Source organism: Bacillus sp. FSL K6-2865, from assembly GCF_040311405.1.
Taxonomy (GTDB): Bacteria; Bacillota; Bacilli; order Bacillales; family Bacillaceae; genus Bacillus; species Bacillus velezensis.
In genome coordinates, this window is sequence record NZ_CP152036.1 from 3,110,001 (window position 1) to 4,032,746 (window position 922,746).

Here is a 922,746-nt window from a genome sequence, read left to right on the forward strand (position 1 = left end):
TCTCCAGGTTCGATTGGCATTTCACCCCTACCCACACCTCATCCCCGCACTTTTCAACGTGCGTGGGTTCGGGCCTCCATTCAGTGTTACCTGAACTTCACCCTGGACATGGGTAGATCACCTGGTTTCGGGTCTACGACCACGTACTCAATTCGCCCTATTCAGACTCGCTTTCGCTGCGGCTCCGCATCTTCTGCTTAACCTTGCACGGGATCGTAACTCGCCGGTTCATTCTACAAAAGGCACGCCATCACCCGTTAACGGGCTCTGACTACTTGTAGGCACACGGTTTCAGGATCTCTTTCACTCCCCTTCCGGGGTGCTTTTCACCTTTCCCTCACGGTACTGGTTCACTATCGGTCACTAGGGAGTATTTAGCCTTGGGAGATGGTCCTCCCGGATTCCGACGGAATTTCACGTGTTCCGCCGTACTCAGGATCCACTCAGGAGAGAACGAAGTTTTGACTACAGGGCTGTTACCTCCTATGGCGGGCCTTTCCAGACCTCTTCATCTACCTCGTTCCTTTGTAACTCCGTACAGAGTGTCCTACAACCCCAAGAGGCAAGCCTCTTGGTTTGGGCTGGTCCCGTTTCGCTCGCCGCTACTCAGGGAATCGCATTTGCTTTCTCTTCCTCCGGGTACTTAGATGTTTCAGTTCCCCGGGTCTGCCTTCTCATATCCTATGTATTCAGATATGGATACCACTCCATTACGAGTGGTGGGTTTCCCCATTCGGAAATCTCCGGATCAAAGCTTGCTTACAGCTCCCCGAAGCATATCGGTGTTCGTCCCGTCCTTCATCGGCTCCTAGTGCCAAGGCATCCACCGTGCGCCCTTTCTAACTTAACCGTTAAAAAGAATCACTACGTGATATCTTGCATTACTAATTGAATGTGAATTACTTCTGTTATCTAGTTTTCAAAGAACAACGCATAGGACATGCTAACACATGCGTTGCCACAGGAAGTGGCGCATTTAGCAGGTGTTCCTATGTTTTGAAGGAATGATCCTTCAAAACTAAACAAGACAGGGAACGTTCTGTTTATAAGACCCAAGGTCTTATATTCCGTTAAAATCCTTAGAAAGGAGGTGATCCAGCCGCACCTTCCGATACGGCTACCTTGTTACGACTTCACCCCAATCATCTGTCCCACCTTCGGCGGCTGGCTCCATAAAGGTTACCTCACCGACTTCGGGTGTTACAAACTCTCGTGGTGTGACGGGCGGTGTGTACAAGGCCCGGGAACGTATTCACCGCGGCATGCTGATCCGCGATTACTAGCGATTCCAGCTTCACGCAGTCGAGTTGCAGACTGCGATCCGAACTGAGAACAGATTTGTGGGATTGGCTTAACCTCGCGGTTTCGCTGCCCTTTGTTCTGTCCATTGTAGCACGTGTGTAGCCCAGGTCATAAGGGGCATGATGATTTGACGTCATCCCCACCTTCCTCCGGTTTGTCACCGGCAGTCACCTTAGAGTGCCCAACTGAATGCTGGCAACTAAGATCAAGGGTTGCGCTCGTTGCGGGACTTAACCCAACATCTCACGACACGAGCTGACGACAACCATGCACCACCTGTCACTCTGCCCCCGAAGGGGACGTCCTATCTCTAGGATTGTCAGAGGATGTCAAGACCTGGTAAGGTTCTTCGCGTTGCTTCGAATTAAACCACATGCTCCACCGCTTGTGCGGGCCCCCGTCAATTCCTTTGAGTTTCAGTCTTGCGACCGTACTCCCCAGGCGGAGTGCTTAATGCGTTAGCTGCAGCACTAAGGGGCGGAAACCCCCTAACACTTAGCACTCATCGTTTACGGCGTGGACTACCAGGGTATCTAATCCTGTTCGCTCCCCACGCTTTCGCTCCTCAGCGTCAGTTACAGACCAGAGAGTCGCCTTCGCCACTGGTGTTCCTCCACATCTCTACGCATTTCACCGCTACACGTGGAATTCCACTCTCCTCTTCTGCACTCAAGTTCCCCAGTTTCCAATGACCCTCCCCGGTTGAGCCGGGGGCTTTCACATCAGACTTAAGAAACCGCCTGCGAGCCCTTTACGCCCAATAATTCCGGACAACGCTTGCCACCTACGTATTACCGCGGCTGCTGGCACGTAGTTAGCCGTGGCTTTCTGGTTAGGTACCGTCAAGGTGCCGCCCTATTTGAACGGCACTTGTTCTTCCCTAACAACAGAGCTTTACGATCCGAAAACCTTCATCACTCACGCGGCGTTGCTCCGTCAGACTTTCGTCCATTGCGGAAGATTCCCTACTGCTGCCTCCCGTAGGAGTCTGGGCCGTGTCTCAGTCCCAGTGTGGCCGATCACCCTCTCAGGTCGGCTACGCATCGTCGCCTTGGTGAGCCGTTACCTCACCAACTAGCTAATGCGCCGCGGGTCCATCTGTAAGTGGTAGCCGAAGCCACCTTTTATGTCTGAACCATGCGGTTCAGACAACCATCCGGTATTAGCCCCGGTTTCCCGGAGTTATCCCAGTCTTACAGGCAGGTTACCCACGTGTTACTCACCCGTCCGCCGCTAACATCAGGGAGCAAGCTCCCATCTGTCCGCTCGACTTGCATGTATTAGGCACGCCGCCAGCGTTCGTCCTGAGCCAGGATCAAACTCTCCGATAAAGTAGTTTGACTGACTACGCACATCACTGTGCGATTTATTTAAAACTTTGAATTAACAGGTACGTTTTGTCTTGTTTAGTTTTCAAAGATCATTACCGCTTGTTGAAGCAGCTTTATTATCTTACCACTCAGCTTCTTTTATGTCAACAACTTTTTTCAAGTTGTTTCCGAAGCTTTTCGTTGTTGTCTGCTGTTCATCAGCGACGTTTAATAATATAACACCCTTTTGAAAATATGACAATAGTTTTTTTAAAAAAATCATTAATTATTTTCTTTCATACTTATTTCAGTTTCTCTTCTATAGAAAGATAAGCTGTCTTGTGGTTTGGCATATTTTCTTGTATAGTAAGATTGAACTAAATACTTGATGACCACAAGGGGAGCATTAAAGCTGAGAGTGAACGTTTTGTTCTGACCCTTTGAACCTGTTAGTTAACGCTGGCGTAGGGATGTGGCAAAGCCAAATGATTTGCAGTTTATGTAAGCAGCGCGCGGACCTTTTCCCATCCTTCCCCGCGCTGCTTTTTTGTTTATCCTTGTTACGGTTGTCTGACCAGGGGGAAAACTATGAATCATTCAACACAGCTTGTGCGCTTAATTGAAATAGCGATTATGACCGGGGCGGCTGTCATTCTGGACATTGTCTCAGGTATGTTTCTCCGGATGCCCCAAGGCGGTTCGGTCTCTATTATGATGATTCCGATTTTTTTGATTTCATTCCGCTGGGGAGTGAAAGCCGGGCTTACGACAGGCTTTTTGACAGGGATTGTCCAGATCGCCATCGGCAATTTGTTTTTGCAGCACCCGGTGCAGCTATTTCTTGATTACATCGCGGCATTTGCAGTCCTCGGTTTCAGCGGCTTGTTTGCTTCCGGTGTACGGGAATCGGCATTGAATAAAAAAAGAGGCGCTTTAACGATGTATGTTATAGGCGGTGTTTTCATCGGCAGTGTGTTGCGCTATGCGGCACATGTGGTCTCCGGAGCGGTCTTTTTCGGAAGCTATGCTCCGAAAGGCACGCCGGTATGGATTTATTCGTCCGTCTATAACGCGACTTATATGATTCCTTCTTTTATCCTTTCGGCCATTGTCCTTATCTTATTATTCATGACTGCGCCGCGGCTTCTTGAAGCTAAGCGGACGAACTGAAACAGCAGGCGGTTTACGCCTGCTGTTTTTTTATTCCGGGCTGTGCCGTTCGTTCGAATCACTCAGTTCTTTTGTAAGTTCATTTATACTTTGTTTTATGTTGCCTTTGCCTGAAAAATTCTCAATAAGCTCTTTTACATTGATTCCGGAAGATGCTTTTAAGCTTTCCTGAAGACCGGCCATTAAATTGGTTGCGTAGCCTGTGACTTTATTGGCCCCGCCGTTTTCACCGCTTCCTCCCGTATCAACGACGGTTATTTTATCAATGTTGGAAAGAGGCGCTGAGACTTGCTTCGCATATTCAGGCAGCATTTTCACAATCATATCAAGGATTGCAGCCTGCCCGTATTTTTCGAATGCTTCGGCGATTTTTTCTTTAGCTTCCGCTTCTGCGAGACCTTTCAGGCGGATGACTTCCGCTTCGGTTTCTCCTCTCGCCTTTTCAGCCTCCGCTTTAGCAAGACCGTCAATTCTCACGCGTTCCGCTTCCGCCTTGGCCATCGCTTCGATACTGTACTGCTCGGCATCCGCTTCCGCGAGCTGCTTCGCTTTTGCGGCTTCGGCCGCTTGTTCCACCGAGTAACGGTCGGCATCGGCTTTTTTCTTCACTTCAGAGTCATATTGGCGCTCACGGCGCAGAATTTCTTTTTCCTCCAATTCAATCTGCTTTTGCCGCTCAATAATTTTAATTTGCATTTCCTGCTCTGTCACCTGCTGGCGGGCTTTTGCTGTTTCAAGATCATATGCCTGGTCGGCATTGGCTTTTGCTGTATCCTGCTCTCTTCTGTATTCCGCCATTTTCAGCTGATTGATTTTTTCCGCTTCAGCTATTTCCGTCGCCCGCTCCAGCTCTGATTTTTTTGCGTCTTTATCAGCGGCCGCGCGTTTAATCCTCGTCTCTTTATCCGCTTCTGCCGTGGCAATGTCCGCATCCCGCTTGACTTGGGCAATTCTCGGCTTACCTAATGATTCAAGATAGCCGTTTTTATCGCGGACGTCTTTAATCGTAAAAGAAACGATCACGAGCCCCATTTTAGCAAGATCCTGAGACGCGACCCGCTGGACTTCCTGAGAAAACTTTTCCCTGTTTTTATAAATCTCTTCAACGGTCATAGAGCCGAGGATGGAGCGCAGATGGCCTTCCAGCACCTCCCGCGCCTCCTGCTCACGGTCTTCCTTAGATTTCCCCAAAAATTGTTCAGCTGCTGTTGCGATTTCACCGATGGAGCCTCCGATTTTAATAATGGCGGTTCCGTCGGCCATTACCGGCACGCCTTGTTCTGTATAGACTTCAGGTGTAGAGACATCAAGTTTGCTTGACAGTAAACTGAGAGGTTCTGCCTGCTGGAATACCGGGAGCACGAACGTTCCCCCGCCCCGGACGATTTTTAAACGATTTCCGCCTTCATCAATGTGGACGTTCTTATTTCCCAAATAACTTCCGGTCACGATAAGGGCTTCGTCCGGCCCCGCCGTCCGGTACTTCGTAATAAATACAGCAATAAGTGCGATGAGTAAAAAGAATACGATTCCGATGACGATGATAATCGGCATAGTCATAACAGTTCCCCCTTAGATATCAGATTGGTTCATGCGGCGTCACAAAAAGCACTCCGTCTTTTACGTCAATCACTAATACGGCCGTTCCGTACTTGATCTGTTCTTGATCAAAGCTGACGGCTGATTTAGAAATGGCGCCCCCTATTCCCTCTATGATCACTTCTCCATAGCCGTCTTTCGGGACGGAAGTAATGACCCTGCCGACTCTGCCCTTTAAATCCGTCTCTCGATAAGCGAGCGATTCTTCCGCTGATGAAAGCGGGACAAGGACGAAGAAGTGAAGCAGGCTGACCAAAAGAACCGAAAGAACAAATGAAAGCAACGCAATGACAGAACTTGATAGCGGAGCGGCGATTTCGCCGATATAACCTGAGGCTGAAAAGATTGTTAAAAAAGACAGAATCAATGCAGGGTTTAAAAATGAAACAGGAATGGCTTCCGAGAGGCCGTGAAACACATCTTGAAAAAACAGAATCAAAAGCGTGAGACTTCCCGAAATAATCAATGTGTAAAGATAGACCGTTTCAAGCGGCAGATGAAATATGTCCATCTTCTATCCTCCTTTCGGCCGAGGTGTCGGAGTGTTACTTTATATACGGATGTAAAGGTGAATGGTTTCAATTTTCTGATAAGGAAGGCTGATTACATGATTATCCAATCCGGATATGATATGTTTACTCTAAAGGAGGAGATAGGATGAGCATTTTTAATGAAGCCAGACAGCAGATCTGGGAAGAACTGAAAGGACTCTCTGATGAGGAATTCAACCGAAAGCCCGCGGCTGATGAATGGAGCGTGCGGGAAGTCCTTGACCATTTAAAGAAAATTGACGAAACAGCGCAGACCCTTTTATCAAAGCAGGCAAAAGACGCACCGTTAAAAGAAATAGAAGAAAAACCGATGGAGTTTATAGAGGACAGAACAACTAAACGGCCGGCGCCGTCACACCTCGAACCTGAGCAAAACCGATTATCAGTCATTGAAGCAAAACAGGAATTAGATACGGCAAGACAGCAGCTGACCGCAGTTATTTCATCATTAAACGAGGAAGACTTTGAACGTGTGCTTCCCCATCCTGTTTTTCAAGAACTGACGATCCGCCAGTGGATTGATTTTATCGGCCATCATGAAAAGCGTCACATTAATCAAATAAAAGAAATCAAACAAAAAATCGAAAAGGTCTGAGTCAGACCTTCTCGATTTTTTTCTTGGCGCGTTTCGGTTCATAAGAATGGATGGTGACCGCATCGCCCGTGCATATGTCACCCGGGCGTTCAACAATACAGACAATTCCTCTTCTGCCCATCGCGTGCCTCACAAACGCCGCGGCGAGTTTTGGCTGATCCGGATAAAAGGATTGAATGACTTCTCCCGGCTGAATGCACGGATCATTTTCTCCCTCGCACAACAGAGACGCACCGCTCGGAAATATCATTCTGCTTCCTTCCTTAAGCGGCGTCAGTGCAGAAAAACCGCTGATTGCGATATTAGCGCCGAGCCATTCGGGAAAGATATGAGAAATCCCCATCTTCTCCGCAATGTCATCACATTCCTCCATGGACACGATTGAAATCTGTCTCCGGTTAAAAATTTCTGTTCCTCTTTCATACATCGGCTCACGCGCGCCGGCCTTTTTTGTCAGTCCGAAATGCAGGTCACCGGGAAACCCGCCGTATTCCGCACGAAGCTTGTCCATCTTTTTGGTAACAAATTGTTCGGTATCCGCTATATATACGCCTTCCGTCTTTGCTGTTATGCGTTTCCACATCAGCCGCCACCGCCTTTTTCTTGACATTATCCTTAAAAAACCCCGCTCTGTAAAGGAGCGGGGTTCATTTATTATACCGTTTTCGGCGTTAAGTCAAAGCAGCGTTTGTAAATCCAGTTGTATGCTTTCTCATTCAAATCTCTTGGATTTCCGAAAGTTTGCGGATCTTTCATGGCTTCTTTTGATAAACGTTCAATCATGTCCGGAGACACACCTTGTTCTTCTAAACTCGGCACCTCTAAATCTTTTACAAGATCATACATCCAGTTGACGGACGCTTTTGCCGCTTCTTCGGTTGTCATGTTGCTTGTATCGATTCCGAATGCTTTGGCGATGCGGGCGAATTTTTCCGGATAGCCTTTCCAGTTGTATTCCATTACCGGCCCCATCATAGCTGCGACGCATTGTCCGTGAGCGACAGGGATGATGCCGCCGAGCGTCTGGCTCATCGCATGCGCCGCGCCTGCTGATTCACTGCCGTATGAAAGGCCGGCAAGCATCGCCGCCTGCGCCATGCCGTATCTTGCTTCCAAATCCTCTCCGTCCGCAAACGCGCGCTTAATATAATGCGCCGCATATTCAATGGCCATTAAAGCGACGGCATCAGTGATCGGCTGCGCGAATTTCATCGTATAGCACTCGATGGCGTGCGCAAGTGCGTCAATACCTGTCATGGCCGTCACATGCGGAGGCATGGACGTGTGCAGCTCAGGGTCAATGACCGTTAAATGCGCGGCGATAAGCGGTCCGCCCGTATTGAATTTAAATTCTCTTTCCTCATCTGTAATGACCGCCCATTGTGTGACCTCTGAACCTGTTCCCGCAGTCGTCGGGATCGTTGTCAGCGGAGGAATACGGTTTTCCAGCGGCTTTTTGCCTTCCGCGGCTTCATAATCAAGCACGCTTCCTTCGTGTGTCGCTTCTACCCCGATCGCTTTCGCTGTATCCATGGAGCTTCCGCCGCCGACAGCCACAAGGCCGTTGCAGTTTTCTTTTTTATACAGTTCTGATCCTTCGTTTACAAGACGTACAGGCGGGTTCGGCTCCACTTTGTTAAACAGGACGACTTCGATGCCCGCTTCCTGTAAAGATTCAATGACCGGGTTTGCCACTCCCGCGTTATAAATTCCCGGGTCTGTTACGAGCAGCGCTTTTGTGACGCCAAGCGCTCTGACTTCACTTCCCGCGTGCTGAATCGCACCGATTCCGTGTTTAATGACTGTCGGGATTTCGAATGTATGGAATTTATGCATGCTTTCTACTTTCATATTTAATGTCATATTGTATTTCCTCCTCGTTATGCTTGAAACCAGTTCACAGCCGCTGGTTTCGTGTTGCGGTAAATATGTTTGATTTCCGTGTATTCTTCCAGACCGATTTTGCCGAGTTCGCGGCCGAAGCCCGATTGTTTGTACCCGCCCCATGGCGCTTGCGCGAAATACGGGTGGAAATCATTGATCCATACCGTTCCCATCCGCAGTTTGGCGGCTACGCGTTCGCATTTTTCAATATCCTTTGACCATACCGCTCCGGCCAGCCCGTAAATGGTATCGTTGGCAAGTCTGATCACTTCTTCTTCAGATGAAAATGACTCAACTGTTAAAACGGGGCCGAAAATCTCCTCTTGGACTATCCGCATACCAGACTTGCAGTGTGAGAAAATAGTAGGTTCATAGAAGAAACCGTTTTGAAGGGCGGGATCATCAGGACGTTTGCCGCCTGTTTCCAGTTTTGCCCCTTCTTCGATACCGATTTCTACGTATTTTTCGACTTTGGCCCGATGCTCGGCGGAAATCAGCGGACCGCTTTCCGTATCTTCATGAAAACCATTTCCTAATTTGATGCGTTTCGTGCGCTTGATCAGCTCGGCTAAAAATTCATCATGAATGGCTTCGTCCACCAAAAGACGTGACCCTGCCGAACAAACTTGGCCGGCATGGAAAAACACGGCGTTCAGCGCTTGATCTGCAGCTGTTTCGAGATCTGCATCTTGAAATACGATATTCGGATTTTTGCCGCCAAGCTCCAGGGCAATCTTTTTCACATTGCCGCTTGCCGCCTGCATGATTTTTTTGCCTGTTTCAATTCCGCCCGTAAAAGAGACCAAATCGACGTCGAGGTTTCTCGCCAGCTCATCGCCGACAGAGGCGCCCGGGCCCAGCACAAGATTGGCGACCCCTTTCGGAATACCGGCTTCTTCTATTAATTGAAAGACTTTAATGGTTGTCAGCGGAGTAATCTCGCTCGGCTTTAAAACGATCGTGTTTCCGGCCGCAAGAGCGGGAGCGATTTTCCAGCTCGCCTGAAGGAGCGGATAGTTCCACGGCGTAATTTGTCCGCATACGCCAATTGGCTCTCTGACGATTTTACTTACGGAATCGGGAATCGGAGATGAAATGACCTCGCCTCCGTCTTTATCCGCCAAACCGGCATAATATTGAAATACATTTGCGATATCATCCATATCGGCTTTACTTTCTTCAATCGTTTTTCCTGTATCGAGCGATTCCAGCTCAGCTAATTCGTTCAGATCGCGTCTGATTAATTCCGCAATTTTCAGAACAAATTGTCCGCGCTCGAGCCCGGAAAGCACCGGCCACTCCCCTTCATCAAATGCTTTTCTGGCTGCGGCGATGGCTTTCACCGCATCGTTCCGGTCTCCTTCGCATACCGTTGCAATTTCTTCTTGATTAAATGGATTAATGATACGGCGGGTCTGTTTTTTTTCTGCACTGATCCATTCGCCGCCGATATAAAGCGTTTTGCTCATAAGAGTCCTCCTTACCGAAAAGTAAGTTTGTTAAATAAAAATTTAATGTTTTTAACAATATTAATTTAACATATGTTTTTTTGCCTGTCAAAACCCGGTCAGTCCGTTTAGATTTTGACATTTTGTCATGATTCGTTAAGATTAAGAACATAAAGAAATGACTTAACAAATTTAAACTTCAAGAGGAAAAGAGGGACAGTATGGATGAGAATCCAGAATTCGCAGCTATAGAACAAGCTAGGGATCTTGTCATTGATTCCATTGCAGAGACGATGGATCTTTACGGAATCACTCGAAGTGTCGGGATTTTATACGGAACAATGTATATGAGGGATGAAATGACGCTTGACGAAATGCGTGAGGAACTGCAGATGAGCAAACCGAGTATGAGCACAGGCGTAAAAAAGCTGCAGGATTTAAATGTGGTCAAAAAAACCTTTCACCGCGGCACACGGAAGCATACGTTTGTAGCGGAAAAAGATTTCTTTACGTTTTTCACGAATTTCTTCCCGCCGAAATGGGATCGTGAAGTTCAGGTGAATTTGTCCGCCATCGAACAGGCCCAGGCGGATTTGCAGTCCGTTTTGCTGGCCGAGGAAGGCAACACGGAATTACAGGAAGAAGCGCGGCAGTTATATGATCAGCTTGAAAGTTCGAAAGCTTATTATCATTGGCTGAAGCGTCTCGCTGACTCGGTTCAGAGCGGGGAAATTTTTAAATTTATTCCGATAGAAACGGACGAAAAAAACGCCTGAATCAAAATCAGGCGTTTTTTGTCGTGATTTGATTATTTTTGAGAAAATATAGGAACATAACCCCATTTACTTCCATTAAAATTGATGGTAAATTTTTATAGGTATGGTCGTTCTTTTTTAAGAACAATCAACAAATTTTTTTAGGGGGATTTATGAAAATGAAACAGAAATTTTTCTCAACTGTCATGGCAAGTTTATTCGGCCTGGTTTTGCTTCTTTCTCTGCCGACAGCGTCATTCGCCGCTGAGTCAGGCTCAACCGTTCACGAACCGGAAATGTCCACGAAAGCGACTGCTACCTTATTTGCAAAATATACAGGTGCCAGCCAGCAGGAATGGTCATTTTCTGATATCGAATTGACGTACCGTCCGAACACGATCCTGAGCTTAGGCGTTATGGAATTTACCCTTCCTAGCGGATTTGCGGCTACAACAAAAGATACAGTCAACGGACACGCTTTGCGTGAAAGACAGATTCTGAATAACGGCAAAACAGTCAGACTTCCGTTAAACATTGATTTGCTCGGCGCAGCGGAATTCAAGCTTTCTCTTAATAATAAAACATTGCCTGCTGCAGGTACATATAAGTTCCGTGCAGAAAATAAATCATTAAGCATCGGCTCTAAATTCTATGCTGAGGACACAATTGTTGTTCAAAAACGCAGCACACCGCCGACACAGCCTTGCAACTGCAAATAATTGCGAAAAACGGACCGGCACAAGCCCATCGCTTGTCAGCCGGTCTTTTTTCGTGCTGTTTTCTTTCTTCCAGCCCTCGCATTGACAAACCCTTGAAACAGGAGTACATTCTTGTTTGTTGTATTTGGAGTGACGAAAACAGTTTCTTAAGGAGTTATGAGGATTGGGAAAAATCAAAAATAAACAATTTGCCGTCATCGGACTCGGACGTTTCGGCGGAAGCATCTGTAAAGAGCTTTTTAAAATGGGGCATGAGGTGCTTGCGGTCGATATCAGCGAAGAGCGGGTCAACGCATACTCCTCTTATGCCACGCATGCTGTGCGGGCAAATTCAACGGAAGAAAGCGAGCTTCAGTCGCTCGGCATCAGAAATTTTGAATATGTCATCGTAGCAATCGGCGCCAACATTCAGGCAAGCACGCTGACGACGCTGTTATTGAAGGAGCTGAACATCCCTAATATTTGGGTGAAAGCGCAAAACTATTATCATCACAAAGTGCTTGAAAAGATCGGTGCTGATCGTATTATCCATCCCGAAAAGGATATGGGCGTGCGGATTGCGCAAAGCCTCTCGGATGAAAACGTCTTAAATTATATTGATTTGTCAGATGAATACAGCATCGTGGAGCTTTCAGCCACGAAAAAGCTGCATTTAAAATCCATTCTTGATCTTGGCGTCCGGGCCAGATTCGGCTGCACCATTCTCGCCCTGAAACATAACGGAGACATTCAGCTGTCCCCTTCTCCGGAGACTGTCATTCATGAATGTGACTGCCTTGTGCTGATGGGGCATAAACGTGATATTAAAAGGTTTGAAACTGAAGGAATGTAAAAAAGCCGGCGGGCTGCCGGCTTTTTTTGATGCTTATGTTTCTTCACTTAACTGGACGGCGGTTTGGTCAACCCAGCCGATCAGCTCATCTTTCACTTGAATTTGGTACCAGACGGATTCTCCGTTTTGTTTTTCAGATACGACTTTAATATGCTGGCCGGTAAACTTTTGCGCCGATGCCAGTTTAATAGAATGCCGCTCTTTTGACGGCTTGGACCACACGTCTTCAATGGCGTGGTCTTTGATGGCGCCTTTCATATCAACTGCTTTAAGAGAGGCATTGATTTTGTCATATTCATTCAGGTTATAGGTTTCTATGACATCTTTAATTTTTTCAGCATAGCCGGGGTCTGTGGCGTAGCCGGATTTTTGAAGGGCAGCCGCCGCTGTTTTATAATTGTCCGCTTCAATGACAGGCTTATACTTCTTTTTATTCCAAGACGTTCCGTTGACAAATAATTTGGCATGGTCATCCATTGATTCAAAAAACGTGCTGTATTTACGGAATTTTGCCCGAATCGTTTTTCGTTTTCCTTTTTCAAATTCATCCGTTTTCATCGTGACGTGTTTTCCTTTATAATCACCTTTTACACCGAACAGGTTGCGCGCTTTCCCCGCAAGCTCACTGTTCCCCCAGTCCGATTCGAGAATGGCCTGTGCGAGGGTGATGCTCGGAAGGACATGATATTTCTCATATAAAATTTGAGCATGCCCCGAAAGGCTGTCAATAAAGACCTGCTGCTCGTCCACCTCTTCAGGCGGTTTTTCTTCCGTCACTATGAATTTCGAAAACACCATTGATACCAGAAATAATCCGAATATAAGAGATACAGCAAAAAGGCACCCAAGCACCCTTTTAGTCTTTGCTTTCTTTTTCATATCAACCTTCCTTTAATTCCGGAATCACTAGATTTATAATTTTACTGGTCATTGATGAAAATTTCAATAAAATAGGGAAAAAGACGGAGAAAGAACACATTGTGCAAATAAAAAAGACTCCTCTTTGAGGAGTCTTTTTGGTTATGCCATGCTCAGCTGAGGGCCGAACAATTCATATTGAACGGAATCAGTGTCAAACCCGAGTGCAAGAATCATATCTTTCATTTGCGTCATAAACTGCGCTGATCCGCACAAGTAAAATTCAGCATCTTGATTCAGATGAAGCTGCTCCAAGAAGGTTTGATCAATCCTGCCGCTGTAAAAAGGCTTGTCTCCTGAGCGGTCTTGTTCTGCCGGTTCACTGTATACATAAATGACGTTAATATTCGGATGATTCTCCGCAGCTTGTTCAGCCTCTTTGCGGAACGCGGCGTACTCTCCGTTTTTCGCGGCATGAATAAAAGTAACGGCACGCTCCGGCTGTTTTTCGGCGGCTGTTTTCAGCATGCTCATCATCGGCGTGATTCCGGAGCCGGCACTGATAAGAACAACCGGTTTTTCGGAAGAAGACAGCTTGAAATCCCCAGCGGGTGCGCTGACTTCAAGTTTATCTCCCTCTTGAACTTCATTGTGGAGATGAGAAGAAACCGCTCCGTCCTTTTTCACAGAAATCCGATATGCCCCTTTTTGAGAAGCATCAGACAGGCTGTACTGGCGAATGTGCGTATAAGGAGAATCCGCAATCCGCACTTTAATGCTGATATATTGTCCCGCTTCAAATCCAGGAAGCGAAGAGCCGTCACTCGGTTTGATATAAAATGATGTGATATCTTTGCTTTCTTTCGTTTTCTGTATAACCGTAAATTCTTTATACCCCTGCCATCCGGCTTCATTGTACATGTCTTTTTCAATGCCGATGAAAGCCTCCGCAATAACACCGTAGGCTTTTTCCCATGCCTGCATAATCTCAGGAGTTGCGGCATCCTGCAGCACATCCTTAATTGCCAGAAGCAGATACTTTCCGACAATCGGATAATGTTCCGGTTTTACACCGATGCTTGTGTGTTTATGGCCGATCTGTCTGACCGCCGGAATGATTTGTTCTAATTGATCAATATTCGCCGCAGCCGCAATGACTGCATTTGCCAATGCTGCGCGCTGAGTCTGTTTCTTTTGGTTCGTTTGGTTAAACATATTTAACAGTTCGGGATGATCTTGAAACATCAGGTTATAAAAGCGTCCGGTGATGTTTTCTCCATGTGTTTTCAATACGGGTACTGTGCTTTTGATGATGTCTATTGTTCTCTCATCCAGCATGTTAATCCTCAACCCTTCTAAAGATTCATTTTCAATATATCTTTATAGTAAGAGATATTTCGAATAAAAGATATATTGAAAATGAATCTTTAAAAAAGTCGTCACAATATTGTGTTGGATTTGGAATTTATGGATTTCACCTCCTTTTTTTTATCACCCGGTGAAACAGGGACACATATATTTGGGAATATACGTTTAAAGATGAAAGCGGGGGAGTGCATGGTTTCCGATATCGATTACACGTCTCCGAATACACAATTCACTTATGATGTGAATGAGAGCCGTTTTTTTACGAAAGATGCTCGGAACTTTATCAATGTATTGGGGATTAAACAGTTAAACACGCTTGAAAATATTTCATTATTAGATATCTTTCTGAGCAAAACAAATGTGATTGAACCGCATACCCATCAAAACGCCGCTGAATTGGTGTACTGTATTTCGGGTTCCGCGGTGGTGTCGATGCTGAATCCGTTCACCCAGAAAATACGGAATTATCCGATCTCTTCAGGACAAGTGGCGAATGTTCCGCAGGGGTGGTGGCATTATGAAGTCGCCACTTCAGACAAAACCCACCTTTTGGCCATATTTGACGCCCCTTCGCCTGAAGTGATATACGGCTCGGATATTCTCCGTCTGACGCCGCCTGAGATCATGGCGCATACGTACTGTCTGAATGAGCATGAGTGGGAAAAAGCCGTTTCACCGATCCGGCAATCAACTGTGATAGGCCCCGATAAATACTGCGGACAGACTGAAAACACGGGGATTCATGATATGAATACGCCTTATCAGCCAAATACGCATTATCCGAATGATCCGTATCGGCATTATGATACGCCGTTATATTGGGGATATTAAACGGAGAGCCAGAGCGGCATTGACAGAAAGAGCCCCTCATTGAAGAGGGGCTCTTGATCATTACGGTCCGGTTCCGCAGCTTACTTTGTACTCGCCTTCGGACGATTTTTTTGAATAACATACGTGCGGCGTCTGTCCGGTATCATCTTTCCAATTGAACCAATTTACATAATAAAGGTTCCCGGCCTCTCCGCCGCCTTCTTCTTTTCGAAGAATCGCAAAGTAGCTTTGATACGGATATCCTTTTTTATAAATGTCATGCCTGATGGCTCCTTTTTCTGAAGCAGACGTGAAGACGACGGGAGAAAGAGCCGGGAGCGCTGTCAAAAAAAGCGTCAGTGCAGCTGACAGAGATAATATAAGATAGATTTTCTTTTTCATTTTTCTCTCTTTCCTTTATTTTGAGTTGTTAGAAATGAAGCAGAACATAGAGGCTGCGCAGAAGATGAATAAACAAAAAACCCTTATTTATAGAATAAGGGTTTAAAGGTATGGAGCCAAGGGGGTCGAACCCCTGACCTCTACGCTGCCAGTCTGGAGATGAGTTCCTGATACGAACAGACGTTTTATTTCAAACCCTAATCTTTTATTTGGCTAAAAATGAATAAGTTGGTCCCCAAATTGGATAATAAATTAAAGGTTAATTTTCCACTAGACCTGCCATCAAAACGCCCATCACAATCAATAATAATAGTAAAAGTAAACAAAGTGCTAGGATAACAAAAGAAATGTTCTTTGCAATTCCTTTAGGCGATTTGATTGCTAGAATACTCCCCACGACAATTCCTAGGATTCCAAGCGCCCAATGAATATGAGGCAGAAAGCACAATGCGAATAAAAGGATGATAAGCGACACTATTCCAAAATACTTTCTCATTTCTCTCCTTTCTATTTTCCCTCCATTAAATTTGAAAATTGAGCTTATCAATTCTTATATATTCTTAAGATCTAAAAATATAGAGTGCCATATTTTTTTAATATTAGCATAGATTTATCGTTCGAGCTTTAAGACGACGAATACATACGCGAGGTTATCTGCGCAGTTCATAAGGGGGATACATGGCTTATTATATTTGATTCTCTTTTATCCGTTGATACTTATGAAGTTGGGAGATGATCAAATGACTGATTTCGAATGAAAAGTGTACCGGATTATCTTTAACATGATCCAATTCGGAAAAAACCCCTCCTTGGATGAATTGAAGAGAAAAACCGGCAAGGATGAACGCGCTATCCGGGAAGCAGTGAAGAACCTCATGAGGCAGCGTATGCTGAAATGGGATAAGAATAAAAACAAGTGGATGTTTTGAAACAATATAATGAAGAAAGGAAAAAAGCCTTTTCCGAAGAAAAGGCGTAAGCTGATCAAGTCTGGAAACGATCTGAGGCAGTTTGAAAGGTATCATGTGTTTGTTTTTCCACTGTGTTCACACCCACTTCGCATATAAAAGATAACGACAGACCCAAAATAATGAAAATGCTTTTTTAAAAATTCATACAGGCACTCTCCTTCTTAGGTTTGATTACGATCAGACGAAACTTGATAAGATCCATCAAATGAAACAGCCGATGTTGCTAGACCGATCCCTGACATTAAAACGACAGCCGACACAATGATAAATACGCCTTTTCTAAAATTCATACAGGCATTCTCCCCTCTGAATTTGTTTTTGCGTTTGAATCATTTTTTGATGATAAAAATAAGATTTGTCATATTGCTTTGACTCTGCATAAACAGCAGCCGTATCAAGAGCAATATCTTCTACATACGAATAGTTTTTATTTTTCTCAAGGTAATCAATTGTTTTTTTGATTCCCATTTGGTCTATTGCATTAATATATAAAGCCTCCAAATATTTTTGCAGAGATTCAAACAGCTTATCTCCTTGAAATATCGCTGATGAAAGTCCCTTTTTGCTGATTTGAATCGCCTCGCTTGTTTTCCCTTGTTTAAATAGAAGCTTTGCGTATGTAAACAAGGAATGCGGAAGGTTACCCAATTTATACTTTTCAGATATCTCCGCTGCTTTTTTTAAGTAGATTTCAGCTTTATTGTATTCTTCTAAGTCTCCGTAATTCTTTCCTATGTTGTAATAAGCAGAACTGAGCAGCCTTTCATTATTGTTTACTTGTTTCGACAACTCTAAAGCTTTTTCTAAATGCGGCAAGCTTTTTTCATAACGTTTAAAGTCTACATAGTTCCCTGATACGACAAATAGACATTGAATTTTCCGGACCTTATACAACTCATACTGATCGTAAATATCGAGCGCTTGCTTTACGTGATGCATGGAGACTGGCTTTGTTTCATACCGTAATATGCTTCAGCCAGTTTAAAATGAAACTCCGCTCTCTCAATTTCATCATGCACATGAACGAGTTGTTTTTCAGCCTCTCTATAAAAGCCGATCGCCTTTACATACTGCTTTTGATCAAATTCATACATGCCGCGGAAAAATAAAGAATAATAGCACAGCAGGCCGGAAATTCCTTTATTTGATGCTTCGATTTTTTCCAACAGCTCGTCAATTGTCGGTCTCACACGGGTAGTCACTGGTTCTAAATAATCCAACAGAGCTGATGGCGGAATTTCATGAGGGTGTAGTAAATCAGTAGATATTCGTCTTCTTCCATCTCATTTATTTCTTGTTCCACTTCCGCTTTCAAAATCTCCGCATCCGGAACACTGAACTGACGTATCATTTTGTACCATTCATTGATCTTAACGCCAACCTCTGATGATGGTAAAACAGAACTCACAAGGCCACTCCTCCTTTTATATAATATTCTAACATTTCCAAATTATGTTTGAACGAAAAAAAACCGCAATTTGTTTGCGGTCTACCAGATTACTTATTTTCACGTAACTGTTGGAAACGACCATCCCATTTGCGATAATAAAACTAATGTATGGGGAATATAATTGGGAGGGATTAAGGATGTGTCATTTTAAAATGCGCCTTACTTTATCACTCAAATGTTTAAAACTCTATGAAAATGTTTACTTTGGGATAGTGTTTATAAGTAGACTCTCTACAAGTCTACTTTATTTTTTTCTCATAAATAAACGAGGTGAAAATCAATGGATGGTATAAAATTTTTAGAAGATATGACACGACTCGGAGTAATCATTTTGGTGTTCTCCGGATATGCTGTTTATTGGAAATTAGGTAAAACAAAAAGAGAGCGAGGGCTTACAAAATTTGAAGCTTGTCTTAGGTTCTCTGTGATGTTTGGTATATTAGCTTGGGGGATTTCGACTCTTGCTTTGAGTTTATGGTCATAATCCTTTTTGTCAATATTCGATCTATAGTCTAAACAGATTAAAATCAGATAAATGCACCCGCAATTTTCCAAAATAGGGGGTTATAATATGGCGTTTATACAGTGCAATGATTGGGCGGTTTTCGGCATGGTGAAGGACTTGCCTTTCAATCGCATTTGGATGTGGATTGGGAAAGAGGCGGCTTCTATGTAAATCGATCAATTTCTAAAACGGTCAACGGGCAGCCTCTTGTAAAACCACCTAGGCTCTCCTTATAGAAGCCGCTGAAAATATAAGCGCCATTCAGAAACGCGCCGATCATGCAAGCCGAAGACATGTAACTAGAAAACCTTGGAAATGAGACAGCTCAATATTTTGATCAATTCAATCCTAATTTGAAGGCGAAAAGCAACTAAACTTCCTCAAAATAAATTTTTCGTCCCCAAATTGTCCCCAATTGCTTTTTGGGACTATTGGCCCTGTTCCTGACAAACAAAAAAACCCTTATAGAATAAGGGTTTAAAGGTATGGAGCCAAGGGGGCTCGAACCCCTGACCTCTACGCTGCCAGCGTAGCGCTCTCCCAGCTGAGCTATGGCCCCGTGCTGTAACGTCATGTTTTATTATAGACGAGTCTTCTATGAATTTCAAGCAGAAAATTCAGTTTGCTCATATTTTCCTGAGACGTTTTTCGAACATAAAAAGAAGACCCTCCGGGGGGCCTCTTCGTTTATCGCACGAGCATGATTAAAATGATGCCGAGGATGACACGGTAAATGGCGAACGGGACAAGCTTAATCCGGTTAATAAGCCGAAGAAAAAATTTGACGACTAAGAGGGCGACGATAAAGGCGCAAATAAAGCCGACAAGAAAAAACGGAATCATGTCATAAGAAAGACTGCTCCAGTATTTCACCAGCTTCAGAAGGCTTGCGCCCGCCATAATCGGAATAGCCATAATAAATGTGAAGTCTGCGGCTGCCCGGTGATTCAAGCCGACAATGACACCTCCGGCAATCGTTGAGCCTGAGCGGGAAAATCCGGGCCATAAGGCGAGACACTGGAATAATCCGACACAGAAAGCCTGTTTGTAGGTGATTCTGTCCACCGTATCGATCGTTTCTTTCCTTTTATTGATCCAGTCCGCTATAAGCATAAGCACGGCTCCGGCAATTAATCCGTAAGCGACCGTTCTGACGGAGAATAAATAGCGGTCAATGAAATCCTCAAATAAAAAGCCGAGCACCGCCGCCGGAACAAGACCGACGGCGATTTGCGCGATGGTCAGCCTGTATCCCTTCTGCTGATCGCGCGTGACGTTTTTTTTGAGGCCGAGTAAATGTAATATCCGATCCTTAAACACAATGGCCACCGCCAGAATCGAACCGAGCTGAATCACCACTTTGAAGGAATTGGCGGCTTCCGGATTCATCAGGCTTCCGGATTTCAGCCAGATGTCATCCGCTATGATCATATGTCCCGTGGAAGAAACCGGCGCATACTCCGTCAGCCCTTCCACGATTCCCAAAACGGCTGCTGTGAACATCTCCCATAGTGTCATCCCATTCTTCCCTTCATTCATCATTTACAAAAGAGAAGCTCTCCTCTGAAGGAAAGCCTGTCTTATAATAAATATCATATCCGTTCCGATTTTATGACTTCGATCCAGCATCATTTTTTTCTTCTTCATATAAATGCGAACGCATTTTGAACCAATCAAACAGATGGGTCGTGACCACTTTGATGACCGCATACCCCGGGATGGCTAAAATAATGCCGACAACCCCGAACAGCTTTCCGGCGGTTAAAAGAACAAAGATGATGGTAATCGGGTGAATGTGAAGATTTTTCCCCATGATCTGCGGCGAAATTAATTTCCCTTCCACGAGCTGGACAACGGTCCATACAATCGCAAGCTTCAGCAGCATAAGGGGCGAAGTGACCAACGCGATAATAATCGCCGGCGTGATGGCAATGGTCGGCCCTAAATACGGAACAACGCTCGTACAAGCGGCAATGACCGCAAGCAGTGACGCATAATCAAGTCCGATAATCAGATAGCCGATAAATAATAAAAACCCGATGCAGAAGCTGACGATGACCTGTCCTCTGATATAGGAACTTAATCTGTGGTTCATTTCACTAAGCATCGTATACGTTTGTTCTTTCAGACGGGTGGGCACAAACTTTAAGATATAAATCGGCAGTTTTTTGCCGTCTTTCAGCAAATAGAACAGAATAAACGGCACGGTCACAATTGAAATAATCACTTCCGTCAGCGCGCCGATAAAATTCCCGACTCCGGTAAATGTGCTGTTTGCAATTGTCGCCGCCTGCGCCGATACTTTATTAGCAAGATCGGAAATATTGATATTCATCGTCTTTTGCGCCTGATTTACAAAATCGCTTCCGATCAGGCTTTTCGTCTGATCTTCAACGATGTCCACATATTTCGGCAGATTGTCGATCAGGCTCATGATCTGTTCCTTTAAAAACGGAATAATTGAAACGACCGTAATCGTAATCAGCCCTATAATAATGAGGTAAAGGAGCAGGATGGAATAGACTCTTTTCACTCTTATTTTTTCCAATATATCTACGATCGGATTAAGCAGATAATAAACAATTCCTGTCAAAATGACGGGGAGCGCAATCGTTTTGAGCAGGACGATAATAGGTGTGAAAATAAATGATGTCTTCATAAAGACAAGGATATTGAGACCGATGAGCAGCAATACAAGCAAAAACAAGACAAATTTATTGTCTAAGAAAAACTGTTTAAATCTGCCGCCCCATGTTTGCAATGTTTCCACTATTGTTCCTCCATCATATGTATTTTACTTAAATTGTACACTATCGTTCCTGTAATGAAAAATAATAACCGGTCTCTATGGGAATTTTTCCTATCCCTTTAGCCGGCAGCCTTTTTTCCATTTATGTTTCTCAGAAAAAAAGCTATAATGTAAGCCAATACATAGAAGGAGCGATAGCAATGATTCGATTTGCAACAGTCGGAACGAATTGGATTACAGAACGATTTCTGGAGGCGGCTTCTGCTATTGATGATTTTCAATTAACGGCGGTTTATTCCAGAACTGAGGAACGCGCGGCGGAATTCGCCGGCAAACACGGCGCTGCTCATTATTTTACCAGCCTGAAAGAAATGGCGGAAAGCAAAGCCTATGACGCGGTGTATCTCGCCAGCCCGAATGCATTTCACAAAGAGCAGGCGGTCCTTTTTATGGAACACGGCAAGCATGTACTGTGCGAAAAACCGTTTGCGTCTAACGCAAGGGAAACGGATGAAATGATTCACGCAGCCAAAACGAACGGCGTTCTCTTGATGGAAGCCATGAAAACAACGTTCCTGCCGAACTTCAGCATGCTTCAAAACCACTTACATAAAATCGGACCCGTCAGGAGATTCACGGCAAGCTACTGCCAATATTCATCACGATATGATGCATATAAAAACGGTACGGTGCTAAACGCGTTTAAGCCTGAATTATCGAACGGTTCGTTAATGGACATCGGCGTGTACTGCATTTATCCGGCCGTCGTCCTGTTCGGCAAACCGAAAAACGTCATTGCGACCGGTCATAAACTAGCATCCGGCGTTGACGGCGAAGGTACGGTCATTCTGTCATACGACGGATTTGAAGCGGTGCTGATGCATTCGAAAATCTCAAATTCGTTTGCCCCGGCGGAAATTCAGGGTGAAGACGGCACGATCGTTCTGGACAGCATTCACGGACCGGAACGGGCGGAAATCCGCTATCGTGACGGCCGGACGGAAGACATTTCAGTCCCTGATCTGAAACCATCGATGTACTACGAAACGGCTGAATTCATCAATCTTCTTCGAAACGGACAGCGGGAGTCTTCCGAAAATACATTTGAACGTTCTTTCATTACGGCAAGCATTATGGAAGAAGCGAGAAAACAAATAGGAATTGTCTTTCCCGCCGATCAAAACTAAAAACATCCGCCCTGATTCGGGCGGATGTTTTTTATTTGGACGCTAACAGGTCAGCAAACGCTTTTGCATACTGCGGAAGGTCGGGCGGGCGGCGGCTTGATACAATGTGGCCGTCAGTTACGACAGCTTCATCCAGCCACTGTGCCCCTGCATTTGTCATGTCGTCTTTGATGCCGGGCGTGCTCGTTACTTTTTTTCCTGCGAGAATTCCGGCAGATATGAGCACCCAGCCCGCATGGCAGATCTGGCCGATCGGCTTTTTCTGCTCGTTCATCGTACGGATGATGTCCAAAACTTCGGGATATCTTCGCAGTTTGTCAGGAGCCCAGCCGCCGGGCACGAGCACGGCGTCATACTCCTGAATAATCAGGCTCTTAAAATCGTAATCCGCCGTCGCGGGCACGCCGTATTTTCCTTTGTATGAACGGCCCGCTTCTTCTCCTATTAAATGAACGATCGCGCCTTCCTCTCTCAGCCGGTAGACGGGATACCAAAGCTCTAAGTCTTCAAAATCGTCACTGACAAGCGCTATGACTTTTTTACCTTCTAATCTCATCACTGCCACTCCCTTCTTTTATATTAGTGTATCGCTTTTTTCAGATGAGGAAAAGAAACAGCTCGCTACAGCTGTTCTTCGTCTTCAGACTGAATCGTAAATTTCCGTGTGACCTGCTGCAGTTCTTCAGCCATATGCGCAAGCGTTTCGGCGGATGAACTGATTTCTTCCATGGAGGCCAGCTGCTCTTCAGCTGAGGCGGCGATGTCTTGAATGCCGGCGGACCCTTCTTTGGCGACTGAGGTAATGTCCTCCACCGCGTTTGTCACATTTTGCGACCCGGCTGCAAGCTTCTCAAGCGTTCCGTTCATATGCTGCAAGGCGCCTGAAATCTGAGTCGTCATTTCTGAGATTTTTTTGAAGCTTTCGGCCGTTTGATCCGTAATATCGAGGCCTTCCTTCACATCTTGATTCACCGCTTGGAATACGGAAAGCGATGTGGCGATTTCTTTGACGATTTCCTGAATCAGCGTTTCGATTTCCTTCGCGGAGCCGGCTGATTGTACGGCAAGCTTTCTCACTTCTTCCGCAACGACGGAGAAGCCCCGCCCGTATTCGCCTGCTCTGGCTGCTTCAATGGCAGCGTTTAAGGCAAGCAGATTTGTTTGATCGGCAATGCCGTTAATGACGTTGAGAATGCTCTTAATGTCGTGCGACTTCGTTTCCAGCCCTTTTACGACCGCTTCCGCCTGCTGTACGGAACGATCAATTGTTTTCATCTGGCCTACCGTTTTCGCCACTAATTCTTCTCCGCTTCCGGCCGTTTCAGAGGTTTGGATGGCGGATTCAGTGATTTCCGCCGATACATTCGCCGTCTCGGCAATGCCGGCATTCATTTGGGAAAGATGATCAGCACTTTCTCCCAATTTCTCGCTTTGTGATTCGTTTCCGTTTGAGAATTGTTCAATCGCCAGTGTAATATGCTCTGTCGCCTTGCTTGTCTGTCCGGCGGATGCCGTCAGCTCTTCGGATGAAGAAGCGACATGTTCGACGGATGATTGGATGACGCCGATGACAGACCGGAGTGATGCCGACATCTCATTGAAGCTTTGGCTGAGCTGCCCGAATTCATTTTTTGACTTGATGTCAATGACTTCCGTTAAATCGCCGTCACTGATTTTAGCTGATGTTGAAACAAGTTTTTTGAGCGGTTTTGCAATCGAGCGAATGATAAAAAAGATTAAAATACCGCCGACGATAAGAGAAACCGCCAGGATGATCAGCGCCATTTTCATGACAGGCGAGGCTGCGTCATGGATCTCACTGACAAAAAATGTGCCGGCGATTTTCCAGCCCGTCAGTTTGTTTGTCGTGAAGGCCATTTTCTTCTGCTGTCCTTCAAACATGTATTCAAACGATCCGCTTGATTTGGAAAATACTTCTTTCATCCACTCTCCGGAGCCCTCCGTTCCCGCTTTTATAGTCGGATGGGCGATGTATTTTTTATCTCCCGTTGTAATGAAGGCAAATCCTTTATGACCGATCTGCACACGTTCGGAAGCGTTCAGCAGGTCGCCCAGATTAATATCAAGCGCCACAACGCCTGATCCGTCTTTTGTCTGCTGGGCAATCGTAACGACCGTCTGTCCGGTTGCAGCGTCTTTATAAGGCTCGGTAAACACCGGCTGTCCGCTTTTTTCAACCGCTTTTGTGTACCACTCGCGCGTGAGCGGATTATAATCGGACGGCATATCAACGGACGGATATTTCACGAACGCTTTGTCGCGAGACGCGGCGTAAATTGACGCGACATCGTCATTTACGGTGACATACTGCTTCATATTGTCGAGCAGTACCGATTTATTTTTTGTGTTCAGTTTTTCCTTAGTGATTGATTCGCTGTAGTAGTCAATCGCTTTCAGCTTGCCTTCGAGCATGTTTTCCAGCACGCTGTTCAGTTCGCTGACATTTCCCTGGGCGCTGTGGGTCAGTTCGCTTTCTAATGTACTCCCCGCCGTTTGGTAGCTGAAGTAGGCGAGTATGCCGACCGGAAGCACCAATACGGCTAAAAATGCCGCGATCAGCGGCTTGCTGATGGATGGCTGTTTGATCCAATGTATCAGTTGTTTCATTTTTTCAGTCTCCTTCTTTGAAAAGCTAAATCTAATATCGTCAGATAGGACAAAAGATTTATTAAAAAAACTAAAAAAAACACCCAAACAGCACATTTGGGTGTTCTATGACCTATTAATCTATTTTAAATCGTTTCGTCATATCACGTAATTCTTCCGCCATTTGGGATAACGTTTCCGAAGACGAACTGATTTCTTCCATTGAAGCCAGCTGTTCTTCGGCGGAGGCCGCAATATCCTGAATGCTGGCGGAGCTTTCTTTTGCGATGGACGCGATTTGCTCAGAAGCTCCTGAAATCTGCTGAGAGCCTGCTGTCAGCTGTTCTACCGTCGCATTCATATTTTGAATTTCTCCGGCGATCTGGTTCGTCATTTCAGAAATCCGTTTGAAGCTCGTTTCGGTCTGATTCGTAATATCCAGTCCGCTCTCCACCTCTTTGTTGACGGATTGGAACATGCCGAGAGATGTATTGATTTCGTTGACGATTTCTATGATTAAGCTTTCGATTTCTTTCGCTGAATCGGCAGACTGGACCGCAAGTTTTCTGACCTCTTCGGCGACGACTGAGAAGCCCCGCCCGTATTCACCCGCACGTGCGGCTTCAATTGCCGCGTTCAGCGCAAGAAGGTTTGTCTGGTCAGCGATTCCGTTAATGACACGGAGAATGTTTGTAATGTCTTTTGATTTTGTTTCAAGTCCGCGCACCACTTGTTCAGCTTCTTTCACTGACCGGTCAATGACGTTCATTTGGCCGACCGTCTGGTGGACGAGCTTTCCGCCTGAATTGGCGACTTCCGCTGATGTGGCGGAGGATTCGGTAATGACGGCAGATGCTTTCGCCATATCTTTAAGCCCGCTGTTCATTTGGTAAATATGTTCCGCCGCGCTTTCAATGTTTTCACTTTGGCTTTCATTTCCGTTAGAAAATTGTTCGATCGCCAGTGTGATATGTTCGGTTGCCTTGCTTGTCTGCTCCGCTGAAGCCGTCAGCTCCTCTGAGGAAGATGCGACGTTATTCACGGAATCCTGGATGGCATGGATGAGAGACCTGAGCGAAGCGGCCATATTGTTAAAGCTTTTGCCAAGCTCGCCTAATTCATCTTTTGACTGAATCTCGATCGTTTCTGTTAAGTCGCCTTCACTGATCTGTTTCGATGATGTCACAAGCTGCTTGAGCGGTTTTGTGATTGAACGGATAATTAGCACCATGACGATGGTTCCGATCACAATCGCTAATACGAGAACGAGCAGGGACAGATGAAGGATCGGCAGGGCCGCTTCATGAATTTCGTCCAGATACATCGTTCCGGTAATCTTCCAGCCTGTCAGCCCGTTTGTATCATAAGCCATTTTCTTTTCCTGGCCGTCGTATTTGTATTGAAAATCACCTTTTTTGCTGGTGAACAGCTGTTCAGCCCACTCCCCGTTTAATACTGTGCCTGACGTGCGGTTCGGGTGGGCGACCACTTTTTTGTCTTTCGTCAGGATAAAAGCGTAGCCTGATTTTCCGATGTTCACTTTCTTTGTCGTTTTCAGAAGCTCATCGATTTTCATATTGATGGCGACGACTCCTGAGCCGTCTTTCGTCTGCTGAACGACCGTCACGACCATCGTATTGGTGGAAGCCGTGCGGTAAGGATCTGTTACAACAACTTTCCCCTTATTTTCCACGGCCTTTTTATACCAGTCTCTTTCAAGCGGATTATATCCTTTAGGCATCTGCAGATCCGGATACCGTGTGAAATGTCCTTCCGTGTCACTCGTATAAATGGATTCCACGTCTTTATTGATCTTCATGTACTCTGTGAATTTATCGGTAATTTGCGATTGGTTTTTCGGCTTGTACCGATCCTTTGTGAGCCAGTCGCTGAAATATGCCGTTCCGTCTTCCTTTTGGCTGATGCTTGTGTTGATCATATCGTTAATCTGCTGCACATTATCTAGTGCGCTTCCCATCATCTGCCTGTCAAGCGTGCTTACCGCCGATTGATAGGCGATAAAAGCCAGCGTTGAAATAGGAAGAATGAGTATGGCCAAAAAAGAAATGAGCAGTTTTCTTGTAAGCGATCTCTGCTTGATGATTTGCACAATTTTTTTCATCTGCTATATCTCCTCTTGCGTGTTTACCCTTCATATCGGCAATTATGGGTAATTATACACATCCAAAAAGAAGAAATATAACGAAACATACTTTTTACCTATCTTAAAATTAGTCTTTTAGACTTAATTAAGAGTTTATCTTAAAACGCTTTGTCAGTTCGCGTAATTCTTCCGCCATTTTTTCCAGCGTGACGGCGGAGGAACTGATTTCCTCCATGGACGCAAGCTGCTCTTCAGCTGAAGCCGCGATGTCCTGAATGCCGGCCGCGCTTTGTCTGGAGACGGCCGCGATATCCTCTGAAGCGTTTGATACTTCCTGAGACCCGGCAGAAAGCTGTTCCACGGTTGCATTCATATTTTGCAGTTCACCGGCAATCTGATTTGTTTTAACGGAAATGTCCCGGAAGCTTTTTTCCGTTTCGTCCGTTAACTGAAGTCCGCTTTTCACCTCGTGATTGACGGATTCCAGCATTCCGAGCGAAGTATGAATTTCTTTGACGATTTCATGAATTAAGGATTCGATTTCTTTCGCTGAATCGGCGGATTGGACGGCAAGCTTTCTCACTTCTTCGGCAACGACTGAAAAACCGCGTCCGTATTCTCCCGCTCTTGCCGCTTCAATGGCTGCATTTAAAGCAAGGAGATTCGTTTGATCGGCAATGCCGTTAATGACGCGCAAAATGCTGGTGATGTCCTGCGATTTGAGTTCAAGCCCTTGTACGACTTGCTCCGCTTTACTTACGGATTGGTCAATGGCGCCCATCTGGCCGGCTGTTTTCTTGACAAGCCGCTCACCGGCGCCGGATATCTCCGCCGATTCAATTGACGTTTCCGTCACCACGGCTGCCGCTTCCGCCAGATCACTGAGCCCGTCTTTCATCTCATTCACTTGGGCTGTCGCTTTATCAATACTCTCACTTTGGTCTTCCGTTCCATTAGAAAACTGTTCAATCGCAAGGGTGATATGTTCCGTTGCTTTGCTCGTCTGCTCAGCCGAAGCCGTCAGCTCCTCTGAGGAAGAAGCGACATGTTCAACAGAGTCCTGAATTCCCTGAATAAGCGAACGGAGTGAATCTGTCATATGATTAAAACTTTTACCGAGCACGCCCAGCTCATCTTTAGAGCTGACATCAATGGTTTCCGTCAGATCTCCGCCGCTGATTTTTTCCGCTGAAGCTACGAGACGTTTTAACGGTTTGGTAATTGAGCGGATGACAAAATAAATGAAAATCATCCCTGCGGCAATGGCTATCGCCAATATGATAACGGCCAGAGTCAGAACCGGTCTTGCCGCATCCTTGATTTCTTCCACGGACATGGTTCCGCTGATCTTCCAGCCCGTCGCTTCATTGGTCACGTACGCCATTTTTTTCGCTTTCCCGTTCAGCGTATATTCAAAGTCGCCTTTTTGCCCGCTGAATAATGTATCAACCCATTTTCCCGATACCGCCGCGCCGGCTTTTTCATCACTGTAGGCAACGGCTTTTTTATTTTTGCTGAGGATAAAGGCGTATCCTTCTTTTCCGATGTTCACTTCTTTTGTCATCGTGATGAGATCGTCGATTTTTATATCAATGGCGACGACGCCTGATCCGTCTTGCGCCGCGCGGGCCATGGTGACAACCATCTTTTTGTTTGAGATGGACTCATAAGGGTCTGTGATGATGGTTTGGCCTTTATTCTCCATAGCTTCCTGATACCAGCTTCTTTCAAGCGGATTGAAATCGGCCGGCATATCGGCATGCGGATAACGGGTAAACGTTCCTTCCTTGCTGCTTGAAAATACGGCGGATGCTTTATCATTGCTTTCAATAAACTGTTTGAACCTTTCTTGCATTTCCGTTTGGTTTTTTTCTTTAAATTTAGCGCTTGTCGCCCATTCGCTGAAATATGCTGAGCTTTTTGTAAACATTCCGATCCGGTCATCAATCATATTGTTTAAGATTTGCACATTTCCTTCGGCGCTTTCCATCATTTGCTTTTCAACGGATGAAGCCGCCGAACGGTAGGCGCCGGCAGCCAATACTGCTACCGGAATGATTAAGATCAGTAAAAATGAAATGATCAGTTTTTTGGCTATTGATTTTCTGGCGATTTTTTTTGCTGTTTTTTTCAATTTTGTAAACCTCTTTCAATCATTTACTGTTTATATCGGCCAACTCCCTTTTTATTACATTGAAAATTAAGTCATAAATGAAAAATAGTCCTATGTACTCCCTTTGTATGCAAGACTTTTTATTCAATTATCCGGCTGTCACTATAAAAAAGGACGCCTTCCCTCCGGAAAGCGTCCTTTTTTACTAGTTGATTTTAAATTGTTTCGTTAATTCCCGCAGTTCTTCGGCCATTTGCGCCAAAGTATCGGCGGATGTGCTGATTTCTTCCATTGATGCAAGCTGTTCTTCTGCGGATGCGGCAATATCCTGAATGCTTGCTGCGCTTTCCCTAGATACGTCCGCAATATCCGTCACTGCGGCTGAAACGTGCTGGGAGCTGTCTGACAGCTGTTCAACCGTGCCGTTCATCGATTGAAGCTTCTCGGCGATATCGTTTGTCATGCCGAAGATATTCTGGAAGCTTTCTTTCGTGCGGTCCGTCACGGCAAGTCCTGATTGAACTTCTTCATTAACGGATGTGAACATGTGAAGTGATGTATTAATCTCAGCCGTGATTTCCTGAATGAGTTTTTCAATCTCTTTGGCAGAACCGGCGGATTGGACGGCAAGCTTGCGCACTTCTTCGGCTACCACTGAGAAGCCCCGCCCGTATTCACCGGCTCTTGCCGCTTCAATGGCTGCATTTAAAGCAAGCAGGTTTGTCTGATCGGCAATGCCGTTGATGACTCTTAAAATATGAGTGATGTCTTTTGATTTGGCCTCAAGGCCTTTTACAACCGCTTCCGCCTGCTGGACCGATTGATTGATGAGATTCATCTGCCCGACGGTTTGCTGCACATATTCTTCCCCTGTGCCGGCAGCTTCCTTCGATTGTTTAGATGCTTCCGTAATGGATGATGATGTGCGGGAAACGGCGGCGAGTCCGTCATTTATATGATTCAGCTTGGCTGAGCTTGAATCGACTTTTTCGCTTTGCTCTTCGTTTCCGTTTGAAAACTGCTCAATCGCCATCGTAATATGTTCCGTCGCTTTGCTTGTCTGCGAAGCTGAAGCAGTCAGCTCTTCTGATGACGCGGCCACATTGTCGACAGAGTTTTGGATCGCGCTGATCAGTCCGCGCAGAGATTCTCCCATTTCATTAAAGCTCGCGCCGAGTTCGCCCAATTCATCTTTCGAGCGGATATCAATGGTTTCAGTCAAGTCTCCGCCGCTGATTTGTTTAGAAGAGCGGACAAGCCGTTTCAGCGGTGACGTAATGGATCTGACAATCAACAGAATTAAAATTCCCCCGATGATAATGGATGCTGCAAGGACGATCATTCCCATCGTCAGCACCGGTTGTGAGGCGTCTTTAATTTCGGTGAGCTCCATGCTCCCCTCTATTTTCCATCCGGTCAGTTTATTTGTCGTAAACGCCATTTTTTTATTTTGATCATCGAGCTTGTATGAAATAATGCCGCTGTCTTTGCTGTATACCTCATTCAGCCACGGGGTTGAAACTTTATCGCCAGGTTTGTGGTCTTTATGCGCGACATAGGTTTTATTTTTGGACGTGATAAACACGAATCCTTTTTGTCCGATTTTGATTCCCTGCATTTGCTTCAGCAGCTGGTCAATCGTAATATCCATGGCCACTACGCCTGTTCCGTCCTGCATCTGCTTTGCCACGGTAACGACCATGCTGCCGTCGCTTGCCGCGGTGTAAGGGTCGGTGACAACGAGCGTGCCGCCAGCCTTCACAGCGTCTTTATACCAAGTGCGTGTTCTCGGATCGTAATCGGCCGGAGTATTCTCCTTCGGCGCCTGTGCGTAGCTGCCGTCTTCCGTTCCTCCGTAAATGCGGGCTACGTCCTTATGAATAGACGTGTATTGCCCGAACTTTTCTTCAAGAGCAGACATGTTTTTCTTTGAGAAGGATGACCCTTTTAACGTTTCACTGAAAAATTCAATTGCCTTTGCTTTTGCGCCGATATCATTTGTAATCGTTGTGTTAAAAGATTCGATGTTATTTTTCGCGTTGCCTGAAATCTGATCATCCAGCGAATTGCTCGCCGTATGGTATGAACTGAATTCTAACACGAGAATCGGTATGATTAAGATCACGATAAATGAAATGATTAATTTACGTGAAATCGATGCCTTTGTGCACCAATTAATGAATTTTTTCATATTAAGCTGCTCCCTCAAGTGTGATACCTTATATATCGGCTCAGTCTTCACATTTTGTTAACATTTCCTCCTTTTTTATGACTTGATTTTCATTGCCCAAGCTTCCTGCATATCTTATAAAAAAAGATAGGGGGCGCGCAGATGATTATCATATCCGGCCAAGTGCTACGGCCTCAGGACATCGCGAACTGGCAGACGGAAGAAAGCCTTGTTCCGTATATAAATGAACTGCTCAATTCTCCCGTACAATTCGATTACGGGTCGATTGCTGAACTGATGTTCGAGGTGCGGCTGCGCCGCCATATTGTGGAAGCCGCAAGAGAACTGCACGGATCAGGTGTGAAATTTGCAACTTTCGCCAAAACATACGGAAATACGGCTTATTGGAGAGTGACGCCGGAAGGAGCCTTGGAGCTGAAGTACAGAATCCCCGCTTCAAAAGCGATTCGGGACATTATTGAAAATGGGGCGTTTTACGCATTTGAATGCGCTACCGCCATTGTTGTGATTTATTATCTGGCCGTCTTAAAGACAATCGGTGAAGAACGGTTTAACCGGCGTTTCCGGGATATCACTTTGTATGACTGGCACTATGAGCATCTGCCGATCTACACGGAAACCGGCAGCCACTTTTTACGGGGAGATTGTTTATATTTTAAAAATCCTGATTTTAATCCTGCAAAGGCTCAGTGGCGGGGAGAGAATGTCATTGTGATGGGGAATGATCAATATTTCGCCCACGGTCTCGGGATTCTGACCGCTGAACAAATCATCCAGAGATTGAATTCTTTAAGAAAAAAAAATGCCGTGCAGCCGGCTTATCTGCTTAACCAGGCAACAAGGCTTGATGCACCCGCGCTTTATCAGATCATGCATTAAAACAATCCCATCGTCTGTCATTGTGACGATGGGATGCGGAATGCTTTTCTTTTCCGGTAAAAAGCCGTCGTGCCGAGCGCTTGGTTTGCAGCCCATTCAAACTTCTCTAAATCATGTCGGGTGACGGCTCTGTCCCGTCGGCTCCATTTAATGGCGCGGACAAAGTAATACCCTTTAATCGGCGCCATGGTGACTTTGGAATGCGGAAAATCTTCAAAGACAAACTCAATAGTCCCTCTTTTTTTATAGGACATTTGAAGAATCTTCATCATCCATCACCTCACGATTTCTGGATTATGATTCGCACAATCCGTCCAAAACGGTTTTCACGTCTGTCGGCCCTTCAAGTTTCGCGGCGGACTGGCCGGCCCATAAAGACATATACTCCGCGTCTCCTGATTGAGCCGCGTGCCCGCGCATCGGCTTTGTCAGCGTATTATGCAGCGGATAAGGCAGCGTATTTCCCTCGTCAGCCTCATATGTTTTCATGAACTGATTCACGATTCCCCGCGCCTGTTTTCCCGAAAACAGAGTGGTCAGCCGCGTGTCGGCTCCTTTTGATTCGGCAATGGCTTTTTGATATGCCGGTGAGGTGCTGCTTTCTTCACAAAGGAGAAACGGTGTTCCTACTTGAACGCCGTCCGCACCCAAACATCGGGCCGCCTGCACGCCGCGGCGGTCAAAAATGCCGCCTGCCGCAATCACCGGGATATTCAGCGCGTCTCTAGCCTGCGGAATCAGCGCCATAAGGCCGAGAGCCGGTTCTCCTTTAACCGGCAGAAACGACCCGCGATGTCCGCCGGCTTCTATTCCCTGAAGGATAACGGCGTCCATCCCCCGTTCTTCAAAGGCCTTCGCTTCCTCCGGCGTTGTCGCCGTGCCGAAAAGGAAACAACCGCTTTTCTTCAGCTTTTCCGCCGTTTCTTCCGGCGGCAGGCCGAAGGTGAATGAACACGCTTTGACTCCGTAACGGATCAGAAGCTCCGCTTTTTCCTCGAAATCATTCCATTCTTCTTTCAGATCAGAGAACGGCTTGGCGTCTTTGGCCCTCGGGATGCGGGCTTTCCATTTTTCAACAAGTTCCGGCTCAGGCATCTTCCTTTCTTCCGGGACGAAAAGATTTACTTGAAAGGAGCGGTCCGTCAGCTCTTTCATCTCGATAAGCTGTTTTTCAAGCGCTTGCGGACTGACGTATCCTGAAGCGAGGCTTCCGAGCGCCCCTTCATTTGATACCGCCGAAGCCAGACGCGGCGTGACCAGCCCGCCGGCCATCGGCGCCTGAATGACGGGCTTTGTTAATGATAATGCACTCATCCACTCACTCATTTGTGTTTTCCTCCGGTTCAGCCTGTATTTTGATATAACATGTTCTGTTTCGCGGACCGTCAAATTCGCAAAAATAAACGCCCTGCCATGTTCCGAGTATCAGGCGCCCGTCTTCTATGATGACATGCTGGGAGGCGCCGGTTGTACTCGCTTTCATATGTGCTGCCGTATTTCCCTCCATATGCCGGTCCAGTTCGTGCTCCCACGGATACATTTCATCAAACCTTCTGAGCATATCCCTCTTCACATCCGGATCGGCATTTTCATTTATGGTAATGCCGGCGGTTGTATGGGGACAGTATATGAGCGCCAAACCGTTTTTTACGCCTGTTTTGCGGAGAAACGCTTCAGCTTCATGTGTGATGTCGATCATTTCATCCCGTCTGTTTGTTTGAATCTGCAATTTTTTCAGCATATAGATGCCTCCTTTCTTTTTCTCTTCCTTTCCCATATTCGTTTCTGTATTTGTCTTTTCCTGTCGGATCGCGATGATAAACGCAGATCACAAAAAACTTCAGCCTCGGGACTGAAGTTTTTCACCATATATATACGCGGGCCTCATAAGGCTTTAAAAGAAAGGATGTTACATGGCGGTGCGCTTCTGTCTCTGCGTTTGCAAGCACGAGAGAATCGGAGTCAAGCGGATAACCGGGATGCCTGTATAAAGCGGGGGTTCGGGACAGATTTGTGATGATCAGGGCGGTTTTTGTTCCGTTTTTTCTTAGATAGGCATAAATCTGCCGGTCATTCGGAAGCAGCAATTCGTATGTGCCGCTGATCAATACGCCGTGTTCTTTTCTGAGGGTGAGCAGCCGTCTGTAGAAATGGTATACGGATGTTTCATCCTGCAATTGTGATGCAGCATTCAGCCATGTGTGGTTCGGATTCACTCCGAGCCACGGAGAAGCATCAGAAAACCCGCCGTTCGCCTCACCGCTCCATTGCATCGGTGTCCGTGAATTATCCCGGCCCTTCTTCCAGATGATCTTCATCACTTTTTCATGCGGAACGCCGCGGGACGTCTCTTTTTCATACAGATATTTCATTGCGGCGTCATCATAATCTTCAATGGATGGGAACGAAACATTGGTCATTCCGAGCTCCTGCCCCTGGTAAATAAACGGCGTGCCTTTCATCAGCATATACATCGCGGCGAGTGCCTTGGCGCTTTCTGTCAAAAACCGTTCGTCACCCCATACCGAGACGGAACGGGGCTGATCGTGGTTCTCCATAAATAACGCGTTCCAGCCCTTTCCTTCAAGACTGTTCTGCCAGCCGGACAAGACGCGCTTAAGCGCCGGAATGGAGATGCTTTGATCATCTTCCGTATCCCAGAGGCCGAGATGTTCAAATTGAAAAATCATTTGAAAGACGCCGTTTTCTTCACCGGCCCAATCAGCCGCCTCCCAAGCCGCCACTCCGTTCGCCTCGCCGACCGTCATGATCGGATAGCGCGAAAATGTTTCCCGTTTCAGCTCTCTTAAGAGATCCATTATGCCTTCCCCATTCATATGATACGGGAAAGACGGGACGTACGGGAGACCGTCCGGATTCGGCATGTCAGGGAGCCCTTCTTTTTTCTTAATGTGAGAAATGGCATCCACCCGGAAGCCGTCTATGCCTTTATCAAGCCACCAGCGGACCATCTCATAAACGGACTGCCTCATCGCTTCGTTTTCCCAATTTAAATCAGGCTGTTTTTTGTCAAACAGGTGCAGGTAATACTGGCCGGTCTCTTGATCATATTCCCACGCTGATCCGCCGAAAATGCTTTCCCAATTGTTCGGCTCTTTGCCGTTTTTTCCATCTCTCCAGATGTACCAGTCCCGTTTTTCGGAATCTTTCGCCGAGCGTGATTCGATAAACCAAGGGTGCTCATCGCTTGTATGGTTGATGACGAGGTCTATAATCAGCTTCATGCCGAGCGCATGGACATCCGCAAGGAGCCGGTCAAAATCCTCCATCGTCCCGAATTCGCCGGCAATTTGTTTATAATTCCGAATATCGTAGCCGTTGTCCGCGCCCGGCGAGTCAAAAACGGGACAAAGCCAAATCACATCCGCCCCCAACTCTTTTATGTAACGAAGTTTTGCTCTGATGCCGTTCATGTCGCCGATTCCGTCCCCGTTCGAATCCATAAAGCTTCGGGGATAAATTTGATAGACGGCCGCCGTTTTCCACCAATCCGTTTTCATACCGACACTCCTTTCTTTACAGCATATGAAGGAGCGGGACGAAGAAGCATTTTTTCCATAAAAAAAGCCTCATTGCAAAAGCAGGAGGCTCAGAAATCAGTTTTTTTAATTTCAACGAAGCGGATATGATGGTCTTCCGCTTCCAGCACCTTAAATTCACACCCTTCGGCATGAAACACATCACCATTTTTCAGCTCCATTTTTTGTGTTAAGAGCCAGCCGGCAATCGTGTCAATGTCTTCATTTTCGATGGCGATATCAAGGAGATCATTCACCTCTTCTATGAGCGCCTTGCCGTCCATCACATAGTGGTGTTCGCCTTTTTTGACGATGTGGGGCATTTCATCCTGGTCATATTCATCACGGATTTCCCCGACGATTTCCTCCAATATGTCTTCGACGGTCACAAGTCCCGCCGTGCCGCCGTATTCGTCAACGAGAATCGCCATATGAATCCGCTCCTTCTGCATGCGGATCAAAAGCTCCTGAACGGGGATGCTTTCAATGACTCTGATGACCGGACGCATAATTTCTTTTAATTCAATGGAGCGGCCGAGAAAATACGCCTTAAATAAATCCTTATTGTTAATAATGCCGAGAATGTGATCTTTGTCTTCCTTAATAACCGGATATCGCGTATACCGTTCGTTGATGATCAAATGTATGGCTTCATCAACTGACTGTTCAAGCGAGATGACGGCGATTTCGGTGCGCGGCACCATGATTTCTCTGGCGACCCGGTTATCGAATTCAAATATTTTATTGACGTAACGGAATTCAGATTGATTGATTTGACCTTTTTTATAGCTTTCAGACAAAATCAGCCGCAATTCTTCTTCACTGACCACGACCTCATGTTCTTTCACCGAATGAAAACCGAACAGCTTGACCAAAAATCCGGCTGAGCCGTTTAACAGCTTAATAAACGGATACATCACTTTATAAAAGAGGATGAGCGGTTTCGCCGTCCACAGACTGACGGCTTCAGCTTTTTGAATGGATATCGTTTTCGGCGCAAGCTCGCCGATGACGACGTGCAGATACGTGACGGCGATAAACGCTGCAATAAACGTGACGACGTGCGTAATGGATGACGGCATTCCGATCAGGCTGAAAACAGGATGAAGAAGCCGCTGAATCGTCGGTTCACCGAGCCAGCCGAGTCCGAGCGCCGTAATCGTAATGCCGAGCTGGCACGCTGATAAATATTCATCGAGATTTGAAATCACCCTGTGCGCCGCGAGCGCCCGGCTGTCTCCGGTTTCAACCAGCTCCGCGATTTTTGAACCGCGGATTTTGACAATCGCAAATTCCGCAGCGACAAAGATGGCCGTTAATCCGATTAACAGCATAATGAGAATCAGTTTTAATATAAGCAAAAAAACCCCTACCGCAAACGGTAAGGGGCCACCTCCTTCGTGTTAATTCTCATCACGACCATTTAAGAAAATCATCACAAAACGAAGCAGCTCGAATAATGAAACGAGCGCCGCAGCCACATACGTCAGCGCGGCGGCGTTCAGCACTTTATTCACGCCGTGTTCTTCACTGTTGCGAATGAATCCTTCCGACACGATAATCCGCTTCGCCCTCGCGCTGGCATTAAACTCGACAGGCAGTGTGACAAGCTGGAAAAAAACAGCGGCCGAAAACAAAATAATGCCGAGTCCGATTAAGTTCAAGCTGCCCAGGAGCATCCCGCCCAAGAAAAGCAGAGGGGCAACCCCGGAGGCAAAATTGACGACCGGAAACATTTTGTGCCTCAGCACAAGCGCGCCGTATGATTCCTGATGCTGCAAAGCATGTCCGACTTCATGGGAAGCGACGGAAATGGCGGAAATGGAGCGGCCGTAATATACCGGCTCAGATAAACGCACCACCCGCTCCGTCGGGTCGTAATGGTCTGTTAAAGTGCCTCTTACCGGTTCTACCGGCACATCATATAAACCGTTAATATCAAGAATCCGTCTTGCCGTTTCCGCCCCCGTCCGCTGACTGGAAGCTTCTACGTCTGAGTATTTCTGAAAATTGCTTTTCACTTTAAATTGTGCCCAAAACGACAATCCCAATGCAGCAATTGTTAAAAAGATAAACAGCATATTATCCTCTTCCTTTTTCTCTTATATCGTACGATTTGCTTATATATTATTTTAATGATTGTCCGCTTTCCTGTACAGAAATCCGCTTCTTTTTTCTGACAGGAATCAAACCTCCGAGCATGATGAGGATACACCCGGCCAATCCGATGTAAAACGGAAACGTGCCTGCGGTCTCTTTTGCAAAAACAAGCCATGAAAATCCGCCGGACATATGATTGTATCCATTCAAATCGAAAATAAGCAATACGGCCGCCGAAGCGAGCAGCTGCGCTCCGGCCAGCGCCGCCAGCAGTTTTTGAATGACTGTCATTTGACTCACCCTTTTTCGGTCCGCTTTCTTTATCATATGAAAAAATGAGGGTGAATATGTTTTCGGCGATTTTTGAAAGACATCAAACGAACTGGGACATACTGTATAAAAAAAGATACAGGTGTGATCGACATGAAAGTGACAAATGGCGAGAAAGAACAGCTGAGCAATGCGATAGACAGAATGAACGAGGGGCTTGACGCCTTTATCCAGCTCTATAATGAATCGGAAAACGACGAACCTCTCATTCAGTTTGAAGATGAGACGGCCGATTTAATCAGACATGCGCGTGACTCATACGGCCAGGAACAGCTGGACGAAAAACTAAACACTATTATTAAGCAGATTTTATCCATCTCTCTGTCGAAAGAAGAGCCGGACGAATGAAATCAAACCGTTTATTTATTTCCTGGCTGAGATGGCCGTTATATGTTCGGATCGGACTGATCATTATCGCCTTGATTTTATTGTTCGGCCAACTCATTTACATGCTTGAACCGAAGCAATTCACGTCTGTGTTTGAAGGGGTTTGGTGGGCGGTTATTACGGTGGCCACGGTCGGCTACGGCGATTACGTTCCCCAGACGCCGCTCGGGCAGATTGCCGGCATGGTGCTTGTATTAAGCGGAGCGAGTTTTGTGACCGCCTATTTCGCCACGCTTTCTTCAGCCGTGTTCAGCAAACAGCACCGCTATGTCGAAGGCAAGGTCGCCTTTAAAGGCAAGGGGCACGTCATTCTTATCGGATGGAATGAGAAGTCGCATATGCTGCTGAAAGAACTGCAGCACATCGCACCGTCAAAAACTGTCGTCCTGATTGATGATTCATTAAGGGAAGGGCCGCTTATTGAAAACGTCCATTTCATCCGCGGACATGCCGCTGATGACAGCACGCTCAATAAGGCGAATATTACGGAAGCCGATACCGTCATTTTGACAGCAGACCAGCAGAAAAATGAATCCGAAGCTGATATGCTGTCGGTATTAACGCTTCTCGCCATCAAAGGGCTGCATCCGTCCGTTTATTGTATCGTGGAAATTTTAACGGAACGGTATGTCAAAAACGCCGAGCGCGCAGGAGCCAATAAGATTCTGTGCACATCACGCCTGTCGAGCCGGGTGATGTTTGAGCATTACCGGGTCAAGCTGCAGCTTGCCAAACCGCAAACGCTGTCAGATCTGACGCTGGAGAAAAAGGTGCGCATCATTCCCGTCCCCGAGGAATTAAAGGGTTCATCTTATCATGACTGTGCGCTCTATTATCTCAAACGGAATACCACGATCATCGGCATACAAAAAGAAGAGGGGCCGATGCTGACCCCTCCCCTGTCATACCAGGTGCTCGATACTGATCTGTTTTTGGCTCTTTAATGCAGCAGGACGTCTTCCAGCTCTTTCACAAGCGAGATGCCGATATCTGTATATGAGCGGTCAATTGCTGCATCCCGCCGTTTCGGCTCGGAGAATTGGTTGAATAATGACTCAAAAACACCGCCGCCTGCGTGATCATCCGTTTCCTCCTGATAGACGTGCCTCAGCAAAAAGGGGGTGCCGATTGTAACGGCGGCCCCCCGTTCATCCAGGTGTCCCTTATTTGCTTCAACAGGGATACGGAGAAATAAATAGCCGTCCTGATCGGAAATTTTGTAATCAAAGAACCCGCGGTCATACTCCCAGCCGCCTCCGATGGTATAACCGATCGGTTTCAGCACCTGTTCCAGTTCGCGGAGTAAAAACGATTGCCCTTCAAGTGAAGATGGAATGCTGATCATGTGCATATGCTCCTTTTTGTCTTTAGCGTCCCCGCTCTGCGGCATCTTCATACGGCGCCCGGGAAGAATCGGGAGCGGCAGACAGACGCCGGAAAGAGATAACGGCGCATTCAATCAGAACATACGTCACAATTGCGGAGAGAACGGCTTCCGTTGAAATATAGAAAACGGCGGCATAGAGACAGCACTTCGTGATCAGCGACTGCATCCGGCCAATCTTCAGTTTCAGCCGGACCATGTCCGTAAACAAGCCGAGAGGGAAAGCGAAAAACAGGATGGTTTGTAAGAGGGATTCAGGAGACAGTTTTAGTGCCGAATAGACAATAGCGGCGGAACAGACGGAAATGACGGCATGCTTACATAAGAGTCGTATCATTCATCATCACACCTTTCACGGTTTAAAAAAGGCTGACCCGTCGGGCCAGCCTTTCTTTTTATTTTTCAAGGCGTTTTTCAAGCTCTGCTTTTTTCTCTTCAAAGCCCGGTTTGCCGAGAAGCGCGAACATATTCACCTTATAGGCTTCAACACCCGGCTGATCAAACGGGTTGACTCCGAGCAGATAACCGCTCATCGCCACCGCTTTTTCAAAGAAATAGACGAGATATCCAAATGTATATGCATTAAGCTCCGGAATATTGACAATTAAGTTCGGCACTTTTCCGTCTGTATGGGCAAGCATCGTGCCTTCGAACGCTTTTTTGTTGACGAAATCGACCGTTTTGCCGGCTAAGTAATTTAAGCCGTCGAGATCATTTTCCGCTTCTTCAATTGTCAGCTCATGCTTCGGTTTTTCAACGTTTAATACAGTTTCAAACAGATCGCGTCTGCCTTCCTGCACGTATTGACCGAGAGAGTGAAGGTCTGTTGAGAAGTTAGCGGAAGAAGGATAGATGCCTTTTTCATCTTTTCCTTCACTTTCGCCGAAGAGCTGCTTCCACCATTCCGCAAAGTATTGCAGCGCAGGCTCATAGTTGATAAGCATTTCAATGGTTCTTCCTTTATTATACAGAACGTTGCGGACGACGGCGTATTGGTAAGCCGCGTTCTCTTCTAATTCCGAGCTGGAAAAGTCTTTGCTTGCATCAAGAGCGCCTTTCATCATTTCATCGATATCAGCCCCGCTTACCGCAATCGGCAGAAGACCTACCGCAGTCAGAACGGAGAAACGTCCGCCGACATCATCAGGAATAACGAATGATTCGAAGCCTTCTTCATTAGAAAGAGTTTTTAAAGCGCCGCGCTCTTTATCTGTCGTCGCGTAAATCCGCGCTTTCGCTTCTTCTTTTCCGTATTTTTCTTCAAGAAGTTTGCGGAAAATCCGGAAAGCGATTGCAGGTTCCGTCGTCGTGCCTGATTTAGAAATGACATTGATAGAGAAATCAGCGTCTTCCAAAAGATCCATAACATCTTTCATATAAGTTGAGCTGATATTGTTGCCGATAAAGATAACTTGAGGGTTTTTGCGCTTGTCTTTCGGCAGAACGTTATAGAAAGAATGATTGAGCGCTTCAATCGCCGCGCGGGCGCCTAAGTATGAACCGCCGATACCCACGACGAGAAGCACGTCTGAATCTGATTTGATTTTTTCAGCGCTTTTTTTAATGCGCGCGAATTCTTCTTTATCGTAGTTTTCAGGGAGGTCCACCCATCCTAAAAAGTCGCTTCCGGCGCCTGTTTTTTCATGGATATTATGGTGTGCCGTTTTTACGAAATCACGTGCGTATGTAAGTTCATGTTCATTGAAAAAAGGTAACGCTCTTGAGTAATCAAAGCGTACATGCGTCATTTGCTTGTCCCTCCATCACGGTGAATTGTTTTCTCTTTCACTTTATATGAACTCACCCGCTAAATCAAGTCATGAAGAAAGCATGATGAATACGGGATTTGCGCTAAAAATGCATTCATTTTTTATACAATATCCCGTATTCGATATGGTTATATTTGTAATAATCGTGAGAGGCATAACGAATCGAATGTTGGTGATCCAGGAACGTATCACCTTTACTTTGGAGCAGGATGACATCCATCGCCAATCCCGATGGGACGTTTCTTTTTATACAGTACTCCTCTTGAGAGGCTGCCACGAAGGAATATTAAGGCATAAATGTCCAATTTTAAAAATAGTGTGTATATTTGGAGTATCGTGTTAAGATGAAAGTGATTTTAAACCGGGAGGTGATTTTATGACTAAAACCATTGGTCTTATTTGTGGAAGTTTACGAAAAAACTCGTATAATCGAGCAATTGCTCAATCATTGATTGACTTCGATAATGCGGCTCAATTTCGTTGGGTTGAAATAGACAGTCTTCCTTTTTTTAACGAAGATTTAGAAATTGCCGGAGCACCAGACTCCGTAACATCCTTTAGAGCTGATATACAAGACGTTGACGGCGTCATCATTGTAAGTCCAGAGTACAATTCCGGAATTCCAGGGGTATTAAAAGATGCATTGGACTGGGCATCGAGACCGCGGACCTCTTCTGTTTTAAACAGAAAACCGGTTGGCTTAATAGGAGCAACCCCCGGAGGGTTCGGTACTGCCTTTGGTCAAACGCAAATGCGAGAAGTACTCGAAGCTATGCAAGTCAATGTTTTGCCCTTTCAAAAAATGCTGATTTCGCAAGTCCATGAGAAAATTGATTCCGCTCAAAACATACTTACGGATGAACAAACAAAACGTTATCTTCAACGCTATTTACAACAGTTCATCCATTGGATTGATCATGCTCCGGTTCCCGTTCCAAATTAATTGAAGGATCATCCCCCTCACGAAAAGTCACCTCAGAAATAACTTTCTTTCTATACAGCATATGAATAGATTTACCGTTTTCAATTCACAAACTTACTTGCCTTAATTCAAGGAGGATGATAAAATGTCTGATCTTTATTCCCGTCTTTCAAAAGATGATGCTGCCGTGCTTTTAGTTGACCATCAAACCGGCCTTATTTCCGGTCTCGTGCGTGACTATGGCGTTGATGAATTTAAAAACAATGTATTGGCTCTCGGTGATACGGCTAAATTCTTTGATTTACCGGTTATTTTAACAACGAGTTTTGAAAATGGACCCAACGGACCGCTCATGCAAGAACTCGTTGATCTCTTTCCTGATGCGCCAAAAATAGCCCGTCCCGGACAAATTAATGCATGGGACAATGAAGACTTTGTTAAAGCCATTGAAGCGACTGGCAAAAAACAGCTGATTATCGCGGGGGTTGTAACAGACGTCTGCGTTGCTTTTCCTGCGCTTTCTGCCATTAAAGCAGGCTACGAAGTGTTTGTTGTGACAGATGCTTCGGGGACGTTTAATAAGCAAGTAGCAGATGCATCATTAACGCGTATGGCTCATGGCGGCGCGCAGCTTATGAACTGGTTCAGCGTAGCATGCGAGTTACAGCGTGATTGGCGCAACGATGTTGAAGGTTTTGGCGCATTAATCTCCAGTCATCTTCCCGGTTATCAAAACTTAATGGGAAGCTATATGGGGGCGCAGCGGGATCTTAGTACACAAAATGCATAAAAGGAGCGCTGATTGAATCAGCGCCCCTTTTTTAAATTCGCGGCTCTTCATGATTTAGATTTTGTGTAAATAGATGATCGGCAATCGCAAAGTCAATTGATCCTTTTCTGCTAAATGTACAGAAACAGGGAGTCAAATCCGCATCATGTGAGATTTCCATAGTTGTCTCATGGCAAGGGGTGTTTCACTTGCTCTTGATGCACTAATGAAGGGACTCCCAAAACGGTTACATCTGCATCTTGAAAATCTATTTCATCTTCACCCCGGCCGGGAATGTATCTTACAGTGACGCCTTTAAGATGGCAAGTACGTCATCTTTGTTCAGTTTTTGGAAATTGCCGAATCCGCCGTATTCCATTTCTTTTGCGGCGATGTCTGCGATCAGCTCAAGCTTGTCTTCACCGATGTCATAATCCGCAAGGCGGGACGGTGCGCCGAGGCTTGTCCAGAACGCGGACAATTTATCAATCCCTTCAAGCGCAATTTCTTTATCCGTTTTGCCTTCAGTATCAATGTCAAACATGTTGAGCATCAGGTTTTTAAAACGGTCTACATTTGTATCCAGCGTGTATCTCATCCAGTTCGGGAACAGAATCGCAAGTCCTCCCGCGTGAGGGATGTCATAAACCGCTGATACGGCGTGCTCCATCGTATGGGAAGCCCAATCGCCGAAATAGCCCATTTGCAGCGTGCCGTTTAATGCGATCGTACCCGCGTATAAAATCGTTTCACGGTGCTTATAGTTCTCAAGGTCTTCCAAAAGTTTCGGCGCTGTTTCAATTACCGTCTGAAGGACCGCAAAACACATTCTGTCCTGAAGCGGCGTGTTTTCAACATTGTGGAAGTATTGTTCAAATACGTGGCTCATCATATCCACCATGCCGTATACGGTTTGGTTTTCCGGAACGCTGAAAGTATTCTCAGGATCTAAAATGGAGAAACGCGGATGAGTGACATTGCTGCCCCATACGAATTTTTCGTTTGTTTCCCAATTTGTGATAACGGAATCAGGGTTCATTTCAGAGCCTGTCGCCGCAAGCGTCAGCACCGTGCCGAACGGGAGCGCGTCCTGCGCCGTTACTTTTTTGCTGTAAATGTCCCATGCGTCGCCGTCATATTTCGCACCGGCCGCAATCGCTTTTGTACAGTCGATGACACTTCCGCCGCCGACTGCGAGAAGGAAATCTATCTCATGCTGTCTGCACAGCTCAATTCCTTTATTTACCGTTTCCAGACGCGGGTTCGGTTCAACGCCCGCAAGCTCATGAACGGCTGCGCCTTCTTCTTTTAAGATGCCTGTTACTTGGTCATACAGGCCGTTTCGCTTAATGCTGCCGCCTCCGTATACAAGCAGCACGTTTTTCCCGTATTGCTTCAGCTCTTTTTTCAATTGGTCGATTTGACCTTTTCCGAAAATCAGTTTCGTCGGATTGTAGTACGTAAAGTTCTCCATTTATCATGACCTCCAAAAAAATCGTAAGGGAATTACTATAACACAGAAAAAAAGGAGCTGCCAATCCGGCCGCCCCCTTTATGTTATTACAATGATGCTTTCAGTATCGCAAGCACGTCTTCTTTCTGCAGTGACTTGAACTGTCCGAATGCTCCGTTTGCCATCGCTTTATCTGCAATCGTATCCAGCTTCTCATCAGAAATATCATAATCAGCGAGTCTGTTCGGAGCGCCCAGGCTCGTCCAGAAATCAGATAGCCTGCTGATTCCTTCAAGTGCGATCTCTTCATCTGATTTGCCTGTCTCGTCAATATCGAAGACACGGACGGCAAGCTGTTTAAAGCGGGCCGGATTTTCTTTGAGCACATGTCTCATCCAGTTCGGGAACAGAATCGCTAAACCTCCGGCGTGCGGTATATCGTAAACCGCTGATACCGCATGCTCGATGTTGTGTGTGGCCCAATCCCCTCTTGCGCCCATTGACAGCATTCCGTTTAATGCGATCGTGCCTGTATATAAAATCGTCTCACGAAGCTCGTAGTTCTCCAGATCATTGATCAGCTTCGGCGCTGTTTCAATCACCGTGCGCAGAAGCGATTCACACATCCGGTCCTGATACGGCGTGTTTGACGTGTGGTGGAAATATTGTTCAAACACATGGCTCATCATATCGACCATGCCGTAAATGGTGTGGTCTTTCGGAACGGTAAATGTGTTTACCGGATCGAGAATAGAGAATTTAGGGTAAACGAGCGGGCTCCCCCATCCGTATTTCTCTTGTGTCTCCCAGTTTGTGATGACTGATCCGGAGTTCATCTCTGAACCGGTTGCCGCAAGTGTCAGCACTGTTCCGAAAGGCAGCGCTTCTTTCGGCTGGTGTTTTTTCGTGACGATATCCCACGCGTCGCCGTCATATTTAGCGCCCGCCGCGATGGCTTTCGTGCAGTCAATGACACTTCCGCCGCCGACGGCCAATAAGAAATCGATGCTGTTTTCTTTACAGAGCGCAACACCTTTGTTCACCGTTGAGACACGCGGATTCGGCTCTACGCCTGCCAATTCATGTACGGTAACTCCCGCTTTTTTCAGAAGTTCGGTTACTTGATCATAAAGACCGCTGCGCTTAATGCTGCCTCCTCCGTATACGAGCAGCACGTTTTTTCCGTACGGTTTGATTTCTTCAGGAAGTTTTTCAACCTCTCCCTTTCCGAAAATCAATTTGGTCGGATTCCAATATGTAAAGTTTTGCATGACATCTCCTCCTTTGGATTTATATTATGCAGAAAGATGACGTTCAATGTAAAGCAATCCGCTTTTTTGACGGCGCATCACATGGTTTACAGACAGCGGCTTCCCGGGAAAGGCACTTGTACAGCCTGAGACAGTGTGTGATTTTACACGGCGGAGAATGTAGTATGCATAGATTCTTTGCTTTGTCACAATCTATAACTGTTTCACGAATTCATAGAGGAGGTTGTTTACATGAGTGTTATTCAGCGTATCTGTCTCGTATTAACGATTATCGGCGCTATTAACTGGGGACTGATCGGGTTTTTCCAATTTGATTTAGTAGCAGCCATCTTCGGCGGCCAAGGATCAGCTCTGTCGCGGATTATTTACGGCCTTGTCGGCATCGCCGGTCTGATCAATCTCGGCCTGCTGTTTAAGCCGAACGAAGAAACATCCCGCGAGGAAGCGGCAAATCCGGAAGTCAGATAAACATAAAAAAAGCACCGAACATACATATCCGGTGCTTTTTTTAATGATTATTTTTTGATAAGGTCTTTGCGGTTGGACTGTTCAATCCACTCTTCAAGCTTATCTTTCAATGTGTTGAAACCTTGCGGAGCAGATGTTTCTTCAGAAGCTTGAGCCGCTTTCGGTTTTCTTGGTTTGCTTTCTTTTCTTTCAGGCGCCGCTTGAGTCGCACGGATAGAAAGGCTGATTTTGCCTTTTTCTTCGTCAACCGCAAGTACTTTTACTTGTACTTCGTCACCGATAGAAAGGTGCTCGTTAATGTCTTTTACGAAACCGTGAGTGACTTCAGAAATGTGAACAAGTCCTTGAGTTTCTTCATCTAATGCAACAAACGCACCATACGCTTGTAATCCTGTTACTTTACCAGTGTAAACACTGCCCACTTCAAATTTTGCTGCCATTCATAACAACTCCTAAGTTAAATTAAATACAGATTATACGCAATTTAAAATTATATCATACAAGTTTGTTTTTCGCAAAGAGAACTTTTTTACATCATCATGTTTAAGCACAGATAAAGGAGGGTATACTATGATTACGAAGGCTTTCTAGTATTCCCCCCTTTTATTTGGATGCGAACCGGGTTCGTATCTTTTTTTATGCCCTTTTTTCAACAAACCGTTTGATTCTGACGAGCGCTTCCTGAATCTGCTCAATGGATGTCGCATAGGAACATCTGATGTAGCCTTCGCCGCTCGGGCCGAATACATTCCCCGGAACGACGGCTACTTTTTCTTCAATGAGCAGCTGTTCCGCGAATTCTTCTGAACTCATGCCGGTCGACTGAATGGAAGGAAAGGCGTAAAATGCTCCGCCGGGGTGGTGGCAGCCGAGTCCGATTTCGTTCAATGTCTCCACAATCAGGTTTCGGCGTCTCCGATAGCTTTTCTTCATTCTTTCGACGTCTTCCTGGCCGTTTTTCAGCCCTTCAAGCGCCGCGTACTGAGCCATGGAAGGCGCGCACATCATCGCGTGCTGATGAATTTTGAGCATGGCATCCCTGATCACGGGAGGCGCCGCCGTAAATCCGAGTCTCCACCCCGTCATGGCAAATGCTTTGGAGAAGCCGGAAATAAGGACCGTGCGTTCCTTCATGCCGCGGATGGCCCCCATGCTCGTAAATGGCTCATCATACGTCAGCTCGGCATAAATTTCATCGGCAAGCACGATCAAGTCGTGTTTTTCAGCGAAAGCAGCGATGGATTCAAGCTCTTCTTTCGAATAGACGGAACCTGTCGGATTTGACGGCGAGCATAGAAGCAGCGCTTTTGTTTTGTCCGTCAGGGCCGCTTCAAAATCGTCTGCAGATGCTTTGAAACCTTTTGCAGCGACAGTCTGAATCGGCACCGGCTTCGCCCCCGTCAAGGTCACGAGTGATTCATATGCGACAAAACACGGTTCGGGAATTAACATTTCCTCTCCAGGATTCATAATGGCGCGGACAGCGAGATCAAGCGCCTGGCTTGCCCCTACCGTAACGATCAGTTCACTGTCAGGCGAATAACTCAGGCCGAACCGCTGATCTAAGTAGCGGCTGATTTCTTCTCTCAGTTCATAAAGACCCGCATTTGCCGTATAAGCCGTATAACCCTGTTCTAAAGAAAGAATACTCGCTTCCCTCACGTTCCAGGCCGTCACAAAGTCAGGCTCTCCCACTCCCAGTGAAATGACGCCTTCCATCGTGGCGGCCAGATCAAAGAACTTGCGGATGCCTGACGGTTTAATCTGCTGCACGTAGTCAGATAAATAAGAAGTCTTCGTTTCCATTTACGGAGACACCACGATTCTTTTGTCATCGTCTCCGCTTTCAAAGACTTTGCCGTCATGCTTATATTTTTTCAGGATGAAGTGCGTTGTCGTGGAAACGACAGACTCAAGGGTGGACAATTTTTCAGACACGAAGCTTGCCACGTCTGACATCGTGTTGCCGCGAATAACGACAGATAAGTCATACACCCCTGACATCAGGTACACTGATTCAACTTCCTGGAATCTGTATATCCGCTCAGCGACTTCATCAAAGCCGACATTTCGTTTCGGAGTGACTTTTACGTCAATCATCGCCGTGACGCCTTCCAAACCGTCGACTTTGCGCCAGTCGATCATCGCCGCATAATCAATGATGACTTTTTCCTTTTCAAGCTTTTCAATGATGCTTTTGACTTCTTCGGCGGGAATGTTTGCCATTTTCGCAATCGTTTCCGCATCAACGCGGCTGTTTTCGTCTAAAATTTCTAATATTTCTGTTTCTTTTTCGGTCAGCTTCATACGTTTCACACCTTTGCATTATCAAAAATCTTCATGACATTATATCACGATTTTCGACAAATGCTAAGAAAAACCCGAAAGAAACCAGAGCTAAAATCTGACAATCAAAAAAGCCTTTACATTACAACAAAGAAAGGACGGCGAAGGCTCTCATGGAAGCTGTTTCACCGATTAAACGGGCCGCGATAGACGGAGTTGAGCTGTATTACGAGCATTATGAAAATCCCGGCAGACAGACACTCGTCTGCGTACACGGTTTTTTATCTTCGGCATTCAGCTTCAGAAAACTGATCCCGCTGCTCAGAAACCATTATGATATTATCGCCGTTGACCTGCCTCCTTTCGGGCAATCGGAAAAGTCACGGACTTTCGTATATACTTACGCAAACCTCGCCAAGCTTCTGATCGGACTTCTGGAAAAGCTCGGTATCAGCCGGGCCGCACTCATCGGCCATTCAATGGGCGGCCAGATTTCCTTATCCGCGTCTCTTCTCAGACCCGAGCTTTTTTCTAAAATCGTCCTGCTGTGCAGCTCAGGGTATTTAAAGCGCTCGCACCCGTCGATTATATTCGGGACGCATCTCCCTTGTTTTGACCTGTATCTTAAGTATTGGCTTTCAAAAGACGGCGTGCTGAACAACCTGTTAAATGTCGTTCACGACCGGACGCTTATCGATCAGGAAATGATTGACGGTTACGAAAAACCATTTACAGACCGCCAGATTTTCAAAGCGATGACAAGGTTTATCAGACACAGGGAGGGCGATTTAGAGCCCGAGGATTTGAAGAAAGTGCAAAACCCCGCTCTTTTAATCTGGGGAGAAGAAGACCGTGTCGTTCCGGTCTCAGTCGGAAAACGGCTTCATGACGACCTGCCGGATTCCATTCTGTATTCACTCAAGGATACGGGGCACCTCGTACCCGAAGAGCGCCCGGAGTTTGTTTCGGAGCGGATTTTTGAATTTATTCAATAAAAAAACCGGCGGAACCGCCGGTTTTTAAGGGGTGCAGGAGCTGCTTTCTTTTATGAACAGAAGCTGCTCGGCGGCCTTTTGGCAGCCTTCGATCGGAAGCTTTCGCTCAAATGAAGCTTCAAAGATATCCTGAATGGCTGCTGCCAGCTTGTCGGCACGGTCTTCACTGTAGACGGCCTGAACGATATCGACGGCTTCTGTCTCATAAAAATCTTCTCCATATTTAAACGGATCCCACTTGGCAATGATTTTCATCATTTCCATGACCGCTTGGCTTTCTTCCATTTTCATCACCGCTTATAATAAAGTTTGCAATTCTATTTTATCATAGATACGCTGTGCAAAATAATGATACTACAGGAGTGACATACATGAACTTTGATCTTCGAGAAAACCGTCTTGGCACACAATCGGTGAAATGGGACAAGGCGGAAGCGTTATTCGGCGTATCGGATGCGCTTCCGATGTGGGTTGCCGATATGGATTTCCGCGCTCCCGAAGCGGTCACTGACGCCTTAAAAGCCCGCCTTGACCACGGCATATTCGGTTATACGTCTCCTGACGAAAACACAAGAGAAGCCGTCGCTTCATGGCTTGAGACGCGGCACGGCTACCGGCCCGATCCCGCAAGCATAGCGTTCAGTCCCGGTGTTGTCACGGCAATCAGCATGGCCGTACAAGCCTTTACCGAACCGGGCGATCCGGTGTTGATTCAATCACCGGTGTATACGCCTTTTTATCAGATGATCAAGGAAAACAAACGGCAGGTTTTACATAACCCGTTACGGGAAGAAAACGGCGTCTACTGTATGGATTTTGAGGATCTTGAGAAAAAGCTGAACGATTCTGAGGTCAAGCTGATGATTCTTTGTAATCCCCACAATCCGTCCGGCAGAGCGTGGAGCCGGGATGAGCTTATGAAGCTCGGATCGCTGTGCGCCGCCCATAACGTCACCGTCGTTTCTGACGAGATACATTCCGACTTGATGCTGTACGGAAAGCCGCATACGCCTTTCGCTTCTCTGTCTGAGGAGTTTGCGCGGATTTCCGTTACTTGTGTCGCGCCGAGCAAGACGTTTAATATTGCCGGCATTCAGGCATCCGCCATTATCATTCCCGATCGGTATAAGCGGGCAAAATTCTCCGCCGCATTGCATCAGAACGGAATTTCCAGCCTCAACACATTTGCGGTTGCAGCAATCGAAGCGGCTTATACAAAGGGAGGCCCTTGGCTTGACGCGCTGATTCCTTACATTGAAGGGAATATGAAATTGGCTGAGGACTTTTTAAGAAAAGAATTGCCGAAAGTCCGCATGATGAAGCCTGACGCTTCCTATTTGATCTGGATGGATTTCAGCGAATACGGATTTTCAGATGCCGAGCTCAAAGAAAGAATGCTCAAAAAAGGGAAAATCATATTAGAGCCGGGAACAAAATACGGACCGGGCGGCGAAGGATTTATGAGACTTAATGTCGGCTGTTCAGCCGCCGCCGTAAAAGAAGGGCTTGAGAGAATGAAAGCAGCGCTCGCTTAGCAGCGGAAAGAACGCCTTTATCAGATGAGATAAGGGCGTTCGCTTTAGAGAAATATATACTTTTTTTTCCGGTAAAGATGTTATAATAGATTCATATTTACATAGGAAAGGATTTCGCATAAATGGAGATTGTAAAGGATTACCTGCTTCACTTCTCTTTTATTTTATTCCCTATTTTTCTTTATCAAGTCTTCTGGCTCAGCAAGCCCGATTTGCTTGTGCCGAGAGCGAACCGCCTGCTGGTCGCCGTATTTGCAGTGTCATCTTCCTTATTATGTACGGCTTTTCCCATCCAGGAGCTTCATTCCGTCCGTTACGGTTTGCAGCTGATTCCCATTATCGTCTGCCTGCTTTATTCCGGTACCGCCGCAGGACTTGCCGCAGGGGCGGCATCCGTTTTTTTTCAGCTCATATGGTTTGAACCTTCCGCTCTTTTTTTCTTATCCTTAATTCCTTTTTTAATCATCATCCCTATCCAGCTCCAAACGAAATGGCCTTTTTTTTCAAAGCGGAAGAAACTGCTTTTCGCTCTTCTCATCGGCTGCACTGAAACCGCCTTATTAACCGCATCTGTCTTCATCTATTCCGCGACCAATATTTTCAATTTTCAAAATCTATCTTCCGTTTATTATGAGGCGGCAGTATCTGTTTTTTTTCAAGTCAGCGCCCTTTTGCTGTGCATTTATTTGATTGAGATCATTGATGAGAATGCGTCCATGCGGGCAAGGCTGATTCACTCAGAAAAAATGGCCGTCGTCAGCGAGCTTGCGGCAAGCGTCGCCCATGAAGTCCGCAATCCGCTTACGGTCGTCAGAGGTTTTGTGCAGCTGCTGTTCAGCGGCGAGCAGCTTCAGGACAAATCCCACTCCGGATATCAGAAACTTGTGCTGTCCGAACTCGACCGGGCTCAGACGATCATTACGAATTATCTCGATATGGCGAAGCAGGATGACTATGAAAAAGAAAAGTTTGATATTTCTCTGCTCGTAAAGGAAACAGGTTCCTTAATGGAGTCTTATGCCAATTTTAAATCGGTGACCGTTACGGTTCGAAGCGAGCCTGATTTATATGTGTTCGGCGATGTAAAAAAACTGAAACAGGCCTTCATTAATCTGATTAAAAACAGTATTGAAGCCGTGCCCTCTGAAAACGGCCGAATCGAGGTCTCCGTCCAAAAACAGGAAGAGATGATTCTCATTCAGATTACGGATAACGGAATCGGCATGTCCGATGAAGAACTGCAGAAACTCGGCAAGCCGTATTATACGCTGAAAACGAACGGCACCGGGCTCGGGCTTACCGTGACATTCTCGATTATTCAGCATCATGAAGGCTCCGTCTGTTTCACCAGCGGCGAGCACTCGGGCACAACGGCCTCAGTCAGGCTTCCGGCAGCTGTTCACTAGCCAACCGCGTTGATCTTTTATAGAATAACTAGAGAGAGGTGAACGCTATGAATACGTTTGAAATCGGCACAATCGTAAAAGGGTTTTATAAAACAGGAGCATACATAGGGGAAGTGACAGACGTCAGGCCCAATCACTATTTAGTGAAAATTAAAGCCGTTCTGACGCATCCCGCTCAAGGAGATCTTCATCATCCGAAGCAGGCGGATGTTCCGTTTTTTCATGAAAGAAGAGCGCTTGCATTCGGGGAACAGACAAACATACCGCATCAGATGGTCAAACCGTTTGATGGCGAGGTGCCTGATTATACGGCTTCCTTACAAGCGGCGTCTGCCCGGCTGAAAGATCAGCTTACAGCGGACGGCTCAGAATGGGCGGAACGTTCGCTCGACAACTTGGCCGCGTTAGAGCGTGACTATTTTAAAAGAACTTGACCCAGTCGGCATGATTGGGTTTTTTTATGTGGCCCGGCGAAACAGTTCAGTCAGATCGACGCGATCACCGATCGTCGGAGGTTTCGGTTTTTCAAGATATTGTTTATCCCGCTCGACAAGCTTGAATAATTTGTATGTCGTCCGCGCATCATCCAGCGCTTTATGATGCGTGCCCGTCCCTTTATCGCCATACTCTTCTGCCGCTTTCCAAAGGCCGGTCAATGTTCTGTCGCCGAAGAAATTTTTGTATTCAAGGGACAGATCCCGAAGTTCTCCTTTGAACGGAAAAGGGATGTGGTTAAACATGCAATTTTGCTTTAACACTTTCATATCCATATTGCCCCAGGTGACGATCGTGCAGTTTTTATCAGGATCAAGCTCATTTAATTTGCGGATGAATTCATTAAACGTGATTCCGCCGTCCACGTCTTTTTGGGTGATGTTCAGAAAGGTTTTGCATCGTTTCGTCAGCTTCGGAAATTTTTTCGGTTTGATATAACTCGAAAACGTTTCAGTCACTTCATCATTCACTGTCTTGACAATCCCCGCTTCAATAATCTCGGGAAAGAAATTTTGCGGGCTGTATTTTCCGTCAGGCATTGTAAATTCAAAATCAATAATGAGCAGACTGCGCTGATCCACTTTTTTTACACCTGCCTTTCCTCCGATCAAAAATGATATTTTATGATAGTATATCAGTTTCCCCTCTGAAACTTTCTTCATTTTCTAAAAATAATGAATTTTCCTATATCCGCATCGAAAATACAAATACCGGATTCATTCCTATATACTAATGATTAGATACACGAAAAGTAAAGAAGGTGATGTTATTTCTGTCCGTAAGAAGAACTTCGTCGTCATTTGGATTACAAATTTCTTTATTTCCGCCAGCATGACCATGATTGTTCCGTTTCTTTCGTTATATATCGAAACGATCAGCCCCCATTCGGGCGGGTATGTGCAGAGATGGAGCGGGTATGTGTTCGGCGTCACGTTTTTAATGGCGTTTGTGATTTCCCCGTTTTGGGGCAGATTCGGCGATAAGCGCGGCTACAAAAAAATTCTCTTGATTACAGGAACCGGCATTGCCGTCAGCATTTTATTGATGGGGTTTGTGACATCCGTTTATCAGCTGTTTGTCCTGCGGCTGCTTATGGGTCTAGTAACAGGCTTTGTTCCGACATCGCTTGCCATGATTTCGGCGCAGACGCCGAAAGAGACTGCCGGGAAGACGCTCGGCACGCTGCAGATGGGTCAGGTGTCAGGCACTTTATTCGGACCGATGCTGGGCGGGCTGCTCGCTGACAGCTTCGGGTTTACGTACACGTTTTTTATTACGTCTTTTGTTATTTTCGCATCCGTGCTTCTCGTTTTATTTCAGGTGAATGAGCAGCCGCTCGGCGAGAAACAAAACAAGCGGAAAACCTATTCCAGAAAACAGGTGCTCTCTTATATTTTTCACCAGCCCGCGCTTTGGGCGATGATGGTGCTTACCATGATCGTGCAGACCGGCAATTTCAGTATTCAGCCGCTGCTCGCTTTATATGTCAATGAGCTGCACGGACCTGTTAATTTAGCTTTTTTCTCCGGAATGGCGTTTTCAGCGACCGGACTCGGAAGCTTACTGCTTGCCCGGAAATGGGGGGACTTCGGCGACCGCTTCGGCCACAGCCGGATCTTAATCGTGCTTTTGATTGCCTCAGCGGTGTTTTTCATTCCGCAGGCGCTCGCCTCCTCCCTCTCCATTCTGTTAGTCTTCAGATTTCTGTTCGGCATGGTCATGGGCGGCACGCTCCCCTGCATTACGGCCGCAATCCGCGTCAGGGCGCCGGGCAGCATCCAGGGAGAGGTGCTCGGCTATAACGTCAGCTTTCGTTTTCTCGGAAATGTGCTCGGCCCTCTGCTCGGAGGTGCGGTCTCAAGCGGTTTTTCCATTTCGGCTGCTTTCTACGTCACCGCCTTTCTCTTTTTAATAGGCGCGGGGCTCTTATGGATGGCGGGACATCTGCACAAGGATACAGCGTCAAATGCGGGCTGACCGGCAGCGATCACGATTTCTTCTAAATTTAACCTTCTCGTATTCTTAAAAGAATGATACGATATGGCTAGAAATCAGGAGAAAAGAGAGTGACCATGGTACGTAAAATAATCGGATGGATTTTGCTGCTCGGCATTATCCCGTTGTGTGCATTTACAGTTATTGCTTCCGGCAAAGAGGTAAAACAAATCAAGCCTTTTGATCAGGTGCTCGATAAACATATTGATTTAAAAGCGATCAACCTGGTTCAAAACAGTTACATGTATGACAGGGACGGAAGCCTTGTTTCTGAGATTGTCAGCGATCATGAGAACCGCGTGATCGTGCCCTTTAATAAAATACCGAATGAGGTAAAACAACTGTTTTTAACCTCTGAAGACCGTCATTTTTATGAGCATAAAGGGTTTGACTTTATGGGGATGGTCAGGGCGGCCGCCTCCAATTTCAAAGATCATAAAATTGATCAGGGCGCCAGCACCATCACCCAGCAGCTGGCAAGGAATGTGTATTTAAGCCATGAACGCACCTTCAGCCGAAAACTGACGGAGCTGGCCTATTCCTATCAGCTTGAGAAAAAATACAGCAAAGATGAGATTTTAGAAGGCTACTTAAATACGATTTATTTTAATAACGGCGTATACGGTGTCGGTTCGGCGGCACAATTTTATTTCAGCAAGCCGCTGAAATCTCTCACTTTGGGAGAAATGGCCTTTATCTGCGCCATCCCTAATAACCCTACATTATATGATCCTCTCAAGCATTTTGATTATACGAAAAAGCGACAAGTCAGATTGCTTAACGGATTAAAAAAAGCAGGCGTTATATCCGGGAAACAGCTGAAAAAAGCCGAAAAGGAAAAGATCAAGCTTGATATAAACGAAAAAACAAATAAATATCCTGACTATGTTTCCTATGTAAATGATGAATTCACACAGCTTGTTTCATCATCCGAAGGCTATGACAAACGTCTTGAAAAAGCTTCCGGAAAGGCGAAACAAAAAATACAGAGTGAGCTTTCAGACAGAGTCAGCACATTGTTAAAAGACGGCGTGAAGATTTATACGGCGCTGAATCCGTATATGCAAAACCAGGTCGTCGCCCAAGTGAATCAAAATCTGCCGTATGCAGGTGTCCAAGGCGGAGCGGCCGTGATTAATCATCAGACACATCAGATTATCGCGCTTTCAGGCGGGAAAGATTATCATAAATATGATTTCAACCGTGCCTATCAGGCATACAGACAGCCCGGTTCATCCATTAAGCCGCTGCTTGATTACGGACCTTACATTGAAAAGACCAGCGCAACGCCACACAGCAAGATTGACGCAAGCAAATTCTGCAGTGCGGATTACTGTCCGCAAAACTACAATAACCGCACGTACGGTACGGTCACGCTGGAAACGGCGTTTAAATACTCGTACAACACACCAGCCATCAGAATCATGGACCGCGTCGGCGTCAATAAGGCGTTCAGCTACCTTGAACCGTTTCATTTCGCGAAGCTGGTCAGCGCGGATTACCGTCTGCCTGCGGCGCTTGGCGGTTTTACAAACGGCATGACGCCGCTTGAAATGACCAATGCGTACACCACGTTCGGCAACAACGGCGTTTATACGCCGAGTCACGCGATTACAAAAGTGACTGATTTAAAAGGAAAAACGATATTAAAATGGAAAGATGAGCCGACGCAGGTATTCAGCGTGCGGACCAACATGCAGATCAAAGAAATGATGAAAGCCGTCGTCAAGAGCGGTACAGGAAAGAAAGCGAACTTTAAAGCTCCGTACGTCGGCGGAAAATCAGGAACGTCAAATGACTATCACGATATGTGGTTTGTCGGCCTGACGGACGCTTATACGATGGGGGTATGGGTCGGCAAGGATACACCGTCAAGCGTCGAATACCTTCATGACGCAAGCCCTCAGCTTTCGATCTGGAAAAACACGCTGCAGGCAGCTTATTAAAGATAACGGAGGGGATCCGCTTTGAAACCAGCTCAGCTTCCGGACCGCGTACTTTTGTTTGACGGCGTCTGCAACTTATGCAGCGGCGCCGTTCAATTCATCATTAAACGCGATCCGGCCGGCAAAATCTCATTTGCATCATTGCAATCAGATACCGCCCGGGAGCTTTTGGCATCAGAAGGACTTCCGACAGAACAATTTGACAGCATGATTTTTATCGAAAACGGGCGGATATACAAAAAATCCGCAGCCGTGTTAAAGGTTTCCCGTCATCTCCGCGGAGCCTGGCGGCTGTCAGCGGTTTTTTTCGCAGTGCCCCGCCCCCTCAGGGACAGAGCCTATTCTTTCATCGCCCGGCGCCGTTACAAATGGTTCGGAAAAAGGGAAGCATGCATGCTCCCCTCCCCTGAGATCAAAAACAGATTTCTGTCTTAACAAAAATGGCTAGCTTACACAGGTAAGCTAGCCATTATGCTATTATAAAGCTTGATAAAGATGTACAAAATACCGATAACAAAAGTAAACCAAAACAGAATCTCAAGCAATATAAAACCGATCAGCGAAACGATCGAGAGTGTCGAATAGATTCTGTACACCATGAAAATCAAATAAACGAGCGTAACAACGGCAAATAACGCCGCAATCCAAAAACCATTCTGCACGAGCGCAAAGGAAAGAATTCCTCCGCCTACATAAATTAAAGAGCCTAATCTGATTTTTTTCAGATTGTCCCCTTCAGGGTCATTTGTGAAAAACAAAAGAGACAGCTCTGTCACTGTGTTTGCAATCAGCTTCAAAGCCGAAAAGAGCATAAAATACACAAGGGCGAACGCTGCAAAAAGCGCCAGTCTGATCCCTTTCTCAGAGAAATAATCCAGCATCCCCTGATACATGCCGAGCGTCTGAAGTATCTTCATGACATAAAGCGAGGTAGAAATGGATAATGACGAACTAAAAAGCAGAATCGCAACGAGCGGAAAATAACCCGTCCAATAAGTATTTTTCATATAAAAAGTCCCTTTCTGTAATCTACCTCACTTATTATGGAGGACTTAAAACACATTGACAAGATAAAAAATACCATTTTTCCTCACTTTTACGAAATAAGGGCCTGATCTTCACAAACCGGCTTTTTCGGAGTAAAGTAGAACGCGGGAATGATAAACGTAAGGAAGGCTGTTATGAAAAAAACATTAAAATTGCAAACCCGATTAACGATATTCGTCTGTATTGTCGTCCTTATCGCACTTTGTATCACCTTTTTCACGATCAGCGTCCAAACAGCAGACCGCGTGAAAGAAGAAGAACGGACGACCGCGCTGCGCACCGCAAAGCTGGTCGCGGAAACACCGAGTGTCGCGCGGGCATTGCAAACAAGAAAAGGGCTGAAAGAGCTCCGGGATTATACATTAGACGTCCAGCATACGACAGGAACCGAATTTGTCGTGGTGATGGATATGAACAGCATCCGCCTCACCCACCCCGACGCAAATAAAATCGGGAAGAAATTCACCGGCGGAGATGAACAGCCGGCGATGCACGGGCATATCAAAACGAGCACATCAGCGGGAACTCTCGGAAAATCCATGAGAGCCTTCGTACCGATCTATGGAAAAGATAAAAAACAAGTGGGCGTCGTTTCGGTCGGAATTTCGCTTAACAAAATACAGGATGTCGTCAGCCACAGTTTGAGACCGCTTTATTTCATCATCTGCGTAAGTATTTTTGTCGGCGTCATCGGAGCCGTCATTGTCGCCCGCACCGTCAAAAACATTATGTACGGTCTTGAGCCTTATGAAATCGCCACCCTCCTGGAAGAGCGGAGCGCCATGCTCGAATCAACGAAGGAAGGCATCCTGGCGGTTGACGCGCGTGGAAAAATCAAGCTTGCCAATGCGGAAGCGAAACGGCTTTTTATTAAAATGGGTATTCCGACTAATCCGGTCGATCAAGATGTGAACGATATTCTCCCGAAAAGCCGGCTGAAACAAGTGATTGAAACGAAAAAACCGCTTCAGGACAGGGATATCCGCATTAACGGGCTTGAGCTGGTCTTTAATGAGGTTCCGATTCATCTGAAAGGACAAACCGTCGGAGCGATCGCCACTTTCAGGGACAAAACGGAGGTCAAACATTTAGCAGAACAGCTGTCCGGTGTTAAAATGTATGCAAACGCATTAAGAGCCCAGTCTCATGAATTCATGAATAAGCTTCATGTTATTTTAGGGCTTGTCCAGTTAAAAGAATACGATGATCTCGGCACTTACATTAAAGACATTGCCATTCAGCAGAAGACGGAAACAAGCGAGATTATAAGTGATGTCAAAAGTCCGGTTCTCGCAGGGTTTCTTCTAGGAAAACAAAGCTACATACGCGAACAGGGCGCTGATCTGGACATTCAGCTCGGCAGCCTGATCCCGAATGCGGCGGATCCGGCCGCCATCCATGAGCTCATTACGATTATCGGAAACCTGTTAAACAACGCGCTCGACGCGGTGGCGCAGATGCCGAAAAAAAACATTACGTGCTCGATGCGGTTTCAGGATCGCCAGCTTGATATAGAGATTACGGACACGGGAGCCGGAATGTCTGCGGCAGACCAAGCCCGTATTTTTGAACAAGGTTATTCCACGAAAGGGACAAACCGGGGGTTCGGCCTCTATTTCACCCAGCAGGCAACAGAAAATTTAAAAGGCCATATGATTGTGACAAGTGAAAAGAATGAAGGAACGACTTTCAGTCTTCGCATTCCGTATGAACCGAAGGAGGAAAATGATGATTAATGTACTCATAGTTGAAGACGACCCCATGGTGGGTGAATTAAATAAACGCTATCTCAGCCAGATTGAAGGATTTCAGCTGAAAGGGATCGCATCATCCTTTCAAAGCGCGCTGCACGTGCTGAGCGAGCATCATATCGATCTCATCCTTCTTGACATTTACATGCCGGGAAAAAACGGGCTTGAGCTTTTAACGGAAATCCGCAAACAAAATGAATCGGTTGATGTCATCGTCATTTCGGCCGCAAGCGAGCTGGACGTCATCAAAAAAACGCTTCGGTACGGCGCCGTCGATTATCTAATCAAACCATTTGAATTTGACCGCTTTCAAACCGCTCTTTCCGACTACAGACGCAAGCAGAAAGTTTATCAATCACACAGAAGCATGACACAGAAAGAATTGGATGCCGAGCTTTTTCAAAAGAAAGAAGCGGCGGAAAAGGTTCACCTTCCGAAGGGATTGACAAAAAGCACGCTTAAACTCATCTGGGCGAGCATTGAGTCTTTCGGTGACGGCTCTTTTACCACAGAAGATCTCGCCAAGCATACTGAAATCTCGCAAGTCTCCATCCGGAAATACCTTAAATTTCTGGAAGACATACAAGTGCTGAATGTAGAGATGGCGTACGGCACGATCGGCAGACCCGTCTTCCAATATCATATCAACACCGGCAATGTCAGCAGCATCAAACAATATTTATAATGTCAAAAAGCGCCGTTCCGCTGTGAACGGTGCTTTTTTACTGTCATATCCCGTGACAAAAGGCTTGAGATTCCTTTTTTGTATGCTATATAAGGATAATGACCTGGCTGATCCTCCTCTGTTTTATCCAGATGAGGAAGCCGATTCATAAAATTGATATTTTTTAAAAAATAAGCAAATTTCTATTTATTTATGGCGGGTAAAATGATAAATTATGATTGGTTAGCAGCTCTTTTCAGATAAGTCATAAGTCCCGAACACGGAAGAGACAGCCGCTCAAGGCGGGAAAAAGAGAGACGTCTCATCATTATTATCAGAAAGTTTTTTCGATTCTGCATCCGGTACGGGGACTCAGTCTGAATTGAACGGCACAGCCATATTTTACAGGGGGGTTATATCTTTGAAAAAACGCAAAATCGGAATGGCGATGGCGCTCATCGCGGCGGCCGGAACCATATTAAGCGCATGCGGTTCAAGTGACAAAGCAAACGGCTCCGGCAGCAAAAACTTTACCGTCGGCATGGTAACGGACATCGGCGGTGTCGATGACAAATCATTTAACCAGTCCGCCTGGGAAGGTATTCAGGCATTCGGAAAAGACAACGGGCTTACAAAAGGCAAAAGCGGTTTTGACTATCTTCAATCAAAATCAGATGCAGATTATACAACGAACTTAAATAAATTAGCGCGGGAACACTTTGACCTGATTTACGGCGTCGGGTATCTGATGCAGGATTCCATCAGCGAAATCGCCGATCAGCGCAAAGACACCAATTTTGCGATCATTGACGCCGTTGTCAAAAAAGACAACGTGGCGAGCCTTACATTTAAAGAGCAGGAAGGTTCATTCCTCGTAGGAGCGGCCGCTGCGCTATCGAGCAAAACGGGAAAAGTCGGATTCGTGGGCGGAATGGAGTCTGAATTGATCAAAAAATTCGAAATCGGCTTCCGCGCGGGTGTACAAGCCGCAAATCCAAAAGCGACCGTCGAAGTGAAATATGCGGGCGGATTTGACAAAGCCGATGTCGGCAAGGCGACGGCTGAAAGCATGTACAAATCAGGCGTTGACGTCATTTATCACGCGGCCGGCGCAACGGGAACGGGCGTCTTCACAGAAGCGAAAAATCTAAAAAAAGAAGATCCGAAGCGGAACGTATGGGTTATCGGTGTTGATAAAGACCAGTACGCGGAAGGTCAAGTCAAAGGCACAAAAGACAATGTCACTCTCACATCAATGGTCAAAAAAGTGGATACGGCCGTGGAGGACTTAACGAAAAAAGCGAGTGACGGCAAATTCCCGGGCGGCAAAACATTAACATACGGTTTGGCGCAAGATGCAGTCGGCATCTCGGATCACAAGGAGAACCTTTCTGACGATGTCATTAAAGCAACAGACGATTGGAAGAAGAAAATCGCGGACGGACTCGAGATCCCTTCAACTGAAAAAGAATTGAAATCCTTCAAGGCTGAGTAAGAACCAGGGGATAAGGAGACTTCCGTGCTTATCCCCTCTCTTTTATGAAAAGAGCGGTGAAGGAAAAGCTGCATCTCTTGCAGCTTTTCTTTTGCCAAGCTCTTTCTCATCAAAGTATCTCTGAAAAGGAGCGTCAAATCGGTGGATTATATCATTGAAATGCTTAATATACGCAAGGAGTTTTCCGGAATCGTCGCCAATGATGACGTCACGCTTCAAGTAAAAAAAGGCGAAATACACGCCCTTCTCGGTGAAAACGGCGCCGGAAAATCGACACTCATGAACGTTTTATTCGGCCTGTATCAGCCGGAAAAAGGCGAGATCCGGGTGCGGGGCGAACGCGTTCACATCAACAGCCCGAACAAAGCCAACGATCTCGGCATCGGGATGGTGCACCAGCATTTTATGCTTGTGGATACCTTTACCGTCTCAGAAAATATCATTCTCGGAAAAGAGCCGAAAACTTTCGGCCGAATTGACAGACAGCGCGCCGCCCGGGACGTGCGCGATATTTCCGACCGTTACGGCCTGCACATTGATCCTGAAGCCAAAGTTGCCGATATTTCCGTCGGTATGCAGCAGCGGGCGGAAATATTAAAGACCCTCTACCGGGGCGCCGACATTCTCATTTTTGACGAGCCGACCGCGGTGCTGACCCCGCACGAAATTCAAGAACTGATTCAGATTATGAAAAATCTTGTCAATGAAGGAAAATCAATTATCCTCATCACCCACAAATTAAAAGAGATTATGGAAGTCTGCGACCGTGTCACCATCATCCGGAAAGGAAAAGGCATTACAACACTCGAGGTCGCACATACGGATCAAGATGAACTGGCAAGCCTTATGGTCGGACGCGAAGTGTCATTCAAGACGGATAAACAAGCGGCCGATCCGAAACAAGAAGTGCTTTCACTTTCTGATGTAACGGTTAAAGACGCGCGCGGCGTTGAGGCGGTCAAACAGCTCTCCCTCTCAGTCAGAGCCGGTGAAATCGTCGGCATTGCGGGCGTTGACGGAAACGGCCAGTCTGAATTAATTGAAGCCATTACAGGTCTCAGAAAAACGAATGCCGGCACGATCACGTTAAACGGCAAACAGCTGCAAAACATGCCGCCCAGGAAAGTCACTGAAGCCGGCATCGGGCATATTCCGCAGGACAGGCATAAACACGGGCTCGTCCTTGATTTTCCGATCGGAGAAAATATCGTGCTGCAAAGTTATTACCAAAAGCCCTACTCTTCTTTCGGCATATTAAATAAACACACGATTTATGACAAAGCGCGAAGCCTGATTGAAGAATACGACGTCAGAACACCTGATGAATATACGCCTGCGCGCGCTCTCTCCGGGGGGAATCAGCAAAAGGCCATTATCGGCCGGGAAGTGGACAGAAATCCGGATCTTTTAATTGCGGCCCAGCCGACGCGGGGACTCGATGTCGGTGCGATTGAATTCGTCCATAAAAAGATCATTGAGCAGCGTGACGCCGGTAAAGCGGTGCTTCTGTTATCTTTTGAACTTGATGAAATAATGAATCTCAGCGATCGCATCGCCGTCATCTTTGAAGGCAGCATCATCGCAAACATCAATCCGCTTGAAACAAACGAGCAGGAGCTCGGACTTTTAATGGCGGGAAGTAAGCAAATGGAGGCGGGGAAAACACATGATTAATCGACTTTCTCATCTGGCTGTGCCGCTGATTGCGATCATCCTTGGGTTAGCTGCGGGTGCGGTCATCATGCTCGCCAGCGGCTACAATGTCGTAAGCGGGTATTCGGCTCTTTGGAGCGGCATTTTCGGAGAAGTGTATTACATCGGGGAATCGATCCGCCAGATTACGCCATATATTTTGTCCGGATTGGCCGTGGCATTCGCATTTCGGACCGGCCTGTTTAATATCGGGGTTGAAGGACAGCTCCTTGTCGGCTGGACCGCCGCGGTGTGGGTCGGCGCTTCCTTTGACGCCCCCGCTTACATCCACCTTCCGCTTTCGTTATTGGCGGCTGCGGTTGCGGGCGGCATTTGGGGCCTGATTCCCGGATTTTTAAAAGCCCGTTTTTTTGTCCACGAAGTGATTGTCACGATCATGATGAATTATATCGCTCTTCATTTAACCAATTATCTCATTTCCGATGTCATGACGGACCACCGGGACAAAACAGACAAAATTCATGAAAGCGCGTCGCTCCGCTCACCGTTTTTAGAGCAGCTGACAGATTACTCCCGCCTTCACTGGGGCATTCTGATCGCTCTGTTTGCGGCAGTCCTCATGTGGTTTATCATTCATAAAACAAAAAGCGGATTTGAATTCCGGGCTGTCGGCTTTAACCAGCACGCCGCACAATACGCCGGAATGAGCGTCAGAAAAAATATGATGTACGCCATGATGATTTCCGGCGCCTTCGCGGGGCTTGCCGGCGCGATGGAAGGACTCGGAACCTTTCAATACGCGGCGGTTAAGGGCGCCTTTACCGGCGTCGGCTTCGACGGCATTGCGGTTGCGCTTCTCGGCGGCAGCACGGCAATCGGCGTTGTTCTGGCGGCATGTCTTCTCGGCGGCCTTAAAGTCGGGGCATTAAATATGCCGATTGAATCCGGGGTGCCTTCTGAAGTCGTTGACATCGTCATCGCCATTATTATTTTGTTTGTGGCATCAAGCTACGCCATCCGTCTCATCCTTGATAAATTGAAGAAAAAGGGGGCGAAGTAAGTGGACTTCCTGCAGATTTTATCCATTATTGTCCCGGCAACACTCGTATATGCGGCTCCGCTTATTTTAACCGCTCTCGGCGGCGTGTTTTCTGAAAGATCGGGGGTTGTCAACATCGGTCTTGAAGGACTGATGATTATCGGCGCCTTTACAAGCGTCATGTTCAACTTATTTTTCGGACGCGAGCTTGGCGCCGCCGCTCCGTGGCTCGCCTTGGCTGCGGCTATGATTGCCGGCGGACTGTTCTCACTGATCCACGCGGCCGCCGCGGTTTCTTTCCGCGCCGATCAGACGGTAACCGGTGTGGCGATCAATATGCTCGCGTTAGGAGCGACACTGTTTATCGTCAAGCTGATCTACGGAAAGGCGCAGACTGATAAAATCCCGGAGCCCTTTTACAAAACGAACATTCCCGGGTTAAGCGATATTCCGGTTTTAGGAAAGATTTTCTTTTCCGACGTATATTATACGTCGATTTTAGCCATCGTACTGGCCTTTGTTTCCTGGTTTATTTTATTCAAAACGCCGTTCGGCCTCCGCATCCGTTCTGTCGGGGAACATCCGATGGCGGCCGATACGATGGGAATCAACGTGTTCGGCATGCGCTATATCGGCGTCATGATCAGCGGGCTGTTCGGCGGGCTCGGCGGCGGTGTATATGCTTCCACGATCGCGCTTGATTTCACGCACTCCACCATTTCCGGGCAAGGCTTTATCGCTCTCGCCGCGCTGGTTTTCGGCAAATGGCATCCGATCGGCGCGCTCGGGGCTGCGCTGTTCTTCGGGTTTGCACAGAGTTTGAGCATTATCGGCTCGCTTTTGCCCCTGTTCAAAGACATTCCGAATGTATACATGCTGATGGCTCCTTACATTCTGACCATTCTCGCGCTTGCCGGCTTCATCGGCCGCGCGGATGCGCCTAAAGCCAACGGCATCCCTTACATTAAAGGAAAACGCTGATTGCCACAAAAAAAAGAGTTCCGCACCCTGGTGCCGGAACTCTTTTCATCTATATACGATTCTGATATACTCACGCGGCTGAAACGGTGTTTGCATTGATTCAGCCGCACTCAGCTTGTCTTCTGCGTATTCCGCACCGAGAAAAAAACGCTCCCAATTATCTGCCTCCGTCTGCTGCCGCGTTTTGCAGAAATCGTCCGCTATGAATGTTCCTGCAATAATAGAACAAAATATTCCAATACAGGCCGCCGCCTTTCTCTTCATCTGACCAGCTCCTTTTTTAAAAGCTTGATCTGAAAGATAAATGTATATACAAAGATCAGGATATTTGATAAATTTATTTTGGGTTCAAAAGACCACAAAAACACAGAGAGGAATACATTATGCCGTAGCAGGGTAAAAAAAAGTGCGATATAATTTGTACTGGGTCCTATGACCGTGAATTGATTAATTCACTCTTACATAAAGCAGTTGCTTGATGAAAAAACAAGCAAAGGAGGTCTTCTGTTGCAGCTGTTACATTTCGCGATTTTGGCGCCTTTTTTATTTGCATTTATCGTTCCCTTTCTTTATAAACGGGTAAAACAAGTCCATACAGGCTGGTTTGTGCTGATAGTGCCCGTTGTGCTGTTTGTTTACTTTATCAGCAAGCTCCCTGTCACAATGGCTGGGGAAACCGTCCGATATGCGGCCGAATGGATTCCGTCCCTCGGTATTAACTATACCGTTTATCTTGACGGACTCGGGCTGTTATTCGCTTTATTGATTACGGGCATCGGCTCTTTGGTGACGCTTTACAGTATTTTTTACTTATCGAAGGACAAAGAAAAGCTCGGCCCCTTTTATGTGTACCTGCTGATGTTTATGGGCGCGATGCTCGGCGTTGTGCTCGTCGATAACGTTATCGTGCTTTATATGTTCTGGGAGCTGACAAGCCTGTCATCCTTCTTATTAATCGGGTATTGGCATAAGCGGAAGAAATCACGCTACGGTGCGGAAAAGTCACTGCTGATTACCGTCGGCGGCGGGCTGTGCATGCTCGGCGGCTTTATCCTGCTGTATCTGATGACGGATTCTTTCAGTATCAGGGAAATGGTCAACCAGGTGCATATTATCGCAGGCCATCCGTTCTTTATTCCGGCGATGGTTCTCCTGTTATTGGGAGCCTTTACGAAATCAGCGCAGTTTCCGTTTTATATCTGGCTGCCTGATGCCATGGAGGCGCCGACTCCTGTCAGCGCCTATCTGCACTCGGCTACAATGGTGAAAGCGGGAATTTATGTGATTGCCAGATTCAGTCCGGTTTTTGCATTTTCACCCGTCTGGTTTTGGACGGTTGCCTCAGTCGGTCTGATCACGATGGTATGGGCTTCCTTTAATGCGATGAAACAAACCGATTTAAAAGCGATTCTGGCATTTTCCACAGTCAGCCAGCTCGGTATGATTGTATCGATGCTCGGCGCAGGAGCCGCCGCGCTTCATTACCAGCATTCAGAGTATTTTACGGCGGCTGTCACCGCGGCTGTGTTTCACTTAATTAACCATGCTACTTTTAAAGGAAGTTTATTTATGGCGGTCGGCATTATCGACCATGAAACGGGAACACGGGACATCCGCAGGCTCGGCGGACTGATGGCGCTTATGCCGGTAACGTTCACCGTTTCACTGATCGGAACGTTTTCCATGGCGGGCCTCCCTCCGTTTAACGGCTTTTTAAGTAAAGAAATGTTCTTTACAAGTATGCTGCGGATTGCTCATGCAGATATTTTCAGCCTGGATACGTGGGGCGTGCTGTTCCCCGTTCTCGCATGGATCGGGAGCGCCTTCACTTTCATCTACAGCATGAAGCTGTTTTTCAGAACGTTCAGCGGCGCGCGCAAACCTGATCAGCTTGAAAAGACGCCGCATGAAGCACCGCTCGGCATGCTGATTTCGCCGGTGATTCTTGCCGCTTGCGCCGTCAGTCTGTTTTTTGCACCGAACGTTTTGTCTTACAGCCTGATTGAACCGGCGATGAACTCCATTTATCCGGCTCTGTTAACCGGCGGAGATACATTCCATGTCCATATTTCCCAGTGGCACGGGGTGACGGCTGAGGTAATGATGACCCTCGGCATCATCATTGTCGGCACGATCGGTTACGTAACGCTGTCTAAATGGGAGCGGTTGTACGGTCTGTTTCCGAAAAAACTGACGCTGAACAAGCTTTACGATGCGGTGACGGGCAGTATGGAAAAAAGATCTTACCAGCTGACGTCATCTTATATGACCGGATTTTTGCGGGATTATCTGCTGTATATCTTTGCGGCGTTTATCATTCTCATCGGGGCGGCGTTCGTCACAAAAGGCGGCTTTTCCATGACAGCGAAAGGCATGGCTGAAATCGGCCTTTATGAAATCGTGCTGTCCCTCGTTATGGTGAGCGCAACGATTGCGACTGTGTTCGCCAAATCGCGGCTGACGGCCATTATCTCACTCGGTGTTGTCGGGTACACACTCGCGCTGTTTTTCGTGATTTTCAGAGCGCCCGATCTGGCGCTCACGCAGCTCGTCATTGAGACGATATCCGTCGCCTTGTTTCTTCTTTGTTTTTACCATCTGCCGAAAATGCGGCGGAAAAAGAAGACAAGAACATTCCGGATGACGAATTTTATCATTTCTCTCGGTGTCGGCGTCATCGTGACAATGCTCGGAATCGCGTCTTCCAGCGAAAAAACAAACGACAGCATCTCCTCCTTTTTCACCGCTTACAGCCATAAGCTCGGGGGAGGAAACAATATCGTCAACGTCATCCTCGTTGATTTCAGGGGATTTGATACGATGTTTGAAATCACGGTGCTGTCGATTGCCGCACTCGGGATTTACGGCATGATCAGAACAAAAGTAAAAGAGGAGGGAGAAGAGCGTTGAGACAGCAAAACACAAACGACATCATCCTTCAGACGGCAACGAAGCTTGTATCTTTTATCATTCTGCTTTTCTCTTTCTATTTATTTTTATCGGGACATAACGCTCCCGGCGGAGGATTTGTCGGCGGACTGATTACGTCTTCGGCCATCGTGCTGTTGCTTTTGGCCTTTGATTTAAAAACCGTCAAATCGATTTTGCCCGTCAATTTTATTTATGTGGCGGGCGCGGGTCTGCTTATCGCGATTGCAACGGGTGCAGGTTCGTTCTTATTCGGAGCACCCTTTCTCACCCATACATTCGGCCATTTTCATCTCCCGGTGCTTGGGAATACGGAGCTTGCGACGGCCACTTTGTTTGATTTAGGTGTGTATCTCGTTGTTGTCGGCGTGACGATGACCATTATTCAAACGATTGGAGAGGAAGAATAATGGAAATCTTAATGTCTGTCATTGCCGGTATTTTGTTTATGGCGGCAACCTACCTGCTGCTTTCTAAAAGTCTGCTGCGCGTGATTATCGGCACCGCGCTATTAAGCCACGGCGTCCATTTGCTGCTCCTGACCATGGGCGGACTGAAAAAAGGCGCTCCTCCCATACTGGGCGGAAAAAGCACGTCGTTTGTCGATCCGCTGCCGCAGGCACTCATACTGACGGCGATCGTTATTTCGTTCGGCGTCACGTCCTTTTTGCTTGTGATGGCGTTTCGCGCCTATCAGGAACTGAAAACGGACGATATGGATCGAATGAGGGGAAATGATCAACATGAATAACTTTGTGATATTGCCTATTCTGGTGCCGCTGCTTGCCGCAGTGCTGCTGATTTTTATGAACAGGCACGTGATGCTGATGCGGATATTCAGCACTGCCGCTTCCTGTGTCTCCATCGTCATCAGCGCCGCTCTCGTTCAGACCGTTTTCACACACGGGATTCAGACGCTGACACTCGGCGGATGGAAAGCGCCGTACGGCATTGTGCTCGCCGCGGATCAGCTTGCCGCACTGCTTGTTTTGACAACCGCCATAATCGGGCTGCTCGTCATCCTGTACTCCTTCCGCTCCATCGGAGAAAAAAGGGAGCGCGCTTTCTATTATTCAGGGGTGCAGTTTCTTCTGGCCGGCGTAAGCGGAGCGTTTTTGACGGGTGACCTGTTCAACATGTACGTCTTTTTTGAGCTTCTGCTTATCGCGTCCTACATGCTGATCGTGCTTGGCGGAACGAAAATTCAATTAAGAGAATCATTGAAGTATATCGTGTTTAACATTGTATCATCCGCGTTTTTTGTCATCGGCGTCGGTTACTTATATGCGGTGACGGGCACGCTGAATATGGCTGATCTAAGCGTAAAAATAAGTGAATCGGGCCAGACCGGGCTGATAACCGTCATCGGCGTCCTTCTTCTCGTCGTTTTCGGTTTAAAGGGCGGGATATTCCCGCTGTATTTCTGGATGCCGGGCTCTTATTACGCCCCGCCGGCTGCGATTTCGGCCTTATTCGGGTCTCTTTTGACGAAAGTCGGCCTGTACGCCATTTTAAGAGTATTCACCCTGATCTTTATTCACGATACGGGCTTTACCCACCAATTGATGATGTGGCTTGCGATGCTGACGGTGCTATTCGGCGTAATCGGATCTATCGCCTTTTCGGATGTCATGAAAATCGTCATCTACAATATTATTACAGCCGTCGGCGTGATTTTGTTCGGCATTGCCATGAACACGCCGGCCTCCATTCAAGGAGCGGTTTATTACTTGATTCACGATATGCTGATTAAAGGAGCGCTGTTTATGCTCGCCGGCACGCTTATCGCATTGACGGGCACTGCCAGCCTGCATAAAATGGGCGGACTGATCACCCGTTATCCCCTTTTAGGATGGATGTTCTTTATTTCAGCCATATCTCTGGCCGGCATCCCGCCGTTCAGCGGATTTGTGGGCAAGCTGAAGATCGCGGAAGGCGGGTTCGATAAGGGGGAAACATTGTTTTCCGTATTGATTCTCTTATCCAGCCTGCTTGTGCTCTATTCCGTGCTGAAGGTTTTTACGACGGCTTTTTGGGGGGAAGAAAAAGAAATCCCCGGCGCAGGCGGACGGTCCGCAAAAGGACTTCTTTATCCGGCAGCCGCTTTTCTCCTTTTGTCGCTTCTGTTCGGGCTCGGAACCGAATGGGTTTCACCGTATGTCAATCAGACGGCTGAGAATCTGCTGAATCCGGAAAAATACATTGAAGCTGTTTTGAAGGAGTAGATGGCATGGCTTTTCAACTATTATTAAATGTTCTTCTCGCTGTTTGCTGGATGTTTCTCACAAACAGCCTCAGCGCGGCGGGTTTTATGACCGGATTTATCGCGGGCTTGGCGGCGCTGTTTTTTTTCCGGCGCTTCTTCTCGCGGCCGTTTTATATTTGGAAAATATGGTCAGTCATCAAACTGGCGCTGATCTTTATAAAGGAATTATATTTGGCCAATGTCAGCGTGCTGAAAACCGTTATATCGCCGAAACTGAACATCCGCCCGGGCATTTTCGCGTTTAAGACGGAATTGACGGAGGATTGGGAGATCACGCTGCTCTCGCTGTTAATCACTTTAACACCGGGTACGCTCGTGATGGATATCTCCGATGACCGGTCGATTCTCTATATACACGCCATGGACATTGAAGATGCGGAGAAAGCGATCCATGACATCCGCGTCTCTTTTGAGAAAGCCATTCAGGAGGTGAGCCGCTGATGTTTACGTTTATTCTGCAATTATCACTCGGCATTATGGCGGTTTCGACTCTTCTGTACGTCATTCGCGTCATAAAAGGGCCTACGATACCGGACCGGGTCGTCGCGCTTGATGGGATCGGCATTAATCTGATTGCCATGACCGCGCTTGTATCCATTCTCTTAAACACATCGGCCTTTTTGGACATCATTCTGCTGCTCGGCATTTTATCGTTTATCGGCACGATTGCCTTTGCTAAGTTTTTGGAGAAAGGAGAGATTATCGAAAATGATCGAAATCGTTAAATGGGCCGTCGCCGTTTGTATTCTGATGGGATCGCTGATCTGCCTGGTCGCGTCTTTCGGCACACTCAGGCTTCCTGATGTGTATACGCGCGCCCACGCCTCTTCAAAAGGCTCGACACTCGGCGTTAATTTGGTATTGCTCGGGGTGTTAGGCTACTTGTGGATGCTGACCGGAGAAATTTCTGTAAAAATACTGCTCGGCATCATTTTTATCCTGCTGACGGCGCCGGTCGGAGCGCACCTCATATGCAGGGCCGCGTACAATTCGGGAGCGGCGCTTGATAAAAGAAGCGTTCAGGATGATTACAAAGGGATCAGAAACTTTGTGATCAAACGTAAAGAAGATTCATATTTATAAAAACAAACAGCCGGACGATTCAGGGTTCCGGCTGTTTGTTTATTTTGTTATAACAGCCAGCGTGCAGCGGGAAACACAGATCAGCCTTTCCCGTTCATCGAAAATGTTAATCCCGTACACAATGGTTGCCCTGCCTGTGTGAACGGGTTTCGCAATCGCCGTGACCGTCCCGCCCTCTTTCACGGATTTTAAATGATTGGCATTAATCTCAAGCCCGACACACGCCTGGTTCGACCGGTCGATAAAATGCTGGGCCCCGACACTTGCAACAGTCTCCGCCAGCGCTGCTGACGCGCCACCATGCAGATATCCGAAAGGCTGCACCGTCCTCTTATCCACCGGCATCACCGCCACGCATCTCTCCGGTGTGTTTTCAGTGATTTCAATACCGAGTGCGCCGAGCAATGTATTGTTCAGATTCATAGGTCATTCTCCCTTCAAGATTTATAGTACGTTATCTGACTTGGCGATCAGCACCGCTTCAGTTCGGGAGCCGACATTCAGCTTGTTAAAAATGGATGTCAGGCTGTATTCAATTGACCGCTTGCTTAAGTGAAGCGCATCTGCGATTTCCTGATTGGTCAAACCTTTTTCGACCTCTTGGAGAATATGGCGCTCTCTCGGGGTTAACCGATCCTGCTCACTTTGAGGGGAAGAAGACGTTTTTGTTTTTTGCTGGGTCATCAGCTGTTTGAAATAGGAGAAATCAACTAAAATCTGTCCGTTGAGCACGTGATATATGTATTGCATGATTTTCTCTTTAGATTCGGTTTTGCTGATGGCGCCGTGCAGGCCCGCGCGGATGGATTCTTCAAAATAATCTTCAACCTCATAGCCTGTGTAGACAATGATTTTACAGAGAGGATTCTCTTTTAAGATTTTCTTGGAAAGCTCTATGCCGCTGATGTCATCACCCAGATTTAAATCCATTAATATGAGATCGTAAGCTGAAAAATCATGCCGGAGAACGAATTGTTCACTGGCATCAGGACTGAGGCAATCGACAGAAAGATTCGTGTCCGTTTCCAGAATCGTCTTGGTGCCCTCCATGACAGCCGGATGATCATCAATCACTAGTATCTTTTTCATGGTTTCCTCCCTTTTACTCACTCATTTCCATTTTATTAAAAAGACTTGGCTTCTGCCAAGTCGATTTGGTGATAAATTGGTTACAATTCCATTTCAATATCTACTTTAAAACCGTTTCCTTCACTTGTGTCGATTTTCATCCGTCCGTCAAGCGCACGGACGCGCTCCTTAATACCCGAAAGACCCATGCTCATCGACTGGCCGCCGCCTTTTTCCTGATTGCAGCCGACACCGTCGTCTTCATAATGCAGAATCACTTTATTTTGAATGCTGATCAGCATAATCAGCACCTCATTCGCCTGTGAATGCTTCATGGCGTTCGAAAGAAATTCCTGAATGATGCGGTACAAATTCAGCTGCGTATCCAAATCCAGCGCCGCCGTAAACCGGCCCGTATTCAGACGGATATGAAACGGCGCACGCTCCTGCTGCTGTGCGGCAAGCTTGGATACCGCCTTGACCAGACCCAAATCATACAGCAGCTGAGGACGCAGCTCATGGCACGTCTCCCGGGTCATCAAAATGACATCCGACATCTGCTCATTCATCTGATGAAGCTTGTCCTGCACCTCTATGTGGCAAGGCTCTTCTTTCTTAAAATCTGCCAGAAACAGCTCACACTGGCGCTTCAAAGAAATCAAGTCCTGCAGCACTGAATCATGCAGATCACGGGCCAAATCCGAACGCTGCTTTTCCTCGATCGTAAACATCAGCTTTTTGAGCCAGACCGGGTTTGAGCCTTGTTGTTTTAGATCTTGTAAATGGTTCATGAGTTCTTCGATCTGTATCACGTTTTCCATAGAGACACTCGTATAGAAAGACAATGTTTTCAGCCATGAAATCTCATCCCGTGTCAGTCTCGGTGTATTAATGGAGGACAAACAAAGCAAAACATAAGAACTTCCCCCGCGTTCTCCTATCTTGATTAAGAAACCGCGGTTTAGCTCAATGATTTTTCCAATCTCTGAAGTAACCTTCTTAAATTCTTTTGAATACATTTCCCAATCAGGTTCATTATCCCTTTTATCATGATATAAAATGTCACCCTCAGAGGTAACTTCAAAGACATAAGCTTTACTGACAAGTAGAACATCCAGAATCGTCTTTTTTAGTTCTTTAAACATTTGTTTTAAAGATGTTATGCTTCTGATAAGCTGAGTATATTTGAATATACTATCTTGATAATTAAATTTTTCAGAAAAACGTTTTAACCGAAATTTAAAATCTATTATTTCTTTAAAGTAAAATACAGCAAACATTACGATAAAGATGAAAACAGTCTGTCTAATAGGATTCATTTGAAGCGCATTTGTTCCCGCCCAGACCGATAAAACTCCGACAATAACTAGCGTTGGGATTACAGCCAGTAAAGTATAATACCTCATTCTTCCTAATATAAATTCTATATCAAATATTTTATTTGCAACAAACTGATATACTAATCCAAATGGGATAAGGACAAGCAATGAGGCTGATGCCAGTGCTGGAAATATATAATCACCAGTTAAAATATTAGGTGCGACGTAAAAAAGTAAAAATGGAGCAAAAGAAAGTGTATTTGTCAGAATTAAAACTTTCAAAATATAAGCATGCTCTGAATATTTATACTTATATAAGTGATAGAACACGAGAACAAAACCTGAAAGAGTAACGAGAAAAAACGAGATAAGATTAAGGTTTGTTATAATGTTTTCAAAAGGTAATTTCTTACGGAAAAATTCCAAAATAATATTAAAAATCGGAAATATATATAAGAAATTGATTAGACGATTTGCAAACTTCTTTCCTAATTCCTCAAAATATTGTTGTATGAACTGAAGATAAAATATAGGAGAAGCTATAAATGTGAACAAATTGACATACCTGTTAAATGAATGTCCTCTAAATGGTCCTCCTGCGCTTATATAAGCAATTGAAATATCTAACAAAAACAAAATTAAAATGTATCCCGCAAACGATTTTCTTGTTTGATTCACCTTTAGAATGTAAAATATACATACTATACTTAAAAAATAAAACACAAGTGGAAGAACGAATACAAAAAAGCTATAGGATTTGTCTAAATTAACAATATCAAAATCATCTAAATGAATTTGCTTTCCATTTCTGCTTACATCTAAACTTTTGATATGACTAAGATTATCTCCTTTTAAAAATTTAGCAGATGGTTTTTCTTTGTTGATTTTTAGAATGATGTCACCTTTTTCTAAACCTACGAATTTCCCGTAAGTAGTTTCTGACATCTCTATTACTTGGAATTGTTTGTTTTTATTTTCAATAACTTTTGTCCCGATTATAATCCCATTTATGTTTATATATGAAACATAGCAAACATAAACGAGGCTTAAGATAATGACTGAAATAGTGAATTGTTTAATAAAGTTTTTCACATATTACACCACCGAACATTCATCCTTTTTCCCATTGCTCTATTTTTCCATCGTTTTTCACAATTGAAGATTCTTCAAATGAATTGATTAATATTTGGGTAATACCTGAATCATAGCCTAATAAACTTGCTTCATTGACTTTTAATTTTTTTAACACTTCCGGATATTTCAATATATAATTGATTAAATCCTGCATTATACTTCAATCCCCCTATTAACTACATATTTTTTCAATTTATCTATTTTACTGGTTTCAAGATTTAGTATCTCTATAGCATTTTCACATTTTTGCTTATACAATTGGTGTAAAACTGAAACATACTGAGTAACACCTGCATCAGTTAATGTCTGAATAAAATTGTTTTTATCAGATATAAACTTAAGGTGTGTTTCTCTATGAGAAAACATACGAACCAATTTTTCAGAAGGCTCGTTAAACAGCCTCTTAAGGTACAAGTTGATTAACGTGTGTTTATCTTTTAAAATATCACTGCGTTTAGAGCTGAAAAGAGCCAGATAATCACTATATATCTGTTCAAACATTCCTTTGTAATAGGAATACGTTTCAACAGTTTCATTATACTTTCCAGTTGCTAACATAGTACCTGCCACATTGGATAGAGCGAATAGACTCCCGCATTTTAATCTAATGACCTCTAAACTTTCATCTTCTTTCTCTGGCTTATTGATTATATCATCGTGTTGTCCTTGCATAGCGTCTTGTGTATATTTCAGTATGTAAGAAAGAATAAAAGGATTCATGTTAATTGAATTAATCCCCTGCAGCCCTGCTGTGTATAATGAAAAAGCTGCGCTTAAAGCTTCTGAACGGTCTATCTTCATCCAAAGAGCTTGTTTGTTATCTTCATCTTCAAGATCATCAATAATATCGGCGGAAAGCGTAAGAATTTCAATTCCCGCCGCAAGTTTCTCAGCAGTCTTAAAATCCCTTCCGCCAAAAACTTCATAATGCAATAAAGCAGATTCAGCAAAGGTTAAATATTTTCTGGATTCAACAAACCCAAGAAGAAGCTGTAGTAAATGTTGATTAAATATGTTTTGCTCTATTATACTCTTCATTTTATTCTTGATTTGGTTGGCATCTAAACACATTTGCTCAATAATTGTCTTCACCCTCCCATTCTATTTTACTAAATGCAGGTGATGAAAGACAGCAGGTTTTTCGTTTTTTAACAATCGTATAATACTTTATCCACGAAATGGATAAAAAATGCACAAAAAAAAGACTTGTTTCCAAGTCTTTTTAAGAAATTTTCATAGCATATGAGAATTTATCGAGCTGATCAATGCTTTTATTAATGTTTCGTAATGAGTCGGTTGTTTCTCTGATATCATTTTCAAGTCGGAATAATAATTGCTTTACTTCTTCTAATTTGTTTTCCACCGTTTCCACACTCCTTTTTTTGAAAGATCAATGAATTGTGTATGGTGAACGAGTCCTAGGTATTTGATCTGTTACTAATAGTGTAAACGTTTTTGCGGGATTTTTCACCGAAAAGTATGTGTAAAAGTATCTGCGTGACACCGCAAACCAGGGTAATCCCATAGTCCCGAATGGAGCATTTAGCGAACAGGACTATATAACTACCAAAAAGGCAGACGTTTAGGATGAAGCAGACCAATCTGGCGGTTCTGCTGTTTTTTTAACGGTTTTCCGACAAACCGGCAAGGACTATAGTCCCTGCCGTCGCAATTTCAAAACAGAATGGGCGAACAGCGTCGCATAACCACCGACAAACACCGAAAAGACCGCAACCCCCGCATTGTGGTCTTTTTGCATGTCATAACTCGTTATCACGCCGCCTATACTCATGTATAACCAATGTTTTCTCAGGAAGGAGGCCGCCGTATGCATTATGTGTATCCATGCTTCCCTGTTTTCGCCGCGCCATACCGGCATCCTGCGCCCAGTGCCCCGGTTCACGCAGATATTTTGACAGCGTCCGCAAAAGAGGCTGCGGGCATGCTGGAGGATGCGCGCCTGCTCCTTGCGCGGCTGTCGGCGTCAAAAGAGCTTGCGCGCCGTATCCTCACCGCAGCGCAATCATCTGACACCGCAGCGGTCAAGCGGCTCATTAAGCAGACCGGCATCAAAAATGACTTTGACGTGACGTATAATCCCGACGGCATCCGTGTCAGTCTGATCAGAGAGCAAAGCCGGTTTACCATCGCCCTCAGGTGGTCGGCTTAAAGCGGCTCAATCCACGATCAGCTGCCGGCACCATTCGATCGCCTGTAAGTAACATTCATACGCTTCTTCTTTGTTCAGTTCTTTTCCCCACTCGTCACAGTCCCAGTTGTTGCATTCAATGGCTTTGACGAACGCGAGCATCTTATAATAATCGTTTTCATAACCGAGCAGCGCCTGTCCGACTTCATCGATTAAAGGCAGTTCTTTGATGATATCCTCCAGCTCCCTGTGGAGAAGCGTATCGATGAGCGAAAACATGCCGATCAGCATGTAAGAAGAGGGCTGGGGCCTTCCGGTTCTTTTCGCCAGCAGTTCGCACAGTTTGGCCCTGATTAAGGAAATCTTAATGATTTCTTTTTGGCTTGAGTGGCTTTTCGCCGTTAAATCTCTGAATGAAAGAATGTAAATCAAGCGCTTAATCTCATTCAGCCCAAGCATCATGATGGCCTGCTGGATGCTGTCTATCTTTTTTTTCAGCCTTGTTTGCGATCCGTTTAAAAAACGCAGAATCTGATACGATAAGCTGACGTCCCGCTCTATGTATTCCGTCACGCGCTGTATATTGGGCTGGTCATTGTTTAATTCGCTTAAAAGCTGGTAGTAAGAATGAAAATGAAACGTCAGATCATTTCCGCTGATGACACGCGGTTCACTGAAAAAATATCCTTGAAACAGGTGAAAGCCGTCTATGGCCGCCTGTTTATAATCTTTTCTCGTCTCCACTTTCTCCGCTAAATAAATCAGACTTTTACAGCTGTACGTCTGAATGATTTTTTTGCGCTCCAGACGCGAGGATTGCAAAAAGTCGATTTTTAAAATATCAATATATTTCATCAGCTGTTCCACTAACTCTTCATTTTCCGGATTGATGGCGTAAAAATCATCAAGTGCTAATGTATATCCTAATTTCTTCAGCTGTCTGCATCTTGAGATGAGTGCCGGAGTGATCGGTATGTCCTCAAGAATTTCGATAATAAGCTGGTCAGGATCAAAGGAGGTAGGGAGATCTGAAAACATCAGGCTTTCTGTAAAATTCACAAAGCAGCGTTTCCCCTCAGTCAGCTTTTCGATTCCGATGTTGATAAAGCTGTTAATAATGAGATCCGTCGTAGCTTTATCTCCATCAGCGGCCGAATAACGGTTCTCTTCGCTCTCCCGGTAAAGAAGTTCATAAGCAACAACCTGTTCGTTTCTGTTGAAGATAGGCTGTCTCGCAACAAACACCTTCATTCATTTACCCCCTTAGATGCGGCCTTCGAACATAAGTATATCAAATAACTTGACGAAATTTGTCTAAATGTGAAAAATATTATCACAACAAAAAGGCCTTTCCAGAGAAAGGAAAGGCCGCTTTGTCTTCTATTCAAGTTCCCGTTTCAGCTTGCTTTTGATTTCATGAATCCGCTGCATCTTGTTGCTCCAGCAGTCTTCGCTTAAATCGACCGGATATTCTTCCGGCTTGCTGATCCGTTTGTATTCCTCCCACAGAAGTTTGAGGTTATCCTGCACGTATTGCTGGATGTCGGTAATTTCGGGATTATCATAGCATAAAACGCCGTTTTCAAAAATCGGCTCATGCAAGTCTTTCGCATAGAAATCAGTGACGAATTTGCTGACGAACGTGTGGACGGGATGGAACATTTTTAAGCGTTTCTGATCATTTACCCGCTCGTCATAAAGCGCGATATAATCACCTTCCGAGTGGTGATTCAGCTTGTTGATAATCCGGTATACTCTCTTTCTTCCCGGCGTTGTCACTTTTTCAGGGTTTGACGAAATTTTAATGGTGTCAGTCAGTTTGCCGTCCTCTTCAATGGCGACAAGCTTGTAAACCGCGCCGAGGGCCGGCTGATCGTATGCGGTAATCAGCTTCGTGCCGATGCCCCACGTATCGATTTTCGCTCCTTGGGATTTCAGATTTAATATCGTGTGCTCGTCAAGATCGCTTGAAGCAATGACCTTTGCGTCTGTGAAACCCGCTTCATCAAGCATTTCACGCGCTTTTTTTGACAGGTACGCCAAGTCCCCGCTGTCCAGGCGGATGCCGATGAAGTTGATCCGGTCGCCGAATTCCTTTGCGACTTTAATCGCATTCGGCATGCCCGAACGGATCGTATCGTACGTATCTACGAGAAACACGCAGTCTTTGTGGGTCTCCGCATATTTCTTAAATGCCGTATATTCATCGCGGTACGCTTGTACGAGCGCATGAGCGTGCGTGCCGGATACCGGTATATTAAAACGCTTTCCGGCTCTTACATTACTCGTCGCGCTGAAGCCGCCGATCAGAGCCGCTCTCGCTCCCCACATAGCCGCATCCATTTCATGGGCGCGCCGCGTTCCGAATTCGAGGGCGTCTTCGTCACCGACAACGCCTTTAATGCGGGCCGCTTTCGTGGCGATTAATGTTTGGTAATTCACAATGTTAAGCAGAGCCGTCTCAATCAGCTGGGCTTCGATCAGGGGCGCTTCGACCCGCATAATCGGTTCGTTGTTAAAAACGAGCTCGCCTTCTTTCATGCTGTAAAGAGATCCGGTAAAAGAAAGATCCCGTAAATACTCAATGAAATCATCAGCATAGTGCAATTCCGTTTTTAAATAATTCAGATCGCTGTCGGTAAATTTGAAGTTCTCCAAGTATTCGATTGCTTTTTCTAAGCCCGCAAATACCGCATAGCCGTTTTCAAAGGGAAGCTTTCTGAAAAAAAGCTCAAAAATCGCTTTTTTCTCATGAATGCCGTCTCTCCAGTACGTTTCGGCCATATTAATTTGATAAAGATCTGTATGTAAAGACAAACTGTCGTCTTTAAAACCATGCTCCACCAAAATTGTTTTCCCCTTCCTTACTCTGCCACTTGCGCTCCGATGCTGTTCTTAAAATGGGACAGGGCCCATTCATGCCCTTCCGGATTAAAGCTGGCCACAGCGTTTTGATGAATGACGATCTGAAAGCCCTTGTTGTAGGCGTCAACCGCCGTGTGAAGAACGCAGATGTCCGTGCACAGGCCCGCAAGATGCAGCTCAGTGATCTGCCGTTCCCGCAGTTTCAGCTCTAAATCCGTTCCCGCAAAAGCAGAATATCTCGTTTTTTCCATATAATTTACGTTTTTTGCGTGTTTATGTTTCTCATAAAGAGGCGATAGCCTTCCGTACAGCTCTTTGCCCTCCGTGCCGTTGATATTATGCGGAGGAAACAGGCGTGTCTCGGGATGAAAGTCATCGTCTGCATCATGCGAATCAACCGCAAAGACAACGTAATCACCGTTTTCTATAAATGCTTGCGTCAAACTGACAATCGTATCTTCAATCTGTCTCGCGGGTTCTCCGCAGGTTAATGCCCCGTTCTCTGCTGCAAAATCATTCGTATAATCAATGCATATAAATGCTTTTTTCATAGCCGGCCTCCCCGCCATTCATATGAAAACCATTATATCCTATCTCCACTTGTAAGTGAATTGGCATTGTAAAATGACAAACGGTGTTTTGCCCTTTTAAGATTTCAGGAGTGAGCGCTGAAAAATGTCATCCTGTACGTAAATGCCGTCAAGGTTCACGGCATAATCGGCGGCAAAAACCAGGCCGAGCGGCGTTTCGAATTGAAGATCCGATATGACGGAGCTTCGGACACCGGCAAGTGCGGCAAGCTTCATATATGGTGAATAAGCATGATACGGGAGCCTTCCGTTTATATAGAGCACCGCGTCTTTTCGGCTTTTCAGCGCCTGTTTCACTTCTTCATACGGCTGCTTTTGCAGCACCTGCCCCTTCGTCAGGGCAATGATGACTCTTTCACGCAGCGAGCCTAAAAATAAATGGCGTTCATCCGGTTTCGTCTGCAGAGGGCCGTACATCCCCTGCTGTAAATAAAGGTCAACCGTTTTGTCGCTCATCGGCCTGTCCCTCCTCAGCTTGTTTTACAATTATCTCCCCGGACGGGACGCGGTAAACCGCTTCGTTACATTTCAGCCACCCAATGGGAGATCTTGCCGGCGAGCTCTCCGGCGGGTTCTTCTTCAATCAGCTTGCTGAATGATTGTAAAAGCCGCTGCGCCAGCGCCTTTTTCTCTTCCTCATAGGAAATGATCGTGCTCCACTCAAGTTCCGGAACGGCTACAAGGGTATGCTGTTCTTTTTTATTTTCATGCAGATATACATCACCGATCATTCCGGACTGCACGGTAATATTCGCTTTTCTGATTTTCATAAAAAATTCCCCTTTTATAAAGACTGATTCTATTATACTACAAAAAAGCGACAGCCTCCTAAAAGGAGGCTGTCACGCGTTAAACCAATCAGGTTCGTCAAACACATCGATGTCTTCAAAGCGCGTTTTGCTGAATTTATTAGTGACTTTGACAAAATCTCCGGAATGAAACGCCCCTGCCCCCGCGCCTGAGTGGTCAACGGCTTTGGGAGAAATGGCAAACACGTCACCGAAGCTCGCCGCAGCGTCTCCGGCTAAACTCATAATATAAATCGGTCCCACAATTGCAGGCATACCCACACCTCCGCTTTTCTTTACAGCATTTTATGCGCTGCATCGGGAGTTGTGCCCGTTTTTATTTCGGCTTGCGGCTGTCTTCTAGCTTTGACCGCTGACGAAGTTTGATAAGCCGGACGATATTTAAGACAAAAGCTTTTAAAACCGCGTAAACCGGCACGGCCAGAATCATTGCGAGAATGCCGCCGAAACTGCCCGCTCCGATAAGCAGAAGAATAATGGTGAGCGGGTGGGTATTGAGCCGTTTCCCGATGACAAGCGGAGAAAGCAGGTTCCCGTCAAGCTGCTGGACGACAACGACAACAATAACGGCAAACAGCGCCTTAGCCGGCGAATCCATAAACGCGATAATCACCGCGGGCGCCGCCCCGAGAAACGGCCCCAGGTACGGAATGATATTGGTGACGGCGATCACCATCCCGAGAATTAACGCATACTGCAGGCCGATGATCCAATATCCGATAAAGCATGCCGTTCCGACAAAGAGACAAATCAGCAGCTGGCCTTGGAAATAGGCGGCCAATGTGACATATAAGTCATTAAATATTTTCCGACCTTCCGCCCGGTAGGAAGTAGGCAGGATTTTAACCGCCAAGAGCGGAAACCGCCGGCCGTCCTTCAGCATATAAAACAAAATGAACGGAACGGTGATCACGACAAGCGTGATATTCGTAACGACGCCGAACACGGCCGACAGGCTTGCCGTAATATTTTGCGGAAGGCTTTGTAAAAATCCCGTCAGAGACTGCTGGATTTTTTCTATCGACACATAATCCTGCGTCATCATCCACGTAAACCATTTGGAATGGGATAATTGCGCCGTCAAGACTTGAATCTGATGAATGTAATCAGGGAAATTGTTAATCAGCCCCGTGACCTGGGAAGCCACAATCGGTCCGATGGCGGTGAACATAAAGGCAATCAGGCCGATGAAAACGAGATAAATGAGCAGGATCGCCAATGTCCGGGGGATTTTTTTCTCAAGCAGGCGTACGATCGGATTAAAAATGAAAAACAAAATGCCCGAGATCAAAATCGGAAAAAACAGCGTGGTGATAAAACCGAAAAACGGCTGAAAAATAAACGAAACTTTCGTTGATACGTAAATAATGAGCAAAACGAGCAAAATTTGCAGCGTCCAAAAATGGACCTTTGATTTCAACAAGCGGTTTCCTCCTATTGTCATGTGAACTTGTACTGTGATTGTACCAAAAAAAGCCGCCGTGCATCTATGTATCTCAAAAAAGAAGACGCACCGGGGTTCTATAGGGCCGCCTCCGGTTTGCGCCTTATTCGGGCTGTTACACGCGTTCGGTATAATCAGGCATGACGGAAACCACATGGCGGTTTCTGATATAAAATACACGGTCATGCGTTTCTTCAATGGCGATGTGATCCGGAGTGGCATCAATCAGCCGTCCTCTGACAATGCGTCTGACGGTTTGAATGATAAACCTTGAGCCGATAAGTTTATGGATGGTCTGATAAACGTAAGGGTCCACTAACGAGACGATTTGCGGGCTTCCTTGATGGGCCATTTTCGCTGATCCCCTTTACTATGTTTTCCTTCAGCATATGCAGCGGACAAAGGCTTTGACACAGTACGTCTATCGGAGCGGAAAAGGTGTTAGTGAGCATGCGGAGTTATGTAAGCGGAAAAGGCCGCATGAGTGGCCTAGACTGAGCTTCTTATGGGATATTGGGCTTGGTCAATTAACTGATCAAGCTTTTGGATTTGTTTGAGCGCGGCCGTGTGATCCATTTGGCGGTAATGGTGATGTCCGCCGGGTTCTTCATCGAGTTCATCCGCTTGTTTCACGATTTGCTGGAGCGTATTCTTGTCCAGTTCGCCTTCAGGCAGATAGGAATCGGTGTGAAGCAGAATCGCCAGCGCAATGTCCTTCGCCGCTTTCGGTTCTTCACCGAGCCGGATGAGCAGCTTATGCGCCCGTTCCGCGCCTTTAATGGCATGGATATCGTTTCTTCTGTACTTTTCATAATCCCATTTGCCGTCTGTGTACCATTCATAATGGCCGACGTCATGCAGTAAAGCCGCTTTCGCCGCAAGATCCGGGCTGACACCTGCTTTTACGGCAAGACGGTATGCATGAAACGCGCAGGCGATCGCATGGGCGACACCGGAACGCTGTAAATACTTTTGTGCGATTGGATGGGTGAAGACATCCATTAACGTTACATTTCTCATGGAAACCCCTCCTTATTTATATTTTTAGAATCCTAACATAAATCGAGAAGAAACTCAATTCATCTGATACATTTCTTATACCCCTTATACGTTGTTTCATTCATCATATGCCGCCGGACCCCGAAGTGATTGTACAAACAAAAAAGAGCAGCGTAAAAGCTGCTCTACAAAAATTCTTTAATATCGTATATCCGTCCGTTTTCCGGCTCGCCCGCGATCAGTGAGTGAATGACGCCGGCGATGTATTCCGGGCTTCTGAGGTTTTTCGTTTCTTTCAGATTGCGGAACCGCTCGATGTCATGGAAATCTTCTTTTGACGAAGAACGGATGACGGCCTGCATGTCTGTATCCATCACTCCCGGTGAGAATGAGATCATGCGGACCGGCAGTTCTTCATCTTCCTGTTCAAACCCGAATGTTCTCGTAAACATATCAAGCCCCGCTTTTGAGCTGCAATACGCGCTCCATCCTTTATAAGGATTTTTCGCCGCGCCAGATGTGATGTTGACAATTGTTTTGCTGCCGCTGAACGCTTCGAAACGCTTTGTGAACATTTGGCTGAGCAAAACGGGCGCCGTCAGATTAAGGGTGTAGTGGCGGTTCAATTCTTCGGCGGAAGCCTCTTTCGCCCGCTTGATCGGTTCCACCATGCCGGCATTATTGATCAGTGTGACAGCGGAATACCGCTTCTTCTCAGCTTGATCAAGAATCGCCTTCATCTGCCGCTCTGTATCTGCCAGATCGGTTAAATCAACACTGTATTCTGTCAGCCCCTCACGCTTTTCCCCGCTTATCGTTCTTGAAAGCGCGGCGACTTCGGCTCCTTCTTGCAGCGCCTGTTCCGTCAGCGCCCGGCCCAAGCCCTTTGACGCGCCTGTTATAAGAAAAAACTGCATGAAACTCCTCCTTTTTTTCTTATTTTACGGGCTGTCTTCCCGCAAACACAAGCGATCCGTTTACCGTTTTGCCTTTTCCTGCGCCGTGACTTTCGGGATCAGATAGATCATCGCCGCAATCCCGAGGAGGATCAAAACGGCATAAATGACAGGAAGCAGATAAGAAGTCTTTTTCTCTTCCGTTTCCAAATCTGCCGAGGTATGCCGCACCGCAGGCTCGGCAAATGTGATACCCAGTTTTTTCGATTGCGCTTTGATCGTATTCGGCTCCGTGTCTGACGATGTAAACAACTTTGATATCAGTTTGTCATCCGGGTTTTCGGCCGGCTGATCAAACGTGATATCCTTCTGTTCTTTCGGAAGCGCCGTTTTTTCCTCGGAGTAGGCATCGTCGTGCAGGTAATCCGTACGAATTTCAATGTCTTTCTTTTCATATTCATTCGGCTTGACATCAGTATTTTCCTCATTCGCGGCTGCGGCTTGGGGAAGGGGAAGGAAAAGGAAAAAGGAGAGAGCAAACAGCAGCAATCCTTTTTCCATGAACGTGTTACGCCTCATAAGACTGATCACTTTCCTCCGTTTTTTCCGCAAACAGCCGAATGACGAGCGGAAGCGCCGCCGCAATCAGCGTAATGATCGCAAGAACCGTTACCCCCATCGCAAACAGATGGCCCGTTCCGTATTGAATATCGATATAGACTTTCGAAACCGGACTGTCAAAGGTGAAGTTCGGCATAATCAGGTCGATCAAAGGCGCCACATAAAAGAGAATGAGCGCAGATGATGCAATCCATCCGGTGATTGAGCTGAAGACAAAGGCTGCCCGGATAAAAGCTGAACTCGCCGCAAGCAAGAGAATCGTAAAGACTGACCATTTAATGGTCTGATCGTCCGGAAGCGAGTAGATATTCAGACCGAACAGACTGATCATCAATCCGACCATAATGTTTAAAATCCCAAAGAGCGCGCCTTTGACAAGAAGCGGCGCCTGCTGATAATACGAGCTGAAATAGCCGATCAGAAGACTGCTGATCAGAACGATTACCAAAATGACGACCGGCGGAACATTCTGAACCCGGTCTTCCGGCACCTCTCCGCTGATTTTAAGCGGGTTGGCGAGATAATCGTAAACATAGCCGTTTTCCTGTCCGTCAACGAGCGCGTTCCCTAAAATGCCGTACACGTCATTTCTGATCAATTTCGTGGAATTGACGTTTTTGCCCCAGTTGCTGTTCAGGGTGTCCGCTTTATGCTGGACGTCATTTACGCTTTGCTGCATATTGTCGGTATAGCTGATGATGCCGGACTGGCGTTCTGACAGATGGCCCATCGTGTCAGACATTTGCAGGACTTCGCGGCCGACGGTATCCTGAGCGCCGAGCGCCATCGTTCCGGTTAATCCGTCTCCGCTGAACGCGGCCGCTTCCTGCACGGCGCCTTCAGCCAGCTGATCGGATGCTTTCGCCGCGCTGTCTGAAATGCTGGCGAGCTCATCGAGCACTCCGGCTTGTTCATCTCTGATATAGGTACTGTAGTTATCCGAGAATTCGGTCATGCCTTTAATGAAATTGCTGATGTCTTCATCTGTCTGCATCTTGTTGTTTTTCAGGTTTTCCCAGCTTGCCGTTTCCACCGGTTTGATGGCAAGAACGGTTTGGACTTCGCCTTGCTGGGCTTTCAGCACCCTGTTTTTCACATCAGGCAGCGAGCCCGCGTCAAGAGAGTGATAAAGTGTCGCCTCATACAGGGATAAATCATTATAGTAACTCATTAAATCGGATATTTCTTTTGTATTGATGTCAGCGGCAAATATCTGTTCAAGAGCAGATTTGCGGCCGCTATCCAATGACGGGTAGTTCAAAATGTTCTGTTCTGTTCTTACAATCAATCTGTAAACGGTATTGAAGTCTTGTTTTCTCGTTTCTTTCAATTCCTCTAGCTTTTTCTTTGCACGTTTTTTGACGTCATCAATCTGGTCTTGAAGGCCTTGGATTTCTTCATCAAGAGCATCGAGACGTTTTTTCAGTTCTTCATTATGAGTCTGCTGTTTCTCTTCCAGCTCTTTTTCAATTTGCTGAATGCGCTCTGCGGCTTGGTTCAGCCTTTCTTTCGCCTCAGATATGTCCGTGCCGCCGTCCCCTTCAGAATCGTTTGGATCGTCCGCCGGCTCATCAGCAGGCGGAGTGACGTTTTTAGCGGCAGTGGCGGTCTGGACGGTTTTTGGCTCCTGATCGCCTGTGTTATCGGAAGCAGGCTGCTCTTCTTTTGTGCCGTCTTCCGTTTTTCCGTCTTCTCCGGGATTTGTTCCGTTATTCGGATCGGTATCGCCGGAGTTTTCACCGTCATCGCCTTGGCCCGGTTTTTCAGGGGCCGGATTTTCTTTTTCCGGTTCTTTTAATCCGTCAGAAATGTCATTGATTTCAGCGGAGATGCGCTTTAATTCGTCACGCTGATCGTCAAGATCCATTTTCAGATCGCCGGGTTTTTCTTCTTCCGGTTTTTCTTCTTCTTTCGGTTCATCCGATCCGTCATCCCCCGGGTCCTTTTCCGGAACGGTTAAAGCCTGCCGATCCCTTTTCATAAGGGTTTGGATACTGTTCAGTGTTTCAAATCTTGCTTGAGCTTTATATTGAGTCAAAAAATTGTTCAGTAAATTGGATTGAATATCTGCCATCCCGTGTTCCTGCTCAGGAACCTGCGCTTCTCTCACCTGTTGGGCGGCAAGAAGAGCCGATCCCGTCTGGTCAAGCTGTGTCTGCGCCCGGTTTATGCCTGAAGACAGCCCGCTCATCATCGTGCTGAACTGGTTGGCGGCCTGCTGTGCTTTAATGGCATTCAGTCCGGCTGTGATTTGCTTTTGGTTTTGTTCCTGCGCGGCCATCAGCAGTTTTTTCTGATTTTCTTGATATTGTTTATAGCGCTCGACCGTGTCGGCAAAGTCTTTAAGCGTGGTTTTGGCTTCATCTGCCGAAGTCAATTTTTCTTTTGCCGCGCCCTGCGCTTCATTCATTGATTTTTTCAGTTCGTCAATCAGGTCTTTTTGCCGTTTGATTTCACCTGCCAAGTCATTGGAGCTCGGCTTGTAAAAGTTGTACATGACGTTTTGAAACTCTGATTCTTTATTGACGATCTTGTCAAAATCGCCTCGGACATTGTTCACTTTTTGTGAGACGAAATTCCAATATAATGCCGACATTTTTTTATTCATTGATTTTTGGGCGTCTTCTAGCTCACGCTGCACCTTTTCTTTGTTGACGGCGTTCAGGTTGCTTTGAATATTGAATGTCAGCGTGGCTTTTTGCGGACGCTCCTTGTCATAGCTTAAGATGTCTTTTGAAAAATCGGATGGAATGTAAACGACGGCGTCATACTTCTTAGCCGCCAGACCGTTTTCAGCCGCGCTCCTGTTGACAACCGTCCATGAATAATCCGGACGGCCGCCGAGAGCGGCCGCTACTTCTTTACCGAAATGGACGGATTCCTCTTCCTCATTTTCATCTGTTTGTAAGCCCATGTCTTCATTCACGACTGCGATTTGGCGGGTGGCGTTGATTTTTTGTTTTCCCGGGTCATCGCCGATAAACCGGAAAAACAGCACCGGCAGCAGCAGAATGATGACGACCGCGGCTATTAATTTGATCAGGCTTTTTCGTTGTTCAGTCATCTGACGGCCTCCCTTTCCGCTGAACATAAAGGTATTTGGATTTTTTGCTCCTTCCCGTTTTCAACCAAATAGCCGAAGCCCGGCTGAATGTCCGGTTCCTGCCTTTGGTAAGGCAGCGGAATGACATTTTGTTCGGATTTTTTCACAAGCAGCATCGCGTGGCGGATCTGTTTCATTTCCGTCGTTAAGGAATCATAGCCTTTTGAGAATTCGCTGTGATTGCCCGCCGGGATAAAACTGAAGCCCACATGCGCGTAAGATTTCATAAACAACGCCAGTTTGTCCTGAATGGCGGTGTCGATCGTCTGCTGGAATCTTGTAATGCCGTCGGCCATTAACACGACCGGAGAGAAACTGAGTTTGTGCACATCGCCATTTTTGACGGCCTGCGCATACTGAGCTTCGCGCTCCGTGAAAATAGCTTCTGCCGTTTCGATCCACTGCCGGACGTCTTCTTTTGTGTCCAGATAGCTGACCTTTGTTTCCTGCGCATACTGCGACAGTCCGCGGTCAATCGAGTCAAACAGCCCGACCCGTTCCGTACCTTCACGCAGCAGGTGATTCAGCATCACTTTCAGGATGTTTGTTTTTCCACGCTGTGTCTGGCCTAAGATAAGGCAATGCTTATTTTTGCCCAGATCAAAGTACACAGGGCTGACCTTTTCCTCATGAAGCCCGACAGGAATGCGGAACGGTTCTTGATCCGGGCCGAGACGGAGTGAAAATTCGCCGGCCGTCAGCCTATCCGGAAGCATCGGAATCGGGTCTGGGCCGGCTGTTCCGGCGTGGCGCTCAGCTAATGCTTTGACATCTGCTTTCAGCGCCTGGAACATCTCGAGGTCATTTTCCGCTTCAGCCGGAAGAAACATTTGCGCGAAATACAGTTCTTCTTTTTGGATCATGACGCGGCCCGGGATCGGTTCGAGACTGAACGGCGGACGCCCGTAAATGGAGTATCCTTCTGACTGATCCATTAAATAATGGACGACTTTCGTTTTTATGTTGTTTAACAGCGATTGGCGGACGGCGTTTACCCTCGTTGCGGTCAGCAGGAAGTAAATGCCTAAGCTTTGCCCGTCGCGTGAAATCTGGATAAATTCCGTTTCTAATTCATGCATTTCATCTTTGACGATGTCGAAATTGTCAATTGTGATAAATATAAACGGCAGCTCTTCTTCACTGAGCGAATTGTACATTTTGATATGACTGACTTCTTTTTCTCTGAACAGCCGTTTCCGCCGCTCGATTTCTTCCTTGATGCGGATCATGAATTTTTCGATCTTTCTCATTTGATCCATTAAGAAATAGTCTGCGGTGTGCGGAAGCTTTGCCAATGGCAGAAGCGTGCCGTTTCCGAAATCAAAGATGTACATATGAAGCTCTTCCGGCGTGTATCCTTCCGCGAAGTTCATCAGGAAGGTGATGGCAGCCACTGACTTGCCGTAGCCGGATGAGCCGAAAATGCCGATGTTGCCGTCATCCATCATCGTATAAGCGAGAGGCGCCTGTCTTTGCTGATCAGGCTCATCAACGCAGGCGATGAAGAAGCGGTCTTTTTCCTGCGCAGGGTAAAGCGTGCGCGGGATACGTTCGGCAAGCGGCGGAAGCCACGGGCTCGGCAGCTTTTCAATGCCCATTTCATTTTGAATCCGCTCGATTTCTTCGACTACGGCTTCTATTTCTGCCGGGGCGTCTTTTTTCGCCGCATCATCCGCGTCCACCTCAGACAGCGGAATTAAGCCGGTGTCGGTAACGATGGCAATGTCATCCTCGGTGCCGTATACATCTTCCATGTAAGGGGCGCCGCTCCAGGCAGACTGGAACTGCTCATACACTTCGTTATTTCCGACTTGCAAGTAGCCGCGTCCGGTGACCGTAATATTCGCCGCATCACTGTTTTTCAGGATTTCTTTACTGTCACTTGCATCCTGCACTTTCAGCGCGACCTTAAAGCGTGAGTTGCTCCATATTTGGTCGTCAATGATGCCGCCCGGCTTTTGCGTGGCGAGAATTAAATGCACACCAAGGCTCCGTCCGATGCGGGCCGCGCTGACAAGCTCCCTGATAAAGTCAGGCTCTTCGCTTTTCAGCTCGGCGAATTCATCTGAAATCAAAAACAGGTGCGGCATCGGAATCTCCGTTTCTCCCTGTTTATACAGCTTTGTATAGTCATTGATGTGATTGACGCGATATTGATCAAACAGCCGCTGCCGTTTTTTCAGCTCGCTCTTAATGGATGCAAGCGCCCTGATACTGAAGTTTCTGCTTCCTTCAATATTCGTGATGGTCCCGAGAAGGTGCGGCATCTTGCGGAACGGCTGGGCCATTCCTCCGCCCTTATAGTCAATCAGCAAAAACGCCGCTTCATGCGGGTGGAAATGAACGGCCAATGACAGGATGTACGTTTGCAGAAATTCACTTTTCCCGGAGCCGGTCGTTCCCGCCAGCAATCCGTGCGGCCCGTGCGCTTTTTCATGCAGGTTTAAATAGACGATGTCGTCTTTTCCTTTATAGCCGATCGGAACAGCCAGCGATTTTGCAGACTCACTTGTTTCCCACTTCTGCCTGATGCCGATTTCTTTTACTTCCTTCGCATGGAACAGCTCCAGAAATGAGACCGTTTCAGGAATGGAATTCGTCATTCCGACCTGATGGTGCAATGTCCGAAGCGTCCGGGAAAACCGCTCGTTGTTTGTCCGTTCATGCCTGTCCAGCTTAAACGGGATCTGCACCGCTTTTTTCTGCTGAATGAGAATGTCTCCCTCATCTTCATTAATGTAGCGGACGAGGGTGTGGATGTTTTCCGCCAGGCTTTCCTTCGTTTCCGCGGCGATGATTGCCGAGATGCCGAGATGCTCATGCCGGCCTTCGATGTATTCTAAAATGACGTGTTCTGCGATCAGCTGCTGATTTGTGATGACAAAGACAAAATGCGGCTGGAAGATCTTCTTTTCTTTATCTTCTTCCAAATCCCGCTCACGCAGCAGCTCGTAAATGGACGATAACAATTGATCGCGGGTCTGTTCATTGTAAATAAATCCTTTCGCATACATATGAGGCAGCTGAAATTGCGGCAGCCACTTCATCCATTCCCATTCCTTATATTCGTCCTCATGAAAGATAAAGACAAATCGCAGGTCATGGTAGCTGTTGAAGAACGCGAGCTGGCCGATCAGCTGGTGAATTTCATTTTTGACGATCTGGGGTTTCCCGACAAGCCCCATCGGCCCTTCTTGTAAATCAACGGTCACGGGCGCATGGCGGATATCTTTATACACACGCTGCATGTGCTGCGACTGCTCCATCAAGTCATCCACATCACGGTTCGCCAGGTCTCCGCCGCTCATTGAAATCTCGTAGCTTGCCGGGACCGTGCCCGTTCCGAGCCGAAGCATCAGAAAATCCCTGCTATCCAGCGATTTCTCCCAAATGCGGCCGCTGATTTCAGAAGTTAAATATTTCATTTTTTCAAACGGGGGAAAATGATGCGTCAGCACTTGCAGCTGTTTTTCCGACAGCGTCTGAAGCTCTTTCCGCTTGCTTTCTAAATACTGCTTGTACACACGCTCCCGTTTTTCCTCCCGTTTTTTCCGCTGGTTTTTTTCACGGAAATACTGCACGGTGGACGTAATGAGAGTCATCATAAACATCGCCAAAGAGACAAGGATGAATATGCCCCTCGGCTGTATAATGGCGACAACCCCCATTACAATCAGCATGACCAAAGGAGGCAGAATGACGAGCCACAGCCCCCGGTTATTCTGTTCGCTTTCCTGCGAGGGAAAGCTGAATGAAACGCGGTCTTCTGGAAGATCGTAGACCATACGCGGCGTTCTTCGATATTGCGGGTATTTCTTTTTCATTTCGGTGCTTGGTTTTACCGTTTTGGTTAAACCGGTTTGAAGCTTTTCGTGATGAACGATTTCTAAAAGGTCGTCCTCCGTCAGCCTCACACGCAGAAAATTCCACAGCAGCTCATCTCCCGTCCGGAGCCTTTCGGGAGCTTCTGCAAGTTTTCCGTTCACATAAACGTCCTGGCCATCAGGGACGACAGACCAGCATCCTCCCGACTTTCGCAGATAAAAAGCCCCTGTTTGAGCGGAGGACGGCTCTTTGTATATATCCGCTTCCTCTGTTTCTGATGAGAAAACGATCTCATCCTTCCCGCCGATAAAATAAACGGAGGATTCTTCTTTGTCAGGGGTGAGCAGAAGCCGCATCGTCTCTTCTTCAATCCGGCAGGGCATTTCATTTCCTATTGTCAATTCGCCGGCACAGTTATTTCCCAGGAAAACATCATAACGATCTGTTTCTTTTCGATAAAGGGTTGCGGCGTTTTGCCGTAACGGAAGTGTGCCGACCGTGATTGTATCTTTCATATCCGGACCGATCGTAATCGGCTGAGACGGCGGGAGTTCAGACAGCTGAATCTTTTGTACGTGCTCTCGGTAAAAGACCCATAACAGACTCATATGGCGAACCTCCTGACAGCCTGATCGTTACCTGCGGCCATTTGATGTGTGCTGTTATTTTTTTTCATCTTTTTTCTCATCTTTCTTGTCGTTCTCTTTGTTATCTTTCGCTTTGTCTTGTTTGCTTTCATCCTGTCCGGCGGAAGCTTCGGCGGTGTCACCGTTTTCCTCCGCTTCTTTATGCTGCTCCTCCGCCTCTTTTTTCGCCTTCGCAAGCTCGCTTTCCACGGCGTCCAGTTCTTTCTGCTTTTCGTCGTCTTTCATACTGTCATCCGCTAATAATTGCTGTTTATATTTTGTAAGTCCGAGCCAGATGTACGGGTTGTACTCAAGATTGCGGCCGATTTTGATGGCTTCTTCATTTTCCCCTCTGCCGATATCAATCCAATAAAGGAAATGCTTCGGGTCTGATTGCAGCGTGACCAGATTCCCGATGTTTTTCCGCTGCTCTTCCCTCAGATTTTCAACTGCCACATAAGAGGAAGCAAGCTCGTACTGGACAGATTCCGGGAGGCTTTCCGCATCGTATTTGGCGAGTGTGTCAATGACTTTGCTGTACTGCTGATTTAAAAAATAGCGGTTGCTTTCCGTAATTGCCTCTTGCTTCGGCTGGGCGAAAAACAGAACGTATAAGGAGTAAAGAAGTGTCGGCACAAGGAGGACGGCAAGCGCCAGACCGGCGTATCTTTGGATTTTCCATTTCTTTTTCGGCAGTTTTATGTATGTCTTGTCCCTTTCTTCGAGGGAATCAATTGCGGTTTGAATGGTTTCTTCCAGTTCTTCAATCGTCTCCGCCTCTAGCACGCTTTTCACCTCAGGAGAGAAGTGAAGCGTCTCCTTGTACTTCAAATATTCATCGAAGTTGTACGCCCCGTCAGCTGCAAGCGCCGCACAGGCTTTGAGCTCTTTTAACACCCTTTCTCTATCTTCCTCATAAGGCGGAAGGCTTTCCTTTACGCCGTAATGAAGAAAGTAAGGCGTCAGCGCTTTATCAAACACGATATTTTCAGGGGCGGCAATCAGATTGAGACGTTTCAGCTTATGCTGTTTCACGGCTTGGACGAGACGGTAGGCAAATTGCCACCTGCTTTTTTTATCTTTTCCTTTTATATAGCGGAAAGCCTGATAAGAAGAAGGAGGTTTGATTGTGATGGTTACTTCGTCTTCTGAAACTGAGACCTCTTTTTGAAAAAAAGGATCAGCATCTTTAATCACGTTTGCTTCCAGCCCGTCAAGAAGCTTGATTTTTTCCCGCTGGAAGGTGAACGTGAAGCCTGATTCGGTTTCTTCCCGGACGGCGTCTAATTCTGTTTCTAAATAAGATCTGTTATGACCTGTCATTCCACCATGTCCTTTCATAAAATTTCAAGGCGGTCTCCGTTCGTAATGCCGCAGTCAGATAGCTTTTGTTCTCCGGAAAAAACCGCTTCTTTATTGACCACTCTGATCCAATAGCCTTCACGCGGCGGAACGGATACATGCTGAGCCTGCCGGGCAATATCAATGACTTTTTTCACAGAATGGTAATCTGACAATCTGAGATCGAAGACGCTGCCGTTATAATGTGTTAAATCTATTGTAATATCGATATACATATTCATATCACCCTTACATAGAAAGAGCGCCGTCTTCTTGATTGAATCAGGCGCTCCGTTTCTTCATTCATCTTATTATCCGCGAATTTGGTTAGCGATATCTTGGTCAGTAGACTCAAGCGTATTTGCCGTTTGATCGAGCTGATGATTCACATCTTGAAGCAATTCAGACATTTTAATAAATGAAGGTTTCAGCTGCTCATATTGATCTGCGAATGCTTCACTTGAAGCACCTTCCCACATGCCTTTCAAATCAGAAATCATGCGGTTCAGGCGGTCAACCTGATTCATGACTTCCTGACTTTCAACGCCATATTGCTTAGCCATCGCTCTTAGCTCTTCGGGTGTGACACGAATTAATCCAGACATATTCCTTATACCCTCCTGTGTCATCAGCCTAAATATGGGCTAATTCACTTATTTTTTGAACGTCATTATTATAAAAACAACCATTCGGCACAGTCAAACAAATCTGTTTTAATTTTACAAAATGAGTCTTATGATATATTGGATTTTTCGTCACATTTACACATTTTGTAAATATAGTAGTATGATTTTCTTATTATTTTCGTTTTCATCGAATGATCTTATTGTCCTAGTCTATTTCCCTGCAAAGATGCCTTTCAGTCTGAAAAGCAAGATGGTAAGATCAAGATATGAAGCTATGAAAAAGTAGGGATACAGATGACCAATCCAAAGGATCCATTTAAGTACAGTTTCGACAGGCTTGAAGATGTTGCCGACCATATCAGTGAAGTTCTTCAATGCCCCATTACAATAGAAGACGTTAATCATAAACTGCTTGCATACAGCACGCACAGCGATTGTACAGATCCGGCCCGGACGTCGACGATTATCGGGCGGAGGGTGCCGGAAAAAGTCATCAACAAACTCTGGAAAGACGGAACCATTCCGGCCCTTTTAAAAACGGACCAGCCGATCAAAGTGAAAGAAATCGACGAGGTGGGCCTGAGCAACCGCGTGGCGATTTCCATCTGGAAAAACAGTCAGGTTCTCGGATTTATTTGGGCGCTTGAGATCAAAAAAAAGCTCAATGACGAAGATCTGAAGACACTTCAGCTGGCAGCCAAAGCGGTGCGGAACAAGCTTTTGCACCTGCAGATCCGCAAAACGAAAATCGAAGAGCGGGGCCAGGAGTTTTTTTGGAAAATGCTGACCGGCCATATTTATCAGGAAGCCGAAATGGCCGAAGGGTTTCATAAGCTCGGGATGGCGCTGCCGTCCGTGTTCAGCGTCATGATCATCCGTTTACATGATGAGCTGACTGAAAAGACGGAACAGCAGCTGCAATATTTGCAGGAAACGACACAGCAGATTCATGTCATGCTGGCGACTGTTGATTCAAATGAATTAATCTTATTAGCCGCGCCGAAAACCGATCAGCCTTTTAAAGATGTAAAGCACTTCGCCCTTCATATTCAAAAACAGCTGAAGGAACGATATAAAATTGAGGATGCGTCGATTGCGGTCGGCGGTATTTACGAATCGATTTCTTATGTTTACCGCTCCTATCAGGAAGCGCTTTCCGTATTAAAAGCGAAAGAGCGGTTTGTGAGAGAAACCAAACACCTTTTCAGCTTTTCGGAACTCGGCATTTATCAGTACCTGGATGTGTTGGATGAAAAACGCAAGCACAGCGGCTATATGAACTATTCCCTCTCAAAGCTTGAGCAGTATGACAGGGAGCACCAAGCCGATATGGTAAAAACGCTCGAACATTTTATTGATGCCGACAGCAACGTCAACACCGCCGCTAAAGCGCTTAACATCCATGTCAATACATTGAATTACAGGCTGAAAAGAATCAGCCAGATCGCAGAAATCGACTTAAAAAATGTGAATGAAAAGTTTACGATTTACCTTGATATCAAACTTCGCAGCATGGGTTCGTGAAATTTCACAAATCCGTGTTTTTTTATTTTCTGTTTCAAACAAAGAATTTTCGCAAAAATCGCGCTACACTTGAAACATCACACAAACATTGGGGGAAACAGACATGATTATCGGGGTTCCAAAGGAAATCAAAAACAATGAAAATCGAGTGGCTTTAACACCTGGAGGCGTTTCACAGCTTATCGGAAACGGCCATCGGGTTCTTGTGGAATCCGGAGCGGGACTCGGAAGCGGCTTTACAAATGAAGATTACGTATCAGCAGGGGCGGAAATTCTGGAGGACAGAAAGCAAGTATGGGATGCGGAAATGGTCATGAAGGTAAAAGAACCGCTGGCTGAAGAGTATGCGTATTTCCGTCAAGGTCTGGTCTTATTCACTTACCTTCATTTAGCTGCAGAGCCGGAATTAGCTAAAGCGCTTACAGAAAAAGGCGTGACAGCTATCGCGTACGAAACGGTAACGGACGGACGTTCCCTTCCGCTGCTTACGCCGATGTCCGAAGTGGCCGGCAGAATGGCCGCGCAGATCGGGGCTCAGTTTCTTGAAAAACCAAAGGGCGGAAAAGGAATTTTATTAGCCGGCGTACCGGGTGTATCCCGCGGAAAAGTCACGATCATCGGAGGAGGCGGCGTCGGAACAAATGCCGCGAAAATGGCTGTCGGACTCGGTGCCGATGTAACAATGATCGATTTGAACGCAGACCGACTGCGTCAGCTTGATGATATTTTCGGGCATCAGATTAAAACATTGATGTCAAACCCTGTAAATATTGCAGATTCCGTCGCGGAAGCGGATCTTCTGATCTGCGCCGTGCTCATCCCGGGAGCCAAAGCGCCGACTCTCGTTACGGAAGAAATGGTTAAACAAATGAAACCGGGTTCCGTCATTGTTGATGTTGCCATCGATCAGGGCGGCATTGTGGAAACCGTTGATCATATTACAACCCACGATAATCCGACTTACGAAAAACACGGCGTCGTTCACTACGCTGTCGCCAATATGCCGGGCGCCGTACCGCGTACGTCTACGCTCGCATTAACGAATGTAACCGTTCCTTACGCGCTTCAAATCGCCAATAAAGGCGCGGCACAAGCCATTGCAGACAGCCCTGCGCTTAAAGCGGGCTTAAATACGGCTAACGGACATGTCACGTATGAAGCGGTAGCCAAAGACTTAGGCTATGACTACGTGCCTGCTGAAAAAGCAATGCAAGGTTCGGCTGCAAAAGCTTAATAGATATGAAGAGGACAGCCTGATCAGCGGGCTGTCCTTTTTTCTTTCTCATAAAAGGAAAAACGGCCCCCTGTCTCGAATATCAATTCATATCCCGGAAGAAAAAGGAGGATTCATATGGCTGTTCAGCACTATGGTGTATTAAAAGGCACTGTGTCAGATATGAAAAGGGAAACAGATGATGATTCTCCGCATTTTCAAGTCGAGGTGCTAGGCGAGCCTTATACGCGCTATCGCTGTGCGATCAATGTCATGTCAAGTTCAAAAGAATCAGAGGTTCTGTATGCGGCACGCGATCATTTTGACGCAAGCGCGATCACCCTGCTGCCCAACATTCCGTATGGATATACCCCAATTGATGAAACCAGCCGTGAGCTGGCGCTGGATTATGTCCGCGGCGGATTGTTTGATCCCCGGAACATGGTGCCCCTCCCGCATGAAGTCACCGGTCCGGATAATGACTTAAATGACTTTATTGAGACGTACATGCAAAAAGCGAAATCAGAAAAAGCCACCGTCTATATTTACGGCTCTAAATTCGGGCCGGAGCCGGGCGCTGATAAGATTTTCGGGTTCAAGCCGACAAACGGCATGCATAATATTCATATGAATCAGGGAAACCCAATTGATACACGCTGGAAGAAGGATAACGGAACGTGGCACGACGGCGGTATTTTAATCCAGTTTGCAGACCAGTGGGCCGCGGTCTTTTTGGCTTTTCTGTCTCAGTCATGGTGCACGGATGAAGAAGGCCACCCTTATACATTTTGTGATCATACACAGCTTAACGGCTGATGTCCGCATAAAAAGCCTGCCGAAATAACGGCAGGCTTTTCTTATTACATTTTAGCGGCTTCGGCCTGTTTCAGGCTTTCCGGCCTCATATCACGCCAGTTTGTTTCAATATATTCGAGACAAACTGGGCGGGTTTCATTCGTGAGGCGGGTTTCCCAGCCGTCCGGCACATCCAGATAGGCCGGCCACAGTGAGTACTGGCCTTCAGCATTGACGAGCACATGGTATGAGCCGTCTTCCCGTTCAAATGGATTTGTCATATCATCTCTTTCCTTTCTTTACCGGACTGTACGCCGTCCGTTTAATTTCTCTGCCAGAATCGCGCCGATGTCGGCAAGCGGGCCCGGCTGGCACATATCTTTATGGCGGCAGTCTAAGTCATACCGCTCGATTTTCCCCGTAATATACGGTTTCCAAGTATCCGGCTCAATCGGGTCAAACCACTCCGGAATAATCGTTGATCTGAAGAACAGCACATCTCCGTGGAACGGCTTCGGCTTGTATGTTCCTAACAGCCCGACAGAATTAATGTACGTGTCTTTCAGATTCATCATCACTGACTCGTCCAGGCTGGCTAATGCGCTTCCCTCACGGCGGAGAATGGTCAGCGCGGTGTCAAAATCAAGCGGCTGATCCCCGAGGCTGTCCGGGTCGTACCCTCCCAGGGCAAGCAGCGCGATGACGGCTTCCTCGTCATCAGGCGCATTTTTTATCGGCAGAAAATGATTCGGATACGCGTCAAGCATCACCAAAAGCGAAACCTCTTCACCCCGGCTCTGTAATTGTGTCGCCATGGCCTGAATGACATTCCCTCCGAGAGACCAGCCGAGCAGACGGTACGGCCCTTTCGGCTGCACGGTACGGATTTTTTCAATATAATCCGCCGCCATGTCATCTAGGCTTTGCGGAAGCGATTCTTTTTTTCCGATGCCTCTCGCCTGTAAGCCGTATATCGGATAATCAGCCTCTAAAGAAGACATCAGCCCGGCATAACACCAGCTGAGACCGCCGGCCGGATGGACACAGAACAACGGTGTTTCTTCTCCTGCCGTTCTGAGCGGAAGAAGAACATCAAGCGCGCTTGCGCCCGTTCCTGACTCAAGTCTTTCAGCAAGGCTTGCCACCGTAGGAGCTTCAAATAATGTTCCGATACTCAGCTCGGCTCCCATCGCTTCCCGAATACGGCTCATTAAATGAACCGCAAGCAAAGAATGGCCGCCTAAATCAAAGAATCTGTCATCAATACCGACACGCGGCAGGTGAAGCACCTCTGCGAACAGCTCACACAGCATTTCTTCCTGCGGCGTTCTCGGCCCCCGGCCGGTGACCTCCGTTTGGAAGTCAGGCGCAGGGAGCGCTTTTCGGTCAAGCTTTCCATTCGGTGTCAGCGGCAGTTCATTCATTTGGACAAAAGCTGACGGAACCATGTAATCCGGCAGGCTTTCTTCGGCAAACCGGCGCATGTTTCCCGTGTCCAAGGTGCTGCCGGCAGATCGGACAAGGTAGGCGGCCAGCCGTTTATCTCCCGGCCGGTCTTCACGGACGACTACGGCGGCATCCTCGATATCCGGATGTTTGACGAGAACCGCTTCGATTTCTCCCAATTCAATCCGGAATCCGCGGATTTTAATCTGGTGGTCCGCCCTGCCCATATAATCAAGAGAACCGTCCGTCCGCACACGGGCTAAATCCCCCGTCCGGTACATTCTCGTTCCCGGCGGGCCGTACGGATCAGCCACAAAGCGTTCGGCGGTCAGGCTTTGCCGCCCTAAGTAACCGCGTGCCACGCCTCCTCCGGCCACATACATTTCGCCCGTGATGCCCGGGGGCACAGGCTCCAGCCGGTCATCAAGCACATATACGTTCAGATCAGGAATGCCGCAGCCGATGAGGCTGTTTGCTCTCAGCTCGGCAATGTTTTTGTCTAATTCAAGGTAACTGACGTGCACCGTCGTTTCCGTAATGCCGTACATATTCACGAGCACCGGCTGATTGTCTGCGTGGCGGCTGTACCAATCCTCAAGCCGGCTCAGCTCAAGCGCCTCGCCGCCGAAGATGATATATCTGAGTGCGAGCTGACGCCCCAGCTCTTTGTGTTCTTTTTCCGCATGCATCAGCTGGTAAAACGCTGACGGCGTTTGGTTAAGCACGGTTACCCGCTCTTTCACGAGGAGATGTAAAAACGCTTCCGGCGATCTGCTGATGTCATGCGGCACGACGACGAGACGTCCGCCGTGAAGCAGCGGCCCCCACATTTCCCAGACAGAGAAATCGAAAGCGTAGGAGTGAAACATCGTCCATACATCATCAGAATGAAAGTGATACCAATGCCGCGTCGACTCAAACAGCCGGATAACATTGCTGTGCGGAATGATGACACCTTTCGGCACACCTGTTGATCCCGACGTGTAAATGACGTAGGCCGGGTGAAGCGGTGACAGCGGCCGAATCCGGTCAGCGTCCGCAGGGTTCGTGACGGCATATTGCCGAAGTGTTTCTTTATTCTGCGGGTCATCCAAGATGAAGGCCGGCATGCCGCTTTCGATAGAGAGCTTACTTGCGCCTTCACGGTTGGTAAGCATAAATACGGGCTTGGCATCATGTAACATAAAAGCAATGCGGTCCGCGGGATAATCAGGATCAAGCGGCAAATACGCTGCCCCCGTCTTCAGGACGGCTAACAGCCCGACAATCATATCTAAAGAACGCGGCAGCGCCAGTGCGACAAACTGCTCCGGGCCGACGCCGCGGGCAATCATCATGTGCGCGAGCTGATTGGCTCTTTCATTCAGCTCTTTATAAGTGAGTCCGCTCTCTCCAAATACTGCCGCCGTTTCATCCGATTTTGCGGCGGCCTGTATTTCAAACAGTTCAGGCAGTGTCTGCCGAGGCTGAATATGCTGTTTTGCCCGTTTAACCGGCAAAAGCTTCCGGCGCTCTTCATCAGAAAGAATGGTTAAGCTTCCGATCGGTTTTTCCGGATGTGATGCGGCATCTTCGAGCAGAAGAAGCAGGCGTCCGGCAAGTGCTTCAGCCGTTTCTTTTCTAAATAAGTCCGTACTGAACTCCAGCAGGCCTTCAATACCGGCAGGCGTGCCGTCGTCATGGCGCTGTTCAGCCAATTCCAGCGTCAAATCAAATTTGGACGATCCGACACTGCTGATTTGCAGGCTTGTTTCCATATCAGGAAGACTGAGTACAGGGTCAGGCGTATTTTGGAATGCGAGCATCACTTGGAACAGCGGATGTCTTGACCGGGAACGAACCGGATTCAATTCTTCCACGAGACGTTCAAACGGCACGTCCTGATGTTCATATGCTGCGAGATTCATTTCCCTGACCCTTTCAAGAAGCTCACAAAAGCTCGGATCGCCAGAGGTATCGGTTCTCAGTACGAGTGTATTAATGAACATACCCACAAGGTCTCCTAATGCGTCATCACTGCGGCCGGCTATCGGACTGCCGATCGGAATATCGGTCCCTGCACCGAGCCGGGTCAGTAACGCGGAAAGCCCTGATTGAAGCACCATAAACAGGCTTACGCGCTGATTTCTGGCAAGTGAGAGAAGACGGGCATGTAGCTCTTGGCCGATGTTGACCGGAATGACGCCGCCCCTGTAGCTTGATTCAGCGGGACGCGGAAAATCAGACGGCAGCTCCAGCTGATCCGGTACATTTTCAAGCGTTTTCTTCCAGAAATCCAGCTGGCGCGCAATTAAGCTCTCAGAATCAGACGCGCTGCCTAAAAGCTGCTGCTGCCAAAGCGCATAATCCGCATATTGAATCGCCAGCGGCGCCCATTCTGCTTTTTCACCTGTTTGCCGGGCGATATAGGCTACGGATAAGTCACGCATGAGCGGATTCAAGGACCAGCCGTCACCTGCGATGTGATGCAGGAGAATCATCAGCGTATACTCGCCGCCACCAAGATCAAACAGCTCAGCCCGGACGGCCGGCTCTTTAGCGAGATCAAACCGATATCGTGCCGCAGCGGCAAGCATGTCTTGGAGCTCGTTTTTGTCTGCTTGTGTCACTGTAAACACAGGGCGGGCTTCTTCAGCAGATAAAATGAGCTGATGAGATGATCCCTTATTTTCCGGAAAAACGGTGCGCAGGCTTTCATGACGGCTGACAACATCGTAAAAGGCGTGTTTCAGCGCTGATTGGTCAAGCTTGCCTGACATGCGGACAATCACCGGAATGTTGTAAGTAGGGCTTGGCCCTTCAAGACAGTAGAGAAACCATAGACGCAGCTGCGCAAATGACAGCGGGATGTGCTCCGGCCGGTCAAACGGCTTGAGCTTAGGCCGCGCACTCTTGGCGGTGTCAAGCTGTGCGGCGAGCCCGGCAACGGTCGGCGTATCAAACAGACGTCCGATGCCAAGCTCTGCGCCCATCGTCTCCCGGACCCGGCTCATCAGGCGTCCGGCTAAGAGTGAATGTCCGCCCAATTCAAAGAATCCGTCATCAATTCCGACCCGCGCGAGACCGAGAACCTCGGCAAACAGATCGCATAATATTTCTTCCTGCGGCGTCCGCGGCCCTCTGTCAGACAGGACAGCGGAAAAATCAGGTGCAGGCAGAGCGCTGCGATCGAGCTTCTTATTCGGTGTCAGCGGCAATTCTTCCAGCTGTACAAACGCGCCCGGCACCATATAATCCGGCAGGCTTTCGCCCATATATTCACGAAGTCCGCCGATATCAAGGGGCTGATCCGCGACAGCGTAAGCCGCCAGCCGCTTATCTCCGGGCTGGTCTTCACGGACAATGACGGCGACGTGCGAAATACCCGGATATTTCGACAGCACTGACTCAATTTCTCCTAATTCTATCCGGAACCCGCGGATTTTAATTTGGTGATCGGCTCTGCTGATATAATCAAGCGAGCCGTCCTCACGCCAGCGCACGAGATCTCCCGTCCGGTACATCCTCGCTCCCGCGGGCCCGTACGGATCGGCAATGAATCTTTCCGCTGTTAAATCAGGACGGTTATAATAACCTCTGGCAAGCCCCTCCCCCGCGATATAAAGCTCGCCCGCGATTCCCGGCGGGACGGGCTGCAATGCGGCGTCCAGCACATATACCCGCGTGTTCCAAATCGGCTTTCCGATCGGAGGCGCCCCTGTATGGCCTTTTGCAAGTGGCTGTGCGGCCGACCAGATTGTTGTTTCTGTCGGCCCGTACAGATTCGTCACCGTACAGCCTGATTCAAGCAGAGCATGCATAAGCGCGTTCGGAAGCGCCTCACCTCCGACAAGCACCTGCAGCGCCCGGAGAGAATCCGGTTCATTGGTGACTAATGAATGCCACAATGTCGGCGTTGCCTGCATGATTGAAATACCGTATGAGTGAATCATGTGCGCAAGCGCCCGCGGTTCCTGAATCGTCTCTTTACGTGCGATGACGCACCCCGCCCCGCTGATGAGCGGAAGGAAGAGTTCAAGTCCGGAAATATCAAACGCCGCAGTCGTAACGGCAAGCAGGCGGTCTTGTTCGCCTAGCGGGAACATTTCCCGCATGGATAAGAGGAAATTGCTTACGCTTTTTAATGTGACGACTACGCCTTTCGGTTTGCCCGTTGAGCCCGATGTATAAATGATATAAGCGGGGTGCAAAGGCGAACATTCCGCCTGAGCGGGACAGTCAGCATTTTGAGCGGCAACGGTTTTTACCGTATTCGGGTCATCGAGAATGATCCTTTTTGCATCACTGTCTTCCGGCATGCGGCCGGATAATTCCATCGTTGTAATCAGGCATGCAGGCTGTGCATCTTTGAGCATGTATGTGATCCGCTCAGAAGGAAAATCAGGATCAAGCGGCAGGTATGCGGCTCCCGTTTTCAAAACGGCCAGCATGCTCACGGCCAACTCCTGTGACCGCGGAAGCAGCAAAGCGGCAAATTGTTCCGGTCCGAGCCCCTTTTCCTTTAGCATGCCGGCAAGCTGGTTCACGCGCTTGTTCAATTCGGCATAGCTGAGCTCTTCGTTTTCGGTGATGATTGCCGGCCGGTCCGGTGTTTTTACGGCCTGTTCGTAAAACAGCTCCGGCAGACTTTTCTGCTTCTCGGCCTTGCGCGTGTCATTCCAGCTTTCCAGTACGCGGAGACGTTCACTTTCAAGCAGAAGGTTGAGTGTGCCGATTTTTTGTGTCTGGTCTTTCACAGCGGATTCCAACAGAAGCAGGAATCGTTTTTGATGGTTTTCAATATCTTCGGCGCTGTACACTTCCGGATTCGCATCAAAGTCCACACGCATTCCGCTTCCGTCCGCTCTGTCGTAAACGTTAATTGACAAATCATCAACGGGTCCTGCTGATAAATTATGGACGGTCCCTGGCGCTCCGGCGAAATCAAGCGCGTAGTCAAACGGCATCACATTGACTTGCGGGCCGAACAGCCTGCGATTTTCTCCGAGCAATTTAAGGTCGCGGCGCATGTCTTCATGGCGGTATTTCTGATGGCGCCGGATGTTTCGGATTTCTTTTGCCACTTGGCTGACGGCCTCATGAAAATTCATATCCGGGCGGAGCGAAAGCCGCAAAGGCAGCAGATTCATGACCATACTCGGAATATTCAGTGAAATTGAGCCGATCCGCCCCATCATCGGTAAACCGAGCACGATATCCCCTGCGTTTGTCATCCGATGGACATATACCGCCGCTGCGGCCGTGACGGCTTCATGCCAGTTCGGAATCGCTTTTACATGCTGTAAAGCCGTTTCAGAAAGATAAGCCGTGCTTCTCCGAAAACGTGTTGACGTTCGCGGCGCTCTTTCTGCCAAACTGACGACATCAGGTTCATCCGCAAATTTCTCCATCCAAAATTCCCGATCTTTCAGGAATTGATCAGACGCGCGGTACTCTTGATCTTCTTTTACCAGATCCTCCAAAGAACCGAAGGAGCGCCCGTTATCCGGACGTCCTTCCCGTATTGCGGTGTACATTTGCGCCGTACGCCGTGCCAGCAGTGAAAAACCGTAGCCGTCTATCGCAATGTGGTGAATGCGCTGATACCAGAAAAAGCGTTCCGGTCCCGCCTGAAATAAAATGTCGCGGAACAAAGGCCCGGCCGCCATATCAACGGGCTCAGCCAAATCTGTCTGCATGAGTCTGAGTGCGGCCTGCTTCGGATCAGCTTCTGAACTCACATCTATGACATCGATCGCAGCCTCAAATGGAGGATTGATGATCTGCTTCGGCCCGTCTGCTCCCTCCTCGAAGCGGGCGTGTAATGACGCGGCTTCCGTCAGCACGCGTTCGAGAGCGGTTTTAAATATGTTCACATCGATCGCGCCGTTTATCTCAACGTACTCGCCTGTATTGTAAATCGGATTATCAGGATCAAGCTGCTGCGCAAACCAGATACCGGCCTGTGCGCCTGTCAGAGGCAGCTGTTGTGTATCATGCATTCTATTCTCTCCCTTTATAAATAATCTGCGTTCGGCAAGACTTTTTGAGATCGGGAAGAAAGAAGTCTCCACCACTCTTCCAGCGTCGGGTTCTCCGCCAGTTCCACAAACGTCACTTCAGCTCCGTCACGGCGCCATTGTTCGACAAGGCTCATGATTCTGACGGAGTCAAGACCTCTGTCCAGCAGGTCTTCATGATCCGGAATATCAGACGGTGATTCTTGAAGAATCGCCGCAATTTGTTCCCGCACCCGGTCTTTTGTCAATACGGCGGAAGTCTTCTCTTCTCCTTCAGAAACCGGCGCGCCGCCCAGCAGCTCCAGCACTTCGTTTGTCAAAGCCGTGTAAGCGCAGCGCTGAGACGCATATTCGATGGCCATCTTATGTTTTTCTGAAGAAAAATCAGCAACGGCGTCTCCGATAAAGAAGCTTTGGATATCATCCATAAATGCTTCACAGGCTGTGACGAGACAGCCGATGTGTGCATAAATTCCCGTAATCATGAGCTGGTCTCTGCCGCTTTCACGCATGATCTCAAGGAGATTCGTCCGTTTAAACGCGCTGTATCTCCACTTTGTGAGGACAATGTCCTGATCATCCGGGGCAAGCTCCGGAATGACCTTTTCTTCATAAGGCCCGCTTTTTAGCCCCGGCCCCCAAAAATCCGTCAGCAGCGCACGGTCCGCCGGGTCTTGGCTGCCCGGCTGCGCGGTATACACCACCGGAATGCCGAGTGCTTTGCATTGCTCTTTTATTTTTTTGATATTCTCAGCCGCCTCCGTGATCGGAGCTTCACCTTTCGCAAAAGCATCGACGAAATAATTCTGCATGTCATGGATCAGAAGCACCGCGCGTTTCGGATTCAGCGTCCACGATACTTTATTTTCAGGCATATCTGACGCTGTCGGCAGCGCATATGCGGGAATAGACGGTATAGCCAATGTAAACACTTCCTTTTTTAAGATTGTTTGATTTCAGCCGGCTTTACTTTTTGGGCGATCGTTTCGCGAAGATCCTTTTTACTGACCTTGCCGACGCCGGTTTTCGGGAAAGAAGCGATAAATTCAATCCGGTCGGGGATTTTATATGCCGCTAATCCGCGCTCACGTAAAAATGCTTTCAGCTCTCCCGGTTTCGGCGCTTCTCCTTTCGGGATGACGAACACACAGGATCGCTCCCCGAGAAAATCGTCCGGCATTGAAACCATGGCCGCGTCATGAACGGCAGGATGCGCAAGAAGGTGATTTTCCACCTCCTCAGCGGCTATTTTTTCACCGCCCCGATTGATTTGATCTTTCGCACGCCCTTCGACGATGATATAGCCGTCCGCCGTCAGTTTGACGATATCGCCGGTCTGATAAAATCCGTCGGCTGTGAATGATCTTTCATTATGTTCAGGCGCTTTATAATATCCGCGAATCGTGTAAGGGCCGCGTGTAAACAAATGTCCCGCTTCACCGGGGGCGACATCCCGCCCGTCATCGTCTAAAACCCTTACCTCATCAAAAGGTGACATCGGTCTGCCTTGCGTATTGACAATGATCTCTTCAGGATCATCCAGTCTCGTATAATTCACCAATCCTTCCGCCATTCCGAAAACCTGCTGAAGGGTGCATCCGAAAGCGCTCTTTACGCGGCGGGCCGCCTCAGCGCTGAATTTGGCGCCTCCCACCTGCAGCACTTGAAGGCTTGATAAATCATCACTTCGCGAACCGGATGCGTCCATCCACACCATCGCAAGCGGCGGGACGAGCGCTGTAATCGTGACACGTTCTTTCTCAATTAACGGGAAGCAGTCATCCGGGCTCGGCGTCGGTGACAGAACAACCCGGCCTCCGGCATATAAAGTTCCCAGCACACCTGGCGAGCTGAGCGGATAATTATGCGCTGTCGGCAGAGCAGCCAAATAAACGCTGTGTTGATCCAAGCCGCATATTTCCGCGCTGATGCGCAAACTGTATATGTAATCGTCGTGTGTTCGCGGAATCAGCTTGGACAGCCCCGTACTGCCTCCTGAAAGCTGTAAAAAGGCGACTTCCGCCGGGCTTACCTCTTCCAGCTGAACAGGCTCTCTATGCAGGCTGCTCAGTTCTTGAAACTCTTCAGCTTCGCCGGCCACAATGACATGCGCCAAATCCGGAAGTTTGTCTTTCACCTGTCTGGCAAGCGCCCTGTAATCAAAACCTGAATGCATATCAGGAATGATGTATGCTTTCGCCTCTGCAAACTCGCAGAAATACGTAATCTCACTGCTTCTATGAGAAGGCAGCGCGAAAACGGGCAGCGCTCCCAGCCGGAACAGCGCGAAAATCACTTCAAAAAACTCAGCGATATTCGGCAGCTGAACGACAACGCGGTCTTCCTTTTGAATTCCGAGCTTATGCAGCCCCGCCGCTAAACGATCTGCCCTTTCATCTAATTCTTTGTAGGTCCAATGTACATCTTTACACGTCACGGCAGTTTGATTTCCGTATAAAGCCGCGCGCTCTTTCAGCATTCCTCCGAACGTCTCACCCTTCCAGCAGCCGTCTTTTCGGTATTTGTCAGCCCATTCTTCCGGCCATGGCGTAAATCCAGTCAGCACGATCCGTTCCCTCCTTTTTTACAACTCATCTTGGTAAAGCCCCATCGCCCGGAGCATGGTGCGGAATTTGGCCGAGGTCTCGTCCAATTCATCCTGCGGCTTTGATCCGGCGACAATCCCGGCACCCGCAAAGAGCCGGAGAGACCTTGTTTCCGCTTCGGCGCAGCGGAGTGCGATAATCCATTCTCCGTCACCCTCAGCATCACACCAGCCCGCCATTCCCGTGTAGAAATTGCGGTCAAACGGCTCAATATCCTGAATCGCTTCTCTCGCCGCATCCGTCGGCGTTCCGCATACCGCGGGTGTCGGATGCAGGGCGATGGCCAGCTCAAGTGATGTCGTTGACGGATCACGCAGCTCTCCCTTTACCTCGGTGGACAGGTGCCACATCGCCTCAGTTTTAATGAGTGACGGTTTTTCCGGCACATCAAGCACACGGCAGAACGGTTTAAGGGCGGCGGCCACGGCGGCCACGACTACGGCATGTTCATGCAGATCTTTTGCTGATTGCAGCAGTTCTTCCGCTCTTCTCTGATCCTCGGCGGGATCTGTGCTGCGAGGTCTGGAACCTGCCAGCGGATTGGACAGAATCGATGTTCCGTTTTTGGACAGCAGCAGTTCAGGACTTGCGCCGAAAAGCGTTTTTCTTGTTTCTGACGTTCCCGTCACATCCGCAGCGAATGTATAGCCGCGCGGGTTGTGCTGCGCCAAATGCTTGACGGCCTGTGGAATGTCGATATTCTTTTCAGCGGTCAGATGAAGCGTCCTTGACAGCACGATTTTGCTGAGCGGACCGTCCGTAATGTTGTATACGCCTTGTTCCACACCGCTCATAAAGCCCTCAGGCTCCGGAACGGGACGGATGTCATATGTATTGGATTGCGGCTTTTCTGCGGAAGATTCCGCAAACGAAAGCGGGCCTGCCGTATGAACATTCTTCGGTACAAAAAGCCGGGAAGCTTTTCTGCCGTCAAAAGGAATGGCGCCGGCCGCAATCGGATGTTTGATGCCGGCTTGCTTTGCCTCAAGAAGCGTCTGTCTCACGCGTTCAGGCAGTGAATCCAGCTGATTTTCCGCGTCTGTATCAGGCACTTCCGCAAACATTCCTTCCGCAAGCATCGTACTTTTCGGGGAAGCTAAAAAGAACGCCCCGGGCTTGTAAGCATCCAGCACCTCTTTTGCAGACACTTCCGCCAATAAATGTTGATTTGTCATGTTTGTCCCTCCTTCTCGTTACATCAAACGCCTAAACTAGCGCCGCCATCAACGCATAAATCATGCATCGTAATATGGTTTGCCTGTTCAGAAGCCAGAAACAAAACGGCATTTGCAATATCAGAAGGCTTCGCCAGCTTTTGAAGCGGAATTCCCGTTTTATATGTATCAAGCGAACCTCTGATGACGTCCCAGGCTCCGTTCTCGTCCTGCCACAGCGCCCGCTGCATGTCGGTTTCCGTTGAACCCGGAGATACGATGTTGCAGCGGATATGATGGGCCGCAAGCTCCAGTCCGAGGCATTTCGTAAACATGACGGCAGCCGCTTTTGACGCCGCATAAGCCGCCATGGAAGCACGCGGAACGCCGGCTGCATTCGAACCGACCGTAACGATGGCGCCTTTTTGACGCTCAATCATGTATCGGCTTACAGCCCGTGACACATGAAATACGCCGGTCGTATTAACAGAAAATGTTTGATCCCAATCTTCATCACTGAGGGATTGCACCGGACCCGGCCGCAGCACGCCCGCAACGTTCGCCAATATTTCAATAGGTCCCATGTCGCGTTCAACGGCGGCGATGATATCATTGACAGCCGCACTGTCAGATACATCTGCGGCAAACCCCTGCGCCTGCACGCCTTTTTTCCGAAGTCTGTCAGTAAGCCCGAGAAGCAGGTCTTCATTTGTATCTATAGCTGCCACATTTACGCCTTGTTCAGCAAAGGCAAGCGCTGTTGCTTCTCCGATGCCTTGAGCGGCGCCGGTGACAACGGCCGTTTTCCCTTTCATTCCCAATGCGTCCATATTATCATTCCCTTTCTATATTGATAATGATTATCATTATCAACTATGATTCAAGACAATCATATCCAAATCAAAACACGCAGTCAATTAGAAAATTAGAATCAGCCGCATTTAGTTCGAAGGGCCTGTTTTTTCTCATGCGGGAGAATACGGGGTATGCGGTCCTCCCGGATTCAGGCAGAAACGCAGGGCCCTGCTGATTAAAACGGGCAGGACAGAAATATGGCCCTCTCCTTCAAACTCGCTGTATTCAGCACGGACTCCATCATCTTCAAATCCGGATAATAAAGAGTACAGCGCCTCTGCGTGCTGCGGGATTCTGCTTTTATGTGTTTTTTCAATTTCTCCCGCAGCCAGCAATACGCTGACTTGAAGATTTTCCGCAGAGAGCCGGTCTGACAAACGTTCCGCTTTTTCCTGAATAAAACGCTTGTTCCAGTGAATTGACGGACTCCCGGCAACATAGGTCTGGAACATGTCCGGCCTCATCAAAAGCACTTGCAGCACAAAAAGACCGCCCAGCGAATGGCCGAAAATCGTCTGCCTGCCTCTGTCGATCGGATAATCCCGCTCCATCGCGGGCTTTACTTCTTCTTCTATAAAACTCAGAAACGCTTCCGCCCCTCCCTGTTCGGGCCATGCCGCGCCGCGCGGATGCACCGGCAGTTCTGATTCAGAAAGCGGCATCGTAAAATCACTGTGACGTTCGGCGGAAAACGGCTGATCTGTCGGGTAGCCGATTCCGACAATCACCGCCGGAACAACGCCTGTTTTTTCAGGCCGTCGGCTTTGCACCCGCAAAGCTTCGGCCATTGTGCCGAATACGGAATTCGCATCGAGCAGGTATATGACGGGGAAGCCGGATGCAGGCGGTTCTTCCTGAGGAAAAGAGACAAAGATACGATACATACGGCCTCCTTTTGAGCGCATTTCTCTTACTTCTGTGCCCGGAACCGCGTATCGGCCGGCCGGCGCGAAACCCCGCTTTATTTGTTTTCCGTCCATTATGTGTTCATCCCCTTTGCGGCAATTGCTTTATCTATGCTTATTGATAATGATTTTCAATATCAAAAGACACCTCAAATAATAGGTTTTTTGCCAAACAAAGTCAATGGATTTTTGATATAAAAAAAGCACCTTATTTCAATAAGGTACCTAAGAACTATATAGTGATAGGGGCTTAATCCCATGTAAAGCGCTCATTCTTCCATGGATCTCCCCTCATATGGTAGCCGTTTTTCTCCCAAAAGCCGGGGTGGTTTTCCTTTGTGAACTGAATGCCGCGCAGCCATTTTGCGCTTTTCCAAAAATAAAGATGGGGGAAAACGCCTCTGAGCGGATAGCCGTGCTCTGGCGTTAACGGCTCGCCGTTATGCGCATATGCCAGCAGGGATGTTTCCCGCGCAAAATCAGAAAGCGGCAGGTTGGCCGTCCAGCCCTCTTCAGCGTGCAGAATGACGAATCCCGCTTCTTTGTGCACGCCCGCTTTCTCAGCGATGTCTTTGGCGCGTATTCCCTGCCAGATATTATCAAGACGGGACCAGCCCGTGACGCAATGAATATCATTTTTCACTTCGGCTTCAGGAAAGGATTTGATATCTTCAAAGCTTAACAGCATAGGACGGTCAACAAGTCCGTACACTTGCAGATTCCATTTTGACATATCTTCATAATAAGGAACATTTCCGGCGTGAAGCACGGGAAACTTCGTTGTGACATTTTGGTTTGGCGGAATCCGTTCCGACTGTTTTGTTTGTTTCGTTTTCCCGAAAAACATATGGCTCCCTCCATTTAGTAAACCTATATTAAATCTTTGTTGACAATCAATCACCCTTCGATTACGCTAATCTGGTACAAGTGTAAGGGGGAAAAACAAATGAAACAACGCAACCTTCGCGCGGGCGATATGGCGCTTATCGGCATGTTTGCCGCACTGATGGCCGTCGGCGCCAACATTACATCAATGGCTCCTTTTTTGCAAGTTGCGGGAATTCCGTTATCGCTGCAGCCTTTCTTTTGTCTGTTAGCCGCGATGCTTCTCGGCGCCAGACGGGCAGCCATTGCAATGACGGTATACGCATTGGCCGGACTCGCGGGGGCGCCTGTTTTCGCTCAATTCTCAGCAGGCTTTGCGCCGTTTATCGGAAAGAGCGGCGGATTTATTCTCGCTTATATCCCGGCGGCATTTGCAGCCGGATGGCTGCTGGAAAAAACAAAAAAACCCGGCCGCCTGCATTATGCATGGGCCTCTTTGATCGGTACCGCCGTCATTTATATCATTGGCACGACCTATACGTATATTGCGCTGAAATTATGGCTTCATGCTCCGATCAGCTACGGAATGGCCTGGTTTTACATGATATGGTTTTTCATAAAAGATATCGTTTTAGCACTGTTATTGGCATCAATCGCGCCTGCCGTTTACAGGTCTATTCATAAAGCGACGGGGTTCAGCAGAAACCCGGCGTAAGATGTTCTCAGCATACAAAAAGGCTCCCCTTTCCGGGAGCCTTTTTTTACAGGACAAGCGCGGCAATCCAGCCGAATATCACAAGCGGAATGTTATAGAAAAGAAATGTCGGTACGCACGTATCCCAAATGTGGTGGTGCTGTCCGTCGGCGCTGAGGCCTGACGTCGGCCCGAGCGTACTGTCACTTGCAGGAGAACCCGCATCGCCGACCGCGGCGGCCGCTCCGATTACGGCAATCGTCGCCATCGGACTGAATCCGAGCTGAGCGCACAGCGGGACAAATATGGTCGTAATGACGGGTACGGTTGCAAATGATGATCCGATTCCCATCGTGATTAATAAACCGACCACCAGCATCAGGAGCGCGCCTAATGATTGGCTGTGGCCGATAAAGCCTGTTGATGCTTTGACCAAGGAAGCCACATCGCCCGTTTTATTCAATACATTTGAAAAACCGGCCGCAACAAGCATGACAAACCCGATAAAGGCCATCAGAATCATGCCGTCCGTGATCAGCTTATCCGCTTCATTGCGCTTCATGACTCCGCTGATAAACAGCGTAAACAAGCCGGCAAGCGCGCCCATGATCATACCTTCCACTCCGAGCACTTGTGACAGATAGAGCTGAACGGCAAGCGACACGGCAATGGAGATCAAGGCGATGGCAATGCTTTTTTTCGTATAAGGAGAAGACGATAGTCCGGCAATCTCCTTCGTCTCATATTTCTTCGGTTTCCGGAAGACGATGACGGCTAAAATTAAACCGACCGCCATCCCGGCCGTCGGGATGATTAAAGCATACGGGATATCACTGAGCGGCACCTTTAAACCGGCTGACGCCATATTATCTCTCAGCATCCCCTGGAAAATCTGTCCGAATCCGACAGGCAGAACGATATAAGGCGCAGTCAGTCCGAATGTCATCACACACGCGATCAGTCTGCGGTCTATTTCAAGTTCGTTAAATATTTTTAAAAGCGGCGGAATCAATACAGGAATAAACGCAATGTGAACGGGCACCACGTTTTGCGAGAAACAGGATATGATTAAAATAATCAGTACGATTAACACTTTTGACAGTGCTTTTTTCCGCGAATCTTCCTTTTTTCCGATTAGTTTGACAGACGCTTCCACCATTGCATCGGGAAGCCCCGTCTTTGTCAGCGCCGCGGCAAATGCTCCGAGCAGCGCGTAGCTGACCGCGACGGTGGCATTTCCGCCGAGACCGTCCGTAAAAGCCTTCACCGTCTCTCCTAGGCCTAAGCCGCCGGTCAGCCCGCCGGCAAGCGCGCCGATCATTAAAGCTATAATAATATTGACACGCAGCAGGCTTAAGACGAGCATAAGCAATACTGCGACAACAACAGCATTCATTGATGAGTCCCTCCAAAAATCCTTTAGTTTGCTAACGTAGTAGATAATTAAAGTTACCATATATTCTGCGCTTTAGTCAACTAAAGATTTTGGAAATCGAAAAACCCGCTGCATCAAGGCAGCGGGATGCTGTTATCTTTCGGGCGTAAAGCGCTCAGTCAAAACAGCCAACGTCCTTGCCATGACGCCTGTTGCGCCGGCAGGGCCGAAGCATGTCGCTTTATTCGCCGTTGCGGTTCCCGCAATATCGAGATGAACCCACGGCGTGTTTTCCGCGAATTCACCAATGAATGCCCCCGCCATAATCGCGTGGCCTTCTCTTCCCGGAGAATTGTTCAAATCAGCCATCTGACTGTTTCTCACCCGTTTTTTATCCTTTTCTGTAATCGGAAGCTGCCAGATCGGCTCGCCGGATTCTTTCGCCGATTCCGCCACCTGTTCATAAAACGCGGCGTGATTGGTCATGGCGCCCGTCATTTCGTTTCCTAAGGCGACAATGACACCGCCCGTTAACGTTGCGACGTCTACGAGGACAGAGGCTCCGTGCTGCTTGGCATATGTGATGCCGTCGGCAAGCACGAGACGCCCTTCCGCATCGGTGTTCAGGATCTCAACGGTTTTTCCGCTGAGCGAAACGATGACGTCATCCGGCTTCATAGCATCGGACGAAATCATGTTGTCCGTAGACGGTATGACAGCGAGCACGTTTTGTTCAGGCCGCAGTTCGCCGATAATTTCCATTGCCCCTAATACCGAGGCGGCCCCTCCCATATCGCTTTTCATGCCGACGATGCCGGTTTTCGGCTTAATTGAATATCCGCCCGTATCAAAGGTAATTCCTTTACCGACCAGGCCGATAACGTCTTCCCACTGATCTTTGCCCTGATACTTCAGAACGATCATTTTCGGCGGTTCGGATGAGCCCTTGTTAACAGCAAGCAGCCCGCCCATGCCGAGCTCTTCCATTTCATCTTTTTCTAAAATTTCACACTCGAAATCGTATTTTGCCGCCAGCTCAGCGGCATATGACGCCAAATCAGTGGCCGTCAGCATATTACCCGGCATATTCACAAGCGTGCGGGCTGAATTCGTCCCTTGGCCGTATGCCGCGCCGACGTTCAGGCCGGCCTGCACTTCCCTCAGGTCTTCTTCGGTCACGGCGCAGACTGATTTCAGTTCCTGATCCGGCTCATTTGATTTATGTTTATAATCCTGCACTTCGTAAACCGCAAGCAGACAGCTTTCTGAAAGCGCATGAGCGGCATCGGCGGCAGGCACTTCCCCGGAGACGAATGTATCGAGCAAAACGGATACTTCCTGTTTTTTATCTTGATGAACCTGCTGAAATACTCGTGCAAAGCATTCTTTCGTATCTTCAAACGAATAATCCGCTTCTCTTCCCAGGCCGATAAAATAAATACGTTTCATACCGGTCGCAGCCGGAGGGTATACTTTTGATACACGATTGCGTTTGGCGGACACATCACCATCCTTTAACAGCTGGGTCAGATGACCGTCCAATTTATCATCCAATTCCTTCGTAAATCCGTTCAGCGTGCTTTTTTGAAAAAGACCGATGACCAGTGTTTCGGGATGCCGCAGTTGATCAGATGCATAAAACATGAGTACACACTCCTTATGTGGGTATTTGTTATGTAAAGTGGTATAATGAAAAAACATTTTTCATTGATTTTATTTTACCAAACTAAGGGCGTTTTCTGCAGTTTTTCGATACGATCGGAATCAGCAGATACAGAAAGGATGTTGCATATGGATGTACTTATGAATTTTCCTTTACTGGCGAGTTTTGCCGCCATTATTTTTGCCCAAGTTGTAAAAGTGCCTATTCAATTTATCGTATCCAAAAAACTTGAATGGTCTCTTGTGACGAGCACCGGCGGCATGCCGAGCTCCCATTCCGCCGCCGTCACTGCGCTGTCAACCGGAGTCGCTTTGGAACAGGGACTGGACTCGCCCCTGTTTGCAGTCGCCGCGATTTTCGCCGTCATTACGATGTTCGACGCTACAGGTGTCAGGCGGCATGCGGGTGAACAGGCGACGGTCATTAATAAACTGGTCATCGACTTTAATCGGTTTGTCAGCGAAGCGAAGGACTTTCAGAAAGCGGAAGAGAAGGAAAAACAGAAGAAACTGAAAGAACTGCTCGGCCATCAGCCGATTGAAGTGTTCTTCGGCGGCGTCACCGGTATTGTGCTGACATTGATTTTAGATTATTTCTTTATGTAAAAAACGCTTCAGCGGATGCTGAAGCGTTTTTATTCTTTTACCGTTTTGTATTGATTTCTGAACACTTGCATCGACTTGGTTTCGTTCAGCTTTACAAGTTCGTCCTCGGTCACTGTGCCGTTCCCTTTTTTAATCATGTAGACCTCAAGTGTTTTTTTGCCCCAATTGTTATAGACGTCCTTGACGGTGTCAAAGTAGAGGTCAAGGCGGCTGCCTTTAATTTTTGAGCCGGTATCGGCGACAACCCCGTATCCGTAATTCGGTATAAACAGAATCGTCCCGATCGGGAAAACAGACGGATCGGCCGCAACAGTTGAATATAAATCGCGTTTGACCTTCACGCCTGAATATGTAATTCCGTACTGCGGATGACCCGGAGATTTTCCGGTAGATTCCGCTCCGGCGGTATAACCGGTGGCCGTCACCTTTTGTGACGGATAGCGTTCCCAGTCAAAAGCTTCTTCCAGCGGTTTTATCCTGCCTGATGCCTTCTTTTCCGGCTGATTCTGTAAGGATTGAAACGGAGTGCCGATGTTTTTCAAAACGGCGCCGCGATGTTCCGTCATCCAATTTGTCAGATCCTTTGCTTCAACACCGGTTATGGAAAAGTATGTCGCATGGCATGCGCCCAAAAAGAGCACGATCATGAATACGCGTCTGATTATCGTCAATCTGAAATCACTCTCCTCCGAGTCATTGTTCCCAACTCGGTGAGGTGCTATACAAAAAGCGCCGCGGCACAAAAAAAGCTTTCTCGAATAAGAAAGCGGCTTAAAACATTTGATATCCTCTTTTTCTGAGCGCCTTTATGGCAATGCCTGACATGATGGCTCCCGCCAGTCCGCCCGCCAAAATCACGACATCCGCAACCGCTAATGACATGATGCGCTGAAACAGGCTTTGAAAGGATTCCCCCGGCGCCTGCACGTAACTGATCATCTTTTTATTGCTGATAATGAAAAGGCATACAATCGGATAGACAACAGCCATAATCCACGACATTCTAAGCAGCATGTTCAACAGAAAGCCTATGCCGAAAAACAGTACGAAAAATAGTACGATTGAGATCAGGACAACCGGCAAACTAATCACAAACATCCACCCCCTACAGCACTTTCAGTGTACCTCGGGGGCGGTAAAAAAGTCAACGTCTGGAAAAATCATCGTCTCTCTTTGCCGCTTCCCTGGCAGGAGGGACATGTTTCGGAGCCGCCAAGAAGCAATTGAAAATACCCTTTACCTGAGCAGAACGGACACGCCGCCGTGCTTTTTGCTGTCGTTTTCATGCGGATCACCCTTTTTCTTAATTTTCTGATAATATATCATATTTACTTGTCAAGCACCAAGTCAGAATATGTAACAAAATAACTCATGTAAGCGAAAACATTCATTTTTTTCTTTTACATTCTTTTGATAGCGCTCTTTTTTAAAAGAAGAGAAAACCCGCGGCCGCGGGTTTTCAGAAGAATTTAAACTTCCCTTTTTTCAGCGTCAGGCCCAGCCCGCCGATCATAAAGAGCGATCGGTTGTCAATGACCTTTTTCATAAAGGACGCCGGCATGCCTTTGAGCTTCCTGCCGTATACGACTCCGACGGCGTTATGCTCACCGAGGGAGGCGACGGTTCCTTTAATGTCAGGCTTGAACTCTTCAAGCTGGCCTCCTTTAATCAAACCGCCCAGATTTTTGGCGACCGTTTCTCCTTGCTGCATCGCGATCTGAGCAGTCGGCGGGTACGGCCGTTCCGTCTCTTCATTGATAAAGAGCGAGCTGTCGCCGAGTATAAAAACGTCATCATGACCCGGCGCCCGAAGATCAGGGTTGACCTTGACACGGCCGCGCATATTTTCAAAACCCGCTTCCTCCACGATCGGATGTCCGCGCACGCCCGCCGCCCAGACAACGGTCTGCGATTTGATTTCTTCCGGCTCTTCATCTTTCTTGCCGACTGTGACACCGTCTGCGCGGCATTCTTGAACCGAGGTGCCGATTTTAAATTCAACGCCTTTGCTCTCAAGGTATTGAACGGCGTAATCGACAAGCTCCGGATCAAATCCCGGCAAAACCGTCGGGGCGGCCTCGACACAGACGATCCGGACGAGACTTTCATCTATATCATAATATCTGCATAACTCCGGCTTGCGGTTCGCAAGTTCACCGAGAAATTCAATTCCCGTAAAGCCCGCTCCGCCGACAACGATGGTTAAGCGGTCAGGGCGTTTTTCGGCCTCCGTATTGTATGTCGCAAATTGGAGCTCAATATGGTCTTTCAGCTGGCGCGACGTATTAATATTCGCGATCGGAAAAGCGAATTCTTTTAAGCCTTTAATCCCGAATGTTTCAGGGACGGCGCCAAGCCCGATGACAAGATAATCATAAGGGATGTCCCCTTGTGAAAGCGTCACCTTTTTATTTTGCACATCTATCGCTTTTACGGTATCCTGCACAAATTTGACCCGTGATTCATTGATTACATCTTTTATTTGATATCTGCAGCGGTCATGATGCAGCGTTCCTGCGCTCGCTTCATGCATCCATGTCGTTTCATAATGATAATTGTGTTTATTGACCAAAGTAATGTCAGCGTCATTTGCCCCGATATGCTTCGGAAGCCTTGTTACTGTCATTAATCCACCATAACCTGCACCTAAAACCACGATTTTGGGTTTATTCAATGCCATCACATCCACCTTCTTTTTTTTGCTGTTAGACGCATAATCAAATCAACATTTGTATTAGCTTCAGCTTATTGGCGGGATTTTATGAAATGAAATATAAAATTTTTTAGAAAACCGCACATGTCTGCATATCACCATACTATCCGGAAGAATCAGAAAACATTCAGGAAAAAACAGATTGGAATTTGTCCCCATATTAGCGGCGGCCGCAATTTTTTTCAAGAATGAAGCGGCCGGGCGGTTTTCGGCACTCGTCATCCTTTTAAATTGTATGTTATAATTAATAACAATTTTCAATTAGGAGGCAATTTGGTATGCAAGAGGATTCAAAGGTTTATGATATTACGGTCATCGGCGGCGGCCCGGTCGGCCTGTTTACCGCTTTTTACGGGGGAATGAGACAGGCGAGCGTCAAAATCATCGAGAGCCTGCCTCAGCTTGGCGGCCAGCTCAGCGCGCTGTACCCTGAAAAATATATTTATGATGTAGCCGGATTCCCGAAAATCCGCGCCCAAGAACTTGTGAACAACTTAAAAGAGCAAATGGCAAAGTTCGATCAGACCATCTGCTTAGAGCAGGCCGTTGAATCTGTTGAAAAACAGGCGGACGGTGTGTTTAAGCTTGTCACGAATTCAGAAACGCATTATTCAAAAACGGTTATTATCACCGCGGGAAACGGCGCATTTAAGCCGAGAAAGCTTGAGCTGGAATCAGCGGAACAATATGAGGGCAAAAACCTGCATTACTTCATTGACGACCTCAATCAATTCGCAGGCAGACGCGTTGCCGTTCTGGGCGGCGGCGATTCCGCGGTTGACTGGGCGCTCATGCTTGAGCCGATCGCGAAAGAAGTCAGCATCATCCACCGCCGTGATAAATTCCGCGCGCATGAGCACAGTGTCGAAAACCTGCATAATTCTAAAGTCAACGTGCTGACACCGTTTGTTCCCGCTGAACTTGTCGGTGAAGACCGGATCGAACAGCTCGTTCTCGAAGAAGTGAAAGGCGACCGTAAAGAAATCATTGAAATTGATGACCTGATCGTAAACTACGGCTTTGTTTCTTCTCTCGGCCCGATTAAAAACTGGGGCCTTGACATCGAGAAAAATTCCATCGTCGTCAAAAGCACGATGGAAACGAATATTGAAGGCTTCTTTGCCGCCGGAGATATCTGCACATATGAAGGCAAAGTCAAGCTGATCGCCAGCGGTTTCGGCGAAGCTCCGACAGCCGTGAACAACGCGAAGGCCTACATGGACCCGAAAGCGCGTGTCCAGCCAATGCATTCTACAAGCATGTTTGAAAAATAATATAAAAAAGAGTCTGTGTCATACCGGCACAGACTCTTTTTTATTTAAACATCCAAATATAATTCATGACGGTTCCGACAACGAGCGCAATGACAAGCGCCGACACGACCCAAATCGTGCCTAAAATAATCCGGTCCTGAATTTTCTGGGCTTTCGGGCTGTGCCCGGGCTGTTTTTGTTCCACACCGGCCCCTCCCTTCTTTGCAAATCTATCTATCGTAACAAATGTCTTACAACACCCAATACTACTATGATAACCAAACTGCAAATGGATGACAAGCTGACCGCATATGAGGCGGCATGAAATCATTTGACATTCCTGACAAAACAAAGTACATTATAAAAAGACGAACATTTTAATTTTATTCAATTCTATTATTCGCTTTTAGGGGTGTTATATATGGAAAATGTATTTGATTACGAAGATATTCAGCTGATTCCTGCAAAATGCATTGTGGACAGCCGATCTGAATGTGATACATCAGTTACATTGGGCGGACACACGTTTAAACTTCCGGTCGTGCCGGCCAACATGCAGACGATAATAGATGAAAACATCGCGGCCTGGCTCGCGGAAAACGGGTATTTTTATATCATGCACCGCTTCGAGCCGGAAAAACGCCTGGCTTTTGTCCGGGATATGAAAGTGCGCGGACTGATTTCTTCCATCAGTGTCGGCGTGAAGGAAAATGATTATGAATTCATCCGGGAGCTGAAAGCACAAGAGCTTGTGCCGGATTATATTACCATTGATATCGCGCACGGCCATTCCAATGCCGTGATCAGCATGATTCAATTTATTAAAGAACATGTCCCGGAAAGCTTTGTCATCGCAGGGAATGTCGGGACGCCTGAAGCCGTAAGGGAGCTGGAACGCGCGGGCGCCGACGCGACAAAAGTGGGAATCGGCCCCGGGAAAGTCTGCATCACCAAAATTAAAACCGGCTTCGGAACCGGCGGGTGGCAATTAGCCGCGCTTCGCTGGTGCGCAAAAGCGGCGAGCAAACCGATCATTGCTGACGGCGGCATCCGCACGCACGGCGATATTGCGAAATCCATCCGATTCGGCGCATCCTTGGTCATGATCGGATCATTATTCGCCGGCCACGAAGAATCACCGGGACAAACGATCGAAATCGACGGCAAGCTGTACAAAGAATATTTCGGCTCCGCTTCTGAATTTCAAAAAGGCGAAAAGAAAAACGTCGAAGGCAAAAAAATGCATGTCGAACATAAAGGGTCTTTACAGGACACGCTGGTTGAAATGGAGCAGGATCTGCAATCTTCCATCTCTTACGCCGGCGGCAATACACTCGAAGCCATCCGCAATGTCGACTACGTGATCGTAAAAAACTCTATTTTCAACGGCGACAGATTTTAACACGCAGCAGAGCCGCAAAAAAAAAATAAAAAAATGACATTCAATATGAATGTCATTTTTTTATTAAATACCGAAATAAAGAGCCGCACTGGCCAACAGATTAATCACAAAAATAAACAAAAAGATGTAACGAATGAATTTATTTTGCACCGGAGCAAATATAAAGAGATATAGTCCTGCCACCCCAAAAGTAAGAACAGGAAACAGCCACTCAAAGGATAAAGAAATGATATAACCGATAATCATAACAATCGGCACACCGATTAATGATAATTTACTTCTCATATGATTTCTGCCCCTTTTACTTAAAAATTGGTGTGATGTAAGCTTCAATAATGGCAGCGGCGATCAGCAGACAAATAATAAGCAGCACCAATATTCCAATATGCCTGAACATTGAAGCTATTATCTTTTTTTCCTTAGAAAAACACAGCCTGATGACCAATTCAACGCCCTTAAAACCAATGGCGCCACTTAATAATAACGCAGGAACTTCAAATATACCATGAGGAATTAGCAGTAAAAAAATCTGATAAAAAGGAACCCCGCTATGCAGATTTTCTATAATAGAGCCGCTTAAAATAAACCCGTTGGTGAATAAATAAAAGATTGAGGTCAACCCAAAGGTAAAAAAACCCGCGGCTAAAAACAGACAAGCGATTGCATTGTTTTTCAGCAGTTCAACCGCGCCTGACGAGCCGTTGTAAGACGCTGTTGAAACAAAGTGATCGGAAAAAAACGCAGCGATCACACCGCCTGAAAAAAACAGCAATGATGCGGTTAACGGAATGACGGACGTCCTGATTGCCGGCAACATGCGGTTCATCATGTATAAATACTCTCAGCCAATTTTTCAATCTCTTCTAATGAATGCTCGGATGACTGATACTCCGCCGCAAAAACGCCTTCATGTATAATACCGATTGTATCGCACAGCGAATGCGCCAGCTCCAGCAAGTGAGTCGATAACAGGACCGTATGTCCCTGTTTGACGTACTCCTTTAATAACGTCCGTATCGTTTTACCGCTGATTAAATCAATGCCCGTCAGCGGTTCGTCAAGAATTAATATCTTTGGCTGATGAATGAGCGCGGCCGCAATTGATAATTTTTGTTTCATTCCATGTGAATATGTTTTAATCAGCTGATTTCCGTCTTGAGCAAGCTTCAGCGTCTCTAACATATTCTTTATATACTCATTTGTCCGCTGAGACGGTACTTCAAACATCTCCGCTGTAAAACGCAAGTATTCGACTCCCGTTAAGTAATCATATAAAAAGGCATGGTCGGGCACAAAACCGATATCAGCCGATATTTGCCCCCCCTCTTCTGAATCCAGTTCCTTACCGTCAATCATGACGCTGCCTGAAGTCGGTTTAAGCAGGCCCGAAATGATTTTCAAAGTCGTTGTTTTCCCGACTCCATTAGTCCCCAGCAAAGCATAAATTGAGCCTTTTTTCACCTCAAACGAAATATCTTTCAACACCTGTTTTTCACTATAGTTTTTTTGTATATTCACTAATTTAATCATTGTTCGCAAACCTTTCCGCCATATTGATTCTGCGAAGAAACAGAAACATGACTCCATAGTTTAATAGTGTGAACAGGACAAAAATACCTGATGCAGAATGAATAAGCATCGTTTCAAGTTCCGGCTTTTTATAGATAAAATACGACGTGATCGCAGCGATTTGAAGCGACACAATGAAAATGAAAGATCCGTATAAGTTGTTATACGTCTTTGCTTTCCCCGCTTCTCCAATTTCGTACATATGCTCCCAGTTTTTCTTAGGATACAGGGCGGTGCTTGAAATCTGGACAAGACTGTATAAAAAACCCGAACATAAAAACACAATAAACAAGTAAATCGTCAGCGCAGCGGAAGACGGAAAAAACACCGTAATCAAAATGGTGATGATGAACGAATAGATAAGAGCGGCGAGATTATAAATACATACTTTCGGAAACACCAGCTGCCACGCATGTTTGATATTTCGGTGAAACAGATGCTGATTTTTTATTTCTCCGTCAACTGATAATACTGTTTTGAGCGCATCTCCGACGAGCTGATACGAAAAGTTCGCAATGATAACCGCCGCAGACACGATGGCGGCTGCCGAATACCCGATAAAATGATGCGACAGAAGCGGAATACAAAAACCTAAAAACAGCATGAACAAATACAGCATACTGCCGAAGTTCCTGATAAAAAACCCGTCAATTCTCGATAAAAACAGCAGATCCTTTTGAAAAACGGCATGAAATATTTTGTTATTTCTATATAATTTCAGCTTTGGCGCAAAATCTGCGTTTGTCAAAAACATATAAGGAATAAGGTCCATTTTCTTCAGCGTGGCCGACCACAGTTTAAACATCCCCGCCGTTAAAAGGACGGCGGCCGCAAACACCGCGGCGAAAACGAGCACGGAATGTGAGCGGAATGCTAACCATACATACGGCGTATTCATGAGGATGTTCCGGAAAGCCGGTGACTCCGTAAAGCTTGAAATATCCTTTGCGGTATACTCCCCAAACACGAGAAGATAAACGGCATACCCGACTGCAAGCGGAACCAGCAGGCTGACGCTGAATAAAATGCCTTTCATGATTTTCAAGTAAAACAATTTGCTCCACATATTTGTAAGAAGATAAACAACATAAGAAAACAGCATAGATAAAAATAAATTGAGAAGAAAATAAACGAAGCCCAAGAAAAATACGATGACCGCCGCAGACCCGGTCATGCCTGCGCTTGATAAAAACAAAAAGACCGGAAAAACAAAAAGATACCATACGAAAATGGTTTTTTTGATCGCCTGGCCGGCAAAAACAGAAAACAGCTGTAAAAAACGAACCTTTTTTAATTGATGAATGACCTTGCGCGTATCCAGCAGAAAGGCATTGTGGTGTTCTTTAAAGAAGCCGGCAGCCCAAAAAAGCTGCTCAAGTGAAACGGCGATTAAAACAAATTGCCCCCATGCGCTTAGGGGCAGCTGAATCAGTTTTGTCCCGAATCCAACACCGCATCCCAGGAAAACGAGATATAAACATAACAGAGAAATAATAATGGCAGACAGCAGTTTGCTGTTGAGTTGAGGAATGCCCCAATCTTCCTTTCTTTTTCGAAACGATGACAGGGTATTATATTTGATAAGAGCCGCAATTTGTTTGACTATCATACTTTCAATCCTTACATATGTATTTGGGAGAGAGGCTCTTTTTGCAGCTTGTACAAAAAGAGCAATTATTTATTGATCGATTTTACCAAGCAGCTGCGTATTTTTTGCCGTATTTCTTAATCATTGTTTTTGCTGTTGCAACGATTGCATAAGAAATCGCGCCTGCGCCTGTAACGATACCGATAAGAGAAATGATAGAAGCAATTGTTGATGCCGCATCAATAATATCAATTGCTTTTTTAGCTGCGGCTGTAGAGATGCCGAGAGTAGAAGCTAATTCAGCATTGGCTGAGAATGCATGAGCCGCCGCCACGTTTAATTCAGTTCCCGTTAATAATAGTGCATAAACCAATGTTGCTGCAGCAAGAGCCGCGCCAAACAAAATGAAAGACTTTTTATTAGATTTTACTAAGTTCATCATAACATCTCCCTACTCTGTTTTTTAATTTATAATAAAATTCAGCTTAATTGACTCTCTCCCGAGCTAAATTTTATCCGCCATAAAATAGTTTAAGAAAATAGTAAAGAGTTTTAGTAAAACAAAACATCCAGTCAAAATGATTCTCTTGCCTTTACTGAGATCGGTCAGTTTTCCCGCAGCAGCATAAAGAGCCGCGATTGATATGAGCAGAAATGGATCCAGCAGCTGCAGACTCAAGCTGGTGCCGCCGGCAGAATATATAAGCGAGGAATCAGCCGTTAAGTAGTTAACAACTGAAAGAATCAACATTTTAAATGCCGAGATTAAAGAAGTCAGCGTATATAGAAGCAAATATATTTTTTTCGGTTTTTTTGTACCGAGAATAAAAGCGGCAACGAATAACAGAAATCCGCCTATCAGAATTTCCACAAAAGTTGTGAAGATCATAAACCCTTGCAGAAACATGACAATCGTACGAACACTTTTCTCCCCGATATCGTAGGTATTTTCTCCGACGGAAGAATAATACGACTGCAGAACTTTATCTGAAATACTGAATTGGAAGAGTAATGAACAGATCAAAATGATGAAAAAAGAACTTAAAAATATTTTTTTATTGCTCAATTGACCTATCATATTATCATCCTTTTCTTACAAAATAAATTAACTATTCTATACTTTTACAATTTAGTTTAATCCTATCAAAAAATCAATATCCTTTCGAAAAATATGACTTTAGAACGTGTTGACAAAGAGCACATCTTTCAGAGTTTTCGGTGCTATGTACCCTTTATTTTTTTTCGAATTTGCAAATAGTATGATTTAGACAATTGATTTGAAGTTTTAGGAAGAATCTGTCGAAAGAGACGCAGGATATAAAAAAGGAGGATATCGTCATGTATCCTCCGGATGTATGATCGCCAGCACCTGATGATCTTCCCATTTTCCATTTATTTTTACATTTTTTCTCGCAATGCCTTCTTTATGAAAGCCAGCTTTTTCGAGCACCCGGATTGACGCCTTATTGTTCGGCATAACTCCGGCTTCTATCCGATGCAGTTCCAGCTCATTGAATGCATATTCGACTGCCAGCTTAACAGCCTTCGTCGCATAGCCTTTTCCGTTATATTTGCCATCTAAAAAATAACCGATAAAAGCGCTTTGGAGGGAACCCCGAACCACCTGAAAAAGGCTGATCGTGCCAATCAGGGTCTGATCCTGAAGAAAAATGCCGAAGCTGTATTCAGTATCATTTTCTGCATTCTTCAGTGATTGTTCAATTCGTTTTTTCCGGCCTTCCAGCGTATAAAAATCCTCTTGTCTCGTCATGGCAAACCGTTCAAAAAACATGCGGTTTTCCGTCTGCAAAACCAGTTCCTGCTCTGCATCATTCAAGCTGAGCGGCCTGATATCAACGCTGTTTCCTTCCTGCATATGCATCGCCGTCCTTTTGTTTTGATCAGAAACGTTTTTTTAATTGCCTCTCACCCATGTGATACGGTACGCTTTATCGCATTAAGAAAATTCCAAGACTTTACGTTCACCTTTCCTTTCGTGACCTATGTCTGATGTGAGTAACCGAAACGGAAGCACAAGGTTCTTTTGTTGACTTAAACCGTGCTTTAAGCCGTATCATCATATTGTGACAAGGAAAGAATAGTTTTGGCGGGTTTCCCGATGATCTAAAATCAATTTTACAGAATCACTGCTGTCTTATTTCATGCCTATTTGCGGGATGAATATATTGATTGGATCAAAGCTGAAATGTGACAAAGAAATGTAAAAACAATCGGAAAAGAGGAGTTAATATGAAACTGACGGGAAATACAATACTGATTACAGGCGGAAATGCCGGAATAGGATTGGCTTTCGCAGAACGGTTTTTAAAAGCGGGAAATAAAGTCATCGTGACCGGACGGCGTGAGCACGCTCTTCAAAAAGCAAAGGAAACATTCCCGGATCTTATTACATATGTCAGTGATTTGAGCATTCCATCTGAACGTATATCACTGTTTGATTGGGTGAAAGAAAATTATCCGGAAGTGAATGTGTTAGTAAACAACGCGGGGATTCAACAACGTTTTCATGTGCTGAAAGCGGATGCGAAGGACAATTGGGACTATTTCAATAAAGAAATCACAACGAACATTGAAGCTCCCTTCCACCTGTCTATGCTGTTCGCTCCGTTTTTTGCCGGAAAAGAAGATGCGGCTTTCATTAACGTCTCTTCGGGATTGGCTTTTACACCGCTTGCCATTGCACCGATCTATTCAGCAACGAAAGCGGCGCTTCATTCATTTACAATGAGTCTGAGACATCAGCTTTCTGATTCATCTGTAGAAGTGATTGAAGTTGCGCCTCCGGCGGTGAATACAGATTTAGGCGGAGCAGGGCTGCATACTCAAGGAGAACCGCTGGATGAATTCGCTGATGGGATTTTTAAAGGACTGAAAGAGGGCAAACAAGAAATCGGATATGGTTCTTCAGAAGAACGGCTGCGCATGTCACGGGATAAAGCCGATGAACATACGGAAAATATGTACAATGCGATGAAACATACAATCGAATAACCTCTTTGAAAAAGGAAAACCCGCTTCTGTTGAGCGGGTTTTCCTTTTATTAAACAGATAAACGCCTTTTTTAACAATGGTGCAAGCGCCACCGGAAAGAAAGACGTCATATTTTTTCATCCTAATAATGGCGGGTTGACCCTTAGCACTCTTCCGGCGTACCGGCGTTTTTGGCCGTGCGGAAAGATGAACCGCAGCCGCAGGAAGCGATGGCGTTTACTTCAGTTACGATAAATGATCTACCTGCACTCGGGCTGCTTTTTATTTCGCGGTTTGTTCCTGAATACCGTTTTTTATTAATCGTAGATCACTCGCTGACTCATACGCTCTACTATTCGCTTCATCTAAGATTCGGACAATAATTGCTAGCCCGAAAAGGATGGCGCCGGATACTACACCGGCCAAGACACTAAAGAATACGGAAAACTGCATACTGTTCGCTAGTGCTTTGTCCGTTTTATATTGCGCTTGTGCGACAGAATTATCGTATAGCTCCTCGCTTACCTTCTTACTCGTTTTTGCATCTTCTGCTACGTCCCTATCATATATTACGAAACCCGCAATAATCCCCACTATTACACAAATAACGCTCAAATACATGAGCACTTTAACAGTAATCTTCTCCAAATTTCACGCCTCCTCTATTTATAGTAAAATTATACCAAAAACCCACCATTTTCCGCAATGCTTGTTCGTTATGTAACACGGACACCTACGTATTCATGCGCAAGTGCCCGTAAAGCTCTTCGTTATCATTGTTTACATTACTTATACCATTTTCGACATCCTTATATTTCCTCTATGTATCAACCACACTGCGTTAATTAGATATAATTTACAATCTTAGAAAACGTGCGATTCTTTTATTAATCACTTCACGCAGTTCTCCCGACCTTTTTTCGCTCAAAATATTTCTATTGCTTCGCTGAGTAGTAGCAACTTTCTCTTGAAAACGCCCGCAACTCGCCCCCGTTTTTGGTTTATACCTATAATAAAAACGCCTTCCTTAACAATGGTGCAAGCGCCACCGGAAAGAAAGACGTCATATTTTTTCATCCTAATAATGGCGGGTTGACCCTTAGCACTCTTCCGGCGTACCGGCGTTTTTGGCCGTGCGGAAAGATGAACCGCAGCCGCAGGAAGCGATGGCATTCGGGTTGTCAATGGTGAAACCGCCGCCCATCATGGACTGTTTGAAGTCAATGATCGTGCCGGTCATAATATCAAGGCTTTCGCTGTCGACCAAAACGGTGATTCCGTGCTGTTCAAACATGCTGTCTTTTTCGCCTTTTTCGTGCTCAAATCCCATTCCGTAAGACAGGCCGCTGCAGCCGCCGCCTTTTACGCCCACACGGAGAAACGCGTTTTCTTCTTCATGCTCTTTCATCATATCTTTTATATGCAAAGCCGCTGCTTCAGTGATGGTTACTGGAACACTCATAGGTAGACCTCCTTTTTTAAAAAACGGATGCTGATATCTATTATAAACCTTGAGGAGAGTATTTCTCAAACGAGCTGTTTACAAATAATAGACGCCGCTGCATACGGTTTCGGCGGGTCCCGTCATCAGCACGTGCCCGTTGTCCTGCCAATTAATCACAAGGTCGCCTCCCGCTAAATGAACGGTGATATCCCGGTTTCGTTCGGAAACACCGTTCAATACGGATGCGACAGCCGCCGCACAGGCGCCTGTTCCGCAAGCCTGTGTAATGCCGGAGCCGCGTTCCCATACGCGGAAATGAAGTTCATCGGCGCTGACGGTTTCCACAAATTCGACATTGACGCCTTCCGGAAATCTCGGGTCTTTTTCAATGACGGGACCGAGCGTTGTAAGAGGCGCTTGATTGATATCCGCAACCGGAAAAACAATATGGGGGTTTCCCATTGATACGGCTGTTCCGGAAAGCTCCGTTTCTCCAAAAACAAAGGTTTCATCGATCGTCCGTTCATCTTCATTGCCGAGCATCGGCAGCTCTTTTTTGGTGAGGCGCGGTTCGCCCATATCAACGGCGACTTCACGCACAATCCCGTTGTCCTCTGTAATGTCTGCTTTCACTAGACCTGAAAGCGTCTCAATGAAAAAGGACGTTTCTTCTGTCAGCTTATGTTCGTATGCGTACTTTGCCACACAGCGAAGGCCGTTGCCGCAATTTTTCCCTTCTGAGCCGTCATTATTAAAAATCCGCATTTTGACGGGCGCTTTTTCTGACGGACAGATGAGGATCATTCCGTCAGAGCCGATGCCCGTGTGAATGCTGGACACTTTAACGGCAATCTCAGCCAGCCGTTCTTCCGGCAGCTGTTCTTCAAATTGATTTACATATATATAACTGTTTCCAAGACCGTGCATCTTGGTAAAACGGAATGAATTCATATCGGCCTCCAACTTTTTTTCTTTTACTTAGTATAAAAGCTCTTCTGCTCGGACACAATACAAATATCCCCCGTTTTTCATACATAAAAGCTCCCTGCATATGCAGGGAGCTTTTATCGTTTACTAAATAAACATGCCGGCAATCGCCGCGCTGAGAAGGTTTGCGAGTGTTCCCGCAATAACCGCTCTTAATCCGAGGCGCGCAATGTCCGAACGGCGGCTTGGGGCCAAACCGCCCAGTGTGCCGAGCATAATCGCAATCGAAGAGAAGTTGGCAAATCCGCACAGCGCAAAGCTGATAATCGTAGACGTTTTTTTAGAAAAGTCCGCAATATGCGGACCGAAGTTTGAATAAGCGACAAACTCATTCAGCACAAGTTTCTGTCCGATATAGCTTCCCGCTCCGAGTGCTTCATGCCAAGGAACGCCGATTACAAATGCGATCGGTGAAAACACGTAACCGAGAATGGATTCTAATGTAATATGTTTGAAACCGAACCAGCCGCCGATTCCGCCGAGAATTCCGTTCACTACGGCGATGAGCGCGACAAATGCAAGCAGCATGGCGCCGACATTTAGAGCAATCTGAAGGCCCGTGGACGCGCCTTTTGCCGCTGCATCAATCACGTTAGCGGCGCCTTCGCCTTCTTCGTCCATATTAAAATCGCCTTTTATCGTCTGCGTTTTTTCCGTTTCAGGTATTAAAATTTTTCCGAACACGAGACCGGCGGGAGCCGCCATAAAGCTGGCCGCCAGCAGGTATTCGATCGGAATGCCTAACAGGGCGTAACCGAAAAGCGTCGAACCCGCTACAGCCGAAAGGCCGCTCGTCATAATCGTAAACAGCTCGGAACGGGTCAATCCCGCAATCAGCGGTTTAATGGCAAGCGGTGATTCAGACTGTCCGACAAAAATATTCGCAGCCGCCGCAAGCGATTCCGTTCTGCTTGTCCCAAGAAGTTTTGACAGTCCGCCTCCGATGACGCGAAAGATGAGCTGCATGATTTTCAAGTGATACAAAACGGCAATCAGCGCTGAGAAAAAGATAATGACCGGCAGAACGCTCAGCGCAAAAGCCGGGCTGCTGCCCACTTTTATCAGCGGGCCAAAAATAAAGCTGATGCCTTCGTTCGCATAATCAATGAGAAGCTGCACACGGCTTGAGAACCATAAAAATACGGCCCGTCCGGCGTCCCACTTTAATACGATGAATCCGAAGGCCATTTGTAAACATAAACCGACAATGACGGTTCGCAGGTTAATTTTGCTTTTCTTCTCTGATAACAAAAAAGCAATGGCTAATATAGCAACTGCCCCGAGCAGCCCCCAAACGATATTCAATGAATCCACCTCTAAAATTTTATTTAAAAAAAGTCTTTATTAAGATAACAATATTTATTTTTGCTGTCTACAAATTTTTTATTTTGCCAAAACCCGGGGCGCAATAAAAAAGAGACCCCATTCGGAGCCTCTGATTAAAACATCGGATTTTCTTCTATGAATGTATATATGTTGTCAACCAATTCAGCAGGCGTTTCCCCCGTGACCACTTCGCCGTTAACCAGGGCGAACAGGGACTCCATGCATTTTCCGCAGTAGCTTAAACAGCCGTACTCAAGCACGTCCAAGTTCGGATCCTTCTCTAAGATCTCAAGTGCTTCCTGGGAACCGCGCGCTAAATTGCTGACACAGAATTCAATCATCGGATTCATGCGGTTTCACCTCACATATGTACCTTATCCTAACGGAATTTCCTCTATTCGTCAAAGATCCGGTTTCACGCTCAATGTTATCGTAACATATTAATTCAGGTTAAAGGTTTTACTATTACGTGTTTTCTGGTCAATTTGTAGGTTATTTTAAAACTATTATTGTGGTTTTAGATCAAATTCGATATAATTCTAGATGTTATTTTACATAGTTCGTTATTTTGTAACAACATTGACTACCATATTTTTCGGGTAAAAGGGGAATCATTATGAAAAAATTGGTCTTGATCGGCGGGGGATACGGAAACATGCGGGTGCTGCACCGCTTACTGCCGAACCAGCTTCCGTCAGATATATCCATCACGCTGATTGACAGAAACCCGTATCACTGCTTAAAAACAGAATATTATGCGCTCGCTGCCGGCACGATTTCTGATCATCATATCAGGGTGTCTTTTCCTGAGCATCCGAATCTGGATGTTCAATACGGTGAGGTGGCTTCCGTCGACACGAAAAACAAACAGGTTCTGTTTCATGACCGCGAACCGATTTCTTACGATGACGCGGTGATCGGACTGGGCTGCGAGGATAAGTATCATAACGTGCCCGGCGCGCCGGAACATACTTACAGCATTCAGACCATTGATCAGTCACGCGAAGCCTATCAAAAGCTGAACAACCTCGGCGCCAATGCATCTGTCGCTATCGTCGGAGCGGGATTAAGCGGCGTGGAGCTTGCCAGTGAATTAAGAGAGAGCCGTGACGATCTGAAGATTATGTTATTTGACCGGGGCGACCTGATTTTATCAAGCTTTCCGAAAAGACTCAGCAAGTACGTTCAGAAATGGTTTGAAGAACACGGCGTCACCATTATCAATAATGCGAATATTACAAAAGTGGAAGACGGGATCGTTTATAATCATGATGAAGGAATAGCGGCCGATGCCATCGTGTGGACGGCGGGAATTCAGCCGAATAAAGCCGTCAGAGAACTGGACGCTGAAAAAGATCCGCAAGGCCGCATCGTTTTAACACCGCATCACAACCTTCCGGGAGATGAGCATGTTTACGTCGTCGGTGATTGCGCGAGCCTGCCGCATGCGCCGAGCGCCCAGCTGGCTGAAGCGCAAGCGGAACAAATTGTGCAGATCCTCCTGAAACGCTGGAACAATGAAGAGCTGCCGGAAACAATGCCGCAATTTAAGCTGAAAGGCGTTCTCGGTTCACTCGGAAAAAAAGCGGGCTTCGGTCTTGTCAACGACCGTCCGCTCATCGGGCGTGTGCCCCGTTTATTAAAATCAGGCCTTTTATGGATGTACAAGCATCATAACGGCTGATAAGAAAAAAGCCGCTGATTGCGATCAGCGGCCATTTTTAAGAGCCTGCAACATAGCCGCGCTTTTCCATTTCTTCATATATATCTTTTAAATGCGGATTCCCTTCCCCCACAATGACATCCTCCACCAGCACGAGCGGATAGAAAAATTCATCGTTTCTGATGCGCTCCGCAAGCTCTTCTGTCTCCTTTTGCTGAGGCGGTGCGTCAATATCAATATACCGCATGTGAAAAGGCTGCTCCGGATATTTCCGTTGCAGCGCCGCCTCCAGCCATTCAAACGTATCTTTGGCGCTCGGCATATTCACGCAGCTTGCGCAAAGCGTTTCAGCGCCGTAAACACTGAGCGTAACCGGCTTTGTCATGTATATCATCCCCTTTACACCAGTATACAAAGGACGAGGCAGCTTTTGTATAAAAAACGGTTTTTATGTTCAAGTTTAAATATGCTATAATGGGGAAAGCAGCTTTGCAAACCAAACATTAGATTTTTACCGTTACTGTGAATATAATGGTTTTATGTATATGAAAGGAGCGAATCTCATGACTGAGGTTGAAATGAAAGAGCAAGTACAGGAAGTATTGGATAAATTACGCCCGTTTCTGCTTCGTGACGGCGGTGACTGTGAGCTTGTTGATGTAGACGAAGGCATTGTAAAGCTTCGCCTCCTTGGCGCATGCGGCAGCTGCCCAAGTTCAACGATTACGCTGAAAGCCGGAATCGAACGCGCCCTTCTTGAAGAAGTACCGGGTGTCGTTGAAGTAGAACAAGTATTTTAATCATAAAACCAGGCTGCATGACAGCCTGGTTTTTTATTTTTTACAAATAGCCATCAAACCATGAACAAATATAACGGATGCGTTTCATCCGCTGTTCCGGATGGCCGCTTCTCGACAGCTCATGCGTAGCTTTCGGAAATCGGATGAACGACGTCGTTTTGTTCAGTTTCTTCAATGCGGTAAAGAGCTGCTCCGCCTGCTCTATCGGACAGCGGTCATCTCGCTCACCATGCAGGATCAAAAGCGGCGTCGAAACGCGGGACGCATATTTTACAGGAGAACGATCCCAAAGCTTATCCGCTTCCTCAAACAAATCATGTCCGAGCTGCCAGTCGGTAAAAAAGAAACCGATATCGCTGACACCGTGGAAGCTGAACCAATTTGAAATGGAGCGCTGCGTGACGGCTGCTTTAAAACGGCCGGTCTGCCCGACAATCCAATTCGTCATAAACCCTCCGTAGCTTCCGCCCGTCACACCGAGACGGCCGCTGTCAATAAACGGATACGCCTGAACGGCTTCATCCACCGCCTGCATGACATCACGGTAATCTCCGCCTCCGTAATCACCCCTGACACGATTGACAAAATCCTGCCCGTAGCCATGGCTTCCTCTCGGGTTGACATACACGACAGCATATCCTTGTGCGGCCAGCACTTGGAATTCGTGAAAATACGTATGGCCGTACATCATGTGAGGCCCGCCGTGTATGTATAGAATGAGCGGATAGGTTTGATCCTCTTCAAAAACGGCGGGCTTTAAAAACCAGCCGTTTACCGTCAGCCCGTCCTTTGTTCCATATTGCAGCTTTTCCGGCACGGATATGATGCGCTCCTCAATAAACCGATTATTGTCAAATGTCAATTGCTTCTCTTCCCCATCTTCAAGTGAAATGCTGTAAAGCTCGGAAGGCTGTACGGGTTTGGCAATGACAGCGATACAGCTTTTCTGATCAGGATGAAAAGCAAAACCATTCACGTACTCTTCTTCTAATCGGATCGGATATACGAGGCCGTCAATCGAGATATAATAAATACCGGTGCTTCCCTGCTCGCTCCCGAGAACGTAAAATCCCTGCCCGTCGTTTGTCCATACCGGCCGGGGCGTCACTCCTCCTATGATTGAATCCGCAATCAGCGCATCGCTCAAATGAACATCCAGCATGTCGGTCAGGCAGGACAGCCGCTCAGTTTTCACGTCGTACAGCCACGCTTTCTCTAAAGTCGCATTGCGAAATTCATTTTCATGGCCAAGCATCGCGATATAAGAACCGTCCGGTGAAAACACGCAGGAACCGAAAGAACCGCGGTGCGGCGTAATCTGCTTCAGGCTTCCATCCGCCAGATTCATCAGATAGACATCGCTCGGCTTTCCGGCGTCACCCGGCTCGCATAAATTGGCGGTAAACGCAAGCTGCCTGCCATCCGGTGAAAAGGCCGCGCCATAATGATCCGCTTCATGATCCGTCAGCTGCTGAATCTCCCCCGTTTCAAGATGAATCAGCACAAGCTGGGACCAGCTTCCGTTCAGCAGGCCTTTCCCGTCACGTTTATATGTTAATGACTGAATATCAACCGGCTCATACTCGTCATGCTTCTTTTTTTCTTTCTCATCGGCGCGCTCCGCTGATGTCAGACTGACGGACACAAGCACGGATCTGCCGTCGGGCGCCCATATCGGATCTGATACGCCCCAAGGAATATCGGCCGCCTGTTCCGCCTCTCCGCCGGCAGCGTCGATGATGTACAGCTGAGGGATGCCGTTCTCCCTGTCAGAAACAAAGGCGAGGCGCCGTCCGTCAGGTGACCACCGCGGACTTGTATTTCTGTTGTCCCCGAAAGTCCACGGGTTTGAGATGCCGGATTCTGTGTCATATACCATAATGGCTGAGGAATAGGAATCACGCTTATGATTGACTGTTGTCCGGACGTAAGCGGCTCTTCTGCCGTCAGGGGCATATTGCGGGTCTGTCACGGATACGAGTGACGCAATGTCCTCCTCGGTTATGAGTTTTTTCAATCGTATCTCCTCCTTTTCTTTTTTATTTCGCTTCCCTAAATAAAAATCCTTCTCCAGAAAAAGAAAGCGTCCTTCTCTGATGGGAAGAACGCTTTTTTATCATTATACACTTTTCACCTGCTCTAAAGGATTCCGTTCAATTACGCTTCCTTCTGACGGGACGGTAAGCGCCGCAATCTCACAGTGGGGGAAATGCTCAGAAAGCTGTTTTCTCAGCTCTTCTCCCTTTCCTTTTTCAATCAGGACAAGAATCGTCGGTCCCGCTCCGCTCAGCGCCGTCCCGTAGGCGCCTTTCATTTCGGCCGCATGTTCCACCTTTGAAAGCTCAGGAACAAGCATGGCGCGGTACGGCTGATGGAGGATGTCTTTTCTCATCATTTTCCCGGCGAGCGCCCAGTCATTTGACATGATCGCAGCAACGAGAAGGTTGCTGACGGCGCTTGCTTTAACGGCGCGTCGGTACGGCAGCTCTTTCGGGAGCACGTCTCTTGCGTCCCTGGTCAGAACTTCGTAAAACGGAATCACTGCCACAACGTCGATATCCGCTTCGGCAACACGCACGATATGTGTTTCATCTTTTTCGTGAAGGCCGATCACAAGCCCTCCTGCAAGGGAAGCAGCGGCATTATCAGGGTGCCCCTCTTCAAGACTGGCTAAGTGCAGCTTGTCGCTTTCCGACAGCTGCAGGCCGCATAACTCATCCGCAAGCTCAATGGCGGCGACGATAGCGGCCGCGCTGCTTCCGAGACCCCGCGCAAGGGGGATGTCACTCCACACTTTGACATGGGCGGGCGGCAGCTCTTTCTGATAGCGGTCAGCCGTCCGTTTGGCGACTTGGTAGATGAGGTTGTCCGTTCCTTGAGGGATGCCCGCGACAGTTTCGGTTTCCGCCGAGAACTGCCATTCATCGTTTCGGAAAACCGAAAGCTTCAAATATCTGCTGAGCGCCATCCCGACGGAATCAAACCCAGGCCCTAAGTTGGCGGTGCTTCCCGGAACCGTAATGGAAAACAGCATCTCCGCCTCATTCATACACGCGCCGCTCCATTTAAGTATTCCAGAATACTGTCCTCATCTGTCGGCAGTGTAATCGGTTTTATGTCAGATACGTCTACAGCCGTGTTCGGATCTTTCAGGCCGTTTCCGGTCAAAACTGCGACAACCTTGCTGCCTTTTGGAATTTCACCGGATTTTACCTGTTTCAAAACGCCGGCGATGGATGCACAGGAGCCCGGTTCGGCAAACACGCCTTCTTCACGGGCAATCAGCTGATAAGCGTGAAGAATTTCTTCATCTGTGACTTCATCAATTTTCCCGGCTGATTCTTCCGCAGCGAGCACCGCTTTGTCCCAGCTGGCAGGATTCCCGATTCGGATTGCCGTCGCAACGGTCTCTGGATTTTTAATGACTTCGCCGCGGACGATAGCCGCAGAACCTTCCGCCTCAAAACCGCGCATTTTCGGAAGTCCGGTGCCGTTTTTCTCATGATATTCTTTGAACCCTTTCCAGTAGGCCGTGATATTCCCGGCGTTTCCTACCGGGATCGCCAGAATGTCCGGCGCTTCGCCGAGCTGTTCGCATACTTCAAAGGCCGCTGTTTTTTGCCCTTCAATCCGGTAAGGGTTTACTGAATTCACTAATGCAATCGGTGATTTTTCGCAAATCGACCGGACGATGGCCAGCGCGTCGTCAAAGTTTCCGTCAATCGCGATGATTTCCGCACCGTACATGACGGCCTGCGCAAGTTTTCCGAAGGCGATTTTTCCGTCCGGGATGATGACGATGCATTTCATGCCGGCTCTCGCCGCGTATGCCGCAGCTGCCGCGGATGTGTTCCCTGTAGAGGCGCACATGATGGTATCATTGCCTTCTTCTTTCGCTTTGGCGACCGCCATGACCATGCCGCGGTCTTTAAAGGATCCCGTCGGATTAACGCCCTCTGTTTTCACATGCAGTTCAATTCCGAGCTTTTCGGAAAGTTTCGGCAGGTGAATCAGCGGCGTGTTGCCTTCATGCAATGTCAGGGCCGGCGTCTGATCCGTCACCGGCAGAAATTCTTTATATTGATGGATGAGTCCTTTCCACATTAGCTCCAACCGTTCCCTTCTACGCGATATGTGCTTTTTACTTCTTGTACGACTTCGAGGTCATTTAAGTTTTGCAGAATGTCACTGAAATCTTCTTCCGATGTATGATGCGTGACGATGACGATTTCCGCGAGGTCGTCATGGCCTTTGATCGGCAGCTGCAGAATTTTTTCAAAGCTGACGCCGCGCTCTGAGAAGGCCGATGTGATTTTTGAAAAAGAGCCGACCTGGTCTTTGACGTGAATTCTTAAAAACTGCTGGGCATAGATATCAGACGGCTGCTTCAGATTTCTTTCAAACTGCGGGGCGACAAAGCTGTTTCCGTTTACGCCGAGACGCATGTTTTTCATGACCGCGACCAGATCGGAAACGACCGATGTCGCAGTCGGCATGCTTCCGGCTCCGGGGCCGTAAAACATCGTTTCGCCGACGGCTTCTCCGTACACGTAAACGGCATTAAACTCGTTATGCACCGCAGAGAGCGGATGATGATCCGGCAGCAGTGTCGGCTGAACGCTGACTTCGATTTTATTGTCATCACGCTGGGCGATGCCGATCAGCTTCATCGTATAGCCGAGCCGTTTGCTGAAGCTGATGTCTTCATCCGTTATCCGGGAAATTCCTTTTACTTTGACATCGTCCAGATCGACATTCATAGAGAAGCCGAGACGGGCTAAAATCGCCATCTTGCGTGCGGCATCGAGGCCTTCTACATCGGCGGTCGGGTCCGCTTCCGCGAATCCGAGATCCTGCGCTTCCTTCAGCACTTCTTCATACGGGCTTTTTTCTTTAATCATTTTCGTTAAGATAAAGTTCGTCGTTCCGTTGACGATTCCCATCATTTTTGTGATCCGGTCAGAGGAAAGGCCTTCTTCGAGCGTGCGTAAAATCGGGATTCCGCCGGCGACACTCGCTTCATAATACAAGTCACAGCCATTTTCCTTTGCGGCGGCTAAAAGCTCTGACCCGTATACGGCGATCAGATCTTTATTTGCGGTCACAACATGTTTTTTCGCTTTCAAGGCATCAAGAAGATATTGCTTCGTCTGTTCGACACCGCCGATGACTTCAATAATCACGTCGACTTCAGGGTCATCGATCACATCATAGACTTCTGTCGTCAGCACTTCTTTCGGCAGGTCTGCGTCTCGTTTTTTATCAATATCTTTAACTAGCACTTTTTTGATCGTCACCGGACAGCCGACCTGGTGCATAAGCTTATCCTGATGATCTTGTATAATTTTGACGACTCCGCTTCCCACGGTTCCCAGTCCTAACAGTCCAATACGAATCGCTTCCAAAGAGAAACTCCACCTTTCTTCCTTTTGTCCACTAGAAAAGGACAATTGTTAACCCTTCACAGACATTTAAGTTACAAATATTATATAAGCCCGCATTTGTTTTGACAAGCGGCTGAATATTGTTTCTACGGATATGAAAACGCTTAACACACTGATATGACAAGATTCCCTATTTTCTAAATATTTTTACGTCATATTTTCTTACGAACTGATTCCTTTTCCGAGCCACGCCACAGGCGGGACAAAAACCTGCGCCGACCTGACATTCATCATGTTGTGACATGTCTGTAAAAACTGTTCATAGCGGGTGCAGTCGGCAAGAATGTAGTCAAGCTGCTCTTCGTAATACTGTTTTTCAGAATCATGAGAAATGTAATAGCTCTCCACCGTCTCGAAGAAATGGAGCGGAAACAGCAGGCGGCTGTAAAACAGGCGTTTGGAAAAGGAGGATAACGGCGTAACTTGCTCATATTCCTGCAGAAACAAAAACCCATCTTTGAGCAGGTCGTCACGATGATACAAATATGTGTTGCGCATATATTCCGCAATATCACGGGCAGCATGGTCGAATACCCAATCGCCCGGAATGCGGATCAATGATTCCTCCGACCAGGTATCCCGTTCCATCCGCTGATGGCAGATTGTCCCCGAGTCTTCTGCGCCGGGATTGTCATCCAGCTCCGTATCCACTAAATATTGAATGGCGTTTTCCGCTAAGCCTGAATAATAAGGAAATGCTTCGATCATTTTCTTTTCGAACGGTTCAAGCGGAGACATATGAATTTTCTGCATCCAGAATGATTCCAGCTGATCCACCCGTTTTCCCCATAAGTCCTTCCATTGGCCGATCCTGCCCGCTTCTTTCACTTCGTACGGAAAACCCCGCCCTTTTCTGTGAAATTCGGCAAGCTCCCCTCCGACAGAAAACGACCGGTTTGAGACGGGAATCGGCGCTTTTAAGAGCGCATACGTTTTGCCTTCGTCCTCAAAGGTCAGTTCTCCTTCCTTCGTAAAGATAAACACTGAAACGTATGGGTCACTTTGTTCTTGTAAATACTGACTCATGTAGTAAAGCTCCGTCAGCTCTGATTGCGAAAACCCGGAAACGGGAATTATAAGAAAGAAGGAATTAGGCGTCTGGAAGCATTGGTATTTCTGATAAACGGAGAGCTGTCTGACGTGGATGCCGTATTTTTCTTTAATGATGCTTTTCATCATAATCACCTGCCTGAAAAATTAGAGCTATTCACATCGTAGTCATACGCCGGCGGAATTATGAATACATATTGTAATCCTTTGAATCAAGTGGAGAAACATCGTACACATCGGAAGAGTGTTGTATAAACTAGTAAAAAAAGATTGGGTGAAGCAAATGTCAGAAAAGGAACAACTGAATCAGGTGGAAGCTGTCGCCAGGGCGCGTTTAAAAGAACGGGGGGTTGAGACGGACGATATTGCCGAGCTGGTGTATTTCCTTCAAAAAAAATATCATCCTGATTTGACGATGGAGGTATGCAGGCTCAATGTGGACCGTGTCATCGCAAAACGCGAGGTGCAAAACGCCATTTTAACGGGAATAGAATTAGATGTGCTCGCCGAACAAAAAAAGCTGTCTGAACCGCTTCAGACTATTCTGGCCATTGATGAAAGCCTGTATGGGGTTGACGAGGTGCTCGCCTTCTCTATCGTGAATATATACGGCTCAATCGGCTTTACGAATTACGGCTACATTGACAAAGAAAAACCCGGCATTCTCGGGCGGTTAAATGATAAATCTACGGGCGAATGCCATACGTTTCTTGATGATATCGTCGGCGCAATCGCAGCAGCAGCTTCAAGCCGGCTTGCTCACAGCGCCAGAAATACAGAATAAGGACGGCCGTCATGGCCGTCCCTTTTTTTATAGATGTTCAATCCATTCGGTTAAAGAGTCAATCGCATATGTCGGCTTTTGGTCGTAATCTGCCATATGCTCACGCTTTGTCACTCCGGTATGAACCAGCAGCGTATCCATGCCCGCATTGATGCCGGCCATAATATCCGTTGCATAGTTATCGCCGACCATGAGTGTTTCGGAAATATCCGTTCCGAGCACACGCATCGCCTGTTCCATAATAATGGATTCAGGCTTGCCGATAAAGACAGGCTCAACGCCCGTTGACACCGTCAAAACGGATGTGAGCGAACCGTTCCCTGGTAAAAGCCCTCTTTCAGTCGGAATGGCAACGTCGCCGTTTGTTGAAATGAACCGGGCGCCGTTTCTGATCGCAAGGCATCCCGTTGCCAACTTTTCATATGTAATGCCGCGGTCGATTCCCACAACGACAAAGTCCGCGTTTTCTTCTCCGAAGCTCAGCCCGTTTTCTTCAATGGCCTGACGGATGCCTTCTTCGCCGATCACATACACCGACGCGTCTTCTTTCTCCTGGGCGATATGCTGCGCAGTCGCCATGCTCGTCGTGAAGACCTGCTCTTCAGATGCCGGAATGTCAAAGCTCATCAGCTTGTCCGCCACCTGCTTCGGCGTCCGGGAAGAATTGTTCGTCACGAATAAATACGGAATGCCGCGCGCTTTAAGCGTTCTCACGAATTCACACGCTTCTTCGATTTTTTCCGTCCCGTTGTACATTGTGCCGTCCAAATCTATCAAATATCCTTTATAATCCTTCATACTCAACACTCCTGTGGATTTTCTCACTCGTTGTTATTTAAATGCGGAAACAGGCCCTAATTCTGTTTCCAGGTAGGTTCTTACACGGGCCGGAAAGGCTTTCAGCACATCTCTGTTTGACGTGATCAGCGTAAACAGCTCCTGATGATCGGCGTGCTGATATTCCTGGACAAGCTGCTTTCTGGAAGAGATCAGCTGCTTCAGCTTATTTCCTTCATCCTCAGCTACCACCTTTTCATCCGTCAGAATATCCATGATGTCGTCATAACTCCCCGGATCGCGCATGATAAAGCCGTCAATCATATCATTTCCGACATCGAGAATGCATTCGATCATAAGATGGCTGATCCGCTCAAGCGCCCTTTTTTCGATCTCGCTCTCCCATGCAGGCGTGCTGTCAAACAGCGCCAGCTGGGTCTCAAAAAAACGGAGTGTTTGTTCGATATTATTTCTGTCAACAAAATACACGTGACAGCATCCCCTTCTGCATCAATTATTTTCTGATTCGTTTTAAAACAAAATACGCGCAGCCGAAATTGCAGTATTCGTAAATGTATTCGTCCAATGTGCTGATTTTCGTTTCAAAGGTTGCTTTTTGATTCTGGTCATCAAAGAAGCCTTTGAGCCGCAGCTGACTGTATCCCCAGTCTCCCACAATGTAATCATATTTATTTAATATGTCTGAATAGCGGGCTTTGAACGCTTCTTCATTAAAGCCGTTTTTAAAATCGTGTACGAGTTCAAACTCGGCATTTTGAATAAGAATCATGTCTTCACCTCTTTTATCACTCTTTACTATCATAATTCATTGACTTCTGTCCATCAATTGCAAAATGAGACGGTTCGGACGGACGGAGAATTTTTCCTCTTTATATCCAGTGTAGCGGTTCAGACGATCCTTATTCAAGAATGACTTTTTCCCTGCAAAAACGGCTCCATCACAAAAAACCCAAAACCTGCGGCGTTTTGGGTTTTTTCGGCTTATCTTATGCTTGGGCCTGGCGTTTTTTAGACGCTTCGTTCACTTGTTCATCCGCATGGTAGGAAGAACGGACAAGCGGGCCTGCTTCACAGTGGCTGAAGCCTTTTTGCATCGCGATTTCTTTCAGTTCGGCAAATTCGTCCGGATGATAATATTTTTGGACTTTTAAATGTTTTTTCGACGGCTGCAGGTATTGGCCGATCGCCATGATGTCGACATTGTTCGCAAGCAGGTCGTCCATCACTTCAATAATTTCTTCCTTCGTTTCGCCGAGACCGATCATAATGCTTGATTTCGTCGGGATGTCAGGCTGCATTTCTTTCGCACGGCGCAAGAATTCCAAAGAACGGTCATATGTTGCGCGGGCCCGGACTCTCGGTGTCAGGCGGCGGACGGTTTCAATGTTGTGGTTCAGAATATCAGGACGGGTATCCATTAATGTTTTCAGGTTGTCGTAATTTCCGCCCATATCGGATGGCAGCACTTCAATTGTCGTGAACGGGCTTTTTCTGCGGATCGCCCGGACCGTTTCCGCAAAGACGCCTGCTCCGCCGTCTTTCTGATCATCACGCGCTACGGCCGTGATGACGGCGTGTTTTAAATTCATCAGCGCGACGGAATCAGCTACGCGTTCCGGTTCCTGCAGATCCAGCTCGGTCGGCAGACCCGTTTTTACAGCGCAGAAGCGGCATGCTCTCGTACAGACGGAACCGAGAATCATGAACGTCGCCGTACGTCTGACAGCCCAGCATTCATGGATGTTCGGGCATTTTGCTTCTTCACATACGGTATGCAGATTATTTTCACGCATTAATTTTTTCAGACCCGTATAGTTTTCATTCGTGTTCAGCTTTATTTTGAGCCATTCCGGCTTTCTCAGATGCTCGTCTTTCTTTGCCATTTCCCCATCATCTCCATTATCCCTTTATTCATGTTCGTGTGCGAAAAATTTCTATTTCACGATGGATATAAAACTTGCGGATTTCTATTCAATAGTCACTTTAACATAGGAAAAATTTCTCGACAAGGGAAGAGAATTACTTACATTTTCTCGGATTGTTGCCGCAAACTATTTGTATTCAATCCTGAAAGGAGATCATGTTGTGAAAGTTCTGTTATCTGCTCTTCTCCTTTTATCAGTTTTCTGTCCGGCTGCAAGCGGAAAAGAACAATCGGCTCCTGTTTACGGCGAACGGATGCAGTTGTACCGCAAAGCCGAAGCAGTCACGCAGATTCCTTGGTATGTGCTTGCGGCAGTTGATCAATATGAAGAAAATGTCCGCTCAAACCGAAAGGATCTGCCGGAAAAAGCGGGAATCATCAGCATTTATATTCCGGATCATTTGTGGAGCGGCCCTGAAAATCCAAATCCTAAGGACGATGCGCCTCTCAGCATTAAAGTATTTGACGGGATCGGCCTGGACGGCGACGGCGACGGAAAAGCCGAGGTAAGCAATGATGAGGATATCCTTTATACATTTGCTCAGTATTTAGCGGGATTCGGAACCGATCTTGACCATATCCGCATCGGTCTCTGGAATTATTACCGCCGTGATCAGACGGTCGGCATTATCACCGAATTCATGACACTGTTTAAAACGTTCGGCCGCCTTGATCTCGGAGAGCACGCTTTTCCGCTTCCCGTGAAGACGGATTACAGCTACCGCAGCACATGGGGCGCCGCACGGGGTTTCGGCGGGCGCCGGATTCACGAAGGAACGGATCTGTTCGCTCATTACGGGCTCCCCGTCAGATCGACCTGCTACGGTATTGTTGAAATGAAGGGCTGGAACCGTTTCGGCGGCTGGAGAATCGGCATCAGGGATATCAATAACACGTATCACTACTTCGCTCACCTGAACGGCTTTGCAAAAGGTGTGCATAAAGGCCAGATCGTCAAACCCGGAGAGGTGATCGGCTCTGTCGGCAGTTCCGGGTACGGACCGCCGGGCACCGCGGGAAAATTTCCGCCGCATCTTCACTACGGGATGTATAAAGATAACGGCAGATCGGAATGGTCTTTTGATCCGTATCCCCATTTAAGGGCATGGGAACGAAAAGAAATCCGCAGGAAAAAGTAAACACACAGCCGCCAGGAAAGATTGCGGCTGTGTGTTTTTATTTATCTTTCTTCTGTTTTTCACTCGGCAGCTGGACGGAAGGCGTCACACCTGACCCGCCGCTTCCGTTATAAAACTGCGGCACCTCTCCTTGAATCGCTTTAATGGAGACCGGAATATTATTTGTCACGACTGATGTCTTACTGGCAAACGGAATAATGACCTTCACTTTTATTTCCACAAAAATACTGATATCGATCAGGGCATTGTTAATGCCATACGGCTTTATTTTTGTTTTCACATCAGTTAACGCATCACCGATCAGGTTAAAGCGCACGGGGATTTTCGGCCCCAGATTTCCGAGAATGCTGTTTCCCGTGACCTGCCCTAAGGGAATATCGATCATAATTTCATCGGCCGTTTTCGCGCCTTTTTCCGTTTCATGCTGCTTATTGTTCGACTCCGCTTCCTTCAGATGAGCCTGAAGCTGCTTTGTCACTTTCGCCTTCATGCTGTTGACCATTTGTGTATTAAAATCCATCGTTGTGACTTTTCCGTTTTCATCCGTTTTCATATCGACCATATCTTTCACATTGTCGCTGTGAGACATGTATTCTTCAATGGATTCCGTAATGACCTCTGTCGCCACCCGTTTGGTTTCCATTTCTCCTATGTTCATCAGCACCGGTTTGATTGAGGAGTTGATCATCCAAAGGCTGATGACCGTCGATATGATAAAAAAAGCAAACGACAGAAGAAGCACATATCGAAAAGGCAAAGGCCCTCTCTTGCGAAGAGCGCTCCGGTATCTAGGCAAGAAAAATCCCCCCTTACATATCACAATGTATGCTTGTAAGAGGGGACATAGTATTTTATTTTCACTCTTAAAAAGTCCCGCTTTCACTCATTCGGGTGAAATGGAACGGCGGGCAGCTACATGACATTACGGCTGCCGCGCGAGCTTCCAGGCGAGCAGATCCCTTAAAAACTCCGGCATAAAGTATTGCTTTTCTTTTGAATCGCGGATGTAAGGGAACAGCTTTCCGAGTGTAAACATATCGAGAACGGCAACCGAGTATATCCGCTCCGGATCAATCTCTTCTCCGTTCACTTTCACATTGAGGAGATGCGTCACACCGTCTTCAAGGATGCCGGCCTCTGCCTCCGCTCCGGCATATACCATCCTGCCCATCACTTCCCCGCGGAAGCCGAGGCCTTTTATCCGCAGCTGCTCCATTTGTTCCGAGGCAGCCTGGCTGATTGTTTCCTGAAGTTCTCTGCCTGAAAGACGAACGGCCACCGGATTGATCGGATGAGGGCAGATACGGTGCAGATCAAGCTTTGTGACAGGCCCCTTCTGTAAAGGCCCCAAAATAACGCCTGAATTCACCATGCTGACTTCACAGCCGCACCAGCTTTTCAGCGCTTCGGCTAATAGAAGCGGGAGCGGCGATTCCTCAAACCACTTCACACCGGCTTCTTCATTCAGGTTGGCGACTTGTTCGGAGAGCAGGTTTTCCGCTTCCCGTTCCTTCTCTTTCAGAAAAGCCGCCGTATCTTCAGATTCCCCTTGCCAATCAGCCATTTTCTGTACAGACGCCTGTTTGCTGACAATGGTTCGTGATTCACTTTCTATCGTCAGCTCGACACAGCCGACATAGTTCCCGTATTTCTCCGCACATGCAAGCAATACGCCGTTTATGTCCTGTCCGTCCTCAAGAAGGTGGTGCGTATGTGATTCAAGAATGACATCGATGTCCGGAAATTTTTCCGCTGCGGCCCGGTCATCGATCAGGCCTAAATGAGAAAGCAGAATGATGATGTCCGCTTTGCCCTTGATATCGTCAAGTGATTCTTGAATGCTTTTTTCCGCATCCGTCACCGTCCAGCCGAGTTTTTGATAGACGGGATAATACGGCACCGTGACGCCGAGTATGCCGGCGGTCATCCCGTTTTTCAGTGTTTTGATCACGTAGGGCTCGGCCCATTCCGGCCGCTGTCCATCCGCGTCAAACAGGTTGGACACAATGACGGGAAACGCGGCATGGGTATATAAATCCGCCAGCTCATCGTGAGGCAGCGTAATTCCTTCATTATTCCCGACGGCAGCCGCATCGATCTCAAGCCGGTTTAACAAGTCGACATTCGCTTTGCCGAAGGTCGCTTCCGTTATCATTTGGAATCGGTCCATATGATCGCCGATGTCGAATACGAGTGTTTCCTCCCCGTCTTTTTCATGTTCATTTCTCTTCTGCTCAATATAATGTACGATTTTCGGCCAATTTTCGAAATGGCTGTGCAAATCATTCGTATGATATAAACGGAGCTTCTCTAACATACCATCTCTCCTACCTTTTAGCTGAATATCCCTTGATAAATCAATTCACAGCCGATCAAAATCAAGACGACCCGCATGAAAAGCACGATCGTTTTCGTCTGCACCCGCTTATTAACCCACGCGCCCATTTTGCCGCCGAACCACGCGCCCGGAACGAGGCACAGCGCATACAGCCAATTGACATGGCCCTCTGCGATATGTGACACGGAACCCGTCACGGAGGATAAGAAAATAATGAGCATTGACGTCGCCACAGCCACTTTCGGCGGGAACAAAAATAACAGCATCATGGCCGGAACCATAAGAGAGCCGCCGCCAATGCCGAAAAGACCGCCCAATAAACCGACGAAAAAGGCAATCACGATACCGGTAAAAATACGGTACGAATATGTATAAAGCTCACCCGATTCATCCTCATATGTCCGGATCATGCCTTTATGCGCTTTATTGACCGGTTTTGCTTTCGCCTTCAGCATTAATGTAATGGAAATCAAAATCATAAAAAGTCCGAACCAGACGGAAAACGTATGCGCATTAAAAAGTTTAGACAAATACGCGCCGATGATGCTTCCCGGGCCGGAACCGATAAAAAAGATCAGTCCGCTTTTGTAGTCAACGGTTTTATATTTCATATAGGCCAGAGTTGATGACAGGCCCGTAAAAATAATCACCAAAAGGGACGTGCCGATGGCAGTCTGCGGTGTTACGTCATGGAAAAACGGAGTCATCGTGCTTAAATAGAGCATTGCCGGCACGATGATAATTCCTCCCCCAAGCCCGATCAGGCTGCCGACCGTTCCCGCGATAAATCCTAATATGATCAAAATAAGATAAGACATGTGTCTTGAAACCTCTTTTCTAGCTGAATAGGTCGAGCTGCTTCGGAGCAAGCCCGGTATATGAGATATTTAACATTTCAAGCATCTCAAGCCCGTTATCGGCAGCGTCTCCGCCTGAGTTATTATTGAAGAGCACATACAGATTGCGCGACTGTTTTTTCAGCACCTGAAGATTGTTTTTCCAATCTTTGAGCTCCTGTTTGTTATAGCGGTATAAATATCTGACCTCACGCCAGTTTTGTCCGCCGTCTGGTTTGATCCAGCCCTGTTTGTTCCGCCCGTGAAAACGGACAAGCGTTTTTTCTTCATCCGTTGCTTTCAGGACGGTCGGAATGCTGCCCTCGCCGATTTGCGGCTCGTCACATATGCTGTGAATCCAGCCTTCCTCCTTCATAAAGGAAAGCGTCTGTTCATAAAATGGCGGGGAAAACCAAGACCGGTTGCGGAATTCAAGCGCGCACGGGATATCGCCCATCTGCTGCCTGCACCATCTTAAATATGCGACGTTTTCTTTCTTGCAGTCAAACCACGGCGGGAATTGGAACAGCACCATGGCAAGCTTTCCATGCTCTATATACGGCGATAATGACAGCTTAAACGCCTCAAACATTTCTTCCTTCGATTCATAGGGAATATCGCCGCGCTGATGGCCCGTCATTCCTTGATATGCCTTAATGACAAATTGAAAAGATTCCGGCGTCTCTTTGACCCATCTTTCATTATTGCGGGCGGGCTGTATCGCGTAAAAGCTCGCGTCCAGCTCAACGATGGGAAAATGGGAGGAATACGCCTGCAGTTTTTGCGGGCCCGCTGTTTTAGGCGGATAGATGCTGTCATGATCCCCCCACCCCGTCAGTCCGATATAAATCACAATCCTTCACCTCTCACTCTAGTTTATCACAGGTGTTTTTCTCTTTCTGTTTCCATGTTTTTTCTGAATGCACTTTTCAGGAACCGATACTGATGTTCATTGGTGTCCGAAAATGCCTCATCTCTGGAAGAAAGAATGTGCTGATAGACGATCGGCTCTGAAAACTGACCGCTCGTGAAATCATATATCTCCCCGTCTATTCGGTTATAAAAATGCCAGCTTGTGCCGGTTTTTGTTTTGAGAATGTCACCGCCGTAAACATCTTGGATGACTAAAGCCGTCACGCCGCACTGGCCTTTGGCCGGGCAATCTTCCGTCCATTTTGTACTAGTCTTGCGCGACCAGGATGCCGTTAATATGTTCAAGATTTGATCATACAATGTGTTTTACTCCTTTTTATAAAAAGATACCACGAGACCCGCTTTCCAAACGACAAAAAAAGCCGATTCTCATCAGAGAATCGGCTCTTTTATTTGAGAAGGCTTCAGGAATGTTCCGAAAGCCCCGCTCTGCTTACGGCCTCCATCCTGATACACACAGCGTCCCTTGCTGTAGGTCGCAGCAATTCGGTATGGAAAGGTGCGGCCTTCATACAGGCTTTGCTTATGTTTGGAAAACATCGTTTCTTTTGTGACGGTAAAAGGTTCCGGCCGGACGATGGCAAAATCAGCGTCAAATCCCTCTTCAAGCCGTCCTTTATTCGTTAAACCGAAGCGCTTGGCAGGTGCTTCGGCCGTCCATCGGGCCACATGTTCAAACGGAATCCCATGATCGATCGCTAATTGAATCATGCCGAGAAGCGTAAATTGGCCTCCGCTGATCCCGCCCCACGACAGAAACATATTATCCTCGCGTTTCAAAGACGGATGACAGGGAGAATGATCCGAAGACACCATATCAATCAGGCCCTCAGCCAAAACTCCGATCAATTCCTCTTTATCCGCCTCTGAGCGGAGCGGCGGAGCGCATTTGGCGGCCGCCCCTTTTTTGAGGAAGTCTTCAAAGCTGAATAATAAGTAGTGCGGACACGTTTCAACGGTGACATCCAATCCGTCTTTTTTCGCCTGCTGAATGGAGAGCACGGCCCGTTTCGTGCTGATATGTACAAAATGAAGCGCGCATCCCGTCGCTCTTGCATATTCAATCGCCCGCTGCACAGCCTCGCATTCGGCTTCTTCCGGACGTGAGGAAGCGTAAGCGCGGGAATCAATTTTCCCTTGGAGCGCGTACTCGGCTTCAAGGAATCGGGTGAGGGCGTCGCTTTCTGCGTGCAGGGCCAAAATCTTGCCGCACGCTGCGATTTCCTTCATTCCCTTTAAAAGAGTCCGTTCATCGGCTGATTGAAATTCATCCGTTCCCGATTTAGACAGAAACGCTTTAAACCCGATTGCCCCCGCTTCTGCCATCGGCCGGATATGTTCGGTATATCCGGGCATCAAACCGCCCCAAAGCGCAAAATCAACCGCTGACTTCCGTTCGGCGATTTCCGCCTTTGCCAGCAGGTTTTCAGCAGTTACCGTCGAAGGGATGCAGTTAAGCGGCATATCAAAATAAGCCGTACAGCCGCCGGCAGCCAGCATGTTTGAGCCGGTTTCAATGCCTTCCCATTCTTCTCGGCCGGGTTCATTGAAATGGACGTGACAATCGACCGCGCCCGGAAACACATACATGCCGTCCGCCTGCACCACTTGTTCCGCGTTTTCGTCAATGCCGGGTCCGATCAAGGCGATTTTCCCGTCCTTGACGGCGATATCAGCCCGCTCTGTTCCGCCTTTTCGTACAGCTTTCGCACCCTTTACAATTACGTCATAGGCCATTTTATCTTCCTCCCTGTAAGGATGACGATTTTCTGTCAGTTTTTATCACAACATGCGTCTATGATTGCCAGTTTACTGCTACTATGATCGTAATACATCAGCAAAACCGCTATAATTTTTGATGATTTTTATTCATATTAACCAATGGTTGTCTTTAGAACCTGAAAGGAGACTGACTGATGAATATTTATGACGTGATGAAGATTCCCGCTTATGAGCGGGCAACATTAATCGCAGGCAAATCCGGCGGATGGAGGGGGGTGCAGCACGTCAACATGATGGATGCGCCGGACATCGCTGATTTTTTACATAAAAACGAATTGCTCGTCACCACGGCTTATCACTTGAAGGACCGCCCGCAGCTGTTGAAAGATTTGATCTGCCTCATGGCAAAACGGGGCTGCGCGGGACTGGGGATCAAAACGAAGCGTTATCTTAATGTCATTCCGAAAGATGCCGCGGAGCTTGCCGACCGGTATGAATTTCCGATTATTGAGCTGCCGGAAGACATCAGGCTCGGAGATATCGTCAACGCCACACTGAGCCATATTCTTGATATGCGTTCAAATGAGCTACAGCAGGCCATTTACGCCCATAAAAAATTCACAAACCACATCATGAGCGGCAAGGGGCTGCAATCCCTGCTTAAGAAGCTCTCAGACATTCTCCGGCTTCCCGTGCTGCTTTTGGATCAGCATACAAAACTCTTATCATCGTCCCACCGCATACCCATTGACACGTCTTTATTGAAACACATCTGTTATTCCCTTTCCGGGCCTTATTTCACCTGCTTTTCCATGCTGTCCGACAGAAAGGCGTATTCTGTCCTGCCGATTCTGAATGTTGAAAAAAACTGCGGTTATCTGGTGATTCCGGAGCTCGTGCAGACCGCTGATAAAGGCATGATTTTGACAATTGAACAGGCGGCCAACGTCATTTCCTTTGAACTGCTGAAAGAAAATGCCGTCAAACAATTCGGCAGACGGGCGCGCAATGAATTTTTCAGCAATTTCATCGACCGCTCGTTTACCGGCCATGAAGAAATCAAAAGCCGCGCCAAAGAATTCCGGCTCCGCTGGGATCAGAAATACATGTGCATTTGCGGAAAACTCGACCGAAATGAGAAAACGATCAGCTTTACCGAAAATCAGCTCGTTTCCGATCATGTATTTGATCTGCTTGAAGGGGAGCTGTCATCCTTCCCATTTCCCCCTCATCTCTTTATTAAAGGAAATGTCGGTATTCTTTTAATTGAAGCGACAGACAGCTGGAATGAAATGCACGCGTCTGTCATCAGCTTTTTGGAGCAGTTTCAAAAGCAGGTCCGGACGCAGTTTAAACGGACTGTCTCCTTCGGCATCTCAAACATATGCCAAAAGCTGATCGACGTCCCTGACGCTTTTACTGAAGCTTCAGACGCCATTTCATCCGGGCATTTGTCCAGAAGCGCGGAGTTTATTCAAATCTATCATGCCAAAGACGTGCCGGAGCTGCTCCGCCTGCTTCCGGCGGAAGATGTGAAGAAATTTTACCAAGCCACCCTCCAAAGCCTGGCCGACCGGCAAAAGGAGGACCAGAGCCTGCTTCATACGCTGTCTGTTTATCTGGAGACCCACTGCCAGATTTCAGAAACGGCTAAGCGCCTGTACGTCCATCGAAATACGGTGATCTATCGTTTAGAAAAATGCGAGGAACTGCTCGGCAAAAGCTTAAAAGATCCGGAGACGACGATGCGCCTGCGGCTCGCGCTGAGAATGCAGCGGCTGATCGGTTAAGGAATCGTTAGAGACAGGGATGCGGGTGTTCTCCCGCATCCTATTTAAGAGGGATTCATTCAGCTAAATTCTCAAAATGCTGCCATCAAAATCTGCTTCCAGTGATGTCATCAGGCTTTTTCTAATATCCGGGATGCAACCGATAATCTCACCCTTTTTAATTTCATCCCAAATTGCCTCGGAACCTTTGTCACAAGCACCCATGATCCTTTTTTGATGGTTTCGCCATTCATTTAAAAATCAGCGGGGAGCGACATAAGACTCAACCACTTCACCAACGCCGCCCTGAAAGTCATGTTGCTTTTCCTTTTCTGATTTCATAAAAAAACTGCTTTTGATTAGCAGCCTTGTCTACGTAAGAAACATGTGTGATTTTTGCATTTATCAGTTCTCTTGGCATGTGTTCACTCATTTCAAAGAATATTTAACAATTTCTCCATTGTTACATTTCCGTTAAGTGTTATTTTTATCCTATAAAAGACAAAAGGAGGTTTCACTTTGAAACTAGCTAAAAATGCTTTGTTATCACTTGCAATTGTTTCATTCGTTTTCGCGCCTTTTTTTAACTCTTCAGCATCAGCTGCCGGGCCCACTACTAAAGTGAATAAGAACATATGGGACCCAACAGAAACCCGTATCACCTTAAAAGTTGGAGATGTAAGAACTTTTGCTAATGCAGGTAACCACATTTCCTTTAATCCGCTCACAAAACCCAATGCTATTAAATATACAACGTTAGGTAGCATCAGCACTGTCCAAGTCTTTGCAGTAGCTAAAGGACAAGCATACATCGAATTCTATGATGACTCCTTCACTTGGAGAACCCGATACTATTTTTTTGTTGAGTAATAACCTGAAGAGATAGATTCTATCTCTTCTTTTTAATTAAATGATTGCGGCGTTTCGAATTTTTTATTTTTCCTCAGCTGACAGCCCCTAAATTTCGTTATTTACCACATGCGATAGCACCCAGCTACAACTAAACCGCTCAGCGGCGGAAAGCTTTGTGTCTCGCTGATACATACAAGTTTCGCTGCTTCCTGGTATCTTGAATTCTTTGTCAACACCAACAGTCGAACACATCAAGACCAAATACCGCTTCTGACGGGCCGTGCAAGGGGATTTTATAAAATTTCCAAAAAAGGAGGGGCGCTTCCCCTCCGTGAATCGTAATGAAGCTTCTTATGTTGGCTAATGGCTGTCTGGATAATGGTCTCACTGTCATCTTGGAAAGATCACTTACTTCTATAAGTCTTTCTTTTTAACAAAAACCGCAGATATAGCAGCAGAAATAACTATCCGCTCCGCTTCTTATGCACTCTCTGTAACATGGAGAATTATAAAAAGGAGGGCGCGCGGAAACATAGGTGGAGCTCCCTGAATGGGTCAATTGATGGGCCCATGGATAAGAATTAAATTCTTGCCGCTGATACAAATGGAATGACGGGTAATAATACAATATTTTCAACTCCTTTTCAGTACACCTTATTGTACTTACCGACACCCTTTTTAGATGATTGTCTCTTGCATAATTGTGTGTTGGCCTAATTGCGGGTTTTAATCTGCAAAATTCGTGCAGGGGAACCATCACAAAGTCATCCGAGAAAGGTTTTATAAGACCACCACTCCTTAATGTCACCAATAGACCCCTTCTGAACAGTTCGTATTATTTCAATGACCCGTTTTATCAGAATGCTCTCCCCCCTGCATACGAAACAGCAAGTTCCAAAACACTGCTTTTTCCTTCTCACCCATTTACCGCTCAATGATGTCCCCGCCTGACTGCCTTCTTTTTTGATCAACTTCCGGCATCAAATTCGTCAGACTCGTCAAGCGATAAAGCTGGTTTTCCTTTATCTACACCTGTTCCGGTTTCCATTCGCGCCATGCTTGAGCATGCGGAACAACGGTTTTTCCTATAATTCACAATGGCGTTCGATATGATTTTCCCTCTATGCGCATCTCTGCAAATTCAGAGATGCAGACAGCCAAAGAATAAACGGCAATCAGCAAAAAGCCTCCGGATACCCGGAGGCTTTTGATTCTTATCCTTGCTGCGTGAACGGCCGGGTCTGTGTCTTTTTGCCCCAGCCAAGCGCGGCCAGAAAACTGATGGTGAGAATGGCCGCTCCCAGCATATACGGAAATTCCATATTTACATCAAAGAGAAAACCGGCGGCTGACGGTCCGGCGATATTCGCTAAGCTGATGAATGAGGTGTTCATCCCGCCCGCAAACCCCTGCTGGTCACCGGCGAGCTTCGACAGCATCGTGTTAACCGCCGGCCGGAGCAGCGATGTCAGCGTCAGGAAAAAGATTGCCGCGGCAAAAACGGCCCAATATGAACCCGCAAACCGGCACCACACAAGTCCTGCAGCAGCCCCGATCAACGTCACGTTAATCACGCGTTTTTCCCCGAACTTGCGGACGAGATAACTGACGCCGACCGCCTGCACAAACACGCCGATGAGACCCGCGGCCGTAATAATAAAGGCAATATCAGACGCTTTAAATCCGTGTTTATGGTCAACGTAAAGACCGAAAACGGATTCAAAGTTCATAATTCCGAAGTTCAGCACAAAAACCAGAATCAGCATAAACGCGAACGGCGATTTGAGCGCGCGTGACATTTGCTTAAACAGATGCTCACGTTTTTCCGTTTTTGCCCGGGCTTCCAGCTGCTTTTCACGTCCCAGCGTTTCGGGCAGAAAGAAAAATGAAAGCACACTTGAAAAGCAGGCAAGACTTGCAGACACGATGAACGGCACAGACATGCCGTAATGAACCAAATAGCCTCCGACACCGGGCCCGATGACGACACCAAGCGTCATCGCCGCGCTGAACAGCCCCATTCCTTTCCCGCGTTCTTCTTCGGTCGTAATATCCGCAATGTAAGCGAACATTGACGGCATTAAAAACGCCGCGCCCATTCCGCCCAAAAGGCGGGATGCGAACAATTGCCAGAGGCTTCCGGCAAAGGCGAAGATCAATTGTGACACGGCAAAGGCGGCGATGCCGAAAATAATCAGTTTCCGCCGTCCGTATTTGTCGGTTATTTCCCCGGCAATAGGCGCAAATAAAAGCTGTGTAAGCCCCGCCGCCGCAACAAGCAGACCCATCGTGCTGCCCGTCGCTCCGAATTCGGTAATATAAGTGGGCATAATCGGAATAATCAATCCGATTCCAAGCATCGCAATAAACATATTCAGCATTAAAATTGACAATCGGCCTATGTACGCCATGATTTCTTACCTTCTCCCCAGACAAACAGATGATCATTCCATATTTGTCATTTTTTATACCACTCAGTATAACGGGCAAAAGGGAAAAAAGTCCAGATGATTTCAATCTCGTTTTCAAGTCTCATGACAGCACACCAGTTTCAGCCGGCAGATCATATATGTTAAGGGCCGCCTGCAGCGCTTCCCCGGCTTTAACGGCAACTCCGTGTCTGATAAGAACCGCTTCAAGTCCGGCCAGCACAAACAGCACATTTTCCTTTCTGCAGCTGTAGCCCATCGTTCCGATTCGCCAAATTTTCCCCTGCAGCGGACCGAACGAGCTGGCGATTTCAATTCCGAATTGAGACAAAAGCATCCTTCTGATCGATTCGCCGTCTGCTTCCGGCGGAATCTTCACACATGTGACGACAGGTAGCTTCGCCTCCGGATCGCCGAATAAATCAAGGCCCATCGCTGCAAGTCCCGCCGTAAGCGCTTTTTCATGACGCTGATGCCTGCGGAACCGTTCTTCAAGTCCTTCTTCCAGGACAAGGCGCACACCCTCCCGCAGCGCATAAAGCATTGCTGTCGCTTCTGTATGGTGATTCAGCCTTCTTTCACTCCAATAATCTTCGAGCTGGCTCAGATCAAAATAGTTGCTCGTAACCGGTCGATGACCGGACAGCCTTTTGCCGTCGGCTGCCGTCGCAATGCCCCGTTCTACCTTTTTACGCGCGGCAATGACAGCTGCCGTCCGGTCATTATAAGTAATCGGCGCCATTCCGGAAGGGACCGACAGGCATTTTTGCGTTCCCCCGATGACTGCGTCAATCTTCCATTCATCCGTTTTTACGGCGCAGCCTCCGATCGTGGCCACGGCATCCACGATAAAGAGTGCGTCTTGGGCGCGGCACGCTTCCCCGATTTCTTTCAGCGGGTGAATCCGCCCCGTTGATGTTTCTCCGTGCACCATAGCGACGATTTTCGGGGAAATCTTTTTCATCTCGCTGATAATCTCTTCAGGCCGGAAGACCGTTCCCCATTCACACTCGATCGTATGAACGTCCGCTCCGTACCGCTCGGCGATTTCAGTCAGCAGGTATCCGAAGCGCCCGTATATCGGAACGAGCACGCTGTCGCCCGGTTCTATCACACTTGCGAGAACAGCCTCAATCCCCGCTCTTGATGTACCGTCAATCGGATAGGCCCAGCGGTTTTCCGTTTGAAACAATTCACGGAGCATTTGCATCGTTTCGTTCATGATGCCGGTAAATGCCGGGTCAAACTGGCCGATGATTGGAGCGCCCATCGCCCTCAGCACTCTCGGTTCAGCTTCTGTCGGTCCCGGTGTCATAATCGTTCTTTGCGGAATGCACAATTCTTTTCTGGTCGGCACGCCGATTCCCCCTTTACGTTAATAGGCAAGTTTATGTAATACATTCGCCAGCGTAAGGACGCCGGTTTCAAGCTGATGTGCGGGTGTGAATTCAAGCGGCGAGTGGCTGATCCCGCCACGGCTCGGCACAAACAGCATGCAGGCCGGAAAGGTTCTGCCGAGCATCTGGGCGTCATGTCCCGCTCCGCTTACGATTTTCTCCGGGTCCGCCCCCTGTTCTTTTGCAGCCTCCGCTGCGGTACGCGTCAGTGTCTGATTCATTTGAACCGGCTCTATCCTCATATATTCATCAATAACGGGTCTGACTCCTTTGCTGCGGCTGATGTTTTCAACAATCGACACCAGTTTCTGATGGAAGGCTGCCAGCACGTCTTCCTCCGGGTGGCGAATATCAACGGAAAACTGGATACGGCCCGGAATGACATTCGCCATATTCGGTTCAACCGTCATTTTCCCGCACGTCAGGCGGAGCTCTTCCGGCTGTCTTTCCGCTGAGAGCATGAGTTCGTGGATGATGCTGCTTCCCGCCGCGAGCGGGTCTTTCCGCCATTTCATTGAAGTGGTGCCGGCATGGTTGCATTCACCGTCAAGCGTAACGGTATAGCGTCTCTGTCCGGCAATCCCGGTGACAATCCCGATATCCCTTCCCGATCGTTCAAGCGTTTGCCCCTGTTCAATATGAATTTCCAGAAAGGCACTAATATCAGTGCGCAGCGGTGCTGGATAACGGCCTGCACCGAAGCCGTTCTGCCGCATGGCTTCTTTCAGAGAAATGCCGGACGCGTCTTTCGGCGTTTCCGCATCTGATAGCGAGAAAGCACCGGTGATATTGCCTGAGCCCCAATAGGTGATGGGAAAACGGCTCCCTTCCTCTTCACAGAGCGACACAGCCTCCAGCGTTTTTTTCGGACGCCCGCACGTCTCATGCAAATACCGGATCGCCAGCATGCCCGCCAGCACGCCGAACGCACCGTCATATTTGCCGCCGTCAATAACGGTGTCAATATGCGACCCGGTCAGAATCACCTCATCAGGCGATTCTGTGCCGTTCAGCCGGCCGAACACGTTTCCGACATCGTCAAATGCCGTTTCCAGCCCGAACGCCTCCATTTTCTTTTTGACGGCAAGCTGGGCGTCCATCCATTCTTTCGTATATAAAAGCCTCGTCACTCCGCCGGAAGCGGAAGCGCCGAATTGAGACAGCCATTGTATGTCATCGGAAATCCCGATATTCGCCGCCGAAAGCTGCTGATGTTCCATACACGCCCTCCTTTTAAACTGAAAAACTGACAAGATGATCTTCATTATAGAAGGAGCGCATAACGAGTTCATTATCATATCCTCTAAAAAATCAATGATTTTCCGGATACTTTGACCAATAAGCCGAAGGAACCATTTTTCAAAAAAGATAGAATATTAGATTTATTTTTTGGATAATAGAGGTAAAGGAGGGCAAGTCATGACAAAAAAACTTTGGTTTCTGCCGATTGTCTGCCTGTTTTTCATTTTTGGATGGGCCGCGCCGTCAGCCTCTGCGGGCGCGCCGGCTGACACGAATCTGTACAGCCGGATGGCGGTTTCAACTGCCGGCGGCACAACTCTTTTTCCGCAAACTGCCTCAGCTGTCATCACTCCGTCTGCGGATACGGACACATATTACAAAGAAGCTTCCGGAAAAAGCGGAACGGCCTTAAAGAGCGCCCTGCACCGCATCATCAGCGGACATACAAAGCTGTCTTACAGCCAAGTATGGAATGCATTGAAGGAAACTGACGAAGATCCGGCAAACCCGAACAATGTCATCTTGCTCTACACCCAGGAATCACGGGCCAAAAGTAAAAACGGCGGCAGCGTCGGGGACTGGAACCGCGAACATGTGTGGGCAAAGTCACACGGTAACTTCGGAACAGCTGCAGGCCCCGGGACGGACATTCATCATCTGCGCCCTGCAGACGTCCAGGTGAATAGTGCCAGAGGAAACATGGATTTTGATAACGGCGGCTCAGAATACCCGAAAGCGCCGGGTAATTATTACGACGGTGATTCCTGGGAGCCGCGCGATGAGGTTAAAGGAGACGTCGCCCGCATGCTGTTTTACATGGCGGTGCGTTATGAAGGAGAAGACGGGTATCCCGACCTTGAGCTGAATGATAAAACCGGAAACGGCTCAGCTCCTTACATGGGAAAACTGTCCGTTTTGCTCAAATGGAATCAACAAGACCCCGTCGACAGTAAGGAAAAACGGCGGAACGAAATCATTTACGAAGACTATCAGCATAACCGCAATCCGTTTATCGACCATCCGGAATGGGCGGATGAAATCTGGTAATCGTATCATAAGAAGTGATAAGGGAGCCCCGATCATCAAGCTCCCTTTTTCAATATACGGCGTTTTCAGTGTCGGCATCAAAAAAGACGGCCCGGTTCATATTGACCGCAAGCAGAATGGCATCGCCGGGTTTCACCTGTGAAGCGCCGTCAAGACGGATCGTCATGCGGTCATCTCCGCTCACCGCATGAACGTACATCTCCGCGCCTAAGTTTTCACATACTTCCGCCACAGCGCGGCACACCGCTTCAGGCGGGTGCTCTGATTGTCCGGCAAGCGTCAAATGCTCCGGACGCAGCCCCGCAATCATCTCCTTACCGCTGTATCCTTTCTGCACAAGAACAGCCGCTTTTTCTTTCGGAATGGGCAGACGAACGGACGAACCGGCAAAATACCATTGCCCGTGACTTTCTTCAATGACGCCTTTTATAAAATTCATACTCGGAGAACCGATAAAACCCGCCACAAACATATTCGCCGGATAATGATAAATCTCATGGGGGCTTGCGGCCTGCTGAATATCTCCTTCATTCATCACGACAATCCGGTCGCCCATTGTCATCGCTTCCGTCTGATCATGCGTCACATAAACGATGGTCGCTTTCAAACGCTGATGGAGCTTGCTGATTTCGGCGCGCATCGTCACTCGCAATTTCGCATCTAAGTTGGAAAGCGGCTCGTCCATCAGAAACACTTTCGGCTCCCGCACGATCGACCGGCCGAGCGCAACCCGCTGCCGTTGCCCGCCTGAGAGAGCCTTCGGTTTCCGCTTGAGCAGATGCCCGATTTCCAAAATATCGGCGGTTGTCCGGACTCGCTCTGCGATTTCTTTTTTCGGCAGCTTTCTGAGTTTCAAACCGAACGCCATATTGTCAAACACCGTCATGTGGGGATACAGCGCGTAATTCTGAAAAACCATCGCGATATCGCGATCCTTCGGGGGCAGATCGTTCACCGCGTCTCCGTCGATATAAAGCTTCCCCTCAGAAATGCTCTCCAGTCCGGCAATCATTCTGAGTGTCGTAGATTTGCCGCAGCCGGAGGGACCGACTAGCACCAGCAGCTCCTCATCTTTTACATCTAAGTGAAAATCCTTCACTGCCGCCGATTGGGCGCCGTATGTTTTTTTGATATGGTCAAATGTTAATGATGCCATTCGAAACCTCCTCCAATACTGGAAACCGCCACATCTTTCTGTTATGTTAAAAATGTTCGGGGTTTCTGACAGATTCATAAATGAAAAGCAAATTTGTATTATAACGTCATAATACATATAATAGTACTACTACTTGACAAAGGAGGTCCGTCCCATTGTTAAATAACGGGAGCTCGAAACCTTTATATATTCAGCTGAAACAAATTATCGCGGACGATATCAAGAAGGGCGTTTATTCGCCGTCCGTAAAACTGCCGACCGAAAATGAGCTGTGCGAAACGTACAACGTCAGCCGCATAACGGTCAGGAAGGCCATCCTTGATCTTGTGGAAGAAGGCTGGCTCGTCCGGCAGCAGGGAAAGGGAACGTTCGTTAAAAGCCCTAAACTGAAGCGGGAGCTCATCGCGGTCAACGGCTACTCTGAATTTATGGAATCAACGGGGAAAAAACCGAAACATCAGATCCTTTCCCATGAAATCATTGAAGCGCCTAAATCCATCGCCCAAAAACTTCGCGTCGCTTCCGAAAGTCCCGTTCTTGAATTAAAACGCATTTTATTTCACGACGACCAGCCGCTCTCATTCGAAATCGCCCACTATCCGCTCAGTTTATTTCCCGACATCGGCAAGCATATTAAAGGAGGTGTGTCGATGCATGACATTTTGAAACAGCACTATCAAGTGGTGCCCACCCATAATACGAAGCTGTTAAATGTCGTATACGCCAAGCAGGAAGAAAGCCGCTATCTGGCTTGTGATATCGGGGATGCACTTTTTGAAATTGACAAAACCGCATTTATGTCAAAAGACAAGCCGATATACAGCTCGCTGTTTTTAATGCATACCGACCGCGTTACGTTTACCATTAACAGTCCCTATGCGTAACAAGTATAAAAAACGAGACAATGCTTATCGTATTCTCGTTTTTTCACTGCTTTTCCCGCCGCCCGGCCTGTAGGGATGCCCGTAACCGAACGCTCCGAACCCTCCGCATGTTTTGGCAGCCGTCCCGGCGGCCGCAGTAAGCGCTCGCCGAATATCCTGATGCTCGAAGAAATCGGTAAGAAACCCGGCGATAAAAGAATCACCCGCGCCCAATGTATCTATTATATCAGCTCTTACCACCGGCTGATGATAGACGCGTTCCCCATCCGATAACACCGCGCCATGTTCTCCCCTTGTCAGACAGACGATTTTCGCTCCGAAACCGCGGGCTTTTTCGGCAAGCCGCATACATTCACTTTCACTCAAATCACTCCCGGAAAAAAACGCATACGTCACGTACGGACAGACCGCTTCTAAATAGGCTTCGTCACGTTTTACAGAGAAGTCAAAGGAAATCGGCACATGGCCGCTCAGCATCGGAAGGTCACGTTCTATCCTGCTGTATACGCTCGTATGCAGCAGATCATGTCCGGCGATAAATGAGATGTCATTCTCCTGAAAAGCGAGCGTCAGACGCGATTGCACGCCGCCTTTATTTGACCCGGCAAATATCCTGTCCCCTCTTTCATCAAGCGTGACGACCGCCATCCCGTTTTCTCCGTATGCCCGGCGGATCAGATCGGCATTCACCTTTTCCAGTTTCAGCACATTCAATACGTGATCCGCCGCTTCATCACTGCCGAGAATCCCGATATAAGAAGTTTCGTGGCCTAAGCGCCGGGCAAGCACGGCTACGTTTAACGCATTTCCGCCCGGATAAAACGTCTCCTGATCCTGATAATAATCTACTACATTATCTCCGGCCGCTATCAGTTTCATCTTTTCATCCTCCTTATCCTTTTACGCTTCCCGCAGCAATGCCGCGGATAAAATATCTCTGCATCAATAGAAACAGCGCGATGATCGGAGCAGCAGAAATCGTCAGCCCGGCCAGCAGCACGCCCCAATCCGTCTGCAGCGCATCTCTGAACTGCATCAGCCCGGCCGGAATCGTCCGTAAATTTTCATCATCGATAAAAATAATCGCAAACATAAACTCATTCCATGTATGGTAAGCCGTCAAAATGCCTGATGTCACCAGAATCGGCACGCTCATAGGTAAGAATATTCTGAAAAATATTCCGAAACTTGTACATCCATCCAGATAGGCAGCTTCCTCAAGCTCTTTGGAAATCGACAAAAAATAGGAACGGATCAAAATCACGGTAAACGGAATACGGTAGGCGGCGTACGGAAGAATCAATGCCCAATACGTATTGTACAGTCCCAATGACTGGATAATGGAGTACAGCGGCACAAGACTGACCTGCGGCGTCAGCATCAAGCCGCCAAGACAAATGATCAGCACAAACCCTTTTCCTTTAAATTGAAAACGGGCAAGCCCGTATGCCGCCCAGGCGCTCACAAATACGGTGATGAGACAAGTCAGCACGGTCACAATGACGCTGTTCATAAAATAAGCGGAAATCCCTTGATTCCATGCGGATACGAAGTTTTCGGGATGCCAGACAGAGGGCAGCGACCAGCTGTGCTCAAAAATCTCATCCGAGCTTTTAAAGGCGCTGACCGCCATCCATAACAGCGGATAAGCAACGGCAATGAGGTAGATAATGAGAAACAGCCACACAGACGTTTCCCCGACATACCATTTTCTCGGTTTTCCGCCTGTTCTGACGGCCTGACGGGCATGACGCAAGTCCGTCTTTTCAGGAAGCATCGGCTACTCCTCCTTTCCGGTCTTAAAGAATTTCATCTGAATAAGCGACAGAGCAAGCGTCAGCAAAAGCACCACCGTCGCGATCGCAGAAGCGTAGCCCATCATATCCTTTGTAAAAGCGCTCTTATACAAAAATGTGCTCAGCACTTCTGAAGCATTGCCCGGCCCTCCGCCGGTCAGAATATACGGTTCATTAAATACGGTAAATGCGCCGGTCAGCGTCATCACCACAGCAACAAACGACATTTCTTTCGTCTGCGGCACCGTAATGTGAAAAAACTGCTGGATTTTTCCGGCTCCGTCCAGCTGCGCCGATTCATATAATTCAGCAGGAATGCTCTGAATCGAGACAATGTACAGCATGGCGATGTAACCGACAGACTGCCATTGAGACACAAAAATGACAGACAGCATAGCGGTGTTTTCATCGCCCAGCCACGCCCGGGTCAGTTCATCAAGTCCGACGGCTTCCAGCAGCTGATTCAAAAGCCCGATTTCCGGGTTATAAATAAAATCAAACAACAGCGCAATGACGGTCATGGAAATGACGACCGGAAGAAAAAAGACCGTGCGGAAAAACGGCGACCATTTTCTTACCAATCTGTCTTCCAGCACGGCCGCCAGAATTAAGCCGCCGCCAACCTGGCAAATCAGCGATATGACCGCATACAGCACATTGTTGCGGAGCGCTGTAAAAAATACGGGATCGTGAAACAGGTCAATATAATTTTTCAAACCGATAAACGTCTTTTCGGGTTGAAATGAGCTCCATTCAAACAGACTGAAAAACACATTCTCAATAATCGGAATGTAAACGAACAGCAGAAAAATCAGCGCGGGCGCGAGAAACAGATACGGAATGAAACGTTTTCGGCTGACCAAGGAAATCCTCATCTCCTTTCTCCAAAGAAATCTGTTCTATTCAGATGACGCTTTGACCTGACGCGCCGCTTTCTGCACGGAATTCATCACCTCGCGCGGTGTCATTGTGCCGCCGAGCATCTGCTGAACGCCTGCCGCATACACATCGGCGATTTCAACGTCAACATCCATATCAAACCACGGCACCATTGATTCGGCGCGGACGATATCCTGCACGGCTTCACGCTGGATCGGGGCGGAATTGTTTTCTGTCGCCGTTCCTTGAACCGCGCTGTATTTACCGACGTCTTTTATCAGCTTCTCTCCCATTTTTTTCGAGGTTAAAAACTGTAGAAATTCCATGGCTTCTTTCGGGTGCTTCGTTTTTGAGGAAATCATAAATCCTTCCGGAGATCCGGTCAGTGCACGGGGAGATCCCTTTTCGCCGCTGAGTTTCGGGAAAGGAAACAAGCCCAGATTGACCGGTTCGACGAGCTTAATTTCTGCCGTTTCCGCATAAATCATCGCCGCTTTGCCGCTCGTAAACTGCTGGCGCACGTATTCGTGATCAACGGAGTTCACGTGCTTTGTAAAGTACGGCAGAAGTTCCTGAAGCTTTTCAAGCGCTTTGACATAGCCTTCGTCCATAAACTCCCCGGTTTCCGGGCTGTAATCCTTCGCCCGCGTTTTTTCATCCACCATACGCTGGTTCAGCGTCCCGATATAATGAGAAATCGTCCAAGGCGCTTTTGTGCCGAAACTGATCGGAATATATCCGTTCTCTTTCAATTTCTCAGAGACTGTGATCAGTTCATCCCATGTCGCCGGGGGCTTCAAATGTAATGTATGAAAAATGTCCTTATTATAAAAGAATGATTTAGCGTCCATTTGCCACGGAACACCGTACTGTTTTCCGTCATGCGTAAAGGGTTTGATTTGTGACTGCACAAGCTGTGAGGACCAATCTTTATCCTGCTGATAGTAAGACGACAGATCGAGGGCTTTATCTCCTTTGATGAATTTATAAGCAAACCGGTCGCTCCATGAAAAGAAAATATCAGGGGGGCTCGTTGTTCCGAGCATGACTTTCACCTTGTCTTTATAAGAATCGTTTAAGACCGCTTCCGTTTGGATATGAATATCCGGATGAGCAGCTTCAAATTCTTTGACCGCTTCTTCGAAATAGCTTTTTTCCGGCTCCTTCGGCCACCTGTGAAAAAACTTCAAGGTCACTTTTCCGTCAGAGGAACTGCTTTGGCTTGAACAGGCGGCGGCTGACAGACATACGGCTAACAGAACGAACAGGCAGATGAGCTTTTTCAGATGCTTTTCCTCCTTTGTCACCGGACTATAACGTTATATATCATTATAGTCCGGTGAAATATAATGCGCGTTCTTAATATTCGACTTTCCACATGTAACGCCGCTGGCTTAACGGATGGTTCCTTGCTTCCGCCAGCGCATCCGCATAGCTTCTGAGCACCCGGTTTAATACGAGAGGAGCCAGATAGCCTTTTACAGAATCGTCAATTCCGGAAAAATCATATGCTGCCGCATCAAGCACAGTCAGTTTTTTGCCGTATCTTTTTGAGAAGGAAAGCGCCCGCTCTTCAAGGGGTCTTGTTTCGTCTAAGCCGAGCAGGATAATAAATGGAACGGATTCATCAATGATTTCGAACGGTCCGTGAAAATATTCTCCGGCATGAATGGCGTGGGAATGAATCCATTGCATTTCCATGAGAATGCAGATGCTGTAGGAGTAAGCGACGCCGTAGTTCGCACCGCTTGCCATCGTGTAAATGATATCTTCTTTTTCGTGGGCTTTCGCGAATGCCTTTGCGTGATCCGCTTCTTGTTTAAGCGCTTTGTCATATACGGTCTGGAGCTTATTGAGTCCGTCGATCGCCGGCTCAAACGCGGGATGGTTTTCCAGCACGTGTAAAGCGCCGAACACGATTTGATACAGAACCCCGTAATTCGTATTTATCGCCTGTGCATTCTCACCCCAGTCATACACCGCGACATATTCGGCTTCTTTCGCTAGCGGCGAATCAGGCTCAAAGGTCATCGCAATCGTAAGCGCGCCTTTTTTTCTGGCGAAACCGGCGGCTTTCACCGTTTCCGGCGTATTGCCTGACTGAGAACATAAAATCACGAGAGAGTTCTCCCCGAGCTGAACGGGATTGCGCTGAATAAATTCATTTGAACTGTAGAGATCAGAGCTGATGGCTTTCGCCTCTCTGTCAAACACGTACTTGCTCGGATACATAATGGCTGAAGAACCCCCGCAAGCGACGAAAAAGACGTGGTCAATCGTTTTTCCTTTCAGATCATCCAAGAAAGCCTGAACTTTGTGATTCACTTGTGCGGCAGTTTGACTCAAATCCTTCACTCCTCAGTGTTTTATTATATAACGTTATATAACATTATATAACGTTATATTAATCGCAACAAAGGTGCGTTGTCAATCATATTTTCTGAAATTTCTAAAATATAAAATAAACCCGTCTTATTTCCCGCCCTCTCTTGACCTGACCCTTAGAGACACGTTTAGAATGAAAAACAGGGAGTGATTCAGAATGAATATAAAAGAAGCCGCCAGACAGACGGGTCTCACGAAAAAAGCCATCAAATATTATGAGCAGGAAGGTTTAATCACCGTCAGCAAAAACCCTGATAACGGATACCGTGAGTATTCCGCTCAGAACGTGAATACGCTGAAAATGATTGCCGCCCTCCGAATGCTGGCACTGTCTGTAAGCGATATTAAAGCGTTCCTCTTAGAGGGCAGCAGTCTGCATGATATACTGCGCCGGCAGCATCAAAAGCTCAGCCGGCAGATTGAAGAGCTTGAGCAGGAACGGAAACTGACTGAAATGCTGATCAAGCGCGTGGAAGATGCGGAAAATGTCGATTCAATTCTGCATGATATCGGCGAGGTCAAAATAGATGAACCGAAGTATATGGGACTTCAGCTGAAAAAACTGTTCCCGGGAGATTTCGGAGAATTTATCGCCGCGCTGTTTGAACCGTTCCTCGACTTTTCTATTGATACAGATGAGAAAAAAACGATATGGGCGGAGCTTATTAAAGTATTGGATGATATGGAAGAAGTTCCGGCTGCACACCCGATGATGCAGCTGGTCGGCAAGGAGGATCCGGCTCAGCTCCAGCAGCACAAAGTACAGCATGACCAATTTATCGAGCGGATTTTGGAGAGAGACCCCGCCACTTGGGACACTCATAAAAACATCATCATTCAGCTTGTGAAAAGAGTGCAGACAGATGAAGAATACAGGGAAAGCCTGATCAAGGTCGGAGAATCCGCTTCTGATCTGCCCGCGCTGAAGGCGGGATCGCCTTTCAGCAATCTTCTTCAAAAGCTCAGCCCGAAATATGACACGTACGTGCGACTTCAGCTTGAACTGAAAAAAGAAGCCGACGAGGAACTCGGCTTTGATTCAGAAGCATATTTAAAACAGATGCTTCAATCAAAAAAACGCTAAGGTTCGTTTCCTTAGCGTTTTCTTTCTTCAGCCTCAGTGCTGCGCGTTAATGCGGTCAACGACATTAGCGATGAGCTGCTCTTTTCCTAAGTCGGAATCTTCGTCAACGCTTGCTACTGTCAAAATGATGGCCGCTACCGCAAGAGCGATCGTCTCAATGGCGGCCGCCGCGTTTAAAAATACCCATACAGCCGTTGCGCATTGGCCGATGGCCGTTGATTTTCCTTTGTCCATGCTCTTTTTGTCAAACTCTTCTTTCAGCACTTTCGCCATAATCTGCGAACCTTGATCAATGACGCTGTTCACTTTCTCATAATCGCCGCTGTAGACCGCCGCTTTCAACTCTTTAAAATAATCCGGCGATGACTTTTTAATATCAGCGATCACCTGATCGGAAACTTGCTTTAATTCATCCTGATCAATCTTTTTGACAGCCTTGGTATCCCATACTTCAGGAAGGAGCTTTGCGACCTCACCTTGTCCGAAAAAGATGCCGGAAAAAATGTCTTCACCCGAATAAGAGACCGACGGCTCAGTTTTCGCCGCGGCATGCGGGCCGACTAATGCGACCATTAAAACAAACACCAGCATCATGGCAGCTGCGGACTTCTTGCTTTTAACCATATAATTTCCTCCTTTTCCTTTTATTGAAAAAATTGTATCTGATAAAAAGGGGATTGTAATGGTTCAAAGCTACTGTTTTCTCTGCCGGCACCAAAAACAGGACCAAAATACCAGCCACCGTAATGGAAAACGAGGTAAGCCCCAGCATAACGGCAAAGATTTCGTGCATAAAAATGGAGATAAACAATATCAGACGCCAATATGTTTTCGGAGCGAACAAAGCGCAGAACATAATGGTTTGCACAATGAGCGTGCCCCACGTCGGGATGATGACAAGCTTGGACTGCAGGATAAAGTCAAACAGACCGTGAAGCGCATCCGGCAGACCCAGCATCGGATCGTTCAAATAGTAATAAACGGCGGTTCCGTTCTGCCATTCTTCTTCCATCAGTTTGGCAATGACAGAGTTAAAGTACAGCATCGCGACCTGTATTCTGATGATTGTCAGTGTCGCCCAGCATAAGGAGCGGTAATAAGGCTCAAGCGGTCTTTTCTCAAAAGACGCCTCGTACGGAGACCAGTGCCATTTCCGCGGATCGGTTAATGTCAGCGGGAGCAGCAGCAGTGTAAAAACGGCAGCCACCTGATCTCCTCCGTCAAGGGTAACGGCGGAGTTTTGGAAGCTGTACGAAATCCACCAGTGAAAAAAACCGGTGATTCGCGGCCGCCAGCCAATGACGACAAGGATTAACATACAGATACAAACGGCTTTGACGATCTCAATGTAACGGAAATCGGGAAACAGCAGAAACAGGCTGAACGTGTCGGAAAAACTGAGCATTTGATTTTGCGTTTTGAAGAAGACAGACGCCGGATTAAACAGCAATGTCAGCAGCGTGCCGAGCGCGATTAAGCTTCTGGCAAGCCCGTACACATTTGTCCAAGGCGGATTCTTCATCATCCATAAGGTGAGCTGCTTTTTTGCATCCTGAATCAATTGACATCCACTCCGATGTATTTTTTGATGGTTCTTTTCGTTTCGGTATGCTGGCTCCATGCCCATGGGGTAATGCGTTCATATGTAATGATCATTTTCCCTTTCAGCCTTGGGGAGGGAGACTCATTTTTCATTTTCAAAAATGTGGTATCCTTAATGTCTTGGCCAGTCGTGAAGTCGTTCCACTTCTCTTTGGAAGGCAGCTTTTCCAGCATAAGGCCGAGCTCTATCCCTTGCGTCCGGCCGTAGCGGTTTAAGCCGATGACATTTTTCAGAGAATTATTCGGCCATCTGAGCTCCTCATCGGCATCAAGAAGATAGATGTTCAAGCTGTCTTCTCTCGGATCTTTACTGAAAAATCCCCAGCTTTGCGGATAAATCATGGAAACGGTTTTGGATTGATGCTTGGTTAATTGGATGGCGGAGCTTGGCAGTGCCGCGATGACGGTAAAAAACAAAACGATGATCCAGGCGGCCATGATAAAAAGAAAGAATGAAAACATGCTGGTTTGCTTCTTGTCAGTCAATTGAAACCCTCCTAGCGTATGGAAATTTCATTGACATGATTATACACCAATCAACAGGTAAAATATTGATAAATTAGATTTTTCGGACTAATATACTATTATATGTAAAAAAGGGAGTGTTCATATGTTTTTGATGAATGATAAAGTGCTGTGGGGAGCGGTGGTTCTCGCCTTTATTCTGTCGATTGTGTTTTATCCGTTTCTTCCTGCTGATATGGCCATTCACTATGACGTGTCGAACCGTCCGAATACATCAATCAATAAAACGGCCGGCGTCCTGATTTTTCCCGTGCTCATGATGATCTGCATGTTATTCAGAAAAAAGGTCGTCCAGCTATTCCTCGTCGTTTACTGTCTGCTGATCGTGCATATTGCCGTGATGTGGCTGGCACTGTAAACATAAAGAAAACCGGAGCCCTTAAGCTCCGGTTTTTCTTATTTATAAAATACTTTCTCAATGTTGTATTTCGACTGAAGGGTATTGATCGCGTACGTTTCGTAAATCTCCCTTTCCATCGGATCATTTACGACACATACTTCAATTTTATACACTTCGTCCCTGTGATGTTTAACAGGCGACACATTGTCTTCAAAATGCTTTTTGATTCTTTGTCTTAATTTACGGGCTTTCCCGACAAACAGCAGCTCATCATGAATGTTATAAAACATAAAGATGCCGCCTTTGTCTCTCGGAATTTGGTGAAAATCAATGAAACCGTAAATCGCTTTAATCGCCGGTTCATTCTCCGACGGTGACTGCTGCCGTTCCGTAATGGTTACATCAGGAGCAGGAAGGTTTATTTTTATCAAATGGGTCACGTCCTCTTATTCATTAAAGCTCCATCCTATCATAAGAATGCGCCAAAAGCTATTTTTTATTCAAGCGCCCCGGCCGGATCATAAAGGCTTACATCAATTTCCGTCTGCTGCCCGAGCGCGAGTTTCGCCAGTTCAGCCCCCAGATACGGCCCGCTCGTCAGTCCTGAGGCGCCCAGCCCGTTGGCAACGAGGAGTCCGCTGATATTCGGCACTTTGCCGATGACGGGAAGAAAACCGGGAGTAAACGGCCTGAAACCGACTCTTGTCTCTATTACAGTACTGTCTGAAAGCCCCGGCGCCACGGTTAATGCTTTGTCAAAAATCTCGCGGAGACCGCCGGCCGTCACCCGCAAATCCATGCCGGTATCGTTTTCATGAGTCGCGCCCGCTATGATTCTGCCGCTGTCAAAGGCGAGAATGTATTGATCGTTTGGAGGCATGACGACGGGCCAGCCGCCCGTATCCTCTCCCTGAAGCTCTAAATGAACGATCTGCGCCTTTTGGTATGATACTGAAAAACGGATGCCGAGCGGCTCAAGCAGCTCTCCCGCCCAAGCGCCGGCCGTTACGAGAACCTGGTCGGCAGTAAGCGTGCGTTCTGCGGTTTTCACACCGATGACGGCACCGTCCTCTGTCAATATTGACGCTTCTTCATTGTAAACAATCGCGCCGTGCTTAACGGCCGCGTTTAACAGCGCCTTACGAAGCGCCCTCCCGTTCACCCGGGCCGCGCCGCTGACATGAACCGCCCCGTATTCCTCCGACAGCGCGGGGAACAGCGCCTTCGTTTCTTCCGGAGTCAGTCTTGTAATGTCACCGATTTCAGGGGCGTCCTCTCTTCTTTTATAAGCTCTTTCCTCCATTTGGCTGAGCTTTTTTTCATCCGTATGGAGGCTGACGGCACCGACCTTTTGATAACCGGTTTCTGTTTCTCCGTCCGCTTCAAGCTGCTGTATCAATTGGTTATAATAGCGGGCTCCGCCTTTTGCGATCGCATACCATGCCTGATTGCGGCGCTGTGACAGCCACGGGCAGACGATCCCCGCCGCGGCGTCAGTCGCCTGCCCCGGGTGCTTCCAGTCAATGACCGTTACATCCGCCCCGGCCTTTGCGAGATGATAAGCCGCGGACGCACCGAGAATGCCGGCTCCGATAATTATATAAGACTTCATGTGTAACACCTTTTCTATCTGTTTTGTCTTATTTATTTTAACAAATGGAGCGCCCGGTTCCTACCGGAGTCCTGACAGCAATGATGAGTTTTGAAAACGGAAACGTATAATAAAAGGAATACGTTCTTGTGTGAAAGCCGTTTTCCTCAAGAATTGCTCTGTATTGTGATGTATTTTTTATATCTGACACGGCCAATGTGCCGCCAGGCTTCAGCACCCTCACCATTTCCGCAATCGCCCGTTCCCTCTCTTTTCTGCCTGAAATGTTGTGTACGGTAAAATGCGAAATGACAAGGTCAAACGTTTTATCAGGAAACGGCATGGCTTGCGCGAGCCCGTCATACAAATCAATTTTCGGCGCTCCTTCTGCCCGTCTGTTCTTTTCGAATGCGTCTCTCCCGTTTCCGCCCAGATCCCAGCTTGACCATTTGTCAATCGCTGAGACGTCAGCGCCTTTTTGAGCCGCGGCGATCGCTAACAGCCCCCGTCCCGTTCCAATATCAAGCACCTTCATGTCCGGCTTTAAACCGGAAAGCGCAAGAATGCGATGGCGGTGTAAAAGTTTAATGGCCGTTGAATACAAGAGCATCCAAAGACCGAGCAATAAAAACAAGGTGCCCGTCAGCCAGCCCCAGTAAGGAGGAATCATACCGCATAACGTGGCTGCAGCATAAAGGAGCGCAAGAAAGATAAATCCAAACGCTCCATAAGGCGCATCAATTCCGTATCGTGTTGTCATACTGTCAAGTCCTTTCAATATTTATCCAACTATTATACCATAATATTCAAAAGCCGAAAGGAGATACGACCATGTGAAACGCGGCATTACATTTAACATCCCAAATCAATTCGGACGGTTTGCGGCAGATATATTACAACCGTTCCCCATCTCTTCCTATACGTGGTTTATCGGTGATGGAGAGGCGTATACTGAATTCAAAGAAGACACCGATACAGACCTGTTTCCGCAAAATCAGCGCATCATTCAGGGTCAAGAACTCCGTCAGCGTCTGGAAGGAAACCCTTATTATATGATTTTTGCTGAATTGAAAGCTTTCCCGGGCGGGAAGGTAACGGAAATCAATACGTACGAGGAGTATTTGGAGAGTTCCTGTGAGCTTGTGCTTCTCATTGCAGATTGCTCGTATGTAACGTTATATTGCAAAGATCCGGATATGCTCGAAGCCCTTTATCAGCAGGCTGTACAATGCGGGTTTCACCGCGTTGACTATGTTACAGATGAGAATGACGCGAGAACGGGATTGTCTGTCTGATGAAGGTGCGTTCTTTTTATGAAGCACCTGATAGGGCTTAGGATTCAAAATATTGACAAATTCGTGTGTTTTCAACAAAAAAACAACCCCCTCATGTATACTGAGTGCGTAACTTACATATGAAAGGGGTATGGCAATGAAAATCAGCTTAAAGAAAAAAGCAGATTTTTGGAAGAAGACGGCGGTTTCGTCACTTATTTTCACCATGTTTTTTACCCTGATGATGAGCGGTACGGTTTTTGCGGCCGGGCTGAATAAGGATCAGAAGCGCCGGGCAGAACAGCTGACCAGCATCTTTGAAAACGGAAAGACGGAAATCCAATACGGATATGTTGAAGCGTTGGATGACGGAAGAGGTTACACTTGCGGGCGGGCCGGCTTTACGACGGCTACCGGAGATGCGCTGGAAGTAGTCGAAGTATACACGAAAGCGGTGCCGAATAACAAATTGAAAAAGTATTTGCCTGAATTGCGGCGTCTTGCGAAGGACGAAAGCGATGATATCAGCAATTTGAAAGGATTCGCTTCTGCCTGGCGCTCACTTGGCAATGATAAAGCCTTCCGCGCTGCCCAAGATAAGGTAAATGACAGCTTGTATTATCAGCCGGCGATGAAACGTTCAGAAAATGCCGGACTGAAAACGGCCTTGGCAAAAGCAGTGATGTACGATACGGTGATTCAGCATGGCGACGGCGATGATCCGGACTCCTTTTATGCCCTGATTAAACGCACGAACAAAAAAATGGGCGGGTCACCGAAAGACGGAATTGACGAGAAGAAATGGCTCAATAAATTCTTGGATGTGCGCTATGACGATCTGATGAATCCGTCAGATGAGGACACCCAGGATGAATGGAGAGAATCGGTTGCCCGTGTCGACGTTTTTCGCGATATTGTCAAAGAGAAGAACTACAATTTAAACGGGCCGATTCATGTCCGGTCAAGCGAATACGGTAATTTCACTATTCAATAAACAAAAAAACCCCGCCATATGGCGGGGTTTTACTATTAACCGATGGAGCCTTCCATTTCGAACTTAATCAAACGGTTCATTTCAACTGCGTATTCCATCGGAAGTTCTTTTGTGAATGGTTCGATGAAGCCCATAACGATCATTTCTGTTGCTTCTTCTTCAGAAATACCGCGGCTCATCAAGTAGAAAAGCTGTTCTTCAGAAACTTTTGATACTTTCGCTTCGTGCTCCAATGAAATGTTGTCGTTCAGGATTTCATTGTAAGGGATTGTATCAGAAGTCGATTTGTTATCCATAATGAGCGTATCACACTCGATGTTTGAACGGGCGCCGTCCGCTTTTCGTCCGAAGTGGACGATACCGCGGTATGTTACTTTTCCGCCCTGTTTGGAAATCGATTTTGATACGATTGTGGATGACGTATTCGGTGCAAGGTGAATCATTTTCGCGCCTGCGTCCTGATGCTGTCCTTTACCCGCAAGAGCGATAGAAAGCGTCATGCCGCGCGCGCCTTCACCTTTCAGAATGACAGCCGGATATTTCATCGTCAATTTAGAACCGATGTTTCCGTCAACCCATTCCATCGTCGCGTTTTCTTCACAAACCGTACGTTTCGTTACTAGGTTGTAAACGTTGTTCGCCCAGTTTTGAATTGTTGTATAACGGCAGTAGCCGCCTTTTTTGACGATGATTTCAACAACCGCGCTGTGAAGCGAGTTTGTTGTGTACACAGGAGCCGTACAGCCCTCTACGTAATGAACGCTTGCTTCTTCGTCAACGATGATCAGCGTACGTTCGAACTGACCCATGTTTTCAGAGTTGATGCGGAAGTAAGCTTGAAGCGGTGTTTCAACCTTCACGCCTTTAGGCACGTAGATGAAAGATCCGCCGGACCAAACAGCTGAGTTCAGCGCCGCAAACTTGTTATCAGTCGGCGGAATGACTTTCGCCCAGTGCTCGCGGAAAATGTCTTCATTTTCTTTCAGCGCGCTGTCTGTGTCTTTGAAGACGATGCCTTGCTCTTCAAGATCTTCTTTCATATTGTGGTAAACAACTTCGGATTCGTACTGTGCAGAAACACCGGCAAGGTATTTTTGCTCAGCTTCAGGAATACCGAGTTTGTCGAATGTCTGTTTAATTTCCTCAGGCACTTCATCCCAAGAACGCTCTGAACGCTCAGACGGCTTTACGTAATACGTAATTTCGTCAAAGTTTAAAGAGTTTAAATCCCCGCCCCACTGCGGCATCGGCATGTTGTAGAAATGCTCAAGAGATTTCAGGCGGAAATCAAGCATCCATTGAGGCTCTTCTTTCATGCGTGAAATTTCTTCTACGATTTCTTTTGTCAATCCGCGCTCTGAACGGAAAATGGAAACGTCCTTATCGTGAAAACCGTACTTGTATTCACCAATTTCAGGCATTTTTTTAGCCATCCATTTTCACTCCAATCTTTTAATTGCCGCCTTTTTCGCCAGCGACTCCTTTTTCAAGTGCTTTCCATGAAAGGGTGGCACATTTAATCCGGGCCGGGAATTTCGAAACGCCTTGAAGAGCTTCAATATCCCCGAGATCTATCGAGTCGTCATACTCTTTCCCTTGCATCATGTCTGAGAAAATCTTAGACATGGAAAGGGCGGTATCAATATCTTTTCCTTTAATCGCCTGCGTCATCATGGAAGCTGAAGCCATGGAGATAGAACAGCCTTCCCCTTCAAACTTCGCTTCCTGAACGGTATCGCCGTCAAGCTTCATTGTCAGTCTGATCCGGTCGCCGCAAGTCGGGTTGTTCATATCGACGACGATGCTGTCATCCAAAACCCCTTTGTTGCGCGGATTTTTGTAATGATCCATGATCACTTGTCTGTATAATGTATCTAAATTTGCATTAAAAGACATTTGTAAAGTACTCCTTTGTCTTTTGGAGGGCTTCCGCGAGCTTATCGATCTCTTCCTCTGTATTATACAGATAAAAACTCGCTCTCGCAGTAGCAGATACATCCAGCCATTTCATGAGCGGCTGGGCGCAATGATGTCCGGCTCTGACCGCAATGCCCTCAGCATCGAGGACAGTCGCGACATCATGAGGGTGAACCTCATCAAGATTAAATGTCACAAGTCCCGCCCGCTCTTTCGGACCGTATACCGTCACGCCGTCTAGCTGCTCGAAACGGTCAAGCGCATAGGCTGCAAGCTTATGCTCATGCCGGGAAATCTCGTCGAGTCCGATCTCTTCAAGAAAATCAATCGCGGCTCCCAATCCGATCGCGCCTGCGATAATCGGCGTGCCTGCTTCAAATTTCCACGGAAGCTCTTTCCAAGTTGATTCATAAAGCCCTACAAAGTCGATCATCTCGCCGCCAAATTCGGCCGGCTCCATATTCTCAAGCAGTTCTTTCTTGCCGTACAGCACACCGATTCCCGTCGGGCCGCACATTTTATGGGAAGAAAGGGCGAAGAAGTCGCAATCCAAGTCCTGAACGTCGATTTTCATGTGCGGTGTGCTTTGCGCCCCGTCTACCACGATGACTGCGCCATTGTCATGAGCGATTTTGGCGATCTCTTTAATCGGGTTGATCGTGCCGAGCACGTTTGACACATGAGCGACTGCCACGATCTTCGTATGGCTTGTGACAGTCTGCCGGACGTCGTCTAACGAAAGCGTGCCGTCTTCCTGCATCGGGATATACTTTAAAGTCGCGCCGGTTGCTTTTACAGCCTGCTGCCACGGAATGATATTCGCATGATGCTCCATTTGGGTGATGACCACTTCATCACCGGGTTTTAAGCTGGCGCGGGCATAGCTCAGCGCCACCATATTCAGTGAAGTTGTCGTGCCTTTTGTGAAAATGACCTCAGCCATTGATTTCGCATTGATAAACTTACGGACTTTTTCACGCGCACCTTCATAGCCGTCTGTCGCTCTCGTGCCAAGAGTATGAACGCCTCTGTGGACATTGGAATTGTATTTGCTGTAATACTGATCCACTGCTTCAATGACAGCACGCGGCTTCTGGGAAGTCGCCGCGCTGTCAAGGTACACGAGGTCATGTCCGTTCACTTGCTGATGAAGGATCGGGAACTGTTCACGAATATCGGTGATATTCATTATTTTACTTTCCTTTCGATGACGGAGACGAGCTGTTTCTTAACTCCTTCAATCGGAAGCTCTTTTACCACCGGAGCAAGGAATCCGTAAATGACTAAGCGCTCCGCTTCTTCTTTCGGAATTCCGCGGCTCATTAAGTAGTAAAGCTGGATCGGGTCCACACGGCCGACAGATGCCGCATGTCCTGCAGTTACATCGTCTTCATCAATTAAAAGAATCGGGTTTGCATCTCCGCGTGCTTTTTCACTCAGCATCAGAACGCGGGATTCCTGTTCAGCGTTTGCTTTAGACGCGCCGTGCTCGATTTTGCCGATTCCGTTAAAAATGGAAGATGCGGCATCTTTCATGACTCCGTGCTTCAGGATATAGCCTTCAGAAGCCTTACCGAAGTGGATGATCTGCGTCGTAAAGTTTTCCGTCTGTTCTCCTCTTCCGACAACTACGGTTTTCGTATCGCCGTATGTGCCGTCTCCGTAGAGGTTTGTCGTGTTTTCAGAAATCGTGTCGCCGTCGTTCATCAGTCCGAGCGCCCACTCGATTCTGCTGTCGCGTCCGCGCGCGGCTCCGCGGCGGTTGACGTATGTTGTGACGCCTGCTGACAGGTTGTCAACAGCGCCGTACGTCACGCTGGCATTATCACCTGTGACCACTTCACTGATAATGTTGAATACAGCTTCTTTCGGATTCACCGTGCTGATATAGTTCTCAACGTAAGTGACGGAGCTGTGGTCTTCAGCGACGATCAGCACGTGGTTGAACAATGCCGTGTCATTGCTTTCATGAACGTAAACGGCCTGAACAGGCGTCTCCACCTGAACGTTTTTAGGAACATAAAGGAATGCCCCGCCGTTCATTAATGCTGCATGAAGCGCAGTCAGTTTATGTTCGTCGACCTTAACGCCGTCTTTCATGAAATACTTCTCAACGAGGTCGCTGTGCTCACGGGCAGCCGTTAAGATGTCCGTAAAGATGACGCCTTTGTCTTTCAGTTCTTTGGAAAGAGAAAGGAAAGCGGGCGTTTGGTCACGCTGCACGTATAACGTTTTGTCTTCGTTTTCGATATCGATCAGCGCTTTTGCTTCATCAGCTAAATCTTCTAAAGAAGCAAGCGGCGCATTTTCTACTGTATGCTTGTTGAACTTTGTAAAGTTCCAATTTGTGATTTTTGTTTTATCAGGCTTAGGCAGCGGCAGATCGTCAGCTTTTTCAAGAGCCTGTAAGCGCAGGTTTTTCAGCCAGGCAGGTTCTTGATGCTTTTCGGAAAAGCCTTTGACATATTCCTGATCTACGGATAGTTTCGTTTCCAATGTCATGATTATCCCCCTAACGCTTACGCTTCTTGGCCTACAGTTTCGTCTTCAATGCCTAGTTCTTGTTTAATCCAGTCATAACCTTCCGCTTCAAGGCGCTGTGCAAGCTCCGCGCCGCCGGATTTCACTACGCGTCCCTGCATCATAACGTGAACGACATCAGGCGTAATGTAGTTCAGAAGGCGCTGGTAGTGAGTGATCATTAAGCAGCCGAAGTTTTCGCTGCGCATTCTGTTGATTCCTTTAGAAACGACTTTAAGCGCATCGATATCAAGACCTGAATCGATCTCGTCAAGAATGGCGATTTTCGGCTCGATCATCATAAGCTGAAGGATTTCGTTGCGTTTTTTCTCCCCGCCTGAGAAACCTTCGTTCAGGTAACGCTGCGCCATTTCAGGGTCCATTTCAAGGAACTCCATGTTTTCGTCCATTTTGCGGATGAATTTCATAAGAGAAATTTCATCGCCTTCTTCACGGCGTGCGTTAATCGCAGAGCGAAGGAAATCGGCATTTGTCACACCGCTGATTTCGCTTGGGTACTGCATCGCCAGGAAAAGACCCGCCTGAGCGCGCTCGTCCACTTCCATTTCCAGTACATCCTTGCCGTCAAGCGTGATGCTGCCTTTTGTAACTTCGTATTTCGGGTGTCCCATAATCGCTGCTGAGAGCGTGGATTTACCGGTACCGTTCGGCCCCATGACAGCGTGGAATTCGCCGCCTTTTATTTCAAGGTTTACACCTTTTAAGATCTCTTTTCCTTCGATTTCAACGTGAAGATCCTTGATCGTTAATGTTGAAGCAGCCATATCTATACCTCCAAAATATATAATCATTATTCTCAATTTATTCTCATTCTAATTTTATAACAAATGAAAAGTAAATACAACTTTTTATATTACCCGGAACATTCCTAAAGTTTATCAAAGATCAAGGCGTAATTAAAGCTGTTTGAAACAGAAAAAGGGCGGAAATCCACCCTTTTTTACTGACCGATTTTCTCATTAAGCTGCGCTGCGAGGAACTTGCTTTTTTGATATTCAAGCTCCCTCTGCCGTTCGACTTCCATCCTTTTTGAAAGACGCCGTCCGTATTCCTCGTAGCCGATGCCGTGTGACTTCTGCATCGCTTTTTCCATTTCAGGCGTATAGTCAAGGTCCAGTCTCTCGTGGCTGGTGCAGATAATGAATCAATCCCTTCATCTATTTGTTTCTATTGTAACAATGATCCGCTGCTCCGGCCAAAGAGAGTGTGCCCCTGAATCCTTTCGAATGTGCCGGAATCCGGCGCTCGCTTTATCTGAAAAACGGTATTCACACGATTGCTCTTTCTAATGCGTCGTATGTCCGAATTCCTGAATGCACTGCTGCACGAGGGTCACTCCCTGACTGAGAGCCGCGCCGCCCCCGAATGCCGCCGCGACGCTGATGACCTCAAGGATGTTTTCTTCTGTCGCCCCTTGGTCAAGGCAGCCCTTCGTATGATAAATCATGCAAAATTCATCTTGAGCGCTGATGCTGATGCCCAGAGCGATTAATTGTTTCTCTTTTTCAGTTAATGAATCCGCTGAGAAACACTGTTCAGTAAATTCATTAAACTTCCGCCCCATCATCGGCATTTTTTGCTCGAATATGCCTAAACCTTCTTTATATTGTTTCAATGCGTCATGCACGCTTTTGCCGTTATCCTGGTATTGAGCCACTGCCATTCCCTCCAATAAGTTAACCTTCCTTTTTATTATGGACAGTTCTCCGATTAATACCCGAAAAAAACCCCGGATGATTCACCCGGGGTTTTCGTTTTATTCAGATACGGGAAGCACGGCTCCGTCGTATTTTTTCTCAATAAAGTCTTTGATTTTCTTAGAGTGAAGCACTTCCATAAGCGCTTTGATTTTCTCTGATTTTTCGTCACCTTTGCGTACGGCGATGATGTTTGCGTACGGGTTGTTTTTCGTTGATTCCACTTGAATCGCATCTTTTAACGGATTCAGTTTGTTTTGAATCGCATAGTTGACGTTAATGAAGACTGCATCGCCTTCTTCTTCATTATATGCTTTCGCCGTTAATTCAGGGGCGATTTTTTTGAATGTCAGGTTTTTCGGGTTTTTCGTAATGTTTTTCGTAGTGGCTTCAATCGTTTTTACCTTCGGATCAAGTGTGATCAGTCCGGCTTTTTCAAGCATCGCCAGCATACGGCCTTGTTCAGCGACATTGTTAGTCATGATGATGGTCGCGCCTTTAGGCAGGTCTTTCAGTGATTTGTATTTTTTCGTGTAAATTCCGAATGGCTCAAGGTGAACGGCTCCGGCATTCACGAGTTTGTAATCTTTATTTTCTTTCATTTCCTGTTCAAGGTAAGGAACGTGCTGGAAGTAGTTCGCATCCACTTCATTATCAGCTAACGCTTTGTTGTACATTTTGTAATCGTTCAGCACTTTTACTTTTAATGTGTAGCCTTTTTCCTTCAAGAGCGGTTCCGCTTCTTTTAAGATTTCAGCATGCGGTGTTTTTGTCGCGGCGACGACGATTTCCTTTTTATTCGAGCCGTTTGATCCGCAGGCGGCCAAAACTCCCGCGAACACAAGCAGCAGCGCACTTAATACAATCTTTTTCAATGTAAATCCTCCCTTATCTTTTGTCTATTATATTTGTAATTACATCACCGATAATCTGAATGATAAAGACGATGATGAGTATAAATACTGTCGCTACAAACGTTACATCCGTATTATTGGACTGGTAGCCTTCTACATATGCAAGGTTTCCGAGTCCGCCTGAACCGATGGCGCCGGCAATGGCGGTAGATCCGATCAGGGCGATGGCCGTAACGGTGATGCCTGAAATTAACGCAGGCATTGATTCAGGAATCAGCACTTTGAAGATAATCGTCGATGTCTTTGCTCCCATTGATCTGGCAGCTTCGATGACTCCTTTATCGACTTCCCGCAGCGCAATTTCCGCAAGACGGGCGTAAAACGGCGCGGAGCCGATAATCAGCGCCGGCAATGCGGCGTTCGGTCCTAAAATCGATCCGACCAAAATCTTAGTAAAGCCGAGAAGCAGAATAATTAAAATAAGAAACGGAATAGACCTGAAAATATTAACGACCGCCGCAATCACGGTGTTAATGATTTTATTTTCCCATAAGCTTCCCTTGCCCGTTAAAAAGAGCAGAAGACCGAGAATCGCTCCGATGATAAATGAAAAAACTAAAGCGATGACCGTCATATAAAGGGTCTCGTATGTGGCCGTCCACAGCTCGGTTATATCAACGTTCGGGAACCATTTTTCAAACATTTGTGATCACCTCTGCTTCTACCTGTTTGTCTTTGATGAACCGGATCACGTTTTCTACTTCTTTTTCCTGACCGTCAATATGAATGAATAAAGAACCGTAGGCTCCGTCCTTCGTCTGTGAAATTTTCCCCTGCAGAATATTGACGTCCACATCAAAGTTTCGGATCATTTCCGTAATGAGGGGCTGCTCGGCTGCCTGCCCGACAAATGAAAGCTGAATCGTTTTTCCTGTCGCTGTTTCCTGCAGAAAATGCTGGATGGTTTCTTTCGTCTCCTCTGGTTCTGTCACCTGCTGAACGAAACGCTTGGTCATCGGTTCGCGCGGGTTTCTGAAAACTTGGAGTACTTCGCCTTCTTCAACGACTTTCCCGTTTTCCATGACGGCGACTCTGTTGCAGATTTTTCGGATGACGTGCATTTCATGGGTAATGAGCACGATCGTCAGGCCGAGTCTGTCATTTATATCGGATAAAAGATCCAAAATTGAATCGGTCGTCTGCGGATCGAGCGCTGATGTCGCTTCATCGCACAGAAGGACTTTCGGATTATTGGCGAGCGCCCGGGCGATGCCGACACGCTGCTTTTGACCGCCGCTCAGCTGCGACGGATAAGATTTTTCTTTCCCCTCTAATCCGACCAGTTTAATCAATTCATCAGCGCGGCGGACCCGTTCGCTTTTTTTCACGCCGGCGATTTCCAGCGGGAACATAATGTTCTCCCGGACGGTGCGCGACCACAGAAGGTTAAAATGCTGGAAGATCATGCTGATTTCCTGGCGCGCTTTTCTCAGTCCGCGGCTGCTTACTTTATTTAATTCCGTCCCCGCGACTTCCACGGTTCCCGACGTCGGCTTTTCAAGGCCGTTCAGGAGACGGATTAAGGAACTTTTACCAGCTCCGCTATATCCTATAATTCCAAATATTTCGCCCTTTTTGATATCAAGAGTGACATCTTGGACAGCATTGACATCCCCATGCTTCGCTTTGTAAATTTTTGAAACATTTTGAAGATGGATCAAAGCAATCACCCGCCTTACACTATTCTAAGAAATCTTCCGGGTTTCTCCGCAAAAGAAAAGCCTTTCTGCAAAAACGAGCAGAAAGGCTTATTGAAAAAGGCCTTTCTCTCATCTTTCAAAGCAGACCGCTTCGAGTGAATTGGCACCATTTCAACATTGTTGATGGTTGCCGGGCTTCATAGGGCACTTCCCTCCACCTCTCTTGATAAGAGAAAACATATCGTATTTTCGTCCGGAAATTCTTACTGTAGAATAGCACGGCGAATGATAAAAAGTCAATAAAATAAATATTGGAAGCTATTGTCACATAGTAGATTGGCAGTTACGGCCGTTTACTGATCGCCTGAAAAAATCCGTTTGTCAGCCAGAGGATGGCCTCCAGCTTCAGCAGAGCTCTGAATGATCCTTTCACTTTGAGTTTTCCGCTTTGGATAAGCTTTTGCAAAGAGACATCACCATGCAGGAGATGGATGATTTCCGTCTGGTTTCCGTAAAAGGTCAAATTAGATTTTTCCTTGGAAACCGACGTTTTTCTCATTTCTCCCTGTCCGTTAATTGAGACCGTTAAGGCTTCTGTTTCTCCTTGGAATGTAATCAGCAGCGTTGAGGCGTTTAATAGCGGTTTCAAAAACAGATGCTGTCCGTCATTCTCTGAAACTTCTATTTTCTCCACTCGTATAACCTCCCGTTTTAATGGCCATACATACACTTTCTCTTTTTAACGGACAGAACCCTTTATAAACCGCACGACATTTTCCTGTAAATATTGTCACATCGGGAACGTTTGCGATGTTTTTTGTTTAATCAGCTCATATAAATAGGAAACGGAGCGGAAGGCGTATCCTTTCTCAACAAGCTCTCCGCCTTTAAACAGCAAAAAGCACGGAACGCTTTCAATCTGATAGGCTTTGGCGAATGCGGGGGAATAATTCACGTTGTTTTTATAGAAGGCGGCGCCGGGCAGCATTTCTTCGACGACAGTAAGCATTTTGGACGCCAGCTGGCATGTGCCGCAAAACGGGGTGTACAAATACAGGAGATAAACGTCATCCTGAATCGATTCGAGTTCATTTTCTTGGAGTTCTTTCATGATTACCACCTCAGGTCGTTCTTTTTCAAAAATACAGTGTCAACATCAAAGCCGGCTCTGATCAGCACAGATGCGAGATGATGGCCCGGGCACGACTCGACTTGCCTGTATGTTCTGTCTATATAAATGTGGCGCGCTTCGGGAAGCTCCCGTTTCAGCTGTTTTCTTAATTTTTCTCCGGAGTCATCTTCGTCCGTTAAAATATAGACGTCTCTGTCAAACAGGCGGTCCGCCAAATCTTCCAGTTCGGTTTGGCCGATTGTCCCGTTTGTACAGACGATTTCCGCGGGTTCGATGAGCACTTCCCTGACTTTGATTTTATCAGATTTTCCTTCTACGATAATGACCTTTTCATCTCCGTTGTACATAAGCGCGTCACCTGCCGATTGTTTTAGCGTCAGATTGAAAAAGAAGGCAGTGAAATTCACCGCCAACTGTTAACACCAGCCATTCTCATAATCGCAATCGACATATTTCGGATCGCTGCCGTTTATGACATCGGCTGTTTTATAAAATTTTTGATTTTCAAATGAAAAGCCCTGTTTGAGCTCGTACTGGTCCATGCCTGTCATCTCGCCGATGGCTTCATTTTCATAAAACAAGGAAAACCGGCCGTTTTGAAAGCGGCCCGTAACGTTCTCCGTCACATCGACCTTTTGTTTATCAAAAGCCATTTTAGACACCTCCCGTTACAGATAGAATGTCCAAATGGCCCCTTTGCTATCCGATCAGTCTTCCTGTGTCATTTCGTCATATTGCTCGGAAGTCATGAGGTTTTCGATTTCTTCAGCATCAGCCGGTTCCACGACGATCATCCACGCTTTTTCATACGGAGACTCGTTTACGAATTCAGGACTGTCATCAAGGTCTTCGTTCACTTCCGTCACCGTTCCGTTAATCGGTGCGTACAGTTCGGAAACGGTTTTGACGGATTCCACGCTGCCGAATGGCTCGTCCGCTTTAATTTCGGCGCCGACTTCCGGAAGCTCGACAAATACGATATCGCCAAGTTCGGCTTGCGCGAAATGTGTAATCCCGATCCGGGCTTTTCCGTCCTCAACTTTGACCCATTCGTGCTCTTTGGAATAACGCATATCTTTCGGTGTGCTCATCTAAATCCCTCCATTTTTTTCTTATAATAAGAAGATACCATAATTCTTTGAACCTGGCATTACATCCAATATTTTTCGAATTGGTCTTCTTTAAAGCCGACAGTGACTTTTTCGCCGTCTGTCGTAATCGGGCGTTTCAGGAGCATACCGTCTGATGCCAAAAGTTCGAGCTGTTCATCCTCTGACATATGGTACAGTTTTTCCTTTAAGTTCAGTTCGCGGTATTTCATTCCGCTCGTGTTGAAAAACTTTTTGAGCTCAAGACCGCTCTTTTCATAGAGGTCTTTAATTTCTTCTTTCGACGGAGTTTCCTCCGCGATATGTATTTCGTTTATTTCCTTACCGCGGTCTTCCAGCCATTTTTTCGCATTACGGCACGTTCCGCATTTAGGGTACCAGTAAAAATTTAACGACATCTTCTTCACCCCTTGTAAATGATCGTCGTTATTTTAACACAATCACTTGTAAAAACCTATAACGTTGCTTCATGAAAAAGCGCCCCTGATGAAGGAGCGCTTTCAGCATGTGATCAGACCGTATATTTTTCTTCACGGAAGACGGCGGCTGCCGCTTCACGTTTTTTCTGAATGAGGTTTTTCGGCGTCAGGCGCGTCAGTTTGCGCAGCACGGAAAGCATCATGCGGAGGGAATCTCCTTCCTCCATGGCGATCAGTGATTCTTTGGCGTGCGCTTCAATGTTCTGAAGGGCTTCCTGGGCAAAGATTTCCGTATATAACAGCTTCTGCGCGGCTTTTTCGGCACCGTCCGCCGCAATTGCTTTTTCCGTTCTGAGGACGGCAGATTCCAAAGCGTACAGCGCGCTGACGATATCGGCAATGTTCACCATGATTTCCTGCTCGCCTTCGATCTCTTTGCCGTATTTCTGCGCCGCGAGACCCGCTGTCAAGAGGGCGATCTTTTTCGCCTGTCTGACAATGTATTTTTCCTGTTCAAGAGGTTCTGAGCCCGGCTCTTCAGGCATCAGCATCATGAGTTCTTCTTGGAGCGCTTTTGCTTTTTCAAAGAGCGGCAGCTGACCTTTTACGGCTTTTTTCAGGAACGTGCTCGTTACGATCAGGCGGTTGATTTCATTTGTGCCTTCAAAAATTCTGTTGATTCTTGAGTCGCGATAGGCGCGCTCCACTTCATATTCCTGCATAAATCCGTAACCGCCGTGAATTTGAACGCCTTCGTCGGCAATATAATCAAGCGTTTCAGAGCCGCACATTTTGTTGAGCGAGCATTCAATCGCGTACTCGGCGATTGACTTCGCGACTTCGCGTCCGTCTTTTTGCTCCTCTTCCGTCAGTCTGCTCATATTATCTTCGAATAAGCCCACTGTTCTGTATACAGAGCTCTCCATGGCGTAAAGCCGAGCTGACATCGTCGCAAGCTTTTCCTGAGTGAGCGTGAATCTTGAGATCGGTGTTTTAAATTGCCGGCGCTGGTTCGCATAAGCGGCAGACAGCTCAATCACCCGTTTTGAAGCGCCGATTGTGCCGACGGCAAGCTTGTAGCGCCCGATATTCAGAATATTAAAGGCGATGACATGGCCTTTTCCGATTTCGCCGAGAAGGTTTTCTTTCGGGATTTCCGCCTGATCTAAAATCAGCGTTCTTGTCGATGAGCCTTTAATCCCCATTTTTTTCTCTTCCGGTCCCGTTGACACGCCCGGATAGTTCTTTTCTACGATAAATGCGGAAAACTTATCTCCGTCCACTTTAGCGTAGACGACAAAGACATCTGCAAAGGCGGAGTTTGTAATCCATTGCTTTTCTCCGTTAAGAATATAGTGTGTGCCCGCTTCATTCAAAACAGCCGTGGTTTTCGCGCCGAGGGCATCTGAACCTGAACCGGGCTCAGTTAAGGCGTATGCCGCGATTCTTTGTCCTGAAGCCAAGTCCGGCAAATAGGTTTTTTTCTGTTCTTCCGTTCCGAAGAACACGATCGGCAATGAGCCGATACCGACGTGAGCGCCGTAAGACAGCGAAAAGCTGCCGGCACGTGAAAACTTTTCCGTAATGAAGGCTGAACTGATTTTATCCAGGCCGATACCGCCGTACTCTTCAGGCACGTCTGCTCCGAGGAGGCCCAAGTCTCCGGCTTTTTTCAGCAGTCTGACCGAATGCTCAAACTGATGGTTTTCAATTTCATCGATATAAGGAAGCACATCGTTTACGACATAGTCTTCTGTCGTTTTGCCGATCATTTTATGTTCGTCTGTAAAGTCCTCCGGAGTGAATATTTGATCATATCCCGTCTCTTCAATCAGAAAGCTGCCGCCTTTTTTGACGTTGACCGTTTCCTGTTTCATATTCATTTCCCCCTTTTTTTAAATGAGTTCAAATACGCCGGCAGCGCCCATGCCGCCTCCGATGCACATCGTCACCACGCCGAATTGCTCGTTTCTCCGTTTCATTTCATGAATGAGTGACAGGGTCAGCTTCGTTCCCGTGCATCCGAGCGGATGTCCGAGCGCAATGGCGCCTCCGTTGACGTTCACCTTTTCTTCATCTATTCCAAGCGATCTGATGACTTGAATGGCCTGTGAAGCAAAGGCCTCATTCAATTCAAAAAGCCCGATATCCTGTAATTCGAGTCCGGCAAGCTTGAGCGCCCGCGGAATGGCTTCAATCGGACCGATTCCCATTACCTCAGGCGGAACGCCGCCTACGGCAAAGGAACGGAATTTGACAAGCGGCGCCAATCCGAGCGACGATGCTTTTTCGCGATCCATCAGCATGACAGCCGCCGCGCCGTCACTTGTTTGTGAAGAGTTCCCGGCCGTCACGGTTCCCGTTTTAGAAAAAGCCGGACGGAGCTTCGCCAAGACGTCAGCCGATGTGCCGGGACGAACACCTTCATCTTGAGAAAAGGTAAATTGTTTTTTCCGCGGCTTATGGTCATCACCGACTTCTGTCAGCGATACTTCAACCGGCACGATTTCGTCATTGAATTTGCCTTCTTTAAGGGCTTTTGCGGCATTCTGATGGCTGCGGACGGCAAATGCATCCTGGTCTTCTCTGGATACGCCGTACGTTTCGGCGACCTGCTCCGCTGTGTGCCCCATGCTCATGTAATACTCAGGCGCATGCTCCGCCAAAGCGATATTCGGGCGGGTCACATGCCCCATCATCGGAACTTGCGACATGGATTCCGCACCGCCCGCAATGACGGTGTCGCCCGCGCCGATCATGATTTTTTCAGCACCGTAAGCGATGGATTGGAGTCCGGAAGAGCAGTAGCGGTTCACCGTAATGGCCGGCACCGTATGAGGAAGCCCCGCCAGCGCACCGATATTCCGCGCCATATTTAATCCTTGTTCGGCTTCAGGTGTTGCACAGCCTATAATTAAGTCATCGATATTTCCTTCATACCCGCCTGCCCGTTTCAGCGTTTCTTTTACACAAAGCGCGCCTAAATCATCAGGACGAACGGCTGCAAGCGATCCTTTTTTCGCTTTACCGACCGGGGTTCTCGCACCGGCCACAATGACTGCTTCTCTCATAAACACCCTCCTAGTTCCGTAAAGGTTTGCCTTTGACGAGCATATGCTGCATTCTCGCTTGAGATTTCGCCTCGCCAGCGAGGCTTAAAAAGGCTTCTCTTTCAATCTCGAGTAAATATTCTTCTGAAACCTCCGTGCCGAACGGGACTCTTCCGCCGGCAATGACATGGGCCAGCTTCTTTGCAATCTTCATATCGTGATCGGATAAATAACCCGACCGTCTCATTTGGTCCGCTCCGAGCAGTAACGCCGCACATCCGGTTTCCCCGGTGACTTTTACTTTTTTGCGGGCAGGCGGGCGGTATCCGCTGTCATATAAGGAAGCAGCCAGCTGTTTCGCATCGTGCAGCAGGTAATCCTGATTCATGCTGACGCGGTCAGCCGCGGACAAAATCTGCATATCACGGGCTTCGTGTGCCGAACCGGACACTTTGGCAAGCGCGATTGTTTCAAAGGTTTTGATGGCCGCGTCCATCAGTTCACTTCCGCCATCCAAATAATTCATGTACAGCTCTTTGTTTCCTCCGCCGCCCGGAATAAGGCCGACGCCGGTTTCAACGAGACCCATATACGATTCGCTCGCCGCCTGAACGCGTGCCGCCGGGAGACAGACTTCCGTGCCGCCGCCGAGTGTCATCCCAAATGGCGCCGCTACAACGGGTTTAGCGCTGTATTTGATGTTCAGCATCGTCTGCTGAAAACGGCGGATGACAAAATCGACTTCCATGAAGTTATCATCCTGAGCTTCCATCAAAATCATCGCAAGGTTTGCCCCCGCGCAGAAATGTCTGCCTTGGTTACCGATGACAAGACCTTTATAATTCCGCTCCGTTTCCTCAAGCGCATTGTCAATCATCTGAATAATGTCTAAGCCGATCGCGTTGCTTTTCGTATGAAATTCCAGCAGCGCGACATCATCGCCGAGATCAATAAGACTTGCTCCGCTGTTTTTAGTGATCACGCCTTTTGTTTCTTTTAACGTTTGCAGGCTGATCAGTTTCGGATTTTCTTTCACAGCCCTGTATTGGCCGTCTGAATAGTAAAATGGTGTTCCGTTTTCCTTCATATAAAATGTTTCATGGCCCTGATCAAGCATTTCTTTCACCCAGCCGGGGAGTGCTGCGCCTTCTTCTTCGAGCCGCTCCGCTGATTTTCTGACGCCGATGGCATCCCACATCTCAAACGGGCCGAGCTCCCATCCGAAGCCCCATTTCATGGCGTCGTCAATTGCTTTGATATCATCAGCGATCTCCCCTAAAAGCCGGGCTGAGTATAAGAGTGTTTGCGATGTGATATTCCAAAGCAGGCGTCCGGCGCGGTCATCGGAGTATATAAGCGCTTTCATTTTGCCTTTGGCACCCTTTGCCTGTTTGGCGGCTTCTAAAGCGGGCGTCTTCATTTTCGAGCGCTCACCGTATGTCATGGTCAGCGGATCGAGTTCATATATTGTTTTACCTTCTTTTTTGTAAAAACCTTGGCCTGATTTGCTGCCCAGCCAATTGTTTTTCAGCATGTCATTCATAAATTCAGGAAGCTTAAACATGTCTTTTTCAGCGCCGTCGGCTTTATCATACACATTTTTTGCCACATGGGCGAAAGTATCAAGCCCCACAACGTCAAGGGTTCTGAAGGTCGCGCTTTTCGGTCTGCCGATCAAAGGCCCGGTCACCGTGTCCACCTCGCCGATACGGCAGCCGGAAGAAAGCATTTCTCTTACCGTGACCAGCAGGCCGTACGTACCGATGCGGTTGGCGATAAAGTTAGGCGTATCTTTTGCGATGACGACCCCTTTCCCGAGCGTGTTTTCTGCAAATGAAGTCATAAACTCCAGCACGTCAGGATCTGTTTCCTGAATCGGAATGATTTCCAGAAGCTTTAAGTAGCGGGCCGGATTAAAGAAATGGGTTCCTAAGAAATGAGCTTTAAAATCGGCAGATCGGCCTTCCGCCATTTTTGTGACGGAGATACCGGACGTGTTGCTCGACACGATGCTTCCCGGTTTCCGGTATTCATCAACGAGTGAGAAAATCTGTTTTTTCACGTCAAGATTTTCAACGACGACTTCAATAATCCAATCAGCATCCTTCAATTGAGCTGCGTCATCTTCCAAATTCCCCGCCGTTATATAGTCGAGATTGGCAGCCGAAGTCAGCGGTGCCGGTTTTTGCTTCAGCAGCTTTTGCATGGCCGATCGGCTCAGCCTGCTGCGGACCTCCGGGCTTTCTAATGTCAGCCCTTTTTTCATCTCATCCTTTGTCAGCTCGTTTGGTACAATATCAAGCAGCAGGACGGGAATTCCGATGTTAGCCAAGTGCGCGGCAATTCCGGACCCCATGACGCCTGATCCGAGAACGGCTGCTTTCTTTATAAACTTGTGCATGAGTCATCCCCCTTGAACTTTGAATGAATGGTCATTCATTTTTTCGGCAAAAAAAATGAAACCCTTTTCTTCTTTCATCTTAAAAGATTTTCAGGATGACTTCAATAGCAAATATGGAATTTTTTAAATTTTTCGGCTTCCGCATGTTCCATGGCGCGGGCGGGAAACTTAAACCCGGAGGTGAAGGGAATGGTGCGAGGGAGAAAAGATCCGTCTTCTGCCGCAGTGAGCGCGGCCAGCATGAAAGGAAATGCGGGACCGAAGCAAAAATACGGCGGCGGCAAACGGACGAGCCAAAATCAGCAATATAAAAAAGACAACATGGAATAACTTGCTGCGGCTGCTTTTTGGAGCAGCCGTTATTTTTTGAAGATCCCTTTCAGCACAAATGCCGCGTTTGCCGGGCGCTCGGCAATTCTTCTCATCAGGTACCCGTACCAATCGGTTCCGTACGGGACATATACCCTCATCCTGTATCCTTCTTCGGCAAGCTCCTTCTGGCGCTCCGTTCTGATGCCGTACAGCATTTGGAATTCAAACTGCTCCCGGGGAATTTGATGTTCGCTGATGAGTGTTTTCGTATAAGAAATGATGTCATCATCATGTGTCGCCACCGCCGTTTCATGGCCGCTCAAAAGCTGCAGCTTAATCAGCTGCTGAAAATGAAGATCGGTTGCTTTTTTATCAGGGAACGCAACGGCCGCCGATTCTTTATAAGCGCCTTTTACAAGCCTGAGCCTCGGCTTGTATGGCATCAGACCGCTGATGTCTTCAGCTGCCCGGTACAAATAAGCCTGAATGACGGTGCCGAGCATCGGAAAATCCGGCTTGCACCGCTTATACAGCTCAAGCGTACGGCCGCATCTTGAATAGTCCTCCATATCAATCGTTACAGGCACGCAGCGTTCTTTTGCCTCCGTCAATATGTCTCTGACATGCTGTTCCGCGAGTTTCTCGGAAATATCCAGACCGATGGATGTTAATTTCAGAGACAGCTCACAATCCAGTTGATTCTCGGCAATCGCCCTGATTGCTTTTTTACATTCTTCCGCCGTCCTTTTCGCATCCTTCTCTGAACCCGCATATTCACCTAGATAATCAATCGAAGCCGACAGCCCTTTTTGGTTCAGCCGCTTTACCGTTTTCACAGCTTCCGTGAGTGTTTCCCCTGCAACAAACCTTCCCGCGCCGAAGCGGATTCCGTAAGCCTGGGCGAATTTTGTAAGCATTTTATTTTTCGACAAAAATAAACATATGCTCCGCAGCAAGGATGAACTCCCTCCTTTTTCTTTTATTCGTGTATGAAATCCCGATCGCAGAGAAAGCTAAAACACAAAAGCTATGCAAATTGCCAAGATATCAGTTCATATATCCATACAGACTCTGATGTCAAAGCAATGTATTATATTATCAAGATATTCAAACGGTTTTAATGAGTCACAAAAAGAGTCAATAAAAATCACTACTTCTTAAATTGAGTTTTCGAGCTATAATTCCGCTTCTTCGTTAAATTTTGCCCCGAAAAACTTTTAATTTATATTTCTTTATCCCCTTATAATTTGAAAATATTCCTTAAAAGATAATTGATTTATAATTTACAATGGCTTATATTTAAAATTGATAATTCAGTTTATTGAACGTATCTATTAAGAAGGAAAAGCAGAATTTCAAAATGATAATTCTGCTGAATTTATCTTTGCCTCACAAACATACCTCCAAAGCATTATTATTTCTTTCTAATAGCTTTACGATCCTTCATTTTTAAAGATGGCTTCTCTTCCCTAACGGAATTTAAAGAAGGGACCTGCCTGAGTTATCCATTCACCTAATTTTGAAGAATCACTATGCTCGAAACATATGAAAAGAGGGAACCTTCAAGTGGATTCAACAGGAAAATCTAAACGTACACTTTTATTAATTGGACTTATTATAGCCATGTTTTTTTCTGCTCTAGACGGAACAATCGTAGGAACGGTTATGCCTAAGATTGTAGGAGATCTCGGCGGCCTGAGCATGATGACTTGGCTGACTACGGCCTACCTATTAACATCTACCTCCATCGTTCCGATCGCTGGAAAACTTGCAGATCTATTAGGCCGCCGGGCAGTATATGTGGCCGGGCTGATTATATTCATGATTGGCTCTTCACTGTGCGGCTTGGCTGATAATATGAAAGAATTAATTGTGTTTCGAGGTTTACAAGGTCTTGGCGGAGGCATTATGATGCCGATGGCTATGATTGTCATTGGAGATTTATTCACAGGCAAACAGCGTGCCAGATTTCAAGGCGTATTTGGCGGTATTTACGCTCTTGCTTCTGTAATCGGACCGCAAATTGGGGGATGGATTGTAGATTCTTTCAGCTGGCATTGGGTATTTTTTATCAATTTACCCGTGGGAATGGTAGCTGTGTTCTTTATTGCGATGGGATTGCAGGCCAGAAAATACACGGGTCCGATTCATTTTGATTTCATCGGGATGTTTACAATGATTACGGGTGTAGTCTGTTTGCTGCTTACACTCAGTTTCGGCGGAAAAGAATTTGACTGGTTATCATGGCAGACATTTTGTCTGTTAGCTTTGGCCACTATAAGTATTATTAGTTTTGTATTTGCAGAAAAAAAAGCTGAAGAACCAATTCTGCCTATGCATCTTCTAAAAAGCAGAACTTTTATCTTCCTAAATTTGATAGGGTTCTTTATGAGTATTGGGATGTTTGCAGCAATCACCTTCGTCCCTTTCTTCATGCAAGGAATAATCGGCATGAGTGCATCTGAGTCCGGGACAATCATGATGCCGATGATGGTTGCAATGATTATCTCCAGTATTATAGGCGGGCAGCTGGTCTTTAAAATTGGCATTAAAGCGCAGATTATCACGGGGATGGCAATCATATCATTTGCCTATTTTTTATTATCCACATTAGAAGCTGACACCAGCAAATTAACTGCAACTACTTATGTAGCTATCATCGGCTTCGGTATGGGCCTTGTTATGCCCATTATTACTCTGGCACTTCAAGAGAGTTTCTCTAAAGAAACGCTCGGCGTGGTTACTTCGTCAAGCCAATTTTTCCGCTCTATCGGAGGTACGTTTGGAATTACGATTCTGGGAGCAGTGATGAATGCCAAGTCAGGAAATATATTAACCGATAAATTAGTTCCTTTTTTAGACAATTTCCCAAAACAAGAAAACGCATTGGCAGCTCATCTCAAAGACTTGATCAGCAGCAATCCTCAAGTCCTGCTACAGAGGCTATTCAGTTCTGATTCATTCGAACAATTTCCGCATTCTATAGCAAAGCACATCATACCGATAATGAAGACAGCATTAATGGACTCCCTTCGCAGTGTATTTTTCGCAGGGCTTATACTATTAATTGCCGGAGTACTTTCTGCTTTTCTTTTACCAAAAATAAAAATAACTGAAAGAAAAGCCGGCACTGATCTAGACAATAAACCGGCAGCTGAAGTCCAATCCTAGTGCCGCTGCTGACTTTCGCATATATTGAACTGTTAACATGAACAGGCATTATCCGAAGATTTATTCTTCTGATAGTGTCTTTTTTTATTGTAAATATTGATGTCTCTCCTGCAAATCGTGGTTATTTTAATTTATCTGTATGAAATCCCGATCGCAGAGAAAGCTAAAAAGAACAGAATTGAAGGAGGCGTTTATATGAACAACCAAGAGCAGCACGGAAACTTGCCGCCTGCCGTCATCTCAACGAAAGACCATTTGTATCTTGAGGACATGCTGAACTGGAATCTGCTTGCCATGAAAAAAGCGCATTTTATGGCGGAACATTGCCAGAATCAGACGTTAAAACAAGAGCTTGATCAGATCGGCCGGATGCATCAGAAGCATTATCAGCACATATTAGGCCGCTTGAACCCCGATCAAGGCGGACAGACAACAACAGGCTATATGCAATAGGAGGACAATACATGGAACAGCAAAACCAAAAAATCACGAATCCGCAAACGCCCGTGCCCAATACGGCGCAAATGAATGACAGAGACTTGGTGAATGAGCTGCTGACGACGGAAAAATACATCACGGCTTCATATTGCACAGCCCTGCACGAGTTCAGCCACGAGTCTCTTTATCAAGATATTCAGGCGATTTTCGATGAGTCACAAAAAGCGCAAAGAAGATTATACGATGTGATGTTTCAAAATGGCTGGTATTCCATTGAAGCAGCCGATACCCAAAAGCTTCAGCAATCGTATCAGAAGTTCCAGCAGACCATTCAGCAGCAGTCTCCCTACCAGCAGTAAAACGAAGAAGGATTTGATGTTTTCGACAAGCATCAATCCTTTTTTTATTTTTGCACAAAAAGATTGACTTGTCATTAATCCTTATTTATATTTAACTAATGTTAATTATTTTCTCAAGGAACAAGATGAGGAGGAGTTATGAAAAACGCGGATCAATATGTGTCTGACATCCAGAAATCTCTTCAGACGCTGCTGCAAAACATACAGCCTGAAATGGTGGAAAGCATGGCAAAACACGAGGTGACGCCTGCCCAATTATTTGTTTTAGCCAGCCTGAAAAAACACGGGAGCTGCAAAGTTTCCGAAATTGCGGAACGCATGGAGGTAAAGCCGAGCGCAGTGACGCTGATGGCCGACCGCCTCGAACAAAAAGGACTTATCGTCCGCAAACATAACCAGCAGGACAGACGCGTCATCGACATCAGCCTCACCAAAAAAGGCGAAACAAAATTCGAAGATGTTGTTGAAGGACGGAAAGCGATACTGGCGCGAAACCTATCCGTTCTGACTGACGATGAACTGATTCAGTCCGTGAACATCATCCGCAAAGTAGCGGAAGCCGCCGAGAAATACGCGGCTGATCAAAAAGAAAACGAATAGAAAAGAGGAGCTGCCGAAACATGAGCATTGAAAAGAAAGATCCAAAACGCACATTATTAATAACCGGCTTAATCATCGCCATGTTTTTCTCAGCCCTTGACGGCACCATCGTAGGAACGGCGATTCCTAAAATCGTGGGTGACCTCGGGGGATTAAGCATGATGACGTGGCTGACCACGGCATATCTTTTAACTTCGACGACGATCGTTCCGATTGCGGGGAAACTTGCAGATTTATTGGGGCGCCGCGTCGTCTATGTATCAGGTTTATTGATTTTTATGGGAGCTTCCGCACTGTGCGGAATGGCCAGCAACATGACGGAACTGATTATTTTCCGCGGACTTCAGGGAATCGGCGGCGGTGTCATGATGCCGATGGCTATGATCGTCATCGGGGATTTGTTCACAGGGAAACAGCGTGCCAAGTTCCAAGGGCTTTTCGGGGCGATTTACGGGCTTGCTTCCGTGATCGGTCCGCAAATCGGGGGCTGGATTGTTGACTCATTAAATTGGAAATGGGTTTTCTATATCAACCTGCCTGTCGGAATTTTAGCCGTGATCTTTATCGCAAGAGGACTACAAGGCAGAAAACAGACCGGGCCGATTAACTTTGACATCGCCGGCATTTTCACAATGATCGTCGGAATCGTCAGCCTCCTCCTCGCGCTCAGCTTCGGAGGAAAGGATTACGCATGGGGCTCTTGGCAGATTCTCGGTCTCTTTGCGCTTGCACTTGCCGGGATTGTCGGATTCATTTTCGCTGAAATCAAAGCAAAAGAACCGATTCTGCCAATGTACCTGTTTAAAAACAGAACGTTTACCGTACTGAATCTGATCGGCTTTTTCATGAGTATCGGCATGTTCGGCGCCGTTACGTTCGTTCCTTTCTTTATGCAGGGAATTATCGGAGTCAGCGCCACCGCGTCCGGCACGATTATGACACCGATGATGGTATCTATGATTATCACAAGTATTATCGGAGGCCAGTTGGTTTATAAGATCGGTATTAAACCGCAAATCATGATCGGCATGCTGATCATGGCCGTCGGCTTCTTCTTATTAACGACCTTACAGCTGGATACAAGCAAGCTCGCGGCTACATGCTATATGGCCGTGATCGGTCTGGGAATGGGGCTCGTCATGCCGCTTCTCACACTCGCTCTGCAAGAAACGTTTTCAAAAGAAGAGCTGGGTGTTGTGACCTCTTCAAGCCAATTTTTCCGGATGATCGGGGGAACGTTCGGTATTACGGTGCTCGGCGCTGTCATGAATGCCAGATCAGGAAGCCTTTTAACCGACAGACTGGTGCCTTACTTAGACTCACTCCCGAAACAGGCAAGTGCCTTTGCCGCCCAGTTTAAAGGTATGATTGACAAGAATCCTGAAGGGCTGCTTCAATCCCTGTTCAGCCAGGAATCGATTAAGCAGATTCCGGCCGCATTTTCTTCCCATATCGTGCCGGTTTTGAAAACGTCACTGATGGATTCGCTTCACAGCGTGTTTTTCACAGGCCTGGCCTTTATCGCTGCCGGATTGATCCTCACGCTGTTTGTTAAATCAATTAAACTGACAAACAAAAAGACAGACAAACAAGAAGAAAAGGCGAAAGCCGTTTAACAAAGAAAAATCCCGCGGATGCCGCGGGATTTTTTTATATCATCTGGGAATGACCAGTCTTCCGCCTCATTGGAAATGGGGGAAAAAACTCAAAAAAGTAATGATGAAATCCTTCAATAAACCTTAAACATTTCATAGTTATCTTTATAGTACGACATAATAAAGTCACGAAAATTTCTTACCGAAGAAGACAACAGCTTATGTCTCATCCAAGATAAGCCGACTGGATATGAAGCAGAGTGATCAGTCACTTTTATAAAATTCAGCCCCAATGTTCTGCAAACTGAAATAGGAAGCAACGCCACACCTTGATCCAGCTTTATAATCTCGACCAGTAAATGAGAATCTGCCTCAAATGCAATATTTGGGGTGAAACCGGCTTTCTCACAAAGCGAGGCTGTAAAACCGCTATACTCTTCATTATTAGCAAGGGTAATAAATGGTTCATCGGCGACAAGGCGTAAAGAAATTTCTGTTTTACCCGTAAATCGGTGGTTTGAGGGCAAAGCCAGAACAATATCTTCATTTACCAGCACCCAACTCTCTATCTCTTCATCTTGAATCGGATGACCTGTTATTCCTAAATCAATGTCCCCTTTTTTTAAACTTGTTATGATCTCGCTTTTAACTCCGATTGCTTGGAGAATTTTTGATTGAGGGGAGCGGTTGATATATTCACTCATCAGTCCTGCAAGGAATCTTGGATTGGAAATAGATATTCTGATGGTGTCAGAAATTTGATGTTCCTCCAATTGAATTTCCGTTTGTGCATTTTCAATCTCAGTAAAAATCCTGTTTACATGTTTTAAAAGAATTTTCCCTGCTGAACTCAGCTTAATATTTCTGCCTTTTCTCTCAAACAAGGTTGTTCCCAGTTCATTCTCAAGTCTTTTTATAGTGAGACTTAAAGAAGGCTGGGCAATCTTTAATTGTTCTGCTGCTTTAGATATATGTTCAGTATAGGCAACTGTCTGAAAGTATTTTAGCTGCAGCAATTCCATCTGTCTGCACCCCCTCATTTATTTCAATAAATATATATATACCTTATTATGTATTGGATTAAATGTAAATGCGAATGTAAGATAATAGCATAGTTAAAGAAAAGGAAAGGGTGTCATTCAATGAAAATTGATGTGAAAGATATAGCAAAAAATTTAAATACGCCACTAACAGCCCCTGCTTATCCTATCCCAAATTATAAATTTGTTAACCGTGAATATTTAAATATTATTTACCGAACGGATGAAAAAGCTTTACGTGCAGCAGTGCCGGAACCTCTTGAAATTACTGAACCTTTAGTGAAATTCGAAGTGATGTGGATGCCCGATGTTTCCGGACTTGGCGCCTATACAGAGGCTGGACAAGTCATCCCTGTCAGCTTTAATGGTGAAGAAGGAGATTATGTACATTCTATGTATGTTGACAATTTCCCGGCTATTGCAAGCGGACGGGAACTTACTGCATATCCAAAGAAATTGGGTGCCCCTAAGCTGTATATAGACTCTGATACTCTTGTTGGCACATTAGATTATGGCAGTCTTCGTGTGGCAACTGCGACTATGGGATATAAACATTTCGAAATGGATAAGGAAAAAGCGAAAAGGGAAATTTGCCGACCTACTTTTATGGTTAAGATTGCTACTGATTACAATGGTGATTTAAGGGTTTGTGATTTGGTGCGGACGCAAATAACGAATATAGAAGTTAAAGGTGCCTGGACTGGACCGGCGCGGCTTCAATTATTTGAACATGCTCTGGCACCGCTTGCAGATTTGCCTGTATTAGAAGTCGTTTCAGCATCTCATATCCTTACAGATTTAACCTTAAATGCAGCACAGCCAGTTTATAACTACTTAGAGGAAAAATAAGGAGACGTTTACAATGAGAATTGCAGTTTTAGGAGCAGGTTCTTTAGGAACCATAGTTGGAGCATATCTGTCTGCTGGCGGAATGGATGTCGAATTGATTGATTCGTACAAAGAACATGTAGATACTCTAAATCAAATAGGTGCTAAAGTAGTTGGTACAACGGAATTTCAAGCAAAGGTGAAAGCCATCACCCCTGAAAACAAATCAGGCAAGTATGATTTCATATTACTCCTGACGAAACAATTATATAATGACTCCATCCTTAAAGAGTTACTGCCTTTTTTAAAGGATGACAGTGTAGTATGTTCCTTGCAAAACGGTATACCTGAACAGAAAGTTGCTTCGATCGTTGGTGATGAACGTGTTATTGCAGGTTCTGTTGAATTTGGTGCTACGTTTATTGAACCAGGCGTATCCAGACTTACAACTGAGTATACTCAATTTAAAGAGTACGCTTTTCAAATTGGAGAATTACATGGTGAAACAACAGAAAGAATCCAGCGTATTAAATCGGTTTTAGACCTTATCGGCGGAACACATATTTCCGATAATTTAGTTGGAACGAAGTGGTCAAAATTACTTATCAATAATGCATTCAGTGGTTTATCGGCTGCATTAAACGGAGAATACGGAGACATTCTTGACCATGAAATCGGCATTGTCAGTGCAGTCCATATCGCAGATGAGACGATTAAGGTGGGACACGCCAATGGTGTCAAATTTGCGAAAATGGGCGGCCTTGATTTAGAATCTTTGGAATTAAGAAGCGAAAATGATATTCCTGAACGTATCCAAACATTTAGGTCAGCCATGGAACCATCTAGGCTGCTAAGAGCAAGTATGCTTCAGGATCTTGAGAAAAAACGCAAAACAGAAATTGATTATATTAATGGAGTTATTCCCAAAATGGCAGAAGGTACTGGCATTTCAACACCTTTTCATGATTTGGTTGTAGCACAAGTCAAATGTGCCGAAGAATCTCAAACAGTGCCCAATTTTGATACAAATATAAAAGCATTTGAAGAGTTATTACGTATCCGAAAGGAAATGTGATATATAGGAAAGAGAGAAAGGGATTGCTACGGCGGTCCTTTTTTCTTGGTTCAGCAAGCGGAAGAAATATACGTTAACAAACGGGTGCGTCAGTTACATTAAAGTTCTTCGCTATGAATTGAACGGCGCCTTTATTGATTCCTTTTCAGCAAAAAAAGCTTCCGGCACCTCTCTTTGATGCCGAAAGCTTTTTTATTGTTTTTTTCTGTGTGCTTCATTGAGCTGTTTAATATGCTGTATCGCAGCTTTGATGCCCTCTTTGGCGTCCGGGTAGGATTGATTCCAATGTTTGACGAGCGGAGGCATGCTTTTTGCGATATGTGTATACAAAATCCACTGCCTGACTTCTTCCTTTACATCCGGGTTTGTTTCGCCAAGCAATAGTTCCGTGTATTTCTCAAGCAGGCCGTCCAGCTGCTGCTGCAGTTTCTCTTCCATACCGTTCCCTTCCCTTTTTCATGATTATGACAATCGGGCAGTGAGGGCCGCTTCCTGCACGATACATCTGCCGCGTCCGTGCGGAATGCAAAGCGGCGTGCCGAACAGCGGATCTTGGGTTACCTGGCAGTTCATCGCAAAGACCTGCTGTACAAGCTCGCAAGTGATGACTTCTTCGGGACGGCCCTCTGCGTAAATCTGTTTATCCTTAATGGCGACCAGATAATGGGCATAACGGCATGCCAGATTGAGGTCGTGCAGCACCATGACGATTGTGCGTTTTTCTTTTTCATTTAATTCAAACAGCAAATCAAGAATTTCAATTTGATGCGTCATGTCGAGATAGGTTGTCGGCTCGTCAAGCAGAATGATATCCGTATCCTGAGCGAGTGTCATCGCAATCCATGCGCGCTGGCGCTGTCCGCCTGACAAGGAATCCACCGGACGGTCGGCCATTTCCTCAAGCTTCGTCGCTTTAAGCGCTTTTGCCACTGCGTCTTCGTCCTCTTTGGACCATTGCTTCAGCCAGCTTTGATAAGGGTATCTTCCCTGCTTCACAAGCTGATGCACCGTCAGGCCTTCGGGAGCTGACGGACTCTGCGGCAATATAGCGAGCTCTCTTGCCACTTCCTTCGTCGGAAGCTTAGCGATGGCTTTTCCTTCTAAAAGCACAGAACCGCCCCTCGGTTTCATCAGCCGGGCCAATGAACGTAAAAGCGTCGATTTTCCGCAGCCGTTGCTTCCGATCAATACAGTGATTTCGCCTTTTGGAATCGCGACATCCAATTCGTCAATGATAACAGTTTCTCCGTACCCTAAGCTCAGCGTCTCTGTAGAAATTGCACTCATACCGCTAACCGCTCCTTTTTTGAGTTTCCCAACACTATGTATATAAACAAATTGCCTAAACATTCAACGTGAGATCATGATTATATTGTAACAGAAATTAATGACTCTGAATATCATTATCAATTAGTTTTGGGCAAAAAAGCAGCGGGCGGCAGTTATTTTTTTATTTCCGTCATTTCTCCGTCGTTCTTTTTCAGTTTCAAATAAAAATGGTCATAGCGGCTGTCCAAATTAAAAGCCGAGAGCACCTGCCGGACGACCTCGCTTTCCTGCATCCGGCTGTTTACGGCAAGTTCTCCAAGGATCATCTTCATTTCATCAAGCGCTTCCTCGCCCTCTCTGTGAACCCCTGAGAGCTTGTCCCGGATGTCAGCCTTTTCATGACCGCCTTTACTTTCATACAAACCTTCATAGCGGTTATGCTCTCCGGCTCCGTAGCTGACGCGAAGGGAAAAGCTGCTGTAAGGAACCGGCTTCGCGGATGACACGGGTGTGCTGTCTTGTTCCGCTTCCCGTTTTTCTTCATTCAATCGGCAGCCGGCAATCAGCATCAGCGTAAGACATAAAACGCCCGCCGTTCTGATCCATTTCATGCGATTCACTCCCATTCCATTCCGATCGTTTTTAGGTATTTCCAAGGGAGGCGGCTGTCATTCATTAAACAAAAAAGAACCGGAGCGGTAACACTCCGGCCGGTTCATCTCAAGATTATCATTCAGTCAGCTCTAAAAATTCCTGCACATCCTGTACGGCTAGGCGGACCGCGTCTTCCCAAAACGACCGTTCCGTCAGATCCGCTCCAAGGTGCTTCATCGCCAAATCCTCAACAGTCATCGAAGCCGTGTCACACAAAAGCGCGATATATTTTTCTTCAAAATCCGCTTTTTCCCGAAGAGCTCTTGCATATATTCCAAGCGAAAATAAATAACCGAACGTATACGGAAAGTTGTAAAACGGCACTCCCGTAATATGAAAATGCAGTTTTGACGCCCAGAAATGAGGGTGGTATTCCCCTAATGAATCGCAAAATGCTTCTTTCTGCGCCGCTTCCATCAGTTCATTCAGTTTCTCAGCCGGAACGACGCCCTGCTTGCGCTCTTCATAAAAACGCGTTTCAAATAAAAATCTCGCATGAATATTCATAAACATGGCTACGCTTCTTTGAATTTTATCTTCAAGCAAGAACACCTTTTCATCCTTTGTCTCCGCTTGTTTCAAAGCGGCGTCGGCGACGATCATTTCCGCAAAGGTCGAGGCTGTTTCAGCCACATTCTTAGCGTAGGCTCTGTTCAGCTGCCGCACTTGAAGCATGGCCTCCTGATGGAACGCGTGACCGAGCTCATGCGCCAGCGTCGATACATTCGAAGCGCTTCCGGAAAACGTCATAAAAATCCGGGATTCTCCGCTGTCGGGAAAGCTGGTGCAGAAACCGCCGACCCGTTTGCCGCTGCGGTCTTCCGCTTCTATCCACCGATCACGGAATGCTTTTTCCGTAAATGCGGACAGCTTTTTGCCAAACGTCGAAAATTGGCTGACGATCAGATTGGCCGCTTCATCAAATGTGTATTCTTTCGGAGCCTCGCCGATCGGCGCGTCCACATCATACCAGTTCAGCCGCTCAAGCCCTAAAAGAGACGCCTTTCGATTCAGGTATTCGGCAAAAGGCTTTTTATGATCGGTAATGACCTGCCACATGACATCCAGCGTTTCTTTTTTCATCCGGTTGATCGCAAGCGGCTCTTCCAAAGCGCTTTTCCAGCCCCGCGCTTTATAGATTTCCGTGCGGAAGCCGGCCAGATGGTTCAGCGTGCTGCCGAAAAGCTCCTCTTCTCCTTTCCACGCTTCATTAAGCTCTTTAAACACTTGACGCCTGATGCGGCGGTCCGGGTGCGCCATCATATTTTCCGCTTGGCCGACCGACAGCTCTTTATCCTCAAACGGAATCTTCATTCTGCCGACAGCCGCATTATACAGGTCGCCCCATGCGTGATAGCCGTCAACGGCCAGGCCTTCAATCAGCCTTTCTTCTGAAGCGCTGAGCTTCTCTTTGACCCGGTCTCTTCTTTCATTTAAAACATATGTGAGATCCTGAAGTTCCGGTTTTTGCAGCAGCTCCTCCCAGACCGGCTCGTCAATCCGGGCAAGTGTATCGTCAAGGGTGACCAGAGCGGATTTAAAATCACTGCTCAGCTGATTGATCCGCGCCCTCCATTCATTCGCTTTCTGATCATGAGTGTTCTGAGCCTGAAGACAGCCGACGAACGCTCCCGCTTGCCTGATCATGATCGCTGACCGTTCAAACCTATCAATCAGATTGATCAGCTCCCGGCTTTCATCCGCATGCGTCGGAGCTGTAAACGCTTCAACCGCATGTTGAAAAGCGCTTAGATGCTTTTTGAGCTCTTGTATGTATTGCTGAAACTCTTCCGACCGGCTCCCGCCCTCAAAAATGGAGTTTAAATCCCATGTTTCCTTCAATCCCTCTAATGCCATCTTTTCTTTACCCCTTTCTATCCGAAGCTGACTCCATTATAAAACAATTCTGACATATTTCCGAACGATTTCTCCTTCTTTCCGCGAGATGTTATACACTATGAGATAAGAACAAACGGGGAGGATTATAAGATGAACAGAAAAATTGCCATTGTAACCGGCGCGACGAGCGGATTCGGGCTGCTGACAGCGCTGAAGCTCGCCCGGTCTTATCACGTCATCGCAACAGCCAGACAGCCGGAGAAAGCTGAAATACTGAAAGAGGCCGCCGCTCAAGCGGGTGCATCCGAACATGTTACGGTCGTTTCTTTAGATGTGACAAATGAGCAGTCGGTGTCTGACTTCGGGAACACCATCAGCGGTTTCGGACCGATTGACCTGCTCGTCAATAACGCCGGCACTGCGTACGGGGGGTTTATTGACGATGTGCTGATGGAACATTACAGACAGCAGTATGAATCAAATGTATTCGGTCTGATTCACGTCACAAAAACCGTGCTGCCTTATATGCGAAAACATGGCGGGAAAATCTTCAATATCAGCAGTATCAGCGGACTGACCGGTTTCCCGGCTCTATCTCCGTATGTCTCTTCCAAATTCGCGGTTGAAGGGTTTACAGAGAGCCTGCGCCTCGAACTGCTGCCGTTAGGAATTGATGCCGCTTTAATAGAACCGGGCTCCTACAAAACATCTATATGGGAAACGTCTCTCTCCAATCATCTTACGGCACCCGGCAAAGATTCGCCTTATTACCGCTATTATCAGCAAATCGAAGCTTACTTCAAAGCCAACGCATCCAAAAGCGGCGATCCTGATGACGTAGCGGAGCTGATTTATCAATTGGCACAAAGGAAACGGCTGAAGAAACTGCGGTATCCGATCGGCAGGGGCGTTAAGCTGACATTGGCTTTCCGCTCACTCTTTCCGTGGTCCGCCTGGGAATCGATTATAAAGAAAAAGCTGTTCACTTGAACCTAAATTATAATTATTATAATTTAGTATTTATTTTTATTTAATACGTGATATAATTAAATTAACAGATCACAGGGAGGACGATGAATATGAATACACAAAACACGAAAAAAACTGAAACTCTTGTTGAGAAATCAATGAACACACAATTATCAAACTGGTTTATCCTTTACTCTAAACTGCACCGCTTCCATTGGTATGTAAAAGGCCCTCATTTCTTTACGCTTCATGAAAAATTTGAGGAACTGTATAACGAAGCGGCGGAAACGGCGGATGCCATCGCAGAGCGTCTTCTGGCCATTGGCGGACAGCCTGCGGCAACTTTACACACTTACCTTGAACAAGCTTCCATTACGGATGAAGGCCAGGAAAAAACGGCTTCTGAAATGGTGGAATCACTGGTTCAAGACTATAAACAAATCAGCCGCGAATCAAAATTTGTCATCGGCATCGCCGAGGAACAAAATGACCCGTCAACTGCCGACCTGTTTGTCGGATTAGTTGAAGAAGCGGACAAGCATGTGTGGATGCTGTCAGCCTACTTGGGAGAATAACGAAAAAAGCTGAACCTCAGTTGCAGGTTCAGCTTTTTTTATGCGTTCAGCTTGCGCTTTCGGTTTGTTTCGTTAATGTGACGTTCAGCGTCTTTTTGCTTCCGCTTCTGAGCACTTGAACAGTCGTTTTATCGCCGATTTTCAGCTGGTTATATAAGATCTGTCTGATATCAGCGCTGCTGCCGACATCTTTGCCGTTCAATTGTACAATGACGTCATTTGATTTGATGCCCGCTTTCGCAGCCGGTGAGCCGGACTGCACTTCTTTTACGTAAACACCCTTTGACAGCTGGTCGCCGAACAGTCCGAGCGTGTTTTCCTGATAAGTTTCCGGCACTTGCGCCATGTCAATCATCTGCACACCTAAAAATGGGCGCTCGACTTTTCCTTTTGCAAGCAGCTGGTCGACTATCGGTTCTACATCATTGCTCGGAATAGCAAAGCCGAGTGACTCCACGCCGTTTTCACTGACTTTCATGCTGTTGATCCCGATAACCTGGCCGCTCGAGTTGATTAACGGGCCGCCGCTGTTTCCGGGGTTAATCGCCGCATCCGTCTGAATCACGTTCATTTCCACTGTGCCTTGGGATGTATCGGCGTCTACCGTTCTGTTCAGCCCGCTGATGACACCTTGTGTGACGGTGCCGGAAAACTGCTGGCCGAGCGGGTTGCCGATGGCAATCACTTTATCGGCAATGCGGAGCTTGGAGGAATCCCCGAAGCTGGCCGCTTTTTTGACATTGGACGAGCTGATTTCCAATACAGCCAAGTCACTGATGGCATCCTTTCCGACAAGCTTTGCCGTTTCGGTTTTCCCATTGTAAAGAGTGACCGACAGTTTGTTCGCACCTTCTACGACATGGTTGTTTGTAATGATGTACGCTTTTTCGCCGTCTTTTTTGAAGATGACGCCTGACCCCGTGCCGCTTTCCGTTTCAGAGCTTGAACCGCCGTCAAGTCCGAACTGGCTGCTTTGCGAAGCTTGGTAGTTGGACACTCCCACAATCGCAGGCTCCAAATCTTCTACCATATCCGCTACGCTTGAGGTATTTTTCAAAGGCGTTGACGTAAAATTCGAAGACTGAACTTGTTTCGTATCAGAAACGGCTTCTGTCTTATGCTGCTCACCCGGCAGGTTTGGCACAATGCCAAGCACGAGGCCTCCGCCGATAATGCCGCCTAAAATCGGGCTCAGCCAAGCGGCTCTCCGTTTTTTTTCTTTTTTCACGGCAGCCGTTTTTTCAAATTCCGTACCGGCCGCCGTCTCGTTTTCCGCTTCTTTCGAGACGGGCCCTTCGAGCAGCTCGGGCTCCTGATGGCTGATCTGCTGCTGTTCATTTCTGTTTTGTTCCGTATGTGAAAGATCTGACTGATCGCGGCTTCTGCCGTCATCTCGATGATCATTCATATTCACGCACACTCCTTCAGCATGTTTTCATTCTATCGATTACATATTCATCGCATGTACAAGTTCTATTGTCCCAATAATAAGGAGAAAAGCAAAGCTCCAAAACAAAATGTGTTTGAACATGTTATCTTCCCCGCTTTTTTTCTTCCTTTCTTCCCTTATACACATCATAAACAAACATTGTGGGATAAAAATGAAAAGAATATGTGAAATTATGAAAATGCGGCTTGAGTGTGTTAAAACTAGTATAATGACGTTGAAAGGATGTGAAATGCCTTGTCATACACCATTTATCTAGTTGAAGATGAGGATAACCTGAATGAACTGCTCACAAAATATTTAGAGAATGAAGGCTGGAACATTACATCTTTCACAAAAGGCGAAGATGCCAGAAAGCAGATGCAGCCGTCTCCCCACTTGTGGATTCTTGACATCATGCTTCCGGATACGGACGGCTATACATTGATAAAAGAAATAAAAGAAAAAGATCCCGATGTGCCGGTTATTTTCATTTCCGCGCGGGATGCCGATATTGACAGAGTCCTCGGGTTGGAGCTCGGAAGCAATGATTATATCGCCAAGCCCTTTTTACCGAGAGAACTTATTATACGGGTCCAGAAGCTGCTCGAGCTCGTGTATAAAGAACAGCCCGCCGCAAAGAAAACCGGCATCACCGTTTCTTCCTACAATGTGATCGAAGATGCCCGAGAGGTTTATGATGAAACCGGCAGCCTGGTCAATTTGACGTCTAAGGAATTTGATCTGCTGCTTTTATTTCTTCATCATAAAGGACACCCCTTTTCCAGGGAAGATATCCTGCTGAAAATATGGGGCCATGATTATTTCGGCACTGACCGGGTGGTCGATGATCTTGTGCGGAGGCTGCGGAAAAAAATGCCCGGGTTAAAGGTTGAAACCATTTACGGATTCGGCTACAGGATGATGACGTCATGAAAAATAAGCCGCTTGCTTTTCAAATATGGGTGGTCATCTCAGGCATCCTCTTAGCCATTTCGATTCTGCTTCTCGTGCTGTTCTCAAATACGCTGCGTAATTTTTTCACGGATGAAACGTATACGACCATTGAAAATGAACAGCATGTACTGACGGAGTACCGGCTGCCCGGATCGATCGAGCGGGGATATTACAGCGAGGATGCGACCGCGCCGACGACTTTCCGATCCGTTCAGCACGTTCTTCTGCCGCAACGGGAGGAATCGGCCAGTGACAAAGACTTGAACTACTTTTCTTCTTCCTTTATCCATAAGGTGTACAAGCTCGCGGGCCGCCAGCACAGCGTCACGAAACGATACAGCGCGGACATCAGCGGTGAAAAAGTATTTTTCGTCATTAAAAAAGGCCTCACCATTAACGGCCAGGATGCGATGATGCTGTCTTATGCCCTTGATTCTTATCGTGATGATTTGGCATTCACCCTGTTCAAGCAGCTGCTCTTTATCATTGCCGGCGTGATTTTGTTAAGCTGGATTCCGGCGATTTGGCTTGCCAAATATCTCTCGCGCCCGCTCGTTTCCTTAGAAAAGCATGTCAAACGGATTTCAAAACAGGATTGGGATGATCCGGTCATCGTCGACAGAAAAGACGAAATCGGAAAATTAGGCCAGACCATTGAAGACATGCGGAGCAAGCTGGTGCAAAAAGACGAAACGGAAAGAACGCTACTGCAAAATATCTCTCATGATTTAAAAACGCCTGTCATGGTGATAAGGGGCTATACTCAATCAATAAAGGACGGGATTTTTCCTAAGGGGGATCTGGAAACCACAATTGATGTCATTGAAGGCGAAGCAGAAAAACTTGAGAAGAAAATTAAGGATTTATTATATTTAACGAAGCTTGATTATTTAATGAAGCAGCGGGTGCACCATGAGACATTTGACATTGTGAAGGTCACGGAAGAAGTCATTGAACGGCTCAAATGGGCCCGGAAGGAATTATCGTGGACCGTTGAAACAGAAGATGCATTAATGATGCCCGGTGATCCGGAACAATGGAGCAAACTTCTTGAAAACATTCTCGAAAATCAAATCCGCTATGCAGAAACGGCGATTCACATTCGGATCAGCCAAAATCAGCAGCAGATTGTCATGACGGTTAAAAATGACGGGCCTCCGATTGAGGATGAGATGCTATCCAGCTTGTACGAGCCTTTTAATAAAGGGAAGAAAGGCGAGTTCGGCATAGGACTCAGCATCGTAAAACGGATTTTAACCTTGCATAAAGCATCAATTTCAATTGAAAATGACCAATCGGGTGTAATCTACCGAATTATCATACCAAAGTAGACTGTAGTGTTTCATTGCAGTCTTTTTTATGTGAAGGAATAGCCGTTAAAATCTCTGTAGTTTGCTTTCAGCGGTTTTTGGCATTGATGAACCCATTTCTTTTCACAAATTGTCTTTTTCGGATATTTCACCTTTTCGACTTTAATTCCTCTGTTTCGCAAGCGGCTGATCATTTCATCTAATTCTTTCATTTTCAGATTCACCCTTTCGCCAGAACTTTGACCATTCGGTCAGCTCACTTTATAATATAAATAAAACAAAACAAAAAAACAAGTTACAATCAGGTTAAATTTACGGAATATCAATATGACCATATAGTCATACATGAGAAGCACAAGCCAGCCTCCTGGCTCCGAAAGGGTGGAACCATTGAAGGAAAAAGAAAAGCTGATCATTGAAGCAGCAATCAAACTGTTTGCCCGAAAAGGGTACAAATCTACATCGGTTCAGGAAATCGCCGATGAATGCAAAATCTCAAAAGGCGCTTTTTATCTTTACTTTCCTTCCAAAGAAGCACTGCTTCTATCCATGCTGAATTACTACTATGATAAAACGTTTACCCGAATCACGACGATCCAAACGGAGGGTGACAGTCCGAGAGCCGCTTACCAAAAACAGCTTGCGGTGTTTTACGAATCGATCCTCGCCCATCAGGATTTTATTACCGTGCAGATGAAAGACGGTTCACTTCCTTATACCGAAGAAGCGGCGCAGTGCGGAAAGAGAATCCGCCGGTCGATCCTGCAGTTTCATATCGACAGTCTTCTTGCGATTTACGGAGAAAAAGCTGAACCATACACAGCCGAGCTTTGTTTTTTAATAGAAGGAATCAGTCAGATGTATCTTGAATATCTCATTCTGACCGGCCGGTCCGTACAGCCTTCGCTTTTGGCAAATACCGTGATTCACAGAATTGATGACATCGTAAACGGAATGGCGGACAGACATGATGAAGCGTTTATTTCTCTTGATGAGGCAAGCTCACTGTTTGGGCCCCTTCATAACGGGCAGCCCGATCCTTTAAGCCAATCGATCTTGCAGACCCTCCGCACGCGCATCGGCACGATGGACAAGACGCAAGCAACTGAATTCACCGAGAGCTTGGATATTCTGGAAGCGGAAATGAAGAAAAAGTCGCCGAAACCGGCAATCATCAAAGGAATGATTTTGAATTTGAAGGAATCCGACCTGCTGGCTGAAGATGCAGAACAGCTCAGATTTTTGCTGAAACAGCAGTTTATTTAGAAGAACGGCCGCAATGACTGCAGCCGTTCTTTCTTTTTATGCTTTCGGGTGCACCATATCTTCCGGACGCACCATTTCATTAAATTGTTCTTCTGTCAGAAGGTTCAGCTGTAATGCCGCTTCTTTCAGCGTCAGGCCTTCTTTGTGGGCAAGCTTGGCGATTTTCGCGGCGTTTTCATAACCGATGTGCGGGTTAAGCGCCGTAACAAGCATTAATGAGTTAGAGAGATTTTCCTGAATCGTCTCTTGGTTCGGCTCAATACCGACAGCGCATTTGTCATGGAAGGAATTCATTCCGTCACTGAGCAGCTGCACGGTCTGCAGGAAGTTATAGATAATAACCGGTTTGAAGACATTCAGCTCGAAGTTTCCTTGGCTGGCCGCAAATCCGATTGTCGCGTCATTTCCCATCACTTGCGCGGCGATCATTGTCAGCGCCTCACTTTGCGTCGGGTTGACTTTGCCCGGCATGATAGAGCTTCCCGGCTCATTTTCAGGAATGACGATTTCGCCAATTCCGCAGCGCGGGCCGCTTGCCAGCCATCTGACATCGTTGGCAATCTTCATCAGGTCGGCAGCCAATGCTTTTAACGCGCCGTGAACGTGAGTGATTTCATCATGGCTTGTGAGCGCGTGGAATTTGTTAGGCGAACTCTTGAATGTCTGCCCCGTTACTTTTGTGATTTCTTCCGCGACGAATTCACCGAACTGCGGGTGGGCGTTGATTCCCGTGCCGACTGCCGTGCCTCCGATGGCAAGCGCGCGGATTTTTTCCGTTGACTCAAGAATCATTTCTTTCGAACGGTCAAGCATGTATACCCAGCCGCTGATTTCCTGTCCGAGCGTCAGCGGAGTGGCGTCCTGCAAATGCGTGCGTCCGATTTTCACAATATCCTGATAAGCTTTCGCTTTTTCATCAAGCGTCGCGCGCAGCTGATCAAGCGCCGGAACGAGCTGCTCATATACGGCAAGAACCGCCGCAACGTGCATCGCCGTCGGGAATGTATCGTTTGAGCTTTGGCTGCGGTTGACGTCATCATTCGGATGAATCTTCAGCTCGGAATTTTTTTCTTTCAATAAAGCAGTCGCGCGGTTGGCCACCACTTCATTCATGTTCATGTTGCTTTGCGTGCCGCTTCCCGTCTGCCAGACAACGAGCGGAAAGTTATCGTCGTATTTGCCGTTTAAAACATCGTCACATACAGCGGCAATCGCCTGTGCTTTTTCAGACTCTAAGTTGCCGAGGCGTTCGTTGGCGATCGCTGTGCTTCTTTTCAATATTGCAAACGCCTTCACAACACGCTGAGGCATTTTTTCTGAACCGATTTTGAAGTTCTCTTTGCTGCGCTGTGTCTGAGCGCCCCAAAATTTATCTGCCGGAACTTTAACTTCTCCCATGGTGTCTTTTTCAATTCTGTAGTCCATTTATGTATCCCTCCATAACAGTTGCTTCACCCTGAGTATTATTCGCCAGTAACAGATGAAACCCTTTTTATTTTTCGGCCTTGGCCGTTTTTAATTTCAGCTCAAGATAGACGCGCGAATCCTTAGAGTATTTATACTTCGGATTTGTTTTACGGTATTCTTTCGACGTGTAAGCCACTTCGTAATGCGCTTCAAATGATTTGATGAGCTGTTCAATTTCTTCGGCATTTCCTGCCAGTCTGACTTGTGCCACATCTCTCCTCCGCTTTCATAAAAAAACTTGTACCATTAAATACTTTATCATAGTATATCATTTTTTTAACAGGAAAAGATAACCTCAATTAAGGATTGGAAGGCGGGTGACTGTCGATGGCGCAATCGGAATTCAAGGAATACATACACGTTAATCTGGCACTGGTGCTTCCCCACGTAGAGCAGAATGATGATCTGGTTCAAAATAAAAAGATGCTTCCGAACGGGCTTGTTTTTTATTATATGTATCTGAGTGAAATGAACGACGAAGACAAAATAAAAGAGGCGATTGAAATGCTGCTTCGGGAGGAAGACACTCTGACGCTGGATACGGTGACGAAACGTCTTGATAAGATCGACGCCCGTCCCGTCTTTACGTCGAAGGAAGCCGTCATCTCCATTCTGCGGGGAAAATGCGCCGTGTTTATTAACGGACTTGACAGCGTATACATTTTGTCCACGGGAAAAAGAGAAAAAAGAAGCGTGAATGAACCCACATCCGAAAAGGTCGTAAGAGGTCCGAAAATCGCCTTCATAGAAGATTCTGATACAAACGTCGCCATGATCAGGCAGCGCACGAACCATCCGAAGCTGAAAACGAAAAAGGTTCCGATCGGAGAAAATAAGTTAAAATACGCCACGGTCATGTACATAGATGATAAGGCGGACCCATCTGTCGTCAGCGATGTTGTAAAGCGCCTCAGCGAAGTGAAGATGGACGACATCCAGGATTCCGGGACGCTTGAGGAGCTTATTGAGGATAATAAGTATTCGCCGTTTCCGCAAATTCAAAATACGGAACGGCCTGATAAAGTCTCTTCCGCCTTGTTTAACGGCCGCGTCGCCATCCTTGTCGACAACTCGCCATTTGCGCTGGTGGTTCCGGCTTCTTTAGGAATTTTAATGCAGTCTCCCGACGATTATTATGAACGGTGGATTTCCGCCTCGCTCATCCGGGTGCTGCGGTTTACGTCTATTTTTATTACGCTGTTTTTTTCGTCCATTTATATCGCCCTCGTTTCGTTTCACCAAGGGCTGCTGCCGACGTCGCTTGCAGTCACCATCGCGGCGAACAGAGAAAACGTTCCCTTCCCGCCTATCATTGAAGCGATGGTAATGGAAATTACGATAGAGCTGCTGAGAGAAGCGGGCTTGAGGCTTCCCAGCCCGCTCGGCCAGACGATCGGATTGGTGGGCGGAGTCGTCATCGGCCAGGCGGCCGTTGAAGCGAATATTGTCAGCTCCATCATGGTCATCGTGGTCAGCATTGTCGCGCTTGCTTCATTTACGGTGCCGCAGTACGGGATGGGTCTGTCATTCCGTGTGCTCCGTTTCATTTCGATGTTTACCGCCGCAGCTTTCGGGCTGTACGGCATGATTTTATTTATGCTGGCGATCTACACTCATTTATCGAGACAGCGAAGCTTCGGTTCTCCGTATTTCTCGCCGAATGGATTTTTCAGCTTAAAAAACGCAAACGACTCTATTCTCCGTCTCCCTATTAAAAATCAACCAAAAGAGGCGAAAAACGTAAATGAGCCAGAAAACAACTCTCAATAAGCTTACAAGCTATCAAGGGACGGCATTGATTTCCAACACGATGCTCGGGGCGGGACTCCTTACCATGCCGCGGTCGCTGTCATCAAGGGCGAATTCGCCGGACGGCTGGATTGCATTATGTCTGGAAGGCGTCATCTTTATCTTTTTGATTTATCTCAATACGCTCATTATGAAAAAGCATCAGTACGGATCATTGTTTGATTATATGAACGAAGGCCTCGGCAAATGGGCGGGAAATATCGTCAATCTTATGATCTGTCTCTATTTTATAGGAGTCGCCAGCTTCGAAGCCCGGGCGATGGCGGAAATGGTCAAGTTCTTTTTATTGGAGAGAACGCCCGTGCCGGTTACGCTGTTTATCTTTATCGCCTGTTCCGTTTATTTAATTATCGGCGGCATGAGCGATCTCGGCAGGCTCTTTCCTTTCTATTTAACGATTACGATCATTATTTTGCTGGTGGTGTTTTCTTTCAGCTTTAAAATATTTGATCTGGACAACCTGCGGCCGGTGCTCGGACAGGGGTTTTCTCCCGTTATGGCTTCCTTGACCGTCGTTTCTGTTTCATTCTTAGGAATTGAGATTATGCTGTTTCTCCCTGAGCACATCAAAAATAAAAAGCACACGTTCCGTATGTCGGCCATGGGCTTTGGCATCCCGATTATTTTATACATCATTACCTACGTGCTCGTCGTCGGCGCCTTAACCACCCAGGATGTCAAAACAATGATCTGGCCTACGATTGCGCTTTTTCAATCATTTGAAATCAAAGGGCTTTTTATCGAAAGATTCGAGTCTTTTTTGCTTGCCGTCTGGATTATCCAATTTTTCGCCACCTATGTATCGTACGGATATTTCGCGACATCGGGTCTTAATAAAATTTTCGGGCTGAAGCACAAAAAGGGCATCATTTTCGTAGGCATTGCGACATTCTTCGGATCATTGATGCCCAAAGACGCTAACAAGCTGATGCTGTTCAGTGATATTCTAGGCTATATCTTCTTGGTTTTCTTTTTGCTGCCTTTACTGATGTTTGCAGTCGTCGCTGTGAAAAGGAAGGTGAAAAAAGCGCAATGAAGAAATATATCGTAATCATTCTTTGCACATTGCTTTTAGCCGGATGCTGGGACAGCCGCAATATAGAAGATTTGAGTCTCGTTATCGGCGTCGGGCTCGATAAACCCGAGGAAGAAAACGTGGAAGTGACGCAGCAGATTCTGGTTCCGCAAAAAGCAAGTTCCCAGCAGTCGTCGTCAGGGAGCGACACGACAAAGGTGACTTCCACTTCCGGAGAAACCGTCCATCAAGCCTTACGAACGGCATCATTAAAAAATCACCCCGCTTTCTCCCAGCACTTGCGTATCATGCTGTTTTCCGAGGCGCTGTTAAAGGACGACATCCCGCTTGACGCATTGATGAACCAATTTATCAGGGACAACGGTACGAGAAGAAGCTGCAATGTGATGACGGTGCCGGATAAAACGAAAGATATTTTCAAAATCAGTGACCAGGGAGAGCCTGCGTCAAATACGATCTATGACTTAACGGAGAATAATGCGGTCACCATCCGGATGATGGAGCCCGTGACATTGGGGGAAATATCCGAGAGAATCGCCAAGGGCGAGACCTTTGCCCTTCCTCAAGTTCGCCAAGTGGGCAGCAGACTGGAAATCTGGGGCGCTACCATTATTAAAAATAAATTCTGGTATGCGAATCTAACTCCTTTACAAGTCCAGAATATGAACCTGTTCACAGGCACGGTAAAGGGAGGCGTTACGTTTGCAAAGCATGACAATTATTATTTGTCTTTCGAGGTATTTTCCAGCAAATATGATGTAAAAACACAATATAAAAACGGAAAATTCAAGTTTACCGTTACCCGGTTTGTTGAAGGCCGTCTATCTGAGGATTGGAACCCGAAAGAAGATTCCTTCAAGGAGTCCTATATAAATGAAATCAAAAACGCGGTAAAACGCAGCATTCATTCAGATGTCATGGCATTCATTGATTACATGCAGCATGAGTTGAAAGTGGATATTACCGGGTTAGGCGATCAAGTCCGGATTCATTATCCCGATAAATGGAAAAAGATATCCTCTGACTGGGATCATCACTTCAGTGAATCGGATATTGAATACAAAGTCAAAGTCGCCATCAGGGATTTCGGAACAAAGGGAATGTCCCAATGACCCCGTTCCTCGGGAGAGTGTGCTGGCACCGCTCTCCTTTTCTTATGTCACGAGATGATTGCGGTGGGCATATACGGCTGCCTGCGTGCGGTCACTGACATCAAGCTTTGACAATATATTCGTAATGTGGGTTTTCACCGTTTTAATCGTAATGAACAGCTCTTCACCAATCTCTTTATTCGTCTTGCCTTCCGCTACGAGACAGAGGATTTCCAGTTCTCTTTTTGTCAGCGTTTCATGCGGAAGCTGATTCTCTGAATGGCGCAGCCTTGACAGCACTTTTCCCGCCACCTTCGATTCAAGCTTCGGTTCGCCCTTGGCAGCCGCTCTGATGGCTTCGGCTATTTCTGCCGCCTTGGACGTTTTCAGCAAATAGCTGAGCGCTCCCGCTTCGATCACCGGATACACTTTGTCGTCATCAATAAAGCTCGTCAGCACGATGATTTTCGGGTCATTGAGTTTCGCGCAGATCTGTTTTGTCGCTTCGATACCGTCCATGCCGTCCATGACGAGGTCCATTAAAATCACATCCGGCAAAAGCTTTGCGGCCAGATCGACGCCCTGCTGCCCGTCTGATGCTTCACCGGCGACTTCAATGTCCGGCTGTGCTTCTAAAAATGCGGCCAGACCCATCCTGACCATTTCATGATCATCAATCAGTAACACTCGAATCACTGTCGTTCTCTCCTTTTGTTTTCTGATAAATCGGGACTTTCACGTCGATCTGCGTGCCTTTTCCCTTTACGGAGATAATTTCCGCTATGCCGCCGATTTCACTCGCTCTTTCCTTGATGGAATGCAGGCCGTATGAGGATGCTTTGACTTGATCCATCGTAAAACCCGCCCCGTTATCAATGACTTTAAGCTGAAGTTTTTGATGTTTCGCGCCGAGCCTGACGGTGACCTTGGTCGCCTTTGAATGTCTGAAAACGTTGGAAAGCGCCTCCTGCACGATGCGGAACAGATGGTCTTCAACGCCTTTTGACACACCCGTATCGCTGATGTCCCACTCAATATCCAGCGGCTGCTTCGCTTTGAACTCTTTTAACAGCTCAATCAGCCCTTCTTTTAAGCCTTTTCCTTCTAAAGTGACGGGCCGCAAATGCAATAGCAGCGCTCTCATCTCGTTTTGCGCTTCCCCCGCCATATGTTCAACCATGCGAATCCGTTTGACGATTTTGTCATCCGCATCTTTCACCTGCTCTAAGACGGCGGATGTCATCATAGAAATGGCAAAGAGCTGCTGGCTGACGGCATCGTGCAGATCGCGCGCCAGCCGCTGGCGTTCTTCAGTGATGACCGATTTTTTCATTTGATCCTGCCATTCCGCACGTTCGTTGGAGAGCTTTTGCAGCGATGTGACCTGGAGCTCGACCCGCTTGGCCATTTCGTTGAGCTGATCTGCCGCCAGACCGATTTCATCATCGCCGAGCGGCGGCACCCGATAAGCAAAATTGCCGTTTTCAAATTTCAAAACCGCTTCAATCAGTGTATCCATCCTTGTTTTCAGGCGGCCGCCGTATACATAACCGGAAATCAATCCCGCCGAAAGAGACGCCAGAAGCAGGATCACCACAAACGGAATACCGAACCAGCCGGAAGAAAACAACAGCATTGGGTCAAGCCCGTAATACAGCAGCATCAGCGTAATAAACACCGCGCAAAGGAGCAGACTGAGTCCCGCGGTCATCCGCATGGCGCGCCACTGAATATTGGCGAGTAATTTTTTCCTCATAAATACTTCACATCCACATCGCCGATGAATAACGAAATTGAAATTTTAATCCGCCGCGGCGAGTCGCCGTACTCAGACGATACTTTATACAGATTCGGGCTCATGCCGCTTTTCTTAGAGCCGAGCAGGTTCATTTCGCCGATAAAAGCCGATGAACTGACGGACACTTCGATATCCGGCGGGACGTACACATCGACATTGCCGATGACACCGCTGATGGTCATCGTGCTTTCTCCTTCGGGAATCATCGCTTTTGACAAATCAATTTTCACATCGCCGATGAATCCGGAAACATTTAAATCATTCAGCTCAAACGGGTCCTTCATCATCCGGAGCTCGCCGATAAAAAAGCTGCGGAGGTCCGGCTGTCTGCTTTCCGTCTGGGCGGAAGGCTTTGGCTGCTCTTCTTTTTCAAGATTGATTTTCTTCTCTTTATGTTCATGCACGCGCTTTCCTTTCAGGAGCCTGTAGCCCGCGTATATGAGAAAGGCGGCGAAGGCATAGCCGAACAGGTTAAAGGTGGCGCTGAACAGGTTTCTCAAAAATAAAAAAGCGGCGAAGATATACAGGACGGAGCCGAGCCAGCCGCGGGAATATTTATTAAAAATATAACCTGTGATCAGAAAAAAGAGCGGCCAAAACAAGAAGTCGCCGATGCCGATAATACGCAAAAACATGCTGACGCCTAATAAGGCGATGATAAGTCCGAGAATCTGTTTTTTTGCCATCAGCTGCCTGCCCCTCCTTTCCTTGACTATTGCAGTGCAATATTGCCGCTCGTCACTTTTATATCAATCGGCCTGGCGCCGCTGCCTTTCATGCCGGTAAATGCCCCGCCTTCCTTACTCGTTTTCTCAAAGGAATAAGACGGCCGGATCCTTCCGCTTGCCGTCTCGGCGTTCACCGTAAAACTTCCGTCTTTCGGCAGGGTGATCGCTGCGCTGCCGCTCGCAAGCCTGACGGATACGGGAGCATCCGCCGTCTCAAGCGAGGCGTCGACACTGCCGGAAGCGACCCGCACGTCAAGGGCGCCCGCCACATGTTGAAGCCCGACATGTCCCGAGGATAAGCGGACAGCCCCCGTTTTTGCCGCAAGGCCTGCTGCTGTGAGATTGCCCGACAGCCCCTTCGCTTCAAACACATCCGTCTTCACGTGCTTCAGCGACATGTTCCCGCTTACAGAACGGACGCCGAGGTGCGCAAGAGACAGCCCCTTGTTTCCGTCGACGGCAATGCTGCCGCTTGACGTATGGACGGTGATGTCCCGATGATAATCATACGGTATGCGGACAATCAGCAGAGGGCGCTGAAAGAGATTCAGAAATTGGAACCCTTTCTCCTTCGCTTTGAGATTGAGGGTCTTTCCCCTGCTTTGGACAAACATTTTCCCCGCCGGTCCCGCCATGTTTGCTGCGATATCATTCCGCGCTTCCGCGATGATTTTCACATCCGTCTGTTCCGATGAAACCGACAGGCTGTTGACGGCACGCGGCGGTATGCTTGCCGATTCCGCTTCTGTTTCGCACAGCGGAAAAAAACGCCCGGCAAACACTTCTTTCACCAAAAACAGACAGCAGATCAGAACGGACGCCGCCATCAGTCCTTTGGCAATCTTACGCTTCATTACGTTCCATCCTTTTTCAATCATTTTATTATAAAGGAAAAGCCGGAGAATTGATACGTGCGTATAGGGAAGAGGCGTAAATGCGCCGATCTTCCCTTGTGCACATTATTCATGAGCCGCTTTTTGACGCTCTGTTTTTTCCAGAGAAAGCGAGCGCATTTTTTCAATCTCAGCTTCCACCTCGTCTGAATATTGGGAGCGGCTGTATTCTGTGTTCGCCTCAGCTGAAGTGCCGTATTTGACGCGGACTTCCATTTCTTCAATGCGGCTTTCCATTCGAAGGAACTCTCTGTAGGCGCTTTCGCTGTCAATTTTGTCGAAAGAAGCGTTCATATGTTCCTTCGCATTTGCCGCGTTCGCGCGGGCGATGAGCGCCTGTTTTTTATCCTTTACGTCGCGGAGGCGCGTTTCTAAAGTTTCCAGCTGCTCTTTCAGCTCTGCCAGCTGTGTTTTCGCCTGCTCATACGCTTTTTCATGTTCGGCCGCTTTTCCCTCAAGGTATTTCATTTCAGTGAGGGCCTTTTTCGCCAGCTCCTCTTCCCCGGCGTCAAAAGCAAGCTGAGCCTGGTTTTTCCGTTTTGCCGCCGTTTCGGAGGCGTCTTCCTGTTTTTTCTTAAACTGATGGACGATCGTATGCTGTTTGACAATCGTTTGTTTCGCCTTAGCGATGTCACTTTCCATATCACGCACATATTGATTCAGCATGACTTTCGGATTTTCTAATTTATCAAGCCCTTCGTTAACAGATGCGACGAACATATTTCTTATTCTTTTTAAGACCATTTTGTCTTCCTCCTTATTTTTTCTTCAGAAATTCTTCCCATTCAGAGTCAAATCCGGATTGATAGCCCGGTGATGCCGCTTCCGGTTCATACTGGCGGGAAGCGGTATCTGAGCCGCCCTGCTTCATCATCTTCCACCCGAAATACACCATGGCGCCGGCCAGTCCGATCGCAACGATAAATGGAAGAGAACCGACGAGAATCATAGCTCCGATGACGCCCGCGATGATACCCGATACCGCCCGGCCTTTTGAAAAACGTTTGATTCCCCAGTAAAGCATCAGGCCTCCGATCGCCAGCGGGATGATAAATGCGAAATGGCCTCCTCCGAAAAAGACAGAAAGTCCGAACACCATCAGCAGAAAGCCGCCTGCCGTTTTGCCATTTATATTCATGCAGATCCTCCTTTCGTTTTCCTTGTCTTTACTATAAACAAATCCCGCGGCCGGCAAAACGAGTCAGAGATTGATTTTCATATCAGACCGGAGTCGTATAAGCCCCCGGACCTTCGCATAAAAAAACGCCGCTGCACCGGACGGCACAGGGCGTTTCACGAAAAATCTATATTCTGATGCTCGCTTCTTTTTCCCTGATGAGATCTGAGCGTTCGGCTTTGGCCAGCTTCGTAAAGAACAATATTCCGAGACCGGACAGGACTTCAACGAGACCGCCGGCGGCAATGACTTTTCCGGGACCGAAGGCGTTAGCCGCGTATCCGCAAAGAACCGCGCCGAGCGGAATGGATATGTTTGAGATCATATGGATGACGGCATAGACTTGCGGCTGGTCATCATGGTCCACAGACGTCTGAATAATCGTATATTCCGGCACATTAATCGCGCTGACGGCAGATCCGAACGCAAACGCGGCGAGGAAGACGAGCGGCAGAAAAGTGTTGAGGCCGGTGATGAAAAATGCCGCTCCTTCTATGATTCCCGCTGACACAAACAGGAGACCGTATTTGTTCACCTTCACCTTAGCCAAAATAAAACCCATTAAAAAGGCTCCGCCCGTGCCTGTCGCTTTCAAAAGCGAGTAGATGATCGGCGGCATGTTTAAATCTTCGGCGACATAAACGGCAGAGAGCGCCTCCCACGGAGCGGCCGCAAAATTCATGAAGATACAATAGATGGCGAGCGGGTATAAAATCTGGTGTTTCCTGACAAGAACGAAACCCCGTTTGAGCCTTCCGAAATACGTCCCGCGCTGTCTGACGGCGACTGTATCCTGTTTGGCATGCTGGACTTGGTATGACATAAAGAGTACGAGAAAACCTGATAGAAGATAGAATATAAGAGCGATAAACAAAGAATAAGCGGGACTGATAAATGTTAAGAACACCCCGCTCAGCGTAATGGCGGCAAGCCTGACGATCTGGCCTGATGACTGGATGACCGCATTCGCTTTCTGCAGGCTGTTTTCTCTGACAATATTGGGGATCAATGAGATAGATGCAGGATTATAAGCGGCTCCCGTGGCTGAATGCACAATCATGAGAAGCATGACAAACCATAAAGGAGAAAAACCGTTAAAGTAACAGACCGGAATGATCAACACGACCGCCGCGCGCGTCAGGTCGGAGAAATACATCCAGAATTTCAGCGTATGCTGCTTCATAAAAGGCCCGGTAATCGGCGCCAGCATCGCCTCCGGAAGGAACGTGACCGCAATGAGCAGGGACGTGCCGATCGCGCCTTCCCCGTCAAAAATCAAAAACCACAGAATGGAATTAAAGGCAAAACCGTCGCCTGACAATTTAACCAGCCTTGAGATAAACAGAAGGGTGAAATTTTTATTCCAGATGCTCTCGCTCTTATTATATGTATCCATCTATCAAATCCCCCATTATTTTACAATGTTTCTTATAATATCTCATTTTTTAATTTTTCAGTCAATAATGCATAAGATACATTTTCCTCCTGTCAATAAAGGTTCAATTGATGGATATCTCTATAAAAAAAACAGCCGGCTTGCTGCTGCCGGCTGAACAAAACATTATTCATCATCACGGAATACCGCGGCGCTTCTTTCATACTCTATATCCTGAACGCCCTGTCTTGCGTTAACTGCTCTTGCCGCCGCGAAAAAATAATCAGACAGGCGGTTCAAGTAACGCATCACCGTATCATTTATCTCTTCTGTTTTGCCGAGCTTCACGATGAGACGCTCAGCCCGTCTCGTGACGGTCCGCGCGATGTGAAGCTGAGCAGCCGCCTTATGCCCGCCCGGAAGAATAAATTTCTCAAGCGGGGGCGCTTCAGCCGTGTAACGGTCTATGCAGTCCTCCAATGCGGAAATAGATGTCTCTCTTAATGTATAGCTTCTATGTTCAGTGACCGTCGCCAAGTCGCCGCCGCAGTCAAACAGCTCATGCTGAATGTTTCGGAGTTCGGCTTTCACATCACCGCAATTCTCACAATCATCAAGCTCCGCAAGCGCAAGCCCGATAAAGCTGTTCAGCTCATCAATCGTCCCGTAGCTTTCAACCCGCAGACTGTCTTTATCCGTTCTGCCGCCGATCAGGCTTGTCTGTCCTTTATCACCGGTTTTCGTATACAGCTTCATCGTTGTATTCCTCCTTCTTCCGCCGCTTTTACACATGCCGCGGTTCCTCTTCTGACGGCTCTTTCCGCGTGAGGGACATCCATCGCCTCTCCTGTCTGCAAGGCGCAAATGACAATGTCGCCTTTTGCCTGTCTGCCGGAAAGAGCCTGCATTCTCGCTTCAGCCGCTGCCGTTAACAGCCGTACAAATCCCTGTTCCGATAAACGTCCGCTGATCAGCACCCAAACGGTATGCTGCGCAGTCACGGCAATTGTGACCGAATCAAACGTACGGCAGATCAAACCAGCGGCCGCTGAGCCGGAAAGCCGGCGGCTCCACGAAAAGCCCGGGCCGTCAGATGCGGTTGACAACATTCTGAACGGCCGTTCTGTATGAAGCGTTACGGTATTTCCGCTTTTGTTTATCAGAGAAGCGAACGGAACGCTGACAGGCTCTCTTTCCTCCTGCGCTTCCGGCATGAAAGCGATCAGCGGTTTCGGCGACGATTGCTGGGCAACAGCGCTGACGGTGATGCCGTAAATGTCTTCAATCGTCTCTTTTTTCAAAGCCTGATCCGGCGTCTGCTTCGGAAAAGCGCGCCCGTCTTTCATCATCAGGAGCTGATCACAATATTGGCCTGCGGCGTTTAGGTCGTGAAAAATACTGATGACCGTCAGGCCTCTTTCTCTCGTCAGCCGCTTCACCGTATCAAGCAGGTCTTTTTGATATTTGAGATCAAGAAAGGTCGTCGGCTCATCCAGACACAGCACCTCAGGCTGCTGAGCCAGCGCCTGCGCCAGATAGACGCGCTGCCGCTCCCCTCCGCTCAGATTGCGGACGGATTGCTGCGCATACCGGTCGATGCCCGTCATTTCCATCGCTTCCCGGACAATGTCTTCGTCATGTTGATCCATCTGTCTGAAGAGTCCTTTTTGATACGGGTATCTGCCGAAGGACACCGTTTCCTTAACGGTAAATGTAAAAGCTTGCTCCGTATGCTGCGGCAAAACGGCCATGATTTTCGCAAGTTCCCGCGGCTTGTATCCGCCGATGGGCCTGCCTGCTACGAGCACCTCGCCTTTTGACGGAGAGAGCATTCCCGTCAGCAATTTCAACAGCGTTGTTTTTCCCGAGCCGTTCGGACCGAGTATGCCGACAAATTCACCTTTTCCGGCGGTAAAGCTGACATCTTCCACAATCATCCGGCCTCCGTACCCGCCGGACAGGCTGCTCACCCTGATCATAAGCGTTTCCCTCCATGATGCTGGCGAAGCAGAATCAAGGCAAACACAGGCGCTCCCGCCAAAGCCGTCATAATGCCGATCGGCAATTCGACAGGCTCAATGACGGTGCGGGAAAACAAATCCGCCAAAATGAGAAAACCGGCGCCCGTCAATGCTGACAGCGGCAGTAAATGGCGATGATCCGTTCCCCATAAAAGCCGTGTCACGTGGGGAATGACAAGGCCGACAAATCCGATCGTCCCCGAGACGGCAACCGCTCCTCCCGTCAGCAGAGATCCGGCGGCGATCATCAGCCATTTTCTTTTTCCCGTACTGACGCCTAACAGCCTTGCCTTTTCTTCTCCATAAGTCATAATGTTTAATTCTCTGCCATTGATAAGCAGAAGCGCCGTCCCGGCCAGAAAAAAAGGCAGAAACAGCGCGACATAGCCCCAGCCCCTCATTGACACGCTTCCTAACAGCCAGCGGACAATCGGGAGCAGATCATTGCCCGTTAAAGCGATCACAAGCGATATGAGAGCCCCGAGAAAAGAATTCATGATGATGCCTGTCAAAATGAGCGTCGAAACCGACATCGACGCATGAACGAGGCGGCTGAAAAACAGAACCGCCGCCATGACCGCAATCGCTGCGGCGATGCTGACAACCGGTAGTGTGAACCGGCCGATGACGGGAATCTGAACGCCGAAAAACAAGGTGATAACGGCTCCCGCCGAGGCTCCCGAAGATACCCCGAGTGTATAAGGGTCGGCGAGCGGATTTTTCAGAAGTCCCTGAAACGCCGCTCCCGCAATGGATAACGCGGCTCCGACAAGGGCAGCCAGAACGACTCTCGGCAGGCGGATATTCATCATAATATTTACATTCATAGGGTCAGCCGAGGATGTCCGGCCGATCCCGATCCAAAAAACGTCGGATAAAGGAATATGCAGACTGCCGATTGAAATGCCGAGTGCCGTACAAACGGCTAAAAACAGCAGGCTGACCGTGTAGGCCAGCGGGCGGTTACTTTTTAAACGTTTCAGGATAAACGCTTTCTGCAAGCTTCTCGACCCCTTTGACAAGGCGCGGGCCTGAGCGTGTGACAAGGTCGGGATCAACAGAATAGACATTGTGGTGTTTGACCGCATTGACGGCACCCCAGCCGGCGCGTTTTTCCACTTCAGCGGCCTTTACGCCGTCTGTCGTAATGATGACGTCCGGATTCATTTTGACAATCGCTTCATCCGTCAGCTGAACCCAGCCGGTCTGGCTGCCGGCGGCGTTTTTCGCGTGTATATCTTCAAGCATTTCGTTCATAAACGTGCCTTTCCCCGTCGTGTAGCCGTCAGGAGACACTTCGACGAATACTTTCTTTTCGTCTTTTTCAGAAATGGCCGCCGCTTTCTTTTCTATGCCGGAAAGGTCGGATTTCATCGATTTGATCAGCTTATCCGCCTGCTTTTCTTTGCCGGCCGCTTTTCCGATCATGCTGATTGATTTGTACACATCTTGGAACGATTGCGCATCATTGACCGTTAAGACGGTGATGCCCGCATCTTTCAGTTGCTTCATCGCATCGGCGGAAGCGGACATAGAGGACGCGTGGGCAAGCACGAGATCCGGCTTCAGCGCGATGACTTTTTCAGCGTTCACATTCATATCTCCGACTTTCGGTTTTTTTACCGCTTCTTTCGGATATGTATCATTTGTTGTGACGCCTGCGACCTTATCTCCCAGTCCGAGCGCGTATGTAATTTCCGTATTGCTCGGCATGAGGGAAACGATTTTTTCCGGTGCCTGCTTTAAGGTTACTTTTTCGTTCGCGGCATCCTTAATGGTTACCGGGAATGCTTCGGTTGAGACGGCTTTTTGTTTGGCCGCGCTTCCTTCTTCCTGTGCGCCGGAACAGCCGGCGACCACAAAGGCGGTGACCAAGAGCGCCGCCCAGACGGCAGTGATCTTCTTCATTCTTTTAACTCCCCCTGATTATGGTAAACGATTGTCTCTTTGACATTCGTATCCTTTTTTCGCAGTAATTATACTATAAGTCTTTAAGGCTTGTATATCCGGCCTTTTTGCATGAAAGCAAATTGTTCGTACACACTAAAATTCATCATGTATACTGTTACACAATGGTGTAAAAAGGAGGATTATCATGGAATTACAGCTTGAACGAAAGCTCGTTTTGATTACAGGATCAACCTCAGGCATCGGAAAAGCCGCGGCAAAAAGCTTTTTAGCCGAAGGCGCCGAGGTGATTATAAACGGAAGAAAAAAAGAAACTGTGGAACGGACGGTTGAGGAGCTTTCCGCTTACGGAACGGTCCACGGCATCGCTGCGGATTTATCGCGTCAGGATGAGGCGGATGACTTGATAAAGCGCGCGGGTGTAATCGGGGAAGTCGATATTCTCGTCAATAATCTCGGTTTTTTTGAAGTAAAAGACTTCGCTGAGGTGTCTGATGACGAATGGACTCGGTATTTTGAAGTGAATGTTATGAGCGCCGTGCGCCTGTGCCGGCGTTTTCTGCCGCAAATGCTCGAGAGAAACAGCGGACGGATTCTGAACATCTCCAGTGAAGCCGGTGTCAAACCGCTTGCGCAAATGATTCCGTATTCAATGACGAAAACGGCGTTAATCAGCTTGTCCCGGGGAATGGCGGAAATGACGAAAGGCACAAATGTCACGGTCAACTCCGTGCTGCCGGGACCGACATGGACCGAAGGCGTCGCTTCTTACATGGAAGGAGCCGCAAAGGCTGCCGGAGAAGACACAGACAGCTTCGTCCGGGATTATTTTAAAGTGAATGAACCGACATCATTGATTCAGCGCTATGCAACCCCGGAAGAAGTCGCCAATACGATTGTATTTCTCGCTTCATCAGCGGCTTCTGCCATTAATGGCACCGCACAGCGGGTTGAAGGCGGCATCATCCGCTCCATTTAACACAAAAAAGCCCGGCACAATGGGAACTTCCCCATATGCCAGGGCTTTTTTTTACACCATGCCTGCAAACGGAACCGGCTCCCAGCCGCCCGTCTCAAGCTCTGCTGAAAACAGGCCGCCCGCATGCGGCTGCTCAAGTCTTTCGGCTTCCGTCAATTTTTCCGTCGCGGTCGTAATGTATAACGTGTTCAAGTCTCTGCCTCCGAACGCGCAGCAGGTGACGTATTTCGCCGGAACTTCGATAGATGCAATTTCCTTATGCAAAAACGGGTCAATCCGGACGGCACGGCCGCCTCCGAACAGAGCCACCCACAGCATTCCGTCACGGTCAATGGTCATTCCGTCGGGAGATCCTTGCGACTCCGGAAAGCGGTAGACCGTTTTCGGATCTGATACGGCTCCGGTTTCAGGATCATATGAATAACAGACGATTTCCTGCGTCGGAGTATCGATATAGTACATCAGGTTTCGGTCCCGATCCCAATCCAAACCGTTCGAGGTGGAGACCTGGTCTTTTATTTTGGCAAGGCTGCCGTCCGTATTCAGACGGTACAGCGAAGCCTCCTCTTCTTTGCCTTCCATGCTCGTCGTTCCCGCCCATAATCTGCCGGACGGGTCGCATTTTGCGTCATTGAAACGGATATCTTCCCGCATGTCTTTCGGCTGCTTCATCTTCGTCAATGTGTCTTCCCGAAGATTGTACAGGTAAAACCCGTCTTTCATCGTCATCACCAGCTCTTCCTTTGAATATAAGGCCAGAGCCGTGACAAATGATTTGAATTTAACGGAGCGGTTGATTCCGTCAGCCGGAGTGAAGATATGCAGCTGGCTGCCCAGTATATCCACCCAGTACAGGCATTGCTTATCCTTGTCCCATAAAGGGCCTTCTCCGATAACTGCTCTCGTATCTGCTCGTAATGCTGCTTCCATATGTGAACACCTCTTTTGCTTGTCAGTCTTCTATTGTTATTCCCGACAAAGCGGCGTCCAAACTTAATCTTTTTTAAAAAGAATCGTAATCACCGTTCCGGCGCTGATTCTGCTGTTGACATGGATGGTTCCGTTATGAAGGTGTACCAGCTCCTTGGCAATGGCGAGTCCGAGTCCCGTTCCTTCTGACGGTCCCTTCGTATTCGTTCCCCGGTAATAACGGTTAAACAGCTGGTGAATCGTTTCATCGTCCATTCCTCTTCCGTTATCTTTCACTTTCAGAATGAGCTGTTCGGCTGATTCCTCAAGCACGACCCGAATGGCGGTCCCTTTCTTATTATGCTTAACCGCGTTTGCCAGCAGATTCTCCAGAATACGGCGGAACCACGCTTCATCAATGGCGAAAAGAATGTCTTCCTTTTTGGTTTCAAAGGCGATGTCATAGCCTTCCGAGAACGTGTTTTTCGTGAAATCGTTCGTGACGTTTCTGATAAACGGCACGACGTTGATAAGCCGCCGTTCGATCGGGAGGGCCGCGTTTTTGAGGCGGTATGTTAAGTTTAAGTCCTCAATCAGCTTGGACATATATTCTGATTTTTCCCGGACGATCTGTCCCATTTCTTTGACTTCTTCCGGGGTCCAGTCGTATTGCTGCGATTCGAGCATCATGCTGTAGCCGTAAATCGTGCTCAGCGGGGTTTTTAAGTCATGGCTCAGCCCGGCGATCCATTCTTCCCTTGTCGCCTGGATTTTTTCTCTGTTTTTCTTATCCCGCTTCAGCGTGTCTGTCAGCTGATCCATCGATTCGAAAATCTCGGCGAAAAAGCGGAACGGCTGTTTTGTTTTGCCTTTTTTGTTTTTGCTGACCGGCTGTCCTTTGCGGTTCTTCGGCTCTTCAAGCCGGCCCTTTGATAAATTGACGAGCCATTTGATGGTATGAAACAGCGGCCAGCCGAAACGGAAAGAGTACCAGATGGTCAAGATGCAGATCATAAATACTAAGATTCCGATCAAGAGGAAGAGGGTTTTCATCACATTTCTCAAAAATGATTTGTTAAACTCGTGATCGGGGATGTACACGGGGTTCGGCACCGACGCGACCATCCATTTCGTTTTATCGAGTCTTTTAAAAGAAATTTCCCGTTTGTAATTCCACGGCTTGGAACTGTATTTCAGCAATTCAAGCTCATTGACGGTGTTCCGTTCTTTTTTCGTGCTGTTGATATCCCCGAGCAGTCTGCCTCTGTCTTCGAGAAGGTAGACCGCCCCTTTTTCCCGTTTAATATAATCAACCGTGCTTTTTTTATATTGAGAAAGGGAAGCAAGGGATGGCTCCTGTGATTCGATGTAAGTGAGAAGCTGCTCACTGGCGGATTTCCAGCCGAACAGAATCAAATAGGTCTCATCATTTATCGTGACCGTCCAGTAATTCAGCTTGTAGTTGTCAAAATTCCGGTACTGGTAAATGGATAAGAGATCTTTTCTGCTGTAATGGCTCGGGACGTCTTTCGGCACTCTGTACGCGTAGTCCGTTTTTTCATTGTCATTAATGATCTGCAGCCAGCCCTTCTGCTTTCGGACCGACATCTTTAAAAACTCATCGACATCCCATGTGCCGTCTTCATTTTTATCAAGCCACGCTTCAAACGAGTCCGCGGTCGCTTTGGTCAGTCCCGCATTGGCTTCCGCTTCGCTGAAACGCCAATCCAAATAGAAGAAAGAAGCGACGGCCAAAACGGACATCAGCAGGATGACAAGCAGCAGCTGTCCGAAAAAGTGGAGCAGAAATTTTCCGCGCATTCTCATGAGCGGGTTCCTTTTTCTCCTTGATCGGGAATAAACCGATAACCGAGGCCGCGCACCGTTACAATATAAGACGGATTGCTGGGGTCTTTTTCAATTTTTTCTCTGAGCTTGCGGATATGCACCATGACGGTGTTGTTGTCGCCGTAAGACGGATATCCCCATACTTTTTCATAGATCTGATCTTTTGAGAGCACCACATCAGGGTGTTCACAGAAATATTGAAGCAATTGCAGAAGCTGTGCGGAGCAGCTGACGGGCTCTCCCCCGACGATCAGCTCGGCGTTTTGCGGTGAATAGGAAAAATGACTGTATGAATACGTCTTTACCGCCGTTTTCTCTTCGCGCTTATAGGTTCTCTTTAACGTCGCTCTGATCCGCGCCGCCAATTCGAGCGGATTAAACGGCTTTGTTATATAATCGTCAGCTCCCAATGCAAATCCTGACAGCTTATCCGCATCAGAAGAACGGGCGGTCAGAAAAAAGATCGGAGCGTCGGTATAGTTCCGGATTTCGGTGCATGCTTCAAAACCGGACATGCCTTCCATCATCACATCCAGCACGAGCAGATCCGCGGTTTCATGTTTAACAAACTCGATCGCTTCCTCAGCGCTTCCGGCTGTCTTAATGTTGTGATAGCCTTCTTTGACGAGAACGCGTTTGACCATATCAACGATCGCCTTCTCATCGTCTACAATTAAAATTGACGCATTTTCCACCTTGGACGTTCCTTTCTCTTTGTTTTTTTCATCATATCATTATATGGATAAGATTTGGTACCTTTTTAGTGCGGAGGTCTTGCGGGGAAACAGAAAAGAAAAACGAGACCGGACATCTCTTCTCGTTTTTCTCACGTTGTCAGAGCGGAATATCCATCATTCCGCCGCTTTTGTCAGGAGCTTTCATTTATAAGATGAAGTATAAATTCCCAAAAACCCGGCACTTCCTGGCATAACAGCATGTCCGCTTTTTCAACGATTTTAATCTTCAATTCTTGTTCGAGATCTTCTCTTTCCTGGTATGATGTATTGCTCAGTTTTTTTTTTATCATTGGCGAAAAACGCGAAATCAAAAGTTCCATTTCGTCGGTATCTGTGTTCTCTTTGTTGAAGTCAAATGGCCCGTTCACTGCTTATTTTCCCCCTTTTTTTGCTTGTCCAGCTGCTTTCTGAGATTGTCGAGCCCTTTTTTATGAATATTGGAAATGTTCTGCCGTGATTCACCCAGCGACTCGGCAATCTCCTTCATCGTCGCTCCGTGAAGATAAATATTCGTCAGCACGCTTTTTTGTTTATCGGTTAACGTCTGAAGCGCTTCGTATAAATCACGGTTTTGGACATGCTGGCTCAAATCCCCCTGCTTCCGCAGAAACTCTTCATACGCATCTTTTCCCATTTCATAGGGAAGCGCTTCACCTCCCTCCGGCTGATCCACCGTCAGCGGATAGCGCTTCTGATTTTTACGGATGCGCTTGTCAAAATCGATGGAGAAAATCCGGATCATAGAGTTCATATATTTGATGATCCGGATTTCCTTATAAAACTGTTTAAAATGGTCGTCCAGTGATTTTGCATCCTTCTCGTCTGAATGTTCCAGCACATTTTTAAATTTCTCGTAATGCTTTGGGTCACTTAAAAAATGTTTAACGATCGGATGTTTCATAATTTCCTTGCATTTTGACCGTAAAAGAACTTGATAGTCCATAAAACCGCCCCCTATTTAAATTAAATGAAAGAAAGCAAAAAAAAGTAAACTACTCCTTTCCGACTAAGATTCCGCACTCCTTATGTCCCGGATTTGCCGGAACAAAAAAAAGACCCTCAACCGGGATATCAGGTTTACAGGAGCCGCTCTTTCTTTCACTTATATACATGACTGCAGGTCAAGTCAGGAGGTGGCTGATAATGGATCAGGTTTTTATAGAAGAAGCGGTCAGACAGCTCGGCAATCTCGGCTTTCCGGCTCTGATTGCCATGTATCTTCTCACACGGTTTGAGAAGAAGTTTGACGCCCTGATCGAACTGATGACGGAACTGAAAGATCAGAAAATGAAAAATTAATTTTCACACGAAGTTGACTTTTCATCGGAACGCATCACTTAACAAAGCAGAAGGGAAAACGAAAGGCCTTTCACATTCTCTTTCTGAAAAAACAAAGCTTGAGAGGAGACGATTTACATGTCAAAAGAAAACAACTGCAATATCCCGCAGCCGATCAGAGGAGACAAAGGGGCGACCGTCACGATTCCGCGCAACCTTGAAAGAGACCGCCAAAATCCGGATATGCTGACGCCGCCGGAAACGGATCACGGCACAGTGGATAATATGAAATTCTCTTTCTCAGATGTGCACAACCGGCTGGAAAAGGGCGGATACGCGCGTGAGGTGACCGTTCGCGAGCTGCCGATTTCTGAGAATCTGGCATCTGTCAACATGCGTTTAAAACCGGGCGCCATCCGTGAGCTGCACTGGCATAAAGAAGCGGAATGGGCATATATGCTGACAGGCAAAGCGCGGGTCACGATTGTTGATGAACAGGGACGCAGTTTTATCGATGACGTGAAGGAAGGAGATCTGTGGTACTTCCCGTCAGGCCTGCCGCACTCCATTCAGGCGCTGAAAGAAGGCTGTGAATTCCTCTTGGTTTTTGATGACGGTTCCTTCTCAGAAAACAGCACATTCCAAGTGACTGACTGGCTTGCCCACACACCGCTTGATGTCATTGCCAACAACTTCGGGGTTTCAGAAAAAGACCTCGCCGGCCTGCCCGGGAAAGAAAAATATATCTTTGAAGAGCCGGTTCCCGGGAAGCTGAAAGATGACATTGTGGAAGGCCCGAACGGTGAAGTGCCTTATCCGTTCACTTACCGCCTGCTGGATGAAGGTCCGACTGCTGAGACGGATGGCGGCAAAGTATATATCGCGGATTCCACAAACTTCAAAGTGTCCAAAACGATCGCTTCAGCGCTTGTCGTGGTCGAACCGGGCGCAATGAGAGAGCTGCACTGGCATCCGAACACGCATGAATGGCAGTATTATATTTCCGGTAAAGGGCGGATGACGGTTTTTGCATCGGACGGCCATGCGAGAACATTTAACTATCAGGCCGGGGATGTCGGTTACGTCCCGTTCGCAATGGGCCACTATGTGGAGAATTTGGGAGATGAGCCGCTCGTCTTCCTGGAAATCTTCAAGGATGACCACTATGCCGATGTGTCCCTGAACCAATGGCTTGCCATGCTTCCTGAGAAATTCGTCCAGCAGCATCTGGATCTGGGCAAAGACTTTACGGATATTCTTTCGAAAGAGAAACACCCTGTCGTCAAAAAGAAATGCTGAAGATACACACCGGCTTGCAGAGTTCCGTCTCTGCAAGTCTCCTCTGTGTGAAAAGGAGCTGAACAGATGATCAATCAAAACGGGACGAAAATGTTTTTTCTTCATGTGCTTCGGTATGCCCTGGCAGCCGCTGCCGTATTATTCGGGTATTTCATCGTGATGATGGCCGTATTTTCATTAGCCGGGACGAGCTACGGATCGATGGCGTACGTCCTGCTTTTTTCCGTGCTTTTTATTTTTCTCGGTTTATGTTTTGAACCGCTTGAGCGGCTGATGATACATAGCTTTACCTTTTTTGGGACGGGCAGGCTGCCTTTTCTCCTTTTAGCCAGCACCGTTCAGCTGCTGTTCCTCTGGATGACTGCGTATACGACGGATAAACTGATTGAAAAGATTTGGCTGTCAACGACGGAGGAGCTGATTGTGGCGGGGGTTTTTTTCGTTTTGGATAAATGCGTCTCCGGACAAAAGCAGCCCCGGGCGCAATAAAAAAACGCAGGCCGGAATGGCTCTGCGTTTTTTTTTCATCATACCGTTGCGTTTTCATGCCGGATTAAATCGTAGGTTAAGCAGACCGGTTTGTTCGTGCGCGGATCTTTTACAATCTGTGCGTCAATTTGGAAAACGTCTTCCAATATGCCGGGAGTCATGACTTCCTCCGCCGTTCCTTCCTTGATGACGCGCCCTTTTTTCAGGGCGATCATGTAATGGGAAAAACGGGCGGCATGGTTCAGATCATGAATGACCATTAAAATGGTGCGGCCCTGCTCCTTGTTTAATTTGTCCAGCAGCTGCAAAATTTCAAGCTGATGGGCGAGATCTAAATAAGTGGTCGGCTCATCAAGAAGCAGCAGCTCCGTTTCTTGAGCGAGCGCCATGGCGATCCACACACGCTGCCGCTGCCCCCCGGAAAGCGCTTCGATCGGCCGGTCGTAAAATTCGGCCATCCCCGTCTCTTCCAGCGCCCATTTGATCATGTCACGGTCTTTATCACTCAAACGGCCCATTCCGGACTGATGCGGAAACCTGCCGTAAGAAACAAGTTCGTACACCGTCAGCCCGCTCGGCGCTTCAGGCGTCTGCGGAAGAATTGCCATTTCCTTGGCGATGTCCTTCGTGGATTTTTGCATGATCGCCTGTCCGTTTAAATAGACGGCGCCGGATTTCGGTTTCATGATTCTTGACATCGTTTTGAGAACCGTCGATTTTCCGCAGCCGTTCGGACCGATCAGCGTTGTAATTTTTCCTTTCGGGATGGCGATATCCAATTCTTTCGCTATCAAACGGTCGCCATAACCGACAGTAAGCTGTTCCGCCGATAATGAGTTCATCGCGGCAGTCTCCTTCCTCTATTTCGTTTTCATCAGCAAATATACAAAATACGGCGCTCCGAGCACGGAAATCACCAGGCCGACGGGAACTTCGGACGGTGCAAGCACATTTCTCGCCAGCGTATCGGCAAGCAGAAATAAAAATGCGCCGATTAAAGCCGAAACCGGGATAAGCGTCTGGTGGCGCGGTCCGGTAAGCCTTCTGGCCAAATGCGGCGCAATGAGTCCGAGAAAAGCGATTCCGCCGGCTGCCGCAACACATGACGCGGTCAGGGCAACGGCGCACATCAGCAGAACGCGCCGCTCCTTTTCAACCCGGGTGCCAAGCCCCGCCGCCAGCTGATCACCGAGCTGGAGCACATTTAAATACCTGGCTTTATAGAGGCTGAACGGTAAAAGAACCAGCAGCCACGGCAAAATGGACAGTACCATTTTCCAATTGGCGTTCCAAATCGAACCGGAAATCCATACAAGCGCCTGCATGAAATCCCGCGGGTCCATTTTCAGCTGAAAAATCAAGAGAAGCGCATTAAACCCCGCATTGACGCCGATCCCGACCAAAACGAGCCGGACAGGTGAAACGCCTTTTTTCCAAGCCAGCACATAGATGAGCAGCGCAGCCAGAAAAGCCCCCGCTAAAGCGCTCACCGGAAGCAGCCATGTACCGGCCATGCTTAAATCAGCAGCTGATCCTTGGAAAAAGAAGATAAACAAAACGACCGCCAAAGACGCCCCGGCGTTAATCCCGAGAATGCCCGGCTCCGCCAAGTCATTTTGAGACACGCTTTGAAAAATCGCGCCTGAAACCGCGATTCCGGCGCCGACCAGCAATGACAGCACCATGCGCGGCAGTCTGAATTCAAATAAAACGAGCTGATCCCGGGCATCCCCTTGTCCGAAAAAGACACGTAGCGTATCAAGAGGCGCAATCCGGATCACGCCCATGTTTAAGCTGATAAAAAAGACGATGCATATGAGCAAAAACGTAACGGCCATGACCGCCAGCGGTTTTTTCGATTTTACATTCATTACAGCCCTCTCCTTTCCCTGCGCGCCAAATAAAAGAAAAAGGGAACGCCGATAAGGGCGGTTAAAGCGCCGACCGGTGTTTCAAACGGCGCATTGACGAGTCTTGCGGCAATATCACTGAAGACTAACAGAACGGCGCCGAATACCGCCGAACAGGGAATGATCCACCTGTAATCTACCCCGACTAAAAATCGGGTGATATGCGGAATCACCAAGCCGATAAAAGAAATGGCTCCGGCGACTGAGACTGAAGCCCCCGTCAAGAGGACAACGACAAACATTCCGATTACTTTCACAAGCGATGTGTACTGCCCGAGCCCTTTGGCCAGCTCCTCACCCAAGCTCAGCACCGTCACTGAGCGCGCAATCAGAAATGCCAGCAAAAGTCCGATAACCCCGACCGCCAACAGCAGCTGCACGCCTTCCCATTTCACGGAAGCAACTCCTCCGGCATACCAGAACTTCACATCCTGGGCGACATCAAAACGGATCGCAATCGCGCTTGAAAGCCCCGTTAAGAAATAGCCGACTGCCGTACCGGCCAGCGCGAGCTTCACCGGTGTCAGACCGCCTTTTGAAAACAGGCCGATGCCAAACACAATAAGCGCTCCGATTCCCGCTCCCGCGAAGGACCACAAAACAAGTCCCGCCGCAGACAGGCCCGGAAAAAAAGCAAACGCCAATGCGATCGCAAATCCTGACCCCGACGTCACGCCCATAATGGAAGGCTCAGCAAGCGGGTTCCGCGTCAGCCCCTGCATAATCGCCCCGGACACAGCTAAAAAAGCCCCGACGAGCGCGGCGGCGGCAGTTCTCGGCAGCCTCAGATCGCGTATGATTTGATGAGATGTATTTTGCGGCTGAAAGTGAAAGAGAGCATCCCACACCGTCCGCAGATGAATATCGGCAGCTCCGATGGAAACAGACAGAGCCGCGCCGATCAATAAAACCGCAATCCCGGCACACAGCAGCACAGCCGCCCGGAATGAACGCGCCGTCCACTGGATTTCACTCCCTGATGCCCCTTGAGCCGTCATTGTCTGTTTCTTTTTCAATAGACCCAACACTCGTTCTTCCTTTCTCAAAACAAGAATGTTAATGATAATGATTATCAATGACTTGTTTCAGTATAGCACTTTTATCTTCTCTTTTAATAGACCTAATTTCATATAAAAAAAGAAAGTTTTTCTTAAAAAAGAGCGTGCTTCTCTATGAAAGCAGTGATATAATCACACTGATAATGATTCTCTTTATCACTAATTTTTATGAAAGAAGGAATGTCAAATGTTCCATACATACAAAAAAATCGGCGCAGCGCTGATTGCCATGCTGCTCATCGCCGCTTTGGCCGCATGCGGCAATTCTTCAGACACGAAAGGTTCTTCTGAAAAAGAAGAAACCATCACGTATAAAGCCGAAAACGGCAATATTAAAATTCCGAAGCACCCGAAACGGGTCGTCGTCATGGCTGACGGCTACTACGGCGACTTTAAACAGCTCGGCATCAATGTTGTCGGCGCGCCGCAAAACGTATTTAAAAACCCTTATTACAAAGGGAAAACAAAAGGAGTGACAAACATCGGCGACGGCACGTCCGTTGAAAAAATCATTGACTTAAAGCCGGATTTAATCGTGGTCTGGACGACACAAGGCGCCGATATTGAAAAACTGGAAAAAATCGCGCCGACCATCGCTATTAAATATGACAAGCTCAGCAACATTGATCAATTCAAAGAGTTTGCGAAAATGACAGGCACTGAAGATAAAGCAGACAAATGGCTGGCTGAATGGGATAAGAAAACCGCTGCCGCTAAAACAAAGGTTCAAAAAGCGGTCGGCTCAAAAACCATCTCCATCATGCAGACAAACGGAAAAGACATCTATGTATTCGGTAAAGACTTCGGCCGCGGCGGAAGCATCATTTATGACAAACTCGGGCTGAAGGCCACAAAACTGACGCAGGAAAAAGCCATTAATCAAGGGCCGGGCTACGCCAGCATTTCACTCGAGAAACTGCCTGACTTCGCGGGAGACTACATCTTTATGGGGCCATGGCAGGCCGGCGGTGACGACAAAGGCGTGCTTGACAGCTCAATCTGGAAGAACCTCGATGCCGTCAAACAAAACCATGTCTACCGCATTGATCCGATCGGCTTCTATTTCTCAGACCCGATCTCACTTGAAGGCCAGCTTGACTACATCACAAAAAGCTTAACGAAGTAACCCCGAAGCCGCTGTCACAGCGGCTTTTTATTACGCTTAAAACTTGACAAAAAAAATTATTTATGCTATAATTTACATTTTTGGATTAACATGTATAATAAGATTCTCCCGGCCGGAGATTGATGTAAATAACGGAGGATCTTTATATGAAAGAAAACAAGGCGAGTATGACTTCCCTGCTGTCCGCTTTCGGAAGGGCGTACCACAGTAAATACGACACCCCGGTGATATTTGATGATTTTATGGCACAAGATCTGATTTCCGAAAAAGAGCATTCGGACATCCGCGATTATCTGATTCAAGGTATATCATTTTTCAGTAAAGACATGGCACAGAGGCTTCAAGGCCAACCGGATGACATCTTAAAATGGGTGACTCAAGTACAGCTGTCTCCTACACCGTTAGCCCGTTCCGCATATTGTGAAGAAGTGCTTTTGAATGAAGTGAAGCTCGGGGCCAAACAGTATGTTATCCTTGGCGCGGGGCTGGATACTTTCTGTTTCAGGCATCCTGAGATGACAAACGCCTTAGACATATTTGAAATCGATCATCCCGCTTCACAGGAAGACAAAATAAACAGATTGAAACATCTGAATCTCGACATTTCCCATCATCTTCATTTTGTACCGATGGACTTCGCCGCTTCGCTTTCTTTCAGCCGTCTGTATCAGGAAGGTTTTTCACGCCAAAAAACCTTTTTCAGCCTGCTCGGTGTGTCATACTATCTTACGAAAGAGCATCTCGCCCGCCTGCTCACACAATTATTTGCCGAAGTCCCGCCAGGAAGCTCTATCGTGTTTGATTATGCAGATGAGTCGCTCTTTGAAGAAAGAGGACTGTCAAACAGAGTGGAAAACATGGTGAAAATGGCTGCAAAAAGCGGAGAACCGATGTTATCGTGTTTCAGTTATAAAGAAATCGAAAAAATATTAGAATCATCAGGTCTGCTTATTTATGAACATTTATCTCCGGCGGACGTCAATGACCGTTTTTTCAGCGGACGCACTGACCATTTAACCGCATTCGAGACCATTCATTATATACATGCCGTCAAAAAGTAATCAGCTGCCGCAAACAAAAAAAGACATCTCACAGACGTGAGATGTCTTTTTGTCATACCGATTGTCTGTTGTTTGCAAATTTCTTTGAAACGAAAGGATATAACAGCAAACCGACGAAAAACAGCCCGATACCGAGAATAAAGGTCGTTAAATCGGCCGTTCCGGTAATAATGACGTAAAAAGAATAAATGCAGGCAAGGATGGCGATGATACCGTCTCTTACTCTTGAGCCCTTTATCTCGTCATACGTTTCACCCGTAAAAATGAGCTTCAGGCTGTAAAACGCTGACACGAGATACGGAATCAGATAAGCGAGCGTCGCCGCCGTCGTTAAAAACGTAAACGCGTCACTGATCGTCCGGGAAATAACCGAAAAGATAAAGATCTGTGACATCACGTTCGTTACGATTAACGACACAACCGGGCTTCCCTGTTTATTCGTTTTTGCAAAAGCAGCGGGAAAGTCTCCTGATTTTGCCGCTTGATACGGAACTTCAGAACCGAGAAGAATCCAGCCGAGCATCGTTCCGAACAGACACAAAATCGCCAGAATCGCCATAATGACGCTTCCCGCATTGCCGACGATCGCGTACAATACGTCAACAAACGGTTTTTCCGAGCCGACAAGCTTACCATGCGGAAGCACGCCCATCGTAATCAATGTCACGATGATATAGATACCAAGCGCGATCAATAATCCGGTAATGGTGGCGCGTTTCACGTCACGCTGCGAACGGGCGCGCCCGGATAAAATGACTGCCGATTCAATTCCGACGAACGCCCATAATGTTGAAATCGCCGCATTGTGGATCTGTCCGCCGATTCCCTCAACTGTGTGAGGACCTGTTTGAACCGGAAAATAAAAATGATCGAAAAACGACGTTTGAAACACAAATAAACCTGCAATGATAAAGAAGATAAATCCTAATACTTTTGAAAACGTCGTGACAAAATTTAATTTACTCGCACCGTTAATGCTGGTGACGAGAATCGTGTGAGTGCCCCATAATAAAACCGTACATACGGCAAACGTCAGCAGCTGGCCGAGCGTAACCGCCTGACCGCCGATCGAAAACATTTCACGCTTATCCGTTAAAATCGGGAAAAATGATGTTAAATATCCGGCAAGGCTCGTGATGATCGCCACGTTGCTGATCCAGCTCGCCACCCAGTAGCCCCAGACCATCGTGAAGCCCGCTGCATTCCCTTTTTTCCGATCGCTGAACAGCGCACGCGCATAGCTTTGCGGCCCCGCCGTCAGCTCAGGCTTGCGGATGGATAAGTGGCCGAAGACCAGCGCGATCATTAACACACCGGCTCCCGTTAAAAGCCATGCCGATGTGGCGCCGAACGGGCTCGCGATTTTTGCGAGCGTACTCGGAAGCGAAAAGATGCCCGAGCCTACCATATTTCCTACGACAAACGCCGTTAATAACCAAAAACCCCATTTTTTCGTCTGTTCCATTCCTGTACCTCCTGGTTGTTCATTCGTACGGACCAGACCCCGAGATCATATTTACACGCAAAAAAAGCCTGAACAAAAGTCCATGCTTAAAGAAACACACACACCCTTGATCTCCGGATAGCCCTCCGCGAAAAAGCACGCGGCAGTCCTGCACTTATTCAGATACAGTCCCAGCATAAAGAAGGATCGGCTTTCTTTACACTTCGGCGCTGATGCCTTTAACACATGTTTTGCGGCCCCTATCAGCCTGGCATGTGCGACTCATCATCAAGCGCAACCTCTACCTCACCGAGAAAGAGTGAGGATTTTTATCATTCAATTCTACTCAGAGGTTATCAGAGATAAAAAGATCTGTCAAAGGGAAAAATTAGATGAAAACGGATAGAGCGTTCGCCCTACCCGTCTTATATGGTCAGCGGTTGTTTTTTTTCTTTTGAACAGCTTCTTGAAGCGGATCGTCTTTCAGAGCTGCACCGGCGTCTTCAAGCGCGCCTTGAATGACGTTTTTGTTTTTATCGCTGTTTTTTCCTTTTTCTTTGTTAAAGAAAGCCATCTGTATCACCTCTTTATCAAATATAGGTACACCTATAATGTGTCTTTTTCCGCGGCAGAATATGCGGAATCCCCGTCTCCTTCCTTTTGGCGGAACAGGTAAAGTTTGTTGATCAAACATGCATTCTCTTGATATATTTGTAATTCAGGGGATTTTGGCAAAAATAAAAAGGAGAAGCGAAAAATGACAGGAAAAACACACATCATGGGAGGCATCGCTTCTTGTTCCGCAATTGCGTATTATTACGGGTATGATCCGGTCCTTATGACCTCAGCGGGTGCCCTCGGGGCGCTGATTCCCGACATATGCCATACGAAAAGCAAAATCGGCAGAACGCTGCCCGTTCTGTCCAAAATCGTAAGCACGGTGTTCGGCCACAGAACGTTTACACACAGCCTGCTGTTTATGCTTATTATGTTTTTCATTACGGCAACCTATATTCCGAATCCGAGCATTTCCGCCGGACTGATGATCGGAATGGCGAGTCATCTTGTGCTTGACGCATGGACCGTCAACGGCATTAAACTGCTGTTTCCGTCCGCCATCCGCTTCCGTCTTCCCCTTTATATGAGAACGGGGAGTTTTTCGGAGCAGCTTGTGCTGGCCGGCTTAACGATTGTATCCTGCTATTATTTATACGAACTGGTTCACGGCCGCATCTCTTAAACAAAAAGCATCTTTCGCTTTTAGGGTGAGGAGTCATACATATGAAGAAAACCTTTTTCAGCAATCATCGGTTTTTATGCCTGTCCATCCTGTTCATGTGGATGAAAACCTATGCCGTTTATAAGCTCGGTTTTGATCTGCAGAACAACTCGGTTCTTGAGGAATGTTTGCTTCTCATTAATCCGCTGAGCTTCATTGTGCCGCTGTTCGGCATCGCCCTGCTGCTGACAGAAAAAAAACAGCGGATCTTTCTGCTTTCGGCAAATGTGATGCTGACGGGAATTTTAATCGCGAATACGGTGTTTTACGGGTTTTATATTGATTTTATCACCATACCGGTTTTGTTTCAGGCGAGCAATATGGGTGATATGGGAAGCAGCGTCCAAGAGCTGTTTCACCCGCTTTATATCGCTTTATTTTTGGATATTGCGGTTTTGTTTTACCTTGGTAAAAGACATAAAGCCGATAAAGGGAAAGCCAGCACCCGTACCGTTAAAGCGTATGCGTGGGCATCAGCCGGCCTCATGCTGTGCAACCTTGCGCTGTCTGAGGCTGAGCAGCCGAAGCTGTTCAAGCACCCTTTTGATCGTGAAGCGCTCGTAAAAGGAATCGGCCTGTTCCACTTTCATTTGTATGACACCATTTCGCAGACGCTGAATGCAGGGGCTAAAGCGTTTGCCGACGAAGACAGCCTTGCGGCGGTCGCGAATTACACTCAAGCCGACTACAGCAGGCCGTCCGAATCAAAGTTCGGGCTCGCAAAGGGGCGCAATGTGATTTTTGTAACGCTCGAATCAACCCAGCGTTTTGTAATGGATGAGCGGGTCAACGGACGGGAGATTACCCCGTTTTTAAATAAACTGCGGAAAAAAAGTTATGACTTCACTCATTTTTATCAGCAGACTGAACAGGGAAAAACCTCAGATTCAGAATTCATTACTGCGAATTCGCTGTATCCGTCTTCAAGCGGCGCCGTTTTTTTCACAAAAAGCGGCCACCGGTTCAATACGATGTACCATATGTTAAAAGACCGTCAATACTATTCAGCCGTTCTGCATGCCAATCATAAGGCCTTTTGGAACCGGGATCAGATGTACGGGGCATTCGGAATCGACCGTTTTTTCGACGCGGATGAATTTAAGGTGACACAGGAAAATTCAACAGGCTGGGGCCTGAAGGACAAGGAATTTCTCGAACAGTCAGCGGAAAAATTAAAGAAGCTTCCGCAGCCGTTTTACGCGAGCCTGCTGACTTTGACCAACCATTTTCCTTTTGAAATTGATAAACAGGATCAGCTCATTGAGGAACCGGACACAAGCAGCGAGTTATTAAACCGCTATGTGACGACGGTCCGCTATGAAGATGAGGCCCTGAAACACTTTTTCAAGAAGCTGAAAAAAGAAGGACTGTATGACAACGCGATGATCGTCCTGATGGGAGATCATTACGGTATATCCGAAGCCCATAATCAAGGACTTGCCGAATTCTTAGGGAAAGAGGAAATCACTCCGTTTGATACGGTTCAGCTTCAGCGCGTGCCGTTTATCATTCATATTCCCGGGGTGACCGACCGTGCGCCGGAAACGATTGCTTCGGCCGCGGGACAGGTTGATGTAAGACCGACGCTGCTTCACCTGCTCGGCATTGAAACGAAAGGCAGCATTCAGTTCGGCAATGATCTGTTTTCCGGAGAGCGGACCCCGTTTGCGGTGCTGAGAAACGGCAGCTTTATCACGGATGATCATATTTATACGAAAAATACGTGTTACAGCCGTAAAACGGGTGAACCGCTTTCTGACATGAGCGCGTGCAGCGATGAGAAAGAAAAAGCGGAACAAGAGCTGATGCTTTCCGATAAAATATTAAACGGCGACCTGCTGCGGTTTTATAAGCAATAAAAAAATCCCTCCGTTATATGGAGGGATTTTTCATGTTTCATATATGAGCCGTCCGGTCATTTTCGTATCATATCCGGATAATTGAGAAAGCTGAGACTTGAATTCCTCAGAATTGAGAATGTCCTGCACGCTTTGAACAAGCTCCCGGTTTTGTTTTAAGACGACCACATCGTACTGCTCACTGATCACCGGGATAAAGTCCGTGCCCGCCATATGCGCCGCATGCTGCGACCCGACTCCGATATCCGCCTTTCCGCTTGATACTTGTGAAGCCGCTGACAGATGATCCGTGACAATGTCATGATAGCCGGCGACATCAGACGGCGTAATGCCGAAAGATCTGAGCTGTTCATCCAGCAGCACCCTCGCGCCTGATCCTTTTTCGCGATTGACGATACGGACATCCTTTCGGCTCAAATCCTGAAAGCCCTGAATGTTCAGCGGATTTCCCTTTTTCACATATAATCCGGCTTGCCGCAGCACGACATGAAAAAGCGCAAACGGCTCCCCTGAAAGAATGCGCTTCACATACGGGATGTTATACTGCCCCGTCTCCCCATCGTACAAATGCAGACTGACGATGTCACAAGCTCCGCGGTACATCTCGATCAGGCTGTTCAAACTGCCGCTGTACTTGCGGAGCGGAGCCGCCTGTATTGTTTGTTCCAGCTGTTTGCTGAGGAGGTCCATCGACACATCCTGCCCGCTGATGATAACGGACTGCCTTTTTTCCGGCTCCCGCCCGCGGGACGGGTCAGGCGCTTCTGCTGCGGATGGCTTTTTTGACATTCTCATGTTTGCTTTATATTGTTTTAAGTCCTCTTCATCGACCCTCATCTGTCTTCCGACCCTGTACGCCGGAATGAGTCCTTTTTTTATCAAATCATATACTGTCAGTTTGGAGACCTTCAAAAGGCCCGCAACTTCTTCTATTGTATAGGAAGTGGCTTCTGTCATATTATCACGCTCCGTTTTTATTATAACTGTTCAGATATTGAAAAAAAACCGCACCATCACGTACAATTGCGTTATAATTAGTTTGATCTAATGATATTTAGCTATAAGGGGTGCACAATGTTGAAAAAGAAAGCGACACTACTCACAACTGCGGCTATGGCCGTTTTCCTGGCAACTGCGGGCTGCTCATCCGGACAATCGTCCAAAGGCGGACAAAACGAAAAAGTCACGCTGACCGTTTCTGCGGCAGCCAGCGCTCAGGATGCACTTGAAGAAATCCAGACCAACTACGAAAAATCACATTCAAACGTAACCATTCAAGACAACTTCGGATCATCAGGCACATTGCAAAAACAAATTTCACAAGGCGCGGGAGCTGATTTATTCTTCTCGGCAGCCGAAGATAAATTCGAAAAGCTCGTTCATGACGGAGATATCGACAAAAAGGACAGCACGGATCTTTTGAAAAATGATCTCGTCATGATCGTGCCTGAGAAAAACAGCGCACACCTGACACATCTGAATGACCTGAAAAAAGACAGCGCGGAAAAAATCGCGCTCGGCACGCCTGAATCCGTTCCGGCCGGACAATACGCCAAACAGTCATTGACGGCATTATCCCTGTGGGACAAGGTAAAAGATAAAGTCGTCTATGCAAAAGACGTTCGCCAGGTGCTTTCTTATGTTGAAACCGGAAATGTCGATGCCGGGCTTGTCTATAAAACAGACGCGCTGATTTCGAAAAAGGTGAAAATCACCGATGAAGCGCCGGCGAAAACGCACGATCCGATCGTTTATCCGCTCGGCATCGTCAAGGATACAAAGCACCGTAAAGAAGCAGAAGCGTTTTATCAGTATCTGCAGTCAGATGAAGCAATGAAAGTGTTTAAGAAATATGGATTTACTGCCAAGTAACATTACGGCTTCGGAATTTTTCACCCCAGTCGTATTGTCTTTTGAGGTGGCTTTGGCATCAGGCATCGCCGTCATCATTCTCGGGACGCTTGCCGGCGCCTGGATGGCGAAAGCGCGATTTCCCGGAAAAACGGCTGTGGAGACCCTGTTTATGCTCCCGCTCGTTCTTCCGCCTACCGTTGTCGGCTTCATTCTCATTATCATTTTCGGGAAACACAGCTTTATCGGCCGGGCGATTGAGCGGATTTTTCACCAGCCCGTCATTTTCACGTGGTCGGCCGCGGTGATCGCTTCGGCCATTGTTGCCTTCCCGCTTATGTATCAGTCCGCTAAAACGGGCTTCGCCGCGGTTGATGCTGACATCGAGGGAGCGGCGAAAGTAGACGGAGCCGGCAGATGGCAGGTGTTCACCCGTATTTCCGTCCCGCTTGCCTTTCCCTCCCTCTTGACCGGAAGCATTCTCAGTATTGCAAGGGCGCTAGGTGAATTCGGGGCGACTTTAATGTTTGCGGGAAATATTCCCGGCGTCACCCAAACGCTGCCGACAGCGATTTACGTCGCGATGGACTCCGGCAATGAAACACTCGCCTGGGTGTGGGTGATCTGTATAGTGATCATTTCTTTCCTGATGCTGTTTTTCATTCAATTGAAAAAACCCGCTTGACCGATCCGCCTTCCGCGCACCTTTCGCCGGAAGGCTTTTTGATTTAAAATCGGATGGTATATAATGAAACAAAAAACACACAAAGGGTGCGGCCATGAAGATTAATGTCATTATCGCGGATGATAATTCTTTCATCAGAGAAGGAATGAAAATCATTTTGCATACATATGAGGAATTTACTGTATCGGCAACGTTGGAAAACGGCCTGGAGGCGGCCGAGTATTGTAAACACAATCCCGTCGATATCGCCTTGCTGGACGTCCGCATGCCGGTGATGAACGGCGTCGAAGCCGCAAAACGGATTGCGGAGGAAACGGATACGAAGCCGATGATCCTGACGACATTTGACGACGATGAGTATATTTTAGAAGCGATTAAAAACGGCGCGAAAGGATATTTATTAAAAAACACCGAACCGGAACGGATACGCGATGCGATCAAAAGCGTTTTCAACGGACACAGCATTCTTCAGGACACCGTGCTGGATAAAATAAAAGACAGCCTTTTCCGGCCGGCGGAAGCCGCGCATCAGATTGATGAAAGCCAGTTTACTGAAAGAGAGCTCAGCATCATGTCGCTTATTGCGAAAGGACTGTCGAACAGGGAAATTTCAAAACAGCTTTTCATTTCTGAAGGGACGACGGCCAATTATATTTCATCTATTTTAGGGAAAACAGGGCTTGAGCACAGAACGCAGATCGCGATTTATTATATCACCGGGAAGGTGGATAACGGGCGTTGAACGGTATGGATTTTTGGATGCTGATGAGCAGACTGATTGCCATTTTTTATACGTCTTTTTTGTTCGTATCGGCAGACCGCCCTTACACGCCGTATGCCGTCTTGTTTCTGCTGCTTTATCTGTCTTTGGGCATTGCGGTCTGCATGATCAGGCCGCCCGCTTGGAGGCGCGGGGTCACCCTCATGGCGCTGGCATTGACCGCCTGGCTTTCCGCCTTAGGCCATCCGGCGTTTCTATTTCTTTTGCCGCCCGCCATTTTTGCCGTTCTTGCCGAATATCCGGTTCACCGCTATGTGTTCTGCCTGCTCGTGTTTTTGCCGTTTTTATTTGTCCCGTACGGCGACCTTCCGACTTATATCGTCATGACCTTGTTCTGCTTGGCGATATTCGTTTTGGCCGCCCGGTCCAGCGACCGGCTGAAAAAATATGAAGAGCAGTCAGACAATATGCGCTCAAGCATTGAAAAACTGACGAAACAGCTGCACAGCAGCACAGAATATATCAAACAATCGGAGTATACCGGCAAACTCGAAGAAAGAAACAGGTTGTCCCAAGCCATCCATGACAAAATCGGCCATTCCATGACAGGCGCGCTCATTCAGATGGAAGCGGCGAAGCGGATGCTCGGCTCCCATCCGGACAAAGCGGCTGAACTGCTCCAAAACGCCATTACCATTTCCAAAGAAGGCATAGAGGATATCCGCATTACGCTTAAAAATATGAAACCTCCCGCTGAACAAATGGGCATTCACAGATTAAGAACGTTTATTGATGAATTTTCGGCCAAAAACGGGATGCCGGTTCCGTTTACGCATCAAGGCGATTTGGACAGACTGACGCAAATGCATTGGAGAGTCATTCAGGAAAACGTAACCGAAGCCTTGACCAATGCAATGAAATACGCCGATGCCACACAGATTTTCATTGATGTCCATGTGCTGAACAAAGCCGTAAAAGCGGAAGTGAAAGATAACGGAAACGGCGCTGGCCGCTTTAAAAAAGGCCTCGGCATGCTCGGTATGGAAGAACGGGCGGCCGTTTTGCACGGAACCGTTATTTTTGACGGCACGGCCGGTTTTTCCGTCACGACATTGCTTCCGGTTGAATAAGTGAATGTTTTCATGTGAAAAATATGAAGATTCTCATGTCAAAGGAATGAACAGCTGCACTAACGGCCGTTCATTCTTTTTTTTATAATAAGAGCATCATAAGACATAGAGGTGGAAACATGAACATTTTGGAGCTCAAACAGCTGAGTAAGAAATTCGGTGATTATGCCGCCGTTGACCAGATGTCGCTTGCCGTAAAAGAAGGTGAGATTTTCGGGTTTCTCGGCGCAAACGGAGCCGGAAAAAGCACGACGATCAATATGATCTCAGGCCTTTTAAAACCTTCAGGCGGAGACATTCTGTTCCTCGGAAAAGATATTTTCAAATATAGCAAAGCAACGAAAATGAATATCGGCATCGTCCCTCAGGACCTCGCGATTTACGAAGAATTAAACGCCTATGAAAATGTGAAGTTCTTCGCCGGGCTGTACGGCCTGAGAGGGGCGGCTCTGAAAGAACGGGTCGAGGAAGCCCTGACATTCGTCGGCTTGAGCGATAAACACAAATATTTGCCGAAGCATTTTTCCGGCGGAATGAAGCGCAGGCTCAATATTGCGTGCGCTCTTGCCCACCGGCCGAAACTGATCATCATGGATGAACCGACGGTCGGCATTGACCCGCAATCAAGAAATTATATTCTGCAATCAGTGAAAAAGCTGAATGAAATGGGCTGCACGATCATCTACACGAGCCACTACATGGAGGAAGTGGAAGAAATATGCACACGCATCGCCATCATCGACCACGGAAAAGTCATCGCAGAAGGCACAAAAGAACAGCTGACCTCCATCATTACCGACACGAAGGACGTCGTGATTGAGCTGTCATCCGGAAACGGCATCAGCCTTGGCGATATTCAGGAGCTGCCAGGCGTCAGAGCCGCCACACTGGAAGAAAACAGCGTGAAAATCAGCTCTGACACAGGGGTCAACAATTTAAACCGCCTGATCCGGTACTTCATGGACAAAGGAATTGAAATCCGCTCCTTGCAGGAACAGGCCCCTGACTTAGAAACGGTATTTCTCACGCTGACAGGCAGAAGCCTGCGCGACTGACCTCACTGAAAGGAGGATTGCAAATGAATATTCTGCACATCGCCGGGAAAGAAATCAAAATCAGTTTCCGCGACAGACGGACTTTTATTTTCATGCTTGCTTTTCCGATCGTCTTCATGCTGATTTTCACTGCGGCATTATCAAACGCCTTTGATTCAGAGGTGACGGTCGGGAACATCGAGGTCGTATATACGGACCAGTCAAACGGCCCTCTTTCTCATGATTTTACTGAGTTTATGAAAGCCGCCAAAAAAGAGCATGTCTATTTTCAAAAAGCGGACACGGAGGCAAAAGGCAAAAACGAGGTTCGAGAAAATCAGGCGGATGCTTTCGTCACTGTAAAAAACACCGGTTTTCAAGTCTTTACAAATGACCGGAGCGGCATAAACGGCACGATCGTCCAAGGCATGCTGACCGCTTTTACCAATCAATACAAAGCAGGCGCCGCCGCTTACAAGGCGCATAAGGCGCCTTCCGCCGGACAAATCAAAAGCGATTATATGAAGCAGACGTCTTTACACAAAGCGAAAGAACCGAAAGCGAAAGATTTTTACGCGATATCCATGACGACGATGATCGGGCTGTACGCCTCGATTTTTGCAAGCACCTTATTCCGCGGGGAAAGAATACGGCACACCGCAGATCGCCTGATCGCCGCCCCGCTCCGGAAAAGCGATATCTTTCTCGGAAAGATGCTCGGCATTTTGGCTGTGAATGTTCTGACGATTCTTGCCGTTGTCGCCTTCAGCAAATTTATCTTAAAAGCGAATTGGGGCAGCCACATGGGACTTGTGCTTTTGATTCTCGTTTCTGAAATTCTTTTGGCCGTCAGCTTCGGGCTCAGCCTGAGCTATTTGACCAGAAAACCCGAAAGCGCCAGATTAATCACCGTCATCATCGTTCAGGTGATGTCCATTATCGGCGGCGCCTATTACAAATATGAAGGCGGAGGAATTTCCGCCCTGTCGCCCTTATCCTGGATCAATAAGGCGATTAACAACATCATTTACGCAAATGATGTATCAGCGGCATGGCCTGCACTCGGTTTAAATACAGCATTGGCGGCACTCTTTTTGCTGATCGCCGCATTTACGTTTCAAAGACGGGAGGGACTGTAATATGAAAAACTTCTGGTGGCTGTTTGCGCACACTCTCAAAGGGATTACAAAAAGCAAAAAACAGCTCATTCTTTATATCGGGGCTCCGCTGATCGGCGTCTTCCTCTCCTTCATGACCAATGCCAACGGCGGAGCCGAAACGCTCAATATCGGCATTCTCGATCAAGACGGCGGAGAAGTGGCGCAGGATACGGCCGCGTTTTTAAAAGGACTGGATCATGTGAAGATTTCGGAGGAAACGGCTGCGTCCGCCACATCAAAAATCGCTTCAGGAAAAATGGAGGCGCTCATTACGTTTGAAAAAGGCTTCTCCCAAAGCGTAAAAGACGGGAAACCGTCTCACATCGGCATGACCTCGCTGAAAGGCGCCCAGGTCACCGGATATGTCAGCTCTTATTTGTACAATTATATGAACAGCATCGCCTCAATCGGCAAATCCTCCGGCGGAGACGCAAAGGCCTTTCAGGCGATGTACGCCGATTTCAAGCATTCTCCCATTCAAACGGAGTCCGCTGTTTTACAAGATACATCGAACCATAAAGAAATGACCTACTCAGTCATCGGGTATCTCATTATCATTATGCTCTATTCCGCCGGCAACCTGACGGAACTGATGATTAAAGAGAGAGAAAACAGGACATACTACAGGCTTCTGTCAACGCCGATCACATCAAAGCAGTATGTATTGGCGAACGCGGCGGTGAATATCATTATCATGGCCGTCCAAATTCTATTCGCCGTTCTCTTTATGGGCGCCGCTTTTCATATTCATCCGTCATTCCCGCTGTGGCAGCTGTTCGTCCTGATGATGCTGTTTGCATTAAGCGCGATCGGGGTCGCCTTTATTGCCGTCGGTTTTTCCACCAGCAGCGCTTCGGCATCGGCGCTTTTGAATTTGATCGTCGTGCCGACATGCTTGCTGGCCGGCTGCTTCTTTCCGGGCAATATTATGCCGAAAACGGTGCAGACAATCGCCGAATTTCTGCCTCAGCGCTGGGTGCTCGATACGGTGGATCAATTGCAGCAAGGCCGCACGTTCCAAAGCCTGATGCTGAACATCATCATTTTGGGAGCCTTCGCCGCCGCCCTGTTATTAATAGCCGCATACAGGTTCAGCGTAAAACGTCAGACACAGACATTTATGTAAAGAAAAACAGCCCCGTAAAGGGCTGTTTTTTCTTAGAACAGAAGCTCGTCCGGATTCGGGCCGACACGCTCGTCTTTGTTCAATGCGCTGATCTTTTCCATTTCTTCCTGTGACAGTTCGAAATCAAAAATATCGGCATTTTCTATGATGCGGTGCTCTTTAATCGATTTCGGAATGGTAACGACTTCGTTTTGAAGATCCCAGCGCAAAATCACTTGAGCAACCGATTTGTTATGTTTTTCCGCAATTTGTGACAGCACTTCGTTATCGAGAAGCTGTCCCTGCATCAATGGAGACCATGCTTCCACTTGAATGCCCTGCGCTTTGCAGAAATCTCTTACTTCTTTTTGAGTCAGGCGCGGGTGGAATTCAATCTGGTTGACCATCGGCTTGATTTCAGCATCTTTCAGCAGTTCTTCTAAATGATGCACTTGGAAGTTGCTGACGCCGATGGCGCGGATTTTGCCGTCTTTGTACAGCTTTTCAAGAGCGCGCCATGTGTCTTTATATTTATCCTTGCCCGGCCAGTGAATCAGGTAAAGGTCGAGGTAATCGAGGCCGAGGCGCTCAAGGCTTTTCTCAAACGCGTCAAGTGTCGTTTCGTATCCTTGATCTTCATTCCACACTTTTGACGTGATGAACAGCTCTTCTCTGGCAACGCCCGCAGCTCTGATGCCTTCGCCGACACCCTCTTCATTTTTGTAAATAGCCGCCGTATCAATGCTGCGGTAGCCGTTTCTGATTGCCGCTTCGACGGAGTCCGCCGCTACGCTTCCGTTTTCCACCTTGAAGACGCCAAGGCCGAACCACGGCATTTCAACGCCATTATGAAGCTTTACAGTATCTTTTAAGCTTTTTGCCACGTTGAACCATCCTTTCTAGTCATTATGTAAACGGTTATTATTATCTCACATTTCCGCCGTAAGAAACCAATTATACGCTCATCGTTATCACAAAAACCATCTTTAGTGCCCAAGCACCACTTCCGTTATTATTTTCCTATTTTTCAAAAATTCCGGTTAACCGGTTAACTGTCCGGGTAAATCGCTACTGTAGCCACCACACAATTGAAGGAGGAAATCATATGAAACGTATGCGTATCCCGATATCCGTTGCCCTTGGCGCCGCTTTGTCTCTGACTCCTCTGTCCTTTGTATCCGCAAAAGAAACCCCGGTCCCTCAAAACATGGCACAGCAATCATCAGATGTCTCAGCAAAAGATGTCGGATTAAACATTGACGTTGACCTGCTCGGCATCGGCAATTCGATTGCTGACGCGATTAAGTCGGCGCAAAACCGTGACGGCTTCGTCAAAAACTTAATGGAATCTTCATTCTACGCTTCCGGACAAAAATATAACGTCATGGTGTTTAATTTAAGCCAGGAATATGAAGATCATTTTAACGGTGTTCAGTTTTACGGTTCCGCCGTTTATGACGGCATCACGTACGGCATTTGGGTGTTTGAAGACGGAAGCTTCACCAATAAAGGTGATGGCGGCTGGATCAACTGGGCCTTCAGAGGCTGGTTTGACCGCGACGGCGATCACGTCGAATTCCATCGTCCGTAATCAAAAAAAGTCCGGCGACAGATGCCGGACTTTTTTGATTTATTCATCTCCGTCAAGCATGGCCGCTTCCACATCATTGATGTATTGGCGAAGCTCATGTGACATATCGCGGGAAATTTCCCGCTCTTCGAACAATGTTTGGATTTCGTTGCGGATGGCCTGCACGGCCCGCAGTTTGATTTCGAGTTTTTGATTTTCAAAACGGCGGCTCGGACTCTGTTCGTGATACGAGTGCCCCAGCCTGAAAATCAAGTGATTGTAAAAGGAAATGACGGCAAGCGTCACATCTTTATTTTCTTCAGTCATGTGTTTTTTCAGGCTTTCAATGGCCGCTTTTGCCGTTTTAACCCTTGTGGCGCGGATGAGGCCTTCTTCATTTAAAATCGTCATTTCCGGCTTTTTTTGTTCACCGAAAAAGATCCAGTACATCAGGCGTTTCAGCTTTTTCTTAGATAAGCCGACTTTAAACGGATTCGTATACAGCACTTCCAGTTCATCAAACCGTTCCTGAAGGCTGTCAGCCGTTTCTTCCGGTATGTCGCCCCGCTCAATCAGCCGCAGCAATTCTTCTTGTTCAGCCTGTATCCCTTGGGCGCGGACTTTCCGCTCATCTTTTTTCGTGCGGTTTTTGACGGTGAACTGCTGAAACCTGAGATTTTTCATTTTCTCATTGTATTCGGCAATAACCGCAAAAGAAGCCGTTTTGTTTGTCTCATTCATATTTTCTTTAATGGCCGTTAAGGCTGCCTTTATCAGCTTCCGTCTCGCTGTCAGCAATTTGACTTTCTTCTCTTTCACATTGTCTTCCGGCTTATCTGTCAAAATCGGCAGTACGATTGTCGCCAGCACCAATGTGCACATAATAACACCTGCGGCTAAAAAGAGAATCAAATTCCGTTCAGGAAACGGTGAGCCGTCAGAGAGCACGTAAGGAATGGAAAAGGAACCCGCAAGCGTGACCGCTCCCCTGACGCCTGAAACCGAAATCAGCAGGGTCGAGCGCAGGCCGGGTTTATAAATGCTCTGATCCTTGTTAAAAAACCACTTGCCGTTCCAAAAAAACAGCACCCACAAAAACCTGAGAATCATTAACGTCAGCGTAATGACGATAATGTACCCGATGACCATCATATTGTTAAACGCGGTATCATTAAAGATGACGGAAACCACATCCGGTATTTGCGCCCCTAAAATAACGAAAACAAGACCGTTCAGAATGAACAAAATAATATTCCACGTACTTGAAGAGACGATTTGCAATTTGACCATCGTTGATTCAAGACGGTCCTGCTCCACCGCATGCGTGATGCCGCCGGCCACAACAGCTAAAATGCCGGAAACGCCGATTTCTTCAGCCGCGAGATAGATGACGAACGGCGTCAGAATTTGAATCAGCATATGCATCGTGACATCCTGCATGCCGAGGCGGCGCAAAAACAGCCGGAAACGGATAATCAAAAAAGAAATGACGACACCGCTGAGTAAACCGCCGGCTGAAATCAGAACGAAACTGAAGGCGGCCTGCGCCAGCGAAAATGCGCCCGTCACGGCAGCCGCAATCGCAAATTTAAAAGCGACCAGGCCGGATGCGTCATTCATCAGTCCTTCTCCTTCAAGGAGACGCAGAATGCCTTTTGGCATCTTCACTCGCCCTGACAGCGCGCTGACCGCGACAACGTCAGTCGGTGACAGTATCGCCGCCAGCCCGAACGCGGCAGCCAGCGGGATGCTCGGAATCATCCAATGAATCGTGTAACCGCCGACAATCACCGTGGCAAACACGAGCCCGAGCGCAAGCAGCAGAATCGGCGCTCTTAAATTCCAAAGTTCCGCACGCGGCGTCCGTTTTCCATCGTTAAAAAGCAGCGGAGCGATAAACAAAACAAAAAACAATTCGGTATTCAGTTCAAAATGAAGCCCCTGCGGAAATGACGCCGCAATGATACCGAGCGCCACCTGAATCAAAGGCACCGGGATAAAGGGGACAAACCGATTTACGATATTTGAGATCGCGATGATGGTTAAAAGTACGAGTACGACTAAAAATATGTCCAAAGCATGACCTCCTTCATCTGCTGCATCATATCATTATTGCCTGTTCTCTGCCTTTGCCAAAGGCCGGAGCCGATGATCGGGCAGATTCCATATATTTTCCGCACGCAACCATTCTTCTTTTATTTTACCCGTTTTTATTTAAAATTTCTCATAACGTGCTCACGGCGAACTTTTTTGGCTTCAGCTACATTTTTTCCGGAAAAAGAAAAAGCCTGTTTTCTCTGAAAACAGGCTTTTTCGCAAGCTGCGTCATCTGTTTCATGACGCGGTGCAGCGTTTATGCTGCTTAGTAAAGGATAGAGAACGCACCGTCAGTGTGTCTCTATCCTTGGTTTTAAGTGCTCATCTTATTCGTGAAAATTCGTGCCGTCTGTCGTCGCTTTAATGATGCCGGCGCGGATAACGAAATCGCCGAAGTGTTCGCCTTCCTCACGCTCTTTCGCGTAGCGCGGGAGAATGGTGCGAAGCTCATTCAGAATTTCCTCTTCACCGATATTTTCCCGGTACATTTTGCTCAAACGGCTGCCGTCAAACGCCGCTCCTAAATACATATTATATTTTCCGGGCGCCTTTCCGATAAATCCGATTTCGCCGAGCGCATGGCGGGCGCAGCCATTCGGGCACCCGGTCATACGGATGGTGATTTCTTCATCCCGCAGCCCGTTTTCGTCAACAATGTCTTCAATCTTATCAATCAATTTCGGCAGATAGCGCTCGGCTTCGGCCATGGCGAGCCCGCATGTCGGAAGCGCGACGCAAGCCATTGAACTGCGGCGGAGGGCGGAATGCTGCCGGCCGTCTGTCAGACCGTATTGTTCGATTAATGCGCTGATTTGTTTCTTTTTCTGGCTCGAGACATTGCCGATAATCAGGTTTTGATTAGAGGTGAGACGGAAATCTCCCGTATGGACTTTGGCGATTTCTCGTAATCCCGTCATCAGCTTATAATTCTCATAGTCCGTGACGCGGCCGCCTTCGATAAACATCGTAAAGTGCCATTTACCTTTTACACCCTTCACCCATCCGTAACGGTCGCCGTTATGGTCAAAATGATAAGGTTTCTCTTCATCCAGCTGCCAGCCGAGGCGGTTTTCCAGCTCGGCTTTTACGTTTTCCAGCCCGAGACGGTCAACAGTGTACTTGAATCTGGCATTCTTTCTGACGGAACGGTTTCCGTAATCGCGCTGAATCGTAATGGTTTTTTCCGCTACATCATACAGCTGCTCCGGTTTGCAGAAGCCGATGACTTTTGAAAGCTGCGGATAAGTGGCCTTATCGCCGTGCGTCATTCCCATACCGCCGCCGATTGCAACGTTGAATCCGATAAGACGGCCTTCCTCCACGATGGCAATGAAGCCGAGATCTTGAGAAAAGACATCGATATCATTGGACGGAGGCACGGCGATTCCGATTTTGAATTTCCGCGGCAGGTACAGCGGCCCGTACATCGGTTCCGTTTCCGTGTCAGGAGTGCCCGCCACACGTTCCTCATCAAGCCAGATTTCATGATAGGCTCTCGTGCGCGGAAGAAGGTCATCGCTCAATTTCTTCGACCATTCGTATACTTCCGCATGAATTTCAGACTGGTGCGGATTTGAAGCGCACATGACGTTTCGGTTGACATCTCCGCAGGCCGCAATGGTATCAAGCAGCGCCGCATTGATTTTCTGAATCGTTTTTTTCATGTTCCATTTTAAAATTCCGTGCATTTGGAACGTTTCACGCGTTGTCAGCTTCAATGTATTGTTTCCGTATTTTTGCGCCAGTTCATCCATAACAAGCCATTGTTCCGGAGTTGACACGCCGCCTGGCATCCGAACGCGCAGCATGAACTGATAAGCCGGTTCAAGCTTTTGTTTTTGACGTTCATTACGGAGATCGCGGTCATCCTGCAAGTAGCTTCCGTGATGCTTCATCAGCCGGTTGTCATCGTCCGGGATGCCGGCTGAAATCCGGTCGAGCATGACTTCTTTCAATGTGCCGCGCAAATAATCACTTTTTTCTTTAATTTCCTCAACATCACTTGGAGGGCCTTCCGGCGCTTTTAAAATGTTGTTCACCATGCTGAATAAGCTCCTTTCAAACCAAAATCAATATACGTCACGCTGATAGCGTTTTTTCTGCTGCATGTCTGCCAGGAAGCTTTCCGCTTTTTCACGGCTCATGCCGCCTTCTTCCTGAATGATATCGAGAAGCGCCTGGTGCACGTCATGCGCCATATGCTGTTCATCACCGCAGATGTATACGGCGGCTCCCTGCTGCAGCCATTCATAAAGCTCTTTGCTTTGTTCTTTCATGCGGTGCTGCACATATACTTTTTCCTCCGAATCCCGGGAAAAAGCGACGTCCATTTTTGTGAGAACACCGTTTTGCAGCCATTTTTGCCATTCCGTCTGGTACAGAAAATCAGTGACAAAGTGCTGATCCCCGAAAAACAGCCATGTTTTCCCTTCAGCTCCGGTTTCTTCACGCTCCTGCATAAAGGAACGGAACGGCGCGATGCCTGTCCCCGGCCCGACCATAATGATCGGTGTATCCGGGTTTTCCGGCAGCTTGAAGTTTTGGTTGTGCTGAATGTAAATCGGAAGCGTATCTCCCGGCTGGAGTCTTTCCGCACACAGAATGCTGCAGACGCCTTTTCGTTCTCTGCCGTGCGCGTCATATCTGACCGCTCCGATTGTCAGATGCACCTCTTCCGGATTCGCTTCTAAACTGCTTGCGATCGAATAGAGCCGGGCCGGCATTTTACGCAGGATGGAAAGAAAGTCTTCCGCTGTCGCTTCCCACGGCCCGAAATCCCGGACGAGATCAAGCAGATCACGGCCGTTGATGTACGCTTTCAGCTGCTCTTCGTTTCCTTCGGCCAGAAGTTCACTCAGCTTTTGGTCAGCCGTAAACTGTGCGGCCTTTTGCAGGAACGGTTTTGTTAAGACGGTTATTTCAAAATGAGAAGTAAGCGCATCTTTCAGCGGGAGGCGCTCTCCTTGTTTATTCACCGCCACTTCCTGTTTTGGGTCCCATTTCAGCTCATTGATCAGCTCATCAACGAGCGCCGGATCATTTTCCGGATAGATGCCGAGGCTGTCTCCGGGCTGATACGCGAGGCCCGACCCTTCAAGCGAAAGCTCGAGATGGCGTGTTTCTTTATTCGAACCGCGTCCGTTCAGATTGATGTTCTCAAGAACCTCCGCCCGAAACGGGTTCGTTCTGGAATAAACGGATTCACCGAGAGCCGGCGTCTCGGCAGGCGCTTCGGCTGTTTGATTTCCCGCTCCTTCGTTCAAACCGCCGATGACCGCGTCAAGCCATTCCGAAAACGGCTCATCATAATCAAGATCGCAATCAACCCGCGGCGCAAGCTGGGTGCCGCCGAGCTCTTGAAGACGCTCGTCAAACTCTTTGCCGGTCTGGCAGAAAAATTCATACGAGCTGTCCCCGAGCGCCAAAACGGAGTAACGGAGCGCTTCAAGCTTCGGCGCGCGTCTGCCGTGAAGAAATTCATGAAAGGCCAGCGCGTTATCCGGCGGATCGCCTTCTCCGTGCGTGCTCACCACGATCAGTAAATTGTTTATTTTTTTCAGATTATTCGGCTTAAAATCGTTCATCGACGCGACGGTGACCTGAAATCCCCGTTCCTCAAGCGTCTTTACCGTCTGTTTCGCAAGACCTTCCGCATTTCCCGTTTGCGATCCGTATAATACGGTCACTTCTCTTGAAACTGCCGGGCTTTCTGCAGGAGCCGGAGCAGCGGGCGCGGCCGTTTCACCGGATTCGGACCGGGCCGCAGCCAAATAACCGCTCAGCCAGATTTTCTGTGATTCTGTCAAGGTCGGCAGAAGGCGGTTAAGGAGCTCTGCCTGCTCCTGATTAAACGGACTGTTCATGACCTGAAGTTGCAACGATATCCACCTCACAAGGAATTAAACGTAACGTACGTTATTTCTATAGGAATTGTCAAAATAATATTCTAATTGAAACTTTACCGAAAGTTTGTATGTAAGTAAAATATATAATCATGATGACAACGATTAAGATTACTAATGGTAAAAAGCCCTTTGCACTTGGCAAAGGGCTTACACGAATAAGCCGGCGGGCACTTCTTTAATAAAAGGAGAGGGTTCTCCCGGAGACAATACGGTCAGATGATGCATCGCGCGCGTACAGGCCGTATATAACAGCTTACGGTCATGTTCGCTTTTGTACTGGGCAGCAGAGGCGTCAGCAGCAATGACGGCGTCAAACTCAATGCCTTTTGCCAAATAAACGGGAATGACGCATACCCCTTTTTGAAAAGGCTGGTTTTCTTTATTGATCAAGCGGACACCGCTCTCGGCGCTGACCGCCTGAAACACTTTTTTGGCTTCCGCGGCCGTTTTGCAGATGACGGCGACCGTCTCCCAGCCTTTTTGTCTGAGCTCCTGGATTGTATCCGCCAATTGTTCCTGCCGCGCATTTTCTGTATCCGTCCGCAAAACACGCGGTTTTTCCCCGTTCCGGTTAAATGGCTCAATGTCATTACCGTCAGCCAGCAGCGCTTTCGTAAATTCAACAATCTGCCGCGTCGATCTGTAAGTCCGCTTCAGGCTGACATACTTTTCTGCACCATTGCGAAAGCAGCCGGCGAGGGAAGAAGGGCCCGTAATGGTGTGGGCATAAATCGACTGGCTGACATCACCGAGCACCGTCATCTTTGCAGCTGGGAAGATGCTTTGAATATACGTCAGCTGAAATGGAGAATAATCCTGCGCTTCATCAATGAAGACGTGCTTCATTTGTGTGTTTTTTCTTTTTCCTTCTAACAGATCCTGCAAATACAGATACGGAGCGGCATCTTCATACGGAAGTGACCGTTCTGCAAATGCGTTTCTGGTCAAAGCGCCGATGCTCTCCCAATGATCGGGCTTTTCATCAGCTCCCCAGTCTGAAAACAGCCGGAGATACATCCGTTTTATATCGAGAAAGCCGAGCCGTCTGACGGCCTGCTTAATCGGTTTAAAGGCTTTGCCGACAATAATGGCGCCAAGCAGCCGCTGTTCGCGCTGATGGTCGTCAAATGCAGGTTCATCATCATCTGCCGCCTGCTTCTTGAGTGTTTGATAAACCTCAGCATAGTCTTCCTTATCAAGCAGCTCGCTCTCCTGCAAGACCCATTCCTTCTTACGCTCCTTTTTTTCGAGAGCGCTGATTTCCGCGAGAAGCCATTCCGCTGTCAGCTCCGCTCTGTTCGGAATCGGCAGCTGCTGATCAAGCGAATAAAAATAGGCTTCAATCCGTTCTTTTGAAATCAGGATGTCTCCCCGGAAGCTGATCTGTTTACACATCAGACCCGAGCCGGAAAGCGAGCCGGCGTAGCGGTCAATCATGGACTCGAAAGCTGATGACGCTTTGTAAGCAATGGCTGCAAGCCTTACAGAAAGTGCGTCCTGATTTTGTTCAGTCAGGCAATATTCAAGCTGCTCGTACGGGCTTTCACAATCAAACTTTCGTCCGAGCCGGCGGATGATATATTCCTGAAAGGTGGCCTGCTCCATATTCTCTTCTCCCAATTCCGGCAATACGGCGGAAACATAACTGTTGAACAAAATGTTCGGGGAAAACAATACAATCTGACGGGCATCAAGCACCCCGCGACCGCGGTACAGCAAGTAAGCGGCCCGCTGAAGCGCCGCGGATGTTTTCCCGCTTCCGGCGGCTCCCTGAACAATGAGATATTTGCTTTTTTCATCCCGGATGATTTCGTTCTGTTCTTTTTGGATGGTTGACACGATGTTTTTCATATGCTGTCCGGAATGCCCACTCAGCACCTCTTGCAGCATTTCGTCACCAATCGTCATATCCGTGTTAAACATCGCTTTAAGCGTCCCGTTTTTAATGATAAACTGCCGCTTCAGTGTGATGTCTCCCTCTATCGTTTCTTCGGGAACTTCATAGCGGGCTTTTCCCGGGGAATATTGATAGTAAAGAGATGAGATGGGCGCGCGCCAATCATAAATGAGAAATTGCTCGTTGTTTTCATCCATCAAAGAAGTCAGCCCGATATAAATCCGCTCGGAAGAAGACTCCCCTTTTTCCGTAAAATCGACACGGCCGAAGTAAGGAGAGGTTTTCAGCTTTTGGATTTTTTGAAGCTGCCGGTATTGAAGCCGATGCGTCCGTTCACGTTCTGAAAGCATTTCTGCCTGCTGTTTAATGCTTGAAAATGTCTCAGCCGCTTCATGGGCGTCATCCATATTCACGGTGACATCATCCCAAAACGTTTTTCTCAGCCCGACAATATCCTGCTTCAATCCGCCCGATGAGGCTTCAAGATGAGTTTGTTTCTGTTCCAGTTCCTTCATGACAAAATTGATTCTTTCCTGCTCTTCTTTCCACTCTTTATCACGTTTTGCCATCAGCGGCACCTCCGACATCAAGCTGACAAATCCGGCTTTCATCATACAAACATATATGCAACATATTATTCAGCATTATGGTCAAATACCCTTTTTCTTATCATATCGGGCGTCTTTTTTTATCAGAAGCCGTTATGCAAAAAAAACCGATTTCGTTTGTGAAATCGGTTTTTTACTGATCTATATGATAGGAACGATTCGGCAGGCGCCACCTGAACACATAACTGCAGATGCGGCATGCCACAAGCACAAGAAACAGCACATACAAACCGGCGGCATCCCCGGCCCAGCCGAGGCCCACGATTAACCCTCCGAGCGCGGCCCAGACCGCGTAAATTTCCGCCTTGAGCACAAGCGGCTTCCTGCCCGCGAGCAAATCCCGTATGATGCCGCCCCCGCTTCCGGTCAGGACCGCTGCCGCAATTACCGCACTGAGCGGATGGCCCATTTTCACGGCATATAAAGCGCCTTGGATGGCAAACGCCGAAAGCCCGATGGCATCGGATAGGTTGCCCCATTTACTCCAATGCCTTAACAGCAGCTTCGGAAACAAAAAGACAATCGTAACTGATGCGAGAGCGATTTGAAAAAACGCGCCTTGCTCCCACAAGGCGAAGACCGGAACACCGATCAGCAGATTTCGGATCGCTCCTCCGCCGAACGCCGTTACAATCCCCAAGATATACACGCCTAAAATATCATACTCCTCTTCCATCGCAACAATCGCTCCGCTGACCGCAAACGCAATGATGCCGATTACACTAAGCAGCTCCCAGGCCATTCCATATGCTCCTTTTTATTTGTTAAATTTTCTGACGACCATTAGATTTTATAATCGCTTTCTCTTAAAATCAACCTTATTTTTGAAAGATTCTGATTCCTAACCCGGGACAACCTCACTCGCAACGGCTGGGAGCAAGAACGTTTACCTATTTTATACTATTTTGGGAGGTTTATTGGAAGTTTCATTGAATACTTTCTCTAACAAAAAGGGGGTTATGAGATGAAAATCAGTTCACTTGTTTTTCCTGTTTTATTGGCCGCCGGATTAATTCCCGGCCTGCCGTCAGCCGAAAGCCATACGCATTCGCACACTCATGCGGAGCCGGCGAAAACGGTGTATACGGACCCGCTTCCGAAAGCCGATCATTTTAAAGATCTGAAGGGCCCGGTCCAAGTCGAACAGACGGTTGACACAAAAATTCTGGATGAAAACGGCAAGCAGGTCGGCACGAAACGATTCAATGCCAATGTCAGTCAGGATAAAGCCTCAACTAAAGCCAGCACGGGCTCTCAGAAGGTCAGAGTGCTGGCGGTGGCGGACGCTGAATACCGCGCCAAATACAGCGACTGGCAAACGCGAATCGTCCAGATCGTGGAGCAGGCCGATGTTGCTTTTAACCGTGATCACAACATTGATTTCGTCGTACAGGCTGTGCAGGCTTGGAATTCCTCCGGCTCAAACAGTTCTCAGATTTTATCGAATCTCCAAGGCAGCTTCAGAAATCAAAATTATCATTTTGTCGTCGGTTTTACCGCAAAATCAAGTTTTGACGCCGGCGGTATCGCGTATGTATATAACGGCAAACCGAGCGGCCCGGCTTTCAGCGTGAACCTTGATCAAGGAACGGCCAACACGGCGAAAGCGGCACAGCACGAGTTTTCCCATAACTTCGGACTTCAGCATGACGCCCAAGGCAGCGGCATCCGCTGCGTCATGAATTATGATTATGCCTATTCCGTGGATATTTGGGACAGCTCCCATAACAGACAGATTGAGACAAACAAAGCTTGGTACAAATAATAGAAAAAGAGCCGCTCCCATGGAGCAGGCTCTTTATTTTGCCGTGCGTTCCGTTTTGACAAAACACATGCAGATAATAATGAGAATAAATGCCGTCAATGCCAGGAAAGGAATGGTAATGAAACCGAACCAGTTAATATATTCAGATGAGCAAGGCACGCCGTAGACACACGGCTTGATGCCGCTGAAACCGGGCACCTTCTGCTCAAGGTAATGCATGATCGATATAAACGCGCCGATGACGGCCATCGGCAGCACGTATTTTTTTACGCGCGTGTCACCCTGGAAGGTGGCGATTCCTAAAATCAGGACAAGCGGGTATATGAGAATTCTTTGATACCAGCACAGCTCGCACGGTATGAATTTTCTGATCTCGCTGAAATAAAGGCTGCCGAGCATAGCAGCAAGAGCAATCACCCAAGAAGCATATAAAAATACGATTCTATTTTTCATTTTTCAGCTCTTTCTTAATCGTTTTTGAAATCTCATCATATTTAGAGAAGTCATTAATCACCTTGTCATTTACGTAAATCGTCGGTGTCGCCGTAATGTTTAATTTATCATTCAGGTCAGTGTCAGCTTTCAGCTCTTTTGCAAATGTCTCTTTATCAAGGTTTTCCTTCAGCTTGTCAGGATCAACCTTTTTCGCAGTGCTTTTGACCGTTTTTTCAAGCAATGCAGGCGTGACCCATTCCTGTTCGCTTGACGGCTGCTGTTCAAACAGCTTTTCATGGAATGCCCAGAATGATGCCGGGTCTTCTTTCCACACTTCTTCTGAAGCAAGAGCCGCCAGACGCGAGCCGCTTCCGTGGTACATGACGTTCACAAATGAAAATTTCACGTCGCCTTTATCGATAAAATCTTTTTTGATTTTCGGAAAGATATCGCTGTTAAATACTTTGCATGACGGACATTTGTAATCTCCGAATTCAACTACCGTAACAGGCGCGCTGTCTTTGCCGAGCACGGGCTGTCCTTTAATGGAAGGCTGTTCGGCGACTGTTTCGCCCGCTTTTTCCGTTTGGTTGTTAATAATTACGATGGCCGCAAATAAAACGACAACGATTAACGTCAGTATCACCGCAAATTTCGCAGACGATTGTTTCTTTTTCACTCAGACACCTCATTGTTTTTAAAATAAAAAAGAAGCGGATGCCGGATGGCCCGCTTCTCTATTTTACCAAGACAACCTTGTTTAAGAAAACCCTGAAAAACGAATTATCTTTGACAATTATTCCGCTTTCACTCTCATGACGCGCATCGCGTTGGCAACAGCGATCAGCGTGACGCCGACATCTGAAAAGACCGCTTCCCACATGGTGGCGAATCCGAATGCGCCAAGCAGGAGAAAAATCATTTTTACGCCTAAAGCAAATCCGATGTTCTGCCAGACGATCCGGCGTGTGCGGCGTGCAATCCGGATGGCTTCGGCTGCTTTTGACGGCTGGTCTGTCATCAGGACGACATCGGCCGCTTCGACGGCGGCATCAGAGCCGAGAGCCCCCATGGCAGCTCCGATGTCAGCTCTGGCAAGCACAGGCGTATCATTAATCCCATCGCCGACAAACATCAGTTTTTCATTCGGTGCAAGCGCCGCTTCAAGTTCTTCGACGCGGTCTACCTTGTCACCCGGCAAAAGCTCTGTGTACACATCATCAATACCGAGCTCTCGGCCGACAGCTTCTCCGGTCTGCTTTGAATCACCCGTCAGCATCACTGTCCGCTTCACGCCGAGCGCTTTTAAATTGGCAATGGCCTGTTTGGCGTCCTCTTTGATTTCATCGGCGATCACGATCGCCCCCGCATACTGCTGATCAACGGCGACATAGACGACGGTTCCGTTGTTTTCAGCTGTGCCGGAAGCGATTTGTTCTTTTGCCATCAGTTTTTGATTTCCGGCTAAAATCGTTGATCCGCCGGTTTTCACCCGAATGCCGTGTCCGGGTATTTCTTCATATTCTTCAATCTCCTCAGCCGAGAGCGGTTGATTGTAAGTTTCACGGATGGAAGAAGCAATCGGATGATTGGAATGGGCTTCTGCAAGCGCGGCCGCATGAAGCAGGCTGTCTTTCGTAAACCCCGCCGCCGGTCTGATATCAGTAACGGCGAAATTGCCTTTCGTTAAGGTTCCCGTTTTATCAAACACGGCGTATGCCACCTGATTGAGCGCTTCTAAATAGTTGCTTCCTTTCACGAGCACCCCTGCTTTAGACGCAGCTCCGATACCGCCGAAAAACCCGAGCGGAATGGAGACGACGAGTGCGCACGGACAAGAAATCACAAGGAAAATCAGCGCGCGGTACACCCAGTCGGATAGCGCGGCTGAAGGCACGAGAAGCGGCGGTAAAAAGGCGAGAAGCACCGCAACAATGACAACGGCCGGTGTATAATACTTGGCAAACTTCGTAATAAAGTTTTCCGTTTTCGCTTTGCGTCCGGCCGCATTTTCGACCAGATCCAATATTTTTGACACGGCAGAGTCTTCATATCCTTTAGAGGTTTCAATATGAAGCACGCCGTTCTGATTCATAAATCCGGCCATCACATCTTGCCCCGGCTCCGCTTTTCTTGGCACGGATTCGCCCGTTAAAGCGGATGTATCAACCATCGAAGAACCGCTCAGCACCTTTCCGTCCAACGGAATCCGTTCTCCGGGATTCACGACGATGACCTGTCCGACTTTGACGTCCTGCGGCGGAACGGCAGTCATGCCGTTTTCCGTTTTCACATTGGCGTACTCAGGACGGATGTCCAATAACGCGCTGATCGATTTTCTGGATCGGCTGACGGCCGCTCCCTGAAACAGTTCACCGATTTGGTAGAACAGCATGACCGCGACGCCTTCCGGATACTGATGAATCATAAATGCGCCGATCGTGGCAAGCGCCATCAGAAAATGCTCATCAAATACCTGGCCGCGGACAATGTTTTTTCCCGCTCTGGCTACGATATCGCCGCCGATAATCAAATATGAAGCAAAAAAGAGCAGAAACTCAAGGACGGCGCCCGTGTGTGCGAAGTAAGCGATGACGGCCAAAACGGCTCCCGCTGCCAATCTCACTAACATCAGCTGCAGCTTTTCGCGGTATTCATCCTCGCCGGGTTTGTCTTCGTGCTTCGAACGAACGGTCACATGAGGATCAATGGACTTTACTTTTTTCGCAACCTCATCTTTCATCCATTGCTCGTTTTTGCCGCCGGCTGAGACCGTGATGGTGCTTGCCGCAAAATTGACAGCACAGCCGTCTATGCCGTCAATGGCTTTTACGCCGTTTTCTATTTTTTTTGCACAGTTGCTGCAATCAAGTCCGTCTAATACAAATTCACCTTTGGCTGATTTCATTTTCGACTCACCCTACTTTCCGTAATAGGATTCCCATAACATCAATACAGCTAAACGAATTTATATATATGAACATATACTCATATATGTGTTTTCTCTATTATATGCAGGCTTTGAATAAAGTGTCAATAAAAAAGACAAAACAGGCATCAGCCCATTTTGTCTTGTTTCACCTTCTGTAAACGCAAAGCATTAAGGACGACCGATACTGAGCTGAACGCCATGGCAGCGCCTGCCACCCACGGGGCCAGAAAGCCGGCCGCCGCAATCGGAATGCCGATGCTGTTGTATCCCAATGCCCAGCCTAAATTCTGCTTGATGTTTCTCATGGTCAGCCTGCTCATGCCGATGGCGTCGGCAATGCCGTTCAGGTCACCGCGGATCAGCGTAATATCCGCCGCTTCCATTGCGATATCTGTGCCGGTGCCGATGGCCATTCCGATATCAGCCACAGCCAGCGCCGGAGCATCATTGATGCCGTCACCGACCATCGCCACGCGCCGGCCTTCTTTTTGCAGCCGGGAAATTTCCGCCGCCTTTTGTTCGGGAAGCACTTCGGCGATCACGCTGCCGATGCCCGCGGCTTTTGCAATGGCTTCCGCGGTCTTTTTGTTGTCACCGGTCATCATGATGACGTCAAGCCCCATATCATTCAGGCGTTTCACCGCGGCCGGAGATGTGTCTTTGATTGTATCGGCGACTGCGATAAGCCCCGCCGCTTTGCCGTCTGCCGCAATAAGCATCACCGTTTTTCCTTCCGCCTCCAAGCGGGCCATGTGCGGAAGCAGCGCCTCATGTTCGATGTGTTCCGATTCCATCAGCCGTCTTGATCCGGCTAGAATCGTTCTGCCGTCAGCCTCGGCGTATATTCCGGAACCGATCCGGGCTTGGAACCGGGTGATTTTCGGGATGGCAATCCCCCGTTTTTCGGCTCCTGACACGATGGCTTCTCCGAGCGGGTGCTCTGATCCCGTTTCGGCGGCCGCCGCCAGCCGCAGGAGTTCCTCTTCGTTCATTCCCGCTGCCGGTACGGCATCTGTCAGAACCGGTCTGCCGTTTGTCACCGTTCCTGTTTTATCCAGTACGATTGTCGTCAGACGCTGTGTTTTTTCTAAATGCTCTCCGCCTTTAAAAAGAATGCCGAATTCAGCTGCGCGGCCGGAGCCCGCCATAATGCTCGTCGGAGTGGCAAGCCCGAGTGCGCACGGACAGGCAATGACAAGCACGGCGATGAATTTGCCGATCGCTTCAGAAAACTGTCCCGGCGCGACCCATACATACCAAATGAGAAAAGTCAGCACGGCCAGCCCCATCACAATCGGGACGAAAATGCCTGAAATGTGATCTGCGAGCCGCTGAATGGGGGCTTTTGATCCTTGGGCTTCTTCCACGATTTTAATAATGTGTGCAAGCGCGGTATCTTTCCCGACATTCACCGCTTTGATTTTGAGAAAACCGTTTGCATTGATCGTCGCCCCGGTGACGGTGCTTCCGGGAGACTTATCGACAGGCATGCTCTCTCCCGTAATCATCGATTCATCAATCGCGGAATGGCCTTCAATCACTTCGCCATCGACAGGGACGCGTTCTCCCGGTTTCACATATACGATATCTCCCGTCCGGACCTCGTCAATCGGAATCACCTGTACCTTCCCTTCCCGCTCAACCGCCGCCGTCTTCGCCAAAAGCTTCATTAACTTTTTAATCGCTTCTGATGAGCGGCCTTTCGCTTTCATCTCTAAAAGCTTTCCAAGCAAAATCAAAGTCAGCAAAATGGCGCTCGTTTCATAATAAAGCCCCTCTACATGTCCGTCTCGTCCGAGAGACGCAATCGTCATGTACAGGCTGTATGCGTAAGCGGCCGTCGTTCCGAGCGCAACGAGAACATCCATATTGGTGCTTTTGTTTCTCAGCGCCTTATACGCTCCCATATAAAAAGGCCAGCCGATGACGAGCTGCACCGGGGTGGCAAGCGCGAATTGCAGCCACGGATTCATCAGGATATCCGGCATCCAGATAAAAGAAGTAAAAGAAAAATGGCTGACCATCGACCATAGAAGCGGAAAGGAGAGAACTGCAGAAAATATCAGCCTGATCAGCTGTTTTCGCTGCTCTTTCTCCTTTTGGGATAATCCGCCATCTCCATCAACCGCTTGCTTCTCGTCTAATCTGTAGCCGAGTTTTGCCACGGTCTCTTTCAGTTCTTTCGGTGTCACCTCTTTCGGATTGTATTCAACGGTGACTGTTTCAAGGGCGAAATTCACCGGCGCGCCCACAACGCCCTCTGTTTTGTTCAGGCGCTTTTCAATCCGATTGGCGCAAGCGGCGCACGTCATGCCTTCAATCTGAAACTCGGCTTTTTCCGTCACAACATGGTAGCCGAGTTTTTCAATTTTATCCTTTATGGCGCCAGCTTCGATTTTGTCAGGCTGATAGGAAATATTTGAGGTCTCAAGCGCAAGATTGACGGAAGCGTCATTGACGCCGTCCATCCGTTTCAGCCCTTTTTCAATTCTAGAAGCGCAGGCGGCGCATGTCATGCCCCCCACTTGAATGGTCATTTCTTTCGGTTCACTCAATGTCCTCATCTCTCTTCATAAACCCCATGGGGGTATAAGTATGATAAAAGAAAACCGCGCCCGTTTCCGCAGCGCGATAAATCCTATACGACGTCATAACCTTGATCTTCAATCGCGTCTTTTATATCTGATACGGAGACTTTGTTCTCATCAAACGTCACATCCACCTGTCCGGCTTCCAATTTCACCTGAACCGCCGTCACTCCGTTCAGTTCTCCTACTCCGGTCTCTACTGCTTTGACGCAGTGCTGACATGACATGCCTTCGACTTGCAGTGTTTTTTGTTCCATGATGATTCCCTCCACGTCTTGTTTTTTCTTCTTTATGTTACCATACCCCTGTAGGGTATTTCAAAACATTTTATTTTACGATTTTGCGATTTTTTTCACAACATCAAGCAGCTCGGCAATCGCCTGCTCCCCGTTTCCGCTCTCAATGGCGCCGGCTACGCAGTGATGGGCGTGATCTTCCAGCAGATGAAACGCGACTTTCTGCATGGCCGCCTGTACGGCTGAAATCTGCACGAGAATATCCACGCAGTATCGTTCGTTATCCACCATATTCTGAATGCCCCTGACTTGGCCTTCAATCCGTTTCAGCCGGTTCAGGATCTGGTCTTTTTCCTTGGCGCTTTTATGATTTAACGATTGATGCTCGGTATGTTTGTCCATTTTCCACCTCGGTTTTTTTCTTCGTTATCTTCATTATACAGAATTGAAAATCCGGTGTAAAAAATTTTCAACACACAAGTTTTACCAGTACACCCGCGGGGTATATAATGTTATCACTTATCAAGAGGGGGAAACTCATTGAAAACGATACAAGTTGGCATATTGGGATATGGTTTGTCGGGTAAAGTCTTTCATGCGCCGCTTTTGGACGTCCTTGATGATTATCAGATCAAAAAAGTCATGACGTCCAGAACGGATGAGGTCAAACGTGATCTGCCGGGGGCTGAAGCCGTGCGCGCGATTGAAGACATTACCGGTGATCCTGACATTGATCTCGTCATCGTCACGACACCGAGCGGAATGCATTATGAATCAGCGATGAAATGTCTCCTGGCGGGAAAACACACCGTCGTGGAAAAACCGATGACGGCGACTTCAGCAGAAGCGGAGGAGCTGAGAAGAACGGCTGAAGATAAAGGCGTCTTGCTGAGCGTGTACCACAACCGGCGCTGGGACAATGACTTTTTAACAATACAAAAGCTGATTCGGGACGGGGCGCTTCAAGACATTCATACATATCAAGTCAGCTACGATCTATACAACCCGGTTGTACAGGAAAAATGGCGCGAAAAGAACGGACCCGCCACGGGAACGCTGTATGATCTCGGTTCACATATTATTGACCAGACACTTCTGCTTTTCGGAATGCCGGAATCCGTCACCGCACATGTGATGAAACAGCGGGACAACAGTGAAACCGTTGATAATTTTCTGGCCGCGCTCCATTACGGCAAACTTCAGGTCATTCTTCAATCCGGCTCCATGAATGCGGCAAGCGGCCCGCGCTATCAGATTCACGGACGGAATGCAAGCTTTATCAAATACGGAATGGATGGACAGGAAGATGCGCTTTCAGCGGGCAAAAAGCCGATTGACGACAGCTGGGGCGCCGATGATCCTGACAACTTCGGAGAGCTGACAATCGCAGCGGATGAGAAAAGGCATACAGAAACAATCCCCTCTGAGAACGGCTCTTACCTTACGTACTACAAACTGCTGGCAGACAGCATCTTAAACGGAAAACCGCTTCCCGTTACGGCAAAAGAAGGCATCGATGTCATCCGTGTCATTGAAGCCGCAATGAAAAGCAGCAAACAAAAACGGACGATTGCCCTTTAATATGAAAAACCTTCCAACCGTACGGCGGGGAGGTTTTTTTAAGATCAGAATGATTTTCCGGCTTCTTTCGCGCGGGCAATCGCATCTTCTTTAATTTGCTGTGCTTTATTCGGTTCAGCATTATGGCCTTCAACGATTAAACCGTCAAAAGAAGGAACGCCGAAGAAGTTCATCATGATGCCGATGTAACGGTGGCCCATTTCCATGTCAGCCGCCGGCCCTTCAGAGTAATAGCCTCCGCGCGCCTGAATGTGGAGCGCTTTTTTGTCAGTCAACAGACCGATCGGGCCTTGCTCTGTATATTTAAATGATTTTCCGGCTACAGCCACAGAATCAAGATACGCTTTCATAACAGGCGGGAATGAGAAGTTCCAAAGCGGTGTGACGAATACGTATTTGTCAGCTGACGCGAATTGATCGCTCAGCTCGTTCAGACGGCTGACTTTCGCTTTTTCGTTTTCAGAAAGCTCTTCAAAACCTGTGCCGGATTGAAGTTTTCCCCAGCCGCTGAATACATCCGCGTCGATATGAGGAATGTTTTCTTTGTAAAGGTCGATATGTACAACCTCATCATTCGGGTTTGATTCTTTATAAGAATCGATAAACGCTTTTCCTGTCGCCATACTGTAAGATGTCTTTTCATCATGAGGATGAGCAGTGATATAAAGTACTTTTGCCATTGTAAACAGCCCTTTCGTTTTCAAATTACACACACATTTATTATGAAATATGAATGTCTTTTTATACTGATCAGTTCTGTAATAATTATAGTTACAAAAAAATCTTTTCGCAACAATAATATCTCGAAATCAGTGTATTTTTTTGAAAAGGGTGCAATGACGGGAATGGCAAGCAGCAGAAAAAGCAGAAACATTTAGTTTCTGCTCAAAATCGGATTTGATTTACAGACCGGGATATCCAACCCGAGATTCCCCCGCAGTGTATCGGCCGGATAGCTTTTTCGGTACAGTCCCTTTTCCTGGAGGATCGGTATGACTTGATCCACAAAGGCTTCAAGCATGCCCGGGATGTCAGAGTGAATGATAAACCCGTCCGCCGCTTCCCGCTGAAACCATGTTTCAATTAATGACGCCACACGTTCCGGTGTCCCGATAAAGTTGGTTCGCGGAAACGCGGCTTCGCGCGCCACTTGACGCAGCGTAAGATTCCGGGCTTTCGCCTCTCTTTTGATACGGTCTGTCGTGCTTTGAAACGCGTTTTTCCCGACGTCGCCCAAATCAGGAAACGGCTCATCCAATGGAAACTGGCTCAGATCATAATCGTCAAAAAATCTAGCCACATACTTAACGGCGTTCTCTATCGGAATCAGCTCGGCGAATTCTTGGTATTTCGCTTCCGCTTCTTCTTGTGAGCCGGCTATAATCGGACTGATTCCCGGAAAGATCCGCAGCTTGGTAGCGTCCCGGCCGTAATCCGCCGCCCGCTTCTTCACATCATCATAAAAAGCCTTCGTTTCCTCAAGTGAATTGGAGTGCGTAAAGACTGCATCTGCATTCCTCGCGGCAAACGACCGGCCGGTTTCTGAAGACCCCGCTTGGAAAACGACCGGCTCTCCCTGTTTGGACCGGCCGATATTCAGCGGACCCTCCACTTGAAAATACTCGCCTTTGTGATACAGGCGATGCAGTTTGTCAGGGTCAAAAAACTGCCCGGTTTCTTTGTTGCGGACGAAGGCATCTTCTTCCCAGGAATTCCACAGACCGCGCACCACGTCCACATGTTCCTGGGCGATGGCATAGCGCCGGCTGTGGTCGGGAAGGCTTTCTTTGCTGTGATTGCGCGCGGCTCCCGCCTGCGGAGAGGTGACGAGATTCCAGCCCGCCCGGCCGCCGCTGATATGGTCAAGAGACATCAGCTGTCTTGCGATGGTGAACGGCTCAATGAACGATGTGGAAAATGTGCCGATTAAACCAAGATGGGTTGTAGAGGCGGCAAGCGCCGATAAAATAGTGATCGGCTCAAACCGATTTAAGAAATGCGGGATGGACTTTTCAGAAATGAACAAGCCGTCCGCAATAAAAGCAAAGCTGAACAGCCCTCTTTCAGCAGTCTGCGCTTTTTGCCTGTAAAACGCCGCATTCGTGCTTGCTGTCGGATCGGCGTCGGGATGACGCCAGCCGTCCGTTGTGCCGCCGACACCGTGAATCATGGCTCCGAATTGAATAAGATCCGTCCGGCTCATTTTCTCTCCCCCTTTTTCCCCTCGTAATCGGCAAGCGCCCGTTCTACATGTTCAATGCCGACTCGAGTAACGGCCTGATACACACGGCTGTCACCGCTGCCGATTTCAACGACGGGAACATGACGGATGCCGTACTTCGTCTGCAGCACGTCACGCAATTTGTCCCGCTCTGTCACATCAATTGTTTCGTATGCAACGGCTTTTTCCCGCAAATATCCTTTCACTTCATCGCAATAGGAGCAGCCCTGTTTGCTCCAGACCACTACGTTTACTTCATGACTCATGTTCATCCCTCCTACAATTGTGGGGCCGGCTGTACCGCTTCGCTTAACAGCCGGTAAGACAATCGTTTTTCCTCAGCGTTTTTGACAGGCGACAAAATCACAAAATCAGTAATGCTGTATTGAACGGATAATCGTCGCAGCTCGGCGGCAGTCTCTTCTTTTGTCCCGGCAATCACACCCGTCTTTTGTGTAATCAGCTTATACGGCTGCGTGACTTGTTCAAGAAACGCTTCCGCTTGTTCCCGGGAACCGACATTCACCTTTTTGCCGTCTTCGAGAATGATTTTGACCGACTCACGCGATACGACGTGTTTTTCCGCTTCTGCTTTTGTATGCGCGGTAAAGACCATCGGCGCAAGGTGAAATTCCGCCTTCGATCCTTTCGGCAGATGCTCGTCAAAGGCGTGGCGCGCTTTTTCTAACGCAGCCTCTTCACCGTTTATGAAATAGGCGAAAACGAAGGAAATGCCGAGTTTGGCCGCGGATATCGCGCTTTCCGCGCTGCCGCCGAGCAAAAAGAGGTCAGGCGCATACTCAGTATGCGGCGCCGGCCGCAATGACGCGTAGCGGTGCGAGTCCGGAAAATCATTTCGGATGAAATGAGTCAGCTCCTCAAGCTTTTCTTCAAATAAACGGGCGGGCTGGATAAGCTCCCGCTGCAGCGCATCGGTTGACAGCTGAAATCCGCCGGGCGCTTTGCCGACACCAAGCGCCACACGGCCGGGAGCAAGAGCGGACAGAACCCGGAACTGCTCCGCCACTTTATAAGGACTGTAATGCTGCAGCATCACCCCGCCGGATGCGAGACGGATTTTTTTCGTGCTTGCGGCAAGATACCCCAGAACAATTTCCGGCGCTGATCCCGCTATCTCTTCATTGTTATGATGCTCCGCCGCCCAGAAACGGTCATATCCGTATTGTTCGGCCTCCTGAGCCAATTTCACCGTTTGCCGCAAGGCTTCTTCTGCGGTTTGGTTTTCCGCGGTGACACTTTGGTCTAAAATGCTTAAACGAATCATACGACAGGCTCCTTTATGCGCTCTTTTATGTCATAACCGTAATCAGGCAGCACGCGGCGGAGGAACTTCTTCGTTCTTTCTTTTTTCGTCTTGTAAAAGACTTCCTCAGGCGTTCCTTGTTCCACGATTGCTCCTTCATCCATAAACACAATTCGGTCGGACACTCTTCTGGCGAATTCCATTTCATGAGTAACAATGATCATGGTGGCGCCGGTCCGCACAATGTTAAGCATCACCTCGAGCACTTCGCCGACAAGCTCCGGATCGAGGGCTGCGGTCGGTTCATCAAACAGCATCACATCAGGATGAATGGCAAGCGCCCGGGCAATTCCGACCCGCTGCTTTTGTCCTCCCGACAGCTGATTCGGATAGGCGTGCAATTTATCCTGAAGCCCCACCTTGGCCAGTTCCCGCTCGGCAATGGCGTACGCATCTGTTTTTTTCATTTTCCTTGCGATCGTCAGGCCTTCCATAACATTTTGAATCGCCGTTTTATGCGAAAACAAATGATATTGCTGAAAAACCATCGCCGTCTGTTTCCTCAGTCTGAGAATGTCTTTTTTGGCAGGCTTTTTGCAGTTAATGACTTCACCGTGCAGCGAAATGGCGCCTTCATCCGGCCGCTCAAGTAAATTAAGGCAGCGCAGAAAAGTGGTTTTCCCGGAACCGCTCGGGCCGATGATGGTCACGACTTCTCCTTTCCGGACACTTAAATTGATGCCCTTTAGCACGTGATGACTGCCAAAATGTTTCTGAATGTTTCGGATTTCGATCATAATGCGCCTCCTTGATATCTGGCTGCCCTTTTTTCCGCCAGACTGTTTACAGCTTCGAGAATCAGCGTTAATCCCCAATAAATCACGGCAGCCCCGATAAATGCTTCCAGAAATGCATAGTTATCGGATGCCGCAATCGTCGCCGTTCCTGTAATTTCAGGCACCGCAACAATTGCCGCGATGGAAGTGGTATGCAAAAAGCCGATGCCTATATTGGTGAAGTTCGGCAGCGATATCATGAACGCCTGCGGCAGAACCACGCGCCGAATCATCTGGCCCCGCGTCAGGCCGATTGAATATGCCGCCTCCGCCTGCCCCGTATCGACGGCCATGATCCCGGAACGGAGAATTTCCGTCATATAAGCGCCTGCCGTTAATGACAGTGCCATGATGACAAACACGGCGACCGGAATCTGATTGGCCGACCAGCCGAGATGAAACGCGCGGCTGAATTGATCGGCAATCAGCGGAACCCCTAAATAAATCAGCATAATATGGAGAATCGCCGGGGTGCTGCGGAAAAAAGACACGTAAAACGCTGAGCAGGCCAGCAGCCATTTGATGCGGAATATACGCACCGTGATATTGCCGAGAGCTATGAAAAATCCGGCAATAATCGGAATGACCGTCATCGCCAATGTAAGCGGAACGGTTTTCATCATTTGTTTGATCGCAGTGCCGATAAATGGAATGTCCAGCTCCACTGTTCTCCCTCCTTTTCAGCCGTGCGCGCTCATGTCAAAAACCGTCACAAGGCGCGTCTCATCTTTCTTGATTCGTTTTTCGGCCCATCTGAAGACACATTCAAATAAAAGGGCGGCCGCATAATACAGAACAGAAAGCGAGATATACACTTCTAAAGAATGATTGCTCGATGTAATCAAGGTCTGTCCTCTGCCCGACATATCCATCACCCCGATCGAAAAAGCGAGTGATGTATCTTTTAAGAAACCGATCACCATATTTCCGATGTTGGGAAAGGCCTGCACAAGCGCCTGCGGCAGAATGATGCGCCGGAATGTCTGCCCCCCGTTCAGCCCGATGCTGAAAGCCGCCTCCGCCTGCCCGCGGTCGACGCTGTTCACACCTCCCCTGATGATTTCGGCCGCTCTTGCCGCGCTGCTCAGCGCATACGTGGCGATGGCCGCATACAAAGGGTCCATTTTGGAGGTATCAATCCCGGCGAGCGCCGTGAGCGCCGGAATGCCGTAAAATACAATGAACAGCTGCACCATGATGGGCGTTCCTCTGAAAAAAGAGATATACAGCTTCGCAAACTGATTCAAAACGGGAATGCGATAGATGCGGGGCAGCGCCAAAAGCAGCCCCAATAGAAAGCCGAACAGCAGAGACACCGCCAGTATATAGAGCGTGACGGACAAATACCCGAGCAATGTCGGCACAAAAGACGCGATCATACTGATATCAAACGCTTTTTCCATTGCCGATCCCTCTCTTTTTCACTTAATATTGCTCCTTTGAATAATCCGCGCCGAGCCACTTTTCACTCAGCTTTTTAAGCGTGCCGTCATCAATGATTTCCTGCAGGGCTTTATCAATGTCATCGCTCAGCGTTTGTTCATTTTTGTTAAACATAAAGAACACTTTGGCATTTGACAGCACCCCGCCGACCGTTTTTTCTTTGATCGCGCTCGTTTTGTTTTGGAAATCGACGGCAAACGGCGTAGAAATCGTCGCATCGGCGCGGCCGGATTTCAGCTGATTGGCCGCATCGTTGGAGCCTTGGCCCGCATAAGCGATTTCAAACGGACTGCCGTGTTTTTCATTCCATTTTTTCAGCACAAGCGCGCCGTTTGACGTCGGACTCGTAATGACCCGCTTCCCTTTCAAGTCCTCAATGCCGTGAATGTTCCCGTTTTCTTGAAGCACCGTGATTTTCAGCGGGAAGTTGTTATACGCGACTTGATTGAACAGAAATTTTTTCTCCCGTTCGGCGCTTTTCTCCATTTGATGGGCTACGATATCGACTTTATGCTGGCCGAGGCTGACAAGCAGGTTGGAGAAATCCATCGTTTTAAAAGTGAAACGATAGTCCGGCAGGCGCCTGTCAAGCTCTTTCACCAGCTCAACGTCGTATCCCGTCAATTTGCCTTTATCATCAATAAAGCAAATATTCGGAAATTTAGTTCCCGTGCCGACCGTAATGTTCTTCACGTTTTTCTGATTGCCTGATGCCGCCTCCCCGCCCGCGCCGCAGGCTGATAACGCCGCCGTTGCAGCAATTGTTAATGACATGACCGCCAGTCTTATTTTCATGTGATCGCCCCGTTTTCTGCTTCAATTATTAGTGAAACTTGATTTTGAATAATCCGCGCCGAGCCATTTTTCACTCAGCCTTTTCAATGTGCCGTCCTTCTCAAGCTTTTGAATCGCCCGATCCGTATCGTCCGCCAGGGTTTGGCTGTTTTTATTGAACATAAAATACACCTCGGTATCCAGTAGCACATCACCGACCGTTTTTTGTTTGAACGCGTGCGTCTTATTTTGAAAATCGACGGCAAACGGCGTGGATACGGTGGCGTCAGCGCGTCCCGTCTCTATTTGGTTTGCTGTATCATTGCCGCCCTGCCCGGCGTATTTCAAATGTATCGGGCTGCCGTGGGTTTTGTTGTATGCCGTCATATAATCCGCCGCGTTTGACGTCGCGCCGACGATGACGGTTTTCCCTTTTAAATCCCGGAGCGTGTGTATCGCGTCATTATCCGCCTTCACCGTGAGGTACATCGGCGAGTAGTTATATGGGATCTTGTGATACAAAAAGCGTTTCTCCCGTTCCTTATTTTTCGCCATATTATGCGCGATCACATCAATTTTCCGGTTTCCTAGACTTGTAAGCAGATTCGAAAAATCCATCGTCTTAAAGACAAATTTGTATTGCGGCAGCTGTTCATCAATGGCTTTCATCACTTCAATGTCATAGCCGGTCAGCTCGCCTTTTTCATCCATAAAAGCAATGTTCGGAAAATCAGTTCCCGTGCCGACAATGACGGTCTGCACGCCGCTTTCCGCTTTTGTGCTTTCTCCTTGCCCGCACCCGGCCAGCACGCCGAGCAGCAGAAGCAGACAGCCGGCTCTGATCCGTTTTTTTATCATTGCGCCCAGCTCGGTGTGCCTAACAGCGACGCGTCAAACCGCTCCGATATGAGCACCTTTCTCATCATGACTCCGATGTCTCCGTCTTTCTCCTGCTCAAAATACACTTCATACCCCCTCCGTCTGTACATATCTACAAGCCAGGGATGCTTGCGCGCCGAAGTGCCGAGCGTGATGGCCGGGGCCTTCAGCGTATCCCGCAGCACGTGTTCCTCCACATAAGTCAAAAGTTTGCTGCCGATGCCCTGCCCCTTCAGCTCAGGAAGCGTTGCAAACCACCAGACGAACGGATATTTTGACGGAGGCGTGTCACTCTCCCACGGAAAACGGATCGTAATGGTTGAAAGAATCCGTCCGTCCCGTTCGAGCACGACGGCTGAATGATTTTCAATATTTTCTGTTACCATATCGATGTCGGCCCGCGCCGACGGCCAGTCAATCTCCAAATTGCGGATCGGCTGAAACGCGCTGTACAGCAGCTCTAAAAACTCCGGCGCATCCTTTTTCTCAGCCAATCGAAATATGTCTTCACTCATTCCGGTCACTCTCCCCGCAAAAATATATAATTCCAATTTGTTTACTAAGCTTTGATTGTTTATACTATAAAGCAAACTGATTTATTTGACTAATCAAAAAAAGTAAAGGAAAGGTTCAAGAAAATTAATGAACAGCCGGGAGGGGATTTCGTTGGAATTACGCACCATTAAAACGTTTCATACGATCGTACAGTCAGGCAGCTTTTATAAAGCCGCCGAAATTCTGAACTACTCACAGCCGACGATTTCAATGCGGATTAAACAGCTGGAACAGGATGTAGGCGCGCAGCTGTTTGAACGGGGAAAGAAGCTGAAGCTGACAAGGGCGGGGCGGCTGTTTCATGAGCGGGCCGGGCAGCTTCTCGCGCAATACGAGGTGCTTGACCATACTCTGGCCGATATCAGACAGGGGCAGGCCGGCCTTATTCAGATCGGCATATCCGAACCGACGGCAAGCCTGATCTTCCCTGCCGTACTGCGGGGTTTCTTAAATGATTATCCGGACATGTCGGTCAATGTCAGCGTGGATGACGCCAATACATGCAGCCGCAAACTGCTGGAAGGCGCCATTGATTTTGCCGTATGCGGCGAGCCGGAGCTGATTCTGGAGAATTATTTCGATCCGTTTTTTCATGACTCGCTCAATGTCATCGTGTCAGACAGACATCCCCTTGCCGCCAAAGCAAGCGTCAATCTCGAGGATTTAGAAAATGAATGCCTGATTTTTACGCCCGCCAATTGCCCGATCCGGATTCAAATTGAACAGCACCTGCAGCGGTCCATCGGCAGCCGCTATCGAAAAATGGAGCTGACCAGCAGCATGGCTCACCAATACTATGTCAGGGAAAATATCGGCGTCTCAATCTTTACGGCGACGGCGCATTCAGAACCGATCGAGGGCACGAAGGTCATTCCGATCCATAACTTAACAATTTCACCGCCGGTCGGGCTGTTGACAAACCAAAAAGAAGAGCATTTTGACTCCGCCACAAAAGATTTAATCAGCAGGATCATCAGCCGGTTTCAGCGTGATCCACATTAAAAAAACCCCCGCTTTACGGGGGTTTTTGTACGTTCATCTTATATAATGCTCCGCACCAAGCCGCCGTCGATCCGCAATGCAGATCCGTTAATGGCAGACGACAGCGGGCTGCTTAAAAAGGCGACAAAGTGGGCGATTTCTTCCGGACGGATCAATCGCTGAATGATCGACGTCGGACGATTTTCCTTCATAAATCGTCTCTCCGCCTCCGCCGCGGTCAGGTTTTCACCGGGATAAAGCGACTCAAGCATCGTTTCGACGCCCTCTGTTTTCGTGGAGCCCGGCATGACCGTATTCACCGTCACATTCGTCCCTTCCGTGAGCTCGGCCAGACTGCGTGACAACGACAGCTGCGTCGTTTTCGTGGCGCTGTAGTGGGCCATTTCCTGAGAAGGCATGACGGCCGCTTCACTCGCGATAAAAATAACCCGCCCTTCCTTCCGTTCAATCATCCGCTTTGCATACCGGCGTGTCAGCCTCACGCCGCTCATGATATTCACCTCGAAAAACCGGAGCCACTCTTCGTCAGGAATATCAAAGTATTCCGCAGGTTCAAAGATTCCTAAATTGTTGACGAGAATATCCACATCCGGATACTGCTGAAAAATCGCCCCGCATCCTTCCGCCGTGCCTAAATCAAATGCGGCCGGATAGAGACGGGCATCCGGCGTCTGTTTCTCTAGTTCCCGGATCGTTTCGTTCACCTTTTCTTCACGGCGGCCGTTAATGATCACGGCCGCACCTTCTGCAATCAGCGAAGCCGCAATCGCCTTCCCGATGCCTGACGTAGATCCCGTCACAAGCGCCGTCTTCCCTTTCAACTGCAAATCCATCATCCATTCCTCCCTATCGCAAGTCTCTTCTTATATATGGACTGAAATCGAAAGCCTGAAACCCTCCGTCCCTATTATCGGATAGAAAAATGGATGAGGGGAAGTACGCACTTTTTAGTGCCTGTCCGTTGTCCCAGCTGACGGCTGATCGATTTGAATGACAAACCGATTCCCTAACTCTTCTTGAGCCTCTTGAAACAGCTCCAAGACATCATCAGCATCCGAACCCAATTCCTTCTGACTGATGTCAAAATTCTTCCACACCAAAGTCAGCGGAAGTTCGATCCAGCCTGTCAGACAATCCCATAAGGCATTCAGATTTTCACCATAAAAGTCCGGGAAATCTAATTGATCTTTTAAGATTCGGTGTAAAGCTTCTGTGCTTGTAACATCTTTTCCGTCTATGATGACGACTATCATTCAAATGGACTCCTTTATTTCGGCATGAAAAAACCGCAGTGCGGTCAAGTGACGGCACTGCGGTTCCTCTGTTATGTATGGAGACGGTGGGAGTCGAACCCACGTCCAGAAACATCGATTACTTAAGCGTCTACGAGCGTAGCCTGCATATTTCGTGTTTCACTCGTCTTCGTGCCTGCGGGCGGGCCTTCCGAGAGCTAGTCTGTCAGTCTCTTCTTACGTTCTCAGACGGGAACGCAAGCGTAGCCTACTTGGATGTGCTCTTCACGGACACATAGGCAATGTCAGGAAGAGCTCGCTGCGTTTATTAGGCAGCTAGTGCTAAGTTTTGGTTAAAACTTTTAGTTTTGCCAGTTATATTTAGGTGCGTGTTAACGAGATCGCCTCTCGGCTCGCAGCTCAAGCTCGATCCATCCCTGTCGAATCCGTAACGTCCCCTTGTTAAGGGTATACGGGAGATCTATCAAGCTCTTGCTCAACTGGCTGTACTGTTATTATACCATGATCACAGGCAAATTCAATTGGGAATGTCTTCAATAAACAGCCTGTGAATCTGATATGTGAACAGTATAGCATACGGCAGTTATCACATCAAGGCTCAGGCATCAGAAGCCTTTTTGTCTGTCTCTGAACGCTCTTTCGATTTCTCTTTTGGCGTCTTTTCGTTTTAAATCTTCGCGTTTATCGTATGTTTTCTTCCCTTTTCCGAGGCCGATTAACACTTTGGCAAAGCCGTTTTTCAAATACAGCTTCAGCGGCACGAGGGAATAGCCTTTCTCTTTCGTCAGACCGATCAGCTTATTGATTTCTTTCCGGTGCATCAAAAGCTTTCTCGTCCGGAGCGGGTCGTGGTTATAGCGGTTTCCCTGCTCGTACGGGCTGATGTGCATGTTGTGGAGGAACACTTCGCCGCGCTCGATTTTCGCAAAGGAATCCTTCATGTTTACGCGGCCGGCGCGGATGGACTTAATCTCTGTTCCCTGCAGCACGATGCCTGTTTCATAGGTTTCTTCTATAAAGTAATCATGGTTTGCTTTTTTGTTTTGCGATAATACTTTGCCTGATCCTTTTGGCATGCCTTCTCCTCCTCTCTCCGCAAAAACCGTTCATGTGTGCGATACGCTTTATTTTAGCAAATGGAGCGTTCCGCGACAATGAAAATGCGGCTTGCGAAAGAAAGCAAACAGAGCATTTTGCCCCATTTGCTTTTCTCATTTACTTCTTCTTTTTGCGTTTTTGTTTCGGCGCGTTTTGGAAACCGCGTTTTTTCTTTTTCTTCTTCGGTTTTGTAAACCATTCCCCTTTTTCCTCCGATTTCGGCGGTGAAGCCGGGGTATTGCTGTTTAACACGCGTTTCCGCGCCGGTCTGCCGCGTTTTCTGCGGTCGCCTGTCGTTTCTCTCGGACGGCGGGTGCCTTTCATGCCGACAATCTCAAAGTCGATGTTTCTCTCATCTTTATTGACGTCGACGACTTTGACCGTGATTTCATCTCCGATCCGGTAAACGTTGCCCGTGCGTTCGCCGATCATGGCGAAATGCTGCTCGTCAAAACGGTAATAATCATCCGTCATAAAGCTGACGTGCACAAGCCCTTCAATCGTATTCGGCAGCTCGACAAACATTCCGAAATTCGTGACGGAACTGATCATGCCGTCAAATTCCTCGCCGATTTTATCAAGCATATATTCCGCTTTTTTCAGATCGTCCGTTTCCCGCTCTGCATCAACGGCGCGACGTTCCATCGTTGACGTATGGTCAGCGATTTCCGGAAGGCGTTCGGCCCACTTTTCTTGAGTCGCTTCGTCCGATTGTCCGTTGATCAAATACGTTCTGATCAGCCTGTGAACGATTAAGTCAGGATAGCGGCGGATCGGCGATGTGAAGTGCGTATAAAATTCAGTCGCCAGCCCGAAATGGCCCAGGCTTTGCGGGTCGTATTTCGCCTGCTTCATGGAACGGAGCATGACGGTTGAAATCACCGTTTCTTCCGGACGATCCCGCACTTCATCAAGAATGCTTTGCAGCGCGCGCGGATGAATGTCTCCGGCTTTTCCTTTGACGATATAACCGAATGTCGTGACGAACTCCAGGAACTTTTGCAGTTTTTCGGCGTTCGGCTCTTCGTGAATCCGGTAAATAAACGGCACGTTCATCCAATGGAAGTGCTCGGCCACCGTTTCGTTTGCGACAAGCATGAATTCTTCAATCAGCTTTTCCGCTACTGAGCGCTCTCTGATGACGACGTCTTTAACGGCGCCTTCCTCATCGACGAGCACTTTCGCCTCTTTGAAATCAAAATCCACGGCGCCGCGGTCCATCCGTTTCGCCCGGAGAATTTCCGCCAGACGTTCCATGTCTTTAAACATCGGGACGAGCGGCTCATATCTTTCTTTCAGCTCGGCGTCGTCTTCTGTGAGGATCTGGTTGACATCTGAATAGGTCATTCTTTCCGTCGTTTTAATGACGCTTTGGAAGATCTCGTGCTCTGTCACCTGGCCCTGCTGGTTGATTGTCATTTCGCAGGAAAGCGTCAGCCGGTCGACCTTCGGATTTAAAGAACAGATTCCGTTAGACAGTCTGTGCGGAATCATCGGAATGACCCGGTCAACCAAGTACACGCTTGTCCCTCTATCCAGCGCTTCTTTGTCAATCGGGGAATTCTCCGTGACGTAATGGCTGACGTCCGCAATATGGACGCCGAGCTTGTAGCTGCCGTTATCAAGCTTTGTCACGGTGACGGCGTCATCCAGATCCTTCGCATCCGCGCCGTCAATGGTGACAATGACCTGATCGCGGAGATCACGGCGGTCTTTGATGTCTTTTTCATCGATGGTATCGGGCGTGCTTGTTGCCTGCTCCATCGCTTCAGCCGGAAAATCTCCCGGCAGGCCGTGCTTATGGATGATGGATAAAATATCGATGCCCGGATCATTTTTATGGCCGAGTATTTCAACGATTTCTCCTTCGGCGTTCATTCTGCCTTCAGGGTAGCTTGTCAGTTTGACGACGACTTTATGGCCTTCCGCAGCGCCGTTATTGGCATGTTTCGGAATAAAAATATCACTCGTGATTTTCTTATCATCCGGGATGACAAAGCCGAAGCTTTTCGTTTCTGTGTATGTGCCCACGACGCGGTCGATGCTTCTTTCCAAGATGCGGATGACCGTGCCTTCCTGTCTCGATCCGCTTGACTGGGAATTGAGCCGCACCATGACGATATCGCCGTTCATGGCCGTATTCAGCTCATTCGGCGGAATAAACACGTCGCTTAAAGAGGTATCCTCCGGCAATAGAAACGCGAATCCCTTTGCATGCGCGGAAATTTTTCCTTTTACTAAATTCATTTTTTCCGGAAGCCCGTAGCGGTTGCTTCTGGTGCGGACGATCTGTCCCGTCTCCTCGAGCGCCACCAGCGCTTTTACCAGCTCTTTAAATTCATCTGCTTCCGTGATGTTCAGCATCTCCTCGAGTTCCTGAACGGTAAGGGGCTTGTACGCCTCTTCCTTCATAAACGAGAGAAGACGGTCCATAAACGCTTCTTTTTCCATTATTCGACCTCCTGTTTGTTACCAATCGAGTTTCTCTAAAAATTCGTACACATCCTGATGAACGAGGTCCCGTTCTTTATCGAGCGTAATGACATGACCTGATTCTTCATACCATTTCAGCTGTTTGTCGTCCGTTTCCACCTCGTTGTAAATGATGTTCGCACTTTCTGTATTAATCATATGGTCATGCCGTGCCTGAACCACAAATGTCGGGGAATAGATCATGTCGACGTTTTTGCGCACATCGGCAATCAGCTCCTGAAGCGATTTGAGCGTATTCATCGGTGTTTTTTCAAACTCCTTCATTTCCTTTTCAATCTGCTCCGGCTGTTTTCCTTCGAATTTTTTATAATTGCGCGCGTAGGAAAGAACTCCTTCGTACATAACCTCTTCACTTTTAATGTGCATCGGCGCACACATAGGAACAATTCCCTTTATGGGTACAGTGTAACCCAATTTCAATGAAAAAACCCCGCCAAGCGACAGTCCGCAGGCCGCAATGTTTTCATAGCCTTCAGACCGTAAATATTCATAACCGTCCATGACGTCTTTCCACCAATCTTCAGGCCCCGTATGTACCAGTTCTTCCGGCGGAACGCCGTGCCCTTTATATTGAGGCGCGTGACAAGTGTAGCCGCGCTCATTCAAGTAGCGGCCGAGCATTCTGACGTCTGCCGTATTTCCCGTAAATCCGTGCAGCAGAAGCACCGCTTTGTCTCCGCCTTTAAATGTAAATGGTTTTGGTGTCACAATTTTCATGCTCATAACCCCTTTTTTGCACATTCAATTTAGTTTTCCACAGTTTTGCGAGAAACAAACGCCGTCTCTCAACAAGAAAAAGGCCTGATATTAAATCAGACCTTATACAAACATTGCCTTATACGATATACGCCAGCGAAATCGTCAACACGAAAAACAAGACTGCCAGCACAACGGTTGTGCGGTGAAGAATCAGATCAAGGCCCCTTGCTTTCTGTTTTCCGAAAAGCTGCTCCGCCCCGCCTGAAATTGCACCCGATAAACCGGCGCTTTTGCTGGTTTGAAGCAATACGACAATAATAAGTGCAATACTGACGATGACCAATAAGGTAATCAATAATGTGTGCATCCCATACACCTCCAGACTGACTGGCCTACATTGCTTCTATTTTACATGAAAAACAAAGGCATGTCACGCCGTATCGGTGCACATCATGTCAGAAAAACGGAAATGCGTTTGAATCTTCCATCATCATTGACTTTTGTCAACAAAGTCGTAGTAAAAAAGATCTTCAAATTTCATGTCAAAGTAATAGAGCATTTTTCCGATGACCAGCTGGCCCGGCCTCCGCTCTCCATTCAGTACACGGCTCAGTGTGGCGGGAGATATTCCGATCTCCAGGGCGAGCTGGTTTAACGAGTAGTCATTATTGACCATATACTGCAGCACATAATCTCTTCTGATCTGTATCTTTTCGACCACTTTCTTCACCTTCCGTTCTGTCAAATACTTTCTTTCTTATACATAAGATACGGCTTTTGTTAACTTTTGTCAATACTTTTCCAGCCTGGCTATTCCCTTTAGTCAATAAACATACTAGAATATAAATAGACCGCGGGAGGGGGAAAGACTGTGGAAAGCTTCGGGAAACAATTGCGGACATTGCGGGAAAAAAGGCATCTGACAGTGAATCAGCTGGCAACGTATTCAGGCGTCAGCGCCGCGGGAATCTCGCGGATTGAAAACGGCAAACGCGGGGTGCCGAAACCTGCAACCATTAAAAAGCTCGCAGATGCGTTAAAAATCCCGTATGAGGAACTGATGCAGACGGCGGGATACATAGAGACCGTTCAGGAAACGAGAGCCCCGTACGACACGGGCTGCACCTTGCTGGAAAAAGCCGAAACGTTTGAGCTGCATGATTTATCCCTGTTGGAGCGGGAGAACTGGCGGCACCTGTCGAAAGAAGACTTGGTTCTGCTTGATAAATACTTTGCGTTCTTATCGGCTGAAGCCAAAAAAAGAACAAATGAAGACTCATGACTTTGCACATGTGAGGCGATCTTATTGAACACATTCGGAAAGCAATTAAGAGAGCTGCGCCGCGCCCGGAAGCTTACCGTCAATCAGCTTGCCGTCTATTCCGGCGTCAGCTCGGCGACCATTTCCAGAATTGAAAACGGGCACCGCGGCATTCCTAAACCCGCGACCATCCGAAAATTGGCGGACACATTAAAGATTCCGTACGAGGAGTTAATGGCGCGGGCCGGACACATCAAGGCATTTCAGGAAGAAATCCGCGAAACCTCCGAAAGCTATCAATCCATCTGCGCCATCTATCAGACCGCCGTTGACAGAGGCGCGGAGCATCTGCCGCTGTTTGACAGCAAAAAGTGGCAGCACTTCACAAAAGAAGATATTGAAAGCGTCAGCAAATACTTTGATTTTATCGCGGCTGAAGCGAAAAAGCGCTCCCCGGATTCCTCATCCTCTTTTTGATCCTCTCCTCAACTTAACAAGCGCCAGACGTACGTTCCCTCCGATTTTGCGGTATAATAGCAGAAGACGAGGTGAAAAAGCATGAACCAATCAGAAATGTGCCCCAGATTCGAAAAAGCGGTCGACATCCTAAGTAAACGCTGGGTGGCTCTAATCGTCTTTCAGTTATTGAACGGACAGCAGCGATTTAGCGAAATTGAAGCGGCGCTTCCGAATTTAAGCGGAAGAGTCTTGTCAGAACGTCTGAAAGAACTTGAAACAGAAGGTGTCATCAAACGGGATGTTATCCCCGAAACGCCTGTCCGCATTGAGTATTCTTTAACGGAAAAAGGCTGCGCATTAGCCCCTATTTTAGAGGAAATTTCCAAGTGGTCTTCAACATGGATTGATCCTTCCTGATAAACTCTTTTCCGCATAAGCGGCTGATCTCTCAAACGGACAGCCGTTTTTATTTTTGCTTTTCTTAAACAGAAGAACAAGCCCTCAGGCGTGCAGGGCTTGTTTTTGTCTGACGCCTTCCAGCGGAATTCGAATCTCCGCCCGGGCTCCTCCAGACTCCTGATTTTCAAGTATTAATTCGCCGTGGTGAAGATGTACGACATGATGGGCGAATGTAAGCCCCATGCCGTGATGCCCCGCCGAATGTCTGCTTTTATCCTCCGTGTAAAAAAGCTGTGTCGCTCTTTTCAGCGCTTCCGGCGAGAACCCGCTTCCGCTGTCGGATACGGCGAGATGGAGGGCGGAATCGGTGCACAGGACGTCCACACGGATTTCCCCTCCTTCCGGCGTATAGTCGACGGCATTTGCCGCGATATTCATGACCGCCCTGTGGAGCAGCTCATGATCGATCGGCGCTTCAATTCGGTCAATTCCCCGTTCGCTGAGGACGAGATCAATCTGTTTCGGCCCCGCAAGCGCCGCCGCGTCACGATATATGTTTTGAATCCACTCTTTGAGGTCGGTATATTCCACATGAACGGCAACTGCCTCCTCCGCTTTAGAAAGCTGGATCAGCTGTCCGACATAATGCTCGATTTTGTTTCCGGCATCCAGAATATACTGCGCATATTCCGCCTGCTCCTCATCAGGCTCTGTTAACTGAAGCAGCTCGGCATTTCCTTTAATGATCGTTGCCGGAATTTTAATATCATGCGCAAGCGCGCCGATTTGTTCTTTCTTTATCCGCTCCGCCTCCCATTGCGCCGCCAGAGATGCCTGAAGCGCGTCTTTCATTTTCAGCAGAGAGTCAATGACATCGTCAAATTCCTTTATGCGCGACCTTTTTGGATTGATATTTAAATTCTGTTTTTGAATGCTTGCCGTAATGGAGCTGAGTGTGCTGAAATGCCGTCTCAGCTGATTGGCGAAACGCGTCGTCACGATAAAAACGGTCAAAAGAAGCAAAGTGATCAGAATCGTAAGACCCGTCCATTCATAATTCGGCAGATAGCGCCTTAACAGCGGCGACTGAAATTCCGACCTAAGTGAATATTGGAGAACGCCATATTCATCTTTCCGATTTATCACCATGAATCCTTTTTGTGCATAATTAAAATACGGCTGATGCTGAATCTTTTTTCTGGCGTTGGCCGCATCTTGTTCCGTCATCGTTCCTTTTGTCATCCGCTTTGTTTTTTTATCAAAAACAGCGTATGTCATACCTGCGGGGATCATGTCTTCGGTTATCTTTTCCGTTGATTTCAGGCGGGGTTTGATCTGTTCCGCCTCATGCTCGCTGTAGTTTGCGGGCAGGATCGCTCCGGCATTCATGGCAATGGCATTTAAGGCGACACATAATGCCGCCACCCCCATCGTGCTCAGACACAGTGTGATCGTAAATTTGACAAGCTCTTTGCGGATGCTGGATTTTCCTTTTGCTATTCCCATTTGTATCCGACACCCCACACCGTTTTGATCGGATCAGCCCCGTGTTCTTTACATTTTTTCCGGATGGTTCTGATAAACTCCGTAATGGTTGAATAGAGCGCATCGCCGTCCAAGCCGTACACTTCCTCGTAAATCTGCTCCCGTGAGAATGTTCTGTTTTTATGCTGTGCCAAACATTCAACGATTTTATATTCGTTTTTCGTAAGAGGCAGTTTCCGGTCATCAATCCATACTTCTTTATTCTCAAAATCAAACATGAAGCCTGATATCAGCCGTTTCGTCTGATGCTTTTCCCGCCGTTCCCTTCTGACATGCGCGTTTACCCTTGCCATCAATTCCTGTACGCCGAACGGCTTTGTGATGTAATCATCAGCGCCTGTCATGAGGCCTTTCACAATGGATTCTTCGTCAGACTTTGCCGTTAAAAACAGGATCGGGCTGTCCACCAGCGGCCGAATCCGCCGGCAGAGTTCAATCCCGTCCGTTCCGGGCATCATGACATCAAGAAGAATCAAATCATAGCCTTGAAAAAAATCCAATGACTGATCCTCCGCTTTTTCCAGAATCGTTACTGTATGCTGATCACGCTGTAAAATGTTTCTGATCAGAACGAGAATATCTTTTTCATCATCAATTGCTAAAATGTTTGCCACCGGCCGAATCGCTCCTTGCCTTTATTCATATGAACGCCGCCCTTCCCATCTTCTGCACCAATAGAGGCCGGCCAGACATAATATCACTATAGAAAAATATAACATTATTTCTCCGAATCTCATATCGTATCTTACATAAGGGAGGAACTCTTTTTTGACTTTGTCAAAATGCAGCAGTCCTGCAAGGCCTGAAAGCCGCACGCTCCATGCCCACGGGAAAAAACGCCAGATGATATCGCCAAGTCCCGTATTCATGAGCGCCGCCATTAATAATCCCGCACCCCCTAAAAGCCCGGACGGCCCCATGCCGTATTTTATGCCGACAAAAAAAGACATCATATAAAGCGGAATACTGCCGGCAATCAGCCACGCCCCTCCTTTTAAAAAGAGAAGATACGGGAGATCATTGATGTGAAGAACAAATTTCATCCCCGCCAAATAAAGACAGATGGCAAGACCTATCGATAACACATTCAACAGCAGCAATAGAAGCAGCTTGCCCGCAAAACTGATGATTTTAGAATGCGGAACCGCCAGCATCATCTGAAAATGGCCCGCCTGTTCCTCAACCGAGGCAGACATGCCGCAGACAATACTGATGATTAAAGGGTATAAAACAGCAATCGCGCTGAAAAACACACTGTACAGCATATAAGGCTCCTGAACCCTTCCATACATATACAACAGGAAAAATCCCGCGCATAAAACCGGCGCCGCAGCATGCATCCATATGAGCGGCGTACGCTTCATTTTTAATACATCGGCCCACATATATCGTAAAAGCACGGTCATGACCGGTTTCCCCCTTTTGAAAAAGACACGGCGGAAACAAAACTTACCGCGATAAAAGAAAGAATAGAAAGAATAATAGCCGGAATGATCACGTTTCCGTTTAATAAGCCGCTGTTTGCGGGAAGCGGAATTCCGTTCGGATGGATCCCGAGAATCGGTGACATCACCCGGACTGACCAGCTCCATGGACTCAGCCACCACAATGAACCTGACGCCGGCACAATGCCTAAAACAAAGGCGGCGATCATATTCATGAGGATGACTGCCGTAAACCCGAACTGTCTGGCAATCCATAAGCAGAACGGAATTTCCCAAAGCGTCGTCAGCCACAAAAGAGAGCTTGCTTCAATACCTTTCAGCTGAACCGCAGCAATTGCCGGAAACACAAGGCCAAGCAAAAACATGATGACTAAAAAGACGATTTGCGACAGGAGTGAATATAGCGCGATCAAGCTTATTTTTGAGAACCATATGCTCTTCAAGTCAGCCGGCAGTGAGTACACCGCGCGGTCAATCGCAGATTTTTTCTCTTTTTTAACAGATAAACCGCACATTAGAGCAATCATGAGCGGCATGAAAATAACCGCCCACCAATTGAACGTGCCCGTCATAAAATAGGCGGCATTCAGCAGAAAAGAAAAAGCCGTGTTCAGAAGCGGGATAAGAATGATCAGCTTTCTGATAAATGTTCTTTTAGATGTAAGGTGTTCCGCCTGCATGTACTGAATCATTTTCCTGTCCCCGCTTTCTCCCGTGTTGATTTGACTATTTCCAGAAACAGCCGCTCCAGATCGTCTTCCCGGCTGATTTCTCCCTGATATCCTAAAACGCCGTCACTGATAATTCCGATATGGTCTGCGATCTGCTCGACTTCTGATAACAGGTGGCTAGATAAAATAACCGTCATTCCCTGTCCGGGCAGGGAGCGGATAAATTCCCGCAAATCCTGAATTCCCATCGGGTCCAATCCGTTTGTCGGCTCATCAAGAATTAAGAGCGACGGACGGTTTAATAATGCTAACGCAATGCCGAGACGCTGCTTCATTCCCATAGAAAATTGTCCGGCGCGCTTTTTTCCGGTTCCCGTTAATCCCGTGATTTCCAGCACTTCCGCAATTCTTGAATCAGGCAGTCCGAGCATCACGCAGCGGACTTTCAGATTTTCAGCGGCTGTCAAGTTGCTGTAAAGCGGCGGCGCTTCAATCAGGGAACCGATGCTTTTCAAATCTTCGCGCTTCCATGTATGTCCGTCGAACAGAACCTCGCCGGATGTTTGCTGCAAGATTCCGGTCAATATTTTAAGAGTCGTTGATTTTCCGGCGCCGTTCGGACCGAGCAGGCCGTATATACTGTTGCGCTTAACCGATAGAGACACATCAGCCACTGCCTGTTGTCTGCCGAATGATTTTTGGAGCTGTCTCGTTTCTAAGATGTTGCTCATTTGATTACCCCTCTGCTTTGTTATTTGATAAGTAAGACTTTACAGCGCAGTTATCAAAATTTAATCAAGAAATCAAAAAAAAGCATCCTTCACGCGGAAGAATGCTTTTTTTCATGAGGCTGAGCGTACGATCAGCTTTCTTTTTTGTTTTTTCACCGGGCTGAGGGCTCGTTCCAGCCACGCCATCAGCAGGTCTGCGGCTACCGCCATCAGCGCGGTCGGGATGGCGCCCGCCAAAATAATGGCGGTTCCGTTTGTCGCGTTCGACCCTCTGACGATCATATCGCCGAGGCCGCCCGCCCCGACGAAGGTGCCGATCGCCGTGATGCCGATGGCAATGACGAGCGCCGTTCGGAGACCCGCCATAATGACGGAAAGCGCAAGCGGCAGCTCCACCATACGAAGGATTTGGTATTTCGTCATGCCCATCGCCTTTCCCGACTCGAGATAAGCGTGCTCGATATTGATAATGCCCGTGTGCGTATTTCTGAGAATCGGCAGCAGTGAATACAGAAACAAAGCCGTGATGACCGTATTGGCGCCGAGTCCCATGACGAGCATCAGGACGGCGAGCATCGCAAGCGCCGGAACGGTTTGAATCACGTTCGCCACAGCAAACACCCAGCCGGCGAGACGCCCGTGCCTTGCTGTCACAATTCCGGCCGGAATGGCGAGAACGGCGGCGAAAACGACGCCGTACGCCGACATGAGAAAGTGCCGCCAGCACTCATACAGAACATAACTGCCGTTTTGAGCATAATACGTAAACAGCTCCTTCATCGTGTCCATCCGCACATCTCCTTTCCGTTATTCAAAGTAATGATGTTTTTCTAAATATTCCTTGGCCACGACGGACGGCTCTTTTAATCGGCCGTCAACTTCGTAATTCATTTTCTGCATCATCTTTGTATCAATCGCGCCGATCATTTTATTGATCACGCCCTCCAGTTCGGGATGCTCTTTTAATACTTGATCCGGAACGACGGGTGAACAGTCATACGGAGGAAAGAACCGCTTATCATCCTTCAGCGTTTTCAGTCCGTAAGCGATGATTCTTCCGTCGGTGGAATAAGCGAGCGCGATATCCATCTTTCTGCTTTTCAGCGCGTCGTAAACAAGGCCGATCTGCATCGGATACGTACCTTCAAATGACATTCCGTATGTGTTCATAAAATCCTGATATCCGTTGCCTCTCAGCTTCATCCAGTAGTTATCGACGCCGAATTTCAGATGAGACGCTTCTTTTTTGACATCGGATACCGATTCTAAATGATACTTGCGGGCAAGCTGTCCGGAAACGGTAAAGACGTATGTATTATCAAAGCCGTAAGAATCAAACCATTTCATGTCATATCTGTTTTGAAATTCACGCTGAACGAGCCGCAGCGCTTTGTCCGGGTCTTTTTCCGGCTCCATGCGAAGCGTGCCCGTCAGCGCGTCTCCTGTATAGCGCGTCGCGGCGATATCAATATCACCGTTTATCAAGGATTGCTGCTGTACGGCATTGGAGCCGAGATTTTTAATAACCGTTGTCTTCAACCCGCTGTGATGTTCGATCATCTGTCCGAGCATGCTCGCGATGATTTCTGATTCGGTCATGCTTTGCGCGCCGATTTTAATGGTGTCCTCCGATGCGGCGCTCAATCCCGGGAGCGAGCATCCGCCAAGGAGCAGCATGCCGATACAGGCGATTGCGAGCAGCCGTTTTTTGCATCTATTCCCCATGAGAGACCTCCTCCTTATGAAGCGTCCTTTATGCTTTTCAGCCCGTCAGGCGTGACTTTCCGTTCTGTCATCCCCAGCATGTAATCGACGGCTGCCGCCAGCACTGTGACCGGAACGGCGCCTGCGATAATATACTCCGGCTGGTAAAGGTTCAAGCCGATAAAAATGTAATCTCCCAGCCCGCCTCCGCCGATAAAGGAGGCGAGCGTCGCCCAGCCGATTAAATAAATCGAAGACGTCCTGATGCCCGCCATGATGACCGGAGCGGCAAGCGGGAGCTCTACAAGCCTGATCTGCTCCCATGCCGTCATGCCGATTCCTTTTCCCGATTCCAGAAGATGCCGATTGACGCCGAGAATCCCCGTATACGTGTTTCTGAGAATCGGCAGCATGGAATAGAAAAACAGCGCCGCAACGGCCGGGACCTTTCCTACGCCTAAAAGCGGAATAAAAAACGCAAGAATGGCAAGGCTCGGCAAGGTTTGAATGATGTTGACGATGCCGATGACGGCGCCGGCTCCTCTTTTCATCCTCGTCAGCACGACGCCGAGCGGAACGGCGGCGAGAATGCCCGCCATGACGGCGATTAATGAGATGTACAGATGCTCCCATGTTTTATAAAGCATCTCTCCTCCATTTGCCTGTAAAAATTGCACGATCTGATTCATATCAATTGAAGCCTCCTCATGACATCACCGCGAGCTGATTCTCTTCTCCCCAGATGGAGTCATAGACGATGTCAACGAGGCTTGCCCTTGTCACGATTCCCGTTAGCCGGCCGGCTTCATCAATGACCGGCACAAATTTCATGCCTCTTTTTAAAATTTTATGGACGGCGTCGCGAAGCAGAGTGCCGCTTCTGACCGTGTACAGATCCCGCTCAAGCACTTCCGCGACGGTTACCGCTTGTCTTCGTTTGCGGTCAATCATCTCCACATCGACATAACCTTGGAGAACGTTCTTTTCATCAATGACGAGCAGCGAATCCACCCGCTCGGCACGCATCAGCTGAATGGCGGCTGACAGTGTTTTCTCAGGTGTTACCGTCACGGGATCGGGATTCATGATCTGCTCCACCCGTTCAATATCAGGGCTGGATGATTGGATCAGCCGTTCCTTGCCGATAAACTCCTCAACAAATTCATTCGCCGGAAATCTGAGAATCTCATCAGGCGTTCCGGCCTGGACGATTTCTCCCGCTTTCAGAATGACGATTCTGTCCGCAAGCTTGATGGCTTCGTCCATATCATGGGTAACAAATACGATGGTTTTATGTAAGGTTTTTTGCAGTTTTTTAAATTCTTCCTGAAGGGAATCTCTCGTAATCGGGTCAAGCGCCCCGAACGGTTCATCCATTAAGATGAGCGGCGGCTCTGCGGCAAGTGCCCGTAATACACCTATTCGCTGCTGCTGTCCTCCGCTCAGTTCATGAGGGTAACGGTCTAAATATTCAGGACCCATATCAACGAGCTTTAAAAGCTCCCGCGCCCGTTCCTTCCGTTTTTCGGCAGGATGCTTTAAAAGCTTCGGAACGAGCGTAATGTTCTGCTGAATGGTCATATGCGGAAACAGCCCGATCTGCTGGATGACATAGCCGATGCTTCTTCTGAGTTCCACCGGGTCTTGTTCCAAAATGTTTCGGCCCTCTATCAGGATTCTGCCTTCTGTCGGTTCAATTAAGCGGTTGATCATTTTCATCGTCGTCGTTTTGCCGCAGCCGCTCGGCCCGATAAAACAAATAAATTCGCCTTTGGCGATATTCAGGTTGATGCTGTTGACGGCTTTTTTCCCGCCTTTATACATTTTCGAGACATTTTCTAATGTCAGCAAACACTCACACCTCCATGATTAAATTTATTCAATTCGTTAAATTCAAATTTAACTTTTCAGACAATTGAACGTTTTCCATTATAAATTAAACTTTGTAAATTAAAAAGTTTACAATTTGTCCATATTATATATAAAGGTTGTGTAAGCATTGATTAACCCGTATTGACCGGCAAAGTTCTTCTTATTGCTCCGGATTACTGCCAAATTCTCTCGGAAGAGCATTTCCGCCGGTTTAAAAATGTGGTATATTGACATCGGAATTGCTGACTGAAAGGATTGAAACTGTTGGAGAAAGATCCGTTACACGTAATCGAACAAGCTGAAGATCATTTGATAGAACGAATCGCTGAAAATATGCATACATTCGGAATGCCCGCGACGGTGGGGCGCATTTTAGGCATTATTTATATGAACCGCAAGCCGATGACCTTAACTGAATTATCAGAAGCGACCGGCATGAGCAAGACGAGAATGAGTCAGGCGGTCCGTGAAATGCTTGACGTCAATCTGGCGGAAAAAGTGTTTGAAAAAGGCGTCCGCAAAGATTTATACGACGTCGAGCAGGATTATTACCAAACCTTTATTACGCTGTTTACGGCCACATGGAGCAAGGTCGTCAGCAAAAATAAAATGATGCATAAAAAGCTGAACCGCGAACTGACGGCCGTCCTTGAAAACGGCGTGCCGGAAGAAGCTGAGGAAAAAATCAACGAACTGCTGAAAGAATTAAAGGATTGGCTTGATTACTACAACTGGATCAGCCGTCTGATCGAGTTTTTTGAAAGCGAAGAAATTTTCAAGCATGTTCCGAAGCCATAAGAAAAAAACGCCCTGACCCGCAAGGCGTTTTTTTCATGCCGCATTCGGCGCTTTGGTTCGTTTTTTCTTTCTCACCGGACTCAGCGCCCGCTCCAGCCATGCCATCACAAGATCTGCGATAACGGCCATCAGCGCTGTCGGAATGGCGCCGGCCAAAATAATCGCGGTTCCGTTCGTGGCGTTTGAGCCCCTGACAATGATGTCACCGAGTCCGCCCGCGCCGACAAACGTACCGATTGCCGTAATGCCGATCGCGATGACGAGCGCCGTCCGCAGCCCCGCCATGATGACGGAAAGCGCAAGCGGCAGCTCCACCATGCGGAGCACCTGAAATTTGGTCATGCCCATCGCTTTTCCCGATTCAAGATAAGCGTGTTCAATGCTGGCGATTCCCGTGTACGTATTCCGGATGATCGGAAGAAGCGAATATAAAAACAGCGACAATATCACCGTATTGGCGCCGAGCCCCATGACGAGCATCAGCACCGCAAGCATCGCAAGCGCCGGCACGGTCTGAATCACGTTTGTCACCGCGAATACCCAGCCGCTTAATGTTCTGTACCTGGCAATGAAGATGCCGAGCGGAACCCCGACGATCGCCGCAAATAAAACGCCGTATACCGACATGAGAAAATGGCGGTAAAACTCCTGAAGCACATAGGCGCCGTTTTGAGAATAATAAGTGCCGAACTGCTGCAGCACTTCCATTTGCTCCACCTCATTTCTTATTCAAAATAATGATGTTTCTCCAAAAATTCTTTAGCGACGACGGACGGTTCTTTCAGCTTGCCGTCCACCTCGTAATTCAATTCCTGCATCGTTTCCGTATCGATTTTGCCGATCAGTTTATTCACAATGCCCTTCAGTTCAGGATGCTGCTTCAGCACGCTGTCGGGAATGACCGGCGAACAGTCATACGGCGGGAAAAACTGCTTGTCGTCTTTTAAAATTTTCAGATCGTACGCTTTAATCCGTCCGTCCGTTGAATAAGCGAGGACGGCGTCCATTTTCCCGTTTTTCACGGCATCGTATACAAGTCCGATCTGCATCGGATAGGTTGTGCCGAATTCAAAGCCGTACGTGTCGGTAAAGCCTTTATAGCCGTCGCCTTTTCTTTTCAGCCACGCATTGTCTACACCGAGCTTAAATTGATCCGCATGCTTCTTAATATCGGACACTTTGTCTAAATGGTCTTTTTCCGCAAGCTCTTTCGTGACGGTAAAAGCGTATGTGTTCTCAAATCCGTAAGAATCAAACCATTTGTAATGGAAGCGTTTCTCAAATTCTTTCTGTACGATGGATAATGCTTTTTTCGGGTCTTTTTCCGCTTCCATGCCGAGAGTGCTCGTTAAATCCGTTCCCGAGTAGCGCGTCGCGGCGATATCGATTTCACCGCCGAGCATCGCCTGCTGCTGGACATAGTTCGATCCGAGGTTTTTAATTAATGCCGTATTCAAGTCTGTATTGTGTTCAATCATCTGTGCGAGCATATTGGCGATAATTTCTGATTCCGTCATGCTTTGCGCCCCGATTTTAATCGTATCATCGGAAGCCCCGCTCAGGCCGGGAAGGGAACAGCCGCCTAGAAGCAGAGCAGCTGACAGCGCCAGTGCGCACATCCATCTCTTTTGGTTTCTTTTCACAACAGCCAACTCCTTATGATACTTCCTTCAGCCCTTTCAGCCCTTTCGGCGTCACCTTCCGTTCCGTCGCCGCCAGCAGATAATCAATGATAATGGCTAAAATGGTGACCGGCACGGCGCCGCCGATAATATATTCAGGCTGATAGAGATTCAGGCCGATAAAAATATAGTCTCCGAGCCCGCCGCCCCCGATAAAGGAAGCAAGCGTCGCCCAGCCGATCAGATAAATGGTGGATGTGCGGATGCCCGCCATGATCACCGGAACCGCAAGCGGCAGTTCCACAAGCCTGATCTGCTCCCAGACCGTCATGCCGATGCCTTTTCCCGATTCCAGCAGATTTTTGTTTACGCCTTGAATGCCGGTATACGTGTTCCGGAGAATCGGCAGCACCGAATAGAAAAACAGCGCGACGATCGCGGGCACCTTTCCCACGCCTAACAGCGGGATAAAAAACGCCAGTATCGCGAGACTCGGCAAGGTCTGCACAATGTTGACGGCGCCGATGACGGCGCCTGCGCCCTTTTTCATTCTCGTCAGCGCCACTCCGAGCGGAACGGCGACGACAATGCCTAATATGACGGCGATAATCGAAATGTATAAATGCTCCCACGTTTTATATAAAAGTTCTCCGCCGTTCGTCTGCAAAAACTTGATCATTTCATTCATTGTAAGCGTTCCTCCCTTGTCAGCCTGTCACCAGCTGGTCTTCCTCGCCCCAGATTGAATCGTAAACGATGTCGACAAGGCTCGCTCTCGTGACAATTCCGACTAAATGCCTTTGTTCATCAACGACGGGTACATATTTCATTCCGCGCTTTAAAATTTTGCGTACGGTATCGCGCAGCAGTGTCCCCTGCTCGACCGTATACAGATCAGAGCGGAGCACGTCGCCGACGAGGCTCGCTTTTTTCCGGTTCTGATCAATGATTTCGACATCAACATATCCTTGCAGCACATTCAGGTCATCAACGACAAGCAGGGAATCGACACGGTGTTCCCGCATCACCTGGATCGCCTGCGAAAGCGTTTTGTCCGCCGTAACGGTCACGGGCTTTTTGTTCATCATCTGCTCGACGCGTTCAATATCCGGTCTTGATTGCAATAACCGTTCTTTGCCGATAAATTCTTCGACAAACTCATTAGCCGGATTCCTGAGGATGTCATCAGGAGTGCCGGCCTGAACGATCTCTCCCGCTTTTAAAATGACGATCCGGTCAGCCAGCTTAATGGCTTCATCCATATCGTGGGTTACAAACACAATCGTTTTATTCAATGTTCTTTGCAGTTTTTTGAATTCTTCCTGAAGGGAATCCCGCGTAATCGGGTCAAGCGCTCCGAACGGTTCATCCATGAGAATAAGGGGAGGTTCCGCTGCAAGGGCGCGCAGCACGCCGATTCTCTGCTGCTGTCCCCCGCTCAGCTCGTGAGGATAGCGGTCTAAATATTCAGGGCCCATATCGACGAGCTTCAAAAGCTCCCGAGCCCGTTCCTTCCGCTTTTGTTCCGGCCATTTCAGCAGTTTCGGCACGAGGGAAATGTTCTGCTGAATGGTCATATGAGGGAAAAGTCCGATCTGCTGAATGACGTAGCCGATTTTCCGTCTCAGCTCCACCGGGTCCTGCTCCATAATGTTTTCGCCATCGATAAAAATCTTTCCGGATGACGGCTCAATCAGTCTGTTAATCATTTTCATCGTCGTCGTTTTTCCGCAGCCGCTCGGCCCGATAAAACAAATAAACTCGCCTTTTTCGATATTTAAATCAATGCTGTTGACAGCTTTTTTTCCGCCTTTATAGACTTTTGATACATTTTCTAATCTCAGCAATCCGTGCACCTCCGAAGGGTTCCGTTATTTTTCTGAAAAGTATAATCTTTATTATAAGATGAAATTTGTAAAATAAAAAGTTTACAATGTGTTGAAATTATATACAATATACGTATTTTTTCATGTTATCCCGCTGACAATGCGGATGTTCTTACAATCGCTCCCGATAGCTCGCATATCCTGCCGCATCATCTTTTTCATCAACTGTAAAAAATATGATATATTGTCAGCATGAAAAGCCAGTGAAGGGATGATCAGCCGTGGAAAAAAACGCTCTTGATATCATCGGGCATGCTGAAGAGCATCTCATTGAGAGAATCGCCGAGAATATGCATACATTCGGAATGCCGGCCACACTGGGACGTGTGCTCGGTATTATTTATATGAACCGCAAGCCGATGACGTTAAATGAGCTGTCAGAGGCGACCGGGATGAGCAAAACGAGGATGAGCCAGGTGGTCCGCGAAATGACCGATGCCAATCTGGCTGAAAAAGTGTTTGAAAAAGGCGTTCGGAAAGACCTTTACGACGTCGAGCGTGATTATTACCAGACGTTTATCTCCCTGTTTACGGCAAATTGGACAAAGGCGGTCAGCAAAAACAAAATGCTCTATAAAAAGCTGAACCGCGAGCTGACTGAGCTTCTGGAATCGGAAAATCTCAGTCCCGATATTGAAGAAAAAGCCCGTCAGCTTTTGGATGAACTGACGGATTGGCTCCATTATTATGACTGGCTGAGCCGTTTGATAGAATTTTTTGAGAGTGAAGAAGTGTTTCAGCATGTGCCGAAAATAGAAAAAAGCAGCACCCGAAGATAACCGGGCGCTGCTTTTTTAAGTCAGGAAACCAATATCGGGAACATGCCTTTCAGACCGGCGCCGATCATGCCGATCGCCACCACCGCCAAAATCAGCCCCATCAGTCGGGTAATGACGTTCATTTCGGTTTTCCCGAGCTTATTGCTGATGAAAGAAGAATAGTGAAAGAAGATGAACGTCATCGCGATGACGGCCGCAATGCCAATAAGCACGCTGATGTAATGGATGATGCCGCCATGGCCGGCCGACAGACTCATCACCGTCGCGATCGTACCGGGTCCGGCGATAATCGGAATCGACAAAGGTGTCACAGATATATCAGCTTTCTCCTTGCTCTCCCCTTTCTCTTCATGATGGAGAGACTGTACATGAGATTTCTTCGCGTTCAGAAGATTATAAGCGATGCCGAAAATAAAAATGCCGCCCGCGATACGTAAGGCATGAATGTTAATGTCAAACAGTTTAAAGATCAGATGGCCGAAGATTAAAAAAGCCGCCAAGATGATAAACGACAGCACGGAAGCCTTGCGCGCGATCGCTGTCCGTTCTTTCTCCGAGTACCCTTCCGTCAGTGAAAGAAAAATCGGCACGTTTCCGATGGGATTGGAGACTGCAAACAGTGAAATGAAGACATGAATGATGAATGAAAACATGCGTACCTCCTTATGACTTGCCGTTATTGAGTTATGTTTTGTTCTCCGCTGTTTCTTATGCATGGTTTTTACCCCGGGGTCTGCTTTTTATAACCTCAGCCGGACGATCCGGAAACAGAAAAAACCGTCCTTGTAAGGACGGTTTTTTCCGTTTGCTATCTCCATAAGCCTTTTCCGAATTTCAACAGCCGATAAAGCATTTTCAATTTTTTTAGCATGCGTTAATTTCCTTTTTCACTCTGAATCAATGCGCCGAGAGACATGATATCTATCAGCTCCAATAAAATTCTACCATAAAGGGTACTTTTTCTCTATTATCAATTCATAGAGAAGGTGATTTGTATATCTTTAGAAAACTCCGTTACATCCGCCCTATTTTCTTTTATAATGTAAATATTGAACAAAATCCCTATATTACTTGTAAAAGGAGTTTTAGAATGTATTGTTCTCAATGCGGCCATCATACTGATGGCGGGAAGTTTTGTGAAAAGTGCGGGGCGCCCCAGCCCGGGCAGGGAGGCGCAGGCCAAACGCAGGGCCAGGCCGCTCAGGCCGGCGCCGCGGCTAAGCAGGCTTCAAAGCAATTTGCCTTATTCGTGCTTGATGTGTTAAAGCGACCGTACCAAACATGTAAAACGACAGGCGGCGAACAGCTTGTCAGCAGCATCATCAACATGGTGCTTTTCTGTCTGGTGACGCCGATTATGTTTTATATTCTCCTATCAGACGGCTTTCGTGACATCAGTTTTACCGCGGTTGTGGTCAAACCGGCGCTTACCTTTGCATTATGCGTTTTTTGCCTGTATCTCTTGATTTTTATCGCTTTGAAGGCCGGCGGCGCCCAGGTGTCATTTAAAGATTCGCTGTCCAGATTCGGGGCCTTTTTGATTCCGTTTACAGCTATTTTGCTTCTTGCACTTATTTTTATGCTGCTTCATACAACCGTTTGCTTCACCATTCTGGCTGTCGGTCTTTTAGGAGCGGCGTTTGCCGTGCCTCCGCTCATGCTGGCGAGCTATCAGCATCAGCTCACTACTAAGGCGGATATCATTTATTCTGTTATCGTCATCTATTTGATCATTTGCGTAACATTTCAATTCACGATCAAGCATTATATAAAAGAACTCATGAATTATTTCTTCTTTTAAAAACGGAAACCCCCGCCGCCTGATTGGCGCGGGGGTTTTTTTATTGAATGGATGTTAAATAAATTCTTCCGTCTTTAACAACGCCGCCATACGTCCAATTGTATGATCTGAGCTTCGGACTCCCGCCGGCTTTCGTAATATAAAACTCCTCGTACGTATGAATCGTCAGATGAGAGCCTTTCTGTGAAAAGCTTTTGACATTCACTTCATTAAATACTTCGGTCGTCCCCTCGCTGTGCAGTTTTTTGACCAGTTTCTGCTGATCTGCATACAAAGGGCTTCCCTCTTCTAAATTGCCCGCCATGATGGCAAAATTGTTAAGGCTGACGGCGCTTGATTGATTTGTCAGGTAATCAGTCATAAACGATGTGACTTGCTCGTTTGTCACGCTGCCTGAAGCTGTATTTCCTTTGGAAGATGCCCATGCGGATGTATAGGTTTTCGGCTGGTCGTTTTTTATTTTTTTTACATTTGTCCCAGAAGAATCTGAGGCTGGATCAGCTTTTTCGAAAACCCATTTTTTATGTTTTGTATCATATGAGAGTACATAATGAAAGCTCGGCTCAGCCTCTTCCATATCAGGCTTCGTATTCCCGTCGAAATAAGCAGACTCATGAAGCTCTTTACCCGTAACAGTTACTTGCCAGCGGCCGTTCTCTTGAGAAATCGCAAATGAATCCAGATCAAAGCTTGTCTCTTTATACTGATCCTTCAAAAAGGTGCCGGAACTCTTCATGCCGGATACCACTTCTTTCGTCTGCTCTTTCCAGGCGGAACCAGCCTCGGTCATCTGATCGGTATTTCCGTCTGCCATCGCTTTTGTATACTGCTTCGTTGTTTTGACAATCGTGTCCATGATTGTTTGTTGTGTATCTTGATCCGGGATAAGCGTTAATTCCATATCAGTACCGTTGATCGGAACATCGGCAGTTTTCATTTTTCCCCAAGGAAAATCAGCCTCCACGGCGGCTGTCATGGAACCGTCAGTTAAGAGCGGACCGTATGTAACGGATGTAAACGGATCTTTATGGACGGACTTGCCGTTTATCAGCAGATCGCCTTTCGCGCTTTTGAAGCTGTCTGCCGGAGTGAATGTCACATCCTCGGCATCTAACGGCAGGTCAAACTCAACATTCCGGCTGCCGGCCGCCTCTGCCTCTTGTTTTTTGACAACGTCAACCGTCTCATTTTTAAGCTTGGCTTCCGCCGTGTAGACACCGGGTGCATACGGGCCGAAGATTTGGGTTTCATCGGCTTTTTTGACCGTACCTGTTTTCTCGCTGTTGATATAAAGATCGGCGCCTTTATAATTGCTGGTGACGCGGAAATAAACCGGATCGACTTTCAGTTCGTAATGGTCAAACAAAAGAAGGGTTTTTCCCTCTTTTTTTACGTATACCGCATCTTTTTCTGATGAATTGCCGCGAAGCGCTGCCAGCAGTTCATCGTGTTTCTTTGCGTATGCAAGGAGCGGTTTGACATTGGTCTCATTCAGCTTCAGTTTTTTGTCTGAAGGAGTGAGCAGGGCTGCGAGCTTTTTCGTGTCCCCGTCATGAACCGCCTGTTCGAATTGATCCGTGAGCCTTTTTTCAGATGTCAGCCAGGCTCCGGTTTTATATGCGGCAATCAATAAGATCAGCGCTGCGGCAATGCCGCCCCACATGAAGAGCGTTTTTTTAGGGATCGGCTTTCTCATTTGTGAAGCAGGTTCAGCCGCTTTTACAGCCGCCTGCCGCTCCAGCCGGCTTCCTTTCCCGATCGGTTTTCCGCATTCTTTACAGAAATGCGCTTCTTCATTGTTCTGCTGGCCGCAATGCTTACAAAAAAACATGACTTTCCTCCTATTCAATCTGCAAAACTTGTATAACTTTTCCTATGTTTCATATTTTATAATAAAGTAGAATGATTTTGGAGTTATTTTCAAAAATAGCTGTCGATCATAACAAAGGAGGAGAAACGGACATGCAAAAACTGAGCATCCGAAAAGCCGCGGAGCCGGATGAAGCGCTGTATAAACTATTGCTGCTGGCCGATCCGTCGAGGGAGATTGTCGATGATTATCTTGTAAGAGGAGAATGCTATACGGCTTGGACGTCAGACGAGCTTGCAGGGGTTTACGTTTTATTGCAAACAAGGCCTAAAACGATAGAAATCGTAAACATCGCGGTAAAAGAATCGCTGCAGAACAGGGGATTCGGAAAACAGCTGGTGCGGGATGCCATTGAAAAAGCGAGACAATCGGGGGCTGACACGATTGAAATCGGCACCGGAAATTCCAGTATTCATCAGCTGTCACTCTATCAAAAATGCGGATTCCGCATTCAGGCTGTCGACCATGATTTTTTTATCAGACATTATGATGAAGACATTTTTGAAAACGGCATTCAATGCCGGGATATGATACGGCTTTATTTGGATTTATGATAAAAAGGGCGCCGGCTGACATCGGCGCCCCTTCGTTTACCATTCAGACGGATTGATCCGCTTGTTTCTCTGTATTTCTTTGACTCCCTTGTCTGACTGAAAAAACAGCAAAAACGATCGTAAGGGTCAGTCCGACCGCCGCAAAAATATAATCCGCATACATCAACAGCAGAAGCCCTGTGTAGACAGCGGCCGACAGCGGTTCACCCATTTTGACAATGGAAAAAATCAGTGCAAAGACCCTTCCGAAATATGCGGCCGGAACCGTCTTTTGGAAATACAGCACCGTTTGCACATCAATATACGAGATGATGATGCCAAGCACCAGGAAGATGATGCACTCAAACCCATGAAGGGGAAAAAACAGGAGCATAATGAGCAGTCCCGCTGCCGTTAACGTCCGCGGGTACAGCCGGTTCAAGCGTTTTGTATTCCATTTGAAAAATACGGCCAGATTGCCCAAAAGCATCCCCGCCTGAAACATTGAATACATGACGGCAAACCATACAGAATAGTTCTGCTGAAAACGCTCCACAGCAAGAATCGGCCCCATTACTGAAATAAGGCCGGCAATGACGAGATTTACGACGAAAAAGTATCCGACCGATGTCAGCCATGCCGCATTTCCTTTCAGCATTCTGTAACCGGATTTTACATCTTCAGTTCCGTTTCTTTTTTCATTGGGCTGTTCTAAAATACGAATGAACGCGATAAATGCCGCGGAGATCAAAAAAGCAGTTCCGTTTATGGCAAACAGCATCCCGAACGGAATAGCCGCAATCATGATCCCGCTGATCAATTTTCCGACGATGAGTCCGATCAAGTCACTCGTATTGATCAGAGATGTCGCCTGATCAAGATGCTGTTTGCGGACGAGCAGCGGAATGATCGCGACTTTCGCCGGCGCAAACAGCATCGATTGCAGAGATAGACAAAAGGCGCACACCCCGGCTATCCACACGGTTAATAAATCGTTCGCGCTGAGCACCGCCAAGAGGATCATGATGACGGCCCGGCCCGTATTGCACAAATACAAGATCGACTTTTTTCGGAATAAATCAATCAGCGGTCCCGCCAGCACGCCAAATGTCAACGGCACGAGTTCGATAAAAGAAATAACGCCGACAAGAATTTTGCTGCCGGTCAATTCCAGCACTAACAGCGGCAGTGCAATAAGCCAGACCCCGTCCGCTGCTGAAGAAAACACCTGTGCACACCAAAGCTTTGCATAGTTCGGTGTTCGATATGTCATATCAGGCCCTTTTTTGATCCTCGTCATCAGAAACACCGCCGAACCATTCCAGCGTTCTCCATGATTCCCGTCTTTCCGTATAATCCTCTTCCATCACCTCAAATACAATGCCGGTATCTTGATTCCGATAAAGCTCCTGCAAAGTATCGGCAGCCCGTCTCAGCAGCTCCTCAGCGATCGTCCCTTCACTCGGATGGCGGCCCTCAAAACAGCGGACGCCGCCATGCGGGAACGCAAGCTGGCGAAATGAGCTGAAGTGATAATGCTTAATGCTCTCTTTTATCGACAGAAACTGAAAGAAATCGGGATATTTCAGCTGATCATTTCTGAACATAAGGGCAGATGACAAGTGAGTCTGATAGGTAATCGCCCAATGGCACAGATCCCACGTAATACCGACATGCTTCAGATCCATCTGCACCAGCTCTGTAAAATCCTCAGGATAAATGAAAATCGGATCAAAATCCTCTCCCAGATTCCCGATGATCGGAAGGTTTTCCACACCGATCCAGATGTCCGTCCCTTTCAGCCGCTCATCAAACTCCGCGAAAAACTCAACGATTTTTTTACGGTTTCCTTCCAGGTCATAGACTTGAAATTCCTCAACCGTCATAAATTGATTCGCATGAACGGTTATGCCTTTGGCGCCGTATTTCACAGCGAGCTCCGCAAAGTGATAAAGCTGTTTTTTGATGTGATCTTCATTCACATAATCGGCATGATCTGTCGGGAAATGCAGCGTCAATAATGAAGGATCAAGCTGGTTCGCATATTCCAGCGTCTGATTGAATGTTTTGAGATAATCCGCTTCCCCAAAGGAATGGCCGTCAAAAATATTCGCTTCCAGACCGTATCCCGCTTCCACCCATTTCTCATCGATTTGCTTCGGATCAAGTCCGAAAAACGGAATTTGAGCAATCATAGGACAGTCACCATGTTCCTCTCACAAGCATAAACGCTTCCGCAGCGGTAAAACCCGATTTTGCTCCCCACACATGGGCATTATGTTCGATCGCCTGCAAAGAGCGGGGATGAGGGAAGTCTCTGAGCTCGGAGCCGTAACACGCCATCGATTTCAATTTCGTTTCAAGCTCGTCTTCAATATTAACGAAGAAATTGGCATGAAACTGATCCTTCTGACAGTAATTCCATTCCGTCGAAGACAATGTTTCATAGGCAAAAACCCGTTTTACCGTATGACCGGGAAGCGGACGGGTTGCCGTCATGACCGCTCTGAATACGACGGAGTGGTCAATATTAATGTCACCGCCGTACTGGGTATACACAATGTCAGGCTGAAAACGATAGATTTGTTTCTCCGCTTCCTTCACGACATCCAGCAAATCCATTGAATCCATTCTGTTATCAGGAAGGTTCAGCCTGACAAAATCATGGATGCCCAAAGTGCTGAGCGCCTGCTCCGTTTCTTGATTAGAATGCTCCATAACAGAATCTTCAGGCTTTTTGTAATCCGTTTTTCTTGATGATTTGCCTTCCGCCATAATGACTGCCGACACGCTGTCACCTTGGCGGACATGTTTGGCGAGCGTGCCGCCGACGCCGATAATTTCATCGTCGGGATGCGCTGCAAATACCATTACTTTCATCATATTGCCCTCCTTTAACTAACATTTCAGCTGTATCCGCTCCGCAGTTCATCAGCATATCGAGCATGGAGAGGTGAGGGATATGCTCCCCGAATAATTGAGGATAGCCAAAATGCCGGATCTGCTGATACTCAATGACAATTCCGTTTCTTTCAAAATCGCTTTCTATTAAATAGTCGGAACCCTGACTGCCTGAATAATAACGGTCCGCCCCCAGCTCCTGACAAAGCGCTAAAACAAAATCGCTTTTTTTCTCCTTCCGGCATTCAAGCTCAGAGACATAACAGAGCGGCGTTTCAATTCGGAGCTCTTTTCGGAAAAATTCAATGATGTGCATATTCAAATCATGGAGATATTCCCACTCCCGCTGATAGACATCTTGAAAAAAATGCTGGTATCGCTCAAAATAGGGAGCTTTCGCATAGTTCATTTTAATCGCCATCCAATGTTTTTTCCGCCAATCCTGTGTCTGGTCGATTTTCATATGCCGAAGCTCTATGTCTTTATATTGTTTCATCTGCAAAGGCACTGTCAGCCATCTGGGGCCTTGCGGCGTTTTGATTCTGTTGCGGTTGAGAAATCCTTTTTTCTCAAATTGAGCTGTGTCATGAATGGCAAACAGATCCGACTTATACATTTTTTCAAAAAAACCGTACCACGGCAGATAACTGGATTGATGGCCGCTTATTGTTTTCATTCCGGTTTCGTAAAAAGTCGGCATTGTTTTTCTTCAGCTCCCCAATATCGTTTCGGTCTTGCGATTTCTTTACTGTGTGAATAGCCAAAATCAGCCCATTGAAGCTTGCGGCAAATGGCGAATTGCAGGGCGTCACGCATCAATAAGTAAGAGGCCTGCGCTTTTTTTCCCGCCAGGCTGTTTACATTCTGCCAATAATAGAAATGAGAGCGGTCATAGAGAAAAATACTGCTGCTGATCAGCGTCTCATCCTGATATGCTCCGATCCAAAACATCCGGTCCGCAAACGTGTCAAGCAGCTTTTGGAAAAAGCCCTGGCTCAGCACATAAGCTGCGCCGATTGCCGCCGTATGCTCTTTGTAGAGGTCATAAAACGCGCTAAGTTCTTTTCGCCCGATCAGCCGGGTGACAATATTCTCTTTTTCAGCGTATCTGACTGCCGTCCGGGCTTTTCCGGAAATGCCCGTCCAAAGTTCGTCAAACGTGTCCGGAAGCGAAAGAATACGTGTCGCCTTTTCCGTCCATCCTTCCCTGATTTCTTCTGTAAAAGAAGTCTGACCGTACGGCAGCAGCATCCGGGATATGTTCCGGCCGAATATGGCCTGGATTTCACTTTGAAGCCATTCAAATGAGATGGGGCGATCTGAAATAACGCCGCCGTATCCGATCATGTTGCCGGATAATACGCCCTTCTGTTCAAAAAGCGGGAGATAGATGACTTGTCCTCCGTCCGTTGTCAGTCTGACAGGGTGAAATGACGTGCCGGGAAGCTCTTCCATGAGGATTCCCCAATCATAGCTTTGAAACAATCCCGCCTGATACATGTCAGCGGCCCGATCCCATGCCTGGCGGGTCGTGCATACTGCTGTTTTTTGCATAGTTATCACCACTATTCAGTCTTATTCTGTTGCTCACAATATGATAAAACGGATTCGGCTATATATCTGACTTGCTTCTTTTGAAGAGGAGGTTTAAACGGCAGGGAAAGAACTCTCTTCCAAAGCGGGTCTTCCCCGCCTTCTCCCGCGTATGTTTCATAAATCGGAATACGTTCGAGAGGAAGATAGTTCCAGCATGTTTGGATGCCTCTTTCGGCTAAATAAACGGAACACCCGTACCGCTCTTCATCCCGGGGAAATACAACCGTTAAATAATTCAGATGTTCTCCTTCTTGGGGCTGGATCATTCTTATGCCGTTTGTTTCTTCCGCCTTTGCAAAGATTTCTCCCGCCGTCTCTAAGTTTCGGAGCGAAGCTGTTACAAGCTGATCCATACGTGAAAGCTGATCATCAATAATGGCTTCCCTTGCCGGATGCATGCGAAGCACCGGTACAACAGCCGGTTTATCCGGCAGAGCTTCGAGCTTTGTGGCTTTCATGGAAGGCATGGCGCCCGCTTTTCTAAACATATATGAAATAGGATGATGCCGTTTCCGTTTCATTACAGCCTGGATTCTTTGATTTCTTATATAGATTTGATAGTCAGCTGCCACTTGGCTGCGCTGTTCCATCGGGAGATTTGCTTTTTGCCGAAGCCATTCTTTCGGCGCGATTAACGCGCCGCCTCCGATACTCGCAAGCGGCTTTGAGGGGCCGAAGCTTAAAATGCCGAAATCGCCCAAACCGCCGGCAAATGTATCCGCTTGTTTTGTAAACATGGCTTGAGCGGCATCATCAATGACAGCAATTCCGTTTTCCTTCGCCCAGTCAATGATGGCGGTATTTTCTCTCCGGCCGTATACATGTGTGAGGATAACCGCACACGTCTGCCTTGTCACTTTTTTTTTGACATCCTCAAAAGATAAGGATAGATGCTCATCCAGCTGTGCAAACACAGGCGTCGCACCGGATTGCAGCACGGCATCAATGACATTCGGGCAGCTGAAGGATGAGAAAATCACTTCTTTCCCCGGCCCGGCCCCCGAATAAGTTAATGCGAGCACCAGTGCCGCACTGCCGCTGGAGGTCAGCACAACCCCTTTTCCGTAACGTTTTTCCAGTTTTTCAGTCAGTCCGCTTTGTCCGGCAGTAAGCAAGTGTTTCACTGCGCGCAGACGGCCGCTGACGGAAAACTGTCCGGGATAAACGGGATATTTGACCACTTCCGGGTTTTTAGGAAAGTGAAAGTTTGTGCTTTTGTCTTTCATCTTTTATGATCTCCAGGCCTTCATTCAGACTTACTTTCGGAGCGTAACCGAGCAAACGTTTCGCCTTCTCGATTGACGGCGCCCGTTTAAAAATCTCGATGTCTTTTCCCCTCACGCCGTCTTCGCCCAGCTTTTTAAACAGATAGTTATCCTTCTCTCTGCCTGAGAGCACATTGACTTTTTCAGCCAGTTCTTTTATCGTGATCGGCTGGTCGTTCCCGATATTGAAGTCTTCAAAGACGGCTCCTTCATGAATGAGAGCGAGATAAGTTCCGGTGACGATATCACTGATGTAGCTGAAGCAGCGTATTTGTCCGCCGTCCCCGTAAAGAGGCAGCTCAGAGCCATTCTCGGCCAGGCTGAAAAACTTGTTGATGACAAAATCCTCGCGCTGTTTCGGCCCGTATACATTAAAGTACCGGACGACCCGAATATGAAGTTCGTCGGAAGCCTGTTCTCTCAAATATTCCTCTGATTGCAGTTTGGCTTTTCCGTAAGCTGATTTCGGAAGCTTTCTGCTTGTCTCGGTATAAGGAAAATCCGGTGAATCTCCGAACACTTCTGAACTCGATGAGAAAAGAAGTGTGCTGATTCCCAATTCACCGCATACCTCAGTGACATTTTTTGTTCCTTCAAAATTGACCCGTATGACGTCTTCTTCATTGCTTCGGCAGCTGTCCACTCCGACCATTGCCGCCAAATGGACAACCGCATCCGCTCCCCGCAGTGATTCGCGGAGGGACGTCCGGTCAAGGATATCCGTTTGGCGGTATTCAGTGTCAAAAGCCGGCTTCTTCTGGTCTGCAATGATGGTGTGATAACCTTTAGCCTGTAATAATGCCGCCAGTTCGCTTCCGATAAAACCGGCTCCTCCGATAATCGCAATATGTTTCATGATCCTACCTCCTGGCTGATAGTCAAAACTTCTTTTATAGACTTGACAATATAGCTGCAATCCTCATCTGATAACTGGCTGTAAAGAGGCAGTGACACGATCTCCCGGAAAACACGTTCAGTTACCGGAAGCTCCGCAGGAAAATGTTTTTTATAGTAAGGATGCAAATGCACGGGAATAAAGTGCACGCTCAGCCCGATTTGTTTTTCTTTCATTTTCTCAATAAACAGATCTCTGTCCATACCGCCGTTTTCTCGAATCCGCAAAATAAATAAATGCCATGAGTGCGTTATGCCGCTTGGAATGTCAGAAAGCGGAAGCGCCGCTTTATCAGATTGACCTGACAGTTCACGTACATAAAATTGAGCAATCTGTTCCCGTTTTTCTTGAATTTCGTTTGCGCGTTTCAATTGAACCAGACCGAGCGCGGCCTGAATATCCGTCATATTATATTTGAACCCCGGCAGTAAAACGTCGTATCTCCAGCTGCCTTTTTCACCGTACCGGTTCCAGGCATTTTTTGTGATGCCGTGCCAGCCGTACAGCCTCGCTCTTTCTGCGGCCTGTTCGTCTTTCATGACGAGGGCTCCGCCTTCCCCTGTTGTAATATTTTTGGTGGCATAAAAGCTGAAGCACACGGCATCGCCGTGAGTGCCGATCATGCTTCCGTTATATTTTGTACCGAGCGCATGAGCGGCGTCTTCAATCAGATACAATCCGTTTTCTTTACAAATGGATTGCAAGTTTTCCAGATCAGCCGGATAGCCGGCAAAATGAACCGCAATTACCGCTTTTGTGCGCGGCGTTATTTTCTTCCTGACATCTTCAGGATCGGCACATAGACTTTTCTCGCATATATCCGCAAACACCGGAACGGCTCCGGCGTGCAGGATGACATTGACGCTGGAACAGAACGTGAAGCTCGGCACGATGACTTCATCGCCTTCTCCCACACCGAGCGCCAATAAAGCCATATGTAATGCAGCGGTGCCTGAATTACAGCTGATGACGTGTTCGGCTCCTATACATTCTCCCAGCTTTTTTTCAAAATCGATTACCTTCGGGCCTTTCGAAATCCAGCCCGATTGAATCGTTTCGGTTACGCTTGCGATTTCTTCGTTTGTCATATCAGGTCTGTGAAAAGAGATAAATCGATTACTAATGACCGTTCCCTCCTATAAAGTGACAACTCTGCAATTGTCGGCTGATTTTTCCTTGCATACATTTCTTGTGTCAAAGATAATCGGTGAGGCATCCTTCAAAATACTGTAGTCGATGACATCGTGATCTGTATGAATGATGATGACGTTGTACTGATTGATTTGTTCTTTTGTGAAAGGGACAGATTGTTTGCAGCTTCCGTCATTCAAGCGGATCTCGCTGATAAACGGATCATGATAATCAATCGCGCATCCCTTGTCCATCAATTCTTCCATTATCGTAAACACTGAGGATTCACGCGGGTCATTTGTATTTTTTTTATAAGCGGCCCCTATTATTAAGATGCTGCATTTGTCTTTGCCCGCCAGTTTCAAAGCATAGTCAGAGACAGAAATCGGCATGTTGGAATTGATTTCGTCCGCGAGATCAATTAATTTTGTCTGCAGCCCTTTTTCATTCGCGATCCATTTGAAGTAAAAAGGATCAATCGGGATACAATGGCCTCCGACTCCGGGGCCCGGGATAAATTTTTGAAAGCCGAACGGCTTCGTGTCCGCCGCGCAGATGACTTCCCATATATCAATATCAAGTTCACGGCAATTAAGCGCCATTTCATTGATAAGAGCTATATTGACATAACGATAAGTATTCTCTAGGAGTTTAGCTGTTTCAGCTACTTCGGGTGAGGTGACCGGGTGAATGCTTGTAACAATGGTGCTGTAAAACGCTGAGGCAAGTTCTGTGCAAGTCTGTGTGGTTCCGCCGACTACTTTAGGAATATCTGAAACTTCATATTGCCTGTTGCCCGGATCGATTCTTTCCGGAGAATAAGCCGTAAAAAAGTCTGTTCCTATTTTCATGCCGCGGCTTGCTGCCATTCTGTCGGCAATCTTTTTTTTCGTTGTTCCGGGATAGGTGGTGCTTTCTAAAATTAAAAGCTGATGCTGCCTTCCATAAGCGATCATGCTGTCAACTGCACTGTCGATGTAGGTTAAATCGGGGATCTTGTCTTTTTTGTTCAGGGGTGTCGGCACACATATCACAATGATGTCGCATTTTTGGATGAGCGACATGTCGGCGCTGATTTGAAAGCGTTTTGTTTGTAAAGCCGAGTTCAGTCTGTCGTCCTCTATATCTTGAATATGGCTGCTTCCGGCGGCTAACAAGGAAACCTTTTCACTGTTTTTGTCGAATCCGATAACATTGTATCCTTTATCGACACATTCCAGCGCAAGAGGGAATCCCACATATCCCATGCCTAACACGCCTACAATCGCCTGCTTCGTTTCAATCAGATGTAACAGCCGTTTTTGACCAAGGTTGCTGGCTTCTTTTGTGACAGTATTCATTTTTCGCCCCCTAATAGATAGAAAAGAGTATTGTTTTTTACAATTTAAAACAAATATCGATCGATATCGCAATTATAACAAAAGTTAAAATTTGATAAATGAGTTTTACATCCTTTTATAAATTAGGTATTATCTATTTATTTTTCTTTTATTTGTAAAATAAAATCCTGTCAAATGGTATATATCTGGTAACGAGTGAGAAAATCTCCCTCAATTGAGAGAATATACAGAAAACAATATAAAAAAACAGGCCGAAGCCTGTTTTTTTATTCTTTCACTGCCTCAGTTACAGCCGCAGAAACGAGTGATCCCGCTTTCTCTAATCGTTCTTTGCTGATGTGTTTCATATTATCATTCTCGGTGTGATACCAAGGCCCCGGCTCCTGTGTATCGGGGCTGAGCCAAATCCAGTTAGCCGACGGAATCCCTGCTTCATAAAAAGAGACATGGTCTGAGTAACCGAGCTGAATCAGGTTTGGCTTGACCAAGCGGGATTTTTCAGCGGCTTTTTCAGCATACCGGACGCTCGGGTTTTCCTTGCCGTCAGGAGTCGTGACACACATTTGACTCGCTTCTTCCCAGTCAGTCGCAATCATATCGGCATTAAAATTGGCCTGGCTGTGCTTTCTTTCATTGTTCGTGAGTGTACTGACGTAATAAGATGAACCCGCAGACCATAATTCTTCTGCACCGAACAGGATAAAGCGGATCTCTTTGTCTTTCGGTATGTGTTTGAGTTGCTTGCTGATTTCCAGAACGGCAGATGTGCCTGAGGCGTTGTCATCCGCTCCGGGTGCGCCTTTTACGCTGTCATAATGCGCTGTGACATAAATAATATCAGCATCAGAAGAGTTGGCCTGTGCTGCTTTGCGCGTTCCTATAATATTTTGTGAGGTGCGGTTTTTATAGTTTTTAAATTGAATGACTGCCTGCTTTTCCTTCAGCAATGCTTCACCGTCTTCTTTTTTCATACCCGCCGCCGGTATTGTGATTCCTTTATCGGTATGCGGACGGACGGCGAGCGGTTTTGTTGTCTGATTATAAATAATGACTGCTTTGGCTCCCGCTTGTTCGGCATGTTTGATCTTTTGAGAAACGGGGATCTTTCCTTCGCGTATCACTGCAATCTTTCCTTTGGCTCCTGTTACGTCATCGCGTGATCCGCAGCCGCCGTCAAAAATCCCTCCCTCAATTCTCAGCTCTTTTTCAACAGCGGATTGATCAGCGGAGCGGAGCGGAAATTCATGATCTCCCGCTGTGACTGAACCTGAAAAGTACTTTTTCAATGGAAATGACTGTACTTTGACACTGGCGCCCTGAGCCCGCAGGCGATTCGATATGTATTCAGCCGCTTCCTTTTCTTTCGCAGTTCCGGTTTCCCGCGGTCCGATGGTTTCACTCAGATCATGCATCGTGTCCAATGCCTCATCAGCATCAAAAACCGGCGCGGTCACGGCTGAATAAGCATGAGTTTCGGACAGCGGCCCGGCAGACGCGCCCCATATGACGCTTGCTGCCACCGCGGCTGACATAAATGAAAATTTCATCATAATCCCTCCTCTTATTAACACCTCTTCCCTTTCGATTGAAGAACACTGATTCCTTTAAAAAGGGGAAAAATGAATATTATTGACCAAATGAAGATGATGAAAAAGGAGGGAAAAGCCCGGGAGCATAAAAAAACGCCGGGAGAATATCTCCCGGCGTCCATTCCATTACTTATTCAAGTTATAGAAAGAGTTGATACCGTGGTATTGAGCAGTTTCAGCCAACTGATCTTCGATGCGAAGAAGCTGGTTGTATTTCGCAACACGGTCCGTACGGGACGGAGCACCTGTTTTGATTTGTCCTGCGTTTGTTGCCACAGCGATGTCAGCGATTGTGCTGTCTTCAGTTTCACCTGAACGGTGAGAGATAACGGCAGTGTAGCCCGCGCGTTTCGCCATTTCGATCGCATCGAATGTTTCAGTCAATGTACCGATTTGGTTTACTTTGATCAGGATAGAGTTGCCTACGCCGTTTTTGATACCTTCAGCAAGCTTTTTCGTGTTTGTAACGAAAAGGTCGTCACCGACAAGCTGAACTTTTTTGCCAAGACGCTCTGTAAGAAGTTTGTGGCCTTCCCAGTCGTTCTCGTCAAGTCCGTCTTCGATAGAGATGATTGGGTATTTAGAAACCATTTCTTCGTACCAGTCAACCATTTCAGCAGATGTTTTCACAACGCCTTCGCCAGACAGATGGTATTTGCCGTCTTCTTTGTTGTAGAACTCAGAAGATGCAGCATCCATCGCAAGTTTCACTTCTTCGCCAGGTTTGAAGCCGGCTTTTTCGATCGCTTCAACGATTGTTTGAAGCGCTTCTTCGTTAGAACCAAGGTTCGGAGCGAATCCGCCTTCGTCACCTACAGCTGTGTTCATTCCTTTAGCAGAAAGAACTGATTTCAGGCTGTGGAAGATTTGAGCGCCCATGCGAAGCGCTTCACGGAAGTTAGGCGCGCCTACAGGCATGATCATGAATTCTTGAATGTCTACGTTGTTGTCAGCATGCTCTCCGCCGTTTACGATGTTCATCATCGGTACAGGAAGCGTTTTTGAGTTGAATCCTCCAAGGTATTGGTAAAGAGGAATCTGTAAGAAATCAGCAGCTGCGCGCGCACAAGCCATAGATACGCCAAGGATTGCGTTCGCACCGAGTTTGCCTTTGTTTTCAGTTCCGTCAAGCTCGATTAAAAGCTGATCGATTGCGTTTTGTTCAGTTACGTCAAAGCCGAGAAGCTCTGGAGAAATGATTTCGTTTACGTTGTTAACAGCAGTTAACACGCCTTTTCCAAGGTAACGGTCTTTGTCGCCGTCACGAAGCTCAACCGCTTCGTATTCACCTGTAGAAGCTCCGCTTGGCACTAATGCGCGGCCGAAAGCTCCTGTTTCTGTATATACTTCAACTTCAACTGTTGGGTTGCCGCGGGAGTCAAGGACTTCGCGTGCATAAACATCAACAATGTATGGCATGAGTTTGTCTCTCCTTTTGATTTACGCTTATTTTTGAATTAAAGATGTTCCGGTCATTTCTTTCGGTTTTTCAACACCGAGAAGGTCTAATAACGTTGGTGCGAGGTCGCCTAGGATTCCGCCTTCGCGCAGCGTCACGCCTTCTTTCGTCACAATGACAGGGACTGGGTTTGTCGTATGGGCAGTGTGCGGTTCGCCTGTTTCTGTAATCAGAATGTCCGCATTACCGTGATCAGCGGTAATGATGGCATGTCCGCCTTTAGCGATGATGGCGTCAACCACTTCGCCTAAGCATTCGTCGACTGCTTCAATTGCTTTAATCGTCGGTTCGACCATTCCGGAGTGGCCGACCATGTCAGGGTTTGCAAAGTTCAGGATGATCGCGTCGTGCTTGTCAGCCGCGATTTCTTTTACAAGAGCATCCTTCACTTCATACGCGCTCATTTCAGGCTTCAGGTCATATGTCGCGACCTTCGGCGAGTTAATGAGGATGCGCTCTTCGCCCGGGAATTCTTCTTCGCGGCCGCCGCTCATAAAGAACGTAACGTGCGGATACTTTTCAGTTTCTGCAATGCGAAGCTGTTTTAACCCGTGCTGTGCTAATACTTCACCGACTGTATTGTCAAGGTTTACCGGTTTAAAAGCCACATATCCGTCAACAGATTCACTGAAGTGAGTCAGGCAGACGAAATACAGGTTTTTCGGATGATTTTCACCGCGGTCGAAATCGCGGAAATCTTTGTTGGTAAACGTGTTTGAAATCTGGATGGCGCGGTCTGGTCTGAAATTATAGAAAATCACAGAATCGCCGTCATGAATTTTCGCAACGGGTTCACCGTTTTCTTTTGTGATGACGGACGGAATGACGAATTCATCATGAATGCCGTTCGCATAAGAATCGTCGACTACATCCATCGCGCTGCGGTAAGACGGGCCTTCGCCGTAAGCCATTGCGCGGTACGCTTTTTCCACACGGTCCCAGCGTTTGTCGCGGTCCATGGAGTAGTAGCGTCCGGAAATGCTGGCGATTTCGCCGACACCGATTTCTTCGATCTGCTCATTCAGCTGCTGAATGTAAGTTTTCGCTGTTTGCGGACCTACATCGCGGCCGTCGAGGAAACCGTGAATATACACCTTCGTCAGTCCTTCACTTTTCGCAAGCTTCAGCAGCGCGAATAAATGATTGATATGACTGTGTACGCCTCCGTCAGAAAGAAGGCCGAACAGGTGAAGCGCTTTGTCGTTGTCTTTCGCGTTTTTGATAGCGTCAAGGAACGTTTGATTGCGTTCGAATTCGCCTTCGCGGATGGCAACGTTCACGCGTGTTAAGCTTTGGTACACAATACGTCCTGCGCCGATATTCAAATGACCGACTTCAGAGTTCCCCATCTGTCCTTCAGGCAGTCCGACTGCTTCGCCTGATGCCGTCAGCGTCTGATGAGGGTATTGGTTCCAATAACGGTCGAAATTCGGTTTTTTCGCTTGTGCGACTGCGTTTCCGACTGTTTCATTGCGTAATCCGAACCCATCAAGAATGATGAGTGCAGCTGGTTTTTTACTCATATTGACCTTCCTCCAATAATTGAACGAATGACTGCGGTTCAAGGCTTGCGCCGCCGACCAAAGCACCGTCAATATCGGACTCTGCCATATATTCTTTAATATTTGCAGGTTTTACGCTGCCGCCGTATTGAATGCGGAGCTTGTCAGCAGTTTCCTGGCTGAAGCTTTCAGCAACGACTTTACGGATATGCGCGCAGACGTCGTTAGCATCTTTCGCTGTAGAAGATTTGCCTGTTCCGATTGCCCAGATTGGCTCGTACGCAATAACGGAAGCGGCAACTTGCTCTTCAGAAAGACCCGCAAGACCTTTTTTCACTTGATCGGCAACAAGATCATTTGTTTTTCCGGCTTCGCGCTCTTCAAGCGTTTCACCTACGCAAATGATCGGCACAATGCCGTGTTTGAAAGCGGCATGCGCTTTTTTGTTAACTGTTTCATCAATTTCAGCGAACATTTCACGGCGCTCAGAGTGGCCGATGACGCAGTAATCCACGCCAAGGTCTTTCAGAGCGACCGGGCTGATTTCACCTGTGAACGCACCGTTTTCTTCAAAATGCATGTTTTGGGCGCCGACTTTCAGGTCAGTTCCTTTAACAGCAGAAGTCAGCTTTTCTAAGAAAAGAGCTGGTGCGCAAACAACGGCTTCCGCTTTGTCTGCTGCTGGAATGGAAGATTTCACTTCTTCAACGAAGCTGACAGCTTCGCCGAGTGTTTTGTTCATTTTCCAGTTACCGGCTATAATTGGTTTTCTCATCTGTTCCACTTCCTTATAGCAGTTTTTATTTATCGTTCAGCGCAGCTACACCTGGAAGCTCTTTGCCTTCCATGAATTCAAGGGATGCGCCGCCGCCTGTTGAGATATGGCTCATTTTGTCAGCAAGGCCGAATTTTTCAACGGCTGCCGCAGAGTCTCCTCCGCCGATGACAGAGTATGTATCGTTTGCCTCTGCCAATGCTTCAGCCACTGCTTTTGTGCCTTGAGCGAACAAGTCGATTTCGAATACGCCCATCGGTCCGTTCCATACGACAAGTTTGCTGTTTTTGATAACTTCAGCGTACGTTTCGCGGGTTTTCGTTCCGATGTCGATCGCTTCTAAATCACTTGGGATCTCAGAGATCGGCACGATTTGGACGTTTGCATCGTTAGAGAAATCATCAGCAACGAGAACGTCTTCCGGCATATAGAATTTAACGCCTTTTTCTTTCGCGCGGTCCATGAATGATTTTGCAAGTTCGATTTTATCTTCTTCAAGAAGAGATTTACCGACTTCATAACCAAGCGCTTTTACGAATGTGTAAGCAAGACCTCCGCCGATGATCAAGTTGTCCACTTTATCAAGCAGACTTTCGATTACGCCGATTTTGTCTTTTACTTTCGCGCCGCCGATGATTGCCGTAAACGGGCGCTCAGGATTTGTCACGGCTTTGCCGAGAACGTCAAGCTCTTTTTCCATCAGGAATCCTGCAACCGCCGGCAGATGCTCGGCAATTCCGGCTGTAGATGCGTGAGCACGGTGGGCAGCACCGAATGCGTCATTGACATATACATCCGCAAGCTCAGCAAATGCTTTAGCAAGCTCAGGATCGTTTTTCTCTTCACCAGGGTAGAAACGTACGTTTTCCAATACAAGAACGTCTCCGTCCTTCATATCAGAAATTTGTGCTTTTACAGCATCGCCGTAAGCTTCATCCGCTTTTTTCACTTCTTTGCCGAGCAGTTCGCCTAAGCGTGCAGCGACAGGAGTTAAACGAAGCTCCTCAACCACTTCGCCTTTCGGGCGGCCTAAGTGGCTCGCAAGAAGGACTTTCGCGCCTTGGTCTGCAAGGTGTTTGATTGTTGGAAGCGCAGCGCGGATACGAGTATCGTCTGTTACTTCCCCGTCTTTCATTGGAACGTTAAAGTCAACGCGGCAGAATACGACTTTGCCTTTTACGTCGATGTCTTTTACTGTTTTTTTATTCATGCCTTAGGAGATCCTCCTTCAAAATGGTTTGCATAGCACGAAAAACGTGAAACGTGAAACCGCCTCATGATGCTTCCGCCGCGGGGCAGATTGCAGCTTCCGGGCACGGGGCAGATCGTCTTCTGAGCCAGGGCAGGCGGCTCAGAAAACGAAAGTGCCGCAGAAACTTCAAAACGCGGACGTTCTGCAGCAATCCGGCGCTTTCTGAAAGCCGGTTCTCATGGAAAAAGGGAAAGGGAGTCCGTCCCCTTCCCTTGTCCGCTTTCATTATAGCGTTTCTGTCCGAAAGAACCAAGTCCGGCCCTTTCCGGGAGCTATGAATTAAAGACCTTGTTTTGCGATGTAAGCTGCAAGGTCAACAACGCGGTTAGAGTAGCCGCTTTCGTTATCGTACCAAGAGATTACTTTTACCATGCTGCCTTCCATAACCATTGTAGAAAGAGCATCGATTGTAGAAGAGTTAGCATTGCCGTTGTAGTCTCCGGATACTAATGGCTCTTCGCTGTAGCCAAGGATTCCTTTAAGATCGCCTTCAGCCGCTTCTTTAAGAGCTGCGTTTACGTCTTCAGCCGTTACGTCTTTGTTAAGTTCAGCAACTAGGTCAACAAGAGAAACGTTTGGAGTCGGCACACGCATAGCTCCGCCGTTCAGTTTGCCTTTCAGTTCAGGAAGAACAAGGGAAACTGCTTTAGCAGCACCAGTTGATGTAGGAATGATGTTTTCAGCTGCTGCACGCGCACGACGGTAGTCTTTGTGCGGAAGATCAAGAATTTGCTGATCATTTGTGTAAGAGTGAACAGTTGTCATCATACCGCGTTTGATGCCGAATTTGTCGTTAAGTACTTTTGCAAACGGCGCAAGGCAGTTTGTTGTGCAAGATGCGTTAGAGATAACATCGTGGTTAGCTGCATCGTATTTATCTTCGTTAACACCCATAACGATTGTGATATCTTCTTCGTTAGCAGGAGCAGAGATGATAACTTTTTTCGCGCCTGCTTCTAAGTGTTTCGCAGCGTCTGCGCGTTTTGTGAAGAAACCAGTAGATTCAACTACGATTTCAACGCCTTGTTTGCCCCAGCTGAGTTTCGCAGGATCGCGCTCAGCAGAAACTTCGATTGTTTTGCCGTTAACAACAAGGTTGCTGCCGTCAACTTTAACTTCTGCATCTAATTTTCCGTGTACGGAATCATATTGTAAAAGATGAGCAAGCATGTTAGCGTCTGTTAAATCGTTAACCGCTACTACCTCAACTTCAGGATTGTTTAATGCTGCGCGGAATACGTTACGTCCAATACGACCAAAACCGTTAATACCGACTTTTACTGCCATGATTATTTCCTCCTTTAAATAAGTGAGAGATATTTATATTGAGGGACTGTTATCCCTTAATAACTTCTTTGCGGCTCCTTCGTCCGTGACGAGAACCGTGTTTCGCTGCTTTTTAAAATAAGCTTCGATTGCTTCTGCTTTTGATGATCCGCCCGCTACCGCGATAATGTCGGGAATGGCATCGAGGTCATCAAGCTGCATTCCGACTGAATGCACCTTGTGAACGACTTCTCCGTCCGCATTAAAGTAGTAGCCGAATGCCTCTGTCACCGCATGATTGTCATCTATTTTCTTCAAATCTTCCAAAGGCGTGTTTCTTCGCTCCGCCATTGTTCTAGCTTCGCCGATTCCGTGAACGAGCATACTCGCTGATTTAATCGTGTGAAGCACCTCTTTTACGGAAGGTTCTTCAATAATAGATGAGTAGGCGCCTTGTGACAGCTGTCCGGGAACGAACAAAAGCCGATAAGTGCCTGAAGCCTTTTCCGCCATATGCGCGCATATGGTGTTCGCCTGGTTTTTCACATCTTCGCCTAAACCGCCTCTTGCGGGCACAAACAGGAGCTCGCGGTTTTTTGAATCCGGCGTCATCATATCGGCGACGGCTTCAATTGTCGTACCGCCGGTTACAGCGACGATATTTTTGCCTGAAAATCTCTTTTTCATACATGCAACGGCCGCTCTCCCTAATTCTTTTTTGACCCAAGGAGATTGGTCGCTGTCTCCGGAAACGATAATGGCGTCTTTCAGATTAAGCCGCTCTTTTAATGTCTTTTCCAGAAGCGTCAATCCTAAAACATCCTTCATCGTATCTTCCAGAATCGAAAGCAGTGAATAGCCCTCTTCCGTCATTGTCATGCCGTTTGTTTTAATATCGATGAGATTCTGTTCTTTCAAAAACTGAACCTCGCTTCTGAGAACGCGCTCGGTCAATCCGAGACTGGCAGCAAGACTTCTGCGGCCGATCGGTTCGGTAAGCCTGATATACTGCAAGATTTCAAATCTTTTCTGCATCACAAGCAAAAGATCAGGCAATAATTTTTTTTGAGCTTGTATTAACTGGTTCATGACTCAAACGTTCCTTCCTATTCATACTGGACAAAAAATGTCCCGCTATGACAAAAAACGTCCCATCATAGCCAAAAAAAATTATGTCTGCTTTCTTTAATTATTTTAACAGGATGACATTGTTAATTCAACTGTTAAAGGTCAATTCCTCGACATTCTTCGCAGGATTTTCCAGTATCTCCTTGATACAGTCATTATATACAGAAACGGAATGAAGGTGACAGACAAAAGCCCGCCGGAGCGGACTTTTGTCGTAAAACGCTTTCATTTTATCCAGAGTTTTTCTATTTCTTCTAATGATTTATTTTTCGTCTCAGGGCAGATCGTCACGACAAACAAGAAACAGAGAATATTAATGACGGCGAATATCCAGAAGGTGTACGCGAGCCCTAACCCGCTGATCATCATCGGCACGAACTGGCCGATCGCCCAGTTGGCCCCCCATAAGAATATCGTCGCAATACCGGCGGCGCGTGCGCGGAGGTGATTCGGAAAGATCTCCGAAATCATGATCCACGTAATCGGCCCGACTGATACGCAGAAAGCGGCGACGAATCCCAATATGATGACGACTAAAGCCGGACCGCTCGCCAGCTGAAAATAAAAGGATGCCCCGATTAAGATCATGAACAGCGCCATAAAGGCAGATCCGACCCCCATCAGCTTTTTCCGGCCCACCTTATCGACTAAAAGAACCGCGATAATGGTGAAAATCACTTCGACGACACCGACGATGCATGTCGTGATAAACCCCGCATTCTGTCCGAAGCCCATCATTTTGAAAATTTCCGGCCCGTAATACGTAATTGCGTTCATGCCGATAACCTGATTGAATAAAGCCAGCAGAATCCCGATCACAAGCGCTTTTCTCAGCCCCGGCTTAAACAGCTGAGACAATGAACCCATTTTTTCTAATTGTAAAGACGTTTCGATTTGTTTGATTTCTTCTTTCGCGGTCTGCTCGCCGTTAATGCGCGTCAGCACGGCGAGGGCTTCATTCCGGCGCCCCGCTTTCGCAAGCCAGCGCGGACTTTCCGGCACGATAAGCAGCACGATAAAAAAGATGACGGACGGAATCATGCCGTAAGCGAGCATCCACCGCCAGCCGGTGTGCACTCCCCATTCATACGAGCCGGACTGCTGGACGGCAAGGTTAATAAAATAAGTGCCGGATATCCCTAATATCGTAAACAGCTGATACAGTGAAGACAGACTGCCGCGTATGGCCGGCGGAGCGGCTTCGGTAATATACGTGACAGAAAGCGAGGAGCCCATGCCGATTCCCAGACCGCCGATGACTCTGGCGATCACTAAGGAAGACACACTTTGAGAAAGCGCAGAGACAACCGCTGACACCGCAAACAACAGCGCCGCTGCCATCAAAATCTTTCTCCGTCCGAAACGGTCACTCAAAAATCCGGAAATCCCGACGCCGAAAACACCGCCGATCATAATGCTCGAAATCACGAGCCCTTCCATAAAAGGACTTAAGCGGTACAAATCTTTCAGGAAACCGATGGCGCCGGAAATCACCGCCGTGTCATAACCGTACAAAAGCCCTCCCAGTCCGGCTGCGCATGAGATGAGAATGACAAACCACTTGGAATGCTGCCGAGTGACAGGTACATTTGAGCCAATTGGTGCCGGGTGATTCTTCATGAATTTTACCCTCCCGCGAATAATAGAATAAAAACGCTTACAAATCTGAGTGCGGCGCTTGATGTTGCTTTGTTTTCTTCAGAACCGCCACATTTGTACGTACTTATAAAGAATTTTATCTAAAAATAAGGAAAATTAGTACGTACAAATAAAGAATAAGCAGTTTTTCATAATCTGTCAATTATTTTTACAGCTTGATGAAAGGGCTTACTATGTTATACTGGAATTTGTCCGTATACATTTTGGAGGAATTGATATGCTACCGAAATATGCTCAAGTAAAAGAAGAAATTTGTTCATGGCTGAATCAGGGAAAAATACAGCCGGACGAAAAGCTGCCTACGGAAAATGAGCTGATGCAGCAGTTCGGCGTCAGCCGCCATACCATCAGAAAGGCGATCGGAGATTTGGTCTCGCAGGGGCTGCTGTACAGCGTTCAGGGCGGAGGCACCTTTGTCGCTTCACGCACGGCGAAATCAGCCATGCATTCAAACAAAACGATCGGCGTCATTACAACGTACATATCAGACTATATTTTCCCGAGCATCATCAGGGGAATCGAATCTTATTTAAGCGAACAGGGCTATTCCATGCTGCTGACGAGCACCAACAACAATACAGAAAGTGAACGGCGCGGTCTTGAAAACCTGCTGTCCAAAAATATAGACGGGCTGATTGTCGAGCCTACGAAAAGCGCGTTGCAGACGCCCAACATCGGCTACTATCTCAATCTGGAGAAAAACGGCATTCCGTTTGCCATGATTAACGCCTCTTATTCGGAGCTGGCCGCACCAAGCTTTTCCGTCAATGATGTCAAAGGCGGCATGATGGCTTGCGAATACGTCATGTCCCTCGGCCACACGCACATTATGGGAATCTTTAAAGCGGATGACACGCAGGGCGTCAAACGGATGAACGGCTATCTGCAGGCGCATCGGGAGCGCGGGATTTTCCCGTCTCCGGACATGATCGTCACTTACACGACTGAAGAAAAAGAAACCGTGCTTCTCCAAAAAATTAAGCATACCCTTGAGCAAAACAGCGAATCACACCCGACGGCCATTCTTTGCTACAATGACGAAATTGCGCTGAAGACGATTAATCTTCTCAGGGAATTCGGGTTAAAGGTGCCTGATGACGTATCGGTCATGGGCTATGACGATTCACATTTCGCCCAGATTTCCGAGGTGAAGCTCACCTCTGTCAAGCATCCGAAATCCATTATGGGGAAAGCGGCGGCAAAATACGTCATCGACTGCTTAGAACATAAAAAACCGAAGAAGGACGACGTCGTGTATGAACCGGAACTCGTCATCCGGAATTCAGTCAAGCGGATCGGCGAATAAAAAAAGCAATGTGCGCGGCACATTGCTTTTTTTGCTCAGCTGTTTTTTAATTCGGCGATGATTTCAAATGATCTCATTCTGTCGGCATGCTCAAAGCTTTCTGAATTCACCATGATTTCATCCGCCTGTGTTGTCCGAATGAAGCTTTCCAGCTTTTCCTTCACACGCTCCGGTCCGCCGACGATCGTTGAACTGAGCTGTTCATTGACCATCGCTTTTTCATACGGCGACCAGATTTGATCCATGTCTTCAACAGGAGGCTTCAGCTGGTTCGGCGTGCCGCGGACGAGGTCTAAAAATCTTTGATAATGCGATGTTGCCAGATGCTCCGCCTTTTCATCCGTATCGGCGGCAATGACGGTGACGCCGACCATCGCGTACGGGTTATCCAGTACGTCTGACGGACGGAAGGAGCTGCGGTACAGCTCAAGGGCGGGCACGGTGTTTTTCGGTGAGAAGTGAGCCGCAAAGGCGAACGGAAGCCCGAGCTCTCCCGCAAGACGCGCGCTGAAGCCGCTTGAGCCCAGAAGCCAGATCGGCACGTCCAGCCCTTCGCCCGGAATGGCGCGGACTTGATTGCGCACATTGCCTGTCGGTTTGAAGTAATTTCTCAATTCTTCAAGCTGTTCCGGAAAATCTTCCCCGCTGTTTATGTTTCTTCGTAAGGCTCTCGCCGTTAATTGGTCGGTCCCCGGCGCGCGTCCGAGCCCCAGGTCAATCCGCCCCGGATATAACGTTTCAAGGGTTCCGAATTGCTCCGCGATCACAAGTGAAGAATGATTCGGCAGCATAATACCCCCAGAACCGACGCGGATTTTTTTTGTGCCGCCGGCGATGTGGCCGATCAGCACTGACGTTGCCGAGCTGGCAACTCCTTCTATATTATGATGCTCCGCCAGCCAATAGCGGTTATAGCCCCACTCCTCGGCGCGGCGCGCTAAATCCATGCTGTTGCGGAACGATTCAGCAACCGTTCCCCCCTGTACGACCGGCGATAAATTCAATACGGAAAACGCAGTATCTTTCAATGTATGTTCAGCCATCGTTTTCTCCTTTGCGGTTTAGTGTAAGCAGATCTTAAACAAGGTCTCTACCACACACCTTACCACAGCTTTTCCCGTGAGTTAAACAATTTGATTCGATGATCTTCGAACAATCAGTCAGCGGTCGTCACTAGTGAACTCTTTATGAATGAATCTATTACATTCAGATATGATGAGCTTTTCATCCTATAAAAGTGAAAACCTATCGTTGAAAGAACAGACCCAATAATGTTAAGATATGTATGATATTGAATAGGAAGGAAGTCATAGTCTATATGCGTAAAAAAATCTTAATGGCACTCACAACAGCTTTACTGGCAGCAATCTTCTTTACAGGAAACACCGATAAGGCATATGCCGCAGACTTTTACTCCGGCACTCAGCAGCATTTAAATGTAAGCGGATTTACCGATGCCTCCTACTACACGAAAAAAGCGAAAAGTGTCGATTTTACTCTCAGTACAGCGTATCCGTCAGATCGAACTTTTAAAGGAAACCTATACTTACAGCGAAAGTCCGGAAAGAAATGGACGACTTGTAAAAAAACAACCTTTTCTTTCTCAGTAAGGGTGACTAAGTCATTCTCTTTAAAAGGATGCAAGACAGGTTATTATCGTGTCAAAGCCACGTTCAGCGGTTCAAAACTCGTCAATACGACAAACTCTTTTAAAATTAACCGATAAGATTCAGGGCCCTATGATGATTAGGGTCTTTTTTTATTCGTTCTTTGTGAGTTCCTGCGCGATTTGAATAAAAAGTTTTGCGGCCAATGAAGCCTCCTTTATAGAAGGAACGGCAAGCAGAACATCTCGGTACACCGCCTGATTGAGTTCTCTTGTCACGACATTTTCCGGCAGCGATATTCCCGACATAGACATTTGTGATAATATCGCAATTCCCAGCCCCTCTTTGATCATGCTGATGGACGTATTGACGTTGTAAACAGTGAATGCGGCAGTCAGCACAGATCCTGCCTCCTTAAACATATCAATAAACGGTGATTCGTATCCTCCGTCACAGATGATCATCGGCTGGCGGTCAAGATCTTTCAGAGTGATTGACTCACAGCTGCAAAGCGGATGATCATTTCTAAGCACGACGGCCATTTTATCTTTTTTCAGCGGCAGATATTCCATGTCTTCCGTAGGAAAAAGAGTGATACCCACATCTATTACCCGGGAGCGGAGCCATTCCTTTACTTCGTTAACCGTTCCTTCATGAAGCACCAACTCAAGCTTCGGATACCGTTTTTTAAACACGCTGATCAGCTTTGGAATGAAATAAGCGGAAGCGGCCGGAAATGTGCCGATGTGAATCGTTCCCTGTTCAAGCCCTCTTTCCGCGGCCGCCAGCTGCTCGGCTTTTTCTATGCCTTTGAGCACCTCTCTGATATGGACGAGAATTTTTCCGCCCGTGTCCGTGAGCCTTACGCCGTTGCGGCGCTCGCGGATGATCAGCTTGATGCCGAGCTCTGACTCAAGCGCAGAGATGGCATGGCTGACAGCGGGCTGCGTCATATTCAGCGCCTGCCCCGCTTTTGTAAAGCTTCCCGTTTCAGCGATTTGAACAAAAACCCGCAGTTGTGTAATCGTCATAACGTTTTACTTATGCTCCTTATAAAAAAGATTCATTTTATTTATCTTACTGATTACCGTATCATATGATGGAATTGTTCTACAAGGAGTGAACGACGTGAAACAGCTTTCGAAAATACAGACGGCTCTTATGCTGGCGTTTCTAGTCACGGTGTGGGGAATTAACTGGCCGCTGACAAAAGCCGCGCTTGCCTATTCGCCGCCTCTTCTGTTTGCCGGAATCCGCACGCTGATCGGCGGACTTCTATTATTAATGGTGGCGCTGCCCCGTTTTAAAAAGCTGCGTTTTAAAGAAACGTGGCCGATCTATCTTATTTCTGCCATTTTAAATATTACTTTATTTTACGGCCTGCAAACGGTCGGCTTGAATTACCTGCCTGCCGGCTTATTTTCAGCCATCGTGTTTTTCCAGCCGGTGTTAATGGGCGTTTTTTCTTGGCTGTGGCTCGGGGAATCGATGTATCCTTTAAAAATAGCCGGTCTTATTCTGGGCTTTGCCGGTGTCGCCGTCATCAGCGCAGCCGGTTTCGGAGGCCATATTTCCATCGCCGGCATTCTTTTGGCCTTAGGCTCCGCGGTCAGCTGGGCGCTCGGCACGGTATATGTGAAAAGAACGGGCGGACGGGCGGACTCTATCTGGATGGTCGCTCTTCAGCTTCTGATCGGCGGCGTGCTGCTTGTCAGCTCCGGCCATTTTTCAGAAAGCTTTTCAGCGATTCAATGGAAAGCTCCGTTCATTCTCAGCCTTCTGTTCATTTCAGTTTTTGTTATCGCGCTCGGCTGGCTCGCCTTTTTTACGCTTGTCGGTTCAGGGGAAGCAAGCAAGGTTGCCTCTTACACCTTCCTGATCCCGCTCATATCCATTGTCGTCAGCTCGATATTCCTGCATGAGCCGCTGACCGTCAGCCTTTTAGCCGGACTGCTTCTGATCGTCACAAGCATTTGTTTTGTGAATATAACACCGAAAAAACTGAAAACACCTGCTCTGGCCGCAGAAAAAAAGGCCGTTCATTAAAAAAACTCTTGCCGCGGGGCAAGAGTTTTTTTATTTATTGACGTCTCCCTTTCACGAGATACGCAGCCGTAATGAGCAGATAGATAGCCGCGGTGATGCATGTGATGACGATGGATGTCGTGGCAATTACGCCGATCAGGATGGCCAAAAGCGCAAGCACCGCGAACCATGTCGTATACGGGAACCATTTGACGTAATAAGCCGGCTGTTCTGTTGAATGTTTTCTTGATTTCAAATGGGCGAATCCGATAATCAGCCAGATGAACAGCACGGTATAGCCGAGGGAACCCATCAAATAATTAAATGTCTGGCTTCCTGCGAATAAAGAAATCAGGACGCCTACATATAAAAATGACGTACAAGTCAGAATCGCATAAACGGGAACCTTTTTCTTCGATAGTTTTGAAAAGATTTTCGGCAGCCGGCCGTCAGAAGCCTGCGTAAACAAGACGCGGGATGACCCGTACAGTCCCGAGTTCATAGACGAGATAATCGCAAGAAGAATGACGGCATTCATAATATGGTCGGCACCCGGAATTCCGATCATCTTAAATACTATGACAAACGGGCTTTCGGGAACGCTGTTAACTTGATTCCAAGGAATCAGGCTGACGATGATGAAAAACGGCAGCAAGTAAAAAGCGACAATCCGCGTTAACGTGCTTCGGACAGCTTTCGGGATCACCTTTTCGGGGTTTTTTGTCTCCGCCAGCGTGACGCCGATGATTTCCGTTCCGCCGTATGAGTAGATCACGACGAGCATCGCCGTAATGACACCCCCCGCTCCATGCGGGAAAAACCCTCCGTGATCCGTTAAATGAGACAGCCCCGGCGCCGTGTGATTGCCGAATGAGAAAAATAATAGCAGAATCCCGCATAAAATAAAGATGACAATCACTGTAATTTTAATGAGCGCGAGCCAGTACTCCGTCTCGGCAAACAGTTTCACAGAAAGCATGTTTACGACCGTCACCACAATGGAAATGATCAGAGCCAGTATCCATATCGGACATTCCGGCAGCCAATATTGAATGAAAATGGCGGCTACGACCGCCTCCGCGGCAATATTGAGCACCCACATTTTCCAATAGATCCAGTCTAAAAAGTATGCAGCGTACGACCCGAGAGACTGCTGAACCAAATCACGGAACGTCCTTGCATGTTTGTTTCTGACAGCCATTTCGGCCAGCCCCTGCATAATAAACAGCAGAATGATTCCGCCGAGGAGGTAGGCCAGCAGCACGGACGGCCCCGCTTCATCAATCGCCGTGCTGCTGCCTTTAAAGAGCCCGGCCCCGATTGCGCCTCCAAGCGCCATCATCATAATGTGTCTGGACGACATCGTCCGTTTTAACGTTTGCTTGTCCTTTTCCATCTATCACACGCCCTCTCGCAAAAAGTGTTCATCACATAAAAAAGCACGCCGCCTCTTTTTAGAAAAGAGACGGCGTGCCTCAGGCAGCCGCGGTACCACTCTTGTTGATCCCGAATATCCGGAATCCAGCTTAAAAACCTTTTAACGAAGGTCAGCCGTTAGGACATAGGGAATATTCCGATAATTCCGTTCCGCCCTGCCACTTCCGGGCGAGTTCAAAGAACAATCAGTCCGCGTTGCACCAACCCGCGGCTCTCTTTTTCTGATTGGATTCTTTTACTGCTCCCGTTCACAGTGTTTTATGTTAAATGAATCTCTTGAGTTTTTATTTTCTGAATATAGTAACATAATATACAGTCTTCTATTTTCAAAGTCAATACTAATTTTTGCCGTCTATTGTCCTTCCCGGTCATTCGAAAGTCTCAGCTGAAATCCGGACACATGGCTTTGCTTTCCGGGCGCCGCGCTTTCCGCTTTCACCTTTGTGTTTGCGTATAAAAACAGCGCAAGCGCAATGCCGAATGATATGACGAGAATCCATGCTTTTTTCATCCAGATGCCTCCTCACTTTCTATCATCGGCGGCTTTTTCTCTTTTTTTATACGCCAAATTGAAAAAACAATTTTAAAATTCTGTTTTCCTTATATTGAAACTTGCTTTATCATAAAAGTATGCGTTTACATTCGAGTAGGGAGGTTATAGCATGACCCCTGTGAATTCAAGCAGCATCGGGAAGATTCAGGCGGCCAGCAAAGGTTTGTCGCCAAAATTGAGAGCGATTGCAGACCATATCGTGAAGGAACCGAAAGACGTGGTTCACCTTTCCATCATTCAGCTGGCGGAAAAAACGAAAAGCTCTGAAGCGACAATTTTCAGGCTGTGCAAACGGCTCGGTTTTTCCGGCTATCAGGATTTAAAAATCGCGCTTGCTCAGGAGATCGTTCAGGAGCCGGTGCAGCACATTCATGAAGAAATGAGCCCCGACGATGATATCGAAGTCATCATCCGGAAAGTTTTCCGTACAAACATTTCCGGTCTGACAGATACCTTTCAATTATTAGATCCGGCCGACGTTGAAAAAGCGGTAGAAATGATCCACCGAGCAGACAGAATTGAATTTTACGGAAACGGCGGTTCCGGGCTGATCGCCACTGACGCGTATCATAAATTTATGCGTACGGGTATAAATTGCATCGCGCACACGGATTCTCACTTTCAGGCGATGTCGGCGGGTCTTCTCGGTCCCGAAAGCGCAGTCATCGGCATTTCTCATTCGGGAAGCAACAAGGACGTGCTCGACGCGGTGAAAACGGCCAAATCGCTCGGCGCCGGCACGATCGGCATTACAAGCTACCAAAAGTCGCCGCTCACCCAGATTTCCGACGTGGTGCTGTATACATCAACAAGGGAGACGGCTTTCAGAACGGAAGCAATGTCCGCAAGGCTTGCCCAGCTGTCGGTCATTGATACACTGTATTTCGCCACGGCCCGGCTGCGGCAGGAGAAAACGCTCGCCAACTTGCAGCAAATCAGAAAAATGATCGCGCACAAACGTTTGTAATATATATTTTTCAAAAGAGAAAATGCCGATACAGCGGGAATTGAGGCAATTTTATGAAAAAAATTTTCTTCTTCATCGTTGATTTATAAAAAAATTATTCCTATAATTGACTTTGTAAGGGCATACATTATCAATCTATCTTATTATTCAATCAGATTAGGCGGGATATATTATGAAGGAAACCCAAGCTGTTATCGGTCTGGATATCGGCACGACCAGTACGAAAGCCGTTCTGTTCGGACCAAGAGGCAAAGTGTTAGCCAAGCATTCGGTTCACTATGATTTAATACAGCCAAAGCCGGCATGGGCCGAGCAGGATCCTGAGCACATTTTGGAAGCGGTTATCGGAAGCATCAGGGGCTCCGTCACAAAGGCCGGACTGAGCCCTGACAATCTGCTTGCAATCGGCATCAGCACCGCCATGCACTCATTGATAGCTGTCGATCAAAACGGCGGCCTGCTGACCAAAAGCATCATTTGGGCGGACAACCGCAGCGCCGAGCAATCAAAACGGATTTTAAAAGAGATGAACGGTTTTGATATTTATAAAAGAACGGGTACGCCGATTCACCCGATGTCTCCGCTTTCCAAAATTGTGTGGATGAAAGAACAGGACAAGGAGACATTCGCGAAAACCGCCAAATTCATCAGTATTAAAGAATATATTCTGCACGAGTTTTTCGGAACTTATGTCGTCGATTATTCGATCGCTTCGGCAACAGGGCTGTTCCGATTAGATACGCTTTCCTGGGATGAAGAAGCGCTCCGGATTGCCGGAATCCGGGAAGATCAGCTGTCGGACATCGTGCCGACCACTCATCAGCTGCGCGGCCTTGCGCCGGAAATCGCTGCACGGATGGGCATTCATGCGGATACACCGTTTATTATCGGCGCAAATGACGGCGTGCTCGCCAACCTGGGAGTCGGCGCGATCGGAAAAGGCGAAGTGGCCGTTACGATCGGAACAAGCGGAGCCGTGCGTTCGGTGACGGATGCGCCGATTACGGATGAAAAAGCGCGGACATTCTGTTACGCGCTGACTGACAAGCATTGGGTCATCGGAGGCCCGACGAATAACGGAGGCATTATGCTACGCTGGCTTCGAGACGAATTCGCTTCTCCGGAAGTCGAAACGGCGAAGCGGCTCGGCATTGATCCGTATGATTTAATGATTGATATCGCTGATAAAGTGCCCGCAGGCTCTGAGGGACTGCTGTTTCTGCCGTTTTTATCAGGGGAGCGCGCGCCGTTTTGGAATCCGAATGCCCGCGGAACGTTTTTCGGCATCAGCCTCCGCCATAAACGGGAGCATTTTATCAGAGCTGTGCTGGAAGGCGTCATCATGAGCGTCTTTTCAATCGGTGTCGCACTGAGAGATTTGGCGGGCCCCGCAAAAGACGTGCGGGCCTCGGGAGGATTTGCGAGATCGCCGCTGTGGAGGCAGATTTTGTCCGATACGATGGGACGGGAAGTTCTCGTTCCGGAAAGTTACGAAGCCTCGGCGCTCGGAGCGGCCGTTCTCGCTTTGCACAGCCTTGGCGAAATGGAACGGATCGAGGATGTTCAGGACTGGATCAGAATTTCTCACCGCCATGAACCGAACGTCAAAAACAGCGAAACATATATTGAGCTGTTTTACTTATACGAGCGGCTGTATGACAAGCTCAAAGATGAATTTGACGTCATCAGTGAATTTCAGCTCAAACAAAGCCGTTAATTCTTCTTTGAAAGGGTGAAAAGGTCATGTTACTGTTTATTGTCATTGCCGCTATTATCGTTTTACTCTTATTGATTACGGTCGCTAAATTAAATCCGTTTATCAGTCTTTTGATTACATCCATCCTTGTCGGTTTCGCAACGGGCATGAATCTGCCGGACATTATCGCTTCGATGAAAACCGGGCTCGGCAATACGCTGTCGCTGCTTGCGATCGTGCTGGCCCTCGGTACGATGCTCGGAAAAATGATGGCTGAATCAGGCGGTGCGGAGCGTATCGCCCACACCCTGATCGGCCGCTTCGGCAAAAAGAAAGTACATTGGGCGATGATGGCCGTCGCTTTTATCGTCGGCATACCGGTCTTTTTCCAGGTCGGCTTCGTCCTGCTCGTGCCGCTTTTGTTTACGATTGCAATTGAAACCGGGGTTTCATTAGTGACGATCGGGATTCCGCTCCTTGCGGGGCTTTCCGTCGTGCACGGATTGGTTCCGCCCCACCCGGCGGCGATGGCGGCTGTCGGCATTTATCACGCCAATGTCGGAAAAACGATTTTGTTTTCTTTAATCGTCGGCATTCCGACTGCCATCATCGCAGGGCCGCTTTACGGAAAATGGATTGGTAAGCGCATTCATAAGCCCGTTCCCGAACTGTTGAAAAAACAATTTATTGAACGGAATGAAAAACGCAAGCTTCCGGGATTCGCAAATACATTGTTTACGATATTGGTACCGGTGATCCTGATGCTTATGGCAACGCTTGCCGAAATTGCGCTTCCGGAAAAAAGCACGCTCTATGAAACTTTTAAATTTATCGGCGACCCTGTCACGGCGCTTTTGATCGCCACGGTTTACTCCTTTTTCAGCCTTGGTTTTTATCAGGGCTTTGACAGAGAAAGCATTTTAAAATTCAGCAATGACTGTCTGGGACCGATTGCTTCCATTCTGCTTGTGATCGGAGCTGGCGGCGCTTTTAACAACGTCCTGATTGATTCAGGCGTCGGCACGTATATCGCTGACATGGCGAAGCATTCAAGCTTCTCTCCCGTTCTTTTAAGCTGGACGATCGCGGCGGTCATCCGTGTCGCCACAGGTTCAGCGACTGTCGCCATGATGACGGCGGCCGGCATTGTTGCACCGATTGCATCTGTCATGCCGGGCGTCAGCAGTGAGCTTCTCGTTTTGGCAACGGGAGCGGGCTCTTTGATTCTGTCACATGTCAATGACTCCGGTTTCTGGCTCATTAAAGAGTATTTCGGAATGACGGTAAAAGAAACGTTCCTGACATGGACGGCGATGGAAACGATTATTTCTGTCAGTGCGATCTGTTTTATCATGATCATTAACGCGTTTATATAAAAACAAACCCCGGCCGCAAACCGGGGTTTGTTTTTTTATCGGTCATTCACGAGGATATAAGCGGCTTTAACGGGTCCGTGGACGCCGACAACCAAATCCATTTCGATATCGGCCGAGTTGCTCGGTCCAGTAATATAGTTAATGCAGGAAGGAACGGTGACGCCGTCTCTGATCTGCTGTTTCAGTATATCGCTGGCCTGTGTCATTCTCGGCACAATGGAAGATTTCGGGATGATTGCGATATAGGTGGTCGGAAGCAGGCTGACAGAACGGCCGGCATGCTCTGACGCATACAAAACGACGGTGGCTGATTCCGCAAGCGTGATCTCGCTGAATGTGATGCCCACATTCGCTTGTTCCGCTTTTTCAATATTTTTCGCTCCTTGTTCCGCGTCCCATTCCCAAACGGGAATCCCTTCGTCCGGCCACTCTTCTGTCATAAGGGTCTGCAAGCCGTACGTTTCAAACCGGCTGTCCTTCGGAATGATGACAGGCCCTCCTTCAAAGCGGTTCACCTGCGTGCGCAAAGCGTCGTAAAGCCCGGCTGCATCCGTTTCGATCAGTTCGGTATGAATGTTGACGCAGTGGTCTTTCAGCATCGTGACAAGATCGTCTTCCGTACAGTCCGCATGCGTTTGATATTGAGGCTGATACTTCCATTCAGGCAGGGACACGCCTGATTTCCTGCGCTCTCTGCCCAGACTTTCGGCGATCCGGTTTAAAAAGGATTCCTGATGTGTAACCGTCCCTTTCATCATCATTCTTCCCCCTTTTGTTTTTCCCGGTCTTTAAACCAATCTCTGAATCTCGATTTATGCGGCGCCGGGAAGTCCCGTATTGCCGTCCATTCTTTTAACGGCCCCGGCCCTTTTGATATTTTGTCATCTTCCGTAAACGGCGTCATGGCGGCAGGCGCCCATTTCGATCCCATTTTATAAAGGGACGGAGATGACGAGCCGAGCCCGAAGGCTTTCATCGCCAGTTTTTCGCTGATCGGCGCTTTGCCCTCTTTTTCCACGATGTTCTGCCGATGCTTGAGCAGCAGCTCGTGCAGCGGAATTTTAACGGGACATGCTTCCGTACAGGCCGCACATAAGGAAGATGCGTACGGGAGCTCCTTGTATTCGTCATATCCGCCGAGAAGAGGCGATAAGACGGCGCCGATCGGACCCGAATAGATGGACCCGTAAGAGTGTCCGCCGACATGCCGGTACACGGGACAGACGTTGATGCAGGCGGCGCAGCGGATACATTGCAGCACCGATTGGAATTCCGTGCCGAGTATGCGGGAACGCCCGTTGTCCACAACCACGAGGTGGAATTCCTCAGGCCCGTCAGCTTCTCCTTGCTGACGAGGTCCCGTCAGCGCCGTAATGTAACTTGTAAGCCGCTGACCGACCGCGCTTCTCGTCAGCATGCTGACAAGCACTTCAAACTCAGAAAATGACGGAACGATCCGCTCCATTCCCATCACGGTGATCTGCGTCTTCGGCAGCGCGGACACAAGGCGGCCGTTTCCTTCGTTCGTCACGAGACTGACCGAACCGGTATCCGCGATCGCAAAGTTGCAGCCTGTAATGCCGACATCCGCTTCGAGAAATTTTTTCCGGAGAACGCTGCGCGCGTGCATGACGAGCTCTTCCGGTTTTTCCGTCTGTTTGTATTCGAGTCTCTCTTTAAACACGTCACGGATCTGCTCTTTGTTTTTGTGAAGAGCGGGAGCAACGATATGTGACGGCGGATCGTGATCGTCAATCTGGAGAATGTATTCGCCGAGATCCGTTTCAGTGACTTCACAGCCCTCTTCCTCAAGCACTTCGTTCATATTGATTTCTTCTGTCACCATGGATTTGGATTTTACGATTTTTTTGGCGTTTTTCTGCCGGATGACATCGCGGATATAGGAGGACGCTTCTTCCGCCGTTTCGGCGAAAAAGACGTGTCCGCCTCTGTTGGCGACATTTTCGGCGAGCTGTTCCAAATAGAAATCAAGATTGTCCAGCACATGCTGTCTGATTTCTTCCGCATGGGAACGCCAATCCTCCCAGTTTCCCAATTCTTCGGCCGCCTGAAGCCTTCTTGTCCTGAGCCGTTCCTGCGCTCCGGAGACGGCTCCTCTCATAAACTCATTATCTATTCCTTCTGATACCCGCTCTTTAAAAGCGGCGGTACCGATTTTCATCGCCATGATTTTCCCCCCTTGTTGTTTCTCGTGTTATCTGCTGTTCAGCACTTCGGCGATGTGCATGACTCTGACGTTTTTATCCTTACGGTCAAGACGCCCGCCGATATTCATCAGACAGCCGCAATCCGCCCCGATCAGCACTTCGGCCTCCGTGTCTTCCACACAGGCGACCTTCTCATCCACCATTTGTTCAGAGATTTGCGCCATTTTCACAGAAAACGTTCCTCCGAATCCGCAGCATTGGTGCTTTCCGGGAAGCGTGGTCAGCTCGAGCCCCTTGACATGGCGCAAAAGCTTCATCGGCTCCTCCGACACGCCGAGCAGCCTCGTCATGTGGCATGATGTATGGACTGTCGCTTTTTTATGCAGCACCGCCCCGACATCCTCCACCCCGAGAACGTTGACGATAAAATCCGTTAACTCATATGTTTTGTCCGCAAGCTGCTGCGCTTTTGCCGCCCACTTCGGATCGTCCTGAAACAGATGCGGATATTCACGGAACATCGTCGTACAGGAACCTGACGGACTGACAACGTACTCCGCTTCTTCAAACGCGGCAATCATCCGCTTCATTGCTTTTTTCGCATCCGTCACATACCCGCTGTTGTATGCGGGCTGCCCGCAGCAAATCTGCCCCTCGGGAAAATCCACCTCACACCCGAGCCGTTCCAGCACCTCAACCGTCGCCTTTCCGACATTGGTCTGGAACATATCCACAAGGCACGTGACAAATAATGAGACTTTCATGATGAACCCCTCTTTCATCCTCAATATATGATCCGGTCATCTGATGACCTGTTTTTGGGAAAGCTCTATGAATATCCTACACTATTCTGAATATGGATTGGAAGGTTTTTCTGAAAAATCCTTTCGTCCGATGCGCTGAAGGGGACAAAAAAAGAGAAGCCCGAAAGCTCCTCAAGCTGCTCTACATCCCGTTTTCCAGCAGACGTCCCAGTTTTTGCACACCCTCTTTTATCGCAGCTTTACCGGCATAACTGAACGACAGGCGAAGATATTCCGCACCGTCTTCCTGATGCAGAAAAAAATATTTACCGGGTACATAGGAAACGCCGTGAGACAGAGCCCTCGCCAGCATTGCGGATGTATCCGCTCCCGGCGCTTTCACCCATACAAAGTAACCGCCTTCCGGCACGTGCCAGGATGCGGATTCCGGAAGATATCGCGCTGATGCGGCGAGCAAAACGTCACGTTTGCTCCGGTATGCTTCCCGCAAGGCGGCGAGCCGTTTTTCAACATTCGTTTGTTCCAGATAGACGGCGGTCACCGCTTGGGAAAACGGGTGGCCTAAGTCTTTTTTTAACCATGACAATGCCGTGATGAATGCGGCGTCTCCTGCAATCCAGCCGATCCTCATACCCGGGGCGATGACTTTTGATAATGAACCGGCGTACAGCACCCGTCCGTTTTGATCCATGGCTTTCAAGGGCGGCGGAATATCGGTGAATCCGAGCTCGCCGTATGCATCATCCTCCAAGATGAGAAAATCATACGCTTCGGCAAGCTGAAGCAGGCGGGTTCTCCGCTTCGCTGACATTACGGTTCCCGCAGGATTCTGAAAAGCGGGTATCGTGTAGAGAAGACGGGGAAGCAGAAGCCCTTTTCGTCTTCTTTCCTCAAGCATGAACGCTAATGTTTCCGTTTGCAGGCCCTCTTGATCTGTCGGAATGCTCATGATATGCGGTGTGTAATTTTTAAAAATCTCGAGCGCTTCCATATAGACCGGAACTTCAACGGCAGCGGCGGTTTGTTCATCGAGGAAAACCCGTGCAGCCAGATCTATCGCCTGACAGGCGCCTGACGTCACGAGCAGCTCATCGTCCCGACAGTGAATGCCGCGGATGGCTAACCGTTCTTGAATCTGCTTTTTTAAAACGGCCGTCCTCGGGCTTCCCATATAATGCAGCGGCAGATCGCGCTCCTCATCCAGAAGGCGGGCGGCGGCTTCTTTCAGCTCCTTGTCAGGAACGAGTGCGGGATCGGGATAGCCGGAATGCAGGGGGATGCACGCTTTCGGAACTGCCGGCATCCATTCCCCGGGAGGATCGTTTGTCAGAGCTTTCTTTACATGGTCGGAAAAAAAGATTCGGCCTGCATGTGATGTTATCCCCTTTCACAAGTCAGCTTCTATACATTTTCTTCAAAATAAGCCCCCAGCACGTCTTCCACATTCGTCAGGTGCGCCGTCATCGCGGCTTCCGCTTCATCCGCGTCTTTGGCGGCGACGGCGCTGTAAATGCGTTCATGCTCTTCATACAATCGCTGCACGCTCGTTCGTTTAGAAAACAGCCAAATTTTTCTCGTTTCTCTCATCGTTTCCAAAAGGAGCGCGGAGACATGATTCATGAGATGCTTGAGCAGCCCGTTTTGTGATGCTTCTGCCAGCGCCATGTGAAAGGAGAAATCCGCTTTTTCGCCCAATTCTTCGTCTCCGTCAATGTCTTTCATCTCCAGGAGAGCTTGGCGGATTTTTTGTAAATCGTCTTCGGTGCGTTTTTCAGCGGCCATGGCGGCGACGCCGAGTTCAAGCAGCTTTCTGACTTCGAGCAGCTGTTTGACGTCCTCTTTTTTCATCAAAAGGGCGGAAGAAAGCGGCTGGGAAACATGAGACGGCTCAAATTCTCTTATGTATGTGCCTTCTCCCTGCTTCATGTCGACGAGCCCCATCGCTTTCAAAGCCGACAGCGCTTCTCTGACCGCCGAGCGGCTGACCTGAAAACTCTCAGAAAGCGCCTGAACGGAATCAAGCTTTTCACCCGGCTTAAGCTCGCCCGCTTTTATCTTCTCCAGCAATGCGTCAGCGACTTCCTCGTAGATTTTTTTCGTTTTAATTTGTTTATATTTCAACGCGATCACCCCGTCACTTGTGAATCTTGATGTTTATCGTCTATTATACTTCTTTTTTTGTATTGCCGACAGGTTCAGACAATTTGTTCAAGAAAAGTATTGTACTTTCAAAACTTTCAAAATATAATGCTAATTAACCCGGTCATCAGATGACCTTATCATAAAAAGTAATCGCTTACATGACATAAGGAGGGGTTTTTTAGGGATGCAATGGACACAGGGGTACGCTCCTTTAGGGGGAAATTTGCTTTTATCGGCAGCTTGCGCGCTCGTGCCAATTATCTTCTTTTTTTGGGCGCTTGCGGTGAAACGGATGAAGGGGTACATCGCGGGGCTTTTAACGTTAGCCGTTTCACTTTTAATCGCTGTATTTGTTTACGGCATGCCGGCGGAAAAAGCGGTGATGTCCGCTTCTCAGGGAGCAGTGTACGGGCTGCTTCCGATCGGCTGGATTATCGTCACATCGGTCTTTTTGTATAAAATCACCGTGAAAACGGGACAGTTTGAGATTATCCGGAGTTCGGTGCTCTCAATTACAGATGACCGGCGTTTGCAGGCGCTGCTCATCGCCTTTTCATTCGGGGCGTTTTTAGAAGGCGCCGCCGGTTTCGGCGCTCCCGTCGCGATCTCGGCCGCTTTGCTCGTCGGACTTGGTTTTCAGCCGCTGTATGCGGCGGGAATTTGCCTGATTGCCAATACGGCGCCCGTTGCCTTCGGCGCGATCGGCATTCCGATTACCGCCGTCGAAGGTCCGACCGGGATACCGGCAATGGAAATTTCTCAAATGGTCGGCCGGCAGCTTCCGTTTTTATCCGTCTTTATTCCGCTGTACTTAATTATTTTGATGAGCGGATTTAAAAAGGCTTTTGAGGTATGGCCGGCCATTCTTGTTTCCGGCGTCTCCTTTGCGGCCGTGCAGTACGCAAGCTCGAATTTTTTAGGGCCTGAGCTCCCGGATGTGCTGTCGGCGCTTGTTTCCATGGCCGCACTCGCTCTGTTTTTGAAATTTTGGAAACCGAAAACGGCCTTTCGTTTCGCGGCAGAACGGGAATCAGCAGCGGCCGCTGACCGGGCGCCGATCAAGTACGGGGGCGCCGCGGTGTTTAAAGCGTGGTCTCCTTTCCTTCTTCTGACGGCCATGATATCCGTTTGGGGGATTCCCGGCGTAAAGGCTGCCTTAACCGGTCATTACGAAGGGACGTCAATGTGGCTTTCCTGGCTGAATGCAGCCGGGCGTGCATTGACCTTCACGCCTCCCGTCCCATTTGTGAATCAGCAGATTCTTCAGGCGGACGGCACGCCGATTGAAGCCGTGTATAAACTTGAACTTTTCGGTTCAGCGGGGACGGCGATTCTGATTGCCGCCGTCATCTCCAAGTTCGCCCTCGGCATGTCGTGGAAGACATGGGGCGAAGCGTTTATAGAAACGGTGAAAGAGTTAACGCTTCCGGTCGTCACCATTGTTTCTGTTGTCGGCTTTGCTTATGTGACGAATGCTTCCGGCATGAGCACGACACTCGGTCTTGCGCTTGCCATGACGGGCGCGATGTTTACCTTTTTTTCGCCGGTGCTCGGCTGGCTCGGCGTATTTATTACCGGCTCTGATACGTCGGCCAATCTGTTGTTCGGCGGATTGCAAAAGGTGACGGCGCTCTCTGTCGGGATGGACCCGGTTCTCTCCGTTGCCGCCAATTCATCAGGCGGTGTCACCGGAAAAATGATTTCTCCGCAATCCATTGCGGTTGCCTGTGCCGCTGTCGGTCTGGCGGGCAAGGAGGCCGACCTTTTCCGTTTTACGATTAAGCACAGTCTGTTTTTGCTTCTGCTCGTCTGTCTCATTACATTTTTACAGCATCATCTGTTTTCATGGATGATCCCGTAACACGGAGAACCTCCCCGGGGTTTGGCTCGGGGAGGTTTCAGCTGTACCGTTTTCTCGCCGATGACGGCGGAATATTTAATTGGTCACGGTATTTGGCGACGGTGCGCCTTGAGATTCGGATGTCATATTGTTCATGCAGCAGATCGGCAAGCTTTTGGTCTGAAAAAGGTTTCTTTTTATCTTCTTTACCGACCAATGCCTCCAGATGCGCTTTTACGGCATAATTGGAGGCGCCGCCGTCCCCCGACGATTCAGCTTTCGCCGAGAAAAATGTTTTCATTTCATACAGTCCGTACGGCGTCTGAACGTACTTCCCTTTGATGGCCCGGCTGATCGTTGATTCGTGGAGCTCCAGCGTTTCCGCCACCTCTCTTAAGGTCAGCGGCTGCATTCCGCTTTTTCCTGTGAGAAAAAAGGATTCCTGCCGTTCAGTCAGGACGCCGATAATTCTCGTGATCGTTTGTTTTCTTTGCGACAAAGCCCGGTTCAGCCAGCGCCACTCCTGATATTTTGCCGACAGATAATTTTTCGTGTCACGGCACCCGGCAGCTGACAAGAGCGGCTGATAATGGGTATGAAGCTGGATGTCAGGAAACGAACGGCTGTTGAGCCGCGCTTGAATGATGCCGTTTTTCACTGTGATGAAAATATCCGGTTCCACGTAAAAACCCGGCTCCTCATGCGCATAACGGAGCCCCGGCCTCGGATCAAGGGCGCTGATCATGTCAGCGATGTCCTGAATGTCTTTAAGCGGAATGCCCGTTTTTAGTGTAAGCGCTTTCCAGTTCTTTCTTGCAAATAGCTCAAAATAGGCGCCGGCAATCCATTCCGCCTGTTCGTTCCGCTCGGGAAGACGGCGGAGCTGAAGAAGGATGCATTCCTGCAAAGACCTGGCGCCAATTCCTGCGGGCTCAAGGGATTGAAGCTTTTTCAGAACCGCTTCCGTCTCCTCTTGTGAAGCGGATACATGGTCGGCGGCAGCTGGTATGTCCTCTTTTAAATATCCGTTTGAGTCCAATGAATGTATCAGATAATTGAAAATCTTTTTCTCATCATCGGACAGCTTCATATCTAAGGCTTGCTGTTTGAGCGAATCCTGCAGCGTTTTGCGGGTAAGTCTGATCTGCTGGCTTCCGTCCCGTTCTTTCATCCTGTTTTTACTTGTTTTATGGTAAGATAGTGGCGGCGTGTCTGTTTCCTTTCGTTCAATCAGAGGGTTTTCCAGTGAGAGCTCATCAATATATCCGGCCAGTTCCGCGGAATTGTATCCGAGTAATGTGATAGCCTGTTTAAGCTCTTGCGTTAATTGAGGCTTTAACATTTGTGTTTGCTGAAGTTTGATATCCATCATGCTCACTCCCCTTTTTTCATTGTACATGATTGGTTTCATACCGTATATACTTATTAAAAGGAGTTGCTTTATAGATGTCAGAACTTTTTTCTGTTCCTTATTTTATTGAAAACTTTACACAGCACATTGAAATGAATCCGAATGAAGACCGAATTCATGCGATGAACAGCTATTACCGCTCCGTCGTCTCAACCCTTGTTCAGGATCAGCTGACGAAAAACTCGGTTGTGCTCAAAAGAATTCAGCATTTGGATGAAGCGTACAACAAAGTAAAACGCGGAGAAACAAAATAAACCTTCCGCTCATTCAAAGCGGAAGGTTTTCCTTCGTGCCGGCGGTTTCCCCGATCAGACGGACATCCGGCGCTTCGTGCATCCAGGTGTGATAATAGTTGGCATTTTTCCCGTATGAATTATCAATGACGGTATTCGGTTTCCCGAGAAGCGAGGACAGAATGTGGCCGTGAAGCCTTGACGTTTCCACCGATTCGTACCTGCTGAAAAACAGGACCGCTTTTTTCGTTAAGAAATCGGAATAGCGTTTCCAAAACCGCGCAATCGGCAGCGGGTTTCCCGCTTTTTTATTCAAAACATTCAGCGTTTGGAAAAAAGCGATTCCCCTGCGGTCGCTTGCTGACAGCACATCCTGCCAGTCACAGCTTTTAACGGAAGAATTGTTTTGCAGCTTCGGATTGATTTCCCCATCCGTGCGGATAAAATGAAGCCTCCCGCGTGACGGAGCCGCTGACGCCGCCATCGGATACAGCTGATGGGCCATATCAGGCATAAGCCCGATATGATTCGCCGAAAAAAAGCATTTCGCGGTCTCGTATGACACATGATCTCTCGTAAACAGGTGGAGATCCTTGTGCTCCGCAAAAAGCGCCGCTGTCTTCTCAAGCCGTGTCTCATCCTGATAATAGATGGATTGCGGCAGGATGACGATCCTGTTTTCCGGAAAGGATTTGACGATTTTTTCCCTGAACGTCTGATAGTACGGATAGAGATCCCCGAAATTTCCGCCACCCTGACAGACGATGATCGTCTTTTTGTCCGCCCGGCGCCCGAATGGAAAATTGTCGGGATTCCAGCGCTGTTTCACGCGGATGCCGTGCGCTTTAAAAAACGCCTCCGTCCCTTTCATAATCAATAAATCCCCTACATTTCCGTAGAGGGGATAGTCGGCATATATGATGTCAGATTGCGGCGGTATAACGCTGAGCAGACCCGTCAGCGTCTCTTTTAATCGGCTCATAACATGGCGGCTGTCCATGTTTTCTCCCCTTTCGTTTCAAACAGTCGCGCAAGTGCGTCAATGACACGCTGCTGCTCCTCAGAAGACAAGTCAGACCCGGACGGCAGACAGATGCCCCGGCTGAAAAGGTTCTCAGAGACACGCTCATGTTCGCTGTGAGGATAAAAGACGGAAGATGAGAAAAGCGGCTGCGTATGCAGCGGTTTCCACAGCGGCCGGGCCTCAATGTTCTGTTCCGCAAGACAGGCGACGGCTTCTTCCGGCGTCACGCCGTTATCAAGCGTCAGAGCCGTCAGCCAGCGGTTTGAAACCGTTCCTTCAAGCTCCGGCATCATGCGGATGCCCGGATACGTTTCCAGCGCTTCCCGATACCTGTGAAAGATTTCTCTCCTCGCCCGGACGCGATCTTCGAGCACTTCCAGCTGCGATATCCCCACGCCCGCGAGAATGTTGCTGAGCCTGTAGTTATACCCGAGCTCGCTGTGCTGGTAATGAACGGCGGCATCTCTCGCCTGGGACGCAAGAAACCTCGCTTTTTCAATCGCGGCCTCATCGTCAGACACGAGCATGCCGCCTCCCGATGTTGTAATGATTTTGTTGCCGTTAAAGGAATAAATGCCGAAACGGCCGAACGTGCCGCTCTGCCTGCCTTTATATGTTGATCCTAAGGACTCGGCAGCGTCTTCAATCAGACAGACGCCGTATGCGTCACAAAGGCTCATTAATTCATCCATTTTCGCGCTTTGGCCGTAAAGATTGACGGCGATCACCGCTTTCGGGAGTCTGCCGCGCCGCTTTGCATCCCGCAGCGCCCGCTCAAGCGCATCGGGCGACATATTCCACGTCTCCCATTCCGAATCAATAAAAACGGGCTCAGCCTGCTCATACACAATCGGATTCGCCGTGGCGACAAACGTAAAGGAAGGACAAAATACAACGTCTCCTTTTTTCACACCCGCAAGCCGCAGAGCAAGATGGATGGCGGCCGTTCCCGAGCTTACGGCCGCCGCGCTTTTCACTCCCGCATATTCCGCGAGCCGCGCTTCAAACGAATTGACGAGCGGACCGAGCGGGGCAATCCAATTGGAACGGAAGGCTTCTGCGATGTATTCCTGTTCTTTTCCGCTCATATGAGGCGGAGACAAATAAATCCGTTTGTTTGTTTGCATGAAATCATCCTTTTTCATTATGGATAGGGGAGATGACGCGGGCCGGAACGCCGACCGCCGTCACATGGCCGGGAAGCCGGCTGATGACCGCAGCCCCCGCGCCGATAACGGACCAAGGGCCGATGTCAATCTGCGGTATGACGGACGCGCCGATTCCGAGGTGCGTTCCTTCCCCGACTTTCACTCCGCCGGCAAGCGCCGCGCGCGGTGAAAGATGGACGTAATCTCCGATTGTATTGTCATGATCGGCAACCGCCCCCGTATTGATGATGCAATGGGCGCCGATGTCAGCGCCCGTCTGAATGACGGCGCCCGCCATCACAACCGTTCCGTGTCCGACGGAAGCCGTTTCACTGACGATCGCCCCGGGGTGAATGAGTGCGGCATAATCGTCATCTTCAAGCCCAAGCGTTTCAGCGAACTGCTTTCTGACGCCGTTGCGGCCGATGCATATCGTGAACACGGCTTCGGGGACGAGTTTCCGAAGCATGTGCACGTCTTTCGTCCGGCCCGTATATAAACCGTTCCGAACGGCAAAACCGCTGAATTCGTCATCCAATACGCCCGCAAGCTCCATATCGGAACGGGCCTGCACGATTTCCTTCACGACTTTTCCGTGTCCGCCGTTTCCGATCAGCACGACCTTTTTCACGATGACATATCTCCGCTGCCTGTGAAGCGTTTTGCCGTCACATGGCCGGCTTGATGTATGCCTTCTGACACGAGAACTTTTTTCACTGTTAAAAGCAGAATCTTTAAGTCGAGAAGAAATGTGCGGTTGTCGACGTACCACACATCGAGCTTGAATTTCTCCTCCCATGAAATCGCGTTTCTCCCGTTAATCTGCGCCCAGCCCGTAATCCCCGGCTTCACCTCGTGGCGCCGCGCCTGCTCCGCCGTGTAAAGCGGCAGATAATCCATCAGCAAAGGGCGGGGGCCGACAAGACTGATATCTCCTTTGAGCACATTAAAAAGCTGGGGAAGCTCATCGATGCTCAGTTTTCTGATCAGCCTTCCCGTTTTGGTCAGACGGAGATGATCCGGAAGCAGCACACCGTTTTCATCACGCGCATCCGTCATCGTTCTGAGTTTATACAACGTAAACGGACGCCCGTTATGCCCCGGTCTCGTCTGTTTGAACAATACCGGAGACCCGATGGCGCATCTGACGGCTGCCATGGCGAAGAGAAGGATGACGCTCGCGCCGCACAATAACAACATCGCGGCCGCTATATCAAATACACGTTTCGCCTTCAAATCTGAACAGCTCCTTTCACTTTTCGGCATTTCTGTAAAGCAAGCCGCCTTTCTTCTTTCGTACAAATGAAGAAAAAAGCGAATGCGGCATAGCTCATGCATACGGCAAGCCCCGCGGCGATCAGACCGGCCCAGCTGTCAAGCGGTGAAAACAGCCGGATACCCCGGCAGACAGCCCAGGCAAATACGGCCGCCGCCAACGGGCCGAACATTCCTTTGTAAAACGCGGTTTTCTGAAAGCCCGTAATATGCGAAACATACAGCGGCGTGAAGACGGCATTTTTCAAAATGAGAGAGACTGCACCGGCGATGGTGATGCCGTACAGCCCGAGATGTGCCGGTCCGCTGAGAACCACGGCCAATATGACATTCAGTCCGCCTAAACATAAAGTAACGACGGCGGGCGTTTTTTGTTTATTAAAAGCCGTCCATACGTAAAAAAGCGGCATGACAGAGAGACTGACCGCCAAATACCCGGCGTGAATGTATAAAAGCGGCGCCGTCTGCACAAACGACGGGCCCAGCCAAATCGCCAGAAACGGTTCGGCAAGCCCTCCTAATAATGCGGCGGGAAGCGCGAGCAGAAGCCCGTTCATCCGCACAGCCTTATTGGCGTAAGACAGGAGACCTTCCATATCCCCTTTTGAGTAATAGGAAGTCAAAACCGGTGCAAACAGTGAAGCAAGCGTCCCGGCAAGACTTCTGAGCAGGAGCGGGAATTGAATAATCGCCGCATAGACACCCGCCTCAGACGGCCCCAGCACGAGGTTGGCCGTCATAAGGTCAATCTGCAGAAACAGCAGCACGCCGATCTGGTTGACAGAGCTCCAGGCACCGGCCGAAAACAGCACTTTGCTCGTCTGTAATGACAAGGTTTTACGGCTGAAAGAAAACCACGGAATCAATTTCTTAAAGAAGAAAAAAGTCAGCACGGCCGCACAGACGGCTCCCGCTAATGCCGAAAGCTGGATCTGCCAGATTTTCGGCGGCAGGCACGTAAACAGAGCGAGCACACACAGCACCCTGACCAGCATTTGCACGGCCTGAATGGAGCTTGTGATATAAAGCTTGTTGGCAAAAAACGGCCCCGTCGCGAACCCCGCCATAAAAAACGTCAGCATAAACAGCACGCTGCCGATCACGATAGACAGCCTCACATCCGTTAAGAGCCCGGCCGGCACATTCATAATCTTGTCAATAAAAAAAGCAGTCCCGGCGAGCGGCACAGCGAGTAATAGAGATATCACGACAGACGCGGCTAAATAATTGCTTACATACGCATTGGCCTCATCCCTGTTCCCCCTGTGGGCGGCGACGGAGAAAAACCTCACAACGACAGAGCTCAGCGCAACGGTAATAATAGAGAAATAGTTAATGATATTCTGTGTCAGATGGACAAATCCAAAAGCCTCCACACCTAATGTTTTCACAATAAAGGGCGTCATCCACACTGATAAAAACACCGATAGTAAAAACGCCGTCACATTGGCGCCGAAATTAATGGCAAATTTCATGCTCCTTCCGCACTGCCTTTCTCTTTCGATTTCCGTTCGAAAAACGCATGCAGAAGAAGAGGAAGGCGCATTTTGCACAGACCGAGCACCACGCGCTCCCCCGCCAGCAGCTGTTTATGGCGGCACGGCGTCCTGCGCACCGCCGTTTTTACCATGTCATACGTTAAGATTCTGCCGATGTGCGCCATAATCTGATGTGACGGCTGCGGGGCGGCACATGCGTTGGCGATCAGCATCGGAATCTGATGCTTGCACAAATATGTATCGATATCGCTCCGGCAGGCGTCCGTCAGCCCGTTCGCCTCATAAAAAGCCATTTTCGCTTTATATTGCTTTTGCAGTTCGTGATCTAAGTGGGGCTTAAACGGTGTTTCTGTAAGACTTTGCGGATTTTCCCGGTAGATATACAGCCCTTCGTCTATCACTTTGATACGCGCGGCTTGGCGGAACGCTGCCAAATTAAACGGAGAGTCTTCGGCAAACCGGATATCTTCATGGAACAACAGCCCTTGCAATGCTTCTTTCCGGTATATATAGCGCCACACATACCAAATAAACCGATGTTCGTGCGCACGGGTCAGCAATGCAGTCATTTCATCCGCTGTGAAGACGCGGCCCGGCGGAAGGGACGGCGGCATATATGTTCTTTTCTTAGACGGCGTTTCTTTATAATAGCCGCAGCCGGCGATATCCAGCCGGTTCTTCTCCGCTTCTTCATAAAGCCGCTCGAACATCGTTTCCGTCACATAGTCATCGCCGTCCGCAAAACCGATATAACGGCCGCGGGCGGCTTTTATTCCGGCATTGCGGGCCGAGCTGAGGCCGCCGTTTTCTTTATGAATCACCCGGATTCTCGCATCTTCTGCGGCGAATTGTTCAGCAATCCGGCCTGACCGATCCGGTGAACCGTCATTGACGAAAATGATTTCGATGTCTCTCAGCGTCTGTTTTGTTAAAGAAACCGCGCATTCTTTCATAAAAGGCTCTGTCTTATACATCGGCACGATCACGCTCACAAGCGGCGCGGTCATTGGGCATCACCGCTGATTTTCGAGCGCAGCCCGGCAAAATAAACACTGCGCAAAGAACCGCCTTCCTCATGCTTGCCGCTGAGCAGCCGGTTTACGGCGGACGTTACGGCTTCAGGGTCTGGACGTTCAAGCAATGTCATGTTCGGTATGTTTTTCAGCCATTGATAGCCTTCCATCACTTTATGATCAAACGAACGAATGACGACACAAGGCGTTTTCGTCAGCGCGCAAAAAATCATCCCGTGAAGCCTGTCAGTGACGACGGCTTCCGCGCCTTTCAGCGTATTCCAAAGCGCCTCCAGCTCTTTTTCACGTGTATGGCGGCTTACCCTCCGGCCGACCGTCGTGGTAAAGGAATACAGCTCTCCGTACTCTTTTGCCAAAGCTTCTTTTACCGTCGTTCTGTCCTCAGCCGTCAGCGCACTCTCCTTATCCTCCCGTAAACAGAGGTAGATCCCTTCCCGCGGGATGCGCCGCTCGCTTTTATCCAAATATAAGACCATGTCAGGCTGTTTGAGCACTGTTTTTCCGGGAAAATGACGCTTCATCCATTGATACGTCGTCTCATCTCTCGCCATTAACAAAAGGTCGGGATGCGCATTGTACACTTTTCGGGCGCGCTTCAGTTCCTTCCGTCCCTTTTTTGATTCAGAAAAGTGAGCCGTCGCCGGAAGCTGAACGATCCGATATTCCCGGAATGTTTTGATGATAAAGCGGCGCGTCCATTCCTCATACCGGTACAAATCCCCCATGTTCCCGCCGCCGATGATGAATACCATATCATCGGGGTGGCGCTTTTTGATCAGCGCTTTTGCGGATCTGTATATATCCTTCATATCCACCTCGACAATGTCAAAATCGGGATACTCCCGTTCAAGAAACGTTTTGCTTGCGTAGGCGATGGCGTGATCGCCGAGATTATCGTGGGACGGGAGCAGCGTCAGAATGATCTTTTTTCTTGCCGCTGTAAGCCCCGCCCCATCCGCTGCCGTTCCGAAATGAAATTGGGACGGGTATTTGACCTTAAGCAACAGCCATTCCGCGAGATTGATTTTTAAAGATTGTATCGACATGTCTTCACCCTCTGATTTTCATTTTGTACTCGATTGCCCGCTGATACGCGGCTGATGCCAGCGACACGAACGGAATCAGCTTCAGCTTCGCCAAAAGCAGAAGGCATGAGCGTTTGGCGTCAAACGGCGCCGTTCCGGTTTTGGAAAGGCTCAGGCGAAACACGGGATCAGCGCATATCCGGCTGATATTCTTCCACTTCTCAGAAAACCGGCCGCCGTTATTCCGCTTCCATTCATTCAGCAGGCAGACTGTTCCGTGCTGAACGATGAAAAAATCCAGCTCCTGCCGGTATTCCTGTAAGCAGCCGTTTTCACGCAAAAAAGCCTCGTTCAGCCGATAGAGAACGAGACCTGAGTCAAACAGCTTTTTCTGATAGCTTTGCACAATGGAAGTCAAGTGAATCCGATAATGATAGAGCGGCTGATCCACGTACGAGACCGCACCTGCGAAAACATGCGCCCGGAGGCTGAAGTACTGATCCTCCACGTGCTCCAGCTCATCACGAAGCGGAAAGCGCAGCTGATGATGCTCGATCATGGTTCTTTTGTACAGCTTGTTCCATGAAAAACCGCTGACTCTTCCTTCAAATAAATCTTTCAGGTACAGTTGTTTCGGGCGCCCCGCGTACGCTGAAGCGATCGTTGAAACGGCGGTTTTCCCCGTATCCGCAAACTCGGCCGCATATTCGCAAATCACGAGATCAGCCTGATCAGCCTTCGCTTTTTCATACATGCGCAGGCAATAATCAGGTTCAACCCAGTCGTCCGCATCAATAAAAGCGATAAATTCGCCGCGCGCCGCCTCGATCCCCCTGTTGCGGACTGCGCCGAGCCCCCGGTTTTGCTGATGAATGACCCGGATTCTCTCATCCCGCTTCTGATAGGTTTCAAGAATCGCCGGGCTTTGATCCGTTGACCCGTCATTAACGGCCACGATTTCGATATTGGCGAGCGACTGATTGAGCAATGAATCTAAGCATCTTTCTAAATAAGTTTCCGTATTATACACAGCAATTAATAAACTGACCGCGGGTGTTTCCATATAAACCTCCAGTGTCCATTACCGGGAAAAAATCGTTCTGTACGGAAGCACAGACGAATCGACCGGCATAAGCAAGTAACTGTAAAGAAAATAACAGACAATAATGGCGATATAAATCAGCGCATTTGATTTTTCATCAAAAATCCTCACAAAATAAGGGATCAAGATCATTTGGTACAGGCCGAAATATATATTAAACCGGGCGAAAATAACATCCTTTGTCGCCAAAAGACCGAAGAGCAGGCCGAGCAGACAGAAATTCACGATGACATCAATGTCAGGCCAGAGCTTCCGCAGCCGCTCCCGATAGCAGAAAGCCAAAAACAGCGGCAGAAGCAGCACCGCGATTTTTACGACGTTCATCCCGTTCGTATTGGTCATCAGCCATTTCTCATAATGGCCGTATGAGCTGTTTTCCAGCACGACGACAAAAAGCGAAATGAACTTCTGATACAGAAACGTCATAAGAAGAAACAATGCCGACAGTCCGAAAATCGCGGGCGACCAGGCTTTTTTTCTGACGAGAAAATAAACCGGAATCATAATCAGCGCTGAGGAATGAAAAAGCGAACACAGCAGCACGATTGACATATAACGCTTCCAGCTTCCGCTGATCACGTAGCGGACGGCCCAAAACAAAACGGCCGCCACCATATACTGCCTGATCCCGTTAAAGGAAGCGTAATAGTGATACGTGCCCAAAAACAAAAACACACTCAGCTCAAACGGACGGCCGAACTCAACGAGCCCCTTTAAAATAAAGCTGCACGTCACGACCGCCACGGTGAAATACATGATTTGCGGATCTTTCGTGATAAAATTCATGAGCCAGATGAGAGCCGTAAACCCCGGATCAACGGCTGCTTTTTTCGCTCCAAACCCGAAGATCTCCCAAATGCTGCCGTAATTTCCCGCCAGCTTGTACATCAGCGCGTACGTCTGAAAATCCGTCCCGACTCTGTAGCGCAAACCGGAGACCAATACGAGCGATAGCAGCGGAACGATCATGACGAGCTGATTCGGCCGGTATCCGGTCGAAAGCGATTGATCACGCCCGCCGCACATTTTCGCGAACCATGACCAAATATACACAATTCCCATATTGACTACATATACAATCATTCGTTACTGTTCCTTTTTCCAATTCATATTGTAAAGCTTCATAACAGCCCCCGCATTTTCTCCCGCGTCATATCCCTGCCGTCTGAGGGTTTCTTTAATGCGCGCCCCGTCAGGCTTTGCCGCCTCTGCTGCCCGTAACACCGCGGATGCCCATTGTCCGGGCGGTTCTTTGAGGCTGAGCCTTTTGACCAGCCCGAGCCCGGCATCGGCTTCTTCCGTTATGCCGTCTGATATTACGCACGGCACCCCGGAGGCCTGCGCTTCAACGAGCGTGACGGGCAGCCCTTCATAAAGAGACGGCATGACAAATACATCCAGCGTTTTCAGCAGGGCATGAACGCGGTCTTCTATGCCGATAAAACGCACATCATCATCAAGCCCCAGCTTCGCCGCCAGATTTTCCATGTCGGTGCGAAGCGGACCGTCTCCGGCGAGAATCAGCTGTAAACCGATGCCTCGCTCTTTCATATCAGCGGCCAGCCGGAGCAGAAATTCGTGGTTTTTTTCTTCTGTAAAGCGGCCGATATGGCCGATCACCAAACGGCCGTCTGCAATGCCCCGCTTCCTTTTTTCAGCTTCTGTATCCGCGCACCCGCCGGCAAATAAGTCGAGATCAATGCCGTTCGGCAAAAGATGCACGTCTTTTTCTTTCCCGAATAAGAAATGGCCCGCGTCTTCTCCGCAGGCGCACAGTGCCGTGGCGTTTGCCGTGATCAGCCGTCTGAAAACAAACAGCTGCATCCCGGCAAGCCGCGACGCCCGCCCCCGCCACGACGTACTGTGCGAATGGCAGATCCGCACCGGGACGCCGGCTAAACGAGCGGCAAGCGCGATGAATCCCGACTGAAAATCGGTATGGGCGTGCACGGCGGCAAACGGGCCTTTTTCCTGAATCACCCGCTTGACCTGTTTCACAAATGTAATCGGGTTTGTGCTGCCGATGCTCGGCACATAAAAAAGCCGTCCGCCGAGAGCGAGAATTTCCTCATCATAAGCGCACGGATCGTTCCTATGGGTTAAAAAATCAAACTGCACCTTCGTTCTGTCCATCTTCCGGTACAAATTCATCATCATCGTTTCTGCGCCGCCCCTGTTCATCCCGCTGAAGATGTGCAGCACCCGCATCGATTTGTCAGTCATGTTCGGCAAGCCCTTCTTTTTGGCGGATGTCCCTGTTTTTATGATAACGGTTCATGACCGCGGGCGGCGTAATGGCGCGGATGAGAGGTTTTGCGATATACGCGTAATGGGAAAGCGGCAGCTTCAGCCGTCTGCATGCCTGAAAAACGAGGACCGCGTTATCAATGGAATACGTAAACGATCTCCTTTTAAACGCATCACTGTCCTCTCTTACTTTATACAGCGTTTCTTGGAGATTGTACCCCCGGAAACCCGCTTCAAAAAAGCGCAGCCACAAATCGATATCCTCCATCCGCCGCGTCCGCCTGACTGACCGGTAGCCGCCAAGCGCTTTGTACGCTTCAGCCCGCATCATAATGGTACCGTGGCAGAACGGTGTGCCTTTCGCCATAATTCCCGGTTTCGGCACGGGCGGCAAAAGCCGGGCGCCCCTTACACCGAATTCGTCAAATACGAGCATCCCCGTGCCTACGACTTGATAGTGGGCGTGCTTGTTTAAGAAAGCGGCCTGTTTTTCCAGTCTCCTCGGGTTGGAGATGTCATCACCGTCCTGCCTGGCGATATAATCCCCCGTTGCGTATGTCAGACAGCGGTTCAGCGAAGCGGCAAGCCGTTGATTTGTCTTATTTTGAATCAGCGTGATCCGGTCGCCGTAATGATCCGCGTAACGGCGCGCAATCTGATACGTTCCGTCAGTTGACGCGTCATCACACATAATCAGTTCCCAATTCTTATAAGATTGGCTCAGGATGGATTCAATACTCTCCGCTAAAGTCTCTTCGCAATTATAAATTCCCATGATGACGGAAATTTTCGGTTGTGCTCCTGCATTCATACGCTTTTCTCCTTTTTATCCATATAACCGGCGTAAATGTGCGCCATTTCCTTTACCGTACGTGTTTCCGAAAAACATTCCGCCGTGCTGCGCCCTTTTTGCCCCATTGCTTTTCGCAGACACGGTGAGCGGTACAGCTTTTCAATCCGATCGGCAAACGCCGCGCTGTCCCCGGCCGGCACGAGAAAACCGTTCACACCGTCTTCGATGATCTCACGGTGCCCCCTGTTGTCCGCGGCAACGGCGGGCTTTTCGGCAGCCATTCCTTCAAGCAGATTCATGCCGAGTCCTTCCCGGATGCTTGAGGCGACAGACAGATCGGCAAGCTGAATCAGTTCATGAATATCGCGGCAAAAACCGTAAAACCGCACCATGTCGGATACACCGAGTGATTCAGCCTTTTTTCTGTACGGCGCTTCCATCGCGCCTTCTCCTGCAAATACGAGTTTCAGCTCCGGGATGCGGTTCTTCAGCAGTGCCGCAGTCTCAATGAGAAGTCCTTGGTTTTTATTGCCGTTTAATTCAGCGGGGTATACGAGAATAAATTCCCCGGCGCCGAAGCCGTGTTTTTCTCTCAGACGTTCACTCTCTTCCCGGCTCACAGGGCGAAACCTGTCTGTATTCACCCCGATGCCGTGTATTTTTTTCGCGCCGCAAGCTGTTTTTTTCATTTGCTTGGCCCGTTCGTAATCCTCTTCATTAATCGTAATCAGACAATCCGTATAAGAAGAAAGAAATTTTTCGATCGGGTAATAAAGAAGCCAGTTTTTCAGGGGCGCTCCGTCACAGAAGTGAAAGCCGTGCGCGGTGTACAGCACCTTTGTCCCTTTTTGGCGAGCTTGTCTCGCCGCAAGGCGTGCAAGCACGCCGCCGACCGGCGTATGACAGTGAATCATGTCGTAGCCGTTGTCCTGAATGATCCGTTTCAGCCGCCTGTAAACAGAAAGATTTTCGGGATGAAACGGCGAGCGCCGGATCGGAATGGAAAACTTTTCATCAACGAACGGAAGATTCATATTGCCGCCTGCCGCGACGTGCACCTCCCAGCCCATATCCTGAAACCATTGAAAATACGGAAGATGAAAGGCTTTAAAATGATAATCGACAGTGGCGCAGAATAATACTTTTTTCGTCATCTTTCTGTCCTCCCATCACACGCCTGCGGCCGCTTCTTCATGTACTGATTCGATCGCCTCAAACAGCCTTTTTCTCAGCTCTTCTTCAGGCAGACGGCTGAATTCCTCCATAAAACGGATGAGCACGGCCCAATTCCCGTCCACCGCTTTCCCGATATGGATTTTCGGAAAAATCTGCTCCGTATGTACTTCATTATGATTCAGCAATTCTTCATACATCTTTTCTCCCGGGCGGATGCCGGAGAATTCGATGGGAATCTGTTCTGTCGTATAGCCTGATAAATGAATCAGGTTTTTGGCCAGATCGACGATTTTGACGGGTTCTCCCATATCCAGAACGAAAATCTGCCGCCCTTTTGCAAGCGCCCCCGCCTGAATGACGAGTCTTGACGCTTCGGGAATCGTCATAAAATATCTTGTCATCGCCGGGTGCGTGACGGTGACGGGTCCGCCTTTTTCAATCTGCTTTTTGAAAATCGGAATGACGCTGCCGCGGCTTCCGAGCACATTTCCGAAACGGACGGCGGCGAATTTGGTGCGGCTGACCTTTCCGAGGTTCATGATGACCATTTCCGCAAACCGTTTCGTCGCGCCCATGACATTGGCCGGATTGACCGCTTTGTCAGAAGAAATCAGCACGAAGGTTTCCGTTCCGCACATGTCGGCGGCTTCGGCGACATTTTTCGTGCCGATAATGTTGTTTTTAACGGCTTCTTCCGGATTATGTTCCATTAACGGCACATGTTTATGGGCAGCCGCATGATAGACGACGTGCGGCTCGTATTTTTTCATCAAAGCAAAGATTTTATCTCTGTCCTGAATATCGGCGATCTCCGCGTGAAAGAGCACCTCTTTGCCGAAGCGTGCGGACAGCTCGGTATGTACGGAATGAATGCTGTTCTCCCCGTGGCCGAGAAGGACGATTTCCCGCGGAAGAAACGCGCTGATCTGGCGGCAGATCTCAGAACCGATTGAGCCGCCGGCGCCCGTGACCAGAATCGTTTTTCCCTTGATGCTGTCAGAAATTTTGCTCGTATCAAGGGTGACCGGCTTTCTGCCGAGCAGATCTTCGGCTTTTACATCTCTGATGTGTCCGGCAGCCTGCGTTCCGAGCAGGATCTCATCAAATTGCGGCATGATTTTAATATGGGCGCCCGTCTGCACACATTCTTTGTATAACGTCTGAAGCTCATGGGTGCAAAGAGACGGAATGGCAATGATAATATGGTGGATTCTCAGCCTCTGCACCGCCGGCATAATGCTTTCTTTTCCGCCGATGACGGGCAGGCCCATGATTTCGAGCTTATGCTTCGTCTGATCATCATCAATAAAAGCCACAGGCATGATTCCGAGATCGTTTTTCTGGGTAAGCTGACGGACGAGCAGCGTCCCCCCCGCACCTGCGCCGATGATCAGCGCCCTGGAAGAGTCATTTTGCTTCCTGCCGATCGTTTCTTTCAGCACCCGTGAAATCATCCGGCTTCCTCCGATGAACAATAGCTGAACCATCCAGCTGACGGCCAACAGCCGGAACAAAATCGTGTGGAACACCCCGTATTGGACGGCGGCTGTCACAGCTGCGGACAGCGTGATCCCCTTCAGCAGATCAAGCAGCTCGCCTATTCCCGTGTACGTCCATACCTGCTTATACTGGTGAAACATAAAAGCGCATACATGATGGCTGATCAGCATGCTCACGGCAGTCAGCAGCAACGCTCCGGAGTCATAAAAGTGATAAGAATCCTCAAAAAATTGATATCCTATAACAACGGAAAGTAAAACGAGATACGTATCCAATGCAAAAATCATTGAAAGTCTTCTCCGGTAAGTCAATCTTTCCCCTCCTCATTTATCGGTTTAGCTGATACGGTTTTCGTAAAAACAGACATAACAGCTAAGCCGATAACAATGCATCATCTTAAGATAAAATTGGGCATTTAACCCGTCCTCACACCCCGCCACCGACGACCAGCATCTAAGGCGGCGAAAAACGCCGCCCACAGCAGAGCCGAGTGCCTCCGTTGATAAAGGTAAGGAGACATCACCTGCACCGCTCAATACGAGTAGTGCTCCGTTTTTTTGATTTTCTTTTTATTCAGCAGCGCCCCCAAAAGCTTTGCCTTTGACTGCTGGAGCGCGTCTCTCGCCTTTTGGACGGTATCCATTTTCGTTTTTCCGCTCAAGACGACGAGAACGCTTCCATCTGTCTGGTTCGCTAAAATCTGTCCGTCCGCCACAGCCAAAAGCGGAGGTGAATCGAAAATAACCAGACTGTACCGGCTGTACATCTCCTGAATCAGCTCTCCCATCGCCTTTGAAGATAAAAGCTCAGCCGGATTCGGCGGCGTCGGCCCGCTCGTTAAGACGTAAAGGTTATCAATCAGCGTTTTTTGCACCGTTTCGCCGAGGGAAGCGTTTCCGACTAACACATTCGTAAGGCCTTGTACATTTTCAAGCTGATAGGTCTCGTGTATCGTCGGTTTTCGTAAATCCGCATCGACGAGCAGCACCTTTTTTTCCTGCTGCGCAAATACCGCGGCAAGGTTGGCGGCGCTGAATGATTTTCCTTCTCCCGGAACGGAAGAAGTGACGAGAATAGAGCGCAAATGGGTCTGAACAGAGGAGAACTCAATATTTGTCCGAATGGTGCGGTATTGTTCAGCCACCAATGATTTGTGATGTAAAACGGATATTTGAGCCAGTCCCCTTCTAGATTTCTTTTTTCTGAATCCCAAACGCCTCACTCCCCGAAATGTTTTTCATCAGACCGTGTCTGCTGATTTTTGATGTCATACACAACCCCTAAAATAGGCAAGTCTGTTTTTTCGCTGAGCTGCCGCTCGCTTTTAACGGTTTCATCAAGAAAATGGAGAAAAAACGCAAGCGTCACACCCGCCATGAGAGCCGCACCGAACGCCATCATGATATTTCGGATGCGCGAAGGCTTGACCATCGGGCTTTCCGATGCTTTTGCCTCAGACAAAACAATGACGCCTTTTATATTCATCCTGTCACGGACTTCTTTTTTAAATGTCTTCATCAGCGTGTTCGCTATAGCGGCGGCCTGTTTCGGATTCTCGTCCTGCACCGCTACGGTAATGATCTCTGAATCGGTTTCGCTGCTTGTCGTGATCTTTGCTTTTAAAGCGGATGCCGTCTCAGAAAGATGCAGCGTCTGCTTCACTTTCTCAAGCACTACCGGGCTTTTCATTATCGTTTGAAACGTATTGTTGTAATGAAGATTCAGCTGAACGTCGCTGAGATTCGAATTTTTTTCACCGCTTGTTTCATGAATGAGCACTTGGGTCGATGACTGATAAACGGGCGAACTCACCCGGAATTGGATGTATCCCGTCACCAGCGTTACAACTGCTGTCATGATAAAAATCAGTAAAAATCTGTGTTTAATAATGTCAAATAATTCTTTGAAACTCATATTCTCATTCATGTAATTACAGCCTCATCCTTATTGCATCAGGCTTAAACGCCCCCTTCTGTTAATGATTGGATTATAAAAGAAAAGGTCGAAATTTGAAAATTTCAAATTAAGCCATTTAGTTCTTTTTAAAGAACATTATCATGATTTTCCTCTTATTTACTGCACTTACCTTATAATTTTAAATTTTATAAAGAACGAAAGATTTCTTATAATGAACAAAAAAATGCCAGTATACAGGGGAGAATTCAGCACAATGATTGGAAGAATAATTCGTTTATACCGCAGAAGAAAAGGCTACTCTATTAATCAGCTAGCAGTTGAAGCAGGTGTCTCTAAATCTTATTTAAGCAAGATAGAACGGGGGGTTCACTCAAATCCGTCCATCCAATTTCTGAAAAAAGTATCCGCCACCCTGCAGGTCGATCTGACGGAGCTTTTTGATGCCGAAACGATGCTGCATCACATGGGAGGCACGGAAGATGAGTGGCGCATCCACCTTGTGCAGGCCGTGCAGTCAGGCATGCCGAAAGAAGAACTGTTCACCTTTACGAACAAATTGACTGAAAAACGCCCGGAGCCCGCACCCTACCGCAACAGAAAACTGACTGAATCCAACATTGAGGAATGGAAAGCGCTGATGCAGGAAGCCAAAGAACTCGGCTTGTCCGTTCAGGAAGTCAGTTCATTTTTAGAACGGAAGCGTTACTAATGATATGCTGATGAAAAGGCTTTTATTCGCTTCATGTCTTCATCTCTGTTTATAATGAAAAGAAAAAAGGGGATGAAATCATGACAAAACTTACCGTTCAAACCCGCTCCGGCGCAATGAAAGGAACTGCCGGCCGCGGTGCCCGCACATGGAAGGGCATACCGTACGCCAAGCCGCCCGTCGGAGAGCTCAGATTTAAAGCGCCGGAGCCGCCCGCACCTTGGGACGGCGTAAAACATGCCGATTCGTTCGGATCGGTTTGTCCGCAGCCGGATGATATGCTGTCTATATCGTTTTCCGGAGATGTACCGCCTCAATCTGAAGATTGCCTTTACCTCAATGTTTTCGCCCCCGATTCAGAGGGCGAAAAAAAGCCTGTCATGGTATGGATACACGGCGGGGCATTTTATTTAGGTGCCGGAAGCGAACCGCTTTACGACGGATCTGCCCTTGCCGCTGACGGAGATGTCATTGTAGTGACACTCAATTACAGGCTCGGACCGTTCGGCTTTTTACATTTGTCTTCTATTCATGACGCGTATTCCGCCAATATCGGGCTGCTCGATCAGATCGCCGCCCTGCGCTGGGTGAGAGACAATATCTCCGAATTTGGAGGAGACCCGGATAACGTCACGATATTTGGTGAATCGGCAGGCGGCATGAGCATCGCCTCCCTTATGGCAATGCCTGACGCAAAAGGCCTGTTTCATAAAGCCATTTTAGAAAGCGGCGCCTCTCATACGATCCCGGCGGACATGGCAAAAGACATCGCGGCGGCATTTATTCATGAAGCCGGCACTGATCAATTGCAGGAGCTTTCCGTTAATGACCTGCTTAAGACTGCGGATAAAGTGCGGCGCTCACTAGATCAAAACATTTTTCAGCTTTTGTTTCAGCCCGCCATCGATCCGGCCACATTGCCTGCGGAACCGGTGAAAGCCATAGCAGACGGGGCCGCAGAAGGCATACCTATGATCATCGGAACCAATCGTGATGAAGCATATTTGTTTTTCACCCCTGATACAGACATTCATTCCGAGAAAAAGCAGCAAGATTATTTGCATTATTACCTCGGAGAGAACTGCACCGAGCAAGCAGCAGATTTATATCCGCATTCATTAAAGGGACAAATCGATATGATGACGGATCTGATTTTCTGGCGGCCGGCTGTCGCTTTCGCACAAGGACAGTCGCAGCACGCACCGGTCTGGATGTACCGCTTTGATTGGCATGGCGAAACACCGCCGTTTCATAAAGCCGTTCACGCTCTGGAATTGCCGTTTGTGTTCGGAAACTTTGATTCTTTGAGAAAGACGCTGCAAGAACCGCTCGGTGATGACGCAGAACAGCTTTCCAAACAAATCCAATCCGCATGGCTCGCTTTTGCAAAAACCGGAAACCCGAACACCTCTCACTTCAATTGGCCTGAATATGATACCGATTCACGCGAAACTTTGCTTTTCAACACGGATACCGCTGTTGAAAGTGATCCCGATTCAGCAAAACGCCGCATCCTGTTTCAAGCATAAAAAACGCCAAGGGAGCCGGCTCCCTTGGCGTTTCGTTTTCATCTCACTTCATAATGCAACTCCGCAAATTGCTTATAGCGCCTGACATCAGTCAGCTTCAGTCCTGTCTCCCGGTCTCCGGGTTTGAACAAAGAAATTCCGCGGCCGAGCAGAACGGGGGCGATCTGAATGATAAACTCATCGACAAGTTTTTCCTCCAAAACCGGGTGCAGCAGCTCACTCCCGCCGACAATCCAAATCCGCTTGCCTTCTTGGCGTTTCAATGCTTTTATAAAATCGGCAGGCTCTTCATGAATAAACCGCACATGTTCAGTGCCCCCGGTCAATGTCCGCGAAAACACATAGCATTCTTTACCTTTGTACGGAAATTCCTCAGGCAATAAAACCAATATGTCCTCGTATGTTTTTCTGCCCATGATGATCGTATCGACAGATTCATAGAAAGCTTCATAATCGGTGCCGTCTTCACCTTCAGTTCCGATTAACCAATCTAAAGAGTGATTTTCCCGCGCAAGATAGCCATCTGCGCTGACAGCTCCGTAAAAAACGAGCTTTCTTTGACCGCTCATAGAAATCCCTCCCCCTTTTTATTATACCTTGAACATGCGGATGAAATGAAAAATGATAGAATCGGGTAAAAACCCCTGTTACCGGGTTTTCGTTTCTTCCTGCTTTGGAGATGCTGTTAATATGCCGTCTATCCATCTTCCGGTAATCGGCATAAAGAAATGGAGAATGACCCCTCCTAAACAAACGGTTAATAACGTTCCGATGCCTACCGGACCTTTTAGCATCACGGCCAGTATGAAAAATATGAAGTAAATGACCGTTCTTGAAAAAAAGATGCTTCTCCCGGTTAATTCGCGGACAATTAACGTTAACCGATCAACCGGGATCGGGGCGAAATTTGTGTGCAGATAGGTTGCGGTTCCTATCCCTATCACAACTAAACCGATTGCAAAACAGCCCGCCTTTCCGTACCATGGTTCAGGCGTTATGATTCGGTGCAGGAAAAAAAGCCACATATCAATCCCGATTCCCGTTATAAACGCCGTAATCATCCCTGTAAATTCCGGTCTTTGTCTTTTTAACATTGAATTACAGCAAATTAACAGGAAAGCGATGATGATTTCCCAGCTTCCCACGGTAAGCCCTGCATGGACGGATAATCCCACAATAAGCGCATCAAAAGGAGACGTTCCAAGATCTGATTGAATCGTGACAGAAATACCAAAGGTCAAGATCATGATTCCTAAAACATAAAAAGCATATTTCACTTTATCGTCCTCATTTTCTTATTTTATGTTGCAAATACAACAAAATTACAGTATGTTTACTATACGGTATTTTCATTGCAAATACAACAAAAAATCAGCTGATATGATAAATGAAGAAAGGAGCTGTATGACCATGAGTATTCAATTAAAAAAGTGCAGCCTTAACGATATAACAGAGCTTCGGGAGATAAGCATTGAAACATTCAATGATACATTTAAGGATCAAAATTCACCAGAAAATATGAAAGCTTATTTGGAAAATGCATTCCGCTCTGAACAGCTGAAAAAGGAATTATCCAATCTGTCTTCTCAATTCTATTTTGTTTATTATCATGATGACCTTGCGGGGTATGTAAAAGTTAACATGAACGAAGCACAATCAGAAAAAATGGGTGAAGATTCTCTTGAGATTGAGAGAATTTATATAAGAAAAAACCACCAGAAACACGGGCTTGGCAAATATCTGCTGAATGAAGCTGTGAAAATCGCAACAGCACACAATAAAAAGAAAATCTGGCTGGGCGTATGGGAAAAAAACGAAAATGCAATCGCCTTTTATCAAAAAATGGGGTTTGTCCAAACCGGAGAACACTCTTTTTATATGGGGGATGATAAACAAGTCGACTTTATCATGACCAAAACCCTGTCGTAAAAGGATACAAAAAACCCGGCCAAGCTGCCGGGTTTTTTCTCTTATTTTAATTTTCCCGCACGGATATCATCGGTCATTCCTTCGTACGGCGCTTCTGAAATCAATGTTTCGTTATTGATTCCCGCATTGTTGAGATACGTAATATCCGCAAACTCGGGAACGACATATTTCGGGTACGTTTCATATTTCTCACGTGACTCTTTCATCACGTCAATGTAATCATTTTGGTAGCACACCGTGATTTCCGGATGCTCATGCACCCATTTCGGGAAGAAAATAATTCCGTGCATCCGTTTTTCATTCGGCATAAAGTTTAAGGAAACATCTGTGCCTGTCGGTTCAGTCCATGACACTTTGTATACGCCTTCTGTCAGCTTGACGATATTCACTTCCTGGTCGCGCACCCAGCGGCCGCCTACCATTCCGCTATGAATCCGATAGTCGATCGTATGATCATTTTTAATATAGATTTCATACTCCCAGCCGTTTTCATACGTGTAAATCATATGGCTTCCGATAAAGTTTTCCATGTTGACTCACTCTCCATCTTATTATTGAACTTCATAAATATCTAACCGAATGTCATCCGGCCATCTGATCGCAGCCCCGATAAACAGCCGGTCCTGCAGATGCTGATATGCCTCGCTGCTTGTTTCAAACACAGGCACAGTGCGGAAATACGCGTGCTCGGGATCAATGATGCGCCCCTCTGCAGCCTGTTGGCGGAACGGTTCACTGACTTGGCGGATGCCGTTGTTCTCTACATAGATGACTTCAGGCTCCTCCGTCTCCAGCGCATATCTGGCAGAAAGATCGACCCGGCCGTTCGGACGAATGATCTGGGCATCTGCCCCGCCCGGAAGCACACGTCCCTTTACGGCGCCGCTGACCGTTCCGCCCCGTATCGGAATCAACTGCCTTTTCCCTAATCCAGTCTGCCCCGCAACGATCGGTTCATCCACTTCAATCTGCAGAGACATCACTTTTTTTAAAGAAGGTTCATTCAAGACGTATCACCTCCCGAGGTATTATGTTTAATTAAACATGTAACTATTTACACGTTTAATTGTAACGCTGTTAAAATGGACTGTCAAATAATGAGCTGCCTCTGATAAAGTTTACCCGGAAAAAGAGGTGTTCAACAAAAAAGACAAGGGCGGCACATGCCGAAACCCTTGTCTTTTTCATTAAGCTCATCTATAAAAAACGCAGACGAGCGTCTTCTTAGTTATCACAATCTTTATCTCTGCATTCATTCTTTCTTACAGCGTCTATTGAGTGCCCCATGATCTTGTCATTTGCCTTATCATAAATACCATCGAATTTATTCGATGTATCACCGTTGTAATAGCCAAATACCTCTATCCCGCCCATTGGATCTATTTCGTATTTATCTTTAAATGTAACGTTATGTATGCCTTCATAATTCGCTTTGATAAATTTCTCCATTCGTTCTTGAGCAATCTTTATCTCTTCAGCCTGAGCATTTTTATCATTCATACTTTTCATTATAAAACCTCCGGCTGCTATTAAGATAATGAACATAATAATATATTTTTTCACAGAAACATCCGTCCCATCAGTTATGATGAAGCTCGCGGACTAGAAAAATGGTGGTGACATCCGGTGCATTTAGGCATCTTAAGATTTTTCTTCCGCATCCACAGAGGAGCTCCCTATTTTGTCACCTACAGGATCATATAAGCCGTCAAATTCTTTAGTTTTATCACCGTTTAGATACCCCTCAACTGTAATTCCGCCGGTTGGATCAATAAAATAATCATCATAAGAAATTTTATCTATACCCTTGTACTCGCTACGCAAGTATTCGGTCATTTTACTTTTGGCTTTTTCGAAAAGAGCATTTTCTTCCTTTTTGACATCATATTGATGCTTCATAATCAGCCCTCCAACAGTTATAATTAACACTAGTACAATAATAAGGTATTTTTTCAAAAAAAATCATCCTTTCCTTACCCTATTTTACATGACAAGAAAGGTGCTGTATATCTTGAGCAAGAAAATCAGGACTTCAAACCTGACAGATGAAACATATTACAGGATGAGTCAACGTGCTTATAACTATGACTATCTTAAAAGGAAATTAAAGAAGAACGATTATATACGTATTAATTCTTCCATTTCAAAACCTACTTACTGGTACGTCGATCAAATAAAATCAGACGATAATACAGGACTTGATGCGGTTGTATTAGTACAAGCAGTGAAGAATAACGGAAAATGGATAAAATCAAAAAACCCCGAAAACGTGGTCGTCGCCTTCGCAGGCACTGATATCGCAAAAGACCCGATCAATGACGGCGTAAAAGCGGACGGCGGCAATATTGTTTTCGGAAATGATCCGAAAACAGAAGTACATTATATTGTAAAAAAAGACGCAAAGGATACGTCGAAAACACTTGGAACCTATCACGGAACGCCCTCTCAAGACGCCATGCTCACAACCGGAAAGTATAAGCTGATGACGAAAACTTCGCAAATCGATCAAGCCGATCAGCTGGTACGCAGCGTAAAGAAAAAGTATGCCGGAACGTCAACGATTATTTCAACAACCGGCCATTCACTTGGCGGCGCTGAGGCCGAATACAGCGCGGTGAATAATAATGTGTATGCCGTCGCGTTTAACAGTCCTTCCGTCGTGAAACTGCACGATGAGGAAACACAGAAAGAGATCAACAGCGGCATTTACGATCCTTACATCCGGTCAATTATCAATCCGGACGACATGGTCGGGGCAGGTTATTGGAACGAATATGACCGCCACAACGGGACAACAATTTATACGAAAAACCCCTCGCTCTCACAGTTCAGCCGAAACCAGCGGCTTGATGGGAAATTGAGCGAGCAGATCGGAAAAAATCTCGCTTATTTCTTCACTACTGTCATTCTGAGAAATCCGGATACACACGGCTTAAACGAAGCAAATTTCGTGTTCGACAGAAACGGAACTATCGCAAATCCGAACGGAGATGAATTAGTCTTTGACAAAAACCTCGGCGCTCTTCTGCCGGCCGGTGCGATCGGAAGCGGCGACGCGATAAAAGTAACGCCGACAAACGCAAAGAAGCTGGCTGAAAAGGTGCAGGCTATGACTGAGGATTTGCGGACGATGAAAAAAGAAGCGCAGAACGCCTATCAGGAGCACGATGAAAAAATCGCCGAGCTGAAAACGGAATTCTACGGTCAAGTCGGATACGGCTTGTATGATCAGCTTCAAGCACAGGACGTGACCAATACCATTGAAGATATTGCGCTATCTTACGATAAAGGCCCGATTTTTTATGACACTCAGGCTGAGCAGGCGTTTATTGATTCTTTGCAGGCGGCGATCACGGATCTTGAAGAGATCGGCGGATTCTTACATAAAATAGCAGACGAATTTCAGGAAAAAGACCAGATGCTCGCAAACTGGTTAAGATGATAGAGGTGTATACATAATGCCGACATTAGACGAACTTTTAGAACACAAGGACGACCCGATGAAGAAAATGCTGCAGCGGCAGATGCTGAAAACAGGGATGACGCAGGCAGCGGGGATGAAACTGGAAACAGTCCGCCGAACGCTGAAACCGACATTCGAAATGGATACGTTGAAAGATGAATTATATGAAGTGTATTCAGCACTCTTGAACAGCTTTGAAGGCAAGGCGCAAAAAGCTCTCGCACAGCGGATCAGTGAAAGTGCCAAGCTTATTGTTAATGTGGAGAACGACGGAGAAACTTTCGTTAATAGCTTTAAAACGAGATAAAAAGCCCCTCTGCAAAGCAAGTTAAGTATGAAATGAACGAAAATAATAAAGATGCGATTATCGAGTCATTAAAGCGGAAAGTTAAGCGACTAGAGCATGAGAACAAAGATTTTAGAAACCCAATTAAAAGTAGCGTATGCAGAAGTCTACAAAAAGTTCTAGTTGACAAGGTATTTATTATTTAACAATCAAGATTGTTTAGGAATCTCGTATATTAAACTCAAAAGTTATTTGACTAAAGATAAGAGGGTATAAAAATGGATAATGAAACAGCCAAAAATATTAGAGAAAGTTTAACGGCTGATTGTACGAAGTGCTTTGGACTTTGCTGCACAGCGCTTAATATTGTAGCATCAAGCGATTTTCCAATTAACAAGCCAGCAGGTGCACCTTGTGTTAATTTACAATCTGATTATGGTTGTCAAATTCACAGCAACTTACAAGAGAAAGGTTTTAAGGGCTGTACAGTGTTTGACTGTTTAGGTTCTGGACAAGTTGTTTCTCAAATTACTTTTAAAGGTCAAAGTTGGCGAGATAATCCTGAAATTCGAGAAAAAATGTTCCGAGTGTTTCCGATCATGGAACAAATACATGAAATGATTGCGTACACGGCAGAAGCCTTGTCGTATGATATTCCCCATGCTTTGTCTGATAAATTGAGTGTGCAGTTAAAAGAATTGCAGAACTTAACAAAACTCGATGCTGAAGAATTATTATCTCTTGATCTAGTGGTGTACAGATTTCCATTAAACAAATTGCTTTCGGAAACCAGCGAGTATATTAGGGAAAGCTTAATTTCAAAGTTACCTGACACTAAAAATGCCAAGAATTATAATTACGAAAGAGCCGATTGGATTGGCAAAAAATTAAGAGGTAAAGATTTAAGGGCATTAGATTTAAGGGGAGCATATTTAATTGCTGCAGATATGAGGAATGCAGATTTAAGAGGTGTTGATTTTATTGGCGCTGATTTGCGTGATGCTGATTTAAGGGGAGCAGACTTATCTACGAGTATGTTTTTAACTCAAATGCAAATTAATTCGGCTAAAGGTGATGTAAAGACAACATTCCCCTCTCATATACAACGACCTTCCCATTGGATTAACTAATTTTGTTCAGTTTGTGTATTGAAGGAAACTTTTTGAAGATGGTCTTACTATCAGTCTTAGGAAAGCACATATTAGTCATGAATAATATATGCTTTATGCTTTCCTTTATTTTTGAGGATTTTTATAATTTAGGTCATGATAATACTGTGCCATCCGGTATCTGTAGCATGTGGAGTTCGGGGAATTTAGCTTTCCGATATAATAGACGTAGGCTAGGACGTTCTTTCTTTCGGATTTATTTCCGCTGGATGGCGTTCTTTTTTTTGTTTTTAAATGTAAGGAACGTATATCGCTGCCGTTTCTTAAATAATTAATCGCAAAGGTATGTCGTAAGCTATGAAGGCTCGGTCGGCATTCCTTTTTTAAATCCGCCATTTCCCCGTACTTCGCAGCTCTCTTCCGCAAGTGATCTTTCGCAATCTTCTCTCCGTACTGATTAACGAAGACATGCGTAAATTTACCGAAATACTCCGTCATTTCCGTTAGTAATTGCCGCAACTCTTCCGCGACCTGTTCAGTCATCGGTACCATTCTGTTCTTACGGTTCTTGTTGACGGCGCCCGGCAGCATGATAACGAGGTTGTCAAAGTCGATGTCTTCCGGCTTAAGTCCTTCAAGCTCATTCGAACGAAGCCCACATTTTAACGCAATGAGGAACGCTACATAATCGCGAAAGCCTGGGAACGTATCCTTCTCGATCATTTTAAAGAATCGCCGTACCTGGATATCTGTGAGCATCTTAATCGTCTTTTCATCGACCCGCAGCTTCGTTACTCTTTTCGCTGGATTTTCGTTTAGAAGCCCGCGCTTAGTCATTCGGCTAAGGATCGACTTTATGCCGCCTAAACGGATATTTATCGTTACTGGCGAAAGATCGCGTACGTTGAACATCGTTGATATATAGGACCGCAGATGATCTTCCGTAATGTTCGTTACGTTATCCGTCGGCTGTATGCCGACCACTTCCATAAATTCCGCCCAATACTTCCGATAATCATTGATCGTTCTGTCGCGATAGTTCTCCGTTTCAAATAGCTCGCATACGATCCCTAACGCTTCGTGAACGGATTTCGTCGCTTTGAAGCTCTTTACTATTCCGTCAGTCTCGCGCCGATCCCTGACGCCTTGCCTGCGTTTTAAAACCGCCATAACAAAAAACCTCCCGGATTTATTTATCCGCGAGGTTACGTTTGCTGAATCGAACTATATCGTTTTAAGAGATACGAGCCAGCCGATTAAAGCCGGGCCCGTTCTTTACCGGTTCGCGTCCTGTCGGACACTTTTCGTACACTTGACGCCTTAACGGACCGTCGGAAAGCGTTGATATGACGGGGTTAAAACGTATTGGACGCGCTCGGAGGGATTCGAACCCCCGACAGACGTGGTACCGGAAACCACCGCTCTATCCAACTGAGCTACGAGCGCACGTTTTTTCAATCAGATACCTTTATATTATAATAAAGGAACGCGCAGAAAGCAACTCTTTTTTGATAATGCACAACAGGATTATGCAGCGTCCTCATGCAGCATAATCCTGCATCGTTTACCGGCATTGATTTTCACAAAAAACCCATTTCAGGCGGACTGCCCCCGGCTCGGTTCATTTTCAATCACTGCAGAAAAAGCAGTAATCACCCGTTTCAGCTTCTTTTCCAAATGTCCTTTAACGTCCAATAGGTGAATTCCTCAACCTTTACGGCGCCTTTCTCAGAAAACAGCTCAATCCCCAATCTGCCTTCATTCGGATAGATACGGCTTGTCATCGTTGTTTCTCCATGATTGGCGAATACTTCAATCGAGGATCTGTCAATAAAGATACGCAGCGCCAGCTTGCCGTTTGTATCCGTCTGCACCCTTCTCACACCGTCTTTCGCTTTCCCCATCTTGGTGCAATCAAGTGTCAGCTTTTTATCCGTTAGATTGTATGTCAGCACAAGTTCTTCTTCATCAAGGCCTCGAATCTTAAAACCTGCCGTTTCGGCATCAGAATCGTTTACATCAAACACGGCTCGGACTTCAAGCAGGTCTTCGGACGTCTTTGCCAAGTAACTCCCTGAAAGCGATCGTCCGGCACATTCCCGATATTCCATTTTCCGCAGCTGCTTGGTTTCTTCCACGGGATTCATCAAAAGTTTATGATCATCACGCAAAGTCAGTTCTCGCGGCAAAGTCAGTGCACCGCACCATCCGTCCGCTTTTGTCGGCATCTCAGATTCCCACATATCCATCCAGCCGATGGCAATTCTGCGTCCTTTATCATCTAATAATGTTTGCACGGCGTAAAAGTCATGGCCGTGATCCAGTTCTTTAAAAGCGCCGTGTGTAAATTTGTTTGTTTCATCATGATAGTCACCGATTAAATAGCCGGTTTGATGTAAATTTTGATAGGAATCACCGTCCGCCTCGATACCCTGGGGCGAAATCAGCAGAACATGTTTGCCGCCTAATTCAAAGAAATCAGGACATTCCCACATATAGCCGAGATTACCGTCACTTTGGGCGAGAACCCCCGCGTATTCCCAATCACGCAAATCAGGTGAACGGTATAAAACGACCCGTCCGACGTTTTCTTTTGAAGAGTTGCCGATGACCATATACCAAACATCGCGATGCTTCCATACTTTCGGATCGCGGAAATGACGGGCGCTGTCTTCCGGCGGTTCCGCAATAACAGGGTTTTTCTGAAGCTTTTCAAACACGATTCCATCTTGGCTGACAGCGATATTTTGAGTTTGATAGAATAGGTCTTTCTCTTGATCAATTATATTATGTCCTGTATAGATGAGGGCTAATCTTCCATGATCATCGACCGCGCTTCCCGAAAAACAGCCGCTTTGGTCGAATTCATCCCCCGGAGCTAAGGCAACCGGAAGGTGCTCCCAATGAATGAGATCTTTACTTTTTACATGTCCCCAATGCATCGGCCCCCAATGCTCATCATACGGATGATGCTGAAAAAAGACGTGGTATTCTCCTTTAAACTGAATAAGCCCGTTCGGATCATTGATCCAATTCGCCCGGGGCATAATATGGTACCCCAATCGATATCTTTGTTTCACTTTACCCTCGGCTTCCTTCAAAGCTTCTTCCGCCTGCTGAATTCTATCCATTTATAACATCCTCTCTATCCGATTTTTTGCAGACGCTGGACACGCCTGCTGTTTTGTTTCGGGCCCAATAAAGTAAATATGGAGATGACGGTAAAACCGAAGACGACGATTCCCATGATGAGATAGGTTTGACGGAACCCCGCACTGTCATATAACCCTCCCGCAAGCGGCGACAGAATCGACGCGCCTGCCTGAGATGCGAATTGAAAACCGACGAGATAAAGGACGGACGACAGACGCGTATCAAAATTGGCAGCCAAATATTTAAAAACGGCGATCAGCATAATCGGCAATTCCAGTGCGTGGATGAGTTTCATTGATGAAATGCCTACAGGCTCAACTGCAATTCCGGACCCGACGATGCGGAAAGCCATTAAGAACCCCGCTAAAATCAAACTGTTTTTCGCCCCGAACTTATTGACGATAAAAGGCGCAAGAAACATCATGCCGGCCTCCAAAAACACCTGGAATGAATTAAGATAGCCGAATACTTGGTTACCCGTCGACACTGAAGGAAACAAAGACGCATAGTAGATCGGGAACTGCTGATCATATACGCCGTAAATGCAAGTCACCCCGATAATGTACAGCATAAAAAACCAGAAATCTCTTAGTAAAAAGAGCCGCCCCACATCTTTTAACCGGACCGAATCCGCTCTGTTTTTCTCATGATCGGTCATTTCTATTTTCACAGACATGATAATGACCGTTAATATGATGGCTGAAACAGACGCGATCCAGAAGTTGATATTGGGATTGATATTGAAAAGCTGCCCTGCAAAAAATGCAGCCGCCGCCCAGCCCAGCGAGCCCCACATTCTTGATTTACCATACTCGAAATCATATTTTCGGCTGACCTTTTCAATGTACGTTTCAATCGCGCCTATCCCCGCCAAAAAAGCGGCTCCCAAATATAAGCCTCCGACAACGGCGCCAAGAAAGACGTTGTATTGTAAAAGCGGCCCATAGACGAAGATATAAAACGGACCCGTGAATATGAGAAGACAGCTGATCATAAATAATATCTTTTTCTTCAGCCCCAATTTGTCAGAGATAAAACCGTAAAGAGGCTGCATGCATAGGGCAAATACGGCGTTTACAGAAAAGATAATGCCTGTCGCTGATCCGTTTAAATTGATTTCCTGCCCTAACCAAATCGCAAATAAAGAATAGCTGGAAGACCAAGTAAAAAAGAAAAAGAAGAAATAAGCACTCAGTTTCCAATACAGACTTTTTGAGCTTTTCATTTGCACCGCTCCTTTAAGAGGACCTTTTAATAGCCGTTTTAGAGCCGCATACTTCCTTCTTCATTTTCATCACATACATGCGAGCCCTGAGTAAGCGCTTACTTTCTATCGCTGCTTAATTCTTTCACTTTATTGCCGCCAGCCATCTCTCCATACCCGTCACTTCCCTTCACTCTGCGAATAAAGCGCTTTCAAAAAGAATTGTATGTCAACCGGTTCCATATGTCAATCGGTTGACATACAATTTTCTGATTATTTTAATCAAACAAAACGCACCCTCTTTATATGAAAACAGAAACACGGAATGTCCTTGCACATGTCAGCCTGATTCTCTAAAATAAGTGCGTGACGGAAATTGTAAGCCATTTCAGTAAGCAGGAGGGCACGGGAATGAAGCCTAACATTCATGATGTTGCGAAAATAGCGGGAGTTTCATCTACAACCGTTTCGCGGGTATTAAATAACCGCGGCTATATCAGCGAAAAAACAAAAGAAAAAGTGTACAAGGCGATGGAAGAAATCAATTACTTTCCAAACGATCTGGCCCGCTCTTTATTCCGAAAACGAACCAATTTAATAGGGCTTATCATCCCAAACTCCAGCAATCCGTTTTTCGGCGAACTCGCCTTTCATATTGAAAGCATTTGTACGTCCATGGGCTACAAACTGCTGCTTTGCAACAGTTTACATCGAAAGGATAAGGAAGAAAAATATTTGGAGATGCTGATAAGAAACCAAGTGGACGGCGTGATCGCCGTGACTTACAACCGGGGAATTCTCAATTATCACAAGCAAAATCTGCCGATTGTCGCCATTGATCATTACTTATCGGACACGATTCCCGTCGTCGGCTCAGACAACTATGACGGCGGAAAAAAGGCGGCAGAACTGCTGATTGAAAAAGGGTGCCGGCACATCGTCCATCTCAACGGCCCGCTTGAACTCGAGACACCGGCAAACCTCAGAAGAAAGGCATACGAAGACGTCATGCATGAACACTGCCGGAAGCCTATTACATATGAAGTACCCTTTTATCAGCATTACCATGACATTATTTCAACATTATTCGATGAACAGCCTGACACCGATGGAATTTTTGCCAGCGATGATATCATGGCGGCTGCAGTGATGACCGAGGCCAAAAAACGGGGAATAGACATCCCGAATCAATTAAAAGTGATCGGTTATGACGGCACTGAAACCGTTCAATCGGTTCTGCCGGACTTGGCAACCATCCAGCAGCCGATTGAATTGATTTCCAAAACAGCCATCGAGATTTTAGCAAAAGAAATTGAAGGCGAATTTGATGATTTGCCGCTGGAAACATATTTGCCGGTACGGCTTTTGGAAGGGCGGACAACGTAGTCAGACCGTTCAGCCGTACGTAGCGACGCGATTGCGGTCTATTTTGAGCGCTCCGGCCATATCATTTTCTCAAGGCTCCGGCATTGATCATCCTCATTTCCACTTTGCTGTTTGAACTTTTTGTTTTATGGGAAAAATGGTGTTAGAAGAAAAGGTTGGCATTTTGGTCAGCGTTTTGTTTGACCTTTATTGACCAAAAATGTATCATGTAAATACATACTTACCTAAAAGGTGAAGGAGGAGCATTATGAATTTAATACCTACAGTCATTGAACAAACGAACCGCGGAGAAAGAGCTTATGACATTTACTCCCGTCTTTTGAAGGACCGTATTATCATGCTTGGATCTGCGATTGATGACAACGTTGCGAACTCCATCGTGTCACAGCTTTTATTCCTTGAAGCGGAAGACCCTGAAAAAGATATTTCCATTTATATTAACAGCCCTGGCGGATCAATCACTGCCGGCATGGCAATCTATGATACAATGCAGTTCATTAAACCGAAAGTATCCACGATCTGCATCGGTATGGCCGCTTCTATGGGAGCATTTTTACTTGCAGCCGGAGAAAAAGGCAAACGTTACGCGCTTCCTAACAGTGAAGTTATGATTCACCAGCCGCTTGGCGGAGCGCAAGGACAGGCGACAGAAATTGAAATCGCGGCAAAACGCATTCTCTTGCTTCGCGACAAATTAAACAAAGTGCTTGCTGAACGTACCGGCCAGCCGCTTGAAGTCATTGAGCGCGATACAGACCGCGACAACTTCAAATCAGCTGATGAAGCCTTAGAATACGGCTTAATCGATAAAGTGCTGACACGCAATACAGAAGACCAGAAGTAATGCCCAAAAACCTGCAAGAGATGATGTCTCTTGCAGGTTTTTTATGCTTTATTCCCATTCAAGAAAGTAATGAATGCTTTGACGACAGATAATTCTAACGCTGAAGAATCATACATAAGCCAAGTATCGCGTATCACAGGCTCGTTATTTTTATAGGATAGCGCCAATGTGTATAGTTCATCAGAAGGCTGAAGACAGATTTCCGGCACAACAGAATAACCGAGACCGTTTTTCACCATCTCTTTACAGGTTTCCTGCCTGTCTACCTCCATCGCAATGAAAGGCGGTTCAGTAAATTGGTTATTCCACCATTTTTGAATCAAACTTTTCAAAGAAGCATCAGTTTGATAATAAATCATCGGCAATTTGGGAAGGTCCTCACTGTTGATTTCAGTTTTTGAAATAAGGTACAGTCTCTCTTCATTTAGCAGTTGTTTTTTCCCTTGCCAATCATAATCTCCCCTCATAATCCCAAGGTGTACCCCCGAATGATGAAGCAGATCCATCACCTTCGCACTCCATCCCGTATTGACGTGGAATTGAACAGACGGATACTGATCAGAAAACCGTTTTAGAATCGCCGGGAGCTTATACTGAGCAAAATTGCTTGAGACTCCTAATCTGAGAACCCCGCTGACTTCATGGCTCATATTGAGCATATCATCCTTCACTCTTCTGAATTCCTGCAGCATCTCTTTCGAATAATCAACCAGATGTTCACCTTCTGAAGTGAACTCCATCCCTTTTTTTCTTTTATAAAAAAGGCGCACTCCGAATTGTGCTTCCAGGTTTTTGAGCCGATAACTTAACGCCGGCTGTGTCATATATAATCGCTCTGCCGCCTTCGTCATATTTTTTTCTTCGAATAATGTAATGAGCACAATCCAATCCTTTTCATCCATATGAAATCCCCCAAAATATTTTTCTGCTATAAAATTTCCTCCTATTATAAAAGTTTTTTATTCAACTTTATAAAAATTATATGTTTTACTTATAATCCTTATTTATCATACGATATTTTCCAAAGGGACCGGTACCTTTTTATCCACACAAAATGATGTAAGGATGAGACAGCATGGAAAAAGTTCCTGTAACCGTCATGAGAGGCGGCACCAGCAAAGGCGTTTTTATTCATCAAAAAGACATGCCAGACGATACAAACCTATGGAGCGATTTTCTTTTAGACATCATGGGGAGCCCTGACGAGAGACAAATTGACGGTCTCGGCGGCGGCCATTCTCTCACAAGCAAGGCAGCCATTATTAAGAAATCCGCCAGAAAGGATGCGGATGTTGAGTATACGTTTGCTCAGGTCAGTTTGACTGACCATTTTACGGACTTCAAAGGCAATTGCGGAAATATCTCTTCTGCCGTAGGCCCTTATGCTATTGAGAAAGGGCTCGTTCAAGCTGAAGAGCCGGTTACAAAAGTCAGAATGTTAAATACAAACACTCAAAAAGTGATCGTAGCAGAAGTTGAAGTCAGAAATGGAACATTTCATTACCAGGGGGACTGCTCTATCCCCGGGGTTCCAGGTACAGCTTCTCCTATTTATCTTTCATTTCACCAGGCTGAAGGAGCGGTGACCGGTAAGCTGTTTCCCACTGGTCAGCCTATTGATGTTCTCGATACACCGTATGGAAATATCTCGGTCTCGATTATTGATTACGCTAATCCGCTTGTCTTTGTAAAAGCAGAGGACACGGGGCTTACCGGCTTAGAACTTCCGGATGAATATACTCCGGATATATTGGAAAAGCTCGAAATGATCCGATCGATTGCAGCCGAGAAATGCAGATTCGCTTCAAGACATGAGGCTGCTGCAAAATCACCGGCCGTACCAAAACTAACATTAATCTCATCTCCAGCGGATTATATCGATACAAAAGGGATAAAGAGACATGCAGAAGAGATGGATCTTGTCATTCGTATGATGTCCATGCAAAAACCGCATCAAGCTTTAGCCATTACAGGGGCGGTTTGTACGACTGCCGGTATGCTATTGCAGGATACAATATTATCTGAATTTTCATTCTATGGCAGAACGATTCGATTGGGACATCCAAGCGGCATTTTAGAAACCGAGGCAGATGTTGATCCGGATGGAACAACGATTAAAGTAGTACGCACAGCAAGAAAAATCTCTGAAGGCTATGTGTTTACAAAGCAAAGTTACAACCTGAATACGCTGAATCACATTGGTTAATACCAGTCTTCAGACAAGTCAAAGATAAACGGAGGAATGCGAGATGATCAATGTAAATGCGTCTAATCGATTAAACAGACTGCCTTTTTCAAGGGCCCATCAAGCAGTGCTCGTTATCCTTTCATTCGCTTACTTTTTTGATTTTATCGATTTAAATACGTTTTCATATGCGGCGCCTTCACTTTTAAAGGAATGGAACATTTCGACTCATACCATCGCTTTTATTACGTCTGTCTCCTATTTCGGAATGTTTATCGGCGCCTCTGCCGGAGGATGGTTTTCAGACCGTTTCGGAAGGAAAAAAGGTTTAATTCTGGTTGTCACTTTTTTCTCTTTCTTCTCCCTCCTCTCTTCTCTGGCTTGGAACCCAGAAATACTCGGTGTTTTTAGATTTCTTACGAGTTTAGGTATCGGCGCCACAACGATTGTGGCAAGTACGTATATCAGCGAATTTTTCCCATCCGCAACTAAGGGTAAGTACCAGGCAATCTGTATTACAATCGGCATATGCGGAATTCCTGCAGCCGGCTGGGTGGCTAAATTGGTCGTGCCGTCCGCCTCTTACGGCTGGCGGTTTATCTTTCTATTCGGCGCGGTCGGTATTTTTTTTCCGCTGATCGCCAGAAAACTGGAAGAATCACCGAAATGGCTGGACACGAAAGGAAAAAGCGAACAAGCACACCGCATTCTGCTTGAACTGGAGGCAAAAGCAGAAAAAGAAAAGGGTGAACTGCCTGAACCAGCTCCGGCTCTGCGAAGCAGACAAACCGCTGTAAAATCCGTTCCATATCGGACGTTATTTCAAAAGCCTTTGGCAGGAAGAACTTTTGTTTTAATGACGATGTGGGCAGCTTCCACGATTGCAATTCAAGGCTTTGGCACGTGGGTTCCCACCCTTTTGGTAAAAGAAGGCGTATCAATGGATGAGTCTATCGTATACGTCACTCTGGGAACGATCGGTGCCCCGCTGGGCGCTCTCATTGCCTCGCAAATCTCTGACCGTGTGGATCGAAAGTGGGCCATTTCTGTTTTATCGTTAATTATTATGGCGCTTGGATTCTTTTACGGCATCAATCCTTTACCGATGGTCATTGTCATATGCGGATTTCTCATGCATATGTTTGAGCGTACTTTCAGTTCGATCGCATATGCCTATACGCCGGAATTATATCCGGTTGAAGCCAGGGCCTCTGGAAATGGTCTCACTTACGGCGTAGGACGTCTTGCGAATGTAGCCGGTCCCTTTGTCGTCAGTTTCCTGTATTCAGGCTACGGATTTTTAAGTGTATTCTTGTTTTTTACAGGCTGCTGGTTTCTTTGTGCACTGACAGTCGGTATATTTGGAATCAGTTCAAAAAAACAAAAGATGCAGCAGGATGATTTCATATCGGAGGAAACATTCGTGCAACAAAAGTTGTAAACGCATACAGTATGCAAACCGCAAAACATCCATCTCCTCTGAGGAAATGGATGTTCTTCTTTTAACCCCAACAGCATTCTCTTTCTCATCTTATTCTCATACATATGTCTTATCATGAAGAAAGGTGTGATACGCATGAGAAAGAGAAAACGATTTCCAGAAAGAAAAGGTATTCTATAGGCGGAGAATTTTCCATCAGAATAGATTAGATGCAACCGCCGAAACATATTTCAGACCTCTGCCTTACAATTCCCGCCATTTCTTATCTAAAATCGGGTATATATACCGATTCATCTGCTCAATCAGCTCATCCGGCCGGGAGGAACTGTGGATCAGCTTCAAATGAGACTCATTCGAAAATCCTTCCTGAATGCTGTACTTGACCATCTTCATCATCGGCTCAAAATACCCGTTCACATTGTACAGTCCGATCGGTTTTTGATGAATGCCGATTTGCGCCCAGCATAGCACTTCAAATAACTCTTCATATGTTCCGAAGCCGCCGGGCATGGCAATGTACCCATCGGCAAGTTCACTCATTTTCGCTTTCCGCTCATGCATGCCGCTGACTTCAATCAGCTCCGTCAGATTCTGATGAACAACCTCCCCGCTGAACAGCCCGCTCGGCATGACGCCGACAGCTTTTCCGCCGCCTGCCATTAACGCGTCGGCGACGGTTCCCATCAGACCGACCCGTGAACCGCCGTAAACAAGGCCGATTCCCTGCTCCGCCATATATTCACCCAGTTCGGCCGCTTTGCGTTTGTACTCTTCATTTACCCCCGGGTTTGACCCCGCAAATACACAAATGGTTTTCATTTTTTCATCTCCATATCTATATATGTACATCAATAAATCAAAATACACTATATATTGTCCCATCTCTATATGATAATATCAATAAGAATCATACAGGACATAAGGAGTGTTTCACATGCAGATGGCTGAAGCAGAACAATGGACGAAAGATTTTTATGAAAAACGAGGATGGACGGCGTACGGGCCATTTATCAGAATCGGTTTTTTAATGGAAGAGGCGGGTGAGCTCGCCCGAGCGGTAAGAGCATATGAAATCGGCAGAGACCGGCCGGATGAAAAGGACGCGACCCAGGCTGAGCGCAGGCAGGAGCTGATTGAAGAAATGGGTGACGTCCTCGGAAATCTGGCCATCCTTGCTGATAAGTACGGTATCACGTTAGAAGATGCGATGAAAGCCCATCAGGAAAAACTGATCAAGCGCTTTGAAACCGAATAAAAACACGGCCTGTCCGCTTTTTCATGGACAGGCCGTATCTGAATTTTATCCCGTTATCTCGTCCTGATGCTCAAAGAAATGCTGTTTCCCGATTTTATGAAACAGCCCCGTCTTCCGGATCAGCTCTCTCGGCTGTGATTGCAATCCGACGATCATCAATCTCCCGTTATGCCGTTTGATCCGGTTCATCACATTCCCCAGCACCGCTTCTGCGGAGGTATCCATGTAATGTACATTATTCATCAGCAGAATAAGCGTCTTCGGCTTTTCCTGAAGCCTCTCCAGCAGCGATGATTCCAGTGAATCAATTGAACCGAAAAACAGCGGCCCTTCAATGGAATATGTGCTGACGGACGAATCATTTTTAACCGATTTGACAGCGGCATGCGGTGTTTTGATGCTTGTTGATTCGCTCATTTTCCTGATAAAGAAAACAAAAGCGAGCACGAGACCGGCAGAAACGCCGATGATTAAATCAAACAGAACCGTCAGCAAAAAGGTTGCCGCCAGTACGAATGAATCAGTGTTTTTCAGCCGCATCATATTGGCGACTTCCCTCCGCTCACTCATGTTCCAAGCCACAACCATCAATACCGGCGCCATGCTTGCCAGCGGTACGTGAACGGCAAGCGGGGCGAAGACGAGCAGGACGAGGAGGACGGTGACTCCGTGGACAACACCGGAAATCGGAGAAACTGCGCCGTTTTTAATATTTGTTGCGGTCCGCGCAATCGCTCCCGTTGCCGGTATACCGCCGAAAAGCGGCGCTGCCATATTGGCGATGCCCTGCCCGACAAGCTCCCTATTGCTGTCATGCCGTGATCCTTTCATATTGTCCGCGACCATCGCCGATAATATGGACTCAAGTCCGCCGAGAAGCGCAATGATCAGAGCCGACGGAAACATCATGATCATGTTATCGATTGAGAAATCAGGAAGCTGGAAAGCCGGAAGCTGCCGCGGGATTTCCCCGTAAGCAGAACCGATTGTCGCCATTTTGTCAGGAAAAAACACGACCGCCGCGGCTGTAGAGACAAGCAGCGCCACAAGCGCGCCCGGAATCTTCGGCATCAGCCTGGCTGATAACAGCAAAATGGCCAAAGCAATTCCCGCGATGAGGATGCTGTACAAATTAAAGGTTCCGATCTTCTTGCCGATTTCCGCAATGTTGAGGATAAAGCTTTCATGCTTTTGGATATCGCGCAGACCGAGAAAATGGGCAATCTGCTCCGAGAAAATCAGCACCGCGATTCCGGCCGTAAATCCGACGATCACCGGCTTCGGCACGAATTTCATAATCTTTCCGAGCTTAAATACGCCAAACAGGACGAGCATGACGCCTGCCATAAAACCGGCTACCAGTAAATTCTCAAAACCATACTGCATCACAATGGCAAATAAAATGGGAACAAACGCCCCCGTAGGCCCGCCGATCTGATATTTAGAGCCGCCCAACAGCGAAATCAGAATTCCGGCCACAATAACGGTGTAAAGCCCGTATTCCGGACCGACCCCCGAGGCGATGGCAAAGGCCATTCCCAGTGGAATCGCTACAATTCCCACCACAATTCCCGCGATTAGGTCTTTCTGAAATTTCTGCAAATTGTATCCCTGATATCTGCCGGTAAATTGCATCGTCAGCTGCATCCTCCTTTGACTGTTTCATAACCGTCAACGACTACATCCAGCGTCCCCGTCCCCGGATCGATCACCAGCCCGTGCACCGGCACCTCTTCAGGCAAGAGCGGATGATGCCTGACCATATTCACGCTGTGGGCCACGCTTTCTTCGACGCTGTGAAAACCGGTCAGCCATGTTTCCAAATCGACTCCCGCATGCTGCAGAAGGCTGAGACATTTGTCCTCCACGCCGCGCTCTTTCGCTTTATTTAATATGGAAGCCGCATTTAATCCCGACATTCCGCACTCGCGGTGACCTATGATGCAGACTTCCTCTGCCTGCAGTTCATAAACGGCAACCAAAATGCTCCGCATGACACTTCCAAATGGGTGAGAAACAATGGCTCCCGCGTTTTTTATGATTTTGGCATCGCCGTTTCTGAGTCCCATCGCCTGCGGCAGAAGCTCCGTCAGCCTTGTATCCATACAGGATACGATGACAAGCTTTTTTTTCGGGAATTTTGTCGTTTGGTAAGGTTCATATTTCCTTTCTTGGACAAACTGCTGGTTGTGCTCCAAAATGCTTGATAAAGAAACCATTTTTCTATTCATCTCCCATCCGATTGTATTGCAAGCCTTCTTACCCAGCTTACAGTAAGGAATTATAGCACAGAAAAAGGACTCAAAAGCGCTTTCAAAAAAAGACACGATAATTTGACTGTAAATTCAGATTATGTTCATTTATATCTTTCAAAAATAATAAAATTTATCTTTACACCAACCTATAAAGCTTTTGAAAACAGCGGTTCCGCTCATTTTGCCTTCAGAAATATAGGCGGATTCTGTTATTGTTTGGAGAAATCAAGCATGTACATTTCTTTTTCTTTCATTTTAAGTTCAAAAGAACCAGAAATTTATCGTAATACGTTTGAATATTTCTCACGTTACCGCTTCTCTTATATAATAAAATAGAGAAGAAAGACAAAGGAGGAGAAGCCCGTTGAAACCCTATGTATTCATCGCGAAACCGATACCGCCGGAAGTCGAACAAATGATAAGCGAGCATTGCCGGTATGACATCTGGAAAGAAGATACCATTCCAAAAGAGGAACTGTACGAAAAAATGAAAGATGCTGAAGGGCTGCTGACATCCGGAACGGCGATTGACAGTGATTTACTGGATCACGCGCCGAAGCTGAAGGTCGTCAGCAATAATTCTGTCGGCTATGATAATTTTAATATTGAAGAAATGAAAAGACGCGGGGTTGTCGGCACGCATACGCCGTACACCTTAGATGACACTGTCGCTGATCTGGCTTTTTCATTAATCCTGTCTTCCGCCAGACGGGTTGCCGAATTGGATCGATTCGTCCGCGCCGGCAAATGGGGAACCGTTGAGGAAGAATCTCTTTTCGGTATGGATGTCCACCATCAGACATTAGGAATTATCGGCATGGGCAGAATCGGTGAACAAGCTGCCAAACGGGCAAAATTCGGCTTCGATATGGACGTGCTGTATTATAACCGCAGCAGAAAACCGGACGCTGAGAAGGAACTCGAGGTTACATATGCCGACTTAGATACACTGCTGAAAACATCAGACTTTGTGCTGTTAATTACGCCGCTTACTGACGAAACGTATCATATGATGGGAGAGCGGGAATTTAAATTGATGAAAGATACGGCATGTTTCGTCAATATTTCCCGGGGAAAGACGGTTGATGAGAAAGCGCTCATCCGCGCATTGCAGGAGGGCTGGATAAAAGGCGCCGGTTTAGATGTGTTTGAAAAAGAGCCGATCGCCGAAGACAATCCGCTCCTGCAGCTGGAAAACGTCACATTGCTTCCGCATATCGGGTCAGCAACGGCAAAAATCCGCTTGAATATGTTCAAGCAAGCCGCACAAAACATGATTGACGCCGTATACGGAAAAACGCCGAAAAACCTCACGAAGGAATTTCAATGAGATGAAAAATCCCGGCCGTTTCAGCCGGGGTTTATTTTTTTCTAGATCAAAAGAACCATTTTTAAATTCTTTCTATTCCTTTCTCTCGATGCTGATACAATGAAAAGGAATCAGCTTCACATGATAAAAATGGGAGGTATTGCTTTGAAAAAACGATTATCGTGGATTTCCGTTTGTTTGCTGGTGCTGTTCTCCGCGGCGGGGATGCTGTTTTCCACGGCTGCCAAGACGGATACATCTTCTCACAAGGCGCACACTGAAGCACAGGTTATCAACACGTTTGACGGGGTTGCGGATTATCTTCAGACCTATCATAAGCTTCCTGATAATTACATTACAAAGTCAGAAGCGCAGGCCCTCGGCTGGGTGGCATCAAAGGGGAATCTTGCAGACGTCGCTCCGGGGAAAAGCATCGGCGGAGACATCTTCTCAAACAGGGAAGGCAAACTCCCTGCCAAAAGCGGACGGACGTGGCGTGAAGCGGATATTAACTATACATCAGGCTTCAGAAATTCAGACCGGATTCTTTACTCAAGCGACTGGCTGATTTATAAGACGACAGATCATTATAAAACCTTTACGAAAATGAGATAAACACATACAAAAAACGGCTTCCCTGCGGAGGCCGTTTTTTTTGCAGAGAACCTGCGAGCTTCAAATAAAATGAGCAGTAAATTTTTCTTCAAACTCTGATCGGTCTATTCTGCTATTTTCCGCCGTGCCATCGTGTTTTTTTATTGTTATATTGCGTTCAGACAGAACCATGTGCCCTTCCGGTGTCCGCTTAGAAGCAAGCAGGCGTTTGTTGAAAGGAGAGCGTTCATGTTCAAAGATTGTTTGTTTCATAGACTTGAGATCCTTTTCATCGATTTCTTCAAGCGAAAATGCGTAACCTGTCTGCCAGCCGTCCCCTTTGTTCATTTCAAGCAGGTATGTACCGAATTCCGTCTCTTCTATCCTCACGCGGAACGCTCCGGCCGCTGATACCGTCTCGTCTCCCGACATCGGCACAGGCTGCATGGCGAGATTGAGGCCGAAGCCTGCATCAGCGATGTACTCATTCCCCCCGGCGGAAAGAAGTACGGCCGCATGTGTGCCGGGCAGCGCCCAGCCGTTTTTCCAGACCGTTCCGCGGATCAATTTGACATCAAATCCGGCATCTTTCAGGATGAAATAAAGCAGTCCGTTCAAGTCATAACAAAGGCCGCCATGAGGTTCCTTCACCATGTGCCGCCACAGTCCTTCTTTCGTGACGTCATATTCTTTTTTGGACAAAACCGCCCGATTTTCAAACGGAAACCGATATGCGAGCGCCTTTAAAAACTCCGGCAGGTTGCTGAAATTGAGGGAATCCTTTTCCCAGCCTATCGTTTGATAACAATCTTTCAGAAACTCATTCATCGTTCCGTCCCCCTTACAAAGTGTTTACACTTCTTCCTGCACATAAGCGGACAACTTTTCCAGCGCTTCCTTTTCATCGTCGCCTTCAGCGATCAGAGTGACTTCCGTCCCCGTGCTGACCGCCAGACTCATTAATCCCATAATGCTTTTGGCATTCACTTTCTTGCCGTTTTTCTCAAGAAACACATCTGATGCAAAACGATTTGCCTCCTGTACAAACAATGCAGCGGGACGCGCCTGCAATCCCGTCTTTAAACGCACTTCCACTTTCCCCTGAACCATAAGATCTCCCCTTTTCTGTACGGTTATTTCAAAGTGATGCTTTGTCCTGTACGCAGCTGTTCTGCGATTTCATCGAGCTTTCTCAGCCTGTGATTGATGCCGGATTTGCTGATTTTCCCGCTTGCAACCATTTCCCCCAGTTCTTTCAGCGTGACCTCCTGATAATCAATCCGCAGCTGCGCAATTTCGCGAAGCTTTTCCGGCAGCGCTTCAAGACCGATCCGTTCATCAATGTATTTAATATTTTCCACCTGTCTGAGCGAAGCACCGATGGTTTTGTTTAAGTTTGCTGTTTCACAATTGACGAGGCGGTTCACTGAGTTTCTCATATCTCTGACAATCCGCACATCTTCAAAACGCAGCAGTGAATTGTGAGCGCCGATGACATTCAGAAATTCAGTGATTTTTTCCGCCTCTTTTAAATACGTAATATAGCCTTTTTTCCGTTCAAGCGTTTTGCTGTTCAGATGAAATTCATTCAGCAGCGCGCATAATGAATCGTTATGTTCCTTATAAAGCGAGAAGATTTCCAAGTGGTACGACGATGTTTCGGGATTATTCACAGATCCTCCCGCCAAAAACGCCCCTCTCATATAAGAACGTTTGCAGCAGCGTTTCGCCACCAGTTCCTCAGAAATATTCCGTTCAAATACAAAGTTCTCTCCGAGGATTTTCAATTCCTCTAAAATCAGCTTTGCATTTTCAGAAAAGCGCACAATATAAACATTGTTTTTTTTCAGCCGCATTTTTTTTCTGACTAACAGTTCGACCGATACATCATATTGTTTCTTCAGCAATGTATAAATGCGGCGGGCAATCGCCGCATTTTCGGTTTGAACGTCAAGCACGAGATGGCGGTTTGAAAATGACAGTGAACCGTTCATCCGAATCAGCGCGGACAGCTCCGCCTTGGCGCAGCAGTCCTTCACTTCCAGATTCGTCAGTTCTTTTTTTGTTTCCGATGCAAATGACATATTAGCCACCTCATTTCAAAAGGCCTCTAGTCCCTTAATAAATCGACAAGAAGAGAAGCCACTTTATGTGTATCGTGACGGATTACGCCATTTTTATACGTGATAATCTGATCCCTGATGACCTCAAGCCCCATGGATTTCAGCTTTTCAACATTGAAGTCGACGGGCCGGGCCAGCTCTTTCGCATATTTGCTTTTGATTTCGTCAGGGATCTCCTCATTGTTGATTAAGATCGTGTCGATAAACGGCTGCTCCATATGATCGTTCAGCGCCTTGACATGGTCGGCCGCACTGTATTGCAGCGTCTCGCCGGGCTGTGTCATGACGTTGCATATATATACTTTTTTGGCCGCAGCCTTGACGACTTCTTCTCCGATTTTCGGCACGAGCAGATTCGGAAGAATGCTTGTGTACAGGCTTCCCGGACCGATAATGATTAAATCGGCCTGACGGATGACGTCAATCGTTTCCGGGAGCGGATCAATTTTTTCAGGCGTAAGAAACACCCGTTTAATCCGCTGGCCGTAAGAAGGGATTGTCGATTCTCCGGAAACGACCTGCCCGTCCTCCATTTCAGCGTGAAGAACGACACTGGTGTTGGCAGCCGGCAGCACTCTGCCGCGGACATTCAGCACCTTGCTCATTTCGGTGACAGCGTGAAAGAAATCACCGGTTATATTTGTCATCGCTGCCAAAATCAAATTTCCGAGCGAATGTCCGGTTAAGTCGCTTCCTTTGTTGAAACGGTGCTGAAACAGATTTTCAACGAGCGGCTCAACATCTGACAAAGCGGCCAGTACGTTACGAATGTCACCCGGCGGCGGAATTTGAAGTTCATCCCGCAGACGGCCTGAACTTCCGCCGTCATCAGCAACTGTCACAATCGCCGTAATATCAACGGGCTTATGCTTTAACCCCCGAAGCAGCACGGACAGACCCGTTCCGCCGCCGAAGATTGCGATTTTCGGCTTCTTATTCATTTCCGGCTTCTCTTTTCAATGTCCCGGTGGGTGACATGAGTATAGAAATCTTTTTTAAAATAGTCAGCCAAATATTCAGCGAGCGTGACGGAGCGGTGCTGGCCGCCCGTACAGCCGATCGCGATGACAAGCTGGCTTTTACCTTCCCGCTTATAAGACGGAAGCATAAAGCCGAGCAGATCAACAAGCTTTTCAATAAACTTTTGTGTTTCGTTCCACTTCATCACATAGGATGACACTTCCTCATCTTTCCCCGTAAGCGGCCTCATGCTTTCAATGTAGAACGGATTCGGCAGAAACCTTACATCTAACACCAGGTCGGCATCTATCGGAAGCCCGTATTTGAACCCGAATGACATTACGTTCACTGTAAATGTTTCACCTTGGTTCGTGGCGAAATGCGCCACGATTTTTTCACGCAGATCACGCGGTTTCATATCCGATGTGTCATAGATCAGCTGAGAGCGCCCTTTCAATTCTTCAAGCAGCTGGCGTTCCAGCGCGATTCCTTCAAGAGGAAGCCCGGTAGCGGCCAGCGGGTGAGAACGCCTCGTTTCTTTGTATCTCGTCACAAGAATGGAATCCTTAGCGTCTAAAAAGAGAATGCGCGGTGTAATCCACGGATTTTCCGCCATTTCATCCAGCGCCTCAATCAGCCTGTCAAAAAATTCACGTCCCCGCAGATCCATGACAAGCGCGACCTTGCTCATTTTTGAACTTGATTCTTTCATCAGCTCCAAAAATTTCGGCAGCAAGGAAGGCGGCAGATTGTCGACGCAAAAATAGCCGAGATCCTCAAAGCTTTGAATGGCGACGGTTTTCCCCGCTCCAGACATTCCCGTAATGATGACGAGCTGAATATCATGGTTTTCATTCATACTCATCTTTCTCCCCCCTGCGGTCTTTCTTTTATTTGATAAGCTGCGGATCTAAACGATAGCTGAGCAGCTCGAAGTCCGGCGTATACGTAAAGGTGCCGTGCAAAAGCCCTTGGCCCTTGATCATAAAATCAAGGATATGCCCGTCTCCGGGGGCCATCGGAAGGCTGTGGATATCTTTTACATCATGCCACTTCAGAACGCCTTCCTCTGATTCAGCGACATTTCGCCCCGTGTACGAGTCGGCGACGAAAGTAAACATCATCCACTCTGACACGATTTGTTCCTGTTCCTTAATAATAAAGGTAAACACGCCTTTTAACTGCGGATTTAGTATATAAATGCCCGTCTCTTCTCTGTACTCCCTGATGACGGAATCTCTGACGGACTCGCCGCTTTCCATCTTCCCGCCGGGCGCGACCCACCAGCCCCGTCTCGGCTTTTGGAGAAGGAGAACCTGATCATCTGTCTGCAGCACACAATTTGTCACTCTTTGCACAAGTACGTCACCTAACCTTCTCAACAAATCATCGTCTCTTCATTATACCGTTTCGGCATGTCTCTCACAATGCAGAGACACCGACATCCTTTTCTTTTATTTGACAGAAAACAGAAAATCGCAAAAAAAGGGCACGGATACTGGAATCCGTGCCAAAGTGTATTCATTAAAAAGGGGGTCAATTACTACATTCATCTTAAAACATCAGTATTTCACCCGTGTTACAGCGTAATTAAAACACAGTAACGATTCAAAAACTGAACATTACAGTGATTATTTAACGGTTTTGAGCGTTTCCTCAAGCTCTTCCACATAATGCTGAACGCTTTGAGCCGCAATACTTCCGTCGCCTGTCGCCGTTACGATCTGGCGGAGCGTTTTTTCACGGATGTCTCCCGCGGCGAAAATGCCTGGAACTTTTGTTTCCATTTGAGCGTTTGTTTCAATGTAGCCTTCTTCATTTGTGATGCCCAAGTTCTCGAACGGTTTAGAAAGCGGAAGCATACCGATATAAATAAAGACGCCGTCAGCTTTGAATTCTTCTTCTTCTCCCGTCACGGTGTCCACAAGAGTAAGTCTGCCGACTTTTCCGTTTTCCTCATGGATTTCTTTTACGGTTTTGTTCCATTTGAAGTCAATTTTCTCATTGTCAAAGGCACGCGCCTGAAGAATGCTTTGCGCCCGCAATTTGTCACGTCTGTGAACGATGGTGACTTTTGAAGCGAAGCGTGTCAGATAGACGCCTTCTTCAACGGCGGAGTCTCCGCCGCCGACAACGACAAGCTCTTTATTTTTAAAGAACGCGCCGTCACAAACCGCGCAGTACGATACGCCGCGGCCGCCCAGTTCTTTTTCGCCGGGAACACCGATCTTTTTGTATTCCGCTCCGGCAGAAATGACGATGGCGCGCGCTTTATATTCTTTTGAACCGGCTTTGACCGTTTTATATTCTTTGCCGTCAACGATTTCTTTAATATCGCCGTACGCATATTCCGCACCGAATTTTTTCGCATGTTCAAACATTTTATTAGAAAGTTCAGGGCCGAGAATGCTTTCAAAACCCGGATAGTTTTCAACATCCTCCGTGTTGGCCATCTGGCCGCCCGGAATTCCTCTTTCGATCATTAATGTGGATAAGTTCGCTCGTGATGTGTAAACAGCAGCGGTCATCCCCGCCGGACCCGCGCCGATAATGATCACATCATAAATTTTTTCTTCTGACACCATGATTCACTCCTTTTCGAAATGGGGCGCACCCTATATGGATAAGAATCCCCATCAATCGTATTCCTTACCCATATCCTATTAAATCTGAGGGCAATTCGCTATTTTTTTGCTCATTTTTCTAAGAAACCGTGATTAGGCAGCTCCTGAGCGGGTATACAAATAAAGAAAGAGCCTTCCGGGATAGAAGGCCCTTGTCTTATTCATTATTGCACGACACGTCTTACATTGCCGTTGAATGCTTTCTTCCAGTAAGGGTTGCTCATAGAATCAATGGATACACCGTGTGATGTATTATCGTTCAGGAACGTTCCGTTACCTAAGTAGATGCCGACGTGGCCGTTTGTTTTATACGTATTGAAGAATACTAAGTCTCCGCGTTTCATGTCAGACGCGCTTACTGCTTTACCTCTTCCGATTAATGTATCTGTGTTTGTGCCGCTTGCAGGTCCGAGGTTAACGCCTGCGTTAGCATAAGCCCAGCGTACGAATGAAGAGCAGTCAAAAATACGGTTGTTAATATCAGATTGAGTGCGTCCGCCGCCGAATTTGTACGGGGATTGACCCACAAGGCTTGAACCTACGCTGATCGCGCCTTCAATACCGCCTGAATTTGAAATAACAGATCCGCCGTCAGAATCATCTGAACCGCCGCTGTTATGAGATGATCCGCCTGAAGTGCTCTTCGGTTTGCTTGAGCTGTCAGATGAATCAGATGATGTTGAAACAGCCGCTTTTTTCACAGTTTTAACCGCCGGTGCCGGCTGGCTGTCATCTTTTTGGTTTTGGTCTTCAGAAGCTTTTTGCGCTTCTTCCTGTTTTTTGATCAGGGCAGCCGCTGCAGCCTGCTCAGCTTTAATGCGCTTCTGTTCTTTTTCAGTATCAGCTTTTTCGTTTGCAAGCTTTGATGCTTCTTTTTTCAGATCAGAGATAGCGGAAGCCGCTTTTTTCTGACCGTTTTTCGCTTCGTCGAAAAGCTTGTCTTTCTGATCAAGCTGTTTGTTCAGGTCTTTTTGCATAGACTCGAGTTTCGCAAGATCATCTTGAACTTTTTTCAGCTTCACGTTAAGTTCAGCTTCTGCGTCTTCGAGTTTCGCTTTATCCTGCTCCTGCTGTTTGATCAGCTCTTTATCCGCGTCAACGATAGAAGATACCGCAGTCGCACGGGAAATGAAGTCTCCGAAGCTTGTCGCCCCTAAAAGAACATCTATGTATCCTTGAGAACCGCCGTTTTCCTGTAAAGAACGAACGCGTTTTTTCAGGATTTCATTGCGTTTTTCAATACGCGCTTCTGTTTCTTTGATTTCTTTTTTCAAATCAGCGATCTGCTTTTTCGTTTTTTCGTTTTCAGCTTTTTTATCTTCGATTTTATTGCTTGTATCCAACGCTTTAGCGTTAATGTCTTTCAGTTCTTTTTCAATCTTAGCCTGCTTGTCCTGAAGCTTAGACAATTCTCTTTCTTTTGCTTCAAGGCTTGAAGCCACCTCAGATTGCTTGCTTTCAATTTTTGCTTTTTTGCTGTCTAATGTTTCCGCCGATGCAGTTTTTGTAAACGGGATCAAAAAACTGCTTGTCCCGATGACGGAAGCCAAACCAAGTGTTAATAAACTCTTTTTCACTTTTTCTTTCCTCCCTTTTACTTTAAACCTGTTCTCATTTGGAATTCTATTATGAACATCAAAGTTACGCTCCCTCACATACCCGTGAGGCTGATGATTTTTATGTATGAAACTTTAAATCTTTTAAATTGGTATAGATTATACAGCACATGTAAAATAAACTAATCTCTTATGTACGAGACTCATTATACCATCATGTTTCGACAATTTTTATTACAGTTATATTTCAATGTGATTGCAAATCTCATATTTTGCAAAATAAACGGTGATTACGGCCTGATTTCGATTCGAAAAGCAAAAAAATACGTATGAATACCTCTTTATTCGGCGGTAAAGTTCTGTTTTGCCCCTTTCTGATAAAAAAAGAACCGACTCTTTATATAGAAAGAATCGGTTTTATTCTAATATATCGTCTATTTGTCTGATGTATTTCGAAAGTGTTGCCGGCGTTATACCGTAAACGGCTGCCGTTTCTTTTTTCGTCGTTTTTTCGCCGTTTGCTTCTTTCCATACATATGCGATGGCTGCTGCCCACGCCCGCTCATTCTGTACGGCAGCGGCGGCGCGGATGTGCTGAATGACGTGAAAAACCCAGCAGCTCATGACGTCAGTTTTTAAACTGTCGGCTTCCGCTTTCTCCAGCAGCTTGACCGTCCGATACGTGAACAGCGCATCACCGGAGACGCCTGAAGCGCCTTTTTCACCGGAAAGCAGCAGTCTGACGAAATCTTGTTCAAACGGTGAAACGGCGCGTTTTGCCGTCAGAACTTTTTCAAGCTGGTTCCGCTCTCCTTCAGCGCTGCTGATATAATAGGCGGCAAGCCGCTGTTCAAGTGAAGCAGGCAGCGGTTCCTGCCGCTCCGCCCAAGGCGCGGGCCGATCTGATTCGGGAAATTCGGCTTCGGCCTTTTTCCAAATGGTTTCCGCAAATTCTGTGCGGCCTGTCCCGTAGGCTGAAGCGGCAAGCCAGTAATAAAACGTTTCGTCGCCTTCAAACCCGCTTTTGTAAAGAGAACGGAGCCATTTATAACCGAGATCATGTCTGCCGACAAGTGCAAGCGTCGCCCCCAGCTTATAGCGCTGTTCGAATAAAATCGGATACACATTGGCGAGTTTTCCGCTCAATTCTCCGACTTTTTCATCTTCCCTCTCGTAATAGCAGAATACAAGGAGGTTGCACAGGGCATGGAGATTGCCTTCATTTTTCTCAAGCACTTCGAATACCGTTTGTTTCGCTTTTGTGACATTGCCTGAGTAAAAGTAAGCGAGCGCCAGGTTGTTGTATGCGGACCAAAGCTCGGGGTAATCGGCCGTAATCTCTTCAAGCATGACAACCGCTTCATGAAGCTGGCCGCTCTCAAGAAGCGTTTTTGCCCGATCCTGCCTGATCAGCAGTTCATCCTGGTCATAGAGCGATTCGTTTTCACCCGCTTCGCCGAAATCCAAAAGCTCCATCAGACTTTCAATCTCTTCGCTGAATTCCCCGTCCGGATCGGCATCTGAATAAGCCGCCGCTTCTTTGTATGCTTCCTGAAAGAGTCCCAAATGCGCGAAATTATTCGCTTTAAAGTAATGACACTCGGGCATTTCTTCTTTCAGGTTCACCAAAATAAAGTCGAACAGCTCATTTGACTGCTGGTAGTGGCCCATTTCAGAATAAATGACGGCCAGCCGGGACAGCATTTCGGAATCATTCGGCTCAAGGTGGACGGCCCGCTGAATCAGTTTGCTGGCCCGTTTTAAATTCCGCTCTCTATATGCTTTTAAGCCTTTATGAAAAAAATATTGTCCATCCTGAAGCAGCTGGACAATTTGCGCGTGCTTTTTCTGTTCAGAAGTGTGTTTTCCCACAAATATCCTCCGTTTTATACGTATTACCGTCAGTAGTATACCATAAAACGGTTTCGCCTCAATAGTTCAAAAGACAGGATCGGCTTCGTTTTTTACTGGCTGGTTCGACCAGATTTTAGCTGTTTTTTTCACGAGGCTCGGCTGGAAGAATGACGCGGAAAAGGGTTCCTTCGCCGCGCTTGCTCTCAACCTCTATCGAACCGCCGTGCAGCTCTGCGATTTTTTGGGCGATGGACAGGCCGAGCCCGCTTCCTCCTGCATTTCTCGCCTTATCCGCTTTATAAAACCGTTCAAATACACGCTCCGCCTGTTCAGGCTCCATTCCGATTCCGTCGTCGGCGATTTCGACAGCCGCCGCTCCCGGCAGATCTGCAATTTTAACGGAAATGCGGCCGCCTTCACCGGTAAATTTTACGGCATTGTGAATCAGATTCATCCATACTTGGCTGAGCAGCGCTTCATCTCCGTACACATACGACTCCTGTAAATCAATGAGAAACTCAATCTGTTTGGCGGACCACTCAGGCTCACAGGTCAATATGGTGCGCCGCAGCTGTTTGTCAATGCGGAACGGTTTTTTTTGTATCGGTTCGGTTTGGCGTTCGAGCGCAGTGAGCTTCAGCAGATTTTCACTGATTTTTGATAATCGTTCTGTTTCTGTTTCGATGATGTGTAAGTAGCGCCCACGCTCCTCATATGATAAATCCGGTTTTTTCAGGAGATGCGCGTAGCCCTTTAATGAAGTAAGCGGGGTTTGGATTTCATGGGAAACGTTCGAAATAAATTCTTGTTTCAGTTTTTCCATTTCACTCAGTTCCGCGGCGAGTGTCGACAGTTCATCAGCCAATTTCGTCACGGGGTGGTTCCGCTCAATCTTCTCCATTTTCCGGGAAGCGGCCGCTGTGAAGTTGCCGCTCGACATTTGCTTGATCGTGGCGGTCAGCGAATCCCAGATCGCATGATGCCTTTCGCGTGCTGACTTTGAAAAGATAAACATCGTTATAAACAGCAGGCCGAAAACAAGCCAAAGCGTCAGAATCTGCTCGGCGTAGGGCACAAGCAAAATCGGCCATATGAGACCGAATCCCTGAACGATCAGGTGAGCCGCCAGCCATAAGAATGCGGTGACGGTGAGAAGGATGATGATTTTTCCAGCCGTTCTGAAGATCCGTTTCATTCCGTCACCACAAACCGATAGCCGAGCCCCCGCACCGTATGGATGGCAAACGGATAGTCTTTTTCCGGAAACCGTTCTCTCAGCCTTTTAATATGCACATCAACCGTCCGCTCGTCACCTTCATAATCAAAGCCCCAAATATCTTCTATTAATTGTTCTCTTGAAAACGTCTTATTCGGATAACCGGCGAGCTTAAATAAAAGCTCAAATTCACGCCGGGGCAGTGTCAATCCCGCTCCGCCGCCGCGCGTTACGGTGCGGGATTGCTTATCTAATGTGACCGTTCCGATGGTCAGCAGTTTTTCAGCGGTGATCCGGTACCGTTTCAGCAATGCTTTGACCCTTGCTTCCAGCTCAAGCGGCTCAAACGGTTTGACGAGATAATCATCCGCTCCGGAAGTAAAACCTTGCACTTTGTCCAGCGTTTCGCCTTTTGCCGTCAGCATCAAAATCGGAATGTCCGTAAAGCTGCGGACGGCTTCACTGACTTCAAACCCGTCCATTTTCGGCATCATCACATCCAGTATGATGAGATCTATAGGTGCTGATTCGATCAGCCGCACCGCCGCTTCCCCGTCTTCCGCTTCTGCGACGTCAAAACCGCTCTGCTCCATCATAAGGCGGACAAGCTCACGGATATGGCGGTCATCATCCGCAACCAATATGACAGCCATGAAAATCCCTCCTTCTGCTTTTTTGCCTGTCTTCTTTTAATGAATCGACATGATGTCTATTAACCGTCTTATTTTTTCATTGTCTCCTGTATCGACAGACACTTTTTTTGTATGGCGGATCATTTCCTCCGTCACTTCTTTCATTACGCCTTGATCAGTATCTTCACGAGACTCCCAGCGCAAAGGAACATTGTATACCTGAATGGTGCCGTCACCATTGCTGCTGTAAGTGACTGACCCATCGATTAACCGGGAGCCTGCTAACTGCGTAACATCTTCCGGATAGCGGGCGCTCGTATGATCGTCAGGATTGACGAGTGCTCCGGCCGGAATGCGGCGAACGTTCAATTCATCTATCTGCTGATTTTCCCCAAGCTGCAGCCAGATGCGGGCATATTCAATTTGCAGAGGAGAATCGTCTGCCGACATGTTGTCCGGTTCGCTTTTGTCCGCAGAGATGTGATGTGAATCTTTGTTTACGGGTTCTTTTTTTTCTGCCGCTGATGCTGTTTCAGCCTTGTTGATGCCACTGCTTTCTCCGGCCGGACTTGAAGAATGGCTCGGCTCTTCATCGTTACCGCCCATACACCCGGCAGTCATGAATACGAGCAGTAAGGCCGCGTGACAATAAAAAATCTTTGTGCGTTTTTTCATCATTTAACCCTCGCTTCCAATGAACAGGACTCCGGCTGCAAAATAAAAAGCAGCTTTTTCAGCTGCTTTTTATTCATAAAGTCTTGCTTTACACAGCTTTGTTTTCTAAGTCGGCATTCAGCTTCAGCTGCTGCTCCGCAAAATCGCGGTACAGCGAATGGGATGCCATTAATTCATGGTGTGTGCCCCGTCCGGTGATTTCACCCTGTTCGACAAAGAGAAGCTGATCTGCATCCACAACCGTGGATAAACGGTGGGCAATCACGATGGTGGTGCGGCCTTCCATTAGAACTTCCAGCGCCTGCTGCACCCATTTTTCAGATTGGCTGTCCAGACTTGATGTCGCTTCATCAAGCATCAGAATGCTCGGGTTGCGAAGGAGCGCTCTGGCAATGGCGATGCGCTGGCGCTGTCCGCCTGACAGCATAATCCCCCGCTCACCGACCTCGGTTTCAAATTTCTTCGGTAAGTCTTCAATAAATTGCAGGGCGTAGGCCATGTCAGCTGCTTGCCTCAGTTCCTCATCGGTCACCTCGCGTTTTAATCCGTAGCAGATATTGTCGCGGATGGTGCCTGACATTAACGGGCTTTCTTGCGACACGTAGCCGATATGCTCCCGCCATGACTCAAGGGAATACGCATCAATCGGTTCATTTCCGAGCAGGATGCTGCCCGCAGTCGGATTGTAGAATCGTTCAAGCAGCTTAAATAACGTTGTTTTCCCGCCGCCGCTCGGTCCGACGATCGCGGTGACTTTGCCGGCCTCAATTGTAGCCGTAATGTCTTTTAAGATGGTTTGATCTGTTTTGTAGCCGAATGAGACTTGTTCGAGCTTAATCGGCTGATCCGCGTTTTCAATGGCTTTTCCGGTTTGGATATCTTCTTCTTTTTCTGCAAGAATATGAATCATCCGTTCCGTTGCGCCGACGGATTTTTGAAGCTGTGTGAAAAATGAAGTGATCTGGCCCATCGGCATAATGATCTGAAACAAATACAGGATAAAGGCAACGAGTGCGCCGGCTGTCAATTCACCGGATGACACCTGCATCCCGCCGTACCCGATGACAGCGACCAGCGCCGCCATTAATACAAGTGTAATAAGCGGACCTACGAGCGACTGCACCTTCGCTTCACGCAGCCCGAGTTTAAAGAGTGCCATGATGCCTGCTTTTCCGCGTCCGTATTCCGCTTCTTCAGCGTTTGACGCTTTTACAAGCCTGATTTCCGGGAGGATGTGGTTTAATAATCCGGTGAATCTCGCCGTTTCATCCTGTGTTTCCCGAGAAATTTTAAACATTTTCCGGCCGATCGGCACTAAAATCACCGCAGCCAGCGGCACGACGATCAGCACGAGCAATGTGAGCTTCCAGTTCATGAAAAATAAGATCGTCAGTGACCCGATAACGGAAATGATTCCGGTAATAAATCCGCTGATATTGTTTGTGATCAGCTCTTTTACCACCATTGTGTCATTGGTGACACGGCTGATCGTTTCTCCTGTGGCGTTTTTGTCAAAATAAGAGACGGGCAGTTTAATTAATTTCTGCCACAACAAATCACGCAGTCCCGAGATGATTTTCTGGCCGCTGTAGTTCAGGGCGTAGGTGGCGTAGGCGCTTAATGCGGCCTGTACGATAAACACGGCTGCGATGATTCCGATTTGCACGCCTGACAGCGACGACATGGAAAAGCCGTCAACGAGCTGCTTTGTCAACAGCGGAATCAGCAGGCTGACGAGCGTTGTCACAATACTGAGAGACAGCGCGAAGGCCAGCATACCGTATGATGGTTTTGTTTTTTTGACTAATGAAAAGAATGAGCTGAATTTCCCTTTAGGTTTTGGTTGTTTATTCGGCATATGTTTTCCTCCTATATCACTGTTTATACTATAACGGATGTGCATGAACGGAATATGAACAAAACGTATATTTTTAATAAAAACCAAAATAAACTCTATTAGTCAATATTATCAAATTCATCTGCCTCCGGTTGCGGAAATAAGGAATATTTAATTGAATGTTTAAGTTTGACAGATTAAAAACCTCACGGATCTCTCCGTGAGGTTTGTTTTACTCAGATGCTGAATGGCGTTTCGCAAGGACGTCAAGCACGTCGTCCAAAGGAAGCGACTGCTCACGCAGAAGAACGAGCAAATGATACAGCAAATCCGCCGCTTCCCATTTTAATTCTTCATGGTCGCGGTTTTTCGCGGCGATAATAACCTCTGCGGCTTCCTCGCCGACTTTTTTGAGAATTTTATCGACGCCTTCCCGAAACAGATACGTTGTGTAGGCTCCGTCAGGCATCTCCGCCTGCCGTTTGGCGATTACGCTTTCCAGTTCATTTAAGATGCCGAAACGATCCTGCGCGTCCGCTTTTTCCGAAGAAAAGCAGCTGTAGCTTCCCTTATGGCATGCGGGTCCTGAAGGCTCCGCAAGCACGACAAGAGCATCTTGATCGCAATCATAGCGGATGGCTTTCACCTTTTGGGTATTCCCCGACGTCGCTCCTTTATGCCACAGCTCCCCGCGTGAACGGCTGTAAAACCAGGTTTCTTTCGTTTCTATCGTTTTTTCGTAGGATTCACGATTCATATAAGCCAGTGTCAGTACTTCTTTGCTTGCCGCATCCTGCACGATGGCGGGAATCAGTCCGGCCTCGTCAAACCGCAGTTCATCTGCCCGTTTCATCTCACATTCACCCCGTGTTTCTTCATATAATCTTTCACTTCTTTTATAGATGTCTCTTTGTAATGGAAAATGGAAGCTGCAAGCGCGGCGTCCGCTTCACCGATCGTGAAGGCTTCAAGCATATGGCGCGCGCTGCCGGCTCCCCCTGAGGCAATGACGGGCACCGGGACGGCACGTGTGACAAGCTGTGTGAGCGTATGATTAAAGCCTGTTTTCTCACCATCTGCGTCCATGCTTGTCAGCAGGATTTCACCCGCTCCCCGGCTGACGGCTTCTTTTGCCCAGGCCGTGACTTCCCACTCGGTTTTCTTTCTGCCGCCGTGTGTGTACACTTTATAGCAATCCGAATTTTCATCATACTTTGCGTCAATCGCCGCGACGATGCATTGCGAGCCGAAAAAATCTGCTCCTTCCGTAATCAGCTCGGGGCGGAGGACGGCCGCTGTATTAACGGATACTTTATCAGCGCCGGCGCGAAGCATTCGTTTCATATCGCTTAATTGATTGATTCCGCCGCCGACCGTAAACGGAATCGCCAGTTTTGCCGCAACCTGTTCTACGACGTCTGTCATCGTCTTGCGGCCTTCGTGAGAGGCGGAAATGTCGAGAAAAACAAGTTCGTCAGCACCCTCCCTGTCGTAGGCTTCGGCCAGCTCGACAGGATCGCCCGCATCTTTCAGCCCGAGAAATTGTATGCCCTTGACGACGCGGCCTTCTTTCACATCGAGACACGGAATGATTCGTTTCGTGATCATGCGTCCTTCACCCCGCTGAGCGCTTCAGCCAATGTAAATTGTTTTGTATAAAGCGCTTTTCCGATAATCGCTCCCGATACGCCGGCGTCTTTGAAGCGGGCCAGTGCTTTGAGGTCGGCGACTGAGCTGACTCCGCCTGAAGCGATGACGGTTTTTCCCGTTGCTTTTGCGAGCTGAACGGTGCTTTCGATGTTCGGTCCTGACAGCATGCCGTCAGTTGCAATATCCGTGAAAATGAAGGTTTCCGCTCCTTCGGCCGCCAATTCACGGCCCAGATCGGCCGCCCTTACCGAGGATGTTTCCAGCCAGCCTTCCGTCGAGACATATCCGTTTCTTGCATCAAGACCGATCGCGATTTTGCCGCCGTATTGTTTCAGCATGCTCTTCACAAATGCCGGATCGGAAACGGCCGAGCTGCCGAGAATGACGCGCTCAACACCTTGTGATAAATAACCGTACACATCCGCTTCAGAACGGATCCCGCCGCCGATCTCGACTTTGGCATCAAGCTGCCGCGCAATGTCAAGAACATGCCTGTCGTTTACTTTCCTGCCTGCTTTCGCGCCGTCAAGATCCACGAGATGAATCCATTCGGCACCTTCGTTTGCAAATTGCGCCGCCATGTCTAAAGGAGAGTCACCGTATATCGTTTCCTTGCCGTAATCGCCTTGGATGAGGCGGACGCATTTGCCGTTTCTCATATCGATTGCCGGATATAATGTAAAAGCGTTCATTTCTTCACCTTCTGTTCCGCTGCCATTTTTGTAAATTGCGTTAAGATCGCCATTCCGGCCGTACCGCTTTTTTCCGGGTGAAACTGTGCACCGAAGACATTGCGTTTCCCGACGACGGCCGGAACACGAACGCCGTACTCAGCGCTTGCCAGAAGATCGCCGTCTTCCATCCCGTCTATATAATAGGAATGGACAAAGTAAACGAAGCCTTCTTCCGCTTCCGAAAGCAAAGGAGACGTTTGGTGAAACGTCAGCCGGTTCCAGCCCATATGCGGCACCTTCAGCTTGTTTCCTTCGGCATCTCTGTCTTTGAGTCTCACAGCTTTTCCGGCTAATAAACCAAGTCCTTTTGCAGAGCCGTTTTCGGTGCTTTCTTCGAAAATGAGCTGCATGCCGAGGCAGATGCCGAGGAGCAGCTTCCCCTTGTCAACCATACGGTGTATGAATTGATCAAGCTTCGCGCTGCGTAAATTGTCCATGGCGTCACTGAATGATCCGACACCGGGGAGAATAAAAGCATCCGCTTTTTCAAGCTCTTCCGGCCGGTCTGATACGACATACGGGACGCCGACGCGTTCCAGCGCCTTCGACACGCTGAATAAATTGCCCATACCGTAATCAATTACACCGATCATTTACAGCATTCCTTTCGTAGATGGCACGCCCTTGACGCGCGGATCAATGGATGACGCTTCGTCCAGCGCTCTGCCAAGCGCCTTAAACACGGCTTCTATCATATGATGCGTATTCGTGCCGTAATGAACGATGACGTGCAGATTCATTCTCGCTTCCAGCGCCAGTTTCCATAAGAATTCATGTACCAGCTCGGTATCAAACGTTCCGACTTTCGCTTGCGGAAATGCGCCGCGCATCTCAAGGTGCGGCCGGTTGCTCAGGTCTACGGCGACTTGGGCGAGCGCTTCGTCCATCGGTACTAGCGCTGCTCCGTACCGTTTGATCCCTTTTTTATCACCGAGCGCCTCCAAAAAAGCCTGCCCTAAGCAGATGCCGATATCTTCAGTCGTGTGGTGATCATCTATCTCCGTATCGCCTTTTGCGTCAACAGTTAAATTGAATTGCCCGTGCTTTGTGAACAAATCAAGCATATGAGTCATAAACGGCACATCCGTGCTGATGTCGGCTTTTCCTTCTCCGTCTATTTCGAAAGCCAGCTTAATATCCGTCTCATTTGTTGTTCTGGCGCGTTCCGCTTTTCTCATCGGTCATTCCTCCGTTTCTCGCTTCAATCGATCTTGCGTGCGCTTCAAGCCCTTCCAGTCTCGCGAAGGCGGAAATGCTGTCCGCGTGTGTTTCAAATGCCTTCCGGCTGTATGAGATGATGCTCGATTTCTTTTGAAAATCTGTTACATTCAACGGGCTTGAAAACCGCGCCGTTCCGTTTGTCGGCAAAACGTGATTCGGTCCGGCAAAATAATCGCCGACCGGTTCAGCGCTGTATCGTCCTAAGAAAATCGCCCCCGCGTGTCTGATGCTTCCAAGCAAAGCCTCCGGCGAATGCGTCATGATTTCTAAATGCTCGGGCGCCAGCGCATTCACCGTGTCCACTGCATCTTCCATCGATTCCGTAATATAAATGCGGCCGTGATCCCTGATCGACGCTTCGGCGATTTCTTTGCGCGGCAGCGTCTGAAGCTGTTTATTCACCTCATCTGATACGGCTTCGGCAAGCTTCCGTGAGTCGGTGACAAGCACGCTTGAGCTGAGCGTATCGTGTTCGGCCTGTGAAAGCAGGTCAGCGGCGACTTCTTTGGGCACCGCCGTATCGTCTGCCAGGACCACGATTTCACTGGGCCCGGCAATCATGTCAATATCCACAACGCCGAAGACTTCGCGCTTCGCGAGTGCTACAAATATATTGCCGGGGCCCGTGATCTTATCAACAGGCTGTATCGTTTCGGTTCCGTAAGCGAGCGCGGCAATCGCCTGCGCGCCTCCCGCTTTGTAAATTTCCTTTATGCCGAGCTCAGACGCCGCCGCCAGAACGCCCGGCGAAAGGCGGCCGTCTTTTCCCGGAGGACTGACGAGAACGATCCGTTCCACTCCCGCAGCGAGAGCGGGGATGACATTCATTAAAACGGAAGACGGATAAGCGGCCGTCCCGCCTGGCACGTATACGCCCGCGGAATCGAGCGCCGTTATTTTCTGCCCGAGTATCGAGCCGTCTTTGCGATGGTAAAACCACGAGGATTGCAGCTGGCGTTCGTGATATTCTTTAATATTGGCAATCGCCTGTCTGATCACTTCCAGCAGCTGATCATCAAGCAGACGGTACGCCTCGGTGACTTCCTCTGCACTCACGGCCATTTGGTTCAGGGTGATGCCGTCAAATGTTTTTGTATAGGCTAAAACGGCTTTGTCACCGTTTTGTCTGACGTCTTCAATAATCTCCCTGACGGTTTTCCGCTGCTCTTCGGTTCCGCTGTCGATGGAACGCTTCAGTGAAAACCGCTCGCTTCTTTTTACTGCGGTTATTTTCATTGTGCCGTTTCTCCTTCCACAACCCTGGCCAGCCTGGCCGCCATTTCGTCGATTACATCATCCTTCATGCGGTAGCTGACCGGATTGACGATAAAACGCGATGTGATGTCACAAATATGTTCTGATTCAACGAGACCGTTTTCCTTTAATGTCCGCCCGGTTGATACGATATCTACGATTCTGTCAGCAAGCCCGATTAAAGGCGCCAATTCAATCGAACCGTTCAGCTTAATGATTTCCACCTGCTCGCCCTGCTCTCTGAAATAACTTGACGCAACATTCGGATATTTCGTCGCAATCCTCGGGGCGACTCCGTTCCAATCCGCTCCGGGAAGCCCCGCAACGGCGAGATGGCATTTGCTGATTTTCAGATCGAGCACCTCATACACGTCACGCTCTTCCTCAAGCATGACATCCTTTCCGGCAATACCGGCATCAGCGACGCCATGCTCGACATAAGTCGTCACATCCATCGGCTTTGCCAGAATAAAGCGGAGATTTTCTTCAGGAACGTCAATGATCAGCTTTCTCGATTCTTCAAACTCCTCGGGCAGCCTGTACCCGGCCTGCCGCAGCAACCCGGCCGCTTCTTCGAATATCCGTCCTTTTGGCATTGCCATTGTGAGTACCTTACCCATTCTGCTCTTCCTTTCTGGCACCGATAAAGTATGTGACGTTTGCAAATGATTTTGTCATATGATCGATATTTTCAATGCCCGCCAGATCCTGCAGGACGACTTTTCTGCCTCTCGCCCTTTCTTCCTCCGCGAATAAAATGGCCTGCGCCCGCTGCTCCTTGCTGAAAATCACGGCGTCCGCTTCACTAGTTTCTTCCTGGATGCCGAGCGCTTCAATCAGCCTGTCGATACGGAGCCCGAAACCCGTGGCGGGAGCGGGACTGCCGAAATGGCCGAGAAGATTGTTATAGCGTCCGCCGCTTCCGATGACAAAACCGACATTTGCCGCATACACTTCGAATAAAATTCCCGTGTAATAACTCATATGGCTTACCATATTCAGATCAAGGCGAATATGCTCGGCACATCCGTAATCCTCAAGAATGTCCCACAGGTCTTCCAGCTCCTGAATCAAGCTTTGTCCGGAGATGCCGATGATCTCCTCCGCCTTGGCGCAGATCTCTTTCCCGCCTCGCAATTCCAGAAGTGCGAGCAGCCGGCTTTTGTCTATTGAAGAAAGCGGAAGCGATTTGACATGTTCCCTGTATCCCACGTAATTCTTCTCAAAGAGAAAGCGCCGCAGAACATCCGCCCGCTCAGCATTGCCCAGAACCTCGACAAACAGCTCATCAGCGAGTCCGGCATGGCCGATCGCGATTTTAAACCGGTGCAATCCCGCGTTTTTCAAAGCGCCGGCCGCCAGCGCAATCACCTCGGCGTCCGCGCTTGTTGATCCGTCGCCGATCAGCTCCGCGCCTACCTGTTCGAATTCTGCCGGACGTCCGCCTTCCCGCTCCTGAGCGCGATAGACGCTTGCCGCGTACCCCGCTCTGAGCGGATGATTGTGTTTGTGCAGCTTAGACGCCGCCACCCTGGCAATCGGTCCGGTCATATCAGGCCGAAGCACAAGCGTTTTTCCGTCCTGATCGAGAAGCTTAAACAGCTGCTGTTCTTCAATGGCTGACTGGACGCCTACTGTTTCATAAAATTCAAGGGTCGGCGTCTCCATAAACTGATAACCCCATTTATCAATTAAATCCGTCAGTGTGGAACGGACTTTTTTCTTTGCTTCGTATAAACCGGGCAGCGTATCTCTCATGCCATGCGGTTTCTCAAACATAAACATTTGCCTTTTACACCTCCGCTTTGTCTGAAGGAAAATTCCGAATCCTTTAGTTCGCTAATATGATAATATGTTAGCAGATAAAAGAATGAATTGCAACGCCCAATGTCCGCCTACTCTTTTCCATAAACATGGCTAAAGAATGAACAAACCTGTAAACATATCGGAACGATCGAATCATATTGAGCAGAAGTGCTATAATACATAGAATAGCTTCAACAGAAACAAGGGAGAAGAATTGATAATGAAGACGCTTGGAACATTATGTGTGCTGATTCTGACAGCCGTCCTTGTCTATCTGGGATATAACATCTATACAAACGATATTCATTTGAATTTTTTCAATCAGCAGTCCGACGAGCCTGATGAGAAAACACCGTTAAAAGGGAGTGCGTCACCGCTGAATGTCGTTCTGTACAGACAGATGGATTCTCCCAGACTGTACAATGGCTGTGAGGTGACAAGCCTTGCCATGATTTTGAACAATGCCGGATATCATGTGTCAAAAAATACATTGGCGGATAAAATCAATAAAGTTCCGCTCACATACAGCAGCGGGCTGAAGGGAGATCCGAATGAAGGATTTGCCGGAGATATGGAAAACGGCCCGGGTTTAGGCGTTTATCATGAGCCGATTGATAAACTTGCCAAAGAATATGCGGGAAACAAAGTATACGACCTGACGGGAAAAGACATTTCTTCAGTGTACCGCCAGCTTGAAAAAGGGCGGCCGGTCTGGGTGATTACCACCACATCCTTTAAGCCGGTTGATAATATGCAGACTTGGAATACGCCGAACGGAAAAATCGACATTACGTTCAGCATGCATAGCGTAGCCGTTACCGGTTATGATCACGATTATGTATACGTTAATGATCCTTACGGCTATAAAAACAGAAAAACAAACCGATCTGACTTTGAAAAAGCCTGGAAGCAGATGGGCAGCCAGGCCATTGTGATCAAGTCATAAAAAAACCCCGCTGACGTTAATCAGCGGGGTTTTCCCATTCGTTCTTTCATTTCTTCGTCCGTATAGATCACCTGCATCGGATTTCCTCCGACAAACGCCCCGGCCGGGACATCTTTATGCACCAGCGTGCCGGCTGATACAACGGCTCCGCTCCCGATGGTGACGCCGGGCAGAATGGTTGTGTTTGCCCCGATCATCACCTCGTCACCGATTGTGACAAAACCGGTCCGGTACTCATGTATTAAATATTCATGAGCCAAAATCGTCGTATTGTAGCCGATGATACTGTTTTTTCCGACAGTGATTTTTTCGGGAAACATGATATCCGGCATCACCATCAGCGCGAATGACGTCTGTTTTCCGACATTCATTTTCAAAAAGGTTCGGTACAGCCAGTTTTTCACGCTTAAAAACGGCGTATACCTTGCGATCTGAATGATGATGAAATTTTTCATCACCTTCAGAAAGGGGACCGTCTGATAAACATGCCACAATGAATTTGCACCTGAAACCGGATGGCGGTCTGTTTTTCTCACGGATTACTTCACTCCGGTGATGTGCAATAAATCACTCATTTTTTCGAGCATATAATCGGGTTCATAGGCGGAAAGCGTCTGTGCGCCTTTAATCGTCCACGCGACGCCGGCTGTTTTCGTGCCGGCGTTTTTTCCCGCCATGACATCGTGATAATTGTCACCGACCATTATGGCTTCCGACGAACCGCACCCAAGCCGGCTGAGAGCAAGCCGCACAGGCTCGGGGTCAGGCTTCGGATGCTTTACATCATCAAGCGTGACGACAGTATCGAAAAACGCCCCGATGCCTGTCAGCTTCAATCCCATATTGACTGTATCCCTCAGCTTCGTGGTGACAATCCCGAGCTGATAGCCCGCTTTTTTCAATTCATCCAGCGTTTCATAAACCGTTTCGTACTCCGTGACAAGCTCATCGTGCTTTTCATGGTTGAATGCTCTGTACATGCTGATCATCTCATCGCACTTTTCAGCATTAATGCCTGAAAACGTTTCATACAGAGGCGGGCCGATAAACGGAAGCACATCTTCCCTTTTGAACTGCCCCGGGCAATAATGATCAAGCGTATGAAGGTAAGAAGCGATAATCAGTTCATTCGTGTCAATCAGCGTGCCGTCGAGATCGAATAAAATGGCGGTTACACGTTTATCAGTCATCTTATGTCCTTTCCGATTTCAGGCGTCAGTCCGTGTCGGCATACCGCTTATCGGCATACCCCTTCATGCGTCTGAAAATCATTAAAATAATCGCAAGTACAATCAGCACAATGGAAATGACCTGCGCGATCCGAAGCTGGCTCGTAAGCATCAGGCTGTCCGTCCGCATTCCCTCAATAAAGTATCTGCCGATCGAATACCAGATCACATACGTCAAAAACAGATTGCCCCTGCGCAGGTTCACGCGGCGGAGCAGAAGCAGAATCAAGACGCCCGCAAAACTCCACAGCGATTCATACAAAAACGTCGGGTTATAATATTGTCCGTCTATGTACATCTGATTAATGATGAAATCCGGAAGATGCAGACTTTCCAAAAATGACCGGCTGACCGCTTCACCGTGAGCCTCCTGGTTGATAAAGTTCCCCCAGCGCCCGATGGCCTGGCCGAGCAGAATACTCGGCGCGGCAATATCCGCCAGCTTCCAGAATGAGATCCCTCTTACTTTTGAAAAGACGATTCCCGTTGCGATCGCGCCGATCAATCCGCCGTGAATCGCGATGCCGCCTTTCCAGGTTTTAATGATTACCCCGGGGTGTTCCGAGTAATAGCTCCACTCGAAAAGCACATAGTATGCCCGTGCGCAAATGATTGCGATCGGGATGGCGAAAAGAACAAGATCAATAAAAATGTCCTTTTTCAGCCCCCGCTTTTCACTCTCCCTCATGGCCATCCAAAGCCCTAATAACGCACCCGCGCCGATAATGATCCCGTACCAGTGCACGGATAAAGGCCCGAGCTGCAAGGCAATCGGATTGATTGGTGTTCCTGCTTCGTTCATATTATTGCCAACTCCTATTCGTCTTGTTCGCCGTCTTCAATGACATCCGCCAGCTTATTCGTAAATTGCTCGGCAGCATTTAAGCCCATCCGCTTCAATCTGAAGTTCATCGCCGCAACTTCGATAATAACGGCGAGATTTCGCCCAGGGCGGACTGGAATGGTCAGTTTTGTAATTTCCGTATCAATGATTTTCATTTTTTCTTCTTCAAGTCCGAGACGGTCGTATTGCTTCCCTTGCTCCCAAAGCTCAAGGTCCATGACGATTGTAATTCTTTTATTGCTTCTGACGGCGCCCGCTCCGAACAGCGTCATGACATTTATAATGCCGAGACCCCTGATTTCAAGCAGATGCTCAATCAGATCAGGCGCATTCCCGACGAGCGTATCCTGATCCTCCTGCCGGATTTCGACGCAGTCATCCGCGACAAGACGATGGCCGCGTTTGACGAGCTCCAGGGCCGTTTCACTTTTACCGACGCCGCTTTTTCCCGTTATGAGCACACCGACGCCGTATATATCCACAAGCACGCCGTGAATGGCCGTTGTCGGCGCGAGACGGCTCTCAAGAAAATTCGTCAGCCTGCTTGACAGCCTGGTTGTTTTCAGAGGGGATCTGAGCACAGGCACGCCGTTTTGCTCGGAAGCTTCTACAAGCTCCGGCGGGATCGGCATATCTCTGGAAAGTATGATAGCCGGCGTCACATCGGTGCACAGCGATTTCATCCGCTGTTTCTTATCTTCCTCGGGAAGCTGATCGAAAAATGACAGCTCCGTTTTTCCTAAAAGCTGCACCCGTTCTCTCGGGTAATATGTAAAATAACCGGCGATTTCAATACCGGGCCGTGATAAATCACTCATCGTAATCGGGCGGTTAATCCCTTCTTCTCCGCTGATCAATTCTAAATGGAACTGCTCCATTACGTCTTTGGTCCGAACCTTTGCCAAGATATGTTCCTCCTGTTCTGGGATGTTCCGAGCTTTGAACAGTTATATTTTATCACTTTACCGTCTGAACCAAAACAGATTTATACAATTCCGGCATAACTGGTATAGATAACTAGTCTGAAAAGGAGTAAAATAAAACTAACAACTAACCAGAAAGGCGTGTTTTAAAGTGGCTGAAAGCTTGTTAATCAGCGGTGCGGACATCGTAACAGAGGAAGAAATCATCCGAAACGGATTTCTCGGTATAAAAGACGGCATCATTTCTTACTCGGGGAAAACAAGACCGCAAGAAACGTATGAGAAGGAATGGAAAGCGCCTGAGGGCTCGTATGCGCTTCCCGGAATGATTGATATTCATATTCACGGCGGATACGGCGCGGATACGATGGATGCTGATGTTGCAGCTCTTGATACAATGTCCGCCCGGCTGCCCGAAGAAGGAACAACCTCTTTTTTAGCGACAACGATCACACAGCAGCACGAAAACATTGAAAAAGCGCTCGTCAACGCCAAAAAATGGGCGTCTTCCTCACCGCAGGCCCAAAAAGGCGCTGAGTTGATCGGCATTCATTTAGAAGGACCGTTTGTCTCTCCGAGAAAGGCGGGAGCACAGCCGAAACAATGGATTACTCCTGCTGATGCCGGGCTCTTTCAGAAATGGGAGCGGCTCTCGGGAGGGCTGATCAAAATCGTGACGCTTGCACCGGAAGAAGATCCTGATTTCAGCCTGATCCGTTATTTAAAAGACCAAAACATCATCCCGTCAATGGGACACACAGACGCGGGAGCCGAGCTTTTACAAAAAGCGGCGGATGCCGGGGCGGTGCATATGACGCACCTCTTCAACGCCATGAGCTCCTTTCATCATCGTGAGCCGGGGGGCATCGGTACGGCTCTCGCCTGCGGCCGCATCACGGCGGAGCTGATCACTGACGGCATTCATTCCCATCCTTTGGCCGTTAAGCTTGCCTATTTGGCGAAAGGAAGCAAAAACCTGATCATGATAACAGACTCCATGCGGGCAAAAGGGCTTAAGGACGGAGAATACGAATTCGGCGGACAAAAAGTCACCGTTCGCGGGGACACGGCGCTTCTCTCTGACGGGACGCTGGCCGGTTCCATTTTAAAAATGAATGAAGGCGCGGCGCTCATGCGCAGGTTTACAAACTGCTCATGGCTGGATATAGCAAATATGACATCGGCAAATGCGGCCCGCCGCCTCGGCATATTCGACCGTAAAGGAAGCATCGCCGAAGGAAAAGACGCCGACGTTGTTCTGACGGACGGACAGTGCGGCGTGCTGGCAACGATTTGCCGCGGAAACACCGCATATATCTCAAGGGAGGCTGATTGGACATGAACGTTATCACATGCAGACATTATGAAGAATTAAGTGAAAAAGCCGCAGCGATTATCGCTGAAACAGTGAAACAAAAGCCGGATGCCGTTCTCGGCCTTGCGACGGGAGGCACCCCTGAAGGCGTATACAAAGAACTTGTGCGGATGCACCGCTCAGAAGACTTGTCATTCCGAAATGTCACGACGATCAACCTTGATGAATACGCCGGGCTTTCTCCCGAGGACAAAAACAGCTATCATTATTATATGAATACACATTTTTTTGCACATATCGACAGCCGAAAGGACCGCCACTTTCTCCCTGACGGACGGGCAGACGATCTTGATGCCGAATGCGGACGCTATGACCGATTGATTCAAACACTCGGCGGAGCGGATATACAGCTTTTAGGCATCGGACACAACGGCCATATCGGCTTTAATGAACCCGGGACGCCATTTGAATCCCGAACCCATGTCGTTGAGCTTAATGAAGAGACAAGACAGGCGAATGCGCGGTACTTTCCGTCAATTGATCAAGTCCCTGTAAAAGCCCTGACAATGGGGATCGGGACGATTTTGTCCGGCAAACGGATTTTGATCATGGCATCCGGAAAAAGCAAGGCCCAAGCGGTGAAGCAGCTTCTGGACGGGCGCATCAGCGAAGCATTCCCCGCCTCCGCCCTGCACGCGCATCCGGATGTGACGGTCTTGATTGATGAAAAGGCTGCGGGCGGCGATTGAAAGGATTTGACCTATGCAGATTGATAAACAATCTCCGATTCCGATTTACTTTCAGATTATGGAACAATTAAAAACACAAATCAAAAACGGCGAGCTGAAAGCGGATGCGCTGCTTCCGTCGGAGCGGGAATACGCCGAACAATTCGGCATCAGCCGAATGACGGTGCGCCAGGCGCTTTCCAATCTGGTGAATGAAGGATTTTTATACAGGCAGAAAGGCCGGGGAACGTTCGTCAGCAAACTGAAGATGGAACAGCCGCTTCAAGGGCTGACAAGTTTTACGGAAGATATGAGAAGCCGGGGCATGAAGCCGGGGAGCAGACTTGCCGAATACCAGCTGATTCAGGCGACGGAAGAATTATCTTCTATCCTGGGATGCGGCTATCAGGCAACGCTTCATAAAATCATCCGCGTCCGGCTGGCGAATGATATCCCGATGGCGATTGAAGCCTCGTACATTCCGTTTGACAAAGCGGGAAAACTGGACGCCTCTCATTTTCAATCATCCATGTATGAGCATATTGAAGCGTACAATCAGATGCCGATCTCACGGGCAAAACAAGAGCTTGAACCGGGAGCCGCTTCCGAGGAAGAAGCTGAGCTGCTCGGTATCCAGCCCGGCGCCCCCGTCCTCTATATCAAGCGGACCACTTATCTGCAGGACGGCACTGCCTTTGAGCACGTCAAATCCGCCTACAGAGGCGACCGCTACACATTCGTGCATTATATGGACAGGGTGAAATGAAACATCTCCAACCGTTACGGGTTGGAGATGTTTTTTGATCTGCCATTTTCAAATCAAGCCGGTGAATGTTCTCTATGACTCTGTCAAAATGGAGAGGCTGTGGTTCTGGTATCTATTTTTATAAAGAAAAAAGTAATAAAATGCTACCCTCTGTTTTGGACAATATACGGAACCTGCTTTGAAACCAGCAGCAGCGGTTCTTTGTTTTTATGAGCCAGTGAAAACATGATTGCGCCTTCAATCATCGAGTTGATTGTCACCCCGAGCTTCTCCGCTTCCTCTTGTTCAAACCCATGCTCAAGAAATTTTGCCGCAAACACATCCGTCCACTTCTTGAACACCTCAACACATGTGCATCTTAACGTTTCATTGATCAGAGCGGTCTCACCCGCCAGCAATCCAACCGGCACGCCCTCAATATTCTGCGGATCATTAAACTGTTCAGCCGTTACATGAATAAAGTGCTGAATCGCTTCTATAGGGTCCGCGAATTGAGACATACTATTCTGTATTTGCTTTTCAACGCATCTTCCCGTATATTTGATCGCCGCAATGGCGAGTTCTGCTTTTCCGTTTGGAAAGTGATGATACACAGACCCTCTGGGTGCTCCGCTCTCTTTTATAATTTGATTCAAACCAGTCGCATGATATCCCTGAATCTGAAAAAGATATGCAGAGGTTTGAATAATTCTTTCTTTTGTCCCGGTTTTACTGTTCATTATGTTTCCTCCTGCATATTACGAAAACCAATCGATTTTAGTATAGAAAAGGGACCTAAAAAAGTCAAAAGCACTTATCACAGCAGGACGCCGCCATTTACGTACAGAAAAAATCCTGCTGACCGTCAGATTTTCTTCTGAGCGATCAGCAGGCTGTATTTTTTTCGTTATGGGTTTGAGGCATGCCTGAAATCAAACTGATCCGGAGCCGGGCGATACGGCGTATTTCCCGTTTTGAACATCCACAACGGTGATATTGTTTTGCCGTTGTACGGGTCCTTAACAACGGTGTACCAGTAATAAACGGAATCAGGCTGCAGGCCGTCCCAGACCCAATTTGCGGTTTTTCCGCTTTTTACGTGTTTTTTATGACCGAGCAGTTCGTTCGTATAGACGTTGCATTCAAAATAATCGGTCGCTACCCTTTTCCTCTTCGGCTGTAAATCCATTTCTGCTGAGAATTCGTCTTTATCAGCGAACAGATCGGTGTCATAGTAATTGATGTCATCCGTGTACGGCGAGTAGGAGAACATGTAAACCTGATTGGCGGCCTGATCGAATTGCATCATGCGCATAAAGCCCTGCCCCCCTTCCGGACCGTCCTGGTAGTCGGTCAGAATTTGGTGGACGAGGCGGTCCGGTTTTCCGTCCCCGTCATCGTCAAGCGCATCGGTTTTTTTCATGGCGTTATGGTAATGGCCGCTTAATACCATCGCCACATTGCGATTCGGCTTGACGACTTTTCGATAGATCGTCTCCCCGATCGGGCTTCGATTTCCGCTCACAAGCAAGTACTCATGAAAGCATAAGATGGCGGTTCGGTCCGGATACCTCTTTAGCACTTGATTGATCCAGTCAATCTCTTGTTCCGCAATGCCCCAGCCCATATAAATCATAATAAAATCGTTCCCGCTTGCCGACAGCAGATCATAATGCCCGCGGTTATTTTTGTATGATCCGCCGTAATGCATGTTCTGTTCAAACCGGCGGCTCCCGAAGAAATCCCCGAAGGTTCGGTATGTGCCGTCTTTATGGCCGACGTCATGATTGCCTGCAAGCACTCCGTACGGAATTCCCGCCTTGTCAAGCGTCCGCATGGAGTGATCGGCGTTTTTCCACTGTTTCATCACCATTGAATCATCGACGATATCGCCGGTATGAAAGACATATTTAATATTGTGCTTTTCCTTATTTTCTTTGATCCACTCCGTCATTTTGTCAAAAATGTGCGGGTGCCCTTGTGCGTAATACTGTGTATCCGACATCCAGACAAACGTGTAATTGCCTTTCGCCGGTATTTGATCCTGCACGATGACATTCATTTTTGAGTTCTTCACCACATCCGCTGCGGAAACGGCGGCTTTTAGTGTAAACGGCTTTTTATCTTTGGCAAGGACGCTGTCCGCCTCCTGCCAGCGGCTTGTCCGGTAATTCCAAATATACATGGTTACCTTTCGGCCGGGCAGAGAGCTTCCTTTCCAGACCGCCTCAGCCAGATCCGTTTCGTCGATAGACGGGTCAACAGAGACTTCGAACCGGTGATAAGGAAAACGCTCCATACTTTCCGCCGAAACGGTTTTTCCGTCATTTGCCGAGATGCGGTTCATTTCCGGCAGGGTAAACGGCATTTCATTTTCTTTTATGCCCCTCGGCGGTTCCGTTAATGAGGCGTGTTTATACACTTTCACGCTGCCCGGATTCCGCGCGGTATAACGGAAGCCGCGATAAAATGATACATTCATGTCATCCTTCGTCGGATCTTTTACCCGGACGGACAGCTTTGCTTTGTGGGCGCCGATTTTTTGATCGGCAAGCTCCGGCTGGTTCGGCTCCTCCCGTTTGATATGGAAGGTGCGGACGGACGTTGTTTCATTTCCGGCAAGATCTGCCGCAATGATGGTAAGGGTATGTTTTCCGGGCTTGAGATCGGCTGATGACGTGTGATGGGGGAGCGTAATGCTTTCTCCGTCCAAAAACGCTTTGACCTCTTCCACTTTGCTCCATTTGTCACGGATGTCCGCATTTAGCTCAACATTACCTTTCAGCGCCGCGCCTTCTTTGATACCCGGGACAATCTTCGGCCCCGTATTGTCCACCCGCACAGATTGGCTCAGCTGTTCCTCACCGTCGCTAACAAAAATATGGTGATAGCCTTCAGAAAGCTTCGCCGTGTTCCACGGCAGCAGCCGTGACGTAAACAAATGATCCGGCAGGCTGAATGAGAAGGTCTTCTGCTGATTCGCCCGCCTGCCGTCACCGATAAACAGCTGCTCAGCCGGATCCGTCTTCCCGTCTTTGATCACCGTTCCGTCCGAAAGCACCAGACGGGCATGTTTCACGACAAAATCATCCCGATTCTCTCCCGTGTCATACGGAGAAACCTTTGAGCCCGAACGGATGGATACTTTCTGTGTTTTGCCCCCTTTTTGCAGCAGACGTTCCGGAAGGAGAACCGAGTGCGTTCTGTAACGGTGAGACGGATCGTCAAAAATGTGCAGCACCTCATTTTCCATTATGACGGTGTTTTGAAAATAAAGATTCGTTTTCCGGGCATCGAAGGCGAAATAGACCTCTTTTTCCAGCGCCGGCCGGGTCTCCTGCCGCTTGCCGTCAATCCACAGCTTGATCTTATCGGCGCTGACGTCGGAAGTCGCTTTGAGCAGATAGGTGCCGGATATCGTATCTTCGGGTTCAACATTCATTCTGAGTCCGTGTGATTTGCTCGTCTGTTCAATGTCAATCATCTTGACGGGCGTTTTTGCTTCATTTTCTCCATCACTGGCTGCGATATAATACTCAAGCTGATCCTGGCCGAGCAGTTCCGGGGAATAAAGAATGTGATGGTATAAGCTGTCGTTGCGGTCTTTTTCGGCCAGAATTCGTTTGAATGGTTTTTTCTCATTGGTCCGGTAATAAAACGCGGCTGTTTTGACAAGGTTTTTGTCTTTTATGTCAGCCTTTAATTCAATGCTTTCAGCGGGCCGGACGGGCTTTCTGTCTGTAAGGTCTTCGATGACCGGTTTTTCCTTGTCGGGTTTTATCACCCTTTTCTGCTGCGGGATCTGCGCCTGAAAAACGGAGCCCGGTGACGGCTTATGCTCGCTCGTGGAGATCTTCAGCAATTCTCCCGTTCCGTTCAGCGGATATTTGTACAGCAAAGAAGTCAGCCGGCGGAAAGCGTGTTTCCGGTATTGCGCCGAGGCGATATCCTTGCCGGTATTTGCCGACAGCACCACCGTACGCGGGCGGCCGTTGGACATTCCGTCCGTCCCTTCGATGACGGCGAGATGTTTTCCCTCCTTCAGGCGTGTCCCGTAATAGCGGTTGAAATCATCTATCGTCAGTTCTGATGCGGCGCGTCTCAGCCAAAACACGTAAGTCCCGCCTGACGGAATGACGGTATCTTCTTTCAGCCTCCATATCATGTCTGATTCCGGCCCTTCCTTCGGATAGCGGTAGCGGATGTGATAGTCTTTAAAATGAATGGGCCTGTCCGTCGTGTTATACACCTCGATAAATTCATAGGCATCAGCGCCGTCTTCATTTTTCGTATCAACCGCAAGCTCCGTAATCATCAGCTCGGGAATATGATTCAAATCGGCTTGATAGCCGTCCAGCTTCAGCCGCTTTTTCTCCGATTCCGCCCGCTGTCTGCCGTTGGTGAAAACGAGGTAATATTCCAATTCTCCATTCCAGATATCCCGTTTTGAAATCTGGGCCGTAAACAGCCGGATTGCGCCTGGCGCGGGCTCCATCGGCACCATTTTAAACCCCAGCTCATTGCTTTGTTTATAAAAAAGAAACGCCGAAAACGCTTGATAGTCAGCATTCCGTACATGAGCCTGTATGAACAGGTTTCTTTTCATTTCCGCCTTTACTTCGATTTGGGGAGGATTCTCCAGAAGCGGTATGTAATGAGGCGGCTGTCCGAATTCCTGCTGATTCACGGGGATTGCCGATTCTTTGCGCGCCGCATCCGCAGAAGGACTCACACAAAGCAAACCAATCAGAAAAAAGAGCGTCATCACAAGTTTCATCTCATTACCTCCCTATACATTATGTTGCGTCAGGAGGCTGCCGCTTATGTAAATCACACATAAAAAAGCTGCCCTCTCGGGACAGCTCGTTTTTTACCTTTTTCTAAGCGGCTCCAATATGCCTTTTTGGATCAGCAAGTGGAAAACGGACAGCACGACGGATGCCCAAATGGCGGTGCCGAACCCATCAATCTGAAAGCTGTCTCCCATCAAGGCTGCGGTCATCATTAACGTTATGGCGTTGATGACAAACAGAAAGAGGCCGAGGGTCACAACCGTGACAGGCAATGTCAATATGACGATGATCGGTTTGATCAGCACATTTAACACAGAAAGAATCACACTGGCGATGACAGCCGCTCCGATACTGCTGATATGGACGGAATCAAAATATCCCGCGATAACGATTAATAATAAAGCATTTACTAAAATGCTGACTGCCCATTTGATCATTTATTTCAAATCTCCTTCTAAAGGTACAACAAAACACCAGATAATATATACAATCGGCACGATTCCGCTCGTGACAAGCGCTAATACAACGGTGATAATGCGCAAAAGCGACGCATCCATATTGACGTACTCCGCCAAACCGCCGACAACGCCGGCGATTTTACGGTTTTTTTCTGAACGGTAAAGTCTTTTCATCCAATCACCTCTGAGTATGCTTGAGCTTAATGGCTCCTGTTAACGATTCTGAGAAAATCGAGAGATGCTGATCATGGCCTTGATTTGATGCCAGCATCAGTTCTTTTTGAATGGTATCATTCTTTTCCTTTAAAATTTCCGCATCAATCAGCTCATGGCTGAGAGAGCCGAGATTGCTTTTGAGCTCCGCTTTCACCGCCGAATCATCAGGCAGGGCGATCTCCACGTTTCCGGTCGTCGTTTTCGTGTAGATGGAGCGGCAGTGCGGCGCTGTCACGGTAAGCATGATATTGCCGTTAAAGCTTTGAACGTCAATGGATTCACTCGATCCGCGCAAATCAATCAAGCCGTTGATCGTTTCCGCTTCAATCGCGCCGCATTGATGTCCGGCCAGCTTGATTTGTCCGTTAGCCGTTTCCGCCGACGCTTTATCAGCCGTCAAATGAGAGAATGACAGAACGCCGTTTGTCGTTTTCGCCGAGAATTCTTTTACATGTAAATGTTCCCCTCTGATCGGTCCGTTAAACAGCTTCACTCTTATCTTATCGTACTCTTTCTGGGGAACATAAAGCGTAACATTGGTTTTCATCGTTTTCTTTTCCGTGCGGACAAAAAACTTATTGCCCTTCACTTCACACTCAATGTGCTGAAGAAATGCGGTGCGCGCCGCCTCCTGACTGTCCGCCCGGTACACTTTCGCCTGGCACTCCGCTCTGATATCTTCATCCGCCCACGGCACGATATTGACGCTGCCGTTTGCGATCTGCATATCAATGGCCGAGAATTCACTGTCTTTAAATTGAAAAATATGCTGCACTTCGTGTGCGTGGCCGAAATTCAGATCAAGATCCGCTTCCTTCACTTTTTTGACGGCAGAATCAATCCAGTCGAACAGCTTCGCCCCGAGCGACGGCTTTTGGCTTCCTTTTGCCCCGCTTTCGAAATCTTCCGCAGGTTCCTGGACCTCTGCAGATAATGCGGTGATCTGCTCTTCTTTTTCTTTATATTCATGATCCAGTTTTTCAATGAGCGTCAGTGCTTCCTGCGCCGTCAGCATGCCGTCTTCCACAAGCTTTAAAATCCGTTCTTTCTCCTGTTTCATACAAAACGCCTCCCCCGACTTTTCTCACACCTGGCGTAACACCTTAATTCCCTGCACGATATTCCAAATGACCATTCCGATGAGGATCAGAAAATAAACAGCTGCTCCTGTTATCATAACAAAAACGGGCACCATACTCTCCCCCTGAGCCGTAATCAATCCGCCGACAACACCCGCGGTCACAATCAGCAATCCCGCAAACGGAATGATATGGGAAATCAGAGCGCGCATGGCATGCCGCTTCGTCTCTTTTTCATCGACGACAAAGTAAGCCACAATCGGAAGAATGAGCGGCGCGAGAAACACGCTGAAATAACAGATTGATGCGATAATCGCTTGATTTCGGTTCAATAAAAACACTCCCTGTGCCGTAATGTAAAAACCCTTCCTTATACATACGTATGACGAATGGGCGGGTTTCATTTTCATGCTAAGGACATGCTTCGTTATACGTAATTTTTGATTTCAGAGATTTCACTATAGAATCTTTTCCCCGAACCGATTACAATATGTAACAAAGCCTGACCGTATGCAAGGAGGACATACAAATGGAGAAAGATCCCGAAAACGCCCAAGTAACGGAAGAGAGTCTGCGAAATTTAATTCGCGAACAGAAAAGAATGAACAGCGAAATGCTGGCTGAATTGGAACAGATCAAAGCAGCCCCTCTTCCCATTTCCCATGATATCCAATATATAAAAGTGCTGCTGGACAGCAGCAGCACCCATATTCTGCAGGACTTAATGCATTTAAGCAAACAGCTTCCCCAACAGAAAAAAGCCTGTAACACAACAGCCCAAAACCGGTGAGTTTTGGGCTGTTTTTATTGATCTATTATGTGGCTGCCGTTTCTTTTTCAGCCAGCAATGTTTTCATCCGTTTTTTATCACGTTCCATTACCGGTTTCAGATAGCGGCCCGTATATGATTCTTCCACTTCGACAACTTCTTCAGGCGTCCCGGAGGCTACGATCGTGCCGCCGCCCGCTCCGCCTTCAGGTCCCAGGTCTACGATGTAGTCCGCCGTTTTAATGATGTCGAGATTGTGTTCAATGACCAAAACGGTATCACCGTTATCGACGAGTCTTTGAAGCACAACCAAAAGCCTTGCGATATCATCAACGTGGAGGCCTGTCGTCGGTTCGTCCAAAATATACAGCGTCCGGCCGGTGGAACGCTTATGCAGTTCGGAAGCGAGCTTGACGCGCTGCGCTTCTCCGCCTGACAGCGTCGTCGCCGGCTGGCCGAGCGTCACATACCCGAGTCCGACATCGGCAAGCGTTTGAAGCTTGCGTTTGATTTTCGGGATATTTTCAAAGAAAGACAGAGCATCTTCCACCGTCATATCCAAAACGTCAGAAATGCTTTTTCCTTTGTATGTGACCTCCAGCGTCTCCCGGTTGTAACGTTTGCCGTGGCACACTTCACACGGAACGTACACGTCAGGAAGGAAGTGCATCTCAATTTTGATGATGCCGTCGCCGCGGCAGGCCTCACAGCGCCCGCCTTTTACATTAAAACTGAACCGACCTTTTTTATAGCCGCGCACCTTTGCTTCATTTGTCTGCGCGAATACATCGCGGATATCATCAAACACACCCGTGTAAGTTGCCGGATTTGATCTCGGTGTCCGGCCGATCGGCGCCTGGTCGATGTCGATCACCTTATCAAGGTGGTCGAGGCCTTTGATCTCTTTATGGCTTCCCGGTTTCGCTTTGGCTTTATGAAGCTTTTGCGCAAGCGCCTTATGCAGAATTTCATTCACAAGCGTGCTTTTTCCGGAACCGGAGACACCTGTCACCGCCGTAAAAGTGCCGAGCGGGAATTTGGCGTTCGCTTTTTTCAGGTTGTTTTCTGAAGCGCCTTTGATTTCAATGAACCGGCCGTCAGGCTTTCTTCTCTCCGGCGGCATCGGGATGAATTGAGCCCCTGACAAATAGCGTCCGGTCAGAGAGTCCGCATCATTCATCACTTCTTCAGGCGTCCCCGCCGATATGACGCGGCCGCCGTGAATGCCGGCGCCCGGACCGATATCTATCAAATAATCGGCAGCCATCATCGTATCCTCATCATGCTCAACGACAATCAGTGTGTTGCCGAGATCCCTCATGTTTTTCAGCGCGCTGATTAAACGGTCATTGTCACGCTGGTGAAGGCCGATGGACGGCTCATCAAGAATATACAGGACGCCTGACAAACGGGAGCCAATCTGCGTCGCAAGCCTGATACGCTGGGCTTCTCCGCCTGACAGCGTTCCCGCCGCCCGGCTCAGCGTCAGATAATCAAGACCGACTTTATCTAAGAAGCTGAGCCGCTCCACAATCTCTCTTAAAATTAAATCGGCAATCTGCATATCTTTCTCCGACAGCGTCAGGTTTTTGAAAAATTCCAGCGCATCGCCGACGGAAAGCTCGGTAATGGTTCCGATATGACGCCCGTTGACCAAAACGGCAAGCGCTTCTTTCTTCAGCCGGTAGCCTTTGCACGTCGGGCACGATTTCTGTGACATGTACTGCTCCATCTGTTCACGGATATAATCGGAGCTTGTCTCTTTATACCGTCTCTCAATATTGCGCAGCACACCTTCAAATTCAATTTCATTTTCGCGCACTTGTCCGAAATCATTCTCGTATTTAAAGTAAATCCGTTCATTGCCGCTGCCGTACAGCACTTTATCAAGCTGATGCTTCGGCAGGTCTTTGACCGGAGTCTCCATATCAATGCCGTAATGGCGGCAGACCGCCTGAAGCAGCTGCGGATAATATTGTGAACTGATCGGCGTCCACGGCGCGATGGCGTGTTCCTTTAATGACAGCTCGGGATTGGGGATGACGAGCTCAGGGTCCACTTCCAGCTTCAAGCCGAGACCGTCGCAAGTCGGACAGGCGCCGAACGGGCTGTTAAACGAAAACAGCCGGGGTTCAAGCTCCCCGATAGAAAAACCGCACAGCGGACAGGCGTGATGCTCGCTGAACATCAGCTCCTCCTGACCGATGACATCTATCATGACACGGCCTTCCCCTAAACGGAGCGCGGTTTCCAGCGAGTCGGAAAGCCGGGCGGCAACGCCTTCCTTGACAACGATCCGGTCAATGACTACTTCAATGGAATGCTTTTTGTTTTTTTCAAGTTCAATATCCTCGGAAAGCTCGGCCATTTCTCCGTCAATCCGCACCCTTACGTAACCTTGCTTTCTGATTTGGTCAAGCACTTTGACATGGGCGCCTTTTCTGCCTGAGATGATCGGCGCAAGCACTTGAAGCTTCGTCCGCTCCGGATATTCAAGAATCCGGTCAACCATCTGTTCAATCGTTTGCGACGTAATTTCAATGCCGTGCTCCGGGCAGTGCGGTTTCCCGACTCTCGCGTACAGCAGCCGGAGATAATCATAAATCTCCGTTACCGTTCCGACGGTTGACCGCGGATTGCGGCTTGTCGTTTTCTGGTCAATGCTGATCGCCGGAGAAAGCCCTTCGATCGCATCAACGTCCGGCTTATCCATCTGCCCTAAAAATTGGCGCGCATAGGCAGAAAGCGATTCAACATACCGCCTCTGTCCTTCCGCGTAAATGGTGTCAAAGGCAAGGGATGATTTTCCCGATCCGGACAGCCCCGTCACGACGACGAGTTGATCCCGCGGAATCGTTACATCAATGTTTTTTAAATTGTGCGCCCTTGCGCCTTTCACCTCGATCCGGTCAATTGCCATGTGTTCATCATCCTTCCGCTTTAAGCTCTAACAGTAAATCACGAAGCTCTGCCGCCCGCTCGAAATCAAGCGCTCTGGCCGCTTCTTTCATTTCGTGCTCCATTTGCTCAACGACTTTCTGGCGTTCTTTCTTCGTCATCTTCGCCAGTTTAGGCGCGGCTTTTGTTTTATATTCTTCTTTATCCTCAGCGGCCTGCGTCGCGCGGATCACATCGCGGATTTCCTTATTGATCGTTTGCGGCGTAATGCCGTGAATTTCGTTAAAGCGCTCCTGCTGTTCCCGGCGGCGCTTCGTTTCATTAATCGCGATTTCCATCGAATTCGTAATTTTATCGGCATACATGATGACGCGGCCTTCCGCGTTTCGTGCCGCCCGTCCGATCGTCTGAATCAGCGAACGTTCAGAACGTAGGAAGCCTTCTTTATCCGCATCGAGAATGGCGACAAGTGACACTTCCGGAATATCAAGCCCTTCCCTCAGCAGGTTGATGCCGATTAACACATCATGTTTTCCGAGGCGGAGGTCACGGATGATTTCAATCCGTTCAAGCGTCTTAATCTCGGAATGCAGATAATTGACCTTGATGCCGATTTCCTTGAGATAATCGGTCAGATCCTCTGACATTTTTTTCGTTAAAGTCGTCACGAGAACGCGTTCATTCCGTTCTATCCTCGCCTGAATCTCGCCGATCAGATCATCAATCTGTCCTTCGATCGGACGGACGTCAATGAGGGGATCGAGGAGTCCCGTCGGTCTGATGATCTGCTCGATCATTTCCGGCGTATGCTCAATTTCATACGGTCCCGGAGTCGCCGACACGTACACGATATTGTGCATGTGTTTCTCAAATTCCTCGAATCGGAGCGGACGGTTGTCAAGCGCTGACGGCAGGCGGAACCCGTGATCGACAAGCACCTGTTTTCTCGCCTGGTCACCGTTGAACATGCCGCGCACCTGCGGAATCGTCACATGTGATTCATCAACGACAATCATAAAATCGTCCGGAAAATAATCAAGCAGCGTATATGGCGTAGAGCCCGGCGGACGGAGTGTCAAATGTCTTGAATAGTTCTCGATCCCTGAGCAAAAACCCATTTCCCGCATCATTTCAAGATCGTATCTCGTCCGCTGCTCAAGCCGCTGCGCTTCAAGGAGCTTGCCGTTTTCATGCATCACTTTCAAGCGCTCCTCAAGCTCCTGTTCAATATTCAGAATCGCTTTTTCCATCTTTTCCGCCCGGGTGACGAAGTGGGAAGCCGGAAAAATCGCGACATGGTCACGGTCGCCGAGAATTTCTCCGGTCAAAGCGTCGACCTCTCTGATCCGCTCAATTTCGTCTCCGAAAAATTCCACTCTGATACAATGTTCGTCACGGGAAGCCGGGAAGATTTCCACAACGTCTCCGCGCACGCGGAACGTCCCGCGCTGAAAGTCGATATCATTGCGGGCATACTGGATATCCACAAGCTTTCTCAGCAGCTCGTTCCGCTCAATCTCCATTTCCGGTCTGAGCGACACAACCATCTCCCGGTATTCTTCAGGCGAACCGAGACCGTATATGCATGACACACTCGCGATAATAATGACATCTCTCCGTTCAAACAGAGAGGATGTCGCGGAGTGTCTCAGTTTATCAATTTCATCATTAATGCTTGCGTCTTTCTCTATAAAAGTATCCGTTTGAGGCACGTACGCCTCCGGCTGATAGTAATCGTAATAGCTGACAAAATATTCGACAGCATTGTTCGGGAAAAACTCCTTAAACTCGCTGTACAGCTGTCCGGCAAGGGTTTTGTTATGGGCAATGACCAGTGTCGGTTTATTCACTTCTTTAATCAGATTGGACACGGTAAAGGTTTTGCCCGTCCCTGTCGCACCCAGGAGAGTCTGGTGTTTTCTGCCTTCCTGTATGCCTTTGACAAGCTTCTCAATCGCTTGCGGCTGATCTCCCTGGGGCTGATATTTCGAGACTAACTCAAAACGATCTTTCACAAAAAAGCCTCCGTTTCTTTACGAAATCTTCCTATTGATATAGTAACACAATGACGGGCAAAATCACTAAAAATACGAACTAAAGTTCGATGGTTTATTTTTACCAAGTCAATTTTTGTATAAAAAACCTGCTTTTATGGCGTAAAAGCAGGCATTCTATTTCATATTCACCATGTCAGGCATTGTCTTTCTTTTTGTCTGCTTCTTTTTTGGCCATGTACAGCCCTCCGGCCACCAGCGATACGACATCCAATCCAACGATAAAATACGTTTCGGTGTAACCCTTTAAATAGGATGCGAAAAGCAGTGCTGCTGTGAGAGCGATCGCCACATAGTGGTTAAACGTGACGCGCGTAAAAAGGACGACCAGCATAAAAGGGAAACATAATGCAAAAACGGCTTTTGTAATCACAAAAACCCTCCTCGGGAATTCTTCATCTCATCTGATTATAGTAAAAAATGAAGAATCGGACAATCGTTCCCCTGCTATCACAATACCCTTTTTCAGCAGTCTTCAATCATCTGTCAAAAAAAATGTGAATATAAATCCATTGAACCATTAACCAGATGAATCGAATTACCTTTCTTCAGCCGAAAGGATGAGAAGGTTTAGGTCTTTGTATCTTTGACAGTTTCTTCCTCCCTCTTTACAATGTAGTGATAGTGTTTACTATCATTTTCTTGGATGAAGAAAAAAAGGGGGTCATACCGCATGTATTCAGTGCGATTTCAAAAAGCGGAAGAATCGAGCCGCTCTGCAGGAGCAAAAGGAATGAACCTGATTAAACTGACGAAAAACGGGCTGCCCGTTCCCGGCGGTTTCATTATTCAGACGAATGCCCTGACACGTTTTATGGAAGACAACGGGCTTCAAGCAGATCAGGAACAGATGAAGCGCGCCATTATGAACGGCACGTTTTCAAAAGAGCTTCGGGAGGAACTGACCGCGTCGTTTTATGAATTGAGAGAATCATACGCCTCTGTCGCCGTACGTTCCTCCTCCGCGTCCGAAGATCTTGAAGGGGCTTCTTTCGCGGGCCAGTACGAAACCTATTTAAATATCAAAACAGAAGAAGAGTTTCTCGGAAAAGTGAAAGAATGCTGGGCTTCCTTCTTCTCGGCGCGGGTCAGCGGTTATAAAGAGAAAATGAACAATGACACCGCAGAACCGTTAATGGGCGTTGTCGTGCAAGGGCTTATCAATTCCGAGGTTTCAGGAGTCATTTTCAGCCGCAACCCCGTCACACATGATGACGGAGAGCTGATGATCAGCGCGAGCTACGGTCTCGGAGAAGCAATCGTCTCCGGCAGCGTGACGCCCGACACATTTATCGTCAATAAAGACACATTTCAGATTGAAAAAGAAATCGGCTTAAAAGAAATGTATATCGTTTCTAAAGACGAAGGCGTGACGGAAAAAGAGACGACCGCAGACATGAGAAACCGCTTCTGCCTTGATGACGAGAGCATCAAAGAGCTTGCCATGCTGACGATAAAGACGGAAGAACTGTACGGTTATCCCGTGGATCTCGAATTCGGATTTGCCGAAAATAAGCTGTATCTGCTTCAGGCCCGGCCGATTACAACGATCGCGCAGGATCAGAAAGCGGCAGACGAAGAACGGGAATTTATCATGACGCCCCGGGATCAGAAAGATTTTTGGCTCAATATGGAGGCCAATATAGAAGGCCCCGTCAGCCCGTTATTCGCCTCACTCATTGTGCCGGCTTTGGAATACGGCCTCAAAGAGAGCACGAAGGCATTCCCTGTAATGGGCATCGAAATCGAGCGTGTCAAACTTCATCAGGGCCGTGTTTTTTCCAGACAGCATAAGACGGACGACAAGCTGCCCGCAGAACAGTTAGAAGCGCTTTTCCCCGTCTTGGCTGACCGCATGTACGATATTATTCAGGAAACCTTTCTGCCTTTTTATCAAAAGCTGGACGAACTGGCGCATACAGACCATACGCCGGAGACTGCCCTTAATGCGTTCCGAAACCTGCAAGACTTCTATTTAAAAGGATACGCAGAACATTTCAATATTGTCTTTCCGCAGGTTGCGTTAAACATGATACTGGAATCCATGTACGGACAGGTTGAGAAAGAAAACACATCCCTTCTGTACGAAATGCTGGCTGGCGTCATGAATAAGTCATTGGAGACCGACAGACAGCTCTGGCTGCTTTCCGGACAAGTAAAAGACAGCCCTGAGCTGCGGCGCGTCTTTACGGTTTCTCATGCCGATGAGCTGCATCAGACGCTTCTGCAATCAAATGAGGGAAAACGCTTTCTCGAACAAGTCGGTGAATTTTTACAGGAATACGGCTGGAGATCCGTGAAAAGTCATGATCTGATTGAAGAAACTTGGGCGGAAAACCCTTATTTCGCTTTGGCCAACATTCAGAACTATGTCCGGAACGGATACGATTTTGACAGTGAGTTTCATAAAACGATAGAAAAACGAAAACAGCTCTACGCCGACTTTATGGATAGAATTGAAGATGACGGCTTCCGGGAGACGTTTGACCGCTATTATCAGTGGACATTGTCTTCATCCGTCATCAAAGATGATCACCATTTTTATATTGATGCGATGCTGGACGCCAAAGCGCGCCTTTGCCTTCTGAAAATCGGCGAGCTGCTTCAAAAACAAGGCGTAATCGATGATCGGGAGGATATGTGGTACTTATACAGCGATGAAGTCGAGAAAGCGCTGGCGTCGCCGGTTCCGATGCAGGAAAAAGCCGCTGAACGAAAACAGCTCTTCCAGCAATATCAATTGCTTGAAGCCCCCGCTTATCTCGGGACTCCGACTTCGGAACAGCTGAAAATGGCTGAACAGATTACCGGCTCCATCACAGAAGATGAAAAAAACACTGAACATCAAATTTACGGACTTGCGGCGTCAAGCGGAATCGCAAGCGGCCCTGTGAAAGTCATTCGTGACGCAAGTGAATTTTCCCGTTTTTCAACAGGAGACGTGCTTGTCTGCAAAATGACGACACCGCTGTGGACCAGTCTGTTCCAGGATGCAAAGGCCGTCATTACGGACACGGGCGGCATCCTGTCACATGCGGCGATCATCGCGAGGGAATACGGGCTCCCGGCCGTTCTCGGCACACGTGCCGCGACTGACAGGCTCAACGACGGAGATATCGTCACGGTGGACGGGACAAACGGCAAGATTACGATTGTCAAACGCGCTTCATGCTAGGTTTCCCTCTTTATTGACGGGCAGGGCGGGTGTATACTTGTCCTGCCAGTATTTACGCGAGGTGAAACATGTTGAGAACGACGAACAAGAGAATTATTGACGCCGCGATGAATCTGATCATCCAAAAAGGATACCGCGCAGCGACAACAAAAGAAATCGCAGAAAAAGCAAAAGTAAGCGAAGCAACGATTTTCCGTAATTTTAAAAACAAACAAGGATTAATGAAAGCCATGATTGAACAGCAGACGCCGGTTCCGGAAAGCATGATCACTAAGGCGGAAGGCGATCTGTATGAGGATCTTCTTCATTTCGCCGCGACCCTTCTTCAGCAATTGGAACAAAAAAAAGAAGTGTTCCGCATCTGCCTGCGCGAACCGGAACTATTCGAAGACGTCCTGCAGGATATTGTCGTATATCCGCAATCCGTGAAAAAGCATTTAATCGTTTACTTTAAGGAGCTGACAAAGAAAAATATGATAAGCCCCGGCAGTGAAGAAGCTAATGCAGACGTCTTTATGACGATGATTTTCGGTTATTTTATACACCGGCTGCAGCTGGGGAAAAGAGTCATCACTCTCTCTGAGGAAACGATGCTGAAACACAGCACTGAGATTTTCATGAAAGGCATTACCGGCCGGTCATTTTCCGGCTCCAAGGAGGATGAAGGATGGGTTCAAAGAAAGAATGGGCGCTGATCGTTTCGCTTTTGCTGGGAGCCATACTCGTTCCCATCAATTCTACGATGATCGCAGTCGCCCTTTCATCCATTTCCCGCTCATTCAGCGAATCAATTGCCAGCATCACATGGGTAGTGACCGTGTATTTAATCGTGATGGCCGTGACACAGCCCATTGCCGGCAAGCTCGGTGATATGTACGGAAACAAAAAAATGTATTTATGGGGCGTCGGCCTTTTTCTCATCGCATCATTGGGGTGCGCCCTCTCGCCAAGTCTTTTCTTATTGATTTTCTTCCGGGCGCTTCAGGCTGCCGGCGGCGCTTTGCTTACGCCAAACAGCATCGCCATCATCCGCCATGTCGTGTCTGAAAAACGGCTTCCGAAAGTATTCGGCTTTTTCGGCCTCGGTGCCGGGCTGGGTGCGGCTCTCGGTCCGTTTATCGGCTCTCTTTTAATTGAGAGCTTCAGCTGGCATTCGATCTTTTGGGTCAACATTCCGTTTCTTGCAATCGCACTCGTGACGGCATTAGTGATGTTTCCTAAATATAAAGAAGAAACGTCTGACGCTCCGCTTGATATCATCGGGTCCGTTTTGCTTGCCGGAAGCATTGTATCTATTATTCTTCTGACGAAAAATGAAAGCTCTTTGGGCTATTGGGTGTACGCACTGCTCATTCTCGTATTTGTTCCGCTATTTTTCAGGCGGGAGCTGCGCACGAAACATCCGATTATTGATTTTGATCTGTTTAAAAACACGACCTTTACGAGCGCCAATCTGTCGGTTCTGTTAAGCAATTTAATGATGTACGCCGTGTTATTGATTATGCCGCTCTTTATGACCGGCCACTTCAGCATGAATACGTCACACAGCGGCATGGCGCTGTCAGTCTTTTCTGTTTTCATGTCCGCCAGCAACTGGGGCGGAGCTCAGCTGCATCAGAAATGGGGCGCGCGAAGAATGATTTTTCTGTCCTTCGGGCTGATGGCCGTAGCCAATCTCTTATTTTTGCTTTTGGTTTATTCCCATTCCGTTCCGTTTCTTATGGCATCGCTTATTGTCGGAGGCATCGCGTCAGGTGCGGGGCTGACGAGCATGCAGGTATCTTCTCTTGCGACGGTAGAACCGGGCATGTCCGGCATCGCATCCGGGATTTTCTCCACCTTCCGTTATTTCGGAAGCATTATTTCTTCAGCGCTGATCGGTTTAATCTCCGGGTTTCATATTCTGTTTATCATATTGATCGGAGTTTCTGTGATCGGCTTGTTCGTATCGCTTGGTATCAAGTCCGGGGAAACCGTTCAGACGAAAAAAAGCCATTCGGCATAACGAAAAAGGTTCCGTAAGCATCTGCTTTCCGGAACCTTTTCTAGTTTTCCTTCTTCATTTTCTCTCTCAAAGTGTCACCGCAATGCCGTTTGCTCTATGAGAATCTTTTGATTTACAAGAGAAAAGGTGAATGTAAATGGCTGAGAGTTCCGATCAAGTTCGGCGCTGACATCGTAATCCGGCCGTAAAAAAAGCCCGGCCGCTGTGTTGTTAGCGGCACCAGGCTTTTTATATGTGATTTTTCATAATTAATAAAACTGAAAGCTTATTATTTCCAATGTTTTTTCTTAATTTTTTTCATAATTCTCCTTACTAAAACCTACCTAAAACAATTATTGAATATTACTTTTATAATTAAGCAAAATTAAGTAACAATCATTGAAGGATTCTCAGACTGATAAAATTTATTTTAAATATAATATTTCAAAACACATTCAAACTGTACAAAGAAAAGAAAGTCTAAATTTTTATTTTTGTGAGATTCTATCTATAGAAGGCACGGTTTTGATCCTCCTTCTAAAGTTGAGTCGCGTCACTTTAGTAGAATCATACCGTGGCTTCCCTTGTCAAAAGGCACAGTTCTTTTTTACACCACTACTTGAGACTTTAACGTTTCTCTCATTTGAATTAATTCAAAATAGAATTAATGGGGGAGATTACCCCCGTATTTCCAGGCGATCCAGGTGGGTGGCCTGGTAAATATTTTGAGTCTCTGTATCTTTAACAATAGTATTTACAATATCATTAGGATACCGATTCAAAAAAAAATGTTCTCCTTTAAACTTATGAAATTTCACGTTTCCTTCAACAACTTCACTCCATTTATGCATTTCATTGATATGAGTCGAAAAATCGCTATCCGCATAAAAAACGCTTACTCCACAACTTATTTTTTCTGCTTTGGGCTGAAACTTATAATTGTCCAAAATTATAAAATCTGCTCGCAAAATCGGAAGAAACATATCCATAATCTCTTTTGTATAAAACTCCTCTGGTATTCCCCCATATTGTTCCACCTTTGTCAAGAAAGTTTCATTAGTCATATTTTCAATGTCTTCTCTCTTTTCAAAAATATGTGGAGCATCTCGCCCAGAAAAAAACAGATGCCTTGGTTCCTTAGTTCCCATTTGCTTAAGTTTATAATATATCTCATAAGTCAATAAGGCTCCCATGCTGTGTCCAAATATAACATATTCATCGTCATATTCTAATTGTTCACTTATTCTTTTGGCGATATCTTCACTTGCTTCACCAACAGACTGGTAACAAGGCTCTGTGAATCGAGTTCCTCTTCCAGCCAATTCACATATACACAATTCATATCTATCCGGCAGTAGTTTTTTCCATTCATAATATGCATTTACCGACGCTCCAGCATATGGAATAGGAAATACTTTTATTTTATTTATTTCACTCACTCCTATGTTCAACTTGAGCCCACTATCATTACTATATAAACCTATAAGTATTCAAGATACATTTAATTGTACTTCTCTATCTCTCGCTGCTCTGCCAGCAACAAATTCACCATATCACTATAGCTATTCATACCGTCTGTCTGATTATTTGCCTTCAGATATACATCATTTACATTTCTTGAAATACTTGAAATAACACCCTCATACTTATCCCGGTACTGCTCATTTTGTTCTATATCATGCTGCACCGCCTTGGACAGACTGGACATTATATCAGACGCCTGATCTGGATCCACTTTCTTTAGCTCAGATATAGAATAATCAAATGCTAGAAAAAAACCACTGTAAAGTATCATTGGATCATCCTGCTGCTTACATGCCAGATATGCTATAAAATTTGCCTCATCCTCATGCATGAAACCACTCTGATGTGCCAATTCATGTGCCATAGTAGCAGGCACCAAGAAAACGGGCACATTAACATTGATATTGGATTCATAAGTAAAAGGGACAAAGATACCATTTATCCCTGCATGCGACATTAGCTTTGACATCACAACTGGTTTTGGTGTTGAGTATAAAGAATGCTCCAAAATAGGATATTCCTTTGATAACATTTGCATCGAGAACACTGCGTGTTGTGCATAATAATCAAAAACCTCCGGTACTTGAGCCAAAAGATCAGTGTCCGCTAACTTTTCCCTTGCCAATCCCATTTCAACGGCAAGCGACTTACTCAATTTGACCAGTTCCTCCTTGCTGTAGTTCTCTTCTTTATATTCGGTATAAGACAAAAAAGAATATCTGTAATAGTTTATTCCACCCAAAATAGTATAACAAAAATATATCACGCTACAGATCGTAACTATTCCTAGAGCACCACGATAAACTACCATCCTACGTACACCTTTACTCATGATAACCTTGCGCACATAATAAACGATATAAAATAGAAAAAGTAACACAACCAACACGACGAGCCATTCACTAACAGAAAACTTGACCCAAGAAGGTACAAATCCTACTATTTTTGACAATAACGGATATACAGACCTACTGTATTTTTCCGCCCAATCCTGATGGTTCTGCGCGTATATTGTCAGTATGTAAGCTATAACTCCAAGTGAAATCAACGGTAATCTCTTAAGTAAAAGCTTTTTTATAATGTACTCCCCCTATCCAATAAATATCAGATGTACGCCATGTAACCTAGTCATATCATTTCTTTATTTCAACATACTTTTCCTCATAAAAATCATGCTTATTAGAAAAAACATATTGATTCATAAAATCTATAGGAAGTACTTCATAAGCCCAGTAGGTACCATTAGGTCTATTACTTGAAATAACTTGTCGGGCGATTTCAGCAGCCACTGTACCCGTTAACTCTGAACTCGTTTCCATTTGTAAATTCAATCTGCACCTAACATCCTTTCCATTTTTCACTCCTGTAGCATCAATGACTAAAGCTATCCATTCCTCTTTAGGTTGCTCCTCTAAACGAATGTCTAGTTTTTTCAGGGCTTCTTCAACCGAAGACTCAAGTTGCATTTGATAAAATTGCATTGCTAAACGAAAAATATTATCATTTGCTGCTATATTGTACCAGTGGAGTTCTTGTACCGAACTAACTTCCAGAATATCAATGATCTCTTGACTTAAATACGGTTTCTTATAGACAGGGACATCCACTTCAGGTACAAATTCTTTCTTCATCATATTTATATTTTCCGTTTTTACACAATGATCACTCCAATAAGAATCTGTTTTTCCAATTACACTATGGCCACTCATTAATATATCTGAGATAGAAGTTTTCGTATAATGTTCCGCACCACCAATATAACAATTCACATACTTCGTTTCGTCTAATAAATGATTTATTACTCGTTTTAATAGCAGACCTGTAATTCCAGGACAAAAACCAGCTCCTATGTAATTTACACCGTTAGCTTTAAGCTCTATTTGCTCCTGACTCAATAATAAAGCATTGGAAGCATCGACATATTTTGCTCCTACTTCCATAGCTGCCTGAGCAACTCTATCTTTAATTATAAATTCAGGCCCTGCACAATTAATGACAACCGTACAATCAGTACAGAACGCAATCAAGTTCTCCCAGTCAGAAACATCCAGGAATTGGTAGTTAAAATTATTAAGGTTCATTAATGCTGTAGGTTCACGCCGCTGTCCGCCCTTAACAATAAAGTCTTTACATAAGTTCTTACAGATGACTTCACCGATCATTCCGCCACACCCAACAACTGCGATTTGCTCCATCCGTACGACACCCCTTTCATCTTATACAAGATTTAAAATACAAGACTAGTTATACCTTTCTCTATTAAAAGATCATTATTATGTCTACTCAACATACTCAATGCATAAAATCTTTGTTTGGCTTCCATTAATTTATGATACGTGCCGTGTTCTTCAATTTTCCCATTATTCAATAAGACAATTTCATCATATCCACTAAGAATTGATTCATCCAGCCTATGAGTAATGGAAATTCTCGTAATGCCCTGCATTTCACTTAACATACACTCAAGGTCACTAGCTGTTTGATTGTCCAACGCTGAAGTCGCCTCGTCCATAAGTAATATAGGTGATTTTCTCAGGAGTGCTCTTGCTATAGAAATTCTCTGTTTTTCCCCACCTGAAAAATGGATTCCATTTTCTCCACATAATACATCAAAGCCGCCTCTGTCATGAATCAATTTCTGTAACATACTCTTCTTTATTACTTGCTCAAACTCATCTGTGTCACATTCACGAAACAATTTAATATTTTGTTCAATCGTATCATCAAAGATAAAACAGTCCTGATGAATAAAACTAACATTTTGGAAAATGGACTGATCACTTATTTTCTCAAGATCAACCCCGTCATACCTGATATTTCCTTCATACCCATCATAAAACCCAGTCAACATCTTTAATAAGGTTGTCTTTCCACTCCCACTTGTTCCTACAATGGCATAAGACTTTCCATATTCAAATTCAAAATTAATATCATCTAAAATTTTTTTCCCATCTACGCTTAACGAAAGCCCATTTAGAGAAATTTTATTACTGAAATTAGGGATATCAATTCTTTGAGTTTGATCCGTTTTTGCCTCTCCAATTTTATTGAAATTCATTAATAAAGCCCGACTGGCCTTCCTTTTGGTAAAACCGGTTATGAGTCTATTAATGGGAACTGTTACACAATTTAACAATTGAATGAAAGCCATAATCTCTCCTACTGTAATTTCTCCTTTCATTAGCTGCTGAGTACCCACAATAAATATGACTACAGCAACAAGAAAAGTTGAAATATCAGTAAGTGACATAATGAGTGACAACAGATTTTCGTATACCATTTTTGCTTTTTCCTGCTTGTTCGCCTTTGCCTTTGCCCTTTCAAAAATCTCCTTTTCGATGTTAAAGCTCTTAACAACCTGATTTCCAGACAATATATCTTTAATGAAAGATACATAATTTTTATTTTGCTCAGCCACTTCACCTTGTGCTTTTTGCATACGATTATTAAATATACTCGAAACTGCAAGTGGAATGATACAAGTGAGTAATATACTCAATGCAAGGAATGAATTAATGATAAACATCGCAAGCACTCCACCTACAAGCATAGCTAGCTGAACAAATATTTCCACGGTCCCTTTTATATAATCGTTTTGAATTATCGTTATATCATTTGACAATCGTGATATGTAGGTTCCATTACTCTCCTTGTTGAAACTTCTCATATCTAACCGCAAAATATTTTCAACAAGGGTATTTTTCAGGTTTAACGTTGCCCTTTTTGTATATAAATTTTTAACAGCATACCCCACATACATTCCCACTGCACCTAAAGGCAATAAAATAACGGAAACAGTAGTCACCTTAATGATATTGTCAATATCTTTATTAATAGAATAATCAATAAACTTTTGTAGTATAATTGCCAATGCAATAAACAGAATAGATGTCATGATACCAAGTAAGCAGGACAAAATAAATAAGCCTATATTCTTTTTGTATATGCTTTTTGAAATTTTTTCATTCATACTCTAAGCCCCCTTCTTGTTTCTAATTTCATTTAGAGCATGTCTAATTTACACTCCAATTGTTTATTGCTAGATCATGTGCATATTTCAGATATGTTGGGTGGGACCGCGAGCATATGCACATGATCTGGCATCATATGTCTTTTTATGACCCCTCCACCCGCATAGCGGGTGGTTTTACGGGTAAGATACAACATTAAATATTCTTCATGACATCATTAAGGAGCTCTTCTTCAATTGTAATGCCTGTAATGCGAGCAATTAGAGTACTATTTTGAATGTAAAAGTGCATGCTAACTCCAAAATCTTCAGACTCTATAATCTGTGTTTGTAAAAACATCTTCTCAAGTGATATGTCATCTCTACTTGCAAACTTATCAAGGACTCCCTGATAATTAATGATTGGAATGCGACGGGACATTTCATTAAAATCGTACTTTTGTGCTATAAGAAACAACTTTTCTGTAATTGCAGATTGATTAATACTCGATTTTTCTGATGTTGATAAAAGCTGTTTTTGCGTTTTACTTTTCCTATCATAAATTGAATAATCTAAATTTAAAGTTAGCCCCAACATTTCCTTATTGAATTCATCTCTGTTATGTGTCAAAACAGAAACAGGGATGTTATTTAATTCTTCAGGTAAGTCACTATACATAAGCCTTGATATAAATTCTACTGCTGTATTAATGGGTTGTTCGCTAAATTTCTGATATTGTAACTCATTTAGTTTTACATGAATTTCTGTAGACCTCTTAGTGTCTCGTCGAGAGACCAAATCAGCTGATTGTTTAGCAGCTTCAATATACTCTTCCATGTTAGACTCTTGAGCATCTGGAATTTCCAGTTCGTCAACTTTCTTTTTAATCATTTTGCAATATTCTATGAAAGAATAGTTATAGGGAGTGGTAAGTCTGTTGTTCAAAGTTTCATGAAGCATAACCTTAAACAAATCTTGTGAGACTCCATCCCATATTAAATGATGAATTGCACTAAGTACTAAGCAATGATCTGCATCTATTTCTACGATTAAAAATCTAGATAACAGCTTATCATCAGTTAGAAAACTCATTTCATTCACAATTTCTTTAAATTGTTCTGCAGATAACTCTAAGGTTCCTTTCACTACTGGAATTTCCCACTCATCTGAATAATCGTATTCTTCTAAATAGGTCATTTTTTGATTTAATTTCGTTCTTAATGCCCCATGCCTGGAAATTATTCCTCTGAGTGATAAAGAAGCGTTCTCTGCCGTTCCTTCTATTGTTATGATTTCAGTAATAATTTCTGTATCCGGTCGCAAGAAGTCCTCATGTCCTGTCAATACAGGACATTCTAAAGTAGAACGTGTTTTAATATAGTTATCTCCATAATAATTCAACTGTTTTTGTATCATGCACTTTAGATCGCCATCACGGTTATCACCAATTAATGTTTCATCTAATGGCATTTTTACTGTTCCTTTTCTGGTTAAACACGTTTCGACAACATCCTTAATTGCTCTTTCATATGCCAATACCAATGTTTGAGCATCCTCGTCAGTATACAATCCAGTATCATATATGATGTCAAATTCAAGTTGCCCATTTAAAACAGCCCCATTTAGAGACAATCCCATTCCTGATGAATTTTTTTCTGACATACTTCTTCCTAATGGCATTCCCGACATGGATATTCCTTCAATTCTGTCTATCTCGTTATCCAATTCTCCAAGATAATTGAATGTTATTGCTGCGCTCATCTCAAGTCCGCTATGCTCACCAAGATATCTCAAAACTCCATATCCAATTCCATGATTAGGGACCTGTTTCAATGTTTGTTTTGTCTCCAAAATGCTTTCTTCAACAGTATCTTTTGTCTCCAAAATAATAGGATATACACTTGTAAACCAACCAACTGTACGATCGATGGCGATCTCTCTATCTATTGTCTCTCTCCCGTGACCCTCCATTTCTATGGTTAGGTACTTAGAGTTTCTCCATTCTTTTACTGCAATGGTCAGCGATGCCAGTAACAAGTCGTTTATTTCTGTTTTATATGTCTTTCCAGCTTCGAGCAACAGCTTTTTCGTCGTTTCAGAGTCCACTTTCACTACTTTATTTTTATATTGACCACTTGCTGTTTGTGTACTCTTGAATGTCTCAGTACTATTTGATTTATCCGATATATTTTTCCAGTATGCTATTTCATCTGAAAGCACTTCACTCTTAGCATATTGTGTTAAAGCATTCGCCCATTCCTTGTACGAAGCCGTTTTCATTGGCAGCGTGATTTTACCTGTCTCTTGTATTTGTCGATATCCACTAAATAAATCCTCCAGCAGAATTCTCCATGATACACCGTCTATGACCAGATGATGTACACAAATTAGTAAATGATCTCCACTGTCTGAATGGAACAGCCCTACTTTTACTAAAGGCCCGGTGGCTAGGTCTATGCTTGCCTGTAATTTATCGCTGGCATACTCTATCTCTTTCGATACATCTTGCACTTTTGTATAATCTTTTTCATACCAATCATATAGCTTGCTTTCCTCTGTAGACAGCGTGATTTGACGTTGTCCGTCATATACATTTCTTAAAGCGTCATGATGTTTAATGATTTCAGTAATTGCTGTCTTTAAACTAGGTATGTCAAATGGCTCATCACTTCTTAACATTAAGGCCTGATTATAATGATTAGGTACGACGTGATTCTTATTGAAAAATTCTAGTTGTATAGGGGTTAATGGACTTTCCCCATTGATTTCTCCCTGTTCGTATACTTGATTTACTTCTCCCATTTGAATATTTTCCCCAATCTTTCTTGGGGTCTGCTGATACATTAATGCGGCGAAAGAAAGCTTATAACCTTTTTCCCGTAACTTCGAAACGGCCTTAATCGCTTTAATAGAATCTCCGCCAAGTTCAAAGAAACTGTCTTCTATTCCGACTGGAGATATTCCTAAGATTTCTTCAAATATGTCCGTAATGACTTTCTCTGTTTTAGTTCTTGGTGGCATATATTCCTGTCCTGCTAATGCATTTAGTTCTGGCAGTGCTTTTGCATCCAGCTTCCCATTTGGAGTCAGTGGCAAGGCATCAATCTGCATCATAAAGCCAGGTAACATATACTCAGGCAGTTTGTCTCTCAAATCATTTTTGATTTCAGACATATCCAGTTGCTGCTCTTGATTTGTCGGGATCAGGTAGGCACATATACTCTTGTCACCGCCTACTTCCAATGCAACAACGGCTACATCAGATATACCCGGCTGATTCCTTAGAACGCTCTCGATCTCGTACAACTCGATCCGATATCCTCGGATTTTAACCTGTTCATCTATTCTTCCCAGGTATTCCATCTCTCCGTTAGGCAGCCATCTCGCCAAATCTCCAGAGCGGTATAACTTCCCTTCGCCATATGGATTGTCGATAAACTTCTCCGCTGTTAATTCAGGCTGGTTTAGATAGCCTTTGGCTACTCCGTCTCCTGCGATGCATAGCTCACCAGGAACGCCTACACCACATAACTCCATCTCATTCAGTATATAGAGCTGCATATTGGCAATGGGATGTCCGATTCCTACACTTAAACCCTTATCTTTTTCGCTGGAATAGACATAGTCACAGCATCCTACAGTAGTCTCTGTAGGGCCATATTCGTTATGGATCTTGACGCTTTCACCCAATAGCTTCTGCGTTTTCCACGCCGTATCTGTGGTGAACTTCTCTCCACCGACAATCAGCGTTTCTAAATTCGGCACATATACGCCGTCTGCATAGGTTTCCAGCATTTTTAAATGTGACGGGGTAAGCTTCAGGAAGGTTACCCTGTTATCTTTGAATGCTGCACGCAGCCTTTCCTCCGCGTCTCCTCCCTTTAATAGAAAAGATCCACCACTAATCAGCGGTAAGAACAAGGACGTTACGGAAAGGTCGAAACTTAAGCTTGTCATTAATACCGTCGTACAAGCTTCCTTCTGGTATTCTTGATCTGCATACGACAAGTAATGATCCAGATTGCCTCGTGTCACCGCCACACCTTTGGGCTTTCCTGTCGTTCCTGATGTGTAAATCACATAGGCTATGTCACTTTTTTCAACAGCACACGCTGGATTTGTCTCCTTCTCACCCAGATCTTCAAGATTCATCGAGATGAATGGGACTTCCGTTTCCATAGTCTTCTCTCTTGTTAAAATGACCTTGGGTGCTGCATCGTTTAAGATATGCTCTATTCGTTCCTTCGGAGTCGCTGGATCAATCGGGACATAGGAAGCTCCACTCTTTAGCACGCCTAAAATGCCAATGATCGTTTCCGCTCCCAGTGAAGCCATGATGGCCACTCTATCATTGGGCTGGACACCTAACGAAATCAGTTCCCATGCCAATGCATTGGCCTTTCGGTTGACTTCTCCATAACGAAGTACTCCCGTTTCGTATTCGATTACCGTCTTCTCGGGTGTCTGTTCCGCATGTTTCTCGAATCGTTCTACTGCCGTATTATTCTGTGCATACTCCGTATGGGTATCATTGAAAACCGTTAGTATTCTTTGTTGCTCTACCTCACTGACCATGTGGAGTTCAGACAATTTCATTTCAGGGTTAGCAATCACCCTGTCCAGCAACACCTTAAAATGCTCCAGTATGACCTGTGCTGAAGTCTCGGTAAATAAATCACTGCAATATACCAGATCTAAAGCGTACCCCTCTTCATACGCTGTAGCTTGTAAATCCAAATCAAATTTGGCATCAATGAAAGGAATGCCCAGCATCTCTACCTGTGCTTCGCCCATCGCAAGATGGATTTCCTCGTTATTCTGCATGGTAAACATCACGTCAAACAGCGGATTGCGTGACAGATCACGGCGTACTTCTACTTCCTCTACCAATTCTTCAAACGGGTATTCTTGATTCTCATATGCATTCAATGCCAACTCTTTGATCTCGCTTAAAAATTCTAAGAACGTTTTTTCAGCCCTTGGATACCCTCTCATTGCCAGCGTATTGACAAACATGCCGGCTATTGTCTCGGTGTCCTGATGCACTCGGCCTGAGATGGGTGTTCCTACCACGATATCTTGTTGCCTGCTGTATTTATGCAGTTCTATCATAAATACAGCCAGTAAGGTCATGTAATCTGTCGTTCCCTGTTGTTTATTTATATTTTGAATGCCAGCTTTCTGCTCTCGGCTAAGCTGAACAGACACTTGGGCTCCTTTGTAGCTTTGGATTTTGGGACGTGGATAGTCCGTCACCAAATCCAAAACCGGTGCCTCTTCTTTGAATACTTCTTTCCAATAGTTTCTCTGACTCTCCAGGTTTCTGCCACGCATCCATTCACTATAATCCTTGTATTGGATTTCAAGTGGTTGTAATTCTTCACCGTTATACAATCGTGAGAAATCTTCGATTAATATATTTAGCGTCTGATGATCGGAAATAATATGGTGCATATCAAATAGTAAAATATAATTGTTCTGATTTCTTTCTTTGACTACTTTAAAACGCATGAGCGGTGCTGTTCCGATGTCAAACGGGCGTACAAATTGTTCCATGTCAGCGTCACTGTAGCTGTCGGTCTCTTCATATTCCACTTGGTAGAATACCTCGTCTGCAATGACTTGATATGCTCCTTCTTCGGTCATTACAAAACTTGTTCGCAGCGACTCATGACGCTTAATCAGACGATCTATGGCTTGTTGTATTTTTTCTACATCAAGGTTACCCGTTACTTCTAGCGCTGACGCCATGTTATATGCAGTACTGTTGCCTTCCATCTGATCCAGAATAAACAATCGTTTCTGTGTAGAGGATGCTGGATAAGCTTCTCTCTGTTCTGCTTGTGGTATTGGACTATATTCGCCTTCTCCCGCGGCCTCAATCTTTCTCGACAACATGACAGGAGTTGGTGAACTAAATATATCTTTGACTGGCAAACGAATCCCTGTCTTCTTCTCGATGGCATTAATGGCTGCCGTCGCTTTTAACGAATGTCCTCCCAGTTCAAAGAAACTGTCTTCTATTCCGACTGGAGATATTCCTAAGATTTCTTCAAATATGTCCGTAATGACTTTCTCTGTTTTAGTTCTTGGTGGCATATATTCCTGTCCTGCTAATGCATTTGGTTCTGGCAGTGCTTTTGCATCCAGCTTCCCATTTGGAGTCAGTGGCAAGGCATCAATCTGCATCATAAAGCCAGGTAACATATACTCAGGCAGTTTGTCTCTCAAATCATTTTTGATTTCAGACATATCCAGTTGCTGCTCTTGATTTGTCGGGATCAGGTAGGCACATATACTCTTGTCACCGCCTACTTCCAATGCAACAACGGCTACATCAGATATACCCGGCTGATTCCTTAGAACGCTCTCGATCTCGTACAACTCGATCCGATATCCTCGGATTTTAACCTGTTCATCTATTCTTCCCAGGTATTCCATCTCTCCGTTAGGCAGCCATCTCGCCAAATCTCCAGAGCGGTATAACTTCCCTTCGCCATATGGATTGTCGATAAACTTCTCCGCTGTTAATTCAGGCTGGTTTAGATAGCCTTTGGCTACTCCGTCTCCTGCGATGCATAGCTCACCAGGAACGCCTACACCACATAACTCCATCTCATTCAGTATATAGAGCTGCATATTGGCAATGGGATGTCCGATTCCTACACTTAAACCCTTATCTTTTTCGCTGGAATAGACATAGTCACAGCATCCTACGGTAGTCTCTGTAGGGCCATATTCGTTATGGATCTTGACGCTTTCACCCAATAGCTTCTGCGTTTTCCACGCCGTATCTGTGGTGAACTCCTCTCCACCGACAATCAGCGTTTCTAAATTCGCCACATCTACGCCGTCTGCATAGGTTTCCAGCATTTTTAAATGTGACGGGGTAAGCTTCAGGAAGGTTACCCTGTTATCTTTTAAAGCTGCACGTAACCTTTCCTCCGTATCTCCTCCCTTTAATAGAAGAGATCCACCACTAATCAGCGGTAAGAACAAGGACGTTACGGAGAGGTCGAAACTTAAGCTTGTCATTAATACCGTCGTACAAGCTTCCTTCTGGTACTCTTTATCTGCATACGACAAGTAATGATCCAAGTTACCTCGTGTAACCGCCACGCCTTTGGGCTTTCCTGTCGTTCCTGATGTGTAAATCAAATAGGCTATGTCACTTTTTTCAACAGCACACGCTGGATTTGTCTCCTTCTCACCCAGATCTTCAAGATTCATCGAGATGAATGGGACTTCCGTTTCCATAGTCTTCTCTCTTGTTAAAATGACCTTGGGTGCTGCATCGTTTAAGATATGCTCTATTCGTTCCTTCGGTGTTGCTGGATCAATCGGGACATAGGCGGCTCCACTCTTTAGCACGCCCAAAATGCCAATGATCGTTTCCGCTTCCAGGGTAGTCATGATGGCCACTCGATCATTGGGCTGAACACCTAACGAAATCAGTTCCCATGCCAATGCATTGGCCTTGCGGTTGACTTCTCCATAACGAAGTACTCCCGTTTCGTATTCGATTACCGTCTTCTCGGGTGTCTGTTCCGCATGTTTCTCGAATCGTTCCACTGCCGTATGATGCTGTGCATACTCCGTATGCTCCGTATGGGTATTATTGAAAACCGTTAGTATTCTTTGTTGTTCTACCTCACTGACCATGTGTAGTTCAGACAATTTCATATCAGGGTTAGCAATCACTCTATCCAGCAATACCTTAAAATGCTCCAGTATGACCTGTGCTGAAGTCTGGGTAAATAAATCACTGCAATATACCAGATCTAAAGCGTACCCCTCTTCATGCGCTGTCGCTTGCAAATCCAAATCGAATTTGGCATCAATAAAATGAATGCCCAACATGTCTACTTGGGCTTCGCCCATCGCAAGATGGATATCTTCGTCATTCTGCATGGTAAACATCACGTCAAACAGCGGATTGCGTGACAGATCACGGCGTACTTCTACTTCCTCTACCAATTCTTCAAATGGGTATTCCTGATTCTCATACGCGTTTAAGGCCAGCTCTTTTATCTCGCTTAAAAACTCCAGGAACGTTTTCTCGCCCCTTGGATATCCTCTCATTGCCAGCGTATTGACAAACATGCCTGCGATCGTCTCGGTGTCCTGATGCACCCTGCCGGAGATGGGTGTTCCTACCACGATATCTTGTTGCCTGCTGTATTTATGCAGTTCTATCATAAATACAGCCAGTAAGGTCATGTAATCTGTCGTTCCATTTTGTTTATTTATATTTTCAATTCCAACTTTTTGTTCTTTACTAAGTTGAACAGACACTTGTGCTCCTTTGTAACTTTGGGTTTTCGGACGTGGATAGTCCGTCACCAAATCCAAAACCGGTGCCTCTTCTTTAAATACTTCTTTCCAATAATCCCTCTGACTCTCCAGGTTTCTGCCACGCATCCATTCACTATAATCTTTGTATTGGAGTTCAAGTGGTTGTAACTCTTCACCGTTATACAATCGTGAGAAATCTTCGATTAATAGATTGAGCGTCTGATGATCGGAAATAATATGGTGCATATCAAATAGTAAAATATATTTGTTCCGATTTCTTTCTTTCACTACTTTAAAACGCATGAGCGGTGCTGTTCCGATGTCAAACGGGCGTACGAATTGTTCCATGTCAGCGTCACTGTAGCTGTTGGTCTCTTCATATTCCACTTGGTAGAATACCTCGTCTGCAATGACTTGAAGGGTTTCTCCTTCTGTCATGACAAAACTTGTTCGCAGCGACTCATGACGCTGGATCAGGCGATCTATGGCTTGTTGTATTTTTTCTACATCAAGGTTACCCGTTACTTCTAGCGCTGACGCCATGTTATATGCTGTACTGTTGCCTTCCATCTGATCCAGAATAAACAATCGTTTCTGTGTAGAGGATGCTGGATAAGCTTCTCTCTGTTCTGCTTGTGGTATTGGACTATATTCACCTTCTCCCGCGGCCTCAATCTTTCTCGCCAACATGGAAGGAGTTGGTGAACTAAATATCTCTTTTACTGGCAAACGAATTCCTGTCTTCTTCTCGATGGCATTAATGGCTGCCGTCGCTTTTAACGAATGTCCACCCAGTTCAAAGAAACTATCCTCTATGCCGACTGGAGATATTCCTAAGATTTCTTCAAATACATCTACGATTGCCTGCTCCGTCTTATTACTTGGTGGTACGTAGTTCAAACTTTCTAACATATCTGGCTCTGGCAGCCTAGTTTTATCCAGCTTCCCATTTATGGTTAGTGGAAATTCATCGATCTGGATCATAAAGGCAGGAATCATATACTCTGTTACTTCTTCTCTTACCGCTTCTTTAATTTGGGGTATACTTAGTTCCTGCCCCTTTTCTGCAATGAGATATGCACAGAGAATATCATTATTTCCAACTTCTTTTACAATAACGACAGCATCTGCAATATTACTCTGCTTTCTTAATACACTTTCAATTTCACCTAACTCTATCCTGTAACCACGGACTTTCACTTGTTCATCATCTATTCGACCTAAATACTCTATATTTCCATCTGGCTGCCAACGTGCTAAATCTCCTGTACGGTACAGTTTTCCTTCACCGAAGGGATTCTTAATAAACTTCTTATCTGTCAATTCTGGCTGATTTAAATAACCTCTTGCTAAACCATCTCCTGCAATACACAACTCACCAGGTATTCCAATCCCGCATAGCTCCATTTCATTTAGAAGATATACCTTTGTATTTGCAATCGGACGTCCAATGGAAATTGAAGTAGAGTCTGTATTCACTCTAAAACTAGTTGCATTTACAGTAGACTCCGTAGGCCCATATGTGTTAAGCACTTCTACTCTTTCCGCCCATTTTTTTAAGCTTTCTAGACTACCTGCCTCTCCACCTGACTCCAGCAAACGAAGCGTCGGTAATGCGTCAACACACAACCCGTCTATTAACTTAGGTGTCAATGAAGCTGTTGTAACATTATTTCGATCGATATATTTTTGTAGTTGCTCCATATCATAGGTTAAATGTTTTGGTACAATGCATAATGCCGCACCATTGCATAGTGCAGGGAAGATATCTCCCACCGCTTGGTCAAAAGATATATTTGCAAATTGCAGCACCGTATCCTTGTCGCTTAGTGCAAATGTCTCCTGATATGTGACCCACATATTGACCACATTTCGATGTTCAATTAAAACTCCTTTAGGATTTCCAGTTGTACCCGAGGTGTAGATACAATACACTAAATCATTAGACCTGTTAACGTGCAAAAGATTGTCCGTTTCATTAGCATAATTATTCTCATCTTCTAAATCTAATACTGGTATCTCTACCTTCCCTAGCAGCTTATTCTTATACGTCAATACAATCTTTGGACTACTGTCCTCCAGCATATAGTGAATTCTATTATCTGGATATTCAGGATTGATGGGTACATAAGCTCCCCCTGCCTTGATGATGGCTAATATCCCTACAATCATTTCCATGCTGCGTTCTGTCACTAGAGCCACTAGATCGTTTGGAGCCACTCCTAAATCCCGAAGAGTTCGCGCCAACTGATTTGCTCTTTCATTCAGCTCGGCATATGTCATCTTATTATCATCAAATTTAAGTGCAATATTTCCTGCTGTTTTCTCTACCTGATTCTCAAATAAGCTGACAGCTGTTTGTTCTCGAGAGTATTCTACATTCGTTGCATTGAAATCAACCAAGATCTTCTCTTGTTCTCTGAGATCAAGCATATGCAGATCTTTAAGCTTTTTGCCTGGATGTGTTATGGCTTCCTCAAGCAGCGTTACATAATGCCTTGCCATATATTCAATCGTTTCTTGTTTGAATAAATCTGTGCAATACTCAAAATCTATCTCATACCCTTCTGGCATACATTCAACCAGAACGGATAAGTCAAACTTTGAGACATTTCTTTTAATGAATGCACTTTTTCCGCCCAATAGGCCTTGCATTTCCGTCGGTTTTTTCTTTTCTTTTAATCCGAACATAAAATCAAAAATTGGATTTCTTGAGAGATCTCTTTTCTCCTCTACGGCTTCAACTAAATCTTCAAATTGGTATTCTTGGTTATCATAAGCCTGCAGACACTTCTCCTTCACAGCTAATATCAAATGCTCAAAGGTCTCATCCGGACTAACTTCTCCCTTGATCACCAGAGTATTGACAAACATCCCCAACATACCCTTAGTATCTGCATGAACTCGGCCTGACACGGTAGTTCCTACAATAATATCCTTTTGGCGACTATATTTGGCTAATAATAAAATGAACACAGATAGGGTAACCATAAATTCAGTAGCACCATGCTTTAGAGCTAGATTTTTAACCCCTGAGCTTAATGGCTCCTTTACCTTTGCTACAACATTGTCTCCCCTGAAAGACTGGATTTGAGGACGGAGGAAATCCGTCTTCAAATCCACCCTAGCAATTTCACCAGCGAATTCCCTCTTCCAATACTCTTCCTGTTTTGAGATGTCATAAAAATTCTGCCATACACTGAAATCTTTATACTGAACACGGTTAGAATTTTTATTCATAAGTTCTCCTCTTATTCATAATCAGTTCCATCATTTTCATAAAATTCGTTCACTTGTTGCAGTATAACTGGCAGGCTTTCTCCATCACATATAATGTGATGAATATCAACAAATAGATAGGAGGCCGTTGTTGTCTTCATTAATTTCACACGCATCAACGGTGCTTCGGATAAAACAAACGGTTGTATAAATTTATCGTATTCTGTTTGTATATCTATTTCGTCCACTTCGCTGTAGTCTATTAAAACCCTTGCGTCTGGAGAAATCGTTTGAATAGGCTCACCGTCCACAACATGGAAACTAGTTCGCAAGATTTCTTCTTGCTTTAACAGCTTATCCAAAGCCTTCTGTAATCTTTCTTTATCTAGCGGTTCTTCATAAGCATAAACGTCCGATACGTTGTAGTTAATATTAGGTCCGGTCATCTCGTCCAGAAGATAGAGTCGTTTCTGAGCTGAACTTGTAGGGTAGTATTCAGCTGCTGAAGCTTGTTCTATTGCCATAAACATCTCGCTCTCAATCGACTCGATATTTCCCGCTATCTGCTCGGGCGTACCAAAATTAAAAACATCTCTAATTGACAATCTTACTCCTATGGCCTTCTCCAATTCATTGCACAAGAGCACTGCTTTCAGTGACGATCCCCCTAGATCAAAGAAGCTATCAGTTACACTGACTTTTTCAATATCTAGAATGTTCTCAAATGCCTGCACGATCAGAGTTTCATATTCATTTCGTGCTGCAATATATTCCTTTGACTTATACTGCGGCTGGGGTAATGAGGCTTTGTCAAGTTTCCCATTACTTGTAAGTGGAATCGCATCAACCGAAATAATATGTGCAGGCACCATGTAATCTGGTAATACTTTACTTAACTTGATCTTAACGTCCTTTTCTTCTATTTCTGTCTCAGTTATTACATAGGCACACAGGAATTTCTCATTCCTTTTGTCTTCTCGCACTATGACTACAGCTTCATTTATGCCTTCAAGCTCCAATAAACGGCTTTCTACTTCTCGTGGTTCAATACGATATCCTCTGATTTTTGCTTGGTCATCCATCCGTCCAATATATTCAATGTTTCCGTTAGGTAACCAACGTGCCAAATCACCTGTCCGATACATCTTTCCGGATCCAAATGGGTTGTGTACAAACTTCTCGTCTGTCAGGTCTTGTCGATTTAGATAGCCTTGAGATACACCCTCACCTGTTATACATACCTCACCCGGAACTCCAATTCCACAAAGTTCATTTCCATTTAATATATAAATCTTTAATGTTGGAAGTGGCATTCCTATATCGCTAATTCCTCTCTCGATGGCTTCAGCATCAATATCGCGATAAGTAGCGTATACCGTGGTTTCTGTTGGCCCGTACATATTAACCAGACGACAATGTCTATTGTTCTCATGCCATTTCTTCAAATGTGCTGGATAAAGTGCCTCCCCTGCAAAAATAACATATCGTAAACTATTTATGGTTTGTCCTGTCGTTGCATCGATCAACGCATAGAATGGTGAAGGTACCTGGCATAAGATGGTTACCGCTTCTTTTTGGAGCAGCTCTCCGAAGGCATATCCATCTTTTACTGTATCCTCAGAAGGTATTACAAGCTTTGCTCCATTCAATAGACTTCCGAATATTTCCCAAACCGAAACATCAAAACAATAAGAATGGAATTGAACCCAAATATCATTTTCATATAAATCAAGCTTAAACTTGTCATTCTTGAGTAATCGCACTACATTTACATGCTGAACCATAACACCTTTTGGCCGGCCCGTCGTACCTGAGGTATAAATAACATACATCAAATCACTTGAGTGATTTACATGAACAAGGTTACTGCATTCCATTTGATAATTTGCCTCATCATGAAGATGCATGACAGGAATGTCAACTTCAGGTTCTTTTGTACTGCATAATACGACCTTTGGTTTACAGTCATTAATGATATAATTAATTCTTTCCTCTGGATAAGATGGATCAACCGGTACGTAAGCTGCTCCAGCCTTTAAAATAGCGTATATACCCACCACCATCTCCAAACACTTCTCTATTGAGATCACCACAAAGTCATTGGGTTGAATGTTATAGTCCTCACGAAGCTTTCTTGCCAGAGCATTCGCCCGTTCATTTAATTGTGCATAGGTCATCTGTTGTCCATTAAATGTGATGGCTATACTATTAGGTATTCTGGCGGCCTGCTCTTCAAGTAACTGCACAATCGTCATATTTTGAGGGAATTCTGCATCCGTCATATTGAACTCACCCAATATTTTTGCTTCTTCGTACAGATCTACCATGGCAATCTCCTGCAGCTTCTTTTCCGGAGACATTAAAACTCCTTCAATTAATGTTAAGAAGTGTTTTGCCATGTACTCGATCGTTTCTGGTTTGAATAAGTCTGTAGAATATTCAAAATCAATCTTATAGCCTTCTGCATCACTTATCATGGTTAAGGTAAGATCAAATTTAGAAATACTACCTTCAACGGATTCCCTTGTTCCAATATGAATACGATCCGAATAACTCTCTCTCTCATCGTCCTGCAATACAAACATCACATCAAATACTGGGTTTCTTGAGAACTCTCTCTTTACTCCCACTGCTTCAACTAAATCCTCGAACTGATAATCCTTGTTATCGTATGCCTGTAAACATTTCTCTTTTGTACGTAATAATACATCCTCAAATGTATCATCAGCGCACACATTCCCTTTGATTGCCAGAGTGTTTACAAACATGCCCAACATATTTTGGGTATCCGTATGGTTTCGGCCCGATATTGGCGTTCCTACTATAATTTCTTCCTGTCGACTGTATTTTCCTAACATAGAGAAAAAGGTGGATAACAACACCATAAACTCCGTTGCACCATACTTCTTCGCTAACTCTTTTACTTTAATACTCGTTTTTTCTTCTACCTGTGTTCGGAAATTAGCACCTCTAAAGCTTTGTTTATGAGGGCGTGGATAATCCATGATTAAATCTAGGACTGGTATATCACCGGAGAATTCTTTCTTCCAGTACGCTGCCTGTTCTGTGATATCTCTAGCATTTTGCCAAGCAGAAAAGTCTTTATACTGTACTCGTGGTGTTAACAATTCTCTTCCTTCATATAACTCTTGTATTTTGTAAAGCATAACTGGCATGCTTCCTGCATCACATAAAATATGGTGAATATCCAGGAATAAATATGAATCACTTGGAGTATTCAGTATTTTTGCACGCATTAGTGGTGATTTTGACAGGTCAAATGGTTGGACGAAAGTATTATATTCATCTTGGATATACTGTGAATCTGCTGTCTTTACTTCACTGTGCTCCAGCACAATTCTTGCATCTGAAGAAATTTTTTGAATTGGTTCACCATTCACGATATGGAAACTTGTCCTTAAAATTTCCTCATGCTCTACTAATTGATCCAATGCCCTCTGAAGTCGCTCATTGTCTGGTTTAACTTTAAGCTTGATTACTAAAGGAATATTATAAGTTATACCAGGGCCTGTTAGTTGGTCCAAAAGATAAAGTCTCTTTTGAGCTGAACTTATAGAATAGCTTTCTGCTTCTGCTATTTCTGGTATTTCTTCAAACGTATTCTCCTTTGAGTTTTTTATTTGTTCTGCAATATTTTTTGGTGTAACTAAATCAAAAATTTCTCTAAGTGGTAACCTTACCCCTGTGCTCTTCTCTAATTCATTACACAGCCGGATTACATTAAGCGAGTATCCACCCAAATCAAAGAAATTGTCATTTACACTTACTCTTTCCATAACAAGTACATGTTCAAATGCCTCTACTACCAATTTTTCCGTCTGGGTCTTTGGTGCCTCATAACCCCTTATCATCTTAGTTTCTTCAATAAACTGTTCCGGGTTCGGCAATAATTTACGATCTACTTTACCATTTGCAGATAGTGGAATCTCATCTACCTGTATGAATTGTGCCGGGATCATATAATCAGGCAGATGTTTGGCTAACTCTCTTTTTATTTCTGCCAATTCTACGGTCTCATCTGCAACAATATACCCACACAATTGCTTCTCTCCATGTGAATCACTGTAATCAGCGACGACGGACTGCTGAATATGTGGCAAATGATTGATACAGTGTTCTATTTCTCCTAGTTCGACACGATGTCCACGTATCTTAACTTGACTATCTTTTCTTCCCAGGAAGTCTACATATCCTTCCGGACGCATGACACCATAATCACCTGTTTTGTACAGATAACCTAATCTATGGTTGATAAAGGCGGCCTTCGTCTTCTCTTCTTCATTGAGATAACCTGCAGCGACTCCTTTTCCACCAATATGCAGTTCTCCTGGTACGCCTACTGGGCATTCTTCCCCACATTCATCCAGTACGTAAATTTGTTGATTTTTCAGCGGATAGCCGTAAGGGATACTTTTCCACTCTGGCTTCACTTCTGTGATTGGGAAATATATGGACCATATAGAGCCTTCCGTTGCTCCACCTAACCCGATGACTTGTGCTTTTGGCATTCTTGTTTTGATTTTCGCTGGCAAACCAAGAGAAATCCAGTCTCCACTTAGCATCACCATACGTAAGCGCTCTGCTGAAGTGCTATGCACCGTGTCTTGCTTTGTGCTTTCTAGATACATATCCATAATTGCCGGAACCGAATTCCATATCGTGATTTCTTCTTCGATCATGATCTGATGAATACTGACCATATCTAAAAGATCTGGAATTAATACTAACTGAGCTCCGCTAATGAGTGCTCCAAAAATATCATAGACGGATAAATCAAAGCTCATCGATGATAGGGCAATGATTTTATCTTCGCTATTTACTTGGAATTTCTCATTAATATCTAATAATGTATTCACTACTGCTTCATGGGTGATCACAACACCCTTAGGATGTCCAGTGCTTCCTGACGTATAGATAGCATAGGCTCTATCCTGCTGGCAGCCTTCTAACAGTTCTAAGGCGCCATCGTTATAGGTGGAAAGGTTCTCTGTTTCATATAAATCCGGATGAATCATGAGCTTGATATCACTATGTTCCACGATATATTTTATTCTTTCCTCAGGATGTTCCGGATTAACAGGAATATAAGCATGGCCGGCTTTTAAAATAGCTACCATATTTACAATGGTCTCAATTCGTCTCTCTGCCCAAACTCCAATATAAGAATTGAGCGCATAGTTTTGTTCTGCTAAATAACGAGCGACCTGATTGGATTTTCTCGCCAACTCGCCATAGGTCAATGTATCCTGTCCTAATTTGACTGCAATAGCATCTGGCGTCTTCTGGCATTGCTGGTCTATTAATCTTTGCAGTAAATCCCCTTCATAGTCTCCTTGTGTACGATTGTAATCAAGCAGAAGTTCAGACTGTGTTACAGGCAGCGGCATAGATGAAAGTTTATTGTCTATAACTTGCTGTAATCGAAGTTGATACGTTTCAAACATGGCACTGATCATGTCTTCATCAAACAAATCTTTTGCATAATCCCAAGTCACAATTAATTGTCCGTCGCTTTCCGCAACTTGGAAGTCCAAAAACACTTCAGGGGTCTGATTTATTCCGTATTTCAATTCTCCCCTACTACCTATATTGGCATTGAAAAAATCTACTTCGTCACGAAGCATACTCGTAAATACAATTGGCATTATAGCTTGACCTTCTTGACCACGGTGTTCAGCCAGATCACGCAGGAAATCAACCCCACTGTAAAATCTGTGGTCTAACGCTTCAAATAACCGATTCTGAATCTCAGTAGTTCTTTCCCAAAATGGTCTATGAGATGATAAATCGATATCTAACAACAATTTCGATACGAAATCCCCCATCAGAGACATTCCATCTTGATGAAAAGGCTGATTACTAAACAGATTTAAGCTAAGTGCCATATTGGATTGATTGCTCCATTTAAATAGAACTTCCGCATATATTGTGCACAATAACGCAGATGGTGCAATTTTGTTATCCAAAGCCTTGTTTCTCACAATCGCCCAGTCTGTCGCAGCAATTCTCGTTTCTAAACGTTTTACTGTTGCGTTGTTTACAGCATTCCCATTTGGAAGAAGTGGTAACTGAGGTGCATGCGGGAAATTGTCTACTTTTTCCTTCCAATAAGCTTGATCTCTTTGCTGCAATGCCCGCATCAAATCTGAAACTTGCTGTGCCAGATGATTGGCACGATGATCAAGCTCTGCTTGGGTCGAATCTTTCTCCTCTTTCTTAACATCCTCTTTCTTAAGTAGCTCTTGCAAACGGTCTTCTGGATGTTTTATAACTTCTGATAGTAATAAAACATAATCATCCAGCATTTGCTTTATCGTTTCCTGTTTAAATAAATCTGTAGAATACTCTAAGTTGACCACATAACCCTCTGATGTGTGTATTACCATTAAATTCAGATCAAACTTAGCTACTTTTCCTTCCATTGGTACCCATGTTCCACTCACAATGCTCTTTGAACCAGACATAATTTCACTCTCTGGCATCATGAACATTACATCAAATAATGGATTTCTTGATAAATCTCTCTTTACATCTACTGCCTCAACCAAGTCTTCATATTGAAAGTCCTGATTATCGTACGCACGAAGACATTTTTCTTTTACTCCAAGCAATACTTGTTCAAAACTCTCCTCTTGTTTCACTTTTCCTTTGATAGCCAAGGAGTTTACAAACATCCCCAGCATTTCTTGTGTATCAACGTGGGTTCTACCTGATACAGGAGTTCCGACTACAATTTCTTCCTGTTGACTGTATTTGCTCAATAGAATCATAAAGGTTGATAACATAGTCATGAATTCCGTAGCACCATGCTTCTTCGCTAATTCTTTTATTTCCATAAAAACTGGTTCTTCAATCTTAGTTTTTACGTTGGCACCATTGAAGCTCTTTTTCTTAGGACGTTGGAAATCTGTATTCAAATTAAGTATTGGAATTTCGCCTAAAAACTCGTTTTTCCAATATGCCGCCTGCTTCGTAATATCCTGAGTCATTTGCCAAGCAGAGAAATCTTTATAATGAAGCCTTGGGATTGGTAAAGTATTTCCTTCATATAACTCGCTTATCCAGTTCATCATAATAGGCAGACTTTCTCCATCAGAAACAATATGATGAATATCCAGCATCAAGTATGAAGCTTGTGGTGTCTGTAATAACTTAACCCGCATCAAAGGTGCTTTGAATAAATCAAATGGGCAAACAAAACGATCATATTCATCTTGAATATCTAGTGTATCTGCTTCTTTGTATTCCAATACTACTCTCGCATCTGGTTGAATCACTTGAACTGGCTCTCCATTAATAAGATGGAAGCTGGTTCTTAATACTTCTTCTCTCTCTAAGAGCTTATCTAATGCTCCCTGTAACTGCTCTTTATCCAGAGTGTTTTCGTATTTTATGACGTTCGAAATGTTATAGGAAATACTAGGACCTACTATCTCATTGAGAAGATAAAGTCGCTTTTGAACAGAACTCATAGGATAGAACTCTGCTTCAGCTATTTTCGGTATTTCCGAAAAACGATCCTGTTGTAAGCTTCCAATTCTTTCTGCAATACGTTTTGGTGTAGATAAAGCAAATATTTCACTAAGCTGCAGTCTTATACCGATTGTCTTTTCTAATTCATTACACAATAATGTAACTTTCAGTGAATGACCACCCAAGTCAAAAAAGCTATCATTGACACTAATTCCTGTTATTCCAAGGACTTTCTCAAATGCTTCAACTATTAACTTCTCTTCTCTATTTATTGGTGCTACATATTCCTTAGGCTTGTATTCTGGTTCTGGTAGTGCCGCTTTGTCCAGCTTTCCATTATGACTTAATGGAATTTGGTCAATTCGAATAATATACACAGGAACCATATAGTCTGGTAACTTCTTGCGTAATTCACTCTTGATTGTATCTTCGTCTAATTCTTCTATTTCTGTATGAACGACTACATAAGCACACAGATATTTTTCTCCTTGCTTGTCTTGTCGTACTACAACGGCTGCTCTACTAACTCCTTCGAGCTCCATCAAAGTACTTTCAATTTCTCCTGGTTCGATTCTGAAACCTCTTATCTTAACTTGATCATCTATACGGCCAAGGTACTCGATATTTCCATCCGGTATCCACCGTGCCAGATCACCTGTTTTATACATCATTCCTGAACCAAAAGGATTTTTAATAAATTTCTGAGCTGTTAATTCTTCACGATTTAAGTATCCACGCGACACACTTTCTCCTGCAATACATAATTCCCCTGGTACACCTATTCCGGCTATTTTTTCATTTGATAATATATAAATTTGTGTATTACTAATAGGCTTACCAATTAATATTTTATCTACATCTAAGCCTGTTGGACAATGATATCCACTGGAATTAACTGTAGTTTCTGCTGGACCATAGAGATTCAGTAGTTCTGCTCTTACTTGTCCTTTTTCCCTTAATTGATTATAATGTCTCACACTTTCCGCATTCAGTTTCTCACCAATATTAATGATATAACGCAGAGTATTTATTTTTTCTTTGCTCATATCTAATTCTTCTAGAAACATATTGAACATGGAAGGAACGAACTGGATTGCATTGACTTTATAATCCTGAATTACCTTGATGATCTTATCACTTTGACTTTCTTCTCCTTGTTGCAAAATAACAAGTTTACCACCCGCTAACATCCACCAAAATACTTCCCAGGCAAAAACATCAAATGCACAAGTGGTCTTCATTAAAAGAGATTCTCCCTCGTGTAATGGGTATTCTCTTTGTGTCCACATCTGCTGATTGACTATATTCTGATGCTCTACCATAACCCCTTTTGGTTTTCCTGTTGTACCCGATGTATAAACCAGATAAATAAGATCACGAGGAGTATTTACATGTTCTAGATTCCCTGCACCTTCTCCATAATTGCTTTCACTATATAAGTTAACAACCTTTTCAGGAGAAATATTATACTTTCCATGACCAATTAAAACCGCTTTAGGCTGGCTATCTTCCAATATATACTCGATACGTTCTTCTGGATACAATGGGTCAATGGGTACATATGCTGCACCCGACTTTATGATGGCATATAACCCGATCACCATCTCCAAACTTCTTTCTGCTATAATCGCAACAAAATCATCAGGCTGGACATGGTATTCCCGTCGTAACTTTAATGAAAGCTGATTGGCACGAGCATTTAATTCAGCGTAACTCAATTGCTCATTCCCGCATACAACTGCTGTATTATGGGGGGTTCTTGCTACTTGTTCTTCAAATAATTGTACAATTGTCTTGTCTCTTGGATAGTCGCTGTCCGTTGCGTTAAACTGTACTAATTCTTTCATTTCTTCTGCTTCACTGGTCATGCCTAATTCGATTAATTTCGTCTGTGGTGCTGCAATTGCTTGTTCCATAAGCCTTTGCAGATGGGAACCAATAATGTTTATTTGTTCCTTGTTATATAGCTTTGTACTGAAAAGAATTCTAAAATGGATACGATCACTCTTAAATGCTGTCATTCCCAAGTCATACCCAATTTGTTCGCGGTAATATTCGGATTCCACATTTAATTTGCCATCAATATTTATACTTGTTCCTTGATAACCTTCAAAGAAGAATAATGTTCCAATTAGATCTCTTCCTAATAAAGTATGATTCTGTATTTCTGCTAAGGGAAGAAAATCGTGTTCATTTGCAATAATTGCCTGGCTCTGTAATGATTTCAACAAATCGGCAAAGGTGTCTTCGTTTGTTGTCGATATACGTACGGGTATTGTATTGATAAATAAACCAACGATTTCTTCAATATCTTCAATCTCTGCATTTCTACCAGATACAACTTTTCCAAATACAACATCATTTGTTGAGTTGTATTTTTCCAATAAAACGCCCCAACAAGCTTCTACTAGCGTGTTCAATGTTACATCATATTGGGCACATATCGCTTCTGCTTGTTCAGTTACCTCTATGCTTAACTTAAACTCTTGGCTCTGACTCTCTTCTTCTGTTTCATCTGGACGACCTAAAGGTAGAATATCAGCCCTTGTCTCATATCCTTGAAGAAGGTCTTCCCAATATTTAAGGCTCGTCTCTTTATCTTTTTCATTTATATAATGGACAAACTTTTCATAGCTACCCATTTTATTAGAAGCAGCCTGATTAGGTGTTTTTAATTGTTCTTCATCTGTTGCCATATACGCACTAAATAATTCTTTACGCAAAATTGGCAAACACCAACCATCTAAAATAATATGATGGTTTGTCATGATCAACCGATAACCACTGTTGTTTATTTTTATCAGATTCATACGAAGTAGTGTATCTTCTTCTAAATCAAATCCTCGTTTTACATCTTGTTCCTTTAAATCAAGATAATCCGATTCATTATCTACTTCCATATAATTAAATTCCGGCATTCTTTCTTTCAATACAACTTGTCTTGGTACACTTACTCCCCGATAACAGATTTTTGTACGTAAAATATCATGCTGTGTTGCTAAATACTTAAAAGCTTTGTGCATCTTCTCTACATCTACATCTGCCAATCGCAACGTCTGCTGAACAACATATTTTGTAGATGATTCATCCATAAGCTTCTCATAGAGCATTCCCTCTTGCACAGGAGCCAATGGATAGATACGTTGAATTTCCTGGCCGCGGATTTCGACAGCTTCCTGTACATAACAAAATTCGCTATCTTTCCATACGCTCTCACCAAAATCACTTGCCGTTGACTCACTCTTCTGTGCGTGGGAGCAATGTTCTGCGACTGCTATCAGTTCTTCTTCATATGCTTTTCCTATTTGCTCAATTCTCTCAGCCAAATAACGACTGCTGTTGCAGGTTACTGTCATAGATAAACTACCTTTTTGCACATGACCTATGACGTTAATGGATGGTCCAAATTGATTACGAGGATTCGTATCCTGTCCATAACCTAATTGTGAAAACTCGAAATATAGATCGCCAGATTCTTTCTTTGTTCCTAGTTCTCCAAGATAATTAAATGATATATCTGGTGCCACTTCTACATCCATTTCTTCTGGATTACCCATGGCTGCATTCTTTATGATGCCATAATCAATTCCATGTCCTGGTACGCGTCGTAGTGTCTCTTTCGTATTTCGAATATCCTGTGCAATATTAGTGCCTAACTCATCTAAAACTACGGGATATATACTAGCGAACCATCCTATTGTCCTACCTAAATCAAAAGAGCCTACTGTTTCTTCACGACCATGTCCTTCCATCTGTATAGCAAGCGTTCTCTGACCTGTTACTTTGTTTACCGCACGTCCTAGTGCTGCTACAAGCAAGTCATTAATCTCTGTATTATAAGCATGTGCACTTTCTTTTAATAACTTTTCTGTGATAGCGGCATTAAGACATGCCACGGCTGTCTTTGGTTCGAATTTATCATCAATTCCATCTTCTTTTAACTTACCATCAACCAATTTATTTTCTATTTCTGACCAGTAAGCTAACCTTCTCTTTAACTTTTCACTCTGGCTGTAATAAGCTAATCCTTCGCTCCATACTTTAAAGGAAACGGTTTTAGCTGGTAATGTTATCTCTTTTTGATTCAAAGCTTGAGAGTAGCCCTTCTCCAAATCCTCAGTTAAAATCCGCCAGGAAATCACATCCATTATCATATGATGAGCTAGCAACATCATATAATCTTGCTCCGGCGTACTAAATAAAACAGCCTGCAATAATGGTCCTTCCGCCAAATCCATCTTTACTTTCGTTGTCTTAATTTTTTCCTGAATCTCTTCAGGTTCACATGCTATTTTTGTAAAGCCGTACCATTTCTTATCTTCTACTTTCCCTATAACCTGTTTCTTATCTTTGTACGTAGCTCTCAACATATCATGATGCTGCACTAACGCAGATAAAGCTTTTTGTAGTGCCAGATCATTTAGTTTTTCACGAACCTTAAACACTTGGCATACATTAAAATGTTCAGGATCTATCATATTTTGTGCGAAGAAGTAGTTTTGAATTGGTGTCAGTGAAATTTCACCAGTTATTTCTCCTTGCTCCGCAGGCATAATTTCTTTTTTTGTGGATAAATTCATGGCTATTAGCTTTGGTGTTCTCTCCATCAAAAGATTTCGCATGGAGCTATCGTATCCAGCTTCTCTTATCTTGTTTAGAATATGGATAGCCTTAATCGAATCTCCACCCAAATCAAAGAAATTGTCATTTACACTTACTCTTTCCATAACAAGTACATGTTCAAATGCCTCTACTACCAATTTTTCCGTCTGGGTCTTTGGTGCCTCATAACCCCTTATCATCTTAGTTTCTTCAATAAACTGTTCCGGGTTCGGCAATAATTTACGATCTACTTTACCATTTGCAGATAGTGGAATCTCATCTACCTGTATGAATTGTGCCGGGATCATATAATCAGGCAGATGTTTGGCTAACTCTCTTTTTATTTCTGCCAATTCTACGGTCTCATCTGCAACAATATACCCACACAATTGCTTCTCTCCATGTGAATCACTGTAATCAGCGACGACGGACTGCTGAATATGTGGCAAATGATTGATACAGTGTTCTATTTCTCCTAGTTCGACACGATGTCCACGTATCTTAACTTGACTATCTTTTCTTCCCAGGAAGTCTACATATCCTTCCGGACGCATGACACCATAATCACCTGTTTTGTACAGATAACCTAATCTATGGTTGATAAAGGCGGCCTTCGTCTTCTCTTCTTCATTGAGATAACCTGCAGCGACTCCTTTTCCACCAATATGCAGTTCTCCTGGTACGCCTACTGGGCATTCTTCCCCACATTCATCCAGTACGTAAATTTGTTGATTTTTCAGCGGATAGCCGTAAGGGATACTTTTCCACTCTGGCTTCACTTCTGTGATTGGGAAATATATGGACCATATAGAGCCTTCCGTTGCTCCACCTAACCCGATGACTTGTGCTTTTGGCATTCTTGTTTTGATTTTCGCTGGCAAACCAAGAGAAATCCAGTCTCCACTTAGCATCACCATACGTAAGCGCTCTGCTGAAGTGCTATGCACCGTGTCTTGCTTTGTGCTTTCTAGATACATATCCATAATTGCCGGAACCGAATTCCATATCGTGATTTCTTCTTCGATCATGATCTGATGAATACTGGCCATATCTAAAAGATCTGGAATTAATACTAACTGAGCTCCGCTAATGAGTGCTCCAAAAATATCATAGACGGATAAATCAAAGCTCATCGATGATAGGGCAATGATTTTATCTTCGCTATTTACTTGGAATTTCTCATTAATATCTAATAATGTATTCACTACTGCTTCATGGGTGATCACAACACCCTTAGGATGTCCAGTGCTTCCTGACGTATAGATAGCATAGGCTCTATCCTGCTGGCAGCCTTCTAACAGTTCTAAGGCGCCATCGTTATAGGTGGAAAGGTTCTCTGTTTCATATAAATCCGGATGAATCATGAGCTTGATATCACTATGTTCCACGATATATTTTATTCTTTCCTCAGGATGTTCCGGATTAACAGGAATATAAGCATGGCCGGCTTTTAAAATAGCTACCATATTTACAATGGTCTCAATTCGTCTCTCTGCCCAAACTCCAATATAAGAATTGAGCGCATAGTTTTGTTCTGCTAAATAACGAGCGACCTGATTGGATTTTCTCGCCAACTCGCCATAGGTCAATGTATCCTGTCCTAATTTGACTGCAATAGCATCTGGCGTCTTCTGGCATTGCTGGTCTATTAATCTTTGCAGTAAATCCCCTTCATAGTCTCCTTGTGTACGATTGTAATCAAGCAGAAGTTCAGACTGTGTTACAGGCAGCGGCATAGATGAAAGTTTATTGTCTATAACTTGCTGTAATCGAAGTTGATACGTTTCAAACATGGCACTGATCATGTCTTCATCAAACAAATCTTTTGCATAATCCCAAGTCATAATTAATTGTCCGTCTCTTTCCGTGACTTGGAAATCTAAAAATACTTGAGGGGTCTGGCTTATTCCGTATTTAATTTTCCCTAATTTCGTCAACGTATCTGCAAATTCCGATTTATCGAATAACATACTAGTAAATACAATTGGCATAATCGCTTTACTAGTCATTTCTCTCTTACTTGCAATATTTCGTATAACATCAACACCACTATAAAAACGATGGTCTACTGCTTCAAATAATATATCTTGAACCATAGATGCTTTCTCCCAAAAAGCACGATGAACAGATAAATCAATATCTAACAATAAAACTGATGTAAAATCTCCAATCAACTTCATTACGTCTGGATGAAAGGACTGTCGATTAAATAATGTTAAATTAAGTGCCATTCTGGATTGATTGCTCCATTTGCACAAAACTTCCGCATAAATTGTACATAAGAATACAGATGGTGTTACACCGTACTGAGTTGCCAGGCCCTTCACAATATTCCATTGATCAGTTGTCAGACTTTTCTCCATTCTCTGAAATATTGGTTTCTCTATGAATTCTGGCTCACAAACTAATGGTAGCTGAGGTGCATAGGGAAAATCCTCTATTTTGGCTTGCCAATAGTCTTGAGCTTTTTGATAGGCGGAAGATTCACGAAAGCTCTCCAATGCCCTTACATAATCTGAGAATTGGAATGTTAAAGGTTTAATCTCCATATTCGGTTTCTCATAATAATCCATTATCTCTTGTATTAAAATTAATAAACTGCCTCCATCAGCAATTAATAAGTCAATATCCAGGAAGAGATAATTTTTCTTCTCACCAAGAATAAATGCAGTCAACTCAAATAATGGCCAATGATCTTGTTGGAAAACAAAATGTGACCTGCTATTTCTTTTTTCCAATATACGTTTTTGTTGATCCTCTAAAGACAAGTCTTGTAAATCTTCAATACAAATCTCATAAGAAGAATTAGAACGCCGAACTTTTTGCATTCCTGTCTCATCAAAAATAGTACGCAGCATAAGCTGACGCTCTAAAACATGATTCAATGCATCGTTTAAGCGTTTAATATCTAATTCTGTTTCAAACTCATAATAGGCATGGGTGGAGACATTACCCATTTCCATAATATTTTGTCTTCCAACTAAATAGGCTCCTTGTATTTCTGTTACCTGGAACGGCTCATACCACATGTCTTTATTCCCTGTTAATTCGGATGCATTGACATCCTCTGCCTTTAGTTGTTCCTCAACCATCTTAATTATTTGTTCCAGGGTAGACATTTTGAAAAGGCTTACAATAGGGATTTCGACTTGAAATCGTTGATTTATTTCATCCTGGAAACGAATCAACGTTAACGAACTAACTCCCATCCGAGAAATCGTATCGTCTACTTTCAAAGAAGGGATAGAGAATACTTCTTTTGCAATTTCAACGATTTGATTTTCAATCTCCGTTTTGTTCCATGCTGACTTCTTTGCAGATTCCTTGATACTCTGATAAGAATATGGAGCTATTGCGATAACTTCATCAAACTCATGATTCTCAAATCGCTCTATTAAAAGAAAACGTTGCACCTTTCCACTTGTTGTTTTCGGTATCGTTTTTATTGGAATTACATAATCTGCAGCTATTCCAACCCGTTCTAATACCATATCCTGCACTTGATGGGCAAGTGGCAAAAATGCCTTGGCATCTTTTCGATTATGTACAAATACTATAATTTCATCCCTGATCGATGACGGATTGCGAACACCACACACAACGACTTGAGACAACTCTGGGATCGCCAATGTTAACATATTTTCTATATCGCTAGCATAATAATTCTGACCATTTACAAACAGAATATCCTTCTTTCTGCCCATTACAATGAGTTCTCCATTGCGTAAAAGTCCTAAATCTCCTGTACAGAAGAAGCCCTGTTCATTAAAAGGGGAACTATCATGATTCATATATCCCTCAAATACATTTTTCCCCTTGATCACTATATTGCCTATGTAATTTTCCCCTAAGATGTGGTCTTCATCATCTACAATCAATATTTCTAATTCATATAATGGTTCTCCTACTATGGCAAACTCTGCTGCATTTGGCTCCTTCGTTTCTATATACTCCACTTCTTGACCAATACGAGCTTTATGACGGTTAATACATACACTTCTATTATGTCCTTCTTCAGGAATAGTAACAGCCAGACTAGCTTCTGCCATACCATAGACTTGATGGATCGTATTTTCACGCAAGCCAGAAGACGAGAATTTTTCATAAAATCGTCTAATGGTATCCATTGATATTGGTTCTGCACCACACATTATGTTTCGCACACTAGATAAATCAATATTTTCTAAATGTGAATCCTTTACAGTCTTTATCATCCAGTCTAATCCAAAATTCGGACTTACAAGCACCGTTGCTTTTAATTGCGCACATTTTTGAAGATATAGCCAAGATTTCTTTAAAAATGTACCCGAATTTAGAAGGGAATGAGATATACCCGCAAATATCGGAGTTAAATGATAACCGATCAAGCCCATATCATGTGTCAATGGTAACCAACTAGCCATGACATCATTTGTGTCTAGTTTCAAACGATCTACTATCTGTGCCAAATTATAAACTAGATTTTCATGTGTTAATTTTACTCCTTTAGGGTTACCTGTGCTGCCAGACGAATATTGTATATACGCTAAGTCCTGACAATCTACTGTAACGCATTGCCCCTCTTCCATATTACATGCTAAGGTTTCATACTCTAAGTATTTCAAATTATTGGCTTCATAACTTTCTCTAAACGTATTTAAATTTCTTTCATCAGTAATTATCCACGCATTCGGCAACTGCTCACTTACTTTCACTAACTTCTTGAAAGCTTCAGTGTCAGGCGATGCAATTAGCGGTACAGACAGAGGAACGGGGATCATGCCTCCTAAAATACAACCCCAAAACAACCTTATAAAGGATAAATTATTGTTTGTCTGAAAGATAATATAAGAGCCCTTCTGAAATCCCTGCTTTTGTAGTGCCCCTAAGATGGATTTGGCATTAAAATAAAGACTTTCATAAGACTCAAACAATTCAGAGCCATCGGATTGAGTAAAGTAAACTCCCCTTGATTTCTCGTTAGCATAAATTCCAAGTAATTGATCTAGTGTTATATTAACTCCATCCTCTAATACTGATTTTGTATAGGGTTTCATATTGCACCTCTTAAAAAGTTATTGTTTTTATGATGCGATATTATCTTTGTTACAATTGATGCAACGTCTTGATCTTGCCTCTTTAATATTAAAATTTATGTTGAGAATTATTTATGTATATTGGCTTCTATAATTCTATTATATTATATTTAAGGATTATATCAACAAAATTCTTAAAATTTTTCCAGTTCAAAGGGCGTGGTTTAAACCCACCGCCCTTAGCCTTCGGGTTGGATAGTAATAATCAGAATCACTTAAAAAAACACTCAATAATGCCCCCGTTGTCAAGACACGATTTTTTGAGGAAAAAGTTATGTCCTTCTTATCATGTCATGTAGCATTTCAGGATGCGATCTGTTCTCAATATATCATTTTTTTACATTTTCCAATTTAATAGCGTGCAGAAAGGCAAACAGCCTCTGCACGCTTGTGTATAAATCTTAAATTTCAACTTATATCTTATATCATACAGCAGTCATTTTCTTGATCATCCAGACGGTGCCACATCAAATGCTCATCGGTTTCCCTTGATAGTCAACGAAAACAAATTCACTATCGATACGAACTTGTCGATTAATGAGATTATAAATATCTTCTGCTGTTTCTTTTGGATGTGTCGGGGCTATCATTCCTCCTATATCCGTCCTTACCCACCCTGGATGGACGGAAAGGACTTGAATGCCTTCATTCTTTGCTACATGGAGCTTCTCGGACAACATATTTAAGGCAGCTTTCGACAATCCATAAGGATAATCACCACTATATGCATTTGTTAGACTACCACCTTCTGACGAGATGTTGATAATGGATTGATTCTCACCCTTTTTCAGCAAAGGTAGAAAATGTTTAATCACACGGGCTGGTCCTAACGTGTTGACATCAAATGCTAGTTTGATAGCCTCTATATCAAGATCCTCAATAGACGTACCCCTTCCATTAAGAATGGCAGCATTATTGATAATCACATCAAGACTTTCACCTACATTACGAGCTGCTTCACGAACAGATTCCTCGTCTGTGACATCTAAATGAAGAATTTATAACTGGTTGCTATTTTTCTCTTTTAATTTGGTTAATTGAGTCCTTTTTTGTTCATTCGCATCTCTGACTCCAGCAAAAACTCGGTACCCTTTTTCTAATCCAACTTCGACAAATCCAAGCCCTAAGCCCCTATTTGCCCCAGTAATTAATATATCCACCATAATCCTCCCAGATTTTTTTAATAGTTATTTTACGGATGCATGTGATAGCAATAGGTAAGACTTTGATGTAATCGCCATCTTTTCCCCTGCTCCACACCCAACGTGCGATTTTCACCGCATTGGGCGTTCCATCTTATTCTTTTATGCTAAAGTAATTCTACAAATTTAAGGTTCCATATCGCATCTATTTGAGTATCAAAGGTTTTAATTTCATAATATAAATTATAAAAAAAATGAACAAAACTAATACAATCCTATTCTACCTTTACATGATCTAACAATTTCAGTTCAAATCCACAGTTACATTTTTTTAATGTTTTTCTTATCGGAGATATCTTACTGTTACATCTTGGGCATTCATTAACCAAATACAAATTATGTATGGGACAAATAACATTAACTGTATAGTTCCAAATTTTCTTCTGATAAAAATTCCCATTAAAACAAGCTGGGCAAATTTTATCAGCATATGAATTAATACCTAACTTAAAGCCCGTCCTTATAAATCCAAGATTAGTGGTATCCATAATTTTATCATTAAAAGTCATACTCCATAATTCTCTTTCAGTAATACCAGTAATGTTGCTCAGTAACTCTAAACTTATCTTACCCGCATCACCTCTAACAATTTTCTTTTTTTATCTGAGCCATAGTATATATCCAACTAGAATTTTCATAACCATTATAATCAGTTATTCTTAATATATATCCTGCTAAAGATTCATCTTCTAAAGGTTTTGGAGTTAGCAATAACCTTTCCAATAAGCCATACCTCTCCTTCATTTATTTTTTTATTATTTCAAAATAAAACAGCTAAGAAAATATAATTTTCTTAGCTGTTTTACTTTCTAGCTGATTTTGAAATCTAGTTTAGGAGTTCTTGAAACTATTCCGAATAATTATGAAAAATCACATTATAATGCTGTCATTTCTTCGTGCTCGTGTTCATCCTGCACGAATAAAATACCTAATTCATGATGTTCGCCTTCATAGGACGCGCGCTGATCAAACCGGATCTCACCGTTCAGGCCGATGATCTCCATTTTTACAAATGCGCGGTTTTTTTGAAGTGCTTCATAAAAATCCGACACATGCTTCACGGGGATGCCGTTTACTTTCGTAATAATCTCACCGATCTTCAGCTCAAGATCGTCCGCGGGTGTATTCGGAATGATGCCGAGCACCATTAAGCCCTGATCCCGCTTAGAGAAATAAAACGGAGCCGCGTTATCGTTCAGCCGCTGTCTCAATGATAAAAACAGGCGTCCGAGCACCGCAATACAAGCGGCAGCTCCGGCAAGCGGAGTCCACCAAAGGGCAGCTGCCCCGAATGCGGTCACGATACCCCCGAGAATCATGACACGTTTCGCCGTTATCCTTATGCTGACTTCCGGAAGTGACCCCTGCACACGCTGTCCGAAGCCGGCGATATAAGGAATCCAGATCAAATGGAAAGAGCCGCCCGGCACGGTAAAGACAGGCCACCAAGAAAGGTGTGACTCAAGCCCGCTGCCCGGCACCAATAAGAAAAGCGGAAGCAGCCATGCGCGATTCGCCAATTGTCGGCCGATGGGCAGGCCTCTGCTGCTGACGACAAGCGCCGGAGATGTTTTCAGATGCGCTGAACGGCAGGCAGCCGCTCCCTCCGTGATAATCAAAAGGCCCATAAACACGGCCGCCGATGCCCAATTCACGCCGAATGCCTGCGGAAACCGATCCGCAAACGGCACTGTGTGGGTATACTGAAGGAGAAACGCAATGAACATGCCGGCGCTGACAATATAAGCTGATGACAGCCAATTCATACGGAACGTCAGCGAAGCCAAAGCCGTCACGGCCGCGATTATGCCGAGAAAACCGAATGGAATCGAAATTCCCAGTCCAAAAAATAATATGGAGAGAAGAATACCCGGTATAAGTCCTTTTATGTATGTAAAGATAAGCTCGTCATACATATCCGCGATTTTTGTATGAAACGTATGGCGTTCACGTTTGATCCGCAAATATCCGCATGCGAGACTTATGATGATAAAAAACCAGAACATCGGGTGCAAAAAAAACAGACCGATACTTTTCAGAAGTTCAATTCCCCATTGAACAGACACTGCTTTCACCGCCTCAAGCCAAACATTTTAATTCTATTCTACCAAATAATCATTGGCTTGAATATCTCAAACGTTTATCTCTCTTCCGTCATCCACAGCGTTACATTTGAGAGAGAGAAATCTTTCAGATAGTGGTCAACCTCTACCTCGATCACGCCGCTGATCAGAAGCATGGACCGCTTAATATCCGTCAGATTGATTCCTAAACGTTTATGGTTTTTCATTAAGTAAGTGAAATAATGCTTCGCACACTCTTCATTGATTTCGTGAACGCATTCAACATTTGTGTAATTGACCAGGTATCTGCTGAACAGCATAAGAAGACTTAGTGCTTTGGTTGATGAAAATGTGACGTCTTTTGTTCTGTCTTTTAGTTGTTCCACTAATTCATAATATTTTTTTTCACGCACAATACTTGCCCTCTTCAATTGTGAACCCCCATTTTTTTATCCAGATAAGCACGGGTGATTACAGCTGCCGTGCTGAAGCGCCGCAAACACTTCTGCTTTCGATACTGAAATGCAGCTGCCAAACTAAAACTGTTCTCTATTAGAACCTTCTTTTATTGTAAGAACTAAAACTGACTGAGGCAACTTTCAAAAGTTTCATTTTGAATACATATTAACTCGGCATAAAGTCTCTCTTCTCTATAAATATCGGGTAATGTTTGTCCTTTATAAATGTTTAAATGTGAAAATTTTTTTAATATCTTGTCAAAACCGACATAATTATATGCCTTTTAGTTCATTTTTAAGGCATGACAAAAGAAACAGGAGACGAAAAAAACGCCTCCTTTTCATTTATTTTACAAATAATGATTTTAACGCCATTTGCAGCTGTAAATCATTTTTTTCGTCAGATTTCTTTTCATTCATCAGCTGATTCATTTTTTCCACTGTCTTTTTATCAATGACCGCTGTTTTATCAAGCTTGTACCGGTCTTGAAACGCCAGAACGGCTTTTTTCATTGTTTTGCTGAAATAGCCGTCCGCTCTGCCCGGGTCGAAGCCTAGGCCTTTCAGCAGGATTTGGGCGTGTTTGACATCCGCGCTGTTCATATCAGGCTGAAGCGGCTGTTTCAGCTGAAGCGGTCCCGCCGCAAAATAATCCGGCTGGCTCACGGCGATTGTCGGAGCAATGCCTTTTTTGTGAATCCAATTGCCTTTCGGTGTCAGCCATTTGTAAAGCGTCAATTTAATGTTGCTCCCGTCTCCCATAGGCACGGCCTGCTGAACCGTTCCTTTACCGAAAGAAGTGTCGCCGACAACGTCATAATGTCCCGCTTCTTTTAACGCGCCCGCAAGAATTTCTGAAGCGGAGGCGCTTCCTTTATCCGTGATGACATTGACGGGATACGGCTTCTTATGTTTTAAGGTTGAGAAATATTGTTTTTTATCGCCGTTACGCTCCGCAATTTGGATATACGGCATGTCTTTTGTGATGAAATGCTTTAAAATTTGTTCGACGCTTTGAAGGTAGCCGCCGGGATTCCCTCTTACATCAAGGACGAGACCGTCAATCCCTTGTTTTTCAAGCTTTTTCAGCGCCGCGGCGAAGTCCTGGGCGGTATGCTCGGAAAATGTCGATATTCCGATGTAGCCGACATGATGACCGCCTGATTCTTTGCGGGAAGCAAATACGGTTTCAAGCGGGATTTCCGCTCTTTTAATCCGGAATGACAGCTGTTTATCAGTACCCGGACGCTGTATTTTAATAGAAACCTTCGATCCTTTTTTTCCTCTGATTTTCAGCACGGCTTCGTTTAAACCTTTCCCGCTCATTGACTCGCCGTTTATGCTGATGATTTCATCATTCGGCTTGAGTCCCGCTTTTTCCGCCGGAGATTGCTTAAACGGTGATACGATAATGATTTTATTGTCTTTCATACCGACTTCAGCGCCGATCCCTTCGAAAGAAGAATCAAGAGAATCGGAAAACTGCTTAGCTGTCTGCTTGTCCATATAAACGGAATAAGGGTCGTTTAATGTAGACAGCATCCCCTGAATCGCTCCTTCAAGAAGCTTTTCGTTATCTACATTTTCCACGTATTCGTTCGAGATCAGCTCATATGCTTTTTCGATTTTTTCCATTGCCCGGCTTCTTTCTGCGTCTGATGAATTCGGCTGTGCCGCCCCGGCAATATGGGCTCCGCCGCACATGATGCTGACGGCCGCTATCACTGCGATCATTTTCTGCTTCATCGTTTACCTCCTCTTAGTCCTTTTACGAAAACCTGGAGATAGTATGTGTAAATTGCAAAGAATTCATGTAACGGCAACAAAAAAATGAAAACGCGAGATTGTTTCATATATATGGGTAACGTATAATATTTTGTATGCAATTCATTAAATATACAGGAGAATGCGATATGAAAATAAAATTATCGATTTTATCCGCGGCGGTTCTGGCCGCAGGAATTACCGCCTTTGTCTGGCCAAAAACAGAGGCCAATGAAAAAACGCAGACGGACGCCTTGTATGTTTCTCCGGCAGGCAGCGACCAAAATGAAGGAACGAAAGAAAAGCCGTTCCGCACATTAAAACATGCGGCTGAAAAGGCAGAGGCCGGGACAACCGTATTGATTCGGGAAGGGACGTACGATGAAACGTTTGAAGTAAAGCACAGCGGCACGGCCGAAAAGCCGATTACATTTCGGAACTATCAGAATGAGCATGTCGCCATCAGCGGCAAATCTGCGCCAAAAAGCGATTCTGAAACTCCGTTAATTCAAATCCGCAATAAACAGTACATTACCATTCACGGCGTTACGCTTGAGAATCTCTCCGTATCATCAGAAGATGCAACGGCCATGGGAATCTTCGTCACCGGATCAAGCAGTTATATCAACATTGACGGCAACCATATCCGAAACATTAAAACCACGGCTGATGAGGGAAATGCACACGGCATCGCATTTTACGGCACAGGCGCCATGAAGGATGTCAGCATCACAAATAATACGGTTGAAAAACTGACGCTCGGCGCAAGCGAAGCGGTCGTGCTGAACGGGAATGTTGACGGATTTAAGATTGCCGGCAATACCATCCGGGACAATAACAATATCGGGATTGACGTGATCGGATACGAAGGAACGTCCAAGCAAAACGACTATGCGCGAAACGGCGTCATTGAAAACAATACGGTGAGCCATAACTCTTCTTACGGAAATCCCGCTTACGGAGATGAATATTCAGCGGGCGGTATTTACGTTGACGGCGCAGAACATGTGGACATTAAGAAGAACACCGTTTACAACAATGACCTTGGGATTGAAGCCACCTCTGAGCATCAAGGGAAATACGCACGTGATATCCGGATTACGGATAACAAGGTGTACGGCAATGCTTACACCGGTATTTCAATCGGAGGCTATGACACGAAACGCGGCGGCACCATCAATTCGGTGATCGCTCATAACATTATGTATCGAAATGACACGAAGGACCTTGATGGCGGCCAGCTGCTGCTGCAGTACGGCACAAAAGGGAACACGATCGAAAAAAACATCATGACGGCAAGCCGTTCAAGGATTTTTATTGCAAATGATTATACGAAAAACGAAGGCAATACCGTTAATCATAACGTCTATCACAAAGAAGCGGGAAAAGACGGCATTTGGAATTGGAAGAACAAAGAATATGATTCATTCGCAGCGTACAAAAAAGGAACGGCAAACGATTCGGATTCCATTTATGCGGACCCGATGTACCGTGACGAATCGTCTTATGACTTTACATTAAAGCCCGGATCACCGGCCCTGCCCGTCATTCAGTAACGAAACCATTAAAAAAAGCCAGTCTATATCAGACTGGCTTTTGTATTTATACACGAAGGAATTTCCGGATGGAAGTCAGACTTCCCCATACTCCGATAACCGCGCCGATCAGAATGAGCACAAGTGATACTTGGAACACAAACGGGCTGTACGGCAGAAGTGAAACAAATGAGCCCTGAACTTTCGGGGCCACCCAAGCGACCATCGACTGGTACGTACTCAGCACGAGAGCGATCGGTATGATAGAACCGAATACCCCCAGCAGCAGCCCTTCCAGGAAGAACGGCCAGCGGATAAACCAGTTTGTCGCGCCGACAAGCTTCATGATTTCAATCTCTTTTCTTCTGGCGAAAATCGTGATTTTAATCGTATTTGAAATTAAGAACATCGCCGTGAACAGAAGGCCGATGATTAACGCAATCCCGATGTTGCGTGACACCCCGACGATCTTAAACAGACGGCTGACTTCTTCTTTCCCGTATGTCACTTTATACACATGATCCAGCTTCTCAATTTTTTTCGCGACTTTCGGCGTATCATGCGGATCTGTCGTTTTGACGATAAACGCGTTGTTCAGCGGGTTTTCCTGATCTTGCATTTTCATGGCCTTTCCGCTGTCGCCGAAGCTTTTGACCAATTGATCAAGCTCTTTATCTTTAGATGAAAACTCTACGCTTTGGATTCCCGAGATGTCTTTAATCTCATTCTGCAGCGTATCCTGCGTTTTCTTATTGGACGTCAGATCGATTAATACTTTAATTTCCACTTCTTTTTCAGCATTTTTAGCCATGTTGTTTAAATTCAGCATAATGACTAAAAACACGCCGACCAAAATCAATGTAACGGTAACGGCACTGATGGATGCAAATGTCATCCATGTGTTTCTTCCGAGAGATTTAAAACTCTCACGCAAATGGCGCCCGAGAATTTTAATCATAAGAACCATACTCCCCTCTTGACTCATCACGCACAATAATTCCGTCTTCGATCGCGATGACCCGTTTCTTCATGGTGTTTACTATTTCTTTATTGTGTGTCGCCATCACAACGGTCGTTCCGCGGTTATTAATCTCTTCCAGCGTCTTCATGACTTCCCATGATGTTACCGGATCAAGGTTGCCCGTCGGTTCGTCAGCTATCACGACGTCAGGATTGTTGACGATGGATCTTGCGATGGAAACACGCTGCTGTTCTCCTCCGGAAAGCTGGTCGGGAAACTGCCGCGCTTTATGCTTCAGCTGCACAAGATCGAGCACTTCGAGCACGCGTTTTTTAATGACTGACTGCTGCTCTCCGATCACCTCAAGTGCAAACGCGACGTTTTCAAACACGGTCAATTTCGGAAGAAGTTTGAAATCTTGGAAAACAACACCTATTTTACGCCGCACGAAAGGAATCTCTTTTTCTTTCACAGACGCGAGATCTTTATGATTAATCAATATTTGCCCTTTTGTCGGCTTTTCTTCTCTGTAAATCATTTTAATAAAAGTAGATTTACCGGCTCCGCTCGGTCCCACGACATATACAAATTCTCCGGGATGAATCATGACTGACAGCCCGTTAATCGCTTTTACACCGTTCGGATAGGATTTATATACTTCTTTCATCTCTATCATGAAATCACCTAATCTTTTAATTATGTCTTGCAGCCATAGAGTTCGTAAAAATACTGCGGTTTATGGCCGGTTTACCAGGAAACAGATGAAAAATCTGAAAGTTCCTTTTCCTCAGTACACTTCATTATACGTCAAATTTAGACATATTACTATTACAGTTTCTTTTCATTCCCAGACCGTGAAAAAACCTTGCCCCTATAACAGGCAAGGTTTTTCTGTTATTTTTTCTGTGACAGCCATTTTGCGATCTTCGCGGCTTCCTCATCATTTACAAGATGGCTCGGCATATTGCCGCGTCCGTTTTTAATGATGCTTTCAATTTTAGCTTCATCATACTTCCCGCCGACTTCCTGTAAATTCGGGCCTCCGCCGCCTTCTAAGTCTTTTCCGTGACAGCCGATACAGCTTTGCTGATAAAGCTCTTCTCCTGCTGACGCAGAAGCTTTTGATCCGCCTGAGCTGTCAGAGCTTTCTTTTTTCGATTCATTGGATCCGCCGCATGCCGCCAGCAGGACGGACATGGTCAGAACCAGCGCCAGCAGCGCCCATTTTGATTTCATATGTAAGATGCACCCCTTCGCTATTATAACCCCGTTTACGCGCGTTTGAAACCCTCGCCGAGCACCTCGCTTGCGTCTGCGACAATGACAAAGGCTGACTCATCAATTTGTTTGACGATTTGTTTCAGTTTTGTGAATTCGGTCTGGCCGACGACACACATTAAGATCGGCCGGTCATGTTCCGTATACCCGCCGACTGCGGAAATCTTCGTCACACCCCTGTCGATTTCTTTAAACACAGCCGATCTGACGGCTTCTTCATGCTGCGTAATGATTAAAGCCATTTTGGAGCGGTTGAACCCGACCTGCACGACATCAATCGTTTTGCTTGAAATAAATACCCCGAGCATCGCATACAGTCCCTGCTCCACTCCGAAAACGAGCATCGCGCTCAGCACAATTAATCCGTCCATGATGGCGAGGCACGTTCCCAGCGAAAGCCCCGTGTATTTGTGAATGATCTGGCCCGCCAGAGCCGTTCCCCCCGTGGAGCCTTTGCCGAGATACACGATGCCGATTCCCGTTCCGATCCCGACGCCTCCGAAAATCGCCGCCAGCAGTTCATGGGTCGTCGCGGCAGGCAGATCTCTTGTTAAATAGACGGCGAGCGGCAGAACGATGGAACCGGCCAGTGTCTTCATTCCGAACTTCCCGCCGAGAATGATCACTCCGGCGATAAACAAAGGGATGTTAATAATCCACTGCACGTAAGCCGGTTCAAAACCAAACGTTTCTAAAATGGTGCTGATCCCGCTTACTCCCCCCGCTGCTATACGGTTCGGCAGCAAAAATACGTTAAACACGACCCCCGTAATCGCCGCGCCGATCATGATATATATATAATCTTTGATCAGACGGAGCGGCTTATTATGATTCACATCCATGCAAAATCCTCCGTTCTCCGATTTTCTCTCGATAGCATTTTAAGTCTTCCCGGCTTAGAAGTAAATAACAGCCAAATACCGTATTAATTTGCTAAAGCGCTGTTGTGAAAAATGGAAAAAGAGAACGGATAAAAAAACACACCTTGCCAAAGGCAGGTGTGTTCCCGGATTACGACAGTTTAGAACGTAAATAGGCGTCAATGAAGATATCGATATCTCCGTCCATAACCGCCTGGACGTTCCCCATTTCCGTATTGGTGCGGTGATCTTTCACCATGGAGTACGGATGGAAGACGTACGAGCGGATTTGGCTGCCCCAGCCGATTTCTTTCTGTTCGCCGCGGATTTCGTCAAGCTCCGCCTGCTGTTCTTCAATTCTGCGCTGATACAGCTTCGCTTTGAGCATTTTCATCGCCCGGTCGCGGTTTTTGATTTGTGAACGTTCCGTCTGGCACGTGACGACTACATTTGTCGGCAGGTGGGTGATCCGAACGGCTGAATCAGTCGTATTGACGTGCTGTCCGCCGGCACCGCTCGCCCGGTACGTATCAACTTTAATATCTTCGGTACGAATATCAATGTCGATTTCTTCATTGAATTCAGGCATGACTTCACATGACACGAATGACGTGTGACGGCGGCCTGATGAATCAAATGGAGAAATCCGCACGAGGCGGTGTACGCCTTTTTCCGCTTTTAAATAGCCGTATGCATTGTGGCCTTTAATAAGCAGTGTGACTGACTTAATTCCTGCTTCATCTCCCGGGAGATAATCAAGCGTTTCAACTTTGAAACCGCGTCTTTCCGCCCAGCGGGTATACATTCTGAGCAGCATGGAACCCCAGTCCTGGGATTCCGTACCGCCGGCCCCCGGATGAAGTTCTAAAATCGCGTTATTTTTGTCATATGGTTCACTGAGCAGCAGCTGAAGCTCAAATTCATTCAATTCCTTCGTTAATGACTTCAGCTCTTTTTCAAGCTCTTGCTGAAGGTCCTGGTCAGGTTCTTCTTTTAAAAGATCATGTGTCATTTGCAGCTCTTCGTGAGACTCGCTCAGCTGATGATAGGAGTTCACGTATTCTTTCAGACCGTTCGCTTCATTGATGACGGTTTGGGCCTTCTGCTGGTCATTCCAGAATTCCGGTTCCGCCATCTTTTCATCTAATTCTGCAATGCGGGCTTCCTTTGATTCGAGGTCAAAGAGACCCCCTGAAGTCCGCTAAACGAGAAGCCATATTTTCGAGCTCTGCCCTGATTTCTGATAATTCCATTCCATTCACCTCATTAAAAGATCCGGGGCGCCATAAGACGCAGACCCGGTCATGTTCGCTTCATACAGTCGAGACTATTCTGTCCGGCCGCAGCAATTTTTATATTTTTTTCCGCTTCCGCAATGGCAAGGCGCGTTACGTCCGATATCCACAACTTTGCGGACCGGCGCTTTTTTCGCTTGTTTGGCCTCATCGCCGTCCTGCGGCTGATGAGCCGTCGTTTGGCCCTGAACAACTTCTTCGCGTTCCAGATTGCTTTCAATCTCGGCCTTCATGACGAATTTCGCAACTTCGTCCTCAATGGACTCAATCATGTGCTCAAACATTGCGAAGCCTTCCATTTGATATTCACGCAGCGGATTTGTCTGCGCATAAGCGCGGAGGTGAATCCCTTGACGCAGCTGATCCATCGCATCAATATGATCCATCCATTTTGAATCAACGGCACGCAATACGATGACTTTTTCAAATTCACGCATCTGCTCTGTGCCGAAATTCTCTTCTTTTTCATTATATTTTGTCATGATGCGGTCCATGATCATCTCATGCATTTCATCCGGTTCTTTTCCGAAGATATCGCTCTTTTCAAGTGCGCCTTCATCAAGATACGTTGAATTCACCAGCTCCACGAGGCCGTCAAGATTCCATTCTTCCGGAAGCTCCTCTTTCGGCGTATAAGCGGCAATCGCACGCTCCAGAGAAGACTTGATCATGCCTTCCACAATGTCACGCAGGTTTTCAGAGTCAATGACTTCAAAACGCTGCTTGTATATGACTTCGCGCTGCTGACGGAGCACGTCGTCATATTGAAGAAGCTGTTTACGTGAATCAAAGTTGTTTCCTTCGACACGTTTTTGAGATGATTCCACGGCGCGTGACACCATTTTGCTCTGAATCGGCGTGGAGTCATCCATACCGAACCGGTCAAGCATCGCCATCGTCCGTTCAGCTCCGAAACGGCGCATCAATTCATCTTCCATTGAAAGATAAAATTGTGTGATGCCCGGGTCTCCCTGACGTCCTGAACGTCCGCGGAGCTGATTGTCAATCCGGCGGGATTCGTGGCGTTCCGTACCGACGACTGCAAGGCCGCCAAGCTCTTTTACGCCTTCGCCGAGTTTAATGTCGGTTCCGCGTCCCGCCATGTTGGTCGCAATCGTGACAGCGCCTTTTTGTCCCGCTTCCTCAATAATCTGAGCTTCACGCTCATGGTTTTTGGCATTGAGCACCTGATGCGGAATCCCTTTGTTTTTCAGAAGTTTAGAAATCAATTCAGACGTTTCAACGGCAACCGTACCGACAAGAACCGGCTGTCCGGTCATGTAGCGCTGGGCGACATCCTCCGCCACCGCCTTGAATTTCCCTTCCATTGAGCGGTAGATCAAGTCCGGACGGTCATCACGGATGACCGGCTGGTTGGTCGGGATGGATACAACCTGCATGTTATAAATATTTCGGAATTCTTCCTCTTCCGTTTTTGCGGTACCGGTCATACCGGCCAGCTTTTCGTACATACGGAAATAGTTTTGGAACGTAATCGTCGCCAATGTCATGCTTTCATTTTGAATCTCCAGGCCTTCTTTCGCCTCAATCGCCTGGTGAAGACCTTCGCTGTAGCGGCGTCCTTTCATCAGACGGCCGGTGAAGGAATCAACGATGACGACCTGGCCGTCCTCAACAACATAATCCACGTCTTTCTGCATCGCCGCATGGGCTTTTAAAGCCTGGTTGATATGGTGGTTCAAGGCCACGTTTTTGACATCAAACAGGTTGTCGATGCCGAACGTTTTTTCAGCCTTCGTCATTCCTTCTTCCGTCAGCTGAACGCCTTTCGTTTTGACGTCATACGTAAAATCCTGATCTTTCTTGAGTGTGCGGACAAACGCATTTGCCTGCACGTACAGTTTTGTGGACTTCTGAGCTTGTCCGGAAATAATCAACGGCGTTCTCGCTTCATCGACTAAAATTGAATCGACTTCATCAATAACGGCAAAATGAAGCGGGCGCTGCACCATTTGTTCTTTATAGAGCACCATGTTGTCACGCAAATAATCAAAGCCGAGTTCATTGTTCGTTGAATACGTGATATCGGCTGCGTAAGCTTCGCGTTTTTCGTCTTTTGACATCGAATTCAGGTTCAGGCCGACTGTAAGCCCGAGAAACGCAAAAATTTCTCCCATTTGCTGGGCATCACGGCTCGCCAGATATTCGTTGACCGTTACGACGTGAACGCCTTTTCCCGTCAAGGCATTTAAATACACGGGAAGCGTGGACGTCAGCGTTTTCCCTTCCCCTGTTTTCATTTCGGAGATGTTCCCCTCATGAAGGGCGATGCCCCCCATCAGCTGCACTTTAAACGGGAACATGCCGGTTACGCGGCGGGAAGCTTCACGAACGACGGCAAACGCTTCGACAAGAAGGTCATCCGTCGTTTCTCCTTTTTCAAGCCGCTCTTTAAATTCTGCCGTTTTATGTTTAAGCGCCTCGTCAGAGAGATTTTCATAATCTCCTCTTACGGCATCAATGTCATTTGCTATTTTTTCATATTTGTTCAGCGCACGTTTGGTCGGATCAAACATTTTATTTAAAATCCCAAGCATCTATAACGCTCCTCTATGTTCACATGCAGATTTTGCATGGAATAAATGATAATTTTCTGTCCATGTATACCTCTCATTATCATACCATACCTTTTGCCATTTCCAAAGAATTTGCAGATAAAGATAGAGAAAAACCTTCCGCGCGTTCACGGAAGGCTGGATGGTTTATTCAGTCGGTTCAATTAATCCGTATTTGCCGTCATTTCTGCGGTAAACGACATTTGTGAGATTCGTCTCCGCGTTGGTGAATACGAAGAAATTATGTCCGAGCATATTCATTTGGAGAATCGCTTCTTCATTATCCATCGGTTTTAAATTAAAACGCTTTTGACGGACAATTTCCGGGCTGTCATCTTCAATTTCGTCCTGAACCGCTACGCCCGTATCAGCAGCGCTGCCGTTCTCGAAATAATGTTTCGGAAGACCCTGCTCGCGGAATTTTCGGTTGACTTTTGTTTTGTGCTTTCGGATTTGACGTTCCAGCTTGTTTGTTGCGAGATCAATTGCATTGTACATATCCTCGTTATGCACTTCAGAACGAAGCGCCAGATCAGTCATCGGAATGGTGACTTCAACTTTGGATTCCTTATCATTATAGAATTTTAAGTTGACGTTCACATCGGCATTGACGCTCTGCTCGAAATATCGCTCCAGCTTGCCGATTTTTCTCTCCACATGATCCTTTAACGCAGGTGTAACCTCAATGTTTTCTCCTCTGATATTGTAGTTCATCAAAGAACGCCTCCCTTTATCTAAGGATATGTAACTATTTCTCTTTTACCCCTTCTGATCCCTGCTGAAACGTTAAAATAATGTGTAAATTCGGTGAACGATGACGAATGGTGTCGGTTTTATCCGGCAGCTTCCGCCAGGATTATAAGTATATGCGGAGGACGCAGGCAAAAGACCTGCCGCTTGCAGCAGGTCTAGTGAAGAACATACGGTTTGATGCAGTCGTGCGTCTGCTCCATCCATAGCTTATAATGCGGCAGAAAGATGGTTTTTAAAAACTCCTGAAAAGGGGCGGACGGGAAATCATAATCATTTAACATGCTGAAATCCTGAAAGATCTCGTCAAATGAGCGGATCGCCGTCTCCACGCATCGGCACTCAATGATAGACAGCAGAAGCGCATGAGAGGAATCGAGATGAAAAAAAGCCTGAATCAAATCGTTGTAAATCCGCTCGCCCTCCGTCTTAAAAAAATCATCCTGCGTGTCCAACAGGTAGCAAAGCCCCTCATCAATCGTAAAAAGAAGCTGGTAATAGGCTGACACCAAATGGTAATCGTTCAAACTTCTCAAAACACTCACCTATTTGCGTTTGTCGTAATAACGGCCGTCACTTGTCGTTTGATGATACGGATTGAAATACGTATTATGGTAGATTCGTTTTTTCTTAAGCGTTTTTATTTCATTTCGGATACCATCCTGAATCCGTTTCACTTCGCCGGTAATCAGACGGTCCATCGCGGCCACCTGCTGAAGCAGCGTTTTTTCTTCTTCGGAAAAAGGCGGCTTTATGCCCGCAAGCATCTCCTCCCTTTTCTCCGTAAATGCCGTAACGCTGCTGATAAGACCGTCGCTTTCCGGGGCGTCCTTCAGTGCGGCGTACATGTTCTTCGTTTCGTTATACAAAGAAAAGACATTGCTGTTCATCAGGCAAGGCCGCCCGCGCCATGGCTGTTTTTCCGTTCACTCTGCATGGCCTGCTTCCACGTGTCGCGAAATTCAGTAACGAGCTTTTCCGCTTCATCTAAAAATTCTCCGTTATTCTGCACGTTCGCGTCGATCAGCCGGCGGCGGATGTAATCATAAATGGATGACATCTGTTCAGAAATCTCAATCTCCCGGTTTAACGTGATGCTGAGCTCTTGAATGATGTTTTGCGCCTTTACGATATTTTCATTTTTGGCTTCAAGGTTGTTTTGCTTCATCGCCTGCCTGGCCAGCTTAATGAATCGCAGGCAGCCGTTATAAAGCATAAGAGTCAGCTCTTCCGGAGCGGCTGTAAAGACGGATGTCTGCTGATAAGCAGCAAAAGGATTATTTATTGCCATTTTTATAAAACCTCCAAGGTTATGATGTTGAAGATCCTAACATTGACGTGAGATATGAAGATTGGCTGTTCAATTTCTCCAATGCCGTATCCAGTGCGCTGAACTTTTTATAATATCTCGTCTCGATGTCATCCAGCTTCGTTTTCATATTGGAAATATTTGTTTCTATTTCATCCAGGCTTTTTCCGATGGTAAAGCTGGTTGATACCGAGCTTTCCGTACCCGCCTGTTTTGAAATTTGAATCTGCATTTTGTTTAATGTGTCTTTTAATCTCCGGGCAATCCCCTGTTCCTCCGGGTTTTTGGTTTTCGCTGTATCAGGGCTGTCTGCATTAAACAGTTTAGCCACGAGAGCAGGATTCTCGGTAATTTTCTGTTTCAGTTTCGCTTCGTCTTTAATGACAAGCTTTCCTTGATCCGTATAACTATCAGACGTCTCAATTCCGAAATCTGCAAGCTGATATTTTTTCCCGTCAATCGTAACCGTTGAGTACAGATCAAGCCGCATCTCCGCCAACCCGTTCTGCAGCGTGCTGTCGCTCCGTAATAAACCGCTTTTGGCCTTTGCTTCCCACTGCTCAATCTGCTTATCGGTCATCGCTTCTCTTTGTTCATCGGTTAGCGGCTTATAATCGCGGTATTTTGATTCTGTCACCTTCGCGTTTGCGCTTTTAATTAACGTATTGTATTTATCAACGAAATCTTTAATGTTGTCAAAAATCCCGTCCGTATCAGTCGTGCTGTTAATCGTAACCGTTTTATTGCTGTCCGTCACGCTGTTCAGCGTGTATTTGATGCCGTTGATCGTAAAGTTATTGGACGTTTTTGTCATTTCAAGCCCGTTGAACGTAAATTTCGCGTTTTTCCCTTCGGCATTGGCCGTCAGTTCATTTGTCGCATCATCAACGGCAAAACCGAGCTGATCTTTCAGAAAGCTTTTGGTCGCGTCATCACCTGCTGAAAGGGTAAATCCTTCCCCCGTTTTATTGGAAGTGAACGCAATCGTGTCCACATAATCCGTGCCGTTAGAGATTTTTTCTTTTAAAGCCGTCACTCCGAGGCCTGAGCTGTTCAGTTTAGAAATGACATCGTCAATCGTATCGGTTGCGGCGATCGTGACGTTTACCTCAGTCGGCTTCGTTTCACCCGGATTTGTGACATTGAATTTCAATGTTTGGCTTTGACCCGAAGTGAAATTGATGGCGCCCGATGATTTATATGTCGTCGGCGTGGCCAGCTGCTGTACAGACATACTCGTTGAAATATTCTGCTCAGCACTGACGGCCACCGCGCTGACACTGGAATCCGAACTTGTTACTGTTTTTTTATTCCAGTTTGTAGACATCAGCATATTATTAAATGTAGTAGAATACATGTCGGCAATCTGGGTATTCATTTCCCGATAAGCATCGCGCTTCCATTCAAGCGTCTGCTTTTGCTGGTTTAATTTATTTAGCGGCTGCTTTTCGGCATCCATCATTTTTTTCACCAGAGAATCTACATCAAGACCGGAATTAAGGCCTGTGATTCTTGTGACCATATGTACCCTCTCCTTTTCGGCGTTTAGTCGTAGACGGCTCTATGACAACAGTGAGTTTCCGACTGTTTATCATATCATAGCTCCATAAATGTATGATCTTATTCTTATATCGGTCATATTAAAAGGTTTTCAATAATTTAACTGCAAAATATATTGTTTCATTTTGTCAATAGGGTTCTTTGGCTTGCTGAAGGGGGAGATAGCTGAAGAAATAAAAAAAAGACCCTGGAGAACCAGGATCTTTCCGTCATTAACCTTTAAGCAATTGAAGAACTTGCTGAGGCTGTTGGTTAGCTTGCGCAAGCATAGCTTGAGAAGCCTGAGTAAGGATGTTGTTTTTCGTGTACTGCATCATCTCAGAAGCCATGTCTACGTCACGGATACGTGATTCAGCAGAAGTCAGGTTCTCAGAAGAAGTACCAAGGTTGTTGATTGTGTGCTCTAAACGGTTTTGAACCGCACCAAGTTTAGCGCGCTCGCTAGATACTGTGTCGATAGCTGTTTTGATTGTTGTAAGAGCTGAAGACGCAGCTTTAGCTGAAGATGAGATGTCGATACCTTTTGTAGCGTCTTTATTTACTGTAGTAGAAGTTGTAGTGTCAGCTCCTACAGTAGCTTTTTTAGTTAAGTCTGCGCCATCAATAGCAGTAGCTTTAACAGCCCCTGTTTTATTTAAAGAATTTAGAACGTCTTCTTGTGAAGCAGTAATAGTACCATCAGCTTTTTGCGCTAATGTTACAGTTACTGTTTTGCTAGTCTCATCATAAGACGCAGTTGTTTTATCTACATCAGAAGTTCCAGCCGCAGTGAATGAAATTTTAACGGCTTCTCCTTGATCATTTCTTACTTCGAGTTCAGAGTTTCCATCAAGTGCTGTCTTTTCGCCAACTTGGCCAATAACTTTTAAAGAATCAGCGTTCATGTTGTTGATTGAAAGGCTCATAGTTTGACCTTCGTTAGCACCGATTTGGAAAGTCAGTTTGTCAGCCGTGCCATCAAGCAATTTCTTTGTGTTAAACTCAGTATCTGTAGAAATTCTTGTCACTTCAGAAGAAAGCTGATCCATCTCTTTCTGTAACTCGTCACGGTCAGAAGTGGTGTTTGTATCGTTCGCCGCTTGTGTAGCAAGCTCGCTCATACGCTGAAGAATGCTGTGAGTTTCGTTTAATGCACCCTCAGCCGTTTGGATAAGAGAGATTCCGTCTTGAGCGTTTTTAGACGCCATGTCTAAACCGCGGATTTGAGAACGCATTTTTTCAGAGATCGCAAGACCCGCAGCGTCATCACCAGCGCGGTTGATGCGAAGACCTGAAGATAATTTTTCCATGTTTTTTGCAGCAGAGTTTGAACCTGCATTCAGCTGACGGCTAGTGTTAAGAGCCGCGATATTGTGGTTGATTCTCATTTTGTATTTCCTCCCTGAATTGTTTTTCGCACGTCCTTGTGCATTTGCGCAGCGTCATTTCCGAAGAAAATTTTTCCTCTCATTGGCTACAATATATATATCGGACAGCCGCTTCTATTGTTTATATTGAAAATAAAAAAATCCTCACTTTTTTTGTGAGGATAAGTTAAGTAATAAATCAGTATTAAAAGATACGGCTCTGTTGTTCTCTTCCAGGATCGACAAGTAGATTTCTTTCCGATGAATATCTACGTGCTGAGGCGCTTCAATTCCCAGCTTCACTTGTTCTCCTTCGATGGCGATCACCTTTATTTCAATATCCGGCCCGATCTGAATGGACTCATTCACTTTTCTTGAGAGAACTAGCATGATCCTCCTCCTATCAGATGTTTTGTTTCATAGGAAGCATCATGTAAAATGATTTGTTTCGCCTTCATTTCCTTTTTATTGACGATAATCGGCGCTTTTAAATTGGCGGTCGTGTTTTCAAAAGGCTCTTCCAGCGTTAAAATCGCCATCACTTCGACGTCCTCTATATCTTCAATATGCAAAAGTTCAAGCGTCGCATGGTCAATGTCAAATTCATACCCTTTAAAGAAAATAAACGGACTGGCGACAATAAAGGCGATGTGCTCCTGTTTGACAGACTGCAGCGCCAAAAACGGTGAATCTTCCGACAAAGGAAGAACAACAAATTGAGTCTCGTCATTAAATCCCGGCAGGCCGTTTTCAAATGAGATAATCTGCCCTTCGTCTATTCTGATTTCTCCGTGATATTTTGTTTTAATTATCATGCTTCACAATCCTTTACCACTTTCATCTTTTATTCTGCGTTGCCATCGTCAACCGAAATCGTCACCTTAGGGTCTTGCATCATATCAATCTGAACTTTCCCCGGCGTATAATTCCATACAGGTTTATTGACGGCTGCTTCAATTGAAGCTTTACGGGCTTCAATATCAATCGTAAGCTTTGAAGGAATGCAGTCAATGTCGACGAGAAACTGCGCAGGCAGAAAGTCGCTGAATTCGCCAAATGGATCGGGCGGTCTGACATCTGCTGCCTGCCGGGCCATCACATTGCCCGTTTTCTTTTCGATAGCCGCCATTTCCTTCCCTTCCCTGACTGTTTTTGCAATAAACTCGCTGCAGGCTTCCGCACCTTTCTGGGCGGCTTCAGCGTTCAGCTTTTCAAATGATTTGAGATTCAAGTTCTCCCACGCCCTCGTCTGGTCAATCGTCAGTTTGGCCGGCGTGCTTTCTATGTTCAGCTCTGCCGGCGGCTGCTCAATTTCCAGGTCAGCGGGCGGCTGTTCCATCTCGATTTCTTCCTTTTGAAAGGTTATACCGATTTTAGCAGGCACACTGTCAATAATCAATCTCGGCATCTGCACAGAGATCCCTCCTGTTTATAGTATTTTAGTAAAAAAAGCGATCTCCCTGTTGTGAGTCGCTTTTTTTATATATTGAAGACGATCAGTTATATTATTTCAGGAAGTCAATCAGTGACGGCTGAATGATGTTCGCATTCACTGACAGCGCTGCTCTATGAACCGTCTGTTGAGATAAATAATCAACAATTACATCTTCCATTTCTACATCTTCATTATCGGACAATACTTTTTCAGCGGTTGCCGCTTGTGATTCCAATCTTGTCTGAATGAGTTCCAACCGGTTTGTGCGTGCGCCGATATTGGATTTTTCAGCATTCATTTTGTCAGTAAAACCGTCGATATCTGACAGAATTTGATTTGAATCTGCTTCGGATAGTGTGCCTTTGCTTAAAGAAGCTTCTAAGGAGTTGAGAAATTCAAATACATTATCTCCATTTTGTGCGACGCCTCCGAAAGCTGATTTTGGATCAGAATTCACTTTCAGCACTGCTCCGTTCGAGATGTTGATGTTAACATCCGAAGCACCTGTATAATTCTCATAGTTGTACGTATATGTGCCGTCGGCATTTTCAGTGATCGGCGGGACGTCTGAATTTGTTCCGTTAAACAGATAACGTCCGTTTACCTGAGTATTCGCGACAGAAACGAGCTGCTTTTTCAGCTGGCCGATTTCTGTACCGATTGCTTTCAATTCTGTTTCACCGTTCGAATCACTTTTCGCCTGAACCATCAAGTCCCGGATTTTCCCCATAATATCCGTTTCCGAGTTTACGCTTGATTCCGAGTTTTCCAGCCATGTAAAGCCTTGCGAAACATTCCGCTGATACTGGTTTACCTGCGCAAGCTGAGTACGGTACTGCATTCCCTTCATTGCAACGACCGGATCATCAGAAGCTTTCGTGATTTTTTTCCCCGTAGACACTTGCTGCTGAAGCCGATCGAGCTTGTCATAACTTGAGCCGATAAATCGAAGAGAATTTTTTGCGATCATCCCTTGAGTTACTCTCATTTACTTATCTCCTATCTTCCTCCGGTGCCCATACCGTTAATAATTTTATCGAATATTTCATCCTGCATCGTTATGATCCGCGCAGCCGCATTATAAGCGTGCTGAAACTGAATCATATTTGTCATTTCCTCATCTAAAGACACTGCACTGACTGATTGTCTCCGTTCATCGGCTGAAAGGGTGTTGCTTTCAGAGTTGTTCATAAGATTGGCCGCTTTTTGTGAATTAACGCCCAGCTTTCCGATAAGGGATTCATAAAAGTCATTAATTGTAGTGGTTTCACCGTTAATAGTCAGCTTGCTGTTCTGTACAGCTGCAAGATTTGTCGCGTTTGTGCCGTCACTTTTTTCTCCGTTTAACGACGCTGCGATATTATCAGTAGACGCAAGAATTTTGTCACTGACTTTTATTTTCGCAGCCGCACCTTTTGCCGGCACCGCTTCATCACCGCTGAAATCAAAAAATGCTGCACCCTGTTCGCCTGTATAGGTCTTCCCTTTTTCATGAACTGCATTAAACGCGTCAGCAAAGGATAGCGCCATATTGTCAAGAGCCGTCAGCATTTCAGGATAAAGACCTTTTTCTTCTCCGTTTGACATATAGCCGTATGATTCAATAAGACCTAAGAGTGAGCCTTTTCCGGTAAATGCATCCGCATTGACCGTACTGCTGCCGACTGACACACTCGACACGAGGCCGCTGTCCTTGTCGTAGTTGATTTTCATTTCTGAAACTGTTTTTGTGTTACCGTCGAGCAGCGTACCGAGAGAATTGTTGTTTCCGTTCAGCAATTCGACGTTAACCGTGCCCTCAGCAGTCGCCAAGGCATGTCCGCCCGACTTATTATATGAAACTTTAATATTTGCCATAGAAGATAATTGATCAATCAATCTGTCTCTTTGGTCATACAAATCATTAGGGAGCATACCGCTCGGCTCAACTGCTGCAATTTGATTGTTAAGGTCATTCAGCTGATTGAGAATGGAATTGACCTGATCCGCTGTGTTATCCAGGTTCTTTTTAATATCACCCTGAATGTTAGTCAAAGAGGTAGATATATAGTTAAAACTTTCGGCAAGAGATTTCCCCTGCTCCTGCAAAACTGAGCGCGCTCCCGTATTTTCCGGATTCGTCGCCAGATCCTGAAGGGCATTCCAAAACGAACTGAGCGATCCGTTTAATCCGTTATCGTCAAGCTCTTTCATGACGCCTTCCATTTGCGACAATGAATTGGAACGGGCTGTATAGTACCCTAATTTTGTATTTTCAGTTCTGTACTGATAGTCTAAAAAACTGTCTCTGACGCGCTCAACTGAACCGGCTTTTACTCCTGTTCCGATTTGGCCGGCTGTCAGATCACTGTTTTTTGATACTGCGGGATAAGGGCTCGTCGATTGTAATGTGACGCGCTGCCTCGTATATCCTTCTGTATTTGCATTTGCAACGTTATTTGAAACTGTGCTCAATGCAGTCTGCTGCGCACTCAATGCACGCCTTGCTGTTTCGAGCCCCATAAAAGTCGATGGCATTGAAAATCCTCCGTTCTAAGCTTTTGAATCGAATAATGTCAAACGGCTGACAGGCTTGCGCGCCGCTTGCGGCTCTTTATAATTCATATTCTCTTTTTCACCCGGCATGATCATATCGAATGCCCCGGAGATGAATTGTAAAGCCTGAATCGTGAGCTGTTTGTTCATCTCATTCACTTCTTTCAGACGGCCAAGAAGCGCAGACAAAGAGTGAAATAACCCTTCAAGCTCCTGTTTTTCACTGCCTGAAGTTCTGGAGATGCATGCAGCAATTGTATTGTCCTCACCGCGGCTGAGAAACTGAGAAGTTAACCTGATTCGTTCTTCCTCAGTCTGCCCGATTGCCTGAATATACTTTTGCTCTTTGGTCAATATGTTGGAGAGCTCTTTTGTTTTACCTGCTTTCAGCGCTTCCGTTTTCTCCTCAGACAGCGTGAGCAGAAGTTCATGCAGTGCGCAAAGTCGCTTCAGTTGATCAATAATTGGCTTTGCTGACATTGGCTTTCTCCTTTTTATTGCTTTTTATAGAAATTTACTATGTTTTCAGCGATGCTGTTTGAATCTATTTTATATGTTCCGCTCTCTATATCCGCTTTAAGCTGAGCGATTTTTTCCTGTCGTGTTTTAGTGACCGCATCTGACGCATTTTGAAGCTCTTTTGCATGAGAAGAAATTTCCACTTTGTCCTTCGGCTTTGCAGCCTCTTTTTGTACGGCTTGCTTTTCGTAATTTTTTTGGTATGGATTAACGGATTGTGTTCCGTACTGATTGATTTTCATAGGATTCCTCTCGCTTTCTGTTCGCAGTCTAATTCTTTTATCGACTGCGTTATCAGTTAGTTTAGGGAATCAGGTGTTTTTGGTATTATAGGCATAGTATGTGTCTTTTGTACTGTTTTCATCTTCGAATTCAGCGGCTGTTTTTTGGTTCATATGGTCTAATTGCGACTCAATATCTGTCTGACAGGACTTGCAAAATTTCCCCGTCCTGATTGGATTTCCGCACCTTTCGCAAGGATATGCCAAATTCGGAAGCTGGCTGATCTGAATTCTTTTTTGTTTGATAAACTTGAGGATCAGCTCTTCATCCACACCTGTTTCCTCAGTGATCTGCTGCATCGTCGACTGTCTGTTGATCTGCTTTCTCAAAAATTTATAGACGGTTTCAAATGCTTTTTCTTCTTCTTTAATACATGCCTGGCACACGGTCTGCAGGTTCGTTTTAAAAAATAAAGCATTGCATTTTGGACAATTCGCCAATTCACCCATCGTATTAACTCCTATTCCTTCTTTAATCTGCCTTATATTTCTATCAATTATATCGGCAGAAAAAAAGAATGATTTAGCTCCTGATTAAAGTAAAAGAGGAGACCGATGACGCTTTGCCCGCTGTCAGCAGGACTTCGGCGGCTTGGTGAAGTGTGGCGCCCGTCGTATAAATATCATCTATTAAAATGACGTTCATACCTTCGGCGGAGTTTTCGGCTGCTGAAAACTTTTTTTCTGCAGACAGCCTGTCTGTTTTGCTCTTTTTGGATTGTTTTTCGTTGTTCAGTCGGATGAGGGGGGAAATGACGGGCATTCCGAGCAGAGAGGCCAGCAGCTCGGATTGATTGAATCCGCGTTCCGCCAGCCGTTCGCCGCTCAGCGGAATAGGGATGAGAGTATGTGTATTTGATGGATATGCCGCTTTAAAGCCGGCAGCAAAGTCACGTTCAAATGCTTGAATGATTTTCGCATCACCCCTGAATTTAAAACGGGCCAATGAGTCCTTCATCGCATCATTATATAAATATACCGAACGGTTTTGCCGCAGCAAAAAACGCTTTTCCGTTTTTGATTCCCGGGCCGCACAATCAGCGCATTTTTCATTTGATTCCTGAGGCCTCCCGCATATACTGCATACGGGGCCTTCAATTTTTTCGAATTGGCTGCTGCATATGCTGCATATCTCTTGCTCGGGCGCCAGAGAAAACAGAGATCTCCAAGTCAATGAACTTGAAATTGGTGAGTCACACAATAAACAATTCAGAGATATTACGCTCCTTCCCGAGTTTCACAGAACTCGCTTGGATTAACCGAAACAATCGCCGCTGATTCAGCCAGAATGACAAGCAGCGCTGTATTTTTCTGTTTATCAACTATCTCTGCTTTTGCATAAGCAACTTTCTTTTTATCTGTAACATATGCCGGTTCAGCCCGGTTAAGTGAAAGTGCCAGTACATCATTTTTGCATACCCGGCATGTGCATTTCATATGAAGCTTAGGCATATGGCGGTCGAGAAGTTCCTTTAATATGATTTCTTTAGAATTGACAAGCATGCTGACAGCTCCTCATAGGAAAGTATGAGTATACTGTATCACGTTTTCTGAAATTAACTAGTCCAACAATTTACTTTTTTGTGCCAATTTGTTCATATGTTCTATATGTTTTTTTGCTTTTTTCATTCCGTTTGTAATTCCGAAATGAAACATGACGACATCACCGCTGAAATGTTTATAATGCCTTCCCGTTCTGCCCGCGATCTGTACGAGCGCGCTCTCGGTAAAGATAGGTGCTTCTGCGCCGAGGACACATGTCTGAACTTTGGGCACGGTAACCCCTCTTTCTAAAATCGTAGTCGTTACCAGCAGGTCAAGCCCGCCGTCTCTGAACCGTTTCACTTTATCCTTTCTGAATGTGTCTTCCGCATGAACGCCTTCTGCCCTTACATTTAATTTCTGAAAATAATCCGTTGTCTTTTTCAATACATGTACAGACGGAACGAATAAGAAAACCGGCAGCTGTGATTGAAGTTTTTGGCGGACCCAATCGGTTACAGAGCGAGGCAGTTTTCCTTTCTGAAGCTTCTTCTTCCAATTGCCGCACCACAAAAAACGCGGCTCCGGGAGGGGTTTCCGATGATATCTGGCCGGTATGCGGACGCTTTTCAGCAAACCGGCTTCAGCCTTCTTTTTTAATGTGTCTGAAGGAGTTGCCGTTACATAAACAAGGGCGCTGTTTTTCTTCCTCGCTTTATCAACAGCGAATCTTAATGTCTCATCGGCTGAAAAAGGAAACGCATCTACTTCATCTATTATCATGACATCAAAAATGTCTCGGTAGCGCATCAGCTGGTGAGCGGTTGAAATCATTAACGGAGTCAGACGGCCTTTGTCCTCGCTGCCGCCGTACAAAGCAGAAACTTCGACTTTCTCAAATGCTTTTTTCAATCTCGGCAGCAGTTCAAGTACGACATCTGTACGCGGAGTCGCGACACAGACGCGCAAACCGTGATTCAGAGCAAACTCGATACCCGGAAACAGCATCTCTGTTTTCCCCGATCCGCAAACCGCCCATACTAACAGCTCTTGTCTCTCTTTTATCGCATCTGTAAGCGCGGCGGCCGCCCGCTTCTGTCCGTCTGTCAGTGTTCCTTCCCAAGAAAGCTTTACAGGCTCCCAGCTGTTTTCATGGGCTTGATTCCAAGAATATAATGATGTCAGTTCATCAGCCCTTCCCATCACGACACAGGCACGGCAATAGGTAATCTGCCTTTTGGCAGAGGGCGCCCAAAATGCCGCAAAGCAGGCTTGATCAGACTGACCGCATCGTTGGCAGACGTAACGATTTTTCCGGCGGATGATTGACGGCTCGGCCGTTATATATTCTTTTTCTGTAAAACGCTTAATACGCTGGTCTGAAAACGGTATCTCAGATCTCAATAAATGCCGGCCGTAAAAGAAATCCCGCACCTCTGAAAATTCTGAAGCACCTTCGGACATCTCCCTGCCTCCTTTCTGCTCAAAGTATGTCTTGTCGGGAACCCACTTGTCGAATTGCGAAAATTAAAAAATAAAAAAATCTCCGCCCTTGAAAACGGAGATTTTCACTTAGTTTTTAAAGCACCAGCCGATTCCGATGGCGCCTTCGCCCAAATGGGTTCCGATCACGGCGCCGAAATAGCTGTTATAGAATTCGACATGAGGATATTTACCGCTTAACTCCTGTATAATAGCCGCCGCTTCTTCTTCCCTGTTTGCATGGATGACAGCGGCCCGCATCGGGATTCCTTTACTTGCATCCTCCCCAAACAGCTCAAAAATTCTCGAAATCGCTTTTTTGCGTGTCCGAATCTTCTCAAAAGGAACAATTACCTTATTGTCAAAATGAAGAATAGGCTTTACCTTTAACAGACCGCCGATAAAAGCCTGAGCACTGCTTAGACGCCCGCCCCGCTGGAGGTGTGATAAATCGTCCACCATAAAATACGCACGGACTGTTTTTTTCATTTCTTCCAGCTCTTTTATAATCTCTTCCGGTGAGTCAACACCGTCTTTAATGAGCTGTGCTGCCTTTAACGCATAAAACCCTTGTGCCAAACAGCTGATCTCTGAATCAAAGGGATAAACTTTAATATGATCAACCATAGTGTTTGCCGAGGCGGCGCTGTTATATGTTCCGCTGATTCCGCTGGACAAATGTATGCTTATGACTGCGTCATATGTTTTGCCCAGTTCTTCGTACAATGCGATTAATTCACCGAAAGAAGGCTGAGACGTAGTCGGCAGCTCATCATGATTTTTTACTTCTTTATAAAAACTTCTCCAGTCGAGTTCTGTTTCTTCGCGGAATGTTTTTTCACCGAAAACCACTTGGAGAGGAATCATATGAATATGATGTTCTTCTCTCATCTCTTTCGGAATATATGCTGTACTGTCTGTTACAACTGCAATCTTCATCACTTTACCTGCCTTATTAAGTACTTAATAAGTATTTTAATAGATATGCAGCTGTAAAAAAAGACTTGCCATAACAGGCAAGTCTTCTCACACATGACTAACGCATCTCTACCCAGCCGTTTTTAATGGCCACGACAACGGCTTGTGTCCGGTCATTAACGTTCATTTTCTGCAAAATATTACTCACGTGGTTTTTCACTGTTTTCTCACTGATAAACAATGATTCACCGATTCCGCGGTTGCTTTTTCCGTCTGCAAGCATTTGCAGCACTTCACATTCCCGTCTCGTTAATATATGTAATGGTCTCCGGATTTCCGGGTAAACCTCATGCTGAGGATGAGCAGAAACTCCGCTTGTCGCAAGACGGCGGAATTCGTTGACAAGATTGTGGGTTACTTTCGGGTGAAGGTAAGAACCGCCCTCGGCTACCACTTTCACTGCTTCGATTAAAGTATCTGCGTCCATCTCTTTCAGGAGATAGCCTCTTGCACCAGTTTTTAAAGCATGAGTCACATAGTTTTCATCATCATGGATGGAGAGGATAATCACCTTAGATTCAGGGTACAGCTCAACAAGCTGTTTAGTAGCCTCTACTCCATTTACATTCGGCATATTGATGTCCATTATGACAACATCGGGATGATAATGCTCGACGATTCGAGCCGCCTCATCTCCATCGTCACCTTCTGCTACCACTTCAAAGGTAGGTTCAAAATCCAATATTCTTTTTACACCCTCACGGAATAGTTGATGGTCGTCGATAATAACAATATTTACTTTAGTCACACGCTACGCCTCCTTATCCTATTGTTCTATATACGCCGCTGTTCGGTCAATATGTCTTTTGGCTCTATTTAACAAATTATAGGCCGAGAGATAACGGAACCTTAATCATGATAAATGTCCCAAGACCTATTTTAGAGTCTATCGTTATCGTTCCTTCAAGCAGATCTACTCTTTCTTTCATTCCCAGCAAGCCGAATGACTTGTTTTTCTTTTGTTTAGCATCCTTAATATCAAAGCCTTTTCCGTTGTCCTTAATGATGAGAACGACAAAATCAGCGGTTACTTCCACTTTTACTGTAATTTCCTCTGATTCTGAATGCTTGAGTGCATTTGTGACGGCTTCCTGAGCGAGACGGAAAAGCGCCACTTCAAATTGCGGGGCAAGCCTTTGGTTCTCTGTGTCTCCGATACACTGAAAATGTATTTTCACCTTTCCGTTGTATTCTTCAGTTGTATAAAGATATTTTCTCAGTGTCGGAATCAGCCCGAGATCGTCCAATGCCATCGGTCTTAAATCATATATAATCCTTCTGACTTCGTAAAGGGCATTCCGCACATTCTGCCGCAGATTTCTGATTTCCTGAAATCCGTCCTCCGTGCCGCGGTCGCGGAAGATCCGTTCAATTAATTCCGATCTCATCATGACATTTGCCAGCATTTGCGCGGGACCGTCATGAATTTCTCTGGAAACTCTTTTTCTTTCTTCCTCTTGGGCTTCAATGATTCTTAAACCGAAATCTTGTTTAGCCTGCGCATCGGCAAGAAGAAGCCCTACTTGGCGAAGGTCTTGATTCAGGTAATTCAGAACGACGGTTATTTGGCTGACCAATGATTCTGACCGTTCAATGATTTCCTGAAGCCCCAAAAGCCGGCGTTCTAAATCATCTCTGCGCTCCCGCAGCTGCTTTTCACGCTGTTGGATCATCGTCAGTTCCACTTGAAGTTTGTGCGCCTTTTCATAGGCGTTGCGAATTTCTTCTTCGCTGAACTTATGGAAATTTCTGCTTACTTCAGACAAGCGGTTTCGTGCGTGCCGCGTATGAACTTCAAGTTTGTCGCCCAGCTCAATGACTTCGTAGACCTGCTGTTTGATCTGTTTGAGTTCTTCAACCAGCTGCTCATATTGCTGGCGCGACTGCTCTCCGATTTGAAAAACCTCGTCCTTACTCCCGTCCACGGTTTTCAGCATTTTCATAAGTATAGAATCCAAAACTTTGGAGTCCATCTTCGATTTATTCATCTGTCTCCCTCCGTAACGGTGTTGTTATGTATTTTTATTATAAATGTAATTGAACTGCAATTTATGTCGAATTATAATGAAAGAATGCGTATATTCTAGAAAAAAACATTTTTATATAGTATCTTACTCTTTCATGATACCAAAATATGCGCAAAAATTCTAAAGTCTGTTCGAATTTGTAGAAACAAGTCTTTTAATGCTTGTCAGGAGGGTCCAGCAATCATGCTGCACAGCTATTTAACAGTTAAAGAAACGGGTGAACATGAGATTGTGATTGAAAAATCGCGTTTTATCTGTCACCTGAGCCGTGCTGCTTCTGAAGAGGAAGCGCAGGAATTTATACAAAAGATAAAAAAACAGCACTGGAATGCGACTCATAACTGCTCAGCTTATCTGATCGGCGAAACCGACCATATACAAAAGGCGAATGATGACGGAGAACCAAGCGGCACAGCCGGCGTCCCCATGCTGGAAGTGCTGAAAAAACGCGGTCTGAAAGATACCTGCGCGGTGGTTACCCGGTATTTCGGCGGAATAAAGCTCGGTGCAGGCGGATTGATTCGTGCATATGGGAAGTCAGTGTCTGAAGGCTTAAATCATATAGGAGTTACGGAGCGGAAGCTGATGCGTATTATGCATACATCAGCGGATTATACGTGGCTCGGCAAGATAGAGAACGAACTGAGAGAATCAGTTTTTTTACTGAAAGATATCCATTATGCGGATCATGTCGAATTTGAAACGTACGTTGAAGAAAAAGACAAAGAAGCGTTTCTAAAATGGATGACAGAACTGACGAACGGCAAGAGTAAGAATACAGAGGGAGAACTGACGTATTTAGAAACAGACGTCAGCCCTAAAGGAGACTAATGTAATGGCTGAACGTGTAAGAGTGCGTGTTCGAAAGAAAAAGAAAAGCAAACGAAAGATCATATTCAAACGGATTTTGCTGCTGCTTACCCTCGTTTTGTTAGTCGCTGCCGGGTTTGGCGGATACAAAGTATACAAAACGATCAATGCGGCAGATAATGCATATGATGCCCTTTCCCGCGGAGACAAATCAAAATTACGGGATAAAGTCATCAATATGAAGAAAAAACCGTTCTCCATTTTGTTTATGGGGATCGAAAATTATGCCACCAGCGGAAAAGGCGGACGATCAGATTCTCTTATTGTCGTTACCCTTGATCCGAGAAATAAAACAATGAAAATGCTGAGTATTCCGCGTGATACGCGGGTGACGCTTGCCGGCGACACAACCGGTAAAAAATCAAAAATCAATGCGGCTTTTGCTAAGGGCGGAGCGGATGAAACCGTCTCAACCGTCGAAGACTTATTAGGCATACCGATTGATAAGTATGTCACTGTCGACTTCAATGGCTTTAAGGATGTTATTGATGAAGTAGGCGGGGTCGATGTAAAAGTGCCGTTTGACTTCGACGAGATGAGTGACGTCAGTAAAAAGAAACGGATCTATTTCAAGAAAGGAAACATGCATTTGAACGGTGAGCAGGCTTTGGCTTACGCGCGGATGAGAAAACAGGATAAGCGCGGAGACTTCGGCCGGAATGACCGCCAAAAGCAAATCTTAAACGCACTGATCGACCAAATGTCCAGAGCTGGAAATATTGCTAAAATTGATAAAATCGCTGAAACAGCGAGCAATAACGTCCAAACGAATATCCGAATCACTGAAGGACTCGCTCTTCAGCAGATTTACAGCGGCTTTACCAGCAAAAAGGTTGATACACTGACCATAACAGGATCAGATTTATATTTAGGCGGAACCGCAACTACGCGCGGAACATATTATTTCCAGCCGGATCCAACCAATCTCGAAAAAATACGGCAGGAATTGCAGAAACATCTGGATTACCCGTCCGGAAACAGCACGGCATCCGATCCTGCTTCTGACAGCACCGGAACGGACAGTACGACTGATTCGACTTCCGACAGCACGGGAACAGGCGGTACGGCTGATTCGCCTTCCGGCAGCACAGGAACAAGCGGCACGACCGATTCAACCAGCGGTACTGCAGGTGAAAACGGTACGGGCAGCACACAGTCCGGCGGCACAACAGGCTATTAAGAGTAAACCCGATCCTTTGAGCAGGATCGGGTTTTTCTATATAATAAGAGAATAGCAAAAAAGCAGACCATTCGCATGATCTGCTCTTTTTAATTTTTCTTTACCAATCTCTTGTAAAACTTGGTAAATGGTTTAAATTGTTCATTTACTAACCCTGTGACCTCTGCTATGATTTGCATAAATACAATCAATACAAAAATAATAAACAGCGAAAGCCATATGGTCGCGCTTTTCAGCAGGATGGCACTGACGCTGAAAATAAAGCCGATTAAATAGATGATAATGACAGCCGTACGGTGTGACAGCCCGAAGGCCATCAGCCGGTGGTGTATATGTGACTTATCAGGCGCTGAGATCGGCTGTTTGTTTAAAATCCGCCTGATGACGGCGAATGTCGTATCAAAAATCGGCACGCCCAAAATGATGATCGGAATGATGATACTGAATAAAGTAACACTTTTATAAAGACCTAATAATGAGAGTACTGAGATGACGTATCCGAGAAAGAGCGATCCGGTATCTCCCATAAATATCTTTGCCGGATGAAAATTATAAAATAAAAATCCGAGTGTGCTTCCTATCACGACAAGTGAAAGTGACAGAATAAGGATTTTCCCTCCGGATAACGCCATAACGGCGATAGTGGAGAGTCCGATGACCGACAGGCCGGCAGCGAGTCCGTCCAAACCGTCAATCAGGTTCATCGCGTTCGTAATACCGACGATCCATAACACAGTCAGCGGGTAAGCGACCCATCCCAATTCTAAACGTTCCGTTAAAAACGGTACGGAGAAAAAGTCCATTTTCAGTCCCGTGCTCACAATCATAATGGCCACGGCCAGCTGGACGAAAAACTTTACCTTTGCGCTTAATTGGTATTTATCATCAAGGATTCCTAAAATAACAATAATAAACGCACCCACTGTAATGGCGGTCATTTTCGTTTCATTATATATGCCGGCCGCGAGAACACCCGCCGCTACGCCGATAAAGATGGCCAGGCCGCCCATACGGGGCATTATTTTATCATGTACTTTTCGGTTGCTGGGCTGGTCAACTGCACCTATTTTGATCGCAATTTTTTTTACGATAGGAGTTAGGATTAAAACCGTTAGCAGAGAGACAAAAAACGCAACAACTATGCGAAACATGCGTTCGTCAAGCATAAAGAAGTCTCCTTTGGAATTATATGAAGTCTTTTCTGATATTGAACCGTTCCTTCCATTATAATTCTTACTAGTTATTATAACAAGCATCATCAAAAAGAAACACGCAAATCAAAAAATGCGCTTTCCCTTTTAATGGGATTGCGCATTTTTCAATATACCCGTGCATTCGAGCATTCGGCCGAATAAAACATTCCAATCCCGTCTCCGGGCCAATTCACGGCGCAAAGCCTCATATGATCCGCTGCGGTCCGCTGCCAGAAGCGCGTCGCAGGCCGCGATGAAATCTGCGGGGTCACTGCCTTCAACGTATTCATAGACGAAAGGCCTTTTGATTTTTGACGTAGAAGAAAGGTTGCAGCCGACAACCGGTTTGCCGGCGGCTAAAAATTCAAAAAGCTTAAGCGGAAATACCGCGTCATTATAAGGTGAATTTTTATACGGCATGATGCCGATGTCGACAAGCTGCATATAGGACGGCACTTCATTCGGCGCGGCAGGTCCCGTCCAGATGACATTCGGACGCTCCAGAAGCGACTTGAAATCCGGATCGTCCTGAGCCGTGTTCGGGCCTACCAATAAAATCGTCCAGTCAGGCCTCACATCTGCCGTTTCCGCCATAAGCGCAAAATCGAGCTTCGGCTTGATTCCGCCGATAAAACCGAGAACCGTTCCGTTCCGTCCTCGTAAAATGTCTTCATCCGGCTGTTTATTTTCCCGTGAAAACAGGTCATATTCCACTCCGTTTTCAATGGTGAACACTTTCTGGTGCGGGTTCTCCAGCTTTTTTCCGACCTCCTGGTGCAGACAGTCAGATGTACACGTAATGGAATCGGCACGCTGAATGATTCTCATTTCCGCCTGTTTAATGATGTTTCTTCTAACATTTGACAGCACCCCGGACCGGCCGCTGATCGGAGCGGCCCACAGATCACTGCAATCATAAATCACTTCATCCCAAGGAAACAGATCTGCCAGAAGCGGAAAACCGGGGAAGGTGTACCATAAGCAGCAGCGGGCCCCTTCTCCTTCTTCCTTCAGCATGTTCACCAATGGTGAAAGCTTATGCCTGTAGCACATGTCTGTATACCTGCCGAATCGGAATGCTTTTTGCCTGAAGAGATCCTTTACCGCGAACTGCCGGATTCCCTCGGCGATCCCGGCCATTTGACCATCATTGGCTCGCGGAGACGGGCATACCCAAATGACGCTTTTCGTTTCTTTTTGCCGGGCGAGAAATTCAGCCAGCCGGTGCCGTCTGTATCTCAGCCGGTCATGCCCCCATTCCGCCGCTCCGACGATTACGTGAATAATCGGTTCCACCTTCATCACCCAGCTCCTCTGACGCCTACAGTCTTTTCATGACCGCGTTTTTCGCATATTGCATAAAACACCACGAAGCCTTGATAAAATGCAGGCGCTCAATTTCTCTATAAACAAACCACGTTTTTTTTGCGGCTTTCCACTTGTTGCTTGAAATCGAATTCTGCACAAGCCTGTATTCTGAAAGGCACTCATTCAGGCCGTAAGCCGTAAATCCCCTTTTCAGCAGGGAAAGCCATGTCGCTAAATCCTGCCGCGTTCTGATATCAGGCATTTGAATCTGCCCCGTCTGCTCTCTGTCAATCATGACCGTTAAACATCCGATAATCGTGTTTTTTAAAGCTTCATCATATGACAGGCTTTCAGGGGCTTGAATCGTTTTGTCCGTCGGCGTTCCGTCCTGCTCCATGACGCTGTAGCCCGTAAATGAAAAAGCGCAGGACCGCTCTGCCATAAACGCAAGCTGTTTTTGAAGCTTTTCCTTTTTCCATCTGTCATCGCTGTCCAGAAATGCGACATAACGGCCCTTGGCATGTTTAAGGGCTGTATTTCTGGCAGCTGCGGCTCCCCCGTTTTTATCTAAATAAACGACGCGGATCCGCTCATCCTTTTGTTCATATTGCCGTAAAATATCTCTCGTTCCGTCCGTTGAACAATCATCCGCGATAATCATTTCCCAATGCGGGTGGCTTTGATGTAAAACAGACTGAATCGTGTCTTCGATATATTCACTTGCATTATAAGACGGTGTAATGACAGATACGAAAGGTTTCCAGTTTGTCATGGTCACATCTCCATCGCAGATTTTTACAAGGACTCTCTAAAAAACTCAGGAATGACAATGAACATAAATGCAACTGCAATGCCGATGAAAACGCCCAGAACCGCTTTCCTTTTCGGCGGCATGCCTTCTCCCGCCGTTTCATTCATCGGCTCTGAATTGATGATGCCGGCCGCTTTCAGGTTCAGCTGCGTATTTTTCAATTCGTATAAAAATCGTTCCTTATCCACTTTGGCGTCCGCGCTGACGGTTTCTCCTTCAAGCGCAGCAATACTCTGCCGCACTACTTTTGCCCGTTTTTCAAACAGGTCCTGATCATTCTTCAGAAAAGTTTTTATGACGGCTTGAAACACCGATTCGGTCTCCTGTTTGTTTTGGCCGCTGTAGCTGACCGTGATCAATGAATCTGATTGTGTTTCGACAGTCAGTTTACTTTTCACGGCCGCTCTTTCTTCGTCTGTTTTATCAGGCAAAGCCTGCTTTAAAAAGGCATCGCTCGTCAAAAGGAGCGGGATTTCTTTTGTATTGTTATAAAGCGGATGATCATAATTTCCCGCGGCGATCGCGGCTTCTGATGTAAAACTGCTGCTCCCGCTGATTTTTGACGGCAATACATATCCCGCCGCCCCTAACACAACGGGCAGCGCAATGATCCAAATAATATTCTTTTTGATACGCCGGGTTATTCTTGTCAACATATCCTTCATCTCGCATCTCCCTGTTTTTCATAGTACGCCGTGACGGCAGGCTCCTTTTGTAAACGCCTCAATATATTGACCGCCGCGATCACGAGCGAGAGAAATACCCAGTGGAAAAATAAATTTGATACGGAGCTTGGGCTGATGCTGCTTACCAAAAAACCGGCCATCGCCGTGATAAGTCCTTCTGTGATCAGTCTTGACTGATTTTCCGATTTTCTTTCATGACATTTATAAAGTGTCCAAAAAAGGAACAAATAGACTGTCAGGTAACCGAGCATCGTAAGCACGCCGAAGTTCGCCATAATCTCGACGAGCCAGTTGTGCACCTCAACTACGCCGCCCGTATCATAAACGGGCTCCGCTTTTAAATAGTAAGAGACGTTTCCGGCACCCACTCCAAACCCCCAGGAATCAATCACATAGTGAAAGGCGTTTTTTAAAAGATTCGCCCTCGCGAGGTTGGAAGGAAGCGGTTGCTGTCCCGGCATCGCCTGCGGAGCTGAAAACAGATTCAAGACGGCGTTGGTGATACGGCCCGCAAATAAAACCGCAAACAGCGCTGCACCCGCTCCCGCTGCGTACAACGCGAGCTTTTTCAACAGGGAAGGCAGCAGAATGAAGACGTATACAGCCGCCCCCGCGCATATGCCCAGCAGACTCGCGCGCGAACCGGTCAAAATGATTAAATACAAAGCGCTGATCGCAAAGAGCAGGCTGACGGCCTTCACATAGCCGTTTTTCATATTTTTCACCGCCGCCGCATACAGAAAGAAACTGATGCACAAAAACGTCGCGAAATCATTTTGATTAAAGAAAACGGACGTCGGATAATGCTGTTTGTACTGCGGGCCGTTATAAAGCGTGGAGCTCGGCAGATGGTGGTGTGTAAAATGGTTGTAAAAGCCGATCGCCATCACAAAAATGGTCATCACAAGCCATATGCCGTAAAAAACCATCAGCTGATCAAAGCGCTGAATGAACATGACAATAAGATAAATCAGAAACATGCCCATTCCCATTAAAGCTAAATATTTAATCCCGTACGTCACGGATTTTGCCCACAATAACGATAGGAGACCGTATGTAAACCATAAGGCGAAAAACATCAGAACCCCTTTTACATTCACCCGATTCCATCTGTCAATATGATGACGGTTTGTCAGGATGCCGGCGACGTGAAGGGCGCCTGCTCCGATTAATAACAGCCGGTATATAAATAAGCTGAAAAATCCGAGATGGACCGCAAAGAAGGCCTGGTTTAAAAATGTACACGCGATCAGTATATAAATGAGCCCCATAAACATCTGACCGTTTGTTGTAAAGGCGGATAGCAAAGCAAGTCCGGCAAAGCCGATCATGGCGGCAAACAGCAGCACGGTGATTTTTCCGAAACCGGCATCCGCCCTGACCGCCTCCAGCATGATGAATCCTCCTGTAATGAGAGCGGCAAGCAGCACAAGAACATGTGCCGCTGAACGTTTGATACTCACATGGCAAACCCCTTTCCAAAACCGGCAGCCGAGCCGGGCTGCCGAGAGCCTGAAGACAAATCTTTTTCTATCTTGCCAGTTCTTTTATTTGCCGATCGGCATGAACCGCCGGACGTCCGACGGAATGATAAGTGAATCCTGAAACCCTCATATACTCCAGCGGAAACATATTTCTGCCGTCAATGATGACCGGCTGTTTGAGCAGCTGCTTCACTCTCTGAAGATCCATCTCCTTGACTTCCGGCCAATCTGTTGTAATCAGGCATGCGTCCGCGTTTTTGATGGCACTGTACAGCTCTGTGTGATATTCAATGCCGCCGTCTCCTAATATCGCTGACGCTTCGGGAATCGCGATCGGATCATACGCTTTCACGTGAGCGCCCTGCTCTTTAAGGCTTGTGATGATATCAAGAGCCGGGGCAGAGCGGACGTCATTTGTGTGCGGTTTAAAGGCCAGCCCCAGTACGGCCGCGGTTTTCCCTTTTAAGGGACCGATGGCGCGGTTCAATTTTTCCGTAATACGGACCCGCTGCTTCTCATTGGTTTCAATGACGGCTTCCATCATTTGAAACGGATAGCCGGCGGCGTTTGCGATATGCAATAAAGCCGTTGTATCCTTCGGAAAGCAGGATCCGCCGAATCCGATGCCCGCCTGGAGAAATTTATTCCCGATCCGGCTGTCAAGACCGACGCCTTCTGACACGTGGGAAATGTCCGCCCCGACACGTTCGCAAATATTGGCGATATCGTTAATAAAAGATATTTTGGCGGCTAAAAAAGCATTTGCGGCATACTTAATCATTTCCGCGCTTTCAAGATTGGTCTTTACGATCTTCGTACGGAACGGCTTATGAAGCTCTTCAATGACCGAAGCGGCATGTTCGCTTGTGGCGCCGATGACCGCCCGCTCCATCTGCATCGTATCCCGCACCGCCGAACCTTCGCGGAGGAATTCAGGATTTGACGCGACATCAAACGGATATTTTCCCTTTGACGCTTCGCTGACAATTTGGTAAACGAGCTTTCCTGTCCCGACCGGAACAGTGCTTTTGGTGACAATGATTTTGTATCCGTTCAGCTGTTCTCCGATTGTTTGCGCCGCTGCCTTAATGTAGGTCAGATCGGCTTCACCCGTCTTTGACATCGGCGTACCGACGGCGATATAGATGATATCAGCGGCTTTCACAGCCGGCTCGATTTCGGCTGTAAAGGATAACCGTCCGGTACTGACATTTTTTTCAGCTAATTCCTCAAGCCCCGGTTCATATATCGGGATGACTCCGTTTTTCAAGCTTCTGATTTTCGCTTCATTGATGTCACAGCAAGTCACATGATGGCCGATTTCCGCAAAACAAGTTCCAGATACAAGACCTACATACCCTGTTCCTAATACAGCGATTTTTTTCACAGCTTCATCCCTCTTTCGAAAGGTTCTCCTCTTGCCCGGCCCGGTTCATTACGGATCGGTATTTCTCTTTCAGCGCTTTCGCGTTTTGGCTTGCGTCAAAATACGTGCGGACGGTTTGATAAAGTTCCTCGGCTGTTTGCGGCGTCCAAGCCTCTCCTTCGTCATATTGCAGAATCGATTCTGCCAGCGTCTCAGGTGAACCCGGCTTGATCAGCAACCCCCGGTGTTTCCCGAATAAAGAAGCCAATCCTCCGACATCGGTGCAGATCACCGGCACCTTCAGAGCGAGCGCCTCAATGACCACAGTCGGCATGCCTTCGCTGTAGGACGGCAGCGCCATTACATCCGAAGCCAGCAGATAGTCCTGTACCTTGTCGTTCGGCACTTGCCCCGTGACGATATGAGCGGCTTCACGCAATGAAGATGCGGCGGGACCGTCACCGACAAAGACGGCTTCATATCTTTCATCCAATGATTGAACGGCTTTTGATAAGTCGAAAACACCTTTCTCTTTGACAAGCCTGCCGATGAACACGATCAGTTTTTTATCCGGAGGAAGGCCGAGGCGTTTTCTGACGGCTTCTTTCGTCTCGTTCCTTTTTCGAAAGGCGTCAAGCGTGATGCCGATCGGAAGCACGGTGCACTCCGCTTCGATAAGCTTTTTCATTTGTTCCCGCAGACTGCCGCTCACAGCGTAAATATCGGCTGCTTCCCGCACCGCAAATGTAAATGCGCGATGAGCGCTTTTGCTGTAATGCGGATAGACATTGACATCACTGCCATGCAAGGTCAGCACATACGGAATGCCTAAAGCCTTTGACACAATGGCGGCCGCTCCGCCTGACGGCATGGCGAAATGCGCGTGAATCAGATCGGGCTTCAGGCCATGATTTTTAATTTCGGAAAGAATGGATTCCGCCATTCTTTTATGCGGCTGCGCCCATTTCAGCTGCCCGGGAACCGCCTGATAAAACGGCCGGTGGACGGACACGCCTTTCCGCCATTCATGCGCCGGCCTGATATCCTTTTGCTGATACGTCTTTTTCAGCACCCGGAATGGCGCGGCGAGTTTCGGCCGCGGACAAATGACGGTCATCTCCGCGCCAAGCTTTCTCAGTTCTTGGGCCTGCGTCTCATGAAAAACGCCTTCTCCCGGCTTCTCACTGCTCGGATAGACACTTGTCATCCACAATACCTTCATAGCAAACGTCCTTTTCTTAATTTACTTTTCATATGCGGATAAGCTTTTCCTAACAGGAATAAATAACACAACGCGCCGCAGGCTACGGAGATCGCCAGCCGCAGCTTGACATCAAGGCTGATCCGCTCCGTGCCGAAGCTGGCTGTAAAGGCGATGACACCCATTGCCGCCGTAAGCACAAACGGTTTGGCCACGGCTTTGAAGTAAGCCGACAGCCGCAGCTTAATGACATATGCCAACAGCCAGCGCCCGATCAGGAAATTCAGGATGCTGATGAAAGCGTACGTCCAGGCTACCGTCAAGAGATTTCCGGACAGCACGGCGGCGTACAAAGATGCACCATACAGCAGCATCACCCCGGCGTCCCAATAAAACGCCAGATCGGCCCGCCCTTTTGCGAGCAGCACAGATCCGTTCGGATTCATCAGGACCCTTAAAATCCCGACGATGGCGAGAACGTTTAAAACCGGGACAGCCGCCAGCCATTTTTCTCCGAATACCGAAGCCACGAATGCATCCGACACTGAAACCAAACCGAGCAAAAGCGGAAAGGATATCAGCGCGAGTATTTTGGTCATATTGAGAAATCCTTCTCTGATAACGCTGTTTTCATGCTTGTTTTTCGCAAAGACGGGAAACGCGACTCTCGTAATGATCGGATTAATTTTTAATACCGGAAGCGTGACAATCTGGTAGGCCAGATTGTAAATGCCGAGCGCCTCAGCGCCGATAAAACTGCCGATCAGAATCATATCAATATTCGCTCCGAGCCGGTTCACAAGCCGGGAAGACAGCTGAAAGGCCCCGAAAGAAAAGAAGCCTTTCATTCCTTTCAGATCAAAAACCAACGCCGGTCTCCATGTTTTTCTGCAGGCCATCCAGTACAGAATCCCTTTCGACGATTGCAGCAGCACCTGAGAAATCACATAGGCGAGAATCGGGTCCGTATAAAAAACCGCGGCCGCCAAATACACGAAGGACAGCACATTTGAAAAGATTTCAATCTTGCTTAACGTGTTAAATGCCAGCGCTTTTTGCAGCATATACTGGTATTGCTGACCGATCGGCGCGATTAAAAACATAACGGCCAGCACGCGGATTAAATAGACAAGCTCCTCCCGCCGATAAAAATCGGCGATGAGCGGACTGCTGAAAAACAGCAGCGCAAACAGCGCAAGCCCCGTTATGATATTCAGCCAGTACAAGGAAGACATCTGTTTATCAGTCACATGATCTTTTTGAATGAGCGCGGCGCCAAAACCCATATCCAGCGCAATTTGGGCAAACACCACTACCGTTGTGATCATGCCGACAAGGCCGAATTCAGCCAGTGACATGACCCGCCCGAGCAGGGCGAATTGGACGATTTGAATGACCGTAATACACGCTGTCGAAATACTTGTCCATTTGGCGCCGCTCAAGATTTGATTTGTAATACTAGGCATCGTTTTCCCTACTTTTTTGTCTGCTGACCAGAATTTTTATCGCGCCCCGTCACCGGTCCAGATCACTTTGCACGTTTTGAGCATAATCTTCAGTTCCAATGAAAAGGTCAGGTTGCGGATATAATATAAGTCAAACATTAGTTTTTCCCTCGGTGTCATGTCATATCCCCCGTTGACCTGCGCCCAGCCGCTTAATCCCGGCTTAACGGCCAGCCGCTCCGTAAACCCCGGAATCTCAGCCTGAAACTGTTCCGTAAACACGGGACGCTCGGGACGCGGGCCGATCAGGCTCATTTCTCCCCGAAGCACATTTACCAGCTGCGGCAGCTCATCAATACGGGTCCTTCTGATAAAAGCGCCGACCTTTGTCACGCGGGGATCCTTTTTCAGCGCCCAGACCGCCCCCGATTTTTCAGCATCTATTTTCATAGAGCGGAGCTTATACAAATAAAACGGCTTCCCGTCTTTGCCTACCCGCTCCTGCTTATAAAAAGCAGGGCCGGGCGACTCCAAACGAATCAGTATGGAGAACAGGCCCATCACCGGGAGCGCCGCCAAGAGCCCCGCAAGCGCAAACACAATGTCCATGAATCGCTTAAAAGCCAAATAACGGGCCGTTCTTTCCGTAACGGCAGCGGAAGTCCCCTGCCGCACTGCATAGTTATTATTTACATTCATGCTTTTCTCTGCTCCCACTGACACACACCTCACGATTTGTTGGGATGTTTGATGACCTATGCCGTGAGTTTAGCAGATGGATGTTAATTGGAAGTAAAGGAAGCGTTAATGTTTATTAGAATGTTTCGATTATTGTTTTTTTATTGTAAATCTATTCATATCCATAAACGGCGGTTACTATAATTGAAAAGGATCACAACGAAAAAGCCTGCCGATCAATTTTGACCAGCAGGCTCGTACACAAATATATAAAAGTTTTACTTATAATAAGACACGATTCCATCATTGATGGCTGCAGCTGCCTTTTCCTTATAGGATGCTTGCTTTAATTTACTTGCATCAGACGGATTCGTAATAAAAGCCGTCTCTACTAATACACTAGGCATTTTGGAATACTTAATGACATAGAACGGAGCTGTTTTAACCTCTCTGTCTCTTGTTTTTAATGCATTAACAACCCTAGGCTGAATTTGTCCTGCCAGGCGTTTGCTTGCAGCGGCTTGATATGTCTCATCATAGTAGGTCTCAGTTCCGTTTGCAGAAGTTGCATCATTTGCATTGCCGTGAACGCTGATAAATAAATCCGCTCCTGCGGTTGCACCTTTATTTACCCTTTCCTGCAAGGAATAAAATGTATCATTAGACCTCGTCATGACCGGCAGAGCACCTGAAGCATTTAATTTTGTATTCAGCCTTTTAGCGATATCAAGATTGACGTCTTTTTCTAAAATGCCGTTACCTATAGAACCGGAATCTTTTCCTCCATGACCCGGATCAATTAAAATTGTTTTTCCTGCTGCCGGATTTTTCAGCTGGTTTGCAACATTTGAACTGACAGCCGGGGTATTCCCTATAATGGTAAAGCTGCTTAATTTTTTTCTCCCGATAAAGACTCTTGTTTCTTTTGAAAGATTGCTGCCGTTTGTCAGAATGATAGATTGTTTTTTCTTTGCAGCAAGAGCAGCACCCGCTATGGAGTCTGCATACCCGAAACCATTGCTGACGAATACATTGCCTGTCGGAAGATTTAATTGCTGAACTAGATTGGCCGCAAGTTCGTATCGATTGCTTCCGCTGATTCTTTTTGGAGAAGGGAGTTTTTTAAAGACAGAGGCATTTATGCTCCCGGTTCCCCCTGCTACAATAGAGCTTTTGATCCCCTTGCTTTTTATAGCTCCTGCTGTGGCACTGTTGATAGCTGTTTTATTCGTAAACAAAATTGGATATCCGTTCTTTGCGGCATATGGAATTGCAGCTATTGCGTCAGCATATAAAAATCCGTTTGCAATAACGGCTTTTGAGGCGGCAGGCATTTCCTTTGCTACTTTAGCTGCCGTATCATATCGGTTGCTTCCTGAAATTCTCTTAACACTGATGCCGAGCGCTTTGATTTGATTTGCTGTATTTGCTGACACAGCAGGCGTTCCGCCGACAATAATGACCGTTTTTGTTTTTAATTCTTTCAGACGGGTTTTCGTCTCTGATGACAAATTATCTTTGTTTGTGTAAAGCAGCGGCGCATTTTTCTGATATGCCATCGGGGCAGCAGATATAGCATCTGCATACGAACCTCCTCCGACGACAACAGCTGTACTCGCTGTTGAATACACCTGCTTGGAAAGCGCAGCAGCCGTACCGTACCTGTTGCTTCCCCCTACTCTTTTAACCGCGTTGTCAGCTAAGGCTGACGGGATAAATAAGATGAGTCCCAGCATAGAAATGATCAGGACTTTAAGATAAGAACGCAATTGCCTTCCTCCTGCTCTCGTTTATTTAATAGTCAGTCAATGTGGTGCCCGGATAATAAAATTTTAAAATTGAACTATATGAATCTCCCGAATCCGCTCTTGCCTTAGCGCCGTATTGGCTCATACCGATGCCGTGTCCATATCCCTTTCCGCTGATTGTAAAAGCAGAACTGTTTTGACTGACGGTCACATAAGTGCTTTTAAACACGGAGGCTCCGATCATCGTTCTCAGTTCAGTCACCGGCACAGTCATTGCAGATGTTTTATTTGCCTCGTAATTTCCATTGTTTTGTTTGACAGCGTAATTCACTTTCAAAGTTGCTGTTTTAGCCCGCTGTCCTTTAGTTGTTCCGCTGAATGTAAGATCTTCTATTTTTAAAATTTTAATGGCGGAAGCGCCCGTTTCCTTATTTTTCAGAATCCAATTTTTAATACCGCTCAGTTGAGCTGCATTTGTCTCATTCTTTGAAGCAAACCAAGAGGCCGGCTTATTTACATCAATTGAATCCGGATTGATTTGCTGCTTAGAAAGCGTCAGACTCCAGGCAGTTTGAGGATCTTTTGTGTCTTTTTTCGCAGTTAAATAAGGAACGCTTGAACCCCATACTTCGCCGCTTGATTCTGTATAACCGCCATTACTCGATGAATAAGCCGCCGTAATTAAATTCCCTTTGTAAGTCAGCACCTTATTTTTTGTCTGCTGCACCGCTTTCGTTGTATTGGCATTCCAGCTGTACCCGCCATATACTTGAAAAGCAGTAGTATCAGCAACAGTGCTCCCGGTCTTCGTAATTGAGTATGTTCTTGCCGCAACCGTTTGCGCCTTCAGCGCTTCAAGAGACCAGCTTGCAGGCATTTCATTCGGTACGACACCTTTTAAATAATCTTCAAAAGGAATGTTTTCATTTACAGGTCTGATATATTTGCCTGACTCTATTGAAAAATTAACCGTCCCCAAGTATTCTTTTCCATTCAAACTGATCCGGTTGGATTCATTGTACGTTTCCGGTTTTATTCTCAATGAATTCCCATATGTTTTAATATGATTAAGATTTAACTTTCCATTATTGATTTGTAAGTTGTATGTGCTTCCGCCGGCTAAGTAAAAATGGTTTGAAAGCTCATTTTCAACCCCGGCGGAAATGGAGCTTGTACTTCCGATAAAGTCGTATGCATACGACGCCTTCTCTTTTGTCACTGATTTAGCTGCTGAAGGAACATCATCTTGTTTGATATATAATATTTGGCTGTTTTTTTTGGCGGCTAAAGAAGCGCCAACCAGGACATCAGCATATTTCGTTCCATTAGTCATGACGACTTTATCAGCCTTCAACTTTAGCTGATTAATGATATTAGCAGTCAATTCATACCGTGTTGATCCGGGTATTCGCTGCACATTTGAAGTTTTTTTAATTTGATTTTCTACAGCATCACTCACGCTGAACGAACTCCCGATAATTATGACTTGCTTCGGAAGATCATAATCCGGCAATTTATCCTTTTCAGTCAGTAAAATGGGATAGCCGTTTGCAGCGGCATACGGAGCAATGGCTAAAGCGTCTTGAAAAACATTACCTGTTACAACAATTGCTTTATCGTAATTTCCCATTTGTTTTGCAATGTTTTCAGATAGAACATAACGGTTTTTCCCGCTGATTCTTTTCACAGCTCCATAAGACTTAAGCTTATTTTCAACGTCCTTTGAAATACTTTTAGCCCCGCCGATGACCAGAATATTATCGGGATTGAACTTAGCAATCTGTTTTTCTGTTGTTTTTGTCAAAGTGTCCGGCTGTGTAAATAACACCGGCGCATCCAATTTTTTTGCCAGAGGAATTACTGGTAATGCATCGATAAAAACATCACGATTGACGAGAATAACGGTTTTAGGATTCGTCCATTGGGAGTCAGATGCAAGAGCCGCCGTCTCATATCGGGATGCCCCCGAAAAGCGGTTGGTTACAGACACATGATCACCGGTAACCTGATAAAAACCGGTTGGAGATAAAGAAATGCTTGATTGATTTCCTATGTAATTTGTCAGCTTAACAGATATATTTGAATCTGCCGCAAAGGAAACCGCCGGTATAAGCAATATAACAACAGCTAGAGTCAGTCCTATTAAATGTTTGCAAGTTTTCAAGATTACAGCGTCCCCCTGTTCATTAATTTGCCGGTTCGATATCCTTCAGCATAAGCTGTCCCTTGCTATTTTTTTGATATTTTACTGTCACTTTGTCGCCATTATCCAAATTCTTAACATCGTCGGCTGATTCTTCAGTGATATCAAAACTTACCGGTTCATGATCCACAGTGACTTCTATTGTATGAGTATCCGCCAGTCCTACATAAGTGCCCTCTTTCGTTACCAGCTTTTCACCCGCATCCTCGCCCTGAGATTTTTCATTATTAACTCCGCACCCGGCGAGAAGCAGTATAAAGAACAAACATCCAAAAATTTTTTTCATTTTTTTCACCTCATTATGGATTATCGACAATATATTATCTATTTTAAAGAAAAATTAAGAAACATTGAAACTTTTTTCGATAACATTCGACTATATTAGGATTTATTGTATTCTATTATTAAATATTGCATTTACTGGGAGTTAAATTTCCAATTTAAAACAGATGGGGTGTATTGAGATGAGAAGTAAACGAAGAAAAAAGAAAAAGACTTTGTTACTGGTCTTTCTGACAATCATCGGCATTTTTATTTTAGTTTCCGGCGGCTTTACATACTACCTATGGCATAAAGCGGCATCAACCGTCGCAAGCATCCACGAAGACATTAACAAATCGAATAAACGCAGGACTGAGGTGAAAATAAATAAACACGAACCGTTCTCTGTCTTGATCATGGGAGTAGACGAACGTAAAAATGATAAAGGAAGGGCCGACTCGCTCATTTACCTTACAGTCAATCCAAAGACAAAAACAACGGAAATGGTCAGTATTCCGCGTGACACTTATACAAAAATTATAGGCAAGGGCACGATGGATAAAATCAATCATTCATATGCATTTGGCGGTACGCAAATGGCAGTAGATACTGTGGAGAATTTCTTGAACCTGCCTGTAGATTATTTCATTAAAGTAAACATGGAAAGCTTTAAAGATGTCGTTGACACTTTAGGAGGCATCACTGTCAACAGTACATTCGCTTTCAACTATGACGGTTATTCCTTCAGCAAAGGCAATATTTCATTAAACGGTGATGAAGCCCTCGCTTACTCACGAATGAGAAAAGAAGATCCTAAAGGGGATTTCGGGCGCCAAGACAGACAGCGGCAGATTATAGAGGGTATTATCAATAAAGGGGCAAGTATCTCTTCTGTCACGAAATTCGGAGATATGTTTAAAGTAGTAGAGAACAATGTAAAAACGAATTTAACCTTTGATGATATGTGGGATATTCAATCCGGCTATAAAGATGCCCGCAAGAAAGTGATTCAGCATGAGCTGAAGGGTGACGGCACCAAAATCAACGGAATTTACTATTATAAAGCAGATGAAAACGGTCTTGCTTCCATTACTAAAGAATTGAGAAGCAGCCTCAACCTTTAAACTAATGCAGAAAAAGCAGCTTCGCATACTTTATGCGGAGCTGCTTTTTTGTTACACTTCAAAAGAATCAGGATGCTCTGAACGCAGTCCGAATTGATAGAGCAGTCCCTCAGCAATCCTTCTTGACGCCATGCCATCTCCATAGGGATTAGATGCCCGCGACATTTTTTCATATTCCTGCTTGTCTGTCAGCAGCTGTTTTGCCATCTGATAAATCGTTTCTTCATCAGTACCGGCTAATTTCAGAGTGCCCGCCTCCACTCCTTCGGGCCGTTCAGTCGTATCGCGCAATACGAGAACCGGCTTTCCTAAGGAAGGAGCTTCCTCCTGAACGCCTCCTGAATCAGTTAAAATAAAATACGACCTTGACGCAAAATTGTGGAAATCAATCACTTCAAGAGGTTCAATTAAATGGACGCGCTCCGAATCACCAAAGTGCTTATCAGCAGCTTCACGTACAGCAGGATTCAGGTGTACCGGATAAACGACTTGCACATCACTGAATTCATCTGCGATCCGGCGGATGGCTTTAAACATATGTTCCATCGGCTGACCTAAATTTTCCCGGCGATGCGCCGTCAGTAAAATCATTCTGTCATTGCCGATTTTCTCAATAATGTTATGGGAATATTCAGAGTGAACCGTTGTATGCAAAGCATCAATCGCTGTATTTCCGGTAACAAAAATGGAGCTTTCTTTTTTATTCTCATTCAATAAATTTTGCTTCGCTTGCTGAGTCGGAGCAAAGTGGATATCAGCAATCGCTCCGGTCATTTGGCGGTTCAATTCTTCCGGAAAAGGTGAATATTTGTTGCCCGTCCGCAATCCGGCCTCCACGTGTCCGACTGCAATCTGGTGATAGAAAGCTGCAAGGCTTCCGGCAAAGGTTGTTGTCGTGTCACCATGAACAAGAACAATATCAGGTTTGATTTCCTTAAACAGGCCGTCCAGTTTTACCAGGGCGTTTGAAGTAATTTCAGCCAGCGTCTGCCGTTCTTTCATAATATTCAAATCAAATTCAGGCTTAATTTGAAATGCGTGAAGAACTTGATCCAGCATTTGTCTATGCTGGGCAGTCACAGTGACATATGATTCTATTTCAGGGCGTTTTTTTAATTCGAGCACAAGGGGCGCCATTTTTATCGCTTCAGGCCTTGTACCGAATACCGTCATGACTTTAAGTTTTTTCATATCTCTTTCTCCTGTATCAAGTTTGTGATCATTTTTCATTATCAACCCATTTTACACGATATGATCCGCCGGTTAAATATCTTGTATAATTTTTTCCCATAAATGAAAAAGGATATATCATTAAGGCTTTACGGATAAAACTTGTTTAATAATGGTTTATCTTATATCATTAAAAGTGTTAAAAATGAAATATCGGGTATACAGAAAATATCAGCAAGCCTGAGTCTGTATAGATATCTTAACTTATATTTAAGTGACGCTAAGGAAGGTGCTTTAAAGTGAAAAAAGTACGCAAAGCCATAATTCCCGCTGCAGGTTTAGGGACACGCTTTCTGCCGGCAACAAAAGCCATGCCGAAAGAGATGCTTCCGATTGTAGACAAACCAACGATTCAATACATAATTGAAGAAGCGGTTGAAGCGGGTATTGAAGACATTATTATTGTTACGGGAAAAAGCAAGAGAGCCATTGAAGACCATTTTGATTACTCACCAGAGCTGGAAAGAAACCTAGAAGAAAAAGGGAAAGTCGAACTCTTAGAAAAAGTCCGAAAAGCCTCTAATCTTGCTGACATTCATTATATCCGGCAAAAGGAGCCAAAAGGTCTTGGACATGCCGTTTGGTGCGCACGTAATTTTATCGGTGACGAGCCATTCGCCGTCCTTCTCGGAGATGATATCGTTCAAGCTGAAAAACCAGGGCTTCGCCAGCTGATGGATGAATATGAAAAAACACTTTCTTCTATTATAGGGGTTCAGCAAGTGCCTGAAGAAGAAACCCATCGTTACGGAATTATTGATCCGCTGACAAGTGAAGGCCGCAGATATCAGGTGAAGAACTTTGTTGAGAAGCCGGCTCAAGGGACTGCTCCGTCCAATCTGGCAATACTGGGACGTTATGTCTTCACTCCTGAAATCTTCATGTATCTTGAAGAACAGCAAATTGGTGCCGGAGGGGAAATTCAGCTTACAGATGCTATTCAAAAGCTGAATGAAATCCAGCGGGTTTTTGCTTACGATTTTGAGGGCAAAAGATATGATGTTGGTGAAAAACTAGGTTTTATTACCACTACATTAGAATTTGCGATGCAGGATCGTGAACTGCGTGATCACCTTATCCCTTTCATGGAAGACCTGTTAAGAAAAGATGAATTATAAGAAAAAAAGCTGTTGGATTTATTCCAACAGCTTTTTATTTTATAATGCAGGTTAAAGTTTGATTATCGTTATTGATAATAAAAGCGTATTTATCATTTGCCGCAATAAATTGCCGATCACTGCTGCCCTTTATAACATCTTTATTATTCAGGGATAGATCTGTCGGAGTAATAGCTGATATTCCTCTGAAAACAAGCTGCTCGGCCTTGCCATTATTCACTGCATAACTGACCTCGCCATTTTTAAGATATAGCGTCTCCCGGCCGTTCACTACTTCTTTCTGCAGCTCTTTCATTTCTTGCTGAATATCATTAACGCGCTCACCGAGATGTGACACAAGTTGATCAGTATCACCCTGCTTTACATACGGAGAAAAAGCGGATGCTTTCACATTTGAACTTTTTTCGTTATAGACCGCTGCATTTTCCGGGATATAGTACGTTTTATTATTGACCTCAATCTTTGCTGATTGCCTGTCTTCAGATACCACTTTCACCTGAGCACCGAACGGAATAAGGAAGTCCGCCTTTTTTTTCAGCTCTGTATCTTTATAGGCCTGCGTCTGGTCTTTTAATACGAAACCTTTTTTGTTCACCAATATCTGGTCTTTCCCCTTGTTAACATCATCTTGATATCCGATCTTACCGAAGGAAGCGATCGTACGAAGCGGGGCGCTGAAAAACATGGTTCCTGCCATAAACACAAGCAGTATTGATAAAATAGCAATTTGAATAGCATTGACTGCTGATCCGGATTTACTATTTTTCTTTTGTTCCTTCACAATTGCCTGCTGCTCAGGCGATTCTTTTTTACGTTCAGCAACCTGATCTTTCTTATATTTCTCTTTGTCTTTTTTGGAGAGTTTATTAAACCAATCGATAAATGCTTTGTACTCTTTGACGACGGTTTCAGTGTCGTCGAACATTCTTAATTCACCATAGTGCATCCAAGCCACACGGTCACACATTTTTTCAATCTGACCGATGGAATGACTCACAAAGAAAATGGTTTTTCCTCGTTCTTTAAATTCCTGGATCCGGTCAACACACTTCTGATAAAATGTCTGGTCTCCTACGGAGAGGGCTTCATCAATGATTAAAATATCCGGATCTATATGCACGGAAATAGCAAAACCAAGGCGGGACTTCATACCGCTTGAATAGTTTTTCACCGGCTGATTAATAAAATCACCGATCTCAGCAAACTCAACTATGCTTTCATACATCTCATCGATTTCTTTATTTGTCAGCCCCATCATTAAACATTTAAGTCTTATGTTATCCCGGCCCGTCAAAGCATTATTTAAACCGGCTGCAATCGCAATCAGCGACGGCTGGCCGTTCATTTCAATTTCACCGCTTGTCGGCGGTATCACTTTTGCAAGCAGATTGGACATCGTCGATTTACCCGATCCGTTAATTCCCACAAAGCCGATTGTCTCCCCTTCATATACATCAAAGGAGACATTTCGCACAGCGAAAAAACCGTTATCTTTAGCAGGGAAAAACAAACCTTTTATTTTGTCCGACTGTTTTTCATAAAGATGATACTGCTTTGAAACATTTCGAAACGAAACCTTTAGTTTCATCGTACAATCTCCTTACGTATTAAAGAAAGTCAATAAACTTATCTCTGAATTTCATGTGTAAAACAGAACCGACTGTTAACAAAAATAAGGTGAACAGCCAGAAATACAGTGTATATTTCACATCTTGAAAGAACCACTGACCATCTAATAAGCTGTTCCTGAAACCGTCAATTATATAAAAAAGCGGATTCAGCTTCAAGACAGGAACCAATTCCGGGTGAGCTGCCCCCAGCTTTGAGTTAATATCCCAAAAAACCGGCAGGAGGAAAAACAAAAGTCTTGTCACTGCCTGCAGAAGAAACTGATAGTCTCGGATCAGCACGCTGATTGTCGAATTAAACAAGCTGAACGAAAATAAGAAAGCCATCAGACAAACAAAATAATAAATATATTGAAGCCAATGAAGGCTCGGATAGATTCCGCTGGCGAGCAATGCAATGATATAGATCACCATCATAATTGCATAACTGAACAAATTAGAAGCGATGGCGACAGACGGCAAAGAACTGATTGGGAAATTCATTTTAGCAACCATTTTAATTCTTTTAAATACACTATTTGATCCGTCCAGTATTGTCGGGCTTATAAAAAACCACGGTATCAGACCTGCAAGCATCCACAGAATAAAAGGCACTTCTCCGGCACCTGTAGCCATCGGCCCCCCTTTTCTGATCCCCAATCCAAAAACAAACCAATAGGCGAGCATTTGAATAAGAGGATTTAAAAACTGCCATAAAACGCCTAAATAATTCATTTGATATTTAGACTTTGTTTCATAGGCCGCTAATCGCATGATTAAAGGAAATGATGTTACTTGCTCTTTTAGTATTTTCACTACAGCATTCATTTTAATCTTCCTTAGGTTGATTTGATTTTATAAAGCATCGCTGATAATTGTACCAGAAATCAAATTTTTTTTCACTTTCAAGCCGCATGCAAATGCTGCTAAAAGGTTTGTAAAGCATAATAGAAAAACCCCTTGATACAAAGGGGTTTTTCTATTATTCAGATTCAAACACAATCTTTACGACTTTCTCAGAAGAATGTCCTGACTCAAGGTAACAGAATTTGTCATAAAAAGGTTTGAATGAAACCGGGTGCTGATAATCCGGTGATGAAATATGTTTGATTGCCTCGATCGTTTCCTCTGTCGTTTTCACTAACGGACCAGGAGCATCTTTCTCAAAATCGAAATAAAACCCTCTGAGTTTATCCCGGTATGTTTCAATATCGGGAACAAAAAACAGCATCGGGCGTTTCAGATTTGCAAAATCGAAAAATACAGAAGAGTAATCGGTAATTAACAGATCTGAAATCATATACAATTCCCGAATATCTTCGTGTGCAGAAAAGTCGTAAGCAAACCCTTCAAACGGACCGAGGTCAAAATTTTCGGCCACAAGATAATGCATTCTCAGAATAACGAGATATTCATCCCCGAGCTCTTCCCTTAATTTATGCAGGTCTAAATCAAGGTCAAATTTATAACGGCCTTTAGCATAAAACTGGTCATCTCTCCATGTCGGCGCATAAAGAATGATTTTCTTATCCTCAGGCAGGTTTAACCTTCTTTTTATCGCTGTGATTGTCTCATTATTATTATCATTATGAAGAAAATCATTTCTCGGATAACCTGATTCAATCATAGTTTTATTGAATTGGAAGGCGCGCGCAAATATCTCAGACGAGTAGGCATTAGGGGAAATTAAATAATCCCAATTGGATGCCTCTTTAATAAAATTCTTTTTATATTTTTTCGTATTAGTACCCGGCATATGAACTTCTTCCATATCCATTGCAAGTCTTTTTAAAGGCGTGCCGTGCCATGTTTGAAGATAGGTTGTATGTTCCGGCTTTGGAATCCATAAAGGCAGACGGCTGTTGACGACCCAATATTCTGCCCGCGCCATAGCAAACAGCCACTTGATAGAAAGCCTGTTAATGTATTGAATGCCCTTCTCTTTAAAAGGCGCTGCATACTGTTTATTTACGCTCCAATACATTTTATATTCCGGATGATTGATTTGCATGTATTCATAAATGGCTCTCGGATTACAGCTGTATTGTTTGCCGTTAAAGCTTTCAAAAATAATGGTCTTGCTTTTAACAGGCATTTTGCTCGCCATTCTGAAAACAACTTTATAACCTTTCGTAATGAGGGAATTTCTGCGTTTTTTCAGTTTTTTCATTTTGGAAATGAAACGTTTTTTCTTCCCTTTTATGAAGTATCTCATCCTTGTTTTCAGGCTGTAGTCGTTCACACGGATACAAACAGTCTGCTTTTTCTTCTTTTTATATACCTCATACCTGACCGGTCCGCTGTCTTTATTCACAACGCTTATGAGGCCTTTCAGTTTATTTTTTCTGTCTCCGAGCACAAGCGGAGTGCTGCTGAGAACAATAGGTTCAGCTTCGTCGTTTTCACAATGAAACTCCATAAACATACGGTAGACAAATCGTTTTTCCAGAGAATAAGGAATATCTTTTAATGAAATTTTTATTTGGAAATCAAAAATTTCAGGGGTGAATGCATCTTCCCGAAACTGTTCAATATTCTCCGTTTTTTTCGTCATTTCAATAGGGAAATGTTTTTCTACAGGGTCTTCTCCCCCTTTTTTAATGACAAATTGCAGGTTTTTAACTGAAAGCTGATTCTCCGAACTTAGATACCCTGCATACCCTGAAATTATAATCTCTTCTGCCTTCAGCTGAATCTCATCAAACTTCACAATCTTCGCTTCTCTTTTTACCTTTAAAGAGAAATTGCCCTTATCGGTTGTATAAGGTAAAATTAACAGCTCAGTCGTATGATCAAGGTGGTAGGCACGCTCAATCGCTTCAGCTTCCACAGATAAACGCACCTGCTTCGGCTGTTCTTCTTCCGCTGCCGGTTCCCCCAGTACCACATAAAAATCATAAGTCTGTCCCATTTCTAAAGGTTCAGGAAACGAGTGAATATTAATTGATGCACTGTATTGAGCCGGGCTCTCTTTCTCTAAAATAACAACATCCTCGGCTCCGGAACGCCGTTCTTTTAATTTTAAATAACATTTCACTTCCTCAGCTAACGGTTCTTCGCTTTCAAGTGAAATAGAGAGTGCCAGGTCTCCCACATTATTTTTTAAGCTTTTCAAAATACATTTGCTCACGGTATTTTCATCCATACTTATTTTCTGCTCCTCTGAATTAAAGCTCTTCACTTAACCGATTTCACTTAATCGATGTGATCCTTTTTGTTTAATTTAATAGAGAAATTCCCTTTCACAGTCGTATAAGGTTCGAAAGTATATCCGTTATTCATAAACCGATCTTTTTCGCCGAAATTGACTTCACGGCTGGATACCCTTCTTAGAATACGGATATGGTCAGCTGTTATATATTGAATGTAAAAGTCAAGAACCGAAGTATGATTTGCGTCAATTTTTTCTTTTTGGATGTCCTTTTCAAAATCTATATAAAATGGCTGAGCCGGTTGATCAGCGGATACGGATATGATTTCAGATTTGTTTTTCCGATCAATCCCAACCATTCGGACTTTTTCAAATGCATCATTCTGGTCAGACACTGAAACGCTGATCGCTAATCCGCTGGCATTTTTTTCAAAAGATGTGATCGGGTGTTCTTTAGAACCGACTTTTTCAGCAAGCCGTTCCTTTTCTTTTCTCACTTCAACCATTTTGAAAAGAGCATATGACCAATTTTTAATATAGTTTGGTTTAGAGTATTTCTCCGCCATTTTAAAGGCTAGACGTGAAAATTGTTTGTGAGTGCTGTCATCTCTCATTAAAGAGATAATGGCCTCAGCCAGCTTTTCTATATTATATTGTTCAATTACATAGCCGTTTACTCCATCTTCTACCAAGCTTCTGGCACCGTAATCGTAATCGTAAGTTACGACCGGGCATCCATTGCTCAATGCTTCCATATTGGACAGACCGAAGCCTTCAAAGTGAGAAGTTGAAATTGTCAGCCACGCTTTTTGAAACTCGTAATCAGGGTTGTTCGTGTAGCCTTTCAGCAATACATTATTCTTGAGGATTTGAGCTTTTATTTCCTTTTTGATTTTCTCTGTTTCTCCTCCAGAACCGAATATTTCCAGTTTCGCATCCGGGATTTCATTTACAACAAGTTTGAACGCTTTAACGGCATGCGTCAGGTTTTTCATTGGTACAATCCGAGAGATAATAACCGCTTTATTTCGTTCGCTCGGAACTTTCAAAACCTCTTCATCAAGCGGTTTATTAATCGTATGTGGCGTAAAAAAGAATGTCTCTTTTTCCCCTGAAATCAAACTGAAATCTGCAATCTGCTCCTCAGTGATAAAAAATACGGCATCAAGGTTATTTATTTGACCGAAAAGTTCTTTATAGCGTCCTTTGATCTGGAACTTATTATCACCATAATGTTTATTGTGAATAATCGCGGCATAATAAGATGACGGCGCTTTTTTCACTCTGAAGACATGTTTATCCTGTAGTCTGCTGTCGACCAGAAATAGTTTAGGCCGATCGTTTTCTTTTTGGAGAATATCAATCCAATGCCTGCGCAACTCAAATTCATCCTTAAATGTTAAAGGGTCTTCTTCTGAGTACCAAGTAAAATGTGTGAATTTGACTGCTTCACTTTGGTCATCCCACATGAAGTGCTTTTCCAGATAAACGACATTTTCGTTGTTGATAAACTCCTGAAGGAAGATTTGATTCGTCTTTGTATCAAAATGAGAGACAATGACGGGTTTTCCTTCTTTATTGTATTCTTCCCTTTTGATTACTTGTTTTTCATCATTCAGGTAATCTACGTAACGCACGTCATCACTGCCTGAATAATTTGAAAGATTATAATCGTTTGATGATTTTCCGAACATTTTTGAGATAGTTTTGCTTACTTTCCCCTTACTGACATGTTTTTTTATTTGATTCAGCTCAATTTTCTCCGAATAAATCCGCTTGCCTTTTGTTCTTTTACTTAGAAAGTCATCGTACATGTTGATAACTTGTGTATATTGAGGGTCCGTTTTCTTTCTTTCAAAGAGTTCGTTTTTTTTTCTCCGAAATTCCAAATCAAATTTAAAAGTAAGAAAGGCGGTATTCTTTTGACTCTCTTCTCCGAATAGTTTAGAACGCAATAATAGTGATTTGGTCAGACCTCCGTAATCATCCGGGAGGCCTCCTGAGATAAAATAATACATCATATCGGGAAGCTCATTATTATCGTTAATAGGCTGATTGGACAAATTTTTTCTCCCTTTCACCATATGGAATTTAGTAAAACACTGCAAAATAATACTATTCCCTCAGATTATTATAACAAACCTATTTAAGCATCAAAAAGTACTCCTTATCAGCAAATAAGAAGTACTTTGAACAGTTCATACATTCAATAATTCCGTATTACACCCCGGCAATTTCTTTTTTAATCTGTGTGGTGGAAATGCCTTCGGTTCTAGGGAGGTAGATGACTTCGCATTGATCTTTAAGGAAATCGAATTTGCCTTCCCAATCGTCTCCCATTACGAACACGTCGATGTTGTGATCCGCTACGTCACGTACTTTTTGATCCCAGCTGTTTTCCGGAATGACTTCGTCGACATAACGGATCGTTTCCAGAATCAGCTTTCTGTGTTCATAGCTGTGGTAGGCCTTTTTTTGTTTTTGCAGGTTAAACTCGTCTGTTGAGATGGCAACAACAAGGTAATCTCCAAGCTGCTTTGCGCGCTCAAGCAGTTTAATATGACCCCAATGCAGTAAATCAAACGTTCCGTAAGTAATGACCTTCTTCATGAAACAAAAGCTCCTTTCTATCATCATACGTATAACAAGCAACTGCTCTGAAATGCTGCGCAGCTGTATCCTTAATCACTAAAGTGCCAATTTCGTACTCATGGAATCTCATTATATCACATAGCCCTGAAAAGGTTAAGCCAATGTAAAACGAAGTTACATTCCACTTATTAACAAATGTTATTACAATAGGAGTTTAGCAGGGTTTTTGCGCGTATGATTAAAGAAATTGTTATCTTATTTATATTTTTGTAAAACTATTGTTAAGTTTATCTGAAGGTATTATGTTAAAATAAAGCTTAGCCTAATTCACGAAAAAGTGAAAGAAAATCCCGTACAAAAAGGAGGACGGCAGATGCAGACTGAAATGGTGCACAACCTTTCTTATGTTAATGGAAATTTACAGGAGTTTATTTCATATTTAGACACTTATTATATCGCACAGAAGCAAGGAGCCGTCATTGCGACGGTCAATCCTGAGATCGGATACGCTGCGGCGAAAGACAAAGGTTATCATCAAGTCATTTCTTCCGCGGATTTCGTCCTGCCGGATGGTATCGGCGTCGTGTTAATGTCACGTTTGACGCAGCACCCGCTGAAATCAAGAATTGCGGGATTCGATGTGTTTCTTGCGCTGCTCGGCCTCGCAAACCGGCAGTCTAAAAAAATATTTTTATACGGAGCTAAACAAGACGTGCTTGACGCCGTTTTGAACCGGATCAGCAAAGAGTATCCGAATATTGAGGTTGTCGGAGCCAGCAACGGTTATGAAGCGGATAAACGCTTCGTCGCCAAACAGATTTCCCGGGCGAAACCCGATCTCGTGTTTGTCGCCTTAGGATATCCCCATCAGGAACAATTTATTTATGAATACAAACATCTTTTCCCTCAGGCTGTATCGATCGGTTTGGGCGGAAGCTTTGATGTGTTCAGCGGAACGGTGAAACGCGCCCCTGAATGGATGATCAAAACGAATCTGGAATGGCTGTACAGACTGGTGACGAATCCGTGGAGATGGAAAAGGATGCTGAACATTCCGAAGTATGCTTTTACCGTTTTGAGAAATAATAAATCAAATAAAAGCCTGTATTCCAAGCAGGCAGAAGATCAAACGAAACAGCTTTAAACAAATAAAACAGCAAAAGAGATTGGTAATCTATGAACTTGCGATCTTTATTCGCCGCTTTTTATTCTATATATCTGTCTGTTCTCGGCGTTTTGTTCAAGCCTGTAAAGCCCAAGAACCACCTGACCCTGCTGGTATCTTTTGAAGAAAATGCGCAGGCTCTCATCCGTTCTTACAAAGCGCACGCTGAATCGCTTTCTTATGAAATGACGGTTTTGTATACGAGACATGCCGTCAGTCTGAAAGAAGAGCTGGAAGGTATCGGCTCTTTTTATCTAAACGAAAAACATCCGCTGCATCTTTTGAAGGCGGTTTTGATCCTTTTTAAGAGCAAAGCGGTGATAACGGATAACTATTTCCTCATGACAAGCGTCTTAAACCGCCGGCCGCAGACGACATGCATTCAGGTGTGGCATGCGAACGGCTCTTTGAAAAAGTTCGGCCTTGAGGATGTGACGAATCAAAACCGTCCGGCATCAGATATCAGCCGGTTTAAAAAAGTGTACCGCTCGTTTGACTTTGTCACCGTCGGTTCAGACGCGATGGCTGACGTTTTTAAAAAGTCGTTCGGCATACGGGACGGCCAGCTGTTAAAAACGGGTGTCCCCCTGACTGACGTCTATTATGAAGAACACAAGCCCGAACTGAAGCACAAATGGCCGAAAAAAATCATCCTGTACGCACCGACATTCAGGGATTATGATATGCAATCCTTTCGGCTGCCATTCACCGAAGAACAGCTCACAAACGCGTTAAACGGAGAGTATATGCTGCTTGTAAAGCTTCATCCTGCCGTTTTGCATCAGATTTCGGCTTCGTTTGAAAGCGAACTGATCAAGAACGTGTCTGACATGCGTCTTCATGATCTCTTGAAAGCGGCTGATATTTTAATTACGGATTACTCTTCCGTGCCTTTTGAATTCGCGCTCTTAAATAAACCGATTTTCTTTTTCACGTATGATCTGGAGGAATATGATCAAAAGCGCGGTTTAATCGACAATTATACTTCCGTCATCCCCGGAAAGGCTTGTCATGACAGCGAAGCCCTTCTGGAGGAAATGACGAAAAAGCCATTTCATGCAGAAAAAATGAAGCGGTTCGCGGACAAATGGAATATGTATTCAGATGGGAATTCGAGCAGCAAACTGCTCCAATTTGCAGAAGAACAAATAACATACAAAAACACCTGTTCACACAATTGAACGGGTGTTTTATATATTTACATTGCCTCCATAGTGCTTAAAAATAATCGTACAAACAAAAAGACATCTGTCCAATTTAATATTGAAAAAAGCTCGGAAGTATGACTCCGAGCTCTTTAACACGTTTATTTATAGACAGGAATATCATAGTAAAGCTGATAGTTATCTAACAGACTATAGAGACTGTACATTCTGTTTACCTGCTTATACGCCCAACCAATATCAGATGCATATTGGTGGCTTACAGAAGGCTCCCATCTCATTTTATACAAGGTATCTTGGTTGTATACGGCATTGTGTATATAACTCTGTCCGATAAATTTGGCCCCTCCAGTAATCGCTGCTTCAGGACTGAACCATCCTTGGTTATATGCATATTGGGCACCCTTGTTCACAGCGTCTCCGTCATATGCACCTATGCCATACATGTTATATACCTTTTTCCCATTATAGGTCACACCGTTTGCCAGCTCTGAGGTACCGTTTCCGGTCTCTAATAAAGCGTGAGAAATCAGGTAGAGCTCATTAATACTGTTAGATTCAGCTGCCTTAATAAAAGCTTCACCTTTTCCTTCAAGAATTCCTTTCCCTTTTAAAATCTTCGTATTGACTTCTGATGCTGTCAGTCCTGCATATTTCGATAACTTCAAAAACTGAAAATAACTTTTATCTGACACAGAAAAGTTTGCGGGGTTTACATAGTAGGAAACTTCTTCCTCGCTTGCTTTCCGCCAACCCATTTTAATTTTTGCCCAGTTATTCTCTACACTAATGATATTAACCTTATAACCTTTTGTCACTGTTCCTATAATATTATTGCTCTTTACCTCTGGAGTGGACCTGACATTAAGAAAATCTGCGGTTACGGTAGAATTTGCACTATTAATATAAGATAGAGATACGTAGGCACTTGAATCCGTCTGCGGGTTCGCTTTTAACTGCTTCGCGACCATTTCACTCATCGTAATATTATAATTTGTTTCCATTATTTGAGGACCGCTTTTCACCTCAACACTTGAAACTGCCCACCCATAAAGCTGCTTCACTTTGCTTGCAGCCTTATCAGCATTGTTTTTTCCTGTAAATTGTTCAGTAATCACTATACTGTATATTGGATTGTTTTTAGTAGTGTAGCTTGCTGATAAGTTCTTTGCCTTAAAGAAACTCAGTCCTTTGTTTAAAGCCGACGATGTGCTGATTTGATCTGTAACTAATTTATATTGCGTGTATGTGCTTTTGCCATTTTGTTTGGCGTTGCCTTTCGCATTATTTGTTTTAAAAAAAGTTAACACACGATCTATATCTTTTTGATTTAATAAGTCACTAACAGTGACTTGATATTGCGTATAAGCGGATTTACCGGTTTTTTCACTTACTGCCGTTAATTTTTTTGTCTTGAAGAAAGATTTGACTTGATTAATCTTAGCTGTGTCCAGCAAGGCTTCTGTCTTAATTTTATAAGTTATTCCTTTTGGTTGTTTTATAGATTTGGCAGTTGCATTAATACCGCTTTTCTTTAAAGAGTTTAAACCTTTTGTTACTTTTGTTTTGTCAGCAGTCTGTTGTGATAACAGCTGATATTGATTAGCAGCTGTTTTTCCTGAATTTGATTTTGATGATTTTAATTTTTTTCTGCTAAGAAAATTTACTGCTTTATCTGCCTGTGCGTTTGTTACAGCATTTGTTATCACTTGATAAGTTGTTTGTGTTGACGTTTTCTTTACAGCTGTATAAGTCATATGCCATCTTTTCTTCTTAAAAAAGGCTTGAAGACTTTTTAGTTTTTCCGGGCTGACATCTTTCATTTTCACAAAATAATTATTTGTAGCCCCAACCTTTTGGTAGGTCCCTTTAATTCCAGTGTTATTTTTTATTTGGCTGATGGCATTCTTAACCATACTCAGTCCATTAAAATAACCCGTTTCTATATTATACGATGTGATAGTTTTTTTATTATTGATGGTTTTGTAACTGCTTTTGACGCCTGTGCTTTGTTCAAGCTGTTTGATAAGACTTTTCGCCTCATCTGCTTTATTAATCAAAGAATTCGTTGTAACAATGTAGTAAGACTGGCCTTTATCAGTCATGTTTAACGTGGCATTCAGCCCAGAATCTTTTTGAAAACTGCTTTTCACTTGGGATGCTGTTTTCTCTCCTTGAATTTTTCCGGATAGAATTTGAATGATCTCCGGTTCCTGTTCAAGTTTTTGATAATTAGCATTGACTCCAGTCTGCTTCTTTAACTCTTGAATAGCTGCCTTTACACTGGCCTCACTTGTCAGTTCAGATGTAACAATGCTTATATAAGGCTGCTTCACACCATTCGGTTTAACAGTACCGGTTAATCCTGTTTCCTTTTTCATTTTATCAAGCAAGTTATTAGCCTGCTGTTCACCTGAAATAGTTCCGGAAACTGCAGTATAATAGGGCTGCTTACTGCCCGTCGGACTTGATGTTCCTTTAATGCCTGTCTGCTTCGTAAAATCGCTTAGTACGCTTTTAGCATTCGTTTCGCTTGTCAGACCTGAAGCAGATATTTGATAGTTCTTAGACGTTCCGCTCTTTTGATAGTCTGCTTTCCATCCGGTATCTTTTTTCAATTTTGCAACTGCCTGAGAAGCCTCACTTTCAGAAGCAAACTTTTGTGTTGTTTCTAACTGATAAATGGAATTGTCAATATAAGCTGCCTTTACTGAGTCTGTTATCGTGAAAAATTCAAGAGTAACCGCTGACAATAACATTGCGGCAGCCAAACTTTTTTTCATTACCTCTCCTCCTTCTCTATATTTATCTATCACACTACTACTTTTATCGGAAAGTGCTTCAATTTTTAAAGTGAAATATATATATAAAAAAAACTTAATCCCAGACTGGGATTAAGTTTGGTTTTATATATGAGAAACGATGAGCGTGCAATCTCCGTTTATCGTAAAGTCAGGCATCTGATCCGGCAGTATGAAATGCGCGCCTTTTTCAAGCTCGGCGGACTTGCCTTCACAGATGATGGAGCCGCTTCCTTCTGTGACGCTGCACAGCATAAACGGAGCGTCCTGGGTCATTTCCGCCGTCCCGCTGATATCCCATTTGTATACAGAAAAATATTCTCCCTGCACAAAGGTTTTGATGGTGACGCCTTTTCTCGTTTCAGTTGATTCATCTAAAAATCCGTCCACATGAGGAACGGTGGCGGCGTTGACGGCATCGCGGATATGCAGCTCACGCGCCTGGCCGTTTTGATCTGTACGCCCGTAATCATATATCCGGTAGGCGGCCTCTGAATTCTGCTGTGTTTCAAGCACGAGCGCCCCCGCGCAAATGGCATGGATGGTACCGCTCGGCACATAATAAAAACCACCGGGTTTGATCTTCACGCGGCGCAGCAGGCCTTCCCAGTCACCGCTGTTAATCATGGTGACAAGTTCCGCTTTCGAACGGGCCGTGTGACCGTATATGATTTCCGCATTTTCTTTACAGTCGATAATGTACCAGCACTCAGACTTCCCCGTTTCACCCTGTCCATGCTCCTCGGCGTCATAATCGTCAGGATGGACTTTAACAGACTGATGATGTTTGACGTCCAGTATTTTCGTCAGCAGCGGAAACCGGTCCCCTTCCGTTCCGCCGAATAATTCTCTATGCTGATCCCACAGTTCCATCAAGGTTTTCCCTTGATACGGACCGCTTTTGACCGTGCTCATTCCGTGCGGATGGGCTGATACCGCCCAGCATTCGCCGGTTGTTTCTGAAGGTATGTCATATCCGAATCGTTCGCGTAATAACGTGCCGCCCCATAGTTTTTCTTTACATACAGGCTGTAAAAAAATCGGCTCTTGCGTCATGTTCGTTCCCCTCCCCTTAAAAAGCGGCTCATATCCCATTCCCCCTGTGTCTTTTTTAAAACACGGAGGGAGCCGCGGTTAAAACAATATGTATAAAATGGCTGACCTGCTCATTATACCATTCGGATGGGGCGGAATGCTCAGTCATTTCCTATTCCAGAATAAAATGCCTTGTTTGTCGCAAATTAAAATAACTGATGAAAAAGGGGGGAACATTGTGACGATACATGCGGAGCTCGGCAAAAACCTTGAAGCGCTGAAAAAACGATTCGGCCAAAGCGATGACATGATGTTTTATTCGTTTACGTACGGAAACGGCAAATGTGACGCCTGTCTTATCTATATAGACGGACTGACCGACAATCAATTGCTTGCGGAATATATTATTTCGCCCGTGCAGGCGGCCGCCCGGCATCAAGAGGAACCGGCTGAAACACCGCCGTCATCCATCTCTTTCGGCTATCGTCATACCCGGCTTTCTTCACTTAAGGACGCGGAGGCAGACATTTTCTCCGGCAAATCGGTTTTGCTGGCGGAGGGGTGGGAGGAAGCTCTTTCGTTTGAGACGGAAACATTTAAAATGCGTGATATTGAAGAACCGTCTTCAGAAGTGCTTGAACGGGGGCCGAGGATAGGTTTTGTCGAAAAGCTTCGGACGAACACGGCGCTTTTGCGCGAGCAGTCCGGTGATCCCAACCTCCAGATCAAAGAGATCACACTCGGCGAACGGACAAAAAAGCGGATCGCCGTTGCCTACATTCGGGATATTGCCCCTGATGATGTTGTAAAAGAAGTGATGAAAAGACTGGAGTCCATCACCATTGACGACATTCCGGAATCAGGAGCGATCGAGCAGCTTATTGAAGATAACACGTATTCTATTTTCCCGACCGTCTTGACGACCGAACGGCCCGACCGGGTTATGGGCGCTCTTTTGGAAGGAAGGGTTTCCATTCTTGTAGACGGAACGCCTTTTACCCTTTTGGTGCCGGCTACCGTTGATGAATTTATCCACTCCCCTGACGATTATAATCAGCGGTGGGTTCCGGTTACCTTTCTCAGGCTGCTTCGGTATACATGCATTTTAATCACGATTTATTTACCCGGCCTTTACATATCGCTCGTTACGTTTCACACGGGGCTCTTACCGACGAGAATGGCGGTTACGATTGCCGGAAGCAGATTGAATGTCCCGTTCCCTCCTTTTGTTGAAGCGTTCATCATGATTTTTACGATCGAGATGATCAGAGAAGCCGGACTCAGGCTGCCGAAGCCGATCGGACAGACGATCGGCCTGATCGGAGGCGTGGTGATCGGGCAGGCCGCCGTTCAGGCGAACATCGTCAGCGCGATGATGGTCATTGTCGTATCCGTTACGGCATTGGCTTCTTTTACGGCGCCCTCCTATGCGTTCAATTTTCCGCTGAGGCTCATCCGTATTTTTTCAATGATTCTGTCGGCGATATTAGGTTTATACGGACTGATCATGTGCTATCTGCTTGTCATCGGCCATCTGATGCGCCTGAAAAGCTTCGGCCAGGATTATATCATTCCGATCATGGCGCAGCCTGGCCAAGACTTAAAAGATACGATCGTCAGACTGCCGACGCCTCTTTTGAAAAAACGGCCGACCAGAAAAGAGACGAAAGATAAAATCAAGCAAAGGTGATCCCCATGAAAAAACCGGAAGACAAGCTGTCGTTTATGCAGACACTTCTCATGGTAAGCGGAACAATGATCGGAGCGGGCGTGTTAACACTGCCGCGCTCCGCCGCAACAGCGGACAGTCCGAGCGGATGGATCATTATTCTTGTGCAGAGTGTCGTGTTTATCGGCATCGTCCTGCTCTTTATGCCGTTTTTGCAGAAAAACAGCGGGGAAACCATTTATGAGCTGAATCAAAGCATCATGGGCCGCGCTATCGGTTCTCTTCTGAATTTATTCATCAGCTGTTATTTTGTCGTCACCGTCTGTTTTCAAGCCCGATTTCTCGGTGAAGTCATCAATTACTTTTTACTGAAAAATACGCCGATGGGTGTCGTCATATTCATCTTTCTGGCGGTCGGCATTTACCATGTGACCGGCGGGGTCTATCCCATTTCAAAGCTTTATGCCTATCTGTTTCCGATTGCGATCGTCATTCTGATTACGCTGCTTATATTCAGCCTGAGACTGTTTAAGCTGGATTTCGTCCGCCCGGTCATGGAAGGAGGCTACAAAAGCTTTTTTGAGATGTTTCCGCGGACCCTTTTGTATTTTTCAGGACTTGAGGTGATTCTGTATCTGGTGCCGTTTATGAAAAATCCGAAGCAGGCGAAAAAGGCTGCTGTCTTCGGCATCGCCAGCGCAGGCTTATTTTACAGCATTACGCTGCTTGTCGTCATCGGCTGTATGTCGGTCGCTGAAGCCAAAACGGTGACGTATCCGACCATTTCCCTGATTCACGCCTTGGAAATCCGGGGTATTTTCATTGAGCGGTTTGATATCTTTCTTTTAATCACGTGGACATGCCAGCAGTTCACCTGTATGCTCGGTTCTTTTAAAGGAGCGCATCTCGGATTAAACACCATTTTCAAACTGAAAAATAAAAACAATGCCTGGCTGCTGGGAGGCTTATTGGCAGTGACATTCGGCCTTTCAATGTACCCCGATGATATCAACAGTGTGTTTGCATTCGCGAATATTCTCGGATATGCGTTTTTTGCCGTCATTATGATTCCTTTTCTCATCTGGTTTGTCAGCTGGATGAAAAAAATAGCCGGGAGGAAAAAGACGTCATGACACTTTTCATAAAATGGGCGGCGGCGCTTTTCATACTGATGACGCTTTCAGGATGCTGGGACGCGAAGGAAGTCGAAAAGCTGTCTTTCGCCCGGGGGCTGGCGATAGACGAGACGAGTGACCGCCGATATAAATTAACCTATCAAAACCTGCTGCCCCAAAGCGAAAACAGCCAGGCTTCCGGCCGGCCCGTGTTTGTCAATGTGACGACGCGGGGGGATACCATTCTTGAAGCCGTCAGTGAAGTCGCTTTAAAAGATCCGCCTGTTTACAGCGATCACTTAAAAGTGCTGATATTCAGCGACAAATTGCTGGCCGACCAAAATATACTGCAGATGATGAATCATTTTATCCGCGATGATGAATTACGGCGGAGCAGCTATCTCTTCGCGGCAAGAGGAAAAGCGTCCGATATTCTGACGGAGCCGACGCCGAATCAGCAGCAGCCCATGGCCGCGGAAAAGCTGATCGACCTTACGAACAACGGCGGCTACAACGGGAAGATTTTAAAACCGCTCCGAATCGGGAGAGCTTCGATTTACTGCCATAATAAACTCAGTTTTCTCATTCAGGCCGTCAGCAATCAAAAAGGAAAAACGGTGTATGACGGAGCGGCCATTATCAAAAACGCAAAACAAAACAGATTGGCGGGCTTTCTGTCATCATACGAAATACAGAGCCTGAATTGGCTGATGGGGACGATACGGGGCGGCGTGCTGCCCGCTTTGGATAAAGGGGGGCACCCGATTACCTTCGAGATCAAAAAATCAACATCCGCCATCACTCCCAGGCTGAAAAACGGGAAGCTGTCATTTCATGTAGCGGTAAAAACAAAAGGACTTTTGTCAGAGGACCAATATGCCGGAGAAGATTCATTCGATCAGCACTATTTAAACGGGCTGGAAAAGATTTTCGAAAAAAAACTGAAAAGCGATGTGAAAGAAGTCATCGATAAGCTGCAGAATCAATATGAAACGGACCCTGTATTCTTTTCTGACAGAGTCCGCATTCAATATCCCGACTATTGGAAGAAAGTAAAGCATCATTGGGATGAGACCTTCTCCGAAGCGGCTTTTGACTATGATGTTTCCATTCAGATTACCAACTTCGGAACGATGGGACGGTAGCCTTCAGCGTTTTTTTTCGACACGGAGGAGAATCTGATAAATCCGGCTTTGTTCGGGCAGCTGTGTCACCGGAAATTGCATCGATTGCGCCATTCGTGTGATTTCCTGTAAAAACAGCTGCACCCGCTCATCCACGTGAACATACGTATAGGACTGCTTTTTCACGTCAAATGTCTCTTCCGGAAAGAGCGTGCGCACCGTCTGCGGCGTAAAAAACCGCAAGTGGGTGCGGTCGAGAATACCGGCGTCTCTGTATGTCCAGTCACCGAGCAGAAGCGGGAACAGCGCTTCGGCGTGGGAAATATTCGGAATGCTGCAAACGATTGATCCGGCAGGCGACAAATAGGATGAGTACGTTTCAATGACGCGCCACGGGTCTTTTAAGTGCTCAAGGATGTCCGCGAAAATGATGCAATCAAAAAAGCCTTCCGGATAAGGCAGCTTCACTTCTTCGACATCTTCCTGCAGCACCGCTTCATAGTGTCCTTTTGCCGCTTGCGCCGCCAGCGGGTGCAGCTCTATTCCGTACAGTTCGCAAGGCTGTCTGTTTTGAAGTTCCAGCCCCGTAGCCCCCGCGCCGCAGCCGACATCAAGTATCCGTTTCGCCTCCCGGGGAACGAGCTCCGCAATTTCCGGTCTCGGATGAGTAAAGTACGTAAAATCAGTGCCCCATTTTTCCCTAAAACGCTGGCGGTTCTCCGAATATAACTGATTGATATTGATATCCTGATTAGCCGTAAACGTCGCATGTCCGTGGTGATGCACAAAGGCATCGAGGGCGATGTGCAGGCTGTAGCCTTTTTGCAGTGCGCGCAGACATAGGTCATCATCTTCAAAAGAACCGTATCCGAATTGTTCATCGAACGGGCCGATGTCTTCAATGACGCTTCTTTTCACCAGAAGACAGAAGCCGACAAGGCGCAGCACCCGCTTTGTATGATGCTTTTCCCGTTCGCAATACGCCTCCGCGAATGACTCCAGCTCATCAAGCGATTGATATGCGTCATGGATCATTTGCGCGCCGCTGACATAGTTGCTGACGGGCCCGACCATACCGGTTTTTTCAGATTGATACAGCACCCTCAGCATGGAGGTGAGCCAATTTTTCGTGACCATCGTATCGTTGTTCAGAAACAGCAGATTTTCTCCCCCTGCCGCTTCGATTCCCTGGTTGCACCCCTTGGCGAACCCGAGGTTTTTTTCATTTAGGATGACTTTGACGTCAGGCAGATTTGATATGTATTCTCTCGTTCCGTCTGAGGAACCGTTGTCAACTATAATCAGTTCAATCTTATCTTTGTCGGTGTATCGTTCAATGCTGGCCAGACATTTTTTCGTCAGCTCAAGTTCATTATATGTAAGGATAATAATACTCGTTTTCACCGGCATCCCCGCCTTTATCGTGACTTTATACAACGTATGACATATCCCCGTCATTTATGTGACCGGGCGCCCGCTCGGCATCCGTTTTGAGGGGGCCGGTGAATAACCGCCCCCCTAAAACTGAATATTACGGATGAACTGTCCGCCGATTTGATTCTGATCCCGAGCCTCCGTTACGGCTTTTCAGATCCTGCTCAATTTCTTCAAGGCTTTTCCCCTTCGTCTCGGTCACTTTAAACCGGACGAACAGGAATGCCAGTATCCCGATCGCGGCATAAATGAGAAATAAATAGCTGATGCCGACTGCTTCCATTAACATCGGATAGGTTAATGAGACAATCAATGTTCCGGCATGCAGCATTAAAGTGGAGACACCCGTCCCGATACCCCGGACATGCAGCGGGAATAATTCAGGAAGCATGACCCATACGGCAGGCCCCCAGCTGACCGCAAACACAATGATAAACAGGCCTAAACAAATCACCGTTGTCCATGATGCGGCTGCTGAATGTTCAAAGAAAAGATTGACCGCGGCCAATACGAGCAGACTGATGACCATGCCCGCATTACCGGCCAGCAGCAGCGGCTTCCGGCCGATCTTATCAATGACTTTAATAGCCGCAAGCGTCATGATGACATTGACGGCGCCGATTCCGACCGTTCCCAATATAGACGCGGAATTGCCGAACCCGACACTGGTAAATGTTTTCGGGGCGTAATAAATAATTGTATTTGTCCCGATGAATTGCTGCAAAAAGGCAAGTCCGAGGCCGGCAATCAGCGCGGGTCTCACCCACGGCTCAAACAATTCTTTCAAGCCGCCTTCGTTTTCCTTTTCCGCTTCTTTCATCTGCTCAATCTCATCATCAATATTCTTCGTTCCCCGCAATGATGAAAGGATTTCTCTTGCTTTCTCTTCTTTGCCGATCGTAAACAGCCAGCGCGGGCTTTCCGGCATAAATAGGATTCCGATCAGCAGAATGACTGACGGCACAACCGCAAGTCCAAGCATCCAGCGCCAAGCGCCCGCATCGGCAAATATATAGTTCACGATATAAGAAACGAGGATTCCGACCGTAATCATCAGCTGATTCAGCGAAGAAAGCGCCCCTCGTTTATGCTTCGGAGCCAGCTCCGATAAATAGAGCGGAACGATCGTTGTAGATGTTCCGACAGCCAGTCCGAGAATGATCCGGAAAAGAACCATCACCTCTGTATTCGGGGCAAAAGCGACTCCTAAACCGCCTATACAAAACAGCAGCGCCGCTCCCATGATGGCCTTCCGCCTGCCGAACCGGTCGGTCAGTTTGCCGGCAAACCCCGATCCGAGAATCGCCCCCGCCAATAACGAACTGACGACGAGGCCTTCTGTAAAGGCGTTCAGTCCCAGTTCTTTTTTCATAAATAAAATAGCTCCGGAAATGACTCCGGTATCATATCCGTATAACGCGCCGCCGAGTGCGCCGAAAAAATAGAGCCATTTATTCGAGTGTATGCTTTTCATGTTATGTAGACTCCCTTCATCCAACGCTGTATCCGCGCGGAATTGTTCTACTGCTTCTTTTACCTGTTTTCGTCCGTTTCAAACCTTCCGCACCGTTAATATCCATTATTTTACTAATTATTTTTTACAAAGCGACGAAACATTTCCCGCTTCCTGCCGTCCAATATAATGTGAACCTGATGCAAAAATAACAGTAGATGTTGTCGAAATAGAGAGAAAGATTTTGAATTTTCTCATTTGCAGAGTTGCTCCAAGTCAACAATTATGGTACGCTTCACAAAGAATAGAAACGAGAGGTAATGATATGGAAGAACGATCTCAACGCAGAAAAAAGAAAAGACGCCTCAGAAAATGGGTGAAATTTGTACTGGTATTCGCCGCTTTCTTATTGGTGATCGCCGGTTCCGTCGGCACCTACGCATTTGTGAAATTGAATAATGCGACCAAAGAAGCGCACGTCAGCCTTGACCGCGGCGACCAGTCCGTAAAACGGATCAAAGAATTTGACCCGAAGAAGGATTCTTTCACCGTATTGCTTTTAGGAATAGACGCCCGTGACAATAAGGGCGAATCAGTAGATGACGCAAGAAGTGACGCCAACGTGCTCGTCACCTTCAACCGGAAAAAGAAAACAGCGACGATGCTCAGCATTCCGCGGGATTCCTATGTCAACATCCCGGGACACGGCTATGACAAATTCGCGCACGCACATGCTTACGGCGGTTATAATTTAACTTATAAAACAGTAGAAAACATGCTTGATATTCCGGTAGATTATGTGGTTGAGAGCAACTTCGACGCGTTCCGCGATGTCGTCAATGAGTTGAACGGCGTTACGGTAAATGTGAAAAGCCAGAAAGTTGCCGATCGTATTAAAGTCGATACAAAAGGAAAAGTCGTGCTGAAGCCGGGCGTCCAGACGCTTGACGGTGAGCAGGCACTGGCTTATGTAAGAACACGCAAAGCGGACACCGATCTGATGCGCGGACAAAGACAGATGGAAGTGCTGAGCGCCATTATTAAAAAATCTAAATCGTTAAGCTCGATCCCATCTTATGACGATATCGTCGACAGCTTAGGGAAAAACTTAAAAATGAACTTATCTCTTAATGACGCCATCGGTCTGTTCCCGTTTATCACATCGCTGAAATCGGTGGATTCTTTGCAGCTGACAGGTTCAGACAGCTATATTTACACTCCTCAGTACGGCAAAAATATTTATTACTTCAAGCTGAATGAGGAAAACCTTCAAGAAGTGAAAACGAAATTAAAAAATGATTTAAACGCGTAAGACGTCACGGCGGGATTAGCAAATCCCGCCGTTTTTCTGTTGAAAAAAAGGACATGAAGGTATAGCCTTTTAACTGAAGGCTTTCTGCTGATTTCGCACAAAGCTGAACATACTACATGAAGCAGCTTTATTTTTAAGGAGGGCATCCATACATATGAAATTGATAGCCATTGACTTAGACGGCACATTACTGAACTCGGACAGTGTGATTTCTCCGGAAAACAGAGCGGCTTTACAAAGAGCGGATGAAGCGGACATTCTCGTGGCCATCTGCACGGGCAGAGCCACGTTTGATGTAAAAGCGCTCTTGAAGGATTTGGATATTCCGATCATTGCGGCAAACGGCGGGACAGTCCATGACAAAGGATACCGCCTCGTCAGCCGGCTCTTAATGGATCAGCAGGCCGGGAAGGATATCGCCGCTTATTTAACGGACAAAGACATTTACTTTGAGGTCTATACAGATGATCATCTGCTGTCCCCATTTGACGGCGAGTCCAAACTGCAGGCAGAACTGGATATTCTGAAAAGCGCCAATCCCAAGGAAGATATTCAGACATTATGGGAGGGCGCAAAGACGCAGTTCAAACAATTCGGCATTAAACCCGTAGAGGATATACAGGCGATTTTTAACGGAGACGAACATGTTTATAAGCTTCTTTGTTTCTCTTTTGATATGGAAAAACTGAGAAACGCCAAAGAAGAAATTACACATCATCCGAAATTATCCCAGACATCTTCCGGAAAACACATTATCGAAATCCTCCCTGCCGGTTCCGGAAAGGGACGTGCTCTGACGGAGCTTGCCTCACTGTACGGAATTGAAAAACAGGATATTTACGCCATCGGCGACAGCCCGAATGATTTCTCCATGTTTGAAGCGGCGGGAAACCGCATCGCCATGGGCAATGCGATTGATGAACTGAAGGAAAAAAGCACGTATATTACAAAAAGCAACGATGAAAACGGCGTCGCATATTTCATCAACCGGCTTCTCGACAACGATCAATAAAAGGAAAAAGCCAGGTCTTTCACGGCCTGGCTTTTCACGTTTCCCAAAAAACAAATTCCCAAAAATGAAAATAAATTGTAATATAAAGAAAAAAGGAGTTTCATGATGTCGAATGCAATCGCTATTATAGGATGTTTAGCTTTTCTCTGCGCAGTCGGATACGGAATATTCCACCTCATATGCAAAGCTGCCAAAAAAGAAAAACGTTTTTCAAAAAAGCTGTTTTGGCCCCTTCTCATCGGCGGATTTATCCTGCTTCTGACCGGCGCCTCCCTCGCAGAGCCGGACGCCTCGGCCGTGAAGGCAGAGGAGAAATACAGCACCCTTGATACCGCTTATCAAAAATTGACGAAGGAACACCAGGCGCTTGAGAAAAAATATGAAAGCATCAGTGCCGCGGCCGAAAAGGAGAAATCCGAAGCCGAAGCCGGCAATGAAGAAAAACTCAGCAAACTCAGCCAAGAGATAAGCGAGCTGAAAAAAACAAACAAATCACTCAAACAAGACAATGAGACATTAAAAAATTCACAAAAGAAGCTCGAAAAGACCGCTGAAACGCTTCAGTCAGAAAATAAAACTTTAAAGCGGCAGAAAGCAGAAACAAAAACATCCGAAAACGCGGAAACGGCGCAAAACAATGCCCCTTCCTCCGGCGGACATGCCGAAACGAAAGCAGCCGGCACCTCACAGGGATGCGACATTAAAGGCAGCCGGAACGGCATTTATCACACGCCGGGAAGTACATACTACGACCGGACGACAGATCCCGCGGAAATGTTCTGTTCCGTAGAGGATGCGGTAGCGGCCGGATACAGAGCGCCGAAACGGTAAAAGAAAAAGACGTCAGAGACACTCTCTGACGTCTTTTTTTACGGAAGCCGGATGCCGCCCGCATATTTGTCCTTCCAATAAGCGCTTGTGTTCATATTTGTTATGGTAACGCCTGCGGACACGGTGACATGAATCACTTGTCCGTTCCCGATATAAATGGCCGGATTCAGGCTTTCCGCTTTAAAGAAGACCAGATCGCCGGGCTTCAGATCTTGTTTATCGACCGGAACGCCCGCCTGCATCTGCTTGTCCGCATAACGCGGCAGGCTGATTCCTTTCGCTTTTTGATAGATGTATTGAACAAATCCCGCCGTATCAAAGCCGGTTTCCGGTGAAACGCCGCCTTTCAGATAAGAAATTCCGATATGATCGGCCGCTGTGGACACAACGGGATTTTCTTTAGAAATGGCTAAATTGCTGAATCGGCGCACCCCTGTAAAATGTTTTTTCCAGTAATCTTCCGACAAGTAAGAAATGGTGACTTTTGCGGAGCGGCTTGCTTGGATGAACCTTCCTTCTCCCGCATAAATGCCCGCATGGGAAATTCCTTTTTTATACGTGTCGCTGAAATAAATCACGTCCCCGGGCTTTATGCCGCTCAGTTTGATTTTCTCACCGACCAGCCACTGCTGTTCCGCTGATCTCGGCAGGTAAATGTGAAGCTTGTTTTCAAAAACATATTGGACCAGCCCCGAACAGTCGAATCCCTCCTCGGGCGTGCTTCCGCCGAATACATACGGAATGTCGAGGTAACGGGCTGCCTCCTGAACGATCGGGTCATCAGCCAGTTCCGGATCTTTTGTAATCCGCTTTGCACCAAGATATAAATTCATCCAATAACTGCTTTTTTGAAAGCGTGTGACGGTTACGCCTTCTGACGGAGAACTGTGTATCATCTCTCCGTTTCCGATATAAAGACCGTTATGGACGGGCGCGTTTTGTGTTGAATCCGACTTTTTGAAAAACACAAGATCTCCCGGTAAAAGGTCATTTTCTTTGACGGCGGCTCCGACTTTCCATTGATCACTGACCGTTCTCGGCAGATGGATGTTCTGCCTGCTGAAAAGATAATGCATCAATCCGGACGGATCAAAACCGTCCTCAGGCTCTTCGCCTCCGTAAACATATTTATTTCCGACAAGTTTTTGCGCGTCTGAAACCATCAGGACAGAAACTTGAGAATCCGCTTCAGCAATTTCCGTTCTCGTTACTGCGGGTGCCACAAGACAAATCATAAGGCCGGCAAGGATGTACTTCCTCCAGCTTGTGAGCATGTTTTCTATTCACTCTCCTCATTTTTAGTAGTTTTTACATCGGTAACTTTTAACAAATGTTTAGGAGAGCACACAAAAAAAGAATGCCCGTTATGGGCATTCTTTACTGGATTCGGAACAAACAATATGCCGGCAAGCGGAATCATGCGCTTATTTTGCGCCCGCTGTGTCCTCTTGCTGAATTTTTTGCATTTCCGTGTCAATTTTTTGTTTTTCCTGATCTGTGAGCTGATCATTGTATTTAAACGCAGACATAAACATAAATACCATAATGATCGCGGCAAACGGCCATCCCGCTTTAATGATTTTCATTTGTTTTTCACTCCGCTTTCTTTTTTAAGATATCGCTGTGATCCACATCAAACGTTAATTTTCCATCCTTGACGCTCCAATCGAAATTCGATTCTTTCGTCAGTTCACGTACGATCGTTTTATGATTGATGCTGCCTTTTTTAACCGGCGCAGGCGTCGCTTCATGAATATTCATCGGCGTGACTTCAAAGCGTCCCGTGCCGTTTTTCTGCAGATGATATTGAACAAGCGCCGTGTCTCTCGTTCTTGTCCACCCCTGGTCGAATACGAAGTTGCCCAGGCTGTAGAAAATAACGGTGCCGTGGTACATTTCGATCGGTTCCAGCACGTGCGGATGGTGTCCGACGATAATATCCGCTCCGGCATCTGACATTGCTCTTGCCAATTGGCGCTGTCTGTCATTCGGATCATTATCATATTCCTGTCCCCAGTGTGTTTGAACAATGACAAGATCTGCTTTCTTTTTGGCTTTAGAAATCATCGGAATAAACAGCTCTGGATCGGCCGGAAGCACACCCGGCGCATTTCGTTTAGCTGCAAAGCCTTTTCCGGAAACATCAGTGAAACCCAGTGTTGCGATTTTGATTCCGTTTACATCTTGATACGAAATGTTCTGCTCGGCTTCCTTCAGCGTGAGGCCCGCACCGACAAGTTCAAGATTTTGCTTTGAAAACTCTTCAACCGTATCCCGCATTCCTTGAGGGCCGTAATCCATCGCATGGTTGTTGGCTGCCGTGAGAACGGTGAAATTCATGTCCTTCAATACTTTTACGGCATCTTTGTTTGATTGAAGGTGGATATTTTTTTCTGCTTCTTTGTAGTTCTTTTTATATGTAACCGGGTTTTCAAAGTTCCCCGACACATAGTCGGATGCTTCGAAGAATGGCTTTGCGTAACGGAAGACACTCTCCGTGCCTTTATGCTTTGTCACTTTCTCGACATTCCGGCCCATCATAATATCTCCGACGAATGAGGCTGATACAAGGTCATCGGCATTTCTTTTCACACTCGGCGTTTCCGCCTTCCCTGTCAGGATGCAGACGAACATCAGGCAAAAGACGATCGGCAGCGCGATAAAAACGTGAAGATTGGTCTTCTTTTTCTGCTGTTTGGTCAGCTTCAGCAGTTTTTCTTGAAAGCTTAATTGTTTTTTCATCGTTTGACACACCTTACATTAGATTAAGTAGTAAGCAAACATAATGGCAAAAGTTGCGCCGCTTAAGAACAGCGTGCTGGCAAATGTAATCGTTAATCCCTGTTTCTGAATGGTATTGGCGATCAGACCCGGTACGATGATACCGATTCCTCGGAATTCTGATATCTCAAACGGTACGATCGGGTAAAGGAAATCAAGGGCGATTTTTAAGCAGATTCCCGTTATCAGCATAGCTGCGAATTTTCTGCGTCCGTACAAAATCATAAATCTGGATAAACCGTATTTGACGATCACGTATGTAAGAAGACTCACTAACAATACGAGTAAAATAAAGACCGGCTGGTTAAAAACGAGCCCTAAATAACCCGGCACGACTAAACCGGCAGGTACGATACCTGTTTTTTCCGCGAAAATTAAACTGATTAACACGCCTAAAATAAGTGAGATGTATAAATCTGATCCGAACATTTATCCTTTTCCTCCTAGCTAACGAGCTGTTTCACCTTATACTCTTGAATTTTTTCAATTAATGGTTCCGCTGAACCGTGGATATTGCCCACGCCATATATGACACGGTTTTGCATTCTTGTTTTCAGCACGTCCATGATTTCGTCTGTTGATTTATATTCCAGATCGTGCAATGTATCGGCAGGAATCTTGCCTTCTTCATAAGCTCTGACGATCGGTTCTGTCGTCTCGCCGATGAGTATGAGTTCCTTCGTTTTAATGTACGGAAGCACGTCGTTTGCGAACTGAATCGTTCTGTCCACACGGTCGGCGCGGCAGTTCATGATAACGATCGGTTCATCTGTCGGGTAGCCGATTTCCTTTACACGTTTCCATATATTTAAAGTAGAAGATGCATCATTTGCGGCAAAGCCGTTTACGAAATGACCGGGCTCCTTCGTGCTGAGCAGCGGCAGGATTCTCATGGCGCCAGGATCAGGCGGCGCATTCAGCATTCCTTTAAACGCCGTTTCTTCATCTATCCCAAGAGCCTGGGCAACGCCGAGCGCAAGGGAAGCGTTATCAGGAAAGACCATATATTCAAATTTTCGAAGGTATTCATCTGTAATTTTAGAGTTATCCGCAATAATGACCTCGGTATTCCGCTCTGCGGCTTTTTCTTTAAAGAAGTCTGTGTATTCACTGTCTGTAATGACAAGGTGACCGTTATACGGTATCGTCGCGGTAAATGCTTCAGCGATTTCATCAAGCGTCGGCCCCATGACGTCCATATGGTCTTCAAGCACATTCACGATGACGCCGATGTTGGCTTGAAGGAGTTCTTCCTGAAAGATAATCTGATAATCCGGGTTTACCGCCATACATTCACTGACAATGGCATTGGCGCCCCGTTCTACGGTTTCCTTCATTACTTCTTTTTGCTCGCCGATATTCGGACCCTGCGGTTTCCGTTTGATCGGTTTCTCCTCAGGTGTATCCCAATAGATCATCCTTGCATCTGTTCCCGTCGTTTTTCCGACTGTTTTGTAGCCCGCCTCCATCAGTATTCCGGTCGTCAGCCTCGTTACGGTTGACTTTCCGCGGATACCATTAATATTGACGCGTACTGGCAGAGCATCGATATTCTTCTGATGCCGCCTTTTTTCAATGATTCCGATGATTAGTACGGCAGCACAGGCTATAATGAGTAACCACATTGATTTTTGACATCTCCTTCTGTATTGATAAATTCATTCATCAGTATATAGCTTCACTATGAATTCTCAATCGGCATTATGTAACATAATCTTCCCGCTTTCACTGAGCCAAACTTCTCTATTAGTGACGCTATTCTTCCTATTATCGAATTGCTTTTTTTGGGAATAGGCAGGACTTCAACCTTACTTCAATTTTTCAAAAGAAAAATGAATGCGTTTACATTTTCACACAGAAATTCATTTGGACCAATGGAACTATTCGCGTTCCGGAAGAAAAAGATGTAATGATAATCCATCTTTTCCAGCCCGTTTGTATCAGCGTTTTCCGCACTGCGCATACGTTTCGGGACTCTCTGTCCGCTGTGTGCAGACTGCCTGTTTTGTTAAGGATAAGGTCTTAAAGTCATTCATTTTTCCCCCGTATCCTGCTTTCAGTCCCATTCCAAAATAACTAGCGGAATGACTGGTACATGACAGAAAAAGACGGGTCCGGAGTGTTTACAAGAAATACACATTTTATATGCGGAAAGCCTTTCTCCTTTTAAACCATTTACAGGACGTTTATCACTCTTTTGAAATAATTTTAATAAATCTTTATATTCGTTCAAGAAATATTCATCCATAATTGTGAAGTTCTTGGTAAAACATCGAGGAACTCCTCTATTTTATAAAATGCATAAAAAAGGAATACCCGCTGAAAACTACAGATAACCGGGGAAGGAGGCGGTCTGATGTCTGCGGATAAACAAAACAAACGGATTCCCGGCGATTTTGAATCGGCTGTACGGGAAATGCAGGAGCTGATGTGTGTTTGCGGTGATTTTAAAATACGAAGGATCAAACTGCAGGACCGTCATACCGCTTTCTTTTATATTGAACAAATGATAGAAGAACAGAAGCTGAATGAGTTTCTGTTAAGCGACACCCTGCAGAACGGCCCGCTTGAGGAAACGATGAATGCCGTCAGCAGTGCGGAAACGGATGAAACCAGAAAACTCATTGACGGGATTTTGGCCGGCCAGGTTGTTTTTCTCAGCGATGCATCAAGGAAAGCGAAGCTGTTTTCTGTCGGGCAGAATCCGCTGCGTTCCATTATGGAACCCGAATCTGAAAGTATCGTCCGCGGCGCCCATGACGGGTTTGTGGAAAGTTTGGAAACGAACATTCATCAGCTGCGGTTTCACATACAGGACCGCCATCTCTCCGTTCATTATATGGATATCGGGGAAAGAGCCAAATCAAAGGTTGCGGTTATCTTTGTTGAGAATATCGCCAATCCGGAGATTGTCGAGGAAGTGAAGCGGCGCCTGTCATACTTGCGTATAGACAGCGTGCTTGCGCCCGGGATTATCGAGGAATCAATAGAAGATAATTCGTTTTCCATTTTTCCGCAGATCATTCATACGGAACGGCCGGATAAAGCAAAAGCATGCGTGATGGAAGGCTGTGTACTGATCATGATGGACGGGAGTCCGTCGGCTTTGATTGCGCCGATCACATTCTTTTCTTTTTTTCAATCTCCGGACGACTACAGCACGAGGTGGATTTCTGCCAGTTTTTTAAGAGTGCTGAGATTTTTCGCCTTTATGATCGCGATTACGCTGCCCGCTTTTTATATCGCGCTGATTGCGTTTCATTTTGAAGTCATTCCCAACGATCTGATTATCACCATGAAAAATTCGATTGTTGATATTCCCTTTCCCCCGCTGATAGAAGCCATGATTATGGAAATTACGATTGAACTGATCCGCGAAGCCGGTATCAGGCTGCCGAGACCGATCAGTCAGACGATCGGCATTGTCGGCGGTCTCGTGATCGGTGACGCAGTCGTTCAGGCGGGACTCATTTCTAATATGATGATTATCGTCGTAGCCGTTACGGCTGTTTCTTCTTTTGTGCTTCCTTCATATGAAATGAGCACGTCCATCCGAACGCTCAGATTTCCGCTTATGTTTCTGGCATCCTCGTTCGGTTTTATCGGCATCGCACTCGGCTTCGGGCTTATTCTGATGAACCTGTGCAAGCTTGAATCACTCGGCGTTCCTTATTTATCATCGTTGACGCCGTTTCATTTCAGTGACTTGAAGGATGCATTTATCCGGCTGCCGGCTTGGTTTATTAAAAGAAGGCCTTTTTATTTGAGACCGCAAGACTCAAAGCAGATGAAACATGTTCGGGGGTGGAGAAAAGATGAAGCCTAAAAAAATCAGCCGGCTTCAAGGCGTGTTTTTCATTAATCAGACGCAGATCAGCATCGGCATTTTGGCGCTGCCCCATTTACTGATGATGAAATCGGGAAGCAGCGGATGGATTTCCATTCTGCTTACCGGATTGCTCGTCCAGCTTACATTCAGCCTGTATATGATATTATTTCACCGGTTTCCGAAGCTGAACCTGTACGAAATGCTGGAGGAGGTGTTCGGAACACTTGCCGGCAAAGGGGTGCAGGTGCTGTATATTTTATACTTCGCGTTTCTCTGCACGCTCATTCTTTCTGTATTTACACGGATATTGGATATCTGGGTGCTCCCTCAGACTCCGAATTGGGTGATCAGCTTAATGCTGATCCTCGGTTCTGTCTATATCGCCCAGGCTCCGCTGAATGCGATCGCCAGGTTCAGCTTTATTTTAACGCCGTTTTTGCTGCTGATCTCTCTGCCGCTTTTATACACGCTGGGAAAAGCCGATATCACATACATTATGCCGATTTTTCACGGAACCGCAAAAGACATGCTTACCGGGGTGCAGCAAACACTTGTCAGCATTACCGGCTTTCAGACGGCGCTCGTGATCGGGCCCCTAATCAACTGCACCGTCAGCCAGCGCTACAAAATACTGACGATTTCAAACATCTTGATTATCCTTTATTACCTGTATATCACCCTTACTTGCTTTGTCACAATCAGCCCCGAAGAAATAAAAATGATCCCGGAGCCTGTGCTGTACCTGTTAAAAACCGTTTCATTCAGAATTATCGAACGGACGGATCTGCTCTTTTTGACGTTTTGGTTCGTGACCGTCTTTTCAACGCTGGCCAACGTGTTTTACTTGGCAAGCACCGGCATTGCCAAGCTGTTCAATCAAAAAGATCACAGCCGGTTTGTTTATCCGCTGGCCCTGCTCGTCTTCCTTCTGTCTATTTGGGCCACAAGCACAGATAAAACGATACAGCAGCTGGATCAGTTTTTCCGCATTTCCGATATTGTGTTTGTGTATTTGTTTCCGTTGTTTATGGTATTGATTGTCCTTGTACGCAAAAAGGGTGTCCGCCATGCGCATTAAAAAAGCGGTTCTTATCAGTCTCATGTGCGCAAGCCTGACACTTGCGGGCTGCTGGGATCAAAATTTGCTGAAAGATATTTCTCTCGTGCTGACCGCAAGCCTTGATGTTGATCATGACGGTAAAAATAAAATCGGCATCACCTATCGGAAGGTTCAGTCCTCCCAGGCGGAACAGGAAACGGGCGGCTCATTCATTACGACGGTGCTCAGCGCTTCCGGGCACACCATCCGTGAAGCGCGGTTTCAATTGGATAAGCTTGTCGATCAGCGCATTGACACGTCCAAGCAAAGAGTCTTATTAATCGGTGAGAAAATGGCGGAAAAACCGCTTTTTCCTTATCTCGATGTCTTTTACAGAGATCCGAAAAGCCCGCTTCTCGCTCATCCGGCGGTTGTAAAAGACGGCGAGGCGATTGAAGTGCTGAAGCTGATCGTCCGGCAGAAATTGATCGTCAGCAAGTATTTAACGAATTTATTAACAAGCGCTAATGCGGAATCAAATATCAGCATGGAAAATTTGCAATCCATCCGTTCAAGCATGCTGACGGCTGATAAGGATTTCGCCCTTCCTTATTTATCGATTAACGGACAGACGATAAAGGTAGAGGGTTCTGCCCTGTTCAGCGGCCAGCGAAAAGTGACTGAGGTGCTCGGTCAGGATTCGACCCTCCTGACCCTTTTAAGCGGGCAATTTAATAAATCGGCTAATATTAATCTGAAGCTGTGGGACAAATACAAAATGGATATAGAAAATTATCTTTCTCTCGGCATCACGGATGCCACGCGAAAGATTGTATTTATAGATACAGATCCGCAGCATATAAAAGTGAAAATCCGTTTAAAACTGAATGCACGCGTCTTGGAATATCCAAAGGACAAGCTGAATTCTTATACGGCAATCGACCAAATAAACAAACAAGCCTCAGCAAATTTGAACAGCCAGGCCAGATCGGTGATCAGCCATATTCAGGAGCACAACTCGGATATCCTCGGCATCGGCCGGAAATATCAAACCCATTATTATGAGCGGGGCAAGCGGCTCAATTGGCGTGGGGTCTATCCTTCCATCGAGATAATCCCTGATATTAAAGTGAATATCTCACAAATCGGCATCGTGAACTAAAAGAGACCCCGGTCTCTTTTTTTGTTGCCAACCGAAATGATTCGTGTTACTCTTTTTATGTAAACGGTTACATAGTTGAAGGAGGAGTGTTTGTTGGCAACGATTAAAGATGTCGCAGGCGCTGCCGGCGTCTCTGTTGCCACGGTTTCACGTGTCCTCAATGACAACGGCTACGTGCATGAAGATACACGAACGAAGGTCATGCTTGCCATGGAGAAGCTGAATTATTATCCGAATGAAGTTGCCCGTTCTCTTTATAAAAGAGAATCCAGACTGGTCGGGCTCTTGCTGCCGGATATTACGAATCCCTTTTTCCCTCAGCTTGCCCGCGGCGCTGAAGACGAGTTGCAGCGGGAAGGATACCGGCTGATCATCGGCAACAGCGATGAAGAATTGGAAAAAGAACTCGACTACCTGCAAACATTTAAACAAAATCAAGTTGCCGGTATTTTGGCGGCCACCCATTACCCCGACCTTCCCGAATACAGCGGCAGCCTTTACCCGGTCGTATTTCTGGATCGGACAAAAGAAGGCGCCCCATCCGTATTCAGTGACGGGTGGGCAGGCGGAAAACGGGCGGCTGAGGAAATGCTTCGCGGCAAAAGCACAAGCATCACGCTTGTCAAAGGCCCAGCCCACCTTCCGACCGCTCAGGAACGTTTTAACGGCGCACTTAACGTGCTGCAAAAAGCGAACGCGCAGTTCAATGTCATCTCCGCCGCTTCATTTTCCATCAAGGATGCCGCCATTTTAGCAGAAGAATTGTTTGCAGCATACCCTGAAACCGACGGAGTCATTGCCAGCAACGACATTGCGGCGGCTGCCGTCCTCCATGAGGCACTGCGGCTCGGCAAAAAAGTTCCGGAGGAGATTCAGATCATCGGATACGACGATATTCCGCAGAGCAGGCTTTTGTTTCCGCCGCTTTCAACCATCCGCCAGCCTGCATATGAGATGGGAAAACAAGCGGCAAACCTGCTGCTGCAATTGATAAAGAAAGAGCCGCCGAAAGAGACGGCCATTCAAATGCCCGTGACTTACATAAGAAGACAAACGACAAGAAAGGATGATCACCATGAGTGAAATTTGTGTTATCGGAAGCTGTTCTATGGATCTGGTCGTCACATCTGAACGGCGTCCGAAAGCCGGAGAAACCGTACTGGGCACAGACTTTCAAACCGTGCCCGGAGGAAAAGGCGCAAATCAGGCCGTAGCCGCTTCCCGCCTGGGCGCAAACGTATATATGGTAGGAAAAGCAGGCAATGACAGCTACGGAAAAGCGATTATTGAAAACCTGAAGGCAAACGGTGTCAATACGGACTATATGGAAACGGTTACACATAAAAAAAGCGGAACGGCTCATATTGTGCTCGCTGAAGGAGACAACAGCATCGTCGTCGTAAAAGGCGCAAACGATGACATCTCCCCCGATTATGCCAAAAGTGCGCTAGCAAAACTTCCCGGCATTGATATCGTGCTGATCCAGCAGGAGATTCCTGAAGAAACCGTTGAAGAAGTGTGCAGCTACTGCCGCGCGCAGCAAATTCCGGTTATCCTGAATCCCGCGCCGGCCCGGCCGCTGAAACAATCGACGATTGAGGATGCCGCATATCTTACGCCGAACGAACATGAAGCGTCCATTTTATTTCCTGACCGGACGAAAGAAGAAGCGCTCGCCGGCTATCCCGGCAAACTGTTCATTACCGAAGGAAAACAAGGCGTGCGCTACTCAGACGGCACCGCGGAACGGCTTGTTCCCGCCTTCCCTGCAGAAGCGGTCGACACGACGGGAGCCGGCGATACCTTTAATGCGGCACTTGCCGTCGCACTCGCGGAAGGACGGGACATTGAGCAAGCGCTCCTGTTTGCCAACCGCGCCGCCTCCCTGTCCGTGCAGCACTTCGGCGCCCAAGGCGGCATGCCGGCCAGAAAAGAAGTTGAGGAGCTGCTGTCATGAAAAAACACGGAATGTTAAACAGCCTCATTGCCAAAGTATTAGCTGATCTCGGGCATACAGACCTCATCGCAATCGCCGATGCGGGTCTCCCCGTCCCTGACGGCGTCCCTAAAATTGATTTGTCCTTAACGGCGGGCGTTCCCGCCTTTCGGGACGTGACCAGCCTGGTAGCCGGGGAGATGGCAGTCGAAAAGGTGATCGCCGCTTCCGAGATCAAAGACGCAAATCCTGAGAATGCAAGTTTCATAGAAAGCCATTTCTCAGCGCAGACGATCGAGTACATGTCCCATGAGGAATTCAAACGGCTCACACAGAAAGCAAAAGCCGTCATCCGAACGGGTGAAATGACACCATACGCCAACTGCATCCTGCAGGCGGGTGTGATTTTCTAGAAAGAAGGGATCCAGCATGCACATCGGCATGACAGACATTCATAAAGCATTCGGCAAAAACCAAGTGCTCTCCGGCGTCTCATTTGAGCTTCTGCCGGGAGAAATCCACGCTTTAATGGGAGAAAACGGAGCGGGCAAATCGACGTTAATGAATCTGCTCACCGGGCTCTACCGGCTCGACAAGGGAAACATTACGATAAACGGAACAAATATGAGCTTCTCCAATCCAAAGGAAGCCGAAAAGCACGGAATCGCCTTTATCCATCAGGAACTGAATATATGGCCGGACATGACGGTGCTTGAAAACCTTTTTATCGGCAAAGAGCTGACGACGGCGTTCGGCGTTTTGGAAACGAAGAAAATGAAAGCGCTAGCAGAATCACAGCTTGAAAAACTGGGAGTCTCTCTTCCTCTTGACCGGGAAGCCGGACAATGTTCCGTCGGACAGCAGCAGATGATTGAGATTGCCAAAGCGCTGATGACAAACGCCGAAGTCATTATTATGGACGAACCGACCGCGGCGCTGACCGAACGGGAAATCAGCAAACTGTTTGACGTGATGACGGCGTTAAAGCGGGACGGCGTATCCATCGTCTATATTTCGCACCGAATGGAAGAGATATTTTCGATTTGCGACCGGATCACCATTATGCGGGACGGCCTCACTGTCGATACGGCGCATATTAAAGACTCTAATTTTGATGAAGTGGTCAAAAAAATGGTCGGGCGGGAGCTGACCGATCGGTATCCGACTCGCACGCCGTCACTCGGCGATAAGGTGCTCGAAGTGAAAAACGCCTCAAAAAAAGGAAGCTTTTCACAGATCAGTTTCCATGTGAGCGCCGGAGAAATCCTCGGCGTTTCCGGCTTAATGGGTGCCGGACGGACAGAAATCATGAGGGCGCTGTTCGGAATTGACAGGCTCGATTCCGGAGAGATCTGGATTTCCGGCCGAAAAACCGGCATTCGGGGTCCGTACGATGCCATCCGTAAGGGACTCGGCCTGATTACGGAGAACCGCAAAGATGAAGGGCTGCTGCTGGATACGTCCATTCGTGAAAATATCTCATTGCCGAACCTGACCAGCTTCTCTCCGAAAGGCATCATTGACCGAAAACGCGAGGCGGAGTTCGTTGAGCTGCTCATCAAGCGTCTGACCATTAAGACCGCATCTCCGGAAACCGCCGCCCGGCATTTATCAGGAGGAAATCAGCAAAAAGTCGTCATCGCCAAATGGATCGGAATCGGCCCGAAAGTTCTCATCCTTGATGAACCGACAAGAGGCGTCGACGTAGGCGCGAAAAGGGAAATCTATTCATTAATGAATGAACTGACCGATCGCGGAGTCGCCATCATCATGGTGTCTTCCGAGCTGCCGGAAGTTCTCGGCATGAGTGACAGAATCATCGTCGTCCACGAAGGGCGCATCAGCGGAGAAATCAATGCGGCCGGCGCAACACAAGAACACATCATGACACTTGCCACGGGAGGGCAGCAGTATGAAAACTGAACCAATGACATCAACTGAACAAAAGCGATTTTCCATTCACACCTTCACACAAAAACTCGGTCCGTTTCTCGGCTTACTGATTCTTGTGCTGATCGTTTCCGTTTTAAACCCGAGTTTTCTTGAACCCCTCAATATTCTCAACCTTCTTCGGCAGGTTGCGATTAACGCTCTGATTGCATTCGGAATGACGTTTGTCATTTTAACGGGAGGCATTGATCTCTCTGTCGGAGCCATCCTCGCCTTATCGAGCGCATTGGTCGCAGGTATGATGGTCTCAGGCATCGACCCGATCTTAGCCGTCATCATCGGCTGCGTAATCGGCGCCGTACTCGGCATGATAAACGGATTATTAATCACAAAAGGAAAAATGGCGCCGTTCATCGCTACTTTGGCGACAATGACCGTCTTTCGCGGACTGACCCTCGTCTATACGGACGGAAATCCGATTACGGGACTCGGTTCAAGTTACGCATTTCAATTATTCGGGCGCGGTTATTTTCTCGGCATTCCCGTACCTGCCATTACGATGCTGATTGCATTTGCAACCCTGTGGGTTCTTCTGCACAAAACACCGTTCGGCCGCCGGACATACGCCATCGGCGGCAATGAGAAAGCGGCGCTGATATCGGGAATCAAAGTGCCCCGCATCAAGATCATGATCTATTCTCTGACAGGTTTATTATCGGCGCTGGCGGGAGCGATTCTGACATCACGCTTAAATTCCGCACAGCCGACGGCCGGGGAATCATACGAGCTGGACGCCATCGCAGCGGTCGTTCTCGGCGGAACGAGCCTGTCCGGCGGTCGAGGGCGCATCATCGGTACACTGATCGGGGTTTTGATTATCGGTACGCTGAACAACGGCTTGAACCTTCTCGGCGTATCATCTTTTTATCAGCTCGTCGTCAAAGGAATCGTCATTTTAATCGCGGTGCTGCTGGACCGCAAAAAATCGGCATAGTAGGAGGACCATTATGAAGAAAGCCATCATCACGATCGCGGCATTATCACTGTTTTTGCTGTCCGCCTGTTCACTTGAACCGCCACAATGGGCAAAACCGTCAAACACAAAACATAAAAAAGAATTCACTATCGGGCTCTCCGTCTCCACATTGAACAATCCGTTCTTCGTTTCATTAAAAGAAGGCGTTGTAAAGGAAGCCAAAAAACGGGGCATGAAGGTCATTATTGTCGATGCCCAAAATGATTCATCTAAACAGTCAAATGACGTAGAAGATTTGATCCAGCAGGGAGTCGATGCGCTGCTGATCAACCCGACCGATTCCTCAGCGATTTCAACAGCCGTCGAATCGGCAAATTCCCTCGGCATTCCCGTCATTGCGCTTGATCGTTCAGCCGAACACGGCAAAGTCGAAACGCTTGTCGCATCTGACAATGTCAAAGGAGGAGAAATGGCGGCTGACTACCTCGCCGACCAGCTCGGAAAAGGCGCCAAAGTGGCGGAATTGCAAGGGGTGCCGGGCGCATCCGCGACACGGGAACGCGGAACGGGCTTTCATCATATTGCCGACAAAAAGCTGGATGTCGTAACAAAGCAAGCGGCGGATTTTGACCGTACAAAAGGATTGACCGTCATGGAAAACCTGCTGCAGGGACATCCGGATATTAAAGCCGTGTTCGCCCATAATGATGAAATGGCACTCGGCGCGCTCGAAGCGATTAACAGCTCAGGCAAACACATTTTGGTCGTCGGTTTCGACGGAAATAAAGATGCGATTTCTTCCATTAAAAACGGAAAGCTGACAGCCACGGTCGCCCAGCAGCCGGAGCTGATCGGAAAACTGGCGGCCGAAGCGGCGGAGCAGGTGCTCAAAGGAGAAAAAGTCAAAAAAACCATTTCCGCTCCATTGAAACTTCAAACACAAAAATAACCGGCCGATGTTTAGACTTTCGGTAAAACGTGAAAGGATGAAGTAAAAGGAGAGATACAGATGAAGAAAACAGCCAAAGCGGCATCCATTCTGACCCTTGCAGCGGGAATAACAGCGGCTTCAGCTGCCGGAATAACGCCTCTTCCGGAGACACACGCGCAAGAAGCGGTCAAAATTGACGATCTGTACAGCTACCCGCTTGACTCTTATCTCGTTTCCGCGGAAGCATTGAACGTCAGAACAAAAGCATCAGCAGCCAGTCCGAGAGCTGATACCCTTCATTTAGGCGACAGCTTAAAGATGGTTTCATTCCAGAACGCTGACTGGGCAAAAGTACATTATAAAAACGGAAAAACAGGATTTGTATCTACTCATTATATTGTTAAAGAAGCAACAACCGTAAAAACGACGGCAAAAACAAAAGTATATACAGACAAACAAGCGGTCAAAGCTTCCCTTGCTAAAAACACGAGCATTTCTTTCCTCGGATGGAAAAAGACAGCCGGCGGCGGCATTGACTTCGGCTGGGCGCTTGTCGATTACGGGGGCGCAACGGGATATATCAGCACAAAAGATCTGCAAAAACTGACATAATAGCAAAACGGATTTCGCAAATTCAGCGCGAAATCCGTTTTTTCTTTCTTGGGCAGTCAGAAACGTCTAAGGTTCGAAATATTTCTCAGGAAATATTGTCGGATGAAGATGAATGCATACGACTCTAAAATGGCTTCTTTATGTAATCCGCCAGGCGTTTTGCATTGTCACGAATAGCCGCAGCATCGGCGCTGCTTACCCCGTACATAGCGAAAGCCGGCAAATAGGTCATACCCGTAAAATTAGCCATTGCCTGAAACGGCCTTAAGAGCTCGCTCAGTGAAAAATGGTTGGACCCGCCTGCCTGATATGCATCCTCTCCGGCACCTACAGAAACAGCCAGCAGCAATTCTTTGCCGTGCAGCGCCTTTCCTTTGGAACCGTAAGCCCAGCCATACGCCAGCACATGATCCATCCATGTTTTTAAAAGCGGAGGCGCACTGTACCAGTACAGCGGGAATTGAAATACGATCCGGTCATACTGTTCACACAGCTGCCGTTCCTTTTCCGCATCTATTTTCCCGTCCGGATATTCTTTATAAAGCTCACGGACCGTGATTTCATCATGATTTTTTAATTCTTCTGTCCACGCCTTATTGACCGCTGAGTTGTTCATGTCAGGATGAACCGCTAATACCAATACTTTCACAGCTACCACACCTTTCCCTTTTGACTGTATTTTACCTAATCTTTACCGGTTCAGCCAAATAAAAAGAAAGCCCCCGAGAAAAATGGAGCTTTCTTTTTTAATTTATTCCGGGCTTCCTTCGGTTGTTTCGATATCCTTCGCAAAATTCGGATTATCTAAATTTGCGTTGAAAAAGTCCGCCGTATTCGGAAGCTTGAGGTTCATATTCATTTTTTGAGAAATGGTCACTTTACAATCTTTAATGACATAGTCAAACACGTGTCCGCCGGAATTGCGTCCTTCATCAATGAAGTGCAGGTGATATCCGGAAACAGCGATGCCGTTTGCGTACCCCGGCGTCCAGAAGCCGGCGATTGTACCCTGAATGTCGTCAAAGTTGAACACAGGCTGTGTTTTCACCGCTTCGATCATCGGAACGTACGGTTTCTCCTGGCGTTCTACCGTTCTTGTCTGCACCTTTTTAAATACGCCGTCTAAACGGATCGCATAAAATAAGTTTTTACTAGGCAGAAGGCTGGCGATTTCCTGCTCGAATTCTTCACGGGTCATTTCGCCGTCGATCGTATGCGTCATATCAGGCGTGAAAAATGTGAATGAGCAGAATGGTGACAGGTCTCCGCCTTTAACAGGCGTAGCCGTTCCGTCGCCGCGCAGACGGTAAAATTCTCCGTCAAATCCGATTAATTCGCCGTCCAATTTGTTGAACGTGCCGATTCCGAAATCACCGAACTTCGGAATGTCAGCCATATCAAAATCTCCGTCATATACTCCGTCCAGCAGAGATGTCATTGTTGATACTTGATAGATCTGATCCTCAGGTGAGCCTTTTTCTCCGCGGCTCATCATATGGATGTCGCTTGCGTTTTTCATATTCCCTTCACTCCTTTTAAATTGGGCTGTTTTAGAAAACAGGTCATGGTGCGCAGAGTGCTAGAGAGCTTTTGCTTTCATTTTTTCTTTGAATTGCTTCGGAAGCATGTCGCTTGATAAATGGACATTGTCACTGTAATCGACAGGAATGTCAATGATGACAGGGCCTTCTGTGTTCAAGCCTTTTTGCAGCACGTCTGCCAGCTGTTCCGGTGACTCAACGCGCAAGCCGGTGGCGCCGAAGCTTTCTGCATATTTTACGATGTCAATGTTTCCGAAATCTACGCATGATGTACGGTTATATTTTTTCATTTGCTGGAATGCGACCATATCATATGTGCTGTCATTCCATACAAGGTGAACGATCGGCGCTTTTAAGCGGACTGCCGTTTCCAATTCCATTGCAGAGAACAGGAATCCTCCGTCTCCTGAAACGGATACGACTTTTTCACCCGGATTCACCAATGTGGCGGCAATCGCCCAAGGAAGCGCTACGCCCAATGTCTGCATGCCGTTGCTGATCAACAGTTTCAGCGGCTCATAAGCGCGGAAGTAGCGGGACATCCAGATCGCGTGAGAACCGATATCGCAAGTGACGGTTACGTCGTCATCAATTGCATTGCGCAGTTCTTGGACGATTTGCAGAGGATGCACTCTGTCGGATTTATGGTCGCTTGGCGCCTTCTCGCTGTCTGTGAGCATCTGTTTTAATTCGCTCAGCACTTCTTGTTCACGGCTGCCCATATCAAATGTCACAGCGTCGTGTTCAATTTGTTTAACCGTAGCGGCGATATCGCCTAATAATTCTAATTCCGGCTGATAGGCATGATCGATATCGGCCTGGATTTCGTCAAGATGGATAATAGCACGGTCACCGTTTACGTTCCAGAACTTCGGATCGTATTCAATCGGATCATAACCGATCGTTACTACGACATCCGCCTGTTCAAGCAGAAGATCGCCCGGCTGGTTGCGGAACAGTCCGATCCGGCCGAAATATTGGTCTTCCAGCTCTCTGGACAATGTGCCGGCCCCTTGGTACGTTTCTACGAAAGGCAGTTTTGTTTTGGCAAGCAGTTTGCGGATTTGTTTTACCGCCTCCGGTCTTCCGCCTTTCATGCCGACTAACAGAACGGGAAGTTTTGCCGTCTGGATTTTCGCGATAGCCGCGCTGACCGCTTCTTCCGGTGCAGGGCCTTGTTTCGGCGCCGGCACGCTGCGTACGTTTTTCACATTTGTGATTTCATTCACAACATCCTGCGGAAAGCTCACGAAAGCCGCGCCTGCCTGACCTGCTGACGCTGCCCTGAAGGCGTTTGTTACCGCTTCTGGTATATTCCCTGTTTCCTGTACTTCTACACTGTATTTTGTAATCGGCTGAAATAGCGCCGCATTGTCCAATGATTGGTGTGTCCGTTTTAAACGGTCTGCGCGAATTACGTTACCCGCCAGCGCCACTACCGGATCACCTTCTGTATTAGCCGTTAACAAGCCGGTCGCCAAGTTGGATGCCCCCGGGCCTGAAGTAACGAGACAAACGCCTGGTTTTCCAGTCAGTCTTCCGACAGCCGCAGCCATAAATGCAGCGTTCTGTTCGTGACGGCATAAAACCAGTTCAGGTCCTTTATCTTTTAACGCATCAAATACTGCATCAATTTTTGCACCCGGAATGCCAAAAACATGTGTGACACCTTGCTCCACTAAGCAATCAACAACAAGCTCCGCCCCCCGATTTTTTCCAGAGGTTTTTAGTTCATTTGTTGCTTTTGCCAACACCCTCACTCCTTATTATGCATATTAAATATAAAATTTTAAGTAATTTGTGATATTATTCACTATACACTCTTTGGAAATTGACCTCCAATATCAATTCGCCGTATGATTAATATGTTTCACGAATAATTAACAAAGAGAAAGGAATGGATAAGGATGGAGCTTCGCCATCTTCAATACTTTATTGCCGTTGCCGAAGAACTTCATTTCGGCAAAGCTGCGCTTCGGTTAAATATGACACAGCCGCCTCTCAGCCAGCAGATCAAACAGCTTGAGAAGGAAGTCGGCGTGACCTTATTAAAGCGCACGAAACGGGTTGTAGAGCTTTCAGCTGCCGGAGAAAGTTTTTTAAAACACAGCAGAAACGCGATCGAAGAAATAGACAAAGCGATTGAAATGGCGCAGAGAACGGCGCGGGGAGAGCTCGGCCGCCTTGTCGTCGGTTTTGTCGGCTCGGCCACATATGAATTTCTGCCGCCGATCATTCGGGAATTCCGCGAAAAATTCCCCTCCGTCAAGCTTGATCTGCGTGAAATTTCTTCTTTCAGACAGCAGGAAGAACTTCTGAAGGGGAACATTGATATCGGCATCCTTCATCCGCCTTTACAGCATTCCGCGTTACATATGGAAAAGGTGCAGAGCAGCCCGTGCATTCTGGCTTTGCCGAAGCAGCACCCGCTTACCGCTAAACAGACAATCGACATTCAGGATTTAAAAAATGAACCGATTATCACACTGTCGAAAGAAACATGGCCGACTTTATACCTAGAGTTTGTAAACTACTGCGAGCAGGCGGGCTTCAAACCGAAAATCGTTCAGGAAGCGACGGAGTATCAAATGGTGATCGGATTGGTTAGTGCCGGCATCGGTGTGACCTTCGTGCCTTCTTCTGCTAAAAAGCTGTTTAATCTCGAAGTCGCCTACCGCGGCATTAATCAGGTGCAGCTCACTGCCGAGTGGGTCATTGCCTACCGCAAGGATAATCAAAATCCGATTCTGAAACATTTTCTAGCTATTATGAATAAACGCCAGGCTTTATTGCAGGCGGATAAGGAAAATGCATAAAAAAGAGGGCCGCCGAAAGCAGCCTCTTTTTTTTGTGCTTTTATGGATTTTTACTAAATTGGTAGAAACGCTCAGTACACCTTACGACCTGTACCCGTATACATACAGTACAACTGATCAGGAGGGATAAAAATAACGGGGCGGCAATGACCCATCTAAAAGGAGGCAGAACACATTACACATATTACCGTCATTTTGACCCTGATTTCTTTCTTTGTGACCATTATTTTTATATTTTGGAGACCCGGGGGATTAAATGAAGCCGTTCCGGCGTCGCTGGGCGCCATTCTCGTTTTGTTATGCGGAACCGTTTCCTTTCATGATTTGGGGGATATAGGGTCAAAAGTCACCGGAGCATCAATCACCATTATCTCCACAATGATTATGGCGATCGCGCTGGAAAGCTTCGGTTTTTTTAACTGGGCGGCGGCCAAACTGCTTCACCGCGCCAAGGGATCGGGCATCCGGCTTTTTTGGCTGACCAACCTGCTCTGTTTTTCAATGACGCTTTTTCTGAATAATGACGGCAGCGTCTTAATCACCACTCCTATTTTACTATTGGTCTTACAATATCTCGGACTTAAAAGACATCAGAAAACACCGTATTTAATAAGCGGCGTATTAATTGCGACAGCCGCAAGCACCCCGATCGGCGTCAGTAATATCGTCAATTTAATTTCTCTCAAAATGATAGGCATGGACCTTTATTTGTACACCAATATGATGTTTATCCCCGGCACGCTGGGACTGGTGTTTATGGCCTTTCTGCTGTTTGCCGTTTTTTACCGCCGTTTGCCGAAACAGCTCCCCGATATTCCGGTTCATTTTGACTCGCTGGAACACAAACGATATCATCCGCTTCAGCCTCCGCCGGACCCGACCCAAAACAGCCGTACGAACATCATGTTTTGTGTTTTGGCATTTGTATTGTTCGTCCGGATCAGTCTGTTTGCAGCTTCTTACAACGGCATATCCGTTTCGCTCGTGGCTGTCATCAGTTCAGTCATCCTGCTTGGCTGGAGATGGATTTATTTAAAAATCGGACCGGCAGACTTATTAAGGAAAGCGCCTTGGCATATCTTTATTTTTGCCTTCACGATGTACATTATCATCTACGGACTGCATAATATCGGACTGACGGCGCTGCTTGTTCAGTCTATTGAGCCTTATGTCTCACAAAGCATTGCCCACGCCGCATCTATTATGGGCATTGCTACATCCGTCCTCTCTAATTTGTTCAATAACCATCCCGCCTTAATGATCAGCACTTTGACATTAACTGAAATGTCCATCGACCCATTAACCGTAAAAATCATTTATTTGGCTAATATTATCGGCAGTGATATCGGATCATTGCTTCTGCCGATCGGGACATTAGCCACGCTGATCTGGATGCATATCATCAGACAGCACGGCGAAAAAGTTTCTTGGTCAGAATATATCAAAACGACCATTATCGTTGTCCCTCTCACCGTCGTGTTTACCATTACCGTTTTATATGTTTGGATCAGTTGGATTTACCTTTAGCTCCCATGAAAAAAACTGCCTGCTGTATAAGAGAGGCAGTTTTATCATTTATGGCAGGTGCATGGTTTTTAAATGATTCAATTTCCAAAAAACAGTATCGCCGTCTGCATTGGTCAATTCAAGAATATTATCTGAGACATCCTGCAACAGCCCGACTTTATTCGGTATATCTCCTAAATCCAGAATAATCAGCTTCCCGATATATCTTTTTAATTGCTCCTCAAAATTCCGGACAAGGGGCACATTAGCGGGAACAACCGGAAGCTCTGAACTGTTTAATGTATACGGCGTCTGCTCATCGGAATAGGGTGTCAGCCATTTCAAATGATGCATCGAGATGAAAAGAGTCTTATAAACCGGAGAGAAGAAAACAAAATAATCATTTAAAACACTTGTCACATACCCATGAATGGAACGGTCTCCCGTAACAAATATTTCTGTGAATCTGCCTTTTATATGCTGGAGGGTATTCCGGTAAGAAAAGGAATGTTCCTGTTTTTCGGGATGCGGACTTTTTTTTCTTGCGTACGGTTCTTTATTCTCTTCGTCCGGGAGCGTCAATGTCATCCTCTGAAGGTGCAGCAGCGGAATATAAAGAAACGTCCGGCCGTCATGAATCACAATGATATCCTGACCGATATCCAAAAGAGTTCCTGAAAATGTCGTATTCCCCGATATCTCAATATCGACTTGTTTATCCAGAAATCTGCTTAATCCAGCCATTTCATTCCCCCCTCTCCCGCGTTTACGGACAATCTTTCCAATCATTTACGGCCGTGTTTCCACCGATAATCTATTGTCCTTAATACAGTGGCATAGCTATAAGAGTTCTCTTCCTCCCGTTTTGAGGATCGAACGGATCTTGACGACCTTTTCGACTTTTTAGAGGAAGTACGCTGCTCTTCGCGTGATTCTTCTTCATGCGGCTTTTCTTCTTCGGCGCTCTCTTTCTCACCTTTATTCTCGTCGTCTTTATTCTCCTCTTTTTTAGCTGCTCCTTTTGCCCCTTCGCTGATGCTCTTGATATGAAAAGGATAGATCCGCAGCACTTCTTTATCTTTCACAAGAGTGTAGTGGCCGTCGGAATTATCCACAAGTATACCTTCAACGGCTTCAGGACCTCCGCGGTTGATGGATACCCATTTGTGGATCAGGCGTTTAAATATGCCGTGAAAATCATCAGCCATTTCAAATTCCGGGCGCTCCTCCTCTTGGCCGTCCTCTTCTTGTTCCGCGCTGATGCTTTTGACATGGTCGGCGTTAAAATATACAATTCCGTCATCTTCTGTTTCCAGCACGAGAAAATCATCCCCTGTTTCGTGAAGCTTTCCTCTTTTCGATTCCGGACCTCCCTGATTCAATTGCACCGTGCGATTGGTCATCCGGCTGATCAGGTCTTGAAAATCATCAGCTTTTTCACATTCTGCCGCTTCGGCCGGCGATACGGTTTCACTCGTATTTTCCGTCACACTTTTCACGTGTTTCCATTGATAATAAACGATTTTATTATCAACCTGAAGAGCGATATAATCCGATTGAATGTCTGCTAATCTCCCTGTCTTGGACTCCGGGCCTCCCCGGTAGACAGTAATCACTTTTCCTTCCATTGCATGCAAAAAGTTGTCATCAGACCGCTGCCGCTTCGTATTGCGTTTCATCTATTGTCCTCCTAGTCATTTTTCTCATAATGTAAAAAGCATAATGCATATATACGTATCACGATTATTTTCGGGAACTGATTCACCAGCCTATTTGTAAAAAATCTTTCTTCATTTCCAAATCAGATATTCCACCGCTCTAACTCACTGCTGATGAAGGCTGACCGCTCCTTAATGTATTCGCAAATCACTTCAGGCTCCCGGTCAAAGCAATCAATCTCTTCTTTCTTATATGGATCCTTCGCGACATGCGGCCTGATCTGCTCATACAGTGACATGACCTTCGGCTTCATATGTTCAATGGTAAACCGGGTCTGAAGCGTCTCTTCCAAAAGCCGTTTGTACGCTTTGCGGAAATACGGTTCATCCAGAAGCCTTGCAGTCAAGGTATTAAACCCTTGTATTCTGACATAATCGGCCTCCATCCGATCACCATGAATGTCTCTTCCCCACGTCGCATCGTAATCCCACGGAATGACTTCAAAAAGTCCCGTTTCATGATTCCGGTACAAAGCGTAATTATGAACAAATCCATCGTAGTTTGAGGTAAACACGATGCCCGCAAGCCACCTCAAATACTTATCGACGTCCAAGTGTTTGACGATCTCCCCCTTGAACTCTGACTTCGGCACGGTATTAATTTTATAGATCATATCCTGCAAGTATAAATCGTCTTCTTTCGTTCCCGTTTTCTTTTCATAACCAAGTTCGAGCGATGTTTTCGTATCCCGCTCCAGATCACTGACGAGGGAGAAATTGGCGTCGTCATCAACCGCGTAAAAAACAGCCCCGTCCGCCAAATTCCGTTTCGCCAGAAAATATTCATCCACTGACTCCAGCTCAAGATACACCCCCTCATGTCTGCCATTGATTTGCAGGGTTACGAAATTCGCCTTTGGTGACAGCGTCCCAAGCTCCGCGAAGAAATCGAGAGACAGCTTATTCCGCATCATCGACGGATCTTTGTATTCAGCGTTTAAATGTATCTCTTTCGCCCTGCGAAATGTTTTCGGCGAATAAAAAGCGATGTGATACGATTTTTTCTTGAAATCTCTTATATGAGAGCCGCGGTACGCCAGATCAATGTCAAGCCGTTTTTGATTCACTCTCAGCACCGCGGGCACCGGATCATCATCCCAAATGTCTTTTTTCAGCTCCATTAAGTCTTTCGGGTGAATAAACAGCTGGTATAGAGGCAATGTTGATTGGTCTTTCATCAGTAAACCTCCCTGTATTAATTTAGGCTGTGCTTTTTATATAAAACTCAGCGAATCACACATACACTTTTTTCATTCATGCGTACTATGTGGTAGTAAGGATCGCATCCTTAAAACATATATCATGAGGAGGTTTCAAAATGGGCCACTATTCCCATTCTGATATCGAAGAAGCAGTAAAGTCCGCAAGCACCGAGGGATTGGAAGATTATTTGTACCAAGAACCAAAAAGCAGTAAGAAGAGAAAATCTCGCAAGCATAAAAAATCCCGTTCTCACAAAAAATCTCGCAGCCATAAAAAATCGTGCCGCTCTCACAAAAAATCTCGCAGCCATAAAAAATCCCGTTCTCACAAAAAATCTCGCAGTCATAAAAAATCCCGTTCTCACAAAAAATCTCGCAGCCATAAAAAATCCCGTTCTCACAAAAAATCTCGCAGCCATAAAAAATCCCGCTCTCACAAAAAATCTCGCAGCCGTAAAAAATCATGCCGGTCTCACAAAAAATCTCGCAGCCACAAAAAATCATGCCGCCGCAAGAAAAAACGCACGCAGAAAAAAACTTATCGTCCTCATAAAAAAGACCCTTGCAAAAAAGACGATTACTGCAGCAAAACAGAGTACTGGAAAGACGGGAACATCTGGGTTGTAAAGAAAAACTACAAGTAACACCATTCGTAAATAGGCTGCCGGCTAAACGGAAGCCTTTTTCCTCAATCAGATATATGCCACGTGATAAGATATGCAGCCGGTTTTCTTTTGTTGTGTTTCCGAATTTTCTTTCTGTATAATCAGGTCATACGATAAAGAAAGGCGGCCGAAATCATGCATATCTTACGAGCAGACGAACTGAACGCAAAAGACACTTACAAATTGCTTTCGGGCACAGTTGTTCCCCGGCCGATCGCATTTGTCACTACGCGGTCATCCATCAACGGCGCCGTAAACGCGGCGCCCTTCAGTTTCTATAACGTTGTCTCCGCAGAACCGCCGCTTCTGGCCATCTCAGTCAGCCGCGCGGACGGTCGGCAGAAAGACACCGCGAGAAACGCAATCGCTCATCGGGAATTCGTGGTGCACGTCAGTGATGAGTCCATTATTGAAGACATTAACAAAACGGCGGCAAGACTTGATCCTGATGTCAGCGAACTTGGCATGACAGACTTTTCTGTGACAGACAGCGCTTGCATCAGCGTTCCCGGTATAAAAGAAGCAAAAGTGAGGTTTGAATGTATACTCGAACGCCATCTTCCGTTCCAAAATGACAGCGGAGAAACGACGACAGACCTCATCATCGGCAGAGTCGTTTGTTTTCATTTGAATGACCAAGTATATGACGCCGATAAAGGCTACATACGGACAGATGAGCTGAAGCCTGCGGCAAGGCTCGCGGGGAACGAATACGCCAGACTCGGGAAGACATATACACTTGTACGCCCGACCTGAAGCAGGAACCATTATAATAGAAGAAACTAGTCAAAAAGACCCCTTTCGTAAGGGGTCTTTTTTGAGTCTTTTACCATGTAACTCAGCCTAATGTCTTATAGAATGCCGAAACTTACAAGGCCCTCACCCGTATGAAACGAGTGACACATTTTTAGGAGGCAGACGATGGATTTCATTCAGTTACTGGTTTTTTCAGCCGTATTTATTTTGCTCAGCCTTATGTTTCAAGTATTTGCCGTCAAAGTTCTCAATTTGCCAAAGCCTGTTAAAAAGCAGAAGCCGATAAACGGCACACATCGATTAATCGAAATCACACTGCTTATTACGGGCATCGCAGCGGTGACTTTTTTCAATGAAATGTACGTATTTGCGGGAGTTGTTTTCATGCTATTTTTCTGCAGCGGCTTAATGGAATGGCGGCACCGGCGGGAGGAAAAGCAAAATGTGTACGATTCTTTTTACGCGGGTCTTTCTGCCGCGCTTGGCGTGCTTATTTTTTTCATCAGTTAGCGTAGTCTATACTCCTGCGGCCGCTCCGTCGCCGCGCGGGTCGGCCCCGCCTTGGAGAAAGCCTTCTTCATCAATGACGATCGCTGCCGCATGGCCCATAAGCCCGTCAAAATCACCAACGGTCTCGACGCGGTGGCCGCTCTGCCTTAGGGCTTCTCTCGTTTCAGGGCTGATTCTGCTTTCAACCCTCAGCCCTTCATACTCCTCTCCCCATGTCCGTCCCCAGACCCAGCGCGGCTCATTGATCGCCTGCTGGGGGTCCATTTTGTAATCAATGATGCGCGTAATCATCGCTGTCTGAGTTTGCGGCTGGCCTTCTCCTCCCTGGGTTCCGTACAGGATGTGAGGCTTTCCTTCTTTACAGGTCATCGCCGGCATGAGGGTGTGGAACGTCCGCTTGCAGGGTTCAAGTGTATTGACATGGGATCCGTCCAGCGAAAAAAATGACCCGCGGTTTTGCAGCAGAATGCCCGTCTCCCCCGCTGTAACGGCAGATCCGAACTCGAAATAGAGGCTCTGAATAAAGGAAACGGCATTTCCTTCCGCATCGGCGACGGCGGCATAAGCTGTGTCGCTTCCGACCGGCCGGCTTACCGCCGGCGCAGCCACGTTACCGATTTCTTCCGCGAGCTGCTTTGCATACCGTTTATCAAGCAGCCGATCCAGCGGAATATGAGAAAATGCCGGATCAGTCAGCACTTCATTCCGGTGCTGAAAACTCTTCTTCAGCGCCTCGATCAGCAGATGATAATAGTCAAAGGAACCGTGTTCAATCTGAGAAAAATCATAGTTTTCCAATATATTGAGCGTCATTAAGCCTGTAAAACCCTGTGAATTCGGCGGAGCCTGATAGATTTTGCACCCGCGGTAATCGGAGGATACCGGGTTCGTCCACTCGCCGCGGTGGGCTTTAAAGTCATCAAGTGTCAGACGGCTGCCGTTGTTTTGCAGAAAGGATGTGATGCGTTGAGCGAGGTCTCCTTCATAAAAAGCGCTTCTGCCTTTCTGGGCAAGCTGCTCCAAGCTGGCCGCCAGATCCTTTTGGACAAACCGTTCACCGGGCATGGGCGCTTTTTTGTTTCTCGTAAAAATGGCCGAGGTGTAAGGCACCGAGGCTAAAAGAGCGAGATTACGTTCTGTGTGGGCGCACTGGTCGGCGGACACCGGAAATCCGTTTGCCGCATAATCAAGAGCTGGCTTCAGCACCTCAGCGAGCGAAAGACGCCCGTACGCCGAAAGCACGGCATCCCAGCTGTCCGCCATTCCCGGAACGGTAATGGCGCTTTCTGTCCCGCGCAGAGGGATCGCTTCTCTGCCCCGATACAAGTCTCTCGTCACATGCTTCCCTGAACGGCCGCTCCCGTTATAAGCTTTGATTCGTCCCGTTTCTTTATGGTAAGTGAGCCAAAATGAATCCCCGCCAAGACCCGTCATATGCGGATACACGACTGCCAGACAGGCGCTGACCGCCACTGCCGCGTCAAATGCGTTTCCGCCCTTTTCCAGAATGCCGGCCCCCGCCTGAGAAGCGAGATAATGCGGACTGACGACCATTTGTTTCGTTCCGATGGTTGAAGTATTCATGGCAAGCCCCTTTACAAATTTTCTCAAGTATAAAAAGCGGCTTCGCGGCCATCCACATTCCTGAAAGAAAATCTCACACATTATTTACTTTTCGATAAGAAATAATTCTAAGTTATTACGTATCGAAAACAATAAAAAATTTCTCCCTTCATACCGTAACGTTTCATGATACAATAATGTCTACCAAATGAAGGAAGGTGAAGCGGGTTGGAACATGAATACAGCATTCCGAATCTTGTCCTTGATGAAACGGATAAACAGATTCTTTCGATTTTGCACGAGGAAGGGAGGATTTCCTATACAGACGTAGGAAAGCGGGTTAACCTGTCGCGAGTGGCGGTTCAGCACCGCATTCAGCATTTACTCGATGCCGGTGTGATTGAAAAATTCACCGCTGTCATCAACCCGGCGAAAATCGGCCGCCATGTGTCCGTGTTTTTTAATGTGGAGGTGGAGCCGCAGTATTTGGAGGAAACCGCATTAAAGCTTGAAAAGGAGCCGGCCGTGACAAGCCTTTATCATATGACCGGACCGAGCAAGCTGCATATGCACGGCATTTTCGCAAATGATCAGGAGATGGAAGAGTTTTTGACAAAACGGCTCTATACGCAAAAAGGCGTCGTCAGCGTCGACTGCCAAATGCTGATTAAACGGTATAAAAGCAGAACGGGCATGAAGCTGTAAGGAGGACATAGCCATGAAACATCCCTATTGGGACATTACGGCGGCGATGGTCCGAACGGGCATTTTCGGATTCGGGGGCGGCCCGTCGGTGATCCCGCTCATCCGCCATGAAGCCGTCAATAAATACAAATGGATAGATGATGATGAATTCGGAGAAATATTAGCGATCGCAAATGCGCTTCCCGGACCGATTGCCACAAAAATGGCCGCGTATCTGGGCTTTAAGCTGAAAGGCACGTTAGGCGCAATCGTGGCAACCCTTGCCCATATTCTGCCTACATGTCTTGCTATGGTAGGCTTGTTTGCGGCTGTCAATGTCTTAAGCCACTCAGCAATTGTTGCCGGCATGATTGGCGCCGTAACACCGGTAATCGCCGTCATGCTCGGCATTATGGCGTACGAGTTTGGCCAAAAAGCGCTTAAAGGTTTCGGCTGGGTCACGGGCATTCTGTTTTTTATCATCGCTTTTATCGGCCTGCAAACGCTGCAGATCAATCCCGGCTTTGTCATTATTATTTTCTTAGCATACGGCGCGTTTCATTTTAAATTGAAAGACAAAATCACAAATAAACGTTCAAAAGATAAAGGAATGTCTGCCTCATGATCATGATTTATGTATTTATGGCGTTTTTTGTCGCAAACGTACTCGGATATGGAGGCGGACCGGCGTCGATCCCGCTGATGTTTGAAGAAGTCGTCAACAGATACAGCTGGCTCTCAAACGATCAATTCTCAAATATGCTCGCGCTTGCGAACGCATTGCCGGGCCCGATCGCAACCAAAATCGCGGCGTATGTCGGCTACAGCGCAGGCGGATGGCCCGGGTTCCTGATTGCGCTGATCGCCACCGTCGTACCGTCGGCGCTCGCTTTGATCGTCCTCTTGCGCATCATTCAGCGCTTCCGCCAATCACCCGTCATCAAAGGCATGACGCTGTCCGTCCAGCCCGTCATCGCCGTCATGATGCTCATTCTTACCTGGCAAATCGGCGCAGACGGCATCAAAGCGATCGGCTGGGTTCAAGCGATAGTGATTGCGGGGATTTCCCTCCTTGCCTTGACAAAATTCAAGATGCATCCGGCCTTCCTGATTATCGCGGCGTTTTTGTATGGAGGTCTTGTGGTTCCTCATTTATAGAAAAAAGCACCTGGACAGGTGCTTTTTGTTTCAGTCCCGATATGCTGTTCGATATAGATAACTGTTTCTTCGTCTATGCTTCTTACATGTGGTTCCTGTCATCCCCCCAGATGGCCTGATCAATAAAAAACATTTGCAGCCTCCCGGACTGCAAGTGTTACACGTGATTTTTCCGATAAAACGTTCGCAAAACATGCGTTTCAAGGTCAGCCAGACGGACAGGGATCGGCAGCCTGCTGTCTCGATTGATCATTTTCATTGTGATCTGATAGCTGCTTTCTAAATCAATGTTATGTCCGCAAGACAAGAAGATAGGCTTCACGTCCCGCCGTGTCCGAAGCGCCCGGCCATATACCTCGCCGTCAATGAGAATATCGGTGTAGGCGCCGACTTCATTTTCGGGCATCTCAAAATCGCAGCCTTTGATTTTAAGATAGGTTTTCGCAATCCCAATCGTCGGCTTACCCAGAAAAAAAGCCGCATGGGTGGCAACGCCCATATGATTGTAATGCAGATACCCGTTGCCATCAAACAAAAACACATCCGGCTCCGCCTCCAGCTTTTTGGCCGCTTCGATGATCAGCGGCAGCTCGCGAAACGCGAGGAAACCGGACACATACGGCACACTGATTTTCCCCATGCTGTGCACTTTTTCAATCACTTCTTTTGTATCAGCGTCAATCACGATGATACTGCATACGCCGTACGGTTCCCCGTCCTGCTCCCAATAAGCGAGGTCGACGCCTGCGCATGTGTTGACGGAGTCTGGATGGATGACGGGGGATAGGTTGATTCTATGTATTAGGGATTGTTGTGTTTGAACAAAATCCGATTCATCTTTTAGATCAAAATCGTGAATTTGATGTATTTTCATTTTACTTGTTTTCCTCTCTTAAAATAGTCTTCGCTCTCAGTCGTCCTGTGTGTCGATCTAGCGAAGACTCCTTCAACAAATTATATCTTTTATTAAAATTCATTTTTCATTTCTTTCATAAAAATAAGGTCCAATTGTTTAAGTAATTCTTTAAGTTCAGTACACATAATATCTTCTAAAGGATTTCCCCAATCTTCGTTTTTTATCAGTTCAATGCCATAACTGCCGGTTGGATCGCCTTCTGGGTACCACCCTACATCAAGCAGCAAATTTTTAGTTTTACGAGAAATCTGGAGGAGGTCTTGATTAAAGTCAAATAACCAAGCATCATCATTTTCCTCTAGAGTTTTAGGGTCAGTATCTTTTAATGTAATATAATCAACAGTCCAGCCCGCCGGTATCTTAAGCCTTAAGAAATTGGGAACATGTTGGCTTAGCTGCTGCAAACCCTCTAAAACCCCACTTCCCACAGTCCAGATTTGATATTCTAACTCTTCCAATAATTGTTCCATTTCATTAAAAGAGTCTTCTTTATAAATCTTATCCTTTTTCAAGCCCGCTACTATGAGATGGTATTGATCATTTTGAAATATTACCTTAATAACAGCATTACGTTTTTCATTTTGTAGTTTTAGCAGTTCATATTTTTCTTCCATTCTTTTTTCTGAATTTAAATTGTTCTGTACTACAGACCAGCCATTACAGATTTTTAATGGCTGCAATTGAGAAATTTGATCTCTGTCCATCCTGCTTCTCCTTGTATTCCACATTGTTATATTATCTATAAAAAAACTTGCCGATGACAACACGGCAAGCTCTTAACTATAGCAATTCTAATACATCAGTAAACAAGGCATCTCCTAATGTTATTCTCTGGGATGTATATTCGCTTTTGGAACATCTAATTTATTATGTTTTCTTACCATGAGAACCTCTGTTAGTAACTATTCATTTCCTAATCTTTAATTTTAATAAGGTTCAATCTCCTTATCGGTACAACCCAAATAAATATACTAATCATTCATAGCTTTCGGGGGTATAAAAGCGACTAATTGACCTTCAGGATATATACCTTTCCATCCACAAGGCCATCCGCCGGATTTATATACTTGAAACATTTTCTCAAAAAGATTGTCTTTATTACCGTTTACCAGACGATTGATTGCACATTTATACAGATCTGACTCTACTTCTTCAGCAATATCCCAAAAATCCATAGGAATGAAATCTTCAGAATAGTTATCATCAGAATTGAAAATATTCGATAATTCTTCATCTATTGTTTTTAAGTGATCATTATTTAAAATTATACCCAGCAACTGTCCGGTTTCATTTGATTTGACATCTTGCCAAATTACTTCAACTTCATCAGTATCTTGAGACCATGCTAATTGTTGTGCAATCTCAAAATCGTCTGTAACTGTAATATCAGACAAATTCCGATTATTATTTTTAAATAATTCTCCATCCTTAATAAAGTCAATTACCTCTTCCACTAAATCGCTATATTCACCGAAACTACTCATTTATTTAACCACCTTTCCCATAATTCCTCTGTAGCTCCCCCGCCTCTTTGCCAGATAGGGAGCTTTTTGTTTTGACCTTTTTTATAAAACTTTCCCATATTTTTGATTTTCGATTTATAAAGAGGTATTCCTTTTTCTACCCCTAATTTTAGTTTTTGCTGTAATTCATAAACTTGTTGTTCTAAAACTTCAACACTTTCATTAATGTCCATTTTATTCAACTGTTTTTTTACAACATTATTATAAACACTATGATAACCTCTATGTCTAGACAAAGTACTTATTGCCTCTGCAGGTATTGGTAAGAAAATACCATTCGATGCATGATTTGTTTCCATTCCTATTTTTTTAATTATAGGATGGTTATATAGCTCTCCAGGAATAATATGTTGGGCTTGGTATCCAGTCCATTTTGATGACCGCGGTAATCCCATAGATTCTAACAAGTTTTTCCCAAGTTCAGTTGAATCGCTTTTTGTTGTATGACCCGGTCGTCCTGGTATTTTCCTCTTCTGCTCTATCATCGGACCCTTAGTGCCTTTACCACTACCCACCATCTTCACAATCCCAAGATCTTTCACAGCTTTGGTTTTCACATCAGCATGAATGATTGGGAAAGTTGCGCCATCCGGTGTGACAGTCTTTTGGACACGAATTTTTACATTCGTCGGTACTTTGAATTCTTTCAGTTGGTCTAGAATCTTTTTCCCTTTTTCAACTTTTGATGCTTGTGGCGATTTTGCAAGCGGTATGCCTTTGTTTACATGCTTCGCCAATGCACCGGCTCCAACCAAACTCAGCGCAGCTTCCAGTGCCCCTTGCTTCCGCTTCTCCTCGGACACTTTGTTTCCGAACATATCTCTGCCTGTGACGGCTTCTGAGAATCCGTTTGAGGCGACAAGGCCGTATGCGCCCATTTCTGTCATTTTGAGAATGTCTAAGGATTTTCCGGTTTTATAGGCATCTAAAGCATGTTCTGCGGCAATGACGGTTTTTCCGGTTTTGTAAATGGCTTTTCCGCCTTTGAAAGCGCGGCCCGCCCAGCCGACGACCGGTATGAATCCGGCGGCGGCCATCGCTCCTGCTGTGACGCGTTCTGCGGTGGAGAGCTTTTCTCCGGTCACCGGATCAACGCCTTCGGCTGCTCTTTTATAATCATAATAGCCGGTGACTTCGCCGGTAAAGTTGCAGATGCCGTCCCATGTTTTTTCGTACCATGGTTTATTGGCTTCTTCTTCAGCCTTTTCCTGAAGCCGTCTTGCTTCGGCCTGCTGGGCTTTTGCGTCAATATAGTCCGTTCCCTGTTTTTCTGTCGCCGTGACGCTTTTGTAGATTTCATTGCTGTGGAAGGCTTTTTTGTCATAGTACATAGGGGATGCGCTTTTCCCGTTGCTGGTGGCCTGCATGAGAACGGAATATTTGCTGAGCACTGCGTTGTCCAGAGATTCTAAGTTTTGATATTCAGCAGTCAGGGATTCATCAATCGTATCGACTGCCGTGATCGTGTCACGTCTGGTTTTCTGGGCATCGCCCATTTTGTCAGCGTAATCATCCAGCGTATATGTGTCGAGATGAATAATATCGCTGATGCCTGACAAAATTGAATCGATTTCTGCTTTATGAGCGGAGACAATCTCTGAAGCTTTCAAATCCGCGTTGGGCAGCTCATGCTCCAAAAATGAAGTCTCCACATATGTATCGCTGAGTTCTTGATCTTTAATGTCACCTGAAATGCCATTTAAAAACGCAATTTGAGCAGAGACAAGCGTCAACCAGCTGTCGGCGATTTCCGCTTGTCCCTGAAAAAAATCTTTTATATTGTCTGCGCCTTTCCCTTTCAAAGCATCACCCAGATCAGCCATGCCTTGAAAGGCTTGTTTGAGCGCACGCAGCTGCTCTTCAAGGGCTTCGTATTGTTTCTTTCTCTTATCTGCTTCGTCCGTTAACGATTGTGATTCAAACACTTTGCTCATCGGCAAGTCCTTTCTTTCGTTATTTTACGGCGATCGCCTCGTCCTGTTCTTTCAAAGAATCTACGTTGTCTTTAACGTCCGCAATATTCTTATGAACGGCCTGCTTGTATTCGCTGATCATCGATACAAGCTTTGCCTCGCGGGATTGGTACTTGGAGGTATAGTCGAGCTTGTTTTTTCCGTTTGAACCGGCGTTCCCGATCGAAACGGCCTCCAAAGCGCTGCTGACGGATTCAAGCTGCTTCATGACAGCTCCGTATTTGAGTTTTATTTCTGCCATTAAAACCAACTCCAGCTTTTTTTGATTGATTGTATTTTTTCTCCGACCGTGTCAAGGGCTTCTTCTCCCAGCGTCAGCAGGTGCTCTGCCTCTCTCGCGATGCTTCTGGCGGCAAGGAGCCCTCCTTTTTCAATTTCAAGCTGTGTCATCTTTAAGCCGATTCGGTAAATATAACCGTCGTATTTGTCTGTGACGATTCTGTATGCTTCTGTATGGGCCTGATCGCGCCGGTCATCAAATTCTTCAGAAAAAGTGCCGGTCCAATGATGGTCCAGGTGCGGCCTGAGGATGTCCCTGATTTCAGATACGCCCTCTTCCTGCAGAGATTCTATCTCTCTTTTCGCTTCTTTTAATTTATCAATTTGGTGTTCAACCTCGCCCAGTTTATGGCTGATCGTGCTGTTAATATGGCTTAATGTGCTTGAATGGCTCATCTGTTTTCACCTCGTCTTACGCAAAAAGTCGTACAAAAAGCACAGACTTTTCCATACTATATTTCCATATATTATATTTTAAAATAGACAGAAAGCAGCTTAAATAGGTTAAATGGCTTATTTTCAACAGCCGAGATGCTCATCATTAACGCCAAAAGACTCACATAAACGGCATATCCATTCATCGATCTCCTCTATGTATCCATGATAAATTCCCTAAAAAAAAAAGGAGACAGTGATTAACCGTCTCCTTTGCCTTGTATCATGATCATCATACTGTCGTTAACTGCAGTCCCAGTTGTACAAAACGTTTGAGAAATCTTTTTTCTTCAAATCTTCCGGTCTGATAAAGAAATTGGCGATTCCCACATCTCCCCACATCGAATCAATGTCATCATCTGAATCAATTTGCAAAAGCAGAATCGTATGGTTTTGATAGGAGTAAGACCGCGGATCTTCCTGGGTGAAGGACGCATAGCCGCCGATTTTATGGCCGAATGCGTTCGCCGTATATTCGTCATACACCTCATCGTCAAACTGCTCGAAATAGTCAAAGGCATCCATCCCGGCATACTGCCTGAATTGAAAATCAGACGGGAGCACCCATTCAGCAGATAGCTCAGGGGTGATCAGCGCTTCTGATTGAATCGGAAAATCGTACTCCTCTTCAACCTGAACGAAAGAAAAATCATCCATGAGCTCCGCTTCTTCTGCTGTCACATGTTCAAAATATTTGACGCAGAAACCCGTTTGCACGCACCCGTCGTCAAAATTCAGACCGTATACGTCATCACTGACCGATATGTAAAACTGAAGAATGCCGGTGGCCGGAAAATCAGGGAGTCCGGGCATATCCGCAAAATTGATTTGAGCGAGAAGCTTCATCGGCCTGCCGCTTTCATCTTTAGGATATGGTTCATGTTTCGGAAAATAGGGGTCTCCTGCAATTTTACTGTCATACCGTCCCGTTTCAGCTTTTTTGACGTGCAGTTTGATAAAAGGCCGTGCTGACGTTTCCAGCAGATCGCGGGATGATTCCATTTGCTTCGGCAGTTTCCATGTTTTTTCCACGATTAATATCCCCTTCGTCTCTAATGATTGTATGATAAAAGGCCGGCGCGGTCCGCCGGCCTTTCAAGTGACAGAATCAGTCTGAGGCACGACGGCTCTTCTTCCGATTGAGATATATTCCACGCCCGCCTGTTCCGCTTCCTCAAGCGAGTGGCAGTTTCTCCCGTCGAAAATAACCGGGGTTTCCATCAGCTCTTTGTACGCTTCAAGCGGGAAGTGCTTAATTTGTTCCCAATCTGTCAGAATCAGGACGGCATCCGCTCCCCTGACGGCTTCTTCTATGGACTCCCGATAGGAAACCGCAGCCGGAAGCAGCCCGGAAGCCCGGAATGAAGCGATCGGATCGTACGCTGTCATCCGGGCGTCAAGAGCCGCCAGACGATCCGCAATGACAATGGACGGGGCATCCCGCATATCATCTGTATTCGGCTTAAAAGACAGCCCTAATAACGCGATGGTCTTCCCCGTCACACCGCCGAGCCTGTTCAGCACTTTATCAACCAGCATGGACTGCTGGTTATTGTTGACTTTAATGACGGACTTCAGCAATTCAAAATCATGCTCCACATGTCCCGCAATCTGCACGAGGGCGTTTGTATCCTTCGGAAAACAGGAACCGCCGTAACCGATGCCGGCTCTTAAGAATTGATTGCCGATCCGTTTATCCAATCCCATTCCGTGTGCGACTGATTCCACATCCGCACCGACTTTTTCACATATATGAGAAATTTCATTAATAAAACTGATTTTCGCCGCTAAAAATGCGTTTGACGCATATTTGATCATCTCAGCGCTTCTGATGTCCGTATGATATACCGGAATCGCAAGCGGCGCGAAAACCCGGTCAAGCGTTTCCCGCGTCTGCCGGTCTTCAGCCCCGATCACGATGCGGTCTCCGTGAAAGGTATCGTGAATCGCCGAACCTTCACGGAGAAATTCCGGATTCGAGGCGATTGAAATGTTCACGTCCGCTTTCAGCCGTGAATGAATAACTTCGCTGATCCTGTCATTCGTTCCCACGGGAACCGTGCTTTTTGTCACGACGATCGCATCTTTACAGATATGTTCGGCAATCCGTTCGGCGACATTTTCAATATAAGTAAGGTTTGCGTGCCCGTCTTCTTTTTGCGGCGTTCCGACCGCTATAAAAATAACCTTCGCTTCCGCAAGCCCTTTTTCGTAGCTCGTTTCGAATGCCAGTCGATGCCGGCCGATATTTCGTTTCATCATATCTTCAAGACCCGGTTCAAAGATAGGGGACAAGCCCTTTCTCATCTGCTCAACCTTACGTTCGTCAATATCTATGCATGTTACGTCATGGCCGATTTCTGAAAGAGACACTCCTGTCACAAGACCGACGTAGCCTGTTCCGATCACTGTTATTTTCATCGTGTTCCCCCAACCGTTTAGAAATTGCTGCTGGGCAGCTTACCGTTATTATCATATGATCCCGGCGCCGGCTGAATGCCGGAAGCCTGAGGTCATGATAGGAAAAAACGGCGCCGGCCGCTGATAATAGCATAAGCATAAAAGAATCATCTTGCAAAACAGCCGCTTACGCTTCATTTAAACGGGATGGAGACGACGATTAAAAAAGACCCCAGCGCTTACGGCGGGCCACAGGCAGCGGAGGTTCCTTATAAACGGCTTTGTTTTCAGCGAGAAGCGCCGCATTTTCCGTGAGCATGTAAATCAGCTCCGCCCCTGCTTCTTTTTTCAGAACGCCGAGCGCCTCCTGATAATAAAAATTTCTCGGGCCGAGATTATGGGCGTCAGATGCGAGAAAGTGAATCAAATTCGCTTCCATCAGCTGCAGCGAAAAGGATTTCGCTTTCCGCCCGAATGCTCCGGCAATGCAGCCGGCCGTCACTTGGGCGGCCGCGCCTTTCTTCACAAGATTGTATAGAACGGAAGGGTTTTCGCGAATTTCCCTGTTCCGCTCCGGATGGGCGATGACGGGGACATATCCGTTCAGCTGCAGTTCATAAAACAGCCTTTCAGCGTAGGCCGGGACATGATCCGCCGGAAATTCCGCCAGCACATACTTTGTATTATGGAGCGGGACAAGCGAGCCGCTTTGAAGACCTGCCAGCAGATCTCCGTCTATTCTGATTTCCTGGCCGGGCAGAACAGTCAGCGGAATGCCTTCCTTGTTCAAACGTTTGTTTAACAGGCTGACCGCTTCGTTGACCGTATGCCGGTCCGTGTCATAGCGGTATTTCACATGATGCGGCGTCGCGATGATCGTATCAATCCCCTGTCTGACCGCTTCTCTCGCCATCTTCAGGCTTTCTGTATCATCCGCCGCGCCGTCGTCTATGGAAGGAAGGATGTGACAATGGATATCTATCATATTTCAATCCCTCCTTAAAAAGAATGGACCGCGCCCATTATGACATTATTGTCCGTAATAGGCGTAGTCCGAATGTTTCGTTTGTTTCTTCCCGTTCATCACGGCCCCAAGGAGCTTGCACGGGCAGTAATCGAGCGCTTCTTTTGCCTTGGCCGCTTTTTCCTTGTCCGTTTTCCCGCTTGAGATCACCATAATGGCCCCGTCAGTGTAGCTGCCTAATATTTTCGTATCGGCTACGGCCAAAACGGGAGGCGTATCCAAAATCACCTTATCATAAACTGCGCCGGCTTCTGACAGAAGATCTTTCATGGCACCCGTCGATAAAAGCTCCGCCGGATTCGGCGGGATCGGCCCGCTCGTTAAAATATCCAGGTTTGCTTCATCAGCCGGCAGGACGGCTTTCTGAAACGGCATCTGTTTTAACAGCAGCGACGTTAATCCGGTTCCGTTATCCAATTTGAAGGTGAAATGAACCGTCGGTTTGCGCAGATCCGCATCAATTAAAAGCACTTTTTTCCCCTGCTGTGCAAATACGACGGCAAGGTTGGCCGCGGTTGTCGATTTTCCTTCTTCCGGACCGGCGGATGTGATCAAAAGGGACTTCACCTCCGTATCAACGGAAGAAAATTCAATGTTTGTGCGGATCGTGCGATATTGTTCTGAGTTGATGGATTTCGGCTCAGACATCGCAATCACGCTTCGTTTTCCGGGTTTGTCTTTTTTACGCGTCAACATGTCCGCCCCCCGCTTGTTTGGTTTCCGCCATCCTCAAGTTTTTGGCAACGCTGTCTTTAGTACTGATTGAAGTAACCGTTCCCAGGATCGGGATACCGAGCAGCGATTCCAGCTGTTCTTCCGATTTGATCGTATTATCCAGATGTTCCAGCAAAAAGGCGAGACCGATTCCGCCCAAAAGTCCGGCGGCAAACGCAATCGCGATGTTCAGCTTACGGTTAGGCTCTGCCGGTGACTGGCTGTCCGCCGCTTCGGCCTTTGAAAGGATGCTGACATTATCCACGTTCATAATGGCGGTGATCTTGTCCTGAAAAACGGCTGCAACCGCATTTGCCATAACGGCCGCCCGCTTAGCATCCGTATCCCGCACGGCAATCGTCACGACTTGTGAATCCTGCTCGCTGGACACCGTGATTTTCGATTCCAGCTCTTTCGAAGTCATGGACAGATGCAGCTGTTTAATCACCTCATCGAGGATGACCGGACTTTTGATGATGACATTATACGTGTTGATTAATTGGAGGTTGGTTTGAACATCATTGAATTGGACTTCTTTTTGATTGTTTTTGGATTGGCTGACCAAAATTTGAGTTGAGTTTTCATAGACCGGCGTAAGAGCGAAGAAACTGATGAGTCCGCCTGCGGCAGTTGCCGCCGCGGTAATAATAAGTATAAACAGCAGACGCTTTCTCAGTATTGCGAATATTTCCTTTATGCTTGTCGATTCTCCCATATAACCTCCATATCACTTTCCGCGTATTCCCATTCCCTCCAATGATCTTTTCCAATTACGATTATACAGCTTTAAACTGTCATTTCTAACCTTTTCAAATGACAAAATTCGACAAAAATAGACAATCACTTCAATCTGTTTTATTTTTGTAAGCGCTTTAAATACTGGTGTCACAGGAAGATTAAAAAATCCCGCGGCCAAGAGCCTGCGGGATTTTATGTTGCATATCCATTTTTAATATAAGAAATCAAATTCTCAAGCATTTCTTTTGTGGTCATCTCAGAGGACTGCTCACCAATGTCGTGCGCATGCATTAAAATCTTCAGAAACTCCTCTTGATCTAACTTCGTTTTCTTCATCATTCGTTTCCTTTCGGCTTCCATTAAATTGAAAACAAGATTATTATATGCTGTCGGGTGCTGTTTTGCAATCTCTAATACATCATTCGACACATTCGGGTTTTTATGTCCTTTTTTAGGAAAAACTTTTTCCGGGCCATGTGTTGCGATATAATAGAGGAATTGGAATCTTTTTATTTTGTGACTCGTTAGGAGCGATAATCATGCTTCAGGATATGATTGTTAAAGAAGATGTGCTCGCAGCGGCTGAACAGCTTAAAGAACTTCTTCCTTACAATGAAGACAATGTTCAGCTGATGAAGAAAGCACTCATTTTATATCGGCAGGATTCCGTCTATCGTATACAGGTTCAAACCCCGACAGAGATTTCCGCATATGTGCAGGATGTTGTGCCTGTAAGGGTCACGCTGAACTTATTTTTCATGGTGAAAAGCGGCTGCGCATGCCCGTCTGAGGCGATCTGCCGCCACGTGCTGGCCGTTTTTCTTTACGTATATGCCCAATTCGAGCGGGTCGGTACCTTTACCGAACATTGGCTGGAAAGAGAAAAGCTTGAGGAAAGCAGGGAGCTTGTCCGCCGGCAGTTTCAGGAAAAAGTGCTGCCGAATGAAGAGTCGCTGTCAAGCTGGCTCGCTTTTTTTGATTCGGAATTCTCGCTGTGGGAGGCGCGGACGCCGGCCGGAAGCCAGACGATGCAGGGCCTTTATTACGGCTATCTGTCAGCGCTCAAAAAACACGCCCCGAAAAAACCCGAGCTTAAAAGCTTATATCAGATTCATTCGGCGCTTGCCGTCTGGCTTCACATGTTCACTTTGATTGAGTCAGGCAGATTGGATGCCGAAAAAGATTATTACAGCATCAATCCATACGTGGAACAGCTGATGGATACGATTTATTCCTCCATTGACAGACTGAAAACGTACGCTTTGTCTTTTTCACTCGATCCCTTTTTAGACCGGACGCCCCCGGTGCTTCGCAGACTGCTTGTGAAAGAAGAGCTTTTTCAATACGAACGCCTCCGGGTATTCGGTGAAATGTGGAGCGCGCTTTTGAACCGGCCGAAATGGGTTGCGCGTGAACAGGAGATTCTCGCACAGGAAAGCGGGCGCCGTTTTTCGCCGGAAGTGCGGTTCGGACGGCTTCATCTGGCCTTTTTGCAAAAAGATGATGAAGCGGTCTTCCAAGATATGTCCCGCTTCCCTCCTGAAGCGCTGCCGTATACCTTTCAATGGCTCGGTGAACTCACCGCGAAAAAAGACTGGAAACGGCTGAAAGCATGGTATGGCCGGATCGAGCCGCTTGCCGTGAACTATACGAAGCTTGATAAGCCGTTTAAAGAAATGCGCGACATTATCGGAGAGCTGTTTGCGCTATTGGCGGATTATGCGCGGCACTCACGGGATGATCAGCTGTTTGAACGGTTTGCTTCCGGCTGCCTTCCCTATACCTTTAGCGAATACAGCCAGTACCTGTATGAAAAGCGACGGTACGCGGAGTGGGTGGAGATTCACAGCCTCGTCGGTTTTTCCGTCTGGGAAATCGAAAAGGACATCCTGAAGGAAATTGCCGCCAGTGATCCGGAAGCGCTCATCCCCTCCTATCACCGGGCGGCGGCCTTTTTTATCGACCAAAAAAACCGCAGCGCCTATAAAGAGGCTGCGCGCCATCTGAAAAAACTGCGGACGCTTTATAAAAAGGCAAAAAAACAGCAGGTATGGGAGCGGTATATCAGCCGGCTGAGCGCAAGCTACAAGAGGCTGCGCGCCCTTCAAGAAGAATTGCAGAAAGGAAAGTTGATTGATGGCGAGTCTTAAGGAAATTTTCATTCATGTAGAACAAATGGAAGATTGGACATTTACGCTGTCAAGCCATGATGAGAAGGAGCAGCCGCTTACTCTCAGTCAGATGAAGACTCATTTGTTCCAATGGCATGAGTCCACCTTTTACGGAACGTTTCTTGAAGACGTCAGCTTCATCGGCACCCCGGCCGTTCTGCTCAGCCCGTGGATGACCGTCGAGCTGCTCGGAAAAAACTCGTTCAATTCATTCAGCACCGTGCAGCTGACAAAGGAAACGGAACCGTTAATCGAAGCGGCTTCGACGATATACGAATTTATTGCCGACGGCGATTTTCTTCCGGATTATGAGGCTTGGCAAAATGGCGTCCTGCGCTTCAAAGACCGCGAGCTTTTGCTGGAAGGCTTTACGGCAGACTGGTTCTCAGCCGCGGTCCAGGACTACATTCAGTACAATGATGACCTGCTGGAAAAATGGCGGCAGATCGAAACCCGCTCGCCGGCCGTTCATACGTTTAAAGGCTCCTTTTTGGATGAAGATGATTTTCTCGAGGGAATCGGCTGGCATGACGATCTGACGCCGTTTACCGTCGGGCTCCGATTAAACGAGCCTGATTTCGACGGTGACGACTGGAAAATCGAAATGTTTTTACGTGAGAAAAAAACCGGCTCCATCACCTTTTTTGACGGACTGAAGGGACTGAAAAAAGCGTGGCAGGCATACAGCGGAAAAATCGCGCGCGAACAGGACCGCTTCCGCAGAACGGTTCCCTGGCTTTCGTTTGATTCAGGAACGACGCTGATTTCTGAAGAAGAGGCTTGGATCTTCTTATCGGAAGCGAGTGAGACGCTTGTCGATATGGGTGTGGAGATTCTTCTCCCATCATGGTGGCAGATTGTCCGGGACAGCAATATGATGCTCAAGGCGAAAGTGTCATCCTCGCCGCGGGGCGAGTCTTTCGTCGGCATGAACGCTCTGCTTGATTTCAACTGGAGATTCGCCACAAACGGTATTGAGCTGACAGAGGATGAATTCAATGAGCTTGTCGCAAACAACAGACGTCTCGTCAACATCCGCGGCCAATGGGTGAAAATTGATCCGCAATTTATTAAACAGATGAAAAAACTGATGGAAAAAGCGGAATCTGAGGGCCTTCACATGTCCGACGTGCTGGCGCGCGAACTGATGGATCACGGGGAAAACGGAGCCGAGGACACGGACATCATTGACTCATCGGCATTTGCCGGGATCAAGATCGAATTATCAAAGCAGCTCAGAAGCCTGATCCGCAAACTGACGGAAGCCCGGGATCTGCCGGAACATGAAGTCAGCGCCGCGTTTCAGGGCCAGCTCCGCCCTTATCAGATGTACGGCATGAACTGGCTTCTGTTTTTACGGGAAAACGGCTTCGGCGCCTGTCTCGCAGATGACATGGGACTGGGAAAGACGATTCAGATGATCGCTTATTTTCTCCATGTGAAGGAAAGCGGCCGGCAAAAAGCGCCTGCCTTAATCATTGCGCCGACATCGGTGCTCGGCAACTGGCAGCGTGAGCTCCAGACCTTCGCGCCGCAGCTGAAGGCCGTGCTTCATTACGGTCCCCGCCGGCCGAAGGGGGAAGCATTTGTCCCGGCCTATCAGGACGCGGACGTCGTTCTTACTTCTTACGGCCTGTCGCACGCCGATCAGGAAGAGCTTTCTTCCGTGACATGGAGCACCATCTGCCTTGATGAAGCGCAAAATATTAAAAACGCGCATACGAAGCAGTCCCGCGCGATCAGAAAGCTGAAAGGCGTCCATCATATCGCGCTGAGCGGAACACCGATGGAAAACCGCCTGACAGAGCTTTGGTCGATCTTTGATTTTATGAACAAAGGCTATCTCGGCAGTCTGACCGGCTTTCATAAACGCTATGTGCTGCCGATTGAAAAAGACCGTGACGAAAAAAGAATCAACCAGCTTCAGCAGTTAATCCGGCCGTTTTTACTGCGCCGGACAAAACGGGATGAAGAAGTGGCGCTTAATCTTCCTGACAAGCTGGAACAAAAAGAGTTTATCCCGCTCTCAGCCGAACAGGCATCCCTTTATGAACAGCTTGTCAAAGATACATTTGAACATATGGCTTCTCTGACCGGGATGCAGCGGAAAGCGCTGATTCTGAGCATGCTCGGCCGCTTGAAGCAAATATGCGACCATCCTGCGCTCTATTTGAAGGAAGAACAGACAGAGCTGTTAAACGGGAGATCCGTCAAACTGGAAAAGCTGCTTGATTTAATGGCGGTGATCCGCGGACAAGGGGAAAGCTGCCTCATTTTCACCCAATACATTCAGATGGGCAACATGATGAAGCGCCTCCTGGAAAAAGCATTCGGAGAACCGGTTCAGTTTTTAAACGGAAGCCTATCCAAGCAGGAACGCGATTCTCTCGTCGAACGGTTCCAGAAGAAAGAATACCCGACGCTGATTTTGTCACTGAAAGCGGGCGGAACCGGCCTGAACCTGACGGCTGCCAATCATGTCATTCACTATGACAGATGGTGGAATCCGGCGGTGGAAAACCAGGCGACCGACCGCGCCTACCGAATCGGCCAGGAACGGTTCGTCCATGTTCACAAACTCATTACGACGGGAACGATTGAAGAAAAAATTGATGCCATGCTTGAAACGAAACAAACGCTGAACGATCAGATTATCCAAAGTGAAAATTGGATTACCGAGCTGTCATCCGCTGAGCTTGAAGAACTATTCACCCTCAGCGCATCGGCGCAATCACATTAAACGCAAAAAGGCCGGCTCTCTCAGAAGAGCCGGTCTTTTATGTCGTCCTTACTGTTACGCCGCATTTGCCATGAATGCGTCACGCCAGTCATGAACAGTATCGCCATACCTTTCACAGTAAATTCCTGATCATATGCGCAACGCCGTTTTGATCATTTGTCAATGTAACGGCATCAGCGATCTCTTTAATATCTTCTCTCGCATTCCCCATCGCTATGCCTTTTCCGGCCGCCTGAAGCATTGAATAGTCATTTAAGCTGTCACCGACCGCGGCGGTCTCAGCCATCGGAATGCCGAGCTTTTGCGCCAGCCGTTTGAGCGCCTGCCCTTTGGAGGCGTTTCGAGACGCCAGTTCGAAGTTGTGATCGGCAGAGCTGACAAGGGTGAGATCTTTCTGACCGCTGAATCGGTCCCAGCCCGCTTTCAGCTTCCGCTCATCAAACGAAAATCCGAGAATATTATAAAAATCCAGATGCTCTTCTTTCTCAAAGAGCTCACGGTATGAATGAATGTAAGCAAAGCCGGATTGGCTGTATTGCACTGAAGCCGCCTGTTCCAAAACGGAAAGATCGGTTTCCGGATTGGCGCTTTTCACCCGGTCAATTTCGATATCGAGCAGCTGCCTGCCGGTTTCAGGCGTATAGATGGCTTTGTTTGTAAACACCTCATAGTAATATTGATTCTCTTCAAGCCATGACAAAATGCCGCGGGCTCTTGTTTCTTCAATCGCATCACAGTGGTACAGGCTGCCGTCAGGAGCATGAATGGCGGCTCCGTTTGCGCTGATAATCCATGTTTTTATGCCGAGCGGTTCGAATATGGAGTGCACATCAAAATGCGCGCGTCCCGTGGAAACCACGATTTCAATTCCCGCTTGCCGGGCTTCCCTTAAAGCCCGCTCATTTTCATCGCTTACTTGATGACTGCTGTTCAGCAGTGTGCCGTCCAGATCTATGGCAATCAGTTTCACATGTCCTCATCCTCTTCTTCAGATTCAGTTACAAGCAATTCTACGCCGTGCCGGTCGAGCAGATCGCAAAAATCCTGATCAGGCAGCCGATTGGTAATCAGCAGGTCAATCTCATGCAGAGCTGCATACTGATAAAAACTCGTACGGCCAAGCTTGGAGTGATCGCTCAGCGCAATCACCTGTTCCGCCTGTCGGATCATTTTACGCTTTACCATGCCGTCTTCTTCATGCGGAATCGTCAGGCCGTTTTCCGAGATGCCGACAACGCCGATCAGCACCTTATCGGCGTGATAATCCCCCAGTTTTTCTACGACGGAAGCCCCGTATAAAAACCGGTGTTCCTTCTGGAGCTTTCCGCCGAGCAGGTGAATATCAATTCCCTCTTTTGCGGAAAGGATATCGGCCTGATTGATCGAATTTGTAATAACAGTGCAGCCGGTGACATTTAAATGCTCCGCGCAGGCCTGCACGGTTGTCGAAGTGTCCAGGATGATCCGGTCTCCTTTATGAATCAGGGATGCGGCCAGCTTGCCGATTTTGTTTTTCTCTTCAGAAACGGTTTTCAGCCGGCCCGAATAGCCCGGAACTTCCTGATTCACCGACGGCAGAATCGCGCCGCCCCGTGTTCTGATAATGGCCCCGCGCTCTTTCAGCTTTACAAGGTCCCTTCTTGCGGTATCTCTTGAAATATGAAGCAGCGAACATATCTGATCAGCGGTGATCCGCCGATGCTGTTTCAAATATTCCATTATCGCAATCAGTCTTTCTTCTTGATACACGTCCTCATTCCCTTTTTCGTCACTTATCTGTAAGTAATTATAAGTTTTTATCCCAATATATTCAATGTTTTTAAGTATTCATAAGCGAAATCACTTCTTTTTAACCATTTTTTAGCTCCCGCACAAAAAAACCAGTCTTTCGACTGGCGAGTGGGAAGGAGGTATTGCGGGGCCCGCTGAAAGGCGGGAAATCGAGGAAAAAAGAATGCTATTCAGCCAGCGGCTCTTTCTGTTTTTGATCCATAAACCGAACGGTATCAGCCATGACCTCGGTCACATAAACTTTTACGCCGGCTGTCTTTTCATAGCTTCTCGTCTGGATTCTGCCGCTTACACCGACCATTGACCCTTTTTGGCAGTACAATGCCGTGTTTTCAGCGTTTTTTCTCCAGATGGTGCAGTTGACGAAGTCGGTTCCGGTTTCACCCGACGCGCTTTTAAAATTGCGGTTTACCGCCAACGTAATATGTGCGACGGGAATGCCCGCTGCTGTAAAACGGAGCTCCGGGTCTTTCGTCAGCCGGCCGACAAGCACAACGTGGTTAAACAAACCGTATCCTCCTCTCTTTTTCGAGGCTGGCTTCATTGTAGTACAAGGGCTCGTGAAAGCAAAAAGCGGATAAAGCCGTTATTCGTTCAGGCTGCTCTTATGTTTTCGTTTTTCTTTCTGATAAAAAAAACTTTTGTTTTTGACCGCTTATGTAATATGTATTTTTGAGCAGCCGCGAGAAAAGTTTCGTTTTGAGCCAGTCTTTCTCAAACATGCGGACAAACTTTCCGCCATCCCATGCGAACCAGTAAAAACTCAGCTTTTTATCAGTCAGTGAAAGCTGAATTTTATACTGTTCCATGCGGTCTTTTGTTTCATATAAAAAGACGACATTTCCCCTTCTGTTAATATGCACCTCACAATCTTCCTTTTTGCATACCAAGTAGGAATGATCGTCTTTTCGCCTTGAACCGTCTTCTATATAGATTTCCTTCAGGCGCAATTGATTCATAAGCATCTCTCCATGACCATATTCTTTTACATTATAATGAAAAAATAGAAATGATTAAATGTTGACCGCCTACAAAAATGATGAAGCATGTCTTACAGCATTTTCCCGGGAAAAATGATATGTGTTATAATAAATGAACGAAAAACATGGACAACAGGGGTGAAAATAAGAGATGAAAACCTTTAAACTGGTTGATCTGAATGTGGAACGTTTAGATAAAGACGATCAGCCGATTGAGCAGTTTCCCCTTTTAGACGGACTGATTATCAATAAAGAGGACGGAGAAAATCATTGGTTAATTGAAGCACTGGTCCCGGCCGAACACTTGTCTTTTTTTGACATGCTGATGAAAAGCCAGAAAGAAGCGAAGGTGTTTGTAACGATTACGAAAAAAAGCAACCGCCCCGCCCAGCTGACGGGAAGCATCAAAAATATCGTCGAGCTGGAAAGAAGTATACAAGTTTTAATTTACGGTCAAATGGTGTCAAGAAACCACCCCGGATCAGAAAGCATTCTGGAGTCGCTCGTGAAAGAAGGCTACTCGGGCAGCCGGCTGATTGAAGCGTTTAAACAAAAATTATAATCATGAAAAAGGCCGGACGTTAATCATCCAGCCTTTTTTTGTGCCCTAGTCATTGTGAGGAGCCCGCTGTTTCAGCAGATCTCTGATTTCAGTCAGCAGTTCTGTCTGCTGATCTGTTTCCTCGGCTTCTTCAGCCTCTTCTTCTGCTTCCTTTTTACGTCTCAGCTTGCCTATTGTGCGGATCACGATAAAAATAGAAAATGAAATAATAAAGAAGTTCACAATCGTTTGAATGAAGCTTCCGTACTTGATATGAGCATCGCCGAATGTCACGGCCAGTCCTGAAAAGTCAAGACCGCCAAGAAGCAGGCCGACAAGCGGCATGATGATGTCTTCAACGAGCGACGTCACGATTTTGCCGAAAGCGCCGCCGATGACGACACCGATAGCCAGATCCATGATATTGCCCCGCATCGCAAAGCTTTTAAATTCTGACCACATTACATTCACCTCTTTCTATACAAAATGGGCTTTTTTATAAGCCCATTTGTTTGCTTTTATTCTCCGAGCGCAAAAGTTAATTCAGCTTCACACACGAGCTCGCCGTCAACTTTGGCAACGCCTTTGCCGCGTCCGATCGTACCGCGCGCGCGGGTAATATCAACCTCAAGCTCCAGCTTGTCACCCGGTTTTACCTGCTTTTTGAAACGGCAGTTATCAATCCCCGCAAAAAATGCGAGTCTGCCCCGGTTTTCTTCTTTAATCAGCATCGCAACCGCTCCGACCTGCGCCAAAGCCTCTACGATTAATACGCCCGGCATAACAGGGTATTCAGGAAAATGGCCGTTGAAAAAATCTTCATTCGCCGTCACATTTTTATATCCCGCCGCCCGTTTTCCTTCTTCGACTTCCGTAATTCTGTCTACCAGAAGAAACGGATAGCGATGGGGAATAATTTCTTTAATTTGCTGAGTATCAAGCATTCTCTTGACATCTCCTTCATCGACAATAGTATGTATAGAAGGCATATGTGGCAACCAATCTGTACATTTGGAAGTATATTATGAATCAATTTCTTTTTCAACCGCGCTGTAAACTGTAACCAGCTGGCAATGAGCCTCGTCCATTAATGTGTTATGATAAATAAAGACTTTTACCCTATGCAAAGAGGTTGGAAGATGATTGCTAAGTTTACTGAAAAACGTACGCTGGTGATGCTGAATGAGTGGTATGACGCCATGGGAAAACGCCAATTCGATCTAGCCCGTTCCCTTCACGAACAAATCAATCAGCATCTCCCCAAATTACAAAAGAATGCAAAGCTCAAACTCAGATATCAGCTGTTTTTCGCACGGTTTCAGCTGCTGTTTGAGAAAAAAGACGGTCTGAATAAGCTGTTCTGCGAGCTGAAGCGGCGCAAAGATGAGATGGATCATGAATTAACTTATTATTTCTATTTTTTCAAAGGGTTATTCCATATGGTGAATGGCGCTCCGAACCGTGCTGTCTGCCGCTTTAAAGAAGCTGAACAGTACCTGCCGGCCATTCAGGACCGTTTCGAAGCCGCTGAATTTTATTATAAAACAGCGGGTGCATATTACATGATGAAGTCGCCTGCGCTCTCCATTCAATATGTCAATAAAGCGCTGGAAATCTATCAAGATGAAGCCGGCTACATCAAAAAAACGCTCAGCTGCCGGCTGCTTCTCGCCGTGAATTATATAGACGAGGCACGCTATGACGACGCGGAACAGCTCTTCAATGAATCCATAAAGATAACGGACCGGATCAATGACAATAACCTGCTGTGCCACGCCTATTATAATTTTGGTTTTTTAAAGACCGCCCAGAAAAAAGATAAAGAGGCCCTCCCTTTTTACAAAAAGGTATTGGGCAATCAGCGTTTCGAGAAAGAGTCTCCCGTTTCCTACCTTCATTGTGTGTACGAAGCGGTCAGAGCACTTTTTAAAACCGGATCTGCCGCCGAAGGACAAACCGTGCTGCAGAAAGGTTTATACATATCTGAAAAAGTGCAGAACAAGATTATGAAATTGAAGCTGACCGCGCTCAACATACTGTACACCGCTCAGGAGGACCCGTACGACCGATTGCAGAAGCTCGTGCTGGAGCTGCAGAAAATTGAAGCGTGGGTGGATTTGGAAGTGCTGCTTCAGGATATTACTGATTACTACAAAAAAAAGGGCGATTTTGAGAAAGCCGCATTTTTTATCATGCGCGGCTGATCAGAACGCCCCTTCTTTTATCTGACTGAGTTGATTAAGCCCAGCATTTGGTCTCCCAATGTAATCGTGCGGCTGTTCAGCTGATAGGAACGCTGAGACACGATTAAGTCGGTCATTTCTTTTGACATATCGACATTTGAACCTTCAAGCGCGCCCTGCTCCATGCCGATTGCCTGCCGGTTTGCGCCGGTAAGGTCTTCAATCGCTGAAGCCCCCGCGCCGTTTACGGAAAACAGATTATCCCCTTCCGCATGAAGCGCCTGCGGATTATTGACATTGACGATGCCGAGATTAAACGTCTGCGAACGGGTTCCCGCCTGGTCTGAAGCAGTCAGCGTTCCGGTTTTGCTGATTTTCAGCTGAGTCAGCGAACTGTCAATTTGTATGGGCTGACCGTTCTCATCGAGAATGGGATTGCCTCCCGCTGTCATCAGCTGAAGCAGCCGGTCATTTCCGCCGGCCGGCTTGAGGGAAAGTGAGCCGTCCCTTGTATACACCCGCCGTCCGTCCGCTTCTGCCTGAAGATATTGATAAGGTGATGTGAACGCGATATCAAGGTCACGGTCGGTTTTTTTGATGCTTCCCTGCCCTGAGTCCAGCTGCGGAGTCATCACCGTTCCGGCGCCGAGACGCAGGCCGGGCGGCGTTTTCCGCATGTTCGGCGAATTTTCCTTTTTGTCATCTATATGGTCATACTGCTGTCTGATCAGCTCGGAAAAGCGGGAGTCCCTCGCTTTATAGCCTGTCGTATCACTGTTTGAAAGGTTGCTGCTGACTGTATCCATCTGCTGCTGAAGCTGATGTAAGGCTGTTGAAGCCGTCAGCATTGATCTGAGCATCATAATTGAATGTCCCCCATTTTGTTACACTTTGCCGATTTCATTTGCGGCTTTATCCATGCTTTTATCGTAAGCCTGAATGACTTTCTGATTGGCTTCAAATGATCTGTATGCTTCCGTCATCTCTGTATACGTGCTCGTCACGTCCACGTTTGAAAGCTCCGAGACGCCTTGCTTTAATGAATACGAGACTTGGGGATTCGCCGCCGCGCTCGGCAGTTCAGAGCCGTCGGCCGTGCTGTATAGGTCATTGCCGTCCCGTTTCAGATTGCGCACGTCTTCTTCCATTCTGATATCAATCTGCCCCGCCGGCCGGCCGTTTGTCGTGACCGTTCCGTTTTCTGATACGGTGAATTTTTCATTGTCGACTGTAATCGGCTGTCCGTTTGTTGATAACACAAGGTTTCCGTTTATCGTAAGCTGATTGTTTTCATTTAATGAGAAAGTGCTGCTTTTTGAATAGCGGACGCCGCCTGCGGTCTGCACGGGATAAAACAGCTCGGCGTTTTCATTCGTTTCGGCATTCTTGGGAACCTGATTCTCCATAAGCGCGATATCCGTCGGCTGATCGGTCGTTTTCAGGCTTCCCTGCGTAAACAACGGTTTCAGCTCCTGCATGTATACGCCTGTGTTGACGGAGCCGATTTTCGTTTTTTTGTCGCCTTCTATTCGGCTCAGAAGCATCTCGGGAAAGGCGCGGATTGAACCTTGATCCTCTTTGTACCCTGATGTATTCGCGTTTGCGATGTTATTTGACAGCATTTCCGTTCTTCTCTGCTGTGTAATCATTGCGGACGTTGCGGTATATAATCCTTTTAACAAGTCTTCCACCTCTGAAATAGCATTATTTCCAGTTGCCTCACCGGAACATTTGTTCTATAATGAAAATCAGCATTTTTCTTATTATCGGATTTACATTCCCGTTCGTGAAGGGTTTGACAGAAAAAAACCCCATTCTTTTTCAGAATGAGGTTTTATCATCAGCTCAGTTTGCGTTTTGGAAGCTTGTCCATGTTATCCAGCATGACGCCGGTTCCGACCGCAACACAATCCATCGGGTTCTCAGCAACAAGAACAGGCACCCTCAGCTCTTCGGCAAGAAGCTGGTCAAGCCCGTTTAACAGCGCTCCCCCGCCGGTAATGATAACGCCGCGGTCGATGATGTCAGCGGACAATTCAGGCGGTGTTCTTTCAAGAACCTGCTTGGCGGCCTGCACAATGACGGCAACTGATTCACGAAGGGCTTCTTCTACTTCTTTGCTGTTTACTGTAATCGTTCTCGGCAGACCGGAAACCATGTCACGGCCGCGGATGGTGATTTCTTCATGACGTGCGTCTGGGAAAACCGTTGCGACCTTCACCTTAATATCTTCAGCGGTACGTTCACCGATCAGCAGCTTATACTCGCGTTTGATATAATTTAAGATTTCCATGTCAAACTTGTCCCCAGCCATCTTAATAGAAGAGGAGGTGACAATATCGCCCATAGAAATAACTGCGATATCTGTCGTACCGCCTCCGATGTCAACAACCATGTTACCGCTCGGCTGGAAGATTTCCATACCCGCGCCGATAGCGGCAACTTTCGGTTCTTCTTCAAGGTACACATGCTTTCCGCCGCTTTTTTCAGCTGCTTCTTTAATCGCTTTTTGCTCAACGGATGTAATATTCGTCGGGCAGCAGATCAGCATGCGCGGTTTTGAGAAAAGTCCTTTTACATTCAGCTTATTAATGAAATGTTTCAGCATGGCTTCTGTTACTTCGAAGTCTGCGATTACGCCGTCTTTCAGCGGACGGATCGCAACAATATTCCCAGGTGTACGTCCAACCATTCGTCTGGCTTCTTCACCGACAGCCAGCACTTTGCCGCTGTTTTTATCAAGTGCCACAACGGAAGGCTCATTCAGAACAATTCCTTTTCCTTTTACATGGATCAGTACATTTGCAGTACCGAGGTCAATTCCAATATCCCTTGCAAACATCTATTTATATCCTCCTTGATATCTGTTTCACAGTAAAATATCCACATTGTGCCCTAATTATATATATTATCATAATTTATCAAAAAAAAGCTGCTGAACGATATAAGTTCTTGACAAAATTTTGCGGATATTCGCGAAACCGCCCGGGAGGAGAAAAAAGGGCCCGGCAGACGTCAGGCGCTACGGCTGCTGAACGGGCTCCCCTTCAAGAATTTCATCCTTCTTGTACTTTAATTTCGTCGCCTCTCCCCCTCTTAAATGTCTGATGGATTTATGATAATCGAGTATTTCTTTTACTTCATTCGCCAAGTCAGGATTGATTTCAGGCAGGCGCTCTGTCAGATCTTTGTGTACGGTACTTTTGGAAACACCAAACTCTTTCGCAATGACACGAACGGTTTTTTTCGTCTCCACGATATACTTGCCAATCTTGATTGTTCGCTCTTTGATGTAATCGTGCACACCACTCGACCTCCCCAGTTGGATGTGAGAAGTGTGAAATGAGATCCGTATTCTGTAACAGATTCACTGATGATGCAGCTTCTTCGTTGTCCGATTATATAAGAAGGTTTTAGAAATATGCCCACGATCCCTCACCTCAAACACTCTCTTTGATAGGTTTGTAACAGTGTATTAGCAATGAATTGGGAATATGCTAAAAACTCAATAAGGACAAGGGGCGGGTCATAATTTTCTGCTTTTTGATCGGGGGGTTTACATCCGCGCGATCCTGCTGTAGAATGAAACAGCACAATTAGTTACTTAGGTAAGTTTTTTGAAAAGGAGAACGGAAATGATCCACGTCAACAGACGCCTCATTCACCAAATCAATCAATGCGCCCGCCTGATTACGAAGAAAGCCAATGAACGGCTGGAACCATTCGGCCTGTACTCCTCTCAATGGTCAATCCTATATTGCTTAAAAACGATCGGACCGATGACCCAAAAAGAAATCTGGTCCTATCTGAACGTAGAGGCGCCGACCGTTACCAGAACGATCAAACGCCTTGAAGAAAACGGCTGGATTCAGCGGGAACAGGGAGAAGACAAGCGGGAAAAGCTCGTCGTCCTGACGAAGGAAGCTGAATTGAAATACGACAGCATTAATCAAGAGATGCTGAAGTTCGAGGAAGACATGCTTGCGGATTTCCAAGATGGAGATAAGGAAGCTTTTTCTGAGTTTCTGAATGTGTTTTTAACGAAATAGAAAAGAAAGGGAAGTGCTGTACTTTTGAGTAAATCTGACTCGATCTGGACCAAAGATTTTATTATGGTCGTACTCGTGAATTTATTTGTCTTTGTGTTCTTTTATACATTTTTGGCCGTGCTGCCTATCTATATGATTCAGGAGCTTGGCGGCAGTGAATCGCAAGGAGGGCTTTTGATCAGCCTGTTCCTGTTATCTGCTATTATCACCCGTCCTTTTTCAGGGGCGATTATTGAACGGTTCGGCAAGAAAAGAATGACGATTGTATCCTTGGCGCTGTTCGCCCTGTCTTCTTATCTGTATTTGCCGCTACACAATTTCTATCTGCTGCTCGGACTGCGTTTTTTCCAAGGCATCTGGTTCAGCATTTTAACGACGGTTACGGGCGCAATTGCCGCTGACATTATTCCCGCCAAGCGGCGCGGCGAGGGGCTCGGTTATTTTGCGATGTCTATGAACCTTGCCATGGCGATCGGTCCTTTTCTCGGGCTGAGTCTTGTGAAAGTCATTTCGTTCCCGGTTTTCTTTACGATTTTTGCCGTATTTGTTTCTTTAGGCTTGCTGATTGCTTTTATGATTCGTGTGCCGGATCAAAACAACAGCGGAACGACTGTCTTCCGTTTTTCTTTCTCCGACATGTTTGAAAAAGGCGCGCTTAAAATCGCGATTGTCGGGTTGTCCATTTCTTTCTGTTATTCAAGTGTGACTTCATATTTATCCGTTTATGCCAAGACGATCCACCTGTTGGATGTCAGCGGCTATTTCTTCGTCTGTTTCGCAGTGACGATGATGGCCGCCCGTCCTTTCACAGGAAAGCTGTTTGACAGAGTGGGGCCGGGAATCGTCATCTATCCGTCGATTATCGTGTTCTCCGCGGGGCTTTGCATGCTGGCGATGACAAACAGCGCCCTCATGCTTCTCTTATCCGGTGCCGTAATCGGTCTCGGATACGGCTCTATCGTACCGTGTATGCAGACGCTGGCGATTCAGAACTCGCCCGGACACCGTTCAGGCTTTGCGACGGCTACCTTCTTCACTTTCTTTGACAGCGGGATTGCCGGCGGGTCCTATGTATTCGGCCTCTTCGTCGCTTCGGCCGGATTCCATTCGATTTATCTGGCAGCAGGGCTGTTCGTCCTGATTGCTTTACTCCTGTATGGCTGGAGCCAGAAAAAAAGAACGCCGCTTCAAGCGGACGGAAACGTTTCAATCGCAGACTAATATGACAAAAAGCCGGGGGCAACCCCGGCTTTTTTTATTCGGCCGCTCTTTCCCGCGCGATTCGTCTTGCCGCTTTTACATAAGGAGGATGAATATACATAAGCGCCGTATAACCGAGACATGACAAAATGACACCCGCAAACCAGGAGATATCATAGATGCCGGCGAACGCCGGGACGTACATCCCGATTAAAGAAATAAACGCGCCGAGAAAGGTCGCGGCAAAGGCCCGGTAATTATAGCCTTTGTAATAAGTGTACTGTCCGGTCTCCGAATAAAGGTCTTCAACTGAGAGCTGCCTTTTTCTGATGATAAAATAATCAGCCATCATCACCCCGGCCACCGGTCCGAGCATCCCGCCGATGAGCCCGAGAAACGCATAAACATTCGTGGCGCTCTCCATCAGCTTCCACGGTACTGTAAACAGAGCCAAAACGGCGGTCAAATACCCTCCCCTCCTGAATGTAATATATTTCGGCAGGACATTCGCCAAGTCATAGGCCGGTGACACGATGTTTGCCGCCACGTTAACCGAGACGGCGGCGATGCAAAGTGTGATGACCGAAAGAGCGATAACAAAAGGATTATCAAACCGGGCCAAAATCTCCACCACATCCCAAATCGGTTTCCCGAATGCTACCTGAGATCCGGATGTCACCGTGATGCTTGCAAACGCAAACAGCGCAAACGTTCCCGGCAGCCCGTAAAACTGGCCGCGAATCTGTTCTTTTTGCGACGCGGCGAACCGGGTGAAGTCAGGGATATTCAGAATCAGCGTCGCCCATATTCCGATAATGCCCGTCACTCCGGCGGCAAACGGCCAAAACGTTTCAGAAAAGGTGTGGAATTTTCCCGGCTGTGAGTAAATCGGTCCGAGTCCGCCGGCAATATCTATCGCCCACCAGACCATGCCGCCGAAGACGAGATAAACAAGCGGGCCCGCCCACACTTCAAATTTTTTGATCGATTCCATGCCGTGCCGCAGCACAAGCAGATGAATGCCCCAAAAGAAAATGAACGACAGAAAACCCGGCAGATGAAGCCCGAGTATATTCCAATCTCCGCCGAGACTCCCCCAGCCCGGCCATATGTTCAAAAGCAGAATGTGCAAAGCCGTGCTCCCGGCAAATGTTTGAATTCCGAGCCACATGATGGCTGTAAACGCCCTGAGAAGCGCCGGAATGTTAGCCCCGTATATTCCGTAAGAAGCCCTGATAATGACCGGAAAAGGCAGTCCGTATTTCGTTCCGGCATGGCCGTTCAAGGCCAAAGCGGCGAACAAAATGAGTGACGCCGTCACGATAATGGCGAGCACCTGCCACGGAGAAAGGCCGATCGCAATGAGCCCGCCCACAGTCGCGTAGGTCGGGATATTATGAATACAACCCATCCAGATGGATGCAAAATTCACCGCTTTCCATGTCCGTTCGCCGTCTTCTAAAGGCAGTAAATCTTTGTTGCTTAGCCGATCACTCGTTGTTTTTTTCATATTCTCCCTCCCGCATGTACGTTTTCCTTACATCACATGTGAAAAAATATAACTGAAAATTCCGTAAATAACATTGGTCGCTGTCGACAATAATCGTTTTGATTTTTGAGCACATTACACAAAAAAAGAGACGGGGAGAGCCCGTCTCTTTTTTTGCGCCCGTTAAGAGGCTTTTTTGAGGAGAACCGAAAACCGGAACGCCATCAAAAGGCTTACAGCGCCGACAACGATAAGAATCGTCCCAAGCATATGAAAATGGCCGGCGGTAATTTCTTTTCCGAAAAGAATGCCCAAAATGACAGAAGACAAAATCGAACCGAGATACCGGCAGGTCTGAAACAGGCCGGACGTTGTTCCGGCCATGTCGGCGGGACTCGTTTTCAGCATGGCCGCCTGAAACGTGACATTTCCGAAGCCGTAGCCGACACCCAGCACGGACAGGATCAGCCCTTTTCCTATCATGGGCGCCTGAAGAAAGAAAAACGTTAACAGCACCGCCCCGATCACGGTCAGGCAGGTTCCGGCAACAATCGGCTGAAGAAGCCCTTTCTTATCTATCCATTTTCCGGTCAGAGGCGACACCAGAATACTCATGCCCGACATAAACAGCATAATCAATCCGCTTGTCTGAACGGACAAATGCATTTCATCCTGAAAATAGCTCGGAAGCCCGAAAAAGATGCAGTAAAAGAATATATTCAGCAAAATAAATTGAATATACACCGACGATAGTTTCCGATGCGTTTTAAACAGCCTGACATCAATAAACGGCTTCTCCGTTTTCAGCTCGCGCCAGATAAACAGCCCGACAAACAAAAGCCCGAATACGCCTTCTGTATAGTGAGGCTTCGTACTGAAGGACAATAAAAACGACAAAAGAAGGATAATCGCTCCGGCAAACAGAAGTATCCCGATCGTATCAAGCTGGCGGAGCACGCCTTTCAAGCCGCCGATCTCGCGTTTTTCATCTTTCGGAAACATATACATTCCGAGAAAAAAGCTGAGAATGATAAACGGCAGATTGACGAAAAAGATTGCCGGCCACCCTCCCCAAACGATCAGAAAACCGCCGAGAGTCGGACCGAGCGCCGTCATGGCTGATGCAAAGATTGACAGGACGGCCAGCGCTGAAGCCTGCTTCTCCCGTATATTTGAACGGATCAATCCGACGCCGGACGGATATATCGCGCTGCTTCCGATCGACTGAAAAAGCCGCATGATCAGCAAAGTCATAAAAGTCGGCGCAAACGGCGCGCCGACCGCCGAGACGGCAACAAGCAGAAGCCCGATCAAAAACAGTTTCTTCCTGCCGAGCATATCACCGAGCTTCCCGGTAACAGGCTGCGCCACCGCGCTGGCCAGATAAAAGGACGATATCAGCCAGGACACCGTTGTAAACGACAGGTGAAATTCATGCTGAATACTGTGAAGCGCAAGAGAAATCATCGACGAGTTCAATGGGTTCAGCATCGTCCCCGAAGCCACGGCCGTCAAGAACAGGACGCGGCTTTTTTTGGAGATTGTCATTTTGTCTGTGCGATAAATTCTTCCGTCGTCCGGCTTCTGCCGATTTTCGGGAAGATAAACTTGAGTGTCGCTTCGTGCTGTTCATCGCTGAATGTCGCCATCGCGTCAGTTACGAAAACTTGCTGATACCCGAGCTGAAAAGCTTCTCGTGCCGTGCTTTCCACACCGATGTTTGTCGCAATCCCGCATAACACAATCGTGTCGATTCCCCGTCTTCTGAGCTGAAGGTCCAGGTCCGTGCCGAAAAACGCGCCCCACTGCCGTTTTGTTACCGTATAATCATTTTCTTTCACTCCGATGTCAGGCACAACTTCAGCCCAATCCGCCGGCGGAGCCGAATGGCCCGCCGCCTCTTCATCCGTCAGCGGCTTCAGCGCATCCGCTCCGTCATGAAAATCCACGTTCACAAAGCTGATAAATCCGCCTTTTTCCCGGAACACATTAATTAATTTTTTCGCGTTCGGCACAACGGTACCGCTTTTATCAATCGGCACAATACCTTTTTGTAAATCAATAAGGACCAAAGCCGTTTTTTCAAATTGCAGATTTAATGATGTTGTCATAATGATTCCTCCTGATGCAGTTAGTGTTTCTCACCCCGTTTATTTTACTCTTTCCCGGACAGGATTTCTTCCGCCGTGCTCCGGCGCTCTTTTTATGGATATAAAGTCGCACGACACCCATTTGAAAAAGCAGCATTATGAACGCAAAAAACCATGTCAGATAACCTTACATGAAAATGTTTTATCGTTCTTTTTTCTCTATAATAATGAATTAATCACAATTACATTCTGAATGAGACGGAGGAATACAACATGCAGATGGGCGATACAGTATTTATGTTCTTTTGCGCTTTACTCGTGTGGCTGATGACCCCCGGGCTGGCTTTGTTTTACGGCGGAATGGTAAAAAGCAAAAACGTGCTCAGCACGGCGATGCATAGTTTTTCTTCTCTCGCCATCGTATCCGTCGTTTGGGTTTTGTACGGATATTCACTTGCTTTTGCCCCCGGCAATACATGGCTTGGCGGGATTGAATGGGCCCGGCTGAAGGGGGTCGGCTTTGAACCCGGAAGTTACAGTGATACGATCCCGCATTCCTTGTTCATGATGTTCCAAATGACGTTTGCCGTACTGACGACGGCCATTATTTCCGGAGCATTTGCTGAACGCATGAGATTCAGTGCTTTTCTTGTATTTTCCTTTTTATGGGCTTCCCTCGTATATACGCCCGTTGCGCACTGGGTATGGGGCGGCGGCTGGATCGGCCAAATGGGCGCTCTTGACTTCGCAGGCGGAAACGTCGTCCACATTTCTTCCGGAGTCGCCGGGCTTGTGCTGGCGATTGTGCTCGGGAAACGCAAGGACGGCACGGCGGCTTCGCCTCACAACTTAATTTACACGTTCTTGGGCGGAGCGCTCATCTGGTTCGGATGGTTCGGCTTCAATGTCGGCAGCGCCCTCACGCTTGACAGTATCGCGATGTTTGCCTTCATTAACACAAACACCGCGGCTGCAGCCGGAATTATCGGCTGGATTTTAATCGAATGGATGCTGAATAAAAAACCGACCATGCTGGGTGCTGTATCAGGCGCAATCGCCGGGCTTGTCGCCATTACGCCGGCTGCCGGGTTCGTTACGCCTTTCTCTTCAATCGTAATCGGTTTCATCGGAGGGCTTGTCTGCTTTTGGGGCGTTTATTGGCTCAAAAAGACTTTCGGTTATGATGATGCGCTTGACGCTTTCGGCCTGCATGGGATCGGCGGCACATGGGGCGGCATCGCGACCGGTTTATTCGCCACCACTTCCGTCAATGACGGCGGGGCAAACGGGCTGTTTTACGGCGATCCTGGACTGCTCTGGAAGCAGATTGCGGCCATTGCGGCAACCTATGTATTTGTATTTATTGTCACTTTCGTTATCATTAAAATTGTAGGTCTGTTCATTCCCCTGCGCGCCAGTGAAGAAGAAGAGTCACTTGGGCTTGATTTAACAATGCACGGGGAAAAAGCATATCAGGACTTATAAAGTGAGGAGTGGCTTAGATGAGCGGTCAAATGTTCAAGGTAGAAATCGTTACGCGTCCGGCTAAGTTTGAAACATTGAAACAGGAACTCGGTAAAATCGGAGTCACATCGCTGACCTTCTCCAACGTACACGGCTGCGGCCTTCAAAAAGCCCACACCGAACTGTACCGCGGAGTCAAAATTGAGAGCAATGTGTATGAACGGCTGAAAGTGGAAATCGTTGTCAGCAAGGTCCCCGTTGATCAAGTCGTGGAAACGGCGAAGAAAGTGCTGAAAACGGGAGAGCCCGGAGACGGCAAAATATTCGTCTATGAAATCGGAAACACGATTAATATCCGCACCGGAGAAGAAGGACCAGAAGCTTTATAAACAGGCAGAACGCCCGGGGACAGAAATGTCCCGGGCGTTTTTTCAGCTTCATTAAAAAGAAGAAACCTTTTTTTCATGCGGGACAGGCCGCTTATGCCGTACGGGTTGTTTTTTCGCATATGTACTGATATTGACCAGTATGCCGCACAAAAACAGCGTCATAATCAATGAAGAACCGCCGTAGCTGATAAACGGAAGCGGCACACCCGTAACCGGGAGAAGTCCGCTCATCGCTCCCAAATTCAATACAACCTGAAACATTAATTGAAACGTAATTCCGATGGCAAGAAGCTTCCCGAACGGGTCATCAGCCCGCACGGCCGTTTTTACGCCGAGAAGCATTAACGCAAAATATAATCCCAAAACGATCAGAACACCGAATATCCCCAGCTCTTCGCTGATCACGGCCATAATGAAATCGGTATGCGCCTCAGGCAGATAGTTCATTTTTTCAACACTGTTTCCAAGCCCTCTTCCGAAAAACCCGCCTCCGGAAATAGCAAAATAGGATTGAATCAGCTGATAGCCGTCCCCATTCGCGTCACCAAACGGATTGGTAAAGGAAACGAGGCGCTTCACACGATAGGAAGCGGAAAATGCGAGATAAACAACCCCCGACACCGCCGTCGCGCCGAGCACGAACAGATGGCGCTTTTTCAAGCCGGCACATAATAAAATCGACCCGCACGCCGCCAGGATTAAGGAAGCCGTCCCTAAATCAGGCTCCGCCAATGTCAGCAGAAAAGCAGTTCCCAAAATCACTAAAGGCGGCAGAACCCCTTTCACAAATTGATGAATGTACGGCTGCTTTTTCGTATAAATCGAAGCGAAATACAAAATCATCGCGATCTTCGCCAATTCAGACGGCTGTACGACAAGCGGGCCCGCTCCCAGCCACCTGCGGGAAAAATTCCGCTCCAGCCCGATTCCCGGTATCAATACGAGCAGCAGCAATACCAGCGAACCGACCACAAACAGCGGTACAAGCCGCGCATACCGCTTATACGGCAGACAGGCGGCAAATAGAAATAAGCATAATCCGATCAGTAAAGAGGCACTCTGCTTATGGAAGAAATAGGATGGATCTCCGTACCGCTGAGATCCCATCACATCACTGGCGCTGTACACCATTAACAAGCCGAATCCGCAAAGCAGCATAATGACAAACACAAGCGGCAGATCGGCGTTTTTCAAACGTTTCAGCAACGGACAAAACTCCTTCGGCTATTCTTTTCCCGCATACTTGACGCACAGTAATACAGTCACGTTTCATTCTGTTTACTTTTTTATGATTATTTTTAATACCAATTGTGTCTCATAGAAAAAAGCATTACACTGTTCATATAAAATAAAGATAAAAGGTGATATTTGTGAATTACGAACTATTTAAAGCGATCAATGGTTTGTCGCACCATAGTGCCATTCTCGACTCTATCATGGTATTTATTACGGAATACGCCATTTACGCCTACGCCCTTTTCCTGCTTGCCATGTGGCTGTTCGGAAGCACAAAAGGCAGACAAAACGCCCTGTACGCGGGCTTCACGGGTGTTGCAGCGCTTATCGTCAACTACCTCATCACGAAAGTCTATGTCGAGCCGCGCCCCTTTGTCGAACATACGGTTCATACGCTGATCCCTCATGCCGCGGATGCTTCATTTCCGAGTGACCATACGACAGGCGCTTTGGCGATTTCAATTGCGATTCTGTTCCGCAACAAAAAACTCGGCTGGCCGCTTGTGATTTTCGGCCTTTTGACCGGCTTCTCAAGAATTTGGGTCGGCCACCATTATCCGATCGATGTGCTCGGAAGCATTATCGTTTCCCTCATTGTCGGATTCCTGCTGTTCAGATTTTCAAATGTGCTTCGTCCGATTGTCGATCTGATCGTGCGAATCTATGAAAGTATCGTTCATAAAAGCAAATCGACAAACCATAATATATAAAAAAAGCCGGCGTCTGTCACAGACTGCCGGTTTTTGTATGTTTGGCTGTATGCTTTTTCCTTTGTAAAGCACAGAATGCGGCAATGCCGAGACTGTCAATCAGCACATCGCGGAGGCATCCGTTTCTGCCGAAAAAGAGCTGGACGATTTCTGTCAGGAAAGCGGCGGCCAATGCATACAGCACCGCCCTCTTCATGCGCCTGCGCTCTCTGAAAAACAAATAGGCGAGCACAAAAAATGAAAACGCGTGCCCGAGCTTTTGAATCGCCGCTTCCGATATGGCGAGCTCCGCCATATCGAACACAAAGAAACCGGACACATCCGGATGCGGCGTGAAACGGAAGGACACCGTCTGTGACACAATCATATCGTGAAAGCTTTCCGTCAAAGCCGAAACGAAAACAAAGACGAGCCACCCGGCCGCCAGACATTTATTCATTCAGCATCTCCTTCGTTTTCTACTAGTATAAAGGCACATGCGGCAATATGAAAAGCGCCTATCTGAGCTGATAGGCGCTTTGGGATCAAGATTACTTGCCCGAATCTTTCATTGAGCCGTCATCTTTACCATCTGTCTTGTCTTTTGTGCCGTCCTCTTTGTCACCTGGTTTTTCTTCGGTTTCTTTTTTAGGCATCACATCTTTTTTCTCGGAAGACTGCTGAATTGACCCTTCCGTTTCTTCTGTCACAGCGTTTTTCTCTTCAGCCGCCGCTTTTTCAATAGATGTTACCGGCTTGTCCATAAAATTGAGCGGGTTCATCGCTACGCCGTCCTTGCGGATTTCAAAGTGCACGTGATTTCCGCTTTCTTCACTGTAAAGGTTTTTTCCGGATTTACCGATGACCTGGTTCTGCTTTACTTTGTCGCCCTGATCCACGCTGACTTCAGATAAAGACTGATAGACAGTAGACAGGCCGTCTGAGTGTTCAATTTCAACCACATATCCCAGTACCGGGTCTTTAGCAGCTTTAACAACCGTACCGCTCAGAGAAGCAGAAACATCAAATGATTTTCCGTCTTTCTCAGCTAAGTCAATTCCTTTACTGAGGCTGTACGTGTTATTATAGTTAACAAGTGCTGCTTCTTTCTCTTTTTTTGCGGCATCAGTTTCATAAAACTTTTTCACAACAGAAACATTTTCAGAATGAGCAGCCGGCATTGCGACGTTTTCCATTGACTTGCCTACTTCGACGGCATCGTCTTTGCCGCTGTCATACGCGGAGTTTCCGCCGTTGTTCGTCAGATTGTCCTTCACATCATTCGAAACGGATTGATACCAAAGGACAGCTGTTAAAATGACGGCCGCACTGACTAAGTAGATTGCAGGGAATATCCAGCGTTTGCGAAAAAACCGCTGAAGTTTTTTGACTTGAGAAGTTTTCTTTTCTTCCTCTCTCATTTGTTCATCACCTCAGCAACATTCTGAACACTTTTCTGAAAATATATACACATCCATAAAAAACTTTTTTGGAAATAGTATGTGCAGATTGCACTTAATTATGTAATGAAATGTGAAGGGAGATCCCGGAATATGAATTTGACCCTGCGCAAAGCCGTATTGGAGGATTTAAATGCGGTGGTGGCCATATACAACTCGACGATTGCCTCACGAATGGTAACGGCTGATACGGAAGAAGTGACGCCCGCAGACCGGATGGATTGGTTTTTGCGGCACACGGACCGGCGCCCGCTGATGGTCGCGGAAGATGAAACCGGCAAAGTGGCGGCCTGGATCAGCTTTGAAACGTTTTACGGCCGTCCGGCCTATGACAAAACGGCGGAGATCAGCATCTATCTGCATCAGGATTGCCGCGGCAAAGGAGCAGGAAGCTTTCTGCTGAAAGAAGCCCTGGCACTCGCTCCGGCAATCGGCATCCGCAGCCTGATGGCTTTTATCTTCGGACATAATGTGCCGAGCATTAAGCTGTTTGAAAAATTCGGTTTTACCGAATGGGGCGTATTCCCGGGTATCGCCGAAATGGACGGAAAACGATATGACTTGAACATTTTAGGGAGAGAACTGTCATGATCACCATTGATAAAGACAAAGACGAAAACCAGCCGCTCAATAAAAAAGCCCGTTCCCTTGCCGACATCGCCAAATGGGGAAAGATCACCGCCGTGTTTCTGATCATCACGGGCTCTCTTTCCGCTCTGTCAGCCATTGTGACGCTGCTCGGAGCCATTCCGGGGGTTCTGCTCATCATTTCCGGCGTCATGCTGATGCGCTCGGCAAAAGCGGCTGCCGCCCTTCAGGAAGGACTAGAAGAAAACGCGGAAGAAAATATGCTTGCACATTACGCGTCATTTATCAAAATGCAGTTTTTTTACGCGGCATCCAGTGTGGTATTGGGCATTCTCGCTTTTATTTTAGTCGTCATCTTCGCTGTCATCGGAATTATCGCTTATCACAGCACTGATACGTATGACACGCCTGATTCATATTACTATGAGAACGACCCGGTGTTTGAATGACAAAAAGAGCTGATCGCGCGTCAGCTCTTTTTTAATAAAGCATTTCTTTTTTCCGGTCTTCTTCCGTTAAAAATTCAATAAAGCTCTTCATCGCAGACGGCTCCTCGGCAATCAGACGGGTATAGGCGCTTTTCCGTTCCTCGGACAGAATATCGCTTTTTCTGATTCTGTTCAGCATATAAAGGCGGATCGTTTTTTGCACCTGTTTCCGCTGATAGCCGGCTTCCTTAAACAACGCAAGACCCCAGGCCGCAAGGAGGGCAAAAATGCCGGCCGACACGAGAGCTCCTCTCCCGGAAGGGGCCTGAATCAAAAGCGATGCCAGATGAAACAGACTAAAAGCGGCGAGCGGGAAAGCAAGAAAACGGTAAATGATGCTTTTTTTCATCAGCGGCGCAATGGCGATTTGTATTTTCTGAATTTCTTTTTTTATGAATCCCGGCAATTGTTCCGCATGCTCCAGCTTCATGCCCTCTCCCCTTTGCTGTCATTTTTGTCTTCTTTTTCATATATGCATATTTTACCGCACCCGGAACTTTCTTTGAAAGAAAACTGCATTCATCTTTGATTCCGGCTCTTTATTCTTTCAAAATGTCAATGTTATAATTTGAAATGGGAATCAGATTGCTGCACTTGTCGGAATACTAATGGGCACAGTCTTGATAAATATGATATAGCGGGGTTGCAAAGTGAGCATTTCATTTATTTTATTCGGATTTTTTTTCGTTTTAAATATACTTTTGGCCGTCATCATGATTTTCAAAGAAAGACGCGATGCCAGCGCTTCATGGGCTTGGCTCTTGGTTCTTTTTTTTATTCCCATTTTAGGGTTTATTTTATACCTGTTATTCGGCCATAACCTGAGACGCAAGCATCTGTTTCAGTGGGAAGACCGTAAAAAAATCGGGATTGAAAAGCTGCTGAAGTCTCAGCTGAAGGATCTGAAGTCGAGGCAATTCCAATTTAACAACAGGGCGACTGTGGATAATAAAGACCTCATCTATATGCTTGTCATGAACAACCACGCAGTCTTTACAGAGGATAATTCGGTGGAGATTTTGACGGACGGGCGCGATAAGTTCAAACGCTTAATGAAGGACATTTCCAACGCAAAAGATCACATTCACCTTCAATACTATATTTATAAAGGTGATGAACTGGGAAAAAAATTGCGCGATGCCTTAGTGAAAAAAGCACGCGAAGGCGTAAAAGTCAGAGTGTTATATGATGAACTCGGTTCAAGATCACTCAGAAAAAAATTCTTCAAACCGCTGCGGGACGCCGGCGGCCATGTGGAAGTCTTTTTTCCTTCCAGGCTTCGTCCGATTAATTTGCGGCTCAATTACCGGAATCACCGCAAGCTCGTCATCATTGACGGCGAAACCGGCTATGTCGGCGGCTTTAACGTCGGAGATGAGTATCTCGGCCTGAATCCGAAATTCGGCTACTGGCGCGATACGCACCTCAGGCTTCAAGGCACGGCGGTACACGCCATTCAGACACGGTTTATCCTCGATTGGAACCAAGCCTCCCATCATCATACGCTCACATACGTTCCGAATCATTTTCCGGAATGCGAGCCGAAGGGCAATGTCGGGATGCAGATTGTCACGAGCGGACCGGACTCAGAATGGGAACAAATTAAAAACGGCTATATCAAGATGATCTCAACGGCCAAACGGTCAATCCTGATTCAGACGCCTTACTTTATTCCTGACTCAAGTCTTTTAGATGCCCTCAGGATCGCCTGTCTGTCAGGCATCGACGTCAAAATCATGATTCCGAACAAGCCGGATCACGCTTTCGTTTACTGGGCGACTTTATCTTACATCGGCGATCTTTTGAAAGCCGGAGCCTCAGTCTACATTTACGATAACGGCTTTATTCATGCAAAAACGATTGTCGTCGATGATGAGACGGCTTCAGTCGGTACGGCGAATATCGACGTCAGAAGCTTCAGACTTAATTTTGAAGTCAACGCCTTTATTTATGACGTCACCATTGCGAAAAAACTCATTTCCTCATTTAAAGAAGATCTGCTCGTCTCCAGAAAATATACGTATGAAGAATATCAGGAGCGTTCGCTGCGGATCCGCATTAAAGAATCGATTTCAAGACTTCTTTCGCCGATTTTGTAATTCCCGGGGTGTTTCTCGGGAATTTTCTGATACAAAACGGACACGGCACGAAAAAACACATTTTATATTCAAAAGAATGACCCAATAGTGTATAAATGAAAAGTGAGTATTTTTTTGTAAAGGAGTGCCATAGTTTGAAACCTGAATCAGTGAATCGTTCGCTTATTGCTATTTCAAAATGGGGAAAAGCGACAGGTATTTTATTTATTATCGTGGGTGCGTTTGCGGCGCTGTCGGGCGCGTTTTTCTTTTTAATCGGAGCCATTCCCGGCGTTCTGCAGATCATTGCCGGCATTTTTCTGATGCGCTCGGCAAATGAAGCGGGACAGATGGCGGAGCAGTTCAATGAACTGACAGAGGAACATATGCTGGAGAATTATGCAAAGTTCGTGAAAATGCAGGGGATCTACCTGATTGTGACGGTCGGCTTGTCCGTTCTCGGTATCGTTCTCTTCATTGTCCTCATGACGCTCGGCATCGTGGACGGCGTGTTTAATAATATTGATGCCAATACATATTAAAAAGGAAAATCCCGGCGCATCCGCCCGGGATTTTTTCTTATTCCGCTTCTTCGATAACGGTAAAGCGTTCGTTTTTGTGCTTCGGATTATGCAATTCGTTCAATACGACGATGGCATAATGGCGCAGCTGATGCAGCTGTCTGCAAATATTCCTTCAGACATTCCGGCTTCAGCTCAAAAAAGTTTATTCAAATAAAAACTTTTCCTCAGAGTTTCAACTGAAATCACTCAATTGTTCGACTGTTCCTGATCAGGTTTAGAAGCAAGAATTGTGATTCTGCAAAATAAGGATAAAAGCCCTGATGGAACAAGACCACTCATCATACAGTTTTTTGGGTCTTTGTAATTAAATTACAATTGTTCTTAATATTCACTCATGTATTCATGCTATTATATTGAAAGGAACGATCAAAAGCGTTGGCGTTCGTTAAATATTTACGAGTGCTGCCTCATGTCAAAGTCAGAAAAAATAGTATAGGAGGTAACATATGTTTAAGTTTAAAAAGAAATTCTTAGTTGGATTAACGGCTGCTTTCATGAGTATCAGCATGTTTTCGGCAACCGCCTCTGCAGCTGGCACAGATTACTGGCAAAATTGGACTGATGGGGGCGGAACAGTCAACGCTGTCAATGGATCTGGCGGGAATTACAGTGTTAATTGGTCTAATACCGGAAATTTCGTTGTTGGTAAAGGCTGGACTACAGGCTCGCCATTTAGAACAATAAACTATAATGCCGGAGTCTGGGCGCCGAATGGCAATGGATATTTGACTTTATATGGCTGGACGAGAGCACCTCTCATCGAATATTATGTAGTGGATTCATGGGGTACTTACAGACCTACCGGAACGTATAAAGGTACTGTAAAGAGTGATGGAGGTACATATGACATATATACAACGACACGTTATAACGCACCTTCCATTGATGGCGATAACACTACTTTTACGCAGTACTGGAGTGTTCGCCAGTCGAAGAGACCGACCGGAAGCAACGCTGCAATCACTTTCAGCAATCATGTTAACGCATGGAAGAGCCATGGAATGAATCTGGGCAGTAATTGGGCTTATCAAGTCTTAGCGACAGAAGGATATAAAAGCAGCGGAAGTTCTAATGTAACAGTGTGGTAACAGCTCATCTTTAATTAGGGGCAGCTAACGGGCTGCTGATCGTTCCTAGAGAAATTTTATAATCATTGTTAAGAGGCGAACGGTTTTGGCATTGCCGGAGGCAGGATATCATTTTTTGTTTAACTTGCTCACAGCTGACACCTTCACATAAGTCTTAAGCAAAATAAAAATATCCCGGTAACCGCCTCCTTTAGTTCCGGAGGATTTCTTCATTAAACAGATCGCAATCCGCATCCAGGCGTGTCTGAATATGGAGCCAAAACCGTGATTTCCTCATTATAACTTGTAACCATTTTTGTTACACCTATAGCAGCATGAACCCATCTCTTTTTAACAAAAGAGATGATTCATTACATCATAAAGGGACTTGCTCGCAAGTTCATTCTCCATTGCCCGCTGTACGCTTCCGAACGTCTCATCGAGCGCGCGCTGAATATTTTTTCCGACCGGACAGTCGGGGTTCGGATTGTCGTGAACCGCAAAAAGCTCTTCCTTATTCTGCACCGCCCTGTAAACCTCTAAGAGGGTGATCTCCGACGGATCTTTTTTCAGGCTGGCTCCCGGAACACCCGCCCGGGATGTCAGAATACCCGCTTTTTTCAGCTGGCTGATCGTTCTCCGCACGACGACGGGATTGGTGTTTACGCTGCCCGCAATCATATCCGATGACGCCCGTTCATCCGTTGAGATCAGCGATAGAATGTGAATGGCCACAGCAAGACGGCTGTTAATCATGTTTTTCACCACCGTTGTAACCACAATAGTTACATTTCATTTGTTTGTCAACTACTAATATACACTAAAACGGGCGGCAGGATGAAATCAAGTTGGCAATAGAGGTGTAAACAGGCCGGCGGGAAACCGGCCGGAGAGGGATTAAAATAAGAAATAACGCTGTCCGAGCGGAACATAGCTGACGGGCTGGCATGCCAGCTCTTCTCCGTCGGCGAACACCTGATAGGTTTTCGGATCGACTTGTATATTCGGCATCGCGTCATTCAGCTTCATGTCGAGCTTACTCAGCTTACGGATATTCCGTACGGGAGAAATCATTTTTTCAAGGCCGAGCTTTTCCGGCACACCGTTTGCGATACCGGCCTGGGACATAAATGTAATAGAGGTATTTCGGTTTGCTTTACCGTATGATGCGTACATCTGCCGCATAAACACGGGCTCAGGCGTCGGAATGGAAGCATTCGGATCTCCCATTTGGGCGCGGGCGATCATGCCGCCTTTGAGCACAAGTTCAGGTTTGACGCCGAAGAAAACCGGGTCCCATAGTACGAGGTCGGCGAGCTTTCCTTTTTCAACGGAACCGACTTCATGGCTCAGGCCGTGAGTGACGGCCGGGTTGATCGTGTATTTGGCGATATAGCGTTTGGCGCGCACATTGTCATTGCCGTTTTCTCCTGATAGAGCGCCGCGCTGTTTTTTCATTTTATCGGCCACCTGCCATGTCCGGATAATCACTTCTCCCACCCTGCCCATCGCCTGCGAGTCAGATGATGTCATGCTGATCGCGCCGATATCGTGCAGAATATCCTCCGCCGCAATGGTGGCCGCTCTGATGCGTGAATGACTGAACGCCACGTCTTCAGGCACTTTTGAATCTAAATGATGGCAGACCATCATCATATCAAGATGCTCGTCCATCGTGTTGACGGTATATGGAATCGTCGGCGTCGTAGAGGACGGCAGGATATTGGCGTAAGATGCGAGTTTCATAATATCCGGTGCGTGGCCTCCGCCGGCTCCCTCTATGTGATATGTATGGATAACCCGGTCGCCGATCGCATCAAGCGTATTTTCTAAAAAGCCCGCTTCATTTATCGTGTCTGTATGGATCGCCACCTGAATGTCCGCCTCATCCGCCGCTTCCATGCAAGCTTTAATGGCGCTTGGCGTTGATCCCCAATCTTCATGCAGCTTCAGGCCGATCGCGCCTGCTTCCACCTGCTCGATCAGCGGTGCTTTATCGGATGCATTCCCTTTTCCTAAGAAACCGACGTTGATCGGAAACTCCTCGGCCGCTTCCAGCATTCTCGACATGTACCATGCACCGGATGTACAAGTCGTCGCTTTACTTCCCGTCGCAGGACCCGTTCCGCCGCCGAGAAGCGTGGTCACGCCTGAAGAAAGCGCGACTTCCATCTGCTGCGGGCAGATAAAGTGGATATGCGTATCCACCCCGCCGGCCGTTACGATTTTCCCTTCGCCGGAAATGACTTCTGTTCCGGCACCGATAATCATGTGCGGGTCCACCCCATCCATAATATCAGGGTTGCCGCTTTTCCCGACGCCGACAATCCGGCCGTCCTTCACCCCGATATCCGCCTTGACGATTCCGGTATAATCCAGGATAACCGCGTTTGTAATGACCAGATCAAGCGCTCCGTCTTTCCCGGTGATACGCCCGTTCTGCCCCATGCCGTCCCGGATTGTTTTCCCTCCGCCGAAAATCATTTCTTCACCGTAATTCGTGAAATCTTTTTCGACTTCAATCCATAAATCCGTATCTCCGAGTCTGACTTTGTCTCCCGTTGTCGGTCCGAACAGTTCTGCGTATTGCTCACGTGACATTTTCATCGGATCGCCTCCTCCATCCATCCGGCTTTTTTAAGATTTGACAGAGTCTTCTCTTTTCCCCGCTCATCCATATACGTATCGGCCATGCCGTTGAGACCTCTGACCGTTTTTCGCCCTCCGATTTCCACGAGCGTGACGGTTTTCTCTTCTCCCGGTTCAAAACGGACAGATGTGCCTGACGGGATATCAAGGCGCATGCCGATTGCTTTGTCCCGATTGAAGGAAAGGGCGCCGTTGGCTTCGGCAAAATGAAAATGCGATCCTACCTGCACTGACCGTGTTCCGTTATTGGTGACTGACACCTCCAGCGTCTTCCGGCCTTCGTTAATGGTGATGATCCCCTTTGCGACTTGAATCGCTCCCGGCTTCATGACTTCACCTCCGCTTTGATCGGCTGATGAACGGTGACAAGCTTAACCCCGTCCGGGAACGTCGCTTCCACCTGAATGCTGTCCAGCATTTCCGGAACGCCTTCCATAACATCTTTTTCCGTCAATACATTGCGGCCGGATTCCATCAGCTCAGCAACGCTTTTTCCGTCTCTCGCGCCTTCCATCAGATAACAGGTCAAATATGCGGCGGCTTCGGGATAATTCAGCAGAACGCCGCGCGCCTTCCGCTGCTTAGCGAGCTCTCCCGCCGTAAAAATAAGCAATTTTTCTTGCTCAACCGGTGTCAGTTTCATCTGTATTCCCCCTTAGTGATAGTCAAACACAATCCGCATGGTCATACCGAAACGATGCAGGCGGCCGTCACCCCCTTCACCTCATGAAATGTTAAGTGATAAAAGTTATTCGACGGTGAACGGCCCGATTCCTTTTGCAGAAATTACCGATTTCTCATTTTTTTCTTCAACAAACGTTTAATCAAATGTGAAGAAAGGTTACATTCTATGTGAATATTATAAAGAAATCGCCGGGGAATTTATAGAATATTTAAAAATTTAGTGAATATTAACCAAATGAACTGGAATTTTTGTCATTTCTCATAACAAAAAGCCCAAAATATTTTGGGCTTTTGCTGTGTTTCACTATCAAATTAATCATCACTGAGTTTATCTTTCGTTTTGCCGACACCCTTTTGCAGGCTGCCTTTCGCTTTGTCTTTTTTACCTTCCGCTTTTAAGTCGGACTTGTCTGCCATGTCGCCTGCTTTGTCCTTAGCTTCCCCTTTCATTTTGTTCATTCCGCCTTTTACTTTGTCTTTTAAACCGTTATCTTGACTCATAATATCTTCAGCTCCTTTTGTTGTTGTGTACTTGTGTTCTTCCCTCTCAGCCTGATAGCAAACATTTCAACTCTCAATTATTGATTTCACAGCGTTCCCCGTAGCGGAGCACTTTGTAAACAGCCAATCCGTCTGACAGCTTATTATCCCCGTATTGCACCGGCAGAAGAGCAAAGAAAACATAATAAGTTGAAAAATAGACAAATTGGTAAAAAAATAAGTTTGGCTCGAGGACATCTTTCATGATCAGCAGATTTACTAAAAAGATAGAAGCGATATTAAACAGACAGCCTCCGGAATAGACGAGCGCGCTCGTCAGACGGTTATCTATCCGCAATTCGCCGAACTTGCAGAAAGAATCTATGAAGTAGATACGCCGAACCTGAATCGGCCCTACTTTTAAAAGACGTTTCCCCATTCCGATATCCAATGACGCCTTGCCTCCGAACAGCATGGCCATAAAGCTGTGCCCCGACACATGGATGACAGACACCATCGGCAGAATGATGAGAAAAGATACGAAAAACTTTATCATATCATTAAATCCGAACAACAAATCCCCCCCCTCGCATATGCCTTTTCTCTCTTTTTCGATTTTTCCGTTTTTTTCTATGATCAAACGTTATAATGCGCATGAAAAAATAACCATCTGCTGATCAGATGGTTAAGAAAATTATATATCGTATAAACACTGTTCTTTTTGAATGTTTTCTCTCATGCGAATCGCTTTTTCATAAAAATACGCCGCTTCTTTATATTGCTCATGTGCGCTTGTGTAAACGGCGGCCTCCAAGGCGAAATCTTCAATATACACATACAGCGATTTTTCATTCATATAGTCAAACACTTCATGGATTAAATCCATATTGAGCGACTCCAAATAAAGCGCTTGTAAAAACTTATACTTCTCTAAACTGAATCGATCGCCCCGTTCTTTCGCGATCATGACCCCTCTTTCATAATAGGTAAGGGCCGCTTGGTCATCATGCAGCCTGAAAAGGGTGTGCGTTAAGCTGAACAGCGCCTTCGGAAGCTGTTCAAGCTGATGCTCTTCAAAAACGGGAACCGCTTTTCTAAAGTACCGGGCCGCTTCATCCAGATCCCGCTTTTCAGAATAACAATTCCCCAGATTGTAAAGCGAAGACCCGATCAGGCGGGGCTGTCCTTCAAGCAAAGAAAGGCGGAGGGCTTCGTCTAAATGCTCAAGCGCTTTGTCGTAGTTTTTGCAGTCGATGTAGTTTCCTGAGATGACGAAATGGCATTGAATTCTCCGCACTCTGTAGAAATCGTGTTTCATATACGTATCCAGCGCTTGAATCCCGTGATTCATGGAAAAATGAGTCTGCTTCATGACGTAAAACACTTCAGACATCTTGAAATGGAATTCCGCCCTCTCTATATCATCCTCGACAAATGAAAGGAGTTTTTCCGCTTTCCTGTAAAAAGAAATAGCCGCAACATAGTTATTGTGATCGAATTCATACATCCCTCTGAACAAATGGAAATAATACTCAGACAGTCCCGATATGCTGTCCGTGCTTTCGATCGTCTTTTGCAGCTCGCTGTACTGAATCTGTGATTGTTCGGTGCATTCCGGCTTGACGTAATCAAGCATAATATGATGGCGGTAGCTGATCAGCTGATAATATAACAGCAGCAGCTGGTCTTCCTCCATACGTTTTATATCCTCATCAATTTCCTCTTTCAGCTTTATGGCATCAGCCGCTTGAAACGCTAAAATGTGCTTGTACCATTTGTTGATCTTGACTCCAACTTGAGATGACGGAATCTCGTATGCGGTCATGCCCCTTTCACAACCTTTTCTAATTTCTATTGGTTATATTTTAACATATTGTATGGCTTTGGAATTGCATAACTTGATTGTCCTGCATCAAAATTCCTATCATATATTTCGGCTGTCACCGGTATTTTTTGAACAGACCGCTCTCATATTGTGAATAAAAAAGCCTGCCCTTGTCCGGGCAAGCTTTTCTTCATCCGCCTATATAAGACATTTCCACTTTCTTTTTCCCATCCGTTTTAGAAAGCGCGCGGTCAATTGAATACTGATCCGTGCGATTTCTCCAGACAGAAGCGATGGATTCCGTCAATTCATCATCGGTCAGACCGCCGCGCACGAGTTTCCGAACATCATAGCCGCTTGACGCAAACAGGCACGTAAACAGCTCGCCTCTCGCCGACAGGCGCGCTCTGTTGCAGGAGGCGCAGAATGCATCCGAGACGGAGGAAATCACGCCGATTTCGCCGGAACCGTCAAGATAGCGGAACCTGGAAGCGACCTCTCCTTTATAATTCGCTTCTATCGGCTCCGTCGGCATGTGCTGGTTGATCAGATCAATAATCTCTGCCTTCGTGATCACATCTTTTTTATTCCATTGATTCGTATTGCCTACATCCATAAATTCAATAAACCGGAGAATATGACCCTTTTCTTTAAAATAGCGGGCCATCGGCAGGATATCTTTTTCATTGACGCCCTTTTGAACAACCATATTGATTTTAACACCGAGTCCGGCCGCTTTTGCCGCCTCAATGCCCTCAAGCACCTTGTTCACCGAAACCCCGCGGCCGTTAATGGCCTTAAACCGCTCATCCTCTAAAGAATCGAGGCTGACTGTCACGCGATGCAGCCCCGCCTGCTTCAGTTTTTCCGCATACACGGGAAGCAGAGAGCCGTTTGTCGTCATCGCGATATCTTTAAGTCCGGGGATGCGCGCAAGTTTTTTGATCAATTCAGGCATATCTTTTCTCATGAGCGGCTCTCCGCCCGTCAGCCTGATTTTTTCAACGCCGAAGCGGCCGACAAACAGCTTCGCAAGCCGCTCAAGCTCCTCGAAGGAGAGCAATTCCGTCTTTTTTAAAAATGGATAATCCGGTCCGAATAATTCGGCTGGCATACAGTACGTGCATCTGAAGTTGCAGCGGTCGGTTACAGAGATACGAAGATCCCTGAGCGGCCTTTCCCTTTTGTCTGTCACCCGGCGCGTTTCTGTATTCATAAGCCCAAGACCCCTTTCTATTGTTCAACCCGTTCAGGATGTGTGTATACGTTAAATGATCCGTTTCTGACAAAACCTATCGCGGTTATGTTCAGCTCTTCCGCCATTTGCAGCGCGAGCTCCGTCGGCGCCGATTTTGAAATGACAATCGACACGCCGATTTTTGCGGCTTTTAATAAAACCTCCGAGGAAATCCGGCCGCTGAAGACGATCAGCTTGTCACGGACCGGCATTCCGTTTTTCAAACAGCAGCCGTACAGCTTATCCAGCGCGTTGTGGCGCCCGATGTCCGTCCTCATGAAGAGCAGCTTTTCCGTATCGCACAGCGCCGCATTATGGACGCCGCCCGTTTCCTGGAAGGTGCCGCTTCCTCTTTGCATCTCCTTCATCAGGCGAAGGCACGTCTCAGGAGTTATAGTGATACGGCTGACGGCGGTTTTGGCCGTTTTCACATCCTGCTGAAAGTAAAAATGGCGGCCTTTCCCGCAGCATGAACCGATGACCCTCTTCGTATAGTCTTTTTGCTCAAGCACTCCGGGATTCGTCAGTTCAACATATGCAAACCCGAGACTTTCATCTATAGTAAAGCTTTTGATTTCTTTTTCAAAACGAATGACGCCTTCTGATGCGAGAAATCCGATGACGAGTTCCTCTAAATGGTCAGGCGTGCAGACGAGCGTAACAAATTCCTGTCCGTTCACCATGACGGTCACCGGATACTCTGAAACCATCCGATCTGCCGTCTTTGTTAATACCCCTTTTTCATAGCGGTATATGTCTCTGACCGCTGTTGTTTTTTCATCCACTGTTTTCCCCTCCGCAGTATCCTTCTCTTTTATTCTTCCACAATCCCTGTATTTTGTCGAATTTGCGGTTTAAAAAAAGAGCCCTCTTAGGACTCTATGTTTCATTGCGATGATGTCTGCTCAGAATGGTGAATAAAATAACTGCGGCGATAATGGCCAATATACTGACGAATATGAAGGCGGCAAGCTTCAGAAAAATTCCCATCAGAACAAAAACGACTGCCGCCAGCACTAATATAATGCCTGCTCCTTTTAACAACAGCGTTCATCTCCTTTTATCCGTATCATTCCCGCGGTTCCGTTTTCTAAACAAAAAAGACGCCGCGCGGGCGTCCTTTTTTAACCTATTCTTTTGCTAAATCCTTTGCAGCGTCTTCCCAAGCCTGTTTGAACTCGTCCGCGCTGTCAGCTGAGACATATGTGCCGCCTCCCGCTTCCGCCGCTTTTTCAAGGCTTTCGCTTCCTTTCATGCCGAAGTTGAAGCCGATGATATTGACGATCGTGTTGACGTTCGCTTTACGGAGCTTTTGAATTTCGGCCTGAGGATTACCGCCGCATGTTTCTTCACCGTCTGTGATCAGATATACGACGTTTTTCCCCGTGGCGCCGGCCCGCTCAAATTCTTCACGCGTATCAGAGAGCGCTTTCGCAATCGGTGTCCAGCCGGTCGGTTTAATCTTGCTGAGTGATTGCTCAAATGGAGTCACGGCGTACGGCTGAAGGCCGTATAACGTTTCTGTCGCATTACATGATACGGCTTTGCCTGAGTTTTTATTATTGCCCTTATGCCCGAATACCCGAAGCATCAGATTCGTGTCTTCAGGAAGAACTTCCGCAAAAGAAGTGACAGACTCTTTCGCAACATCTATTTTACGCTCTCCCCCTGTTTTTTGTATCATGCTTCCGCTTGCATCAAACAGCACGGCAACGTTTGTTTCTTCGTGCTTTTTCTCAGCTGCAAAAACAGGTGATCCGAGTGAAAGCGTCAAAAGTCCGACAATCCCCGCAGTGAACATTTTTTTCATTTCCTTCATTCCTCTCCGTTTGTTTTTGGCCGATGGGCCCCCGGCTCTTCTCTATGCTAGATGAGGAGTATGCAAAAAGATATAGGGCGGGATTCCTTTTGTATAAGCGTCTGTACACCGTTAAAAATGAACAGAATTATGCGCATCATCCTAAAAAGATTGGATAAATGATGACAGATTTAATGCCTTTTTCGCCCTTTTTGTAATATAAGTCCGAAAACTGATTCTTTTTACAGTTTTCTCTTCATCTTTTCTTGAAATTTTTGTTAAATAAAAATAAAAAAAAGGGCCGCTAAACGGCACCTTTCTTATTCCGCTAATGAACTCGCTTCCAGGGTAAAGATGCGGTTCATATCTTTTTGGCTGTGAGCTTCGTAATATTTTCCTCCGCCCGCACCGGCAATTGCGTGAAGCTGTCCGTTGAAGCCTTCTTTAAAGTCAAAGCCGATCACGTTGACTTTAATATGATGTTTGCGAAGTTCTTTCGCTGTCTTAATAGGATCTCCTCCGCATGTCTCCTCACCGTCTGTCAACAGGTAAACGGATTTAAAGCCGAATTTATGAACGCCGTTAAAAGAAGCTTTCGCATCCTCTAATGCTTTTGCAATCGGTGTCCACCCCGTAGGCCCGATTCCGTTCAGAGAGTTGAGGAAGCTCTGTCTGTCAAACCTTTGGAATCCGTATACACCGCGAATGGATTCGCAAGATTGAACTTTTCCGGAGTTTTTATTATTGCCTTCCGAACCGAAAACCGTCATTCTGACCTGTGATGTAGACTTAATTCGATCCGCAAAACGGACAATTTCATCTTTTGCCATATTGTATTTAGAAACGCCGTCAATCCGTTTCGCCATACTGCCGCTCGCATCAAGCAAAATAGCGATATTGTTTTTAAATAAAAATGTCTTCTCGTTTGCATTCTCGGCAGCAAAAGCAGGAGATGCAGCAGTCAGCATCAATCCGAGCATGAGTATGAGTGAAAATGTTTTTTTCATTGCTTTTTCCCCTTTTCAATAGATTTACGTTCAACGCCGAACAATATTTATCGTAAATGAGATGAAAAGGGAAATAAATAGGACGGCGTTCCTCATTATTTTTGCGTATATTCACATAGAAGCGGCATTTTTATCAGTGATTTACACCCGGCGCTCAGCCTTCAATCGACATTTGTCAGCCTTTAGGCTTTCGTTATATGAGTCTGTTGGTTGCTTTACCGTTTATGGAATAGTTTTCAAAAAAACAGACGCTCATGAAAGCGTCTATTTTTTCGCCATATATTTGTTTAAAAATGAATCTGCTTCGGAAATGTCCACTCCCTGATAATAATGCTTGACGATGTCCGCCACTGATTTTCCCTGCTCCGCCATGTAATTGGCCCCGTACTGGCTCATGCCGACGCCGTGGCCGAATCCTTTTGTCGTAATGGTGATGCTGCTGCCGTTTCGTTTCCATTCAAAGTCGGCAGAACGGAGTCCGAGTTTTTCCCGGATGTCTCTTCCCTTCAGCTTTTTGCCGTTGATGACGGCCGTTGCCACTTGATGGCCCGGCGTTCTGGCTGTAATCTGTCCCACCGTGTTTTGTCCTGAGAGCTGTACGCCGAGCTTTTGCTGAAACTCCGGCACACTGAAGGTCTGGGTGGCAAGATATTTCGGCGATTGCTTATCCCACGGACTTTTCACGCTTTTTAAATAAGGAATGGCGCTTGTCCAATAGGCTTCCGCATTTTCCGTATACCCGTTGCTCGTAGAGAAGAAAGATGCCTCAATCGGCTTGTTATCGTACGTTAAAATCTTTCCTTGCGTGCCGGCCACCGCGTTTGTGATTTTCTTGAGGTTGTGTGCGTACTTAGAACCCCATTCTTTTTTCAGCTGGCTTTTGCTTTGATAGACTTGGAACATTTGCGTATCATCCACCAGTGATCCTTTCGGCGCCTGGACGGCTGAGTCAGCGACCATCAGTCTGACGATGAATGTCCGGGCGGCGAGCGCCTGGGCTTTTAAGGCCTCCGGTTTAAAGTTTGCGGGCATTTCGGAAGCCACGACACCGATCACGTACTCTTCAAGCGGAATGTTTTCTACAGAATGATTGGATGTCCGATAAACCGGAATGGATACAGGTGATTCTTTCAATGTTTCTGCTCCTTTTGTTTCTCGTGTGGTGTGTGCTGTTTTGTGTCCGGGTTCTCTGTTTACGGCTGCTCCTTTTTCTGCCTGAAACGGAAGGACGAGAATGGTGGGGACTAGAAGAATAAGTATACACAGCCCGGATAGTAGAAATACAATCGGTTTCATATATCAGCTGCCTCCTGCTTGGGATTCGACTCTACTTCATCTTATGGGCAGGGACAAGCTAATATGACTTCCTTTTGGACAGAATCTTTATTCCATTTTTCACGCGAAAAACGTATTCTTTTTTGGAAATCAGAGCATAATAATGATGATAAACCATAAAAAAACAGTATGCCAGATTGACATACTGTTTTTACAGCCATTATGCGTTTAGGTCAGTTACGACTTCTTTGCTTTCTTGTTCAGCGGCCGTTTCATCAACGACACGCTCGATGTCAGCGCCGAGAGCCGCAAGTTTTTTATGGAAATTCACATAACCGCGATCCAAGTGCTTCAGTTCCGTGACGCGTGTATGACCTTCAGCCACTAATCCCGCAAGAATCAGCGCCGCGCCCGCACGCAGGTCCGTAGCGGCAACTTCTGCGCCTTGCAGCTGTACAGGACCGTTAATGATCACAGAACGTCCTTCAATTTTAATGTCGCCATTCATCCGGCGGAATTCTTCAGCATGCATAAAACGGTTTTCAAACACAGTTTCAGTAATCATGCTTGTTCCGCTCGCACGGAGAAGCAGCGCCATCATTTGCGACTGCATATCAGTCGGGAATCCTGGGTGAGGCATCGTTTTAATGTCGATCGGCTTCAGCTGGGCAGGACCGATGACACGAAGGCCTTCTCCTTCATCCGTAATTTTGACTCCCATTTCTTCCATCTTCGCAATTAAAGACGTAAGATGCTCAGGAACCGCACCTTTCACTAATACATTTCCTTCCGTGATAGCCGCAGCCACCATGAAAGTACCCGCCTCAATACGGTCAGGAATGATGTTGTGTCTTACGCCGTGAAGCTTCTCGACACCTTCAATTTTAATGGTGCCTGTGCCGGCTCCGCGGATTTTTCCGCCCATCGCATTGATATAGTTCGCTAAGTCAACGATTTCAGGCTCTTTTGCCACGTTTTCAAGCGTTGTTGTTCCTTCAGCTAAAGCAGCTGCCATAATCAAGTTTTCTGTCGCACCCACACTTGGGAAATCTAAATAGATTTTTGCGCCCTGCAGACGGCCTTCTACTTCTGCTTCAATAAAGCCGTTGCCTACTTTGATTTTTGCACCCATTGCTTCAAAGCCTTTTAAATGCTGATCAATCGGTCTTGAGCCGATTGCGCAGCCGCCCGGAAGCGCTACTCTTGAATGACCCGTACGGGCTAACAGAGGGCCCATAACAAGCACTGACGCACGCATTTTGCGCACATATTCAAAAGGTGCTTCTGTTTCTAAAGCGTAAGAAGCGTTTACGGTAACTTCATTATTCTCAAAATGCACATCTGCTCCTAAATGACGCAACACTTCATTAATTGTATATACATCGGAGAGCGTAGGTACATCACATATTACGCTTTTTTCTTCACTTGCTAATAAAGATGCAGCGATAACTGGTAAAACGGCATTTTTTGCTCCTTCAACTTTCACTGTGCCGTTTAACTTCTGACCGCCGCGGACGATGATTTTTTCCAAGGTATTCCCCTCCGCGTCCCTATATTCTCTATATTAATATTCAGTCGTCACGATTGGTGTGCCAACCGTAACGGTATGTTTTTCGCCCATTCCCGCACTTCTAAGCGCAACTTGCACATTCATCTTATGTTTCGATGTCATGATGTAATCTGTCCACTTATATGTAAATGCAGAAACAGAAACGAAATGAGGCTCAACTACATGTTCAACTGGACTTGCTTCAAATTCTTTCATGAGCTGTTCTGCTTTTTTTTGCAAAACAATACTCATATTATCATTTAAATGACCCTTAAGACAAGTAAAAATAAATACTTTATTTTGAAATATGTCATGTGCCTGCCGTTCAAACTGTTCATATGTATCATTCCAGTTTTCCGGTTGCTCCGGGCTCATTTGCTCATATAATAAATACGAAGTTGGGTTCTGGTTTTTGAGGGTAGTGACGAGCTGCAGTTTAAAAGTTGTGTGATTTTTTTTGTCAGAATACGTGCCGACGGTCTTTACGATTTTATCTTCCCGCGCGGATTCCCAATGATATTGCGGATACTGCGTCTTCAGTTCTTTTACCTTGTCATCAAATTCACTCAGTGACAGGTTCAGATTTTCTTTCGCATGAAGCGTCCATTCATCTACAGTGACCTGCTGCCGCTCCATTCCTTCGGCAATCTGGGCAAGCGGAGACAGCTCACTTGCATGAATGGAATGAAATACCGCTATTAAGGCGCTTAAAAAAACAAAAAATAAGATGATGCGGCCTGCTCTTTTTTTCTTCATATCGATCTCTCCCCCTTACTCCCATTTTTGCCGGAGCCGGGGAAAGCAATACATGGAAAACTTCGTCAAAACTCGCCAAGCGGGTGAAGAAAAATTGGTTTCTCACCCAGCGATTCCCTTCATTCAACAGACGAAACTTCTTAAAATAAGTATGGAAGCTGTTTCGAATAGGTAAGATAATCTAAAAAGAAGTCAGCGACTGCCGTACCGATCGCAATGGTAAGAAGAATGATCAGCAGCCTCGCCTGCACTATTTTTCCTTTTCGGATCAGCGGATCAAAGTTGACGGCCTGAAGCGCCCACCATGTCACCGCAATGCATACCAGGTGAACCAGGATGCTGATTGCGGCCTGCTGCCCCAATACATTCACAAATTCCATCTCCTTTCATTTTTTCCGCCCCTCATATCCTCTCTTATTATATAAGAAGAAGAGAGAAAGATGATCATTTTTACATCAGAATTTTTATCCAAAATTAGGGGCAATCCCCGCTTAAATGTCCGTTCTCCGGCATGATATACTTTTTTGGAAAGGAGATGGGAATATGAATCATTCCTTTTTTCATCCGGAAAAGCAGTATGGAGAAACACTTCCCGTATTTGACCACGAGTGGGAAGCGATAGCATTCTACTATGATTATAGACAGTCTCAAACAGAGGAACTGAAAGAATTATGTCAGTTTTTCAACATTTCTCTTGATTATTCACGCGGCAGCCTGCTGGAAGTGGAAGCTCTTTACTTCCGCAGCATACAAGAGCTGCTTTTGGCGGATTGGAACCTGCCGATTGACGAATTTGAGAAAATGCTCAGCGTGTATGTCATCGATTGTGCCATCAGACACCATGACGATGCCGAATGGGTCGTCAAACCTTATCCGTATACGGACGGCGCTTATACGACGGGTGTGCGGAGAGGAAACAAAACGTGGCACACCGACAACTGCTGCGAACATTTATATCTGCAAAAAGAAGAGGATCATCCGCTTATCGGCGTCTATGAATCTCTTATGCGTTAATATAGAAAAAGAATCCTTCTCAGACAGCCGAGAAGGATTCTTTTTTAGTTTCCTGCAACATCCAATCTGTTTACAGCCCGCTGTAGCGCAAGCTCAGCCCGACGAATGTCAGTATCATCTGATCGTTTGTTCAAACGGTCTTCCGCCCGCTTTTTCGCAGCAAGGGCGCGCTCTTTATCAATGCTTTCCGCTGTTTCAGCGGCTTGTGCAAGGATAGTGACCTGATCAGGACGGACTTCTAAAAATCCGCCGCTGACAGCCGCCAATTCGGTCTGTCCGTCTTTTTTAAGGCGGACAGCGCCGATTTTAAGCGGAGCCACGGTCGGAATATGGCCAGGCAAGATACCGAGATCACCGCTCTCGGCTCTTACACTTACCATTTCAATATCAGCATCATATACTGGGCCGTCGGGAGTAACGATATTGACTTTAACGGTCTTCATGCTTTTACCCTCCTAGGACCAGATTAAACTTCTACACCCATCTCTTTTGCATTCTCAATGACTTCTTCAATGCGTCCCACAAGACGGAATGCATCTTCCGGAAGATGGTCATATTTACCGGAAAGGATTTCTTTAAAGCCTCGTACCGTTTCTTTAACAGGCACGTAAGAACCCTTTTGTCCCGTAAACTGCTCAGCTACGTGGAAGTTTTGAGAAAGGAAGAACTGGATACGGCGTGCGCGGTGAACGACAAGCTTGTCTTCTTCACCTAATTCGTCCATACCGAGAATCGCGATAATATCCTGAAGTTCTTTGTAACGCTGAAGCGTTGACTGGACTTCACGCGCCACCGCATAATGCTCTTCTCCGACAATTTCCGGAGCAAGCGCGCGGGAAGTGGAAGCCAGCGGATCAACCGCAGGGTAGATACCCATTTCAGTTAATTTACGCTCAAGGTTAGTCGTCGCATCCAAGTGAGCGAACGTTGTCGCCGGAGCCGGGTCAGTGTAGTCATCGGCAGGCACGTAGATCGCCTGGATAGATGTAACTGAACCAACGTTTGTAGACGTAATACGCTCTTGAAGCTGACCCATTTCTGTCGCAAGCGTAGGCTGATAACCAACCGCAGAAGGCATACGGCCGAGAAGCGCGGAAACCTCTGAACCCGCTTGTGTGAAACGGAAAATGTTATCGATAAAGAACAGTACGTCCTGTCCTTGTTTATCACGGAAATGCTCAGCCATTGTAAGACCCGTCAGTGCTACACGCATACGTGCGCCCGGCGGCTCGTTCATTTGTCCGAAGACCATGGCTGTTTTCTTGATAACGCCTGAATCGCTCATTTCGTAGAAAAGGTCGTTCCCTTCACGAGTACGCTCTCCTACACCGGCGAATACGGAAATACCGCCGTGCTCTTGCGCGATGTTGTTGATTAATTCCTGGATTAATACGGTTTTACCTACGCCGGCGCCGCCGAACAATCCGATTTTACCGCCCTTGATGTAAGGAGCGAGCAGGTCAACAACCTTAATTCCCGTTTCAAGAATTTCAACCTCAGTTGAAAGCTCATCGAATGAAGGAGCTGATCTGTGGATCGGGTCCTTTTGAGCATCCGCAGGCAGCGGTTCATTTAAATCAATTTTATCTCCCAGTACGTTAAATACGCGTCCGAGAGTCACATCACCGACAGGAACGGAAATCGGCGCACCTGTATCAACAGCTTCCATTCCGCGCTGAATTCCGTCCGTAGATGCCATGGCAATTGTACGGACTGTATCATCGCCTAAATGAAGAGCAACCTCTAGCGTTAGGTCGATGCCTACTTCATTTTCGCCTGTAGCTGGCTGTGAAACTTTAATCGCATTATAAATCGCAGGCAAGTGGCCGTCCTCGAAACGTACGTCGACAACCGGTCCAAGCACCTGACTTACGCGTCCTTTCTTCATCGCTATCCCTCCTGACAAAATCTTTCTATTCTAAAGCGGCTGCACCGCCGACAATTTCGGTAATTTCTTGTGTAATCGCCGCTTGACGCGCGCGGTTATATGAAAGCGAAAGTGAATCAATGAGTTCTTTCGCATTATCAGTCGCATTTTTCATTGCTGTCATTCTCGCAGCGTGTTCACTTGCTTTACTGTCAAGAAGCGCGCCGTAAATTAAGCTTTCCGCATATTGAGGAAGCAGCACTTCGAGCACCTCTTCTTCATCCGGTTCGAACTCGTAAGAAGCCGTGCGCTTCCCGCCGCTCGTTCCGAAATCCGTTAAAGGCAGCACTTTTTTCTCCGTCACTTCCTGTGAAATCGCACTGACGAAATGGTTATACACCAAATGCAGTTCATCAAAAGCGCCGTCGATAAACATTTGAACCGTCTGACGGGTCAAATCTTTAATCTGAGCAAAAGTGACCTCGTCGCCAAGCCCCACTAACTCAGACAAAATCGGCATTTCCCGTTTTTTGAAGAAATCGCGGCCGACTCTGCCGATTGCAATCACCGTGTATTCATCTTTAGACTGATGGCGTTCTTGAATGGTGCGGTAAGCGTTTCGCAAAACCGAACTGTTAAACGCACCCGCAAGCCCGCGGTCAGACGTAATGACGAGATACGCCGTCTTTTTCACTTCTCTTGAGACAAGCATCGGGTGTTTCGCGTTTTTCGCGCCTTTTCCGACGTTAAACACAACCTCCTGGATCTTATCCATATACGGAGCAAATGACTTTGCGTTGGTTTCCGCACGGTTCAGCTTCGCAGCGGATACCATCTGCATGGCTTTTGTAATCTGGCTTGTTTTTTTCGTTGACGTGATCCTTGACTTAATATCGCGTAATGAGGCCAAAGATTTCACCACCTTTATTCTTCATTTGCGTAAAAAGAGAGAAAAAGAGAACCTTTTTCTCTCATCTTCTAAGGGTTAGTTGCTTGGTGCAAATGTGCGTTTGAAGCCTTCGATTGCAGCTTTGAAGTCTTCATCAGCAGGAAGGTTTCCTGTTTTCGCAATGCCGTCAAGCAGATCTTTATGGTTTTGATCAAGGTACATGTAGTACTCTTCTTCAAAACGTCTGATATCCGCAACCGGAATATCATCAAGATATCCTTTTGTCAGCGCATAAAGAATGGCTACCTGTTTTTCAACCGGAAGCGGTTTATTCAAGTCTTGCTTCAGCACTTCAACTGTACGCGCACCGCGGTTCAGTTTCGCCTGAGTCGCCTGGTCAAGATCAGATCCGAATTGGGCGAACGCTTCAAGTTCACGGTATGAAGCCAGGTCAAGACGCAATGTTCCCGCTACCTTTTTCATCGCTTTGATTTGGGCTGATCCGCCGACACGGGAAACGGATAATCCGGCATTGATCGCAGGACGCACGCCTGAGAAGAATAGGTCGGATTGAAGGAAAATCTGTCCGTCAGTAATGGAAATGACGTTTGTCGGGATATAAGCGGAGATATCTCCTGCTTGTGTTTCGACGAACGGCAGCGCCGTAATTGATCCTGCACCTTTTGCGTCACTCAGCTTGGCTGCGCGCTCAAGCAGACGGGAGTGAAGATAGAATACATCCCCAGGGAATGCTTCACGGCCCGGCGGACGGCGAAGAAGCAATGACAGCTCACGGTAAGCGGCCGCTTGTTTGGATAAATCATCATATACGACGAGAACGTGCTTGCCGTTGTACATGAATTCTTCACCCATTGTCACCCCTGCATACGGTGCAAGGTACAGAAGCGGAGCCGGCTGTGAAGCGGACGCCGTCACGACAATCGTGTAATCAAGCGCGCCATGCTTACGAAGTGTTTCCACTACGCCGCGCACTGTAGATTCTTTCTGGCCGATCGCTACGTACACACAGATCATGTCTTGATCTTTTTGGTTTAAGATTGTATCAATCGCAACAGATGTTTTACCTGTCTGACGGTCACCGATAATCAGCTCACGCTGTCCGCGGCCGATCGGAATTAACGCGTCGATCGCTTTGATACCCGTTTGCAGCGGCTCATGTACCGATTTACGGTCCATTACGCCTGGAGCCTGGCTTTCGATCGGACGTGTTTTGCTTGTCAGAATCGGACCCAGTCCGTCTACCGGCTGTCCGAGCGGGTTGACGATACGTCCGATTAATTCTTCACCTACAGGAACTTCCATGATGCGGCCCGTTCTTTTGACCTCATCACCTTCACGGATATCTCTGTAAGGTCCTAAGATAACGATACCTACGTTGGATTCTTCAAGGTTTTGAGCCATACCCAAAACGCCGTTTGAAAACTCAACAAGTTCACCGGCCATACAATTGTCAAGGCCGTGCACACGCGCAATACCGTCTCCGACTTGGATGACTGTACCTACGTCATGAACTTCAATTTCAGATTGGTAATTTTGAATTTGCTGCTTTATCAGCGTGCTAATCTCTTCAGCTTTGATGCTCACTTAGGTTTCACCCCTTCTATCGATTTCCTCCGGCAAGTTGACGTTCCATGCGCTCAAGCTTTCCGCTTACGCTTCCGTCATAAATCCGGTTTCCAATGCGGACTTTAATGCCGCCTATTAAATCCGTCTGCACTTCATTTCTGATTCTGAGCGAAGCGATTCCGGCTTTTTTTGCAAACACTTGAGACAATGATAACATTTCCGCTTCTGACAGCGGTTTTACTGAATAAACAACCGCGTCCTCTGTCTGACGGGCCTGATTGGCAAGTTTGATAAACTCGTCTGTGAGATCAGGCACAATCGAAGACCGGCGGCGGTCAATCAGAAGAAAAATCGTATGCAGCACAGACTCAGACAGTGCGCCGAACGATTGCTGAATCAGCTCTTTTTTCTTAGCGGCCGATACCTTCGGATGGCTTAACACTTCCTGTAATCCGGCTTCGTTCCGGAACACTTCTTTTAGTACGGTAAGCTCTTCTTCGATTTCATTGATTTGAGAAGTCTCAACGGCAATGTCGAAAAGCGCTGACGCGTATCGTTTAGAGACAGCAGATCCACTCATCGGCTTTCTCCTACCTCTTTAAGATAGTCCTGAATCAGTTGTTCCTGGGCTTGTTCATCAAGCTCTTTTTCAATCACTTTCGATGCGATTAAGACAGAAAGTGATGCGACTTGCTCGCGAAGTGCGGAAACCGCTTGTTCTTTTTCTTTGACAATTTCGGTTCTCGCCGCTTCTTTCAATCTTTCAGACTCGGCGCGTGCAGCCTGGATAATGTCTTCCTTCTGCTTTTCACCCAATTTTTTCGCATTTTCAATGAGTGATTGTGATTCCTGTTTCGCTTCTTTTAAAAGAACGCGCTGCTCTTCAATCAGCTTCTGCGCTTCTTTATTTCTTTCTTCAGCGGACGTAATTTCGCCGGCGATATGATCTTCACGCTGTTTCATTATATTTAATAGCGGTCCAAGAGCGAATTTCTTGAGAAGCGCTAATAAAACTAGCATAGCTAACAATTGGAATAGGATATCTCCGCCGTTAAACGACAGTCCTAATTCAAGAGGTAATTGAGACATCTACTACGGCAACTCCCTTCTGCAGGTTTTCTCTGCTGATAAAAAGCCGTTTCGGGACGGCGTGCTTATCAGACATAAAGCAATGGCGAAGGTTCTCTTAGAGTGATCTTCGCCATTTTTAGTTCATATAAGGCTTTTTTGCTTAGCCAAAGAACGCTAAGAACGCGATAACGACAGCGATAATCGGAAGGGCCTCAACCAATGCGATACCCATGAACATAAGAGTTCTAAGTTCTTTTCCTGCTTCCGGCTGACGGGCGATTCCCTCTACCGTACGTGAAACGATCAGACCGTTACCAATACCTGCACCAAGTGCACCTAAACCGATTGCAATTGCAGCTGCTATTAAATTCATGAAAAAGTTCCTCCTTTAAAATGTTATCCGAATGGATATATGATTTTAATGATCATGACTGATTTTGTGTGACATGTACACCATCGTCAGCATCGTAAAGATAAATGCCTGGATGGTACCGATGAACAAGCTGAACGCCTGCCATGCAAGCATCGGAAGAATGGCTCCGACTGTGCCGACCAAACCGAGAAAGAAACTGTTTGAGTAGAAATTCGTCGCCAGATTCGCAAGCAGGCCAAGAAGAATTTCCCCGGCGAAAATGTTACCGTAAAGACGAAGTCCGAGTGTCAGCGTATTCGCAAACTCCTCAATGATCTTCATCGGGAACATAAGCGGAACCGGTCTGAGGTAATCCTTAGAGTATTCCTTCAAACCTTTCATCTTCACGCCGTAATAGTGCGTTAACGACACAACCATAACGGCTAGAGTCAGAGTAATAGCCGGATCGGCCGTCGGTGATTTCCACCAAAGCTCGTGTCCGACCGTTACAGAAAACGGCAGCCCCAGCATATTTGATACAAATATGTACATCAGCAAGGTTACACCAAGCGCCAAGAAGTTAGCCCCTGTTTTTAAATCCATTGTACTGCCTATAATATTGCGGACAAAATCAACAATCCATTCCATGAAGTTCTGGGCTTTTCCCGGACGGATGGACAGCGTTCTCGTAGTGAGAATCGCAATCAGCAGCACAATCACACTTGCCACAGTAATCATCAGAATGTTTGTCAGATTAAAAGTAAGACCAAACAAATCAATAGTTCTGTAATCGTGATTCAATGGGTTTTCACCTCTCTTCCATTGATGAACGTTTGAGCTGAATAATGGAATCTATCATAATGACGGGATAAATTGTCATTAATCCAATAATCACACTTGCCACACTGACTTTATCGGGATATTTAAAGGCGACAGCCATCGCAAGTATCGCATTGCACCAACGCGCTGCGCTCCCGAGTGATCGTATGGACTTTCCTTTCGCCACGGCCTTGTCAAAAGCATTCATTCTTCTGGTCAAGAGCCACAAATTAAACAAACTGAAAACAGTTCCCAAAAAGAGGCCTAAAAAAACAGTTTTATACGCCGTAAGACCATATCCCAGCAAATAGATTGCTAAGATTACAAATACATATCTCCGTTGTCTGCTGAATGTAAGATTGGGATCGTCCATCAACTATCTGTCTCCTGATGAAAATGTAATATAATTCCTGGATACGGCAAAACATGCGGTTAACCCTTTGCAGAAGGCCTTTTTTTGTCCCGCAAAACGGCCTGTTCGAAAAAACCACTCATCCTCCTGATGCCACGGGATGCTGTTTCATTCGCTTAGATAAATCCTCATATAACGGGTTTTTTGGAGGATTTAAAATGAGGATGGATACTAGAAATGAAAGGAATGAAAACCTTCTCATAATACCCTCGTTTAGCATACAATAGCCCCTAACATGTGTCAATCTGTTTAAAGTTAAAAAACTTTTTATACCGCAAGCATACACAGAATGTTCACAATTTCACCTATAAATGTATGAACTCTGCCCATTCAGCAAATATCTGGATAAAAAAAGAAAACCCCTGAATGAGGTTTTCCGATTTATTTGGTTCCGTACAGTCTGTCACCCGCGTCACCGAGGCCCGGAACGATATAGCCTTTTTCATTCAGTTTTTCATCAAGGGCGGCGATGTAAATATCAACGTCAGAATGATGTTTCTGCAGTTCTTCCACGCCTTCCGGAGCCGCTACAAGACACATAAAACGAATGTTTCTCGCGCCGCGCTTTTTCAGGCTGTTTATCGCTTCCACCGCAGAACCTCCCGTAGCAAGCATCGGATCCACGACAATAAATTCGCGTTCTTCTACATCAGAAGGAAGCTTGACATAGTATTCCACCGGTTTTAAGGTTTCCGGATCACGGTATAATCCGACATGTCCCACTTTAGCGGCCGGGATTAATTTCAGCATGCCGTCAACCATTCCGAGACCCGCTCTCAGGATCGGCACGATACCGAGTTTCTTCCCTGAAATCACTTTGGATGTCGCTGTTTGAACAGGTGTTTTCACTTCCACTTCTTTAAGAGGAAGATCACGTGTAATTTCAAACGCCATCAGTGATGCGACTTCGTCCACAAGGTCTCTGAAATCCTTTGTGCCTGTATTTTCATTCCGAATATATGTCAGTTTATGCTGGATTAAAGGATGATCAAATACGTAAACCTTTCCCATACTGTGTTCAGCTCCTTTTTTGTTGTCCGAGTGACTTTTTCACACTTCTATTGATTCTACAGAAAAAGACAAACAGTTTCAAGAAAATCATAAAAAAACCCGCCGGATTAAGGTTCCGGCGGGTTTCTTCCTTATTAATAGTCCAGTTCTTTATATAAAGGAAACTTTTCAGTCAAGACAGATACGCGCTGTCTCGCTTCTTCAAGTTTTGCTTCGTCTTCATGATGTTTCAGCGCGAGGCCGATGATGGCGCCGACTTCTTCAAGCGCGTCACCGTCAAAGCCGCGGCTTGTCACAGCTGCCGTACCGAGACGGATTCCGCTTGTGACGAACGGTTTTTCCGGATCGTAAGGGATCGCGTTTTTATTAGATGTAATGCCGATTTCATCAAGAACGTGTTCAGCGACTTTTCCGGTCAGTCCGAGAGAACGGAGGTCGACAAGCACAAGGTGGTTATCCGTTCCGCCTGATACGAGCTGAATGCCCTCTTTGTTCAGAGACTCAGCCAGGCGCTTCGCGTTCGAGATGACGTTTTGCGCATACGTTTTGAAATCATCTTCAAGCACTTCTCCGAAAGAAACGGCTTTGGCCGCGATGACATGCATAAGCGGTCCGCCTTGGATTCCCGGGAAAATGGATTTATCAATCTTTTTGCCGAACTCTTCACGGCAAAGGATCATTCCTCCGCGGGGGCCGCGAAGTGTTTTGTGAGTCGTTGTCGTTACAAAGTCAGCGTAAGGAACCGGATTCGGATGAAGACCGGCTGCGACAAGACCCGCGATATGCGCCATGTCTACCATGAAGTAAGCGCCGACTTCATCAGCGATTTCGCGGAATTTTTTAAAGTCGATCGTGCGGGGGTACGCGCTCGCTCCGGCAACGATGAGTTTCGGCTTATGCGCCAGCGCTTTTTCACGCACATCTTCATAATCTATATATTGCGTGTCTTTATCGACACCGTATTCTACAAAGTTGTATTGAACGCCGCTGAAATTAACCGGGCTTCCGTGTGTTAAGTGGCCGCCGTGGGAGAGGTTCATCCCGAGCACCGTGTCGCCGTGCTCTAAAATCGTGAAGTAAACAGCCATGTTCGCCTGAGCGCCTGAGTGCGGCTGAACGTTTACATGCTCAGCTCCGAAAATCTCTTTCGCGCGGTCGCGGGCGATGTCCTCAACGACATCAACATGCTCACAGCCGCCGTAGTAGCGTTTGCCGGGGTAGCCTTCAGCATATTTGTTTGTTAAAACAGAGCCTTGCGCTTCCATTACCGCTTCCGTCACGAAGTTTTCAGAAGCAATTAATTCGATCTTAGTCTGTTGACGCTTACGCTCATCTTTGATGGCGTTAAACACTTGTTTGTCTTGTACAGGTAAATGTTTCATCAGCGAGATCCTCTCCTATCCGTTTCCTGTTCTTTATTTTTACCACCCTTATTGTACATGGTTTTTCAGGTGAATGTAACAGCTTATTTAAAAAAATCACAAAATTTAATTAGAAAACACGAACATTATACAGGAAAAGCATTTTCATCATTCGCATTCATAAACGGCGCGAATTCCGCCTATCAGCTTCGGCCTTGTCCGGGCCATCGTCACATGTGCTTCTCCAAGCTCACGGCTTGATATCCGGACAGGGACGGCAACGGGTTTCAGATGCATGCCGATGAACGTATCGCCGATGTCAATCCCGGCATCAGCCTGAATTGATTCGGCGAGCACGGGAGAACGCATCTGCCGGTATGCATAAGAGGCCATTGCTCCGCCCGCTTTCGGGACGGGGACGGCTGAAACAATGGGGAGCCTGAACCGCTCGGCCGTTTCCGCTTCAATGACAAGCGCCCTGTTTAAATGCTCGCAGCATTGAAAAGCAAGATGCACACCCGTTTTTTCCTTAAACCGGTTAAGTCCGCCGTATATCAATTCAGCCCAATCCCCGCTTCCGGCGGTGCCGATCCGGCTTCCGGCGGCTTCACTTGTACTGCACCCGATCACCAGCAGACTGCCGTCCGTCAGTCCTGCCTGCTCTTGAAACTCAGTCAGCATGTCCGTCCATTTTTGCTTCATCTCTTCCATTGTCCAGCACCTCTTACAGATTTTTTTCTTCGTAATCTGCGATTTTGCCGATCCGCCGTTCGTGGCGGCCGCCCGTAAATTCAGTCGTCAGCCAGACTTTTGCGATTTCGCGCGCCAGCCCCGGGCCGATGACGCGTTCGCCCATCGCAAGAACATTCGTGTCATTGTGTTCACGCGTCGCTTTTGCGCTGAAGGTGTCATGGGCAAGCGCACAGCGTATGCCCTTTACCTTATTTGCGGAGATGCTCATGCCGATGCCTGTGCCGCAAATTAAAATTCCCCTGTCAGCTTCGCCGTTCACCACTTTTTCCGCTACCGGAAAAGCGTAGTCTGAATAATCGACAGAGCCGGCGCCGCATTCACAGCCCATATCAATGTATTCAATCTGCAATTCATCCAAAAGACTTTTTATTTCTTCGCGGATATGGACGCCGCCGTGATCTGACGCAATAGCTACTTTCATTCATTTACCTCCTAGGTGTGGCTGGGCGAAGACAGCCCAGTGTGCTTGTCCTTTTTATTACGAAATCCGTTGATTTCATTCTACTCTTTCACATTCGTTTTGCAAATGACCTGTTTGCAGATTTTCTGACAGATTACTTGCTTTTTCCGTCAAGCAATTGATCAGCCAAAAGGGTCAGCAGCTCCTCCAGTTCGTCCCGCGTCTGTTTATAAACATCAAGCGGACCGCCGAACGGGTCAGAGATATCGCCGTTTTCCCCCGTTACGTATTCTTTAATGGTAAAGACTTTGCCCTGACTGTTTTGATATCGGCCTTCAATCAGCTGTTTGTGCTGTTCCGTCATCGCCAGCACCAGATCAGCCGTCTCGATATGTTCTTCCGATAAGGGAGATGAACTGTGATTGAGAGCGATCCGTTTTTCAAACAGCGCTTCCACGGCATGGGCTGACGCTTTTCCGTTCGGAGACGCGAATACGCCGGCCGAGCTTACGCTGACGTCCAGCCCTTTCGTTTCTGCAATGGATTTAAAAAGCGCCTCAGCCATAGGACTGCGGCACGTATTGCCTGTACATACAAAGATTATTTTCATGTCCGTCACCTCTTACTGCCTATTATAAATGAAGAAAAAAGAAACGGCATCTTCGTTTCTTTTTTTACGTATCTTATATCGGTAAAAGCAGTTTCAACCCGAACCCGATCAAAATGGCTCCGCCAAGCGCTTCGCTGTAGGAGCCGAGCCACGACTGCACCTTTCTTCCCGCCAAAAGGCCCGCCCATGTTAAAACGGTGCTGAAAACCCCGAACAGCGTAACGGCCAGAAACGGATTGGAACCGTTCATCCCGAGACTGAGCCCGACAGAAAAGCTGTCCAGACTGACACCGACCGCAAACAGCAACAGTCCCGAGCCTGCCGGAGATATGAGCGGCCCGTCTGATTGTTTAAACGCGGCGATGATCATCTGCACCCCTAAAATGAAAAGAAGAGATCCGCCGATGTAAACGGCAAGCATCCCCAGAAAACCGGACAGCAGATGCCCGGCCGCCATTCCCGCAAGCGGCATCATGACATGAAACAGCCCGATGACAACCCCTATATGAAAAATCTGTTTTTTCTTCAGCTGAATCATTCCCATTCCGAGCCCGACGGAAAAGGCATCCGTCCCCAAAGCAAATGCCATGATGCTTAAGGAGACAAGTTCCCCGATGAATAGATTCGACATGAAATAAAAACCCCCTTGGACGTGCCCGCTTGTTTAGCTTATGCATGTCCGATAAGGGGTAGAACAAGTTAATGGATAACGGTGCCGCCTGCGGCTTTCATCAGCCTGTTCATCACGGCGAGCCCCACTCCGGTATCCGGAAAGGACTCAGAAATAATCATGTCCACTTCCGCTTCATCAAAGCTGCGGAGCGCATCGTATAAGGCGGATGCCACTGTTTCAAGGTCGGCGCGTCTGCCGCAGACCTTGATATAATCAGCCTGGTAACTATCGGCGTTCTCTTCTGTTGTCAAAATGCCGATTCGTTTCCCCCGGCTTTTATATGCGTCTGCCAGTTCTTGAATTCTCCGGGCGCCGCCGTCGGCAATAGCCATCGGCGCAGAAGGCGCGTAATGTGTATATTTCATACCGGGAGAAATAGGAACCTCATCTTCTTCGGTCAGCCCTTTATCCACAAGAACCGAACCGGCGGCGGATTCAATCTGCTCTTTTGTCACGCCGCCCGGACGAAGCAGCACGGGCTGTTTCCCCGTACAGGACAGAACGGTTGATTCCACTCCGATTCCCGTCGCGCCGCCGTCCACAATACCGGCAATGCGGCCGTTTAAATCATGAGCTACATGCTCGGCCTTCGTCGGGCTCGGTTTTCCTGATAAATTGGCGCTCGGCGCGGCGATCGGCAGTCCGGCCGAGCTGATGAGGGCTAATGCTACCGGATGATCAGGCATTCTGACCGCTACCGTCTCAAGTCCCGCGGTGACACGGGGTGACAGCACACCGGGCTTACACGGCAGAACAAGGGTCAGCGCCCCCGGCCAGAATAGCTTCATCAGCTTTTTCGCCGTCTCAGGAATATGGCTGATAAAACGATCAAGCTGGCTGATATGGGATATATGCACAATCAGCGGGTTATCGCTCGGCCTTCCTTTCGCCTCATATATTTTCGTTACGGCTTCCGTATTTTCAGCGTTAGCGCCCAGTCCGTAAACGGTTTCTGTCGGAAAAGCCACAACCTCATTCTGCCGCAGCAATTCCGCGGCTTGTGTAATCTGGGGATTGGTTGTGGATAATTCTGCGGAACAATCCACAAACCATCTTCTTGTTTTCATGTATAACCAAACTCCTTATTTTAAAGCGGTAAAACTTTATTTGCTCTCGTGTATTCCTTTTGAAAGTATAAAAGATGTCCTTTAATAAAACAAGTGTTATCCACAAACTGTGGACAACACTTTTTAATAAGTGGATAACCTTGTGTATAAGTTAGATCAGGCAGAGGTTTTCACCATTAAAAACGAACCTTTTGTGCATAACGAGTTGCGGAAATGTTCGGACGTATACAGTTCATCAGGCGCATCGGCGCACGCTTCAAATCCCATCACATTCAGAAACTCAGCAGATGAGGGCTGATTGGCGACTAAGTAGACATCTTGAATCTCATGTTTTTTGCACAGCACATCCATACTTTGAAACAGTGTAACGATATGGCTTTGATTCAGCCTGTCCGACATGACGAGTGAACGGAGAAGCCCTTTTCCGCCGCTGAATTTTTCGATCCCGAGACAGGCGGCAATCATTTTTTCGCTGTCTTCCAGTACGATAAACCGGCTGATCTGCTGATCGATTTCCGCATGTGCCGTATCAGCCTTTTTCAAAAAGGCCTCCAGCGCCTCCGTATCTTGATCTCTTGCCACTCTCAGCTGATAAAACATATATTTCCCTCCGTTTCGATCAACTCTTTCTTCCAATCTATGAATCGAATCCGGATTTATGCCTTTTACTTCAGGAAAATAGATCTGAAATCCAATCGACGAGGAAAAACTTCACTTCGGTATCATCGTCATCTTTATTTTCTTTCTTCGCTTTATCAGCCTTTGCTTTTACGTCATCCAGCACTTTTTTAGTCTGTTTCTGCGTTTCTTCCTGCTTCTGTCCGCCCTCTTCCTGATCTTTCACCGCTTCGCCGTTTGAGAAATCAAGGAAGCACAGCGGCGGAAACAAGACGCACCACCAGTTGGCGCCCTCGCCATTGCCGAGTGTAATTAAAATCGCTTCATATTTTCCGGCCGGATAGACCATATTGCCGTAAAGCTTTGTCGGAAACGAAATTTTATTGAATTGAACTGAAACGGATTGATGCGCACCCTTTTCTTTCATCGTCTGTTTGGCGATTTCTTTAATTTCAGGAAGCTTCGAACGAATGAGCCGCCGCGCTTCTTCAATGGAAGTGATATCTTTCACCCAGTCCGTGATTTGCTTGTTTACAGCATCTCTGATCTGGCGCTTGAGCTTTTGATCCTCATCGTTATCACTGTTGGCCAAAATTCTGAGCCGGATCGCTTCATCCGGTATGACGACGGGCTCATCGGCTGATGCCCGCGCCGTTTCTTCTTTTGTCAAACCCGCAAGCGCTCCTGATAATAAAAGAAAAATATATATGCAGATCATCATTGTCTGTTTCATCGGTCCCCACCGTTCCTCTCCGTGCTTTTTTTATCTAGTCCCATTATGGACATGACGGAAAAGGTTTAAACCGGCGGGAAGAAAAAAATCTAGCAAGCTGATAATCTGCATTGACAGATTCAAAATATGGTACGATATTATTTTGATAGGAGGTTTTCAGATGAAATATAATTACACCGTGCTGCTGTCGGCGGCATGTATGTCTGTCATTTATTCTATTTTGTATGTTCATCAATTTATTATCGCGGCTTTCATTTCGATGGCGTTTTATTTTTTGTTTCCTTATTTGATTTTTGCGCTGCCGCTTCAATACTTTCTGAATAAAAAGCCGAAGAGATTTCATCCGCTGTATTTTCTTTATTATTTAGGGGTGTCATTCATTGCAAACGGGATTATCTTCGGTCTTTTGCAGCCGTCAGGCCAATCTCTGTTTTCTAATTCAGCCTTTTATATCTTTGCGGTTTTAACAGCCGTCGTCTACTGGGTATGGGATTCCGTATTGCTGCAAAGACAAAATCCGGCTACAGAAGCGTAATCAGCAGACAGCCGGCTGAAGGGAGAGCGGCGCAAAAGAAAACGGCGGCCATCTTTAAACGGGCGTGCCGTCCTTCTTCTGTTTCAGAATGATAATTGGCCCGCTGCTCCGCTTACGGCCAACCCGGAAACGATGATCGCTGTGACGATAAGAACAGCCGTAACGGCGCCGAAAATGATGTCAACGCCAAACGGCAGAACAAACACCGCCGCATAAGCTGCGGCGGCGAGTATACATCCGAAGGCGAACGCTTTTTTCAAGGCGGATGCCCCTTTCATTTTCTTTCCATTGTAACAAAAGCCCGCCGTGTGCGTCACCGGCGGGCTTTTTTCATGATGTGATGACCGCGGATACGGTTCTGTCTTTTCCGTTGATGTCCTGTACGACTTCCACTTCCGCATTCGGAAAGGAATGACGGAACAGGTCTTTCACGGCTTTCCCCTGATTATATCCGATTTCAAAGACGACAAGCGCTTTATCTTTCATGACAAGAGGCAGCTCCTCCATAAACCGCTTGTAGAATTTCAAACCGTCACCGCCGTCCGTAAGTGCATGAAGCGGCTCATGGAAACGGACGATATCCGACAAATCCGCCATTTCTTCTTCAGAAATATACGGCGGATTGGAAACAATAATATCCGCTTTTTTCCCTGATGAAATAAAAGGAGTTAACAGATCTCCCTGCAAAAAACACACGTCCGCTCCGAGGTTTTGCGCATTTCTTTCCGCCACCTGCAGCGCTTCTTTTGAAATATCCGAAGCCGATACTGAAAAATGTCCGCATTCAAGGGCGAGCGTCACCGCAATGGCACCGCTCCCCGTACCGATATCAATGACGTTCAGTCGTTCTGCCTCGGAAAATGCCCGCTTCTGTCTGTCCAGCAGATGAAAGACGACTTCTTCCGTTTCCGGACGCGGAATGAGAACATCGTCATTCACAAAAAATTCCCTGCCGTAAAACTGTTCTTTCCCGATAATATATTGAATCGGAATACCTTCTTTATGCATCTCCACGTGCCGTCTGAATCGATAAAGCTCGTCCTCGCCGACGGGCTCCTGCAGACTTGCGAGAAGCTTGCTCCGATCCATTCCGGTATCATTTAACAACAGCAGCTCGGCCGCGTTTTTTTCTCTTCCCGCTTCGGTTAAATAAGAAGAAGCCCAGCTTAGGGCTTCAAAAACGGTCTTCATCTTAATTTTCCGCCTGCTGGAGCTTGCTTGACTGGTCTTCTACGATTAACGCTTCAACCACTTCATCAAGCTTGCCTTCCAGGATTTGATCCAGCTTTTGAATCGTCAGGCCGATGCGGTGATCCGTCACACGGTTTTGCGGGAAATTGTATGTGCGGATACGCTCGGAACGGTCGCCTGAACCGACGGCTGATTTACGGGTCTGATCATATTCAGCCTGAGCTTCCTGCTGGAATTTGTCATAGATTCTGGCGCGGAGCACCTTCATCGCTTTTTCTTTGTTTTTAATCTGAGATTTTTCATCCTGACAGGAAACGACGACACCGGTCGGTAAATGCGTCAGGCGTACGGCCGACATCGTCGTGTTTACGCTTTGTCCGCCCGGTCCGCTTGATGCGAATGTATCGACGCGGATATCTTTTTCGTGGATGTCCACTTCTACTTCTTCCGCTTCAGGAAGACACGCCACCGTCGCCGTGGATGTATGAATACGGCCGCCTGATTCCGTTTCCGGAACACGCTGTACGCGGTGCGCGCCATTTTCATACTTCAGCTTGGAGTATGCGCCTTTTCCCGTAATCATAAAGATGATTTCTTTGTAACCGCCCGTTCCGGTCACGTTTGCTTCCATGACTTCAGTCTTCCAGCCTTGAATTTCGGCGTAACGGGAGTACATTCTGTAGAGATTTCCCGCAAACAGCGCGGCTTCTTCTCCTCCCGCTGCTCCGCGGATCTCCATGATTACGTTTTTGTCATCGTTCGGGTCTTTCGGGATGAGGAGCACTTTCAAACGCTCTGATAAGGTTTCCGTCTCTCCCTGCAGTTCGGAGATTTCTTCCTTCACCATTTCTCTCATATCGGCATCAAGCTTTTCCTCAAGCATCGCTTTCGCATCGGCAAGCTGTTCTGATGCGTCTCTGTATTGTCTATAGACTTCAACGGTTTCTTGTATATCAGATTGCTCTTTCGAATATTCTCTAAGCTTTTTCGGATCGTTGACCACTTCCGGATCACTTAAAAGCTCATTTAATTTTTCGTATCGTTGTTCAATTGACTGTAAACGGTCTAACACGGTCTTCACCTCTGTTTTCCTGTGCGTAACATTCTCATTATAGTATAGGGCTTATCGCCAGTCAAAAGCAATTCGCCTCTGTTATACTGAAGCAAAAAAGGAGGAGCGGATATGCTGAAATCCATCCACCATATAGCAATCATATGCTCTGATTATGAAAAGTCGAAAGCTTTTTACACCGAGATTCTCGGTTTCGGCATTATAAAAGAAACATACCGAAAGGAACGGGAATCTTATAAACTTGATCTGGCGCTGGACGGCGCGTACGCGATTGAATTGTTTTCCTTTCCCGATCCGCCCGAACGGCCGACCAGACCGGAAGCCGCGGGTCTCCGGCATCTCGCCTTCACCGTAAACGATCTTGAAGCAGCCGTCAGAGAGTTAAAGGAAAAGGGCGTCGGCACAGAACCGATCAGAACCGATCCGCTGACGGGGAAACGGTTTACCTTTTTCTTCGATCCCGACAAGCTTCCGCTTGAATTGTATGAAGCGTAACGTTTTTTGAAGAAATGCCGCTTTCTTTGGCGAATTCCTTCTTGTTTTGTCTAACATGAAGGGAACGCCGCCTCATGGTCGAATACCTAGCAAAAAGGAGGTATGTGATCATGAATACAAACATGGCCGCGAAAGAGCTCGGCGTCTCCGCAAAAACGGTGCAAAGGTGGGTCAAGCAGCTGAATCTTCCGGCTGAACGGAATGAGCTCGGACATTATTCCTTTACACCTGAGGATCTTGATGTGCTGAAATCGGTCAAACGGCAAATTTCTGAAGGCACTGCCCTTCTGGACGTTCAAGTGCCCCGGCAGCCGAAAAAACGGACGGGCTTCATTTTGCAGCGTCCGAAAATCAATGGCGGCGCTGAACAAAGATTGGCAGAGCTGGAGCGCAAACTGGACATTCTCACGAAAGAGAAACAAGGTGAGAACCATCTGCTTTCAAGGATAGAAGAGCTTGAACGCCAGCTGAAACAAAAGGCGGATGAAGGGGTGTCTTATCAGCTTCTTCAGCACAGGCGGGAAATTGACGACCTCAATACCGAATTGCAGACATTGGCCTCCCGCATCCAGGAACTTGCCCAGACAGCTCCCCTCTCAGAAACAGCCGCTTCTTCAGAACATAAGAAACCCAGAAAAAAAACGAGATTTTCGCCTTTTAAATTTCAATTCTAATCAAAAAAGCTCCCTGAAACAGGGAGCTTTTCATTATGCAGTCAGCGCAATGATGATCGGCAGTGAGATGAGAGATAAAATCGCACTGATCACGAACGCGGACGCAGTTTCTTCCTCTTGTTTTTCGAAACGTGTGGCAATCATCGCCGCTACCGCAGATCCAGGGAATGCAACGAGCAATACCGCTTTAGTGATCTGGTCAGCCGGAAGTCCGACTGCAAGAGCGATCAAATACATCAGCGCAGGCTGAACGGCAACTTTTAACAAAGCGATACCGAAAGCCGGCAGACTGAGCTTAATGTTGCGGATACCGACAGTTACACCGACGGCGAAGAGCGCAACACCTGATGTTGTGCTTCCGAGCTGATCAAGCATTTTTTCTCCCAAGCCAGGGAGTGTTACACCGCAGAGTACCAAAATGATACTGATAAGCGGTGCAGCCGCAAGCGGTTCGGAAAGACCGTGAAGAATAGACTTACCAGTCATTTTCCAGAAGTTCTCGTTTTCAGCATCTTTTTTCTTAGATGACTCACCGACAGTAGCGATAATGATCGCAAGCGGGTCAAGGATGGCGTTAACCACGATACCCGTAACGGCGATAGGAATCGCTACTTCGCTTGCTCCGAATAAGCTTCCGAGTACGGGAATACCCATAAAAGCAAATGTCGGCTGTGCAGAGTTTAAAGAAAATACAGATGAATTCGTTAAATCATACTTGAAGATAAATTTGCAAACCAACAGAATGACGATAAAGAATCCGACAATCCCAATGATCAAAGCGACCATCAAAGGAACCTGTGATAAAAACGCACTTCTTGAAGTGGTTAAAATACTAGCGATAAAATGCGCCGGAAGCGCGTACTTCGTAACTAAGGTGCTTACCCCTTTTGCTGACTTCGCGTCATAACTTCCGAAGCGACCTGCGAACCATCCCAGCACGATCACGAAAAAGATCGGCGCCAGGAGGATTAAAATATCTAAGAAGCTCAAAATGTTCTCCTCCAAATCCTTAATGTCCGTATACTTTAGCCTTTACATAAAAGCTTTCCCTCGGACTGTAAAATTAATCGTAAAAATTATTTAGCGACAACTTGTTTATATTGCGGTTTCCACATTGCATCAAGAACGGCTTGTTCTACATTTTCAGGAATGCGGTTTGCCACGCCTTCTTTAATGGCAGTTTCCGCTACGGCGATCGCAACTTTAATTGAAACTTCTTGTAAGTCGCTCATGCTCGGCAGAAGGCCTGCACCCGGTGTTTCAAAATCAACGCTTTCTGCGATTGCGTCAGCAGTTGCCGCAAACATTGCAGGAGTAATCACTTTCGCTTCTACAACGATTGAACCGAGACCAAGTCCAGGGAACGCGAATGCGTTGTTAGATTGTCCGATTTCATGAGAAACGCCATTGTACTCTACATTGTCAAACGGGCTTCCTGTCGCCACAAGCACTTTGCCGTCAGTCCATTTGAAAAGATCGCTAGGAACGGCTTCAGCAAGCGGTGTCGGGTTAGACATCGGCATGATGACCGGACGCTCAACGTGTTTTGCCATTTCTTTGACGATTTCTTCACTGAACGCGCCGCTTTGGCCTGATGTACCGATTAAGATTGTCGGTTTCGCTTGACGGATCACTTCAATGAAAGGAATTTGTCCATTTTCATCGCGTTTCCAATCTTTAATTTCTTCAGCTGTGCGCAGGTACGGCTCTTGGAAATCAAGAATGTTTTCCATACCTTCAATTAACAAGCCTCTGTAATCCATTGTGTAGAACGCTTTGTTGGCTTCTTCTTCAGAAAGACCGGCAAGCACCATAGTGTCGCGGATTTGGTCAGCGATTCCGATTCCGGCAGATCCCGCACCGAAGACAACCACACGCTGGTCTTTAATAGACGCGCCTGTTTTCTTCATAGCCGCAAGCACCCCTGCAAGCGTAATCGCGCCTGTTCCTTGAATGTCATCGTTGAATGTAAGAATTTCATGGTTGTATTTCTTCATGATATTGCGCGCGTTTTTGTTTCCAAGGTCTTCCCAGTGAAGAAGAGCTTTAGGGAAATATTTAAGCGCAGCTTTTACATAAGCGTCAACGAAAGCTTCGTAACGTTCGCCTTGGATACGTTCATGGCGGTTACCGATGTATAAAGGATCGTTCAGAAGTTTTTCATTGTTCGTACCGACGTCAAGAACGACAGGAATAACGCGGCTTGGGTCAATACCGGCAGCAGCTGTGTATACCGCTAATTTACCGATGGCGATGTTGATACCGCCTACACCCCAGTCACCGATTCCGAGGATGCTTTCTGAGTCTGTCGCAACGATCAGATCAATATCTCCGGCAGTGGCATGAAGGTTTTCAAATGCCTCTTCGATTCCTTCCACGTTGTCGATAGAAAGGTAAATCCCTTGAGGTCTTCTGTACTCATGGCTGTATTCTTGAATCGCTTCACCGACAGTCGGTGTGTAAACAACCGGCAGCATTTCACGAAGATGGTTTTGAAGCAATTTAAAGAAAAGAACTTCGTTACGGTTTTGCAAATCATTCAAATACACGTTTTGGCGAAGGCGGTCCGGCTGAGCTTGAAACTGCTCGTATGCGCGTTTTGCCTGCTCATCAAGAGACAGAATTGTCGGAGGAAGCAGCCCGTCTAATCCAAGGCTTTTTCTTTCTTCTGCTGAAAACGCAACACCTTTATTTAAAGTAGGGATAGATAGAACTTCTTTTCCTCTTAAAGTAGTTTCTAAGTTGCCTTCCTTCGTTACTTTAATATTATTCAAGAAAATCTCCTTCTTTCTTCAAATAGTTAACAAAGTTAAGTAATTACCCATTTTGGCTAGTGTGATCGCGATCTGCTATATCTTTTTTTGACAATTATTCGAACAATGTCTCATAACTATTTACATTACTTAGTCATTTTATGCCTGTAAAAATGAAAATTCAAGAGATGAAAATTACTTAATTTTTTCATACTCTTTTTTAAGTTATTTAACTACAATTTTTGAAAAAACGTCAAAAAAACACCGGATTTTTTACCGATGTTTTCATGAAAAGGGTTATTTATCAGTCTGTTTTTTTCGGCACTTCGTGATGATGTCTGCATCTCGCTTCGTATGACTCCGACGCGCCGACTAAAATGACCGGATCATCATAGGAAGCGGGCTTCCCGTCAATCAAACGCTGCGTACGGCTTGCCGGCGACCCGCAAACGGAGCAGACCGCCTGCAGCTTCGTCACCGATTCGGCAACCGCCATCAGATTCGGCACCACGCCGAAAGGCTCTCCCCGGAAATCCATATCAAGTCCGGCCGCTATGACACGATAGCCTTTATCCGCAAGCGAGGATAAGTCGCCGATGATCGATTCGCCGAAAAACTGCACCTCATCTACCGCGATGACGTCCGTGCTTTCACTGATATGATCCCATATTTCAGCCGAAGACGAGATGACGTGGCTTGTCATGGATGTGCCGTTGTGAGAAACGACGGCCTCCTCACTGTAGCGATTATCAATGGCAGGTTTGAACACCTTGACCTCCTGCTTCGCATATGTCGCTCTTTTCACTCTGCGGATCAGCTCTTCTGATTTCCCAGAGAACATGCTGCCGCATATCAGCTCAAGCCATCCGCTTTGCTTCATTATGTACATAGGCTATCCGCTCCCCTTTTTTTCCTGTTTATGGGCATAAAAAACAGGCAAGAAGCAATTCTTGCCTGCCTGTAAAATCTATTATTACTTAAGACCGTATTTTTTGTTAAAGCGATCAACACGACCATCAGCAGAAGCGAATTTTTGACGTCCAGTGTAGAATGGGTGGCATTCAGAGCAAATCTCAACGCGTACCTCTTCTTTTACTGAGCCTGTTTCAAATTCATTTCCGCAAGCGCATTTAACTGTTGCTTTTTTGAAATTAGGATGAATTCCTGCTTTCATTGTATCCATCTCCTTCCGCCCTGAATCCCGTGTGGAAACAGAGTTATTATTCCGGAGTAATCCGGAACGCATATGAGAGAATTATATCAGTCATTTACTGCATTTGCAAATACATTTTTTATCAGCGGCGGGCTGATGATGAAAGGTTTGCCTGCTTCCATTCTTGGTTGATCAAATCGAAGAATTCCTGATTCGTTTTTGTTTTTTTCATTTTTCTCATAAACTTCTCTGCGAAGTCCGGAGAATCAGACATCGATTTGCGGATCGCCCATAGACGGTCAAGATGCTCTTTCGGCACGAGCAGCTCTTCCTTCCGTGTGCCGGAGCGGCGGATATCGATCGCCGGGAAAATCCGTCTTTCCGCAAGAGAACGGTCAAGGTGAAGCTCCATGTTGCCCGTTCCTTTAAACTCTTCATAGATGACGTCATCCATCCGGGAGCCCGTGTCTACGAGCGCCGTCGCCAAAATGGTCAGGCTGCCGCCCTCTTCAATGTTTCGCGCGGCACCGAAAAAGCGCTTCGGACGATGGAATGCAGCCGGGTCAATCCCGCCGGAAAGCGTACGTCCGCTTGGCGGGATAACGAGGTTGTAGGCCCGTGCCAGGCGGGTAATGCTGTCCATCAGAATGATAACGTCTTTTTTATGTTCAACGAGACGCATCGCCCGTTCAAGCACAAGCTCCGCTACTTTAATGTGATTTTCCGGCACTTCATCGAACGTCGAGCTGACGACATCGCCCGCTACGGAACGTTCAATATCCGTTACTTCTTCCGGTCTTTCATCAATTAAGAGAACGATCAATTCAGCGTCAGGCTGATTTGTCGTAATGCTGTTAGCGATTTCTTTCAACAGCATGGTTTTACCGGCTTTCGGCGGCGCCACGATCAGACCGCGCTGGCCGAAACCGACGGGAGCCATCATATCGAGAATTCTTGTTGAGAGATAATTCGGTTTCGTCTCAAGCACCATTTGGCGGTCCGGATAAAGCGGAGTCAGCGCAGGAAAATGAACGCGCTCTTTCGCAGATTCCGGGTCATCTCCATTTACCGCTTCAACGTGCAAAAGTCCGTAATAGCGTTCGTTTTCTTTCGGCGGACGCACCTTGCCGGATACTTTGTCACCGTTTCTTAAATCAAAGCGGCGGATCTGGGAAGCAGAAATGTAGATGTCTTCTGAGCTTGGCGAGTAATTAATCGGTCTGAGGAAGCCGAATCCTTCCGATTGGATGATTTCGAGCACGCCTTCCATAAACAGAAGATCCTCCTGCTCGGCGTTGGCTTTCAGAATGGCAAAGATTAATTCTTTTTTAGTCAGTTTGCTGTAGTAGGAGATTTTATAATGTCTGGCCAGTTCATATAGTTCTTTTAATTTCATATTTTCCAAAGAGGAAATAGATACGTCTTTCATAAAAACACCACGCTTTTCATAGTCAATGTATTGCTGTTTTCATTCAAATCGGCTGCTTCGCATGATTCCGCCAAAGCACATTCTTTTATAAAACGTTCAGGAACTTCTATCGGTAACACTTCCACCCATGATCGGCGCTTTTTTAAAAAAGGAATGTCTTAATGAGTTTTGAAGGAAGCGAGGACAAAAACTTGAGAAGATCAATATTTATATCGTCTGTATGCGGTAGAATTTGAAAATTTCCCAGTACTCAAAAGAAGGAATGACACAGAAAAATCGCAGCACTCTTTATTTTTACCTCATTTCAAAAAATTATTCAACTTAAATAATGCTTTGACATATAAATGATAGGGATGACTCTTTATTGCAAAAGAAAAGCGGGACTTTCCGTCCCGCTTTTTCTATTTATGGCCGGATCACAAGATTTGGTTTTTTCTTCAGGCTGTGTCTTCCGTCAACGAATCGGACCGTTCCTGATTTCGCCCGGATGACCAGACTTTCAGTCGTGCCGACGGAGCCTTTGAACTGAACGCCTTTCAGCAGCTCTCCGTCCGTGACGCCCGTTGCGGCAAAAATGGCGTCATCCCCTCTCACAAGGTCCTCCATCCGGAGCACTTTGGATACATCAAGGCCCATTCGCTCACAGCGGGCCTGCTCTTCCGCACTTTGCGGCAGAAGCCTGCCGATGATTTCGCCGCCGAGCGCTTTTAACGCAACGGCAGACAGCACGCCTTCAGGAGCCCCGCCTGAACCGAAGAGAATGTCTACTCCCGTATGGTCAAAGGCCGTATTGATGGCGCCCGCGACATCACCGTCGTTGATCAGTTTGATTCTGGCGCCCGCCTCACGCAATTCAGAGATGATTTTTTCATGTCTGTCACGATTTAAAATGGTTGCCACGACATCTTCAATGTCTTTGTTTTTCGCTTTCGCAACGGCTTTTAAGTTATCAATGACAGGCGCTTCAATATCGATGCAGCCTACCGCTTCGGGACCGACCGCGATTTTTTCCATATACATATCCGGGGCGTTCAGCAGTGTTCCGTGGTCGGCGACCGCGATCACCGTCAGCGCATTCCAGCCGCCGCTCGCTACGATGTTTGTGCCTTCAAGAGGATCGACGGCGACATCGACGCGCGGGCCGTATCCGTTTCCGAGCTTTTCGCCGATGTAAAGCATCGGCGCTTCATCCATCTCGCCTTCCCCGATCACGACCGTGCCTTTCATCGGCACCGTGTCAAACACGTCACGCATTGCGCTTGTCGCCGCATCATCAGCTTCATCTTTTTTCCCGCGGCCCATCCATCTGGCAGATGCTAAAGCCGCCGCTTCAGTGACTCGAACCAATTCCATCGATAAGCTTCTTTCCATTTCAACACGATCTCCTCTCAAAAGTCCGCATTTCTATGAATTTTGGAGCTGTTCTATCTCTTCGTCCGTCAGTCTTTGCCGCCAGATTGTGGCGCCCAGACCTTCGAGTTTTTTCTCAAGATTGCTGTAGCCGCGGTCTAAATGCTCGAGACCGGTAATTTCGGTTACGCCGTCAGCCATGAGCCCGGCGACGACCAGACAAGCGCCTGCACGCAGATCGCTCGCCTTTACTTTTGCGCCCTGAAGCTCGGCCGGACCGGTGATAATGGCCGACCTGCCTTCCACTTTCATGTTGGCCCCCATCCGTCTCAGCTCATCTATATGTTTAAAACGGGCCGAGTAGATGGTATCGGTTACGACGCTCGTGCCGCTGGCTCTCGTTAACAGAGATGTCATCGGCTGCTGAAGATCAGTCGGGAATCCCGGGTAAACAAGCGTTTTTACGTCGACCGGTTTTATCTGCTTCTGCCCGCCGAGCATAAGAAGCTGATCGTCACTCGTCTCAATGTGAAAACCCATTTCCCTGAGCTTCGCCGTTAAAGACTCCAGGTGAGTCGGTATGACATTATCAATAATGACTTCTTTCCCCATCGCGGCGCCGGCGATCATAAAGGTGCCCGCCTCAATTCTGTCCGGAATGATCGTATGCCTGCATCCGTGCAGCTCTTTTACGCCGTCGATTCTGATTACATTGGTTCCCGCGCCTTTGATCTTTGCGCCCATGCTGGTGAGCAATGTGGCAACATCAATAATCTCAGGTTCCTTGGCGGCGTTTTCTATCACGGTTTTACCTTCAGCCAGTACAGCGGCAAGCATGATATTGATCGTCGCTCCGACGCTGACGACATCTAAATAAATCCGTGCGCCTCTCAGCCTCTCGGCGCGCAGATAAATCGCGCCTTGTTCATTGGTGACTTCCGCCCCAAGCGCTTCAAACCCTTTGATGTGCTGGTCAATCGGCCGCGGCCCGAGATGGCATCCGCCCGGCAGTCCGATGACCGCCTGTTTGAAGCGGCCCAGCATCGCGCCCATTAAGTAATAGGAAGCGCGGAGTTTTTTCACTTTGCCGTTGGGAAGCGGCATGCTGATCATCGGGGAAGGGTCGACGACCATTTCTCCTTTTTCAAAATGGACGTTTCCGCCGATTTCTTTCAGCAGGTCACGCAGCGTTTCAATATCTGAGATCTCCGGAAGCCCTTCAATCGTTACTTCGGAATTTGCCAGAATGGTTGCGGGTATCAATGCGACGGCGCTGTTTTTCGCACCGCTGATATGTACGGTTCCGTTTAACGGATCGCCGCCGGCAATATTCAACTTTTCCATGATAGTCTCCTTCCATAAGAAGATAGCTGCGGAGCGTAAATAAAATGGCATTTTATTCTGTCTCTGCAAATAAAGCTCTTGTCCAAAATGTAGCCAATTCGAAGAGAAAGAATACAAGGACATTATAAAATAACAGGAAGAAAATAGCGAAGCTTTGCGGGGCATTTTTAACACAGGATGCACAGAGGCCCGCCGGGTTCACATTCCGGGGAAACACACTCTTCACTTTGATACTGAAGGCCCGCTGCCAAACAGGAAAACATAAGGGTGCGGCAAACGGATCAACCGGTTTGCCGCCCTTTTCACCCTTATTTATTCCAGTCTGCCAAGAATTGCTCGATGCCTTTATCCGTTAACGGATGTTTCGCCAGCTGGTGAATGACTTTCAGCGGCATCGTACCGATATGCGCACCGCGTAAAGCGGCTTCAGTCACGTGCTGCGCATGACGGATGGAAGCTGCGATGATTTGTGTATCAATGTCATGAATGTCAAAAATCTGTCTTATTTCTGAAATCAGTTCAAGACCGTTATGGCCGATGTCATCCAGACGGCCTAAGAACGGAGATACATAAGTCGCCCCGGCTCTTGCCGCCAAAAGCGCTTGGTTGGCGCTGAAAATGAGCGTTACGTTTGTTTTAATGTTCAGGTCGCTCAGCGCTTTTACGGCTTTTAACCCTTCAGACGTCATCGGGATTTTCACCGTGATATTCGGTGCGATTTTCGCAAGTTCTTTACCTTCTTCAATCATCTCTTCAGCATTCAGGGAAATGACTTCCGCGCTTACTGATCCGCTCACGACTTCCGTAATCTCACGAAGTCTGTCATGGAAAGACACGTCAGCTTCTTTCGCCACTAAACTAGGGTTTGTCGTAACTCCGGCAAGAACGCCAAGTTCATAAGCTTCTTTAATCTCGTCAATGTTTGCTGTATCAATGAAAAATAACATAAGGAAAGCCTCCCCAGTAATAAATTTTCAGAACTGTAAAACATGATTGCGCTTTCTAAAGGTAAGACATAAAACCGCCTGTCAATCCTGTCAGGCGGTATATGGATGTTACATTGGATTAAGCTTGGTTTGAAGAACCGAACTCACGCATTTTGCCGATAACCGTTTCTTTGATCGCTTCACGAGCAGGTCCAAGATATTTACGAGGATCGTATTCGTTCGGCTTAGCTGCCAATGTTTCGCGGACAGCTTTTGCAGAAGAAATTTGGTTTTCAGTGTTTACGTTGATTTTAGCCGTACCAAGTGAGATTGATTTTTTAATGTCGGCAGTCGGAATTCCTGTACCGCCGTGAAGTACTAACGGAAGGCCGGTTGATTTGCCGATATCTTCCATTTCTTTGAAACCGAGGTTCGGTTCGCCTTTGTAAGGGCCGTGAACAGAACCCAGTGCAGGTGCAAGGCAGTCGATGCCAGTGCGCTCTACAAGTTCTTGACACTCTTTAGGGTCAGCATAGATTACGCCTTCAGCAATCACGTCATCTTCCTGTCCGCCTACAGTTCCAAGCTCAGCTTCAACTGAAACGCCGTGGAAATGAGCAAGCTCAACCACTTTAGCTGTAGTTGCTACGTTTTCCTCAAACGGGTGGTGAGATGCGTCGATCATTACAGAAGTGAAGCCTGCATGAATCGCTTTCGCACAAGATTCAAAGCTTGAACCGTGGTCTAAGTGAATGGCGACAGGAACTGTCACTTTGTATTCTTCCATAAGAGCTTTAACCATGGCAACCACTGTTTTGAAGCCGCCCATGTAGCGTCCCGCGCCTTCTGAAACACCAAGAATAACCGGGGATTTTTCCTCTTCTGCTGCTTGTAAAATAGCTTGAGTGAACTCAAGGTTATTTAAGTTAAATTGTCCAACAGCATATCCTTTTTCTTTAGCTGTATTCAACATTTCCGTCATTGAAACTAAAGGCATGTCGAAAGTCCTCCTTATGTAGCCTGATTTGCTTCTTCTCGAAAAAAGCTTTCCACCTATAGCATGACCATAAAAACCTGTCATATGTAAAACAACAGATCGCTTTTTCTCCATCTCTAGGATACCAACTTTTCGACAAATCGGCAACACAATGACATAATTGTTTCTAATTTTATTAATTCGATTTTAGAGGTAAATATTTTTTCACCGCGTCTCTGATCTCATCAATGTCAAAAGGTTTCGCAAAATGGGTCAGCGCTCCGAGCTCTTTTGATTCCTTAATCATATCGAGTTCTCCGTAAGCGGTCATGATAATGACGCGGATAGATTCGTCGATCATCTTCATGCGCTTGAGAATTTCGATTCCGTCCATGCCGGGGATTTTCATATCTAAAAGCACGAGATCGGGCCGTTCTTTCGTTACGATGTCCAGCGCCTGTATGCCGTTGGCGGCCTGAAACGTCTGGTACCCTTCTTTATGAAACACTTCATTGAGCAATATGCGTATACCGTATTGGTCATCTACGATTAAAATCTTTTCATTCATCATTTTACACCCCAATATTATCATTTTCGTCAAAAGGAAGCAGTTGTTTATGTATTCTGTTTGATTTTCACATTTCCTTTAATTATAATAGTCTACTTTCCGACATTTTCTGAGCATTTTCTCTTTTGTTGTATACTGTTCTTGTATGTGTAAAGGAGGTTTCACTCATGTTAAAGATATTTACGACGCAGCTTGCAGGCATTTTTTCCCGCATTCAGGATAAGGAATCCGAAGCAATAGAAGACGGCGCGCGCCTGCTGGCGCAGGCAGCCGTCAGCGGCCATACCATTTATTTATACGGCGCAAATGAGATGCAGGGCATTTTGTGCGAGGCGGAACTCGGCTCAGAACCGATGCCTTCCGTCAAAGCGTTTCCGGATACAGCCGATTCGATTACAGAAAGCGACAGGGTGCTGATGTTTTGTTCAGGTCCGGGCACGGCTGAAGAACAGGCGCTGGCTCAAAAGCTTTATGAAAAAGGGATCGGCCTCGTTGGCGTATCTCCTGTCATCAAAGATCAAACCGGGATTGAGGAATTTTGTGATGTTCATATTGACAGCAAATTAAAAATGCCGCTTCTGCCTGATGAAGACGGGACAAGATACGGCTTTCCTTCATTAATGACAGGCCTGTATGTCTATCACGCACTGTCCTTTACGTTAAAGGAAATGATGCAGGAATATGCCTGATGCAGAAAAAAGACTTGCCGCTTTTAAAGGAGGCAAGTCTTTTTTTATTACTTCTGTTCTGCAGCTTGTACGGAAGCGCCGATAAAGTCTTTGAATAAAGGCTGAGGTCTTGTCGGTCTTGATTTGAACTCAGGGTGGAACTGGCAAGCGACATACCAAGGATGATCTTTCAGCTCGATGATTTCCACAAGACGGCCGTCAGGGCTTGTTCCTGAGAACACAAATCCGTTCTCTTCCATTTGCTGTCTGTATTCGTTGTTGAATTCATAACGGTGGCGGTGGCGTTCGTATACCACTTCATCCGCATACGCTTCGAAGGCTTTCGTGTCTTCCTGAAGCTTACAAGGGTACAGTCCGAGACGAAGCGTTCCTCCGAGATCCTCGACATCTTTTTGTTCTGGCAGAAGGTCGATGATCGGATAAGGAGTGGACGGATCGATCTCCGCAGAGTGAGCCCCTTCCAGACCTAATACGTTTCGCGCATATTCAATGGATGCAATCTGCATACCGAGGCAGATGCCGAAGAACGGAATTTTATTCTCACGCGCATACTTGGCGGCGATGATTTTCCCTTCTACGCCGCGGTCTCCGAAACCGCCGGGCACGATGATTCCGTCTGTGCCGCTAGTCAGCTCTTGAATATTGCTTTCTGTCACTTCTTCGGCGTTAATCCATTTGATCTTCACATCAGCGTCAAACGCATAGCCGGCGTGGCGCAGTGATTCAACGACTGAAATGTAAGCGTCCTGAAGCTCGACGTATTTACCGACGAGGCTGATTGTAATGGTTTTAGACAAGTTTTTCACTTTCGTGACAAGGTCTTTCCATTCCGTCATATCCGGGTCTTTGCATTCTAATTTCATATGATCGCAGACAAGCTTATCGAGTCCCTGCTCCTGAAGGTTAAGCGGGATGGAGTAAAGGTTGTCCGCATCTTCGCACTCGATGACCGCTTTCGTGTCAATATCGCAGAAGAGCGCGATTTTATCTTTCATATCTTGAGAAATCGGCATTTCCGTGCGCACGACGATGATATTAGGCTGAATACCGAGGCTTCTCAGCTCTTTTACGCTGTGCTGCGTCGGTTTTGTTTTCAGCTCGCCCGCCGCTTTGATGTACGGAACAAGCGTACAGTGAATGTACATCACGTTTTCATGGCCGATGTCGCTTTTCATTTGACGGATGGCTTCAAGGAATGGAAGGGATTCGATATCTCCCACTGTTCCGCCGATCTCAGTAATGACTACATCTGCGTTTGTTTCTTTGCCTGCACGGTACACGCGGTCTTTCAGTTCATTTGTGATGTGCGGAATGACCTGAACCGTTCCGCCGAGGTAGTCCCCGCGGCGCTCTTTTTTCAATACGGCAGAATAGATTTTACCGGTCGTCACGTTGCTGAATCTGTTCAGATTAATGTCAATGAACCGCTCATAATGCCCTAAGTCAAGGTCAGTCTCAGCGCCGTCATCGGTAACGAATACCTCACCGTGCTGGTACGGGCTCATCGTTCCCGGGTCAACGTTGATATAAGGGTCAAATTTTTGGATGGTGACGCTCATGCCTCTGTTTTTCAAAAGGCGGCCAAGTGATGCAGCCACAATTCCTTTTCCGAGTGATGATACAACTCCCCCGGTTACAAAAATATATTTCGTCATTTCGTTTGCTCCTCTCTTCGGTCTGCGCTACATTCCTTAAAATGTGCCGTTTTATAGAAAATCATTTCACTAAAAACAAATGATGTGTAAAAGAATTTGGGAGATGAAAATAAGAAAGCTCCCTTTCAATTTCTTGAAAGGGAGCGTAGCACTCTTATGAATTCTCTTCTTTTTGAAGAGCCCAAAATACATACTACATAGTTCGACAATGAAAGTCAAGATCGTTTTGCTGATATAAAATCAGTCTTTGCGATCCTCTTCCTCATCATCATAATCTTCCTCATCTTCTTCAATCATCTCGTCTTCGATCTCAAGCTCGTCGTCATCTTCTTCATCGATATCTTCATCGTCAAAGCTGTCTGCTTCAAGGTCAATATCTTCTTCTATTTCATCGAGATCGATGTCATCTTCGTCAACTTCCTCGAATTCATCAAGGTCGAGATCTTCCTCAACGACTTTTTTCGCTTTTTTCTTTTTCGCTTTTACAGTCGGCTGTGTTTCTTCGTCCAGCTGATCGTACGGATACCAGCTGCGAAGCCCCCACGTCTGGTCTGACAGAGCAATAAAGCGGCCGTCAATGTTCAGGTCTGTATAAAATTGGGCGATACGGTCACCCAGTTCCTCTTTCGTAACACCGAGCAAGGAGATCATTTCATTCAGCAGCTCCTGGAACGGAACCGGTTTTTTATGTTCTGAGAAAATTTCGTGAGCGATTTCAACTAAAGCCATCTGCTTCAGCTGTTCCTGAGAATATTGTTTGATACTCAAGGTCGGACACTCCCTTTCTATTACTTATATGTATCTGTTTCTATCCTATAATAAGAACGAATTTGTATTGTTTTGTTCATAAACCATACCTCTCATTATAAACAAATTAAAACAGAATATGCTACCCTTAACAGCGTAATTTAAGAAATTTTAGAGCCGTCCCTTCATAAATCGGCTGATGTGCGAAAACAAAGCCGCCGGCATATGCGCCGGCGGCCCGCTTCTTTCTATAAAGACTCTTGTTTTTCGGCGCCGAATACAGACATGGCGAGCAATTCACTGACATCATAAGTGCCGATCGCGTCTTCGGCTTCTTTCGCTTTCGTACCGTCACCGAGCATGGTCAGACAGTAAGGACAGCCGGAGCTGATGACCGTCGGACTGACAGAAAGCGCCTGCTCAGTCCGGGCCGTGTTGATTCTCGCTCCCGTTTCTTCTTCCATCCACATGAGCCCTCCTCCGGCGCCGCAGCACATCCCGTTTTCGCGGCTGCGCTCCATTTCCTTCAATTGAACGCCCGGAATGGCTTTTAAGATCGCTCTCGGCGGCTCATACACTTCATTGTATCTTCCTAAATAGCACGAGTCATGGAAGGTAATCGTTTCATTCACCGGGTGAAGCGGTTTTAGTTTCCCCTGTGACACAAGCTCGGCTAATAATTCAGTATGATGATAGACTTCGGCCCGGAATCCGAAATCAGGATATTCATTTTTGAACATATTATAGGCGTGCGGATCAATCGTGACGATTTTTTTGATCCCGTGTTTTTCAAATTCGCCGATGTTGTGTTCCGCCAGCTCTTGGAACAGAAACTCGTTGCCCAAACGGCGCGGCGTATCGCCTGAGTTTTTTTCCTTATTGCCGAGAATCGCAAAGGATACGCCCGCTTCATTAAGCAGCTTTGCAAATGAGACGGCAATCTTTTGGCTCCTGTTATCGTAGGAACCCATTGATCCGACCCAAAACAAATAGTCGAACTCTTTGTCTTGTTTTTTCATTTCTTTCACTGTCGGAATTTCTGTATCAGCCTGCTCCCGCCAGTTCTCCCGCTCTTTCCGGTTTAAGCCCCACGGGTTTCCCTGTCTTTCAATGCTAGTCATGGCCCGCTGCGCGTCGCTGTCCATCTTCCCTTCCGTAAGCACAAGATAACGTCGCAGATCGATAATTTTATCAACGTGTTCATTCATGACCGGACATTGATCTTCACAGTTGCGGCAAGTGGTGCACGCCCAAATCTCCTCTTCCGTGATGACCTCGCCGATTAAGCTCGGGTTGTAATCGATGGCTGCCGCCGCTTCACGCGATCCTCCCCCTGAGGAAGCCGCGGCGAGCTGATTCGCCTTCGTGTGCTGAAAAACGGGCGCGGGCACCCACGGAGATTTTGACGTCACGGCAGCGCCTTTTTCCGTCAAATGGTCTCTGAGCTTTAAAATGAGGTCCATCGGCGAGAGCATCTTGCCCGTACCGGAGGCCGGACACATATTTGTACAGCGGCCGCATTCGACGCAGGCGTAAAGGTCGACAAGCTGAGAGCGGCGGAAGTCTTCAATCTTTCCGACGCCGTAGCTTTCTTTCGACTCATCGGTGAAATCGATTTTTTCCAGCTTTCCTTTTGAATCCAGCCTGCTGAGGAACACATTCGCCGGACCCGCAATTAAGTGCGCATGCTTTGATTGCGGCACGTACACTAAAAAGCTGAGCAAAAACAACAGATGAAGCCACCATGAAACATAAAACACGGCGGCGGCCGCCGGCGCTGAAAGACCGCCGAGCACAAACGCAATGGAGGAAGCGATCGGTTCCGTCCAAGACAGAGAATGATCGTGCCATAAAAGGTTCATGGCGTTCCCGAGAAGCACCGTCACCATCAGTCCGCCGATAAACAGCAGGACAAGCCCCGCTTTAAACCCGCGTTTCAGTCTGACGAGTTTTTCAATGTAGCGCCGGTAAAACGCCCAGACTACGGCGACTAAAATCAGAAACGTGACGATTTCCTGAAAAAAGGTAAACGCCGGATAAAGCGGACCGAACGGCAGATGGCGGTCAGGAAGCAGCCCTTTCAGAATAAAATCAATTGCGCCGAACTGAACGAGTATAAAACCGTAAAAAAACAGAACGTGGATGATGCCGCTCTTTTTATCTTTCAGCAGTTTTTTCTGTCCGAACACATTCACCCATATCTTCTGAAGACGTTCTTTCAGGCGTTTATCAAATTCTTCCCTTTGGCCGAGCTTAATATAAGCGATCCTCGTTCTGATCAGGTAAACGAATAAATAAACGGCGTAAGCGGTTACAGCTGAAAACAGCAGCGCGTTTACCATGAGAAATGCGTTCATCTTGTCTCCCCCTTTGTTCTGATACCCCTCTTCATTGTCATATCTTTACTTTATCATAAATAATGAATGAGTGTTCAGTCAATAATTAAATTCACATTCTCAGGGCACACTACGAATACTTCGGAAAGGAGCGTCGGTATGAAGGTCATTTTTGTGTTGCTTGTCATTTTTATCATATTGATCGCACTTATGCTGCTTGATATGCTGCTTGGCCGGGCGGCGTACAAAAAACAGGCGTATGAGCCCGTTTTTGACCCGAAAAAGAGTGATATCACACTCATTCACTGCGGCAGCGAGCTTGTGCGGCAGATGACGGCTGATATCCGCCAAGCCGTCTCTTCTATTCATATGATGTTTTTTATTATGAAGAACGACCAAGTCAGCCATGAGATGTTTCATTTATTGAAGGAAAAGGCCCAGGCCGGCGTCTCCGTATATCTGCTGCTCGATTGGGCGGGCAGCCGCCAAGTGAAAAAGCCTTCCATTCAAACGTTGAAAAAAGCCGGCGTTCACGTTCATTTTCTAAATAAACCGGCATTTCCGTTTCTATTTTTCAGGCTGCAAAAACGGAATCACCGGAAAGTGACTGTCATTGACGGCAAAATCGGCTATGTCGGCGGTTTTAATATCGCTGAAGAGTACCTCGGCAAAAAAGCGAAGTTCGGAAACTGGGAGGATTATCACCTGCGGATGACCGGAGAAGGCACGGCGGATCTTCAGACTCTTTTTGTAAGCGATCTGAAACGAAACACCGGAAAAGCACCCGGATCACCCGGGGTTTATCCGGCATTATCCGAAGGGAATATCTCTCATAGGACATATGCGTCTGACGGTTTTTCGCTTGAATCGCATTATGAAAACTGCATCCGTAAGGCGGAGAAAAAAATCATTATCGGCACGCCTTATTATGTACCGAGCAAAAAGCTTCAGGAAGCGCTTATTTCAGCCTGCCGAAAAGGCGTCAAAGTCATCTTGATCGTGCCGATGAAGTCAGACCACCCGTTCGTTCGGGAAACAGCTTTTACCTATTATCCCGAGCTTCTGAAGGCCGGCTGCCTCATCTATCGGTATTATCAAGGCTTTTATCATGTCAAAGCTTTCATTATTGATGACCGCATCAGCATTATCGGCACGCCGAATTTTGATAAACGGAGCCTGTTCTGGAATGAAGAGGTGAATGTCATCATTTATGATGAAGCCTTTACAAAGGAAGTGCTTTCAACCATAAAGCAGGACATCGAAAAATCCGAGCTTCTCACATTAGAAAAAGTGAAACAGCGCTCCGTCAGACAGCTTCCTGCAGAATGGCTGGGAAAGGCCATATCTTACTTTTTATAAAGGAGAAACCATATGCTGTTCAGATTCGGATTCGTCGCAAACGCCATGTGCCTTTGGGACGCGTCCCCCGCAAAAACCTTAACATATGCGCGCTATACCAAACTTTCCCGCAGCGAGCGGAAAGACGCCCTGCTTTCTGTGACGAAAGCAAATCTCACCAATACGCTGCGCACCATCCACTATGTGATCAGCCACGGCATCCCGCTGTACAGGTTCTCAAGCTCGATTGTGCCGCTCGCCACCCATCCGGATGTGCTGTGGGATTTTGTCACGCCGTTTCGCCAGGAGTTTCGTGAGATCGGCGGGCTGGTCAGAAAATATGACCTCAGAACGAGCTTTCATCCGAACCAATTCACGCTTTTTACAAGCCCGAAACAGGAGATTACCGCAAATGCGGTCAAGGATATGGCCTATCATTATGACATGCTGGACGCAATGGACATCGCGGACCGTTCCGTCATCAACATCCATGTCGGAGGCGCTTACGGTGACAAACAAAGCGCGCTTGGCCGTTTCCGCGTGAATCTGAAAGAACTTCCCGATGTCATCAAACAGCGGATGACTTTAGAAAACGATGATAAAACATATACGTCCGAGGAAACACTCAGTGTATGTGAACAAGAAGGTATTCCGTTTGTGTTTGATTATCACCATTTTTACGCCAATCCGACCGATGACGCTGATTTAGATGACATTCTTCCGCGGATGATCAAAACATGGCAGCGGATCGGCTTAAAGCCGAAGGTCCATCTCTCCTCGCCAAAATCAGAATCAGCCATACGCAGTCATGCGGACTATGTGGATGCGAATTTTATTCTGCCGGTGCTGGAGCGGTTTCGACAATGGGATACGGACATCGATTTTATGATTGAGGCGAAAGAGAAAGACCGGGCGCTGCTCCGGCTCGTCGAAGAATTAAGCGCCATCCGGGGAGTCAAACGCCTGGCGGGCGGAGTGCTGAGGTGGAAGGCATAACCAGGTTTATCACCCGTTTATATGGGGAATTTCCGAAATAACAGACCATCAGACGGAGGAGAAAACATATGAAAAACATTACATCTTTGAAAATAGCCGCTAAGAAGTTCACTTTAAGAAACATGCTTCAGCTTTATCAGCTTTGCCACACGGGAGGCCACGAGCTGTATATCTACTCTAAAAAAACGATGTGCAAAATCAAAGATATCATTGAACTGGAAACGTTCAGAATGGCCCATAAAGAACAAGAATATTTAATTGTAGTGGAAGGAAAGAAAGCGGTGCAGCTTGTTGACCGTTTCAAACATATCATCGAACCTGCGCAAAAAGAAGCCCATTAAATACGGACTACATAAAAAAAAGGATAGACAGGAGGCTGCCCGGCCCCCGCTCGTCTATCCTTTTTCTTTTATTAATGAATCAGCTCGCCGAATTGCGCCTGATGAAGTCTCTGGTACATGCCGCCGGATGCCAGCAGTTCCTTATGATGACCTTGTTCAGCGATGCCATCTTTCGTGACGACGACGATCCGGTCCGCATCCTTAATCGTAGCCAGCCGATGGGCGATCACAAGCGTTGTGCGTCCTTCAGACAGCTCTTGCAGCGATTTTTGAATGGCGGCTTCCGTTTCTGTATCGAGGGCTGATGTAGCCTCGTCTAAAATTAAGATCGACGGGTTTTTCAAAAACATTCTGGCGATGGAAAGCCGCTGCTTCTGCCCGCCTGACAGCTTCACGCCGCGCTCGCCGATCACCGTGTTTAAACCGTCGGGATACCCGTTTACCAAGTCCTCTAAATGCGCCTGGCGGACGGCCTGCCAGATTTCTTCCTCAGACGCGTCCAGCCGCCCGTAAGCAATGTTTTCCCGCAATGTGCCGGAAAACAGAAAGACATCCTGCTGGACGACGCCGATTTGTCCGCGCAATGATGACAGCGTCATGTCCTTAATATCGATTCCGTCGATGGAAATCACGCCTTCAGACGGCTCATAAAAGCGCGGCAGCAGACTTGTCAGCGTTGATTTTCCCGCTCCCGAAGGCCCGACGAATGCGACTGTCTCCCCGGCATGAATGGACAAATTGATTCCCGACAGAACCGGACTGTTTTCTTCGTAACCGAATGACACACCATCATAACGGATATTCCCTTTTAAACCGGACACATGTCTCGCGTTCGGGGCGTCCTTGATATCAGGCTCCGTTTCCAGTATTTCTATAAAGCTTTTAAAACCGGCAATGCCTCTCGGATACATCTCAATAATCGCGTTGATTTTATCAATCGGACGGAACAGAACGTTCGTCAGCAGCACAAAAGCGACGAATTCCCCGTAAGATAACGATCCGCGGATCACGAACCATGTGCCGCACAATAAGACGAACAGCGTGACGAATCTTGTCAGCATGTAACTGATCGAGCCGTTTTTCGCCATGATTTTATATGATGTCAGCTTTGTTTTGCGGAAACGCTGATTGTTCACGTCAAACCGCTGCGTTTCAAACGCTTCATTGCTGAAAGCCTGAACAAGACGGATGCCGCCGATATTGTTTTCAACCCTCGCGCTGAAGTCCCCGACGTCTTTGTTCAGTTTTGTAAACGCAGAGGTCATTTTTTTATTGAAATACAAAGCAAGCCAAATGACGACCGGCATAATGATAAAAGTCAACAGCGCGAGCTGCCAGTTAATAAACAGCATCACACCGAACGCGCCCAAAATCGTCATGATCGCGATAAACAGGTCTTCAGGCCCATGGTGGGCGGTTTCTCCGATATACATCAAATCATTGGTGAGCTTGGACATTAAACTGCCCGTTTTGTTGTTATCGTAAAATTTGAACGAAAGCTTTTGCAGATGGTCGAAAAGCTTTTTCCGCATATCCGTTTCAATGTTAATGCCGAGCATATGGCCCCAATACGTCACAACATACTGAAGTGCCGAGCTGAGGGCGTAGACCCCGAATAAAGCAGCGGAAGTCAAAATAATCAGACTCCATTCCCGCCCCGGGAGCAATGTATCGATAAAGTAATTGACAATCAGAGGAAAACTCAGCTCCATCAATCCGCCGGCGATGGCAGAAAAGAAGTCGAGAAAAAACAGCTTTTTGTACGGTTTATAATAAGAAAAAAATTGTCGCAGCACGATTCCGTCCTCCTTGTGCCTCGTTCTTAATGATAATATTTCTCAATTATACTATACACAAGGAGTTTTAAAAGCGTTTTTTATAAAACGCCGGAAAATAACCGTGCGAAGGATTCCTTCGTTCTTTCCCATAATGTGCGCTTATAGAAACGGACGGGGCTGATTTTTTCAGACTCCTTCATATCCTCCAGGTAATGCGCTTCAAGATCTTTGATCGCCTCTTGATCTGTAAAAAAGACATTGACTTCAAAGTTCAGCTGAAAGCTTCTCATGTCCATATTCGCCGTCCCGACAGAGGCGAGGTTTCCGTCAGTGATGAGCACCTTTTGATGCATAAAGCCTTTTTGATAAGAATAGACTTCGATTCCTTCGCGAAGAAGCTCGGGGAAATACGATCTCGTCGCGTACTGGGTTAAAAACCCGTCATTGGTTTCCGGCACCATGACACGCACCCGGACGCCTCTGGCAGCAGCCTCCTTTAGCGCTGTGCGGATCGGCTCATTCGGCACGAAATAAGGCGTCGCGATCCATACAGACGATTCGGCCGCCGCTATCATGGCATAATACAGATCGCTCATCCGCTCCTTCATATCGGGGCCTGTCGGAACGACTTGATAGACGCCGCCGCTTTCTGCCGCAACCGGGCGGGTATATGCTTTCTGATCAATCAGCACCTCATCCGAAACGTATTCCCAATCAAGCATAAAAATGCTGTGGAGCGTCTGAACGATTTCTCCTTCGACTTTCATATGGGTGTCCCGCCAAAAGCCGACATCTTGGTCTTTGCCGATATACTCCTTGCCGACATTCAGCCCGCCGACAAAACCGACTTTCCCGTCAACGATGACGATCTTGCGGTGATTTCTGAAATTGAATTTTTGGTTGAAAAAACCGTATTTCAGCGGCAGAAACGGGACGATGTTCACGCCCGCGCGTTTCAGTTTTTTAATATCTTTTCCGGCCAGCTTCAGGCTGCCGGCCGCGTCGAACAAAAACCGCACTTCCACGCCTTGACGCGCCTTTTCCATCATAATGTCCATCATCTTGTGCCCGAGCATGTCTGATTTGAACATGTAATACTCAATATGTATAAATGACGCGGCCTCCCGGAGCGCCTCAAACAGCTCAGGAAATGTTTCGTCCCCGTTTTTGAGCACCTTCAGCCTGCTTTTTGTATTAATATTCATATGGGACGCCTTGATTGAATATTGAAAGAAACGCTTCTGATTTCCTTTCAGCCCGTTCAGGTCGGGAGTTTGTTCCATATCAAATATCGTTCTCAGCTTTTCCCGGTTGTATGTCCGTTTCGACCTGAACAGCTTGCCTTTTTCATAAAGCTGGCCGGAAAAAAGGTAAAATAAGTACCCGGCGATCGGAAAAAACACAAGAATATGAATCCATAACAGCGTGTGCTGCGAGGTGCGGTTTTCAAGAATTAACGAATAGATGCTGAACAAAATAATGCTTGCATAGCAAAGCACCCCTCCGTAAAACTCAAGCCTGGAAACCGGAAAAAACCATATGACATATGCTCCGATAAGCATCATATATAAAAAGCAAAATTCCAGTCTCCTTTTCAGCATCCCGACTCTCTCCCATCTGATCCGATATCTCTGTATACCCTCTGTTTTCCGGCTTGTAAACATATGAAAAAGCCTCTCCGCACGAGCGGAAAGGCTTATGATGAAGCTTCCTGTGATTGGCCGGGTGTGATGTTCTGAAGCAATGCCGGATTGAGCGAGCAGCTGCCTTTGATTTTATTTTTGAAGATGCCGATGATCAGACCGGTGACCGCTATCGACACTAAGGAGAAGAGCCCTTTCAGCAGCCCGACGGAAAAAATGCCGGCCAGCACGACGCCAAAATCGAAGAGGAAATTAACGGCACCCGGATTCCATCCGCAGCGCTTTTGCAGAAATAAAGCGAGGATATTGGCGCCGCCGAGCGATGCCTGATGATAAAACATGAGCGACAGGCCGAACCCGATCAGCACCCCGCCGCAAATCGCCCCGGCAAGCGGTGAAACAGAGACCGGCGGCAGCCAGTGATCCGCGCCGGTAAACAGAGTCAGCACTGTGACTGCAAAAACGGTGGATAGAGTGAATTTGATTCCCATTCTGATGAGAGAAAATATATAAAACGGGATATTGATCAGAAAGAAGATAATCGCAAACGAGGAATGAAACAAGTATGACAGGCTTAGTGACAGTCCCGCTGTGCCGCCGGTTAATACTTGAGAATGTCTGAGTGTCAGGACGCCGGCGCTTGTCATCAGACAGGCGGCTAAAATGAGGAAAATCCGCTTCATTCTTCACTCTCCTTTTGTTGCTGTTATTTCCAAATAAAACATAACAGGAATCCCGCCGCCCAGCCATTACCTTGGCAGAAAATATCTTATGTTTTTATTTTTTCACCATAAAAAATCCCCCTCTCTTGCAGGGGGGATTTTTACGTGCGTTTCCGATAGACAACATAGCTGCGGGTCAAATACTTGAGGGGCAGGCTGAACACGTGAACCAATCTTGTAAACGGCCAAAGGATAAAAACGACGTACCCTATGATGATATGAAACTTAAACCATAGCGGGACACTCTCCATCAAAGAAGCGTCAGGCCGGAACAAAACAATTTCCCTGAACCACGGCCCGACTGTTGCCCTGTAATCAAATCCTTTCGAGTCAATGTTGAGAAATGTGGCCGCAACGCCCGACAGCATCATGAACAGCAGCAGAATAAGCGTCAGGATATCCGATGGCGAGCTGGTTTTGCGGATTCTTTTGTCAAACAGCCTTCTGTATGTCAGGATGACAAGTCCGGCACATGCCGCGATCCCCGCCGGCAGGCCTGCGCCGATCGCCATTTTGTGATACATATGCTCGGAAATGCCAAGAGAAGCATACACGCCTTCCGGGATCAAAATTCCCATGATATGTCCGCCGACAACGCATAGCAGTCCCCAGTGAAAAAGTGTGCTGCCAGCGGCGAGTTTTTTCTTTTCTAACAGCTCGCTTGATTTCGCCGTCCAGCCGAATTGGTCATGCTGATAGCGGTAAATATGCCCGCCGATAAAGATCGTCAATACAATGTATGGCATAACGCCCCACAGGATCTGCCCGCTCATGCCTGAACAGCCCCTTCTTCAGTGCTTGCATGTACACCGATGTTTTCCAGTGCGGCCTGCAGCACGTGCAGCAGCTCAGCATAGATGCTGTTATTTTTTTCGAGGCGGGAAGCCAGCTCCCTCACGTTGGACAGGTATTTTTCAAACACGCTTCTCGCCGCTTCAATCTCCGCAACCGCGGCGAATTCCAGCATCAGCGGCAGGTAATCAGGCAGTTCTTTCTCTGTCGGCAGGAAACCGGATTGCTGGTAGGTGTTTTTTAAATGCAGCAATTCAATGCCGCGCTCCCTTTGTTCGCCTGAGTTAAAGTAGGTGACGTACATATTCGTTTTTTTTCCGAAATCGAACGTATACACATAGTGTTCAATCAGCGCTTGCGGAGAAAAGCCGGCTGCCGCCTCTAAAAAGTGCAGCAATTTCTCCCGGATTTGCTGATTGGTGATGTCATGGATAAGAGCCTTCCAATCGGGAATCTCGGCTCTCCACTCTTCATCCGGATAAGAGAGAAGAACGGAAAGAGCGGAGAACGTCATTTGCCGGTCTGTGGTGTTCATGTTATTACACCTCATTTATGAAAAATTAGAAACAAGAGCCCGGGCCGCCTGAAAATGATAAGCCGCAGCTCCCTTGTTCAGCATATAAATCTGACACTTCTTCTCGATGGCTGCTCGGGATCACAAAACGGTCATCATATTTGGCGATTGCCAGCAGCCGATACATGTCTTTAATTTGCTGTTCTGTTAAGCCGACACTGGAGATCAGTTCCGGGTCGATTGATTTATTCGTCTGGATCGCTCTCATATACTGGCGCATGACAGACATTTTCTTTAACGTTGATCGAATATGATCCGTATCCCCCGCCGTTAACAGCTGCGCCAAATAGTCAATCGGAATTCTCATTTGGTCGATAGCCGGAAAAATCGCTTCCGCCGTTTGCCGGCTTCCTTTTCCTTCAAAGAGATTCATAATCGGGCTGAGCGGCGGAATGTACCAAACCATCGGCAGCGTACGGTACTCAGGGTGAAGCGGAAGCGCAATCTTCCAGTCAATGATCATTTTATAGATCGGCGATTGCTGCGCCGCTTCTATCCATTCAGCCGGGATGCCTTGTTCTTTTGCCAGTTTGGCAATCTCAGGATCATTCGGATCAAGAAAAACGTCCAGTTGGGAATGGTAGAGATCCTTTTCATTTTCAACCGATGCCGCTTCCTCCACTTTGTCCGCGTCATACAGCATGACGCCGAGATAGCGGATTCTGCCGACACACGTTTCGGAGCAGATGGTCGGCAGCCCCGCCTCCAAGCGCGGAAAGCAGAGTGTGCATTTTTCCGCTTTGTTCGTTTGCCAGTTAAAATAGACTTTTTTATAAGGACAGGATGAGACGCAATATCTCCATGAACGGCATGCGTTTTGATCCACAAGCACAATGCCGTCCTCCTCACGTTTGTACATGGCGCCGGACGGGCAGGAGGACACGCACGCCGGATTAATGCAGTGCTCACAAATACGCGGAAGATACATCATAAAGACTTCATCGAATTCTGTTTTGATCGATTCCTCCATCTTTTGCACGTTTGGATCTTCAAGCCCTGTAATGTGGCCGCCAGCGAGATCATCCTCCCAGTTCGGGCCCCATTCGATATTCATGAAATCCCCCGTTAAGGACGATTTCGGCCGCGCCACCGGCTGGTGCTTTTTTTGCAGGCTGTTTGTTAATGTTTCATAATCATAGTTCCAAGGTTCATAGTAGTCATCAATCGTCGGCTGATTCGGATTATAGAAAAGGCCTGCAAGCCGGTTTGTTTTCGGGCCTGATTTCAGTTCAAGCTTTCCTTTTTTCAACGTCCAGCCGCCTTTATATTTGTCCTGGTCCTCCCATTGCTTCGGGTAGCCGATGCCGGGCTTTGTTTCTACATTATTAAAATACATATATTCCGCACCGGAACGGTTTGTCCACGTGTTTTTGCAGGTGACGCTGCACGTGTGGCAGCCGATGCATTTATCCAAGTTCATGACCATCCCGATTTGCGCTTTAATCTTCAAGCCAATCAACCTCCTTCAGCTTGCGGATGACGACATTCAGATCGCGCTGATTCCCCGTCGGACCGTAATAGTTAAAGCCATAACTGAGCTGTGCATAGCCCCCGATCATCTGGGTCGGCTTGACGTGAATCCTTGTCGGGCTGTTATGGGTGCCTCCGCGGTTATTCGTCAGTTTTGTGCCGGGCACATTGATGTGGCGGTCCTGGGCATGGTGCATAAACGCCATTCCTTTTGGAATCCGGTGAGACAAAACCGCTCTCGCGACGACAACGCCGTTTCGGTTGAAGCATTCAATCCAATCGTTGTCTTTGATATCCGTATCCGCAGCATCATCTTTATTCATCCACACAGTCGGCCCGCCGCGGAACAGCGTCAGCATCGGCAGAGAATCAAAATACATGCTGTGGACGGACCATTTATTATGCGGCGTCAAATAATTAAGAACGATTTCTTTGCCCTCTTGATCAGGCCGCTTGCTTAGGAACGGACGGTGCTGGAGGATCGGTTTAAATGTCGCCATCGTTTCACCGAATTCCATCATCAGTTCATGATCGACATAATAGGATTGTCTGCCTGTCAGCGTCCGCCACGGAATTAATTTTTCCACATTCGTCGTAAACGGCGAGTACCTGCGCCCTCCTTTTTCTGAACCGGTAAAGGCCGGAGAGGTGATGACCGTTTTCGGCTGGGCTGTAATTTGCTCGAACGTAAAGCATTCTTCCTCGCGCTCTTCCGCCAGGTCTTTCAGCTCCAGATTGGTAATGTTTTCAAGTGATTCCCATGCTTTCACGGCGACTTTTCCATTTGAGGTGGACGACAGGGTTAAAATCGCTTCCGCCGCCTGCTTCGCTTCACTTATATTCGGGCATCCTTTGGCAACGCTGTTTGAATCGGTTTCTCCCAGTCTCTGTTTGAGTGATTCATATTCATCCGCAATCGACCAGCTCATCCCTTTTGTTCCGCTCGGTTTTAAAGCCGTATGAGGGCCGAGCGCGGTCATTTTATGAAAAATGTGTTTGTAATCCCGTTCAACGACATGGATGTTCGGCATCGTTTTTCCCGGAATGGCTTCACATTCGCCTTTGCTCCAGTCATTGATTTTGCCGAATGGCTGGGCCAATTCCTGCATGGTGTCGTGGAGGAGCGGCGTTGCGACTACCTCTTTCACCGGCTCCATATCGACTTCTTCCGCCAGATCGGAAACGGCTTTTGACAGCGCCTTAAAAATATCCCAGTCTGACTTCGATTCCCACGGCGCCGAGATGGCCGGAGCAAATGGATGAATAAACGGATGCATATCCGTGCTGCTGAGATCGTGTTTTTCATACCATGTCGCCGCCGGCAGCACGATATCGGAATACAGCGCCGTACCCGCCATTCGAAAATCAAGATTGATTAACAAGTCGAGCTTGCCTTCCGGCGCCTGCTCCCGCCATTTGATTTCTTCAGGGCGGATGCTGTCGCTGTCGTCATTCATCAGACCGTTCGTCGTCCCCAGCAGATGCTTGAGAAAATATTCATGCCCTTTCCCTGAGCTTGAGATCAGATTTGCCCGCCATACGAAGAGATTCCTTGGGAAATTCACTTCATTGTCAGGGTCTTCAATCGCGAATTTCAGTTTTTTTTCTTGAAGCCGTGAGGCCACGTACGCACCTACGTCTTCAGGTGTCGCCGCCCCCGCTTTCTCAGCTTCTTTGTACAGATCAATGCCGTTTTGATTGAATGTCGGGTAAGACGGAAGCCACCCTAATCGCGCCGCCAGCACATTGTAATCGGCGTGATGCTTGTAGCGGGATGACGCGGCGATCGGTGAAGCCAAGTCACTGATCGGCTGGTCTTCATAACGCCACTGGTCTGTCGCAAAGTAGAAAAACGAGGTGCCGTTTTGCAGCTTAGGCACGCCTTCCCAGTCCTTTGCGGTTGCAATCGTCTGCCACCCTTCAGCCGGACGGAGTTTTTCCTGCCCCACGTAATGGGCCCAGCCTCCGCCGTTTACACCTTGGGCGCCTACGAGTAAAACAAGATTTAACACCGCACGGTAAATCGTGTCGGAGTTGAACCAGTGGTTAATGCCCGCCCCTACGATAATCATGGATCTGCCGTCTGTATCAATCGCATTTTGGGCAAACTCCCTGGCAATCTGTATAACGGCTTCTCTTTTAATTCCCGTAATCTTTTCCTGCCAGGCAGGTGTGAACGGACGGGGATCATCATAAGATGCGGCTGATTGTCCGCCGATGCCCCGGTTCACGCCGTAGTTGGCCAATATCAAGTCAAACACGGTCGTGACGTACGTCTCCTCACCATTCAGATCCAATTTTTTAATAGGAAGATTCCGCTCCAGCACTTTGTTTCCGTCATTTGAAAAATACGGAATGCGCACCATGCCGATTTCGTCCTCTATTCCGAGCACGGAGAGACGGGGCTCAATCTGTTCCCCGGTGTCTTCGTCGATCATGTGCAGATTCCATTTCTGCTGCCCGTCCCAGCGGGAGCCCATTGTTCCTTGCGGTATGGCAAACGCACCTGTCTGTTCATTCCAGACCGCCGGCTTCCACTGATCATTTTTTGTCTGCCGCCCGATGTCTTTTGCATGCAGAAACCGTCCCGCTGTGTATACGCCGTTCTCTTTTGAAAGAGTGACGAAGAATGGAAAATCGGTGTATTGCTTCGCGTACTCAATAAAACGTTCAGTTTCTTGGTTCACGTAAAATTCCTGCAAAATGACGTGCCCCATCGCCATCGCAAGCGCCCCGTCAGTCCCCTGCCGGATGCTCAGCCAGTCATCCGCGAATTTAGAGGATTCCGCAAAATCGGGACTGACCGAAATGACCTTGGCGCCTTTATAGCGGGCTTCCGCCAGAAAATGCGCATCAGGCGTTCTCGTTAACGGCACGTTGGAGCCCCATGTGATGATATAGCCTGAATTGTACCAATCACTGCTTTCCGGAACGTCCGTCTGGTCGCCCCAAATTTGCGGGGACGCCGGCGGAAGATCCGCATACCAGTCATAAAAACTGAGCATTGGGCCGCCGATTAAAGACATGAATCGCGAACCTGATGCGTGGCTGATCATGGACATCGCCGGGATCGGAGAAAAACCGACATTCCGGTCAGGCCCGTATTTCATCACTGTATACAGCAGAGAGGCCGAAATCAGCTTCAGCACCTCCGGCCATTCCGCGCGGACAAAGCCGCCTTTCCCTCTTGCCTGTTTATAGGACTTCGCTTTTTCAGGGTTTTCGACGATCGATTTCCAGGCATCCAGCGGATTTTGATGCGTCTGCAATGCTTCCCGCCACAAATTGATCAGCACACCTCGCACATATGGATATTTCACACGGAGCGGGCTGTAGATGTACCAAGAAAAACTGGCCCCCCGCGGGCAGCCTCTCGGTTCGAAATCAGGCATATCCGGGCCTGTTGATGGATAATTCAAGTTTTGTCCTTCCCACGTGACAATTCCGTTTTTCACATAAATATTCCAGCTGCAAGAACCCGTGCAGTTGACGCCGTGGGTGGAGCGAACGACTTTGTCGTACTGCCATCTGTTTCTGTATACATTCTCCCAATCACGATCTTCGCTTGTCGTTTGGCTATGGTTATTTGAATGATGTTCGATAGGAGAAAAATAGTTTAATCTCCTGAGCAACGGACTCATTTTCTTTTTCTTCATGATCGTTCACTCCTTCCGAGTCAGGTGATGCTATGTACACTATAAACAGAGACGGCGCGTTTTCTTGTGAACTATGTCACACACTCTGCTTTTTTCACAAAACGTTCACACTGAGCAGCAGGAAGGATTTTCAAACGATATGGGGACGCCCGGCGTCATCAAAAAACCGGTTCTGTTTAAGAACCGGGTTCGGCGTTTTCATCCCGTGATGTATGCAGGTACCGCAAAAACAACTGATAGGAACAGAAGACATTTTGCTGAAGCATCGCCAAAAAGTTCATTTGCAGCCGCGGATGGTAAGACATCATTTGCTTAAATACGGAATATGGAATATGAAGTACCAGAATATCCGGTGAGGCATTGACTGAGATAAAAGGCGATAAATAGAGCCCGCCTTTTTCATCAATCGGAAACACATCGCCTTTTTCCCACAGCGCAACGGTTTGCGACCCTTCAGGGAGCCTGCTGTCCGTAAAACGGATATTGCCTTTTAATACAATATAAACGGATTGTGAATGAAGAAAGGATGGAGATTGGTCAGATGAGCCGCGGATAAACGTCCCGTTTTTCAGCAAGGTTTCGACAATGGACAGAGGCACTTCATTAAACATAGGAAGTTGTTTCAGAAATAATAAATAGTCACACTGATTCATAGGAAAGCCTCCTGTGCTAAGGATAGCTTTAGTGTAGCCCGATTGAGCCTGCACGGCAGTGATGTATTTCACAGCTTGTATGATAAAAGTCACTTATCAGGAGAGTGTATGTACTTATAATGAAATAAAAAGGAGGGTTTCGATGAAGGCGATGATTCCGAAGCAGCACGGCGCATGGGCGATGCTGCTGATTCCATTTTTACTCGGCATGATCAAGGGAGGCCCGGTTTTCTGGCATATTCCGCTCTTTCTGGGCTGGCTGTTCCTTTACTTGACGGTTTATCCCGTTTCGCTCGCTTTGAAAAAGAAACAGCTTCAGCCCTATCAAAAGTGGATATGGTATTACGGTTTTCCGGCCTGCTGCTTTTTGATCATTTCTGTCTATCATAGGCCGCAGCTCGTCTGGATCGGCGTTTTTTTATTGCCGCTGTTTCTCATACATACGCATTATGCCCGCCGAAAAAACGAACGGGCGCTCACGAATGATATTGCGGGTGTTCTGTTCTTTTGTTCAGGCGGGCTTGCGAGCTGCTGGCTGGGAACGGGAATCCTTGACGGCTGGGCCTGGTTTCTATTCTTGCAATCCGCTTTATTTTTTGTCGGGAGTTCTTTTTATGTGAAATCGGTCATACGGGAGAGAAAAAACAGAACCTTTGCATACTGGTCGTGGGGATATCACCTCTTGCTCCCCTTTTTATCGGCTCTTCTCGGGGCAGGCTGGGCGTTTCTCGCTTTTATCCCAAGCAGTCTGCGGGCCTGGTTTTTTCACGGAAGAGACTGGCCGGTGAAAACGATCGGCATTCTGGAAATCGTAAATGCCGGCTTCTTTTTCACCGTCATGTGTATATGTATCACAAGCTGAAAAACAAGGACACCGGCTGCCCTTGTTTTTTTTCAGTCAATATTGCAGATCTCAAGCGGACAATTTTCACACTCGATCTCGCATCGTAAATAGTCCCGCTTGTGCAAAATAATTTTTCCGGTTTCGTCTATCGAAATAACCCCTTGTTTGCGGAGGTCTCCCAGCATGCGGTTGACGCTCTCCCTTGCCGCCGCGCAAAACTTGGCCAAATCCTGATTTGTCAGCACAATGTTAATCAGAATCCCGTCGTTTCGCACTACCCCGTAGCTGTTTGATAAGCGGATAAGAGTAGAATAGAGCGCCCCCTTTTTGCCGTGAAGAAGCAGGTCCCTGATCTTGGACTGGATTTTTCGAAGATGGGTGCTCATCCATTTCATAAATTCAAACGTCAAAACACCGTTTTGGATCAATTCCTTTTCCAGCTTGTTTTTATTAATGACGAGCACCTCGCCATCCTCTAACACTTTCGCACTGAGCATATATCTCGGCTCATCTGTGAATAGCGTCAATTCCCCGACAATATCGTTTTTTTGGCAGATTCTAAGCGTCAGGTCTTTTCCGTCAGACGTCAGTTTGCCGATTTCAATGAGTCCTGACTGAATCAGATAAAGCTCTTTTGCATCCATTCCTTCTTGAAACAAATAAGTATGTTTTTTCATTTTCCTTTTCGTACTGATCGATTCCAGCAATTCATGCAGTTCGCGGGAGAGAAGTTCTTTATCAGATTTTCGGACAGAGAGAATATTCATGAGCTCACCTCGAAGAAAGTCACGTTGCGTATGTATATTGTAACGTGACTTGATTTGCACTCACCCAGAAAAAACTAACAATCTTGTGAATGGATCATTATGAATTGAGGCTCTGACTGTTTCTCTCCGTATGTGTTTTCATTCTTTCCTGCCAATACATCCAGATCACAAGAACAAAGCTGGCTAACGCGACCTCTGAAAGCGCCATAAACCCGATCGCGTATTGGCCTGTTGCCTGAAATACACTTGCCAGAATCAGCGGAGGGAAAAAACCGCCCAGTCCGCCCATGGCAGACACAATCCCGTTGGCAATCCCCGCTTGCTTCGAAAAATAGAAAGGCACCAGTTTAAATACCGTCCCGTTTCCAATCCCTGAGCAGACTGCCACCGTCAGCGATCCGAACGCATAAAGGCCGATCGTCGGGGAGAATGACAGCATGACCCCTGACAGCGTAAGCCCTGCGAAAACGAACATCAGAATGCGGAGCGGGCTCAGTTTATCTGCAAGAAACCCTCCCACAGGCCTGAGCAGCGTAGAGACCGCAATAAAGCCGGCCGTCCGCAGACCGGCGTCCGCAGGGCTCAGCCCAAAATGCTCAACCAAAAAATTCGGAAGATAGATGGTAAAGGCGACAAAGGCGCCGAACGTAATAAAATAAAACAGGCTCAACATCCACAGCACATGATTTCGGTAAACGGCTTTCATTTGTGTCTTTATGGAAACTTTGACTTTCTTCTCATGCCGGTCGCCGAACAAAACGTGCAGTAATGCGAAAACAGCCAGCAAAACAAGATACATCTGCACGGTTGCTTTCCATCCCGCGGCTTGAGCGATAACCGGTGCCGCAAAGGTAGTAACGGCGGTCCCGATGTTTCCGGCACCGTAAATCCCATTGACGACTCCGTGCTTTTCTTTCGGATAATATTTCGGGAGGGACGTCACTCCGATGGAGAATACCGCTCCCCCGATCCCTAAGAAAAAGCCGCCCGCGATTAAATCAAATAAAGAATCCGCGATACTGATCCAAAATACAGGAAACAAAAGCAGGATGAAGCTGATCATAAACATCAGCCGCGCGCCATACCTGTTCGTTAAATATCCTAAAGGAATACGGAGAAGCGATCCGAGAATAACGGGAATCGCCGTCACCAATGAAATTTCGCCTTTGCTTAAATGAATATCTGATGTCATTTGAGAAATGAGCGATGAAATCAGCACCCACACCATAAACCCTGCCACTAAGCTTAATGACTGCAACGATAATTGAATATGTTGACGATTGATCATTCGGCTTGCCCCTTTCACTGATTCAATATCAGTCTTATCATACAAAAACTCAGTGTACGGGATTGTGAATTACATCACACGCTTTATATACAAAAAAAGAACAAAGCCCGAAGACTTTGTCCTTTGATCATCATTACATTTTTTCCGGAGCGGATACGCCGATTAGCTGAAGCGCATTGTTCAGCGTAATTTGCGTCGCTTTCATTAAAGTGAGACGCGCGCGGCTCTTCTCTTTATTTTCCGGATCGATGACTTTCTCCGCATTGTAGAAGCTGTGCAGAGCGGAAGCCAGATCATAAATATAGTTTGTGACACGGTGAGGAATGCGTTTTTCCGCCGCTTCTGCCACTGCCTCGGGGAAGCCGCCGATCGTTTTCAGCAGGTCATATTCTTTTTCTGATTGGATATGGCTGAAATCAAGATCTGCCGCCGGTTTAAGTCCCTGCTCCTCCCCTTGGCGAAGCATGCTGCAAATACGTGCATGTGCGTATTGTGCATAATACACAGGGTTTTCGTTAGATGTGGATACGGCAAGATCCAAGTCAAAATCCATGTGCGTATCAGCGCTGCGCATCGCGAAGAAATAACGCACGGCATCCAAGCCGACTTCTTCAATCAAGTCGCGCATCGTTACGGCTTTCCCCGTACGTTTGCTCATCTTCATTTTTTCGCCGTTTTTGTATAAATGAACGAGCTGAATGATCTCAACTTCCAATGTGCCTTTCTTGTAACCGAGCGCTTCAATTGCCGCTTTCATACGCGGAATATACCCGTGGTGATCCGCGCCCCATACATTGATGAGCTTGTCGAATCCGCGGTCAAGTTTGTCTTTATGGTATGCGATATCCGGCAGCAAATAAGTGTATGAGCCGTCTTTTTTGATCAGCACACGGTCTTTATCGTCGCCGAACGTTGTGGAGCGGAACCATGTCGCGCCGTCCTCTTCGTATACATGGCCCTTTTCGCGAAGCGCCTCAAGCGCCTGATCAATTTTTCCGTTTTCATACAGTGACGTTTCAGAATACCATACGTCAAACGGCACGCGGAAATTTTCCAGGTCGGAGCGAAGTTTATCAAGCTCGTACTTTAAGCCGTATTCACGGAAAAACGCCTGACGTTCGCTCTCCTCTTCATGTACGAAACGGTCGCCGAAATCTTCGGCAAGCTTTTTCCCGATGGCGATAATATCCTCGCCGCGGTAGCCGTCTTCCGGCATCGGTTTCTCGAGACCGAGCGCTTCAAAATAACGGACTTCAACGGAAAGCGCCAGGTTGTTAATCTGGTTGCCCGCATCATTAATATAGTACTCACGGCTCACATCATAGCCCGCTTTAGAAAGAACGCTGCACAGCGCGTCACCTACCGCCGCGCCGCGCGCATGGCCTAAGTGAAGATCTCCCGTCGGGTTGGCTGATACGAATTCGACCTGAATCTTTTCGCCTTGTCCGATGTTTGTCTCTCCGTAATGTTCACCCGCTTCAAGCACGGACGGAATCAGTTTTGTTAAGTAGCTGTTGTTCATGTAAAAGTTGATAAAGCCAGGTCCCGCAATATCCATCTTTTCAATGGAAGCTTTGCCTTTATCAAATGACGCCACGATCTCCTCAGCGATTTGGCGCGGCGCTTTTTTTGCGATTCTCGCCAGCTGCATCGCCATGTTTGTGGAATAATCACCGTGTGTTTTTTCTTTCGGCGTTTCTAACAGTACGCTTGGAATCTGGCTTTCGTCCGCCAGGCCCGCTTTCAGAACGGCCGCTTTGATTTCTTCCTTCAGCACGTCCTTCATTTGTTCCGCAATGTTCATGCGTGAGTTCCTCCCTCATACGTGATCGTCATATTATGTAAATGCTGCTGCCCGTCTCCGACATGCATGTCATATGCGATGCTGATTCGGCCTTTTTCTTCACCGAGATCAGATTGAATCGATTTTGTGCTTGTTTCCAGCTCAAGCTCACCAAATGACATTTTATATTTCGCAATTGTGGAAGCTCCCGTTATGAAACGCTGATTCATTTTAACAGCGCCTGACCTCATGATCAGGACTTCGCCTTCGCTCACCTTCACAATCGTTTTTACTTTGCCTAGGTCGTGTTCTTCATAATAAGATAGATACACTTTTTGTTGTTTTACATAGTAAAATCCGGTAGTACGGAATTCGATGACTTCATCATTTCCGTCATCCTCGATCACAGACTTCACATGGAGTGTTATCGGTGTCTCTTGCTTCATTTTGACACGTCCTTTTCATCATTCCACTTTGACTTGAATAGTATAATCATTCAGCTTGTAAACTTCAACTGCTTCTATCTTACCATCATTGCTCATTAGATTTGAAGATAAACCTCATAAAAAGCAGTTCCTTATGAGAAGAGAAAATCATATCACTATGTCACCCAATCCGTAAAAAACATGACAGCAGCTTATCAGAAACTCCCACAGTCTCATCGAAGCTGCTGCGACTTCCAGCAACATAGATTGTGCAGCAGAAATGCCAACGATGTCAAAGCGCTGCGTGACAGCTATAAAAACGTCCGCCAAACACACGTGATGGCTGCTGTATTATGCCAAGTCATCATATTCGGCTGCGTGTTCGAAATCGTCAAAGCCGTCCCTTTCCGCTTTCACACGCCCCTTGCCGTATCAATGGGACTCGCGGTGTTACTGATTTTGTATTTATTGTATTTTATGCGGACGTACTTGCTGCAGCTTTTCCAGCATGTCAGCCTGTTCAAAAAAGGGCATGCGGGAGCGCTGACAGGAGCCGGGGTTTGGCGGATGCTCAGTTTCACCATAAGTGAACTGCTGTTTTTAATCATCCTGGCTGCCATCCAGCAGATCGGCTCATTTATTTATAAACGATTTTTTTATCGCAGCTCTGCTTCTCTCACCCTGTGAAATAAGCTACATCGCAATCGCTGACGGACCAGTCCCAACCGGAATCACCGTCATGGCTGTATAATCACTCGTGCGGTACACGGTTACGGTATTGTCGTCGGGCTGTGCTGCATAAATGTACTGATTATCAGGTGTTACGGCGAGGTCAAAGGCGCCGGGCAGAGACACGTTTGCAATGATCCTCTGTCCAGCCGTATTAACTACGTATAAGTTATTAATGAGAAACGGTTCACTATATGGCTCTAGAAAATAAGCCCTAGTGCTATCGCGAGAAAATACAATCGTCCTCAGCGTTTCAAATAAACGGTTGAAGTCGCCTCCCCTGCTTAATGGTGACAAACTGATCTCCGTTACACCTTTCGGCAGCAGCTCACCATTCAACACATACGCAAAATTTCCAGCGTAAGGAGTGGCAATTAAACTGGGAAATTCAAATGTATCTATGATACTTTCTACCAACTGCCCAGTATTTACATCATATTTATCAACCGACCAACTGCTTCCATTAGCGGTATAGACATACTGTCCATTCGGATCAAGAGCAAAGTCTAAAGCGCCGGGTATCGGAATGACATCAATGACCGATTGAGAGGCCATGTTGATCATGTATATAGATCCGGCGGCCATCACGTACGCGAACTCATCTGTTGAATCAAATTCAACCTTTCTCGGCCCTCCTCCAACAGTGATGGTATTTATGATGGTTAATGTTTTATTATCTAGCACTGAGACAAGGTTGGTATTCCCATGGAGGACATACGTGAAAGCTTTATCGAAAGTAACGCCTAGATTAGTTGGCACGTCAGAAAAAGGGATTGTTTTTACAACAGTGTTTAAATCTGAATCAATAACCGAAACCGTGCTGTCTCCTGAATTGGCTGTAAACACATACGATTGAGGGTCTGGCGGTGGCGGTAAAACAAGCGTCCCGGTCACCGTAAGCGGACTGCCGTAGAAAGGCGGTACAATGAGAAGATCTTCCACTGTTATTTGACTGAAATCAGGACAGCGGCCAGACTGCGCTGCATAATAAACAACTTGATCAATCTCTTCAGTATGAATCACAGAAACAGACCCGTCCCCTTGTCCATATTGATTTCGTACAGGCGACACACTGACAAGAAGCGTAACGGTCCCTTTTACTCTCACGGCATATCGAATACCGATATCTTCTGGTTCCGGCCCAGTCTGGATTAAGCAAGGCTCACTGATACATAATAAATGAGCAGTACTCCATGTAACCGTCGCAGCTGCTTCGGCAGAATCAATGGTGAACCCCTCGGGAATGTCAATCGGCACTTGAAACGGCGCTTCTCTGCTAATTTCCTCATCACAAAAACAGAAACAATTTTCCTGTAAAGCAGACAGATCATTCTTTTTCATGAATTCACGTCCTTTTAGAAATGCACAGCATGCAGTTGGTTAAATCACAATATCTCCCGGTGAAACCCCAAGAGATATCACAGTTTCCACAGAATAATCATCCGTGTTGTAAACAGTGATGTTCTGCTCTAAAAAATGAGCAGCATACAGAAATTCGCCATTCGGAGTAAACGCAAAGTCTCTTGCCGATTGCGGAACATTTCCTATAACGCCTGCACCATTCGGACTGACAGCATATAAATTGCCAGTGAAGCTGTCATGTAAATACACCTCTGATCCACTCGTAAACATTACATATTGGCCATCAGGCTCCAGCTCTTGGGTAATGCTGATCGTAAACGTATTTAAGTCAATAACCGTCAAATAATTGAATAAGAATTCTTGTTCTAAGACATACGCATACCGCTCCGGCCAATTTGTTTCTATGGATGATACGATAAGCTCTCGTTCAATCGTTCCTGTGACTTCACCGGTGAATAGGTCCACTTTTTGCACTAAACCAAAATCAAGAACATAGGCGAATAACCCATTGGGATCAATTGCAAAATCAAATCCTTCCACAGGAATCGACCTATCCACAGTTAACGTATCAATTCCAATCACATAAATCGCAGTATCGCCGAGAACATAAGCAAACTCATGATTTGGGATACATTTTATCGATCCAGGCGGCTGATCCAGCAGTATGGATGCTGTCACTGTTAAAGTGTCATAATCGATGACAGAAATCACATTATTGTTGAAGTGCAAAACAAACACAGCACTTTTATCCGGAGTTATTTCAATACCTGTCGGCCGGTACGGTAGAGCAATCGTTGTCACAACAGTATGAGTGTTTGTATCAATCACAGAAACTGATTGATCATTTGGATTCGCTGTAAACGCATAAACGGGTTCCGGCTCAGGAACAAACACAATCGTGCCCGTCACCGATAAAGGACTGCCATAGAACGGCGGAACGACAATAAGGTTCTCGATCGTAATGTCACTGACATCCGGGCAATCATCGGGTTCATCAGAATAATAGACGACTTGGTCAATCTCTGCATTGCGGATGACAGAAACAGACCCGTTCCCTTGTCCATATTGATTTCGCACTGGTGAGACACTGACGAGAAGCGTAACAGTTCCCTGCAGGCGCACTGCGAATTGAACACCGATTTCATCAGGCTCTGGCCCCGTCTCAATGAAACAGCGTTCAATGACACAAGAAAGGCTGTCTGCATTCCACGTCACGTTTGCAACAGCTTCAGCCGGATCAACGACAAACCCCTCAGGCAATTCAATCGGCGCTTGAAACATCGCTTCACGGCTTGCTTCTTCCTCGCAAAAACATAAACATTCTTCTTGTGCGGCTCCTGCTTTTTCTTTAAAGGAAAGCTTGTTATTTCTCATATCTTCACTTCCTTTTCAGACATACACTGCTCACGCAGATACAACAGAATATGGGAAGGTGTATTTGTTTGCTTGTACAAATTGTGGGGATAATAGTGGATTTTTGAAATGATATCCGCAGACATGCGGTTTTAACGAAAGAAAACATTGCGGTATTTTTGCGCTATCCTTCCGAATGAAAATGATAAAATATGTCATATACATAACGTGGAAGGGAGGGATTCGGAATAGTGGCGAGTGTTTTATCATCTTCAGCGGTTGGAGAAAAAATCAACGAATGGTATATGTACATTCGAAGGTTCAGCATCCCGGACGCCGAGTACTTGCGGAGAGAAATCAAAGAAGAACTTGCAGGTCTGGAAGATGATCAGGATCTTCATCTATACTATTCTCTCATGGAATTCCGCCACAATCTGATGCTCGAATACCTCGAACCGCTGGAATCGCAGCGGATAGAAGAACAGCCGAGACTATCAGATCTGCTCGCGGATATTGATAAAAAGCAGGCCCGGCTGACCGGACGTCTTGATTATTATTTTAATTTTTTCCGGGGGATGTATGAGCTGGAATGCCGTGAATATCTTTCAGCGATTCAGTTTTTTAAGAAAGCTGAATATAAGCTTGATTTTGTCAAAGATTGTATCGAGAAAGCTGAATTTTATTTTAAGATGTCAGAGTCCTACTATTATATGAAACAGACTTATTTTTCTATGGATTATGCCCGGCAGGCTTATAAAATTTATCATAAGCAGGAGGCATATAATATAAGGGTGCTTCAGTGCCATTCATTGTTCGCTACCAACTTTCTTGACTTAAAGCAATATGATGAAGCAATTCAGCATTTTAAAAAGGCTTATGCCATGGCAGAGGCAGAACAGCAGCCACAATTAATGGGCCGGACTCTATATAATATCGGACTTTGTTTTAACAGCCAAGAAAATTACAAACCAGCCATTGATTACATAAAACGGGCAATAGCTGTTTTTGAAGATGGGAACATCATCACTTCTCTCCCGCAAGCCTATTTCTTAATCACACAAATACATTATAAAATCGGAAATATGGCCATAGCCAGACAATATCATGACAAAGGGGTATCTTATGCAGAGGAGGCAGAAGATTCCCTATATATAGTCGAGTATGAATTTTTAGAATCCTTATATGTCGGTGAGCCTGATGAAGAAGCAATCATGGAATGTTTTGACTTTCTCAGAGATAAAATGATGTATGCTGATCTTGAAGATTTTGCCTTAGATGTGGCAAAATATTATCATGAAAGAGAAAATTTCGAGAAGGCTTCCGCATATTTTTTAAAGGTGGAAGAAACAAGACAGCAGATTCAAGGAGGTGTGAAGTTGTATGAAATTGAAGTATAAATTAGCACTTACTTGCTTGGCAGTAAGCACTGTTTTTGTTTCAGCCGACATCGCAAGTGCACCGAAACATCAATTTGAAGTTGCTCAGCGCGGAATGATTTAAATGATGATTACTTTTAGGCTTGCAGGTTAAACTGCAAGCCGTTTTTTATATAAACAACTAATTTGCAAAAACAAAAAGTATACCTTAAAATTCAAATGTGTAAAAAGTATTTGACACATATACATATATTATTTAAAATAAATATATATAAATTTGAAAATTTAAAATAAAAACAAAAATATTTAAGGAGGGTTTTAGTGGATAACAATATTAAAAAACTTAGAACAGCAGCTGATATTTCACAAAATGATCTGGCTAAGCTCTGCAATGTGACCAGGCAAACCATCAATGCAATTGAAAATAATAAATATGATCCAACTTTAAGTCTGGCTTTTTCGATAGCTCACGCATTAAATACGGGAATAGATAAAGTATTCAACTATAACGCCAAAAAAAAGTAAGGGAGCGGTTCTTATGAAGAAAATGGATGAGATGCAAAAACACCAATCGGGTATAGCCGCCAGAATAGCATTTAGTTTTTATACTGTCGCTTTACTGATATGGTCATTAATAGATTATTTTAAAAACGGAAATACAGGATGGCAATTCCCAATACTTTTAATAGGCTGCGCGCTCTATTTATGGATTCAAGTTTATCATAATCGAAAAACAAGGTAACAATTCCAATACACTTCTGGAGGATTATACAGCAATGTACGAATATAAGTTCATAAAAGTAGAAGTAAACCGATGGAAAGGAAAGCCTAAAGAAGACTATAAAGAAATTATTGAAAAGTATTCGCAGCAAGGATGGAAGCTGGTTCAAATATTTGCTCCTCCTATTTCAGGTTATGGGGCAGCCGATTATTTTGATATTATTCTTGAAAAAAAAGTATAAATGTTTCAGTACAAAGAAAGCCGGATCATACATATGATCCGGCTTTCTTTGTACTGAAATAAGTCAGCAGATACCTTAACGGATTTCACCTCTTAAATATTTTTTCGGAAATCCGCAATTCAAATAGCTTCCAATGTATTTTATTATTTAACTTGCTGGGGATATTGAAAAAATTGGAGGAAAAAATGAATCTACTTTTAAAAACACAAAATAGTAAAGCGATTTTTACATTAGTAGCATCAGGAATCATTGTTCTCGCTCTTTTCAGTATAAAACATAATCATTTAAGCATGGATGTCATCGATATTTTAAACAGAGCTGGAATAATAGCTCCTAGTTGGATTGTCAGTGCTATCACTGCAACGGGTTCAGTCCTGGCTATCATTACTGTTTTAGGATCTCTTGGTGCAGGCTTGCCATTAGCCGTTTTAGAACAATTGGCTGCAGCAAGTACAGCAGCAGCTTAATATAAAACATTAAATTCAATATCCCTGGCAGTCCCTTAAACGAATGGATGAAAATACTTTGTTTAAAAAGAACGTTTTAGTCAAATTGTACATACTCTGTCTGATCTTATTTTTAATTGCTTTATTTACAGCATATTTTTATACAGATCCCGCTTCAAATGTAAATAATCTAAATCGAAATATCCGTCCGGATTTTTTTCAGATTTTCTTTAATAATATTAAAGTAGCGAGTCTGCTTGTTTTTTTAGGCCCGTTGACGCTGTCACTTGGCACGATTGCAGTTTTAATTATTAATGGATTCATTTTAGGAAATGCCATAGGAAACATCAAAGACAATTTAAACCTTTTACTGCTTGTTATACCCCATGGAATAATTGAAGTCCCGGTATTGCTTCTTGCAGCTTCTGTAGGAATGAAATTAACTTTGGATTTATTACTCCTCAAAATAAATTTAAAATTCACTTTTAAATATATTGGTATTATATTTCTCGGTTTAATGATGGCAGCTATGTTAGAAACATTTCTTACACCTATCTTTATAAAAGGAGTCTCTTAGGATTATGCAAATTGAATTATCTTCATTTAAGGACCGAAACATTAATTTTTTGTCCTCATTTTTGTTTTATATTATCGGGTTAGCTTTTTATTTAAGTTCCCTATTGCCTTTTATGAAAAGTTTAATTCCCAAAAACATCCCTATACAAGTTGTTGAGCAAGTAAAACATTTAGATTATATCATTGCGATAGCCGCACTGTTTCTTTTAATGTTCGGGGTGATTTTTGAAGGATTTGTATTATTTCTCATTATAAATTTTCTTGGCGCTCAAATTAAGATTAAAACCTTTTATTCCCTATTTATGTTTTCTAACATCCCGGTCGCAATTAAGTTTTTTCTTATATCATTCAAAAACATTTTCGCAGAACATCCAAACACTAGTTTATTTTTCACAAGTAATCATTTGATTTTTTCTATCTTTGATTTGTTCAATATTGCCTATTTATTTCTTTTGTTTATTCTTCTGAAATGGAGAACAAGTTTGAACTACCTGACAATCTCAGTTTTTATTTTTACGGCATTCCTGTATAGAATGTTTTTTTAGCATATATAAATAAACCCCCTCAATAGGGGTTTTTCTTTCATTTCGTTCACTGTATACAATTCCTTTTATATGCTTCCGAAACAATACCCACTCTAGTACTCACATTCCACTTTTTACAGAGACCGGCTATGATATATTCGACATTACGCTGCGAGTAGTTTAATGACTTAGCGATCTCTTTATTAGGTTTTTCAGCAATTATCAGTTTAATTACAGAAATTTCAATCTTTTTTAATTCCAATTCATTTTCTACTGCTGTTTTCATTCTAACTTCCTTTCTAAAAATGTATTTACTAAATAATACCCTATTATATAATTTTTATCAATAACATCAATTATTAATAGTAAAATAATATAGCTTTTACTAACTTCTAAGTAGTTTATATACAATATAAAAATCCCCCGCCATGTTTCAAGCGGGGGAAATTCTTTCTATTTCACAAACCCAAGCAGCATTTCACGAATCATCTTGCTTGCCGTGTTTGCGGTTTGTTCTGAGTGGTCATAGACCGGCGCGACTTCTACGAGGTCAGCGCCTTTTACGCTGACTTCTGAGCGCGCGATTTCATGGATGGACGCGAGCAATTCTTTAGACGTGATGCCTCCTGCGTCAACCGTGCCCGTTCCCGGCGCATGAGCGGGATCAAGAACGTCGATATCAATGGTGACATAAACAGGGCGTCCCGCAAGCTGCGGCAGCACTTTTTTCAGCGGCTCAAGCACTTCAAACTTAGAAATGTGCATGCCGTTTTCTTTCGCCCATTCAAATTCTTCCTTCATTCCGGAACGGATGCCGAATGAAAATACGTTTTGCGGCCCGATGAGCTCGGCCGCTTTGCGGATCGGAGTAGAGTGGGAAAGCGGTTCGCCTTCATAATCCGTGCGCAGGTCGGTATGCGCGTCAAAATGAATGATGGCAAGGTCCGGAAACTTCTTATACATGGCTTTTATGACAGGCCATGATACAAGGTGCTCCCCTCCCATGCCGAGCGGGAACTTTCCTTTTTCTAAAATGCTGTCCACGTATTCTTCAATCATATCAAGGCTTCTTTGCGGATTGCCGAACGGAAGCGGAATGTCGCCGGCGTCAAAGAAATTCAAATCAGCCAAGTCACGGTCGAGATACGGGCTGTATTCTTCAAGACCGATAGACACCTCGCGGATTCTCCCCGGGCCGAATCGTGAACCCGGACGGTAGCTGACCGTCCAATCCATCGGCATGCCGTAAAGGATGGCGTCCGCCTCTTTCCAGTCGGGGCGGCTTGCGATAAATACTTTTCCTGAATATGCTTCATCAAACCTCATGATAAAACCCTCGCTTTCCTGTAAAAAAGCGCAAGATTCGCTCCTGCGCCGTACGTTTTTATTTGATTAAGTCGCTCACAAATTTCGGAAGAACAAATGCCGCTTTGTGAAGCTCTTTCGTGTAATATTTCGTGTCGATGTCAAAGAAACGGCTGTCCTCCACTTCAAGCGGATCGTACTTTTTAGAACCGATCGTAAATGTCCACAGGCCGCTCGGGTACGTCGGGATATTAGCCGTATACAGGCGGGTGATCGGGAAGATTTCTTTCACGTCACGCTGAACGTTTGTAATCAGTTCCGGTGTAAACCACGGGTTGTCCGTCTGCGCGACGAAGATGCCGTCTTCTTTTAACGCCTTGGAAATTCCGGCATAGAAGCCTTTTGAGAACAGATTGACGGCCGGTCCGACCGGTTCTGTTGAATCAACCATGATGACGTCATACTCATTTTCTGATTTCGCGATGTGCATGAAACCGTCATCGACTCTCACGTCGACGCGCGGATCATCAAGCTTGCCCGCAATGGACGGAAGGAATTTTTTAGAGTATTCAATAACCTTGCCGTCAATGTCGACAAGCGTCGCTTTTTTTACGCTTGGGTGCTTCAGAATCTCTCTGATGACACCGCCGTCTCCGCCGCCGACAACGAGGACGTTTTCCGGATTCGGGTGCGTAAATAACGGGACGTGCGCAACCATTTCATGATAGACAAATTCGTCTTTTTCAGAAGTCATGACCATTCCGTCTAAGAACAGCATGTTGCCGAATTCTTCTGTCTCCACCATTTCCAGATGCTGAAATTCCGTCTGTTCCGTATGTAATGTTTGTTTCACCTTTAATGTAATGCCGAAATTCTTCGTCTGCTTCTCCGTATACCAAAGCTCGCTCAATTGTCATCTCCCTTTCAAGGCTTATTTCATTTATTGTAAGCGTCTGTATCGCTTTTATTCCGGTTAAAATCTCATTTTCACCTAAGGAAAAAGTATAGAGGATGGAGGGGAAAAAGTAAAGAAGTGTCCGGTTTGATATGTTTAAAAAACCCCCTTTTTTCACATAATAATAGAATCATGAAAAAGGGGGTCCCCAAAAGTGGATAAAGTATCTGGAAAACAGCTCAGAATCACGTTCAAAATCATCCGCGCCTGCATCTTTCTGACACTGATCGGCGGAATGCTGGCCGGCGTCTGCTTCACATCCGTTCTTCTTGCAGCGAAATGGCAGGGGGCCCCCTCCGTCCGGGTTCCTCAGTCTACGATTCTTTATGCAAATGACGGCTCAAAGCTAGGTGAGACCGATTTCGGGGAAAAGCGCTACTGGGTGCGGTTAAAAGATATCAATCCGATAGCGGTGCAGGCTGCCATTGCGGTGGAGGATCAAAACTTTTACAATCACCACGGTTTTGATTACCGGCGGATGGCCGCCGCCGCGCTGGCTGACATAAAGGCAATGGCCAAGGTTCAGGGCGCAAGCACCATCACCCAGCAATACGCGAGAAATCTCTACCTTGAGCATGATAAGACATGGAAACGAAAATGGAACGAAGCATTTTACACGATCCGCCTTGAACAGAACTATTCTAAAAACGAGATTTTAGAAGGTTATGTAAATACGATATATTACGGCCACGGCGCATATGGAATTGAAGCCGCCTCGCGCCTGTATTTCGGCAAACACGCCAAAGATCTGAACGATGCGGAAGCCGTGCTTTTGGCGGGCATACCGAAAGGCCCGTCCGGCTATTCGCCATATGTCAGCGAAAAGAAGGCCAAACAGCGCCAGGAAACCATTCTCCGACTGATGATCGGCCAAAAAATGATCTCAAAAGAAAAGGCGGAAAGGCTTAAGAAAACGCCGCTTGCCTATCAGCCGCTGAAAAACAGGACCGCAGCGAAAACGGCGCCTTATTTTTACGATGATGCGATGAAAGAACTCGAGAAAAAGCTCGGCATGACGCGCGAACAGCTCGCAACGAGCGGATTGCGTGTTTATACGACGCTTGATAAGCGCATGCAGCGGATTGCGGAAAACACTGTGGCACATACGATCCGTACCGGCTCTGACATTCAGGTCGGCTTTTCCGCGATTGATCCGGCAACAGGGCGCGTGCTTGCGCTTCTCGGCGGACGTGACTACGAAAAAAGCCCGTTTGACCGGGCGACACAGGCGAAACGGCAGCCGGCTTCCACGATCAAGCCGCTTTTGTACTACAAAGCGATTCAAAGCGGCTTTACACCGGTCACGCTGATGAAAAGCGAAGCCACAGAGTTCAAGATTGACGACAACGGAGATACTTATTCTCCAAGCAATTACAACGGCTACTACGCCAATAAACCGATTACGCTGCTTCAGGCGCTTGCATTATCAGACAACATTTATGCCGTGAAGACCCATCTCTTTCTCGGCATGAATAAGCTCGTGTCGGCGGCAAAGGAATTCGGCATCAGCGAACATTTAAAGCCTCTTCCGTCTCTGGCGCTCGGAACTGAACCCGTGCGCCCGATTGAGATGGTTAATGCCTACGCGATGCTCGCAAACGGGGGAAAACAAATCACCCCTTCCTTTATCACAAAAGTGACGGATACCGCCGGCAACGTCTTGTATGAACAGCCGCGCGGACATCAGCAGACGCTTGATAAAAAAGCCGCTTTTGTGACGGCGAGCATGATGACGGGCATGTTTGATCAGGATTTAAACGGCTATACTTCCGTCACGGGACGCACCATTTCTGACCGGCTGACCCGAACCTATGGCGGTAAATCAGGCACGACAAGCGCAGACAGCTGGATGATCGGCTTTAACCCGGCTCTTGCCGCCGGTGTATGGACAGGTTATGACAAAAGCAGCACGATTGATTCAGTAGAAGAAAAAAGCTATGCGAAGACGATTTGGGCGGACTTTATGGAGAAGGCGCTCGAAGGAGAACCGGAAATAGCGCTTAAACCGCCGAAGGGCGTCACGGGCGTCTATATCGATCCCGCTTCCGGCTACACTTCGGGACCCGGCTGCGCCGCAAAGCATTATACGTATTTCATCGCAGGCACTGAGCCCGCGGATGTGTGCTACGGATCGGAACCTTCTAAAAAAGAAAAGGAACACGCCCCCGCCCGCAAAGAAGCTCCGCGCAAAAAGTGGTGGGATAAGTGGCTCGGCAAAAAAGACTGAGCCCGGTGCATTGCGCGCCGGGCTTTTAATCCGCGTCTTCCTCAAGCACCCATGGGAGCAAGAGTGAAAAGTCGAGATGGATAATAGGGTCAGGAAAACCCTTCGGTATAAAAAATGTTGTACTCGGCAATGAAAACGAAAAGCGGATATCTCCCGCCCTCTCGATATGAAACTTCGGCCAGCCTTCCCTAAGCCTGCCGACAATCGGATAGCTGCCCGCATAATGATGCAGGCCGTTTTCCTTTCCATGCTCCCCCAAGTCGTGACAGACAGCCGGACGAATCCCAAACTGCGTAAACAATCTTGTTTTCTCGGCGGGAAGGAGATTCACCGCCTCGGAAAAGTTCCGGCAGCTCCCGCAATCGCAAGGATCAGGCCATGATTTTTCGTATTGTTTTCTCGTTTCCGCCGCATCTGCTTCAATGACCCATGGCCCGATTTCAAAGACGGTGAACATGATGAAACCTCCGCGTAAACATGAAAAACCCCGAGTCTTGGTTCGGCTCGGGACTTTCCATGTCCTGATTCTGTATCAACAGTTTACTCAGTACAATCGCAAAATAGTGCAAATATTTATAAAGTTCACAAAAAGTTCACAAATTATTTTTCTTCCGGAAGCAGACCTGTTTTCAATTCATCTGATGAACGTTCCCAGAGCCCTTGGTCATGTTTCTGCAGAAATTCAGCAAGCACCTGCTTTGAGCTGGCGTCCATTTTGTCCACGATAATGCAGCGCTTCATTGATTTATCCATTAAATTCACATGCTCCGGCAATGACTTATAGCCTCTGCGGATACTTCTGTCCACGGTCATTTCACAAGCCGTCACACCCGCGTAATAAGGGCCTTCTTCTTTTCTGTCGATGGTGACCCACACGAGCCAGTACGGTTTTCCGTTCGGCACTTCATCTTTGTTCGGCAGGAATTTGATGCCTTTTTCAACGACACTGCGGGCATGCATGGCGCCGATGTCAACGAAGGCTTCCTTCTCTTCCACATCGACAAATACCGGAGAAATATTGTCAAGGCTCAGCGCCCCGGCGCCAAAACCGCCATGTCCGTCGGTCGGATCACTTTTAATAATATTAAATCCGATTGTTTTCTTCTTTTTTTCTTCCATGAAAATACCCTCCTACAAAAGCGGTTGAAATATAATGGCAAATACCTTGAGAATCCAGTCTCTCCCCTCACTTAACAGCGGCCACACGACATAGGAGCCGACCGGTGTCACAAACAGCACGAGAAACACGATAATCCCGTAGCTCTCAAACTGAGTCATTTTGGCGCGCACCCGCGGCGGCACGAGATCCTCAATAATCCGGTAGCCGTCAAGCGGAGGAAGCGGCAGCAGGTTGAATAAACACAGCGCGAGATTCAGCTGAATCCAAATAGAGAAAAAGCGGTCAAGCCCCATGCTGAATGCAGAAAGCAGCTCCATTCCGTAAGCATGCATCAACACTAGCAAAAAGAAACCGATAAAGGCAAGAAGCAGGTTGCTTACAGGCCCGGCGACGGAAACCAGCACTCCCGCCAGCCGCGGTCTTTTAAAGGCGCGGCGGTTCACCGGCACCGGACGGGCCCAGCCGAAACCCGCGACCAAAATTAGAATCGTTCCGAAAACATCAAGATGTTTAATCGGATTGAGCGTTAATCTGCCCTGTCTCGCCGCGGTATCGTCTCCGAACCGATACGCGACATACGCGTGCGCCAGTTCATGCATCGTAAATGCCACGATCAGCGTAATCACGACATAGGGCATAAGCTCCAGCGGATAATATAAAAATCTGTCCAAATGTAAAAATCCCCTTTTTTAAAAAATGCAAGATTGTCCTTCATTCAGTATACTATAAGTGACCTCTCTTCCAAAGAGAGGAAACGATAAAGGAGGATCAGCACCATGCCGCTCGTAACCGTTAAAATGCTTGAAGGCCGCACAGATGAACAAAAACGGAATCTGGTTGAAAAAGTGACAGAAGCCGTAAAAGAAACGACAGGCGCAGCCGAAGAAAAGATCATTGTCATGATTGATGAAATGAGAAAGGATCATTACGCCGTCGCCGGCAAACGGATCAGCGATACGGAGTAATCCTTGATAATGGCCGGCGCTGCTATGTCAGGCCGGCTTATTTCATTACTTTTTCAACGAGGCTGAAAAAGGTATTCTTTTCTTCTTCTGTCAATGCTTCGAACAGCTCGTCAATGAGCATCTGCCGGTTTTCAATCATTTGCATGGCCGCCATTTTTCCCGATTCGGAAAGCGTCATCCATACCGTGCGTCGGTCTTCGTTATTTCTCGACCTTTCCACGAAACCCTCTTTTTCTAAATGATTCAGAGCGGTTGTCGTGGCTGAAGGCGATAATGTGACTTCCTGCAATATATCTTTAATCGTGCACGTGCCGTGCCGGTAAATAATCCTGAGAATAAATCCTCTGATATTGTTTATACTCTTCGGAATTGTCGCCTCATCAAGCTTTTTCGTGCTCTTTAAATATTTCGTGAGCGCGTAATCCAGTACATTTGCTTGCAATATATCGTACTCCATGCAGAAACTCCCCATTTCAAGATGCATCCATCATCATTTGATTGTTTTTTATTACATTTTACTGATACCTCGCGGGGAAAGTCAAAATTTCGGCCGGAAAGCCCGCAACTTTTATCCTGCCCTATACAGACTATTATCTCCTGCTTTTTCACCCATCCCTTTTATGCAATGCTGGTTTTATAGACATGATTCAGGTAAAATCATTAAGGGTGACTGCGTTTGACGGAAAGGATAATCTGATCGGATGCGGCAGACAATATGACTGGAAAAGAAACGGAACAGACGGGGAAACAGAACACAGGATTGTCGATTACACAGAAGATGTGACACGGGTAAAAGCCAAAGAGCCCCTCTTGGCTTTTGCTTTTGGATGGAGGGATGCGTGTTGCGGAATATCCTACAAAAAAAAGACATCACCCAGCTGCTTGAACAAAGCAGAAACAGGCAGACTGCCAAAACGATGGGTGGATTTGATTTAACATTACTGGGCATCGGCGCCGTCATCGGGACGGGCGTCATGGTTCTTACAGGCATTACGGCCGCGAAAAACGCCGGACCTTCCGTAATCTTTTCTTTTATCATTGCAGCCGTTGTCTGCAGCCTTGCAGCATTATGTTACGCCGAAATCGCTTCTGTTCTCCCGGTTTACGGAAGCGCCTATATTTACTCTTATACCACCATGGGAGAAATTGTCGGCCATTTAATGGGCTGGACGCTCTTATCCGTTTATATGGTGACGGCGTCGGCGGTGGCAAGCGGCTGGTCAAGTTATTTTAATAATCTGTTAGCCGAAATCGGCATGCCTTTGCCGGACAGTCTGCTGCACGTGCCGAGCCAGGGGGGCATCGTCAACCTTCCTGCCATCATCATTACTCTATTAATTGCCGTCGTTCTGTCACGCGGCTCCAAAGAGAGCAAAACCTTTAATAATGTAATGGTTCTCGTAAAAATCGGAATTGTTTTGCTGTTTATCATCACAGGAAGCTTTTTTGTAAAGCCGGGCAATTGGCATCCTTTTATGCCTTTTGGAATCAAAGGCGTCATTACGGGGGCTTCTGCCGTCTTTTTTGCGTTTCTCGGGTTTGACGCGATTTCCGCTTCGGCTGAAGAAGTCAAAAAACCGCAGCGCAACCTGCCGATCGGTATTATCGGTTCACTGGTGATCTGTACATTGGTATACGTCATCGTCTGTCTCGTCATGACGGGGATGGTTCCGTATTCACAGCTTAATGTGCCGGAAGCCATGTCTTATGTGTTACAGACTGTAGGACAAAACGCGGTGGCGGGCGTTATCGCTGCCGGTGCGGTAATCGGACTGATGGCCGTCGTTCTCGCCCATACCTATGCGGCGACCCGTATATCTTTTGCGATGGCAAGAGACGGAATGCTGCCGAAAGTCTTTACCATTGTCGGAAAGAAATCGGGAGCGCCGATCTTTAATACGTGGCTGATCGGACTGATCAGCGCATGCATCGCGGGTTTTGTTGATCTGAAAGAGCTGTCAGATCTCTCAAACATCGGTGCGCTATTGACATTTGCCATGGTCAGTCTGTCCGTGCTGATTCTGCGCCGCACCCATAAAGATCTGCCACGGGGATTTAAAGTGCCTTTTGTACCCGTACTGCCGATTTTGGCCATTATCTGCTGTTTGTTTTTAATGGTCAATCTGCCGCTGAAAACGTGGCTTTATTTTGCCGTCTGGCTGATCATCGGCGTCATCGTTTACTTTTTATATTCGTACAAGCACAGCAAATTGAGACAATAAACAAAACCAGGCCCGCTTTATCGCGGCCTGGTTTTTTCATCAAAAAAGACGAAAGCCATCGCCTTTAACAAATGTGTTTCAGCTCTTCTATGTAGTGAAGCGCCTCATCATATTCTTCATCCGTATATTTCTGTTTGCTTTTTATCGTAAACACTTTCTCTTTCTTTTCCTCAGCTTCAAGGCCGTCAAAATACAAAATCGTAGACACCAGCTCCAGAAACCGCGATGAGCGGCTGTTGACGCTGTCGATGTACTTCTTCATATCCGGCATCGTAAGCTCCGCATGATGTAAAAACTCGGCTCCCGTCTCCGTCAGCGAGTACCGGTATTGAAAGTAGCCGCCCTTTTTTTCCTTCACCTCATCCAGAAACCCAAGATTGCACAGCTCTTCAATTCGAAGCGTCAGTTCTTCGGAATACGGGCCGTAAAAATGAAAATCATATTTTTCGTAGAAAGGATACTGCATTTTCTTCGCGATATAAATGATTTTCTGCAGCTTTTTCCGCCCGATGATTTCTCCAGAATCCGAGAACACCTTCATCAGTTTTGCATGTTCTTTCAACAAATTCCCGACATCTCCTTTTCCTTCTTTACCAAAATCCTTCTATGTCAGTCCCAGCAGCTGCCGGATTTTTAATTTTGCTTCAGGGTTTTCTGAATCGTCACAAATGAGGTCCATCGGATAGTAGAGCTTATGGTCCGTCCGGCGTTTGCCCGAAATGGATTCGACAATGGCGGACTGCCTGGACAGCTCTTTGATCTGGCCCTTCTGCGTTAACAGGTGAATCGGCAGACGCTCCTCCTCTTCACCCGGCCGGTAAAAATCATACGGCAGATCCGATGAAGAATCGACCACTAAATAGTAATTGGGATCAATTCCCGCCTCTTTAAACAGAGCGGTCAGTTCAAAATAAGCCGACATTTCCTCATTGGGGTTAAATTCGGCATATTGAAACAGCTGGCGGTTAATGAAGCGGCGGCACAAGTCGGACAGAATCGGGTCCTCTTCTTCTTCCCAAGCCTGGAAATAATATAAAATGATGGCTTCATCAAGCTTCAGATAATCCGCAAGCGTCAGCTTCCCTTCAAAAATGGAATAAAAATGAACGGGAGCATGAGTGAAGATATACCCTTCTTCATGGAGCTGCTTCGCACGGTGGAGAATTTTCGTCAATATGACTTCAGCGCTTCTCGTCACGGGATGAAAATACACCTGCCAGTACATTTGATAGCGGCTCATAATATAGTCTTCGACAGCGTGCATGCCGCTTTGCTTAATGACGATCTGATCCTCTCGCGGACGCATCACCCTTAAAATCCGTTCCATATCAAAATGTCCGTAGCTGACGCCCGTATAGTATGCGTCCCGTTGAAGGTAATCCATCCTGTCGGCGTCAATCTGGCTCGAAATCAGGCTGACCACCTGTTTGTTTTTGTATGTTTTGGCAATGACTTCGGCAACATCCTGCGGAAATCCCGGTCCCGCCTTTCTGAGAACCTGATTCACCTCGGTGTCGCCGAGAATGATTTCCCTCGTATAGTCTTCATGATCCAGATGAAAAACCTTTTCAAAGGAATGCGAAAACGGCCCATGTCCCAAATCGTGCAAAAGCGCGGCGCTGAGACAGAGTTCGCGTTCATTGTCATCCCATTCAGGACGCCCTTTAAAAACATCATCAACCATTCGTCTGACTATCTCATAGACGCCGAGAGAATGGTTAAAACGGCTGTGTTCCGCGCCGTGAAACGTCAAATACGTCGTACCGAGCTGTTTGATCCGGCGCAGCCGCTGAAATTCACGGGTGCCGATCAAATCCCAGATCAGCTTGTCCCGCACATGAACATAGCGGTGAACGGGATCTTTAAACACTTTTTCTTCTGATAATTTTCCGTTTGGATACGCCATCGTCATTCCCTCTTTTTTTTAGCCGTGATTCTATTATATCGGCTCTGTAATTTGAAAACATCCTTGAATTTGTCCGGCGTTTTGTTCCAGTTTTCCGACATTGATTTTTTGAAGCAAAAAAGCCTGACCCATCGGGCGAGGCTGTCGTAAAAATACACATTTACTTTTTGATCTTCTTTTTCACTTTCTCAATCAGCTCGTCCTCAGTCGGCGCCGACAGCGGGCGGTTGTTTACGAAAGCAAACGATTTTTTGCGTCCGGGCCCGCAATATGACTGACATCCGACCTCCACTTTTGCATCCGGGTCAGCTTCTTTCAAACGCGGCAGCAAAGTCTTAATATTGGTGGCCTGGCAATCATCACACACTCGGAATTCATTAGCCATGATGTACGCTTCCCTTCATTCAATGTTCCTCTATGTTAAAACTTAATTTTAAAAACGAAAAAAATCACATCACATCTCATTGTACAAGGATTCATCTTATCCTGCAAGGCTCTGCGTATCTCTCATTCTTTCAGCCAATTTGTATAAATATTTTCCAATCTGGACATTCTAATACCATCAAAGATATTGGGGGTTGAGAACATTGACAAAACAAAGACAGGACGCCTGGTCGGAGGAAAATGACCTGCTGCTTGCGGAAACCGTGCTCCGGCACGTCCGGGAAGGAAGCACGCAGCTGAACGCCTTTGAAGAGGTAGGCGATAAATTAAACAGAACGTCGGCAGCGTGCGGATTCAGGTGGAATGCCGTCGTGCGCCATCAATACGAAAAAGCGCTTCAGCTTGCCAAAAAACAGCGGAAACAGCGGATGCGCGCGCTCGGAAACGGCCAGCCGGCCAAGAAGAAACTATTATATCAGCCGCCTGCACCGGATGCGGACATCATGCAGGAAACCGCAGCCGAAGAGACGGTTCAAACGGAAGCGCCAAAAGAGGATCGGCAAGCCGTCATGTCCGGCGAACATATGCCTTATGTCGATGAAAGCTTCAAGGAAGAGTTAGCTAGTTTATCACATTTGCTGGCGCCTCAGCAGCCGAGCCAAAAGGCGGAGCTCACAATGGCAGACGTCATTCAATTTCTGAAGAGCTATGAAGGCAGCGGAAAGCAAACTTCCGCCCTGCAAATGGAAAATGACCGTTTAAAACGGGAAAACCAAGAACTTCAGTCTAAAACCGAGCAGCTGGAAGCGGCCGTCGAAAAGCTTGAAAAAGATCAAAAAACCATTCAGGAAGACTACGAAACCTTGGTGAAAATTATGAACAGAGCCAGAAAACTAGTTTTATTTGAAGACGACGAACATGCCTCTCCGTCCTTTAAAATGGACCGGAACGGTAATTTAGAGAAAATGGCCGAATAACGGAAAAACCCCTTTCCTTGTCATGGAAAAAGGGGTTTTTGCCATTTGTCAATGACGCGCATCCTGATCTATATTAATGTAAACATTGTTCAGGAGGCCTTCTTCCCGCAAGGGCTGCGCATCTCGGTCCCCGCCCGCACATAAGCATAAAGATTCAATTCCTCATCCCAAATGGTTCTTGGGAATTATTGATCGATTAGCTACTGTGCAATACACTGTATAGAGAATACAATTATTAGATATGATGGGAATGATAGTAAATGAGTAGCCAATTACGAAAAGGAGCGTTGGAACTTTGTGTGTTGTCCCTGCTTCTTTATGAAGATTTATATGGTTATGAATTAATCAAGATCATAAGTGAAACGTTCCCTGTATCGGAGGGCACCATCTACCCCATATTACGAAGACTCACAAAAAATAACTACCTAAAAACGTATACAGCAGCTTCCGATCAAGGCCCGTCACGCAAATATTACAAAGTAACAGAAGAAGGCGCCTTATATCATCACACATTAAAATCGGAATGGCTTGACCTGTCCGAAAAAGTGAACAGCATCATTAAGGAGGGAAAATGAATGTGTAAAGACCAATATTTAAAACATCTCCGGCGGGAAATAAAAGATCTGCCGGAACTTGAGCAAAAAGAGATACTCGCCGATATCGGCGAAATATTCCAAATGGGCGGCGCTGAAGGAAAAAGCGATGAACAAATCGCCGGCAATTTAGGAAATCCCAAAACACTTGCGCGCGCCTTAAAAGCGGATATTTTCATCAGTGATGCCGAGGAGCAGAAAACATGGCGCTCCTTTTTCAAAGCATTCGGCCTGATGCTGGGGATGGGCATGTTCAACTTCATGTTTATGCTGACACCGTTTCTTTTTGCCTCTGTTGCGGTGTTAAGTTTGATGGCGATCGGCCTGATGCTGATGACCGGATCATTCTTTCTCCTTGTAAAAGTGCCGATTATAACAGCCATTTTTAACGGGTGTATGGTTCTTGGAGCGGGTATGGCGGTGTTTATGGCCGGATTTGATCTTTCGAAACTGATATTCCGCATCTTTTTGCGCTATTTCAAATGGAATGTCAGCGTTGTAAGGAGGGAAACCATTGAATCGAAAAATGTGGTATAGCATTGCTCTCATTTTAATCGCTGCCGGCCTGATCGGAAGCATGTTCTTCGGTTTTGACGGCTTTCACCCTAAATCATAAGGAAGGTGTGCAAATATCATGACTGAACCAGCCCTGATATTAAAAGATGTCTCTAAAACAATCAATCATACCCCTATTGTACAGTCAATTTCTTTCGATGTGAGAAAAGGCGAGATTTTCGGCCTTTTAGGGCCGAACGGCTCAGGAAAAACCACTATTTTCAGAATGATCGTACAGCTTATTAAAAAAACAGAAGGAGCCATTTCATTCAGAGGCAGACCGGACAGCGACTTTGAATATTTTATGAGACATATCGGGGTTATCATTGAAGGCCCGGATATGTATCCGAATATGACCGCTTTGCAAAACCTAAAATATTTTACTAAACTGCGCAGCACCTCGCTGCGAACGGATAACCTTATGAATACCCTTGCAAAAGTCGGACTAGAGCAGGCTGCCCGCAAAAAAGTGAAACATTTCTCATTAGGCATGAAACAGCGCTTGGGGCTCGCTTATTCTCTTCTTCACAATCCCGGATTATTAATTCTGGATGAACCGATGAACGGCCTCGATCCTAAAGGAATGAAAGAATTGCGCACCATTCTTTCCGATTTAGCGAAGCAAGGGGTTTCTATTTTATTATCAAGCCATTTATTGTCGGAAATGGAGGAGATTTGCGATAGGGTTGCCTATATTAAAAAGGGACGGATTTTAGGAATTGAAGACATGAAGAACAGACATGACCTTGGTCAGAAAAAGCTGTTTACCATCACGGTCGATCATCCGGCAAGGGCGAAAGAAATATTAGAGCAGGACGGTATTCTTCAAGTACAGCAAAAAGACAGCCGCATCATTGAATTGGAAGCGGAAGAAGATACCATCCCTTATGTCATTAAATCTTTGGCAGAGAAAGAGATTCTGATTTCCCGCGTTTCTGCAAGAACTTTGTCATTGGAAGAGAAATACATGATGATTACAGATCAGGAGGACGCGGTATGAGCATATTTCATCTGGCGCAGAACGAATTCATAAAAATAACCCGAAAAAAAGGCACACTTTTATCTCTTTTTTTCCTGTTTCTCATCGTTTTGCTGGCCGGCCTTATTATGAATCATGAGTTAGATGCTTCCTCGGATAACAATTGGAAAGAACGGCTTCTCGCCGAAAAAAAACAGGAAGAAATTGATAAACCCGCTGAAACGACAGGCGTTTATTATTCTGCTGATGTTAAGAATAAAGACTATTATTTGGAGCATAACATCAACCCTTATGAATGGAACGGCTGGAGGTTTTTCGGCACGGTTACTTCAAACGGGCTTGAGATTTTCGTCAGCTTGACCGCGATTTTAACCGTCAGCGGGGTTGTTTCTAAAGAGTTTGCCCTTGGGACGATTAAATTTATCGCTACAAGCCCGAACCGAAGATGGCGGATTTTAACATCGAAATTTCTGGCCTCCCTTCTGTTTACCGGTATGATTTACTTATTTTACTGTGTGAGCTGTTTGCTGATCGGCGGCGTGTTATTCGGTTTTTCCAATGCTTCATATCCGCTCGTCTATACTCATTTAAATGACAGTCTGTATACCATCAGTTCAATAAAAGCATCCGGAATCATTTTGCTTTTGCGTTTCATATCAATTATTAGCATTGTCACCATTGCGTTCACTTTGTCAGTATTGTGCAAAAGCCAGGCGCTCTCCCTTTGCTTATCTATTTTACTGCTGTTTGCCGGCAGTATATTGGGCGGAACTGATTTGCTTGCCCAATTTACGTGGTATAAATTTACGCTCTTTCCGCATTTAAACCTCGTTGCTTATGTAAATAAAAGCGCGGGTGATGCGATTTCAACGTTAAACATCCCCTATTCCGTGACAGTTATAGCGATCTACTTTCTTATTTGTTTATTGATTTCTTTTTCCGTCTTTCAAAAGAGAGACATTACAGCATAGACAGAGAGGCGGCGGCATAATGAGCGGACGGCAGGAAATATTGACGGTCCAGCAATTTGCCGCTGACCGCCCCTTGGTCCATCGCTAACGGATTCAAATAACCGAAGCTCCCGCTGCTTCGCTGCTGAAAGCGTAGAAATTCCCGCCCTTCCCGTATAAAAAGCGCCTCATCGAATCGGAGAAATTTCATAATGGCAGTGTATTTTGCAACGGCGTCAATGTGATACTTTCTGCACTCGGCTAACATTAAACCTGAAAAAGCAAAGTCTGATGTTTTGTACCATTCCGTGAGAAAAGGCTGCAATTCATTCATTTGCAAATAAGTGACGGCATAAAGGGCATCCGCCTGTTCTTGCTGGATGCCGCCCGGTGCCATGAGCAAATCGGCCTCACGTTTCATCCCGGTTTCTAAGAACACGATCAGTTCTTCCGGAGTCACCGCCCCAAAATAAGCCCCTAACACCATGAGGATCATAGAGGAGGGCTCTGATTTCAGTTCCTCTTGTAAACCGCGGACTATTTGTTCAAGTCCGTTATGAAAAAAGATGCTTTTTGCGGCATCTATCCTGCGGTACACATGATACGCATACGCGAACAGGACCGGATGGCATTCGTGTGTTTTTTCTCCGAAATAACGGTCTAGGAATAGAATAACTTCTTCTGTATCCTTTCTGCTTTCAAAATGATGACATGCCGCTAAACCGCAAAACAGATGCATGAGATCATCTGCTTCCATTTCTTCCGGCTGCAGCTGAATGTTCTTCCAAAAACCCAGCAGCCATTCTTCTGTTTTTTTTATATTAAAATGTTCCTTGACTATCTGCATGTTCCACACTCCAGATTCAGAATCTCAATCGCCGGCAGAAGAGCCGGAGCACAATAAATGGATGGATTCTCGTTATTTATATGATGAAGAGCCGCTTGACAGCCATAAAAAAATGGATCGATACACGATTGGATAAATAACATATTGCACAGCTGTTTCATTTTTCGGCTGCCGAGACAAAACACAAGCCATTTTTGAATGGACGCCTTCAAGCCGGGATGAAGCAGATGCTCTCCCTCATTCAAATGAAGAAGACAGTACTCGACAAACTCCAGCTCGTTTTCAGCTGTTCTTTTCCATGCGTCATGGAGCAAAGGCTGAAACATCGAATTCTTGTAAAAGCGCACTTTTTCATGGTCAGTTGACATTCCCAGCTCGCTCAGCAAACCGACGAATTCGGCGTATTTAAAATAAGGCCATTCTTTTTTTATAAGATAGCCGTTTTGCAATCCGTGACGTATGACCTGATCATCCGAATCCATTCCCTGCTTCTTTTTATAAGCTTTTGCCGTTAAATAGATATGAATCAACTCATTGACAATGGCCGTGTTACAGTGAAACAGATCTTCCCAGCATGACTTATCAACGAAAGCGGAGGCAATCCTTTCAGTATGTTCTTTTACAGCGGAAGAATGGCTCGTCTTCCTGTAGTACTTGCAGAAGCCGGCAAACAGCTGAATGCTCTTTTGATCCGGAAGCGATTGTTCAGCAAAAGATAATAAAAATTGATCTGTCTCTTCAGCTAATCTATTCAAGTTAATCGTTCCTTTCTGCTCTAAGACAGGCATGCGCGGCACCAGCGGCGACAAGTGTTGTATGATAGCAATGTTTGAACACATCTTCTCTTCGCTGTTCACCTGTCAAACCGGGTTTATGTTGATAGGTGATGCTCGGGACATTCCCCTCTTTCATTCGGCCCTGATAGATTTTATTCCAGGCTGCTTCATAGAGCGGTTTATGGTTGTCCTTATCCATGTTGATATGTAAAAAAGAGCTGCACATCAATAATTCGCTGGTAATATCTAAATTCTCAAGACAGATATAGATCCCGAGAAATTTCAGGACCTTTTCTTTTAAGGACGGCAGATGATACTCTTTATCCGTAAGCGAAGAACATCCCATGTCTGTTATATAAAAAATCGTATGAGTGATGCTGTACGCATCATGATCCGTCATATATGTATTTGGGATATCCTGACCAGCTGCTGTGTAGTGATATAAGTCAGAAAAATCCGTTATTTCTGAGGTTACGCCTGCTCTTTGCAGACTGTACTTCAGATCCATTTTCCGAAAGGGAACTTTAGCAAGGCTGCAATCAAAACGCGCTGCCGTGAATTTTTCCAGCTCCCATATCACCGAAGCCCGTGACGGGTGATCAGTCAAGGTAAGAAATTCACCCGCAATAGCCAATCCGGCGAGACCGTCCGGATCAAAATGAATAAATTCTTCAAGCTGATCATTACGGAGCCTTTCTGTAATAAACTCCGTTAAAACAGCAACTTCCTTATCATCTGCCTGATTTCTGATCAGGTAATTGGTAAGAAAAATGAGTTCTATAAATGTTTTAAGGCGCCACCTGAAATCATTCGCTACTTTATGATTCATATCAAAATAATGGATATTTTTAACAATCCATGACAGTGCTCCCCGCTTAATTTCTCTTATATACTCTTGTGTCACACTCTCACCGCCTCGTCTCAGATGTGTAGGCTCCAAACAGTGATTATCCTACTTTTGAGCGGCTAAATCAGAGAAATTCAAATTCGGGTTTTGATTGTCTTCTTGGCTCGGCACTACAAGCACCCACCCGCTCCAAGCGAAAGAATTGCCTGATTGTTCCGCATCTCCGGCTAACAAATGTGTCGGGATCGTGATTCTTTTTTCTTCTTTTATTTTTTTAAAGTTCATATCTCCATCTCCTTTATTTTATAGAATTATTTGGAACCTACATAAATATATTAATCAAATAAGGTATATAATGTAAACTAGTTTTGATATAACGATTCTTTTTCACTATAACTAAATAGTATATAATTACCAAAAACGAAAAAAGCCCGGACTTAGGGACTGACCCCCGTTTTTGAGACAGGGATCAAAACACCTTTAAGCAGCCAGCTGTCGGTATGTGACCGGCGGCTGGTTGTTTAGTTTCGTTTGAATACGAATGTTGTTATAATAGTGTATATAGGTTTCGACAGTTTGTTCTACGATGGTCGTCGTAGTGCTTTCCAACCTGTCGAGGTAGAACGTTTCAGACTTTAGTGAGGAATGAAACGATTCGATGGAGGCATTATCAGCGGGTGTCACTTTACGGGACATGCTCATGGTAATGCCTTTTGTTTTAACAGCTTTCTGATACTCATAAGATGTATAAACAGAACCTTGATCACTATGTAACACGCAGTTCTCTGGCAGTACGGGCAGCTGATCAAGTGTGTGTAAGACAAAATCTGTGTCCTGTCTATCGCCAATCGTAAAAGCAATCACTTCTCCATTGTATAAATCCAATATACTGGAAAGATACAATTGTTTCTGCCCATAAGGCAAATATGTGATATCCGTTACTAGCTTTTCCAGAGGGCGATCAGACTGAAAGTTCCGATCTAATATATTCTCGGCCACGGCATATGGCTGCCCATTCTTCTTGCGCTTTTTCACCTTAACCCGGCATTGCCACTGATTTTTCTGCATAATGCGCTGAACCGTTTTATGATTAATACGCATTCCCTTTTTTAATATGGCTGTGATTTTCCGATAGCCATATCGATACTTGTGTTCTCGGCACAACGTGCCGATTTGTTTTTCTAAATGGTATTTAGGGTTATCTTTCATCAGATTCTTCTTCCAACGATAATAAGATGCTCGTGAGATACCTAAATGAATACAGATATCCTGTATGGTCATTGTGCCGCGCAATGCTTCTACAAGCTCGACTGGCGTTTCGCTATCAGCTTCCTTTCCAATTCGTTGTACTTTTTTAACACTTCATTCTGTTGTCTCAGATAACGATTTTCTGCCTGCAGTTTCTCTAATTCGGAAGAATACTCTGGACCTTTTCCATAAGAATATTGCTTTCCGACAGGTTGTTCGAATCGATGTGTGTCCCCAGCTTTATACCACCTGACCCATGTCTGCACCTGCGTCTTATTCTTTATATTCAATTCCTGCATGATCTCCTTCACAGGCACGCCCGCCAATCTCATTTCTACAGCCTTCTGTTTGACTTCAACCGGATAACTCACTCTTGCCCTCATAGAAAAACACCTCCAAGTCTAATTTCGGATAACAACGATCCGTTTTCAAACTTGAAGGTGTTTTTTGTTTGTCTCATATTATGGGGTCAGTCCCTTAGTCCAAGCTTTCCTGCGTGCCGAACACCTTCTCATTCCGTTCCAGCATTCGGGTCAGATTTTTTTCAAATACCATTTCCTCTTCCGGCGATAATCCGGCTGCATACAGGCGTCCGCTGAGTTCCTTCAGTTCAGTCAAAAGCGCCAGCATTAAGTCCTGCACGGTAATGTCCGTTTGCAGCAATTCGCTTAATGAAGCCATCGTTTCGGGCCGGATATCGGGATATACGCCTTTTGTATCGTTGCTTTTGTCTTTTAAAGCGGCTTGATAGAAACGTCTGATCAGATCGGCGCGTTCGCTTCCGCTTTTATCGGCGCAGAGGTAAATCTGAACCGCGGTTCCGCCCCGCAGGCGTCTTTGTGAGATTCCCGCGAATTTTCGGCCGCCGATGCTGAGATCATAGCTGCCCGGACAGTACGATCCTTTAATTTCATATGCTTCAATTTCGGCATGGTGCGGACGCAGCATCCGCCGCACCAGCTCTGTCATCGCCTCGTAGCCTCTGTCGATGTCGATGCCTTTTTTCTCGTCTTCAAAAATAAGCGAGATATTCAATACGCCTTCGTCCAGTACGACGGCGAGGCCTCCGGAATTGCGGACAATGACACGGTAGCCTTCGTCCTCCAGCAATTTCACGCCGTCCTCTAAAAACGGCAGGCGCGTGTCCTGAATGCCGAGCACGATCGTCCGGTGGTGCACCCAAGAGCGTGCTGTCGCAGGCGATTCCCCTTTGCCTACGGAGGCGCACAGCGTATCATCCATTGCGAATGACTGCTTCGCATCAAAATAAGGGCCGAGGCTGGATTGGTCAATGATTCTCCAGCTCGGCTGCATCAGTAAATCAATCGGTTGCTTTCCCATCTATATTAAATCCCTTTCGTCATAGGCTTTCCATGCATTTATTATATCACTCCGCTTGTGATGATTGAAATTGGCTTTTCAAAAGAGCGATGAAGATTTCTTTGTTTTTTGTGTTCTCCATAATGGAAGATTGGATGATAGACAGTTTCCGTTTTAAGGAGAACCCTTTTATCTCAAGCACGGAAATGCTGCCGTGAAGCAGATCCTTTTGCAGCACGCTTTTTGACAGAACGGAAAGACCCATTCCGCTGATCACGGCTTCTTTGACGCCCTGGTTGCTGCTGATCGTCATCATGGATTTCGGCCGCAGTCCGTTTGATTGAAGGACGTGGTCTAAATATTCCCTCGTTCCCGAACCCTTCTCCCTCGTCACCCACGCTTGATTTTGCAATTCGGCAGCCGGGATGTTTTTTCTTCCGGCGAGCGGGTGTCCGTTCGGTGCGGCAATGCACAATTCATCCTCCATAAACGGCTGAATGTCCAGCTCGTTTTTCCCCGTATGCCCTTCAATTAATCCGATATCGGCTTGAAGCATCCGAACCGCTTCGCTGACCTCCTCCGTGTTTCCGATCATGACGTCCAGGTTCAGCTCGGGATACTCGTCATGAAGCTTTGCGAGAAGCGGCGGCAGAATATATTCGCCGATGGTAAAGCTCGCGGCGATTTTGAGCTTCCCTTTGACATAATGATGATGGGCGTAAATTTCGGATTTCGCCTGTTCGTACAAAAAGACCATCTGCTTGGCGCGCTGATAGAGAATGTCCCCCGTCGGCGTAGTCGTAAAGTGCTTCGGAGAGCGGTTCAGCAAGGCGGTTTGAAATTCTTTCTCCAGGTTTTTAATGTGAAGGCTGACGCTCGGCTGAGAAATCATCAGCTTCTGCGCCGCCTTTGTAAAGTTTTTTTCTTCCACGACGGCAATGAATGTTTTCAGTTCCCCATAATACAAAAAGCATCGCCCCTAATCATTATTTTTCCTAATCGTTTAGATCATATAAATATATTTTACTAATGATTAAGACCGCAGTAAAGTGGAGTTATCAAGATAATGGGAAGTGACTGAGATGAAGATGGTAAAAGGTGTTTCAGTTACCGCAGGAATTGCGTTTGCGGCTTTCTATGTCAGCCGCCTGCCGTTTTTGCATATGTTCGGAATGCTTGTCCTTGCCATGCTGATCGGCATGCTCTGGCGCGCCGTATTCGGACAGCGGGCGGCATTAGAGCCGGGGATCGCGTTCTCAAGCAAATACTTGCTGAAAGCAGGCATCATCCTGCTTGGTATGAGACTGAATCTGGCGGATATCTATCATGCGGGCTGGCACGTATTTGCAATTGCCGTCTGCTGTATGATGTTTGCGGGTGCCGTTGTATACGGACTGTCCCGGCTGTTCCGTATAGATCAGACACTCAGCACGCTGACAGCCTGCGGCACAGCGATCTGCGGAGCGGCTGCCATTGCCGCGATCGCGCCGCAGATCAGATCAAATGAAAATGCAGCCGCCATCAGCGCGGCCGCCGTTTCGTTATTAGGAACCGTTTTTACTGTTGTATATTCTCTTGCTTATCATGGATTGGGCTTTTCTCCTGCGGCTTACGGAGCCTTTTGCGGGGCAACGCTTCACGAGGTGGCGCATGCGGCGGCGGCCGGCAGCGCCGGAGGAAAAGCAGCCGTCGAGATGGCGGTGATCGTCAAACTGACCCGGGTCGCGCTGCTCGTCCCGGCCGCATTCATGCTCGGAATGCGGGCGCGCCGCAGCGGAAAGTCAAAGACGGCTTCTGCCGCTTCGCTCCCCATTCCTTGGTTTATCTTCGGATTTCTCGGAATGAGCGCCATCCATACATCAGGCGTTATTTCAGCCTCGTTTTCCGCGTTTCTTGTTCAAGTGTCTTATGTTTTAATCGGCATGGCGATGGCGGGTCTCGGTTTGAAAGTCCATATATCGGCGTTTCGTCATAACGGCTGGCGGGCGCTCGCAGCAGGCTTGATCGGTTCTCTCTGTTTGTCCCTGTTCGGCTGGGCCGCAGTGACGTTTTTTCTATAAAAAAATGCCGGCCCTCGTAAAGGCCGGCTTTTGCGGATTACAGCGCTTGAGCAGCCGTAATTAACGCAAGATTGTAGACGTCTTCCGCATTACATCCTCTGGAAAGATCGTTTACAGGCATATTCAATCCTTGCAGAATCGGTCCGACCGCTTCAAAGCCGCCTAAGCGCTGAGCGATTTTGTAGCCGATGTTTCCTGCTTCAAGGCTTGGGAATACAAATACATTCGCGTCTCCTTTAATGTCGGAGTCCGGCGCTTTTTTCTCCGCGACAGACGGCACAAATGCAGCGTCGAATTGGAATTCGCCGTCAAGCGTAAGCTCAGGCGCCTTTTCCTTCGCAATTTTCACGGCTTCAGCCACTTTGTCCGTCTCGTCTGATTTCGCCGATCCTTTTGTAGAGAAGCTGAGCATGGCAACGCGCGGGTCAATGTCAAACATTTGAGCCGTATTGGCGCTTTCAATGGCGATTTCGGCAAGGTCCTGGCTGTCAGGAGCAATGTTGATCGCGCAATCAGCGAACACATACTGCTCGTCACCGCGGGCCATGATGAAGACGCCTGATGTTTTTTTCACGCCTTCTTTTGTTTTGATGATTTGCAGTGCAGGGCGCACCGTATCAGCAGTAGAATGTGCAGCTCCGCTGACAAGTCCGTCTGCGAGACCTTTGTACACAAGCATCGTGCCGAAATAGTTTTCGTCCAGCAAAGCTTTGCGGGCCTGTTCTTCCGTCGCTTTGCCTTTGCGGCGTTCTACGAAAGCCTGAACGAGTTCTTCCATGCCTTCATATGTATGCGGGTCAAAAATGTCCACGCCGTCAAGCGTAAGATTTAATTCTTTCGCTTTTGCTTGAATGTCTTCTTTATTGCCGACCACGATCGGCTTTAATACCTTGTTGCCCGCCAAGTTGTTGACCGCAACCAGGATACGTTCGTCCAACCCTTCAGGAAATACGATTTTCACATCTTTTCCTGCGACTTTTTCTTGTACTTTTGTAAATAAATCTGCCACGATATACCCTCCTCTATGTTGACAAAAAACGCTTACTTTTACAGCATACTCTTCTTCCAGCTAAATTCAAATAACCAACTTCTATTATAGCGCTTTCAAAAAGAAATCTTATTTTTCTAACTAATTTAATTGACCGTTTGTTCACGGCATAGTTTCTGACACAAGGCTTAGGATTATTCAAGGTTTCTCCACAGCCGAAACGGTTAAACTGTGATATAGTGAAGGCATCAATGTAATGAAAAGATATAGGAGTGAAGATACATGAGTGAGCAGCAAAAAACGAACGAAGCCGCCCAAACGCTTGACGGCTGGTACGCGCTTCACGATTTCCGCACAATGGACTGGACGTCATGGAAGATGTTATCCAGCGATGAGCGCCTGTCGATTATTCACGAATTTACGGGACTGCTTGAAAAATGGGGCGTCGCCCAAAAAGAAGGCAAAGGCTCGCAAACGATCTACAGCATCGTCGGACAGAAAGCTGATTTTATGCTGATGATTCTTCGCCCGACAATGGAAGAGCTGAACGAAATCGAGCTTGAATTTAACAAATCAAAGCTTGCTGAATTTACAATCCCGGCTTATTCTTACGTGTCCGTGGTTGAGCTGAGCAACTACCTCGCAAGCGGAGAAGGCGATCCGTATGAAAATCCGCATGTCCGCGCCCGCCTGTATCCTGAGCTGCCGGAAGCGAAATACGTCTGCTTCTATCCGATGGATAAAAGAAGAAGCGGCAATGACAACTGGTACATGCTTTCTATGGATGAACGCAGAAACCTGATGAGAAGCCACGGCTTGATCGGACGGAGCTATGCCGGCAAAGTCAAACAGATTATCACGGGATCTGTCGGTTTTGACGATTACGAATGGGGCGTCACGCTCTTCAGCGATGATGTGCTTCAGTTCAAAAAACTTGTTTACGAAATGCGCTTTGATGAAGTCAGCGCGCGCTACGGCGAATTCGGTTCATTTTTTGTCGGAAACCGCTTGTCTCTCGACACGCTTCCGAAGTTTTTGCACGTGTAATAACCACCCGCCTGTCCGGCGGGTTTTTTCTTTGTCAGAATTTAATTAAAATTTGCTATTTTTATCATTTTTTTTTACGATGTAAAGGAGATTCCATTTTGGTAAAGGGGTGCAGACAGTTGTCAAAACGAACCGCATTTATTATGGGAGCCAGTCAGGGGATCGGCAAAGCGATCGCTCTGAAACTGGCGGACAATGGCTTTCATACCGTCATTAATTCACGAGTTCCCGAAAATATCGAATCGGTAAAAGAAGAGATCCTCGCCAAACATCCGGATGCGGGCGTCACCGTTCTGGCCGGGGATATGTCGGACCAGAAGACAAGAGCCGGCATTTTTGAAGAGATCAGATCACAATGCGGACGGCTTGATGTATTGATCAACAACATTCCGGGCGGCTCGCCGGATACCTTTGAAAACTGCGATATAGAGGATATGACAAATACCTTTACGAATAAAACAATCGCCTATATCGACTCTATGAAAACCGCCGCAGCAATCATGAAACAGCACGAATTCGGCAGAATCATTAATATCGTCGGAAACCTATGGAAAGAACCCGGCGCCAATATGTTTACCAACAGCATGATGAACGCCGCTTTAATTAATGCCAGCAAAAACATCGCCATTCAGCTTGCGCCTTTTCACATTACTGTCAACTGTCTGAATCCCGGGTTTATCGCCACAGACCGTTATCACCAATTCGTGAAGAATGTCATGAAGCAAAACGGCATTTCTAAAGCGGAAGCGGAAGAACGGATTGCATCAGGCGTCCCGATGAAGCGTGTCGGAACTGCGGAAGAAACCGCGGCGCTGGCTGCCTTTCTTGCCTCTGAAGAAGCCTCCTATATTACCGGACAGCAAGTATCAGCCGACGGCGGCAGCATGAAAAGCATATAATAAAAACATCCCGCTCTCAGCGGGATGTTTCTTGTAATGAAGGAAAGGACAAACCGAGCTTTTGAATCCGCAGCACGAATTCCCTTAAATCGCCCTGCTTGGCCACCATTGATATTCTGACATAACGCTTTCCGCCGCTGCCGAAAATCTCGCCGGGCGTCACGACAACATGGGCATGCTCCAGCAGATAGTCCGAAAACTGGTGTGAAGACTCGAATTCATTCGGAATTTCAGCCCATACATAAAAAGTCCCTTTCGGTTTTTCAATGCTCCAGCCTAATTCCTTTTCACATAACGCCGTGAAAAAATCAATCCGTTCTTTATATGTGCGCTTCAGACGCTCCGTATGCTCAGGATTTCCTGACAGCGCCGCCGCTGCCGCCTGCTGAAGGCCGCCGAACATGCCGACGAAGACGTGATCCTGAAACTCATTGACCGCCTGAATGATTTTCTCATTCCCCACGGCAAATGCCATTCTCCAGCCTGCCATATTGAAGGTTTTCGAAAATGAATAAAGCTCCGCGCCGACCGTTTTCGCTTCTTTCGCCTGAAGAAAGCTGGCCGGGTTCTGATCAAATTCGAACGCGCCGTATGCAAAATCGTGAATAAGGTGGATGTCATGTTTTTTTGCAAACGCTGCCGCTTTTTCATAAAACGCCTGATCCGCAGTCGCGCCCGTCGGGTTATTCGGGTAATTCAAAAACATCAGCTTGGCTTTTTTCAGGACGGCGGGATCAATCCGCTCAAAATCCGGCAGATAGCCGTTTTCCGGATGAAGCGGCATCTCATGCAGCTCCGCTCTGGCCATTGTAATGCCCGATAAATACTCAGGGTAGCCGGGGTTCGGGACTAAGGCGATATCGCCGGGATTCAGCAGGCATTGCGTCAAAACGTACAAACCAGCTTTCCCTCCGCCGAACAGCGCGACTTCTGTCTCCGGATTGACCGATACCCCGTACTCTCTCTCATAAAATTCCGCGATGGCTTCTTTCAGAAACGGATAGCCTCTGAACGGGCCGTATCCGTGATACGAAGGATTCAGCGCAGCCTCCCGCAATGTTTCAACGATATGCGGCGGTGTGGGGAGATCGGGATTCCCCTGCCCGAGGTTAATGATCTGGGCTCCCGTTTTCTCCATCTCTTTTACCTTTTGAAAAACGAGCGAAAATTCCTGTTTCGGAAGTGTCTTGATGACGTCGGACGGTATGATTTCCATCTGAAAGGCTCCTTATAAATGAATTTGCTCTGATTCGTTATTCCGTTCTGAAAAGGATTTATTGACCAGTTTTGTATGCAGAAACAGCCCGCTGACCAAAAGGACGATAAACGCCATGATGACTGCCGCGTCTACAATGTTGATCAGCATGGAACCGACGGCGATGCACAATCCGATGGAGGCCTCCGCCACCGAAAAGATCCGGCCCTGAATCTGGTTCGCCGCGTTCTCCTGAACTTTGACCTTCGCCAGCACTTCACCGTATTCCATTGCGATAAAGAAAAGAATGGCGGCAATGACTGACACGGCGAAAATCGGGGTAAACAAAAACAGCGCAAGCGAGACGATCGATAACACTGTAAAATACATCAGCCCTTTATTGTTGTTAAAGCCCCATTTGCTGACAAGAGCGGCGCCGATAAAGCCGCCGAAGCCGATACAGAACGTCAGGACGAAATTGCCGATTTCACCGTCCCCTAAAAAGCGGCTGACAATCGGGAAATAGCTGTAGACGACACCCCACAAAAGCGCCATCGTAATCATCGTGAACATGGCATTTAACACAAAAGCATTTGTTTTGATTTCCTTCAGGCCTTCTTTAAACGACTTAAAAGCTTCTCTCACGTTTTCTGACTGAATCGGCACGTATTGAAGCTTAATGCGGCTGATGAAAAACGCGGAGACAAGATAGGTCACCCCGTTAAACGCGACGGCAAGCTCCACAGAACCGCCTAACAGAAAAAGTCCGCCGGCTGCAGCGCCGACAATAATCGAAATCGTCGTGGCTTTTGCAAACAAAGTGTTGATATTTTTAATATCCGCTTCTAAAGACGACATGACCGCGAGACGTGCCGGGTTAAAAAACACGCCGCTTCCGTAAGAAACAAACAGCAGCGCCAGAAAAAGCAGCGGATATTCGCCTTTCGGGAGAAATGTCAGCCCCAAAAAGATGACACCTCTGATCACATCCGTCCACAGCATGATTTTCACCCTGTCGAGCCGGTCCACGAGCACGCCTAAAAACGGCTGAAACACCATCGGAATACTGCGGACCGCGATGACGCCGGACGTCACCCAGTAGTCGTGATAGTATGTAGACAAAATGAGCAGGGCCGGGAGAACGCAATAGTCTCCCATAAACGAAAGCGCCTGCCCGAAAAGCAAATACTTAGAGTTCGGTTTCAGCTGTTTCATACCGGTAACGCATACTTTGCAGTCAGCTTCGCCTGCTGCTGAATTTGTTTGATTGATTCGGCCACGTCACCCGAATTGCTTCCTTTCAGCTCGAACGCCGCAATGCTGTTGAACGCTTCGAACAGCCGCAGATCCACGGATGTACCCGCCTCGGCCGCCGAGAAAGAAACGATTTCGGTGTCTCCCTTTAAGACGCCGTCCGGAATGTCAATGCTTTCAATGACGAAATCGACAGCCGTCTCAGGCAGCTGGCCGTTTTCTTTGAAATGCTGAGGATACAAGTGGCAGTCGGCGACATAGCATGGCTCCTGCTCCAATAATCCTTTCGGCAGATCGGCTTCTTTTCCGAAACAGAGAACATCCAATAACAGCTGCGCCATATCGACGCCGAAGACCTTTTTAATATTCGGAATCATGTTCCAGCCCGCAAATCGTGCCGCTGATTCAATCAGTCCGGCTTCCCGGTTTTTCATTAATTTAATCTCTGTATGGGTTGCGCAGTTTTCGAGGCCGAGTCCTTCATTCGCCTTTTTGGCTGCTTCGACGATTTTCCGCTTCGCGTCATCATCCAGGATGGACGGCGTAATATGCGATGTCTCCGTGAATCCGATTTGCGGTGTTTTATCATGAATCGCGACAGGGAAGTATTCTCCGTCGGCCATGATGCCTTCTATGCTGATATAGTCGGAATAACCGCTTGTTTCGTACCAGTCGTCATACTCGCCCTGCAAAAATTCTTCCGCGATAAACGGCGCTTCAAACGTGACCGCTTTCGGTACGTTGATCGACTTCAGGTATTCATTGACTCTGTTAAATTCGGCTTCTGCCGTTTCCCTCTCTTTGATGAGCGTCACGCCGATGGAGCTCGCCAGATATGTAGGCTTCAGAATGAGCGGCGTTCCGATTTCCTGAAGCGCGGCGCGGAAATCTTCCAGCGTCGTCACCCGTTTGTTTTTGATAGACTTGACGCCGGCCCGGTTGAAGGCGGCTCTCATTTTGTTTTTATCTCTGGCATTTTCAGCGGCCTGTACGCCCGCTCCCCGCAGGCCGAGACGTTCACACGCTTTTGCCATCGGAGCGATAAACAGTTCATTGTTGGTCGTAATGGCGTCAACCGCGAACATGCCGGCCACCTTGACGATTTCTTCGACTACTTCTTCCTCAGGTTTGTCATGATCTTCATGAGCCCAGTAAATCGAATCGGGATGCTCAAAATCAGCCAGACTCTTAAAATAGTCTTTATCTTTTATGACCGCGACCGAGTATTTTTCAATTAATGCCGCATGAGAGGCTGTAATTGCAAAAGGTCTCGGAATAAAGCTGACGAGGTTGTATTTTTCGGCTGCGCTTTTGTAAAACATATGCGGCGGGCATCCCCCAAGGTCAGCGATAACCAATACTGTTTTTCTCTCCATATGTAAACACTCCTTCTCTATTGTGCGGTGTATCCACCGTCTGCGGTGATCGCGCTTCCGGTCATATAGCTTGATAAATCCGACGCAAGAAACAGCATGACGTTCGCTATTTCTTCAGGCTTGCCGAGTCTCAGCAGCGGATTGACTTTCGCTTTTTCTTTTTTGATTTCTTCAAGCGTGCCTTCGTTGTTTTCAAGAAACGACTTTTCATTCAAAGGTGTGTCAATGATTCCCGGGCACACGCAATTGACGCGGATGTTGTGTTTGGCGTAATCGACAGCCATCGAACGCGTCAGCTGCAATACGCCGCCTTTAGAGGCGTTATATGCGGGAATGTCGGGCCATGCAACGACTCCTCCGACGGAGCACGTGTTAATGATATTGCCCTTGCCGCTTTTGAGCATATACTTGAGCGCGTGCTTGCTCATAAGAAACATGCCCGTCAGATTGACGTTGAGCACCTTGTTCCAATCGCTCAGCTCCATCTCATGAATCGGGGCGACAATTTCGATGCCGGCGTTATTGATTAACACGTCCAATCCGCCGAACTTGTCCGCCGCTGACCGGATGGCGTTTTGACATGCCGGCTCATCTGTAATATCCGTCTGCACAAAATGCAGCCTGTCATTGTTTTCTTTCCTGATCATCGCTTCTCCCTGCGCCTCATCAATATCCGCGACGACCACATTCGCCTGCTGATTCAGAAACGCCTGAACCGCGGCATAACCGATGCCTGATGCGCCCCCTGTGATGAGGACGGTTTTATCCGTCAGGTTCATGACTCTTCCGCCTCTAATTTTTTCGCTTTTGCTCTGTTATAGCGCGGAGGGAAAAAGATATTGACTGATTTTGAATCTTTTTCAAATCTGTTGATGGCGCCGTGATCTTCTCTCGGATCGCAGAAATAAGCTGTGCCGAATGTCATATCCACTTTGCAGCCTTCAATGGTCATATCATAGCCGCCGCCGATGCAGATGCCGATCTGTTCATTGCGGTGTTTATGGAACGGCATTTCTCCCCCGTTGCCCGGAATGTTGGCAAGCATGATTTCCACCCAGTCTTCCACGAAGAACGTGACTTCCATCCCAGGCAATAAGTCTCTTGTTTTAAAAATATTCAAAAAATAATCTTCAGGGCTTGTGTAGGTTTCACCGGCTTTCAGGCGTTTAATATCAATGGCGATCACTTCTTGATCCGTCTCATTTCTTGCGCCGTGAGGCACATTAGGAGGCGCGATATAGGCTGATTCCAGCGCTGTCATCTTTCTTGTGACATCTCCGACAGTCATGGACAGCTCGCCTGAAACGACAAGGCCGATTTGGACTTCCTTATGCTGATGCGGTTCCACGTTTGTATGCGGCGGAACGTAAGAAAGCAGAACTTCCGTATCTCCTCTGACGGACGAATATTGTCTTACTCCGTTATCCCATTCTATTAATTTAGGCGTCGGGAAATAAAGTTCCTGCAAATCTTGTTCAGTTTTCATCATGAATCTCTCCTTTTCCAAATAATGACCAGCTCATGGGAATGCTTTTAAATGTTTTGACAAAGTGAAGGCCGTACTTTTGTCTGGCCAGCTCATTTGTCAGCGCGATGTCGGACAAACCGTCCTTCACTCTTTTCGCGGCTGCGCTCGTTGAGTTCACCAGATCAAACGTGACATCTTTACGGGTAAAATACTTAATCAAATTGATAGGAGACGGGTGGGATACGATGACAGTCTGATCAAGCATGTCATCCGTATATTCAAAACCGGGCCGGACAGCCAGGCCGTACATCGGGGTGTCGCACCTGAAAATTTGCAGAAGCTGCAGATCCGGTCTCATGTAGAAGTGCTTAATGCCGTCATACGCGTGAGGCACAATTGTGTATTCCAGCGGACTTTGAAGCGTTTTTTCAATGCACGATTCAAATGTATCATGCAGTGATAATTTGCTGTTCACCCCTTGGAGAAGGGTAAAATTGGTGATGAAGTTTTTTGCTGCGTACTCACTGCTTGTCCCTTCAGGACCGAGCGTGTTGATCGTAATCAGTTTGGATATTGAATAAGCCTTGCTTTTCGTTTGAATGCTATTATCCAATATAATCATGAGCACCAACCAATCTGTTAAATTTTAAGTAAATATTATCCATAGACGTTCAAGCTGTCAATATTATTTGAAAATATTGATAATTATTCCTATATATTAAAAAACACCTTAAGATATAAGGTGTTAAAAATTAACATTTGCAAAATTATAGAAACTTTATTTTACCGATACAATGATTGGTCGGCCTGATGCTCATATTTCCCATACCTTCTGTATGCGAAAACGCTGAGGACAAAGCCGATGAGGGTGACGGCCGCACAAATAAATCCGACAGCTGCATATCCGTATCCGACATAGACCGGACCCATGACAGCAGAACCCAAGGTGACGGCCAAATTGGACGCCAGGCTGTAAAATGCCATGATTTTGCCCCGGCGGCTCTGTGAGCAATCACTTAAAATGGTGCTGAGCAAGGTCACCGTCAGGCTTTGCATCAATCCCCAGACGAATAACCCGATGACCAAAAACGGCATTGATGACGGCGCATAGGCGAGACAGGAAAGCCATATGCTGATCACGGCCAATGCCGCCATCAAAGAGCGCATTTTCCCCGCCTTATCTGCGATTTTTCCGGTGAACACGCTCATGGAAAAACCGATTCCGTACACCATGATCAGCAGCCCTGAAGCTGTATTCCCCCCCGGCAGCACGCGGTGAAGATATGTGCCGAGAAAGGAATACATGCCGTAAAAACCGATCATGTTGCAAAAAGTGATCGTGAGGTATACAGGGACACGGGGCACCTTCAGCGCATCCCGGAAAGTGCCTGCCTGCCGTCCGTTTTCCTCTTCTGTTTTATCCCCATCCGTCGTGCTGCGGCGCGCCTCAATGAAAATGAGCGAAGCAACGAGGACAGACATGAGGGCGAAAATCCAAAACGTCCACCGCCAATTTAAAACGCCGCCGATAAAAGAGCCGATCGGAACGCCGAAAATCAAAGCGAGCGACCAGCTTGACACGATCAGACCCATCACCTTGCCGCGGTACGCATAAGGCACACGGTCGCCGACCACCGCATAAGCTGTCGGCACAAACGCACCCGCCGCAAGCCCGGAAAGCGCCCTGCCCAGAAAGAAGAAAAAGAGATTGTGCGCCAGCGCGCAGATCACCGTGCCGGCCGTAAATATAAGGAGCCCCGTCATCAGGCTGAGTTCCCGGGAATATTTATCTCCCAGCGGAACGAGAAGCGGCGCGCCGATAAAAATCATCAATCCGTAAATACTGATGGAAAGCGCCAGCACACTGACATCCGAGCTGAAAGCCCGCGCTAAATCCGGAAGCAGCGGAGAAATCACCAGCTCTTCAGAACCGGCGGCAAATACGCCTAATGTCAAAGCAAGCGCGAGACAGATCGGAAATCGGCGTTTCGTTTCGATGTGATCGGTTTGTTTGCTGTTCATGCTCTTTGAACACCTCTTCCGTAAAACTTTTCTACCTTTTGTTGTTTTATAGTTTAGCATCCTTATATTTCATTTTACATTTCACATGAAAACTAATTCCAATTTTTTATTTACATTCAGATTTTAAATAAAATATTTAGTTTGTATTCAATAAATGATATAAAATACGCCGTCCGGTTATGCTATAGTGATAGAATCATTTGTTAAGGTGGGGGTCATGGAATGAATAACGCTGATTCAAAGGCCGCCCGCGCAGGCCTCGGCATGGTACTGATTCTCGGGACGCTCGCTTCATTCGGGCCGCTTTCGCTCGATATGTATCTGCCCGCTTTGCCTGAAGTGGCGGCCGATCTTCATACGACAGCGTCACTTGCGCAGCTGAGCCTGACGTTTTGTCTTTTGGGGCTGGCGGTCGGGCAGATCGTTGTCGGGCCGTTCAGTGATATGATCGGGCGCCGGAAGCCGCTCATTCTGTCATTGCTGCTTTATACGCTGTCTTCTTTATTATGCGCCTTCAGCCCTTCTGTTTCGTTTTTAATTGTCATGAGGTTTATTCAAGGATTCACCGGGGCGGCCGGAATCGTCATCGCACGGGCGTCCGCACGCGATATGTATTCCGGAAAAGAATTGACGGCTTTTTTCTCATTACTGATGCTCGTCAATGGGGCGGCACCGATTTTAGCGCCGATTACAGGGGGATTTATCCTTCAGTTTGCCGGCTGGAAAATCGTATTTGTCGTGCTGGCGGTGATCGGCTGTATCATTACTGCCGCCGTGCTTACGGCGTTGCCTGAATCACTCCCGCCGGAAAAGCGGACAAGCGGCGGACTCCGGGAGACGCTGATGACGTTTCGGGGCCTGCTTGGCGACCGGATGTTTATGGGATTTGCGCTCAGCCAGGCATTTGTGATGACCGGCATGTTCGCATATATTGCCGGGTCGCCGTTTGTACTGCAAAACATCTACGGCGTATCGGCGCAAATGTTCAGCCTGCTGTTCGCCGTAAACGGTGCGGGAATCATATGCGCCACCCAAATCACCGGACGGATGGCCAAAACACATGATGAACGGAAGCTGTTTGTCTCCGGGCTGTTGATCGCCGTCATCGGAAGCATCGCTTTGCTTTTATCACTTGCGTTTGGTTTAGGCCTGACGGCGGTCTGCATTTCTTTATTCATCATTGTTTCTTCTGTCGGGATCGTCACGACGACGGGATTTTCTCTGGCTATGCAGAAACAGGAGAAAGGCGCGGGAAGCGCTGCGGCTCTTCTCGGACTCCTGCCCTTTATCGGCGGTGCGGCTGCCGCTCCCCTTGTCGGGATTGCCGGAGAAGAAAATGCCTGGCCGATGGCCGTCAGCATTTTCGGTTTTGAGTTCTTTGCCGTTCTATCCTATGTGCTGTCGGCCAAACGAAAAACAAAGTAAAGCCCGCCGCTTTTTGCGGAGGGCTTTTTTTCTTATCCGGCAGCGCCTTTTTTCGAAGAAGCCGGCTCACGATTCAGGCGTTTTTTAATACCGAAGTGATAATACGCGTAACAGATGATCATCAGCGGGACGCCGCAGTACAGACCGATACGCTGGTCGGGGATAAAGATGAGACTGATTAAGATAAGACCGTAAACCGAAAATCCGAGAATCGGCACGATCGGATAAAGAGGCGTTTTAAATGCCAGGTCTTTCAGATTTCCTCCTTCAGCGAGAAAGCGTCTCCGGAAAACGAATTGTGAAGCGCAGATTGACATCCACGCGACGACGGTAATCATACCGGAGATGGAAATGAGCCACACATACACCGTTTCAGCCGCGAATACACTTGTCAGCAGGGATAAACCGGAGATAGCGATGGTGATGGAAAGAGCTTTCAGAGGCACGCCTTTTTTCGTCAGTTTCGTTAAGGAAGCGGGACCCATCTTAGTTTTTGATAGGGACCACATCATTCTGGACGAAGCGTACAGCCCGGAATTCGCCACCGACAGCATGGCGGTCAGGATGACAAAGTTCATGATATCAGCCGCATAGGGAACGCCGATTTTATCCAGCACAGCCACAAACGGGCTTTCGATGACGCCTGCCGTTTGGTACGGCAAAATGGACACGAGAACAAACATCGCCAGCACGAAGAAAAACAGCGTCCGCCATATGACGTTTCGGATTGAGCGGGGAAGCGTCTTTTCCGGATTTTCGCTTTCTCCCGAGGCGATTCCGACCAGCTCGGTGCCCTGGAATGAAAAATTCACCATGACAAGGGTAAACAGCACGGCTTGGGCACCGTTCGGGAAAAGCCCTTTGTCCGTCGTAAAGTTTGACAGATACGGAGCCGTCTGCCCGCCGTTAAAACCGACAAAGCCGAATACCGCAGCGCAGCCGAGAATAATAAACAATACAATGGCCATGACCTTAATGCTGGAAAACCAAAATTCCATTTCCGCAAAACTCCGCGCAGACAGCGCGTTAATGGAAAAAATGACGACGCCGAATACAAGGCACCACACCCAAATCGGAACGGCCGGAAACCACCGCTGCATTAAAATTCCCGCCGACGTCAGTTCAAGCCCCACTGTATTGGCCCAGCTGAATGCGTACATCCATCCGATCGTAAAACCCGTCGACGGCCCAAGAAACTTTGCCGCATACGCCTGAAATGATCCTGCGACCGGCATGGCGACCGCGAGCTCCCCCAAACAAAGCATCACCAGATACATTAAAAATCCGCCGATCACATAAGCCAATATCGCGCCGATCGGTCCCGCTTCACTGATCGTAAAACCGGAGCCCAGAAAAAGCCCCGTCCCGATCACGCCGCCGAGGGCGATCATAAACAAATGCCGGCCCTTCATCGTGCGCTGCAATTCAGTTTGATTGGTATCTCCCTGCATATACATCCCCCTTATTCCGTTATGTCAGCCATTTGTGCGTATGTCTAATCGGTAGCTGTGCAAAAGGTGCATTGTTGTCTGCTGAATGAGTTCCGGCAGCACATGGAATGTGTACGGCTTGTACACGCGTTCCGTCCATTTATGGCCGTCCTTTCCGTATACCCCTATATTGACCGACGGAATATTCAATTCCCTGATTTCTTTAAAAGGAATCGTCCCGATGACATCCCAGCCCGGAAAATTATCGGTAAAGGCGGAGACCTCCTCGTCTGTTTCATGCAGCGATAAAAAGCTTCCGTCCGCTAAATAAGGGAAAAACTTTTTAAAGGCGAATGTTTCTCCGGTTGACGCCGCTGTTTTATCGACCGCTTCTTGAATGACATGCTGCAAAAGCCGGTCCCGTGTGCTCTCTTCTTTCAGATAATTGTGCGGAAGGTAAGGCGGCGCATAGAAAATAATGACCTTGGCTCCCTGCTCAGGATCGAGTTTTTGCAGTTCCTCGACGGCTTTAAAGCATCTCATCCGCAGTTCAAGATGTTCATATGTTTGAAATGCCTGCCCGATACACTGTGCAGGGTCTATCCCGCGGCTTCTCAGCCTTTTCAGGTAATCTTCCAGACTGTACACTTGAACGTTCCATGACATCTCTTTTTTCGGCAGGCTCGTTCTCTCACAGTATTCGTCGTAATAATCAGATAATTTTTGTTCTGTCTCTTTGCAGGCTTCGTCAGCCACGGCGGTCAGCTGATCCATGACTTCTTTGGCGGTTTTCTCGTAAATAAAATAATTAAAATAGACATAGCTGCTGACGGCGGTCTGCACGTTATACGCTTCCTTGTTGTCACGCTGGTACAGGCAGGTCGGCGGAAGCACAAGCTCCCCTTCAATGTTTTCCGCCATATGAATATTGTTGTGAATTCTTCTGGTGATTTCTGACGCGATCAAATTCGGATCGATGCCGGACAGCGTATCACCGACATGCACCTCCCGCCCGTAAATCGCAAAGCAAGGCAAAAGCTTCCCTGCCGCGCCCGTGTAGATGTACCTTGTCGTGTCACCCTCATACAGCGGGGTGATAAAATCGTTATTAATCGCTGCTAAATAACGAAGCTGCTTTTCTTGTTTCAGCCGTTTTAATTCAGAAATGCTGGTTAAAATGCCGGAATGCTGGCTTTCTTCATCCGGGTTTGCCATGAACAGAATATGGCCCGGCAGCTGATCACGCCGTTCAGAAAAGTGAAGCAGATTGGCGAGATGAACGGCAATACCGCTCTGCATATCAACCGAACCCCTTCCGAACATCCACTCGCCTGAGCGGGCGTCCCGCTGCACATCCCGATCAAATTCATAGTTTGAGAAATACTCCGCGAGACGGTCGGAATCAAAAGCGATATCTTTTAAAGGGCCGAAATCCTCGATGCCGACCGTATCAAGATGAGCGTGATAAATGACCGTATTCAGGCTTTCGCCGTTTCCCTCAATAAATGCGAAAATATTTTTGCGGCCGTAAGGGTCCTCAGGAATCGCCTGCTCCCACACATGTGACGGATTCTCCTGAAAGTAGGGAAAGCTCTTGATCATATCTTTGATATAGTCGGCTTTTTTTCCTTCTCCCAATGTGCCGTTGATGCTGTTTAACGCCACCAGTGATTTCGTAATGGCTTCTATTTTCTCCTCCGGAAGCATTTTGCTGAGCTGCTGATACATATTCCATCCTCCTTACCCTCATATAGAGAAAATAGCGCGACTCTCTTTTTCATCGCGCTATTTCCGAAAGATTAATAGGCTTCAGACGTTGTTTTTGCCTGCATATGAAGAATCAGATAGTCAGGTCCTCCTGCTTTTGAATCGGTTCCTGACATATTGAAGCCGCCGAACGGCTGGTATCCGACAATCGCTCCCGTACAGCCGCGGTTGAAGTATAGATTTCCGACGTGAAAATCTTCGCGGGCGCGTTCAATGTGCGCGCGGGTTTTTGATAACAGAGCGCCCGTCAGTCCGTAATCGGTATTATTGGCAATCTCAAGCATATGGTCGAAATCACGGGCTTTTGAGATCGCGACGACCGGCCCGAAAATTTCCTCCTTCATCAGGCGGGCGTTTTCATCAACATCCGCAAAAATGGTCGGCTGAATAAAGTATCCTTTTGAATCATCACCTTCGCCTCCCGTCAGGAGTTTTCCTTCTGTTTTGCCGATTTCGATATAACTCATGACTTTATTATAAGATGCTTCGTGGATGACTGGCCCCATGTATGTATCAAAATCTTCCGGACTTCCGACGGTGAGTGATTTTGTTAAAGCGACGGCTTTTTCAACAACTTCATCATAGACGTCCTGATGGATGACCGCACGGGAACCGGCTGAACATTTTTGGCCTGAGAATCCGAAGGCGGAATACACGATTGAGGAAGCGGCAAGATCAAGATCAGCATCTCTGTCTACAAGCACCGTATCTTTCCCTCCCATTTCGGCAATGACCCGTTTCAGCCACTTTTGGCCCGGCTGTACTTTTGCGGCGCGTTCATAAATACGGCATCCGACCGCGCGGGAACCTGTAAACGACACAAATCTCGTCTTCGGATGCTCAACCAGATAGTCGCCGATTTCTCCTCCGTCGCCCGGTATGAATTGGAGCACGCCGTCCGGCAGGCCCGCTTCTTTCATCACTTCAACGAATTTCGCCGCCACGACAGGCGCCGCATCCGCCGGTTTCAGCAGTATCGTGTTGCCTGTTACGATGGCTGCCGCCGCCGTTCCCGCCATGATCGCAAGCGGGAAGTTGAATGGAGAAATGACGATTCCCACCCCAAGCGGCTCATAGTGATACTGATTATATTCTCCGTCACGGCTCTTTACAGGAGAACCGTCTTTCAGTTTCAGCATCTGACGGGCGTAATACTCTAAAAAGTCGATCGCTTCCGCCGTATCCGCATCCGCTTCCTTCCACGGTTTTCCCGCTTCTTTCACTAGATACGCGGAGAATTCGTGCTTTCTTCTGCGGATGATCGCCGCCGCTTTAAACAGCACATTCGCGCGGTGTTCCGGCCGTACTTTTTTCCATGTTTGAAATGCCTGCAGCGCAGCCTGCATGGCCTTTTCCGCAAGTTCTTTTCCGGCGGCCGATACAGAACCGATCACTTCTTTTTTATCTGCCGGATTGACGGAAATGATCTTTTTATCCGTTTCAATCGCTTCACCGTTGATGATAAGCGGATAATGCTTGCCGAGCTGTGAATTCACATAAGCCAGCGCTTCCTGAAACGATTGTTTATTTGTCTCTTCCTGAAAATTTGTAAATGGTTCGTGTGCGTATGAAACTGTCATTAGAATTCCTCCCCGTATTTTGTAATGTGTGCTCACGCTTTATGAAGATGCAAGAAGCATACCAGCATAGCAATTTGTGATAAAAATAAGAAAATCTTTGCCGAAAGCGGACGAAGCTTGTCCGAATCTGTCAGCTGTAATCTGAAAACGCAAAGAAATTTTGCGATCAGCTATATAACTGATGCAAAATCTCTTTGCGGATAACACTTATACCCAGCCGCGGAACCGGGCCGCTTCAGCCGACTTTCTGATGCCCGTCATATAGGCGGCCAAACGCATATCGACTTTGTGGATATGCGCTGTCTGATAAATGGATTCAAACGAATTCACCATGACGCTGCGCAGTTTTCCGGCGACTTCCTCCTCAGACCAGTAAAAGCCTTGATTATTTTGCACCCATTCAAAATAAGACACCGTCACGCCGCCGGCGCTTGCCAAAATATCCGGCACGAGAAGCACGTCTCTTTCATTCAGAATTTTCGTGGCATCTATCGTTGTCGGGCCGTTTGCCGCCTCCACAATGATTGAGGCTTTAATGTGATGGGCGTTTTCAGCCGTAATCTGATTGGAGATTGCGGCAGGCACGAGAATATCACAGTCCTTTTCCAGCAGCTCCCTGTTCGTTATGACATCCGAGAAGAGATTCGTCACCGTGCCGAAGCTGTCCCGCTTATCCAGCAGGTAATCAATGTCAAGGCCGTCAGGGTCATACAAAGCGCCGTGGGCGTCTGAGATGCCGATCACCTTGGCGCCGGCGTCATGCATAAATTTAGCGAGAAAGCTCCCCGCATTTCCGAACCCCTGAATGATGATCCGCGCATTTTCCAATGGAATCCCTTTTTTCTTAACGGCTTCCTCAATACAAATCGTGACGCCTTGCGCGGTCGCCGTCTCCCGCCCCTGTGAACCGCCGAGAACGATCGGTTTGCCCGTAATGAATCCCGGTGAATCAAATTCTCTCAGGCGGCTGTATTCGTCCATCATCCATGCCATAATCTGCGAGTTGGTATATACGTCGGGAGCCGGAATATCCTTTGTCGGACCGACGATCTGGCTGATCGCACGCACATATCCGCGGCTCAGCCGTTCCAGCTCTCCGAATGACATCGTCCGCGGATCACAGATGATGCCGCCTTTTCCGCCCCCGTAAGGAAGATTTGTGATGCCGCATTTTAAAGTCATCCAGATGGAAAGCGCCTTAACCTCTTCTTCACTGACTTCCGGATGAAACCGCACGCCCCCTTTTGTCGGGCCGACTGCGTCATTATGCTGTGAGCGGTAGCCCGTGAAAACCTGTACTGAGCCATTGTCCATTTTGACAGGGATGCGGACGGTTAAAAGCCGCATCGGCTCTTTCATCAGTTCATACATATTGTCAGGATAGCCCAGTTTGCGCAGGGCCTCTTTTATGATCGATTGTGTTGACAAGAACAAATTAAGAACTTCTTTTTCTTCATCTTTCTGATTGCTTTTAGAAAGCGGGTTGGCTGACATGTTTATCACCTCATCGTATTTTACGTGTAAGCTTCAATTACCGGCAGAACAAAATGTAAGCGCTTTTACACCAAAACCCATCAATCCCTTTCACATTGTCGTTACGCCCTTTTTATATGCAAGATTCATGCCAGGTTTTTTGCGCATAAAAAAAGAGGCTGTTGTCAGCCTCTTTCATCCTGGATTAACGCGGGTCAATAACCAGCTTTGTTTCGGCATAAAGACTGCCGGCCCCCAAACCGTTTACGTAATCGCCTTTAATTGTATACGCGCCCGCGCGCGGAAGGTTTTTACGCACCAGGACGAGATTGTATTCAGACGCGCCCAATAAGTCAAGGGTAAGCGGAAGTCTGACCGTTTTTCCGTAGTTGAGAATTTGCGTTTCTTTCAGTGTTCTTCCGTTTACAGAGTCCCTCACAGTGGCGTTGAACCCGTCAGGAAATTGAAATTCAACGGCACCGACGGCAAGCAGCGCATTCGGCTTGTATGTGACTTCAATATCAGACGTCGCGTATTCTTTCGTACTATTGACGGTTTTCGCTTCAATAACGGCAGATTGGGCGTTCGCATGAAAAGATGGCAAGAACACAGCTAAAAATACCGCAGCACTGATGAGAAAGGCCGAAAATGATTTTCTTTTTAACATCATGAATTCCTCCAGATCATATGGGATTCAGAGCGTCCTCTGCCGGAAAAGCGTGTCTGATGATTCCATTCGCGAATTGGGTTTCTCTTTTCCTGAGAATAATCTACCACCTTTATCCATGGAAGTAAATTATTTTTTGGAATATTCTATCATTTATTTTTCACGAGATGAATCAGCACAAAAAACGAAGACATCTGCTGTCTTCGTCTTGTGCGCTATCGGTGAGCCGTCTGCCAGTCAAATCCGATGGTGTCATCATTCCACGGGATTCTTTTTTCGTCAGGCTGATCCGGATTGTAGGACATTGTCGTGAAATAAATAATGGTCAGCGGGGTTTCACCCAGCACTCTGTACCCGTGTGCGACGCCTTTGGGAATGAGAAGGAGCATCGGATTGTCTTCTCCCATGTAGTAGACATCCGTTTCTCCCTTGGTTGCAGACTCTTCGCGAAGGTCATGCAGCACGACCTGGGCGTGGCCCGTCGGAAAAAACCATAGGTCATCCTGTTTCTCATGATAGTGAAACGCTTTAATGACGCCGGGATAGCTTTTGGACCAGGAAGCCTGCCCGAAACGCTCTAAGAGATGTTCATCGTCACGGACGAGTTCTGAGAAAAAACCCCGGTCATCGCTGTGTTTGATCAGCTTTTTGATTTTTACGCCTTCGATCACTTGCACTGTCCCTCCCTTTGTAAATAATCATGCAGCGCTTCCCGCCAATGCCTCATGCCGAGCCCCTGCCGTTCAATCGACTCAAGACTCAACACCGAGTAAGCGGGGCGCGGCGTCTCATTTCCGTATTCCTCCGTCGTGACGGGCAGCACGGAGGCGGTTCTGCCGCTTTCTTCAAAAATAGCCTTGGCAAATTCATACCAGCTGCACACTCCGCTGTTTGCGGCGTGGTATAAGCCCGGCGGCCTGTCAAACAGACCGATCACCGTTTCGGCTAAATCCTTTGTGTACGTCGGCGCCCCGACTTGATCGTTAACGACACGCACCTGATCATGTGTATCCGCAAGTTTCAGCATCGTATTGACAAAGTTGTGCCCGCCGCTGCCGTACACCCACGATGTTCTGATAATGGTGTGGTTTTTCCCCGTTAACCGGATCAGTTCTTCGCCGAGTTTTTTGCTTTTTCCGTAAATCGTGCCCGGATCTGCGGGATCATCGGTCTGGTATGGCCGTGTTCCTTTGCCGCTGAAGACGTAATCGGTGCTGATGTGAATGAATTTCGCGCCGGTGTTTTCAGCCTCAAGCGCGGCATAATAAGCGCCGATTCCGTTTATTAAATACGCTTTGTCGAGCTCCGTTTCACATTTGTCAACGGAGGTGTATGCCGCCGTATTGACGACGATATCCGGCTTGTAATGGCTGAACGAGTGCCGCACCGAACGCTGGTCAGATATGTTCATCATCGCTTTTGTCAAGGCGATCACTTCATACCCTTCCTGCTTCAGCTGGCGGCATAACTCCCGCCCCAGCTGGCCGGCCGCTCCGGTTACTAATACCTTCGTCAATCGGATCCCCTTCTTTCCGATTAGTCTTGGCTGTCTGTATACCAGCGAATGGTTCTTCTCATTCCTTCTTCAAATGTGACGTCCTGCCGCCATCCCAGCTCATTTTTCAGCTTTGAAGCATTGATGGCGTAACGGCGGTCATGCCCTTTTCTGTCTTCGACATGAGCAAACCGTTCCTCGACACCGAGCTCCTTCATGATAAATGACGCAAGCTCTTTATTCGTCCGTTCATTTCCTCCGCCGATATTGTAAATGTCACCGAGTGTTCCTTTTTCCAGCACGAGCTTAATGGCGCGGCAATGATCTTCGGCAAACAGCCAGTCTCTGATCTGCATCCCGTCGCCGTACAGCGGAACCGGCGTGCCGTTTACGGCATGCCTGATAATGGTCGGAATCATTTTCTCGTGATGCTGGTACGGCCCGTAATTGTTGCTGCATCTCGTAATGATGGCTGGAAGCTTATGGGTTCTCACATAAGACATGACGAGCAGGTCTGAGCTTGCCTTGCTGGCCGAATACGGGTTGTTCGGAGAAAGCGGCGTCGTCTCCGTAAAAGCGGGATCATCCGGCGCCAAATCTCCGTACACCTCATCTGTGGAAATGTGAATCAGCCTGCCGGCTTTTCCCTGTAACACCGCGTCCGCCAGTCGGTATGTGCCCATCACATTTGTTGTGATGAACGGCTCTGCCTGATTTATGCTTCTGTCCACATGGGATTCAGCCGCAAAATGAATGACAGCGTCATACATTTGGGAAAAGACTTTGTCAATGTCCTCTTTTTCAGAAATGTCACCTTTGATAAAACGGAAACGGCCGTTCTTTTTTAAGGCTTCTATTTCAAGCGGCCTGCTTGCATACGTGAGATTATCCAGGACGGTAATCTGCGCGTCCGTTTCTTTCAGCATCATCTTTGTAAAGGTAAGGCCGATAAATCCGGCGCCCCCTGTAATTAAATATGATTTTGGCATGATTAATGCTCCTGTCCTTTCTGTAATGCCTGATGCGCCAGGCTTCCGGCGAGGTAGAGCGATTCATGCGTGCCCGCATCCACCCACCAGCCCGTTAACACATCATACGTCAGCTCACTGTGTTCAATGTATAAATTATTGACATCCGTAATTTCCAGTTCGCCGCGTTTTGAAGGGGAAATTTGTTCAATATAGGAAAACACTTCTGCGTCGTACATGTAGATCCCTGTGACGCATAGTCTGGTCGGCGGCTGCTCCGGCTTTTCAATGATCGACTTGATCCGTTTGTTTTCCTCATCAATCTCGGCGATGCCGAAGCGCTCCGGATCGTCCACTTCTTTCAGCAGCACTTTCGCTCCTTTTCCCTGCTTTGCGAAACGCTCCGTATAAGGTTTTAATGAATCTTCAAAAATATTATCTCCCAAAAGCAGAACGAACGGATCGCGACCTGTAAACCGCTTTGCGTATGATAAACCGTCGGATATGCCGGATGCGGCTGGCTGAACCTGATATGTGATTGAGACGCCGAGCTCTTCTCCGGTTTCGAGAAGTTTATGAAATTGCGGAATATATTCTTTTTGCGTAATCAGCAAGATATCTGTAATCCCCGCTTCTTCCAGCTTCATGATCGACCAGTAAATCATCGGATATGGACCGACAGGGAGTAAATGCTTATTGACCGCTTTTGTCAGCGGCATAAGGCGTGAGCCGGTGCCTCCGGCTAAGATAACACCTTTCACATGAACACTTCCTTACGTGTGGTTTTATCACAAATCATAAAGAATCGCCGCCGCCCGTTTGATGCCCCTGCCGTCAACCAGCGGCTTTCCGTTTTGATGAAGTCCGGTCCGCATCGGATAATCAGCGGCCATGTCAGACATATGCCGTGCGAGAACGTCCGCTGATATGCATTCACCAAGGCCGAGATGAACGGCGGCCCCCCGTGCGGCGAATTTTTCCGCCGTCTCAGTTTGATGCTCCACTTGAGAAAGTACGATGCAGGGCACACCTGTACAAATGGTTTCATATAAAGTGATCCCGCCGGACACGACGGCCATATCAGCCCTCGAAAGAAGCGCGGCCATGTCATTTGTCTGCCTTACCAGCTCGGCATAAGGCATTTGTGTAAGATGCGCGCGCACGTCGTCAGCATGAGGCGCGGCGCCGCCCATGACGATGATCACTCGTTTTCGCTGAATGTCGGGGATGCGGCGGCATGCTTCCATCACTTTAAAGACAAGGTTCTTCGGGTCGCTTCCTCCTAATGAAACCAATATGGTCCGGCATTCTTTTCTCAGCTGATAAAGCTGTTTGGCTTTTTCAAAACCCGGATGAAGAATCATATAATCCGGGCCTTCATATACCGCGGCGCTGCCCATTTGGACCGTCCGGCTTTTCAGCCCTCCGTAAATGCCGTTTATAACGGCATCGCATAAATGAATGACATGTTCCCGTTTTTCTTCAAATAAGACGATGCGTGCCGATGAATGCTTTTTGACTTCCTCTAACCAGTCACACGGCATATCGAGCAGATCGAATATGAGAAGGTCAGGAGCCTGCCTGTTTATTTCCCGGACAATAAATTCCTTCTGTCCCTTGTCAGGCTTGATGATCACTTCCCATTGATCAGATGACAGATAAGAAGAAGCCTCTTTATTTGTGCAGAACGTTATTGAGCAATTGTTCTTAATGGCACCGGCAAGCAGCTTCATCCGCACCGCGTGCCCCATGCCGATGTCACGGCCCCCGTCCGCGAAAATCAAAACCCGCATGCTAATCAGCCTCTTTTTGCCGGATCATTTGATTAATGGCCCTGAGCTCCGGATCACTATTCAGCAGATGGATCAATTCTCTTGCCGGAATATCAGGACGCGAGCCCGCTTTTACGTACAGCTCGCGGGCCAGCCTGTAGTCCTCTTCTGTATCGACGGTCATCCGCAAGTGAGGAGCCCGGAGTTCCTGCGGGGGCTCAGGAAAGAGAAGCCGGTACCTCTCAGGAGATTCTCTTATTAAAAGCGTGACATGTTCCTGGTATTTGTCCGCCAGCGTTTTGTCGGCATTGATCTCCGTTAAAAGTCGCGCGCTTACCGCCTCGCCGCCGATGCCAAGCGGTGTACCGCAGATATACGTGTAGTCCGCGTGCTGATCTAAATGCGATTGAATCAGAAAATCAAGCAGCGAAGGGTCGACAAACGGGTTATCCCCCGTCAGTCTGACTGCGATGTCCGGTTTTACTCGTTCGATGACTTGTGCAAACCGGTCAAGCACGCGCTGCTCGCTACCGCGGTGCACACGGTAGTTCTTGCTGAGGCAGTGCGCAGACAGAATGTCGTCGGTCTTGCTGTCAGACGCGGCGACGATCAGATTATCCCGCGATTGATCATAATACGCGCTTTGCCGAACCCTTTTGACAATCATATCGAGAATCGTATACCCGCCGATCGGTTTCAGCACTTTGCCGGGAAGACGCCCGCTTCCCATCCGCGCCTGAATGATAAACAAAATGTCAGTCATCATATGGGCTGCCTTTCGTCAAAAGGTCATCCCAAGTGATGCCCGTGTCAGCGGGGATATCCCTGACCGCACGCGTCCCGTCAGTTAAAAGTTCAAAATATCTCGGGTGGAGCCCCTGCGGTTTTTGGCCGGGACGAAGGACGGCAAGGTTTTCCGCCGTAAAACATTCGCCTTTTTGAATCGGCGCTGTTGAAAAAATGCCTCTGTAAGCGAACCTTCTGATATCTCCTTCAATCGGTGTCGTGGTTTTATGGGAGCTTCCCGACAGCACTTCCGGCACCGAAGCGTGATGCCCCTGCCGCAGCTCCGCTTCAACTGAGCGGATCGCCGCAACCATTTGTTTTAATTCATCCGGATTGAGGGCGAAGGAGTGATCAGCACCGGGCAGGTTTTTATCGATCGTAAAATGCTTTTCAATCAGTTTCGCTCCGAGCCTGACCGCCGCGCACGGCACATCATACGGATGGGCGCTGTGATCGGAGAAACCGATCACTGCATCCGGGAATGCGGCGGCAAGCATGGGAATGACGCTCAGATTGCTGTATTCAGGCGGCGCGGGATATTTCGCTACACAATGCATGATCGCAATTTCTTTGTTCCCCTCGCCGGTAATGGTTTGATAAGCCTCCTGAATATCTGAAATATCAGCGCCCGCGGTGGAAAAAATAATCGGGGTCTTCAGCCCCGCGACATATTTCAATAACGGCAGATGGTTCAGCTCGTAGGAGGCGATTTTAAAGGCTGAAGGCGAAGTCGCATACAGTAAGTCGGCAGAGCCTTCGTCACAGACCGTGCTTAAAAAAAGCACGCCTTTTTTCTTACAATATTCAAGCAGCGGTTCGATCCACTCAGCGGGCATTTCCATTGATTGCACTAAAGAAAATATCGAGACGTCTTTTCCCGCAGCGGTTTTGTACAAGCCGGGGTCTTTCTGATACATTTTGTCAGCCTGAAACATTTGGAACTTGACCGCGTCCGCGCCGGCCTCACTGGCCGCATCTATCAATTCAAACGCCTGGCTCAGTTTTCCGTCATGATTAATTCCGGCTTCGGCGATGATGAATACGGGCGAACCTTCGCCGATTGACTTCGTTCCGATTTGGCATGATGCCATCAGTCCGCCTCCTTCCCGGGCCACACATGATAGTAGTAATAGGACGCATCCGCTTTAAATCCCATTCTTTCATACAGGCGGATGGCTCTTACATTGTGGAGCTGCGTTCCCGCTGATACAGTCTTATGCTGAAAGCGCAATGATTGTTCAATAATGTGCGCCGCTAAATGGAATCCCGCTCCTTTCCCTTCAAAGCCCGGCTTTACCGCCATCAGATCAAGGACGAATTCATCGCCTTTAGACAGCCCCTGAATAAAGCCCACGGTCTCTCCCTTATATGTGGCGGCGAATTGTAACGAAGCTCTGCCTTCCGCGTTATTCCGCGCCCACTCTTCAAACAGGCGGTTTGCACTTTCATAGCTGAGGCGGGGATCTTGGTAATACCTGCTTTTTGTAAAGGCGTCGCGGGCCAGCCGGCTGATCGCTTCCGTGTCGCCGGGTCCGGCTTCTGTAATCTCAAACGGCGGTGTGCTGTTATATACACGCACAGGACTGACGAGCTTGAGCAGACTCCCTACAAAATAAGCGTTCGGAAGCTGCTGAACGACCTGCATCGCGCCGATATCTTCAGCCGGTATTTTAATAAATATAAAATCAGTGCCTGCCGCCCGCCTTGCCGCGTAAAATTCCTGAAACAGCCTTTTAAGCTGACCGGCGCTGTTTGCGGCTGCAAGCTTCACATTGATGATATTTTTTCGGAACAATTGACTTTCCCACGAAGAGTTTTCATATAAAATTACGCCTTGAAGGCTGTTTTCTTCCAATAAACAGAGCGACGATTCATAGGCTTCCGGCTGAATGCCCTTCTGATGCAGGAAGGTATGAATCATGTCCTGCGCAAGATTTTCCCTCAGTCTGTACACCTAATCAGCCCCTTTGACGATATCCGTAACGGCTGCAATGACGTATTCAACGTCGTCATCTGTCATTGACGGATAAAGAGGGAGTGACACGGTGCGGTGATAATACGCTGCAGCGGCCGGAAAGTCAGTTTCCTTATACCCGTACGTTTTTTGATAATACGGATGGAACGGAACCGGAATAAAATGAACACTTGTGCCGATATTATATTGGTCTTTTAAAGCGGAAATCAGATCGTTCCGGCTGACCCCGGCCTCCTGCTCCTCTATTTGAAGAACATACAGATGCCATGCATGCCGCCCGTCATCACTGACATGCGGGATGGTCAGCCCTTTCATGTGTCTGAAGGCGTCCTGGTAGCGGCTCGCAATGTCGGCTCTTCTTTGCTGCATGCTGTCAATCCGTTTCAGCTGATGAAGCCCAAGCGCTGCCTGAAGATCATACATATTCATTTTATAGCCGGGCGTTTCGACCTCGTAGTACCAGCTTCCGTTTGAAGAATAGCGGTTCCACGCGCCTTTGCTCATGCCGTGAAGGCTGAGCACCCTGATTTGATCGGCAAGCCCGTCATCGTCCGTCGTCAGCATGCCGCCTTCACCGGTTGCCAGGTTTTTTGTCGCGTAGAAGCTGAATGCCGTCGCATCACCGATTGATCCGATCATTTTCTGTTTGTACGTGGTATACACGGCATGTGCGGCATCCTCTAAGACAAATAACTGATGCTTTTCGGCAATGGCCAGAATCTGATCCATATCACACGACTGGCCGGCGAAATGAACGGGTACAATCGCTTTTGTCCGCGGGGTGACGGCCGCCTCAATTTTTTCAGAGTCCGCATTCAGCGAAAGCGGATCGATGTCAACAAACACCGGAACGGCGCCTGTGTGCACGATTGTATTGGCCGTTGAACTGAACGTCACGGCAGACGTGATGACCTCGTCGCCGGGACCGATCCCTTTCGCTTTCAGGGCCAAAAACAAAGCGGCGGTACATGAGTTCAGCGCGATCGCGTGCTTTGCCCCCGTCCAGGCGGCAAAGGCTTTTTCAAACGCCTCTACTTTCGGTCCCTTTGAAAGCCAGCCCGATTCAAGCGTATCAATAACCTCCTGAATTTCGTCCTTCCCGATCATGGGCAATGAATAGGGAAGAAAAGCTGATCTTTTTTGCACCATTTTCTTTGCGCTCCTATCTTTTTTATGAAGGGTCAACCCGTCTGAAGCTGACTCCGGTTTTTTCCTGAAGCACTTGGCATAAAGCGGCAAGCGAATCCTGAACCGGGTAGTTCGCGGCGACAAAAGCACGGCGCGCCTGTTCCGCTTTTTGATATTCTGCGGGGCTTTCGCATATCCGGATTAATTCCTGAGCGAGTGCCTGCGGGTCCTCAAAGACAAATTCTCCAAGTGAGTGATAATAAGGGTATCTGCGGGTTCCCGCTGATTTTCCGATCAGCACGGGCTTTTGAAACAGCATCGCTTCAAGACCGACCGTTGATGTCTGTGTCACCGCAGCGTCAACATACGGGAGAATATCATACAGCTCCATCTCTTTTTTGATGATTTTGCCTGCTTTATATTTCCGCAGCACCTGATTGTAAGCATCCAGCTTGTTTTTGCCGATTTCCCACGGATGCGGTTTAATAATGAGCTGCATGTTCTTTTGGCCGGCAAGCTCTTCAAGCACTCCCGTATAAAATTCATCAGAAAACGGCTGCGTGGCGATCAGCGCCGTCCGCTGTGACGGGAGAAAAGAAAGTTTGCGGTAAAACGTGTCCTGATCTATCGGCTCTCTTGAGAAAATCTCGTCGAAACGGGGATGCCCCGTGATGATGATTTGTTCATCCCTGCAGCCTTTTGCTTTATACCACTCCGCTTCATAAGCCCCGAATACGGCCTGATAGTCCGTAAATACGGGCAGAAACGCTTCATCTCCCATGAGCGCTCCGTGCTGCAGACAGATGCTGACGGCGTTTTTTTTCGAGCACGTCAGCGCCAGCACACGGCTGTAAATATCCTCCGTCGTGCCGACTACAACGGCGGAAATCTTTTCGGCCGTAAACAAAATATCAATGGCGTCAATCGCTTCAATAAATAACGGGATGTCTTTATACAAACGTTCCTGAAATTCTCTGTTTCCGAAAGCGGGATGGCTGTGAAGCTCTTTCAAAATGGAATGGGCTTTTTCAATATAAGGGACGGGGTTCCCTTTTTGCCCCATTCCCGTCAGCTCCAATTTGCAGATAACGGGCAGCCCGTAATGGTCAGGCAGACTCCATCTGGCCAGTACTGCTGTTTTTGCCGGGTCAAACTGCCGGTAGTTTCCCTCGGTGAACCGAAGATGATCGAAATGCAGAATGACCTTTCCGTTTACCGGTTTCTCATCTGTTTTCTTAATGTTTTGCCTTTTTTGATCATAATATGGCTGTATACCGGCTTCAGGAATATGCTGATCAGCCGGACCGAAAAGCTCTGGGTTCTGCTCCATGCTCTCCCGAAGCGCCGGACTGATATATTGATAAAAATTACTGATCAATGCGAGCGGGATGTCTTTGTAGCGAAGTGACTGAAAAAGGTCAATATACTGCCGGTACAGCACCCAATAGTTCGCTAAGTATGCCGACAAGCCCTCACCCCTTTCCAAGCTTTTTTAATGATTCCCTCAGCTCCCGGCACGTGGTCTGCTGCGGAAGGCTGTTCACAAACTCGTTTTTCTCCGCCGCGAAAAGCTGATAATGGATGGATTGATCGGTAATATAATTGATATCAAGCTCCTCAGAAATCGGGTAAAACGGATAAAAATGATTCACTCTCCAGAAGAAACGGGCGTCACCAATCCGGTAAAACGCCGGGCTTTCATCCCAATAGGAACCGAATGCCGATTTGACCTGTTCCAGCACGGAAAACCGGTGCATGACCGAACAATGGTCAATGGCGCACGGCGCGTTCCACACGATCCGTTCGGCGGGCCTGGCCGTCTCCTTCACCGTCTCTTTCCGCTGATTCAGATGATAGGTTTTGGAACTTGAATACACGACGGCTTTTTCCGGGTCTTCATCAAGCTCTTTCACCATTTTCTCAAGCCGTTCCGGCACATACGTGTTGTCGTCGGTCGCATACGTCACGTACTCGCCCTCCGCCATTTCTATTGCCTGATTAATCAAGGCGGCGTAGCGTGTTTTTTCCGTTCTTTCTTTGACGCCCGATACATCGCTTTGATAAAACCGGATGCGGTCATCCGTGAGAAAAGGACGTATTTCCGCCAATGTCGCTTCATTTGAGTTGTCATCCATAATGAACAGCTCAAAGTCCGTAAACGTCTGAGACAAAATACTTTTAATAGAGCGGGCCACATAGTCACTTTTGTTATAGCTCGTCATGATCACTGACACTTTAGGCAACTCGTCACCCCCTTTTCGCACCTGAAACTACCGCTATCATATGTTCCTTATGCGGAAGATGCGCTAGGAATACAGACTATTATGTGAAAAGTCAGCATTGCGCACACAAAAAAAGCCGGCTCTGATGTCCGGACTTATTGGAGCGTATTTTCTTTTTTCGCATAAATCTTTCTTTGGGCTCATATGGTGGAATAGATAAAAACAGCAGCCGCTCTGTCGGCTGTCTGATACTTGTCAGGAGGTTTCAGCATCAAGAGGTTTTCATCAAAGGAGGAACAATATGAAACCGAAAAAGAATCAATATCAGCAAATGCAAGGGATGGGGATGGGAATGGATATGCAAGGATACCAGCCGCAGCTCGGGCCTAATCCTTATCCGCAGCCTCAGGGCCAAGGATCACAAATGATGCCGATGCAGCAGCAAATGACAATGCCGATGCAGCAAGGCCAGCAGAGCTTCGGCGGGGGGTTCCCCGGCCAGCCGCAGCAGCAGGGCGGCGGCAGCTTTCAGATTCCGTCAGGTCCATCATCGTCACAAAACGTTCCCGGCATGCTGCCGATTGAAGAGTCATACATTGAAAATATTCTGCGGTTGAACCGGGGCAAAACGGCGACGATTTATATGACATTTGAAAACAGCAAAGAATGGAATTCAAAGATTTTCCGCGGTGTGATTCAGGCGGCGGGACGTGACCATATCATCATCAGCGATCCGAAAACGGGCACCCGCTATCTGCTTCTGACCATTTACCTTGATTACATCACGTTTGATGAGGAAATCGCTTATACTTATCCGTACTCCATGTCTTCTTATTCTCCGAGATAAATCAAAAAGCCAATCGCTCACTTGACAGAGGATTGGCTTTTTTTCTTTATAAATATTTGACGGCCGCGACGATAATCATAATCCAAGAGATGATAAACGCCACGCCGCCGAGCGGTGTAATCGCGCCTAGAATGGAAATCTGCGTCACGCTCAATACGTACAGGCTTCCTGAAAACAGAACGATGCCCGCAAACATCAGCCAGCCCGCAACAGAAACACTGCCTGCGCCAGAAAGCTTTTCGGCCAAAAACGCGACAGCCAGAAGACCGAGCGCGTGATACATATGATATTGCACACCTGTGTGCCACACCTGTAAATATTTATCGGGGATTTTCCCTTCAAGCCCATGCGCGCCGAAAGCGCCCAGCGCCACGGCCAATAAAGCGTTAATCGCACCAAGAATAATAAACACTTTCATCTATTTTTCTCCCGCCTTTTCGTTAAAGTTTCCAATTCAATCATAACCCAACATCGGCAAAATTCAACGTCCGTCATCCGATGACACGAGATTGTCGGATTTTTTCTTTTTGATAAGCTGGATTCGGTCAATCGCTATCGCCAGCAGCGTCCCGAGCACAAGGCCGTTGCTTAAGAGCGAAATCAGGATCGGGTGCATCCCTGATAACGCGCTCTCCGGCACAAACATTACGCCGACCCCCGTCAGGAGCGCCAGACCGATAATGGAGCGGATTCGTTTTTGCTCCGCTTTCTCATAAGAGTCAAACTCCGTAAAGGCAAGACCCGCCATCGTGGAAAAAACGACGAAGTTTACCGCAAAGCCGACCGGTGAGGGCAGACTCGCAAACGCATTCATAAATAGCGGGATCATACTGATGATCATGACAAATACACTTCCCAAAAGAAACGGCTTTTTCGAAGGAAGCTTCGTCGTCTCAATAAAACCGGCCGCCCCTGAAATCGGCACAGGCGCAATGCCCCCTGACAGTCCGCTCAAAAGGTGGCTGATCGAAGCCGCAAACCCTGCCGGACGCTCACGCCGCTTCCCGACGGTGCCGCCGAATTTTTTCACCGCCGCTTCTACAACCCGGATGCTCGCGAGCATGTTGACAATCAAAAGCACGGTAATGAAGAGTGACGTAATGATCAGGCCGCTGTCAAACACGGGTTTTCCAAACGGAAAAAGAGACGGCAGCTGAATCACGCGGTCCGGTATTTGAATCGGTTTGGCAGCGCCGAAGACGGCGAATAAGATCCATCCGCCGGCAAGCGAAAGGAGAATCGCATACTGTCTTAAGAACGTAACATTCGATCGGGACATGATGAACATCGCCGCCGTCACAACCATGGCGAGCCCGAATACAAGGCCGTCGACGCTGTTTTTTAAATAGCCGATGCCCAAAAGGCCTTTCACAATCGGCTGACTCAGCTGCATGACCAACAGTAGCAGATACACACCGGTCACAACCGGCGTAAACAGCACGGCCAGCCGTTCAATCACTTTAAAAAGGCTGAACAAAAAGAAAAAGACAGCGCTTAATAACAGCGCCCCCTGCAGCGCCCGCAGCGTCTCGCCGAATGTCGCGAACACCGTGCCAGTCAGTCCGCCGTAAATCGTGTATACGCCCCACCATAAGCCTGCCGGGCTTTCATTAATCGGCAGACGATGTCCCTGGAGACATTGGATGACCGCGGCGACGCCAAGCACAAAAAATGTGCTCTGAATCAATGCGGCAGAATCGGCATGGTTCAAGTGAAATGATTGTGCGATGGCGACAGGAACTACAATCGCAGCCGCAATCATAAATGCCGTCCATTGCAAACCCCCGAGTATCAGTTTCAAGTCAATCAACCTCTCCTGTTAAAAATCGAAAATGGAATCCCCGTTTCCGTCTTCCTCACGTTCGTCTTTCGCTTTTTTCTGATATTGGTTCAGCCCGGCGCTGCCCATCATTTTTTCAAGCAGCAGCGGATCTGTCGAAGGAGACGCGGAAGGTTTCGGCGCCGCTTTCGGAATCGGATTCTGCACAGGCGCCGGAGCGGTGTGCGTCTGAGTGCCGAGCACGACATCACACAGAGAGCGGATGGCGGCCGCGTGCATTTTGACCTCCTCGGTGCGGGTCGCCGTTTTCGCCTGCCTCAGTTCTTCTTCCATCTTCTGAATCAAAGCAGAGATATGTATGTTCATGAGTAAATCCTCCAGCAGTAATTTGTCTTCTTCCTGCATTTTATCAAATTTCTGAGCGAATCGCAGAATTGAGTTTGTTATTTTTTCTGACGGCATACCGCCCGGAACGCCAAAAAAGGCGCTTTCCGCCGGGCGGAAGCGCCTCAAAAAAACCGTTTATTGCGGCAGGTCGGGGATGCACCAATCGATGGGCTGCTCCCCCATTTTTTCAAGGGCGGCGTTTGTACGGGAAAACGGTCTGCTCCCGAAAAAACCGTTCCTTGCCGAAAACGGGCTCGGATGAGTCGATTCAATAATAATGTGTTTCGATGTGTCAATGCGCTCTTTTTTCATCTGCGCGTGACGCCCCCATAGGATAAAGACAATCGGCTTCTCTCTTTCATTCACCACATCAATGATGCGGTCAGTGAGCCGCTCCCATCCCTTGCCTTTGTGGGAATTGGCCTGACCGCGGCGAACCGTAAGCACTGTGTTTAACAAAAGCACTCCCTGCTTCGCCCAGCTGACGAGCGATCCGTGGTTCGGTACGGAGCAGCCGATATCGTCCTGAAGCTCTATGAAAATATTTTTCAAAGACGGCGGCTGTCTGACCCCGGGCTGAACGGAAAAACTAAGCCCGTGCGCCTGTCCTGGCCCGTGATACGGGTCCTGTCCGAGAATGACTGCTTTTACATCCTCATAGGGCGTATAATGCAAGGCGTTAAAAATATCATGGCTGTCAGGATAAATCGTTTGGCTGCTGTATTCTTGTTTCAGCATCTCTCTCAGCTCTTGATAATACGGTTTGTCAAATTCATCTTTCAGCTGATTCCACCAGCTGTCTTTTAAAAGCTGTTTCAAACTGTCCGTCCCCCTTATGAACTGTGCAGTCTTGAATGGACGGGCTTTCCGTCCCACACAATGTCAGTCGGCGCCTCCCGCCTCTTCATGTCCGGCTCTTCAAGAAGAACCGCGAAGTTTTTCGTCGGGAGTTCTCCAAGCCCGTGCTTTTCGCTTAACCGGTCTAAGTACCGCTTCCGTTTGCCGCCGAGATCCGCGGACTGATTGCCGCCTCCCTCAAAAAACGCATATATGACGCTCGCGCAAGGAACACGCTTCACACGGTGCTGTTTCGCGGCGCGCAAATAAAAGTCCCAGTCCCAATAATTATGGACATCCGGATCAAAATACCCTAACGTGTCATGCAGAGAACGCCTGTACATGCTGCCTGACGGAACGTACGTGGAAAATACCCGCATATCCGCATAATCCGCCGTATAGGCGAACGGCTTTCGTGACACCGGGTATCTCGTGCCGCCCCGTTCTTCAAATGACACAATTTCCGCGTCAGAATGGACAAAATCCGCATCAGCAAGTGCAGCCGCCATTCTTTCCAAATGGCCCGGCGTAATGAAATCATCATCATCGCACAGCATGATACAATCACCCGACGCTTTTTTCACACCTGCGTTCCGAGCTTCCACATGTCCGGCATTCTGTTCTAAATCAATAATCTGAATCGGCAGATCGCTGTACAGCTGCTTCGCTTGTTCGACCGATTCCCCGGCATCATTTACAATGAACACTTCATAAGGCTTTATGGTCTGCATGGAAATCGACTCCAGCAGCTCACACAAAGCCGGAATCCGATTATACGTGACTATGACAATTGATATATTCATGATCCGCTCCTTCTGCTTTTTCTCATGTTCTATTAAAACATAAAGCGGCGGAGAGATCAGGGGGGATTTTTGATTTCGGCCCATTCAGAAACAAATCCAGGTCATGCCCGCCAGCAAAACGAGAATGATGAGAAGGTCTCCCCAAACAGTGCAGACCGCCTTGGCATTAAGTCTGCCCGCCTCCATGGCGTTCCAAAGTTTTGATTGATAAACAGGCACCAACACCATCGCATAGCATGTGCACAAGCAGACAAAAGCCGGCGGGACAAGCGCACATCCATCCTCATGCCAATCATGAATCAGTTCCGGTATACTCACCCCGCTGTCAATGTACAAGTATAATATACCCGCCAGCGGAATGAGCGAACTGATCTGCAGCTCGAAAAGTTTCACTTTCCACTCCCGTGCAAATGAAACAGCCCAAAGCCACCCCAGCGCATAAAATAAGAGAAGGAACAAAATCCCGAAAACAGCAAAAAAAGCGTCTTGCAGCGTGTTCATTACCATAATAAAAAGACTCACAACAGGCAATACGAGAAGCAAGCTGAAAACGGTAAACACGGTAACGGCTATTTGGGCGCACGCGCCGTATATCCACGAACCCAGTCTCATTTCATCACTCCTATATAGAAATTCTATGTATATAGTGAAAAAAATCAGGCAAGTCTCTGCCTGCCTGCGTAAAAACCCAATTTTCCGCAAAACGGAAAACAGACCGTCACAACGGCGCATACTGCCGCAAAACTCGGTGTGACCGCCGAAGGAAACAGCCCAGCCGGAACCAGATTGAACAAAAAGACAAACATAAAACATAGATTCGGCACCATTGAAGCCCATACCGTCCGCTCAGCAAGCTTTTTGCCGCCAGCCCCGAACTCTTTGCCAGCTTGATAGCCGATTTGGAACCAATACAGCACATAACCGATCATGATCAGCCATACTGACACGGAAATCCCTTTCCACAGCGCGTCAACAGCGGGATGAATTCTCCACGCGTGCATCATCGTAATCATCGCCCCCATCACAAAAAGACCGCAGTTGCAGAACAGATAAAAGAGCATAAAAGTCCGCGCGGGCACCGCCGAAGCTTTTTGAAAAGCAGAGATAATCTCAGACGGAGTCCCCACTTCCCGCAGAATAAGCGCCATCGCTTCGCTTTCGGTTTTGCCTTTTTCCAGATGATCACAAATGGCATGATGAATATGGCTTTCGATTTCCTTTAATAATTCACGGCTTCCGGCCTTGCCTTCCAGCCCTTTTCTGATTTCCTGCACATAAAGGTCCTTATCCATTCTGCCCGCCCCGCTTCAGCATCCGGTCCATCAAAGCAGAGAACAGATTCCATTCCTTCGTCCGTTCGGCTAGAATGGTTTTTCCTTCATCGGTGATCCGGTAATATTTTCGGTCCGGCCCTTTGGTCTGCTTTTCCCAGTAAGAAGAAATATAGCTTTGGCGTTCAAGCTTATGAAGCGATGGGTACAGCGTGCCTTCCTTCATTTGCAGTTCATTCCCGCTTCTTTTCTCCATTTCTTTCACAAGTTCATACCCGTACATGGGCCGTTCATTCAGGAGCGTCAGCACCAGAATGACCGTGCTTCCCTTTACAAGCTCCCTGTTGAGCATTTATTTTCTCACCCTTACCTAGTAATCTTATGTAGGTATTGTACGCACATCCCCTGCGGCTGTCAAATCATTCCTCCAAGCCTTCCGTATTGTGATTGGGAGAAAATCTAACTATAATGAGATATAAAACACTGATGGAGGCCATTGATATGTCAATGCACAAAGCACTTACTATTGCCGGTTCTGATTCCAGCGGCGGCGCGGGAATTCAGGCCGATTTAAAAACATTTCAAGAAAAAAACGTATACGGAATGACGGCTTTGACCGTGATCGTAGCGATGGACCCGGAGAACAGCTGGGATCATCAAGTATTTCCGATCGATGCCGATACGATTCGCGCACAGCTGGCGACGATTGTTGACGGAATCGGCGTAGACGCCATGAAAACGGGAATGCTCCCTACCGTGGAGATCATAGAGCTTGCGGCGAAAACGATTAAAGAAAAACAGCTGAAGAATGTCGTTATCGATCCTGTCATGGTCTGCAAAGGAGCGAACGAAGTGCTGTATCCGGAGCATGCCGAAGCGCTTCGCACCCAATTGGCGCCTCTGGCAACCGTCATCACGCCAAACCTGTTTGAAGCAAGCCAGCTGAGCGATATGGATGAATTAAAAACGGTGGAAGACATGAAAGAAGCGGCCAAGAAAATTCACGAACTCGGCGCGAAATATGTATTGATTACAGGCGGAGGCAAATTGAAACATGAAAAAGCGATCGACGTGCTGTATGACGGAAAAACCGCGGAAGTATTAGAAAGCGAAATGATTGATACACCTTACACGCACGGAGCCGGATGCACATTCTCCGCCGCCGTGACGGCAGAACTGGCCAAAGGCGCTGAAGTGAAGGAAGCCATCTATGCGGCAAAAGAATTTATCACTGCGGCAATCAAAGAATCCTTCCCGCTGAACCAATACATCGGACCGACTAAACATTCGGCGATGCGTCTTAGCGGAAAATAAAATAAATATCCCCCTCATGATCGAGGGGGATTATTTCATTTTTTTCGCGGATGACCGCAAAAACATCTCAATAGACTGCACAAACAGCGCATATTCCTTCATCTGTTCATATGTATGCATCAGCCGAGCACTCCATTCATTGTGCGGCTCAGCTCTCTTGAGCATGCGATTGAGCTGAAGCAATACTTCTTTATATTCTTCCCGCTTATCTTCCACTTGCTCTGCGGCTTTGACAAGTAAACATTTCGGCGTCATCTTCTGATTTTTCAAAACTGAGAAAACAACTCCTTTTATTCCTGGAATCATAGGCTTTCGTTTGAAGAATAGCACAGATGGCATAGGTTTCACATAAGAAAAAAGAACGATTTTCTACAAAAGTGTCCAAATTGAGCCATTTATTTCCGTTTTTCCTGCCGAAGTGACGGTTACGTCATCATTTCCCGGGAAAGGAAAATATCTGGCGCTGAATACCTCTTCTCCATCATTCAAAAACAATTCAATCGAGGATGCATCCAGAAAGAGCTGCACGGAATGCACCTCGCTGACGGCGCAGCTTCTCTTTTCTTTTTCTTCTCCGCTGAAAGCGGTGCGCTCCAGCACAGCCAGCCCCTCTTCCTGATGAAATATAAACCGGGCCGCGCCCCGAATTGAGATTTCAAAACCGGATTCGCAAGTGATGTCTTCCAGCAGCACTTCAGCCCGGGACGCATCTTTCACCGGGAGGCTTACAGACGAACAATTCAATTGAAGCCGGCGCTTTTGTTCATCCGTGCGGCGTGATTTCATTTCCGAGAGCGGGCGCTGTATGATTCTGCCGTTGGACAGTGACAGCTGTCTCGGCATCGTTAAGCAGTGAATCCAGTGATACGCATGTGTCGGATGTTTGTCCTCATGCTGATCCGGAACGCCCATCCACGCGAACAGAATTCTCCGTCCCTTATCATCTTCCAGCGTCTGCGCCGCGTAAAAGTCAAATCCTCTGTCAAGCTCCGTAAATTCACCGTGCTTAAATTCTGGCGGCTCTGTATGCAGCCTGCCGAGGAAATAGCCCGCCTGGTGGCTGTTATGATATTTTATCCCGTCGGATACAAGCCCCTGCGGACATACGAGCAGCACGTCGGTTCCGTCAAGGGAAAACAAGTCGGGACATTCCCACATATAACCGAATGACCCGAGACCGCCGGAGTCCGCTCCCGCAATCGCACCGAGAAACGTCCAATCCGTCAAGTTCTCTGATGTGAACAACACAGCGCTTCCGGTGAGCTTTTCTGTCTGCGCGCCAAGCACCATGTAATACGCTCCGTCTTTCTTCCAAACCTTCGGATCACGGAAATGAGCGGTATAGCCTTCCGGGAGACGAGCGACGACTCCTTTTTTTTCAAATACGATCCCGTCTTCGGATACGGCGAGGCATTGATACGTTTCCCGATTGCCTTCTCCGTCACGGACATTGCCTGTGTACATCAGACAGAGCCGCCCGTCTTTTTCGATGGCGCTTCCGGAATAACAGCCGTTTTTGTCATACCACTCACCCGGCGCAAGCGCGATTTCTTCCTCTTTCCACTCAACGAAATCCTTCGTCGTCACATGCGCCCAAAATTTCGCGCCGTGCCCCGTATGAAATGGCTGCCATTGAAAAAACAAGTGATATACGCCGTTCCATTGGATCACGCCGTTCGGATCATTTAAAAGCCCGACCGGCGGCATAATATGATAGTTCTGGCGGTATGGATCTGACGCGGCTGTTTCTCCCCGCTTCTTTTTTGCTTCCTCAGCCTGCAGGCGCAGCTCTTGATCCGGTGTCCTCATTTGACGGCCTCCTTTTCTTTAGCTCCCATAATGTAAGCGGCAATAAACGCCGAGACAGAGGCGATGCCCATTCCGATCAGATAGTTTATAAGATTTCCTAAACCGAGCGGAGCCGTGATGGCAATCATCGGAATTCCGGTCAGACCGTAGGCATTGGCGGCGACACCGGTCACCACGACATAGGCTCCGCCCAGCGCTCCGCCGATCATTCCCGCGATAAACGGCTTGCGGTATCTTAGGTTCACACCGAAAATGACTGGTTCGGTTACACCGAGAAAAGCGGAAAATGCGGCCGGCAGAGCGATTTCTTTCATTTTCGCTTTTTTCGTCAGGAAAAATACAGCCAGTCCCGCCGCACCCTGAGCGACATTCGCCATCGACCAGATAGGAAGGATATAGTTTCTGCCCAAATCAGCGATGAGGCCGGCCTCAATCGCATGAAAGCTGTGATGCACACCGGTAAGCACAATAAGCGGATAAAGACCGCCGAAAAGCAGTCCGGCAACAATGCCCGCATGATCATACACATATGTCAGCGAGACGGTAATGCCTGATCCGATCGCCCTGCCAAGCGGACCGATTGCGATAAAGGTGATAAATCCTGTGACAATCACCGTGACAAACGGCGTGACCAATAAATCGAATGCGTGAGGCACAATTTTTCTCGTGCCCTTTTCCACTTTGCTCATAATGTAAACGGCTAACAGTACGGGGATGACCGTCCCTTGGTAGCCGAGCAGCGCAATGTCGAAGCCGAAGAGCTGCATAAAATCAGGCGATGCATCCGCAAGCCCCCACGGATTCAAAAGCGCCGGATGGATCATAATTCCCCCGAGCACGGCACCAAGATAGGCATTACCGCCAAATTCCTTCGCCGCGCTGAACCCGATGAATACGGGCAGGAAGATAAACGCCGCGCTTGAAAACATGTCTAAAAGCTTAAACAGCGATGATTGTTCAGACACCCAGTGAAAAGCCTTCATCATGCCGAGCAGCCCCATTAAAAGTCCGCTTGCCACGATAGCCGGAATGATGGGAACGAATATGTTAGACAGTGTCTTCGCAAATCTTGCGGCCGGATTCAGCTTTTTTTTCGCTGCGTCCTGATGTGTCTCACGATCCTCCCGCCCCAAATCGGCTTCTTTTGAAAAAGCGTCATACACTTTATTCACGAGACCGGTGCCGAATATAATCTGATATTGCCCCGAGCTGCTGAAAGCCCCTTTTACGCCTTCTATTTCTTCAATGCCAGCCTGGCTGATCTTCTGTTCATCTTGAATGACAAGCCTGAGCCGCGTCGCGCAATGTGTCGCGCTGATGATATTTGATTCCCCTCCGATATGTTTGATAAGCTGTTTTGCCGTTTCTTGATAATTCATGATGTATCCCCCTTTCTAAAATCAAAAAAGACCTAAAATTCGCCAACGAAAAAGGTCAGCATGATCCCTTTTTCATGTACGCAAATTTTAGGTCTTGCCTGCATTACCAGTCACAATCCCGCCGGATTCAGTTTTTTTAATGCGCTTTCATTCTATTTCATGATAGCGCTTTCGTCAATATGTTTTCAAAAAAAAAGTCTGTTTCTCGAAACAGACGCGTTATTCCGGGTTTTTTTGCAGACGCTGGACATGCAGCGTGATATAGCCGGCCTCGGATTCCGGCAGTTCCAAATCATATTCAGTTCTTAAAAACGCCGCCAGTTCAAGCGCACACCGATAAGCAAACGGATACTTTTTTTGGATGAAATAAAGCATCTCCTCGTCCATGGAATGGAGTGCTTCATTTGAGTCCAACCGGCTGACCGCATACCGTAAGTGCGTGACGAGGCGCTGATAGGAAATACTGTCTTCATCCACCTTCTGTTCGAAAAAGGATTCGATCTTTTCGATCATTTCTTTGATCATGGTTGTATGCTTCATCGCCGAATACATGCTTTTGGCATCCGCCTTGGCAGTGTGGATATGAAGCGCGATATACCCCGCCTCATCATCAGGCAATGATATACCGAGGGTTTGTTTCACGTGTTCAACCGCCCAGCGGCCGATCTCATATTCTTTTTTATAAAGCGCCTTAATTTCATGAAGCAATCGGTTATGCACCTGAAGGCCGTTTTGAATCCTTTCGATCGCAAAGGATAAATGGTCCGCCAGCGCAATGTGGATGTGATCGCTCAAAGGTGCCGCAAGCTCTCCCTCCGCATGGCTGATGATATCTTCAGCCGCCTCTATATGCTCTTCGGGAAGCGTTTCTAACACTTGTTTGAACTTTTCATTTTCGTCGTGCACGACAAATATTTTTTCAATTTTATGTTTTTGAATCACATCATTTTTTCTCTTTTGAAAAGCGATTCCGGGACCCATTACGATCTTTTCCCGTCCGTCTTCTTTTATTAACGCCGCATTGTTATTTAATACTTTGTCTATTCTCAAGAGGTTCGCTCCCGTTCATATGTTTAGTGGGATTGTACCCTCTTTTTCATATGATGTAAAGGTGCCGGACCCGCGCGCTCCCGTTTCGGCAATTCTTTGCGGACAGGCATCCATCGGTTTTTATCCAGCCCGCCGCGGGCCGATTTCGTTTCATCGGTCAAATCCGCCGATCGGACACGGCTCACAAACGAAAAAGCCCCAGCCGTCCGCTTCGCTTTCTTATAATAAGCCGCTTGGTTTCCATACACGGCGGCTAATGGATATCTTCCGTTACCCGGCGCCATCCAGTTCATCAGAAAGACCATCCACACCCGTAAAGATACTAGCAAACGTTTCATTGCAAATCATCCCTCCGCTTCTTTTTGACAGACAGCTTGTTCGCAGGCCTGTTTTTCTCTCCGCTTTAACGGAAAAGGCGGCCGATCCTTCTCCGCTAAAAACTAGCGGGTCTAGCAACCCTATGACTCTATGATAGACGCGGCCGGGCGAATTGTTTGTCACAATATGAGTGAAAAAACAAACTAGTTTTCAGAAGTTTTGTTGAAAGCTGATGGAAATGACCTGAAAAATGGAAAAGCCGATAAAAAAAGTTATACACACCTTATCCCTTGGTTAAGCACAGCTTAAACACAGGGTATATCCACATATCCACAAACTCGATCTATATTTTGTATAGGAACACTCGTTCCCAACAATATATATACACAAATTTATTCAGTTATACACAGGATTCTGTGTATAACTCCCTCCTTATTCACAGACCAATTTCCATAAATGAGTCATATGTCACAAGGATTATTTTGAATTTTCAAGAAATATATACTAGATTTCTAATTTAGATAAAGAAAAAGGGGGAAACACGATTGAAAAAAGGAATCATCCGTTATCTGCTTCCGGCTTTTGTCTTATCCTTTACCTTATCCACAAGTTCACAGGCTGCGCCGGCTTCAAAACCGCAAACTCCTGATCTTGAGAAGGCTGAGGTGTTCGGTGACATTGATATGACCACCGGCAAACAAACGACAGTCATCGTGGAGCTGAAGGAAAAGTCACTGGCGGAAGCAAAGGAACTCGGCAAAGCACAGACAAAAAGCCAGCTGAAAAGCGAACGCGCAAAAGTGAAAAAGAAAGCGCTCAAAACCATTAAACACGGAAAAATCAACAGGGAATATGAGCAAGTGTTTTCCGGCTTCTCCATGAAACTCCCGGCAAATGAAATCCCCAAACTGCTGAGTGATCAGGATGTCAAAGCGGTTTATCCGAATGTCACCTATCATACCGATCAGCTCAAAGATAAAGACATCACCCTATCTAAGGATGCCGTGTCTCCGCAGATGGATGACAGCGCGCCTTATATAGGGGCAAATGACGCATGGAAGCTCGGCTATACGGGTAAAGGCGTCAAGGTTGCCATTATTGACACCGGTGTCGAATATAAACACCCTGACTTAAAGAAAAATTTCGGACAATATAAAGGATACGATTTTGTGGATAACGATTACGATCCTGAAGAAACGCCGTCCGGTGATCCAAGAGGCGCGTCGACTGACCACGGAACCCATGTCGCGGGCACGGTAGCGGCAAACGGAACGATCAAAGGCGTCGCGCCGGATGCTACACTCCTTGCCTACCGTGTGCTCGGTCCGGGCGGAAGCGGAACAACGGAGAACGTCATCGCCGGCATCGAACGCGCCGTACAGGACGGAGCGGATATCATGAACCTTTCTCTCGGCAATTCTGTGAATAACCCAGACTGGGCGACAAGCACGGCGCTTGACTGGGCGATGTCAGAAGGCGTCACGGCCGTTACATCAAACGGAAACAGCGGGCCGAACAATTGGACCGTCGGCTCTCCGGGAACGTCCAGAGAAGCCATCTCCGTCGGAGCGACCCAGCTGCCGCTGAACGAGTACGCCGTGTCCTTCGGTTCCTATTCCTCAGCGAAAGTAATGGGCTACAACAAAGAAGATGACATAAAAGCACTGAATAAAAAAGAAACAGAGCTCATAGAGGCGGGTATCGGCGAGCAAAAGGATTTTGAAGGCAAAGATCTGAAAGGAAAAGTCGCTGTCGTCAAACGGGGCAGCATCGCCTTTGTGGATAAAGCAGACAACGCCAAAAAAGCGGGCGCGATAGGTATGGTTGTGTATAACAATGCCCCGGGAGAAATTGAAGCCAACGTACCGGGCATGTCCGTGCCGACGATTAAGCTTTCATCAGAAGACGGCGAAAAACTCGTCAGCCAATTAAAAGCGGGCGGCACAAAAGCGACATTCAATTTATCCGTGGCTAAATCGCTCACTGAACAAATGGCAGACTTTTCGTCACGCGGTCCGGTTATGGACACGTGGATGATTAAACCCGACGTCTCCGCTCCCGGCGTAAACATCGTCAGCACCATTCCGACCCATGATCCGGCCGACCCGTACGGCTACGGATCGAAGCAGGGAACGAGCATGGCTTCCCCGCATGTAGCCGGCGCAGCTGCCGTCATCAAGCAGGCCAAACCGAAATGGAGCCCGGAACAAATAAAAGCCGCTCTCATGAACACGGCCGAAACCTTAACGGACGCGGACGGTGACGTATACCCGCATAATGCGCAAGGCGCCGGAAGCATCAGAATCATGAAGGCGATCAAAGCAGACTCCCTTGTCGCCCCGGGAAGTTATTCTTACGGAACGTTTATGAAAGACAAAGGCAATGAAACGAAAAAAGAAACCTTTACGATTGAAAATCAATCGTCCATCAGAAAATCATATCAGCTCGAGTACTCTTTCAACGGCACGGGCATTACCGTTTCGGGCACAGACCGGGTCGTGATCCCCGCTCATCAAACCGGAAAGTTCAATGCGAAAGTAAAGGTCAATGCCAAAAAAGTAAAGGCGGGCACCTATGAGGGAACCGTCACAGTGCGTGAAGGCGGAAAAACAGTCGCAAAAGTGCCGACGCTGCTGATTGTAAAAGAGCCGGACTATCCGCGCGTGACGTCAATCGACGTGCAGGACGGCACAACGCAGGGAACCTACCAAATTGAAACCTATCTTCCGGCGGGAGCCGAAGAGCTTGCCTTCCTTGTATATGACAGCAATCTTGACTTTGTCGGCCAAGCCGGCATCTACAAAAAGCAGGATAAAGGCTATCAATATTTCGACTGGAACGGCAAAGTCAATGGTGACAGCGCACTGCCGGCAGGAGAATATTATATGCTGGCCTATGCCGCGAACAAAGGGAAATCAAGCCAGGTGCTGACTGAAAAACCTTTTATCATTGAATAACCGAACAACCCTGCTGGAGCATCAGCAGGGTTTCTTTCTGATCATTCGGCAAAAGCTTCTCGAAGCAGGCGGTATGACTGAAGTTTATCTTCAAAATGATGAGTAATGGTTACAGCCATCACTTCTTCCGTTCCGTATGCTTTACTGAGAGCCAGAATCTGTTCTTTCACTTGTTGCTTCGTTCCGATGATCATTCGATTCCGATTATCGGCAATTCGTCTTTGTTCATACGGTGTGTACGTATTGCCGCGGACGGTTTCGTAAGACGGTACGCCGTGAAGCGGAATCCCCTGTTCACCCGCAAGCAGCGTATAATCCATGACGGCCGCGAGTTCCTCCGCTTTCTCCTCCGTGTCCGCGCACAGCACAAACACCGCCACGGCTGTTTTTGGTTCTTTTCCTAATACAGAAGGTTTAAATCTGCGCTTATATTGTGCTGTCGTGCTTTCTCCGCCTTCTCCATTAATAAAGTGAGCAAACATATAGCCTGCTCCCATTTCTGCGCTCAGAAGCGCGCTTTCCCCCGAAGAACCGAGAAGCCAGACTTCCGGCGCCGTCTTAATAAGGGGTGATGCGGTCAGATTCGGAAAACGGTGATTGTCGTCGGCTGCATCATGCAAATACATCGCCAGCTCACGAAGCTGCTGCGGATATTGATCAGCGTTACGCTTCCCGCCGTCATTCAGCGCCCATGATGCGATCGGCATTCCGCCCGGCGCTCTCCCTAATCCGAGATCGATTCTGCCCGGCGTCAACCCTTCAAGCACGCGGAAATTCTCCGCCACCTTATATGCGCTGTAATGCGGAAGCATGACACCGCCCGAGCCTACACGAATCTCATTCGTTTTCGCCGCAATATGGCTGATCAGCACTTCAGGGCTTGAACCCGCCAACCGCTCTGAAAAATGATGCTCTGACACCCAAAACCTCTTATATCCGAGCTTTTCCGCCTCCTGCGCCAGTCTTACTGTATTCCGCAGCGCGCTTTCCGCGGAACTCCCTTCTGATACAGGAGATTGATCTAATATGCTTAATGAAATCATCACTGTCACCTCATCAACATCGTACCACTGCTAAGCCGTTTTTTCTTTCTGTATGCTTATAAGCATCCCTGATGATAAACATTTATATACCTTGTTCCATTTTGTCGAAATATGTTACACGTGAAACATAAAAAAACCTCTCCCGGTCAGGAGAGGTTTTTTCTTAATTCTTTTGAAAACCTTTATCTTTTACATATTGATTTAAATAGGTTCTCGGTTTTTGTTTCATGAACTGCAGGATTTGATCAGACCACGTTTCAACCCGCTTGCCGTTTGTCCGTTTATCATAATAAGCGGAAATGGTTTCATCATATTCCTTCATATAACTGCGGAAGTGTTCTTCATTCGTATCGTACGTGTTTTCATGATATACGGCTTGTTTCGGCAGGCGCGGCTTTTGACCGGACGGATGAGCGGGATGACCGACTACCAAGCCGAACAGCGGCAGCACATGGTCAGGTGTACCAAGCACTTCTGTCACCTGATCAAGTTCATTTCGAATGCCTCCGATATAACAAATGCCAAGTCCCATTGATTCCGCGGCAACACTTACGTTTTGTGCGGCAAGTGCGGCATCAATGACGCTGACCATAAACATTTCCGTATTCTCAAGAAGCTCGGTAATGTTTTCGCCTTTTTCCTCAGCAAGTTTTTTATGGCGGTACAAATCAGCGCAAAATACAAACAAGTGCCCGTTATTTTCGACGTAAGGCTGGTTTCCGGCCAGTGCCGCCAGCTTCCGCTTTTTCTCTTTATCAGTTACGCCGATGATGGAGTAAGCCTGCACGTAACTGGACGTTGACGCCGCCTGGGCGCTTTTCACTAATGTATCTATCTCTTCTGCTGTCAGAAGCTCGTCAGTAAATGATCGGATCGACCGATGATTAAGTATGGTTTCAATGGTATTGTTCATATAAAAGCCTCCTTCTCTCTATATCATATCCGAAAGGGAATCATGTCAAAAGCGAAATGCTCTAAACAAAAAAAGACAGCCCGAAAAACGAGCCGTCTCACATTAAGAATTGAACAAGTAGCTTTTATATTTCGTCAGCTGCACACTTGCGTTATATACGATCCCGAAGCTGATTAATGTAGAAAGCACCGAGCTCCCCCCATAGCTGACAAACAGCAGCGGAATACCGGTAACCGGCATAATGCCGATATTCATCCCGATGTTCTGGAAGGTGTGAATCACGATAAGTGCAGTAAATCCTACGCAAAAAAACGCGCCAAATCGGTTAAACGCATGCAAGCGGTCAATCAGCACCACAAGCCTGTAAATTAAAAAGAAAAACATGACAACCGCAATGGCGCAGCCTAAAAATCCAAAACTTTCACCCAAAATCGCAAAGATAAAGTCGGTCTGTCCCTCAGGTACGTACACCTTCAGATTATGAATGCCGTTTCCGGTAATGCCGCCCGATCCGATCGCCATAACGGCCTGATCCACCTGCCAGCTTTTATCGCTCTCTGCCTGAGTCGTTGCCGCACTGGAGTCAGACATCCACGATGTAATCCGGTTAATTTGATAATCCGCAATGCCGATTGAATTCGCCACATGGGGAAATTCAATCACGAGAACTAAGAAAAGGCCAAGCACAAGTGCTGCCGAACCGCCGATAATGGTGATCAGCTTCCAGTTTACACCTGACATAAACACCATCACCATAACGATAAACAGACAGATCGCACCCGTTCCGGCATCCTGTAAAACGATCAGCCCGATCGGAATGACCGTCCATGCCGCAATTTTCAAAAGCAGATTGACATCTTCCCGAAGTGATCTTTGATCTTTCGGGCCCGCCTTCGATATAATGGACGCGACCATCATCATAATTCCTATTTTCGTAAACTCAGAGGGCTGGAGGGTAAAGCTGCCGATTTTAAACCAGCTCTTCGCTCCGTTTTTAATCGGCGCGATGGATTCCGGCGCCACACGTAAAAGGAGCAGCGACAGCACGCCGGCAATTAACACGTACAGACTCAGTTTTTCAAGCTGCTCTAAATCAAAATACATGATACTGACCATGAGACCGGCTCCGATGACATAAAAGACGATCTGTCTCATCCAGGCATCACTTCCGTACTGCCCGAACTGTCCGGCCGCATAAATCGCCGCAACACTAATTATTAAAAACACACCAAATATAAAAATCAAATCCCCCTGATAATAGGGATTTTGCTGTTTCTTATATCGACTCATTCTATCCCGCCTTACATTTTCATCGGAAGTCACTATTGTTTATTATACATGAACACCGTTCAAGAAAACATGATGAGGTTGCTTCCTTTTTATTTTTTACGGTTTGGGGACTACACGACATATGACGTGTCAGAAAAGGAAATGTTTCGGTCATGATGAAACTTTTCCGATAAAAAACCCCTTCTCGTCAGAAAAGGGGTTTCAGCCTATGTTTAACGTCATAAACAAGCTGTTCGGGTCCTCTTTATAATGTGCAAACGGATCACAATATTGAAACCCGGCTTTTTCATACAGGCGTCTGGCGGGGAGAAAAGCCTCCATAGAACCGGTTTCCAAGCTGATCCGCTGATAGCCCCGCCGCCTTGCTTCTTCAATCATATGACGGAGGATCCGGTTGGCTGCACCTTTTCTGACATGATGCCGAGAGGTTTTCATTGATTTGATCTCACCGTGCCGGCTGTTTAGCTCCTTTAAGGCACCGCAGCCGAGCAGGATGCCGTTTTCCCTCGCACTCCAAAACGTAACGTCAGGCTGACGCAGCCGGTCCGCATTGAGCGCATGTATACTTTCCGGAGGAGAATGCATGGTCATGCTCTTCAGATGATCCTGCAAAAGCGCAATGACATCCGGCGCTGTGACATCTTCTTTCCTTACGTCCACTTCAAACCACCCTTGCTGTGCATGTTTCTTTGACCATAGCAAAGGTTCACAGCCTGCGCCATTCCATTGTCCGGAAATGTGACAGGGTATTTGGCCTTTCCGGTTTCTTGTACCTATCCAAAAATGAGGCAATAGTTGCAATACATTTCTCGAAAAAGCGGTATCAAAAATTGGAAAACATGGTATAATAATTGTAACAAAATGTTCAAAAAACGACCACAAAACAGACACATTTCATTCTCTGTATTTCATTTTGGAAACGCTCCCATAAAATGAAAGGAGACATGTAAGATGGACATGTTTTTTGCTTATTTACTGGTCGCAAGCGCAACACCCCTCTTTATCTGGCTGGATAACAAAAAAGTCGCTCTTTCGGCCATACCGCCAATTATTCTCATGTGGGTTTTCTTCTACTTTTACGCAACCAGCAGCCTATCCCCTCTCGGCCACACACTCATGATCATCCTGTTTGCCGTCAACGTCATCGTTGCCCATATCGCCGCCTTTATCATTTACGGCCTTCCGCGCTTGCGCCGGAGAAGAAGCCAATAAAGGCACAAAAAACCCTCTTCGCCTGAACGAAGAGGGTTTCTTTTTATTCCTGATGTTCGGAATGATGCTTCGCACCGCCAGGAGGGTTTCCATCCATATGGTCACCGTGATGGTAGTGCGCCGCAAAGATCCAGATGGAACCAAGGATGATAACAATCGCTCCGAAAAATCCGAAGAGCGTGTTTCCGACTTGAATTCCGCCGTTTTCGCTTTCTGTCATGTGCATGAACATGAGAAGCTGAAGACCGGCTTGGATAAATGCGAATCCGAAAATGATCCAGAGTTTTGCTGATGGGCTTAATTCCGTATATACTGCAACCCAAAGGGCCAGCAGGGTCAGAATAATAGACAACGCAAAACCTACGATATGCTTCCACGGAAAGTGGCTGTGTTCAGCAGATTTGTTTGCCATATTATAGTCCCCCCAATCCGATGAGATAGACGCCTGTAAAGATGAAGATCCAAACAACGTCTAAGAAGTGCCAGTATAAACTTGAGATAAAGATTTTTGAAGACGTCTGCGGCGTTAATCCGCGTTTCTTCAATTGCAGTAAGATGCCGGCAATCCAGAAGATACCGATCGTTACGTGCGTTCCGTGCGTTCCCAGAAGGACGAAGAATCCAGACCAGAAAGCACTTGTACCGAGAGATGCTCCTTCATGTACATAGTGGATGAACTCGTTAAGCTCACATCCGACGAAGCCCGCGCCGAGAAGAAGCGTAATGATCGTCCAAATGACGACGCCTTTTAAACTTCCGCGACGCATTTCATGAACAGCGATCCCGCAGGTGAAACTGCTGATCAGAAGCAGGAATGTCATGATCATGACAAGCTTCACTTCAAATAATTCAGCCGGTAAGACTCCTCCTGCTGTTCTTCTTTGAAGAACGAAGAAGGTTGCAAATAGTGTTGAGAACAACACAATCTCTGCCCCTAAAAAGATCCAAAACCCGAGAATATTGAGTCTGCCGGTTTCAGATTGATATTCCATAGGCGCGTTAGAATTGCCGTGTTCTGCATGTTCCATAAATCACGCCTCCTTTATTCGGAAATCTTTCTTTCCGTCTCTTTTATTTCTTCAACAGGTATATAGTAGCCATTGTCATATTCAAATGAACGAAGCACCATGCAAAGCAGAATGCCGATCAAGCCGACAATGCCCATCCAGAACCATTCAAATACAAGTCCGAAGCCTGCAATACCGAACGCCACTGACATAATAAGCGGTCTTCCGGAGTTGTGCGGCATATGGATTTTCTTGAACTTGCTTTCCGGATGAATATCCGTTTTGTCTTCTTTCAATTGCAGGTACGCATCTTGAGATTTCACTTCAGGAAGCACCGCAAAGTTGTAATGCGGCGGAATCGCAGATGAAGTCGCCCACTCAAGCGTACGTCCCACGCCCCATGAATCTCCGCTGATCTCGCGAGTAGAGTAGCGGAAGCTGTAGTAGATGTTGTAGCAAAGGATTAAGAATCCGACACCCATCATGAAGGCTCCGACAGTTGAAATAAAGTTTAATGCAGTCCATCCGTCATTCGGTCCGTAAGTGTAAATACGGCGAGGCATACCTTGCAGCCCCAAGAAGTATTGAGGGAAGAAACATACATTAAATCCGATCATAAAGATCCAGAAGAACCATTTTCCGATTCTTTCGTTCAGCTTGTGGCCGAACATTTTCGGATACCAGAAAATAAATCCTGCGAAACATGCAAATACCGTACCCGCGATCAGCACATAGTGGAAGTGAGATACGAGGAAGTACGTATTATGGTATTGATAATCGGCTGCAGCCATCGCAAGCATAACCCCTGTTACCCCGCCGACAACGAAGTTCGGGATGAACGCGAGCGCCCACAGCATCGGTGTTGTAAAACTGATCCGGCCTTTATACATCGTAAAGAGCCAGTTAAAGATTTTAACCCCGGTCGGAACCGAAATCGCCATCGTTGTAATCGAGAAGAAAGAGTTAACAGACGCACTGTTCCCCATTGTGAAGAAGTGGTGAGTCCATACAAGGAAACTCAGGACGGAAATGGCGATAATTGAGCCGACCATCGCTTTGTAACCGAATAACTGCTTTCTTGCAAACGCTGAAATAATTTCAGAGAAAATACCGAATGCCGGTAAGATAACGATATATACTTCAGGGTGTCCCCAAATCCAGAACAAGTTAGCCCAAAGCATCGGCATACCGCCGGCTTCCAGCGTGAAAAAGTGAGCGCCGAACAAACGGTCAAATGATAACAGCGCCAATGCCACTGTCAAAACAGGGAAGGCGAATACGATAATAACCATTGTAATCAGCGTCGTCCATGTGAACATCGGCATACGCATCAGCGTCATGCCTTTCGTACGCATTTTCAGGATCGTCACCATAAAGTTGATACCCGTCATCAGCGTACCGATACCGGCAATCTGAAGACCGAGCAGGTAGAAGTTCTCACCAGGCCCGGGACTCATGTCGTTGCTTGCCAGCGGCATGTAACTCGTCCAGCCTGCGTTCGGAGAACCTCCGATAACAAAAGAAATATTGAAAAGCATCGCACCTACGAAGAACGTCCAGAAACTCAGGTTGTTCAAGTAAGGGAATGCTACGTCGCGCGCACCGATCTGCAAAGGTACGACAACGTTGATCAGACCGATTAAAAACGGCATCGCCATGAAGATAATCATGATCGTACCGTGAGTCGTAAAGATCTCATTATAGTGGTTTGAGTCTAAAAAACTGTTATTAGGAAGCGCTAACTGGGCGCGCATCATCAAGCCGTCGACCCCGCCGCGGAACAGCATGATAACAGCAGAGATAATGTACATGATTCCAAGTTTCTTATGGTCTACAGACGTAAGCCATTCAGACCAGAGCCACTTCCACTTTTTGAAGTATGTGAGTACAACGATGATAGCAATAGTGGAAAGCGCAATGGAAACTTGTGCGCCCAGAATTAATGGGTCACCTGTTACAAAAAATTCATCCCATCTCAATTTCATTCGGGCTTCCTCCTTTCTTGTTCAATTTCAATCTTGTTTATCGTCGGATACTTTAAATTCGTTTTTCTTTACATTTTCCCACGGATCTGTTTTAGAGTGCGGTGATACGGCTTTGTAGCCAAGGCGTTTGCGCGCCTCCATCGCATATTCGGCATCTTGGCCGTGGTCAACGTATTTTAAGTGTGTAGAAGAGAACGTTAATTTACCGACATTCTCCGGAAGCATCAGTTCGTCATACTTCTCTTTCGTCAGCTTTGGAGAATCGCTTTGGGCTTTTTTCACCCAGCTGTTAAAGTCTTTTTGCGTAACAGCTTTTACGTTGAATTTCTGGTCGGCAAAGTGTTCGCCGGTGAAGTTCGCGTTGCGGCCTTCATATGTTCCCACTTTGTCAGCCTGTAAGTATTGATCCATCAGCATTCCCGCCATCGCGTATTTTTGTCCCCCAAGCTGAGGAATCCATAGCGATGCCATTGAATCGGCTGAAGAAATTTTAAATAAAACCGGACGGTCTACAGGAATGTTCAGGTAGTTAACCGTCTCAATATCCTGCTCTGGGTAGCTGAATACCCATTTCCAGTCTACCGAAGTAGCATAAACAACAAGAGGCTCTTTATCCTTTGTCGCTTCAGGCGCTTTTTCTAACGAATATATCGTCTGTACGGTAGGCACAGAAAGTGCAATAACAATTAAAATTGGGATCACTGTCCAGACTACTTCTAAGAACGTGTTGCCGTGCATCTCGGGCTTGTAATTTCCGCTGTCTTTGCCTTTGCGGTCGCGGTATTTCACTAAAATGATTGTAAATAGTACGAAAACGACGCCGACAATGAACAGCATAAATCCGATTGACAAGAGAATCAGATCTTTCTGCTGGTCTGCTACAGGTCCTTTCGGATCTAAAACGGAAATGTCGCTGCATCCGCCCAGTACGAAAACAACAGCCAACATCGCTAATAAAAGTAACGGTTTAAATGCTCTGAACAAGAAGATCACCATCCTTCCTATTGATGTAGTGAATCTGAAATGTACTTTCTCAAAATCTTTTCTCTATCTACCTTGTTATGCTATCAAAATCTGCCCTTATTAGCTTTATTTTTTTCTAAAGTTCATCTTTTTTTCGACCTAATGTCACAAAATCGTCAAAAAATGCATGAACTTTTTCCACTTGCGCAAACCAAACATAAAAAGTTTTAGATCATTTAGCATATATAGAGAAAAAAGATAGTGAGAACGAATAATACCAAATAAAGGTTTACCATAATAAAAAACGCTGGTCAACAAAAAGTTTCATTTTGTTAAACATTCTACAAAAGAAATATTTTTTCCTTTGCTCACACCTTTTCACACGGTTTCCATTTTAACGCAACGCATTATGAAAAAAAAGACCGGAACGCGCCTTGATATGTTCATTATAAAAAACGCATTCATATGTTTAATATGGACAAAACGAAGGAAACATATAGGCATAAATAATAAAAAATAGGAAGTGATATTTATGGGTTTTATCGTATCTCTGATTGTCGCTATTATTATCGGCTGGATCGGAAGTTTATTTGTAAAAGGCAGTATGCCCGGGGGAATCATCGGGTCAATGATCGCCGGTCTGATCGGCGCATGGATCGGGCACGGACTGCTCGGCACATGGGGTCCTCACCTTGCCGGCTTTGCCATCATTCCGGCAATCATCGGAGCTGCGATCGTGGTATTCTTATTCAGCCTGATCGCCAGAAGCAGAGGATAAAAAAAAGCCTCGTCCCTTATGGGATGGGGCTTTTTTCCGGTAGAGCGCCCAAATGGCGGATAAGCCGCCGGAAAGCCGCTCTGCCTTCTTCTGTCTGTTTAAAGACGCCGGCATGCTCCAGTATCCGCGCAAAGGCATGGCCGATTTCCTCTTTCAGAATCTGTTCCGCGTTTTCTTTCGTTACCTTCCGCTTATGCAGCACACTGAGCGCCCAATCTTTATGCTTTGCCGCAGAAGGGTCTGCCGTTAAGACCGCTTCCGGGTCCGGTGAGCACAGCGCTTCAGCCGTGTATTTCATTTCTTGTTCAAGGCGGCCCGGCAGAATCGCAAGCCCCATTACCTCAATCAGTCCGATATTTTCTTTTTTCAGGTGATGAACTTCCTGATGGGGATGAAAAATTCCCAGCGGATGCTCATCAGAGGTGCGGTTATTTCTGAGGACGAGATCTAATTCGAATAAACCGTTTCTCCGCCGGGCAATCGGCGTAATTGTATTGTGCGGTGTTTCTCCTGAACAGGCGAGGAGATCAGCCGCCTCATCGGAATAACCGCGCCATGCCCGCAGGATGGCATCCGCCGCGCCGGAAAGCTCAGACGCGCTCTCGCTTTGCAGGCGGATGACCGACATCGGCCACTTCACAATTCCCAACACCGTTTTCGGATAGTCAGGCAGCTTGTACCGGCTTTCTGTCTCCGCCCGCGCCATCGGGAATTCATAATTGCCCCCCTGAAAATGGTCGTGGCTTAAAATACTGCCGCCGACAATCGGCAGATCAGCATTGGAACCGAGAAAATAATGAGGATACTGGCTGACGAACGACAGCAGCCGGTCAAACGTTTTTTTGCTGATCTTCATCGGTTCGTGCCGGTCTTTCAAAACGATGCAATGCTCCCGGTAATACACATACGGAGAAAATTGCAGAAACCACTGCTCATCGCCGAGAATTACCGGAATGACACGAAGGTTTTGACGCGCCGGGTGATCCGGTCTCCCCTCGTACCCGACATTTTCTTTACAAAGAACACATCTCGGATAATCGGATTGAGACTGCTCTTTGGCAGCGGCAATTGCTTTCGGATCTTTTTCCGGTTTTGAAAGGTTGATCGTGATGTCCAGCTTTCCGTAAGCCGTCTCAGCCGTCCACCCGACATTCCGCTGTATTCTATCCGAACGGATATAATACACATCCTCTGAAAATCGGTAAAACGCCTTTGTCGCCTGCTCCGGCCCGTGCACCGCCTTTGTTTCTTCAAAACGACGGACAATCTCGGACGGCTGCGGGGCAAAGCAGCCCATGATCTTCGCGCTCAGCAGGTCGCGATAGGTGTCTGTATCGGCTGCAATCCGGCCCGTTTCTGCCGCCCATTCATAAATCGGGGCCAATATGTCCGGCAATGATGCCGCCGATTCATTTTCTTTCTGTTCTGAAACCTCCGGATGGGTGATATGCAAAGCTTCATATAAACGGTTTCTTGTATATTCAATATCAAGATAGGAAATCAGCTCTTTTTGCAATCCGTACCGGATTAAACGTTCCACGTGCCGCTCAATTGCCATCGTCATCCCCCTTTAGTTCTCTCGCTCCGGCTCCGACATCCGCCGTGTAAAAGTCAGCTTTTCTCCCTGTCTTTTCCTCATAGCGGGCCCCTGCCGTTTCAATAAAATCCGAAACCGCATCGTCCTTGACGATACTGACCGTACAGCCGCCGAAACCGGCTCCCGTCATCCTTGATCCGATCACCCCGCCGTGGCGCCAGGCCGCTTCAGCCAGTGTATCCAGCTCATGACTCGTCACCTCGTAGTCATCGCGTAAAGAGAGATGCGAATCCCTCATTAATTCACCGATATGATGAAGCTGATTGTTACTGAACATGTCGGCGGCCTCTATTGTGCGGTGATTTTCATAGACGGCGTGTTTCGCTCGGCGTCTGTTCACTTCATTCTGAATCAGCTCCGCATGGGCGTCAAAAGCGGAAGGGGTCAGATCTCCCAGTGATTGAACGGAAAGATGCTTCTGAAGATCACAAAGCGCTTCCCCGCACTCCTTGAGCCTCGTATTATAGCCTGAGTCTGCAAGCGTTCGTTTTTTATTGGTATTTGCAATAACGATCGACAGCCCCGACAGCCCGAGTTTTGTATATTCAAAGCTGAGCGTCCCGCAATTCAGCAGAATCGCATGATGTTTCTTTCCCATTCCGATGGCGAATTGATCCATCATTCCGCAGCTGACGCCGATAAAGGAATTTTCTGCCGTCTGAGCGAGCTTCACCAAGTCGAGCATATCCGCCTCAAGCTCATGGCATTCCTTGAGAATGACCGCCGTGACAAGTTCAATCGAAGCCGAAGATGACAGCCCCGCGCCGTTCGGGATGTTTCCCCAGAACACAATATCGAAGCCGTGCGGAAGGGAAAAACCGCTGCCGAGACATTCCGCCATGACCCCTTTCGGATAATTGGCCCACCCGTCCTCTTTTTGATAACGGATATCATCGAGACTGCATTCCTTTATGCCTGCCTCTTTAAAATTATGAGAGTACATTCTGACGAGCCTGTCCCCTCTCTCCCGGACGGCTGCATATGTACCGATCGTCAGCGCGCACGGAAAGACGTGGCCCCCGTTATAATCCGTATGCTCTCCGATGAGATTCACTCTGCCAGGCGCAAAGAAAATGCGCAGGTCCTCCGATTCCCCGAATACATCAGCAAACGCTTTCTTTATTTTGTGCTTCATACGCATCCCCTTTCACCATTACACTTTCCCCCGGGGCGCGGAAAGAAACCTTTATGACACGCCCTCTTCTTTCGCTTTTCTGAAGACAATCCACTTGCTGGCCGCATAGTTGACGACTACGATAATGACGTTATCGGCGATTTTCGCCAGCGTTTCGTTCATATGAAATTGACTGACCAGAAGAATCATCATGGCGAGATCGATGGCGAGAGACAATACCCGCACGCTGAAAAAGGCCGTCAATTCTTTCATCAGACTCCGCATCCCCGCGGTCTTTTGCTGAAATACATACAGTTTATTCGTAACATAAGCAAATAGAACGGACAGAATCCAAGCAACGACGGTCGCCGCCTTGTAATCCATCTCAAATGCCGACGTCAGAATGTAAAAACTGACGATATTCACGATGGTCGTGAATATCCCCATAATGATATACATCATAATTTCTCTGTAGCGCATGGCAGTTCCTCGCTTTCTGAAAGACTTTTCTAAACCTTTTGTCAAATCAAGAAGAACGTTACCCTGATTTTCTGCCGCTGACAAAAACATAGAGCGCTTCAAACATGCTGCGGAAAGTAACCGGCCTTCCGAGCACATTGGATTGCTTAATCATCCCGTCGATGAGCGCGCACATCATTTTAGCGGTATGCTCGGTATCTATATGGTCTTCTATTAAATTTCTCGATTTGAGCCAATTTATGTACATGGTGCTTTCTTCTATCCATAACTTATAAAGACGGATATAAGCTTCATATTCACTGACGACTTTGTAATTGGGCATATGAACGGCAAAAGACACAACATTCCAGGCAGGCTTGCTGTTTACAAACCGCATCAACAGGCTGGCCGCGCTTACCGCAGCTTCACAAAGCGTCAACGGCCGCGCTGTTTGCTTTTCTAATTCGTCGAGATAGCCAGTGATAATCCTTTTTTTAATCTGACGCCTGTCTAACAAATGCTTCAGAAAATCTTCCTTACTTTCAAAATGAACGTAAAACGCGCCTTTGCTGAAACCCGCCGCTTTACTGATGTCATCGATTGAGACTGAATCGTAAGCTCTTTCAATCAGGAGATGAAGGCCTGCGTCAATAAAACTTTCAAATGTTTCTTCTCTCTTAATTTGAAATTTGTTTTTTTTCATTTTTTACCCCAGCTGTTTGATCATTCACTTTATCTTACACCGAATCATTCTTTTGCGGTATTTTTTATGCAAAAAGAATATGCTAGTCGACGCTTTGAGGGTAAATATTAATAGGTCATATGATTTATTTTTATTTGCATACTATCCAGTCAGTATTTATTTGTTTATTATTATATGTAAGAATTCTTGAAGGATTTTGGTTATTTCAGTCATTTTCTTAGGGAATAGGTAGGTGAATTCATCTTCAATTTGGGATTACCGGCCAACTATGTGTGATATTTGTTATACATTGGCTGCTGTAGCTGGGCAAATCAATTTTTCAATTGGAGGTTCTTATGAAAACTCATGTAATGAAAGATATAGATCAAGATTGGCAATTGTTAATTCAAGAGGCTAGAATCATGGGTTTGCACATTGACGATGTGAGGCGCTTCTTAAATACTGAAAAAGCGGTGAAGAAAAAAACACCAATGAAAAACACCATCCGCCAGCGGTAAGATTACAGGCGGATCCTTTTACTATATGACCTGCCACAGTCCGCCCGCACCCGAGTTTTCAAAGGAACATCCGCAATAAGAGGGGAATCAGAGAACAAACCGTATACCGGATAACCATTCCCGTCCGCATTCCGCAATTGAACAGCCAAACATGGTGATATGAGATCCCCCCGCTGCATATCTTGTGTATATGCCCATTTATGAGGTGATACACAGATGGATACGAATCCCTATTATGATGAAAAACAACAGAACTACTACGAAGGCCTGAATCCTTATTTATTGAACAAAATAGACGAAAACTGGCGGACAGTGCTTGATGTCGGCTGCGGCACAGGCAATTTAGGAGCGGCGATCGAAGACCGCGGAATAACGGTTTACGGCATTGAAGCGTATCCCGAAGCCGCAAAAAAGGCGGAAAGCAAATTGAGCCACGTGCTTTGCGGCGACATTGAATCCGCCATTCTTCCGTACGATTCAGAGCAATTCGACTGCATGCTGTTCGGAGACGTTCTGGAGCATCTTGTCGACCCGTGGTCCGTGCTGAAAAAGCTTCGTCCTTATGTAAAAAAAGACGGCACGGTGCTTGCATGCATACCGAATGTCGGCCACATCTCAGTGGTGCTGGAGCTTTTAGCCGGCAAATGGACTTACAGTGACGCCGGATTAATGGATCAGACCCACCTGCGTTTTTTTACCCGTGAAGAGACGCTTTCATTATTTAAAGCCGCCGGCTATGAGGTGAAACGCATTGAGGCGATCCGCGTTGATCACCCTTCTTACCACAAAGCCATCGCATCATTGCACGAAGTATGCGTACAGCTTGGCATAAGGCATGACTTTATGACAGAAGCATCGGCGTATCAATATGTGATTGAGGCCGAGAGGAGCATGTAATGGATTCACATTCATTTCTGTTTGTCGTCTGTGTGAATGACGAGCCGCTGTACTCCCGGTGCAAGAGCCATATCATGCAGCTTACCGTCCCCCCTTCATACTCCGTTGACATCATGCCGATATACGATTCAGCAAGCATGGCCTCGTCCTACAACAAAGCGCTGAGACATCCCTCCAAATATAAAATTTATCTGCATCAGGATACCTTTATCATTCATCAGCATTTCCTTCATGACATGCTTCATATCTTTCAATCTCATCAGGAGCTCGGCCTTCTCGGTGTCGCCGGCTGCAAAACCCTGCCGCCGAACGGCATTTGGTGGGAAAGCGGACAGCGGATGGGAAAAGTGATTGAATACCGGGGGAATGCTTATCACCCCTTGGACTTTAAGCACGGTGATGAAGACGGCCTGTTTATGCCCGCTGCCGCCATTGACGGCTTGTTAATGGCGGCTCAATATGACGTGGAGTGGCGGGAGGATTTGTTTCGCGGCTTTCATTTTTACGACACATCACAGTCGCTTGAATTTCAAAAACACGGATATCAAGTCGGCGTCGCCTGCCAAAAAGACCCTTGGTGCCTTCATTTTTGCGGCGACTCATTTGACGCCGCGGCATATGAAGCGGACAGACAAACATTTGTCAAACACTATATGGCAAAGCCCTCTCGCTGATCGAGAGGGCTTTTTTCGGGTTAACGTTTATTCAGTTCCCGCTCAATGATTTGTTCAAAGGTTTCCTTTCCCGCCGCGCCAGGGATTCTCTCATCGCCGATGATAAACGTCGGCACTGCCGTAATGCCGGCTTCCTCATAAGCATGGCGGAGCGCTTCCCGCTGTACGTGTCTGTACGCTCTTGTCTCAAGCGCCTCTTTGAAGGCAGCGCCGTCAAGTCCTGCTTCTTCCGCAAGCTTTGTCAGCACGCCAACGTCACCGATATTTTGTTCTTCCTGAAAGAACGCCTGAAAAACGCGTGTATGGTATTCGCTTCCTTTCCCATGTTCCTTTGCGAAATGAAAGCCTTCAAATGCCAAATCCGTGTAAGGATGCGGTGACACGCGGGGGAATGTGATTTCAACGCCTAACGACTGCGCCATCGGCTCAATGGAGTTTTTCCACATCTGCCGCTTGGCGGGATCATTCACCGGATCAAGTTTCGGCGAGGGGCTCGGACGCAATTCAAACGGCATCCATTCCACCTGTACGTCCTTGTCCTTGATTGCTTCTTCAAACGCCGCTTTGCCGACAAAGCAAAACGGACATACATAATCAGAATATACTTTAATCTGCAGTGTCATTGTAAGTCTCCTTTCCTTTTTATTTTAAGTTGTAACATATGTAGTTACAAGTGTTTTTTTAAAAACACCCTTCATATGGAAGGTGTCACGATTCCAGCAGCCTTTGGGCGATATATTCTCCTTTTTTACAGCCGCCGGGACAGGCGAATAAGGAAGAGCCGATCGTTTGTGTGTATTCATTCAGCGCATCCTTTGCCGCCAAAGCCTTCAGCATCGGGACAAATTGGCGGTCCGGGTCTTTTTGAAAGCAGATAAACAGCAGGCCTGCGTCAACATAACCCGTCTTCGGATCAATTCCGTCCGTATAGGAAAATGCCCGGCGCAGAATCTGTCTGCCGGTTGATTTTGCCACGCTGACATGCGAGTCGGCGGGAATTTGATTCAGCTTCACGGGATCGGTTTCCTTTTTTTGTCCGAAAGGCGCACCCGAGCTTTTCACCCGCCCGAACGTGTCCTCTTGTTCCTTCAAGGATGAACGGTCCCATATATCTAAAAACATCTTAATTTTCCTAAACGCCATGTACGTGCCGCCCGTCATCCAGTCCGGCTCTCCTGATTGAACCCAAACGATCGAATTCATCAGGTTTTCATCCTTCGTGCTTTGGTTGCCGGTACCGTCTTTAAATCCGAAGAGGTTGCGCGGTGTTTCCCCGTTTTTCCCGCCGCTTAAGAAACCTTTATTGAGAAAGCGGACTTCGCACACCCCCGATGCCTGTTTCATCAGGTTGCGCACCGCGTGAAACGCCGTTTGTTCATTATCCGCGCAGACTTGTATGACGATATCACCGCCGCCTTGTTTCTTATCGAGCTTGTCGTTAGGCATCGGCGGAATATCGGCGAGGTGCTTCGGTTTTTTATCTTTCAGTCCGAAGCGGTCCTTCCCGTCTTTCTCGAAAAACCCGGGGCCGAAGCCGAAGGTAACGGTCAAATTCGCCGGTGCCAGATCCTGCGACTCCCCGGTATCCTGCGGAGGCATATAGTTATTTTTCTGTTCGCCCGACGGGACGGCGCCTGAAGTCAGCAGCTGCGTCAGGCTTGTCCATTGTTTGAAAAGGGAGATGACATCGGCTTTGTCGCTTGACATGACATCAAGCGCTGCAAAATACACATACGTCTGATGCGCCGTTGTGATTCCTGCTTGGTGCTTTCCGTAAAAAGGAACGATTTGATCACGATCACTTTTTTCATCATTCTTCTTTGAAGCGGTGGCCGCCGGTTTGAAGAGCGGCGCGAGTCCTCCGAGGCCGCTCGCTCCGACAGCGACGGCGGCGCCCGCGACGGCGCCCCACTTCAGGACATCCCGTCTGTGGATCTGTTTTTCCTTGTTTTGTTCATCGCTCATGCTGTGTCTTAACTCCTTTTAAAGCACACCGGCAATCTTCGACATGGTTTCAGAAAGGGCCGTCAGCTTCGTGCTTATCTCTCTGATTTGATCTGTACTTAATGTATCACAAGACGTATACGATTGATCGCACGTTTTGTATTTCGACATCAAAACTTCAAATTCGCTGAATTCCGCATCAAGTTTTTCCGTGACGTCGAAATGATCTCTTACTGCGCGCTTTTCACTGTTTCATAGAGGGCTTTTAAGCCTTCGGCGCCGGCGGTGATTGGTTCAGGCGTCACTTTGAGAGAAGCGATAGAGCCGTCAAACGTTCCGGTCGATATTGCAAGCTGATTGTCCTGTTCTTGACATACGGCTTATATTCTCCAAGTCCGTCACTGCCTTTTTGCGCACACAGAAAAAGGGCCGCCCTATCGGGACAGCCCTGCTTTGGAGCGCTGAATTTCCTCTGAAAACTTCCGCGCCGCCGCTTTTGGATCTTCGGCTTGGCTGATGGCGCTGATCATGCTGACGCCGTCTGCACCCGCTTCAATGACGGGCGCCGCGTTGTCAGCCGTAATGCCGCCGATTCCTACAATCGGAATGGTGATGCCCTGACGCCGCACCTCTTCAATCAATGTAACGCCCTGCACGGCTTCAGCATCTTTTTTTGTTTCGGTCGGATAGACCGGGCCCATTCCGACGTAATCGGCTCCGGCTTCTTCCGCCCGCTTCACCTCGGAGACGTTATGTGCTGACACACCGAGAATCATATCGCCGATTGCCGCTCTCGTTTCTTCGGCGTCTGCGTCATCCTGTCCGATATGCACTCCGTCCGCCTCAAGGCGCAAGGCCAATTCGACATCATCATTAATGATGAAAGGAATCCCGGCCTGCCTGCAGACATCCTGCACCCGCTTCGCGAACAGGACACGTTCCTCTCCTGTTAAAGAACCGCTCCCCTTTTCCCGAAATTGAAAAAGCCTAGCGCCGCCCTCAATTGCTTTTTTCACCACGGAAACGGGGTCTGCGCTTGTATTGTTTGATCCCATAATAAAATAAACCGATAACATATCCTTCATCATTTCCCGAGAAATACGCGTCATTTTTCTGTCACCCTTTCAATTGCGGCAAGCTCGGCCGCTTCTTGTTCTGAGATGCTTGCCAGCTTGTTTAAAAGCTCAATCTGGAAGCTGCCCGGCCCCTTATGGGAGGTGTCCAAAGCGGCAAGCTGAGCGGCGCTTCCGTATACAGAAACGGCTGAAACGGCCGCTTGCAGAACGTCCTGCCCCGCTGCGCAGAAGGCTCCGATTACAGACGTCAGCAGGCATCCCGTCCCCGTCACCTTCGTCAGCAGTTTATCACCGTTATGTACGGCGTATGTGTCGGTGCCGTCGGAGATAACGTCGGTTTTTCCGGTAATCGCAATGACCGTCTTCAGCCCGCTTGCAGCCGTCTTAGCGAGCTGAACCACATCTCCTCCGGCTTCCCCCGCATCCACGCCTTTTATCTTCCAATCAGGGGCGCCGGCAATATTGGCGATTTCCGCGGCATTTCCGCGAATGACGGACAAGCGGACCTCCTGTATGATCTTGCGGGCTGATGCCGTCCGAAACGGCGTGGCGCCGGCGCCTACCGGATCAAAAATGACCGGAACACCGTTTTCATTGGCCGATTTTCCGGCTGCGATCATAGCTTCAACCGACGCCGAACTGAGGGTTCCTATATTCAGGACGAGCGCTCCTGCGATTTTCGCCATGTCGGCTGCCTCCTCAATTGCATAAGCCATAACGGGCGATGCGCCGAGCGCGAGCAGTCCGTTAGCGGTGAAGTTCGTGACGACATTATTGGTGATACTGTGAACGAGCGGGTTTTGATCCCGCACTTTACTCAAGTGTTGAGCTGCGGTTTGTGCGTCCATGCTTAATCATCCTTTTTTCTCTTTTTCGGATTCCATAAATACGATTTCGTATGCTCCAGCCAGGCTCTGGCGGCAAAGGACATATAGCGGTCTTTCCGCCAAATGATGGCTAAATGCCACGGAATAACCGGATGAACGAGCGGAATGGTTCTGACTTTGTCAGGATCAAGACCGCGGCAGATTCTTTCCGGCAAGAGGCCGATACCGAGATTGGCGGATACCATTTCGCTGATAAAGTCCCACTGTGACGTTTCATAAATGACGTGAGGCCTGAATCCGGCTTTCACGCATTCCGTCATAATTCGATTATGAAGGACAAAATCCTCCCTGAAAAATATGAACGGCTCTTCTTTCAATTCGTGAAGACTGCATTCTTTCTCGTCAGCGAGCCGATGTGACGGATGGACGACGAGCATAAGGGTTTCCTTGACGATTGTGAACGTATGAAAAATTTCTTCATTCGCGGGAAGCACGACGACCCCGATATCAAGCGAGCCGTCCTCCACCCCTTGCTGCACTTTAATAGAGCCGTCCTCAACAAGCTGAAACGTCACATCGGGATATGTGACGCGAAAGTCACCGAGCACTCTCGGAAAAAAGCCGGACCCGATCATCGGCGGAAGACCGATGCGGACGTGCCCTTTCTTCACTTCCATAATATCGTTCAGCTCTGACGTCAGGTTTTGGAATGACTTTGTAATTTCCTGCGCCTGCACATACATGCTCTGCCCGGCGTCAGTCAGTTCAACTTGCCGGCCATTGCGGTAAAACAGCTTAATGCCGAGCTCCGTCTCCAGGTTTTTAATCATTTTTGAGATTGTCGGCTGTGAAACATACAGAGACTGTGAGGCCTTCGTAAAGCTTTTCAAACGGGCAACTTCCAAAAAATACGTTAAGTGCCGAATATCCATTGCATTTCATCCTTTCTATAGACAAAAGGAATACACATTATTCTTTATATGTATTTTACCTATAGCAAAACCTTCTGTACAATATAAATATAAGGGAGGCATCATTATGAAAAAATTGCTGCTTACCGTTATTCAAATCGCTCTGCTGTTTATATTTGCGCGTCTGATCAATTGGGTCACGGCGGCTCTTCATATAAATATTCCCGGCAGTATAATCGGGATTGTGATTCTTTTCACATTATTGCATTTCAAGATTATCAAACTTGAATGGATTGAGCTTGGCGCAGCATGGCTCCTCGGTGAGCTGCTGCTGTTTTTCATCCCGTCTGCCGTCGGAGTGATTGAATACGGAGATATTATGTCTAAATTCGGCGTAAGCATTTTACTTGTCGTCGTCATCAGCACATTTGTCGTGATGGTTTCAACAGGTACGCTTACACAGCTGATAGCAAAAAGAAAGGAGAAAAAACAAACGTGTTCATCGGAATCATAAGTTTATTCTTAACTGTCTTAGTATATTTGGGCGCGAAAAAACTCTACATTCGTTTTCCGCGGGTCTATACGTCGCCGCTTCTGATTACGCCCGCTGTTTTGGTCGTACTGCTGCTTCTTGTCAATGTCCCGTATCAGACATACAATCTCGGCGGCGGACTGCTGACCGATATGCTTCAGCCGGCAACAGTGGCGTTCGCCATCCCGCTTTATAAATATTTCCCGATTTTAAAGAAATACGCCGTGGAAATTATTTTGAACGTAGCTGTCGGTTCATGTATCGCCATTCTGTCAACGGCCTTTATCGCGAAATGGTTCCATCTCGGCAGCAGCTTAGTCGACAGTCTCGTGCCGCGATCCGTGACGACGCCGATTGCCATGAACGTTTCAGAAATGATCGGCGGGATGCCGGCCGTTACAGCGGTTTTCGTCATTTTAACGGCTTTATTGGGAACGATCATCGGGCCGATGGTCATCCGCTATTTCCGCATTGATAACGAAATTGCCCGGGGCGTGCTGCTCGGAACTAGCGCGCACGGAGCGGGAACATCTAAAGCATTTGAGCTCAGCTCCGTATCAGGAACGATCTCAAGCGTGTCCATGATTCTCGCCGCAATTATGACGCTGTGCGCGGCCCCGATTTTGCTTTCGTTTATGTCATAAAAGACTGCTCCTTACAGAGCGGTCTTTTTTTATTTGCCACGCAGATTGATTTGTCTGTCCTTCATAAAAAGACGAAAACACGATATGATAAGATATGAAGTGAAAAGACTGAAGAACGGATGTGTCATATGAACGGCCAGCAGCGAAGCAGCATCAGAAAAGGACTTGAAGTCGATATCGTCCTGAAAGCCGATCAGCGTTCAGGAAAGCTGACAAGAGGAATCGTGAAGGATATTTTGACGAACTCAAGCTTCCACCCGCGCGGCATTAAGGTCCGCCTTGAAGACGGGCGAATCGGCCGGGTGCAGCACATTATTGAATAGAAAAAAGCCGGAGCTTCAGGGACTGACCCCCGTTTTTGAGACAGGGATCAAAACACCTTTAAGCAGCCAGCTGTCGGTATGTGACCGGCGGCTGGTTGTTTAGTTTCGTTTGAATACGAATGTTGTTATAATAGTATATATAGGTTTCGACAGTTTGCTCTACGATGGTCGTCGTAGTGCTTTCCAACCTGTCGAGGTAGAACGTTTCAGACTTTAGTGAGGAATGAAACGATTCGATGGAGGCATTATCAGCGGGTGTCCCTTTACGGGACATGCTCATGGTAATGCCTTTTGTTTTAACAGCTTTCTGATACTCATAAGATGTATAAACAGAACCTTGGTCACTATGTAACACGCAGTTCTCTGGGAGTACGGGCAGCTGATCAAGTGTGTGTAAGACAAAATCTGTGTCCTGTCTATCGCCAATCGTAAAAGCAATCACTTCTCCATTGTATAAATCCAATATACTGGAAAGATACAATTGTTTCTGCCCATAAGGCAAATATGTGATATCCGTTACTAGCTTTTCCAGAGGGCGATCAGACTGAAAGTTCCGATCTAATATATTCTCGGCCACGGCATATGGCTGCCCATTCTTCTTGCGCTTTTTCACCTTAACCCGGCATTGCCACTGATTTTTCTGCATAATGCGCTGAACCGTTTTATGATTAATACGCATTCCCTTTTTTAATATGGCTGTGATTTTCCGATAGCCATATCGATACTTGTGTTCTCGGCACAACGTGCCGATTTGTTTTTCTAAATGGTATTTAGGGTTATCTTTCATCAGATTCTTCTTCCAACGATAATAAGATGCTCGTGAGATACCTAAATGAATACAGATATCCTGTATGGTCATTGTGCCGCGCAATGCTTCTACAAGCTCGACTGGCGTTTCGCTATCAGCTTCCTTTCCAATTCGTTGTACTTTTTTAACACTTCATTCTGTTGTCTCAGATAACGATTTTCTGCCTGCAGTTTCTCTAATTCGGAAGAATACTCTGGACCTTTTCCATAAGAATATTGCTTTCCGACAGGTTGTTCGAATCGATGTGTGTCCCCAGCTTTATACCACCTGACCCATGTCTGCACCTGCGTCTTATTCTTTATATTCAATTCCTGCATGATCTCCTTCACAGGCACGCCCGCCAATCTCATTTCTACAGCCTTCTGTTTGACTTCAACCGGATAACTCACTCTTGCCCTCATAGAAAAACACCTCCAAGTCTAATTTCGGATAACAACGATCCGTTTTCAAACTTGAAGGTGTTTTTTGTTTGTCTCATATTATGGGGTCAGTCCCTTCACGCCCGGCTTTTTTTCTTTAATTTTAGCAATGAAATCCTCATATGTTCTCCCTTTATATACAAAAAATCTTTAACCAACTATTGACTCTTACGTTGCGTAATACTTTAGAGTAGCCATTAAGGAGGCGGCAAACGTGATGGGTATGAAAGTAAAAGAAGTAGCTGAACTGATTGGAGTAAGCATCCGTACTCTCCATCATTACGATCAAATTGGATTATTGACTCCTCAGGAAACGACCGATTCCGGTTATCGGCTTTATTCTGAAGAGAATCTTGAACAGCTGCAGCAGATACTATTTTTCAAGGAGCTCGATTTCTCCTTAAAAGAGATTAAAGAAATCATTAATAGTCCTTCATTTAACCGAAGGGAGGCATTAATTTTACAAAAGAAAATGTTGATTGAGAAACGGAATAGAGTCGATAAGATGATTGAAACCATCGATAAATCAATCAAACATTTGATGGGAGAGATTTGCATGACGAACAAAGAGCGGTTTGAGGGAATGAACTTCAATCATAATCTTTATGAACAAGAAGCTCGCAAACGGTGGGGTGATCAACCTGTCGATAAGGTAAATATTAGATTGAAAAGCATGACTGATGGTGAGCAAAAAGATTTATCTCATAAGTGGACTGCAATGTTCAATAAATTTGCACTCCTTATTAACCAATCTCCCAAGTCCCCAGACGTACAAACAGCTATCAAAGAGTGGTTTGATTTTCTCAATGAAAATTTTGGTGAATATTCTTTTGATGCCTTTTACGGATTAGGTCAACTCTATATTGAAGATAAACGCTTCACTAAGAACATCGACCAGTATGGTGAAGGGTTGGCGAAGCTCATGAGTGACGCCATTACAATTTATATAGATCATCAAAAAAAGGGTGGTACCCATTAAAATCATTATCGAGGATACAATCAGGCAATACGAAACGTTATTTTCAATGATTGAAAATAGAGAAGATTATTATCGGTATTCAATGATGAAACCTTTTGAAGATATGTGGAAAAAGATTAATGTTCCCTTAAAGGCAAAGCAGCCTAACGGATATGATGTAATCATGGCTGCAAATATGCTGGGCTATCTGAGCATATTTGATACGGAAACCGGAAGAAAAGCATTAGAGAAACTAAAAGAAATTCAAGCTCTTCAAATTGCATATGGCACTTTAACTCATTGTGTAGAATTTATCCAGCAAAACCGCTTAAAAATAAATGCTGATGAAATAAGGTTTGGGATGTATCTGGCCAATCAAAAAAAGCTTGAGTTACATAGAGGGTATTGTGGATTCGGAGGAATTCCGGGATTTATTCAAGTTTCAATATCCCCCAATTCATATAACATACCGAGACTGCCTGCTGTAATCGCACATGAATTTCATCATAATATTCGTTTTTCGTATTTCAATTGGGATTATGGGAACGTAACGGTTGGTGATTACTTAATTATAGAGGGGTTGGCAGAATCGTTTGCCAAAGAACTTTACGGAGAAGCTCTGTTAGGTCCCTGGGTTACTTCTTTTGAAAAAGAAGACTTAGAATACTCAAAAGAAATCATCAAAGACTCATTAAATATGAAAGGATTTGCTGAGGTCAGCAGTTACATGTTTGGTGACACCTTTGCAGCCGAACAAGGTTATCAGCCTGTCGGCTTATCACCGTTTGCAGGTTATGCGGTTGGCTACCAAGCGGTGCAATCCTTCATGAAAGCCAACAATGTGGGGATTAGTGAGGCCACTTTACTTAGCACAGATGAGATACTAAGTAATAGCGGGTTGTTTCTTTAAGATATGAAGATTATTTTATCCCGTATTAACGCGATGAAAGAGGGTTTTCTTTTCCCCTCTTTCATCGCTATAAATGGTCATTCTATTTTTTCCGCAAGAAAACAACCTTCAAATAGTTCCCTTCTTTAAATGCGGGAATCGTTTTGAAATCTTCCGGAAGCGTGTATTCTTCCAAAATGTCGTAACGCTCATTTGTTTCTTTAAAGGCGGTCTCTATAAAGCCTTTAAATTTCTTCATATTGAAGGCGCTGCTGTTTGTCGAAGCGACGATGATGCCGTTTTTTGCGGTGATGGCGATTGTTTCCTTCAGCAGATTTTTATAATCTTTCGCCGCGCTGAACGTCCGTTTTTTTGTGCGGGCGAAAGAAGGCGGATCAAGGATGATGAGGTCAAACTCCAGCCCTTTTTTCTCCGCATAGCCGAAGTATTTGAAAACATCCATGACTTTAATGTCATGCGCCTCATAATCAATTCCGTTGGCGCTGAACTGTTCAATCGTTTTTGCGAGACTGCGGTTGGCGACATCGACGCTGGTTGTTTTCTCAGCTCCGCCAAGCGCCGCCGCAACGGAAAATGCCCCCGTATAAGAGAACGTATTCAGCACCCGTCTGCCGTTTGCATACTTGTCCCGAATCGCTTTCCGCACATGACGCTGGTCTAAGAAAATGCCCGTCATCGCCCCGTCGTTTAAATCCACCGCGTACCGTATGCCGTTTTCTTGAACAATGACCGGAAAATCTCCTCTTTCGCCTTTGACAAAATCGTCGTCTTCCACGTATTGCCCGGCCGTATCGAATCGTTTCTTTTCATAGATCGCTTTATAAGAAAGCTCCAGTCCGTCAATCGCCTCAATCATGCTGTCCTTATAAGCGTAAATGCCTTTACTGTACCATTGAATCAGCAGATAACCGTCATAAAAGTCAATCGTAACGCCGCCGATGCCGTCGCCCTCACCATTGAACAGCCGGAACGCCGTCGTATCGGGCGCCTTAAACAGATGGGCTCTTGCTTCAGCCGCTTTTTTCAGCTTGTCCAGAAAGAAACGTCCGTCGATCCGTTCATCTCTCGCGCGGGACAGCACCCAGCCGACTCCTTTATTCTGCAAACCGTAATAGCCTTTTCCGATAAACTCGCCCTTCTCGGATGTCACATCAAAAAGATCGCCCTCTGTTAAATGAGCCGAGCTTCCGGACAGAGCGTCTTTTTCAATCAGGGGGAATCCTTTTTTCAGCTTTCCGGCAAATGTATCTTTCACTGTAAGTAGCTTCATTGTGCATTCCTCTTTCGTTTTGCTTTCTCTTATCGTACCATAAAACATGATCAACACCGCATTGTCCCGAAAAATTCAAAACAGGGGGAAAACCATGACAGCCAAAAGAATCGACCATACAGGCATTATGGTCAAAGATATTGAAACATCCATCGCCTTTTATCAAGACGTTCTCGGTATGACGTTAAAGGATCGTATCACTCATACGAACGGCATTATTGAACTTGCCTTTCTCGGCTTTCAGGAAGGGCCGGAGACAGAAATTGAGCTGATCCAGGGCTACAGCAGCGAGCTTCCCGCAGAAGGAAAAGTCCATCATGTCGCTTTATTAACTGAAGATATCGCGGCGGAGTTCACGCATGCGAAGCGTCAGGGCGCCGTATTTATCGATGAAGAAATCACGACGCTTCCGAACGGGTACCGCTACTTTTACATTGAAGGACCTGACGGCGAATGGATCGAATTTTTCCAGCGTTAAAAAAACGGGCGAAAGCGCCCGTTTTTTTTATGTTTCTTCAGTGACGTTTTGTTCCGCCGCCCGTTCCTCTCTCCATTTTTGAAGATCCCAAATTCGGAAAAACGGATAATAGATGATAAATGTAATCAGGAGATTGATCAGCTGCATGACCGAACCGGAGATTTTCCCGCCCGTCGCCAAATAACCGGAAATCAGCGGCGGCATCGTCCACGGCACGGCGATTCCCGCCGGTTTTGCCACCATCCCCGTGCTCATCCCGATGTACGTCGCCGTAATGGTCAAGAGCGGCGCAATGATAAAGGGCACGATTAACAGCGGATTCATGACGAGCGGCATCCCGAAAATAATCGGTTCGTTAATGTTAAAAATCGCGGGCCCGATGCCGAGACGGCCGAGCTGTTTCATCTGTTTGCTTCTGGAGCGCACAAGCATGGTCAGCACAAGGGCAAGCGTCGCTCCGCTTCCGCCGACATTAATCCATATTTGAAAGAACTGTGTCGTAAAAATGCTCGGCAGCGCTTCTCCCGCCTGAAAAGCCAAACGGTTGGCATCCATCGCCCCGTACCAGATCGGCGACATGACTCCGCCGATAATGGACGCGCCGTGTATGCCGCACGACCAAAGCAGCATTTGCACGAATTCGGCGATAAGACTTCCGCCGAGACTCCCGCCCAGAATAGACAGCGGGGTGCCCAGCAGATCGCCTACGACATTGTGGAGGCTTTTAAAAGGAGTTATTTCAATAAACAGACGGGCCAGCCATACAAGCGTAATAATAATGAAACCGGGGATGAGCGCAACGAACGATTTGCTGACCGCAGGCGGCACTCCGTCAGGCATCTTAATAACGATATTTCTTTGTATGATAAACCGGTACACTTCCGTAGACAGCATTGCAATGATCATCGCGACAAACAGACCTTTGCTTCCGAGCAGCGAAATCGGAATGCCGCCTCCCACCATAATCTCTGTTGCCGAGCCGTCAGGAATAAACGGAATCTGATACGGCGTCGCCAATAAAAAGGCGGCAAGGGCAATGGCTCCCGACGACAGGGCATCCACCTCATAGCTTTCCGCAAGCCGGTAAGCAATCCCAAAGGCGGCGACAAGCGCCATAATATCAAAGGACGCATTCACGGGATACCCGAGCTTTTCAACCCAATTTTCACCGAAAAGACCAGCCATAAAATCGGCATAACCGGGAATCGGAAGACTCGTCAGAATCAGAAAAACCGATCCGATGATGATAAGCGGCATCGTCAAAATAATGCCGTCCCGCAAAGCTCTTAAGTGCCTTTGGCCGGCGACTTTTCCGGCGACAGGCATGATTTTTTCTTCCATGACCCGATTGAACGTACTCATTTATCAAAAACCCCCTTTTTGAGTTCATTGCGCAGATGTCTTAAAGCATTTTCTCCATCATATTTTGGAAACGCTTACATTTGCATACAGAAATTTTCCTTATCCCTCAGGAAAAAAAGAATTCCGCACTGCCGATATATAAAGAAAAAGGGGGAATTGCAATGTATCACACCCTGAAACCGATAATGGCCGCGGCCTTGTGTGTCGGCCTGTTCTCCGCCGCGGCGCCCGCGCACGCCGAGACGCACGACCGGGATGTTATCGTGGTGTACAAAAATCAAAACGGCAAGGAATCCGCCATAGACAGCGGAGCGGATGTGGAACAGACCTATCAGCATCTCCCGGCAGTCGCCGTGTCAGCCGATTCACAAACGGTGAAAGACCTGAAACAGGACCCTGACATCTTATATGTAGAAGACAATGTATCCTTTCAGGCAGCAGGCGGTTCTGATATCCGCCCGTTATCAGCGGCCCAAAGCAGCAGTTACGCGCTGCCGCAATGGGATATCGAACCGACTCAGGTCAAGCAGGCGTGGAAAGAAGGCTTGACGGGAAAAAAGGTGAAAGTGGCTGTCATTGACAGCGGCATTTATCCTCATGATGATCTGTCCATTGCGGGAGGCTATTCCGCAGTCAGCTATACTTCCTCATACAAAGATGACAACGGACACGGGACGCATGTCGCCGGAATCATTGCGGCCAAACATGACGGATACGGCATTGACGGTATTGCGCCGGATGTCCGGTTATATGCGGTTAAAGCATTAGACAGAAAGGGTGCAGGGGATCTTAAAAGCCTTCTTAAAGCGATCGACTGGTCGATCGCCAATAAAATGGACATCATCAATATGAGCCTCGGAACTAACGCAGACAGCAAAATTCTTCACGACGCAGTAGACAAAGCATACAAAAAAGGAATCGTGATCGTAGCCGCCGCAGGAAACGACGGCAACAAAAAACCGGTCAATTATCCGGGCGCCTACAGCAGCGTAACGGCAGTCTCAGCGTCAACTGAAAAAAACGGACTCGCGGCTTTTTCCACGACCGGAAAACAAATTGAGTTTGCCGCACCCGGCACCAATATTACGAGCACTTATCTGAATCAAATGTACGCCACGGCTGACGGCACATCTCAAGCCGCGCCCCACGTCACCGGCATGTTCGCGCTGCTCAGGCAGAAATATCCCGAGGAAACAAATACACAGCTCCGGCAGCAGATGCAGCAAAACGTCAAAGATCTGGGCGCTCCCGGACGTGACAGCCGATTCGGGTACGGCCTGGTGCAATATCATGTAAAGCAAAAGAGCTATGCCGAACGGGCCGTAATAAAAGCGGAAAAGACGAAAAAACAGGCAGATATCAATCAAGCAAAAACGGCCGTCAGCAAGCTGTCCAAGTCAAAGGGAAAAACCGCTCTCGAGTCCCGGGTCAATAAAGTTCAGACGGCAAGAAATGTGACGGACGCAAGAGACAAAGTCCGGACTGCCGAAAAACAAAAGAAAAAAACCGCCGTCAATGCCGCACAAAGCGCCATTCGCAAATTACCGGCCGGTTCAGAGAAAAAAGGGCTGCAAAAGCGGCTTAACGCTGTCAACTCAAGCCTTTTGAAAACAGCTGAGGCCAGCGTCAAGCAGGCGGAAAAAAAGACCTCTGAGGCCAGCACCGCAAAAGCCCAAAAAGCAGTCAGCGAAATCCAGCCGGGAAAAGAAAAAAACGCTCTGGAAAAACGGCTTGACCGGATAAAAGATAAACTCAACCGGCAGCAGGCTAGAGACAAAGTAAAAACGGCTGAAAAAACCAAGACGAAAAAAGCAAAATCAGCGGCGCAAACGGCAGTCAGCCGATTGAAGCCGTCTGCCGAAAAGAACGGCCTGCAAAAACGCGTGCGTGCGATTCGGGTGAAATAGAAAAAAAACGCTTATGAGCCGGATAACGGCTTCACAAGCGTTTCATCACACCTGCCTATTGGTTCATGGCCGGGCGGTCGATCGTGTTCCATTTCGTAAAGGACATATATCGGAAATAATGATCACGATACGGGTGCGAGGTGCCTGTATTCCAAGGCTTGTCGCTGCCGCAGAAATGGACGATGGCCGGTTCGGCACGTGTTTCTCTGTAACGTATACGGTCGATCAGTTCAGGAGGCGTTTTCTCATTCATGATAATATGCGTCTGCGCGTTCCAGCGCGGATGCAGTTCATGCCATTGATCATATAAGATCGCGTTAAGCGCGTCCTGATCATGAAACACGAGAAAATCCTCCGAGCTGTTTTCGTTGATAAAATCAATCACCTTTTCGGAAATATTTTGTTTTCTCCAAGGTTCGAAATCTATAATCATAATGCCGGAATTAAAATACTTGGCAGTTTCGCTGATATTCATTTTTTTCAGTCTTTCATGCTGTCCGGCGTCTTCTACTGCCGCAACTATTGCCGGGGAAATATCCAAATCCCATAAAACCGAAATATCTTCCATCACAATTGCATCGCAATCAATGTAAATCATCCGCTTTACGGACTCATCCTTAATTAAATCAGGGATGGAAATGCGGTAATAAGCCGCTTTTGTAATGTGGCTGCTTTCGACTGCATGCTTGTATTGATCAGCGTCTACTTCTAAAAATTCAAGCGGCGTCCCGAATGACATCGCGGTCTGTTCAAGCTTGTCCTTGTTTTCGGCAGTAATTCCGCCGTCAATCACATATAATTTCGCATCCCTTGTTTTATCCATATTCATCAATAAAGAAGCGAACATCCCACCCAAATGACGAGCATAATGATCATCGGCACATGATACGATATGCATTGTTTCATTCTTTCCCACTGATATTCATCTCCCTTTTTGTTGTACAAATGTCTTTCCCTTTTTTAAAAAAGTAAACCTCGATCTTACACATTTTTTCTGCGGGAATGTGCTGTTTGCAATTTGATATCTTTTGCATTCCCTGTTCAAATTCAATCAGGATTTCAGCCTGAATCATCGTCAGAATATATCGCGCAGGAAAGCGAAAACACGTAAACATAAAAACAACCAGCCGGACTGCACATAAAAGCGGCCGGCTGGTTGTGATGCGTCGATCGTTTAATCGACTTCTTTCTTAATCCCAAGCATCTTTTCGTCTAAATAATGGGCGATGTCCGCCGCTTCCTTCAGCTCGTCGGTCAGATGCTTTGGGACTTCGTTATTTAATTTGTAATAAATTTTATGTTCAAGACTCGCCCAAAAATCCATGGCGATGGTGCGGATTTGAATTTCCGCCTTCACATATTCCACACGATTCGTCAAATAAACGGGAATTTCAATAATCAAATGCAGGCTGCGGTAGCCGTTCGGCTTCGGTTGTTTGATATAATCCTTCACCTTTACGATCTTCAGGTCCTTATGCTGCTTCAAAACCTCAGCGACATTATAAATATCGGAAATAAAGGAACAGATAATCCTGACACCCGCAATATCATGAATATGCTCTTTCATTTCCTGCGTCGTCACATCGCAGCCTTTGCGCATCAGTTTATTGACGATACTCTCAAAACTTTTCACGCGTGATTTTGTATGCTCGATCGGGTTATGCCCGTGAATCAGATTATATTCCTGGCTGATGATAGAAAACTTCGTATCCAGCTCATCTAAAGCGAATTTATAAACTAATAATTCATTTTTCCAATCTTCCATGACCGTTTTCAAATCATCCATATGGGCTGTTGACAAGTCCATTTTTTTCATCTCCTTGCTTTGCTGTCCATATATGAGACGTGTCAGTCCGCGGTCAGGTTCTTTACAATATCGTGAAGATTATGTCATAAAAAAAAGCAAATGCCGATTATGGCATTTGCCCTTTCATTTGATCAGCGGAAATAACTGATCAGGAGTCCGATGGAAAGCAGGAATCCGAAGAATGTATTGGTTTGCGCCGTTGATTTCATCGCAATAATCATGTTCATCGGCATTTCGTTTTTCACAAAGCCTTTCACGGCCTGAACGGGTTTCGGCACGCTCAGGAAGACCAGGAACAGCCACGGGCTTGTGTAACCCATGATGACAAGACCGACGATCCAGATGTAAGCGATGGCAAAAGATGCGGCCAGTATCATGACGGCCCCTCTATGCCCCATCAAAATGGCCAGGGTTTTACGTCCGCCCTTTTTATCTTCCTCAATATCACGGATATTGTTGGACAGATTAATGGCTCCGACCAAGATGGCGATCGGGATGGAAATCAAAATGCTCTGTTCATTAATTCTGCCTGTCTGAATGAAGAAAGAAATAAGGACAAATACAGAGCCCATGCAAATGCCGGAGAACAGTTCCCCGAACGGTGTATACGCAATCGGCAGCGGGCCGCCCGTATACAGATAGCCGATCAGCATGCCGGCAAGGCCGATAGCCGCAAGCCACCAGCTGCTGCTCATGCAGATATAAACACCGAGCACGAGGGCAATCGCATAAGAGCCGAGCGCCAGCTGCAGAATTGTTTCCGGCTTCATGCCGTGGCGGACGATCGCTCCGCCGATACCGACGGAATCCTCCGTATCTAAACCGCGTTTAAAATCGTAATATTCATTGAATAAGTTCGTGGCGATCTGAATCCAAAGGCAGGAAAACAGCATGGCCAAAAACAGCAGGAAATCAACCTTTACGTAAAACATCGCCAATACGGTGCCGAGAAGTACGGGCACAAACGATGCCGTCAATGTATGAGGGCGGGTTAGCTGCCACAAAATGCGGCCCATGCTTTCTTTCTCGGGCGTCTTTTGGCTGCCCCCCATATTGTTTTGATTCATTTTCCTCTTCCTTTCTATTAAAAGGCTTTCACAGTCAGCCGATAACAGTAGTGTTGAATTGGGGTTTTCACGTTTTCTGCTACCTTATCTATCATAATAATTTCTTCCTCATTTCACAAGATGCGGCGCTTTATCGGCTATCCTGCCGGAAACGGCTTTTCGCCCTTCTCCATTGGGGTTCGGCACAAGCCTGCTTAAGAAAAAGCCGCCAAAATTTTTTTACCTCGTTTATATTTACGATAAGTTAAAAATCCCGCCTGAACAGCACCTTTTTAGTATGATCATTTGCCAATTTATACATGCGTGTTTTCCATCCTTTTGTTTCTCATTCATTTTTAAGGAAATTTTAAGCTTAGGATATTAGACATATTTTGAAACTTTTTGTTAATCTAATCGTCATATACTGGTGTAATTATTGAATACGCGGGGAAGGAATTTTGAATATGATGCAAAAATTAAAACGTGCTTATGAAAATACATTGATCAAATGGACGTTTCATACGGGCTTTTATTTTCTGATATTAGTATTGCTCTTTTGGATGTATGGATTTCATACAGCGAATACCGGCACTTATATTTACAACGATTTCTAATCGGGGAGGATAACTATGAAACTACTTGATGCTATAAAAACATACGCAGACGCCAAGCCGCAGGCCGAAGCGTTTCGTTCCTTAGATCAATCCCTCACTTACGGGGAATTATGGGATTTGTCGGAGCGGGTTGCGTCCGGCATTCAAAAACATACAGCTGACGGTTCGAAAGCGCCTGTCCTGGTTTACGGACATATGGAGCCGAATATGATCGTTTCTTTCTTAGGAAGCGTCAAAGCGGGCCGCCCTTACATCCCTGTCGATGTTTCCATTCCGGCGGAGCGGATCGTCAAAATCATTGAAAGCTCAGGCGCAGAGCTGCTTATCAGCGTATCGGGCGATGCAGTCGATACGGGAAGCAATCTGATTAAAACCGTTACGCCCGAAGAGCTTGCAGCTGACGGAGATGCAGACCTCAGCCGTGAGAATTGGGTAAAAGAGCTGGACACGTTTTACATTATTTACACGTCCGGCAGCACGGGAAATCCGAAGGGCGTGCAGATATCGGCTGATAACCTGCAAAGCTTTACTGACTGGATCTGCAGGGATTTTCCTGTGAGCGGGGGTAAGACATTCTTAAACCAAGCTCCGTTTTCTTTTGATTTATCTGTCATGGACATTTTCCCGTCGCTTCAAACGGGAGGTACGCTGCATTGCGTAACGAAAGACAAAATCAATAAACCGAAAGTACTATTTGAAGAACTGGAGAAATCCAAACTGAACGTCTGGACATCGACGCCGTCTTTCGTCCAAATGTGTCTGATGGACCCCGGCTTTACGCAGGAGCTCCTGCCTGAGGCAGAAGTATTTATGTTTTGCGGAGAAGCGCTTCCGGCTGCCGTGGCACAGGAGCTGTTAAACCGTTTTCCGAAGGCCCGCGTATTCAATACATACGGTCCGACTGAAACAACGGTTGCCGTCACCTCCGTTGAAATCACGCAGCAGATCATTGATGAAAATGAATCTCTGCCTGTCGGTTTTGCAAAACCCGATATGGATATCTTCATCATGGATGAAAACGGGAATAAGCTTCCGGACGGAGAAAAAGGGGAAATCATCATCGCGGGCCCGAGCGTAAGTAAAGGCTATCTCGGAGAACCTTCTCTGACGGAAAAAGCGTTTTTCCCGATCGACGGCCAGTGGGCATATCACACGGGTGATGCCGGTTATGTTCAGGATGGTCAGATTTTCTGCCAAGGACGCCTTGATTTCCAGATTAAGCTTCACGGCTACCGCATGGAGCTGGAGGAAATCGAAGTACATGTAAGGCAGTCTCAATATGTGCGCACAGCGGTTGTCATCCCGTATCAGCCTAACGGACCTGTCGAATATTTAATTGCCGCCATCGTGCCTGAAAAACATGATTTTGAAAAAGAATTCCAGCTGACAAGCGCCATTAAGAAAGAACTGGCCGCTTCGCTTCCGGCCTACATGATTCCGAGAAAATTCATTTATCAGGATCACATTCAAATGACTGCGAACGGAAAAATCGACCGTAAACGCATTGGCGAAGAGGTTCTTGTATGACGCCTTACAGCTCGTTTTTCTTCTTTATCTTACTTGGAATCCTTCTTTTGCCGACGATTATTTTAGGGCTGAACGGCAAGAGATTCCAAGGATACAACATGTTTATATCCATCATCGTATTGGCTTTGATTTTCGCGCATGATCTGCACGGCGTGATCGCACTATGTATCTTTACGCTGTGGCAGGTGCTTTTAATCAGGGGTTATCTCGCTTACAGACTGAAAGCCAACAGCGGCTTTGTCTTCAGTATGGCCGTGATCGCGTCCATTTTACCCCTGTTTTTATCTAAATTATGGCCGTTTTTCTTTCCGCCGGCGCCTCATCACCCGGTTCATAACCTGATCAGTTTCTTAGGAATTTCTTATTTGACATTTAAAGGCGTCCAGCTGATCATGGAAACGAGAGACGGGCTGATTAAAGAAAAAATGCCGCTTCACCGCCTTTTGTACTTTATTATGTTTTTCCCGACCATTTCTTCCGGTCCGATCGACAGATACCGCAGATTTGCCAAGGACGAACAGAAAGTATGGACAAAGGGAGAATACGCTGATTTACTGTATACCGGCATTCATAAAATTTTTATCGGTTTCTTATACAAATTCATTATCGGATATGCGATTAACACGTATTTCATTATGAATCTGTCTCATATCACCCACAGCAAACTGTGGGGTAATGTGCTGTACATGTACGGATACAGCTTGTACCTGTTTTTTGATTTTGCGGGTTACACGATGTTTGCCGTCGGTGTAAGCTATATCATGGGTATCAAATCTCCGGAAAACTTTAATAAGCCGTTTATCAGCAAAAACATTAAAGACTTCTGGAACCGCTGGCACATGTCCTTATCCTTCTGGTTCAGAGACTACGTATTTATGCGCTTTGTTTTCTGGATGACAAAGAAAAAATGGATAAAGAACCGGATGGCCGTCTCGAACATCGGGTATTTCCTGCTGTTCATGCTGATGGGCGTCTGGCACGGACTCGCTCTGCAATATATTGTATACGGCCTGTACCACGCCGTATTAATGACCGGGTATAACTTTTTTGAGAAATGGAATAAGAAATACAAGTGGCTGCCCGCCAATCGTTTTACGGCCTTTTTAGCCATCGTCATCACATTCCATTTCGTATGTTTCGGATTTTATATTTTCTCAGGAAAACCATTTCATCACTAAAGGAGATTGAAAACACATGGAATTTAAACAGGAAGTATTAGACGTATTAGCTGAAGTTTGTCAGGAGGACGCTGTGAAAGAAAATCCTGATATTGAAATCTTTGAAGAAGGACTGCTTGATTCTTTCGGAACTGTAGAACTGCTGGTCGCCATCGAAAACCGCTTCGGCATTACAGTGCCGATCACTGAATTTGACCGTGACGAGTGGAATACGCCAAACAACATTGTAAACAAACTGACTGAGTTGAAGTAAATGAAAAAGCGTTTCTTTGGACCAATTATTTTAGCGTTCGTCCTGTTTGTCGGAGCTATCGCAGTTCCGGCTTCATGGCTTACGCGCTTCATTCCTGAAAAACGTGTCGAAGAGTCGGCAGCAGCCTTAAATCCGAATATGTTCCAGGGGCTCTATCTGCAAAACAAAATGTTCGAAGACTCGAAGTATATGCCGATTTTCGGTTCTTCCGAGCTTTCAAGACTGGATGAGTTTCACCCGTCCAACTATTTCCAAGTGAACAACCAAGGCTTTACGCCTTATCTTGTCGGAAAAGGCGGGGACCAATCCTTGATACACGCCGTGAACTTTGCGGCGCATTATCAGCAGCTGAAAGGCAAAAAACTGGTATTCATTGTTTCTCCGCAATGGTTTATCAAAAAAGGTTCTGATGAACAGCACTTTGCGCCGAATTTTTCATCACTTCAGGCATTGGATTTAGCATTTAATAACCAGATTGATCCCGCGGTCAAAAAGAACATGATGAAGCGCATGCTCCGTTTTAAAGTCGTTCAGCATGATGCCGTCCTTTCTGAATTGTACAAGGGAATGGTCAACGGACAATCATGGAAAGTGAAAGCGGTCATGCCGGCCGCCAAAGCTTATTATTCTCTGCTTGAGAAAAAAGATCTTTATTATTCAATGGGAGAAAACAAGGGCCCTGAACGGACGATCTCTGAAAACCTGAAAGGGAAATCGTGGTCAGAGTTAAAAACAGCCGCCGCTCAATTAGGAGAACGGAGCTCCAAGTCCAATCCTTTCTATATCGATGACGCTTCTTATAAAAAGATTAAGAAGAAAGTAAAGAGAGTGAAAGGAATCAACAAAGGAAGAACATACGCCAAATCAGTCGAATATCACGACTTTGAGGATATGCTGGACATTCTGAAAGATACCGGCGCTGAACCGATGTTCGTGGTTATTCCGGTCAACGGAAAATGGTATGACTACACCGGCTTCCCGAAAAAAGGCCGGACTGATTACTACAAAAAAGTCACTAAGCAAATTAAAGCGAAGGGCTTTCAGGTTGCCGACTTATCCGGGCACGAATATGATCCGTACTTTATGAAAGACACCATCCATATCGCCTGGAAGGGCTGGGTGTACGTCGATAAAGCAATGGAGCAGTTTTACAAAACCGGCAAGGTGACGGTTCACTGAGCACGGTGATGACAGAATACGTAAAAACGAACACGCAGGGGGGCATTCTCTCCCCTGCTTTTTATGTGATTTGATTTTTTCACAAATTTGAGGAAAACTATTGCGAATATTTGTTGAAGGTATACAATAGAATATAAATTATTTTCAAATAAGTTTGACAATAACACCAATAGGGAGACAGAACATTATGAAACAAGATATTCGTGTTGAATTGACTTCAGCCAAAAAACCGAAACCGGACCCCCATGACCTTGCGTTCGGCAGAATTTTCACCGACCATATGTTTGTTATGGATTACGATGCCGATCAAGGCTGGTATGATCCGAGAATTATCCCTTATCAGTCCATCTCAATGGATCCTGCGGCCATGGTTTATCATTATGGCCAAACCGTTTTTGAAGGGCTTAAAGCGTATGTAACGAAGGATCAGGAAGTGCTTCTGTTCAGACCGGAGAAAAATATGGAGCGCCTGAACCAGTCAAATGACCGCCTTTGCATCCCGCTCATTGATGAAGAGCTTGTTCTTGAAGGCCTGAAACAGCTCGTAGCCATCGACAAAGACTGGATTCCGAAAGCGGAAGGCACTTCCCTTTATATCCGTCCGTTTATCATTGCGACTGAGCCTTTCCTCGGTGTAGCGGCATCCCATACGTACAAGCTGTTTATCATTCTTTCCCCGGTCGGCTCTTATTACAAAGAAGGCATTAAACCGGTAAAAATCGCCGTGGAAAACGAATTCGTGCGCGCCGTCAAAGGCGGCACCGGAAACGCGAAAACCGCCGGCAACTACGCATCAAGCCTGAAAGCGCAGCAGGTTGCGGAAGAGAAGGGATTTTCCCAGGTTTTATGGCTTGACGGCATTGAGAAAAAATACATCGAAGAAGTCGGCAGCATGAACATCTTCTTCAAAATCAGCGGCGAAATCGTGACGCCGGAGCTGAACGGAAGCATTCTTGAAGGAATTACGAGAAATTCCGTCATCACCCTTCTCAAACATTGGGGACTGACTGTGTCTGAGCGGAAGATTTCGATCGATGAAATCATCCAGGCACATCGTGACGGCCGATTGGAAGAAACATTCGGAACCGGTACGGCGGCGGTCATTTCTCCGGTCGGCGAACTGATCTGGAATGATGAAAGTCTTGTCATCGGCAGCGGTGAAACCGGAGAGATCTCGAAGAAATTGTATGATACCATTACAGGCATTCAAAAAGGCGCGGAAGCCGACGTGTTCGGCTGGACGACGGAAGTCGCCTCTCTAAGCGAATCAAAATAAGCAAAAAACCCGGAAGCGAATCCGGGTTTTTTTACTGCTCTTATGCTTCAATCGACTTAAAGAAATGAGGCAGATGTTCTTTGTGGGCCTCAAGCATTTCATCCAGAATGGCCTTTGCCACGGAGTCTGACGGGACGAGAGGGTTGATCGTCATCGCAAGTAGCGCCGTTTGATAATCTCCCGTGACGGCTGCTTCAGCGGCGACACGCTCAAATGATTTGATTTGCTGGACGAGTCCGCGGACAGACACCGGCAGATCACCGACGGCGATCGGTTTCGGACCGTCTTTCGTCATAACACAGTTCACTTCGACCGCTGAGTCATTCGGAATGCTGGCGATCGCGCCGTTGTTGATCGTATTGACGGGCTGGATATCATGTTTGTCGTTATAGATGGAGCTGATCAGGTTGCAGGCCGCGTCACTGTAGTACGCTCCGCCCCGTTTTTCAAGCTGCGGCGGTTTGATGGCGAGATTCGGATCTTTGTACAGTTCGAACAGTTCTTTCTCAACCTTCTGCACGACCTCGGCGCGTGTGCCCTCCGTCTGTGACGCTTCTATTTCATGCTCGAGCATTTCTTTCGTCTTGAAATAATAGCGGTGGTAGCCGCAAGGAATCAGATCGAGCGCCTTCAGGAATTCAGGCTCCCATTCCGCCCCTGAAATATTTTTCATCGTCATGGCGTTTTTCGGGTCTCCCATGGCTTCAATGACTTGATCTTTCACGCTGACGCCGTCTAAGAAAACATCTAATCCGAAGACCATGTGATTCAGCCCGGCAAATTGCACTTCGATCCGGCTGACATCCACGTCCAATGCTTTTGCGACGCCCATTTTAATGCCGATCGGCACATTGCAGAGACCGACGACTTTTGTGAGATTCGAGTAGCGGAGCAAGGCCTCGGTAACCATGCCGGCAGGGTTTGTGAAATTCACGAGCCATGCATTCGGACAAAGCTCTTCGATGTCTTTCGCGATTTCCAGAATAACCGGGATGGTGCGCAGCCCTTTGAATAAACCGCCCGGACCGTTTGTCTCCTGGCCGATTACGCCGTATTTTAACGGAATCCGTTCGTCTTTGGCGCGGGCCTCAAGAAGACCGACGCGGAATTGAGTCGTTACGAAATCCGCATCCTTCAAAGCTTCTCTCCGGTCAAGCGTCAGGTGAATCTCTATCGGAACACCCGCTTTTTCGACCATGCGTTTTGCAAGCGTGCCGACAATATTGAGTTTTTTCTCGCCTTCGGGAATGTCGACGAGCCATAATTCTCTGACAGGCAGTTCCTCATAGCGTTTAATGATGCCTTCCACAAGCTCCGGTGTATAGCTTGAACCTCCGCCGATCGTTACAATTTTAATTCCTTTTGTCATATTTTTGCTCCCCCTTGCAGACTCACTTTTTCGTAAATCTCGACTAACTCAGCGGCCAAGTCTTTCACGGTCATGGCATTCATTAAATGATCTTGCGCATGCACCATCAAAAGCGTCATGTCTGTTTTTTCTCCGCCGGCTTCATTTTGGATCAGTTCTGTCTGATAATGATGGGCTTCGGTCAGTTCCCTTGCGGCTTCCTGAAGCTTTTCTTCCGCCATGGCTCTGTCCCCCCGCTTTGCGGCGGCAATGGCTTCCATTGATGCGCTTCTGCCGTTGCCGCCATGCAGGATGATCTGAAAAATGGTCTGTTCCATTTTTTCATTCATGTGTTTCACTCCCTTTCTCTACAGCACGGCTTTTTCGTCTCCCTGTACGGCTGGCGCCTGCGATTGTTCAAGTTCGTTTTCTTCTTTCAGCTTTTGCGAATCCCACATTCTGAAGAACGGATAGTACACGATAAAGGCTGTGATGATGTTAATCGCCTGCATGACAGCCCCTGATATTTTTCCGCCCGTGGCAAGATAGCCGGAGAAAATCGGCGGCATCGTCCATGGGACGGCAATGCCGGCAGGTTTGGCGACGAGGCCAGTGCTCATGCCGATATAGGTAAGGACCAGTGTGACAAGCGGTGTGATAATGAACGGAATGAGAAGCATCGGGTTCATGACGATCGGCATTCCGAAAATAATCGGCTCATTAATATTAAAGACGGCCGGCCCGATGGCGAGTTTCCCAAGCTGCTTCATCTGCTTGCTTCGCGAACGGAGAAACATGGTGACCACGAGCGCCAGTGTCGCGCCGCTTCCGCCGATGTTGATCCAGATTTCAAAAAACTGCTGGGTGAAAATATTCGGAAGCGCATCGCCCGCCTGAAACGCAATCCGGTTGGCATCCATCGCTCCGAACCAGATCGGCGCCATGACGCCGCCGACTATGTTCGCCCCGTGTAATCCGCACGCCCACAAGAGCATTTGAACCGCTTCGGCTATCAGGCTTCCGCCGAGACTTCCCCCAAGAATCGAGAGCGGTGTACCCAGTACAACGCTTACAATGTTATGAAGGCTTTCAAACGGTGTCGCTTCGACAATTAAACGCGCGCCCCAGATCAGAAAGATGACGGCAAAGCCGGGAATTAAAGCGATAAACGATTTGCTGACCGCAGGAGGCACGCCGTCCGGCATTTTGAAGACGAAATTCCGCTGGATGATCAGGCGGTAAATTTCCGTCGACAGCATGGCGATGATCATCGCGACAAACAGCCCTTTGCTTCCCATGAGAGACAGCGGGATGCCGCCGCCGACCATGATTTCCTCTTTGGCGCCGGAAGGCAGAAACGGAACTTTGTACGGCGTTGCCAAGAGAAACGCCGCCAAAGATATCGCACCGGCCGATAATGCATCCACCCCGTATTTTTCGGCCAGGCGGTAGGCGATTCCGAAAGCGGCGACAAGACCCATGATTTCAAAGGTCGCATCAACCGGATATTGCAGTTTTTGAGACCAGGCGCTTCCGAACGTTTTTGCCATGAAATCCGCATATCCCGGAATCGGCAGGTTGCCGATGATCAGAAAAAACGAACCGATGATGATAAGCGGCATGGTGAGGATGATCCCGTCACGCAATGCTTGCAGATGCCGCTGGGAGGCAATTTTTCCGGCAATGGGCATGACTTTCTCTTCTAAAAACTGGTTCACCTTATTCACACGGCCCGCCCCTTTCTACGATGCGTTTCCGAGCTGTTCCGCTGATTTCAGAACCTCCGCTCCGTTGCATGTGCCGTAATGGACGGTATTGATGACTTCAACCGGCACTCCTTTTGATTCACCCAATTTTTTCAGCTGCGGAAGCAAATAACGGACTTGAGGCCCAAGCAGCAATACGTCCGCTTTATCAATATGCTGGTTGACTGAATCGCCTGACACCGCCCAGATTTTATATTCTTTTCCTTGTTCCTGTGCGCTTTTTTCCATCTTGGTGACGAGTAAGCTTGTTGACATCCCTGCTGCACAAACGAGTAATATATTCATGTAAAAGACCTCCTGAAAGTTTGATATTTTGTATGTCTCGATGTTAGTACCATCATATTATGAAATCGCTTTCATAACTACTCAGGCTTTTTCCGCTGTTAACGGAAAAAAGGTGTATCCCGGTCTTTCTCTGATCGTTTGTCTCTGAATACTCGTAAAACCTCCTGATAGGCTGTGCATTTTAAGAGACGGCTTACCGCGGCCGGATCATCTAACATCCCGCCGAGCCATTTGTACATATGCTGGAGGTCGGCTTTGCTTTCTTTCTCGACGCAGAGCAGGCAGACAAATTGGACACGCTTATCCGCCCAGTCAATCGGCTTCTTCAGCGTGCATACCGCCCAAAACGTCGTGTCTGTCTGCGGAACGAGCGGGTGCGGAATCGCCGTAAGATTGCCGAAACTCGTAGGAGAAATCGCTTCCCTTTCAAAAATAGAATCGGTCAGAGAATCAGAAGCGAGGCCGGCTTCAGCAACCTGCTGTCCGAGAAAACGGATGACGTCCTCCTTCGTCTCCAGATCCTGCTGCAAAAATACCAGCTCCGGTTTCAGAAAGTTCAATTGTTCCCGCTTTTCTTCCAGCATGGCGTCGATTTTTGTAAAATCCCCGCCGCCCAACAGCGTATGAACCTTCAACACGGGAACGGGCAGATCTTTTTTGATCGGCACTGTGCTGACCACAAAATCAATCGACTCAAAGGAAAGCTGGTCAAGGCTGCAGTAATCAGCAGTTCCGACGATTTCAAGACGCTTTGCGAACCGGGAACGGAGCTTTTCTCTTAAAAGCTGCGCGCTGCCGGCGCCGGACGCACAGACAATCAAGCAGCGCTTAGGCGGCCGTTCCGTCTTTCTCCTTTCAATGGCGGCTCCGAAATGAAGCGCCAAATATCCGATCTCATTCTCATGAATATCAATGCCGGTTTGCTCCTTGATCACGATTCCCGCAATCACTCCCGCTTCAAATGCGAGCGGATAATTTTCCTTTATGGCGGAGAGCATCGGGTTTCTCAGGTTCATTCCGTACCGGTTTCGGTTAATCGCCGGCTTGATGTGGAGCGCAAGACCCGCTTTCAGCTCATTGTCGTCCGTGATTCCAAGCTTCAGCTCCCGCTCAATGGCTTCAATCATGGCCTCCGTCAAACGGCTGGTTTCCCCGTCTATCAGCCTTGTAAGCTCTTTTCCTTCCAATTGTGACTGGGTCATGCGCTTTGTCCCGAGCAGGTGAATGGCGATATAGGCGGTTTCCTGTTCGGGAAAGGTGACCGAAAGCGCCGATTCAAGCTCTTTTACGATGGCTTCCGCTGACTGATATTCTGTTTCAAGCTTAATATCATGAAGATCTTCCGGAATGAGAGATACATAGTTTTCTGTCCGGATTCGTTTGCAGGCAATGGCGATATGGATGATGAGATTGTTCAGGCCGAAGAAAGAAAGCGGGATCTTATGGTTTCGAACCTGCTTCATAATGGCTGTGCGGATCACATGAATGTCGTCTTTCGGCAGAATACCGGCCTTTTCACTCAGGAGATCAGGCTCAGGCTCGCGGTCGTCCACTAAGTATTCCGCCATACAATAACGGAGGCGGAGCTCTTCGCCGCGCAGCTTAAAGCCGTAGTTCGGCCTTGTTTCCAAAATGATGTCATAGGGGCGGAGCCGTTTTTTGACTTCTTTTAAATCAGATTGAAGTGTGGATTTACTGATGAACAGTTCTTCCGCCAAGTCATCCAGCTTGAGGTAGCCGTCGGCCAGAAGCATTCTTTTCATAAGGTAATCTATCCGTTCATCGGGAAAAATCGGCACGGTGCTGTTCTGCTGGAAATTGTCCTGAAGCCAGTTTTTAAACGGCTGCTCATTCCGGATCAGCAGCTTATAGCCGCTCCCTCTGACAGATTGAATGGATGCGCCGTGTTTTTCTACAATGGTTTGCAGTTCCTTTATGTCATTGCGGACCGTCCGCGTCGTTACCTTTACATTTGCAGCGATGACTGAGCTTGTAACCGGTGTTTCAGCAGCTAAAAGCAAGCGCAGAAGTTCACGAAGCCGCCCATGAAGCATGAGAAAAACCTCCTATCAGATCAGATGCAGACGTGAAAAATGGGCAAAAAGAATGAGGAAGGGGTAAATGTATGTAAATTCTATAATGGGGAGGATTTCAAGTCAATGCGGCAATCCGATGCCAAGCCCGTAAAAAAACAGCCGGATCAGCCGGCTGTTCGGGATGCGGACATGCGGTTCCGCTTAGATGCCTTCCGTTCTTTTATGATTTTTCTGATGATCGGATAGATGACGGGCGCCCATTTGATAATCGTTTTGAAAAATTTTTTCAATGTCTGAATCCCCTTTCTTTTACCTTGTCTTTCCCCTGTTATCAGCGTTTATAAACATGGTCAGCGTGAGACATACCGGTTCCCTGTCACCCAATAGCGCCACGGATAATCCCGGGCTTCTCCGCTGTTGTCAATCCCGATTCTCGGGCCTGTTGATATATGCTCAGGCGTAAAGCCCTCCGTAATATACAGCGGCGGTTCCGTGATCATGCCGCCGTAGTCGTTCATTGAAATGCCCATCGCCTTCGTCAGTTTTCCCGGGCCGTTTGTCCACTCTCTCGGGGGTCTGCCCGGTCTCCTGCTCTCCATCAGGAACTGTCCTTCATGAGGCTCCGCCGCCCTGATTAACACGGCCTGCGGAATGCCGATGTCCGCGGCGACGACGTTCATTAATGTATGAGTGTGCATGACGTATGTATAAATGCGGCCCGCCTCATGGAACATAATTTCCGTCCGTTTCGTGCGCCGGTTGCCGAAGCTGTGCGCCGCCCGGTCTTCCGCTCCCATATAAGCTTCCGTTTCCACGATAAAACCTGAAGCCGTTCCCTCATCCGTCTCCTTCACCAATAGACAGCCGAGCAATAAAGGGGCAAGCTCCACTGACGGTCTCTGGTAAAATTCAATCGGCAAAGGCTTTTGTTCTCCCGCCATTTGCCTCCCTCCTTTCTGAATATAGCGATTTCCTCTTTCACGTTTTTCACTTCTTTTTTACAATATAAACATGAGAGAAAAAAAGGACATCATTGTTGAACGCTCTATTGCGTTTTGAAAATCGGCTCGGTATAATGTGATGGTTCAAATGAAAATGATTCTCATATTCAATAAATACCGGATAATGATCATAAAAGTAGGTGAATTGATTTTTGAGCGATTCTGTCACGTCCGCAAACCGTCTGATCAGCATCTTAAAAAACGGGGTTTTCTTCCTGATCGCGGTGATCGGGCTGCTTGTATCTATTTTTTTCGCCGTCTCATTCGGCGCGAAAGACATTACTTTACATACGGTTTGGTCGGCTGTTGCTGATTACAATCCGAATATAACAGGCCAGCAGATCATTCATGAATTGCGTCTTCCGAGGGTGCTCGGGGCGGCCGTTACAGGAGCCGCTTTTGCCGCAGCCGGCGCCCTCATGCAGGGTGTCACGAGAAACCCGCTTGCCGATTCGGGTGTCTTAGGCGTAAACGCGGGCGCCATGTTTGTTGTTGCGCTCAGTTTTGCTTTTTTCCCTCATTTGTCATACGCCCTGCTGATGGTGATGTCATTTTTGGGAGCATTGGCAAGCACCGGCTTGATTTTCTTTATCAGTGCGGCGGGAAAAGGCAGCATGACACCTTTAAAAGTGACGCTTGCCGGGGCGGTCGTGGCCGCTCTTTTACATTCACTCAGTACCGGTGTGGCGATTTATTACGATTTAAGCCAGGATTTGGCCTTCTGGTACGCCGGCGGGGTGTCAGGGATCAAGTGGGCTCATCTACAAGTCCTTGTTCCCGTGATTGCGGTCTTCATCATTCTCGCGACATTCATGGGCCGGTCCGTCACCCTTCTCTCAATGGGAAATGACGTGGCGGCGAATTTAGGGGTGAACACGGCTCTGACGCGTGCCGCCGGATTAATGATCGCCGTCGTTCTTGCCGGTGTGTCTGTTTCCGCTGCCGGCGCGATCGGCTTCGTCGGGCTGGTCATTCCCCATATCGCGCGAAAGATCGTCGGCGTTACGTACAGGCTGATTATTCCGATGTCCGCGTTACTCGGCGCGATTCTATTGATTTTGGCTGACCTGGCCTCACGCACGGTCAGTCCCCCGAGAGAATTGGCGATAGGCATCATGGTCGCACTTGTCGGTGTCCCTTTCTTTCTTTATATTGCCCGCAAGGAAGGGAGAGACTTATAAATGAAAGTGCAGAAAGAAACAAAAAAAGCGGCGGCAGGAATCATTCTGCTGGTCATCGCCGTTTGCATTATTCTGATCGGGCTGCATACGGGCTCATTCCGGCTTTCTCCTCTCACGGTGGGAAAAACGCTGTTCGGATACGGCACGTTTCAAAGCACAACCGTTTTATTCGATTACCGGCTTCCCCGGATTCTGGTGACGATGCTGGCCGGCATCGGTTTAGGAGTGTCGGGCGCTATTTTGCAGGGTGTATCCCGAAATCCGCTTGCCGATCCGGGCATTCTCGGACTGCATGCCGGCGCTTCCTTCGGTTTGATGATGTATATCACGTTCTTTCATTCCCTGGAGGCGCAGGCGTCGATGTTCATCCCGCTGTTTACGTTTGCGGGCGGAACACTCGCCGCCCTGCTGATCGTAGTGCTTACGTACGACAGGCTGAACGGTTTTTTAACGATCCGCATGCTGTTAGTCGGGATCGCCGTTTCCGCGGGCTTCAGCGCCGTTACATTGTTTATGTCGCTGCGCCTGAATGAAGAAACTTATACATTCGCTTCCCGCTGGCTGGTGGGAAACGTCTGGGGCAGGGATTGGATTCACGTGTGGTCGCTATTGCCCTGGATCGGCATTCTCGCACCGCTTGCATGGCTGAACGCCCGCTCTTTGAATATTTTAATGCTCGGTGACCAGGCAGCCGCGGGGCTCGGCGCACACGTGCAGAGAAAAAGGATCATGCTGATCGCCATAGCGGTCGGCTTGTCCTGCGCGAGCGTCGCGATGGCCGGGGGAATCGGCTTTATCGGCTTTGCCGCCCCTCACTTGGCAAGACGGCTCGTCGGCACCATGCATCAGCATATTATCCCGATTGCGGGATTAATCGGACTCGTCATTCTTGTCGCGGCAGACACCATCGGCCGGTCTTTGTTTCAGCCGAACGCCATTCCGGCCGGCGTGGTTGCGGCAGCCATCGGCGCGCCGTATTTTCTCTATCTCGTCATGAAAATCAAATCATAAAACAAGGAGTATTCCCATGAAAAAAATAATTGCGCTCGTCAGTTTCATGTGTATTTTCTTATTGGCTGCCTGCCAATCCGATTCAACACAGCCGGAGTCAAAAAAGAAATCCGGCGATCATAAAATCGCTTCGATGTCCATTCACCTGACAAATGATCTGCTGGCTCTCGGCGTTACACCTGCCGGTTCCGTCGTGGGCGGAGAATTAAAAGATTTTCTCCCTCATGTGAAAAATCAGCTGAAAGACACGAAAAAACTCGGACCTGCCTCAGACCCGGATATGGAAGCTTTACTTGAGCTGAATCCAGACAACATTTATCTTGATAAAGAATTTGCGGGAAAAGATGTGTCAAAATACAAGAAAATCGGAAACACACACGTTTTCGACCTTGATAAAGGCACATGGCGCGATCATCTAAAAGATATCGGAAAAATCGTCAACCGTGAAAAAGAAGCGAAAACATTTATTCAAGATTACGAAGATGAAACAAAACAAGTCAGATCCATGATGAATAAGGAATTAGGGAAAAACGCCAAAGTCATGGCGATCCGCGTGAACGCAAAAGAGCTTCGCGTCTTCAGCACACGCCGTCCGATGGGACCGATTCTGTTTGACGATCTGAAGCTGAAACCGGCTGACGGCATTAAAGAAATGAACACCTCCCGTCCTTATGAAGTCATTTCTCAAGAAGTGCTGCCTGATTACAACGCAGATGCGATTTTCGTCGTCGTTAACAGAGACGACAAATCACAGCAAGCCTATAAAGAATTGCAAAAAAGCGCTGTATGGAAAGGGCTGAAGGCCGTGAAAGCAAACCACGTCTATAAAATTGCCGATCAGCCTTGGCTTGATTATTCAGCACTGGGAAATAAATTAGCAATGGATGAAGCGAAAAAACTGTTCCAAAAATAAACACGAGCCGGTTTTGCAAAAAGTGCAAGGCCGGCTTTTTTATATTGTCGTTTACTTATATAAACATCTGCTTATATAATAGTGTAAAAAAGGAGTGAGCGCATGGAACGGAGGCATCATGCTTTAAGTTCCGAAGGGATCAGCCAGTGCCTCAAACTTCTAAGCGACCCGACGAGGCTTTTGATGCTGAAGCTTCTGAAGGATAAGGAATATTGTGTCTGCGAGCTGACAGCTATTTTTCATATAAGTCAGCCCGGCATCAGCCAGCACTTGAGGAAATTAAAGAACGCCGGCCTTGTGCAGGAAAGACGCGAGGGCCAGTGGCGGTACTATGCCATTCATCCGTCCGGTCCGGAATACGCGCTGGTTTGCTCGATTCTGCAGCAGATAGATGAAAAGGACGAAGTTTTACAGACATTGCGGCAAAAAGAAGTCACTGTTACATGCCGGTAAGGGGGATATATTCTTGGGAGTTGCGGTTTTATCAGCGCTGATTTTTGTGCTGACACTTGTGTTTGTCATATGGCAGCCGAAACATATATCAATCGGCTGGTCTGCCTGCGGCGGAGCGGTCCTCGCTTTGATCGCCGGAGCAGTCAGCCTGCACGATATCGCGGAAGTGACGGGAATCGTCTGGAATGCGACACTTGCCTTTATCGCCATTATTATCATTTCATTGATTCTTGACAGTATCGGTTTTTTTGAGTGGGCCGCGCTGCATATGGCCATGGCGGCCAAGGGCAGCGGGCTGCGGATGTTTCTCTATGTGTCGGTCTTAGGGGCTGTTGTCTCCGCCCTGTTTGCCAATGACGGAGCGGCGCTCATTTTGACCCCGATCGTACTGGCGATGGTGCGGGCTTTGAATTTACCTGAAAAGCTGGTTTTTCCTTTTATTATCGCCGGAGGATTCATCGCCGACACCACCTCGCTTCCGCTCGTTGTAAGCAATTTGGTCAATATTGTATCCGCCGATTACTTTCATATCGGATACATTGAATATGCATCACGCATGCTGGTGCCCAACCTTTTTTCTCTGGCGGCAAGCATTTTGGTGCTGTATCTCTATTTCAGAAAAAACATTCCGAAACGGTATGACACCGGTCTTGTGAAACATCCGGCATCCGCGATTAAGGATGAACGCCTTTTCCGGTTATCGTGGGCTGTGCTGGCCGTTTTATTGATCGGATATTTCGTCAGCGAACTGCTGTCGATACCCGTTTCCTTCGTTGCCGGCTCCATCGCGGTCATTTTTCTCATTCTGGCGCAGCGAAGCCCCGCCGTCCCTGCGAAACAAGTCATCAAGGACGCCCCGTGGGCCATCGTGTTTTTTTCTGTCGGCATGTATGTTGTCGTGTACGGCTTGCGGAATGCCGGACTGACGGATCTTCTTTCTCAGCTTATACAGAAAGCGGCGGATCACGGTTTGTTTGCGGGCACACTCGGAATGGGGTTTATCGCGGCGATCCTCTCCTCCGTTATGAATAACCTGCCGACGGTGATGATTGACGCCATAGCCATCAGCGGAACGGACACTCACGGGCTGATGAGAGAAGCATTGATTTACGCGAATGTTATCGGTTCGGACCTCGGGCCGAAGATCACGCCGATCGGGTCGCTGGCGACGTTGTTATGGCTCCACGTGCTGAGCCGGAAAAACGTGAAAATTTCCTGGGGAATGTATTTCAAGACAGGTCTGATATTAACCATTCCGACGTTATTCATCACCCTGATCGGACTTTATTTATGGCTGTTATGGCTCGCTTGAGATGAAAAACCTTTTAAGTTGAATCTTAAAAGGTTTTTTTGTGTCAAAAATCCGAAAAGTAAAACTTTATATTTTAAAAGTATAGACATTTAATTTCAAAGGATTATAATGTTCATGAAAACGGTTTAACTTTATGAAAGAAGGGATTCCTCATGAAAAGAATTTTATTAGCCTGCAGCTCAGGCATGTCCACCAGCCTTCTTGTTACGAAAATGCAGAATTACGCCCGCTCCATCGGTGAGGAAGCCGAGATTTGGGCAGTCGGACAGGATAAAGCAAAAGAAGCGATGAAAGATGCAGACGTCGTACTGATCGGCCCGCAGATGAGTTTTTTAAAAGGTGAGCTTCAGAAAGAGGCGGACCCGCTTCACATCACCGTTGATGTGATTGATATGATGGCATACGGCATGGGAGATGGCAAAAAAGCATACGAACAGGCCGTTGCCTTGATTGAGAACAAATAAAGGAGGCGATAAGCATGGAAACGTACACGGATGAACAGATCAGTTTTCAGCTGATTCTTCACAGCGGCAATGCCCGCAGCAATATTATTCAATCGATACGCGCATATAAAGACGGCCGGACAGATGAGTCAGACACCTTTCTGACAAAGGCTGAAGAAGAACTGGGGAAAGCGCACGACATCCATTTTCAGATGATTCAAAAAGAAGCCGGCGGCGCCAAAACGGATGTCTCTCTGCTTTTTATGCATGCTGAAGACCACTTAATGTCAGCGCTTTCAATGAAAGAGCTCGTCAAAGAAATGCTCGACTTATTTCAATCAAAGAATTTATAAAAAGCCGGGGGTGAAGACGTGTTTGAGAAAATCAGCCAATTCCTTGTTCCGATCGCGGGCAAATTAAACAATAACCGCTACTTGCAAGTCTTACGGGATGCTTTTATGCTGGCGTTTCCGCTGACCATTTTCGGTTCGGTGTTCGTCGTGCTGACGAACCTGCCGTTTTTAAACAAAATCATGAGCAGCTCCGCCCTGTCTGTCTTTCAATCCGGATTTGGCGGCGCTTCGACGGCGACGATGGGGATTATGTCCATTTTTGTCGTCTTCGGGATCGGCTATTACCTTTCCAAAAGCTACGAAGTGGAGGCCGTATTCGGCGGAGCGATCGCATTGGTTTCTTTTCTGCTGCTCACCCCGTTCGTTTTAGAGCCGGAAACGGGCAAAGCGGTCGCAGGCGTCATTCCGGTTGACCGGCTTGGAGCAAAAGGGATGTTTCTCGGCATGATGACCGCATTTTTGTCAGGTGAAATCTACAGAAGAATCGTTCAGAGAAACTTAACGATTAAGATGCCTGCCGGTGTTCCTCCGGCTGTTGCTAAATCGTTCGCCGCATTGATTCCGGCTTTTATCACGCTTACCGTCTTCCTCTTGATCAATGCGGCTGTCACCCAGATCTTTCACACCAATCTGCATGATGTCATTTATCATACGGTTCAAGCCCCGCTTGTCGGACTTGGAAGCGGCATCATTCCTACATTAATCGCTGTTTTCTTTATTCAGATTTTATGGTTTTTCGGACTTCACGGACAAATCATTATCAATTCCGTGATGGACCCGATTTGGAATACATTACAGGTCGAAAATTTAGCTGCGTATACAGCGGGAAAAGAGATTCCCCATATTATTTCTAAGCCGTTTATGGAGATTTACACCGTCGGAATGGGCGGAACCGGAATGACATTGGCCATAGTGATCGCCATCTTGCTTTTTATGAAAAGCAAACAGATGAAACAGATATCCAAACTCGGTCTCGCGCCGGGCATCTTCAACGTCAATGAGCCGGTTATTTTCGGTTTGCCGATCGTGATGAACCCGATCATTATCATTCCGTGGGTCATCGCGCCGATGGTTGTCACCCTTGTCACCTACCTGGCCATGTCGGCGGGGATCGTGCCCCCTCCTACCGGCGTGACCGTGCCTTGGACCGTCCCCCTTTTCATTAACGGGATTATGGCGACCAATTCCGTCATGGGCGGCATTATGCAGCTGGTCAACCTCTGTATTGTGTTTGTCATCTGGTTCCCGTTTCTTAAAGCGCTGGACAAATTAAACATGGCAAAGGAAAAAGAAGCTGAGACCGAGCAGCATGCCCGGGATGACAGCATGAGTATGTAATCAAAATCGCAGTAAGGGAGAGAAATCAATTGACTGAATCAAATATTCAATATCGTTTTCCGGAAGGATTCTGGTGGGGGTCTTCCGCCTCCGCCACCCAAACAGAAGGCGCCGCTGACAGAGACGGAAAAAGCCAAAACATATGGGATTACTGGTATGAAAAAGAGCCGAGCCGTTTTTTTAACGGCGTCGGCCCCGGCGACACGTCACGTTTTTACGATCAATACAAGGAGGATATCCGGCTGATGAAAGAAATCGGCCATAACTCCTTCCGGCTGTCTATTTCCTGGTCAAGATTGATTCCGGGCGGAACTGGCGAGGTCAATCAGAAAGCGGTCGCGTTTTATCAGGACGTCATCGATGAAATGCTTGCCCATCGCATTGAGCCGTTTGTCAATTTGTTTCACTTTGACATGCCGCTCGCCCTTCAGCGTAAGGGGGGCTGGGTCAGCCGGAACACCGTTGACGCGTTTGAACATTACGCCGAAACCTGCTTTTCGCTATTCGGTGACAAGGTGAAAAAATGGTTCACTCACAACGAGCCGATTGTGCCGATTGAAGGCGGCTACTTATACGACTTTCACTACCCGAATCACGTTAATTTTCAAGAAGCAGTGCAGGCCGGTTTCCATACCCTGCTGTCGAATGCAAGGGCTGTCAAAGCCTACAGAGAATTGAAACAGGACGGACAAATCGGAATCATTCTGAATTTGACGCCTTCTTATCCGAGAAGCTCACATCCTGAAGATGTCAAAGCGTCCCGGATTGCCGACGCCTTTTTCAACCGTTCATTTTTAGATCCGGCCGTAAAGGGCGAATTTCCTGAGGAGCTTGTCGAGATTCTCAAGGCGGAAGGCTTTCTGCCGCGTTATGAGAAAGAAGATCTCCGCCTCATTCAGGAGCATACGGTTGACCTCTTAGGCGTGAACTACTACCAGCCTAGGCGCGTCAAGGCAAAAGAACATGTTCCGAATCCGCATGCCCCTTTCCTGCCTGAGCGTTTCTTCGATCCGTATGTCATGCCCGGCCGGAAAATGAACCCTCACCGCGGGTGGGAAATTTACGAAAAAGGAATCTACGACATTCTTACCAATCTCAGAGAACATTACGGAAATATCGAGTGTTTTATTTCTGAGAACGGCATGGGAGTAGAAGGCGAGGAACGCTTCCGCGATGAAAACGGCATCATTCAGGATGATTACAGGATTGAATTTATCCAGGAACATCTCAAATGGGTGCATCGGGCCATCGGAGAAGGTTCAAATGTAAAAGGCTATCACCTGTGGACTTTCATGGACAACTGGTCTTGGACAAATGCTTATAAAAACCGCTACGGCTTTGTATCTGTCAATCTGGAAAACGGGGGCGAACGGACCGTCAAAAAAAGCGGCCGCTGGTTCAAAGCCGTTTCCGATCAAAACGGATTTTAACAGATGAGGAGGGACGGCCATGCTTGGAGGTATTGAAGCCGGCGGCACGAAATTTGTCTGTGCCGCCGGACAAAGAGACGGCACCATTCTGGACAGAGCGGAGTTTCCGACGGGAGAACCGGATGACACACTCAGACAGGTGATCCGTTACTTTAAAGATTTCCCGATAGAAGCCATCGGCATCGGGTCGTTCGGACCGATTGATATCCGTCCCGACAGTCAAACATACGGGTGCATCACCGCGACGCCAAAGACAGCCTGGCAGAACTGCCCTATTCTTCAAACGATCAAAAGCGCTCTGGATATTCCCGCAGGCTTCACCACCGACGTTAATGCGGCGGCGCTTGGAGAAGCTTCTTTCGGCGCGGCCAAAAACGCGGAAAGCTGCCTCTATTTGACGGTCGGCACAGGCATCGGCGCGGGCGCCATCATGAACGGCAGATTTGTTCAAGGGCTGTCTCATCCTGAAATGGGCCACATTTATGTCAGAAGACATCCGGACGACGGCTACAAAGGCAATTGTCCTTACCATACAGATTGTCTGGAAGGCCTTGCGGCAGGCCCCGCCATTGAGAAACGCTGGGGGAAAAAAGCATTTCTGCTCACGGATCAGCAGGAAGTGTGGGAGCTTGAGGGCTATTATATTGCCGAAGCGCTTGTGCAGTATATTCTCATACTTTCGCCGGAAAAGATCATTCTCGGCGGGGGCGTCATGAAGCAGCATCAGCTGTTCTCTTCTATCCGTCAGCACGTGAAAAAGCGGCTGAATCAATATATTGATCTGCCCGATATTGAAAAATATATCGTTCCCCCTCAATTAGGGATTCACTCCGGCGCGGCCGGTTCGCTCGTATTGGCGGAGCAGGCCTTAGAAGCGGCAAACCGGGAGGCGGAAAAATGACGAAACTCTTATTTTTGGAACCGGTTTTTAAAGAAAGATTATGGGGCGGGACGAAGCTGCGCGATACATTCGGGTATGAGATTCCTTCTGAGCGGACGGGAGAGTGCTGGGCGATTTCAGCTCATCCGCACGGCACATCCATTGTGCGGAACGGGCCTTTTTCCGGAACATCATTACAGCGTCTCTGGAGTGAACACCCTGACCTGTTCGGACATCCGAAAGAAGACGCTTTTCCCCTGCTCACAAAAATTCTTGACGCAAATATGGACTTATCCGTACAGGTTCATCCGGATGATGCATATGCACATCGGCATGAAAACGGAGAACTCGGAAAAACGGAATGCTGGTACGTGTTGGACTGCAAAAAAGACGCGGAGCTCATTTTAGGGCATCGCGCCCAAACGAGAGAAGGCTTCGTTCGGCTCATTGAACAAAACGAGTGGGATCACCTGCTCCGCCGCATCCCCATTAAGCCCGGCGATTTTTTCTATGTCCCGAGCGGCACACTGCACGCTTTATGTGAAGGTACGCTCGTTCTTGAAATCCAGCAAAGCTCTGATGCCACCTACCGGCTTTACGACTATGACCGGACGGATGGGAACGGGAATAAACGCGAGCTTCATCTTCAGAAAGCAATTGACGTAACAGACATTCCCCATACCGATGAAAATGTAAAAAGCACAAAGCATCGGATCGGAGATGCTCTGATTACGATACTCGCCGAAACACCTTTCTTTTCAGTTTATCAATGGGATGTGAGCGGGAAAGCATCATTCCCCGCACCCGGCCGGTATTTACTCGCAAGCGTCATTAACGGACGCGGAGAACTGGATGGATGCCCCATTCACAAAGGCGATCACTTTATCGTGCCGGCGGATTCCGGAGATTTTGTTATAGAAGGAGATTGTGAGGTTATCGTTTCACATCCTTCATCATCTTAAAAATCAGGAGGTCTTTTATATGCTCAAAAAGTTAGCAGCCTGCCTGTCTATCGTTTTATTACTCTTAGGAGCCGCCAGTCCGATATCGGCTCACACCGTTTATCCCGTCAACCCAAATGCCCAGCAGACGACAAAAGATATCATGAACTGGCTGGCTCACCTGCCCAACCGTTCAGAAAACAGGGTCATGTCCGGGGCGTTCGGCGGGTACAGCGATGTCACTTTTTCAATGACAGAGGAAAACCGCTTGAAAAACGCGACGGGACAGTCTCCCGCCATCTACGGCTGTGACTATGGGAGAGGATGGCTTGAAACAGCGGATATCACCGATTCTATCGATTACAGCTGTAACAGCAGCTTAATCTCATACTGGAAAAGCGGCGGCCTCCCTCAGGTCAGCCTGCATCTCGCAAATCCGGCTTTTCCATCCGGAAACTATAAAACAGCCATCTCAAACAGCCAGTACAAAAACATTCTGGACCCTTCAACTGTTGAAGGAAAACGGCTTGAGGCGCTGCTCAGCAAAATCGCCGACGGCCTTACTCAGCTGAAAAATCAAGGCGTCACCGTTCTGTTCAGACCGCTGCATGAAATGAACGGCGAGTGGTTCTGGTGGGGGCTGACAGGCTACAACCAAAAAGACACGGAAAGAATCTCGCTGTACAAAGAGCTTTACAAGAAGATATACCGCTATATGACAGAGACAAGAGGGTTGGATAACCTTTTGTGGGTGTATTCGCCGGATGCCAACAGAGACTTTAAAACAGACTTCTACCCAGGCTCATCTTATGTGGATATTACCGGTCTGGACGCTTACTTCACTGATCCGTATGCGATATCAGGCTATGATGAAATGCTGTCTCTGAAAAAAACGTTTGCCTTTGCCGAAACCGGTCCGTCCGGCAATATCGGAAGCTTTGATTATGCTGCTTTTATCAATGCGATCAGGCAAAAATATCCTGAGACCACGTACTTTTTGACATGGGATGAACAATTAAGTCCGGCGGCCAATCAAGGCGCGCAAAGCCTTTATCAAAACAGCTGGACACTGAACAAGGGCGAAATATGGAACGGCGGGTCCTTGACGCCGATCGCGGAATAACCGCTTCTTTTGAAAATCGGTTTTAAAAAACGGCTCTGCTGGGCATATTGTTACCGTTCAAAAAGGAGGGTTCAACAATGGAAAATAACAAAAACAGCGAAGAAACGCTTTCCAGTAAGACGACCGGTAAAGGCGAGTCAGAAGACACGCTGACAAACCGGCAGGGCCATCCGGTCACTGACAACCAGAATGTCAGGACAGTCGGCAATAGAGGACCGACGACATTGGAGAATTATGATTTTTTGGAGAAAATCAGCCACTTTGACCGCGAACGGATTCCCGAGCGCGTCGTTCACGCGCGCGGCGCCGGCGCACACGGATACTTTGAGGCGTACGGAAGTTTTGGAGACGAGGAGATTTCTAAATACACAAGAGCGAAAGTGTTTCAAAAGAAAGGAACGAAAACTCCGGCGTTTGTGCGGTTTTCTACCGTCAACCACGGAAAGCATTCCCCGGAAACATTGCGTGATCCCCGGGGTTTTGCCGTTAAGCTTTATACCGAAGACGGCAACTGGGATCTGGTCGGCAACAACTTGAAAATCTTTTTTATTCGTGATCCGCTGAAGTTCCCGGATCTTGTGCACGCATTTCAGCCTGATCCCGTTACGAACATTCAGGACGGCGAGCGTATTTTCGACTTCATTTCCCAATCACCGGAAGCGACTCATATGATCACTTTCTTGTTTTCGCCGTGGGGCATCCCGGCCAACTACCGGCAGATGCAGGGCTCAGGCGTCCATGCCTACAAATGGGTCAATGAAGAAGGAAAAGCCGTGCTCGTCAAATATCACTTTGAACCGAAACAGGGCATCCGCAACCTGACACAGAAGGAAGCGGAAGAGATTCAGGGGAAAAACTTTAACCATGCGACACAGGATTTGTATGAAGCGATTGAAAAAGGCGATTACCCTGAATGGGAAGTGTATGCGCAAATCATGACTGATGACGAACACCCCGAGCTGGATTTTGATCCGCTTGATCCGACCAAGCTGTGGTATAAAGACGATTTCCCTTGGAAGCCGATCGGTAAATTGGTTCTGAACAAAAACCCGGAAAACTACCATGCCGAGGTGGAACAAGCCTCATTCGGAACGGGCGTGCTTGTGGACGGCCTTGATTTTTCGGATGACAAATTACTTCAGGGGCGGACATTCTCCTATTCAGATACCCAGCGGTACCGCGTCGGCGCAAACTATCTGCAGCTTCCGATCAACTCGCCGAAAAAGCATGTCGCCACCAACCAGGAAGGCGGGCAAATGCAGTATCGGGTCGATCGGGCAGAAGGACAAAACCCGCACGTCAACTATGAGCCGTCCATTATGGGAGGACTCAACGAAGCAAAGCAGGATGGGAAAGACCATACACCTCATGTCGAAGGCGATGTGAAGCGGGAAGCGATCGACCGGTCGAATAATTTCGGCCAGGCCGGAAAAACATACCGTCGATTTTCAGAATTTGAACGGAACGAATTGATCACAAACCTGGTCAATACGCTTTCTTCCTGCCGCAAAGACATTCAGGATCAAATGATTGAGAATTTCACAAAAGCAGATCCGGACTACGGAAAACGTGTGGCGGAAGGGCTGAAAAAAGCCTCCGAAAGCAACAGCGGCGGGCCGATCGGCACTACTGATACAGCACAAGCCGCAAAACAGGCTGAACAGGAAAGCCATCCGTCTGATCCGTATTAAATAAAAAAACAGGACAATCGCGTCCTGTTTTTTTTGAGCTAATTCAGCTCCTGTATATTCTGCTCCGCCGCGGCCGCAAATACTTTCGGCTCCGGACGGTCAAGATCTTCATGGAATAAACTTACTTTGTGAATCTGCCGGTTGTCGTACAGATGAAAGTAGTAGTTCCCGGTGTCACAGCACATGACCGACGTATACTGCGTATAATCAATTTCATTCTCCTCTGTGATCACCGCGCCTTTTGGAATATTCACATTGGACAGCACGTGAAAAGCGGCCGTAACGCCATCCGTTTCATGAGCGGCAGACTCTAAATGCTCTTTCAGATAAGCGGCTCTGATGAATCGGGATGGCGGCGTGTAATCACCGGGAAGCCCGATCGTTCCAGATCCTTGGCCGAAAGCGGTTAATGTCATTCCGCCCAATGTTTTGCTTTCTGACTGCTGCGGCCTGATTCCGATATAATGGCGCAGATTGGTCACATGCCAAGGAAATTCCGGACTGTTGGTCATCACTCCGGGTTTGTTGTCATATACTTTCATTCCCTCCGGTGTCGGCTCGATGACAATGCAGCCGCCCGTGCGGTCTGATAAAATCCAATGAAGAGGCAGCACCGTATCCAATAACATTAACTTCTTCTCTACAATCGTCAGCATTGAGAGCTTTTCCTTTATGTCTTCAAGAGATTCACAGTTTGATAAGGCCCAGGTGACAAACTCATGAGGAGCGATGTGACAGGTGCCCTCCCGTTCCGCTTTCTCGTATCCCGCAAAGCCCGGAAAATACAGCGTCGCACACGACAGCCCTTTTTCATTCACGCCATCGGCAAACAGAACATTGCCGAGATTTCTCCCCATGCCGATAAATGCGTATTTCGTCTTATGCATCCTGCCGTCAGCTTCGCTTTTCCAGCTGTACTGACGAGGGTAAAGCATGACGTCCGTACCGAGCTGAAATGCAAAATCCATCGTTCGCGCCAATAGGTGATTACCGTCTGTCGTTTTCAATGTAAGACTTGTACACATATCATCAATCCCCTTTTCATTAATGAAATTTACACAAAGTAAACTATTCTTCCAGCTTAACGAATAATGGCTCCATTCGTCAAAAGATTGACACATTTCTCCTTAATACATATTAGTCCGTAAGCATATCCATGCCTTTTAAACCCTGGCAAATCGTTTTGGCGGCAGTGTTTGTTCCGTTTTTCAAAAAAACTTTTGAACGGCTGTCAACGAGGCTTTACAATGTTTTTCCTGCATGCTGGAATTTGTAAACGGCAGGTCAATCTGTTAAGCTATGTCTTTATGTTAAAGAAGAACATACGGAGGAGATTATCTATTGAAAGTAGAAAGGCGAACGATTGAACATATTCCGCATGACGAAAGACACGGAAAGGCTAAAGATTTATTCCCCGTCTGGTTCGGGGCGAATATGCATATTACGACGTTAGTCACAGGCACACTGCCCGTTACAATGGGGCTCGATCTCTTTTGGAGTATCGCCGCCATTATTATCGGAACCTTTATCGGCGCAATCTTTATGGCGTCTCATTCCGCACAAGGACCTCAGCTCGGAATTCCGCAAATGATTCAAAGCCGCGCGCAATTCGGCGTGATCGGAGCGATTCTGCCCCTCTTTTTGGTCATGTTTATCTACCTGGGCTTCTTTGCGAGCAGTACGATTCTCGCAGCCGGTACACTGAGCAGCTTTGTACCGATTCCGGCTTCATGGTGTATTATCGGCTTAAGCGCCATCTGTTTTTTACTCACGATCTACGGTCATGATCTGATTCACAAAATGCAGAAAATCCTCTCTTGGACCTCCTTTGCCGTTTTTTTTGCTGCAACGATTCTTATTTTTCAACTGCCGATTCCTTCAGGAAGCTGGGTGCCCGGCTCATTAGACCTGCCTGTTTTCCTAGTGGCGGTCAGCGCGGTGGCCACATGGCAGCTGGCATATGCACCATATGTCGCAGATTATTCCCGTTATCTGCCGGTCAAAACACCGGCATCGCATACTTTTTGGTACAGCTACGCAGGTACGTCAGTCAGTTCCATCTGGATGATGCTTCTTGGCACCATTTTGACGACGGCGCTCCCGGAATTTACCGCTAATGCGGGAAATGAGATTGTCCGATTGTTCGGTCCGTTTTCCTTTATTATGCTGATCATCGTCCTGTTCGGGCAAATGGCGATCAACGTCTTTAATTTATACGGAGCCTTTATGTCTACGACGACTACCTTAGAGCCGTTTTTAAAACTGAAGGTGACGCCGAAAACGAGAGTGGTAATGATCCTTTATGTGACGGCAGCAGGTACTGTATTAAGTCTCTTGGGCCAAAGCAATTTCATGGAACTGTTTTTAAATTTCATCTTTTTCATCAGTTATTTCTTAATTCCATGGACGGCGATCAACCTCGTGGATTACTATTTTATCCGCCGCGGAAAATACCACGTCAAATCGATGTTTGACGTCAACGGACAATACGGCAGGGTCAATTGGATTACAGCGGCCGCCTTCGTTTTGTCGATTATATTAGAAATCCCATTCATCAATACATCCTTTTACATCGGGCCGCTCGCTGAAATATTCGGCGGAGGCGACATTGCCTGGGTCATCGGCCTGGCCGTTCCGTCGCTGCTGTATTATGTCCTGATGAAATCAAGGGTAAAACAACAAGAGGCGCCTTCTCTATGAAGACGCCTTTTCTTTATTCATATTCCTTCCATACACGCGGCAGCAGTTCAGAAAGTTCGTGCGCCAATAAGGTATGGGCGGAGCGCTCTTTCGTCCATAACTCCGCACATTCACCGTGAAGGCGGACGGCGTTCAATACGGCATGCTTCGGGTCTTGATGACAGCACAGCATGCCGAGAATCATTCCCGTCAGCGTGTCGCCGGTCCCGCCTTTTGCAAGCGCGCCGTTTCCTGTTGTATTCCTGCGGCATTCCCCGTCGGGAAAAGCGATAATGGTTTCGTTTCCTTTCAGGACAATCGTGGCGTGAAGCCGCTCCGCCCATTCCGCGGCATATCCCGCTCTGTTCTGCTGAATCTCTTGAATCGGAAGGCCTGTCATTCTGGAAAATTCGCCGGGATGAGGCGTCAAGATCACGGGGGCTTTCCTCTTTGGATAGGTTCTTTTCGTAATGGCGCCCGCGTCCAGTATGACGGGATAATCGGCAGAAAGCAGCTGATCAGCCGCCTGCTGCACTTCGTCTGTTTGGGGAAGGCCCGGTCCGATGGCAGCGGCCCGGATGGTTTCCCCGGGCTGGCCCGCCGCGGCTTTTTTCCAGCCGTCACGCCAGTACGTCGCTTCCGGCAGCACCGGGACGATAAGCGGGATGACGCCTGCCGATGTACCGATGACGAGCTTGCCGACACCGCTTCTCATCGCGCCCAATCCGGCCAGAAGGGCGGCTCCCGGCATGTCTTCGCTGCCGGCCAGCAATAACGCCGTCCCGAACGTCCCTTTATGGCTGTCTGCCTCCCGTTTCGGCAGCGTATCTTTCACATCCTGTTCCGTCCAATCCATTATATTCATCTCTGTACCTCCTCTTCTGTCTCCTATTTATATTCCAAACAAGAAGAGATTTTAAACCGCACAAAAAAAACAGCCGCTTGCTTGCGGCTGTTTATGTTCTGATCGGAACATCAAGACGGTAAAGCTTCCGGTACCGTTCGTTTTCTGCAAGCAGCTCTTGATGGGTTCCTTCCATTTCTGCTTTTCCATTTTCTAAAAAGACGATTTTATCGGCTGTTTCCACACCCGCTAAATGGTGTGTAATCCAGAGAATCGTTTTCTCTTTAAAGACATCAAAAATCGTATCAAGCAATTCGCGTTCAGTGACCGCATCAAGGCCGACCGTCGGTTCATCAAGGATAATGACCGGCGTGTCTTGGAGAAGAATACGGGCAAGCGCGATCCGCTGCCGTTCCCCGCCTGAGAAACGAATCCCCGTCTCCTGCACGGACGTTTCATATCCGTCAGGCAGTGATTCAATATAATCATGCAGCTTCACTTGCCGAGCCGCACGCTTAACATCTTCATCACTCGCCTTGCCGTTTCCGAGCCGGATATTGTTCATAATGCTCGTGTTAAAGAGATGAGGTTTCTGATTCAAAACGGCCACCGCTGAGGAAATCTGCTCCTGCACGGCCGCAGTTTCCAGCCCATTCAGCATCACTTTGCCCGAATCGGGAACTAAGGCGCCTTCAATTAAAGCGAGAGAGGTCGACTTACCGGAGCCGCTCCTGCCGAGCAGCGCCATTTTTTCACCTTGGCGGAGAGTGAAGGAAAAACGGTCAAGCACATGACTGTGCTGATCATAAGAAAACGTCACGTTATCAAATGTAAGTGTCACATCAGATACATCCAGTTTCTCATCTGTCTGCTTCACCTCACGACTTCGCAGCTCCGGAGCCGCCTGACTCATTCTATTGATGGAATCCTGATAAGAAGGCACTTCCGTCAGCGCATCCGAAAGGGGCAGAAACGCCTCTGTCAATGGAAATACGACAAGCACAAAGGCCGCGATCATCGTGTTGGCGATGCTGCCGTCCGCATACTGACCCGCCGTCCAGAACAGCATGATCAATATGAAGCCGCCGACAAGACATTGCGCGGCGAGATCACGCCATCTCGTAAACCGCTGACGTTTGCTTTCAAGATCAAACCATGCCTTCTCTTTCTCTTCATAAGAGGAAATAAAGGCCGCCTGGCGTCCCGAGAACATCCAGTCGCTCACGCCGAGCACGGCATCTGTCAGCCGGCTGTAGAGCGTATTCCGGCCGCTTTTCAGCCTCATGTTTTTCGCTCTCGTCACAAGAAGCGACACAACCGGAAACAATACAACCAATATAAACAGGTAAATCGCCGCAAAAGCGGCAAACGGCCAGGAAAAAAAGCCGAGTCCGATAACGGATGCCGCATACAGCAGCAAAGCGGAAACCGCAGGAAAAATCGTTTTTAAAAACGCATCCTGCAAATGCTCAATATCCTCAGCCAAAATGCCGAGCATGTCGCCCGTCCGAAAACGGGATGAAAGCATGAGCGAGGCCGGCTCCAGCATATTGTAAAGCCGCACCCTCATGTCGGACACGATTTTCAGAATGATATGGTGCCCCGTCAGACGCTCGGCGTACCGTGAGACTGAACGGGCAATCCCGAAGGTCCGCACGGCTACAATCGGAACGTACACCAGCAGGATATTCTCAGGCCTGGTCGCCGACTTAGAGATCAAAAAACCGGAAGTGAACATGAGAAAGGCCGCCGAAAAAATCGTCACCGCGCCTAAAAAAATCACAAGAACAAACAAACGGGCATTTTGCTTCATATACGGCAGAATCCATTCTTCTTTTCTCATGTTCTTTCCCCCAGTTGCGCCTTTACAAGTTTGGCGTATACGCCTTGTTTCGCCATCAATTCGTCGTGGGTGCCGATTTCCGCCACTGCGCCGTCATCAAGCACGATAATTTCGTCCATCTCAAGCATCCAGTGAAGACGGTGAGTGGCCAGAAAGACAAGTTTGTTTTCAAACAGGTCTTTCATCGTTTCTTTTATTTCATATTCTGTTTCAATATCAAGGTGAGCGGTCGGCTCATCCAAAAGGAGAATCGGCCGGTTTCCTAAAAAGGCTCTGGCCAGCGCGACACGCTGAGCCTGCCCTCCGCTGAGCGCCCGTCCGCCCTCGCCGATCCGGCCGTCAAGACCGCCGGGCAGATCACGGATCAGTCCGGAAAGACCCGCCGATCTAGCGGCCTGCGCCGTTTCCTCACGCGAAGCATCAGGATGATAAAACCGGATATTATTCAAAAGCGTGTCATCAAAAATGTACGGGTGCTGCGGAATATAAAGCAGCTGCTTCTGCCAGCCGTCCGACTGCAGATGTGAGCGGGATTCACCGTTTACCTTGATCTCACCGGACGCAGGCTCTAAAAAGCCGCCCAGCACATCAATGAGTGTCGATTTTCCCGCACCGCTTTCCCCGATAATCCCGATTTTCTTCTTCCCTTTGAAGGACAGATGAAATTCAGACATCGATTCTCGGACGGACAAACGCGTAAGCTGTAATTCATCCCCGTCAGTCCACGTATCAAGTTCGAGCGGCTTTTCTTCTTTAAAACCGGGCTGCGCCAAAATCGCTTGAATGGTTTTCCCCGCCTCCTGCCCGTTTAACGTCGCGTGGTAATCATTCCCCACTTCGCGGACCGGGAGAAAATATTCAGGCGCGAGAATGAGCGCGGTCAATGCCGGTCCGAGCAGAATTTGTCCGTCTATCAGCCGCAAGCCGAGAAACACCGCCACTGTCGCCACCGACAGCATCGTAAAGAAATCCAGGGCGAATGATGATAAAAACGCGACCCGGAGCGTGCTCATCGTCGCCTTGCGGTATCTCTCACTGACATGAAAGATATTTTTACTGTGTGATTTGCTTAATCCTAAAAACCGCAATGTCTCCAGTCCGCGGAGCGAATCCACGAAATGATTGGAAAGCGTCTGATAGGACTTCCATTGGCGATCGGCTTTTTTCTGTGCCACAAGTCCGAGCAGAATCATAAATACAATCAAAATCGGAAGCGCAAGAATCAGAATCAAAGCCGATGTTTTATCCTGAAAAAACACGTAAATAACAACGGCAGCCGGCACAATCGCCATGCTGACCATTTTCGGCAGAAACAGCTCTAAATAACGGCGGAACTGGCTGATGCCTTCCATCGCCAGCGTCACCATCCGGCCTGTCCCCTCTTTTTTCGCAAAGCGGGGGCCGAGACGGAACAATTGCTCAAGAAATCTTTTTCTTAAGTCTGCGCCGGTTTGCGCGGCATATTGGTACACGATTTTCTGCCGGACCGTTGTCACCGCATGCCGGACCAAAAACGCAAGCAGGAAAAAGCCGATAACCGGATAAAGAGAAGCAATCCGCTTCCCGTTAAATAATCCGGTTACCGCCTGGCTCAGCCATTCCGCCTGCAAGATGATGGCGGCCGTTTGTATAATCGTTAATCCCGTAATGATCGCAAGAATCCGCTTCATTCCTTTATAAAGAAACAGGTCTTTTCCCATTAATAAGTCATAGGCTCCTTATGGCTGACGCGTTTCCGGAAGACGTAATAGCTCCAGATCTGACTGCCGATGACAAACGGCAGCAAAGTCAGTGCGGCAATTGTCATGACCTTAAGTGAATAATCACCGGAAGACGCGTTAGCTACTGTTAAGTCATACGCGCTTTTCAGCGAGCTGACCATGACGCGCGGGAACAGAGAGATAAAAATCATCGCAACTGTCAAAGCAAGACCCGCGCCGGTCATACCGAATGCCCAGCCGTCTTTTTTCTTGCTCATGAACACAACGGCAAGAACGTTGCAGATGACAATCAGCACGAATACCGGAATCGTGATGTTTGCCCGGCGTGTAAACATATCCGTATCGTATGCAGACATCGCAAAGAAAGCAAGTACAACAAGAAAGATAACACCGATTACGCGTTTTGCCATTTTTCTCGCACGCTCTTGTAAATCACCGATCGTGCGCAGGGTGATAAACATTAAACCGTGCAGGAATGAAAGAAGGGTGACGGCCGCTCCGCCAAGAACGGAATACACGTTCACAATATCTGAAAAACCTGCGTGAATGTTCATATGTCCGTCAATCGGCACACCGCGGAACAAGCTTGTGAAAATAAGTCCGAATACAAATGGCGGGATAAGGCTGCCGAAGAAAATCACCCAGTCCCATGTTTTGACCCATTTTAAATGATTCACTTTTCCGCGGAATTCAAACGCCACGCCGCGGCCCATTAAAGCAAGAAGGATGATGATAAACGGAATATAATATCCGCTCAGCATCGTCGCATACCAGTTCGGGAATGCCGCGAAGATCGCTCCCGTACCTGTCAGCAGCCATACCTCATTCGCATCCCAGAACGGGCCGATGGTGTTAATCAGCACTCTGCGTTCTAATTCATTATGGCCAAGAAATCGGGTCGAAATGCCGACACCGAAGTCAAAACCTTCTAAAAAGAAAAATCCGACAAACAAAACTGAAACGAGTACAAACCAAAGATCATGAAGTGACCCCATGGTAGACCTCCTGACTGAACGGATCCGTTGATACAGGAACATCCTTGTGATCATCATGGTCCGCACCTTTTTTAATTTCACGAACGAATAGGAAGACAAGCAGCGCGCCTAAAATCAAGTACATGACGCCGAAGCCGATAATTGAAAACAGCAGAGATCCCGTCGTTACGTTAGGCGAAACGGATTGTGCGGTCGTCATTTGTCCCATGACCGTCCACGGCTGGCGGCCGATTTCAGTCATAATCCAACCGGCAGAGTTCGCAATGAACGGGAATGCGATCAGCGCGATCATGCCCCGTAAATACCACTTGCTCGTATGAAGCTTTTTGCGGCGGTTCAGAATAAAGCCGGCAATCGCGGCAAAAATCATAAGCGCGCCCGCTCCCGCCATAATGCGGAAACTCCAGAACGTCGTTTTGACAGGCGGGATATAGTCGCCTTTTCCGTACGTTTTTTCATATTCTTTTTGAAGTGTTTTCATCCCTTTCACACTGCCGCTGAACTTCTGGTAAGCCAAGTAGCTGAGTGCGTAAGGAATTGAAATTTCTGATGTGTTTTTTTCTTTATTCGTATCAATGTTCGCAAAAGCCGTCCACGCGGCAGGATCACCGCTGTCATCCCAAAGCGCTTCACTGGCAGCCATTTTCATCGGCTGCGATTCCATTAAATGCTCAGCCTGCATATGTCCGCTGAACGCAACGCCGATACCGGCGATCAGACCGACAATCATCGAAAGCTTGAAAGATTTATGGAAGAAAGGCACTTCTTTTTTCTTCAATAATTTAAATGCGCTGACACCGGCGATAAAGAAAGCACCCGTCGCAAGCGCCCCGAAAATGACGTGAGGGAATTCAACCCAAAGCTGAGGGTTTGTCAAAAGCGCCCCGAAATCATTCATTTCCGCTCGGCCGTTTTTAATCGTAAAGCCGACCGGCTCCTGCATGAATGAGTTTGCCGTCAAAATCCAGAAAGATGACATAATCGTTCCGAAAGATACAAGCCAAATGCAAAGCAAATGCACTTTTTTAGATAAACGGTCCCAGCCGAAAATCCATAATCCGATAAAAATAGACTCCATAAAAAACGCCAAAAGCGCTTCAATCGCAAGCGGAGCCCCAAATACGTCTCCGACAAAACGGGAATAATCAGACCAGTTCAATCCGAACTGGAATTCCTGAAGAATCCCTGTGACGACGCCGACAGCGAAGTTAATTAAAAAGAGATGCCCCCAAAATTTAGCCATTTTGAGATAGGTCTCTTGTTTTTTGACAACATAAAGCGTCTCCATCAAAGCAACCATAAACACAAGCCCGATAGACAAAGGCACAAACAAGAAGTGAAACAATGTTGTAGATGCAAATTGAATGCGGGCTAATACCAACTCACTCATGATGTTTTTCCTCCAATCTGGTAAATTGCTCAACACTTCACAAACATAGCGAAATCATTGCTCGGTATTTCACAAAAAATGATATATTTGCTCAATGTTTCACAAATTCGTCAAAACTATTGAAATATCAGCCTGTACACCCTGGGGGACAGCGGCTGTCATAGAAATGATTCAATATCATTACTTTACAACGATTCAGCCTAAAAAAAAAGATCAATATACCTAAAATAAGGCTGAAATTGTGACCGATTATTGTCGGATTTGTAGAGATTTTATGTCAGCACCTAGGATATTTGTCCCTTTGATATCGTACCTCTTTTTTATTCGTGTGGCGAACAAAATGCTTTTCTCGGTGAAAAATCCCGCCAAATCGACATTTTGAGAAAGAAAATGTGAAGAAAGCATGCCCTCTAGTAAATTCATAATATATGAACAATTTAAATTTTTTAGTATACTTTAAATGGGGATATTTTTTCACTACCTAACGACTGGGGGAACAAGCATGGGAGAACTTCAACCAAAATTGCAAACGGATTCAATCCAAAAACAGGAACGGACTGATAACTGGTTTGCCAGAGCAATGAATATAAGAATCGGCATTATTCCTCTTCCTATCTATATCCTGCTTTTCTTGCTTATTACGGTGTTTGTCATGAGCCGTGATGTAAAAAGCGACATTCTGACATCAATTGCCGTCATGAGTTTTTTCGGATTTACCTTCGGCCAGGTCGGAAAATCCATTCCGATCGTGCGTTCCATCGGCGGCCCTGCGATTCTCACAACCTTTATTCCATCCGCTGTCGTCTACTACCACCTGCTTCCGAAAGACATTATTACTTCAACAACAGAATTCACAGAAAGCTCCAACTTTCTCTATTTATTTATTGCCGGTATCGTCGTCGGCAGTATTCTTGGGATGAAAAGAGAGACGCTCGTCAAAGCTTTCGTCAAGATTTTTATTCCGCTGATCGCCGGCTCGATCGCGGCCGCCATAGTCGGCTTATGCGTCGGGACGCTGCTCGGGCTCGGCTTTCAGCACACACTGCTTTATATTGTCGTTCCGATTATGGCGGGGGGTGTCGGTGAAGGCGCGATTCCTTTATCCATCGGCTACTCCGATATTATGCCGATGTCCCAGGGAGACGCCTTTGCGCTTGTGCTGCCGTCCATCATGCTCGGCAGCCTGTGCGCCATTATGTTATCGGGTTTGCTGAATGTCATCGGGAAACGCAAACCGGAATGGACGGGCAACGGGAAGGTTGATAAGTCTGATCATTCCGCTCCCGCATTGGAACAGCCGGCCAATGATAAAACGTTTGATTTGTCCTTTTTCGCTTCAGGCGGTATTTTAGCGGTTTCCCTCTATTTGGTCGGCATGCTGGCGCATGATTTCTTTCAGCTTCCGGCTCCTGTCGTGATGCTCGTCCTTGCCGTTCTCATTAAGCTGTTCAGGCTGGCGCCGGCTTCGATTGAAAACGGAGCCTTCGGCGTCTCGCGCTTTTTCTCGACAGCCGTGACCTATCCGCTCTTATTTGCGATCGGCGTTTCAATGACACCATGGGACAAGCTGATTGCGGCATTTACGATCAGCAACATCATTACCATTTTATCAATCGTCGTCACGATGATGGCCGTCGGTTTTCTGATCGGAAAATGGCTGAATCTGTACCCGATTGAGACGGCGATTATTAATGCCTGCCATTCCGGCCAGGGCGGCACCGGCGACGTCGCGATCTTGAGCGCCGCTGAACGGCTTGAGCTTATGCCGTTCGCCCAAGTGTCGACCAGAATCGGCGGAGCGATTACCGTGAGTGTCACCCTTCTGCTGCTTCATCAATTCTATTAAACTGAAAAAAAGCCTCCGCATATGCGGAGGCTCTGTTATTTCATCACATTTTGAATATAAGAGCCGAATGCCGCCCCGGACATGCCCGGCGATACACGGACGCGGTGAAGCCCGTAAAGCCCCTGATCTCTTGACGCCGCTCCCGGCTCCGTCGTAACCGCCATACGGTAGCCTGACGCGGCGGCGGCTTTTAATGTTTCCTTATTATATCGTCCGACAGGGTAGCTGATCATAGACGTCCGCTGCCCGAACATTTGATCAAATAAACGCTTAGAGTCCTTCATTTCACGTCGCTGCTGCTGCGGTGTGAGCCCGTTCAATTCGAGATGGTTCATCGTATGGCTCTGAATGGAAATGCCGTGGGCGGCCATCTCCTTCATCTGCTTCTCAGTCAGATGATTCTTATGCCCGATATAGTTTCCGATCATAAAGATTGTCGCTTTCATCTTGTATTTCTTTAAAATGGGATAGGCCGCTTTCACATTGTCGGTATAGCCGTCATCAAATGTGATCAGAACACATTTTTCACGCGGCTCCTTATCCTCCGTCAGCATCAGATAGGCCTCTTCAGGAGTCATCGTATAATAGCCGTGATCATGAAGCCACTTCATATGCTGCCGGAATTCTTCCTTCGGCACACGCAGGCTGTTTCCCTCAGAAATGCTGTGGTACATCAGAATCGGCAGTCTTGCCGTTCCTTTCGTTTGAACCCAGGCGGACGTATCCGGCTCTTTTTTGATTTGGCGCTTTACAGACTTTTTATCGTGGTGCGCTTCTGCCTTCGGAATGCTTTGTTCGGCGCTTGCCTCATGGCCCGAGCAGGCGGCAAGCGTAAACACGGCAGCCAAAAGGCACATGCACATGATCATGCGTTTCATCGTTTTCCTGCTTTCTGTCTTCTATTTACTTTTTATATCGGTTATGCGTCATAAATTGTTACATCAAAAAAGCCGGACATCCAGCTGTCCGGCTTTGCGTTATGAGCGGATTCTGATTTCTGTTTCACTGTCAAAAAAGTGAGCTTTATTCATGTCGAAAGCGACGGTCAATTCCTCACCGGCACGTATGTCATGGCGGGCGTCAATCCGGGCGATAAAATCCTGATCCCCGATCCGGGAATAAACCATAATTTCTGACCCGAGCAATTCCGCGACATTGATTTTAGCTGTGATGGATGACTTCTTATAGGATTCTACCACAATCAGCTCATCATGTATGTCTTCCGGGCGGATGCCGAAGATAACATCTTTGCCGGCATACCCTTTTTCCCGGAGCATTTTCATTTTCCCTTCCGGCACGCTGAGAGCGGCTGAACCGATCTGAATGGCGCCGTCCGTCAGCTTTCCTTTGAAAAAGTTCATCGCTGGGGAGCCGATAAACCCGCCGACAAATACGTTTTCGGGATGTTCATACACGTCTTTCGGTGTGCCGATCTGCTGAATTTTTCCGTCCTTCATGACTACGATGCGTGTCGCCATCGTCAGTGCTTCTGTTTGGTCGTGCGTCACATAGATTGTGGTTGTTTGCAGCCTTTGGTGGAGCTTAATAATTTCTGCCCGCATCTGCACCCGAAGCTTTGCGTCCAGATTTGACAGCGGCTCATCCATTAAGAACACTTTGGCGTCCCTGACAATCGCCCGGCCTAATGCAACCCGCTGCCGCTGCCCGCCGGAGAGCGCCTTCGGTTTGCGGTGCAGATACTCTGTGAGCCCAAGCATTTTCGCCGCTTCTTCGACCCGTTTTTTTATCTCAGGTTTCGGCATCTTCCTCAGCTTCAGACCGAAAGCGATATTATCATAGACCGTCATGTGCGGATATAACGCATAGTTTTGAAACACCATGGCGATATCCCTGTCTTTAGGAGCGATATCATTCACTCTCGTGTCACCGATATAGAAATCGCCCTTCGTAATGTCTTCCAGCCCGGCAACCATCCGCAATGTTGTCGACTTGCCGCACCCCGACGGACCGACAAACACGATAAACTCTTTATCTTGAATATGAAGGTTAAAATCATCGACAGCCGCTTCTTTTTGATCGTAATACTTATAAATATGCTCCAGCCGAAGTTCCGCCATGTCATCTCCTCCTTTTTGTAAACGCTTTCTTAAATAGGATTGTAACAGCGTCACACGGCGGCGGATATAGGCAATGTTCATAAAAAAAGTCCGCTGCCTTCGTGCACATTTCCCATTTAATGTGATTTTTCATACTGCAGACAAATGAAATAAGCCAACAGGGCGCCCCGATATGTCTTAATATCAATACCCGAGCGTTCCGCAAATTTATCAATCCGATATTGAAGACTGTTGCGGTGCAAATGCAGTCTTTTCGATGTGAGCGACATGTTCGAGTTATGTTCAATAAAAGTCTGAATCGTATGCTTCAGCTCCGGTTCTTTCTGAAACAGCAGCACCGCTTCTTCGTGAAGCAAGGCTGAGAGCTTTTCTCTGCTTTCTTCCGTGAGCATGGCCGGAAATACCGTTTCCGCGGTCAGCGTGCTCAGCTGCGGGAGATAACGCCGGCCAATCTGACAATATTGCTGTTCTCTCCGATAATGAAGGCGCAGACGTTCTCCCGCGCCGTAATACCTTCCGATGAAAAAACGGACACTGAAATAAAAATCGCCTTCGAGAATCTTCACAAAAGATGCGATGTCATCCGAATCTGGCGCTTCCAGCTTTTCTTCCTCCACAATCACGCCCTGATCCCTTCCCGTCCGGACAACTGTATATGAAACCGGCCAGAAATGGCGCAGCGCTTCGGTAAATGCCCCCCAGTCCCGTTCTCCCAATAAGTCATAATGGATAAAACGGACACGCGGCTCCTTGACATCAGGCACCGGGCCTTCTTCCAGCAGAAAACGCCGCCACCTCTTTGCTGCCGCCGTCTCCGGAAAAAAATCGCCTTTTTCTTCAGCGGGCGTCAAAAGTGATTCCAGAAGCAGTTTCTCCTTCGGGGTGATATCCTCCTTCGGAATGGCGACATAGACCCGCCTTTTCTCATCATAAAAGCAAAAGACATCCTCCGCCGTACAGCACGTATCAGACAACACAGCCCTCGGGTAAATTGCCAATAACGGGTTCATATGCGCTCCTCTCTATCGCTCTATCATATTTTCAGTATAAAACGTCCGGCCGATTGTATCCACTTCGTTTTAAGAAACAGCTTTCAGGCTATTTCCCGGGAAACGGATCATAACCGCTTCTGCCGGCATAAGAAAAAAACCCTCCGCGCCGGCAGAGGGTTCCTTTTTATTTAGAGATATCGACGAAGCCTTCACCAAAGACGTCACGCACATCATGAACAATGACAAACGCTTTTGTATCACAGCTTTTAATAATTTTTTTGAGCATGGAAAGCTCTTGTTTCTGGATGACGATATATAAAATTTCCTTCGACTGCCCCGTGTAATTTCCTTTACCCGACAGCAGCGTAACCCCTCTGTCCATAAGCGTGTTGACCTGTTCGGCGATTTCGTGCTTATGCTCAGATATAATCGTCACCGCTTTTTTCGTATTCAGGCCTTCAATGATAAAGTCCATCACCTTCGTTCCGATGTACAGCATGACAATGGTAAACATCATTTTTTCTGCACCGATGATGAAATAAGAACTGAAGACGACAATCAGATCAAAGAACAAAAGCGCATAGCTGATATTCCAATCGAGATATTTGTTCGCAATCCTCGCCAAAATGGCAGAACCCGCAGTCGTGCCTCCGACTCGAATAATGATCCCGATTCCGACACCGGCAAACACACCCGCAAAAATAGTATTAATAATGAGTTCATGTGAAGGCGAGTGCCAATCATGCGTCAGATGCAGAAACAGTGAGTTGGCGACAACGGTAATGATCGTATAAAGCGTTGTTTTTCCGTCTAAAAATTTATATCCGATAATCAATAAGATCCCGTTCAAAATGATATTCGTCACCCCGGGCGACCATTCAAACACATAGTACAAGATCAGGGTGATTCCCGTTACCCCGCCCTCTCCAAGATCATTCGGAATGGCGAATAAATTAACGGCCAAAGCAAAGATAAAAGCCCCAATAATCAGCATCAGCACATCCAGCAATCTCTTTTTCATCCCAGACACTCCCTTTATATAAAATCAAAAAAGCCCGGGAGAGCACTCTTCATTAAAAGAGCAGAAACTCCCGGGCTTTTATCCCAACGTGTCACAGCAGGAACCTGCTGTGTGTTTTCTCTCGGTCCAGACCAATTCAGCATTGCGGAACCCTAGAAAACCACTGTTTTTTATGTTCAGTTTTTGTATATCTTTCAAGATTATACGGGAAATCACGAACATGTTCAACCACTCTTTTTTCAATAAACGTATAAAAAATATGAACGATCTGCCGATACTAAAAAAGGCACTAAAATACATGACTAAAAAATCATTAAAATACTTTTTTTCTCAAAATATTATTGACTATAGGTTATTTTACAGGCATTATAGTATGTAGTTTTCAAGAAATAGTTTACATAGGAGGAAATATTATGGCAGGCAACCTGGTGTCTTGTAAGGCATGCGGCAAAGAAATCGCTAAAGGCGTTAAAAAATGCCCAAACTGCGGTAAAGATCAGAGAAACTTTTTTATGAGACATAAAATTATCACATTGCTTCTGGCAGTAGTGGTTATTATCATTCTCGTAAACATCGGCGGCGGAGGCGGATCTTCATCATCTAAAACCGCGTCTTCAAAAGCTGCGGAATCCAAGGAAAAACTGTATAACATCGGTGACACTGTTAAGACTGAAAAAACAGAAGTTACTGTTACGAAAGTGGAAAAAAGAGATTCAGTAGGCTCTCAATTTGTCGAGAAAAAAGCATCTGACGGCGGCGTTATCGTAGCTGTTCAATACACAGTTAAAAATGTTTCAAACAAGCCGTTAAGCTCTTTCTCCATTCCAAGAGCGAAATTAGTAGATTCTAAAGGAACATCCTATGATTCAGATATTGATGCTTCTTCAAGCTATGCAACAGAAACAAAAGTAGACAACAGTAAAATTTTAAGTGACTTGAACCCGAACATTAAAGTTACGGACGTAAAAGCTTTTGAAGTTGATAAAAACGCATACTCTAAAGGCACTTGGAAATTAAAGTTCAGCAACGATGTTGAAGTGAAAATTAAATAATGACCGTAATAAAAGAGACCTTCACCATTTGAAGGTCTCTTTCTTTTTATACCTTTTGGTACCCGTTCACATTGGAGGACTGCCACTTCCAAGAGTCGGCGCACATGTCTTCAAGCCCGCGCTTTGCTTCCCAGCCTAATTCAGCCTTCGCTTTTGCCGGGTCTGCGAAGCATGCGGCGATGTCTCCCGGGCGCCGGTCGGCAAAACGGTACGGCACTTCTTTTCCTGATACTTTTTCAAACGCCTTGACCATCTCAAGAACGCTGTAGCCTTTTCCCGTGCCGAGATTATAGGCATCCGCGCCTGTTGTGTTCAGCACCTTCTCAAGCGCTCTGACGTGGCCCTCGGCAAGGTCAACGACATGGATGTAATCCCGCACGCCGGTGCCGTCCTTTGTCGGATAATCATTGCCGAACACCTGCAATTGCTCAAGCTTGCCGACAGCGACTTGGGCGACGTACGGCATTAAATTATTCGGGATGCCGTTCGGGTCTTCTCCGATCCGCCCGCTCGGGTGCGCGCCGAACGGATTAAAGTAACGGAGCAGCGCAATGCTCCATTCAGAGTCCGCTTTATGCAGATCGCGTAAAATCTGTTCCAGCATCAGCTTTGTCTGCCCGTAAGGATTGGTCGCGCTTAATGGAAAATCCTCAGTGATCGGCGTTGTTTCCGGAACGCCGTAAACCGTCGCTGAAGAACTGAAGACGATTTTTTTCACACCGTGTGCCTGCATGGCTTCACATAAAATAAACGTTCCTGTCAGATTATTATGATAATAACGGAGCGGAACAGCCACAGACTCACCGACGGCTTTTAATCCCGCAAAATGAATGACGGCTTCAATCTCATTTTCAGCAAACACCCGGTGAACGGCATCACGGTCAAGGATATCCGCCTCATAAAACACAAGCCCTTTTCCGGTAATGTCTTTCACACGCTCCAATGCTTCCGGTGAACTATTTGACAGATTATCCAGAACCACGATGTCATAGCCGCCGTTTAACAGCTCGACACATGTGTGGCTTCCGATATAACCCGCTCCGCCTGTCACTAAAATCGCCATGAAGAAAGCCTCCTCTATTGAATGAATTGACCATATTATATCGGTTTTTTCTTCCTCAATCATCCATTTCCAAAAAGTTTAATCGTTTAGTCATCGTTTCTTCATAATTTATTTTCATTCGTGTAAAACACAGAGCCCTCGATTCAAACGGGTTGTGAAATAGAAATCCCTCCCCCGCGCATGGTAAGATAAGACAAAGGAGATGACGGTATGAAAAATGAAATCATTGAACGCTTTACCTCTTATGTAAAAGTCGATACACAGTCTGACGAAAACAATGAAAACTGCCCTTCAACCCCCGGCCAGCTGACATTGGCCAACATGCTGGCAGATGAATTAAAGTCGATCGGCATGACAGAAATCACAGTCGATGACAATGGGTACGTCATGGCGACTCTGCCGGCGAATACGGATAAAGACGTGCCGACTGTCGGTTTTCTGGCTCACGTGGACACCGCGACCGATTTTACCGGAAAAAATGTGAATCCTCAGATTATTGAGAGCTACGACGGACATGATATCGTTTTAAATGACAAACTCAATGTCGTCCTGTCGCCTGAGCAATTCCCGGAGCTCTCCCGCTATAAAGGCCAGACGCTGATCACAACAGACGGCACGACGCTGCTCGGAGCCGACAACAAAGCGGGAATTGCCGAAATCATGACGGCAATGGCGTACTTGATCAAACATCCGGACATCAAACACGGAACGATCCGGGTCGCGTTCACGCCCGATGAAGAAATCGGCAGAGGCCCTCACAAATTCGATGTCGGCCGCTTCAACGCCGCATTCGCCTACACGATAGACGGAGGCCCACTCGGCGAACTGCAATATGAAAGCTTTAACGCAGCAGCCGCAAAGCTTACTTGTTACGGAAAAAGCGTCCACCCGGGAACGGCGAAAAACAAAATGGTCAACGCTTCAAAAATCGCGATGGAATTTCATCACGCGCTGCCGAAAGAAGAAGCGCCGGAATATACGGAAGGGTATGAAGGCTTCTATCATTTACTTTCCATGAACGGAGACGTTTCTGAAGCCGCCCTGTCGTACATCATCAGAGACTTTGACAGAGACCGCTTTGCAGAACGAAAAGAATATATGCAGAAAACCGCCGATGCGCTGGCGGCCAAATACGGCAAGGAAAGCATCAAGCTTGAACTGCGTGATCAATATTACAACATGAGAGAAAAAATCGAACCGGTCAAAGAGATAGTCGATGTCGCCTATCAAGCCATGAAAAACCTCGACATCGAACCGATTATCGAACCGATCCGGGGCGGAACCGACGGATCACAGCTCTCTTACATGGGGCTGCCGACACCGAACATTTTTACGGGCGGCCAAAACTTCCACGGAAAATATGAATACATTTCCGTCGATCATATGGAAAAGGCGGTAAACGTCATTGTTGAAATCGCCAGGCTCTTTGAAGAGCGCGCTTAAAACCAAAGCCCCCTGCTTTGGTTTTTTTCTTTCACATGAAACCTTTCCTTCTTTCTTTCCGTATATAAGGTATGAAATGGAAAGAAGGAGTGAAGACTATGGCAAGAGGGACTGTAGCGAAAGAATTGAAAAAAACCTTAAAAGACCCGCGTATTCTGGAGACGAAATCAAACCCTTTTAAAAAACTGCGGAAAATGTTCAAACGATTTTTTTAAGATAACATCTCGTTTTCTTTAAAAAAATAAAGAAAGCGCTGTCATCCTGCAGTCATCTGTTAGAAGCAGTTATTTTGCATATTATAAGATTTTTTAGGGTACTGAATAACACAAGGCAAACGAAAACACTGAAGTAGTTAATTTGATGCTTACAAAAAATAGTAAAAAAGTTATATAAACGATCATCATTCATCAGCCGATACAATCTATAGAACCACAACAAGAGCAAAACTTCTTCAACCCATAGTCATTTTTACGGAAAATGACGTTATTTTTTAAAAAAGTGACAATTGTTTGAATACTTTTCGTTTGTTTTTTCGTACAATAATAATACCAAAACTTTTTTTGGGAGGTATGTAAAATGATGCTACTTATTTTTGCTGCTTTGACAGGGTATCTTGTTTTCTCTTTCAGTAAGGACAACCGCCGGAAAACGCCAAAGACAAGCCCGCTGGTGACAGCTGCCGACACGAATAACATCATTGATTTAAATGCGATCCGTCAAAAACGCCGGATGCCGCTATCATAAAAACGACAGCTGCCGCAAAATCGGCAGCCTTTTTTTATGCACCCGGCCGATATGAAACCAACCGCCTCCTTTTTTCGTACAACATAAAAAAGGAGTTTTTTTATGTACCATTTTTACATCAAAGAGCGAATGTTTACGTTTAAGAATCGTTTTCAAGTGTTTCTTGAAAGCGGAAAAGAAGTCTACAATGTTGAAGGAAAGCTGTTTTCATTCGGTGATGAACTGAAGCTGACTGATTTGGACGGCCGCACGCACGCCAGCGTCAATCAGAAACTGATGTCGTTCGTTCCCCGTTACGAGATTTCCGTCAGCGGCAAACCCGTCTGCCAAGTCATCAAGAAAGTCACGCTTTTCAAACCGAAATTTGAAATTTCCGGACTCGGCTGGGATCTTACCGGCGATGTGTGGGGCCGGAATTTTCAAGTGACAGACGGAAAATCAAACCGGATGACTGTCACCAAATCATGGATGAGCTGGGGCGATTCCTATCATTTGCAGATTGAAAAGGAAGAGGATATCGTTCTTTGTCTCGCGATCGCCATTGTGATAGATATGATTCTATTTGAGGGTGACAAATAAAAATATTTATCGAAATATATTGACAATATGAGAAAACATACTAAGATTAATAGTAATACAGTTTATTCTGAAAAATAGCATATTTCCTTATCAAGAGAGGTGGAGGGACTGGCCCTATGATACCCGGCAACCGCTGTTCAGCAGAATGGTGCTAAATCCTGAAGATAAGGTTGAGATTTGCGGACGCAAGCTCTTCCCTATCCGAGGGAAGAGTTTTTTTATATTTCATCAGGAAAGAAGGAATCGTTCATGTCACAGCAAAACACAGAACAACCATTGCATACGCTTCTAAGAAAAAACCCGCCGTTTCGCGCGGATCAAGTCGGAAGCCTGCTGCGGCCGGCGGCTGTGAAGCAAGCCCGCCTGCAAAGAGCGGCGGGTGAGATTTCGGCAGAACAGCTGCGCGAAATCGAAAACAAAGAAATCATCCGCAGTGTGAAAAAGCAGAAAGAAACCGGCCTCAATGTCGTGACTGACGGCGAATTCCGCCGTGCCTGGTGGCATTTTGATTTTCTCGAAAATTTAGACGGCGTCGAAGCGTTTACGCCTGAAAGCGGCATTCAGTTTCACAACGTACAGACGAAAGCGCGCGGCATTAAAGTAACGGGAGACATTGATTTTTCTCAGCATCCGATGCTCGAAGATTATAAATTCCTGCACAGCATTGCCGGCGATGCTGTTCCGAAAATGACCATCCCAAGTCCGAATATGCTGTTTTTCCGCGGAAAATTGGAAAAAGCGTCCTACCAGAATGATTACAAACAATTTCAGCACGATGTGTCAAAAGCGTATAAAAAAGCGATTCAAGCTTTCTATGACGCCGGGTGCCGCTACCTTCAGCTCGATGACACCGCATGGGCCGTTTTCTTATCAGAAGCGGGGCTTCGTCAGATTGAAGCTTTCGGCACGACGCCGGATGAGCTGCGCAAGCTGTTTGCCGCTTCCATTAATGACGCCATCAAGGACCGCCCTGACGATCTGAAGGTTACGATGCATATCTGCCGCGGCAACTTCCAATCCACATGGACGGCTGAAGGCGGCTATGATGCAGCGGCTGAAACGATTTTTGACGGGCTTGACCTTGACGGATTGTTCCTGGAATATGATGATTCCCGCTCCGGCGGCTTTGAACCGCTCCGTTATGTCAAACGCTCTGATCTTCAGCTTGTGCTTGGTTTGATTACGTCGAAACACGGCGAACTTGAAGACAAGGACGCGATTAAACGCCGGATTGAAGAAGCTTCACAATATGTCAGCCTGGACCAGCTTTGCCTCAGCCCGCAATGCGGATTCGCCTCCACTGAGGAAGGAAACCTGATCACAGAAGAACAGCAATGGGCAAAACTGCGCCATGTCGTCAACATTGCCGGTGAAGTCTGGAAATAAAAAAAGACACGCGATCAGCGTGTCTTTTCCGTTTTACAGCGGACCGGTTCCGATTAAAATATCGATATCTATCGTGACAGCAGCCTCTTTCCGGCTGATAAACCGCCGGATGCTGTCATCAGTACATTTCCATGTTAAGGGCGTCATTTTCACAAGCCGCTCGAGGTCAGGCTGCGATAAGGTCTTCGTGTAACACAGCCGTTTGCGCTCAAAGGTTTGAAAGCCCGCTTGGAATCGTCCGGCCGCAGAATCGCCGGTGTCATTCCGCCGAGGGCTGTCTCCGAAGAAGAATTCCCTTACTTCCTTCAAATAATCACGCCGCGGCACCGCTTTAATGACTGTGCCGCCCTTTCGTAAAAGCCTGCTGCATTCCTTGTAATTCCAAGGTGATAAAACAGACATCACGACATCAAAACAGCTGTCGGCAAACGGCGCATCCGCCACATCAGCGACGGCAAACACCCTATGATTCCCGAAGGCCTTTGCGGCATGCAGCACACCTTCTTTCGAGAGATCAATGCCGATTCCCGTCACGGAAAAAGCAGGCTGAAGCAATTTGCATACGGCGGCTAAATGAGACCCTTCTCCGCACCCCGCATCCAATATCGCCGCTGATGTTTGCGGAGATTGAATATGGGTGATGATGGCAGCAATCTCCTTTTGAACCGGCGCAAAAAATTCCCGGCTGTCAAAAAGCTCGCGTCTCGCTTCGAACAGTTGCCTGTCATAGCGGGTTTTGACCGATTTATTGAGGAAATTCACATATCCTTGTTTTGATATATCAAATGTATGCCCCTGTCCGCAAATCAAGCTTCGGTATTGTGAGACCGCCATGGCCGACCGGCATAGCGGACACCTGAACACGGACTGGCATGATTGCAGTAATTCCGCGCGTTTTCTTTTTATAGACGTCAAAAAAACACCTCATTCATTCGTTATTCCGATGAAATGAAAAAGGCATAGACAAATAAACCTTGCCGAATTGGAAGGTTTAACCTATTCATCTATACCTCTCATTATCTGTAACGAATGAACTGGATGATCACGAAAATGACCCCTTTTCTGCCGTCTTTTGAAGGCTGTGCCCTCAGATCCATTTTATCAGCTGCATCCCGTCTTTACAATGAACCGGAACGGTTTTCAGGGGTTTTTTATACCTTTATTATCCAATTACCATGAACATCCTTTATTTTCTTTATTTATAATATAAATTTATTATTTTGAAAATATCTAAAAAGGTTGATTTTCAAAAATTGAAACGATAAAATACTGCTATCTCATGTAATATCGTTATTCTTGTATATGATCAGTAATATGGTCTGATTGTTTCTACCTAGTGCCGTAAAAGACTAGACTACAAGAAAGTTTGCATAAATTTGAACGAGTGAAAAGCATATGACGCTGTATTCTTTTCTTTTGGCTCTTATTTATCACACTTTCTGGCTTTCAGGAATTTGTGACGAATAAGAGTTTTTTTTATTTCCATAATACCCTTATAGGAGTTGCTCACATGTACTTTTTATTGAACATTGTCGGTCTCATTGTTGTCATGGCTGTTGTTTTCTTATGCTCTCCCAACAAGAAGAAGATTAAATGGCGTCCGATTGTCATGCTCCTCGTCTTTGAGTTTCTGATTACTTGGTTTATGTTAGGGACAAAAGTCGGCGGCTTTGTCATCGGGAAGATCGGCGCGTTCTTTACATGGCTGATTTCCTGCGCCAGTCAAGGGATTGCGTTCGCTTTTCCGTCTGTCATGGCCAATTCGACGGTTGATTTTTTCTTCAGCGCATTGCTGCCGATTATCTTCGTCGTGACCTTCTTTGATATGCTGTCGTATTTCGGTATTCTGCCGTGGCTCATTGATAAAATCGGCTGGCTGATTTCTAAAATATCCCGTCTGCCGAAGCTGGAGAGCTTTTTCTCCATCCAGATGATGTTTTTAGGAAATACGGAAGCTTTAGCCGTCATCCGCCAGCAGCTTGCCGCCGTCAGCAACAATCGGCTTTTGACATTCGGGCTGATGAGCATGAGCAGCATCAGCGGCTCGATCATCGGATCATACTTGACGATGGTTCCGTCCACTTATGTGTTTACAGCCATCCCGCTGAATTGCTTAAACGCGCTTTTAATCGCCAATATGCTGAATCCCGTGGACGTTTCTAAAGAGGATGATATTATTTACGTTCCTTCAAAAGCGGAGAAAAAAGACTTCTTCTCCACGATTTCTAACAGTATGCTTGTCGGCATGAACATGGTCATTGTCATTTTAGCGATGGTAATCGGCTATGTGGCGTTAACGGCCGCGTTAAACGGCGTACTCGGGCTGTTCATGCACGGGTTGACCATTCAAAAGATTTTCTCATACATCTTCAGTCCGTTTGCCTTCCTTCTCGGGTTAGGTGTACATGACGCGATGTATGTCGCACAGCTGATGGGCATCAAGCTCGCGACGAATGAATTTGTGGCAATGGCCGATCTGAAAGGGCAGCTGAATTCACTTCCGCCGCACACGATTGCCGTGGCTACGACATTCCTGACATCATTCGCAAACTTCAGCACCATCGGTATGATCTACGGATCTTATCAATCTCTGCTTGATGGTGAAAAATCAGCCATCATCGGAAAAAACGTCTGGAAGCTGCTTGTCAGCGGAATTGCCGTTTCCTTATTGAGCGCGGCGATTGTCGGATTGTTTGTCTGGTAATAGAAAAAGCGATACCGCTCCGTTTTGGAGTGATATCGCTTTTTTTTATTGATAGACGGATGCAGGTACGAAAACGTCCCGGATTCCTGCCGCGTACGGCCCGAGATCATATTGTCCGAACACAACGGCAATGCCGTTTTTCGTAAAGAAGAAAGGTCTTTCATTATTCAGGATGATCTCCTGTTTTTTAACGTCCTGATCGAACAGATCGTCATGTTTCTTGATGTAGCCGTAAAGATAGTCTCTCGTTTTGTTAGCTTTCGTTTTTGTATTCAGCACATTATCGAGTGTGACCCGTTTTTTTGCGGCCAAGTCGTAATTAAAGGTCTGAACGGATGTCAGCCCGTGTGCGCCGCCTGTGTAACTGTAGTCTTCCGTCTGAATGCTGAGCTTGCCGTCTTGATTATACTTCACCTTGAAATCTGTTTGGTATTCCGCTTTGTAGCCTTGTTTTTCACCGTCTTTTTTGTTTTTCACATATTCTTGGTACGATTGTTCAATATAGCGCTTGAAGTCCTGATTGATTTTCTTTTCAAAAGATGCGTTTCCCGTATTTGTGACCTCGGGGTATGTCAGCTGCTTTACATGCTTATACGTATGGCTTTTGACAACGGGCTTTGCGGTTTGCGCGGCCTCGGCTGAAGGCGCGAAACCTCCGAACGGCGCGGCTGTCAGCACGGTTAAGAGCACGGCCGCCATCGTTTTGAATGCCTTTTTCATCATAACTCCTCCTTTTCATTACCGTTCCCTTTTTGAAAACGGGTTACACTCTATAGACAGCGCGGATCAGGAAATTGTTTCTGGGCCTTCTTTCACATTTTCTCCATGAAAAAAAGAGACATGGAAAATCCACGCCTCTTTTACCGTGAAGGTCTTTGCGCAATGGCTTCATAAACGGCTTCCGCCAAATCGGAGTTGCCGAACATCTCCAAAACACCGATAACGGTTTGATCAGGAATCGGTTCTGATTCCTCCTTCGGCACGACAAGCTCTTCAGCCGTTTTTCGCAGCTCTTCGTTTAAAGGCTGTCCGGGATAAGCCTTGCTGTAAATGGCCATCGGATCAAGGTCATGATTGACGCACCACTGGGCAAACACCAAAATCATCATGTTTTCGTCACGCCGGTAATATTCTTCAAGTTGTTTTTCGGTAAACGGCTTCACTATCATTCGCTCCTCCAGAAAATCTACCCCTAAGATACACAAACACAGAGCGGAAGTAAACCAAAGATCATTTCACCATCAGTCAGAACCCTTTAAATAATGCAATGCCCTGACTCTCTAAAACTGTTGTCTGAATGTCCCGGACAGCGGAAGATACGGATTTGCACGGAAGCCATTTTCGTTTTCTCCCAATATTAATGCTTCGTTCAGATATTTCACTTTCACAAGGAAAAAGCGCCCCTCTCATAAAAGGCGCTTTTTCATTCTTATATGTTTCTGTCCCAATGCCGATGCTCAGCCACGGCCTTCAGAAATTGTTCATGGTTTCCGTCCGGAACAAGGCCGGGGCTGTTTTCGGTTCCGGCGGCGAGGGCGAGAAGTTCTTTTCCTTCACCGGAGGCGCCGATCGCTTTGTAATGGCTGAAAGCTTCGCTGACGAAGTCTCTGGCCGATTTTTGGGCTTTGAGGCTGTCTGTGCTTTGTTTACCGCCCGGAATGAAAACAGCGTCGTACAGGACGGAATCCGCTGTCAGGAAAGTGGCTGACGCTTTCAGCTCCGTACCGTTTTCCCCCTTGACGGTTCCCAGCGCGGGGCTGATGATATCGGCTCTGACTCCCGCCTGTTTGCATGCCTCAAGCACTTGTTTGACTTTCTCATCAGAAAACCCGTGGTCGGTTAACACCGCGACCTGCCTTGTCGCTGCCGTTTTCACCGTGTTTTCCTGGCTTAAGGCCGGGGAAGTGAACGTTTCATCAGATTCACGGTCCTTCGGCGGCGGGTTCACGCCGATTCCTTTCGCAACACGCTCGGCAAGCCCGGCGTCGACGTGACTGAAGACATCAACCACCTGCTGCTGCACGTCCTTGCTGTTCACTTTTCCGACTTCAAAACAGAACGCGGAGATGATATGTTCTTTCTCGGCGGGAGACATGCTGTTCCAGAACATCTTCGCCTGAGAAAAATAGTCATTGAAGCTCTCGCTGCGCTGGCGGATTTTTCTGCCTTCTACTTTTTCCTGGTAATGAACGTATCCGCCTTCTTCTTCTGAAGCCGGCGACGGATCATTGTTCTGCAGGGAATTTTTATGATAGGCGACGGGACCCTTATTAATCGTCATCCGGTGGTAGCCGTCGTATTGGTTGTTATGGAACGGGCAGACCGGCCGGTTGATCGGAATCTCGTGAAAATTCGGCCCGCCAAGACGGATGAGCTGTGTATCCGTATAAGAGAAAAGCCGGCCTTGAAGAAGCGGATCATTGGTGAAATCAATGCCCGGCACGACATTTCCCGGGTGAAAGGCGACCTGTTCCGTTTCCGCAAAGACATTGTCCTGATTGCGGTCAAGGGTCATTTTTCCGATCAGCTTGACGGGAACCAACTCCTCCGGCCACAGCTTCGTCGGATCAAGGATATCGAAATCAAACTTAAATTCATCTTCTTCGTCAATCATCTGAACACCGAGCTCATACTCGACTTTGCCGCCGTTTTCAATCGTTTCCCACAGGTCGCGGCGGTTGAAATCGGCATCTTTCCCGGCAATTTTCTGCGCTTCATCCCATACGAGGGAATGAACGCCGAGCACGGGCTTCCAGTGGAATTTTACAAAGCGCGCTTTTCCTTTCTCGTTGATGAAACGGAACGTATGCACGCCGAAGCCCTCCATCATCCGATAGCTTCGCGGGATGCCGCGGTCAGACATCGTCCACATGACCATGTGAGCCGACTCAGGGTTATTAGCGACAAAATCCCAGAACGTATCATGAGCCGTCGCAGCCTGCGGCATTTCATTGTGCGGTTCCGGTTTTATGGCGTGAACGAGATCCGGGAATTTGATCGCGTCCTGAATGAAGAACACCGGAATATTGTTTCCGACGAGGTCATAGTTCCCTTCTTCAGTATAAAACTTCGTCGCAAATCCCCTGGCGTCACGGACGGTGTCGGCTGACCCCTTGGAACCCGCCACTGTTGAGAAACGGACGAAAACAGGCGTTTTGACGGACGGGTCCTGCAAAAATTTCGCCCGTGTATATTCCGTCATCGGTTCGTACACCTGAAAATGCCCATGAACGCCGTACCCGCGCGCATGAACGACCCGTTCCGGAATCCGCTCGTGGTCAAAGTGCGTCATTTTTTCACGAAAATGAAAATCCTCCATCAGCGTGGGGCCGCGGACGCCCGCTTTTAAAGAATGTTCATCCTCAGACACGCGAAGCCCCTGATTGGTCGTCATTTTTTTGCCGCTGTTATCAGACCGGTACTGCTCCAGCTGTTCGTCCTTTGAGTGTTCATTTACTCGTTTGTTTTGATCATCACTCATGTCAGTTCCCCCTTTTAAAACGAAACATTCTACAGCACATTTACCCGCGGCGTTCTTCATATAAACTGCTGATCCGCTCATTAGGATTTTAGGTCTGTATTTACATATGCGGTCATACACATTTTGAAATAAGCCATTTTCACAGAAATAAATTGTGAAAGCGCTTACCTAAATAGCTGTTGAACAGGGGAGGTCATATCGTGCTTGCCATACTCGGTTTTGTGATGATGATTGTCTTTATGTACCTTATTATGTCTAACCGGCTTTCCGCTCTTATTGCTTTGATTGTCGTTCCAGTTGTGTTTGCCCTGATCAGCGGATTTGGCAAAGATCTCGGCGAGATGATGATTCAAGGCGTTACAGACCTCGCTCCTACCGGGATCATGCTGTTATTCGCCATCCTGTATTTCGGCATTATGATTGACTCAGGTCTGTTTGATCCCCTCATTGCCAAAATTCTATCGCTTGTCAAAGGGGATCCGTTAAAAATCGCCATCGGCACAGCGGTTCTGACGATGACCATTTCGCTGGACGGAGATGGGACAACAACGTATATGATTACGATTGCGGCAATGCTGCCCCTTTACAAACGGCTCGGCATGAACCGTTTGGTGTTGGCGGGGATCGCGATGCTCGGTTCGGGCGTCATGAATATTATTCCGTGGGGCGGGCCGACGGCGAGGGTTTTGGCTTCCTTGAAATTGGACACGTCGGAAGTCTTTACGCCGCTGATTCCCGCTATGATTGCCGGCGTTCTCTGGGTGATCGCCGTTGCTTATCTCCTCGGAAAAAAAGAACGGAAGCGGCTCGGTGTCATTTCAATTGAACACGCGCCGTCTTCTGATCCGGAGGCGGCGCCGCTGAAGCGTCCCGCTCTCCAATGGTTCAACCTGATGCTCACTGTCGCCCTGATGGCCGCGCTGATCACCAGCCTGCTTCCCATCCCTGTTCTTTTTATGATCGCGTTCGCCATCGCCTTGATGATCAACTATCCAAATGTCAAAGAGCAGCAGAAACGGATTTCAGCGCATGCGGGTAATGCGTTAAACGTTGTCTCAATGGTGTTTGCGGCAGGCATATTCACAGGCATTCTCTCCGGCACAAAAATGGTGGATGCGATGGCGCATTCTCTCGTTTCCCTCATCCCTGATGCCATGGGCCCGCACCTGCCGTTGATCACTGCGATTGCCAGCATGCCTTTCACCTTTTTCATGTCAAATGACGCCTTTTACTTCGGTGTGCTTCCCATCATCGCCGAAGCCGCTTCCGCTTACGGAATAGACGCCGCTGAAATCGGAAGAGCCTCCTTGCTGGGCCAGCCGGTGCATCTGCTCAGCCCGCTTGTGCCATCCACCTATCTATTGGTCGGAATGGCGGGCGTCAGCTTTGGCGATCATCAAAAATTCACCATCAAATGGGCCGTGGGGACAACGATTGTGATGACGATTGCGGCGCTTTTGATTGGGATTATTTCGTTTTAATTAAAAAAGGATTTCCGCCAGCGGAAATCCTTTTCTGTACATTATTTTTTTGTATAGCGCACCCAGTCATAATGAGCGTATAGCGGATTTACACCATTGTAGGAACCGAGCCAGTCATCGACACCTATCCCATTCCACAAGTTCATCATGATCTTTCCCGGGTTTGTCGGGATTTGGCTTGTCGCAGTATGTTTTAATTGCCCATCGACATACCATTTAATAGAGTTTGGCTGCCAATCGAACGCATACGTATGATAGGCATTGGCCGCGTCAAATCCGAGATCCGCAACCTTCTCATGGTTTCCCGCGCCATTTGTATAATAGTTAAATTGAACCTTTGTCGTGTCTTTTCCTAAAAATTCGATATCAATCTCATCCCAAGGAGTGCCATCCGTTGGACCTGTATAAGTGAAGAACGATGAAACGATCCCTGTGTTTTTAGCCGGTTTCATTCTGACTTCATAAAGTCCATAGCCATAGGTTTGAACGGAGCGGTTCTCCCCGCAGTCAAACTTGTTATAAGACGGGCTTGTCAGCGCCAAACGCATTTCACCTGATGACGTCATTGATACATTATTTGCACGCCACGTGCAGTTGAACATATCTCCATTGGAATAACCATTTGCTTTTTGCCATAATCCGGAGTTATAGCTGTTAAAAGGTTCAAAAAACGATCCGCCTGTTTGAGCTGATGCAGTAGAAGTGATCGCACACAAACTCAAAAACAATCCAGTGACAAGAAGCAGCAGCACTCGTTTCATACGATAAAACATGTCGGCATTCCCCTTTCTTTGAAAACGATTTCTTTATCGATCATACATGATTCTGTTAAAAGGGGACATCGGTCAGAATAATGATAATAATGAATCTTAAAAAAACCTAAATTACCATCAGCACAAACAGAAATGATCAGCGCTCATTGTAATTTAGGTTTTGCCTGCTTATCAGTAACAATCCTAACAAGATCATATGTGAATGAAGAAAAAAATGCCAACGCTTTCATTATGCTTATTTGACTACCCTTTCTATGTGAATCGTTAAATACAGCAGCTCGTCACTGGTGAGCTTGTGCTTATACGCCCTCTCAATGCATGTTTGGATTTTCTTCGTGCATTCATACGCCCGATGGTACTTTTCTTTCACAGTCTCCAGCAAAAAATCGTCCTGGCTTTCCATATGTGTGCCGTTAAAAAGACGCTGTGCGAAAAACTTTAAGTGGGTGACAAACCGATAATAGTGAAGTGATTCCTCGTTGAAGTCAATCTTAAAATGGTATTTTACGATACTCAAAATCTCTTGCATGACTTTTGTAATGTTGATGATATTGGGCATCTCTTCATTCAGCTCGGCATTGACAATATGCAGCGCAATAAAGCCTGCTTCATCCTCCGGCAGAGACACGCCAGTCTTGTTTTTTACCATGGCCAACGCTTGTTTGCCGATTGCAAATTCGTCTTTGTACAGCCGTTTCGTTTCCCACAGTAAGGCGTTTTTGATATCCAGCCCTTTCTTATTGCGCTGGATCGCAAAGTTAATATGGTCGGTCAGCGACACATAGATGCTGTCATTGAGCTTTTTGCCGAGCTGTAATTTCGCATAGCTGATAATCTCTTCGGATACTTCCATACATTCGATCGGGATATCATACAAAAGGGTTTTGAACTTTTCGGATACATCTTTGTTATCGAGCGTGAACACTTTCTCAATGCGGGCTTCATCTACCGGGTCTCCCGTTTTCTTTTGAAAAGCAATGCCCCGGCCCATGATAACCAATTCCTGATTGCCTTCTTTGAGCACACTGACGACATTATTATTAATGACTTTCGCAATCTTCAATTCTGTCTCCCTCCCGCCTGACCATTTACCTGCTACACCTTGATTTTACATCCTTTTTGAACTAGGTCAATATCTCCATGTCAATCAGAAAACGCCGTTCAGAAATCATTGTCCAACGATGAGGCAGCGGCGCATATAATGCAGAGAACCGGTTTTTGGGAAGGAGCGTGTGTGATGAAACGGTTTTCGAAAGAAGAAAGCAGCTGGATGCTGTATGATTGGGCCAATTCAGCTTACTCGGTCATTATTATGACGGCGGTATTCCCCTTGTTTTTTAAAGCCGCGGCGGCGGAATACGGTGTCAGCGCGGCTGATTCTACCGCTTATTTGGGCTATACGATTGCCGCCGCGACTTTTATTTTAGCGATGCTCGGCCCCGTCTTAGGAACGATTGCCGACTACAAAGGATGCAAGAAACGGTTTTTTGCCTTCTTTTTTCTGATCGGTGTGGCGGGCACCGCCGCGCTGGCTTTGATTCCCGGCGAATCTTGGATGCTGTTATTAATTTGTTATACGATTTCCACGATCGGCTTTGCCGGGTCTAATGTGTTTTATGATGCGTTTCTCGTTGATGTGGCCGCAAAGGAGCGGATGAATATGGTGTCCGCCAGAGGGTTTGGGCTGGGCTATATCGGCAGTACGATCCCTTTTCTCCTCAGCATTGCCGTGATTCTTTCAGCTCAAGCGGAGGTGATTCCGCTGTCCGCCCAGGCTGCCGGCCGCATTGCCTTTTTGATTACGGCGGCATGGTGGGGGCTGTTTTCGATCCCGCTCCTTCTCCGCGTCCGCCAGCGCTATTATATCGAGAGGGAGCCGCGGCTTGTAATCAGCAGTTTTAAACGGCTGGCCGGCACGCTGAAGCAGATCAGGAAGCACCGGGCGCTGTTTTTGTTTCTGCTCGCCTATTTCTTCTATATCGACGGGGTCGGCACCATCATTACAATGTCCACGTCATACGGGGCTGACCTCGGCATCAGCGCGGCAAATCTGCTGATTGTTTTATTTGTCACACAGGTCGTCGCCGCGCCTTTTTCGATTTTGTACGGACGGCTGGCCGAACGGTTTAAGGGAAAAACGATGCTTTATGCCGGAATCGGCGTGTATATGATTGTCTGCACGTATGCTTATTTTATGGATTCCGCTTTTGATTTCTGGGTTTTGGCTATGCTTGTCGCCACTTCCCAAGGAGGTATTCAGGCGCTGAGCCGCTCTTACTTTGCAAAGCTTGTCCCCAAACAGAACGCCAATGAGTTTTTCGGCTTTTATAATATCTTCGGCAAGTTCGCTTCGATTATCGGCCCTCTTTTGATTGCCGTCACCGCCCAGCTGACCGGGAATTCGTCAGCCGCCGTGTTCAGCCTGATCATTTTGTTTGTAATCGGGATTGGCATCCTTGCGTTTGTCCCCGAGGAGACGGCGTAAAAAAAGCCTGCGCGCGGCAGGCTTTTTTTTTTATTTCTTGGCTTTATGGACTTTCAGTTTTTTGCCTTTGACCGTCGTATTTTTCATGATGTCAAGAACGTGCGGGCCTTTGCCGTTCAGAATCTCGACGTACGATGCGTTGTCCAGAATCGTGATAATCCCGATATCATCGGCTGAAACGCCGTCGATTTTCGCAATCGTTCCGACAAAATCGACCGCTCTGAGTTTTTTCTTTTTCCCGCCGTTAAAGTACAGTTTCATGATGTCTTTGCTTAACTGTTCGCTTTTGTCTGTTTTGACATCGGGGCGGGCGTTCAGTTTTTCCGCAAAAGCCGCTTTCCGTTCCGCTGTTTCTTTCTCGGACGGCGCCTCCCGCTTTTGGATGCGGAAACCGATATATGTCTCAATGTCATTCAGGAACCGCGATTCAGAAGGCGTCACAAACGTAACGGCCAGTCCGCGGTGTCCGGCGCGCCCCGTTCGGCCGGTGCGGTGCACATAGCTTTCTTTTTCAAGCGGAATATCATAATTGATGACGAGGCTGATGTTTTCAATATCAATTCCTCTGGCGGCAACGTCGGTCGCAATGAGATAGCGGAACTCGCCGCGCTTGAATTCATTCATGACGTCAAAGCGGTCTTCCTGCACCATGCCGCCGTGAATTTTATCGCAAGGGTAGCCCAGCCTGTCCAGCTCATCGGTTAACTGGATGACCCTTTCTTTTGTCCGGCAGAATATAATGCAGCTGTCCGGGTTTTCGGTGATCAGGACATCACGCAGCAAAGATGTTTTGTCCTCTTCTTCTGTTCTGGTGACAAAATGCTCAATGTCTTTTGTCGTCAGGCCTTCCGCTTTTACTTCAATCAATTCAGGGTCTTTCATATATGTGCGGCTCAGCTTCTCGACGTCATCCGGCAGCGTCGCTGAAAACAGCATGGTGACTCTGTTTTTCGGCAGATGCTGAATGATGGCTTCCACCTGTTCAATAAATCCCATATTCAGCATTTCATCCGCTTCGTCAATCACCACATACGCCAGCCGCTCAAGCGGCAGCGTCCCTTTTTCTATATGATCAAGCACACGCCCCGGCGTTCCGGCAACGACGTGGCTTTTTTGCTTCAGTTCGGTTTTCTGTTTGTCAAAAGAAGCTTTTCCGAAAACCGCCGTGGCTTTTATCCGTTTGAAACGGCCGATATTCGTGATATCTTCTTTAATCTGCGCCGCAAGCTCGCGGGTCGGTGTTAAAATCAGCGCCTGCGGTTTGTTTTCCTCCCATTCCGCAAGCTCGCAGATCGGAATGCCGAAAGCTGCGGTTTTGCCGCTGCCCGTCTGCGATTTGACAACGAGGTCTTTTTTTTGCAGCGCGGCGGGGATGACGCGCCGCTGCACTTCAGTCGGCTCGGTGTATTGCAAGCCATTCAGCGCCCGTCGGATCTCGGGGCTGATCGCATATTCATTAAACTCATTCATGACTAAACTCCTTCTCTGTCCGGCTCCCCTCATTATACGCGAAATGCCGCCGCTTTACCCTGACGTTTTGCCGGGCCATTCGGGGGACTGCTTTTTCTTCATGTCAAGCACGACCCATTTGGCGCAATAAAAGCTCATGCTTCCTTCCCCGTCATCGACATAGTAGCGGATTGATTCCCAGCCGCCGTCGACCGGGCTGATATCCAGATGGATGTCGGTGATGCTTTCAAGATCATCCAGCCGGGCAGCCCTCACACCCTCAAAACGCAGCACGGCATCATACTGTCCATCAGTCAGCTTCAGCTCAAACACCGGGATTTTATCATAATACTCGTTATACCCGTTATAGAACGTAAACTCCGTCAATTCAAAACAACCCGGCGAATCAGGCCCCAGCAGAACTGCTTTCTCATGTTTGTGCCATTCCATTTTGTGCCTCCTTCTCCTCTGCTGCTTCATATTGACGGCAGTAAAAGCGGAACGTTTGATTCTCCCACTCCTCCACGAGAAAATGCTGTCCATCATCGCCGTCAGCAGGATCAATTGCTACAATGCCTGAGCCAGCCGTTTGACTCTCCATTTCTTTTATTTGAACGGAAGAAACGTCTTTGCATGTGAGCCTTACACGAATGAGATGATGTTCATACTCGGAAGAAAATGCCAACCCAATTGCAGAAATCTCCCCTTCCCGGAGGAGGCGGAATTCTAAAAGCTCCTGAATCAGCCACTTATTCTTTTTCATTTTCTATAAATTCTCCTATAGAAGCGGCATACAACTCAACGCCGCCAGTCTCATGATCCCACAGATAGACAGTCTCCTCCATTACACTGTCCGTCTTTTTCAAGCACAGCTTATCCCCGGTTCCGTTGTCGGCAATTACGATCAAATCGTCGGGCATACTCTCTTCTCTGCACACACTGTTTTGCCTGATCACATCATCCCAGGTTTTCTGCAAACGGCTTTGTTCACGGATAGGGAAAAAAATCCACTCTCCGATCTCCGCAGGGTTCTTTTTATGAAGCAGCCGTTTATACGCTTTCGGAAAAGACGCTCTCAAGCTTTTTTCCGCAGCCCTGAACTCTTCTTCTGTCATCCTGTTATTCCTCCCCCGTAAAAACATGAGATTCATTCGCAAGCGGCATTCACTTTTGAAATAAGACAGGAGCGTTTCTTTCTATCGCCCTTATTAGCGGTGAGCCAAAAACCGTAATGGTTTGCTGCCGCGGATCCCCTAGCAGCCCCCACTGGAAGTCCTGATGAATAAAGAAACAATAGTCTCCGTTTGGAATAACGGAGACCAGCCATTCACCGAATTCATCTTTATCAATTGGCGCATGAGGATTAAATAGATAACATTCATGCTGCCAGTCCAGCGCATATATAAACTCTTGCTTTAAGGTACAAGATTGAAGTGCCTTTAGTATCTGCACCTCTGCATCTTCCAGAAAACCGATACCATTGAATCCTTGAGATACATCAAAGACCTGAAACGGCTTTGGAGGTTTTATAGAAGCAAATATACTGCCCGGTTTCCATTTCACTGCGCGATTCACCCTGCGCCACAAGCACTCTGTCTCCTCTTCACTCAAACCATGCCAATTCATGTATTTCTGCCTCCCGCAGTTCAAACGTTTCACCTCTGCTCTTCCTTTTTCAAAAGCCGCCTGTCAGCTTAGTAAGTAAAGCCGGTTGCTCTCATCAATCCCCGCAGCCGTATCTTGATACGCAGTCACTCGCGTAATCTTTAACCAGTTAAAATAGCCGAATTCCACGTGAAACCGATTCATATCATTCGGTTGTGCCAGAACAGCCATTAAGATAAATTCATCGTGATGATGATGCGCCAAACTTTTGAGCATCTCCCAGCCTTCTTCAGACAAGACCCAGTGGAATTCCTCGAATAGATAATAATGTTTTTGTTGTTTAAATACTTGTTCGGGCAACGTTTTATTTTCATGAAATAAGGAATATATTTGGGATTGAAAAATCGCCAATTCCTTTGTGTTCTTTATAAAAAAGGGATGCATTTTGTACCTCTTTTCGGCGGTTTACACACAAGCTCAGAGCCGTATTCTGTGTGAGATAAACAGGCAGCAAATGAGAAGGACGGCTCCACTAAAATAAAGCTGTTAGAAAGAAGCCGGACTTCAAAATCTATAAAATCCATGAGAAAGAATATCTTTACTCACTAGATCACACGAATATATTGAGTTGTATTTCAGCGGGTTAATCACATCCAGATTCCCTATAGCCCTCAATGATTCTTTTTGTAAATTTAAAGGACTGCTCATGTTTACCTCGGCAAACGGTTTCCCGTGTAAAAGCGGTTTTGTTTGTAAGAAAAAGAGAGGCCGGGAACCTCTCTTCACATTAATAAACTAGGATTCATTTAACATTTCAATCATTTCTGCCGCTTCTAAGTACAATTCATTTATCCTGTTTTGAATTTCTTTTGCAATTTCTTCATCACTTTCTAGATCTGATAGATATCCCGCTTTCCCCGAAAACAACCTTCTTTCACAAACCCATATATCTAAATGGTCTACACAATAGCCGTCTTCATTATCGTGAAAGTCGGTGCCGTTCAAATAAGCTACAGAAAAAAATATCAGTGAATTATAGGTATTCTCAAAACAATCTGAGGGCTGTACTTCTTTTCCTATTTCTTTTTCGTTTCCGACTCTTCCAAAAGCAGCTTCAATTTTCAAACCCATTTTTCTAAACTTTTCTTGATTGTTTCTTATTTTGTTTAATGCAATCCGTTCAAATTGTTTTTCTATTTGTAAGATCTCTTTTTGTGTAATAGATTTCAGGTTGATTTTCTTCATATTACACCTCGTTCAGAACTCAAAACATTTACTACTGTCATTATCTGTACAAGCGAATGTGAGAAATCAGTCTTTTACAATTCAGTCTTTATGATTTCTTCCATTGACATTCCTTCAAAATATTTATAGAGAATAGATTCTACAGCCGAATGTCCAAATATACCTAATGGGTTAGGGATGTCTTTGCCCGTTTTCTCATCTGCCTCTGCTAATTCATCTTCTGATGCAAATGAATCGCCTTCACTTATGAGATATTTACCGTCTTCATATAAAACAAATTTTAATTGAGAATGACTGTTTTTCTCTATTATCTCTTGAGGCATCTTGGATATTACTTTCCAATCTCCTTGCAGAAAACCTGTGTGCCCAGTATTAGCCGCAAATATTTTCTTATTTTCTTCTTTCATTAGACGAATGATTTCTTCTCTGCTAAGTGTATTTTCAGTGAAAATATTATAATACTGAATAAGAATGTCTTTATTTTTTGATAGATCACCTTCAATAACCCAAGCATAAGTATACTTCCCGATCTTATCCAAAGGTATTTGAATAACAGCTCCCGGTATTACTTTAGCTATTGATTTCGCTTTCCTGGTCGTTGCCTTTATTTCTACTATTCGCTTATCAACTAACTCCGTGAAAGAAGAATCTCCATTTGTATTCATAACGGTAACTAAAGTTGCTAAGAATTCTTCTAATATCGGTTCTCTATCCAGCTCTCTCTTATATAATTCACAAAATTTTTCTACAGCATCAAAACATATATCTAAGCCTTCATCACTAAGTAAAACTTTCTTGTTTTTATATTCTTCTTCCCAATATCCCAATAGAACGGCCTTCTTTCTTTTCTATTTCATACCGCTCATTCCCTGAATAATATCGTGTCTGAATTCTGTACGCCCAGAGGTTAAAAAGGTTTCCTTCATCAACTACTCAATATCGTAATCCTCCCACTCCCTCCAGTTATTATTTACATCACCTACATCAACTGAACCTGCGCCTTTTTCAAGATATTGCGCAAATGATTGAAAAGAAATTAATTGGCTTGGATCTGTTAGGTAATCAGGATATTCCCAATCCTCTGTTTCGAATACTCCTTCTGCTTCGCTTTTTAGATCCAGTATATTTAATAGTTTTTTTGGCTTTATCCAAAGCGCCTCTCTAAAAGAAGCATCCTCAAACAAATTCCTGAAATAAGTTTTCCAAGCCCTTTCTTTTGTACTCTTTTGGAATTCATTTCTTTGGTGAATATTTACGCAATAACGAGACTCTTTAATTTCAATTTCCACTACTTCGCTTAATTGTTGAAAATCACTTTCACTATATGTTATTTTCTCACCTGCTTCAGTCTTTAAGGCGAAGTCATCAATTATTATCGATTTGTAGTTGTCTGAAAAACAGTTACTATAGGTATGAATAGCCAGAAAAGGTCCTTTAGAATCTACTTCGAAGCAATGAATTGCCAGTAACCAATTGTCATCATTTAATCTTAATAAGGTACATTTACTCCCAACATAATTAGATTCACGCCATTCAAAAATTGGTCGGTTTAATTCACTAAATTCATCATCTAATAGGCTAAGAATTTCTTTACTTTTAATCAAAATTCATTCTCCTTATTAAATTATTTTTATATTTTATCTTCCACATAATAATTTATTTAATATATAACGGATTATTTCCAATTACTGCATGTCTATAATATCTTCAAAAGTATTGAACAGAATCTGTGTGTGCCCATTTTGGCCACTCTGTGTTACCATCATCATGTTTTTGAATATATGCTATCTCTTGACGGGAAATTGCTTCGGCAATTGATTGAAAGAAAGGAGACAAACTAGGCAAATCTTTTTCTCCTTCTGGATGCATCCATAATTCTGTTGAATACAATTGTTCATACTCCGAAGAGAGACCCGCTATTTCCAGTTGTTCTTGTTTCGTCAGCCAAAGTGTGTCAAGAAATAATCTATTTTTGGTCATATGCCTCAAACATGTAATCCATTCATTCTTTGGGGAAATCTTATCTTTTATTTCCTGCTCAATAAAAAATTGAAATGTTTTCTCTCTAAGAGACACATTGATTTGTTTACTTGTAAAACCCGATTCTATATCTTCCAATTCCAGCAAATTTCCTTTTTCATCTGCAAATAAAAACGGTTCATCATCTAAAAAACTTACTTCATTATTTGTTAATTGATTACCCACCGCATAAAAATCAATAGCTGGTCCCAATCTCGACAATCCAAACAGCTGGAACGTTAAAAGCCAGTTATCTCTTTCAATAAAAATCGAAAGCTTCCCTTTTGCGAAGTCAAAATTCTCATTATCAAGAAACGGAAACTCTTCCTTATTGAATGAATCGTTAAGCAATGCGAGAATGGCTTCTTTTTTTCCACCCAACATCCTCACCTCCGTTGATGTCTTTTTCTCAGAATAGCACTAGTATATCCTCCTTGTTTTCGTGAACAAGTTTGACAATGAGGATATAGCCTTTGTCGCTGGCCTTTCTTCCTTAATTTTGATACTGGTTGGTGATCCGCAATCCAATTTCTGCTTTTAGTTCCAGGGTGCCTTCTACCACAAGTATGACAGCCATATTTATTCCCAATTTTGTTTAATACTCTTCTTTCCTTTTTATTTAACCTGCTACTTGTACTTCTTGCAGGAATTGACCTTCTAGCGTATTTACCAGGTTTTAAATACTTCTTGGCGGCCTTCGCAAATCCCAAAGCCTTCTTAGCACCTTTAAACACTTTCCCAGGCCCAAAGTTCGAAGCCGCTGCCCAGGCTGCACCTCTCCATCCTTTACCTGATTTATAGGCCTTATATCCATCATAGGCTGCAAATCCGGCATTTACTACAAGCCACACCCAATGCCCATCCGGATCGACGTTCATGACTGGGTTGTTGTTTCCGTATGCATATCCATTCTGATCTAAAGAATCGCCGTCACTTCCCGGGTCTGGGTCTAGTGATAAGAATACGCCGTTTCTTGGCTCGTAGTAGCGGGCCATGAGATAGTATAGACCGGTTTCTTCATCGTACTGGTAGCCTGCGTAGCGGTAGCGGTTGTCTTTTACTTCGTCGCTCGCTTCGGTTTTTGTCGGATTTCCCCATGCATCGTATTGATATTTGGCAACGGTTTTTCCGGTGCTGTCTGTGATGGCGATGACGTCGCCGTGTGCGTTGTAGTGATAGAAATATTTCTTGCCGTTCTCTGTATAGGATAACAGCTGGCCGCTGTCACCGTACGTGTATGATTTAGTGACGTTGTTGTCTGCGTCTGTTTCATACAGGACATTCAAGCTGTCTCCGTCGTAGAAGTAGTTTGTGACGTTTCCGTTGACGGTTTTTTGGATTCTGTTTCCTTTTTCATCGTATTTGTATGTTGCGAACGGCTTGTCTTCGCCTTTTTTCGTGACGGCGGTCAGGTTGTCTTCCGCGTCCCACGTATATGTGTATTTGCCGTCGGATGTGCGGTTGCCGTTTTTATCGTAGGACAGGTCTTCGTCATTCACCTTCGTCAGCTGGTTCATGATGTTGAAGGATGCGTTGACTGATTTGCTTGCGCCGTCCTTTGTGGTAGTAACATTTGTCCGGTTGCCGAAGCCGTCGTACGTATATTGAATGAAAGTGCCGTCTTCATGAGTTTCTTTGACGAGCTGGTTGAGCTTGCCGTATTCGTACTGCACCTTTCCGCCCGCTGAGCTGTCGATGACCGTGCGGTTGCCGTTGGCGTCGTATTCATAGCTTTCCCGGAAGATGCTGCCGCCGTTTTTCGCTCCGATATGAAGAGAGCTGACAAGATTCCGCTCATCATATGAGAAGCTCGTGCCGACTTCATTTCCGCTGATGAATGTCTGGACATTGCCGTTTTCATCATAATCAAATGTATAGGCTGAAGTGCCGTCTTTCATTTCAATCATTTGATCAAGTTTGTTGTACGTAAAGCTGTTTGTTCCTTTTTGGCCGCCGTGGCTCCATGAGAAAGTTTTCAGCTTATCCGAATCAGCCGGATACGTCCAGCTTTGGCTGCCGCCGCGGTCGGTTAATTCGGTCAGGCGGTTTTTGTTGTCAAAGGTGCGTTTTTTCGTTGTATTTTGTTCTTTGTTCGTGACCGACGTTTCATTGCCGTTTTTGTCATAGGTAAAGTTGTATTTTTCAGTGCCGTTATACGCTTTTGACTTAACCCGGTCGGTGCCGTCATAGGTCAGCGACACTTCATTGCCGTTGGCGGAAACGGTTTTCGTCAAGTTGCTGTTGGCGTCATATTCACTCTTCAGTACATTGCCGAGCGGGTCGGTTGTTTTGACGAGCTTGCCCATGACATCATATTCATATTGATAGGTCTGGTCCGCGCCTGCCCGAATCGTTTTTGTCAGCTCATTTCCTTCCTTGTCATAGCTGTGAAGGATGGATGTGCCGTTTGACAAGGTCAGCTTTGTCAGCTGGTCGGCCTGATCGTATTCGTAGGCGGTTGTTTCGCCTTTCGCGTCGGTTTCAGACATTTTCTTTCCAGTCTCATCATATGAAGCAGTGCTTGCATACCCTAGTTCGTCTTCTTCTTTTGTGACGTAGTTTCCTTTTTCGTCATAGGTGTTTTTCGTCAGGATGCTTCCTTCGATTAAACGGATATCATCAAACCACGCCGTTCCTGTGGCGCTTTTTTGGAACAGAATGCTGAGTTCGATTTTATTGATCGGCTTTGTTTTCGGAATGACTGCCGCCGCCCGGTTCCATTCCTGTGTCCCCTGCGGGAATTTGGCGGTGTATACGCCCGTCGTGCCGTCCGCATAAGTGACGTCAGCCTGAAGAGCGTAATCATTGTCGTTCGTTAATTTTACGCCGTCAGCCTTGGACATCCCCGTCAGCGTGATATATACCGGCTTATCGTCCGCGCTTTGGCCTAGCGTAACGGTTTGTTTTGCGGCCGCATTGGCTTGTGATGCATTTGTGCGGGACGCTTTTAATGAGCTGTCATCATCGAAGCCTTCATCAAGGTCAGCGGCGGCTCCGCTTGTGCTCCAGCCATCTGTTTTGGCCGTGAAACTGCTGTTTTGCACCGGGTTATAGCTTGAAGAGACTTCGCCTTTTTCCAGCTGAACCTGATCAAACCACGCTTTTCCTTTGCCGTCCTTGTCGTTATGATCCACTTCCATATAGACGATGGCTTTTCCTGCATTGGCCGGTGTTGTAAAGGTGATCTGCCGTTTCGTCCAGTCATTCTTTCCGGCTAATGCGCCTGATTCATTGTGAATCCATTGAATGCGTTTTTGGTCTTTGTCACGCAGATCAATGTTGAAATACGCTCTTGCCTTTGTCAGATCCGTTTTGATCTGGCCGCTGAGTGTATACGTTGTATTCGGCTCTAGCTGCACTTCCTGCGTTGCGGACGCATGGCCGTGCTCTGTTCCGGCTGAAGCGGATTGTGACGAGATCTCCAATGCTTTTTGTCCGGACAGCGCGCCGCTTCTTCCTTTGACAGACGCGATGCTTCCGCTGTCTCTCGTAGCGGTGAGATTCCAGCCCAGCTTTGTTCCTTCAAAGCTGCCGTCTTTCAGCAGGCTCGCCGAAGCTGCCAGCTCTTTGCTTGATTGAATGAGATTTCCGTACTTGTCATACACGGCGGCGGATGAGGATTTTCCGCTTTGATCCGTCTCAGAAACGGCATCAAGTCCGTCGTACGCAATATCAGTGATGTTCCCCTCGGTATCCTTCATTTTCGTTACGTCATTGTTTTTGTTGTACTGATACGTTTCGGTGCCGTAGTTGTCTTTTACGGCTGTGACGTTGCCGTCTTTATCATATTGATAGCTTTCTGTCGCTTTGCCCGCATCCGCGTCGTTCGGATCGGTGTCCTGAATGACGTTGTTGCCTTCGTATACAGTGTTGGTCGTGATTTTCAGCCCTTCGGCATCATCAATCAGCTGAATCGGATTGCCCGCCTCATTATAGCCGTACTGCACTTTGCGGCCGTTCGGCTGCGTCATGAGCAGCGTTTTTTTGTCCGCGTCATAGCTGTAGTCGTACGTTTCTTTTTTCGCATTGACGGCTTTGGTCAAACGGTGGCCGCTGTATTGGTATTCAGTGAACAGCGGTTTGTCATCCGTGCTGTTTGCGGAATACTGCTTGACGAGGCGCCCTTCGGCATCATAGTCGTAGCTTGTGACGCTGCCGTCAGTATCCGTCACCTTTTTGAGAAGGTCTTTGTCATATGAATATGAAATCTTTTTGTTTTTCGGCCCTGTAAGAGATGTGACATGGCCGTTTTCATCATAGGTAAATGTCAGCTTGCGCCCTGATGCGTCTGTTATGGCGGTCAGCTGATTGCTGTCGTTATATTCGTATACGGTTGTGTTGTTGTGTCCGTCGACGATTTTTTGGAGCTTGCCGCCTTTTTTGCTGAAATAAGCGTTCGTCTGATCTTTTGTTTTTAATACAAATTGATCGCTTGTTTCCGTCAGTTCGAGATAAACGCCCGTCGGCGGCTGATACGTGCCGTCAGATTTTTTCGTGAAGACATGTGTTGTCGCGTCCTCATCAATATAAACGGCTCTGCCGTCTTCAGAAAGGATCGACGTTTCCGCATCGGCATACCAGCCTTGGCCGAACATATGGTCAGAGCTGTCAAGGCTGTTGAATGTCCGGGAGAGCCCGAGCCCCGGCCCGCGTCCGTCGATTGACATATCTTCCTCATTGACGATGACATTTCCCGTCGCGCCGTTCAGCTGTCCGTCCGGAATGTCGATAATAGACCAGAATTCTTCCGTTCCGAGGAATTCCGCCCCTTCGTGGAAAACAGGGTTAAAAGGTGCCGTCGGTATGCTGTCACCGTTTGCGTCATAGGCGGTCAGCGTGAAGGAATAGTTCTTCTTCCCTTTGTAATTGCCGTTTGCGTTTTCGTAAACAGGTGAAGGGTCAAGCGCCAGTTCGCCGCCCTTTCCGTCCGTGTGAAGCTGGAATCTTCCCGCTTTCACTTCATCGGCTGAAGGCCAGATGTGTTTGTTTTGGGTCGTCCAATGATCGGTATCCCCGACATCGAATGATTGATAGTCTTTTCCGTTGTAGATGTTGATTTTGTAGCCTTTGGCGTTTTTGACCTTATCCCATATGAGATTGACATAACCCGTTTGGCTCGATTTCGTGTTCGTATAGACATAGCCTGTCAGGTTTTTCGGCTTTGCGATATCAGGCAGCGCCGGACTCGCTTCCGGTGAGGCGATCGCTTCTCCGTCTTTGTTATAGGCGATAACTTTAAATCCGTAAGTTTTCCGATTTGCATCTCCGCCGGCGTTTTTATAAACGGGGCCCGGGTTAATCGGCAATTCCGCGCCTTTTTTGTCTTTCAGGTGAAGCGCATATTTTCCGGCGCTGATTTCCGCCTTTGTCGGCCAGATGTTTTGATCTTTTGTGGACCAGGATGTTTTATTTCCGAGGTCAAGCGTTTCAAAGCCTTTGCCGTTAAAGACTTGCATTTTATACCCGGCTGCGCCTGATACGGCTTTCCAGGAAAGATCAAACCAGCCTGTGGCGTTGTTGTTATTAAAGCCTTTCGTGCTTGGTTTCTGAACTCTTCCGATATTCGGAATGACGGGCTTGGCGGCCGCAGACATGGCGCCTTCTCCCTGGTCAAACACCGCGCTGACCGCGACCCAGTAATTTTTACTTGCCGGATAGCTGCCGCCGGCGTTTTTATAGACCGGCGAAGGATTAAGCGCTAATTCACTTCCGCCTTTTCCGTCTGTATGCAGCTTATATTTGCCGGAGTCGATTTCCGCTTTTGTCGGCCAGATGTTTTTTCCTTTTGTGCTCCAAGAGGTTGCATTGCCGACCGGAATGGCCTGATATTCTTTCCCGTTATAAAGCCAGACTTTATAGCTTTTGGCGCCTTCAGCTTTTTTCCAGCTGATATTGAAAAATCCTGTCGAATCTCCGTTATGATACGCTTTGACAGACGGCGTGTCCGCCTTCGGAATTGTGTATGTCACTTCAATGTATGGTTTTTTATCGGAATTTGCTGATGACATCAGCTTCTTCCAATATTCTTTTCCGTTGCCGTTTGCGTGAAGCTTAAAGCCGTAATTGGCGCCGCCGCTGTTCCACGACTTGACTGCGGAGGTGACATCGAAGCTTGCCCATTGGCCTTTATAGACCTCGGCTTTGCCGATGTTTTTGGAGCCCGGCTTGTTCTTCCACGTAATCTTGGCATTGTCGTAATTGCTGTTAACGGTGTCGAGCCAAAGCCCCGTCGCTTTTGATCCGTAATAGGAGTGGGCTGTGTACGCTTTGAGCGTCGCTTTCGTCACCGTCATGTTTTTGATCGGCTTTAGATTATCAAACTTCATAAAAGCGTAGTTCGTTCCGGTTGTGCCGTCATAATATCCAGTTTTCAGCACGTACGCTTTCAATCCGGCATCCCATTTCTGCGATGCGGCAGAGTAGTTTGTCGTCGGGTACGCGCTCATGACAAAGGTATCGGATGACACAGATACTGATGTTGAAGGGTCAATAGATACCGGATAAACCCGTTTGGGATCTTTCAGCCATTTTTCATCGGCCGTTACATGGAGCAAGTAGCCTTCACTGTTTTTTTCAAGCTTGAAGCTGACATCTTCTGACCTGCTGACTTCACCTGACTTTTCGTCGAGATCTGAGTCGGTCATAAAGGGCTTCGGCACGGTGTAGACGACATTGTCTTTATCATCAGAAAACGCGATAGAGCCGTCTTCCTGTTCTTTAGCCTGAAGGTCGGTTTTGATTTGAAAGGTGAAGGAATTGTAGCCTTCATATTTGTGAAGCACAAGGTCTTCTTTTATGTTTTCGTTAAATGTGTAGGTTTGTAAATCAATAGCAGGAAACACTTGCTGATACGTAAGCTCGTTGCTGTCTTCCTTGACTTTTGCTGAGGCATCTGTCGGAGTGATTGCAGCCTGATCGGGGCCTTTTGCGCCGGTTAATGAGTATGTGAGCTTATGATCATCATGTTCAAATGTAGCGTATAATCCGTTTTTCATTTGCTTCAGAAAATCGGAGTTCAGCACTGTATTTTCCGTCCCGACTTCCTTTGATCCGGTTTTCAATTCAGGGGAAACGTCTTCCCAGTCCGCATTGGCGGTTTCTTTCGTATGAATGGGGTCTGTGTAGATTTCCTGTTTGTACACACCCTCGCCTTCATAGTAAAGCTTTGAATTCTCAGTTCTTTCAGACGTGATCTCACCGTCTTGATTGATATCTTTTTGATCAAACGGCATCTGCTCAGATGCTTTTTCCGCCGGAAGATCTTTTTCCGGGTCTGCTGCCGGAATGTCGGCGGTTTTCGCTTGATCTTGTTTTTCACGCGTTTCTGCCGCAAACACATCGGCAGGCGCAATGGAAATTATCAGCGTTGCCGCAAGAGTGCCGGCCAGCCATTTTTTCCACTTGTTCTTTTTTCCTATTTTCATAGGTTCTCCTCCTTCTTTTGTAATATAGGCTTAACAATAGTAATATTATTGAAATTGTTTATCAATATTTTCCTAGGTATTTAAGGTTATTTTAAGGATTATAGGTATTTTGAACCTTTTATTCATATAAAAAAACCGCCGGCTGCCGGCGGTTTTTCGTATTATGGATAGCGGAGATTTGTATTTTGCGCTCCCGCGTAAGATTGGGCGAAGTTTTTGGCGTCCTGGGCTGAAAGGGCGCCGTAGCTGTAATTTGATCTCGGATTCCAGCCGGTGCGCGGTGATTTCGGGGCTTTGAGCGACGGGAATGAACCGGTGTCGGTGAATTGGGCCGTCCCGTAGTCGTCTATCATTCCGCCTTTTTCATTTCCGTTACCGAAGTAGTTGGCTTCTGAGAAAACAGTCGCGTTTGTATGAATGGTGAATCCTAAATTGAAATTGGTCACATAGTTGTTTTTCGCGTGAAAATAGCCGTATCTCATCAGGCCCGGTGAACGCACATAGACGTTATTAAAATAGTTGTTGGTGATCGTCATATGCGGATAGCCGATATAATTGCGTCCTTCGTTATCATCATTCGGATAACCGAGAATCAGGCCGTACAGATGGTCTGTGAATTTAGAGTTAGACAGCGTCACAAAATCCGCTTTGGCGCCGACATACAGAAGCTTTCCCAAATCACTGTGGCTGTTCGGATTGTAGCTGTGTCCTTCAAACCACACGTGGTCAATCCAGTAATTCTGTCCGTTCGCTATGTACATCGGAATGTCGTTGTTGCCTGTAATGGCGGCACTATGGCTGATAATGAGATTTTTGAAAATCACATTGTTTGAGCCGGAGCCGGTGGTCAGATAGATGTTGGTCAGCCTGTGGCTGGTATAAGAGCCGACGATAGTTTTATTGGCGCCGACTGTCACGACGGCTTTACCCGGGGAAGAAATATCACTTGTGATGACGATGGTTTTGCGATCCGTTCCGCCCGCATTGTTTTTCAAATCATTGAGATTGCTGACGTAGACGACGGGGCCGCCCTGGCCTCCCGATACGGCGGATTTTGCTTTACCGTTATGATCCTTCGCATTGCCCGCGAATCCGGTAAGTCCCTGCATCACATCCGGATAAGCCGCTGCCGCTTCTGCCTGCTTTGATGCGGAACATACGATGGCCAGACAAAGCGCAAATCCGAATGCAGCCAAGAAAGCGAGATGACGCGTCTTTTTTATCATGCCCTTCACTCCTTTAATTTCTTAAATTGTAAACACAAGAAGTATTATACAATTACTATCCTCTTTTTCCATGATCTGTTTGTCTGCTTTTTCGTTATGGCTGAAAAGCCCCAAAACAAAAAAAGCAGCCGATACGGCCGCCTATATACGGGTGCTGTCTGCCTGAGCTTCCGAAGGCACGGCTTTTTGCTTTCGAATCAGGGACAGCGCCATTCCCGCAAAAATCAACACTATCCCCAAAGATTGATAAAGGTCGGGGCGAAATCCCGTAAATACGGTGTCGAGCACAATCGCCACCGCCGGATCAAGAAATACGATGATTGAAATAAACCGGGTGGATAAAAACCGCAAGCTGTCAAAAAAGAGCAAATACACAATTCCCGTATGGATGATACCGGTCGACACAATCATGATCCAGTTCACATGCGACAAATCAGAAAAAGCGCCGAAACGGACGAACGGAAGAAGAATGATAACGCCCAATCCGGTCTGCAAACAGGTGACGGCGTATGGGCTGAGGCTGTTGATGCCTTTCCCGGCCAGTGTCGTAAAAGCATAAAAAAGAGCGGCCAGCACGGCCCAAATAATACCCGATCCCATCAGCTGAGAAAATGATGTACTTCCGTTGATGCCGGAAATCAGGGCGGTGCCCAGAAAACAAATTACGATGGAAGTGACGGACACCATATGCAGTTTCTCCCGGTATATAAGGCTCCCCAGAAGAAGGACGAGAACCGGAGCCAGATGATAAACGGAAATCGCTATCGTCACTGATGTCTCCTCAAACGATTTAAATAAAAACACCCAGTTCAGCACGAGAAAAAATCCGCAGGCCAGTGTCTGCAGCACCTCCCGCCGGTTCCATTGTTCGGTGCGGTACCGTCCGGAACCAAACCAGCAAACGCCCAGAAACAATGAGGCGCACAGACATCTCACAAAGACCAGTTCAATTGAAGGCACATTCGTATGTTCTGAGAAAAAGCCGATTGATCCGAAAATGACCATGGAAATGACCATTTTGATGACGGCATTTGATGTTTGTTCAGCTTGCATTGATTTGCTTCCCCCATATCATTGACTGTTTATTCAGACAAATACTAACAGCCATTTTACTTGATTCAGAGGAAGAAATCACCCTATTTTTCGAAAGCCGGCGGTCTTTTCTCATGAAAAAAACCCCGCATCAGCAGGGTCTTCTGTTTAATGAACGATCAGTACAGGACAAGGAGACAATTGTGAGACCTTATGGCTCACGCTTCCGAGCATCATTTCTTTAAATCCGCTGATTCCGCGGCTTCCGACGACAATCAGATTGAAATGCTGTTCTTTCGCTATGTTTAAAATTTGATGCGCAGGTTCGCCTTGGACGTACAGGCTTTCCGCATTTACTCCGCTTTCTGCCGCTTTCTGCTTGGCATCTTCCAGAATGGCCGCTCCTTTTTGCTCGACTTCATGTTTGATGTCTTCAATGAAGTTTTCCGGAACATAGACAATCCCTGTTAAGGCTGATGTGGAGACAACGGCTTCACGTCCCGCATAGAGAATGGTGAGTTCAGCCTGCTGTTCTTTCGCCAGATGGATGGCTGCGTCCAGGGCTTTATTGCTCATGTCTGAACCGTCTACTGCTGCAAGAATTTTTTTAAACATATGAATCCCGCCTTTCTGCTTTTATTGTCCTCCTCTCTTTGCTGAATGTCAATTTTGCCGGCTTTCTCCGGAACATTGCGCTTACAGACTTTCTCCGTTTGTGGCGATGACGTCTTTATACCAATAAAAACTTTTCTTTTTCTTTCTTTCAAACGTGCCTTTTCCGTCATTGCCGCGGTCGACATAGATATAGCCGTAGCGTTTTTTCATTTCTGCCGTTGAGGCGCTGACGAGGTCAATCGGCCCCCACGATGTGTAGCCGATCAGGTCGACGCCGTCTTCAATCGCCTCTCTTGCCTCTATTAAATGATCACGCAGATAATTGATGCGGTAGTCATCCTGAATGGTTCCGTCCTCCTCCGGCTGATCAACCGCGCCGAGTCCGTTTTCGACGATGAAGAGCGGTTTCTGATAACGGTCGTACAGCGTGTTTAAGGTGATGCGCAAGCCCTTCGGATCAATCTGCCAGCCCCATTCGGAAGATTTCAGGTACGGGTTTTTCACGCCGCCGAGAAGATTTCCCTTAGATTGCGCCAGATCCTCAGGCGCCGTGCTGGCCGTCATCGACATGTAGTAGCTGAAGCCGATGTAATCCACTGTATGTTCTTTCAGGAGCGCCTCGTCTCCTTCCTTCATCTCGATCGTAATTCCGTTTTCTTTAAAGAAGCGTTTCATATAGCCCGGATAGCTGCCCCTCGCCTGTATATCAGAAAAGAACAGCGTGCTCCGCTCTTTTTGCAAAGCCGCATATACATCCTCCGGCTTTGGCGTCATCGGATACGTCGTCGTCGCGGCGATCATGCAACCGATCTGTGAATCCGGGATGATCTCATGGCCGGCTTTTACCGCCAGCGCGCTCGCCACAAATTGATGGTGGGCCGCTTGGTACATCGTATTTTGTTTATTTTCGCCTTCCCGGAATATAAGGCCGCCGCCAGTAAACGGAGCGTGAAGAACAACGTTGATCTCATTGAAGGTCATCCAATATTTCACCTTGTCTTTATAACGGGTGAAAACCGTGCGGGCGTACCGCTCATAGAAATCGACCGTCCGGCGGTTTCTCCATCCGCCGTAGTTTTTCACAAGACCGAGCGGCATCTCATAGTGAGAAATCGTGACGACCGGTTCGATCTGATGTTTTCTCAATTCGTCAAACAAACGGTCGTAAAATTGCAGCCCTTCTTCATTCGGCTCTGTTTCATCGCCGTTCGGAAAGATTCTCGTCCACGCAATGGAGGTGCGGAACGCTTTAAAGCCCATCTCCGCAAACAGGGCGATATCCTCTTGATAGCGGTGATAAAAATCAATCGCGTCGTGATACAGATTCAGCGCATCGTCTGTCTCATGAAACGGAGACATAATGCCGTCCGGGGAGACATCCGCCGTAGAAAGTCCTTTGCCTCCTTCTTTATAAGCTCCTTCAATCTGATTGGCAGCCGTTGCGCCGCCCCATAAAAAACCTTCCGGAAATCTCTTCATGTTTTCTCCACCTCTTTTTCAGGATAACGCCAGAAGCGCTTCGTTCGGTTTGACCATTCCGCTTTTTTTCACGTCTGTAAATGAATATTGATCCGTATTCGTAATGATGACCGGCGTGATCACGTCAAAACCGGCAGCCTTTATCTCGTCGATATCAAAAGTAATCAGCAGATCTCCCGGTGCGACGGCATCGCCTTCTTTGACGTGCATCTCAAAATGCCTGCCATCCAGCCGGACGGTATCAAGCCCGATATGAATGAGAACCTCGGCTCCCCGGGTGCTCGTAATGCCGATGGCGTGCTTTGTTTTAAATACGGCTGTCACCCTCCCTTCTACGGGAGAAACCGCTGCACCCTCTTCAGGCAGAATCGCAAAACCTTTTCCCATCATTCCACCGGAAAAGACGCTGTCGTTCACTTCGCTTAATGCTTTCACTTCGCCTTTAATCGGGCTGTGAATGATTTCTCCGCCTGCCGTCACCCCCGGCGCTTCAGGCGCTTTGTCCCGTTCGGACTGCACATCCTCAAACCCGATCAGCAGTGCCGCCGCCATACCCGCCGCAAATGAGATAAAAAGCCCGATCAGCGCGTATAGAAACGTCGGCCCGATAAAGACCGGAATGCTCGGCAGACCGGCGTTTCCGCCGACAATGTAGGAAGCGACGCCCGTTACACCGTAAAAAGCTCCGCCTGCCGCGCCGCCGATTAATGCTGCCGCGAACGGTTTTTTCAATCTCATGTTAACGCCGTACATCGCGGGTTCGGTAATGCCCATCAATGCCGTAATGCCCGTCGTAAACGCCAGCGATTTGAAGATTTTGTTTTTTGATTTTAAGAAAACCGCAAATGACGCCCCGGCCTGCCCCATATTCGCCAAAAACATCGCAGGCAGAATGTAATCGTGTCCGTTTTGGGCAATGTTATTGATCATGATCGGCACAAGCGCATAATGCATCCCCGTCATAATGATGAGCGAAAATGTGCCGGCAAGCAGAATCATCGCGGCAATGCCCGCATGATTGAACAAATCATTGACGCCGACAGACAGGTAATTCCCAAGAATCGCGCCGAGAGGGCCGACTGTGATCAGGGTGACAGGCACGACGATCACAAGCGTAAGCATCGGAACGGCAATCAATTTCAAAGATGAAGGCGTGATTCGGTCAATTCCTTTCTCTACATAGGACATCAGCCATATCGCCAGCAAAATCGGGATAACTGTCGATGAATACGTGGCAGCGGTTACAGGAAGACCGATAAAGGAGATGCTTTTCCCTGCCCCAAGCAGGGCCGTTAAATCCGGATGCAGAATCGCACCCGCCACAGCGGCCGCCACGTACGGATTACATCTGAATTTTCTTGCCGCGCTTACCGCAAGCAAAAGCGGCAGAAAATAAAACGCACCGTCACCGACAGCCGTGAGAATGCTGTGAGTCTGGCTCTTCTCCGACATCCAGCCGAATGTCACCGCTAGCGCGACAAGCCCTTTTATCATGCCGGCTCCGGCAATGGCCGGCAGAATCGGTGTAAACACACCGGAAATCACGTCAAACATGGCGCTCAGCACATTTTTCTTCTGCTTCGAAGTTTTGTTTGCGCTTTCATCGTTGAGCCCGCTGTTCTCCATTAAAGCCTGATACACCTTCGGCACATGATTGCCGATAATGATCTGAAATTGCCCGCCACTGATATTTGTCCCCATCACGCCTTCCGTCTGTTCCAGCCCGCTCCGATCTGCTTTCGCATTGTCATACAGATTAAAACGAAGCCGCGTCATGCAATGAATGACACTCTGAACATTCTCCTCCCCGCCGACAAGTTGTAAAATCTCTTTTGATATTTTATGATAGTCCATGAGTATACCTCCTTAAAAATGGGGGAACCGCCGGACGAAAGGTGCCCGCCTTTCTCCGGCTTTTTTTGTTATGAAATCAGCATCACCTCCGAAAAAAGGGTATAAAAAAAACCCAAACTGCACAGAACACGGGGGTCTCCCCCTGTCTGACGCAATTTAGGTTTTGCCTGCGGTTTGCAGTAACAATCCTGGGTGAATGATATTGGGTTGATATGTATACTTTAGCACTGGATTTATTGGGTGTCAACGCTTACATTTTTAAAAATGTACTAGTCAAATATATAAAGGCATTAAAATATTGTTCCCATCTACTATATTAACTAAAAGAACCCTCATGCTAAGTACCTCTGATAAAGTAGCTTTAAGTTAAATTGCGCCCTAATTCCTCTTCTCTACTTTAATTGCACACTTCTCTAGTTTGTCCACAACGGTTAAAGTAGTACCTGCTTCCAGTTGATAAGAGCAAATACTAGAACATGCAGTCAATTCAAGCCCATTACCTCAACAGTAACCCCATTTACAATGTAAGAATACTCCATACTCCACCAAACTACCTCAGCGTTATTTTTTAAACGCTTAATAAATAGGACTTTATTCTCTTCTTTTTTAGTATTACCTATTGGTAAGAGTAGTGATAAAATGGAATTATTGATATAAAAAAGGAGATTATGATGAGAAATCATAGAGGCTTCCATGAGGAAATTCAGCAACAACAAAAACTTTATCCAACATCACATCGCATTCAACCGGTTAGCCCTAAAGAATATGCAGAGGTTTTGACTTTACATACGGCAAAACAACTGAGCGAGACATTTCAAACACTTGTGGATCAAGATCAATATGAACAAGCGATTCAGCTGAGCCAGAAAGTTGCCTCTCAGCTTGGACAACATACGAATTTTTCATTACCACTTTCCACAGTGCTTTATAGTTTAAACGAAATGGAACTTCCTATTTCAGAGGAATTTTCTCTACATCGTCTGAAACTGCTAGGAAATCATCAAACTCATGATAACTTTTTCAAAGCATTAAAACACGAGATGTTAACGGCGGATCGGGTAGACTTTATGGTTAGTTTTACAAGGTGGTCTGGTGTTCAGCTTTTGATCCCTCCGCTTCAGGAGCTTGCTAAAAGACATGTCCCTGTACGCATCATTACATCTACCTATATGGGTATTACAGAACCGAAGGCGTTAAGACATCTTCTTCAATTTGAAAATGTTGAGTTGAAAATTGTAAATGAATATAAAAAATCTTTCCATACGAAAGCATACTTATTTGAACGCTGTTCTGGACAGCATAGTGTCATTGTAGGATCTTCAAATCTATCACAAGCTGCACTTACGACCGGGTATGAGTTAAATGTTAGACTACCTGAAACCAGATATCTCCCCGTTTATCAACAAACAAAAGATTTGTTTGACACTGTTTGGAATGAAAAGACACAGCCTGTTGACGAACAATTTTTACAAGCCTATGAGGAATTCCAAGCAGGAAGCCAAAAGGGAAGTGCTTCCTTTGCTGCTCAAAACTCTCTTTACAAAACGAAAATGTCCCCGAATGCCATGCAAAAGGAAGCGTTACGAAACCTTAAAAAAACAAGAAACGAAGGGGAGACAAAAGCAGTCATCATCGCCGCCACTGGAACCGGAAAAACATTTTTAGCAGCATTTGATTTTGAGCAATTTAAACCAAATAAATATCTTTTTCTTGCCCACCGGGAAGAGTTACTTACAAAAGCAATCGAAACATTCCAGAAAGTCACCAATAATCATGAAGATTTTGGTTTATTGACTGGAACGAAAAAAGAAAGAGATAAGCGTTTTTTATTTAGCACTGTACAAACGCTACATAAAAAAGAAACATTGGAATCCTTTTCAACAGATGAATTTGACTACATTGTGATTGATGAATTCCATCATGCAGAAGCATCTACCTATCAAGCTGTATTAAACTACTTTACACCAAAGTTTTTATTAGGTTTAACTGCAACACCAGAGCGTCTTGACGGTAAAGATGTGCTTCAGATTTGTGATCATAATGTTGTTTATGAAATTAGACTCCGCGATGCTCTAAAGGCAGAGCTACTTGCACCATTTCACTATTTTGGAATTTCAGATCATACTGTAGATTACGAAAAAGTAAAAGTGAAAAATGGACTGTACGAAGAGAAATCGCTAGTAGATCATTTAAAAACTCATAAACGAGTAGAATATATCATTAAGATGATCAACATGTATGGATTCCACGGCGAGAAAATGGTTGGCTTAGGTTTCTGTACAAACGTCGAACACGCAATATACATGAGTGATGAATTTAATAAATTGGGATTTTATACAACTTACTTAACAGGAAATGATTCTCCTGCAAAAAGACAAGAGGTCATTCGTCATTTGGAGGACCCGCACCACAGTTTAGAACTTATATTTACAGTAGATATTTTCAACGAAGGAATAGATATTCCAAAACTCAATCTACTATTGTTCCTTAGACCAACAGAATCACCAACGATTTTCATTCAGCAATTAGGACGGGGGCTTAGAAAAACAGACGACAAAGAGTTTGTAACGATACTGGATTTTATCGGAAACTATCAAAAGTCATTTGTTATTCCACTCGCACTATCTGGACAAACAAGCCAAAAATCGTTTGATAAAGATTCCCTCCGAGTGGCCGTGACGCATGAGTTTTCAGATTTACCTGGAGGATCTTATGTTGACCTTTCAGCCGTAACGAAGAAAGAAATTTTAAATAAGATCGATCATATTAAACTAAATTCAGATGCCATGCTGAAAACGTTATACAAGCAATTTAAACAAGAGCTAGGACGCTCTCCAGAATTAATTGATTTTCTATACTCTGAACAGGCACCTGGGCTTACCTTTTTTATAAAGAAATACAAATCGTGGGTACAGACCAAAAAGAAAATGGACGATTTGAATGTTACAGATGAAGCAATTCTCAATAACCCCTTGGTTGTAGGGATAGTAGCAAAATTAGAACAGCAATTACCTATTAAATGGCCTTATGAATGGTTAATTTTACAGAGCGGTTTTCACAAAAATATCATCACAATAGAAGATGTAAAAGAATCGTTAGAAAAACAGTTTCATATTCAAATCACAACAGATACACATGATGACCTCATTCAGCGAGCAATGGAGCGTTTAACGAAATCAGATCAAAAACAGAATTGGCGCTTTGGTACATTACAAGGTGATACATTCAAGTTAGATCCAGAAGTGAGCGAGATATTAAACGATCCATTATTCGGACCGTATATTAAGGAGCGCGTCCACTATGGACTGATTGAATTTAGACGTATGAACAATATAGAAGCCCTTGCTTCAAAAGAGATTAAGCTTACAATGTATCAAACCTATACAAGAAATGAACTCATTTATCTTTTTCAGTCAACTGATCAGGAAGGGACTTGGCGAGAGGGTGTACGTAGAGTTAAAAATCACTATTTAATCTTTATCAATTTGAATAAGTCAGAAAAAGTAGAAGATCATTTGCTATATAAAGATTATTTTATTGATCCTAGCCATTTTCACTGGCAAAGTCAAAACCAAACCTCACATACATCAAGCGTAGGGCAAAACTTTATTCACCATAAGGAAAAAGGATACCATATTCATTTATTTGTGAGGAAATTCACTGAAATGCACAACATCACTTTACCATTTATTTATGTAGGAGAAGCGGATTACGTATCAAGCCACGGAGACAAGCCAATGAATGTCAAATGGAAGCTCCATCAGCCTGTCCCAGAAAACTTGTATGTGGATTTAACGAATTAAGGCAGATACGGTCGGAAGATCAGCGGGTGCCCACTCTAGTGATTCTAGCTCACGAATAGGCACCCATCTGAATTCCGCATGCTCTTTTGCTACCGGCTTCCCTGATACAATCTTCGCTTTTATTGAAATTAAATTGACGATGACCTTCTCATATTCATGATGAATATCAGCTATCACATCGCCCGCAACAATTTTACAATCAAGTTCCTCTTCAATTTCTCTTACAAGTGCTTCCCGAGCATTCTCCCCTTCTTCAAGCTTTCCACCAGGAAACTCCCACAGATTAGGAAGAGACATTGTTGGAGAACGTAGAGCACATAGAATTTCATTGTTTTCATTTTGTATGACTGCGGCGGCTACTTTTATTGTTTTTTTCAAAATTAAACTTCCTTTCGTTTTTTCTTAGGTATGTATTCAAATTTTTCAATTTTATACTGTTCACTGTAAACGATAGAGGTGAATCCATCATAATTCAAATGGTTTATTAAAAGCAATAGAAGGTCATTCTCCTAATTAGCAAGAAAAAAGCACCCTCCAAAATGGAGTAGGTGCTATTTTACTTCACTCCCCAAACAGCCTCCCCATCACCGCTCAGCACACTAAACGTCACAACTTCTTTCTCTCTCGCCGAGTCCCATTCTTTCAGGAAGACGCCGTCATAATTTGTGCCGTTCAGGCTGATTCGGGCTTTGCTGCTGTCCGTTATTGTCCAGGTTCCGGTCATTTCCCCGGAAATGGTGCCGTCGTTGTTAAGCCGGATGTTTTTTGGGGTTTTGATCGTAGCTGTGATGTCTTTTCCGTGCTGGATGAGTTTGTAGGCTCCGGATGCGGCGGATGCCGATATCTGTGTATCCGGTTCTCCCGCGTAGCGGTATGGCGCTGCAACGGGCCATCCGTCTTTGTTCATGTACAGCCGATGTACTCTGACTTCGTGCTCTTCGCCTCTGTTCGGGAAACGGGTGTGGAAAATGAGGTATGATCGTTTCGTTTTCCCGTCGTAAAATACGGAGTTGTGTCCCGGCGATACGTAGCCCGTGCCTTTTTCAGATTGTGAGGCGAAGCTGTAGCCGCCCATGAGTTTGACCCCGTACGGTTCAATTGCTTTGTCGTCGAAGAAACTGCCGTCTTTTCCTTTGGCATCAAGCATGTTATGGCCTGCGGCGTCATAGTACGGACCGTCCGGATTTTTGGAACGCGCCACACGCATATGATAACCGCCGGCTGCGTCAAGTCCGCCGAATGACAGATACAGATAGTAATATTTCGTTTCCGGATTGTAGCTGATGTACGGGCCTTCGATTCTGCTGTGATTTCCGCCGAGCAGTTTTTTTCCGTAGCCTTGGTTCGGGAGCGGGAAACCGGTTTTCGGATTCATTTCCAGTATAAAAATCCCCCCGGAGTAAGAGCCGTACACCATCCAGAGCTTGCCTTTATGGTCAAAAAACGTTTGCGGATCTACAACGTTCGGGTGAACGTTTGCATGATACGTCGTGCCGTCTTCGCTTTTTCCTTCCATGCCCGATTTCAAAAAGATGCCTTTGTTCTTGTAGGGTCCTTCGATTTTGTCACTCACGGCGACACCGAGAGCGGATCGCGGCGAGTCTCCTTTACAGGCGTTATAGTACATGTAATATTTCCCGTCAGCCAGCTGGGCGACATCCGGCGCCCACAACGTATCAGACTGGGCCCAGTCGAATGTCTCTTTTAATTCGGTGTAGACGTTCGGGATCAGGGGATTATTGGAATTGACGCTTGAAGACATCTGCTGCCACTGCATCAGGTTTTTCGACTTGGCGGAAGCCAAATGCGAGCCGAATACACTATCGCCTGTTTTGATGACGGACGGATCATGCACGCTGACCTCTGAAAAAACCGGATGCTGGGCTTTTGCCTGCGGCAGAGTGAACCCGATGACCGCTGCTGAGACCAGGCACACACGAAAGAAACTGGTTTTCATTTTCTGAAATCTCCTCGCTCTCTTCTTTTCTTAAAACGCTTTCAAGACAACGATCCATTTTATGATGCGGATGGCGGAAATATGTGATCAACAGCGCCGGCTTCACGATGTACCGCTTTACTTCGATAGCAATCTGATTTGTGAAAGACTGGAAAAAAAGTTTTGACTTCTGATTCGCAAACACTTAATATAAAAAACAGTTACTAGTTATCAGAATATTTGAGAATTGAGTGAAGCATATATGACCTTACACAAAGACCGCCGCATTGGGCGATTGTCCGTCCTTCTTCTGCTTCATGAGACTGAAGAAAACCAGCAGATCAGCCGGCTGGAACGGGACGGCTGGAAAGTCTGTCTCGGCAGGGTGGGTTCAATGGATGCGCATAAGGTGGTAGCCGCAATTGAAACCGCTTCCAAAAAGAGCGGCGTCATTCAATCTGAGGGTTATCGCGAATCACATGCGCTGTATCATGCCACAATGGAAGCTTTGCACGGAGTGACGCGGGGCGAAATGCTGCTTGGCTCGCTGCTTCGTACCGTGGGCCTGAAGTTCGCCGTCTTGCGGGGAAATCCGTATGAAAGCGAAGCGGAAGGCGATTGGATCGCCGTTTCACTTTACGGCACGATCGGAGCTCCGATTAAGGGGCTTGAGCACGAAACATTCGGAGTCGGAATTAATCACATATGAATCAGCCCATAGATTTCAGATGATAGGGGGCTATGCGTGAAATATCATTTTCATGGCATAGCTCCTTTTTGTATGGGCGCTTTACCAAAGTAAAGGAAAAGGGGTTGAAATGATGGTGACGTTAGACGGTTCCTCACTGACAACCGCAGATGCCCAGCGTGTGCTGTTTGATTTTGAAGAGGTTCAAGCATCTGCCGATAGCATGGAACGTGTGAAAAAAAGCAGGGCGGCGGTTGAACGGATCGTTCAAGAAGAGAAGACCATTTACGGGATTACGACGGGATTCGGCAAGTTCAGCGATGTGCTGATTCAAAAAGAAGACGCCGCGGATCTGCAGCTGAATCTGATTCTTTCTCACGCGTGCGGCGTCGGTGATCCGTTTCCGGAATCTGTATCGCGGGCCATGCTGCTTTTGCGCGCCAATGCCCTGCTGAAAGGCTTTTCCGGCGTGCGGACTGAGCTGATTGATCAACTGCTCGCGTATCTCAATCATCGCATTCACCCGGTCATCCCGCAGCAAGGGTCACTGGGGGCGAGCGGGGATTTGGCGCCGCTTTCTCATCTCGCACTGGCGCTTATCGGTCAAGGCGAAGTCTTTTACGAAGGGGCCCGGATGCCGACAGCTCATGCTTTAGAACAGACAAACCTTCAGCCGGCCGTCCTGACCTCTAAGGAAGGGCTCGCGCTGATCAACGGAACGCAGGCCATGACCGCGATGGGACTGATCGCTTACCTCGAGGCCGAAAAGCTGGCCTATCAGTCGGAACGGATCGCGAGCTTAACGATCGAAGGCCTTCAGGGCATTATCGATGCGTTTGACGAGGACATTCATGCCGCCCGCGGTTATCAGGAACAGATGGATGTCGCAGAGCGAATCCGCTATTACTTGTCAGACAGCAAACTGACGACCGTCCAAGGGGAGCTGCGTGTCCAGGACGCCTATTCGATCCGCTGTATCCCTCAAGTCCACGGCGCATCATGGCAGACATTAGCGTATGTAAAAGAAAAATTAGAAATTGAGATGAATGCCGCGACAGATAACCCGCTCATTTTCGAAGACGGCGCCAAAATCATCTCAGGCGGAAACTTTCACGGACAGCCGATCGCCTTTGCCATGGATTTTCTCAAAGTGGCGGCGGCCGAGCTTGCGAATATTTCTGAACGCCGGATCGAACGGCTTGTGAATCCGCAGCTGAATGACCTGCCGCCCTTTCTGAGCCCTCAGCCCGGCTTACAATCCGGAGCGATGATCATGCAATATGCGGCGGCCTCCCTCGTGTCAGAAAATAAAACCCTGGCCCATCCCGCCAGTGTCGATTCCATTCCTTCATCGGCAAACCAGGAGGATCACGTCAGCATGGGAACCATCGCCTCAAGGCACGCCTACCAGATCATTGCGAATACGAGACGGGTGCTTGCCGTTGAAGCCATTTGCGCGCTGCAGGCCGTGGAGTACCGGGGTGCGGAACATTGCGCCTCGTACACAAAACAGCTCTATCACGAAATGAGAAACATCGTGCCGTCCATACAAGAAGACCGCGTGTTTTCTTATGACATCGAGCATCTGAGTGACTGGCTGAAGAAGGAGTCTTTTCTGCCGAATGAGCATCACCAAAAACTGATGACCAATGAAGGGGGACTTACAAGATGACTGATGTAAAGAAATCAATCCGCGCCGGCCGCGGCACCGAACTTGAATGCTTAGGATGGGAGCAGGAAGCCGTGCTCCGCATGCTCCGAAACAACCTTGACCCGGAGGTTGCCGAAAAACCGGAGGATCTGATCGTATACGGCGGCATAGGCAAGGCCGCACGAAACTGGGATGCTTTTCACGCGATTGAGCGTTCCCTCAAAATGTTAAAAGATGATGAAACACTGCTGATCCAATCCGGAAAACCTGTCGGATTGTTCCGCACGCACAGCCGCGCGCCCCGCGTCCTGCTGGCTAATTCGGTTCTCGTGCCGAAATGGGCGGATTGGGAGCATTTCCATGACCTTGAGAAAAAAGGGCTGATGATGTACGGGCAGATGACGGCTGGCAGCTGGATTTATATCGGCTCACAAGGTATTTTGCAAGGCACCTATGAAACCTTTGCGGAGCTTGCGAGACAGCATTTCGGCGGCAGTCTGAAAGGAACCCTTACGCTGACGGCCGGACTTGGCGGAATGGGAGGCGCCCAGCCGCTGTCCGTCACAATGAATGATGGCGTCGTCATCGCCGTTGAAGCGGATGAAACACGGATTGATAAACGCATTGAAACAAACTATTGCGACCGTAAAACCGCATCAATTGACGAAGCGCTGCGCTGGGCCGAAGCAGCCAGACAAGCCGGAGAGCCTTTATCGATCGGCCTTCTCGGCAATGCGGCTGAGGTGCATCATGAGCTTTTGAACCGCGGGGTCCATATTGACATCGTGACCGATCAGACTTCCGCTCACGACCCGCTGATCGGCTATATTCCGGCAGGATACTCACTTGAAGAGGCCGACCGCCTGCGCCGGGATCAGCCTGAATTATACGTAAGGCTTTCCAAGCAGAGTATGAAAAAGCATGTGGAAGCCATGCTCGCCTTCAAGAAAAAAGGTGCCGTCGTCTTTGATTACGGCAACAATATCCGCCAGGCTGCCAAAGATGAGGGTCTCGCCGATGCTTTTGATTTTCCGGGATTCGTTCCCGCCTACATCCGGCCTTTATTTTGTGAAGGAAAAGGGCCGTTCCGCTGGGCCGCGCTGTCGGGAGACCCTGAAGATATATACCGCACTGACGCTTTATTAAAAGAGCTGTTTCCAGAAAATCAAGCCCTTCACCGCTGGATTGACATGGCACAGAAAAAAGTCACATTCCAAGGCCTGCCGTCCCGTATTTGCTGGCTCGGCTACGGTGAACGGGAAAAGATGGGGCTCGCCATCAATGAATTGGTCAGAAACGGCGAGCTGAAAGCCCCGATCGTCATCGGAAGAGACCATTTAGACTGCGGATCTGTCGCCTCTCCGAATCGGGAAACAGAAGCGATGAAAGACGGAAGCGACGCGGTCGGCGATTGGGCGGTGCTGAACGCGCTGATCAACACGGCCTCAGGCGCAAGCTGGGTTTCTTTTCACCACGGCGGGGGCGTCGGCATGGGGTATTCCCTTCACGCGGGAATGGTCGCGGTCGCTGACGGCAGCATCCTTGCGGAACAGCGGCTTTCCCGCGTTCTGACAAGCGATCCGGGAATGGGCATCATCCGCCATGCGGACGCAGGTTATGAAAAAGCGGCTCAAGTCGCCGAGGAACAAGACATTATGATACCGATGAAAAAGGAGCGGTAACATGCCGAAACAAATAGATACCATACTCACCAACATCGGCCAGCTGCTGACGATGGAATCCGGCGGCCCCCGATCAGGCGGAAGCATGCAGGATCTTCATGTCACGGAAGATGCCGTCATCGGCATTCACGACGGGCGCATTGTTTTTGCCGGACATCAAGGAGCGGAGGAAGGATACGAGGCAAGAGACATCATCGACTGCGGGGGACGGCTCGTCACCCCCGGCCTCGTCGATCCCCATACCCATCTTGTATTCGGAGGGTCCCGGGAAAAAGAACTGAATTTAAAAATTCAGGGCATGTCCTATTTGGATATTCTGGCGCAAGGCGGCGGTATTTTGTCAACGGTCAAAGACACGAAAGCCGCTTCCGAAGAAGAACTGATTGAAAAAGGGCTTTTTCACCTCGGACGCATGCTGTCATACGGCATCACGACGGCAGAAGTAAAAAGCGGGTACGGACTCGACAAAGACACGGAGCTGAAACAGCTGACCGCGGCGAAGAAACTGGGCGAACGCCAGCCGGTCGACCTTGTCACAACTTTTATGGGGGCACACGCCATTCCGCCTGAGTACCGGAACAGCCCTGACGAATTTCTGAATCGCATGCTGCAGCTTTTGCCTGAAATAAAAGAAAAAGGCCTCGCGCAATTTGCCGATATATTCACAGAAACAGGCGTCTTTACCGTCAGCCAGTCACGGGACTACCTGAAAAAGGCGTCTGAAGCCGGTTTCGGCCTGAAAATCCATGCTGATGAGATTGACCCGCTCGGCGGCGCGGAATTGGCGGCAGAGCTGCATGCTGTTTCTGCCGATCATTTGGTGGGGGCGTCTGACGAAGGCATCGAAAAGCTAGCGGCGTCCGGAACGATCGCCGTCCTGCTGCCGGGCACGACTTTCTATCTCGGCAAACACACTTATGCGAGAGCCCGGGAGATGATTGATGCGGGCGTACGGGTCAGTTTGGCGACTGACTTCAACCCGGGCAGCTCACCGACGGAAAATCTCCAGCTCATTATGTCGATTGCCGCGCTTCATTTAAAAATGACCGCGGAAGAAATCTGGCACGCTGTCACCGTTAATGCCGCGTATGCGATCGGAAAAGGCGAAGAGGCCGGACAAATTAAAGCCGGACGGGCGGCTGACATTGTCATTTGGGAAGCGCCGAATTACATGTATATCCCGTATCATTACGGCGTCAATCATGTCCGCCGTGTCATCAAGAATGGAAAGACGGTTGTCTCAAGGGAGGGAGCCGCTCTTGGATAAGTATCCGTTTCTGCAAAAAGCCGGCTCCCTCTTCAACGACCGCCATGTGACAAGGATCGGCGATGTGACGGAAGCGTGGGCGGGACAAACGATCAAGGGGCCGGCTTTGATCGGCGTTCCGCTTTCTAAGTCGTCAATCAGCCATTCCGGCGCCTGCTTTGCACCCGGTGCGATCCGCCGGGCGCTCGGCGGGATTTCCGCTTATTCCGCGGAGCTGCGGGAGCATGTCATTGACCATCTTTACGATATCGGTGATATTCAGATTCACGTCACGGATGTCGTCACATCTCACGAACACATTTATCGGACCATTCATGACATTCTGACGGACCAGCCTGACTGGGTGCCCGTCATTCTCGGCGGCGACAACTCCATCAGTTATTCCACCATCAAAGCCATTGCGGAAACGAAAGGAACAACGGCCGTCTTTCAATTCGACGCCCACCACGACGTCCGCAACACAGAAGACGGAGGACCGACAAACGGCACGCCATTCCGCCGGCTGTTAGATGAAAATATCATAAGCGGACAAAATCTGATTCAGCTTGGAATCAGGGAGTTCAGCAACAGCTTGGCATATGAACAATATGTAAAAGAACGTCAGGCAGACGTGCATACAATGGAGATGATCCGTGAGAAAGGGCTCCTCCGAACGATACAAGAGGTCTTGCCGGCCGTTCAAAAAAGAGCTGACGCCATTTTTATTTCGGTTGATATGGATGTGCTGGATCAAGCTCATGCGCCCGGCTGCCCCGCGATCGGCCCCGGAGGTCTGTATACCGAGGAACTGCTTCAGGCGGTCAGGTTTTTAGCCCAGGAGGCTGACATCTCGGGTATTGAGATCGTTGAGGTTGATCCGACACTTGATTTTCGCGATATGACAAGCCGGGCAGCCGCACACGTCATTTTACATGCATTAAAGGGATTTAAATTGTCACGTTAAAGTCAAATCCGGCACGCGTGCTCTCGGCTGCCGGAAGATTCTCACGCCACGCAAAAAGGGGGAGATCACGATGGATGTTGATCAAGGCGGCAATCAACTAAAGCGCACGATGAAAAGCAGGCACTTATTTATGATTTCATTGGGAGGGGTCATCGGCACGGGGCTGTTTTTGAGCACAGGGTATACATTGAGCCAGGCCGGGCCGGGCGGGACGATCGCCGCTTACCTGATCGGCGGCTTGATGATGTATCTTGTCATGCAGTGTCTCGGAGAATTGTCAGTAGCCATGCCTGTGACCGGTTCATTTCAAACGTATGCGACAACGTTTATCGGGCCGTCCACGGGCTTTATGGTCGGTATCATGTATTGGGTGAATTGGGTGGTGACGGTAGGATCGGAGTTTACAGCTTCCGGTATCCTTATGCAGCGCTGGTTTCCCCACAGCAGCGTCTGGATGTGGAGCGCGATTTTCGCGGCTCTCCTTTTTGCCGCCAATGCATTCTCCGTTAAATTGTTTGCAGAAACAGAGTTTTGGTTTTCCAGCGTCAAAATCGTTACCATCCTTTTATTTATCATCTTAGGCGGCGCCGCGATGTTCGGTTTGATTTCATTGCACGGTTCGGGTGAAGCTCCGATGCTGTCGAATTTCACCTCGCACGGCGGACTGTTTCCGAACGGCTTTCTTGCGGTTTTCATTGCAATGATTTCCGTAAGCTTTGCCTTTTCAGGGACGGAGCTGATCGGAATTACAGCGGGTGAAACCGCCAATCCGGCAAAAGATATTCCGCGTTCGATCCGGAATGTCGCCTGGAGAACGGTCATCTTTTTTATCGGCGCCATTTTTGTGCTGTCCGGACTGATCTCCTGGAAGGAAGCCGGTGTTATTGAAAGCCCGTTTGTCGCGGTCTTTTCCCAAATCGGTATCCCATACGCCGCAGATATCATGAACTTCGTGATTTTAACGGCTTTGCTTTCGGTCGCCAACTCCGGACTGTATGCTTCCACCCGGATGCTGTGGTCTCTTGCGAATGAAAACATGATCAGCGCCCGGTTCAAAAAAGTCACACCAAAAGGCATTCCGCTGAATGCTCTGCTCGCCAGCATGGCCGTTTCCTGCATATCCTTGATCTCAAGCATCGCCGCCCCGGGCACGGTCTACGTGGTGCTCGTGGCAATAGCCGGATTTGCCGGCGTCGTGGTGTGGATGAGCATCGCCCTGTCTCAGCTGTTATTTCGAAAACATTATGTGAAAAACGGCGGACGCGTCTCGGATCTGACCTTCCGCACACCGTTATACCCTCTCGTTCCGATCGCCGCTGTGATCTTATGTTTCGCTTCATGCGTAGGCCTTGCATTTGATCCTAATCAAAGAATCGCCCTCTTCTGCGGAATTCCTTGTATGATCCTGTGCTATCTCATTCGTTTTTTGAGAAAGAAACAGCCGAAACAATCCGTCCGTGACATTCATTTGGATAAAACCATGCCATAAAAAAAGGCACATACTGATGAGGTATGTGCCTTTCTTCTCTTATTCCGTAATCAGCGTATGAATCAGTTTCGGCGCTTCCGCTTTTTCTGAGATGCGGATGTTGTCATAGACTTTGGCGGTCACGTCTTCAACGTTTTCGCGGTTGGCGTAAAGGGTGACGAGCGGCTCGCCTTTTTCGACGTTGTCACCGACTTTTTTGCGGAGCATAATGCCGACGGCAAGATCGATTTCGTCCTCTTTTGTCGCACGTCCCGCGCCCAACAGCATCGCTGCGACGCCGATTTCGTCAGCGACGATTTCTGAAACGACACCCGCTTCTTTTGCCGGAACGTCAATTTTGTACGCCGCCTGCGGAAGTTTGGACGGATCGTCAACGACAGAAGCGTCTCCTCCCTGATTGCTCAGGAACTCTTTGAACTTTTCAAGCGCTTTGCCGTTTTTCATGACTTCCTGAAGCTTTGTTCTCGCTTCTTCCAATGTCTCAGCTTTTTTCGCCAATACGACCATTTGGCTGCCGAGCGTGAGGACGAGTTCGTTTAAGTCTTCAGGCCCTTCCCCTCTTAATGTATCAATGGCTTCTTGTACTTCCAGAGCATTCCCGATCGCAAAACCGAGCGGCTGCGACATGTCAGAAATCACGGCCATCGTCTGGCGGCCGACGTTGTTTCCGATGCGCACCATTGCTTTGGCGAGGTTCACGGCGTCTTCATCCGTTTTCATAAACGCGCCGGCTCCCGTTTTTACGTCAAGCACGATGGCATCTGCTCCGGCGGCGATTTTTTTACTCATAATTGAGCTTGCGATCAGCGGGATGGAGTTCACCGTACCCGTTACATCACGCAGCGCATAAAGCTTTTTATCGGCAGGCGTCAAGTTGCCGCTTTGTCCGATGACGGCTACCTTGTCGCGGTTCACAAGCTTGATGAATTCATCTTTTGACAATTCCACGTGGAAGCCTTCGATCGCTTCCAGCTTATCAATGGTTCCCCCCGTATGGCCAAGACCGCGGCCGGACATTTTAGCGACGGGGACGCCGAGCGCCGCGACGAGCGGTGCGAGTACGAGAGTTGTCGTGTCGCCGACCCCGCCCGTAGAGTGCTTGTCGACCTTAATGCCTTCAATGGCGGAGAGATCAATCGTTTCTCCTGAATTCACCATCGCCATTGTCAGATCGGCGCGCTCCTGATCCGTCATATCCTGAAAGTAAATCGCCATAGCCAGCGCGCTTGCCTGATAATCAGGGATGCTTCCGTCCGTGTATCCTTTTACGAAAAATTGAATTTCTTCTGTTGTCAGTTCTTTTCCATTTTGTTTTTTTACAATAAGATCTACCATTCTCATGATCTATCACCTGTCCTTCATTTATGTTCAGTGAATCAATCCGACGATCGCCGCTGTCAGGAAGCTGACGAGCGTTGCGCCGTACAGCAGCTTCAGCCCGAACCGCGCGACGACGTTTCCTTGTTTTTCATGCAGCCCTTTCACCGCACCGGTAATGATTCCGATAGAGGAGAAATTCGCGAATGAGACAAGGAATACAGATACCACTGCCTGTGTATGCGCACTGAAATGGAAATCGCCGGATGAGAGTGTCTGCATCGCCACAAATTCATTCGATACCATTTTCGTCGCCATAATGCTTCCGGCGCTCACCGCTTCATTCCACGGAATACCGGTTAAAAACGCAAACGGCGCGAAGACATATCCGAGCAGCGCCTGGAATGTAATGCCGAAGACCGCATTAAAAACGCCGTTGACCAGAGCAATGAGTGCGACAAATCCGATCAGCATCGCCGCTACGACGACGGCGACTCTGAATCCATCCATTATATACTCACCGAGCACTTCAAAAAAGGATTGCTTTTCTTCTTCAGGAACGACGATCAAATCCTCTTCTTTGCTGACGGTGTACGGGTTGATGATAGAAGCGATGATAAATCCGCCGAATAAGTTCAGCACAAGCGCCGTCACGACGTATTCAGGCTTCAGCATCATCATGTAAGAACCGACGATCGACATTGAGACCGTCGACATTGCGGACGCACAAAGCGTATATAAGCGCTGTTCAGTAAGATAACCGAGCTGTTTTTTCAAACTGATAAAGACTTCTGATTGCCCTAAAATCGCGGATGCGACAGCGTTGTAAGATTCGATTTTCCCCATTCCGTTCACCTTGCTTAACGCAAGACCGATATACTTCGTGATGAAGGGGAGGACCTTCCAATGCTGCAGAATTCCGATTAAAGCGGATATAAAGACGATCGGCAGAAGCACGCTCATGAAGAACGTCGTCTGTTTCGCATTCACAAGCCCGCCGAATACAAAGTTAATCCCTTCTGATGCATATTCCAGCAAGTAGTTAAATCCTTTTGCAAAACCGCCGACAAGAAAATTCCCGATACCGGTGTTGAGGAGAATATAACCGAGAATAAGCTGCAGCACGAGCATGACGGCGATCGGCCGGATTCTGATTCTTTTTTTGCCGTTGCTGGCAAGCCAGGCAAGACCTAAAAACACAATGATTCCGATAATTCCGATGAGATACTTCATATGTGTTCTCCTTTTATTTGTATTCGCTTACAATTTTTTATGCATCAACAAAGAAAGAGGATGGCGGAAGCTTTCAGCTTCCGCACTGCTGATTAATAGTCGCTGCTGCCGCTGTCTCCGCCGCTCACGATAGAGACGCCCGCACTTGCGCCGATCCGGCTCGCGCCCGCAGCGATCATGCTGTCAACATCAGCTTTTGTTCTGATGCCGCCTGATGCTTTGACCCCGATGTCCGGTCCGACTGTTTTTCTCATGAGAGCGATATCTTCAGCCGTTGCCCCGCCTGTAGAAAAACCGGTAGACGTTTTGACGAAATCTGCGCCTGCGGATACCGCCAAGCGGCACGCGCGCTCTTTTTCTTCATCTGTCAAAAGGCATGTTTCGATGATCACTTTGACGAGCGCTTTTTTATCAGCTGCTTCAACTACCGCGCGGATATCAGCTTCAACCGCTTCATCATCGCCGTCTTTTAATGCGCCGATATTGATGACCATGTCAACCTCAGTTGCCCCTTTTGAGATGGCATCCTTCGTTTCAAATGCTTTTGTTTCCGATGTCGTTGCGCCGAGAGGAAATCCGATAACGGTGCAAACGTCAACTCCAGTGCCTTTCAGTTCCTCCGCTGCGAGTTTGACCCAAGTCGGGTTTACACAAACGGAAGCGAATTTATATTCTTTTGCTTCTTTTATCAGTTGTAAAATATCCGCTTTTTGTGTATGCGGTTTCAAAGCAGTATGGTCTATTTGGCTTGCAATTGACATTGTATGCACTTCCTTTTTCCTAGGATACGTTTAGAATAACCGAATTTTGAACATATGTAAATTGGTAATTGAAATTATGTTCATGAATTGTCACAATTCTTGAATGAGTTTTTTGGCCGTATGCTGATCGGTAATCAAAACGTTGGCGTACTTTCCTTTCAGGGCACCGTGAATGGCCTTGCATTTTCTGCTGCCGCCCGCCACCAGAATCGAACGCTCTTTCATTTTCAAGTCGCTGAGCTCGACTCCGATCGTCCTGCCGTTAATGCTGCTGCTGCAAATCCTGCCTTCCTCGTCAAAAAAGCGCGAACAAATATCGCCGACTCCGCGTGCTTTCAGCAATTGTTTCTCTTCTTCCCGGAAATAGCCGAGTCTGAAAAGCAGCGCCTCATCCCGGACGGTTCCGACCGTAAACAGGGCGATATTGGCTTGTCTGCCCATTTCAATGATCCGCTTAATATGTCTGTCCCGTTCGACCATCTGTTTCACATCGGCGCTGTCAAATATAACCGGCAGCGGTAAATACCTCGGCATGGTCTGAAATGCTTCGGCGAACAGCTGAATCGTTTCTGACGAGTACGTATTGACATTGGAATGACTGATGCCGCCTTTCAGCTGCACGACTTCAACGCTCTTTACCTGCTTCGGCTCCATGCGGCTTGCGATCTGGTACATCGTCGTCCCCCAGCTTACGCCGAGTATATCGCCGTCCTTTACGGTTTTATGCATATAGTCTGCGCCATAGCGGCTTAAGTAATGTGTAATGGCCTGGTAATCGTCGCTTGGAGAAAAGACGACGTGCGCCTCAAGCAGCCCGTATTTTTCTTCCAGCTTCGCGCCGAGTTCGTCCAGATCCTCAAACGGGTCCATGACGCGAATTTGAACATACCCTTTTTCCTTTGCGTACTGAAGCAGCCTTGAAACGGTGGGGCGTGACAGATCAAGCCGTTCGGCGATCTGCTGCTGGCTGTAATCTGATTGATAATATAGTTTTGCCGCTTCTATGCTGAGCTGCTGTTTTTCACGATCCATGTCGCGCCTCCCCTCTCCGCTTATCATATCACCAAAACACGCGGTAAAAAAGCACCCTCTGATGGGGTGCCTATTTTTTCAGCACAAGCTCCTGAATCGCATGCGCCACGCCGTGTTCGTTATTTGATTTCGTTTCAAAATCAGCTATCTCCCTTACTTCCGGGATGGCATTGGCCATTGCCACACCGCAGCCGGCCCACTGAATCATGGACATGTCGTTGCCGTTATCGCCGATTGCCATGACGTCTTTCTGTTCAATGCCGAGTTTTTCGGCCAGCAGCTTGACTGCGTTTCCTTTACTGACTTTCGGGTGAAGAATCTCATGGAAGAATGGCGCGCTTTTGACCATTGTGTATGTTTCCTTGAATGATTCCGGAATGGAAGCGATCGCTTTCTCCAGCTTGTCCGGATCGTCAATGAACATGACTTTCGGAATCAGAATATCCTTCGGCACTTCATCGATCGTGCGGAAATGAAGCGGCACTTTCGTAATGTATGATTCGTATACCGTGTATTCACTGATATCCCGGTTCGGCGTGTACAGATTGGCTGTGTCAAAGTAATGCATCGGAGTATCCAGCTGTAAGCTCAGCTCGTAAAGCGACTTCAAATCCTCATAACCTAATGACTGCTCGGCCACGACACCGTTTGTATACGTATTTTGGACGAGTGCGCCGTTATAGGCAATCACAAAGTCGCCTTCTTCCTGTAAGTTCAGCTCTTCCAAATACCGACGCACGCCGCCGATCGGCCGGCCCGTGCACAGGACGATATTGACCCCTTCCGCTTTGGCGGCATCAAGCGCCCCGCGGACTTCAGCCGTCACTTCATGATGATCGTTTAGTAGTGTTCCGTCCATATCTATTGCGATTAACTTGTACATCCTGCATCTCCTTTGTATCCTTTTCTTCTTATGCTTTCATCATATCGTTTTTTCGTTTCAATGAAAAATCAAACGGACAAGTTTCTCCGCCTTCTCTTCGTATACCGGGCCTGCCTCCGGATGCGGGGCCGTCTTTTCCCCTTGTCAGCTTGTTCGCCGCCGTCATCTGTTTTCTGCTTCAAGAGCATCAGCCCCGCCGCAAAGAAAGGGATGGCCGCTATGTCCAGAAGGGCAAGCTTTATTCCCATCGCTGCGGGAAAGTATGCCCATAATGAACGGCTGTTCCGCCTGATCATGATATAAGAAACGATTTCCAGCAGGATAAACAGAGCGTTCACCCACAAGTAAATGAGCAGCGCCGCAAACAGAAACAGCAGGAGCGTATTCCGCAGCGTGCCGGAAAACAGAAGAGCGCGCATCATATCAAAGAATGAAAAAGACTGCATGCTTCCGTTTACGACATTGGGATTGTAAATGGTAAAACGCCCGAACTGATCAAAAAGCATAAAAAATAACCATAACAGTGAAAACCATTGAATGATATGTACGATGACACCCGTCAAAACGAGTCTGTCGGCAGCCTTATTTCTCATGTGCATCCTCCCCGCCGGTTTTTATTCTTGTCATTGTTTTTGTTTCTCCGTATATCTTCCAAATGAGCGTACCGTTTTTTCCTCTTTTCAACGTGCTTTTGACGGGGTGCGGATGGCCGAGGTATTCAATCTCGATCGTCCCGTCCGTGTTCTGAGAGATCACCTTGTACACATCTGAGGGCATGGCAACCTCGCCGCGGCCTTGAATGACCTGCTTTGTCAGCACGCTGTCTTTCGTAAACGTGACGGTTTCAGATCTGACCCCGTCCATCGGGCCCGGTTTCAGCCCTGCATCCCATGTCCCGTAATAAAAAGGGGTATCGTCTGCTTTCTTTTGCGAGCAGCCTGTTATCATGACGCATCCGAAAACAAGAACCGTCATGATGAAAATCCGTATGTTCCGCAACATGATCACCTTCCTTTGAAGCTTTTTTACGCCTGTAACTTAGGCGGATGCCGTGGCACTGTGCAATTGACTACATAGTGTATAAAGACTTCACTAGATAAGGAGAATGATGAATGAACCCATATCAGTACTACACCCCGCCTGCCTATTTCCCTCAGCAGCAGGAATACGAAGTGAACCGCGTTGAGTATGAGCCGTATCAGCAGCAGGAAAGCTATTATTATGCGCCCCCTCAGTCCGAAGAGCGGCAGCCGACAGGTTTAGAACGGAGAGTCGCCCAGCTTGAAAGACAAAACGCCGAGCAAACGAGAGAGCTCACCCGCCTCTCACAAGAAGACCAGCGCCAAAACCGGGAAATCACGCGTATGAATGAGCAGATCAGACGGCTGAGCCAGTCCATTGAAATCCATACCCGCCGCTTAAACCGTTTGAATCAGCGCCTGCGCGCAGTCGAAAACAGACTCAATATTCCTTTTCACGCTACAGAAGGCGGCTTCTGAGAAAAAGGGCCGGAATACAAAGCTCGACAGGCCATCCCGAGCCTTGTATTCCGCTCTGTACATAACAGGTAAATATTTGAATCCTTTTCTTGCATGAATGCCTCTCCTATTCTTTCACATGATAAATGTGTAAAATCAATCACTCCAGGAGGTCTTCATGATGTATCAAAACCAATACAGCGGAAATCAGCTGCAGCAATGCCGCCAAACAGCACAGCAGCTTATTCAGCAGACACAGCAAAGCAGTCAGCAGTACAAGCAAATGCTCCAGCAGGAACAGCAAAACATTCAAATGCTTCAGCAGATGCTTAACCATGAACAGCATGCCGTTCATACCATTCAGCAAGCGCTGCAGGGGCATGAAGCGGCCATTCAAAAATGCCAGCAAATCGTGAATGTGTGCAATCAGCTTCAGCAGGAAGTAAGCGGACACATGCCTGCACCGATGGCAAACGCTAATGTTTCTTCATTCCCGCAAACACAGCATCACACACCGTTTCAGCAGCATTCATACCAGCAATAGGCCGGTCATGCAAATGACAAAGCGCGAGATACCGGCTTTGTCATTTGTTTTTATCTCTGTTTTGTCAGATCAATGCGATGAGCGGGTTGTCCGCCGAATTTTGCTTCCGCCTCATGCCTTACCGCTTCATACGCTCTTGCTTCGACGTTTTGTTTAAACACATCAAGCTGTATCAAATAAGCCGCCCGCACTTTCAGCCCGTGAATGATGGAGATGACCCATAAAGGCAGCACGATATACACGCCCGGCGTGCTCGGCAGCACAAAAGCAATTGCTAAAATAATAAAATAATAAGTCCGTATTTCAGCCATTTTTTGTTCTTAGCCCGGTAGCCGATATAGAAAAAGGCCAAGAAAGCGGTCAGCGCAAACGGCGCAAAAGTCAGCAGCAGCCACCAGCTGTGCAGCACTTCCCACCAAGTCCCTCTTTTCGTAATCAACATTCATTCCTCTTCCTTTACTACTATAACATGGATAATCAAGGAAGGTTTTCTATAAAAAACATAGACGGAATGACGTCTTCCTGCTATATTAATAATGATAATCATTATCACTGAAATAGGGGGATCATTATGAAGAAACAATCATGGCTGATCGGCCTGGCACTTCTGCTTGTTTTCGCATTAAGCGCTTGCAGCGGCGCGAAGGAAAACAACGGATCGGCATCAGGCAAAGGAAAGACAGACATGCGTACATATGAATCAACAAAAGGGAATATTGACATACCCGCACATCCGAAGCGGATCGTCACTGACTTTTATGCAGGTGAGCTGCTGTCCGTTGACGCAAATGTCGTGGGGGCGGGCTCATGGACTTTCAAAAATCCGTTTATCAAAAAACAGCTGAAAAACATTACTGACATCGGCAATCCCGTCAATGTGGAGAAAGTGATGCAGCTGAAGCCTGATTTAATCGTGCTGATGAAGGATGACCAATACGAGAAACTATCAAAAATCGCGCCGACGATTGTCATTCCTTTTAACACCGCAAAGAATACGAAAGATACGGTCAGCCTATTCGGCGACATTGCCGGGGCGAAGGATAAAGCCAAAAACTTTATGGCAGACTTCAACAAAAAAGCCGAAGCGAATCAAAAGCGCCTCAAAAACGTGATCGGCAAAGACGAGACAGTCGGCCTTTATGAAACGACGGATAAAGGCGAAATCTGGATTTTCAATGACAATTCCGGCCGCGGCGGCCAAGCCGTTTATAACGCGCTCGGATTGAAAGCGCCGGCCAAAATTGAAAAAGACATCATGAAAACGGGCGCCATGAAACAGGTTTCCCAAGAGGTCATCCCTCAATATGCGGCTGATTATATGTTCATTACCGATTACAATCCGAATGGAGAAAGCAAAACATTTGAGCGTCTGAAAGATTCATCCGTTTGGAAAAATCTCGATGCCGTAAAAAACAATCGTGTCTTTATCAACGATTTCAACACCTTCTATCCGTATGACCCGATTGCCGTCAGCAAACAGATGGATATCATCACCGACATGCTGATCAAACGGGCTGAAGAAAATAAAAAATAAAAAAAGCGGCACAGTCATGACACTGTGCCGCTTTTCCTGTTCACTTTAATTTTGACTGTACGGAGCCCGGCATATCTTCAAACCTGACTTCTTCCCAGGTCTCGACATACTTTCCTTTCGCCTTCACCTTCAAATACGCGTTCTTCCGAAGGTCTTTCGCGGCGTAAAAGGTCACTTCTTCTTTTTTCCCGGATGCGTTGTATCCGTCTAATGTATACTCAGTACCGCCCGGGCTAAGATGTTTGCCATCTCGATCAATCTGCACATAGACGTCTTGCTGGTGAATAAACGGATTAAATCTGTCTGTAACATCATTATGAAAAAAGAGAAGTCCGTATATGACGGCAGCGGCCGCCAAGACGGCCAGGATTGCCAATGCTTTTTTCATCTTTGCACTCCCCTTACTTATTCATTTTTTTCAAATAGCTTGACCGCACTGTGAGGAAGAACAGAAGCTGAAAAATGAAAAACCCTCCGATAGTGAAACTGAGCGGCCCCGCTACATCGGAATAGCCTTCCACGGCCAATGTTCTCAAGGCAAACAGCGTATGCATGACGGCAATGACAAATGGGAAGAAGAACAAAATCGCCAATTGTATCGTCACGCTTTGTGCCATTTCACGCTCACTCAGGCCGATTTTGGCCAATGAACGGTAGCGCTCCCTGTCTTCATCTAAATCGGTGAACAGCCTGAAATATAAGAAACTTGCTGCCGCGACAAAGAAGACGATCGCGATAAACAGGCCGATGAATAAACTCAGGCTCGGCAGCTGCACCGTATCATAGTAGGTGCCGGCTTTTGCCATAAAATCAGAATGGACGTCGATATAGTTGCCGTAAATCTCATTTTTCAAGGATTGGCTGATCCCAAGACTGTCTTTCCAATGATCATAGCTGTAGCCGTATAATGACGCTTTTTCACCGAGTGATTTCAGCTGATCAAAGGTTTGATCGTTCACCGCGATGATGGCATTTAATGAAATCAGCGGTTTTTCGACTTCTTTTACCGTCAGTTTTTGGTCAGACGGCTTGCCTTTTTGGTTCAGCAGCTTCAGCTGATCCGGTGCTTTGTTTTTGAAATTCCGGTCATACGTACCCGGAAAATAGACAGCCTCATCATGTTTCAGGCCGCTCAGCTTGACATGGAAGTATGTTGACACATCCGATTCGCTGATCATGTAAACAGGCGGAACAGTATCTCCTTCCTGATAGCGAATATAGGAAACATTTATTTTGTCTTTCTTATACGTAAAGCCGTGTGTTTTCAGTTCATGGTCAATATCTTTCAAATGAGTCTGTTCTTTTGGGTTGCCGCTGTAAGATACATACTCCATCTCATAAGCGGACTCTTCCGCCCCGACGGTCGATTTGTACATCGCGAGCACGCCTGTCGCCGTAAACGCTACCGCGGAAATAATGCTGACAATAAAGAACAGGCGGGCGTTGTCTTTTAAACGATAAACAAGATCAGAAACCCAAATGACATTTTTCCCGCGCAGATAAAAGGTTTTCCACTTCTTCAGCGCGCGCAGAATCCAGATGCTGCTTTGGCTGAAAAAGAAATACGTACCGATGACGGTAAGCAGTAAAATGATGAACGGTTGAGTCCCGTGGACATTGCCTTTCAGAACCATGCCGTACCCGCCGCACAGGCAGGCGATGCCGAATATAGACAGAAGCACGGACGGCTTCGGCTCCGGCTTGATCTTGTCAGTGCCCTTTATTAATTTAATCACCGTATTTGATCTGACAAAAAGGATCGTGAACTGCGATAAAAGGAAAAATAAGAGCAGAAATCCGCCGGCCGTAATGCCGAGCGCTTTCCAAGGCATGTACAGAGGCAGCGCGTCCATTTCTAAAATATAAGCGCCGACCGTAAAGAACGTTTTCGAAAAAATGAAGCCTCCGATAATCCCCGCTGCGATCGACATGACGCCGATGATCATGTTTTCCGCCGTAATGAGCTTTCTCAGCTGCACCGGCGTAATACCCTGCATCAGCAGGATGCCGAATTCTTTATTTCTCGATTTCAAAAATGCGTTAACCGAATACAGAACAAATAAGAAAGAAAAAACAAAGATCATCCATTCCGCAGCGGTTAAGCCTTTTCTGGCGATGTTATTCAGGTAGCCTTCCTTTAGTGCCGGATGAAACAGGAACATCGCAAAGGTAAAGAAAATCAAAACGGAAAAAGCGCTGCTTAAAAAGAAAGCAAGATAGGCCCTTTTGTTTCTCGTGACGTTTTTATAAGCGAACTGAAGAAAGGTCATTTGCGTTTCCCCCCAGCATAGACAGCACATCAAGAATCTGCTCATAAAAGACTTGGCGGTTTTCCCCGCGGTAAATCTCATTAAACAGTTCGCCGTCTTTTATAAAGATGACGCGGCGGCAGTAGCTTGCCGCAACCGGATCGTGGGTCACCATCAAAGCCGTGATATGATCATCCTGGTTCAGGCTCTGCATCGTTTCCATGACGTCTTTTGACGCTTTGGAATCAAGGTTGCCCGTCGGTTCATCGGCCAGAATGAGTGACGGCTTATGAATGACCGCTCTTGCGATGGCGGCCCGCTGGCGCTGTCCGCCGGATACTTCAAACGTCCGTTTGTTGAGCAGGTCTTCGATTCCGAGCTTTGCCGCGATGCCGTGCAGTTTTTCTTCCATGACAGACGGCGCTTCTTTTTCAAGCGTTAACGGCAGCATGATATTTTCACCGATTGTCAGTGTGTCCAGAAGGTTGAAATCCTGAAACACAAATCCGAGCTGCTTGCGGCGGAAATGAGCGAGCTTTGTCCGCTTCAGCCGGTGCGGGTTTTCTCCGTGAATCAGGATATCGCCTGAATCCGGCCGGTCGATCGTTGAAATGATATTCAAAAGCGTTGTTTTTCCGGAGCCGGACGGTCCCATCACCGCCGTGAACCCGCCTTCTTCTATTGAAAACGAAATTTGTTTTAAAGCTTGATAGGACACTTGTCCTTTATAGGTTTTATTTATATGTTTGACTTCAAGCATATTCGCCATGAAAATCCTCCTTATGGTTTTATTCTTGTTGGTCTGGGCTGCTTTCATGTAGTGCCGGGGCATTTAACATAAAAATCCCCTTGACATAAATCCATGTTATCAAGGGGAAACAAAACGAGCTATGTTGTTTTCTTAACGCAGCCTTACATTTTTGTAAGAAATGAAAATCGGACCGATGTCCCTTCACCGGGGGACGAGCTGATGTCCACCGTATGATTGAGCTTGCCCGTAATTTCTTTGACGAGATGGAGGCCGATTCCCGTAGATTCTTGGAAACGCCGTCCGTTTTCGCCGGTGTAATAAGGGTCAAACACCCGCTTGATATCTTGCGAGGGAATGCCGACACCGTAATCTTTGACTTCAAGCACCGTCCTGTCTTCATCGCGGAAGACATTCAGCTCAAGTCTGTCACTCTTGCCTGCCGAATACTTGACCGCGTTTGTGACCACTTGGCCGATCGCAAATTTGAGCCATTTCGCATCGGTGTAAATCTGATGATCATCGCGAATATCCATTTTCGGATAGACGCGGTATTGAATAAAAAATCGTTTATAGCTTTGAATGACCGATTGGAGAAGCTCTGATAAGGAAACCGCTTCAACTTTAAAATCCCGCTCAAACAGGTCAAGCCTTGAAGAATAAAGAAGCGTCTCCAGCCCGAATTCAATCTGCCGGACCTCTTTTTTGATTTGTTCAAAGACGGGCTCATCCTCTTCCTGAATGATTAAATTAATGACCGACAGCGGCGTTTTTACTTGGTGCACCCATTGGTTCATATACGTCACCCGCGCGTCAAGCTTGGCTTCGGTCTCATGGAGCTTCTGGTGCTGCATCCGGGTCAGCTCCATCTGCTTTTCATACAGCTCTGAACAAAACACTGAAGAACCGAGAAACGGGATGTCCGTCCCTTCCTGCTCCGAGCTGAGCCAATGATACACGCCGCGGTCTTTGTACCAGCGATAGGCAAGATATCCCGCCAAAATAAGAAGCTGCACGCCCAATATGTAAAACAGGTGGGAAAAAGAATGAAGACCCGCAAACCAGTAATAAAAGAAAACAAACAGCCCTTGAAGGAGAAAAAGCAGAATCAGCACGGCATGAGACCGGAGAAACAGCTTCATGACAGCGCCCTCAGCTGGTAGCCTTCGCCCCGCACCGATTCAATGGAAACAGGCGCATTCAGCTCCCGCAGTTTTTTTCTGAGCCGCGTGATATACACGTTAAGCGTATTATCATCGACGAAAATGTCGGTGTCCCACGTTTTTTCCATGAGCCGGTCTCTTCCCGTCACCTTTTCTCCCCGCTCCAGCAGCACTTCCAAAAGCTTGCTTTCTTTTTTAGAAAGCTCGCTTTTTTCGTCCTGAAAGCGCAGTTCAAACCGTTCCACAAAGAGCTGCACACCGGCATATTCAACCACTTTCTCTCCCTGCTTGGCGGCGTACTCTCCGTATGCCCTGCGGATCTGGCTTTTGATTTTCGCCAGCACAATATCGTAGGAAAACGGTTTTTCGATATAATCATCTCCGCCGTTTTCAATCGCCATCACTTGATCCATTTCCCCGCTTCTGGCAGAGATAAAAATGATCGGGCTTGTGGAGTGCTGGCGGATCTGGCGGCACCAATAATAGCCGTCATAAGACGGCAGATTGATATCAAGCAGCACCACATCAGGCTTTTCCCGCAAAAAAACATCAAGAACAGCCGTGAAATCATCGGCGGCCACGGTTTGATATCCATATTTTTCAAGGTAATTCTGCAATAGTCCGCGAATGTCTTCACTATCTTCCACAATCATGATTTTATTCAAACTGAACCACTCCCGTTTCTTACACTGCTGCCATCATCATAATCGTTTCGGGCGTACGGGCGCAACACCGCACAAAAAAACCGCCATCTTGGCGGTTCTGTTCCCATCAGCCGACCTGCTGTTTTACGGCTTTACCGGCTGATCCGAACTCTCTCATTTTGCTTCGCACTGTCTCTTCCACGGCCTCAATGCCGGGTGTCATATAGCCGCGGGGTTCGTACAGATCACCGTTTTCCTGAAACATGCGGCGTGTTTCGTCTGTCCAGGCGACCATACATTCCGTGTTGATATTGATTTTCGCGTGGCCGAGCGTGATGGCTTTTTTGATCTGATCCTGCGGAATCCCGGATGCTCCGTGAAGAACGAGGGGAATATCAGTCATGCGGGAGATAGCCTCCATTTCTTTAAATCCGAGATTCGGTTCACCTTGATATTTGCCGTGGACGGAGCCGAGGGCGGCGGCCAGCGCGTCAATATTGGTTTCTTTGACGATCCGCTCACATTCGGCGACATCGGCATAGCGGACCCCGCCGACCAGCCCGTCTTCCATGCCGCCGACCGTGCCGACTTCTGCTTCTACAGAGACGGCGTGCTTAGCGGCATAATCGGCGACTTCTTTTGTCATCGCGATGTTCTCATCAATCGGATGATGGGAGCCGTCAATCATCACTGAGCTGAATCCGGCGTCAATGGCCTGTCTGCAGCGTTCCGCACTGCTTCCGTGATCAAGATGGAGCACGACGGGAACGGTAATCGCCATTTCTTCCATTAACGCGCCGACCATGGCGGAAATCGTTTTAAATCCGCCTAAATAGTCGACCAGACGATCGGAAGCCGCGGCGATGACCGGCGATTGCTCCTTTTGCGCCGCTTGCAGAATCGCCTTCGTCCATTGGAGGCCGTTGATATTAAATTGGCCGACTGCATAATGCTCCCGTTTCGCTTCTGCAAGAAGATGTTTCATGGTGACAAAAGCCATGTTCACGCCTCCTTCATGAAGTATTTTGATACGACGGCTTCCGTTGTTTCCTTTGCCGTTTTGATCGTTTCCTCCGCAGTCAGCTTATAATATTCAGGTCTGAACAGCTCTACGGAGACAACATCATTGAATCCGATTTCTTTTAACGCTGACAGATGGGCGTCTAAGTCAATCGCACCCTGTCCAGGCCAGACGCGGTCTTCATCCGTTAAAAAGCCGATCGGGAAGTCTTCTGTATCGTCGATATGATAGATGAAAATTTTCTTTCCGTCCGCCTGCTTCAAACTCTCAATATTGGAGCCCATCGCGTGGAAATGGAAGCTGTCAAACACCAGTCCGACATTATCGCGGCCGACAGCGTTCACGATGTCATACGCCTGTTCAAATGTATTGACCGTACATTGCGGGTGGCCGACAAATTCAAGGGCAATGTTTACGCCGTACGGCTCCGCGATGTCCGAAAGCTCAGTCAGCACCTCTATGCTGCTCTTTTTGATCTCCTCTTTCAAGATTTTCCGCTCTGTCACAAGCGGCACGGCCACCACATATTTCACGCCGAGCGTCCTGCAGGTTTCCATCATGCTTTTGAATTCTGAAATGATCTCCCTATAGCCCTTCTCATCACGGTTGTTGAAGAAAACCAGTGCGTTCAGGGCAAGCGGTTTAATGTGATGGGTTCGAAAATATTCCGCCAGATCGGCCAGTGAATGGTCTTTTAAGTATTCCGGCAGCTTATCCATTGTGCGGATTTCAATATAATCATAGCCGTGCTTTTCGCATAGTTCTAAATCCTGTTTCAGGTTTGAATTCTCCAGCGTAGTCGCTTCATTAAAGCAAAGTTTCATGTCAGCCTCTCCCATCCAACGTTTTCGATATGAAGGGAGTCCGGCAGGAGGGCTTGTTTGCCCCGCTCCGCCGAACTCCATACTCAGCTTATGCCATGCCTAATTCTTCCTTTAATTTCTTAAGCGTGGTCCGGCTTGATTCATCCGCTCTTTCGCCGACCCAAGCAAAAACGGCGTTCGTCGCAATTCCGTCGAATTTCATCTCTCTCATCTTTCTGAAAATCGTCTCAAAATCAACCTCGCCTTGCCCGATGTCCAAATGCTGGTGAACCGTTACTTTCGCGTCAGGCGGGTTGACGATGTAGCGCAGGCCATGCGCCGCTTTATGATTAAAAGTATCTGCAAATAAAACATGTGTGAGGCGGTCGCCGGCTTCATCAAACATAGTCGCAATATCGCCTTTGCCGTCATCATAGAAGAACGTATGCGCAGTCGAGTAGACAAGATTGATCCAATCCTTGTCAAGCGCGCGGATCATATCCATCGCCCCTTTGTGCGTTTCGATAAAATCGTACGGATGAGCCTGCAGATTGAGTTTAACGCCTTCTTTTTCAAAGACGGGCAGCAGTTCATCCATGGATTTGATGAATTTTTCTTCACTTGTCAAAGGATCATATTTTGAACCGCTGAATTCACTGTTCATCAAATCCACTTCAAGTTCAACCGCAATTTCGATCGCCCGTTTCCAGTTGCGCACGGCGGCCTGACGACGGTCTTCATCAGGACCCGCCCAGTGGTAAAGCGGAAGAAGAGAGGACAGCTTCACACCTGTATCCTTTAAAAGGCGCTTCAATTGTTTGATTTTTGCTGAATCGACTTTCGGATATTTATAGAAAGGACAAAAATCCTCGCGCGGGGACAATTCGATATATTCGTATCCGAGCTCCGCCGTTTTATAGACCATTTCTTCTAACGTTAAATCATCGCGGTACATGGATGGATCTAAGGCCAGTTTCATTTCTTTCACTCCCGATCTATTATTTGTTCACAGTCGTAAATGATTGGTAGAATGCCGGTTTCTCTTGCAGCGCCACAGGCTCTTTCTGCCCGGATTCCTGAGCTTTTACGCACGCATCAGTTGTCACCGCGGCAATATAACCGTCCCATGCCGTCGGACCGCTGACTTCGCCTTTATTCCGGATCGAATCAATGAAGTCTTGAATTTCCACATCATACGCAGCCACAAATCGGCGCTGCCAGTCCATCAGGATATCGGTGCTGAATTTCCCTTCTTTTCTCAAGCTGATGCTTGACGGTTCCGGAAGCTTGATAACGCCGTCTTCCCCGACGATCTCACATTGAATGTCATAGCCGTATTTACAGTTCACGTAGATTTCGGCATTGATGACGATGCCGCCTTTTGTTTCGATGATGACCATCTGCGGATCTTTCAGATGCGGCAGCGCATTTTTTGATTTTTTCGGATAGATCACCTGTACGAATTCATAGTCGTCATTGACGAGCCAGTGGAGGACATCAATTTCATGAACGAGCGTATCGACGACGGCCATGTCCGTTGAATAATTCGATGCGACTGTCGGGTTGCGGTGCGCACAGTGAATCATCAGCGGCTCGCCGACCACGCGGTTGTCAATCGCTTCTTTCAGCTGAACGTAACCGCTGTCATATCTGCGCATGAAACCTACCTGCACCAATCGTTTTCCCGTCTTCATTTCTTCCTCGACAATGCGCATACAGCCTTCTGCCGTTGTCGCAAGCGGCTTTTCACAAAACACGTGCTTGCCGTGCTGAATCGCTTTCAAAACGCTGGACTCGTGAGCCGGGCCCCAGCTTGTCACTAAGACGGCATCCACATTTTCAGCAGCGAGGAGGCTGTCGTCATCAGGATAAACGGAGGCGTTCAAATTGAAATCCTGAACGGTCTGCTGCGCGGCCTCCTGATTCACATCTGTGACAGCGGTAATTTCCGCTCCGGACAGCTTATTTGTGATGCGGTTGATGTGCTCTTTTCCGATAGCACCGGTTCCGATAACACCTATACGTAAATTCATTGATCGCCACTCCTTCTGATAATCAAATAATGGTTCTCGTCTTTCTTTTCCCGCTGCCGTCCTGAGGAGCGCCGTACAGTTCCTCCTGTATCTGTTCAAGCGACTTGCCGGACGTATTCGGCGCGAAGACAAGCCCGATGATCATACTGGCCGTCACACATATGAGCAGAATACCGGCCATAAAACCGATGCCGAATTGTGACATGATGACCGGCACAAATAAACTCCAAATTCCGATTGAAATACGGACGAGAAAGAACATGAGCCCTTGTGCTGACGCTCTGTGTTCTGTCGGGAACAGCTCGCTTGCCCACAGCTGGTAGTTCGCCTGCTGGCCGGCTCCGTTATTGATGCCGATCGCTAAAACAAACAAAAGCAGCATCGGGAGCCCCTGAAACGGCAGTAAAAACAGCGACCAGCCGACAACGGCCATACATGCGCAGATTCCAAATACCGTTTTCCGATATTTATCTGCAAAAGGCATGAAGATACAGGCGACGCCGAGCCCGGTGAAGATAAACAGGGCCATCTGCAGAATGTTGGCCGTATTTGCGGATACGCCGCCGACCTGCTGGTAGATGTACGGCATGAAGAATCCCATGACGCCCGCTGCGAGATTCCATACGAGAAACACACCCATTAAAAACAAAATGTTCTTGAAAAATTTCGGCTGAAGCAGGTCAAAATAAGATGTTTTTTTCACGGCGGCAGGCCGCTCTTCACTGTTTTTCCAGGCATCCGACTCAGGTAAACGCTTTCTTATCACATATGTGATCAGGGCAATCACCAATAGATGCGCAAAGACAATTTTATTTCCTAAAAGCCCGAGGTCACCGACCAAAACGGATAACAGCAGAACCACAACGGCTCCTGCGGCCCACGCCACCTGCGCCACTCCGCAATGCCTCGCCCGGTTTTTCTCAGGGGCGTTTTCCGCGATAATGGTCCATGAAGCTGTAATATCCGCGCCTACAGAAATCCCGATAATCATGTATCCGCATAACAGCATGGGAAAGTTGAATCCAAACAAAACCAAACAAATTCCTAAGGCGTAGACGAGCATACTGTTTGTGTATACAGCTTTTCGTCCGACCTTATCAGCCAAATACCCGCCGAGCAGCGCTCCGATGGCCGCTGATATCGCATTTGCGCTGAAGGCGCCGAGCAATCCGATCTGGCTGTCGGACAGCTTTAAATAGCTGACCCACATAGATAAACCCGCTGATCCTGCCACGATGGAACCCGCATCAATGTAATTTGCTAATGCTGCGGCGATGGTCCTTTTGCTGAAAGCTGATTCCGCCTTGGCACTATTCATATAAGTCCCCCTCTAATTTGCAGGATCAAGCAGTTCACTGTCGATGTACTTTCTTGCAATCAGCGCGTACTCAAGCGGATTGGCGACTGCCGGGTCTTGTTCGGCTTCGATGACGATCCAGCCTGAATAATCATGACGGACGAGCGTTCGGTATACTTCGGTAAAATCGATGCATCCGTCTCCGGGAACCGTAAAAATGCCCTGTAAAAACGACTGCCTGAATGACTTGCCTTCCTGTCTGCACCGCTCCATAATGTCAAACCGCGCGTCCTTGAAATGAACGTGTCTGATCCGATCCATATACTTGTTGAGAATCGTCATATAGTCTCCGTCCGAGATATAGGCATGGCCGGTATCATAAAGTAAATGGACATACCGCGGGTCCGTTCCATCCATCAGCCGGTCAACTTCTTCCGCCGTCTGGACGCCTGTGCCGAGATGATGATGAAACGTGAGGTCCAGCCCGTATTCGCCAGCGATTTCCCCGAGACGGTTCAAGCCTTGGCACAGCGTATCCCATTCTTCATCTGAGAAATGCGGTTTTTCCTTAAATACATCAATGTCCAAGCCCTGAACGCTGTACGTCTGTTCAGAAACGATGGCGACATCCGCTCCGACTTTCTGCAAATAATCACAGTGTTCTGTAAATTGTTCAGCCGTTTTTTCAATACCGTCATGTATGATAAAGCTGCTGAACCATTTCCCCGCAATCCGCAAGTTCCGGAGAGCCAGCTCTTTATTGAGGACGGCAGGTTCAGGGAAAAACCCTCCCACTTCCGTACCTTGAAAGCCGGCGACAACAATATCACTTAACAAATGCTGCAGCGTATTCCCGGCTCCGATTTCCGGCATATCGTCATTGCGCCACCCAATGGGAGCGATGCCCCACAGAATATCTTGTTTGCCCATCGTGATGCCTCCCCTCTAGTACTGCTTTGCAGACTTCAGCTTCGTCTCTTTCGCTTCGTATGCCCGCTGAACGCTTTCCTGCTCCGACACTTCCGCCACGCCGACATGCCACCAGCTGTCATAGCCGTCCGTCATCGTTTTCGGCAGAACTTTCATTTCAATTAAAGTGGATACGTCTTGCGTTTTCGCATCTTCAAGCGCCGCTTTCAGTTCTTCAACTGTATTGGCTCTGTATGTTTTAGCGCCGTAGCCCTCTGCCACCTTCGCGTAATCAACGTTTAAAATCTGATTGTCCTCTGTGCGGAACTCGCAAAAATAACTGCCGCTCCCGTGATCCATCTGCAGGTTGTTGATACAGCCGAATCCGGAGTTGTCAAAAAGCAGGACATTGATTTTTTTGTTATATTGAAGCGCGGTAATCAGCTCTGAGTGCAGCATCAGAAAGCTTCCGTCACCGACGAGTGAATAGACTTCTTTGTCGGGATGGGCCAGCTTGAGGCCGAGCGTGCCTGATACTTCATACCCCATGCAGGAATAGCCGTACTCGAGGTGGTACGTATTCGGGACATTGGAATGCCACAGCCGCTGCAGATCCCCCGGAAGAGATCCCGCCGAACTGATGACGACGCTGTCTTCAGGAATCGTGTCATTGATGGTCAACAGCGCCGTTGTCTGCGGCAGCTCAGTCCCGAGCGCGTCGGCATACTCGTTTAACACGTCCTGTGAAAAATGGTTCTTAATTTCCGGTTCAAACGCGTCACGTGTAAAAGTGACCTTGCCGAGCCGGTCCCGTTCAGCAAGCCATTCATCTTTCCAGTCTTTAATCGCCGTGCCGAATGCACTTTTATATCCGTCTAATAAGCCGTGCAGCCTGCCGAGCGTCACTTTCGCATCGGCTACAACCTGAAACGCGTCAAGCTTGTAAGCCTGCATGCGGCTGACGTTGATATTCAAAAATTTTGCTTTGTCAAAATCAAACGCCGTTTTCGAGGATGTCGCAAAGTCCGTGTACCGTGTGCCGACACCGATGATCAGATCAGCCTGGCGGGCGGCTTTGTTTGCGGCGAGGGTGCCCGTGATGCCCATGCCGCCCAGATTGTTGGCGAAATCGGCTTCAACCGTTGACTTGCCGGCCTGCGTTTCGACAAGCGGAATGCCGTATGTTTCAGAAAGCGCGATTAATTCCTCACGCGCGCCGGAGTACTTCGCGCCGCCGCCCACTAAAATGACGGGACGGCTGCTCTGCTTAATTCTTTCCGCGGCGCCTTTCAGTTCACGCTCGCTCGGCTGCATCCGGTCAATGTAATGAACGCGTTTTTCAAAGAAGCTTTCATCAAAATCAAATGCTTCTCCCTCTACATCCTGAGAAATGCAGATGGTCGCCGGGCCCGCTTTTGCCGGATCTGTCATCACTTCAAACGCCCGGATTAAGCTGCTCATCAGCTGCTCAGGTCGGGTAATGCGGTCCCAATAGCGGGACACGGGCTTTAACGCATCGTTTGTTGTGACGGCGGCACTGTATTCCTGCTCCACCTGCTGAAGCACCGGGTCAGGCTGCCTCGTCGCAAAGGTATCGGCCGGAAGCAGCAGCACCGGGATATGATTGGCCAGCGCCGTACCCGCGGCAGCCGTCAAGTTAGCGGCACCCGGACCGACCGATGTCGATACCGCGTAAATTTTTCTTCTCAGCATCTGCTTGCTGTATGCCATCGCGGCATGCGCCATGCCTTGTTCGTTTTTGCCTTGATAGACTTTCAGGTGCCCGGCGTCCTGCTCAAGCGCCTGCCCGATCCCCAACACATTTCCATGGCCGAAAATCGTGAAGATGCCCTCAACGAACGGCTCTTCTTTTCCGTCAACATGAATGTACTGCCGGTTCAAGAATTTAATCAGCGCTTGTGCTGTCGTTAAGCGAATTGTCTTACCCACAAACGATCCCACCTTTTATACGTTCTATTTACCGTTAAGACTGTGCTGCGCTTCAATCAGTTCGATGATTTCACCGGCAGCCGGCATTGCTTCTGAGGAGCTGTGTTTGCTGACGACGATGGAAGCGGAAGCGCTCCCGTATTTTAAAGCCGTTTCAATATCCCGGCCGCTGACAAGTCCGTAGATGAAGGCTGACGCATAGGAATCACCCGCTCCGAAGGTCTTCAGCACCTTTGTTTTATAGGCATGCGCCCGGAAAACTTCTCCCGATCTGCTGTATGCGTATGATCCGTCAACGCCGTGCTTAATGACGACAAGATCGGCGGAGTGCGCAAACAAATGGCGGACGGTTTCATCGTTATCTCCGCCGCTGCGGTTTTCCATTACGTCAAATTCGTCACGCGTACCGATGACGATATCGGATTGTTCCGCCACCAGCGTGTAGTACACGGCTGTTTCTTCTGCCGATTGCCATGTATACGGACGGTAGTCGAGCTCAAACACGACTTTTACGTCATGTTTTTTTGCGATATGCACCGCTTTTAAGACGGCTTCGCGCGACGGGCTTTTCGCAAGCGCCGTACCTGATACGAGCAGCATTTTCGCGTTTGCGATGTAGCCTTCACTGACTTCGGACGGCTCAAGATACAAATCCGCCACGTCATCCCGGTACATCAGAATGCTGCACTCTTCGGGACTGAGAATTTCCGTAAAAGCGAGCCCGGCTTTGCGCCCTTCTCTGTCAATGGTCATTTGTGACGTATCAACGCCCTTTTCCTGCATATAGGAAACGATGAATCTGCCGTGCTGATCGTCCGGGATTTTGCCGATAAAACCGGCTTTTAATCCGAGCTTGGCGCTGCCGATCGCAATATTTGCCGGGGAGCCGCCGACATATTTAGAAAACGTCATCGTTTCTTCCATCGGCCGGTTGTATTCCGCCGCGTTCAAATCAATACACGCGCGCCCGATCGCGACAATATCAAACTCTTTTTCTTCATTAAACGTATATTTCATCGTTATCTGCCACTCCTCACTTGTTAGCGTTCCAGGATCCATTCATGGGCCGGATCATTATGAAACTTCCATTTTCGTGTCGGTCCCGCCATTACATTCAGGTAGTAAGAGGTATACCCGTCCGGAACACCAACCGGGTGATAGCCCGCCGGCACGATGACAACGTTTTCATTTTCTGCGGTCATCGTCTCGTCAATCGAGCGGTCGTCCGTGTACACACGCTGGAAGACAAACCCCTGCGGCGGGTCCGTTTCATGGTAATAGGTTTCTTCTAAAAAGGATTCATCTGGCAGATTGTCTTGGTCATGTTTATGCGGCGGGTAGCTCGACCAGTTGCCGCTGTCCGTGTAAACTTCAACAACGAGAAGGCTGTTTGCCGATGGATCTGAATCGGGGAGAATATTATGAACGGTTCGTTTGTTTGCCAGCTTGCCGCGATGTTCCACACCGTTTTCTTCCGCTTTAATCAGCTTTGTCGGAAGCTGGTGTTCGGACGGAGAATAGCACAGCGCGACCCTCGCCCCGCTGACCGCTGTGATCTCAAAAGAGCGGTCATTGGACACATAAACGCTGTCCGTCGGTTTTCTTTCAAATACACTTTCACGGGTGCCGATGCTTTCAAATGTCTGATCATAATCAGTGACGGTGATTTTTCCCGTTACCGCAACGATGCAGCACTCCGTCTTTTTCAAATCCTCTGTATATGCGGAACCGGGAGTGAGGTCAACGACTTTAAATCCGACGTATTTGAGGTCTGAATTGGCTGAAGTGACGTCATGTATGATGTTCACGCCTTGAGAAATCTCATCGGCCTGCGGTTTGCGCAGCAAATGACTCATGTTTATTCCTCCTTAATGGATGGTAAAAGAAAACCCGGACGGAATCACAAAGCCGTCCGGGCCGGCTGTCAGATCAATTGAAGTCAGGAGACGGGTATCGTGCCGTCACGACTTTTTTACGTGTATAGAAGTCGACGCTGTCTTTTCCGTTTGCGTGCAATGTGCCGAAGAAAGAAGACTTCCAGCCAGAGAACGGGAAGAATGCCATCGGCGCCGGGACGCCAAGGTTGATGCCGAGCATTCCCGCGTCAATATTCTCACGGAAGTAGCGGATCGCGTTCGCATTTGAAGTGAACAGACACGCGCCGTTCGCAAATTCAGACTGGTTGGCGATGTCCACCGCTTCTTTTAAGTTTTTCACGCGGATGACCGACAGAACGGGCGCAAAGATTTCATCTTTCCAGATCGTCATATCCGTCGTCACGTTGTCAAAAATCGTCGGTCCGACGAAATAGCCGTCTTCCGTTGCGTTTTCACGCCCGTCACAAAGAAGTCTCGCTCCTTCTTCGATGCCTTTTTCAATATAGCTGTGCGTGCGTTTTTTGTTGTCCTCGCGGATGACCGGGCCTAAGAACACGCCGTCATCCAGTCCGTTTCCGATCTTGATGTCCGCTGCTTTTTCCTGTAATTTCGAAATAAACTCATCGGCGATTCCTTCTTCAACCGTCACAACCGCGCATGCCATGCAGCGCTCTCCTGCCGAACCGAATGCCGCGCCGATAATGTTTGCGACCGTATCTTCAAGGTGGGCGTCATTCAGCACGATCGTATGGTTTTTCGCGCCCGTTAACGCCTGCACGCGTTTCAAATGTTCGCTGCCTTTTTTGAAAACATACTCGCCGACAGGTTTTGAACCGACGAATGAGATGGCTTTAATATCCGGATGTTCAAGAACGCCGTTTACGACGTCATGCGCGCCGTGCACGACATTGAAGACGCCCTTCGGCAGACCGGCCTGTTCAAACAGCTCTGCCAGTTTTTCCGTTAACAGCGGCGTGCGCTCAGATGGCTTCAGAATGAACGTATTTCCTAACGAAATTGCCATCGGGAACATCCAGCACGGGACCATCATCGGGAAGTTGAACGGTGCGATACCGCCGACCACCCCGATCGGATAGCGGTAGTTCGCCGCCTCTACATCCGTCGCGATGGAGGCGAGTGAATCGCCCATCATGAGTGACGGCGCGCCCGCTGCGAATTCGACGTTTTCAATTCCGCGTCCCACTTCACCGAGTGCCTCCGTCGTGTTTTTACCGTTTTCCAAAGTAATCAGACGGGCAAGCTCTTCTTTGTTCTGCTGGAGAAGCTGCTGATAGTTAAATAGAATTCTCGCACGGCGCGGCACTGCCGTCTTTGACCATGTTTGAAACGCCTCTGACGCTGAGCGGACGGCGTATTCCACATCCTCCCGCGTAGAAATCGGAACCTGGCACATCACTTCTTTTGTAGCCGGATTGACAACGTCTTCATATTGATCTGTCTTACTTTCAACCCATTCACCATTGATGTAGTTTTTCAGTTTTCTGATCTCTGCCATTCTCATTGCCTCCTTAAATAGTAAACATCCTGTTCAGCTGGATAATAACGGATGAATATATTCATCTTTTACATATAAAAGACATGAATTAAACGCTTACAAATGCTAAAATGATGGTGACTCCCAATCTTTCCATGTAAAAGTTGGTCATGTGCCGGAAAAAGCAAACGGTTACATCTTTCACTTTTGATTTTACAGGTTATGTTTTGGTCATTTCTTGGTTACATTGTAAGCCCAACACATCTTCAAGTCAATCTAAAAAATCAAAATTTTTTCATTATTTTTATCATACTTTTTTTGATCGGGAAAACAGGAACTTGGAGAACCGTGTCGAATCGGAGGGGATGATCCCTCTTTTTTATCATTTGTTAAGTAACTATTGATTAACTTCTGGTGTTTATTATATATTTTAATTACTTTAAGAATTCTAGAAGGAGTTTTTTTATGAAACTGATGCGGATTCAGGAGATGGAAGAATACATTCTCAAACACGGAGCCACTTCGCTGGATGAGCTGTGCGAGGTATTCAATGTCTCTAAAAACACGGTCAGACGCGATATTAATAAGCTTGCGGAAAAAGGGGTTATCAAAAAGGTGTACGGCGGCGTGACGTCAGCCGAAAAATCTGTGCTCGTCCCTTTTGAAAACCGCACCATTCAACATCAGGATGAAAAAATCAAAATCGCCCGCTATGCGTCACGGTTTATCGAGGATCACGATCTTGTATTTATTGATTCCGGCACGACGACCAAATCGATGCTGGAGACGCTTGATCCCGATAAGAATGTGACGGTTTTGACGAACAGCCTTGATATTATTAACGCGGCTTCATCCATGAAAAATATCGACCTGATCATCATCGGCAATAACTACAAACGGAAGACAAGGTCGTTTGTCGGCATTGATGATCCGAGCACACTCAATAAATACAACATTAACAAGGCGTTCATGTCCGCTACCGGGACAACGATCACCCACGGCCTGACGAATTCCGACTTACTGGAATACGAGGTGAAAAAGAGAATTTCCGAAAAGGCGAACGAAGTGTATCTGCTCGCGGATCATTCCAAATTCGGCAAATCCACGCTTTTGACATACGCGCCTTTCGACCGGCTTCACAGCATTGTCACTTCTCAGCAGCTCGATGAGGAATATACGAAGTATTGCCAAGAGCATCAAATCGACATTCACTTGGCATAGCGTTATAGTTAATAGAGAACGCTGCCGTATTTTTCCGGCAGCCGCTATGATATCCAATTTTTTCAGGGGGCGAAAACATGAGCAAAGTAACAATCGGCAAAACTGACCTAAAGGTATTTCCGATCGGTTTGGGAACAAATGCGGTCGGCGGACACAATCTCTATCCGAATCTGAATGAAGAAACGGGAAAAGAATTGGTTCGGGAAGCGATTAAAAGCGGCGTTACCATGTTAGATACCGCCTATATTTACGGTGTGGGCCGTTCTGAAGAATTAATCGGCGAGGTGCTGAAAGAATGTAACCGCGAGGATGTCTTCATCGCCACAAAAGCCGCTCACAGAAAAGAAGGCGATGACTTTGTTTTCGACAATTCACCGGCCTTTTTGAAACAATCGGTCGAAGACAGCCTGAAACGCCTGCAGACTGATTACATCGATTTATTCTACATCCATTTCCCGGATGAGCACACGCCGAAGGACGAAGCCGTTCAAGCGTTGAATGAGCTGAAAAAAGAAGGAAAAATCCGTTCCATCGGCGTATCCAATTTCTCTTTGGAGCAGCTGAAAGAAGCCAATAAAGACGGCTTAGTCGATGTGATTCAAGGAGAATACAACCTGCTGAACCGTGAGGCGGAAAAGACTTTCTTCCCTTATACGACAGAACACGGCATCTCATTCATTCCGTACTTCCCGCTCGTATCCGGACTGCTGGCCGGCAAATACGACGAGAACACCACCTTCCCTGAAGGCGACCTGCGCAATGATCAGGCGCATTTCCAAAGGGAGCAGTTTAAAGAAAACATCAAAAAAGTCAACCAGCTCAAACCGATTGCCGAAAAGCACAATGCCGATACGGCGCATATCGTGCTTGCCTGGTACTTGGCGAGACCTGAAATCGATATCCTGATTCCGGGCGCCAAACGCGCGGATCAATTAAAAGACAACATGAAAGCAGCCTCCATTACGCTATCTGCTGAAGAAATCGCGTTTATCGACAAGCTGTTTTCCTAAGAAAAAAACACGCCTCTTAAAGGGGCGTGTTTTTTTATGTTTATATTTTTCTCTTCGGGGAATGAAATAGTTATCTAAATAAACTATTATGCGTTCCAAAAGATGAGGAGGATCATCTGTGAAGAAAAACACCAAAAAATACCTGATTTACTTTTTCGGAGCATTAGGCGGGCTGCTTTACGGCTATGACACCGGTGTGATTTCAGGGGCTTTGTTATTTATTAACAATGATATTCCTTTAAACACGCTGACCGAGGGATTGGTCGTAAGCATGCTGCTGCTCGGTGCAATTTTCGGGTCCGCCTTAAGCGGGACATGCTCTGACCGATGGGGCCGGAGAAAAGTGGTTTTCGTCCTTTCACTCATTTTTATTATCGGCGCGCTTGCCTGTGCGGCTTCGCAAACCGTCACTATGCTGATTATCTCCCGTGTCATACTCGGGTTAGCCGTCGGGGGCTCAACGGCGCTGGTTCCCGTTTATCTATCTGAGATGGCGCCGACGAAAATACGCGGAACGCTCGGCACATTGAATAACTTAATGATTGTAACCGGAATTTTACTCGCATATATCGTGAATTACATATTCACCCCGTTTGAAGCTTGGCGCTGGATGGTCGGTCTCGCCGCAGTACCGGCGGCGCTTTTATTAATCGGAATCGCGTTTATGCCGGAATCTCCGAGATGGCTCGTCAAACGCGGCCGTGAGCAGGAAGCCAGACAAGTCATGGAAATGACCCACGACAAAGAGGATATCGCCGTTGAATTAGCGGAAATGAAACAAGGTGAAGCTGAGAAAAAAGAATCTACGCTCGGCTTGCTGAAAGCCAAATGGATCCGTCCTATGCTGCTGATCGGGATCGGCCTTGCCATCTTCCAGCAGGCGGTCGGTATCAACACGGTGATTTACTATGCGCCGACCATCTTTACAAAGGCCGGACTCGGCACTTCGGCGTCCGTTCTCGGCACGATGGGCATCGGTGTCTTAAACGTCATCATGTGTATCACCGCCATGATCTTAATTGACCGGATCGGCCGGAAAAAACTGCTGATGTGGGGAAGCGTCGGCATTACCTTGAGCCTGGCGTCACTATCAGCCATTCTCCTTCTGGCCGGCCTGTCAGCTTCAACGGCATGGCTGACCGTGCTGTTTCTCGGCATCTATATCGTTTTCTACCAGGCGACATGGGGTCCCGTCGTATGGGTTCTGATGCCGGAGCTGTTCCCGTCAAACGCACGCGGTGCCGCAACCGGATTTACGACATTGATTCTGTCGGCAACCAACCTGATCGTTTCACTGGTATTCCCGCTTATGCTGAGTGCCATGGGCATCGGCTGGGTATTCGGAATATTCTCAGTCATTTGCCTCTCATCCTTCTTCTTCGCCGCTTACATCGTTCCTGAAACGAAGGGCAGAAGTTTAGAAGAAATCGAAACGCACTTGAAAAAACGGTTCTCCTTAAAGAAGCGCAGCAAACAAAATCAAATTCTTAAACAGCGCACACTGTAATAAAAAAAGGAATCGCCCCCGCTGGGCGATTCCTTTTTGGCGTCATACCATAACTTTGCAAATGTCATTCGTAAATTCGACCGGATCATGGATCGGCAGCCCTTCAATCAGAAGCGCCTGATTGTAGAGAAGATTTGTGTATAATGCAAGCTTTTCCCGATCTTGTCCGTGCGCGTTCTTTAACGTCTCAAACACTTCGTGATTCGGGTTGATTTCCAGCACTTTTTCCGCTTTGACCTGCTGGCTGTCAGGCATGGCGTTTAATACTTTTTCCATTTCGATCGTCACTTCGCCGTCTGTCGCAAAGCATACCGGATGGGATTTTAAACGTTTCGACGCTCTGACGTTCTTTACTTTATCCGCAAGAATCTCTTTCATGCTTTCGAACAGGTCTTTATATTCGTTCTCTTCGGCTTCAGTCTGCTTTTCATCCTCATCACTGTCGATGCCTAAGTCGGCGCTGGATACGGATTTGAACTCTTTTTCCTCATAGCTTGTCAGCATTTTGATCGCGAATTCATCAATATCTTCCGTGAAGTATAAAATTTCGTAGCCTTTGTCCGCCACCATTTCAGTTTGCGGCAGCTTTTCAATCCGCTCATATGAATCGCCGGACGCGTAATAGATATATTTTTGATCCTCAGGCATTCTGGACACATATTCGTCCAGAGTGACGAGCTTTTTCTCCTTAGATGAATAGAAGAGAAGCAGATCTTTTAATACGTCTTTATTCGCGCCGAAATCATTATAGACGCCGAATTTCAGCTGTCTGCCGAAAGATTCATAGAAAGATTCGTATTTTTCTCTTTTGTTCTTCAGCAGGCTCTTCAGCTCGGCTTTGATTTTTTTATTGATGTTTTTCGCAATCAGCTTCAGCTGGCGGTCGTGCTGCAGCATCTCTCTGGAAATGTTCAGCGACAGATCCTCAGAATCCACCATGCCTTTTACAAAGCTGAAATGGTCCGGAAGCAGGTCGGCGCATTTGTTCATGATCAGCACGCCGTTGGAATACAGCTCCAATCCTTTTTCGAATTCCTTCGTATAATAGTCAAACGGCATGTTTTCCGGAATAAACAAAATCGAATTGTAGCGCACCGCTCCATCGACGCTGATATGCACATGGGTCAGCGGTTTATCAAAGCCGTAATGCTTCTCGGCGTAAAAAGCCTCGTAATCCTCATCTGTCAGCTCGCTTTTGTTTTTTCTCCAGATCGGCACCATGCTGTTGACCGTCTGTTCTTCCTGAACTTCTTCAAATTCGTTCTCGCTGCCCTCTTTCGGCTTGTTGACCGTCTCTTCCATTTTGATCGGGTAGCGGATAAAATCAGAGTACTTTTTCACGATCGCTTTGATGCGGTAGTTTTCTAAAAACTCATCATAGCTTTCATCTTCCGTGTTTTCTTTTATTTGTAGGGTGATTTCCGTACCGACGGTTTCTTTGTCACACGGCGCGATCGTGTAGCCGGCAGCCCCTTCCGACTCCCATACATACGCCTCGTCACTGCCGAGCGCCTTACTTTTCACCGTGACTTTATCAGCCACCATAAACGCCGCATAAAATCCGACGCCGAACTGGCCGATAATGTCATGGCCGTCTTTCGAGTCATTTTCTTGCTTGAAAGCGAGTGAACCGCTTTTCGCAATTGTGCCGAGATGCTGTTCAAGCTCGTCTTTTGTCATCCCGATACCGGTGTCTGTGACGGTGAGCGTTCTCGCTTCTTTGTCCGCCGTCACTTTTATGTAGTAATTGTCTTGATCAAACGTTAATGAATCATCGGTTAACGCCTTGTAATAGATTTTGTCAATCGCATCGCTCGCGTTGGAAATTAACTCGCGGAGAAAAATTTCCTTCTGCGTGTAAATGGAGTTAATCATCATGTCCAGCAATCGCTTGGATTCTGCTTTAAACTTTTTTTTCCGCACTTCAGATCTCTCCTTTAATTATGCTTTGATGTTATGTAAAATCTTTTTAGCATCTATTTATCATATACAGTGACAATTGTCAACTAGGATTAGCAGATGCATATATTGTAAATTTAACATGTTAATGGATTCATTTCACCCATTTTATCAATAAAAAAGAGAGAATGTTGATCATCCTCTCCTCTCTGCTTCTTTCCGGCGGCCGAATTCCTTCTTCATCCATATGTATGACGGGTAGAAAAACAAACTAAATAAGATAAGAGATCCCAAGTTTCGCAAAGACTCATGAAGAACATTTCTTACAGTGAGAGGAAATATGATGTCCTGAAATAGAATAGAGATAACGGTGTAAATCACAAATCCCATAGGAACAGTGGCATAACAATAAAACGCTATCTCCTTCTTATGCTGTATCTTCAAAATATGTAAACCTCCCAATGATGTATATACATAATATTAACATATTTAATAGGTATTTAGAAACAGACCTCCGTATGTTTATCCCCCTATTCAGCGGGAACAGATATAAAAAAAGGAGGAATCGCAATATGGGAAGATTAACAGACAAAACCGCAATCATCACAGGGGCCGCGACAGGCATCGGACAAGCGACGGCACGGGTTTTCGCCGATGAAGGCGCCCGCGTGATCTGCGGTGACATCAATGAAAGCGAACTGAATGAAACCGTCAGCGCTATCAGAAAAAACGGCGGAGAAGCAGAAGCCTTTCACCTTGATGTATCAGACGAAGAAAACGTAAAGTCTTTTGCGGACGGCATTCAGCAAAAGTACGGAACAATTGATATTCTGTTTAACAATGCCGGTGTTGACCAAGAGGGCGGAAAAGTCCATGAATACCCGGTCGACCTGTTTGACCGGATCATCGCCGTCGATCTGCGCGGCACATTTCTATGCAGCAAATACCTGATTCCGCTCATGCTCGAAAAAGGAGGCTCCATCATCAACACCTCCTCCATGTCCGGCCGGGCCGCAGACCTTGACCGCTCCGGCTATAACGCCGCAAAAGGCGGAATCACGAACCTGACGAGAGCGATGGCCATTGATTACGCCAGAAGCGGAATCCGCGTCAATTCCTTATCGCCGGGCACGATTGAAACGCCGCTCATTGATAAATTGGCAGGCACGACAGAAGACGAAATGGGCGAAGCGTTCCGTGAAGCCAACAAATGGATCACGCCGCTCGGCCGGCTTGGAAAACCGGAAGAAATGGCAGCCGTCGCGCTCTTCCTCGCTTCAGACGACAGTTCTTACGTCACGGGAGAAGACATCACCGCAGACGGCGGCATCATGGCATACACTTGGCCGGGGAAAATGCTGATTGATAAGAAGTGGAAGGAAGAGACGGAGTGACGGTGAAAAAGAAACAAGCCAGTGCAAAAACACTGGCTGAACAAGCTGAGGGCGGGTTACTTAAACCAGCCCTTTTCCTTTGATCGGGTAATGGCTTCAATTCGATTTTTCACTTCTAATTTATCCAGGATCATCGAAACGTAATTGCGGACTGTGCCGCTTTTGATGCTGAGGGCGTTTGCGATTTCTTTCGTGTTTTTTCCGTCTGCGACAAGCTCGAGCACCTCTTTTTCCCGTTCGGTCAGCGGGTTTTCCTCACTATAGATGTCCTCCATTAATTCAGGTGCGTAGACGCGTCTTCCTTTCATGACGCTGCGGATGGCGCTGACGAGCTCATCGCTCGGGCTGTCCTTGAGCATGTACCCGCTGACGCCTGCTTTTAGCGCCCGCTGAAAATAGCCGGAGCGGGCAAAGGTCGTCAAAATGATGATCTTCACACCGCTGTCCTTGAGCTCTTCTGCCGCTTCAAGACCTGTTTTCCCGGGCATTTCGATATCCATCAGACAGATGTCGGGCGCATGTTTTACCACGAAATCGATGGCATCCTGGCCGCTTGTGCCTTTGCCGACAACCGTCATATCCTCTTCTAAATTCAACAGCGAACCGAGTGCGCCGAGCAGCATTTGCTGATCCTCGGCAATGAAGATGTTGATCATCTGCTACCATCCTTTTCTTTTGATTTTGAATCATTCGGGATTCTCATGGTCAGCTTTGTTCCGGCGGCTGTATCGATGGCTAAACTGCCGTTTGCGAATTCAAGACGTTCCCTCATTCCAAGCAGGCCGTGCCCCTTTGAAAAAAAGCGGTCTTCTTTGCATTGAAAGCTGCCGTCATCTTCCACCGTAATGACAACCTCTTTCCAAAGCTGCTGAATGGTGATGCGGCATACTTTGGCGCCGCTGTGTTTCACGACATTGGTGACGGCTTCTTTTATGCACATGCTGACGATGTTTTCGTTCAGCAGAGAGATATGTTTTGGCGCTTCTTTTTCTTCATACACAAATTCAATTCCTGCCGCTTCAAGAATTTGCCGAACATTGCCGAGCTCATCCTTCAATCGGATGCCTTTCATCGATGAGACGATTTGTCTGACCTCATTTAAGGAGGTGCGGGCCGTCTGCTGCACGCTTTTCAGCTCAGTGCGGGCCTGTTCAGGGTCCTTGTAAATCAGCTTTCGGGCAAGGTCGCTTTTCAGTCCGATTAAGGAGAGCTTTTGTCCAAGTGTATCGTGAAGGTCCCGGGCGATGCGCTGCCTTTCTTCCAGCTTCACAAGATCGGCGATTCGCTCATTTGCATATTCTAATTTCTCCTCAAGGCGCTCCCGTGCCTTTCTGCTTCGAATGCTGAGCGGGAGCAGGATGGCACTGATCAGTGTAATGACGATAAACGGAATTTGTGTCAAAAACCACTCTTTTTTCAGAACAAGGCTGAAGTTGACGGCAACCGCCGCACTGATGATATGAATGTAATATAAGATGTAAAAAGGAACTTTGTCTCGGATATGGCCGATGAAGTAGGCGATAAAAAAGGCGAAATAAATATAGCTGAACAGCATGACAGAGCCGGTCGAAATGCCGATCAGAAGAAGCGCCCATAAGTAAAGCGGCCAGCCTTTTGCAACAAATGCGAAGCGGTATGCGCCAAAGAAAACAAGTGTGAAAATGATGCCGGCCACGATGACAAAGGTAGAAGAGCTTTTAAAAATAAAATAAAAAGGCAAGATGAAAAAAATCATCCATATATAAGGAGAAATCCCATTCAGTTTTTGAAATTTAAAATACTTCTTCATCTTCGTTCCACCTTCTGCTGCTTGTGTCTACCATCACTTTATCAAAACACCGCCTTCATTGCATCCTCACGCATGAAGAGAAGGCTCTTTCTGATAAGAGAAAGAGCCGCGCGTCATATCAGGCATTTTTCTTTAAAGGTTCTTTCGGCACCGGATGGGGCGCCGGTTTTTTCCGAGCCTCCCGAAAGGTGACAAATTGCTTTTCGTCCTCATCCCACAGACGGAATTTCATGGATTCAAGACTTGTTTTAAGCGTAATGGTCGGTACGTTTTTTAAAGGCTCGTGCCCCTCATGAGCGGCTTCCAGCTTGTAGTTCGGCACTTTCGGGCTTAAGTGGTGGACATGATGGTAGCCGATATTGCCTGTCAGCCATTGCAAAAGCTTCGGAAGCTTGTAAAAGGAGCTTCCTTCTACCGCGGCCTGCACATAGTCCCAATGCTCATCGGCTTCAAAATAAGAATCCTCAAACGTGTGCTGAACATAAAAGAGCCAGACGCCGATTGACCCCGAAATAAGGAAAATCGGACCCTGAACAAGCAAAAAGTTTTCCCAGCCGAAAAGCAGGCACGTCGCAGCAGCCAATAAGACAATCGCCGCGTTCGTGAAATAGGTGTTCCAGCGCTCCTTGCGGCGGGCGCCTTTTACATTGAAACGGTTTTTAATCAGAAATACGTAAATCGGGCCGAGAATAAACATAATAAACGGATTGCGATAAAGTCTGTAGCGTACTTTTGTCCAGGCTGAGGCTTCGTTGTATTCCTTGACGGTCATCATCCAAATATCGCCGGTGCCCCGTTTATCTAAGTTGCTGCTCGTCGCATGATGGATGGAGTGGCTGCGTTGCCATTGAAGGAACGGAAACAGTGTCAGCACACCTGAAATAAACCCGAACAGCCGGTTCAGCTTCTTTTGTTTGAAAAAGGATTGATGGCAGCAGTCGTGGAAAATAATAAAGATTCTTGTCAAAAATCCCGCTGCTATAACAGTAAAGGCGAGGGTCAGAAGATAGGAGACATTGAGGCTGAAGTAAGCAAGAAACCAAAGGGCAAAAAACGGCACAAATGTGTTGAAAAGCTGATTGACACTATGCTTTGTATCGGCACCGGAAAATGCAGCAACCTGCTTTTTTAAAGATGCTTGTTTTTGAGTTGCGGCGTGATTGGTCATGAATGTCATATCCCCTTTTTTTTATTATGATTCCAAGTATACCGAGGCGCTCGCGGCGGTTGTAGTAGCAGCCATCATGCCCCGAATATGACATTTGTCATGTTTGGCGGCAGAATGCTGATCAGGCGGCATATAGAAGGTTTTTTTATAAGGGATAAAGCCGGACACTTCATATCGGCACTTCTCAAAAAAAACAGCAAAAAAGAACCCGGCCTGTTTTCGGCTGAGTTCTTTTTCATCATCCTCACAGCAAAATCACCCGATACTTCTTTACATCCAAAAACTGCAGAAACTCCCGGGCCAGCATGTCCGGCGCGTGGTCTTTTCCTTCATGAAGACGATATTGAATCAGACCGGCGAGCATGGACGCGACATAATATGCATAGAGTTTTTTGCCCGCCTGAATGTGCAGGGGCTGATGAAGATAAAACGATTGCAGCGCTCTGAACATTTCCGGGATGACGTCAGGCACTCCCGAACCCTCTCTCAGAAATTGAACGAGCGGCAGGCCTTCCGACAGTGCCGAAAAGAGACGGACGAGCGCGGCTTCCGCTTCTTCCATGGAGCAATCGGCAGGCTCCCCTTTTACCGTCAATAATCCGATCAGATCCCGGCATGATTGATGGATGATCGTTTTCAGCAACGCTTCTTTGTTGGCGTAATGGTCATAAAAAGTGGCACGGCGGAGGTTGCTTTGACGGGCAATATCGGAAATCGTAATCGCCGCGTATTCTTTTTTTTCCGCCATTAAGCCGATCATGGCTTCTTGCAAGGCCTGCCTCGTCCTTGTCACCCGGCGGTCGGCGGGCTTTTTTTCTTCTTGTTCCGGCACCCGGCGGCCGAACAGCCAGTAAAACCGTTTTTGAGAAATCAAATCCCACACCTGCCCGCTGATCGCTTCCGGTGATGCCCCGGGCTCCTCATTCAGCCAGTACAACACAATGGCATACGTGTATAAAGCGCGGTAATGAATGTACATATCCTGTTCAGTCGGTGAGAAATCCGCATTGACCGGTGACAGCAGCACATCATGCCGGAACACATCTTTTAAAAAAGCATGAAAGTGAAAATACGGCATTTTATGACGGTCCATCATCGTTTGAAAAAACTCCCGATGCCGGTCAACAAAAGACAGGGTCGGATGCACTTTTTGCCATCCGCCATGTAAATGAAGCACATCTTTATTCTTCAGTGAATCATACAGCGCTTCGCTCAGCCCGTCTTTCATTTCTTCCTCTATATCCTCTAAAATCGCATATTTATCTTCGTAATAAAGGTACAGTGTCCCCCGGCTCACACGCGCCCGTTCGGCGATGTCCTTCATGGTCACACGGCGGATATCCCGCTCTCCAAGCATGGCCAAAAGCGCTTGTTTGATGTCAGTTGTCACAGAATCCGGCATAAGAGACACTCCTTTCATTAGACAGATCACCGCAATTTGTACGGTAACGTATAGATGTGTTTACGCTGTCTTTGCCGCAAAAACACACCACATTATAATAGGCCCTGAAGAAACAAAAAAGCAACCAGAGGAGGAAGACCGATGGATCAGCATATAAAAGCAGACATCAAACGCGTCTTTGAGCTTCAGAAAAAAAATCAAAAAACGCTGCGTGCTTCAACAGCCGGGCAGCGCAGAGAAAAGCTTCAGCGCTTTTTAGATGCCGTCACCGCACATGAAGAAGAAATCATCGAGGCGATCAGACGGGACGTCCGCAAGCCTTATCATGAGGTAAAAAGAGCGGAAACGCAGGGAACGATTAAGGCGATTAAAGATAATATGAACAATCTCGACACCTGGATGGCGCCGAAACGCGTCGGCTCATCCGTCAGTCCCGACGCTGACGGCGTATTAATGTACGAGCCAAAAGGCCTTACCTTAATTCTCGGCCCGTGGAATTATCCGTTTATGCTGACGATGGCTCCGCTTGCAGCTGCCATTGCGGCCGGCAACAGCGCGATTGTGAAGCTGTCCGATTTTACAATGGAGACGAGCCATATCGCCGCGACAGTTATTCGCGAGGCATTTCACGAAGAAGAAGTCGCCATTTTTGAAGGTGAGGTCGATGTCGCCACAGAACTGCTCGACCAGCCGTTTGACCACATTTTCTTCACCGGAAGCACGAATGTCGGTAAAATCGTCATGACGGCAGCAGCGAAGCACTTGTCGTCCGTCACGCTTGAGCTTGGCGGAAAAAGCCCGACGATCATCGACAGCGACTATGATTTGATGGACGCGGCGAAAAAAATCGCCGTCGGCAAATTTGTCAATGCGGGGCAAACATGTATCGCACCTGACTATCTCCTTATGAAGAAAGAAGTGCAGAGCACCTTTACAGATCTCCTGCAAACCATTGTCAATGCAGGTTTTATGGAGGATGATCATACGGTTGACCGCAACAAATTCACGCAGATTGTCAATGACCGCAACTTTAACCGTGTCAAAGCCCTATATGATGATGCTATTGAAAAAGGGGCAAAAATGGCCTTCGGCGGCGTATTCGATGCGCATGACCGCACGATTTCTCCGACCGTGCTGACAAACGTCACGCCTGATATGAAGATCATGCAGGAAGAAATCTTCGCACCGATTCTGCCGATTATGAATTACGAAGATATCAGTGAAGCCGTTGATTACATCACTGAACGGGACAAGCCGCTTGCCTTGTATGTATTCAGCCATAATCAGGAGCTGATCGATTATGTGCTGCAGCATACGACATCCGGCAATGCTTCTATCAATGATGTCGTCGTTCATTTCACTGACGTCAACCTTCCGTTCGGCGGTGTCAATACGAGCGGGATCGGTTCATATCACGGTGTGTACGGCTTTAAAGAATTTTCTCATGAAAAAGGCGTATTTATTCAAGCCTCTAAATAAAAAAAGAATCCGCGCATGCGGATTCTTTTTTTATGATTTTTTTGGCCCGAATGCGAGCAGTTTCGTATAAGTGCCGACATAAAGCGTGCCGTCTTCAGCCAGAACCGGGGAGGAAATGACATTGCTGTCTGTTTGATAGCGCCATTTTTCATTACCGTCAGCGTCAACCGCATAGACATTTTTATCGTCAGAACCGAAGTACACATTGCCGTCCGCATCAATCAGCGGCGCCGTTCTCACAGGCCCGTCCGTATAGAAAGACCAGTTCATATTGCCGGTTTTGCTGATGGAAAACAGCTCGCCGCTTCCGGAACCGATATACACATTGCCGTTATGGTCGATCGCTAATGAAGAGCTGGAGAAACCGTTTAACGGGAACGTCCACTTTACAGCACCCGTTGATGTATAGGCGTATAAGTTGCCGTCCTGGTTTCCGGCGTAAACGGTGCCGTCTCTATCAATAACCGGATAGCCTTTAAACCCGTTGGACGTCGTTTTTGACCATTTCACTTGGCCCGTTCCGGAATTGATCGCGTAAAAGATATTATTGTACGTTGCCGTATACAGAGTGCCGTTTGATGCTAACACGGGAGCGGAGCCGACCACGCCGTTTGTTTTAAACTTCCACTTTTGCGTCCATGTCGAAGGCGACGTCGGTTTAATCGCATAGATATAGTTATCCAGCGTCGACACATACAGCGTGCCGTCAGATCCGATAGCCGCATCGGAACTAGGCGCTCCGCTCAGCGGAACTGAAGTTAAAATGGTTCCGGTTTCTTTGTCGATGAAATACAGTTTTTTATCGTGAGAAGGAAGATAAATGACACCGTTTGTTCCGAGCACCGGAGTCAGCGTATAGGTCGTCCCGAGGTTTTCCGTCACCCATTTCACAGTACCGTCCGGATGATACGCCGTCAGCTTCCCGTCTTTTGATTGAATAAATACGGTGCCGTCCCCGTCAACCGCGGCTCCCGCACCGTTTTGAGGATTGGCCGGAACATTCTTTTCCCATTTTAACGCGCCATCGGCAGTGCTTGTAAACCGGCTTTCTCTTGACCAGTTGAACATCGTCGGAGACATCGCCTGCGCGTCATACCGTCCCGCCAAGAAACCGGATGCCGCATGATTTTGTTTAAATACCGTTTCCGCAGCTTGAGCAGCCGCCGGATGCAGCCATTTTGCCCCCGGCAGATCAGAAACCGCTCCCACAGATAAAGCCGCAGCAACCGCAGCGCCGGCCGCCAATGTTTTCATTCGCAATGAAGCTGTCTTTTTTTTCAATGTCAGTTCCTCCCGTTTCTATTAAAAGCTGCTATATCACTTCGATCATACCATAATTAACCTATGAAATATTTGTATTTTCGGTAGATTTATAGAACAAATGTCACATAGCCTGCTGATGCTTCGGGGATGATCGAAACGCGGCAATATACCACACCACATTGACGATAAAAGCCGCGCCTGACCAAACGAAAAGGCCGTAATAAAGAGACAGCTCCTGCCCTAAGGAAATTGCGGTCAATAACGTCACCAACAAGACAGCCGCGCAAATGATAAGCCCGATTCCGCAAAAAACGGCCATGATGATTTTCATGACACGAATACCGAGAATATACATAATGAGCGGAACCGCATATATAACAAGGATCTGGCCGACGGCGGCCCACATGCCCGCGGAATTAAAACGATTTGCGTTCGGCCCCGTTTCTGCAAGCGGAGAAAGCGAGACGAGGACCGGCAATAAACAAAACAGCAGAGCGGAAAGCAAGGTCACCGCAACCGTACCTTTTTTCTTTTGATTCATGTGAATATCCTCCTGACAATAACCCGGCTTTTTTACCGGTAATCTGATAATATGTTATATTTTAGCACGATATTTAGTTATTTTGAGAATGTTTTGTTAAAAACGAATTTACAAATCCAGAAAAATAGATATAATAAACGTTATGGAACCGATATTGATTCATAAAGCGCTATCTAACAAAACACGAAGTGATATTATGACGTGGCTTAAACACCCGGAAGACCATTTTGATGAAAGACCTTATCTTGAGCAGGGACTCAGTTTCCGCACCGGAATTTGCGTCGGTGATATTCAGGCAAAGTCGGGGCTTGCGCAGTCCGTCATCTCCAGCTACCTGCTGACCATGCAAAAAGCCGGCCTGCTGGAATCCGAACGAATCGGAAAGTGGACCTATTACAGAAGGAATGAAAAACAAATTAAAGCCTTTGCTGACTATGTTCAGCACCAGCTATAACCATGAAAGGAGGGCTTTTTTTGTTCTGACATATCTATTTTTCTGTATATGTAGTTATAAAAGGAGGCATACATAACAATGAAAAAAAGCAGCTCCATCTTCATTCTATTTTTGGCACTAGGGGTTTTCGGAATTATCACGACCGAAATGGGCATTATCGGCGTTCTTCCGCAAGTGGCGGACAGATTTCATATTTCTGCTTCAAAAGCGGGGTGGCTTGTCAGTATTTTCGCGTTCATCGTCGCTGTGTCGGGACCGTTTTTGACCTTGCTTGCTTCAGGCATAAACCGGAAAGTCATTCTGCTTTTGGCGGTGCTGATGTTCGCCGTTTCAAATGCGGTCTACGCGTATACGGCGCATTTCAGTGTCATGCTGGTGTTTCGGATCATTCCGGCTTTATGCCACCCGGTGTTCTTTTCTGTAGGGCTTGCGGCCGCGGCCCGGCTTGTCCCCGCCGGCCAATCCGGAAAAGCCGTAACGAAAGTCTTTTCAGGCATCACCGCCGGCTTTGCGTTCGGCGTGCCTTTCACGTCTTATCTGGCGGAGCGTCTCTCCCTTGAAGCCGCCTTCTTATTCGGCGCTATCATCAGTCTCATCGCATTCACGGGCATTCTTCTCTTTTTGCCATCCATGCCGGTCACAGAAAAAATGTCTTTCAGAAGTCAGCTCGGCATCCTTCGCAAACCGGCTTTGTGGCTCAATATCGCTGCCGTCACCTGTCTCTTTGCGGCCATGTTTTCTGTCTACAGTTATTTTGCGGAGTATCTCGGACGGGTGTCGCATATGAACGGCACATGGGTCAGCTTCATGCTGATGAGCTTCGGAGTGATTATGATAGCCGGGAATTTCGTCTTCGGCGCTTTGTTATATAAAAATATGAAAAAGACCGTCATCCTGTTTCCGCTTCTTTATACAGCCGCCTACTTGCTCATATACGGGTTTGGGACGTCTTTCGCGCCGATGGCCGTCCTTGTCTTCGTATGGGGCGCCGTTCATTCCGGCGGTCTCATTGTCAGCCAGACTTGGCTTACTGCGGAAGCAAAGGAGGCGCCCGAATTCGGCAACAGCCTGTTTGTCTCTTTTTCCAACCTCGGCATCACCATCGGAACGGCGGCGGGCGGCTGGTTTATTTCACATTTGGGAATCCATCAGCTGATGTGGTGCGGCATCATGTTTGCCCTTCTGGCTTTCGGGCTGATCATGGGACGCTTGGCATGGGGAAAGAGGCTGCTCGCAGAAGCTTAAGCTCCGTTGCAAAATCCGGAATGATTACGTATAATATTCCAGATTAGAGCAAGGGAGAGAAAAAGATACATGGAAAGACCGGCAGGATTTTGGATTCGGTTTCTGGCTTACGTCATTGATCAAATCATCATAGGAATTCCGATTTTTATCATTCAATTTATGGTCTCTTTTTTATTTGCGGCAGGCGTTGCGGCGGCTGACCCCTTCATGACCGAAAATCAGTTTAACATCTCTTTTCTGGTGTTCGGCGTCATCCCGATTCTTGCGAGCTCTTTTGTGATCAGTATCTTATATTTCAGCCTGCTCACGGCCTCAAAGATGCAGGGGACACTGGGAAAAGCATTGCTCGGCCTTAAGGTCGTCAATGAGGATGGCGGACGGATATCCATCGGCCAGGCCTTCGGACGCGCTTTCGCATATATCATATCTAAGCTCATTCTTTATATCGGTTTCATCATGGGCGCCTTCGGAGAGAAAAAAACGCTGCACGACATCATGTGCAGCACCCGTGTTGTCTATAAATAATGTCCCCAAGTCCGGGCCTTTTGAGCCCGGGCTTTTTTATGACGGCTGTGCCCGCCTGATGTCAATGCCGCCCTTTCCGTCAGCCTCAATGCGGATCGTCCCGTTCACAATAACAGACAGCGGATGGAACTCCGCATGCTGATCAGAAAAAATCCAGCGGCGGCCGCTCGGCCCTAAAAGCAAAAACGCCCCATCATTGTAATCACCCATAAAATGAAACCCATTTTCCCTAAGAGGCGCATGCTTTCTCACCGGAATGCCGAAACGCTGCAGCTTCCTCCCGGTTGATACGACTTCGGCAGCCGTCAGATTCACCTCGCCGATATTCAGAACGGACTCAATCGAAAAATGTTCCGCGCTTGGCGGCGATGTTTCTCTCGCGATGAATTCCGCCAGATTGTTGGACGGATCTTTGAAATAAAAGGAACGCGCCTGAATATGAGAGAAATACACCTCATCCTCGCCATCTTCCGTTTGAAAAACGACTTTATCCTTTATCCACGCCTTCGCCTCATCAAAACGATTATTCGGAATGTTAAACGCGAAATGATACGTAGGATGAGAGTGAGAATCGGCGCGCCTGAATTCCAACTCACTTTCTCCCGCCTTGATGGTAAACGAATCACCGGACTCATCAATTAAAGGAAAACCTAACACCCGTTCATAGAAGTGTTTCGTCTCCTCCAACGCACAACTGTACAAAGTAATGTTATTTATTTGCATGATCATACCCCCTTTGGTTATAAAGACAATGAATATCAATATTCTTGTCTGACTCCGGTCAAAAATGTTTCAATATTCTCAATTCGGTAAGCTGTATAGGAGTGAGTGGAAGCTAATAAAGCGATAAAACCTTTTCGAATGTCAATATTTTCACGTTCAATCCGATAGAAAAATTCTAACAGCTCATCTCCGAAACCCGCTTTCGCAGCTACTTCATCTGCCCGATATTCAAAATCTCTGCTTCCGATATTCACAAAATAAAATCCCAAACGGCAGTATGTTATGTAACACCATCCGACCAGCCTAAAGAATATATTTAATAACCCCCCAGACACAGAAGGATTTGATCCGCCGTTCAGAAGCCCTTCAATACACCCCAGAATAAAACATATAAAAAATCCCATCACATACAGCGGCAACAGTGCGATACTCAAAATAGTAAAACTGGAATTAAACATCACAAGGTGTAATGTGTCTTTAAAAGCAAGATGCGCATACTCATGGGCCAGTACCGCTTTTAGCTCACCATCACTTAAATTTCTCATAGCCGCCGAAGTCAATCCTATCGTTTTAAACCCCAGTGCAAATGCATTAATACCCTCATCATCTATTAAAAAAAGATCCGCTTTTTTCACATGAGGATAATGTCTTTGTACGCTTACAAAAACTTCATCGTTTAACCTTTCAAGGTACTCCTTTTCTCCAATGGTTGCCGGGCGCCTTAACCCAGCCCTTATTCTATTTCTCCAGTCTCCAAAAAGTCCATAATTCATAAAGAACAACAATCCGTAAACGGATAAAAAAAGAAAAACCGTTGGAAAAAGCGCCAAAGGAAATAATTTTCTGAAGATCATAATAGAAATCAAAACTGTCAGCCCAGACCAAACAATGTATAAATAATTGAACTTTGTTTTTCTAACTTCCATTTTTGATCACCCTTTTTTTATTATGTTTGAATGATTTACCACTACTTAAACTGTCTTTTTATTATCGGTTTCGAAAATAGCATTGTAAAGATGATCATCCATTTTTTTCCGAAAAAGAGGTGCTGTTTTTAACAGCACCTCTTTTTAATCACTCTTCAAAATAATCCAGGTCTACTCTCTTGATAACAAAAGTATTCTCTAAACTAACGCCGACATTATAGTTGAACATTAAATCCGTTAGCCTCTCTCCATCAATTAATATAATTTTTTTATCGATCACTTTAACATATTCTTTTGCGCCATCAGTAAATACAGATGTAGTAATAAACACACCCTTTTTCGCTTTTTTCCCATCCAGGCTGCCCGCAAATTTTTGTATTTCCGGCCTTGAAACAGAATCTTTCCACCTCTTGGCTTGAAGATAAATCATATCCAGCCCTAAAATGTCTTCTTTGATAACTCCATCTATGCCGCCATCTCCAGATCTCCCTATAGCCGTGCCTGCATCTGTTAATGAACCGCCATATCCAAGAGCAACAAGCAATTCTACGACTAGTTTTTCAAAAAAGGCAGGAGAACATTTGTATATTTGGTTCAGTAACTCTTCTTTAATCTCATTTTTAACAGCATTATAATTCTGTTCAATAATTTCATTGGGAGTTCTGGGCTCTGAAGTAATCGACGGCTCACTTTCCTGTTGATTGCTGTCTTTACCCGTCTGCTTGAATCTCTGAAAACTCTTATACTTCATTAGAAATCTATTATCTATACTGGCGACACTCGGGTCATTAATTATTTCTAAGCCTTCGCTGGTGATCTGAAAAACACCCCGTCTAACAATGTCGATTAAACCGGCTTTACTTAAATATGTTCTTACCCAACCGATTCGATTATGAAGTACTTTTTGGTTTCCGCTGGGTAATAATTTTTCTGCATCTTCCTCTGACAGGTTTAACTCTTCTGCTAATTTCACGTATAAGTCTTGTAATCTGTGCTCCTTTTTATCTGAAAGAATTTTTAAAAAAGGGTACATAAATTCTTGATATCCTGGTATGGTCAACTTCTACACTCCTATTTAACGTCTTTGTTAAAACTGGCTTGATATTTATATTATTTTTGCGTTCCTAACACCCCTGCGTAAAACCATCTTCATTTCACACTTAAATCTCATGATGATATATGAGGTAAAGCTAATATAAGAACATCCGCTATCCATAATTGAATAAGTTCAAAACAAATATATATCTTTAAATTCTGAACACCGGACTGATCATTTTTTTAAAAAACCTAACACCCGTTCATAAAAGTGTTCCTGAACAAAGTTACTTTATTTGCATGACCGTCCCCTCTTTGGTTTATACTACCATATAGAGGGTGGATTCTTGATATTATTCTGCACCAATTGAGAATCCCCCTTTCGCCCGGCGTTAAACATGACAAACAGCGCCAAACCGCTTATACCAGGCGTTTTTAAACATCTAAAGCAAAAAAAGCAGAAAATAATACCCCATATAGCTTGACAAAAAATAAATGTTATTTAATAATCTATATATAATTAGAATTATTATTGAAAGATAAAGTGAATGCTTTGTCTTTTTAATATATTTCAAATCACATTTCAGGAGGAAGATATTATGTCTTTAATCGGAAAAGAAGTACTGCCATTCGAAGCAAAAGCTTTCAAAAACGGTGAATTCATCGATGTAACAAACGAAGATTTGAAAGGTCAATGGAGCGTTTTCTGCTTCTATCCAGCGGATTTCTCTTTCGTTTGCCCGACTGAACTTGAAGATCTTCAAGGACAATACGCTGCACTGAAAGAATTAGGTGTTGAAGTATACTCTGTTTCTACAGATACTCACTTCGTACACAAAGGCTGGCATGACAGCTCTGAAAAAATCGGCAAAATCACTTACGCAATGATCGGTGACCCATCTCAAACGATCTCCCGCAACTTCGACGTTCTTGACGAAGAAACTGGTCTTGCTGACCGCGGAACATTCATCATCGATCCTGATGGCGTTATCCAAACAGTTGAAATCAATGCAGGCGGTATCGGCCGTGACGCAAGCAACCTTGTAAACAAAGTAAAAGCAGCTCAATACGTTCGTCAAAACCCAGGTGAAGTCTGCCCGGCTAAATGGGAAGAAGGCGGCGAAACACTTACACCTAGCCTTGATTTGGTAGGTAAAATCTAAGGAGTGCATTCCATTGGTACTTGATGCAAATATCAAAGCACAATTAAATCAATACATGCAGCTAATTGAGAACGACATTGTTCTCAAAGTAAGCGCCGGTGACGATGACACTTCTAAGGACATGCTGGCTCTCGTTGACGAGCTGGCTTCCATGTCATCTAAAATTTCAGTTGAAAAAACTGAATTAAACAGAACACCGAGCTTCAGCGTTAATCGTACCGGAGAAGACACAGGCGTTACATTCGCCGGTGTTCCTCTCGGCCACGAATTTACATCATTAGTGCTGGCATTGCTTCAAGTCAGCGGCAGAGCGCCTAAGGCTGATCAAAAGGTCATTGACCAGATTAAGAACATCAGCGGAGAATACCGATTCGAGTCTTATATCAGCCTGACGTGCCACAACTGCCCTGATGTCGTCCAAGCATTAAACATGATGAGCGTGCTCAACCCGAATATCACTCATACAATGATTGACGGCGCGGCATTCAAAGAAGAAGTGGAAAGCAAAAACATTATGGCTGTTCCGACTGTATTCTTAAACGGTGAATCTTTCGGAAGCGGCCGTATGACCATCGAAGAGATTCTCGCAAAAATGGGCAGCGGCGCAGATGCGTCTGAGTTTGCCGACAAAGAGCCGTTTGACGTTCTTGTTGTCGGCGGCGGACCTGCCGGCGCAAGCGCGGCCATCTACACGGCGCGTAAAGGCATCCGCACCGGTGTCGTCGCTGAACGCTTCGGCGGCCAGGTACTCGACACCATGAGCATCGAAAACTTCATCAGCGTCAAAGCGACTGAAGGACCGAAGCTCGCTGCAAGCCTTGAAGAGCACGTGAAAGATTATGATATTGACGTCATGAACCTTCAGCGCGCGAAACGCCTTGAGAAAAAAGACCTCTTCGAACTTGAACTCGAAAACGGCGCTGTACTGAAAAGTAAAACAGTGATCCTTTCAACAGGTGCCCGCTGGCGCAATGTCAACGTACCTGGTGAGCAAGAGTTCAAAAACAAAGGTGTTGCATACTGCCCGCACTGTGACGGACCATTGTTTGAAGGCAAAGACGTAGCCGTTATCGGCGGCGGAAACTCCGGAATCGAAGCGGCGATTGACCTTGCAGGTATCGTCAATCACGTGACTGTGCTGGAATTCGCGCCTGAACTGAAAGCAGACGAAGTCCTGCAAAAACGTCTTTACAGCCTGCCAAACGTCACTGTGCACAAAAATGCACAAACGAAAGAAATCACAGGCGACCAAAACGTAAACGGCATTACGTTCGTTGACCGTGAAACAGGCGAAGAAAAACACGTTGAACTCCAAGGTGTATTCGTCCAAATCGGCCTCGTGCCTAATACAGAATGGTTAGACGAAACGGTCGAACGCAACCGCATCGGCGAAATCATCGTCGATAAGAGCGGCGCGACAAGCGTTCCCGGCCTATTTGCCGCAGGGGACTGCACAGACGGCCCGTACAACCAAATCATTATCTCCATGGGATCAGGTGCAACTGCCGCTTTAGGCGCATTTGATTATTTGATCCGGAATTAATGTGAAAGCCGCCATATGAATGGCGGCTTTTTTAAATATACTAATTAAGAAGGCAGTATTTCCTCTAAACAATCCTCGCTGATTTTATAAGATTTTGGCCTTCTGCTTACCAGCTCAACAAATCCTTGCTGTTCTAAATAATCCATTACTCTGTTAATTTTATGTCTCGATTTATTTGAGAGCTCCATTAAATCTTGCACCGACAGCGTAACCTGATCATTTACAAATACATTAATCGTGATAATGATATTAAAAATATCACGTTCATCTTTATAATCAGCCCATTGATCGCTATCAATATAGTTCCTAATTCGTTTCAGTTTCATTAAATTAAATTCAAGATCCTCAATAATTCCTTTTTGTCCTGACAGAAGCAATTCCAGCATATCCATTAAATAAAAAGTCAGCTCTCCCCGGTTTAAAGGTGCGGGAATTTCCTCTAATGCCTTATAATACTTATCTTTGTTCTTATTAACTGCGTAAGAAAAAGTGATGGCTGAATATTTTTCTAAGTATCGGGACAAATAACTCCCAACGATAAAGCGTCCTGTTCTTCCATTGCCGTCATAAAAAGGATGAATGTATTCATAGTAGTAATGAGCTGTCATGTAACGATACAGCTGGGGATGTGTTTCATCATGAAGATAAGCAATTAAAGCCTCAAGCGCTTCTGTTATCTTCTGTTCAGAATTAACGCCGATATGGGTGGTCATGTTCCCATCGTTCACTTCAACATAGCCTTTTCTGAATAGCTCACCATCCGGCGCATCTTCTGCTCCGATTTCATCTGCGACCAGCTCGTCATATAATTCCCTAAAGTCATGAATGCTTGTAAACGACGGAATTCGGTCTATAAATTGATATGTTTTCATCAATCCGACAAACCGCTTATGTGAGGGCTCGGATTGTTCTAACGCTTTAAGAGCCTCTTTCAATTCTTTTTTTGTACTGCGGATTCCTTCAATTTCATTATTACTCTGTGCTTCATTAATAATTAATTTATCAAAATAAGGTTTGACGGCAAATTCGGGGAGCTGACTGATAAGGGATGAAATTTTGGAACTGTTTAACAACACTTCATTATTCAGCTTCATGAGTTTATGTGTATTCACATAAAATAGCTCAAATGAATCGTCCGTGGGTCGGCCTTTTCGGAACCCCCGTATGTTTAATGATGTTGAATAACTGCCATAGCTGCTTGTTCTCTTTTTAAATTCTTTCTCATATGAATCAGCATCCATTTTATAAAAAAGCTTAGATAACTTCTCATACTTCATATCATCACCTCGCTTAATTTAAAATTATACACTTTTTTAAATTATACAATCATTATAGCCTGATTTCTAACAAATATTCTCGCTTTCCAATCAAAACAAAAAACGGCATACTGCATGGCAGTACACCGTCTGAAGCAATTCAATCTGTCTTTCTCCCTCTCGCCCGATAGATAAGAAATAATCCAATAAACCACAGCGGCGTCAGCAGCAAAGCCGGGCGCGTTGCATCCGCAAACAGCATAATCACCAGAATGACGGCAAACAGCGCCAGCACGGCGTAATTGATAAACGGCGCAAACGGCGCCTTGAAAGACGAGCTTGCATGTAAGTCCGGACGGGTTTTCCTGTATCTGATATGACAGACAAGAATCACGCCCCACACCCAAATGAAACAAATCGCGCTGATGGTAGTCACGATGCCAAAAGCCGCTTCCGGTATTAATTTGCTTAAAAGAGCGCCAGCTGACAGCACAATAACCGATATCCATAATGCGCGGCTCGGCACATGATTTTTATTCAGCTTCGCAAAACTTGCAGGCGCTTGTTTCGTTTTGCTTAAGTTATACAAAATCCGGCTTGTTGAAAACATCCCGCTGTTACAAGCAGAAGCGGCAGACGTTAATACGACAAAATTAATGATTCCCGCGGCTAACGGGATGCCGACCAGGCTGAAGGTCTTTACAAAAGGACTTTCCGCCGCATTCAGCTGCATCCACGGATTAATACATAAAAGAATGAGCAATGCCCCGACGTAGAAAAATAAAATCCGCAATGGAATTTTATTGATAGCGGACGGAATATTTTTTTTCGGATTTGACGTTTCCGCCGCCGACACACCCACTAATTCCACACCGACATAGGCGAAGATCACCATCTGGAACGAAAGCAAAAAGCCTGAAAATCCGTTCGGAAACAAGCCGCCGTGCTCCCACAGATTCGCCGCTGAAACCGTTCCGGTATGCGTTTTGAACCCAATCACCAGCAGAACCACACCGATGACAATTAACGCGAGAATCGTGACTACTTTAATTAAGGCGAACCAAAACTCCAATTCTCCAAAAATCTTAACCGTTAACAGATTAAGCCCTAATAAAATGAGCAAACAGATAAGTGCCGGAATCCACTGCGGAATATCAAACCAATATTTCACATACACACCGACGGCGATCACATCCGCCATAGCCGTCATAATCCAGCAAAACCAGTAGGTCCAGCCGGTGACAAACGCTGCACGCGGTCCTAAATACGCCTCGGCAATATCCGTTAATGATTGGTAGCCCGCTTTAGATAACAGCAGTTCTCCCAGCGCCCGCATGACGAAAAAAAGCGCAATACCTACAATAAAATACGCAAAGATGATAGAAGGACCCGCCAGCTGAATCGCCTTACCGGACCCTAAAAACAATCCGGTGCCGATCGTGCCGCCAATGGCGATCAGCTGCACGTGCCGATTCGATAAGTCCCTCTTTAGCTCTCGCTGCTCCACATCTGACTCCTCCTTACCTCTCTAGTGAACGACGAGCAAAAAAAGCCAATAAAAAAAGAGATTGGATGCCCTCCAATCTCATGGTCATAAGAATATCAAATTATATCTGCGCCGCTGACAATCAACAGCATGACAAATACATATTCGGTACTCTTCTGTCCTTTTGCCTGAGATTGTGAACCCTTCGGCGCCGCGGAAAACCCGCGGTCTCTCCAGAAGCCGCTCCTGCTGTAGTTCGACCCACAGCAATCATAGCCTGCTACGTATTGAGTTTCTAATAGAAATACCTATCAGCTAACTTTTTATTTTAATGGAACTTGAATGCATTGTCAATAGAGGGATGAGCTGCACGGCGTTATCCCGGTCCAATTTTTGATGCCTGAAGCGCCGTATTTTCCGTTTTCATTGTCTCAAAAAGGCGTTATGCGGTACTATCATATAAGGTCTAATCATTTAAACATTATGTCATACTTTAAATTCACTTTATCATACAATTGCTCGTAAATAAAAAGGGGATGGACGAGGTTGGAAACGAAATATTTAGATCTGCTCGCACAAAAATACGATTGTGAAGAAAAAGTGGTCACGGAAATCATTAATCTGAAAGCGATACTGAACCTGCCGAAAGGAACCGAGCATTTCGTCAGTGATCTGCACGGGGAGTATCAGGCATTCCAGCACGTGCTGCGGAACGGTTCAGGAAGGGTTAAAGAGAAGATTCGCGATATTTTCAGCGGCGTCATTTACGATAGAGAAATTGATGAACTGGCGGCTTTGGTCTATTATCCGGAAGACAAACTGAAGCTGATCAAACATGACTTTGATACGAAAGAGGCATTAAACGAGTGGTATAAAGAAACGATTCACCGGATGATTAAGCTCGTTTCTTATTGTTCTTCCAAGTACACCCGCTCCAAATTGCGCAAAGCACTGCCCGCCCAATTTGCTTATATTTCTGAAGAGCTGCTGTACAAAACAGAACAAGCCGCCAACAAAGAACAATACTACTCCGAAATCATAGAACAGATCATTGCGCTCGGCCAGGCCGATAAGCTGATCACCGGCCTTGCCTACAGCACGCAGCGTTTGGTGGTCGACCATCTGCATGTTGTCGGCGATATTTATGACCGCGGACCGCAGCCGGATAAGATCATGGAAGAACTGATCAACTATCATTCAGTGGATATTCAATGGGGGAATCATGATGTTCTCTGGATAGGCGCTTATTCCGGCTCAAAAGTATGCCTGGCAAACATTATCCGCATCTGTGCCCGCTATGACAATCTGGATATTATTGAAGACGTTTACGGCATCAATCTGAGACCGCTATTGAACCTTGCCGAAAAATATTACGATGATAACCCGTCTTTCCGCCCGAAAGCGGACGAAAACAGACCGGAAGATGAGATTAAACAAATCACAAAAATTCATCAGGCGATCGCGATGATCCAATTCAAGCTTGAGAGCCCGATTATTAAGAGACGGCCGAACTTTAATATGGAGGAACGGCTGTTACTGGAAAAGATCGATTATGACCGCAATGAAATCACGCTGAACGGAAAAACATATCAACTGGAAAACACCTGCTTTGCGACGGTGAATCCCAAACAGCCTGATGAGCTGTTAGAAGAAGAAGCAGAAGTCATGGACAAGCTGCTGTTCTCTGTTCAGAACTCCGAAAAGCTGGGCCGCCATATGAATTTTATGATGAAAAAAGGCAGCCTTTATTTAAAATATAACGGCAACCTGCTGATTCACGGCTGTATTCCCGTCGATGAAAACGGCAGCATGGAAACGATGATGATAGAGGATAAAGCTTATGCAGGCCGTGAGCTGCTAGATGTTTTTGAACGGTTCTTACGGGAAGCGTTTGCCCATCCGGAAGAAACCGATGATCTGGCGACAGATATGACTTGGTACTTATGGACAGGCGAATACTCTTCCCTCTTCGGAAAACGCGCCATGACAACCTTTGAGCGGTATTTCATTAAAGAGAAGGAAACCCATAAAGAAAAGAAAAACCCGTATTACTATTTGCGTGAAGACGAAGCAGCCTGCCGAAACATCCTGAAGGAATTCGGCCTCAACCCGGACCACGGCCATATCATCAACGGCCATACACCGGTAAAAGAAATCGAAGGCGAAGATCCGATCAAGGCAAACGGAAAAATGATCGTCATCGACGGCGGCTTCTCCAAAGCCTACCAATCCACAACAGGCATCGCCGGCTACACGCTCTTATACAACTCCTACGGCATGCAGCTCGTCGCCCATAAACACTTTAACTCCAAGGCCGAAGTGCTGAGCACCGGAACCGACGTCTTAACAGTGAAACGATTAGTCGACAAAGAGCTGGAGCGGAAGAAAGTGAAAGAAACAAACGTCGGTGAAGAACTGATGAAAGAAGTGGCGATTTTGGAGAAGCTGCGGGAGTATCGGTATATGAAGTGAAGAATATGGAGTTCAGGGATGATTCTCTGGGCTCTTTTTTTACGGTTTCCCTGTATGTAAAACGGATTTAACCGCTTCTTCAATCTCCCTATAACCCGTACATCTGCAAATATTGGACTCCAGCCAATTTTTTATCGTGTCATCACTTGCATTCGGCTCAGTATTCACCAAAGCATGACAATTCATGAGAAAACCCGGTGTGCAATAACCGCATTGAAACGCGAATTTTTCAATAAAAGCCTTTTGAATCGGCGTATTGATCAGTCCTTCAATTGTCGTAATGTCCTTTCCTTCCCCTTCTG

The 922,746-nt window shown here is 46.8% G+C and carries 878 protein-coding genes, 2 tRNA genes, 2 rRNA genes, 1 other RNA gene, 11 pseudogenes, 7 riboswitches and 1 other annotated feature (2 of these 902 running past the window's edge); of the genes and pseudogenes, 265 read left to right on the plus strand and 629 right to left on the minus strand.

The window, feature by feature from the left end; translation table 11 throughout:
• Positions 1 to 850: ribosomal RNA gene (locus NYE42_RS15395) — 23S ribosomal RNA — on the minus strand (it extends 2,080 nt beyond the left edge of the window).
• Between the two features lie 233 nt (positions 851 to 1,083).
• A 16S ribosomal RNA gene (locus tag NYE42_RS15400) occupies positions 1,084 to 2,633 on the minus strand.
• Together the 16S and 23S rRNA genes form the textbook arrangement of a ribosomal RNA operon.
• Positions 2,634 to 2,999: 366 nt before the next feature.
• Positions 3,000 to 3,100, plus strand: a riboswitch (TPP riboswitch).
• 100 nt (positions 3,101 to 3,200) lie between these two features.
• Here NYE42_RS15400 and thiT point away from each other — a divergent pair.
• Positions 3,201 to 3,782 carry an energy-coupled thiamine transporter ThiT gene (gene thiT / locus NYE42_RS15405; RefSeq protein WP_007410163.1) on the plus strand — a complete coding sequence of 194 codons (582 nt, stop codon included), beginning with the start codon at positions 3,201 to 3,203 and terminating at the stop codon, positions 3,780 to 3,782.
• A gap of 30 nt (positions 3,783 to 3,812) precedes the next feature.
• Here the strand turns inward: thiT and NYE42_RS15410 are convergent, their stop codons facing one another.
• Both NYE42_RS15410 and NYE42_RS15415 read right to left on the minus strand, forming a co-directional pair.
• Positions 3,813 to 5,342 (minus strand): flotillin family protein, encoded by a 1,530-nt coding sequence (locus tag NYE42_RS15410; protein WP_119027103.1) that lies wholly within the window; start codon positions 5,340 to 5,342, stop codon positions 3,813 to 3,815.
• A gap of 19 nt (positions 5,343 to 5,361) precedes the next feature.
• On the minus strand, positions 5,362 to 5,892 hold the full coding sequence (locus NYE42_RS15415; protein WP_007410165.1) for an NfeD family protein: 531 nt from the start codon (positions 5,890 to 5,892) through the stop codon (positions 5,362 to 5,364).
• 146 nt (positions 5,893 to 6,038) lie between these two features.
• On the opposite strand from NYE42_RS15415, the gene NYE42_RS15420 reads away from it, so the two are divergent.
• A complete protein-coding gene (locus tag NYE42_RS15420) occupies positions 6,039 to 6,527 on the plus strand; it encodes a DinB family protein (protein ID WP_352426574.1) in 489 nt (162 codons plus the stop codon).
• Position 6,528: 1 nt separating this feature from the next.
• Here the strand turns inward: NYE42_RS15420 and NYE42_RS15425 are convergent, their stop codons facing one another.
• The 3 genes from NYE42_RS15425 to betB form a co-directional block, all read right to left on the minus strand.
• Positions 6,529 to 7,110 (minus strand): MOSC domain-containing protein, encoded by a 582-nt coding sequence (locus NYE42_RS15425; RefSeq protein ID WP_003152182.1) that lies wholly within the window; start codon positions 7,108 to 7,110, stop codon positions 6,529 to 6,531.
• 71 nt (positions 7,111 to 7,181) lie between these two features.
• Positions 7,182 to 8,390, minus strand: a complete 1,209-nt coding sequence (gene gbsB, locus NYE42_RS15430; protein WP_003152181.1) for a choline dehydrogenase — start codon at positions 8,388 to 8,390, stop codon at positions 7,182 to 7,184.
• A gap of 17 nt (positions 8,391 to 8,407) precedes the next feature.
• Positions 8,408 to 9,880: a betaine-aldehyde dehydrogenase gene (gene betB, locus NYE42_RS15435; RefSeq protein WP_144463953.1), complete on the minus strand. Its 1,473-nt coding sequence runs from the start codon at positions 9,878 to 9,880 to the stop codon at positions 8,408 to 8,410.
• Positions 9,881 to 10,080: 200 nt separating this feature from the next.
• Here betB and NYE42_RS15440 point away from each other — a divergent pair, with 200 nt between their 5' ends.
• The 3 genes from NYE42_RS15440 to NYE42_RS15450 all read left to right on the plus strand — a co-directional run bounded on the left by NYE42_RS15440 (position 10,081) and on the right by NYE42_RS15450 (position 12,165).
• The gene (locus tag NYE42_RS15440; RefSeq protein ID WP_032869843.1) at positions 10,081 to 10,635 is read left to right on the plus strand and encodes a GbsR/MarR family transcriptional regulator; all 555 of its coding nucleotides are present in this window, start codon (positions 10,081 to 10,083) and stop codon (positions 10,633 to 10,635) included.
• Between the two features lie 158 nt (positions 10,636 to 10,793).
• Positions 10,794 to 11,333 carry a biofilm surface layer hydrophobin BslA gene (bslA, locus tag NYE42_RS15445; protein ID WP_015240450.1) on the plus strand — a complete coding sequence of 180 codons (540 nt, stop codon included), beginning with the start codon at positions 10,794 to 10,796 and terminating at the stop codon, positions 11,331 to 11,333.
• Positions 11,334 to 11,496: 163 nt separating this feature from the next.
• Positions 11,497 to 12,165: a TrkA family potassium uptake protein gene (locus NYE42_RS15450; protein ID WP_007613331.1), complete on the plus strand. Its 669-nt coding sequence runs from the start codon at positions 11,497 to 11,499 to the stop codon at positions 12,163 to 12,165.
• Between the two features lie 33 nt (positions 12,166 to 12,198).
• Here the strand turns inward: NYE42_RS15450 and NYE42_RS15455 are convergent, their stop codons facing one another.
• Positions 12,199 to 13,044, minus strand: a complete 846-nt coding sequence (locus NYE42_RS15455; protein WP_014418724.1) for a glucosaminidase domain-containing protein — start codon at positions 13,042 to 13,044, stop codon at positions 12,199 to 12,201.
• Positions 13,045 to 13,185: 141 nt separating this feature from the next.
• Positions 13,186 to 14,361, minus strand: coding sequence for an NO-inducible flavohemoprotein (gene hmpA, locus NYE42_RS15460; protein ID WP_199022118.1), 1,176 nt, complete (start codon positions 14,359 to 14,361; stop codon positions 13,186 to 13,188).
• Positions 14,362 to 14,580: 219 nt separating this feature from the next.
• Here hmpA and NYE42_RS15465 point away from each other — a divergent pair.
• Positions 14,581 to 15,096, plus strand: a pseudogene (locus tag NYE42_RS15465) (cupin domain-containing protein); the annotation flags it as partial.
• A gap of 186 nt (positions 15,097 to 15,282) precedes the next feature.
• Here the strand turns inward: NYE42_RS15465 and NYE42_RS15470 are convergent.
• Together NYE42_RS15470 and NYE42_RS15475 are read right to left on the minus strand one after the other, a co-directional pair.
• Positions 15,283 to 15,603, minus strand: coding sequence for a hypothetical protein (locus tag NYE42_RS15470; protein WP_144664220.1), 321 nt, complete (start codon positions 15,601 to 15,603; stop codon positions 15,283 to 15,285).
• A gap of 1,250 nt (positions 15,604 to 16,853) precedes the next feature.
• Positions 16,854 to 17,982, minus strand: a pseudogene (locus NYE42_RS15475) (Rap family tetratricopeptide repeat protein).
• A gap of 322 nt (positions 17,983 to 18,304) precedes the next feature.
• Here NYE42_RS15475 and NYE42_RS15480 point away from each other — a divergent pair.
• Positions 18,305 to 18,508, plus strand: a complete 204-nt coding sequence (locus tag NYE42_RS15480; protein ID WP_080130012.1) for a hypothetical protein — start codon at positions 18,305 to 18,307, stop codon at positions 18,506 to 18,508.
• 507 nt (positions 18,509 to 19,015) lie between these two features.
• Here NYE42_RS15480 and NYE42_RS15485 read toward each other — a convergent pair.
• The 3 genes from NYE42_RS15485 to NYE42_RS15495 all read right to left on the minus strand — a co-directional run bounded on the left by NYE42_RS15485 (position 19,016) and on the right by NYE42_RS15495 (position 21,299).
• A tRNA-Ala gene (locus tag NYE42_RS15485) sits at positions 19,016 to 19,088 on the minus strand.
• 128 nt (positions 19,089 to 19,216) lie between these two features.
• Positions 19,217 to 20,047: an undecaprenyl-diphosphate phosphatase gene (locus tag NYE42_RS15490; protein ID WP_015240453.1), complete on the minus strand. Its 831-nt coding sequence runs from the start codon at positions 20,045 to 20,047 to the stop codon at positions 19,217 to 19,219.
• A 91-nt stretch (positions 20,048 to 20,138) separates the two neighbouring features.
• Positions 20,139 to 21,299, minus strand: coding sequence for an AI-2E family transporter (locus NYE42_RS15495; protein ID WP_007408629.1), 1,161 nt, complete (start codon positions 21,297 to 21,299; stop codon positions 20,139 to 20,141).
• A 179-nt stretch (positions 21,300 to 21,478) separates the two neighbouring features.
• Between NYE42_RS15495 and NYE42_RS15500 the strand changes: the two genes are divergently transcribed.
• Positions 21,479 to 22,465: a Gfo/Idh/MocA family oxidoreductase gene (locus tag NYE42_RS15500; protein WP_015240454.1), complete on the plus strand. Its 987-nt coding sequence runs from the start codon at positions 21,479 to 21,481 to the stop codon at positions 22,463 to 22,465.
• Between the two features lie 31 nt (positions 22,466 to 22,496).
• On the opposite strand, the gene NYE42_RS15505 is transcribed toward NYE42_RS15500, so the two are convergent.
• The 5 genes from NYE42_RS15505 to NYE42_RS15525 all read right to left on the minus strand — a co-directional run bounded on the left by NYE42_RS15505 (position 22,497) and on the right by NYE42_RS15525 (position 31,480).
• Positions 22,497 to 23,021: a type 1 glutamine amidotransferase domain-containing protein gene (locus NYE42_RS15505; RefSeq protein ID WP_003152143.1), complete on the minus strand. Its 525-nt coding sequence runs from the start codon at positions 23,019 to 23,021 to the stop codon at positions 22,497 to 22,499.
• Between the two features lie 65 nt (positions 23,022 to 23,086).
• Positions 23,087 to 25,093 (minus strand): methyl-accepting chemotaxis protein, encoded by a 2,007-nt coding sequence (locus NYE42_RS15510; RefSeq protein WP_039254117.1) that lies wholly within the window; start codon positions 25,091 to 25,093, stop codon positions 23,087 to 23,089.
• A gap of 115 nt (positions 25,094 to 25,208) precedes the next feature.
• Positions 25,209 to 27,194 (minus strand): methyl-accepting chemotaxis protein, encoded by a 1,986-nt coding sequence (locus tag NYE42_RS15515; RefSeq protein WP_007408632.1) that lies wholly within the window; start codon positions 27,192 to 27,194, stop codon positions 25,209 to 25,211.
• A 127-nt stretch (positions 27,195 to 27,321) separates the two neighbouring features.
• Positions 27,322 to 29,310 carry a methyl-accepting chemotaxis protein gene (locus NYE42_RS15520; RefSeq protein WP_039254114.1) on the minus strand — a complete coding sequence of 663 codons (1,989 nt, stop codon included), beginning with the start codon at positions 29,308 to 29,310 and terminating at the stop codon, positions 27,322 to 27,324.
• Positions 29,311 to 29,494: 184 nt separating this feature from the next.
• Positions 29,495 to 31,480, minus strand: coding sequence for a methyl-accepting chemotaxis protein (locus NYE42_RS15525; RefSeq protein ID WP_039254112.1), 1,986 nt, complete (start codon positions 31,478 to 31,480; stop codon positions 29,495 to 29,497).
• Positions 31,481 to 31,621: 141 nt separating this feature from the next.
• Between NYE42_RS15525 and NYE42_RS15530 the strand changes: the two genes are divergently transcribed.
• Positions 31,622 to 32,359: a protein-glutamine gamma-glutamyltransferase gene (locus NYE42_RS15530; protein ID WP_007408635.1), complete on the plus strand. Its 738-nt coding sequence runs from the start codon at positions 31,622 to 31,624 to the stop codon at positions 32,357 to 32,359.
• Positions 32,360 to 32,376: 17 nt separating this feature from the next.
• Here the strand turns inward: NYE42_RS15530 and NYE42_RS15535 are convergent, their stop codons facing one another.
• The 7 genes from NYE42_RS15535 to NYE42_RS15565 form a co-directional block, all read right to left on the minus strand.
• Positions 32,377 to 32,628, minus strand: a complete 252-nt coding sequence (locus NYE42_RS15535; RefSeq protein ID WP_007408636.1) for a hypothetical protein — start codon at positions 32,626 to 32,628, stop codon at positions 32,377 to 32,379.
• A gap of 25 nt (positions 32,629 to 32,653) precedes the next feature.
• The gene (locus NYE42_RS15540; RefSeq protein WP_039254108.1) at positions 32,654 to 33,685 is read right to left on the minus strand and encodes a nitronate monooxygenase; all 1,032 of its coding nucleotides are present in this window, start codon (positions 33,683 to 33,685) and stop codon (positions 32,654 to 32,656) included.
• On the minus strand, positions 33,678 to 34,100 hold the full coding sequence (locus NYE42_RS15545) for a secondary thiamine-phosphate synthase enzyme YjbQ (protein WP_012118289.1): 423 nt from the start codon (positions 34,098 to 34,100) through the stop codon (positions 33,678 to 33,680). Before NYE42_RS15545 ends, NYE42_RS15540 begins: the two co-directional genes overlap by 8 nt.
• A gap of 121 nt (positions 34,101 to 34,221) precedes the next feature.
• On the minus strand, positions 34,222 to 35,880 hold the full coding sequence (locus tag NYE42_RS15550) for an alpha-glucosidase (protein ID WP_144664226.1): 1,659 nt from the start codon (positions 35,878 to 35,880) through the stop codon (positions 34,222 to 34,224).
• An 89-nt stretch (positions 35,881 to 35,969) separates the two neighbouring features.
• A complete protein-coding gene (locus NYE42_RS15555; RefSeq protein WP_003152126.1) occupies positions 35,970 to 37,259 on the minus strand; it encodes a hemolysin family protein in 1,290 nt (429 codons plus the stop codon).
• A 42-nt stretch (positions 37,260 to 37,301) separates the two neighbouring features.
• Positions 37,302 to 37,979, minus strand: a complete 678-nt coding sequence (locus tag NYE42_RS15560) for a zinc metallopeptidase (RefSeq protein WP_144463942.1) — start codon at positions 37,977 to 37,979, stop codon at positions 37,302 to 37,304.
• A 46-nt stretch (positions 37,980 to 38,025) separates the two neighbouring features.
• Positions 38,026 to 38,289 (minus strand): hypothetical protein, encoded by a 264-nt coding sequence (locus NYE42_RS15565; RefSeq protein WP_015418085.1) that lies wholly within the window; start codon positions 38,287 to 38,289, stop codon positions 38,026 to 38,028.
• Positions 38,290 to 38,421: 132 nt separating this feature from the next.
• Between NYE42_RS15565 and NYE42_RS15570 the strand changes: the two genes are divergently transcribed.
• Positions 38,422 to 38,676: a protein mistic gene (locus NYE42_RS15570; protein ID WP_003152123.1), complete on the plus strand. Its 255-nt coding sequence runs from the start codon at positions 38,422 to 38,424 to the stop codon at positions 38,674 to 38,676.
• A complete protein-coding gene (locus NYE42_RS15575; protein WP_007408644.1) occupies positions 38,673 to 39,659 on the plus strand; it encodes a potassium channel family protein in 987 nt (328 codons plus the stop codon). Before NYE42_RS15570 ends, NYE42_RS15575 begins: the two co-directional genes overlap by 4 nt.
• On the opposite strand, the gene NYE42_RS15580 is transcribed toward NYE42_RS15575, so the two are convergent.
• From NYE42_RS15580 to NYE42_RS15590, 3 genes are read right to left on the minus strand one after another with little or no spacing between them, the layout of a single operon-like run.
• Positions 39,656 to 40,060, minus strand: coding sequence for a YugN-like family protein (locus NYE42_RS15580; RefSeq protein ID WP_012118292.1), 405 nt, complete (start codon positions 40,058 to 40,060; stop codon positions 39,656 to 39,658). The genes NYE42_RS15575 and NYE42_RS15580 overlap by 4 nt on opposite strands.
• Before the next feature lie 22 nt (positions 40,061 to 40,082).
• Positions 40,083 to 40,436 carry a hypothetical protein gene (locus tag NYE42_RS15585; RefSeq protein WP_015418089.1) on the minus strand — a complete coding sequence of 118 codons (354 nt, stop codon included), beginning with the start codon at positions 40,434 to 40,436 and terminating at the stop codon, positions 40,083 to 40,085.
• A 58-nt stretch (positions 40,437 to 40,494) separates the two neighbouring features.
• On the minus strand, positions 40,495 to 41,847 hold the full coding sequence (locus tag NYE42_RS15590; protein ID WP_007408647.1) for a glucose-6-phosphate isomerase: 1,353 nt from the start codon (positions 41,845 to 41,847) through the stop codon (positions 40,495 to 40,497).
• Between the two features lie 397 nt (positions 41,848 to 42,244).
• On the opposite strand from NYE42_RS15590, the gene NYE42_RS15595 reads away from it, so the two are divergent.
• Together NYE42_RS15595 and ycaC are read left to right on the plus strand one after the other, a co-directional pair.
• Positions 42,245 to 42,811 (plus strand): NADPH-dependent FMN reductase, encoded by a 567-nt coding sequence (locus NYE42_RS15595; RefSeq protein ID WP_144664230.1) that lies wholly within the window; start codon positions 42,245 to 42,247, stop codon positions 42,809 to 42,811.
• Between the two features lie 124 nt (positions 42,812 to 42,935).
• A complete protein-coding gene (gene ycaC / locus NYE42_RS15600) occupies positions 42,936 to 43,580 on the plus strand; it encodes an isochorismate family cysteine hydrolase YcaC (protein ID WP_014418745.1) in 645 nt (214 codons plus the stop codon).
• A 280-nt stretch (positions 43,581 to 43,860) separates the two neighbouring features.
• Here ycaC and NYE42_RS15605 read toward each other — a convergent pair whose 3' ends face one another.
• Both NYE42_RS15605 and NYE42_RS15610 read right to left on the minus strand, forming a co-directional pair.
• Entirely contained in the window at positions 43,861 to 45,033 is a 1,173-nt protein-coding gene (locus NYE42_RS15605; RefSeq protein WP_015418091.1) for an iron-containing alcohol dehydrogenase, read from the minus strand.
• Positions 45,034 to 45,119: 86 nt separating this feature from the next.
• Positions 45,120 to 46,283 carry an iron-containing alcohol dehydrogenase gene (locus NYE42_RS15610; protein WP_007408652.1) on the minus strand — a complete coding sequence of 388 codons (1,164 nt, stop codon included), beginning with the start codon at positions 46,281 to 46,283 and terminating at the stop codon, positions 45,120 to 45,122.
• A gap of 231 nt (positions 46,284 to 46,514) precedes the next feature.
• Between NYE42_RS15610 and NYE42_RS15615 the strand changes: the two genes are divergently transcribed.
• Complete coding sequence (locus NYE42_RS15615; protein WP_003152104.1) at positions 46,515 to 46,751, plus strand: DUF378 domain-containing protein; 237 nt, start codon at positions 46,515 to 46,517, stop codon at positions 46,749 to 46,751.
• 47 nt (positions 46,752 to 46,798) lie between these two features.
• Here NYE42_RS15615 and yugI read toward each other — a convergent pair whose 3' ends face one another.
• The 3 genes from yugI to NYE42_RS15630 all read right to left on the minus strand — a co-directional run bounded on the left by yugI (position 46,799) and on the right by NYE42_RS15630 (position 49,058).
• Positions 46,799 to 47,191, minus strand: coding sequence for a S1 domain-containing post-transcriptional regulator GSP13 (yugI, locus tag NYE42_RS15620; protein WP_007408653.1), 393 nt, complete (start codon positions 47,189 to 47,191; stop codon positions 46,799 to 46,801).
• A gap of 196 nt (positions 47,192 to 47,387) precedes the next feature.
• Positions 47,388 to 48,557: an aminotransferase gene (locus NYE42_RS15625; RefSeq protein ID WP_095352724.1), complete on the minus strand. Its 1,170-nt coding sequence runs from the start codon at positions 48,555 to 48,557 to the stop codon at positions 47,388 to 47,390.
• Positions 48,558 to 49,058 carry an Lrp/AsnC family transcriptional regulator gene (locus NYE42_RS15630; protein WP_003152098.1) on the minus strand — a complete coding sequence of 167 codons (501 nt, stop codon included), beginning with the start codon at positions 49,056 to 49,058 and terminating at the stop codon, positions 48,558 to 48,560.
• A 152-nt stretch (positions 49,059 to 49,210) separates the two neighbouring features.
• Here NYE42_RS15630 and NYE42_RS15635 point away from each other — a divergent pair, with 152 nt between their 5' ends.
• Positions 49,211 to 50,032: an alpha/beta hydrolase gene (locus NYE42_RS15635; RefSeq protein ID WP_007408654.1), complete on the plus strand. Its 822-nt coding sequence runs from the start codon at positions 49,211 to 49,213 to the stop codon at positions 50,030 to 50,032.
• Positions 50,033 to 50,056: 24 nt separating this feature from the next.
• On the opposite strand, the gene NYE42_RS15640 is transcribed toward NYE42_RS15635, so the two are convergent.
• On the minus strand, positions 50,057 to 50,317 hold the full coding sequence (locus tag NYE42_RS15640) for a DUF1871 family protein (RefSeq protein WP_015418093.1): 261 nt from the start codon (positions 50,315 to 50,317) through the stop codon (positions 50,057 to 50,059).
• An 86-nt stretch (positions 50,318 to 50,403) separates the two neighbouring features.
• On the opposite strand from NYE42_RS15640, the gene NYE42_RS15645 reads away from it, so the two are divergent.
• The 3 genes from NYE42_RS15645 to NYE42_RS15655 all read left to right on the plus strand — a co-directional run bounded on the left by NYE42_RS15645 (position 50,404) and on the right by NYE42_RS15655 (position 53,407).
• Complete coding sequence (locus tag NYE42_RS15645; RefSeq protein WP_015240471.1) at positions 50,404 to 51,567, plus strand: MalY/PatB family protein; 1,164 nt, start codon at positions 50,404 to 50,406, stop codon at positions 51,565 to 51,567.
• 122 nt (positions 51,568 to 51,689) lie between these two features.
• Positions 51,690 to 52,973, plus strand: a complete 1,284-nt coding sequence (locus NYE42_RS15650) for a HAMP domain-containing sensor histidine kinase (RefSeq protein ID WP_144664232.1) — start codon at positions 51,690 to 51,692, stop codon at positions 52,971 to 52,973.
• Between the two features lie 47 nt (positions 52,974 to 53,020).
• A complete protein-coding gene (locus tag NYE42_RS15655; RefSeq protein ID WP_015240473.1) occupies positions 53,021 to 53,407 on the plus strand; it encodes a kinase-associated lipoprotein B in 387 nt (128 codons plus the stop codon).
• A gap of 24 nt (positions 53,408 to 53,431) precedes the next feature.
• On the opposite strand, the gene kapD is transcribed toward NYE42_RS15655, so the two are convergent.
• The gene (gene kapD, locus NYE42_RS15660) at positions 53,432 to 54,049 is read right to left on the minus strand and encodes a 3'-5' exonuclease KapD (protein WP_003152084.1); all 618 of its coding nucleotides are present in this window, start codon (positions 54,047 to 54,049) and stop codon (positions 53,432 to 53,434) included.
• 151 nt (positions 54,050 to 54,200) lie between these two features.
• Between kapD and NYE42_RS15665 the strand changes: the two genes are divergently transcribed.
• The 3 genes from NYE42_RS15665 (at position 54,201) to NYE42_RS15675 (ending at position 57,844) form a co-directional block, all read left to right on the plus strand.
• Entirely contained in the window at positions 54,201 to 55,445 is a 1,245-nt protein-coding gene (locus NYE42_RS15665; RefSeq protein WP_342497045.1) for a multidrug efflux MFS transporter, read from the plus strand.
• Between the two features lie 89 nt (positions 55,446 to 55,534).
• Positions 55,535 to 57,409 carry a transglycosylase domain-containing protein gene (locus NYE42_RS15670; protein WP_342497046.1) on the plus strand — a complete coding sequence of 625 codons (1,875 nt, stop codon included), beginning with the start codon at positions 55,535 to 55,537 and terminating at the stop codon, positions 57,407 to 57,409.
• Positions 57,410 to 57,430: 21 nt separating this feature from the next.
• Complete coding sequence (locus tag NYE42_RS15675) at positions 57,431 to 57,844, plus strand: thiol-disulfide oxidoreductase DCC family protein (RefSeq protein WP_014305710.1); 414 nt, start codon at positions 57,431 to 57,433, stop codon at positions 57,842 to 57,844.
• Between the two features lie 14 nt (positions 57,845 to 57,858).
• Here the strand turns inward: NYE42_RS15675 and NYE42_RS15680 are convergent, their stop codons facing one another.
• Positions 57,859 to 58,416, minus strand: coding sequence for a YufK family protein (locus NYE42_RS15680; RefSeq protein WP_007408662.1), 558 nt, complete (start codon positions 58,414 to 58,416; stop codon positions 57,859 to 57,861).
• A 174-nt stretch (positions 58,417 to 58,590) separates the two neighbouring features.
• On the opposite strand from NYE42_RS15680, the gene malK reads away from it, so the two are divergent.
• The 6 genes from malK to nupQ all read left to right on the plus strand — a co-directional run bounded on the left by malK (position 58,591) and on the right by nupQ (position 66,039).
• Positions 58,591 to 60,192 carry a malate sensor histidine kinase MalK gene (malK, locus tag NYE42_RS15685; RefSeq protein ID WP_342497047.1) on the plus strand — a complete coding sequence of 534 codons (1,602 nt, stop codon included), beginning with the start codon at positions 58,591 to 58,593 and terminating at the stop codon, positions 60,190 to 60,192.
• Entirely contained in the window at positions 60,185 to 60,892 is a 708-nt protein-coding gene (locus NYE42_RS15690) for a response regulator (RefSeq protein WP_003152077.1), read from the plus strand. Before malK ends, NYE42_RS15690 begins: the two co-directional genes overlap by 8 nt.
• Before the next feature lie 400 nt (positions 60,893 to 61,292).
• Positions 61,293 to 62,366, plus strand: a complete 1,074-nt coding sequence (locus NYE42_RS15695; RefSeq protein ID WP_007408665.1) for a BMP family protein — start codon at positions 61,293 to 61,295, stop codon at positions 62,364 to 62,366.
• Between the two features lie 141 nt (positions 62,367 to 62,507).
• Positions 62,508 to 64,040, plus strand: coding sequence for an ABC transporter ATP-binding protein (locus tag NYE42_RS15700; RefSeq protein ID WP_342497048.1), 1,533 nt, complete (start codon positions 62,508 to 62,510; stop codon positions 64,038 to 64,040).
• Positions 64,033 to 65,079 (plus strand): ABC transporter permease, encoded by a 1,047-nt coding sequence (locus NYE42_RS15705; protein ID WP_007408667.1) that lies wholly within the window; start codon positions 64,033 to 64,035, stop codon positions 65,077 to 65,079. Before NYE42_RS15700 ends, NYE42_RS15705 begins: the two co-directional genes overlap by 8 nt.
• Positions 65,080 to 66,039 carry a guanosine ABC transporter permease NupQ gene (nupQ, locus tag NYE42_RS15710; protein WP_003152071.1) on the plus strand — a complete coding sequence of 320 codons (960 nt, stop codon included), beginning with the start codon at positions 65,080 to 65,082 and terminating at the stop codon, positions 66,037 to 66,039.
• Positions 66,040 to 66,084: 45 nt separating this feature from the next.
• Here nupQ and NYE42_RS15715 read toward each other — a convergent pair whose 3' ends face one another.
• Positions 66,085 to 66,303: a hypothetical protein gene (locus NYE42_RS15715; protein ID WP_007408668.1), complete on the minus strand. Its 219-nt coding sequence runs from the start codon at positions 66,301 to 66,303 to the stop codon at positions 66,085 to 66,087.
• Positions 66,304 to 66,546: 243 nt separating this feature from the next.
• Here NYE42_RS15715 and NYE42_RS15720 point away from each other — a divergent pair, with 243 nt between their 5' ends.
• From NYE42_RS15720 to mnhG, 7 genes are read left to right on the plus strand one after another with little or no spacing between them, the layout of a single operon-like run.
• Positions 66,547 to 68,949, plus strand: a complete 2,403-nt coding sequence (locus NYE42_RS15720) for a Na+/H+ antiporter subunit A (RefSeq protein ID WP_352426575.1) — start codon at positions 66,547 to 66,549, stop codon at positions 68,947 to 68,949.
• Positions 68,946 to 69,377 (plus strand): Na(+)/H(+) antiporter subunit B, encoded by a 432-nt coding sequence (locus tag NYE42_RS15725; RefSeq protein ID WP_007408670.1) that lies wholly within the window; start codon positions 68,946 to 68,948, stop codon positions 69,375 to 69,377. Before NYE42_RS15720 ends, NYE42_RS15725 begins: the two co-directional genes overlap by 4 nt.
• Complete coding sequence (locus NYE42_RS15730; RefSeq protein WP_003152063.1) at positions 69,377 to 69,718, plus strand: Na(+)/H(+) antiporter subunit C; 342 nt, start codon at positions 69,377 to 69,379, stop codon at positions 69,716 to 69,718. The genes NYE42_RS15725 and NYE42_RS15730 overlap by 1 nt, the downstream gene beginning before the upstream one ends.
• On the plus strand, positions 69,711 to 71,192 hold the full coding sequence (locus tag NYE42_RS15735) for a Na+/H+ antiporter subunit D (protein WP_042635451.1): 1,482 nt from the start codon (positions 69,711 to 69,713) through the stop codon (positions 71,190 to 71,192). Before NYE42_RS15730 ends, NYE42_RS15735 begins: the two co-directional genes overlap by 8 nt.
• A gap of 5 nt (positions 71,193 to 71,197) precedes the next feature.
• Positions 71,198 to 71,674: a Na+/H+ antiporter subunit E gene (locus tag NYE42_RS15740; RefSeq protein WP_007408672.1), complete on the plus strand. Its 477-nt coding sequence runs from the start codon at positions 71,198 to 71,200 to the stop codon at positions 71,672 to 71,674.
• Positions 71,674 to 71,958: a Na(+)/H(+) antiporter subunit F1 gene (locus NYE42_RS15745; protein WP_012118311.1), complete on the plus strand. Its 285-nt coding sequence runs from the start codon at positions 71,674 to 71,676 to the stop codon at positions 71,956 to 71,958. The genes NYE42_RS15740 and NYE42_RS15745 overlap by 1 nt, the downstream gene beginning before the upstream one ends.
• Positions 71,942 to 72,316: a monovalent cation/H(+) antiporter subunit G gene (gene mnhG / locus NYE42_RS15750; RefSeq protein ID WP_003152056.1), complete on the plus strand. Its 375-nt coding sequence runs from the start codon at positions 71,942 to 71,944 to the stop codon at positions 72,314 to 72,316. Before NYE42_RS15745 ends, mnhG begins: the two co-directional genes overlap by 17 nt.
• A gap of 39 nt (positions 72,317 to 72,355) precedes the next feature.
• Here the strand turns inward: mnhG and NYE42_RS15755 are convergent, their stop codons facing one another.
• The 6 genes from NYE42_RS15755 to degQ form a co-directional block, all read right to left on the minus strand.
• The gene (locus NYE42_RS15755) at positions 72,356 to 72,739 is read right to left on the minus strand and encodes a hotdog fold thioesterase (RefSeq protein WP_007408674.1); all 384 of its coding nucleotides are present in this window, start codon (positions 72,737 to 72,739) and stop codon (positions 72,356 to 72,358) included.
• A 21-nt stretch (positions 72,740 to 72,760) separates the two neighbouring features.
• Positions 72,761 to 73,405: a response regulator transcription factor gene (locus NYE42_RS15760; RefSeq protein WP_003152052.1), complete on the minus strand. Its 645-nt coding sequence runs from the start codon at positions 73,403 to 73,405 to the stop codon at positions 72,761 to 72,763.
• Between the two features lie 80 nt (positions 73,406 to 73,485).
• Positions 73,486 to 75,795 carry a histidine kinase gene (locus NYE42_RS15765; protein ID WP_352426576.1) on the minus strand — a complete coding sequence of 770 codons (2,310 nt, stop codon included), beginning with the start codon at positions 75,793 to 75,795 and terminating at the stop codon, positions 73,486 to 73,488.
• Between the two features lie 19 nt (positions 75,796 to 75,814).
• The gene (gene comX / locus NYE42_RS15770; RefSeq protein ID WP_007408675.1) at positions 75,815 to 75,991 is read right to left on the minus strand and encodes a competence pheromone ComX; all 177 of its coding nucleotides are present in this window, start codon (positions 75,989 to 75,991) and stop codon (positions 75,815 to 75,817) included.
• Positions 75,991 to 76,875, minus strand: a complete 885-nt coding sequence (locus NYE42_RS15775; RefSeq protein WP_061862640.1) for a class 1 isoprenoid biosynthesis enzyme — start codon at positions 76,873 to 76,875, stop codon at positions 75,991 to 75,993. The genes comX and NYE42_RS15775 overlap by 1 nt, the downstream gene beginning before the upstream one ends.
• Positions 76,876 to 77,059: 184 nt before the next feature.
• A complete protein-coding gene (gene degQ, locus NYE42_RS15780; protein WP_003152043.1) occupies positions 77,060 to 77,200 on the minus strand; it encodes a degradation enzyme regulation protein DegQ in 141 nt (46 codons plus the stop codon).
• Between the two features lie 465 nt (positions 77,201 to 77,665).
• Between degQ and NYE42_RS15785 the strand changes: the two genes are divergently transcribed.
• Positions 77,666 to 78,007 carry a hypothetical protein gene (locus NYE42_RS15785; protein ID WP_069006914.1) on the plus strand — a complete coding sequence of 114 codons (342 nt, stop codon included), beginning with the start codon at positions 77,666 to 77,668 and terminating at the stop codon, positions 78,005 to 78,007.
• Positions 78,008 to 78,013: 6 nt separating this feature from the next.
• Here the strand turns inward: NYE42_RS15785 and NYE42_RS15790 are convergent, their stop codons facing one another.
• From NYE42_RS15790 to NYE42_RS15865, 16 genes are all read right to left on the minus strand, one after another.
• On the minus strand, positions 78,014 to 79,237 hold the full coding sequence (locus NYE42_RS15790) for an EAL and HDOD domain-containing protein (RefSeq protein ID WP_007408678.1): 1,224 nt from the start codon (positions 79,235 to 79,237) through the stop codon (positions 78,014 to 78,016).
• A gap of 129 nt (positions 79,238 to 79,366) precedes the next feature.
• On the minus strand, positions 79,367 to 80,833 hold the full coding sequence (locus NYE42_RS15795) for a nicotinate phosphoribosyltransferase (RefSeq protein WP_015418109.1): 1,467 nt from the start codon (positions 80,831 to 80,833) through the stop codon (positions 79,367 to 79,369).
• 17 nt (positions 80,834 to 80,850) lie between these two features.
• Positions 80,851 to 81,402, minus strand: coding sequence for an isochorismatase family cysteine hydrolase (locus NYE42_RS15800; RefSeq protein WP_003152033.1), 552 nt, complete (start codon positions 81,400 to 81,402; stop codon positions 80,851 to 80,853).
• A gap of 96 nt (positions 81,403 to 81,498) precedes the next feature.
• A complete protein-coding gene (locus NYE42_RS15805; protein WP_003152031.1) occupies positions 81,499 to 81,897 on the minus strand; it encodes a DUF1694 domain-containing protein in 399 nt (132 codons plus the stop codon).
• 65 nt (positions 81,898 to 81,962) lie between these two features.
• Entirely contained in the window at positions 81,963 to 82,211 is a 249-nt protein-coding gene (locus NYE42_RS15810) for a YueH family protein (protein WP_003152028.1), read from the minus strand.
• Between the two features lie 72 nt (positions 82,212 to 82,283).
• Positions 82,284 to 82,505, minus strand: coding sequence for a spore germination protein (locus NYE42_RS15815; protein ID WP_007408682.1), 222 nt, complete (start codon positions 82,503 to 82,505; stop codon positions 82,284 to 82,286).
• A 61-nt stretch (positions 82,506 to 82,566) separates the two neighbouring features.
• Complete coding sequence (locus tag NYE42_RS15820) at positions 82,567 to 83,673, minus strand: AI-2E family transporter (RefSeq protein WP_015418110.1); 1,107 nt, start codon at positions 83,671 to 83,673, stop codon at positions 82,567 to 82,569.
• Positions 83,674 to 83,809: 136 nt separating this feature from the next.
• Complete coding sequence (locus NYE42_RS15825) at positions 83,810 to 84,046, minus strand: DUF2642 domain-containing protein (RefSeq protein ID WP_003152023.1); 237 nt, start codon at positions 84,044 to 84,046, stop codon at positions 83,810 to 83,812.
• Positions 84,047 to 84,183: 137 nt separating this feature from the next.
• Entirely contained in the window at positions 84,184 to 84,714 is a 531-nt protein-coding gene (locus tag NYE42_RS15830; protein WP_007613450.1) for an HD domain-containing protein, read from the minus strand.
• Positions 84,715 to 84,878: 164 nt separating this feature from the next.
• Positions 84,879 to 85,610: a (S)-benzoin forming benzil reductase gene (locus NYE42_RS15835; protein WP_015418111.1), complete on the minus strand. Its 732-nt coding sequence runs from the start codon at positions 85,608 to 85,610 to the stop codon at positions 84,879 to 84,881.
• Between the two features lie 60 nt (positions 85,611 to 85,670).
• Positions 85,671 to 86,150 (minus strand): type VII secretion protein EssA, encoded by a 480-nt coding sequence (gene essA / locus NYE42_RS15840; protein WP_144463935.1) that lies wholly within the window; start codon positions 86,148 to 86,150, stop codon positions 85,671 to 85,673.
• A gap of 7 nt (positions 86,151 to 86,157) precedes the next feature.
• Positions 86,158 to 89,274 carry a type VII secretion protein EsaA gene (gene esaA, locus NYE42_RS15845; RefSeq protein ID WP_144664244.1) on the minus strand — a complete coding sequence of 1,039 codons (3,117 nt, stop codon included), beginning with the start codon at positions 89,272 to 89,274 and terminating at the stop codon, positions 86,158 to 86,160.
• On the minus strand, positions 89,271 to 93,746 hold the full coding sequence (essC, locus tag NYE42_RS15850) for a type VII secretion protein EssC (protein ID WP_352426577.1): 4,476 nt from the start codon (positions 93,744 to 93,746) through the stop codon (positions 89,271 to 89,273). Before essC ends, esaA begins: the two co-directional genes overlap by 4 nt.
• Before the next feature lie 54 nt (positions 93,747 to 93,800).
• Entirely contained in the window at positions 93,801 to 95,087 is a 1,287-nt protein-coding gene (essB, locus tag NYE42_RS15855; RefSeq protein ID WP_352426578.1) for a type VII secretion protein EssB, read from the minus strand.
• 14 nt (positions 95,088 to 95,101) lie between these two features.
• A complete protein-coding gene (locus NYE42_RS15860; protein WP_007408690.1) occupies positions 95,102 to 95,341 on the minus strand; it encodes an EsaB/YukD family protein in 240 nt (79 codons plus the stop codon).
• Between the two features lie 75 nt (positions 95,342 to 95,416).
• A complete protein-coding gene (locus NYE42_RS15865; protein ID WP_003152013.1) occupies positions 95,417 to 95,710 on the minus strand; it encodes a WXG100 family type VII secretion target in 294 nt (97 codons plus the stop codon).
• 315 nt (positions 95,711 to 96,025) lie between these two features.
• Between NYE42_RS15865 and NYE42_RS15870 the strand changes: the two genes are divergently transcribed.
• The 3 genes from NYE42_RS15870 to NYE42_RS15880 all read left to right on the plus strand — a co-directional run bounded on the left by NYE42_RS15870 (position 96,026) and on the right by NYE42_RS15880 (position 99,284).
• Complete coding sequence (locus NYE42_RS15870) at positions 96,026 to 97,255, plus strand: PucR family transcriptional regulator (protein WP_007408691.1); 1,230 nt, start codon at positions 96,026 to 96,028, stop codon at positions 97,253 to 97,255.
• A 103-nt stretch (positions 97,256 to 97,358) separates the two neighbouring features.
• Positions 97,359 to 98,489, plus strand: a complete 1,131-nt coding sequence (ald, locus tag NYE42_RS15875) for an alanine dehydrogenase (protein ID WP_003152011.1) — start codon at positions 97,359 to 97,361, stop codon at positions 98,487 to 98,489.
• Between the two features lie 117 nt (positions 98,490 to 98,606).
• Positions 98,607 to 99,284, plus strand: coding sequence for a YukJ family protein (locus NYE42_RS15880; protein WP_342497055.1), 678 nt, complete (start codon positions 98,607 to 98,609; stop codon positions 99,282 to 99,284).
• 44 nt (positions 99,285 to 99,328) lie between these two features.
• Here the strand turns inward: NYE42_RS15880 and NYE42_RS15885 are convergent, their stop codons facing one another.
• From NYE42_RS15885 to NYE42_RS15920, 8 genes are all read right to left on the minus strand, one after another.
• Positions 99,329 to 99,544, minus strand: a complete 216-nt coding sequence (locus NYE42_RS15885; protein ID WP_007408694.1) for an MbtH family protein — start codon at positions 99,542 to 99,544, stop codon at positions 99,329 to 99,331.
• An 18-nt stretch (positions 99,545 to 99,562) separates the two neighbouring features.
• Positions 99,563 to 106,690: an amino acid adenylation domain-containing protein gene (locus NYE42_RS15890; RefSeq protein ID WP_352426579.1), complete on the minus strand. Its 7,128-nt coding sequence runs from the start codon at positions 106,688 to 106,690 to the stop codon at positions 99,563 to 99,565.
• A gap of 14 nt (positions 106,691 to 106,704) precedes the next feature.
• Positions 106,705 to 107,631, minus strand: a complete 927-nt coding sequence (locus NYE42_RS15895; protein WP_033574909.1) for an isochorismatase — start codon at positions 107,629 to 107,631, stop codon at positions 106,705 to 106,707.
• Between the two features lie 17 nt (positions 107,632 to 107,648).
• Positions 107,649 to 109,274 carry a (2,3-dihydroxybenzoyl)adenylate synthase gene (locus NYE42_RS15900; protein ID WP_007408697.1) on the minus strand — a complete coding sequence of 542 codons (1,626 nt, stop codon included), beginning with the start codon at positions 109,272 to 109,274 and terminating at the stop codon, positions 107,649 to 107,651.
• An 18-nt stretch (positions 109,275 to 109,292) separates the two neighbouring features.
• Positions 109,293 to 110,489, minus strand: a complete 1,197-nt coding sequence (gene dhbC, locus NYE42_RS15905) for an isochorismate synthase DhbC (RefSeq protein WP_352426580.1) — start codon at positions 110,487 to 110,489, stop codon at positions 109,293 to 109,295.
• 23 nt (positions 110,490 to 110,512) lie between these two features.
• Positions 110,513 to 111,298, minus strand: a complete 786-nt coding sequence (locus NYE42_RS15910) for a 2,3-dihydro-2,3-dihydroxybenzoate dehydrogenase (protein WP_352426581.1) — start codon at positions 111,296 to 111,298, stop codon at positions 110,513 to 110,515.
• 135 nt (positions 111,299 to 111,433) lie between these two features.
• Positions 111,434 to 112,303: an alpha/beta hydrolase gene (locus NYE42_RS15915; RefSeq protein WP_020956282.1), complete on the minus strand. Its 870-nt coding sequence runs from the start codon at positions 112,301 to 112,303 to the stop codon at positions 111,434 to 111,436.
• Positions 112,304 to 112,478: 175 nt separating this feature from the next.
• A complete protein-coding gene (locus NYE42_RS15920) occupies positions 112,479 to 113,075 on the minus strand; it encodes a sulfite oxidase-like oxidoreductase (protein ID WP_007408701.1) in 597 nt (198 codons plus the stop codon).
• Positions 113,076 to 113,174: 99 nt separating this feature from the next.
• Here NYE42_RS15920 and NYE42_RS15925 point away from each other — a divergent pair, with 99 nt between their 5' ends.
• Positions 113,175 to 113,768 (plus strand): biotin transporter BioY, encoded by a 594-nt coding sequence (locus tag NYE42_RS15925; protein WP_007408702.1) that lies wholly within the window; start codon positions 113,175 to 113,177, stop codon positions 113,766 to 113,768.
• Between the two features lie 46 nt (positions 113,769 to 113,814).
• On the opposite strand, the gene NYE42_RS15930 is transcribed toward NYE42_RS15925, so the two are convergent.
• Together NYE42_RS15930 and NYE42_RS15935 are read right to left on the minus strand one after the other, a co-directional pair.
• Positions 113,815 to 115,143, minus strand: a complete 1,329-nt coding sequence (locus tag NYE42_RS15930) for a Na+/H+ antiporter NhaC family protein (protein WP_144664251.1) — start codon at positions 115,141 to 115,143, stop codon at positions 113,815 to 113,817.
• 132 nt (positions 115,144 to 115,275) lie between these two features.
• Positions 115,276 to 116,766: a leucyl aminopeptidase gene (locus tag NYE42_RS15935; protein ID WP_040238937.1), complete on the minus strand. Its 1,491-nt coding sequence runs from the start codon at positions 116,764 to 116,766 to the stop codon at positions 115,276 to 115,278.
• Between the two features lie 147 nt (positions 116,767 to 116,913).
• On the opposite strand from NYE42_RS15935, the gene NYE42_RS15940 reads away from it, so the two are divergent.
• A complete protein-coding gene (locus NYE42_RS15940) occupies positions 116,914 to 117,390 on the plus strand; it encodes a divergent PAP2 family protein (RefSeq protein ID WP_085342294.1) in 477 nt (158 codons plus the stop codon).
• A gap of 29 nt (positions 117,391 to 117,419) precedes the next feature.
• Here the strand turns inward: NYE42_RS15940 and NYE42_RS15945 are convergent, their stop codons facing one another.
• The 4 genes from NYE42_RS15945 to NYE42_RS15960 all read right to left on the minus strand — a co-directional run bounded on the left by NYE42_RS15945 (position 117,420) and on the right by NYE42_RS15960 (position 120,070).
• On the minus strand, positions 117,420 to 118,061 hold the full coding sequence (locus NYE42_RS15945; RefSeq protein WP_015418127.1) for a 3D domain-containing protein: 642 nt from the start codon (positions 118,059 to 118,061) through the stop codon (positions 117,420 to 117,422).
• 100 nt (positions 118,062 to 118,161) lie between these two features.
• Positions 118,162 to 118,482 (minus strand): YuiB family protein, encoded by a 321-nt coding sequence (locus NYE42_RS15950; protein WP_003151989.1) that lies wholly within the window; start codon positions 118,480 to 118,482, stop codon positions 118,162 to 118,164.
• Positions 118,483 to 118,550: 68 nt separating this feature from the next.
• Complete coding sequence (locus NYE42_RS15955) at positions 118,551 to 118,676, minus strand: YuiA family protein (RefSeq protein WP_007408708.1); 126 nt, start codon at positions 118,674 to 118,676, stop codon at positions 118,551 to 118,553.
• A gap of 173 nt (positions 118,677 to 118,849) precedes the next feature.
• Positions 118,850 to 120,070 (minus strand): NAD(P)/FAD-dependent oxidoreductase, encoded by a 1,221-nt coding sequence (locus tag NYE42_RS15960; RefSeq protein ID WP_352426582.1) that lies wholly within the window; start codon positions 120,068 to 120,070, stop codon positions 118,850 to 118,852.
• A 311-nt stretch (positions 120,071 to 120,381) separates the two neighbouring features.
• Between NYE42_RS15960 and yumC the strand changes: the two genes are divergently transcribed.
• On the plus strand, positions 120,382 to 121,377 hold the full coding sequence (yumC, locus tag NYE42_RS15965) for a ferredoxin--NADP reductase 2 (RefSeq protein ID WP_020956286.1): 996 nt from the start codon (positions 120,382 to 120,384) through the stop codon (positions 121,375 to 121,377).
• Positions 121,378 to 121,417: 40 nt separating this feature from the next.
• Here yumC and NYE42_RS15970 read toward each other — a convergent pair whose 3' ends face one another.
• Positions 121,418 to 121,561, minus strand: coding sequence for a hypothetical protein (locus NYE42_RS15970; protein ID WP_003151982.1), 144 nt, complete (start codon positions 121,559 to 121,561; stop codon positions 121,418 to 121,420).
• 216 nt (positions 121,562 to 121,777) lie between these two features.
• Here NYE42_RS15970 and guaC point away from each other — a divergent pair, with 216 nt between their 5' ends.
• On the plus strand, positions 121,778 to 122,758 hold the full coding sequence (gene guaC / locus NYE42_RS15975) for a GMP reductase (RefSeq protein ID WP_047936092.1): 981 nt from the start codon (positions 121,778 to 121,780) through the stop codon (positions 122,756 to 122,758).
• Between the two features lie 63 nt (positions 122,759 to 122,821).
• On the opposite strand, the gene NYE42_RS15980 is transcribed toward guaC, so the two are convergent.
• The 7 genes from NYE42_RS15980 to NYE42_RS16010 all read right to left on the minus strand — a co-directional run bounded on the left by NYE42_RS15980 (position 122,822) and on the right by NYE42_RS16010 (position 127,791).
• Complete coding sequence (locus NYE42_RS15980; protein ID WP_003151978.1) at positions 122,822 to 123,043, minus strand: DUF5970 family protein; 222 nt, start codon at positions 123,041 to 123,043, stop codon at positions 122,822 to 122,824.
• Positions 123,044 to 123,059: 16 nt separating this feature from the next.
• On the minus strand, positions 123,060 to 123,587 hold the full coding sequence (locus NYE42_RS15985; protein ID WP_205164519.1) for a stage II sporulation protein M: 528 nt from the start codon (positions 123,585 to 123,587) through the stop codon (positions 123,060 to 123,062).
• Complete coding sequence (locus NYE42_RS15990; protein ID WP_015418131.1) at positions 123,584 to 124,288, minus strand: ABC transporter ATP-binding protein; 705 nt, start codon at positions 124,286 to 124,288, stop codon at positions 123,584 to 123,586. The genes NYE42_RS15985 and NYE42_RS15990 overlap by 4 nt, the downstream gene beginning before the upstream one ends.
• Positions 124,281 to 125,936 carry a hypothetical protein gene (locus NYE42_RS15995; protein WP_352426583.1) on the minus strand — a complete coding sequence of 552 codons (1,656 nt, stop codon included), beginning with the start codon at positions 125,934 to 125,936 and terminating at the stop codon, positions 124,281 to 124,283. Before NYE42_RS15995 ends, NYE42_RS15990 begins: the two co-directional genes overlap by 8 nt.
• Positions 125,937 to 126,018: 82 nt before the next feature.
• Positions 126,019 to 126,354: an uberolysin/carnocyclin family circular bacteriocin gene (locus tag NYE42_RS16000; protein WP_003151973.1), complete on the minus strand. Its 336-nt coding sequence runs from the start codon at positions 126,352 to 126,354 to the stop codon at positions 126,019 to 126,021.
• 66 nt (positions 126,355 to 126,420) lie between these two features.
• Entirely contained in the window at positions 126,421 to 126,993 is a 573-nt protein-coding gene (locus NYE42_RS16005) for a hypothetical protein (RefSeq protein ID WP_007408715.1), read from the minus strand.
• A 258-nt stretch (positions 126,994 to 127,251) separates the two neighbouring features.
• Positions 127,252 to 127,791, minus strand: a complete 540-nt coding sequence (locus NYE42_RS16010; protein ID WP_032867147.1) for a GNAT family protein — start codon at positions 127,789 to 127,791, stop codon at positions 127,252 to 127,254.
• A 374-nt stretch (positions 127,792 to 128,165) separates the two neighbouring features.
• Here NYE42_RS16010 and NYE42_RS16015 point away from each other — a divergent pair, with 374 nt between their 5' ends.
• Positions 128,166 to 128,927 carry an SDR family NAD(P)-dependent oxidoreductase gene (locus NYE42_RS16015; RefSeq protein WP_040238929.1) on the plus strand — a complete coding sequence of 254 codons (762 nt, stop codon included), beginning with the start codon at positions 128,166 to 128,168 and terminating at the stop codon, positions 128,925 to 128,927.
• A gap of 142 nt (positions 128,928 to 129,069) precedes the next feature.
• Here NYE42_RS16015 and NYE42_RS16020 read toward each other — a convergent pair.
• The 6 genes and pseudogenes from NYE42_RS16020 to NYE42_RS16045 form a co-directional block, all read right to left on the minus strand.
• Positions 129,070 to 129,144 (minus strand): annotated as a pseudogene (locus NYE42_RS16020) (iron-sulfur cluster assembly accessory protein); the annotation flags it as partial.
• 44 nt (positions 129,145 to 129,188) lie between these two features.
• Positions 129,189 to 129,554, minus strand: coding sequence for a hypothetical protein (locus NYE42_RS16025; protein ID WP_033574898.1), 366 nt, complete (start codon positions 129,552 to 129,554; stop codon positions 129,189 to 129,191).
• A gap of 451 nt (positions 129,555 to 130,005) precedes the next feature.
• Positions 130,006 to 130,368, minus strand: coding sequence for an iron-sulfur cluster assembly accessory protein (locus tag NYE42_RS16030; protein ID WP_003151967.1), 363 nt, complete (start codon positions 130,366 to 130,368; stop codon positions 130,006 to 130,008).
• Between the two features lie 78 nt (positions 130,369 to 130,446).
• On the minus strand, positions 130,447 to 131,301 hold the full coding sequence (gene dapF, locus NYE42_RS16035) for a diaminopimelate epimerase (protein WP_012118345.1): 855 nt from the start codon (positions 131,299 to 131,301) through the stop codon (positions 130,447 to 130,449).
• A 123-nt stretch (positions 131,302 to 131,424) separates the two neighbouring features.
• Positions 131,425 to 132,642, minus strand: a complete 1,218-nt coding sequence (locus NYE42_RS16040; protein WP_007408720.1) for a NupC/NupG family nucleoside CNT transporter — start codon at positions 132,640 to 132,642, stop codon at positions 131,425 to 131,427.
• Positions 132,643 to 132,776: 134 nt separating this feature from the next.
• Positions 132,777 to 133,013 (minus strand): YuzB family protein, encoded by a 237-nt coding sequence (locus NYE42_RS16045; RefSeq protein WP_352426584.1) that lies wholly within the window; start codon positions 133,011 to 133,013, stop codon positions 132,777 to 132,779.
• A gap of 266 nt (positions 133,014 to 133,279) precedes the next feature.
• On the opposite strand from NYE42_RS16045, the gene NYE42_RS16050 reads away from it, so the two are divergent.
• The gene (locus NYE42_RS16050; protein ID WP_032867139.1) at positions 133,280 to 134,347 is read left to right on the plus strand and encodes an NAD(P)/FAD-dependent oxidoreductase; all 1,068 of its coding nucleotides are present in this window, start codon (positions 133,280 to 133,282) and stop codon (positions 134,345 to 134,347) included.
• Positions 134,348 to 134,384: 37 nt separating this feature from the next.
• Here the strand turns inward: NYE42_RS16050 and NYE42_RS16055 are convergent, their stop codons facing one another.
• A complete protein-coding gene (locus NYE42_RS16055; protein ID WP_015240509.1) occupies positions 134,385 to 134,711 on the minus strand; it encodes a YuzD family protein in 327 nt (108 codons plus the stop codon).
• A 79-nt stretch (positions 134,712 to 134,790) separates the two neighbouring features.
• On the opposite strand from NYE42_RS16055, the gene NYE42_RS16060 reads away from it, so the two are divergent.
• A complete protein-coding gene (locus NYE42_RS16060) occupies positions 134,791 to 135,126 on the plus strand; it encodes a NifU family protein (RefSeq protein ID WP_169510385.1) in 336 nt (111 codons plus the stop codon).
• Between the two features lie 40 nt (positions 135,127 to 135,166).
• Here the strand turns inward: NYE42_RS16060 and NYE42_RS16065 are convergent, their stop codons facing one another.
• The 5 genes from NYE42_RS16065 to yutH all read right to left on the minus strand — a co-directional run bounded on the left by NYE42_RS16065 (position 135,167) and on the right by yutH (position 141,749).
• Positions 135,167 to 137,143 carry a S9 family peptidase gene (locus NYE42_RS16065; RefSeq protein WP_327941870.1) on the minus strand — a complete coding sequence of 659 codons (1,977 nt, stop codon included), beginning with the start codon at positions 137,141 to 137,143 and terminating at the stop codon, positions 135,167 to 135,169.
• 102 nt (positions 137,144 to 137,245) lie between these two features.
• Positions 137,246 to 138,175, minus strand: a complete 930-nt coding sequence (gene thrB / locus NYE42_RS16070; RefSeq protein ID WP_040238923.1) for a homoserine kinase — start codon at positions 138,173 to 138,175, stop codon at positions 137,246 to 137,248.
• The gene (gene thrC, locus NYE42_RS16075) at positions 138,172 to 139,230 is read right to left on the minus strand and encodes a threonine synthase (protein WP_032867132.1); all 1,059 of its coding nucleotides are present in this window, start codon (positions 139,228 to 139,230) and stop codon (positions 138,172 to 138,174) included. Before thrC ends, thrB begins: the two co-directional genes overlap by 4 nt.
• Complete coding sequence (locus NYE42_RS16080) at positions 139,230 to 140,531, minus strand: homoserine dehydrogenase (RefSeq protein WP_003151938.1); 1,302 nt, start codon at positions 140,529 to 140,531, stop codon at positions 139,230 to 139,232. The genes thrC and NYE42_RS16080 overlap by 1 nt, the downstream gene beginning before the upstream one ends.
• 201 nt (positions 140,532 to 140,732) lie before the next feature.
• A complete protein-coding gene (yutH, locus tag NYE42_RS16085; protein WP_342497066.1) occupies positions 140,733 to 141,749 on the minus strand; it encodes a spore coat putative kinase YutH in 1,017 nt (338 codons plus the stop codon).
• A gap of 154 nt (positions 141,750 to 141,903) precedes the next feature.
• Between yutH and NYE42_RS16090 the strand changes: the two genes are divergently transcribed.
• A complete protein-coding gene (locus NYE42_RS16090; RefSeq protein WP_003151934.1) occupies positions 141,904 to 142,404 on the plus strand; it encodes a phosphatidylglycerophosphatase A in 501 nt (166 codons plus the stop codon).
• A gap of 27 nt (positions 142,405 to 142,431) precedes the next feature.
• Here NYE42_RS16090 and NYE42_RS16095 read toward each other — a convergent pair whose 3' ends face one another.
• The 4 genes from NYE42_RS16095 to lipA form a co-directional block, all read right to left on the minus strand.
• A complete protein-coding gene (locus NYE42_RS16095) occupies positions 142,432 to 143,202 on the minus strand; it encodes a TIGR01457 family HAD-type hydrolase (RefSeq protein WP_040238919.1) in 771 nt (256 codons plus the stop codon).
• A 33-nt stretch (positions 143,203 to 143,235) separates the two neighbouring features.
• A complete protein-coding gene (locus NYE42_RS16100) occupies positions 143,236 to 143,670 on the minus strand; it encodes a DUF86 domain-containing protein (protein ID WP_020956293.1) in 435 nt (144 codons plus the stop codon).
• Positions 143,671 to 143,695: 25 nt separating this feature from the next.
• Positions 143,696 to 143,971 carry a YutD family protein gene (locus NYE42_RS16105; RefSeq protein ID WP_003151928.1) on the minus strand — a complete coding sequence of 92 codons (276 nt, stop codon included), beginning with the start codon at positions 143,969 to 143,971 and terminating at the stop codon, positions 143,696 to 143,698.
• 217 nt (positions 143,972 to 144,188) lie between these two features.
• Positions 144,189 to 145,085, minus strand: coding sequence for a lipoyl synthase (gene lipA, locus NYE42_RS16110; RefSeq protein ID WP_003151923.1), 897 nt, complete (start codon positions 145,083 to 145,085; stop codon positions 144,189 to 144,191).
• A 202-nt stretch (positions 145,086 to 145,287) separates the two neighbouring features.
• Here lipA and lytH point away from each other — a divergent pair, with 202 nt between their 5' ends.
• Positions 145,288 to 146,265, plus strand: coding sequence for an L-Ala--D-Glu endopeptidase (lytH, locus tag NYE42_RS16115; protein WP_032876720.1), 978 nt, complete (start codon positions 145,288 to 145,290; stop codon positions 146,263 to 146,265).
• 37 nt (positions 146,266 to 146,302) lie between these two features.
• Here the strand turns inward: lytH and yunB are convergent, their stop codons facing one another.
• The 6 genes from yunB to NYE42_RS16145 all read right to left on the minus strand — a co-directional run bounded on the left by yunB (position 146,303) and on the right by NYE42_RS16145 (position 152,109).
• Complete coding sequence (gene yunB, locus NYE42_RS16120; RefSeq protein WP_020954305.1) at positions 146,303 to 147,061, minus strand: sporulation protein YunB; 759 nt, start codon at positions 147,059 to 147,061, stop codon at positions 146,303 to 146,305.
• A gap of 126 nt (positions 147,062 to 147,187) precedes the next feature.
• A complete protein-coding gene (locus tag NYE42_RS16125; protein WP_020956294.1) occupies positions 147,188 to 148,582 on the minus strand; it encodes a bifunctional UDP-sugar hydrolase/5'-nucleotidase in 1,395 nt (464 codons plus the stop codon).
• A gap of 17 nt (positions 148,583 to 148,599) precedes the next feature.
• Positions 148,600 to 149,421 carry a sulfite exporter TauE/SafE family protein gene (locus tag NYE42_RS16130; protein ID WP_007613562.1) on the minus strand — a complete coding sequence of 274 codons (822 nt, stop codon included), beginning with the start codon at positions 149,419 to 149,421 and terminating at the stop codon, positions 148,600 to 148,602.
• 19 nt (positions 149,422 to 149,440) lie between these two features.
• Positions 149,441 to 150,292 (minus strand): DUF72 domain-containing protein, encoded by an 852-nt coding sequence (locus tag NYE42_RS16135; RefSeq protein ID WP_015240515.1) that lies wholly within the window; start codon positions 150,290 to 150,292, stop codon positions 149,441 to 149,443.
• Positions 150,293 to 150,318: 26 nt separating this feature from the next.
• Positions 150,319 to 150,672, minus strand: a complete 354-nt coding sequence (locus NYE42_RS16140; protein ID WP_007408736.1) for a hypothetical protein — start codon at positions 150,670 to 150,672, stop codon at positions 150,319 to 150,321.
• A 72-nt stretch (positions 150,673 to 150,744) separates the two neighbouring features.
• On the minus strand, positions 150,745 to 152,109 hold the full coding sequence (locus NYE42_RS16145; RefSeq protein WP_352426585.1) for an allantoinase: 1,365 nt from the start codon (positions 152,107 to 152,109) through the stop codon (positions 150,745 to 150,747).
• Between the two features lie 179 nt (positions 152,110 to 152,288).
• On the opposite strand from NYE42_RS16145, the gene NYE42_RS16150 reads away from it, so the two are divergent.
• Positions 152,289 to 153,884 (plus strand): PucR family transcriptional regulator, encoded by a 1,596-nt coding sequence (locus NYE42_RS16150; protein WP_352426586.1) that lies wholly within the window; start codon positions 152,289 to 152,291, stop codon positions 153,882 to 153,884.
• A 144-nt stretch (positions 153,885 to 154,028) separates the two neighbouring features.
• Here NYE42_RS16150 and NYE42_RS16155 read toward each other — a convergent pair.
• A pseudogene (locus tag NYE42_RS16155) lies at positions 154,029 to 154,284 on the minus strand (XkdF-like putative serine protease domain-containing protein); the annotation flags it as partial.
• A 98-nt stretch (positions 154,285 to 154,382) separates the two neighbouring features.
• Between NYE42_RS16155 and NYE42_RS16160 the strand changes: the two are divergent.
• Positions 154,383 to 154,733, plus strand: coding sequence for a hypothetical protein (locus NYE42_RS16160; RefSeq protein WP_352426587.1), 351 nt, complete (start codon positions 154,383 to 154,385; stop codon positions 154,731 to 154,733).
• Positions 154,734 to 155,929: 1,196 nt separating this feature from the next.
• Here the strand turns inward: NYE42_RS16160 and NYE42_RS16165 are convergent.
• From NYE42_RS16165 to allC, 3 genes are all read right to left on the minus strand, one after another.
• Positions 155,930 to 157,126 (minus strand): MFS transporter, encoded by a 1,197-nt coding sequence (locus NYE42_RS16165; RefSeq protein ID WP_144664266.1) that lies wholly within the window; start codon positions 157,124 to 157,126, stop codon positions 155,930 to 155,932.
• A gap of 121 nt (positions 157,127 to 157,247) precedes the next feature.
• The gene (locus tag NYE42_RS16170) at positions 157,248 to 158,501 is read right to left on the minus strand and encodes an alanine--glyoxylate aminotransferase family protein (protein ID WP_060561910.1); all 1,254 of its coding nucleotides are present in this window, start codon (positions 158,499 to 158,501) and stop codon (positions 157,248 to 157,250) included.
• Positions 158,502 to 158,519: 18 nt separating this feature from the next.
• Positions 158,520 to 159,761: an allantoate deiminase gene (allC, locus tag NYE42_RS16175; RefSeq protein WP_040238909.1), complete on the minus strand. Its 1,242-nt coding sequence runs from the start codon at positions 159,759 to 159,761 to the stop codon at positions 158,520 to 158,522.
• Between the two features lie 199 nt (positions 159,762 to 159,960).
• Here allC and NYE42_RS16180 point away from each other — a divergent pair, with 199 nt between their 5' ends.
• Positions 159,961 to 160,830, plus strand: coding sequence for an endonuclease (locus NYE42_RS16180; protein WP_032876691.1), 870 nt, complete (start codon positions 159,961 to 159,963; stop codon positions 160,828 to 160,830).
• 49 nt (positions 160,831 to 160,879) lie between these two features.
• On the opposite strand, the gene ugpC (NYE42_RS16185) is transcribed toward NYE42_RS16180, so the two are convergent.
• The gene (ugpC, locus tag NYE42_RS16185) at positions 160,880 to 161,986 is read right to left on the minus strand and encodes a sn-glycerol-3-phosphate ABC transporter ATP-binding protein UgpC (RefSeq protein ID WP_327954749.1); all 1,107 of its coding nucleotides are present in this window, start codon (positions 161,984 to 161,986) and stop codon (positions 160,880 to 160,882) included.
• 155 nt (positions 161,987 to 162,141) lie between these two features.
• Between ugpC (NYE42_RS16185) and NYE42_RS16190 the strand changes: the two genes are divergently transcribed.
• Positions 162,142 to 162,870, plus strand: a complete 729-nt coding sequence (locus NYE42_RS16190; protein WP_053574106.1) for a GntR family transcriptional regulator — start codon at positions 162,142 to 162,144, stop codon at positions 162,868 to 162,870.
• Positions 162,871 to 162,894: 24 nt separating this feature from the next.
• On the opposite strand, the gene NYE42_RS16195 is transcribed toward NYE42_RS16190, so the two are convergent.
• The 5 genes from NYE42_RS16195 to NYE42_RS16215 form a co-directional block, all read right to left on the minus strand.
• The gene (locus tag NYE42_RS16195) at positions 162,895 to 163,749 is read right to left on the minus strand and encodes a PfkB family carbohydrate kinase (RefSeq protein ID WP_040238907.1); all 855 of its coding nucleotides are present in this window, start codon (positions 163,747 to 163,749) and stop codon (positions 162,895 to 162,897) included.
• 13 nt (positions 163,750 to 163,762) lie between these two features.
• Entirely contained in the window at positions 163,763 to 164,647 is an 885-nt protein-coding gene (locus NYE42_RS16200; protein WP_095284433.1) for a carbohydrate ABC transporter permease, read from the minus strand.
• Positions 164,648 to 164,650: 3 nt separating this feature from the next.
• Positions 164,651 to 165,529 carry a sugar ABC transporter permease gene (locus NYE42_RS16205; RefSeq protein WP_023357120.1) on the minus strand — a complete coding sequence of 293 codons (879 nt, stop codon included), beginning with the start codon at positions 165,527 to 165,529 and terminating at the stop codon, positions 164,651 to 164,653.
• Between the two features lie 36 nt (positions 165,530 to 165,565).
• Complete coding sequence (locus NYE42_RS16210; RefSeq protein WP_199022658.1) at positions 165,566 to 166,831, minus strand: extracellular solute-binding protein; 1,266 nt, start codon at positions 166,829 to 166,831, stop codon at positions 165,566 to 165,568.
• A gap of 73 nt (positions 166,832 to 166,904) precedes the next feature.
• On the minus strand, positions 166,905 to 167,891 hold the full coding sequence (locus NYE42_RS16215; RefSeq protein ID WP_032867108.1) for an SIS domain-containing protein: 987 nt from the start codon (positions 167,889 to 167,891) through the stop codon (positions 166,905 to 166,907).
• A gap of 196 nt (positions 167,892 to 168,087) precedes the next feature.
• Between NYE42_RS16215 and NYE42_RS16220 the strand changes: the two genes are divergently transcribed.
• On the plus strand, positions 168,088 to 169,014 hold the full coding sequence (locus NYE42_RS16220; protein WP_039063594.1) for a MerR family transcriptional regulator: 927 nt from the start codon (positions 168,088 to 168,090) through the stop codon (positions 169,012 to 169,014).
• 33 nt (positions 169,015 to 169,047) lie between these two features.
• Here NYE42_RS16220 and NYE42_RS16225 read toward each other — a convergent pair whose 3' ends face one another.
• The 3 genes from NYE42_RS16225 to NYE42_RS16235 are packed head-to-tail and all read right to left on the minus strand — an operon-like array spanning position 169,048 to position 171,102.
• Positions 169,048 to 169,638, minus strand: coding sequence for a sporulation delaying protein family toxin (locus NYE42_RS16225; RefSeq protein ID WP_007410098.1), 591 nt, complete (start codon positions 169,636 to 169,638; stop codon positions 169,048 to 169,050).
• Complete coding sequence (locus NYE42_RS16230) at positions 169,631 to 170,575, minus strand: sporulation-delaying protein SdpB family protein (protein WP_017418970.1); 945 nt, start codon at positions 170,573 to 170,575, stop codon at positions 169,631 to 169,633. The genes NYE42_RS16225 and NYE42_RS16230 overlap by 8 nt, the downstream gene beginning before the upstream one ends.
• Positions 170,572 to 171,102: an SdpA family antimicrobial peptide system protein gene (locus NYE42_RS16235; protein ID WP_040238904.1), complete on the minus strand. Its 531-nt coding sequence runs from the start codon at positions 171,100 to 171,102 to the stop codon at positions 170,572 to 170,574. Before NYE42_RS16235 ends, NYE42_RS16230 begins: the two co-directional genes overlap by 4 nt.
• A 124-nt stretch (positions 171,103 to 171,226) precedes the next feature.
• On the opposite strand from NYE42_RS16235, the gene NYE42_RS16240 reads away from it, so the two are divergent.
• On the plus strand, positions 171,227 to 171,499 hold the full coding sequence (locus NYE42_RS16240; RefSeq protein WP_007410095.1) for a DUF1648 domain-containing protein: 273 nt from the start codon (positions 171,227 to 171,229) through the stop codon (positions 171,497 to 171,499).
• A gap of 38 nt (positions 171,500 to 171,537) precedes the next feature.
• Here the strand turns inward: NYE42_RS16240 and NYE42_RS16245 are convergent, their stop codons facing one another.
• The 3 genes from NYE42_RS16245 to NYE42_RS16255 form a co-directional block, all read right to left on the minus strand.
• Complete coding sequence (locus NYE42_RS16245) at positions 171,538 to 171,912, minus strand: nucleotide excision repair endonuclease (RefSeq protein WP_007410094.1); 375 nt, start codon at positions 171,910 to 171,912, stop codon at positions 171,538 to 171,540.
• 65 nt (positions 171,913 to 171,977) lie between these two features.
• The gene (locus NYE42_RS16250) at positions 171,978 to 173,093 is read right to left on the minus strand and encodes an FAD-binding oxidoreductase (protein WP_199022135.1); all 1,116 of its coding nucleotides are present in this window, start codon (positions 173,091 to 173,093) and stop codon (positions 171,978 to 171,980) included.
• 37 nt (positions 173,094 to 173,130) lie between these two features.
• The gene (locus NYE42_RS16255) at positions 173,131 to 173,832 is read right to left on the minus strand and encodes a class I SAM-dependent methyltransferase (RefSeq protein WP_199022136.1); all 702 of its coding nucleotides are present in this window, start codon (positions 173,830 to 173,832) and stop codon (positions 173,131 to 173,133) included.
• A gap of 73 nt (positions 173,833 to 173,905) precedes the next feature.
• Between NYE42_RS16255 and NYE42_RS16260 the strand changes: the two genes are divergently transcribed.
• Both NYE42_RS16260 and csn read left to right on the plus strand, forming a co-directional pair.
• The gene (locus NYE42_RS16260; protein WP_199022137.1) at positions 173,906 to 174,367 is read left to right on the plus strand and encodes a DUF2691 family protein; all 462 of its coding nucleotides are present in this window, start codon (positions 173,906 to 173,908) and stop codon (positions 174,365 to 174,367) included.
• Positions 174,368 to 174,503: 136 nt separating this feature from the next.
• Positions 174,504 to 175,340 carry a chitosanase gene (gene csn, locus NYE42_RS16265; RefSeq protein WP_199022138.1) on the plus strand — a complete coding sequence of 279 codons (837 nt, stop codon included), beginning with the start codon at positions 174,504 to 174,506 and terminating at the stop codon, positions 175,338 to 175,340.
• 35 nt (positions 175,341 to 175,375) lie between these two features.
• Here csn and sufB read toward each other — a convergent pair whose 3' ends face one another.
• From sufB to NYE42_RS16360, 19 genes are all read right to left on the minus strand, one after another.
• Positions 175,376 to 176,773: a Fe-S cluster assembly protein SufB gene (sufB, locus tag NYE42_RS16270; protein WP_007410090.1), complete on the minus strand. Its 1,398-nt coding sequence runs from the start codon at positions 176,771 to 176,773 to the stop codon at positions 175,376 to 175,378.
• 19 nt (positions 176,774 to 176,792) lie between these two features.
• Entirely contained in the window at positions 176,793 to 177,236 is a 444-nt protein-coding gene (sufU, locus tag NYE42_RS16275; protein WP_003151877.1) for a Fe-S cluster assembly sulfur transfer protein SufU, read from the minus strand.
• Positions 177,226 to 178,446, minus strand: coding sequence for a cysteine desulfurase SufS (gene sufS / locus NYE42_RS16280; protein ID WP_007410089.1), 1,221 nt, complete (start codon positions 178,444 to 178,446; stop codon positions 177,226 to 177,228). The genes sufU and sufS overlap by 11 nt, the downstream gene beginning before the upstream one ends.
• The gene (sufD, locus tag NYE42_RS16285; RefSeq protein ID WP_015240539.1) at positions 178,446 to 179,759 is read right to left on the minus strand and encodes a Fe-S cluster assembly protein SufD; all 1,314 of its coding nucleotides are present in this window, start codon (positions 179,757 to 179,759) and stop codon (positions 178,446 to 178,448) included. Before sufD ends, sufS begins: the two co-directional genes overlap by 1 nt.
• Positions 179,760 to 179,776: 17 nt before the next feature.
• Positions 179,777 to 180,562 carry a Fe-S cluster assembly ATPase SufC gene (sufC, locus tag NYE42_RS16290; protein ID WP_003327022.1) on the minus strand — a complete coding sequence of 262 codons (786 nt, stop codon included), beginning with the start codon at positions 180,560 to 180,562 and terminating at the stop codon, positions 179,777 to 179,779.
• A 176-nt stretch (positions 180,563 to 180,738) separates the two neighbouring features.
• Positions 180,739 to 180,891, minus strand: coding sequence for a hypothetical protein (locus NYE42_RS16295; RefSeq protein WP_003151857.1), 153 nt, complete (start codon positions 180,889 to 180,891; stop codon positions 180,739 to 180,741).
• A 192-nt stretch (positions 180,892 to 181,083) separates the two neighbouring features.
• On the minus strand, positions 181,084 to 181,470 hold the full coding sequence (locus NYE42_RS16300) for a carboxymuconolactone decarboxylase family protein (RefSeq protein ID WP_015387747.1): 387 nt from the start codon (positions 181,468 to 181,470) through the stop codon (positions 181,084 to 181,086).
• Positions 181,471 to 181,554: 84 nt separating this feature from the next.
• Positions 181,555 to 182,370: a methionine ABC transporter substrate-binding lipoprotein MetQ gene (gene metQ / locus NYE42_RS16305; protein WP_012118382.1), complete on the minus strand. Its 816-nt coding sequence runs from the start codon at positions 182,368 to 182,370 to the stop codon at positions 181,555 to 181,557.
• A 13-nt stretch (positions 182,371 to 182,383) separates the two neighbouring features.
• Positions 182,384 to 183,052, minus strand: a complete 669-nt coding sequence (locus tag NYE42_RS16310) for a methionine ABC transporter permease (RefSeq protein ID WP_003151851.1) — start codon at positions 183,050 to 183,052, stop codon at positions 182,384 to 182,386.
• Positions 183,045 to 184,070: a methionine ABC transporter ATP-binding protein MetN gene (gene metN / locus NYE42_RS16315; RefSeq protein WP_003151850.1), complete on the minus strand. Its 1,026-nt coding sequence runs from the start codon at positions 184,068 to 184,070 to the stop codon at positions 183,045 to 183,047. Before metN ends, NYE42_RS16310 begins: the two co-directional genes overlap by 8 nt.
• 105 nt (positions 184,071 to 184,175) lie before the next feature.
• Positions 184,176 to 184,282: riboswitch (SAM riboswitch) on the minus strand.
• A gap of 110 nt (positions 184,283 to 184,392) precedes the next feature.
• A complete protein-coding gene (locus NYE42_RS16320; RefSeq protein WP_007410085.1) occupies positions 184,393 to 184,743 on the minus strand; it encodes an SCP2 sterol-binding domain-containing protein in 351 nt (116 codons plus the stop codon).
• 96 nt (positions 184,744 to 184,839) lie between these two features.
• On the minus strand, positions 184,840 to 185,160 hold the full coding sequence (locus NYE42_RS16325) for a thioredoxin family protein (protein WP_003151847.1): 321 nt from the start codon (positions 185,158 to 185,160) through the stop codon (positions 184,840 to 184,842).
• Between the two features lie 2 nt (positions 185,161 to 185,162).
• Complete coding sequence (locus NYE42_RS16330; protein ID WP_352426588.1) at positions 185,163 to 185,528, minus strand: toprim domain-containing protein; 366 nt, start codon at positions 185,526 to 185,528, stop codon at positions 185,163 to 185,165.
• A gap of 69 nt (positions 185,529 to 185,597) precedes the next feature.
• The gene (locus tag NYE42_RS16335) at positions 185,598 to 185,834 is read right to left on the minus strand and encodes a YusG family protein (protein ID WP_033574881.1); all 237 of its coding nucleotides are present in this window, start codon (positions 185,832 to 185,834) and stop codon (positions 185,598 to 185,600) included.
• Positions 185,835 to 185,888: 54 nt separating this feature from the next.
• A complete protein-coding gene (gene gcvH / locus NYE42_RS16340) occupies positions 185,889 to 186,272 on the minus strand; it encodes a glycine cleavage system protein GcvH (protein WP_003151844.1) in 384 nt (127 codons plus the stop codon).
• Positions 186,273 to 186,331: 59 nt separating this feature from the next.
• The gene (locus NYE42_RS16345) at positions 186,332 to 186,688 is read right to left on the minus strand and encodes an arsenate reductase family protein (RefSeq protein ID WP_003151843.1); all 357 of its coding nucleotides are present in this window, start codon (positions 186,686 to 186,688) and stop codon (positions 186,332 to 186,334) included.
• 113 nt (positions 186,689 to 186,801) lie between these two features.
• Complete coding sequence (locus tag NYE42_RS16350) at positions 186,802 to 188,586, minus strand: acyl-CoA dehydrogenase family protein (protein ID WP_144664273.1); 1,785 nt, start codon at positions 188,584 to 188,586, stop codon at positions 186,802 to 186,804.
• An 18-nt stretch (positions 188,587 to 188,604) separates the two neighbouring features.
• Positions 188,605 to 189,780 carry an acetyl-CoA C-acetyltransferase gene (locus tag NYE42_RS16355; RefSeq protein WP_003151841.1) on the minus strand — a complete coding sequence of 392 codons (1,176 nt, stop codon included), beginning with the start codon at positions 189,778 to 189,780 and terminating at the stop codon, positions 188,605 to 188,607.
• A gap of 10 nt (positions 189,781 to 189,790) precedes the next feature.
• The gene (locus tag NYE42_RS16360; RefSeq protein WP_352426589.1) at positions 189,791 to 192,160 is read right to left on the minus strand and encodes a 3-hydroxyacyl-CoA dehydrogenase NAD-binding domain-containing protein; all 2,370 of its coding nucleotides are present in this window, start codon (positions 192,158 to 192,160) and stop codon (positions 189,791 to 189,793) included.
• Between the two features lie 189 nt (positions 192,161 to 192,349).
• On the opposite strand from NYE42_RS16360, the gene NYE42_RS16365 reads away from it, so the two are divergent.
• Positions 192,350 to 192,490 (plus strand): YuzL family protein, encoded by a 141-nt coding sequence (locus NYE42_RS16365; protein ID WP_003151836.1) that lies wholly within the window; start codon positions 192,350 to 192,352, stop codon positions 192,488 to 192,490.
• Positions 192,491 to 192,519: 29 nt separating this feature from the next.
• Here NYE42_RS16365 and NYE42_RS16370 read toward each other — a convergent pair whose 3' ends face one another.
• Positions 192,520 to 193,428 (minus strand): proline dehydrogenase family protein, encoded by a 909-nt coding sequence (locus NYE42_RS16370; RefSeq protein WP_017418958.1) that lies wholly within the window; start codon positions 193,426 to 193,428, stop codon positions 192,520 to 192,522.
• 589 nt (positions 193,429 to 194,017) lie between these two features.
• Between NYE42_RS16370 and NYE42_RS16375 the strand changes: the two genes are divergently transcribed.
• The 5 genes from NYE42_RS16375 to NYE42_RS16395 all read left to right on the plus strand — a co-directional run bounded on the left by NYE42_RS16375 (position 194,018) and on the right by NYE42_RS16395 (position 198,656).
• On the plus strand, positions 194,018 to 195,643 hold the full coding sequence (locus tag NYE42_RS16375) for an MDR family MFS transporter (protein WP_251257629.1): 1,626 nt from the start codon (positions 194,018 to 194,020) through the stop codon (positions 195,641 to 195,643).
• Between the two features lie 195 nt (positions 195,644 to 195,838).
• Entirely contained in the window at positions 195,839 to 196,096 is a 258-nt protein-coding gene (locus tag NYE42_RS16380) for a hypothetical protein (protein ID WP_015418171.1), read from the plus strand.
• An 11-nt stretch (positions 196,097 to 196,107) separates the two neighbouring features.
• A complete protein-coding gene (locus NYE42_RS16385) occupies positions 196,108 to 196,440 on the plus strand; it encodes a spore coat protein (RefSeq protein WP_007613617.1) in 333 nt (110 codons plus the stop codon).
• Positions 196,441 to 196,578: 138 nt separating this feature from the next.
• Positions 196,579 to 197,040 carry a MarR family transcriptional regulator gene (locus NYE42_RS16390; protein WP_003151828.1) on the plus strand — a complete coding sequence of 154 codons (462 nt, stop codon included), beginning with the start codon at positions 196,579 to 196,581 and terminating at the stop codon, positions 197,038 to 197,040.
• A 20-nt stretch (positions 197,041 to 197,060) separates the two neighbouring features.
• A complete protein-coding gene (locus NYE42_RS16395; protein WP_033574876.1) occupies positions 197,061 to 198,656 on the plus strand; it encodes an MDR family MFS transporter in 1,596 nt (531 codons plus the stop codon).
• Between the two features lie 113 nt (positions 198,657 to 198,769).
• Here the strand turns inward: NYE42_RS16395 and NYE42_RS16400 are convergent, their stop codons facing one another.
• Positions 198,770 to 199,657 carry a LysR family transcriptional regulator gene (locus tag NYE42_RS16400; RefSeq protein ID WP_031378373.1) on the minus strand — a complete coding sequence of 296 codons (888 nt, stop codon included), beginning with the start codon at positions 199,655 to 199,657 and terminating at the stop codon, positions 198,770 to 198,772.
• A 120-nt stretch (positions 199,658 to 199,777) separates the two neighbouring features.
• On the opposite strand from NYE42_RS16400, the gene NYE42_RS16405 reads away from it, so the two are divergent.
• Together NYE42_RS16405 and NYE42_RS16410 are read left to right on the plus strand one after the other, a co-directional pair.
• Positions 199,778 to 200,524: an acetoacetate decarboxylase gene (locus NYE42_RS16405; protein WP_342497068.1), complete on the plus strand. Its 747-nt coding sequence runs from the start codon at positions 199,778 to 199,780 to the stop codon at positions 200,522 to 200,524.
• A gap of 13 nt (positions 200,525 to 200,537) precedes the next feature.
• Positions 200,538 to 201,578 carry a 2-dehydropantoate 2-reductase gene (locus NYE42_RS16410; RefSeq protein ID WP_014418834.1) on the plus strand — a complete coding sequence of 347 codons (1,041 nt, stop codon included), beginning with the start codon at positions 200,538 to 200,540 and terminating at the stop codon, positions 201,576 to 201,578.
• Between the two features lie 192 nt (positions 201,579 to 201,770).
• On the opposite strand, the gene NYE42_RS16415 is transcribed toward NYE42_RS16410, so the two are convergent.
• The 4 genes from NYE42_RS16415 to NYE42_RS16430 all read right to left on the minus strand — a co-directional run bounded on the left by NYE42_RS16415 (position 201,771) and on the right by NYE42_RS16430 (position 205,358).
• Positions 201,771 to 202,016 (minus strand): YusU family protein, encoded by a 246-nt coding sequence (locus NYE42_RS16415; protein WP_003151822.1) that lies wholly within the window; start codon positions 202,014 to 202,016, stop codon positions 201,771 to 201,773.
• Between the two features lie 24 nt (positions 202,017 to 202,040).
• Positions 202,041 to 202,865, minus strand: a complete 825-nt coding sequence (locus NYE42_RS16420; RefSeq protein ID WP_012118397.1) for an ABC transporter ATP-binding protein — start codon at positions 202,863 to 202,865, stop codon at positions 202,041 to 202,043.
• Between the two features lie 155 nt (positions 202,866 to 203,020).
• The gene (locus NYE42_RS16425; RefSeq protein WP_025285240.1) at positions 203,021 to 203,458 is read right to left on the minus strand and encodes a YusW family protein; all 438 of its coding nucleotides are present in this window, start codon (positions 203,456 to 203,458) and stop codon (positions 203,021 to 203,023) included.
• A 118-nt stretch (positions 203,459 to 203,576) separates the two neighbouring features.
• Positions 203,577 to 205,358, minus strand: a complete 1,782-nt coding sequence (locus NYE42_RS16430) for a M3 family oligoendopeptidase (RefSeq protein ID WP_352426590.1) — start codon at positions 205,356 to 205,358, stop codon at positions 203,577 to 203,579.
• A 132-nt stretch (positions 205,359 to 205,490) separates the two neighbouring features.
• On the opposite strand from NYE42_RS16430, the gene NYE42_RS16435 reads away from it, so the two are divergent.
• Positions 205,491 to 206,330, plus strand: a complete 840-nt coding sequence (locus tag NYE42_RS16435; RefSeq protein ID WP_174747297.1) for an oxidoreductase — start codon at positions 205,491 to 205,493, stop codon at positions 206,328 to 206,330.
• Positions 206,331 to 206,419: 89 nt separating this feature from the next.
• Positions 206,420 to 206,884 (plus strand): Dps family protein, encoded by a 465-nt coding sequence (locus tag NYE42_RS16440; RefSeq protein WP_251257627.1) that lies wholly within the window; start codon positions 206,420 to 206,422, stop codon positions 206,882 to 206,884.
• Between the two features lie 46 nt (positions 206,885 to 206,930).
• On the opposite strand, the gene NYE42_RS16445 is transcribed toward NYE42_RS16440, so the two are convergent.
• Positions 206,931 to 208,292: a S1C family serine protease gene (locus NYE42_RS16445; RefSeq protein WP_025285242.1), complete on the minus strand. Its 1,362-nt coding sequence runs from the start codon at positions 208,290 to 208,292 to the stop codon at positions 206,931 to 206,933.
• Positions 208,293 to 208,568: 276 nt separating this feature from the next.
• Here NYE42_RS16445 and NYE42_RS16450 point away from each other — a divergent pair, with 276 nt between their 5' ends.
• A complete protein-coding gene (locus NYE42_RS16450; protein WP_007410069.1) occupies positions 208,569 to 209,246 on the plus strand; it encodes a response regulator transcription factor in 678 nt (225 codons plus the stop codon).
• Positions 209,243 to 210,598: a HAMP domain-containing sensor histidine kinase gene (locus NYE42_RS16455; protein WP_033574868.1), complete on the plus strand. Its 1,356-nt coding sequence runs from the start codon at positions 209,243 to 209,245 to the stop codon at positions 210,596 to 210,598. Before NYE42_RS16450 ends, NYE42_RS16455 begins: the two co-directional genes overlap by 4 nt.
• A gap of 26 nt (positions 210,599 to 210,624) precedes the next feature.
• Here NYE42_RS16455 and spxO read toward each other — a convergent pair whose 3' ends face one another.
• A complete protein-coding gene (gene spxO, locus NYE42_RS16460; protein ID WP_003151811.1) occupies positions 210,625 to 210,789 on the minus strand; it encodes an anti-adapter protein SpxO in 165 nt (54 codons plus the stop codon).
• 178 nt (positions 210,790 to 210,967) lie between these two features.
• On the opposite strand from spxO, the gene NYE42_RS16465 reads away from it, so the two are divergent.
• Positions 210,968 to 211,843 carry a TetR/AcrR family transcriptional regulator gene (locus NYE42_RS16465; protein WP_094032474.1) on the plus strand — a complete coding sequence of 292 codons (876 nt, stop codon included), beginning with the start codon at positions 210,968 to 210,970 and terminating at the stop codon, positions 211,841 to 211,843.
• A gap of 36 nt (positions 211,844 to 211,879) precedes the next feature.
• Here the strand turns inward: NYE42_RS16465 and fumC are convergent, their stop codons facing one another.
• Together fumC and NYE42_RS16475 are read right to left on the minus strand one after the other, a co-directional pair.
• A complete protein-coding gene (gene fumC / locus NYE42_RS16470; protein ID WP_007410064.1) occupies positions 211,880 to 213,268 on the minus strand; it encodes a class II fumarate hydratase in 1,389 nt (462 codons plus the stop codon).
• Positions 213,269 to 213,335: 67 nt separating this feature from the next.
• Entirely contained in the window at positions 213,336 to 213,521 is a 186-nt protein-coding gene (locus NYE42_RS16475; protein ID WP_003151806.1) for a YvzF family protein, read from the minus strand.
• A gap of 116 nt (positions 213,522 to 213,637) precedes the next feature.
• On the opposite strand from NYE42_RS16475, the gene NYE42_RS16480 reads away from it, so the two are divergent.
• The 3 genes from NYE42_RS16480 to NYE42_RS16490 are packed head-to-tail and all read left to right on the plus strand — an operon-like array spanning position 213,638 to position 217,267.
• Entirely contained in the window at positions 213,638 to 215,080 is a 1,443-nt protein-coding gene (locus tag NYE42_RS16480) for a spore germination protein (protein WP_033574867.1), read from the plus strand.
• A complete protein-coding gene (locus NYE42_RS16485; protein ID WP_007410062.1) occupies positions 215,055 to 216,155 on the plus strand; it encodes a spore germination protein in 1,101 nt (366 codons plus the stop codon). Before NYE42_RS16480 ends, NYE42_RS16485 begins: the two co-directional genes overlap by 26 nt.
• Positions 216,152 to 217,267, plus strand: a complete 1,116-nt coding sequence (locus NYE42_RS16490; RefSeq protein ID WP_352426591.1) for a Ger(x)C family spore germination protein — start codon at positions 216,152 to 216,154, stop codon at positions 217,265 to 217,267. Before NYE42_RS16485 ends, NYE42_RS16490 begins: the two co-directional genes overlap by 4 nt.
• A gap of 42 nt (positions 217,268 to 217,309) precedes the next feature.
• On the opposite strand, the gene NYE42_RS16495 is transcribed toward NYE42_RS16490, so the two are convergent.
• From NYE42_RS16495 to NYE42_RS16545, 11 genes are all read right to left on the minus strand, one after another.
• Positions 217,310 to 217,942: a response regulator transcription factor gene (locus NYE42_RS16495; RefSeq protein ID WP_251257625.1), complete on the minus strand. Its 633-nt coding sequence runs from the start codon at positions 217,940 to 217,942 to the stop codon at positions 217,310 to 217,312.
• Positions 217,920 to 219,002: a two-component system sensor histidine kinase LiaS gene (liaS, locus tag NYE42_RS16500; protein ID WP_003151796.1), complete on the minus strand. Its 1,083-nt coding sequence runs from the start codon at positions 219,000 to 219,002 to the stop codon at positions 217,920 to 217,922. Before liaS ends, NYE42_RS16495 begins: the two co-directional genes overlap by 23 nt.
• On the minus strand, positions 218,999 to 219,730 hold the full coding sequence (liaF, locus tag NYE42_RS16505; RefSeq protein ID WP_033574865.1) for a cell wall-active antibiotics response protein LiaF: 732 nt from the start codon (positions 219,728 to 219,730) through the stop codon (positions 218,999 to 219,001). Before liaF ends, liaS begins: the two co-directional genes overlap by 4 nt.
• A gap of 26 nt (positions 219,731 to 219,756) precedes the next feature.
• Positions 219,757 to 220,626 (minus strand): DUF4097 domain-containing protein, encoded by an 870-nt coding sequence (locus tag NYE42_RS16510; protein ID WP_352426592.1) that lies wholly within the window; start codon positions 220,624 to 220,626, stop codon positions 219,757 to 219,759.
• A gap of 105 nt (positions 220,627 to 220,731) precedes the next feature.
• A complete protein-coding gene (gene liaH / locus NYE42_RS16515; RefSeq protein ID WP_007410057.1) occupies positions 220,732 to 221,409 on the minus strand; it encodes a stress responsive protein LiaH in 678 nt (225 codons plus the stop codon).
• A gap of 13 nt (positions 221,410 to 221,422) precedes the next feature.
• The gene (locus NYE42_RS16520; protein WP_033574863.1) at positions 221,423 to 221,803 is read right to left on the minus strand and encodes a protein liaI; all 381 of its coding nucleotides are present in this window, start codon (positions 221,801 to 221,803) and stop codon (positions 221,423 to 221,425) included.
• A gap of 166 nt (positions 221,804 to 221,969) precedes the next feature.
• Positions 221,970 to 223,238, minus strand: coding sequence for an MFS transporter (locus NYE42_RS16525; protein ID WP_007410055.1), 1,269 nt, complete (start codon positions 223,236 to 223,238; stop codon positions 221,970 to 221,972).
• A 165-nt stretch (positions 223,239 to 223,403) separates the two neighbouring features.
• On the minus strand, positions 223,404 to 223,973 hold the full coding sequence (locus NYE42_RS16530; protein WP_007410054.1) for a cob(I)yrinic acid a,c-diamide adenosyltransferase: 570 nt from the start codon (positions 223,971 to 223,973) through the stop codon (positions 223,404 to 223,406).
• Entirely contained in the window at positions 223,970 to 225,196 is a 1,227-nt protein-coding gene (locus tag NYE42_RS16535) for an ATP-binding cassette domain-containing protein (RefSeq protein WP_251257623.1), read from the minus strand. Before NYE42_RS16535 ends, NYE42_RS16530 begins: the two co-directional genes overlap by 4 nt.
• Entirely contained in the window at positions 225,193 to 226,239 is a 1,047-nt protein-coding gene (locus NYE42_RS16540) for an iron ABC transporter permease (RefSeq protein WP_352426593.1), read from the minus strand. Before NYE42_RS16540 ends, NYE42_RS16535 begins: the two co-directional genes overlap by 4 nt.
• Positions 226,202 to 227,146: an ABC transporter substrate-binding protein gene (locus NYE42_RS16545; protein ID WP_108724736.1), complete on the minus strand. Its 945-nt coding sequence runs from the start codon at positions 227,144 to 227,146 to the stop codon at positions 226,202 to 226,204. The genes NYE42_RS16540 and NYE42_RS16545 overlap by 38 nt, the downstream gene beginning before the upstream one ends.
• A gap of 187 nt (positions 227,147 to 227,333) precedes the next feature.
• Between NYE42_RS16545 and NYE42_RS16550 the strand changes: the two genes are divergently transcribed.
• Positions 227,334 to 228,125, plus strand: coding sequence for an SDR family oxidoreductase (locus NYE42_RS16550; RefSeq protein ID WP_007410049.1), 792 nt, complete (start codon positions 227,334 to 227,336; stop codon positions 228,123 to 228,125).
• Between the two features lie 51 nt (positions 228,126 to 228,176).
• Here the strand turns inward: NYE42_RS16550 and NYE42_RS16555 are convergent, their stop codons facing one another.
• The 5 genes from NYE42_RS16555 to NYE42_RS16575 all read right to left on the minus strand — a co-directional run bounded on the left by NYE42_RS16555 (position 228,177) and on the right by NYE42_RS16575 (position 232,520).
• The gene (locus tag NYE42_RS16555; protein ID WP_039253895.1) at positions 228,177 to 229,055 is read right to left on the minus strand and encodes an SMP-30/gluconolactonase/LRE family protein; all 879 of its coding nucleotides are present in this window, start codon (positions 229,053 to 229,055) and stop codon (positions 228,177 to 228,179) included.
• 63 nt (positions 229,056 to 229,118) lie between these two features.
• Positions 229,119 to 230,861 (minus strand): HAMP domain-containing sensor histidine kinase, encoded by a 1,743-nt coding sequence (locus NYE42_RS16560; RefSeq protein ID WP_031378360.1) that lies wholly within the window; start codon positions 230,859 to 230,861, stop codon positions 229,119 to 229,121.
• Positions 230,858 to 231,577, minus strand: coding sequence for a response regulator transcription factor (locus tag NYE42_RS16565; protein ID WP_003151779.1), 720 nt, complete (start codon positions 231,575 to 231,577; stop codon positions 230,858 to 230,860). The genes NYE42_RS16560 and NYE42_RS16565 overlap by 4 nt, the downstream gene beginning before the upstream one ends.
• Before the next feature lie 173 nt (positions 231,578 to 231,750).
• Complete coding sequence (gene rsoA / locus NYE42_RS16570) at positions 231,751 to 231,987, minus strand: sigma-O factor regulator RsoA (RefSeq protein ID WP_003151778.1); 237 nt, start codon at positions 231,985 to 231,987, stop codon at positions 231,751 to 231,753.
• On the minus strand, positions 231,984 to 232,520 hold the full coding sequence (locus tag NYE42_RS16575) for a sigma-70 family RNA polymerase sigma factor (protein WP_087920805.1): 537 nt from the start codon (positions 232,518 to 232,520) through the stop codon (positions 231,984 to 231,986). The genes rsoA and NYE42_RS16575 overlap by 4 nt, the downstream gene beginning before the upstream one ends.
• Positions 232,521 to 232,762: 242 nt before the next feature.
• Between NYE42_RS16575 and NYE42_RS16580 the strand changes: the two genes are divergently transcribed.
• The 3 genes from NYE42_RS16580 (at position 232,763) to NYE42_RS16590 (ending at position 234,685) form a co-directional block, all read left to right on the plus strand.
• Positions 232,763 to 232,918 (plus strand): YvrJ family protein, encoded by a 156-nt coding sequence (locus NYE42_RS16580; protein ID WP_007410044.1) that lies wholly within the window; start codon positions 232,763 to 232,765, stop codon positions 232,916 to 232,918.
• Between the two features lie 117 nt (positions 232,919 to 233,035).
• Positions 233,036 to 234,196, plus strand: coding sequence for an oxalate decarboxylase family bicupin (locus NYE42_RS16585; protein ID WP_007410043.1), 1,161 nt, complete (start codon positions 233,036 to 233,038; stop codon positions 234,194 to 234,196).
• A 66-nt stretch (positions 234,197 to 234,262) separates the two neighbouring features.
• Positions 234,263 to 234,685, plus strand: a complete 423-nt coding sequence (locus NYE42_RS16590) for a YrvL family regulatory protein (RefSeq protein WP_031378358.1) — start codon at positions 234,263 to 234,265, stop codon at positions 234,683 to 234,685.
• 38 nt (positions 234,686 to 234,723) lie between these two features.
• Here the strand turns inward: NYE42_RS16590 and NYE42_RS16595 are convergent, their stop codons facing one another.
• From NYE42_RS16595 to NYE42_RS16605, 3 genes are read right to left on the minus strand one after another with little or no spacing between them, the layout of a single operon-like run.
• On the minus strand, positions 234,724 to 235,527 hold the full coding sequence (locus NYE42_RS16595) for an ABC transporter ATP-binding protein (RefSeq protein WP_007613715.1): 804 nt from the start codon (positions 235,525 to 235,527) through the stop codon (positions 234,724 to 234,726).
• A gap of 18 nt (positions 235,528 to 235,545) precedes the next feature.
• A complete protein-coding gene (locus tag NYE42_RS16600; RefSeq protein WP_007410040.1) occupies positions 235,546 to 236,556 on the minus strand; it encodes an iron ABC transporter permease in 1,011 nt (336 codons plus the stop codon).
• A complete protein-coding gene (locus NYE42_RS16605; RefSeq protein WP_029973587.1) occupies positions 236,556 to 237,593 on the minus strand; it encodes an iron ABC transporter permease in 1,038 nt (345 codons plus the stop codon). Before NYE42_RS16605 ends, NYE42_RS16600 begins: the two co-directional genes overlap by 1 nt.
• Before the next feature lie 247 nt (positions 237,594 to 237,840).
• Here NYE42_RS16605 and NYE42_RS16610 point away from each other — a divergent pair, with 247 nt between their 5' ends.
• Together NYE42_RS16610 and NYE42_RS16615 are read left to right on the plus strand one after the other, a co-directional pair.
• Positions 237,841 to 238,779 (plus strand): iron-hydroxamate ABC transporter substrate-binding protein, encoded by a 939-nt coding sequence (locus tag NYE42_RS16610; RefSeq protein ID WP_012118425.1) that lies wholly within the window; start codon positions 237,841 to 237,843, stop codon positions 238,777 to 238,779.
• 146 nt (positions 238,780 to 238,925) lie between these two features.
• The gene (locus tag NYE42_RS16615) at positions 238,926 to 239,840 is read left to right on the plus strand and encodes a class I SAM-dependent methyltransferase (RefSeq protein WP_352426594.1); all 915 of its coding nucleotides are present in this window, start codon (positions 238,926 to 238,928) and stop codon (positions 239,838 to 239,840) included.
• A gap of 52 nt (positions 239,841 to 239,892) precedes the next feature.
• On the opposite strand, the gene NYE42_RS16620 is transcribed toward NYE42_RS16615, so the two are convergent.
• Together NYE42_RS16620 and sspJ are read right to left on the minus strand one after the other, a co-directional pair.
• A complete protein-coding gene (locus NYE42_RS16620) occupies positions 239,893 to 241,305 on the minus strand; it encodes an amino acid permease (RefSeq protein ID WP_007410036.1) in 1,413 nt (470 codons plus the stop codon).
• A gap of 110 nt (positions 241,306 to 241,415) precedes the next feature.
• A riboswitch (Lysine riboswitch) is annotated at positions 241,416 to 241,596 on the minus strand.
• Positions 241,597 to 241,717: 121 nt separating this feature from the next.
• The gene (gene sspJ / locus NYE42_RS16625) at positions 241,718 to 241,858 is read right to left on the minus strand and encodes a small acid-soluble spore protein SspJ (RefSeq protein ID WP_007410034.1); all 141 of its coding nucleotides are present in this window, start codon (positions 241,856 to 241,858) and stop codon (positions 241,718 to 241,720) included.
• A gap of 183 nt (positions 241,859 to 242,041) precedes the next feature.
• Here sspJ and NYE42_RS16630 point away from each other — a divergent pair, with 183 nt between their 5' ends.
• Both NYE42_RS16630 and NYE42_RS16635 read left to right on the plus strand, forming a co-directional pair.
• On the plus strand, positions 242,042 to 242,524 hold the full coding sequence (locus NYE42_RS16630; RefSeq protein ID WP_003151759.1) for a metal-dependent hydrolase: 483 nt from the start codon (positions 242,042 to 242,044) through the stop codon (positions 242,522 to 242,524).
• A 41-nt stretch (positions 242,525 to 242,565) separates the two neighbouring features.
• A complete protein-coding gene (locus NYE42_RS16635; protein ID WP_352426595.1) occupies positions 242,566 to 244,422 on the plus strand; it encodes an LTA synthase family protein in 1,857 nt (618 codons plus the stop codon).
• A gap of 30 nt (positions 244,423 to 244,452) precedes the next feature.
• On the opposite strand, the gene NYE42_RS16640 is transcribed toward NYE42_RS16635, so the two are convergent.
• The gene (locus tag NYE42_RS16640; protein WP_043020702.1) at positions 244,453 to 245,379 is read right to left on the minus strand and encodes a substrate-binding domain-containing protein; all 927 of its coding nucleotides are present in this window, start codon (positions 245,377 to 245,379) and stop codon (positions 244,453 to 244,455) included.
• Positions 245,380 to 245,496: 117 nt separating this feature from the next.
• On the opposite strand from NYE42_RS16640, the gene modA reads away from it, so the two are divergent.
• The 7 genes from modA (at position 245,497) to NYE42_RS16675 (ending at position 252,129) form a co-directional block, all read left to right on the plus strand.
• Positions 245,497 to 246,294, plus strand: coding sequence for a molybdate ABC transporter substrate-binding protein (gene modA / locus NYE42_RS16645; RefSeq protein WP_040238895.1), 798 nt, complete (start codon positions 245,497 to 245,499; stop codon positions 246,292 to 246,294).
• Complete coding sequence (gene modB / locus NYE42_RS16650; RefSeq protein WP_014305804.1) at positions 246,275 to 246,958, plus strand: molybdate ABC transporter permease subunit; 684 nt, start codon at positions 246,275 to 246,277, stop codon at positions 246,956 to 246,958. The genes modA and modB overlap by 20 nt, the downstream gene beginning before the upstream one ends.
• 94 nt (positions 246,959 to 247,052) lie before the next feature.
• Entirely contained in the window at positions 247,053 to 247,700 is a 648-nt protein-coding gene (locus NYE42_RS16655; protein ID WP_007410028.1) for a response regulator transcription factor, read from the plus strand.
• Positions 247,701 to 247,705: 5 nt separating this feature from the next.
• The gene (locus NYE42_RS16660) at positions 247,706 to 248,809 is read left to right on the plus strand and encodes a sensor histidine kinase (protein ID WP_327942197.1); all 1,104 of its coding nucleotides are present in this window, start codon (positions 247,706 to 247,708) and stop codon (positions 248,807 to 248,809) included.
• A gap of 119 nt (positions 248,810 to 248,928) precedes the next feature.
• A complete protein-coding gene (locus NYE42_RS16665; RefSeq protein ID WP_020956334.1) occupies positions 248,929 to 249,864 on the plus strand; it encodes an ABC transporter ATP-binding protein in 936 nt (311 codons plus the stop codon).
• Positions 249,865 to 249,887: 23 nt separating this feature from the next.
• Positions 249,888 to 250,982 (plus strand): ABC transporter permease, encoded by a 1,095-nt coding sequence (locus tag NYE42_RS16670; protein WP_039253870.1) that lies wholly within the window; start codon positions 249,888 to 249,890, stop codon positions 250,980 to 250,982.
• Position 250,983: 1 nt separating this feature from the next.
• Complete coding sequence (locus tag NYE42_RS16675; protein WP_039253868.1) at positions 250,984 to 252,129, plus strand: ABC transporter permease; 1,146 nt, start codon at positions 250,984 to 250,986, stop codon at positions 252,127 to 252,129.
• A 32-nt stretch (positions 252,130 to 252,161) separates the two neighbouring features.
• On the opposite strand, the gene NYE42_RS16680 is transcribed toward NYE42_RS16675, so the two are convergent.
• Positions 252,162 to 252,992: an aldo/keto reductase gene (locus tag NYE42_RS16680; RefSeq protein ID WP_007410023.1), complete on the minus strand. Its 831-nt coding sequence runs from the start codon at positions 252,990 to 252,992 to the stop codon at positions 252,162 to 252,164.
• A gap of 221 nt (positions 252,993 to 253,213) precedes the next feature.
• Here NYE42_RS16680 and NYE42_RS16685 point away from each other — a divergent pair, with 221 nt between their 5' ends.
• Entirely contained in the window at positions 253,214 to 253,699 is a 486-nt protein-coding gene (locus NYE42_RS16685; RefSeq protein ID WP_039253864.1) for a hypothetical protein, read from the plus strand.
• 39 nt (positions 253,700 to 253,738) lie between these two features.
• On the opposite strand, the gene NYE42_RS16690 is transcribed toward NYE42_RS16685, so the two are convergent.
• From NYE42_RS16690 to NYE42_RS16710, 5 genes are all read right to left on the minus strand, one after another.
• On the minus strand, positions 253,739 to 255,754 hold the full coding sequence (locus NYE42_RS16690; protein ID WP_039253862.1) for a Na+/H+ antiporter: 2,016 nt from the start codon (positions 255,752 to 255,754) through the stop codon (positions 253,739 to 253,741).
• Positions 255,755 to 256,101: 347 nt separating this feature from the next.
• Positions 256,102 to 257,817, minus strand: coding sequence for an assimilatory sulfite reductase (NADPH) hemoprotein subunit (gene cysI / locus NYE42_RS16695; protein WP_039253860.1), 1,716 nt, complete (start codon positions 257,815 to 257,817; stop codon positions 256,102 to 256,104).
• Positions 257,818 to 257,844: 27 nt separating this feature from the next.
• Complete coding sequence (locus NYE42_RS16700) at positions 257,845 to 259,653, minus strand: assimilatory sulfite reductase (NADPH) flavoprotein subunit (protein ID WP_007410019.1); 1,809 nt, start codon at positions 259,651 to 259,653, stop codon at positions 257,845 to 257,847.
• A gap of 174 nt (positions 259,654 to 259,827) precedes the next feature.
• The gene (gene helD / locus NYE42_RS16705; RefSeq protein WP_039253856.1) at positions 259,828 to 262,146 is read right to left on the minus strand and encodes an RNA polymerase recycling motor HelD; all 2,319 of its coding nucleotides are present in this window, start codon (positions 262,144 to 262,146) and stop codon (positions 259,828 to 259,830) included.
• Between the two features lie 172 nt (positions 262,147 to 262,318).
• Entirely contained in the window at positions 262,319 to 262,927 is a 609-nt protein-coding gene (locus tag NYE42_RS16710; RefSeq protein WP_039253855.1) for a trimeric intracellular cation channel family protein, read from the minus strand.
• A 222-nt stretch (positions 262,928 to 263,149) separates the two neighbouring features.
• Here NYE42_RS16710 and NYE42_RS16715 point away from each other — a divergent pair, with 222 nt between their 5' ends.
• A complete protein-coding gene (locus tag NYE42_RS16715) occupies positions 263,150 to 263,950 on the plus strand; it encodes a zinc-dependent metalloprotease (protein ID WP_015418210.1) in 801 nt (266 codons plus the stop codon).
• 33 nt (positions 263,951 to 263,983) lie between these two features.
• Here NYE42_RS16715 and NYE42_RS16720 read toward each other — a convergent pair whose 3' ends face one another.
• The 6 genes from NYE42_RS16720 to csoR form a co-directional block, all read right to left on the minus strand.
• Positions 263,984 to 264,403 carry a disulfide oxidoreductase gene (locus NYE42_RS16720; RefSeq protein WP_039253854.1) on the minus strand — a complete coding sequence of 140 codons (420 nt, stop codon included), beginning with the start codon at positions 264,401 to 264,403 and terminating at the stop codon, positions 263,984 to 263,986.
• Complete coding sequence (locus NYE42_RS16725; RefSeq protein WP_012118444.1) at positions 264,393 to 265,064, minus strand: DsbA family protein; 672 nt, start codon at positions 265,062 to 265,064, stop codon at positions 264,393 to 264,395. Before NYE42_RS16725 ends, NYE42_RS16720 begins: the two co-directional genes overlap by 11 nt.
• Positions 265,065 to 265,181: 117 nt before the next feature.
• Positions 265,182 to 267,293: a heavy metal translocating P-type ATPase gene (locus NYE42_RS16730; protein ID WP_352426596.1), complete on the minus strand. Its 2,112-nt coding sequence runs from the start codon at positions 267,291 to 267,293 to the stop codon at positions 265,182 to 265,184.
• A gap of 149 nt (positions 267,294 to 267,442) precedes the next feature.
• A complete protein-coding gene (locus NYE42_RS16735; RefSeq protein ID WP_352426597.1) occupies positions 267,443 to 269,872 on the minus strand; it encodes a heavy metal translocating P-type ATPase in 2,430 nt (809 codons plus the stop codon).
• 83 nt (positions 269,873 to 269,955) lie between these two features.
• On the minus strand, positions 269,956 to 270,162 hold the full coding sequence (gene copZ, locus NYE42_RS16740) for a copper chaperone CopZ (protein ID WP_015240581.1): 207 nt from the start codon (positions 270,160 to 270,162) through the stop codon (positions 269,956 to 269,958).
• 75 nt (positions 270,163 to 270,237) lie between these two features.
• Positions 270,238 to 270,543 (minus strand): copper-sensing transcriptional repressor CsoR, encoded by a 306-nt coding sequence (gene csoR / locus NYE42_RS16745; protein WP_003151723.1) that lies wholly within the window; start codon positions 270,541 to 270,543, stop codon positions 270,238 to 270,240.
• A gap of 138 nt (positions 270,544 to 270,681) precedes the next feature.
• Here csoR and NYE42_RS16750 point away from each other — a divergent pair, with 138 nt between their 5' ends.
• A complete protein-coding gene (locus NYE42_RS16750) occupies positions 270,682 to 271,722 on the plus strand; it encodes an oxidoreductase (RefSeq protein ID WP_338683749.1) in 1,041 nt (346 codons plus the stop codon).
• A 44-nt stretch (positions 271,723 to 271,766) separates the two neighbouring features.
• On the opposite strand, the gene NYE42_RS16755 is transcribed toward NYE42_RS16750, so the two are convergent.
• The 10 genes from NYE42_RS16755 to NYE42_RS16800 form a co-directional block, all read right to left on the minus strand.
• Positions 271,767 to 272,402, minus strand: a complete 636-nt coding sequence (locus NYE42_RS16755) for an FMN-dependent NADH-azoreductase (RefSeq protein ID WP_053574150.1) — start codon at positions 272,400 to 272,402, stop codon at positions 271,767 to 271,769.
• A gap of 194 nt (positions 272,403 to 272,596) precedes the next feature.
• Positions 272,597 to 273,925, minus strand: coding sequence for an LLM class flavin-dependent oxidoreductase (locus NYE42_RS16760; protein WP_352426598.1), 1,329 nt, complete (start codon positions 273,923 to 273,925; stop codon positions 272,597 to 272,599).
• Complete coding sequence (locus NYE42_RS16765; protein WP_352426599.1) at positions 273,922 to 274,209, minus strand: glutaredoxin family protein; 288 nt, start codon at positions 274,207 to 274,209, stop codon at positions 273,922 to 273,924. The genes NYE42_RS16760 and NYE42_RS16765 overlap by 4 nt, the downstream gene beginning before the upstream one ends.
• A gap of 11 nt (positions 274,210 to 274,220) precedes the next feature.
• Positions 274,221 to 275,228 carry an LLM class flavin-dependent oxidoreductase gene (locus NYE42_RS16770; RefSeq protein ID WP_352426600.1) on the minus strand — a complete coding sequence of 336 codons (1,008 nt, stop codon included), beginning with the start codon at positions 275,226 to 275,228 and terminating at the stop codon, positions 274,221 to 274,223.
• Positions 275,225 to 276,004 carry an amino acid ABC transporter ATP-binding protein gene (locus NYE42_RS16775; RefSeq protein ID WP_015418222.1) on the minus strand — a complete coding sequence of 260 codons (780 nt, stop codon included), beginning with the start codon at positions 276,002 to 276,004 and terminating at the stop codon, positions 275,225 to 275,227. Before NYE42_RS16775 ends, NYE42_RS16770 begins: the two co-directional genes overlap by 4 nt.
• Positions 276,001 to 276,708, minus strand: a complete 708-nt coding sequence (locus tag NYE42_RS16780; RefSeq protein WP_020956345.1) for an amino acid ABC transporter permease — start codon at positions 276,706 to 276,708, stop codon at positions 276,001 to 276,003. The genes NYE42_RS16775 and NYE42_RS16780 overlap by 4 nt, the downstream gene beginning before the upstream one ends.
• Before the next feature lie 15 nt (positions 276,709 to 276,723).
• Positions 276,724 to 277,446: an amino acid ABC transporter permease gene (locus NYE42_RS16785; RefSeq protein ID WP_352426601.1), complete on the minus strand. Its 723-nt coding sequence runs from the start codon at positions 277,444 to 277,446 to the stop codon at positions 276,724 to 276,726.
• A gap of 22 nt (positions 277,447 to 277,468) precedes the next feature.
• Positions 277,469 to 278,281 carry an amino acid ABC transporter substrate-binding protein gene (locus tag NYE42_RS16790; RefSeq protein WP_352426602.1) on the minus strand — a complete coding sequence of 271 codons (813 nt, stop codon included), beginning with the start codon at positions 278,279 to 278,281 and terminating at the stop codon, positions 277,469 to 277,471.
• A 21-nt stretch (positions 278,282 to 278,302) separates the two neighbouring features.
• Positions 278,303 to 279,118, minus strand: a complete 816-nt coding sequence (locus tag NYE42_RS16795) for an amino acid ABC transporter substrate-binding protein (protein ID WP_352426603.1) — start codon at positions 279,116 to 279,118, stop codon at positions 278,303 to 278,305.
• Positions 279,115 to 279,654 carry a GNAT family N-acetyltransferase gene (locus NYE42_RS16800; RefSeq protein WP_039253835.1) on the minus strand — a complete coding sequence of 180 codons (540 nt, stop codon included), beginning with the start codon at positions 279,652 to 279,654 and terminating at the stop codon, positions 279,115 to 279,117. The genes NYE42_RS16795 and NYE42_RS16800 overlap by 4 nt, the downstream gene beginning before the upstream one ends.
• A gap of 151 nt (positions 279,655 to 279,805) precedes the next feature.
• Between NYE42_RS16800 and NYE42_RS16805 the strand changes: the two genes are divergently transcribed.
• Positions 279,806 to 280,696 carry a LysR family transcriptional regulator gene (locus tag NYE42_RS16805; protein WP_032867938.1) on the plus strand — a complete coding sequence of 297 codons (891 nt, stop codon included), beginning with the start codon at positions 279,806 to 279,808 and terminating at the stop codon, positions 280,694 to 280,696.
• Positions 280,697 to 280,734: 38 nt separating this feature from the next.
• Here the strand turns inward: NYE42_RS16805 and NYE42_RS16810 are convergent, their stop codons facing one another.
• The 8 genes from NYE42_RS16810 to NYE42_RS16845 all read right to left on the minus strand — a co-directional run bounded on the left by NYE42_RS16810 (position 280,735) and on the right by NYE42_RS16845 (position 286,915).
• Positions 280,735 to 281,529, minus strand: a complete 795-nt coding sequence (locus NYE42_RS16810; protein WP_015418226.1) for an SDR family oxidoreductase — start codon at positions 281,527 to 281,529, stop codon at positions 280,735 to 280,737.
• Between the two features lie 114 nt (positions 281,530 to 281,643).
• The gene (locus NYE42_RS16815) at positions 281,644 to 281,949 is read right to left on the minus strand and encodes a barstar family protein (RefSeq protein ID WP_144463900.1); all 306 of its coding nucleotides are present in this window, start codon (positions 281,947 to 281,949) and stop codon (positions 281,644 to 281,646) included.
• A 75-nt stretch (positions 281,950 to 282,024) separates the two neighbouring features.
• Positions 282,025 to 282,387, minus strand: a transfer-messenger RNA (tmRNA) gene (gene ssrA / locus NYE42_RS16820).
• Positions 282,388 to 282,554: 167 nt separating this feature from the next.
• On the minus strand, positions 282,555 to 283,025 hold the full coding sequence (smpB, locus tag NYE42_RS16825; protein WP_003151688.1) for an SsrA-binding protein: 471 nt from the start codon (positions 283,023 to 283,025) through the stop codon (positions 282,555 to 282,557).
• 139 nt (positions 283,026 to 283,164) lie between these two features.
• Positions 283,165 to 285,498 carry a ribonuclease R gene (gene rnr / locus NYE42_RS16830; protein ID WP_352426604.1) on the minus strand — a complete coding sequence of 778 codons (2,334 nt, stop codon included), beginning with the start codon at positions 285,496 to 285,498 and terminating at the stop codon, positions 283,165 to 283,167.
• Positions 285,499 to 285,516: 18 nt separating this feature from the next.
• On the minus strand, positions 285,517 to 286,257 hold the full coding sequence (locus tag NYE42_RS16835) for a carboxylesterase (protein WP_007409986.1): 741 nt from the start codon (positions 286,255 to 286,257) through the stop codon (positions 285,517 to 285,519).
• Between the two features lie 118 nt (positions 286,258 to 286,375).
• Complete coding sequence (gene secG, locus NYE42_RS16840) at positions 286,376 to 286,606, minus strand: preprotein translocase subunit SecG (protein WP_003151681.1); 231 nt, start codon at positions 286,604 to 286,606, stop codon at positions 286,376 to 286,378.
• A gap of 123 nt (positions 286,607 to 286,729) precedes the next feature.
• On the minus strand, positions 286,730 to 286,915 hold the full coding sequence (locus NYE42_RS16845; protein WP_087920807.1) for a helix-turn-helix transcriptional regulator: 186 nt from the start codon (positions 286,913 to 286,915) through the stop codon (positions 286,730 to 286,732).
• 195 nt (positions 286,916 to 287,110) lie between these two features.
• Between NYE42_RS16845 and NYE42_RS16850 the strand changes: the two genes are divergently transcribed.
• From NYE42_RS16850 to NYE42_RS16860, 3 genes are all read left to right on the plus strand, one after another.
• Positions 287,111 to 287,521 carry a helix-turn-helix transcriptional regulator gene (locus tag NYE42_RS16850; RefSeq protein ID WP_039253821.1) on the plus strand — a complete coding sequence of 137 codons (411 nt, stop codon included), beginning with the start codon at positions 287,111 to 287,113 and terminating at the stop codon, positions 287,519 to 287,521.
• A 24-nt stretch (positions 287,522 to 287,545) separates the two neighbouring features.
• Positions 287,546 to 287,977 carry a helix-turn-helix transcriptional regulator gene (locus NYE42_RS16855; RefSeq protein ID WP_003151674.1) on the plus strand — a complete coding sequence of 144 codons (432 nt, stop codon included), beginning with the start codon at positions 287,546 to 287,548 and terminating at the stop codon, positions 287,975 to 287,977.
• Positions 287,978 to 288,058: 81 nt separating this feature from the next.
• Positions 288,059 to 288,376, plus strand: a complete 318-nt coding sequence (locus NYE42_RS16860) for a winged helix-turn-helix transcriptional regulator (protein WP_003151672.1) — start codon at positions 288,059 to 288,061, stop codon at positions 288,374 to 288,376.
• An 84-nt stretch (positions 288,377 to 288,460) separates the two neighbouring features.
• On the opposite strand, the gene NYE42_RS16865 is transcribed toward NYE42_RS16860, so the two are convergent.
• The 9 genes from NYE42_RS16865 to NYE42_RS16905 form a co-directional block, all read right to left on the minus strand.
• On the minus strand, positions 288,461 to 289,864 hold the full coding sequence (locus tag NYE42_RS16865) for a HAMP domain-containing sensor histidine kinase (RefSeq protein ID WP_039253819.1): 1,404 nt from the start codon (positions 289,862 to 289,864) through the stop codon (positions 288,461 to 288,463).
• Positions 289,855 to 290,517, minus strand: coding sequence for a response regulator transcription factor (locus NYE42_RS16870; RefSeq protein WP_327942153.1), 663 nt, complete (start codon positions 290,515 to 290,517; stop codon positions 289,855 to 289,857). Before NYE42_RS16870 ends, NYE42_RS16865 begins: the two co-directional genes overlap by 10 nt.
• A gap of 21 nt (positions 290,518 to 290,538) precedes the next feature.
• Positions 290,539 to 291,309 carry a lantibiotic immunity ABC transporter MutG family permease subunit gene (locus NYE42_RS16875; protein ID WP_352426605.1) on the minus strand — a complete coding sequence of 257 codons (771 nt, stop codon included), beginning with the start codon at positions 291,307 to 291,309 and terminating at the stop codon, positions 290,539 to 290,541.
• Positions 291,306 to 292,040, minus strand: a complete 735-nt coding sequence (locus tag NYE42_RS16880; protein WP_199022160.1) for a lantibiotic immunity ABC transporter MutE/EpiE family permease subunit — start codon at positions 292,038 to 292,040, stop codon at positions 291,306 to 291,308. The genes NYE42_RS16875 and NYE42_RS16880 overlap by 4 nt, the downstream gene beginning before the upstream one ends.
• The gene (locus NYE42_RS16885; RefSeq protein WP_199022161.1) at positions 292,037 to 292,750 is read right to left on the minus strand and encodes a lantibiotic protection ABC transporter ATP-binding protein; all 714 of its coding nucleotides are present in this window, start codon (positions 292,748 to 292,750) and stop codon (positions 292,037 to 292,039) included. Before NYE42_RS16885 ends, NYE42_RS16880 begins: the two co-directional genes overlap by 4 nt.
• A gap of 111 nt (positions 292,751 to 292,861) precedes the next feature.
• The gene (locus NYE42_RS16890; RefSeq protein WP_015240601.1) at positions 292,862 to 293,539 is read right to left on the minus strand and encodes an ABC transporter permease; all 678 of its coding nucleotides are present in this window, start codon (positions 293,537 to 293,539) and stop codon (positions 292,862 to 292,864) included.
• Between the two features lie 18 nt (positions 293,540 to 293,557).
• Positions 293,558 to 294,427: an osmoprotectant ABC transporter substrate-binding protein gene (locus tag NYE42_RS16895; RefSeq protein WP_223252814.1), complete on the minus strand. Its 870-nt coding sequence runs from the start codon at positions 294,425 to 294,427 to the stop codon at positions 293,558 to 293,560.
• A 62-nt stretch (positions 294,428 to 294,489) separates the two neighbouring features.
• Positions 294,490 to 295,143, minus strand: coding sequence for an ABC transporter permease (locus NYE42_RS16900; RefSeq protein ID WP_064116011.1), 654 nt, complete (start codon positions 295,141 to 295,143; stop codon positions 294,490 to 294,492).
• Positions 295,144 to 295,159: 16 nt separating this feature from the next.
• Positions 295,160 to 296,305, minus strand: a complete 1,146-nt coding sequence (locus NYE42_RS16905) for a betaine/proline/choline family ABC transporter ATP-binding protein (protein ID WP_064116012.1) — start codon at positions 296,303 to 296,305, stop codon at positions 295,160 to 295,162.
• 285 nt (positions 296,306 to 296,590) lie between these two features.
• Between NYE42_RS16905 and NYE42_RS16910 the strand changes: the two genes are divergently transcribed.
• Positions 296,591 to 297,124: a GbsR/MarR family transcriptional regulator gene (locus NYE42_RS16910; RefSeq protein WP_003151660.1), complete on the plus strand. Its 534-nt coding sequence runs from the start codon at positions 296,591 to 296,593 to the stop codon at positions 297,122 to 297,124.
• 33 nt (positions 297,125 to 297,157) lie between these two features.
• On the opposite strand, the gene opuCD is transcribed toward NYE42_RS16910, so the two are convergent.
• From opuCD to opuCA, 4 genes are read right to left on the minus strand one after another with little or no spacing between them, the layout of a single operon-like run.
• Entirely contained in the window at positions 297,158 to 297,832 is a 675-nt protein-coding gene (opuCD, locus tag NYE42_RS16915) for a glycine betaine/carnitine/choline/choline sulfate ABC transporter permease OpuCD (RefSeq protein ID WP_199022162.1), read from the minus strand.
• Between the two features lie 17 nt (positions 297,833 to 297,849).
• Positions 297,850 to 298,743: an osmoprotectant ABC transporter substrate-binding lipoprotein OpuCC gene (gene opuCC / locus NYE42_RS16920; protein ID WP_088005516.1), complete on the minus strand. Its 894-nt coding sequence runs from the start codon at positions 298,741 to 298,743 to the stop codon at positions 297,850 to 297,852.
• Between the two features lie 37 nt (positions 298,744 to 298,780).
• Complete coding sequence (locus NYE42_RS16925; protein WP_003151654.1) at positions 298,781 to 299,434, minus strand: ABC transporter permease; 654 nt, start codon at positions 299,432 to 299,434, stop codon at positions 298,781 to 298,783.
• Between the two features lie 19 nt (positions 299,435 to 299,453).
• A complete protein-coding gene (opuCA, locus tag NYE42_RS16930) occupies positions 299,454 to 300,593 on the minus strand; it encodes an osmoprotectant ABC transporter ATP-binding protein OpuCA (protein ID WP_003151651.1) in 1,140 nt (379 codons plus the stop codon).
• Between the two features lie 260 nt (positions 300,594 to 300,853).
• On the opposite strand from opuCA, the gene NYE42_RS16935 reads away from it, so the two are divergent.
• The gene (locus tag NYE42_RS16935; protein ID WP_014418904.1) at positions 300,854 to 301,411 is read left to right on the plus strand and encodes a GbsR/MarR family transcriptional regulator; all 558 of its coding nucleotides are present in this window, start codon (positions 300,854 to 300,856) and stop codon (positions 301,409 to 301,411) included.
• Between the two features lie 20 nt (positions 301,412 to 301,431).
• On the opposite strand, the gene NYE42_RS16940 is transcribed toward NYE42_RS16935, so the two are convergent.
• Positions 301,432 to 302,064, minus strand: a complete 633-nt coding sequence (locus tag NYE42_RS16940; RefSeq protein ID WP_025649294.1) for an NAAT family transporter — start codon at positions 302,062 to 302,064, stop codon at positions 301,432 to 301,434.
• A gap of 437 nt (positions 302,065 to 302,501) precedes the next feature.
• On the opposite strand from NYE42_RS16940, the gene NYE42_RS16945 reads away from it, so the two are divergent.
• The gene (locus NYE42_RS16945; protein ID WP_015418238.1) at positions 302,502 to 303,212 is read left to right on the plus strand and encodes a hypothetical protein; all 711 of its coding nucleotides are present in this window, start codon (positions 302,502 to 302,504) and stop codon (positions 303,210 to 303,212) included.
• 40 nt (positions 303,213 to 303,252) lie between these two features.
• On the opposite strand, the gene NYE42_RS16950 is transcribed toward NYE42_RS16945, so the two are convergent.
• On the minus strand, positions 303,253 to 305,043 hold the full coding sequence (locus tag NYE42_RS16950; protein ID WP_015418239.1) for a zinc ribbon domain-containing protein: 1,791 nt from the start codon (positions 305,041 to 305,043) through the stop codon (positions 303,253 to 303,255).
• Positions 305,044 to 305,174: 131 nt separating this feature from the next.
• On the opposite strand from NYE42_RS16950, the gene NYE42_RS16955 reads away from it, so the two are divergent.
• On the plus strand, positions 305,175 to 305,636 hold the full coding sequence (locus NYE42_RS16955; protein ID WP_095352649.1) for a GNAT family N-acetyltransferase: 462 nt from the start codon (positions 305,175 to 305,177) through the stop codon (positions 305,634 to 305,636).
• A 43-nt stretch (positions 305,637 to 305,679) separates the two neighbouring features.
• On the opposite strand, the gene NYE42_RS16960 is transcribed toward NYE42_RS16955, so the two are convergent.
• From NYE42_RS16960 to NYE42_RS17040, 17 genes are all read right to left on the minus strand, one after another.
• Entirely contained in the window at positions 305,680 to 306,915 is a 1,236-nt protein-coding gene (locus NYE42_RS16960; protein WP_095352648.1) for an MFS transporter, read from the minus strand.
• Complete coding sequence (locus NYE42_RS16965) at positions 306,890 to 307,810, minus strand: TIM barrel protein (RefSeq protein WP_064107785.1); 921 nt, start codon at positions 307,808 to 307,810, stop codon at positions 306,890 to 306,892. Before NYE42_RS16965 ends, NYE42_RS16960 begins: the two co-directional genes overlap by 26 nt.
• 7 nt (positions 307,811 to 307,817) lie before the next feature.
• Positions 307,818 to 308,495 (minus strand): PIG-L family deacetylase, encoded by a 678-nt coding sequence (locus NYE42_RS16970; protein ID WP_095352647.1) that lies wholly within the window; start codon positions 308,493 to 308,495, stop codon positions 307,818 to 307,820.
• Complete coding sequence (locus NYE42_RS16975) at positions 308,458 to 309,216, minus strand: WbqC family protein (protein WP_007409964.1); 759 nt, start codon at positions 309,214 to 309,216, stop codon at positions 308,458 to 308,460. Before NYE42_RS16975 ends, NYE42_RS16970 begins: the two co-directional genes overlap by 38 nt.
• A complete protein-coding gene (locus NYE42_RS16980) occupies positions 309,189 to 310,070 on the minus strand; it encodes a GNAT family N-acetyltransferase (RefSeq protein ID WP_031378320.1) in 882 nt (293 codons plus the stop codon). Before NYE42_RS16980 ends, NYE42_RS16975 begins: the two co-directional genes overlap by 28 nt.
• Before the next feature lie 11 nt (positions 310,071 to 310,081).
• Positions 310,082 to 311,338, minus strand: coding sequence for an aminotransferase class V-fold PLP-dependent enzyme (locus NYE42_RS16985; protein WP_095352646.1), 1,257 nt, complete (start codon positions 311,336 to 311,338; stop codon positions 310,082 to 310,084).
• Entirely contained in the window at positions 311,304 to 312,233 is a 930-nt protein-coding gene (locus NYE42_RS16990; protein WP_032867004.1) for an NAD(P)-dependent oxidoreductase, read from the minus strand. Before NYE42_RS16990 ends, NYE42_RS16985 begins: the two co-directional genes overlap by 35 nt.
• Positions 312,230 to 313,360 carry a DegT/DnrJ/EryC1/StrS family aminotransferase gene (locus tag NYE42_RS16995; RefSeq protein ID WP_032876966.1) on the minus strand — a complete coding sequence of 377 codons (1,131 nt, stop codon included), beginning with the start codon at positions 313,358 to 313,360 and terminating at the stop codon, positions 312,230 to 312,232. Before NYE42_RS16995 ends, NYE42_RS16990 begins: the two co-directional genes overlap by 4 nt.
• A gap of 48 nt (positions 313,361 to 313,408) precedes the next feature.
• Positions 313,409 to 314,743, minus strand: a complete 1,335-nt coding sequence (locus NYE42_RS17000; RefSeq protein WP_064116018.1) for a nucleotide sugar dehydrogenase — start codon at positions 314,741 to 314,743, stop codon at positions 313,409 to 313,411.
• Positions 314,744 to 315,009: 266 nt separating this feature from the next.
• Positions 315,010 to 316,290 carry a M20/M25/M40 family metallo-hydrolase gene (locus NYE42_RS17005; RefSeq protein ID WP_031378317.1) on the minus strand — a complete coding sequence of 427 codons (1,281 nt, stop codon included), beginning with the start codon at positions 316,288 to 316,290 and terminating at the stop codon, positions 315,010 to 315,012.
• A 168-nt stretch (positions 316,291 to 316,458) separates the two neighbouring features.
• Positions 316,459 to 317,751, minus strand: coding sequence for a phosphopyruvate hydratase (gene eno, locus NYE42_RS17010; RefSeq protein WP_007409956.1), 1,293 nt, complete (start codon positions 317,749 to 317,751; stop codon positions 316,459 to 316,461).
• A gap of 27 nt (positions 317,752 to 317,778) precedes the next feature.
• Positions 317,779 to 319,314 carry a 2,3-bisphosphoglycerate-independent phosphoglycerate mutase gene (gene gpmI, locus NYE42_RS17015; RefSeq protein WP_003151620.1) on the minus strand — a complete coding sequence of 512 codons (1,536 nt, stop codon included), beginning with the start codon at positions 319,312 to 319,314 and terminating at the stop codon, positions 317,779 to 317,781.
• Positions 319,307 to 320,068 carry a triose-phosphate isomerase gene (gene tpiA, locus NYE42_RS17020; protein ID WP_064116019.1) on the minus strand — a complete coding sequence of 254 codons (762 nt, stop codon included), beginning with the start codon at positions 320,066 to 320,068 and terminating at the stop codon, positions 319,307 to 319,309. The genes gpmI and tpiA overlap by 8 nt, the downstream gene beginning before the upstream one ends.
• 25 nt (positions 320,069 to 320,093) lie before the next feature.
• On the minus strand, positions 320,094 to 321,278 hold the full coding sequence (locus NYE42_RS17025; protein ID WP_003151616.1) for a phosphoglycerate kinase: 1,185 nt from the start codon (positions 321,276 to 321,278) through the stop codon (positions 320,094 to 320,096).
• A 321-nt stretch (positions 321,279 to 321,599) separates the two neighbouring features.
• Complete coding sequence (gap, locus tag NYE42_RS17030) at positions 321,600 to 322,607, minus strand: type I glyceraldehyde-3-phosphate dehydrogenase (RefSeq protein WP_007409954.1); 1,008 nt, start codon at positions 322,605 to 322,607, stop codon at positions 321,600 to 321,602.
• A 33-nt stretch (positions 322,608 to 322,640) separates the two neighbouring features.
• A complete protein-coding gene (cggR, locus tag NYE42_RS17035; RefSeq protein ID WP_003151607.1) occupies positions 322,641 to 323,675 on the minus strand; it encodes a gapA transcriptional regulator CggR in 1,035 nt (344 codons plus the stop codon).
• A 264-nt stretch (positions 323,676 to 323,939) separates the two neighbouring features.
• Positions 323,940 to 325,334 (minus strand): sugar porter family MFS transporter, encoded by a 1,395-nt coding sequence (locus NYE42_RS17040; RefSeq protein ID WP_003151605.1) that lies wholly within the window; start codon positions 325,332 to 325,334, stop codon positions 323,940 to 323,942.
• Positions 325,335 to 325,590: 256 nt separating this feature from the next.
• On the opposite strand from NYE42_RS17040, the gene NYE42_RS17045 reads away from it, so the two are divergent.
• A complete protein-coding gene (locus NYE42_RS17045; protein WP_141137941.1) occupies positions 325,591 to 326,679 on the plus strand; it encodes a GntR family transcriptional regulator in 1,089 nt (362 codons plus the stop codon).
• A 35-nt stretch (positions 326,680 to 326,714) separates the two neighbouring features.
• Here the strand turns inward: NYE42_RS17045 and NYE42_RS17050 are convergent, their stop codons facing one another.
• Positions 326,715 to 327,722, minus strand: a complete 1,008-nt coding sequence (locus tag NYE42_RS17050; RefSeq protein ID WP_094032506.1) for an LLM class flavin-dependent oxidoreductase — start codon at positions 327,720 to 327,722, stop codon at positions 326,715 to 326,717.
• Between the two features lie 275 nt (positions 327,723 to 327,997).
• Here NYE42_RS17050 and NYE42_RS17055 point away from each other — a divergent pair, with 275 nt between their 5' ends.
• Entirely contained in the window at positions 327,998 to 328,405 is a 408-nt protein-coding gene (locus NYE42_RS17055) for a hypothetical protein (RefSeq protein ID WP_003151600.1), read from the plus strand.
• A 33-nt stretch (positions 328,406 to 328,438) separates the two neighbouring features.
• Here NYE42_RS17055 and NYE42_RS17060 read toward each other — a convergent pair whose 3' ends face one another.
• Complete coding sequence (locus tag NYE42_RS17060; RefSeq protein WP_040238863.1) at positions 328,439 to 329,317, minus strand: LysR family transcriptional regulator; 879 nt, start codon at positions 329,315 to 329,317, stop codon at positions 328,439 to 328,441.
• Between the two features lie 97 nt (positions 329,318 to 329,414).
• On the opposite strand from NYE42_RS17060, the gene NYE42_RS17065 reads away from it, so the two are divergent.
• Positions 329,415 to 330,332 (plus strand): DMT family transporter, encoded by a 918-nt coding sequence (locus tag NYE42_RS17065; RefSeq protein ID WP_003151595.1) that lies wholly within the window; start codon positions 329,415 to 329,417, stop codon positions 330,330 to 330,332.
• Between the two features lie 34 nt (positions 330,333 to 330,366).
• Here NYE42_RS17065 and NYE42_RS17070 read toward each other — a convergent pair whose 3' ends face one another.
• Positions 330,367 to 331,707 (minus strand): amino acid permease, encoded by a 1,341-nt coding sequence (locus NYE42_RS17070; protein WP_007407366.1) that lies wholly within the window; start codon positions 331,705 to 331,707, stop codon positions 330,367 to 330,369.
• 62 nt (positions 331,708 to 331,769) lie between these two features.
• Positions 331,770 to 332,009 (minus strand) — a binding site (T-box leader).
• 91 nt (positions 332,010 to 332,100) lie between these two features.
• Positions 332,101 to 332,259 (minus strand): hypothetical protein, encoded by a 159-nt coding sequence (locus tag NYE42_RS17075; RefSeq protein ID WP_186314438.1) that lies wholly within the window; start codon positions 332,257 to 332,259, stop codon positions 332,101 to 332,103.
• A gap of 151 nt (positions 332,260 to 332,410) precedes the next feature.
• Between NYE42_RS17075 and NYE42_RS17080 the strand changes: the two genes are divergently transcribed.
• The 3 genes from NYE42_RS17080 to NYE42_RS17090 all read left to right on the plus strand — a co-directional run bounded on the left by NYE42_RS17080 (position 332,411) and on the right by NYE42_RS17090 (position 336,340).
• Positions 332,411 to 333,268, plus strand: a complete 858-nt coding sequence (locus NYE42_RS17080) for a MurR/RpiR family transcriptional regulator (RefSeq protein WP_003151588.1) — start codon at positions 332,411 to 332,413, stop codon at positions 333,266 to 333,268.
• Positions 333,269 to 333,440: 172 nt separating this feature from the next.
• Positions 333,441 to 334,985, plus strand: coding sequence for a gluconokinase (gene gntK / locus NYE42_RS17085; RefSeq protein ID WP_144664341.1), 1,545 nt, complete (start codon positions 333,441 to 333,443; stop codon positions 334,983 to 334,985).
• Between the two features lie 26 nt (positions 334,986 to 335,011).
• Positions 335,012 to 336,340 carry a GntP family permease gene (locus tag NYE42_RS17090; protein WP_007407373.1) on the plus strand — a complete coding sequence of 443 codons (1,329 nt, stop codon included), beginning with the start codon at positions 335,012 to 335,014 and terminating at the stop codon, positions 336,338 to 336,340.
• 35 nt (positions 336,341 to 336,375) lie between these two features.
• Here the strand turns inward: NYE42_RS17090 and NYE42_RS17095 are convergent, their stop codons facing one another.
• The 5 genes from NYE42_RS17095 to NYE42_RS17115 form a co-directional block, all read right to left on the minus strand.
• Positions 336,376 to 337,098 carry a lactate utilization protein C gene (locus tag NYE42_RS17095; RefSeq protein ID WP_025649302.1) on the minus strand — a complete coding sequence of 241 codons (723 nt, stop codon included), beginning with the start codon at positions 337,096 to 337,098 and terminating at the stop codon, positions 336,376 to 336,378.
• A complete protein-coding gene (locus tag NYE42_RS17100) occupies positions 337,098 to 338,528 on the minus strand; it encodes a LutB/LldF family L-lactate oxidation iron-sulfur protein (RefSeq protein ID WP_007407375.1) in 1,431 nt (476 codons plus the stop codon). Before NYE42_RS17100 ends, NYE42_RS17095 begins: the two co-directional genes overlap by 1 nt.
• Before the next feature lie 27 nt (positions 338,529 to 338,555).
• The gene (locus tag NYE42_RS17105) at positions 338,556 to 339,272 is read right to left on the minus strand and encodes a (Fe-S)-binding protein (protein WP_060562541.1); all 717 of its coding nucleotides are present in this window, start codon (positions 339,270 to 339,272) and stop codon (positions 338,556 to 338,558) included.
• 181 nt (positions 339,273 to 339,453) lie between these two features.
• Positions 339,454 to 340,575, minus strand: coding sequence for a PLP-dependent aminotransferase family protein (locus NYE42_RS17110; protein ID WP_352426606.1), 1,122 nt, complete (start codon positions 340,573 to 340,575; stop codon positions 339,454 to 339,456).
• 98 nt (positions 340,576 to 340,673) lie between these two features.
• On the minus strand, positions 340,674 to 341,393 hold the full coding sequence (locus NYE42_RS17115) for a FadR/GntR family transcriptional regulator (protein ID WP_007407377.1): 720 nt from the start codon (positions 341,391 to 341,393) through the stop codon (positions 340,674 to 340,676).
• 205 nt (positions 341,394 to 341,598) lie between these two features.
• On the opposite strand from NYE42_RS17115, the gene lutP reads away from it, so the two are divergent.
• Entirely contained in the window at positions 341,599 to 343,275 is a 1,677-nt protein-coding gene (gene lutP / locus NYE42_RS17120) for an L-lactate permease LutP (protein ID WP_007407378.1), read from the plus strand.
• Positions 343,276 to 343,312: 37 nt separating this feature from the next.
• Here the strand turns inward: lutP and rpoN are convergent, their stop codons facing one another.
• Positions 343,313 to 344,623, minus strand: coding sequence for an RNA polymerase factor sigma-54 (rpoN, locus tag NYE42_RS17125; RefSeq protein WP_064115370.1), 1,311 nt, complete (start codon positions 344,621 to 344,623; stop codon positions 343,313 to 343,315).
• A 77-nt stretch (positions 344,624 to 344,700) separates the two neighbouring features.
• Between rpoN and yvfG the strand changes: the two genes are divergently transcribed.
• Positions 344,701 to 344,919 carry a protein YvfG gene (yvfG, locus tag NYE42_RS17130; RefSeq protein WP_003151570.1) on the plus strand — a complete coding sequence of 73 codons (219 nt, stop codon included), beginning with the start codon at positions 344,701 to 344,703 and terminating at the stop codon, positions 344,917 to 344,919.
• 13 nt (positions 344,920 to 344,932) lie between these two features.
• Here yvfG and NYE42_RS17135 read toward each other — a convergent pair whose 3' ends face one another.
• From NYE42_RS17135 to NYE42_RS17205, 15 genes are all read right to left on the minus strand, one after another.
• On the minus strand, positions 344,933 to 345,898 hold the full coding sequence (locus NYE42_RS17135) for a polysaccharide pyruvyl transferase family protein (RefSeq protein ID WP_064115358.1): 966 nt from the start codon (positions 345,896 to 345,898) through the stop codon (positions 344,933 to 344,935).
• Positions 345,877 to 347,049, minus strand: a complete 1,173-nt coding sequence (locus NYE42_RS17140; protein ID WP_053104525.1) for an aminotransferase class I/II-fold pyridoxal phosphate-dependent enzyme — start codon at positions 347,047 to 347,049, stop codon at positions 345,877 to 345,879. The genes NYE42_RS17135 and NYE42_RS17140 overlap by 22 nt, the downstream gene beginning before the upstream one ends.
• Positions 347,050 to 347,053: 4 nt before the next feature.
• Positions 347,054 to 347,701 (minus strand): acetyltransferase, encoded by a 648-nt coding sequence (locus NYE42_RS17145; protein WP_064115357.1) that lies wholly within the window; start codon positions 347,699 to 347,701, stop codon positions 347,054 to 347,056.
• Positions 347,698 to 348,306 (minus strand): sugar transferase, encoded by a 609-nt coding sequence (locus NYE42_RS17150; protein WP_012118505.1) that lies wholly within the window; start codon positions 348,304 to 348,306, stop codon positions 347,698 to 347,700. Before NYE42_RS17150 ends, NYE42_RS17145 begins: the two co-directional genes overlap by 4 nt.
• Entirely contained in the window at positions 348,303 to 349,820 is a 1,518-nt protein-coding gene (locus tag NYE42_RS17155) for an MATE family efflux transporter (protein ID WP_007407384.1), read from the minus strand. The genes NYE42_RS17150 and NYE42_RS17155 overlap by 4 nt, the downstream gene beginning before the upstream one ends.
• The gene (locus NYE42_RS17160; protein ID WP_199022171.1) at positions 349,817 to 350,851 is read right to left on the minus strand and encodes a glycosyltransferase; all 1,035 of its coding nucleotides are present in this window, start codon (positions 350,849 to 350,851) and stop codon (positions 349,817 to 349,819) included. The genes NYE42_RS17155 and NYE42_RS17160 overlap by 4 nt, the downstream gene beginning before the upstream one ends.
• A complete protein-coding gene (locus NYE42_RS17165; protein ID WP_032869616.1) occupies positions 350,848 to 351,924 on the minus strand; it encodes a polysaccharide pyruvyl transferase family protein in 1,077 nt (358 codons plus the stop codon). The genes NYE42_RS17160 and NYE42_RS17165 overlap by 4 nt, the downstream gene beginning before the upstream one ends.
• A gap of 4 nt (positions 351,925 to 351,928) precedes the next feature.
• Complete coding sequence (locus NYE42_RS17170; RefSeq protein ID WP_031378303.1) at positions 351,929 to 352,966, minus strand: glycosyltransferase family 2 protein; 1,038 nt, start codon at positions 352,964 to 352,966, stop codon at positions 351,929 to 351,931.
• A gap of 18 nt (positions 352,967 to 352,984) precedes the next feature.
• A complete protein-coding gene (locus NYE42_RS17175) occupies positions 352,985 to 354,088 on the minus strand; it encodes an EpsG family protein (protein WP_032867035.1) in 1,104 nt (367 codons plus the stop codon).
• Positions 354,089 to 354,091: 3 nt separating this feature from the next.
• Positions 354,092 to 355,228 (minus strand): glycosyltransferase family 1 protein, encoded by a 1,137-nt coding sequence (locus NYE42_RS17180; protein WP_095352637.1) that lies wholly within the window; start codon positions 355,226 to 355,228, stop codon positions 354,092 to 354,094.
• Entirely contained in the window at positions 355,221 to 356,063 is an 843-nt protein-coding gene (locus NYE42_RS17185) for a glycosyltransferase family 2 protein (protein ID WP_012118512.1), read from the minus strand. The genes NYE42_RS17180 and NYE42_RS17185 overlap by 8 nt, the downstream gene beginning before the upstream one ends.
• Positions 356,060 to 357,199, minus strand: coding sequence for a glycosyltransferase family 4 protein (locus NYE42_RS17190; protein WP_061890837.1), 1,140 nt, complete (start codon positions 357,197 to 357,199; stop codon positions 356,060 to 356,062). The genes NYE42_RS17185 and NYE42_RS17190 overlap by 4 nt, the downstream gene beginning before the upstream one ends.
• A 15-nt stretch (positions 357,200 to 357,214) precedes the next feature.
• A complete protein-coding gene (locus tag NYE42_RS17195; protein ID WP_172587004.1) occupies positions 357,215 to 359,032 on the minus strand; it encodes a nucleoside-diphosphate sugar epimerase/dehydratase in 1,818 nt (605 codons plus the stop codon).
• 221 nt (positions 359,033 to 359,253) lie between these two features.
• A complete protein-coding gene (locus NYE42_RS17200) occupies positions 359,254 to 359,934 on the minus strand; it encodes a CpsD/CapB family tyrosine-protein kinase (protein ID WP_007407393.1) in 681 nt (226 codons plus the stop codon).
• Between the two features lie 5 nt (positions 359,935 to 359,939).
• Complete coding sequence (locus NYE42_RS17205; protein WP_352426607.1) at positions 359,940 to 360,647, minus strand: Wzz/FepE/Etk N-terminal domain-containing protein; 708 nt, start codon at positions 360,645 to 360,647, stop codon at positions 359,940 to 359,942.
• 244 nt (positions 360,648 to 360,891) lie between these two features.
• Here NYE42_RS17205 and slrR point away from each other — a divergent pair, with 244 nt between their 5' ends.
• Positions 360,892 to 361,347, plus strand: coding sequence for an HTH-type transcriptional regulator SlrR (gene slrR, locus NYE42_RS17210; protein ID WP_352426608.1), 456 nt, complete (start codon positions 360,892 to 360,894; stop codon positions 361,345 to 361,347).
• Positions 361,348 to 361,427: 80 nt separating this feature from the next.
• Positions 361,428 to 362,876, plus strand: coding sequence for a carboxylesterase/lipase family protein (locus NYE42_RS17215; RefSeq protein ID WP_095352634.1), 1,449 nt, complete (start codon positions 361,428 to 361,430; stop codon positions 362,874 to 362,876).
• A gap of 38 nt (positions 362,877 to 362,914) precedes the next feature.
• Here the strand turns inward: NYE42_RS17215 and NYE42_RS17220 are convergent, their stop codons facing one another.
• Together NYE42_RS17220 and NYE42_RS17225 are read right to left on the minus strand one after the other, a co-directional pair.
• Entirely contained in the window at positions 362,915 to 363,445 is a 531-nt protein-coding gene (locus NYE42_RS17220) for a dihydrofolate reductase family protein (protein ID WP_020956379.1), read from the minus strand.
• Positions 363,446 to 363,523: 78 nt separating this feature from the next.
• Positions 363,524 to 364,153 carry a YitT family protein gene (locus tag NYE42_RS17225; protein WP_352426609.1) on the minus strand — a complete coding sequence of 210 codons (630 nt, stop codon included), beginning with the start codon at positions 364,151 to 364,153 and terminating at the stop codon, positions 363,524 to 363,526.
• A 133-nt stretch (positions 364,154 to 364,286) separates the two neighbouring features.
• Between NYE42_RS17225 and NYE42_RS17230 the strand changes: the two genes are divergently transcribed.
• Positions 364,287 to 364,805: a GNAT family N-acetyltransferase gene (locus NYE42_RS17230; RefSeq protein ID WP_007407399.1), complete on the plus strand. Its 519-nt coding sequence runs from the start codon at positions 364,287 to 364,289 to the stop codon at positions 364,803 to 364,805.
• Between the two features lie 41 nt (positions 364,806 to 364,846).
• Here the strand turns inward: NYE42_RS17230 and NYE42_RS17235 are convergent, their stop codons facing one another.
• The 4 genes from NYE42_RS17235 to NYE42_RS17250 all read right to left on the minus strand — a co-directional run bounded on the left by NYE42_RS17235 (position 364,847) and on the right by NYE42_RS17250 (position 366,761).
• Positions 364,847 to 365,335, minus strand: coding sequence for a phenolic acid decarboxylase (locus tag NYE42_RS17235; protein ID WP_014305882.1), 489 nt, complete (start codon positions 365,333 to 365,335; stop codon positions 364,847 to 364,849).
• Between the two features lie 21 nt (positions 365,336 to 365,356).
• Positions 365,357 to 365,812 carry a DUF3237 domain-containing protein gene (locus NYE42_RS17240; protein WP_095352631.1) on the minus strand — a complete coding sequence of 152 codons (456 nt, stop codon included), beginning with the start codon at positions 365,810 to 365,812 and terminating at the stop codon, positions 365,357 to 365,359.
• 217 nt (positions 365,813 to 366,029) lie between these two features.
• Entirely contained in the window at positions 366,030 to 366,314 is a 285-nt protein-coding gene (locus tag NYE42_RS17245; RefSeq protein ID WP_095352630.1) for a DUF1433 domain-containing protein, read from the minus strand.
• A 132-nt stretch (positions 366,315 to 366,446) separates the two neighbouring features.
• The gene (locus tag NYE42_RS17250; RefSeq protein ID WP_012118520.1) at positions 366,447 to 366,761 is read right to left on the minus strand and encodes a DUF1433 domain-containing protein; all 315 of its coding nucleotides are present in this window, start codon (positions 366,759 to 366,761) and stop codon (positions 366,447 to 366,449) included.
• 106 nt (positions 366,762 to 366,867) lie between these two features.
• Here NYE42_RS17250 and NYE42_RS17255 point away from each other — a divergent pair, with 106 nt between their 5' ends.
• The 3 genes from NYE42_RS17255 (at position 366,868) to NYE42_RS17265 (ending at position 369,684) form a co-directional block, all read left to right on the plus strand.
• Positions 366,868 to 368,247 carry a lipase gene (locus NYE42_RS17255; RefSeq protein ID WP_352427015.1) on the plus strand — a complete coding sequence of 460 codons (1,380 nt, stop codon included), beginning with the start codon at positions 366,868 to 366,870 and terminating at the stop codon, positions 368,245 to 368,247.
• Positions 368,248 to 368,263: 16 nt separating this feature from the next.
• Positions 368,264 to 368,575 carry a hypothetical protein gene (locus tag NYE42_RS17260; RefSeq protein WP_144463886.1) on the plus strand — a complete coding sequence of 104 codons (312 nt, stop codon included), beginning with the start codon at positions 368,264 to 368,266 and terminating at the stop codon, positions 368,573 to 368,575.
• A gap of 257 nt (positions 368,576 to 368,832) precedes the next feature.
• Entirely contained in the window at positions 368,833 to 369,684 is an 852-nt protein-coding gene (locus NYE42_RS17265; RefSeq protein WP_015240651.1) for a pentapeptide repeat-containing protein, read from the plus strand.
• A gap of 105 nt (positions 369,685 to 369,789) precedes the next feature.
• On the opposite strand, the gene NYE42_RS17270 is transcribed toward NYE42_RS17265, so the two are convergent.
• The 4 genes from NYE42_RS17270 to NYE42_RS17285 all read right to left on the minus strand — a co-directional run bounded on the left by NYE42_RS17270 (position 369,790) and on the right by NYE42_RS17285 (position 374,041).
• Positions 369,790 to 370,833 carry a tyrosine-type recombinase/integrase gene (locus NYE42_RS17270; protein WP_144463885.1) on the minus strand — a complete coding sequence of 348 codons (1,044 nt, stop codon included), beginning with the start codon at positions 370,831 to 370,833 and terminating at the stop codon, positions 369,790 to 369,792.
• 200 nt (positions 370,834 to 371,033) lie between these two features.
• Positions 371,034 to 371,109, minus strand: a tRNA-Arg gene (locus NYE42_RS17275).
• Positions 371,110 to 371,324: 215 nt separating this feature from the next.
• Positions 371,325 to 372,794 (minus strand): glycoside hydrolase family 32 protein, encoded by a 1,470-nt coding sequence (locus NYE42_RS17280; RefSeq protein ID WP_144664385.1) that lies wholly within the window; start codon positions 372,792 to 372,794, stop codon positions 371,325 to 371,327.
• 14 nt (positions 372,795 to 372,808) lie between these two features.
• Entirely contained in the window at positions 372,809 to 374,041 is a 1,233-nt protein-coding gene (locus NYE42_RS17285) for an MFS transporter (RefSeq protein WP_144463883.1), read from the minus strand.
• A gap of 390 nt (positions 374,042 to 374,431) precedes the next feature.
• Between NYE42_RS17285 and NYE42_RS17290 the strand changes: the two genes are divergently transcribed.
• A complete protein-coding gene (locus NYE42_RS17290) occupies positions 374,432 to 375,406 on the plus strand; it encodes a LacI family DNA-binding transcriptional regulator (protein WP_095352627.1) in 975 nt (324 codons plus the stop codon).
• A 247-nt stretch (positions 375,407 to 375,653) separates the two neighbouring features.
• Complete coding sequence (gene clpP, locus NYE42_RS17295; RefSeq protein ID WP_003151513.1) at positions 375,654 to 376,250, plus strand: ATP-dependent Clp endopeptidase proteolytic subunit ClpP; 597 nt, start codon at positions 375,654 to 375,656, stop codon at positions 376,248 to 376,250.
• Between the two features lie 41 nt (positions 376,251 to 376,291).
• Here clpP and NYE42_RS17300 read toward each other — a convergent pair whose 3' ends face one another.
• Entirely contained in the window at positions 376,292 to 377,152 is an 861-nt protein-coding gene (locus NYE42_RS17300) for a LysR family transcriptional regulator (protein WP_061860902.1), read from the minus strand.
• Between the two features lie 173 nt (positions 377,153 to 377,325).
• Between NYE42_RS17300 and NYE42_RS17305 the strand changes: the two genes are divergently transcribed.
• Positions 377,326 to 378,456, plus strand: a complete 1,131-nt coding sequence (locus NYE42_RS17305) for a PrpF domain-containing protein (protein ID WP_352426610.1) — start codon at positions 377,326 to 377,328, stop codon at positions 378,454 to 378,456.
• 43 nt (positions 378,457 to 378,499) lie between these two features.
• Positions 378,500 to 379,876 carry an MFS transporter gene (locus NYE42_RS17310; RefSeq protein WP_015240656.1) on the plus strand — a complete coding sequence of 459 codons (1,377 nt, stop codon included), beginning with the start codon at positions 378,500 to 378,502 and terminating at the stop codon, positions 379,874 to 379,876.
• Between the two features lie 243 nt (positions 379,877 to 380,119).
• Here NYE42_RS17310 and NYE42_RS17315 read toward each other — a convergent pair whose 3' ends face one another.
• A complete protein-coding gene (locus NYE42_RS17315; RefSeq protein WP_095352625.1) occupies positions 380,120 to 380,695 on the minus strand; it encodes a TIGR00730 family Rossman fold protein in 576 nt (191 codons plus the stop codon).
• A 115-nt stretch (positions 380,696 to 380,810) separates the two neighbouring features.
• Between NYE42_RS17315 and NYE42_RS17320 the strand changes: the two genes are divergently transcribed.
• The gene (locus tag NYE42_RS17320) at positions 380,811 to 381,131 is read left to right on the plus strand and encodes a MazG-like family protein (protein ID WP_003151506.1); all 321 of its coding nucleotides are present in this window, start codon (positions 380,811 to 380,813) and stop codon (positions 381,129 to 381,131) included.
• A gap of 45 nt (positions 381,132 to 381,176) precedes the next feature.
• Here NYE42_RS17320 and NYE42_RS17325 read toward each other — a convergent pair whose 3' ends face one another.
• Positions 381,177 to 382,766 (minus strand): SulP family inorganic anion transporter, encoded by a 1,590-nt coding sequence (locus NYE42_RS17325; protein WP_025853522.1) that lies wholly within the window; start codon positions 382,764 to 382,766, stop codon positions 381,177 to 381,179.
• 2 nt (positions 382,767 to 382,768) lie between these two features.
• Positions 382,769 to 383,362 (minus strand): carbonic anhydrase, encoded by a 594-nt coding sequence (locus NYE42_RS17330; protein WP_087920781.1) that lies wholly within the window; start codon positions 383,360 to 383,362, stop codon positions 382,769 to 382,771.
• Between the two features lie 388 nt (positions 383,363 to 383,750).
• Between NYE42_RS17330 and NYE42_RS17335 the strand changes: the two genes are divergently transcribed.
• Positions 383,751 to 384,716: a D-glycerate dehydrogenase gene (locus tag NYE42_RS17335; RefSeq protein WP_095352623.1), complete on the plus strand. Its 966-nt coding sequence runs from the start codon at positions 383,751 to 383,753 to the stop codon at positions 384,714 to 384,716.
• A gap of 204 nt (positions 384,717 to 384,920) precedes the next feature.
• Positions 384,921 to 385,310, plus strand: coding sequence for a ribonuclease (locus tag NYE42_RS17340; RefSeq protein WP_223204413.1), 390 nt, complete (start codon positions 384,921 to 384,923; stop codon positions 385,308 to 385,310).
• Positions 385,311 to 385,370: 60 nt separating this feature from the next.
• Here the strand turns inward: NYE42_RS17340 and NYE42_RS17345 are convergent, their stop codons facing one another.
• From NYE42_RS17345 to NYE42_RS17445, 21 genes are all read right to left on the minus strand, one after another.
• Complete coding sequence (locus tag NYE42_RS17345) at positions 385,371 to 386,117, minus strand: arylamine N-acetyltransferase (protein ID WP_095352622.1); 747 nt, start codon at positions 386,115 to 386,117, stop codon at positions 385,371 to 385,373.
• Between the two features lie 24 nt (positions 386,118 to 386,141).
• The gene (locus NYE42_RS17350) at positions 386,142 to 386,399 is read right to left on the minus strand and encodes an HPr family phosphocarrier protein (RefSeq protein ID WP_003151495.1); all 258 of its coding nucleotides are present in this window, start codon (positions 386,397 to 386,399) and stop codon (positions 386,142 to 386,144) included.
• Between the two features lie 23 nt (positions 386,400 to 386,422).
• Entirely contained in the window at positions 386,423 to 387,373 is a 951-nt protein-coding gene (whiA, locus tag NYE42_RS17355; protein WP_007407421.1) for a DNA-binding protein WhiA, read from the minus strand.
• Positions 387,374 to 387,399: 26 nt separating this feature from the next.
• Entirely contained in the window at positions 387,400 to 388,353 is a 954-nt protein-coding gene (locus NYE42_RS17360; protein WP_007407422.1) for a YvcK family protein, read from the minus strand.
• Entirely contained in the window at positions 388,350 to 389,237 is an 888-nt protein-coding gene (gene rapZ, locus NYE42_RS17365; protein WP_352426611.1) for an RNase adapter RapZ, read from the minus strand. The genes NYE42_RS17360 and rapZ overlap by 4 nt, the downstream gene beginning before the upstream one ends.
• A 25-nt stretch (positions 389,238 to 389,262) precedes the next feature.
• Positions 389,263 to 389,730, minus strand: coding sequence for an 8-oxo-dGTP diphosphatase (locus tag NYE42_RS17370; protein WP_003151491.1), 468 nt, complete (start codon positions 389,728 to 389,730; stop codon positions 389,263 to 389,265).
• A gap of 273 nt (positions 389,731 to 390,003) precedes the next feature.
• The gene (gene trxB / locus NYE42_RS17375; RefSeq protein WP_007407423.1) at positions 390,004 to 390,954 is read right to left on the minus strand and encodes a thioredoxin-disulfide reductase; all 951 of its coding nucleotides are present in this window, start codon (positions 390,952 to 390,954) and stop codon (positions 390,004 to 390,006) included.
• Between the two features lie 206 nt (positions 390,955 to 391,160).
• Entirely contained in the window at positions 391,161 to 392,573 is a 1,413-nt protein-coding gene (locus tag NYE42_RS17380; RefSeq protein WP_007407424.1) for an NlpC/P60 family protein, read from the minus strand.
• 396 nt (positions 392,574 to 392,969) lie between these two features.
• On the minus strand, positions 392,970 to 394,424 hold the full coding sequence (locus tag NYE42_RS17385) for a tetratricopeptide repeat protein (protein ID WP_039253712.1): 1,455 nt from the start codon (positions 394,422 to 394,424) through the stop codon (positions 392,970 to 392,972).
• 115 nt (positions 394,425 to 394,539) lie between these two features.
• On the minus strand, positions 394,540 to 395,601 hold the full coding sequence (locus tag NYE42_RS17390; RefSeq protein WP_020956399.1) for a HAMP domain-containing sensor histidine kinase: 1,062 nt from the start codon (positions 395,599 to 395,601) through the stop codon (positions 394,540 to 394,542).
• A complete protein-coding gene (locus NYE42_RS17395) occupies positions 395,598 to 396,275 on the minus strand; it encodes a response regulator transcription factor (RefSeq protein WP_020956400.1) in 678 nt (225 codons plus the stop codon). The genes NYE42_RS17390 and NYE42_RS17395 overlap by 4 nt, the downstream gene beginning before the upstream one ends.
• A gap of 36 nt (positions 396,276 to 396,311) precedes the next feature.
• Entirely contained in the window at positions 396,312 to 396,929 is a 618-nt protein-coding gene (locus NYE42_RS17400; protein WP_144664427.1) for a hypothetical protein, read from the minus strand.
• Between the two features lie 88 nt (positions 396,930 to 397,017).
• Positions 397,018 to 398,787, minus strand: a complete 1,770-nt coding sequence (locus NYE42_RS17405) for an ABC transporter ATP-binding protein (RefSeq protein ID WP_007407428.1) — start codon at positions 398,785 to 398,787, stop codon at positions 397,018 to 397,020.
• A 211-nt stretch (positions 398,788 to 398,998) separates the two neighbouring features.
• Positions 398,999 to 399,619: a bifunctional phosphoribosyl-AMP cyclohydrolase/phosphoribosyl-ATP diphosphatase HisIE gene (hisIE, locus tag NYE42_RS17410; protein ID WP_015418300.1), complete on the minus strand. Its 621-nt coding sequence runs from the start codon at positions 399,617 to 399,619 to the stop codon at positions 398,999 to 399,001.
• Positions 399,616 to 400,374, minus strand: a complete 759-nt coding sequence (gene hisF / locus NYE42_RS17415; RefSeq protein ID WP_144664397.1) for an imidazole glycerol phosphate synthase subunit HisF — start codon at positions 400,372 to 400,374, stop codon at positions 399,616 to 399,618. Before hisF ends, hisIE begins: the two co-directional genes overlap by 4 nt.
• On the minus strand, positions 400,371 to 401,108 hold the full coding sequence (gene hisA / locus NYE42_RS17420) for a 1-(5-phosphoribosyl)-5-[(5-phosphoribosylamino)methylideneamino]imidazole-4-carboxamide isomerase (protein WP_199022180.1): 738 nt from the start codon (positions 401,106 to 401,108) through the stop codon (positions 400,371 to 400,373). Before hisA ends, hisF begins: the two co-directional genes overlap by 4 nt.
• Entirely contained in the window at positions 401,105 to 401,743 is a 639-nt protein-coding gene (gene hisH / locus NYE42_RS17425) for an imidazole glycerol phosphate synthase subunit HisH (RefSeq protein ID WP_031378290.1), read from the minus strand. Before hisH ends, hisA begins: the two co-directional genes overlap by 4 nt.
• The gene (gene hisB / locus NYE42_RS17430) at positions 401,744 to 402,328 is read right to left on the minus strand and encodes an imidazoleglycerol-phosphate dehydratase HisB (RefSeq protein ID WP_199022181.1); all 585 of its coding nucleotides are present in this window, start codon (positions 402,326 to 402,328) and stop codon (positions 401,744 to 401,746) included. It lies immediately after the preceding gene.
• On the minus strand, positions 402,294 to 403,607 hold the full coding sequence (gene hisD, locus NYE42_RS17435; RefSeq protein ID WP_352426612.1) for a histidinol dehydrogenase: 1,314 nt from the start codon (positions 403,605 to 403,607) through the stop codon (positions 402,294 to 402,296). Before hisD ends, hisB begins: the two co-directional genes overlap by 35 nt.
• Positions 403,604 to 404,245, minus strand: coding sequence for an ATP phosphoribosyltransferase (gene hisG / locus NYE42_RS17440; RefSeq protein ID WP_012118547.1), 642 nt, complete (start codon positions 404,243 to 404,245; stop codon positions 403,604 to 403,606). Before hisG ends, hisD begins: the two co-directional genes overlap by 4 nt.
• On the minus strand, positions 404,238 to 405,410 hold the full coding sequence (locus NYE42_RS17445) for an ATP phosphoribosyltransferase regulatory subunit (protein ID WP_007407436.1): 1,173 nt from the start codon (positions 405,408 to 405,410) through the stop codon (positions 404,238 to 404,240). The genes hisG and NYE42_RS17445 overlap by 8 nt, the downstream gene beginning before the upstream one ends.
• 241 nt (positions 405,411 to 405,651) lie before the next feature.
• Here NYE42_RS17445 and NYE42_RS17450 point away from each other — a divergent pair, with 241 nt between their 5' ends.
• Positions 405,652 to 406,377 carry a C39 family peptidase gene (locus tag NYE42_RS17450; RefSeq protein WP_031378286.1) on the plus strand — a complete coding sequence of 242 codons (726 nt, stop codon included), beginning with the start codon at positions 405,652 to 405,654 and terminating at the stop codon, positions 406,375 to 406,377.
• Between the two features lie 20 nt (positions 406,378 to 406,397).
• On the opposite strand, the gene NYE42_RS17455 is transcribed toward NYE42_RS17450, so the two are convergent.
• The 4 genes from NYE42_RS17455 to hprK are packed head-to-tail and all read right to left on the minus strand — an operon-like array spanning position 406,398 to position 409,355.
• Positions 406,398 to 406,913 carry an acyltransferase gene (locus tag NYE42_RS17455; RefSeq protein WP_012118549.1) on the minus strand — a complete coding sequence of 172 codons (516 nt, stop codon included), beginning with the start codon at positions 406,911 to 406,913 and terminating at the stop codon, positions 406,398 to 406,400.
• A 3-nt stretch (positions 406,914 to 406,916) separates the two neighbouring features.
• Positions 406,917 to 407,567: a pyrophosphatase PpaX gene (ppaX, locus tag NYE42_RS17460; protein WP_144664403.1), complete on the minus strand. Its 651-nt coding sequence runs from the start codon at positions 407,565 to 407,567 to the stop codon at positions 406,917 to 406,919.
• A gap of 25 nt (positions 407,568 to 407,592) precedes the next feature.
• Positions 407,593 to 408,408 carry a prolipoprotein diacylglyceryl transferase gene (gene lgt, locus NYE42_RS17465; protein WP_061890844.1) on the minus strand — a complete coding sequence of 272 codons (816 nt, stop codon included), beginning with the start codon at positions 408,406 to 408,408 and terminating at the stop codon, positions 407,593 to 407,595.
• 14 nt (positions 408,409 to 408,422) lie between these two features.
• A complete protein-coding gene (gene hprK, locus NYE42_RS17470) occupies positions 408,423 to 409,355 on the minus strand; it encodes an HPr(Ser) kinase/phosphatase (RefSeq protein WP_003151456.1) in 933 nt (310 codons plus the stop codon).
• A 169-nt stretch (positions 409,356 to 409,524) separates the two neighbouring features.
• Here hprK and nagA point away from each other — a divergent pair, with 169 nt between their 5' ends.
• Genes nagA through NYE42_RS17485 form a run of 3 tightly spaced genes read left to right on the plus strand, consistent with a single transcriptional unit; the run spans position 409,525 to position 412,182 of the window.
• On the plus strand, positions 409,525 to 410,715 hold the full coding sequence (nagA, locus tag NYE42_RS17475) for an N-acetylglucosamine-6-phosphate deacetylase (protein ID WP_352426613.1): 1,191 nt from the start codon (positions 409,525 to 409,527) through the stop codon (positions 410,713 to 410,715).
• Positions 410,712 to 411,437, plus strand: a complete 726-nt coding sequence (nagB, locus tag NYE42_RS17480) for a glucosamine-6-phosphate deaminase (RefSeq protein ID WP_061861573.1) — start codon at positions 410,712 to 410,714, stop codon at positions 411,435 to 411,437. Before nagA ends, nagB begins: the two co-directional genes overlap by 4 nt.
• 13 nt (positions 411,438 to 411,450) lie before the next feature.
• Complete coding sequence (locus NYE42_RS17485; protein ID WP_015418311.1) at positions 411,451 to 412,182, plus strand: GntR family transcriptional regulator; 732 nt, start codon at positions 411,451 to 411,453, stop codon at positions 412,180 to 412,182.
• A 143-nt stretch (positions 412,183 to 412,325) separates the two neighbouring features.
• Here the strand turns inward: NYE42_RS17485 and NYE42_RS17490 are convergent, their stop codons facing one another.
• The 6 genes from NYE42_RS17490 to NYE42_RS17515 all read right to left on the minus strand — a co-directional run bounded on the left by NYE42_RS17490 (position 412,326) and on the right by NYE42_RS17515 (position 419,039).
• The gene (locus NYE42_RS17490; protein WP_015418312.1) at positions 412,326 to 412,901 is read right to left on the minus strand and encodes a TetR/AcrR family transcriptional regulator; all 576 of its coding nucleotides are present in this window, start codon (positions 412,899 to 412,901) and stop codon (positions 412,326 to 412,328) included.
• A 167-nt stretch (positions 412,902 to 413,068) separates the two neighbouring features.
• A complete protein-coding gene (locus tag NYE42_RS17495) occupies positions 413,069 to 416,938 on the minus strand; it encodes a metallophosphoesterase (RefSeq protein WP_352426614.1) in 3,870 nt (1,289 codons plus the stop codon).
• 93 nt (positions 416,939 to 417,031) lie between these two features.
• Positions 417,032 to 417,391 carry a phage holin family protein gene (locus NYE42_RS17500; RefSeq protein WP_007407446.1) on the minus strand — a complete coding sequence of 120 codons (360 nt, stop codon included), beginning with the start codon at positions 417,389 to 417,391 and terminating at the stop codon, positions 417,032 to 417,034.
• Positions 417,392 to 417,586: a PspC domain-containing protein gene (locus NYE42_RS17505; RefSeq protein ID WP_007407447.1), complete on the minus strand. Its 195-nt coding sequence runs from the start codon at positions 417,584 to 417,586 to the stop codon at positions 417,392 to 417,394.
• A gap of 4 nt (positions 417,587 to 417,590) precedes the next feature.
• Positions 417,591 to 418,688, minus strand: coding sequence for a DUF4097 domain-containing protein (locus NYE42_RS17510; RefSeq protein ID WP_007407448.1), 1,098 nt, complete (start codon positions 418,686 to 418,688; stop codon positions 417,591 to 417,593).
• Between the two features lie 24 nt (positions 418,689 to 418,712).
• Positions 418,713 to 419,039: a hypothetical protein gene (locus tag NYE42_RS17515; RefSeq protein ID WP_003151444.1), complete on the minus strand. Its 327-nt coding sequence runs from the start codon at positions 419,037 to 419,039 to the stop codon at positions 418,713 to 418,715.
• 197 nt (positions 419,040 to 419,236) lie between these two features.
• Here NYE42_RS17515 and NYE42_RS17520 point away from each other — a divergent pair, with 197 nt between their 5' ends.
• Complete coding sequence (locus tag NYE42_RS17520) at positions 419,237 to 419,497, plus strand: hypothetical protein (protein ID WP_012118557.1); 261 nt, start codon at positions 419,237 to 419,239, stop codon at positions 419,495 to 419,497.
• 25 nt (positions 419,498 to 419,522) lie between these two features.
• Here the strand turns inward: NYE42_RS17520 and uvrA are convergent, their stop codons facing one another.
• The 3 genes from uvrA to NYE42_RS17535 all read right to left on the minus strand — a co-directional run bounded on the left by uvrA (position 419,523) and on the right by NYE42_RS17535 (position 424,801).
• Positions 419,523 to 422,396 (minus strand): excinuclease ABC subunit UvrA, encoded by a 2,874-nt coding sequence (gene uvrA / locus NYE42_RS17525; protein ID WP_040238848.1) that lies wholly within the window; start codon positions 422,394 to 422,396, stop codon positions 419,523 to 419,525.
• 7 nt (positions 422,397 to 422,403) lie between these two features.
• Positions 422,404 to 424,389, minus strand: a complete 1,986-nt coding sequence (uvrB, locus tag NYE42_RS17530) for an excinuclease ABC subunit UvrB (protein ID WP_003151439.1) — start codon at positions 424,387 to 424,389, stop codon at positions 422,404 to 422,406.
• Between the two features lie 175 nt (positions 424,390 to 424,564).
• The gene (locus tag NYE42_RS17535) at positions 424,565 to 424,801 is read right to left on the minus strand and encodes a CsbA family protein (RefSeq protein WP_003151438.1); all 237 of its coding nucleotides are present in this window, start codon (positions 424,799 to 424,801) and stop codon (positions 424,565 to 424,567) included.
• Between the two features lie 300 nt (positions 424,802 to 425,101).
• Between NYE42_RS17535 and NYE42_RS17540 the strand changes: the two genes are divergently transcribed.
• The 3 genes from NYE42_RS17540 to NYE42_RS17550 all read left to right on the plus strand — a co-directional run bounded on the left by NYE42_RS17540 (position 425,102) and on the right by NYE42_RS17550 (position 429,608).
• Positions 425,102 to 427,603 carry a PEP/pyruvate-binding domain-containing protein gene (locus NYE42_RS17540; protein WP_352426615.1) on the plus strand — a complete coding sequence of 834 codons (2,502 nt, stop codon included), beginning with the start codon at positions 425,102 to 425,104 and terminating at the stop codon, positions 427,601 to 427,603.
• Positions 427,604 to 427,674: 71 nt separating this feature from the next.
• Positions 427,675 to 428,298: a TetR/AcrR family transcriptional regulator gene (locus NYE42_RS17545; protein WP_015240677.1), complete on the plus strand. Its 624-nt coding sequence runs from the start codon at positions 427,675 to 427,677 to the stop codon at positions 428,296 to 428,298.
• Positions 428,271 to 429,608, plus strand: coding sequence for an MFS transporter (locus NYE42_RS17550; protein ID WP_007407455.1), 1,338 nt, complete (start codon positions 428,271 to 428,273; stop codon positions 429,606 to 429,608). Before NYE42_RS17545 ends, NYE42_RS17550 begins: the two co-directional genes overlap by 28 nt.
• A 656-nt stretch (positions 429,609 to 430,264) precedes the next feature.
• On the opposite strand, the gene NYE42_RS17555 is transcribed toward NYE42_RS17550, so the two are convergent.
• From NYE42_RS17555 to NYE42_RS17605, 11 genes are all read right to left on the minus strand, one after another.
• Entirely contained in the window at positions 430,265 to 431,038 is a 774-nt protein-coding gene (locus NYE42_RS17555; protein ID WP_042635520.1) for a thioesterase domain-containing protein, read from the minus strand.
• A gap of 50 nt (positions 431,039 to 431,088) precedes the next feature.
• Entirely contained in the window at positions 431,089 to 432,159 is a 1,071-nt protein-coding gene (locus NYE42_RS17560) for a DUF3810 domain-containing protein (RefSeq protein WP_040238845.1), read from the minus strand.
• An 85-nt stretch (positions 432,160 to 432,244) separates the two neighbouring features.
• Positions 432,245 to 433,306 carry a saccharopine dehydrogenase NADP-binding domain-containing protein gene (locus NYE42_RS17565; RefSeq protein WP_040238843.1) on the minus strand — a complete coding sequence of 354 codons (1,062 nt, stop codon included), beginning with the start codon at positions 433,304 to 433,306 and terminating at the stop codon, positions 432,245 to 432,247.
• A gap of 32 nt (positions 433,307 to 433,338) precedes the next feature.
• Positions 433,339 to 435,081 carry an ABC transporter ATP-binding protein gene (locus NYE42_RS17570; protein WP_040238841.1) on the minus strand — a complete coding sequence of 581 codons (1,743 nt, stop codon included), beginning with the start codon at positions 435,079 to 435,081 and terminating at the stop codon, positions 433,339 to 433,341.
• A gap of 196 nt (positions 435,082 to 435,277) precedes the next feature.
• The gene (locus NYE42_RS17575; RefSeq protein ID WP_342497102.1) at positions 435,278 to 446,596 is read right to left on the minus strand and encodes an amino acid adenylation domain-containing protein; all 11,319 of its coding nucleotides are present in this window, start codon (positions 446,594 to 446,596) and stop codon (positions 435,278 to 435,280) included.
• Between the two features lie 11 nt (positions 446,597 to 446,607).
• Entirely contained in the window at positions 446,608 to 463,707 is a 17,100-nt protein-coding gene (locus tag NYE42_RS17580; protein ID WP_352426616.1) for an amino acid adenylation domain-containing protein, read from the minus strand.
• Positions 463,708 to 464,213: 506 nt separating this feature from the next.
• Positions 464,214 to 464,744, minus strand: a complete 531-nt coding sequence (locus NYE42_RS17585) for an SDR family NAD(P)-dependent oxidoreductase (RefSeq protein ID WP_080130617.1) — start codon at positions 464,742 to 464,744, stop codon at positions 464,214 to 464,216.
• Positions 464,745 to 464,906 (minus strand): hypothetical protein, encoded by a 162-nt coding sequence (locus NYE42_RS17590; protein WP_154105043.1) that lies wholly within the window; start codon positions 464,904 to 464,906, stop codon positions 464,745 to 464,747.
• A 917-nt stretch (positions 464,907 to 465,823) separates the two neighbouring features.
• Positions 465,824 to 467,014: a PDZ domain-containing protein gene (locus NYE42_RS17595; protein WP_040238827.1), complete on the minus strand. Its 1,191-nt coding sequence runs from the start codon at positions 467,012 to 467,014 to the stop codon at positions 465,824 to 465,826.
• 74 nt (positions 467,015 to 467,088) lie between these two features.
• Positions 467,089 to 467,442 carry a swarming motility protein SwrAA gene (swrA, locus tag NYE42_RS17600; protein WP_014305920.1) on the minus strand — a complete coding sequence of 118 codons (354 nt, stop codon included), beginning with the start codon at positions 467,440 to 467,442 and terminating at the stop codon, positions 467,089 to 467,091.
• Between the two features lie 372 nt (positions 467,443 to 467,814).
• A complete protein-coding gene (locus tag NYE42_RS17605) occupies positions 467,815 to 469,215 on the minus strand; it encodes a S41 family peptidase (RefSeq protein ID WP_040238826.1) in 1,401 nt (466 codons plus the stop codon).
• A 167-nt stretch (positions 469,216 to 469,382) separates the two neighbouring features.
• On the opposite strand from NYE42_RS17605, the gene NYE42_RS17610 reads away from it, so the two are divergent.
• Positions 469,383 to 470,789 (plus strand): right-handed parallel beta-helix repeat-containing protein, encoded by a 1,407-nt coding sequence (locus tag NYE42_RS17610; protein WP_040238825.1) that lies wholly within the window; start codon positions 469,383 to 469,385, stop codon positions 470,787 to 470,789.
• A gap of 46 nt (positions 470,790 to 470,835) precedes the next feature.
• On the opposite strand, the gene ftsX is transcribed toward NYE42_RS17610, so the two are convergent.
• The 26 genes from ftsX to degS all read right to left on the minus strand — a co-directional run bounded on the left by ftsX (position 470,836) and on the right by degS (position 493,403).
• Complete coding sequence (ftsX, locus tag NYE42_RS17615; protein ID WP_007407464.1) at positions 470,836 to 471,726, minus strand: permease-like cell division protein FtsX; 891 nt, start codon at positions 471,724 to 471,726, stop codon at positions 470,836 to 470,838.
• The gene (gene ftsE / locus NYE42_RS17620; protein ID WP_007407465.1) at positions 471,719 to 472,405 is read right to left on the minus strand and encodes a cell division ATP-binding protein FtsE; all 687 of its coding nucleotides are present in this window, start codon (positions 472,403 to 472,405) and stop codon (positions 471,719 to 471,721) included. Before ftsE ends, ftsX begins: the two co-directional genes overlap by 8 nt.
• 218 nt (positions 472,406 to 472,623) lie before the next feature.
• Positions 472,624 to 472,965 carry a cytochrome c551 gene (cccB, locus tag NYE42_RS17625; RefSeq protein WP_003151417.1) on the minus strand — a complete coding sequence of 114 codons (342 nt, stop codon included), beginning with the start codon at positions 472,963 to 472,965 and terminating at the stop codon, positions 472,624 to 472,626.
• Between the two features lie 35 nt (positions 472,966 to 473,000).
• Positions 473,001 to 473,849, minus strand: coding sequence for a YitT family protein (locus NYE42_RS17630; protein ID WP_105322148.1), 849 nt, complete (start codon positions 473,847 to 473,849; stop codon positions 473,001 to 473,003).
• Positions 473,850 to 474,018: 169 nt separating this feature from the next.
• Positions 474,019 to 475,120 (minus strand): peptide chain release factor 2 gene (gene prfB / locus NYE42_RS17635; protein WP_096034905.1). Its coding sequence is split into 2 segments (ribosomal slippage): positions 474,019 to 475,047 and positions 475,049 to 475,120, totalling 1,101 coding nucleotides; the frame shifts between segments, so codons are not numbered across the junction.
• 74 nt (positions 475,121 to 475,194) lie between these two features.
• On the minus strand, positions 475,195 to 477,720 hold the full coding sequence (gene secA, locus NYE42_RS17640) for a preprotein translocase subunit SecA (RefSeq protein WP_085342348.1): 2,526 nt from the start codon (positions 477,718 to 477,720) through the stop codon (positions 475,195 to 475,197).
• A 165-nt stretch (positions 477,721 to 477,885) separates the two neighbouring features.
• Complete coding sequence (gene raiA, locus NYE42_RS17645) at positions 477,886 to 478,452, minus strand: ribosome-associated translation inhibitor RaiA (RefSeq protein WP_003151413.1); 567 nt, start codon at positions 478,450 to 478,452, stop codon at positions 477,886 to 477,888.
• A 194-nt stretch (positions 478,453 to 478,646) separates the two neighbouring features.
• The gene (locus NYE42_RS17650) at positions 478,647 to 479,024 is read right to left on the minus strand and encodes a hypothetical protein (protein WP_003151412.1); all 378 of its coding nucleotides are present in this window, start codon (positions 479,022 to 479,024) and stop codon (positions 478,647 to 478,649) included.
• A 9-nt stretch (positions 479,025 to 479,033) separates the two neighbouring features.
• Positions 479,034 to 479,378 carry a flagella biosynthesis regulatory protein FliT gene (gene fliT, locus NYE42_RS17655; protein ID WP_007407472.1) on the minus strand — a complete coding sequence of 115 codons (345 nt, stop codon included), beginning with the start codon at positions 479,376 to 479,378 and terminating at the stop codon, positions 479,034 to 479,036.
• Positions 479,378 to 479,779 carry a flagellar export chaperone FliS gene (gene fliS / locus NYE42_RS17660; protein ID WP_003151407.1) on the minus strand — a complete coding sequence of 134 codons (402 nt, stop codon included), beginning with the start codon at positions 479,777 to 479,779 and terminating at the stop codon, positions 479,378 to 479,380. Before fliS ends, fliT begins: the two co-directional genes overlap by 1 nt.
• A 19-nt stretch (positions 479,780 to 479,798) precedes the next feature.
• On the minus strand, positions 479,799 to 481,319 hold the full coding sequence (locus tag NYE42_RS17665) for a flagellar hook-associated protein 2 (RefSeq protein ID WP_251257247.1): 1,521 nt from the start codon (positions 481,317 to 481,319) through the stop codon (positions 479,799 to 479,801).
• A 250-nt stretch (positions 481,320 to 481,569) separates the two neighbouring features.
• Positions 481,570 to 482,724, minus strand: a complete 1,155-nt coding sequence (locus tag NYE42_RS17670) for a flagellin (protein ID WP_039253658.1) — start codon at positions 482,722 to 482,724, stop codon at positions 481,570 to 481,572.
• 144 nt (positions 482,725 to 482,868) lie between these two features.
• Positions 482,869 to 483,093 (minus strand): carbon storage regulator CsrA, encoded by a 225-nt coding sequence (gene csrA, locus NYE42_RS17675; protein WP_003151402.1) that lies wholly within the window; start codon positions 483,091 to 483,093, stop codon positions 482,869 to 482,871.
• Positions 483,087 to 483,518, minus strand: a complete 432-nt coding sequence (gene fliW, locus NYE42_RS17680) for a flagellar assembly protein FliW (protein ID WP_007407475.1) — start codon at positions 483,516 to 483,518, stop codon at positions 483,087 to 483,089. Before fliW ends, csrA begins: the two co-directional genes overlap by 7 nt.
• Positions 483,519 to 483,547: 29 nt before the next feature.
• Positions 483,548 to 484,117: a DUF6470 family protein gene (locus NYE42_RS17685; protein WP_039253655.1), complete on the minus strand. Its 570-nt coding sequence runs from the start codon at positions 484,115 to 484,117 to the stop codon at positions 483,548 to 483,550.
• 91 nt (positions 484,118 to 484,208) lie between these two features.
• Positions 484,209 to 485,126, minus strand: coding sequence for a flagellar hook-associated protein FlgL (gene flgL / locus NYE42_RS17690; RefSeq protein WP_015418330.1), 918 nt, complete (start codon positions 485,124 to 485,126; stop codon positions 484,209 to 484,211).
• A gap of 11 nt (positions 485,127 to 485,137) precedes the next feature.
• Entirely contained in the window at positions 485,138 to 486,655 is a 1,518-nt protein-coding gene (flgK, locus tag NYE42_RS17695) for a flagellar hook-associated protein FlgK (protein ID WP_014419008.1), read from the minus strand.
• A 15-nt stretch (positions 486,656 to 486,670) separates the two neighbouring features.
• On the minus strand, positions 486,671 to 487,153 hold the full coding sequence (locus NYE42_RS17700; RefSeq protein WP_352426617.1) for a flagellar protein FlgN: 483 nt from the start codon (positions 487,151 to 487,153) through the stop codon (positions 486,671 to 486,673).
• A gap of 14 nt (positions 487,154 to 487,167) precedes the next feature.
• The gene (gene flgM / locus NYE42_RS17705; protein WP_003151393.1) at positions 487,168 to 487,434 is read right to left on the minus strand and encodes a flagellar biosynthesis anti-sigma factor FlgM; all 267 of its coding nucleotides are present in this window, start codon (positions 487,432 to 487,434) and stop codon (positions 487,168 to 487,170) included.
• Between the two features lie 69 nt (positions 487,435 to 487,503).
• Positions 487,504 to 487,923, minus strand: a complete 420-nt coding sequence (locus NYE42_RS17710; RefSeq protein ID WP_251257246.1) for a TIGR03826 family flagellar region protein — start codon at positions 487,921 to 487,923, stop codon at positions 487,504 to 487,506.
• Between the two features lie 73 nt (positions 487,924 to 487,996).
• Entirely contained in the window at positions 487,997 to 488,686 is a 690-nt protein-coding gene (locus NYE42_RS17715; RefSeq protein WP_197061611.1) for a phosphoribosyltransferase family protein, read from the minus strand.
• A 5-nt stretch (positions 488,687 to 488,691) separates the two neighbouring features.
• Positions 488,692 to 488,976: a competence protein ComFB gene (locus NYE42_RS17720; RefSeq protein ID WP_003151389.1), complete on the minus strand. Its 285-nt coding sequence runs from the start codon at positions 488,974 to 488,976 to the stop codon at positions 488,692 to 488,694.
• Between the two features lie 57 nt (positions 488,977 to 489,033).
• Positions 489,034 to 490,419 (minus strand): DEAD/DEAH box helicase, encoded by a 1,386-nt coding sequence (locus NYE42_RS17725; protein ID WP_352426618.1) that lies wholly within the window; start codon positions 490,417 to 490,419, stop codon positions 489,034 to 489,036.
• Positions 490,420 to 490,527: 108 nt separating this feature from the next.
• Positions 490,528 to 491,376, minus strand: a complete 849-nt coding sequence (locus tag NYE42_RS17730) for a DegV family protein (protein WP_007407483.1) — start codon at positions 491,374 to 491,376, stop codon at positions 490,528 to 490,530.
• A gap of 97 nt (positions 491,377 to 491,473) precedes the next feature.
• Positions 491,474 to 492,163, minus strand: a complete 690-nt coding sequence (gene degU / locus NYE42_RS17735) for a two-component system response regulator DegU (protein WP_003219701.1) — start codon at positions 492,161 to 492,163, stop codon at positions 491,474 to 491,476.
• A gap of 76 nt (positions 492,164 to 492,239) precedes the next feature.
• On the minus strand, positions 492,240 to 493,403 hold the full coding sequence (gene degS / locus NYE42_RS17740; protein ID WP_007407484.1) for a two-component sensor histidine kinase DegS: 1,164 nt from the start codon (positions 493,401 to 493,403) through the stop codon (positions 492,240 to 492,242).
• A 222-nt stretch (positions 493,404 to 493,625) separates the two neighbouring features.
• Here degS and NYE42_RS17745 point away from each other — a divergent pair, with 222 nt between their 5' ends.
• Together NYE42_RS17745 and NYE42_RS17750 are read left to right on the plus strand one after the other, a co-directional pair.
• Positions 493,626 to 494,273: a YigZ family protein gene (locus NYE42_RS17745; RefSeq protein WP_003151384.1), complete on the plus strand. Its 648-nt coding sequence runs from the start codon at positions 493,626 to 493,628 to the stop codon at positions 494,271 to 494,273.
• 4 nt (positions 494,274 to 494,277) lie between these two features.
• Complete coding sequence (locus tag NYE42_RS17750; RefSeq protein WP_015418337.1) at positions 494,278 to 495,492, plus strand: LCP family protein; 1,215 nt, start codon at positions 494,278 to 494,280, stop codon at positions 495,490 to 495,492.
• Positions 495,493 to 495,581: 89 nt separating this feature from the next.
• On the opposite strand, the gene NYE42_RS17755 is transcribed toward NYE42_RS17750, so the two are convergent.
• The 12 genes from NYE42_RS17755 to NYE42_RS17810 all read right to left on the minus strand — a co-directional run bounded on the left by NYE42_RS17755 (position 495,582) and on the right by NYE42_RS17810 (position 509,901).
• Entirely contained in the window at positions 495,582 to 496,658 is a 1,077-nt protein-coding gene (locus NYE42_RS17755; protein WP_003151382.1) for an MraY family glycosyltransferase, read from the minus strand.
• A 132-nt stretch (positions 496,659 to 496,790) separates the two neighbouring features.
• The gene (locus NYE42_RS17760; protein ID WP_251257244.1) at positions 496,791 to 497,987 is read right to left on the minus strand and encodes a glycosyltransferase; all 1,197 of its coding nucleotides are present in this window, start codon (positions 497,985 to 497,987) and stop codon (positions 496,791 to 496,793) included.
• A gap of 19 nt (positions 497,988 to 498,006) precedes the next feature.
• On the minus strand, positions 498,007 to 498,765 hold the full coding sequence (locus tag NYE42_RS17765; RefSeq protein WP_045209026.1) for a glycosyltransferase family 2 protein: 759 nt from the start codon (positions 498,763 to 498,765) through the stop codon (positions 498,007 to 498,009).
• Between the two features lie 23 nt (positions 498,766 to 498,788).
• Complete coding sequence (locus NYE42_RS17770; RefSeq protein ID WP_144665045.1) at positions 498,789 to 499,469, minus strand: hypothetical protein; 681 nt, start codon at positions 499,467 to 499,469, stop codon at positions 498,789 to 498,791.
• Complete coding sequence (locus NYE42_RS17775; protein ID WP_032867086.1) at positions 499,466 to 500,953, minus strand: O-antigen ligase family protein; 1,488 nt, start codon at positions 500,951 to 500,953, stop codon at positions 499,466 to 499,468. The genes NYE42_RS17770 and NYE42_RS17775 overlap by 4 nt, the downstream gene beginning before the upstream one ends.
• 67 nt (positions 500,954 to 501,020) lie before the next feature.
• On the minus strand, positions 501,021 to 502,361 hold the full coding sequence (locus NYE42_RS17780) for a UDP-glucose/GDP-mannose dehydrogenase family protein (RefSeq protein WP_251257242.1): 1,341 nt from the start codon (positions 502,359 to 502,361) through the stop codon (positions 501,021 to 501,023).
• Between the two features lie 4 nt (positions 502,362 to 502,365).
• On the minus strand, positions 502,366 to 503,562 hold the full coding sequence (locus NYE42_RS17785) for a glycosyltransferase family 4 protein (RefSeq protein WP_251257241.1): 1,197 nt from the start codon (positions 503,560 to 503,562) through the stop codon (positions 502,366 to 502,368).
• The gene (locus tag NYE42_RS17790) at positions 503,559 to 505,007 is read right to left on the minus strand and encodes an MOP flippase family protein (protein WP_032867093.1); all 1,449 of its coding nucleotides are present in this window, start codon (positions 505,005 to 505,007) and stop codon (positions 503,559 to 503,561) included. Before NYE42_RS17790 ends, NYE42_RS17785 begins: the two co-directional genes overlap by 4 nt.
• 36 nt (positions 505,008 to 505,043) lie before the next feature.
• A complete protein-coding gene (locus NYE42_RS17795) occupies positions 505,044 to 505,703 on the minus strand; it encodes an exopolysaccharide biosynthesis polyprenyl glycosylphosphotransferase (protein WP_003151373.1) in 660 nt (219 codons plus the stop codon).
• A 239-nt stretch (positions 505,704 to 505,942) separates the two neighbouring features.
• Positions 505,943 to 507,433 carry an N-acetylmuramoyl-L-alanine amidase gene (locus tag NYE42_RS17800; protein WP_053574018.1) on the minus strand — a complete coding sequence of 497 codons (1,491 nt, stop codon included), beginning with the start codon at positions 507,431 to 507,433 and terminating at the stop codon, positions 505,943 to 505,945.
• A 25-nt stretch (positions 507,434 to 507,458) separates the two neighbouring features.
• Positions 507,459 to 509,576, minus strand: a complete 2,118-nt coding sequence (locus NYE42_RS17805; RefSeq protein WP_053574019.1) for a SpoIID/LytB domain-containing protein — start codon at positions 509,574 to 509,576, stop codon at positions 507,459 to 507,461.
• Positions 509,577 to 509,598: 22 nt separating this feature from the next.
• On the minus strand, positions 509,599 to 509,901 hold the full coding sequence (locus tag NYE42_RS17810; protein ID WP_017418804.1) for a membrane protein: 303 nt from the start codon (positions 509,899 to 509,901) through the stop codon (positions 509,599 to 509,601).
• 178 nt (positions 509,902 to 510,079) lie between these two features.
• On the opposite strand from NYE42_RS17810, the gene NYE42_RS17815 reads away from it, so the two are divergent.
• The gene (locus tag NYE42_RS17815) at positions 510,080 to 511,000 is read left to right on the plus strand and encodes a LytR family transcriptional regulator (RefSeq protein WP_251257239.1); all 921 of its coding nucleotides are present in this window, start codon (positions 510,080 to 510,082) and stop codon (positions 510,998 to 511,000) included.
• Positions 511,001 to 511,051: 51 nt separating this feature from the next.
• On the opposite strand, the gene wecB is transcribed toward NYE42_RS17815, so the two are convergent.
• The gene (gene wecB / locus NYE42_RS17820) at positions 511,052 to 512,191 is read right to left on the minus strand and encodes a UDP-N-acetylglucosamine 2-epimerase (non-hydrolyzing) (RefSeq protein ID WP_251257238.1); all 1,140 of its coding nucleotides are present in this window, start codon (positions 512,189 to 512,191) and stop codon (positions 511,052 to 511,054) included.
• A gap of 278 nt (positions 512,192 to 512,469) precedes the next feature.
• Here wecB and galU point away from each other — a divergent pair, with 278 nt between their 5' ends.
• On the plus strand, positions 512,470 to 513,348 hold the full coding sequence (gene galU, locus NYE42_RS17825; RefSeq protein ID WP_015240700.1) for a UTP--glucose-1-phosphate uridylyltransferase GalU: 879 nt from the start codon (positions 512,470 to 512,472) through the stop codon (positions 513,346 to 513,348).
• Between the two features lie 34 nt (positions 513,349 to 513,382).
• On the opposite strand, the gene tagH is transcribed toward galU, so the two are convergent.
• From tagH to tagD, 5 genes are all read right to left on the minus strand, one after another.
• Positions 513,383 to 514,936, minus strand: coding sequence for a teichoic acids export ABC transporter ATP-binding subunit TagH (gene tagH, locus NYE42_RS17830; RefSeq protein WP_199022194.1), 1,554 nt, complete (start codon positions 514,934 to 514,936; stop codon positions 513,383 to 513,385).
• Between the two features lie 19 nt (positions 514,937 to 514,955).
• Entirely contained in the window at positions 514,956 to 515,783 is an 828-nt protein-coding gene (gene tagG, locus NYE42_RS17835) for a teichoic acids export ABC transporter permease subunit TagG (RefSeq protein ID WP_017418800.1), read from the minus strand.
• 154 nt (positions 515,784 to 515,937) lie between these two features.
• The gene (locus tag NYE42_RS17840; protein WP_352426619.1) at positions 515,938 to 518,100 is read right to left on the minus strand and encodes a CDP-glycerol glycerophosphotransferase family protein; all 2,163 of its coding nucleotides are present in this window, start codon (positions 518,098 to 518,100) and stop codon (positions 515,938 to 515,940) included.
• Positions 518,101 to 518,150: 50 nt separating this feature from the next.
• Positions 518,151 to 520,169 (minus strand): alpha-glucosyltransferase N-terminal domain-containing protein, encoded by a 2,019-nt coding sequence (locus NYE42_RS17845; protein ID WP_352426620.1) that lies wholly within the window; start codon positions 520,167 to 520,169, stop codon positions 518,151 to 518,153.
• A 157-nt stretch (positions 520,170 to 520,326) separates the two neighbouring features.
• Positions 520,327 to 520,716, minus strand: coding sequence for a glycerol-3-phosphate cytidylyltransferase (gene tagD / locus NYE42_RS17850; protein ID WP_003151361.1), 390 nt, complete (start codon positions 520,714 to 520,716; stop codon positions 520,327 to 520,329).
• A 355-nt stretch (positions 520,717 to 521,071) separates the two neighbouring features.
• Between tagD and NYE42_RS17855 the strand changes: the two genes are divergently transcribed.
• Together NYE42_RS17855 and NYE42_RS17860 are read left to right on the plus strand one after the other, a co-directional pair.
• Positions 521,072 to 521,842, plus strand: coding sequence for a WecB/TagA/CpsF family glycosyltransferase (locus tag NYE42_RS17855; RefSeq protein WP_007407501.1), 771 nt, complete (start codon positions 521,072 to 521,074; stop codon positions 521,840 to 521,842).
• A gap of 32 nt (positions 521,843 to 521,874) precedes the next feature.
• On the plus strand, positions 521,875 to 523,044 hold the full coding sequence (locus tag NYE42_RS17860) for a CDP-glycerol glycerophosphotransferase family protein (protein WP_199022197.1): 1,170 nt from the start codon (positions 521,875 to 521,877) through the stop codon (positions 523,042 to 523,044).
• 125 nt (positions 523,045 to 523,169) lie between these two features.
• Here the strand turns inward: NYE42_RS17860 and NYE42_RS17865 are convergent, their stop codons facing one another.
• Both NYE42_RS17865 and manA (NYE42_RS17870) read right to left on the minus strand, forming a co-directional pair.
• Positions 523,170 to 525,809: an N-acetylglucosaminidase gene (locus NYE42_RS17865; protein WP_199022198.1), complete on the minus strand. Its 2,640-nt coding sequence runs from the start codon at positions 525,807 to 525,809 to the stop codon at positions 523,170 to 523,172.
• Positions 525,810 to 525,932: 123 nt separating this feature from the next.
• Positions 525,933 to 526,883 carry a mannose-6-phosphate isomerase, class I gene (manA, locus tag NYE42_RS17870; protein ID WP_342497111.1) on the minus strand — a complete coding sequence of 317 codons (951 nt, stop codon included), beginning with the start codon at positions 526,881 to 526,883 and terminating at the stop codon, positions 525,933 to 525,935.
• A 217-nt stretch (positions 526,884 to 527,100) separates the two neighbouring features.
• Between manA (NYE42_RS17870) and NYE42_RS17875 the strand changes: the two genes are divergently transcribed.
• Genes NYE42_RS17875 through NYE42_RS17885 form a run of 3 tightly spaced genes read left to right on the plus strand, consistent with a single transcriptional unit; the run spans position 527,101 to position 530,791 of the window.
• Positions 527,101 to 528,552 (plus strand): spore germination protein, encoded by a 1,452-nt coding sequence (locus tag NYE42_RS17875; RefSeq protein ID WP_352426621.1) that lies wholly within the window; start codon positions 527,101 to 527,103, stop codon positions 528,550 to 528,552.
• 5 nt (positions 528,553 to 528,557) lie between these two features.
• Positions 528,558 to 529,664 (plus strand): GerAB/ArcD/ProY family transporter, encoded by a 1,107-nt coding sequence (locus NYE42_RS17880; RefSeq protein WP_352426622.1) that lies wholly within the window; start codon positions 528,558 to 528,560, stop codon positions 529,662 to 529,664.
• On the plus strand, positions 529,661 to 530,791 hold the full coding sequence (locus NYE42_RS17885; protein ID WP_032867485.1) for a Ger(x)C family spore germination protein: 1,131 nt from the start codon (positions 529,661 to 529,663) through the stop codon (positions 530,789 to 530,791). The genes NYE42_RS17880 and NYE42_RS17885 overlap by 4 nt, the downstream gene beginning before the upstream one ends.
• A 3-nt stretch (positions 530,792 to 530,794) precedes the next feature.
• On the opposite strand, the gene NYE42_RS17890 is transcribed toward NYE42_RS17885, so the two are convergent.
• Together NYE42_RS17890 and NYE42_RS17895 are read right to left on the minus strand one after the other, a co-directional pair.
• On the minus strand, positions 530,795 to 532,207 hold the full coding sequence (locus tag NYE42_RS17890) for a bifunctional glycosyltransferase family 2 protein/class I SAM-dependent methyltransferase (protein ID WP_352426623.1): 1,413 nt from the start codon (positions 532,205 to 532,207) through the stop codon (positions 530,795 to 530,797).
• A gap of 94 nt (positions 532,208 to 532,301) precedes the next feature.
• A complete protein-coding gene (locus NYE42_RS17895) occupies positions 532,302 to 533,678 on the minus strand; it encodes a sugar porter family MFS transporter (RefSeq protein WP_015418357.1) in 1,377 nt (458 codons plus the stop codon).
• Between the two features lie 304 nt (positions 533,679 to 533,982).
• Here NYE42_RS17895 and NYE42_RS17900 point away from each other — a divergent pair, with 304 nt between their 5' ends.
• The 3 genes from NYE42_RS17900 (at position 533,983) to NYE42_RS17910 (ending at position 536,812) form a co-directional block, all read left to right on the plus strand.
• A complete protein-coding gene (locus tag NYE42_RS17900; protein ID WP_015418358.1) occupies positions 533,983 to 534,969 on the plus strand; it encodes an LCP family protein in 987 nt (328 codons plus the stop codon).
• Between the two features lie 154 nt (positions 534,970 to 535,123).
• The gene (locus NYE42_RS17905; protein ID WP_352426624.1) at positions 535,124 to 535,981 is read left to right on the plus strand and encodes a Cof-type HAD-IIB family hydrolase; all 858 of its coding nucleotides are present in this window, start codon (positions 535,124 to 535,126) and stop codon (positions 535,979 to 535,981) included.
• Between the two features lie 105 nt (positions 535,982 to 536,086).
• Entirely contained in the window at positions 536,087 to 536,812 is a 726-nt protein-coding gene (locus NYE42_RS17910; protein ID WP_064108207.1) for a hypothetical protein, read from the plus strand.
• 38 nt (positions 536,813 to 536,850) lie between these two features.
• On the opposite strand, the gene NYE42_RS17915 is transcribed toward NYE42_RS17910, so the two are convergent.
• The 5 genes from NYE42_RS17915 to pgsB form a co-directional block, all read right to left on the minus strand.
• The gene (locus NYE42_RS17915; RefSeq protein ID WP_144665015.1) at positions 536,851 to 538,086 is read right to left on the minus strand and encodes a C40 family peptidase; all 1,236 of its coding nucleotides are present in this window, start codon (positions 538,084 to 538,086) and stop codon (positions 536,851 to 536,853) included.
• 150 nt (positions 538,087 to 538,236) lie between these two features.
• Positions 538,237 to 538,398, minus strand: a complete 162-nt coding sequence (locus NYE42_RS17920; RefSeq protein ID WP_003151344.1) for a hypothetical protein — start codon at positions 538,396 to 538,398, stop codon at positions 538,237 to 538,239.
• Between the two features lie 7 nt (positions 538,399 to 538,405).
• The gene (locus NYE42_RS17925) at positions 538,406 to 539,554 is read right to left on the minus strand and encodes a CapA family protein (RefSeq protein WP_007614174.1); all 1,149 of its coding nucleotides are present in this window, start codon (positions 539,552 to 539,554) and stop codon (positions 538,406 to 538,408) included.
• Between the two features lie 18 nt (positions 539,555 to 539,572).
• Positions 539,573 to 540,022, minus strand: coding sequence for a poly-gamma-glutamate biosynthesis protein PgsC (gene pgsC / locus NYE42_RS17930; protein WP_003151340.1), 450 nt, complete (start codon positions 540,020 to 540,022; stop codon positions 539,573 to 539,575).
• A 14-nt stretch (positions 540,023 to 540,036) separates the two neighbouring features.
• Positions 540,037 to 541,218: a poly-gamma-glutamate synthase PgsB gene (gene pgsB, locus NYE42_RS17935; protein WP_003151337.1), complete on the minus strand. Its 1,182-nt coding sequence runs from the start codon at positions 541,216 to 541,218 to the stop codon at positions 540,037 to 540,039.
• A 731-nt stretch (positions 541,219 to 541,949) separates the two neighbouring features.
• Between pgsB and NYE42_RS17940 the strand changes: the two genes are divergently transcribed.
• The 10 genes from NYE42_RS17940 (at position 541,950) to NYE42_RS17985 (ending at position 551,968) form a co-directional block, all read left to right on the plus strand.
• A complete protein-coding gene (locus NYE42_RS17940; protein WP_023357161.1) occupies positions 541,950 to 543,419 on the plus strand; it encodes a spore germination protein in 1,470 nt (489 codons plus the stop codon).
• The gene (locus NYE42_RS17945) at positions 543,409 to 544,500 is read left to right on the plus strand and encodes an endospore germination permease (protein WP_352426625.1); all 1,092 of its coding nucleotides are present in this window, start codon (positions 543,409 to 543,411) and stop codon (positions 544,498 to 544,500) included. Before NYE42_RS17940 ends, NYE42_RS17945 begins: the two co-directional genes overlap by 11 nt.
• Positions 544,490 to 545,623, plus strand: coding sequence for a Ger(x)C family spore germination protein (locus tag NYE42_RS17950; RefSeq protein WP_039253592.1), 1,134 nt, complete (start codon positions 544,490 to 544,492; stop codon positions 545,621 to 545,623). The genes NYE42_RS17945 and NYE42_RS17950 overlap by 11 nt, the downstream gene beginning before the upstream one ends.
• A 93-nt stretch (positions 545,624 to 545,716) precedes the next feature.
• Positions 545,717 to 546,706: a LacI family DNA-binding transcriptional regulator gene (locus NYE42_RS17955; protein ID WP_095352594.1), complete on the plus strand. Its 990-nt coding sequence runs from the start codon at positions 545,717 to 545,719 to the stop codon at positions 546,704 to 546,706.
• Positions 546,699 to 547,580, plus strand: a complete 882-nt coding sequence (gene rbsK / locus NYE42_RS17960; protein WP_007407520.1) for a ribokinase — start codon at positions 546,699 to 546,701, stop codon at positions 547,578 to 547,580. Before NYE42_RS17955 ends, rbsK begins: the two co-directional genes overlap by 8 nt.
• On the plus strand, positions 547,577 to 547,972 hold the full coding sequence (gene rbsD, locus NYE42_RS17965) for a D-ribose pyranase (protein WP_095352593.1): 396 nt from the start codon (positions 547,577 to 547,579) through the stop codon (positions 547,970 to 547,972). The genes rbsK and rbsD overlap by 4 nt, the downstream gene beginning before the upstream one ends.
• A 16-nt stretch (positions 547,973 to 547,988) precedes the next feature.
• A complete protein-coding gene (locus NYE42_RS17970; RefSeq protein ID WP_095352592.1) occupies positions 547,989 to 549,482 on the plus strand; it encodes a sugar ABC transporter ATP-binding protein in 1,494 nt (497 codons plus the stop codon).
• Positions 549,472 to 550,443 carry a ribose ABC transporter permease RbsC gene (rbsC, locus tag NYE42_RS17975; protein WP_007407523.1) on the plus strand — a complete coding sequence of 324 codons (972 nt, stop codon included), beginning with the start codon at positions 549,472 to 549,474 and terminating at the stop codon, positions 550,441 to 550,443. The genes NYE42_RS17970 and rbsC overlap by 11 nt, the downstream gene beginning before the upstream one ends.
• A 13-nt stretch (positions 550,444 to 550,456) precedes the next feature.
• Complete coding sequence (gene rbsB / locus NYE42_RS17980; protein ID WP_007407524.1) at positions 550,457 to 551,374, plus strand: ribose ABC transporter substrate-binding protein RbsB; 918 nt, start codon at positions 550,457 to 550,459, stop codon at positions 551,372 to 551,374.
• A 60-nt stretch (positions 551,375 to 551,434) separates the two neighbouring features.
• Positions 551,435 to 551,968, plus strand: coding sequence for an SH3 domain-containing protein (locus NYE42_RS17985; RefSeq protein ID WP_095352591.1), 534 nt, complete (start codon positions 551,435 to 551,437; stop codon positions 551,966 to 551,968).
• Positions 551,969 to 552,092: 124 nt separating this feature from the next.
• Here NYE42_RS17985 and NYE42_RS17990 read toward each other — a convergent pair whose 3' ends face one another.
• The 3 genes from NYE42_RS17990 to alsS form a co-directional block, all read right to left on the minus strand.
• Complete coding sequence (locus NYE42_RS17990; protein WP_020956445.1) at positions 552,093 to 552,617, minus strand: NAD(P)H-dependent oxidoreductase; 525 nt, start codon at positions 552,615 to 552,617, stop codon at positions 552,093 to 552,095.
• A 102-nt stretch (positions 552,618 to 552,719) separates the two neighbouring features.
• A complete protein-coding gene (budA, locus tag NYE42_RS17995) occupies positions 552,720 to 553,487 on the minus strand; it encodes an acetolactate decarboxylase (RefSeq protein ID WP_003151318.1) in 768 nt (255 codons plus the stop codon).
• Between the two features lie 60 nt (positions 553,488 to 553,547).
• On the minus strand, positions 553,548 to 555,260 hold the full coding sequence (gene alsS, locus NYE42_RS18000; protein WP_144665012.1) for an acetolactate synthase AlsS: 1,713 nt from the start codon (positions 555,258 to 555,260) through the stop codon (positions 553,548 to 553,550).
• A gap of 156 nt (positions 555,261 to 555,416) precedes the next feature.
• Here alsS and alsR point away from each other — a divergent pair, with 156 nt between their 5' ends.
• Both alsR and NYE42_RS18010 read left to right on the plus strand, forming a co-directional pair.
• Positions 555,417 to 556,325, plus strand: a complete 909-nt coding sequence (alsR, locus tag NYE42_RS18005) for an acetoin biosynthesis transcriptional regulator AlsR (protein ID WP_040238795.1) — start codon at positions 555,417 to 555,419, stop codon at positions 556,323 to 556,325.
• A 195-nt stretch (positions 556,326 to 556,520) separates the two neighbouring features.
• Positions 556,521 to 557,852 carry an arsenic transporter gene (locus NYE42_RS18010; protein ID WP_015418370.1) on the plus strand — a complete coding sequence of 444 codons (1,332 nt, stop codon included), beginning with the start codon at positions 556,521 to 556,523 and terminating at the stop codon, positions 557,850 to 557,852.
• A 48-nt stretch (positions 557,853 to 557,900) separates the two neighbouring features.
• On the opposite strand, the gene NYE42_RS18015 is transcribed toward NYE42_RS18010, so the two are convergent.
• From NYE42_RS18015 to NYE42_RS18025, 3 genes are all read right to left on the minus strand, one after another.
• Positions 557,901 to 558,575 (minus strand): hypothetical protein, encoded by a 675-nt coding sequence (locus tag NYE42_RS18015; RefSeq protein WP_007407530.1) that lies wholly within the window; start codon positions 558,573 to 558,575, stop codon positions 557,901 to 557,903.
• Between the two features lie 41 nt (positions 558,576 to 558,616).
• Entirely contained in the window at positions 558,617 to 559,510 is an 894-nt protein-coding gene (locus NYE42_RS18020; protein WP_007614229.1) for a hypothetical protein, read from the minus strand.
• Positions 559,511 to 559,632: 122 nt separating this feature from the next.
• Positions 559,633 to 560,727, minus strand: coding sequence for a CotH kinase family protein (locus NYE42_RS18025; RefSeq protein ID WP_007407532.1), 1,095 nt, complete (start codon positions 560,725 to 560,727; stop codon positions 559,633 to 559,635).
• 140 nt (positions 560,728 to 560,867) lie between these two features.
• On the opposite strand from NYE42_RS18025, the gene NYE42_RS18030 reads away from it, so the two are divergent.
• From NYE42_RS18030 to NYE42_RS18040, 3 genes are all read left to right on the plus strand, one after another.
• Positions 560,868 to 561,395 (plus strand): spore gernimation protein GerQ, encoded by a 528-nt coding sequence (locus NYE42_RS18030; protein ID WP_326244807.1) that lies wholly within the window; start codon positions 560,868 to 560,870, stop codon positions 561,393 to 561,395.
• Positions 561,396 to 561,551: 156 nt separating this feature from the next.
• Complete coding sequence (locus NYE42_RS18035) at positions 561,552 to 562,172, plus strand: flavin reductase family protein (RefSeq protein ID WP_007407534.1); 621 nt, start codon at positions 561,552 to 561,554, stop codon at positions 562,170 to 562,172.
• Between the two features lie 165 nt (positions 562,173 to 562,337).
• Positions 562,338 to 562,682, plus strand: a complete 345-nt coding sequence (locus tag NYE42_RS18040) for a DUF4181 domain-containing protein (RefSeq protein WP_032867449.1) — start codon at positions 562,338 to 562,340, stop codon at positions 562,680 to 562,682.
• A gap of 6 nt (positions 562,683 to 562,688) precedes the next feature.
• Here NYE42_RS18040 and ggt read toward each other — a convergent pair whose 3' ends face one another.
• Entirely contained in the window at positions 562,689 to 564,266 is a 1,578-nt protein-coding gene (gene ggt / locus NYE42_RS18045) for a gamma-glutamyltransferase (RefSeq protein WP_047936264.1), read from the minus strand.
• A gap of 207 nt (positions 564,267 to 564,473) precedes the next feature.
• Here ggt and NYE42_RS18050 point away from each other — a divergent pair, with 207 nt between their 5' ends.
• The 3 genes from NYE42_RS18050 to chrA are packed head-to-tail and all read left to right on the plus strand — an operon-like array spanning position 564,474 to position 566,087.
• Positions 564,474 to 564,950 carry an Lrp/AsnC family transcriptional regulator gene (locus NYE42_RS18050; RefSeq protein ID WP_007407537.1) on the plus strand — a complete coding sequence of 159 codons (477 nt, stop codon included), beginning with the start codon at positions 564,474 to 564,476 and terminating at the stop codon, positions 564,948 to 564,950.
• 13 nt (positions 564,951 to 564,963) lie between these two features.
• Positions 564,964 to 565,554, plus strand: a complete 591-nt coding sequence (gene chrB / locus NYE42_RS18055; protein WP_015418372.1) for a chromate efflux transporter subunit ChrB — start codon at positions 564,964 to 564,966, stop codon at positions 565,552 to 565,554.
• Entirely contained in the window at positions 565,551 to 566,087 is a 537-nt protein-coding gene (gene chrA, locus NYE42_RS18060; RefSeq protein WP_015418373.1) for a chromate resistance efflux protein ChrA, read from the plus strand. The genes chrB and chrA overlap by 4 nt, the downstream gene beginning before the upstream one ends.
• Positions 566,088 to 566,244: 157 nt before the next feature.
• On the opposite strand, the gene NYE42_RS18065 is transcribed toward chrA, so the two are convergent.
• The 12 genes from NYE42_RS18065 to NYE42_RS18120 all read right to left on the minus strand — a co-directional run bounded on the left by NYE42_RS18065 (position 566,245) and on the right by NYE42_RS18120 (position 576,425).
• Positions 566,245 to 566,961, minus strand: a complete 717-nt coding sequence (locus tag NYE42_RS18065; protein WP_268556803.1) for an endonuclease V — start codon at positions 566,959 to 566,961, stop codon at positions 566,245 to 566,247.
• A gap of 92 nt (positions 566,962 to 567,053) precedes the next feature.
• A complete protein-coding gene (locus tag NYE42_RS18070) occupies positions 567,054 to 567,707 on the minus strand; it encodes a hypothetical protein (RefSeq protein WP_352426626.1) in 654 nt (217 codons plus the stop codon).
• 267 nt (positions 567,708 to 567,974) lie between these two features.
• The gene (locus NYE42_RS18075; protein WP_015418376.1) at positions 567,975 to 568,487 is read right to left on the minus strand and encodes a hypothetical protein; all 513 of its coding nucleotides are present in this window, start codon (positions 568,485 to 568,487) and stop codon (positions 567,975 to 567,977) included.
• Positions 568,484 to 570,460, minus strand: coding sequence for a T7SS effector LXG polymorphic toxin (locus tag NYE42_RS18080; protein ID WP_352426627.1), 1,977 nt, complete (start codon positions 570,458 to 570,460; stop codon positions 568,484 to 568,486). Before NYE42_RS18080 ends, NYE42_RS18075 begins: the two co-directional genes overlap by 4 nt.
• Positions 570,461 to 570,479: 19 nt before the next feature.
• Entirely contained in the window at positions 570,480 to 570,740 is a 261-nt protein-coding gene (locus NYE42_RS18085) for a YwqI/YxiC family protein (RefSeq protein WP_007614257.1), read from the minus strand.
• A complete protein-coding gene (locus NYE42_RS18090; RefSeq protein ID WP_199022210.1) occupies positions 570,740 to 571,174 on the minus strand; it encodes a DUF5082 family protein in 435 nt (144 codons plus the stop codon). Before NYE42_RS18090 ends, NYE42_RS18085 begins: the two co-directional genes overlap by 1 nt.
• 282 nt (positions 571,175 to 571,456) lie before the next feature.
• Complete coding sequence (locus NYE42_RS18095) at positions 571,457 to 572,245, minus strand: YwqG family protein (protein ID WP_039253556.1); 789 nt, start codon at positions 572,243 to 572,245, stop codon at positions 571,457 to 571,459.
• A 63-nt stretch (positions 572,246 to 572,308) separates the two neighbouring features.
• On the minus strand, positions 572,309 to 573,634 hold the full coding sequence (locus NYE42_RS18100; RefSeq protein ID WP_227051148.1) for a UDP-glucose/GDP-mannose dehydrogenase family protein: 1,326 nt from the start codon (positions 573,632 to 573,634) through the stop codon (positions 572,309 to 572,311).
• 199 nt (positions 573,635 to 573,833) lie between these two features.
• Positions 573,834 to 574,598 (minus strand): CpsB/CapC family capsule biosynthesis tyrosine phosphatase, encoded by a 765-nt coding sequence (locus tag NYE42_RS18105; RefSeq protein WP_015418388.1) that lies wholly within the window; start codon positions 574,596 to 574,598, stop codon positions 573,834 to 573,836.
• Positions 574,599 to 574,643: 45 nt separating this feature from the next.
• Positions 574,644 to 575,333 carry a CpsD/CapB family tyrosine-protein kinase gene (locus NYE42_RS18110; RefSeq protein ID WP_015418389.1) on the minus strand — a complete coding sequence of 230 codons (690 nt, stop codon included), beginning with the start codon at positions 575,331 to 575,333 and terminating at the stop codon, positions 574,644 to 574,646.
• Positions 575,320 to 576,066, minus strand: a complete 747-nt coding sequence (locus NYE42_RS18115; RefSeq protein WP_015418390.1) for a Wzz/FepE/Etk N-terminal domain-containing protein — start codon at positions 576,064 to 576,066, stop codon at positions 575,320 to 575,322. Before NYE42_RS18115 ends, NYE42_RS18110 begins: the two co-directional genes overlap by 14 nt.
• Before the next feature lie 215 nt (positions 576,067 to 576,281).
• Positions 576,282 to 576,425 (minus strand): hypothetical protein, encoded by a 144-nt coding sequence (locus NYE42_RS18120; protein WP_003151259.1) that lies wholly within the window; start codon positions 576,423 to 576,425, stop codon positions 576,282 to 576,284.
• Positions 576,426 to 576,628: 203 nt separating this feature from the next.
• Here NYE42_RS18120 and NYE42_RS18125 point away from each other — a divergent pair, with 203 nt between their 5' ends.
• Both NYE42_RS18125 and NYE42_RS18130 read left to right on the plus strand, forming a co-directional pair.
• Complete coding sequence (locus tag NYE42_RS18125; protein WP_227578948.1) at positions 576,629 to 578,239, plus strand: SWIM zinc finger family protein; 1,611 nt, start codon at positions 576,629 to 576,631, stop codon at positions 578,237 to 578,239.
• Positions 578,226 to 581,000, plus strand: a complete 2,775-nt coding sequence (locus NYE42_RS18130) for a DEAD/DEAH box helicase (RefSeq protein WP_033574409.1) — start codon at positions 578,226 to 578,228, stop codon at positions 580,998 to 581,000. The genes NYE42_RS18125 and NYE42_RS18130 overlap by 14 nt, the downstream gene beginning before the upstream one ends.
• 112 nt (positions 581,001 to 581,112) lie before the next feature.
• Here NYE42_RS18130 and NYE42_RS18135 read toward each other — a convergent pair whose 3' ends face one another.
• The 4 genes from NYE42_RS18135 to NYE42_RS18150 all read right to left on the minus strand — a co-directional run bounded on the left by NYE42_RS18135 (position 581,113) and on the right by NYE42_RS18150 (position 583,750).
• Complete coding sequence (locus tag NYE42_RS18135) at positions 581,113 to 581,970, minus strand: Cof-type HAD-IIB family hydrolase (protein ID WP_335389928.1); 858 nt, start codon at positions 581,968 to 581,970, stop codon at positions 581,113 to 581,115.
• Positions 581,967 to 582,749, minus strand: a complete 783-nt coding sequence (locus NYE42_RS18140; protein ID WP_039253550.1) for a DeoR/GlpR family DNA-binding transcription regulator — start codon at positions 582,747 to 582,749, stop codon at positions 581,967 to 581,969. Before NYE42_RS18140 ends, NYE42_RS18135 begins: the two co-directional genes overlap by 4 nt.
• A gap of 208 nt (positions 582,750 to 582,957) precedes the next feature.
• Positions 582,958 to 583,299 (minus strand): single-stranded DNA-binding protein, encoded by a 342-nt coding sequence (ssb, locus tag NYE42_RS18145; protein WP_227578947.1) that lies wholly within the window; start codon positions 583,297 to 583,299, stop codon positions 582,958 to 582,960.
• A gap of 97 nt (positions 583,300 to 583,396) precedes the next feature.
• On the minus strand, positions 583,397 to 583,750 hold the full coding sequence (locus NYE42_RS18150; protein WP_040238779.1) for a hypothetical protein: 354 nt from the start codon (positions 583,748 to 583,750) through the stop codon (positions 583,397 to 583,399).
• A gap of 172 nt (positions 583,751 to 583,922) precedes the next feature.
• Between NYE42_RS18150 and NYE42_RS18155 the strand changes: the two genes are divergently transcribed.
• Positions 583,923 to 584,333, plus strand: a complete 411-nt coding sequence (locus NYE42_RS18155) for a YwpF-like family protein (protein WP_012118638.1) — start codon at positions 583,923 to 583,925, stop codon at positions 584,331 to 584,333.
• A gap of 45 nt (positions 584,334 to 584,378) precedes the next feature.
• Here NYE42_RS18155 and mscL read toward each other — a convergent pair whose 3' ends face one another.
• Both mscL and fabZ read right to left on the minus strand, forming a co-directional pair.
• Positions 584,379 to 584,774, minus strand: coding sequence for a large conductance mechanosensitive channel protein MscL (gene mscL, locus NYE42_RS18160; protein WP_003151243.1), 396 nt, complete (start codon positions 584,772 to 584,774; stop codon positions 584,379 to 584,381).
• Positions 584,775 to 584,830: 56 nt separating this feature from the next.
• Entirely contained in the window at positions 584,831 to 585,256 is a 426-nt protein-coding gene (gene fabZ, locus NYE42_RS18165) for a 3-hydroxyacyl-ACP dehydratase FabZ (RefSeq protein WP_003151242.1), read from the minus strand.
• Between the two features lie 195 nt (positions 585,257 to 585,451).
• Here fabZ and NYE42_RS18170 point away from each other — a divergent pair, with 195 nt between their 5' ends.
• Entirely contained in the window at positions 585,452 to 586,516 is a 1,065-nt protein-coding gene (locus NYE42_RS18170; RefSeq protein WP_007407559.1) for a tetratricopeptide repeat protein, read from the plus strand.
• Positions 586,517 to 586,533: 17 nt separating this feature from the next.
• On the opposite strand, the gene NYE42_RS18175 is transcribed toward NYE42_RS18170, so the two are convergent.
• The 4 genes from NYE42_RS18175 to spoIIID all read right to left on the minus strand — a co-directional run bounded on the left by NYE42_RS18175 (position 586,534) and on the right by spoIIID (position 589,799).
• Entirely contained in the window at positions 586,534 to 587,355 is an 822-nt protein-coding gene (locus NYE42_RS18175; RefSeq protein ID WP_119001999.1) for a flagellar hook-basal body protein, read from the minus strand.
• A 24-nt stretch (positions 587,356 to 587,379) separates the two neighbouring features.
• Positions 587,380 to 588,177, minus strand: coding sequence for a flagellar hook-basal body protein (locus tag NYE42_RS18180; RefSeq protein ID WP_007614310.1), 798 nt, complete (start codon positions 588,175 to 588,177; stop codon positions 587,380 to 587,382).
• A 158-nt stretch (positions 588,178 to 588,335) separates the two neighbouring features.
• Positions 588,336 to 589,337, minus strand: a complete 1,002-nt coding sequence (gene mbl, locus NYE42_RS18185) for a cell shape-determining protein Mbl (protein WP_003151237.1) — start codon at positions 589,335 to 589,337, stop codon at positions 588,336 to 588,338.
• A 180-nt stretch (positions 589,338 to 589,517) separates the two neighbouring features.
• Positions 589,518 to 589,799 (minus strand): sporulation transcriptional regulator SpoIIID, encoded by a 282-nt coding sequence (spoIIID, locus tag NYE42_RS18190; protein ID WP_003151236.1) that lies wholly within the window; start codon positions 589,797 to 589,799, stop codon positions 589,518 to 589,520.
• Positions 589,800 to 590,130: 331 nt separating this feature from the next.
• Here spoIIID and NYE42_RS18195 point away from each other — a divergent pair, with 331 nt between their 5' ends.
• On the plus strand, positions 590,131 to 590,544 hold the full coding sequence (locus NYE42_RS18195) for a MarR family transcriptional regulator (protein ID WP_007407562.1): 414 nt from the start codon (positions 590,131 to 590,133) through the stop codon (positions 590,542 to 590,544).
• A 24-nt stretch (positions 590,545 to 590,568) separates the two neighbouring features.
• Entirely contained in the window at positions 590,569 to 591,765 is a 1,197-nt protein-coding gene (locus NYE42_RS18200; protein ID WP_039063773.1) for an MFS transporter, read from the plus strand.
• Between the two features lie 34 nt (positions 591,766 to 591,799).
• Here the strand turns inward: NYE42_RS18200 and NYE42_RS18205 are convergent, their stop codons facing one another.
• The 3 genes from NYE42_RS18205 to NYE42_RS18215 form a co-directional block, all read right to left on the minus strand.
• A complete protein-coding gene (locus tag NYE42_RS18205) occupies positions 591,800 to 593,254 on the minus strand; it encodes an NCS1 family nucleobase:cation symporter-1 (RefSeq protein WP_352426628.1) in 1,455 nt (484 codons plus the stop codon).
• A gap of 162 nt (positions 593,255 to 593,416) precedes the next feature.
• On the minus strand, positions 593,417 to 594,781 hold the full coding sequence (locus tag NYE42_RS18210; protein WP_040238770.1) for an MFS transporter: 1,365 nt from the start codon (positions 594,779 to 594,781) through the stop codon (positions 593,417 to 593,419).
• Positions 594,778 to 595,344, minus strand: a complete 567-nt coding sequence (locus NYE42_RS18215; protein WP_352426629.1) for an isochorismatase family protein — start codon at positions 595,342 to 595,344, stop codon at positions 594,778 to 594,780. Before NYE42_RS18215 ends, NYE42_RS18210 begins: the two co-directional genes overlap by 4 nt.
• Positions 595,345 to 595,596: 252 nt before the next feature.
• Between NYE42_RS18215 and NYE42_RS18220 the strand changes: the two genes are divergently transcribed.
• Both NYE42_RS18220 and NYE42_RS18225 read left to right on the plus strand, forming a co-directional pair.
• A complete protein-coding gene (locus NYE42_RS18220) occupies positions 595,597 to 596,808 on the plus strand; it encodes an ammonium transporter (protein WP_352426630.1) in 1,212 nt (403 codons plus the stop codon).
• Between the two features lie 17 nt (positions 596,809 to 596,825).
• Positions 596,826 to 597,176, plus strand: coding sequence for a P-II family nitrogen regulator (locus tag NYE42_RS18225; RefSeq protein WP_014419080.1), 351 nt, complete (start codon positions 596,826 to 596,828; stop codon positions 597,174 to 597,176).
• A gap of 51 nt (positions 597,177 to 597,227) precedes the next feature.
• Here the strand turns inward: NYE42_RS18225 and ftsW are convergent, their stop codons facing one another.
• Positions 597,228 to 598,382, minus strand: coding sequence for a putative lipid II flippase FtsW (gene ftsW / locus NYE42_RS18230; protein WP_007407568.1), 1,155 nt, complete (start codon positions 598,380 to 598,382; stop codon positions 597,228 to 597,230).
• 164 nt (positions 598,383 to 598,546) lie between these two features.
• Here ftsW and NYE42_RS18235 point away from each other — a divergent pair, with 164 nt between their 5' ends.
• Positions 598,547 to 599,122 carry an undecaprenyl-diphosphatase gene (locus NYE42_RS18235; protein WP_007407569.1) on the plus strand — a complete coding sequence of 192 codons (576 nt, stop codon included), beginning with the start codon at positions 598,547 to 598,549 and terminating at the stop codon, positions 599,120 to 599,122.
• 16 nt (positions 599,123 to 599,138) lie between these two features.
• Here the strand turns inward: NYE42_RS18235 and NYE42_RS18240 are convergent, their stop codons facing one another.
• Positions 599,139 to 599,561, minus strand: coding sequence for a VanZ family protein (locus NYE42_RS18240; RefSeq protein ID WP_040238767.1), 423 nt, complete (start codon positions 599,559 to 599,561; stop codon positions 599,139 to 599,141).
• A 91-nt stretch (positions 599,562 to 599,652) separates the two neighbouring features.
• A complete protein-coding gene (locus tag NYE42_RS18245; protein ID WP_199022215.1) occupies positions 599,653 to 600,522 on the minus strand; it encodes a M23 family metallopeptidase in 870 nt (289 codons plus the stop codon).
• 138 nt (positions 600,523 to 600,660) lie between these two features.
• On the opposite strand from NYE42_RS18245, the gene NYE42_RS18250 reads away from it, so the two are divergent.
• Positions 600,661 to 601,152 carry a GNAT family N-acetyltransferase gene (locus NYE42_RS18250; protein ID WP_105322165.1) on the plus strand — a complete coding sequence of 164 codons (492 nt, stop codon included), beginning with the start codon at positions 600,661 to 600,663 and terminating at the stop codon, positions 601,150 to 601,152.
• Positions 601,149 to 601,598: a DUF5362 family protein gene (locus NYE42_RS18255; RefSeq protein ID WP_007407573.1), complete on the plus strand. Its 450-nt coding sequence runs from the start codon at positions 601,149 to 601,151 to the stop codon at positions 601,596 to 601,598. Before NYE42_RS18250 ends, NYE42_RS18255 begins: the two co-directional genes overlap by 4 nt.
• A gap of 31 nt (positions 601,599 to 601,629) precedes the next feature.
• On the opposite strand, the gene NYE42_RS18260 is transcribed toward NYE42_RS18255, so the two are convergent.
• Positions 601,630 to 602,067, minus strand: coding sequence for a DUF5392 family protein (locus tag NYE42_RS18260; RefSeq protein WP_064115302.1), 438 nt, complete (start codon positions 602,065 to 602,067; stop codon positions 601,630 to 601,632).
• A 220-nt stretch (positions 602,068 to 602,287) separates the two neighbouring features.
• Here NYE42_RS18260 and cls (NYE42_RS18265) point away from each other — a divergent pair, with 220 nt between their 5' ends.
• The gene (cls, locus tag NYE42_RS18265) at positions 602,288 to 603,736 is read left to right on the plus strand and encodes a cardiolipin synthase (RefSeq protein WP_007407575.1); all 1,449 of its coding nucleotides are present in this window, start codon (positions 602,288 to 602,290) and stop codon (positions 603,734 to 603,736) included.
• A 134-nt stretch (positions 603,737 to 603,870) separates the two neighbouring features.
• Positions 603,871 to 604,257, plus strand: coding sequence for a DUF5362 family protein (locus tag NYE42_RS18270; RefSeq protein ID WP_144463855.1), 387 nt, complete (start codon positions 603,871 to 603,873; stop codon positions 604,255 to 604,257).
• Positions 604,258 to 604,294: 37 nt separating this feature from the next.
• Here the strand turns inward: NYE42_RS18270 and NYE42_RS18275 are convergent.
• Positions 604,295 to 604,398, minus strand: a pseudogene (locus NYE42_RS18275) (NAD(P)-dependent oxidoreductase); the annotation flags it as partial.
• Between the two features lie 347 nt (positions 604,399 to 604,745).
• On the opposite strand from NYE42_RS18275, the gene xynA reads away from it, so the two are divergent.
• Positions 604,746 to 605,387: an endo-1,4-beta-xylanase XynA gene (gene xynA, locus NYE42_RS18280; protein WP_007407578.1), complete on the plus strand. Its 642-nt coding sequence runs from the start codon at positions 604,746 to 604,748 to the stop codon at positions 605,385 to 605,387.
• Between the two features lie 330 nt (positions 605,388 to 605,717).
• Here xynA and NYE42_RS18285 read toward each other — a convergent pair whose 3' ends face one another.
• The 16 genes from NYE42_RS18285 to NYE42_RS18360 form a co-directional block, all read right to left on the minus strand.
• Positions 605,718 to 606,122 (minus strand): Rrf2 family transcriptional regulator, encoded by a 405-nt coding sequence (locus NYE42_RS18285; protein WP_003151203.1) that lies wholly within the window; start codon positions 606,120 to 606,122, stop codon positions 605,718 to 605,720.
• Between the two features lie 141 nt (positions 606,123 to 606,263).
• Positions 606,264 to 607,973, minus strand: a complete 1,710-nt coding sequence (gene ureC, locus NYE42_RS18290; protein WP_007407580.1) for an urease subunit alpha — start codon at positions 607,971 to 607,973, stop codon at positions 606,264 to 606,266.
• The gene (gene ureB, locus NYE42_RS18295) at positions 607,970 to 608,344 is read right to left on the minus strand and encodes an urease subunit beta (protein ID WP_012118652.1); all 375 of its coding nucleotides are present in this window, start codon (positions 608,342 to 608,344) and stop codon (positions 607,970 to 607,972) included. The genes ureC and ureB overlap by 4 nt, the downstream gene beginning before the upstream one ends.
• On the minus strand, positions 608,341 to 608,658 hold the full coding sequence (ureA, locus tag NYE42_RS18300) for an urease subunit gamma (protein WP_007407581.1): 318 nt from the start codon (positions 608,656 to 608,658) through the stop codon (positions 608,341 to 608,343). Before ureA ends, ureB begins: the two co-directional genes overlap by 4 nt.
• 353 nt (positions 608,659 to 609,011) lie before the next feature.
• The gene (locus NYE42_RS18305) at positions 609,012 to 609,200 is read right to left on the minus strand and encodes a CsbD family protein (RefSeq protein ID WP_015418407.1); all 189 of its coding nucleotides are present in this window, start codon (positions 609,198 to 609,200) and stop codon (positions 609,012 to 609,014) included.
• Positions 609,201 to 609,273: 73 nt separating this feature from the next.
• Complete coding sequence (locus tag NYE42_RS18310; RefSeq protein WP_025285407.1) at positions 609,274 to 609,753, minus strand: hypothetical protein; 480 nt, start codon at positions 609,751 to 609,753, stop codon at positions 609,274 to 609,276.
• 120 nt (positions 609,754 to 609,873) lie between these two features.
• Positions 609,874 to 611,004 carry a tetratricopeptide repeat protein gene (locus tag NYE42_RS18315; RefSeq protein ID WP_033574399.1) on the minus strand — a complete coding sequence of 377 codons (1,131 nt, stop codon included), beginning with the start codon at positions 611,002 to 611,004 and terminating at the stop codon, positions 609,874 to 609,876.
• A gap of 190 nt (positions 611,005 to 611,194) precedes the next feature.
• The gene (gene moaA / locus NYE42_RS18320) at positions 611,195 to 612,220 is read right to left on the minus strand and encodes a GTP 3',8-cyclase MoaA (RefSeq protein WP_007407585.1); all 1,026 of its coding nucleotides are present in this window, start codon (positions 612,218 to 612,220) and stop codon (positions 611,195 to 611,197) included.
• A gap of 17 nt (positions 612,221 to 612,237) precedes the next feature.
• On the minus strand, positions 612,238 to 613,026 hold the full coding sequence (gene fdhD, locus NYE42_RS18325) for a formate dehydrogenase accessory sulfurtransferase FdhD (protein WP_033574398.1): 789 nt from the start codon (positions 613,024 to 613,026) through the stop codon (positions 612,238 to 612,240).
• A gap of 94 nt (positions 613,027 to 613,120) precedes the next feature.
• Positions 613,121 to 613,285: a hypothetical protein gene (locus NYE42_RS18330; protein WP_007407587.1), complete on the minus strand. Its 165-nt coding sequence runs from the start codon at positions 613,283 to 613,285 to the stop codon at positions 613,121 to 613,123.
• 85 nt (positions 613,286 to 613,370) lie between these two features.
• Entirely contained in the window at positions 613,371 to 614,051 is a 681-nt protein-coding gene (locus tag NYE42_RS18335) for a VWA domain-containing protein (RefSeq protein WP_012118657.1), read from the minus strand.
• 308 nt (positions 614,052 to 614,359) lie between these two features.
• Entirely contained in the window at positions 614,360 to 615,046 is a 687-nt protein-coding gene (locus tag NYE42_RS18340; protein ID WP_015418411.1) for a VWA domain-containing protein, read from the minus strand.
• A gap of 264 nt (positions 615,047 to 615,310) precedes the next feature.
• Complete coding sequence (gene spoIID, locus NYE42_RS18345) at positions 615,311 to 616,342, minus strand: stage II sporulation protein D (RefSeq protein WP_144463851.1); 1,032 nt, start codon at positions 616,340 to 616,342, stop codon at positions 615,311 to 615,313.
• 199 nt (positions 616,343 to 616,541) lie between these two features.
• Positions 616,542 to 617,852 (minus strand): UDP-N-acetylglucosamine 1-carboxyvinyltransferase, encoded by a 1,311-nt coding sequence (gene murA / locus NYE42_RS18350; protein ID WP_007407592.1) that lies wholly within the window; start codon positions 617,850 to 617,852, stop codon positions 616,542 to 616,544.
• Positions 617,853 to 617,885: 33 nt separating this feature from the next.
• Positions 617,886 to 618,626 (minus strand): YwmB family TATA-box binding protein, encoded by a 741-nt coding sequence (locus NYE42_RS18355; protein ID WP_007407593.1) that lies wholly within the window; start codon positions 618,624 to 618,626, stop codon positions 617,886 to 617,888.
• A gap of 140 nt (positions 618,627 to 618,766) precedes the next feature.
• Positions 618,767 to 618,997 (minus strand): DUF1146 family protein, encoded by a 231-nt coding sequence (locus NYE42_RS18360; protein ID WP_007614366.1) that lies wholly within the window; start codon positions 618,995 to 618,997, stop codon positions 618,767 to 618,769.
• 172 nt (positions 618,998 to 619,169) lie between these two features.
• Between NYE42_RS18360 and NYE42_RS18365 the strand changes: the two genes are divergently transcribed.
• Positions 619,170 to 619,640, plus strand: coding sequence for a hypothetical protein (locus tag NYE42_RS18365; RefSeq protein WP_007407595.1), 471 nt, complete (start codon positions 619,170 to 619,172; stop codon positions 619,638 to 619,640).
• A 44-nt stretch (positions 619,641 to 619,684) separates the two neighbouring features.
• Here NYE42_RS18365 and NYE42_RS18370 read toward each other — a convergent pair whose 3' ends face one another.
• From NYE42_RS18370 to spoIIR, 18 genes are all read right to left on the minus strand, one after another.
• A complete protein-coding gene (locus NYE42_RS18370) occupies positions 619,685 to 620,083 on the minus strand; it encodes a F0F1 ATP synthase subunit epsilon (protein ID WP_003151176.1) in 399 nt (132 codons plus the stop codon).
• A gap of 23 nt (positions 620,084 to 620,106) precedes the next feature.
• Complete coding sequence (atpD, locus tag NYE42_RS18375; RefSeq protein WP_003151173.1) at positions 620,107 to 621,528, minus strand: F0F1 ATP synthase subunit beta; 1,422 nt, start codon at positions 621,526 to 621,528, stop codon at positions 620,107 to 620,109.
• Between the two features lie 25 nt (positions 621,529 to 621,553).
• Entirely contained in the window at positions 621,554 to 622,417 is an 864-nt protein-coding gene (gene atpG / locus NYE42_RS18380) for an ATP synthase F1 subunit gamma (RefSeq protein ID WP_003151172.1), read from the minus strand.
• A 75-nt stretch (positions 622,418 to 622,492) separates the two neighbouring features.
• Positions 622,493 to 624,001, minus strand: coding sequence for a F0F1 ATP synthase subunit alpha (atpA, locus tag NYE42_RS18385; RefSeq protein WP_003151170.1), 1,509 nt, complete (start codon positions 623,999 to 624,001; stop codon positions 622,493 to 622,495).
• Between the two features lie 16 nt (positions 624,002 to 624,017).
• A complete protein-coding gene (locus NYE42_RS18390) occupies positions 624,018 to 624,563 on the minus strand; it encodes a F0F1 ATP synthase subunit delta (protein WP_003151169.1) in 546 nt (181 codons plus the stop codon).
• The gene (atpF, locus tag NYE42_RS18395) at positions 624,560 to 625,072 is read right to left on the minus strand and encodes a F0F1 ATP synthase subunit B (protein ID WP_003151168.1); all 513 of its coding nucleotides are present in this window, start codon (positions 625,070 to 625,072) and stop codon (positions 624,560 to 624,562) included. Before atpF ends, NYE42_RS18390 begins: the two co-directional genes overlap by 4 nt.
• A gap of 142 nt (positions 625,073 to 625,214) precedes the next feature.
• Positions 625,215 to 625,427, minus strand: a complete 213-nt coding sequence (gene atpE, locus NYE42_RS18400; RefSeq protein WP_003151167.1) for a F0F1 ATP synthase subunit C — start codon at positions 625,425 to 625,427, stop codon at positions 625,215 to 625,217.
• 45 nt (positions 625,428 to 625,472) lie between these two features.
• Positions 625,473 to 626,207, minus strand: coding sequence for a F0F1 ATP synthase subunit A (gene atpB, locus NYE42_RS18405; protein ID WP_014419099.1), 735 nt, complete (start codon positions 626,205 to 626,207; stop codon positions 625,473 to 625,475).
• 7 nt (positions 626,208 to 626,214) lie between these two features.
• The gene (gene atpI, locus NYE42_RS18410) at positions 626,215 to 626,598 is read right to left on the minus strand and encodes an ATP synthase subunit I (RefSeq protein WP_003151155.1); all 384 of its coding nucleotides are present in this window, start codon (positions 626,596 to 626,598) and stop codon (positions 626,215 to 626,217) included.
• A 420-nt stretch (positions 626,599 to 627,018) separates the two neighbouring features.
• Positions 627,019 to 627,648: a uracil phosphoribosyltransferase gene (gene upp, locus NYE42_RS18415; RefSeq protein WP_003151154.1), complete on the minus strand. Its 630-nt coding sequence runs from the start codon at positions 627,646 to 627,648 to the stop codon at positions 627,019 to 627,021.
• 134 nt (positions 627,649 to 627,782) lie between these two features.
• Positions 627,783 to 629,030 (minus strand): serine hydroxymethyltransferase, encoded by a 1,248-nt coding sequence (glyA, locus tag NYE42_RS18420; protein WP_033574392.1) that lies wholly within the window; start codon positions 629,028 to 629,030, stop codon positions 627,783 to 627,785.
• Positions 629,031 to 629,177: 147 nt separating this feature from the next.
• On the minus strand, positions 629,178 to 629,720 hold the full coding sequence (locus NYE42_RS18425; protein WP_007407598.1) for a TIGR01440 family protein: 543 nt from the start codon (positions 629,718 to 629,720) through the stop codon (positions 629,178 to 629,180).
• Between the two features lie 13 nt (positions 629,721 to 629,733).
• Entirely contained in the window at positions 629,734 to 630,183 is a 450-nt protein-coding gene (gene rpiB, locus NYE42_RS18430) for a ribose 5-phosphate isomerase B (protein ID WP_003151149.1), read from the minus strand.
• 133 nt (positions 630,184 to 630,316) lie between these two features.
• The gene (locus NYE42_RS18435) at positions 630,317 to 630,772 is read right to left on the minus strand and encodes a low molecular weight protein arginine phosphatase (RefSeq protein WP_007407600.1); all 456 of its coding nucleotides are present in this window, start codon (positions 630,770 to 630,772) and stop codon (positions 630,317 to 630,319) included.
• A gap of 73 nt (positions 630,773 to 630,845) precedes the next feature.
• Positions 630,846 to 631,403 (minus strand): manganese efflux pump MntP family protein, encoded by a 558-nt coding sequence (locus NYE42_RS18440; RefSeq protein ID WP_015418417.1) that lies wholly within the window; start codon positions 631,401 to 631,403, stop codon positions 630,846 to 630,848.
• A gap of 68 nt (positions 631,404 to 631,471) precedes the next feature.
• Entirely contained in the window at positions 631,472 to 632,512 is a 1,041-nt protein-coding gene (locus NYE42_RS18445) for an L-threonylcarbamoyladenylate synthase (protein WP_199022220.1), read from the minus strand.
• Positions 632,513 to 632,668: 156 nt separating this feature from the next.
• Positions 632,669 to 633,112, minus strand: a complete 444-nt coding sequence (locus tag NYE42_RS18450; RefSeq protein WP_061047024.1) for a hypothetical protein — start codon at positions 633,110 to 633,112, stop codon at positions 632,669 to 632,671.
• 70 nt (positions 633,113 to 633,182) lie between these two features.
• The gene (gene spoIIR / locus NYE42_RS18455; protein WP_015418420.1) at positions 633,183 to 633,863 is read right to left on the minus strand and encodes a stage II sporulation protein R; all 681 of its coding nucleotides are present in this window, start codon (positions 633,861 to 633,863) and stop codon (positions 633,183 to 633,185) included.
• Between the two features lie 160 nt (positions 633,864 to 634,023).
• Between spoIIR and NYE42_RS18460 the strand changes: the two genes are divergently transcribed.
• On the plus strand, positions 634,024 to 634,398 hold the full coding sequence (locus NYE42_RS18460) for a UPF0715 family protein (protein ID WP_003151143.1): 375 nt from the start codon (positions 634,024 to 634,026) through the stop codon (positions 634,396 to 634,398).
• Here NYE42_RS18460 and NYE42_RS18465 read toward each other — a convergent pair.
• The 3 genes and pseudogenes from NYE42_RS18465 to prfA form a co-directional block, all read right to left on the minus strand.
• Positions 634,385 to 634,658: pseudogene (locus NYE42_RS18465) on the minus strand (DUF5316 family protein). The gene NYE42_RS18460 and the pseudogene NYE42_RS18465 sit on opposite strands and share 14 nt — an antisense overlap.
• Positions 634,659 to 634,728: 70 nt before the next feature.
• A complete protein-coding gene (gene prmC, locus NYE42_RS18470) occupies positions 634,729 to 635,589 on the minus strand; it encodes a peptide chain release factor N(5)-glutamine methyltransferase (protein WP_015240760.1) in 861 nt (286 codons plus the stop codon).
• A gap of 1 nt (position 635,590) precedes the next feature.
• A complete protein-coding gene (prfA, locus tag NYE42_RS18475; protein WP_003151139.1) occupies positions 635,591 to 636,661 on the minus strand; it encodes a peptide chain release factor 1 in 1,071 nt (356 codons plus the stop codon).
• Positions 636,662 to 636,772: 111 nt separating this feature from the next.
• Here prfA and NYE42_RS18480 point away from each other — a divergent pair, with 111 nt between their 5' ends.
• A complete protein-coding gene (locus NYE42_RS18480; RefSeq protein WP_003151138.1) occupies positions 636,773 to 637,156 on the plus strand; it encodes a VOC family protein in 384 nt (127 codons plus the stop codon).
• Positions 637,157 to 637,266: 110 nt separating this feature from the next.
• Positions 637,267 to 637,830: a chromosome-anchoring protein RacA gene (gene racA / locus NYE42_RS18485; protein ID WP_015418422.1), complete on the plus strand. Its 564-nt coding sequence runs from the start codon at positions 637,267 to 637,269 to the stop codon at positions 637,828 to 637,830.
• 33 nt (positions 637,831 to 637,863) lie between these two features.
• On the opposite strand, the gene NYE42_RS18490 is transcribed toward racA, so the two are convergent.
• The 11 genes and pseudogenes from NYE42_RS18490 to spo0F all read right to left on the minus strand — a co-directional run bounded on the left by NYE42_RS18490 (position 637,864) and on the right by spo0F (position 648,332).
• Complete coding sequence (locus tag NYE42_RS18490; protein ID WP_352426631.1) at positions 637,864 to 638,820, minus strand: AEC family transporter; 957 nt, start codon at positions 638,818 to 638,820, stop codon at positions 637,864 to 637,866.
• Between the two features lie 86 nt (positions 638,821 to 638,906).
• Positions 638,907 to 640,604, minus strand: a complete 1,698-nt coding sequence (gene malS / locus NYE42_RS18495) for an oxaloacetate-decarboxylating malate dehydrogenase (RefSeq protein ID WP_007407609.1) — start codon at positions 640,602 to 640,604, stop codon at positions 638,907 to 638,909.
• 283 nt (positions 640,605 to 640,887) lie between these two features.
• A complete protein-coding gene (locus NYE42_RS18500) occupies positions 640,888 to 641,472 on the minus strand; it encodes a thymidine kinase (protein WP_007614390.1) in 585 nt (194 codons plus the stop codon).
• A gap of 84 nt (positions 641,473 to 641,556) precedes the next feature.
• Complete coding sequence (gene rpmE / locus NYE42_RS18505; RefSeq protein ID WP_003151132.1) at positions 641,557 to 641,757, minus strand: 50S ribosomal protein L31; 201 nt, start codon at positions 641,755 to 641,757, stop codon at positions 641,557 to 641,559.
• Positions 641,758 to 641,878: 121 nt separating this feature from the next.
• Entirely contained in the window at positions 641,879 to 643,165 is a 1,287-nt protein-coding gene (gene rho / locus NYE42_RS18510; RefSeq protein WP_003151107.1) for a transcription termination factor Rho, read from the minus strand.
• A 99-nt stretch (positions 643,166 to 643,264) separates the two neighbouring features.
• Positions 643,265 to 643,370 (minus strand): annotated as a pseudogene (locus NYE42_RS18515) (hypothetical protein); the annotation flags it as partial.
• Positions 643,371 to 643,570: 200 nt separating this feature from the next.
• Entirely contained in the window at positions 643,571 to 644,536 is a 966-nt protein-coding gene (glpX, locus tag NYE42_RS18520) for a class II fructose-bisphosphatase (protein ID WP_003151105.1), read from the minus strand.
• A 33-nt stretch (positions 644,537 to 644,569) separates the two neighbouring features.
• Complete coding sequence (locus tag NYE42_RS18525; protein ID WP_007407612.1) at positions 644,570 to 645,859, minus strand: UDP-N-acetylglucosamine 1-carboxyvinyltransferase; 1,290 nt, start codon at positions 645,857 to 645,859, stop codon at positions 644,570 to 644,572.
• A gap of 308 nt (positions 645,860 to 646,167) precedes the next feature.
• On the minus strand, positions 646,168 to 646,806 hold the full coding sequence (gene fsa, locus NYE42_RS18530; protein WP_007407613.1) for a fructose-6-phosphate aldolase: 639 nt from the start codon (positions 646,804 to 646,806) through the stop codon (positions 646,168 to 646,170).
• A gap of 118 nt (positions 646,807 to 646,924) precedes the next feature.
• Positions 646,925 to 647,782 carry a class II fructose-bisphosphate aldolase gene (locus NYE42_RS18535; RefSeq protein WP_003151102.1) on the minus strand — a complete coding sequence of 286 codons (858 nt, stop codon included), beginning with the start codon at positions 647,780 to 647,782 and terminating at the stop codon, positions 646,925 to 646,927.
• Positions 647,783 to 647,957: 175 nt separating this feature from the next.
• Positions 647,958 to 648,332 (minus strand): sporulation initiation phosphotransferase Spo0F, encoded by a 375-nt coding sequence (gene spo0F / locus NYE42_RS18540; RefSeq protein WP_012118670.1) that lies wholly within the window; start codon positions 648,330 to 648,332, stop codon positions 647,958 to 647,960.
• 164 nt (positions 648,333 to 648,496) lie between these two features.
• Between spo0F and NYE42_RS18545 the strand changes: the two genes are divergently transcribed.
• Entirely contained in the window at positions 648,497 to 649,018 is a 522-nt protein-coding gene (locus NYE42_RS18545) for a DUF2529 domain-containing protein (protein ID WP_007407614.1), read from the plus strand.
• 47 nt (positions 649,019 to 649,065) lie between these two features.
• Here the strand turns inward: NYE42_RS18545 and pyrG are convergent, their stop codons facing one another.
• The 3 genes from pyrG to NYE42_RS18560 all read right to left on the minus strand — a co-directional run bounded on the left by pyrG (position 649,066) and on the right by NYE42_RS18560 (position 653,777).
• Positions 649,066 to 650,673 carry a glutamine hydrolyzing CTP synthase gene (gene pyrG / locus NYE42_RS18550; protein ID WP_007407615.1) on the minus strand — a complete coding sequence of 536 codons (1,608 nt, stop codon included), beginning with the start codon at positions 650,671 to 650,673 and terminating at the stop codon, positions 649,066 to 649,068.
• A gap of 240 nt (positions 650,674 to 650,913) precedes the next feature.
• Positions 650,914 to 651,441 (minus strand): DNA-directed RNA polymerase subunit delta, encoded by a 528-nt coding sequence (gene rpoE / locus NYE42_RS18555; protein WP_007407616.1) that lies wholly within the window; start codon positions 651,439 to 651,441, stop codon positions 650,914 to 650,916.
• 227 nt (positions 651,442 to 651,668) lie between these two features.
• Positions 651,669 to 653,777, minus strand: a complete 2,109-nt coding sequence (locus NYE42_RS18560) for a (Fe-S)-binding protein (RefSeq protein ID WP_144463845.1) — start codon at positions 653,775 to 653,777, stop codon at positions 651,669 to 651,671.
• 138 nt (positions 653,778 to 653,915) lie between these two features.
• Between NYE42_RS18560 and cls (NYE42_RS18565) the strand changes: the two genes are divergently transcribed.
• The 3 genes from cls (NYE42_RS18565) (at position 653,916) to NYE42_RS18575 (ending at position 656,431) form a co-directional block, all read left to right on the plus strand.
• Positions 653,916 to 655,115: a cardiolipin synthase gene (cls, locus tag NYE42_RS18565; RefSeq protein ID WP_227051156.1), complete on the plus strand. Its 1,200-nt coding sequence runs from the start codon at positions 653,916 to 653,918 to the stop codon at positions 655,113 to 655,115.
• A 12-nt stretch (positions 655,116 to 655,127) separates the two neighbouring features.
• Positions 655,128 to 656,090: a UV DNA damage repair endonuclease UvsE gene (gene uvsE, locus NYE42_RS18570; RefSeq protein ID WP_352426632.1), complete on the plus strand. Its 963-nt coding sequence runs from the start codon at positions 655,128 to 655,130 to the stop codon at positions 656,088 to 656,090.
• 68 nt (positions 656,091 to 656,158) lie between these two features.
• On the plus strand, positions 656,159 to 656,431 hold the full coding sequence (locus NYE42_RS18575) for a hypothetical protein (RefSeq protein WP_003151087.1): 273 nt from the start codon (positions 656,159 to 656,161) through the stop codon (positions 656,429 to 656,431).
• 71 nt (positions 656,432 to 656,502) lie between these two features.
• Here NYE42_RS18575 and NYE42_RS18580 read toward each other — a convergent pair whose 3' ends face one another.
• The 8 genes from NYE42_RS18580 to NYE42_RS18615 form a co-directional block, all read right to left on the minus strand.
• Positions 656,503 to 658,227 (minus strand): ABC transporter ATP-binding protein, encoded by a 1,725-nt coding sequence (locus tag NYE42_RS18580; RefSeq protein ID WP_352426633.1) that lies wholly within the window; start codon positions 658,225 to 658,227, stop codon positions 656,503 to 656,505.
• Positions 658,228 to 658,307: 80 nt separating this feature from the next.
• A complete protein-coding gene (gene cls, locus NYE42_RS18585; RefSeq protein WP_352426634.1) occupies positions 658,308 to 659,810 on the minus strand; it encodes a cardiolipin synthase in 1,503 nt (500 codons plus the stop codon).
• Between the two features lie 95 nt (positions 659,811 to 659,905).
• Positions 659,906 to 660,535 (minus strand): YitT family protein, encoded by a 630-nt coding sequence (locus NYE42_RS18590; protein ID WP_122504243.1) that lies wholly within the window; start codon positions 660,533 to 660,535, stop codon positions 659,906 to 659,908.
• Between the two features lie 140 nt (positions 660,536 to 660,675).
• Positions 660,676 to 661,347 carry a respiratory nitrate reductase subunit gamma gene (narI, locus tag NYE42_RS18595; protein WP_012118678.1) on the minus strand — a complete coding sequence of 224 codons (672 nt, stop codon included), beginning with the start codon at positions 661,345 to 661,347 and terminating at the stop codon, positions 660,676 to 660,678.
• A complete protein-coding gene (gene narJ / locus NYE42_RS18600) occupies positions 661,344 to 661,901 on the minus strand; it encodes a nitrate reductase molybdenum cofactor assembly chaperone (protein WP_122504244.1) in 558 nt (185 codons plus the stop codon). The genes narI and narJ overlap by 4 nt, the downstream gene beginning before the upstream one ends.
• Positions 661,902 to 661,926: 25 nt before the next feature.
• Entirely contained in the window at positions 661,927 to 663,390 is a 1,464-nt protein-coding gene (narH, locus tag NYE42_RS18605) for a nitrate reductase subunit beta (protein WP_352426635.1), read from the minus strand.
• The gene (locus NYE42_RS18610) at positions 663,380 to 667,066 is read right to left on the minus strand and encodes a nitrate reductase subunit alpha (RefSeq protein WP_352426636.1); all 3,687 of its coding nucleotides are present in this window, start codon (positions 667,064 to 667,066) and stop codon (positions 663,380 to 663,382) included. The genes narH and NYE42_RS18610 overlap by 11 nt, the downstream gene beginning before the upstream one ends.
• A gap of 176 nt (positions 667,067 to 667,242) precedes the next feature.
• Positions 667,243 to 667,719 carry a Crp/Fnr family transcriptional regulator gene (locus NYE42_RS18615; protein WP_022553929.1) on the minus strand — a complete coding sequence of 159 codons (477 nt, stop codon included), beginning with the start codon at positions 667,717 to 667,719 and terminating at the stop codon, positions 667,243 to 667,245.
• 142 nt (positions 667,720 to 667,861) lie between these two features.
• Here NYE42_RS18615 and NYE42_RS18620 point away from each other — a divergent pair, with 142 nt between their 5' ends.
• Positions 667,862 to 668,581, plus strand: a complete 720-nt coding sequence (locus tag NYE42_RS18620) for a YwiC-like family protein (RefSeq protein ID WP_352426637.1) — start codon at positions 667,862 to 667,864, stop codon at positions 668,579 to 668,581.
• Positions 668,582 to 668,613: 32 nt separating this feature from the next.
• Here the strand turns inward: NYE42_RS18620 and NYE42_RS18625 are convergent, their stop codons facing one another.
• From NYE42_RS18625 to NYE42_RS18640, 4 genes are all read right to left on the minus strand, one after another.
• Positions 668,614 to 669,330 carry a Crp/Fnr family transcriptional regulator gene (locus tag NYE42_RS18625; protein WP_199022224.1) on the minus strand — a complete coding sequence of 239 codons (717 nt, stop codon included), beginning with the start codon at positions 669,328 to 669,330 and terminating at the stop codon, positions 668,614 to 668,616.
• 97 nt (positions 669,331 to 669,427) lie between these two features.
• Positions 669,428 to 670,618: a nitrate transporter NarK gene (gene narK, locus NYE42_RS18630; protein ID WP_007407632.1), complete on the minus strand. Its 1,191-nt coding sequence runs from the start codon at positions 670,616 to 670,618 to the stop codon at positions 669,428 to 669,430.
• A gap of 133 nt (positions 670,619 to 670,751) precedes the next feature.
• Positions 670,752 to 672,422, minus strand: coding sequence for an arginine--tRNA ligase (gene argS / locus NYE42_RS18635; protein WP_352426638.1), 1,671 nt, complete (start codon positions 672,420 to 672,422; stop codon positions 670,752 to 670,754).
• Positions 672,419 to 672,847, minus strand: a complete 429-nt coding sequence (locus NYE42_RS18640) for a DUF1934 domain-containing protein (protein WP_007407634.1) — start codon at positions 672,845 to 672,847, stop codon at positions 672,419 to 672,421. Before NYE42_RS18640 ends, argS begins: the two co-directional genes overlap by 4 nt.
• Before the next feature lie 153 nt (positions 672,848 to 673,000).
• Here NYE42_RS18640 and NYE42_RS18645 point away from each other — a divergent pair.
• Positions 673,001 to 673,513 (plus strand): annotated as a pseudogene (locus NYE42_RS18645) (bacteriocin biosynthesis protein AlbG); the annotation flags it as partial.
• Positions 673,514 to 673,519: 6 nt separating this feature from the next.
• Here the strand turns inward: NYE42_RS18645 and NYE42_RS18650 are convergent.
• Both NYE42_RS18650 and NYE42_RS18655 read right to left on the minus strand, forming a co-directional pair.
• Positions 673,520 to 674,896 (minus strand): YncE family protein, encoded by a 1,377-nt coding sequence (locus NYE42_RS18650; RefSeq protein ID WP_199022226.1) that lies wholly within the window; start codon positions 674,894 to 674,896, stop codon positions 673,520 to 673,522.
• 39 nt (positions 674,897 to 674,935) lie between these two features.
• A complete protein-coding gene (locus NYE42_RS18655) occupies positions 674,936 to 676,291 on the minus strand; it encodes a YncE family protein (protein ID WP_015240776.1) in 1,356 nt (451 codons plus the stop codon).
• A gap of 230 nt (positions 676,292 to 676,521) precedes the next feature.
• Here NYE42_RS18655 and NYE42_RS18660 point away from each other — a divergent pair, with 230 nt between their 5' ends.
• The 7 genes from NYE42_RS18660 to NYE42_RS18690 all read left to right on the plus strand — a co-directional run bounded on the left by NYE42_RS18660 (position 676,522) and on the right by NYE42_RS18690 (position 679,631).
• On the plus strand, positions 676,522 to 677,667 hold the full coding sequence (locus NYE42_RS18660) for a tetratricopeptide repeat protein (RefSeq protein WP_080130556.1): 1,146 nt from the start codon (positions 676,522 to 676,524) through the stop codon (positions 677,665 to 677,667).
• Entirely contained in the window at positions 677,651 to 677,770 is a 120-nt protein-coding gene (locus tag NYE42_RS18665; RefSeq protein ID WP_041482476.1) for a PhrC/PhrF family phosphatase-inhibitory pheromone, read from the plus strand. Before NYE42_RS18660 ends, NYE42_RS18665 begins: the two co-directional genes overlap by 17 nt.
• A 197-nt stretch (positions 677,771 to 677,967) precedes the next feature.
• Positions 677,968 to 678,171 (plus strand): helix-turn-helix transcriptional regulator, encoded by a 204-nt coding sequence (locus NYE42_RS18670; protein WP_007407640.1) that lies wholly within the window; start codon positions 677,968 to 677,970, stop codon positions 678,169 to 678,171.
• A 13-nt stretch (positions 678,172 to 678,184) separates the two neighbouring features.
• Positions 678,185 to 678,388: a hypothetical protein gene (locus tag NYE42_RS18675; RefSeq protein ID WP_007407641.1), complete on the plus strand. Its 204-nt coding sequence runs from the start codon at positions 678,185 to 678,187 to the stop codon at positions 678,386 to 678,388.
• A 34-nt stretch (positions 678,389 to 678,422) separates the two neighbouring features.
• Positions 678,423 to 678,608, plus strand: a complete 186-nt coding sequence (locus NYE42_RS18680) for a DUF4177 domain-containing protein (protein ID WP_007407642.1) — start codon at positions 678,423 to 678,425, stop codon at positions 678,606 to 678,608.
• Between the two features lie 185 nt (positions 678,609 to 678,793).
• Positions 678,794 to 679,075 carry a hypothetical protein gene (locus NYE42_RS18685; protein WP_045209208.1) on the plus strand — a complete coding sequence of 94 codons (282 nt, stop codon included), beginning with the start codon at positions 678,794 to 678,796 and terminating at the stop codon, positions 679,073 to 679,075.
• A 43-nt stretch (positions 679,076 to 679,118) separates the two neighbouring features.
• Entirely contained in the window at positions 679,119 to 679,631 is a 513-nt protein-coding gene (locus tag NYE42_RS18690) for a stage II sporulation protein M (RefSeq protein ID WP_199022228.1), read from the plus strand.
• A gap of 590 nt (positions 679,632 to 680,221) precedes the next feature.
• Here the strand turns inward: NYE42_RS18690 and NYE42_RS18695 are convergent.
• From NYE42_RS18695 to speE, 3 genes are all read right to left on the minus strand, one after another.
• Complete coding sequence (locus NYE42_RS18695; RefSeq protein ID WP_003151056.1) at positions 680,222 to 680,440, minus strand: LuxR C-terminal-related transcriptional regulator; 219 nt, start codon at positions 680,438 to 680,440, stop codon at positions 680,222 to 680,224.
• 167 nt (positions 680,441 to 680,607) lie between these two features.
• A complete protein-coding gene (speB, locus tag NYE42_RS18700) occupies positions 680,608 to 681,480 on the minus strand; it encodes an agmatinase (RefSeq protein ID WP_007407646.1) in 873 nt (290 codons plus the stop codon).
• Positions 681,481 to 681,538: 58 nt separating this feature from the next.
• Complete coding sequence (gene speE, locus NYE42_RS18705; RefSeq protein ID WP_003151052.1) at positions 681,539 to 682,369, minus strand: spermidine synthase; 831 nt, start codon at positions 682,367 to 682,369, stop codon at positions 681,539 to 681,541.
• 199 nt (positions 682,370 to 682,568) lie between these two features.
• Here speE and NYE42_RS18710 point away from each other — a divergent pair, with 199 nt between their 5' ends.
• Positions 682,569 to 684,641, plus strand: a complete 2,073-nt coding sequence (locus tag NYE42_RS18710) for a transglycosylase domain-containing protein (protein ID WP_352426639.1) — start codon at positions 682,569 to 682,571, stop codon at positions 684,639 to 684,641.
• Between the two features lie 25 nt (positions 684,642 to 684,666).
• On the opposite strand, the gene NYE42_RS18715 is transcribed toward NYE42_RS18710, so the two are convergent.
• The 3 genes from NYE42_RS18715 to NYE42_RS18725 all read right to left on the minus strand — a co-directional run bounded on the left by NYE42_RS18715 (position 684,667) and on the right by NYE42_RS18725 (position 686,432).
• Positions 684,667 to 685,098: a hypothetical protein gene (locus NYE42_RS18715; protein ID WP_007407648.1), complete on the minus strand. Its 432-nt coding sequence runs from the start codon at positions 685,096 to 685,098 to the stop codon at positions 684,667 to 684,669.
• Between the two features lie 143 nt (positions 685,099 to 685,241).
• Positions 685,242 to 685,760, minus strand: coding sequence for a YwhD family protein (locus NYE42_RS18720; protein WP_007407649.1), 519 nt, complete (start codon positions 685,758 to 685,760; stop codon positions 685,242 to 685,244).
• Positions 685,761 to 685,772: 12 nt separating this feature from the next.
• Entirely contained in the window at positions 685,773 to 686,432 is a 660-nt protein-coding gene (locus tag NYE42_RS18725) for a site-2 protease family protein (protein WP_003151043.1), read from the minus strand.
• Positions 686,433 to 686,537: 105 nt separating this feature from the next.
• Between NYE42_RS18725 and NYE42_RS18730 the strand changes: the two genes are divergently transcribed.
• Complete coding sequence (locus NYE42_RS18730) at positions 686,538 to 686,726, plus strand: 2-hydroxymuconate tautomerase (RefSeq protein WP_020957977.1); 189 nt, start codon at positions 686,538 to 686,540, stop codon at positions 686,724 to 686,726.
• Between the two features lie 37 nt (positions 686,727 to 686,763).
• Here NYE42_RS18730 and NYE42_RS18735 read toward each other — a convergent pair whose 3' ends face one another.
• A complete protein-coding gene (locus NYE42_RS18735; protein WP_020957978.1) occupies positions 686,764 to 687,183 on the minus strand; it encodes a MarR family transcriptional regulator in 420 nt (139 codons plus the stop codon).
• Positions 687,184 to 687,568: 385 nt separating this feature from the next.
• Between NYE42_RS18735 and NYE42_RS18740 the strand changes: the two genes are divergently transcribed.
• Entirely contained in the window at positions 687,569 to 688,948 is a 1,380-nt protein-coding gene (locus NYE42_RS18740) for an amino acid permease (RefSeq protein ID WP_015240784.1), read from the plus strand.
• A gap of 64 nt (positions 688,949 to 689,012) precedes the next feature.
• Here the strand turns inward: NYE42_RS18740 and NYE42_RS18745 are convergent, their stop codons facing one another.
• The 3 genes from NYE42_RS18745 to NYE42_RS18755 all read right to left on the minus strand — a co-directional run bounded on the left by NYE42_RS18745 (position 689,013) and on the right by NYE42_RS18755 (position 691,239).
• Positions 689,013 to 689,513, minus strand: a complete 501-nt coding sequence (locus NYE42_RS18745) for a YwgA family protein (RefSeq protein WP_007407653.1) — start codon at positions 689,511 to 689,513, stop codon at positions 689,013 to 689,015.
• Positions 689,514 to 689,552: 39 nt separating this feature from the next.
• Complete coding sequence (locus tag NYE42_RS18750) at positions 689,553 to 690,854, minus strand: HD domain-containing protein (protein ID WP_007407654.1); 1,302 nt, start codon at positions 690,852 to 690,854, stop codon at positions 689,553 to 689,555.
• 160 nt (positions 690,855 to 691,014) lie between these two features.
• Entirely contained in the window at positions 691,015 to 691,239 is a 225-nt protein-coding gene (locus NYE42_RS18755; protein ID WP_003151034.1) for a DUF1450 domain-containing protein, read from the minus strand.
• A gap of 202 nt (positions 691,240 to 691,441) precedes the next feature.
• Here NYE42_RS18755 and NYE42_RS18760 point away from each other — a divergent pair, with 202 nt between their 5' ends.
• From NYE42_RS18760 to NYE42_RS18780, 5 genes are all read left to right on the plus strand, one after another.
• A complete protein-coding gene (locus NYE42_RS18760; RefSeq protein ID WP_007407656.1) occupies positions 691,442 to 692,215 on the plus strand; it encodes an RsfA family transcriptional regulator in 774 nt (257 codons plus the stop codon).
• A gap of 260 nt (positions 692,216 to 692,475) precedes the next feature.
• On the plus strand, positions 692,476 to 692,790 hold the full coding sequence (locus tag NYE42_RS18765; protein ID WP_015418447.1) for a PadR family transcriptional regulator: 315 nt from the start codon (positions 692,476 to 692,478) through the stop codon (positions 692,788 to 692,790).
• On the plus strand, positions 692,791 to 693,345 hold the full coding sequence (locus tag NYE42_RS18770; protein ID WP_015418448.1) for a DUF1700 domain-containing protein: 555 nt from the start codon (positions 692,791 to 692,793) through the stop codon (positions 693,343 to 693,345). It begins immediately after the preceding gene.
• A gap of 97 nt (positions 693,346 to 693,442) precedes the next feature.
• Positions 693,443 to 694,363, plus strand: a complete 921-nt coding sequence (locus NYE42_RS18775) for an ATP-binding cassette domain-containing protein (RefSeq protein WP_241457740.1) — start codon at positions 693,443 to 693,445, stop codon at positions 694,361 to 694,363.
• Positions 694,360 to 695,313: an ABC transporter permease gene (locus NYE42_RS18780; protein ID WP_014419138.1), complete on the plus strand. Its 954-nt coding sequence runs from the start codon at positions 694,360 to 694,362 to the stop codon at positions 695,311 to 695,313. The genes NYE42_RS18775 and NYE42_RS18780 overlap by 4 nt, the downstream gene beginning before the upstream one ends.
• Here NYE42_RS18780 and NYE42_RS18785 read toward each other — a convergent pair.
• From NYE42_RS18785 to NYE42_RS18815, 7 genes are all read right to left on the minus strand, one after another.
• On the minus strand, positions 695,303 to 696,139 hold the full coding sequence (locus NYE42_RS18785; RefSeq protein ID WP_095284539.1) for a hypothetical protein: 837 nt from the start codon (positions 696,137 to 696,139) through the stop codon (positions 695,303 to 695,305). The genes NYE42_RS18780 and NYE42_RS18785 overlap by 11 nt on opposite strands.
• Complete coding sequence (locus NYE42_RS18790; protein ID WP_241457742.1) at positions 696,130 to 696,927, minus strand: hypothetical protein; 798 nt, start codon at positions 696,925 to 696,927, stop codon at positions 696,130 to 696,132. Before NYE42_RS18790 ends, NYE42_RS18785 begins: the two co-directional genes overlap by 10 nt.
• Positions 696,896 to 697,819 carry a hypothetical protein gene (locus tag NYE42_RS18795; protein ID WP_015240789.1) on the minus strand — a complete coding sequence of 308 codons (924 nt, stop codon included), beginning with the start codon at positions 697,817 to 697,819 and terminating at the stop codon, positions 696,896 to 696,898. Before NYE42_RS18795 ends, NYE42_RS18790 begins: the two co-directional genes overlap by 32 nt.
• 48 nt (positions 697,820 to 697,867) lie before the next feature.
• Positions 697,868 to 698,047, minus strand: coding sequence for a hypothetical protein (locus NYE42_RS18800; protein ID WP_003151018.1), 180 nt, complete (start codon positions 698,045 to 698,047; stop codon positions 697,868 to 697,870).
• A gap of 195 nt (positions 698,048 to 698,242) precedes the next feature.
• A protein-coding gene (locus NYE42_RS18805; protein ID WP_352426640.1) for an IS3 family transposase occupies positions 698,243 to 699,393 on the minus strand; the annotation gives its coding sequence in 2 pieces (ribosomal slippage) (positions 698,243 to 699,120 and positions 699,120 to 699,393; 1,152 coding nt in all).
• A gap of 94 nt (positions 699,394 to 699,487) precedes the next feature.
• Complete coding sequence (locus NYE42_RS18810) at positions 699,488 to 700,351, minus strand: biotin/lipoate A/B protein ligase family protein (RefSeq protein ID WP_007407665.1); 864 nt, start codon at positions 700,349 to 700,351, stop codon at positions 699,488 to 699,490.
• A 46-nt stretch (positions 700,352 to 700,397) separates the two neighbouring features.
• The gene (locus tag NYE42_RS18815) at positions 700,398 to 701,297 is read right to left on the minus strand and encodes a LysR family transcriptional regulator (protein ID WP_003151014.1); all 900 of its coding nucleotides are present in this window, start codon (positions 701,295 to 701,297) and stop codon (positions 700,398 to 700,400) included.
• 115 nt (positions 701,298 to 701,412) lie between these two features.
• Between NYE42_RS18815 and NYE42_RS18820 the strand changes: the two genes are divergently transcribed.
• Positions 701,413 to 702,390 carry a putative sulfate exporter family transporter gene (locus NYE42_RS18820; protein WP_020957986.1) on the plus strand — a complete coding sequence of 326 codons (978 nt, stop codon included), beginning with the start codon at positions 701,413 to 701,415 and terminating at the stop codon, positions 702,388 to 702,390.
• Positions 702,391 to 702,427: 37 nt separating this feature from the next.
• On the opposite strand, the gene pta is transcribed toward NYE42_RS18820, so the two are convergent.
• The gene (pta, locus tag NYE42_RS18825) at positions 702,428 to 703,399 is read right to left on the minus strand and encodes a phosphate acetyltransferase (RefSeq protein WP_003151012.1); all 972 of its coding nucleotides are present in this window, start codon (positions 703,397 to 703,399) and stop codon (positions 702,428 to 702,430) included.
• Positions 703,400 to 703,660: 261 nt separating this feature from the next.
• Between pta and hemQ the strand changes: the two genes are divergently transcribed.
• Together hemQ and NYE42_RS18835 are read left to right on the plus strand one after the other, a co-directional pair.
• Positions 703,661 to 704,425: a hydrogen peroxide-dependent heme synthase gene (hemQ, locus tag NYE42_RS18830; RefSeq protein WP_003151011.1), complete on the plus strand. Its 765-nt coding sequence runs from the start codon at positions 703,661 to 703,663 to the stop codon at positions 704,423 to 704,425.
• Between the two features lie 119 nt (positions 704,426 to 704,544).
• Positions 704,545 to 705,324, plus strand: coding sequence for an SDR family oxidoreductase (locus NYE42_RS18835; protein ID WP_007407669.1), 780 nt, complete (start codon positions 704,545 to 704,547; stop codon positions 705,322 to 705,324).
• Positions 705,325 to 705,340: 16 nt separating this feature from the next.
• On the opposite strand, the gene NYE42_RS18840 is transcribed toward NYE42_RS18835, so the two are convergent.
• The 7 genes from NYE42_RS18840 to NYE42_RS18870 all read right to left on the minus strand — a co-directional run bounded on the left by NYE42_RS18840 (position 705,341) and on the right by NYE42_RS18870 (position 712,639).
• The gene (locus tag NYE42_RS18840) at positions 705,341 to 706,540 is read right to left on the minus strand and encodes a pyridoxal phosphate-dependent aminotransferase (RefSeq protein WP_021494772.1); all 1,200 of its coding nucleotides are present in this window, start codon (positions 706,538 to 706,540) and stop codon (positions 705,341 to 705,343) included.
• A 12-nt stretch (positions 706,541 to 706,552) separates the two neighbouring features.
• Positions 706,553 to 707,734: an MFS transporter gene (locus NYE42_RS18845; RefSeq protein ID WP_352426641.1), complete on the minus strand. Its 1,182-nt coding sequence runs from the start codon at positions 707,732 to 707,734 to the stop codon at positions 706,553 to 706,555.
• Positions 707,731 to 709,149, minus strand: coding sequence for an ATP-grasp domain-containing protein (locus NYE42_RS18850; RefSeq protein WP_007407672.1), 1,419 nt, complete (start codon positions 709,147 to 709,149; stop codon positions 707,731 to 707,733). The genes NYE42_RS18845 and NYE42_RS18850 overlap by 4 nt, the downstream gene beginning before the upstream one ends.
• A 17-nt stretch (positions 709,150 to 709,166) precedes the next feature.
• Positions 709,167 to 709,928: a dihydroanticapsin 7-dehydrogenase gene (bacC, locus tag NYE42_RS18855; RefSeq protein WP_007407673.1), complete on the minus strand. Its 762-nt coding sequence runs from the start codon at positions 709,926 to 709,928 to the stop codon at positions 709,167 to 709,169.
• A complete protein-coding gene (locus NYE42_RS18860) occupies positions 709,925 to 710,635 on the minus strand; it encodes a cupin domain-containing protein (protein WP_032869426.1) in 711 nt (236 codons plus the stop codon). Before NYE42_RS18860 ends, bacC begins: the two co-directional genes overlap by 4 nt.
• Positions 710,625 to 711,239 (minus strand): bacilysin biosynthesis protein BacA, encoded by a 615-nt coding sequence (locus NYE42_RS18865; RefSeq protein ID WP_015418458.1) that lies wholly within the window; start codon positions 711,237 to 711,239, stop codon positions 710,625 to 710,627. The genes NYE42_RS18860 and NYE42_RS18865 overlap by 11 nt, the downstream gene beginning before the upstream one ends.
• 161 nt (positions 711,240 to 711,400) lie before the next feature.
• Positions 711,401 to 712,639, minus strand: coding sequence for an MFS transporter (locus tag NYE42_RS18870; RefSeq protein WP_085341589.1), 1,239 nt, complete (start codon positions 712,637 to 712,639; stop codon positions 711,401 to 711,403).
• A gap of 222 nt (positions 712,640 to 712,861) precedes the next feature.
• On the opposite strand from NYE42_RS18870, the gene NYE42_RS18875 reads away from it, so the two are divergent.
• Entirely contained in the window at positions 712,862 to 714,064 is a 1,203-nt protein-coding gene (locus NYE42_RS18875) for a multidrug effflux MFS transporter (RefSeq protein WP_033574367.1), read from the plus strand.
• Between the two features lie 32 nt (positions 714,065 to 714,096).
• Here the strand turns inward: NYE42_RS18875 and NYE42_RS18880 are convergent, their stop codons facing one another.
• The 16 genes from NYE42_RS18880 to NYE42_RS18955 form a co-directional block, all read right to left on the minus strand.
• Positions 714,097 to 715,515 (minus strand): amino acid permease, encoded by a 1,419-nt coding sequence (locus NYE42_RS18880; protein WP_032868187.1) that lies wholly within the window; start codon positions 715,513 to 715,515, stop codon positions 714,097 to 714,099.
• Positions 715,516 to 715,539: 24 nt separating this feature from the next.
• The gene (locus NYE42_RS18885; RefSeq protein ID WP_031378578.1) at positions 715,540 to 717,222 is read right to left on the minus strand and encodes a M20/M25/M40 family metallo-hydrolase; all 1,683 of its coding nucleotides are present in this window, start codon (positions 717,220 to 717,222) and stop codon (positions 715,540 to 715,542) included.
• Between the two features lie 71 nt (positions 717,223 to 717,293).
• Positions 717,294 to 718,841 carry an L-glutamate gamma-semialdehyde dehydrogenase gene (gene pruA, locus NYE42_RS18890; RefSeq protein WP_015418463.1) on the minus strand — a complete coding sequence of 516 codons (1,548 nt, stop codon included), beginning with the start codon at positions 718,839 to 718,841 and terminating at the stop codon, positions 717,294 to 717,296.
• A 207-nt stretch (positions 718,842 to 719,048) separates the two neighbouring features.
• Positions 719,049 to 720,335, minus strand: a complete 1,287-nt coding sequence (locus NYE42_RS18895; RefSeq protein WP_352426642.1) for a Glu/Leu/Phe/Val dehydrogenase — start codon at positions 720,333 to 720,335, stop codon at positions 719,049 to 719,051.
• A gap of 184 nt (positions 720,336 to 720,519) precedes the next feature.
• On the minus strand, positions 720,520 to 720,981 hold the full coding sequence (bslB, locus tag NYE42_RS18900) for a biofilm surface layer hydrophobin BslB (protein ID WP_327954778.1): 462 nt from the start codon (positions 720,979 to 720,981) through the stop codon (positions 720,520 to 720,522).
• Between the two features lie 215 nt (positions 720,982 to 721,196).
• Positions 721,197 to 721,652, minus strand: a complete 456-nt coding sequence (locus tag NYE42_RS18905) for a dTDP-4-dehydrorhamnose 3,5-epimerase family protein (RefSeq protein WP_003150986.1) — start codon at positions 721,650 to 721,652, stop codon at positions 721,197 to 721,199.
• A complete protein-coding gene (gene rfbD, locus NYE42_RS18910; RefSeq protein ID WP_114354770.1) occupies positions 721,649 to 722,497 on the minus strand; it encodes a dTDP-4-dehydrorhamnose reductase in 849 nt (282 codons plus the stop codon). The genes NYE42_RS18905 and rfbD overlap by 4 nt, the downstream gene beginning before the upstream one ends.
• Positions 722,498 to 722,517: 20 nt before the next feature.
• Entirely contained in the window at positions 722,518 to 723,465 is a 948-nt protein-coding gene (gene rfbB, locus NYE42_RS18915; protein WP_007407684.1) for a dTDP-glucose 4,6-dehydratase, read from the minus strand.
• Between the two features lie 2 nt (positions 723,466 to 723,467).
• Positions 723,468 to 724,205, minus strand: a complete 738-nt coding sequence (locus NYE42_RS18920; RefSeq protein WP_003150981.1) for a sugar phosphate nucleotidyltransferase — start codon at positions 724,203 to 724,205, stop codon at positions 723,468 to 723,470.
• 27 nt (positions 724,206 to 724,232) lie between these two features.
• Entirely contained in the window at positions 724,233 to 725,237 is a 1,005-nt protein-coding gene (locus tag NYE42_RS18925; RefSeq protein ID WP_144664814.1) for a glycosyltransferase, read from the minus strand.
• A gap of 1 nt (position 725,238) precedes the next feature.
• A complete protein-coding gene (locus tag NYE42_RS18930; protein WP_186314448.1) occupies positions 725,239 to 725,979 on the minus strand; it encodes a spore coat protein in 741 nt (246 codons plus the stop codon).
• The gene (locus NYE42_RS18935; RefSeq protein ID WP_047936283.1) at positions 725,972 to 727,093 is read right to left on the minus strand and encodes an N-acetylneuraminate synthase family protein; all 1,122 of its coding nucleotides are present in this window, start codon (positions 727,091 to 727,093) and stop codon (positions 725,972 to 725,974) included. The genes NYE42_RS18930 and NYE42_RS18935 overlap by 8 nt, the downstream gene beginning before the upstream one ends.
• Positions 727,093 to 727,956, minus strand: a complete 864-nt coding sequence (locus NYE42_RS18940) for a GNAT family N-acetyltransferase (RefSeq protein WP_015418470.1) — start codon at positions 727,954 to 727,956, stop codon at positions 727,093 to 727,095. The genes NYE42_RS18935 and NYE42_RS18940 overlap by 1 nt, the downstream gene beginning before the upstream one ends.
• Complete coding sequence (locus tag NYE42_RS18945; RefSeq protein ID WP_342497130.1) at positions 727,957 to 729,126, minus strand: DegT/DnrJ/EryC1/StrS family aminotransferase; 1,170 nt, start codon at positions 729,124 to 729,126, stop codon at positions 727,957 to 727,959.
• Between the two features lie 22 nt (positions 729,127 to 729,148).
• Positions 729,149 to 730,573: a CDP-glycerol glycerophosphotransferase family protein gene (locus NYE42_RS18950; RefSeq protein WP_144664811.1), complete on the minus strand. Its 1,425-nt coding sequence runs from the start codon at positions 730,571 to 730,573 to the stop codon at positions 729,149 to 729,151.
• Positions 730,574 to 730,577: 4 nt separating this feature from the next.
• On the minus strand, positions 730,578 to 731,348 hold the full coding sequence (locus NYE42_RS18955) for a glycosyltransferase family 2 protein (RefSeq protein WP_015240806.1): 771 nt from the start codon (positions 731,346 to 731,348) through the stop codon (positions 730,578 to 730,580).
• A 280-nt stretch (positions 731,349 to 731,628) separates the two neighbouring features.
• Here NYE42_RS18955 and gerQ point away from each other — a divergent pair, with 280 nt between their 5' ends.
• Complete coding sequence (gene gerQ / locus NYE42_RS18960; protein WP_007614539.1) at positions 731,629 to 732,174, plus strand: spore coat protein GerQ; 546 nt, start codon at positions 731,629 to 731,631, stop codon at positions 732,172 to 732,174.
• Between the two features lie 46 nt (positions 732,175 to 732,220).
• On the opposite strand, the gene NYE42_RS18965 is transcribed toward gerQ, so the two are convergent.
• From NYE42_RS18965 to NYE42_RS19000, 8 genes are all read right to left on the minus strand, one after another.
• Complete coding sequence (locus NYE42_RS18965) at positions 732,221 to 732,592, minus strand: DUF423 domain-containing protein (protein WP_003150969.1); 372 nt, start codon at positions 732,590 to 732,592, stop codon at positions 732,221 to 732,223.
• Between the two features lie 63 nt (positions 732,593 to 732,655).
• Positions 732,656 to 733,975 carry a purine/pyrimidine permease gene (locus NYE42_RS18970; protein ID WP_144664810.1) on the minus strand — a complete coding sequence of 440 codons (1,320 nt, stop codon included), beginning with the start codon at positions 733,973 to 733,975 and terminating at the stop codon, positions 732,656 to 732,658.
• Positions 733,976 to 733,993: 18 nt separating this feature from the next.
• The gene (locus NYE42_RS18975) at positions 733,994 to 734,416 is read right to left on the minus strand and encodes a YwdI family protein (RefSeq protein WP_015387535.1); all 423 of its coding nucleotides are present in this window, start codon (positions 734,414 to 734,416) and stop codon (positions 733,994 to 733,996) included.
• 60 nt (positions 734,417 to 734,476) lie between these two features.
• On the minus strand, positions 734,477 to 735,160 hold the full coding sequence (locus tag NYE42_RS18980; RefSeq protein ID WP_012118732.1) for a uracil-DNA glycosylase: 684 nt from the start codon (positions 735,158 to 735,160) through the stop codon (positions 734,477 to 734,479).
• Between the two features lie 14 nt (positions 735,161 to 735,174).
• Positions 735,175 to 735,981 (minus strand): glycosyltransferase family 2 protein, encoded by an 807-nt coding sequence (locus tag NYE42_RS18985; RefSeq protein ID WP_241457750.1) that lies wholly within the window; start codon positions 735,979 to 735,981, stop codon positions 735,175 to 735,177.
• An 84-nt stretch (positions 735,982 to 736,065) separates the two neighbouring features.
• Positions 736,066 to 736,593, minus strand: coding sequence for a hypothetical protein (locus NYE42_RS18990; RefSeq protein WP_241457752.1), 528 nt, complete (start codon positions 736,591 to 736,593; stop codon positions 736,066 to 736,068).
• A gap of 44 nt (positions 736,594 to 736,637) precedes the next feature.
• Positions 736,638 to 737,273: a permease prefix domain 1-containing protein gene (locus tag NYE42_RS18995; RefSeq protein WP_132105616.1), complete on the minus strand. Its 636-nt coding sequence runs from the start codon at positions 737,271 to 737,273 to the stop codon at positions 736,638 to 736,640.
• The gene (locus NYE42_RS19000; protein WP_007614551.1) at positions 737,266 to 737,604 is read right to left on the minus strand and encodes a PadR family transcriptional regulator; all 339 of its coding nucleotides are present in this window, start codon (positions 737,602 to 737,604) and stop codon (positions 737,266 to 737,268) included. Before NYE42_RS19000 ends, NYE42_RS18995 begins: the two co-directional genes overlap by 8 nt.
• A gap of 149 nt (positions 737,605 to 737,753) precedes the next feature.
• Between NYE42_RS19000 and NYE42_RS19005 the strand changes: the two genes are divergently transcribed.
• A complete protein-coding gene (locus NYE42_RS19005) occupies positions 737,754 to 738,566 on the plus strand; it encodes a bifunctional hydroxymethylpyrimidine kinase/phosphomethylpyrimidine kinase (RefSeq protein WP_144664805.1) in 813 nt (270 codons plus the stop codon).
• A 30-nt stretch (positions 738,567 to 738,596) separates the two neighbouring features.
• On the opposite strand, the gene NYE42_RS19010 is transcribed toward NYE42_RS19005, so the two are convergent.
• From NYE42_RS19010 to NYE42_RS19030, 5 genes are all read right to left on the minus strand, one after another.
• Positions 738,597 to 738,821, minus strand: coding sequence for a hypothetical protein (locus tag NYE42_RS19010; RefSeq protein ID WP_032863870.1), 225 nt, complete (start codon positions 738,819 to 738,821; stop codon positions 738,597 to 738,599).
• A gap of 114 nt (positions 738,822 to 738,935) precedes the next feature.
• Positions 738,936 to 740,375 carry a sucrose-6-phosphate hydrolase gene (locus NYE42_RS19015; protein ID WP_251257204.1) on the minus strand — a complete coding sequence of 480 codons (1,440 nt, stop codon included), beginning with the start codon at positions 740,373 to 740,375 and terminating at the stop codon, positions 738,936 to 738,938.
• Complete coding sequence (locus NYE42_RS19020) at positions 740,372 to 741,754, minus strand: sucrose-specific PTS transporter subunit IIBC (RefSeq protein WP_007614557.1); 1,383 nt, start codon at positions 741,752 to 741,754, stop codon at positions 740,372 to 740,374. Before NYE42_RS19020 ends, NYE42_RS19015 begins: the two co-directional genes overlap by 4 nt.
• A gap of 219 nt (positions 741,755 to 741,973) precedes the next feature.
• The gene (locus NYE42_RS19025) at positions 741,974 to 742,804 is read right to left on the minus strand and encodes a transcription antiterminator (protein ID WP_015418481.1); all 831 of its coding nucleotides are present in this window, start codon (positions 742,802 to 742,804) and stop codon (positions 741,974 to 741,976) included.
• A 23-nt stretch (positions 742,805 to 742,827) separates the two neighbouring features.
• The gene (locus NYE42_RS19030; protein ID WP_038464397.1) at positions 742,828 to 743,142 is read right to left on the minus strand and encodes a hypothetical protein; all 315 of its coding nucleotides are present in this window, start codon (positions 743,140 to 743,142) and stop codon (positions 742,828 to 742,830) included.
• Positions 743,143 to 743,667: 525 nt separating this feature from the next.
• Here NYE42_RS19030 and NYE42_RS19035 point away from each other — a divergent pair.
• Positions 743,668 to 746,079, plus strand: coding sequence for a S8 family serine peptidase (locus NYE42_RS19035; protein ID WP_352426643.1), 2,412 nt, complete (start codon positions 743,668 to 743,670; stop codon positions 746,077 to 746,079).
• 41 nt (positions 746,080 to 746,120) lie between these two features.
• Here the strand turns inward: NYE42_RS19035 and NYE42_RS19040 are convergent, their stop codons facing one another.
• From NYE42_RS19040 to NYE42_RS19055, 4 genes are all read right to left on the minus strand, one after another.
• Positions 746,121 to 747,122, minus strand: coding sequence for an LLM class flavin-dependent oxidoreductase (locus NYE42_RS19040; RefSeq protein ID WP_059367565.1), 1,002 nt, complete (start codon positions 747,120 to 747,122; stop codon positions 746,121 to 746,123).
• Positions 747,123 to 747,285: 163 nt separating this feature from the next.
• Positions 747,286 to 748,035, minus strand: a complete 750-nt coding sequence (gene nfsA, locus NYE42_RS19045; RefSeq protein ID WP_007407708.1) for an oxygen-insensitive NADPH nitroreductase — start codon at positions 748,033 to 748,035, stop codon at positions 747,286 to 747,288.
• Positions 748,036 to 748,137: 102 nt separating this feature from the next.
• A complete protein-coding gene (locus NYE42_RS19050) occupies positions 748,138 to 749,325 on the minus strand; it encodes an FtsW/RodA/SpoVE family cell cycle protein (protein ID WP_144664800.1) in 1,188 nt (395 codons plus the stop codon).
• A gap of 201 nt (positions 749,326 to 749,526) precedes the next feature.
• Positions 749,527 to 749,985, minus strand: a complete 459-nt coding sequence (locus NYE42_RS19055; protein WP_144664799.1) for a GNAT family N-acetyltransferase — start codon at positions 749,983 to 749,985, stop codon at positions 749,527 to 749,529.
• Between the two features lie 291 nt (positions 749,986 to 750,276).
• Here NYE42_RS19055 and ywcE point away from each other — a divergent pair, with 291 nt between their 5' ends.
• Complete coding sequence (ywcE, locus tag NYE42_RS19060; RefSeq protein ID WP_003150937.1) at positions 750,277 to 750,537, plus strand: spore morphogenesis/germination protein YwcE; 261 nt, start codon at positions 750,277 to 750,279, stop codon at positions 750,535 to 750,537.
• Positions 750,538 to 750,580: 43 nt separating this feature from the next.
• Here the strand turns inward: ywcE and qoxD are convergent, their stop codons facing one another.
• The 4 genes from qoxD to qoxA are packed head-to-tail and all read right to left on the minus strand — an operon-like array spanning position 750,581 to position 754,522.
• The gene (gene qoxD / locus NYE42_RS19065; protein WP_007407711.1) at positions 750,581 to 750,949 is read right to left on the minus strand and encodes a cytochrome aa3 quinol oxidase subunit IV; all 369 of its coding nucleotides are present in this window, start codon (positions 750,947 to 750,949) and stop codon (positions 750,581 to 750,583) included.
• A 1-nt stretch (position 750,950) separates the two neighbouring features.
• On the minus strand, positions 750,951 to 751,565 hold the full coding sequence (gene qoxC, locus NYE42_RS19070) for a cytochrome aa3 quinol oxidase subunit III (RefSeq protein ID WP_003150930.1): 615 nt from the start codon (positions 751,563 to 751,565) through the stop codon (positions 750,951 to 750,953).
• Positions 751,566 to 751,579: 14 nt separating this feature from the next.
• A complete protein-coding gene (gene qoxB, locus NYE42_RS19075) occupies positions 751,580 to 753,529 on the minus strand; it encodes a cytochrome aa3 quinol oxidase subunit I (protein WP_012118743.1) in 1,950 nt (649 codons plus the stop codon).
• Between the two features lie 27 nt (positions 753,530 to 753,556).
• A complete protein-coding gene (gene qoxA / locus NYE42_RS19080) occupies positions 753,557 to 754,522 on the minus strand; it encodes a cytochrome aa3 quinol oxidase subunit II (protein WP_012118744.1) in 966 nt (321 codons plus the stop codon).
• Positions 754,523 to 755,024: 502 nt separating this feature from the next.
• Between qoxA and NYE42_RS19085 the strand changes: the two genes are divergently transcribed.
• Positions 755,025 to 755,270, plus strand: a complete 246-nt coding sequence (locus NYE42_RS19085) for a GlsB/YeaQ/YmgE family stress response membrane protein (RefSeq protein ID WP_003150926.1) — start codon at positions 755,025 to 755,027, stop codon at positions 755,268 to 755,270.
• A gap of 16 nt (positions 755,271 to 755,286) precedes the next feature.
• Here the strand turns inward: NYE42_RS19085 and galT are convergent, their stop codons facing one another.
• The 4 genes from galT to NYE42_RS19105 all read right to left on the minus strand — a co-directional run bounded on the left by galT (position 755,287) and on the right by NYE42_RS19105 (position 759,143).
• Entirely contained in the window at positions 755,287 to 756,828 is a 1,542-nt protein-coding gene (gene galT / locus NYE42_RS19090) for a UDP-glucose--hexose-1-phosphate uridylyltransferase (protein WP_352426644.1), read from the minus strand.
• Positions 756,818 to 758,002: a galactokinase gene (locus NYE42_RS19095; protein ID WP_144463823.1), complete on the minus strand. Its 1,185-nt coding sequence runs from the start codon at positions 758,000 to 758,002 to the stop codon at positions 756,818 to 756,820. Before NYE42_RS19095 ends, galT begins: the two co-directional genes overlap by 11 nt.
• A gap of 51 nt (positions 758,003 to 758,053) precedes the next feature.
• Positions 758,054 to 758,440, minus strand: coding sequence for a GtrA family protein (locus NYE42_RS19100; RefSeq protein ID WP_352427016.1), 387 nt, complete (start codon positions 758,438 to 758,440; stop codon positions 758,054 to 758,056).
• A gap of 79 nt (positions 758,441 to 758,519) precedes the next feature.
• Positions 758,520 to 759,143, minus strand: coding sequence for a TetR/AcrR family transcriptional regulator (locus NYE42_RS19105; RefSeq protein WP_144463822.1), 624 nt, complete (start codon positions 759,141 to 759,143; stop codon positions 758,520 to 758,522).
• A 335-nt stretch (positions 759,144 to 759,478) separates the two neighbouring features.
• On the opposite strand from NYE42_RS19105, the gene NYE42_RS19110 reads away from it, so the two are divergent.
• From NYE42_RS19110 to NYE42_RS19120, 3 genes are all read left to right on the plus strand, one after another.
• Positions 759,479 to 759,640 (plus strand): anti-repressor SinI family protein, encoded by a 162-nt coding sequence (locus tag NYE42_RS19110; protein ID WP_003150917.1) that lies wholly within the window; start codon positions 759,479 to 759,481, stop codon positions 759,638 to 759,640.
• Between the two features lie 216 nt (positions 759,641 to 759,856).
• Positions 759,857 to 760,537: a class I SAM-dependent methyltransferase gene (locus NYE42_RS19115; protein ID WP_085341605.1), complete on the plus strand. Its 681-nt coding sequence runs from the start codon at positions 759,857 to 759,859 to the stop codon at positions 760,535 to 760,537.
• The gene (locus NYE42_RS19120) at positions 760,537 to 761,211 is read left to right on the plus strand and encodes a glycosyltransferase family protein (protein ID WP_122504259.1); all 675 of its coding nucleotides are present in this window, start codon (positions 760,537 to 760,539) and stop codon (positions 761,209 to 761,211) included. Before NYE42_RS19115 ends, NYE42_RS19120 begins: the two co-directional genes overlap by 1 nt.
• A gap of 20 nt (positions 761,212 to 761,231) precedes the next feature.
• Here the strand turns inward: NYE42_RS19120 and NYE42_RS19125 are convergent, their stop codons facing one another.
• The 6 genes and pseudogenes from NYE42_RS19125 to NYE42_RS19150 form a co-directional block, all read right to left on the minus strand.
• A complete protein-coding gene (locus NYE42_RS19125; RefSeq protein ID WP_012118748.1) occupies positions 761,232 to 761,834 on the minus strand; it encodes a DsbA family oxidoreductase in 603 nt (200 codons plus the stop codon).
• Positions 761,835 to 761,919: 85 nt separating this feature from the next.
• Complete coding sequence (efeB, locus tag NYE42_RS19130) at positions 761,920 to 763,176, minus strand: iron uptake transporter deferrochelatase/peroxidase subunit (RefSeq protein WP_352426645.1); 1,257 nt, start codon at positions 763,174 to 763,176, stop codon at positions 761,920 to 761,922.
• 18 nt (positions 763,177 to 763,194) lie between these two features.
• Positions 763,195 to 763,484, minus strand: a pseudogene (locus tag NYE42_RS19135) (Efem/EfeO family lipoprotein); the annotation flags it as partial.
• Positions 763,485 to 763,589: 105 nt separating this feature from the next.
• Positions 763,590 to 764,264, minus strand: a complete 675-nt coding sequence (gene thiE / locus NYE42_RS19140) for a thiamine phosphate synthase (protein ID WP_352426646.1) — start codon at positions 764,262 to 764,264, stop codon at positions 763,590 to 763,592.
• Positions 764,261 to 765,079 carry a hydroxyethylthiazole kinase gene (gene thiM, locus NYE42_RS19145; protein WP_095352549.1) on the minus strand — a complete coding sequence of 273 codons (819 nt, stop codon included), beginning with the start codon at positions 765,077 to 765,079 and terminating at the stop codon, positions 764,261 to 764,263. The genes thiE and thiM overlap by 4 nt, the downstream gene beginning before the upstream one ends.
• Before the next feature lie 2 nt (positions 765,080 to 765,081).
• Positions 765,082 to 765,990, minus strand: a complete 909-nt coding sequence (locus NYE42_RS19150; protein WP_003150908.1) for a LysR family transcriptional regulator — start codon at positions 765,988 to 765,990, stop codon at positions 765,082 to 765,084.
• Between the two features lie 106 nt (positions 765,991 to 766,096).
• Between NYE42_RS19150 and NYE42_RS19155 the strand changes: the two genes are divergently transcribed.
• From NYE42_RS19155 to NYE42_RS19165, 3 genes are all read left to right on the plus strand, one after another.
• Complete coding sequence (locus NYE42_RS19155; RefSeq protein WP_007407725.1) at positions 766,097 to 766,483, plus strand: CidA/LrgA family holin-like protein; 387 nt, start codon at positions 766,097 to 766,099, stop codon at positions 766,481 to 766,483.
• A complete protein-coding gene (locus tag NYE42_RS19160; protein ID WP_012118753.1) occupies positions 766,465 to 767,145 on the plus strand; it encodes a CidB/LrgB family autolysis modulator in 681 nt (226 codons plus the stop codon). Before NYE42_RS19155 ends, NYE42_RS19160 begins: the two co-directional genes overlap by 19 nt.
• A gap of 128 nt (positions 767,146 to 767,273) precedes the next feature.
• Positions 767,274 to 767,468 carry a YwbE family protein gene (locus NYE42_RS19165; protein ID WP_003150901.1) on the plus strand — a complete coding sequence of 65 codons (195 nt, stop codon included), beginning with the start codon at positions 767,274 to 767,276 and terminating at the stop codon, positions 767,466 to 767,468.
• Between the two features lie 58 nt (positions 767,469 to 767,526).
• Here the strand turns inward: NYE42_RS19165 and NYE42_RS19170 are convergent.
• Positions 767,527 to 768,677, minus strand: a protein-coding gene (locus NYE42_RS19170) for an IS3 family transposase (protein ID WP_095352997.1) whose coding sequence is annotated in 2 segments (ribosomal slippage) — positions 767,527 to 768,404 and positions 768,404 to 768,677 — 1,152 coding nt in all. Because the reading frame shifts where the segments join, the coding sequence is not laid out codon by codon here.
• A 235-nt stretch (positions 768,678 to 768,912) separates the two neighbouring features.
• Between NYE42_RS19170 and NYE42_RS19175 the strand changes: the two genes are divergently transcribed.
• Positions 768,913 to 769,674, plus strand: a complete 762-nt coding sequence (locus NYE42_RS19175) for a MerR family transcriptional regulator (RefSeq protein ID WP_352427017.1) — start codon at positions 768,913 to 768,915, stop codon at positions 769,672 to 769,674.
• 46 nt (positions 769,675 to 769,720) lie between these two features.
• Positions 769,721 to 770,563 (plus strand): DUF2268 domain-containing protein, encoded by an 843-nt coding sequence (locus NYE42_RS19180; RefSeq protein WP_352426647.1) that lies wholly within the window; start codon positions 769,721 to 769,723, stop codon positions 770,561 to 770,563.
• 82 nt (positions 770,564 to 770,645) lie between these two features.
• Here the strand turns inward: NYE42_RS19180 and NYE42_RS19185 are convergent, their stop codons facing one another.
• Entirely contained in the window at positions 770,646 to 771,833 is a 1,188-nt protein-coding gene (locus NYE42_RS19185; RefSeq protein ID WP_007407727.1) for a class I SAM-dependent rRNA methyltransferase, read from the minus strand.
• Positions 771,834 to 771,927: 94 nt separating this feature from the next.
• On the opposite strand from NYE42_RS19185, the gene NYE42_RS19190 reads away from it, so the two are divergent.
• Entirely contained in the window at positions 771,928 to 772,311 is a 384-nt protein-coding gene (locus tag NYE42_RS19190) for a VOC family protein (protein ID WP_014419203.1), read from the plus strand.
• 27 nt (positions 772,312 to 772,338) lie between these two features.
• On the opposite strand, the gene celB (NYE42_RS19195) is transcribed toward NYE42_RS19190, so the two are convergent.
• Positions 772,339 to 773,673 (minus strand): PTS cellobiose transporter subunit IIC, encoded by a 1,335-nt coding sequence (gene celB, locus NYE42_RS19195; protein WP_007407728.1) that lies wholly within the window; start codon positions 773,671 to 773,673, stop codon positions 772,339 to 772,341.
• Between the two features lie 161 nt (positions 773,674 to 773,834).
• On the opposite strand from celB (NYE42_RS19195), the gene NYE42_RS19200 reads away from it, so the two are divergent.
• Entirely contained in the window at positions 773,835 to 775,580 is a 1,746-nt protein-coding gene (locus tag NYE42_RS19200; protein WP_352426648.1) for a S8 family serine peptidase, read from the plus strand.
• 55 nt (positions 775,581 to 775,635) lie between these two features.
• Here NYE42_RS19200 and NYE42_RS19205 read toward each other — a convergent pair whose 3' ends face one another.
• The 3 genes from NYE42_RS19205 to NYE42_RS19215 form a co-directional block, all read right to left on the minus strand.
• Complete coding sequence (locus NYE42_RS19205; protein ID WP_015418500.1) at positions 775,636 to 776,496, minus strand: glycosyltransferase family 8 protein; 861 nt, start codon at positions 776,494 to 776,496, stop codon at positions 775,636 to 775,638.
• Positions 776,497 to 776,754: 258 nt separating this feature from the next.
• Complete coding sequence (locus tag NYE42_RS19210; RefSeq protein WP_015418501.1) at positions 776,755 to 777,387, minus strand: GTP pyrophosphokinase family protein; 633 nt, start codon at positions 777,385 to 777,387, stop codon at positions 776,755 to 776,757.
• A gap of 131 nt (positions 777,388 to 777,518) precedes the next feature.
• Positions 777,519 to 778,454: a 1,4-dihydroxy-2-naphthoate polyprenyltransferase gene (locus NYE42_RS19215; protein WP_225045678.1), complete on the minus strand. Its 936-nt coding sequence runs from the start codon at positions 778,452 to 778,454 to the stop codon at positions 777,519 to 777,521.
• A gap of 443 nt (positions 778,455 to 778,897) precedes the next feature.
• Here NYE42_RS19215 and NYE42_RS19220 point away from each other — a divergent pair, with 443 nt between their 5' ends.
• The 6 genes from NYE42_RS19220 to NYE42_RS19245 all read left to right on the plus strand — a co-directional run bounded on the left by NYE42_RS19220 (position 778,898) and on the right by NYE42_RS19245 (position 784,460).
• Positions 778,898 to 779,047: a teichoic acid D-Ala incorporation-associated protein DltX gene (locus NYE42_RS19220; protein WP_003150882.1), complete on the plus strand. Its 150-nt coding sequence runs from the start codon at positions 778,898 to 778,900 to the stop codon at positions 779,045 to 779,047.
• Positions 779,048 to 779,062: 15 nt separating this feature from the next.
• Positions 779,063 to 780,574 (plus strand): D-alanine--poly(phosphoribitol) ligase subunit DltA, encoded by a 1,512-nt coding sequence (dltA, locus tag NYE42_RS19225; RefSeq protein WP_352426649.1) that lies wholly within the window; start codon positions 779,063 to 779,065, stop codon positions 780,572 to 780,574.
• A complete protein-coding gene (gene dltB / locus NYE42_RS19230; RefSeq protein WP_012118762.1) occupies positions 780,571 to 781,752 on the plus strand; it encodes a D-alanyl-lipoteichoic acid biosynthesis protein DltB in 1,182 nt (393 codons plus the stop codon). The genes dltA and dltB overlap by 4 nt, the downstream gene beginning before the upstream one ends.
• A gap of 16 nt (positions 781,753 to 781,768) precedes the next feature.
• Complete coding sequence (dltC, locus tag NYE42_RS19235) at positions 781,769 to 782,005, plus strand: D-alanine--poly(phosphoribitol) ligase subunit 2 (RefSeq protein WP_003150875.1); 237 nt, start codon at positions 781,769 to 781,771, stop codon at positions 782,003 to 782,005.
• On the plus strand, positions 782,006 to 783,184 hold the full coding sequence (gene dltD, locus NYE42_RS19240) for a D-alanyl-lipoteichoic acid biosynthesis protein DltD (protein WP_352426650.1): 1,179 nt from the start codon (positions 782,006 to 782,008) through the stop codon (positions 783,182 to 783,184).
• Positions 783,185 to 783,368: 184 nt separating this feature from the next.
• On the plus strand, positions 783,369 to 784,460 hold the full coding sequence (locus NYE42_RS19245) for a branched-chain amino acid aminotransferase (protein ID WP_025650062.1): 1,092 nt from the start codon (positions 783,369 to 783,371) through the stop codon (positions 784,458 to 784,460).
• Positions 784,461 to 784,500: 40 nt separating this feature from the next.
• Here the strand turns inward: NYE42_RS19245 and licH are convergent, their stop codons facing one another.
• The 7 genes from licH to NYE42_RS19280 all read right to left on the minus strand — a co-directional run bounded on the left by licH (position 784,501) and on the right by NYE42_RS19280 (position 790,836).
• Positions 784,501 to 785,829, minus strand: coding sequence for a 6-phospho-beta-glucosidase LicH (gene licH / locus NYE42_RS19250; RefSeq protein ID WP_014419213.1), 1,329 nt, complete (start codon positions 785,827 to 785,829; stop codon positions 784,501 to 784,503).
• Positions 785,826 to 786,158: a PTS lichenan transporter subunit IIA gene (gene licA / locus NYE42_RS19255; RefSeq protein ID WP_003150867.1), complete on the minus strand. Its 333-nt coding sequence runs from the start codon at positions 786,156 to 786,158 to the stop codon at positions 785,826 to 785,828. Before licA ends, licH begins: the two co-directional genes overlap by 4 nt.
• An 18-nt stretch (positions 786,159 to 786,176) precedes the next feature.
• Positions 786,177 to 787,535, minus strand: a complete 1,359-nt coding sequence (gene celB / locus NYE42_RS19260) for a PTS cellobiose transporter subunit IIC (RefSeq protein ID WP_015240833.1) — start codon at positions 787,533 to 787,535, stop codon at positions 786,177 to 786,179.
• Between the two features lie 15 nt (positions 787,536 to 787,550).
• Entirely contained in the window at positions 787,551 to 787,859 is a 309-nt protein-coding gene (gene licB / locus NYE42_RS19265) for a PTS lichenan transporter subunit IIB (RefSeq protein ID WP_003150863.1), read from the minus strand.
• 98 nt (positions 787,860 to 787,957) lie between these two features.
• The gene (licR, locus tag NYE42_RS19270) at positions 787,958 to 789,913 is read right to left on the minus strand and encodes a transcriptional regulator LicR (protein ID WP_053573932.1); all 1,956 of its coding nucleotides are present in this window, start codon (positions 789,911 to 789,913) and stop codon (positions 787,958 to 787,960) included.
• A gap of 146 nt (positions 789,914 to 790,059) precedes the next feature.
• The gene (locus NYE42_RS19275; RefSeq protein ID WP_003150859.1) at positions 790,060 to 790,185 is read right to left on the minus strand and encodes a hypothetical protein; all 126 of its coding nucleotides are present in this window, start codon (positions 790,183 to 790,185) and stop codon (positions 790,060 to 790,062) included.
• Between the two features lie 60 nt (positions 790,186 to 790,245).
• Positions 790,246 to 790,836 (minus strand): DNA-3-methyladenine glycosylase, encoded by a 591-nt coding sequence (locus tag NYE42_RS19280; RefSeq protein ID WP_052827992.1) that lies wholly within the window; start codon positions 790,834 to 790,836, stop codon positions 790,246 to 790,248.
• Between the two features lie 242 nt (positions 790,837 to 791,078).
• Here NYE42_RS19280 and NYE42_RS19285 point away from each other — a divergent pair, with 242 nt between their 5' ends.
• The 13 genes from NYE42_RS19285 (at position 791,079) to katX (ending at position 803,965) form a co-directional block, all read left to right on the plus strand.
• Entirely contained in the window at positions 791,079 to 792,077 is a 999-nt protein-coding gene (locus NYE42_RS19285) for an iron ABC transporter permease (protein WP_042635747.1), read from the plus strand.
• Positions 792,078 to 793,088 carry an iron ABC transporter permease gene (locus NYE42_RS19290; RefSeq protein ID WP_352426651.1) on the plus strand — a complete coding sequence of 337 codons (1,011 nt, stop codon included), beginning with the start codon at positions 792,078 to 792,080 and terminating at the stop codon, positions 793,086 to 793,088.
• 16 nt (positions 793,089 to 793,104) lie between these two features.
• Positions 793,105 to 794,001 carry an ABC transporter substrate-binding protein gene (locus NYE42_RS19295; RefSeq protein ID WP_007407746.1) on the plus strand — a complete coding sequence of 299 codons (897 nt, stop codon included), beginning with the start codon at positions 793,105 to 793,107 and terminating at the stop codon, positions 793,999 to 794,001.
• Between the two features lie 102 nt (positions 794,002 to 794,103).
• On the plus strand, positions 794,104 to 794,454 hold the full coding sequence (locus tag NYE42_RS19300) for a metalloregulator ArsR/SmtB family transcription factor (RefSeq protein WP_015418508.1): 351 nt from the start codon (positions 794,104 to 794,106) through the stop codon (positions 794,452 to 794,454).
• A gap of 13 nt (positions 794,455 to 794,467) precedes the next feature.
• Positions 794,468 to 795,766 carry an arsenical efflux pump membrane protein ArsB gene (locus NYE42_RS19305; RefSeq protein ID WP_015418509.1) on the plus strand — a complete coding sequence of 433 codons (1,299 nt, stop codon included), beginning with the start codon at positions 794,468 to 794,470 and terminating at the stop codon, positions 795,764 to 795,766.
• Positions 795,767 to 795,918: 152 nt separating this feature from the next.
• Positions 795,919 to 796,230, plus strand: a complete 312-nt coding sequence (locus NYE42_RS19310; protein ID WP_007614670.1) for a PTS sugar transporter subunit IIB — start codon at positions 795,919 to 795,921, stop codon at positions 796,228 to 796,230.
• 14 nt (positions 796,231 to 796,244) lie between these two features.
• On the plus strand, positions 796,245 to 796,562 hold the full coding sequence (locus NYE42_RS19315) for a PTS lactose/cellobiose transporter subunit IIA (protein ID WP_007407750.1): 318 nt from the start codon (positions 796,245 to 796,247) through the stop codon (positions 796,560 to 796,562).
• An 18-nt stretch (positions 796,563 to 796,580) separates the two neighbouring features.
• Complete coding sequence (gene celB / locus NYE42_RS19320; protein ID WP_012118772.1) at positions 796,581 to 797,900, plus strand: PTS cellobiose transporter subunit IIC; 1,320 nt, start codon at positions 796,581 to 796,583, stop codon at positions 797,898 to 797,900.
• Between the two features lie 29 nt (positions 797,901 to 797,929).
• Positions 797,930 to 799,330: a glycoside hydrolase family 1 protein gene (locus tag NYE42_RS19325; protein ID WP_352426652.1), complete on the plus strand. Its 1,401-nt coding sequence runs from the start codon at positions 797,930 to 797,932 to the stop codon at positions 799,328 to 799,330.
• Positions 799,331 to 799,349: 19 nt separating this feature from the next.
• Positions 799,350 to 800,231, plus strand: a complete 882-nt coding sequence (locus NYE42_RS19330) for an ROK family protein (protein WP_352426653.1) — start codon at positions 799,350 to 799,352, stop codon at positions 800,229 to 800,231.
• Complete coding sequence (gene manA / locus NYE42_RS19335; RefSeq protein WP_352426654.1) at positions 800,228 to 801,172, plus strand: mannose-6-phosphate isomerase, class I; 945 nt, start codon at positions 800,228 to 800,230, stop codon at positions 801,170 to 801,172. The genes NYE42_RS19330 and manA (NYE42_RS19335) overlap by 4 nt, the downstream gene beginning before the upstream one ends.
• Positions 801,173 to 801,191: 19 nt before the next feature.
• Positions 801,192 to 802,274: a glycosyl hydrolase gene (locus tag NYE42_RS19340; RefSeq protein WP_352426655.1), complete on the plus strand. Its 1,083-nt coding sequence runs from the start codon at positions 801,192 to 801,194 to the stop codon at positions 802,272 to 802,274.
• Between the two features lie 77 nt (positions 802,275 to 802,351).
• Positions 802,352 to 803,965, plus strand: a complete 1,614-nt coding sequence (gene katX, locus NYE42_RS19345; protein ID WP_144664739.1) for a catalase KatX — start codon at positions 802,352 to 802,354, stop codon at positions 803,963 to 803,965.
• Positions 803,966 to 804,003: 38 nt separating this feature from the next.
• On the opposite strand, the gene NYE42_RS19350 is transcribed toward katX, so the two are convergent.
• Entirely contained in the window at positions 804,004 to 804,990 is a 987-nt protein-coding gene (locus NYE42_RS19350; RefSeq protein WP_265450962.1) for a choloylglycine hydrolase family protein, read from the minus strand.
• A 316-nt stretch (positions 804,991 to 805,306) separates the two neighbouring features.
• Between NYE42_RS19350 and NYE42_RS19355 the strand changes: the two genes are divergently transcribed.
• Positions 805,307 to 806,665 carry a cytosine permease gene (locus tag NYE42_RS19355; protein ID WP_352426656.1) on the plus strand — a complete coding sequence of 453 codons (1,359 nt, stop codon included), beginning with the start codon at positions 805,307 to 805,309 and terminating at the stop codon, positions 806,663 to 806,665.
• A 13-nt stretch (positions 806,666 to 806,678) separates the two neighbouring features.
• On the opposite strand, the gene NYE42_RS19360 is transcribed toward NYE42_RS19355, so the two are convergent.
• The 5 genes from NYE42_RS19360 to NYE42_RS19380 all read right to left on the minus strand — a co-directional run bounded on the left by NYE42_RS19360 (position 806,679) and on the right by NYE42_RS19380 (position 813,437).
• Positions 806,679 to 807,509: an NAD(P)H-hydrate dehydratase gene (locus NYE42_RS19360; protein WP_052827997.1), complete on the minus strand. Its 831-nt coding sequence runs from the start codon at positions 807,507 to 807,509 to the stop codon at positions 806,679 to 806,681.
• Positions 807,510 to 807,600: 91 nt separating this feature from the next.
• Positions 807,601 to 809,331, minus strand: coding sequence for a thiol reductant ABC exporter subunit CydC (gene cydC / locus NYE42_RS19365; protein WP_144664741.1), 1,731 nt, complete (start codon positions 809,329 to 809,331; stop codon positions 807,601 to 807,603).
• Positions 809,328 to 811,031: a thiol reductant ABC exporter subunit CydD gene (gene cydD, locus NYE42_RS19370; RefSeq protein ID WP_012118782.1), complete on the minus strand. Its 1,704-nt coding sequence runs from the start codon at positions 811,029 to 811,031 to the stop codon at positions 809,328 to 809,330. Before cydD ends, cydC begins: the two co-directional genes overlap by 4 nt.
• Entirely contained in the window at positions 811,031 to 812,047 is a 1,017-nt protein-coding gene (gene cydB, locus NYE42_RS19375; protein ID WP_053104103.1) for a cytochrome d ubiquinol oxidase subunit II, read from the minus strand. The genes cydD and cydB overlap by 1 nt, the downstream gene beginning before the upstream one ends.
• A complete protein-coding gene (locus NYE42_RS19380; RefSeq protein WP_007407763.1) occupies positions 812,031 to 813,437 on the minus strand; it encodes a cytochrome ubiquinol oxidase subunit I in 1,407 nt (468 codons plus the stop codon). The genes cydB and NYE42_RS19380 overlap by 17 nt, the downstream gene beginning before the upstream one ends.
• A gap of 502 nt (positions 813,438 to 813,939) precedes the next feature.
• Here NYE42_RS19380 and NYE42_RS19385 point away from each other — a divergent pair.
• Positions 813,940 to 815,283: a 2-hydroxycarboxylate transporter family protein gene (locus NYE42_RS19385; RefSeq protein WP_352426657.1), complete on the plus strand. Its 1,344-nt coding sequence runs from the start codon at positions 813,940 to 813,942 to the stop codon at positions 815,281 to 815,283.
• A 35-nt stretch (positions 815,284 to 815,318) separates the two neighbouring features.
• Here the strand turns inward: NYE42_RS19385 and NYE42_RS19390 are convergent, their stop codons facing one another.
• The 4 genes from NYE42_RS19390 to NYE42_RS19405 form a co-directional block, all read right to left on the minus strand.
• Entirely contained in the window at positions 815,319 to 816,161 is an 843-nt protein-coding gene (locus NYE42_RS19390) for a polysaccharide deacetylase family protein (protein WP_012118785.1), read from the minus strand.
• 99 nt (positions 816,162 to 816,260) lie between these two features.
• Positions 816,261 to 817,361, minus strand: a complete 1,101-nt coding sequence (ugpC, locus tag NYE42_RS19395) for a sn-glycerol-3-phosphate ABC transporter ATP-binding protein UgpC (protein WP_095352556.1) — start codon at positions 817,359 to 817,361, stop codon at positions 816,261 to 816,263.
• A gap of 116 nt (positions 817,362 to 817,477) precedes the next feature.
• Positions 817,478 to 818,371: a helix-turn-helix domain-containing protein gene (locus tag NYE42_RS19400; RefSeq protein ID WP_151280904.1), complete on the minus strand. Its 894-nt coding sequence runs from the start codon at positions 818,369 to 818,371 to the stop codon at positions 817,478 to 817,480.
• Between the two features lie 166 nt (positions 818,372 to 818,537).
• A complete protein-coding gene (locus tag NYE42_RS19405; RefSeq protein WP_003150818.1) occupies positions 818,538 to 819,374 on the minus strand; it encodes a YitT family protein in 837 nt (278 codons plus the stop codon).
• Positions 819,375 to 819,439: 65 nt separating this feature from the next.
• Positions 819,440 to 819,541, minus strand: a riboswitch (guanidine-I (ykkC/yxkD leader).
• A gap of 345 nt (positions 819,542 to 819,886) precedes the next feature.
• On the opposite strand from NYE42_RS19405, the gene NYE42_RS19410 reads away from it, so the two are divergent.
• A complete protein-coding gene (locus NYE42_RS19410; RefSeq protein ID WP_119834765.1) occupies positions 819,887 to 820,426 on the plus strand; it encodes a DUF4352 domain-containing protein in 540 nt (179 codons plus the stop codon).
• A gap of 46 nt (positions 820,427 to 820,472) precedes the next feature.
• Here the strand turns inward: NYE42_RS19410 and galE are convergent, their stop codons facing one another.
• Positions 820,473 to 821,489, minus strand: a complete 1,017-nt coding sequence (gene galE, locus NYE42_RS19415) for a UDP-glucose 4-epimerase GalE (RefSeq protein WP_352426658.1) — start codon at positions 821,487 to 821,489, stop codon at positions 820,473 to 820,475.
• A gap of 210 nt (positions 821,490 to 821,699) precedes the next feature.
• Here galE and pepT point away from each other — a divergent pair, with 210 nt between their 5' ends.
• The 4 genes from pepT (at position 821,700) to NYE42_RS19435 (ending at position 825,641) form a co-directional block, all read left to right on the plus strand.
• On the plus strand, positions 821,700 to 822,932 hold the full coding sequence (gene pepT / locus NYE42_RS19420) for a peptidase T (protein ID WP_014419238.1): 1,233 nt from the start codon (positions 821,700 to 821,702) through the stop codon (positions 822,930 to 822,932).
• A gap of 576 nt (positions 822,933 to 823,508) precedes the next feature.
• Positions 823,509 to 823,676 carry a hypothetical protein gene (locus NYE42_RS19425; RefSeq protein ID WP_003150808.1) on the plus strand — a complete coding sequence of 56 codons (168 nt, stop codon included), beginning with the start codon at positions 823,509 to 823,511 and terminating at the stop codon, positions 823,674 to 823,676.
• A 102-nt stretch (positions 823,677 to 823,778) separates the two neighbouring features.
• On the plus strand, positions 823,779 to 824,255 hold the full coding sequence (locus tag NYE42_RS19430; protein ID WP_095352531.1) for an LURP-one-related family protein: 477 nt from the start codon (positions 823,779 to 823,781) through the stop codon (positions 824,253 to 824,255).
• An 84-nt stretch (positions 824,256 to 824,339) separates the two neighbouring features.
• A riboswitch (SAM riboswitch) is annotated at positions 824,340 to 824,426 on the plus strand.
• Positions 824,427 to 824,504: 78 nt separating this feature from the next.
• The gene (locus tag NYE42_RS19435; protein WP_015418525.1) at positions 824,505 to 825,641 is read left to right on the plus strand and encodes a 5-methyltetrahydropteroyltriglutamate--homocysteine S-methyltransferase; all 1,137 of its coding nucleotides are present in this window, start codon (positions 824,505 to 824,507) and stop codon (positions 825,639 to 825,641) included.
• Positions 825,642 to 825,674: 33 nt separating this feature from the next.
• Here the strand turns inward: NYE42_RS19435 and NYE42_RS19440 are convergent, their stop codons facing one another.
• A complete protein-coding gene (locus NYE42_RS19440; protein WP_327941829.1) occupies positions 825,675 to 826,556 on the minus strand; it encodes a methyltransferase domain-containing protein in 882 nt (293 codons plus the stop codon).
• A 361-nt stretch (positions 826,557 to 826,917) separates the two neighbouring features.
• Positions 826,918 to 827,018, plus strand: a riboswitch (purine riboswitch).
• A 133-nt stretch (positions 827,019 to 827,151) separates the two neighbouring features.
• Between NYE42_RS19440 and NYE42_RS19445 the strand changes: the two genes are divergently transcribed.
• Positions 827,152 to 828,345, plus strand: coding sequence for a NupC/NupG family nucleoside CNT transporter (locus NYE42_RS19445; RefSeq protein ID WP_136803218.1), 1,194 nt, complete (start codon positions 827,152 to 827,154; stop codon positions 828,343 to 828,345).
• A gap of 45 nt (positions 828,346 to 828,390) precedes the next feature.
• Here the strand turns inward: NYE42_RS19445 and NYE42_RS19450 are convergent, their stop codons facing one another.
• The 3 genes from NYE42_RS19450 to NYE42_RS19460 form a co-directional block, all read right to left on the minus strand.
• Positions 828,391 to 829,065: a DUF3298 and DUF4163 domain-containing protein gene (locus NYE42_RS19450; protein WP_136803217.1), complete on the minus strand. Its 675-nt coding sequence runs from the start codon at positions 829,063 to 829,065 to the stop codon at positions 828,391 to 828,393.
• Between the two features lie 140 nt (positions 829,066 to 829,205).
• The gene (locus NYE42_RS19455) at positions 829,206 to 829,514 is read right to left on the minus strand and encodes a hypothetical protein (RefSeq protein ID WP_015418528.1); all 309 of its coding nucleotides are present in this window, start codon (positions 829,512 to 829,514) and stop codon (positions 829,206 to 829,208) included.
• 260 nt (positions 829,515 to 829,774) lie between these two features.
• Positions 829,775 to 831,826 carry a catalase gene (locus NYE42_RS19460; RefSeq protein WP_342497142.1) on the minus strand — a complete coding sequence of 684 codons (2,052 nt, stop codon included), beginning with the start codon at positions 831,824 to 831,826 and terminating at the stop codon, positions 829,775 to 829,777.
• A 200-nt stretch (positions 831,827 to 832,026) separates the two neighbouring features.
• On the opposite strand from NYE42_RS19460, the gene citH reads away from it, so the two are divergent.
• Complete coding sequence (gene citH, locus NYE42_RS19465; RefSeq protein WP_007407781.1) at positions 832,027 to 833,307, plus strand: citrate transporter CitH; 1,281 nt, start codon at positions 832,027 to 832,029, stop codon at positions 833,305 to 833,307.
• A 41-nt stretch (positions 833,308 to 833,348) separates the two neighbouring features.
• Here the strand turns inward: citH and NYE42_RS19470 are convergent, their stop codons facing one another.
• The gene (locus tag NYE42_RS19470; RefSeq protein WP_007407782.1) at positions 833,349 to 834,080 is read right to left on the minus strand and encodes a glycoside hydrolase family 16 protein; all 732 of its coding nucleotides are present in this window, start codon (positions 834,078 to 834,080) and stop codon (positions 833,349 to 833,351) included.
• A gap of 235 nt (positions 834,081 to 834,315) precedes the next feature.
• A complete protein-coding gene (licT, locus tag NYE42_RS19475; RefSeq protein ID WP_025285501.1) occupies positions 834,316 to 835,143 on the minus strand; it encodes a BglG family transcription antiterminator LicT in 828 nt (275 codons plus the stop codon).
• 171 nt (positions 835,144 to 835,314) lie between these two features.
• Between licT and NYE42_RS19480 the strand changes: the two genes are divergently transcribed.
• Positions 835,315 to 836,565 carry an MFS transporter gene (locus NYE42_RS19480; RefSeq protein WP_352426659.1) on the plus strand — a complete coding sequence of 417 codons (1,251 nt, stop codon included), beginning with the start codon at positions 835,315 to 835,317 and terminating at the stop codon, positions 836,563 to 836,565.
• Positions 836,566 to 836,595: 30 nt separating this feature from the next.
• Here NYE42_RS19480 and NYE42_RS19485 read toward each other — a convergent pair whose 3' ends face one another.
• The 16 genes and pseudogenes from NYE42_RS19485 to NYE42_RS19560 all read right to left on the minus strand — a co-directional run bounded on the left by NYE42_RS19485 (position 836,596) and on the right by NYE42_RS19560 (position 856,513).
• Positions 836,596 to 838,035, minus strand: coding sequence for a DEAD/DEAH box helicase (locus tag NYE42_RS19485; protein ID WP_225045668.1), 1,440 nt, complete (start codon positions 838,033 to 838,035; stop codon positions 836,596 to 836,598).
• A gap of 54 nt (positions 838,036 to 838,089) precedes the next feature.
• The gene (locus NYE42_RS19490; protein WP_007614747.1) at positions 838,090 to 838,464 is read right to left on the minus strand and encodes a hypothetical protein; all 375 of its coding nucleotides are present in this window, start codon (positions 838,462 to 838,464) and stop codon (positions 838,090 to 838,092) included.
• Complete coding sequence (locus NYE42_RS19495; RefSeq protein ID WP_241457767.1) at positions 838,445 to 838,777, minus strand: hypothetical protein; 333 nt, start codon at positions 838,775 to 838,777, stop codon at positions 838,445 to 838,447. The genes NYE42_RS19490 and NYE42_RS19495 overlap by 20 nt, the downstream gene beginning before the upstream one ends.
• Positions 838,764 to 839,129 carry an SMI1/KNR4 family protein gene (locus NYE42_RS19500; protein ID WP_352426660.1) on the minus strand — a complete coding sequence of 122 codons (366 nt, stop codon included), beginning with the start codon at positions 839,127 to 839,129 and terminating at the stop codon, positions 838,764 to 838,766. Before NYE42_RS19500 ends, NYE42_RS19495 begins: the two co-directional genes overlap by 14 nt.
• 49 nt (positions 839,130 to 839,178) lie before the next feature.
• On the minus strand, positions 839,179 to 839,640 hold the full coding sequence (locus NYE42_RS19505) for a DUF2716 domain-containing protein (protein ID WP_352426661.1): 462 nt from the start codon (positions 839,638 to 839,640) through the stop codon (positions 839,179 to 839,181).
• Positions 839,641 to 839,775: 135 nt separating this feature from the next.
• Positions 839,776 to 840,063: pseudogene (locus tag NYE42_RS19510) on the minus strand (hypothetical protein); the annotation flags it as partial.
• 351 nt (positions 840,064 to 840,414) lie between these two features.
• The gene (locus NYE42_RS19515) at positions 840,415 to 840,864 is read right to left on the minus strand and encodes a hypothetical protein (RefSeq protein ID WP_057080330.1); all 450 of its coding nucleotides are present in this window, start codon (positions 840,862 to 840,864) and stop codon (positions 840,415 to 840,417) included.
• Positions 840,865 to 840,938: 74 nt separating this feature from the next.
• Positions 840,939 to 841,691 (minus strand): hypothetical protein, encoded by a 753-nt coding sequence (locus tag NYE42_RS19520; protein WP_352426662.1) that lies wholly within the window; start codon positions 841,689 to 841,691, stop codon positions 840,939 to 840,941.
• Positions 841,692 to 841,793: 102 nt separating this feature from the next.
• Entirely contained in the window at positions 841,794 to 842,468 is a 675-nt protein-coding gene (locus NYE42_RS19525; protein WP_047476019.1) for a hypothetical protein, read from the minus strand.
• A gap of 103 nt (positions 842,469 to 842,571) precedes the next feature.
• A complete protein-coding gene (locus NYE42_RS19530) occupies positions 842,572 to 843,264 on the minus strand; it encodes a hypothetical protein (protein WP_052941795.1) in 693 nt (230 codons plus the stop codon).
• A gap of 5 nt (positions 843,265 to 843,269) precedes the next feature.
• Positions 843,270 to 850,307 (minus strand): DNRLRE domain-containing protein, encoded by a 7,038-nt coding sequence (locus tag NYE42_RS19535; protein WP_352426663.1) that lies wholly within the window; start codon positions 850,305 to 850,307, stop codon positions 843,270 to 843,272.
• Between the two features lie 161 nt (positions 850,308 to 850,468).
• A complete protein-coding gene (locus NYE42_RS19540; protein WP_242750478.1) occupies positions 850,469 to 851,533 on the minus strand; it encodes a pectate lyase in 1,065 nt (354 codons plus the stop codon).
• A 141-nt stretch (positions 851,534 to 851,674) separates the two neighbouring features.
• Positions 851,675 to 852,586, minus strand: a complete 912-nt coding sequence (locus tag NYE42_RS19545; RefSeq protein ID WP_352426664.1) for a DMT family transporter — start codon at positions 852,584 to 852,586, stop codon at positions 851,675 to 851,677.
• 147 nt (positions 852,587 to 852,733) lie between these two features.
• Positions 852,734 to 853,180 carry a universal stress protein gene (locus tag NYE42_RS19550; RefSeq protein ID WP_007407802.1) on the minus strand — a complete coding sequence of 149 codons (447 nt, stop codon included), beginning with the start codon at positions 853,178 to 853,180 and terminating at the stop codon, positions 852,734 to 852,736.
• Positions 853,181 to 853,261: 81 nt separating this feature from the next.
• Positions 853,262 to 854,659, minus strand: coding sequence for a 6-phospho-beta-glucosidase (locus tag NYE42_RS19555; RefSeq protein WP_352426665.1), 1,398 nt, complete (start codon positions 854,657 to 854,659; stop codon positions 853,262 to 853,264).
• A gap of 18 nt (positions 854,660 to 854,677) precedes the next feature.
• Positions 854,678 to 856,513 carry a beta-glucoside-specific PTS transporter subunit IIABC gene (locus NYE42_RS19560; RefSeq protein WP_251257768.1) on the minus strand — a complete coding sequence of 612 codons (1,836 nt, stop codon included), beginning with the start codon at positions 856,511 to 856,513 and terminating at the stop codon, positions 854,678 to 854,680.
• 671 nt (positions 856,514 to 857,184) lie between these two features.
• Here NYE42_RS19560 and NYE42_RS19565 point away from each other — a divergent pair.
• Entirely contained in the window at positions 857,185 to 860,316 is a 3,132-nt protein-coding gene (locus NYE42_RS19565) for a DUF3427 domain-containing protein (RefSeq protein WP_352426666.1), read from the plus strand.
• Here NYE42_RS19565 and NYE42_RS19570 read toward each other — a convergent pair.
• Positions 860,305 to 860,694, minus strand: coding sequence for a (deoxy)nucleoside triphosphate pyrophosphohydrolase (locus tag NYE42_RS19570; RefSeq protein ID WP_007407807.1), 390 nt, complete (start codon positions 860,692 to 860,694; stop codon positions 860,305 to 860,307). The genes NYE42_RS19565 and NYE42_RS19570 overlap by 12 nt on opposite strands.
• Positions 860,695 to 860,872: 178 nt before the next feature.
• A complete protein-coding gene (locus tag NYE42_RS19575) occupies positions 860,873 to 862,273 on the minus strand; it encodes a glycoside hydrolase family 43 protein (protein ID WP_352426667.1) in 1,401 nt (466 codons plus the stop codon).
• A gap of 241 nt (positions 862,274 to 862,514) precedes the next feature.
• Here NYE42_RS19575 and hutP point away from each other — a divergent pair, with 241 nt between their 5' ends.
• The 6 genes from hutP to NYE42_RS19605 all read left to right on the plus strand — a co-directional run bounded on the left by hutP (position 862,515) and on the right by NYE42_RS19605 (position 869,972).
• A complete protein-coding gene (gene hutP / locus NYE42_RS19580; protein ID WP_004393292.1) occupies positions 862,515 to 862,961 on the plus strand; it encodes a hut operon transcriptional regulator HutP in 447 nt (148 codons plus the stop codon).
• Positions 862,962 to 863,073: 112 nt separating this feature from the next.
• Positions 863,074 to 864,612 (plus strand): histidine ammonia-lyase, encoded by a 1,539-nt coding sequence (gene hutH / locus NYE42_RS19585; protein ID WP_064108000.1) that lies wholly within the window; start codon positions 863,074 to 863,076, stop codon positions 864,610 to 864,612.
• Positions 864,609 to 866,273 (plus strand): urocanate hydratase, encoded by a 1,665-nt coding sequence (gene hutU, locus NYE42_RS19590; RefSeq protein WP_012118819.1) that lies wholly within the window; start codon positions 864,609 to 864,611, stop codon positions 866,271 to 866,273. Before hutH ends, hutU begins: the two co-directional genes overlap by 4 nt.
• Position 866,274: 1 nt before the next feature.
• Positions 866,275 to 867,540, plus strand: a complete 1,266-nt coding sequence (gene hutI, locus NYE42_RS19595) for an imidazolonepropionase (protein WP_053104130.1) — start codon at positions 866,275 to 866,277, stop codon at positions 867,538 to 867,540.
• The gene (gene hutG, locus NYE42_RS19600) at positions 867,533 to 868,483 is read left to right on the plus strand and encodes a formimidoylglutamase (protein ID WP_017418560.1); all 951 of its coding nucleotides are present in this window, start codon (positions 867,533 to 867,535) and stop codon (positions 868,481 to 868,483) included. The genes hutI and hutG overlap by 8 nt, the downstream gene beginning before the upstream one ends.
• Positions 868,484 to 868,553: 70 nt before the next feature.
• Positions 868,554 to 869,972, plus strand: a complete 1,419-nt coding sequence (locus NYE42_RS19605) for an amino acid permease (protein ID WP_007407815.1) — start codon at positions 868,554 to 868,556, stop codon at positions 869,970 to 869,972.
• A 39-nt stretch (positions 869,973 to 870,011) separates the two neighbouring features.
• Here NYE42_RS19605 and NYE42_RS19610 read toward each other — a convergent pair whose 3' ends face one another.
• The 7 genes from NYE42_RS19610 to NYE42_RS19640 form a co-directional block, all read right to left on the minus strand.
• Positions 870,012 to 871,313 carry a pyrimidine-nucleoside phosphorylase gene (locus NYE42_RS19610; RefSeq protein ID WP_007407816.1) on the minus strand — a complete coding sequence of 434 codons (1,302 nt, stop codon included), beginning with the start codon at positions 871,311 to 871,313 and terminating at the stop codon, positions 870,012 to 870,014.
• A 27-nt stretch (positions 871,314 to 871,340) separates the two neighbouring features.
• On the minus strand, positions 871,341 to 872,522 hold the full coding sequence (locus NYE42_RS19615) for a NupC/NupG family nucleoside CNT transporter (RefSeq protein ID WP_004393280.1): 1,182 nt from the start codon (positions 872,520 to 872,522) through the stop codon (positions 871,341 to 871,343).
• Between the two features lie 92 nt (positions 872,523 to 872,614).
• Positions 872,615 to 873,283, minus strand: a complete 669-nt coding sequence (deoC, locus tag NYE42_RS19620) for a deoxyribose-phosphate aldolase (protein ID WP_004393277.1) — start codon at positions 873,281 to 873,283, stop codon at positions 872,615 to 872,617.
• Positions 873,284 to 873,373: 90 nt separating this feature from the next.
• Positions 873,374 to 874,315, minus strand: coding sequence for a sugar-binding transcriptional regulator (locus tag NYE42_RS19625; protein WP_007407818.1), 942 nt, complete (start codon positions 874,313 to 874,315; stop codon positions 873,374 to 873,376).
• A 70-nt stretch (positions 874,316 to 874,385) separates the two neighbouring features.
• Complete coding sequence (gene yidA / locus NYE42_RS19630; RefSeq protein WP_015240895.1) at positions 874,386 to 875,198, minus strand: sugar-phosphatase; 813 nt, start codon at positions 875,196 to 875,198, stop codon at positions 874,386 to 874,388.
• A gap of 68 nt (positions 875,199 to 875,266) precedes the next feature.
• The gene (locus NYE42_RS19635; RefSeq protein ID WP_032867905.1) at positions 875,267 to 875,791 is read right to left on the minus strand and encodes a hypothetical protein; all 525 of its coding nucleotides are present in this window, start codon (positions 875,789 to 875,791) and stop codon (positions 875,267 to 875,269) included.
• Positions 875,781 to 876,200, minus strand: coding sequence for a DUF3255 family protein (locus NYE42_RS19640; protein ID WP_007407821.1), 420 nt, complete (start codon positions 876,198 to 876,200; stop codon positions 875,781 to 875,783). The genes NYE42_RS19635 and NYE42_RS19640 overlap by 11 nt, the downstream gene beginning before the upstream one ends.
• 110 nt (positions 876,201 to 876,310) lie before the next feature.
• Between NYE42_RS19640 and NYE42_RS19645 the strand changes: the two genes are divergently transcribed.
• Positions 876,311 to 876,697, plus strand: a complete 387-nt coding sequence (locus NYE42_RS19645; protein WP_007407822.1) for a hypothetical protein — start codon at positions 876,311 to 876,313, stop codon at positions 876,695 to 876,697.
• Between the two features lie 160 nt (positions 876,698 to 876,857).
• A complete protein-coding gene (locus tag NYE42_RS19650) occupies positions 876,858 to 877,220 on the plus strand; it encodes a hypothetical protein (protein ID WP_007407823.1) in 363 nt (120 codons plus the stop codon).
• A gap of 50 nt (positions 877,221 to 877,270) precedes the next feature.
• On the opposite strand, the pseudogene NYE42_RS19655 reads toward NYE42_RS19650, so the two are convergent.
• Positions 877,271 to 877,662, minus strand: a pseudogene (locus NYE42_RS19655) (hypothetical protein).
• A 129-nt stretch (positions 877,663 to 877,791) separates the two neighbouring features.
• Here NYE42_RS19655 and NYE42_RS19660 point away from each other — a divergent pair.
• Positions 877,792 to 878,754 (plus strand): iron-hydroxamate ABC transporter substrate-binding protein, encoded by a 963-nt coding sequence (locus tag NYE42_RS19660; RefSeq protein ID WP_352426668.1) that lies wholly within the window; start codon positions 877,792 to 877,794, stop codon positions 878,752 to 878,754.
• A gap of 40 nt (positions 878,755 to 878,794) precedes the next feature.
• Here NYE42_RS19660 and NYE42_RS19665 read toward each other — a convergent pair whose 3' ends face one another.
• The 15 genes from NYE42_RS19665 to iolA form a co-directional block, all read right to left on the minus strand.
• Positions 878,795 to 879,142, minus strand: coding sequence for a YxeA family protein (locus tag NYE42_RS19665; protein WP_012118831.1), 348 nt, complete (start codon positions 879,140 to 879,142; stop codon positions 878,795 to 878,797).
• Positions 879,143 to 879,155: 13 nt separating this feature from the next.
• Complete coding sequence (yxdM, locus tag NYE42_RS19670; RefSeq protein WP_119027050.1) at positions 879,156 to 881,024, minus strand: ABC transporter permease YxdM; 1,869 nt, start codon at positions 881,022 to 881,024, stop codon at positions 879,156 to 879,158.
• A complete protein-coding gene (yxdL, locus tag NYE42_RS19675) occupies positions 880,999 to 881,772 on the minus strand; it encodes an ABC transporter ATP-binding protein YxdL (protein WP_007614823.1) in 774 nt (257 codons plus the stop codon). The genes yxdM and yxdL overlap by 26 nt, the downstream gene beginning before the upstream one ends.
• A 143-nt stretch (positions 881,773 to 881,915) precedes the next feature.
• Entirely contained in the window at positions 881,916 to 882,893 is a 978-nt protein-coding gene (gene yxdK, locus NYE42_RS19680) for a two-component system sensor histidine kinase YxdK (protein ID WP_352426669.1), read from the minus strand.
• Positions 882,890 to 883,579, minus strand: a complete 690-nt coding sequence (gene yxdJ / locus NYE42_RS19685; RefSeq protein WP_015240901.1) for a two-component system response regulator YxdJ — start codon at positions 883,577 to 883,579, stop codon at positions 882,890 to 882,892. The genes yxdK and yxdJ overlap by 4 nt, the downstream gene beginning before the upstream one ends.
• A gap of 106 nt (positions 883,580 to 883,685) precedes the next feature.
• The gene (iolJ, locus tag NYE42_RS19690; protein ID WP_352426670.1) at positions 883,686 to 884,558 is read right to left on the minus strand and encodes a 6-phospho-5-dehydro-2-deoxy-D-gluconate aldolase; all 873 of its coding nucleotides are present in this window, start codon (positions 884,556 to 884,558) and stop codon (positions 883,686 to 883,688) included.
• A 2-nt stretch (positions 884,559 to 884,560) separates the two neighbouring features.
• Positions 884,561 to 885,403, minus strand: coding sequence for a 2-keto-myo-inositol isomerase (gene iolI / locus NYE42_RS19695; protein WP_007407832.1), 843 nt, complete (start codon positions 885,401 to 885,403; stop codon positions 884,561 to 884,563).
• An 88-nt stretch (positions 885,404 to 885,491) separates the two neighbouring features.
• Complete coding sequence (locus tag NYE42_RS19700) at positions 885,492 to 886,361, minus strand: sugar phosphate isomerase/epimerase (protein WP_007407833.1); 870 nt, start codon at positions 886,359 to 886,361, stop codon at positions 885,492 to 885,494.
• Between the two features lie 19 nt (positions 886,362 to 886,380).
• Entirely contained in the window at positions 886,381 to 887,415 is a 1,035-nt protein-coding gene (locus NYE42_RS19705) for a Gfo/Idh/MocA family oxidoreductase (RefSeq protein WP_122504289.1), read from the minus strand.
• 22 nt (positions 887,416 to 887,437) lie between these two features.
• Positions 887,438 to 888,733: an MFS transporter gene (locus tag NYE42_RS19710; RefSeq protein WP_039063850.1), complete on the minus strand. Its 1,296-nt coding sequence runs from the start codon at positions 888,731 to 888,733 to the stop codon at positions 887,438 to 887,440.
• Between the two features lie 12 nt (positions 888,734 to 888,745).
• A complete protein-coding gene (iolE, locus tag NYE42_RS19715; protein ID WP_064108010.1) occupies positions 888,746 to 889,642 on the minus strand; it encodes a myo-inosose-2 dehydratase in 897 nt (298 codons plus the stop codon).
• A 15-nt stretch (positions 889,643 to 889,657) separates the two neighbouring features.
• On the minus strand, positions 889,658 to 891,571 hold the full coding sequence (gene iolD / locus NYE42_RS19720; protein WP_352426671.1) for a 3D-(3,5/4)-trihydroxycyclohexane-1,2-dione acylhydrolase (decyclizing): 1,914 nt from the start codon (positions 891,569 to 891,571) through the stop codon (positions 889,658 to 889,660).
• A gap of 24 nt (positions 891,572 to 891,595) precedes the next feature.
• Positions 891,596 to 892,588: a 5-dehydro-2-deoxygluconokinase gene (gene iolC, locus NYE42_RS19725; RefSeq protein ID WP_033574309.1), complete on the minus strand. Its 993-nt coding sequence runs from the start codon at positions 892,586 to 892,588 to the stop codon at positions 891,596 to 891,598.
• Positions 892,589 to 892,611: 23 nt separating this feature from the next.
• A complete protein-coding gene (gene iolB / locus NYE42_RS19730) occupies positions 892,612 to 893,427 on the minus strand; it encodes a 5-deoxy-glucuronate isomerase (protein ID WP_033574308.1) in 816 nt (271 codons plus the stop codon).
• A gap of 73 nt (positions 893,428 to 893,500) precedes the next feature.
• Positions 893,501 to 894,964, minus strand: coding sequence for a methylmalonate-semialdehyde dehydrogenase (iolA, locus tag NYE42_RS19735; protein ID WP_032869303.1), 1,464 nt, complete (start codon positions 894,962 to 894,964; stop codon positions 893,501 to 893,503).
• 444 nt (positions 894,965 to 895,408) lie between these two features.
• Here iolA and NYE42_RS19740 point away from each other — a divergent pair, with 444 nt between their 5' ends.
• The 3 genes from NYE42_RS19740 to NYE42_RS19750 all read left to right on the plus strand — a co-directional run bounded on the left by NYE42_RS19740 (position 895,409) and on the right by NYE42_RS19750 (position 898,681).
• A complete protein-coding gene (locus NYE42_RS19740; protein WP_007614879.1) occupies positions 895,409 to 896,164 on the plus strand; it encodes a DeoR/GlpR family DNA-binding transcription regulator in 756 nt (251 codons plus the stop codon).
• A gap of 77 nt (positions 896,165 to 896,241) precedes the next feature.
• Positions 896,242 to 897,174 (plus strand): aldo/keto reductase, encoded by a 933-nt coding sequence (locus tag NYE42_RS19745; RefSeq protein ID WP_342497154.1) that lies wholly within the window; start codon positions 896,242 to 896,244, stop codon positions 897,172 to 897,174.
• Between the two features lie 118 nt (positions 897,175 to 897,292).
• Positions 897,293 to 898,681: a sugar porter family MFS transporter gene (locus NYE42_RS19750; protein WP_007407844.1), complete on the plus strand. Its 1,389-nt coding sequence runs from the start codon at positions 897,293 to 897,295 to the stop codon at positions 898,679 to 898,681.
• 42 nt (positions 898,682 to 898,723) lie between these two features.
• On the opposite strand, the gene htpG is transcribed toward NYE42_RS19750, so the two are convergent.
• Complete coding sequence (htpG, locus tag NYE42_RS19755) at positions 898,724 to 900,604, minus strand: molecular chaperone HtpG (RefSeq protein ID WP_007407845.1); 1,881 nt, start codon at positions 900,602 to 900,604, stop codon at positions 898,724 to 898,726.
• Between the two features lie 171 nt (positions 900,605 to 900,775).
• Positions 900,776 to 901,024: a hypothetical protein gene (locus tag NYE42_RS19760; RefSeq protein ID WP_352426672.1), complete on the minus strand. Its 249-nt coding sequence runs from the start codon at positions 901,022 to 901,024 to the stop codon at positions 900,776 to 900,778.
• A gap of 128 nt (positions 901,025 to 901,152) precedes the next feature.
• Here NYE42_RS19760 and NYE42_RS19765 point away from each other — a divergent pair, with 128 nt between their 5' ends.
• Positions 901,153 to 901,974 (plus strand): SDR family oxidoreductase, encoded by an 822-nt coding sequence (locus tag NYE42_RS19765; protein ID WP_007407847.1) that lies wholly within the window; start codon positions 901,153 to 901,155, stop codon positions 901,972 to 901,974.
• A gap of 56 nt (positions 901,975 to 902,030) precedes the next feature.
• On the opposite strand, the gene NYE42_RS19770 is transcribed toward NYE42_RS19765, so the two are convergent.
• From NYE42_RS19770 to NYE42_RS19785, 4 genes are all read right to left on the minus strand, one after another.
• Complete coding sequence (locus NYE42_RS19770) at positions 902,031 to 902,630, minus strand: response regulator transcription factor (RefSeq protein WP_158185968.1); 600 nt, start codon at positions 902,628 to 902,630, stop codon at positions 902,031 to 902,033.
• Positions 902,627 to 903,763, minus strand: a complete 1,137-nt coding sequence (locus tag NYE42_RS19775) for a sensor histidine kinase (RefSeq protein ID WP_158185969.1) — start codon at positions 903,761 to 903,763, stop codon at positions 902,627 to 902,629. Before NYE42_RS19775 ends, NYE42_RS19770 begins: the two co-directional genes overlap by 4 nt.
• Before the next feature lie 118 nt (positions 903,764 to 903,881).
• Positions 903,882 to 904,931 (minus strand): fatty acid desaturase, encoded by a 1,050-nt coding sequence (locus NYE42_RS19780; RefSeq protein ID WP_077392054.1) that lies wholly within the window; start codon positions 904,929 to 904,931, stop codon positions 903,882 to 903,884.
• 244 nt (positions 904,932 to 905,175) lie between these two features.
• Entirely contained in the window at positions 905,176 to 906,333 is a 1,158-nt protein-coding gene (locus NYE42_RS19785) for a TetR family transcriptional regulator (protein WP_144664764.1), read from the minus strand.
• Positions 906,334 to 906,474: 141 nt separating this feature from the next.
• Between NYE42_RS19785 and NYE42_RS19790 the strand changes: the two genes are divergently transcribed.
• Positions 906,475 to 907,812: an aldehyde dehydrogenase family protein gene (locus NYE42_RS19790; protein ID WP_352426673.1), complete on the plus strand. Its 1,338-nt coding sequence runs from the start codon at positions 906,475 to 906,477 to the stop codon at positions 907,810 to 907,812.
• 30 nt (positions 907,813 to 907,842) lie between these two features.
• On the opposite strand, the gene NYE42_RS19795 is transcribed toward NYE42_RS19790, so the two are convergent.
• Together NYE42_RS19795 and NYE42_RS19800 are read right to left on the minus strand one after the other, a co-directional pair.
• Positions 907,843 to 909,066: a PQQ-binding-like beta-propeller repeat protein gene (locus tag NYE42_RS19795; protein WP_148660094.1), complete on the minus strand. Its 1,224-nt coding sequence runs from the start codon at positions 909,064 to 909,066 to the stop codon at positions 907,843 to 907,845.
• A 130-nt stretch (positions 909,067 to 909,196) separates the two neighbouring features.
• On the minus strand, positions 909,197 to 909,616 hold the full coding sequence (locus NYE42_RS19800; protein WP_017418531.1) for a DUF5391 family protein: 420 nt from the start codon (positions 909,614 to 909,616) through the stop codon (positions 909,197 to 909,199).
• Positions 909,617 to 909,758: 142 nt separating this feature from the next.
• Between NYE42_RS19800 and NYE42_RS19805 the strand changes: the two genes are divergently transcribed.
• From NYE42_RS19805 to NYE42_RS19815, 3 genes are all read left to right on the plus strand, one after another.
• The gene (locus tag NYE42_RS19805; RefSeq protein WP_015240918.1) at positions 909,759 to 910,070 is read left to right on the plus strand and encodes a helix-turn-helix transcriptional regulator; all 312 of its coding nucleotides are present in this window, start codon (positions 909,759 to 909,761) and stop codon (positions 910,068 to 910,070) included.
• Positions 910,071 to 910,148: 78 nt separating this feature from the next.
• The gene (locus NYE42_RS19810; protein ID WP_277507108.1) at positions 910,149 to 911,315 is read left to right on the plus strand and encodes an MFS transporter; all 1,167 of its coding nucleotides are present in this window, start codon (positions 910,149 to 910,151) and stop codon (positions 911,313 to 911,315) included.
• A 69-nt stretch (positions 911,316 to 911,384) separates the two neighbouring features.
• Entirely contained in the window at positions 911,385 to 911,840 is a 456-nt protein-coding gene (locus NYE42_RS19815) for an RDD family protein (RefSeq protein ID WP_014419310.1), read from the plus strand.
• 36 nt (positions 911,841 to 911,876) lie between these two features.
• Here the strand turns inward: NYE42_RS19815 and NYE42_RS19820 are convergent, their stop codons facing one another.
• The 3 genes from NYE42_RS19820 to NYE42_RS19830 all read right to left on the minus strand — a co-directional run bounded on the left by NYE42_RS19820 (position 911,877) and on the right by NYE42_RS19830 (position 914,549).
• Complete coding sequence (locus NYE42_RS19820) at positions 911,877 to 912,563, minus strand: VOC family protein (RefSeq protein WP_144464722.1); 687 nt, start codon at positions 912,561 to 912,563, stop codon at positions 911,877 to 911,879.
• Between the two features lie 35 nt (positions 912,564 to 912,598).
• Complete coding sequence (locus NYE42_RS19825; RefSeq protein WP_265450987.1) at positions 912,599 to 913,489, minus strand: M48 family metalloprotease; 891 nt, start codon at positions 913,487 to 913,489, stop codon at positions 912,599 to 912,601.
• Between the two features lie 148 nt (positions 913,490 to 913,637).
• Positions 913,638 to 914,549 (minus strand): restriction endonuclease, encoded by a 912-nt coding sequence (locus NYE42_RS19830; RefSeq protein WP_063093775.1) that lies wholly within the window; start codon positions 914,547 to 914,549, stop codon positions 913,638 to 913,640.
• 574 nt (positions 914,550 to 915,123) lie between these two features.
• Between NYE42_RS19830 and ahpC the strand changes: the two genes are divergently transcribed.
• Positions 915,124 to 915,687: an alkyl hydroperoxide reductase subunit C gene (gene ahpC, locus NYE42_RS19835; RefSeq protein WP_004393188.1), complete on the plus strand. Its 564-nt coding sequence runs from the start codon at positions 915,124 to 915,126 to the stop codon at positions 915,685 to 915,687.
• Between the two features lie 13 nt (positions 915,688 to 915,700).
• A complete protein-coding gene (gene ahpF, locus NYE42_RS19840; protein ID WP_007614902.1) occupies positions 915,701 to 917,230 on the plus strand; it encodes an alkyl hydroperoxide reductase subunit F in 1,530 nt (509 codons plus the stop codon).
• A gap of 44 nt (positions 917,231 to 917,274) precedes the next feature.
• Here the strand turns inward: ahpF and NYE42_RS19845 are convergent, their stop codons facing one another.
• Together NYE42_RS19845 and NYE42_RS19850 are read right to left on the minus strand one after the other, a co-directional pair.
• The gene (locus NYE42_RS19845) at positions 917,275 to 918,507 is read right to left on the minus strand and encodes a Fic family protein (RefSeq protein ID WP_327997420.1); all 1,233 of its coding nucleotides are present in this window, start codon (positions 918,505 to 918,507) and stop codon (positions 917,275 to 917,277) included.
• A gap of 139 nt (positions 918,508 to 918,646) precedes the next feature.
• Positions 918,647 to 919,993 (minus strand): amino acid permease, encoded by a 1,347-nt coding sequence (locus NYE42_RS19850; RefSeq protein WP_007614904.1) that lies wholly within the window; start codon positions 919,991 to 919,993, stop codon positions 918,647 to 918,649.
• A 145-nt stretch (positions 919,994 to 920,138) separates the two neighbouring features.
• Positions 920,139 to 920,219, minus strand: a riboswitch (glycine riboswitch).
• Positions 920,220 to 920,518: 299 nt separating this feature from the next.
• On the opposite strand from NYE42_RS19850, the gene fbp reads away from it, so the two are divergent.
• A complete protein-coding gene (gene fbp, locus NYE42_RS19855; RefSeq protein WP_014419314.1) occupies positions 920,519 to 922,444 on the plus strand; it encodes a fructose-1,6-bisphosphatase in 1,926 nt (641 codons plus the stop codon).
• Between the two features lie 39 nt (positions 922,445 to 922,483).
• Here fbp and NYE42_RS19860 read toward each other — a convergent pair whose 3' ends face one another.
• Positions 922,484 to 922,746: the 3' portion of a (2Fe-2S)-binding protein gene (locus NYE42_RS19860; protein WP_015418586.1), read on the minus strand. It continues 196 nt past the right edge of the window; 263 of the gene's 459 nt are visible here — the last part of the coding sequence; its start codon lies beyond the right edge, outside the window; it ends in the stop codon at positions 922,484 to 922,486.

Bases quoted from the DNA above. Each gene is read 5' to 3' on its own strand.
- thiT (WP_007410163.1), top strand. From the start codon at position 3,201: ATGAATCATTCAACACAGCTTGTGCGCTTAATTGAAATAGCGATTATG.
- NYE42_RS15410 (WP_119027103.1), bottom strand. From the start codon at position 5,342: ATGACTATGCCGATTATCATCGTCATCGGAATCGTATTCTTTTTACTC.
- NYE42_RS15415 (WP_007410165.1), bottom strand. From the start codon at position 5,892: ATGGACATATTTCATCTGCCGCTTGAAACGGTCTATCTTTACACATTG.
- NYE42_RS15420 (WP_352426574.1), top strand. From the start codon at position 6,039: ATGAGCATTTTTAATGAAGCCAGACAGCAGATCTGGGAAGAACTGAAA.
- NYE42_RS15425 (WP_003152182.1), bottom strand. From the start codon at position 7,110: ATGTGGAAACGCATAACAGCAAAGACGGAAGGCGTATATATAGCGGAT.
- gbsB (WP_003152181.1), bottom strand. From the start codon at position 8,390: ATGACATTAAATATGAAAGTAGAAAGCATGCATAAATTCCATACATTC.
- betB (WP_144463953.1), bottom strand. From the start codon at position 9,880: ATGAGCAAAACGCTTTATATCGGCGGCGAATGGATCAGTGCAGAAAAA.
- NYE42_RS15440 (WP_032869843.1), top strand. From the start codon at position 10,081: ATGGATGAGAATCCAGAATTCGCAGCTATAGAACAAGCTAGGGATCTT.
- bslA (WP_015240450.1), top strand. From the start codon at position 10,794: ATGAAACAGAAATTTTTCTCAACTGTCATGGCAAGTTTATTCGGCCTG.
- NYE42_RS15455 (WP_014418724.1), bottom strand. From the start codon at position 13,044: ATGAAAAAGAAAGCAAAGACTAAAAGGGTGCTTGGGTGCCTTTTTGCT.
- hmpA (WP_199022118.1), bottom strand. From the start codon at position 14,361: ATGCTGGATGAGAGAACAATAGACATCATCAAAAGCACAGTACCCGTA.
- NYE42_RS15470 (WP_144664220.1), bottom strand. From the start codon at position 15,603: ATGAAAAAGAAAATCTATCTTATATTATCTCTGTCAGCTGCACTGACG.
- NYE42_RS15480 (WP_080130012.1), top strand. From the start codon at position 18,305: ATGGATGGTATAAAATTTTTAGAAGATATGACACGACTCGGAGTAATC.
- NYE42_RS15490 (WP_015240453.1), bottom strand. From the start codon at position 20,047: ATGACACTATGGGAGATGTTCACAGCAGCCGTTTTGGGAATCGTGGAA.
- NYE42_RS15500 (WP_015240454.1), top strand. From the start codon at position 21,479: ATGATTCGATTTGCAACAGTCGGAACGAATTGGATTACAGAACGATTT.
- NYE42_RS15505 (WP_003152143.1), bottom strand. From the start codon at position 23,021: ATGAGATTAGAAGGTAAAAAAGTCATAGCGCTTGTCAGTGACGATTTT.
- NYE42_RS15510 (WP_039254117.1), bottom strand. From the start codon at position 25,093: ATGAAACAACTGATACATTGGATCAAACAGCCATCCATCAGCAAGCCG.
- NYE42_RS15515 (WP_007408632.1), bottom strand. From the start codon at position 27,194: ATGAAAAAAATTGTGCAAATCATCAAGCAGAGATCGCTTACAAGAAAA.
- NYE42_RS15525 (WP_039254112.1), bottom strand. From the start codon at position 31,480: ATGAAAAAATTCATTAATTGGTGCACAAAGGCATCGATTTCACGTAAA.
- NYE42_RS15530 (WP_007408635.1), top strand. From the start codon at position 31,622: ATGATTATCATATCCGGCCAAGTGCTACGGCCTCAGGACATCGCGAAC.
- NYE42_RS15535 (WP_007408636.1), bottom strand. From the start codon at position 32,628: ATGAAGATTCTTCAAATGTCCTATAAAAAAAGAGGGACTATTGAGTTT.
- NYE42_RS15540 (WP_039254108.1), bottom strand. From the start codon at position 33,685: ATGAGTGAGTGGATGAGTGCATTATCATTAACAAAGCCCGTCATTCAG.
- NYE42_RS15545 (WP_012118289.1), bottom strand. From the start codon at position 34,100: ATGCTGAAAAAATTGCAGATTCAAACAAACAGACGGGATGAAATGATC.
- NYE42_RS15550 (WP_144664226.1), bottom strand. From the start codon at position 35,880: ATGAAAACGGATTGGTGGAAAACGGCGGCCGTCTATCAAATTTATCCC.
- NYE42_RS15560 (WP_144463942.1), bottom strand. From the start codon at position 37,979: ATGCTGTTTATCTTTTTAACAATTGCTGCATTGGGATTGTCGTTTTGG.
- NYE42_RS15565 (WP_015418085.1), bottom strand. From the start codon at position 38,289: ATGACAGTCATTCAAAAACTGCTGGCGGCGCTGGCCGGAGCGCAGCTG.
- NYE42_RS15570 (WP_003152123.1), top strand. From the start codon at position 38,422: ATGAAAGTGACAAATGGCGAGAAAGAACAGCTGAGCAATGCGATAGAC.
- NYE42_RS15575 (WP_007408644.1), top strand. From the start codon at position 38,673: ATGAAATCAAACCGTTTATTTATTTCCTGGCTGAGATGGCCGTTATAT.
- NYE42_RS15580 (WP_012118292.1), bottom strand. From the start codon at position 40,060: ATGATCAGCATTCCATCTTCACTTGAAGGGCAATCGTTTTTACTCCGC.
- NYE42_RS15585 (WP_015418089.1), bottom strand. From the start codon at position 40,436: ATGATACGACTCTTATGTAAGCATGCCGTCATTTCCGTCTGTTCCGCC.
- NYE42_RS15590 (WP_007408647.1), bottom strand. From the start codon at position 41,847: ATGACGCATGTACGCTTTGATTACTCAAGAGCGTTACCTTTTTTCAAT.
- NYE42_RS15595 (WP_144664230.1), top strand. From the start codon at position 42,245: ATGACTAAAACCATTGGTCTTATTTGTGGAAGTTTACGAAAAAACTCG.
- ycaC (WP_014418745.1), top strand. From the start codon at position 42,936: ATGTCTGATCTTTATTCCCGTCTTTCAAAAGATGATGCTGCCGTGCTT.
- NYE42_RS15605 (WP_015418091.1), bottom strand. From the start codon at position 45,033: ATGGAGAACTTTACGTACTACAATCCGACGAAACTGATTTTCGGAAAA.
- NYE42_RS15610 (WP_007408652.1), bottom strand. From the start codon at position 46,283: ATGCAAAACTTTACATATTGGAATCCGACCAAATTGATTTTCGGAAAG.
- NYE42_RS15615 (WP_003152104.1), top strand. From the start codon at position 46,515: ATGAGTGTTATTCAGCGTATCTGTCTCGTATTAACGATTATCGGCGCT.
- yugI (WP_007408653.1), bottom strand. From the start codon at position 47,191: ATGGCAGCAAAATTTGAAGTGGGCAGTGTTTACACTGGTAAAGTAACA.
- NYE42_RS15625 (WP_095352724.1), bottom strand. From the start codon at position 48,557: ATGGAAACGAAGACTTCTTATTTATCTGACTACGTGCAGCAGATTAAA.
- NYE42_RS15630 (WP_003152098.1), bottom strand. From the start codon at position 49,058: ATGAAGCTGACCGAAAAAGAAACAGAAATATTAGAAATTTTAGACGAA.
- NYE42_RS15635 (WP_007408654.1), top strand. From the start codon at position 49,211: ATGGAAGCTGTTTCACCGATTAAACGGGCCGCGATAGACGGAGTTGAG.
- NYE42_RS15640 (WP_015418093.1), bottom strand. From the start codon at position 50,317: ATGGAAGAAAGCCAAGCGGTCATGGAAATGATGAAAATCATTGCCAAG.
- NYE42_RS15645 (WP_015240471.1), top strand. From the start codon at position 50,404: ATGAACTTTGATCTTCGAGAAAACCGTCTTGGCACACAATCGGTGAAA.
- NYE42_RS15650 (WP_144664232.1), top strand. From the start codon at position 51,690: ATGGAGATTGTAAAGGATTACCTGCTTCACTTCTCTTTTATTTTATTC.
- NYE42_RS15655 (WP_015240473.1), top strand. From the start codon at position 53,021: ATGAATACGTTTGAAATCGGCACAATCGTAAAAGGGTTTTATAAAACA.
- NYE42_RS15665 (WP_342497045.1), top strand. From the start codon at position 54,201: ATGATTAGATACACGAAAAGTAAAGAAGGTGATGTTATTTCTGTCCGT.
- NYE42_RS15680 (WP_007408662.1), bottom strand. From the start codon at position 58,416: ATGAAAAATACTTATTGGACGGGTTATTTTCCGCTCGTTGCGATTCTG.
- malK (WP_342497047.1), top strand. From the start codon at position 58,591: ATGAAAAAAACATTAAAATTGCAAACCCGATTAACGATATTCGTCTGT.
- NYE42_RS15690 (WP_003152077.1), top strand. From the start codon at position 60,185: ATGATTAATGTACTCATAGTTGAAGACGACCCCATGGTGGGTGAATTA.
- NYE42_RS15705 (WP_007408667.1), top strand. From the start codon at position 64,033: ATGATTAATCGACTTTCTCATCTGGCTGTGCCGCTGATTGCGATCATC.
- NYE42_RS15715 (WP_007408668.1), bottom strand. From the start codon at position 66,303: ATGAAGAGAAAGGCGGCGGCCTGTATTGGAATATTTTGTTCTATTATT.
- NYE42_RS15730 (WP_003152063.1), top strand. From the start codon at position 69,377: ATGGAAATCTTAATGTCTGTCATTGCCGGTATTTTGTTTATGGCGGCA.
- NYE42_RS15735 (WP_042635451.1), top strand. From the start codon at position 69,711: ATGAATAACTTTGTGATATTGCCTATTCTGGTGCCGCTGCTTGCCGCA.
- NYE42_RS15740 (WP_007408672.1), top strand. From the start codon at position 71,198: ATGGCTTTTCAACTATTATTAAATGTTCTTCTCGCTGTTTGCTGGATG.
- NYE42_RS15745 (WP_012118311.1), top strand. From the start codon at position 71,674: ATGTTTACGTTTATTCTGCAATTATCACTCGGCATTATGGCGGTTTCG.
- mnhG (WP_003152056.1), top strand. From the start codon at position 71,942: ATGATCGAAATCGTTAAATGGGCCGTCGCCGTTTGTATTCTGATGGGA.
- NYE42_RS15755 (WP_007408674.1), bottom strand. From the start codon at position 72,739: ATGAATCTGAACAATACATTGCTCGGCGCACTCGGTATTGAAATCACT.
- NYE42_RS15760 (WP_003152052.1), bottom strand. From the start codon at position 73,405: ATGAAAAAGATACTAGTGATTGATGATCATCCGGCTGTCATGGAGGGC.
- comX (WP_007408675.1), bottom strand. From the start codon at position 75,991: ATGCAGGATTTAATCAATTATATATTGAAATATCCGGAAGTGTTAAAA.
- NYE42_RS15775 (WP_061862640.1), bottom strand. From the start codon at position 76,875: ATGAAGAGTATAATAGAGCAAAACATATTTAATCAACATTTACTACAG.
- NYE42_RS15785 (WP_069006914.1), top strand. From the start codon at position 77,666: ATGCATTATGTGTATCCATGCTTCCCTGTTTTCGCCGCGCCATACCGG.
- NYE42_RS15790 (WP_007408678.1), bottom strand. From the start codon at position 79,237: ATGAAGGTGTTTGTTGCGAGACAGCCTATCTTCAACAGAAACGAACAG.
- NYE42_RS15800 (WP_003152033.1), bottom strand. From the start codon at position 81,402: ATGAAAAAAGCATTTATATGCATTGATTATACGAATGATTTTGCAGCA.
- NYE42_RS15805 (WP_003152031.1), bottom strand. From the start codon at position 81,897: ATGAGCGACAAAACGGTTGACCTTTATTTACAGCAGGGGATGTACGGC.
- NYE42_RS15810 (WP_003152028.1), bottom strand. From the start codon at position 82,211: ATGAAAATCAGAAAAGCGAATATTACCGTGCAGTCCGGAATGATCGGT.
- NYE42_RS15815 (WP_007408682.1), bottom strand. From the start codon at position 82,505: ATGCCTGCAATTGTGGGACCGATTTATATTATGAGTTTAGCCGGAGAC.
- NYE42_RS15825 (WP_003152023.1), bottom strand. From the start codon at position 84,046: ATGGCCCATCAAGGAAGCCCGCAAATCGTCTCGTTAGTGGACCCTTAC.
- NYE42_RS15830 (WP_007613450.1), bottom strand. From the start codon at position 84,714: ATGAGAAATGTAACGTTAATGGATGTCTTCACCCATCCAATCGCACAA.
- NYE42_RS15835 (WP_015418111.1), bottom strand. From the start codon at position 85,610: ATGCAGTTTTTTCTTATAACAGGCGCGTCAAAGGGCTTGGGCCGGGCG.
- essA (WP_144463935.1), bottom strand. From the start codon at position 86,150: ATGGAAAAAGGATTGCTGCTGTTTGCTCTCTCCTTTTTCCTTTTCCTT.
- esaA (WP_144664244.1), bottom strand. From the start codon at position 89,274: ATGACTGAACAACGAAAAAGCCTGATCAAATTAATAGCCGCGGTCGTC.
- essC (WP_352426577.1), bottom strand. From the start codon at position 93,746: ATGAGTCTGTTATGGGTCTTTTACCGAGAGCACGTACAAAAGATTCAG.
- essB (WP_352426578.1), bottom strand. From the start codon at position 95,087: ATGACAGGTCATAACAGATCTTATTTAGAAACAGAATTAGACGCCGTC.
- NYE42_RS15860 (WP_007408690.1), bottom strand. From the start codon at position 95,341: ATGTATATCGATATTACAATAGATTTAACACATTATAACGGCAGCGTC.
- NYE42_RS15865 (WP_003152013.1), bottom strand. From the start codon at position 95,710: ATGTCTGGATTAATTCGTGTCACACCCGAAGAGCTAAGAGCGATGGCT.
- NYE42_RS15870 (WP_007408691.1), top strand. From the start codon at position 96,026: ATGACCAATCCAAAGGATCCATTTAAGTACAGTTTCGACAGGCTTGAA.
- ald (WP_003152011.1), top strand. From the start codon at position 97,359: ATGATTATCGGGGTTCCAAAGGAAATCAAAAACAATGAAAATCGAGTG.
- NYE42_RS15880 (WP_342497055.1), top strand. From the start codon at position 98,607: ATGGCTGTTCAGCACTATGGTGTATTAAAAGGCACTGTGTCAGATATG.
- NYE42_RS15885 (WP_007408694.1), bottom strand. From the start codon at position 99,544: ATGACAAATCCATTTGAACGGGAAGACGGCTCATACCATGTGCTCGTC.
- NYE42_RS15890 (WP_352426579.1), bottom strand. From the start codon at position 106,690: ATGCATGATACACAACAGCTGCCTCTGACAGGCGCACAGGCCGGTATC.
- dhbC (WP_352426580.1), bottom strand. From the start codon at position 110,489: ATGACAAATCAACATTTATTGGCGGAAGTGTCTGCAAAAGAGGTGCTG.
- NYE42_RS15910 (WP_352426581.1), bottom strand. From the start codon at position 111,298: ATGGACGCATTGGGAATGAAAGGGAAAACGGCCGTTGTCACCGGCGCC.
- NYE42_RS15915 (WP_020956282.1), bottom strand. From the start codon at position 112,303: ATGGACGGAAAACAAATAAAGCGGGGTTTCGCGCCGGCCGGCCGATAC.
- NYE42_RS15920 (WP_007408701.1), bottom strand. From the start codon at position 113,075: ATGTTTTTCGGGAAAACGAAACAAACAAAACAGTCGGAACGGATTCCG.
- NYE42_RS15925 (WP_007408702.1), top strand. From the start codon at position 113,175: ATGAAACAACGCAACCTTCGCGCGGGCGATATGGCGCTTATCGGCATG.
- NYE42_RS15930 (WP_144664251.1), bottom strand. From the start codon at position 115,143: ATGAATGCTGTTGTTGTCGCAGTATTGCTTATGCTCGTCTTAAGCCTG.
- NYE42_RS15935 (WP_040238937.1), bottom strand. From the start codon at position 116,766: ATGTTTTATGCATCTGATCAACTGCGGCATCCCGAAACACTGGTCATC.
- NYE42_RS15940 (WP_085342294.1), top strand. From the start codon at position 116,914: ATGGATGTACTTATGAATTTTCCTTTACTGGCGAGTTTTGCCGCCATT.
- NYE42_RS15955 (WP_007408708.1), bottom strand. From the start codon at position 118,676: ATGAAAACGACAGCAAAAAGCACGGCGGCGTGTCCGTTCTGCTCAGGT.
- NYE42_RS15960 (WP_352426582.1), bottom strand. From the start codon at position 120,070: ATGGCATTGAATAAACCCAAAATCGTGGTTTTAGGTGCAGGTTATGGT.
- yumC (WP_020956286.1), top strand. From the start codon at position 120,382: ATGCAAGAGGATTCAAAGGTTTATGATATTACGGTCATCGGCGGCGGC.
- guaC (WP_047936092.1), top strand. From the start codon at position 121,778: ATGGAAAATGTATTTGATTACGAAGATATTCAGCTGATTCCTGCAAAA.
- NYE42_RS15980 (WP_003151978.1), bottom strand. From the start codon at position 123,043: ATGAGAAGTAAATTATCATTAATCGGTGTGCCGATTGTTATGATTATC.
- NYE42_RS15985 (WP_205164519.1), bottom strand. From the start codon at position 123,587: ATGATGAACCGCATGTTGCCGGCAATCAGGACGTCCGTCATTCCGTTA.
- NYE42_RS15990 (WP_015418131.1), bottom strand. From the start codon at position 124,288: ATGATTAAATTAGTGAATATACAAAAAAACTATAGTGAAAAACAGGTG.
- NYE42_RS15995 (WP_352426583.1), bottom strand. From the start codon at position 125,936: ATGATAGTCAAACAAATTGCGGCTCTTATCAAATATAATACCCTGTCA.
- NYE42_RS16000 (WP_003151973.1), bottom strand. From the start codon at position 126,354: ATGAACTTAGTAAAATCTAATAAAAAGTCTTTCATTTTGTTTGGCGCG.
- NYE42_RS16005 (WP_007408715.1), bottom strand. From the start codon at position 126,993: ATGATAGGTCAATTGAGCAATAAAAAAATATTTTTAAGTTCTTTTTTC.
- NYE42_RS16010 (WP_032867147.1), bottom strand. From the start codon at position 127,791: ATGCAGGAAGGAAACAGCGTTGATATCAGGCCGCTCAGCTTGAATGAT.
- NYE42_RS16015 (WP_040238929.1), top strand. From the start codon at position 128,166: ATGAAACTGACGGGAAATACAATACTGATTACAGGCGGAAATGCCGGA.
- NYE42_RS16030 (WP_003151967.1), bottom strand. From the start codon at position 130,368: ATGAGTGTTCCAGTAACCATCACTGAAGCAGCGGCTTTGCATATAAAA.
- dapF (WP_012118345.1), bottom strand. From the start codon at position 131,301: ATGAATTCATTCCGTTTTACCAAGATGCACGGTCTTGGAAACAGTTAT.
- NYE42_RS16045 (WP_352426584.1), bottom strand. From the start codon at position 133,013: ATGAATCCGATGATTGAATTCTGTGTCAGCAATTTAGCGCGCGGTTCC.
- NYE42_RS16050 (WP_032867139.1), top strand. From the start codon at position 133,280: ATGAAAAAATTGGTCTTGATCGGCGGGGGATACGGAAACATGCGGGTG.
- NYE42_RS16055 (WP_015240509.1), bottom strand. From the start codon at position 134,711: ATGACAAAGCCGGTTACGCTCAGTGTTTACGGCGCTGAAACGCTTTGC.
- thrB (WP_040238923.1), bottom strand. From the start codon at position 138,175: ATGAATGAGGCGGAGATGCTGTTTTCCATTACGGTTCCGGGAAGCACC.
- thrC (WP_032867132.1), bottom strand. From the start codon at position 139,230: ATGTGGAAAGGACTCATCCATCAATATAAAGAATTTCTGCCGGTGACG.
- yutH (WP_342497066.1), bottom strand. From the start codon at position 141,749: ATGATGAAAAGCATCATTAAAGAAAAATACGGCATCCACGTCAGACAG.
- NYE42_RS16090 (WP_003151934.1), top strand. From the start codon at position 141,904: ATGTCAGAAAAGGAACAACTGAATCAGGTGGAAGCTGTCGCCAGGGCG.
- NYE42_RS16095 (WP_040238919.1), bottom strand. From the start codon at position 143,202: ATGAAGGATTATAAAGGATATTTGATAGATTTGGACGGCACAATGTAC.
- NYE42_RS16105 (WP_003151928.1), bottom strand. From the start codon at position 143,971: ATGATTCTTATTCAAAATGCCGAGTTTGAACTCGTACACGATTTTAAA.
- lipA (WP_003151923.1), bottom strand. From the start codon at position 145,085: ATGGCAAAGAAAGACGAGCATCTGAGAAAGCCGGAATGGCTCAAAATA.
- NYE42_RS16125 (WP_020956294.1), bottom strand. From the start codon at position 148,582: ATGTTAGAGAAGCTCCGTTTATATCATACGAATGATTTGCACAGCCAT.
- NYE42_RS16130 (WP_007613562.1), bottom strand. From the start codon at position 149,421: ATGTCTTATCTTATTTTGATCATATTAGGATTTATCGCGGGAACGGTC.
- NYE42_RS16145 (WP_352426585.1), bottom strand. From the start codon at position 152,109: ATGGCCTATGACGTAATTGTAAAGGGTGCGAAAGCTGTACGAAAAGGC.
- NYE42_RS16150 (WP_352426586.1), top strand. From the start codon at position 152,289: ATGAATATTTATGACGTGATGAAGATTCCCGCTTATGAGCGGGCAACA.
- NYE42_RS16165 (WP_144664266.1), bottom strand. From the start codon at position 157,126: ATGGCGTACATAGGCCGATTGTCAATTTTAATGCTGAATATGTTTATT.
- allC (WP_040238909.1), bottom strand. From the start codon at position 159,761: ATGGAACATCAGCAGCTTTCGGCGGCGAATATCGGGATTTCCGATGAC.
- NYE42_RS16180 (WP_032876691.1), top strand. From the start codon at position 159,961: ATGACAAAAAAACTTTGGTTTCTGCCGATTGTCTGCCTGTTTTTCATT.
- ugpC (WP_327954749.1), bottom strand. From the start codon at position 161,986: ATGGCATCATTAACATTTGACCATATCAAAAAAACATACGGCGCCCAA.
- NYE42_RS16195 (WP_040238907.1), bottom strand. From the start codon at position 163,749: ATGAAACTGATAGCGGCCGGAGATAATGTAGTAGATTATTATCAGGAT.
- NYE42_RS16200 (WP_095284433.1), bottom strand. From the start codon at position 164,647: ATGCTTCCTGAAAAGACGGACTTGCGTCATGCCCGTCAGGCCGTCAGA.
- NYE42_RS16220 (WP_039063594.1), top strand. From the start codon at position 168,088: ATGAATATAAAAGAAGCCGCCAGACAGACGGGTCTCACGAAAAAAGCC.
- NYE42_RS16225 (WP_007410098.1), bottom strand. From the start codon at position 169,638: ATGGTTAAAAGCAAGAAGTCCGCAGCTGCCATGATGCTGGTGTTTGTT.
- NYE42_RS16240 (WP_007410095.1), top strand. From the start codon at position 171,227: ATGTTTTTGATGAATGATAAAGTGCTGTGGGGAGCGGTGGTTCTCGCC.
- NYE42_RS16250 (WP_199022135.1), bottom strand. From the start codon at position 173,093: ATGAAGTCTTATATAATTATCGGAGCCGGCATTCTCGGTGCGTCCGCG.
- NYE42_RS16255 (WP_199022136.1), bottom strand. From the start codon at position 173,832: ATGACAACACGATACGGAATTGATGCGCCTTATGGAGCGTTTGGATTT.
- csn (WP_199022138.1), top strand. From the start codon at position 174,504: ATGAAAATCAGCTTAAAGAAAAAAGCAGATTTTTGGAAGAAGACGGCG.
- sufB (WP_007410090.1), bottom strand. From the start codon at position 176,773: ATGGCTAAAAAAATGCCTGAAATTGGTGAATACAAGTACGGTTTTCAC.
- sufU (WP_003151877.1), bottom strand. From the start codon at position 177,236: ATGTCTTTTAATGCAAATTTAGATACATTATACAGACAAGTGATCATG.
- sufS (WP_007410089.1), bottom strand. From the start codon at position 178,446: ATGAATATCACCGATATTCGTGAACAGTTCCCGATCCTTCATCAGCAA.
- sufD (WP_015240539.1), bottom strand. From the start codon at position 179,759: ATGACATTGGAAACGAAACTATCCGTAGATCAGGAATATGTCAAAGGC.
- sufC (WP_003327022.1), bottom strand. From the start codon at position 180,562: ATGGCTGCTTCAACATTAACGATCAAGGATCTTCACGTTGAAATCGAA.
- NYE42_RS16295 (WP_003151857.1), bottom strand. From the start codon at position 180,891: ATGGAAAAAGCGATGCAGAAGTCACACGGCATCGGCTACGAGGAATAC.
- NYE42_RS16310 (WP_003151851.1), bottom strand. From the start codon at position 183,052: ATGTTTGAAAAATGGTTCCCGAACGTTGATATAACCGAGCTGTGGACG.
- NYE42_RS16325 (WP_003151847.1), bottom strand. From the start codon at position 185,160: ATGAAAGAACTCCAAGAAAATGAACTCGAATCGATTCAGGATGACGTT.
- NYE42_RS16330 (WP_352426588.1), bottom strand. From the start codon at position 185,528: ATGTACAACGGAGATGAAAAGGTCATTATCGTAGAAGGAAAATCTGAT.
- NYE42_RS16335 (WP_033574881.1), bottom strand. From the start codon at position 185,834: ATGGCTTTTGATAAACAAAAGGTCGATGTGACGGAGAACGTTACGGGC.
- gcvH (WP_003151844.1), bottom strand. From the start codon at position 186,272: ATGAGCACACCGAAAGATATGCGTTATTCCAAAGAGCACGAATGGGTC.
- NYE42_RS16345 (WP_003151843.1), bottom strand. From the start codon at position 186,688: ATGTCGTTAAATTTTTACTGGTACCCTAAATGCGGAACGTGCCGTAAT.
- NYE42_RS16350 (WP_144664273.1), bottom strand. From the start codon at position 188,586: ATGAAACAGGAAACGGTCAACGTCAAAAAAGGCGGCAGCTTTCTGATT.
- NYE42_RS16355 (WP_003151841.1), bottom strand. From the start codon at position 189,780: ATGAGAGAAGCAGTCATTGTGGCCGGTGCGAGAACCCCGGTCGGTAAA.
- NYE42_RS16360 (WP_352426589.1), bottom strand. From the start codon at position 192,160: ATGCACAAGTTTATAAAGAAAGCAGCCGTTCTCGGATCAGGCGTCATG.
- NYE42_RS16365 (WP_003151836.1), top strand. From the start codon at position 192,350: ATGGTGCGAGGGAGAAAAGATCCGTCTTCTGCCGCAGTGAGCGCGGCC.
- NYE42_RS16375 (WP_251257629.1), top strand. From the start codon at position 194,018: ATGAAAAGAGGGAACCTTCAAGTGGATTCAACAGGAAAATCTAAACGT.
- NYE42_RS16380 (WP_015418171.1), top strand. From the start codon at position 195,839: ATGAACAACCAAGAGCAGCACGGAAACTTGCCGCCTGCCGTCATCTCA.
- NYE42_RS16385 (WP_007613617.1), top strand. From the start codon at position 196,108: ATGGAACAGCAAAACCAAAAAATCACGAATCCGCAAACGCCCGTGCCC.
- NYE42_RS16390 (WP_003151828.1), top strand. From the start codon at position 196,579: ATGAAAAACGCGGATCAATATGTGTCTGACATCCAGAAATCTCTTCAG.
- NYE42_RS16395 (WP_033574876.1), top strand. From the start codon at position 197,061: ATGAGCATTGAAAAGAAAGATCCAAAACGCACATTATTAATAACCGGC.
- NYE42_RS16400 (WP_031378373.1), bottom strand. From the start codon at position 199,657: ATGGAATTGCTGCAGCTAAAATACTTTCAGACAGTTGCCTATACTGAA.
- NYE42_RS16405 (WP_342497068.1), top strand. From the start codon at position 199,778: ATGAAAATTGATGTGAAAGATATAGCAAAAAATTTAAATACGCCACTA.
- NYE42_RS16410 (WP_014418834.1), top strand. From the start codon at position 200,538: ATGAGAATTGCAGTTTTAGGAGCAGGTTCTTTAGGAACCATAGTTGGA.
- NYE42_RS16415 (WP_003151822.1), bottom strand. From the start codon at position 202,016: ATGGAAGAGAAACTGCAGCAGCAGCTGGACGGCCTGCTTGAGAAATAC.
- NYE42_RS16420 (WP_012118397.1), bottom strand. From the start codon at position 202,865: ATGAGTGCAATTTCTACAGAGACGCTGAGCTTAGGGTACGGAGAAACT.
- NYE42_RS16425 (WP_025285240.1), bottom strand. From the start codon at position 203,458: ATGAAATGGATCAGAACGGCGGGCGTTTTATGTCTTACGCTGATGCTG.
- NYE42_RS16430 (WP_352426590.1), bottom strand. From the start codon at position 205,358: ATGGCATTAGAGGGATTGAAGGAAACATGGGATTTAAACTCCATTTTT.
- NYE42_RS16435 (WP_174747297.1), top strand. From the start codon at position 205,491: ATGAACAGAAAAATTGCCATTGTAACCGGCGCGACGAGCGGATTCGGG.
- NYE42_RS16440 (WP_251257627.1), top strand. From the start codon at position 206,420: ATGAATACACAAAACACGAAAAAAACTGAAACTCTTGTTGAGAAATCA.
- NYE42_RS16445 (WP_025285242.1), bottom strand. From the start codon at position 208,292: ATGAATGATCATCGAGATGACGGCAGAAGCCGCGATCAGTCAGATCTT.
- NYE42_RS16455 (WP_033574868.1), top strand. From the start codon at position 209,243: ATGAAAAATAAGCCGCTTGCTTTTCAAATATGGGTGGTCATCTCAGGC.
- spxO (WP_003151811.1), bottom strand. From the start codon at position 210,789: ATGAAAGAATTAGATGAAATGATCAGCCGCTTGCGAAACAGAGGAATT.
- fumC (WP_007410064.1), bottom strand. From the start codon at position 213,268: ATGGACTACAGAATTGAAAAAGACACCATGGGAGAAGTTAAAGTTCCG.
- NYE42_RS16480 (WP_033574867.1), top strand. From the start codon at position 213,638: ATGGCGCAATCGGAATTCAAGGAATACATACACGTTAATCTGGCACTG.
- NYE42_RS16485 (WP_007410062.1), top strand. From the start codon at position 215,055: ATGAGCCAGAAAACAACTCTCAATAAGCTTACAAGCTATCAAGGGACG.
- NYE42_RS16490 (WP_352426591.1), top strand. From the start codon at position 216,152: ATGAAGAAATATATCGTAATCATTCTTTGCACATTGCTTTTAGCCGGA.
- liaS (WP_003151796.1), bottom strand. From the start codon at position 219,002: ATGAGGAAAAAATTACTCGCCAATATTCAGTGGCGCGCCATGCGGATG.
- liaF (WP_033574865.1), bottom strand. From the start codon at position 219,730: ATGGCAAAAAAACAGATTCTCGGACTTATCATCGCCTTATTAGGCGTC.
- NYE42_RS16510 (WP_352426592.1), bottom strand. From the start codon at position 220,626: ATGAAGCGTAAGATTGCCAAAGGACTGATGGCGGCGTCCGTTCTGATC.
- liaH (WP_007410057.1), bottom strand. From the start codon at position 221,409: ATGGTCTTAAAAAGAATAAGAAATATGTTCGTCGCATCTGTTAACGAA.
- NYE42_RS16520 (WP_033574863.1), bottom strand. From the start codon at position 221,803: ATGAATATAAATGGCAAAACGGCAGGCGGCTTTCTGCTGATGGTGTTC.
- NYE42_RS16525 (WP_007410055.1), bottom strand. From the start codon at position 223,238: ATGGATACATATAATAAGAGCGAGAGCATCTGGAATAAAAATTTCACC.
- NYE42_RS16530 (WP_007410054.1), bottom strand. From the start codon at position 223,973: ATGAAGCTGTATACGAAAACCGGTGATAAAGGACAGACAAGCCTGATC.
- NYE42_RS16535 (WP_251257623.1), bottom strand. From the start codon at position 225,196: ATGATCAGGGTGAGCAGCCTGTCCGGCGGGTACGGAGGCCGGATGATT.
- NYE42_RS16545 (WP_108724736.1), bottom strand. From the start codon at position 227,146: ATGAAGAAGATCACTGCCGTCTGGGCGGCGCTCTTGGTCACCGCCTTT.
- NYE42_RS16550 (WP_007410049.1), top strand. From the start codon at position 227,334: ATGGAATTACAGCTTGAACGAAAGCTCGTTTTGATTACAGGATCAACC.
- NYE42_RS16555 (WP_039253895.1), bottom strand. From the start codon at position 229,055: ATGGAAGCAGCATTACGAGCAGATACGAGAGCAGTTATCGGAGAAGGC.
- NYE42_RS16560 (WP_031378360.1), bottom strand. From the start codon at position 230,861: ATGAGAATGCGCGGAAAATTTCTGCTCCACTTTTTCGGACAGCTGCTG.
- NYE42_RS16575 (WP_087920805.1), bottom strand. From the start codon at position 232,520: ATGAAACATCCGATCGTTAAACATTTTTTAAGTGACCCAAAGCATTAC.
- NYE42_RS16580 (WP_007410044.1), top strand. From the start codon at position 232,763: ATGGATCAGGTTTTTATAGAAGAAGCGGTCAGACAGCTCGGCAATCTC.
- NYE42_RS16585 (WP_007410043.1), top strand. From the start codon at position 233,036: ATGTCAAAAGAAAACAACTGCAATATCCCGCAGCCGATCAGAGGAGAC.
- NYE42_RS16590 (WP_031378358.1), top strand. From the start codon at position 234,263: ATGATCAATCAAAACGGGACGAAAATGTTTTTTCTTCATGTGCTTCGG.
- NYE42_RS16595 (WP_007613715.1), bottom strand. From the start codon at position 235,527: ATGAACTCATTATCGGCGGAACAGCTTACTGTCGGTTATGGCGACCGT.
- NYE42_RS16600 (WP_007410040.1), bottom strand. From the start codon at position 236,556: ATGAATGTAAAATCGAAAAAACCGCTGGCGGTCATGGCCGTTACGTTT.
- NYE42_RS16605 (WP_029973587.1), bottom strand. From the start codon at position 237,593: ATGACGGCTCAAGGGGCATCAGGGAGTGAAATCCAGTGGACGGCGCGT.
- NYE42_RS16610 (WP_012118425.1), top strand. From the start codon at position 237,841: ATGTTCCATACATACAAAAAAATCGGCGCAGCGCTGATTGCCATGCTG.
- NYE42_RS16615 (WP_352426594.1), top strand. From the start codon at position 238,926: ATGAAAGAAAACAAGGCGAGTATGACTTCCCTGCTGTCCGCTTTCGGA.
- NYE42_RS16620 (WP_007410036.1), bottom strand. From the start codon at position 241,305: ATGGAACAGACGAAAAAATGGGGTTTTTGGTTATTAACGGCGTTTGTC.
- sspJ (WP_007410034.1), bottom strand. From the start codon at position 241,858: ATGGCTTTCTTTAACAAAGAAAAAGGAAAAAACAGCGATAAAAACAAA.
- NYE42_RS16630 (WP_003151759.1), top strand. From the start codon at position 242,042: ATGACAGGAAAAACACACATCATGGGAGGCATCGCTTCTTGTTCCGCA.
- NYE42_RS16635 (WP_352426595.1), top strand. From the start codon at position 242,566: ATGAAGAAAACCTTTTTCAGCAATCATCGGTTTTTATGCCTGTCCATC.
- NYE42_RS16640 (WP_043020702.1), bottom strand. From the start codon at position 245,379: ATGACAGAAGCCACTTCCTATACAATAGAAGAAGTTGCGGGCCTTTTG.
- modA (WP_040238895.1), top strand. From the start codon at position 245,497: ATGTTGAAAAAGAAAGCGACACTACTCACAACTGCGGCTATGGCCGTT.
- modB (WP_014305804.1), top strand. From the start codon at position 246,275: ATGGATTTACTGCCAAGTAACATTACGGCTTCGGAATTTTTCACCCCA.
- NYE42_RS16655 (WP_007410028.1), top strand. From the start codon at position 247,053: ATGAAGATTAATGTCATTATCGCGGATGATAATTCTTTCATCAGAGAA.
- NYE42_RS16660 (WP_327942197.1), top strand. From the start codon at position 247,706: ATGGATTTTTGGATGCTGATGAGCAGACTGATTGCCATTTTTTATACG.
- NYE42_RS16665 (WP_020956334.1), top strand. From the start codon at position 248,929: ATGAACATTTTGGAGCTCAAACAGCTGAGTAAGAAATTCGGTGATTAT.
- NYE42_RS16670 (WP_039253870.1), top strand. From the start codon at position 249,888: ATGAATATTCTGCACATCGCCGGGAAAGAAATCAAAATCAGTTTCCGC.
- NYE42_RS16675 (WP_039253868.1), top strand. From the start codon at position 250,984: ATGAAAAACTTCTGGTGGCTGTTTGCGCACACTCTCAAAGGGATTACA.
- NYE42_RS16685 (WP_039253864.1), top strand. From the start codon at position 253,214: ATGAAACGTATGCGTATCCCGATATCCGTTGCCCTTGGCGCCGCTTTG.
- cysI (WP_039253860.1), bottom strand. From the start codon at position 257,817: ATGGTGAACAACATTTTAAAAGCGCCGGAAGGCCCTCCAAGTGATGTT.
- helD (WP_039253856.1), bottom strand. From the start codon at position 262,146: ATGGCAAAACGTGATAAAGAGTGGAAAGAAGAGCAGGAAAGAATCAAT.
- NYE42_RS16710 (WP_039253855.1), bottom strand. From the start codon at position 262,927: ATGGCCTGGGAGCTGCTTAGTGTAATCGGCATCATTGCGTTTGCGGTC.
- NYE42_RS16715 (WP_015418210.1), top strand. From the start codon at position 263,150: ATGAAAATCAGTTCACTTGTTTTTCCTGTTTTATTGGCCGCCGGATTA.
- NYE42_RS16720 (WP_039253854.1), bottom strand. From the start codon at position 264,403: ATGAAAAATAGAATCGTATTTTTATATGCTTCTTGGGTGATTGCTCTT.
- NYE42_RS16730 (WP_352426596.1), bottom strand. From the start codon at position 267,293: ATGAAATCAGCCAAAGGTGAATTTGTATTAGACGGACTTGATTGCAGC.
- copZ (WP_015240581.1), bottom strand. From the start codon at position 270,162: ATGGAACAAAAAACACTGCAAGTCGAAGGCATGTCATGTCAGCACTGC.
- csoR (WP_003151723.1), bottom strand. From the start codon at position 270,543: ATGGACAAACATACCGAGCATCAATCGTTAAATCATAAAAGCGCCAAG.
- NYE42_RS16755 (WP_053574150.1), bottom strand. From the start codon at position 272,402: ATGGCAAAAGTACTTTATATCACTGCTCATCCTCATGATGAAAAGACA.
- NYE42_RS16760 (WP_352426598.1), bottom strand. From the start codon at position 273,925: ATGAGCCGGACGGATCTTATTCAATTCGGAGCCATGATTCACGGTGTC.
- NYE42_RS16765 (WP_352426599.1), bottom strand. From the start codon at position 274,209: ATGAGTCATGAAGTAAACGTAGTGGTCTGGAGCAAACAGGGCTGCTCC.
- NYE42_RS16770 (WP_352426600.1), bottom strand. From the start codon at position 275,228: ATGATTCGTTTAAGCATTTTAGACCAAAGTGTCACCGCGGAAAACCAA.
- NYE42_RS16775 (WP_015418222.1), bottom strand. From the start codon at position 276,004: ATGATCGAAATCCGAAACATTCAGAAACATTTTGGCAGTCATCACGTG.
- NYE42_RS16785 (WP_352426601.1), bottom strand. From the start codon at position 277,446: ATGGAAAAAGCGTTTGATATCAGTATGATCGCGTCTTTTGTGCCGACA.
- NYE42_RS16790 (WP_352426602.1), bottom strand. From the start codon at position 278,281: ATGAAAATAAGACTGGCGGTCATGTCATTAACAATTGCTGCAACGGCG.
- NYE42_RS16795 (WP_352426603.1), bottom strand. From the start codon at position 279,118: ATGATAAAAAAACGGATCAGAGCCGGCTGTCTGCTTCTGCTGCTCGGC.
- NYE42_RS16800 (WP_039253835.1), bottom strand. From the start codon at position 279,654: ATGAGTGAAGACATATTTCGATTGGCTGAGAAAAAGGATGCGCCGGAG.
- NYE42_RS16810 (WP_015418226.1), bottom strand. From the start codon at position 281,529: ATGGATTTGCAGTTGAAAGGGAAGACGGCGCTTGTGACGGGATCTACG.
- NYE42_RS16815 (WP_144463900.1), bottom strand. From the start codon at position 281,949: ATGATAGTCGTCATCATAGACGGAAAAGATGTTACAAGCACAGAAGCT.
- smpB (WP_003151688.1), bottom strand. From the start codon at position 283,025: ATGCCAAAAGGATCAGGCAAAGTATTATCGCAAAACAAAAAAGCAAAC.
- rnr (WP_352426604.1), bottom strand. From the start codon at position 285,498: ATGGAAAAAGAAGCGTTTATGGACCGTCTTCTCTCGTTTATGAAGGAA.
- NYE42_RS16835 (WP_007409986.1), bottom strand. From the start codon at position 286,257: ATGAAAATTGTGACACCAAAACCATTTACATTTAAAGGCGGAGACAAA.
- secG (WP_003151681.1), bottom strand. From the start codon at position 286,606: ATGCACACATTATTGATTACCTTATTGGTCATCGTCAGTATTGCACTT.
- NYE42_RS16845 (WP_087920807.1), bottom strand. From the start codon at position 286,915: ATGGTCAATAATGACTACTCGTTAAACCAGCTCGCCCTGGAGATCGGA.
- NYE42_RS16860 (WP_003151672.1), top strand. From the start codon at position 288,059: ATGAACCAATCAGAAATGTGCCCCAGATTCGAAAAAGCGGTCGACATC.
- NYE42_RS16865 (WP_039253819.1), bottom strand. From the start codon at position 289,864: ATGGGAATAGCAAAAGGAAAATCCAGCATCCGCAAAGAGCTTGTCAAA.
- NYE42_RS16875 (WP_352426605.1), bottom strand. From the start codon at position 291,309: ATGACCGTGCTTTTACGATATATGTGGGCCGATGTATTAAAAATGAAG.
- NYE42_RS16880 (WP_199022160.1), bottom strand. From the start codon at position 292,040: ATGATTCAGTACATGCAGGCGGAACACCTTACATCTAAAAGAACATTT.
- NYE42_RS16885 (WP_199022161.1), bottom strand. From the start codon at position 292,750: ATGAGCAACATCTTAGAAACGAGACAGCTCCAAAAATCATTCGGCAGA.
- NYE42_RS16890 (WP_015240601.1), bottom strand. From the start codon at position 293,539: ATGGACACGATGAAGGAGCTGTTTACGTATTATGCTCAAAACGGCAGT.
- NYE42_RS16895 (WP_223252814.1), bottom strand. From the start codon at position 294,427: ATGCTGCTCCTTGGCGGATGCTCGCTCCCGGGATTGAGCGCCGCATCG.
- NYE42_RS16900 (WP_064116011.1), bottom strand. From the start codon at position 295,143: ATGAATCAGATCGTGCAATTTTTACAGGCAAATGGAGGAGAGATGCTT.
- opuCD (WP_199022162.1), bottom strand. From the start codon at position 297,832: ATGGAAGTGCTGCAGCAGTTCGGCACTTATTATTCTCAAAACGGCGCC.
- opuCC (WP_088005516.1), bottom strand. From the start codon at position 298,743: ATGTGCGCACTGGCGCTGTCAGCTGCTCTGCTTCTAGGCGGCTGTTCC.
- NYE42_RS16925 (WP_003151654.1), bottom strand. From the start codon at position 299,434: ATGAATGAAATGATCAAGTTTTTGCAGACGAACGGCGGAGAACTTTTA.
- NYE42_RS16940 (WP_025649294.1), bottom strand. From the start codon at position 302,064: ATGTTTTCATTCATCATTCATGTCTTCATTTCACTGTTTGCAGTCTCC.
- NYE42_RS16945 (WP_015418238.1), top strand. From the start codon at position 302,502: ATGTATTGTTCTCAATGCGGCCATCATACTGATGGCGGGAAGTTTTGT.
- NYE42_RS16950 (WP_015418239.1), bottom strand. From the start codon at position 305,043: ATGTTTTTTTGTAAGCATTGCGGCCAGCAGAACAATGAAGAAGCGCAT.
- NYE42_RS16955 (WP_095352649.1), top strand. From the start codon at position 305,175: ATGCAAAAACTGAGCATCCGAAAAGCCGCGGAGCCGGATGAAGCGCTG.
- NYE42_RS16960 (WP_095352648.1), bottom strand. From the start codon at position 306,915: ATGACGAGGATCAAAAAAGGGCCTGATATGACATATCGAACACCGAAC.
- NYE42_RS16965 (WP_064107785.1), bottom strand. From the start codon at position 307,810: ATGATTGCTCAAATTCCGTTTTTCGGACTTGATCCGAAGCAAATCGAT.
- NYE42_RS16970 (WP_095352647.1), bottom strand. From the start codon at position 308,495: ATGAAAGTAATGGTATTTGCAGCGCATCCCGACGATGAAATTATCGGC.
- NYE42_RS16975 (WP_007409964.1), bottom strand. From the start codon at position 309,216: ATGCCGACTTTTTACGAAACCGGAATGAAAACAATAAGCGGCCATCAA.
- NYE42_RS16980 (WP_031378320.1), bottom strand. From the start codon at position 310,070: ATGCAAAAAACAGCAGTATGCACGACCCGCCAGGCATGGGATCGGGCC.
- NYE42_RS16985 (WP_095352646.1), bottom strand. From the start codon at position 311,338: ATGAAAGACAAAAGCACAAACTTTCACTTTCCTAAAAACCCGGAAGTG.
- NYE42_RS16990 (WP_032867004.1), bottom strand. From the start codon at position 312,233: ATGAAACATATTGCGATTATCGGAGGAGCCGGTTTTATCGGAAGCGAA.
- NYE42_RS16995 (WP_032876966.1), bottom strand. From the start codon at position 313,360: ATGACAAACGAAGAAATCGCAAGCGTAACCGAAACGATTCAATCGGGC.
- NYE42_RS17000 (WP_064116018.1), bottom strand. From the start codon at position 314,743: ATGAATACTGTCACAAAAGAAGCCAGCAACCTTGGTCAAAAACGGCTG.
- NYE42_RS17005 (WP_031378317.1), bottom strand. From the start codon at position 316,290: ATGAAATTTTCATTTATGTCAGCCGCGGTGGCAGCAAGCGTCATATGG.
- eno (WP_007409956.1), bottom strand. From the start codon at position 317,751: ATGCCATACATTGTTGATGTTTATGCACGCGAAGTCCTTGACTCCCGC.
- gpmI (WP_003151620.1), bottom strand. From the start codon at position 319,314: ATGAGTAAAAAACCAGCTGCACTCATCATTCTTGATGGGTTCGGATTA.
- tpiA (WP_064116019.1), bottom strand. From the start codon at position 320,068: ATGAGAAAACCAATTATAGCCGGTAACTGGAAAATGAACAAAACACTC.
- NYE42_RS17025 (WP_003151616.1), bottom strand. From the start codon at position 321,278: ATGAATAAAAAAACAGTAAAAGACATCGACGTAAAAGGCAAAGTCGTA.
- gap (WP_007409954.1), bottom strand. From the start codon at position 322,607: ATGGCAGTAAAAGTCGGTATTAACGGTTTTGGTCGTATTGGACGTAAC.
- cggR (WP_003151607.1), bottom strand. From the start codon at position 323,675: ATGAACCAGTTAATACAAGCTCAAAAAAAATTATTGCCTGATCTTTTG.
- NYE42_RS17040 (WP_003151605.1), bottom strand. From the start codon at position 325,334: ATGAAGAATCACCCGGCACCAATTGGCTCAAATGTACCTGTCACTCGG.
- NYE42_RS17045 (WP_141137941.1), top strand. From the start codon at position 325,591: ATGCTACCGAAATATGCTCAAGTAAAAGAAGAAATTTGTTCATGGCTG.
- NYE42_RS17050 (WP_094032506.1), bottom strand. From the start codon at position 327,722: ATGGCTGAACATACATTGAAAGATACTGCGTTTTCCGTATTGAATTTA.
- NYE42_RS17055 (WP_003151600.1), top strand. From the start codon at position 327,998: ATGCGTAAAAAAATCTTAATGGCACTCACAACAGCTTTACTGGCAGCA.
- NYE42_RS17060 (WP_040238863.1), bottom strand. From the start codon at position 329,317: ATGACGATTACACAACTGCGGGTTTTTGTTCAAATCGCTGAAACGGGA.
- NYE42_RS17070 (WP_007407366.1), bottom strand. From the start codon at position 331,707: ATGGAAAAGGACAAGCAAACGTTAAAACGGACGATGTCGTCCAGACAC.
- NYE42_RS17075 (WP_186314438.1), bottom strand. From the start codon at position 332,259: ATGAAAAAAGCATGGATTCTCGTCATATCATTCGGCATTGCGCTTGCG.
- NYE42_RS17080 (WP_003151588.1), top strand. From the start codon at position 332,411: ATGACCCCTGTGAATTCAAGCAGCATCGGGAAGATTCAGGCGGCCAGC.
- gntK (WP_144664341.1), top strand. From the start codon at position 333,441: ATGAAGGAAACCCAAGCTGTTATCGGTCTGGATATCGGCACGACCAGT.
- NYE42_RS17090 (WP_007407373.1), top strand. From the start codon at position 335,012: ATGTTACTGTTTATTGTCATTGCCGCTATTATCGTTTTACTCTTATTG.
- NYE42_RS17095 (WP_025649302.1), bottom strand. From the start codon at position 337,098: ATGATGAAAGGGACGGTTACACATCAGGAATCCTTTTTAAACCGGATC.
- NYE42_RS17100 (WP_007407375.1), bottom strand. From the start codon at position 338,528: ATGGCGATGAAAATCGGTACCGCCGCTTTTAAAGAGCGGGTATCAGAA.
- NYE42_RS17105 (WP_060562541.1), bottom strand. From the start codon at position 339,272: ATGAAAGTCTCATTATTTGTCACGTGCCTTGTGGATATGTTCCAGACC.
- NYE42_RS17110 (WP_352426606.1), bottom strand. From the start codon at position 340,575: ATGCCGGCAGTTCCGAAAGCGTGCATCCCCCTGCATTCCGGCTATCCC.
- lutP (WP_007407378.1), top strand. From the start codon at position 341,599: ATGCAATGGACACAGGGGTACGCTCCTTTAGGGGGAAATTTGCTTTTA.
- rpoN (WP_064115370.1), bottom strand. From the start codon at position 344,623: ATGGATATCAAACTTCAGCAAACACAAATGTTAAAGCCTCAATTAACG.
- yvfG (WP_003151570.1), top strand. From the start codon at position 344,701: ATGTCAGAACTTTTTTCTGTTCCTTATTTTATTGAAAACTTTACACAG.
- NYE42_RS17135 (WP_064115358.1), bottom strand. From the start codon at position 345,898: ATGGACAGCCGCCATGTTATGAGCCGATTAAAAGAGACGCTGACGGGT.
- NYE42_RS17140 (WP_053104525.1), bottom strand. From the start codon at position 347,049: ATGCAAACAAACAAACGGATTTATTTGTCTCCGCCTCATATGAGCGGA.
- NYE42_RS17155 (WP_007407384.1), bottom strand. From the start codon at position 349,820: ATGAAATTTGCCATTAATTTCGGCGCCAATGTGACGGCGTTTTTACTA.
- NYE42_RS17160 (WP_199022171.1), bottom strand. From the start codon at position 350,851: ATGACCGCGCCGCTTGTGAGCGTGATCGTGCCGATGTATAAGACAGAG.
- NYE42_RS17165 (WP_032869616.1), bottom strand. From the start codon at position 351,924: ATGTCGATACAATCTTTAAAAATCAATCTCGCGGAATGGCTGTTGCTT.
- NYE42_RS17170 (WP_031378303.1), bottom strand. From the start codon at position 352,966: ATGGAAACACCCGCGGTCAGTTTATTAATTGCTGTGTATAATACGGAA.
- NYE42_RS17175 (WP_032867035.1), bottom strand. From the start codon at position 354,088: ATGATTGTATATGTAGTCAATATGGGAATTGTGTATATTTGGTCATGG.
- NYE42_RS17180 (WP_095352637.1), bottom strand. From the start codon at position 355,228: ATGACTGACAAATCGATGCGGGTGCTGCACATCTTCAGCGGGATGAAC.
- NYE42_RS17185 (WP_012118512.1), bottom strand. From the start codon at position 356,063: ATGAATGCAGGAGCACAACCGAAAATTTCCGTCATCATGGGAATTTAT.
- NYE42_RS17190 (WP_061890837.1), bottom strand. From the start codon at position 357,199: ATGACGAAAAAAGTATTATTCTGCGCCACTGTCGATTATCATTTTAAA.
- NYE42_RS17205 (WP_352426607.1), bottom strand. From the start codon at position 360,647: ATGAATGAGAATATGAGTTTCAAAGAATTATTTGACATTATTAAACAC.
- slrR (WP_352426608.1), top strand. From the start codon at position 360,892: ATGATTGGAAGAATAATTCGTTTATACCGCAGAAGAAAAGGCTACTCT.
- NYE42_RS17215 (WP_095352634.1), top strand. From the start codon at position 361,428: ATGACAAAACTTACCGTTCAAACCCGCTCCGGCGCAATGAAAGGAACT.
- NYE42_RS17220 (WP_020956379.1), bottom strand. From the start codon at position 363,445: ATGAGCGGTCAAAGAAAGCTCGTTTTTTACGGAGCTGTCAGCGCAGAT.
- NYE42_RS17230 (WP_007407399.1), top strand. From the start codon at position 364,287: ATGAGTATTCAATTAAAAAAGTGCAGCCTTAACGATATAACAGAGCTT.
- NYE42_RS17235 (WP_014305882.1), bottom strand. From the start codon at position 365,335: ATGGAAAACTTTATCGGAAGCCATATGATTTACACGTATGAAAACGGC.
- NYE42_RS17245 (WP_095352630.1), bottom strand. From the start codon at position 366,314: ATGAAAAGTATGAATGATAAAAATGCTCAGGCTGAAGAGATAAAGATT.
- NYE42_RS17255 (WP_352427015.1), top strand. From the start codon at position 366,868: ATGAGTCAACGTGCTTATAACTATGACTATCTTAAAAGGAAATTAAAG.
- NYE42_RS17260 (WP_144463886.1), top strand. From the start codon at position 368,264: ATGCCGACATTAGACGAACTTTTAGAACACAAGGACGACCCGATGAAG.
- NYE42_RS17265 (WP_015240651.1), top strand. From the start codon at position 368,833: ATGGATAATGAAACAGCCAAAAATATTAGAGAAAGTTTAACGGCTGAT.
- NYE42_RS17270 (WP_144463885.1), bottom strand. From the start codon at position 370,833: ATGGCGGTTTTAAAACGCAGGCAAGGCGTCAGGGATCGGCGCGAGACT.
- NYE42_RS17280 (WP_144664385.1), bottom strand. From the start codon at position 372,794: ATGGATAGAATTCAGCAGGCGGAAGAAGCTTTGAAGGAAGCCGAGGGT.
- NYE42_RS17285 (WP_144463883.1), bottom strand. From the start codon at position 374,041: ATGAAAAGCTCAAAAAGTCTGTATTGGAAACTGAGTGCTTATTTCTTC.
- NYE42_RS17290 (WP_095352627.1), top strand. From the start codon at position 374,432: ATGAAGCCTAACATTCATGATGTTGCGAAAATAGCGGGAGTTTCATCT.
- clpP (WP_003151513.1), top strand. From the start codon at position 375,654: ATGAATTTAATACCTACAGTCATTGAACAAACGAACCGCGGAGAAAGA.
- NYE42_RS17300 (WP_061860902.1), bottom strand. From the start codon at position 377,152: ATGGATGAAAAGGATTGGATTGTGCTCATTACATTATTCGAAGAAAAA.
- NYE42_RS17305 (WP_352426610.1), top strand. From the start codon at position 377,326: ATGGAAAAAGTTCCTGTAACCGTCATGAGAGGCGGCACCAGCAAAGGC.
- NYE42_RS17310 (WP_015240656.1), top strand. From the start codon at position 378,500: ATGATCAATGTAAATGCGTCTAATCGATTAAACAGACTGCCTTTTTCA.
- NYE42_RS17315 (WP_095352625.1), bottom strand. From the start codon at position 380,695: ATGAAAACCATTTGTGTATTTGCGGGGTCAAACCCGGGGGTAAATGAA.
- NYE42_RS17320 (WP_003151506.1), top strand. From the start codon at position 380,811: ATGCAGATGGCTGAAGCAGAACAATGGACGAAAGATTTTTATGAAAAA.
- NYE42_RS17325 (WP_025853522.1), bottom strand. From the start codon at position 382,766: ATGCAATTTACCGGCAGATATCAGGGATACAATTTGCAGAAATTTCAG.
- NYE42_RS17330 (WP_087920781.1), bottom strand. From the start codon at position 383,362: ATGAATAGAAAAATGGTTTCTTTATCAAGCATTTTGGAGCACAACCAG.
- NYE42_RS17340 (WP_223204413.1), top strand. From the start codon at position 384,921: ATGCTGTTTTCCACGGCTGCCAAGACGGATACATCTTCTCACAAGGCG.
- NYE42_RS17345 (WP_095352622.1), bottom strand. From the start codon at position 386,117: ATGAATGAGTTTCTGAAAGATTGTTATCAAACGATAGGCTGGGAAAAG.
- NYE42_RS17350 (WP_003151495.1), bottom strand. From the start codon at position 386,399: ATGGTTCAGGGGAAAGTGGAAGTGCGTTTAAAGACGGGATTGCAGGCG.
- whiA (WP_007407421.1), bottom strand. From the start codon at position 387,373: ATGTCATTTGCATCGGAAACAAAAAAAGAACTGACGAATCTGGAAGTG.
- NYE42_RS17360 (WP_007407422.1), bottom strand. From the start codon at position 388,353: ATGAATAAGAAGCCGAAAATCGCAATCTTCGGCGGCGGAACGGGTCTG.
- rapZ (WP_352426611.1), bottom strand. From the start codon at position 389,237: ATGAGTATGAATGAAAACCATGATATTCAGCTCGTCATCATTACGGGA.
- NYE42_RS17390 (WP_020956399.1), bottom strand. From the start codon at position 395,601: ATGAAACGGATCTTCAGAACGGCTGGAAAAATCATCATCCTTCTCACC.
- NYE42_RS17395 (WP_020956400.1), bottom strand. From the start codon at position 396,275: ATGGCTGTCATATTGGTTGCGGATGATGACCGCCATATCCGTGAGCTT.
- NYE42_RS17400 (WP_144664427.1), bottom strand. From the start codon at position 396,929: ATGAAAAAACGCACAAAGATTTTTTATTGTCACGCGGCCTTACTGCTC.
- NYE42_RS17405 (WP_007407428.1), bottom strand. From the start codon at position 398,787: ATGCCGAATAAACAACCAAAACCTAAAGGGAAATTCAGCTCATTCTTT.
- hisIE (WP_015418300.1), bottom strand. From the start codon at position 399,619: ATGAAACGGGCAGATGAACTGCGGTTTGACGAGGCCGGACTGATTCCC.
- hisF (WP_144664397.1), bottom strand. From the start codon at position 400,374: ATGATCACGAAACGAATCATTCCGTGTCTCGATGTGAAAGAAGGCCGC.
- hisA (WP_199022180.1), bottom strand. From the start codon at position 401,108: ATGAACGCTTTTACATTATATCCGGCAATCGATATGAGAAACGGCAAA.
- hisH (WP_031378290.1), bottom strand. From the start codon at position 401,743: ATGATCGGTGTAATTGATTACGGTATGGGCAATTTATTCAGCGTGTCG.
- hisB (WP_199022181.1), bottom strand. From the start codon at position 402,328: ATGAGAAAAGCGGAACGCGCCAGAACAACAAATGAGACGGATATTAAG.
- hisD (WP_352426612.1), bottom strand. From the start codon at position 403,607: ATGAAAATAACCGCAGTAAAAAGAAGCGAGCGGTTTTCACTGAAGCGT.
- hisG (WP_012118547.1), bottom strand. From the start codon at position 404,245: ATGGGTAAGGTACTCACAATGGCAATGCCAAAAGGACGGATATTCGAA.
- NYE42_RS17445 (WP_007407436.1), bottom strand. From the start codon at position 405,410: ATGTTTATGTTTGAGAAACCGCATGGCATGAGAGATACGCTGCCCGGT.
- NYE42_RS17450 (WP_031378286.1), top strand. From the start codon at position 405,652: ATGAAGACGCTTGGAACATTATGTGTGCTGATTCTGACAGCCGTCCTT.
- ppaX (WP_144664403.1), bottom strand. From the start codon at position 407,567: ATGACTGATAAACGTGTAACCGCCATTTTATTCGATCTCGACGGCACG.
- lgt (WP_061890844.1), bottom strand. From the start codon at position 408,408: ATGAACGAAGCAGGAACACCAATCAATCCGATTGCCTTGCAGCTCGGG.
- nagB (WP_061861573.1), top strand. From the start codon at position 410,712: ATGAACGTTATCACATGCAGACATTATGAAGAATTAAGTGAAAAAGCC.
- NYE42_RS17485 (WP_015418311.1), top strand. From the start codon at position 411,451: ATGCAGATTGATAAACAATCTCCGATTCCGATTTACTTTCAGATTATG.
- NYE42_RS17490 (WP_015418312.1), bottom strand. From the start codon at position 412,901: ATGAACAGTAAAACCGGGACAAAAGAAAGAATTATTCAAACCTCTGCA.
- NYE42_RS17495 (WP_352426614.1), bottom strand. From the start codon at position 416,938: ATGAAACTTGTGATGACGCTCTTTTTTCTGATTGGTTTGCTTTGTGTG.
- NYE42_RS17500 (WP_007407446.1), bottom strand. From the start codon at position 417,391: ATGATCAAATGGGCAGTCAGCATTTTAGTAAATGCTTTATTATTAATC.
- NYE42_RS17505 (WP_007407447.1), bottom strand. From the start codon at position 417,586: ATGAAAAGACTTTACCGTTCAGAAAAAAACCGTAAAATCGCCGGCGTT.
- NYE42_RS17510 (WP_007407448.1), bottom strand. From the start codon at position 418,688: ATGAAACAGGAGAAAGAACGGATTTTAAAGCTTGTGGAAGACGGCATG.
- NYE42_RS17520 (WP_012118557.1), top strand. From the start codon at position 419,237: ATGGAGAAAGATCCCGAAAACGCCCAAGTAACGGAAGAGAGTCTGCGA.
- uvrA (WP_040238848.1), bottom strand. From the start codon at position 422,396: ATGGCAATTGACCGGATCGAGGTGAAAGGCGCAAGGGCGCACAATTTA.
- NYE42_RS17540 (WP_352426615.1), top strand. From the start codon at position 425,102: ATGTATTCAGTGCGATTTCAAAAAGCGGAAGAATCGAGCCGCTCTGCA.
- NYE42_RS17550 (WP_007407455.1), top strand. From the start codon at position 428,271: ATGGGTTCAAAGAAAGAATGGGCGCTGATCGTTTCGCTTTTGCTGGGA.
- NYE42_RS17565 (WP_040238843.1), bottom strand. From the start codon at position 433,306: ATGGAGCAAATCGCAGTTGTTGGGTGTGGCGGAATGATCGGTGAAGTC.
- NYE42_RS17570 (WP_040238841.1), bottom strand. From the start codon at position 435,081: ATGAATGAAAAAATTTCAAAAAGCATATACAAAAAGAATATAGGCTTA.
- NYE42_RS17575 (WP_342497102.1), bottom strand. From the start codon at position 446,596: ATGAATAAAAATTCTAACCGTGTTCAGTATAAAGATTTCAGTGTATGG.
- NYE42_RS17580 (WP_352426616.1), bottom strand. From the start codon at position 463,707: ATGAAACCCTATACAAAATCAGTATTAGAGGATGGAGTTAATATAACA.
- NYE42_RS17605 (WP_040238826.1), bottom strand. From the start codon at position 469,215: ATGAAGCAGAAAATGATCGCAGTGATAGCGGCCGTCAGCATCATGTGC.
- NYE42_RS17610 (WP_040238825.1), top strand. From the start codon at position 469,383: ATGAAAATAAAATTATCGATTTTATCCGCGGCGGTTCTGGCCGCAGGA.
- ftsX (WP_007407464.1), bottom strand. From the start codon at position 471,726: ATGATTAAAATTCTCGGGCGCCATTTGCGTGAGAGTTTTAAATCTCTC.
- ftsE (WP_007407465.1), bottom strand. From the start codon at position 472,405: ATGATAGAGATGAAAGAAGTATATAAATCCTATCCGAACGGTGTAAAA.
- cccB (WP_003151417.1), bottom strand. From the start codon at position 472,965: ATGAAATCAAAATGGGCGCTGCTGGCGCTGGTTCTGACCATGTCCGTC.
- NYE42_RS17630 (WP_105322148.1), bottom strand. From the start codon at position 473,849: ATGGATGTGAATCATAATAAGCCGCTCCGTCTGATCAAAGATTATATA.
- secA (WP_085342348.1), bottom strand. From the start codon at position 477,720: ATGCTTGGGATTTTAAATAAAATGTTTGATCCGACCAAACGTGCGCTG.
- raiA (WP_003151413.1), bottom strand. From the start codon at position 478,452: ATGAACTACAATATCAGAGGAGAAAACATTGAGGTTACACCTGCGTTA.
- fliT (WP_007407472.1), bottom strand. From the start codon at position 479,378: ATGAACAGCAATGTCTTTTCTTTGTATAACGAAACGAAGAACATGTAC.
- fliS (WP_003151407.1), bottom strand. From the start codon at position 479,779: ATGGCAATAAATAATCCTTTTGCTGCTTATCAGCAGACATCCGTCTTT.
- NYE42_RS17665 (WP_251257247.1), bottom strand. From the start codon at position 481,319: ATGGTCACAAGAATCACAGGCCTTAATTCCGGTCTTGATGTAGATTCT.
- NYE42_RS17670 (WP_039253658.1), bottom strand. From the start codon at position 482,724: ATGAGAATCAACCACAATATCGCGGCTCTTAACACTAGCCGTCAGCTG.
- csrA (WP_003151402.1), bottom strand. From the start codon at position 483,093: ATGCTAGTTCTCTCAAGAAAAGTGAATGAGTCCATTCAGATCGGGCCG.
- fliW (WP_007407475.1), bottom strand. From the start codon at position 483,518: ATGATAATTAAAACAAAATATCACGGAGAAATCAGAATAGACGAAGGG.
- flgL (WP_015418330.1), bottom strand. From the start codon at position 485,126: ATGAGAGTAACTCAAGGGATGATCGCAAAAAATTCTCTTCGATTTATC.
- flgK (WP_014419008.1), bottom strand. From the start codon at position 486,655: ATGCCATCGACTTTTATGGGGCTCGAAACAGCAAGGCGTGCATTGAGT.
- NYE42_RS17700 (WP_352426617.1), bottom strand. From the start codon at position 487,153: ATGTCAGCAAAGCCAATTATTGATCAACTGAAGCGACTTTGCGCACTG.
- flgM (WP_003151393.1), bottom strand. From the start codon at position 487,434: ATGAAAATCAATCAGTACGGAACACAATCCGTTAATCCATACCAAAAA.
- NYE42_RS17710 (WP_251257246.1), bottom strand. From the start codon at position 487,923: ATGGGTGAATTGGCGAATTGTCCAAAATGCAATGCTTTATTTTTTAAA.
- NYE42_RS17720 (WP_003151389.1), bottom strand. From the start codon at position 488,976: ATGCTTGTCAATTCTAAAGAAATCATATTAAAGGAACTTCTCGACCGC.
- NYE42_RS17725 (WP_352426618.1), bottom strand. From the start codon at position 490,419: ATGTCCGAAGGTGCTTCAGAATTTTCAGAGGTGCGGGATTTCTTTTAC.
- NYE42_RS17730 (WP_007407483.1), bottom strand. From the start codon at position 491,376: ATGAAGATTGCAGTTGTAACAGACAGTACAGCATATATTCCGAAAGAG.
- degS (WP_007407484.1), bottom strand. From the start codon at position 493,403: ATGAATAAATCGAAGATGGACTCCAAAGTTTTGGATTCTATACTTATG.
- NYE42_RS17745 (WP_003151384.1), top strand. From the start codon at position 493,626: ATGCTGCACAGCTATTTAACAGTTAAAGAAACGGGTGAACATGAGATT.
- NYE42_RS17750 (WP_015418337.1), top strand. From the start codon at position 494,278: ATGGCTGAACGTGTAAGAGTGCGTGTTCGAAAGAAAAAGAAAAGCAAA.
- NYE42_RS17755 (WP_003151382.1), bottom strand. From the start codon at position 496,658: ATGCTTGACGAACGCATGTTTCGCATAGTTGTTGCGTTTTTTGTCTCT.
- NYE42_RS17760 (WP_251257244.1), bottom strand. From the start codon at position 497,987: ATGAAGGTGGAACCGATTATTCACGTAATCGTCGGAGCGGCGGAATGG.
- NYE42_RS17765 (WP_045209026.1), bottom strand. From the start codon at position 498,765: ATGACAAACTGGAAACCTTTCGTATCTGTCATTACACCGTCTTATAAT.
- NYE42_RS17770 (WP_144665045.1), bottom strand. From the start codon at position 499,469: ATGAAGGATATGTTGACAAGAATAACCCGGCGTATCAAAAAGAATATT.
- NYE42_RS17785 (WP_251257241.1), bottom strand. From the start codon at position 503,562: ATGAAGGTATTGTGGATGACAAGTGTCTATCCGAGCAGTGAGAAGCCG.
- NYE42_RS17790 (WP_032867093.1), bottom strand. From the start codon at position 505,007: ATGCCTAGTATTACAAATCAAATCTTGAGCGGCGCCAAATGGACAAGT.
- NYE42_RS17810 (WP_017418804.1), bottom strand. From the start codon at position 509,901: ATGAAAAAAATTTTTGGATGTTTGTTCTTTATACTGCTTCTCGCCGGG.
- NYE42_RS17815 (WP_251257239.1), top strand. From the start codon at position 510,080: ATGAGAAGTAAACGAAGAAAAAAGAAAAAGACTTTGTTACTGGTCTTT.
- wecB (WP_251257238.1), bottom strand. From the start codon at position 512,191: ATGAAAAAACTTAAAGTCATGACGGTATTCGGTACAAGGCCTGAAGCG.
- tagH (WP_199022194.1), bottom strand. From the start codon at position 514,936: ATGAAACTAAAGGTTTCGTTTCGAAATGTTTCAAAGCAGTATCATCTT.
- tagG (WP_017418800.1), bottom strand. From the start codon at position 515,783: ATGAATGCTGTAGTGAAAATACTAAAAGAGCAAGTAACATCATTTCCT.
- NYE42_RS17840 (WP_352426619.1), bottom strand. From the start codon at position 518,100: ATGGATGAAAATACCGTGAGCAAATGTATTTTGAAAAGCTTAAAAAAT.
- tagD (WP_003151361.1), bottom strand. From the start codon at position 520,716: ATGAAGAAGGTCATTACTTACGGAACGTTTGATTTACTGCATTGGGGT.
- NYE42_RS17855 (WP_007407501.1), top strand. From the start codon at position 521,072: ATGCAGACTGAAATGGTGCACAACCTTTCTTATGTTAATGGAAATTTA.
- NYE42_RS17860 (WP_199022197.1), top strand. From the start codon at position 521,875: ATGAACTTGCGATCTTTATTCGCCGCTTTTTATTCTATATATCTGTCT.
- NYE42_RS17865 (WP_199022198.1), bottom strand. From the start codon at position 525,809: ATGAAAAAAAGTTTGGCTGCCGCAATGTTATTGTCAGCGGTTACTCTT.
- manA (WP_342497111.1), bottom strand. From the start codon at position 526,883: ATGACGCAAGAGCCGATTTTTTTACAGCCTGTATGTAAAGAAAAACTA.
- NYE42_RS17880 (WP_352426622.1), top strand. From the start codon at position 528,558: ATGAAAAAACCGGAAGACAAGCTGTCGTTTATGCAGACACTTCTCATG.
- NYE42_RS17885 (WP_032867485.1), top strand. From the start codon at position 529,661: ATGACACTTTTCATAAAATGGGCGGCGGCGCTTTTCATACTGATGACG.
- NYE42_RS17895 (WP_015418357.1), bottom strand. From the start codon at position 533,678: ATGAAAAGCATACACTCGAATAAATGGCTCTATTTTTTCGGCGCACTC.
- NYE42_RS17900 (WP_015418358.1), top strand. From the start codon at position 533,983: ATGGAAGAACGATCTCAACGCAGAAAAAAGAAAAGACGCCTCAGAAAA.
- NYE42_RS17905 (WP_352426624.1), top strand. From the start codon at position 535,124: ATGAAATTGATAGCCATTGACTTAGACGGCACATTACTGAACTCGGAC.
- NYE42_RS17910 (WP_064108207.1), top strand. From the start codon at position 536,087: ATGTCGAATGCAATCGCTATTATAGGATGTTTAGCTTTTCTCTGCGCA.
- NYE42_RS17915 (WP_144665015.1), bottom strand. From the start codon at position 538,086: ATGCTCACAAGCTGGAGGAAGTACATCCTTGCCGGCCTTATGATTTGT.
- NYE42_RS17920 (WP_003151344.1), bottom strand. From the start codon at position 538,398: ATGAAAATCATTAAAGCGGGATGGCCGTTTGCCGCGATCATTATGGTA.
- NYE42_RS17925 (WP_007614174.1), bottom strand. From the start codon at position 539,554: ATGAAAAAACAATTAAGCTTTCAAGAAAAACTGCTGAAGCTGACCAAA.
- pgsC (WP_003151340.1), bottom strand. From the start codon at position 540,022: ATGTTCGGATCAGATTTATACATCTCACTTATTTTAGGCGTGTTAATC.
- pgsB (WP_003151337.1), bottom strand. From the start codon at position 541,218: ATGTGGTTACTCATTATAGCCTGTGCTGCCGTACTAATCATCGGAATC.
- NYE42_RS17940 (WP_023357161.1), top strand. From the start codon at position 541,950: ATGTCTGCGGATAAACAAAACAAACGGATTCCCGGCGATTTTGAATCG.
- NYE42_RS17945 (WP_352426625.1), top strand. From the start codon at position 543,409: ATGAAGCCTAAAAAAATCAGCCGGCTTCAAGGCGTGTTTTTCATTAAT.
- NYE42_RS17950 (WP_039253592.1), top strand. From the start codon at position 544,490: ATGCGCATTAAAAAAGCGGTTCTTATCAGTCTCATGTGCGCAAGCCTG.
- rbsK (WP_007407520.1), top strand. From the start codon at position 546,699: ATGAGTGAAATTTGTGTTATCGGAAGCTGTTCTATGGATCTGGTCGTC.
- rbsD (WP_095352593.1), top strand. From the start codon at position 547,577: ATGAAAAAACACGGAATGTTAAACAGCCTCATTGCCAAAGTATTAGCT.
- NYE42_RS17970 (WP_095352592.1), top strand. From the start codon at position 547,989: ATGCACATCGGCATGACAGACATTCATAAAGCATTCGGCAAAAACCAA.
- rbsC (WP_007407523.1), top strand. From the start codon at position 549,472: ATGAAAACTGAACCAATGACATCAACTGAACAAAAGCGATTTTCCATT.
- rbsB (WP_007407524.1), top strand. From the start codon at position 550,457: ATGAAGAAAGCCATCATCACGATCGCGGCATTATCACTGTTTTTGCTG.
- NYE42_RS17985 (WP_095352591.1), top strand. From the start codon at position 551,435: ATGAAGAAAACAGCCAAAGCGGCATCCATTCTGACCCTTGCAGCGGGA.
- budA (WP_003151318.1), bottom strand. From the start codon at position 553,487: ATGAAAAACGCAAGCGACATCCATATGATGAGCCGCGGAGAAAAAGGC.
- alsR (WP_040238795.1), top strand. From the start codon at position 555,417: ATGGAGCTTCGCCATCTTCAATACTTTATTGCCGTTGCCGAAGAACTT.
- NYE42_RS18015 (WP_007407530.1), bottom strand. From the start codon at position 558,575: ATGGCTGGATTAAGCAGATTTCTGGATAAACAAGTCGATATTGAGATA.
- NYE42_RS18020 (WP_007614229.1), bottom strand. From the start codon at position 559,510: ATGAAACGCAATACGAAGCGGCAGCGGTCTGATGACAACTTTTTGCAT.
- NYE42_RS18025 (WP_007407532.1), bottom strand. From the start codon at position 560,727: ATGAAAGACCAATCAACATTGCCTCTATACCAGCTGTTTATTCACCCG.
- NYE42_RS18030 (WP_326244807.1), top strand. From the start codon at position 560,868: ATGGGCCACTATTCCCATTCTGATATCGAAGAAGCAGTAAAGTCCGCA.
- NYE42_RS18035 (WP_007407534.1), top strand. From the start codon at position 561,552: ATGCATATCTTACGAGCAGACGAACTGAACGCAAAAGACACTTACAAA.
- NYE42_RS18040 (WP_032867449.1), top strand. From the start codon at position 562,338: ATGGATTTCATTCAGTTACTGGTTTTTTCAGCCGTATTTATTTTGCTC.
- ggt (WP_047936264.1), bottom strand. From the start codon at position 564,266: ATGAATACTTCAACCATCGGAACGAAACAAATGGTCGTCAGTCCGCAT.
- chrB (WP_015418372.1), top strand. From the start codon at position 564,964: ATGAAACATCCCTATTGGGACATTACGGCGGCGATGGTCCGAACGGGC.
- chrA (WP_015418373.1), top strand. From the start codon at position 565,551: ATGATCATGATTTATGTATTTATGGCGTTTTTTGTCGCAAACGTACTC.
- NYE42_RS18065 (WP_268556803.1), bottom strand. From the start codon at position 566,961: ATGAAAATACATCAAATTCACGATTTTGATCTAAAAGATGAATCGGAT.
- NYE42_RS18070 (WP_352426626.1), bottom strand. From the start codon at position 567,707: ATGGACAGAGATCAAATTTCTCAATTGCAGCCATTAAAAATCTGTAAT.
- NYE42_RS18075 (WP_015418376.1), bottom strand. From the start codon at position 568,487: ATGAGTAGTTTCGGTGAATATAGCGATTTAGTGGAAGAGGTAATTGAC.
- NYE42_RS18080 (WP_352426627.1), bottom strand. From the start codon at position 570,460: ATGAGCAAAGTGTTTGAATCACAATCGTTAACGGACGAAGCAGATAAG.
- NYE42_RS18085 (WP_007614257.1), bottom strand. From the start codon at position 570,740: ATGGCAGAAATAAAACTCAAATACGGAGCTGTCATGAAGCAGCTTGAA.
- NYE42_RS18090 (WP_199022210.1), bottom strand. From the start codon at position 571,174: ATGAGCCATTCAAGCACATTAAGCCATATTAACAGCACGATCAGCCAT.
- NYE42_RS18100 (WP_227051148.1), bottom strand. From the start codon at position 573,634: ATGAAAATAACAGTGATCGGAACAGGCTACGTCGGTCTTGTGACAGGA.
- NYE42_RS18105 (WP_015418388.1), bottom strand. From the start codon at position 574,598: ATGATAGATATCCATTGTCACATCCTTCCTTCCATAGACGACGGCGCG.
- NYE42_RS18110 (WP_015418389.1), bottom strand. From the start codon at position 575,333: ATGTTGACGCGTAAAAAAGACAAACCCGGAAAACGAAGCGTGATTGCG.
- NYE42_RS18115 (WP_015418390.1), bottom strand. From the start codon at position 576,066: ATGGGAGAATCGACAAGCATAAAGGAAATATTCGCAATACTGAGAAAG.
- NYE42_RS18120 (WP_003151259.1), bottom strand. From the start codon at position 576,425: ATGAAGAAAACGAAGTTAGATCAAGAGGAGTTTCTGAAGATTTTAATG.
- NYE42_RS18125 (WP_227578948.1), top strand. From the start codon at position 576,629: ATGCTTCAGGATATGATTGTTAAAGAAGATGTGCTCGCAGCGGCTGAA.
- NYE42_RS18130 (WP_033574409.1), top strand. From the start codon at position 578,226: ATGGCGAGTCTTAAGGAAATTTTCATTCATGTAGAACAAATGGAAGAT.
- NYE42_RS18150 (WP_040238779.1), bottom strand. From the start codon at position 583,750: ATGAATCAATTGCGCCTGAAGGAAATCTATATAGAAGACGGTTCAAGG.
- NYE42_RS18155 (WP_012118638.1), top strand. From the start codon at position 583,923: ATGAAAACCTTTAAACTGGTTGATCTGAATGTGGAACGTTTAGATAAA.
- mscL (WP_003151243.1), bottom strand. From the start codon at position 584,774: ATGTGGTCAGAATTTAAAAGCTTTGCGATGCGGGGCAATATCATGGAT.
- fabZ (WP_003151242.1), bottom strand. From the start codon at position 585,256: ATGCTTGATACTCAGCAAATTAAAGAAATTATTCCCCATCGCTATCCG.
- NYE42_RS18170 (WP_007407559.1), top strand. From the start codon at position 585,452: ATGATTGCTAAGTTTACTGAAAAACGTACGCTGGTGATGCTGAATGAG.
- NYE42_RS18175 (WP_119001999.1), bottom strand. From the start codon at position 587,355: ATGCTCAGATCAATGCTGACGGCTTCAACAGCCTTACATCAGCTTCAG.
- mbl (WP_003151237.1), bottom strand. From the start codon at position 589,337: ATGTTTGCAAGGGATATTGGAATTGACCTCGGTACTGCAAATGTACTG.
- NYE42_RS18195 (WP_007407562.1), top strand. From the start codon at position 590,131: ATGATCCACGTCAACAGACGCCTCATTCACCAAATCAATCAATGCGCC.
- NYE42_RS18205 (WP_352426628.1), bottom strand. From the start codon at position 593,254: ATGAAAAAAACAACGAGTGATCGGCTAAGCAACAAAGATTTACTGCCT.
- NYE42_RS18210 (WP_040238770.1), bottom strand. From the start codon at position 594,781: ATGACAATCTCCAAAAAAAGCCGCGTCCTGTTCTTGACGGCCGTGGCT.
- NYE42_RS18215 (WP_352426629.1), bottom strand. From the start codon at position 595,344: ATGACAACATCATTAAATCTGCAATTTGAAAAAACGGCTTTGGTCCTT.
- NYE42_RS18220 (WP_352426630.1), top strand. From the start codon at position 595,597: ATGCAGATGGGCGATACAGTATTTATGTTCTTTTGCGCTTTACTCGTG.
- NYE42_RS18225 (WP_014419080.1), top strand. From the start codon at position 596,826: ATGAGCGGTCAAATGTTCAAGGTAGAAATCGTTACGCGTCCGGCTAAG.
- NYE42_RS18240 (WP_040238767.1), bottom strand. From the start codon at position 599,561: ATGAATAAATGTCTGGCGGCCGGGTGGCTCGTCTTTGTTTTCGTTTCG.
- NYE42_RS18245 (WP_199022215.1), bottom strand. From the start codon at position 600,522: ATGAGAGAGGAAGAAAAGAAAACTTCTCAAGTCAAAAAACTTCAGCGG.
- NYE42_RS18255 (WP_007407573.1), top strand. From the start codon at position 601,149: ATGATCACCATTGATAAAGACAAAGACGAAAACCAGCCGCTCAATAAA.
- NYE42_RS18260 (WP_064115302.1), bottom strand. From the start codon at position 602,067: ATGAAGCTGGAGCATGCGGAACAATTGCCGGGATTCATAAAAAAAGAA.
- xynA (WP_007407578.1), top strand. From the start codon at position 604,746: ATGTTTAAGTTTAAAAAGAAATTCTTAGTTGGATTAACGGCTGCTTTC.
- NYE42_RS18285 (WP_003151203.1), bottom strand. From the start codon at position 606,122: ATGATTAACAGCCGTCTTGCTGTGGCCATTCACATTCTATCGCTGATC.
- ureC (WP_007407580.1), bottom strand. From the start codon at position 607,973: ATGAAAATGTCACGTGAGCAATACGCAGAACTGTTCGGACCGACAACG.
- ureB (WP_012118652.1), bottom strand. From the start codon at position 608,344: ATGAAGCCGGGAGCGATTCAAGTCGCAAAGGGGATCATCACCATTAAC.
- ureA (WP_007407581.1), bottom strand. From the start codon at position 608,658: ATGAAACTGACACCGGTTGAGCAAGAAAAATTGCTTATTTTTACGGCG.
- NYE42_RS18305 (WP_015418407.1), bottom strand. From the start codon at position 609,200: ATGAGTCAAGATAACGGTTTAAAAGACAAAGTAAAAGGCGGAATGAAC.
- NYE42_RS18315 (WP_033574399.1), bottom strand. From the start codon at position 611,004: ATGACCGCATACGAGATTCCGTCATCTCAAGTTGGAGTCAAGATCAAC.
- moaA (WP_007407585.1), bottom strand. From the start codon at position 612,220: ATGAATACAGAAACGCGCCGGGTGACAGACAAAAGGGAAAGGCCGCTC.
- NYE42_RS18335 (WP_012118657.1), bottom strand. From the start codon at position 614,051: ATGAAAAAAATGTTCACTGCGGGGATTGTCGGACTTTTGACGCTTTCA.
- NYE42_RS18340 (WP_015418411.1), bottom strand. From the start codon at position 615,046: ATGAAAAAAACATTTTCACTCATACTCATGCTCGGATTGATGCTGACT.
- spoIID (WP_144463851.1), bottom strand. From the start codon at position 616,342: ATGAAACCGATTGTATTTCTACTATCCGGGCTGTGTATACTTATTCTT.
- NYE42_RS18355 (WP_007407593.1), bottom strand. From the start codon at position 618,626: ATGAAGAAAAAAAGAGCAGGCCGCATCATCTTATTTTTTGTTTTTTTA.
- NYE42_RS18365 (WP_007407595.1), top strand. From the start codon at position 619,170: ATGAATCATTCCTTTTTTCATCCGGAAAAGCAGTATGGAGAAACACTT.
- NYE42_RS18370 (WP_003151176.1), bottom strand. From the start codon at position 620,083: ATGAAGACCGTTAAAGTCAATATCGTTACTCCCGACGGCCCAGTATAT.
- atpD (WP_003151173.1), bottom strand. From the start codon at position 621,528: ATGAAGAAAGGACGCGTAAGTCAGGTGCTTGGACCGGTTGTCGACGTA.
- NYE42_RS18390 (WP_003151169.1), bottom strand. From the start codon at position 624,563: ATGAGTGGATCTGCTGTCTCTAAACGATACGCGTCAGCGCTTTTCGAC.
- atpF (WP_003151168.1), bottom strand. From the start codon at position 625,072: ATGTCTCAATTACCTCTTGAATTAGGACTGTCGTTTAACGGCGGAGAT.
- atpE (WP_003151167.1), bottom strand. From the start codon at position 625,427: ATGAATTTAATAGCAGCTGCAATTGCAATCGGTTTAGGTGCACTTGGT.
- atpI (WP_003151155.1), bottom strand. From the start codon at position 626,598: ATGGACGATCCCAATCTTACATTCAGCAGACAACGGAGATATGTATTT.
- upp (WP_003151154.1), bottom strand. From the start codon at position 627,648: ATGGGAAAGGTTTACGTATTTGATCATCCTTTAATCCAGCATAAACTG.
- glyA (WP_033574392.1), bottom strand. From the start codon at position 629,030: ATGAAACATTTACCTGTACAAGACAAACAAGTGTTTAACGCCATCAAA.
- NYE42_RS18425 (WP_007407598.1), bottom strand. From the start codon at position 629,720: ATGGAAGAGATGAAGCAAAAATGGACGGACATGCTGACTGAGTTTCAA.
- rpiB (WP_003151149.1), bottom strand. From the start codon at position 630,183: ATGAAAGTAGCTATTGCGTCAGATCACGGCGGCGTCCATATCCGCGAA.
- NYE42_RS18435 (WP_007407600.1), bottom strand. From the start codon at position 630,772: ATGAAAATAATCTTTGTATGTACAGGCAATACGTGCCGCAGTCCTATG.
- NYE42_RS18440 (WP_015418417.1), bottom strand. From the start codon at position 631,403: ATGTCGAATCTATTCATCGGGGAACTTGTCTCCTTAAGCATCATGGCA.
- NYE42_RS18445 (WP_199022220.1), bottom strand. From the start codon at position 632,512: ATGAAAACAAGAAGATGGTTTGTGGATTGTTCCGCAGAATTATCCACA.
- NYE42_RS18450 (WP_061047024.1), bottom strand. From the start codon at position 633,112: ATGTTTTATCAGCTGAGAGTGGCAAGAGATCAAGATACGGAGGCGCTG.
- spoIIR (WP_015418420.1), bottom strand. From the start codon at position 633,863: ATGAAACAGACAATGATGATCTGCATATATATTTTTCTTTTATTATCA.
- NYE42_RS18460 (WP_003151143.1), top strand. From the start codon at position 634,024: ATGAAATATAATTACACCGTGCTGCTGTCGGCGGCATGTATGTCTGTC.
- prmC (WP_015240760.1), bottom strand. From the start codon at position 635,589: ATGAAGACCGTTTTTGAAGCCCTAAGCTGGGCTTCTTCTTATTTAACC.
- NYE42_RS18480 (WP_003151138.1), top strand. From the start codon at position 636,773: ATGCTGAAATCCATCCACCATATAGCAATCATATGCTCTGATTATGAA.
- racA (WP_015418422.1), top strand. From the start codon at position 637,267: ATGAATACAAACATGGCCGCGAAAGAGCTCGGCGTCTCCGCAAAAACG.
- NYE42_RS18500 (WP_007614390.1), bottom strand. From the start codon at position 641,472: ATGTACATAATGAAGCAAAGCGGATGGCTTGAGCTGATATGCGGCAGC.
- rpmE (WP_003151132.1), bottom strand. From the start codon at position 641,757: ATGAAAGCAGGAATTCATCCTAATTTCAAAAAAGCAACAGTTAAATGC.
- rho (WP_003151107.1), bottom strand. From the start codon at position 643,165: ATGAAAGACGTATCTATTTCCTCTTTGGAAAATATGAAATTAAAAGAA.
- glpX (WP_003151105.1), bottom strand. From the start codon at position 644,536: ATGGAAAGAAGCTTATCGATGGAATTGGTTCGAGTCACTGAAGCGGCG.
- NYE42_RS18525 (WP_007407612.1), bottom strand. From the start codon at position 645,859: ATGGAAAAGTTGAATATTGCCGGCGGCGATCCGTTAAACGGAACCGTA.
- fsa (WP_007407613.1), bottom strand. From the start codon at position 646,806: ATGTTATTTTTCATTGATACAGCAAACATTGACGAGATTAAAGAAGCT.
- NYE42_RS18535 (WP_003151102.1), bottom strand. From the start codon at position 647,782: ATGCCTTTAGTTTCAATGACGGAAATGTTGAATACAGCTAAAGAAAAA.
- spo0F (WP_012118670.1), bottom strand. From the start codon at position 648,332: ATGATGAATGAAAAGATTTTAATCGTAGATGACCAATACGGTATACGC.
- NYE42_RS18545 (WP_007407614.1), top strand. From the start codon at position 648,497: ATGTTAAAGATATTTACGACGCAGCTTGCAGGCATTTTTTCCCGCATT.
- pyrG (WP_007407615.1), bottom strand. From the start codon at position 650,673: ATGACGAAATATATTTTTGTAACCGGGGGAGTTGTATCATCACTCGGA.
- NYE42_RS18560 (WP_144463845.1), bottom strand. From the start codon at position 653,777: ATGAACGCATTTCTCATGGTAAACGCGCTGCTGTTTTCAGCTGTAACC.
- cls (WP_227051156.1), top strand. From the start codon at position 653,916: ATGAAGGTCATTTTTGTGTTGCTTGTCATTTTTATCATATTGATCGCA.
- uvsE (WP_352426632.1), top strand. From the start codon at position 655,128: ATGCTGTTCAGATTCGGATTCGTCGCAAACGCCATGTGCCTTTGGGAC.
- NYE42_RS18575 (WP_003151087.1), top strand. From the start codon at position 656,159: ATGAAAAACATTACATCTTTGAAAATAGCCGCTAAGAAGTTCACTTTA.
- cls (WP_352426634.1), bottom strand. From the start codon at position 659,810: ATGCTGAAAAGGAGACTGGAATTTTGCTTTTTATATATGATGCTTATC.
- NYE42_RS18590 (WP_122504243.1), bottom strand. From the start codon at position 660,535: ATGAAGCGGATTTTCCTCATTTTAGCCGCCTGTCTGATGACAAGCGCC.
- narI (WP_012118678.1), bottom strand. From the start codon at position 661,347: ATGAGCGGGCAGATCCTGTGGGGCGTTATGCCATACATTGTATTGACG.
- narJ (WP_122504244.1), bottom strand. From the start codon at position 661,901: ATGAACACCACAGACCGGCAAATGACGTTCTCCGCTCTTTCCGTTCTT.
- NYE42_RS18610 (WP_352426636.1), bottom strand. From the start codon at position 667,066: ATGAAGAAAAAGAAAATGAGTCCGTTGCTCAGGAGATTAAACTATTTT.
- NYE42_RS18615 (WP_022553929.1), bottom strand. From the start codon at position 667,719: ATGAATCAGTGTGACTATTTATTATTTCTGAAACAACTTCCTATGTTT.
- NYE42_RS18620 (WP_352426637.1), top strand. From the start codon at position 667,862: ATGAAGGCGATGATTCCGAAGCAGCACGGCGCATGGGCGATGCTGCTG.
- NYE42_RS18625 (WP_199022224.1), bottom strand. From the start codon at position 669,330: ATGAATATTCTCTCTGTCCGAAAATCTGATAAAGAACTTCTCTCCCGC.
- narK (WP_007407632.1), bottom strand. From the start codon at position 670,618: ATGATCAATCGTCAACATATTCAATTATCGTTGCAGTCATTAAGCTTA.
- argS (WP_352426638.1), bottom strand. From the start codon at position 672,422: ATGAACATTGCGGAACAAATGAAGGACGTGCTGAAGGAAGAAATCAAA.
- NYE42_RS18640 (WP_007407634.1), bottom strand. From the start codon at position 672,847: ATGAAGCAAGAGACACCGATAACACTCCATGTGAAGTCTGTGATCGAG.
- NYE42_RS18650 (WP_199022226.1), bottom strand. From the start codon at position 674,896: ATGAAAAAGAATGATCTGTCTGCTTTACAGGAAAATTGTTTCTGTTTT.
- NYE42_RS18655 (WP_015240776.1), bottom strand. From the start codon at position 676,291: ATGAGAAATAACAAGCTTTCCTTTAAAGAAAAAGCAGGAGCCGCACAA.
- NYE42_RS18665 (WP_041482476.1), top strand. From the start codon at position 677,651: ATGAAATTGAAGTATAAATTAGCACTTACTTGCTTGGCAGTAAGCACT.
- NYE42_RS18675 (WP_007407641.1), top strand. From the start codon at position 678,185: ATGAAGAAAATGGATGAGATGCAAAAACACCAATCGGGTATAGCCGCC.
- NYE42_RS18680 (WP_007407642.1), top strand. From the start codon at position 678,423: ATGTACGAATATAAGTTCATAAAAGTAGAAGTAAACCGATGGAAAGGA.
- NYE42_RS18685 (WP_045209208.1), top strand. From the start codon at position 678,794: ATGAATCTACTTTTAAAAACACAAAATAGTAAAGCGATTTTTACATTA.
- NYE42_RS18690 (WP_199022228.1), top strand. From the start codon at position 679,119: ATGGATGAAAATACTTTGTTTAAAAAGAACGTTTTAGTCAAATTGTAC.
- NYE42_RS18695 (WP_003151056.1), bottom strand. From the start codon at position 680,440: ATGAAAACAGCAGTAGAAAATGAATTGGAATTAAAAAAGATTGAAATT.
- speB (WP_007407646.1), bottom strand. From the start codon at position 681,480: ATGAGGTTTGATGAAGCATATTCAGGAAAAGTATTTATCGCAAGCCGC.
- NYE42_RS18715 (WP_007407648.1), bottom strand. From the start codon at position 685,098: ATGTTCACCGTCTTTGAAATCGGGCCATGGGTCATTGAAGCAGATGCG.
- NYE42_RS18720 (WP_007407649.1), bottom strand. From the start codon at position 685,760: ATGGAAGAAAAAAAGAAGAAAACAATCGGATTTAATATTATTAAAAGT.
- NYE42_RS18730 (WP_020957977.1), top strand. From the start codon at position 686,538: ATGCCGCTCGTAACCGTTAAAATGCTTGAAGGCCGCACAGATGAACAA.
- NYE42_RS18735 (WP_020957978.1), bottom strand. From the start codon at position 687,183: ATGGAGTACGATATATTGCAAGCAAATGTACTGGATTACGCGCTCACG.
- NYE42_RS18750 (WP_007407654.1), bottom strand. From the start codon at position 690,854: ATGGCGTATCCAAACGGAAAATTATCAGAAGAAAAAGTGTTTAAAGAT.
- NYE42_RS18755 (WP_003151034.1), bottom strand. From the start codon at position 691,239: ATGGCTAATGAATTCCGAGTGTGTGATGATTGCCAGGCCACCAATATT.
- NYE42_RS18765 (WP_015418447.1), top strand. From the start codon at position 692,476: ATGAGTAGCCAATTACGAAAAGGAGCGTTGGAACTTTGTGTGTTGTCC.
- NYE42_RS18770 (WP_015418448.1), top strand. From the start codon at position 692,791: ATGTGTAAAGACCAATATTTAAAACATCTCCGGCGGGAAATAAAAGAT.
- NYE42_RS18775 (WP_241457740.1), top strand. From the start codon at position 693,443: ATGACTGAACCAGCCCTGATATTAAAAGATGTCTCTAAAACAATCAAT.
- NYE42_RS18780 (WP_014419138.1), top strand. From the start codon at position 694,360: ATGAGCATATTTCATCTGGCGCAGAACGAATTCATAAAAATAACCCGA.
- NYE42_RS18785 (WP_095284539.1), bottom strand. From the start codon at position 696,139: ATGCAGATAGTCAAGGAACATTTTAATATAAAAAAAACAGAAGAATGG.
- NYE42_RS18790 (WP_241457742.1), bottom strand. From the start codon at position 696,927: ATGCCTGTCTTAGAGCAGAAAGGAACGATTAACTTGAATAGATTAGCT.
- NYE42_RS18800 (WP_003151018.1), bottom strand. From the start codon at position 698,047: ATGAACTTTAAAAAAATAAAAGAAGAAAAAAGAATCACGATCCCGACA.
- NYE42_RS18810 (WP_007407665.1), bottom strand. From the start codon at position 700,351: ATGGGAAAGCAACCGATTGATTTACTGATGCAGCCGAGCTGGAGAATC.
- NYE42_RS18820 (WP_020957986.1), top strand. From the start codon at position 701,413: ATGAAGATGGTAAAAGGTGTTTCAGTTACCGCAGGAATTGCGTTTGCG.
- hemQ (WP_003151011.1), top strand. From the start codon at position 703,661: ATGAGTGAGCAGCAAAAAACGAACGAAGCCGCCCAAACGCTTGACGGC.
- NYE42_RS18840 (WP_021494772.1), bottom strand. From the start codon at position 706,540: ATGGAAATCATACCGTCCGACGTCATCAAGACACTTCCGAAACAGGAA.
- NYE42_RS18845 (WP_352426641.1), bottom strand. From the start codon at position 707,734: ATGAAACAGCTGAAACCGAACTCTAAGTATTTGCTTTTCGGGCAGGCG.
- NYE42_RS18850 (WP_007407672.1), bottom strand. From the start codon at position 709,149: ATGGAGAGAAAAACAGTATTGGTTATCGCTGACCTTGGGGGATGCCCG.
- bacC (WP_007407673.1), bottom strand. From the start codon at position 709,928: ATGAACCTGACGGATAAAACCGTCCTCATCACAGGGGGCGCATCAGGC.
- NYE42_RS18860 (WP_032869426.1), bottom strand. From the start codon at position 710,635: ATGAAAACTGAACAAGATTTGCAGGAACTTTATTTCCCGACGCCTAAA.
- NYE42_RS18865 (WP_015418458.1), bottom strand. From the start codon at position 711,239: ATGATTATATTGGATAATAGCATTCAAACGAAAAGCAAGGCTTATTCA.
- NYE42_RS18870 (WP_085341589.1), bottom strand. From the start codon at position 712,639: ATGAACAGCAAACAAACCGATCACATCGAAACGAAACGCCGATTTCCG.
- NYE42_RS18875 (WP_033574367.1), top strand. From the start codon at position 712,862: ATGAATAACGCTGATTCAAAGGCCGCCCGCGCAGGCCTCGGCATGGTA.
- NYE42_RS18880 (WP_032868187.1), bottom strand. From the start codon at position 715,515: ATGCAGGGAGATACCAATCAAACTGAATTGCAGCGCACGATGAAGGGC.
- NYE42_RS18885 (WP_031378578.1), bottom strand. From the start codon at position 717,222: ATGTATCAGCAGCTCAGCAAAATGCTTCCGGAGGAGAAAATAGAAGCC.
- pruA (WP_015418463.1), bottom strand. From the start codon at position 718,841: ATGACAGTTTCATACGCACACGAACCATTTACAAATTTTCAGGAAGAG.
- NYE42_RS18895 (WP_352426642.1), bottom strand. From the start codon at position 720,335: ATGTCAGCCAACCCGCTTTCTAAAAGCAATCAGAAAGATGAAGAAAAA.
- bslB (WP_327954778.1), bottom strand. From the start codon at position 720,981: ATGTTAAAAAGAAAATCATTTTCGGCCTTTCTCATCAGTGCTGCGGTA.
- rfbB (WP_007407684.1), bottom strand. From the start codon at position 723,465: ATGCCAAAATCATATTTAATTACAGGGGGCGCCGGATTTATCGGCCTT.
- NYE42_RS18925 (WP_144664814.1), bottom strand. From the start codon at position 725,237: ATGCGGGTTTTGATTTTCGCGGACGGGGGCCGTGACATCGGCATGGGG.
- NYE42_RS18930 (WP_186314448.1), bottom strand. From the start codon at position 725,979: ATGACTGACATTTTGTTTATCATTCAGGCGCGGATGGGAAGCGGGCGT.
- NYE42_RS18935 (WP_047936283.1), bottom strand. From the start codon at position 727,093: ATGGCATCATGCCAAATCGGAACGAAGTCAATCGGCGAAGGTTCGCCC.
- NYE42_RS18945 (WP_342497130.1), bottom strand. From the start codon at position 729,126: ATGGTGCAAAAAAGATCAGCTTTTCTTCCCTATTCATTGCCCATGATC.
- gerQ (WP_007614539.1), top strand. From the start codon at position 731,629: ATGAAACCGAAAAAGAATCAATATCAGCAAATGCAAGGGATGGGGATG.
- NYE42_RS18965 (WP_003150969.1), bottom strand. From the start codon at position 732,592: ATGAAAGTGTTTATTATTCTTGGTGCGATTAACGCTTTATTGGCCGTG.
- NYE42_RS18975 (WP_015387535.1), bottom strand. From the start codon at position 734,416: ATGCCGTCAGAAAAAATAACAAACTCAATTCTGCGATTCGCTCAGAAA.
- NYE42_RS18985 (WP_241457750.1), bottom strand. From the start codon at position 735,981: ATGAATATATCAATTGTCATAGTCACGTATAATCGGATTCCGGCTTTG.
- NYE42_RS18990 (WP_241457752.1), bottom strand. From the start codon at position 736,593: ATGAGACTGGGTTCGTGGATATACGGCGCGTGCGCCCAAATAGCCGTT.
- NYE42_RS18995 (WP_132105616.1), bottom strand. From the start codon at position 737,273: ATGGATAAGGACCTTTATGTGCAGGAAATCAGAAAAGGGCTGGAAGGC.
- NYE42_RS19000 (WP_007614551.1), bottom strand. From the start codon at position 737,604: ATGCTCAACAGGGAGCTTGTAAAGGGAAGCACGGTCATTCTGGTGCTG.
- NYE42_RS19005 (WP_144664805.1), top strand. From the start codon at position 737,754: ATGTCAATGCACAAAGCACTTACTATTGCCGGTTCTGATTCCAGCGGC.
- NYE42_RS19010 (WP_032863870.1), bottom strand. From the start codon at position 738,821: ATGACGCCGAAATGTTTACTTGTCAAAGCCGCAGAGCAAGTGGAAGAT.
- NYE42_RS19015 (WP_251257204.1), bottom strand. From the start codon at position 740,375: ATGAGGACACCGGATCAAGAGCTGCGCCTGCAGGCTGAGGAAGCAAAA.
- NYE42_RS19020 (WP_007614557.1), bottom strand. From the start codon at position 741,754: ATGAATTATCAAGAAACGGCAAAACAGCTTATCAAACATATCGGAGGG.
- NYE42_RS19030 (WP_038464397.1), bottom strand. From the start codon at position 743,142: ATGAAACGTTTGCTAGTATCTTTACGGGTGTGGATGGTCTTTCTGATG.
- NYE42_RS19040 (WP_059367565.1), bottom strand. From the start codon at position 747,122: ATGATTTCATTAAGCATATTAGATCAATCTCCTGTATCAGAAGGGAGT.
- nfsA (WP_007407708.1), bottom strand. From the start codon at position 748,035: ATGAACAATACCATTGAAACCATACTTAATCATCGGTCGATCCGATCA.
- NYE42_RS19050 (WP_144664800.1), bottom strand. From the start codon at position 749,325: ATGAGTCGATATAAGAAACAGCAAAATCCCTATTATCAGGGGGATTTG.
- ywcE (WP_003150937.1), top strand. From the start codon at position 750,277: ATGGACATGTTTTTTGCTTATTTACTGGTCGCAAGCGCAACACCCCTC.
- qoxD (WP_007407711.1), bottom strand. From the start codon at position 750,949: ATGGCAAACAAATCTGCTGAACACAGCCACTTTCCGTGGAAGCATATC.
- qoxC (WP_003150930.1), bottom strand. From the start codon at position 751,565: ATGGAACATGCAGAACACGGCAATTCTAACGCGCCTATGGAATATCAA.
- qoxB (WP_012118743.1), bottom strand. From the start codon at position 753,529: ATGAAATTGAGATGGGATGAATTTTTTGTAACAGGTGACCCATTAATT.
- NYE42_RS19085 (WP_003150926.1), top strand. From the start codon at position 755,025: ATGGGTTTTATCGTATCTCTGATTGTCGCTATTATTATCGGCTGGATC.
- galT (WP_352426644.1), bottom strand. From the start codon at position 756,828: ATGGCAATTGAGCGGCACGTGGAACGTTTAATCCGGTACGGATTGCAA.
- NYE42_RS19095 (WP_144463823.1), bottom strand. From the start codon at position 758,002: ATGAAGCACAAAATAAAGAAAGCGTTTGCTGATGTATTCGGGGAATCG.
- NYE42_RS19100 (WP_352427016.1), bottom strand. From the start codon at position 758,440: ATGTATATCATTATGGGGATATTCACGACCATCGTGAATATCGTCAGT.
- NYE42_RS19105 (WP_144463822.1), bottom strand. From the start codon at position 759,143: ATGAAAAAAAACAAATTTCAAATTAAGAGAGAAGAAACATTTGAAAGT.
- NYE42_RS19110 (WP_003150917.1), top strand. From the start codon at position 759,479: ATGAAAACTCATGTAATGAAAGATATAGATCAAGATTGGCAATTGTTA.
- NYE42_RS19115 (WP_085341605.1), top strand. From the start codon at position 759,857: ATGGATACGAATCCCTATTATGATGAAAAACAACAGAACTACTACGAA.
- NYE42_RS19120 (WP_122504259.1), top strand. From the start codon at position 760,537: ATGGATTCACATTCATTTCTGTTTGTCGTCTGTGTGAATGACGAGCCG.
- NYE42_RS19125 (WP_012118748.1), bottom strand. From the start codon at position 761,834: ATGACACTGCAGATTAAAGTATATTCTGATTATGTATGTCCGTTTTGC.
- efeB (WP_352426645.1), bottom strand. From the start codon at position 763,176: ATGAGCGATGAACAAAACAAGGAAAAACAGATCCACAGACGGGATGTC.
- thiE (WP_352426646.1), bottom strand. From the start codon at position 764,264: ATGACGCGTATTTCTCGGGAAATGATGAAGGATATGTTATCGGTTTAT.
- thiM (WP_095352549.1), bottom strand. From the start codon at position 765,079: ATGGACGCACAAACCGCAGCTCAACACTTGAGTAAAGTGCGGGATCAA.
- NYE42_RS19150 (WP_003150908.1), bottom strand. From the start codon at position 765,990: ATGGATATTCGGCACTTAACGTATTTTTTGGAAGTTGCCCGTTTGAAA.
- NYE42_RS19155 (WP_007407725.1), top strand. From the start codon at position 766,097: ATGAAAAAATTGCTGCTTACCGTTATTCAAATCGCTCTGCTGTTTATA.
- NYE42_RS19165 (WP_003150901.1), top strand. From the start codon at position 767,274: ATGAACGGCCAGCAGCGAAGCAGCATCAGAAAAGGACTTGAAGTCGAT.
- NYE42_RS19175 (WP_352427017.1), top strand. From the start codon at position 768,913: ATGGGTATGAAAGTAAAAGAAGTAGCTGAACTGATTGGAGTAAGCATC.
- NYE42_RS19180 (WP_352426647.1), top strand. From the start codon at position 769,721: ATGATTGAAAATAGAGAAGATTATTATCGGTATTCAATGATGAAACCT.
- NYE42_RS19185 (WP_007407727.1), bottom strand. From the start codon at position 771,833: ATGAAGCTACTTACAGTGAAAGATACATTTGCCGGAAAGCTGAAAAAA.
- NYE42_RS19190 (WP_014419203.1), top strand. From the start codon at position 771,928: ATGACAGCCAAAAGAATCGACCATACAGGCATTATGGTCAAAGATATT.
- celB (WP_007407728.1), bottom strand. From the start codon at position 773,673: ATGAGTACGTTCAATCGGGTCATGGAAGAAAAAATCATGCCTGTCGCC.
- NYE42_RS19200 (WP_352426648.1), top strand. From the start codon at position 773,835: ATGTATCACACCCTGAAACCGATAATGGCCGCGGCCTTGTGTGTCGGC.
- NYE42_RS19210 (WP_015418501.1), bottom strand. From the start codon at position 777,387: ATGGACTTGTCAACAGCCCATATGGATGATTTGAAAACGGTCATGGAA.
- NYE42_RS19215 (WP_225045678.1), bottom strand. From the start codon at position 778,454: ATGAATCAAAACAATATGGGGGGCAGCCAAAAGACGCCCGAGAAAGAA.
- NYE42_RS19220 (WP_003150882.1), top strand. From the start codon at position 778,898: ATGATGCAAAAATTAAAACGTGCTTATGAAAATACATTGATCAAATGG.
- dltA (WP_352426649.1), top strand. From the start codon at position 779,063: ATGAAACTACTTGATGCTATAAAAACATACGCAGACGCCAAGCCGCAG.
- dltB (WP_012118762.1), top strand. From the start codon at position 780,571: ATGACGCCTTACAGCTCGTTTTTCTTCTTTATCTTACTTGGAATCCTT.
- dltC (WP_003150875.1), top strand. From the start codon at position 781,769: ATGGAATTTAAACAGGAAGTATTAGACGTATTAGCTGAAGTTTGTCAG.
- dltD (WP_352426650.1), top strand. From the start codon at position 782,006: ATGAAAAAGCGTTTCTTTGGACCAATTATTTTAGCGTTCGTCCTGTTT.
- licH (WP_014419213.1), bottom strand. From the start codon at position 785,829: ATGACAAAAGGAATTAAAATTGTAACGATCGGCGGAGGTTCAAGCTAT.
- licA (WP_003150867.1), bottom strand. From the start codon at position 786,158: ATGAATGAAAAAATGGAACAGACCATTTTTCAGATCATCCTGCATGGC.
- licB (WP_003150863.1), bottom strand. From the start codon at position 787,859: ATGAATATATTACTCGTTTGTGCAGCAGGGATGTCAACAAGCTTACTC.
- licR (WP_053573932.1), bottom strand. From the start codon at position 789,913: ATGCTTCATGGGCGGCTTCGTGAACTTCTGCGCTTGCTTTTAGCTGCT.
- NYE42_RS19280 (WP_052827992.1), bottom strand. From the start codon at position 790,836: ATGGCGGGAGAACAAAAGCCTTTGCCGATTGAATTTTACCAGAGACCG.
- NYE42_RS19290 (WP_352426651.1), top strand. From the start codon at position 792,078: ATGAAAGTGCAGAAAGAAACAAAAAAAGCGGCGGCAGGAATCATTCTG.
- NYE42_RS19295 (WP_007407746.1), top strand. From the start codon at position 793,105: ATGAAAAAAATAATTGCGCTCGTCAGTTTCATGTGTATTTTCTTATTG.
- NYE42_RS19300 (WP_015418508.1), top strand. From the start codon at position 794,104: ATGGAACGGAGGCATCATGCTTTAAGTTCCGAAGGGATCAGCCAGTGC.
- NYE42_RS19310 (WP_007614670.1), top strand. From the start codon at position 795,919: ATGAAAAGAATTTTATTAGCCTGCAGCTCAGGCATGTCCACCAGCCTT.
- NYE42_RS19315 (WP_007407750.1), top strand. From the start codon at position 796,245: ATGGAAACGTACACGGATGAACAGATCAGTTTTCAGCTGATTCTTCAC.
- NYE42_RS19330 (WP_352426653.1), top strand. From the start codon at position 799,350: ATGCTTGGAGGTATTGAAGCCGGCGGCACGAAATTTGTCTGTGCCGCC.
- manA (WP_352426654.1), top strand. From the start codon at position 800,228: ATGACGAAACTCTTATTTTTGGAACCGGTTTTTAAAGAAAGATTATGG.
- NYE42_RS19340 (WP_352426655.1), top strand. From the start codon at position 801,192: ATGCTCAAAAAGTTAGCAGCCTGCCTGTCTATCGTTTTATTACTCTTA.
- katX (WP_144664739.1), top strand. From the start codon at position 802,352: ATGGAAAATAACAAAAACAGCGAAGAAACGCTTTCCAGTAAGACGACC.
- NYE42_RS19350 (WP_265450962.1), bottom strand. From the start codon at position 804,990: ATGTGTACAAGTCTTACATTGAAAACGACAGACGGTAATCACCTATTG.
- NYE42_RS19360 (WP_052827997.1), bottom strand. From the start codon at position 807,509: ATGAATATAATGGATTGGACGGAACAGGATGTGAAAGATACGCTGCCG.
- cydC (WP_144664741.1), bottom strand. From the start codon at position 809,331: ATGAGAAAAGAAGAATGGATTCTGCCGTATATGAAGCAAAATGCCCGT.
- cydD (WP_012118782.1), bottom strand. From the start codon at position 811,031: ATGGGAAAAGACCTGTTTCTTTATAAAGGAATGAAGCGGATTCTTGCG.
- cydB (WP_053104103.1), bottom strand. From the start codon at position 812,047: ATGGGGTCACTTCATGATCTTTGGTTTGTACTCGTTTCAGTTTTGTTT.
- NYE42_RS19380 (WP_007407763.1), bottom strand. From the start codon at position 813,437: ATGAGTGAGTTGGTATTAGCCCGCATTCAATTTGCATCTACAACATTG.
- NYE42_RS19385 (WP_352426657.1), top strand. From the start codon at position 813,940: ATGGGAGAACTTCAACCAAAATTGCAAACGGATTCAATCCAAAAACAG.
- NYE42_RS19390 (WP_012118785.1), bottom strand. From the start codon at position 816,161: ATGAAACGCATGATCATGTGCATGTGCCTTTTGGCTGCCGTGTTTACG.
- ugpC (WP_095352556.1), bottom strand. From the start codon at position 817,361: ATGGCGGAACTTCGGCTGGAGCATATTTATAAGTATTACGATCAAAAA.
- NYE42_RS19400 (WP_151280904.1), bottom strand. From the start codon at position 818,371: ATGAACCCGTTATTGGCAATTTACCCGAGGGCTGTGTTGTCTGATACG.
- NYE42_RS19405 (WP_003150818.1), bottom strand. From the start codon at position 819,374: ATGAAAAAGAGATTGCTGGATGTGCTGATGCTGATTATTGGGGCTTTT.
- NYE42_RS19410 (WP_119834765.1), top strand. From the start codon at position 819,887: ATGAGACATAAAATTATCACATTGCTTCTGGCAGTAGTGGTTATTATC.
- galE (WP_352426658.1), bottom strand. From the start codon at position 821,489: ATGGCGATTTTAGTGACAGGCGGAGCGGGTTATATCGGAAGCCACACA.
- pepT (WP_014419238.1), top strand. From the start codon at position 821,700: ATGAAAAATGAAATCATTGAACGCTTTACCTCTTATGTAAAAGTCGAT.
- NYE42_RS19425 (WP_003150808.1), top strand. From the start codon at position 823,509: ATGATGCTACTTATTTTTGCTGCTTTGACAGGGTATCTTGTTTTCTCT.
- NYE42_RS19430 (WP_095352531.1), top strand. From the start codon at position 823,779: ATGTACCATTTTTACATCAAAGAGCGAATGTTTACGTTTAAGAATCGT.
- NYE42_RS19435 (WP_015418525.1), top strand. From the start codon at position 824,505: ATGTCACAGCAAAACACAGAACAACCATTGCATACGCTTCTAAGAAAA.
- NYE42_RS19445 (WP_136803218.1), top strand. From the start codon at position 827,152: ATGTACTTTTTATTGAACATTGTCGGTCTCATTGTTGTCATGGCTGTT.
- NYE42_RS19450 (WP_136803217.1), bottom strand. From the start codon at position 829,065: ATGAAAAAGGCATTCAAAACGATGGCGGCCGTGCTCTTAACCGTGCTG.
- NYE42_RS19455 (WP_015418528.1), bottom strand. From the start codon at position 829,514: ATGATAGTGAAGCCGTTTACCGAAAAACAACTTGAAGAATATTACCGG.
- NYE42_RS19460 (WP_342497142.1), bottom strand. From the start codon at position 831,826: ATGAGTGATGATCAAAACAAACGAGTAAATGAACACTCAAAGGACGAA.
- NYE42_RS19470 (WP_007407782.1), bottom strand. From the start codon at position 834,080: ATGTTTTATCGTATGAAACGAGTGCTGCTGCTTCTTGTCACTGGATTG.
- NYE42_RS19485 (WP_225045668.1), bottom strand. From the start codon at position 838,035: ATGAATGAGTTTAATGAATATGCGATCAGCCCCGAGATCCGACGGGCG.
- NYE42_RS19490 (WP_007614747.1), bottom strand. From the start codon at position 838,464: ATGGAATGGCACAAACATGAGAAAGCAGTTCTGCTGGGGCCTGATTCG.
- NYE42_RS19495 (WP_241457767.1), bottom strand. From the start codon at position 838,777: ATGAAAAAGAATAAGTGGCTGATTCAGGAGCTTTTAGAATTCCGCCTC.
- NYE42_RS19500 (WP_352426660.1), bottom strand. From the start codon at position 839,129: ATGACAGAAGAAGAGTTCAGGGCTGCGGAAAAAAGCTTGAGAGCGTCT.
- NYE42_RS19505 (WP_352426661.1), bottom strand. From the start codon at position 839,640: ATGAATTGGCATGGTTTGAGTGAAGAGGAGACAGAGTGCTTGTGGCGC.
- NYE42_RS19515 (WP_057080330.1), bottom strand. From the start codon at position 840,864: ATGAAGAAAATCAACCTGAAATCTATTACACAAAAAGAGATCTTACAA.
- NYE42_RS19535 (WP_352426663.1), bottom strand. From the start codon at position 850,307: ATGAAAATAGGAAAAAAGAACAAGTGGAAAAAATGGCTGGCCGGCACT.
- NYE42_RS19540 (WP_242750478.1), bottom strand. From the start codon at position 851,533: ATGATAAAAAAGACGCGTCATCTCGCTTTCTTGGCTGCATTCGGATTT.
- NYE42_RS19545 (WP_352426664.1), bottom strand. From the start codon at position 852,586: ATGCAAGCTGAACAAACATCAAATGCCGTCATCAAAATGGTCATTTCC.
- NYE42_RS19550 (WP_007407802.1), bottom strand. From the start codon at position 853,180: ATGTTTAAAAAAATTCTTGCAGCAGTAGACGGTTCAGACATGAGCAAT.
- NYE42_RS19555 (WP_352426665.1), bottom strand. From the start codon at position 854,659: ATGAAGAGATTTCCGGAAGGTTTTTTATGGGGCGGCGCAACGGCTGCC.
- NYE42_RS19560 (WP_251257768.1), bottom strand. From the start codon at position 856,513: ATGGACTATCATAAAATATCAAAAGAGATTTTACAACTTGTCGGCGGG.
- NYE42_RS19565 (WP_352426666.1), top strand. From the start codon at position 857,185: ATGAGAAATCATAGAGGCTTCCATGAGGAAATTCAGCAACAACAAAAA.
- NYE42_RS19575 (WP_352426667.1), bottom strand. From the start codon at position 862,273: ATGAAAACCAGTTTCTTTCGTGTGTGCCTGGTCTCAGCAGCGGTCATC.
- hutP (WP_004393292.1), top strand. From the start codon at position 862,515: ATGACCTTACACAAAGACCGCCGCATTGGGCGATTGTCCGTCCTTCTT.
- hutH (WP_064108000.1), top strand. From the start codon at position 863,074: ATGGTGACGTTAGACGGTTCCTCACTGACAACCGCAGATGCCCAGCGT.
- hutU (WP_012118819.1), top strand. From the start codon at position 864,609: ATGACTGATGTAAAGAAATCAATCCGCGCCGGCCGCGGCACCGAACTT.
- hutI (WP_053104130.1), top strand. From the start codon at position 866,275: ATGCCGAAACAAATAGATACCATACTCACCAACATCGGCCAGCTGCTG.
- NYE42_RS19605 (WP_007407815.1), top strand. From the start codon at position 868,554: ATGGATGTTGATCAAGGCGGCAATCAACTAAAGCGCACGATGAAAAGC.
- NYE42_RS19610 (WP_007407816.1), bottom strand. From the start codon at position 871,313: ATGAGAATGGTAGATCTTATTGTAAAAAAACAAAATGGAAAAGAACTG.
- NYE42_RS19615 (WP_004393280.1), bottom strand. From the start codon at position 872,522: ATGAAGTATCTCATCGGAATTATCGGAATCATTGTGTTTTTAGGTCTT.
- deoC (WP_004393277.1), bottom strand. From the start codon at position 873,283: ATGTCAATTGCAAGCCAAATAGACCATACTGCTTTGAAACCGCATACA.
- NYE42_RS19625 (WP_007407818.1), bottom strand. From the start codon at position 874,315: ATGGATCGTGAAAAACAGCAGCTCAGCATAGAAGCGGCAAAACTATAT.
- yidA (WP_015240895.1), bottom strand. From the start codon at position 875,198: ATGTACAAGTTAATCGCAATAGATATGGACGGAACACTACTAAACGAT.
- NYE42_RS19635 (WP_032867905.1), bottom strand. From the start codon at position 875,791: ATGAGAAATAAGGCTGCCGACAGACTCGTTTTGACGGGTGTCATCGTA.
- NYE42_RS19640 (WP_007407821.1), bottom strand. From the start codon at position 876,200: ATGTTGCGGAACATACGGATTTTCATCATGACGGTTCTTGTTTTCGGA.
- NYE42_RS19645 (WP_007407822.1), top strand. From the start codon at position 876,311: ATGAACCCATATCAGTACTACACCCCGCCTGCCTATTTCCCTCAGCAG.
- NYE42_RS19650 (WP_007407823.1), top strand. From the start codon at position 876,858: ATGTATCAAAACCAATACAGCGGAAATCAGCTGCAGCAATGCCGCCAA.
- NYE42_RS19660 (WP_352426668.1), top strand. From the start codon at position 877,792: ATGAAGAAACAATCATGGCTGATCGGCCTGGCACTTCTGCTTGTTTTC.
- NYE42_RS19665 (WP_012118831.1), bottom strand. From the start codon at position 879,142: ATGAAAAAAGCATTGGCAATCCTGGCCGTCTTGGCGGCCGCTGCCGTC.
- yxdM (WP_119027050.1), bottom strand. From the start codon at position 881,024: ATGACCTTTCTTCAGTTCGCTTATAAAAACGTCACGAGAAACAAAAGG.
- yxdL (WP_007614823.1), bottom strand. From the start codon at position 881,772: ATGGCGAATATGCTTGAAGTCAAACATATAAATAAAACCTATAAAGGA.
- yxdK (WP_352426669.1), bottom strand. From the start codon at position 882,893: ATGAAGCTGTTTCTCCGGTCTCATGCCGTGCTGATTCTGCTTTTTCTC.
- iolJ (WP_352426670.1), bottom strand. From the start codon at position 884,558: ATGGCTTTTGTCACCATGAAACATCTTCTTGCAGAAGCGAAACGGGAG.
- iolI (WP_007407832.1), bottom strand. From the start codon at position 885,403: ATGAAACTTTGCTTTAATGAAGCGACTACGCTGGAGAATTCAAACCTG.
- NYE42_RS19700 (WP_007407833.1), bottom strand. From the start codon at position 886,361: ATGAAACTGGCCTTAGATCCATCCATGTACCGCGATGATTTAACGTTA.
- NYE42_RS19705 (WP_122504289.1), bottom strand. From the start codon at position 887,415: ATGAATTTACGTATAGGTGTTATCGGAACCGGTGCTATCGGAAAAGAG.
- NYE42_RS19710 (WP_039063850.1), bottom strand. From the start codon at position 888,733: ATGAATAGTGCCAAGGCGGAATCAGCTTTCAGCAAAAGGACCATCGCC.
- iolE (WP_064108010.1), bottom strand. From the start codon at position 889,642: ATGGGCAAACAAGATATTCTGTGGGGCATCGCTCCCATTGGGTGGCGC.
- iolC (WP_033574309.1), bottom strand. From the start codon at position 892,588: ATGAAATATACGTTTAATGAAGAAAAAGAGTTTGATATTGTCGCGATC.
- iolB (WP_033574308.1), bottom strand. From the start codon at position 893,427: ATGAGTCATTTGCTGCGCAAACCGCAGGCCGATGAGATTTCTCAAGGC.
- iolA (WP_032869303.1), bottom strand. From the start codon at position 894,964: ATGGCAGAGATCAGAAAACTGAAAAACTACATCAATGGTGAATGGGTT.
- NYE42_RS19740 (WP_007614879.1), top strand. From the start codon at position 895,409: ATGAAACTGATGCGGATTCAGGAGATGGAAGAATACATTCTCAAACAC.
- NYE42_RS19745 (WP_342497154.1), top strand. From the start codon at position 896,242: ATGAGCAAAGTAACAATCGGCAAAACTGACCTAAAGGTATTTCCGATC.
- NYE42_RS19765 (WP_007407847.1), top strand. From the start codon at position 901,153: ATGGGAAGATTAACAGACAAAACCGCAATCATCACAGGGGCCGCGACA.
- NYE42_RS19770 (WP_158185968.1), bottom strand. From the start codon at position 902,630: ATGATCAACATCTTCATTGCCGAGGATCAGCAAATGCTGCTCGGCGCA.
- NYE42_RS19775 (WP_158185969.1), bottom strand. From the start codon at position 903,763: ATGAAGAAGTATTTTAAATTTCAAAAACTGAATGGGATTTCTCCTTAT.
- NYE42_RS19780 (WP_077392054.1), bottom strand. From the start codon at position 904,931: ATGACCAATCACGCCGCAACTCAAAAACAAGCATCTTTAAAAAAGCAG.
- NYE42_RS19785 (WP_144664764.1), bottom strand. From the start codon at position 906,333: ATGCCGGATTCTGTGACAACTGACATCAAACAAGCGCTTTTGGCCATG.
- NYE42_RS19790 (WP_352426673.1), top strand. From the start codon at position 906,475: ATGGATCAGCATATAAAAGCAGACATCAAACGCGTCTTTGAGCTTCAG.
- NYE42_RS19795 (WP_148660094.1), bottom strand. From the start codon at position 909,066: ATGAAAACATTGGCGGCCGGCGCTGCGGTTGCTGCGGCTTTATCTGTG.
- NYE42_RS19800 (WP_017418531.1), bottom strand. From the start codon at position 909,616: ATGAATCAAAAGAAAAAAGGTACGGTTGCGGTGACCTTGCTTTCCGCT.
- NYE42_RS19805 (WP_015240918.1), top strand. From the start codon at position 909,759: ATGGAACCGATATTGATTCATAAAGCGCTATCTAACAAAACACGAAGT.
- NYE42_RS19810 (WP_277507108.1), top strand. From the start codon at position 910,149: ATGAAAAAAAGCAGCTCCATCTTCATTCTATTTTTGGCACTAGGGGTT.
- NYE42_RS19815 (WP_014419310.1), top strand. From the start codon at position 911,385: ATGGAAAGACCGGCAGGATTTTGGATTCGGTTTCTGGCTTACGTCATT.
- NYE42_RS19820 (WP_144464722.1), bottom strand. From the start codon at position 912,563: ATGCAAATAAATAACATTACTTTGTACAGTTGTGCGTTGGAGGAGACG.
- NYE42_RS19825 (WP_265450987.1), bottom strand. From the start codon at position 913,489: ATGGAAGTTAGAAAAACAAAGTTCAATTATTTATACATTGTTTGGTCT.
- ahpC (WP_004393188.1), top strand. From the start codon at position 915,124: ATGTCTTTAATCGGAAAAGAAGTACTGCCATTCGAAGCAAAAGCTTTC.
- NYE42_RS19845 (WP_327997420.1), bottom strand. From the start codon at position 918,507: ATGAAGTATGAGAAGTTATCTAAGCTTTTTTATAAAATGGATGCTGAT.